This window comes from Brevundimonas sp. T2-11, from assembly GCF_055397675.1.
Map to the genome: position 1 here is coordinate 1320208 of NZ_AP027920.1, position 894866 is coordinate 2215073.

Consider the following 894866-nt stretch of genomic DNA (forward strand, 5'->3'; position numbering starts at 1 on the left):
GGTCGCCGACACCATCCGCGCGATCACCTTCGCTGAGGTGGTCGTGCTGGTGATGGACAAGGACGACGCCTTCGACACCCAGGACCTGCAACTGGCCGACCTGGTCGAGCGCGAAGGCCGCGCTCTGGTCTATGTCGCGTCCAAGTGGGATCTGGAAGAAGAACCCCAGTCCAAGATGGCCGAGCTGAAGCGCCTGGCCGAGGACAAGCTGCCGCAGCTGAAGGGCTCGCCCTTCGTCGCCCTGTCGTCTCACAGCGGTCGTGGCGTTGAGCGGCTGATGCCGGCCATCATCAAGGCCTATGAAACCTGGTCGGTGAAGGTCAAGACCAAGGACCTGAACACCTGGCTGTCCATGGCCACCCAGAGGCACCCGCCGCCCGCCGTCAACGGCAAGCGCGTGAAGCCGAAGTACATGGCCCAGACAAAGGCCCGTCCGCCGACCTTCGTGTTGATGGCCAGCCGCGCCTCGGACATGCCTGAGCACTATCAGCGCTACCTGGTGAACAGCCTGCGCGAAAGTTTCGACCTGCCTGGCACGCCGATCCGGCTGACGGTCAAGTCAGGCTCGGCCAACCCCTATGCCGATGGCGGGGCCAAGTCCGGTCCCGAACGCTACAAGGGCGACGCCAAGACCGCGCCGCGCAAGGTGCTGAAGGCCGAGAAGGCCGCCGAGGCCCTGTCCAATCTGCCCGGCAAGGCGCTGGAGCAGAAGAAGTCGGGCATCAAGCCCAAGGTCAAGGCTCTGGGCGGGCTGAAAGCCGGCGCCAGCAAGAAGGCTGGACAAAGCGTGGCGATCCAGAAGGGCGCTCGCGGAGGGGCGAGACAGGTCTCGCGCTCGGGCCGGATCCGCACCGGCCAAAAACACGCGCCGAAGAAATAGGTCGCAGAGAGTCGGCGGTTCGGTGTTTTCGAGCCGCCGACCTGTCTGATGAGGCCGAGGCTCAGAGGCGGCGTGGGCGTCGCGTTTTCGACAATGCCGGGACCACGCGTGAAGGCGTCTCCTGATCGCCCATGACGGCCTTCAAGGCGAGGGTCACGAACAGCACCCAGCGAAGGCTGTGCCAGTTCATGGTGATGCTCTCTGTCAGCATGGTCAGGGTGTAGGCGGTCATCATCGGCGTCAGAAGCCAGCCGGAAGGACGCGTGTAGGCGGCCCAAAGCGACCTGGCCCACATTTCGATCATCCAGGCCCCAAGCAGGATCACGCCCGGGATGCCCAGCGCCAGATAGACCTCAAGCCAGCCGCTGTGGGCGTGAGCGGCGGTGAACTTGGCCTGGTAGGCGATCCAGGCCTGGGGGCCGCTCGGCGAGGTGTCGTTCCAGGCGGCGCCGTAGCCGAATCCCGTCCATGGACGTTCTGCGACCTGACGAATGATGCCGGACCAGATTTCGGTCCGCCCGGTCAGGGTCGCGTCCTTCCCCAGAAGTTCGAACAGCAGCTCGCTGCGGGTCACGACGATCAGAAGCGCCGTGCAGACGATGACCACGGTGATCCAGGTCCCGATGATGGCCCGGATGCGCCCTGCCTTCACAAGACCGACGAAGATCATGCTGGCCAGAGCCAGGATCAGCACGACCAGTCCGGTCTTGGATGTGGACAGCAGCACCAGCCCCGCCGCCATGGCGGCGAGCGCAAGCCATATCCGCCGTCGTTTCGGCGTCAGGATGGCGGCGGCGATCATGAAGATCGTCGCCAAGCCCATGTACTCGCCGAGCGAGTTCTTCTCGAGCCAAAGACCGCGCCAGGCGCCGGGGAATATCTCCTGCATCCGGCCCATCTCCGGTGCGAAGGCCCCAAGCAGGAAGGATCCCACCATCATGATCGCCATGGCGACGGCGAAGATTTCGGTCAGGCTGCTCCAGCGCCAGCGAGCCGCCAGGGCGACGCCGCCGAGTGTCGTGAAGATCAGCGCCATGACGCGCCGAGCAGTCACGTCCGGCGAAATGGACCACATTATGGACGCCGCAGCCAGCGCCACCATGAGGATGAGGATGGGGGATCGCGCCAGAGCTTTCGCCGCCGTGCCGGGGCGAGTCATCACCAGGGCGACGGCGATGAGATAGGCGGGGTAATAGCCGTTACGCAGGAAATCAGCCGACCGGGCGCCATAGCCCGTCAGGGGCGCCGCCCAGGACTGGGAATAGATCAGGATCAAGGCCAGAGAGCCGACGAAGGCCAGAATGTCCGCGTAGGGCAGGGCGCGGGGCAAGGGGCTCTGGCCCTGGGGCTTGGCGCCGCTGGATGGAGCGGCTGACGCGGTCGCAGCTGAACTTCGGTTGCCCTGCGCCTGCAGCGTCATATGCGATCTAGACGAGCGGGCGCATCGAAAGACCGGATTTCCAGTCCTTGAAGCTGACGGTCAGGGGCGGGGTGAGGTCGGGGCGGGCCAGTTCGACCATCAGAGGGCCGATCTCTGACGGATGCGGCAGGACTTCCGGGTCTTCGCCCGGGAAGGCCTGAGCGCGCAACTGGGTGCGCATGCGGCTGGGATCGACCACGGCGACGCGGATGGGCGTGCTTTCGACTTCGTCGGCCCAGCACTTGACCAGGTTCTCGGCCCCGGCCTTGGTGGCGGCGTACATGCCCCAGAAGGCGCGCGGGTCTGCGGCGACGCTGGTGGTCAGATAGATGGCGCGACCGGCGTCCGAGGCGCGCAGCAGCGGCTCCAGCGAACGGATCAGGCGATAGACGCCGGTGAAGTTGATCTTCTCGACCTTGGCGAACTCGCGCGGCTCGGCGTGGGCGACCGGCGTCAGACCCGACGGACCCATGGTGGCGGCGGCCTGCACCCAGATGTCCAGCTTGCCGAAACGCTCGAACAGGGCGCCGCCCAGACGGTCGATCGCGCCGCCGTCCACCAGGTCGAACGGGACGAGGGTGGCGTGCTGGCCAGTGGCGGCGAAGATGGCGTCGTCCAGCTCTTCCAGACCCCCCTGCGTACGGGCGGTCGCCACGATGTGGGCGCCGGCCTTGGCCAGGGCCAGGGCGGTCTCATAGCCGATGCCGCGCGAGGCGCCGACGACCAGGGCGATACGGTTGGCGAGAGGAAGGGAAGCGTGTTCGGACATGGCTCGCTGATAGCGCGCCCCGTCGTCGGGCGAAAGGCTCAGTTCAGTAGCCTGGAGCAGGCTGCCACAGACTGAAGCTGACGCCCTGGTCGTCGGCGACGACCGCGGACAGACCTGAAGGGCTCTCGGCCGGCATGGCGGCGTGCCCGCCTAGGGTCCTCACGCGGTCGCAGGCGGCGTGAATGTCGTCCACGCGGAAGTAGAGGTGCGTAAAGGCCCGGTGCTCGCCCTTGGTGATACCAAAGGCCGGGTCCGAGCCCTTCACGTGGGCGTAGGTCGGGTGCGAGGCGTCTTCGTCGAAGGTCCAGCCGAACAGGCCCGCATAAAAGGCGCGGGCTTTTTCGACGTCAGGGGTATCGAGGGTGAAGTAGCCGAGCTGGATCATACCGCCTTAAGCGGTCACCAGCAGGGAAAGTTGCCCGCCCTTCGCATCACGGCCGCCTTCTTCGATTTCACGGTCCAGCAGGCGGGTCGGATAGTCGCCGGTGAAATAGTGGTCCGTGAACTGCGGATTGGCGGCGTCGCGGGGCCCGGCGCCCAAGGCGTCATAGAGGCCGTCGATGGACAGGAAGCCGAGGGAATCGACCTCAAGGATGGCGCGCATCTCGTCCATGGTATGGGTCGCGGCCATCAGCTGCGTCCGCTCGGGCATGTCGATGCCGTAGAAGTCGGGGAAGAGGATCTGCGGGCTGGCCGAGCGCAGGTGGACCTCCTTGGCGCCCGCCGCGCGGACGGCGCGAACCAGCTTCAGCGAGGTGGTGCCGCGAACGATCGAGTCGTCGATCAGAACCACCCGCTTGCCTTCCAGCGCCGACCGGTTGGGGCTGTGCTTCATGCGCACGCCCTTTTGCCGGGCGCCCTGGCTGGGCTGGATGAAGGTGCGGCCCAGATAGTGGCTGCGGATGATGCCCACTTCGTAGGGAATGCCGCTTTCTTGCGCATAGCCGAGAGCCGCAGGCACGCCGGAGTCGGGCACAGGCACCACGATGTCGGCCTCGACCTCGAACTCGCGCGCCAGGCGGCGGCCCATTTCCTTGCGGACGTTATAGACCGAGCGGCCGTTCACCACGCTGTCGGGGCGGGCGAAGTAGACATACTCGAACAAGCAGGGGCGGGCGGCGCGGGCCGGGAAGGGCTTGATCGAGGTCAGGCCTTCCTCGTCGATGACGACGACTTCGCCGTGTTCGATATCGCGGATGAAGGTCGCGCCGATGGTGTCCAGGGCGCAGGTCTCGGAGGCGAGAACCCAGGCCTCGCCCACCTTGCCCAGCACCAGCGGGCGGATGCCCAGCGGGTCGCGCGCGCCGATCATCTTGTAGCGGGTCTGGGCGACCAGGGCGTAGCCGCCTTCGATCCGGCCCAGGGCGTCGATGAAGCGGTCGACGATCTTGGCCTTACGGCTGCGGGCGATCAGGTGAAGGATGGCCTCGGAATCCGAGGTGGACTGGAAGATGGCGCCTTCAGAGACCAGCTGCGCGTGCAGGTATTTGAAGTTCGTCAGATTGCCGTTGTGGGCGATGGCGATGCCGCCCTGGTCCAGATCGGCGAACATGGGCTGGATGTTGCGCAGGAAGCTGCCGCCGGCGGTGGAGTAGCGGGTGTGGCCGACCGCGGCGCCGCCGGGCAGGCGGGTGGTCAGCTCGGCGTTGCCAAAGGCTTCGCCGACGAGGCCCTGATGGCGCTCGGTGTAGAAGCGTTCGTCGCTGACGCTGGCGATGCCGCAGGCTTCCTGGCCGCGATGCTGCAGGGCGTGCAGGCCTAGCGCGACGATGGAGGAGGCTTCGTTCTCGGGCGCGCCCCAGACGCCGCAGACGCCGCATTCCAGACGGAGCTGGTCATCCTCCGGCTCGCGCCAGTGTTCGCGGTGAACGATGGGATCGGCGATATGGTGGCGCATCGTCAGGCTCCGATGACCGGGACAGGATAACTCAGGCGGCGGCGCCGCGCACGTAGTCCGCCATTGCGTCGAGGGCAAGGCTCATTGATCGGAAAACCCTTCGCGGACGGAAGAACCGACCACGGGAGTCAGGGCGTCCGCGCCCTTTCCAAGCGTCGGCAGGACGATCTGAATGGCCTTGGCCGAGCCTTCGCTGACGGGCGACAGGGCCGCGCCGGTCAGCCAGCGCGGGGGATTGTCGGACATGACCCCCATGATGATCAGATGCACCGCTCCGATCAGAGCGAGAGCCCGCACGGCGCCCAGCGCCAGGCCAAAGGTCTGATCAAAGGCGCCCAGGGCATGGCCGCGCGCGCTCTTGGAAACGGCCGCGCCGAGGAAGCGCAGGCCGAAGTAGAGAATCAGGAAGGTCAGCCCCACGGCCAGCACCGATCCGGCCCAGTCGGGATCGACCAGCGACCGTCCGAACGGCGCGGTCCAGGGCAGGGTGATCAGGGCCAGCAGTCCAGCCAGGAAGAAGCTGAAGAAGGCTGTCAGTTCGCGCACGCCGCCCCGGAACCAGCCGGCGGCGCCGGAGGCCAGAAGCACAAGGATGACGAAGACGTCGTAGCCGGTCACGCGCGCTGCAATCGCAAAGGGAAGAGAGGCCGCCTCAATAGCGGTTTTGGGAGATTCGCTCGACCACCTCGGTCAGCAGGGCGGCGGCGGTGACGGCGACATCGCCCTTCTTGACCTTGTCCCTGGCCTGGGACGGGGCGAGGGCGCGGTCGAAACCGAGCTTCTTGGCCTCTCTCAGCCGGGCCTCGGCGCGATTGACGGCGCGGACTTCGCCGGACAGGCCGATCTCACCGAAGACGACGCAGCCTTGGGGCAGGGGCATGTCGAGCGCGGAACTGATCAGGGCTGCGGCGGCGGCCAGATCGGCGGCGGGCTCGCTGATCCGCAGACCTCCGGCGATATTCAGATAGACGTCCTTGTCCCCGAACCCGAGGCCGCAGCGCGCCTCCAGCACGGCCAGCAGCATGGCCAGGCGGCCATTGTCCCAACCCACGACCGCGCGCCTTGGCGTGCCATATGCAGAGGGAGCGACAAGCGCTTGTATTTCAACGAGAACGGGGCGTGACCCTTCTATGCCCGCGAAGACGGCGGCGCCCGGCGCGCGGTCCTTGCCTTCGCCCAGGAAGAGGGCCGACGGGTTGGTGACTTCGCGCAGGCCGACGTCGCTCATCTCGAAGACGCCGATCTCGTCGGTGGCCCCGAAACGGTTTTTGCCCGCGCGCAGGATGCGGAAGGGATAGCCGCGCTCGCCCTCGAAGCTGAGGACGGCGTCGACCATGTGCTCGACCACGCGCGGTCCGGCGATCTGGCCGTCCTTGGTGACGTGGCCGACCAGGATGATGGCCGGGCCGCCGTCCTTGGCCAGTCGCACCAGTTCGGCGGCGCAGGCGCGGACCTGGGTGACCGAACCGGGGCCGGCCTCGTGGGCGTCGGACCAAAGGGTCTGGATGGAGTCGATGATGACGATGTCGAACCTGTCGCGCTTCAGGGTCGTCAGGATTTCGCGCAGGGCCGTGGCGGAAGCCAGGGAGACGGCGGCGTCGGCGACGCCCATGCGCTTGGCGCGGGCGCGGATCTGCTCGATGGCTTCTTCGCCCGAAATATAGGCCACGCGGGCGCCGTTGCGAGCCGCCTTGGCCGTGACCTCCAGCAGCAGGGTCGACTTGCCGACGCCAGGGTCGCCGCCCAGCAGGATGGCCGAGCCGGGCACCACGCCGCCGCCGCAGACGCGGTCGAACTCGGTGACGCCGGTGACGATGCGCGGCGGCTCGGGCGTGTCGGATTGCAGGGTCTCGAACGTCAGACCGCGTCCGCGCGCCGTCGAGGCGGGCTTCATCGCGCCGGGCGGGGCGGACTTGGACTCTTCGGCCAGGCAGTTCCACTCGCCGCAGGCCGAGCATTGCCCCGCCCATTTGGAATGAACCGCCCCGCAGGACTGACAGACATAGAGAAGGGTGTCGCGCGCCATGCTCCTGACCTAGCAGGAATCGCGGCGTGGGCGAGGGATGAAGCGCAAGGGTGCGACCGGCTTTGACGCAGTACGACGCGCGCGGGTTGCATTGGGCCTCATATGCCCGTCATCCTGCCAAGCTATAGCGTCGTTACGACTCAACCCCCGCCGAGGCTCTCCATGACCACTCCCAACCCGCCCGCCATCGATCCGGGCCTCGTCGCCCGTGTGCAGAACATCCTGATGCGGCCCAAGCTGGAATGGCCGGTCATCGATGCCGAATACGCCACGACGCGCAGCCTGTTCGCCCGCTACGCCATGATCCTGGCCGCCATCGGTCCGGTGGCGAGCCTGATCGGCGGCCAGTTGTTCCCGATCCACATCTTCGGCTCGGTGATGCGCACCCCGATGATTGGCGGCCTGCTGGGCGCCATCGTCACCTGGGGGCTGTCGCTGGTGTCGGTCTTTGTGCTGGGCCTGATCATCGACGCCCTGGCCCCGACCTTCAACGGGACCAAGGACAAGGTGCAGTCGATGAAGGTGGCCGTCTATTCGATGACGGCGGCCTGGGTCGCGTCAATCTTCAACCTGTTCCCGGCCCTGGCCTGGCTGGGCGGCCTGCTGGGTCTTTACGGCTTTTACCTGCTGTACCTCGGCCTGCCGACCGTGATGAAGGCGCCGCAGGACAAGGCCCTGGGCTATACGGCCGTCGTCGTCATCTCGGCCATCGTGCTGTGGATGGTGGTCAGCGCCATCGCCGCCGCCGTGGTCGCCAGCTTCGTGGTCGGCACGATCGGCCTGGGCGCGCTGGCGCTCAGCTAGGCCCTAGCCGACATAGAGGCGCGGCACGCGCGGCGTGATCGAGGTCAGCATCTCGTAGCTGATGGTTCCCGCCGCCGTCGCCGCGTCGTCCACCAGACGATTGGCGCCGAAGATTTCGACCGTGTCGCCGGCCGCCACGTCCAGGCCGGTGACGTCCACCGCCAGCACGTCCATCGACACCCGGCCGATGATGGGGCGAAGCTCGCCCGCCACCCAGACCTGACCGCGCGGGCTGTTGCTGCGCATGACGCCGTCGGCGTACCCGGTCCCGCAGGTCGCCACCCGGATCGTCGTCTCGGCGCGATAGCCTTGCGAATAGCCGACCGTCTCGCCCGCCGGCACGTCGCGCACCTGCATGATCTGGGCGTTCAGGGTGGCCACCGGGGCGATGCGGCTGTCCGGCTTGCCTTCGGGGCCGCCGCCGTAGAGGCAGATGCCGGGGCGCACGACGTCAAAGGCGAAGTCGGGGCCTAGGAAACAGCCGCCCGAATTGGCGAAGGAGCGCGTCACGCCCGGGTAGCGGGCGACCGCCGCCGCATAGGCGTCGCGCTGGGCGCGGTTCAGCGGGTTGGACGGCTCGTCGGCGCAGGCCAGGTGGGTCATCACCAGCTCCAGCCCCGCAAACGGTTCAGGCGCGTCCTCGGCGCGGAAGCCGAGGCGGTTCATGCCGGTGTCCAGTTGCAGGCCGCAGGCGCCGCCGCCCGCCGCCATCCAGACCTCGATCTGGCCGGGCTGGTTCAGCACGGGGCGCAGGTTGGCCGCCTTGATGATCCCCGCCGACGAACCGTGGCAGCCGTCCAGCACATAGATGACCGGCTCAGGCCCGATGGCGTCGCGAAGGGCCACGCCTTCGGCCGCCCGCGCCACGAAGAAGGTCCGCGCCCCCTCGGCCATCAGCCGCCTGGCCACGGCGGCGGCGCCCAGGCCGTAGCCGTCGGCCTTGACGACCGGATTGACCGGCACGCCGGTCAGGTCCTGCAGGGTGTGGAAATTGCGCGCAAGGGCGCCGAGATCGACAGTGAGGGAGGCGGGGAGGGACATGAAAGCCCTTATGCCGCAAGATTTGTGCGGCGCCACGACCCTTGGGGCGAATTACTCGGGAATATCCGCATAGGCGCCGTAGCGGTCGTCGTGGGCCAGGTTGCCGAAGCGGACGGTGTCTGCGTCAAAGGCCAGCTTGACGATGCCGATGGGGCCGTGGCGCTGCTTGCCGATGACGACCTCGGCCTGACCTTGCAGGCGGTCCATGTCCTGCTGCCATTGCAGGTGCTCTTCGGTGCCCTCGCGCGGTTCGGCGCGGCCCAGGTAGTAGCTTTCGCGATAGACGAACATGACGCAGTCGGCGTCCTGCTCGATCGAGCCGGATTCACGCAGGTCCGACAGCTGGGGCCGCTTGTCGTCGCGCTGCTCGACCTGACGCGACAGCTGCGACAGAGCGATGATCGGGACGTTCAGCTCCTTGGCCAGGGCCTTGAGCCCGCCGGTGATCTCGGACACTTCCTGCACGCGGTTCTTCTGGCCGCCGCCTTCGCCCACGGTGACCAGCTGCAGGTAGTCGACGATGATCAGGTCCAGGCCGTGCTCCATCCGCTTCAGGCGTCGCGCGCGCGCCGCCAGCTTGGAGATGGAGATGCCGCCGGTGGCGTCGATATAGAGGGGGCTTTCGCCGATCTCGACCGCCGCGTCGCGCAGCTTGCCGAAGTCGGAGGCGTCGATCTCGCCCTTGCGCAGCTTGTCCGATGACACGCCGGACGCGTCGGCCAAGATACGCATGGCCAGCTGCTCGGCGCTCATTTCCAGCGAGTAGAAGGCCACGACGCCGCCGTTGACCGTCTTGCGGCCCTCGGGCGTCGGCTCCCACTGATAGGCGCGGGCCACGTTGAAAGCCATGTTGGTGGCGAGCGCCGTCTTACCCATGGACGGACGGCCGGCGAGGATCAGAAGGTCGGACGGGTGCAGGCCGCCCAACTTGCGGTCCAGGTCGACCAGGCCGGTGGCCAGACCGGCCAGCTTGCCCTCGCGCTGATAGGCCTCGCCCGCCATTTCGACGGCGCCGGCCAGGGCGTGGGAGAAGCTGACAAAGCCCGACGACGGCTTGCCCGTCTCGGCCAGGGAATAGAGGGTCTGTTCGGCCTGTTCGATCTGTTCGTCGGCGGGGGTGTCCGGATTGGGCGCCTCCTTGATCATCTCGCCGCCGATGCGGATCAGATCGCGGCGCAGGGCCAGGTCGTAGATGACGCGGGCGTAGTCGGGGGCGTTGGCCGCCGGGGGGGCGCGGTCCACCAGATCGGCCAGGTAGCGCAGGCCGCCGAACTCGTGGAAGGCCGGGTCCTGCTTGAAGCGCTCCATCAGGATGGTCGGCTCGGCCAGCAGGCCCTGACGGATGTGGTCCTCGATCGCCTCGAACAGCCGCTGATGGAAGGGTTCGTACATGTGCGTGCCGCGCAGGCGGTCGCTCAGCCGCTCGAACACGGCGTTGTCGAACATCAGCGAGCCCAGCAGCGCCTGCTCCGCCTCCAGGTTGTGGGGCATGGACGAGACGGAGACCTGATCGGCGTTTCCGTAGGGCATGGGAGCAAAGGCGTTCATCAGAGCTGCATAGACCTAAGCGAGGCCTGCGTCAGACGCGGGCGCCGCCTTGGTCGTGGACCATCAATGAGCGTCTGTGGACGGTCCCGAAAACCCCTGTGAGATCAGTGATGCCTGGCGCGATCAGCCGGGGCAGGGGTAGCGCTCGGCCATCCACTCGCGCACCGCCTGTGTGACGCTGATGTTGCGTCGCGCTGTCGGGATGGCGTTGAAGCGAGCCAGGATCATGTCGGGCGACAGACCGATCCGTTCCCCCTGCGGAACGCATGTGGCGGAGCGCCGGCCCGCCGCCTGAGCCGCCTTCTGCTCGTCGCCCACCGTCTTGAAGGCGCTCTTTACCTCGTCCATCAGGCGGCGTGTGTCCGATCGCAGCAGGGCGGTCGGGTTGCGCGGGATGCGGTTGGCCGAGGTCAGAAACTCCTGAACCGTCATGGCGCTGGCGCCGGTCGCCCACAGGCTGGCGACGGCGGCGATGATGAGCACGGCGTTCTTCAATGCGACCCCTCCGATTTGAACGGCCCAGCTTGACCGGGTCTTCGTGGCGGAACGATGGCTGATGAACGCGGTCAGGTCTCCAACGCGACCGTAGGCAAGGTGTTGGGGTAGATGCGTTCGATATCGCCGCCCGCCGCCGTGGCTGAGCGCGGCATGCGGTAGGCGTTCACAGGTTGGGTCTCGCCGATCCACAAGGCGTTGATCAGGTGGTCGGCGTAGGGGTCGTCGGTGTTCGGGTGGATCAGGATCTTCAGTCCCAGGTGGTTGAGCATCAGCCAGGGAATGACGGTCGGGACCTGATCATTCGCGAAGCCGAAATAGAAGGACGGCGTGGTGTGAGGGCCGCGCGGTCCTTCGTTCCATTCGCCCAGTTCGACCTTGAAGCGATGGACGACCCAGTCGCGCAGCTGCGCCGCGCGATAGGCCGTGTCCTCGTTGAAATAGATGTGGGCGTGGTAGCTGGTGATCTCGGTATAGGTCCGCGGCGAGGCGGGCAGTTGGACACCGTGCGGCAGCGGCTCGGGCGGTCCCTTGGGGCTTGGCCCCCATGGGCTCAGCGTGCTTTCGTCGCCCACCTGAACCGCCGCCTTGGCCGGGCGGGACGAGGCGGCTGCGGTCGTCGCCGCCGCAGCCGCCGCGCCGCCCCCGAGCAGCAGACTCCGGCGCGAGGAAGAAGGAAGAACCTCCTCTCCGGCGTCTGCTCTCGATGCTGTTTCCCTGATCACCACTTCAGCGCCAGGCGGCCATAGACGAAGCGGCCGTTGAAACCGTAGGGCGAGAAGTTGGAGAAGGGGAAGGCGCCGGTCGTGTTGTTGGCGCGCAGGCTCTGACGCGGATACTGATCCAGAATGTTGTCAGCGCCGACAGCCAGGGTGACGTTGTCAGTGAAGCGGTAGCGGGCTTCAAAATCGGCCACCAGGGCGTCGCCCAGTTGCAGGTCGGTGGCTTCAGACGCGCCGGCCGCCAGAACATCGCCATAGCCCGTCAGACGAACCGTGCCACCCAGACGTTCGGCTTCCCAGTCGGTCTGGAACACGACCTTCCACGGGGGCGTGCCTTCCTCGAAGCGCGCCACGGCCTGACGCCCGAACAGGCTGGTAGGGGTCGGCAGGACGCCGCTCTCGGTCACCGGGGTCTTGGTGACCTTGAAGTCGTTCACATTGCCCGCCAGGGTGAAGTCGAGGCGATGGCCGGCGGCGGTTTCTGCGCGATAACGGGCGACGACGTCCAGGCCGGTGGTTTCGGTGTCCACGCCGTTGATGAAGAAGCGCGCGGCCGATGCGCCATAGGGCGCCAGCAGGTCGAAGATGGTGCGGGCGTTGGTGCCCACGGCGGCGGTGGCGCTGCCCGTCAGGGTTTCCGACAGGATGATGCGGTCCTTGATGTCGATGCGATAGGCGTCGGCCGTGAACTCGAACGGGCCGTTCCGAGCGACGAAGCCCAGCGAGTAGTTGACCGATTCCTCGGCGTCCAGCGGCGTGCCGCCCAGCGCCAGACCCACTTCGCTGATCGAGGGGTAGGTGCCGGTCTCATAGGGAACATTGTCGATGTAGAGGATCGAGGTCTGGGTGTAGTATTGCTGTTGCAGGCTCGGCGCCCGGAAACCGGTGGAGACCGCGCCGCGCACGGCGAAGTGCGGGTTGAAGTCATAGCGGGCCGCGAACTTGCCCGAGACGTTGTCGCCGAAGTCCGAGTAGTTTTCGTAGCGAACGGCGCCTGACAGGGTCAGGCCATCAACCACTTCACCTTCCAGGTCCAGATAGACGCCGACATTGTTGCGGTCTTCGTCCACCTCATTGCTGGGGGTGAAACCGGTGAAGCCGCGCGAACCGAAGGCGAGGGTGGCGCCGCCTGCCGTCAGGACCGGGCCGCGCGCATAGGACGCTGCTTCGCCTGCGCCGATCTTGTAGTTCTCCTGGCGAGCCTCGAGGCCGACGGCGACGTTCAGCGGGCCGGCCCAGCCCAGGTCGTATTCTCGGCTGGCGTCGACGCCGAAGACGAGTTGGTCGTACTGCAGCGAACCGGCGTCGAACTTGGTCGGTCCATCAATCCCATAGGTCGGGTTCATGGTGTTCTCGGCCCCGAACTCGATCTTGTTCGAGCCATAGCCAAGGTTGATGTCGATGCCCCATTCGCCCAGCGAGCCACGAACGCCGCCGGCGGCCGTCCAGTCGGTCGTATCGGTCAGGATGAAGGGCAGGTAGCCGTCCGGGTACTTGCGGCCCGAGCCGTAGTCAGGGTTCTGGGTGGCGTCGGTCGGGGTGCGATAGAAGGCGGCGGCCGAGGCGTCACGCTTCTGATAGCCGGCCCAGCCATAGGCCTCCCAGTCGCCCGCCAGAGGCACGCCTGCGTTCAGATAGACCGACAGGTCCTCGGCCTGGGCGTCGCCCTGTCCGCCGGTGATGCGGCCCAGGGTGGGGTTGATGTCCGAACGGTTGGTACGGTCGCGATCCCGGTATTCGACCGAGGCGGTCAGGAAGCCTTCGTCGCCCAGGGCGAAGCCCTGCCAGCCCGAAACCGTCAGGGTGTCGCCGTCGCGGATGTCGTCCTTGCGGCCATAGAACCCCGTATAGTCAGTGACGTATTGGCCGTAGGTGAAGGTCGCGCCGCCGCCTTCGCGCGCTTCGCGCAGGCGCAGGTTCAGCACGCCGGCGATGGCGTCGGAGCCGTACTGGGCCGCGGCGCCGTCGCGCAGGACTTCGATGCGCTCGACCGCCGAGGAGGGGATGGCGTTCAGGTCCACGGCGGACGAGCCGCGACCGACCGAGCCGTTCAGATTGACCAGGGCTGTCTGGTGGCGACGCACGCCGTTCACCAGGACCAGGGTCTGATCAGGGCCCTGACCACGCAGGGTGGCGGGGCGGATGGAGTCGGTGCCGTCCGTCGCCGAGGGGCGCGGGAAGTTCAGGGCGGGCACAGAGGCCGCGAGCTGGGCCGCCAGTTCGGTCGTGCCGCGTTGTTCAAGGGTTTCGGCGGTGACGACGTCTACAGGCGCGACCGTGTCGAGGCGCGATCGGTTGGCCACGCGCGTGCCGGTCACGACGATGTCGTCGACGGCTGTGGGTTCGGAGGAAACGTCCTGGGCGGTGGCGGCGCCGGCGATCAGCAGGGCGGCGCCGGAAGAGGCCAGGAAGAGGGCGGAGCGAGTGGAGGTACGGGTCATCTCGAGAGGTCTGCTTTTCTGATTGGACGCAAGGAATCGCGCCGCGCCGTTGAGCAGCGACGATGGAACAGTGCGTCAGTAACGGTGGTCGTCAAGGCCGGCGGCGGACCGACCTTGGTAGGGTCAGCGGCGGGCTGGACATCGCGCCGGCCGAGCGACCGGGCGATGAATGTCGGCGTAGAAGCGCATTCGCATCGTCATCTCCCGCCCATCGGGAGAGGATGAGCTGTGGCGATATTGCGGTGCGAAAACGGCGCGGAATATCGAGAATATGTGACGCGATAATTAGAAAAGCTAAATTGACCGATCAAGAAAAAGGGGCGCGTCCCGAAGGACGCGCCCCTTGATCGATACCGTCAGTCGACAGATCAGGCTTCGTCGCCGAAGCCTTCCTGTTGACCGGCGCCGCCTTCGATCAGTTCCTGGGCGGCTTGTTCGGCGGCGTTACGCTCGTCGTCGAACTGGGCGCGGATGACATCCTCGCCCTTGGCTTGACGCTCGGCTTCTTCGGCCGAACGCGCGATGTTGATCTTGACCGTGGCGCGGACCTCGGGGTGCAGGCGAACCGGCACTTCGTGGACGCCCAGGGCCTTGATCGCGACGTTCAGCACGACCTGCGAACGCTCGACCTTGCCGCCTTCGGACTGAATGACTTCAGCCACGTCGCGACCGGCGACCGAACCGTACAGGTGACCGGTTTCACCGGCCTGACGGATCATGACGTAGGTCTGGCCGTCGATCTTGTCGGCGACCTTCTGAGCTTCGGCCTTGTTCTTCTCGTTGCGGGCTTCGATAGCCGCGCGATCAAGTTCGAACGCTTTCAGGTTGGCCGAGGTCGCGCGGCGAGCCTTGTCGCGCGGCAGCAGGTAGTTACGAGCGAAGCCGTCCTTGACGGTGACGACGTCGCCGATGGCGCCGAGGTTCTCGACGCGTTCCAGCAGAACGACCTTCATCTTACTTCACCACGTACGGCAGGAGGGCCAGGTAGCGAGCGCGCTTGATGGCCTTGGCCAGTTCGCGTTGCTTCTTGGCGGAAACGGCGGTGATGCGCGAGGGCACGATCTTGCCGCGTTCGGAGACGTAACGCTGCAGCAGCTTCACGTCCTTGTAGTCGATCTTCGGCGCATTGGCGCCCGAGAACGGGCAGACCTTGCGGCGACGGTAGAAGGGACGACGGCCGGCCGAGCCGGAGCCGGCCGGGGCGCCCGGGATGGGAGCGGTGGTGTCGGTCATGATCCGGTTCCTTATTCCGAGGCCGCAGCTTCGTCGGCGCGCGGGCCGCGATCGCGGTCACGCTCGCGTTCACGACGAGCCAGCAGGGGCGACAGTTCCAGGTCGAGTTCCTCGACGCGGACGGTCAGCCAACGCAGGACGTCTTCGTTCAGCGACAGCTGACGCTCGACTTCGGCCACGGCGGCGGCCGGGGCGTCGATGGCGAGCAGGGAATAGTGAGCCTTGCGGTTCTTCTTGACCCGGTAGGTCAGGTTGCGCAGACCCCAGTACTCGATCTTGGCGACGCTGCCGCCGCCTTCTTCGATCAGAGCCTTGATGGTGTCGTTCAGCGCTTCGGCCTGTTGCGCCGAGATATCCTGGCGCGTCATGACCGTGTGCTCGTAAAGAGCCATGCGGTAGTCTCCCTTGTGGGCGTCGGCGTGAAAGGGACCGGGTAGTCCTGTCCACGATGGCTCCTGAAGCGGCGGCCGGGATGACTTCCCGAACCCTTTGGCGTTCCGCAACAGGACCGAAGCCCTGGAAAGGCGGCGCGTATAGGCGAAAAAGCCTGCCAGAGCAAGGATGGAGCCGGAGCAGGCCGAGGTTGGGCGACCGACGTTGCCAAACGCGGCCGAAACAGCGGATGGTTTTCGCCTGACCGGAGACGCCGCATGACCTCGTCCGAGCCGAACGCCCTCCTGAAAAGGCGCTGGTCCCTGATCGGACCGGGCATCGTGGTCGCGGCGACGGGCGTGGGGGCGGGGGATCTGGTGGCGACCCTGATCGCCGGGTCGCGCTTCGGCTACGCCCTGTTGTGGGCGGCTATCATCGGCACGGTGCTGAAGATAGCCCTGGCCGAGGCCGTCGGGCGCTGGACCCTGGCCAGCGAGCGCACGATCTTCGACGGCTGGTCCAGCCTGGGGCGGGGGTTGCTGCCCGGCGCCATCGGCGGTCGGCTGAACTGGGCCGGGCTTTATTTCGGCCTCTATGTGGTCATCTGGGGCTTTGTGTACGGGGCGGCCGCGATGACGGCGACGGCCCTGCCTCTGGCGGCGTTGTTCCCGGTGCTGGACCTCAAGGCCTGGGGCATGCTGAGCGGGATCGCGGGACTGACCTTCGTCTGGTTTGGCGGCTACGGCCTGTTCGAGAAGGTAATGACGGCCTGCGTCGGGGTGATGTTTGTCACCGTGGTCGGCCTGGCCGTGATCGTCACGCCCAATCTGCCGCAGCTGCTGACCGGCCTGTGGCCCAGCCTGCCGCAGGGGGCGACCTTCTACACCCTGGGCCTGATCGGCGGGGTGGGCGGCACCATCACCATGGCGGCCTATGGCTACTGGCTGAACGCCAAGGGCTGGAAGGGGGCGGGTTGGATGGCGGTGATGCGGCTGGACAACCGGGTCGCCTATCTGGTCACCGGCGTCTTCGTCGTGGCCATGCTGATCGTCGGGGCCGAGCTGCTGCACGCGGCGGGCATAGCCCTGCAAGGCGGCGACCGGGGGCTGCTGGATCTGGATCAGGTGCTGAAGGAGCGGTTCGGGCGTCCGATCTCTATTCTGTTTCTCGTCGGTTTCTGGGCCACCAGCTTTTCCAGCCTTCTGGGCGTCTGGCAGGGCGTCAGCCTGATGTTCGCCGACTTCACCGCCCATGTGCGCGGCCGCTCGGACGATCCGAAGGCGCGGGGCGACAAGAGTCAGGCGTTCCGCGCCTACGCCCTGTGGCTGACCTTTCCGCCGATGGTGCTGCTGTTCATGGACCGGCCGTTCGGGCTGATTGTCGCATATGGGGTGTTGGGCAGCCTGTTCATGCCCTTCCTAGCGGGGACGTTGCTGTGGTTGCTGAACAGCGCCCGGACGCCGCAGGCATGGCGCAGCGGCTGGATTTCCAACCTGTTGCTGGGGGCGGCGGCCCTGCTGTTCGCCGTGCTGGCGGGCAAGGAACTGCTGGGCCTGATCCCGTCGTAGTCGGCCTATTCCTCGCAGGAGTTTCACAAAAGCCCCGGCGAACCGTCGCATTGGGCCGTTAGGCCTCGCCCTCGATCACGTGAGGTTCGGGGAAACATCGTCATGAAGCTGTCTGTCGCTTGTCTGGCCGCGTCTGTTCTGCTGGCCGCCGCGCCGTCGATGGCCCAGATCGTCGCCCCGCCGGACCCCGATCCGATGCCGGCGCCGCTGCACGCGCCGAACGGGCGCTGGGCGGCCAAGGGCTGGGCCGACCGCATCGTGCTGAGCCCGGCCGCCGACGCCGCGCGCGGCGCAGGCGTAGCCTGGCGCACCGATACTCGTCAGACCGCCGCCGAGGCCCAGATCGCCGAGGAGATCGATGGGCCTCTGCTGGGCTTTACCGCCCGCACGGTGACCGGGACCACGGGACCGATCCAGAACGAGAACGGTCAGGCCCTCTATCATCAGGTTCGCTTTGACGGGCTGAAGCCGGACACGCGCTATGTATATCGCGTGCGCGCCGCCGACGGCTGGAGCGAGTGGCTGCCGTTCCGCACGGCCAAGGCGGAGTTCGCCCCCTTCCGCTTCATCTATCTGGGCGACACCCAGAACGACATTCTGGAGATCGGTTCACGCGTGATCCGCTCGGCCTTCAAGGAGGCCGGACCGGCGGCGCTGGTCGTCCATGCCGGCGATCTGGTGGCCCAGCGCGAGGTCAAGGTCCACGACGACGAGTGGGGTGAATGGACCGAGGCCGGCGGCCGCGCCTTCGCCATGACGCCGCAGCTTCCGGCCACCGGCAACCATGAATACGTCGACCATATCCTGCCCGGCGGCGAGGAATCGCGCGTGCTGGGCCCGCACTGGGCGTTGCAGTTCGCCTTGCCGGACAACGGCGCCGAGGGCGTCAAGGCGACCAGCTACTTCGTCGATTATCAGGGCGTGCGCTTCATCGTTCTGGACGGCACGGCGGCGCTGGACCTGGGCGGACTGGAGGCTCAGACGCGCTGGCTGGACGCAACGCTGGCCAGCAGCCCGGCGCGCTGGAACGTCGCCTTGTTCCACCAGCCCATCTACACCTGCGCCCGGCCTGAAGACACCGAAGAGCTGAAGGCCGCGTGGAAACCAATCTTCGACGCACGCAATATCGATCTGGTGCTGCAGGGGCATGACCATTGCTACGGCCGCGTCTCCAACCCCGCCGGGGCCGAGGCCTCGCGCGCCGACAGCGCGGCGGGCCGTCCCCAGGGGCCGGTCTATGTCGTCTCCGTCACGGGCTCCAAGATGTATGGCCTGAACGACAGGGCGGACACGCAGCCGGTGCGCGCGGCCGAGAACACCGAACTGTATCAACTGATCGACGTCGAGGCGGATCGTTTGTCGTTCCGCGCCTTCACGGCGACGGGCGGCCTGTATGACGCCTTCACGCTGGAGCGGCAGGCCGATGGGACGAAGCGGCTGGTCGAGACGCAGGACACCCTGCTGGCCCTGCGTCGTTGCGACGGCGCGGTCGGGCCGGACGACCGCCCCTGCACGGCCGAGATCAAGGACTGAGGTGGGGACTCGTCCTGCCAAATTCCGCAGGATGAGCGGGGTGTGAAAGCGCTGGGGTTCTTGCCGTAGGGGAGGGATTCGCCTACCCCTCGCGGCTTGATTCAACGGATGACGGACGATCCCGGATGAGCCTCGCGCTTCTCTTTCCCGGTCAGGGCAGCCAGTCGGTGGGCATGGGCGTCGCCTTGTCGGACGCCTTCGCCAGCGCGCGCGAGGTCTTCGCCGAGGTGGACGACGCCCTGAACCAGAAGCTGTTCGACCTGATGCGCGAAGGGCCGGAAGATCAGCTGACCCTGACCGAGAACGCCCAGCCGGCCCTGATGGCCGTGTCGGTCGCCACGGCGCGGGTGCTGAAGGTCGAGTTCGGCGTCGACGTGGCGCGCGCCGCCTTCGTCGCCGGTCACTCCCTGGGCGAATACTCGGCCCTGGCGGCAGTCGGGGCGATCAGCCTGTCGGACACGGCTCGTCTGCTGAAGCTGCGCGGTCAGGCCATGCAGCGCGCCGTGCCGGTGGGCAAGGGCGCGATGGCTTCGCTGATCGGGCCCAAGACCGACCTGGCCCTGGCCGAAGCCGCCGCGAAAGCCGGTTCGGAAGTCGGCGTCTGCGTCGTCGCCAACGACAACAACAAGGGCAATGTCGTCATCTCGGGCGACAAGGCCGCCGTGGACCTGGCCATCGAAAAGGCCAAGGAACTGGGCGCGCGCGCCATTCCGCTGAACGTCTCGGCGCCCTTCCACTGCCCGCTGATGCAGCCCGCCGCCGATGAGATGGCCGCCGCTCTGGCCGACGCCAAGATCATCGCGCCGTCGGTCGCCGTCGTCGCCAATGTCACCGCCCGCCCGGAAACCGACGCCGAGGTCATCCGCCGCCTGCTGGTCGAGCAGGTGACGGGCCGCGTGCGCTGGCGCGAGAGCATGGAGTGGATGGCGGGTGAAGGCGGCGTGACCCGCTTCGTCGAGGTCGGCTCGGGCAAGGTCCTGACCGGCATGGCCAAACGCATCGCCCCCGACGCCGAGGCTCTGGCGCTGAACACGGCCGAAGAGCTTGAAGCGTTCGCGAAAAGCCTATGATCCTTCTCCCCTTGCGGGAGAAGGTGGCTGGCGCAGCCAGACGGATGAGGGGTCGCGACGGCCTCTCGTATTGAAAACACGGCAGGGGTCGACACGACCCCTCATCCGGCCCTGACGGGCCACCTTCTCCCGCAAGGGGAGAAGGAAGAGGAGACAGAGATGTTCAACCTTTCGGGAAAGATCGCCTTGGTGACCGGCGCGACTGGCGGCATCGGCGGGGCCATTGCGCGCTCGCTGCACGCCCAGGGCGCGACGGTAGTGCTGTCGGGCACGCGTGAAGCGGTGCTGGCGGATCTGGCCAAGGAACTGGGCGAGCGCGCCTTCTTCGCCGCCGCCAACCTGTCGGACCCGGAATCGGTCGACGGTCTGGTGGCCCGCGCCGAGGAAGCCGCCGGCGGTCCGCTGGACATCCTGGTCGCCAACGCCGGCATCACCAAGGACGGCCTGTTGATGCGGATGAAGGACGAGGACTTCCAGTCCGTCATCCAGATCAACCTCGAGAGCTATTTCCGCCTGACCCGCGCCGCGGTGAAGGGGATGATGAAGCGCCGTTCGGGCCGCATCATCGGCGTGACCTCGGTGGTCGGCGTGACCGGCAACCCCGGCCAGACCAACTATTCGGCGTCCAAGGCCGGCATGATCGGCTTCTCCAAGTCGCTGGCCCAGGAAGTCGGTTCGCGCGGGATCACGGTGAATTGCATCGCGCCGGGCTTCATCGCCTCGCCGATGACCGACGTGCTGAACGACCAGCAGCGCGAGGCCATTCTGTCGAAGATTCCAGCCGGGCGTCTGGGCGCGGGCGACGAAATCGCCGCCGCCGCCGTCTATCTGTCGTCGGACGAAGCCGCTTATGTGACGGGCCAGACCCTGCACGTGAACGGCGGCATGGCGATGATTTAAGGCGTTGCGCGTCACGATCACGACGCGCAACAATCTATTTCCCGCCCCGATGGCTGTGCTAAAGGGCGGGAACGCTTCGCGGCGGTGAGTCCCTTCGGGCTTGCTTCCTTGGGGCTGCCGTGACACGGCGAACACTGAGACCCCGCCTTCACGGCGACAAACAAACAGGCAGAGAGACACTCATGTCCGACACCCTCGAACGCGTCCGCAAGATCGTTATCGACCACCTGGACGCCGATCCGGACAAGGTCACGGAAAAGGCTTCCTTCATCGACGACCTGGGCGCCGACTCGCTCGACAACGTCGAGCTGGTCATGGCCTTCGAAGAAGAATTCGACGTCGAGATCCCGGATGACGCCGCTGAGCACATCCAGACCGTCGGCGACGCTGTGAAGTTCATCGACGAGAAGCTGGCTGGTTAATCCGGCTGCGATCCGTCGCACTTCCAAATGATGGCCGCCGTGGCGGGACCCTAGCGGGACCGTCCGGCGGCCATTATTGTTTTCGGTCACGATTCTGCAGTCCAAGGAGCGCGAACCATGCGCCGCGTCGTCATCACGGGCCTCGGCCTTGTCACTCCGCTCGGCACGGGCGTGGAACACGTCTGGAAAGGCATCGTCGAGGGGCGCTCGGGCATCGGTCCGATCACCGCCTTTGACACCGAGGGTTACGGTTGCACCATCGCCGGGGAAGTGCCGTCGGTGGATGGTCGCGGGCGCGGGGCGCCGGACCAGCCGGGCGTCTTTGATCCCGATCAGGTGATGTCGGCCAAGGACCGCAAACGCGTCGATGACTTCATCCTCTACGCCATCGCCGCCGCCGACGAGGCCCTGGCCGATGCGAACTGGAAGCCCGAATCCGAGGACGACAAGGAAGCCACCGGCGTCATGGTCGGCTCCGGCATCGGCGGCCTGGGCCCCATCGCCGACACGGCCATCACCCTGAAGGAACAGGGCGTGCGGCGGGTCAGCCCCTTCTTCATTCCCTCGGCCCTGATCAACCTGGCCTCGGGCCAGATCTCGATCCGTCACGGCCTGAAGGGCCCGAACCATTCGGTGGTCACCGCCTGCGCCACCGGCGCCCACGCCATCGGCGATGCGGCCCGGATGATCGCCCTGGGCGACGCCGAGGTCATGGTGGCGGGCGGCGCCGAAAGCTCGGTCGTGCCGATCGGCATCGCCGGCTTCCTGGCCTGCAAGGCTCTGTGCACCGCCTACAACGACACGCCCGAGAAGGCGTCGCGACCCTATGACCGCGGCCACGCGGGCTTCATCATGGGCGAGGGCGCCGGCGTCATGGTGCTGGAAGAGTATGAACACGCCAAGGCGCGCGGCGCGAAGATCTACGCCGAGGTCGTCGGCTATGGCATGAGCGGCGACGCCTATCACATCACCGCCCCGTCCGAGGACGGCGACGGCGGTCTGCGGGCCATGAAGGCGGCGCTGAAGCGTGCGGGCCTGCAGCCCTCGGACCTGGACTACGTCAACGCCCATGGCACCTCGACCATGGCCGACTGGATCGAGCTGAAGGCCATCGAGCGTCTGGTCGGCGATCACGCCAAGGACGTCGCGGTCTCCTCGACCAAGTCGATGACGGGCCACCTGCTGGGCGCCGCCGGCGCCATCGAGAGCATTTTCTCGGTCCTGGCCATCCGCGACCAGATCGCCCCGCCGACCATCAACCTGGACGACCCGGAGATGGAGACGCCGATCGACCTGGTCCCGCACAAGGGCAAGCCGATGAAGATCGATGTCGCCATGTCCAACAGCTTCGGCTTCGGCGGCACCAATGCGGCCGTGATCTTCAAGAAGGTCGACTGATTTGGCCAAGGCTCCGTCGCGTCGTTCCACGTCCAAGGTTCGCATTCCCAAGAACCGCGTGCCGAAGCGAGGCGGCGGAGCCGCCAAGTCCGGCCTCGGCGTCGGCCTGATCACCGCCGCCGGGACGTTGGGCCTGTTCGTGGTCGCGGCCCTGATCGCTCTGTGGGCGGTCTATTGGGGGCCTGGGCCGAAGGCGGTCGAGGGCGACGCGACCGTCGTCACCCTGCCGTCCGGCGCGGGGGTTCCAGCCATAGCCGCAACCTTGAAATCATCAGGCGTGATCCGTTCTACTGACCTGTTCCGAGCGGCCGTCAGCCTGAGCGGCGCCGACCGCAAGATCCGCGCGGGCGAATATGAGGTGCCGTCGGGCGCCTCGCTGGCCACCGTGGTTGGCCTGCTGGTCGACGGCAAGGCGGTGCGCCACTACGTGACCCTGCCCGAAGGCTGGTCCAGCGCCCAGGCGGTCGACATCCTGATGAAGCAGTCGGTCCTGACCGGCGAGGTCGAGGTGCCCGCCGAGGGCAGTCTGTGGCCCGACACCTATGAGGTTTCGCGCGGCGAAACCCGCGCCTCGGTCGTCGCCCGGATGCAACGCGCCGCCAAGACCAAGCTGGACGCCCTGTGGGCCGCGCGCTCGCCCAACACCATCGTCACCACGCCGGAGGAGGCCATGGTGCTGGCCTCCATCGTTGAGAAGGAGACGGGCCTGGCCTCGGAACGGCCCGAGGTGGCGGCGGTCTTCACCAACCGTCTGCGGCTGGGGATGCGGCTGGAGAGCGATCCCACCATCGTCTACGGCGTGACCAAGGGCCGTCCGCTGGGACGCGGCATCCGCGCCTCGGAATTGCGCGCCCAGACGCCGTGGAACACCTATCTGATCGATGGCCTGCCGCCGACGCCCATCGCCAACCCCGGCGAAGAGGCGCTGAAGGCGGTGCTGAACCCGCCGCGTTCGGAATACGTCTTCTTCGTCGCCGACGGCACCGGCGGTCACGTCTTCGCCCGGACCTATCCCGAGCACCTGCTGAACGTGGCGCGCTGGCGCGAGATCGAGCGCCGCAAGGCGGGACTGCCGCCGGGGCAGACAGCTTCGGTTCCCGGGGCCGCGCCGACGCCGATGGGCGAGGCGGCGGCTGCGCCCGTGGTCATTCCGCCGGGCGCCAAGGTCATCTCGGTCCCCACGGCGGCCCCGCAATGAGCGCGATCTCCGGCATGACAGGCTTTGGCCGGGCCGACGGCGCGCTGGACGGCTGGACCTGGACGGTCGAGGCGCGTTCGGTCAACGGGCGCTCGCTGGAAGTTCGCTATCGCGGTCCCGGCGGGTTCGAGAACCTGGAACGTCTGACGAAGGCGGCGGCGCAAGGACGGCTGAACCGAGGCCAGGTGACGCTGGGCGTTCAGGCCAAGCGCGCCGAGGGCAGCGAGCCCGCGCCGCGCGTCAACGAGGCCGTGTTGGCGACCTATCTGAAGCTGGCGAACCAGTTGGCGGAGGAGGGGGCGGTGCCGCCGTCGGCCGACGGTCTGCTGTCGCTGCGCGGCGTCATAGAGGTGGCGGAGGAGGTCGAGGACCTGGAGGCCCACGCCGCCGTCGAGGCCGCCATCGCCGTGACCATCGAACAGGCCCTGGACGCTCTGAAAGTCTCGCGTCAGCGCGAAGGCGAGCAACTGACCCCGGTCATCCACGATTTCGTCGGGACCATCGAGGCCCTTGTGGCGCGCGCTGAGCTGGAGGCCTCCAGCCAGACGGAGGCGATCCGCGAACGCTTCACGCGTCGGATCAGCGAACTGGCGCCGGACGCGCCGGGTCTGGACGAGCGAATCTTTCTCGAAGCCGCCGCCTTGGCGACCAAGGCGGACGTGCGCGAGGAGTTGGATCGCCTGACCGCGCACGTCGCATCCGCCCGCACACTGTTGCAGCAACCCCCCGCCGGGCGAAAACTCGACTTCCTGATGCAGGAATTCATGCGCGAAGCAAACACGCTCTGCTCGAAATCCGCTACCACGCCGCTCACCGGAATCGGCCTCGAACTGAAGGCCGTCATCGAGCAGCTTCGAGAACAAGTTCAGAATGTCGAATAACCGCACCCCCCGCCGTGGCGTCCTGCTGATCGTGGCCAGTCCGTCGGGGGCCGGGAAAACCTCGCTGTGCCGTCGCCTGATGGCCGACCACAAGGGGCTGGAGCTGTCGGTCTCCATGACCACGCGCGGCATCCGTCCGGGCGAGGTCGACGGCCGCGACTACCACTTCGTCACGCACGAGGAATTCCAGCGGCTGATCGACGCCGACGCCTTCCTGGAATGGGCCGACGTGCACGGCAACCGTTACGGCTCGCCGCGCGCGCCGGTGGACCGCGCCCTGGCCGAGGGCCGCGACGTCCTGTTCGACATCGACTGGCAGGGCGCCCGCGACGTGGCCGAGAAATGCCCCGGCGACGCCGCGCGCGTCTTCGTCCTGCCGCCCAGCCTGGAAGAACTGCGTCGCCGTCTGGTGACCCGTTCGCAGGACGCCGAGGACGTGATCGAGCGTCGCGTGGCCAACGCCAAGGGAGAGATCGAGCACTGCGACGAGTTCGACTACGTCCTGGTCAACGAGGACTTTGACCGCTCCTACGCCGAGCTGGCCCACATCTATCACGCCGAGCGCAGCCGCCGTCACCGCAACCTGTGGGTCGACGCCTACAAGAGCGCCCTGCTGAAGGAAGTGGTCTGACGACCGTGAGCGACGCCGATCACCGCCGCTGGCTGGCCCAGGCGGTCGATCCGGCGCTGGAGAACGTCCGCGCGGGCGGGCGGCCCTTCGGCGCGGTCCTGGTCAGGGACGGCGAGATCGTGGCGACCGGCGTCAACCGGATGCTGGCGACCTGCGATCCCAGTTCCCACGCGGAGATGGAGGCCCTGCGCCAAGCAGGGCCCGCATTGGGCACGGTCGATCTGTCGGGCAGCGTCCTCTACGCCAGCGGCCATCCTTGCCCCATGTGTCTGGCGGCGGCGGTGATGACGCGCGTCAGCGCCGTCTATTACGTCTTCAGCAACGCCGACGCCGAGCCCTTCGGCTTCGCCAGCACGGCGGCCTATCAGGCGCTGGGCGTGACGCTGGACCCGTCGCCGCTGCCCCTGACGCAACTGGATGTGCCGGGACGAACGGCGGCGGATCTTTACGGGGCCTAGCGGAACACCACGCGCACGCCCGGCTTGACCCGCGACGCCAGTTGTTCGGCGTCCCAGTTGGTCAGACGCACGCAGCCGCTGGAGAAGGTCTTGCCGACCTTGGACGGGTCCGGCGTGCCGTGAATCCCATAGGTGTCGCGCGACAGGTCGATCCACACCGAACCGACCGGATTGTTCGGCCCCGGCGGCACGATGACCTTGCGGTCGCCCCGGTCATAGCTGACCCGGTCGGGATCGTAGGTGTAGTTGGGCTTGGGCGCGACGCCGACCACGCTCAGGTCGCCAGACGGGGCGGGGCGGGCCGAACTGCCGATGGTGGCCGGGTAGAAGGCCAGAAGCCGGTCATTGGCGTCATAGGCGCGGACCGAGCGTTCGGTCTTGTCCACCACGATCCGGGCCACGTCGGCGATCAGGTCGGTCTGAGCCACGGCGGCGACGATGATGGCCTGGCCCGCCTTGCCGAAATCGACGTCGGGGTTGAGGGCGCGCAGCAGGCCCTCGGTCATGTGAAACTTCTCGGCCAGGGCTTCCAGCGTGGTGGCGTAGCCCACCGTCGCCAGCTTCGACATGGCCTGAAGGTCGGACGGGACCTGACCGATGAAGGGGCCGGTCAGGTCGGCGGCGGTGATGGTGTAGTCGGCCATGACCTTGCCGTTGTCGCCTGCGGTCAGGCGGTGGAAGACCTCGGCGTCCAGCACGCCATCCTCGGGCAGGCCCACGGACTTCTCGAAGGCGGCGATGGCCTGACGGGTGTTGTCTCCGCCGAGGCCATCGATGACGCCGGGCGAGAAGTTGGCGCGGTCCAGCAGGATTTGCGCGCGGGCGACGGCCGGATCGGGCGCGGCAGGCGTCGTCTGGCCGTTCGTCGATGACGGCGGGGCAATCGAGAACACCGCCGCCTCGATGGCCTCGCGCGTCAGGGCGGGCGCTGTCGAGACCGCGGGCGGCGCTTCAGGCTTTGGCGTCTCGGCGGGGGATCCGCAGGCGACCAGGGCGAAGGGCAGGGCGACGGAGGCGACGAGACGCGATTTCAGCATGAAAGCTCCGAAGGTTTCGGGGCTTGTCGAACGCCTCTAGGCGCCGAGGCGTTCCTCGGCGGCCGCTGTTCTGGCCGCGAAGAAGGGCTTCACGCGGTTGAGCGCGTCCTCGACCTGCGCCGTCGAGACGGCGAAGCTGAAGCGGATGAAGCGGTGGCCGTTGACCGGGTCGAAGTCTACGCCGGGAGCGGTGGCCACCCCGGTTTCGCGCAACAGGGCCTCGCAGAAGCCGATGCTGTCATCGGTCAGATGGCCGATGTCGGCGTAGATGTAGAAGGCGCCGTCCGGCGGGGCGATGGAGCGCAGGCCCATGGCCGGCAGGGCGTCGAGCATCAGAGCGCGGTTGGCGCGATAGACGTCGATATTGGCCTCCAGCTCCTCCGCCTCGTCCATGGCGACGAGGCCGGCGTGCTGGCTGAGCGTGGCGGGCGTCAGGAACATGTTGCCGACGCGGGCGCGGGCCTGCGGCACCTCGGCCTCGGGCAAGATCAGCCAGCCCAGACGCCAGCCCGCCATGCTCCAGTATTTGGAGAAGCTGTTGACGATCAGGGCCTTGGGCTCGAACTGCAGCATCGACGGCGTCGGGCCGACATAGGACAGGCCGTGGTAGATCTCGTCCGAGATGACAGAAATGTTCCGCTCCCGGCAGACCTCGGCGATGGCCTTGAGCTCGGCCTCGGGGATGATGGTGCCGGTCGGGTTGGCCGGGCTGGCGATGATGACGCCAGCGGGGGCCGGGTCGAGGGCGCGCAGGGCCTCGGCGGTCAGCTGGAAGCGCACCTCGGGGCCGCAGTCGATCTCGACCGGCTCCATGTGCAGGGCCTTCAGGGTGTTGCGATAGGCGACATAGCCCGGCCGCGCGATGGCCACGCGGTCGCCGGGCTGGAAGCGCATCATCAGGGCCAGCACCAGGGCGGGAGAGGCGCCCGCCGTCATGACCACTCGCTCAGGATCGACGGTCACGCCATAGCGGTCGTCGTACAGCTTGGCGATGCGGGCGCGTAAGGAAGGGCTTTCCCAGTAGCCGCCGGGCTCGCTGTCCAGAATCTGGTGGGCCTGGGCGATGGCGGCGGTGGGCGCGCCGGTCGAGGGCTGGCCGAATTCCATGTGGATGATGGAGCGGCCCTGTGCCTTCAGTTCATGGGCCAGACGGCTGACGCTGATGGCGCGGAAGGGGTCGATTTCAACGGTCATGTCACGCGATCACTTAAGGGCGTCGGCGAGGCGCAGGAAGCCTGCGATGTCGATGACTTCGGCGCGGGCGTCGGGTTCGATGCCGGCGGCTTCGCACAGGGCGGCGCCGCCGAGCTGTTTCAGGCTGGAGCGCAGCATCTTGCGGCGCTGGCCGAAGGCGGCGGCGGTGACGCGTTCCAGCTTCTTCAGGCGCTCGGGCGAGGGGCGTTCGGCGCGCGGGACCACATGCACGACCGCCGAGGCCACCTTGGGCGGCGGGGTGAAGGCGGCGGCGGGCAGGTGCATGACGATGCGGGCGTCAGCCACAGCCTGGGTGATGACGGCCAGACGGCCATAGGCGTCGTCGCCGGGGCCGGCCACGACACGCTCGGCCACCTCCTTCTGGAACATCAGGGTCAGGGCGCAGGGCTGCCAAGGGCCGGTCAGCCACTTGATCAGCAGGGGGGTGCCGACGTTGTAGGGCAGGTTCGACACCAGATGGGCCGGGCCTTCGACCAGCTCCGCCTCGCGAACCTTGAGCGCATCGCCTTCGACGATGGTCAGGCGGCCCGTGCCGTCGTCCAGTTCGCTGAGCAGGGGGATAAAGCGGGGGTCCTTCTCGACCAGCACCACCTTGCCGGCGTCGCTTTCCAGGATGGCGCGGGTCAGGCCGCCGGGGCCGGGGCCGACCTCGATCACCGCGCGACCCTCGAAGGGACCGGCGTAGCGGACGATCTTGCGCGTGACGTTCAGGTCCAGCAGGAAGTGCTGGCCGAAGCTCTTCTTGGCCAGCAGGCCGTGGGCGTCGAGCGTTTCGCGTAAACTCGGCAGGGCGTCAGCCACTGAAACTCCATCCGCTCATCCCCGCGGAGGCGGGGACCCAGTGCTTGGGCTTCATACTCAAACGGCGCGGGTTTGTCCGCTGGAATGGCGGAACTAAGCGAATGAGGCTCTCACTGGGTCCCCGCCTCCGCGGGGATGAGCGGAATATGTCACCGCGTGGCGCGCGCCGCCGCCATCTCTGAAGCCAGTCGCACGGCGGCGATGAAGCTGTCGGCGCGGGCGATCCCCTTGCCGGCGATGTCGAAGCCGGTGCCGTGGTCGGGCGAGGTGCGGACGATGGGCAGGCCCAGGGTGGCGTTGACCCCGCCCCAGAAGTCCAGCGTCTTGACCGGGATCAGGGCCTGATCGTGATAGAGACAGACGGTTGCGTCATAACGGGCGCGAGCCTCGTCGTGGAACAGGGTGTCGGCGGGCAGGGGATCGGTGATGTTGATCCCCTCGGCGCGCAGGGCGGCGGCGGCGGGACGCAGGACCTCGACTTCCTGCAGGCCGATCGACCCGCCTTCGCCTGCATGGGGGTTGAGGGCGGCCATGGCCAGGCGCGGCGCGGTGATGCCGAAATCGCGCTTCATCGATTCGTGGACGACGCGGGCGACGCGCATGACGCGGTCCGCCGTCACCAGTTCGGGCAACTGGTCGATGGCGACGTGGATGGTCACCAGACAGGCGCGCAGGTCCTTGGCCGTCAGCATCATGACCGGACCGCGCGTGCCGTTGAAGGGCATGTCGGCGGTCAGTTCGGCGATGAACTCGGTGTGGCCCGGGAAGCGGAAGCCCGAGGCGTACATGGGCGCCTTGGCGATGGGGGCGGTGACAACGCCAGAGCCTTCGCCAGAGATGACCAGATCGACCGCGCGCTCGATCCAGTCCGCGACGGCGGGGGCGTTACGCGGATCAGGCTGGCCCGGCGTGACCGGCGCCGGCGCGGGGTGATGCAGGACCGGGATGGCGCGGCCGAAGACGCTGCGAGCATCCGCTGGGCTGAAGATTTGTTCAACCGGGGCGCCCTGGGCGCTCAGAACGTCGGCGTCGCCGATGACGGCGAAGGGCGTGACGGGGGGCAGCGGGCCGGGCGACGTGGCCAGGATCGGCCACGCCTTGGCGATGATCTCCGGCCCCACGCCGGCGGGGTCGCCCATCGTGACGATGAGCGGCCGACCCGTCATCACTGCTTGATTTCGATGAGGGCGTCAGCCCGCAGGTCGCGCAGGTAGCGACGGCCCAGCATGGCGTAGTTCTGGTTCTGCAGGCGGGCTTCGACCTGTTGGGCCGAGGGGGCTTCCGGACCGCCGAGGCGGCGACCGCAGACGGCGAGCAGGTGGACGCCCAGGGGGCTGCGAACGACGCTGCTGATCGAGCCCACATCAGCCGAACGGGCCACCTGTTGGAACTGGGGCAGCAGGTTCGCGACGTCGCTTTCGCCTAGATCAGCGCCGAGCAGCCCTTGTTCCGCGCGGGCGCGTTCCAGGATGTTGTCGCAGGTCAGGCCGCCACGAACGGCTTCGAGGCGCTGGGTCGCGGCGGCGACTTCGGCTTCGCTGGCGGTTTCGGCCAGTTCGACCATGACCTGCTTCATCTGAACCAGACTGGTCGCTGCGCCCGAGCGCTTGTCCCGCATGTAGAGGATGTAGACGCCGCCATCGACCGGAATGGGGTTCGACAGCTGCCCGACATTCAGCGTTTCCATGGCTTGCTGCAGGGCTGGCTGAACCGAACCCTGAACCACCCATCCGGCGTCACCGCCGCGCGCTGCGGAAGGGGCAGCCGAAAACTGGCGAGCCACAGCCATGAAGGGCGCGCCCTGAACCATCTGCTGCACCAGCTGGCGAGCGCCGTTCAAGGCTTCCTGCATGCCGCCGACGCGGTTGGCCTCGATGTAGATTTCCCCCACCAGATACTGGGGCTTGGTGGCGGATTCAGCGATCTGGCGCATGGCCTGATCCACCTGGCCGCGCGTGACCTTGGCGCGGTCACGGAAACGGCCGCCGACCAGATCGCGCCAACCGATTTCAGTGCGCAGCTGTTCGCGGAAGGCCTGAGTGCGGATGCCGCCCTGTTCCAGGAAGGCGAGGTAGCCTTCCGGCGTCGTTCCGGCTTCACGCGCCATGCCGGCGATTTCCTGATCCACCTCGGCGTCGGAAATCTGAAGTTGCTCGAACTTGCTCAGTTCAGCGGCCTGAAGGTGCTGCTCGATCAGATCGTTCAGAGCCTGCTGCTGGATGGCACCCAGGTTTTCTTCTGTCGGCTGAACCTGGCTCATGGCGATCAGAACCAGCATCCGCTGACGCAGATCGAACCCGGTGATGATCCGGTCGTTCACCGTCGCGATGATGCCGTCCGACATGCGGAACTGCGGCGCCGAGGCAGCCGCGCGTTGAGGCGCTTCCTCGGCGGCGGGGTTCAGGACGCCGGCGGCGCCCGCCGGCTGGGCCGGTGCGGTTTGGGCGACGGACTGTCCGACAGTCGTGCAGGCCATGAGCGCGGCCATCGCAACGCCGGTCGTGTAACGCATCAAACGCATATTCAGTCCTGATTCCCTAAGCGGTCTCGACCTGATCCCGACAACGCCGTCCGGCGCTCCGGATCCAACGGAGCGCACGCCCCTGCACGCCATGCCTACCGCATATCATTTCGATCATAGCCTGAACCTCCAAAAGTGGCGAGGTTAAGTCGGATATAGACGCCCTCGGAGGGGCCGGTGGGCCGCACGGTCGTGTTGTCACGCCGCCAACCCATTTCGAAACGGAAGCAGTCATCGTCGAACAGCAGGCCGATTTCGGAGCGCGTGATCACGTCACGCTCCAGGTCGGCGATGCCGTTGAACGCGACACCCCAGTTTCCGTGGATGAACTGTTGGCCCGACAACTGGACGAACTCATAGTTGCGGTTCAGGGGGCCGCTGACCGGATTGGATCGGTCGATGATGTAGCTCATGCTGGTCAGGTTCCGGCGTCCCCATCGGCCATCGATCGTGGTCTCGGCGCGGCGGATCTCGCCGTCGCCATCGACCGTGGCGTGGAACCAGCCACGAATGCGGTCCGACGGCGAGAAGGTCGCCTGAACCACCCAATCGGATGTCCGGGACGCCACGCCCGAAGGGTCATAGAGTTGGGCGGGGACGTCCGGGATGGGCGTCAGGAATTCGCGCTGATCGTCGGCGCGCATGGAACGACCGATAAACAGGCTGGCCGAACGCACGTCGTCCCAGCGAAGCGTGGCGCGCGCGCCGGCGGTGAAACGCAGGCCGCCTTCCATGAGATCGTAACCCGGGAAGCGGTCCATGCGGAACAGCGACGTCTCGTCCAGCTCCAGAGTCTGGCTGTCCTCGTTGGGGATGCGCGGGTCCAGATCGGCGTCGGTCGAGGCTGACAGTTGAGCCATCGGCTCCAGCACCAGATCGGAGCTGGCGCTGAGGCGTTTGTACAGGGGATAGCTTACATCGACGCCGACACTGGCCCGTCCCCTGGAAAGAACATCGGATGTCTTGCCGAGCATCGGCGGCAGGTCGTCCACTGAATAGACGTCCAGACGGCCGTCCACGAACGGCTCCCATCGCAGGCCGGAAGGCGAGATGAAGGTGCGGCGCCAGTCCACCTGTCCGGTGATGCGGCGACTGTCCACGCCGGGCAGACCGTCGGTCGGCGGCGGGGGAATCAGTTCAGGCCTCAGGGTAGGGAAGCCGACATAGGCGTCGCGGGTCAGGGCGACCGCCGAGCCGCGCAGACGCAGACGACCGCCGAATACAGGGCTTTCAGGCTCCCAGCGCGCATCCACGATGGGGGCGACCAGCGGCAGGGTGTTTTCGCGCTCGAAGACCTTGAAACCATCAGGATCGCGGAAGTCGGTCGCCGAATAGCGGGGATCGAGACGAAGGCTCTGGATCGAGAAGGCGGCCACCGACAGGTAGGACCGTTCGGTCTGGCGCTCGGCATAGACCTGGCTGATCAGGCGACGGCGATCCCCGTAATAGAGGCCGTTGTCCTGATAGGGCGAACTGACGTCATAGCGGTCGAACAGGGTCTTGTCGGACACACGTTCGGCGGTGAAGCCAAAGCGCCAGGGGCCCTCTGGATCGAACCTGCCGTGGGCCAGCAGGTAGCTGCGGCTGGTGCGGTCGCCGAAGCGGACGTTGCTTTCGGTGTCGCCGTCGCCGTCCAGATCGAAATCGCCGAAACTGCGGCCATAGGTGTAGCCGCCGCGCGCGACGATGGTCCCGTTGTCGAACCGGCGTCGCCATTGCAGGTTCAGCAGGGGGGCGACCTTGGTGTTGATCTGCGGACTGAACAGCCAGTCCTCGGACGGCGACACGACCAGCAGATAGGGAATTTCGACCGAGCCGCCTCGGCCTTCGTCCCAGTCCACGCGAGGGATCAGGAAGCCGGAGGCGCGATCGACGCTGGGATCGGGATGAGCGAAGGCCGGCAGATAGAAGACCGGAACGCCGCCGACGCGGAAGACGACATTGCGATACAGGATGGCGCGCAAATCCTGATCCTGAACGGCCTTGTCCGCCTCGATGGAAACGCTGGGCTGTTTGGGGCCGTCGACGTCGCAGATCGGACAAGGCGTGAAGATGACGCGGTTCAGTTCGCTGACGTTCTCTGAGCGACGGACCGCCGTGGCCGCCATCAGGCTGGCGCCATTCGCCAGGCGCATCGCCAGATCGACCGCCACGCCGGCCCTGAAATCTGAATCCAGTTCAACACGGCTGGCATGGAGCACGGAGCCGTCAGGCGCCACGACTTCCGCGTGGCCTGACGCGGTCGCGACACCGCTCTTCAGATCGTAAGCGACTTCCTCGGCGCGGATGCTGTGGTCGCGCGTTCGGGCGAAAACGCGCGCATCGGCTGTCCCGCTGGCGGTCACGACGTCGCCTTCGCGTCGGGCGGCGTCAGCGCTCACATAGAGTCCGTCGGGCGTCAGGCCGTCTGCAGAGGGCGCGCCGGAGCTTGGAGGGGAGGGCGGCGTTTGCGCCGGCGGCGGCGCTTCCTGAGCCAGTGTCGGCAGGGCGGGCATGCACGCGATCAGGGCCGCGCCGGCCAGGAGCCGGACGCGCAAGGCTCCCTCTCGGGAAGTGCGACGATCACTCATGCGGAATCCACTCATTGCCGGGCGACCGGAAACCGTCCGATTAGCCGTCTTCGGTATAGAACAGCAAGGTAAAGGCGGCGAGGGCCGTCAATACCGGCGGCAACCAGGCCGCGAGGAAGGGCGGCACCACCTCGGCCGATCCCATAGCGGACGAAAACTGGTTCACGAAGAAGAAGGCGAAACCCAAGACCACGGCGGCTACGGTCATCTTGGCCAGGTCGCCCAGGCGCATCAGGCGCAGTGAGAAGGCGGCCGCCAGAATGGACATGGCGGCGAACATCAGCGGGGTGGCCAGCAACTGCTGCAGACGCAGGCGATAGGCGGTCGAGGCGAAACCGGCGTCCTCGATTCGCTGAATCTGGTTGGGCAGGGACCAGAAGGGCGTGGACTGCGGACGCGCAAAACGTTGGAAGGCTTCTTCATCCGCCAGATTGGAGGGCAGGTCGAGCGTGGCGTAGCGCACGGCGCGCTGGCCGGTCTGTGCGCCGGTTGCATTGGTCAGACGCCAGCGGCCGGCCGTAAGGGAGGCGGTGGTGGCGTCGATCCGCTCGCTGAAGACCCGGTGGCCGTCGGGCTTGGTCGTGTAGATGAAGAAACTGGCGTCGAGCAGGCGGCCGCTGGCCGGGTCCTGTTGTCCGCCGCGAATGATCATCTGTCGCGCGGCGTCGCCCTCGCGTAGCCAGACCGCCTGTTGAGCGTCTGCGCCTGGTGTCGAGCCGGAGATCCGACCACGCTCGCGCTGCCACAGTCCGTCGCCTGCGGCGGCCATGGGGCCGAACACGGTCACGCTGACGATGCCCAGCAAGAGGGCGGCGGCTGCGGCGGGCAGGACGAAGCGCCAGGCGGATATTCCCGCCGCGCGCATGGCGATCAGTTCGCTGCGACGGTTCAGGCTCACAAAGGCCGCCAGCGTGCCGAAAAGGAAGACGAAGGGCAGCAACTGGATGATGACGGTCGGCGACTTCAGCAGCACCAGTCCGAAGATGCGCGCGCCGGACAATTCGCCGGACGAGTTGAGGCCGCGCGACACTTCGACAAAGTCGATCAGCATCACCAGCGCCGAGATGACGGCCAGGGCGACCGCCAGGGCGCGAAGCTGCTGGATCAGGACGTAGCGCTCGATGCGCCCCAGGCGAATCCTCATGCGAACCTCGCCTTGAAACGTTCATAGGGCGCCCACACACGCCGACGACGCGGTTTCAGCGCGCGGAACAGCAGTCGCAGGGCCACGAAACAGGTCGCCAGCGGCAGCAGGTATTGCAACAGGTTCAATGCGCCGTTCCAGGCGCTGGCTGCGACCAGACCGTAACCGACCACACGCACCACCAGGAAGACGCCCGCCGCCTTGGCGATGCGTCCGCTATAGCCGGTGCGGCTGAACGAACCGCCCAGGATGGCGGTCAACGCCAGAGCCATCGCGGCCAGGGCGTAGAGAGGCGACGACAGACGCGAATGGGCCTCGGCTAGCAACTCTCCGCGCGAGCCGGCGCTCTCCAACTGGGCGGGGGTGGGGTCGATCAACTCGGTGAGCCATAGGTCGGAGGGCTTGAAACGGATGCGCTCGTTGGTCGTGGCGTAAGGCGACAGGTCAAAGACTTGCTGATCAAAGGACAGCTGGTTCAGCACGTCGCGCGACGAATAGCGCTGCATCGACCCGTTTTGCATGGTCAGGATCGGCACCCCGTCGATGCGGCCGAAGCGAGCCGTTTCGGCGTCCCAGGTCGTCACCGTCTTGCCGTTGTCCAGATAGACGAACAGGTTCTTCAGCAGGCCGTTCTGCTCGATCTGCTGCACGTAGACGGTCAGGCCGTCGGGACCTTGCACAAAGCGGCCTTCCTCGACCAGCAGGGCGGCCAAGTCTGTGCGGATGGCGAAGGCTTGTCGACGGGCTTCGCGTTGAGCCCAGGGCTGGACAAAGACGTTGGTGATCAGGGCGATCACGGCCACGATGGCGGCGATCTGGATGGCGGGACGGATCAAGGACCAGCGGCTGACGCCGGCGGCGTAGGCGGCGGTCAGCTCCTGTTCGCGCTGCAGTCGCGTCAAGGCGATCAGGGCGCCGACGAACAGGCCGATAGGCAGGATGACGGCGATCAACTGGGGCAGGGCCAGCAGCGTCAGCTTGGCCATGACCCAGACGCTCTGGCCGCGCTCGACGATGACCTCAAGCTGGTCGAGGCTCTGGCTCAGCAGGCCGATTCCGGCCAGGGCCGCGCACGCCGCCACGACGGGCAGGCCGATCTGGCGGAAAAGATAGCCCTGAATCAGCGTCATGGTCGGGAAAGGAAGTGTTTCGAGGAGCGACTTGGTTGCAGCCGCGAGCGATGCGGGCCATGTAATACACATCCCAACGCGACGGTGAAACAGCCGCTGCGTTATGTCTGATTCAAGCACGACCGGGGCACAGAACCTCGGCCTGGAGTAGGTTTCATGAAAATCGAGTTCGTCGCTTCCCCCAGCGCCGCTCAAATCCTTGCCGTTCTGGTTCACGATGGACGCGCCCTGGCCGGAACGGGCTCCGCCCTGGACGCCGCAGCCTCGGGCGCCCTGACCAAGGCCATGGCCAACAGCCGTTTCACCGGCGCCGCCAACAGCAATCTGACGGTTGCGGCCCCGGCGGGCGTGGACGCCAATTCGGTGCTGCTGGTCGGTGCGGGCGCCGCCGACAAGTTTGACGATCTGGCGGTCGAAACCGCCGCCGCCGCCGCCTATCACGCCGCCAAGCTGTCGGGCGCCGAAGTCCTGACCATCGACGCCGCTCACCTGACGATCGAGCAGGCTGCTCGCGTCGGCTTCGCCGTGCGTCTGGCCGCCTATCGTTTCGCAAAATACCTGACCAAGCAGAAGGCCGACAAGATCCCGTCGGTCACGACGGTTCGCGTCGTCACCTCGGACGTGAAGGCCGCTGAAGCCGCCTTCCAGCCGTTGTCGGCCGTGGCCGACGCCGTCCTGTTCTCGCGTGACCTGGTCGCGGAGCCCGCCAACGTTCTTTATCCGGCCGAGTTCGCGCGCCGCGTCAAGGAACTGGAAGCCCTGGGCGCCAAGGTCGAGATCCTGGGCGAAGCCGAGATGGAAAAGCTGGGCATGCACACCCTGCTGGGCGTCGGCCTGGGCTCGGAGCGTGAAAGCCAGCTGGCCGTCATCCAGTGGAACGGCGGCAAGGCGGGCGAGGCCCCCATCGCCTTCGTCGGCAAGGGCGTCTGCTTCGACACCGGCGGCATCAGCCTGAAGCCTGCCGACGGCATGGAAGAGATGAAATGGGACATGGGCGGCGCCGCCGCCGTGGCCGGTCTGATGCACGCCCTGGCGGGCCGCAAGGCCAAGGTCAACGCGGTCGGCGTCCTCGGCCTGGTCGAGAACATGCCTGACGGCAAGGCCCAGCGTCCGGGCGACGTGGTCGTGTCCATGTCGGGTCAGACGGTCGAGATCCTGAACACCGACGCCGAGGGACGCCTCGTTCTGGCCGACGCCCTCTGGTATACGCAGGAGCGCTTCAAACCGAAGTTCATGATCGACCTGGCCACCCTGACGGGCGCCATGATCATCTCGCTGGGCCTCGAATACGCCGGCGTCTTCTCGAACAACGACGACCTGGCGAACGGCATCCTGGCCGCGGGTCCCAAGGTCGGCGAGAACGTTTGGCGCATGCCGATCCCGACCCAGTATGAGCGTCACATCGACAGCCCGATCGCGGATGTGAAGAACACCGGCAATGGCCGCGCCGGCGGTTCGATCACCGCCGCCCTGTTCCTGCAGCGCTTCACCAACGGCGTGCCGTGGGCGCACATCGACATCGCCCCGACCGCCTGGGTCAAGGACAGTCGCAACCCGACCGTGCCGGACGGCGCCGTGGGCTATGGCGTGCGTCTGCTGGACCGCATGGTCGCCGACAAGTACGAAGCCTGATCCGACGTCTTCAGAGGGTAGGGCCGGGTGTCTGACGCCAAGCCGGAAATCTGGTTCTACCACCTGGAGCGATCGACGCTGGACCAGGTGCTGCCGACCCTGCTGGAGCGAACGCTTCAGCGGGGCTGGCGCGCCCTGATCCGGGGGGCGACCTCGCATCGGCTCGACGATATCGACGAGCTGTTGTGGACCTATCGCGACGACAGCTTCCTGCCCCATGGGCGGGCCGATGGCGATCACGCCGCCCGCCAGCCTGTGCTCCTGTCCGAATCGGGTGAGAATCTGAATGGCGCTCAGGCCCTGTTCATCGTCGATGATTCAGACCTTGGGGCCACGCAGGAGTTCGCACGTTGCTTCATCATCTTCGACGGTCGGGACGAGCAGGCGCTGAATCATGCGCGCGGGCGCTGGCGGACGCTGAAGGCGGACGGCGCGGATCTGGCCTATTGGAAACAATCGGACGAAGGGCGCTGGGAAAAGGCGGCCTGATCCTGTTGGGCGCGGGCCTGTTCGCCCTTTCGGCCTGTGCGTCTCCGCCGTCGTCGTCTCAGCCTGGACGGACCAGTGGGCCGACGATGACCCCGGCGGCCTCTTCGACCGAACGCCCCTATTTGTCCGAGCCCGGCGTGAGCGCGGTCGATGCGGACATGTGCAAGGCAGGCCAGCTTCAATGGCTTGTCGGGAAACCGCGCAGCGAGATACCCGTTCCGGTCGATGTGGTGAACCGTCGCGTCGCCTGCACCACCTGTCCTGTGACTGAAGATTATTCGCCTTACCGATTGAATATTTTCTACAATCAGCAAACCGGCATCGTCGAGCGCGTGAGCTGCGGCTAGGCCACAACAGAAAGAGACGCCATGAAGACGATTCTGATGCTCACGGCTTTCGCGGGCGCGGTGGCGCTTTCAGCCTGCGCGCCGACGCAAGAGGCCGGCTCAGGCGGCGAAGCCGCTCCTGTCGCCTGCAAGGCCGGAGACTATCAGGAATATGTCGGCCGCAATCGCTCGACCATTCCCGCAGACGCGCCGCGCGGCCGCATCTTCCGCGTCCTTTGCAGCACCTGCGCCGCGACGATGGACTATCGCGATAATCGCGTGACCTTCACCTACGACGACAAGACCGACATCGTGACGCGCGTCAGCTGCGGCTGATCAGGCTCAGCGCTCCAGGCCGTAGAGGGCGTCGGCGACGTCCTCTACCTTCTGGCGCACCACGGTCTCGGCGTCGCGCAGGCCGCGATTGTAGAACAGCCGGCCGATGTCCCGGCCGATGAACTCGACCAGCATTTCGGCGGGAAGCTGTCCGACCTCCACCTCCATCTCGTCGTGCAGGTAGGCGCGCAGACGAGCGGCCGCCTCCTGCATCTCGTCCTTGGACAGCAGGGGCGGCGTCTTGCTCATCATGCGACCTCGGCCAGGGCTTCTTCAGCGGCGATCCAGTCGGCCTCGGCCTGATCCAGATCGGCCTGGGCCTTGGCGCGGGCGCGCGTCAGGCCTTCCAGCTTCTTCGGATCATTGACGGCGGCGTTGGCCAGATCGTCGTCCAGACGCGCCAGATCGGCCGTCAACTGAGCCATCCGATCCTCGGCCTTCTTCACTGCGTGACGCAGCGTGGACGGAGACGGTCCCTTCTTCTTTTCGGCTTTGGGCGCGGCGGCGGGCTCCGGGGCCTCGGCGGCGGCCTCCTCGTGCTTGACCTGGCTGGGCTTCATGCCGGCCTGTTTGGCGCGGTCGAGGACGAACTTCTGATAGTCGTCCATGTCGCCGTCGAACGGCTTCACCGAGCCGTCGGCGGCCAGCCACAGGCGGTCGGCCACCAGCTCCATCAGCGAGCGGTCGTGGGTGATCAGGATGACCGCGCCCGTATATTCGTTCAGCGCGTCCAGCAGGGCGCGGCGGCTGTCGATGTCCAGGTGGTTGGTCGGTTCGTCGAGGATCAGGATGTGCGGCGCATCCATCGCCACCAGATTCAGCAGCAGGCGCGCCCGCTCGCCGCCCGACAGGGAGCCGACGGTGGTCTCCTGTTTCTCGAACGGCAGGCCGAACTGGGCCAAGCGCGAACGACGGCTGCTCTCCGAGGCGTCGGGCATGGCGCGGCGGATGATCTCAAGCGGCGTGTCGGTCGGGTCCATCGCCTCGATCTGGTGCTGGTGGAACCAGCCCACGCGCATCTTGCCGTCACGGTGGAACTCGCCCGTCTCGATGGTCAGGGCCTTGGCGATCAGCTTGGCGAAGGTCGACTTGCCCGCCCCGTTGACGCCCAGCAGACCGATGCGGTCGTCCAGGTCCATCCGCAGGTTCAGGTTCTTCAGGATGGGCTTGCCCGGCTCATAGCCGACGTTGGCCTTCTCCAGCCGGATCAGCGGCGGGGGCAGGGGGCGCTCCGGCGAGGGCAGGGTGAAGGGGGCGACGCGCTCTTCCGGCGGCAGTTCGATGCGCTGCATCTTCTCCAGCCGCTTGACGCGCGACTGGGCCTGCGTCGCCTTCGACGCCTTGGCCTTGAAGCGGTCGATGAACTTCTGCAGGTGGGCGCGCTCGGCGTCCTGCTTGGACTTGTTGGCCTCCATCAGGCGCAGCTTCTCGGCCCGTGTCTTCTCGAAGGTGTCGTAGTTGCCGGTGTAGAGGTCCAGCTTGCGGTTCGACAGCTGCAGGATGTGGGTGCAGACGCCGTTCAGCAGCTCGCGGTCGTGGCTGATGATCAGGGCCGTGTGCGGATAGCGCTTCAGCCGTTGCTCCAGCCACAGGGCGCCTTCCAGGTCGAGGTAGTTGGTCGGTTCGTCCAGCAGCAGCATGTCCGGCTCGGCGAACAGGGCGGCGGCCAGGGCTACGCGCATCCGCCAGCCGCCCGAGAACTCGGCCATCGGGCGCTGCATGTCATCCTGGCTGAAGCCCAGGCCGACCAGGATTTCCGAAGCGCGCGACGGGGCGCTGTCGGCGTCGATCTCGATCAGGCGACCCCAGATTTCGCCCATTTCCTCCGGCTCGGCGGTCTCCAGCCGGGTCAGCAGGTCGTGGCGCTCGACATCAGCTTCCAGAATCGTGTCCAGAACGCTGACCGGCGTGGCGGGGTGTTCCTGATCCACCGAGCCGATGCGCGCGGTCTTGGGCAGGGAGATTTCGTCGCCGTTGGCGGCCAGTTCGCCCAGGATCAGCTTGAACAGGGTCGACTTGCCGATGCCGTTGCGGCCGACCAGACCGACCTTGGAGCCCGGCGGCAGGCTGACGGAGGCGTCGTCCAGGAACTCGCGGCCCCAGGCGTTGTAGGTCAGGTTTTTGATCTGCAGCATCGGAACCGGGAGAAAAAAGGCTTACGCGCGGGGGATATTGGAAAGATGAGTGGCGCTCGCTATAAGCCGCCGACCCTCAAACTCCCAAACAAGAAGTCACTTCCCATGACCGAACGTACCTTCTCGATCATCAAGCCCGACGCCACGCGCCGCAACCTGACGGGCGCCATCAACGCCGTGATCGAAGGCGCCGGCCTGCGCATCGTCGGTCAACGCCGCATCAAGCTGACCGAAGCCCAGGCCAAGAAGTTCTACGAAGTGCACGCCGAGCGTCCCTTCTACGGCGAACTGGTCGGCCAGATGATCGCCGAGCCGGTCGTCGTTCAGGTGCTGGAAGGCGACAACGCCGTCGCCAAGTACCGCGAAGTCATGGGCGCGACCAACCCGAACGACGCCGCTGAAGGCACCATCCGCAAGCTGTTCGCCCTGTCGATCGGCGAGAACTCGGTTCACGGTTCGGACTCGCTGGAAAACGCCGGCATCGAAATCGCCCAGTTCTTCACCGACGCCGACATCGTTGGCTAAGGGCTTTGGGCTGCGGTCAAAGGGCTTCGCCTTTTCGACCCGACGCAGCCTGACAAGCGCATAAAGACGGCCCGCTTCCGGAACCGGAGGCGGGCCGTTTCGTTTTCACGGTCCTGTTACCTGTTCAGCCATCAAGGGAAGACCGCCATGAAGACGATCCTCAAACTGGCTCCTGTTCTGGGCGTCGTAGGCCTGCTGGCCGCCTGCGGCACCACCACGGAACAACGCGCGGCGTCAGGCGCAATCGGCGGCGCGGTCGCCGGTCAGGCTATCGGCGGCAATACGGGCGCGACGGTCGCCGGCGCCGCTATCGGCGCGGTGGCGGGCGCTGTGACCACGCCCAAGAAGCCGAACTGATTTCATCCGGGTCTTCCGGATACAAGAACGGCGTCAGCTGCAAGGCTGACGCCGTTTTCGTGTTCGACCGGGACGCGCCGCTTACCAGATGCGGGCGCGGCCTTCCGGGGCGATGTATTGCGCCTGATCCGGGGTCACGCCGAAGGCCGCGTACCAGGCGTCGATATTGCGCGGCGGGGTCGAAGCGCGCGCGGCGCCCGGCGAGTGCGGGTCCGTCGTCAGTTGCTCCTTCAGGGCCGCCTCACGCGACTTCTCGCGCCAGACCTGGGCCCAGCCGAGGAAGACGCGCTGCTCACCGGTCAGACCGTCGATGACCGGGGCCGGCTGGCCGTTCAGGCTGCGGTGATAGGCGTCCAACGCCATCAGCAGACCGCCCAGGTCGGCGATGTTCTCGCCCATGGTCAGGTCGCCGTTGATGTGGGTGCCGGGAATGGGCTGCTGGGCGTCGTAGATGGCGCCCAGGACCTTGGCGCGTTCCTCGAAGCGGGCGGCGTCTTCGGGCGTCCACCAGTCGCGCAGGACGCCGTTCGCGTCCGACTTGCGGCCCTGATCGTCGAAGCCGTGGGTGATCTCGTGGCCGATGACGGCGCCGATTCCGCCGTAGTTCACGGCTGCATCTGCGTTCGGATCGAAGAAGGGCGGCTGCAGGATGGCGGCCGGGAAGACGATCTCGTTGCGCGGCGGATTGTAATAGGCGTTCACCGTCTGGGGCGTCATACCCCATTCCAGCGGATCGACGGGCTGGCCGATCTTGCCGCGTTTCCAGGCCCAGTCGAAGGCCGAAGCGCGCTCCACGTTGCCGTAGAGGTCATCGGCCGACAGTTCCAGACCGTCATAGCTGCGCCATTTCTCGGGGTAGCCGATCTTCACGCCGAACTTGGACATCTTGAGCAGGGCCTGCTCGCGCGTCGGCTCGCTCATCCAGTCCAGATTTTTCAGGCGCTCGGTCATGGCGGCGCTGAGGTTGGCGACCAGGGCCTCCATCTGGGTCTTGGACGAGGCGGGGAAGTGCAGGCGGACATATTCCTGACCGAGCACCTCGCCCAGCTGGCCGTCGACCAGGGCTACGCCGCGGTTCCAGCGCGGACGGTTTTCAGGCTGGCCGCGCAGGGTCTTGCCACGGAACTCAAAGCGCGAGTTCACGAAGGCGTCGGACAGATAGGGGCCGGCCTGATCGACGATCTGGAAGGCCTCCCAGGCCTTCAGCGTGTCCAGCGAGGTCTCGGCGAAGACCTGGGCGATGCCCGGGATGGCCGTGTTTTCCATCAGGACGATGGTCGGCACGCTGCTGATCTGGGCGCCTTGCAGGAAGGCGGCCCAGTCAAAGCCGGGGGCCAGCCTGGCCAGATCGGCGGTCGGGGCCGGATTGTAGATCTTGTCGATCTGGCGGCGTTCGACCGTGGTCCAGTGCTTTTCAGCGACCTTGGTTTCGAAGGCCAGGATGTCGGCGGCGGCCTGGGCCGGGTTCGACCAGCCGGCGGCCGTCAGAGCGCGGGTGATATAGGCGACATAGGCTTCACGCTGAGGCGCGAAGTCGGCCTTCAGGTAGTAGTCGCGGTCGGGCAGGCCGAGGCCGCCCTGGCCCATATAGGCCGAGTTGAGATTGGGGTTCTGCAGGTCCTCGAACACGTCGACGCCGAACAGGGAGCCGCCGAAGCCGGCGTGGCTTTCGCCCATCAGACGGGCCATGCCGCTGTGGTCCGTCACGGCGCGAACGGCGGCCAGATCGGCGGCCAGAGGCTGGGCGCCCAGCTGGTTGACGCGGGCCTCGTCCATGAAGCTGGCGTAGAGGGCGCCGACCTTCTGCGCATTGGCGTTGGTCGGGTTGGCGGCGCTGGCCTCGATGATTGATTTCAGCTGGCTCTGGGCGTTTTCATACAGAACGTCGAACGGGCCGAAACGGGCTTTGTCCGAGGGAATCTCGGTGTTCTTGAGATAGGTTCCGTTGGCGTACTCGTTGAAGTCGTCGCCCGGCTTCACCGCCAGATCGCGACCGTTCAGGTCGAAGCCCCAGGGATGGATCTGCGGCGCGGCGGCGGTGTGGCCGGCGTGGGCGTTCTGGGCCGAGGCGGCTTGAGCGGAGAGCGCGAAGGCGAGCGCCAGGCCGGCGGCGCCCATCAGGCGAGTCTTGGACATCGGGTCTTCCCATGTGGAAACAGCGAGCGGTCGCCAGCAGAACTGGTCCGATCGTTCGCGGGGAAACTGCTCCCCCCTGCGACGCCCTGTCGCATTAAAAATCGTTAAGGTTCGCTGCGGTTCAGCGGCTGACGAAGGCCGTCAGCGTCTGCGGATACAGGCTGTGCTCCGCCGTCTTGACGCGTTCGGCCAGGATGTCGGGGGTGTCGCCCGGCAGGATCGGCACGCGGGCTTGACCCAGAATGGGGCCTTCGTCGACGCCTTCGGTGACCACGTGGACGGTGCAGCCCGCCTCAAGGTCGCCGGCCTCGATGGCGCGGGCGTGGGTGTTCAGGCCGGGATAGAGCGGCAGCAGCGACGGGTGGATGTTCAGCATCCGCCCCGCCCATTTCTGCACTAGCCAGGGGGTCAGCAGGCGCATGTAGCCGGCCAGGGCGATGACCTCGACCTCATGTTCGATCAGCAGGGCGTCGATGGCGCGCTCATGCGCCTCACGGTCCTTGCCGAACGCCTTGTGCTCGACCGTCAGGGCTTCGACCCCGGCGGCACGCGCCTTGTCCAGCCCTGCCACGTCCGCGACGTTGGACACGACGGCCACGACCTCATAGGGCGCGTCAGCCGTCTGACCGGCGGCGATCAGCGAGGCCATGTTCGACCCGGAGCCGGAGATCAGCACCGCCACGCGCGTCTTGGGCTTGCGGTTTTCAGTCATGGAACGGCTCAGGCGACGGATCGGGGAGGGGCGAGGGATGCGACCGCTGTCGCGTCTTGGCAAGCCCATGTCGCTGATCAGGGCGTTATAAAGTCCGTTGCCGGACGGCCCCGCTTGGCGTTAGCGTCCCGCCGCCGGGATGTCCGGCGCGTGAGGGGGAGTTTCATAATGCGTCATCTGCTTTCGGCTGTCTGTGCGGCGGCGATCCTGGCTGTGCCGATGGTTTCCATGGCTCAGGAGGCCTCCGGCGGCGGTTCCGGCCCGGTTCGCTCGGCTTCGGACCGCCTGCGCAACGCCAACGCCGAGCAGGTCGAACGCAACTGGGCGCGCGCCACGCCGGAAGAGAAGGAGGTGACGACCAGCCATTCGATCACCGCCCACGGCCGGACCATGCGCTACAAGGCCACGGCCGGCACCCTGACGATCCGAGACGATGCGGGCATGCCGACGGCCAGCCTCTTCTACGTCGCTTATACCCTGGACGGTCAGCCAGCGGGGCGCCGTCCGGTGACCTATCTCTACAACGGCGGGCCTGGCTCGCCGACCGTGTGGCTGCATATGGGCGCCTTCGGCCCGGTGCGGGTGCTGACGGATGATCCGGTGGTCGAGCGCCCGGCGCCGTTCAATGTCGGTCCCAACGACATGACCCTGCTGGACAAGACCGACCTGGTCTTCATCGACATGGTCGGCGCGGGCTATTCGCGTCCTCTGGCCGAGACACCGGGTTCGACCTTCTGGGGCGTGGATCAGGACGCGGACGCCTTCACCCGCGCCATCATGCGCTACACGAGCAAGTTCAACCGCTGGTCCAGCCCCAAGTATGTGCTGGGCGAAAGCTACGGCACCCTGCGCACCGGCGCGGTGGCGCATCAGCTGGAAAGCCGGGGGATGTCGCTGAACGGCGTCATCCTGCTGTCGTCGATCATGAACTACGGCGTGCGTCAGCCGGGCTATGCCCAGAACTTCATCACCCTGCTGCCGACCTATGCGGCGACGGCCTGGTATCACAACAAGGTGCCGAACCGCCCGGCCACGGTGGAAGCCCACGTCCAGCGGGCGCGTGAGTTCGCCATGGGCCCCTATGCGGCGGCCCTGGCCAAGGGGCACATGATCTCGGACGCCGAGCGCGCCCAGATCGCCCAGCAGATGAGCGAACTGATTGGCCTGTCGCCGACCTTCATCGACAACGCCAACCTGCGGGTCGAGCTGTCGCCGTTCCGCAAGGAGCTGCTGCGGGATCGTCGCGAGACCATCGGCCGTCTGGACACCCGCTATCTGGGCATGGACGCCGACGCCGTGGGCGGTTCGCCTGAGGAAGACCCGTCCAGCAGCGCCATCACCGGGGCCTATTTCGGCGTCTTCAACGATTACATCGCCAATACGCTGAACTTCCGCACCGACATGGACTATCGCCAGTCGGCGCGCGGCCTGCCGGGCTTCAACTGGAACTGGAGCCACCGTCCGCCGGTGGGCGGGCCGCAGACCACGCCGAACACGGCCGTTGATCTGGCCACGACCATGCGCCGCAACCCGCACCTGAAGGTGCTGGCGCTGAACGGCTACTACGACGCCGCCACGCCCTTCTTCTCGACCGAGTTTGATCTGGCCCAGATGATGCTGGAGCCGCACCTGCGGGACAATCTGGAGTTCACCTACTACGAGGGCGGGCACATGATGTACACGAGCCGCAAGGCGCTGGAGGAACTGCACGTCGATCTGGCCAGGTTCTACGACGAGACCCAGAACGGCGGGGTTCGCTGATCTGAACTCAGGCTCATCGCCAAAGAAAAAGGCCCCGGTCGCGAGACCGGGGCCTTTGTCGTTTCAGGCGCTGGAAGCTCAGGCGGCTTCCAGTTGTCCGCAGATGAAGGCTTCCTCGCCCGCGTTCAGCAGGGCGGCCAGGACCGGCTCGGCGTTTTCCGGCGAGACGATCAGGATGAAGCCGACGCCGCAGTTGAAGGTGCGGCGCAGTTCGTGGTCGGAGATGCCGCCGACCTGACCCAGCCATTCGAAGACGGAGGGCAGGGCCCAGGCGTTCCAGTCGAACGCAGCCTGCAGGCCCTCGGCGATGCAGCGCGGCGGGTTCTCGATCAGGCCGCCGCCCGTGATGTGGGCGGCGCCCTTGACCAGACCGGCCTTCATCAGCGGCAAGACCGGCTTCACATAGATGCGGGTCGGCTCCATCAGGGCCTGGGCCAAGGTGCAGTCCTTGGCGAAGGGGGCGTCGTCGCCCCAGGCCAGGCCGGACTTCTCGACCACCTTGCGGATCAGCGAATAGCCGTTGGAGTGCGGACCCGACGAGGCCAGGCCGATGATGATGTCGCCGGCCTTCTGCTGGTCCAGGTAGGGCAGGACCTGACCGCGCTCGACCGCGCCGACCGAGAAGCCGGCCAGATCATAGTCGCCGCCCGAATACATGCCCGGCATTTCGGCCGTTTCGCCGCCCACCAGGGCGCTGCCCGACTGACGGCAGCCCTCTGCGATGCCGGCGACGACGCGGCGCGCGGCGTCCACGTCCAGCTTGCCGGTGGCGTAGTAGTCCAGGAACATCAGCGGCTCGGCGCCCTGCGCCAGCAGGTCGTTGACGCACATGGCGACCAGATCGACGCCCACGCCGTCATGACGGCCGGTCTCGATGGCGATCTTCAACTTGGTGCCGACGCCATCGGTCGTGGTGACGATCAGCGGGTCTTCAAAACCGGCGGCCTTCAGATCGAACAGGGCGCCGAATCCGCCCAGCGAAGCTTCGGCGCCGGGGCGGCGAGTCGACTTGGCCAGAGGCTTGATCGCATCGACCAACATTTCTCCGGCGTCGATGTCCACGCCTGCATCGGCGTAGGTGAGGCCGTTTTTCAGGGCTTCGGGGGTGTCGCTCATCGGTCACGGCTCGATATCGGGGGCGAAAATCTGTCGCGGCGCTCTTGCCACAACGGCGTCGCGCGGGGCTATAGCATCGGAATGACGCCAATCACCACCAATGACGCGCTAATCGACTTCTGCGAACGCTTGGCCAAGGCCCCGTTCATCACGGTCGACACCGAATTCATGCGCGAGACGACCTACTGGCCCAAGCTGTGCCTGATCCAGGCCGCTTCGCCCACGGACGCCGCCATCATCGATCCGATGGCCGAGGATCTGGACCTTGAGCCCTTCCTCGCCCTGCTGCGCGACGAATCGATCATCAAGGTCTTCCACGCCGCCCGTCAGGACGTTGAGATCTTCAACCGTCTGGGCGCCATGCCCAAGCCGATGTTCGACACCCAGGTCGCCGCCATGGCCGCCGGTTTCGGCGATCAGGTCAGCTATGAGCAGCTCGTCCGCCAGATGCTGCGCCAGGAACTGGACAAGGGCAGCCGCTTCACCGACTGGGCGCGTCGCCCGCTGTCGGATGCGCAACTGACCTATGCCATTGGCGACGTGACCCATCTGGCCGCCCTCTATCCCAAGCTGCGTGATCGGCTGCAGAAGGAAGGCCGTCTCGACTGGGTCATGTCGGAAATGGGCGCCCTGACCGATCCGGCCCTCTATGACACTACGCCCGAGAATGCGTGGAAGCGTCTGAAGCCCAAGAAGTTCAGCGCCAAGTATCTGGCCGCCTTTGTCGCCGTCGCCGTCTGGCGCGAGCGCGCGGCGCAGGAACGCGATCAGCCGCGCGGCCGTATCCTCAAGGACGAGGGCATCGACGAGATCGCCGTGCAGGCGCCGACCGATCCCGAGGCCTTCAACCGTCTGCGTTCGGTGCCCAAGGGCTTTGGCGGCTCGCGTCTGGGTCTGGAGCTGGCCGCTGAACTGAAGCGCGTCCTGGCCGACCCCGAAGCCCATGCGCCCAAGCTGGAACGCCCGGCTCACAGCCAGCCGGCCCCGCCTTCGGTGGTGGAGCTGCTGAAAGTGCTGCTGAAGGCCAAGAGCGACAACGCCGGCGTGGCCACCAAGCTGATCGCCAACGTCGCCGATCTGGAAAAGATCGCCAACGACGACAACGCCGACGTCGAGGCCATGAAGGGCTGGCGTCGTCAGCTGTTCGGCGACGACGCGCTGAAGCTCAAGAAGGGCGAGATCGCCCTGGTGCTGAACGGTTCGCGCGTCGAAGTGGTCGAAATCGAAGGCTAGTCGGGATCAAGCCGGCGGAGACGCCGGCTCCCACAGCTCGATGGGATTGCCCTCGGGATCATGGATGCGCGCAAAGCGTCCGATCTCGGGGTGGGCGTCCCATTCCGGCTTGGTGATGACCTCGATCCCCGCGGCCTTCAGTGAGGCGATCAGGTCGTCTAGCCCTTCGACCCGCAGGTTCAGCATCCAGCGGTGGTCGGCGGCGAAATAGTCGCTGTCTTCCTTGAACGGGGCGAAGACGGTCGGCCCCGCCTGCTGGTTCCAGATCCAGACGTTTTCCAGCGCCCCGACTCCGAGGTGGGTCAGATACCAGTCGGCCAGGGCCTTGGTGTCCTTGGAGCGGAAGAAGAAGCCGCCGATTCCGGTCACGGGCATGGGATGGTTTCTCTAGATTTTCAGCGTCAGATTCATGGCTTCAGCCAGGGCCTTGGCGCGGCGGCGCGTCTGTTCGCCCAGCAGCATGTCGGCGTAGCCCTCGGCCGCCGTGATGCGCAGCGCGCCTTTCTCGACCGTGGCGGCGGCGTTGGCCAGCAGTTGCGGCGAGCGGCCTGACAGGTCGCAGGCCAGCCGCATGGCCAGGCCCAGGGCGCGGGCGCGCTTCTGGCCGGATGCCGGCAGCAGGCGGTTCACGGCGTCGGGCGCGGGCGTCCTGGCCTCGCCGCCATAGCGGGCGTTCATGGCCACGGCCAGGAAGGCGCGTTCGGCGTGAGTCTGGCCCGGAATGGGCGAACGCAGCACCTGATCAAAGACCAGATCGACCCGGTGGTCCGGATGGAGCCGCGCGCCGAGATCGGCCAGCCGACAGACCGAGGCGGTCAGCAGGGCGTCGCGCTCCTCGCCAAAGGCTTCGGGCATGGCCGAGACGACCGATTGCAGCCAGCCGTCCAGAGCACGGGGCAGGGCCGGGTCCACGCCCTGACGACCGCCCCATGCCGAACAGCCGGCCAGCAGGGGATCGACCGCCGCCATCTCGGGCGACAGTCCGGCGTAGAGCAGGCCTTCGCGCACGCCCCAGGCCGAGAAGGTGATGGAGTTCAGCCCCAAGGCCTCGATCAATCCGTCCAGCACGAGGGCGGCATAGGGCAGGGTCTCGGCCCGGCGCTTGGATACGCCCGGCAGCTTTTCCAGCGAGGCCCTGGACTGGCGCGCCACCAGTCGGGCCAGGTCGCGCGCGTCGGCGGCGCTCATGGCGTATTCGTGGACGATCCGGAGCGGATGGTTGGTCTGGGCCATGTGCATCTGGGCCAGACTGCGCCAGGCTCCGCCGACGGCGTGCAGGTCGGTCGTGGCGTAGGCGTCGGCGACGGGCGCCAACCGCTTGGCGATGCGCGAGCGCAGACGATCCACGTCGAAACCCTTGGGATCCACCAGTGAGAAGGGTCCCAGGGGCAGGGTGACGCCCTTGTCCAGCGGGCGATTGCGACCGCCATTGCCGATGCGGGTCAATTCCAGGCTGGCGCCGCCCATGTCGGCGGCCACGCCGTGCGAGCCCGGTGCGCCGGCCAGGACGCCGAGCGCTGAATAGCGGGCTTCCTCTTCACCGCTGAGAACGCGGACCTGCAGACCCGTCTCGGCGGCCACGCGGGCGCAGAAGTCGGCGCCGTCTTCGGCCTCGCGTACGGCGGCGGTGGCGGCGATGATGGTCTGGTCCGGCTGGACGCCCTCAATGACGGCGGCGAAGCGGCGCAGGGCTGTCATGGCGGAGACGACGCCGGGAACCGACAGGCGCTTCGTCGCGGCCAGATCACGGCCCAGACCGGCCAGGACCTTCTCGTTGAACATGGTCCAGACAGCCCGGCCTTCCAGCCGATACAGCACCAGACGCACCGAGTTGGAGCCGATGTCGATGACGGCGATCTGGCGCGACGGATATTCGGCCTCGACGCCCATCAGCGGCGTTTCCGGGCCTTGAGGCCTGCGTAGGACAGGGCGCCGGGCAGGGTCTTCACCTTGCGGCCGCGGCCCGACAGGCTGGGATTGGTCATGAAATACTTGTGGGCCGAGAAGGGACGTTCAGGACCGGAGGGCGTGACGCGGTGATAGGTTCCGTCGGCGGCCAGGGTCCAGCTCTGGGCGTCGTCCTTCAGGTTGGCGACCATGATCTGATCCAGCACCTGATCGTGGACGGTGGCGTTCAGGATCGGCGTCATCAGCTCGACGCGACGATCCAGATTGCGCGGCATCCAGTCGGCGGACGAGATGTAGAGCTTGGCCTTGTTGCTGGGCAGGTCGTGACCGTTTGCGAAGGCGACGATGCGGCTGTGTTCCAGGAAGCGGCCGACGATCGACTTGACCCGGATGTTCTCCGACAGGCCCGGCACGCCGGGACGCAGGCAGCAGATGCCGCGAATGACCAGTTCGATGCGCACGCCCCACTGACTGGCGCGATACAGGGCGTCGATGATCTCGGGATCGACCAGGGCGTTCATCTTGGCCCAGATGGCGGCGGGCTTGCCCTTGGCGGCGGCCGACATCTCCTTGCCGATCATTTCCAGCAGGCTGGTCTTCATGTTCAAGGGCGAGACGACCAGGGCCTCAAGCTCATCGGGCTCGGCGTAACCGGTGATGTAGTTGAAAACCCGCGTCGCATCCTGACCCAGAACCGTGTTGCAGGTGAACAGGCTGAGGTCGGTGTAGATCTTGGCCGTCGTCGGGTGATAGTTGCCGGTGCCGAAGTGGCAATAGGTGCGCAAGGCCTCGCCTTCGCGCCGCACCACGACGCTCAGCTTGGCGTGGGTCTTGTACTCCACGAAGCCGAAGACGACGTGGACCCCGGCCCGCTCCATCTGCCGCGCCCAGCGCAGGTTGGCCTCTTCGTCGAAGCGCGCCTTCAACTCGATCAGGGCGGTGACGTTCTTGCCGTTTTCGGCCGCCTCGATGAGGGCGGCGACAATGGGGCTGTCTTTGGAGGTGCGGTACAGGGTCTGCTTGATGGCGATGACGTTGGGATCGCGCGCCGCCTGTCGCAGGAACTGCACCACCACATCGAAGCTCTCGAACGGGTGGTGGATCAGCATGTCCTTTTCGCGGACCGCCGCGAAGATATCGCCGCCGTTGTCGCGGACGCGCTCAGGGTATCGCGGCTCATAGCCCTTGAACTTAAGGTCCGGGTGGCCGCCCGGGATCAGTTCGGCCAGTTGCGCCAGGCCCAGCATCCCCTCGACCAGAACCACGTCCTGCGGCTGGGCGTGCAGTTCGGCGATGATGAAGTCACGCAGGTCCTCGGGCATGGAGGCCTGGATCTTGATGCGGACGACCGAGCCCATGCGGCGCTGCTTCAACGCCTCCTCGAACTCCATGACCAAGTCTTCGGCCTCTTCCTCGATCTCGATGTCCGAGTCGCGGATCAGGCGGAACAGACCCTTCTCTAGAATTTCGCAACCGGGGAAGAGGTGGTCGATGAAGAGCAGCAGCAGGTTTTCCAGCGAGACGAAGCGCTTGCGGCCCGGCGCCGAGCGGCCGTCGGTGGCCAGGGCCCAGAAGCGCCGCACCTGGGTCGGGACCGGCACCAGGGCGTAGAGGACGCGGTTGTCGCTGTTGCGGCGCAGCTTCAGCGCCAGCGAGAAGCCCAGGTTGGGCAGGAAGGGGAAGGGGTGGGCCGGATCGATCGCCATCGGCGTCAGGACGGCGAACAACTGGCTGAGGAACTCGGGTTCCAGGCGTTCTCGCTCGGTGCGCGTGATCTTGGCGGCTTCGACCACCTCGATGCCGGCGGCGGCCATTTCCTTGCGCAGGACCCGCCAGCGGCGTTGCTGCTCGGCCATCAGGCCCCCGGCGGCGGCGTTGACCTGTTCCAGTTGTTCGGCAGGCGTCAGACCATCAGGTGAGACCACGCGGACCCGCTCGCGCACCTGCCCCTTCAGGCCCGCCACGCGGGTCATGAAGAACTCATCCAGGTTGTTGGCCGAGATGGACAGGAAACGAACCCGCTCCAGCAGCGGATGCCCCTCGTTGGCGGCTTCTTCCAGCACGCGTCCGTTAAAGGCCAGCCACGACAGTTCGCGGTTGATGAAGCGCTCGGGCGAGGTCATCAGCGCCTCGGACAGCTCCAGCTGCGGGGCGCGAGAGGAGGGGACTTCCTCGCCGGTGGTGTCGACAGCGATGGGCGCGATTTCAGTCATTTGACTGTTGTCGCGCGGGCCTGTGACAGCTGCAACCGCGATCTGATGCAATCAGTCAGACAGTTCGTCGCTGTCGCCCAGAACCTGACGGGCCAGGACGCGAGTGACCGGACGGTGATGGGCGTCCAGCTGGTCGACGATGCGTTCGACCGCGTCGGCGGAGCGGTCGATGCGGCGGGCCAGATAGTCGATGACCTCGTCGCCTGGCGTAATGTTGCGGGTGGCGAAGGCGCGCCTCAGCATGGCGCCCAGCACGACGTCGTCGGGCGCTTCGATTCCCACCGTGCGGATGGCGTTCAGTCGCGAGCTCAGGTCGGGCAGGTCGCAGGCCCAGGCTGCGGGCGGGTCGCGCGACACCAGCAACAGGGCGCCGCCGCCGGACTGGGTCAGGTTGATCAGGTGGAACAGGCTCTCGTCGTCGGCGTCCTGGGCGCGATCCAGCAGGACGAACTGGCCTTCCAGCTCCAGGGGATCGACCAGGGCGGCCTCGGCCCCGTGCAGGGCGACAGCGCCGGTGCGTTCGACCCAGGCGGCGGCCAGGTGGCTCTTGCCGCTGCCGGGCGGGCCGAAGATCGACAGGATCGAACCGGCCATTTCGGGCCAGGTCGACAGAACCGAAGTCGCCGTCGAATTGGATTCGGATACGACGAAATCGGCCGCGCGTTGCGACGCCTCCTGCCGCAGGGGCAGGCGCAGTTGCTGGGTGTCGGAACCGAGTGCGGCCATGAACAGACCATAGCAGAGGCCGTCCAGCGTGCTGTGGGCAGGTTTTCGGCGACGGTGGACAACCGCGCGGCGCTGTGGATTTAGCCGCCAGCCTTGACTTTCCGGGGCGATGATGGGCCTTTCGCCCCTCCTAATTCACGCTGTTCTACAGCCGTTTTCAGACGATATCCGATCATGCACGCCTATCGCACCCATACCTGCGGCGCCCTCCGTTCGACGGATGCGGGCGCGAATGTTCGTCTGTCGGGCTGGGTTCACCGCAAGCGCGACCACGGCGGCCTGCTGTTCATCGATCTGCGCGACCACTACGGCCTGACGCAACTGGTGCTGCACCCCGAGACGCCGGGCTTCGAGGCCGTCGAGCGCCTGCGCGCTGAAAGCGTCATCAAGATCGACGGCGAAGTGGTCAGCCGCTCGGCCGAGACCACCAACGCCAACCTGCCCACCGGCGAGATCGAAGTGCGCGTCCTGTCGGTCGAGGTCCTGTCCGAAGCCGCCGAGCTGCCGCTGCCGGTCTTCGGCGAGCCGGAATACCCGGAAGAGATTCGCCTCAAGAACCGCTTCCTCGACCTGCGTCGCGAGACCCTGCACAAGAACATCGTCCTGCGCTCCAAGGTGATCCACTCGATCCGCCAGCGCATGGTCGAGCAGGGCTTCCTCGAGTACCAGACCCCGATCCTGACGGCGTCGTCGCCCGAAGGCGCGCGCGACTTCCTGGTGCCGTCGCGCATGCACCCGGGCAAGTTCTACGCCCTGCCGCAGGCCCCGCAGCAGTTCAAGCAACTGCTGATGGTCTCGGGCTTCGACCGCTACTTCCAGATCGCGCCCTGCTTCCGCGACGAAGACCTGCGCGCCGACCGTTCGCTGGAATTCTACCAGCTCGACGTAGAAATGAGCTTCGTGACGCAGGAAGACGTCTTCCAGGCGATCGAGCCGCTGATGAACGGCGTGTTCAACGAGTTCGGCGAGGGCAAGCCGGTGTCGCCCATCGACGGGACCCACACCTTCACCAACGACTTCGGCCAGACCTTCGAGCACAAGGGCTTTGAGCGTCTGACCTACGCCCAGTCGATGAAGTGGTACGGTTCGGACAAGCCGGACCTGCGCAACCCGATCAAGATGCAGGACGTGTCGGATCATTTCCGTGACGGCGGGTTCGGCCTGTTCGCCAAGATCCTCGGCGCGGACGAAAAGAACGCCGTCTGGGCCATCCCGGCGCCGACCGGCGGCTCGCGCGCCTTCTGCGACCGCATGAACTCGTGGGCTCAGGGCGAGGGCCAGCCGGGTCTGGGCTATATCTTCTGGTCCGATGATCAGCAGGCCTGGGGCGGCCCTATCGCCAAGAACCTGGGTCAGGAGCCGACCGAGGCCCTGATGGCTTCCTTGGGTCTGGGCAAGGGCGACGCCGCCTTCTTCACCGCCGGCGACCCCGCCGTCTTCGCCAAGTTCGCCGGTCTGGCCCGCACTCGTGTCGGCACCGAGCTGAAGCTGGTGGACGAGGAGCAGTTCAAGTTCTGCTGGATCGTCGACTTCCCGATGTTCGAATGGTCGGAGGAAGAGAAGAAGGTCGACTTCTCGCACAACCCGTTCTCGATGCCGCAGGGCGGCATGGAAGCGCTGGAGGCCCAGGACCCGCTGACCATCCGCGCCTATCAGTACGACATCGTCTGCAACGGCTATGAGCTGTGCTCGGGCGCGATCCGGAACCACAAGGCCGAGATCATGCTCAAGGCCTTCGAGATCGCCGGCTACGACGCCTCGGTGGTCGAGGAGCAGTTCGGCGGCATGCTGAACGCCTTCCGCTTCGGCGCCCCGCCGCACGGCGGTCTGGCCCCGGGCATCGACCGCATCGTCATGCTGCTGGCCAACCAGACGGCCATCCGCGAGGTCATCGCCTTCCCGCTGAACCAGCAGGGCCAGGACCTGCTGATGAGCGCGCCGGCCGAGGCCGCCGACAAGCAGCTGAAGGAACTGTCGATCCGTACGGCTCTGCCGCTCAAGTAAGCGGCGTTCCGGCGCTGAATTGGAAAGGGCGGCCTTTACGGGCCGCCCTTTTTCTTGAGGATTCCAGTGGGCTTAATGGCCCGAGGCGACGACCAGGTTGCGCTGGCGCGGCGGAATGGGCGGCGCGGGCGGGGCCGGGGGCGTGCGAATGACGCGGACGCCGCCGCCGCAAGAGCGCACGGTCAGGCCGTTCGGCAGGCGGGTCGCTCCGTCGCCGCAGGCGTCGTGCACCTGATCCTGTGTCAGGCCGCGGGCGTTGGACAGGTCGGCGCCGCGAATATCTGTCCGATTCATGGATGCGCCCGAGAAGTTGGCGCCATCGAAACTGCCGCCGGTCAGGCGGGCGCTGTCTAGCGAGGCTTCGCGGAAAGACGCGCGGTCGAACACCCCGTTGGTCAGGTTGGATGCGTTGATTTCGGCGCTGGTGAAGTCGGCGCCTGTGGCGCGGACGTTGGCCAGGGTGGCTCCGAACATCTCGCTGCTGTTGAAGCGCGTGCGCACCAGGACCGCGCGATTGAAGTTTGCGCCGTTCAACTCCGCCGAGGACAGGTTGGCGTCCTGAAAATTGGTCTGGATCAGGTTGGCGCCGGTCGCTTCGGCGCCGGTCAGATTGGCGCTGGCGAAGGTGCTGCCCTGGAAGGTGGCGCCGACCATTTCGACGCCGCGCATGTCGGCGCGGCTGAAATCGCTGCCCGCGAAGTTCGATCCGATCAGTTCGGCGCCGCGCAGGGTGGCGCCGACCAAGGTGGCGTTGGTGAAGCTGGCTCCGGTGAAGGTGGCGCCGGACAGATCGCGGCCGGACAGTTCACAGCGGTTGCAGCTGCCGCCGAGTGAAACCATGCGGGCGACGTCGCGGTCCTGCATCTGCGTCAGGCCGACCACGCCCGCGAAGGCAGGAGCGGCGACCAGCACGCCGGTGAAGGCTGCGGCTGCGGGGGCCAGGCGACGGAGAAGGGCGAGCGGGCGTTTCATCACGCTACCTAGATGCGCCCATCGTTCGAATAACCCTACTTAAATCGCGGTAACGAAGGGGACCCTCAGCAGGCCGGAATGCGCAGGCCTGACGGCAGGACGGTGGCGTCGTCGCCGCAGGCCTGGTTCAGCTGACCTTGGGTCAGGCCGACTACGCGGGCCAGTCGAGCGCCCGACAGGTTGGTCCCGTTGAGCTTGGCGCCCGACATCGTGGAGCCGTCCAGATAGGCGCCGACGAAGCTGGCGTTGGTCAGGTCGGCCCCGGCGAAGTTCGAACCGGAGAAGACGCCGCCATAGGCTTCCACATCACGCATGTCGGCGCGCGAAAAGCGGGTGCGGTTCATGACGGTCAGGCTGAGGTCCGCCTGACGCAGACGGGCGCCCGCCAGGTTGAGGCCGCGCACCTCCATGCCCGAAAAATCGCCCTGGAACAGGTTGCAGCCGGGGCAGCTGTCGCCGCCGCGTACGCGGCTGATCTGCGAGGCGTTCTGGGCGACGGCGGGCAGGGCCGTGGCGGCGACCAGCGAGGCGACGAGTGCGATTGCGAGACGGTTCATGCGAGGACTCCGGGGTTTGAGGCCTGCCCAGCAAGAAGCGGGCCGAAACCGCACGCGTCTAGCCCTGCATCTGGGGGGCGGCCCCGCACGTGTCGCAAATCCAGCCGCCGCCGCGGTTCTGCAGGCTGAAATCGCCGCAGGCGGGACAGGCGACGGCCTCGGTCGGGGCGGCGTCGCGAGGCGTCTCGGCCTTGCGTCCAAATGGGACGACGACAAGATTGTCCGGCGCGGCCCCGCGGGCGAAGCCCTTGGAGATGAAGCGGGCGGCGGGCACGGGCTCGGCGTCGTTCGTCGCGGCGCCCAGTCCGTCGGGATTGCCCTCGGGTTCGGCGTTGGCCAGTTCCTGACGCTCCAGATAGGAAACGCCCAACTCGCGGAAGATGTAGTCGAGGATGGAGGTCGCCGAGCGGATTGAATCATTACCGGTGACGCGTCCGGACGGCTCAAACCGCGTGAAGACGAAGGCGTCCACGAACTCGTCCAAGGGCACGCCGTACTGCAGGCCGATCGAAATGGCGATGGCGAAATTGTTCATCAGGCTGCGGAAGGCGGCGCCTTCCTTGTGCATGTCGATGAAGATCTCGCCCAGTTCGCCGTCCTCGTATTCGCCGGTGTGGATATAGACCTTGTGGCCGCCCACAGCCGCCTTCTGGATATATCCCTTGCGACGGTCGGGCAGCTTGCGGCGGGTGCGGTCGCGCTCGATGACCTTTTCGACCACACGCTCGATGGTTCGGGCTTCCGGCTCCAGGCGGCGCTGGTCCGGAGCGTCGGGCTCGGCCAGATCCAGGCGGAAGTCCGCCGGCGGCGCGGCGCGGCGCAGGACGACGGCGCGGCGCCCGTCGCGGGCGGCCTGGCCCAGGGCGCGGGCGGCCTGAAGCGAACCGGCGCGCCAATCGATCACGTCGGGCGAAGCATCGGGGGCGTCGCTGAACGGTTCGATCGCGCGACGTAGCTCAGCCTCGAAGGCGACGGGATCGGCGGCCAGCAAGTCTCGCAGCGCCTCGGGTGCGGCCTCCCAACCGGACAGGTCGGCATGGCCGAAGGCGAAGGCGCGCGCGGCCTCTATCGCGTCGGCGTCAAAGCCCAGACGTGGCAGCAGGTCCGCGCCGTCCTCGACCGTCAGGCCGAGAACATCGCCGATGAAGCCAGCGTTCAGGACGGCCGGCGCGAAGACCGCCGACAGCATGTTTGTTTGACCCAGAGCGAGTTCCACGGCCTCCAGCTCCACGTCCGTGAAGCCAAGGTCGCGCAGGGCCGAATGGTTGACCCCTGGCGCGCCGACCAAGGTGCGACGACCGAACAGGCGGCGCTCCGCGCTTTCGATATCGCCGCCGGCGCGGGCGATGGCGCGGGCCAGCGACGGGCGCAGGCGCGGCTCGGTCTCGCCGTCCTCGGTCTGGAAAAGGTCCGTGGCGGTGAATGGCGAGGCGCCGAGGCGCAGTTCCAGCTCCGGGTCGCGCACGAACAGGTTGATGACGGCATGGCGACGACCGCAGCGTTTCAGGGCTTTGGTCTCATGACCGCGATGGCGGGCGGCGTCGATGGCCTCATCGCTCACAGCATCCCATTCGGCGCACGGGCCGAGCAGGGCGGCGAGGTCGGTCGAGGCGGCGCTGGCTGCGGCTGAAACGCGCGCGCCGACTGAAGCTGCGAGGTCGGTCGGCTTCTCCGCGTCGGTTGCGACGGCCCAGTCGGCCAGGCCAGACAGGCCCAGGGCGATGGGGCGCACGGCGTCGCGCCGCGGAGAGTCGGTCCGGATGGAGGTCTCGATCTCCAGCGCGACGACCCAGAGTCGCGTCAGGTCGTCCAGGGCTTCGTCAAAGTGTTCGCCCGCGACGGCGGCCAGAGCCGGCAGGTGCAGGATGGCGCGGGCTTCAAGGACGCTATCAGTCAGGGCTTCGGCGTCACGTGGCGCAAAGGTCAGCGCCAGATCGCCTTCCAGCGCGGCCTCGGCCACGGCCAGGGCTTCGGGGCCGCCCGAGGCGATGGAGTCGCGCGAAGCCAGGACGGGCGTCAGGGCGTGGGCGGCAGGCGCGGCCAGGGCGATGTTCTGGGTCTCGCCTTCGACAGCGCGAATGATGTCGGCGTCGCTGGCGCCGCAGCGACGGGCGATCAGGGCCGCGCGGGCCAGGGCCGGATTGGCGACGGGGTCGGCGCAGGCCTCGCGTGGTCCTTCGCAGCGGTCCACGGCGTCGGCGACGCCCGTCAACGCATCGGCCAGGGCCTCGGCGGCGCGTCCCGCCAGACGCTGTCCGCGCCGGCTGGCGGACAGGTCGGCAAGACGGCGCGTTGCGCCCGGTTCGCTCAGGGGCAGGCAGACCGGAGCGGCGAGCGTAGCCGAGGGAGCCTGGGGCGCGGCCAGGCCGAGCAGCAGGGAGGCCCACAGTTCGTCGGTGAAGGTTTCCGCCGCGTCGGCGCTGTCGAACAGGCCCAGTTCATGACCCCAGGCCCCCAGGCGTTGGGCCCATGCGTCGGCGGCGCCGCCCAGCCAGGCGGCGTGATCCTCGTCGGGGGCGACGTTGTCCTCCGGCAGATCCGTCGGCAGGCCTTCGGCCCAGTCAAGCCAGGTTTCGACGCGTGCGTCGGACCAGTCGACGGGCGCCAGCGTGGGCGTCATGACGCCGGGACGTTCGATCAGGCGAGGGTCCAGCGCCACGGTGGCGGCGAGGGGGGCGAAACGGGGCTTGATGCGCATCAGACGTCTCCGCGCGTGTCCTGATCTCGACATTAACGACGCCTCTGAAGGCGTTTCAATAAATCTTGGGCCCGCAGGTAGGGTTACCCCCAAGATGTTGATGCGCGACGGCGGCGCTCTATGCGGGTCTCGGGCTGGACGCGAGCGGCTGCGGTTTCTATGATCGCGTCGCGTCGCCGGACCTCCCCGGGCGACGGCATTCGAGTAGGTTCGACGACGTGCTGAGCAAGATCTTCACCTGGTGGAACGGCGCCACGATCGGCACCCTGTTCACCGTTGGCAAACGCGGCCAACTGGTCGGCACGGACGAGTTCGGCAACCGTTATTACCAGTCGCGCGACAACGTCAGCTATGATGGACGCAAGCGCCGCTGGGTCATCTATGACGGCTATGCCGAGGCGTCGAAGGTTCCGCCGGAATGGCAGGGCTGGTTGCGCTATACCTATGACGAGACCCCGGTCGAGAAGCCGCTGCCGCGTCGCGCCTGGGAAAAGGAACACCTGCCCAACCTGACCGGCACGCCGATGGCGTGGCGTCCGCAGGGGTCGCTGGCCAACGAAGGCAAGCGTCCGGCCGCCACGGGCGACTATCAGGCCTGGAGCCCGGAATGACGCTGCGCCGCCTCCTGCTTGTCGGCGTCGCCGCAGCGGGACTGGCGGTCGCGGGCGCCGGCATGACCAACGCCCTGATGGATTTGCCGCAGGACGCTGTTCCGGTTCAGGACCCTGTGGGCGACCTGTTGCGCGACACCAACCGCACGCCTCTTCAGAACCCGCAGGCGACTCCGCCGGCCCCGGCGACTCAAGCTCCTATTCCTTCTACGGCTCCAACCGCTGCGCCCGGCACGCCTGTCGTGGTTGTGACGCCTGAGGCCGAGATTGCGGCTGTTCAGGAAGACATTCCTCCTGAGGCCGAGGCTGAAGCGCCCAAACCGGCGGCTGAGCCGGCCGCTACGCCCGGCCGTCGCCAGCGTCGTCCGGTCGCTATCGTCCAGGCCATCGACAAGGTCACCGCCGAATCCATGCTGTTCGAAGTCGAGGTCGGCGGGCGTCCCGTTCGTTTCAACAAGACCCTGATCTTCAGCGCCCGCGCCTGCGAGGTCTCGGCGTCGGACGAACTGACCGAAGACGCCATCGCCTATCTGGAAGTCGGGGTTCAGCCGCGTGGCGTCGCCGTGCCGACCGAGGCGCGTCAGATCTTCAAGGGCTGGATGTTCGCCTCATCGCCCGGCGTCAGCGGCCTGCAACACCCGATCTACGACGCCTGGGTGGTCGGCTGTAAGGCGTAGGCCACGGCCTGCGCGCCCGTCATGGGGGCGGACAAGGCCGACTTGTCAGGCGTCAGGCGCAGGGCCGGCTTCAGCAGCCGCAGATAGGCCGCCTGTGGTGTCTCGACCGCGCCGAACTGGCTGAGATGCTCGGTCAGGAACTGGGCGTCCAGCAGACCCCAGCCGCCTTTTCGCAGCCGCGCCACCAGATGCACCAGGGCGACCTTTGACGCATCACGCGCCCGGCTGAACATGCTTTCGCCGAAGAAGGCGCCGCCCAGGGTCACGCCGTAAAGACCGCCGACCAGGACCTCGTCCTGCCAGCACTCCATGCTGTGGGCCTGGCCGCGCGCATGCAGCTCTACATAGAGGCGGCGGATCGGATCATTGATCCAGGTATCCTCCCGCCCAGGCATGGAGGCGGCGCAGGCGTCCAGCACGGCGGCGAAGGCCGTATCGACGCGCACCTGAAACGGCTCGCCCCGGATGGTGCGTCGTAGACGACTCGGGATGTGAAAGCGATTGAGCGGGATGACTCCCCGCTGGTCCGGCTCGACCAGAAAGACGCGCGGGTCGTCACGCGCCTCGGCCATCGGAAAGACGCCTCGAGCGTAGCAGGCCAGCAGTTCCTCGGGTCCGAAGACGCTGGAGGGACTGCTGGCGCTGAACTCGGGTTCATCCAAGAGGGGTTAGGCCTTGGCCTTCTGGGCGGCGGCCCACTTCTCCAGCCAGTGGATGTCGTAGTCGCCCGACAGGATGTCCGGCTCCTGCAGCAGCTTCTGGAACAGGGGGATGGTGGTGTCGACGCCGCCGATGACCATTTCGTTCAGGCTGCGCTTGAGGCGGGCCAGGGCCTCCTCGCGGTCGCGGCCGTGGACGATCAACTTGCCGATCAGGCTGTCGTAATAGGGCGGGATCGAATAGCCGGCGTAGATGGCGCTATCCAGACGCACGCCCAGACCGCCAGGGGCATGGAAGTCGGTGATGGTGCCCGGCGACGGGGTGAAGGTTTCCGAGTTCTCGGCGTTCACGCGCACTTCGATGGCGTGGCCCTCGAAGTGGATGTCTGCCTGGGTGAAGGACAGCGGCAGGCCCGCAGCGATGCGGATCTGTTCGCGGACCAGATCGACGCCCGTGATCATCTCCGTGACCGGGTGTTCGACCTGCAGGCGGGTGTTCATCTCGATGAAGTAGAACTCGCCGTCTTCCCACAGGAATTCGATGGTGCCGGCGCCCAGGTAGCCGATGGCGGCGATGGCCTTGTTGACCGTTTCGCCGATCTTCTTGCGACCCTCGGCCGACAGGGCGGGCGAGGGGGCCTCTTCCAGCACCTTCTGGTGGCGGCGCTGCAGCGAGCAGTCGCGTTCGCCCAGGTGGACGACGTTGCCGTGACTGTCGGCGATGACCTGGATCTCGATGTGGCGCGGCTTCTGGAGATAGCGCTCCATGTAGACGGCGCCGTTGCCGAAGGCGGCCTTGGCCTCGGTCTGGGCGGTCTGGACGGCCTCGACCAGATCGTCGGGCGTCATGGCCACCTTCATGCCGCGACCGCCGCCGCCGGCGGCGGCCTTGACGATCAGCGGGAAGCCGATGGTCTTGGACGCCTCGATGGCGGCCTCGACGGTCTCGACCTCGCCGTCAGAGCCGGGGACGACGGGGATGCCCGCGTCCTTGACGGTCTGCTTGGCGGTGATCTTGTCGCCCATGACGCGGATGTGGTCGGGCTTGGGGCCGATGAAGGTCAGGCCGTGGGCCTCGATGATCTCGGCGAAGCGGGCGTTTTCCGACAGGAAGCCGTAGCCCGGGTGGATCGCCTGAGCGCCGGTGATTTCGGCCGCCGCGATGATCTGCGGGATGTTCAGATAGGACTTGGCCGCCGGGGCCGGGCCGATGCAGACGCTTTCGTCGGCCAGCCGCACCCACATGGCGCCGCGGTCGGCTTCGGAGTGCACGGCGACGGTGGAGATGCCCATCTCCTTGCACGCCCGGTGGATGCGCAGGGCGATTTCGCCGCGGTTGGCGATCAGGACCTTGGTGAACATATCCGGTCTCAGGCTTCCAGCAGGACCAGGGCTTCGCCGAACTCGACCGGCTGGGCGTCGCCGACCAGAATTTCCGACACGACGCCGTCACGCGGCGCCTGGATCGGGTTCATGGTCTTCATGGCCTCGACGATCAGCAGAGTCTGGCCCTTCTTGACCTTGTCGCCCGGCTTCACGAACTGCGGGGCTTCCGGCGAGGGTTGCAGATAGGCGGTGCCGACCATCGGCGACTTCACCTCTTCGCCCTTGCGCGAGACGATGGTGGCCGGGTCCGAAGGCATGGCGGCCGGAGCGGCGGCGACGGGCGCGGCGGCGTGGGCGATCGGGGCCGGGGCGGCGGCGTACTGGATCGGAGCGGCGGCGACGGTGACTTCGCGCTTCACCTTGATCTTCAGATCGCCGCGCTCGACCTCGATCTCGGTCAGATCGGTGTCGTTCAGGATGTCGGCCAGGCTGCGGATCAGGCCGGCGTCGATGGCGTCGTTCTTGTGCTTGTCGTCGGACATGGGGGTCTCTTCTACTTGATCTTCTTGCGGCGCGAGGGGGTCAGCCCTGGGCCCCGGCGCGGCGCGCCAGGTCCAGAGCGGCCCGGACGGCCAGTTCGTAGCTGCGGGGGCCGAAGCCGGCGATGACGCCGGTCGCGGCCAGGGAAACATAGGAGTGATGCCGGAACGCCTCGCGCGCGGAGGGGTTCGACAGGTGGCATTCGACCACGGGGATGCTCAGCGTCTTCAGCGCGTCCAGCAGGGCCACCGAAGTGTGGGTGAAGGCCGCCGGATTGATGACCAGGGCGCTGGCCTCGGCCCTCGCTTCCTGAATCCAGTCGACCAGTTGGCCTTCGTGGTTCGATTGCCTGAACACGACCTTGGCGTCCTGTGCCGCCGCCTCGCACATGGCCTGAACATCGGCCAGGGTCTCGTGGCCATAGATATCCGGCTCCCGAACCCCGAGAAGGTTCAGGTTGGGCCCGTTCAGGACATAGAGGGTGAGGGTTTCGGGCATTCGCTCGCAAAACAGGCGCGCCGTGTCCGCGCGGAATCGAGCGCGCGTTGTAGCTCAGGTGTGGCGCGGCGCAAAGCGGGTGGTTGAAAAGGATGACGTAGGGGCAGGCTGACGCCTGCGAGCGGGCCTCATGGAAGTCAGTTATGGGTGGAAGGAGGACATCCCCAGAGCGGCGTTTTCGTCGCTTTCGTCATCCTCCGGCAAGCCGCCTCTTGGCGGCGCAGACCGGGGGACCCAGCGGCGCCGAAGGCGATCTGTTTACGAGAGATGTTCGACGATTATCTGCGCGACAGGTTCGCGCTCTCGCGCGCCGCTGGGGCCCCGGTCTCGCTGCGCTCGCCGGAGGATGACGAAAGCGAAAGCGCGCTCCAGCGTCCAATGGGTCGATAGCAGGCTTAGAACGTGGATTTGATGTCCCGCGCTGGAACCCCCATTATCTGATGTCTCCGAAAGAGGCGTCGCCTCTCCACCCGCATCCTCTGGAGCGAACAGTTTGCGTATCGAAGTCAACGGCGAGGGGCGGGACACCGCCGCCACGACTATTCTGGGCCTGGTTCAGGAGCTGTCGCTGGACCCCAAGAAGGTGGCGGTCGAGCGCAATCTGGAGATCGTGCCGCGTTCGCTGCACGGGGAGACCGCGCTGGCGGAGGGCGACAGGATCGAGCTGGTGCAGTTCGTCGGCGGCGGCTGACCTATCAAATCCGGCAACGGCGCTTCCCCCCGGCGCAGCGTGGCGCTAGGTCAGGAGCATGACCGATACAGCCCCCCGCACCGACAGTTGGACCGTCGCCGGCCGCACCTTCAACTCGCGCCTGATCGTGGGCACCGGCAAGTACCGGGACTACGCCCAGAACGCGGCGGCGGCCGAGGCCTCGGGCGCCGAGATGGTCACCGTGGCGGTGCGCCGAGTGAACCTGACCGATCCGAACCAGCCGGTGCTGACGGACTTCATCGACCCCAGGAAATACACCTATCTGCCCAATACGGCGGGCTGCTTCACCGGCGAGGACGCGGTGCGGACCCTGCGTCTGGCGCGCGAGGCGGGCGACTGGACCCTGGTCAAGCTGGAGGTCCTGTCGGACCCCAAGACCCTGTTCCCGGACATGGAAGAGACCCTGCGCGCGCTGAAGCTTCTGACCGCCGAGGGCTTCGAGGTCATGGTCTATTGCAGCGATGACCCGGTCTATGCGCGCAAGCTGGAGGACGCGGGCGCCGTGGCCATCATGCCGCTGGGCGCGCCGATCGGCTCGGGTCTGGGCGTGCAGAACCCCATCAACATCCGTCTGATCGTCGAGCAGTCCAAGGTGCCGGTCCTGGTCGACGCGGGCGTCGGTACGGCCTCGGACGCCGCCATCGCCATGGAGCTGGGCTGCGACGGCGTGTTGATGAACACCGCCATCGCCGAGGCGCGCGATCCCATCCTGATGGCCAGCGCGATGAAGCACGCGGTCATCGCCGGGCGTGAATCCTATCTGGCCGGGCGTATGAAGAAGCGCCTCTATGCCGATCCGTCCTCGCCGCTGGCGGGCCTGATCTAGACGCGTTGCGACGCTGAGGCCGCTTGCGGCCTCGCTGTCGGGCGCGCACTCTCACCCGGACTGTGGGAGAGGGTGCATGCGTTTCGGATTGATGGCCTGTACGGCCCTGGCCGTCTGTATGAGCGGGCCGATGGCGGTGGCGGACGCCACGGCGGACAAGGCGGTGCGCGATCTGCTGGAACGGCCCCAGGTCTGCGGCCCCGCCGGCTCGGCCATCGAGGCGATCCCGACCAACGACATCGTCATGGTCGAAGGCTTTGGAACCGGCGGCTTCAAGATCGACACGACCAATCCCGAAGCCCAGGCCTGGTTCGACCACGGCGTGCGGCTGCGCTGGGCGTTCGAGCACACCGAATCGGTGCGGGCCTTCCGCAAGGCGCGGGCGCTGGACCCGTCGTGCGGCATGTGCGCCTGGGGCGAGGCCTGGGCCATCGGCCCCAACCTGAACGGCGGCGGTCAGGACAAGGCTTCCATCGACGCCGCCCGCACGGCCGCCCGCGACGCCCGCCGTCTGGCCCGCGACGCCACCCCGGTGCAGCGCCAGATGATCGACGCCCTGATCCAGCGCTATTCCGGTTCGGAAAAGAGCCGCGCCGATCGTTTCGCCCGGCGGATGGATCGGATCGCGCGTCAGAACCCCGACGACGTCGCCATCGCCAACATCACCGCCGACGCCTGGCTGCTGGCCGCCGACGAGTGGTGGGATGACGAGGGCAAGGCGGCTGATCCGGCTATCCCGCGCGCCATGGGCCTGCTGGAACACGCCCTGGCCGAGGACCCGAACGATCCGGGGGCTATCCACCTCTATATCCACCTGACCGAATGGTCGGACGACCCGCACAAGGCCATTCCCTATGGCGAGAAGCTGGCCCTGTTGGCGCCGGCGGCCAGTCACCTGGTGCATATGCCGTCGCACACCTATTACCGCGTCGGCCGCTATCGCGATGCGATGCAGAGCAATGTCAACGCGGTGGCGCTGGATCGGCGCTATGACGCCCTGGCCAAACCGCCGGGCGGGGTGCCGGCGATGCGGCTGCACGCCCACAATATCCACTTCGGCATGGGCGGCGCCCTGATGGCCGGGGGCGGCGAGGAGGGGTTGAAGCTCGCCGACTGGTTCCTGACCACCTATCCGAACATCGGCGCCCAGGAGTACTGGCGCCAGATCGTCGCCAACAACGCCTACGCTCTGTACGGCCGGTTCGGCACGCCGGAGCAGGTTGCGGCGCTGAAGGAGCCGCCGGCCACCCATCCCTTGCTGCGCATCAGCTGGCGCTATGCGCGGGGCGAGGCAGCGGCGAGGGCGGGCGACGCCGCCGCTGTGCGGGCCGAGGCGGACGTCATCAAGGCCCTGCGCGAGGCGACCCCCTTCACCGGGCCCATGGCCGAACAGCGCGCGGTCTTCACCGAACTGTCCCAGCGTGTGCTTGAAGGCCGGGCGGCCATGATCGAGGGCAATGCGGCGGCCGCCGTCGCCGCCTTCACCCGCGCCGCGCAAATCCAGGCCATGGACGACGAGGGCGGCGACCCGCCGATCATCTGGTATCCGACGCGTCGCAGTCTGGCCGCGGCCCTGCTGGCCGGCGGCGACGCCGCCGGGGCCAAGGCCAAGATCGAGGAACTGCTGAAGGACTGGCCCAGCGATCCCTACAGCTATTTCGTCCTGGCCGAGGCCGAGCGGAAGCTAGGGAACGCCGAAGCCGCCGCCGAGGCGACCCGACGTTCGAACCTCGAGTGGATCGGCGGCGAGCGGACGCTGGCGGCGGCCTAAGCGCAAGGTGGATCAGGCGGAAGCCGCGGCGTCCGAAGCTTGGTCCGCTGGTCCTGAAGGCGCCTGTTCCTTGCGGTTGGCTGAGGGGCGTGATCCGCCCTTCGCCGCTTCGATCAGCTTGGCGACTTCGCCGGGCTCGATGCTGGCGCTGGCCTTGCCGTTGATGAAGAAGGTCGGCGTGCCTTGCAGGCCGAGCGTTGCTGCGACCGTGTGGATGTCAGTGACGTGGCGTGTCATCTCGGGCGAGGCGATGGCGGCTTGCGCCTTGGCCATGTCCACGCCGTGCGCCGCCAGGATGCCGTCGATGGCGGCGCGGTCCAGGGCGCGCTCGGTCATCAGGGCGTCATAGACTTCCAGATACTTGCCCTGCTGATGAGCGGCGAGCGCGGCGCGGGCGGCGTATTGAGAGGTGACGTCGTCGCCCCGGTCCAGGATGGGCCAGTCCTTGAAGACGAAGCGAACCTCGGGGTGGGCGGCCATCAGGGCGCGGTAGTCGTGGGCTACGGCCTTGCAGCCCGGGCAGCGGAAGTCGAAGAACTCGATCACCGTCACCTTGGCGTCGGCCGGGCCGAAGCTGGGGTCGCGCGCGTCGGGCGCCAGCAGGGCGGGATTGGCCTTGGCGGCGGCGTTGATGGTCTGGACGCGCGACTGTTCCTCGTGCGCCTGGCGCGCGGCCAGAACCTCGTCCAGCACCTGCGGGTTCTCGATCAGATAGGCGCGCACGCGACCGCCGAAATCCCCGCCGGTCAGCCAGGGCGCGACCGACGCACCCAGGGCCAGGACCGAGACGGCCAGAGCCGCGCCGGCCAAGGTCTTGCCGGACAGCGACGACAGGATGCCGCCTTTCGGAGCGGGCGTAGGGGTATGGGCGTCAGGGCGGGCGTCGTCGGTCATGCAGATCTCGGTATTGGCAGGCTGGGCGGCGTCAGGTGTTGGGCAGGATGACGCCGCGGTTGGTGCGCTGCTCGTTGCGGCGCTCGGCGTCAGAGATGTCTCGTTCCGACGCGCCGGACGAGAGGACGATATCGGTCGCGCGGCGCCATTCGATGGAGTTGCGGTCCAGCATGTCGCGGGCGCGCATGGCGAACTGGTTGGCCTGCTCCGTGCGGCCCAGAGCGAACCAGTATTCCGCCGAGGCCAGGCGCGCCTCGCCCTCCTTGCCCTGACTGGCGTAGGCCTGACCCAGCAGGCGCCAGGCCAGGGTGTTGTCCTTCTCCAGAGCCACGGCTCGCTTCAGTTGATCGACGGCCGCGTCCAGATTGGCGGGGTCGTTGGTCTCGATCAGGGCGTGGGCCAGGTTGATCTTCAGCAGAGGGGCGTCGGGCTTCAGCTCGACCGCCTTCTGGTGCGCGCCGATGGCCTCGGCCGGACGGCCTTCCTCGAACAGGATCTGACCTTTCAGCTCCCAGAAATAGGGGTTTGCGGGCTGTTCGGTCAGCAGGGCGTCGACCGCGTCCAGCGCCTTGTCCGTCTGGCCGTCGCGATACCAGGCGATGGCGCGCGCATAGCGGGCGGGCAGGGAGGTGTCGGATAGCGGATAGTCGCGCAAGGCCGAGTTCGGCGCTTCCATGAAGGAGCGGATCTTGGCCACCACCAGGGCGTGCTGGGCCATCCGCTCCGGACTGTCCTGATGGTTGTAGTGGGTGGCGGCCTCGACCGGACGACGCAGGGCCTCGATACGTTGCGACGACAGGGGGTGGCTGCGGAAATAGGGGTAGCGGCGCTGGTCCGAGAAGACTTCCTGCGAGCGGAAGTTCTCGAAGAACTCGACCATGCCCTTGCCGGATTCCCCGGCGCGTTCCAGGGCGCGGGCGCCGGTGATGTCGGCCTCGCCTTCCTGGCTCTGCATGTAGCGCAGGGCGCCCAGAGTGCCGAAATACTGGCTGGAGGCCAGCAGGGCCGCGCCCGCGTCCGGCGCGCCCGCGATCGCGGCCAGGGCGCCGAGCGCCATGGTCATGATCATAGGCTGCATGCCAGCGTTCTGGGCGCCGTCGCGCAGGGTATGGCGGTTCTTGATGTGGCCGGCTTCGTGGGCGATCACGCCCAGAAGCTGGTTGGGGGTCTTGGTCTGCAGGATCAGGCCGGTGTTCAGGCCCATGATGCGCCCGCGCGTGGCGAAGGCGTTCAGGTCCTGGTCGTTGACCAGCAGAATCTCGACCTCGGTCGGGTCCAGTCCCATGGCGACGAAGACCGGCTCGGACCATTCATGAATGATGCCTTCGATCTCGGTGTCGCGAATCAGGCTCTGGGCCGAGGCCGAGCTCGCCGCCAGCACCGCCACGGCGGCCGTGGCGGCGGCGAGGATGCGGGATGCGACACGGGGAAGTCTGGTCATGACGTACTCCAGAGCAACAGTCTCCCCCGTGTCTTCAAACGTAATCGTGTCCGATCAACGGCGCCACCAGCCGCGTTTCGGCTTCTCGGGCGGGGCGACGATCTGGTTGGGGTCTTCGGCGATCATGGCGGCCACGTCGACTTCAGGGGGCGGCGCGGGCGTGGATTCGGCGACGATGACCGGCTCGGGCGCGGGTGCAGGGGTCGGTGCGGCGGCCGGTTCAGGAGACAGGGCCTGCTCAATGGCGGCCTCGACCTTGGCCGCGACGACGGGCTCGACGTCCAACTGGGCGGGAACGACGACGGGCTCCGCCTCGGCCACGACTTCAGCTTCGGCCGGCGCCTCGATCACGGCTTCGGCGGCGACATCGGCGCTGGCCTTGCGGCGGACGCGGCGACGCTTGGGTGCCTCGACGACTTCAACCACGGTTTCAGGCGCATCGACGACGGTCTCTTCGGTCGGGATGACCGTAGCGATCGGCGTGTCAGGCGAGCCGACGGGGGGCAGGCCTTCGTTGACGGCGCGGTCCTCGACCTTGGCTTCGTGGGCCAGGCCGCCGCGGTCACGACCGCGACCCCGGCCGCGACGACGGCGCGAACGACCGCCTTCACGTTCGGCGCGTTCGCCTTCCGGACGTTCGCCGGCGACGGCCTCGGCGTCACGGGTTTCCGAGGCTTCGACCGGCGCGCGGTCGGCGCGCGGGGCGGGGTTGATCGGGTCGAACCAGACGTAGGGGTCTTCCAGCGACGGCGTGCGGCCACGGACCCAGGTGAAGGCGTCGCGTTCGCCGTCTTCACGCATGCGGCGACCGCCGCGACGGCCGCGACGACGGCGACGGCCGGCCTCGCTGTCGTCGTCTTCGTCTTCGGCGGCGACCACGTCGGTCGAACCTTCGTCCGAGGCTTCCTCGTCACGGCGACCGCCGCGACGGCGGCGACGGCGGCCACGACCGCGCCCTTCGCCGTCGTGGTGTTCGGCGCGCTCACGGGCTTCGTCGTCGTCGCTGTCTTCGCGGTCCAGGTCGGCGTCGTCCTCGTCGTCGCCTTCGATGACTTCGTCGTCCTCGTCTTCGTCCTCATGGTCGAAGGCGCTGTCGTCGAAGCCGTCGTCCAGTTCGGCGGCCGAGATGTGGGTGACGACCGGCACGAAGTCTTCGTTGGTCGAGGTGCGCTCGATGGCGTGTTCGCCCTGGGCCAGGCTGTCGTCGATCTGGATGACGACGTTCAGGCCGCGCTGGTCCAGCAGGCGCTGCAGATAGCTGCGCTTGTGGTTCAGGATGTAGAGGGCGACGGCGGTCGAGACGCGCAGGTTGATCGAACCGGCGCCGTTGCGACCGGCTTCGATGTCCACGGCGCGCAGGGTGGTCAGGGCGGCGCTTTCCGCCGAGCGGATGCGACCGGCCCCCTGGCAGCAGGCGCAGACCTCGGTCGCGCCTTCGATCACGCCCAGGCGACGACGCTGGCGGCTGATCTCCATCAGGCCGAAGCCCGAGATGCGGCCCATCTGGATGCGGGCGCGATCCTTGGCCAGGGCGTCCTTCAGCGCCTTCTCGACGGCGCGGTTGTTCTTGCCTTCATCCATGTCGATGAAGTCGATGACGATCAGGCCGGCGAGGTCGCGCAGACGCAGCTGGCGAGCGGCCTCGACGGCGGCTTCCAGGTTGGTCTTGGTGGCGGTGGCCTCGACGTTGCGTTCCTTGGTCGAACGGCCCGAGTTGACGTCGATGGCGACCAGGGCTTCGGTCTGGTTGATCACCAGATAGCCGCCCGACTTCAGCGGCACGACCGGCTGGTGGATCTGGGTCAGGACCTCTTCGATGCCGTTGGCGGCGAACAGGGGCTTGGAGCCCTGATAGAGGTGGATCTTCCGGGCCTGCGACGGCATCAGCACGCGCATGAAGTCGCGGGCTTCCTTGAAGCCTTCCAGACCTTCGACCTGAATGCCGTCGAAGTCCTTGTCGTACATGTCCCGTACGGCGCGGCGGACCAGGTTTTCTTCTTCGTAGATGACGGCCGGGGCGTTCGACTTCAGCGTCGTCTCGCGGATCGTCTCCCACAGGCGCAGCAGGTATTCATAATCGCGCTTGATCTCGGCACGGGTGCGCTTGGCGCCGGCCGTGCGGATGATCAGGCCCATGCCCTTGGGCACCTTCAGCGCCGAGGCGGCGGCCTTAAGGCGGCGGCGGTCCGAGGTGTTGGTGATCTTGCGCGAAATGCCGCCGCCCTTGCCTGTGTTCGGCATCAGGACGCAGTAGCGGCCCGCCAGCGACAGCCAGGTGGTCAGGGCCGCGCCCTTGGCGCCGCGTTCGTCCTTGACGACCTGCACCAGCAGGATCTGACGGCGCTTGATGACATCCTGGATCTTGTAGCGGCGCATCAGGCGGCGCTTCAGGCGTTCCTCGTCGGCCAGACCGCCCTCGGACTCGTCGTCGCCTTCACGGCCCAGATCGTCGTGGTCGTCATCGTCCGAGTGCGCCTCGGCCATGATGGCTTCACGGTCGGCGACCGGGATCTGATAGTAGTCAGGGTGGATTTCGTTGAAGGCCAGGAAGCCGTGACGATTGCCGCCGTACTCGATGAAGGCCGCCTGGAGGCTGGGCTCTACGCGGGTGACCTTGGCGAGATAGATGTTGCCGCGAAGCTGGCGGCGGGCAGTGGATTCGAAATCGAATTCCTCAACCTGGCGTCCGTCCACGATGGCGACGCGGGTTTCTTCCGCGTGCGCCGCATCGATCAGCATTGTCTTTGACATTAAGAGTCTCTCTCTGGCGCGCCAGGCCGGGCCCTGCGGAAACATCCGCGGACAAGGGGGCGGCTCGCCGAATGGAAATGGGGGCCAAGGCGCGCGTCATCCCCTCGCGGATTGCGAGAGCGGCAAGGGTCTGCCGTTCGGGAGCGCAGGCGGGTCGGCCCATGAGGTTCTGTCGGTCCTGGATCCGAACGCGCCGTTCAAGGCCGCGCCCCGGACCCGTTCGTCAGATCGTCGGTCTGGCCGGGCGATCCTCGGAATGAGGTGAAAGTCAGCGCCGCGAGGAGGGCGCGCCCGACCCTGCCGGAAATGCAGAGGGCGCGATCATTCGCTTGCGGACTAGATCATAGGCATATGTCGCGGAAAATAAAAGAACCACGACCGTTACAGGTATTAACGAAATCCTTAGTCGTGTCGCTCATGCTGGACGCTGAACCAGAAGGGTGAAGTCCGTCCATGTATGGCCGGTGGCGTGACAATCTGGCCCGTTGGGGCGTGCGTGAATGGACGATGACCGGTTTGGCCTTCGTCGTGATTTGCGCCGTCGTGTTGACGGCTGGTCGCGGCCTGGCCTTCGGACCTGACGGTCAGATTTCGGGCGTCCGCTTCGGCGGAGACGCCCAGCGCACGCGGGTGGTGCTGGACCTGGGCAAGACCACGCGGGGGCAGGTGATCGAGAACGGATCGACCGGTCGCGTCGTCGTCGCGCTCTCGGATGTGGCGCCGGGGCGGGGGCTTGACGGAAGCGGTTCGGGCCTGGTGCGCGGCTATGAGGTCAGTTCGGCAGGCACGTCGTCGCGTGTCCGCCTGGATCTGGCGCGCGGAGCCGAGATCGAGCGTCGCTTCCTGCTGCCGCCGGGCGACGGGGTCGCGCACTATCGTTACGTCATCGACTTGAAGGCCACGGGCGGCGCCGCTGCAGTCGCCGCCAGCACGCCGCCGCGTCGCGAGCAGACCCGCAAGGAAAAGCCGTTGATCGTGATCGACGCCGGTCACGGCGGCCGCGACCCGGGCGCGCAAGGCCAGCACGCACAGGAAAAGGCCGTCACCCTGGCTGCGGCGCGCGACCTGAAGGCCGCCATCGAGCGCACTGGCCGATATCGCGTGCGTCTGACGCGTGACAGCGACATCTATGTCATTCACGGTCGTCGCGTGCAGATCGCGCGCGACGCGGGGGCTGACCTGTTCATTTCCCTGCACGCCGACGCCGGGACCGATCCGGCCCTGCGCGGGGCCAGCGTCTATACCCTGTCGGAACAGGGCGCGGGCCGGGCTGTGCGGGAGTATACGCGTGGTGGCGACTGGCAGCGCGACCTGCGCCTGCCGGGGCGAGACCCCTCGGTCGACCGCATCCTGCTGGACATGACCCAGCGCGCCACCCAGAACCGTTCCGCCCAGTTCGCGCGGGTGCTGCTGACGCACCTGGAGGGCGACAGCCACCCGCTGCTGCGCCGCAGCCACCGCGACGCCGGTCTGGCGGTCCTGCTGGCCCCCGACGTTCCGGCCATCCTCCTGGAGATGGGCTTCATCACCAATCCGGAAGACGAGCGCGTCCTGACCGACGAGCGCGCGCGTCGCCGCCTGATGCGGTCGGTCGCCGAGGGCATAGATCGCTACTTCCGTGAACCTTCCGCGCCGGTGATGGTGGCGGGAGACATCGCCGGCGGCGGCTGATCTAGTCGTCCAGCGCCGCCTTGGCGCGACGGAAGATCTCCTCGAACATTTCCGGCGTCAGGCGACCCGTGTTCGTGTTCAGGCGCGAGCAGTGATAGCTGTTGATGATGGTGTAGCCGCCGACCTTGCCTTCGACTCCATGCCCGGCGGGGATGGCTGTTCCGGGATAGCTCAGCGTCCGCAGGATGCTGCGCCGGGACACGTCGCCCAGGGTCACGATGACCTTGAGCCGGGGCAGGGCGGCCAGCCGATCGATCAGGAAGGGGCGGCAGGTGTGTTCCTCGTCGCCCGTCGGCTTGTTCTGCGGCGGGGCGCAGCGCACGGCGTTGGTGATCATGGCGTCGACCAGGGTCAGGTCGTCGTGGCCGTCGGGGTCGTAGGTCCCCTGTGCGAATCCTGTCTTCCTCAGGGTGTCGAACAGCAGCCAACCCGCATGGTCGCCGGTGAAGGGGCGGCCCGTGCGATTGGCGCCCATGCGGCCCGGCGCCAGCCCCGCGATCAGCAGGCGGGCGTTGGAATCGCCGAAGGAGGGGGCGGGGCCGTTCCACCAGTCGGGGTTCTGGCGGATGTTCTCCTGACGATAGGCGACCAGTCGCGGGCACAGGGGGCAGTCGCGCGCCGGCTCCGGGTTCAGGGCGCGGTTCACGCGCGGTCGCTCCGGTCCAGGGTGCGGGCGACGCCCTGGTTCATGGCGGCCTTGGGTTTGCTGAAGTGGCTCATGACATCGGACAGGTCGATGAAGGCGTCGGCCTGACGGCGCAGTTCATCGGCGATCTGGGGCGGTTGGCTGCGGGTGGTCGACACGACGGTGACGCGTACGCCCTTGGCCTGGACGGCCTCGACCAGTCGGCGGAAATCGCCGTCGCCCGAGAAAAGGAACATGTGGTCCAGTCGCGGCGCCAGTTCCATCATGTCGACGGCGATCTCGATGTCCATATTGCCCTTGATGCGGCTATGGCCCTGGGCGTCGGTGAAGCGCTTGACCGGCTTGGTGGTCACGGTGAAGCCGTTGTAGTCGAGCCAGTCGACCAGCGGGCGGATAGGCGAGAACTCTTCGCCCTCGACCACCGCCGTGTAATAATAGGCGCGCACCAGCTGGCCCTTCTGGCCGAACCAGTCGGACAGCTTTCTGAAGTCGAGATCGACGTTGAGCGCGCGGGCCGCGGAATAGAGGTTGGCGCCGTCGATGAACAAGGCGATGCGGTCGCCCGTATGGCCGGTCATGAATATGAGTCCGTGGAAATGGTCGAGAATATGAACGTCCCGACCGAAATCCCCGAAGGCGACCTGGATCTGGACAGCGCAGTCATCGTCGCACTGGGCTGCAATGACAAGGGTGTCTGGGCTTCATGCGAAGAGTCTCTTGAGGCGGCCCTGGCCCGCTTTCGGGCCGAGGGCGTTGATATTCTGGCCCGTTCGTCCTGGTGGTCGTCGCAGGCCTGGCCTGACCCGACCGATCCGCCCTTCCTGAACGGCGTGGTGATTGTGCGCACCGAGCATGATCCCGCCGCTCTGATGAGCAGGTTGTCGCGCATGGAGGATGTGTTCGATCGTCGACGCAGCGTTCGCAACGCGCCGCGCACCCTGGACCTGGACCTGATCGCCTACGGTCGGCTGAACGGCGATCTGGACGGGCTGATCCTGCCCCATCCCCGGGCGGCCGAGCGCCTGTTCGTCATGGGGCCCCTGGCTGAGATCGCCCCGGCGTGGCGGCATCCCTCTGTCGATGGAGACGCGGCGACCCTGGCGAAGCGGGCGACGGTTGGGCTGGACGCGCGACCATTGAGCCGTTGACCTGATCTGGAAGCGAGATAGCTTTCACCGGAAATGACACCGGGAGACAAAACCGTGTTCATGCCCACTCTCGCCTTGCTTGTCGCCCTGCAGGTCCAGCCTGCTTCTCCACCGGCCGGGACCGGCGTGGTGATCCGCGAAGCGGATGTCATGGTCCGTCAGGTTCCGCCGCATAACGGCGAGGGCATGAGCACGGCCTATCGCCTTTCCGACGGCGTGCCGAACCGGGCGATGGAGTTCCGCAAGCGCGTCATGCATCCCGGCGCCGCCATCGGCCTGCACCCGATCGCCCACGACGAGGTCTATTACGTCGTCAGCGGCGAGGGGGATGTGACGTCGGACGGCGTGACGACGCGAATGCGCGCGGGCGACGCGGCCTATCTGTTCGACGGCAATGTCGTCGGCATCCGTCAGGTCGGGGAGGTGGACCTGGTGCTGATCATCAGCTATCCGCTGGCGCAAAGGAAGAACTGAGGCGTTTTGCGCCGCATTCCGGCCTTCGCGGCGTTGCACAATCACGCCTAACCCTATATTTTGTGCGGTTCTCCCTGCCGCCAGAGGAATTTCATGGCCCGCGTCACTGTCGAAGACTGCATCGAGAAGGTTCCGAACCGCTTTGGTCTGGTTCTGCTGGCCGGTCACCGCGCCCGCAACATCGCCAACGGCGCGCCTCTGACGCTGGACCGCGACAACGACAAGAACCCGGTCGTGGCCCTGCGCGAAATCGCTGACGACACCGTCGCGCCGGAAGAGCTGCGCGAGAACATCATCACCACGCTGCAGCGCGTCGATGAGCGCACGGAAGCCGAGGACGAGGCCGAAGTCGTGGCCCTGCTGGCCGAGCCGCAGCACATGAACATGGCCGAGGCCGAACTGATCCGCGCGCTGCAGAGCGACCGGGACGGCGGCCAGGAGGAACGCTACTGACGGCTGAGCCAGTCAACGGCGTAACCATTCTTCCGGCGCGGTCCCCCGCGGACCCGTCGCCGGACAAAGTCGCGAATCAGATAGACCAGACGGCGTCGCCCCAGACCGGGGCGACGCCGTTGTCGTCTGAAGTCCTCTCTCCGTCCGAGTCTCAAGTGCCTGAAGCCAAGCGCGCGCCGATCATGCGCCAGTTCGAATTGATCGAAGCGGTCAAGGCCTATGACCCCACGGCCGACGAGGCCCTGCTGAACCGCGCCTACGTCTATGCGATGAAGATGCACGGCTCGCAGTTGCGGGCCTCGGGCGATCCCTATTTCGCCCATCCGATCCAGGTCGCGGGCATCCTGACCGATTACAAGCTGGACACGGCGACCATCGTCACGGCCTTGCTGCACGACGTGGTCGAGGACACTTCGGCGACCCGCGACGACATCGCCGCCATGTTCGGCGAGGAGATCGCCGTCCTGGTCGAGGGCGTGACCAAGCTGTCGCGGCTTGAGCTGCAGGCCGAGCACACACGTCAGGCCGAGAACCTGCGCAAGTTCATCCTGGCCATTTCCAAGGATGTGCGGGTGCTGCTGGTCAAGCTGGCCGACCGCCTGCACAACATGCGCACCCTGCACTTCGTCAAGCCGGAGAAGCGCGAGCGCATCAGCCGCGAGACCCTGGAAGTCTATGCGCCCCTGGGCCGATCCATCGGCATCCACTCCATCGCCTCTGAACTGGAGGAGCTGGCGTTCGAGCATCTGAACGCCACCGCGCGCGTCGCCATCCAGCGCCGTCTGGAAGCGCTGAAGCTGGAACACGGCCGAGCCATCGAGGGCGTGTCGCGTGAAATCGAGACGGTTCTCAGCGAGGCGGGCATCCCTGCCCATGTGAAGGGCCGGGAAAAGACGCCCTATTCGATCTGGCGCAAGCTGCAGAGGAAATCCGTCGGCTTCTCCTCCCTGTCGGACATCTATGGCTTCAGGGTCATCGTCGAGGCCGAGGACGACTGTTACCGCGCCCTCGGCGTCATCCACCGCGCCTGGCCCATGGTGCCGGAGCGGTTCAAGGACTTCATCTCGACGCCCAAGTCGAACAACTATCGCTCGCTGCACACCACGGTGGTCGGGCCGGGCGGCCTGCGCATCGAGATGCAGATCCGCACAGAGATCATGGATCGGGTGGCCGAGGACGGGGTTGCGGCGCACTGGGCCTACAAGAACCACTCCTACGGCTTTGACCGCGAGGCGATGGAGGCGGACGGCGGGCGCGACCCGCTGCTGAACCTGCGCCATCTGGTGCAGGTCATCGAGCACGGCGAGGGCGGCGAGGACTGGGTCGAGCACGCCAAGCTCGAGATGTATCTGGATCAGGTCTTCGTCTTCACGCCCAAGGGCGCGCTGATCACCCTGCCGCGCGGCGGCATGGCGCTGGACTTCGCCTACGCCGTCCACACCGAGGTCGGCGACACGGCCGTGGGCGTCAAGATCAATGGCGAACTGAAGCCGATGCGCACGGCGCTGCAGAACGGCGACGTGGTCGAGATCATTCGCGGCACCAAGCGCGAGGTGCCGACCGACTGGCGCAGCCTGACGGTCACGGGCCGGGCGCGCTCGGCCATCCGGCGTCACATTCGCACGTCGGAACGCGACGAGTTCGTGCGTCTGGGCAAGGCGACTCTGGAGCAGACGCTGGAGCGGGCCGGCAAGTCGCTGGCTGACGTCTCGCTGAAGCCGGTGCTGGAAACCCACGCCATAGCCTCCGAAGAGGACATGTTCGACGCCATCGGCCGAGGCCGTCTGGCCGCGACCAGGATCGCCGAGACCATGTTCCCGGCGCTGAAGGGGCAATTGAAGGCCGGACCCGAGCGCAAGCGGATCGGCAATGACCAGGCGCGCCTGTTCGTGCGCGGCAGCGGCCTGACGCCGGGCGTCAGCATCCACTTCGGCGCCTGTTGCTCGCCGGTGCCGGGCGACCGCATCGTCGGTATCCTGGAGCCGGACAAGGGTCTGACGGTCCACACCATCGACTGTCAGACCTTGGCCGACTTCGCCGACGACGACAGCGTCTGGCAGGACCTGCAATGGACGCCGCAGGCCGAGCAGGACGCCGTGGCCTCGGCTCGTTTGCGCGCCACGATCCGCAATGCGCCGGGCGTGCTGGGCCAGGTGGCGACCATCATCGGCGAGGCGGGCGGCAATATCCTGAACCTGTCGATGGCCCATCGTCAGCAAGACTTTTTCGACGTCGACATCGACGTCGAGGTCGAGGACGCCCGTCACGCCACCATGATCATCGCGGCGCTGCGCGCCAATCCGTCCGTCGACACCGTGGACCGCGCGCGCGGCTGATCGCCCGCGCGACTGACTCTGAAGGCCGAAATGTCTCCCGAACAACAAGCTCTCGCCAACGCCGCTCAACTGGCGTCGCCCTCCTATCGTCTGGCGGCTCTGGATCAGGACTTCTTGCTGGGCGAGTCGATGCGCGGCGTGCGTTTCCTGATGGAGTACGAAAAGGCCGAGGAAGCGCTGAAGGCCTGGGGCGTGCGCTCGACCATCGTGGTGTTCGGCAGCGCCCGCGTCGGCGCCAACGGCGGTGGACGGCACGCCTACTGGTACGAGCAGGCGCGCCTGTTCGGCCGCATCGCCTCGGAACGGGGCGGGGCCTTCCGCGGTTCGCCCGGCGAGGTGCGCGACAACGTCATCGCCACCGGCGGCGGACCGGGCATCATGCAGGCCGCCAACCAGGGCGCGCACGAAGCGGGGGCGCCTTCGATCGGGTTCAACGTCACCCTGCCGCACGAACAGGTTCCGAACCCGTGGTCGACGCCGGAGCTGACCTTCCAGTTCCACTACTTCGCCATGCGCAAGATGCATCTGGCCATGCGGGCCAATGGTCTGGTGGTCTTCCCCGGCGGATTCGGCACCCTGGACGAGCTGTTCGAGATCCTGACCCTGCGTCAGACCGACAAGGCGCCGCCGATTCCCATCGTCCTGTTCGACGAGGCCTATTGGCGCTCGGTCATCAACTTCGACACCCTGATCGAGCATGGCATGGTCAAGGCCTCGGACATGGAACTGTTCGCCTTCGCCGACGACGCCGAGACGGTGTGGACAAAGCTGCTGGAAGGCGGGCTGAAGCCGAACTGCGACATCAAGTAGATCGCTCGGCTTGAGGGTCGCGGATGCAGGGTCTAAGGGACGCTCTCATGAACACTGAAGACGTCCTCAACGAATTCCGCGACGCCGGCGCCCTGCGCGAAGGCCATTTCGTCCTGTCGTCCGGCCTGCACAGCCCGGTCTTCCTGCAGAAGAACCTGGTCTTCATGGACGGTCGTCGTTGCGAGCGCCTGTGCAAGGCTCTGGCCGACAAGATCGTCGCCACGGTCGGCCCGGTCGATGTGGCGATCTCGCCCGCCGTCGGCGGCATCATCCCCGGCTATGAGACGGCCAAGCACCTGAACGTGCGCTCGCTTTACGTCGAGCGCGAAGGCGGCGAGTTCAAGCTGCGTCGCGGCTTCACCGTCGAGCCAGGCGAGAAGGTCGTCATGGTCGAGGACATCGTCACCACCGGTCTGTCGTCGCGCGAATGCATCGCCGCCATCCAGAAGGCCGGGGGCGAAGTCGTCGCCGCCGCCTGCATCGTTGACCGCTCGGGCGGTCGCGCCGACGTGGGCGTGCCGCTGATCGCCCTGGCGACGCTGGACGTCCCGGCCTATCCGGCCGACGCCCTGCCGCCAGAACTGGCCGCCCTGCCGGTCGAGGACCCGGGCAGCCGCCGGTTGTCCAAGGGCTAGGAGATCGCATGGGCCCTGCCAGCAACCGAAACAACATGGTTTTCCGCTTCTTTTTCAATGAGCGGGTTGCGCGTGGACTTTCCGCCTTGCGCTACATGTTTTTGGGTGCGGCGGCCCTGGTGCTCGTCGAAAAGTGGCGGCGGGGCGTGTTCACCAGTGACGAGCTGTCGGTATTGGTGATCCTTGCAGTCCTGACGGGTTTCCTGGCGGATTTGGTCCGCCGCAAAGCGGTGAAAGCTGGAGAGGTGGGATGAAGCGCGAGCGGGTTCGTCTGGGCGTCAATATCGACCACGTCGCCACGGTTCGTAACGCGCGCGGCGGCGCTCATCCCGATCCGGCCCGTGCGGCCGAGGCGGCGCTGGCCGCCGGGGCGGATGGCATCACCGCCCACCTGCGCGAGGACCGCCGCCACATCACCGACGCCGACATCGACGTGCTGACGGCCCTGTGTCGTCGCGCAGGCAAGCCGCTGAACTTCGAGATGGCGGTGACCGACGAGATGCTGGCCATCGCCCTGCGTCACCGTCCGCACGCCGCCTGTCTGGTGCCGGAGCGGCGCGAAGAGGTCACGACCGAGGGCGGTCTGGCCGTCGCCGATCATGAGGCGCGCATCGCCCCCGTGGTGAAGGCGCTGTCGGAGGCGGGCATCCGCGTCAGCCTGTTCATCGAGCCGTCCGAGGCCCAGGTCGAGGCCGCCGCCGCCGTGGGCGCACAGGTGGTCGAGTTCCACACCGGCCGTTATTGCCATCTGACCGATCCCGCCGAGCGCGCTTTCGAGCTGGACCGACTGGCCGCCGCCGCCGCCCAGGCCGACATCCTGGGGCTGGAGGTCCATGCCGGCCATGGCCTCGACTACGCCACCGCCAGCGTGGTTCTAGGCATCCCCGAGATCAGGGAGCTGAACATCGGACACTTCCTGATCGGAGAGGCGGTCTTCGTCGGTCTGGACGCCGCCATTCGCCGGATGCGGACGGCGATGGACGAGGCGGTGTCGGGAGCAGGCCGGTGATCATCGGCGTCGGCGCTGACCTGTCGGATATTCGTCGTATCCAGAAGTCGCTGGATCGGTTCGGCGACCGTTTCAAGGAACGCTGCTTCACTGAGCTGGAACGCACCCGTTCGGACCGCAAGCCTGACCCGGCCTGGAGCTACGCCAAGCGGTTCGCGGCCAAGGAGGCCTGCGCCAAGGCCCTGGGCACCGGGATGCGCGCCGATGTCTATTGGCGCGACATGGGGGTGGTGAATCTGAAGTCGGGCCAGCCGACCCTGGCCCTGACCGGCCACGCCGCCGAGCATCTGGCGCGCCTGACTCCGCCAGGGCATGAGCCGCGCATCCACCTGACCCTCAGCGACGAACACCCGTATGCTCTCGCTTTCGTGGTCATCGAAGCCTTGCCCGTGGCGTAATCAGCCATTACGCCTCAGGTTTCCAACCCCGCGTTCTGCGGGGGATTCGAGCAGACCATGAGCGACGACCCCAAGGCGTACGGCGGCGCCGGCAATCCTGCCATCGATCCGACCGAGCAACGACCGATCTGGAGCGACGACGGCGACGCCCCCTTCGACATGGGGGACGATCCCGAAGCCCTCGACAGCGACAAGCCGATCTACGCCACGCCGCGTCCCAAGAAAGCCAAACGTGTGAAAAAAGAGAAGTCCGCGAGCAACGAGACGGTCGAGATCATCAAGACCATCGTCTTCGCCCTGCTGATCGCCTTCGTGCTGCGGGTGCTGCTGTTCCAGCCCTTCACCATCCCGTCGGCCTCGATGGAGCCTAACCTCTATGAGGGCGACTACATCGTCGTGTCGAAGTGGTCGTACGGTTATTCGAAGCACTCGATCCCGTGGAGCCCGCCGCTGTTCGACGGCCGGATCATGGGCAAGGACCCCACGCGGGGCGACATCGTTGTGTTCAAGCTGCCGCGCGACAACAAGACCGACTACATCAAGCGCGTGATCGGCCTGCCGGGCGACAAGGTGCAGATGATCGCCAACAAGCTCTACATCAACGGCGCCCCGGTGAAGGACGTCGTCGTCAGCCGCGCCGAGATGGCCGACATGTTCGGCCCGCGTCCGGTGACCCAAGTTCGCGAAACCCTGCCGAACGGCAAGAGCTTCATGACCCAGGACTTCGGGCCCGGCGGCGATCTGGACGATACCCCGGTCTACGAGGTTCCGGCCGGTCACTTCTTCATGATGGGCGACAACCGCGACAACTCGATCGACAGCCGCGTCGAGATGTCGGCCGGCGTGGGCATGGTCCCGGCCGAGAACCTGGTCGGCAAGGCCGAGATCATCATGTTCTCCTGGTCGCCGGGCGCGTCGCTGTTCAACCCGGTCAGCTGGTTCGCCAACCTGCGTCCCAGCCGGTTCTTCAAGATCCTGGACTGATGGCGAACGTTCGGGCCGAGGCCGTCGCCGCGCTCCGGCGTCGGCTGGGCCATGAGTTCAGCGACCCGTCCCTGCTGGAACGGGCGCTGACCCACGCCAGCGTGGGCGAGGGCGGGGGGCAGGCCGACGGCCGCCGTCCCGCCGACAATGAGCGGCTGGAGTTCCTGGGCGACCGGGTCCTGGGCCTGCTGGTGGCGGACCGCCTGACGCGTGAGTTCCCGTCGGCGGACGAAGGCCAGTTGTCGGCCCGCCTGCACGCCCTGGTGGACAAGAGCGCCTGCGCTCGTGTCGGCGAACGGCTGGGCGTTGGCGCGGCCCTGCGTCTGTCGGCGGGCGAGACCAAGACGGGCGGCCGCAGAAAGGCCGGAGTCATCGCCGATGCTGTCGAGGCTATCCTGGCGGCTGTCTATCGCGACGGCGGCCTGACGGCGGCCAAGGCCATGTTCGATATCGCCTGGGCCGAGGAGTTCGCGTCGCCCCCGGCGCCCGCCGTGACCAATCCCAAGTCCGCTCTGCAGGAGTGGGCGCAGGCTCAAGGGCGTCCGCTGCCGACCTATCGGGTGGTGGAGCGCACCGGATCAGATCATGCTCCGACCTTCGTGGTCGAGGCGACGGTGGTCGGTTTCGATCCCGTGAAACAAACAGGACGTTCGCGTCAGGAGGCGGAGAAAGCCGCCGCCACGGCGCTGTTGAAACGAGAAGGCGTAATTTGACCGAGACCCTCAACCCCAATCAGCGCGCGGGCTTCGCCGCCATCATCGGCGCGCCCAACGCCGGCAAGTCGACGCTGGTGAACCGGCTGACGGGATCCAAGGTCTCGATCGTGACCCAAAAGGTCCAGACCACGCGCTTCCCTGTGCGCGGCATCGCCATCGAGGGCGACGCCCAGATCGTTCTGGTGGACACGCCGGGCATCTTCACCCCGCGCCGTCGTCTGGACCGCGCCATGGTCGCCTCGGCCTGGGGCGGCGCCGAGGACGCCGACGTGGTGGTCCACCTGATCGACGCCCCGTCGCACATCGCCTCTGAAGGCCGTGACGGCTCCGCCGCCGACCGCAAGTCCGCCGAGGACACCGAGACCATCATCGCCAACCTGAAGGCGACGGGGACCAAGGTCATCCTGGTGCTGAACAAGATCGACGGCATGCGCCGCGACACCCTGCTGGCCCTGTCGCACCGCCTGTTCGAAACCGGCGTCTATGAAGAGGTCTATATGATCTCGGCCTTGAGCGGCGACGGCGTTGACGACCTGAAGCAGCGTCTGGCGCGTTCCATGCCCGCCGGTCCGTGGCTCTATCCCGAAGATCAATCGGCCGACGTGCCGGTGCGCGTCCTGGCCGCCGAGATCACGCGTGAGAAGGTCTATCTGCGTGTCCACGAGGAACTGCCCTATTCGGCGGCGGTCGAGACCACGGCCTTTGACGAGAAGCCCGACGGTTCGGTGCGCATCGAGCAGACCATCTATGTCGAGCGCGAGAGCCAGCGCCCCATCGTTCTGGGCAAGGGCGGCCAGACCCTGAAGTGGATCGGCCAGAAATCGCGCGAGGAGCTGATCGAGCTGCTCGACCGTCCCGTTCACCTGTTCCTGACCGTCAAGGTCGACCCGAAGTGGCAGGACAGCCGCGCCCTTTACGCCCAATTCGGGCTGGAGTTCGACGTCTAGGATCGTAGTTCAGTATCGTGTTTGTAGTCCCCAAGTCCGCAGGCGGGCGGCCCTGGTTCCTCGGATCCCTGGTCGCAGTCGCCCTTGCCTCCGCCGGCGCCGGCGCGTGGATCGTCCACGCCATTGCGCCTGAAACCCAGGCGGCGGTCGCCAAGCCCAGGCTGCCGGAACGGCCGCCAGTCGAGGTGGTCGAGGCCCTGCCGCAGCTGAAGGCGCGGCTGGACTATCTGGGCGAGCACAAGCAGTTCATGGGCGCCATTCTGGTGGCCAAGGGCGATCAGGTCCTGTTCCGGCAGGTCTACGGCAAGGCGAACTACGAGAACGATCAGCCGCTGCAGTTGGACACCCGCTTCCGCCTAGCCTCGGTGTCCAAGCAGTTCACCGCCGCCGCCATCCTGAAGCTGCAGGACGAGGGCAAACTCACGGTCAACGACCCGGTCTGCCAATGGATCGAGGCCTGCCCGGACGCGTGGAAGCCGCTGCGCATTCACCACCTGCTGTCGCACACCTCGGGCATCCCCGACCTGATGGCCCAAGCCGAGTGGGGCCGCATCCGCGTCACCCCGCGTACGCCGCAGGAACTGACCGAGACCTCGGCCCGCTATGGCCTGCAGTTCGAGCCGGGCACCAAGATCCGCTACGACAACGCCGCCTATAATCTGGCCGCGGAGATCGTCAGCAAGGCCAGCGGCAAGCCGTTCGAGACCTATCTGAATGACGCCATCCTGAAGCCCCTGGGCCTGAAGGACACCGGGTCGGACGCTCACGCCGACGCGCAGGGGCTGGCCATGGGCTACGCCAACTTCCCCGGCGGACTGGCGGCCCAGCCGATCGCCAACGTCAGCGTCGTCTATGGCGCCGGCGCCCTGTACTCGACGCTGGACGACATGCTGGTCTGGAACCAGGCCCTGCATAAGGGTCATGTCCTCAGCGACACCGCCTACGCGCAGATGATCGCCGATCATGCCCCGGCGGATACGCCGAAGGAGCGGGGCCGCGCGCACCGGGCCTATGGCTACGGCATCTACGTCAACAGCCTGGGCGAACAGGTGACGCCTGCCTTTGACGACAAGCAGATCTATCACACGGGCAGCTGGGCCGGGTTCCGCAACCTGGTTCTCTATCAGCCCGAGGCTGACGTGACGGTGGTGGTCCTGTCGAACAACTACCATCAGCGCGACCTGGTCTTCATGCTGAGCCAGCAGGCCATGGCTGAGGCTCTCGGCCGGCCATTCCCGACCGGGCTGAACCGCTAGGCTGTCTGATTTCCTCCCCATGCAATGGGGAGGTGGCGCGACGGCGAAGCCGTTGTGACGGAGGGGCGGTCATGCGCCAGGCGCGACCGAGCCCCTCCACCGCTACGCGGTCCCCCTCCCCACAAAGTGGGGAGGAAAGATCAGGCTACGCCTTCATCGATCCCGTCTCGATGAAACGCTGGTGCCAGGACAGGGCCTCAGTCAGCAGGTGCGGGGACTGCAGGCCGTAGGAGCCCTTCAGCGCGCGGTCGTAGTAGTCCTTCAGCGCGTCGCGATAATCGGGGTGGGCGCAGTTGGCGATGATGACCTGGGCGCGCTGCTTCGGCGACAGGCCGCGCAGATCGGCCAGGCCCTGTTCCGTGACGATGACCTGCACGTCCTGGGTGATGTGGTCGACGTGGCTGGCCATGGGGACGATGGCCGAGATCTTGCCGCCCTTGGCCGTCGACGGCGTGACGAAGCAGGAAATATAGGCGTTGCGCGCAAAGTCGCCCGAGCCGCCGATGCCGTTCTGGATGCGCGAACCCATGACGTGGGTCGAGTTGACGTTGCCGTAGATGTCGGCCTCGATCAGGCCGTTCATGGCGATGCAGCCCAAGCGACGGATGATCTCCGGGTGGTTTGAAATCTCCTGCGGGCGCAGGATGATCTTGCCGCGGAACTGCTCCATGCGGCTGTTCAGGTCGGCGGCGGCCTCGGGGCTGAGCGAGAAGGCGGTGGCCGAGGCGACCGTCAGCTTGCCGCTGTCCAGCAGGTCCAGCATCCCGTCCTGCAGCACCTCGGTATAGGCGGTCAGGTTCTCGAACGGGCTGTCCTGCAGGCCGGCGAGCACGGCGTTGGCGACATTGCCCACTCCCGATTGCAGCGGCAGAAGATGGGCGGGCAGTCGGCCCAGCTTCACCTCGTGCTGCAGGAACTCGATCAGGTGCCCGGCGATGGCGGTCGCGCTGGCGTCCGGTGCGGCGAAGGGCAGGTTGCGATCGGGGCTGTCGGTCTCGACGATGGCGGCGATCTTCGACGGATCGACGCGGAAGACGGTCTCGCCGATCAGGTCGGTCGGCTTGGTCAGCGGGATCGGCACCCGCGCGGGCGGCAGGGCCGTGCCGTAGTAGATGTCGTGCATCCCCTCTAGCGCCGCATTCTGCCAGCTGTTGACCTCCAGGATGATCTGATCGGCGCGGTCCAGCCAGGTCTTGTTGTTGCCGATGGAGGATGACGGGATCAGCGCGCCGTCCTCACGGATGCCCGAGACCTCGACCACCGCCGTCTCCAGCGGGCCGAGGAAACCCTGCCAGGCGACCGGCGCCACCTGCGACAGGTGCATGTCCAGGTATTCCATCTCGCCCTTGTTGATCTTCTCGCGGGCGATGGGGTCTGAGTTGTAGGGCAGGCGGAACTCGATGCCGTCGGCCTTGGCCAGGGCGCCGTCCAGTTCCGGTCCGGTCGAGGCGCCGGTCCAGACCTTCAGCTTGAAGGCGTTGCCCGCCGCGTGCTGGGCCTCGATCCGCTCGGCCAGGGCCATCGGCACGACCTTGGGGTAGCCCGAGCCGGTGAAGCCGCTCATGCCCACGGTCGAGTTGGCCGGGATCAGAGCGGCGGCGTCCTGGGCGGACATGATCTTCGACTTGAGGGCGGCGTTACGGACGCGGGACATCGGAAACCTGACGACTGGAGCCGGGGAGGGCTCAAGGAACGAGGCGGACATAGGCGCCGCATCACCCTGATTCCAATACGGCTTTGGTCGTAACAGTCTGTGATCACAAAGGCGTCAGCCGCCCGGTTTCCATTCCTCGGTCGGGTTGGTGTTGACCATCCAGGGGATGCCGAACCGATCCGTCAGACTGCCGAAACCGGGCGACCAGAAGGTCTCGGCGAAGGGCATCGATACCTTGCCGCCCTCGGACAGGGCGTCGAAGACCTGTCGCGCCTTGGCCAGGTCGTCGGTGTGATAGGAGACGTCGAAGCCGTTCTTGGGCTTGTCGATGTTCGGGGCGAACTCTGGCGGCAGGTCGGCCCCCATGATCGCCTGATCCCCGACCTCCAGCCAGCCGTGCATCAGCCAGTCCTTGTATTTGGGGTCGACCGGCATGTCGGGCGGCCCTTCGCCGAACGGAAAGGCGGCCGTGACCTTGCCGCCCAGGATGCGGGCGTAGAAGTCCAGCGCCTCGCGGCACTGGCCCTGGAAGCTGAGGCTGGTGACGATCTTCATGACGTTCTCCCATGGATCAGGGCGGAACGCGCGAGGCGCGCGTCGTTTCCCTTCTCCCTCAAGAGGAGAAGGAAGCGGGCGCTTCCCCCGCTGGCGGAACAGGACTAGAACAAAGCCATGATCACCGCCGCCCTGATGATGCTTCAACTGTCCGCCGCGTCCGCGGAGACCGCCCCCGTCGAGCGCACGCTGGACGCCATGCACGCCGCCGCCTCGGTGGCGGACGGCGAAGCCTATTTCGCTACCTTCACGCCGGACGCCCGCTTCATCGGCACGGACGCGACCGAGCGGTGGAGCCTGCCGGAGTTCCGCGCCTACGCCATGCCCTATTTCTCGCAGGGCAAGGGCTGGACCTATCGTCCTTCGGCGCGGGTGGTGACCATCGCTTCGATGGACTGCCGCTGCGTCGCCTGGTTCGACGAGGTGCTGGACAATGACGCCTATGGGACCACGCGCGGCTCGGGCGTGCTGCGGCTGACCGACGACGGCTGGAAGATCGAGCAGTATGTCCTCAGCTTCACCGTGCCGAACGACAAGGCGCGCGCCGTCGTCGGCGTGATCAAGGCCGACTGATGGAGGTTCAGGACGACGCCTTCGTCCTGTCGGCGCGGGCGCATGGGGATACGGGGGCTGTTGTCGAGCTGTTGACCGAGCGGCATGGGCGACGCGCCGCCTATGTCGCCGGCGGGGCGTCGCGCAAGATGCGGCCCTTTCTGCAGGCGGGCGCGCGGGTCGTGGTCGATCTGCGGTCGCGGACCTCGGACCAGTTGGGCTCGGCGCGGCTGGAGCCGGTGGGCGAGGGGCCGGCGGCCCTGTTCGACGATCCTCTGGCCCTGGTCGGGTTGAACGCCGCCGCGGCCGTGGCGCAAGGGGCGCTGCCCGAGCGAGAGGCGCATCCGGGGGCCTTCTACGCCTTCGAGGCCCTGATGGGGGCCTTCGTCATGCCCGAGGTCTGGCCCGCCATCTTTGTGCGGTTCGAGGCCGGACTGCTGGAAGATCTGGGCTTTGGTCTGGACCTGTCGCGCTGCGCCGCCACCGGCTCGATGGATGACCTGATCTATGTCAGCCCGCGGACTGGTCGGGCTGTCAGCCGAGAGGCGGGCGCGCCCTATGCCGACAAGCTGCTGGCCCTGCCGCCCTTCATGCTGGGGGCGCAGGCGGGCCTGGGCGATGGCGACGTGAAGGCGGGGCTGGACCTGACCGGGCACTTCCTCGAGCAGTTCGTTTTTCACGCCCTGAACAAGCCCCTGCCGCCCGCGCGGGTATGGATGATCGAACGGCTGGCCGAGGCGGGCCGGCTCTAGCTCGCCAACCAGCCCGCTCTTTCCGGTGAAGTCAGGGGCGGGGCAGACCCGCGATCGTCTCGCGCATTTCCCTTTTCAGAGCCGAGACCAGTTCGGCGGCGGGGAGGGCCCGGGACAGGGGAGCGGCCTGACCGGCCCATTGCGGGGCGTAGCCGTCGTCGTCCCGGGCGCTGGCGGCGGCGTTCAGCGCCTTGCCGAGGTCGTAGGCGTAGGGGTAGCCGGCGGTTAGGGCCTCGTCGGCGCGCTGCATGAAGGCGTTTTCGATCCCGCGCGCGGGACGGCCCGAAATGACGGGGCTGACGCGGGTGCGTTCGGCGCGGGGACCGGCCAAGGCGGCGCGATAGGCGGGGTTGGCGGCGGACTCGGGGCAGGAGACGAAGGCGGTGCCCAGTTGCGCCCCCGCTGCGCCCAGCGCCAGGGCGGCCGTGATCCCGGACCCGTCCATGATCCCGCCTGCGGCGATGACCGGGATGTCCAGTTCGCGGGCCAACAATCGGGTCAGGGGCAGGGTCGCGAAGCGCGGGTCGTCGGCGGGATCGAAGACGCCGCGATGGCCGCCGGCCTCGACCCCCTGGGCGACCACCATGTCGATGCCCGCCGCCTGGGCCTGTCGGCCTTCGTCCGGCGTGGTGGCGCTGGCGAGCAGGATGCATCCGGCGGCCTTCAGCGCTGCGACCTTGTCCGCCTGAGGCAGGCCGAAGTGGAAGCTGACGATGGCGGGCTTCTCCTCCAGCAGAACGGCCAGTTTGGCGTCGTCGGTCAGGAAGCTCTGGTAGATCTCGTTCAGGGTCTCGGGCGGCGCGGCGCCGAACTGAGCGAAGGTCGGGCGCAGGCTGTCGATCCAGACGCGGTCGCGCGCCGGATCGGGCGGCGTTGGGGCATGGCAGAAGACGTTGATGTTGAACGGCTGCGTCGTCAGGGCCTTCAGCGCCTGAATCTGGCGTTGTCCCTCGACCGCATCGACCGAGGCGATGGAGATGGAGCCCAACGCCCCGGCGTTCGACACGGCGGCCGCCAGTGCGGGCGTCGAGGTCCCGGCCATGGGGGCCTGAACGATGGGCAGGTCCAGCCCGAGGCGGTCGGTGAGGGCGGTCTTCATGCGCGGTTCCTGCCTTTTCGACGACGACCCTCCACAGATAGGCGCGGATCGTCCCCGCGTCAGCCGCGCGCTGCGCTAGACTTTGTCGTTCAGATCACCGATTCGAAGTCGCATGACCATCCACACCCCGACGCCCGAAGGCGGCCGCATCGTTGAAGAGCCGATGGGCGATGCGCTGTCCAAGCGCTACCTGGCCTACGCCCTGTCCACGATCACCAACCGGGCCCTGCCTGACGTGCGCGACGGCTTCAAGCCGGTGCACCGGCGCATCATGTACGCCATGCACCAGATGCGGCTGAACCCGCAGGCGGCGGCGCGCAAATGCGCCAAGGTCGTCGGCGAGGTGATGGGCGGCTATCACCCTCACGGCGACGCCTCCATCTACGAGGCCCTGGTCCGTCTGGCCCAGGACTTCGCCCAGCGTTATCCGCTGGTCGACGGTCAGGGGAACTTCGGCAACATCGACGGCGATAGCGCCGCCGCCATGCGTTACACCGAGTGTAAGCTGACGCCCGCCGCCGTCCTGTTGCTGGACGGCATCGATCAGGACGCGGTCGACTTCCGCCCCACCTATGACGATCAGGACGAAGAGCCGCTGGTCCTGCCGGCGGGCTTCCCCAACCTGCTCGCCAACGGCTCGTCGGGCATCGCCGTGGGCATGGCGACCTCGATCCCGCCGCACAACGTCGGCGAACTGATCGACGCCTGCCAACTGCTGTTGGAGCGGCCCGAGGCGACGACGGCGGAACTGGTCGAGATCGTGCCGGGGCCGGACTTCCCGACCGGCGGGGTCTCGGTCGAAGGCCATGCCTCCATCCTGGACGCCTATGAGACGGGCCGGGGCGGCGTGCGTCTGCGCGCCCGCTGGGAGACCGAGGACCTGGGGCGCGGCGTCTGGCGCATCATCGTCACCGAGATGCCCTATCAGGTGCAGAAGAGCCGCCTGATCGAGGGTCTGGCCGACCTGATCGAGAACAAGAAGGCGCCGCTGCTGGGCGACGTGCGCGACGAGTCGGCGGAAGACATCCGCCTGATCCTCGAGCCCAAGAACCGCACCATCGAGCCCGAGATGCTGATGGAGAGCCTGTTCAAGCTGTCCGATCTGGAGGTCCGCTTCCCGATCAACATGAACGTGCTGGACGCCAGCGGCACGCCGCGCGTCATGGGCCTGAAGGACTGCCTGCGCGCCTTCCTCGATCACCGCCGCGAGGTGCTGAACCGCCGCAGCCAGTGGCGGATCGAACGGGTCGAGAAGCGACTGCACCTGCTGGAAGGCCTGCGCATCGTCTTCCTGAACCTGGACGAGGTGATCCGCATCGTTCGCGAGGAGGAGCAGCCCAAGGCCGTCCTGATCGCGCGCTTCGGCCTGACCGAGGTCCAGGCCGACTTCATCCTCGACACCCGCCTGCGTCAGCTGGCGCGGCTTGAGGAAATGACGATCGAGAAGGAATTCAACGAGCTGTCGGCAGAACTTGCGGCGCTGAAGGCGCTGACCTCGTCGGAAGGCAAGCAGTGGAAGGCCATTTCCAAGGAATTGGAGGCGGTCCGCAAGGCCCTGATCTCGCCGCGTCGCACGACCATCGGCGAGGCGGTGGACTCTTCGGCCTTCGTCGCGCCCGAAGCCTTCATCCCGCGCGAAGCCATCACCGTCATCCTGTCGGAGCGCGGCTGGATCCGCGCCGCCAAGGGCAAGGTCGAGGACCCGTCGGAGCTGAAGTTCAAGGAAGGTGACAGTCTGGGCTTCCTGGTCCCGGCCTTCACCACGGACAAGCTGCTGATCGGGGCGTCCGACGGGCGTATCTTCACCATCGGCGCCGACAAGCTGGCCTCCGGGCGCGGCCACGGCGAGCCGCTGCGTCTGATGATCGATCTCGACGAAAAGGCCGAGATTATCAATGTCGTGGCGCACGAACCGAATGCGAAGCTTCTGGTCGCGTCCAAGGCCGGTTACGGCTTTGTCGCACCGGAGAATGATCTTCTGGCCCAGAAGCGCGGCGGCAAGCAGGTGCTGAACGGCGAGATGCTGGCCATGCTGCGCATCCCGTCGAACCCGCAGGGCGACCACGTCGCCGTCATCGGCGAGAACATCAAGGCGCTGATCTTCCCGCTGGCTGAACTGCCCGAAATGGGCCGCGGCAAGGGCGTGAAGCTGCAGAACTACAAGCAGGGCGGTCTGGTCGATGTTTCGGTGTTCAACGCCGAGGCGGGACCGGAATGGGCCGACGGCGGCGGCCGTCGCCGCAACTGGCCCGACTGGAAGGACTGGCTGGGCAAACGCGCCGGGGCCGGACGTCAGGGTCCGCGCGGGATGCGCAAGTTCCGCTGACGCAAGGTGACGGCGATTTCATTGGAGGTCGCCGTCAGCCCTTGCGATAATCCCGCCCAAGGCCGATCCGGCCGGGGCTGGAGATTTCAATGATCACCTGGATCATCATCGGCGTCATCGTCGTCGTTCTGCTGTTCGTCGTCGTCGGGGCCTACAACCGGCTGGTGAAGCTGGATCAGACGGCGAGCCAGTCGTTCGCCGACATCGACGTGCAGCTGAAGCAGCGCCAGGACCTGATCCCCAACCTGGTCGAGACGGTGAAGGGCTACGCCACGCACGAGCGCGGCACCCTGGACGCCGTGACCCAGGCGCGCGCCGCCGCCGCGGGCGCGCGTACGGTCGATGAGAAGGTGCAGGCCGAGAACATGCTGACCGGCGCTCTGGGCCGCCTGTTCGCCGTGTCGGAGGCCTATCCGGACCTGAAGGCCAACGCCAACTTCCAGCAGCTGCAGATGGACCTGTCGGACATCGAGAACAAGCTGGCCGCCGCGCGCCGCTTCTTCAACAACGCCGTCAGCGAGTTCAACGCCGTGCGTCGCCAGTTTCCGACGGTCCTGTTCGCCGGGATGTTCGGCTTCGGCGCGGACAAGCCCTTCTTCGACGTGGGCGAGGGCGAGCGCGCCGCCCTGAACGCGGCCCCGCCGACGGTGAAGTTCTAAGCCCCAATGGCGGTTTTCGGTCAGGCCGTCGGCCTCAAGACCCACATCTGGCAAAACAACACCCGGTCGGCGATCCTGCTGGCCGGGTTTCCGGTGCTGCTGGTCGGCCTGCTGTTCGGCGTTCAGGTGCTGATGATGGGGTTCGGCCTGCTGCCCAACTCGGGCGGCAGTCTGTCGCAGGATCTGGCGCTGGCGGCGTCCATGCTGGGCTGGACCGTGCCGACGGCGCTGGTCATGGCCGCGATCTGGTTCGTCATCGCCTATTTCGGCAACCAGATGATGATCGATGCCATGACGGGGGCGCGGAAGGTCGAACGTCGGATCGAGCCCGAGCTTTATAACTTGCTGGAAAACCTGGCGATCTCGCGCGGGATGAAGACGCCGACGCTGCGGATCATCGAGAGCCTGTCGCTGAACGCCTATGCGTCCGGTCTGCACGAGGGCAATTACAGCGTCACCGTCACGCGCGGCCTGATGCAGACCCTCAGCCGAGACGAGATGGAATGCGTCCTGGCGCACGAACTGACCCACGTCATCAACAAGGACGTGCGGACCATGGTGATCGCCTCGATCTTTGCGGGCATCATCAGCGTGATCGCCGAACTGGTGTTCCGCAGCCTCTTCTACATGCGTGGCGGGCGCAGCCGGGACAACAAGAACGCCATGCCGCTGATCCTGATCGGTCTGGCCATCGGGGTGATCGGCTTTGGTCTGGCGACCGTCATCCGCATGACCCTGTCGCGGACGCGGGAGTATGTGGCCGATGCGGGGGCGGTGGAACTGACCAAGAACCCCGACGCCATGATCTCGGCGCTGCGCAAGGTGTCGGGCCAGTCGAAGATCGAGGCGCCCGACGAACTGCGCGGCATGTTCCTGGACAATACGGCGGACAAGGCGGACTTCGCCGGCCTGTTCGCCACCCACCCGCCGATCGAGAAGCGGATCGCAGCCCTGGTGAAGTTCGCCGGCGGCCGGGACGAAGGGCCGTGGGGGCCGACGCCGTCGGCGCCGCGCGCCGGCACGGCGGTTCCGACGACCTGAGGCCTAGGGCAGGCGTTCCCACCCCAGCGGGCGCAGGGCTTCCATGGGCCTGAACTTCGCCTTGTAGTCCATCTTGGGCGAACCCTGGACCCAGTAGCCCAGATAGACATAAGGCAGGCCGACCAGTGCCGCCTGGCGCAGGTGATCCATGATGGCGAACTGGCCCAGGCTGCGGCGCTCCAGCTCCGGCTCGAAGAAGCTGTAGACCATCGACAGACCGTCATGCAGCAGGTCGGTCAGGCAGACCCCGACCAGGTCGCCGGGGCCGTCGTCGGTTGCGGGCAGGCGATATTCGATCAGGTGGGTACGGACGGCCGTGTCTTCGACCATGGAGACATAGTCGGACCAGCCCATGTCGCTCATGCCGCCGCCGGGGTGACGGGCGGAGAGGTAGCGGCGCAGCAGGTCGAACTGCTCCATCGTCGCCTCGGCCTCGACCAGATCGCGCGACAGGTCGGCGTTGCGGTTCAGGATCTTGCGCTGAGAGCGGGAGAAGATGAACTCGGCCACCGGGATGCGCACCGAGACGCAGGCCGCGCAGGCCTCGCAGGCGGGGCGATAGGCGATGTTCTGGCTGCGGCGGAAACCGGCCTGGGTCAGGGCGTCGTTAACGTCGGCGCCGTCGCTGAAGGGCAGGTTGGCGAAGACCTTGCGCTCGAACTGGCCTGGCAGATAGGGGCAGGGCGCGTTGGCGGTCATGAAGAACCGCAGTTGCCGGGTCGGGAAATGCTGGGTCACGGCCTTACGTCCGTTTCCAATCGCTTCGGCAGGTTTGCGCGCGGGTCGTCATGTGCTGATTTGGCGCGCAACCGGAGGATTTCGCAAGCGCCGAGAAGTCCGGCGCTTGCGGTCACAGGCTGGTGTCCGTGGGCAGGACCGGCGCCTCGCGCAGCAGGACGATGGCGATGCGGCGGTTGCCGGCCAGGGACGGGTCGTCGGGATAGAGGGGGTCGGATCCGGCCTTGCCCGCCACCGAATAGACCCGGTCGGCGTTCACGCCCGCAGCCTGCAGCGTCAGGCGCGAGGCGTCGGCGCGCGCCGAGGACAGCGCCCAGTCGCCGGCGCCGCTGGCGCGGCTGGAGCCGGCGACGGCGCTGGTGTGGCCGGTGATCGAGATGCGGTTGGGCAGCTGGTTGATGACCTTGGCGATGGCCCGCAACAGCAGCTGGGCGCGCGGGTTGGGACGCGAGGAGCCGTTCTCGAACATCGATCGGCCTTCCTGATCGACCAGCTGGATGCGCAGGCCCTCGGGCGTCTGGTCGATGATCAGCTGTTTCGACAGCTCGGCCAGTTCAGGCATGGCCTGCATGGCCTGGCGCAGGCTTTCGGCGGCGCTGGCGAAGTCGGCGGCCTCGCGGCGGGCGATCTCGGCGCGCAGGGCGGATTCGCTGGCGGCGGCCAGGTTGGCGCTCTGACCGGCTTCTTCAGGCGTTTCCGGCGCCTCGGGCGCCAGTTGTTCCATGACGGACATGGAGCCCGAGCTCTTGGCCCCGTCGTCGCCCAGGGCCGTGCCGCCCAGAATGCCGCCGGAACCGGAGGTCGAGGCCGAGACATTGGCGGGAGCGAAATATTCGGCGATGCCGCGCTTCTGCTCCGGGTCGGTCGTGTTGATCAGCCACATCAGCAGGAAGAAGGCCATCATGGCCGTCACGAAGTCGGCGTAGGCGACCTTCCACGCGCCGCCGTGGTGGCCGCCGGCGGTCACCTTCTTCACCTTCTTGATGAGGATCGGGCGATCGCTCACGGACATGGGCAGGCCAATCTTAACGTCGTCTGTTAGCCGTGAATCCCACGCCGCCCGTTAAGAAGCGGTTGCGGCGCGGGCGTTTCCGGCGGGCGGTCTTGCCGCAGGAGGTCCTACGGCCTAGGTCAGGCCTGTGTCCGAGACCTCTTCCTCTTCCGAATTCGACGCCAAGGCCTATCGCAAGGCGCTGGGCGGTTTCGCCACCGGCGTCTGCGTGGTGACGGCCCATACGGCCGAAGGGCCGCTGGGCATTACGGTGAACAGCTTCACCTCGGTGTCGCTGGACCCGCCGCTGGTGCTGTGGTGTCTGGACGTGAAGTCGGACCGCCATGACGCCTTCGCCGGGGCCGAGCGCTTTGCGGTGCATATGCTGCCGGTCGAGGATCAGGCCATGTCTGACCGCTTCGCCTGGGGCGTCTGCACCCTGTCGGACGACGAGTTCGAGGTCGGCGATCCGGCCCCGCCGCGCCTGCGCAACGCCGTGACGCGGCTGGACTGCACGACCCACGACCGCATCGTCATGGGGGACCACCTGGTCATCGTGGGCCGGGTCGCCGCCTTCGAGACCCATCCCGGCGACGCCCTGACCTATTTCCGCGGCAAGTACGGACAGGCCGTCGATCCGACGGCCTGAATCGGATCAGGCGCCCAGCAGACGGGCCGCCTTGGGCGCGAAGTAGCTGAGGACGCCCGAGGCGCCCGCGCGCTTGAAGGCGTGCAGGGTTTCCAGGATGGCGCGGTCTTCCTCCAGCCAGCCGTTGGCGATGGAGGCCTGCATCATCGCGTACTCGCCGGACACCTGATAGGCGAAGGTCGGCACCTTGAAGGTGTCCGAGACTAGGCGGACGATGTCGAGATAGGGCAGGCCCGGCTTGACGATCAGGGCGTCGGCGCCCTCGGAAATGTCCATCGCCACCTCGCGCAGCGCCTCGTCGGCGTTGGCGTAGTCCATCTGATAGGTCTTCTTGTCGCCGGTCAGCGATTTCGAGGAACCCACCGCGTCGCGGTAGGGTCCGTAAAAGGCCGAGGCGTACTTGGCGGCGTAGCTGATGATCAGCGTGTCCGACAGGCCATTGGCTTCCAGCGCTTCGCGGATCGCCTGGACGCGGCCGTCCATCATGTCGGAGGGGGCCACGGCGTCGGCGCCGGCGTGGGCGTGGATGAAGGCCTGTTCGGCCAGACGTTCCAGCGTCGCGTCATTGACGATGCGGCCGTTTTCCAGAACCCCGTCGTGGCCGTGGTCAGTGTAGCAGTCCAGTGCGACGTCGGTCATGACGCCGATCTCGGGCGCGGCGTCCTTTATGGCCTTGATGCAGTCGGGGATCAGGCCGTCAGGGTCGCTGGCGGCCGTGCCGACATTATTCTTCAGGCTGTCGTTCACGTTCGGGAAGAGGGCGATCATGGGGATGCCCAGGTCGCGGGCCTCGACAGCGGCCTTGGCGGCTTCCTTCGGCGACAGGCGGAAGACGCCCGGCATGGAGGCGACCGGCACGCGGTCCTCGGCCCCGTCGTGGACGATGATCGGCCAGATCAGGTCGGCGGGCGTCAGGGTCGTCTCGGCGACCAGACGGCGCACCCAGGGCTGCGAACGCAGGCGACGCGGGCGGGCGTAGGGGAAGGCGGCGGGCTGGAACGGCATGGTCATGCAGGGCTCATAGTCCGGTCGGCGGGGCAGGGGAACGACCTTGGAGGTCGCATATCGGATCTCGGTCGAGAAAAAACAGAGTCCAATTCGTCTGAATCGTCTGAAATCGCGGCGTCGAAAGGCAGAGACTAGCGCGTGACTGCGTCATTGGCGGACACAGGATGCGGCGCAGGGCGCTGGCGGGGTGACGTATCCCAAGCGCTTGGATAAAAGCGGCACGAACGCCCCGTCAGAGGGCAGAGTCGGGAGTATAGATCATGGACTTCGCCCTCAACGACGACCAGCGCGCCATTCAGGACGCGGCGCGGGCCTTCGCCGACGCCGAGCTGGCGCCGCATTCGGCCCAGTGGGACGAGGACAAGCATTTCCCGGTCGAGGTGATGAAGTCGGCGGCCGAGATGGGTTTCTGCGGCATCTATACCGGCGAAGAGCACGGCGGCATGGCCTTGGGCCGGGTCGAGGCGGCGGTAATCTTTGAGGAGCTGTCGCGCGGCGACGTGGCGACGGCGGCCTTTATCTCGATCCACAACATGGCGACGTGGATGATCGACAAGTTCGGGTCCGACGACCTGCGCTCGCGCTTCGTGCCGTCGCTGGTGGCGATGGACAAGATGGCCAGCTATTGCCTGACCGAGCCGGGCTCGGGGTCGGACGCGGCGGCGCTGCGGACCACGGCGGTGCGCGACGGCGACCACTATGTGCTGAACGGCTCCAAGGCCTTTATCTCCGGCGCGGGCGTGTCGGACGTCTATGTCGTCATGGTCCGCACGGGCGGCGAAGGGGCCAAGGGCGTCTCGACCATCGTGGTCGAGAAGGACACGCCCGGCCTGTCGTTCGGCGCCAATGAGAAGAAGATGGGCTGGAACGCCCAGCCGACCGCCGTGGTCAGCTTCGACGACTGCCGCGTGCCGGTCGCCAATCTGGTGGGCGAAGAAGGCGCGGGCTTCAAATACGCCATGGCCGGTCTGGACGGCGGGCGCCTGAACATCGCCGCCTGTTCGCTGGGCGGGGCGCGGCTGGCGCTGGAGACGGCGCAGGAATACGTCGCCACGCGCAAGCAGTTCGGACAGGCCATCGGCCAGTTCCAGGCCCTGCAGTTCCGTCTGGCCGACATGGCGACGGACCTGGAAGCCGCGCGCCTGATGGTCCAGCGCGGGGCCTGGGCCATCGACAACGACCACCCGGAAAAGACCAAGTGGTGCGCCATGGCCAAGCGTCTGGCCACCGACGCCTGCTTCCAGCTGGCTGACGAGGCGCTGCAGCTGCACGGCGGCTATGGCTACCTGAAGGACTATCCGCTGGAGCGGATCGTGCGTGATCTGCGCGTGCACCGCATCCTGGAAGGCACCAACGAGATCATGCGCGTCATCATCGCGCGGGAGCTGGCGCGATGAGCGAGGCTGAAGTCATCACCCGCGTCGAAGGCGGCGTCGGTCGCATCACCCTGAACCGGCCCAAGGCGATCCACGCCCTGAACCGGGCCATGTGCGAGGCGATGATCGAGGCCCTGCTGGTCTGGCGCGAGGACGACGCCGTGAAGTCGGTGCTGATCGACCACGCGGGCGAGCGCGGCTTCTGCGCCGGGGGCGACATCCGCATGATCGCCGAGAGCGGGGCAGGGGACGCGTCGGAGGCCAAGGCCTTCTTCAGGACCGAATATCAGCTGAACCATCTGATGTTCGAATACCCCAAGCCGATCACGGCCATCGTCGACGGCATCGTCATGGGCGGCGGCGTGGGCATCAGCGAACCGGCGGACGTTCGTATCGCCACCGAGCGCACCACCTACGCCATGCCCGAAACGGGCATCGGCCTGTTCCCCGACGTGGGCGGGGGCTGGTTCCTGCCGCGCCTGCCGGGTCAGACGGGCGTCTGGCTGGCGCTGACGGGCGCGCGGCTGAAGGCGGCGGACACGGTGGCCCTGGGCATCCACACCCATTTCGTGGCCAGCGAAGGCGTCGAGGGGTTGAAGGCCGAACTGCTGGCCGCGCCCGCTGATCCCAAGGCTGTGGCCGACCGTCTGGCGGGCGACGCGGGTCCGGCGCCGCTGGAGGCGCACCGCGAGGCCATCGACCGGCTGTTCGCCTTTGACACGGTCGAGGAGATCTTCGCCGCGCTGGAAGCCGATGGGTCGGACTGGGCGTTGAAGCAGCTCAGCATCCTGAAGACCAAGTCGCCGCAGTCGCTGAAGGTCTCGCTGCGCCAGATCCGCACCGGGGCGGGGCTGTCGTCCTTCGCCGACAACATGGCGATGGAATATGCGCTGGGCGGCCGGGTGGTGCGGACCCACGACTTCCAGGAAGGCGTGCGCGCGGTCATCGTCGACAAGGACAACGCCCCGCAATGGTCGCCGCCCGATCTGTCGGGTGTCAGCGACGCGAGCCTGGACGCCCTGTTCGCGCCTCTGCCCGCCGACGAGGCCTGGTCGCCGCTCTGAAAAGGTCGCTGCGGCGCAACATTTGTTGTTCGAAGACGCCTGTAGGGCTATCTAGGCGGCATGAGTAAGCGCTGGACCCCTGAATCCTGGAGAAACAAGCCCGTCGTGCATATGCCGACGGACTATCCTGACATGGCCGAACTGGCCCGTGTCGAAGACGAGCTGCGGGCCATGCCGCCCCTGGTGTTTGCCGGCGAGGCCCGCAAACTGACCCAGCATCTCGCGCAGGTGGAGGCGGGGAACGCCTTCCTGCTTCAGGGCGGTGACTGCGCCGAGAGCTTCAAGGAGTTCTCGACCGACAACATCCGCGACACCTTCCGACTGATCCTGCAGATGGCGGTGGTCCTGACCTTCGCCGGTCGCAAGCCTGTGGTGAAGGTGGGCCGCATCGCCGGTCAGTTCGCCAAGCCGCGCTCGTCGCCGCTGGAAGAGATCGGCGGCGTCGAGCTGCCGTCGTACCGAGGCGACATCATCAACGGCATGGGCTTCACGCCCGAAGAGCGCGTGCCCGATCCGCAGCGTCTGCTGAAGGCCTACAACCAGTCGGCCTCGACGCTGAACCTGCTGCGCGCCTTTGCGGGCGGCGGTTATGCCGACCTGTACAACATCCATCGCTGGACGCTGGGCTTCGCCGACAACGGTGCGGGCGCGGCCTATCGCGAGCTGGCCGACAAGATCACCGAGGCCCTGGCCTTCATGGAGGCGGTCGGCGTCACGCCCGAGACCCATCCCGACCTGTCGCGCGTCGAGGTCTTCACCAGCCACGAAGCCCTGCTGCTGAACGTCGAGAGCGCCCTGACGCGTCTGGAAGGTTCGTCGGGCGAGTGGTTCGACACCTCGGCCCACATGCTGTGGATCGGCGAGCGCACCCGTCAGCTGGACGGCGCCCACGTCGAGTTCATGCGCGGCATCTCGAACCCGATCGGCGTGAAGTGCGGACCGACCATGACGGCGGAGGACATCCTGCCGCTGATCGACGCCCTGAACCCGAACAATGTTCCGGGCCGTCTGACCCTGATCGGCCGCTTCGGCCACGACAAGGTTGGTGATCGCCTGCCGGCCCTGATGCGGGCGGTGAAGGCCGAGGGCAAACGCGTCATCTGGTCGATCGACCCGATGCACGGCAATACGCTCAAGGCCGCCAACGGCTACAAGACCCGGCCGTTCGACCGCGTCATGGGCGAGGTTCGCACCTTCATCGACGTGGCGGAGGCCGAGGGCGTTCATCCCGGCGGCGTCCACCTGGAGATGACCGGTCAGAACGTCACCGAATGCCTGGGCGGCGCCCAGGCGGTGACGGAGGACGATCTGTCGAGCCGCTATCACACCCACTGCGACCCGCGCCTCAACGCGGATCAGGCGCTGGAGCTGGCCTTCCTGGTCGCCGAGCGTCTCAAGGCCGGGCGTCAGGCCCGCGCCGAGGCCGCGTGACCACGCCGACCGAAGACGAGGGACCGGGTCGCGTCGCCTATCAGGGCGCGCCCGGCGCCTTCAGCCATGAAGCCTGCCTCGACCTGCGTCCGTGGGACGAGGCGGTCGGTTATGAGACCTTTCAGGGGGCCATTCAGGCCCTGCTGTCCGGCGACTGTCAGTCGGCGCTGATCCCGGTCGAGAACTCGACCATCGGCGTGGTCGAGCCCGCCGCCACCCTGGTGCGCGAGGCGGGGCTGACGGTGGTCAGCGAGGCCTGGCGGCCGATCCGGCTGGCCCTTCTGGGACTTCCCGACGCCCGGTTGTCGGACATCCGGACGGCGGAGAGCCATCCGGTGGCCCTGCAGCAGTGCTCCAAGGCCCTGGGCGAGATGAAGATCGCCTCGGTCGAGGTCTTCGACACCGGCGGGGCCGCCGCAGCCGTCGCCGAAGCCGGGGACCTGACCCGCGCCGCCGTGGCGCCGGCCCGTGCGGCCGAGGTCTATGGACTGTCGGTTCTGCGCAACGATCTGCAGGATTTCAGCGACAACCGGACGCGATTTGTCCTGCTAAGCGCCCCTCAGGGTTGACGGCGCATAGTTTTTGCGCGCTTAAGAGGGGATCGGATCGACCCTGATCCTGAAACCGGACCGGATTCATGTCCTCGCTGCGCGCACAACTGACCCTTGAAACCACCACGCGCGCGGTGGCCGGCTTCTATTTTGGCTACGGCTATTACGGCTTTCGATACGCCGGCTGAGGCGTCGGGCTTCTAACCAAACCTGACAGTCTCGCTGGCGACCGCTTCTTCCGAGCGGCCCTGCACGCGTTCCTGCCTGATGTCTCGGCGGACGCGATCTCCCCATCGAAATTCCATGCCGAAAGCCTGAAACCATGCCGCAATCCAATATCCAGCAAGTCTGGCCCGCCGAAACCGTCGAACTGAGCCCCGAGCAGAAGGCGCTGGCCGCCCTGCGCGCCGAGATCGACAGCCTGGACGACCAGATCCTCGAACTGTTCGAGCGCCGTCTGGCCGTCGCCGCCCAGGTGGGCAAGGCCAAGGACGCGCCCGTCGGCCCTCACACCAAGCTGCGTCCCGACCGCGAACAGGCCGTCCAGGCCCGCGTCCTGAAGCAGTGCGACCCCGAGAACCGCGAGGCGGTCGAGCACCTGTGGCGCGAGATCGTCGGCTGGGGGCTGGCGCGTCAGGGCCGTCTTCAGGTCCATGTCTGGGCCCCCATTGATCCGGCCAAGGCTGTGGACGGCGCCCGCCTGCGTTTCGGCGCCGCCGCTGACATCAAGCTGGTCCGCGACCCGCAGGCCGCCCTGGCCCATGCGGCCGAAGGCCACGGCGTGGCCGTGCTGTCGATCAATACGGACGACGCCTGGTGGATGGGTCTGCGCCGCGAATGGTCGATGCTGAGCGTCTTCGACGGCTACGGCGGCGAAACGCCGACCTCGCTGGCCGTGGGCAAGATCGATCCGCCGGCCCTGCCGACGGGCCGCCGTGTGGTGGTGACGGTCGGCGGCGACGCCGGCGACGGCTCGGGCGCGCGTCGCTGGGGTCTGAACACCAACCACGGCTGGACCCTGGCCCTGACCGACGCCGACGTGGCGCCGGGCGACGTGGAAGGCTGCGTCGGCGCCATCGGCTGATGAAGGTGTGAACGGGCGTTAAGCCTGTTCCTCAACCCTGTCTCAAAAGACTGGGTTCAGCATGGCGGCATGAAGGCTTCCGTCATCCTGCGGTTCGGATCGGTCAGCGCCCTTGCGACGCTGCTGGCCGGCTGCGGCATGGCGGAGGCCGATCCTCACCGTTTCGAGGGCGTGGCGGACCGGATCGCGGCCATTCCCTTGTCGGCCAAGCCTGAGCCCGCGCGGCTGGCTGTCGAGCCAGGCAAGGCTGAGGCGGCGGGTTCGCGTCCGCTGAAGGTCGAACTTCTGACCCCGCATCAGCTCTGGGACGCCCGCGACGGGCTGACCACCGGGGCGGCGGCTGTCCTGCCCGCCATGCCGGCGGTCTTCCATGATCCCGAGGCGCCGCCCGAGGTGCAGGCTGCGCAGCAGGCCGTCGTCAGGCCGACGCGGCCGGTTGCGGTCGCCGCGTCTTCCTCCGCCGTTCTGATCCAACTGGGCGCCTACGCCAGTCAGGCTTCGGCCCAGGCGGCGTGGGATCGGTTGGGGCAGGGCGGTCTGAACCCGGTGTTTGAGCCGGTCGAGGTCAACGGGCGACGTCTGGTGCGGCTGAAGGTTCGCGCTGGATCGACCCAGGCCAAGGTGCTTTGCGAACGCGCGGCGGCGTCCGATCCCTGGTGCGTGCGGGCCGCAGAGGCGGCGTCGTCCACAGGCGCGGCTTAAGGTTTCGTTGACGACTGAGGCCCTTGGCCCGATCTAGGGCGTCTGGGACGGGCCGCGACCACTTGAGTCGCGTCCGTCGAAACATCGGGGTCCAACATGGCGCAGCCTCAGGTCATCGTCATCGGCAATGAAAAGGGCGGGGCCGGCAAGTCCACCCTGGCCATTCACATCGTCACCGGCCTGCTGCACGCGGGCCGCAAGGTTGCAATTATTGATCTGGACCTGCGCCAGCGGTCGATGGAGCGCTTCTTCTCGAACCGTGCGGCCTGGACGGCGGCCAATGGTCACGACCTGCCGCTGCCGATCGTGCCGGACATGGGCGACGGCAAGGCTCTGGCGAAAGCTGATGAAGCCGAACAACTGGCGAAGTTCGAGGCCGCCTATGCAGAGGCCCAGGCCGTCGCCGACGTCATCCTGATCGACACGCCCGGGGGTGACACCGCCCTGTCGCGCGCCGCGCACGGCCGCGCCGACCAGATCGTCACCCCGATGAACGACAGCTTTGTCGACTTCGACCTGCTGGGCGAGGTCGATCCGGTGACGCTCGAGCTGAAGAAGCCCTCCATCTATTCCGAGAGCGTCTGGGAGGCGCGCAAGCACCGCGCCATCACCGAGGGGCGTCAGGTGACGATCGACTGGATCGTCGTCACCAACCGTCTGGCGGTGGCCGAGGCGCGCAATCGTCGTCGTCTGGAAGAGCGGATGAAGAAGCTGGCCAAGCGCGTCGGCTTCCGCGTCGGGCCGGGTCTGCGCGACCGGGTCATCTATCGCGAGCTCTTCCCGTTCGGCCTGACGGTCGCCGATCTGTCGAACGACATCCGCCCGGTGTCTGTGTCGCTGGCCCACGTCGCCGCGCGTCAGGAGATGCGTAATCTGATGCAGGCCATGGGTCTGGACGATGTAGCGGGCGGATCGATGGCTCCGCTGGACGCGGCGGCGGCCTGATCCTCGCATGGGCCTGATATGGCTGGGGCTGGCCGCTGTGGCGGTCTGGGCGCTGGCCCGACTGGGCCGCCAGACCGAGCGCGCCCGGCGCGGCCACTGGCGCATTTCCGCGACCATCCTCAGCAGCGCCCTGTTCGCAGGGGCGGTTCTGGCTGCGTCACGCGGGGTCTGGCTGGCGGCGATCGGGCTGGCGGGGGCCGGGCTGTGGCTGGCGGTTCAGTCGCGGGTGCGCGCGGTGGCGCCGCGCGGGCCGGTCGCTGAACGTCTGACCGAAGCTGAGGCGCGGGCTATTCTGGGGGTGTCAGCTGACGCGACGCCCGAAGCCGTACAGGCGGCCTGGCGCCGCCTGATGGCCCGCGCGCATCCCGACCAGGGTGGGACGGAAGGGCTGGCGGCGCGGGTGAATGCGGCGCGGGATCGGTTGATCAAAAGGTAGCACGCTTTTCCTTCTCCCCTTGCGGGAGAAGGTGGCGGCCGAAGGCCGACGGATGAGGGGTTTCTCAACGGCGGATGAAGGGGCGCTTTCAAGCGTGGCGTGACCCCTCATCCGACCCGCTGGCGCGGGCCACCTTCTCCCGCAAGGGGAGAAGGAAGCGACTACCCCACCTTCACCCGCGTCGCGGCTTCGGGCAGGTCCTCGCCGAAGGCGCGTTGGTAGAACTCGGCGATGGTGGAGCGTTCCAGCTCGTCGCACTTGTTCAGGAAGGTCAGGCGGAAGCTCAGGGCCACGTCGCCGCCGAAGATGATGGCGTTCTGGGCCCAGGTGATGACCGTACGCGGCGACATGACGGTCGAGATGTCGCCGTTCATGAAGGCGTTGCGGGTCATGTCGGCGACGCGGACCATGGCGGCGATGCGGCGCTTGCCCTCGGCGTCGTTCCACTCGGGCACCTTGGCGACGACGATCTCGGCTTCGACGTCGTGGTCGAGATAGTTCAGCGTCGTCACGATGTTCCAGCGGTCCATCTGACCCTGGTTGATCTGCTGGGTGCCGTGATAGAGGCCCGAGGTGTCGCCCAGACCGATGGTGTTGGTGGTCGAGAACAGGCGGAACCAGCGGTTCGGACGGATGACGCGGTTCTGGTCCAGCAGGGTCAAGCGGCCTTGCGCCTCCAGCACGCGCTGGATCACGAACATGACGTCGGGACGGCCGGCGTCGTATTCGTCGAAGACCAGGGCGACCGGGCGCTGCAGCGACCAGGGCAGGATGCCCTCGCGGAACTCGGTGATCTGCTTGCCGTCCTTCAGGACGATGGCGTCCTTGCCGACCAGGTCGATGCGGCTGATGTGGCTGTCCAGGTTCACGCGGACCAGGGGCCAGTTCAGGCGCGCGGCGACCTGCTCGATGTGGGTCGACTTGCCGGTGCCGTGATAGCCCTGAACCATGACGCGGCGGTCGAAGGCGAAGCCGGCGCAGATGGCCAGGGTCGTCTGCGGATCGAAGCGATAGCTCTCGTCGATCTCGGGCACATGGCTGTCGCGCGTGTCGAAGGCGGGCACGACCATGTCGGAATCGACGCCGAACGCCTCCCTGACCGTCACCTTGCGGTGCGGCTCCAGCGTGACCAGGGGATCGGGCGAGGCGTCGAGGGGGGAGGTCATGTCAGAGCGATTAGCGCAGCACGACCGGGTGGTCGAGGCCCAGACCGATACGAGCGACACGTTCGATGAGGAAGGGCAGGCGGGCGACCACGGGAATGGCGGCGCGACGGGCCAGATCGGCCCCGGCGCCGGTGTTGCGGACGAACCCGGTCAGGGCGCGGACGCGGCGCACCACGGCCTTGTCCACCGGGCGACGCAGGCGGTCGTAGTCCTCGATTCGCTCAAGCTGGCCGCTGAGGAAGTCGGCGGCGCAGTCTGCGAAGACGAAGGCGTCCTCTATGCCCAGGTTCATGCCGCGCGCGCCGATGGGCGAATGGATGTGGGCGGCGTCTCCACCCAGGGCGATGCGGCCCAGGCTCATGGCCGAGGCCATGCGGTGCGAGATGTGGAAGTCCGAGCGCCAGAGGACGGCGCCGGCGCGCCAGCCGTCCGGCAGGTTGTCCAGCAGGGGCGGGCCGAAGCCGATCAGGCGGAACCGCGCGCCCGAATAGGGCAGGCAGACGAAGACGGCGTCGTCGCGGAAGTCGATCCAGGCTTCGTCGGCGGGCGGGCCATCCAGTTCGACGTCGATCAGTTGCCAGGGCTCGGCCCAGGCGTCGCCGGGAAAGCCGAGGTGAAGCGCCTTGCGCACCGTGGAATGGGCCCCGTCGGCGGCGAACAGCAGGGGCGTGCGCGCCTGCTCGCCCGACGACAGGACGGCGGTGACGGCGTCGGCGTCCTGGGTCACGGCGGTCAGGGCCAGACTGCGCTCGACCGCGACGCCGCGCGCGGCCAGGGCCTGGGTCAGCAGGGCTTCGGTGCGGGCCTGGGGCAGGATGGCGAGGGGGAAGCGCGCGCCGAGGTCGATCTGGTCCAGGTGGATCTCGGCCAGCGTCTGGCCGTGGCGGTGGATGTGCAGGCGCTCGACGGTTCCGGCCTCGGCCAGGATGCGGGCGCTGACGCCGGTCGGTTCCAGCAGATCGAGGGTGCGTGGATTGACGCCGAGCGCCTTGGAGGTGGCGGTCGGCGTCTCGGCGGCGTCGATCAGGCGAACAGGCACGCCGCGCCGCGACAGGAAGAGGGCCGCCGCCAGTCCCGCAGGACCGGCGCCGACGATCAGGACCTGGGGCGCGGCGCTCATGACCGCAGGCTCAGCCGGCGCTCAGGGCCACGTCGACGTTGCCGCGCGTGGCGTTGGAATAGGGGCAGACCTGATGCGCCTTGTGGATCAGGTCGTCGATCACCGCCTGATCCAGGCCGTGGTCGGTGACGTGCAGGGTCACGTCCAGGTTGAAGCCTTCGCCGCGCGTGTTCTTGCCGAAGCCGACGCCGGCGGCGACCTTGGTGTCAGGGCCGACCGGGGTCCCGGCCTTGCCCGCGACCAGACGCAGGGCGCCCAGGTAGCAGGCGGCGTAGCCGGTGGCGAAAAGCTGCTCGGGATTGGTGCCGTCGCCGCCCTTGCCGCCCATTTCGGTGGGGACGGACAGGCGCACGTCGATCTTGCCGTCGTCGGTGGCGGAACGGCCTTCGTCGCGGCCGCCTCCCGATGCCGTGGCGTGGGCGCGATACAGGACTTCCATGAGGCGACTCCTTTTTGGATCGAAGGAGTCGAATATGGGCCTCAGTCGTTCAGAAACAACGGTTCTGTGATTCGTGTAATTCACAAGCCGCATGTTAACAATTTGGCCATCGCTTCCGTCGGGGAAGAGGCCATGCATACGAACACGCAGTACTTCTGCTATGTCTATGACGCGCCCGAAAGCACGCCTAACATGTTCGCTCTGGATGCGGACAGCTTGCTGGAGGCCGTCAGCGAAACGCAGCGCATGATGCTGGAAGAAGCCGGCAGCGCATTCGCCGAGATCTGGGACGGCGCGGGCGAGAACGTCACCCGCATCGACGGACCGCCCAAGCCGGGCGGCTTGCTGAAAACGCTCAGGCGTGTCCGGCCTTCTTCAGGGTCTTCCAGGCCTTGATGACGCGCTGAAGCTTGGCCTCGGCGCCGCGGTCGCCGCCGTTGGTGTCAGGGTGGAAGCGTTTCAGCAGCTCATGATAGCGCGCCTTGATGGCCGCCTTGTCCGCGCCGGGCTTGAGGTCGAGATCGGTCAGGGCCGCCAGTTCGATCTTGCCGATGCGATGCTCTTCGGCCATGGCCGGCCCGGCTTCGCGGGTGCGGCGGCCGAACAGGCCGAAACTGTCGCGCCATGAACCCGCGCCCTGGTTGTTGGCCGTGCCCATCTTGGCGGCGAAGGCGGCGGCCTCGCGGGTGTTCTTGCCGGCCTTCATCTCCCAGGTCGGGCGGCCGCCGGTCATGGCCTCGTTTTCCTGGGCGGCGCGGATCTGACCTTCGCTCATGCCCGCGTAGAAGTTCCAGCCCTTGTTGTACTGGCCCGCATGGGCCTGACAGAAGTCGTAGAACTCGGCCAGCTGTTCGCGCGACTTGGGCGCCCTGGCGGTCGCCGGCCTGCTGCAGTCCGGCCACTGGCAGGGCTTTTCGCCGGGCTTCAGGTGCAGGGCGTCGGCCTCGGCCTGCTCTTCCTCAGGCTTGGGCGGCTTCACGCGGATATCGGTGAAGCGAGGCTTGTATTCAAATGACGCGGACATCGCCCCAAGTGTAAGCTGGAATTGGACAGCTTCAAGGAACGACCGATGTCAGACGGCCCCGTGGCGGCACTTATCCGCGAAAAACTGACCGTGGCCTTCGCCCCGGTGCGGATCGATCTGGAAGACGACAGCTGGAAACACGCCGGTCACCATCATGAAGGCGGCATGGACGCCAGGGACGGGGGCGAGAGCCATTTCCAGCTGACTATCGTTTCGGACGCCTTTGAGGGACAGGGCCGCGTCGCGCGGCAGCGGGCGATCAATACCGTGCTGAAGGCGGAGCTGGCGGGACCGGTTCATGCGCTCGCCGTTCGGGCCCTGACGGCGGCGGAGGCGGGGTGAGGGGCGTCGCCCTGTTCATCCTGATACGTACAAAGCCGTATTCACTTCGTCTTAGAACCTTCAATCTAGCGTTCGCCCCGGACTGATTTGCAAAGGCGGGGGCTAGCGAATGGTAGGTTCTGACGGGATCAAGGGATTGGATGGTCAGGCGCCGGGCGAAGCCGCTCAGGCGCTGACCGCTATCCTGCAGACCCACTACCTTCGCTATATGATCATCGTCAGCTGGGCTGTCGGCGTCATCGCCACGGTGGGCCTGGCGACCGGTTTGCTCTGGTTCGCGGCGACCCTGGCGGCGGGCGCCTTGCGCGGCGAGGTCGAAAAGCGCGTCAGCCAGCGCGTCGGCGCGGGGTGGGGCATGGTCTTCCCGGCCGTGGCCACCGCAACGACGGCGGTCTGGGCCGTGGCCCCGCTGCTGGCCTGGTATTCGCCGTCGCCCTTCGGACATGAGCTGGCCATCGCCTTGCTGGTCTCGGGCTATGTGCTGGTCTTCGCCCAACTGCGCAGTTCGCCGCGTCAGGCGATCATGATTTCCTCGCCCTATGGTCTGGCCGCCGCGATCATCGCCGTCAGCCTGATCGGCGGTCCCTTGTTCTGGCCCTTCGTCGCCCTGGTGCCGTTCACGGCCGCCAGCCTCTTTGTTCTGGTGACGATGACCATGTTGCGCGAAGACCGGATCCGCGCCTTCCAGGAGCATCAGGCCCATCTGATCGAGGAGCTGGAGACGGCGCGGGACAAGGCGGATGCGGCCAACGAGGCCAAGTCCAGCTTCCTCGGCGTCATTTCCCACGAACTTCGCACGCCGATGAACGGGGTGCTGGGCGCGGCCCAGTTGCTGAGCGCGACGCGGCTGGAGGGAACCCAGCGGGAGTATCTGTCGATCATCCGCAACTCGGGCGACAATCTGCTGAGCCTGCTGAACGACATCCTGGACATGACCAAGATCGAAGCCGGGAAAATGAGCTTCGATGTGGTGGATGTTCAGGTTGATGACCTGCATCGGCGCATCACCGGTCCCTTCGAGGCCCAGGCCGAGGCCAAGGGGCTTAGCCTGGTGTCGACGTTCGAGGGCGAACTGCCGGCCGTGGTGCGAGGGGATCCTCTGCGCGTCTGCCAGGTGGTGCAGAACCTGCTGTCGAACGCCGTCAAGTTCACCGATCAGGGCGAGATTCGATACACGGTGCGCGGACGTCGGATTTCTGATCGGCGCGTCGGCTTCGAATTTTCGGTCACGGACAGTGGTACGGGCATTTCCCGTGATGATCTGGATCGCCTGTTCCAACCCTTTACCCAGGTGGACAACTCCTCGACCCGCAAGTTCGGCGGCACGGGCTTGGGGCTGACCATCGCGCGGCGCATGGCGCACATCATGGGCGGCGATATTACTGTGACGTCGAAGCTGGGTCAGGGCTCCACCTTCACCCTGACGATCGAGGGCGAAGTGGTCGAATGGTCCCGCCCTGAAGCGGCGGAAGCCGTCGACGCCGATGTCGAAGGCGGCGACCGTCTCGATGTCCTGGTGGTCGAGGACCATCCGGTCAACCGCATGATCCTGGAGGCCTGGATGGGGTCGGCCGGTCATCGCACGAGCACGGCCGAAAACGGCCAGCTGGCTGTTGATCTGGCGAAAAACCAGCGCTTCGACCTGATCATCATGGACGTGAACATGCCGGTGATGGACGGGTTGACCGCGACGCGTCTGATCCGGGAAGGCGGGGGCGTCAACTCGGACACGCCTGTCGTCGTGTTGTCAGCGTCGGCTCGGAATGAGGATCATGAAGCCGGACTGGCGGCGGGAGCCGACGCCTATCTGAACAAGCCGATCGATTTCCGTAGCCTGGCCGGATTGATGGGCCAGGCGCCCGGCGGGCGTACCGCCCTGCGTCAGGCCGCGGTCGCTGGCGACGAGACGGCGGTCGCCGCCTGATCCTGTCCATCCAGGCTCGCCAATGGCGGCCGGGGCGAGCCATGACGTGAAAAGCCGAAGCCACGGGGCTTCCATTCGTGTCTCCAGGCGTTAGACCCGGGGCATGTCCGCTCTGCATGAAACACTGAACCAGGCCGTCGCTGTCGGCGAAAAGCGCCTGACCGTCGACGCCGCCATCCTGGCCAAGCTGGCCGACATGGCCGGCGATCTGGCTATCAACCTGACCATCGCGGCGCTGATCTTCGCCGTCACCTTGTTCGTCGCGCGCTGGGCGTCGGGCGTGACGCGTCGGGTGCTGGGACGGATGCGGGCTTTCCGTCACGACCAGACGGTGCTCAGCTTCGCCGCGCAGGTGGTCCGCGTGGTGGTCATCATCATCGGCATGATCGCCGTGCTGCAGCGGCTGGGCGTGCAGACCACCTCGATCATCGCGGTTCTGGGCGCGGCCTCGCTGGCGGTGGGTCTGGCCCTGCAAGGGACGTTGTCCAATGTGGCGGCCGGGGTCATGCTGCTGGTGCTGCGGCCCTATCGCGTGGGCGAGGTGATCGACGTGGGCGGCGCCTCGGGCACGGTTCAGAAGCTGGATCTGTTCACCACCCAGCTGTCGAACGCCAACAACCACAAGATCGTCATTCCCAACTCCAAGGTCCTGAGCGACGTCATCATCAACCTGACTGGGCAGAGGACGCGGCGGGTCGAGATCAAGTTCACCGTCGGATACGGCGAGAATCTGAAGGACGCCTGCGACGTGTTGGCGGGCGTCGCCACGGCGCACGGCAAGGTGTTGAAGGACCCGACGCCCTGGACGGGCGTGACGGCCCTGTTGGACAGCGCTGTCGAGATCACCCTGCACGCCTGGGTCAATGTCGCTGACTGGTGGCAGACCCAGGCTGATCTGATGCAGGGGGGGAAGGAAGCGCTGGACGCCGCCGGAATCGAGATACCCTTCCCGCATCAGGTCGAGGTGCCGGCCAAGGACGCCAAATTCGCCCGCATCGTCATGGCGCCGGCAGAACAACAGGAAGACTGACGCGTGCGTTACGATTTCGGATCGGACAATACGGCCGGCATGGCGCCCGCCGCGCTGGAAACGCTGGCGGCGGCCAACGGCGGTTTCGCGCGGGCCTATGGCGCCGACGAGATCACGGCGCGGGCGGCGGATCAGATTCGCCAGCGGCTGGACGCCGACGCCGAGGTGCGCTTCGTCTTCAGCGGTACGGCGGCCAACGCCATCGCCGTCTCCATGCTGGCCCGGCCCTATGAGGCGGTGCTGACCCATCATGCGGCCCATATCTGCACCGACGAGACCGGTGCGCCCGGCTTCTTCGGTCACGGCGTGGGCCTGATCGGCTTGCCGGGCTATTCGGGCAGGATCGACGCTATGGCCCTGCGCGCCGCGCTGGACGAGCCGGTCGTCGGTCACCGCCAACCGGCGGCGGCGCTGAGCGTCACCCAGGCGACGGAATACGGCGCGGTCTATTCCGAGGAAGAACTGCGCCACCTCATCGAACCGGCCAAGCTGGCGGGACTCGGCGTGCACATGGACGGGGCGCGGCTGGCCAACGCGGTCGCGGCGGGGTTCGACCTGAAGGATATCCCGCGCCTTGGCGTGGATGTGCTGGTGTTCGGCGGGGCCAAGGCGGGCGCGAACTGCGCCGAGGCCCTGGTCATCTTCGACAAGAGCCTGACGCGGCGCATCGACAATCGGCTGAAGCAGGCCGGGCAGACGGCGTCCAAGGGGCGGTTCCTGGCCGCGCCGATCCTGGGCCTGCTGGAATCCGGCGCCTGGGAGAGCGGGGCGGCGCACGCCAATCTGATGGCGCAGCGGCTGGCCGATGGGATCGAGGAGCGCTCGCCCTTTGTTCTGGCCCATCCGGTCGAGTCCAACGCCGTCTTCGTGCGGATGTCCGAAGAGGCGCACGCGCAACTGAACGCCAGGGGCTGGGCCTGTTATCAGTTCGACGACGGCTCGGTGCGGTTCGTCTGTTCCTGGGCGACGACCGAGGGCGCGGTCGATGAACTGCTCGAAGCCATCGCGAGTTTGAACTGAATGTCGCTTTCGCTCCGGCGCGGCGCCGTCCTTTGGCTGGAGCATGACCATGCGCGGTGAACGATCAGGCCGAAGGGGCGACTCCACGATCAAGGCCATGGCCGCCGGACAGGTCGAGGTCAAACAGGAGGCGCCGCCGACGCTGCAGGCGCTGACGGACCTGCTGCGCGTTGTGGGACGCTCGGGCGCGCCGCAACTGCCGTGGCGTGTCGCCGGGGCCATCGGTCTGACGCTGGCGGGCAAGGGGCTGGGCGTGGCCGCGCCGCTGATCCTGGGCGCGGCGGTCAATCATCTGGCGGCGGGGCAGGGCGCGGCGGCGGCCGTGGGCTGGGGCTTCGCGGCCTTCGCGGTCGGCTGGGCCGTGGTGCGGTTCCTGTCGGCCGCGACGCCGCAGCTGTCGGACGTGGTGTTCGCGCCGGTTCGGGCGGCGTCGCAGCGCAGGACTGCGGCGGAGACCTTTGCTCATGCCCTGAGCCTGTCGCTGGACTTTCACCAGACCAAGCGGTCAGGCGCCCTGTCGCGGACCATGGATCGCGGCTCGCGGGCCGTGGACTTCCTGCTGCGGATTCTGGTGTTCAATCTGGGGCCGACCGTGGTCGAGCTGGTGCTGGCGGCGGCGGTGCTGAGCGGCAAGTACGACTGGCGGTTCGGTGCGGTGGCGATCGGGGTGGTGGCCGTCTATGCCGTCGCGACCTTCGCCATGGCCAACTGGCGGCTGGAGCATCGGCGCGCCATGAACGCCGCCGACAGCGAGGCGGCGGGCCTGAGCGTCGACGCCCTGCTGAACTATGAGACGGTCAAGTCGTTCGGGGCCGAGGGGCGGGCGGCCGAGGCCTATGACCGGTCGCTGTCGACCTATGTGGACGCGGCGCTGAAGGCCAATACCTCGCTGGCGACGCTGAACCTGATCCAGGGCCTGATCATGAACGTCGGCCTGGGCGTCATGGCCGTCATGGCCGGGTTCGAGGCGGCGGCTGGCCGGATGGGGCCGGGTGATGTGACGGCGGCGGTGCTGATCATGATCTCCCTGTATGCGCCGCTGAACATCCTGGGCTTCGCCTATCGGGAAATCCGTCAGTCTTTCATCGACATGGAGGAAATGCTGAAGGTGACGCGTCAGGCGCCGCAGGTGGCCGATGCGCCCGACGCCGTGGCCTTGCCACGACCGACCGGCGGCTGCGGGGCCGAGGTCGTCTTCGAGCATGTGGGCTTCCGCCACGATGCGCGGGCGGCGGGTCTGGACGACGTCAGCTTCGTCACCCCGGCCGGCACGACCACGGCCCTGGTGGGGCCGTCGGGGGCGGGCAAGTCCACGATCGTCAAGCTGGCCCTGCGTCTGCTGGACCCGCAGGAAGGACGCGTGCTGATCGACGGGCGGGACGCCCGCTCGGTGACGCAGGCGTCGCTGCGGGCCGCCGTGGCGCTGGTGCCGCAGGACGTGGCCCTGTTCAACGACAGCATTCGCGCCAACATCGCCTTCGCCCGGCCGGACGCTGACGAGGCGGCCATCTGGGCGGCGGCTGAGGCGGCGGAACTGGCCGACTTCATCCGCAATCTGCCGGAGGGCATGGAGACGCGGGTGGGCGAGCGCGGTTTGAAGCTGTCAGGCGGCGAGCGTCAGCGCGTCGGCATCGCCCGCGCCCTGCTGGCCGATCCCTGCATCCTGATCCTGGACGAGGCGACCAGCGCGCTGGACAGCCGCACCGAGGCGGCGATCCAGAAGACCCTGCGCAAGGCGCGGGCGGGCCGCACGACGCTGGTGGTCGCGCACCGCCTGTCGACCGTGGCCGACGCCGAGCAGATCCTGGTGCTGAAGGCCGGCCGCATCGTCGAGCGTGGCGCGCATCATGAACTGGTGGCGCGTCAGGGCGGGGAATACGCCAGCCTGTGGCGCAAGCAGACGCGCGGCGCGAAAAGCCTGCCTCAGTCGGACTGAGCCGCGCCGGGCGCCTTGGCCTTCAGCACGTCCTTGAGGCTGGCCAGCACCTGGGTGCGGGCCTCGGCGGCTTCGACCGGCAGGGTCAGCAGCAGGCGCAGGGCCTGGGCGTGAACGGTGACGATGCGCCAGTCGAACGGCCTGTCCTCGGGCGCGGCGTCGATCAGGTCGCACAGGTTGGCGGCCGCGACGCACACGTCCGTCAGTTCGAACGGGCCGGCGGCGTCGATGACGGCGCTGGAGTGATCATAGGCCTGATCGAGAACGCGAGAGGCTTCTTCGATGGAGGTCGCGGGCTGAAGGGCGGCCAGGGCGGCGACCTTTTCCTCGATCACGGCGCGGCTGCGGGCTTCCATCTCGGCCAGGTTGGCCTTGGCCTGGGCCAGGGCGACGCCGGCGCTGACGCCGCCGGGTTGGTCGATGAGGGTCGACAGACGAGAGCGGCGGCGGTTGTGCGTGATGACGGTCATAGCTCGATCGACGCTCTGCGTTGGGCTTCGAATTCAGCCTTGCGGATTTCCTCGGAACGACGCTCCAGGCCTTCCCAGGGTTCCGAGCGGAAACGTCTATCTGGCCCGAAATAGTCGCCGACTTCAAGGAAGGGGCGGGCGTCGCGGGCGACCCAGACGATGCGTTCCAGCAGGACAGCGGCGCTGAAGGGCTTGGTGATCAGGAAGTTGGCGCCGCAGTCGCGGGCCTCGGCCACCTTGGAACGACGCACGTGGGCGGCGGTCATGATGACGGGGGCGAAGGCGTTGGGCTCAAGTCCCGAACGGCGCAGCCAGCGCACGAACTCATAGCCGCTCATGCCCGGCATTTCGCAGTCGACCAGGATCAGATCGACCGGATGATCGCGCAGGATGGCGATGGCCTCGGAGGCGCTGGCGCAGGCGTGGCGCACCTTGATGCCGAAACCGAGGATGGCCTGGGTCGTCAGTTCCAGGGCGAAGGGCGAATCGTCGATGACCATGGTCACCGCCCCAGCGAAGTTGAACACCGCGCTTTCGCGCAGGGATTCGCCGACCCCGTTCATGCCGCGCATGAGGAGGCCCCGAGGTTCTGGGAGGGAGGGGAGGCGAATCGCATGGCGTCAGCTTCGGCGGCGCGAGGCCGCCGTGCAATGCAGGCGATCAGCCCAGGCGGCCGATGGCGTAGAAACGGTCGGCGCGGGCCTTGCGGATCTGGTCCGCCGACAGCGACGACAGGGACTTCAACTCGTCTTCCAGCACGTCGCCGACGGACTTGATGGCCTGATCGCGGGCGGTGTGGGCGCCGCCCATGGGCTCGGGGATGACGCGATCGACGATCTTCATCGCCATAAGGTCGGGAGCGGTGATCTTCATGGCCATGGCCGCGTCCTTGGCGCGCGTGCCGTCGCGCCACAGGATGCCGGCCGCGCCCTCGGGCGAGATGACCGAATAGATGGAGTGCTCCAGCATCAGGACGCGGCTGGCGGCGGCGATGGCGATGGCGCCGCCCGAACCGCCTTCGCCCGTCACCGTGGCGATGGAGGGGACGCCCAGGGTCAGGCCGCGCTCGGTCGAGCGGGCGATGGCCTCGGCCTGACCGCGCTCTTCGGCGCCCAGGCCCGGATAGGCGCCGGCGGTGTCGACGAAGGTCAGGACCGGCAGGCCGAACTGTTCGGCCATGTCCATCAGGCGGACGGCCTTGCGGTAACCCTCAGGCCGCGCCATGCCGAAGTTGTGGGTGATGCGGGTCTGGGTGTCGTGGCCCTTTTCGTGGCCCATGACCACGACAGATTGACCGCGGAAGCGGGCCAGGCCGCCCAGGATGGCCTGGTCGTCGCCGAACTGACGGTCGCCGTGCAGTTCCACGAAGTCGGTGAACAGGCCCTCGATATAGTCGACGAAGTGCGGACGCTGGGGGTGACGCGCGACCTGGGTGCGCATCCAGGGGTCGAGATTGGCGTAGGTCTTCACCCGCAGGGCGTCGGCCTTCTTGCGCAGGGCGGCGATCTCGGACTCGAACGAGCCGCTGGTCGGGGCCAGATGCGACAGCTCCGCGATCTTGGCTTCCAGCTCGGCGATGGGCTTTTCGAATTCGAGATAATGCGTGGCCATAAGGCGTCCGTGAGGAGAAGCGCGGTTGGCGCTACGGAAAGCGGCGGAAACTAGTGCGGGGAACGCCGTGGGGCAAGCGGGGTTCAGAACGCCTTGGGCAGACCGGCCTGTTTAAGGACGGTATTGGCGGTGTGTCGGCTCTTGGAGCGGGGTACGATGACGGCGTGGGCGACGTCTGGATGACGCCATTTCTCGTGACTGCCCTTGGCGTTCTCCATGCGGCGCCAGCCGGCGGCGTGGAGGAGGGCGGTCAGCTCGGGGTAGAAGTCCTTGGGCATGTCCAGATCACTCTCAGTTCTGGAATACTGATGGTGTCACGACGCGAATGTGAGAATGCACCGCTTGTTGTGCGGGGCGGTTCCTACAACAACGTAAGACGTTAGGCCGCGAGAACTTCAAAGCCGCCCAGCGCTTCAAAGCGGATCGGCACGGGGCCGTGGATTCCGAGATTCTCAGCCAGGAGTTCGGAAGCGAACTGGCGCGCAAGGCTCTCGAACTCGGCCAGGGTCGCGGTTTCGATAACCAGACCGGGAATGTCGGATTCGCTGCACCAGACCTCGGCCTCCGGGTCCCAGATCGCCTTGACGTAGAAGGATCGTGCCATGATCGAACTATGGGCTTTCAGTCGTCCTTCGCCAAGGGGTGTCGGGAATGGACGACCTGGGCCAGGCGGTCGGTGGCGACGTGGGTGTAGATCTGGGTGGTCGAGATGTCGGCGTGGCCCAGCAGGGTCTGGACCACGCGCAGGTCGGCGCCGCCTTCCAGCAGGTGGGTGGCGAAGGCGTGACGCAGGACGTGGGGACTGACGCGGGCCGGGTCGATATTGGCCGCAATGGCCGCCTGATCCAGCAACTGGGCGAAACGGCGGGGCGTCAGGCAGCCGGTCTTGCCGTGCGAGGGGAAGAGCCAGGCGCTGTCGGGCGTGTTCGGCTTGCGCGCGGCGTCGCGGGCGTCGAGCCAGGCCTTGATCGCGGCGCGGGCGGCGGCGTTGAGGGGGGCCAGCCGCTCCTTGCCGCCCTTGCCGCGCACGATCAGATAGGCGGGGTCGCGGCGCACGGCCTCGACCTTCAACCCCAGCAGTTCGGACACACGCAAGCCTGAGGCGTAGGCCATCTCGACCAGGGCGACGAGGCGCAGTCCCGCCGCGCTGTCGGCGGCGCCGGCAGCGGTCAGCAGGGCCTCGATCTCGTCGCGGCTGAGGGTCTTGGGCAGGCTGCGGCTCTGTTTGGGGGCGTCGATGCGGCGGGACGGGTCGTCGGCTCGCCAGCCTTCGCCCAGGGCGAAGCGGTAGAACTGACGCACGGAGGACCGCCGGCGCGCCGCCGTGGCCGCCGACAGGCCGCGTCGGGACAGGTCGGCGAACCAGGCCTCGACCGCTTCCTGAGACGCGCCCATCAGGCCGCCAGCGTCGGACAGCCAGATCTCGGCGTCGGCCAGGTCGCGGCCATAGGCGGACAGGGTGTGGGGCGAGGCGTCGCGCTCGACCGCCATCATTTCCAGAAAGGCCTCGACCTGGGGCGTCATGCGGCGTGCACAACACAGGTGTGGAGCGAACGGCCGGGTCGTGTAGAGAATAGTGCAACCATGCCTGCCGACGCCTCGCCCGATTCCTCGCCCCTGTCGCCGTCCCTGACGCCAGACCGCACCATAGCCCTGGTGGGGCTGATGGGCGTGGGAAAATCGACGGTGGGGCGCAGACTGGCGCAGCGGCTGGGCTTGCCCTTCCACGACGGCGACCACGAAATCGAGGCCGCTGCGGGGATGAGCGTCAGCGAAATCTTCGCCAGCCGGGGCGAGGCCGAGTTTCGGGCGGGCGAGGCGCGAATCATGCGCCGCCTGCTGGAAGGCCCGCCCATCGTCCTGGCGACCGGCGGCGGGGCCATGATGAACCCCGAGACGCGCGCCCTGATGAAAAGGCACTCGGTCAGCGTCTGGATGCGTGCGGATCTGAAGGTGATCGCCGAACGGGTGCAGCGGCGCGACACCCGCCCCCTGCTGCGCGGACGCGATCCGCTGGAGGCCCTGAGCCAACTGGCCGAGGCCCGCTATCCCATCTACGCCGAGGCCGACCTGACAGTGGACGTCGGCGGCGGCTCGCACGGCCAGGCGGTCGAGGCCATTATTCGAGAACTGCGGTGCCACGCCCGCGAGGAGAGCCAGAAATGACGACGACGATCCCGGTCGGGGGCGAGGGCTTCGCCGCCTATGAGGTCGTGGTCGGACGGGGGCTGCTGCAAGAGGCCGGGGCGCGGGTCGCGGCCTTGAAGCCTACGCGGGCCTATATCGTCAGCGACGAGACCGTCGCGGCCATCCATGGCGCGACCGTGCGGGCCTCGCTGGAGGCGGCGGGGCTGGCGACCGGGGTCGTGACGGTTCCGGCGGGCGAGGCGTCCAAGTCGTTTGAACAGCTTGAGGCGGTGCTGGACCGGCTGCTGGCCGAGGGGCTGGATCGCAAGAGCATCGTGGTGGCGCTGGGCGGCGGGGTCGTGGGCGATCTGGCCGGGCTGACGGCGGCCCTGTTCATGCGCGGCATCGACTTCGTGCAGGTGCCGACGACCCTGCTGGCCCAGGTGGATTCCTCGGTCGGAGGCAAGACGGCCATCGACACGCCGCGCGGCAAGAACCTGATCGGCGCCTTCCATCAGCCGCGTCTGGTGCTGGCCGACATCGAGGCCCTGGCCACCCTGCCGGTGCGGCAGGTGCGCTCGGGCTGGGCCGAGGTGCTGAAGCACGGCCTGATCTGTGACGCCGCCTTCTTCGACTGGCTGGGCGGGGAAGGGGCCGCGGGCGCCGAGGGCGATCCCGACGCTCTGGAGCGGGCGGTGATCCGGTCGGTCGAGATCAAGGCGCAGGTCGTCGGCGAGGACGAGAAGGAGGCCGGGCGGCGCGCCCTGCTGAACCTGGGACATACTTTCGGGCACGCGCTGGAGGCCGAGCTGGGCTTTGGAGACGCCCTGACCCATGGCGAGGCGGTCGCTCTGGGCTGCGCCATGGCCTTCCGCTTTTCGGCCCGCCAGGGCCTGTGTTCGGCGGCGGACGCCGAGAAGGCCGAGACGGGGATCAGGGCGGCGGGTCTGCCGACGCGGCTGGCCGATGTGGATCAAACCTTCGGCGCCGAGGCCCTGATCGGGCGGATGGCCGGGGACAAGAAGGCTGAGGGCGGCCGTCTGACGCTGATCCTGGCGCGGGCCATCGGCGACGCCTTCACCGACAAGGACGTGGACGCCGAGGCGGTGCGGGGCTTCCTGATCGAGGAAGGCGCGACGGCGTGACGCTGAGCCCCGTCGTCCTTGAAGATCGCTTTGTCCGGCTGGAGCCGTTCACGGCGGGGCTGGAGGGCGAGGTGAGGGCGGCGCTGGACTGCGACCCCGAGGCCTGGAACGGCATGGTCAGCGCGGCTTACGGCGAGCATTTCGACGCCTGGTGGGCGGCGGCGCTTAAAGCCATGGAGGCTGGCTCGCGTATCGCCTTCGCCGTGCGGCGTTTGAGCGACGGGGCGGTGGTCGGCACGACCAGTCTGTATGAAATCAAGCCTGAGCATCGGCGTTGCGAGGTCGGCTCGACCTTCTATCGACCCGATGCGCGAGGCGGGGCGGTCAATCCGGCGTGCAAGCGGCTGTTGCTCGACTACGCCTTTTCCAACGGCGCGGTGCGGGTCGAGATCATCACCGACGCCCAGAACGCCGCCAGCGCCGCCGCCATTCGCAAGCTGGGCGCGCGCGACGAGGGCGTGCTGAGGAAGCACAAGATCACCTGGACCGGGCGCGTGCGCGACACGGCCCAGTTCGCCGTTCTGGATGAGGGCTGGCCCGAGGTGCGGCGCCGGTTGGACGAACGGCTGGCGACGCTCGCCTAATCCACGGCCCGGCATTCGGTCGGTTCGCGGCCGTCGGCGGTCCATGTGGCCTGAACGCCCTTGCCGCGCAGCTCGTAACCGCTGGCGCGATACCAGATGCCGTCGGCCGCGCGCTCCTGGAACAGATCAACGGCCTCGCCCGACGAGTTGCGCACGGTCGCCATCTGGCGCGGATTATCGAAGTCGACCGACAGGCGTTCGCTGTTGTTACACAGATAGACGGTGCGGATGACCCGGTTCAGGGCGCGGTCCTGAACCTCGGCGCCGGTGCGTTTGCGGGCGGTCTGGGCCTCGACGGCGCGTTCGCGCACGGCGTCGCCGTCGGTGGGGGCTTCGCGAGGTTCCGGCCCGCAGGCGGCGACCAGGGCGGTCAGGATGAAGGCCGGAGCGGCGCGAAGGAACAGGTGCGACAAGCGGAGGCCTCCAAGGTCAAGCTTTTCGCGTCAACGCCCCGCTGCGGCGCGTGTTCCGCGTCGCGCCCGGAAGAAGGCGCGCAGGGCGTCGGCGGCGGGTTCGGCCAGAACCCCGCCCTCGGTCGTTGGTCGCCAGTGGCAGGTCGGCTGGTCGAAGAAACGGCCGCCGTGGATCACCGCGCCGCCCTTGGGATCGTCCGCCCCCCAGACCACGCGGCCGATGCGGGCGTGGCTGATGGCGCCGGCGCACATGGCGCAGGGTTCCAGGGTGACATAGAGGGTGAGGTCCGTAAGGCGATAATTCTGCAACTTCGCCGCCGCATCTCGCAGGGCGACGATTTCGGCATGAGCTGTCGGATCATGGGCGGTTATGGGGCCGTTTTGCCCGCGGCCAAGCACTTCGCCGGTCGTTTCGTCGACAATTATCGCGCCCACGGGCACTTCGCCCGCTTGCGCCGCCGCTTGCGCCAAGTCGAGCGCCATGCTCATGAACCGCTCATCATGGATCGCCATCCCAAAGACAACGACAAGAAGCCCCGCTCCCGTCAAGACGACGGCCCGCGCGGCCCCCGCAAATTCGCCGACGCGCGCCCGGACAAGGGCGGTTTCGGAGACCGGAAAGGCCCGCCGCGCGGCGATCGCAAGGACGATCGCGGCGACAAGCCTTTCGCCAAGGGCGCCGGCAAGGGCGGCCCGAAAACCGCGAAAGAACCGGCTGCTCCGCTGCGCAGCGAGCGAATCGCCAAGGCCATGGCCCGCGCCGGCATCGCCTCGCGCCGCGAGGTCGAACGTCTGATCGGTCTGGGCAAGGTGGCGGTCAACGGCCGCATCCTGGACACGCCCGCCACCCTGGTGACGCGCGACGACGTGATCACCGTCAACGGCAAGCCGATCGGCGCGGCCCAGGCGACGCGCGTCTGGCGCTATCACAAGCCGGCCGGTCTGATCACCAGCCACAACGACCCGGCGGGCCGCCCGACCGTGTTCGACGCCCTGCCCAGCGGCCTGCCGCGCGTGATCTCGGTCGGACGTCTCGACCTGAACACCGAGGGCCTGCTGCTGCTGACCAACGACGGCGAGCTGAGCCGGGCGCTGGAAATGCCGGACACGGCCCTGGTGCGCCACTATCGGGCGCGTGCTCGCGGCCGCATCACCCAGGAACAGCTGGACAAGCTGAAGACCGGCTGCACCATCGACGGCGTCCACTACGGCCCGATGGAAGCGACCATCGACAAGGCCAAGGAAAAGGGCGAGGGCGAGAAATCGTCGGCCAACCTGTGGATCAGCGTCTCGATCACCGAAGGCAAGAACCGCGAGGTCCGCAAGGTCCTGGAGTCGGTCGGCCTGACGGTGAACCGTCTGATCCGTCTGGCCTATGGCCCGTTCCAGCTCGGCACCTTGCCGGTCGGGGCGGTCGAGGAAGTCGGCCCGCGCGTGATCCGCGAGATGCTGGCCGACCACATCCGGCCCGAGAACCTGCCGACGGGCAACACCGTCTCGACGCCTGCGCCCATTCCCGGCCGTCGCACCTCGTCGCCGATCGTGACGGGCAAGTCGGGTTCGGCCATGGCGGACCCTTCGCGCAAGCCCAGCCGCGTCCGCGCCGCCACGGAGGCGCAGGCCGACGCTGTCGACCGCCGCGAGCGTCCCGCCAAGAAGGAGGGCTGGGCCAAGGCGACGCCGAAGTTCGAGCACACCAAGACCTTCAAACCGCGCGCTAGGCCGCAAGCCGCCGAGGGCGGCGAGTGGTCGGATCGTCCGCGCAAGCCCTTCAACCGCGAGCCCCGCAGCGATCAGTTCATCGACGACCGCCGCGCGCCGCGCGACGGCGCCAAGGGCGGTTTCAAGCCGCGTGAAGGCGGGTTCGGCGACCGTCCGAAGCGGGACTTCCAGCCCCGCGACGGTGCGCCGCGCTCGGGCGGCGACCGTCCGCAACGCGATTTCAAACCGCGTTCGGGCGGCAAACCTGGCGGCTTCGGCGGCAAGCCGGGCGGCGGCTCGCGTCCCGGCGGCGGCAAACCCTTCGGCGGCAAGCCTTCGGGCGGTCGCGGCGGACCGCGCGGCTAAGTCATGCGGATCGTCGCCGGCAGCCTGAAGGGTCGCGCCATCATCGCGCCGGAGGGGCAGAACACGCGTCCGACCTCTGACCGGGCGCGTCAGGCCATTTTCAACGTGCTGGAACACGCCGCCTGGGCCGAAGGTCTGCACGGGGCGCGGGTCATGGACATCTACGCCGGGTCGGGCGCTCTGGGCTTTGAGGCGATCTCGCGCGGGGCGGCCTTCGCCCTGTTCGTCGAGATCGACGACGGCGCGCGTGGCGTGATCCGCGAGAACATGGACGCCTATGGCCTGTTCGGCCGGGCGCGCGTGCATCGCCGCAGCGCCATCGACCTGGGCGAACGTCCCGGCTCGGTAGGAGAGGCGTTCGACCTGGCCTTTCTGGACCCGCCCTACGCCAAGGGCCTGGGCGAACAGACTCTGGAGCGACTGCGCGAAGGTCAGTGGCTGAAGCCCGGCGCCATCGTGGTGTTCGAGCGCGGTTCGGACGAGCCGGACATCGACACGCCCGGCTATGAGCGCCTGGACACGCGCGACTATGGCGCGGCGCGCGTCCTGTTCCTGAGAAGCGAACGCTGATACCCATGGCGTCTGTCTCTGGGCGGATGCGGAGGGTGTCATGTTTGGAACTGTCGCGAGGCGCGCGGTCATCGGCGCGGCCTTGGCTATCGGACTGGCCCCCGGCGTCGGGTGGGCGCAGGTCGCGTCTTCGGCCATCCCCGGCTTCCCTCACGCCAAGGTCTATGTCGAGGCGGGCGCAGCCTCTCGGCCGGTCGTGGTCATCCTGCACGGCGCGGACGGCGGGACCGAGGCGGGCGACCGGTTCGGCCCGATCCTGGCGGGCATGGGATATGCGGCGGTGGGATTGCCCTATTATTCGCCGGACTGGGGCCAATACGGCCCGCCCAAGGCCCTCCCCGAAATCGCGGGCAGCTTCATCGACATTCGGGTGGATCAGCTGGCGGAACTGCGCGAGGCCCTGCGCGGGACGCCGGGCGTCGACGTGGAGCGGTTCGGCCTGTTCGGGGCCTCAAAGGGCGCCGAGTTCGCCCTGATCGCGGCCAGCCGCTACGACTGGATTGATGCGGTCGTGGCCTATGCGCCCACGGATGTGGTCTGGGAGGGCTGGGGTCTTGAGACGGTCGAGGCCGAGGGCACTCGCTCGTCCTTCTCGTTCAACGGCCAGCCTCTGCCCTTCATGCCCTATCGGGGCTTTGTCGAAGGCCTGCTGGCCGGGCCGGGCAAGGCTGACCTGCGCGCTATCCACGCCAACGGACGGGCGGATCATCCTGAAAAGGAAGCCGAGGCGCGCATTCCGGTCGAGGCCTATGCCGGGCCGCTGATCCTGATCGCGGGCGAGCGCGACGCCCAGTGGGACGCGGCCAAGGCGGCGCGCGCCATCGTGGCGTCAAGAGAGGCGGCGGGGCGGGAGACGACCGCCCTGATCTATCCCGAAGCGGGCCATGATCTGGTCGGTGATGGCGGACCGCGCGAAAGCCCGCGCAGCGGCGGCTCGCCAGAGGCGGATGCGGCGGCGCGTCAGGACGCCTGGCCCAAGGTGACGGCCTTCATGGCGGCGGCGCTGAAGCCTTGACCGACGCGCGCGACGGCGATGTCGCGCGCGTCCTTGAGGTCAGAAGCCGCGCCCTGAGGTGCGATTGTCCAACTGGCTGCGCAGCCGGCTCAGGCCATCGCGATTGACGACATAGGGGCCGCCGTTGCGCGACCTGATGACGCCCTTGCGTTTCAGGCTGCGCCATTGCTCGAGATTGCAGCCGTCCAGCACCCAGCCTTCGCGGGTGAAGCAGCGGGCGGCGATGATGCGGCCCTGATCGTCGCGTTCCAGCAGGATGCGACCGCCCTGGGCCAGGGCGTGGAGCGTGCGTTGTTCCGCACGGGAGATGTTCATTTCGGATTGTCCGGGACAGGCGTCAGCGTGCGCCCGGCGTCGATCATTCAGACGCGGGGCGTTACGAGCGGCCTCGGACGGGTTTCAGCGTCCGGGCCTCAGGCCGTGAACACATTCTCAGACATAAACAGTCCCAACAGGTGAGGGGCGTCAGATAGCGAGGGCAGGCGACGGTTTCAATCGTCCCGGCGCAGCTTTCGGGCCAGGCCAAGCGCGCCGGCGGTCACGTCGGCCCAGGTGACGTCGAAGCCGTCGTCGTCGCCGAAATAGGGATCGGCGACCGGCTGACCCTCGCGGCCCTCGACGTGATCCAGCAGCAGGCTGAGGTCGGCCGTGGCGTCGGCGGGGGCGAGGCGGCGCAGGTTGGCGAGATTGTCTTCGTCGAGAGCGACGATGTGGGTGAAGCGACGGAAGTCTCCGGGCTTCACCTGACGGCCGCGCAGGGCGGATATGTCGACGCCGTTCTTGCGGGCCACAGCCTGGGCGCGCGGGTCGGGCGGTTCGCCGACGTGCCAGCCGCCGGTGCCGGCGGAATCGACCACCACGTCCAGCTTCAGGCGGCGCGCCTCTTTGCGGAAGGCGGCCTCGGCCAGGGGCGAGCGACAGATGTTGCCGAGGCAGACGAAGAGGATGCTGTAGGGCATTGAATTATCGCCTTCCGAACAGCTTCTCGAGGTCGTTGAGTTTCAGCTCCACATAGGTAGGGCGGCCGTGGTTGCACTGGCCGGAGTGGGGCGTGGCCTCCATCTGGCGCAAGAGGGCGTTCATCTCGGGGGCGGAAAGGACGCGACCGGCGCGGACGCTGCCGTGGCAGGCCATGGTGCCGCAGACCTCGGCCATCCGCTCCTTCAGCGACAGGGCGGCGCCGTGTTCGGACAGGTCGTCGGCGATGTCGCGGATCAGGCCCTGAACATCAGTGTCGCCCAGCAGGGCGGGGGTTTCGCGGACCAGGACGGCGCCAGATCCAAACGCTTCGACGATCAGGCCCATCTCGGCCAGTTCCTCAGCCTTGGCGGCGACGCGGTCGGCCTCGGCGGGATCCAGCTCGACCACTTCGGGCGTCAGCAGGGCCTGACGGGTGACGGCGCCGTGGGCCATCTGGGTCTTCATCCGTTCATAGACGAGGCGTTCGTGGGCGGCGTGCTGATCGACCACGACCAGGCCGTCGCGGGTCTGGGCGACGATATAGGTGCCGTGCAGTTGGGCGCGCGCGGCGCCGAGCGGATAGTCGATCAGTTCGGGCGGGGTCTGGGCGCCCGGCGCGATCTGACCAGCGTGTACAGCCTGGATTTCGCCCAGGGTGCGGAAGCTGGGGGCGGCGGCTTCGCCGCTCCAGGTGTGCTCGACGCGGGCGGAGCGCTCGTTCAGGCCCGGCAGGTTCTGGGCGGCGGCCGCCGGTTGCGACCAGCCCTGCCAGCCGCTCCAGCCGGGCGCGGCGTTGCCGAACGACTGGGCCGTCGGCGAGGAGGGGGTGTGGAGCGCTTCCCCGGTGTGGGCGCGGAAGCCTGACAGGGCGTCAGCGGCGACCGTGGTCGAGGCGCGGTGGCCGGCCGCATGCAGGGCGTGACGCAGGGCGCCGACGATCAGGCCGCGCACCAGGGCGGGGTCGCGGAAGCGCACCTCGGCCTTGGCCGGGTGGACGTTCACATCGACGTAGAGCGGGTCGATGTCGAGGAAGAGGGCCGCCGCCGGGTGCCGGTCGCGGGCCAGGAAGTCGGCGTAGGCGCCGCGCAAGGCGCCCTGCAGCAGGCGGTCGCGCACCGGACGGCCGTTGACGAAGAGGAACTGGTGCGCCGCATTGCCGCGCGAATAGGTGGGCAGGCCCGCGTAGCCGGACAGGCGCACGCCGTCGCGTTCCTGATCGATCAGCAGGGCATTGGCCTCGAAATCGCGGCCCAGCAGGGCGCCGAGGCGCTTCAGGCGGCCTTCGAAGCCGGGATGCTCGGCGGGCAGGCGCAGCGTCACCTTGCCGTCCAGCGACAGGGTGAAGGCGACGGCCTCATGCGCCATGGCCTGACGCTTGATCTCTTCCGAGATGGCCATGGCCTCGGATCGCTCGGATTTCATGAACTTGAGGCGGGCAGGCGTGGCGTAGAAGAGGTCGCGGACCTCGACCCGGGCGCCGTGCGGGCCGGGGAAGCCGGCGGGGGCCACAGGGCGTTGATCGCCGCCGTCCACGGTGACGGCCCAGGCCTCAGTCTCGTCGCGGGCGCGGGTGGTGATGGTCAGGCGGGCGACGGAGCCGATGGAGGGCAGGGCCTCGCCGCGGAAGCCGAGGGTGTGGATGCGCAAAAGGTCTACGTCGCCCGCGTCGTCGGGTTCCAGCTTGGACGTGGCGTGGCGCTCGACCGCCAGCGGCAGTTCGTCCCTGGGGATGCCCTTGCCGTCGTCGGCGATCAGGATGCGGGTCAGCCCGCCGCCGTCCGCCTGGATCTCGACACGCGAGGCCCCGGCGTCCAGCGCGTTCTCGACCAGTTCCTTGATGGCGCTGGCGGGGCGTTCGACCACCTCGCCGGCGGCGATGCGGTTGACGGTTTCGGGGGGGAGGCGACGAATGGGCATGTGAGTCGCAAGATAGGCGGGCGACGCGCAGGGCGCACCTCAATCCGCATTTTTGCACGAGGAGGGCTTGAAGGGGATGAATAGCAACTTATACTGTTGCAGTCCGAGCGGCGCGCCGACGGACAGAGCAACTGTTTCTGGACCTCGTGTCCAGCCCTGAAGATAGAACGAGGTCCTTCCATGAAGATCAAAGCCGCCATCCTGGCCGTTTCGGCCGCCGCCCTGCTGGCCGCCTGCAGCCCCGCTGCCGACAAGGGCGCTGCGCCCGCCGCCGACGCCGCCGCGACCGCGCCGGTCGAGCTGAAGGCCCCGGCCGGCGTCTATGTCATGGACCCGACCCATGCCTCGCTGCAGTGGTCGCTGCCGCACAACACGATCTCGAACTACACCGCGCGCTTCAACAAGTTCGACGCCAAGATCACGCTGGACCCGGCCAACCTGGCCAACAGCGCGGTCGAGGTCAGCATCGACCCGGCCTCGGTCGACGCCAACTACCCGGGCGACTACACCGGCACCCACGCGGGTTCGGGCTTCAAGAGCTGGAGCGAGGACATCGCCAAGAACAAGAACTTCCTGAACGCCGGCGCCTTCCCGCAGATCACCTTCAAGTCGACCAAGGTCGAGCTGACGGGCCCGCGCACAGCCAAGGTGACGGGCGACCTAACCTTCCTGGGCGTGACCAAGCCGGTGACCCTGGACGCGACGTTCAACGGCGAGATCGAGAAGCACCCCTTCATGCAGGTCCCGACCCTCGGCTTCGCGGCTGAAGGCAAGTTCAAGCGCACGGACTTCGGCATGGCGCTGGGCCCGGTGGGCGACGAGGTCACCATTCGCTTCGACGCCGAGTTCCTGCAGCAGGTGGCTCCGGCCGCCGCCCCGGCCGCCTAAGCCGGGCCGAATGAGCGGGCGGGGCCGGACGGTCCCGCCCGTTTTTCTTTGAGTATTCTGCGAGCTTTGTCATGACCGCGCCCGCCAGTCGCTACACCCCCGTCGCCATCGCCCTGCACTGGGCCATCGCGATCGCCATTATCGCCATGATCCCGATGGGCTGGTGGATGAGCGAGGCGATCAATGAGCCGGGCAGTCAGGCGCTGGCCTATCGCGTGTTCCAGATTCACAAGTCGGTCGGGTTTCTGATCCTGGCCCTGACGGCGTTGCGGCTGGTCTGGCGGCTGACGCATCGCACGCCGGGCATGCCGGCGGAGATGAAGACCTGGGAGACGTTCGCGGCGCGGGCGACCCACGCGGCCTTCTATGGGTTGATGCTGGCCCTGCCGCTGACGGGGTGGCTCTATGTCTCGGCGGGCTGGGCGGTGGCGACGGATACGCCGCTGGCGGTGGCGACCAGCTGGTTCGGCCTGTTCACCGTGCCGCACCTGCCCTTCATCGGCGAGGCGGCGGCTGGTGTTCGTCGGGCGGTGGCTTATCAGGCCATGGGGGCGCACAGCCTGATGGCCTGGGGCGCGGTGGTGCTGATCGCCCTGCACGTCGGGGCGGCGCTGAAGCACCAGTTCATCAATCGCGACGGGGTTCTGGCCCACATGATCCCGGTGCTGAAGCACGGCGAGGGACGGACGGCGCCCGAGCCGAAGCCGCTGCTGCGCCGGACCGAGCGTCTGGCCGGTCTCGGCTTCATCGCCGCCCTGGCCGTGGCGGGCGGCATCGCGGCCAAGCCCGCGCCTCTGGCGAAAGGGGCAGGGGCCGAGGTCCAAGCTGCGGCGGCGCCCGCTCAGGTCGAGGCGGCGGTCACGCCGGGGACGGCGTCGGCCTGGACCATCGACAAGGCGGCCTCGACCATCGAATTCACCGGAACCCACGCGGGCAAGGCCTTCAAGGGACGGTTCGAGCAGTGGGAGGGGCAGGTCTGGTTCGACCCGGCCGATCTGGCGGGCTCCAAGGCGGTGGTTCTGGTCTGGACCGGGACGGCGAAGACCGGCGACGCGACCCAGGAAGGCAGCCTGACGGGCGCCGAATGGTTCGACCCGAGCGCCTATCCGACCGCGCGATTCGAGGCGACGGCGTTCAAGGCTTTGGGCGGTAACCGCTATGAGGCGACGGGGACGCTGCGGATCAAGACGACGACGCTTCCGGTGGTCCTGCCCTTCACCTTCGACGAGGCGGACGGCGTGGCGACCGTGGCGGGCAAGCTGGAGCTGGACCGCACGGCGCTGGACCTCGGCATGATGTCCGACGCGGGCGGGGACTGGGTGTCCAAGGCGATCGGGGTGGAGATCAGGGTGAAGGCGAAGAAGGCGTCGTAAGCCTTCTTCTTTCGTCATGCTCCGGGCCGCGCTTGCGCGGAACCGGGGAACCCAGCGGCGCCCGCAGGGCGAAAGACCCACGCGTCGCGTTCGGCATGAAGATCGCCTTCGGCGCCGCTGGGTCCCCCGATCTCCGCTTCGCTTCGTCGGAGGATGACGAAGGAGAAGGGGTTTGCCCGACTCCGCTTCGGGCGTTACAGCCTTCGGCTTCTCCTTAACGAGCGCCCGAAGAGCGACGCCATGCACGATATCCGAGCCATCCGCGACAATCCCGAAGCCTACGTCGCCGGCTGGTCGTCGCGCGGCGTGGAGGACGCCCAGTCCGTCGTTGACCGTATTCTGGCGCTGGACGTCGATTTGCGCGCCGCCCAGACGACGGGTCAGGAAGCCCTGGCCAGGCGCAACGCCGCCTCCAAGGCCATCGGCGCCGCCATGGGCAAGAAGGACATGACCGAGGCCGATCGGCTGAAGGCCGAGGTCGAGACGCTGAAGACCGACATCGTCGGGGCGGGCGAGGCCGAGGCCGCCAAGGGCGCCGAACTGCGCGACCTGCTGGCGGGGCTGAAGAACCTGGCCGCCGACAACGTGCCGGACGGCGAGGACGAGAACGACAACGTCGAGGTCCTGAAGTGGGGCGAGCCGCGCACGACGGGGCCGGCCAAGGATCACGCCGATCTGGGCGAGGCTCTGGGCCTGCTGGACTTCGAGGCCGCGGCCAAGATGTCGGGTTCGCGCTTTGCTGTGCTGAAGGGCCAGCTGGCGCGTCTGGAGCGCGCCATCGGCCAGTTCATGCTGGACCTGCAGACCGGTACGCACGGTTATCTGGAAGTCGCGCCGCCCTATATGGTCAAGGACGACGCCATGTTCGGCACCGGCCAGCTGCCGAAGTTCGAAGAAGACCTGTTCCGCGCGGGCGAGCACCTGCTGATCCCCACCGCCGAAGTCTCTCTGACCAACCTCGTGCGCGAGCAAATCCTGTCTGAGGACGAGGTGGCCGAGCCCATGCGTCTGACGGCGCTGACGCCCTGCTTCCGGGCCGAGGCCGGGTCGGCGGGGCGCGATACGCGCGGCCTGATCCGCCAGCATCAGTTTTCGAAGGTCGAGATGGTCTCCATCTGCCGGCCCGAGGATTCTGAAGCCGAGCATGAGCGCATGACCGGTTGCGCCGAGGCGGTGCTGCAGGCGCTGGAGCTGCCCTATCGCAAGGTGCTGCTGTGCAAGGGCGACATGGGCTTCTCGGCGCAGAAGACCTATGACCTCGAGGTCTGGCTGCCTTCGCAGAACACCTATCGCGAGATCAGCTCCTGCTCGAACTGCGGCGACTTCCAGGCCCGGCGCATGGACGCCCGGTTCAAGCGCGCGGGCGAGAAGAAGACCGAGTTCCTGCACACCCTGAACGGCTCGGGCCTGGCGGTCGGCCGCACCCTGGTCGCGGTGATGGAGAACTATCAGCAGGAGGACGGCTCGATCGCCGTGCCGAGCGCGCTGCTGCCCTATATGGGCGGCCTGAAACAGGTAGGCTGATCCTTCTCCCCTTGCGGGAGAAGGTGGGCCGCGTAGCGGCTCGGATGAGGGGTTGCTCAGACAGAAGATGATAGTGGCGAGTTCAGACGACATGATTTCCGGCCGGGGCGAGACCCCTCATCCGTCTGGCTTCGCCAGCCACCTTCTCCCGCAAGGGGAGAAGGAAGTCTGATGCGTATCCTTCTGACCAACGACGACGGCATCGAGGCGGAAGGCCTTGAATGTCTTGAGAAGATTGCTCGCGCCCTGTCGGACGACGTCTGGGTCGTCGCGCCCCAGACCGAGCAGTCGGCCAAGGGGCGGGGGATCACCCTGACCGAGCCGCTGCGGGTCAACCAGCTGGGCGACAAGCGCTTCGCCGTGACCGGGACCCCGACCGACTGCGTCATCCTGGCGGTCAACGACCTGATGCCCGAGAAGCCTGATCTGGTGCTGTCGGGCGTCAATCGCGGGCATAACGTCGGCGAGGACGTCAGCTATTCCGGCACGGTGGCCGGGGCGCTGCAGGGCATGGCCTTCGGCATTCGCTCCATCGCTCTGTCGCAGTCGCTGGAACGCTTCCACGACGACGTGACGGCGCACTGGGAGACGGCCGAAGCCTTCGCCCCCGGCATCATCGCAAAACTGCTGGAGCAGAAGTGGGAGGACGGCGTGGTCATGAACGTCAACTTCCCCAAGCTGCCGCCGGAACTGGTCAAGTCGGTCGAGGTGACGAAGCAGGGCTTCCGCGACATCGGCGAGATGCACGCCATCCGCCGCACCGACCTGCGCGGCCGCGACTACTACTGGATGGCCTTCCGCGGCGCGCCGCAGGAACACGCCGAGGGCACCGACCTGCGGGCCATGGACGAGGGTCGGATTTCGGTCACGCCGCTGCATATCGACCTGACGCACATGCGCAGCGTCAATGATCTGAAGAAGGTGCTGGGCGGCGCGCCCCCCAAGGGACCGCTGGAAAAATGAGCCTGTCGGACGACCGTGCGGGCCGGTTGATCCTGTCGCTGAGGCGGCAGGGGGTGACCGACGCGCGGGTGCTGCAGGCGATGGAATCCATCGACCGGTCGCTGTTTGTCCACGAGAAGTTCCTGGATCAGGCCTGGGAGGACCAGGCCCTGCCGATCGACTGCGCCCAGACGATCAGCCAGCCCTACATCGTCGGCCTGATGACCCAGGCGCTGGACGTCCAGCCGCGTCACCGCGTGCTCGAGATCGGCACCGGCAGCGGCTATCAGTGCGCGGTGCTGAGCCGGCTGGCGCGGTTCGTCTATTCGGTGGAGCGCTACAAGAGCTTGCTGACCGAGGCAGAAACCAAGCTGAAGCTGCTGGGCGTCGACAACGTCTTCACCCGCCACGGCGACGGCGGGCAGGGCTGGCCGGAACAGGCCCCCTTTGACCGGATCATGGTGACGGCGGCCTCGCCGCATGAACCGACGGAGTTGCTGAAGCAGTTGAAGCCTGGCGGGATTCTGGTGGCGCCTGTGGGCCGCAGCTCGGTTCAGATGCTGAACCGTTATACGGGTCAGGAAGACGGCAGCTTCCGCCGCGAAAGCCTGTGCGAAGTGCGCTTCGTGCCCCTGGTGGAAGGCACGGCCAAGGAGGGGTAGGGGCGTATGTTTCGCCGGGCGGTTAACCTTTCCGCCCCACTTTGGCGCCCTTTGGCGGGTTGGCTTGGCGACGCTTCCGGGGCACACCGGGGGCAGAGGCGATTCAAGGTTAACAAGGAGGGGCGCATGGGCGGCTTCACGGGCTGGATCAGGGCGGCGGTCGTCGTCGGCGGGGCGCTGACGGTCACGGCGTGTTCGACCTATCCGAGCGAGCCGCGCTATTCGACGCGTCCCATGCCGGTCGGCGGGCAGGGCGGCTATCCGGCGCAACCGCAGCAGCCGGGCGCCTATCCGAACAACAACCCCTATTACGCCCAGCCCGCACAGCCGCAGACGCCGCCGCCCGCGTCGCGTCCCTATGAGGAGCAGGGGCCGCGCGCGCCGTCAGGCAACATCGAAGGCGGGGGCCTGCCGCCCGCCGGCGGTCCGGCCTATCCCTCGACGGGCGCGCCGGTGACGGTGACGCCGCCGCCGCCCGCGGGCTCGACCAGCATGCCGGGCGCGACCTATGTCATCCAGCAGGGCGACACCATTTCGGGGGTCGGTCGTCGTTTCCAGACGCCGGTGCAGATTCTGATCGATCTGAATGGACTGGGGCCGCGCGGCGCGATCAGCACCGGACAGCGCATCATCCTGCCGGACAGCGCCGTGGACACCGGCTCGGACCCCTATGCGACCGGCGCGTCGCCGGTCGGCGTGCGGACGCCGAACAACGGCGTGGCGCCGCCCCCGCCGCCGCCGCCCAGCGGCAACGCCGCCCTGCCGCCGTCGCGTGCGCCGGCCGTGACCTCCTCGACGCCGGCCTCGTCGGTTCAGGGCGCGGTGGTGGGCCAGGCCCTGGCGATGCAGTGGCCGGTTCGCGGCGACATCCTGCGGCGCTTCGGCCCCGTGGGCATGGGCGAGCGCAATAACGGCATCAACATCGGCACCTCGGCCGGGACGGAGGTCAAGGCCGCCGCCGCTGGACGCGTGGCCTATGTGGGCGATGATCTGGTGGGGCAGGGACTGACCGTGCTGATCGTCCATCGCGACGGCTGGCGCACGGTTTACGGGCACCTGGGCTCGGCCACAGTCCGCGACGGCGCCGAGGTTCGGGCCGGTCAGGTCATCGGCACGGTGGGTCTGACGGCGGGCGACGGCCGCCCCTCGATTCACTTCGAGACGCGCCAGATGCGCGGCGATGATCCGGTCGCGGTCGATCCGATCAGCGTCCTGCCTCGTTGATGTGCGACCGCCCGGCGTGTCCGGGCGGCATCGCCTGTGATCAAGAGACGTCAGGCCGCGTTGCAAATCGGCACGGCTCACCCTAGGTTCCGCGCCTCAATTTCTTATGGGGCCCCCGTTCAAGGTCGGCCCGGTTCGGGGAGTTTCCATGCCTACTGGTTCCGAAGGCGGCCTGATGGCCATCGTGGTGCAGATCGCGCCGATCGTCGCGATCTTCATCCTGTTCTACTTCCTGATGATCCGCCCGCAGCAGAAGCGGATGAAGGCGCATCAGGCCCTGATCGCCGGCGTCAAGCGCGGCGACGAAGTCGTTCTGTCGAACGGCATGGTCGGCAAGGTGACCCGCGTTGAAGACGCCGAGGCCATGGTCGAGATCTCGCAGGGCGTGAATGTCCGCGTGGTCAAGGCGATGATCGCCGAGGTGCGCAACCGCACCGCCATCGCCGCCAACGACAAGGGCTGAGCGGCTTTCGCCGCTGACGCCCGCCCGAAATAGAGCCCTGACATGATTCAGCTAGCGCGCTGGAAAGTCACCCTGGTCGTGCTGTCGCTCGTTGTCGGGCTGCTGCTGGCCTTCCCGAGCGTGCTCAGCCCGGCGCAGCGCGATGCGCTGCCCGGCTGGCTGCCCAAGAACGGCCTGAACCTGGGTCTGGACCTGCAGGGGGGCTCCTACCTCCTGCTGGAGGTCGATGTGCCGGAGATGCGCAACAAGCGCGTCACCAACCTGATGGAAGACGTGCGCGTCGCCCTGCGTGAGCAGAAGGTCAACATCGGCGCCATGCAGCGCGAGGCGGGCGGCGTGGTCGTCACCATCGCCGACCCCGGCCAGTTCGATGTGGCCCTGACGGAATTGCGCACCCTGGCGCAGACCGGCGTCGCCGCCAACGGTCAGCCGGACCGGACCGCAACCCGTCTGAGCGGCAACCGTATTCGCTTCGCCTATACGGACGCTGCGATCAGCGGCATGGGCGCGACGGCGGTGGACCAGTCCATCGAGGTCGTGCGTCGCCGTCTGGACAGCTCGGGCACCAAGGAAATCTCCATCACCCGTCAGGGCGCGGAACGCATTGTCGTTCAGGCTCCGGGGCAGAGCGATCCGGCGGAGCTGGAACGTCTGGTCGGCCGCACCGCCCAGTTGACCTTCCAGATGGTCGATACGACCAGCACCGGGCTGCAGGACGCCATGGCCGGCCGCGTGCCGCCTGACGCGGAACTGCTGACCGACGACCAGGGGCAGCCCTATCTGGTCAAGAAGCGCATTCTGGTTTCGGGCGAGAACCTGACTCGCGCGGGCGTCGGTCCGGATCAGAACGGTCGCCCGGCCATCGACTTCCGCTTCGACGGCCAGGGCGCGCGCCGATTTGGCGAGGCCACGGCCCAGAACATCGGCAAGCCCTTCGCCATCATCCTGGACGGCAAGGTGATTTCGGCTCCGACGATTCAGGGGGCCATCACCGGCGGCACGGGTCAGATCACCGGCAACTTCTCGATCCAGTCCGCTTCGGAACTGGTGAACCTGCTGAACGGGGGCGCCCTGCCGGCGCCGCTGAAGGTCGAGGAGCGTCGCGTCGTGACCGCCGAGCTGGGGGCCGATGCGGTCCAGGCCGGCATGGTTTCGACCATCATCGGCTTCATCCTGATCTGCGTCTTCATGATCGGCGCCTACGGCTTCCTGTTCGGCGGCGTGTCGGTTCTGGGTCTGATCCTGAACGGCATCCTGATCATCGCCGCCATGTCCCTGTTCGGCGCGACCCTGACCCTGCCCGGCATCGCCGGTCTGGTGCTGACCTTCGCCGTGGCCGTGGACGCCAACGTGCTGATCTTTGAGCGCATGCGCGACGAAGCGCGGGCCGGTCGTTCGGTCATCGCCTCGATGGACGCCGGCTTCAACAAGGCCATGGGCACGATCGTCGACGCCAACCTGACCACCCTGGTGGCGGCGCTGATCATGTTCATGTTCGGCGCGGGGCCCGTGCGCGGCTTCGCCTGGACGCTGACCATCGGCGTCTTCACCTCCATGTTCTCCTCGGTGATGGTCGCCCAGGTGCTGCTCGGCTACTGGCTCAAGATCGCCAAGCCGAAAAAACTGCCGATCGCGGAGTGATGGCGATGCGTGGATGGCCCCTCATCAAACTGCTTCCGCAGAAGACGAACTTCCGGTTCGTCAAATATGCGCCCGCCGCCGGCGTGATCTCGATCATCCTGTGCGTGGCCTCGATCGTCGGCTGCTTCTATCCCGGTCTGAACCTGGGTATCGACTTCCGGGGCGGCGCCTCGATGGAGGTCTCCAAGCCCGCCGGACAGGTGCTGGAACTGGATCAGGTGCGTAGCGCCGTCAGCGAACTGGGTCTGGGCGACGTCCAGGTTCAGGGCATCGACAGCGCCGCCAGCGCCATTGTTCGCTTCCAGATCCCCGAAGACGAGGGCCAGAGCGCCGTCGTCGCCCGCGTCGAAAAGGCGATCGACGAGGCGGTCGGCGAGGTGAAATACTCGGGCGTCAGCGTCGTCGGCTCCAAGGTCTCGGGCGAGTTGTTCACCAGCGGCCTGCTGGCCCTGGGCGCGGCCATCGTGCTGATGTTCGTCTACATCTGGTTCCGGTTCGAACCGCAGTTCGGCTTCGGCGCCGTGGCGGGTCTGGTGCATGACATGGTGCTGACCTTCGGTCTGATCGCCCTGTTCCGCTTCGAGTTCAGCCTGAACACCGTGGCGGCCATCCTGACCGTCATCGGCTATTCGATGAACGACACCGTCGTCGTGTTCGACCGCCTTCGCGAGAACCTGCGCAAGTACAAGACCATGCCTCTGCGCGAGGTCATCGACCTGTCGCTGAACGAAACCCTGTCGCGGACCATCATCACCGGCGTCACCGCCGTGGGCGTTCTGGCCGTCCTGGCCCTGTTCGGCGGCGAGGCCCTGTTCGGCTTCTCCATCGTGCTGATGATCGGCATCGTGATCGGCACCTATTCGTCGATCTATGTCGGCGCGCCGATCATCCTGCTGTGGGGCGTCAAGCGCGGCGGCTCCATCGACGAGGACGCCAAGCCGATCAAGCTCGGCATGGCCAGCCGCCCTTAAGGCCGGCTTCTTCCTGAAAAGGCTCCTCCTTCCCCCGAGTGGGGAGGGAGGAGTATGGTCACGCTTCGTGATTCCGACCCGGGGAGGGGCGCATGGCCAAACTGCTTTCCAGCTTCAGAACGACTTTCCTGCTCAGCATCCTGCTGGCGGGGGTCATGATCTTCGCCTTCGGCCGCATCGCGCCGGGCGGGTTCGATATCGGCTTCGCCCAGGCGGCCTTCCGCTGGGTTCACGTCGTGGCCGGCATCCTGTGGATCGGCCTGCTCTACTACTTCAACTTCGTGCAGATCCGGGTCATGCCCGCGATCCCGGCCGAGCTGAAGCCCGCCGTCAGCAAGCATATCGCGCCCGAGGCCCTGTTCTGGTTCCGCTGGTCGGCGCTGGTGACGGTGCTGGCCGGTCTGGCCGTCATGTTCACGCGCGGTCACGCCTATGCGATGGAAGTGCTCAGCTTCGGCCTGGCTGGCGGTCTGAACGCAGGCGACCAGCAGTTCAGTCTGATGGGGATCGGCGTCTGGCTGGCCGTCATCATGTTCCTGAACGTCTGGGGGGTGATCTGGCCGAACCAGAAGCGCGCCCTGGGCATCATCGCCGTCGATGACGACAGGAAGGCGAAGGCGGCGCGTATCGCCATGCTGGGCAGCCGCACCAACCTGCTGCTGTCGTTGCCGATGCTGAGCGCGATGGCCATGTATCAGACCCTGTTCGGCTGAGACTTGCGCCATGGGGCGCAATGGCCGATGGCCTTGCGCGATGACTGTTGATCTTGATGCCCAGGTCCGCGCCGCCGATCCCGACCGCTGGCTGTCCAGCCGGTTCGTGGCTGATGTTCAGGCGCGCGCGGACCTGATCGCCCTCTACGCCTTCGAGGCGGAGCTGCTGACCATTCCCACCCGCGTCACCCAGCCCATGCTGGCCGAGATGCGCTATACGTGGTGGGCCGAGCAGCTGGAGGGTGTCTTTTCCAATACGCCTCGCGTCGGCCATCCGGTGCTGGAGGCCCTGACCGCCGCCGCCGCCCGCCATGGTCTGGAACGCGCGCCCTTCGACGCCCTGATCGAGGCCCACATCGGTCGGGTGCACGGCGAGCCGCACGACCTGGACGCCTTCTATGTCGGCCCCATGCAGGTCGCGGCGCGGATGCTGGCGGGCGAGGGATATGACGCCGCCGTCGCCGAGGCCGGGCGTTTGTGGGCCCTGTCGCAGACCGGTCGCGCCGACGAGGCCCGGGCTCAGGCCCCCGCCGCCAACGCGGCCCTCAGGACATTGCCTACCGCTGCCTTTCCCGCCGTCGCCCACGCCACCTTGACGCGCACGGACACGCCTGAACCTCTGAAGCGGTTGCGCCTCTTCTGGAGCGTGCTGCGCGGCCGGGTCTAGATCGCGTTCAGGGGCAGCTTGAGGAAGCGTCGGCCCGAGGTCTCGGCCGGGGGCAGGGCGCCGGCGCGGATGTTGACCTGGAGCGAGGGCAGGATCAGTTGCGGCGGCGACAGCGTGGCGTCGCGGGCCTCGCGCATGGCGACGTAGTCGTCCTCGCTGCGTCCTGTCAGGTGGATGTTGGTCTTCTCCTCGCTCACGCTGGTCTCCCAGCGGAATTCGGTGCGTCCGTCCTTGGGCAGGTAGTCGTGACCGACGAAGACCCGCGTGGCGTCGGGCAGGGCCAGGATCTTCTGGATCGAGCGATAGAGGGACCGCGCGTCGCCGCCGGGGAAGTCGCAGCGCGCCGTGCCGTAGTCGGGCATGAACAGGGTGTCGCCGACGAAGACCGCGTCTCCGATCCGGTATGACACGCAGGCGGGCGTATGACCGGGCGTGTGCATCACCTCGACGGTGAGCGCGCCCAGTTTGAAACGGGCCTCATCGGCGTAGGTCTCGTCAAAGACCATGGCGTCGGCGGTGACGTCGGCGGTTTCGAACAGGGGGCCGAAGGTCTTTTGCACACGCGTGATCTTCTCGCCGATGCCGATGGCGGCGCCGGTGCGTGTGCGGATTTCGTCTGCGCCGGTCAGATGGTCGGCGTGTGCGTGGGTCTCCAGAACGCGTTCCAGCGTCAGTTTGCGGTCGCGGACGGCGTCCAGCACACGGTCGATCGAACCGGTCGAGGTGCGCGCCGCCGCCGGATCATAGTCCAGCACCGGGTCGATGATGGCGGCGGCGCCGGTGGCGGGGTCCGACACCAGATAGGTCACGGTGTGGGTCGCCGGATCGAAAAAGCCGACGACGTCAGGCCTGTCAGCGGGGGATGGGGTCACGATGTCGGCCTCCTGGGTTGCGATCCAATATATTAGATATTGCTAATTTAACAAGTGCTCATATATTGACGGTCATGATCGACCTGAACGCCATCGGACTGGAACGCTTTCAAGCCAATGCGGGTAACGCCGCCCGACTGCTGAAGTCCCTGTCCAATGAAAACCGGCTGATGATCCTGTGCCAGATCGGTGACGGCGAGCGGCAGGTGGCTGACCTGCTGCCGCTGGTCGGCCTGTCGCAATCGGCCCTGTCCCAGCATCTGGCGCGCCTGCGTGAGGACGGACTGATCAGCGCGCGAAAGAGCGGCACCGCTGTCTTCTACCGCATCGCCGATCCCGCCGCCCTGCAGGTGATTGGAGTTCTGGCCGAGATCTTCTGCCCTCCGGCTTCGGCCTGAGGCCCTCCCCAAATCCAAGGATGATGACCATGAGTTCGCTTGTCTCCCTGTCGCCCGCCGAGGTCGCCGCTCGCCTGGAGGCGCGGACCGCCGTGCTGGTGGACGTGCGCGAACCCGACGAACATGCGCGCGAACACATCGTGGGCGCCGTCACGGCCCCGTTGTCGGCCTTTGAGACTGCGAACCTGGGGCTGACGCCGGGCAAGGACGTCATCTTCATGTGCCGCAGCGGCAACCGCACGGCAGGCAACTGCGACCGGCTGGCCGCGCGCGTCGACGGCCCGGCCCATGTGCTGGCCGGCGGTCTGGACGCCTGGAAGAAGGCCGGGCTGCCGGTCAGGACGGACGCCAAACAGCCCCTGGAGTTGATGCGTCAGGTGCAGATGGCGGCGGGCGGGCTGATCCTGCTGGGCGGCGCCCTGGGCGTGGGTGTGCATCCGGCCTTCTGGGGCCTCAGCGCCTTTGTCGGCGCGGGTCTCTTCATAGCCGGGGCGACGGGCTTCTGCGGCATGGCGCGCCTGCTGGCGGTCATGCCCTGGAACCGGAGCATGAAGCGGGCCTGAGGTCATGGAGCCGATCCAGCTGCTTCTGGCGGGCCTGAGCGGCGGCGTGGTCGCCCTGTTGCTGACGGTGTTCGGCGGCGGCGGGTCGGTTCTGGCCGTGCCGCTGCTGCTCTATGTCGTCGGGGTGCGCGACCCGCATGTCGCCATCGGCGCCTCGGCGGCCGGGGTGTCGCTGAACGCCCTGACGGCCCTGGCCGGTCAGGCCAGAGCGGGTCGGGTGCGCTGGCCCTGCGCGGTGATGTTCGCCGTGGTCGGCGCGCTGGCCGCCTGGTTCGGCTCATCGGCGGCCAAGGCCATCGACGGCCATCACCTGTTGCTGGCTTTCGCCGTGGCCATGGCGGCGGTTGGTCTGGCCATGATGCTGCCCAAGACGAGCGAGGGCGATCCGGGCGTTCGGCTGAACCGGGGCATGGCGCCGCGCATGGCGGTGTCGGGTGCGGGCGTCGGCGTCGCAGCGGGCTTCTTCGGCATCGGCGGGGGCTTCCTGATCGTGCCCGGCCTGATGTGGGCGTCCGGCATGACCCTGGCGGCGGCGCAGGCCGCGTCCCTACTCAGCGTCGCGGCCTTCGGGGCCAGCACGGCGGTGAACTACAGCCTGTCCGGCCTGGTCGACTGGGGCGTGGTCGCGGCCATGACGGTCGGCGGCGCGGTCGGCACGATGGCGGGTCTGCCGCTCTCGAAACGTCTAGGTGCGAACGCGGCCCTGGGGCGTCAGATGTTCACCGGCCTGATCCTGATCGTCGCCGTCTATGTGGCGTTCAAGGCTGTCACGGGCGGCTGATCTCAGTCGCAGAGGCCGCCGATCAGGCGGGCCAGAAGGGCGTTCAGGGTCCTCTGCTCATCGAGCGACAGCGGCGCGAGGATGTCTCGCGCCGCTTCTTCGTGTTCAGGCATGATGGTTTCGATCAGGTCGAAGCCCTTGTCGGTCAGGCGCACCAGGGTCGCGCGGCGGTCGGTCGGGTGAGGGCGGCGCTCGACCAGTCCGGCCTTCTCCAGCCGGTCGATGCGGGCCGTCATGCCGCCGGACGACATCATGGCGGCTTCGAACAGGGCGGTCGGCGTCAGGCCTTCGGGCGCGCCCGAGCGGCGCAGCGTCGCCAGGGCGTCGAACTCGCCCTGTTGCAGGCCGTAGCGGGCGTAGAGCGGCGCCTGTCGGTCGCGCGCCACCAGAATGGAGGCCTCGTGCAGGCGGCCCAGCGCCTCCATTGGCAACATCTCCATATCGGGACGTTGAACGGCCCACTGGGCGGCGGCGCGGGAAGCTCTGTCGGGCATGAGTTATCTTGACATCGAGATACTTGAGGTCGAGAGACTAGCGCGAAATCCCAGTGGAGTCCCCTGTCATGATCGCACGGTCCGATGCCGAAGCGGCGCGCGGCGCGTCCTTGCTGCTGCTGGCGGCCATCTTCGCCCTGGCGCTGAACCTGCGGCCGGCGATGGCGGCGGTCGGGCCCTTGCTGGACCTGATAGAGGGCGCGACGGGGATGGATTCCACCGCCGCCAGTCTGCTGACCACCTTGCCGGTGGCGATGATCGGCCTCGGCGCCCTGTCGATCCGACCCCTGCGGCGGCGGCTGGGCGAGCGGCGCGGCATCCTGCTGGGCGCGCTTCTGATCGGCGGGGCCTGTCTGGCACGGGCGGTTCTGAACGACACGGCGGGCCTGATCGCCAGCGCGGCGGTCGTCGGCGTCGGCGTGGCCCTGATCCAGGCCCTGGCGCCGGTCGTCATCAAGCGGGCCTTTCCGGCCCGGTTCGGCACGGTGATGGCTGTCTACACGACCGGCATCATGGGCGGGGCGGCCATCGCTGCGGCCACGGCGGCGGGGCTGGCGGAAGCGGTCGGCTGGGCGTGGACCCTGGCCATGTGGAGCCTGCCGGCCTTCGCCGCGGCGGTCGTCTGGTTGATCGCCGCACGCGATCCGGCGGCGGAGGAGCCCGACCGGGCGGCCGTGACCGAGGCGACGCATCCCGAGACGCCGTTCTGGAAGCAGGGGCGGGCGTGGAGCCTGGTCCTGATCATGGGGCTGGGGACCTCGGCCTATACGCTGGTGCTGGCCTGGCTGCCGCCCTTCTATGTCGATCTGGGGCAGGCGAGGGCGACGGCAGGCTATCTGCTCAGCGGCATGACCGGGGCCGAGGTGACGGCGGGCGTCATCGTCTCGCTGGTGATCGCGCGCTTCCCTGACCGGCGCGTGCCGATCCTGACGGCCCTGGTTCTGGCCCTGATCGGTCTGGCGGGTCTGGTGGTCGCGCCCGTGACCATGGCGGTTCCGGTCGTGGTGGTCATGGGGCTGGGGATCGGGGCCATTTTCCCCCTGACCCTGATCCTGGCCATGGACCAGATCGACGACCCGGCCCGATCCGGCGACCTGCTCGCCTTCGTTCAGGGCGGCGGCTACATCATCGCCAGCCTGTCGCCGCTGGCCGCGGGCCTATTGCGCGACCACATGGCTGATCTGACGGGGGCGTGGGTGCTGATGGGTGTCGGCGTCGTGGGTCTGGGCGTGATGGCGCTGCAGTTCCGGCCGGGCCTGCCCAGATTGCGCTGAGCCGACCCGGCCTTGTGTCAGGCGTCGCGCCAGGCCTTCAGCGCGTCCATGGCGCGGATGGATTGCAGGCGCTTCTTGGCGCGGCCGCGTTCCTTGGGATGGATGCGCTTGCCGTCCTCGTCGACCTTGGGCGCCTCCAGCGGCGGCAGCAGCCCGTAGTTGATGTTCATCGGTTGGAACTTCGACCCTTCCAGGTGGCCGCCGGTGATGTGTTCGACCAGGGCGCCCATGGCGGTTTCCGGCGGCGGAGCCGACAGGTCGCGACCCAGGGCCTGGGCGGCGGCCAGACGACCGGTCAGCAGGCCCATGGCGGCGCTTTCGACATAGCCCTCCACCCCCGTCACCTGACCGGCGAAGCGCAGGCGCGGCATGGCCTTCATGCGCAGTTGCTTGTCCAGCAGTTGCGGGCTGTTCAGGTAGGTGTTGCGGTGCAGGCCGCCCAGACGCGCGAACTGGGCGTTCTGCAGGCCGGGGATCATGCGGAAGGTCTCGGCCTGCGCCCCGTGCTTCAGCTTGGTCTGGAAGCCGACCATGTTGAACAGGGTGCCCAGCGCATTGTCCTGACGCAGCTGGACGATGGCGTGGGCCTTGACTGTCGGGTTGCGTGGATTGGTCAGGCCGACGGGCTTCATCGGGCCGTGACGCAAGGTCTCGCGGCCGCGCTCGGCCATGACCTCGATCGGCAGGCAGCCGTCGAAGTAGGGGACATTCTCCCAGTCCTTGAACTCGGCCTTGGGGCCGCCCAGCAGGGCGTCGATGAAGGCGTCGTACTGATCCTTGTCCATCGGGCAGTTGACGTAGGCGGCGGCGTCGCCGCCGGGACCTTCCTTGTCATAGCGCGACTGACGCCAGGCGATGTCGAAGTCGATGCTGTCGGCGTGAATGATGGGGGCGATGGCGTCGAAGAAGCTGAGGCTCTCCTCGCCGGTCATCTTCAGGATGGCGTCGGCCAGGGCGGGCGAGGTCAGCGGGCCGGTGGCGACGATGACATTGTCCCATTCTTCGGGCGGCAGGCCTGCGATTTCCTCGCGCACGATGGTCACAAGGGGATGGGCTTGCAGTTTGGCCGTCACGGCCTGAGAGAAACCGTCGCGATCGACGGCCAGGGCGCCGCCCGCCGGGACCTGATGGGCGTCGCCGCATGCCATGATGATCGAGCCCAGGGCCCGCATCTCGGCGTGCAGCAGGCCGACCGCGTTGAACTCCCAGTCGTCCGAGCGGAAGGAGTTGGAGCAGACCAGCTCGGCCAGACCGTCCGTCTGGTGCGCGTCGGTCTTGATGCCCGGCACGCCGCGCATTTCATGCAGGATGACGGGCACGCCCGCCTGGGCGATCTGCCAGGCGGCTTCGGAACCGGCGAGGCCGCCGCCGATAACGTGGACAGGTTTGGGAGAGGAAGCTGCGTTCGACATGGCGGCCTTCTAGCCGTCCCGGAGGCTTCCGTCAGCCTGTCATTGCGCGGGGTGGCGAAGCGGTCGCTGTCTGGCGTATGACCAAGCTTGAGAGGAGCCCATCATGACCACGGCGTTTTCCATCGGCGAGGCCTTGGCCTCCGGGTTCAGGCTGACGCGACGGCGCCCCTTGCGGGTCTGGATGTGGGGCGTGGCGTCGGTCGCGCCGTCCCTGCTGATGGGCGCGCTGATGCTGCGCCTGTTCGGGGCCATGGCCCTGACGGACATGGGGTCGGAAGAGGCCTCCGCCGTCCTGGTCGGGCAGATGGTCCAGTTTCAGGCCCTGTCGGGGCTGGCGAACATTCTGCAGATGCTGATCTGGGTGGTGGTGACGGCCGCCATCTTCCGGGCGGTGCTGTTCCCCGAGCGCGCGGATCGTTTCGCCGGCCTGAAGATCGGCATGGACGAGGTGCGGGTCGCCGTCGTCGGCCTGGCCATGATCGTCGGCTTCTACGCCGCCGCCATCGTGATCGCCCTGATCGCCTTCGCCGTCGGGGCAGGACTGTGGTTCGTGTCGGAGGCGGCGGCGGTCGCCGTGGGGCTGCTGGTTGCGGTTGCCGCCGGGTTGGCGGTCTGGGGCGTCATCCTGCGGGCCTGTCTGATCATGCCGGCCAGCGTGGCCCTGGGCGATTTCGCCTTTGTTCAGGGCTGGAAGCTGTCGAAGGGGCAGGTTCTGCGGTTGCTCGGGCTGAGCCTGGCCATTGTCGCGGTCGTGCTGGCGATCGAGCTGGTCCTGCTGGCGATCGTCGCCGTGGTGCTGTTCCTGATCGCCGGGCTCAATGTCTTCAGCCTGGCCGCCATGCTGGAACAGGGGGCGCCGCCGACGGTGGATTGGGGCGTGCTGATCCCCTGGGCGCTGGCGGCCTTCGTGCCCCTGTCGTGGCTGCAGGGCTTCCTGAACACGGTGATGATGGCGCCCTATGCCGAGGCCTGCCGATCGCTGCTGGCGCAAGCGCCGCAGGACGCGACCCGTCCGGTTGCGCTAGGCTGATCGGGAATCGAGGACGACCGCATGATCTTTTCCGCCACCGACTGCGCTTTTGAAGGCTTTCGACTGACGCGGCGCGCGCCCGTCGCCGTCCTGCTGTGGGCCGTGGCCTACGCCCTGTTCTTCGGCCTGCTCTTCCTGCTGGTGGGGCCGCATTTCGTCACCATCATGTCGTTGATTTCCCAGCTGGAGGGACAGACCGAGCCGTCGATCGAGGACATGCAGCCGCTGATGCAGGCCTATGGCGTCATCGTCGCCTGGGCCGCGCCTCTGGGCCTGCTGTTCAGCGCCGTGATCAGCACCGCCATCGCCCGGTCGGTCATCCGCCCCGAGGATCGCAGGCTCGGCTACATGCGCCTCGGCAAGGACGAACTGCGGGTGCTGGGCGCCAGCCTGATCGTGGCCCTGATCATGTTCGCCGTCACCTTCGTCGGCTTCATGCTCGTCAGCCTGGTCGCCGCCCTGGCGGTGGCCGCTCCGGCGCTGTGGCTGGCCGTGGTCCTGCTGTCGCTGGCTGTGGTGGCGGTCGTGATCTGGCTGTCGGTGCGGCTCAGCCTGGTCGTGCCGGCGACCTTCGCCGAGGGGCGGGTCGCGGTGAAGTCGGCCTTCGCCATGACCGCCAAGAAGGTTTTCTGGCCCCTGCTAGGCATGGCCGTCATCGCCTGGGTCATGGCCATGCTGGTCGGCTTGCTGGGCTCGGCCGTGGCCGCGCCGCTCAGCCTGATGGTCGGCGGGGCCGAGCGCATGGTCGGCATGGAGGGCGCCAGCGTCCCCAGCCTGCTCAGCGCCCTGGGGCCCATGCTGGCCGTGTCGCTGGTCGTCAACGCTGTCATGACGGCGGCGCAGATCGTCATCATGTACGCGCCCTTCTCGGCCGCCTATCTGCAGCTCAAGGGCGCGTCGCGCGGCTGATACAGAGAGACGCCTGACCGGTCCGGTCAGGCGCTCTTGCGGGCGCGGGTCTTCTTTTCGGCTTTCTGAACCTCGGGCAGGGCGGCCACGCGGGCCTTGCGGCGCTCCTCGTGGCGGTCCAGCACCTCCTTGAGGTACTTGCCGGTCCAGCTGGCGGGGTTGGCCGCGACCTGTTCCGGCGTGCCGAAGGCCACGATTTCGCCGCCGCCGTCGCCGCCCTCGGGACCGAAGTCCAGCAGGTAGTCTGCGACCTTGATGACATCCAGGTTGTGCTCGATGACGACGATGGTGTTGCCGTTGTCGACCAGTTCCTGAAGCACCTCCAGCAGCTTGCGCGTGTCCTCGAAATGCAGGCCGGTCGTCGGCTCATCGAGGATGTAGAGGGTCTTGCCCGTGGCGCGCCGCGCCAGCTCCTTGGACAGCTTGACCCGCTGGGCCTCGCCGCCGGACAGGGTGGTGGCCGGCTGGCCGACCTTGACGTAACCCAGACCCACGCGCTCCAGCGTCAGCATCTTGTCGCGGATCGAGGGCACGGCGTTGAAGAAGCGCGCGGCCTCTTCAACCGTCATGTCCAGAACATCGGATATGCTCTTGCCCTTGAAGACAATTTCCAGGGTTTCGCGGTTGTAGCGCTTGCCCTTGCAGACGTCGCAGGTGACGTAGACGTCGGGCAGGAAGTGCATCTCGATCTTGATGACGCCGTCGCCCTGACAGGCCTCGCAACGGCCGCCCTTGACGTTGAAGCTGAAACGACCGGGACCGTAGCCGCGCGCCTTGGATTCCGGCAGGCCCGCGTACCAGTCGCGGATCGGATTGAAGGCGCCCGTATAGGTCGCCGGGTTCGAGCGCGGGGTGCGGCCGATGGGCGACTGGTCGATGTCGATGACCTTGTCGAACTGTTCCAGCCCCTCGATGCGGTCGAAGTTGGCGGGGGCGTCCGAGGCGTTGTGCAGGCGGCGCGCGGCGGCCTTGTAGAGGGTCTCGATGGTGAAGGTGGACTTGCCACCGCCGGACACGCCGGTGACGCAGGTGAACAGGCCGACGGGGATCTCGCCGGTGACGTTCTTCAGGTTGTTGCCGGTGGCGCCGCTGATCTTCAGCATCCGCTTGCGGTCGACCGGGCGGCGGCCTTCGGGCGGCAGTTCGATCTCGCGCGCGCCGGTCAGATACTGGCCGGTCAGCGACTTCGGGTTGGCCATCACCTCGGCGGGCGTGCCCTGGGCGCAGATTTCGCCGCCGTGGACGCCGGCGGCCGGGCCCATGTCGATGACGTAGTCGGCGGTCAGGATGGCCTCCTCGTCATGCTCGACCACCAGGACCGAGTTGCCGAGGTCGCGCAGCCCCATCAGGCTTTCCAGCAGACGGGTGTTGTCGCGCTGGTGCAGGCCGATGGAGGGTTCGTCCAGCACATAGAGGACGCCGGTCAGGCCAGAGCCGATCTGCGAGGCCAGGCGGATGCGCTGGCTCTCGCCGCCCGACAGGGTGCCGGAACTGCGCGACAGGCTGAGGTAGTCCAGCCCGACGTTGTTCAGGAAGCGCAGCCGGTCGGTGATCTCCTTGAGGATGCGGCGGCCGATCTCGCGCTGCTTGTCCGTCAGGTGGTCGTCCAGGGTGGTGAACCACAGATAGGCCTTGGAGATCGACAGCCAGCTGATCTCAGCGATGTCGGTGCCGCCGACCTTGACCGCCAGGGCTTCGGGCTTCAGGCGCTTGCCGCCGCAGACCTCGCAGGGGGTCTCGGACTGATAGCGGCCCAGCTCCTCGCGGACCCAGGCGCTGTCGGTCTCGCGCCAGCGGCGTTCGAGGTTGGGCAGGACGCCTTCGAAGGCCTTGGCGACCTCGTATTTGCGGGTGTTGTCGTCATAGACGAACTTGATCTTCTCGCCGCCCGAGCCCTGCAGGATGACCTTCTGGGCCTGTTCGGGCAGGTCGCGCCAGGCCTTGTCCATCGAGAAGCCGTAGTGCTGGGCCAGAGACTGCAGGGTCTGAGTGTAGAGCGGCGAGGGGCCGCGCGCCCAGGGGGCGACGGCGCCCTTGTGCAGGGTCTTGTCGCGGTCGGGGATCACCAGATCGGCGTCGAAGGCCAGCTTGACCCCCAGGCCGTCGCAGGCCGGACAGGCGCCGAAGGGGTTGTTGAACGAGAACAGCCGCGGCTCGATCTCGCTGATGGTGAAGCCCGAGACGGGGCAGGCGAACTTCTCGGAGAAGACGATCCGGCGCGGCTCTTCGCCCTCGGCGGCGTTGGCCCATTCCGCCGTGGCGATGCCGTCGGCCAGCCCGAGCGCGGTCTGGATGCTGTCGGCGTAGCGCGGCTCAAGACCTGCTTTGGTTACAATGCGATCCACGACGATATCGATGTCGTGCTTGAACTTCTTGTCGAGCGCCGGGGCGTCCTCGATGGCGTAGAATTCGCCGTCGATCTTCAGCCGCTGGAAGCCCTGACGCTGCCACTCGGCCATTTCCTTCTTGTACTCGCCCTTGCGGCCACGCACGACCGGCGCCAGCAGCAGGAGACGCTCGCCGTCGGGCAGGGCGGTCAGCTTGTCGACCATCTGGCTGATAGTCTGGCTCTCGATGGGCAGGCCGGTGGCGGGCGAATAGGGCACGCCGACGCGCGCCCACAGCAGGCGCATGTAGTCGTGGATTTCGGTGACCGTGCCGACGGTCGAGCGCGGGTTCTTCGACGTCGTCTTCTGTTCGATGGAGATGGCCGGAGACAGGCCCTCGATCAGGTCCACGTCCGGCTTGCCCATCAGTTCCAGGAACTGGCGCGCATAGGCCGACAGGCTCTCGACATAGCGGCGCTGGCCCTCGGCGTAGATGGTGTCGAAGGCCAGAGAGGACTTGCCCGATCCCGACAGCCCGGTCATCACGACCAGCTTCTCGCGCGGGATATCGACGTCCACGCCCTTGAGGTTGTGCTCGCGGGCGCCGCGAACGCGGATGAAGTTGTGCTTTTCGGTCATGGAATCCGGGAACGCGGAAGACCCCGGAACGGTCCGGGGCGACGACGCTATATGGGGATCAATTCGTCCGAAACAGCAAGAACAATATGAGAACTTTCGTTCAGTCGTCGGGCCTCCTGGCGGGGTCGGGACGGCGGTAGCGTTCGCCGGGGCCGACCAGGACGCCGTTGGCGTTGGCGACGCCCAGTTCCAGGCTTTCGGCGATGCGGCGGGCGCGGACGATGAAATGGTCGGCGGCGACGGGCGGGCAGAGATCGCGGGCGGTCTCTTCGAAAATCTGCAGCCAGCGGTCGAAGTGGCGGGCGTCGATGGGCAGGGGCAGGTGCTTCGGCATGGGCCGGCCCTGATAGACGCCGGTGGACAGGGCCACCGAGGACCAGAAGAGCTTCATCTGTTCCAGGTGCGGCCCCCAGTCGTCGATGCGTTCAGCGAAGATCGGGCCGATGAAGTCGTCATCGCGAACGCGGGCGTAAAAGCCCTCGACCAAGGCGTCGATCAGGGCCTCGTCGATGCCGGTCTGGTCCCGGATTCGCTGGACGGCTTCGGCCCGGCGGGCGGCGGCCTCGGCGCGGTCGGGGGCTGGGCGATCGATGCGGAAGGCGACAGTTCGGTCAGGCGAGCTCATGGCATGAAGATAGGGGCTCGGCGCCGCATCGCAAAAGCGCTGCAGGAGAATTGGGGTTGCGCTGCGAAAGATCAGCACCCATCCTTCTAACCAGCCAACGTATTTGACGAGGAGGCACGACGATCATGATCAGCGCTCTGGAAATCGGTTTCGCCCTTTCCGCTCCGCTCTTCGTGCTCGCCTATGTCCTCGCTCAACCCAAGCCCAAGCCCGTCCGCATCCGCACTCGTGACGCTCAGCAGCGTCGCGGCCCGCACGCCTGACGGTCACACCCTATTCGATAATCTGAGCCTCGCCTTCGGGCGCGAGCGCACGGCCATTGTCGGCCGCAACGGCGTGGGCAAGACCACGCTGCTGCGGCTTGTGGCCGGTCTGGCCGAGCCCGTCGAGGGCGCGGTCGTGCGCGCCGGGACGGTCGGCTGGCTGGCCCAGACCTATGAACCCGCGTCCGGCGAGATCGTAGCTGGGACCCTGGGGGCGGCTGAGCCTCTGGCCCTGCTGGCGCGTGTGCTGGCGGGCGACGGCTCGGTCGAGGACATGGCCGAGGCGGACTGGACGCTGGAGACGCGGCTGGACGAGGCGCTGGCCCAGGTCGGACTGATGGGGCTCGCGCTGGATCGCCCTACGGCCAGTCTGAGCGGCGGCGAGCAGACGCGGCTGCGGCTGGCGGGGTTGATGCTGGCGGCGCCCGATCTGATCGTGCTGGACGAGCCGACCAACCATCTGGACGCCGAGGCCCGGGCTCTGGTGGCCGAGGTCGTCGGGCGCTGGCCCGGCGGGGTGTTGACGGTCAGCCACGACCGGGGCCTGCTGCGGCGGATGGACCGGATCGTCGAGCTGTCGAGCCTGGGGGCGCGGACCTATGGCGGCGGCTGGGACCTCTATGTCGAGCGGCGGGACGCGGATCGAGCGGCGGCGGAGCGCGACCTGGAGAGCGCCGAGCGCGAGGTCGGGCGCGCCGCGCGCGAGGCGCAGACGGCGCTGGAGAAGAAGGCGAAGCGCGACAAGGCGGGGCGGGCGCATCGGGCGGGAACGTCCGATCCCAAAATCCTGCTGGACGCCAAGGCGCAGCGGGCTGAGGAAAGCGGCGCGCGCGAGGGACGGCTGGCCGAGCGCCGCCGCGCCGAGGTCGAGGCGCGACTGGTCGAGGCGCGTGAGCGGGTCGAGCGGGCGCGGCTGCTGTCCGTGCCGATGCCGTCGACGGGGCTGGCGGCGGGCAAGGTGGTGCTGGCGCTGGACGAGGTCGAATGGCGAAGTCCCGAGGGGCGGCTGATCGTTGGGCCCATGTCGCTGCGGCTGACGGGGCCGGAGCGGGTGGCGATCACCGGGCCGAACGGGGCGGGCAAGACGACCTTGCTGAGGCTGATCTCGGGCCAGTTGCAGCCGACGGCCGGGCGGATCGATCGGCCTGTGACGGCGGCCCTGCTGGATCAGGCGGCGGCGATCCTGAAACCGGATGAGAGCCTGATCGAGGCCTGGCGACGGCTAAACCCGGAAGGGACGCCGAACGACGCCCATGCGGCGCTGGCGCGCTTCCTGTTCCGCAACACGGCGGCGCACCGGATGGTGGGGACCCTGTCAGGCGGCGAGCGGCTGAGGGCGGCGCTGGCCTGCGTCATGACGGGGGCGCGACCGCCGCAGTTGCTGATTCTGGACGAGCCGACCAACCATCTGGATCTGGACTCGATCACGGCCATAGAGGCGGCTCTGGCGGCCTATGACGGGGCGCTGGTGATCGTCACCCATGATCGGGACTTCATGGACAATGCGGGGGTCGATCGGGAGGTGCGGCTGGCGTGGGCGGATTGATCAGGTGGGGTGAAGATCTGAGCTGCTGGGGCAATCGGCGGGGCGGCATTATATCCTTCTCCCGATGGGAGAAGGTGGCCCGAAGGGACGGATGAGGGTTCTCGTTTGCCGTCGGCGTAAGCCGTTGCGCCACGGCTTGCGCCGACTGAAAGCACAGCCCCTCACCCTTTCGCCTTGCCGATCGCTGGGCTCTCGGAGGCTCAAGCCCTCTCCCGCCGGGAGAGGGACGTAAAGACTGAGGTGTCAAAGACCGTCGCTAGTGTGGCGCGGGCTGCGACCCAGGCTGGTCAAAGGGCTCGCGGCGTTCGCAATCCCTGAAATTTGCTGGAATTCAGCGTGTGGAAATAGGTCAGCCCCAGGCTTCGACCACGCCTTGCCGGCGGGCGCGGGGGGAGACGGGGCCGATCGTGACCGGCTCGGCCTCGGCGCGGCCGAAGAGCCAGCCCTGGCCGTAGTCGACGCCGAGGGCCTGAAGCGCCTGGGCGGCGTCCTCGGTCTCGATCATTTCGGCGATGGTGGTCATGCCCAGGGAGCCGCACAGTTCCACCAGGTGGCCGATCAGGGTGCGGGTGCGGGTATCGCCGTGAATGTCGCGCACAAAGGTCCCGTCGATCTTGACCGCATCGACCGACAGGCCGCGCAGGTAGTCGAAGGCGGCGGATCCCGCGCCGAAGTCGTCGATGCAGACCTTGATGCCGGCATCACGCAGGGCGCCGAGACGTCGATTGGCGGCGGCTATGTCGGCCACGGCGGCGGTCTCGGTCACCTCGACAATCAGGCGTTTGCGGTTGTCTGGCTCGGAAGCCGTCATCTTCAACAGGGCCGAGACATAGGCGTCATTGGCCAGAGAAGCGCCCGAAACATTGATGGCGATCTTGAGCAGTCCTGATCCGGGTTGGCGCAGGCGGTGGACGATCTTTTCGGCCACGGCCAGGTCAAAGCTTTCGATCAGGGCCAGTTCCTCGGCCATGCGAATGGCGGGCGCGGGGCCGCCCGAGTGTCCGAAGCGGGCCAGGGCCTCGAAATGGTGCACGGCGCGCGTCTTCAGATCGACGATGGGCTGATAGAAGAGGGCGAACTCCTTTTCGCGGACGATGCTTCGGAAGCGATCGGCGTCCTTGAGCGTGCGCGAGAGCGAATCGGCGAAACTGAGCTCGGGCTGTACGGCGTCGTCCTTGAGACAGCCCTCGATGGCGAAACGCATGGCGCGCAGGGCGCACAGGGCGTCGGAACCGACGGCCGTTTGACTGGCGCGCGAGGTCAGGGTCAGGCCTTCGGCCAGGCCGGCCTCGCGGACCTCGGCCTCCAGGTCGCGATCATCGTCGGCCGCCTTGATCAGGGCGTAGCGATTGGCCGTCAGCTGGCCGGCGCTGACGCCGTCGTGTGAAGCGGCTTGCAGGCGGGCGCCGATGCGGGCGGCGACACGTTCATGGGCGCCGTCGTTGGCGGCGCTGAGCCCCTGGACCTCGATGAAGGCCATGGCCAGGCGTTGCAGGGCGGCGCCGGTCTTGCCGCTCAGGCCTTCGCGAGCCAGGGCCAGGAAGCCCTCGGCGTCGGTGAGGGGGCGAGCTTCAAGCGTGTCGAGGACGAAGGGCTCGCCCTGCCAGGTCAGGGCGCAGGACACGGCGGGGGCCAGGTCAGGCAGGATGAAGGCGCGGAACAGGGCGCGGCGCACGCGTCCGTCGCCGCAGTCGGCAAGAATTTCCAGCGGAAGGCTGCGCACGCCGCCGGTCAGGCCCTGAAGCGCCGCCAGAACCGCTTCGCGACTGGAAAACGACAGCAGATCCACGAAGGGGCGGCCGATCCAGCCGGCTGTCGACTGCGCCGCCGTCGGCCCGGCGCCGAGGGCGAAGCTGACCACGTTCTTGTCGTTCACCTCGACGAGGGCGTCGGCGGCGGCGAAGGCGAGACCAAGAAGGCGGGATTTCAGGTTCATGGACCGATTGTGCGGGCGCGGCTGTTAAGAAAAGGCAGATCGACCCCGGTTTCTTTGGCGGGGTCAGGCCTTGCGGTTAAGAGCCACGGCGCGGCCGTCGCCCTCGGTGGCGCGGCCCGAGGCGCCGTAGCCGACGCCCTGGGCGCGGGCGCCCGCGACCTCGGCGGCGATGGTGCGCACCAGACCTTCCGAGACCTGGCGGGCGGCGTCGACGGTCGAGGCGTGCTCGGCCAGGACGGTCTCAAAGGCTTGCGTCGCGGAAATCAGGGCGTCGCGGAGATCGACTGGAATGACCGTCAGGAAGGCGGGCGCGGCCTTGGCCTGGGCCGACTCGCGGCGATAGAGGTTGGCCAGTTCCTGGGTCTCGGCCATGCCGGAGGCGACATCCTGGGCGCGATGGGCGCGGAAGGCGGCGCTTTCGGCGGCGAGACGCTCGGTCAGGGCCTGGGTCAGGTTGATCAGCTGGCGGGCGCGCAGGGTGGATGTCTCGACGTCGGGGGTCACGCGGCTTGTTCCTGCATCTTGAGCATTTCGGACATGACGGTGTCGGCCAGGCCGATGCCGCCTGCCTTGACCGTCTGCTTGGCCATGGCGTCCAGCAGGAAACTGCGCCAGGTGGCCTCGCTGCTGCCGCCGCCAAAGGCGCCGTCGGTCTCGAGGCCTTCGAACATGGGCTTGAACATCTGCGACAGGAAGCTGGCCTCGAATTCCTCGGCGGTCTTGCGCATCTGCTCGGGCGACTGGCCGCGCTGGAGCGTCGGGTTGAGCGGGTTCAGGCCGTTGGCGGCGATGGGCAGAGCGTCCATTACATGACCTCTATGTCGGCTTGCAGGGCGCCGGCGGCCTTGATGGCCTGCAGGATGCTGATCATGTCGCGGGGGCTGACGCCGAGGGCGTTCAGGCCGTTGACCAGGGTCGAGAGCGAAGTTCCGCCGTTGACGATGCGCATCTGGCGGCCGGTTTCTTCTTCAACCGAGATATTGGATTGCGGCACAACGACGGTCTGGCCGCCTCGGCTGAAGGGCTCGGGCTGGCTGACCAGAGGGTTTTCCTGGACCGAGACGGTCAGATTGCCCTGGGCGATGGCGACGGTGGAGATGCGCACGGCGTCGCCCATGACGATGACGCCGTTGACCTCGTCGATGATGACCTTGGCGGGGGTGTCGACCCGAACCGGCAGGTTCTCGACGCGGCTGACGAAGCCGGCCATGCCCATGGTCTGGGGCGCACGGATGGCGACGACAGTTCCGTTCTCGGCGAAGGCGCTCTCGGGATAGGACTGGTTGATGGCGGCGGCGACGCGCTGGGCCGTGGTGAAGTCGGGGTTGCGCAGCGTGAGCCGCACGATGGGCATGGCCGACAGGTCGAAGCCGGTCTCGCGCTCGACAACGCCGCCCGAGGCGATGCGGCCGGCGGTCGGCACGCCGCGCGTCACCGAGGAGCCGGAGCCGCCCGAGGCCGATACGGCGCCGGTCTGGACCGAGCCTTGCGCCACCGCATAGATTTCGCCGTCAGCGCCTTGCAGGGCCGTGACCAGAAGCGTGCCGCCCAGCAGGCTCTTGGCGTCGCCCATGGCCGAGACGGCCACGTCCAGGCGCGAACCCGGCGTGGCGAAGGGCGGCAGGTCGGCGGTGATCATGACCGCCGCGACGTTCTTGGTGTTCAGGTTGGCGCCGCGGATGTTGACGCCCTGGCGCTCCATCATCCCTTCCAGCGACTGGCGGGTGAAGGGCGAGTTGCGAAGGCTGTCGCCCGTGCCGTTCAGGCCGACCACCAGGCCGTAGCCGACCAGTTGGTTGGAGCGGACGCCTTCGATCGAGACGATGTCCTTGATGCGCGACTGGGCCTCGGCCGCAGTCGGCGCCGTCGCCAGAATCAGGGCGGCGGAGGCGGAGGCGAGGAGGGCGGTGAGCAACTTCTGCATACGACAGACGTCCTGTTGAGGCGTTCGCGATTAACCATGCGAAGTTCGTGCCGTTGGAAATATCTTTTAATTTCAACGACAGGTCAGGGGTGGGTGTGATGGCGGCGGCAGTTTCTGCCGGGGCGTTAACCAAGCGGTGACGGTCGTGGCCGATGGTCCGGACTGATCGGGAGCATGGATCATGAAGGTCACCGGCCCCTCGGGCGCTACATCATCGCAAGGTTCGCGTCCTGCCAGGGCGGCGGGAGGCTTCAGCTTGCCCGCCAGCGGGGGAGCGTCGGGTCCGGCATCGGCCGCCGCCACAAGCGCGGCGTCCAGCGTCGCCGGGGTCTCGGCCTTGATGGCTCTGCAGGGCGTCGAAGACGTGACCGAGCGTCGGCGTCGGGCGATCCGGCGAGGCGGGGGCCTGCTGGATCGGCTGGACGAGCTGAAACTGGCCATGCTGAACGGTCAGGACGGGGCGCCGGCGCTGGAGCGTCTGGCCAGGTCCTTGCGCGAGGAACGGCCGGATGAGGCCGATCCGGGCCTCAAGGCTGTGCTGGATCAGATCGATCTGCGCGCCGCTGTGGAAATGGCCAAGGTTGAGGCTGCGCGGGCGCGAGTTTGAGGCCCGATGCGCCGACTGCGGGCAATTTGCCACACCTCCCGGTCGTTAATGAAGCTTTGCAAGATCACGGACACGCGAATGTCGTTGCCGCGACTCTCCACCTTGCCTATACGGCCCATGCGCCGCAGGGGGGCGCAGACAACTTGAGCGTGAGTGCGATGAACGCATTAGCGTCTGTGATCGAGGGGGAGCCGGTCATGTACCGACCCACCGACGACGAGCCGTTTATGAACGAGCGGCAGCTGGCCTATTTCAAGGCCAAGCTCCTGGCGTGGAAGGATGACATCCTTCGCGAGTCCAAGGGCACTGTCGTAAATCTGAAAGCCGAAACCGAGAACCATCCGGATCTGGTGGACCGTGCCTCGTCGGAATCCGACCGGGCGCTGGAGCTTCGGACCCGCGACCGACAGCGCAAGCTGATCTCCAAGATCGACGACGCGCTGCGCCGGATCGAGGATGGTTCGTACGGCTACTGTGAAGACACCGGCGAACCGATCGGCCTGGGCCGGCTGGAAGCCCGCCCGACGGCGACCCTGTCGGTCGAGGCCCAGGAGCGGCACGAACGTCGCGAGCGGGTTCACCGCGACGATTGATCGCCAGGTTCGGCGATTGAATGGACGGATCGACTTGACTTGACGGGACGGCGGCGCGACCAAGCCGCCTTCCTATCGAGGTCGTTGATCCCCCATGTCCGTCAAGGTTCGTTTCGCTCCGTCTCCCACGGGTAGGCTGCACGTCGGCAATGTCCGCACCGCTCTGGTGAACTGGCTGTTCGCCAAGGGACAGGGCGGCTCGTTCGTTCTGCGTATCGACGACACTGACCTGGCTCGCTCGACGCAGGAGTTCGAGGACGGCATCGAGACCGACCTGACCTGGCTGGGTCTGGTCTGGGACGAGCGCTACAACCAGTCCAAGCGGTTCGACCGCTATGAGGAAGCCGCCGCGCGGCTGAAGGCGTCGGGCCGTCTCTACGCCTGCTATGAAACCGCCGAAGAGCTGGATCGCCGCCGCAAGGTGCAGCTGTCGCGCGGCCTGCCGCCGATCTATGACCGCGCCGCGCTGGACCTGACCGACGCCGAGAAGGCCGCCTATGAGGCCGAGGGGCGCCGTCCGCACTGGCGCTTCAAGCTGGAAGGCAAGCGCGTCGCCTGGGAAGATCTGGCGCGCGGCCACGCCGAGGTGGACACCGCCTCGATGTCGGACCCGGTGCTGATCCGCGAGGACGGCCTGTTCCTCTATACGCTTCCTTCGGTCGTCGACGACATCGACATGGACATCACCCATATCATCCGGGGCGAGGACCACGTCACCAACACCGGGGCGCAGATCGAGATCTTCGAGGCCCTGGACGCCAAGGTTCCCGGCTTTGCCCACATGCCGCTGCTGGTCGGCGCCGACGGGACGGCCCTGTCCAAGCGTCTGGGTTCGCTGTCGATCAGCGACATGCGCGATCAGGGCTATGAGCCGATCGCCATCACCAGCCACCTGGGCAAGATCGGCACCTCGGACAATCTGGAAATCGCGGCCTCGGTCGAGGCCCTGGGCCAGGCCTTTGCCTTCTCCAAGATGGGCCGCTCGCCGGCGCGTTACGACACCGCCGATCTGGACCGTCTCAATGCCCAGGCCCTGCACGGCCTGACCTATGCCGAGGCGCAACCGCGCTTGGCGGCGCTGGGCGTCGATCTGGGCGAGGGCTTCTGGGAGGCCGTGAAGCCCAACCTTAACAAGTTCGCTGACGCGGCCGAGATGGCGAAGATCGTCACGGGCCCGGTCACGCCGGTGATCGAGGACGCCGCCTTCGCCGCCGCGGCGCTGGAGGTTCTGCCCGAGGTCATCGACGCGGGCGCCTGGTCGGCGTGGACGACGGCGGTGAAGGAGAAGACCGGGGCCAAGGGCAAGGGTCTGTTCATGCCGCTGCGTCTGGCCCTGACCGGACAGGCGCACGGCCCGGACATGGCGGCCATGGCGCCCCTGATCGGTCGTGACGCCATCGTGCGCCGCCTGAAGGGCGAGGCGGGCTGAGCCTTCAGTTCCTGCCGGATACAAGAAAGGCCGCCTTCTCGCGAAGGCGGCCTTTTTCGTTTCAGCGAAGCGGCTGGATCAGCCGGCGTTGCAGGTCGCCAGGGCCTGCTCGTCCAGGGTTTCGCCCTTGTAGCTGAAGGCGGTGACCGGGCCGAGTTTGGCGACGACGCGGCGGCAGGCGCGAGCGGCAGGCTGACTGGTTCCGCCCGAGGCGGTGCAGGACGCGCCTTCGCAGCGCCAAGCAGCGCCGTCGACGATGACGCGGCCGGTCGGGGCCTTGGCGGCGTCCGCCAGGGTCAGGCTGGTGGCCGGGGCGTTGGCGAAGGCAGGGGTGGCCGCGAACAGAAGGGCGGCGGCGAGAAGAGCACGCATGGACAGGTCTCCGGTATGGGCAGGGCGCACGCCCTTGTGACGCCATAGTCCGTTTTTTAAAAAAACTGTCAATGCAGTTTTGATGTAACGGATCGACGTTTAGTGACCTACGTTTACTTACCGACGATCATGTTTCAAGTGCGGCGTATTCTCCGCCAATTTCATGGCGGCGACGGCCTCCTCGACCGTGTCGACGCTGATGTAGGCGTCCAGGAAGCTGGCGGGCGTCATGCCTTCGCGCACGCTGTGACGGATCAGGGCGAAGTAGTTTTCCCAGAAACCGTTCAGGTTCAGGAAGATGACCGGCTTGGCGTGCAGATCGAGGCGTTTCCACGACAGCAGCTCGATGGCTTCTTCCAGGGTGCCTATGCCGCCGGGCGCCACGACGAAGACGTCGGATTGATCGTACATCAGCTGCTTGCGCTCGTGCATCGAGGTGACGACTACGGTCTCCACGTCGTCGAACAGGCGCTCGCGGCTGCGCAGGAAGGCCGGCATGATGCCGACCACGCGACCGCCCGCTTCGTGCGCCGCGCGCGCCGAGGCGCCCATCAGGCCCACGCCGCCGCCGCCGTAGACCAGACGCCAGCCGGCCTCGGCCGTCGCCTTGCCGAAGGCGCTGGCGGCCTGGACGTACTGCGGATCAGCCCCGTCGGACGAACCGCAGAACAGGCAGACCGAGCGGCCTTCGAAGGGAGCGATGTTGGCGGGCGGTAAAGACATGGGGCCTCGATACAGGAAGGAAGACAGGGCGGCGTCGGCCGCGCTATCTGAGGGATATAGGCTTATCGCTACGCGGGTCAGGATGAAACGTCGGATTGTCGTCGCATGGATCGGCGCCGCATTGGCGGCGGCGAGCTGTGGAGCGCCGGTAGAGCGCTCACAGGGAGAGGCGACCCGTCAGGACGACGGCTGGACGGCGGCTCCACGGATCAAGGCTGTGGAACGCCATGGTGCGTCATTGATCGTCCGCGGCGACGCGCCTTCAGGCTCACGCGTGGTGCTTCGCGACGATCAGGATGCGGCCTTCGCGGCCGGCGTGGATGGTTCGGGACGATTCGAATTGCGGATTAGCGGCCTGGACGCCGCCATGTTGCTGGCTCCGGAGGTTCAGGTCGGTCAGTTTCCCGCGCCAGGGCCGGAACGTTTGCTGATCACGCCGTCTGGCGACCAGGCCTTGGCGGCCTTGCTGATCGAGGGAGGACCGAGTCGGCGTCTATCGCCGGGTCCTGTCCTCGATTCTGTCGATGATGACGGCAGGGGGCTGCTGGCGTCGGGACGTGCGCCGTCGGGGACGCGGGTGGTCGTGTCATCGGCTGGCGTCACGGCTGATGCCGTGGCGGACGCCAGCGGACGCTGGACGGCCTTGCTGGCGGGAGCGGGTCATCGCGCTGATTTTGTTGAAGTCGCCGGCGTGAGGTTCGATTATCCGGGACCTGCGGGTTTGGACGAGGTGGGGCGAATAGAGAGGGCGGGAGCAGGGTGGCGTTTGACGCGCGCCTTCTCGGCCTCGGCGCGTCAGACCACCTGGTTCCCTGACGTCTGATTTTGGCCTCTGCTGGTGATTTACGCTTCATTAACCAAACCGGCGGATCAACAGCATGTCTTCTTTTTCTTGAGGACACCCACCATCACCGAACGACTTTCAGCCCGGCGCCTTTGCGTCGGGCTTTTTTTGCATCGGGGACAGCGCTGAGGTTTTTCGTATCCGTTGCGACCCGGGTTTTTTCGCGTTACCTGTAAAAATATAATCACAGGTGAGGTTTGTGGTGGCGGGGGCGATCAGGCGGTCAATCACGGGACTTCTGGCGACGGGTCTTCTGGCGCTCTTCGGGCATCAGGCCGTGGCGGCGGAAGCGCAGCTGCGGATCATAGCCGTCGATGTTTCAGCGCCGTCGAAGCCCCGGGATCGAATGGCGGCCATGTCGGTCGGATCGGACTATCCGGGCACCCTGATTCGCGCGGAAAGCCTGTCGCAGTTGCAGACGGTGACCGATGAACTGGGTTTCCGTTACATCCGATTCCACGATGTCTTTCACGATGAAATGGGCGTCTATCGGGAGGTGGAAGGACGGCCGGTCTACGACTGGAGCCGCATTGACCAGCTGTATGACCGGCTTCTCGGCATGGGCGTCAAACCCTTCATAGAGTTGGGTTTCACGCCGGACGCCATGAAGTCCTCGGACCAGACGATTTTCTACTGGAAGGGCAATACATCGCATCCGCAACCGGAGAAGTGGTCGGGGTTGATCGATGCATTCGTGCGGCATCTGATTGAGCGCTATGGCGCCGAGGAGGTTCGCACCTGGTATTTCGAGTTCTGGAACGAGCCCAACCTCGACGGGTTCTGGGAAGGGGCGGACCAGGCGGCCTATTTCGACTACTACGCGCGCACTGTTCGCGCGATCAAAGCGGTGGATCCGAGTTTGAGGGTCGGAGGCCCGGCCACTGCGGGGGCGGCCTGGATTCCGGAGTTCCTGGCCTATGCCGACCAGCATGCTCTGCCGGTGGATTTCGTCACCACCCATACCTACGGCGTCGAGGGCGGATTCCTGGATGAGAGGGGTGAGGGGGACAACAAGCTGTCGCGCAATCCGGACGCTGTGGTCGCCGACGTGCGCAAGGTGCGCGCCGAGATTCAGGCCTCGTCGCGACCCGACCTGCCGCTGTTCTTCACTGAGTGGAGCACCAGCTACAATCCGCGCGATCCGATCCATGACGACTATTTCGGCGCCTCCTACATCCTGACCAAGCTGCGTGAGAGCGAGGGGCTGGCCCAGGGAATGAGCTACTGGGCGTTCAGTGATCTGTTTGAGGAGCCTGGACCGCAGACCCGTCCGTTTGACGGGGGATTTGGGCTGATGACCCCGCAAGGTGTCCGCAAGCCGACCTTCTTCGCATACAAGTACCTAAACAGCCTGGGCGATGCGGAACTGCCGACGGGGGATGCGCAAAGCATCGCGACTCTGAAGGGCGACCTGGTCCAGGTGCTGGCCTGGCGGTACGAACTGCCGGAGCAGCCGATCAGCAACCGACCCTTCTTCCGTCAGGTGCGTCCGCCGGCGCCCGCTGCGTCGCTGGAGGTCAGGATCGCCAACCTGAGACCGGGGCGGCACAGGGCGACCGTCCGCCGGGTCGGCTTCAAGGCCAATGACGCCTATACGGCCTATCTGGAAATGGGCGCGCCCGCCGCCTTGAGCCACGATCAGCTGCAGCACCTTCAGGCGCTGACGCGGGATGAGGCGGAAGCGCATGAGATCGCGGTCGACGCGGACGGTGTCGGGCGATTGCGGTTGCCCATGTCGATCCATGATGTGGTGATGATCGAGGTCGCGCGATGAGCCTGATCCGCCGCAATCTCTTCAAGGGCGCCCTGGCGGGGGGCCTGGCTTCAGCCTTGCCCGCGCGCGGCGCTCTCGCGGACAGCGCCGATCGGTCGCCGGGGCCGGCGCGCCAGTGGGGCGTGGGCGCGGAGGGGCAGCGCAAGGCCGACCTTGGCAACGGTCTTTTCCAGAACCCCGTGGTCGCGGGCGACCACCCTGATCCGACCATCCTCAAGGACGGCGACGACTACTACATGACGTTTTCGTCCTTCCTGTCCTATCCGGGTCTGGTCATCTGGCATTCGACCGACCTGGTGAACTGGGCGCCGCTCGGACCGGCGCTTCATGCCTGGCTGGGCGTGATCTGGGCGGTCGATCTGGTCAAGCACGAGGGGCGCTACTTCATCTATATTCCGGCCGATCCGAATGATGAGGGCTGGTCGATCTTCGTCATATGGGCGGACGACATCCGCGGTCCGTGGAGCGATCCGATCGATCTGAATATCCGCGGTTGCATCGATCCTGGCCACGTCGTGGGTGAGGATGGACGGCGTTATCTCTTCACCAACGGCATCCGCAAGATCCGGCTGACCGACGACGGCCTGGCGACCGACGGCGAGTTGGAGCACGCCTATGCGCCGTGGCGCTATCCGGACGACTGGGTGGTGGAGAACTTCGCGCCGGAGGGGCCGAAGCTGCTGCGGCGCGAGGGATGGTTCTACCTGATCACGGCGGTGGGCGGCACCGCCGGGCCGCCCACCGGCCATATGGTCATTGCGGCCCGTTCCCGCTCGGTCCACGGACCCTGGGAGGATTGTCCTCATAATCCGCTTGTTCGCACGACGAACACCGCAGAGCCCTGGTGGTCGCGCGGGCACGCCACCCTGGTCGAAGGGCCTGCCGGCGACTGGTGGATGGTCTATCACGGCTATGAGAACAGCCGTCGGACGTTGGGGCGCCAAACCCTGCTGGAGCCGATCGTCTGGACGGACGACGGCTGGTTCCGCGCCGCTGGAGGAGACCTGTCGCAACCTCTGGCAAAGCCGCGTGGGGGGCGTATCGGTTCTTCCGCTCCGGCCTTGAGCGATGATTTCACCACAAGCCGCATGGGCGTTCAGTGGGCCTTTCACGGGGATCGAGAGGCGAGCGGTCGGGCCGCCTATGTGGAAGGCGGGTTGCGGCTGACGGGGCAGGGGACGTCGCCTTCGGATTCGGCGCCCCTGGTTTGCGTCGTGGGCGACCCCGTTTATCAGGCCGAGATCGAGATCGAACTGGAAGGGGAGGCCGAGGCGGGGCTGCTGCTGTTCTATAACCCCAAGGCCTATGTCGGCGTCGGCTTCACCCCGACCCAGCTGAAGACGTTTCAGTTTTCGGAAGAGCTGGTCTGGATGCGGTCGCCGAACACCAGCCGGCGAATCCGCTTCCGGCTGCTGAATGTCGATAATGTCGTCACCTGGTTCCATTCGCATGATGACGGAAAGAACTGGATCAGAAACGAGATGCGCATGGAGGTGTCGGGCCTGCACCACAATGTCTTCGGCGGGTTTCTGAGCCTGCGTGTCGGGGTTTATGCGGCGGGCGCCGGGCGGGCGATCCTGCGTGACTTCCGCTATCGCGCTGGTGAGGCTCTGGCGTCTTCTCTCGGTCGCTAGGAGCGATCGGGCTAGAGGCGCGGCGAGGCGGTCCGCGTGACCCGGAAGTCAGTCGCGCGCGCTTCAAGATATTGGATTTTCTGGAGATGAAGCAGGTTCAGAAAGCTGAACCTGAATACTCCCCCCGAGTGGCTCCGCGGGTAGGATTCGAACCTACGACCAGCCGATTAACAGTCGGCTGCTCTACCACTGAGCTACCGCGGAACATCCCCTCGGGGGAGGCCGCCGTATAGCAGCGCCTTTTTGATTCATGCAACGGATAAAGTGCAGAAAACGCCGAAATTTATTCACCGGGCTGGGCTAAGAGGTTCGGCATGAATCTGATCCGTGTTCTCGATGCCGCCGATCCTCGCATTTCCGCCTTTCGCGACGTGAAGGAGCGTGACCTGACCGGTCGTCAGGGTCTGTTCGTGGCCGAGGGCGAGGTGGTGTTGCGGGTCTTGGCGTCAGGGGTGTCACGGTGTGAGCCTGTGGCGGTGCTGATCGCGGAAAAACGGCTGGAGGCTCTGCGCGGCGTATTGAAAGGTCTGCCGGAGGATGTGCCGGTCCATACCGCGCCGCAGGACGTGCTGGACGGAATCGCGGGGTTTCATCTGCACCGGGGTATTCTGGCCCTGGGCCGCAAGCCCGCGCCGCTGGCGCTGGAGGGGTTCCTGGACGGTCTGCCCGAGCGCGCGGTGGTGGTCGGCGCCTGCGGCATCGGCAATCACGACAACATGGGCGGCCTGTTTCGCAATGCGGCGGCGTTCGGGGCGGCGGGGCTGCTGCTCGACGCGACCTGCTGTGACCCCTTCTATCGCAAGGCGATCCGGGTCTCGGTGGGGGCCGCGTTGCGGACTCCTTTTGTCGAGGGCGTGACGGCGGCGGCCATGGTCAAGGCGCTGAAGGCGCGTGACTTCGAGGTTCTGGCCCTGACCCCTTCGGCGGCCGAAACCCTGGGGCGGCTCAAACCGGCGCCGCGCACGGCGATTCTACTGGGGTCGGAAGGTCCGGGACTGCCGGCCGAGGTGATCGCCAGCTGCCGGCCGCTCGCGATTCGCATGTCGGGCGGCTTTGATTCCCTGAATGTCGCCGCGACCAGCGCGGTGGCCCTGCATCACCTGACGACGGCCCCAGAAGCGCTCGAGGCGTCCTAGAAGCGCCCCGGGGCGGGGAAGGAGGAGTATTGTAGGGTTAGCTCGCGATGGAGGCCTGACCGGGAATCGAACCCGGGTGCAAGGATTTGCAGTCCTCTGCGTCACCACTCCGCCATCAGGCCGTATGGGTCTCGAAACCGAGCCCCGAACCATCGCGAGGGGCGTCAGCTATCAGATCGGATTGTCGGCTGCAACGCACGGACCTATAAGCGCCGCAGATTTATTCGCTTACGCCGCCCTGAAGGACTTCGGAACCATGGATTTCGCCGCTGCACGCAAGGTCATGCTGGACTCGCAAGTCCGGGTGAACGACGTCACGGACCGCGACCTGCAGGCGGCTTTCGGCGCTGTCGAGCGCGAGCGCTTCTGCGCCGCCGACCGCGCTTTCTCGGCCTATGCCGACATCGAGCCGGAAGTCGCGGGCGAGCGTCGACTGATGCTGCCGCGTGATCTGGGCAAGCTGATGCAGGCGCTGGACGCCCGTGCGGGTGAAAAGGCCCTGGTCCTGGCCGGGCCTTACGCCGCCGCCGTTCTGGCGCGCATGGGCCTGACCGTGACGGCGCAGGATTCGGATGCCGCCGTGTTCGAGGTCACGGGCGCGGCCCTGGCCGATGAAGGCGTGTCGACCGTGGTCGCGCCGCTGGGCCAGCCGCACGGCGAGGGCTATGACCTGATCGTCAGCGAGGCCGCCGTGCCGGCCCGTCCCGAATCCTGGATCGCCGCCCTGCGTCCCGGCGGCCGTCTGGCCGTGGTCGAGCGCGCCGGTCCGGTCGGCAAGGCCGTGCTTTATGTGCGGGGTCGTGAAGGCGTGTCGCGTCGTGAATTGTTTGACGCCATGCCGCCGGTTCTGACCGAGCTGATTCCCGAGCCCGCCTTCGCGCTGTGAGGCTTGGTTCGGGCGCGACGGAGACGCGCTGCATCTGCGTGAAAAAAACTTAACTGGCGCAGGGCGGGCAGAGTCTCCAACTACGCCATTCAGGCATTACGGGGCGCGCCGTCGGGGGCGTCAGGCAGGAACAGGTTCATGTTGAAACGCTCTCGCGCGCTCGCTTCGGTCGCTCTCATCGCTCTCGCCGTGGGGGCTGTGGCCGCTCCGGCCGGCGCCGAGACCCTGCAGGAAGCGATTGGTCTGGCCTATCGCACCAATCCGACCCTGCTGGCGCAGCGCGCCAACCAGCGAGCGCTGGATGAGACCATTGTTCAGGCCCGCTCGGGTCTGCGCCCGACCATCAGCGCTTCGGCCGGTGTCGACTACAGCCGCGTGGACGCCGACGCCCTGGGCGTGGTGGAGGGTGACAGCGCCACCGCCAGCATCAGCCTGTCGCAGAACATCTGGACGGCTGGCCGCACCGCGCGCGGCATCGACGCCGCCGAGGCCAATGTCCGCGCCGGCCGCGAAAACCTGCGTGAAGTCGAACAGCAGGTGATGACCTCGGTTATCCAGGCCTACGCCGACGTGGTGCGGGACATGGAGATCCTGCGCATCCGTCAGGAAAACATCACCGTCCTGCGTCGCCAGCTGGACGAATCCAACGCCCGCTTCGAAGTGGGCGAGATCACCCGCACGGACGTGGCTCAGTCGGAAGCCCGTCTGGCCCAGTCGGACGCTGATCTGGCCAATGCCCAGGCCCAGCTGTCGGTATCGCGCGCCGCCTATGCCGCCGTCGTCGGCCAGGCGCCGGCCAATATGACCGCCTTGCCGGTGCTGCCTGGGTTGCCGACCGATTTCGACGCTGCGCTGGATGTCGCCCTGGTCGAGAATCCGGGTGTTCGTGCTGCGGCCTACGCCCTGGAGGCCGCCGAGGCCAATGTGGCGGCGGCGCGGTCCGAGTATCGACCGTCGGCGCGGCTGACAGCCTCTTATGGCGGCACGGCCAATGACTTGTCGGCTTTTGACCTGACGGATCGCACCAGCTTCACCGCCGGCGCCACCGTTTCGGTGCCGCTGTTCACCGGCGGCCTGAACCGTTCGCGTGTCGCCCAGGCGCTGGAGCGCGCCAACGCCGCCCAGATCGGCGTCGAGGGCGAGCGTCGCACGGTGCTTCAGAGCGTCAGCTCGGCCTATGCCCAGACCGTCGCCGCCAGCTCGACCCTGCAGGCCGGCCAGGAAGCCGTGCGCGCGGCCTCGGTCGCCGCGGAGGGCGTGCGTCAGGAGGCCCAGGTCGGTCTGCGCACCACCCTGGATGTGCTGAACCAGGAGCTGGAGCTGCGCTCGGCCCAGGTCACCCTGGCCAGCGCCCATCGCAATCAGTACGTGGCCCAGGCCCAGCTTCTGGCCGCCATGGGCCGTCTGGGCGGACCCAACCTGGATCCGGCGATCGAGGTTTATGACGCCGAGGCCAACTACAATGCGGTCCGCAACCGTGGCGGTCTGCCGTGGGACGGCGCGGTGGAGGCTCTGGATCGCGTCGCTTCGCCGAGCATTGTTCCGGCGGCCGACGTCGAGGATGCGCCCATCGACAACCAGCTGAAGAGCGAAATCGTCCGCACCGCTCCCGGAAATTGAGCCGGGATTAGCCTGACAGGCGAAAAACGTCCGTTGATTCCGACGGGCGTTGGTGCGACGACAGAGGCAAGGGGAGGGCGAGTCTGTTTGTCCGGCCCTGATCGTCGCGCGCCGCCCGGCGCCTGTCGGCGGTCCCTACAGGTTCAGCCCTCAAGGTTCTGCCATGACCGACCAGACCGCCCAGGAACCGACGATGGAAGAGATTCTGGCGTCGATCCGCCGGATCATCTCTGAAGACGACGCGCCGGCGGAAACCGCCGCCGCGCCGGAGCCGGTCGCTGAAGTCCCGCCGGAACCGGAGTCCGTGTTCGAAGCCGCTGAAGCCGCGCCGGTCGAGGATGAGGTGCTGGAGCTGACCGAGCCCTATGAGGCGCCGGCCGCCGAGTCGATCGGCGATCTGGATGTCGCCGACGTGGCACCTTTCCCCGCCGCCGAGCCGACGTCGGAGCCGGTCGCTGCGCCCGTCTATGATTCCCTGGTCGGGGAAAGCGCCGCCGCCAGCGCCGCCTCGGCCTTCGCCGGTCTGGCCGCGACCTTCCAGAAGCCGGAACCCGTCGCCGCCGCGCCGCAGGACATGCCCTTTGTCAGCGGCAATACGGTCGAGGCCATGGTTCAGGCCATGCTGCGCCCGATGCTGAAGGACTGGCTGGACGCCAACCTGCCGGGCATCGTCGAGGCCCAGGTACGCAAGGAAGTAGAACGCATCGCCCGCAACGCCGGCTAGCCCTTCGCTTCACCAGACACTAAGTCACTGAGGGCGGCTCCGGCGGGGCCGCCCTTTCGCGTTCAAAAATCACCCTCAGGCAGCGACGCGCCACGCGCAGAGCGCTAGGGAAAGAAACAGACGCCCTCAAGCAGCGACGCACTCTGTGCGGAGCGGTAGGGCAACAAGAATGATGAAGACAATGCTCGAGAAGACTTTCGAACCCCAGGCTGCCGAACCGCGCCTCTACGCCCAGTGGGAAGAGAGCGGCCTGTTCGCGCCGCGCGCGGCCAAGCCCACCGACGGGGCGGCCGACGCCTATTCGATCGTCATTCCGCCGCCGAACGTGACGGGCTCGCTGCACATCGGCCACGCGCTGAACAATACGCTCCAGGACATTCTGGCCCGCTATCACCGGATGAAGGGCAAGGCTGTGCTGTGGCTGCCCGGCACCGACCACGCCGGCATCGCCACCCAGATGGTGGTTGAGCGTCAACTGGCCTCTGCCGGCAACATCAGCCGCCGCGACATGGGCCGCGACGCCTTCATCGAGAAGGTCTGGGAGTGGAAGGCGGAATCGGGCGGCACCATCGTGCGCCAGCTGCGCCGGCTGGGCTCGTCCTGCGACTGGTCGCGCGAGCGCTTTACCCTGGACGAGGGCCTGAACGCCGCCGTCCGCAAGGTCTTCGTCAAGCTGCATCAGGACGGCCTGATCTATCGCGACAAGCGTCTGGTGAACTGGGACCCGCATTTCCAGACCGCCATTTCGGACCTGGAGGTCGAACAGCGCGAACAGGACGGCCATTACTGGCACTTCGCCTATCCGCTGGCTGATGGCGTCACCTATGAGCACCCGGTCGTCTTCGACGAGGATGGCAAGGCGACCGAGTTCGAGACGCGCGGCTTCATCGTCGTGGCCACGACGCGTCCCGAAACCATGCTGGGCGACACCGGCGTGGCCGTTCACCCCGAGGATGAGCGTTACAAGGGTCTGGTCGGCAAGGCCGTCATCCTGCCCATCACCGGCCGTCGCATCCCCATCGTCGCCGACGACTACGCCGACCCGACCAAGGGTTCGGGCGCGGTGAAGATCACCCCGGCGCACGATTTCAACGACTTCGGGGTCGGCAAGCGTGCCGGTCTGGCGGCGCTGAACGTGATGGACGCCTTCGCGCGCATCACCAATGAGGACGTGCCGGAAATCCCCGCTGATCTGGTCGGTCTGGACCGTTTCGCCGCGCGCAAGGCCATCGTCGCCCGCGCCGAGGAAGAGAACTGGCTGCGCGAAATCGAGAAGACCAAGCACGTCGTCCCGCATGGCGACCGTTCCGGCGTGGTCATCGAGCCGTGGCTGACGGACCAGTGGTACGTTGACGCCCACACTTTGGCTCAGCCCGCGCTGAAGGCGGTCGAGGACGGCGCGACAGTCTTCGAGCCCAGGTCGTACGAGAAGATCTACTTCGAGTGGCTGCGCAATATCGAGCCCTGGTGCATCAGCCGCCAGCTGTGGTGGGGCCACCGCATTCCGGCCTGGTATGGCCCGAACGGTGAAATCTACGTCGCCGAGACGGAAGAAGACGCCCGTGAACAGGCGCTGGCCGATTATGATTCCGAGGTCGTGCTGACGCAGGACGAGGACGTTCTGGACACCTGGTTCAGCTCGGCCCTGTGGCCCTTCTCGACCATGGGCTGGCCCGAGAAGACCGAGGATCTGCAGCGCTTCTATCCGACCAGCGATCTGGTGACGGCGGCGGACATCATCTTCTTCTGGGTCGCCCGGATGATGATGATGGGCCTGCACTTCATGGACGGCGAAGTCCCGTTCAAGCGCGTGATCATCAATGGTCTGGTCCGCGACGAGAAGGGCCAGAAGATGTCGAAGTCCAAGGGCAACGTCATCGACCCCCTAGGCATCATCGACGAGCTGGGCGCCGACCCGCTGCGCTTCACCATGGCCATCCTGTCGGGCACGCGCGACATTAAGTTGTCGAAGCAGCGCATTGAAGGTTATCGCAATTTCGGCACCAAGCTGTGGAACGCCGCACGCTTCAGCCAGATGAACGAGGCCAAGCGCGTCGAGGGCTTTGATCCCGCCACCGTCGAGCAGACCATCAACCGCTGGATTCGCGGCGAGCTGGCCAAGGCCGAGCGCGCCGTGTCGGACGCCATCGAGGGCGGCCGTTTCGATGACGCGGCGGGGGCCCTGTACCGCTTCGTCTGGAACGTTTTCTGCGACTGGTACCTGGAACTGGCCAAGCCGGTGTTCAACGGCGCCGATGAAGCCGCCAAGGCCGAGACGCGGGCCATGACGGCCTGGACCATCGACCAGACGCTGAAGCTGCTGCACCCGGTCATGCCCTACATCACCGAGGAGCTGTGGGCCGAGCTGGGCAAGGAAGGTCCGGCGCGCGAGGGCCTGCTGATGGGCGCCGAGTGGCCGGTGCTGCCGGACAGCTTCGTCGACGCCTCGGCCGAGGCCGAGATCGGCTGGCTGGTCGATCTGGTCGGTGAAATCCGCGCCCTGCGGGCCGAGATGAACGTGCCGCCGTCGGCCAAGCCGCCGCTGGCCTTTGTCGCGCCGGACGCTGTGACCGCAGAACGCATCGCGCGTCACCGCGATCTGATCCTGACCCTGGGTCGGGCGGGCGAGATCGCGACAGTCGAGGCCGCGCCCGCCGGAGCCGTGACCTTCGTCTCGGGCGGGACCACGGCGGCGTTGTCGCTGGCCGGGATCATCGACCTGACGGCCGAGCGCGCGCGTCTGGAGAAGGAGATCGCGGTCTTCGAGAGCGACATCGGCCACGTGAACAAGAAGCTGGGCAACCCCAACTTCGTGTCGCGCGCCGCGCCGGAGGTCGTCGACGAGCAGCGCGCCAAGCTGGCCGAGGCCGAAGAGGGCAAGGCCAAGCTTCAGGCCGCACTGGCCCGCCTGGACGCGATGGCCGGGGCGTGAGGACGCTCCGTCTGGATCAGATTCTGGTCACCCGAGGCCTGGCCGAAAGCCGGGCCAAGGCCAGGGCGGCGATCGAGGCGGGCGGCGTCACTGTGAACGGCGCTCCCGCCAAGGCGGCCTCGCAGGCGGTCAGCGACGACGTTGAGATCGGCTATGCCGCCGCCCACCGCTGGGTCGGGCGCGGGGCGCTGAAGCTGGAACGGGCCCTGGATCTGTGGCCGGTCGCGGTCAAGGGCAGGGTGGTGCTCGACGTGGGCGCTTCTACGGGCGGCTTCACCGAGGTGTGTCTCGATCGCGGCGCAGCCAAGGTCTTCGCCGTGGATGTGGGGTTCGGCCAGATGCACGCCAAGGTCGCGGCCGATCTGCGCGTGATCAATCTGGAGCGGACCGATGCACGCGAGCTGACGCCTGAAATCATTCCCGAAGAGCCGTCGCTGGTCGTTTGCGACGCCAGCTTCATCGGTCTGTCGAAGGTGCTGCCGGCCGCGCTGGCCCTGGCGGCGCCGGACGCGGATCTGATCACCCTGGTCAAGCCGCAGTTCGAGGGGGCTGGCCCCAAGGACGCGGGCAAGAAGGGCGTGGTCAAGGACCCCGAGGTCCATGCGACGGCGGTCGAGGGCGTGCGCGCCTGGCTGGAAAGCGTCGGCTGGAAGGTGCTGGAGGTCGCCGAAAGCCCGATTACCGGGGGCGATGGCAACGTCGAATTCCTGATGTGGGCGCGTCGGGCGTAGCGCCAAAAATATAGAGGGCCGCCGGTGATCCGGCGGCCCTCTTCACGTCGTCGATCGACAGGGGGGCTGAAACTTAATCGACGACGCGATAGCGGCCGTTCTGGTCAGGGCAGGTGCGCACATAGCGCGTCTCGCTGCGACCATCGGGCAGACGGATGACGCTCTCGGCGAGGCGGCATTCGTCGTTGTTCTGATAGCGGTAGTCCTGAGCCGGCTGGGTGTAGCCGCGGTCGTAGTCGTACTCACGATAGTCGCGGCCATAGCCGTCGTCGTAGCGACGGTCGTAGCCCGAGTTGTCGTAGCCGTAGGCGGGTGGGACATAGGTTCCGCCATAGGATTGGTTGTAGCCGTAGCTCGACGAACGATAACGGCTGTCGCAGTTGGCGGAGCTGTTGCCCACGCCGGCGCCGATGGCGGCGCCGAGCACGCCGCCCAGGACGCTGCCTTCGGTGCGGCGGCCGCGCGCCGCCAACTGCGAGCCGGCCACGGCGCCGATGGTGGCGCCGAGCACGCCGCCCGTCGTCGCACGGCTCCGCTGATCGCCAACGCAGGGGTCGTTGTAGCGACCCTGCGAACCGTAGTTGTTGTAGGCGGGCGGATAGCCGTAGCCATAGGTCTGGGCGCTGACGACGCCCGGGACCATGAGCGAACCGGCCACGGCGAGGGCGGCGACAGCGGCGGCGGATGCCTTCTTGGACAGATGAGCGATCATCGTTCGTGTTCCTGTGACAGATCCCGAAGCTGAACGGCTTCGCTGCGCTGTCTGTTGCATCCAGAAATAGGAGGGCGAAGCTGAACGGCTTTTGATCGACCCGTTCATCTTCGTTCAGGTTTCAGATTCGGCGCGGGACCGGGTAGAAGCCGCGCCATGACGCAAACTCTGACCATCGCCCGCATGGGCCATCAGGGCGACGGGATCGCCGAAACGCCCAAGGGCTTCGTCTTCGTGCCGGGGGGGCTGCCGGGCGAGGTGATCTGCGGCGAGGTGAAGGACGGGCGGGTCGAGGCGTTTGACCTGATCGAAGCCAGTCCGGACCGACGCCCGATCCATTCCGAGACCTATGCCGAGTGCGGCGTGGCGCCTCTGCAGCACTGGGCGGACGCGCCCTATCTGGCGTGGAAGCGCGAGGTGGTGGTCCAGACCCTGGCGCGCGAGGGCATCGAGACCGAGGTCGAAGCGACCGTCGCCGTGCCCCAGGCCAGCCGCCGACGCCTGGCGCTGCACGCGCGCAGCGGGCCGGGCGGGCGGGTCCTGCTGGGCTTCAAGGCGCGGCGGTCGTGGCGGCTGGTTGAACTGACGGACTGTCCGGTGTCGGACCCGGCGCTGACGGCGGCCCTGCCGGCCCTGGCCAGGGTGGCGGCGCCCTTCCTGGGGCATCCGAAATCGGCGCCGACCCTGCATGTGACGCTGACCGACACCGGGCTGGACGTCGACGTGACCGGGGTCGAGAAGAAGTCGGGCGGCCTGACGGCGGACGTGACGGCGCGCGCCATTGCGGCGGCGGCCGAGGCCGGTCTGGCGCGGCTCAGTCTGGATGGCGACACCCTGGTTATGGCGCGTCAGCCGCGCATCACCTTTGGCCGGGCCAGCGTGCCCCTGCCGCCCGCCTCCTTCCTGCAGGCCGCGCCTGCGGCCGAGGCGGCCATGGTCAGTCGAGCGGTGGAGGCGGTGAGAGGGGCCAGGAAGGTCGCGGACCTGTTCTGCGGCGCTGGAACCTTCACCTTCCCTCTGGCCGAGGTGGCCAGCGTCATTGCGGCGGATTCCTCGGCCGCTTCGATCGCTGCGCTCAAGGCGGGGGCGGCCAAGGCTCAGGGGTTGAAGACAATCGAGGCCCAGGCGCGGGATCTGTTCCGTCGGCCCCTGTCGCCCTATGATCTGAAGGGGTGTGAGGCCATCGTGCTGGATCCGCCCCGTGCGGGAGCTCTGGAGCAGACGCAACAGCTCCCGGGAACCAAGGCGTCCGTGGTGGTTGGCGTGTCGTGCAATCCCCAGACCTTCGCGCGCGACGCCCGTGTCCTGATCGACGCCGGTTTCCGGCTGGATAAGGTGACCCCCATCGACCAGTTCCTGTGGTCCACCCATGTTGAGCTGGTTGGCGTCTTCCGCCGTTAGAAATCGGAGCCTCCATGTCCTTCATCGCGCCTGACGCCAGTCCGATCAGCGCCGTCGAGCGTCGTCAGCGAGTTGAAAACCTGGCGGAACGACTGCAAGCCCAGGGCGTGGCGGCGCTTCTGCTCGGCTCTACGACGTCGTTGCGCTACTTCACAGGGTTGGACTGGCATGCGTCCGAGCGTCTGACCGGCGCCCTGATTCACGCGGACGGGCGCGTGGACTATGTCTGTCCGCGGTTTGAGCTGGACAAGGTCGGAGGCCTGACTTCGATGGCCGGCGCCGTGTCCGGCGACATCCTGACCTGGGAGGAGGAAGAGAGCCCTTACGCCATCGTCGCGGATCGCCTGCCGCACGGCGGAAGGCTGGCGGTGGATGAATTGGTCGCGACCTTCACCTGGCTGGGTCTGGCGCGAACGCTGGGGCAGGATCGCCTGGTGGACGGCGGACCGCTGACCGTTGGCCTGCGCAGCATCAAGTCGCCAGCGGAGATCGCCCTGTTGACGCGCGCCAAGGCCATCACCCTGGAGGTTCAGCGCCGGACGCGCGACTGGCTGCAGGAAGGCGTGCTGACCTCCGAGGTCAAGCAGTTCATCGACGCCGAGCATCGCCGACTTGGGGGCGAAGGCGGCTCCTGGTTCTGTCTGGTGTCCTTCGGGGACGACACCTGTCTGCCGCACGGCGGCGAAGGCGATCGAGCGCTGAAGGCCGATGATGTGGTGCTGATCGACACCGGAACCCTGGTCGACGGCTATCACTCGGACATCACGCGGACCTATGTGTTTGGAGAACCGAGCGCCGAGTTCCGCCGGGCCTGGGATCACGAAAAGCAGGCGCAGGCTCTGGCGTTTGACGCTGCGAGGCTGGGCGCGAGCTGCGAGAGCGTGGACGCCGCGGCGCGGGATTATCTGACGGCGCAGGGCTATGGACCCGACTATCGCCTGCCCGGGCTGCCGCATCGCACGGGTCACGGCATTGGTCTGGACATCCATGAAGCGCCCAATCTGGTGCGGGGCGACCGCACGATCCTGCAGGCGGGAATGTGCTTCTCCAACGAACCTATGCTGGTGATCCCGGGCAGGTTCGGCGTCCGGCTGGAGGATCATTTCTACACGACGGAAGAGGGGCCGGTCTGGTTCACCCGGCCGTCGCACAGCCTGGATGATCCGTTCGGCGTCTAACCGAACAACTCAAGCTGCGGCCGCATGTCGGCGGGAACGCGGAATCGGGTGACATCCAGCGGCGCGCGAGGGGCGTCCAGGCCATAGCGCTTGATCGCCGTCTTGAAGCGGGTGGCGATCAGTTCGGCGACAGGACCTGTTCCCTTCATGCGCTGGGCCCAGTCGGGGTCGTAGTCCTTGCCGCCGCGCGTCTGGCGGATCAGGGACATGACGCGGGCGGCGCGTTCGGGGCGGGCGTCGGCCAGCCATTCGCGGAACAGGTCCTTGATCTCCAACGGCAGGCGCAGGGTCACGTACATGGCCGAGGTTGCGCCGGCCTTTTGCGCCGCTTCGAGGATGGCCTCCATCTCGTGATCGTTCAGGCCGGGTATGACGGGGGCGAAGCCGACGCCGACCGGGCAGCCCGCGTCGGCCAGACGGCTGATGGCCTCCAGCCGCTTGGCGGGTGTCGAGGCGCGCGGCTCCATCGCCCGGGCCAGACCACGGTCCAGCGTCGTGATGGAGACGAAGGCCGAGGCCAGCCCCGCTCGGCCCATGGGACCAAGAATGTCGGCGTCGCGGGCGATCAGCACCGACTTGGTGATGATGCTGAACGGCTGGCTGAACCGCTGCATGACCTGCAGGATCGAGCGCGTGGACCGGGTCTCGCGCTCGACCGGCTGATAGGGGTCGGTGTTACCGCCTATGTGGATGCGTTTGCAGACGTATCGGGGCTTGCTGAGTTCCTGTTCCAGCAGACTCGCCGCGTGGGGCTTGAAGAAGATCCGGCTCTCGAAATCCAGACCCGGGGATAGGCCCATCCAGGCATGGGACGGACGGGCGTAGCAGTAGATGCAGCCATGTTCGCAGCCCTTGTAAGGGTTGATGGAGCGATCGAAGCCGACGTCGGGACTCGTATTGCGGGCGATGATGGTGCGCGCGTGTTCCGGCGAGAGGGTGGTGCGCAGCGGCGCGGCCGCTTCGTCCTGATCCGTCCAGCCGTCGTCGAATTCCTCGCGCCGGTCGGCTTCATACCGGCCCGAGGTATTGGAGCGTGCGCCGCGTCCTTTCATCGCCGTCTTCATGCGTGGAGAATGGCATGGAGATGGAACAAATCAAGAACAAAATGGGCGATCTTGCCGATCACGGCTGGAGCGCTCGGGTCAGGCCGGGGCTGTGGCGGCGAGAGCGGCTTCGTTAGGCGTGGGGACCTGGACGGCCGCCGTGACGGGACGTCCAGTGGCCTCGGCGATCAGCTCGGCGGTCTTGCCTTCGATCGCGTCTTCCAGGCGCGCCAGGAACTCGTCCTTGGGCAGACCCGTCGGGATGGGGGCGAGGAATTCGAGCGTCGCGGTTCCCGGCGTCTTGCGTGATTCTTCCTGAGGCCAGAACAGACCGAGGTTGGTGGCCAGGGGCACGACCGGCATGTCGAAGTCGCGGTACATGTGCCAGACGCCCGACCGATAGCGATACTTCTCGCCGATCCGCGCCAGATGCCCCTCTGGGTAGATCAGGATCTTTCGACCTTCGCGATGGGCGTCGGCGGCGCGTTCCTTGAGCGCGGCGCGAGCCGTATGCCCGCCGCAGCTGTTGACGACGATGGCCCCGAGTTTTCTCAGCACAGTCCCCAGCAACGGGAACTTTTCGAGGTGGTCGCCGGTGACGAAGGCCAGGTCGTCGAACTGGTCATAGGTGGCGAAACCGTCGCCCCAGCTCTGATGCTTGGAAGCGACGATGAAGGCGCCGGAGGGCAGGTGATTCTTGCCGCGCACCTGCAGTCGGATGCCGGCGAAGACAGCCATGGCCTGCACCATGCGGTGCACATAGCGGCGAATGACCCATGTCGTCGCGCGGCGGCCGGGGGCCAGGGCCGCGAAGGCGGCCGTCAGCCCGTAGCTGATCGACAGGATCCAGTAGACGATGTTGAACGCCAAGCTTCTCATGCCGTGGTTATGGCACGTAGAGGGGGCGGTTGGGCAATGGTCTAGGCTGCGGCCTGGGCCAGGGCTTCGGCGTTGGTGACCCGATTGCGACCGCTGCGCTTGGAGGCGTAGAGGGCTTCGTCGGCGCGTTCCAGGACGCTGAGAGCCGTTTCGCCGACACGACGCTCCGCGAAGCCGACCGAGATGGTGACGGCGCCCAGGTCGTCGTTGGTGGAGCGACGACGCAGCGAGCGCGAGCCGATTTCTTCGCGGATGGCGTTCAGGGCGGCTTCGACCGTGCCGGGTGTTTCGCCGGGGAAGATGACCGCGAACTCCTCGCCGCCGTAGCGGGCGGCGACCCGCGGCGCGCGCGATATGCGGCCCAGGACGCTGGCGACATAGCGCAGGACCTGATCGCCGGTCTGATGGCCCCAGGTGTCGTTGAAGCGCTTGAAGTGGTCGATATCGACGACGGCCAGGGTCAGGCCCTTGCCCTCGACCTCGGCCTCTTCGCAGAGACGCGCCAACTGTTCGTCGAAGGTCTTGCGGTTGGCCAGGTTGGTCAGGGCGTCGGTCATGGCGTCGCGGCGCACCTGCTCCAGATGCTCACGCAGCCGAACGACTTCGCGGTTCGAGGACTCCAGGCGTTTTTCCAGCGCCGAGGTATGGCGCTGGACCTTGCGTGTGGCCGTGGACAGGGTGCTGACGATTTCCGTCAGGTCTGTCGGCCGTTCGGCGTCCTGCATCCGGGCCGAGGCGGTGCTGAGGGTTTCGCCATAGGCCGACTGGGTCTTGCGGGCGTTGTCGATGGCTTCGGCGACCGCGGCGAGTTCGCGGTTCAGCACGGCGCCGACGTCGCGAATTTCCTCGGACAGGCGGCCGCGCGGCAGAAATTCCGCCGCCAGCATTTCAGCGGTGGCGTCGGTGAAGGGAACGTCGCCGGTCAGCAGGCGATGAAGCTCGCGCCCGAGCGGGCCTTCGGGATCGCTGACGTAGTGCAGCCAGAGTTCGAAATTCAGAGGGGTCGGCCAGACGGAGGCTTCCTGCATGGCGTCCACCACGCGGCGCGCGAGCGCATATGCCTCCGGACCCCGAAGGGCGGTTTCGACCTGCGCCGTCATTCTGATTCTCGCGCCCCTAGTTCTTAGTGAGCGAACACTAGAACAGCGATCCGTAATGACCGGTTAAATTGACGGTCGGGAAGCCTTGTCTCTAGTCCTGGAAGACGACAGGACGGCGCAGGAAGGCCGGAATGTCGTCGCCGAAACCGCCGCTGGCCGCACGCAGGGGCTGATCCTTCTGCGGCTCGGACTTGCGGGCGTCGCGCGGCGCCTGATCGCGATTGCGGTCGCGACGCTGGGCGGCGGGCTTGGCCGGAGCGGTCTCGGCTTCAACGACGGTTTCAGGCGTTTCGGCGATGACGGTCTCGACGGCGGTTTCCGGCTTGGTCGAGCGACGGCTGCGCGAACGGCGCGGAGCCTCCTCGGCGGCGCCGTCTTCGGCCTTGGGCGCGGCGCGGGCGATGGGCTCCATGGAGGCGACGTTGTCGCTCTTGGGAATGGGACGAGGGCGATCGCTGCGGCCGCGACCACGCCCCCTGGAGTCATCGCTGCGCGGGCGGTCCTTGATGGCGGCGAAGTCGATGCCGTCCAGCGTCAGCTCTTCCGGCGCCATCTTGATCAGCTTCAGCACCTTATCCAGCGACTTGTCGTCGGAGGGGGTGACGATCATGAAGGCTTCGCCCTTGCGGCCCGCGCGACCGGTGCGGCCGATGCGGTGGACGTAGTCGTCGGCGTGGTGCGAGACGTCGTAGTTGAAGACGTGGCTGACATCCGGGATATCCAGGCCGCGCGCGGCGACGTCCGAGGCCACCAGAATCTTCAGGTCGCCGGAGCGGAAGTCCGCGAGGGTCTTCATGCGCAGCGACTGATCCAGATCGCCGTGGATCGGCGCGGCGTCGAAGCCGTGCGTCTTGAGCGACTTGGCCACGATATCGACTTCCGACTTGCGGTTGCAGAAGACGATGCCGTTCTTGACCTCGGACCGTTCGATCAGGGCGCGCAGGGCGGTGCGCTTGGCCTTGGGATCGCTGGTCGGGATGCGGACCAGATACTGGGTGATGGTGTCAGCGGTCATGGCCGGACGCGAGGCCTCGATCCGGGTCGGATCCTTGAGGAACTGCGTGGTCAGGCGCGTAATCTCGGGCGGCATGGTGGCCGAGAAGAACAGGGTCTGGCGCTTGGGCGGCGTCAGCTTGAAGATACGTTCGATGTCGGGGATGAAGCCCATGTCGAGCATGCGGTCGGCTTCGTCGATGACCATCATCTCGACGCCGGTCAGCAGGATCTTGCCGCGTTCGAACAGGTCCAGCAGACGGCCGGGCGTGGCGATCAGGACGTCGACGCCCTTGTTCAGCAGGGCCACCTGGTCGCCCATCGACACGCCGCCGATCAGCAGGGCCCAACTCAGCTTGGTGCCCTTGGCGTATTTGGCGAAGTTCTCGGCGACCTGATCGGCCAGTTCGCGAGTCGGGGCCAGGACCAGGGCGCGCGGCATGCGAGCGCGGGCGCGGCCCGAGCCGAGGCGGTCGATCATGGGCAGGGTGAAGGCGGCGGTCTTGCCAGTGCCCGTCTGGGCGATGCCCAGGACGTCGCGGCCGGCCAGGGCCACCGGGATGGCGGAGGCCTGAATGGGAGTGGCTTCGGTGTAGCCCGTATCGGCGACCGCTTGCAGGGTCGTGGCCGAGAGGCCCAGCTTGGTGAATTCTGTCATGGAACCTTGAGGACGGAGGAAACGTCGTGACGTCTTCGGCTTACGGAACCGCCCCTCGTGGGCGAGTGGGCGGCGCGCATCGCCAGTCCTATTCCGAGCCTGCGGCGGTATATGGAAAGCCCTACGCCTCAGTCAAGTATTTCCGTTCGGGAACCGGGCGGTTGGCAAAGCCTTACTGGTCTGTAATGTCATCACGGGATGGGAAGGGTTGCGCATGCGCTTGAAGACGCTGGCTTTCGCCTTGGCCGCCTGCTGTGCGCTTGCACCGCCTGCGAGGGCGGAGATGGAAAACGCTTTCGGCAACACCGTCATCTCCCACTATCCCGATGGAGCGTGGGTGAAACACTGGTTCGATCGGGACGGCAGCTATCGCGCCGCCTTCTCGGACGGACGTCGGCTGACGGCGCGTTGGGTGATCGAGGGCGAGCGGGTCTGTCTGAACGGCATCAGGCCCCGCATGCTGCTGTCGCGGTTCTGTACGGCGCTGGTCGAGGCCAATGTCGGTCAGACCTGGCCAGGACGTGATCCGCTGGGGCGCCGGGTTCGCAACGAGCTGGTGGCCGGGCGCTAGAGACTTCCCGATTCGCTGGGCGAACCGGGAAGCGTCGGGATCTAGTCGGCGTCGGCCGTCTTCTTTGCAGCGGTCTTCTTCGCCGTCGGCTTCTTGACGGCAGGCTTTTTCGCCGCTGCGGGCTTCTTCTCGGCGGCGGCCTTGGCCGGGGCCTTCTTCGCCGCGGGCTTCTTGGCCGCAGCCGCCTTCTTCTTCGGCGCCGCACCAGCCTTGGCGGCCAGCAGGGGCAGGGCGGCCTCCAGCGTGATGTCTTCCGGGGTCATGCCCTTGGGCAGGGTGGCGTTGACCTTGCCCCATTTGACATAGGGACCGAAGCGGCCGGCCATGACCTGAACGGGGGCCTCGTCCTCAGGGTGAGCGCCCAGTTCCTTGAGCGGCGCCGTGGCCGAGCCGCGGCCGGGGCGACCGGCGCGCTTTTCCGCCAGCAGGGCGACGGCGCGGTTGATCCCGACCTCGAACACCTCATCGATGTCCGACACGTTGGCATAGGTGCCGGCGTGCAGGACGAACGGACCATAGCGACCCAAGCCGGCCGTGATCATCTTGCCGTCCTCGGGGTGAGGGCCGACTTCGCGCGGCAGGGCCAGCAGGCGCAGGGCCTGGTCGAGGGTCAGCGACGCGGGGCTCCAGCCCTTGGGCAGGGACGAGCGCTTGGGCTTCTCCTCGCCCGGCGGCGTGGTTTCGACATAGGGGCCGAAACGGCCGATCTTCAGCTGGACGGGCTGGCCGGTCGTCGGGTCGACGCCCAGTTCGCGGTCGCCGCCGTCCGCGCCGCCTTCGGCGCCGTCGGGCGAGGCCACCGGGCGGGTGTACTTGCAGTCGGGATAACGCGAACACCCGATGAAGGCGCCGAAGCGGCTGGTTTTCAGGCTGAGCTGGCCCTGATGGCACAGGGGGCATTCGCGCGGGTCCGAGCCGTCGCCCTTGTCCGGGAAGATGTGGGCGCCCAGGGCGTCGTTCAGGTGGTCCAGTATGGCCGTGGTGCGCAGTTCGCCCGCAGCCTGGGTCGCGGCGTGGAAGTCGGTCCAGAAGCTGCGCAGCAGCGCCTTCCAGTCCAGGTCGCCGGCCGAGACTTCGTCCAGCTGGGTCTCGAGAGCGGCGGTGAAGTCGTACTCGACCCAGCGGGTGAAGAACTGTTCCAGGAAGGCGGTGACCAGCCGTCCCTTGTCTTCCGGATAGAAGCGGTTCTTGTCCATGCGGACGTATTCGCGGTCGCGCAGGGTCGTCAGGATCGAGGCGTAGGTCGAGGGGCGGCCGATGCCCAGCTCTTCCAGCTTCTTGACCAGAGTGGCTTCCGAGAAGCGCGGCGGGGGCTCGGTGAAGTGCTGGTCGGTGCGGACGGCCTCGACCTTGGCCTTGGCGCCTTCCTTCAGCGCCGGCAGGCGGCCGCCTTCATCCTCGTCGTCCTCGGCCCCCTTCTGCTTCTCGTCGCGGCCTTCTTCGTAGGCGGCGATGAAGCCGTCGAAGACCACGACCTGGCCGGTGGCGCGCAGGCCGGTCTGGCCGTCGGGCGTCTCGATCTCGACCGTGGTGCGGTCCAGACGCGCGCTCTCCATCTGGGACGCGACCATGCGCTTCCAGATCAGTTCATAGAGGCGTTGCAGGTCGCCTTCGAGACGCAGGGACTCGGGGTGACGCGCGATATTGGTCGGACGAATGGCTTCGTGCGCTTCCTGGGCGTTCTTGGCCTTGGTCTTGTAGTAGCGCGGCTCGGCCGGAACATAGGCGGGGCCGAAACGGTCGCCGATGACCTCGCGCGCCTGGGCGATGCCTTCCGGCGTCACGAACAGACCGTCCGTACGCATGTAGGTGATCAGGCCGCCGGTGTCGTCGACGCCTTCATACAGTTTCTGCGCCGCCTGCATGGTGCGCTGGGCGGTGAAGCCCAGTTTGCGCGCGGCTTCCTGCTGAAGGGTCGAGGTGGTGAAGGGCGGGGCGGGCGAACGCCTGGCCGGCTTCTTCTCGACGGACTTGATGGTGAAGTCGCCGGCCTTGATGGCGTCGCGCGCGGCGAAGGCCATTTCCTCGGTCGGGATGTCCAGGCGCTGGATGCGCTTGCCGGCGTGCTTGACCAGACGGGTGGTGAAGGGCGGGCTGTCGGCGACCAGATCGGCCTCGACCGACCAGTATTCCTGGGCCTTGAACTTCTCGATCTCCATCTCGCGATCGACGACGATGCGCAGGGCGACTGACTGCACCCGGCCCGCGGAGCGAGCGCCGGGCAGCTTGCGCCACAGGACGGGCGACAGGTTGAAGCCCACCAGATAGTCGAGCGCGCGGCGGGCCAGATAGGCCTCGACCAATTCCATGTCCAGCTGACGCGGATTGGCCATGGCCTCCAGAACGGCGGACTTGGTGATGGCGTTGAAGGTGACGCGCTGGACCTCGGTGTCCTTCAGCGCCTTCTTCTTGTTCAGGACTTCCAGAACGTGCCAGCTGATCGCCTCACCCTCGCGGTCGGGGTCGGTCGCGAGAATGACGCGGTCAGCGCGCTTGGCGGCCTCGGCGATTTCGGAGAGGCGCTTGGTCGCCTTGGCGTCGACCTCCCACTGCATGGCGAAATCTTCGTCGGGCAGGACGGAGCCGTCCTTTGACGGCAGGTCGCGGATATGGCCGTAGGAGGCCAGAACCTCATAGTCCGAACCCAGGTATTTATTGATGGTCTTGGCCTTGGCGGGGCTCTCGACGATGACGAGATTCATGGCGCTCTATTCGGGAAATCGGGGCGCGAACGTGGTTGGCGTCGCCCGGGAAGTCAATCGGGACGTTTGCGCTCTACACCCCAAGGATGTTTACCATCTTGCGATGCGACCAAAAGTTGTGTCTTAGTCTCTTTATCAACGGAGGGTCTGGGCGTGCCGCAAGCAGGAGAACCACCGGCGTCGGGCGTAAGGCGGTCGTCGTCATCCGCTCGGGACTATCCCCTGCGAGAGTATGTCGCGGGCATGGCGGCTGAACTGGCGGGCATGGCGCGCTGGGACGGGGACGAGAAACTGGCGGCTGCCCTGGAAGCCGCTGCGGAAATGGCGCGAAAGCCCACTCATTCCGTCAGACTAGCTCGACACCAGACCGCCGGGCAGCAGGCTGGCGCGACCAACCAGACACAGCTCCAGCAACGCGGCCGCCACGACGCTAACGGGAAGGTCGAGGGCGCGCGCCAATTCGTCCCGCGGCGTAGGGGTTGGTGAGAGGAGGGCGGCTATCTGATCGATCAACGCCTCGTCCACATCGGCGGGCGCGCCGTCGAAGGGGGAGGCGCCGGGAGGCTCACGCAAGGTCCGCAGGGTGCTGAAGGCGCGCTCGACGTCGTCCAGCCCCTCGCACAGGATGGCGCCCTGACGCAGGAGTTCGTTGGGGCCTTTGGAGCGCGGGTCCAGCGGCGAGCCGGGCACGGCGAAGACGTCGCGCCCCTGTTCGTTGGCGAGGCGGGCGGTGATCAGGGAGCCGGAGCGGATTTCCGCCTCGACCACGATGACGCCGCGTGACAGGCCCGAGATGATGCGGTTGCGGCGCGGGAAGTCGCGGGCCTGGGCGCGAGCGCCGACGGGGCTTTCCGAGACGATGCAGCCCTTCTCGACGATCTGGCGATAGAGGTCGGCGTTGTCGGAGGGATAGATGTCGTCCACGCCGCCGCCGAGGACCGCGACGGTGCCGGTCGGCAGGGCTCCCAGGTGGGCGGCGGCGTCGATGCCGCGCGCCAGGCCGGAGACAATGACGTGACCGGCTTCGCCCAGTTGTTGCGACAGGCCGCGCGCGATGCGCTGGCCGCCAGCCGAAGCGATGCGGGCGCCGACGACGCCGACAGAGGGGCGCGACAACAGGCTGGCGTCGCCGCGCGTCCACAGCAGGGGCGGCGGCGGATCAATCGCGGCCAGCATGTCGGGATAGTCGGCGTCGCCCAGCAGGATCAGCCGTGCGCCGACGCGCGCTCCGGCCGCCAGCTCGGCTTCGACGCGCTCGACCGCGGGCAGGGCGTAGCCGTCACGACCGCTGCGGCGCACCAGATCAGGCAGGGCCTCAATCGCGCGGACGGCGGAACCGAAACGTTGCAGCAGTTGTGAAAAGGCCACGGGACCGACGCGGTCGGTGCGGGCCAGCCGAAGCCGGGCGAAACGCTCGGCTTCGGACAGCAGGGTCAAGCCTTCTTGGCCCCGATCTTGGGCTCGGCGCCCTTCAGCAGCCGGGCGATGTTCTCATGGTGGCGGATATAGATCAGCACGGCGGTGAAGATCGCCAGGATCAGGATGGGCGCAGGGGCGGGCAGGCCCAAGGTGGGGAGGGGTAGCAGGGCGTAGAGCGGGGTCAGCGCCGCCGCGACCAGGGCCGCCAGCGAAGAATAGCGCAGGGCGAAGGCCACGATCAGCCAGGTCGCCGCCGCCAGAAGACCCAGCGGCCAGCATGCGGCCAGGATCAGGCCGAAGAAGGTCGCGACCCCCTTGCCGCCCTTGAAGCCCAGCCAGACCGGGAAGAGGTGGCCCATGAAGGCCGCGCCGCCAGCGATGGCGCCCGCGGTTTCACCAAACAGGTAGCGGGCGATCAGCAGGGCGACCGCGCCCTTGCCGGCGTCCAGCACCAGGGTGGCGATGGCCAGGTCCTTGCGGCCGGTGCGCAGGACATTGGTCGCGCCGATATTGCCCGAGCCGATGTTGCGCACGTCCCCAGCGCCTGCCGCGCGCGTCAGAATGACCCCGAACGGGATTGAACCGAGCAGGTATCCGCCAATAGCCACAAGCCCGAGCGTAAGGAGCGCCGGCCCCGCCAGATCCTGCAAAGTGATTCGCTCCCGTTTAGCGTGCGTCGTGGACGATGCGTCCACCGACGACCGTGAGCAAGACCTTCCCTTGCAGACGACGGCCGTCGAAGGGCGAATTCTTCGATTTGGAGCGAAGCGTGGCCGCATCGACCACAACCGGAGCGCCGGCGTCGAACAGGACCAGGTCGGCGGGCGCGCCCTGGGCCAGGGCTCCAGCCTCCAGCCCCAACAGGCCGGCAGGGCCCTGCGTCAGCGGACGCAGGACGTCCAGCAGGTCCAGACCGTGTTCGTGGTGCAGCATCAAGGCGGCGGGCAGAAGGGTCTCCAGACCCACGGCGCCGGGCGCGGCCTCGGCAAAGGGGCGGCGCTTGTTTTCGGCAGGCTCCGGAGCATGGGCCGAGGTGATGGCGTCGATCAGACCGTCGCGAACGGCCTCGACCAGAGCCTGACGGTCGCTTTCGGCGCGCAGCGGCGGGTCCAGCCGATAGAAGGTCCGATAGTCGCCGATGTCGATTTCGTTGAAGCAGAGATGGTTGATCGAGACCGAGGCGGAAACCTCAAGGCCGCGAGCGCGAGCGCGGGCCAGGGTTTGCAGCGCGCCTTCGGTCGAGATCTGATCGACCAGGAAGCGGGCGCCGGTCTGTTCGACGAGGGCCAGATCGCGTTCCAGCTGGATGCGCTCGGCGATGGCGGGGGCGCCGGACAGGCCCAGACGGGTCGCCAGTTCCCCCGAGGTGGCTACCGCGCCTTCGGACAGCCAGGGCTCGGCCGGACGGCAGGCGATCAGGGCGTTGAAGGCGGCGGCGTAGCTCATCACCCTTTGCAGGGTGCGCGTGTTGACGATGACCCGGTCGCCGTCGGTGAAATAGAGGGCGCCCGCTTCGTGCATCAGGCCGATCTCGGCCATGCGCTGACCATCGCGGCCTTGCGTGGCGGCGCCCGCAGCCCGGACATTGACCAGTTCGAGCGCCGCGCCGCGCCGCTGGATGTGGTCGATCAGGGCCGGGTCGTCGATCGCCGGATCGGTGTCGGGCTGGACCACGATGGTGGTGATGCCGCCCGCCGCCGCCGACAGGCTGGCCGACTTCAGGGTTTCCTTGGGTTCGGCGCCGGGCTCGCCGGTCTTGACCCGGATGTCGATCAGACCGGGCGCGAGGCAGCGACCCTGGGCGTCGATGACGGTGACGCCTTCCGGGCGCCGGGTCGCCTGACCGTGAACGACCTCGACGATGCGGCCGTCCTGGATCAGGACCGCGCCCGGGCCGTCGTAGTCCGTCGCCGGGTCCAGCAGGCGCGCGTTGACGATAGCGAGCGTGTTCGGAGCGGCGGTCATGCGGCGGCTCCCGCGCGGCGGTGGGCAAGGGCGGCCAGAACGGCCATGCGGGCGGCGACGCCCATCTCGACCTGATCCTGGATCAGGGAGACGCTCAGGTCGTCAGCCACGTCAGAGTCGATCTCGACGCCCCGGTTCATCGGGCCGGGGTGCATGACCCTGGCGTTCGGCGCAGCCCAGGCCAGTTTCTCGCGGTCCAGACCCCAGAAGCGGAAGTACTCGCGGGTCGATGGGATCAGGGCGCCGGTCATGCGTTCCAGCTGGAGACGAAGCATCATGACCACGTCGCAGCCGGCCAGACCTTCTTTCATGTCGTGGAAGACCTCGCAGCCCCAGCGATCGGCGTCTCCCGGCACCAGGGTCGGCGGGCCGATCAGACGGACGCGGGCGCCCATCATGGACAACAGGGCGACGTTGGAGCGGGCCACGCGGCTGTGGGCGATGTCGCCGCAGATGGCGATAGTCAGGCCGCCCACGTCGCCAAAGGCGCGACGCAGGCTCAGCAGGTCCAGCAGGGCTTGTGTGGGGTGCTCATGGCGGCCGTCGCCGGCGTTGACGACCGCGCAGCCGACCTTCTGCGACAGCAGGTCAACGGCGCCCGACGACGAGTGCCGCACGACCAGAATCTCGGGCTTCATGGCGTTCAGCGTCACCGCCGTGTCGATCAGGGTTTCGCCCTTGGCGACCGAGGAGGCCGAAACCGGCATGGTCACGACGTCTGCGCCCAGACGCTTGGCGGCGATCTCGAAAGAGGAGCTGGTGCGGGTCGAGTTCTCGAAGAAGAGGTTCACGACCGTCTGACCGCGCATCAGATCGACGCCCTTGGCCGACTGTCGATTGAAGTCGACGAAGGCGTCGGCGAGATCCAGCAGCGCCAGGGCGGCGGGCGGGTTCAGATCGCCGGCGGCGAGGAAGTGATCGCGGGGGAAGGGCGACAGCCGTTCCTCGATGGTTTCGGTGACGGAAGCGGCATGGGTCATCGAGACGCCGCTATAAGCCCGACTCTGCGCGAGGGGAAGGTCAGGCGCGCAGACGATCCAGCGCGCCCTGCAGAATCCAGGCGGCGGCGGTGCGGTCCACGACGTCGGCGCGGCGCTTGCGCGTCAGGTCCAGCTCGTCGATCAGGAAGCGCTCGACCGCCGTGGTCGACAGGCGTTCGTCCTGGAAGGCGACGTTGACGGGGCGCAGCCGCTCCAGATTGCGGGCGAAGGCGCGGCAGGACTGGGCGCGCGGGCCCTCGGTTCCATCCATGTTCAGCGGCAGGCCGATGATCAGGGCCGAGACGTTGCGGCCGTTCATCAGCTTGATCAGCTGCTCGGCGTCCTGGGTGAACTTGGTCTTGCGGATCAGCTGCAGCGGGCTGGCGATCATGCGGCTAGTGTCGGACACCGCCACGCCAATGGTGTTCTCGCCCAGATCCAGCCCGATCCACGGGGTGTCGGGCAGGCAGGCGGCGGGCAGGTCGGTCAGGTCGAATACGGGCACGGCTTCCCCATATTGCAATGCGGAACGCTTGTCGAAGCCGCATCGGGCGGTTAACCCACGACAGGAGTCAGTCTGGGCGACTCCCTTGCGCCCCGGCTGGATGAATTTCGGAGATTTCCATGGCTATCGACGCCGCGACGGTGAGGCGTGTCGCCCACCTCGCCCGCATCAAGACCCCCGAGGACCGCCTGGAGCCGCTGGCCCAGGAGCTGAACGGCATCCTGAACTGGATCGAACAGCTGAACGAGGTGGACGTGCAGGGTGTCGAGCCGATGACCTCCAACGTCGCCCAGCCCCTGCGTCTGCGCGAAGACGTCGTCACCGACGGCGCCAAGGTGGATGCAGTCCTGTCGAACGCCCCGAAGTCGGCCGATGGCTTCTTCGTCGTGCCCAAGGTGGTCGATTAAGCCATGACCGATCTGACCAAGCTTACGCTCAAGGACGCCGTCGACGGCCTGAAGGCCAGGACCTTCTCGTCGGAAGAGCTGACCCGCGCCTTCCTGACGAACATCGAGGCGTCGAACCCGAGCCTGAACGCCTATGTCGAAGTGACGGCGGACAAGGCGCTGGAACAGGCGCGCGCCTCCGACGCCAAACTGGCCAAGGGTGAGGGCGGCGACCTGGAAGGCGCGCCGCTGGGCATCAAGGACCTGTTCTGCACGGAGGGCGTGCAGACAACGGCCGGCTCGAACATGCTGCGCGGCTTTGTGCCGCCCTATGAATCCACCGTCACCGCCAATCTGTGGCGCGACGGCGCGGTCATGCTGGGCAAGCTCAACATGGACGAGTTCGCCATGGGCTCGGCCAACGAGACCTCGGCCTTTGGGCCGGTGAAGAACCCGTGGAAGGTCAAGGGTTCGGACGCCGAACTGACGCCGGGCGGTTCGTCGGGCGGTTCGGCCTCGGCCGTGGCTTCCGACCTGTGCCTGGCCGCGACGGCCTCGGACACCGGCGGTTCGATCCGCCAGCCCGCCGCCTTTACCGGCACGGTCGGCATCAAGCCCACCTATGGCCGCGCCAGCCGTTTCGGCATGGTGGCCTTCGCCTCGTCGCTGGATCAGGCTGGACCGATCACCAAGACGGTGACCGACGCCGCCATCCTGCTGAAGTCCATGTGCTCGTTCGACGCCAAGGACTCGACCAGCCTCGACATCCCGACGCCGGACTGGACCCAGTCGGTCGGCCAGTCGGTCAAGGGCCTGCGCATCGGCGTCCCGGCGGAATACCTGATCGACGGCATGTCCGAAGAGATCAAGGCGCTGTGGCAACAGGGCGTCGAGTGGCTGAAGGTCGCAGGCTGCGAGATCGTCGAGATCAGCCTGCCGCACACCAAATACGCCCTGCCGGCCTATTATATCGTGGCCCCGGCCGAGGCCTCGTCAAACCTGGCCCGCTATGACGGCATGCGTTTCGGCCATCGCGCCGAAGACTTCTCGTCGCTGGACGACCTCTACGCCGCCTCGCGCGCCGAGGGCTTCGGCAAGGAGGTCCAGCGCCGCCTGACCATCGGCACCTATGTGCTGTCGGCCGGCTTCTATGACGCCTACTACGTCAAGGCGCTGAAGGTGCGTCGCCGCATCGCCGAGGACTTCGACAACGTCTGGGGCAAGGTGGACGCCATCCTGACCCCGTCGACCCCGACGGCGGCGTTCAAGCTGGGCGACAAGCAGATCGACCCGCTGACCATGTATCTGAACGACGTCTTCACGGTGACGACCAATCTGGCCGGTCTGCCGGGCATCTCGGTGCCCGCAGGTCTAAGCAGCGACGGTCTGCCGCTCGGCCTTCAGGTCATCGGCAAGGCCCTTGATGAGGCGACCGTCTTCCAGGTCGCGGCCGCACTGGAAGACTCCGCCGGTTTCGTCGCCAAACCGGCCAAGTGGTGGTGAGCATGTCTGAGAACAAAACAGTGATCAAAGGTCGCACTGGCGACTGGGAAATCGTCATGGGGCTGGAGATCCACGCCCAGGTGGCGTCGAACGCCAAGCTGTTCTCGGGCGCGGCCGTCGGCTTCGGCGCGGGTCCGAACGAGCAGGTGTCGCTGGTCGACGCCGGCTTCCCGGGCATGCTGCCGACCCTGAACAGGCATTGCGTCGAGCAGGCGGTGAAGTCGGGTCTGGGCCTGAAGGCGCAGATCAATCTGAAGAGCCAGTTCGACCGCAAGAACTACTTCTATCCCGACCTGCCGACCGGCTATCAGATAAGCCAGCTGTATCACCCGATCGTGGGCGAGGGCGTGGTCGAGGTCGAGGCCGAGGACGGCAGCTTCTTCAACGTCGGCATCGAGCGCCTGCACCTTGAGCAGGACGCGGGCAAGCTGATCCACGACCTGTCGCCGACGGAATCCTACGTCGACCTGAACCGGGCCGGCACGGCGCTGATGGAGATCGTCTCGCGCCCCGACATCCGGTCGCCGGAGCAGGCGGTCGCCTACGTCAAGAAGATCCGGACCATCCTGATCTATCTCGGCACCTGCGACGGCGACATGGAGAAGGGCAACCTGCGCGCCGACGTCAACGTGTCGGTCTGCCGCGTCGGCAACTACGACAAGTTCAAGGAAACGGGCGATTTCGGCTTCCTGGGCACGCGCTGCGAGATCAAGAACGTCAACTCGTTCCGCTTCATTTCTCAGGCGATCAACTACGAGGCGCGCCGCCAGATCGAGATCCTTGAGGACGGCGGTTCGATCATTCAGGAAACCCGCCTCTATGATCCGACGGCGGGCGAGACGCGTTCGATGCGTTCCAAGGAAGAGGCGATGGATTATCGCTACTTCCCCGACCCCGACCTGCTGCCGCTCGAGATCGAGCAGGCGTGGATCGACGAGATCAAGGCCAACCTGCCGGAACTGCCGGACGAGAAGCGCCGCCGCCTGATGGCCGACTACGGCCTGTCGCAATACGACGCCGTGGTGCTGATTTCGGAGCAGGCCAAGGCCGACTACTTCGAGGCCGCCGCCAAGGGGCGCGACGCCAAGCTGGTGTCCAACTGGGTCACCAACGAGGTCTCGGCGCGTCTGACGGCCGACGGCAAGGACTTCAGCGACAACCCGCTGCCCGCCGCGCACGTGGCCCAGCTGGTTGAGCTGATCGAGACCAATGTCATCTCGTCCAAGATCGCCAAGGAGGTCTTCGACTACGTCTGGAACGGCGAGGGCAGCCCCGCCGAGGTGGTCGAGAAGCACGGCCTGAAGCAGGTGACCGACACCGGCGCCATCGAGAAGGCCGTCGACGACATCATCGCCGCCAACCCGGACAAGGCCGCCGCCGTCGCCGAGAAGCCCCAGGCGCTCGGCTGGTTCGTCGGTCAGGTCATGAAGGCCACGGGCGGCAAGGCCAACCCCGCCGCCGTCAACGACATCCTGAAGGCCAAGCTGGGTTTGTAGGACACACTGATTAAAAGTCAGATGCTATAAGAAGAGGCCCCGGAGATCGCTCTCCGGGGCCTCTTTGTTTCGGCCTAGGCTACCAGTTCCAGGCGTCGCGGACGACTTCGATGATGTAGCCGTCGTACTCGTCGATCAGGTAGATCGCGTTGTCGACATAGACCCAGCGGGTCCCTGGAGGCGGATAGCCGAGGCCGTAGGTCCGCCAGTCGTTGACCTGATAGCGCCAGAAGATGTCCGGCAGGTACTGGCCGACGTAGTACTGGCGGTTCCAGTAGGTCCGGGGCACGCTGTAGTAGCCGTAGCCCGGTGCGAAATAGAAGCCGAGCCGCACGCCGTTCCAGCCCCGGAAGCGGTTGTCATGGCGCCACCAGTCGCTGCGGTGACGGCGATCCCAGTCGCGTCGCCACTGATCGCGGTTCCAGCGATTGTGGAAGTCGCGATAATCCCGGTCGTGGTTCCAGTTCGGGCGGTCAGGTCTGTGGGGGCGATCCGGCCGATCCGGTCTGTCCGGCCGGTTGGGTCGATCCGGACGGTTCGGACGATCTGGTCTGTTCCCATCAGGTCGATCAGGTCTGTCCGGGCGGTTCCAGTCTGGCCGGCTGGGACGATCGGGACGGTTTCCCTCCGGGCGGTTCGGGCGGCCGGGTTGCTGCGAGCCAGGCCGATCCGGCCGCACGTCGGGACGTTCGGGACGGCTGGGGCGGTTCGGCTGTTCCGGACGCGGGGTTTGCGGACGACCCTGGTCCGTCGGTCGTGTCGGCCGATCAGGTCGCGCGGCGTCCGGACGTGCAGGGCGCTCGGGGCGAGGTTGCGGCCGCTGGATCTCGGGGCGCGGTTCGCGTTGCTGAACCCGATCATTGCGTTCCACGCGACGTTGCGGCCGTTCGGCGCGCGGTCCGTCTTCCGCCCGGGCTTCTCGCGATTGCGCCAGGGTCGCCACCGGCGCGAGGGCCGGAAGGGCGAAGCTGGCGATGGCCGTGAACACCATCAGAGAACGTTTCATGGTCTTCTTCCTCGCACGCCGAGAGAGGCGGCTTGATCATCAGAATGACGCGGGCGCCATGAACCATGGCTGAACGCTGATTGATGGAAATCTGCAGAAACCCAGAGAAAAGCCCCGCAAAGCTGTGCTTTGCGGGGCCGATCTCAATCCTGCGCGGGCGTCTAGTAGACGTCGTGCAGGACGCTGGCGATCAGGCCGGTGGCGACCGCGATCAGCAGGATGTCGTTGTTGGCGTGGACATAGCGATAGCCGCGCGGAGCCGGACGCAAACCGTAATAATAGGGATCGTTCACATAGTAGCCGCGATAGGCCGAGGGCAGGTAGCCGCCCTGACGCCAGCGATAGCTCTGATAGCGTGGATCGACGCGGTAGTAGCCGCGGCCAGGCGCATACCAGTAGCCGTTGCGGGCGCCGCGATAGTCGCGGAACTCGGGCCGTCCACGCCACCAGTCGCGGTTGTTGCGATCCCAGCGGTCGGCGCGGCGCTGATCCTGTCGCCAGTCGCGTCGATCATCGCGTCGGTCCTGGCGCCATTCCCGGCGATCATCACGACGATCCTGACGCCATTCGCGACGGTCGTCCCTGTGGTCCCGGCGATCATCGCGTCGCTCCTGGCGATATTCGCGGTGATCCCGGTTCTGGGCCTGAGCCGCCAGCGGCGCGGCCGTGGTGGTCAGCGCCAGGGCGACGATGGCGGCCTTGGTGAGGCGGTTCATCTGCATGTCTCCGTGGTCTGGGCGCCGAAGGAAGTTGCGGACCGCCCGTTGAACAGGCGGGCAAGGTCGGTCCCGGCGCATGAACTCCGGCTGAATGGCCATGTCAGGTTTCAGCCTTGCCTGTTCATTCGGACCGCACCATGTCTAGACGCCCGCGGCGTATGGAGACGACAGCGATGATCCAGCCCATCGAGCTCTGGTACTGGCCTACGCCTAACGGCTGGAAGATCTCCATCGCTCTGGAGGAGATGGGCGTCCCCTATGTGATCAAACCGGTGAACATCGGCGCCGGCGAGCAGTTCGCGGCGCCGTTTCAGGCCATCAGTCCCAATGGACGGATGCCGGCCATCGTCGACCCCGAAGGGCCCGACGGTCAGCCGCTGTCGATCTTCGAGTCCGGCGCGATCCTGCAATATCTGGGCACGAAGTCAGGGCGCTTCTATCCAACCGACGTGCGGGCTCGGGTCGAGGTCGATCAGTGGCTGTTCTGGCAGGTCGGCGGCCTGGGACCGATGGCGGGTCAGACGCATCATTTCCGCCAGTACGCGCCAGCCATGGTCAGGGATCAGCGTCAGATCGCCTATGGCGTGAACCGCTACACCAATGAGACGCACCGTCTTTACGGCGTGCTGAACCAGCGCCTGGCGGACCGGGACTATGTCGCAGGCGATTATTCCATCGCCGACATGGCGATCTGGCCGTGGATTTTGCCGGGGCATCAGGGGCAGGACCTGACCGAGTTTCCGTATCTGGCCGCCTGGAGGGAAAGGGTCGGCGCGCGGCCCGCGGTCAAGACAGGTCGGGCGATCGGCGAAGAATGGCGGAGCAATCTGGCGGCGTCGGGCAGGGCGGCCGAGGCGGCGCGCGGCGTGCTTTTCGGTCAGCGGGCGCGTTAACTCTAATTTCAAACCGACGGTATTTGAATGCGGTTCGAACGGCAGGGTCAGAACGACCGACGCCCGGAGGACTGGCTATGACCGCGCATGAAACCGCGCCCGAGGCTATGGAAACCGCAGCCTTGCCGCTGCCGACCGTCGATATGGACGGGGATGCCCTGTTTCGACTGGGACTGGCCTATTCGGCCGGTCTGGACGGTTGCCCGATGGACCGGGTTTCAGCCCACATGATCTTCAACCTGGCGGCCATGAAGGGGTCGGTCGAGGCGCGCGAGTATCGCCGCGATCTGAGCCAGGAGATGGAGCACGACGAGATCGCCGAGGCCCAGCGCGCCGCGCGTCGCTGGATCGACGCCGGTTCCAGCACTCTGGCCGCCTGAAGTCACGGCGACGGCTGGACCGGGCGACGAGGGCGGGTTATGGACCCGGCCAAGACCAGTCGCCGAAGGATTCCGCCCATGCTCGCTCGCATCTATCGCCCGGCCAAGACCGCGATGCAGTCGGGCAAGGCCAAGTCCAACGACTGGCGTCTGGAGTTCGAACCGGCTTCGGCGCGCACGCAGGACCCGTTGACCGGCTGGACCAGCACCACCGACATGAACGGCCAGGTTCGTCTGACTTTTGAGACCAAGGAAGAAGCGGTCGAATACGCCGAGCGTCACGGCATCGCCTTCCGTCTGCACGAACCCAATGAAGCGCCGCTGATCCTCAAGGCCTACGCTGACAATTTCGCCACCAACCGCAAGCAATCCTGGACCCACTAGGGTCTTCTTGCTGCGGCCCTGGCCGAGGCGCCCTTAGCTCAACCGGATAGAGCACCCGCCTTCTAAGCGGGATGTTGCAGGTTCGAGTCCTGCAGGGCGCGCCATGCTTCCAGACCATTTTTCAGGTCCGCGATCAGGTCCTGCGGATCCTCAAGCCCTATGTGCAGGCGCAGCAGCTGACCGGGCAGGTCGGGTTTGTGCAGACGGTGCGCCAGTTGCGGGGTTTCATGGGTGATCAGGCTTTCGAAGCCGCCCCAGGAATAGCCCATGCCGAACAGACTGAGCGCGCTCATCAGTGCGTGGGCCGAGGCTTTGTCGCCGCCCTTCGTAACGACTCCCATCAGGGCCGCGCCGCCTGAATAGTCACGCCGCCACAGGTCATGGCCGACCGAGCCGGGCAGGGGCGGGAAGAGGACGCGCTCGACCTCTGGCTGGACCTGCAGCCATTCGGCGACCAGAAGCGCGGACTTGAGCGCTTCGTTGTAGCGTAGCGGCAGCGTGCGCAGACCCCGCAGGGCCAGCCAGGCGTCGTCGGGCGAGACGTGCCAGCCCATGTCCTCGATCGTGTGGAGGATGGTCCGGGCGACTTCGCGGTCCTGTACCGCGACGGCGCCCATCAGCAGGTCGGAATGTCCCGCGACGTATTTGGTCACGGCCTGGACGCTGACATCGACGCCCTGCTCCAGAGGGCGGAAGGCCAGGCCCGCCGCCCAGGTGTTGTCCATCACCGTCAGCACGCCGCGCGGCCGGCAGGCGGCGGCCAGAGCCGAAACCTCGACGATTTCGAACGTCAGGGAGGAGGGAGATTCGATCAGCAGGACGCGGGTCCGCTCGCTGCACAGGGCCAGGATGTCCGCTGTCGAGGCGTCCGCCGGATGGAATCGCGTGGCGATTCCACGCGGAGCCAGGTGGCGGGTCAGGAAGCGCCGGGTGGGGCCGTAGACGGCGTCGCTGGTCACCACCTCGTCGCCGGGGCGTAGCAGGGCCAGCAGGGGGACGGTGACGGCCGCCAGTCCCGATGGGACCAGGAAGGCGTCGCTGGCGCCCTCCAGATCGCCCAGGGCGGCGCGAAGCGCGTGGGCGGCGCTGGTGCCGTCCAGGCCATAGATCGGGCCGGGCGTCGCATCCTGCATGGAGGCCGGATCGTCGCTGAGCATGGTCGAGGCGCGCTCGATCGGCGGATTGACCGGCCGCCGTCCCTGGCCGCGTCGCGTGGCGGAGGCGATCAGACGGGTGCGATCGGAAAGGCGAGGCATGACGGCTCCGGCGGGTTGCGGTTCTGGCTCTAGAGGGCTCTAAAGAAGGCGGGGGCGCAAGCTGGAGAGGGTGCCGGAATGCGGGCGTCGAAGATCGTGGCGGGAATATCGCTGGCGTTGCTGCTGGCGACGGCGGCCTGTGAACGGCGGGCCAGGACCGATCACGCCGAGACGACGCCGACCTCGCGTCCCACGACGACCATGCCGGCTGATGTGACCAGTCCGACGCTGGCGGCCATCAGGCAGCGCGGTCATCTGAACTGCGGCGTCAATCAGGGCTTGGTGGGGTTCGCCTTCACCGACAATCGTGGAGCCTGGCGCGGCTTTGACGTCGACTTCTGCCGGGCGACGGCGGCGGCCATCTTTGGCGACCCGGACGCGGTGCGGTTCGTGCCCCTGACCGCCGAGTTGAGATTCGAGGCTCTGCGCGACGGGCGTGTGGACGTTCTGTGGCGCAATACCTCCTGGACGATGAGCCGCGACACCGGCGGGGAATTGAGCTTCGCCGGCATCAACTATTATGACGGCCAGGGCTTCCTGGTCCGTCGCGCCCTGAACCTGAACAGCGCGTCCGAGCTGAACGGCGCCCGCATCTGCGTACAGACCGGCTCGACCACCGAACTGAACGTCGAGGACTATTTCCGCACGCGCGGAATCGAGTTCCGCCCTGTCATGGTCAAGACCGAGGAAGAGGCCCGTCAGGCCTATGCGCGCGAAGAATGCGACGCCTTTACCGCCGACATTTCCGCGCTGGCGGCGGCGCGGACGACCCTGGCCAATCCGCAGCAGCACGCCATTCTTCCGGATGTGATCTCCAAGGAGCCGCTGGGACCGGTCGTGCGTCGCGGCGATGACCAGTGGACGGCTGTGATCCGCTGGACGTTGAACGCCTTGATCCTGGGCGAGGAGCTGGGCGTGACCAAGGCTAATGTCGCCGCTCTGACGCGCGACAGTCAGGAGCCGCGCACGCGTCGCCTGCTGGGCGAGGAGGGCGAGTTCGGCCCGTCTCTGGGCCTGCCCCGCACTTGGGCGCGGGACGCCATCGCGGCGGGCGGCAACTATGGCGAGATATTCGAGCGGAACCTTGGCCAGCAATCGGCGCTGAATCTGGCCAGGGGCCTGAATGCGCAATGGAGCGCGCGGCCCAGCGGCCTGATCTACGCCCTGCCGATCCGATAGGGCGTCGGCTGGTCGCCGGATCGGGGGGACGCATGACCGCGACGACCAGAACGAAGCTTCCGCTGCACGTCTTGATGTTGATCGGCTTTATGGTCGGTCTGACAGGCGGGCTCATGGTCAACCTGACGATCGGCGGGGACGCGCCCTGGGTTCAGTGGCTGACGGCGAACATCACCGGGCCGGCGGGGCAGATATTTCTGCGTCTTCTGTTCATGCTGGTTCTGCCCTTGCTGTTCTCGGCCCTGGTGGTCGGCGTGGCGGAGATGGGCGACCTGAAGACGCTGGGGCGGGCCGGGACCAAGAGCCTGCTGTTCACCGTCTTCATTTCCGCCGTGGCCGTGATCATCGGCCTTGTCATGGTCAATGTCTTTCGTCCGGGGGACGGTGTTGATCCGGCGCTGGCGCAGCAGTTGCTGGAGCAGGGGCGCAGCGGCGCGGCCTCCATCGTCGGCAGCGCGCCGGATTCGGTGCGGGCAGGCGACTTCTTCCTCGATCTTGTGCCGTCCAACGTCTTCACGGCGGCGGCGCAGAACGAAATTCTGCCGGTCATGGTCTTCGCCCTGATGTTCGGGATCGGGCTGGTGCTGGCGCGTGGGCCGGCGACTGAGAGCCTGCAGAAGACCATCGAGGGCGTGTTCGAGGTCATGATGAAGCTCATCAACCTGGTCATCCGACTGGCGCCCATCGCCATCGCGTGTCTGATGTTCAATCTAGCGGCCCTGTTCGGCTGGGATCTGTTGCTACGTCTGGCGGCTTTTGTCGCTGTCGCCGTGGGCGCGATGGCGATCCACATGTTCGTGGTCTATCCGATCTGCATCGCCACCCTGGGGGGCATGTCGCCGCTGAAGTTCTTTCGGGACATTCGCGAGGCCATGGTGGTCTCCTTCTCGACCGCATCATCCAACGCCAGCCTGCCGGTGTCGCTGCGTGTGGCCGAACAGAACCTGGGCCTGCCGCGCAAGATCGCCCGCTTTGTCCTGACCGTCGGGGCCACGGCCAACCAGAACGGCACGGCCCTGTTCGAGGGCGTGACAGTGCTGTTCCTCGCTCAATTTTTCGGGGTGGACCTGAGCCTGGGTCAGCAGTTCATCGTCATGCTGGTCTGCATTCTGGGCGGGGTCGGTACGGCGGGCGTGCCGGCGGGCAGCTTGCCGGTCATCGCCATGATCCTGGCCATGGTGGGCGTGCCGCCGGAGGGCATAGGTCTGATCCTGGGCGTCGATCGCTTCCTGGACATGTGCCGCACCACGCTGAACGTGACCGGCGATCTGGTCGTCGCGACCGTGGTGTCGCGCGGTGAGGAGGATACGGACGCTGCGCTTCCCGCTTCGGCCTGAGGCCTAGTTCACTTCGACGGGTGTGTCCGGGCGGGCGCCCCACTCGGCCCAGGAGCCGTCATATAGCCGCGACGGCCGCCCCAGCACCTCCAGGCCCAGGCTGAGAATGGCGGCGGTCACGCCTGACCCGCAGCTGGTGATGACGGGGCGGTTCAGGTCGACGCCCGCCTCGAGGAAGGCCGCTTCCAGCGCGGCGCCGCGTTTCAGGGTTCCATCCGCCTCAAGCACCTTGCCGAAGGGCAGGCTGAGCGCGCCCGGCATGTGACCCGATCGAACGCCCGCGCGCGGTTCGGGCGCGGCGCCGAGAAAGCGCGGTGCGCCGCGTGCGTCCACGACTTGAACCGAGTCGGCCAGGGCCTGTCTGACCTGCTCCAGATCGACGACATGGTCGCGCTCGAAGGTCGGGTGGAAGATCGCGGTCTGTTGCGAGCCGAGGGGCCCCTGTTCAAGGGGGCGACCTTCTGCGCGCCATTTCGGCAAGCCGCCGTCCAGAACCCGAACGCGACGGGCGCCCATGATCCGCAACGTCCATCGGACACGCGCCGCCGAAAAGAGGCCCTGTGCGTCATAGACGATGATGTCATCCGTCTCGCTGACGCCCAGCGCCCCCATGGCTTCGGCGAAGGCCTGGGGCGCCGGCAGCATGTGCGGGTAGGGACTGTTGCGATCGGACAGGGCGTCCAGGTCGAAGAAGACGGCGCCCGGCAGCCGCTCGCGCTCGAAGTCCGCGCGCGCGTCACGCCCGTCCAGCCACCAGCTGGCGTCGATGATGCGCAAGTCGGCTCCGCTCCGCTGTGTCGCCGCCAGGGCTTCGGTCGAGATCAGGGGGCTGGCGACTGGCGCGGTCTGGGTCATGCCGTCAGGTTACCATGATCACGCCGCTGGTGGTCAGGGGCTGAGTCGGCGGGTAGGTTGCGCAAATGCGTCTGCGACGCCACCTGTCCGCCTTGAATTCGCGGCATAGGCTCGCGAACCGCCGTTGAAACCAGTCGAAAGCGCCGCCGTGACCTCTCCGAACGCTGTCATCACCCTGTCCGAAGGCCTCAAGAAGCCCGTCGTCATCGGCGGCGGCGCCCGCATCGTCTTCATCGCCGGCCCTTGCCAGATGGAAAGCCGCCAGCACGCGCTGGAGACGGCCCATGCGCTGAAGGAGATCGGCGAGCGCCTGAACCTCGGCATCATCTACAAGACCAGCTTCGACAAGGCGAACCGCACCAGCGCCAGCGCCGCGCGCGGCATCGGCCTGAAGGACGCCCTGCCGATCTTCGCCGAAATCCGCGAAGTCACCGGCCTGCCGACCCTGACCGACGTCCACTCCGAGGCCCAGTGCGGCCCGGTCGGAGAGGTCGTGGACGTGCTGCAGATTCCGGCCTTCCTGTCGCGTCAGACCGACCTGCTGCTGGCCGCCGCCGCCACGGGCAAGGCGATCAACATCAAGAAGGGTCAGTTCCTGGCCCCCTGGGACATGAAGAACGTCATCGCCAAGGTCACGGGCGCGGGCAACCCCAACGTCATGGCCTGCGAACGCGGCGCCAGCTTCGGCTACAATACCCTGGTCAGCGACATGCGCTCGCTGCCCATCATGCGCGAAATCGGCTGCCCGATCGTCTTCGATGCGACCCACAGCGTCCAGCAGCCGGGCGGGCAGGGCACCTCCTCGGGCGGCCAGCGCGAGTTCGTGCCGGTGCTGGCCCGCGCCGCCGTCTCGGTCGGCGTCGACGCCGTCTTCATGGAGACGCACGAAGACCCGGACAACGCCCCGTCGGACGGCCCGAACATGGTGCCGCTGAGCCAGTTCGAGGCCCTGGCCGCCGAACTGATCGCCTTCGACGACCTGGCCATCAAGCTGGGTCACAAGGGGCCGATGGCGAAGGCGGCGTGAATCCGCTAGTTCGGCGTCATGGCTGAACGTTCTCTTGATCTCGGCGCCCTGCAGTCCCTGCTTGAGCGCGTGCGCGACCTGAAGGTCGCCTGCGTCGGCGATCTGATGCTGGATCGCTATGTCTATGGTGAGGTCAGCCGTATCTCGCCCGAGGCGCCGATCCCCGTCCTGCGCGCGCGCCGCACCGTGGCCATGCCCGGCGGCGTGGGCAATGTCGCCCGCAATGTCGCGGCCCTGGGCGGTCAGGCTCGTCTGGGCGCCGTGGCGGGCGATGACGCGGCGGGCGCCGAACTGGCCGATCTGATCGCCGCCGAGGATCGGATCGAGGACGCCCTGATCCGTCCCGAAGGCGCCGCCACCATCGTCAAGACGCGCTTCGTCGCCGCTGGTCAGCAACTGCTGCGGCTGGACGACGAGGCCGCGCCCCATTCCGGCTATACCGACAAGGCGGTGTTCCAGGGTGCGGGCGCCATCCTACTGTCTGACTACGCCAAGGGCGTGGTGGACGACGGCGCCATTCAGGCGGCGCTGTGGGCCGGGGCCGAATACGGCGCGCCGGTCATCGTCGATCCCAAGGGCCGCGACTTCGCCCGCTATGGCGCGGTCGACGTCATCAAGCCGAACGCCAGCGAACTGGCGGGCGCCACCGGCCTGCCGACCGAGACCGACGAACAGGTCGAGGCGGCGCTGGCCGCCCTGCTGGACGCCACGACGGCTAAGGCCGTCATCGTCACCCGCGCCGGCAAGGGCATGACCCTGGCGCGCAGAGGCGGCGGCGTCACCCACTTCCCCGGTCGGGCGCGTGAAGTGTTCGACGTGTCAGGCGCAGGCGACACCTGCCTCGCCGCGCTGGGCCTCGCGCTGGGCGCAGGCACGACGCTGGAACAGGCGGTGCAGTTCGCCATCCTGGCTTCCGGCGTTGTCGTGGGTAAGAGCGGCACCGCCGTCGTCACGCCTGCCGAACTGATCGAGGCCGAGATGAGCCAGCATGCGGCCCTGGCCCAATCCAAGGTCACGCCGCTGGACGAGCTGGCCGATCAGGTCGAGGCGTGGAAGCGTCAGGGGCTTAAGGTCGGCTTCACCAACGGCTGCTTCGACATCCTGCATCGCGGTCATGTCGCCTATCTGAGCCAGGCGCGCGGCTGGTGCGATCGGCTGGTGGTGGCGCTGAACACCGACGCCTCGGTACGCCGCCTGAAGGGCGAGGGCCGCCCCGTCAATGATCTGGACAGCCGCGCCGCCGTCATCGGCGGCCTGGCCAGCGTCGATCGCGTCACCGCCTTCGACGACCCGACGCCCATCGCCCTGATCGAGCGGCTGAGGCCCGACGTGCTGATCAAGGGCTCGGATTACACCAAGGACAAGGTGGTCGGGGCGGCCGAGGTCGAAAGCTGGGGCGGCGTGGTCCGTCTGGCCGACTTCGCCGATGGCTATTCGACCACGAAGACGATTGAGAAGATGACCGGGGACAAGGCATGACGCCGCGCATGATTGTCGTCACCGGCGGTGCGGGCTTCATCGGCTCCAACATCGTCGCCCGCATGTGCGAGAGCGGCGCCTGGGACGTGGTCGTCTGCGACCGGCTGGAGACGGCCGATCTCGCCAAGTGGAAGAACATCGCCAAACACCCCATCGCCGATCTGTGGGCGCCCGAAGAGCTGTTCGAGCAGCTGGAGCGCCACGCCGACCGCATCGAGGCGGTGATCCACATGGGCGCCATCTCCTCGACGACCGAGCCGGACGCCGACCTGATCCTGCGCACCAATTTCAGCCTGTCGCGCGACATCTGGGATTGGTGCGCGGTGCGGAACGTGCGGATGATCTACGCCTCCTCGGCCGCCACCTATGGCGACGGCGAGACGGGGTTTGAGGATCGAGACGATCCTGACAGCCTGAATGCGCTGCGCCCACTAAACGCCTATGGCTATTCGAAATACCTGTTCGACCAATATGCCGTGCGTCAGGCGGATCGAGGCGAAGCGCCGCCCCAGTGGGCCGGGCTGAAGTTCTTCAACGTTTATGGCCCGAACGAGGGCCACAAGGGCGGCATGAAGTCGGTCGTCGCCCAGATCTGGCCCAAGGTGCAGGCGGGCGAGACGGTCAGCCTGTTCCGTTCGCACAACCCCAACTATCCCGACGGCGGCCAACTGCGCGACTTCGTCTTCGTCGACGACGTGGTGAACATCATCCTGTGGCTGCTGGAGCGCGAGGACATCTCGGGCGTTTTCAACGCCGGATCGGGCCAGGCGCGTTCCTTCGCCGACCTGGCGCGGGCCACTTTCGCGGCGGCGGGCAAGGAGCCGTCCATCGCCTATGTGGACATGCCCGAGGCGATCCGCGACCGCTATCAGTACTTCACCGAGGCCAGCATGGATCGCATCCGCGCCCTCGGCTACAGTGGCCAGTCGACGCCGCTGGAGGAAGGCGTGCGCCGCTACGTCCAGGACTTCCTGGCCCAGACGGACGCCTATCGATGAGGATGCCCAGCCTGACCTTGCGCCAGTGGGTCGGCTACGCGGGATTTGTGCTGGTCTTCATTCTGGTGGCCGCCGTAGCGGTCTGGAGAGGTGATATTCTCAAGGCTGGACTGGACCCCCAGGTGCCGTTCCAGACCTATGATCCGCCGCCGCCGCCGGACTACCGGCTGGATTCCGCCTGGGCGTTGCGTGATGCCCGCGCGGCCGGAGCGGCCTCTGCTCATGTCTTCTTCGTGCACTCGACAACCTACGAGGGCGGCGGCGACTGGAATGGTCCGATCGATCATCGTGACGCCGCAACTGATCTGCGTCGTCGAGTCTTGCCCAACTATGCGGGGCCGTTCGCACGCGCCGGAGATGTAAGCGCACCGCGCTATCGGCAGGCCAGCCTCTATACGCGTTTGACCCTGCGGGAAGATGCGCGGGAGTCGCGAGCTTTCGCCTATGGCGACATAGACGCCGCCTTCACCCGCTGGCTTCAAACCCACCCGGACGGTCCGATCGTTCTTGTCGGCGTGGAGCAGGGGGCGGACCTGGTTGACCGGCTCATCCATGATCGTGTGATCAGAGACCCCGCATTGAAACAACGACTTGTGGCCGCCTACCTCATGGAAGGCGTAATCGCGGCGGAGCGCTTTGGGGAGCTTCCGCTTTGCGCCAGACGGGAGTCTGTTGGTTGCGCTCTGGCGTGGAAATCTGTCGAAGAGGGGGACGATACAGAGGCCAAGCGTGTCTTGCGTCGAGCCCTGGTCTGGGATGAGCGTGGCGCCATGGTCGGGGCGGAAGAGGCGCCGACCGCCTGCGTCAATCCTGTGACCGGGTCTGTGAACGCGCCCATATCCGCCATGCGGGACAGCCGGGGCGCCACGAACGCCACCAATTTGGAATGGGGGGCTCGACCAGCCTTCCAGGGACGGATCGTGGCGGGGCAATGTCGAGGCGGCATCCTGTGGCGTTCGCCGCTGAACTCGGAGTCCTTCCGCGCCCAGGGATCCTGGGCCGATCGCCGCAAGATACCCTCTTTCAATCTCTTCTTTGCGGACATCGAGGCTGATGTCCTCAATCGAATCAACGCCTGGGAAAAAGCACGTGGGACTTGAAGGCGTGAATACGGTCTGGGGCGTTGATGGGGTCATCGTCGTGAACCTGGATCGTCGTCCTGATCGTTGGGCGGTTTTTCAGGAGGTTTGGCGTGATCACCTCCCCTGGGATCGGGTTGTCCGTCTGTCGGCCAGCGACGGTCAGCTGCTGCCTGGCTTCGGTCAGGCCCCGTGGTTCCGTGGTCGCAAGCGGGATCGAACCTGGGCGGGGCGTGCGGGGTGCACCCTGTCGCACGCACGGGCGATGCGTGAGGCGCGCAGGCGTGGATGGAAGCGTATCCTTGTCATGGAAGACGACGCCCTTCCTGCCGGCGATTCAGGCGCGCTGGCGGCTGTTCTTTCCACAACGGACTGGGACCTCCTCTATCTCGGGTGTCGCGAACCGATAGGCGTGGCGGCGGAGGCCGTCGGTGGAACCATGCCCATTCACGGCGGCCTGGACACCCATGCCTATGCTGTCACCGAACCTCTGAGGGACTGGCTCATCGCCCAGTTGCCCAGTGAGGCCAATGTCTGGGGGTGGGTGGCTCGCGAGCGAGCCATCGATCGCTGGATGCGTCGGGAAATCGGGCGACGTTTCAGGGTTCGGTTGTGTCAGCCGCAGTTGGCGGTCCAGGCGGACGATGTCTCGGACATCACCCAGCGTCGCGAGGGGGCCTATTCTTCTCCCGAAGGCGAAAGATCGGTTGTTCGTCGTCCGTCCGAATTGGGACGGATCGGGGAGATCGCGGCGGACCGTGTGCGCGCGACGCTGAAGCAGGCCGTCGGCTTCTAATCCACCCCTGGTCGGTCGGTCCGCCAGTCGAACAGCGCTTCCAGGACGCGGATGGCCTCGCCGCGCGGGCTGGTCAGGTCTGGATCGCGACTTAGGACCAGGCGAGCGTCGTCGGAGGCCGCCAGCATCAACGAACGATGCTTGATGGGATCGGCGAAGCGGTAGGCGGGAAAGCCGCTCTGCTTCAGGCCCAGGGGGTCGCCGCCGCCACGCAGGCGGAAGTCTTCCTCGGCGATTTCGAACCCATCTTCGGTGCGTCGCAGGGTCTCCAGACGTTCGCGCGCGGTCTCGCCCAGCGCGCCGTCCTGGCCGCCGTACAACAGGATGCAGGAACTGGACTTGGCGCCGCGTCCGACGCGGCCGCGCAACTGGTGAAGCTGGGCCAGGCCGAAGCGGTCGGCGTGTTCGATGACCATGATCGAGGCGTTGGGCACGTCCACGCCCACCTCGACGACCGTGGTGGCGACCAGCAGGGGAATGCGCCCCTCGGCGAACTCGGCCATCACCGCCTCGCGCTCGGCGCCGGGCATTTGGCCGTGGGCCAGGCCGACCTCGACCTGAAGGATGCGGCGCAGATCGTTGGCGCGTTCCTCGGCAGCGGCCAGGTCGATGGCTTCGGACTCGGCCACCAATGGGCAGATCCAGTAGGCCTGAGCCCCGCTGTCGATCGCCGCCTTCAGCCGTTTGGCCACCTCGCCGATGCGAACCAGCGGCAGGACGGCGGTGGCGACGGGGGTGCGGCCCGGCGGTTTTTCCATCAGGCGGCTGACTTCCAGCTCGCCGTACTGGGTCAGTTCCAGCGTGCGCGGGATGGGGGTGGCCGACATGGTCAGCAGGTGGACGCCGCCGATGGCGGGATCGCCCTTGGCCTGAAGCCGCTGACGCTCGTTGACGCCGAAACGGTGCTGTTCGTCGATGACGGCCAGGGCCAGTCGGCTGAACTGCACCGCATCCTGGAACAGGGCGTGGGTGCCGATGGCGACCTGGGCTTCGCCCGAGGCCAGGGCTGCGAGGCGCTGACGGCGTTCGGCCTGAGTGTCGCGGCCGGTCAGGAGGACGGTTGAGACGCCAGCTTCCTCCAGCATCGGCGCCAGCCGCTGATAGTGCTGGCGGGCCAGGATTTCGGTCGGGGCCATCAGGGCGGACTGGAAGCCGCTGGACGCCGCGTCGGCCAATGCAAGGGCCGCGACAGCGGTCTTGCCCGATCCCACGTCGCCCTGCAGCAGACGGCCCATCTGCTCGCCGGACGCCAGGTCGGTGCGGATTTCCTCAATGGCGCGAGACTGGGCGCCGGTCAGGGTGAAGGGAAGGGCGGCGAGCATCCGCTCTGAGGCCTCGCCCGGCGCGATGCGGGGGGCGGGCGTGGCATGGCGGGTCCGACGGCGACGGGCCAGGGCCAGTTGGTGTGCGAACAGCTCGTCATAGGCCAGGCGCTGACGCGCCGGGGCCTCGGGCGTCAGGTCCATGTCCGAGGTCGGGGCATGCAGGGCTTCCAGCGCCGCGCGCCAGCCGGACCAGCGCCGCGCCGACAGCCATGCGGCGTCCTGCCACTCGGCCAAGTCTGGAGCAGCGGCCAGCGCGCCCTGCGCCAGCTTCCTGACCACCCGCGACGTCAGGCCCTGCGTCGCCGGATAGACGGGTTCGGACAGGGGTATCTCGTCCGCCTTCTCCAGCGGCAGGATGTAGTCGGGGTGCGCGATCTGCACCTCGTTGTTAAAGCTCTCGACCTTGCCGGTCACCAGCCGCCGTTCGCCGCGCGGGGCCAGGCTTTCGATATGGCGCGGCGATCCGGCGAACCAGATCAGGTGGACGAAGCCGGTCTCGTCGGACGCCCGCATCTTGAACGGAGCGCCGATCTTGTGCGGCGGGATCAGCCGGTCGATCACGACCTCGAAGACGCCGATCTCGCCCTCGACGGCGGCGGCGGCGGTCGTGCGGCGGCGCTGGATGATGCCGGACGGCGACAGGAACAGCACGTCGCGCACCAGCGGACCCGCCAGTTTCTGCACCAGGGGCGCGCTTCGGGGCCCCACGCCCCTCAGGGTGGAGACGTCCGCGAACAGGGGAAAGAGAATCTCGGGCCGCATTAGCCTCAGCATAGCTGGCGAAAACGGAACGGGAACGCTATCTGATCCAACTCTTCACATGAACGGACCGGGCAAGGAACCGCGTGGCCGATATTGATGCACGTCCAGAGGACGCCCGGAAACAACGACTCGGCCGGATCGCCTACCGCGCCTGGCGACGCGGTTTCCGCGAAGCCGACATGGTGCTGGGGCCGTTCGTCGACCAGATCGGCCCGTCGATGGACGATGCCGAGCTGGATCAGCTGGAGCACCTTCTGAACGAGGAGGACCAGTACCTCTATGCCTGGATCATCGAGAAGGAGCCGACCCCGCCCGAGTTCGACGGGCCGATGCTGGCGCGCATTCGGGCATTCATGCGCGAACACGTCGCGGCGGAAGTGGCCAAGGGTATCGGTTGATGAGTGAGGCGATGGCGCGGCGTGACGTCGAACTGGGCGGCGCGCCCGAGGGACTGGATGCGCTGGTCGTCGCCGAACGGCTAAAGGCGCAGGGCGGCGTCGGCCTGTTGGTCGCGCGGGACTATCAGCGCTCCGGCAATTTCGTTCTGGCGCTGAACTTCTTCGCCAAGGATATTGAAGTTCTTGAATATCCGGCCTGGGATTGTCTGCCTTACGACCGGCTGAGCCCGACGGCTTCGGTCGCGGCCCAGCGAATGGCGACCCTGACCCGGCTGGCCCAGCGCGATCCGTCGGAGGCCAAGCCGCTGCTGGTCATCGCCACTGTCGCCGCCGCCACTCAGCGCACGCCGCCGCGCCAGGCTGTGACCGGAGCCGGATTCGAGGCCAAGGTTGGTCGTGATCTGGATACGACGGCGCTGGAGCGCTACGTCGCGGCCAACGGCTATGTGCGCGCCTCGACCGTGTCGGAACGCGGCGAGTACGCCATTCGCGGCGGCGTCATCGACGTCTTTCCGCCGGGCTTTGACGAGCCCGTGCGTCTGGACCTGTTCGGCAGCGAACTGGAATCCATCCGCGCCTTTGATCCCGAAACCCAGCGCTCGACCAAACAGCTGAAACAGGTCGCCCTGCTGCCGGTGTCCGAAGTCCTGCTGGACGCCGAAAGCATTTCGCGCTTCCGCAGCGGCTATCTGAACCTCTTCGGCGCGGCGGGCGACGAGCCCATGTACGCCGCTGTCAGCGAGGGGGCGCGTCGTCAGGGGCTGGAGCACTGGCTGCCGCTCTTCTACGACCGACTGGACACCCTGTTCGACTTCCTGCCAGATACGGCCCCGGTCTTCCTCGACAGTCAGGTGGAGCAGGCCCGCGCCGAGCGCTGGAGCCTGACCGCCGACGCCTATGAGGCGCGCAAGGAGGCCGCCAAGGGCAAGGGCGGCGCGGCCTATCGCGCCCCGGCGCCGCAGAGCCTCTATCTGGACGAGGGCGACTGGAACAGCGCCCTGGCCGGTCGGGCCGTGCGCCGCCTGTCGCCGCTGTCGGGCGGATCGGGCGAGGACGCCGGCGGCCGTCTGGGGCGCAGTTTCGCCGCCGAGCGCTCGCAGGACAGCGTCAACCTGTTCGCCGCCGTGGCCCAGCACGCCGAGACGTTGAAGGGGCAGGGCAAGCGTGTCCTGTTCGCCTCTTGGACCGAAGGCTCGGCCGAGCGTCTGGCGGCCATGCTGGGCGACCACGGCCTGACCCATGTCCTGCCGGTGCGCGACTGGGACGATGTTCTGGCGGCGCCGAAGGACATCTATCTGCGCGCCGTCCTGCCGGTCGAGCATGGTTTCGTCACAGATGAAGTCGCGGTCATTTCCGAGACCGATATCCTGGGCGATCGGCTGGCGCGGCCCAAGCGCAAGCGCCGGGCCTCCAACTTCCTCGCGGAGGCCTCGGCCCTGACGGCGGGCGATCTGGTCGTCCACCTGGATCACGGCATCGGGCGCTATGAGGGCCTGAAGACGCTGGAGATTCAGGAGGCGCCGCACGACTGCCTGGAACTGCTCTACGCCGGTGACAGCAAACTTTACTTGCCAGTTGAAAACATTGACCTTCTGACCCGCTACGGCACCGACGCCGACGGGGTTCAGCTGGACCGTCTGGGCGGCGCCGGCTGGCAGGCGCGCAAGGCGAAAGCAAAAGAACGCCTGCGCGCCATGGCCGAGGGGTTGATCGCCCTGGCCGCCAAACGGGCGCTGCGCGTCTCCGACGCCATCACGCCGCCGTCCGGCCTGTTCGACGAATTCTGCGCCCGCTTCCCCTACGAGGAGACGGACGACCAGTTGAACGCCATCGGCGACGTGCTGGAAGACCTGGGCAAGGGCACGCCGATGGATCGCCTGATCTGCGGCGACGTCGGCTTCGGCAAGACCGAGGTGGCCCTGCGCGCCGCCTTCGTGGTGGCCATGAGCGGCCAGCAGGTAGCTATCGTCTGCCCGACGACCTTGCTCGCGCGCCAGCATTTCAAGACCTTCTCCGAACGCTTCGCCGGCTGGCCGATCACGGTGCGCCATCTGTCGCGGATGGTCACGGCCAAGGACGCCAACGAGACGCGCGCGGGCCTGAAGGACGGGACGTTCGAGATCGTCGTGGGCACCCATGCGGTTCTGGCCGAGCAGGTCGGGTTCAAGGATCTGGGCCTGGTGATCGTCGACGAGGAGCAGCACTTCGGCGTCAAGCACAAGGAGAAGCTGAAGTCCCTGCGGGCCGATGTTCACCTGCTGACGCTGACGGCGACGCCGATCCCGCGCACCTTGCAGATGGCGCTGTCGGGCATCCGCGAGATGTCGATCATCGCCACCCCGCCGGTCGATCGTCTGGCAGTACGGACCTATGTCACGCCCTGGGACCCGGTGCTGGTGCGCGAAGCCCTGCTGCGCGAGAAATATCGCGGCGGTCAGGCCTATTACGTCGCGCCGCGCCTGAAGGAACTGCCGGACATCGAGAAGTTCCTGCGCGAGCAGGTCCCCGAGGTGAAGTTCGTCGTCGGCCACGGCCAGATGAGCCCGACCCAGCTGGAGGAGGTGATGAGCGCCTTCTACGACGGGCAGTACGACGTCCTGGTCTCGACCACCATCGTCGAGAGCGGCATCGACATTCCGACGGCCAATACCTTGATCGTGCACCGCGCTGACATGTTCGGTCTGGCCCAGCTGCACCAGATCCGGGGCCGCATCGGCCGGTCCAAGGCGCGGGCCTTCGCCTATCTGACGACCGATCCCAAGCGACCCTTGAGCCTGTCGGCCGAGCGGCGTCTGCAGGTATTGCAGTCGCTGGACAATCTGGGCGCCGGCTTCCAGCTGGCCAGCCACGACCTGGACCAGCGCGGCGGCGGCAATCTGCTAGGCGACGAGCAGTCGGGCCACATCCGCGAGGTCGGGGTCGAGCTGTATCAGCAGATGCTGGAGGACGCTGTCGCCGAACTGCGCGAACAGGGCGAGGAAGTGGCCGACCGAGGCTGGTCGCCGTCCATCAACGTCGGCGCGGCGGTTCTGATTCCAGAGACTTACGTTCCAGACCTGAACGTTCGCCTGAGCCTCTATCGTCGTCTGTCGGACGCCGAGAAGATGGAGGATCGCGAGGCCATGGCGGCCGAACTGATTGACCGCTTCGGCCCGCTGCCGGACGAGGCGCAGCAGCTTCTGCGGATCGTCGGCATCAAGGCCAACTGCCGCACGGCCTCGATTGAAAAGATCGACATCGGGCCCAAGGGCGCGGTTCTGACCCTGCGCAACAATAGCTTCCCCAACCCGATGGGGCTGGTGGGCCTGATCCAGAAGAACCAGGCCTTCTGGAAGATTCGCCCGGATCAGAAGATCGTGGTGAAGGGCGAATGGCCTACGCCCGACGACCGTCTGAAGGTCGCCGAGCGGATCACCGCCGATCTGGCGCGGGTGGCGGGGGCGGCCTAACCCCGCCCCTTCATCTGGCGGATCAGTGCGCCGAACAGGTTGACGTAGTCGTCGGTCCAGGGGCGCACCTCGGTTGGCGCCAGCTTGCGCCAGCGGCCGTCGCCCTTGAAGTCGGCCAGACCTTCGGCGGTCGGCGAGATGGCCAGGGCCTCGGTCGAGGCCTCGGACATTTCCGGCGCGTTCGGCTGTTCGATGTAGATCTGATGCAGGTCGGCCGCGCCCAACTGACGGGCGGCGGCGACGGCCGGCATGGTGATCTCGAGGTTGCGGTTCGACAGGTGCAACACCACCACGCCGTCGGGCTTCAGCAGTTTGAGATAGCCCTGAATGGCCTCGACCGTCAGCAGATGGGTCGGCACGGCGTCGGACGAGAAGGCGTCGATGACCAGCAGGTCGTAGGTGCCCGGCGCTTCTTTGGCCATGGTCAGGCGCGCGTCGCCCAGAACGGTGCGGATCGGGCCGTCGGCGCAATGCGAGATATAGGTGAACCAGGATGGATCACGCGACACGCGATCCACCATGGGGTCGATCTCGAAGAAGGTCATTTCATCCTCGGCGCGCTTGTAGGCGGCCATGGCGCCTGAGCCCTGACCCACAATGCCGATCTTCGCCGCCGGCGTGCGGGCCTGAATGCGCTGCGCCGCCTGACCCAAGGGCGTGGCGGTGGCGTAGTACATGGTCGGGCTGCACGCGAATCCGGGGGCGCGGGCCTGGGCACCGTGCAGGGTGGTGCCATGCATCAGGACATGGACGTCGCCGCCCATGCCGTCGTCGCGCGTGACCGCCACCCGCATGACCCCGAAGAAGCTGCGCTCGGTCAGGCTCCAGTCATAGCCACGACCGACGTGATGGGCGGACAGGGTGATGACGGCGATGATGATGGTGAACAGGACCGCGCGATCACGGACCAGGAAGGCGCATATCGCCGCTCCACCGAGGACCAATTGCACCATTTGCAGTCGCGCCTGGTCACTGAGCAGGGCGCGGAACTCGAGATTGTAACGCATGATCTCGAGGATCACCGGCGGAGCGGCGGCGATGGCGATCCCCAGCAGCAGGATGGTGATTTCGCGGCGCGTAAGGGCGCCTTCGCCCCAGGGGCGGGCAAGACCGACCAGAACCATGATCAGGGGATATTCCCAGACCACATTGAAGATGGTCGGAGCAATCAGGGCGTTGAAAACGCCGCCGACCACGCCGCCCAGCGACAGAAGCAGGTAGAACTCGGTCAGACGATCAGGGGCCGGGCGTCGCGCGGCCAATCGCTGATGGCACATCAGGGCGGTGAAGAAGAAGGCCGCCAGATGCACCAGAAGCAGCAGCAGCCACTCGCCGGTGTTCATGCCCACCAGGCTGACGACAATGGCGCCAAGCGCGGCCTGGATCACCAGAGTCGTGGTCAGGTTGATCCATGGTCGTATCTGGAAAGCGATGACGAAGGTGAGCAGGTAGAGCGCCAGCGGCGCGACCCAGAGGAAGGGCGCCGAAGCGACATCCGTTGAAAGATGAGCGGTGACGCCCAGCATCAGACTGGACGGAGCGGCTGCCAGCAGGACCAGAACGCCCTTCTCACGCCATGGGATCGGGGCGCTGGGGGCGAGCGGGGCGGGCTCGGGAGCATTCTGAACCCGACGACGCCAGATCAGGGCGGCGAGGGCCATCACCAGAATGACGAACAGGCCATAGCCGCCGGTCCAGCTTGTCCGCTGAACCGAAAGGGACATCAGAGGTTCGAGGAGCGCCGGATAGGCGAGGAGGGCCAGGAAGCTGCCGAGATTGGAAGCTGCGTACAGAACATAGGGATTCTGACCGTCAGCATGATCGGCGCGGACACGTGCGTACCAGGCCTGGAGCAGCGGCGCTGTGGCGGACAGGATGGAAAAGGGCGCTCCGACCGATAGAGCTAGGGTCGCCAGAAGCCAGACATTAGGCGCTGAGGAGGCGGGCTCCCCCAGAACGCCGGTGATCTGCAGCGGCAGAAACAGCGCCGCCGCCGACAGCAGGCCCAGGTGGATGATCGCCTGCAATTTCAATGATCGGATGCGTTGCAGCAGATGGGCGTAGCCGTACCCGATCAACAACGCGGTCTGGAAGAAGACCATCGAGGTGTTCCAGACAGAAGGTGATCCGCCCAGCATCGGCAGGACCAGCTTGCTCACCATCGGCTGGACGACAAAAACGAGCGAGGCGGATGTGAAGATGGCGACGGCGAAGAGCGCCGGTGTTATCGCATCGGCCTTGCGGACGGCCGTGGTCATGGTGGAATCGGTCATTCGCGATCCGCTGGCATCGGCGCGGTCGATCGACCCGCCCCCTGTCAGCAGGCTTAGACCGACTCGCAGACGGAGCGCACAGTCATGTTGCCGCAAGATATCGAAGACTTGGCGGCGGCCGTCGTGGAGGCGGCCGCACGAACTGGCGTCATGGTGGCGACGGCGGAAAGTTGCACAGGAGGCCTTGTGGCCGCGGCCTTGACGTCTGTTGCGGGGTCATCGGCGGTGCTGGATCGAGGGTTCGTCACCTACAGCAATGAAGCCAAGATGGAGATGCTGGACGTATCCGGTGATTTGCTGGTCCGGTTCGGCGCAGTCTCGGCGCCGGTGGCGCGTGCGATGGCGCTGGGCGCGGTCAATCATTCGCGCGCCGCGACAGCCGTCGCCATCACCGGCGTCGCGGGCCCCGGGGGCGGTTCGGCGGACAAGCCGGTGGGCCTGGTGCATTTCGCCGCCGTCGGACCCGATGGCGCGGTCGCCCATGTCGAGCGGCGGTTTGGCGATATCGGACGCGACGCGGTCCGTGAAGAAAGCGTCCGACTGGCTCTGGGTCTTCTTCTGACTGCGGTGGCGGCGTGAGCGACCAGATGATCGACGCCCGCGGACACCTTTGCCCGGTGCCCAGTCTGCGTTTACGTCGAGCAATGGAAGGGCAGGCCGCAGGCGTCAGGTTGACCTTGCTGGCTACGGACCCCATGGCGCGGATCGACGTGCCCTATCTGATGGCGGACCTTGGCGGATCGGTTTGTCAGATCGAAGAGCAGGATGGAGTACTGCGCATCACCGTCGAGACTGGCGGCGCTCCGACAGGCTGACGACCGAGCCGCCGGTTTCGACCTCAGGCTCTTCGGACTTCCATTCGATCTCCAGTTCCGTGGCGAAGGCGCCGCCATAGAAGATGGCGTTGACGTTCCACGACAGCCAGATGAGCAACACCACGACGGCGCCGACCGAGCCGTAGGTGGCGCCCAGTTGGGCGATCTGCTCGACATAGATGGCGCACAGCCATGAGAAGAAGGTCGACATGACGGTGGCGATCAGCCCGCCGACAATGGCCGGCTTCCATGCCACGCGCGTCGCATGGGACATGGCGTAGCGATAGAGCATGGCCAGGCCGAGCCATAGGCCCAGCGCCGGCCATAGCCCGTCCAGGGGCAAGACCAGCAGTCCGACCGGGTCCTGGGCGTGGGCGTGCTCCATCAGTCGTGAGGTTACGACCGCACCGGATACGACGGTGAAAAGGACGAAGGCGGCCAGGGCGACCAGAAAGGCCAGCATGTTGAATTTGAAGAATCCATGCGGTTCCGTTTCGTCATGGATCAGGTTCAACCCGGCCAGCAAGGCCTTGAAACCACGGTGTGCGGCGTAGGCGCCGATGATCAGGGCCAGAGCGCTCTGGGCCGAGACCGTGCGCGCTGAGGCGTTCGCCAGGCGGTTGATCTCGTTCAGGAAGATGGACCGCGCGGCGTGAGGAACGACATCGGCCAGGGCGGCCGCCTGTTCGCTGACCTGGCCGATGGACAGGACCACCTTGTAGAAGCCGATCAGGATGGCGATGGCGGGGAAAACAGCCAGAAGCGCGAAAAAGGAGACGCCGCCAGTATAGAGCATGACGTCGCGCCCCCAACTGCGGGTGAAGGCGCGAACCGCCAGCTTGCCCCAGAACAGGGGGTGGGCCGTCAATCGGGATTGTGAATTCAAGCCTGGGCCTCGGCAGTCGTCAAAGCGACCGATTAACCTCATTCGCCGCGTGGCGAAACCCTCGCAGACAGCCCTACCTTGTAACCAAGGGTCAAGACGGCCCCCATTGCTAGACGGGGGAAGGCGTCAGTATCATCCGCGTCGGCCTGGAACATCGGCGTCGGGGGCGAACCGACCGGGCCTTATGGAGAGACTTTTGGATTTCGATCCGCGCGTACTGGTCGTCGCTGCTGATGACGCCCTGATCAGCCCTCTGTGCGAGGGACTGGACCAACTGGGGTGGCCCACTGTCACGGCGCAGAGCATGGAGGCCGCCGAGTCCGTCTTGCAGGACATGACCGTGGATGCGGCTGTTATTGTTTGCGCGGGCCTGCATGAGCGGGATGCGATCTCGCGGCTGCGCCAGGGGGCGGCGCCGCGCTACCTGCCGATATTGGCGATCGGTTCAGGATTCGTTGAAGACCAGGAAGCGGATCTGACCATGTCGTCCGCGCCGCACCCGGCCCAGGCCGCCTTGCGACTGGAGCAATTGAGTCGCGCCGCAATCGCCGAAGAGGAGTTTCGCCTGAGGCAGGCGACTTTCGCAGCGCATGGCGTGACGCTTGAAGCATCGCCGGCTGGAGAGGGGCCGCTGCAGATCCTGACGGCCGGAGCGGCGGATCGACGCTTTCTCGCCATGGCCAACGCCCTGACCGAGGCCGGCGCCGAGGTCGTTGCCGCCCCGACGCCCTACACCGCCTTTGACTATCTGCATGAGCGGGCCTTTGACGCCGCCGTGCTGTGGGGCGGCCAGGATCACGCGCCGGCCCTGTCGATCGCTTCGGGCATGAAGCGGAACACGCGACTCTATCACATTCCCCTGGTGCTCTATTTGCGCGGCGCCGGCGAGGTCGAGCTGGGTGATCTGTTTCGAAGAGGCTTCGCGGACGTCGCCGCAGCGGAAACTCCGGAAGATGAAACGGCGGCGCGCGTCCTGGCGCTGGCGCGAAATCACCGACGGCGCCAGGCGATCCGGCGGGCGCTCGATTCCGTCCGCGGTTCAGACCTGACCGACGCGGCGACGGGGCTGTTCACGCGTGAACTGTTCGCATCACACCTGGCGCGTCTGGCCGAGGGCGCCCGATCGCGCAACCGTGCGCTTTCGGTCTGTGTGTTGCGAGTGGCGGCGCGTGAGCCGGTCGCACAGGCGCGCCAGGGCGGCTGGCTGGATCGGGCCATGCCTCAGATCGGCGCCATGGTGTCGCGTCTGGTGCGGGTCGAGGACACGGCGGTGAGACTGGGGCCGGAGTTGTTCGCTCTTGCCTTGCCGGCGACCGGTGGAGAGGCGGCGCGTATGGCCGCGCAGCGAATCTCGGCGGTTATCGCCTGCACGGCCTTTGACGCCGGCAAGGACCGCTCGCCCTTCGTGGTCGAATTCGACGTGGGCGTCGCAGAAATGGAGGAGGGGGAAACGCCTGCTTCCGTGCTGGAGCGAGCGTCCGCCGATCTGGCGAAGGCCTAGGCCGGCAATTCCACGGACACCGCCGCCTGTGCGGCGAGGCCTTCGCCGCGTCCGGTAAAGCCCAGGGCCTCTGTCGTGGTCGCCTTGACGCTGACCGCGTTGAGCGGCAACGACAGCAGTTCAGCCAGACGTTCGCGCATGGCCTGACGGTGGGGCTTCACCTTGGGCTGCTCGCAAATCAGGGTGACATCCACGTTGACGATCCGCCCGCCACGGGCGGCTACACGCTGAGCGGCGTAGACCAGAAAGCGGTCGGACGAGGCGCCCTTCCATTGCGGATCGGTCGGGGGAAAGTGATCACCGATGTCCCCGTCCGCGATGGCGCCCAGAATGGCGTCGGTCAGGGCGTGCAGGCCGGCGTCGGCGTCAGAATGGCCAACCAGGGTCTGATCGTGCGGAATTTCGACGCCGCAAAGCCAGACCGAATCACCGGGTCCCCAACGATGCACGTCAAAGCCCTGTCCGATGCGGATCGTTTTGGGGAGCAGGGCTTCAGCCATTGCGAAATCCTCGGGGTAGGTCAGTTTCAACAGGCGCGCGTCGCCTTCGACCAGGCGCACGCGGCCGCCGGCGTGTTCAACCACGGCGGCTTCATCAGTGGGGGCTTCGGCGTCGTTCCAGGCGGAATAGGCGTCGCGAATCGTTTTCAGCCGAAAGGCTTGCGGGGTCTGCGCTCGCCACAGGTTGTCGCGTTCGACGGCCCCGGCCACGAGGCCGGCCACGCCTCGACGCAGGCTGTCGGCGACCGGCAAGGCGGGCAGGGCGCCGTCGGCGTCGGCCAGCGCCGCCAGCAGGCGCTTGATCACGGTCAGGCTGAGAAAGGGGCGTGCGGCGTCATGGATCAGAACCGGGGTCTCATCGCCGATGGCGAGAGCCTTCAATCCTGCCTGGACGGACTGGGCGCGTGTGGCGCCACCGGGAACGGCGCGCCATCCCGACAGACCGTTTAAAGCGTCGGCGGCGCGGGGTCCGGCGTCTGGTGCGATCACGACGACAACAGGATCGGCTCCGGCGCCCAGCAGGCTTTCAACCGACCAGCGGACCACGGGGCGCCCGCCGACGCTTCGCCATTGCTTGTCTCCGCCGGCTCTAGAACCTGAACCGGCCGCCACTACGATTGCTGCAAATCCCATGTCGGCCTTCTAAGCGCCCCAGTTCCGCTTGACGAGAGGCTCAACAGTCGGCGGTAAGGACGGCATGAACGCAGGATTGCAAATCGGAGACGTACGGATCGCCGGACGGGTGCTGATGGCCCCGATGACCGGGATCACCGACCTGCCGTTCCGTGTACTCGCCTCAAGGCTGGGTGCGGCCTATGTGGCGACCGAGATGGTCGCCTCGGCTGAACTGGCGCGGGGGCGGCCGGACGTGGTGCGCCGCGCCGCCGTAGGCGGGGGGCTGCCCTTGACCGTGATCCAGCTGGTCGGCGGCGACCCGGAGGTCATGGCCGAGGGCGCGCGCATGGCCGAACAGGCGGGCGCGGACATCATCGACCTGAATCTCGGCTGCCCGGCGAAAGAAGTGACGGGCGCCGCCTGTGGCTCGGCCCTCATGCGAACGCCGGAACGTGCGACGGCCATCATGGCGGCGGTCGTCGCGGCGGTCGGCCGACCGGTCACGGTCAAGATGCGCCTGGGTTGGGACGAAAACAGTCACAACGCCGCCGAACTGGCCCGCCGGGGGGCGGACCTTGGCGTGGCGGCGGTCACCGTGCATGGCCGCACCCGTAAGCAGTTTTACACCGGCGTCGCCGACTGGGAGGCCGTGGCCGAGGTCAAGCAGGCGGTGTCTGTTCCGGTCATCGTCAACGGCGACATCATCACGGCGGAACAGGCGAGAGCGGCCCTGACCCTGTCCGGCGCCGATGGTCTGATGCTGGGGCGCGGGGTCTATGGCCGCCCCTGGCTTGCGGCCCATCTGGAGCGGGCGCTGGCGGACGGGACGCGATTGCAGGAGCCCGGTCGTGAAGAGCGGCTGGCCATCGTCATCGAGCATCTGCGCGGGTCGGTCGCCTTCTACGGCCTACCGCTGGGGTTGAAGATGTTCCGCAAGCATCTGGGCTGGTACATTGAACAGGCGCCGTGGCCGGATGATCCGCTGGAGCGCCGCGCCGCCAAGGCCCGGCTGTGCCGACTGGAGACGCCGCTGGAGGTGGAGCGGGCGCTTTCAGAGCTCTGGCGACCTGCGGTGGATCAATTCAGCAACTCTGGTGTTGAAAACCTGCCACAGCTGGTTGAAGCTGCGAGGTAATGACGGAAATCCCCGCCGCGCAGCCTGAAGGTCACGACCCCGAGCGTTCGCTCTGGGGGCGGCTGGCCAGCGGTCGCGCCCGGGCTTTGTTCGTGGCGGCCTATGCAGTCGCCTTCCTGATCACGGCGGCGGCTATCTGGCTGGTGGCGATCGCGCCAGGCGCGACTGCGGGCGGCGACGCGCGAACCGCCGCCAGTCGAGCTGTCCTTTTCATCCTCCTAGGAAATCTGGTGCTGATCGGCGGCCTGGCGGCTGTCATCGGCATGCGGGTATGGCGATTGACGCGAAACAGAAACGATCCCGGTGCGCGCCTGCACTTGCGTTTCGTGACCCTGTTTTCGCTGGTGGCTGTGGTTCCGGCGGTGCTGATCGCCCTGGTGTTCGGGGTCCTGGTCAATCGGGGGGTGGATCAGTGGTTCAGCACCAATGTCCGCTCGGCGGTCGAGAACGGCGCTGAGATCGGCCGAGCCTATGTCGCCGACGTCGGCGCCGGATTGGAGGTCGATCTGGAAACCATGTCGACGGAGCTCGGCGGGGTTCGCGGACTGTTTGACAACCGCATCCAGTTTTCGCGCGCGCTCGGCCAGATCGGCGCCTTCTTCGGATATCCGGCGCTTTATATCCTGAATAGCGATGGCGAAGTGCTGGCCAGCGGCGAGCAGCCGGGAGCGCCGCCCTATGTTGCGCCCCCGCGCGAGGCCTTCGAGACTGTGGCCGGAGGCGAGGTCGCGCCGACGACCGTGACTGAAAACCCCGACATGGTGCGGGCGCTCTATCCTTTGCCCGATTACGGCGACGCCTATCTCTACGTCGTGCGGCCATTGGCGCCGGGCCTGATCCAGCGGATGCGAAACGGCGAAGAATCAATCGCCGCCTACCGCGCCGCCGAAGAAAGCCGGGCGCGGATTCAGGCGGCCTTCGCCCTCAGCTATCTCGAGACGGCGCTGCTGGTGCTGGTCGGCGCGGTCTGGCTGGCCATGTCGGCCGCCAGTTCGATCTCGGCGCCCATCGGTCGTCTGGTGAAGGCGGCGGATCAGGTAGCCGGTGGAGATCTGAATGCACGCGTCGACAACACCGGCGCGCCGAGCGAGATCGTGGTCCTGTCAGAAGCCTTCAACCGCATGACCGGCGATATCATGGCCCAGCAGGCGGCGTTGAAGGCCGCCAGCGACGACGCCCAGGGGCGCAGCCGCTTCATCGAGACCGTACTGTCGGGCGTCAGCGCCGGCGTCATTGGTCTTGATCGCGTGGGGCGCATATCGGCTATCAACGACAGCGCCAGCCAGCTTCTGGCGATCAGTGAGGCCGATGTTCAAGGGCGTCTTCTGGGCGAGGTCGCGCCGGAACTGGCTGAACTGTCCGAACGCGCCGAGGCTCATATCGAGGAAGACATCGACGTCAGCCGCGACGGCGAGACACGCCGTCTGCGAGTCCGAATCGAGGGCGGACAGGGCGGCGAGATGGTGCTGACCTTCGACGACATCACCCGTCTGGTGACGGCACAGCGCAACGCCGCCTGGCGCGACGTGGCGCGCCGCATCGCCCATGAGATCAAGAATCCGCTGACGCCCATCCAGTTGTCGGCGGAACGTCTGCGTCGCAAGTACCGCTCTCAGGTCGGCGACGACGTGGAGGTCTTTGATCGCTGCACCGAGACCATCATTCGCCAGGTCGGCGATATCGGCCGGATGGTGGATGAATTCTCGTCCTTCGCCCGGATGCCGGCGCCACGTTTCACTCGTGAAAACCCGGCCGAGATGCTGCGTGAGGCGGTCTTTGCTCAACGCGTCGCGGCGGCGGACATCGGCGTGGAATTGGTCGAGCCCCTGCCGGATGTGGTTCTGCAATGCGATGGCCGCATGGTTGGACAAGCCTTGGCCAATATTCTGAAAAACGCCGGCGAGGCCGTCAGTGCGAAACGGGCGCGAGAACCGCTCCCGGCTGGCGCGACCGGCATCATCGCCAGGCTGACGGTCGAGAACGGCATAGCCACCTTCGCCATTGAGGACGACGGTGTCGGCTTGCCGGCCAAGGATCGCGACCGGCTGACCGAGCCCTATGTGACCACGCGTGAGAAGGGCACAGGCCTGGGCCTGGCCATCGTCAAGCGTATCTGTGAAGACCACGGCGGCGAGCTAAGGCTGGCCGACGCCGAGACATTGGCGGGCGCACGCGTGTGCCTGACCTTCCCCCTGACCCAAGACAGCAAGGCTGCTCACCGTGCCTCCGGCGCGGCGCGAGCGGCGGAGTAGAGAGGCGTCATGCGCAATACCGGTGCCGACATTCTGGTGGTGGACGACGAAGCGGACATCCGCGAACTGGTCTCAGGCCTGCTTGAGGACGAGGGCCATTCGGTCCGCACGGCCGCCAACTCGGATGAAGCCCTGGCCGCGATCCGGGCGCGCAAGCCGTCGCTGGCCGTACTTGATATCTGGATGCAGGGCGGCGGTCTGGACGGGCTGGAACTGCTGGACGTGGTCAAGGGGCTGGATGAGGACCTGCCGGTCGTCATGATCTCGGGCCACGGCAACATCGAAACCGCCGTCAGCGCCCTGAAGCGCGGCGCCTATGACTTCATCGAGAAGCCGTTCAAGTCGGATCGGCTGGTGGTCGTGGTCGAACGTGCTCTGGAAGCAGCCTCGCTGAAGCGCGAAAACCGGCGCCTGCGCGCCCAGACCATGGCGCCGACCGGCCTGATCGGGAAATCGGCGGCGGCGCAGCTGCTGCGCGGCACCATCGCCAAGGTCGCGCCGGCTAATAGTCGCGTGCTGATTTCAGGCCCGCCGGGATCAGGCAAGGAACTGGTCGCCCGCCAGATCCATGACGCCAGCCCGCGCGCCAAGTCCGAGTTCGTGGCCATTTCGGCCGCCGGCATGACGCCCGAACGACTGGACGTCGAACTGTTCGGCGAGGAAGGCGGCGACGGCCGCCCCCGCAAGATCGGCGTGTTCGAGCGCGCTCACAACGGCACTCTTTATCTGGACGACGTGGGGGACATGCCGCGCGAAAGCCAGAGCCGCATCCTGCGTGTCCTGGTCGAGCAGCGTTTCCGCCGGGTCGGCGGAGAGCAGGACGTTCAGGTCGATGTGCGCGTGGTCACCTCGACCGCGCGCGACCTGAAGGTCGAGATCGCCGAAGGACGCTTCCGTGAGGACCTGTTCCATCGCCTGAACGTGGTGCCGATCCGCGTCCCGCCCTTGTCCGAACGTCGCGAGGACATCAGTGAGCTGATCGAGTATTTCGTCGACAGCCTCTCGGCCTCTCAGGGACTGCCGCATCGTCGGGTCGCGGATGACGCCCTCGCGGTGCTTCAGGTCCACCCCTGGCCCGGCAATGTTCGCCAATTGCGCAACAACGTCGAACGTCTTCTGATCCTGGCGACGGGAGCGGCGGACGAGCCGATCACCGCTGACATGCTGCCTCAGGAAGTGGCCTCGTCCGGCGGGCCGTCCTCCCTGGGCGCCGATCGCATTATCGCCTTGCCGCTGAGGGAAGCGCGCGAAGTGTTCGAGCGGGACTATCTGGCGGCGCAAATCATGCGTTTCGGCGGAAATATCTCGCGCACGGCCGCCTTCATCGGCATGGAAAGATCCGCACTGCACCGCAAACTGAAGTCGCTGGGCGTTTCGCCCGCTCGCGGCGGCGAAGACGAAGAAGGAGAGGGCGCCTGATGTCCAGGATCGCCTACGTCAACGGGACCTATCAGCCGCATAACGGCGCCACGGTTCACATCGAGGATCGCGGCTTCCAGTTCGCCGACGGGGTCTATGAGGTCTGGTCCGTGTTCGACGGCAGGCTGGCCGACTTCGACGGACACATGACGCGTCTGGCCCGCAGCCTGACGGAACTCCGCATTCCGATCCCCATGACGGCCCAGGCTCTGGAACGGGTGCTGAAGGAAACCATCCGTCGCAACCGCGTGCGGAACGGCATTGTCTACCTGCAGGTGACGCGCGGCACCTCGCCGCGCGACCACGCCTTCCCGAAAGACACTCCGCCCAGCGTCATCGTCACATCCAAGACCATCGACCTGGCCAAGGGGGAAACCCTCGCCGCAAAGGGCGCGGCGGGCGTGACCATGCCGGACATTCGCTGGGGCCGTTGCGACATCAAGACCGTGGGTCTGCTGCCCAATGTTCTGGCCAAGCAGGCGGCGCGTGAGAAGGGCGCCTACGAGTGCCTGATGGTCGATGACATGGGTCTGGTGACGGAAGGTTCGTCCACGAACGCCTGGATCGTCGATGAGAACGGCAAGCTGCGGACCCGCGACACCCAGGCCAATATTCTGCGCGGCATCACCCGCACGGCGATCCTGAAGCTGATCGAGGCTGAAGGCATCGAATTGGACGAACGTCCGTTCAGCGTGGACGAAGCCAAGCGCGCCAGGGAGGTCTTTGTCACCGCCGCCAGTTCCTTCGTCATGCCCATCGTGTCGCTGGACGGATCGAAGATCGCTGATGGAAAGCCGGGCCCGGTCGCGACTCGTCTGCGTCAGGTTTATCTGGAGCAGGCGAAGCGCGACGCTGTCTGAGGCCCTCATGTTCAGGCGTCTGTTTCAGCGTGACAGCTCTGTCGCTCAACTCCGTGACACCGACGCGGACTGGGATAGGATCGCCCGGTCCGACCCCTATTATGGGGTGCTGACAGATCCCCGGTTCAGAACTGAAAACCTGACCGAGGAAGCTCTGGCGGAGTTCTTCAGAAGCGGCGAGGGCGCCGTGAAGCAGGCCGCGAAGCGCCTGAAGAGCCGTCATGCGGATTTCTCCCCGGCCTCGGCGCTGGATTTCGGGTGCGGCGTCGGGCGTCTGACCCGAGCCCTGGCCGCCATGACTGGCGACGCCTATGGGGTGGACGTGGCTGAAGCCATGCTGATCGAGGCGCGTCGGCATGCACCGGCCAGCGCCGCCTTCGGGCACGAACTGCCGGAACGCGCCTTTGACTGGATCATGTCGCTGATCGTGTTCCAGCACATTCCGCCTGAGCGTGGCTATCGTCTGCTGGAAGCCCTTTTGCAGCGTCTGGCGCCAGGCGGGTTCGTGACATTGCAGTTCGCACTCTACCGCGAGCCCGAGCACTCAGGAGCGCCGGGCGGGCGCATTGTCGTGGATGGCGGGATCGTCCGCACGGTGAACGTTCCCGTTCCCAGCAGCTTGCGGCAGGGAGAGATGGTGATGTTCGATTACGACCTGACAGTGATCGTCGCCATCCTCGCGGCAGCCGATGTGAGCGATCTGGACCTGGTCCACACCAACCATGGCGGTTTCCACGGCGCCTTCCTGTATGGCCGGCGTGCTTCGTCTTGAGCGCGTGCTGCCGCGTAAAGGATGAGGGAAATCCGTTGCGGCCTTGACCCGACGGCGGTTAAGGTCGTTGCGCCTTCCCGGTCCGCGCCTTACGGCGACGAATAACCAAGAACAGGAAAAAACCTGCCATGTCGCAAGACAAACGCCAGAACCTTCAGGACACCTTCCTCAACAGCGTCCGCAAGACCAAGACCCCGCTGACTATCTTCCTGGTCAACGGCGTCAAGCTGCAGGGCATCGTGACCTGGTTCGACAACTTCTGTGTGCTGCTGCGTCGCGATGGCCAGTCGCAGCTCGTCTACAAGCACGCCATTTCGACCATCATGCCGTCCGCGCCCGTGCAGATGTACGAGCCCGATGCCGAAGAAGACTGATTGACCTCCAAGCTTATCGACCACGCCGTTCCGCTGATCCGGGCGGTCGTCATCCACCCCGATCGACGCTCGGACAGCCCCAGACTGGCTTCCGAACGCCTTGAGGAAGCCGCGGGCCTGGCCCGCGCGCTGGACCTCGACGTGCGCGCCGAAGAGGTCGTGCGTCTGCGCTCGACCACGCCTGCGACCCTGTTCGGGTCCGGCAAGGTCGAGGAGCTGGCCGCCCTGATCCGCGCCGCCGACGCCGAAGCTGTTGTTGTCGATGACGACCTGTCGCCGGTGCAGCAGCGCAATCTGGAGAAGGCGTGGGAGGTGAAGGTCATCGACCGCACCGGGCTGATCCTGGAAATCTTTGGACGCCGTGCGCGCACCAGGGAAGGGCGGCTGCAAGTCGAGCTGGCGCGTCTGGATTATGAACGTTCGCGTCTGGTGCGCACCTGGACCCACCTGGAGCGCCAGCGCGGCGGCACCGGCTCGACCGGCGGTCCCGGTGAAACCCAGATCGAACTGGACCGACGCCTGATCGCCGACCGGATCGTGCGGCTGAAGGCCGAGCTAGAAGAGGTGCGCCGCACGCGCGGCCTGCACCGCAAGGCGCGCAAGAAGGTCCCGTTCCCGTCTGTGGCCCTGGTCGGTTATACCAATGCGGGCAAGTCGACGCTGTTCAACCGCCTGACCGGCTCCGAGGTCTTCGCCAAGGACCTGCTGTTCGCCACGCTGGATACGACCCAGCGCACCATCCGACTGCCGCAGGGGCGGCCGGCCATCATCGCCGACACAGTGGGCTTCATTTCGGACCTGCCGCACGAACTGGTCGAGAGCTTCCGCGCGACACTGGAGGAGGTGGGGGAGGCCGACCTGATCCTGCACGTGCGTGACATCGCCTCGCCCGACAGCGACGCCCAGGCCAAGGACGTCGAGGCGGTGCTGGAACAAATTCCGACGCCCGAGGGCAAGACGCGACGTATCCTCGAGGTCTGGAACAAGACCGATTTGCTGGACGCCGATGTGCGCGAAGCGGTCTTGGGTCAGGCCGAACGCCTGGCGCGCGAGGGCAAGGCGGTCGCCGTCTCCGCCTGGACCGGTGAGGGCATAGAGGCTCTGCGCGAGGCCATCGCCGGCCTGATCGACGATGACCCGGAAACCCGGCTCACGCTGGAACCGCATCAGGGCGAGGCCCTGGCCTGGCTGTATGAAAACGGTCGCGTCACCTTCCGTGACACCGACGAACAGGGGCGAACCCATCTGATCGTGCGTCTGCACCCGGCGGCCCTTGGGCGTCTGGAGCGCCTCTACCCCGACACCATCGACTGAGCCCATGCATCTGATCGAGACCATCCTTTTCCTGCTGCTGGCTGTGGTGTTGTCAGGATGGGTGGCGCGGATTACGCGGATCGCTCTGCCGCTGGTGCAGATCGCACTCGGCGCGGGCGTGGTGCTGATCACGGGTGAGGCGGTCGATCTTCGCCCGGATATCTTCTTCCTGCTGTTTCTCCCGCCGCTGCTGTTCGTGGATGGCTGGCGCATTCCGAAGAAGGCTCTGTTCCGAGACCGCATGGTCATTCTGGAACTGGCTCTGGGTCTTGTGGTCTTTACCGTTTTGGGCCTGGGTTTCCTGATCCACTGGATGATCCCGGCCATGCCGCTGGCGGTGGCGTTCGCTCTGGCGGCGATTCTCTCGCCGACCGACCCGATCGCGGTGTCGGCCATCGCCTCACGAGCGCCCATACCCAAACGCCTCATGCATATTCTGGAAGGCGAGTCGTTGCTGAATGACGCGACGGGCCTGACCTGCATGCGGATCGCCGTCATCGCTGCGACGACCGGCGCCTTTTCCCTGAGCAGCGCGGTGGGGACCTTCGCCTGGCTGGCCCTGGCGGGCGTTGCAGTCGGGGTCGCAGTCACCCTGGCCATTGGTCTGGTGAAGGCCTGGATCAGCCGCCGGTGGGGCGAGGATGTCGGCGGACAGATCCTGATCAGCCTGCTGATGCCCTTCGCCGCCTATCTGGCGGCCGAAGCCATTCACGCGTCCGGTATCCTGGCGGCGGTGGCCGCCGGCGTGACCATGAGCTTCACCGAGCGTCAGGGCTCGGCCATGGCGGCGACGCGCATCCGCCGAGCCGTGGTCTGGGATACGGTTCAGTTCGTCGCCAACGGCCTGATCTTCGTCATTCTCGGCGAACAGATGCCATCTATCATGGCCCGCGCGGCCGAGGTCATCCAGTCGACCCAGCATAAGGAGGTCTGGTGGCTGGCCATCTATGTCTTCGCCATCGTGGCGGCGCTGGCGGCCCTGCGCTTCATCTGGGTGTGGGCCTCGCTGAAGCTGACCCTATTCCGCAAGCGCGGGAAGCATGCTCCCCCCAAGGTGGGCCTGCGTCTGGTGGCCGTCATGTCGCTGGCGGGGGTGCGCGGGGCCATCACCCTGGCGGGCATTCTGACTCTGCCGTTCGTGCTGGGGGACGGTACGCCGATGCCTACGCGCAATCTGGCCATCTTCCTGGCGGCGGGCGTGATCATCGTTTCCCTGGTCCTGGCCAGCGTAGCCTTGCCACGCCTTCTGAAGGGCGTGGAACTGCCGCCTGAACCGTCACACCTGGAGGAGGAAGATCGCTCGCGTGTGGCCGCAGCCTCGGCCGCCATGCGCGCCATTGAGGATACTCAGCACGCCATGGCCGAAGGCAAGAGCAATCCCGACCTTTATGCCGAGACGGCGGCGCGTCTGATGGAGCTCTATCGTCATCGCATCGAGATGCGCACCCCTGTTGACGGTGACGATGTGGTCCTGGCTCGGCAGGCGGATGAGATCGAGCGCCAACTGCGCCTGGCCGGACTGGCTGCCGAACGCGCCGAATTAGTGCGGCTTGGCCGTATGCGGCTGGTTGACGAAGAGACGACGCGCAAGCTGATCCGCGAGGTCGACCTACAGGAATTGCGCTACGTCTGAGGTTTCTCGGCCGCCTTGGCTGCGTCCCAGAGGGCGTCCATCTCGGCCAGGTTCGACTGTTCCGGCGTGCGGCCGTCCTTGGCCAGTTCGGCTTCGATGAAGCCGAAGCGGCGAACGAACTTGGCGTTGGCGACGCGCAGGGCGTCCTCGGGTTCCAGTTCCAGCTTGCGAGCCAGATTGGCGACGACGAACAGCAGGTCGCCCAGTTCCTCGCGCGCCTTCTCCTTGTCGCCGGCGGCGATCTCGACGCGCAGTTCCTCGACCTCTTCGGCCAGCTTGTCGAAGACCTCGTCGGTCGAGGGCCAGTCGAAGCCGACGCGGCCGGCGCGCTTGGTCAGCTTGGCGGCGCGGGTCAGGGCGGGCAGGCCAACGGGCACGTCGTCCAGCACGCCGTGTTGTTCCTTGGCCTTGCGCTCGGCGGCCTTGATGTCCTCCCAGCGCGCCTTCTGGGCGGAGCCGCTGGGTTTGGCCGCTTCCTCGGCGAAGACGTGGGGATGGCGACGAACCAGCTTGTCGGCCATGGCGTCGGCCACGTCATCAAAGGCGAAGTGTCCGGCTTCCTCGGCCATGCGGGCGTGGAAGACGACCTGGAACAGCAGGTCGCCCAGCTCGACCTTCAGTTCCTCCATGTCGGCGCGCTCGATGGCGTCGGCGACCTCGTATGCCTCCTCGATCGTATAGGGGGCGATGGTCGCGAAGGTCTGCTCGACATCCCAGGGGCAACCGCCGTTCGGATCGCGCAGGCGAACCATGATCTCTTTCAGGCGATCGACGGAGTGGGTCATTCAGGCGGTCCCGGCGTCGCGAGCGATGAGCGCCTCGCGAATTTCATCATGCCGTTTTGGCGTCAGGGGATAGCCCTTCAGCACCCAGGCGGCGCCCGCCAGTAGCAGGCCTGGCACGGCGATGAACAGGATCTGGAGCATCAGCAGGGAAAAATCGCTGTTGCCGGCCGGGCCTGGCAGGGCCTTGAACCCCACCCATTGCAGGATCAGGTAGGGGATCAGCGCCACGACGTGGCCGATCTTGGTCGTGGCCGACAGGATGGAGAACATCAGGCCAGTGCGGTCCACGCCGGTCTCCAGCCGCACCTCGTCGCCCGCGTCGGCCATCATGGCCCGCAGCAGGAAGAGGCCCGCCGCATAGGGCAGGCCGGCGATGAACATGACGACGGCGGTCACGGCGAAGTTGCCGCCGGGGACCAGGGTGGCGCCGATATAGAGACCAGCGAAGATCAGGCTGGCGACGGCCAGGGCCTTGTCCTTGCCGATCTTCGTCGCCAGCCAGGCCCAGATCGGCGCACCGACCAGCCCCGCCACAAAGTAGAAGAGCATGAACAGCGAGGCCTGGGTGTGGTCGTAGCCCTTGATCTGGCCGAAGAAGAAGAACAGCAGCGAGCCCGTGATGCCGGGGGCCACGCCCAGCAGCAGGTCGGCGATCAGCAGCTTGCGCACCGTCTTCATCCTGAACAGGGCCAGATAGGCGCCCGGCCCGCCGTGCGGCGCGGCGCCGACGTTGACGGGTTCCGGCACAGCGACCATGGCCAGACCGATGGTGACGGGCAGGGCGATCAGGATGGCCCAGCCCATGATCCGTACGCCGTCGGCGTAATCGCCGATGCCCGACTTCACCACCACGGTCGGCAGGATCAGGATCAGGATGACGCCGATGATGTTGAAGACCTGCCACCAGCCGTAGACGCGGCTGCGCTGGTCGTACTGAGGCGCCAGAACCGCCGCCCAGCCAAGCTGGCCCAGGGTGCCGATTGAGAAGCCGAGGTAGAGGACCAGCAACCAGGCGAAGAGATAGGCAGGCCCCGCGCCCGGCTGGACCAGGACGAACATCATCAGGGCCGACAGCATCAGGATCGGCGTCGAGACCGCCATCCAGGGGCGATAGCGGCCGAACCGCGTCTTGGTCTTGTCCATGCCCCAGCCGATGAAGGGGTCGAAGACGATGTCGATCAGCCGCACCGCCATGAATACGGCGGCCACGACGCCCAGCTCGAGACCGACATGGGTGGCGTAGAACTCAGGCAGGGTGACGGGCAGGGCCACGCCGAAGGCCGCCAGCGGCAGACAGGGGCCGGAAAAGGCGGCCAGAACGGCGTTGGAGCGGCGGGGAGCGTCAGCGGCGACAACAGATGACATCGGGCGTCCGAACATGGTCGGCCTGAGTCGGCCGCAGCTTCACCATGCCGGTTTTCTCCGAACAGGCGAAGTGGGCCTTGCGGTTCAGGGCAACCTAGGGCCTGCTGACGCCATGTCAGTGCGATTTGCGATCCTTGCGGCGACCTTCGTCGCAATCCTCGGTGGAGCCGGAGCGGCTCAGGCCAAGGATGCCCAGATTTGCGACCGGCCGACCAGCGCCTGGGACGGCGCAGCCCAAGCCAACGGCATTTCGCTTTATACGCTGGAGTGGTCGCCGTTCGGTTCCGCTGAATGGGGCTGGGAGACCTATACGCCGCTGATTCAACGCGAGATCGGCACCCCCTGCGATCCGGCCTCACCCGCCTTCGCCGAGGCCTTGGCCGGGTTTCAGGCGCGGTACGGTCTGACAGCGACGGGTCAGTTCGATCAGGCGACCTTTCAGGTGTTCCGCGGTCTGTGGCAGGAGCGCCGGCCTTTTGTCATGGCCCGGGTGAGGGGGGAGTGTCCTGAACCGCCGCCCATCAGCATGCTGGGCTATCTCGACCCGGCCGAGGAGCATGCGCAGCGCATGACGCGGCTGTTGCGCCGCGATGTTCTGGACGCCTATCGGCGCATGGCCGCCGCCGCTCGCGCCGAGGTTCCGGCTATCGCTGCTGATCCGGAATTGATGCAGATATTCTCGGGTTTCCGCGATCCGGAAGCTGACGCCGCGCGCTGCGCCGCGCAGGGCAATTGCGACGGGGTCCGTCGGGCCGCCTGCTCGCCGCATCGCACAGGAACCGCGATCGACATTCACGTGGGTCATGTCGCGGGCATGGGCGTGGATTCGACCGATCCGTTGAGCCGCCGTCACATGGCCCAGGGCCCCGCCTATCGCTGGCTGGTGGCCAATGCTTCCCGTTTCGGCTTCACCCCCTATGTGTTCGAGCCCTGGCATTGGGAATGGACAGGCGATGATACGACCGCTGGCGGACGGTGAGGCGGCGCTGGCGCGCGAGGTCTTCGGCGCGGCGCTGCGACTGGACGACATTCGCTTTCTGGCCTCGCCCTGGCCCTTCGATCGTGCCTTAGTGCCGGGGCGTTGGTTCGGGCGCGACTGGATCGTCTGGCCGAAGAAGACGCTGGAGCCGGACCTTTCGCGAGCGTCGTTGCGAACCCAGGCCGTCTTCATCCATGAACTGGTCCACGTCTGGCAGGCGCAGAACGGTCTGAACCTGCTGATGAGCAAGCTGCGGGCGGGAGACGGGCCCGCCGCCTATGCCTATCCTCTGGACGACCTGTGCGACTGGAGCGGCTTGAATATCGAGCAGCAGGCCATGGTGGTCGAGCACCGATTCATCCTGTCGCGCGGCGGTCGGGCGCCGGCCGGTCAGGCTTTTTACGACCGCGTCTGCCCCTTGGCGCGACGTATGGAAATTTGACCGTCGGGACTTGCGGCGTCGCAACATCTCGCTAAATCAGAAACTGATGCAGTTGCTTTTGCGCCAGTCAGATTTATCGGAGCGTTCGATGCCCAAGATTCTTGTCCTCTATCACTCGACCTACGGTCACATCGAGCAGATGGCCGAAGCCGTCGCCGAGGGCGCGCGCCGCGTGGACGGCGCTGTGGTGGACATCAAGCGCGTCCCCGAAACCGTCCCGGCAGAGCTGGCCCAGAAGTCTGGCTACAAGCTGGATCAGGCTGCGCCGATCGCCGCGGTCGATGAGCTGGCTGACTATGACGCCATCATCATCGGAGCGGGCACGCGCTTTGGCACCGCCGCCTCGCAGATGCGCGCCTTCCTGGATCAGACCGGCGGCCTGTGGTTCACCGGCAAGCTGATCGGCAAGGTCGGCGGCGCATTCACCGCCTCGGCCACCCAGCACGGGGGGCAGGAGACCACCTTCAGCGGCCTGCACAACTTCTTCCTGCACCAGGGCATGGTCGTCGCCGGTCTGCCCTACGGCTTCCAGGGCCAGATGAATATGGACGAGATCACGGGCGGCTCGCCCTATGGCGCGACGACCCTGACCAAGGGCGACGGCTCGCGCATGCCCAGCGACAATGAACTGGACGGCGCTCGTTATCAGGGTCAGCATATCGCTGAGATCGCAAAGAAGCTGCACGGTTAAGATCATGCGCCAGCCCGCTGTCTTCTTTGGTCACGGCTCTCCGATGAACGCCCTGGGCGGTCCCTATGCGGACGCCTGGCGCGCGCTGGGAGAGGAGATCGGCAAGCCGAAAGGCGTGGTCATGGTCTCGGCCCACTGGGAGACGCGCGGGCTGGGCGTGACAGCGCAGGAGCGACCGGAAACCATCCATGATTTCGGAGGCTTCCCGCCGGAACTTCACGCCATGCAGTATCCCGCGCCCGGCTCGCCTTCACTGGCGGCCCGGGTGGCGGAGCTGACCGGCGCGCAACAGACGGGGCAATGGGGGCTGGATCACGGCACATGGTCGGTGCTGGCCCACGTCTGGCCCGAGGCCGACGTGCCGGTCGTGCAGTTGTCGCTGGACCGCACCATCGACGCGCGCGCCCACTATGAACTGGCGAAGGCGCTGCGGCCCTTGCGGGACGAGGGTGTCGTGATCGCCGGCTCCGGCGACTTCGTGCACAATCTGCGGACGTGGAAACGGGCGGGCGGAGAGCCCTATGACTGGGCCGTCGACTTCAACGAGGCGGTCAAGCGCGCCTTCGTCGCCAGCGACCACGACGCCCTGATCGACTGGGTGCATCTGGCCGAGCAGGCCCAACTCAGCGTGCCGACCGACGAGCACTATCTGCCGCTGCTCTATGTCGCCGCCCAGCAGGCGCCGGGCGAGGCTGTGAGCTTCTTCAACGACGTCATCGAAGGCGGCTCGATCTCGATGACCGGCGCCCGGATCGGCTGATCCAGGCGCCGTCTCGGGCCGTCAGCGGCGGCGACCGCCGCGCATCATGCTGTCCACGGCGATCGGGCCGGGACCGGCGAAGAACAGGTAGAGGAAGACGAAGCAGTAGAGCGCGGCCAACTCACCGCCGTTATTGATGGGGTAGGGGCTCTGCGGCGCGTGCACCATCCAGTAGGCGACTGCGGTGAAGCCGGACAGGATGAAGGCCGTTGGGCGGCTGAACAGCCCCAGGATGATCAGGACGCCGCCGACCAGTTCGATCGGACCGGACCAGCCGGCGAGAGTCGATAGGCTGGAGACGTCGAAGCCGCCGCCATGCCCTCCGGGCGGAAAGCCCAGGATTTTCTGCGCGCCATGCTGAAGCAGCAGCAGCCCGGCCACGATCCGCAAAATGCTCTGAAACCGTGGGGCCCAGCTCGAAAGAGACGTTGAACTCGCCATTCTGTTTTCCTCCCGATGACGCACGACCGTCGTGTCCGCAAACCGGATCGACGCAAGGCGCGAAGGTGAAGGTTAGGCGAAGTCGCGGGCTCTGCAAGCGTCCCGATCAGGCCGCCTTCAACGCATCCTCGACCAGCTTCTGGATGGCGACATAGTCCGTCTTTCCGGTTCCCAGGACCGGAATCGCGTCCAGCTTGATGATCTTTTTGGGCACAGCCAGTTCGGGCGCGCCGTTATCACGAGCCCACTCGGAAAGACGCGCGGATTCGGCGCCGGCATGGTCGGTGACCAGGATCAGGCGTTCGCCTTTCTTGCTGTCAGGCACGGAAACCGCGGCGTGACGATGTTCAGGCCAGACGGCGCCGGCCATGTCTTCAACCGCAAGCAATGAGACCATTTCGCCGCCGACCTTGGCGAAGCGTTTCACGCGGCCGAGGATGGTGATGTAGCCCTCGTCGTCGATATCGACGATGTCGCCCGTGTCGTGCCAGCCGCCTTCCAGAGGCTCGATGCCCTCAGGATTGTTTGGCGAGATATAGCCGGCCATGACGTTAGGGCCGCGCAGATACAGACGGCCGCCGCCTTCAATGCCCTCGACCTTGTCCAGGCGATACTCCATGCCGGGCATGATCTGGCCGACGGTGCCGGGGCGGTTGCGGTCGGGGTGGTTCACAGCGACCACGGGCGCGGCCTCGGTCGCGCCATAGCCTTCCAGAAGTTCGACTCCGCCGAACTTGGTGTTGAACATCTGACGCGTCTCGTCGCGGACCTTTTCGGCCCCGGCGACGGCGAACTGCAGGGTGGCGAAGTCGCCGGGCTCCGCCACGCGCGCATACTGGTTCAGGAAGGTGTCCGTCGCGAACAGGATCGAGGCCTTCACCTGGGGCAGAAGATCGGTGATCTGCTTGGCGTGCAGGGGGGAGGGGTATTCGAACGCCTTCATCCCTTGCAGCAGCGGCAGGATCACCCCGCCCGTCAGACCGAAACAGTGGAAGGTCGGCAGCGGATTGAACATGACCCATTCGGGCTTCAGGTCGATATGGGCGGCGACCTGACGAGCGTTGGCCACAAGATTGCGCTGGCTCAGCACCACGCCCTTGGGCGCGCCGAAGCTGCCCGAGGTGAACAGGACCACGCCCGGCGAATCGGGATCGGTCTTTACACGGAAACGACGCGGAGCCATGCCGGCGCTAAGGCCGTACAGCTTGTCGGCCAGGCCGATGGTCTTGCGCACGTCGTCCAGCCAGATGATCTCGGCGACCTCGCCGAGGGCCTCCATCAGGTCGTCCAGCTTGGCCTGGGTGACAAAGCGCTTGGCTGACAGGATCTTGGTGACGCCCGCCGTCTTCAGCGCCGCCTTCAGATTGGCCTCGCCCGAGGTGAAGTTCAGCATGACCGGCACCCGCCCGAAGGCGTGCAGGCCGAAGAAGGTCACGACCACGCCTGCGCTGGACGGCAGCAGGACGCCGACGCGCTCGCCCGACTTGGTCATGGCTGCGATCTTGCGGCCCAGAACGAAGGCGGCGCGGATCAGGCCGGTATAGGTCAGGGGGTGACGGTCCTGGTCTTCCAGGATCTCCTTGTCCCCAAAGCGGGCGCGCGCATCGATCAGCGCGTCAAACAGGGATTCATTATAGACCTTGGGGTCCAGGGCAGCCCGCAAGCACGTCCTCCTTCGGAGAGCTCTCAGCGGCCCTCTCGGTTACAAGAGGCCGGAACCTAGTGACGTAAGGTCGCCTTGAAAAGATGCGTAACGTCGCGTGAACGTCGCATCTCCATCACTGAAACCGTCTGTGGCTTGCCATCGGCGGTCGGAAAGCCGACATACCGCCCTTCTGCACAGGAGCCAGACCGCCGGCTATGGTCACGCTGATCGACACCCTGACGAAGAAGCCTTCCGAGCTGCGTCACCCGGAGAAACAGAACCGCCCGGAATCGGCGGTGCTGAAGAAGCCTGACTGGCTGCGGGTCAAGGCGCCCGGCTCGGGCCAGTACAACGCGACCAGGGACATCGTCCGCTCCAAGGGGCTGGTGACGGTCTGCGAGGAAGCCGCCTGCCCCAACATCGGCGAGTGCTGGAGCCAGAAGCACGCCACGCTGATGATCATGGGCGACACCTGCACGCGGGCCTGCGCCTTCTGCAACGTCAAGACCGGCTTGCCGCAACCTTTGGACCCGGAAGAACCCGCCAAGGTCGGCCTGGCTGTCCAGCAGATGGGTCTGAACCACGTGGTCATCACTTCGGTGGACCGCGACGACGTGGCTGACGGCGGCGCCGCCCACTTCGCTGAAGTAGTGCGTCAGATCCGCCTGCAGGCGCCGAACACCACGATCGAGATCCTGACGCCCGACTTCCTGCGCAAGGAGGGCGCGGCCGAGGTGATGATCGACGCCACGCCCGACGTCTTCAATCACAACCTCGAGACGGTTCCGCGCCTCTATCTGAAGATCCGCCCCGGCGCCCGCTACTTCCACTCACTGCGCCTGCTGCAGATGGTCAAGGAGCGCGACCCGAACCAGTTCACCAAGTCCGGCATCATGGTCGGCCTGGGTGAGACCAAGGAAGAGGTCATGCAGGTGATGGACGACATGCGTTCCGCCGGCGTCGACTTCATCACCATCGGCCAGTACCTGCAGCCGACGCGCAAGCACGCCGCCATCGACCGCTTCGTCACGCCTGAAGAGTTCAAGGCCTATGAGGCGATCGCCCGGGCCAAGGGCTTCCTGATGGTGTCGTCGTCGCCGCTGACGCGGTCGTCGCACCACGCCGGGGACGACTTCGCCCGTCTGAAGGCCGCGCGTCTGGCGCAGGCAGGCCGTTCGGCGCGTTAAGCCCTGAATGGCGGTCCATCGCGTTACGCGCATTCTTCCCTATGCGCCCGAGCAACTGGCCAATCTGGTCGCGGACGTGGAGGCCTATCCGGCCTTCGTGCCGTGGATCACCTCCATGCGGGTCTGGAACAGACGGGACGAAGCGCCCGGCGTCCGTCTGCTGGACGCCGAGGCGGGCGTGGGATTCGCCTTCCTGACCGAGCGGTTCTCGACCTGGGTTCGCCATGACATCCACGCGCCCAAGGTGGAGGTCGGCCTGATCCGCGGGCCGTTCAAGCATCTGAAGAACCGCTGGGAGTTCCATCCCCACCCTGAGGGCACGCGGCTGGAGTTCTTCATCGACTTCGCCTTCAAGTCGCGCATGTTGGACATGATGCTGCAGGCGAACTTCGACCGGGCGGTCGACAAGCTGATCCAGTGTTTCGAGGGCCGCGCCAGGGCCCTTTACGGCAAGAGGTAGGACCCATGACTTCGCCTTTCGACTTCGATGCGACGGTCGTGGGGGCGGGGGCTGTGGGGCTGGCCTGCGGGCGGGCGCTGGTGAAGCGCGGCCTGACGGTGCTGGTGCTCGAGAAAGAGCCGCACATCGGCCAGGGCGTATCCTCGCGCAACTCCGAGGTCATCCATGGCGGACTCTATTATCCGACGGGCTCGCTCAAGGCGAAGTTCTGCGTCGAGGGGCGGCGGGCGCTCTATGAGTTTCTAGGCAGTCACAAAATCGATCATTGGAAGTGCGGCAAGCTGGTCGTGGCGACCGAGGAGGCCGAGGTCGCGCGCATCGAGGCCATCTTCCAGCAGGCGACGACAAACGGCGTCGAGGGGCTGGAGCACCTGACCGGCGCCCAGGCGCGGGCGCTGGAGCCTGAACTGAACGCCCACGCCGCCATCCTGTCGCCCGAAAGCGGGGTCTTCGCCAGCCACGACTACATGCTCGCCCTGCAGGGCGAGATCGAGGACGCGGGCGGCTCGGTCGTCGTCTCCACGCCGTTCGAGCGGGCTGAGCCTCTGCCGGGCGGCGGTTTCCGCGTCACTGCGGGCGGAGAAGGCGGGGCTGTGTTGACCACCCGCCTGCTGGTTACGGTGCCTGGTCTGTCTGCGCAGAGCGTGGCCGCCGCTATCGAGGGCTATCCCGAGGCCGACATTCCAGCGCGTCATCTGGGCAAGGGAATCTATTTCCGCCTTACGGGGCCTGCGCCCTTCAACCGCCTGATCTATCCTCCGCCTATCCCGGGCGCGCTGGGCACGCATTACCGCAAGGATCTGGGCGGGCAGGGCGTGTTTGGCCCGGATCTCGCCTATGTCGACGCCGAGGACTATTCGGTCGACCCGGCCCAGGCTGAGGCCTTCGCTCTCTACATCCGTCGTTTCTGGCCGGGGGTGACAGTCGAGCGCCTGACGCCCGACTACGCCGGCATCCGGCCGAAGATTCATGGCCCAGGCGAACTGCAGCCGGATTTCCAACTTCACGGATGCGAGCATCACGGCATCGACGGCCTGATGGCCCTGTTCGGGATCGAGAGCCCCGGCCTGACCAGTTCACTGGCCATAGGCGAGTCCGTGGCCGAGGCGCTTTGTAACGCATGAGCATGACTGAACGCGAAAAGATGCTGGCCGGGTTGAACTATGACCCCGGCGATCCCGAACTGGTCGCGGGGCGGGCGCGGGCGGTCGGCCTGACCATGCGAATCAATCAGGAGCCGGATCGCGAGAAACGTCGCGCTCTGGTCAATGAACTGGTGCATGCCAGCGACGGCCGCGCCGCGATCATGCCCGGCTTCTTTTGCGACTATGGCGACAATATCCGCTTTGGCGCTCGGGCCTTCGTCAACGCCAACAGCGTCTTTCTGGATTGCGCCGAGATCGTCATCGGCGACGACTTTCAGTGCGGCCCTGGCGTCCAGATTTTGACACCCGAACACCCTCTGGATGCGACTGAGCGGCGTTCAGGCGTGGAAAGCGCGCGCCCGATCCGCATCGGGAATGGCGTCTGGATCGGCGGAGGGGCTGTCGTTCTGGCCGGAGTGACGGTCGGAGATCGCTCTGTGATCGGCGCCGGATCGGTCGTAACGAAGGATGTTCCCGCCGATGTCGTGGTCGCAGGAAATCCCGCCGGGATCATCAAGCGGCTGTCATCCGACTGACACCCTTGAAATCGGTTGCGGCTTCATGCATAAGCCCGCCCTCGCGTGGCGGCTCTTATCGGGGGGCCGCCGCTGTTGTTTTCGCGTCTTCACGGCGCACCGACTTAGAGATTGAGACGGACATGGCCGTTCCGAAGCGCAAAGTATCCCCCTCGCGTCGCAACATGCGTCGTGCACACGACGCCCTGGGCGCCAACACCTATGTGGAAGACAAGGACACTGGCGAGCTGCGCCGTCCGCACCACATCGACCTGAAGACCGGCATGTACAAGGGTCGTCAGGTCATGACGCCGAAGGAAGACTAAGGTCTTCACGACGGTTCCGGTTTCGGCCGGGCGATAGAATTCAGCGGCGCGCGATGACATCGCGCGCCGTTTTCGTGCGTTATGGGCGGTGAAGCTGAACCACCGGAGCGCTCCGCATGATCCGCCACGCCGTCCTCAGTTCCGTCGCTCTGCTGGCCCTGGCCGCCTGCAATGCGCCCGAAGGCGCCAAGACGCCTCCCGAATCAGCAGCTCCGGCGACGGCGCCCGCCGCCGCGGCAGCCGAGGTGCTGACGCCTCAAGGCTATGGTCCCCTGAAGATCGGCATGACCCAGGCAGAGGTGGACGCCGCCGTCGGTCCGCCGCCTGCGAACGCGGCTGAGGCCGAGCCTTCGGAATGCCGTCAGTATCATCCGCCGCGCGCGCCCGAGGGCCTGCTGGTCATGACGGAGAAGGGCGTTCTGACGCGTCTGACGGTGACCCGCGACTCAAGCGTCAAGACGGCGGACGGCGTGGGGGTCGGCTATGACGGCGAACAATTGAAGACGAGCTACGGCGCGGCGGCCCGATTCAGTCCTCACAAGTATGTGGAGGCGCCGGCTGGCTATCTGACCACCTGGCCCGAGGCGAACCATCTGCTGGGCTCCTATGTCGCCGATCCGGCTGCGCGTGGCCTGGTGTTCGAAGTCGGACAGGACGGCAAGGTCGCCTTCATCCACGCCGGCGGGCCCAGCATTCAATATGTCGAGGGCTGCAGCTGACGTCCTGAGGCGGGAAGCTTCGTCGCCGGTTGGCGATTCGGTGACGGCTGGTCTAAACCGGAAGCAGAACTTCTCCTCCTGACAGAGCGTCTACCTCATGACCGACATCGCCGACATCGTCGCCCGCCAGATCATCGACAGCCGGGGTAATCCGACGGTCGAGGTGGACGTCACCCTGGAAGACGGCAGCTTCGGCCGCGCCGCTGTGCCTTCGGGCGCCTCGACGGGCGCACACGAAGCCGTTGAACTGCGCGACGGCGACATGGACATGTGGGGCGGCAAGGGCGTCCAGAAGGCGGTCGACGCCGTCAACGGCGAGATTTTCGACGCCCTGTCCGGCATGGACGCCGAGGACCAGCGCCGTCTGGATGAGGCCCTGATCGAACTGGACGGCACCGAGAACAAGGGCCGTCTGGGCGCCAACGCCATCCTGGGCGTCTCCCTGGCCGCGGCCAAGGCCAGCGCCATCAGCTCGAACCTGCCGCTGTACCGCTACATCGGCGGCGTCTCGGCCCGCATCCTGCCGACCCCGATGATGAACATCATCAACGGCGGCGCTCACGCCGACAATCCGATCGACATCCAGGAGTTCATGATCCTGCCGACCGGCGCTGACAGCTTCTCGGACGCCCTGCGCATGGGCGCCGAGATTTTCCACGCCCTGAAGAAGGCTCTGAAGGACGCCGGCCACAACACCAACGTCGGCGACGAGGGCGGTTTCGCCCCCAACCTGGCCTCGGCCGAGGAGGCTCTGGCCTTCATCACCAAGGCGGGCCAGTCGGCCGGCTATCTGGCGGGCGAGGACTTCCACCTGGGCCTCGACGTCGCCTCGACCGAGTTCTTCAAGAACGGCAAGTACGACCTGACGGGCGAGGGCAAGTCCTTCGACGCTGACGGCATGGTCGGCTACCTGGCCGATCTGGTCGAGCGCTTCCCCATCGTCTCGATCGAGGACGGCTGCGCCGAGGACGACTTCGACGGCTGGAAGCTGCTGACGGACCGTCTGGGCGACCGCGTTCAGCTGGTCGGCGATGACTTGTTCGTGACCAACCCGCGCCGTCTGGCCGCCGGCATCGGCGAAGGTCTGGCCAATTCCATCCTGATCAAGGTCAATCAGATCGGCACCCTGTCCGAGACCCTGGACGCCGTCGATATGGCCCATCGCGCCGGCTACACCTCGGTGATGAGCCATCGTTCGGGTGAAACCGAGGACTCGACCATCGCCGACCTGGCCGTCGCCACCAACTGCGGTCAGATCAAGACCGGCTCTCTGGCTCGCTCGGACCGGACGGCCAAGTACAACCAGCTGCTGCGCATCGAAGAGATGCTGGGCGACCAGGCCGCCTATTTCGGCGACGGCATGCTGCTGAAATAAGCCTTCTCACGCAGAAGTGCGCAACGCCGTCTCCGACCTCGGAGGCGGCGTTCGCAATTACGGCCAAGCTACAGTTCGTTAGGCATTTTCGGTCAGGATCAGGAAACCGTGTTCACGCTCAGAAGGAGCGTCAGTCGTGCCCGAGCAGATGAAGCCCTATCTTCCGTCCGCGTTTCTGCTGTTCCTGATCGTCTATCTGGGCGTTCAGGCCCTGACCGGGCAGCGCGGCCTGCTGAGCGGCGGGGAGCGTGACGCTCTGCTGGCCAGGCGCGAAGCGCAGTTGGCTCACCTGACCGAACAGCGCCGGGATCTGGAGGTTCGCGTCCGTTATCTGCGGACCGAGAGTCTTTCAAAGGACCTGCTGGAAGAGCGAGCGAGGGCGGTGCTCGGCTTTGCTGATCCGCGCGACTACGTAGTTCGCCTGAGTGCTCCTGCCCCGCGCAACCCTGACGCGATCCGCACCTCCTGAACTATTGTTACAGCTTGACCGGCTCGCTTTGCGTTTCGGGAACGAAGGCTGCTAAAGCCCCTTTCCGTAACGATAAGAGTCCCTGACAATCGGGGCGCAGCCGGGAGATGCCGGATGGCGAAAGCCGCCGCTCAGAAATCATCGTCCAGTGCGGGCGACAACAAGATTCCGAACACGCCTCAGGCTTCGAAAGAAGACCTGCTGCGCTTCTACCGCGAGATGGTCCTTATCCGCCGCTTTGAAGAGCGTGCGGGCCAGCTTTACGGCATGGGCCTGATCGGCGGCTTCTGCCACCTCTACATCGGCCAGGAAGCCGTGGCGGTGGGCGTTCAGGAGAGCGTCAAGCAAGGCCACGACAAGATCATCACCGGCTACCGCGACCACGGCCACATGCTGGCTGCGGGCATGGATCCGAACGCCGTCATGGCCGAGCTGACCGGTCGTATCGGCGGCTCGTCGAAGGGCAAGGGCGGTTCGATGCACATGTTCGACGTGCCGACCGGCTTCTATGGCGGTCACGGCATCGTCGGCGCCCAGGTGGCCCTGGGCACGGGCCTGGCCTTCGCCGGCAAGTACCGGGGCGATGACTCGGTGGCCTTCGTCTACTTCGGCGACGGCGCTTCGAACCAGGGTCAGGTCTACGAGAGCTTCAACATGGCCCAGCTGTGGAAGCTGCCGGCCATCTACATCATCGAGAACAACCAGTACGCCATGGGCACGAGCATCGAACGCTCGTCGTCCACGACCGAGCTGTTCATGCGCGGCGCCAGCTTCGGCATCCCGGGCGAACAGGTCGACGGCATGGACGTCCTGGCCGTGCGTGACGCCACCGCCCGCGCCGTGGCTCGCGCCCGCGCAGGCGAAGGGCCCTACATCCTTGAGGTGAAGACCTACCGCTATCGCGGCCACTCCATGTCGGACCCGGCCAAGTACCGCACCAAGGAAGAGGTGGACGAGGTCAAGAAGACCCGCGACCCCATCGACCACCTGAAGATGCTGCTCGCCGCCGCCAAGGCGACCGACGAAGAGCTGAAGGCCATCGACAACGAGGTGAAGGCCATCGTCGCAGAAGCCGTGCAGTTCGCACAGGAAAGCCCTGAGCCGGATCCGTCCGAGCTCTATACTGACGTCTACGTGGAGGCCTGATCCGTGACCGACATTCTGATGCCGGCGCTGTCTCCCACGATGGAAGAGGGCACGCTGACCAAGTGGCACATCAAGGCTGGCGACACCGTGTCGGCCGGCCAGGTGATCGCCGAGATCGAAACCGACAAGGCGACGATGGAAGTCGAAGCCGTCGATGAAGGCGAAGTGCTGGAAATTCTGGTGCCGGAAGGTTCCGAGAACGTGAAGGTCAACACGCCGATCGCGCGTCTGGCCGGTGAGGACGCGGCTTCTGCGCCTGCGCCTGCGCCGAAGGCCGAGGCGGTGCCTGCCGCCGCACCGGTCGCCGCCGCCGTTTCGGCCGCGCCCAAGACGGAACTGCGCGACCCGGAAATCCCCGCCGACGCCAAGCTGGTCAAGACGACCATCCGCGACGCCCTGCGCGACGCCATGGCCGAGGAAATGCGTCGCGACGACCGCGTCTTCCTGATGGGCGAGGAAGTCGCTCAGTATCAGGGCGCCTACAAGGTCAGCCGCGATCTGCTGCAGGAGTTCGGCGACCGCCGCGTGGTCGACACCCCGATCACCGAGCATGGCTTCGCCGGTCTGGGCGTCGGCGCCGCCATGGCGGGTCTGAAGCCCATCGTCGAGTTCATGACGTGGAACTTCGGCATGCAGGCCATCGACCACGTGATCAACTCGGCGGCCAAGACCCTCTACATGTCCGGCGGTCAGATCCGCGCGGACATCGTCTTCCGCGGCCCCAACGGCGCGGCCAGCCGCGTCGGCGCCCAGCACAGTCAGGACTATTCGGCCTGGTACGCCCAGGTTCCGGGCCTGAAGGTCATCGCGCCCTATGATGCGGCTGACGCCAAGGGCCTGCTGAAAGCCGCGATCCGCGATCCGAACCCGATCGTCTTCCTCGAACACGAGATGATGTACGGCACCGAGTTCGACGTGCCGGACGTCGAGGACTACGTCGTGCCGATCGGCAAGGCCAAGGTTCGCCGCGAAGGCACGGACGTCACCATCACGGCCCACAGCCGCATGGTCGGCTTCGCTCTTCAGGCCGCCGAGAAGCTGGCCGAGGAAGGCATTTCGGCCGAGGTCGTGGACCTGCGCACCCTGCGTCCGCTGGATCACGAAACCATCGTCGAGAGCGTCAAGAAGACCAGCCGCCTGGTCTCGGCCGAAGAGGGCTGGGGTCCGATGGGCGTCGGCGCCGAGGTCGTGGCTCGTGTCATCGAACACGCCTTCGACTATCTGGACGCCCCGCCGCTGCGCGTGCACCAGGAAGACGTGCCGCTGCCCTACGCCGCCAACCTGGAAGCCCTGTCGCTGCCCGGCGTGGACAAGATCATCGCGGCCGTGAAGCAGGTGATGGCATGACCGACATCCTGATGCCCGCCCTGTCGCCCACGATGGAAGAGGGCGTCCTGGCCAAGTGGCACGTCAAGGTCGGGGACGTCGTCTCCGCTGGCGACGTCATCGCCGAGATCGAAACCGACAAGGCCACGATGGAAGTCGAGGCCGTCGATGAAGGCGAAGTCACCGACATCCTGGTGGCTGAAGGCACCGAAGGCGTGAAGGTCAACACGCCGATCGCCCGCCTGAAGGACGAAGGCGGCGCGGCTGCGCCTGCGCCCAAGGCTGAAGCTCCGAAGGCTGAAGCTGCTCCGGTCAAGGCTGAAACGCCGAAGGCTGCGGCGCCTGTCGTCCCGGCTCCGGCGGCGCCGAAGTCGGAAAGCGGCGAGCGCATTTTCGCCTCGCCCCTGGCCCGTCGCATCGCCGCCCAGAACGGCGTCGATCTGAAGTCGATCAAAGGCACCGGCCCGCACGGCCGCATCGTCAGGCGCGACGTCGAGGGAGCGCCGAAGGGCGCCGCTCAACCGGCCGCCTCGACGGCGACCGCCGCCGCGACATCGGGCATCGCACCGCGTCAGGCCCAGTCGCTGGCCCAGATGGGCATTCCGGACGGCAGCTACGACCTGATCCCGCTGGACGGGATGAAGAAGGCCGTGGCGCGTCGCATGGTCGACAGCATCCAGAACGTCCCGCACTTCCCGCTGTTCATCGACTGCGAGATCGACCAGCTGATGGCTGTTCGCGTCAAGGTGAACAAGATGCTGGAGCCGCAGGGCATCAAGGTCTCGGTGAACGACTTCGTCATCAAGGCCGCGGCCCTGGCGCTGAAGATGGTGCCGGAGGCGAACGCCTCCTACACCCCCGAAGGCATCGCCATGCACCATAACGCCGACGTCTCGATGGCGGTGGCGATCGACGGCGGCCTGATCACCCCGATCATCAGGAAGGCCGAGACCAAGGGCCTGGCGCAGATCGCGACCGAGTCCAAGGACCTGGCCAAGCGGGCCCGCGAACGCAAGTTGAAGCCCGAAGAGTTCCAGGGCGGCACCTTCTCGGTGTCTAACCTGGGCATGTTCGGCATCAAGCAGTTCAGCTCGATCATCAACGAGCCGCAGGGCTGCATCATGAGCGTGGGCGCCGGCGAACAACGTCCGGTCGTCAAGGACGGCCAGATCGTGCCGGCCACGGTCATGACCGTGACCCTGACCTGCGATCACCGCGTGGTCGACGGCGCGACGGGCGCTCGCTTCCTGCAGGCGTTCAAGCCGCTGATCGAAGATCCCGTGGCGATGCTGGCCTAAGGGGAAGGTGAAGTCATGACCTCGGTTTATGACTTCTCCGCCCGCGCCATCGACGGCACGGACGTGGCGCTGGACCGCTATCGCGGTCAGGCGCTGCTGATCGTCAATACGGCGTCCAAGTGCGGCTTCACCGGTCAGTATGACGGACTGGAGAAACTGCACCGGGACTTTGCCGACGCGCCGTTCGAGGTGCTGGGCTTTCCTTGCAACCAGTTCGGCCAGCAGGAGCCGGGCAGGGCGGCGGAAATCGCCGCCTTCTGCGCCACCAGCTTCGACGTGACCTTTCCCCTGTTCGACAAGGTGGAGGTCAATGGGCCGAACCGGCATCCGCTCTATGCCTGGCTGACCCGGCAGAAGCGCGGCTTCCTTGGCTCCCAGGCCATCAAGTGGAACTTCACCAAGTTCCTGACCGACCGCGAAGGCCGCGTCGTCGCGCGCTATTCGCCCCAGACTGAACCCGCGGCCATCAAGGCCGACATCGAGAAGTTGATCTGACCATGGCTGCTGAATTCGATCTCGTCGTCATCGGTTCGGGCCCCGGCGGTTACGTCGCGGCGATCCGCGCCAGCCAACTGGGCCTCAAGACCGCGATCATCGAGCGCGAAAGCCTGGGCGGCATCTGCCTGAACTGGGGCTGCATCCCCACCAAGGCTCTGCTGAAGTCGGGCGAGAAGTTCGAGAGCCTGTCGCACCTCAAGGAATACGGCCTGTCCGCCTCGGGCGCCTCGTTTGACTTCGACGCCATCATCCAGCGCTCGCGCGGGGTTGCGGCGACGATGAACAAGGGCATCGGCTTCCTGATGAAGAAGAACAAGATCGAGGTGATCGAAGGCTCGGCCACGCTCGAAAAGGGCGCGGCTGCTCCCAAGGTCGTCGTGGCGCTGAAGGCCGGCGGCACGCGCGCCATCGAAGCCAAGACCGTCATGCTGGCCGTCGGCGCCCGCGCCCGCGCCCTGCCGCAGATCGGTCTGGAAGCGGACGGCGACAAGATCTGGGCCTATCGCGACGCCCTGGCGCCCAAGAAGCTGCCCAAGACCTTCGTCGTCATCGGTTCGGGCGCCATCGGCATCGAGTTCGCCAGCTTCTATCGCGCTCTGGGCGCCGAAGTGACCGTGGTGGAAGCCGTGGATCGCATCATGCCGGTGGAGGACGAAGAGGTCTCGAAGGCCGCTCAGAAGTCGTTCGAGAAGCGCGGCATCAAGTTCAAGGTCGGCGCCAAAGTCACCAAGGTCTCCAAGGATGCCAAGGGCGTGAAGGTCGACGTTGAAGTCAACGGCAAGGCCGAGACGCTTGAGGCCGAGGTCTGCATCTCGGCCGTCGGCATCACCGCCAACACCGACGGCATCGGTCTGGAGGCGCTGGGCGTCGAACTGGACCGCGGCCACATCAGGACCGACAGCCACTGCCAGACCAACGTCAAGGGCCTCTACGCCATCGGCGATTGCGCCGGCGCGCCCTGGCTGGCGCACAAGGCGTCGCACGAAGGCATTCACGCCGCCGAGCATATCGCGGCCTACAAGACCCCGAACGTCCATTCGCCTATCGCTGGCTGCACCTACGCCCAGCCCCAAGTCGCTTCGGTCGGGGTCACCGAGCAGGGCGCGCGCGAGGCCAAGCGCGAGGTCAAAATCGGCCGCTTCCCGTTCCGCGTGAACGGCAAGGCCGTGGCGGCGGGCGAGGTCGACGGCTTCGTCAAGGTCATCTTCGACGCCAAGACCGGCGCCCTGATCGGCGCCCACATGATCGGCCACGAAGTCACGGAAATGATCCAGGGCTACGTCACCGCCATCACCATGGAAGCGACCGAGGAAGACATCCACGGCATCGTCTATCCGCACCCGACCATGTCCGAAGCCATGCACGAGGCGGCTCTGGACGCCTATGGACGCGTGATCCACATCTGATCGAGTTGTTAGAAAATCTGAACTGTGGCTAAGAGGGTCACCCTCTTGTCCACGGTTCGGAAGTTCCATGATCGTCGCGCCTGATGTTCTCGGCCTGATCGGCAATACGCCTCTGGTGCGCCTCAAGGGCGCGTCGGAGCTGACGGGCTGTGAAATCCTGGGCAAGGCCGAGTTCATGAACGTCGGCGGTTCGATCAAGGACCGCGCGGCGCTCAGCATCATTCGCAAGGCGCGGGCCTCCGGCGCGCTGAAGCCCGGCGGGGTCATCGTCGAGGGCACGGCGGGCAATACCGGAATCGGTCTGGCCCTGGTCGGCGCCGCGTTGGGCCACCCGGTCGTCATCGTCATGCCGCGCAGCCAGACGGACGAGAAGAAGCGGGCCGTCCGCCTGCACGGCGCGCGCCTGATCGAAGTCGATCCGGCGCCCTTCGCCAGCCCCAACCATTTCGTCGCCTATTCTCGCCGTCTGGCCGAGGAACTGAACGAAAGCGAGCCGAACGGCGCCTTCTACGCCGACCAGTTCGACAATCTTGCCAATCGCGAAGCCCACTATGAGGCCACGGCGCCGGAGATATGGAAGCAGACGGACGGGAACATCGACGGCTTCATTTGCGCCGTGGGATCAGGCGGCACCCTGGCAGGATGCGCCGCATATCTGCGCGAACAGAAGCCGGAGATCGCCATCGGTCTGGCCGATGTGCCGGGCGCCGCACTCTACAGCTGGTTCACCGAGGGCGTGCTGAAGGGCGAGGGCAGCTCGATCACCGAGGGCATTGGCGTCAATCGCATCACCGGCAATCTGGAGGGGCTGGCGGTCGATCACCCCTACAGGATCGAGGATGCGGAGTTCCTGCCCATTCTGTTTGATCTGGTGCAGCACGAGGGCCTGTCGCTGGGGCCGTCCAGCGGCGTCAATGTCGCCGGCGCCATCCGCATGGCGCGCGATCTGGGGCCGGGCAAGACCATCGTCACTGTTCTGTGCGACTCTGGTCAGCGCTATTCCAGCAAGGTCTATGATCCCGCCTTCCTGAGCGCGCGGGGCCTGCCGACGCCGGAGTGGCTGAGCCGATGAGCCGCAAGAAAGAAGCCTCTGTCGACAGCCGCATCCCGCCGCTGAACGCGCTGAAGGCGTTCGAAGCCGCGGCGCGTCGCCTGAACATCACCCGCGCCGCTGAGGAACTGTCAGTCACGCCCGGCGCCATCAGCCAGCAGATCCGCATTCTGGAGGAACATGCGGGCGCGCCTCTGTTCCACCGCGAGGGACGCCAGATCGCCCTGACCGACCTGGGCGCCGAGCTCTATCCGCTGCTGCACGACGGTTTCGACTACCTGAAGCGGGCAGGGGACCTGTTGTACCGCCCGGATCGGCGCCACGCCCTGGCGGTCAGCGTGCCGCCGTCGTTCGCCGCCAAATGGCTGGCCCCGCGCATCGCCCGATTCGCAGCGGCCCACCCCGAGGTTGAGGTCTGGATGTCGGCGGACATGCGGCTGGCGGACGTCGGCGGCGGACGGGTGGACGTGGCGGTCCGTTACGGACGCGGCGATTATTCGGGCGTACGCTCCGAGCGTCTGTTGTCGGCGGATGTGACCCCGGTATGCAGCCCGGCCCTGTTGACGGGGCCCAGGGCGTTGAAACGCCCCGTCGATCTGGCGCAACAGGTCCTGATACACCTGCGCGCCGGCGAGCTGGAAGAACCTCGTCCGGATTGGGCCGCCTGGCTGAAGGCCAAGGGCGTGGACCAGATCGACGCCTCAGTTGGTCCACGTTTCGACCAGACGGCTCTGGCCATCGAAGCGGCCGCCCATGGTCAGGGGGTAGCTCTGGCTCCCTACGCCTTCGTGGCGGAGGACCTGGCGTCGGGGCGACTGGTCGCTCCGTTTGCGGACGGCGCCTTCGCGACTGAGATGGCCTATCATGTCCTGACGCGGCGCAGTGGCGTGTCCGAGCCGGCGCGCGCCTTCGTCCGCTGGATGAAGGAAGAGGTGCAGGCGGCGGATCAGCGCGTGGACGATCTCTGATCGTTTCGCCGCTTTTCTGTCTGATTTTTAACTTGATGAACGACCGTTGAATCCGTCAGCGTAAAGCACCTTTTACACGCGGGGGCGCTTCATGCTGACCATCAACAATCTGGTCCACGTCTACGGCAACGGGACACGGGCTCTGGACGACGTCAGCCTGACGATCCCGACCGGCATGTTCGGATTGCTGGGCCCGAACGGGGCCGGCAAGTCGACGCTGATGCGGACGATCGCCACCCTTCAAAGTCCGACGTCGGGCGAGATCCGCTTCGGCGACATCGACGTGATCCGCCAGCCGGAGTTGCTGCGCCGGACGCTGGGCTATCTGCCCCAGGACTTCGGCGTCTACCCGCGCGTCTCGGCCTACGACATGCTGGACCACATGGCGGTGCTGAAGGGGATCGCCGACGGCAAGGCGCGCAAGCAGACGGTCGAGGCCCTGCTGAACCAGGTCAATCTGTGGAGTGTCCGCAAGAAGGCCCTGGCCGGCTTCTCGGGCGGAATGCGACAGCGTTTCGGCATCGCCCAGGCCCTGATCGGCAATCCGCGCCTGATCATCGTCGACGAGCCCACCGCCGGTCTGGACCCGGAGGAGCGCAACCGCTTCCTCAACCTGCTGGCCGAGATCGGCGAGAACGTGGTGGTCATCCTGTCGACCCACATCGTTGAGGACGTGGCCGACCTGTGCCCGCGCATGGCGGTGCTGGCGGGCGGCAAGATCCAACTGGAAGGCGCACCGCTGGAGCTGATGAAGCAGATGGCCGGACGAGTCTGGAAGAAGGCCATCGCCAAGGAGGCCCTGCCGGAACACCGCGCCCGTTTCGAAGTCATCTCGACGCGCCTGTTCGCGGGTCAGACCGTGATCCACGTCCTGGCGGACAGCAAGCCGGGCGAGGGCTTCGAGCCGGCCTCGGGCGGTCTGGAGGACGTCTACTTCTCGACGCTGGCCGCCTCGCGCCGCCCCGCCGCCGCTCAAGCCGCCTGAGGCCGGGATCATGTTCGGGAAAGTCGCGGCCTTCGAGTTCCGCTATCAGCTTCGCCAGCCCGCCTTCTGGGTTATCTCCATCCTCTTCTTCCTGCTGAGCTTCGGCACGGTCGCCAGCCCCAACATCAGCCTCGGTTCGGGCGGCAACGTCTTCAAGAACGCGCCCTTCGCGATCGCGCAGGCGATGCTGGCCTTCAATCTCTTCTTCATGCTGGCGACCACGGCCATCGTCGCCAACGTCGTCGTGCGTGACGCCACGACCGGCTTCGGGCCGATGATTCAGGCCAGTCGTCTGTCGAAGTTCGACTACCTCTATGGACGCTTCCTCGGCGCCTTCGCTGTGGTGGCCCTGGCCTTCCTGTCGATCGCCTTGGGCATCCTGATCGGCACGCTGATGCCGTGGGTGGACAAGGAGACGGTCGGCCCCTTCCGTCCGCTCGACTACCTTTACAGCTTTGTGGTCATGGGCCTGCCGGGGCTGCTGTTCAGCTCCGCGGTCTTCTTCACTCTGGCGACCGTCACACGCTCGATGATGGCGACCTATGTCGGCGTCGTCGGGGTCTTCATCCTCTACATGACCACAACCACGGTGTTCGGCTCCAAGCCGGAACTGGAGACCCTGGTGGCCTGGCTGGAGCCCTTCGGCGCCGGCGCCTATGGCCTGGCGACCCGCTACTGGACCGCGGCCGAGCGCAACACGATCAATGCGCCGCTGACCGGCTTGCTGCTGGGCAACAAGCTGTTGTGGCTGGGCGTCAGCCTGACCTTCCTGGCGGCGGCTTTCCCTCTCTACCGCCCGTCGCCGCGCGGATCGAAGCTGCGCAAGCAGGAAAAGCTGAAGGCCATGGCCGAGGCCTCGCCGGAATCGACGGCGCCTGTCGCACCGCTGGCCCAGCCGTCCTATGGCTTCAAGGCTGGCTGGACGCAGCTGATCTCGCGCACCGTCTTCGAGATGAAGGCAGTGTTCAAGAGTCCCGCCTATTTCGTCATGCTGGCGCTGGGCTTCGCCTTCGGCATCGCCGTCCTGCTGTTCGCAGGCGAGATGTACGGCGCGCCCGTCCTGCCGGTCACGCGCGTGGTGATCGAGACCTTGGGCAGCTCATTCGGTCTGATCGTCCTGATCATCGCCATCTACTATTCCGGCGAACTGGTCTGGCGTGACCGGGAGCGGCGCACACACGAGATCATCGATTCCACCTCGACGCCGGACTGGACCTTCCTGCTGCCCAAGACCCTGGCCCTGGTTCTGGTCCTGGTCTCGACCCTGCTGGCCGCCTCTCTGGCCGGAATGATCGTGCAGACGATCAAGGGCTACACCAACTTCGAGATCGGCAAGTACCTGTTCTGGTACGTCGTGCCCCAGTCGATCAGCTTTGCGCTGATGGCTGTGCTGGCCATCTTCGTGCAGGCCCTGTCGCCCAACAAGTTCGTCGGCTGGGCCATTATGGTGGTCTATCTGATCTCGACCATCGTCCTGTCAAACTTGGGCTTTGACCATGTCCTGTACCGCTATGGTTCGGGGACGGGCATGCCGCTGTCGGACATGAACGGTCTGGGCAAGTTCGCGGGCTACGCGGCGTGGATGCAGGCCTATTGGTCGAGCTTCGCCGTCGTCCTTCTGGTCATCGCCTATGGTCTGTGGCGTCGGGGCGCCGAGACGCGCTTCCTGCCGCGCCTGGAGCGTCTGCCGCGTCGCCTGGTGGGGCCGGCGGGCGTGATCGGAGGCGTCGCCCTGACCGCCTTTGTGACCCTGGGCGTCTTTACCTTCATCAACACCAACGTCTGGAACGAGTACCGCAGCCGCGATCAGCGCGAACAACTGATGGCGGACTATGAGAAGACCCTGCTGAAGTACGAGAAGACGCCTCAGCCCGCGATCACCGACGTCAAGCTGGACCTGGACCTCTATCCGCACCAGCCGCGTCTGACGACCAAGGGGAGCTACGTCATCGAGAACCGCACAGGTGCGCCTCTGGGCGAAGTCCACCTGCGCTGGAGCCAGGACCTGAAGATCGCCATGCTGGACGTCCAGGGCGCGACGGTGGCCAGGGAGTGGCCGCAATTCGAGTACCGGATCTATCGTTTCGCTACACCGATGCAGCCGGGCGAGAAGCGCATCATCGCCTTTGAGACGGTGCTGGAGCAGCGCGGCTTCAAGAACAGCGGCGACACCACACGGATCGTCGACAACGGCACCTTCGTCAACAATGGCGAGTTCGGCCTGACCATCGGCATGGGCCGCGACGGCCTGCTGTCGGATCGCGCCAAGCGCCGCAAGCACGGCCTGCCGGCCGAGCTGCGCATGGCCAAGCTGGAGGACGAAAGCGCGCGGGCTCACAACTATATCGGCGCCGACTGGGTCAACGCCGACATCACCGTAACCACGGTCGCCGATCAGACGCCGATCGCGCCGGGCTACAAGGTGTCGGACGTAACGAAGGACGGCCGTCGCACGGCCCGATTCGTCACCGAGGCCCCGGTTCTGAACTTCTTCTCGGTCCAGTCCGCCGACTATCAGATCGCCAGGGAGCAGCACGGTCCGATCGAACTGGCCGTCTACTACCACAAGGGCCATGAGGGGAACGTCCAGCGCATGCTGAACGGCATGAAGGCGTCGCTGGACTACTACGGCACCGCTTTCAGCCCATACCAGTTCCGTCAGGCCCGGATCATCGAGTTCCCGGCCTACGCCAGCTTCGCCCAGGCCTTCGCCAACACCATGCCCTATTCGGAAGGCCTCGGCTTCATCGCCGACCTGACCGACGAGGAGAAGATCGACTACGTCACCTACGTCACCGCCCACGAGGTCGGCCACCAGTGGTGGGCGCACCAGGTGGTGGGTTCTGACCAGCAGGGCTCGACCCTGCTGTCGGAATCCCTGGCGCAATACTCGGCGCTGATGGTGATGGAGAAGCTGTACGGACCCGACAAGATCCGCCGCTTCCTGAAGTATGAGCTGGACCGCTACCTGCGCTCGCGCGGCATGGAGCGGCTGGAGGAGATGCCGCTGATGCGCATCGAGAACCAGCAGTACATCCACTATCAGAAGGGCGGTCTGGTCATGTACCTGCTGCGCGACCAGATCGGGGAGGAGGCGGTCAACCGCGCCCTGCGTCGGGTGCTGGCTCAGTACGCCTTCAAGTCCGCGCCCTATCCGCGCTCGCTGGATCTCATCAACGCGATCCGCGCCGAGGCGCCGGCCGACAAGCAGGCCCTGATCACCGACCTGTTCGAGAAGATCACCCTGTATGACGTGAAGACCAAGTCGGTCACGGCGACCCGTCGCGCCGACGGCAAGTGGGACGTCGCCCTGACGGTCGAGGCCCGCAAGCTCTACGCCGACGGCAAGGGCGAGGAGACCGAGGCCCCGCTGAACGAGACCTTCGATGTCGGCCTGTTCTCCGCCGAGCCGGGCAAGGGGGCGTTCGACCGCAAGTCGGTCATCCTGATGGAGCGTCGGCCCCTGCGCAGCGGAACCCAGGTCTTCCGCTTCGTCACGGAGCAGAAGCCGGCCTTTGCGGGTATCGACCCCTACAACCGCTGGATCGACCGCAACTCGGACGACAACGTCAAGCCGGTCGACTGACCGGCTGGGGCTCCAGCAACGAAGAGGGGGAGCGCGTCATCGCGCTCCCCCTTTTTGTGACCGTCGCATAGCATCTGGAAGGACGGTGCGAGCCAGAACACACGCAACAAGACAGCCGCTCTGAGGCGCTGTTCGTTTCTGATTTCAGGATTTGAGAGGCGGTGTGCGCCATTCCCTTCGCTGAAGAGAATGGCGCGAGTGACGGGGCTCGAACCCGCGACCTCCGGCGTGACAGGCCGGCACTCTAACCAACTGAGCTACACCCGCGTTCCCCTCCGCGAGGAGGAGAAGTGCGGATTAAGGGCGACTCATGATGGGGTCAAGCGCAATGTGAGAGGTTGCTGAAATTATCTGCGAATTCAGCTTCTAGCGCCCGCAGTCCAGGCCGGGCGCATCCGGCGCCGCGGTTGCTCCGAGGCCAAGCGCCTTCTGCATGAAGACGACGTCGCGCCAGGCGTCGAACTTCCATCCCGCGGCGTGAAAGACGCCGACGTGTTCAAAACCCGCGGCCGCGTGCAGGGCGATCGAGCCGGCGTTGTCGCTGTCGCCGATCACCGCCACCATCTGACGCATGCCGAGCGCCTCGCAGGCGCCCAGCAGGGCGTCCAGAAGAGCCTTGCCGACGCCGCGCCCGCGAAACATCTCGGACACATAGATCGAGTCCTCGACCATGAATCGATAGGCGGCGCGCAGACGATAGGGACCGGCGTAGGCATAACCCGCGACCTGACCCTCGATGTCGGCGACCAGAACAGGCAGGCCCAGCGACGCGGGCGCGGCCAGACGCGACCTCATCTCGTCGGATGAGGGGACGTCCAGCTCGAACGTCCCCGTGCCGTTCAGCACGCTGTCGGCGTAGATGGCCGTGACGGCGGCCAGGTCGGCGTCCGTGTACGGCCGGATGATCACGCCTTTTCCCAGCCCTTCTCGACGGCCCAGACGGCGAAGGCGTAGTCGTGGGCGATGTCCTTCAGATAGTCGAAGCGCCCGGACGAGGCGAAGTGGCCCGCCTCCATGTTGATCTTGAGCAGCACCGGCTTGCCCGAGGTCGAGGCCGGACGCAGCCTGGCGACCCACTTCTCGGGTTCCCAGTAGGTCACACGCGGATCGGACAGGCCGCCGGTCGCCAGCAGGGCAGGATAGGGTTTGGCTTCGATCTGGTCGTAGGGGCTGTAGCTCAGCATGTAGTCGTAGGCGGCGGCGTCTTCGAGCGGATTGCCCCATTCAGGCCACTCCGGCGGCGTGAGCGGCAGGGAGGTGTCGCTCATGGTGTTGATGACATCAACGAAGGGCACGCCGCCAATCACGCCGGCCCACAGTTCGGGCCGCATATTGGTGACGGCGCCCATGAGCAGGCCGCCGGCCGACCGCCCCTCGGCCACGATGTTTCCGGCCCTGGTGTAGTTCTGCGCAATCAGGTGGTCGGCGGCCGCGGTGAAGTCAGTGAAGGTGTTCTTCTTGGTGAAGCGGCGTGCGGTCAGGAACCAGTTCCAGCCCTTGTCCGAGCCGCCACGGATATGGGCGATGGCGTAGATGAAGCCGCGATCCACCAGCGACAGCCGGTTGGTCGAGAAGCTGGCCGCCATGGGGATGCCGTAGGAGCCGTAGCCGTAGAGCAGCAGAGGGGCAGAGCCGTCCACCGGCGTGTCCTTGCGGCGCAACACCGTCACCGGCACCAGTTCGCCGTCCGAAGCCGGGGCGTTCAGACGCTCGACCACATAGTCGGCCGGGTCGTGGCCGGACGGAACCTCCTGAACCTTGCGCAGGGTGCGCTCGCGCGTCTTCAGGTCGTAGTCGTAGGTCGAGGTCGGCGTCGACGGCGAGTTGTAGCCGTAGCGCATGATCGTGGTGTCGAATTCCGACCCCCCGCCCAGAGACAGGGCGTAGGCGGGCTCATCCACGGCGATCTCGTGCTCGGCGCCGGCGCGGTCGCGGATGACGATCTTCGTGTTGGCGTCGGCGCGTTCCTGGCGACCCAGATAGTCCTTCACCAGGGCCACACCCTCGATGAAGCGGCCGGGCGTATGGGGGATCAGATCCTTCCAGTTCGCCTTGGCAGGGGCGTCGGTCGGGGCCTCCACCACCTTGAAGTCGATAGCGTCGTCGGCGTTGGTGCGGATCACCCAGCGGTCGCCCCAGTGATCCAGATCATAGAGGCGGCCCTCATGGCGCGGTTCGACCACGACCGGCGTCGCCGTGGGCGTCGCGCCGGGGATGATACGACCTTCCGAGGTTTCCTGGTTGCCGATGCCGATGATGATGAAGGCGTCGTCGGAGGTGCGGCCGACGCTCTGGAACATGCCGTCGTCGGTCTCCTCATAGACCAGGGTGGTTTCGCCGCCGCGCGCCGGACGACGGAAGATCTTGTCCGGGCGGCCATTGTCGTCGCGGTTGGTCCAGAAGATCCACTGGCTGTCGGGCGAGAAGGTGAAGTTTTCGGTCGCCGATTCGATGGGATCGGGCAGGACCTCGCCGGTCGCCAGATCCTTGATGTAGATCTTGAAGACCTCGGAGCCTTGGGCGTCCTCGGCATAGGCGAACAGGGCATGGTCGGGGCTGTGCTCGGTCGCCGAGACCTCCGAATAGGCCTTGCCCTCGGCCAGGGCGTTGCAGTCCAGCAGGAGCTGAGGTGTCGGGGCCTTGATGAAGTTCCTGGTCACGGGCTGGCCGTCCACCATCCAGGTCCCCTGACGCTCGACCCGCATATAGCGCGGGTGCTGTTCACCCGTGCGATACTCGGTGAAATACTCCCAGGCGCCGTCGGCGGCGGGGACGGAGCTGTCGTCTTCCTTGATGCGGCCCTTCATTTCCTCGAACATCTGGGCCTGCAGCGGCAGGGTGGAGGCCATCATGGCCTCGCGATAGGCGTTCTCGGCAGTCAGATGTTCCTTGACGTCGGCCTTGATCAGCGACGGGTCGCGCAGCACGGCCTGCCAGTTGTCGTCCTTCATCCACTGATAGTCGTCGGTGCGGACGCGGCCCAGTTGCTCGATGCGGACGGGAATCTTCTTGGCGACGGGCGGCTGGGGCAGGGACATCGAGGCTCCGGTAGTCGAACGGGCGAGTGCAGGGGAGGCGGCGGCGAGGCCGACAGCGGCGGTCGAGGCGATCAGTTCGCGGCGATTCATGGATGTGGTTCCCCTGTGGTTGGAGGACCTTGTGCCCGCGCGCGTGCGGCGTCAAATGGCGGAATGATCTCTCAGGACGTTCCGCCCGCACCGCCCGCCGCTGTCGCTCCCGTTCCCTGGGACCTGACCGTGGGCATGATCAACGCCACCATGCAACTGGATCAGCCCCTGAATGAAAGCTCGCGCAAGGTCGGAACGGGCTTTCTGATCTCGGCGCCGAAGCCCGACGGCTCGTCACGCGTGGTGCTGGTGACGGCGGCGCATGTTCTGAACGTCATGCCGGGTCCCGAGGCGCGTATCGGCTGGCGGACCGCCGAAGCCGATGGCGCCTGGAAATTCGCGCCCGCGAACCTGCGGATTCGCGACATGACCGGCACGCCGCTATGGACCCGGCATCCAGAGCGAGACGTCGCGGTCATGGAAATCATCGCGCCCGACGCTTTCACCCGGGCGGCCATCCCCGTTGGCTGGCTTGCGGATGAAAACACCTTCGATCGTTGGCGTGTCGGGCCTGGCGACGAACTGATGGCCTTGGGCTATCCGCACGGTCTGTCGGCCAACAAGGCCGGATTCCCGATCTTGCGCCTGGGCCGCATCAGTTCATGGCCGCTGACGCCGATCCGGCACTTCCCGACCTTCCTGCTGGATTTCGCCGTGTCGCAGGGCAACTCTGGAGGGCCGGTCTTCTGGACCCCCGCTGTCGATCGTTTGCCGGGCGCGCCGACGCCGGATCACCCCTATATCGCCGGGGTTCTGGTCCAGGAGGTTCAGGGCGGCGGCGAAGGCCTGGAACTGGGCGTCGTCGCCCACGCCCAGTACGTGCGCGAGGCGATCGCCCTGCTTGATCAGTCGACCGCTGCGCCCGAAACGCAGTCGAACGCCGCACAGTAGCGGCGGCGCATTTCGTTTCTGATCGGGGCCGGGTCTTCCGGGCTGGCCTGGGTGACCTGGGCGTACCAGACGTCCCAGCCGATCGGTTTGCGGGTCGGCAGGTAGTCCAGGCCGTGCAACGCCAGGACGCGAGCAATCCCTGCGGCTTGCCAGGCTTTCTCGGCTTCAAGGTCGGGGTATAGCTCGGCCATCCAGTCGCGCAGCAGCGCCGCTTTTTCGGTCGGCATCTCGTTGACCTTCCAGTCACGGATCGAGCGTTCGGTCGCAGAGCGGCTGCCGTGATAGAAACTGTCGGTAAAGGCCTGTGCGGCCTGGAGATGTTCTGGGCCGGGCTCGGGGCCTTCCCATGGTTGACGCAGCGGTTCGTCGCCTTCGGTCAGGATGTCGAAGGGCAGTTCGATCATGAAAGGGACGCCCGCGGGCTGGGCGACACGCCCTCGGAACACGATCGCCAGGGCGGCTTGCTGGAACCCCGCATCAGCGGGCTTGGCCGACACAGCCGCGCACCGGGCGAGAGCGCCAGCGTCGTTATTCTCGCACTCTAGCGTGACGGTCCCGTTGATCCGCAAGTCTCTGGCCAGAGCCGGGTAGTCGGAAGGCTTTACATCCGGCGGCGTCTCCCAGCGCACAGGTTCGACCAGCAAAGCCAAGGCCGCCAGAAGCGTAATCATGCGGGGAACTCCGGACTATTCAGGGCTGGTGACGGTTTCGGCCGATGGCCCGCAATCGTAACGGGCGCAAAAGCGACGACGCAGTTCGATCATCGGTTCGCGAGGATAGAGATCACGACCGGCCTCGTTCAGCTGTGGAACCCAGGATTCACTCCAGTCGTCCGGCTGTTTGGGCGGCATGGTCTCCAGTCCGCGCATGGCCAGGACGCGCGCCATGGCCAGACCCCGTCGCTGACGCTCCGCCTCCAGGCTTCCGAACAGTTCGGCGATCCAGCCTTCGGTCGTCCGGCGCATTTCGGGCGGCATCCGATCCAGTCGCCATTGGCGTCTCAGGCGAACGGTCGGTTCGATGCTGCGCCGGGCATGGCGCTGACCGCTTTGCATCTGCGCAGCGCTGGGCGTCGGGCCAGACCAGGGCGGGGGCGTCTCCGCGTTGAACGGCTTGATATTGAACGGCACACGGACCGTGAACTCGCGTTCCTCGGGGGGCGAGCCTGGTGCGGCGGGCGTCAACCGGGCGCGCTGGATCACGCGCACCGCCGCCTCTGCGAACCCCAGACCGTCCGGTCTGGCGCGCATGGCGGTGCAGGCGTTCGGCAAGCCTTCATCCGTCACGCGACAGTTCACCTCGACCCAACCGTTAACACCCATGGCGGCGGCGAACGGGGGAAAGTCATTGGGTGTGGGCACAGGGCGCGTCACCCAGGCGACCGGCGTCTCTGCCAGAGCCTGTGCAGGGCAATTGAAAATAACCCCAAGCATCAGGCTTGCAGCGCCGATCAATGTTCTCATGAGAACGCCTCCCGTGTGCAGGTTGCACGGGAGGCGTTGTGCGCTCAAGCCATGGAGGCGGACAATCAGCCCGCCAGCGCCTCGACCGTCAGGCTTTGCAGCAACTCCCCGCCCTGGCCCACGGCGGCCAGACGGCTGGAAACGTGGCCCAGGACGTTGGCGGCGTAGAGCTCATACAGGTCCAGCTTGCCTTGCAGCCAGACGGGATCGCCGTTTCCGGCGTCCAGGCGCGCCTTGGCGGCCAAAGCGCCCTTGGCCAGCATCCAGCCGCCGACCACGTCGCCCATCAGTTTCAGATAGGCGTCGGCGCCCGCCAGAACGTCAGCGGCGCCGTCAGCGGCGGCCTTGCGGTCCAGCAGCCACAGGGTGGCGTCCTCGATGGCCTCGATGGCCGTGGCGAAGCGCTCGACAGGCTTGCCTGCATAGAGGCGATCGATCTGGCCGAGCGTGGTCTTCATCTCGGCGATCAGGGCCTTGGCGGAATCGCCGCCGTCCATCGACAGCTTGCGGCCGACCAGATCCATGGCCTGGATGCCGTTGGTGCCTTCGTAGATCGGGGTGATGCGGGCGTCGCGATAGTATTGGGCCGCACCGGTCTCCTCGATGAAGCCCATGCCGCCGTGGACCTGAACGCCCAGCGAGGCGACCTCGCAGCCGACGTCGGTGGACCAGGCCTTGGCGATGGGGGTGAACAGGTCCTCGCGGCCCTTCCACGCCTTGCGTTCGGCCTCGGTCGCGGCGTGGCGGGCCAGGTCGGCGGCGACGCCGGTGGACAGGCAGATGGCGCGGGCGGCGGCGATCTTGGCCTTCATGACGCCAAGCGTCCGGCGCACGTCCGGGTGGTCGAAGATCGGGGCGTTCTTCTCGCCGGTCCAGATGCTGCGGCCCTGACGGCGTTCCAGGGCATAGGCCAGGGCGTGCTGATAGGCGCGCTCGGCGATGCCCACGCCCTCGACGCCGACGGCCAGACGCGCGGCGTTCATCATCACGAACATATGGGCCAGGCCCTCGTTCGGACGACCGACCAGTTCGGCGCGGGCGCCTTCATAGGCCATGACGCAGGTCGGCGAGGCGTGGATGCCCAGCTTGTGCTCGACACCGACCGGGTGGAAGGCGTTGCGCTCGCCCAGCGAGCCGTCGACGTTGACGGCGAACTTGGGCGTCAGGAACAGGCTGATGCCCTTGGGCCCCGCAGGGGCGTCGGGAAGGCGGGCCAGCACCAGGTGGATGATGTTGTCCGTGGCGTCGTGATCGCCCCAGGTGATGAAAATTTTCTGGCCGTTCAGGGCATAGGTCCCGTCGCCATTCGGCGTGGCCGTGGTGGTCAGGGCGCCCAGGTCCGAACCGGCGTGTGGTTCGGTCAGCACCATGGCGCCGGTCCATTCGCCGCTGACCAGCTTGGGCAGATAGGTGCTCTTCTGGTGTTCGTCGCCGACCTGCTCCAAGGCCTCGATCGAGGCCAGGGACAGCATGGGGCAGAGGCCAAAGGCCATGTTGGCGGCGTGGACGGTCTCATAGGCCGCCAGTTCCAGCGCCTTGGGCAGGGCCTGGCCGCCGGCCTCGACCGAGGCGGTCAGGCCGGTCCAGCCGCCTTCGGCGAACTGCTTGTAAGCATCAACGAAGCCCGGGGCGGCGGTGACTGCGCCATTGGCGTACTTGGCGCCCGCCAGATCGCCGGGACGGTTCAGCGGGGCCAGGACCTCTTCCGAAAACTGACCGGCGGCTTCGAGCACCGCGCCCATGACGTCCGCATCGTAATCGGGAAACGCGCCCGTGGCGCTGACCTGATCAACGCCGGCGACGGCTTCCAGGGCGAAGGCGAGGTCACGGATAGGGGCGCGGTAGCTCATGGCGGTCTCCAGAATCTTCAAACTGCTTCTGACGCCCGAGGCGTCGATGATGCAAGGGCGCTTGGACTTTGGTCTTGGTTCCGTCACTCTGTGGCCTAGTGCCGTCGCGGAAGGAAAGACCCTTGGCTGAACCTCGAAATCGCAGATTGCTCGGTTCGGGGTTGCGCCGGTCATGAAGGGCGACACCCCTGAAATCGCCGCCGAGGCGTTGAAGACCGGACGGCTGGTCATGCTGCCGACCGAGACGGTCTATGGTCTGGCGGCAGACGCCTCCAACCCGCAAGCGGTGGCTCGTATCTTCGAGGCCAAGGGAAGACCCCGCTTCAACCCCTTGATCGCACACGTCGCCAACGCCCTGGACGCCGAGTCCATCGCGGTCTTCGACAACCGGGCGAGGGCGCTGGCCGAGGCCTTCTGGCCCGGTCCGTTGACCATCGTGGCGCCGGTGCGTGATCGCGATCGGGTCTGCGATCTGGCGCGGGCGGGGCTGGACAGCGTTGCTGTGCGCGTGCCGGGGCACCCGCGCGCGCGCGCCGTGATCGCGGCCTTTGGCGGCGCTGTCGTCGCCCCCTCGGCCAATCGTTCGGGACGGCCCAGCCCCACGACATTCGACGACGCTCTGGAGGAGACCGGTCAGTCGGTCGGCGCCGCCGTGGATGGCGGGCCTTGCGCCGTAGGCGTGGAAAGCACGGTCGTTTCGGTGCTGGACGGCCGCGTGGCCCTGCTGCGCCCCGGTTCGGTGACGCGCGAGGAGATCGAGAGCGCCGTGGGGCCCTTGGCTGAAGAGGCGGGGCAGGGACATCGTTCGCCCGGTCGTCTGGCTCTGCACTACGCCCCCGACGCCCCGGTGCGGATCGAGGCCGAGGCCGCGAGGGAGGGAGAAATCCTGCTGGGGTTCGGCCCCGGCGTCGGCGAACAGGGATGGAGTCTGAGCCCGACCGGCGATTTGCGCGAGGCCGCAGCCAATCTGTTTCGCCTGTTACGCGAAGCGGATCGAAACAAGCCCGCGGGCATCGCCGTGTCTCCGATTCCGCAAAAGGGGCTGGGCGAGGCGATCAACGACCGCCTGCGTCGGGCGGCGGGCTTTGTCGGCTAAAGGAAACGGGCCTTCAGATCGACGCTGGAGGCCTTGCCTACCTGAGCCGCGCAGGTTTCCAGCCATTGTTCCGCCGCCTGACGCCCCCGCGATTTCAGATCGTTGAGGAAGCTCCATTCCGTGTCGAACTTGGTCGAAAGCGAGAGGCTGCCCAGCCAGTCGTCGACCTCGATGGCGTGCATGCGGACGGCGCGGTGGCGGTCCTCGGTGCGACTGAGCTTGCCCTCGGCGATCAGGTCCTGAACGAAGGCGACGGCGCGCAGTTCGGCCACCAGAGGCGCGTTGAACAGGATCTCGTTCAGGCGATCCATGATCTCGCCCGCCTCGCGCGGAGCCTCGTCGCGCACGAAGGGGTTGAGCGGCAACAGCAGGATGTCGTCGGGGGTGTCGGCGTAGAACAGCGGCCAGAGCGCTGGATTGGCCAGATAGCCGCCGTCCCAGTAGGGCTCGCCCTCGATCTCGACCGCCTGAAACAGGTGCGGCAGGCAGGCCGATGCCAGCAGGACGTCGGATGTGATCTCTGGCGAACGGAACAGGCGCGACCGACCGGCGCGGACCGCCGTGGTCGAGACGATCAATTGAATATCGGAACCGCGCACGGCGTCGAAGTCGACGGCGGTTTCCAGCACGCGCTTCAGCGGGTTCAGGTTGAAGGGGTTGAACGCGTAGGGGCTCATCGACATGGCCAGCGTCTCCCCGGCCTTCCACATCGGGCTGTCCTTGAGCCAGCCGGGCGTCAGGGCCCTGGACCAGATGGCGCTGTCGCCGAAGACGTTGCGACCGCCGGACTGGTTGACCTCGCGCCACAGCTTGTCGAGCGCGGCGCGACCGCCCTCGGCGCCGCCTTGTTCCAGCCCGGTGATCAGGGCTGCGGCGTTCATCGCTCCCGCTGAGGCTGCGGTGACGGCGCGGATGTCGAGGATGTCGGCTTCCAGAAGCCGATCCAGCACGCCCCACTGAAAAGCGCCGTGCGAGCCGCCGCCTTGAAGTGCGAGGCAGATGGGGCGACGGACTTTCGACTTGGCCATCTTCCGCCCCTTCAGATCGCTATTGCGCGGTCCAGCCGCCGTCGACCGAGTAGTGCGACCCGTTGGCCGAGGCCCCGAGGTCGGACACCAGATAGAGGAAGATGCCCGCCAGTTCGTCGGTCGTGACGAAGCGCTTGGTCGGCTGCGAGCCGAGGATGACGTTCTTCATCACGTCCTCGGGCGTCAAGCCGCGGGTGCGGGCCTGATCTTCGATCTGCTTGGCGACGATGGGGGTCTCGACGAAGCCGGGGCAGATGGCGTTGCAGGTGATGTTCTGCTGCGCCAGCTCCAGGGCCACGGTCTTCGTGAAGCCGATGACACCGTGCTTGGCGGCGACATAGGCCGACTTGAACGGGCTGGCGACCAGGCCGTGGGCCGAGGCGATGTTGACGATGCGGCCGCGCCCCTGGGCCTTCATGATCGGGATCGCCGCCTTGGTGGCGTAGAAGGCCGAGGACAGGTTGATCGAAATGATCTTCTCCCACGCATCGGCGGGGAAATTTTCGACAGCCTCGACGTGCTGGATGCCGGCGTTGTTGACCAGGATGTCGAGACGGCCCAATTCGCGGTGCGCGGTGGCCACCATGTCGCCGATCTGATCCGGCTGGGTCATGTCGGCGGGGTGGTAGAGGACACGAACGCCTGTGTCGGCGGCCAGATCGGCGCGGGTCTGTTCGATGACCGCAGGATCGCCCAGGCCGTTCAGAACAATGTCGCCGCCACATTGTGCGACGGCGCGGGCCAGAGCCAAGCCAATGCCAGAGGTCGAGCCGGAGACGACGGCGACCTGGCCCTTGAGATCGTTCATGGCAAACATGCGGAGAGAACCCGTGAATTAGCTATGCTGCAACGCAGCCTAACCGCAGTCGTTCAATCTGGCGATCAGGAATTTCCTTCTCTGATGAATATCCAGTCCGCGTCCGTGGAAAGCGCCTTGTCGAAGCGGTAGCCGTCACGGTCGAAAGCCTTGAGATCCTCGGCCTTTTCGATGCGGTTCTCGATGGCGTAGCGGGCCATGGCGCCGCGCGCCTTCTTGGCGAAGAAGGAGATGATGCGGGCCTCGCCATCCTTGCGCTCCTTGAAGTGGGGCGTAACCAGCGGGAGCTTCAGCGCCTTGGCGTCGACCGCGCCGAAGTATTCCTGGCTGGCCAGATTGACCAAGGTGCGGTCGGGCAGGGGAGCGGCGTCCTCGTTCAGGCGCAGTGAAATTCGCTCACCCCAGAAGTCATAGAGGTTGGAGCCGCGCGGTGTTTTCAGGCGAGTTCCCATCTCCAGACGATAGGGCTGGATGGCGTCGAGCGGGCGCAACAAGCCGTAGAAGCCCGACAGGATGCGCAGGTGATCCTGCGCCCAGTCCAGATCGGCCGGGGCCAGAGAACGCGCGTCCAGGCCGTCATAGACGTCGCCGGCGAAGGCGAAGACGGCCTGCAGCGCGCCCTCGGCCGTCTCGTTGTCGAAGGACTGAAAACGCTCGTAGTTCAGGTCGGCCAGAGCGTCCGAGATCGACATCAGGCGACGCAGATCAGCGCGGCTCAGCTTCTTGGTGACCTTGGCCAGTTCCGCGGTTTCGTCGGCGCAGCGACGCGAGGTTGCGGGCACGTTGATGGCGGGGGGCGTGAAGTCCAGCCGTTTGGCCGGGGACAGGACGATCAGCAAGGCGACACAGGCTCCGATGCATCGGGAAGCGGGCCTCATAGGCCGCTTCCGTGACGATTTGAACCGTCGGCGGCGTCACATGCGGTCGTGACGCCTAGAAGAGGATCGCGGGGTTCATGATCCGTTGCGGGTCGATGGCCTGACGAATCGCCCGCATGGTCGCGATCTCCAGCGGCGACTTGTAGCGCCGCGCCTCGTCGGTTTTCAGCCGTCCCAGGCCATGTTCCGCCGAGATGGAGCCATTGTAGCGAGCCACCACATCATGGACGACTTCGGACCCTTCCATCCAGCGGGCGATGAAGGCGGGCACGTCCTCGCCGACGCCGGGGATCACGTCATAGTGAAGGTTGCCGTCGCCGACGTGGCCGAAGACCGAGACGCGGCAGCCGGGGTGGAACTTCTCGACCGCCGCCGTGGCCTCGTCGATGAAGTCGGCGATACGGGAGACCGGCACGGATACGTCGTGCTTCCAGCCGCCACCCTCGGGTTTCAGCCCTGCCGAGTGTTCTTCGCGCAGGCGCCAGAAGGCGGCCTTCTGGGCGTCGTTCTGGGCGATGGCGGCGTCGACGATCAGACCTTCCTCGAAGGCGTTGGTCAGCAGACGCTCCATGGCCGAATCGGCGCCGTCGGGCTCGCCTGAGGTCAGTTCGATCAGGACGTACCAGGGCGGCGTGGTTTCCAGCGGTTCGCGCGTGTCGGGAATGTTCTTGAGCACCAGGGCCATGCCGAGGCGCTTCATCAGTTCGAAGGCCTCGACGCCACCGCCGGTCTCGGCCTTGGCGCGGGCCAGCAGGGCGACGGCTGCGTGGTGGCTTTCCAGGCCGACAATGGCCGTGGCGCGGCTGCGCATGATGGGAAACAGTTTCAGCGTCGCCGCCGTGACGACGCCCAGCGTGCCCTCGGCGCCGATGAACAACTGCTTCAGGTCATAGCCGGTGTTGTCCTTGCGCAGCCGCTTCAGGCCGTTGAACACCTGGCCGTCGGGCATGACCGCCTCGATGCCCAGCACCAGGTCGCGCATCATGCCATAGCGCAGGACCGCCGTGCCGCCGGCGTTGGTCGAGATCACCCCGCCGATGGTGGCCGAGCCCTCGGCCGCCAGGCTGAGCGGGAAGAAACGGTCCTTCTCCCTGGCCAGTTGCTGAGCCTCGAGTAGGGTCACCCCGGCCTCCAGCGTCATGGCGTCGTCCAACGGCGTCACGTCCCGCACGGTCCGCAGCTTGCGCGTGGACAAAAGGACCTCGCCGAAGGGAATCTGACCGCCGACCAGGCCAGTGCCGCCGCCCTGGGTCACGACGGCGACGCGGTGGCGGGCGCAGATCTCGACGGCCTTGGCGACTTCTTCCGTCGTGCGGGGCTGCAGCAGGATGGGCGTCTCGCCCGTCCATCGTCCCCGCCATTCGGTCAGCCATGGCGCCATGTCGTCGGCGTCCGTGGTCCAGGCGCCGGGCAGGGCGGATTTCAGCTCTTCGATGGCGGCGGGCGTGGGGAGGGTCATATCCGCCTTGTGGCAAAAGGCGCGACGTGGTGGAAGCGCAAAACCCTGCCTCCAGGTGGTCAATTTGCGGAGAAAACATGATTCCGACCCCGGCCGTGGGCGTGGTCTGCCTGAAAGGCGACGAAGTCCTGCTGATCCGTCGCGGCACGCCGCCGCGTCAGGGCGAGTGGAGCCTGCCGGGCGGGCGAATAGAGCCGGGCGAGCGGCTGGCCGATGCGGCCCTGCGTGAACTTTGCGAAGAGACGGGCGTAGAGGCAGAACTGATCGGTCTGATCGACGTGGTGGACGGTGTGTTTCCCGAGGCCGGGCGGCACTATGTCCTGATCGACTACGCCGCGATCTGGACCGGCGGCGAGCCGGTGGCGGGCGACGACGCGGCCGAAGCGATCTTCCTTCCTCTGCACGAGGCGCTGCAACGGGTCGATTGGTCCGAGACGCGCCGCATCATTCTCCAGGCTCACGCCATGGCGACGGATCGTCGCGCTGACAGCCTTGTCAACGTGGCTGAACCGGATTCTGTGGCGTCAGGGCCGGACGACCGTTAAGCTCGCCTCCCAACCGGAGGGGCTTATGGATTTCTCGATTATCTTCTTTGTGATGTTCGCGGCCTTCGCGATCATCTTCCTGTTCAGCGTCATCAAGATCGTGCCGCAAGGCCGTGAATTCACGGTGGAACGGTTCGGCAAGTACACCAAGACGCTGAAGCCGGGCATCAGCATCCTGACCCCGTTCGTCGAGCGTATCGGCAAGCGGATGAACATGATGGAACAGGTGCTGGACGTCCCGACCCAGGAGGTCATCACCAAGGACAACGCCATGGTGAAGGTGGACGGCATCGTCTTCATCCAGGTGATGGACGCCGCCCGCGCCGCCTATCGCGTGGACGATCTGCCCTACGCCATCGCCCAGCTTTGCATGACCAATCTGCGGACCGTGGTCGGTTCGATGGAACTGGACGAGGTGCTGTCGCAGCGCGACGCCATCAACACCCGTCTGCTGCACGTCATCGACGCGGCGACCGAGCCGTGGGGCGTCAAGGCCAACCGCATCGAGATCAAGGACCTGACGCCGCCCAGCGACATCACCAACGCCATGGCGCGTCAGATGAAGGCCGAGCGCGAGCGTCGCGCCGTCATCACCGAGGCGGACGGCGAAAAGCAGGCCGCCATCGCTCGCGCCGAGGGCGCCAAGCAGGCTGCGATCCTGGAGGCCGAGGGCCGTCGTGAAGCCGCCTTCCGCGACGCCGAGGCCCGTGAACGTGAAGCCGAGGCCGAGGCCAAGGCGACGGCCATGGTGTCGGAAGCGATCGCCCGCGGCGACGTCAACGCCATCAACTACTTCGTGGCCCAGAAATACGTCGAAGCCTTTGCGGAATTGGCGCGCAGCCCCCAGCAGAAGACGGTCATCGTCCCGGCCGAAATGGGCGGCCTGGTCGGCACCATCGCCGGCTTGGGCGAACTGGTCGGCCTGGCCAAGGAGCAGCAACATGTCCGCACCGAGACGCGTGCGGTCGCTCGGCCAGCCCCGGCTCCCGCGGCGCCGTCTCGTCCCGCACCGCGTCGCCCCGGCGGCGCCGTGCCGACCACGGAGTAGGGCATGGACTGGCTACTGAACCTGTACGCCGTCCAGCCCTTCTGGTTATGGCTGGCGGTGGGCGTGGTCCTGCTGGCGATCGAGGCGGCGGCCTCGACCGAGTGGCTGTTGTGGCCGGCGGTATCAGCCGGGTTGGTGGCGCTGATTGCGGCGCTGGCGCCCAACCTGGGCCTGCCGGTTGAAATCGGCGTGTTCGCCGCCCTGACCGTGGCTTCAACCATCCTGTCGCGCCGCCTGATCAAGCGCGTGAACCCTCACGACGAGCCGGACATCAACGACCGCGACCTGCGTCTGGTCGGCGAGCGGGCGAGGGTGGTCGAAGCCTTTGTCGATGGACGCGGCCGCGTCTTCGTCTCGGGCGCGGAATGGCCCGCCGAGATCGAGGGCGCCGGACCGCTGGCGGGTGAAAGCGTTGTGGTCGAATCGGTCGATGGTCCGCGCCTGCGGGTTCGTTCGATCTGAGGCTTCTAGCGGCGTCGCATGTCTTCGACGCCGCGATTCGCCAGGGCGTCGGCCCGTTCGTTCAGGGCGTGGCCGGCGTGCCCCTTCACCCAGTGCCACTTGACCTCGTGACGGCTGCGAGCCTCGTCCAGGCGACGCCACAGGTCGTCGTTCTTGACCGGCTTCTTGTCCGCGGTTTTCCAGCCCCGCGCCTTCCAGCCCCGGATCCATTCGGTGATGCCCTGCATGACGTATTTGCTGTCGGTGTGCAGATCGACGCGGCACGGGCGCTTCAGGGCCTCCAGCGCGGCGATGGCGGCCATCAGCTCCATGCGGTTGTTGGTGGTGTTGGGCTCGCCGCCCCACAGCTCCTTCTCGTGACCGCCGCCGGTCTGCAGGATTGCGCCCCAACCGCCGGGGCCGGGATTGCCCTTGCAGGCGCCGTCGGTATGGATGATGACATGATCAACGAGACTCATGATCGGGTCCCTACAGCGTCCCTTGGCGCGCCGCCATCAGTCAGCCTATATGACGCACAACAATCAGTCGGACAGGACCGCGTTCGTGGTCCTTTTGAGGAGGTAACGCCATGGGCTCCATGAGCATCTGGCACTGGGCCATCGTCATCGTCGTCGTCGCCCTGCTGTTCGGCGGCCGCGGCAAGCTGTCCGGCATCATGGGCGACGCCGCCAAGGGCATTCGCGCCTTCAAGGACGGCCTGAAGGACGACACGGATTCCAAGGGTCCGAAGGATGGCGTCAGCTCGTTGCCGCGCACCGAAGCCGAAAAAGAAGAACTGAACCGCTAAGCCTTTCGCGGAAAGACGCTGAATCATGGGTGGTCTTGGCCCCGGAATCGGCGGGTTCGAAATCCTTGTCATCGGTCTGGTGGCCCTGCTTGTCGTGGGGCCCAAGGATTTGCCGATGCTGATGCGCAAGGTCGGTCAGTTCGTCGCCAAGGCGCGCGGCATGGCCAACGAATTCCGCGCGAGCTTCGACGAAATGGCTCGTCAGTCCGAGCTCGACGACCTGCGCAAGGAGGTCGAGGCGCTGCGAAGCGGGCAGGGGATGCACCCGCTTGGCGCTGACGCCGAAGCGGCCTTCAAGGATATCCGCAAGGATCTTGAAGGCCCGCTGGACGCCCCGGCGCTGGCTGCGCCTGCAGAGCCTGAGCCTGAGCCTGAGCCGGTCGCGACCGGGGTGGATGAATGGCCGGATACGCCTTCGATCGCGGAACCCATCGTGGCGACCAAGCCCAAGCCGAAACCCAGACCCAAGACCAAGAGCGCCGCATCGACCGGCGGCTCCACTAAACCCGCGGCCTCCAAGCCTGCGGTCAAGCGCGCCAAGAAGGTCGAGCTATGACGTCGTTCGACCGGGATGAGGCCGACATCGAGGCGTCGCGCGCGCCCCTGATGGATCACCTGATCGAGCTGCGCGGGCGGCTGCTGATCTGCGTCGTGGCCTTCATCGTGGCCTTCATCGGCTGCTTCGCCTTTTCCGAGAAGCTCTATCTCTTCCTGGTTCAGCCCTATGTGGTGTCGGCCGCCTTCCACCAGACGGTAGGCGCGCACGGTCATGTCTCGCCATTCGATCTGATCCTGGGAACCGCGCGCCTGATTCCCGTGCCGGATGTGGATCACCAGAGCGTGAAGCTGATCTACACGGCGCCGCTGGAAATCCTCTTCACCAAGATGAAGCTGGCCGGACTCGGCGCCGTCATCGTGGCTTTCCCGGTTCTGGCCTGGCAGTTGTATCGCTTCGTCGCACCCGGCCTTTATCGCAACGAAAAGGGCGCCTTCCTGCCGTTCCTGATCGCGGCGCCGGTGCTGTTCCTTCTGGGCGCAGCGCTGGTCTATTACGTCATGCTGCCCTTCGTCATGTGGTTCTCGCTGAGCCAGCAGATCATCGGCGACGGCGTGGCGGCTGAACTGCTGCCCAAGGTGTCGGACTATCTGAATCTGGTCACGGCGCTGATCCTGGCGTTCGGCCTGTGCTTCCAGTTGCCCGTCGTCATGACGCTGCTGGGCCTGGCGGGTTTGATCAGTTCCAGCGTCATGGCCAAGGGCCGTCGCTACGCCATTGTGGCCGTCGTTGTCGTCGCCGCCGTCGTCACGCCGCCAGACCCCATCAGCCAACTGATGCTCGCTGTACCCATGGTGCTGCTCTACGAAGTCTCGATCTGGTGCGTTCGCATCATCGAACTGCGCCGCCGCGCCGATTCCCCAGCGGAATAGGGCTTCCAAGTGATCTGGAAGGGATTTCGCCTGGTCGCCAAGGATTACGGATTTATCGCCTAAGATATATTATGCGAAATAACGTTGAGGCTTCGCTACGGGATTAGAGCTAGCGATCGCGCCTCATGCGGTGAGTGCATGTAGCGGTGCGAACACGCCAACGGGTCGTATAATATATAAAAATATCCACCATTCCAAAACGTGATAGTTCGTATCTATGATGGTCGTCCCAGATGCTCGCAGGCTCAATATCATGTCCAAGAATCAAGCTCCCGACGCGAGCACAATCTATAATTCAGGCTTCATGGACCTGCTCCACCAGGCCCATTCCGTCCACCGGGCCCATTTCGAGCCCAGCACCATCCAGTGCTCGAAACTTCTGTCCATCAAGACAGGTGGATGCCCGGAAGACTGCTCCTACTGCTCACAGTCCGCCCGCAACGACACGACGCTGTCAGCCACCAAGATGATGGAAGTCCAGCGCGTTCTGGACGAAGCCCAAAAGGCGAAAGACGCCGGCGCCACACGCTATTGCATGGGCGCCGCATGGCGATCGCCGAAAGACCGTGACATGCCGGGCGTCCTGGCGATGGTGCGCGGCGTCAAGGCGCTGGGTCTTGAAACCTGCATGACCCTGGGCATGCTGACGGACGATCAGGCTGCAAGCCTGCGGGCAGCAGGCCTCGACTATTACAATCACAACATCGACACCTCGGAACGTTTCTATCCCGAGATCATCACCAGCCGCACCTTTGCAGACCGCCTGGAAACCCTGGATCGCGTCCGAGCGGCAGGAATCAACGTGTGTTCCGGCGGCATTGTCGGCATGGGTGAAACGGCTGAGGATCGCATCGACATGTTGCGCACCCTCGCCTCTCTCGAGCATCCCCCCGAGTCCGTGCCGATCAACATGTTGATGCCGATGGCGGGAACCCCTCTTGCGGATGCGCCGCGACTGGACCCGATCGAGTTGGTCCGCACCATCGCCACCGCCCGCATCCTGATGCCGCACGCCTATGTCCGCCTTTCGGCCGGACGATCGGAAATGACGGACGAGCTTCAGGCCCTGTGCTTTTTCGCCGGCGTAAACTCGATCTTCGTTGGCGACACCCTGTTGACCGCAGACAATCCCGGCGAAGATCGGGACACGGTGCTTTTCAACAAGCTGAATCTCAGGCGCGCCGACCAGGCTGGAATTTCAGCGCCCTGTCAGGAGCAAGCGGCCTAAACGGCGCGTAGCTAGACAGACCTGGACAGGTGGCGCTCGGCGACGGCGAGCGCCACCTTTACGTCGCGTATCCTGATCGCAGCCATAAGTGCGTTGTGGTCGGGATCGGCTCGCCGTTTCCAACGCGGCCTGTAATGCACCAGCATGCCCCGTGCGCCATGCAGCTGAAGGTCTCCGACGTCCTGCAACAGCCTGGGCATCCCGCAGGCCGCCATGGAGCCCATGTGGAAGGCCCGGTTGGCCTCTTCCCAGTCGTGAATGTCGTCTGCCTCATCGCAGGCAAGACGCAGGTGCTCCAGCTGAGCAATCTGTTCCTGCGTGAGGTTGGGGATGGAATGCAGCAAGGCCAGGGGCTCCAGCGCCATCCTCATCAACTTCACCTCGCGTTGCGTGGCTTGGTCCAGCGGCGCGACGCGAACCCCCGCATGCGGTTTGCTGACAGCCAGACCCTTGGCTATGAGGCGCAGAAAAGCCTCGCGCACAGGCACATGGCTGACTTGGAACTCTTCCGCGACATGGTCCTGCCGAAGTCGAGCTTCGGGGGCCAGTTCCCCACGCACGATACGAAGCGTAAGGGCGTCGGCGATGCCGTCTGAGGAAACGCTGGACTTGGTGATGGCGATCATCCTTTCGGAAACGCCCAATTATCTATGATCGAGGGATCGCCGCAACCTGTCACTGGCGATCAGTCTGAAATATCGACCCCATCCACCGCGTTGGCGACCAGATCACGCCAGGTGGGGTCCGTATCATCCACCAGATCAACATCGTCCAGCAAGGCTACGGCGCCATCGCCATCCGGCAGGATAAGGCCCAGCACCTCCATGATCTCGCCATCGGCGCCAATGTGGCTCTCGGCCTGGACGATCACTACGGCCTGTTCGCCGTCGTCCTCCCACCAGATCGCCGGCTGCGGAAGCTCCATGTCGATGACACGGGGATCCTCGGTGTCCCCCAGGGCGAATACGGCCCGGCGCGCCTGAACGTCATCAAGGGTGGCGATCCTGGCGGTGAACGGCGTCAGTCGCGCCCAGTCATCGACATCAAATCCGCCGCCGTCCTCATCAAACAGACCGTCGTCCTGAGCCATTGTTCGCATCCTTATCCTGACCCCTCCTCTACCGCTGATGCGGTTGAACGCAACCCGCCCATACTCCGCTTGCGTGCGTTCGGACGAACCTTTGGATAAATGAGGTTGATTCTGATAATCGTTCGCAGTAATTGCGCACCCCTCTCCAACCGGGGCCGTAACCATGCGCACGCTTCTGATGTTTTCCGCCGGGCTGACCGCCCTTTCGACCGCCGCCTTCCCCGCCTGGGGCGAAGAGGTCACGGATCTGGAGCAGGCCGTGCCGGTGGCGCCGATCACCGTGGTCGGCACCCGCACACAGCGGCGCGTGGACGACGTCCCCGCCAGCGTCAGCGTCATCACCGCCGAGACCATCGAGAACAACCTGGTCACCGACATCAAGGATCTGATCCGGTTCGAGCCGGGCGTCAGCGTCCCGACCAGCCCCGCCCGTTTCTCGGCCGCCCTGTCGGGCGCCGGCCGTGACGGCAACTCGGGCTTCACCATTCGCGGCATGGGCGGCAACCGGGTCCTGATCATTCAGGACGGCGTGCGTGTGCCGGACGGCTTCGCTTTCGGGGCCCAGAGCGTTGGTCGCGGCGGCTACAACGACCTGGACCTGGTCCAGTCGGTCGAGATCCTGCGCGGCCCGGCCTCAGCCCTCTACGGCTCGGACGGCATCGCCGGCGCGGTCAGCTTCACCTCCAAGGACCCGTCGGACTTCATCGCCAGCGGCGAAAACTTCGGCGTCCGCGCCCGCGTCGGCTACAGCTCCGCTGATGAAGGCTGGACCGAGGGTCTGGCGCTAGCGGGCCGCGCCGGGAGCCTGTCCGGCCTGCTGGCCTACACCCGTCGTGACGCTCAAGAGACCGAAAACATGGCCGAGACCGGCGGCACAGGCTCGACCCGCACCCAGCCGAACCCGCAAGAGTTCGCCTCCAACGCCGTCCTGGGCAAGCTGGTCTGGGATGTGAACGACAACCACTCCGTCCGCCTGACCTATGACCATTTCGATCAGGAAATGGATGGCGAGGCGCTGAGCAGCTATTCGGCCACGGTAATCGGACTGACCGCCCACGACGAGACGCAGCGCGACCGGGTTAGCCTGGACTGGCGTTTCAGCGATGTCTTCGGGCTGGATGACGGCTCGATCGCTACCTACTGGCAGGACGCCACGACGACCCAGTTCACATTTGAAGACCGCACTCCGGCTGTCGATCGCACTCGCGACGTGACCTTTGACAACTCTGTCTGGGGTCTGGCGGCGCAGGGGTCCAAGACCTTTGGCGGTCCCTCGGTCCAGCACCGCGTCACTATCGGCGGCGACTGGTCGCGCACCACCCAGGAAGGCATCCGCGACGGCACCGTGCCGCCCATGGGCGAGCCCTTCCCTGCCCGCCCCTTCCCCAAGACTGAATATGATCTGGCGGGCCTGTTCATTCAGGACGAGATCACCCTGATGGGCGGCCGCCTCAGCATCATCCCGGCCCTGCGCTACGACTGGTATGAGCTGACGCCCAAGGCCGACGCCCTGTTCCCGGCCCCGGCCGAGGGGCAGAGCGACAGCCATCTGTCGCCCAAGGTCGGCGTCATGTTCTGGGCCGACGACCACTTCGGCGTCTTCGCCAACTACGCCCAGGGCTTCAAGGCGCCCTCGCCCATGCAGGTGAACAACTTCTTCGCCAACCCGGTGTTTGGCTACGAATCCATTCCCAATCCCGACCTGACGCCGGAAACCAGCGAGAGCATCGAGGGCGGCTTCCGCTTCCGCAACCTCGACATGTTCGGCGGCGCCCTGTCGCTGTCGACCACGGCCTTCCACACCAGCTACGACGACTTCATCAACCAGGTGGTGGTGCGCGGGACCGGCGTGCCGGGTGTCGATCCGCTGATCTATCAGTACGTCAACCTGACCGAGGTGAAGATCTGGGGTCTGGAAGCGCGCGGAGACATCCGCTGGGACAACGGCTTCTCGGCCATCGTCGCCGCCTCCTTCGCCGACGGCGAACAGGAAACGGACGGCGAGCGCGGCAAGCTGACCAGCATCGACCCGATCAAGGTGGTGGCGGGCCTGAACTACGCCGCGCCGTCCGGCGTCTGGGGCGGCGGGGCGACCGTCACCTGGTCCGACGACAAGTCCAACTACGACTGCGGCGGCGGCCTGTGCTGGCCGGGCGAGGAGTTCGCCATCCTGGACCTGACCGCCTTCTGGAACGTCACCGAGAAGGCCACCCTTCGCGCCGGCGTCTTCAATGTCTTCGACGAGAGATACGCCTGGTGGAGCGACGTTCGCGGCCTGAACCGCCCGGCCGTCGACGGCCGCCCCGCTACGCTGGACGCCTTCACCCAGCCCGGCCGCAACTTCGGCGTCTCGGTCAACTTGCGCTACTGAGACAGACACCTAAAATGCAAACGACTTTCATTATGGAGAAGCCCATGCGCGCCATTCTCATCGCCGCCGCCCTGCTGGCCGGCGCCGCTCCCGCGGCTGGCGCCCTGGCCCAGCCCACGCCCGTCGCGAACGCCGCGACGCCCGCCAGTCAGTTCGAGCGTGACCGTCAGTCCATCCTGGCCCAGGCTGGCCAGTTCCGTGTCCACTTCGACATGCGCGAGAACGTCAGCTTCAACGCCGACTACGACCCCATGGAGGGCAAGCTGTCAGGCGGCAGCGAGATCGTGCGCGTTGTCTATGACAAGGGTGACAAGATCAGCCTGCAGCACATCCTGGTCATGGAACACGACGGCCAGGCCATCGTCGTCAAGCACTGGCGTCAGGACTGGGTCTATCAACCGCAGACCGTCCTGACCTATGCCGGGCCGAACCAGTGGACCCTGACGCCGGTGTCGGCCGATCAGGGCGCGGGCGCCTGGTCGCAGACAGTGTGGCAGACGGACGACTCGCCCCGCTACGGCGGCGTCGGCCGGTGGACCTATGTCAACGGCCTGAGCGTGTGGACCTCCGACCCGACCTGGCGGCCGCTGGCGCGACGCGACGCGGTGCTGAACCCCGTCTATGACCGCTATCTGGGCACGAACCGCCACGCCCTGACGCCCGCGGGCTGGGTCCATATCCAGGACAATGTGAAGATGAACGGCCGCGCCGGCGACGAGCCCGTCGCCATCGTTCAGGAAGACGTGGTCAACACCTACGACCGTTCGACCAGCTATTCGCCCAAGGCCGGGGACGACTACTGGGCGGCGACGCAGACCTACTGGGCCGCTGTCCGCGACGCTTGGGACGCGGTCATCGCTCGCGACGGCGGCGTGCATGTCGAGGAAGAAGCCCAGACCGGCGTCGTCACCGGTACGCCGCTGATGGACCTGGCCCAAAAGGTTCAGGACGGCGAGGTCACGACCGAAGCCGCCGTAACCCAGGCTCGCGCCATTATCGACGCCGCTACAAGGCGCTGACGCGAGGCTCTTTAATCCCCCACGCAAATCCCCTTTGCCCGTTGCAGGTCAGAGGGGATTTGACGCCGTAGCGTTGTCGCCTTCCTTCGGGGCTCAGAACCTGAAGGTCAGGAAGGTCCCGAGGTAGGACTGGTCTTCAGCCGTGCCAGTTTCCTTCAGGAAGTCGCCGGCCTTGGTGTAGTTGGCCACGCCCATCAGCGAGACATAAGGGGTCAGGGCGTAGCGAGCGAAGACGCCGGTGCGCCAACCGACATAGGAGGACTGACCCTCATTGGCGCCGCGCAGCACCATGCCGGACAGGGCGTAGAGGCCGTCGTCCTTGCTCTGACGCCACAAGCCGGCGGTGTTGGCGCCGAGCGTCAGCTTGGGCGACGGACGCACCGTCACCTCCGGCTGCAGCAGGACCATGTTGGCGAAGCCCAGATCGGTGCGCAGGGCCGCCGGTTGCGGGAACAGAGGGTTGAAGCTGTTCAGCTTGCCGTCGTTAGGGTCCTTGTCGCCCGAGCCGACGTCCAGACGCACGGCAACGCGCGGCGACCACTTCACGCCCGAGAAGGTGCGCCCGCCGACGGCCGAGAAGAACCAGGCGTCGATGTCGAGATCGCGGAACGAACCCCACTGCTTCACCGCCTCGATCTCATAGTCCCAGGGCGCGACCTTGCCCGACAGACGCACCGACAGGGTGTCGCGGTCGTCGCGACCTGCCACCTGACCGTCGAACGGCGTCCCCAGACGATCGGTGTTGGCGTAAAGCAGCTCCAGCTTCGGCGCCGTCGCCCCCTGCCCCAGCGTCTTCGCAGCGGTCGCGCCATAGAGGCGATAGTCGAAGTTGGTCGCGTCGTCCCACGAGGCCTTGCCTTCACGCAGAGCGTAGCCGGCGAAAGCGCCGCCGCTCCAGCCGGTCGGGCTGTCGTACATGACCCGAACCATGTCCAGCGCCACGCGAGCGTTGGCGCCCTCGCGCATGTCGAACAGGCGGAAGCCGCCTTGACCGAACTCCTGACGGCCGGCGCGGACGCGCAAGTTGCCGCCGCCCAGACCGGTCTTCGCTTCGACGAAGGCCTGGTGCAGGTCGGTACGGTTTTCCTCGATCACCGGCTCGCCGCTGGCCAGGCCCGAGGTGCGGGCGTCCTGAACGTCGACAAAGGCGCGCAGCGAAGAGCCTAGGTTCAGTTCGCCCCACAGGCGGGCGCGGGTCTGGAAGTCGCCGCCGGTGTCCTGAAGACCACGGCCGAAGCGCTCGTTGTCGCGGTGCTCGGCGCGGAAGCGCCACTCGCCGCCGAAGCTGACCCAGACGGGGCTGCCTTCGCCGCCGACCGGCACATACTTGAACTTCGACCAGGTCGAGGTCCGCTTAGCCGGATCAGCGAGGTAAGCGTAGTTCTCGTCGTGATTGATCAACTTGAACGGCGGCGGCGCGGCCGGCGCAGCGGACGCCGGAGCAGGCGCGGCGGCCAGACCGGCAGCGGGTGCGGTCTGGATCGGCGCCTCGGCGTCGGCAGGCATGGGGGCGTGCGAAAGCAATGCGGCGGCGGCCGCAGCGGCGATGGTCATGATTTCCTCCGGGAAAGGGCGCGGTTGGCTCCGCGCTCGGTTCGATTGGGGTGATTATTCGGCGTCGGGCTGTTTGCCCGGGACGGCGTTCTGGAAGGCGGGCAGTTCGAGACAGGCGGCCTCCAGCGCCAGCAGGCGCGGCCAGCGCACCTCGACGCCGAAGCGACGGGCGTTGCCCAGCTGCGGCACGATGCAGAGGTCGGCCAGGGTCGGCGCGTCGCCGAAGGCGAAGGGGCCCGGCTGCTCAGCCAGCAGCTTGTCGACCGCGTCGAGACCTTCCTCAATGACGGTTGCGGCCCAGGCCTGAACCCCCTCTTCGCCCAGACCGAGGTCGCCCAGGCGTTGCAGCACCTTGAGGTTCTGCACCGGGTGGATGTCGCAGGCCACGGCCTGGGCCACCGCCCGAACCTTGGCCCGCTGCACCGGGTCGGCGGGAAGCAGCGACGGCTGGCCCGAGGTCTCGTCGAGGTATTCGATGATGGCCAGCGACTGGGTCAGCACCGCACCGTCGTCGGTGACGAAGGCCGGCAGCAGCCCCTGCGGGTTGAGCGCCAGATAGTCCGGCGCCCGCTGCTCGCCCTTGCGCAGGTGATGGATGACCTGCACGGCCTCCAGTCCCTTGAGACCCAGGGCGATACGAACCCGCCATGAGGCCGTGGAGCGGAAATAACCGTGCAGGATCATGGGTTCAGACTCCGGCGCGACGGCGCACGCCGCCGAGGGTGAAGACCGCGATCGAGGCGATCACGGCGGGGATGACGGCCAGCAGGATCAGCGACTGCGGCGTCCAGCCGGCGGCCAGCAGCACGCCGCCGACCAGGGGACCGACGATGGCGCCGATACGGCCCACGCCCAGGGCCCAGCCCACGCCCGTGGCGCGGATGGCGGTCGGATAGACAGCCGCCGTCAGGGCGTTGCAGCCGATCTGTGCGCCGACGACGCCGAAGCCGGACAGGGCCGCGCCAAGCAGCAGGACCGTCAGATTGGCGCCGCCGAAAGCCAGCAGGGCGATGAAGGCGGCCGAGGCGGCGTAGGCCGAACCCAGGACGACGTAGGGGCTGATCCTGTCGATCATCCGGCCCAGAACAATGGCGCCGACGACGCCGCCGAGGTTCAGGGTCGCGGTGGACAGGATGGCCAGGCTGAGCGGCAGACCGGCGCCCTTCAGCAGGGTCGGCAGCCAGTTCACCAGGAAGTACATGACCAGCAGGTTCATGAAGAAGGCGACCCACAGCAGCAGGGTCACGGGGGTGCGGCCTTCACGGAACAGCTGGAAGACCGAGAAGCCCTTGGCCGCCGACGACTGCTCGTGCTTCAGGCCGGCGATGAACTCGCTGACCGAGGCGTCGGCGTCGATCTTCTTAACGATGGGGGCGATCTTGTGCTCCGGCGCGCCCTTGGCGACCAGGAAGCGCACCGATTCCGGCAACATGAACCAGAGCACCGGCAGCAGCAGCAGCGGCAGGACCCCGCCGACGACGAAGACCGAATGCCAGTCCCAGGTGGCGATCAGCCAGGTCGAGATCAGACCGCCGATGGTCGAACCCAGCGGGAAGCCGCAGAACATGACCGTCACCAGGGTCGCACGCAGGCGGGCCGGACCGTATTCGCTGGTCAGGGCGATGATGTTGGGCATGGCGGCGCCCAGGCCGACCCCGGTGATGAAGCGGTAGATCAGCAGCTCGTTCATCGAGGTCGAGAAGGCCGTCAGCAGGGCGAACAGGCCGAAGATGAAGGTCGAGATCAGGATGACCGTCTTGCGGCCGAACTTGTCCGCCGCCGGGCTCAGGGTGAAGGCGCCGACCGTCAGGCCCAGAAGGCCGATGGCGAAGATCGGACCGAAGGCCGACGGGGCCAGGCCCCAGTCCTCGGCGATCTTGGGCGCGACGAAGGCGATCGACTGGGTGTCGAAGCCGTCGAGCATGGCGATGATGAAGCACAGCGCCGTGACGCCGAACTGTAGCGGGCCGAACCTGGCCCGGTCGATGACGGCGTTTCCGCCCCCCTCACCCATGGCTGCCATTGAAGTAGTCCTCCGTGGAGGGCGCGTCTGTCGCGCGCCTCTCCGTGATTGATGATGCTTGGAAAAAGGATCAGGCGGCCTTGGGGCCGACCTTGATGTTGAGCGGGGTCAGGCCGTCGATGGTGACCGTCATGGCGTCGCCTTCGACGACGGCGCCGACACCGGCGGGGGTGCCGGTGTAGATCAGGTCGCCGGGCTGGATTTCCCACAGACCCGACAGGTAGGTGACGATGTCCGCCACCGGCCAGATCAGGTCGGCCAGGTCGGCCGACTGCTTGACCTCGCCGTTGACGGTTAGCTCGATCTTGCCGTTCTCGGGATCAAAGCCCTCGCCCGCTTTGTGGATCAGGCCCAGCGGCGACGACTGCTCGACGTTCTTGCCCGTGTCCCACGGACGGCCCTGGGCGCGGGCTTCCAGCTGCAGGTCGCGGCGCGTCATGTCCAGACCGGTGGCGTAACCCCAGACGTGGTCCAGCGCGTCCTCGACGGCGATGTCGCGACCGCCCTTGCCGATGGCGACGACCAGCTCGGCCTCGTAGTGGAAGTTCTCGGTCTTCGACGGATAGGCGATGGTCGTCCCGTCCGGCACCACGGTCTCGGCCCAGGCGGTGAAGAAGAAGGGCGGCTCGCGGTCCGGGTCGCGGCCCATTTCGCGTGCGTGGGCGGCATAGTTGCGGCCGACGCAGAAGATGCGGCGGACCGGGAATTCGCCCCCGGTGTTGGTCGGGGCAAGCACGGGCGCTTGCGGTTGGAACAGCAGGCTCATGCGTTCTCTTCCTTGTAGAGGTTCAGTTTTTCCTGACAGGCCTTGTCGGAGTATCCGAACAGGACCAGTCGGCTGGCCGCCTTGAAGGCGACCGATTTCCACGACGGCACGACGACGATGTCGCGCGGCTTCAGGGCGACGGTTTCGCCCTCGATGACCGCCTCACCCGTCCCTTCCACCACCACGAAGATGGTTCCGTCGGTCGAGCGGCGCGGCTTGGACTCAAACCCTTCCGGCAGCAGGCGGACATGGGCCGAGATGGTGGCCATGATCGAGCCGCCGTTGATCGGGTTCATGAACTCCAGGGCGTGGCCCAAATGCGGATCGATCTCGGCGCCGCTCTCGGCCATGGCGTCCAGGGCCGGACGCCATTCAGCGTAGGGATAATGGAACAGCGGCTGATGCGCCGGACGACGATCCGCCGTGTGGCCCTTCAGCGGACGCATGTTACGGCCATAGCGGTTCAGGCTGTCGCCGGCCGGGGCCTGTTCGGGGAACTGGTCTTCCGAATAGCCCTCGGCGAAGCTGGCGTCGAAGTGACGGACGGTCGGGATGTCCAGCCCGTCCAGCCAGATCATCGGCGTGTCGGTCGGGTTGCCGTGGTCGTGCCACTGGCCGCCCGGCGTCAGCACCAGGTCGAAGGGCTGCATCACCGCCTTCTCGCCATCCACCGAGGTATAGGCGCCGCCGCCTTCCATGACGAAGCGCAGGGCGCACTGGGCGTGGCGGTGGGCCGGGGCGATCTCGCCCGGCAGGATCAGTTGCAGACCGGCGTAGAGGCTGGGCGTGATGCCCGAATGGCCCGGCAGGCCGGGGTTTTCCAGAATCAGCACCCGGCGCTCGGCCTGCTTGGCGCTGATCAGATCGCCCGCCCGCATGAGGTAGTCGCGGGCGTTGTCATAGGACCACTTGTGGACCTTGGCCGGCGAGTCCGGCTTGGGCAGGACCAGGGCCGACAGCTTCTCCCACAGGGGATAGAGGCCTTCCGGCTCCATCTGCTCGTAAAGGGCGTTCAACTGCGACTGCTGGTCGTTGGAAAGGACCTCGTGCATGACCTAGCCCTCCATGCCGACGTGCAGCAGGCCGTCCTGCAGCTTCACCGGGAAGCTGCGCACGGCGACCGAGCAAGGCGCGTCGACCGGCGCGCCGGTCTTCACGTTGAAGGTGCCCTGATGCAGCGGGCATTCGATCAGCTCGCCGTCGAGGAAGCCGTCCGACAGGCTGGCGGCGCCGTGGGTGCACAGGTCGGCGGTGGCGAAATACTCGCCTTCGACAACATAGAGGGCGACGTTCAGGCCGTTGGCGCTGGCCTTGGCGACGCCGTGCTCTTCAAGGGCCGAGGGCGGCAGGGTCGCCACCCACGACAGGGTCGCGGCTTCGGTCATGCGGGGTACACCAGACTGTTGGGGATCATTTCGGAATCGAAGACAACGATGCGCTCGACAAAGCGCAGGCGGTCGCCGTCGCGGACGATGCGGTCGTGGCAGACGGCGGACAGGATGATGTCCGACTGCTTGTCCACCAGGGTCTGCACCACCAGCAGGTTGTGGCGGACGCGCACGCCCTCCTTTCCCTGCTCAACCACACGGGGTGCGGTGGGAAAGCGGCGGTAATAACGCGGCGCATACATCTGGGTCCGCGTCAGGCCGGTCACCCGGTCCTTCAGCATCCCTCGGCTCTCGGCCTGCATGGTGCACAGGGTGTAGCCGGCCTCGTAGTTCTCGCGCGGGATCACGCGATACAGGCAGTCCTCGGTGAAGAAGTCGGGCCAGGCATGCAGATCCACGTCGTCCAGCACGCCGTAATAGGCGTCGTAAAGGTCGCGGATCTCGTCACGAGCAATGGTCATGGCGTCGCTCACAGGCCCATCACCTTGCGCCAGTAGCGCCACATGCCGCGCACGGCGGTCTCGGTGACCTGGTGGTCGGTGGGGGCGATCTCGCGGCCGCCCATCTGCAGGATCATGTTGGCGTCGGGAGAACCCGTCGCGCCCTGCTGGGTCATCTCCAGAACCTCGCCATCGTCAGCCGACACGAAGCCCGCCGGGCCGAACAGGTTGGCCTGACGCGTACGGCGCAGGCGCATCTCCGGCGTGTCGTCGGCGTAGCACCAGTGGGTCCAGTGGAAGTCGAAGCCGTCCGGACCCTTTGGCACGATCTGACGCGTGGTCAGGCTGTTGACCTGCTGTTGCAGGATCACGCTGGGGAAGATGGTGATCATCCCGACGGTTTCTTCGCCGGGGAACTCCTGCACCACGTCCATGACGCGGGGGTCTTCCAGCACCAGATCGCCCTGGAAGTTGCGGATGTCGGCCATGGCCTCGGTCTTTTCCTGCTCGCCCTTGCGCGAGATCAGGATGCCGTGGCGGCCCTCGTCGTCGATATCGACGGCCGACTTCTGGTCGGCGCGGAACAGGCCGAAGGTGGCGAAGAACACGTGCAGCAGGCCCGCGTGATAGGGGTCCTTGATGTTCTCCTGCATCTGCTTCCAGTTGGCGGGGATGTGCTGACGGTTGTAACCCAGCACCTCCAGCTTCCGGCCGTCATAGACGCGGGTGTAGTGCTTCCAGAACTTCTCGCCGAGGTACTCGCGGAAGGGCGGCGTCTCGTCCGAGAAGGTGGCCCAGACCACGCCATTGACCACCTCGACGCGCAGCTTGTTCAGGCTGTGGTCCTTGGGATCGAAGTCCGACGGCATGCCGCCCTGACGCTTGACGCCGCGACGGAAGGGCACGCCCTGCAGGTCGCCGTTCAGGGCATAGGACCACTGGTGATAGGGGCAGATCAGCTCCTTGGAGTGGCCGGTGCGGGTCTGGCAGAACTTGACGCCCTTGTGGGCGCAGCGGTTCTCGACGACCGAGATCTCGTCCTCGCCCGAACGGACCATGACGCAGGGCTTCTCGCCCAGGGTCGTCGTCTTCCAGTCGCCGACCTCGGCCAGCTCGCACTCCAGACCGACATAGAGCCAGTGCGGCCCGTACCAGATCTTCTGCAACTCCTCGGCGTAGATCGCGGGGTCCGTATAGACCCAGTAGGGCACGGCGGCGTCGACGTCGGCCGGCCATGCGCGGCTGTTGGCGCCCTCCGGCGGGCGTACGGGGATGTTCACTGAAAGCTCCCGGACAAGAATTCGAAGCGGCGATCTCATGTCGCCGTTGACCGCATTGGTGTCGTGGTTTTTGATCTATGTCAAATGCGTTGCATCTAGTGCAACGACCGATGGAGATCACAAATGGCTGAACGCATCCTCGTTCTGGGCGCCGGACACGCCGGCGGCGCGACCGCTATCGCCTTGCGTGAGCTGGGTTTTTCCGGATCAGTTCTTGTGGTGGGCGACGAGACGCACCCCCCCTACGAACGTCCAGGCCTGTCGAAGGAGTACCTGTCGGGCGAAGCAGCCGATCCGGTATGGCTGGCGCCTGCCGAACGCTGGGGCGAACTGGACGTAACCCTCAAACTGGGCGTCGAGGCTGTCGCAATCGACCGTGAAGCGGGCCAGATTCGTCTGGCCGACGGTTCGGTCGAGCCCTTCGACAAGCTGGTGTTGGCCATGGGCGGCCGCGTGCGTCGCCTGCCCCTGCCCGACCACCCGGCGGTCCGCTATCTGCGCACGGCTGACGACGCCCGCGCCATCGCGGCGGCGGCCAAGCCCGGCGCCCGCGCCCTGGTGATCGGCGGCGGCGTGATCGGTCTGGAAGCAGCTTCGACCCTGCGCGGTCTGGGCCTGACCGCCACGGTGATCGAGGCTGGCGAGCGGCTGCTGGGCCGCAACGTCCCGGCCGAGGCCGCCGAATGGCTGGCCGCCGCACATGCCCGCATCGGCGTCGAGGTGAAGCTGGGCCGGTCCCTGCAGGCGCTGGAAGACGCCGCCGATGGATCGATCACCGCCCGGCTGGACGACGGCTCGATCATCGAGGCCGACCTGATCGTCGTCGGCATCGGCATCATCCCCTCAACCGAGATGGCCGAGGCGGCGGGCCTGCCGGTGGCGGGCGGGGTTCTGGTCGGCGACGACTACCGCTCGCCTGCCGACGCCCGCATCTTCGTCGTGGGTGATCTGGCCGCGCGCGTCCGCGACGGCGTCGCCGCCCGCATGGAGACCTGGGCCCACGCCCAGACCTCGGCCCGCGCCGCCGCCCTGGCCATTCTTGGTCAACCCGCAGAAGTCGAGCCCACGCCCTGGTTCTGGACTGCCCAGTGCGACCACAACCTGCAGATCCTCGGTGATCCGGCGGCGGGCGACGCCGTCGTGGCGCGCGGCGAGGCGGTGCGTCTCTACCTGCGCGACGGCGTTCTGGTCGGCGCCGTCTGTCTGGATCAGCCGCGCGACTTCGCCACGGCGCGCCGCCTGATGGGCAAGACCCTGATCGCGGAAACAGCCGGCGATCCGGCGACCGACCTGCGCAAGGCCGCCGCTTGAGCCGTCAGATCGACGGCCGCACCCCGCCTGTCGCCAAGGTGATCTGATCACACACCTCGATCAGGCGCTCGCGCGCCTGATCGTCATACTCGGTCTTGAACACGTCCGTGGCCAGGACCGTGGCGGTGAAGACCGCTTCCCCCTGCAGGTCGAAGATCGGCACGGCGGTGGCGCGCAGGCCCGGGATCAGATCGCCCCTGATCGCCGAGTAACCGTCACGCTGCACCCGTGCACGCAAGCCCTCGACATCGACCGGCTGGAACTGCGGCTGGGTCTCGCGCTCGACCATCTGCCGCGTCGCAGCCTCGGGGCGGAAGGCCAGAAACACATGGCCCGTGGCCGAACTCAGCAACGGCAAGGGCGAGCCCACCATCAGCGAGGTCGAGATCGCGGGCGCGCCCATGATCCAGCGCACCACGATGGGCCCCGACGGCCCCAGGGCGCCCATCTGCACCGTGCGCCCCGTCTCGCGCACATAGTCGGTCAGGGCGATCGCCGCCTCGCGGAAACTGTCCATCCGCGACAGCGCCGCCAGCCCCAGACGCAGCGCCCCCGGCCCCAGCTCATATCGCCCCGTCGCCGCATCCTGACGCGCCATGCCGGCGGCGATCAGACTGGCCAGGTAACGATGCGCTTGGGACGCCGAAAGATCCGAGGCCTGGGCGATGGCGCCCAGAGCCGCAGCGCCATCCAGAGACGCCAGCACCTCCAGCACCCGCAGCCCAATGCCCACGGACTGAATCCCCTGCCGACGCTCGCTTGTCTCGCTCATGAATTCAGGCCTCAAGCATTTCAACTGCCCAGCTATAGACCGCTGATCGACAGACGCCAGCGATGCGAAGGCTTCACACCCGGTCGTCAAACTTCATAACGACCTGCCCACCCATCGAAGGCCACCTCCACATTATCTGGAAGAATCGACCGCAAGGCATTGTAATCCAAATCAATGTGCAGGTTCGTCAGGACAGCTTTCTTCACCTGGGAGCGAGCGATCCAGTCAAGCGTCTTGTCAATATGAGCGTGGGTAGGATGTGGCGAATAACGCAGGGCGTCCACAATCCAGAGATCCGCTCCACGCACCGCGTCCAACGCATCTTCATCGAGATCGGACACGTCGCTGGAATAGGCGACAGGCCCGAGCCTGTAGCCGACAGAACGGATCGGTCCATGCGCCTGGTCGAAGGTAATCACCGGGATGGAGCCGCCGGCTCCGTCAATGATCCACGGTTCTCCATGCGGCGGGATCCGTCGCGCTTCCAGAATAGCCGGATAGCCGTGATGACTCTCGAAAATATAGTCGAACCGGGTCGTCAACGCATGATGCGTCGCTGCATCCATCCAGGCCTGAATGCGCCTTCGCGCATGGATGGCGAAAACACGCAGATCATCCACGCCATGAGTCTGATCCGCATGATCGTGGGTGTAGAGAACGGCGTCGACATGCCTGATCTCTGCCCGCAGCGCCTGCAAACGCAGGTCGGGCGAGGTGTCGATCAGAACGCTGGTGACCCCGTCAGGGCCATGGCGTCGCGCCAACATGGAGCAGCGGCTGCGCCAGTTTTTCGGCTCCTGAGGATCGCAAGCGCCCCAGTCGCCATCACCGCGCGGCACGCCACCCGACGAACCGCAACCGAGAATGACGATCTCCAGGTCCAGCTTGGTCATTCCGCGGGCCGAGGGATGCGATCAAAAAGGGTGAAAAAGGCGTCGGTCGTACGGCGATCGGCCTCTTCAGGCGACCACCCCCTCACTTCCGCCAGCTTCTGCAGCACCAGGCCGACATAGGCCGGTTCATTGCGGCGGCCCCGGTGGGGGATGGGCGCCAGATAGGGGCAGTCGGTCTCGACGATGATACGGTCCTCGGGCATCCGGCGAATGACCTCTCGCACGTCTTCCGCCGCCTTGAAGGTGGCGATACCGGAAACCGAGAACCAGGCCCCAAGTTCCGCTGCAGTTTCAGCTAGTTCCAGCCCGCTGGTGTAGCAGTGCATCAGCAACTTGAACGAACCCTTGGCATGCTCCTCCCGCAGGATGGCCGCCATTACATCGTCGGCTTCACGCGTGTGCACCACCAGAGGCAAACCGGTCCGGCGCGCAGCCTCGATGTGCTGGCGGAAGACCGCCGCCTGTTCGTCGCGGGGGCTAAGGTCGTAGTGGAAATCCAGACCACATTCGCCGATGCCGATGACACGCGGCCGCTGGGCCAGGGCGACCAGTTCATCGGCCGTCAGCTCGACATGGTCCTTGGCCTCATGCGGATGCGCCCCGACCGTGCACCATATGTCGTCATTGGCCATGGCCAGGGCGTGGGTGGCCTCGAAGGTCGACAGCTTGTCGGAAATCTCGACCATCAGGCGAACCCCGGCTTCACGGGCGCGAGCGATAACCTCGTCGCGGTCCTCGTCGAACTGAGGGGCGTGCAGGTTGACGTGACTGTCGATAATCATCTCTGGGCCTTGGTGCGAGCGATGTCGGCCAGGGCGCCGGCCAGAACGTCGGCGCGATCCAGGTTGATGGCCGCCGTTCGGTCCGGCAGTTCGGCCAGACGTGTCCACAGCTCGGCCCAGCGGGCGCCCTGCCCCGCCGGCGCCTCGAGCGCTCGCGTCTTCACAGCCGCGATCAACCGATCCATCAGCGCCTCGAAGCGCGCCTGACCTTCAGCGCCGCGAAACCCATCGGCGACGGCGAGCTGCTCGGCGCGATCGACGGCGTCACCCAAGACCCAGCTGCGCGCCAGGGCGTCGACTTCCTGCATGGCGCCGGACGACAGGGCCAGGGCCGCGCCCGGCGATCCGCCGGCCATGTCGGCGGCCAGCCGCGCATCGTCCGGATCAGCGCCCGTGCGGTTACGCACAAGGGTCTCCAACTGATCAGGGGTCCAGATCGGGAAGCTGAGGCGGCGGCAGCGCGAGCGGATCGTGGCCAGCAGCCGACCGGGCGCATGGGTCACCAGCAACAGGACACCGCGCTCAGGCGGCTCCTCAAGAATCTTCAGCAAGGCGTTGGCGGCGTTGATGTTCAGGTCGTCGGCCGCGTCGATGATCGCCACGCGATAGTCGGCCTGCGACGGACTCTTGGCGAAGAAGCCGGGCAGGTCCCGGGCCTGATCGACTGAAATGGTCTTCTTCTGCTTGCCGCCCTCGACCAGGCGCTCCATCACCAGCAGATCGGGATGGGACTGCGCCGCCACCAACTGGCTGACAGGATCATAGGGCGCGGCCCCCAACGGACCGCGCGATGAATCTGGCGCGGCCCCGAGCAAACGACGAGCGGCGCGATAGGCGAAGGTGGCCTTGCCGCTGCCTTCAACGCCGCACAGCAACCAGGCGTGGTGCAGACGTCCCCTGTTCAGGGCGTCCAGAAAGGCTTCTTCGGCGGCGGCGTCCGGGACCAGGTCGAACCGGTCGCGCGGATGTTCGCTCACAGCAACCGCTCGGCGACGGCGCTCCGCAGTCGTTCGGAAACGGCCTCAAGCTCTCCGGTCGCATCGATCACGACGCAGCGTTCCGGGTGACGACGGGCCACGCCCAGGAAGCCTTCGCGGAGCTTCTGATGGAAGGCCAGGCCCTTGGATTCGAACCGGGTCTCGAACAGGCCGCGACCAAAGGCGCGTTCCAGTCCGACCTCGACCGGCAAATCGAAAACCAGCGTCAGATCCGGCTGGTCGTCGGCCACGATGGCGGCGTCCAGCGCCTCGATCAGGCTTTCCGGTGCGCCCCCGCCCGCACCCTGATAAACGCGGCTGGAATCGGCGAAACGATCGCAGACGACCCACTTGCCCTCATCCAGGGCAGGACGAATGGTGCGCTCCAGATGGTCTGAACGAGCGGCGTACATCAGCAGGGTCTCGGTGCGCGGCGACCAGCGCTCGGCGTCTCCGGCCACGACGATATTGCGAATGACCTCGGCGCCGGGCGATCCGCCCGGTTCGCGCGTCTGGATGGCGTCGATTCCAAGCGAGCGGAGATGCTCGACCAGCAGGCGCGCCTGCGTGGTCTTGCCGGCCCCCTCGCCGCCTTCGAATGTGATGAACTTACCGCGCTGCACCCGCGCACAATGGCGAGCTCGGCGCGTCAGGCAAGCCTTAACCGCCTGATATCAACAGGGCGTCGCCAAACCCGCGTGCGATGACCGCCTGACGGGCCTGTTCAGCCGCATTGGCGTCCGGCCAGGGACCGACGATCACCCGAAACAGGGACTGTCCGTCACTACGGATGTCCTGAACGGAGGCACGTTCGCCTAGACGGTCCGCGATTCGCCCAGCGGCGCGACGATCCGAAAAGGCGCCGGCCTGAACCCAGTAGGTCGCCGTGTCCGATGCCGCCGTCTCCGCCGGGGCCGGCTGACGATAGGGCGTCGACCGAGAAGCAGGCGTCGCATCCGCTCGTTGCATCGCAATACCGCCGCCCGTCCTCGGGGCTCGTCCGACATAGCGCACCCGCACCTCGCCCACGCCTTGCGACAACAGGCCCAGCTCCTCCGCCGCCGCCCGCGACAGATCGATGATCCGGCTGTCGACGAACGGGCCGCGATCATTGACCCGCAATATGACCCGACGGCCGTTGGCGCGGTTGGTCACCTCCACCAGGCTCGGCAGAGGCAGGGTCTTGTGCGCCGCCGTCAGGGCGTTCATGTCAAAGCGTTCGCCGGTCGAGGTCGGACGGCCGTGATGCTGCGATCCGTACCAGGACGCCTGGCCGACCTCGTCATAATCCGGCTGCTCCGCCGGACGGTACCAGCGACCGCGGATCTGATAGGGCCGCATCGTGCCCGAGACGATCGGCGCTGGATCGGTCACGACCGGCGGACGCAGCGGCGCATCGCGCCCGCCGCCGAAACTGGCGCAAGCCGCCAGAGAGGAAAAGGCGGCGACGATCGCCGCTCCCTTCATAAATCTCGCCAACATGACGGTACGCACTCCTGCTCACTTGAAGTGATCATCAGCGAGGACGTTTCCGGTTTGGTTAACAGGGCGTTTGAACTATGCGTTGTCGCGTGTCGGCGATCTCCTTGCGCCCACTCCATGTTCCTGAAGCGAGCGCCTTGAAACCCTCCCTTTACCAGACCCGCTCCGGGGTCTTCGCCCTGGCGACGCTATGCTGTCTCCTGTGGGGCAGCGCCTTTCCGGCCGTAAAGAACGGCTATGCCCTGTTGCACATCGCGCCGAGCGACATCTCCAGCCAGATGCTGTTCGCAGGGTGGCGGTTCTCGTTGGCGGGCACGATCCTGCTTGGCGTCGCAGCAGCCTTGAAGAAGCCGATCCTGACCCAGAACATCCGCCAGCTTCGGCAGGTCGTCTTGCTGGGCCTGACCCAGACTACCATCCAGTACGTCTTTTTCTACGTCGGATTGGCTCACGCTACAGGCGTGAAGTCATCCATCATGAACGCCACCGGCGTCTTCTTCAGCGTCGTCCTGGCTCACTTCCTGTATGCCAACGACCGACTGACCGCCCGCAAGGTCATGGGCTGCCTGATCGGCTTCCTGGGCGTGGTCGTCGTCAATCTGGGCGGCGGCGCCCTCGGATTCGATTTCAGCCTCCTGGGTGAAGGCTTCATCATCATCGCGGCATTCGTGCTGGCGGCGGCGTCTATCTACGGCAAGCGCATTTCAGCCGACATGGACGCCATGGTCATGACGGGATGGCAGCTTTTCATCGGCGGCGTCGCCCTGACCGGAATCGGCATGGCGGGCGAAGGTCATATGGATGGTCTCGACCTGCAATCCGGCGCGCTGCTGCTCTACATGGCCCTGCTGTCCTCCGTGGCTTTCGCCGTGTGGAGCCTGTTGCTGAAGCACAATCCGGTCGGTCTGATCGCCGCCTTCAACTTTCTGATTCCTGTCTTTGGCGTCGCCCTGTCCGCCATATTCCTGGGCGAGTCCCTGCTGCGCTGGAGTTATCTGGCTGCATTGGTTCTGGTCTGCATAGGCATCTGGCTGGTGACGCGCCCCCCGGGCGCCGCCAAAGCCTAGAGCTTCGCCTGGCCAGCCTGCGCTTTATGCTTGGGCGTGACGAGACTTGCCGCTATGCACGCTCCGCGCGCTGTTTCGACTCGCGCTGGACAGGTGGCCGAGTGGTTTAAGGCAGCGGTCTTGAAAACCGCCGTAGGTGAGAGCCTACCGTGGGTTCGAATCCCACCCTGTCCGCCACCGACGCTTCAAGCCGTCACGCCAACTGCATCGGCGAAAGCGTGGATTAGGGCGACCAAAAAGACCAATCCCTATTCGGAAACTGAAACTAGCCCGACCAAAAGCGTCGCTACGGATGCACCCTGTTGATGTTCGACAAATTGGGGTGAGGCCATGCTTTCTTTCCATCCTGCCGCAGAGGAACATGATCGGGTCTTCGTGGTCGCGCTTGAGGGCGGGACCCTGGAACGCGTGCTGGTCGTGGAAATGGCCGCTGACAACTGGATCGCCCAGGGCGGCGCTCAAGAAGTTCTCAGCCGCCTCCACTCCGTTCTGGGTAGAAATATCGAGCCTTCCAGCGCCTTGCCTCGACGCCATAAGACCTGGTCGCTCAATCAGGCCCAACGGACCCTGACAGCGCCGAATGGTCTGAAGATCAGCCTTACCATCCGTGACGAAGCCCTGCTGATCGCCTTCATGGCGAATGCCGAAGGCTTGCTGCCAGAACGAGACTATCTAGCTGGCCAGCTACGCACCTCGGTGAGCCGCCTGAAACGCAAAGTGCTTCGAGAGGCCCAGGTCGCCCTGCCGATAGAGAATGTTCGAGGCCAGGGATATCGTTTCGACGCCGCCCTGGTCGACGCATGAAACGCGTCCAGCCGCAGCTCAGGGGGGTAGCCGATCACACTGATCCGTCCGGCTTCAAGCCGATGAAGCGCAAGGCCGTCATCACTGTCGAGTATGAGGCCGAGGATTATTTCAAGATCCGCTCCCGGGAGGGCCAGATCCGCAGGGCGCTGTCGGCCCTCGAAACGGATTTCGAACGCGTTGAAATCCGCTTTGCGGACCGTCGGCCACGCAGTGCAAAACGCGCCGCAGCTCCAGATCGCGCCTGGCCCCGAACCTGATCAGGCAATCAACCTTCCAGGCTCGCCTCCTCGCGATATCCAGAGAGATTCGCACCAGCATCGGCGCACAGAACGGCGGTCAGTCGTCGAGCCAGTTCCACCCCGGTCGGCGTGAGCGCCAGATGCCGGCTGCGTCCGTCAACGCCACGAAGCAACTCCACCAGACCATAGGCCGGAGCCAGGGTTCCTGGATCATCCGCCACAGCCATGGCGCGCACGCCACGCGACACCGCCGTATCCGAACGCCCGCACAGATCCGAAAGATCGGTCATGCGAACCCCCTCTTGCCGCGCAATATGCAAAAACATGGTCAACTGACCGAGACTGAGCCCGGGCGCCACACGCTCAACCTCGCTCAAGGCGGCGCCCATAGCGCGGACCATCTGTTTCTCGCTGTTCATCATTCGCCCCTGCCCCTGCTCTTTGCTCGACTATGCCGCCGGCAAGGATCGCTTGGGCGCGCCAAGACGGCGATTGGTCGACACGAGCAATCCTTTCATCGCCCCAGAGCAGCCGGTTCGTCGCATTAAGGCGCCGCTTCATCGACCAGGCTTTGCACCGCGCCACGGTTGATGCTTTTTGAAGCGATCGGAGAGGATCCATGATCGACCATGACGACCTGAATGATGAGAAAACTCAGGCCTGGGCGTTTACGCGTCTGGACGGCATGGTCGTCCTGCTCACCTTCATCTTTTGGACGATCAACGCGTTACAGCTCAGCGCCCGCTCGCTGATCTCGCCCTCCGCTTTCAATCAGCTGGACGGATTGGTGCTGGCGCGAATGGCCAGCCTTGGCACAGGCATTGTCCTCACGCTCGGCATGTGGGTGCTGCTTCGCCGCCTGCACGAAACACAGGCCTTTGCATGGTTCTGGCGCGCAGCTGCCCTGGGGCTTGTCGTCTGCATGATCCACACCGTTCTGAACGCAAGCTATATTCGGGTGCTGACGGATTATCATGCTGACAGCGGAGAGTTCTTCCTCGACCCCCGCAACCTGAGCTCCACCTACATCTCCTTTTTGTGGCCCATCATGACATGGTCGGCCCTGTGCGCCGTTATGGTGGCGGGTGAGAACCTGCGGCGTCAGCAAGTCCGCACGATCGAAGCTCGAATGGCCGCGCAGCAAGCACAGCTGGCGGCTTTGCGGCTCCAGATTCAGCCCCATTTTCTCTTCAACACCTTGAACGCTGTCTCCAGCCTCATCGGCCAGGGACACGCGCAAGAGGCTGATGCGACCCTCCTGCAACTGGCCGGATTTCTCAAACACACCCTCGCGGCGGGTCCACGCGAGCTCGTTAGCCTCGAAAGCGAGATCGATAGCCAGCAGCGCTACCTCGATATCGAGGAAATACGCTTTCCTGATCGCTTGCGCCGGCGCTTGCAGATCGATCCATCGACACTCGCGGCCATGGCGCCCAGCCTGATTCTCCAACCCTTCGTCGAGAACGCCGTCAAACACGGCCTGGCGCAATCGATTGCTCCGGTGACGGTCGAAATCGGCGCCCGACGTGACGGAGACCAACTACGGCTATGGGTTTCTGACGACGGCGCCGGGGCCGCCTGTACTGGCGGCGTTGGTCGTAGTCTTGCGAACGTCGAGCAGAGGCTGAAGCTCCTTTATGGCCCCCAGGCCTCTCTGAGTTACGGTCTCGATCCTGCCGGGGGATGGCGGGCCGAAATCCAGATCCCGTTCGAGATCGCGGCATGAAGATTCTGATCGCCGACGATGAACCTCTGGCCCTCGCCCGACTCAAACAGGCGCTAGCATGCATACCAGAGGTTGAACTGGTCGCCGCCGCGCGCTCAGGAGAAGAAGCCCTCCAACTTATTCGATCGCTCACTCCCCAGATCGTCATCCTGGACATCCAGATGCCTGGCCTTGACGGTCTCGAAGTGGCGATGCGCCTGCGCCCGACCGACCCCGTCCCTGAAGTGATCTTCGTCACCGCCTTCACTCAGCACGCCGTTCAGGCATTTGAACTGAACGCCGCCGACTATCTCACCAAGCCTTTTGAATTCGAACGTCTGCGCGACGCCGTCCGTCGGGCGCAGACGCGACTGAACGCACGCAATTCGGACCAACGCTTCGCCCAGTTGCAAACCCTGGTGACCTCCCTTCAGCAGAGGATCGAACCATCGCTGCACGAGACTGACATCTGGATACGACGCTCTGATGGGCTTCACAGGCAACCACTGGAAGACGTTGATCATATCCTGGCGCAGGGGGATTACGTGGAGTTGCACGCACGTGGTGCCGCTCACCTGGTGCGCGACACCATAAGTTCTTTGGAACAGCGGCTTGATCCAGATCGGTTCGTACGTTGCCATCGATCGGTCATAGTCAACCTGGGGTTCATTCGCGGCATGCGGCGACGCGGAGGGCGAAAACTTGTCCTCACATTGATAAGCGGCAAGGAGATTACCGTCGGACCAAGCTACTACGACAGAATATCGAGCAGAATGCACGTAAAGCCGTGGAGACAAATACTATCTTGAAATTACTTGCGATAATGCAATTATTTTTCATGAGATAATTCGAACACTAAATTTGATCATAAGCGCGGGAACATTGTAGGGTTTATTGATCAATAGCTGCCGACCGATACTGTTTGAAAGCTTCGCACGCAGAGCATTTGCCGCGAAGCGATCCTACAAATCTCGCATCCTCCGGGATGCGCCGGGAGGGCATTGAACTTGCAAACACAATTTTTCCGTCGACGTCTGTTGGCGACCACCATTGTCGGGGGTGCGCTGGCCGCGGCCTCTCCGGGTCTGGCTCAGACCGCGACGCAAGGGCCGCCGGACGCAGAACCCACCACGGTCGATGAGATCGTCGTAACGGGTTCACGCATCGCCCGTCCCAACCAGGATTCACCCGTCCCGGTTTCCGTCATCACCGCCCAGCACATCGAAGCCACCGGCCAGATGAACACGGGCGACATTCTGCGCACGCTGCCGGAAGCAGGCGTCTCAACCTTCACGCCGACCTCGACGACCTTCTCGACGGCCAACAACGGCGTCACGACGGTGGACCTTCGGAACCTGGGTGAGAACCGCACGCTCGTGCTGGTCAACGGGCGCCGCCACGTCGCTGGCGTCGTCGGCAGCCAGATCGTCGACTTCAACACCATCCCCACCGACTTCATCGACCGTGTGGATGTTGTGACGGGCGCCGCTTCAGCGGTCTACGGCTCGGATGCCCTGGCTGGCGTCATCAACATCATCACCCAGAAGGACTTCGATGGGCTGGAACTATCGGCCCAGGGCGGGATCACGGAACGCGGCGACAACGAGAACTACAAGATCGGGCTGAAGTTTGGATCCAACTTCGCCGATGATCGCGGCAATTTCGTCGGCTCCCTCGGCTGGCGCCGGACGGGTTCGGTCTATGGTCGCGATCGCTGTGACCGTGACATGTGCATCGATGCCGCCGCCGCTACGGCGCGCCAGCAGACCGAAGGCATCTTCTCATCCTTCATACCGCGTGGCACGGCTCTCATTCCGCGTGTGGGCGCGGGCAACCTGACACGCGTGGTGGATGACGCCGGCGTCGTCGTGCCCTACACCAATGCAGGCTTTGGCTATAACCGCTCCGCTGAGCGCCAGCTCTACGTTCCGGAAGAACAGATCCGTTTCAACGGCCAGCTGACCTACGACTTCAACGAGAAGCATCGCTTCTTCTCGGAAATGTCTATTTTCCAGGGACGCACCTCCAGCGAAATCGAAGGCAATCCGGTCGGATCAGAGGCCATTTACCAGGACCAATTCGGCATCGACCAGTTGCCGGATTGCCGTGATTTCGACGGCGACGGCGACGACGAATGCCGCTACGGCGTGCCGATCACCAGCGCCATCGTGCCCACCGCCCTGGCGGCCGCCGTTCGCGCCCAGCACCCCGGCATCGCCGATGAAGATCTGGTGGTCGGCTTCCGCCGCCGGATCAACGACGTCGGCAATCGCGGCAATGACTCGGAACGATCGATGGCGCGCATCGTCGCCGGTTTCGAGGGGGACATAACGCCAAACCTCAGCTACGAAATCAGCCTGAACTATGGTCGCTCGGACTACGATCAGCGTTCGAACGGCGACATCATCACCAGCCGCTTCAGGCAAGCCCTCGACGCCGTCGTCGTCGGCGGCGAAACGGTCTGCCGCGATACGGCCGCCCGCGCGCAAGGCTGCGTGCCGATCCATATCTTCCAGGAAGGCGGAATTTCGCAGGCTGCCGTCGACTATTTCGCCGCCGCGACCAGTCTTGACGCCTTCCAGGAGCAATATGTCGTCAACGGCTATCTGAACGGCACGCTGCCGAACGTCTCGCCGGCCGGCGACATCGGTTTCGTCATCGGTGCGGAGTATCGCGAGGAGGAAGCGCGTTCCACGCCGGACCCCCTGACCCAGAAAGGTCTGGCGACCGGCAATATCACTCCGGAAACACGCGGCGCCTTCAATGTTCGCGAAGCTTTCGCGGAATTGCGCGTGCCTCTCCTGGCCGACCTGCCATATGCGCAAGCGCTGGACCTCAACCTGGCCGCGCGTGTTTCCGATTACAGCACGGTCGGTTCTACCACGGCCTGGGCCGCCTCGATCGAGTACCTGCCCGTCAGCTGGCTGAAGCTGCGTTCACAGTACGCCGTGGCTGTGCGCGCGCCCAATATCAATGAGCTCTTCAACGCCGGTTCGCAGACCTTCCCTCAGGTCGCGGACCCCTGTGAAGGCGTGACCCTGCATAATGGTCAGGCGGCCTTCCTCAACACCCGCTCCAACATCGCAGATCCCAACGTCGTTCTGAACAGCGGCGTGAACATGACGACGGTCGGTGACGCGACAGCTCAAGCCTGCCTGCTCGATCCCTCCGTAGCCGCTCGCGTGGCTCGCGACGGTGGTTTCGCCCTGACACAGCCGGAATTCCAGGGCGTATCCGGCTTCAACACAGGCAATCCGGACCTGACGCCGGAAACCTCCAAGACCTTCACGCTGGGCTTCCTGTTCAATCCACGCTGGAATGATTGGTGGTCGCGCCTCTCAGTCTCCGTCGACTATTATGACATCTCGATTGAGGACGGAGTCGGCACCTACGGCCGCCAGGTTTCGCTCAACCGCTGCTACGAGAACACGACGTCGTTCAATCCGACATCGCCTTTCTGCGGCGGCATTGAACGTTTCAACGGCGGCGCCTCGGTCGGCGCTCTGCAGTACGTCAACATCCGTAACCTGAACCTGGCCGAGATCAACGTCGAGGGCGTGGACCTCAAGGCGAGCTACGGCGCAGATCTCAATGATGTCTTCGGCCGCGACACGGGCGACCTTGGCAGTCTTTCCGCCTCGCTGACCTACAGCCACCTGCTGGACTTCGGTTCGACCGCCTTCCCGGGCGCCGCACCGCAGACCTTTGCCGGCACCGTGGGTTCACCAGATCATGAGGCCGTCCTGAACCTGCTTTATGCACGCGGCCCCCTGCAGGCGACCGTCGGCGTTCAGTATGTCGGAGAGGCGGATGTCGGCTTCTTCGACCCCGACCTGGAGTCCCTGCTGCCGTCGATGACCTTCGTGAACGCTCAGGTTCGTTACGATCTGAACTCACGGGTCAGCGTCTATGCCGGCGTCGACAACATCTTCGATGAATACATGTTCGTCGCAGGCACCAACGGCGATATCGGCCAGGCCACCGGCTGGACCACCTTCCCGGATGTCTACGACGGCCTGGGACGGCGCTTCTACGGCGGTTTCCGTATGAGCTTCTAGGTCGCGCCAGCATGCTGAGGGGTCGGGCGAGAGCCCGGCCCCTTCACGCCGACAGAATGATCGTGAAGACAGGCTTTTAACGGCCGGGCGCCGAACTGAAGTATTTCTCGAACTTGCCGGTCTCGGCCTCATAGTCGGCGCGATCCGCCGGCGGCTCGCCCTTGACGGTGATGTTGGGCCAAACCTTGGCGTAGTCAGCGTTGATGGTCAGCCACTTGCCGTCAGGGGTGTCCTCGGTGTCCGCCACGATGGCGTCAACCGGACATTCGGGTTCGCACACCCCGCAATCGATACAGTCGTCGGGCGATATGACGAGGAAGTTCTCGCCCTCATAGAAACAGTCCACGGGGCAGACTTCGACGCAGTCCATGAACTTGCACTTCACGCAGGCGTCGGTGACGAGATAGGTCACAGGAAAATCCAGTCGTGGCGGCGGCCTAGAGCCAGCCGCGTTCCTCAAGAAGACGGCGCACCGCGTCGGCCGCCGAAGTCGGCGACAGCTGCTCGGTAGCCAAGGTCAGGTCCGGCGCACTGGGCGCTTCGTAGGGAGCGGCGACACCGGTGAAACCGGTGATGGCGCCGGCCGAAGCCCGCGCATACAGACCCTTGGGATCACGCACCCGGCAGCTTTCCAGCGAAGCATCCACGAAAACCTCGACGAAACGGTCATCGTCGAAGCTCGCTCGCACCGCGTCGCGATCCGACTGTCGCGGCGAGATCAGGGCGCAGATGGCGATGACGCCGGCATCCGCGAACAGTCGCGCCGCCTCTCCCGTCCGTCGCACGTTCTCAGCACGGTCGGCATCCGAAAAGCCAAGGTCGCGGTTCAGGCCGTGACGCAGATTGTCGCCGTCCAGCAGCACCGTGCGGCAGCCGCGACCGTGCAGGCTCTGCTGCAAGACCTGGGCGACCGTGGACTTGCCTGCTCCAGACAGGCCAGTCAGCCAGACGACGCCGCCACGATGACCATTCAGAAGTTCATGCGCCTCACGCGATACGGCGACGGGGCTTTGATGGATATGCGCCGCATGATCGGACGCGCCGACGACCACCCCTGCCGCAACCGTAACACCCGTCGTCCGATCGATCAGGACAAAGGCGCCCTGGGCGGGATCGTCCCGGAAGGCGTCCACGGCGACCGGCGACGACAGCGTCAATCGCCCGTCCTCCACTTCATTGGAGGCCAGGGCGACGACGGCGCCCGCCAGGGTCAGCCGCGCCGGCAGGGTCCGGGTTCCCAGCTTGACCTGAAAACGACCCGCAGGATCAAAGGGCTGATCTCCCATCCACAAGAGACGAACATCCAGCCGATCCGAGGCCGCCGGGCGGTCGTTGACGGGCGCCAGGACGTCGCCGCGCGCCACATCCATGTCCTTGTCCAGCACCAGAGTGACGGCGTCCCCGGCGAACGCCTGAGTGACCTCGACATCGCCATACAGAATGCGCGTCAGCCTCGCCGTGCGGCCGTTGGGGCAGACCGCCACAGTGTCCCCCACCCTCACCTGACCTGATGCGATGGTCCCGGCATAGCCCCGAAAATCGGCGTCAGGCCGGTTCACATACTGCACCGCCAGCCGGAAAGGCCGCGTAATCCCGCCTTCTGTCAGCGGCAGGTCCTCCAGCGCGCGTAGAAGTGTCGGGCCATCGTACCAGGGCGTGGCGACGGACCGCGCCGTCAGGTTGTCGCCCCGACGCGCGCTGACCGGAATGGCCGTCACCGAGCGGAAGCCCAGGTCGGCGACCAGGTCGGCATAGGCGTCTCGGATGCGTTCGAACACCGACGGATCATCCGCCACCAGATCGATCTTGTTCACCGCCAGAATGACATGACGAATGCCGAACAGGGCCACAATCCGACTATGGCGCGCCGTCTGGGCCGTGACGCCCTTGACCGCATCGACCAGCACGACCGCCGCGTCGCAAGTCGAGGCGCCAGTAGCCATGTTGCGCGTATATTGCTCGTGGCCCGGCGTGTCGGCAACGATGAAGCTGCGCCGCGACGTCGACATGTAGCGATAGGCCACGTCGATGGTGATACCCTGCTCGCGCTCGGCCTCCAGACCGTCCAGCAACAGGGCGTAGTCGAGATTGGCTCCGTCCGTGCCGAAACGGCGCGAGTCGCGTTCCAGCGTCGCCAGCTGATCCTCGGGCACCTGACCCGTTTCGAACAGCAGCCGACCGATCAGGGTCGACTTGCCGTCGTCCACCGAGCCGCAGGTCAGGAAGCGCAGCAGGTCGCGTTCCTCTCGCCGGGCTTGCGGCGGGAAGGTCGTCACGGCGCCGTCCATCAAAAGTAGCCCTCGCGCTTCTTGCGCTCCATCGAGGCGGTCTCATCGGCGTCGATCAGTCGGCCCTGGCGCTCCGACTGGCGGCTGACCTTCAGCTCACGAATGACGGCCTCCAGGTCGTCCGCCTCGGACTCCACCGCCGCGCTCAACGGATAGCAGCCCAGCGAGCGGAACCGGACGCGACGCAGTTCAGGCGTCTCGCCCTCCCTTAGCGGCAACCGCTCGTCGTCGCGCACGATCAAGGCGCCGTCGCGCACCACCACGGGGCGAAGGGCTGAAAAATATAGTGGCACGACCGGGACGCCCTCGGCCCGCGTGTATTCCCACACGTCCAGCTCGGTCCAGTTCGACAAGGGGAAGACGCGCAGGCTCTCACCCGGCCCCAGGTTGGAATTCCACAGTCGCCACAGCTCCGGGCGCTGGCGACGCGGGTCCCAGCTGTGGTCCGCCCCCCGGAACGAGAAGATACGCTCCTTGGCGCGCGACTTTTCCTCGTCGCGTCGCGCGCCGCCGATGGCCACGTCAAAGCCGTGCAGGTCCAGGGCCTGCTTCAGGGCGTCGGTTTTCATCGCCTGGGTGTGGATCGACGATCCCGAGGTGATCGGGCTAACGCCCCGCGCCAGCGCATCGTGATTGGTGTGGACCAGCAGACGCGCGCCATAGAGGCCCGTCACATGGTCACGGTGGGTGATCATGTCCCGGAACTTCCAGGTCGTGTCGACGTGCAGCAACGGAAATGGCGGCCGTCCCGGATAGAAGGCCTTGGCCGCCAGGTGCAGCAGGACGCCCGAGTCCTTGCCGATCGAATACATCATGACCGGGTTGCGCGCCGTCGCCGCCACCTCGCGCAGGATCTCGATCGCTTCGGCCTCGAGCCGGCGCAGATGCGGAGGCAGGACGTGACGCGCGATGGCGTCTCTCTGCTTTTCGACGGTCGCCTGCATAGGCTGCGGTCCTCACTGGTCGTCTTGAACGAGAGATATTTGAAGCTTGGAGGGCCGGTCCGCGTCGAACGATATGATCTCGCGCCGGCCGATAGAAAATCTGAGAGGTCAGCCGACGAAGGCGCGTTCCAGCACATAGTCGCCGGGTTCGGCGTTCGAGCCTTCACTCAATCCATGGCTTTCCAGCAGGCCCGCCGCCTCGCGGATCATGGCCGTCGAGCCGCACAGCATGACGCGGTCCAGCGCCGGATCGAAGCGACCGTCGAAGCCCAGATCGCGGAAGAAGGCGCCGCTGGTGATGCGGTCGGTGATGCGGCCCGGACGCTCGAACGCCTCGCGCGTCACGGTCGGGTAATAGATCAGCCTTCCTTGCGCCTGCTCCCCGACCAAGGGGTCCTCGAACAACCCGGTCTGCAGGAAGTCACGATAGGCCAGGTCGGCCACTCGACGGACGGTGTGAGTGACCACAACCTGCTCGAACCGCTCATAGGTTTCGGGATCACGCGCCACGCTCAGCCATGGCGCCAGCCCTGTGCCGGTTCCGATCAGGAACAGGCGGCGCCCCGGCTTCAGGGCGTCCAGCACCAGGGTCCCGGTCGGTTTCCTGCCCAGCAGAACCTCATCACCCGGCTGGATATCAACCAGGCGTGAGGTCAACGGCCCGTCCTCGACCCGGATAGAGAAGAACTCCAGCTCGTCCGACCATGACGGGCTGGCGATGGAATAGGCCCGCAGCGTAGGCTTACCCGCGCCGTCCAGCCCAAATCCTCCTAATGGCGGCAAGCCGATCATGACGAATTCGCCCGAACGGAAGCGGAAATCCTCGGGCCGGTCTATGGCGAAGCTGAACAGGTGATCGGTCCAGCGCCGCACCCAACGAACCTTCTGCGGGGTCCAGGGCGCGGGCGCCGCGACACGGGCACGTTCCAGAACTGCGACTTCGCTCACGACCGACCTCCTGCTTGAAGGCCTTCGACATAGGGCGGGCGGCGTCAGTCGAGGAAACGATCAATCCTGTTTCGATCGTGCAGAAAATCTGCGAGCAGGTTCAGAGCTGGTCCAGATTGTTGTCGTAGTCGATGGCCTGCTTCTTCAGCCAGGCCACGAAGGCCTTGGTTCCTGGCGAGGCTGGACGGTCTCGCGGCATGACCACGAAATAGGCGAAGCCCAGAACCTGACTGCCGTCCGGGAAGGGCGCGACCAGACGCCCGGTATCAAGGTCCGCCTGAGCCAGGCTGCGCTTGGCCAGGGCCACGCCGCGCCCCGCCGCCGCTGCCTCGATCAGCATGCTGGATTGATCGAAACGTGAACCCCGCCGCGCATCCGCATGGCTGGCGTGACGCGCTTTCAGCCACATGGCCCAGTCGGGACGAGAGGCGTCGCCGTCATCAGACATATCATGCAGAAGCGTATGTCGAGCCAGGTCCTCGGCGGTGCGGATCGGGTGCGGCGCCGCCATCAGCGCAGGCGAGCATACAGGGATCACCGTCTCGGTGAGAAGGCGCTCGACCACATGCCCGGGATAGTCGCCCGGGCCATACCGGATGGCCAGATCGACCTTGCCCTTGCCCACCGTCACCGGCTCCATGTCCGCCGAAATCCACACCTCGATGTCCGGGTGGGCCGCATGGAAATCGTCCATGCGCGGCATCAGCCATTTGGACGCGAAAGACGGCGCCACGCTGATCGCAACAGTCCGGTTCAGCGGCGGCTCGCGCAGAATGGCCGAGGCATCCATCAGTCGCTCAAACCCTTCGCGCAGCAAGGGCGTGGCCGCGCGCCCCAGCTCCGTCAGCTGCAGCCCGCGTGCTTCACGCGTGAACAGCGGCCCGCCGATGATCTCCTCCAGCAGTCGGATCTGCTGGCTGACAGCGCCCGGCGTCACCGACAGTTCGTCCGCTGTCCGTGAAAAGTTCAGGTGCCGCGATGCGCTTTCAAAAGCACGCAGGGCGTTGAGGGGCAAAAGCGGTCGAACCATGCGCTTGTAGAAAACCTATCAGGGAGTCGAAGACAATCTGGTTTGTGGAAGGATCGTGCACGACGGATGCTGAATGTCGAGCCGCCACGCAAAAGCGCAGGCGGGAGACAGCAAATCATGGAATCGGTCGATGCGCGTCTTTCTGGCATCCATCCCCTTGGAACGGGCGAAAGTCGTCGTCGTCGGCGCGGGTGAAGCCGCCCTGGCCAAGCTGCGCCTGTTCCTGAACAGCCCCGCCGACCTGGTCTGGTTCACGCCGGACGGCGCACCCGCCTCGCTGGAAACGCCACGCGCCGCGCCGACGCCGATCCCCCGCCTTCCGGGCGCCGCCGACCTGAACGGCGCCCGGCTGGTCTTCATCGCCCTGCACGACGTCGCCCTCGCCCGCAGTATCGCCGACGTCGCGCGTCAGGCCGGAGCGCAAGCAAACATCGTCGATCAACCGGACTTCAGCGACTTCCACACCCCCGCCCTGATCGACCGCGATGAGGTGGTTGCAGCCGTGGCGACCGGCGGAAACGCCCCTATCCTGGCCCGCGATCTACGCTCGCGTATCGAAGCTGTCCTGCCGCAGAACGTGGCCTCGATCGCGCGACTGGCGGGCGAACTACGCGGGGCGGTGAAGGAAGCCATTCCCGACTTCCTCGCCCGTCGACGCTTCTGGGAGAAAGCCTTCCGCAGCCCCGCCGCCGACCTGGCCGCCGAGGGCCGCATGGCCGAGGCTCGCCGCGAGATGGTGCGTCTGTTGAACGTGGCGGCCTCGCCCAGTGATGCATCCGCCCCAGGCATGGTCCACATCGTCGGGGCAGGTCCCGGAGACCCCGAACTTCTGACCCTCAAGGCCCTGCGCGCCCTGCAGGACGCCGATGTCATCATTCACGACAAACTGGTTTCGGCCGAAGTGCTGGACCGCGCCCGTCGCGACGCCAGACGCATCTATGTCGGCAAGGCACGCGGCGACCATTCCGTGCCACAGGATCAGATCGAACAGCTGATGATCGCCGAGGCTCGCGCTGGCCATCGCGTCGTGCGCCTGAAGGGCGGCGATCCCTTCGTCTTCGGGCGCGGCGGCGAGGAACTGGAGGCTGTGCGCGCCGCCGGGATCGAGGCCATCGTCGTGCCGGGGATCACCGCTGCTCTCGCCTGCGCGGCCTCCACCGGCCTGCCACTGACCCACCGCGACCACGCCCAGGCCGTGACCTTCGTCACCGGCCAGCCCAAGCCGGGCGGTCAGTCCGCCGACTGGGCGCGGCTGGCGGCCCCGCACCACACACTGGCCGTCTACATGGGCGCGGGGCAAGCCGAGGAAATCGCGTCGAACCTGATCGCCGCCGGGCGTGATAGGGCGACCCCCGTCACCGTGGTCGAAAACGGCAGTCGTTCGGATCAGCGCACCTTCAAAGGAAGGCTGGACGATCTGGCGGCCCTGGTCGCCCGTATGGATCTGACCGGTCCCGCCCTGCTCTTCATCGGTGAAACCGCAGCCTTGGCTGAGGCCAGCGATGAGCGCACCCTGATCGAGGTCGCGGCATGAAACTGCTGACCGCCAACCGGCTGAACGACGGCCGCGTCATCTATCTGGGCGAGGCCGACGCCGTCGTCGAGAGCATAGACGCGGCCCGTCTGCTGGACGAGGCCGCCGCCGAAACCGCCCTGGCTCTGGCCCAGTCGCGCCCGGCTGTCTTCGTCAATCCGTATCTGATCGAGGTCGAGAGCCGCACGCCCTCGGGGCGCGATCGACTCAAAGAGAGCATCCGCTCGACCGGCCCCACCGTCGGTCACAGCCTCGCCTTCGCCCGAAACGAGACCGCCTGATGTATCGCTATGACGAGTTCGACGCCGCCCTGGTTCGTGAGCGCATCGCCGAGTTCAGTGATCAGGTGAACCGCCGCAGCAGCGGCGAATTGACCGAAGACGAGTTCAAACCTCTGCGCCTGATGAACGGCGTCTATCTGCAACTGCACGCCTATATGGCGCGGATCGCCGTCCCCTATGGCGTGATGAACAGCCGCCAGATGCGCCAGCTGGCCCATGTCGCCCGCACCTATGACAAGGGCTACGGCCACTTCACAACCCGCACCAATATCCAGTTCAACTGGCCGGCCTTGCAAGACCTGCCCGCCATTCTCAGCGATCTGGCAGACGTCGAGATGCACGCCATCCAGACCTCCGGCAACTGCATTCGCAATGTCACGACCGACGTCTTCGCCGGTGTCGCGACCGACGAGATCGAGGACCCCCGCCCCTGGTGCGAGATCATCCGCCAGTGGTCGACCATCCACCCGGAATTCTCCTTCCTGCCGCGCAAGTTCAAGATCGCCGTCATCGGCGCGGCCAAGGACCGGGCGGCGATCCGCACCCACGACGTGGGCCTACAGATCGTGTGCGGTGAGGATGGTGAGACAGCGTTCCGCGTCTTCGTCGGCGGCGGTCAGGGGCGTCTGCCGCACATCGCGCAGGAGATTGCATCCGCCGTGCCGGGTCAGTCCCTGCTGGCCTATCTGACCGCCATCCTGCGCGCCTACAACCTGCTGGGGCGGCGCGACAACATCCACAAGGCGCGAATCAAGATCCTGGTCGCCGCCGTCGGCATCGACGCCTTCCGCGAGGAGGTCGAACGTCAGTACGAAATTCTCCGCCTCGAAGATTTGCGCATCCCGGAAGCGGAACTGGCGCGCATTCAGGCCTATTTCACGCCCCCGCCGTTCGCGGACCTGCCCGCGACCAGCCCCGCCTATGACGCCGCCCGTCGCCTGAACGCCGAGTTCGCCCGCTTCATCCGGTCGAACCTGCGAGAGCACAAGCAGGCCGGATACGGCGCCATCATCATCTCGCTGAAGCCCGTCGACGGCGTGCCCGGCGACATCACGGCGGATCAGATGGAGGTGGTCGCCGATCTGGCGGAACGCTTCTCGTTCGACGAAGTCCGCGCCTCCTACGAACAGAATCTGGTCCTGCCGCACGTCCGGCTGGAAGACGTCCACGCGGTCTGGAGCCGCCTGCGTAAAACCGGTCTGGCCACGGCCAACGCCGATCTGGCGACCGACATCATCGCCTGCCCGGGACTGGACTACTGCAGCCTGGCCAACGCCCGCTCCATCCCCGTCGCCCAGGCCCTGTCGCGCCAGTTGGCCGACGCCGACCTGCAGGAAAAGCTGGGGCCGGTGCGCATCAACATCAGCGGCTGCATCAACGCCTGCGGCCATCACCACGTCGGCCATATCGGCGTTCTGGGCGTCGATCGAAAGGGTGAGGAATATTACCAGATCACGGTCGGCGGATCGCCCGACGAGCAGGCAGCCCTGGGCGAGATCGTCGGGCGCAGCCTGCCCGCCGAGGAAGTCGCCCCCGCCATCGCCCGCGCCCTGGATCGCTATCTGGAAATCCGCGCCGAGGGCGAGCTGTTCATCGACACGGTCCGCCGCCTGGGCGCCGATCCCTTCCGTACCGCCATCTATGAGCCGATCGATGCAGCTGCTTGAGCAAGCCCCGGACGGCGTCCGACTGACCGTTTCGACCCCTGCAGAAGACATCCGCGCAGCGGCTGCGGCCAACGACAGCCTGATCCTGGAGTTCGAGACTTTTCGCGACGGGCGGGGCTTCTCGCTGGCGGCTGTCCTTCGCGGCCAAGGCTATCAGGGTCGTTTGATCGCTGCCGGCAAGATCCTGCCCGATCAGGTCCGCCACCTGCGCCGCTGCGGCTTTGACGCGGTCGAGCTGACGCCCGGCGCCGACCCGGCTCCCTGGCGACGAATGGATCAGGTCTTCAGCGCGGCCTATCAGCCCGCATCCGGCGATGATCTCCTGGTCTGGCGGCGACGTCATGCGCCCGCCGCCGAAGACGCCGTCGCCCTGGCCGCACGTCTCAACGCCCAATGGGCCGACGCAGATGCGGACGACCTGCTACGGGCGGTTCTGGACCCGGCCCTGGGCCGTAAGGCCGTCGCCATATCCTCCTTCGGCGCCGAAGCGGCCGTCCTGTTGCACCTGATCTCGCGGGTTCAGCCCCACCTGCCCGTCGTCTTCCTGGAGACCGGCCAGCATTTCTTCCAGACACTGGCCTATCGCCGCGAGCTCACGGAACGGCTGGGTCTGACGGAGGTACGCGACGTGCAACCGGACGCCGCCAGTCTGGCCGCCTCGGACCCCCATGGCGACCTGTGGCGCCATGCGCCCGACGCCTGCTGCGATCTTCGCAAGGTCCAACCGCTAGCCAAGGGGCTAGAGGGGTTCGACACCCGCATCACCGGCCGAAAACGCTACCAGAACCGCCAGCGCGCCACGCTTGATCCCTTCGAAGCCATCGACGGCGTCCTGGCCGTCAATCCTCTGGCCTCATGGTCGGCCGAGCAGATCGAAACCTGGCTGCACGACCATCAACTGCCGCGTCATCCCTTGGTCGAGCAGGGCTACCCCTCCATCGGTTGCTGGCCCTGCACCCGCGCGGTCGAAGCTGGCGAGAACGCTCGCGACGGCCGCTGGTCCGGTCAGGAAAAGACCGAATGCGGCATTCACGGACGAACTCTGGCCCCGGCCTGTTGACCCAGGCCGTCCATCGCTTCGCCCGATCCCATCTTGCGACCTGATCCAGAGACATACCTTGTCCATTTCCAGCATCATCAACCTCATCGGCGACACGCCGCTGATCCGCCTGAACCGCCTGTCAGACGCCACCGGCTGCGAGATCCTGGGCAAGGCCGAGTTCCTCAATCCCGGCCAATCCATCAAGGACCGGGCCGCCCTGTCCATCGTGCAGAAGGCCAAGGCCTCGGGCGCCTTGCGGCCCGGCGGCGTGATCGTGGAAGGCACGGCGGGCAACACCGGCATCGGCCTGGCCCTGGTCGGGGCGGCCCTGGGCCACCGCGTGGTCATCGTCATGCCCCGCACGCAATCCGAAGAGAAAAAGCTGGCCATCCGGGCGCTGGGCGCGCGTCTGATCGAGGTGGACGCCGCCCCCTTCTCCAGCCCCAACCACTTCGTCCACTACTCTGAAGAGGTGGCGCGCAAGCTGAACGCCAGCGAGCCTCACGGCGCCTTCTGGGCCAACCAGTTCGACAACACCGCCAATCGCGCCGCCCATTACGAGGGCACCGCCGCCGAGATCTGGCAGCAGACGGGCGGCAAGGTCGACGCCTTTATCAGCGCCGTCGGCAGCGGCGGCACCCTGGCCGGCGTCGGCGCCTTCCTGCGCGAGCGCAATCCGGATGTGAAGATCGGCCTGGCCGACCCGGCGGGCGCGGCCCTGTTCAACTGGTTCACCCAGGGTCAGATGACTGGCGAAGGCAGTTCGATCACCGAGGGCATCGGCGTGGCCCGCATCACCGGTAATCTGGAAGGCTTCACGCCTGACTACGCCTATCGCATAGAAGACGCTGAATTCCTGCCCATTCTGTTCGATCTGGTGGCGCACGAAGGCCTGTCGCTGGGCGGATCGTCAGGGGTCAATCTGGCCGGTGTCGTGCGGCTGGCCCGCGACCTCGGCCCCGGCAAGACCATCGTCACCGTCCTGTGCGACCCCGGCACGCGCTACGCCTCGCGCCTGTTCAACCCGGCCTTCCTGCGCAGCAAGGGCCTGCCGACCCCGCAATGGATCGCCGAAGACGTGCGGGAGGTGGCGTGATGTCGGGACTTGCAACGGATCGACGCGCACTTCTTCTTGGCGCCGGCGCCTTGGCGCTCGGCGGATGCACACAGACCCAAGGGGCCCAGGCCGCCCTGCTCAACGTCTCCTATGATCCAACCCGCGAGTTCTATCGCGCCTACAACGAGGCCTTTCTGGCCCGCTGGCGTGAAAAGGGCGGCGCGCCCTTCGCCGTCGAGCAGTCGCACGGCGGGTCGGGCAAGCAGGCCCGCGCCGTCATCGACGGCCTGCCCGGCGATGTCGTCACCCTGGCTTTGGCGTCTGACATCGACGAGATCGCCGCACGCGGCCTGATCGCCGCCGACTGGCAGACCCGCCTGCCGAACAACGCCTCCCCCTACACCTCGACCATCGTTTTTCTGGTCCGCAAGGGAAACCCGAAAGGCATCCGCGACTGGCCCGACCTGCTGAAGCCGGGCGTCGAGGTCATCACCCCCAATCCCAAGACTTCGGGCGGGGCGCGCTGGAACTATCTGGCGGCCTGGGCAGACGCCCTGCGCCGTCCAGGCGGGACGGAGCAGTCGGCGCAAGCCTTCATTACCGAACTGTTCCGCCGCGTGCCGGTGCTGGACACGGGCGCACGCGGATCGACCACCACCTTCGTCCAGCGCGGCATCGGCGACGTGTTGCTGGCCTGGGAGAACGAGGCCTTCCTGGCCGCACGCGAACTGGGGCCGGATCAGGTCGATATCGTCGCCCCGCCCTTCTCCATACTGGCCGAGCCGCCGGTGGCGGTGATCGACAAGGTGGTCGAGCAAAAGGGCACGCGGGATCGCGCCGAGGCCTATCTGGCGCAACTCTATGACGAACCAGCCCAGATTCTGGCGGCGGAACACTATTATCGCCCGCGCGAGCCAGCCGTCGCCGCGCGTTTCGCCGACCGCTTCGCGCACCTGATCCTGGCCGACATCTCGGACTTCGGCGACTGGAGCGCGGCGCAGAAACGCCATTTCGCCGACGGCGGCGTTTTCGACCAGATCTACCAACCCGGCCGACGATCATGACCCCATCGGCGACCTGGAAGGCGCACAGCCCCCTGCCCGGCTTCTCTCTCTCGCTGGGGTTCACCCTGGCCTATCTGTCGCTGTTCGTTCTCATCCCCCTGGCCGCCCTGGCGATCCGACCGTGGGAGAACGGGCTGGATAGCGTCATCGCGGCCACCACCTCGCCGCGCGCCCAGGCGGCCCTGAGGCTCAGCTTCGTCGCCGCCGCTGTCGCCGCCGCCGTCAATGCGGTGATGGGCGGGCTGCTGGCCTGGGTGCTGACCCGCTACGACTTTCCGGGCAAGCGGCTGGCCGACGCCGTGATTGACCTGCCCTTCGCCCTGCCAACCGCCGTGGCCGGGATCGCCCTGACCGCCCTCTACGCGCAGAACGGCCCGATCGGAGGGCTGCTGGCGCCGCTGGGGATCAAGATCGCCTACACGCCTGCCGGCGTGGTCGTGGCCATGATCTTTGTCGGCCTGCCCTTCGTCGTCCGCTCCATCCAGCCTGTGCTTCAGGACCTGGACCAGGAGGTCGAGGCGGCGGCTGAAACCCTGGGTGCCTCGCCGTTTCAGACGGCCACGCGAATCATCCTGCCCGCCCTCCTGCCCGCCCTGTTGTCCGGCGTAGGCCTCGCCTTCGCACGGGGCGTCGGGGAATACGGCTCGGTCATCTTTATCGCCGGCAACATGCCGCTGCGGTCCGAGATCGCTCCCCTGTTGATCGTCACCCAGTTGGAGCAGTTCGACTACGCCGGGGCCGCGACCATCGGCATGGCCATGCTGATCCTATCCTTTCTCATCCTGCTGGGATTCAACGGTTTGCAGACGCTGATCGCAAGGCGCGGCGCATGACCGCCAGAGCCTTGTCCCTTGCGCCTGCCTCCGCCGCTCGCAAGCGCGGCCTCGGTCGCGGCTTGCTGATCGGCCTGGCCCTACTGTGGCTAGTGCTGATCGTCCTGGCCCCGCTAGGCGTCATCCTGATCGAGGCCCTGCGCAAAGGGACGAGCGTCGCTCTCGCCAGCCTATCCCAACCCGACGTCTGGGCCGCCGCCCGCCTGACCCTGCTGACCACGGCCGTCGCCACGCCGCTGAACGCCGCATTCGGCCTGGCCGCCGCCTGGTGCGTCACCCGGTTCGACTTCATCGGCAAGACCCTGCTGATGGCCCTGATCGATCTGCCGCTGTCGGTGTCCCCGGTCATATCCGGTCTGGTCTGGGTCCTCTTGTTCGGCGCCTCGGGCTGGTTCGCGCCCTGGCTGAACGCCGCTGGACTGCAGATCATGTTCACCCCCGTCGCCATCGTCCTGGCCACCATTCTGGTGACCCTGCCCTATGTCGCGCGCGAGCTGATCCCGCTGATGCAGCAACAGGGCTCGGACGAGGAACTGGCCGCCCTGACGCTGGGCGCGCGACCCTCCGCCATCTTCTTCTTCATCACCCTGCCGAACGTGCGCTGGGCGCTTCTGTACGGCGTGCTGCTGGCCAATGCCCGGGCCATGGGAGAATTCGGGGCCGTCTCGGTGGTGTCCGGCCACATTCGAGGCCTGACCAACACCCTGCCGCTGCACGTCGAGATTCTGTACAACGAGTACGACTTCGTCGGCGCCTTCGCGACCGCCGCCCTGCTGGCGGTTCTGGCGCTCGTGACCCTGGTGCTGAAGTCTTTCCTTGAGCATCGCCACGCCGACGACCTCGCCGCGAGGGGGCGGCGCTGACATGACCCTCGACATCACCTCCATCACCCGCGCCTATGACGGCCTGCCCGCGCTGGACGACGTCAGCCTGACGGTCCGTGACGGCGAGTTCCTGGCCCTGCTCGGCCCGTCCGGCTCTGGCAAGACCACCCTGCTGCGCATCATGGCCGGTCTGGATCGCCCCTCCACCGGACAGGTGCGGTTCAACGGCGAGGACTTCCTGGCCCTCAGCCCGCGCGAGCGCCGCGTGGGCATGGTGTTCCAGAGCTACGCCCTGTTCCGCCACATGACCGTGGCCGACAACATCGCCTTCGGCCTGAAGGTCCGCCCGCGCGCCGCGCGCCCCGGCCGCGCAGAGATCACCGAACGGGTTCAGGACCTGCTGCGCCTGATCCAGTTGGAAGGCTTCGGCGGCCGCTACCCCAGCCAGCTTTCCGGCGGCCAGCGCCAACGCGTCGCCCTGGCCCGCGCCCTGGCCATCGAGCCGCGCCTGCTGCTGCTGGACGAGCCGTTCGGCGCCCTGGACGCCCGCGTCCGCCGCGACCTGCGCCGTTGGCTGCGTCAGGTGCATGAGCGGACCGGCGTGACGACGGTCCTCGTCACCCACGACCAGGAAGAGGCGCTGGAACTGGCCGACCGCGTCGCCATCCTGCGCCAGGGCCGGATCGAACAGGTGGACACGCCGCAAGCCCTCTATGACCGCCCCGCCTCGGCCTTCGTCCATGACTTCCTTGGGGAAGGTCTGCAGCTTCAGGCCACGGTGGCGCGCGGCGAGGTCGTGTCAAGCGACTGGCGCGCGCCGTCCGACGCCCCGACCGGCGAGGCCCTTCTCTGCATCCGCCCGGATGATCTGGAAGCCGCCGACACCGGCCTGGTCGGCGTGGTCATGTCCAGCCTGCGACGCGGCGATCGCGCCCGTGTGGCCGTCTCCCTGCACGGCCGCCGACTGGAGTTGGAACGACCCATCGGCGACCCGCTGGCGACCCTGGCGCCCGGCGCGCCGGTCCGCCTGCATCCCCGCCGCTTCCATGTCCTGGCGAAAAGCGCATGAGCGGGCCCACGGTCGCGATCATCGGCGCAGGGTTCAGCGGCCTGCTGACCACGCTCAACCTACTGCGGATGTCGCCGGATGTTTCGGTGCAGTTGATCGAGCGGCGCGGCGTCTTTGGCCTCGGCCCCGCCTATGCGACCGGCAACCCAAAACATCTGCTCAATGTCCGCCTGTCGAACATGAGCGCCTTTCCCGACCGGCCGCACCATCTGGCGGACTGGATGGCTGAGCAGCCTGCCTGGTTCGCCCGCGACGACTTCATCACTCGAGGCGACTACGGCCGCTATCTGGCCCACCTGCTGGATCAGGCCCTACGCCCCGACCGGGACGGCGGACGCCTGTCCCTGATCCGCGGCGAGGCAAGCGCCATCCGCCCGCAAGGCGACGGCTGGAAAGTCATGCTGGATGGCCGCAGTTCGACGGTCGCCGATGCTGTGGTCCTTGCTCAAGGCAATCTCAGTCCTGCCCAGCCATCAGACCTGGATCCCGCCCTCGCCGATTCTGGCCGCTACCTAAGCGATCCGTGGCGCGCACTGAACGCCCTGCCGCCCGAAACCGACAACATCCTGCTCATCGGCGCAGGTTTGACGATGGTTGATGCAGCCATCGCCCTGCGTCAGTCGGGTCGGCGCTTCACCGCCGTCTCGCGACACGGCCTGCTGCCCCGCAGCCACGGCTCGACGACCATGGCCTCTCAAAAGCGCACCTATGTCGGCCGCCCCATCGAGGTGTTCCGGCAAGTAAGGCGCGCGGCCAGCGAAGCCGACTGGCGCACGGTGGTCGATGACGTGCGCCATTCAGCCCGCCCCCTCTGGTCATCCTGGTCCCTGCCCGAACGTAGCCGCTTCCTGCGCCATTTACGCGCGCTGTGGGACAATCATCGCCACCGCCTGGCTCCCGGCGTCGCCCGTGAAGTCACAGCCATGCTGGCCTCCGAGGAACTGGAGGTCATCGCCGCCCGCATCACCGCGCTTTCGTTTCGCGACGGCGAAGTCGAAGCGATTCTGCAACATCGCGGTGATTCTCGTCCCCGCCCCCGTCGCTTCGACGCGGCGATCAATTGCACCGGCCCCAGCGGCGATGTCGCCCAAAGCAACGACCCTCTGCTGAAGGACCTGTTGAAACAGGGACTGGCCGCTCCCGCGGCTCTGGGACTCGGCCTCGCCGTCGATCCTGGCAGCCGCCTGATCGATGGCCGCATGCTGGCGCACAATCGCCTCTTCGCCATCGGACCGCTGACTCGCAGCCTGTTCTGGGAGGCTACGGCCGTTCCTGACCTGCGCGAGCACGCCATGGCTATCGCCGTCAGTGTTGTGGAAGCCCTGAAGCGCCCGGACGAATACAGGCTCACCTTCCAGTACGGCTCAATGGAACCGCTCACAGCTCAACATCACTAAGCAAGAAAAAAGCCGCCCAAGGTGCTTGAGCGGCGACATCTCTAGATGATGCTTGAAATCATCTGGTGGTTGGCTGGGGAACTAGGACTCGAACCTAGAATGACGGTACCAAAAACCGTAGTGTTACCATTACACCATTCCCCAGCAGGACCAGTGCGCCCCGCAGTTCGTCGCTGCGAGGAGCGGTGAGATACGCCAAGCTTTTCGGGGATGCAACACTGAAAACATAAGAATTTTCATCGAGCAGCGAGTTTCTAAAAAGCCGCAAAATCCCCGCTTGCGAGGTCTGAAACGGATGGCTATAAGCCCCCTCCTCGACGCAACGACGGCCTCTGGCCCGCGCCGGGAAGAAATGTCGGAGTGTGGCTCAGTCTGGTAGAGCACTGCGTTCGGGACGCAGGGGTCGGAGGTTCGAATCCTCTCACTCCGACCATTTTTCCTTACATCGCCAGGTGATTTTCCCCTTTCGGGGCGGTGCATTTGCGTGCGTGCGCGACTAGCTTCGCTGCATGGTCAAGCTGCTTACCCCCTCCGAAGTCGTCGCCTTCTGGATCGAAGCCGGTCCCGACAAATGGTTCGCCAAGGACGCCGCCTTCGACTTCGCCTTCACCGAACGATGCCGCGACACCCATTTCGCCGCGGCCGCCCGCAAGCTGGACGACTGGACCGCGACGCCTGAAGGAAGCCTGGCTCTCATCATCCTGCTGGACCAGCTGCCGCGAAACGCCTTCCGCGACACGGCGCACATGTTCGCCACCGATTCCCTGGCCCTGATGTTCGCCAAGGCCGCCATTGCACGAGGCGACGACCGAAAGGTAGCGCATGCCCTGCGCCCCTTCGTCCTGATGCCGTTGATGCATTCGGAATCGCTTGCGGATCAGGAAACCCTCCTAACCCTGCTGGACGAGACCGACCAGCCGAACACCTACAGATTCGCTGTCATTCACCGGGACATCATCGCCCGCTTCGGCCGCTTCCCACATCGCAACGCCTGCCTGGCTCGAGAGACGACGACAGACGAGGCCGCCTTCCTGGCCGGAGACGGCTTCAAGGGCTAAATGTCGGGCAACCGTCTTGGGCTTATTGCAAAGCTACAGTAGTTCAGTTCCCTTCCAGCTTGCTCAAGGGGGATCTGTCTCATGAAAATCGCTAGTCTCGCCGCCGTCGCACTGACGGCCCTGACCGCGGTCGCCGCCGCCGCGCCTGCCGAAGCCCAGGCGCGGCGCAGCAACGCCCAGCGGACGCAGGACGCCCAGATGGCGCAAATTCCACGTTGCCGCGAAAGCCTCGGCTCCATCACCATCGCGGATGGCCAGTCCGACTATTGGCGCGATCTACAGCTGTCCCCGCCGCAAAGCCTGCTGCGCGTGGTCATTCAACGTTCGGGCTGCTTCACCCTGGTCGATCGCGGCACAGGCATGAGCGTGGCTCAGCGCGAACGCGAGCTGGCTGCTGGCGGCGATCTGCAGCGTGGCTCCAACGTCGGCGGCGGTCAGGTCCGCGCAGCCGACTATGTGCTGGTGGGTGAAATCGCGAGCCAGAACGCCAACACGGGCGGCAACGCACTGGCGGGCCTGGCCGGCGCCGCTCTCGGTGGCCGCGCCGGAGCGCTCGTGGGCGGTCTGCGCACGCGGAACATGGAGGCCAACACGGTTCTGTCGCTGACCAATGTCCGCACCTCGGAAACCCAGCTGGTCACTGAAGGCTACGCCTCCAAGCGCGACATGAGCTGGGGCGTGGGCGCCGCCGGCTTCGGCGCCGGCGCCCTGGGCGGCGGCAGCTATGAGAACACCGAAATCGGCCGCATCGTGGCCCAGTCCTTCATCCAGGCCTACACCGACATGGTGACCCAGATGGGCGGCCTTGAGGGCGGCTCGGCGGCGCAGGCGGCTCCGATCCAGACCTATACGGTCCAGCAGGCCTCGACCCTGCGCTCTTCGGCCAACGGCGGCTCGGTCGTGCGGGCCCTGCCCGTGGGTCTGCGCCTCTATCCGACCGGCAACCGCGAGGGCGCCTGGTGGGAAGTCATGGACGACAACGACAACGTCGGCTGGGTTCAGAACGAACGCCTCGCGCCCGGAACCTGAACAAGCGATCACCAGACCAGCGACGAGCGCCCGCCGACCTGTTCGGCGGGCGTTTCTGTTTCTGTGGGCAATGATTCGTCCAAGGGTGACGCCGCAACTGATTCGGGCCCATCTTCCCTTCCCATGACCGTCGCTCTCGCCCTCGCCGATCTGGAAACCCGCAGCGGAGCCGTCCCGGCCGATCACCCGGAGTGGCAGTATCTCAACCTGCTCCGCGACATTCTCGACAACGGCGTGCGTCGCGACGACCGCACCGGCACCGGGACGCTCGGCGTCTTCGGCCGCCAGATGCGCTTCGACCTGTCCAAGGGCTTTCCCCTTCTGACGACGAAGAAGCTGCACACGCGCTCGATCTTCATCGAGCTCCTGTGGTTCCTGCGTGGAGACACCAATATCGGCTGGCTCAAGGACAACGGCGTCGGCATCTGGGACGAATGGGCCGACGAGAACGGCGACCTCGGCCCCGTCTACGGCAAGCAGTGGCGCTCCTGGGCCGCGCCGAACGGCGCGAGCATCGACCAGATCCAGAAGCTGGTTCACGGCCTGAAGACCAACCCCAACAGCCGCCGGCACATCGTCAGCGCCTGGAACCCGGCCGACGTGGACGACATGGCCCTGCCGCCCTGCCACTGCCTGTTCCAGTTTTTCGTCGCGGACGGAAAGCTCAGCTGCCAGCTGTATCAGCGCAGCGCCGACGTCTTCCTGGGCGTGCCGTTCAACATCGCCTCCTACGCCCTGCTGACCATCATGCTGGCCCAGGTGGTCGGGCTGGAGCCCGGCGACTTCGTCCACACCTTCGGCGACGCCCACCTGTATCTGAATCATCTGGAGCAGGCCGAGCTACAACTGACCCGCGCGCCCCTGCCCCTGCCGACCCTGACCGTCGCGCCGAAATCCGACCTGTTTGCCTATGAACTGTCAGACTTCCGTCTGGACGACTATCAACCGTGGCCACATATTAAAGCGGATGTCGCGATCTAGCGGAGCAGGTGATGGCCGCCGGTAAACATGTCGTTCCTCGCCCCAATGGCGAATGGGCCGTGCGCAACAGCGGAGCTTCACGCGCGACCAAGGTGTTCGACACCCAGGCCGCCGCTATCAAGTTCGGCCGAAACGCCGCAAAAAAGGACGGCGTCGAGTTTTATGTCCATCGCAAGGATGGAACCATTCGCGAGCGCGACAGCTACGGACGAGACCCCCACCCTCCCAAAGGGTGAGAGGACCTGATTTTGCCGTTCGAACGCAACGTCTTCATCAACTGCCCCTTCGACGACGCCTATACGCCACTACTGCGGCCAATGGTTTTTTGCGTTTATCGTCTTGGCTTCCGTCCACGCATTGCCCTGGAACGCCACGACAGCGCCGAAGCGCGGATCGAGAAAATCATCGAACTGATTCGGGACTCCCAATACGGCATCCATGATCTGTCCCGGATCAAAGCCGAAAAGGCAGGAGAGATGTTCCGCCTGAACATGCCGCTCGAATTGGGCATTGATATCGGCGCCAAAAGGTTCGGCGACGGCCAGCTACGCAACAAGAAGTGCCTCATCCTCGAAGCCGACCGCTACCGGTATCAAGCCGCTATCTCGGACCTGTCCAACTCGGACATCGTCGTGCACGGAAATGAACCCGTCGAAGCCTTTACGGGTGTTCGTAACTGGCTGGACACGGAAGCTGGCCTCAATGCCGACGGCCCGACACGGCTATGGGACCAGTTTACCGATTTCATCGCCGACAACGACGACCTGCTCGTGAAGCGTGGCTTTTCCCGGAAAGATATCGACCGCCTGCCCCTTCCTGCCCTGATGCAAAACATGCACGACTGGGTTACGGCCCACCCCTTATGACTCTCAAAGACCTGCAAGCGGACGTCCTCCGCATCTCCGACATCTACGCCCGCGAGCATTCCATCGACCGCGACCGGGACTGGGCCCTGCTCAAGCTGCAGGAAGAACTGGGCGAACTAACCAAGGAGCACCTGAACCTTTCCGGCCGCGCACGCGGCAAGCCCGACGCCCAGGCCCTGGGCGACGAGGCCGCCGACGTCCTCGGCATGCTGCTCATCTACTGCGACCACGCCGGCATCGACCTGGAAGCCGCCATGCAGCGCAAATGGCTGAAGTGGCTGGAGCCGGATGCACAAAAAACCGAAGCGTAAACTCCCGTAACGCCGTCTGGCGAGAGCTCGAGACTCGGCGCACCCTCCCTGATCCGCGTCGATGCGGGCGCATGAAACGGGAGGGTTGTCATGTTGAGGAAATTCGCGGCCGAACTGGTCGGGACGATGGTGCTGGTGCTGTTCGGGTGCGGCGCCGCCGTGCTGGGCGGGTTCGATCATGTGGGCCAGTTGGGAATCGCCCTGGCCTTCGGCTTCGCCATCATCGCCATGGCCTACGGCATCGGGCCGGTGTCGGGCTGTCACGTCAATCCGGCGGTCAGCCTGGGCGTCTTCGTCGCCGGGCGGATGAGCGCCAGGGACATGCTGATCTACTGGGTCGCCCAGTTCATCGGCGCCATCGTCGGCGCCGCCATCCTCGGCCTGATCGCCAAGACCGGCTTCGCCAGTCTGGGCCAGAACGGCTTCGACGCCGGATCGCCGGGCGGATACGGCCTGCACGCCGCCCTGATCTTCGAGATCGTGGCCACCGCCATCTTCATCATCGCCATCCTGGGCGTGACGGGGGCCAAGGGGCACGGCGCCTTCGCCGGCGTCGCCATCGGCATCACGCTCGCCGTCATCCACATCGTCGGCATTCAGGTGACGGCCGTCTCGGTCAACCCGGCTCGCAGCTTCGGCCCGGCGCTGCTGGTCGGCGGCCAGGCCCTGAGCCAGGTCTGGGTCTTCTTTGTCGCTCCGGCCATCGGCGCGGTGATCGGCGCGCTCTTCTTCCGCTTGAAACTGCTCGAGCCAGAGGCCTAAGTCGGCATCGAGGGGGCGACGCCGCGTCGCCCCCGTCCGCCGGAGTCCGCCAGTGCCTGTTCCCAAGATCGCCATCGTCGTCGCCCGCGCCCGCAATGGCGTCATCGGACGCGACGGCGACCTGCCGTGGCGGCTGCGCTCGGACCTGCAACGCTTCAAGGCCGTCACGGTCGGCAAGCCCTGCATCATGGGCCGCAAGACCTGGGAGAGCTTGCCGCTCAAGCCCCTGCCCGGTCGCCTGAATATCGTCCTGACCAAGGACGGCTCCTACGAATCCGAAGGCATGGCCAAGGGCGCCCTGGTCTGCTCGAACCTCAGCGAAGCCCTGTCCATCGCGCGCGAAACCGCCGTCGAGGACGGGGGGGACGAGGTCTGCGTCATCGGCGGCACGGCCCTGTTCGAAGCCGTTCTGCCGCGGGCCCAGCGTCTCTACATCACCGAGGTTGAGGCCGAACCCGAGGGCGACGCCCATTTCCCCGCCTTTGACGAGGCCGCCTTCGTCGAGACCCTGTCAGAATCCCATCCGGCGGGCGAAAAGGACGACCACGCCTTTACCATCCGAACCCTGGATCGCCTCTGAATCGGAGACATGATCATGCTCGTCACGACCACCAATGACCTGGCCGGCCACCGTATCGTCCGTCACATCGGCATGGTGCGCGGCGTCACCGTGCGGTCGCGCAATCTCGTCTCCGACGCCATCGGCGGCGTGCAGTCGATGATCGGCGGACGCGTCGGGGCCTATGTGAAGCTGGCCGAGGCCGCACGTCAGGAAGCCTATGACGAACTGGTCGCCCATGCGCGCGACATGGGCGCCAACGCCATCCTGGCCATGCGCTATGACGCCAACGAGATCATGCCCGGCGTGACCGAGGTTCTGGCCTACGGCACGGCGGTAGTCGTCGAACCGGCCTGACGGGTCAGGCGGCGGGGATCACCGCGCCGTCATACTTCCTGGCGATGAAGTCCTTGACCGCCTGGCTGCGCAGGGCGGTCGCCAGGGCCTGAACGCGCGGGTCGTTCTGGTTGTCGGGACGCGCCACCAGATAGTTCACATAGGGGCTGTCGGCGCCCTCCAGCGTCAAAGCGTCGGTCTTGGGCTTCAACCCGGCGTCCAGCGCATAGTTGGTGTTGATCACCGCCGCGTCGACCTGGGGCAGGATGCGCGGGATGGTGGCGGCCTCGACTTCCTGGAACTTCAGCCCCTTGGGGTTGGTCGCGATGTCACGCACCGTCTGCAGCGGATTGGCCGGATCGCGCAGGGTGATCAGGCCCGCGCCTTGCAGCAGCAGCAGCGAGCGCCCGGTGTTCGACGCATCGTTCGGCAGCACCACCTGCGCCCCGTTCGGGATCGTCGCCAGCGTCGTGTGCTTCTTCGAATAGACGCCCAGCGGCTCGACGTGGACGCCGGCCACGGTCACAAGGTCAGCGCCGCGCGCCGTGTTGAACTCGTCCAGATAGGGCTTGGTCTGGAAGTAGTTCACGTCCAGCCGCTTTTCAGACAGTTGCACGTTCGGCTGAACATAGTCGTTGAAGACCTTGATCTCGATCGGCATGCCCTCAGCGGCCAGGATCGGCTTCACCACCTCCAGAATCTCGGCGTGCGGAACGGCGGTGGCGCCGACCAGCAGGGGCGCGCCCTCGGCCCCGGCCTTCTTGTCCGCCCCCTGGCCGCAGGCGGCGAGCGTCAGGGCAGCGACGGCGGACAGCAGCAGCGAACGGCGGATCATGGGAGGCTCTCAGGAAATCAGCGGTGCGAGACCTTAGCGACCAGACGGTCGCCGATCATCTGCAGAATTTGTACGAGGATCAGCAGCAGAACTACGGTCACGACCATGACGTCGGTCTGGAAGCGCTGATATCCGAAGCGTACGGCCAGATCCCCCAGGCCGCCCGCGCCGACCACGCCTGCCATGGCGGTGTAGCTGACCAGGGCGATGGCGGTGACCGTGGCCCCCGCGATGATGCCCGGCATGGCCTCGGGCAGCAGGGCCCGCGTCACGATCTGGAAGGTCGAACCGCCCATGGCTTGGGTCGCCTCGACTACGCCCTTGTCCACTTCGCGCAGCGCCGTCTCGACCAGTCGCGCATAGAAGGGCGCCGCCCCCACGACCAGCGGCGGAATGGCCCCGGCCACCCCCAGCGAGGTGCCGACCAGCAGCACCGTAACCGGCAGCATGACGATCAGCAGGATGATGAAGGGCACCGAGCGCAGCACGTTGACGATCAGCGACAGCACGGCGTTCAGCACCGGATTGGCCGCCAGCCGCCCCTTGCCCGACAGATAGAGCAGCACGCCCAGCGGCACGCCCAGAATGACGGTCAGCACCAGCGACCCGCCCAGCATCAGCAGGGTATCGACGGTGGCGCGGCCGATCTCGGCCCAATCTACGTTGTCGAACATCAGGCCGCCTCTACCGTCACGCCGCGCGCGGTCAGTTGCGCCACGGCCGCCTCGGCGTCGCCGCCTGTGAAGGCCACGACCAGCTGGCCGTAGGGTTCGCCCCGGATACGACTGATCCGCCCCGACAGGATCGAATAATCCACGCCCACCGTCCGCGCGACGCGGCTCAGTTCAGGCTCATAGGTCGAGCCGCCGCGGAAGGTCAGCTTGGCCATCCGCACGCCGGTGGGCACGATCGAGGCGTCGAACGCCTCTTCGCCCTCAGCCAGCATGGCGCGGGTCACGGGGTGCTGCGGGTGCAAGAAAACGTCGGCCGTCGCACCCTGCTCCACAATCTTGCCGTCCTTCAGCACCGCCACCCGGTCGCAGACCCGGCGCACCACCTCCATCTGGTGCGTGATCAGGACGATGGTCAGCCCCAGATCACGGTTCAGCCCGTCCAGCAGGGTCAGGATGTCCTCAGTCGTCTCCGGATCCAGAGCGCTGGTCGCCTCGTCGCACAGCAGGACGCCGGGACCGCAGGCCAGGGCGCGGGCGATGCCGACGCGTTGCTTTTGGCCGCCCGACAGCTGAGCCGGATGTTTCTTGGCGTGTTCCGCCAGACCCAGTTGCTCCAGCAACTGCGCCGTGCGCGCCCTCACCTCGGCCTCGGGACGTCCCTCCAGCCGCAGGGGAAAGGCGACATTGTCCTCAATGGTCTTGGCGTTCAGCAGGTTGAAATGCTGGAAGATCATGCCGATCCGGCGCCGCGCGGCGCGCAGTTCAGCAGGCTTCAGCGCCGTGATTTCCTGATCGTCGACGAAGATGCGACCGGCGTCGGGCGTCTCCAGGCGGTTGATGGCGCGGATCAGGGTCGACTTGCCGGCGCCCGAGCGGCCGACCACGCCGAACACTTCGCCGCGCCCGATGGTCAGGTCGATGGCGTCCAGCGCCGTGCGCTCGCCCGCCGCGCTGCGATAGCGCCGGGTCACGCCTTTCAATCGGATCATGTCAGTCGGCGTCCAGAGCGGCGGCGGGGATGATGGTCACGCTCTCGCCGCAGCCGCAGGCGTCGGTCTCGTTCGGATTGCGGAAGACGAACTTGGACGCCAGCTTGGTGGTCTCGTAGTCGATCTCGGAGCCGATCAGGAACAGGACGGCCTTGGGCTCGATCAGGATGGTGACGTCCTTGTCCTCGACCACCTCGTCCAGCGGCTCGATCTGCTCGGCATAGGCAAAGGTGTATTCCTGCCCGGCGCAGCCGCCGTTCTTCACGCCGACGCGCAGACCCACATAGTCCTTTTCGGCGTTTTCCATGATCTCGCGCACGCGCGCGGCGGCGGCGTCAGTCAGGGTCACAGCCTTGGGTCGGGGGCGGCGCGGGCGGGCGGCGGCCTGAAGCTCGGTCATGGATGCGTCCTCAGAACATGTTCAGGGCCAGCTTGGCCTCGTCGCTCATCTTGGAGGAGTCCCACGGCGGGTCGAACACCAGGTTGGCCCGCGCCGACTTCACCCCCTCGACCTTCATGACCGCCGCCTCGACCCAGCCAGGCATCTCGCCCGCCACGGGGCAACCCGGCGCCGTCAATGTCATCTCGACCAGAACGTCGCGGTCGTCGGACACATCGACCTTGTAGATCAGGCCCAGCTCATAGATGTCGACCGGAATTTCCGGGTCGTACACCGTCTTCAGCGCCTCGATCAGGTCGTCGGTCAGCCTGTCCAGCTCAGCCTGAGACAGGGCGCTCTTCTGCGGCTCGTCCCAGCTGGCGGCGAAGGCGTCGCTGTCGCTGATGGCGGTTTCAGTCCTGGTGTCGTCCATACTCGTCACACGAAGAAGTTCCGCGCCTTGATCAGCGCATCCACGAAGGCGTCTGTATCCTCCATGGTGTTATATAGGGCGAAGGAGGCGCGCGTGCTCGAGGTCACGCCCAGTCTTTTCGCCAGGGGTTCGGCGCAGTGCAGCCCGGCCCGCACGGCGACGCCGTAACGGTCCATGATCTGGGCCACGTCATGAGCGTGCGCCCCCTCGACGGCGAAGGTCAGCAAGGCGCCCTTCCCTTCCGCCTCGCCCAGCACCCGCAGCCAACCCGCGTCGGCCAGCCGCGAACGGGCGTGGTCATAGAGCGCCATCTCATGCGCGGCCACGGCCTGACGGTCGAAGCCCCCCAGCCATTCCAGCGCCGCGCCCAGACCAATGGCCTCAAGGATCGGCGGCGTGCCGGCCTCGAACCGATGCGGCGGTTTGGCGTAGGTGATGCGGTCCTTCTCGACCGTCTCGATCATCTCGCCCCCGCCCTGATAGGGCGGCAGGCTCTCCAGAGCCTCGGTCGTGCCGTACAGGGCGCCGACGCCGGTCGGGCCGTACAGCTTGTGGCCGGTGATGACGTACCAGTCGCAGCCGACCGCCTGGACGTCCGGCGTGGCGTGAACCGCGCCCTGGCAGCCGTCGACCAGCACCCGCGCGCCCGCTGCATGGGCCAGGCGGGTGATCTCGGCGATCGGGTTGATGGTGCCCAACACGTTCGACATGTGGGTGACGGCGACCACCCTGGTCCTCGGCCCCAACAGGGCGGCGAAGGCTTCCATGTCCAGCGAACCGTCGTCCCTGATCGGCGCCCATTTCAGCACCGCGCCCCTGCGCTCGCGAAGCAGGTGCCAGGGCACGATATTGGAGTGGTGCTCCATCTCTGTGACGATGATCTCGTCGCCCGGCTCGATGCTCAGACCGACGCCGTTGGCGACCAGATTGATCGCCTCGGTCCCGCCCTTGGTCCAGACGATGTTCTCGCCCGAGGGTGCGTTCAGGAAGCGGGCGACGATCTCGCGCGCCGCCTCGAACGCCTCGGTGGCCTCGTTCGACAGAGTGTGCAGACCCCTGTGAACATTGGCGTAGCTGCCCTCCATCGACGCGACCAGGGCGTCGATCACCGCGCGTGGCTTCTGCGCCGAGGCGGCGTTGTCCAGATAGACCAGAGGCTTGCCGTTCACCTGTCGCGACAGGATCGGGAACTGCGCCCGCGCGGCGTAGGGATCGAAATTGGTCACAGGCAGGTCTTTCAGAGTCTGGCCGTCAGCCATGCGCGCACAACCTCCCTGGCCGCCTCGTCCTCGATGCGGTCGATGACCTCGAACAGGAAGGCCTGAACCAACAGGGCGCGGGCCTCGTTGGCCGGAATGCCGCGCTGCTGCATGTAGAACAGCGCGCTCTCGTCCAGCGTGCCGACCGTATTGCCGTGGGCGCACTGCACGTCGTCGGCATAGATGATCAGTTCCGGCTTGGCGTCGATCTCGCCGCGTTCTGATGCGATCAGGGCGTTGTGAGCCATGCGGGCGTCGGTGCTGTCAGCCCCACGCTCAACGATGATCTTGCCTTGGAAGACGCCGCGCGCCGTGTCGTGGACGACGCCCTTGGTCAGTTGGCTGGTCGTGCCGTCGGCGGCCAGATGATCGACCACGCTTGTCAGGTCCGCGTGGCGCGAGCCCTTCAGCAGATAAAGGCCGTCCAGACGCGCGTCGGCGCCCTCGGCCCCATGGCTCAACTGTGTCTCGATGCGCTGCAGCTTGGCGCCGGTCGTGACGACCGTCTGGCGATAGCGACCGCCGGCTTCCAGCCGCACCTCGGCGTTGGTCACCGAAATGGCGTCCTCGGGCTCCTCGATCAGAACGATGCGCGTGACCTCGGCGTCGCGGGCGACGTCGATCTCGACCTTGTTGTGGGCGACATAGGCCGAACCCTGGCCCTGATGCGTCTCCAGCAAAAGCAGCCGCGCACCAGGACGAGCAACGATGCGGGCCGAGGCCGTGTGGCCGGTGCCGACCGCGTCCGACAGGAAGCGCAGACGCAGGGTCTGCGCGCCCGAGGCGATGAAATCCGTCACCCCGACCGGACGCCCGTTGGCGAAGACGATCGCCTCGCCGCCCAGGTCGTAAAACGGCCCCGGCGCGCCGACCAGCGCCGTGCCCGACGGCTCAGGCGCTTCGCGAAGCCAGCGCTTCAGGTCGCTGTATTTCCATGCTTCCGTGCGCCGCGACGGGAAGGTCTCAGCATTGGTCAGGTCGATTTGCGGCGCCGCGCTCATGCCGCGGTCGGCAGGAACTTGTCGTACCCTTCCGCCTCCAGCTCCAGTGCCAGTTCAGGGCCGCCCGAGGCGACGATGCGGCCGGCGGCCAGCACATGCACCTTGTCCGGTTTGATGTAGTCCAGCAGGCGCTGATAGTGGGTGATGACCAGCATGGACCGATCGGCGCGACGCAGGGCGTTCACCCCTTCCGACACGATGCGCAGGGCGTCGATGTCGAGGCCGGAGTCCGTCTCGTCGAGGATCAGCAGCGACGGCTCCAGCAGGGCCATCTGCAGGATCTCCATCCGCTTCTTCTCGCCGCCGGAGAAGCCGACGTTCAGCGGCCGCTTCAGCATGTCGAAGTCCATCTTCAGCGCCTGCGACGCCGCCTTGACCTGCTTCAGGAAGGCGGGGGCCGAGACCTCCTCCTCGCCGCGCGCGCGCTTCTGGGCGTTCAGAGCCGTGCGGATGAAGGTCATGGCCGGCACGCCGGGGATCTCCATCGGATACTGGAAGGACAGGAAGACGCCCGCCGCCGCGCGCTCGGCCGGGTCCAGGTCCAGCAGATCCTGACCGTTCCACGAGGCGGAACCGTCGGTGACTTCATAGCCGGGTCGGCCCGACAGGCTGTAGCCCAGCGTCGACTTGCCGGCCCCGTTCGGCCCCATGACGGCATGGACTTCGCCCGCCGGCACTTCGAGCGTCAGGCCCTTGAGGATCGGCTTGTCGGCGACCGAGACGTGGAGGTTGGAAATGGAAAGCATGGTCAATCCAGAGTGGGTAGTTGCGGTTCGCGCTCGAAAATGGCGCGGGAACCGGACGTATTGGAGATGGTCAGCTCGTCAGCGGTCGCATGCACCTCTGCCCCACTGGAAACGAGAAGCTCGAGCCTCTCGAGGATAGCAAGATCAGCAGAAGTGCATCGACGTGACACGGGCGAAGCGCCCCGGAGCACAACCGGCTTTTGGTGCGTCGAAACGCTAAACCCGCAGCCAGCTAGAAACTGAACAACAGACCCGGACTGCCGGGCCAAAATCTTCCCCCGCCGACCCGGCCCCCATTCCGGTAGAACAACCGGCTCGCCGTCCAACTTGGCCAACACCCAGTCAGTCCCCTCTGCGCCAGCTTCGGGTACGAGAGGCGCAGGCCGGTCAGCCACGCACCCTGCCAACATGAATGTGGCGACGGCTGCAAGGCTGGAAGTCGAGAGCAAAAACTTCACCCCACGCTCCCTTCCAGGCTGATCGCCACCAGCTTCTGCGCCTCGACGGCGAACTCCATCGGCAGTTCCTGCAGGACGTCGCGGACAAAGCCGTTGACCAGCAGGGCCACCGCCTCTTCCTCGGACAGGCCGCGTTGCTGGGCGTAGAAAAGCTGGTCTTCCGACAGGCGGGTCGTCGTCGCCTCGTGTTCCAGCTGGGCCGAGCCGTTGCGGGCCTCAATGTAGGGAATGGTGTGCGAGCCGCATTCCTTGCCGATCAGCAGGCTGTCGCACTGGGTGAAGTTGCGCACGCCCGTCGCCTTGGGATGCACCGACACTAGGCCGCGATAGGTCGAGTCCGACTTGCCCGCCGACACGGCCTTGGCGATGATCCGCGACTTCGAGTTCTTGCCCAGATGGATCATCTTGGTGCCGGTGTCGGCCTGCTGATGCCCGTTGGTGATGGCGATGGAATAGAACTCGCCCGAGCTTTCCTCGCCCTTCAGGATGCAGGACGGGTATTTCCAGGTGACGGCCGAGCCGGTCTCGACCTGGGTCCACGACACCTTCGAGCGGTCGCCGCGGCAGTCCGCGCGCTTGGTGACGAAGTTGTAGATGCCGCCCTTGCCCTCGGCGTCGCCGGGGTACCAGTTCTGAACCGTCGAGTACTTCACCTCGGCGTCGTCCAGCGCCACGATCTCCACGACCGCCGCGTGCAACTGGTTCTCGTCGCGCATCGGCGCGGTGCAGCCTTCCAGATAGGAGACGTAAGCCCCCTTGTCGGCGATGATCAGGGTCCGCTCGAACTGGCCGGTCTGGCTGGCGTTGATGCGGAAGTAGGTCGACAGCTCCATCGGGCAGCGCACGCCCGGCGGGATGTAGACGAACGACCCGTCGGAAAAGACCGCGCTGTTCAGCGCCGCGAAATAGTTGTCGGACACCGGCACGACCGAGCCGAGATATTGACGCACAAGATCAGGGTATTCTCGCAAGGCCTCAGAAATCGGCATGAAAATCACACCAACCTTGGCCAGTTCCTCCTTGAAGGTGGTCACGACCGAGACGCTGTCGAACACGGCGTCCACGGCCACCTTGGGCGCGCCCTGAACCCCGGCCAGAACCTCCTGCTCCTTCAGCGGGATGCCCAGCTTCTTGTAGACCTCCAGAATCTCGGGATCGACCTCGTCCAGCGACTTCGGTCCCTCCTTCTGCTTCGGCGCGGCGTAGTAGTAGAGGTCCTGATAGTCGACGGGCTCGTACTTCACCGCCGCCCAGGTCGGCTCTTCCATCGCCAGCCAGCGCTCATAAGCAGCCAGACGCCACTCCAGCATCCACTCCGGCTCGCCCTTCTTCTCGGAAATGAAGCGGACGATGTCAGCGCTCAAGCCCTTGGGCGCGAACTCCTGCTCGATATCCGAGGTGAAGCCGTGCGCGTACTTCTCCAGCGCGGCGACAGCTTCGACGGTTTCCTTAACAGCAGCCATAACTTACGCGACTTCCTTCACGCGCTCGGACAGGCGCGCCTGATGCTTGTTCCAGGCCGTGACCCAGACTTCTGCGAACCGATCCCAGTCCGCCTCGGTCGTTCCCCAGCCGCCAGAGACGCGCACGCCCCCGGTCGCCAGATGATCCAGCCCCATGGCGCTGATCGCCTTGGACGGCTTGACCTTGCCCGACGAACAGGCCGAGCCGGCCGAGACCATGACCCCGACCAGATCCAGGGTGATCAATTGCTGCGGGCTGTCCCAGCCCTCGACAGCCATGAACAGGGTGTTGGGCAGGCGTTCGACCGCACCGCCGATGATCGTCGCCCCGGCCGCCTTGACCCGAGCCTCGGCCGCATCGCGCCAGACGACGTGCGCCATGGCCGCGTCCAGATCACGAGCGGCGCAATCCGCCGCTGCTCCAAACCCGGTAATGCCCGGCACGTTCTCGGTTCCGGCGCGCAAGCCGCGCTCCTGACCCGCACCGTGCAGGATCCGCACGGCGGCGACGCCTTCCTTAAGCACCAAGGCGCCCACACCCTGCGGCCCGCCCAGCTTGTGCGCCGACAGGGTCAGGCTGTCCGCGCCCAACACACGCATATCGACCGGAACCTTGCCCGCCGACTGGATAGCGTCGACGTGCAGCCAGCCGCCCGCCGCGCGCACCAGAGCCGCCGCCTCGGCGATGGGCTGGATCACGCCGCTTTCATTGTTCGCATGATGGATGGCGACCACGGCCCGGTCGGGACGCGCCAGCGCCTCAGCGAGCCAGACCAGATCGACCACGCCGTTCGCATCGACCGGCAGGACCTCGACCGGCGCCCCCGACGCCGACGCCGCCTCGGCCACGCACGGATGCTCGGTCGCGCCGACGATCAGCCGCTCACAACCCGCCGCCAGGGCGCTGACGATGGCCTGAGCATTGGATTCGGTGCCGCCCGAAGAAAAGACCACGGCGGTCGGATCGGCTCCGACCAGTTCCGCCACCTGGGCCCGCGCCGTCTCAATGCGCGCACGAGCGCGGCGGCCGGCGGCATGAACCGCCGACGGATTACCGTTGTCGGCCAAAGCCTTGGCCATGATTTCCTGAACCTCGGGACGCACCAGGCCCGAGGCGTTGTAATCCAGATAGACGCTCATGCCGCCGCCTCCATGCCTGCGGCCGCCGGGGCGGCGCCCATGCGCGCCTGACCCGTGCGGTTCTGAATCACATCTTCCAGGCTGACGCTGGCCAGATAGCGATGAATCTCCTGGCCCAGGTCTTCCCACAGGTGATGGGTGATGCAGCGCTCGCCCTTGATCATGCAGCCCTTGGGCGAACCAGCGCCGACGCAGCGGGTGGCGCGGATCGGCTCATCAACCGCCAGAACGATCTCGGCCACGGCGGTCTCGCAGGCCTCGCGCGCCAGACGATAGCCGCCGCCGGGGCCACGCACGCTCTTGACCAGACCGCTTTTCCGAAGGCGCGCGAACAGTTGTTCCAGATAGCTGAGGGAGATTTCCTGACGCGTGGCGATTTCGGCCAGCGACACCGCCCGGTCCGCGCCATTGCGCGCCAGATCGGCCATCGCCATCACGGCGTATCGTCCCTTTGTCGACAGACGCATGGAATGCCCTCAAAAATTTCACGCTTTTCGGGGCTCATGTGTTAGAACCCGCGCCCTCGCAGACAAGTGCGCCACGCCGAGCGGACTTAGAAAGTCCTACTGCGTTGGTCAAGTATTGTCCGCCCGCGAAACGACAGTTGAAGACAGGATTCCGCTGATCCATGCCTGAAGTCATTCTTCCCGGCGCCTCGGGCCGCATCGAAGGCCGCTATTCGCCCGGCAAGCGCCCCAATGCGCCGATCGCCCTGATCCTGCACCCGCACCCCAAGGCGGGCGGGCACATGAACAACCCGGTGGCGGTGACCCTGCACCAGTTGTTCGTCCAGCGCGGCTTCGCCACCCTGCGCTACAACTCGCGCGGCGTCGGCAAGTCGCAGGGCGAGTTCGACAGCGGCATCGGCGAACTGGCCGATGCGGCGACGGCCCTGGACTGGCTGCAGGCCAACAACCCCGCCGCGACCCAGACCTGGGTCGCCGGCTATCAGTTCGGCGCCTACATCGGCATGCAGCTTCTGATGCGCCGCCCGGAAACGGACGGCTTCATCTCGGTTTCGCCCCCGTCGAACATGTACGACTTCAGCTTCCTGGCCCCCTGCCCGGCCTCGGGCCTGTTCCTGCACGGCACCGCCGACACCGTCGTGCCGCCGGTCGAGGTGGAGCGCGTGGTCAACAAGCTGCGCACCCAGAAGGGCATCGTCATCGACTACGAACTGGAAGAAGGCGCGAGCCACTTCTGGCAGGACCACATCGGCGCGGTCGAACGTCGCGTCGGCGCCTATCTGGACAAGCGCCTGGAAGAAAAGCCGGCCTGATCAGGCCTCATGTGTCGACCCGGGTTTCGGCCCGGGTCTTCCACATCGACCACAGAATACCTGTCGCCAAAATGGCGGCCGTCACGCCGAGCGAGATCGCCGGCGGAAACTTCTCCAGCCCCATCAGGGGCGCGGCGATGACCTTCCCTCCGATGAAGACCAGCAGGATCGCCAGCGCCTGCTTCAGATAGGCGAAGCGGTGGATCACCGCCGCCAGGGCGAAATACAGCGCTCTCAGGCCAAGAATGGCGAAAATATTGGACGTGTAGACGATGTAGGGGTCCGTAGTGATCGCGAAGATCGCCGGCACGGAATCCACCGCGAAGATCACGTCAGCGAACTCGATCGTCACCAGGGCCAGAAACAGGGGCGTCGCGCGCCAGACCCATCGCCCCGCCTCGTCCTCGCGCACGAAGAAGCGCGCGCCGTGCAACTGGTCCGTCACCGGGACGCGCCGGATCAGCCAGTTCATCAGGCCGCGCCCCGCCGCCGCCTCTTCCTTGGGACTGGTCGCGATCATCCGCCCGCCGGTGAAGATCAGGAAGGCGGCGAAGACATAGAGCGCCCACTCATAACGACTGACCAGAGCCGCCCCCGCCGCGATCATCACCGCCCTTAGCACGATGACGCCCAGTACGCCCCAGAACAGCACCCGGTGCTGATGCAGGCGCGGTATCCCGAAAGCGCTGAAAATCATGGCGATGACGAAGACATTGTCCATCGCCAGGCTCTTTTCGATGGCGAAGCCGGTCAGATAGTCTAGCCCGCTGTCCGCCCCCAGCCGCACCCAGACCCAGACCCCGAACAGCAGGGCGACGGCGATATAGAAACCCGACAGCAGCAGGCTTTCGCGCACCCCGATCTCATGCGCCTTGCGGTGCAGGACGCCCAGGTCAAAGGCCAGCAAGGCCACGACGACAACAAGAAAGCCCGTCCACATCCAGGCAGGCTTGCCCATCCATTCAACCGTCAGGAACTCCATTCGCGCCTCTGGACCGTTCACGTCGCCAGCGCCCGAACGGACGACCGGCGCGGCCCGACATCACGACCATTCTCTCCAATGGGGATCGCCAGAGGGGCCCGGTCCGCTAGAGATCAACGCAAAACCGGCGGAGCCGTTCAGCGGCTTGGCTGCGACCTAGTGTTCGCCCTCCGCCGCCGCAATCGCAGCCGGGCGATGCGCGCGCACGCACCAGACGACGCTGATCACCATCAGGATCATGGCCACGATCTCGATCACGGTCGGCCCGCGCCCTTCCCACAGGAAACCGTAAAGAAAGGCGAACAGGGTCTCTGACACGATCATCTGGCCCAGCATGGTCAGGGGCAGCAGGCGGCTGGCCTGGTTCCAGAAGGCGTTGCCGATGATCGAGGCGAAGACAGCGACACCCACGCTGACGCCGAGGAACCGCACCCAGGCCTCGCTCGACCAGACCCCCAGGGTCAGGACCGCTGGAACGGCCAGCAGCAAGGCGAACCCGCCCGTCACCACCCCGGTCAGCAAGGACCAGTCGTGGGGTGAAACCTCGGGCAGCCGTCCCATCCAGCGGCTGTTGCCGACCGCAAAGGCCGACCACGACAACAGGGCGGCCAGGGCGCAGGCCAGGCCGATCAGGGTCTGGACCCCATCATGAGCGGCGTCGCCTGTCTGGCTCAGGGATTCCCAGCCGATAAGGGCGACCGCCACAGCCGCAACCGCGATGGGCGGCGCCACGCGCGACAACGGCGGCGAATCCTTGTCCTTCAACCCCCACAGGGCCACCACGACCGGCACCATGCCGACAATCAGGGCCGAGGCCCCAACGCCCGCGAAATGAACGCTGACCACCAGGAAGACGAAATAGACGATGTTTCCGGCCAGGCTCAGCCTGGCCAGCGCCCGCCACGCCTTCCAGTCCAAGGCCGCCGTCACGCGCCGCCAGCGCGGGCCAATCAGCAGAGCCGCGATCAGGCCATAGGCGAGATAGCGCCCCGCCGTCAGCATCATCGGCGAGGCCTCGGGCGCGACCTTGGGCGCCAGGAAGACCAACCCCCACAGGGCGCCCGCCGCCATGCCGCTGGCGACGCCCCAAAGACGCCGGGACTGCCCCAGGCTCACTGCTCGCCGGGCTCCACGATGCGACCGCCGGTCATGGGCTCAGCCACGCCGGTCGTGCCGGGGAAGCTGATCGGCAGGCCGAGCAGGCAGCGCGCGGCCAGAAAGGCGAAGGCTTCAGCCTCGATCGAGTCGCCCCGCCAGCCTTCATCCTCGGCGGTCGTCACCGGCACGCCCGCGCGCTCGCGGATCGCCGCCAGCAGGACCGGATTATGTCGTCCGCCGCCGCAGACCACGACCTTGGTCGGGCGTTCGGAGCAGCGCGCCACGCCCAACGCAGTCGCCTCAGCGGCGAAGGCCGTCAACGTCGCCGCCGCGTCCTCCAAGGACAGACCCGCCACCGGGTCCAGCGAGAAGTCGAACCGGTCCAGCGACTTCGGCCCCGTCGCCGCGAAATAGGGATGGGCCAGATAGGCGTCCAGCACGGCCTGATCGACCGTCCCAGCCGCCGCCAGACAGCCACCTTCATCCATACGCTTCTTGCTGCGCGACTGAACCAGCAGGTCGACCATGCCGTTGGCCGGGCCGGTGTCGAAAGCCTCCAGCCCGCCGTCCGCGCGGATCAGGGTGATGTTGCCGACCCCGCCCAGGTTCAGCACCGCGACCGGCCCGACAAGACCCGCCTTCTTCACCAGAGCCGCGTGATAGACGGGGGCCAGCGGCGCCCCCTGCCCGCCCGCCGCCACGTCGGCGCTGCGGAAATCATAGGCGGTGCGAACGCCCAGCCCCTCGGCCACGCTCAGGGCGTCGATCAGTTGTACCGTGCGCCCCAGCTGCTCTGGCGTCGGCGCTTCGTGCAGAACCGTCTGGCCGTGCACCCCGACCAGATCCAGCGAACTGGTCTTGACCCCGTTCACCGCCATGAAGCCGAGCGCCGCCGCCAGGTGGGCGTCAGCCACCGCCATGCGGGCGTCTTCGAAGCTGTCGGGCTCTTCCTCGTCGCGCTCCCAGTCCAGGGCGTCCTCGATGGCGTCCTCGACGATAGCGCGGATCTCGGCGTCCAGCTTCATCTCGCCGGCCGGGCCGAAGCTGATGATGTTCTCGCCGTCGGTTTCGATCACCGCCATGTCCACGGCGTCGAGCGAGGTGCCGGTCATGAAGCCGAGCACGCGAAGGGTCTTGATCGAGGAGGAGGTCGTCATGGCGGGTTGACTGCCACGTCCCGCACGCCGTAGCTAGCGCCCATGATCGCCGCCCGCGCCATTTCCGGCCTGTATTACCGTTCGCTGAGCTAGCGAGCGGCCGCGATCTCGTGCCGCCTTCGCTGGCGGTACGACTTCCCGACAAGGAAGACGGCCGCCGGCATCCCTGCTACGGAGCCGTCCATGACCGACCAAGCCTTCAAGTCCGACTTCCTCAAGACCCTGCAATCGCGCGGCTATATCCATCAGGTGACCCACCCGGTGGAGTTGGACGAAGCCGCCTCGAACGGAATCGTGACGGCCTACATCGGCTTCGACGCCACGGCGCCCAGCCTGCACGTCGGCAGCCTGATCCAGATCATGATGCTTCGCCGCCTGCAGCAGGCCGGGCACAAGCCCGTCGTCCTGATGGGCGGCGGCACGACCAAGGTCGGCGACCCGACCGGCAAGGACGCCTCGCGCCCGCAACTGACCGACGAAACGATCCAGGCCAACATCGCCTCGATCAAGACCGTGTTCGAGAAGTTCCTGACCTTCGGCGACGGCCCGTCCGACGCGGTCATGGTCGACAATGACGAATGGCTGTCGAAGTTCGGCTACGTCGAGTTCCTGCGCGACTACGGCACGCACTTTACGGTCAACCGGATGCTGAGCTTCGACTCGGTCAAGCTGCGCCTCGAGCGCGAGCAGCCGATGACCTTCCTCGAGTTCAACTACATGCTGATGCAGTCGGTGGACTTCCTGGAACTGAACCGCTCGCTGAACGTGACGCTGCAGATGGGCGGCTCTGACCAGTGGGGCAACATCACCTCGGGCGTCGATCTGGTGCGTCGCGTGGATCAGAAGTCGTCGTTCGGCCTGACGACGCCCCTGCTGACCACGGCCTCGGGCGGCAAGATGGGCAAGACGGCGCAAGGCGCGGTCTGGCTGAACGCCGAGCAACTGAGCCCCTATGACTACTGGCAATTCTGGCGCAACGCCGAGGATGCCGACGTCGGCCGCTTCATGCGCCTGTTCACCGACCTGCCGCTGGACCAGATTGCGCTTTACGAGGCCATGGAAGGCGCCGGCATCAACGAGGCCAAGAAGGCCCTGGCTGACGCTGCGACCTCAATGCTGCACGGTTCGGAGGCCGCTCAGGCCGCTCGCGCCGCCGCCGAGGCCGCCTTCGAGAAGGGCCAGTTGTCGGCCGATCTGCCGACCGTAGAACTTCCGCGCGACGAAGTGATCGGCGCCATGATCGCCGCCGTTGTGACCAAGGCCGGCCTGACCACGTCCAACGGCGAGGCCCGTCGTCTGGCCCAGGGCGGCGGTCTGCGTCTGAACGACGAAGCCATCGCCGACGGCGCCCGCCTGATCGAAGACGCCGACGTCAGCACCGACGGCGTGCTCAAGCTGGCGGCCGGCAAGAAGAAGATCGTGCTGGTCAAGCCGGTCTGAGGAAGGAAACGAGGATGACCGACATTACCGAAGGCCAAGCCGCCCCCGCGTTCGACCTGCCCACCGACGGCGACGGCCGCGTCACGCTGGACAGCCTGAAGGGCCAGTCGGTCGTCCTCTACTTCTACCCCAAGGCCGACACCCCCGGCTGCACGACCGAGGGCCTGGACTTCTCGGCCCTGGCCGAGCCGTTCGCGGCGGCGAACACCGTCGTCATCGGCGTCTCGCGCGACGCAGTGAAGAAGCTCGATCGCTTCAAGGCCAAGCATGACCTCAAAGTGGTTCTGGGTTCTGACGAAGACGGCGTGGTCTGCGAGGCCTACGGCACGTGGATCATGAAGAAGCTCTACGGCCGCGAATACATGGGCGTCGAACGCGCCACCTTCCTGATCGACGGCGCCGGCGTGGTTCGCCGCGTCTGGCGCGGCGTCAAGGTCAAGGGCCACGCCGAACAGGTGCTGGAAGCGGCCAGGTCACTTTGATCCGCTAATGCTCTGAGGCCAAGCTTGCCTCCGTCGCCGACCTGCCCCTAACTGCCGCCCAAGGGGCAACAGTAGGATTAGGCCGGCCTTGCTGGCGAGATGCGGAGAGCACCATGTTCAACAAGAGCAAACCCTTCGACAACGGCCCGTCCAGCGGCCTCGGCATCCCGCCCGCGCCGGAACCGACGCCTGCCGCCACGCCTTCGGCTGCACCCAGCCCTGCGCCACGCGCGCCGGAGCCGTCGCGCCCCGCCGCTTCCCGGTCGTCCAGCCTGTCGACCCTGTCGGCCGGGGTGAAATACGAGGGCAATATCTCGGGCGCCGGCGAACTGCAGGTCGATGGATCGCTGAAAGGCGATATCCGTGTCGTGCGCGTCGTCATCGGTGAAGGCGGATCGGTCGAGGGCACCGTCCACGCTGACGTTCTGGATGTCCGCGGCCGCGTCTCGGGCGCCATCGTCGCCAAGCAGGTCAAGCTGTTCGCCACCGCCCGTATCGAGGGCGATATCACCCAGGAGCAACTGTCCATCGAGCAGGGCGCCTGGTTCCAGGGCCGCTGCACCCAGGCCAAGCGCGACACGCCCGGCGCCAACATGCTCGACGCCCCGGCGGAAAAGCCCGCCGTCGCAAACAAGGCGGACAAGGCCGAGGCCAAGCCCGCCGCCTGATCGAGGTCTTGCGCAAATGAAAAGGGCGGCCCCTGCGGGCCGCCCTTTTTTAGTGCTTGGCGTCGCGGGTCTCGCCGACCCGGGCCGCCAGGGCCGCGCCCATGAACGGGTCCAGATCACCGTCCAGAACCCCCTGCGTGTCCGAGGTCTCGACCTCGGTCCGCAGGTCCTTGACCATCTGATAGGGCTGCAGGACGTAGGATCGGATCTGATGTCCCCAGCCGATGTCGGTCTTGGCGTCGGCCAGGGCCTGAGCCGCCGCCTCGCGCTTCTGCAGTTCCAGTTCATACAGGCGCGCGCGCAGCATCTTCCACGCCTGATCGCGGTTCTGATGCTGTGAACGGCCGGTCTGGCAGGACACGACGGTGTTGGTCGGAATGTGCGTCAAGCGCACCGCCGAGTCCGTCTTGTTGATGTGCTGGCCGCCGGCGCCAGAAGCACGATAGGTGTCGGTCCGCACATCGGACGGGTTGATGTCGATCTCGATCGTGTCGTCCACGACCGGCGACACCCCGATAGAGGCGAAGCTGGTGTGGCGCTTGGCCGCCGCGTCATAGGGACTGATGCGGACCAGACGATGCACGCCCGATTCCGACTTCAACCAGCCATAGGCGTTGGGGCCGGTGATCAGGACCGTGGCCGACTTCACGCCCGCCTGTTCACCCTCTTCAAGGGCCTCGATCGTGGTCTCGTAACCATGCGCCTTGGCCCAGCGCGTATACATGCGCAGCAACATGCCGGCCCAGTCGTTGGACTCGGTGCCGCCGGCGCCGGAGTTCACTTCCAGATAGGCGTCATTGCCGTCAGCTTCGCCGGAAAGCAGGGCTTCCAGTTCGGCGCGGGCGGCGCGATCCTTGACGCCGCGCAGCTGCTCGCGGGCTTCCTCGAGGGTGGCTTCGTCGCCCTCCTCGTCAGCCATTTCGGCCAGCATGACACCGTCTTCCAGACCGCGTTCAAGCTCGCGGACGCCGTTGACCTGGGCTTCCAGACGAGAACGGTCACGGCTGACGGCCTGAGCCTGCTCCGGGTTGTCCCAGAGGGTCGGATCCTCGACCCGGGCGTTCAGCTCATCGAGCTTTCTTAGAGCGACATCCCAGTCAAAGTCGCCTCCTGAGCAGAGCGACGCTCTGCTCGATGTCGGCCTTCATGGCCTCGACATCCGGTCTCATCGCAAACTCCTGCGAAACAACACCTTCCCTGAAGCAGAACCGCAAAGCATGCGGAACGGCAGGGAAAGCAAGATGAAAAACGGCGCGCCTGCGGACAGGCGCGCCGGTTGGTGGGTCTACCTAAAGCCTCAGTAGAGTCCGCTCAAGTCCTCGGCGGGCTCCTTCTTGGGCGGAGGCGGCGCCACGGGCGCAGGCGCGGCGCTGGACGGCGCCGGTCCCTTGGCCGCCTCCTGCTCGCGGCGAACCACGTCGTAGTAGTTCTGCGGCCCTTCCGGCTGAACAGGTCGAGGCGCGTCCTCGCGAACATGTCGTTCCGTGCCCGGGCGGAAGGCTTCCTCGATGCCGTTGACCGTGCGGAAAACTGCATTCTTGGGACGGACGAAGGGGCGAGCCGGACGCTCCTTCAGGGCAGTCTGCATGAAGTCGGTGAAGATCGGCACGGCGGTCGCCGCCCCGGCCTCGCCGCCGCCCAGCGAACGGTTGTCGTCAAAGCCGACGAAAACACCGACCACGATGTCGCTGGAAAAGCCCACGAACCAGGCCGAGCGATACTCATTGGTGGTGCCGGTCTTGCCGCCCACCCAGCGCCCCAGACCGCGTGCGCTGGCGCCCGTGCCGCGCTGGATCACGCCCTCCAGCATGGAGCTGATCTGATAGGCGGTGATCGGGTCGATGACCTGGGTTCCACGATCCTGAAGACGCGGCGATTCCTGACCGCTGAATCCGCGCCCGCAATCGCGGCACTGACGGCGGTCGGCGCGATGAATGGTCTGACCGTTCCGATCCTGGACCATCTCGATCAGATAGGGGTCGATCTTGCGGCCCCCGTTGACGAAGGCGGCGTAGGCGGCGGTGATCCGATAGGGTGTCGTCTCCCCTGCCCCCAGCGACATGGCCAGATTGGGCGACATGTCATCGACCACGCCCATCTTCTTGGACAGGTCGACGATATTCTTCATGCCGACCGCCTGGGCCAGGCGCACGGTCATGACGTTGCGCGACAGTTCCAGACCGCGACGCAGGGTCTGCGGGCCATAGTATTGGCGACTGTAGTTCTCGGGGGTCCAGCGACCGCCGTTGGCGCCGCCGGGGAAGCTGATCGGGGCGTCCAGAACAATGCTGGTCGGGTTGAAGTCGCCTTCAAGAGCGGCGGCGTAGACAAACGGCTTGTAGGCTGAACCCGGCTGGCGACGGGCCTGGGTCGCGCGATTGAAGCTGGACAGGGCGTAGGAATAGCCGCCCACCATGGCCAGGACGCGGCCCGACTGCGGTTCAATAGCCACCAGGGCGCCGTTCACAGCCGGAACCTGCTTCAGCGCATACTGGCCGCCACGTGGTTCGACAAAGATGAGGTCGCCGCGCTTGAGGGGCCGGTTCGCGTTGGCCCAGGCGGCGTCCGAGACGATCAAGGCGCCCGTACGATCATCCCGCGCCGTGCGAATACGAACATTATTGCCGCTGACGCTTTCCACAGCAGCGGGCTGCCAGGTGCGACGTTCGGGCGGGGTGTTCTTCTTCAGGGCCTCGGCCTGCCAGCCTTCCGCGAAATCGGTCGTGCCCCAGGCGCCGCGCCAGCCATGCCGGCGGTCATAGTTCTCCAACCCGTTCATCAGGGCTTCACGCGCGGCGGACTGCAACTGCGGGTCCAGAGTCGTGCGCATGTAGTAGCCGCCGCGATTGACCTCTTCCTGACCGAACAGGCCGATAGCGCGACGGCGGGCCTCCTCGACAAAGAAGTCGGCGTCGGCGTACTCGGCGCGACGCGGCGCGGCGCGCGTGTTCAACGGACGAGCCAGCGCCGTGGCCAGATCTTGCTGCGACAGCCACTTGTTGTCGGCCATCTCGCCCAGAACCCAGTCGCGGCGCCCCTTGGCGGCTTCCGGATGGCGTTTCGGATTATAGTTGTTCGGCCCCTTCGGCAGGGCCGCCAGGAAGGCCGCCTCGTCCGGCGTCAGCTGGTTCAGCGACTTGCCGAAGTAGTTGTAGGCCGCCGAAGCCACGCCGTAGGAGCGATAACCCAGGTAGATCTCGTTCAGGTACAGCTCGAGGATCTGTTCCTTGGTCAGGGTCGCTTCCAGACGACTGGAGAGGATAGCTTCCTTCAGCTTGCGATTCAGGCTGGATTCGTTGGTCAGCAGGACGTTCTTGGCCACCTGCTGGGTGATGGTCGAACCGCCCTCGAGGCGACGTCCCGACAGGACGTTGAAGACGTTCTTGAACATGGCCCGGCCGATGCCGGAGACGTCGATGCCGCCATGCTGGAAGAAGTGGCTGTCCTCGGCCGCCAAGAAGGCATGGATCACCTGCTCCGGCACCTGATCATAGGTGACATAGATGCGCCGCTCGTCCGAGAACTCTCCGATCAAGGTGCCGTCGCCGGCATAGACCCGCGTCGCGGTGGCCGGACGATAATCCGCCAGCTCGGACGCGTCCGGCATGTCGTGCAGGACCCAGGCCGCATAGATGGCCACGACCAGACCGGCCACGGCGATGCCGCCCAGCAAGGCGACGCCCGCCATAACGAACCAGCGTTCGGCTATCTTCACCGTGAACTCCGCAAGACGCGCCCCAGGAATTATCGTTTATCGCGCGTCGCGCGCGCCGCAAAGCGGAACCGCAAACTCAGCCCTTGTCGCGCAACAGCCGAGCCTTGTCGCGCTGCCAGTCGCGTTCGGCAGACGCCTCGCGCTTGTCATGCAGCTTCTTGCCCTTGGCCAGAGCGATCTCGAGCTTGGCCTTGCCCTTTTCATTCAGATACAGGCGCACCGGAATGATGGTTCGTCCGTCGCGCTGGACGGCGCCGATCAGCTTGTCGATCTGCTTGCGGTGCAGCAGCAGCTTCCGATGGCGGCGCGGCTCGTGATTGAACCGGTTGGCCTGCTTGTAGGGCGGAATGTCCGAGTTGATCAGGACGATCTCACGCCCCTCCACCGCCGCATAGCTTTCGGCGATATTGGCCCGACCGTCGCGCAGCGCCTTGATCTCGGTCCCCAGCAGCTGGATCCCGGCCTCGATATAGTCCTCGAGGAAATAGTCGAAGCGCGCACGCCGGTTCTCGGCGATCACCTTCTTGGGCGCGTCTGCCGCCATCAGATGACTCCGGCCGCCGCCATGGCTTGATCGATGGCGGGCTTCACGGCGTCACGGGTCAGCGAAAGCGGCAGGCGGACCTCCTCGCTGCACAGGCCCAGCCTGGCCAGGGCGTACTTGGCCGGCGACGGAGAGTTGTCGAGGAACAACCCCTTGTGCAGGTCGATCAGGCGATCCTGCCAGGCGCGCGCCGTGGCGTAATCGCCGGCGGCGACCGCATTGTACATGGCGACCATGGCTTCCGGCGCGACATTGGAGGTGACCGAGATCACGCCCACGCCGCCGCTGGCGGCATAGCCCAGCCAGGTGGTGTCATCGCCGCTGATCAGGTCGAACGGACCGTCGACATGACGGCGCATCCAGTTGACACGGGAGATATCGCCGGTGGCGTCCTTGATGCCCACGATGTTCGGGTTTTTCGCAAGGTGCGCGACCGCCTCGTTCGACAGATCGACGCCGCAACGGCTCGGGACGTTGTACAGGACCATGGGAATCTGCACGGCGTCGGAGATCGCCTCGAAGTGGGCGATCATGCCTTCCTGCGAAGGCTTGTTGTAATAGGGCGTCACCACCAGGGTCGCGTCGGCGCCGACCTCCTTGGCGAAGGCCGACAGCTCGATCGCCTCATGCGTGGCGTTCGATCCGGCGCCGGCGATCACGCGAACCCGACCCGCCGCAATCTGGACGCACTGCTCGATGACGCGCTTGTGCTCGTCCATGCGCAGGGTGGCGCTTTCTCCGGTGGTGCCGACCGGGACAACGCCGTGGACGCCAGCGGCGATCTGACGTTCCAGGAGTTTTTCAAAAGCCCCTTCGTCCACGTTTCCGTCACGAAGAGGTGTGATCAAGGCGGTGATCACGCCCTTGAACAAGGGGGCGGTCATTGAAACAAGTTACCTGCGCGGTGTTTCGGGCGGCATAGGCCGCTCTTTTGAAGAGGCAGGGAGCGTAGGTTGCTCGCCGCTCGGCCGCAACCAGTGATGAATGAGGATCGGACATCTGATGATCGCGACGACCGTGGCCGCCGCCCTGGCGATTCTGACTCCGCCGACCCAGGACATGCTGAACAGCACGCCTGCGGCCTATTCCTCCAGCCAGAATGGCGTCATCAGCGGCCAGGACATGGCCCTGTTCCAGCAAGGTCTGGCCGCCGCCCGCGCCCGCGACGTGATCGGGACGCAATCGATCATGAGCCGTATTTCCGATCCCACGGCGAAGAAGCTGGTCGAATGGGCCCTGGTCGATACGTCCGACAAGCAGCTTTCCTACACCGATCTGGCCCGCGCCCAGACCGACCTCGCCAACTGGCCGCGAGGTGATTCGCGCCGAGCGGCGGGCGAACGCGCCCTGGGCATGGCCAACGCCTCGCCGGATACGGTCATCGCCTTCTTCAACGGGACGGCCCCGACGACCGCCGAAGGCGCGATCGCCTTGGCCGGCGCCTTGGAGCAAAAGGGGCAGCGTCGCGAAGCCCAGGCCCTGATCCGCGACTGGTGGCGCACCCGCTCCTTCGAAGAAGCGCAACAGTCCGTCATCGCCAATCGCTGGGGCGGTTGGCTGAACACCGACGACCATGTCGTGCGCCTGAACATGCTGTTGCTTGGCCCGCACGGCCCGGCGACCCGCGCCATGACCGCCATGGTGCCCGCCGACCGCCAGGCCGTCGCCAGCGCCGCCATGGCCCTGCGCACCGCCTATTCACCCGACTCCGTCGTTGCGGGTCTGAGTCCGGCTGTCGCCAATGACCCCGCCGTCGCGCTGGAACGCGTGCGCCTGCTGCGCTCGGCCGGTCGCCAGTCCGAGGCCTTCCCCCTGCTGTCCGCCCTGCCCGCCGCGCCCTCGCACAAGGAAGGTCAGGACACGCTGTGGAGCGAGCGTCGCAACTACTTCCTGGACGCCCTGCAACAGGGCAATCCCCGCGCCGCCTACGCCGCCATGAACGGCCACGGCTTCCCCTCGGGTGAGCGCAAGGTGGACGCCGAGTTCTTCGCCGGCTGGGTCGCCCTGACCAAGCTGAACGACCCGGCCGCCGCCGCCCAGCATTTCGAGGTCCTGCGCAACAGTTCCTCGACCCCCATCACCCAGGGCCGCGCCCTCTACTGGCTGGGTCGCGCCGCAGAGGCGCGCGGCGACCGAGAAGGCGCTCTGCGCTGGTATCAGGCCGGCGCCGAGCACTGGCAGACCTTCTATGGCCAGCTCGCCGCCGAGAAGGCCGGGATCACCACCCTGACCCTGCCGGGCGAACCTGCCCCCACGCCCGAAGACGTCAACCGCTTCGAGGGCAATGAGGTCGTGCGCGCCACCCGCATTCTGGGCGCGGCGGGCGAGAAGACCCTGATGCGAGTCTTCGCCTATCACCTCGACGACACCCTGCCCTCGCCCTACGACCTGACCCAACTGTTCGACCTGATGCAGGGCTATGGCGACCAGTTCGGGTCCATGATGGTCGGGCGCGCCGCCAGCCAGCGCGGCTTCGTCATGCCCGAGCGCATGTATCCGGTCCGCATGCCGCCTCAGACCTCGGGCGCCGCGCCGCTGGAGTTCACCCTGGCCATCACGCGCCAGGAATCCAGCTTCGACCCGCTGGCCCGTTCGCATGCTGACGCGCGCGGGATGATGCAGCTCTTGCCCGCCACCGGCCAGGGCGTGGCCCGCCGCATGGGCATCGGCTTCTCGGCGGAACAGCTGTGGGACCCCGACGCCAACATGCGCCTGGGCAGCTATCATCTGGGCGAGTTGATCAACAACTTCGGCGGCTCGCCGCTTCTGGCCACGGTCGGCTACAACGCCGGCCCGGCGCGTCCTCCGCAATGGGTGGCCCGTTGCGGCGACCCGCGCAGCCAGCAGGTCGATCCCATCGACTTCATCGAGTGCGCCCCCTTCACCGAGACGCGCAACTACATGATGCGGGTGATGGAGAACATGCAGGTCTATCGCGCCCGACTGAACGGCGGCTCGGCTCCGCTGACGCCCTCCGCCGACCTGGCCCGCGGCACCCCGCCCAACAGCGGCCCGCGCGCCTACCAGCCCTAAATCAGGTAAGACGACGGGCCGCCAGCAGCGGTCCGTCGGGTGCCTCGATCCAGACCCCGTCCAGATGGAAGGCCGAACGCAGCACGCCGGGCGACAGGGCCTCGACCGGCGCCGCATCCGCGACGACCCGCCCGGCGTCCAGCACCACCACCCGATCCGCGATCCGCGCCGCCAGCGTCAAGTCGTGCAGGCTGACCAGTACGCCCCCGCCCGCATCGGCTCGCGCCCGCAAGCATTCCAGCACCAAAAGCTGAGCGTCAGGGTCCAACCCGGCGATGGGCTCGTCCGCCAGCAGCAGGGGCGCTTGAACCACCAGGGCCCGCGCCAGCAGCACTCGCGCCCGCTCGCCGCCCGACATCTCGGCCACGCCACGCTGCGCCAGATGCCCGGCCCCGACCTCGTCCAGCGCCGCACGCGCGCGCTGCAACACCGCATCTCCGGCCAGGAAGGGCGCGCCCAGAGCCGCCACCTCAATGGCAGGCAGGTTCCAGGCGATATGCCGTTCCTGCGGCAGATAGGCCGCCCGCGCCCCGCGCTCACGCTCAGATAGACGCCGCACGTCCTCGCCGGCCAGCTTCGCCATGCCCGCTTGCAAGGACGTCAGGCCCAGAGCCGCGCGAATGGCGCTGGACTTGCCCGCGCCGTTTGGCCCGCACAGGGCCACCAGCTCGCCCGCCGCGACCGACAGGCTAACCCCGTCCAACACCGTGGCCGCGCCCAAGCGGGCGACCGCGCCGTCAAGTTCCAGCAAGGCGCTCACAGCCGCCACTCCCGCGCCGCGCGCCAGGCGATCAGGGCGAACAGGGGCGCGCCGACCAGAGCCGTTAACACGCCCAGCTTAAGTTCCTGATCGGTCGGCGTCAGACGCGCCGCCAGATCGGCCAGCACCAGCATCAGTCCGCCCGTTAAGGCCGAGGGCAGCAGCAATCTTCCCGGATCGCCGCGCACCGCAGCCCGCACCAGATGCGGCGCGGCCAGACCGACAAAGCCGATCACCCCCGCCACCGCCACCGCCGCGCCCGCCGCGACCGCCGAGGCGATCAAGGCCAGAACCCGCATTCGGCCCATCGACAGGCCCGACGCCCGCGCCGCCTCTTCGCCCAGGGTCAGCATCCGCAGACCCGGCGAAGACCTCGCCGCGAAGACGGCGGCCACGACCAGCGCCGGCGCGACCCAGGCCACGTCGATCCAGCTGCGGTTCTGCACCGAACCCAGCAGCCAGTTCATCACCTCGGCCGAGGCGATCGGTGAGGGCGACAGGTTGAAGATCAGGGCCGTCAGCGCGCCTGCAAAGCTCGACAGCGCCACCCCGAACAGGATCAGCGCCTCGGGCGCCCGCACCCGCGCCGCTATGGCGACCAGCAACAGGCCAGCCAGCGCCGCGCCGATCAGGGCCGCGCCCTCGACCAGTCCAGGAATGGCCGCAGCCCCCAACACAATGGCTCCCGCCGCGCCCAGCGCCGCCGTGGCCGACACGCCCAGCACGCCCGGATCCGCTAGCGGGTTCCGCAACAGGCCTTGCAGCACCGCCCCGGCCAGACCCAGCGCGGCCCCGACCATCAGGGCGCAGACCGCCCGCGGCGCCCGCACCTGCCACAACACTTCGCCCGGTCCCGAAGCCGGATCGGCCAGGGCCTGCCCATACTGGGCCGCCGACAGCACCGTCTCGCCGAACAGCACCGCCCCGACCAGGGCCAGAAGGATCGCCGCCGCCAACCCGAGGCTCAGACTCAAATGTCTCTTCATCGCGCGGCCTCCGCCAGCAGAGCCGCCGCGTCGGCCGCGAACCAGGCGGGACAGCTCAGCGTCGAGGCCGGCAGGTCCGTCACCGTCCGGCCCCTGGCCGCGCGTGCGACCACCGGATGCCGTCCCGGCCCGCGCCAGTCCGCCCGCCATTGCTGGAAGAAGCCCCGCACGAATAGGGCTGGTGGGCTCAGGGCGATCTTCTCGATCCCCAGCGGCTGATAACCCGGCCCGATCACGCCGTTGCGAAACCCCGCCGCCTTCAGAATGGAATCGATCAGCGACCCCGCTCCGGTCGTATAGCCGCCGGGCGTGACATAGACGGCTTCCCGTCCTCGCCCGCCGCCCACCGCCTGTGCCAGCCGCCGGTCCATGTGGGTGATCAGAGCCTGACCGCGCGCGTCCTGTCCCAGGCCCTGCGATACGGACCTCAGGTTCTGACGGACCCCATCCATATCGGTGGCGTCGTCGATGTTCAGCACCCGCGTCCCGCGCTTTTCCAGCGCCGCCAGCAGGCGCGGCTCACCACCCCAATAGCGAACCACGACGTCAGGCTGGAACCCTATGGCCGCCTCCAGCGTCGGTCGAACCCGAGGCCGGCCCCGCGCCGCCTGACGCATCCAGGAATCCGGGTCGTCCGCTCGTGACGACAGGGCCAGATCAGCCTCGGGCGTCAGCGCCAGAACATACTGATCGGCGCACTGGTCAAGCGACAGCACCCGCAAGGGACGCGCCTCGGCCACTGCAGGCGCAACAACCAGAAGAGCCAGCATGGTGGCTCCGTACAAGGACCTCACGGCCTCAGCAGCCCCGCGAACAGGGCGTCCAGCGTGACACGGGTCAGTTCATCCCGATCCGCCCATTCGAAATAGGGCTTGGTTATCCGCAACGAGACAATGCCGTGACCACAAGCCCATATGGCCTGAGCCAGGGTCGTTGGGTCTCCCTTCATGCGGCCGGCCGCGACGGCCTGCTCGACCACGGCGACGAACGACCTGAACAGTTCGAAACCCGTCTCCTGGGCCACGGTCTGAGCGCCCTCGCGCGCTTCGACGGGACGGGTCAGATAGGTCAGCCGATAGGCGTTCGGATTGTCGAAGCCGAACCGGATATAGGCCTCGATCATGCGCCGCAGCCGTGCTTCCGCCGGTTCGTCCTCGATCAGGATCTTGTGGTGCGAAGCGATCAGAGCCTCGAACGCGCCACGACAGATCTCGTGCAGCATCTCGCTCTTGTCGGCGAAATGCATATAGAGCGCCGTCGATGAAAGACCGACCTCGTCGGCGATCTTGCGGATCGTGGCGCCCTCATAGCCATGCTCGACAAAGATGCGCTCAGCGGCGGCCAGTATCTCTGTGCGCCGAACGTGGCCTTCGCCCTTGGGCTTGCGGGCCGAACGCGGCGTTTGGATCGGGTCGCCAGGCAATCCAGCACTCCATGAAGGCAAGACGTCTTGCATAACCCCTTCACCGACGAATCGCCAATCGCTTGCCAAGCCACAAACATCATAGTTAATAGCATCAACAACCATAGGTCGGGCTTTGATGCGTCCACGAAAAGCCAGGTTCGAAGATTCCGCTCCCAAACCTGGCGACGCCAAGATCACCGCCACAAGAACACAACTTCTAGTGATAGCTCTGGCTGCCGTTACCACTACAGCGTCGGTTGCCTGCTGGCCCTATGTCGGCGGCGCGCTGACGTTGATGATTCAGCTTGGATTCGTCTTGGTCATCGCCTGGCGCCTGATGACCATCATGGCGAGCCAAGGCGGTCCGCCCAAGGCCATGACGACGCCCTGGCTCCCTCCTTCGGAGCTACCCCGCTATTCGGTGGTGGTGGCCCTCTACGATGAAACGGAAATCCTCCCCCCTCTGATCGGGCGTCTCGAGGCGATCGACTACCCAGCCGATCTTCTGGATGGCTATCTGGTGCTGGAAGCTCACGATCAAAAGACCATCGAGACCGCCCGGTCTCTGACTCTGCCTTCATGGCTGCAGATTCTCATAGCGCCGCCCGGCGCCCCGACCACCAAGCCACGCGCCCTTAATCACGCACTGCAGTTCGCGCGAGGAGATCTGCTCACCGTCTACGACGCCGAGGACGATCCGGACCCGCTGCAATTGCAAGAAGCCGCAGCACGGTTCCGCACGGCGGATGAGGACATGGTCTGTTTTCAGGCGCCGCTCAGGATAAGGCGACTGCGCAAGTCGTCGAACAGATCCGGTTTTCTGGACAGGCAGTTCGCCGCCGAATATGCGGCCTTGTTTGAAATCACCCTGCCTGCAATGGCGCGAATGGGCTTGCCCTTCCCCTTGGGCGGAACCAGCAATCACTTTCGAATCTCCGCCTTGCGTGCCTTGGGAGGATGGGACGCCTGGAATGTGACCGAGGATGCGGACCTCGGTTTCCGTATCTGGCGACGAGGTTGGCGATTGGGCGTCCTCAGCCGCCCTACATATGAACCGCCTCCGGGCGAGTTGGTCCACTGGTTGCCTCAGCGGACCCGTTGGCTGAAGGGCTATCTGCAAACCCTGCTGGTGCACACCCGCTCCACTTCAGGCATGGGGTGGAGAGGTTGGTCCGCTCTGGCCCTGACACTCGGCGTGGCTTCAGTCTCAGCAGCGCTTCATGCCCTGTCCGTCGCCTGGATCTGCGTTTTCTTCCTTATGTCCCTCCTGGCAAGCCGTTTGTCTGACGTTCCCTGGCTCGGTTTGGGCACCCTGGCGACCGGAACGGCCGCCGCCGTTCTGACAGCAGCTATCGGCGCACGCCGCGCCGGTATTCGCTTTTCTCCGTGGGACATGCTGGCGGCGCCGATCTACTGGTCCCTGCTCAGTCTGGCCTTCGCTCATGCCGCTGTGCGCCTCATCATGGAACCGCATCGCTGGGACAAGACGGCGCATTCGCCCGACATTGTGGATGAAGACGCAAGCGCCGTTCCTGCACACTTGGTCACAGAGTCTGGACGAGCCGCGGCCTGAGCGCCTATCAGCGCGCATGGCTCCGGTTCTCTCCTCCTCGCCCGAAACCCTCGTCACGCGCGGGTGGTCGGACTACGCCCTTCTGGACAGCGGCGACGGCCGCAAGCTGGAGCGTTACGGCCGCTATACCGTCGTGCGTCCTGAGCCGCAGTGCTTCTGGAAAGCCCATGACGAAAGCGCCTTCGAGCGCGCCAACGCCATGTTCGATCCGCAGCAGGAGGAAGAGGATTCCGGTCGCTGGCGTTTCGACGCCCACGGCCCCATCGACGCCTTTCCGCTGAAGTGGCGCGACGTGCGTTTCATGGGGCGGTTCACACCTTTCCGCCATCTGGCCTTCTTCCCCGAGCAGGCCGCGAACTGGGAGTGGCTGGACGCGCGCATCCGTACCCTGGACCAGCCTAGGATCCTGAACCTGTTCGGCTATACCGGCATGGCCAGCTTGGCCTGCTCGGCGGCGGGCGCGCACGTGACCCACGTCGACGCCTCCAAGAAGTCCGTGGCCTACGCCCGCGAGAACGCGGAACTGTCAGGCCTGGCCGACCGTCCGATACGCTGGATCGTCGAGGACGCCCGCAAGTTCGTGGCGCGCGAGGTCCGGCGTGGCTCGAAATATGACGGCATCATCCTGGACCCGCCCAAATATGGTCGGGGCGCCAACGGCGAGGTCTGGCGCCTGTTCGAGGACATGCCTGACCTGCTGAAGGACTGCGCCGCCCTGCTGTCCGACGACGCCTCCTTCCTGTTGCTGAACGCCTATGCGGCGCGGATCTCGGGCTTGTCGCTGGCGCACATGATGGCCGAGGCGACCCATGATCGCGGCGGACGCATCGACTGGGGCGAACTGGCCCTGTCCGAGGACGGTCCCGACGCCCGCGCCATCGGCCTTAGCTTCTTCGCCCGATGGAGCGCCTGACATGGTCGAGCGCGTGATCACCTCCCTGACCAACGACACCATCAAGTCTGTCCGCGCCCTGCACATGCGCAAGGAGCGCGACCTGACGGGCCGCTTCCTGGCCGAGGGCCTGAAGTTCATCGGCGAGGCTCTGGATCAGGGCCGCGCCCCGGTCATGCTGCTCGTCGGCGACGAGGCCCGGCCCCATCCGCTGCTGGACCGCGCCAAGGCCGAGACCATCAGGGCCGGCGGCCAGATCATCGTCGTCACCCACGCCATCCTCGAAAAGATCAGCCGTCGCGACAATCCGCAGACGGTTCTGGGCGTGTTCGAGCAGGTCTATACCCCGCTGGACGCCATCCGGCCCGACGCCAAACCCTGCTGGGTGGCGCTGGAGCAAGTGCGTGATCCGGGCAACCTGGGCACCATCATCCGCACGGCAGATTCCGCCGGCTGCGGCGGGGTCATCCTGATCGAAGACTGCGTCGATCCCTTCTCGGTCGAGGCCGTCCGCGCCACCATGGGCTCGGTCTTCGCCGTGACCATCAGCAAGGCGTCGCGTGAGGAATTCCTGGCCTGGCGCGCCAAATGGCCCGGCAGCGTCATCGGCACCCGCTTGGACGCCAAGCACGGCTATCGCGACAGCCCCGTCCGCCATCCGGCCCTGATCCTGATGGGCAATGAACAGGCCGGGCTGACCGACGAACTGGCCGCCGCCTGCGACCTGAACGTCAAGATCCCCATGCGCGGCCGGGCCGACAGCCTGAACCTGGCCATCGCCACCGGCATCATGGTCTACGCCGTGACCGACGCGGCCTACGGCACAGACATCTGACGCTTACGTCTCGCCGTCCGTCTTGATCCGGTTCATGCCCAGCAGGGCCAGGATGGTCAGGAGGGCGGCGACCGCCAGATAGGCGCCCACGGCCTTCAATCCATAGTGACCGGCCAGCCAGGTCGCTGCGAAGGGCGCCAGCGACGCCCCCAGAATTCCCGCCAGATTGAAGGTCATCGACGCCCCGGTGTAGCGCACCGCCGTGGGGAAGGGCCGCGCCAGCGCCGCGCCCAGCGGCCCATAGGTGCAGCCCATCAGGCTGAAGCCGATGATGAAGAAGGCCACGACGCCGGCCAGTCCTCCGCCGCCGAACAGGGGCGCCAGAACCAGGCCGAACAGGGCGATGGCGACGGACGTGACCAGCAGCGTCCGCCCCTGCCCCCAACGATCCGCCGCCAACGCCGCCAGCGGGATGAACAGGCCGAAGAAGCAGACCCCCAACAGCTGGATCGGCAGGAACTGCTCGCGCGTATAGCCCATCGCCGTCGTGCCCCAGCCCAGGGCGAAGACCGTCATCAGGTAGAAGAGAACAAAGGTCGCCATCCCCGCCAGCGTCCCGGTCAGCAAGGCGAACTTGTGCCGCGCCAGCAGAGTCAGGATCGGCGTCTCGACGCGCTCGGCCTTGTCGATGGTCTTCTTGAACTCGGGCGTCTCGGTGATGCGCAGCCGCACCCACAGGCCGACGAAGACCAGCAGCGAACTGGCGATGAAGGGAATGCGCCAGCCCCAGGCCAGGAAATGCTCGTTCGGCAGCGTCGCCGTCAGGATGATGAAGCTCAGGGTCGACAGGATGAAGCCGATCGGCGCGCCCAGCTGCGGGAACATGCCGTACCAGGCCTTCTTGCCCGGAGGCGCGTTCTCGGTCGCCAGCAGCACCGCCCCGCCCCATTCGCCGCCCAGACCCAGGCCCTGACCGAACCGGCACAGGGCCAGCAGCAGGGGGGCGACCACGCCGACGGAATGCCAGGTCGGCAGCAGGCCTATGGCCACCGTCGACAGCCCCATGGTCATCAGGGCCGCGACCAGGGTCGCCTTGCGCCCCACCTTGTCGCCGAAATGGCCGAAGACAACCGCTCCAACCGGGCGCGCGAAGAAGGCGATGGAAAAAGTCGCGAAGGACGACAGCATGGCCGTCGTCGCATCCTCGCCCGGGAAGAACAGGGAGGGAAACACCAGCACCGCCGCCGTGGCGTAGATGTAGAAATCGAAAAACTCGATCGTGGTGCCGATCAGACTGGCGAACAGAATTCTCCGCTTTGAGGCGGAAGGCGGTGAGAGTGCAGCGTCGGCCACGCGAAATCCTTGCATTGCTGCACGGTCATTGCGCCGTACCGCAACGCCTCGTCAAGCCAGTCAGGTTCCGCGCGGCTTAGCCCGGCTGGTGGCCTCGGCGTTGGCGGGATCTTCCGGCCAGGGGTGGCGCGGATAGCGCCCGCGCATCTCGCTGCGCACCGCCGCCCATGATCCGGCCCAGAACCCCGGCAGATCCCTGGTCACCTGCACCGGCCGTCGCGCCGGCGACAGGAGGGACAGGGTCAGCGGGACCCGCCCGCCGCCGACCGTTGGATGCGTCTTCACCCCGAACAGTTCCTGCACCCGTATCTCGACGCGCGGCCCGCCCTCGGCGGCATAGTCGATAGAGGCCGAACCCAGCGGCGTGGTCAGGCGCGGCGGGGCCAGGTCGTCCAGCCTGCGCTGCAAATCCCACGGGATCAGCCCGCGCAGGGCCTCGGCCAGCTTGCCGTCGCCGATGTCGCCCAGCGAACGCGCCCCCTCGAGCAGCGGCCACAGCCAGTCCTTGCACGTGGCCATCAGGCCTTCGTCCGACACGTCAGGCCAGGTCGCATCCAGACCGCGCAAGAAGGCCAGCCGCACCCGCAGCGCGCCCGCCTGCTCGCCCCAGTTCAGCGCCGACACCCCGCCTGCCTCGACCTCGGACTTCAACGCCGCTGTCATGGTCGCCCGGTCCGGCGCGCCGACCACCTTCTCGTCCAACACCAGCGCGCCGATGCGGCGGATGCGACGGATCACCGGCTTGCCCGAGGGTTCTCGCGCCAGTCGATCCTCGACCTCGATCCGATGCGCCAGATCGGCCTCCAGCGTCGTCGCGTCCAGCGCCGCCGCCAGCCGAATACGGTCGCGCGCATCCCCGCCACCCAGTTCCGCCACCGCCAGCCAGGGTTCCCGCGCCATGTGCTCGGTCGGATCAAGAAAGGCCCCGCGCCCGGAGGCCAGCAGCACCTCGCCCGGCTTGCCCCGCGCCCGCGCGATCCGCTCCGGGAAGGCCTCGGCCAGCAACAGGCCCGCGTCCGCCTCTCCACCTGAGCCGCCCCCAGCCGCCCGCGCCCAACGCTCGGTCAGCTTCATCGCATCGCGCCCGCGCGGCGAGCGGTCCCGCTCCAGCCTCTTCAACCGGTCGTACAGATCGACGCCATTCCCGCCCAGCCCCGGCTCGCTCAGCACTGCCGCGATCCGAGCACCGCCAAGCGCATCGTCCTGATCCGAAGCGACCGCCACCATATGGCTCAGTCGCGGCGGCAGCGGGATGCGGGTGAGCCGCTGCCCGTGCGCCGTCAGATCGCCCTTGGCGTCCAGCGCGCCCAGCCGGGTCAGCACCTTTCTCGCCTCGGCCAAGGCTCCTGCAGGGGGCGGGTCCAGCAGAGCCAGCCCCTCGACCGACTTCGCGCCCCAGCGCGCCAGATCCAGCGCAAAGGCGGTCAGGTCGGCTTCCTGAATTTCGGGTCGCTGATGCGGGACCAGACCCCGCGTCTGTTCCTCGTCCCACAGGCGGTAGCAGACGCCCGGCTCAACACGACCGGCGCGCCCTCGCCGTTGTTCCGCCGACGAGCGGCTGACCTTGACCGTCGCCAGTCGGGTCAAGCCGCTGGACGGCTCAAACCTGGGCACGCGCGACAGACCGCCGTCGATCACCACCCGCACGCCCTCGATGGTCAGGCTGGTTTCCGCCACCGAGGTCGCCAGCACGACCTTGCGGCGGCCAGGCGGCGCCGGCTCGATGGCCCGGTCCTGCTCGCCTTTGTCCAGTGCGCCATAGAGAGCCACGACATCGACCGAAGGATCACGCAGTCGCTCGTTCAGACGCTGAACCGTCCAGTGAATCTCGCCCTGCCCCGGCAGGAAGACCAGCACCGATCCCGCCTGATCGCCCAGCGCCTGCATGACCGCTCGCGCCACGGCGTCCTCGAATCGCTCGGCGGCGTTGCGGCCCAGGTAGAGGGTTTCGACCGGGAACATCCGTCCCTCGGCCTCGATCACCGGCGCGCCATCCAGAAGTTTGGAAACGCCGGCGATGTCCAGCGTCGCCGACATGACCAGCAGCCGCAGGTCGTCACGCAGCACCGACTGGCTCTCTCGCGCCAGAGCCAACCCGAGATCGGCGTCCAGACTGCGTTCGTGGAACTCGTCGAACAGGACTGCGCCGACGCCTTCCAGCGCCGGATCGTCGAGAATCATCCGCGTGAAGACGCCCTCGGTGATGACTTCGATGCGCGTTTCGGGACCGATGCGGCTCTGCAGCCGGGTTCGATAGCCGACGGTCCCACCCGCCTTCTGACCCAGGCTCGCCGCCATTCGGTCGGCCGCCGCCCGCGCCGCCAGCCTGCGCGGCTCCAGCACCAGCACCTTCTGATCACCCAGCCAGGGCTGATCCAGAAGAGCCAGCGGCACGACCGTGGTCTTGCCCGCGCCAGGCGGCGCGGCCAGAACGACCGCATTGGTTGCGCTCAGCGCCGCTTTAAGCGGCTCCAGTACGGCGTGAATCGGCAGCATCAGATGGGCTCTAGCCGCAACGGCCCCGTTCACGAAAGCGTCGTCGTCGCTTCATCCAATCGAAACCGCGTTGCGCGCGGCCCTTCGGATGGTTAGCGTCCGCCCCCAAGAAGACGACCCGGGAGGGGTCGTTGCGTAATTGGGGGCGCGACTTCATGTCCGCAGACGGCGTAAAGCCAGCCGGCAACCGGCTATTTCTCAAAAAATCCATTACCCAGATCCAGAAGGAAGCCGCCAAGAGCGAGCTGAAACGGACCTTGGGTCCGTTGAATCTGATGAGCCTGGGCATCGGCGCCATCATCGGCGCCGGCATCTTCGTTCTGACGGGTCAGGTCGCCTCGGCCAACGCCGGCCCGGCCATCATGCTGTCCTTCGTCGTCGCCGGCTTCGCCTGCGCCCTCGCAGGTCTCTGCTATGCTGAACTGGCCTCGACCATGCCGGTTTCCGGTTCGGCCTATACCTATGCCTACGGCACCCTGGGCGAGGTCTTCGCCTGGATCATGGGCTGGCTGCTGGTGCTGGAATACGGCGTCGCCGCCTCGACCGTCGCGGTCGGCTGGTCCGGCTATGTCGTGTCGATCATGAACGACTTCGGCCTCAGCGCCAGTCTGTTCCCGACCATACAATATGCAGGCGGCGAAGGCCCCCAGTGGGCCACGCCTCTGGTCCAGCTGGTCCAGAACGCCGGCGCGACCTCCTTCCCGATGACGGGCACCTTCAACCTGGTCGCGGCTGTCGGCATCGCCGCCGTCTGCGGCCTGCTGGTCCTGGGCGTGTCGGAATCGGCGAACATCAACAACGCTATCGTCGTCATCAAGATCATCGTTCTGCTGACCTTCATCGCCGTCGGCATCCAGTACATCAACCCGGACAACTGGGTCCCCTTCATCCCCGAGCCTACCGGCCAGGCCGGTCAGTTCGGCGTCGGCGGCATCTTCCGCGGCGCGGCCATCATCTTCTTCGCCTATGTCGGCTTTGAAGCGGTTTCGACCGCCGCCGCCGAGGCTAAGAACCCGTCCAAGGACGTGCCGATCGGCATCCTGGGCGCCCTGTTCGTCTGCACCCTGATCTACATGGCCGTCGCCGCCGTCATGACCGGCGTGGTGCCCTATCTGGAGCTGGCTTCGCCGGCGCCGATCGCCGTCGCCATCGACCGCATGGGCCTGGAATGGGCCAATGTGCCGCTGGCGGCTTCGCCCAGCGGTCAGCTGAACCTGATCGCCTTCCTGATCAAGATCGGCGCCATCACCGGTCTGTCCTCGGTCATGCTGGTGCTCTGCTACGGTCAGACGCGCGTCTTCTACACCATGGCCCGCGACGGCCTGCTGCCGAAGTCGTTCGCCAAGGTGCACCCGAAGTTCCGCACCCCCTGGATCGGCACCATCGTCCTGGGCATCCTGATCGCCATCGCGGCGGCCTTCCTGCCCATCTCGATCCTGGGCGACTTGGTGTCGCTGGGCACGGCGACGGCCTTCGCCATCGTCTGTCTGTCGGTCATCGTCCTGCGCGTGAAGCACCCGGAGATGGAACGCCCGTTCAAGGTGCCGGGCGGCGTCTTCACCGCGGTTCTGGGCATCCTGGCCTGCCTCTTCCTGGCCAGCCAGAACCTGATCCCGATGTTCCAGCACGCCGCCGAGGACAACCCCCTGCCGCTGATGCTGCTGGGCGGTTATGCGGCGATCGGCGCGATCATCTACGCCGCCTACGGCTTCTGGCACTCCAAGCTGGCCAAGGGCATCGACATCACCGAGGACGCCACGCTGGAAACGGCCGTGGAAGCCCTCGGCCACGGCGTCGACAACAAGAAGGACTGATCCTCGGGTCGGTCCGGCCTCGGCCTCAAGCAGCGCAAAGCGCGGTAGGCCAAAACCAAAAAGAGAAAGGCCCCGGAGCGATCCGGGGCCTTTTTTGATGCAGCGCAGCTTATGCTGATTGCCCAATCCTCCGCCCTCGCCTACAGGCTTTCGCCTACCTATGCGGATGTGGCGGAACTGGTAGACGCACCAGATTTAGGTTCTGGCGCCGAGAGGCGTGGAGGTTCGAGTCCTCTCATCCGCACCACAGGTTCTCAGCCTGGACAGAGCCCGGCCAGCACCGAAGGGATCAGTCCCGGCAGATCTTCTGCGATCAACCCCGGTCCGAACCGCTTGGCCGCATCCGCGTGCATCCAGACCGCCGCGCAAGCCGCGTCGAAGCTGTCCATGTGCTGGGCCAACAAGCCACCGATCATTCCCGCCAGAACGTCGCCGCTGCCCGCCGTCGCTAGCCAGGGCGAGCCGTTGCCGTTGACGACCCAGCGCCCATCCGGCGCGGCGATCACGGTGGCGCCGCCCTTCAACACCACGACCGCTCCGGCGCGCGCAGCAGCCTCCACCGCCGCCGCCTCGCGCCCCTTGACCAGCAAACCGGGAAACAACCGCTCGAACTCGCCCTCATGCGGCGTCAGGACATCGTCACGGTCCAGACAGGCGAACAGATCGTTGGGTCGGTCGCGGAACAGGGTCAGGGCGTCGGCGTCGATCACCAGGGCCGCTCCGGTCCGCGCCAGAGCAGCGACATTGGCGCCCGTCGCCTCGGTCAGACCCGCTGCGGGCCCGATCACCACAGCATCCATCGGCTGAGCCAACTCCGCCAGTTGATCACCGGACACGAAACTGGCCAGCATGACCGCTTCGAGGGTCGGCGCCAGAACGGGCGCCGCTTCCGGCGGACAGAACACCTTCACCAGGCCGGCGCCGATTCTCAGACCCGCTCGCGCCGCCAGCCTGGCCGCCCCCGTCGACAGCGCGCCACCGGAAACCACGCCGAGACGGCCGCGAGCGTGCTTGTGAGCTTCTGCGTCAGGCCAGGGCAGCCGGCTTTGCCATGTCATGGGGTCATTGATCGGGTTCATGATCGAATTCCGTTCACGGATGGCCTCTACGCACGAAAATTGCTTGCCTTATTGTGCAATGCAATGTCCCTTTACCCCCCGAGCGTCGGACCAACCAAGGGAGCCGGCTCGGGACTCGCCATGAAGAAGATTGAAGCCGTCATCAAGCCATTCAAGCTGGATGAAGTGAAAGACGCTCTCCAGGATATCGGGGTGCAGGGCATGACCGTGCTGGAGGCCAAGGGATATGGCCGCCAGAAGGGTCATTCCGAGCTTTATCGCGGCGCCGAGTACGTCATCGACTTTCTGCCCAAGATCAAGATCGAGGTCGTCGTGGCCGATGATCTGGCTCCCGCCGTCGTAGACGCCATTCAGACAGCAGCCCGCACCGGCAAGATCGGCGACGGAAAGATCTTCGTCTCCGCCCTGGAAGACGTGATCCGCATCCGCACCGGCGAAACCGGCGCTCAGGCTATCTGACCTCTCCACCACGGCCGTCCCCTCCAGGGCGGCCGCTTTTCGTTCACCTCCCCTACTTCACAGGACCCGTGCCATGAGCGCCGCCCAGAAGATCCTTCAAGAGATCAAGGACAAGGACGTCCAGTACGTCGACATCCGCTTCACCGACACGCGCGGCAAGCTGCAGCACGTGACCTTCGACATCGACCTGGTGGACGAAGAGTTCCTGGAAGAAGGCACCATGTTCGACGGCTCGTCGATCGCGGGCTGGAAGGCCATCAACGAGTCCGACATGCTGCTGAAGCCGGACCTGGACCGCGCCTACATCGACCCCTTCTATCAGCAGACCACGCTCTTCCTGTTCTGCGACGTCCTGAACCCCGATACGGCCGAGCCCTACAACCGCGACAGCCGCTCCATGGCCAAGAAGGCCCTGGCCTATGTCCAGTCCTCGGGCGTGGGCGACGTGGTCTATTTCGGTCCCGAAGCCGAGTTCTTCGTGTTCGACGACGTGCGCTGGAGCACTGCTCCGCACAACACCAGCTACAGCTTCGACTCGATCGAACTGCCGTCCAACACCGGCGCTGAATACGCCGAGGGCAACATGGGTCACCGTCCGGCGACCAAGGGCGGCTACTTCCCGGTCAATCCGGTCGACTCGGGTCAGGACCTGCGCGGTGAAATGCTGGGCGTCATGAAGGACCTCGGCCTCGACCCCGAGAAGCACCACCACGAAGTCGCGCCCGCTCAGCACGAACTGGGCCTGAAGTTCAGCGACCTGCTGACCATGGCCGACCGTCTGCAGCTCTATAAGTACGTGATCCACAACGTGGCCCACGCCTACGGCAAGTCGGCGACCTTCATGGCCAAGCCCATGTTCGCCGACAACGGCTCGGGCATGCACGTCCACATGTCGATCTGGAAGGACGGCAAGCCCCAGTTCGCCGGCGACAAGTACGCCGGCCTGTCGCAGGAATGTCTGTGGTACATCGGCGGCATCATCAAGCACGCCAAGGCCATCAACGCCTTCGCCAACTCGACCACCAACTCGTACAAGCGCCTGGTTCCGGGTTATGAGGCGCCGGTGAAGCTGGCCTATTCGGCCCGCAACCGCTCGGCTTCGATCCGCATTCCGCACGTCTCGTCGCCCAAGGCCAAGCGTCTGGAAGCCCGCTTCCCCGACCCGATGGGCAACCCCTATCTGACCTTCGTCGCCCTGCTGATGGCCGGTCTGGACGGAATCGAGAACCGCATCGATCCGGGCGCGGCCTCCGACAAGAACCTCTACGACCTGCCGCCGGAAGAGCGCGGCTCGATCCCCGAGGTCGCCGGTTCGCTGAAGGAAGCTCTGGACGCCCTCGACGCCGACCGCGCCTTCCTCAAGAAGGGCGGCGTCATGGATGACGACTTCATCGACAGCTACATCGAGCTGAAACAGGAAGAAGTCGCCCGTCTGCAACTGCACCCGCACCCGGTCGAATTCGATATGTACTACAGCTGCTGATTTCAGCATCTGGTTGACGATCAAGGCGCCGGCGGAAACGTCCGGCGCCTTTTTCATGGAACTGAAGCCGACAATGGAGGGAAGCTTTCCAAAGCCGCGTATAGGGAATGCAGGGCAAGCGAAGGCGAACGATGACGCACGATATCGACAGGTTGATCGGAACCGCGCTGGTCGAGGATGCCCGTCTTGGCGATCTGGAGGCCGACGTCTGGCGCCGCATCGAGCAGCAGCAGTCTGACCGCCGCCTGGCGCAGGTCCGGCTGGCGGCGCTGGCGATGGCTCTGGTCGTCGGCGCGGCCAACGGCGGTCTGTTCGCCCTCACCCGCCCCGCGCCATCGTCAGATATCCAGGTCTTCACCCTTGCGAGCGCCCCCTCGCCCCTGTTCAGACTGGAGGCAGGGCAATGATCGCCGGCTGGAAATCCATCGCCGTGACAGCCCTTCTGGCGGCTCTGGTCAGCGGCGCAGGCGCCTGGCTGGGTGCCGGATGGGTGACGCAACAACGCGCGACTCCCAGCCTGCACGACATCGTCCATCACGATCTCGACCTGACTCCCGATCAGGCCGCACGCCTCAAGGTCATCGAAGACCGCTTCGCCACGACCCGGCCCGCTCTTGAGGAAGACGTCCGCGCCGCCAACCGCGAGCTGGCCGCCGCCATCGCCGCCAATCAGGGCGACAGCCCCCAGGTTCAGGCCGCCGTCGATCATTTCCATGACGCCATGGGCGCGCTGCAAAAGGCGACCATCGCTCATGTCTTCGAGATGCGCGCCGTCCTGACCCCGGAACAGACCCGCGCCTTTGATCGCGGCATCTCCGACGCCCTGCTGCAAGAAACCCGTTAGGGTTTGAGGGTGGAGGACGAGGCTTCCCTGCCGTCGCGCGCCGCGCGCGGCGACCGTGCGGCCTTCGCCGCGCTGATGGACGACACCAAGGCGGACCTGCATCGCTTTGTCCGCCGCTATGTGGGCGAAAACGACGACGCCTATGATCTGGTTCAGGAAACCTATGTCGCGGCCTGGCTGGCCATTCGCCGATACGATCCCGCCCGTCCTTTTCCTGTCTGGCTCAGAGCCATCGCCATCAACAAATGTCGTGACTGGGGCCGCAAGCGCGCCGTCAGGCGAGCCGTGCGGGGCGTCATGGGGCTGGACGCTCCCGAAGCCTTGGCGGTCGGAGAAAACGCCCCTGCCGCTGATACTCTGCTGGATGATCGGCGACGCATGGCGGCGCTGGACCGCGCCCTGGCGGCCCTGCCCGACGCCTTGAAGACGCCCCTGCTGCTGGCCACGCTGGAGGGGCGTTCACACGCCGAAGTCGCCAACCTGATCGGTGCGACGCCCAAGGCTGTCGAGACCCGTATCGCCCGGGCGCGCCGGGCGCTGGCGGCGGCCCTCAGCCGCACGCCATAACCGCCCCTAGACGAGGCGGCTCTGCACCACGGCCGCGCCGATGAAGCTGGCGAACAGGGGATGCGGCGCGAACGGGCGGCTCTTCAGCTCCGGGTGATACTGGACGCCGATGAACCAGGGGTGGTCCGAACGCTCGACCGTCTCGGGCAGAACGCCATCAGGCGACAGGCCGGCGAAGACCAGACCCGCCTTCTCTTCGATCGCGTCACGATAGTTGATGTTCACCTCGTAGCGGTGACGGTGGCGCTCGCTGATCTCGGTCGCGCCGTAGATCTCGGCGATCTTCGAGCCAGCCTTGAGCGTCGAGTCATAGGCGCCCAGACGCATGGTGCCGCCCAGATCGCCGCCATGCTCGCGTTTGACGCGCTCATTGCCCTGGGTCCACTCGGTCATCAGGCCGACGACGGGTTCTTCCGCCGGACCGAACTCGGTCGAGGTGGCCTTGGGGAATCCGGCCAGATTCCGCGCCGCCTCGATTACCGCCATCTGCATGCCGAAGCAGATGCCGAAATAGGGAATCTTGCGTTCACGCGCGAAACGCGCCGCCTCGATCTTGCCTTCGGCCCCCCGCTCGCCAAAACCGCCCGGGACCAGCACCGCATGGGCGCCGGCCAGACGCGTCTCGCAAGCCTCCGGATCCCCCTCGAAGGTGTCGGCCTCGACCCAGTCGATGTTGACCTTGACGTTATTGGCCACACCGCCGTGCTGCAGCGCCTCGATCAGGGACTTATAGGCGTCCTTCAGAACCGTATACTTGCCGACCACGGCGATGGTGACTTCGCCATCAGGATGCAGGCGACGACGCACGATCTCCTGCCAACCGGTCAGGTCGGGCTGGGGCGCGTCGTTGATCCCGAAGTGGGCCAGGACTTCGCTGTCCAGACCTTCGTGGTGATAGTCCAGCGGCACGGCGTAGATGTCGGCGGAGTCCATCGCCTGGATCACGCCGCTTTCGCGCACGTTGCAGAACTGGCCGATCTTGCGCTTTTCCTCGGCCGGGATCGGCTGTTCACAGCGGCACAGCAGGATGTCGGGCTGGATGCCGATGGAGCGCAGTTCCTTGACCGAGTGCTGCGTCGGCTTGGTCTTCATCTCGCCGGCCGTCTTGATGAAGGGCAGCAGGGTCAGATGGACGAAGCAGGACTGGCCGCGCGGCAGGTCCTGGCCCAGCTGGCGGATGGCCTCGAAAAAGGGCAGGCCCTCGATGTCGCCGACGGTGCCGCCGATCTCGACCAGGACGAAGTCCACGTCCTCACCGTCGTCAGTCTTGGCCGGGCTGAGGCAGAACTGCTTGATCTGATCAGTGACGTGAGGGATCACCTGAACAGTGGCGCCCAGATAGTCGCCGCGGCGCTCCTTCTCCAGGATCGTAGAATAGATGCGGCCGGTCGTGACGTTGTCCGATTTGGCGGCGGAAACACCCGTGAAGCGCTCATAGTGGCCCAGATCGAGGTCGGTCTCGGCGCCGTCGTCGGTCACGAAGACCTCGCCGTGCTGATAGGGGCTCATCGTCCCCGGATCGACGTTGAGATAGGGGTCCAGCTTGCGCAGACGGACCTTGTAACCTCGTGCCTGCAAAAGAGCGCCGAGAGCGGCGGAGGCGAGGCCTTTTCCTAGCGAGGAAACCACGCCGCCGGTGATGAACACATAGCGAGCCATGGGCGGACACCTTACTCCATGATTCGCGGCGGGAGCATGGCCCGACGCAAAACAACTGTTGAACAAAAGAAGAAAGCGCGCCGTGCGGCGCGCTTTCAGGGATTTCTTATCTGTCGGCCGCTTACTGCGCGGGCGCCGGGGCCGGAGCGGAAGCGGCCGGGAGGCTGGCTTCCAGATCGTCCAGCGACGGTGCGGCGGGCGCCGCCGGCGTCGGAGCTGCAGGCTCGGCCGGAGCCGACTGCTGCTCATTGCCGACGGCGATGGCGCCGACGGCGTCGGCGTCGATCACCGAACGCGAACCGCGAGCGAAGTTGCCGGCGATGGTCAGGCTGATGGCGCAAACAAAGAAGGCGATGGCCAGGATCGACGTGGCCCGCGTCAGCAGGTTGCCCGCGCCGCGCGCGGTCATGAAGCCCGACGGGCCTCCGCCCATGCCCAGGGCGCCGCCCTCGGAACGTTGCAGCAGGATCACGGCCGTCAGGGCGACCGAGATCAGGATCATGGCGACGAGCAAGATGGTCTGGAGCATGGTGTCAATCATGTGGGCGCGCAGATGCGCCGATCAAGCGGCGGCGTCTAACACCGATGCGGGACCGGGGCAAACGCCGAACGAAGTGTAGCTCGAAAACCTCGCCTAGACGGCGCGGATAATGCCCAGGAAATCCTCGGCCTTCAGCGAGGCGCCGCCGACCAGGGCCCCGCCAACTTCCGCCACAGCCAGGATTTCGACGGCGTTCGACGGCTTGACCGAACCGCCGTACAGAATCGGCGCGACACGACCGCCCTCGCCGAGTTTGGCGACCATGGCGGCGCGCACTGCGGCGTGAACCTCCTCGATCTGCTCCAGCGTCGGGGTCAGTCCGGTGCCGATCGCCCACACCGGTTCATAGGCGACCGCGAAGGCCTTGCCCGCCAGCACCGTCGGCAGAGAACCCGCCACCTGACGGCTGACGATCTCGACCGCCTGCCCGGCTTCACGTTCAGCCAGGGTCTCGCCAACACAGACGATGGGCTCCAGACCCGCCGTCAGTGCAGCTTCAACCTTGGCGGCGACGTCAATGTCGGTCTCGCCAAAGCCGGCGCGGCGCTCGGAGTGTCCAAGAATCACAAGACGCGCGCCAGCGTCCACCACCATGGCGGCTGACACAGATCCGGTGAACGCGCCCGAAGTTTCAGCGTGGCAGTCCTGACCGCCCAGTTCGACGGGCGTATCAGCCAGAACGCGCCCCATCCGCTCAATCAGCGTCGCGGGCGGGCACAGGGCCACACGACAGGCCGCAGCCTGTTCCTGCAGGGCTTTCGCCAGGGCCTCAGCCTCGCCAAGGCTCGCGCCCAGGCCGTTCATTTTCCAGTTGCCGGCGACCAGCTTCACAGATTGTTTCATGGCCGCCTCTTTAGGCACCGTTGTCGCGGAAGCCAAGATGTTGCGGCGGGTCCGCTTGCGGCGCCCTAGGGACTGCCCCTATACGCGACGTTGGCGCCCCTTTGACGCCGGCCCTCGTCAGGTTTCTGTCTCGATGATCACGCTGTTCCGCAACTTCTCCAAGTCGAAATGGGCTGCGGGCCTGTTCGCCTTGATCATCCTCAGCTTCCTGGTTGTGGGCGCTCAGTCGGATGTCTTCTCCAGCTTCAGCCCGAAACACGTCATCGACGCCGGTGATCGCAGCATCAGCGCGCAGCAGTTCCGCGGCGACTTCGAGCGCGTACGCGCCAATCTTCAGGAGCAGGCTGGCCGCCCCGTGTCCTTCGAGGACATGGTCAAGGAGAACATCCACACCCAGTATCTGGAAACCCAGACGCAGCGGATGGGTTTCCTCGCCTGGGCCTGGAACGCCGGCATCAGACCCGGCAAGGAGCTGGTGCTGAAAGAAATCCGCCAGATTCCGGCCTTCTTCAATCAGGTCAGCGGTCAGTTCGATCAGGATCGTTATGAGCAGGCGCTCGCCGCGCAGGGGCTGACGTCCGAAATGCTCGAGCAGGACCTGCGCGACCAGTATGTCGTCAGCCAGTTCAGCGCCGGCGTCTTCGCAGGCGCCCGCGTGCCGCGGATCTACGGCGCCTTGCTGGCCGGCCAGGCGCTCGAGACGCGCGACGGCCGTTGGTTCACTGTCACACAGGCCATGGCGGGATCCGCACCGGCTCCGACCGACGCCCAGCTGACCGCCTACATCAACGAGAACGCCGCCCAACTGCGCCGTCCCGAATTCCGCATGATCTCGATCGTGCTCTTCAACCCTGGCCCCAACAGCCAGCCTGCCCCGATTACCGAGGAGCGCATTCGCGAACGCTTCGAGTTCCGCAAGGCTGCGCTCACCAATCCCGAGAAGCGCACCTTCGTCACCCTGACCGTGCCGAACAAGGCCGCCGCTGACCGCATCGCCGCCGACCTGCGCGCCGGCAAGGCCCCGGCCGAAGTCGCCGCCGCCAACAAGATCGAAGTCAGCAACTACAACGACACGCCGCAGAGCGCCCTGGGCGATCCCGCCGTCGGCGCCGCCGTCTTCGCCCTGCCCGTCAATCAGGTTTCCAACCCGATCCAAGGCCGGGTCGGTTTCACCGTCGCCAAGCTGACCGGTGTCACGCCGGGCGCTCCCGCCACGCTTGAGAGCGTCCGCGGTGCCCTGGTGGAGGAACTGCGTGCTGAAGACGTCAAAGCCGCTACCTACGCCAAGGTCGAGCAGTACGAAAAGGCTCGCCAGGAAGGCAAGAACCTGGCCGACGCCGCCCAAGCCGTTGGCGCGCGACTGGTTCAACTGCCGCCCGTCACCGCCGATGGCCGTCTGCCTGACGGTCAGCCGATGAACGCCCCGCGTCAGATTTTCGAGTCGGCCTACGCCCTGGCCAAGGGTGGCGAGAGCGAACTGATCGACGCTGGCGAAGGCCAGTACTTCGCGGTCCGCGTGGACGACATCCGTCCCGCCGCTCTGCCCGCCTTGGCTGAAGTTCGCGCTCCTCTGGCCCAGCAATGGACCATGCGTGAGAACGCTCGCCGGCTTTCGGCCAAGGCCGAGGAACTCGCCCAGCGGGTTCGCGGCGGCGAGGACATCGCCAAGGTCGCCGCCTCGGTCAACGCCTCCTTGATGACGCGCGCCGGCGTCCAGCAAAGCCGTGAAACCCAGACGCAGCTGGGCGAGGGCGTCCTGCGCGGCCTCTTCGGTCAAGGCAAGGATCAGGTCTTCACGGGCCAGACCCAGACCGGCTTCGTCGTGGGTCGCGTCGACGGCATTCATGCCGCCGTTCCCGCCCTGGCCGCCCCCTTGGTCGAACAGGTTCGCCCGCGTCTGACCCAGGAGTTGGCAAACACCATGATCGAACAAGGCGTCAACGCCGCTGCGGCGCGAGTGAAGGCCAAGAACGATCCCGCCGCCGCCATCGCCGCCCTGGGCATCGAAGCTCCCGCAGCCGCTCCGGCGGCTCCGGCCGCCCCTGCGCCCGCCAAGAAATGAGCGCAGGCGTCGGACAGGAAGCTGAACGCGCCGCGTTTGTCTCTGGCCTGAAATCAGGCCGCCCCCAGGTCGTCGTTCGTCGCCTGATCGACGACCTGGAGACGCCGGTTTCGGCCTTCCTCAAGGTCGGACACGGACGGCCCTACGCCAGCCTTTTCGAGTCTGTCGAAGGCGGCGCGGTCAACGGCCGCTACTCCTTTGTCACCCTGGCTCCCGACGTCGTATGGCGCTGCCGTGACGGTCAGGCCGAAATGGCGCGAGGCGAGGCTGTCCTCGCCGACCGGTTCACGCCCGAAGATCGCCCTGCGCTGGAGTCCCTGCGCGCCCTGATCGCCGCCACCCGTTTTGAGTTGCCCGACGATCTGCCGCCCATGGCCGCCGGCCTGTTCGGTGTCTTCGGTTACGACATGGTGCGCCTGCTGGAGCCGCTGGGCCCGGCTAACCCCGACCCGTTGAACCTGCCCGACGCCGTCATGGCGCGCCCGTCGCTGGTCGCCATCTTCGATTCGGTGAAGCACGAGATCGTCCTGATCGCCGCCGCCTATCCCGACAGCGGCGCAGATGCGGACACGGCCTTCGATGCCGCCATCGGACGCCTGGACGACTTCGAGGACCGCCTGCGCGGTCCCCTGCCGATCCAGCGTGAAGCCCAGCCGATTCCCGCCCCCGACTTCCACTCGCCGGTCGACGCCGCCGGGTTCGACGCCATGGTGGCCAGGGCCAAGGACTACATCACCGCGGGCGACATCTTCCAGGTCGTGCTGGCCCACCGCTTCTCTGCGCCCTGGAGCCAGGACCCGTTCGCCTTCTATCGGTCGCTGCGTCGCGGCAACCCGTCGCCCTATCTCTTCTTCCTCGACTACGTGGACTTCCAGCTGGCCGGGTCCAGCCCGGAAATCCTGGTCCGGCTGAAGGACGGCCGCGTGACCATCCGTCCGTTGGCCGGCACCCGCCCGCGCGGCGCCACGCCGGAACTGGACAAGGCGCTGGAGGTCGAACTTCTGGCCGATCCCAAGGAACGGGCCGAGCACCTGATGCTGCTGGACCTGGGCCGCAACGACGTGGGTCGCGTCTCATCGCCCGGCTCGGTCGAGGTGACCGAGAGCTTCGTCGTCGAGCGCTACAGCCAGGTCATGCACATCGTCTCCAACGTCAACGGCGCGGCTGATCCCAGGCTGGACGCGGTGGACACGCTTCTGGCCGCCCTGCCCGCCGGCACCCTGTCCGGCGCGCCCAAGGTGCGGGCCATGGAGATCATTGACGAACTGGAGACCGAGAAACGCGGCGTCGGCTACGGCGGCGGCGTGGGCTATATCTCGGCCAATGGCGAGGCGGACATCTGCATCGTCCTGCGCACCGCCATGTTCGCCCAGGACAAGATCTTCGTTCAGGCTGGCGCGGGCGTCGTCGCCGACAGCGATCCCGCCGCCGAATACGCTGAGACCCTGGCCAAGGCCCGCGCCCCGATGAAGGCGGCCGAGGACGCGTGGCGATTCACCGCGACCACTCGCGGCCAGGGCGCGAACGGCTCAGTCTAAGGATTGGAAACCGTGGAACCCTGGTCGAACGACACGCCGGGGCCCACGACCATGGTCCCCGCCAGCAACACCGCCGCCGTCGCGGCGAAGGCCGCCGCCGCCAGCAGGCGCAGCGGCTTGGGTTTTTCTGTGGTCGGCTCGTCGAGCAGGGCCTGGGCGTCGCGGATGGCTTCTAAGCGGGTCAAGACGGATTTCTTCCGATGGCGATGCTCCTGTATCGCGCGGACAGCTTAACGTCCGCTTTCAGTCCGCCTTCGCTTGGCGCGTCGTCCCTCCCGTCCTAAGAACCCTGCCATGATCCTCGTCGTCGATAACTACGACAGCTTTACCTACAACCTCGTCCACTACCTCGCGGAGCTGGGCGCCCAGACGCATGTCGTCCGCAACGACGACCTGACGGTGGAAGAAGCCTGGGCGCTGAAGCCCGAGGCCGTGCTGCTGTCGCCCGGTCCCTGCGATCCCGATCAGGCCGGCATCTGCCTGCCTATCCTGAAAACCGCGCCGCTGGACATGCCGATCTTCGGCGTCTGCCTGGGCCATCAGGCCATCGGCCAGGCGTTCGGCGGCGACGTGATCCGCGCCAAGACCCTGATGCACGGCAAGACCTCGCCGATCGAGCATGAGGGCCGCAGCCTGTTCAAGGGCCTGCCCTCGCCCTTCACCGCCACCCGCTATCACTCGCTGGCCGTGCGCCGCGAGACCCTGCCGGACGAGCTGGAAGTCACCGCCTGGACCGCTGACGGCGAGATCATGGGGCTGGCCCACCGCATCCGGCCGATCCACGGCGTTCAGTTCCACCCGGAATCCATCGCCACCGAGCACGGCCACGACATGATCGCCAACTTCCTCGATCTGGCGGGCGTCAAGCGACTGGCGACGGTCTGAGGCTATGGACGGTTTCAAGCCTCTGCTGGGCAAGCTGGTGGACGGGCATGTCCTGACCCCGGACGAAGCCCATGCCTTCTTCTCGGCCTGTCTGCGGGGCGAGCCGACCCCGTCGCAGGTCGCCGCCGCCGTCACCGCCCTGCGCATCCGAGGCGAGACGGTGGACGAGATCGTCGCCTTCGCCACCGCCATGCGCGAGGCCGCCCTGTCGCTGGATCATCCGTTTGACGATGTGATCGACACCTGCGGCACCGGCGGCGATGGCCAGCACACCTATAACGTCTCGACCGCCGCAGCCTTCGTTCTGGCGGGCGCGGGGCTCAAGGTCGCCAAGCACGGCAACCGCGCCATCAGCTCAAAGTCCGGCTCGTCCGACGTCCTGGCCGCCCTGGGCGTCAACCTGGACGCCACCATCCCGCAACAGGCCCGCGCCCTGGATCAGGCTGGCATCGCCTTCCTGTTCGCCCCCACCTATCACGGGGCCATGCGTCACGTCGGGCCAGTCCGGGCCGAGATCGGTTTCCGCACGGTTTTCAACCTCCTGGGGCCGCTTTGTAATCCGGCTCATGCAAATCGTCAGGTCATGGGCGTCTATGATCCAACCCTGCTGGAGCCCCTGGTCGAGGTGCTGGGCCGCCTCGGCGCGCGCCGCGCCTGGACCGTCCACGGTCAGGGTCTGGACGAGATGACCACCACAGGCCCGACCGAGGTGGCCGAGTGGAAGGACGGCGTTGTCCGCCGCTTCACCGTCACCCCCGCTGACGCCGGCCTGCCGCTGGCGACGCTGGACGATCTGCGCGGCGGCGACGCCGAGCATAACGCGGCGGCGCTGAAGGCCCTGCTGGCGGGCGAGCGTGGCCCCTATCGCGATATCGTCGTGCTGAACGCCGCCGCTGCCCTCGTCGTGGCCGACCGCGCCGCCGGCCTGCGTGAAGGGGCCGAACTGGCCGCCGCCGTCATCGACGACGGTCGCGCCGCCGCCGCGCTGGAAACCCTGGTGCGCGTCACCAACACCCCTATCGATCCTGACGAGGCCGCATGACCGACGTTCTGGCGAAGATCGCCGCCTACAAGCGCGAAGACGTGGCCGCCCGCAAGCTTGCGACCTCTCAGTCCGCCGTCGAGGCCCTCGCCGGCCAGGCGTCGGCCCCGCGCGGCTTCCGCTCCGCACTGGAACGCGTGGCCGAGGAAACCGGCCGCCCCGCCCTGATCGCCGAGATCAAGAAGGCCAGCCCGTCCAAGGGCCTGATCCGCGCCGACTTCGACCCGCCCGCCCTCGCGAAAGCCTATGAGCGCGGCGGCGCGACCTGCCTGTCCGTCCTGACCGATGGCCCCAGCTTCCAGGGCGACGACGCCTTCCTGGCCGCCGCCCGCGACGCGGTCGCCCTGCCCTGCCTGCGCAAGGACTTCCTGGTCGATCCCTGGCAGGTGGCCGAGAGCCGCGCCCTGGGCGCAGACTGCATCCTCATCATCCTGGCCATGGTCGACGACGCCCTGGCCGCCGACCTGCTGGCCGAGGCCGAACGATTCGGCATGGACGCCCTTATCGAGACCCATGACGAGGCCGAAATGGCCCGCGCCTGCAAGCTGGACGGCGACCTGGTCGGCATCAACAACCGATCCCTCCGCACCTTCGAGGTCGACCTCGACGCCACCGAGCGCCTGTCCATGCTCAGCCCCGTGAAAGCCCTGCTGGTGGCCGAAAGCGGCATCTTCACGCCCGACGACGTCGCCCGCGTCGCCGACGCCCACGCCCAGGCCATCCTCGTCGGCGAAAGCCTGATGCGTCAGGAGGATGTGGAGGCGGCGACGAGGACCCTGCTGTCACTGAGCTAGTGTCGGATATCGGCTTGGCAGGAAATGTCCGCAGTCGAACCGTTGCGGACATCCACTGCGTCCGCTCATATATCTAGATGACGATGTTCGATTTGCCGGCCGTTAGGATTCTTGTCGGTGCAACGCTGGTCTTGGGCGGCGGGTGCTTCGACGAGCACACGACCGAACAGCAACGGTTTGTCGCCCGAGATGGAAAAGGGCAGATCATCGCTACCGTGACCCTGGAGCAACCGCTCTCCGCTCACGACACCAGCCTTACCTTCGATGGCCCCCCTGAACCGGGACACACTGTTTTAGTCGAACCAATGACTTTCGAGGATGCAGGAACGTTTCAATGCCACTGGTCCAAGCTCATCACCATTTGCAAAACGGCTGAACAAGAGCCCGCCGAGACCCGCCTAGCGGCGGGTGGCTATGTCCGTCGGCTCGATGCTGAGACTGTCATTGTATCCGACGCGCCCGGCGGCGTTGCAGGCGATTTCGCGACTTTTCGTGATGGGCGTCTGATCGCGTTCGGAGTCCGAGACCAATCCGGCGCGACGCCTTGGCGATACGATGCGCTCTAGGTCCGCTTCCCACCCTTAGACGACATCCCGAGGGACTGCTTTGAGTGGCAAACCTCCCTGCCGATGGAAATCCTGCTGTCATTGGGTTTGACGACAACGTCCCCCGAAACCCGTCGAGTTGACATTCAGCAAGAACACTTACAGAACATCGACAACGGTTCACGCCTTGTTCTGGAAGCCCTGCGCCCATGCTCACCAAGAAGCAGCACGAACTCCTGATGTTCATTCACGAACGGATTCAGGAAACGGGCGTCTCGCCCTCCTTCGACGAGATGAAGGAGGCGCTGGATCTGGCGTCCAAGTCGGGCATCCACCGCCTGATCACGGCGCTGGAGGAGCGCGGCTTCATCCGCCGCCTGGCCCACCGCGCCCGCGCGCTGGAGGTCGTCAAGCTGCCGGAACAGGCCACGGCGGGCGCGCCGCGCGGCCATGCGGGCTTCAAGCCCGGCGTGATCGAGGGCGGCGGTCGCCCCAAGGCGGCCGAACCGGCCAACGACACGCGCGAACTGGCCCTGATGGGCAAGATCGCGGCTGGCACGCCCATCGACGCCATCGAGCATGAAACCGCCCGCTATCCGGTGCCCGAAACCATGCTGGGCGCGGGCGAACACTATCTGCTCGAGATCGAGGGCGACTCGATGATCGAGGCGGGCATCCTCAACGGCGACATGGTCATCATCAAATCGACCGCTGACGCCTCGTCCGGCGAGATCGTGGTGGCCCTGGTCGAGGGCGAACAGGCCACGCTGAAGCGCCTGCGCAAGAAGGGCGCCTCCATCGCGCTGGAGCCCGCCAACCGCAACTACGAAACCAAGATCTACGGCTCGGATCAGGTCGCGGTTCAGGGCAAGCTGGTCGGCCTTATCCGCCGCTATCACTGAAGTCGGGATCGGCCTGTCGGGTCCAGGGCCTCTGCCCCCTGACGTCCGCCGCCCACACCGCCTTCCAGCCCGCACCGACGCGCCACAGCTCGACCGAGCCGCCGCGCCCATAGTCTACGCCGTCCAGCACCAGCCTTTCGGCGCATGACGCCGGCAAGCTCAACAGCTCGGCGCGACTACTGACGACCTGCGACGAGCGGCACATCGCGTCCAACTGCTCGACCGAAGGCGGCTTCTTGCCCCACCACAGGGCGACCGGCCCGGCCTTGCTGGTTTCCGGCGCGCAGAAGGATCGCTTGCAGGACCAGCCTTCTTCCGGTCTCGGCGTCAGTTCCAGCCCACGCCGTCGCGACCACAGGTCCGCCGCGAACTGCCTTACGCCGGGCCGCACCACGACAGCCGCCTCTGCCTGACGCCAAGCCGCATTGGTCCCGCCGTCGCCGATCCACAGATCAGGCGCCGCCGGTCGCGGCCAGATCAGCACCGCCGCCGCCAAGGGCAGGCCCAGCCACCTCAACCGCCCGCGCCACAGGCAGATGAACAGGATGCCGAGGAAGGCGATCGGCAGGGCCGCCGCCGGTGCGCTGGCGATGGTCTGGACCGCCCCCGGCAGGCCCGCCGTCCAGTGACCGATGGCCAGCATCAGATCGACGCCCTTGCCCGCCAGCCACAGGAAGGGCGCGCCCAATCCCAAAGGCTCCAGCGCCGCGCCCAGCGCCAGGGCCGGCATCAGGATGAAGTCCGCGATCGGCGCCGTTCCCAGATTGGCCACCAGCCCATAGATGGCGGTGCGGTTGAAATGCTGCATGGCGAACGGACCCGTCGCCATGCCGGCCACCAGACTGGCGGTGCAGGCGACCAGCAGCCAACTGCCCAGCCGCTGCGCCGCCACGATGGGCCAGGGCGCGGAAATCTCCTTGATCCGGCGCGGCCAGACCTCGACCAGAGCGACCAGGGCCGCCGTCGCCGCGAACGACATCTGGAACCCCGGTGTGACGATGGCCTCGGGCTGCAACAACAGGACGACGAAGGCCGCCACCGCCAGGGCGTGCATGGTCACCGCCTGACGATCCAGCAGGATAGCGACGAAGGCGATGGAGGCGGTGATCGCCGCCCGCTCGGCCGGCGGCGGCGCCCCCGACACCGCCAGATAGGTCCCGACCGCGATCAGGCCCGCGACCGCCGCCACCTTCTTGCCCGACACCCTCAGCGCCAGCCACGGCCAGGCCGCAACGCCCAACCTCACAGCGAAGAAGACGAAGCCCCCGACAATGGCCATGTGAAGGCCCGAGATCGACAGGATGTGCGCCAGCCCGGAATCGCGCATGGCGTCCAGATCCTCGAGCCCGATCCAGGTCTCGTGCCCCGTGGTCATGGCGGCGGCGATCCCGCCGGTGCGCTCACCCAGCCGCGCCACGATCCGCTGCGCCAGAGCATAGCGCGCCGCATTGATCTTCATCGCCATACGCACCCGCCACGGCGGCTCAGGCAGGACCGTCGGTCGCGTTTCGCCGAGCGCGAACAGAGTCCCGCCCATGCCCTGAAAGAAAGCGTTGCGACCGAAATCATAGGCCCCCGGACTGGCCGGCGCCGGCGGCGGGTTCAGAATGCCATAGAGCCGCACCGCCGTCCCCGGCGCCGGGGGCTCGCCCCGCACCGTGGCCCGCAGCCGCACCGGCGTGGCCTCGGGCGTCAGCCCCCTGATCCGCACCGGCGCCACGACGATTCGCGCCCCGCGCTCGCCGGGGCTGTCGACATCCATGACCCAGGCCTCGACCACGGTCGGCTCTGCCAGGGCTGGCGCGATCGGCCCGCTGACCGCCTCGGTCCGCAGCTTGGCGACCGCCGCCCCGCCGCACAGGCAGGTCAGCATCAAAAGCAGCAGGGTCCAGCGCCGCGCCAGGCCGAACCGCCGCGCCATCAGCCACGCCGCGCTGCTCAGCACGGCCGCAAGCATCAACGGCCACCCCGCCGGTTCGCTCTTCAAGGTGAAATAGATCGCGCATCCACCGCCGAGAAAGACCGGCGTCCACAGCCTCCAGCGATCCACCTGGTCCGCAACCTCGGCGCGCGCCCCCTCAAGAACCCTTAAGGCAAGGCTTCGCTTTGGCGCGCGCGGGCGTATAAGGGCCTCCGCAACGGACCCTTCCTGAATGACCTCCCCCTCCTCGACTGTCGTCACCCGCTTCGCCCCCTCGCCTACAGGCTACCTGCATATCGGCGGGGCGAGAACCGCGTTATTCAATTGGCTCTACGCCCGGAGCCGGGGCGGCAAGTTCCTGATCCGCGTCGAGGACACCGACCGCGAGCGTTCGACCGACGACGCCGTCAAGGCCATCTTCGACGGCCTGTCCTGGCTGGAGCTCTTCGGCGACGAGGAGCCCGTCTTCCAGTTCGCCCGCGCCGACCGCCACCGCGAGGTGGCCGAGCAACTGCTGGCCTCGGGCCACGCCTATCGCGACTTCCTGACCGCTGACGAAACCAACGCCCTGCGCGATCAAGCCAAGGCCGAGGGTCGCGACTTCGTCTCGCCCTGGCGCGATCGCGAACCGAGCGTCGACGACCTGGCCAAGCCGTCCACCATCCGTTTCCGTCGTCCGCTGGATCAGGCGGTGACCGTCGATGACGCAGTGCAAGGCAGCGTGCGCTGGGAATCCTCGTCCCTGGATGATCTGGTCATCGTCCGCTCCGACGGAGCCCCGACCTACAACCTCGCCGTGGTCGTGGACGACCACGACATGGGCGTGACCCACGTCATTCGCGGCGACGACCACCTGAACAACGCCGCCCGCCAGAGCCTGATCTACGACGCCCTGGGCTGGACCCGGCCGACCTTCGCCCACATCCCGCTGATCCACGGCCCGGACGGCGCCAAGCTGTCGAAGCGTCACGGCGCCCAGGCGGTGCATGAATATGCCGAGATGGGCTATCTGCCCGAGGCCATGCGCAACTATCTGGCGCGCCTGGGCTGGGCTCACGGCGACCATGAGCTGTTCAGCGACGAACAGGCCATCGCGTGGTTCGACCTGCCCGGAATCGGCAAGGCGCCCGCCCGCCTCGACTTCGACAAGCTGGCCCACGTCAACGCCCACTGGATCCGTCTGGCCGAGGACGACCGGCTGGCCAAGCTGACCCTGGACGCCCACCTTACCGCCGGTCGCGCCCTGCAACCCGACGACGAGGCCCGCCTGTTGCGCGCCATGCCCTTCGTCAAGGACCGCGCCAAGACCATCCTGGAGTTGGCCACCCAGACCGAGTTCGTGCTGAAGGCGCGCCCGCTCACTCTGGACGAGAAAACCCGCGGTCTGCTGAGCGGTGAAGGCGGTGAAAGAATTTCACGACTCCGTGAACGGCTCCGTCTTTTCCAGAGCTGGGACGTTTTCGCCCTCGAAGCCGAGCTTAAGGCGTTCGCCGAGGAAGAAGGCGTAGGCTTCGGAAAAATTGGACCTTCCATGCGCGGCGCCCTGACCGGTGGCGCCGTGTCGCCTGACATTGCGAGAATTCTCGCCGCCCTGGGACGCGACGAAGGTCTGGGGCGCTTGGATGATGCGCTGCAACAGACTAAGTGAACACCCATAACCACGCAGGCTGGACGCCTCCCCGCGCCCGGCCCGAAGAAAAATAAGGGGCCTAGATGACTGAACAAGCGAAACCCGCCGGCACGGCGACCTTCACCTACGGCGACAAGAACGTCGAACTTCCTGTCCTCGCGGGCTCCACCGGACCGGACGTCATCGACATCCGCAAGCTGTATGGCGCGACCGGCGCCTTCACCTTCGACCCCGGCTTCACCTCGACGGCGGCCTGCGAAAGCGCCCTGACCTTCATCGACGGCGACGAAGGCGTCCTGCTGCATCGCGGCTATCCCATCGACCAACTGGCTTCGAAGTCCAACTTCGTCGAAGTCTGCCACCTGCTGCTGCACGGCGAACTGCCGACCGCCGCCCAGTACGAGAAGTTCGAAAACAGCATCACCATGCACACCATGTTGCATGCGCAGTTCGATCGCTTCTTCGAAGGCTTCCGTCGCGACGCCCACCCCATGTCGATCATGGTCGGCACCGTCGGCGCCCTGTCGGCCTTCTATCACGACAGCCTGGACATCCATGATCCGGTGCAGCGCGACATCTCTGCCATCCGCCTGATCGCCAAGATGCCGACCATCGCCGCCCGCGCTTACAAGTACCACATCGGCCAGCCCTTCATCTCGCCGCGCAACGACCTGTCGTACGCCGAGAACTTCCTGCGCATGTGCTTCGCCGTTCCGGCCGAGGACTATGTGGTCGATCCGGCTCTGGTGCGCGCCATGGACCGCATCTTCACCCTGCACGCCGACCATGAGCAGAACGCCTCGACCTCGACCGTTCGCCTGGCCGGTTCGTCGGGCGCCAACCCGTTCGCCTGTATCGCCGCCGGCATCGCCTGCCTGTGGGGCCCGTCGCACGGCGGCGCCAACGAAGAAGCCCTGAACATGCTCAAGGAAATCGGGACGCCGGACCGTATTCCCGAGTTCATCCAAGGCGTTAAGGACCGCAAGTACAAGCTGATGGGCTTCGGCCACCGCGTGTACAAGAACTATGACCCGCGCGCCAAGGTCATGCAGCAGTCGGCGTATGAAGTGCTGGCCGCGACGGGGCGCGAGAACGACCCGCTGTTCCAGGTCGCCAAGGAACTGGAACGCGTCGCCCTGTCGGACGAGTACTTCACCTCGCGCAAGCTGTTCCCGAACGTTGACTTCTATTCGGGCATCACCCTGTCGGCGATGGGCTTCCCGACCACCATGTTCACCGTCCTGTTCGCCCTGGCCCGCACCGTGGGCTGGATCTCGCAGTGGCAGGAAATGATGGCCGATCCGTCGCAGAAGATCGGTCGCCCGCGTCAGCTCTACACCGGCCCGACGCAGCGCGACTACGTGCCGATCGAACAGCGCGGCTAAGGCCGTGTCGGGGTCGAGGAGATTTCGTCTCCTGACCACGGCCCAAAAAGAATGAAGACGCCGGGGCGAAAGCTCCGGCGTTTTTCTTTGCCTATTTCCTCGGAAACACCCGGATCGTGATCCGCTCGCGCTCGCCTTCGTTCCGTTCGACCAGCAGACGGGCGACCTGGCTGTCGTCGTGGAACAGATAGCCCTTGATGGCGTCCAGCAGGGCCTTCGCCAGGTTATCCAGGTCCATCCATGGCGCGTCGCCGACATGCTCCATGGTGATCTCGACGACGTAGTCGCCCCAGGCCGGGCACGCGCTCCACTCCTTGCGGAAGAACTCATAGGCCAGCGGCTTGTAGTATTTGGCCTGGGTGGTCAGGCCGTCGATGGTGATCTCCACCGTGTCGCCGACCTCGCGTCCGCGTACCTTTCCCGTGCCGATCCAGCCTTCCACGCGCGCCTCGTTCTCTTAGCCAATGGTCGGGCCGCCTTGCCCCGCCGCGTCTGCGTGCTACACCGCCCGGCATCTTCCCGCCACGTCTGAGAACGAGCCTGCGATGAGCAACGTCCGCATTGAAACCGACACCTTCGGCCCCATCGAGGTCGCCGCTGATCGCTATTGGGGCGCGCAGGCGCAGCGCTCGCTCGGCAACTTCAAGATCGGCTGGGAAAAGCAGCCCCTGCCCGTCGTCCGCGCCCTGGGCGTCGTCAAGCGCGCCGCCGCCGAGACCAACCGCGACCTGGGCAAGCTGGACGCCAAGCTGGCCGACGCCATCATCGCCGCCGCCAATGAAGTGATCGAGGGCAAGCTGAACGACCACTTCCCGCTGGTCGTCTGGCAGACGGGCTCGGGCACCCAGTCGAACATGAACGCCAACGAGGTGATCTCGAACCGCGCCATCGAGATCCTGGGCGGCGAGATGGGCTCCAAGAAGCCGGTCCACCCCAACGACCACGTCAACATGAGCCAGTCGTCGAACGACACCTATCCGACGGCCATGCACGTCGCCTGCGCCGAGCAGGTGGTCAACGACCTGCTGCCCGCCCTGAAGCACCTGCACGCCGCGCTCGACGCCAAGTCCAAGGCATGGGCCCACATCATCAAGATCGGCCGCACCCACACCCAGGACGCCACGCCCCTGACCCTGGGTCAGGAGTTCGGCGGCTATGCGCAACAGGTCGCCAACGGCATCGAGCGCATCGAGCAGACCCTGCCCAAGCTGATGGAACTGGCCCAGGGCGGCACCGCCGTCGGCACCGGCCTGAACGCCCCGATCGGCTTCGCTGAAAAGGTCGCCGAGAACATCGCCGCCATCACCGGCCTGGCCTTCACCACCGCCCCGAACAAGTTCGAAGCCCTGGCCGCCCACGACGCCATGGTCTTCAGCCACGGCGCCATCAACACGGTCGCCGCCTCGCTGTTCAAGATCGCCAACGACATCCGCTTCCTCGGCTCCGGCCCGCGTTCGGGTCTGGGCGAACTGGCCCTGCCGGAAAACGAGCCCGGCTCGTCGATCATGCCGGGCAAGGTCAACCCGACCCAGTGCGAGGCCCTGACCCAGGTCTGCGCCCAGGTGTTCGGCAACAACGCCGCCCTGTCGTTCGCCGGCTCGCAAGGCCACTTCGAGCTGAACGTCTATAACCCTGTCATGGCCTACAACTTCCTGCAGTCGGTCCGTCTGGTCGCCGACGCGGCCATCAGCTTCACCGACAACTGCGTCGTCGGCATCGAGGCGCGTGAGGACAATATCGAGCGCGGCCTGAACAACTCGCTGATGCTGGTCACGGCCCTGAACGGCAAGCTGGGCTACGACACCTGCGCCAAGATCGCCAAGACCGCGCACAAGAACGGCACCACCCTGCGTCAGGAAACCGTCGGCGGCGGCTATCTGACCGACGCCGAGTTCGACGAAGCCGTCCGCCCCGAGAAGATGATCTCGCCGGGCTGATCGGCGCTAGCAGACTGAAACAAGGACGGCGGCGAGAGCGATCTCGCCGCCGTTTCTGTTTGCCCTAACGATCCCGAATAGTCCGCCCGACAGGGGCCAGCGACAGCTTGGCCAGTTCGACGTTCTTCAGCGCGAACGGGATGCCGATGATCGAGACGAACTGCGGCACGGCGATCAGGATATGGGCCAGGGCGATGTACCAGCCGGCCAGCACCAACCAGATCACGTTCAGCCCGACGCCCAGGCAGCCGACGCCCAGATCGGCCGGGTTCGGATCGCGCCAGACGATCTCGCGCCCGAACGGCCAGAAGGAATAGCTGGCGATCCGCCACGCCGAAAACGCCCACGGCAGCCCCACGACCGTCAGGGCCAGCAACAGCCCGCCGAACAGCCAGGCCAGGCCGGAGGCGAAGCCCCCGAGGAAGAACCACAGCAGGTTCAGGATCAGTCGGATCAAGGTCATCTCCCCATGCGCCATACGGCGTGACGTCCCTGATATGGCGAAAGGCCCCGCCTGTTACAGCGGGGCCTGGGTGAATTCGCGGTAAGGCGAGGCTAGTGCTTTTCCATCCAGCGCGCCTTGGCTTCGTCCTTGGTCATGGTCAGATGGACATGCTCGTCGACATGATCGACCCAACTGACCGGGATCATGTGATGCTTCAGGCCTGACCCCATGTCGAACTTCGCCAGTTCGATCTGATCGCCCATCACATGGTCCACTCGACCGACGTGCCCGCCGTCTGAACCGACGACTTCAAGATGTTCCTTGATCATCGAGGCGTTTATCATGACCCTCTCCATGGCTGTTTGGGGTGATGGTGAAACGGCCCGCGTCGCGAACGGGTCCATCACGATTGCCGCTCGAAGGAGTTCACGATGTCGCCAACCTTCCCGTTCGCGCCCCCGTCTGGTCGCGCCTGATGGGCGAGATCGTCAATCTGAACAAGGCGAGAAAGGCCCGCGACAAGGCCGAGGCCAGGCGCACCGCCGACGCCAACCGCCTGGCCTTCGGTCGCACCAGGGCCGAGCGCCTGACGACGCAGAAGGAGCGCGACCGCGACGCCGCCCGCCTGGACGGCCACAAGCTGGACGAGCCTGAAACCTAGGCCGCCGACCGCTTCGGCGCGCGGATCAGGAACAACTGCCCCGCCAGCACCAGGCCCAGCCCGACGAAGGCGATCCAGCCGAACTTCGCCCCTCGACAGCACGACACCAGCATGGCGATCGGCGGGGTCAAGGCCGAGATATAGCTGGCCAAGGCGTAGCCGCGCGCCCGGGCGATGGTGAAATACAGGCCAAAGGCGATCACCGAGCCGAACAGCGACAGATACAACAGGGAAATGACATAGGCCGGGCTCCAGGCCACCGACCACGACACCCCGGTGATCAGGCCGTAGAGCGCCAGGGCCCCCGTGCCGTAGGCCATGGCCCAGGCCGTGCCGGGCAGGACCTGCGCCCCGGCCTGCTGCCCCTTCCAGGCGAACCAGTTGCCGAAGGCCGAGGCCACGACTGCGATCACGGCGAAGGTCACGCCCTCGACCGCGTGCAGTCCCAGCCCAGCCCCCATGACCTCGCCGCCCGACAGGACCGCCACACCGATCACGCCCATGCCCGCGCCCAGCCAGGCCGCCGGCGCCGCCTTCTGCTTCGAGGCCACACGGAACAGGATCAGGTTGAGGAAGGCCAGGGCCGCAAAGATCACCGCCACCACGGCCGAGGCGATCTTCTCCTCGGACGCATAGACGAAGGCGTAGCTGATCGCGAAGGAGAAGAACCCCTGCCCCATGGCCATCAGGTGCTGCGGCCGCGTCATGGCCAGTTTTCCGCCGGTCGCCTTGACCACCAGGGCCAGCACCGCCGCCGCGATGGCGAAACGCATCACCACCGACACCACCGGATCGACCGCGCCCAGCTGGAAGGTGATGGCGTACCAGGTCGTGCCCCAGATCAGGGCGCAGACGCCAATTCCGCCCAGAGCCAGGACGGCCGGAGACATCAGGGGCTTGGACGCGGTCTCGGTCACGGGCGGGGCCTCAAGGCGACTCAACGAAAACGAAAGCGGAACCTCCGTTAGCATCGGATCGCGACCGCCGCGCCTCACGTCTTGCAGCCTTATGTGACGCTCGCGCGTTCTGCTAAGCTATCCCCTCATAGGACCCTCCGCCATGCGCTTCCTTCCGCTGATCGCCCCGCTCGCCCTCGTGGTCGCCGCCTGTTCCAGCATGCCGGGCGACGAGGCCGCCTCGACCCAGGTGGACGTGACCGCCTCCTATCGCGAGCGCATCATGCTGACGCCTGGCCACGTGCTGACGGTCAGGGTCGAGGACGTCAGCCTGATGGACGCCCCAGCCCGCGTCATGGCCGAAACCAAGCAACCGCTGGATGGCCGTGGCCCGCCCTACGCCGTCACCCTGTCGGTGCCGAACAGCCAGATCGACCCGCGCCACACCTACGCCGTTCGCGCCGAGATCCGCGACCCGGCCGGCGCCCTGCGCTTCACCACCGACACCCGCCATTCGGTCCTGACCAACGGCGCGTCGAACAAGGCCGACATCATGATGGTCGGCGTTCGCTAGACCGTGAGCAGCCTCGCCAAGCGTTCCGTCCTCCTGTCCGGCCACGCCACCTCGGTGGCGCTGGAGCCGGAGTTCTGGGCCGTGCTGGACGCCATCGGGGCCGAACTGAACCTGGGCCGCGCCGCCCTCTTGATCCGCATCGACGCCTGGCGCGGCCGTCGCCCCCTCGCCTCGGCTTGCCGGGTTCTGGCCCTGCAATGGGCCGGCGGCGACCGCAGCTTCGCCGGAGAAGACGCATGACCGCCGACAAGCGACTGATCCCCGCCGCCGTCTTTGGCGGCCTGCTGGCCGTCGGCCTGATCGGCGGCGGCGCCCTGATCGGTCAGGGCGTGGTCAACGCCCGCGCCGGCGACCGCTCCGTCACCGTGCGCGGTCTGGCGGAAAAGGACGTGAAGGCCGATCTGGCCGTCCTGCCCATCCGTTTCACCGCCTCGGGCGACATCCTGTCCGAGGTTCAGGCCCGCATCGACGGCGACCTGGCCATCGTGCGTCAGTTCCTCAAGGCCCAGGGCTATCCCGACACCGCCGTCGATCTGGGCCCGCTCGGCGTCGCCGACACCCGCTCGCGCGAATACGCCAGTCAGACCGGGGGTCCGCGTTTCATCCTGACCCAGACCGTGATCGTGCGGACCAATGACGTCGACCGGGTCCAGACCACCACCCGCAATCTGAACGATCTGGTGCGTCAGGGCGTGGTGCTGCAGGACTTCCAGGGTCCATCCTACATCTTCACCAGGCTGAACGACGTACGCCCCGCCATGATCGCCGAGGCTACCGCCGCCGCCCGCACCGGCGCCGTGCAGTTCGCCAAGGATTCCGGCGCACCGCTGGGGCCGATCAAGTCGGCGGGCCAGGGCTCGTTCGAAATCCTGCCGCGCGACGGCTTCGGCGACGAAGCGACCTCGCTGAACAAGAAGGTGCGCGTCGTCACCACCATCAGCTATCGGCTGAAATAGGCCCCCGCTCACCGATGTAGTCCGCCAGCACCACGGCGTCATTGTGCGCCTCATCCCGCGCGCCATAGACCAGAGTGGTTCTACCCTTGCGGATCACATCCCTCAGTTGCTGGACGGCCTCGCTGTTGGCGTCCAGTTCGGCGCGATAGCGTTGCCGAAATCCGTCCCACCGCTTGGGATCATGACCAAACCATTGGCGCAGGGCCGTGCTGGGCGCGATCTCCTTCAGCCACAGGTCGATCGCTGCCTTCTCCTTGCTGACGCCGCGCGGCCACAGGCGATCGACCAGCACGCGCTGCCCGTCGTCTGTCGAGGCGGCCTCGTAGGCGCGCTTCAGGATGACCGGGCCGGGCACGTCACCCCTGCGGTTCCGGGCTGCTCGGCGCGGTCACGGTCGGCGGCTCGGCCGGACGCGGCACATCCGGCAGGTTCGGCGCTTCGGGCAGCTTGGGCGCCGGGACATTGATGTCCAGGTTGACCTCTGGCGTTTCCGGCGCGGCGGGCGGGTTTCCGCCCGAGTAGAGGAACCAGCCGATCACGGCGATAGCCACGACCACGCCACCGAGAATAAAGGCCAGAAGCCCGCCGCCGCCCTTGCGCTCGGCGCCGGTATTGATCGTCGTCTGATGCACGACACGTTCGGGCGGCGGGATATTGGGGTCCGTCATTCACAGGCTCCTCATCGCTTCGCTAAGGCCGAAAGAACGGGGGTCAGGCTTGGCGGTTCCCGTCCGCCAATTTCCAACGGGGCCTGACTTTGGCCGCTGTGCTGCTTATGTTCTCCTCCGAATCCGCCTTGCGTGAGCCGCTTATCCTGTGACCGACCTGCCTCCCCCCCGTATTTCCGACCTGGCGCGCGGCCACTCGCCACAAGGCGCGGCCGACTATCTGTCCGGCCTGAACCCCGAACAGCGACTGGCGGTCGAGACGACCGAGGGGCCAGTTCTGGTCCTGGCGGGCGCCGGCACGGGCAAGACGCGCGTCCTGACGACCCGTCTGGCCCATATCCTGGCCACCGGCCGGGCCAAGCCGTGGGAACTGCTGGTCGTCACCTTCACCAACAAGGCCGCGCGCGAGATGCGCGAGCGCATAGGCCACCTGATCGGCCCGTCGTCCGAGGGCCTGCGCTGGCTCGGCACCTTCCACTCGGTCGCGGCCCAGATCCTGCGCCGCCATGCGGAGCTGGTCGGACTGAAGTCCAGCTTCACCATCTTGGACACCGACGATCAGGAGCGGCTGCTGAAGCAGTTGCTCGAAGCGGCCAATATCGACACCAAGAAGCACACGCCCAAGTCCCTGGCCCACCTGATCGACCACTGGAAGAACCGCGGCTGGACGCCCGAAAAGCTGCCGCCCGGCGAGGACTTCGCCAACGGCAAGGGCCACGCTCTCTACGCCGCCTATCAGAAGCGCCTGGCCACGCTGACCGCCTGCGACTTCGGCGACCTGCTGCTGCACAACCTCACCATCCTGTCGCAACACGCTGATCTGGCCGCGGAATATCGCAACCGCTTCCGCTACATCCTGGTGGACGAATATCAGGACACCAACGTCGCCCAGTACCTGTGGCTGCGGCTGCTGACCTCCTCGACCGGCAATGTCTGCTGCGTCGGCGACGACGATCAGTCGATCTACGGCTGGCGCGGGGCCGAGGTGGACAACATCCTGCGCTTCGAACGCGACTTCCCGGGCGCGAAGATCGTCAAGCTGGAACGCAACTACCGCTCGACCAAGCACATCCTCGGCGCCGCCTCGGCCCTGATCGCGGCCAATCAGGACCGTCTGGGCAAGACCCTGTGGACCGAGGACGACAGCGGGGACAAGGTCCGCGTGCGCGGCGTCTGGGACGGCGAGGCCGAGGCCCGCCTGATCGCCGACGAGATCGAGACCGCCCGCAAGCAGGGCATGAAGTACAAGGACATGGCCGTTCTGGTCCGCGCCTCCTTCCAGATGCGGGCGTTCGAAGAGCGCTTCCTGATGCTGGCCATCCCCTATCAGGTCATCGGCGGCCCCCGCTTCTTCGAGCGGGCGGAAATCCGCGACGCCCACGCCTATCTGCGCCTGATCCAGTCCGAGGACGACGACTTGGCCTTCGAGCGCATCGTCAACGTGCCCAAGCGCGGCATCGGCGACACCAGCGTCCAGAAGATCCTGCACATCGCCCGCGAGAACGGCGTCTCGGCCATGCAGGCCGTCCGCCATCTGATCACGACGGACGAGCTTCAGGCCCGCACCCGCACGCCCCTGGCCAACTTCGTGCGCGATCTCGACCGCTGGCGTGATCTGGCCACCATGGGAACGCCCCACTGGCAGGTGACCGAAACCCTGCTGGACGAAAGCGGGTACACCGAGATGCAGAAGGCCGACCGCACCAGCGGCCAGACCCGCCTGGACAACCTCAAGGAACTGACCCAGGCCATGCAGGCCTTCGACACCCTGCAGGCCTATCTGGAGCACGTCTCCCTGGTCATGGACCTGGAACGCAACGCCGGTCAGGATTCCGAGACGGGCTCGGTTCAGATCATGACCCTGCACGGGGCCAAGGGGCTGGAGTTCCCGCTGGTCTTCCTGCCCGGCTGGGAGGAAGGCGTCTTCCCTAGCCAACGCAGCATCGACGAAAAGGGCATGAAGGGCCTCGAGGAGGAGCGCCGCCTCGCCTACGTCGGCGTCACCCGCGCCAAGCGCGACGCGCGCATCAGCTTCGCCGCCAACCGCATGGTCTATGGCCGCTGGACCTCGCAATTGCCCAGCCGCTTCGTCGACGAACTGCCCCTCGCCCACGTCGATCCGCAATCTGACACCGGCTACTACAACGGCGGCGGCGCGCCCGGCATGCAGCAGGCAAGCAAGAGCCGCTGGGACGACAGCCCCTCGTTCGGCGCCGGCTATTCCAGCCCCGGCTGGAAACGCGCCCAGAGCTTCAGCTCAAACCCGCCTTCGCGCCCATCTTCGGGTTCGGCACCCGCCCGCAAGGCGATCATCGAGGGGCAGAGCCGTCCCGTCGCGCCCAAGTCCAGCGGCGACTGGTCGCGCGGCGACCGCGTCTTCCATCAGAAGTTCGGCTATGGCGCCGTGCGCGCCGTCGAGGGCAACAAGCTGATCGTCGCCTTCGACAAGGCGGGCGAGAAGAAGGTCATCGACACCTTCGTGGAGAAGGCCTCCTAGGCCTTTCCACGGCCAGCGATGGATTCCCAGATCGCCGTCAGCACCAGAATGGCTGTCGAGGTCATGGTCAGGGCCAGCGGCGACAGTCCCTGCCCGAACAGCAGCGCCATGCCCAGGGCCGCTACCCCGGCGACGCGCGGCCAGGCGACCCTGCCCCAGATGCTGTAAACCGACAGGGCGGTCCCCAGCAGGAACAGCATCGGTCCGCCGATCAGGACCACCGTCGTCGCCACGCCCGCCGCGCCCCACGGATGGGCCAGGGCCAGCTCGTCGCCTACCGCCGTCACCACGATCCCCGCCACCACGATGATCGGGCAATAGGTATAGGTGCGTCGGGCGATAGCGCCGGGATCGGCGGCGTGGCTGATGGTCTCTGATCCCGCCTCATGAGCCTCGCTGAAGAAGAGCCACCACATGGTGATGGTGGTGATCAGGGCCGACCCGAAGACCGTCACGACCGTCGGCGTCCACGCCAGTTCGGCGAAGGTCGCCCCGGTGATGATGATAGACTCGCCCAGGCAGATGATGACGAACAGGCCGACCCGCTCGGCCAGATGCGCCCCCTCCACGTCCCAGTCCGTCGTGCTGGACCGACCCAGCCCCGGCACGAAGAAGGCCACGGCCGGCGCGGTGAATTCCAGGGCCAGGGCGACAAGCCAGATCGCCAGCCGGGTCTGTCCCTCGGCCAGTCCGCCGCTGATCCAGAAGGCGGCTCCCAGCAGGGCCCAGCACGAAATCCTTTGAAAGTTCGCCTTCTGCGTGGGCGATCCGCGCACAGCCCACAGGGTGAACAGGCTGCGTCCCACCTGAATGGAGGCGAAGGCGCAGGCGAAGAACAGCCCCTTGTCTCCGAACGCATGAGGCAGCGAGGTGGACATGATCAGGCCCGCCGCCATCAGGGCGAACAGCATCAACCGCACCGGCCCCCGCTCGGGGTCCAGCCAGTTGGTGATCCAGCTGGTGTCGATCCACACCCACCAGACCGCCGCCAGCAGGATCGCGGCCTCCAGCGCGCCCAGCGGCGTCAGGTGCGCCAGCAGCAGATGGCTGACCTGGGTGATGGCGAAGACGAAGACGAGGTCAAAGAACAGCTCGACAAAACCGACCCGAGCGTGTTCTCCCGGTCGTCGAACGCGCATCAGACTGGTCATGGCCTACCTTCCCACCCCGCAGATCGCTGACCGTGCCGCTACGCGCACGATCCGTCCAGAGGCGATGGCGGCTCCGGCCGCCCCGCCGCTGTGGGAGCAGATCGCCGCCGGTTTCATCATCTGCATGCTGACCGGCGCCCTTGTCGGCCCGGTTCTGGCCCCGGATCAGAGCGAGACGCCGATCCTCCGCCTGGTCTGGCTGCCGGTTTACGCCCTTGTGGCAAGCTTGCTGCTGCTGCACTTCAAGACCGTTATAAGGGCATGGCCAGCATGGGCGGCCCTGGGCCTCGTGGTCATCCTGGCCTTCGCTTCGAAATACTGGTCGATAGATCCGGAAACGACGCAGCGCCGCGTCATCGCCCTGACCATCAATGGTTCCTTCGCCATGTATCTGGGCTCTCGTTTCAGCGACGCCCACTTGCCACGCCTTCTGGCCTGCTGCGCCCTCGTCATGGGGCTGCTCAGTCTCTTCATGGTCTTTGCCGTTCCCTCGATCGGCGTACATCACGACATCAATGCCGGAATGTGGCGCGGCGTCTGGTATCAGAAGAACCAGATGGGCATTGTCATGGTGGCCGGCGCGACCGCCGCAGCCGCCTGGCTCGCCGCAGAAGATCGCCCCCACCCCGTACCGATCGCCACCATCGTGCTGTGTCTGGGGCTGGTGCTGGCGACGCAGTCCAAGACCTCTCTGCTCTGCGCCATGCTCGGTGTCGGCATCGTCGCCATCCTGTGGCTTCTGAAGCGTGCAGGGCCCGCTCTGATCATCGTCGCTATCTGGATCGGCGTCATTGGCGCCGCGGTCGCCTGGTGGCTATGGACCTTCGAGTCAGGCGAAATTCTGCAGAGCCTCGGCAAGGATCCGACCCTGACGGGCCGCACCGAGATCTGGGACGCCCTGTTCCGGATGATCGATCAAAGACCGTGGACCGGCTACGGCTACAACGCCTTCTGGGGCAAGGATTCCGAGCCCGCCACCTGGGTGCGTCATCAGACGGGCTGGTCAGTGCCTTCGGCCCACAACGGCTGGATCGACCTCCTTGTGCAGCTCGGCTGGCCCGGAGCCCTTCTGATCGGCACCCTGATGCTTTCATCCTACGCGCTGACTGTGGCGCGCCTGCCCTGGGCTGGCCGCCGCGAAGGCTTCTGGAGCATCGCCTACCTCAGCGTCTATCTGGTGCTGACCCTGTCCGAAAGCGTCCTGCTCAGCGCCCAGAACATGCCCTGGACCCTGTGCCTGGCCATCCTGGCGCGCGCTGTCTATCCCGAACCACGGCCTGAGCGCGTCACGCTTGCACCCAACCGTCGCGCGGCCTACCAGACCGGTCCCCGAATCGCCTCAGACTGAACCGATGGCCGACCTGTTCTCTACCCTCGACGACGCTGAACCCACCCGCCCCGAGGCGGAAGTGAAGGCGCCCGCCTCGCCTCAGCCAGCAATCGCGCCATCCACGCCCGTTGTGCACGAACCCAGGGTCGAGCTCGCCAGCCACGCCAGCACGGCGACGGCCGCCGCCACCGGCTATTCCGCCTCCTCGATCGAGGTGCTGGAGGGGCTGGAGCCCGTCCGCAAACGCCCCGGCATGTATATCGGCGGCACCGACGAGCGCGCCCTGCACCACCTCTTCGCCGAAGTCCTCGACAACGCGATGGACGAGGCCGTCGCCAAGCACGCCAAGCTGATCACCGTCGATCTGGACGCCGACGGCTTCCTGTCTGTGCGCGACGACGGCCGCGGCATCCCCGTCGATCCCCATCCCAAGCACCCCGGCAAGTCAGCGCTGGAAGTGGTCATGACCGTGCTGCACTCGGGCGGAAAGTTCTCGGGCAAGGCCTATGAGACCTCGGGCGGCCTGCACGGCGTCGGCGTCTCGGTGGTCAACGCCTTGGCCGAGCAACTGGACGTCACCGTCTGGCGCGACGGCTTCGAGTGGCGTCAGTCCTTCAGCCGCGGCCACGTCCTCGGCCCCATCCAGCAGGTCGGCCCGTCGAAGAAGAAGGGCACTCTGATCCGCTTCAAGCCGGATGAGCAGATCTTCGGCGTCGGCGCGGCCTTCAAGCCTGCCCGCCTGTTCCGCATGGCCCGCGCCAAGGCCTATCTGTTCCGCGGCGTCGAGATCAAATGGACCTGCGCGGCGGACCGCATCACCGACGCCACGCCGGAACAGGCCCTGCTCCACTTCCCGGGCGGTCTGGCCGACGCCCTGGCCGAGCGCGTGGGCGAACTGGAAACCGTCACCCCCGTCTTCGCCGGCCGCGCCGAGCGCAAGGGCGAAGCGGGCGCGCTGGAATGGGCCGTCACCTGGTCGCCCATCGGCTTCGGCGACGCCGACAGCTTCATCGGCTCCTACTGCAACACCGTCTCGACCCCCGACGGCGGCACGCACGAAGCCGGCTTCCGCGCCGCCCTGGTCAAGGGCCTCAAGGCCTATGGCGAGCTGATCAACGAGAAGCGCGCCGCCCAGATCACGGCCGAGGACGTCATCGCCAACGCCGGCGCCCTGATCTCGATCTTCATTCGCAACCCGGAATTCCAGGGCCAGACCAAGGACCGCCTGTCCTCCCCCGAGGGCCAGAAGCTGGCCGAACAGCTACTGCGCGACCCCTTCGATCACTGGCTGACCGAAAGCCCCAAGCAGGCCAACGCCCTGCTCGGCTTCGTCATCGACCGCGCCGAGGACCGCCTGCGTCGCCGCAAGGACAAGGAAGTCCAGCGCGCCGCCGCCACGCGCAAGCTGCGCCTGCCGGGCAAGCTGTCGGACTGCAGCCGTCAGGCCGCCGAGGGCACCGAACTGTTCATCGTCGAGGGCGACTCGGCCGGCGGCTCGGCCAAGCAGGCGCGCGACCGCACCACCCAGGCCATCCTGCCCCTGCGTGGCAAGATCCTGAACGTCGCCTCGGCCACGGCGGACAAGCTGCGCGCCAACGTCGAACTGTCGGACCTGGCCCTGGCGCTGGGCGTCCAGCCGGGGAGCCGTTTCAACATCGAAGACCTGCGCTATGAGCGCATCGTCATCATGACCGACGCTGACGTCGACGGCGCCCACATCGCGGCCCTGCTGATCACCTTCTTCTATCGCTCCATGCCCGAGACGATCCGCCAGGGTCGCCTCTTCATGGCCCTGCCGCCGCTTTACCGCATCAGCGCCGGCCCTCTGTCGGAATACGCCCGCGACGACGCCCACCGCGACGAGCTGCTGGCCACCGTCTTCAAGGGCAAGAAGGTCGAGATCGGCCGCTTCAAGGGCCTGGGCGAGATGATGGCCTCGCAGCTGAAAGAGACCACCATGGACCCGAAGAAGCGGACCCTGGCGCGCGTCTCCCTGCCCGACAGCGAAGAAGAGATCGAGGACCTGGTCGAACGCCTGATGGGCCGCAAGGCCGAGGCCCGCTACCAGTTCATCCAGGACAACGCCCGCTTCGCCGTCGCCGATCTGGACGTCTGAGGAAACGCCTCGGCCTTACAGGCCGAGGCTCTCCGCCACCCGCGCCGCCACTGCCGCAATTCGCTGTGCGACCTCGCCGTCGGGTTCGCCCGAGACCAGAGGCTGCCCGGCGTCGCCAGCCTGACGCAAGGCCGCGTCCAGCGGCAGGTCGCCGAGGAAGGCCACGCCCAGTCGCGCAGCTTCGGCCTCAGCCCCGCCTTGTCCGAAGATCGGGCCGCTCATGTTCTCGATCAGGCCCAGGGTCGGAACATTGACCCGCTGGAACAGGGTGTGGGCCCGGCGCGCATCGGCCAGGGCCACCTCCTGCGGGGTCGAGACGATGACCGCGCCGTCCAGCGGCGTCTTCTGGATCAGGGTCAGTTGCACGTCGCCGGTGCCGGGCGGCAGGTCGACCACCAGAACGTCCAGCGGCGCGTCTTCAGTTCCCCAGCGTGTCTGGGTCAGCATCTGGGTAATGGCCTGCGAGGCCATCGGCCCGCGCCAGATCATGGCGTCGTCGGCCTTGGTCAGCAGACCGACCGACATGGCCTTCAGACCGTGGGCGACGTGCGGCACGATGGCCCCATCGACATAATCCGGCTGACCCGAAAGCCCCAGCATGGTCGGCAGCGACGGGCCATAGACGTCAGCGTCCAGCACCCCGACCGACAGGCCGCGCGCCGCCAGCGCCGCGGCCAGGTTCACCGCCACCGTGGACTTGCCGACGCCGCCCTTGCCGCTGGCCACCGCCAGGACGCGCTTCACGTGGGCAGGACGATCCGTCGGAACCGGCGCCTTGGCCCGGCCCTGATCGGTCGCCGCCTTCGACAGGCCCGCCGTGCGACGCGGTGCAGCGGCGGGGGCCGTCTCAGCCGTCAGCACGACCGAGACCCGCTCCATGCCCGGCATGGCCCTCAGCGCCGCCTCGGCCGCGTCGCGCACCGGGGCGTAGATGGCGGTCTCGCCCGCCGGAACCTCCATGACGAAGCCCGCGCGATCTTCGGCCACCGTCAGCCCCTGCACCAGTCCGGCGGCGACCAGCCCCTGTCCGGATTTCGGATCGACAATGGCGTCGAGGGCGGCGGTTACGGCGGTGCGGTCGATCAAGGCTCTGCTCCTTGGCCCTTGCCGGGCCGGTCGCGGGCGTTCTATCGCCCTCTGGTCCTGTTCGCGAGCCTGTTCCTTTGACCAAAACGCCCCGCCTCACCCTGATCGCCGGCCCGACGGCCTCGGGCAAGTCGCGTCTGGCGCTGGAAATGGCCGAGCGGACCGGCGCCGTCATCATCAACGCCGACAGCCAACAGCTCTACGCCGACCTGCGCGTCCTCAGCGCCCGCCCGTCCATCGAGGACGAAGCCCGCGCCGAGCACCGCCTTTATGGCGTGGCCGACGCCGCCGAATCCTGGTCCGTCGGTCGCTGGACCCGGGCCGTCATGCCGCTATTGGGTGAACTGGCGGCCCAAGATCGTCCGGTCCTGCTGGTCGGCGGCACCGGCCTCTATTTCAACGCCCTGACGCGCGGCCTGGCCGACATTCCCGCCGTACCCGACGCCGTGCGCAACGCGGTTCAGGCCGCCTATGACCTTGAAGGCGAAGCCGCCTTCCGTCGCCGCCTGGCCGAGGTCGATCCGACGGCCGCCGCCGCCATCACTCCCGGCGACCGCCAACGCCTGATCCGCGCCCTGGCCGTGGCCCGGGCCACCGGCCGCTCGCTCAGCGACTGGAAGGCCGACACCAAGCCCTTGCTGACGCCGACGTCCTACGACGCCCTGGTGGTCGAGCCCCCGCGCGACCGCCTCTACGCCAACTGCGATGCACGCGTCAGTCTGATGATCGACAATGGCGCGGTGGACGAGGTCCGCAACCTCCTGGCTCGCAACCTTGACCCCGCCTTGCCCGCCATGAAGGCCGTCGGCGTGCCGGAACTGGCCGCCCACCTGTCAGGCAAGACCTCGCTGGATCAGGCCGTCGCCGCCATCCGCCTGTCCACCCGCCATTACGCCAAGCGCCAGCTGACCTGGTTCCGCAACCAGACCTCTGAATGGGCGCGTCATCCGGGTTTCGCCTGAGGTTTCTGAACCTTCCCCTTGGAAGCCGCCGTCCGAGCGCCTATATTGGAACTGTTCGGGTTCGCCCGGACTATGGCGATAAACGCGCCTGTAATAAGCGGACCGGACCCGGGTGCGATTCCCGGCGGCTCCACCAAATCTCTCACCGCGTTATCGGCGGGAGCTGCGGGGCCGACTAGCATCGACGGACGTGTAAAGAGGATGCTTTTGCCCGTCCTGGCCCACCGTATCGGGCCATTATCTAACTGCGAACGATAACTTCGCTGGAGAAGTCCGCCTCGCCGCGTAATGCGGTTCGGTTGATTTCGAACACTTAAGTCCTGGGGGTTCAGATCCTCAGGCGGGGCCCGGGGGGCGCCTGGCAACAGAAGCCCCCCACTTCCTTGGACATCGCAGGAACCTGGCGACAGAATCCCGTCGCTTTCCTTAAATCCGCATCTTCCGTCGCTCGCCTGTCGCGGGTAACAGTCGGCCGTTCCCAGTTTCGAGGCCCTGATGACGGATCAAGCCCCCCCGGTCGATGAGATGCACTATGAGCAGCTCGCCCAGGACGCCCTGCGCGGCGTGATCCGTTCTGCGCTGGAACGCGCGGCCGAGCCTGACGGCATTCCCGGCGCGCACCACTTCTACATCACCTTCAAGACACGGGCGCCTGGCGTCTCGGTGCCGGCGGACGTCCTGGCCAAGTATCCAGACGAGATGACCATCGTCCTGCAGCACCAGTACTGGGACCTGGACGTCCAGCACGACCGTTTCTCGATCATGCTGAAGTTCGGCGGCATGCCCAAGGTTCTGGCCATGCCCTATTCGGCCGTGACCCGCTTCTACGATCCCAGCGTGCAGTTCATGCTGCAATTCGAGGAGCCCGAGATCGTCGAGGCCGAGATCGCGCCCCTGTCGCCGCCTGCACGCGACCCGAACGCCGCCCCGCCGCCCTCGGGCGACGACGACGGCCCCAAGGTCGTCTCCCTGGACCAGTTCCGCAAGAAGTAGGCGCTGGCCATCATGACCAACCCCGACGACAAGCCCGCCGAGACGCCCGCACAGCGCGCGCTTCGTCTCAAGCAGGCCGCGCAGAAAGCCCGCACCGGCCCGCCACAGAAAGGCGGACTCCAGCGCGACAAGTCGGTCACTGTGAAGTCAGGCGTGAATAAACCCTGGATGACGCGCTAGGCGGTTTGAACTGGATCGGACGTCGGAACAGACTTGAACCAGGCTGATCCTTCACCACTTCCGAGCCGCGATCACCCTCAGCACAGCGTCCGCCGCCAGTTCCGACGGATCGGGACCGCCTCGCCCCATCAGATCCAGAGCCGCCGTCTGGCGCGCGGCTTGATCGGCTGCGGCCTGTGGGTCCGACAGCAGACGGCCGACGGCCTCGGTCAGCTTCTCGGGCGTGGCGTCGTTCTGGATGAACTCGGGCGCGATGCGATCGTCGGCGGCGATGTTGAACAGGGTGATGTGCTTGGCCGTCACCAGGTTCTTCATCAGAGCGTAGCTGAGCCCGTCGATCCTGTAGGCGATGACCATGGGCGCGCCGGCCAGAGCCAGTTCGGTCGAGACCGTGCCGCTGGTGGCCAGGGCGACATTGGCGGCCTTCATCGCATCATACTTGTCGGCTTCCTGCACCAGATGGGCGCGGAAGGGCCAGGCGGCGACACGCCCCGCCACATCGGCGGCGACGGTGCCGGCGGCGACGACGGAGATCTCCAGCGACGGGTTCGCCGCTTTCAGACGCTTCACCGTCGCTTCGAACACAGGCGTCATGCGGGTGATCTCGCTGGGGCGGCTGCCCGGCAAGACCAGCAGCAGGGGCGCATCGGCGGCGATCCCGCGCGCGGCGCGGAAACGGGCGCCGTCGGCGCCGGCCATATCTACGTGCAGGGCCTGTGACCCCACGACCGTCGTCGGCAGCCCCTCGCGCTCGAACCAGGGCGCGTCAAACCTGTAGAGCGACAGCAGGTGATCGACGCTGGCGGCCAGGGTCTTGGCCCGGCCCGGACGCGAGGCCCAGACCTGCGGCCCCACATACTTGATCAGCGGTACGCCCGGCAGGGCCTCGCGCAAGGCCTTGGCCACGCGGATGGTGAAACCCCAACTGTCGATCAGGACGACCGCGTCTGGCCGCTCGGCCCTGGCCAATTCGACCGTGTCGGCCACCCGGCGCTTGACCAGACCATAGGCCTTCAGCCCCTCGATCCAGCCCAGAATGGACAGTTCGGCGATGTCGAACGGGCTGGCGACGCCTTCGGCCGTCATCTTGGGGCCACCGACGCCGACAAAGACGACATCGTCGCCCAGGCGCGACTTCAAAGCGTGCGCCAGTCCGGCGCCCAGGGCGTCGCCCGAGGCCTCGGCAGCGACCAGCATGATCTTCAGCGGACGGCTCATCGTTCCACGCCCCAGACGAACAGGCCCAGACGGTCAGCCGCCTCGACCAGACCTTCGTGATCGATAACGATCAGCCGCCCCTCGAACCCGCCGATTCCGGCCAGACCGGCGGCGGCGGCCAGTTCGACCGTCGTAGGCCCAATCACCGGCATGTCCACGCGCAGGTCCTGGATCGGCTTGGGCGCCTTGCCCAGGGCGCCGCGCGCAAAGTCGAACGAGCCGCGCAGGTCGCCAGGCAAGCCCGCCACACGACGCAGCATCTCGTCCGTCCCCTCCTGCGCCTCGACCGCCAGCACCAGGCCGTCACAGACGACTGCGCCTTGACCAATGTCCAGTTCACCTGATTTTTCAGCGACATGCAGCGCCTTCTTCAGGTCCGCCAGTTGCTCCGCCGTCGGCGCCACGCGGCCCAGGGCGCCCGCCGCCAGCATCTCTCCGCCCAGGATGTCGTCCGCGCCCTCGACGGCGAAACCCTCGTCCTCGAACACCGACAGGATCTTGCGCAACAGGGCGTCGTCGCCCTTGGACGCCGCCGCGATGATGCCGGGCAACAGGGACGCGCCCTTCAGGTCGGGCTTCAAGGTCTTGAAGTCCGGCCGGTTCACATACCCCGCCAGGCAGACCGCGCGACAGCCCTCGGCGCGCATGGCCTTCAGGATCTTGCCGATCTCCGCCATGCCGAAATCCTGTCCCGGCCAGCGGTGCAGGTGGGCGTCGGCGAAACCCTTCAGGCGGATGATGAAGACCTCGCGCCCCTCGGTCTCGCAACGCTGGGCGACCCGAATGGGCAGGTCGCCCGAACCCGCGATCAGGGCCAACTTGGGCGTCCCCGAAGCCTGGCTTGTCATTCTGCGTTCGGCAGACAGAGCGGCCGCTTGGCGCCGTCGCGGCTGAAGGCGACGATCTCCATGATCTCGGGCAGGTCGGCATAGGTCGCTTCGACCCGGTCCAGACGCTCGGCGAAGACGCCGCCGCCCTCGAACAGGTCGCGATAGGCGGCCAGCAGGCGGCGCACCGCATCCTTGCCGTAGCCCTTGCGCTTCAACCCGATCAGGTTGAGGCCGTGCAGGCTGGCGTGATTGCCCCAGGCCGAGCCGTAGGGAATGACGTCGCGCGTTACGGCGGCCAGACCGCCGACGATGGCGCCCTGCCCCACCCGGCCGTTCTGGTGCACGGCGCACAGACCGCCCAGGAAGACCTTGTCGCCGATCTGGGCGTGACCGCCCAGGGTGGCGTTATTGGCCATGACGACATTGTCGCCGACGACGCAGTCGTGGCCGACGTGGGCCCCGGTCATGAACAGGCCGTTCGAGCCGACCCGCGTCACGCCCGTGCCTTGCGGCGTGCCGCGATTGAAGGTGGCGTGCTCGCGGATGACGTTGTCCGCGCCGATTTCCAGCCGCACCGGCTCGCCCTTGTAGCCGTTGTGCTGCGGATCGCCGCCGATCACGGCGAAGGGATGGATGACCGTCCGCGCGCCGACGCTGGTGTCCTGCTTGACCACCACATGGCTGACCAGCTTGACGCCCTCGGCCAGGGTCACGCCCGGGCCGACGACACACCAGGGACCGATTACGACCCCGTCGGCGATCTGGGCCGAGGCGTCGATGACGGCGGTCGAGTGGATGGTCACTGGGCGGGCTCCGCCACGGTGACGACCATGGCCATGAACTCGGCCTCCGCGGCCAGCTTGCCGTCGATGAAGGTCTCGCCGCGGAACTTGTAGGCGTCGCCGCGCGCCTTGATGACCTTGACCTCCATGCGCAGCTGGTCACCCGGACGGGCGGGCTTGCGGAAGCGCACGCCGTCGATCGACATGAACATGATGACCTTGTCGGCCACAGCCACGTCCAGCGACTTGGACATCAACAGGGCGCCCGTCTGGGCCATGGCCTCGACGATCAGCACGCCCGGCATGACCGGGTCGATCGGGAAGTGGCCGGGGAAGAAGGGCTCGTTGTGGGTGACGTTCTTGATGCCGACGATCGAGGTCGCCGCCACAAAATCCTCGGCCTTGTCGACCAGCAGGAAGGGATAGCGGTGCGGCAGGCGACGCATCACCTCGGCGTAGTCGATCTTGTTGTCTTCGCTCATTCTTTCGATTCCTTCGCGCCCTTCTTCTGGGACGCCTGTTTGGACAGCCACACCGTCTCGCGCAAGAACTGGCGCAGCGGCTTGGCGGGATAGCCGGACCAGATTTCGCCCGGCGGAATGTCAGCCAACACGCCGCCGCCGGCCGCAACGCGCGCGCCTTCGCCGATGGTGATGTGGTCGCCCACGCCCGCCCGGCCGCCGAAGATGCAGTTGTCGCCGCTGGTGACCGAGCCGGAGATGCCGGTGTGGGCTGCCATCAGGTTGTTGCGCCCGATGACGCAGTTGTGGCCGATCATGACCAGATTATCGATCTTGGTGTTCTCGCCGATGACGGTGTCGTCATAAGCGCCGCGGTCGATGCAGGAGTTGGCGCCGACCGTCACCCCATCCTGCAGGATGACCCGACCCAGCTGCGGAATATCCACCGGCCCGGCCTTCGAACCAGCGGCGCCGAAGCCCGACTCGCCGATCCGCGCGCCCGCCAGCAGCTTCACTCGGTCCCCCAGAAGGGCGAAGCCGACGGTGACGCCAGGGCTGATCAGGCAGTCACGACCGATCTGGACGCCCGGCCCGATCACGGTATTGGCGCCGATGCGCGTGCCGCGCCCGATGCGGACGCCTTGGCCCAGCACCACGCCCGGCTCAATCACCACGGTATCGTCCTCGGCGGCCTCGGCGGCGCTGATGGCGCGGTCCAGGCGGATCGGTCGGTGCAGCAGGGCGGAAGCCCGCGCCCAGCTCGCCTGAGCCTCGCCCGAGACAATGACGGCGGCGTCAGCCGGCGCCAGATCGACCGCAGAAGCCGGCACGATCACGCATCCGGCTCTGGTCTCGGCCAGGGCGGCGGCGAACTTGCGGTCGCCCAGAAACGCAATCGCGCCCCGGTCCGCTGTGGACAGGGGCGCGACGGCCGAGATGACGACTTCGCCGCCCCGGACCACCTCCCCGCCGATATGCTCGGCGAGGACGGCGACCGTCAGGGACGACAGGGTCTGAAAGAACCTCGGATCGGGCATGGCCCGTCTTACGACTGCGGCTGAGCCGGAACCGGCATGCGGTTGAAGCTGACCGTCGGCAGAGCCGTATTCAGACGCTGCACCACTGCGGCGGTGATATCCATCGCCGGATTGATGTAGGCGATGCTTTCGCCGCGCAGCAGGACGCCGCAACCGCGCTCCTGGTAGACTGCGAGAATGATCGGACGAGCAGCGTCTTCGATCGCCTTGGCCTGGACGCTCTGCGTGTAACGCAGCTCGTTGTCACGGGTCTGCTCGAGTTGCTGGGCTTCCTGGACGCGTTGTTGCAGGGCCTGGCGGCGCTGGTTCAGCTGATCAGCCGGGATGGTCGAAGCGCCTTGTTGCAACGCCTGGTACTCGGTCTGGACCTGCTGGGCGTACGGCGCGATTTCGCCTTGGACCTCCTGAGCCAGCTGGACCATGCGGGCTTGAAGGGCCTGGCCCGCCGAGGAACCGAGCAGGACCTGCTCTCCCGACACCGAGCAAACGCCCGGCAGGACCGGACCGGGGTTTTGCGGACCCTGAGCCTGGGTTTGAGCCAGGGCCGACGAAGCGGCAAGCGAAGCGATGGCGAAGGCGCCGATAGCGAACAGTTTCATCTTGAACCTTTGAGCAGTCTGGAAGGCTGCAGTTAGAACTGGGTCGAGGTGGAGAAGCGGAAAGTCTCGGTCTTGTCGTAGTCTTCCTTCGACAGGACCTTTGACAAGTCGAAGCGGATCGGACCCATGGGCGAACGCCAATGGATGCTGACGCCGGCGGCGGCGCGAAGGCTCAGATCGTCAACAATGTTGGCGTTGGGCAGGCCCGTGCTCGAATTGATCTTGTACCGATCATCCAGCATGCCGATCGTGCCGAAGTCCGCGAACAGCGAAGTCTTGATGCCATATTCATCGGGCAGATAGTTCGGCACCGTCAGCTCGACCGTGCCGATGGCGTAGAAGTTGCCGCCCAAGGCATCCGTCGTGGTCAGATCGCGAGCGCCCATACCGGCCGTCTCGAAACCACGGAAGGTGTTGCCGCCCTTGAAGAAACGGTCGTTGATCCGGATCGGATCGCCGTTCCAGCCCGACACGTAACCCGTCGATCCCTGGACGCTCACCACCCAGGCCGGGCTGATGCCCCAGTACCAGGCGCCGTCCGCCTCGGTCTTCAGGTAGTTCACGTCCCCGCCGATGCCGGCGAAGTCCTGACGCAGCGAAGCCGTCCAGCCCCGCGTCGGACGCACCGGATCGTTCCTGCGATCAACCATCAGCGTATAGCCGGCCGACGAGTTGATATAGGAGCCCGCCTGATCGCAGAGCGCCGACGAACCGGTGCCGTTGCAATAGCCCGAAGGAATGATGACCTCGTCGTCCTTCAGGAAGTAGCGCAGGCTGAATAGCGAATAGCCGTTCAGCGGATAGCTGAGACGCAGACCCGCGCCCGTCGAGCGATAGTCATAGGACGAATATTCACTCAGATCGTAACGGGTGTGGAACAGGTCGAAACCGGCCCGCAAATCCCGGCCCAGGAACTTGGGCTCGGTAAAGCGGAAGTCGATCTGCTGGCGCAGCGAGCCCCATTCCGCACGCGCCACGACATTCTGGCCGCGACCGCGGAAGTTGCGTTGCGTGACCCCCAGGTTCAGCACGAACGAATCCACCGAACTGAAGCCCGCTCCAACCGACAGTTCGCCCGTGGGTTGCTCCTGAACCGTGACGTTGACAACGGTGCGGTCAGGGGCGCTGCCGCGCGTCTCCTCGATCTTGACGTCCTTGAAGAAGCCCAAGCCGCGCAGATTGTTACGCGAACGCTCCACCAGACTGCGGTTGAAGGCGTCCCCTTCCCCGACCATCAGCTCACGGCGGATAACGGAATCAAGGGTCTGGGTGTTTCCGACCACATTGATACGGTCGATGTAGACCCGCTGACCTTCCCGAAGATTGAAGGTGACGTCCACCGTGTCGGTGTCCGGGTTCGCGCGGTAGGTCGGATTGATCTCAACAAAGGCGTAGCCTGCGGAGCCGGCCGCGAAGGTCAGGGCGTCAACGGCGTTCTCGATACGATCGCTTTCATACAGATCCCCCGACCGGATCGGCAGAAGGCGCTGCAGGAAGTCCGCATTCAAACGATCATTCTCGGTGACGACCTTCACGTCTCCGAACTTGTAGCGGTCGCCCTCGTCGAGGGTGAGCGTCATGCCGAACGCGCTGCCGTCCGGCTTGAGCTCAGCCACCGAAGACAGGATCCGGAAGTCATAGTAGCCGCGGTTCGTATAGAATTTCCGCAGCTGTTCCCGATCGTAGTCCAGACGGTTGGGATCGTAGTTATCGTTCGAGCTGAACAGGCGCCACCAGCTGGACTGCTTGGTCACCATGACTTCACGCAGATCACTGTCCGAGAAGGCCGTGTTGCCCAGGAAGGTGATGGCGGCGACGCCCGTCTCCGGTCCCTCGTCGATTTCGAACACCACGTCGATACGGTTCTGCTCCAGCTGAACCAGCTTGGGCGTCACCGTCGCCGAAATGCGGCCCGACAGCCGATACAGCTCGATGATCTTGCCGACGTCTTCCTGCACCCGCGCACGCGTGTAGATGCCGCGAGGCTTGATGGTGACCTCGTCCTGCAGCTTCTTCTCGGTGAGCGCCTTGTTCCCCTCGAAGGTCACCTGATTGATGATCGGGTTCTCGGCGATCTCGACGATCAGGTCGCCGTTCGGTTGAAGGCCCAGTTGCACGTTCGCGAACAGGCCGGTCCGCGACAGGGTGCGCACGGCGACGTCGATCACGGCGGCGTCGATCGTGTCGCCAGGCTGGATCGGCAGATAGGACAGGACCGTCGTCTGATCGATCCGCTGATTGCCGCGCACCACGATACGATTGACCACGGCGCGATCTTCCGCCGGAGCGGTCACAACGACTTGCGGGTCTTCAGCAGGCGCCGCGGCGGTCGGCGATGTTTGCGCCAGGGCGGGCCCCGCCAGTCCGGCGGCGACCGCCAGGGCCAGCACGCTGGGTCCAAGGATACGGCCACGGGTTCGGATCATGAGGCGACTGTCGTTCTGGATCATTCGGGAAACCATCGGGGGCTGGCGTCGGCTCACGAGACGAGCCCGCCGAGGAATTGGAAAAGATTGAGTTTCTGCAGGTCGTTCCAGGTGGCGAACAACATTAAACTGGCCAGCAAAGCAAGACCGACGCGATATCCCGCCTCCTGAACCCTGGCCGCAACAGGCCGTCGCGCCACCGCCTCATAGGCGTAAAACATCAGATGCCCCCCATCCAGCACCGGAACGGGCAGCAGATTTAGAAAACCGATTCCGACCGAAAGTATGGCGGCGAACTGTGTCAGCGTCAGCAGAAGATTCGCCGCCATGGCCACAGGGTCCGGGTTGGCGGCGACGGCGGCGTTGGTCAGAGCCCCGGAGGCCTTGGCGATACCCAGCGGACCGCTGAGTTGATCACCCGATTCCCGACCAGTGAAGATGCGGCCGATATAGGTGAAGGTCGTGCTCAGTATCGATCCGGTCTGCCTGAACCCCTGCCCCACGGCCTCGACCGGTCCATAGCGGACATGGCGCACCTCGTCGCGGCTGGATCCCAGACCAAGGCCAATGCGACCGATCGAGACCCGCCCAGCAATAGGATCATTCTCAATCCGGCGTTCGGGTGTTGCGGTCAGAAGCACCTCGGCCCCGGCGCGTTCAACCGTGAACCGCACAGGGTCCCCGCTGCTCAGCGCCACGACCCCGGTGACCTCACCGCCATCGGCGATCAGCTTGCCATTGACGTGCGTGATCAGGTCGCCCGGCAGGAATCCGGCGGCGGCGGCTGGCGAATTCACCTGCACCTGCACGACTCGCGCAGGGCGAAGCTCGACCCCGACCAGGCTGAACAGCAGGGTGAAGATGAAGATGGCCAGCACGAAATTGGCGAAGGGGCCGCCGGCGACGACCAGGGCCCGCTGCCACAGGGGCTTGAAATACAGATAGTCCTTCTCGGCGCCGACCCCGTGCTCGGCGACCACTTCCTTCTTCAAGGCGTCGAGCCCGGCCTTGTCGGGCACGCCCGTCGCGTCCAGATCACCGGCGAACTTGACGTAACCGCCCAGCGGCAACCAGCCCAGACGCCATTCCACGCCGTGCTTGTCGGTGCGCTGAAACAGGGCGCGGCCGAAACCGATGGAGAAGCGCTCCATTTTCACGCCGAAAGCGCGGGCCGTCAGGAAGTGGCCCAGTTCGTGAACAGTGACGACCAGGGTCAGCACCAGCAGGAACGGCACGACATAGATCAGGGCTTGCCCGATAATTCCTAGCATGCCGGTCATTGTCTCCGTCGCCCTCAGGCCGCAATCGCGAGCGAGGCGATAATGTCGTTCGCGATCCGTCGGGCCGCCGCGTCAACGGCCAGAGCCGCGTCGCAGGCGTCGTCGGAACCGGAATCCATCCCCGCGTTCGTCGCACGCTCCAAGGTGTCCGCGACGACTGCGGCAATATTGAGAAAGCCCAGCCGACGGTCAAGGAAAGCCAGAGCCGCCACCTCGTTGGCCGCATTGAAGACGATGGGCGCCACCCCGCCCGCCGCCAGGGCCTCGCGCGCCAGTCGAAGGGCCGGGAACCGCGCCATATCGGGCGCCTCGAAGGTCAGACGGCCCAGAGCAGCCAGGTCCAGTCGGGGCGCGGGCCAGGCCATCCGATCGGGCCAGGCCAGGGCGCAGGCGATCGGCGTCTTCATGTCAGGCGGCCCCATCTGGGCCAGGGTCGAACCATCCACATATTCCACAAGGCTGTGGATGATTGATTCCGGGTGGACGACCACGTCGATCCGGTCGCCGCTCATGGCGAACAGATAGGCCGCCTCGATCAGCTCCAGCCCCTTGTTGGCCATGGTGGCGCTGTCGACAGAGATCTTGGCGCCCATGCTCCAGTTCGGGTGGGCCACGGCCTGTTCCGGAGTGATGCGGCCCATGGCCTCACGCGGCAGGGTGCGGAAAGGCCCGCCCGATGCCGTCAGCACCAGCTTGGACACCTGCTCAGGCGCCTCGGCGGGAAAGACCTGAAAGATGGCCGAATGCTCGGAGTCGACGGGAATCAGCTTGCCGCCGCTGCGCCCGACCCGCTCGATCAAGGCCGGGCCGCAGCAGACCAGGCTTTCCTTATTGGCCAGGGCCAGGGTCGCGCCCGTGCCGGCTGCGGCCCAGGCCGAGCGCAAGCCCGCCGAGCCGACGATGGAGGCCATGACCCAGTCAACGGGCCGGGTCGCGGCCTCGACAATGGCCTCGGGACCTGCGGCGACCTCGACCTCTGTTCCGACAAGCGCGTCGCGGAGTTCCGAAAGACGGGCGGGATCCGCCGTCACCGCCAACCTGGGGCGCCAACGTCGGGCCTGGTCGGCCAGACGCGCGATGTTGTTTCCACCGGTCAGGACCTCGACCTGAAAAGCACCCGAGCCGGCCGCCTCTGCCTGATCCATCAGATCCAGCGTCGATGTTCCAACAGAGCCGGTCGAGCCCAGCACGCTGACCCTGCGGGCGATCATGCACCCTGCCCCAGCATCAGAACGATCACACGCCCCGCCGCCACCACCACGACCGCAAACATCAGGCCATCGACCCGATCCAGCAGACCGCCGTGACCGGGAATGATATTGCCAGCGTCCTTCACCCCGAAACGCCGCTTAAGCGCCGACTCCCACAGATCTCCAGCCATGGTGGCCAGGGCCGCCGCCAACCCCAGGACGCCGCCCCAGAAGACGTTCAGGCGACCCATTTCAAGCCACCCGGCCATCGCCGCGCCGGCGACCATGCCCGCCAACAATCCGCCGATGAAACCCGACCAGGTCTTGTTGGGCGAAAAGCGCGGCCACAGCTTGGGGCCGCCCACGGCGCTGCCGACCAGATAGGCCAGGATGTCGGAAGCCCAGGCCACGGCGAAAACCAGCACCGTCCAGTACAGGCCCTGCGCCGCGTTCAGGTCGCGCAACCAGATCAGCAGGACACAGGGCCAACCGAGGTAGAGCACGCCATAGGCCGCATCCAGCGCCTGGCCGCCGCGCGAACGCGCGAACAGACCCGCCGCCAGGGCGCCGAAGACCAGCAGGATCAGAGCGAGGGAAATCTGTCCAATATGGGCGGCGATCACGGCGGTGATCAGCGCCAGAGCAACCGCCGCCCCGATCGAGCGCCAGAGGCTCGGCGCGCTCATTCGCGCCCATTCAAACGCCAGTAATCCACATGCAGCCACCACCAGGGCGCAGAACCAGGCCCCGCCGGCCCAGGTCGCCAGCACAGCGGCGGGCGCCAGCACCACGGCCGACGCCGCTCTCAGACCAATGTCGCCGATCTTCAAAGCCATTAGGTCGCCGCCGCTTTGGCGACGGGCGCGTCCGTCAGCACGTCACGACCGCCATAACGCCGCTCGCGATGTCCATAGAGCGCAATGGCCTCGCCCAGCGCCTCGGCCCCATAGTCAGGCCACAGGATGTCCTGGAACACCAGTTCGGCATAGGCGGCTTCCCATAACAGGAAGTTGGACAGTCGCTGCTCGCCTGAGGTCCGCACGATCAGATCGACCGGAGGCGCCCCGGCCGTCGACAGTCCCGCGCCCAGATCATCCTCGGTCACATCGCCTTCGAGCCGCCCCGCGCGTGCACGATCCACCAGCCGCTGGGCGGCGTCGACCAGGTCGGCCCGCCCGCCGTAGTTGAAAGCCACCTGCAACAGGAAACGATCATTATGCGCCGTTTGAGCTTCGGCGCGATCGACGATAGCCGCGATGTCGCCGGGCAACCCCTTGCGGCGGCCCAGGACACGCACGCGCACCCCGGAAGCCTCCAGGCGCTTCAGGTCGCTGCCGACAAAGGATCGCACCAGGCCCATCAGGTCCGACACCTCGTCCGCCGGACGGCTCCAGTTCTCGGTCGAGAAGCCGAAGACAGTCAGACAGCGCACGCCGAAATCCGGCGCGGCCTTGATCGTGCGTCGCAGGGCCTGAACGCCCTCACGATGCCCCACGACGCGCGGCAAGCCCCGGCGCTCGGCCCAGCGACCGTTGCCGTCCATGATCAGGGCGACGTGACGAGGCCCCTTCTCAGGTGCCGTGGCGACGGTCTCGACCGACATCTAGATCCCTCCTGACGCGTACGGGCGTCAGACCTGCATGATCTCGGCTTCCTTGGTCTTCAGAGCCTCGTCAATGCGCTTGATGGCCGCGTCGGTGTCCTTCTGGACCTCGGCTTCCATCTTCTTCTGTTCGTCCTGGCTGATCTCGGTGGCCTTTTCAGCCTTTTTCAGATCGTCGTTGGCGTCGCGGCGCACGTTGCGCACGGCGATTTTCTGCTGCTCGGCGTACTTGCCGGCCAGCTTTACCAGATCCTTGCGGCGTTCCTCGGTCAGCGGCGGCACCGGAATGCGCAGGGTCTGGCCGTCCACGATCGGATTCAATCCCAGACCCGCGGCGCGAATGGCCTTCTCGACCGCCACGACCATGCTCTTGTCCCATACGCTGACCGAAATCATGCGCGGCTCCGGCACGCTAATGGCCGCCACAGCGTTCAGCGGCGAGGTCGAGCCGTAGGCCTCGACCTGCACCGGGTCCAGAAGGCCGGCGTTGGCGCGGCCCGTGCGCAGACCGGCGTACTCTTCCTTCAGCGCCGCAACGGACTTGTCCATACGGTCGCGATAGGTCTTGAGCTCGGGCTTGGCCATGAGTGTCTTCCTGGTCTGTCGTTCGTTTCGAGGGCCGCTCAGGCGGCCTTGTTTGTGATGACGGTGAAGGTGCCTTCGCCGCTCAGCGTCTTGCGCAGGGAGCCTTCCTCGCGGATCGAGAAGACCACGATCGGAATATCGCTGTCGCGCATCAGGGCGATGGCCGAAGCGTCCATGACGCGCAGGTCCTTGGCCAGGACCTCCTGATAGCTCAGGGTCTCATAGCGGGTGGCGGCCGGGTCCTTCTTGGGGTCAGCCGTGTAGACGCCATCGACGCTGGTGCCCTTCAGCAGGGCGTCGCAGCCCATTTCGGCGGCGCGCAACGCGGCGCCCGAATCCGTTGTGAAGAAGGGCGCGCCCACGCCGGCGGCGAAGATCACCACCCGGCCCTTTTCCAGATGCCGCATGGCGCGGCGGCGGATGTAGGGCTCGGCGATGGCGGCCATCGGAATGGCGCTCTGGACCCGCGTGTCGACGCCGATCTTCTCCAGCGCGCCCTGCATGGCCAGGGCGTTCATGATGGTGGCCAGCATGCCCATGTAGTCGGCGTTAGCGCGATCCATGCCCTCTGCAGCCTTGGACAGGCCGCGGAAGATGTTGCCGCCGCCGATGACCAGGCAGATCTCGACCCCCTCGCGCGCGACCTGAGCCACGGCCGCCGCCACCACATCGACGGTCTTCATATCAATGCCGTAGGACTGATCGCCCATCAGGACCTCGCCAGAGACCTTCAGCAGGACGCGCTTGTAGCGAAACTCGGAGGGGGCGTCGGGCATGGTCATGGGTCCGTGGATACAGGGGTTACGCATCCGCGCGAGTGAATCGGCGGTTCATCATAGACGAAGGGCGCGCCGGCCATCAAAGCCGAACGCGCCCTTTTGAAAATTCTTCCCTTTCGGGAAGAAACTTCAGCCTTAGTTGCCGCCGGTCATCGAGGCCACTTCGGCCGCGAAGTCAGGGGTCTCGACCTTCTCGACGCCTTCACCCAAGGCCAGGCGGACGAAGCCGGCCAGGCGCAGGTTCGAGGAGCCCAGTTCCTTGCCCGAGTTGGCGACCAGTTGCTCGATGGTCACGTCGGGGTCCATGACGAAGGGTTGCTTCGACAGCACCACGTCCTTCTGGAACTTGTTGATCTGGCCTTCCACGATCTTCTCGATCATGGCTTCCGGGCGACCTTCTTCCTTGGCCTTTTCGATCAGAACAGCGCGTTCCTTCTCGATGGCGGCCGGGTCCAGATCGTCGGTGTTCAGCGACAGCGGCGCCGTGGCGGCGACGTGCATGGCGATCTTGCGGCCCAGTTCGCGCAGGGCTTCCTGGTCGCCTTCGCCTTCCAGAGCCACCAGCACGCCGATGCGGCCGACGCCCGGCGAGACCGCGTTGTGGACGTAGGTCGAAACCACGCCTTCATCGACGGCCAGACGAGCGGCGCGGCGCAGTTGCATGTTCTCGCCGATGGTGGCGATCAGCTGGGTCACTTCGTCCTGAACCGTGCGGCCGTTTTCCAGGGTCGCGCCGTGGATGGCGTCGACGCCGTCGTGGTGCAGGCCCAGTTGGGCGAACGACTTGGCGGCGTTCTGGAACAGGTCGTTACGGGCGACGAAGTCGGTTTCCGCATTGAACTCGATGGCGGCGGCGACTTCGCCCTTGCCTTCGGCGCGGACGGCGACGGCGACCAGGCCTTCAGCGGCGACGCGGTCAGCCTTCTTGGCGGCCTTGGACAGGCCCTTGGCGCGCAGCCAGTCGATGGCCGCGTCGATGTCGCCGTTATTTTCAACCAGCGCCTTCTTGCAGTCCATCATGCCGACGCCCGAACGCTCGCGAAGCTCCTTCACGAGGGCGGCAGTGATCTCGGCCATGTTCTTCTCCTGGAAATTCAAATGAGCGGCCGGGCATGAATAGCCCGGCCGCATGTCAGTTTGGCGTAGGTCCAATCACACGATCGAACCCGAAGGCGTCTTAGCCCTCGACCTTTTCTTCAGCCGTCGCGAGCAGCTCTTCAGCAGCGCCTTCCGTACCGGCCGGAGCGGCTTCAGCAGCAGCCGGAGCAGCAGCGGCTTCACGCAGCATCGGCTCAACCGGAGCTTCCGAAGCGCCCAGGTCGATGCCCGAGGCCGAAGCGCCGGCGGCCAGGCCGTCCAGAACGGCGTCGGCGATCAGGTCGCAGTAGGTCTGGATGGCGCGAGCGGCGTCGTCGTTGCCCGGGACCGGGTAGGTGATGCCGTCCGGATCCGAGTTGGTGTCCAGAATGGCGATGATCGGGATGTTCAGCTTGCGAGCTTCCTGGATCGCGATCGACTCCTTGTTGGTGTCGATGACGAACATGATGTCCGGGATCGAACCCATGTCCTTGATGCCGCCCAGCGACAGCTCAAGCTTGTCCTTCTCGCGCTGCAGGGTCAGCAGCTCTTTCTTGACTCGGCCTTCGCCGCCGGCGGCCAGAACGGTTTCCAGTTCGCGCAGACGGGCGATCGAGCCCGAAACGGTGCGCCAGTTGGTCAGCGTGCCGCCGAGCCAGCGGTTGTTCATGTAGTACTGGGCGCAGCGCGTGGCGGCTTCGGCGACCGGGCCGGCGGCCTGGCGCTTGGTGCCGACGAACAGGACGCGACCGCCCTTGGCGGCGACGTCGCGAACGGCGACCAGAGCCTGATGCAGCAGCGGCATCGTCTGCGACAGGTCGATGATGTGAATGTTCGAGCGCGAGCCGAAGATGTAGCGGTCCATCTTCGGGTTCCAGCGGTGCGTCTGGTGGCCGAAGTGAGCGCCAGCTTCCAGCAGGGTGCGCATCGAGAATTCAGGCAGAGCCATGATCGTCTTTTCCTTTTTCCGATCTAAACCTAGCGCGGGCGATTAAAGGACCGGATGGTCCCTCGGAACGGTGCAGATCAGGATGTCTCCCCGATCCGCGCCACGCCCGCGTGCGAAGTGCGCGCGCTCTCTAGGCGGATTGTTCGAAAAAGGCAAGCGGATCAGTCAGAAGCTGCGCCCGTCCACACGCGTCGCCGTCCATGCCCAGGGCTCCACGTCCGTCAGGGTCCGCACATTGATCGCCGCCACCTCGGATCCATCGGGCGCCAGGCCGTAACCGAAGGGCTGAACCCCGCAGGTCTTGCAGAAGCGATGGTCGATCTTGTGCTGATTGAAGAAATAGGAGGTCGTCGCCTTCTCGCCCGCCGTCAGCCGGAACGCCGCGCGCGGCGCAAAAGCCAGAACGAAGCCCTTTCGATAACAGTGCGAACAGTTGCACTCGATCAGGCCCTCCAGCCCGACCTCGACCTCATAGGCCACGGCGCCGCAGTGGCAGGCCCCCTTGTGCACGCTCATGTTCGCACTCCTCCCTCAAGGTGTCGGCAGACTGTATTCCAGATCATAGTTGTGAACCCCGTCCACGATCGTCAGGTGGAACACTCCGGAGATCCCGGTCAGTTCCCCTGCTCCCGACCCCGGCACGATTGTAATCAGCAACTCCTGGGCGCCGCGATCCATCAGTCCACGATGCACCAGAGTGAAGGCGCCCTCGCGCCCGTCAATGACGCCGTGCACCCGATCCAGAGCCACATAGGCGCCCGACCGTTCCGGGCTCATGGTCGCCAGCATCTCGCCAGCGGCGGTTCCCGTCAGGTCGCCATGAAAGGTCTTGACCAGCAACATCCGGCCGGGAGCATCCGGCGACGCGCCTGCCGCCGGCTGAACCGGGGTGATGATGACCTCAAAGGTTCCGCGCGCATTCCGCATAAGCGACTCCTCCCCCATCAGGCGTCCTCCAGCATGATCACGCCCGGCGCCGACTTCAGCGCCCCGCGCAGGGCGGCGTCCAGACGGTAACGCCCCGGCAGCTTGATCTCGACCTCGGTTCGCCCGCCCAGGGTCGCCTGGAGCCAGACCTCGCCGCCCTTCCCTTGCGCCTGAGCCCGTTCCAGCCGCGCCTTCAGCGCCTCGGCGTCCGCCGACTGGGCCGAAACCACGACGCGCAATCCGATCTGGGCGTCGTCCAGAAGCACGTCCATACGGCTGGCGTCATCGCCGAAGAACCGCACCTCGCCATCTGCGGCCTTGGCACGCACCTTCACCAGAACTGACGTCCCGACCTCCAGAATGTCGCGACAGCGTCGAAGCTGCTCGGGCGGAAACAGGCACTCGAACTCGCCCGTGGGGTCGGAAAAGGTGACGAAGGCGAACTTCTCGCCGCTTTTGGCGCTGGCCCGCTCCTGACGCCGGCGCACCACGCCCGCCATCAGGAAGGCCTCGTGTCCGGCTTCAGCCAGACCTTGCGCCTCGGCCACAAAAGTCACGCGCTTGCGTTTCAGCGCCGGCGTCAACTCCTCCAGCGGGTGGCCAGACAGATAGAAGCCGACTGCTGACAGCTCCTGGTCCAGCTTGTCCGGTCCGGCCCAGGGCTCGACGCTCTTCAGGCGCGGCCGCGCGGCGCCCGCCTGATCAGCCCCGAACAGGCTGACCTGCGACGAGGCGCGCTCAGCAGCGACGCTCTGGCAATAGGCGATCAGGGTGTCGGCCTGCTCGAACAACTGGCGACGATTGGAATTCAGGCTGTCGAAGGCCCCCGCCTTGGCCAGACCTTCCAGCGCCCGCTTGTTCACCGCCTTGGGATCGACCCGCTCCAGGAAGTCGAAGATGTCGACGAAGGGGCCGCCCGCATCACGCACCTCGACGACGTGCTTCATCGCCTCCAGGCCCACGTTGCGGATAGCGCCCAGGGCATAGAGAACGCTGCCCTGCCCGTCCTTCCACGCCACGTCGAAGTCGGCGGAGGACCGGTTAATGTCCGGCGCCAGGACCGGGATCTCGAACCGGCGGCAGTCCTGATAGAAGACCGCCAGCTTGTCGGTGTTCGACAGGTCGAGACTCATCGATGCGGCGAAAAACTCGACCGGGTGATTGGCTTTCAGCCAACCTGTCTGGAACGAGATCAGGGCGTAGGCCGCAGCGTGCGACTTGTTGAAGCCGTAGCCCGCGAACTTGGCCACTAGGTCGAAGATCGAGCCCGACTGGGCCTCGGGCACCGACTTCTCGGACGCGCCCTTGACGAAGCGGAGGCGCTGGAAATCCATCTCCTCCTTTTTCTTCTTGCCCATGGCCCGGCGCAGCAGGTCGGCTTCACCCAGGCTGTAACCCGCCAGGATCTGGGCGATCTTCATCACCTGTTCCTGGTAGATGATGACGCCGTAGGTCTCGGTCAGCACCTCCTTCAGGCTGGGGTGCAGGTAGTCCACCTCGGCCCGGCCGAACTTCCGGTCGATATAGGTGTCGATCATCTCCATCGGCCCCGGCCGATAGAGGGAGATCAGGGCGGTGATTTCCTCGATGGACCCGCAGCGCATCTTGCGCAGGGTGTCGCGCATGCCCTGGGATTCCAGCTGGAACACCCCGACCGTCTGGCCCGAGGCCATCAGTTCATAGGTCTTAGGGTCGTCCAGCGGCAGCAGGTTCCACTCCGGCGCCGCGCCGCGCCGTTCCAGATACTCCCGCGCCCGATCCAGCACCGTCAGCGTCTTCAAGCCCAGGAAGTCGAACTTCACCAGACCCGCCGGCTCGACCCACTTCATGTTGAACTGGCTGGCGGGAATGGTCGAACGCGGGTCCTGATACAGCGGCACCAGTTCGGTTAGTGGTCGGTCGCCGATGACGATGCCGGCGGCGTGGGTCGAGGCGTTGCGGTACAGCCCCTCCAGCTCCAGCGCCGTCTCCAGCAGGGTCCTGACCGCCGGCTCGGCGTCGCGCGCCTCCTTCAGGCGCGGCTCCAGATCAATGGCCTGGGCCAGGGTCACCGGATTGGCCGGGTTGTTCGGCACCATCTTGCAGAGCCGGTCCACCTGACCCAACGGCATCTGCAGCACCCGCCCGACGTCGCGCAGCACGGCCCGCGCCTGCAGGGTGCCGAAGGTGATGATCTGGGCCACCCGGTCCTTGCCGTAGTGGTCCTGCACATAGTCGATCACCTCTTCCCGCCGCTCCTGACAGAAGTCGATGTCGAAGTCGGGCATGGAGACCCGTTCGGGGTTCAAGAAGCGCTCGAACAGCAGGCCGAACCGCAAGGGGTCCAGATCGGTGATGGTCAGCGACCAGGCCACCAGCGAACCGGCGCCGGACCCCCGCCCCGGCCCCACCGGAATGCCGTGCAGCTTGGCCCACTTGATGAAGTCCGAAACGATCAGGAAGTAGCCGGGGAAACCCATCTGCTGGATGATCCCCACCTCCCATTCGAGACGGTGCCAGTAGTCGTCCTCCGGCGCGTAGGCCTTGTTCTTTTCCAGACGTAGCTTCAGCCCCTCGCGGGCCTGGTGCGCCAGTTCGTCGGCCTCTGACCGCCCGGCCCCGGTATCGAAGCGCGGCAGGATCGGCGCGCGGGTCTGGACCAGGAAGGCGCAGCGGCGGGCGATGTCGATGGTGTTGTCGCAGGCTTCGGGCAGGTCCGCGAACAGGGTCCGCATGGCCTCGGCGGTCTTGAACCAGTGCTCGCTGGTGATGCGGCGCCGATCCTCCTGGCCGGTGAAGGCGCCGTCAGAGATGCACAACAGAGCGTCGTGCGACTTCGCCTGGGCCGCCTTGGCGTAATAGACATCGTTGGTGGCGACCAGAGGCGCGTCGTTGGCGTAGGCCCATTCGACCAGCCCGGCCTCGGCCGCAGGCTCTTGCGGCAGGCCGTGGCGTTGCAACTCCACGTAGAAACGATCACCAAAAACGCGCTTCATCTCGTTGAGAGACGCCATCGCATCATCGCGCCTGTTCTGGACGAACAAGGGGTCGACCGGGCCGTCGGGGCCTCCCGACAACAGGATCAGCCCCTCGGACTTATCCACAACCTGAGACCAGGGCACGCCGGGCTCTGACATCTCGCCTGCGTCGAGGTAGGCGGCGGAGGACAGTGCGCACAGATTAAGCCAGCCCTGCTCGTTCTGGACCAGCAGCACCACGGTCGGCGTCTTGGCCCAGCGCTCGGCGATCTGACCGCCGATACCCACGACCGGCAGGGCGCAGGCGACGATGGGCTGCACGCCCGCGTCCTTGGTATTCTGGCTGAACTCGAGCGCGCCGAACAGGTTGGCGCGATCGGCCACGGCGACGGCCGGCATACCCGCGTCTGCGGCCATCTTGCCGATCTTGCCGGCCTTGATCGCCCCTTCCAGCAAGGAATAGGCGCTGCGGACCCGCAGATGGACAAAGCCCTGACTGTTCGCCGTTTCCGTCAATACAAACTCCGCTGATCCCGAGCGTCAGGACCCTTCACCTCCGGCCGTCCAACGACCGCAGCTTGATCATGCAGGGAGTCGATGCGGCCATCACGCCACCAGGAAAGACGCCTGCCAGATCATCCAGACGAAGCCGCCGCACGACGCAAGCGACAGCATGTTTCTCACCCAACGCGACATGAGCTTATCCCCAGTTCAGATGTTGCCCATTTGTTCTATGTTGCCCATTCGTTCTCGTCAACATCAGTTTTTGCCGAAGCCGATCCGGGTCAGGGCCGAGGCCAGCGCGGCCGAGTTCGGCGACTGGGTCTTGCGCAGCAGGCTGGCACGGAAAAATTCAATCGTGCGTGGGCTCAGAGCCAGGGTCTGGGCGATCTGCTTGGTCGTATTGCCCGCCAGCATCAGTTCCGCGACCTGACGTTCACGTCGCGTGAAGGCCAACTCCTCGCGAACGAGTGCACTCGGCAAGGCCGCAGCGCCGCGCTCGATCGCGCGGATCAGGCTTTCATCGCTGGCGGGCTTGGGCAGGACATCGTCGACACCTAGACGCATGGCGTCCACGGTCATTCGCACATCGACAAAGGCGCTGACGATGATGACCGCATGACGATTCAGGGCGCAGAAAGCCGCGACCAGATCCAGCCCCTCGACACCCGGTATTTTCAGATCAGAAACGATACAGGTCGGCTCGGCGTCCGACGCCCACATCAGGGCGTCAAGCGGGTCATGAAAGCCAACGGCGCGATAACCGCCGGCGCGGACCGTCATCAGGGTCAGTTCCAGCAAGGCGCGGTCGTCATCGATTACGATAATCTCTTGCGGCAAGGGTGCGGAGTGACGCCCGCCCTGCTCACTCGCCTCAAGCCTCACCGCACGTCCAGTCGTCATATCTCGATGATACATTAAGAGTTTCTGCGGAGAACCTCGTAGTCCCACGCAGTTGATGCGTCTTCCCGTCCGCGAGGAATCAATCTGGCCAGGTTTCCGGCAAGACCAGATTCACAGGTCGGCTCACGCCAGACGGCAGAACGCCCGCCCAACCGGCGCGGCGCCCCCTTCATCAGTGCGTTCGGCGGCAGATCGCCTAGTAGGCCTGAGCCTCGGCGGCGCGCTCTTCCAGATGGCCGTCCTTCAGGGCGAAGACGCGGTCCATGTGGCCGGTCAGCTCCATGTTATGGGTGGCGATCAGGGCGGCGACGCCCGTGGTCTTGGCCAGTTCGCGCAGGGCCTCGAACACCGCGTGGCTGTTGGCGGGATCCAGGTTGCCGGTCGGCTCGTCGGCCAGCAGCAGACGCGGACTGTTGGCCAGCGAGCGGGCGATCGCGACGCGCTGTTGCTCGCCGCCGGACAACTGGGCCGGTTGGTGGGTGAAACGCTCGCCCAGCCCCAGGCCGGTCAGCAGGGCCTCGGCCCGGCGACGCGCCTGGCCTTCCGAATGACCGGCGATGCGCATCGGCAGGGCGACGTTGTCACGTGCGTCAAATTCCGGCAGCAGGTGGTGGAATTGATAGACGAAACCAATCCGCGACAGGCGCAGACGGGTGCGCGCCCGCTCGTCCAGACCGCCCACGTCTTCGCCGTCGATCATGACCTGACCGCTGGTCGGCCGCTCCAGCAGGCCGGCGGCGTGCAGCAGCGACGACTTGCCCGAGCCCGAAGGCCCGATCAGGCCGACGACCTCGCCCGGCATGATGTCCAGATCGACGCCCTTCAGCACCGTCAGCCCGCCGGAAGCGGTCGGATAGGTGCGGGTGATGCCGCGCAGGCGCAGCGTCGGCGTCTTGTTCAGCGGACTATTCAAAGCGCAGGGCCTCCACCGGATCGATCCGCGACGCGTTCCACGACGGCGGCAGGCTGGCGAGGCAGCTCATGAAGAAGGAGAAGAGCGCCACCCAGGTCACGTCCCACGGATCGACCAGGGCCGGGATGGCGTCCAGCATGTAGACGTCGGCGTTGAACAGCTGGACCCCGGTGATCCACTCAATAGTGTGCTGGATCGCGCCGATATTCAGGCAGAACAGCAGGCCGAGCACCAGTCCGGCGATGGTGCCGCCGATGCCGATGGCCGCGCCCGACATGAAGAAGATGCGCAGGATTGACGAGGGGCTGGCCCCCACGGTGCGCAGGATGGCGATGTCGCGCGTCTTGTTCTTCACCAGCATGACGATGCCGCTGATGATGTTCATGGCGGCGATGGCGACGACCAGCCCCAGGATGATGCTCATGGCCACGCGCTCGACCTTCAGCGCGCCCCAGAAGGCGGCCAGACGGACGCGCCAGTCGGTGATGATGCTTCCCGGTCCGGAAGCCTGCTGCACCGGCGTCAGCAGGGTCTCGACCTGATCGGGCTCGGCCACCTTCATCTCGATGACGTCCCAGACGCCCTCCTTGCCGAAGAAGAGCTGGGCCTGTTCCAGAGGCATGAAGATGAAGGCGCGGTCGTAGTCGGCCGTACCGGAGCTGAAGATGCCGCCGACGCGATAAGTCTTTTCCAGACCGCCCAGATTGCCGAAGGCGCTGTCGGCGCCCGTCGGCGAATAGATGGAAATGGCGCTGCCGATGCTCAGCCCCATCTGGTCGGCCAGGGCCTTGCCGATCAGGATGTTGTCGCCGCCGTATTCGCCCTGGCCAAAGGAGGCCCGCATCTCGGGCGTCAGGCTGTCATAGACGAACTTCGTCGAGGCCAGGTCCTGAGGCCGCACGCCGCGTACGATGCCGCCGGTCATCTGGCCGCCAGCGCGGAACATGGCCGGGGATTCCGTCAGCGGCGTCACCGAGACCACGCCCGGCACGTCCGAAATCCGCTTCACCGCCGCATCGCGATCCGGCGAGGTCAGCACCGGCCCCTGGACATACATGTGCCCGTTGAACGACAGCATCCGCCCCAGCAGTTCGCTGCGGAAGCCGGCCATGATGCTCATCACGCTGATCAGCACCGCCACGGCCAGCATGATGCCGATGAAGCTGATGATGGCGATCAGGGCGACCCCGCCCTCCTTGCGCTTGGCGCGAAGATAGCGAAGGGCCAGTCCGATCTCCCAGGCGGAGAAGGGACCGGCGGGTTTCACGGCGGGCGGCGCGGAGGCCGTCGCGGCGTCGGTCATTTCGTCAGCAGCTCCAGGGCGGCGTCCAGCGACAGGGTTTGCTTCTCGCCGGTGGCGCGGCGCTTCAGTTCGACCACGCCGTCGGCCAGGCCCTTGGGACCAATGGTCAGTTGCCACGGCACGCCGATCAGGTCGGCGGTGGCGAACTTGCCGCCCGGGCGCTCGTCGGTGTCGTCGTAGAGAACGTCCTTGCCCAAGGCTTCCAGCTTGGCGACAGCCTCTTCACAGGCGGCCGAGACGGCTTCGTCGCTGGCGCGCAGGTTGATCACCACCACGTCGAACGGGGCGACCGAGTCCGGCCAGATGATGCCGCCGGCGTCGTGGCTGGCCTCGATGATGGCGCCCATCAGGCGCGACACGCCGACGCCGTAGCTGCCCATGTGGACCTCGGTGTCCTGACCGTCCGGCCCGGCGACCTTGGCCTTCATCGGGGCCGAGTATTTCGTGCCGAAGTAGAAGATGTGGCCGACCTCGATGCCGCGCGCCGACAGGCGATCGCCCTCGGCGGTCTCGGCCTCGAAACGGCCCGCGTCGTGCATTTCCTCGGTCGCGGCGTAGAGGGCGGTGCGCTCGTTGAACACGCCTTCCAGCTGCTCGACGCTGAGGTCGTGGCCCGGTGCTGCCATCTCGACCAGCTTGCGATCGCAGAAGACCTCGCTCTCGCCGGTTTCGGCCAGAACGATGAACTCGTGGCTCAGGTCACCGCCGATCGGGCCGGTGTCGGCGCGCATCGGCACGGCCTTCAGACCCAGACGGGCGAAGGTGTTCAGATAGGCGGCGAACATGCGCTTGTAGGCGATGCGGGCCGAGGCCTCGTCCAGGTCGAAGGAATAGGCGTCCTTCATCAGGAACTCGCGGCCGCGCATGACGCCGAAGCGCGGACGGCGCTCGTCGCGGAACTTCCACTGGATGTGGAAGAGGTTCAGCGGCAGGGATTTGTACGACTTCACGAAGCCGCGGAAGATGTCGGTGACCATCTCCTCGTTGGTCGGTCCGTACAGCAACTCGCGCTCGTGGCGGTCCGTGATGCGCAGCATCTCGGGACCGTAGGCGTCGTAGCGGCCGCTCTCGCGCCACAGGTCGGCCAGTTGCAGCGTCGGCATCAGCAGCTCGACAGCGCCGGCCTTGACCTGCTCCTCGCGGACGATGTTCTCGATCTTGCGCAGCACCCGCAGGCCCAGCGGCAGCCAGGCGTAGATGCCGGCGGCCTCCTGCTTGATCATGCCCGCGCGCAGCATCAGCTGGTGCGACACGATCTGGGCGTCGGAGGGGGCTTCTTTCAGGGTCGGCAGGAAGTAGCGCGACAGGCGCATGGCGGGAATCTCTGCAAAATCAGTCTGGCCCGAGTTTTAACCGGGCGAATGGGGCGAAAGCTAGAGCGCGGGACCGCGCGAGAAGTCCGGCAGCGGCATCCACCCGGTCCAGACGATGAAGACGATGAAGGCCCAGACGATGGCCGAGACCCAGGTCGTGGTGATGAACTTCTTTTTCAGCTGCGGATTGGCGGGCGCGCCCCACTGGCTGCCGTCGGTCGGCGGCGTCTCGACCTGCTTCGACGATCCCAGCGGCAGGATCATGAACAGCACGATCCACCACGAGGTCAGATACAGCGCCACCAGGGTGAAGGGGCCAAGAGGCATGGGCGGTCATCCATCGGTTCGGGCGCCTTCCGCATTTCACCCGCGTGATCAGCAGGCTAAGGAAAGGCGCGAAACTAAGGACGCCCTCATGCCACAGATCACCCTGGAACACTCCCCCCATTTCGACGGGACCGATTGGCGCGCCCTGGCGCTGGAGATTCACAGACTGTGCGTGGACGTGGTCAGCGCCACGCTGCCCGCCTGCAAGACCCGTATCGTGCGCTGTGACGACCTGATCATCGCCGACGGCGACCCGGCCCAGGCCATGGTCCACTGCGACCTGCGCATCCTGACCGGACGGACGCAGGAACAGAAGACGGCGCTGGGCGAAGCGGTTCAGGCGGCCTTGCTGGCGGGGGTGAAGCCTTATGACGGCCCGGCCCAGATCTCGGTCGAGATCGGGGCGCTGGACAAGGACAACTATCGCAAGGTCGCTTTGTAAGTCCCTCTCCCGATGGGAGAGGGCTTGAACCTCCGAGAGCGAAGCGATTGGTCAGGCGAAAGGGTGAGGGTCGAGGTCGTCAGTCGGCATTAGCCGCGGCGCGACGGCTTGCGCCGACGCTAACCGCCGTCCCTCATTCGACCCTTCGGGCCACCTTCTCCCATCGGGAGAAGGATTCTCCATTTACGGATGCGGGCGGCCGATCCCGTATCGCGCCGCCCAGTAGGGCAGAATGTCGTCGTCCTGCAGGAACCGCGCGCCGGTCTCTGCGCTGACCTGAGCGTCGGGCCAGTCGAACTCGCCGTCCAGCACCAGCAGCGGGCAACTCTGGTTGGCCTCCCCTACCTCGGCCACCACGGCGGCGCGCGGCCTCGGGTGGTCCAGATAGGTGACCGTCAGATGCTCGCGCAGGAGCGGATAAAGCCCGAGGACGCCCTCGATCCGAGCACCGGGCGGGCAGTACCAGGGCCCGCCCTGATCGTCGAACCAGTCAGGGTTCAGCAAATAGAGCCGATCGGCCATTACAGCCTCAGGATCACGGTTTCGACGATGGGACGACGATCCCAGACCTGCTGACTGGCCTTCTTCAGGGCGCGGCTGACGGTCTGTTCAACCACCAGTTCGTCCTCCAGAGCCTCGCCCTTCAGGCCGCGAACGGCGCGCTCGGCGCGCTCGGCCAGATCGTCGAGGATGTCGCCCAGCGGACGGTCCTCGTCGCCCGGCAGGCCGATGCCGCGCACGTCGATGTCGCTGACGATCTTGCCGCGCTTGTCCATGGCGAAGCTGACGACCAGCACGCCGTTGGACGCCGCATGCTTGCGCTCGCGCAGGGCCTCGCCCGCCTCCTCGACCAGCATGCCGCCGTCGACGAACAGACGGCCCGAGGGCACTTCGTCGATGATGCCTGCGGGACCGGGGGCCAGGCGCACCATGTCGCCATTGCGCGGCGTCACGGTTTCGGGGACCTGCATGTCCTTGGCCAGAAGGGCGTGCTCCATCAGGTGACGGCGCATGCCGTGGGTCGGCACCGCGATCTGCGGACGGGCCCAGTTGTACATCTGGCGCAGTTCGTCACGGCACGGGTGGCCCGAGACGTGGATGCCCGGATGGTCCTTCTCGGTGTAGAGGCGCACGCCCCGGTCGGCCATCTTGTCCTGCAGGCGGCCGATCGACAGCTCGTTGCCCGGGATGACGCGCGACGAGAAGATGCAGTGGTCGCCCTTGCCCAGTTTGATGAAGGGGTGCGTGCCCTCGGCTACGCGCGACAGGGCCGCACGGACCTCGCCCTGGCTGCCGGTGCACAGATACAGGATTTCGCCCTCGGGCCAGACGCGGGCTTCCTGTTCCGACAGGAAGGGTTTGACGTCGCTCAGCATGCCGACCGACTTGGCGGCGGCGGTGATGCGGTGCATCGAGCGCCCGGCAAGGGCCACGCGTCGACCGGCGGCCTCTGCAGCGCGGATCACGCTGTCCATGCGCGCGACGTTGGAAGCGAAGCAGCCCACGGCCACGCGGCCCTTGAGGTCCTTGATGAGGGCGGCCAGGGCCACCTTCACGTCGCCCTCGGAACCCGCAACGCCGTCGACGAAAACGTTGGTGCTGTCGCAGACCATGGCCAGCACGCCCTCGTCGCCGAGACGCTGGATGGTCTCGACATCGGTGCGCTCGCCCACGACCGGATCATTGTCGATCTTCCAGTCGCCGGTGTGCAGGACGGTGCCCAGCGGGGTCTTGATGGCCAGGCCGTTCGGCTCGGCGATCGAGTGGGTGATGGTGACGAAGGTCACGTCGAACGGACCCAGGTTCAGGTCGCCGCCCAGCGGGATCTCGTTCAGCTCGACGTCGTCCAGGATGTTGGCGTCGCGCAGCTTCTCGCGGATCAGGTAGGCGGTGAAGGGCGTCGCATACAGCGGTGCCTTGATGCGCGGCCACAGCCAGCCTAGGGCGCCGATATGGTCCTCGTGGGCGTGCGTCAGCACGATGCCGAGAATGTTCTCGCCCTCAAGGAAGGTCGGGTCGGGCACGATCACGTCCACGCCCGGCGTGGACGGGTCGCCGAAGGTCACGCCGACGTCGACGATGATCCACTTGCGGTCATGCGCCGGACCGAAGCCATAGGCGTTCAGGTTCATGCCGACCTCGTTCGAGCCGCCCAAGGGCAGGAAGACGAGTTCGTCGTTTTGAGTTTTCTTTGTCATACGTCCCTAGAGATGGGTGTTCCGCCGCCAGATTTCGAGTAGGCCGCGGATGGTCAGGTCCGGATCAAACCGGTCGATTGATTGGGTGGCGCCCTCGAACAGCGAGGCGACGCCGCCGGTGCCGACGACCGTCATGGGCTTGCCCCACTCGGTCTTGATGCGGTCCACCAGGCCCTCGATCAGGGCGATGTAGCCCCAGAAGACGCCCGATTGCATGGAGGTGACGGTGTCGCGCCCGATGACGACATCGGGGCGTTGAATGGCGATGCGCGGCAGCTTGGCCGCCGCTTCGTGCAGGGCCTGCAGCGACAGGTTGATGCCCGGCGCGATCAGCCCGCCCTCGAAGGCCCCCTGCCCTCGCTCGGCGCCACCGGATACCACATCGAAGGTCGTGGCCGTGCCGCTGTCGATCAGCAGCAGGTCGCCCTCATAGACTTGCAGTGCGCCGATGGCGTTGACCAGACGGTCCGCTCCAGCCTCGCTGGGCTTGGGAATACGCACCTCGATGCCGAGGTTGACGTTCTCGCCGATCACCAGAGGCTCCACGGCGATGTAGCGCCGGGCCAGGTTGCGCAGGTTGAAGATCGACTGCGGCACGACGCTGGAGATGATGCAGCCGTCCAGATCCTTCATGCTCAGCCCCTGGCCGCGCATCTCGAACAGCTGATGCAGCCAGACGGCGTACTCGTCAGCCGTACGCATGGCGTCGGTGGCCGTCCGCCATTGGGCGATCCATTCGTTCCCGTCGTGGACGGCGAACAGGGTGTTGGTGTTGCCTTGCTCGATCGCCAGCAGCATCAGGCGGCCTCTCCGAAAAAGACGTCGCCGGCAGAGATGATCCGCAGCGATCCGTCCGGCAGTTTCAGGCGCAACGATCCGTCCACCTCGACCCCGTCGGCCGTTCCAGTCAGGGTCTCGTTCGTCAGTCGCGCCGTGCAGGGGCCGTGCAGACCAGGAGTCCGTGCGGTCCAGGCGTCGAGAATGGGTTGGAAGCCCAGGGTCGTCCAGCGATCCAGCCAGACGCCGAAGGTCTCGGCCAGGGCCTTGGCCGCTTCATCGACGGTCGGCGGCGAAGTCACGCCCTGGCTCAGATGTTCGGCGATGCAGGTGGCGGGCCGTTCGGTGTCGCCCGGAGCCTGGCTCAGGTTCACGCCGATGCCGACCGCCAACCAGAGGCCGCCGGACGGCGCAGGCCCGGACTCGATCAGGATGCCGGAGGTCTTGCGTCCGTCCAGCAGCACGTCATTGGGCCATTTGATCGTGACCAGAGCCGGCGGGACATAGCGGTCCAGAAAGTCCGCCACGGCCAGCGAAGCGGCGAAGGTCAGTTGCGCGGCCTCGGCGGGCGATTTCCGCGTCAGAAGCAGCAGGGTGGAGGCGAGATTGTCGCTCTCGCTCTTCCACTTTCGTCCGCGACGGCCGCGACCGGCCGTCTGTCGCCGAGCCGTGATCCACAGCGGCCCGCCCTCGCCCGCCTCGGCGCGGCGTCGCGCCTCGGCGTTGGTGGAGTCGGTTTCGTCGAGGATCAGGACCGGGGCGGCCAAAGCGCCCTTACCCGACGCCGACGCCCGAGGCGGCGGCGCGGGTCAGCGGCTCCAGCCAGGTCAGGGCGACGATCACCAGCGGGAAGCTGAAGGCGGCGCCCGCCAGGGCGATCCACTTGGCTTCCAGCGGCGACTTGTCGGTCGTCACGTCGAACTCCGGCGTATCGAACCACATCACCTTGATGATGCGCAGATAGTAGAAGCCGGCCACGACCGAAGCGACCAGACCGGCGGTGCCGGCCATCCAGTAGCCCGCGTCGGCGGCGGCGCCGAAGACGAAGAACTTGCCCCAGAAGCCCGACATCGGCGGAATGCCGACGGCCGACAGCGACAGGATGGTCAGGGCCACAGCCGTCAGCGGGCGATCCTTCTTCAGACCGGCCAGATCGGCGATCTTGCGGATCGGACGACCGTTGCGGCTCAGCGACAACAGGATGGCGAAGAAGCCGAACTGGTCGATGACATAGAGGGTCATGAACATCAGCGTGGCCTGGACGCCGGCTTCGGTGCCCGCCGCCACGCCCAGCAAGGCGTAGCCGATGTTGATGATCGAGGAATAGGCCAGCAGGCGCTGGACGTCCTTCTGCATCAGACCGCCGAACGAACCGACGGCGAAACTGATCAGCGAGATCAGGATGATGACCTGGGCCCATTGACCGTGAGCGACGCCGAAGCCTTCGACCAGGACGCGGATGATCAGCACCATGGCGGCGATCTTGGGCGCCGTGGCGAACAGGGCGACGACCGGGGTCGGGGCGCCTTCGTAGACGTCGGGCGTCCACATGTGGAACGGCGCGGCCGAAACCTTGAACGCCAGACCGCAGATCAGGAAGACAAGACCGAAAATCAGGCCGGGGCCCGGGTTGGCCGTGGCGAAGGCGGCGATGTCGACGAAGCGCATCGAACCGGCGAAGCCGTAGATCAGGCTGACGCCGTAGAGCAGCAGGCCCGACGACAGGGCGCCCAGGACGAAATACTTCAGGCCCGCTTCCGAGGCCTTGAGATTGTCGCGGTGATAGGCGGCCAGGACATAGAGCGCCAACGAATGCATCTCGATGCCGATGTAGAGCGAGATCAGGTCGCCCGACGAGGCCATCATCGACATGCCGACCGAGGCCAGCACGATCAGGACCGGGAACTCGAACTTGGCGATGCCGTTGCGGTGGATCCAGCCGTCTCCGAGGACGATGGCGACCGCCGCCGACAGGAAGATGGCGACCTTGCCATAGACGGCCAGCGGATCGGCGACATAGGCGCCGTTAAAGGCCGTGCCCAGCGGACCGACCGCAGCCAGCACCGAAGCGGCGGCCAGCAGCAGGATCGACAGGCCCGAGATCAGGCGCGTCGACTTCTCGCCGGTGAAGGCGCCGAGCATGAGCAGCACCAGCCCGCCGACCGCGAGGGTCAGTTCCGGGGCGGCGAGTTGAAGGGCGGAAGACAGATCAGTCATTATGCTCTCACCCGCCGATGGCTGCGCGATAGGCGGTCGTCAGGGCCTCAACGGTCGGCCCGGTGTAGTCGAGGACGGCGTTGGGATAGAGGCCCAGCCAGATGGTGCCGACGATCAGCGGCACGAAGATCAGCAGCTCGCGCTTGTCGATGTCCGTGATGGTCTGCAGCGCCGGGTTCTTGATCTCGCCGTACATGACGTTGCGGAACAGCGTCAGGGCGTAGACCGCCGAGAAGATGACGCCCGAAGCCGCGATCAGGGCCGTCCAGGTCGAGACCTGATAGGCGCCGGTCATCGTCAGCACTTCGCCGATGAAGCCCGAGGTGCCCGGCAGGCCGACGTTGGCCATGGTGAACATCAGGAAGATGGCGGCGTACCAGGGCATGCGCGCGGTCAGGCCGCCGTAGAAGGCGATCTCGCGGGTGTGCATCCGGTCATAGACCACGCCGACGCAGAGGAAGAGCGCGCCCGAGATCAGGCCGTGGCTCAGCATCTGGAAGACCGCGCCCTGCACGCCGGTGTCATTGCCGGCGAAGATGCCCATGGTCACGAAGCCCATGTGGGCGACCGACGAATAGGCGATCAGCTTCTTGATGTCGGTCTGACGGAAGGCGACCAGCGAGGTGTAGACCACGGCGATCACCGACAGGGTGAAGACCAGGGGCGTGAACATCTGCGAGGCCTGCGGGAACATCGGCAGGTTGAACAGGATGAAGCCGTAACCGCCGAGCTTCAGCAGGATGCCGGCCAGGATGACCGAACCGGCCGTCGGGGCCTGAACGTGGGCGTCGGGCAGCCAGGTGTGAACCGGCCACATCGGCATCTTGACCGCGAACGAGGCGAAGAAGGCCAGCCACAGGATGGGCTGAACGGCGGGATCGAAGGCGTACTTCTTCAGCTCGGGGATGCTGGTGGTGCCCGTCTCATGGGCCATCCACAGCATGGCCAGCAGCATCAGCACCGACCCCAGCAGAGTGTAGAGGAAGAACTTGTACGAGGCGTAGATACGGTTCGCCCCGCCCCAGATGCCGATGATCAGGAACATCGGCACCAGGGTGCCTTCGAAGAAGATGTAGAAGAGGAACAGGTCCAGCGACGTGAAGACGCCGATGACCAGGGTCTCCAGCACCAGGAAGGCGACCATGTACTCGACAACGCGCGTCTCGATCGACTTCCAGCTGGCCACGATGCAGATCGGCATCAGGAAGGCGGTCAGCAGGACGAACAGGATCGAAACCCCGTCCACGCCGAGGTGGTAACCGGCCCCGGCGAACCAGGCGTAGTTTTCAACGAACTGATAGGCCGGGTTCGACGGATCGAACTGGGCCACCAGCAGAACGGAAACCGCCAGCACCACCAGGGTGGTGCCCAGGGCGATCCAGCGCGCGGCCGGAGCCGCGGCGTCCTGGCCGCCCTTGTTCATCATGCCGGCCAGAAGCAGCAGGCCGGCGCCGACCAGCGGCAGGAAGGTGACGATGCTCAGAATGTGAGGCACGAGGCTCAGGCTCCCCACGTGAAGATGGCGAAGGCAAGGAACACAGCCACGCCGATCAGCATCACGAATGCATAGAAGTAGACGAAACCGGACTGGAAGCGCGACAGCCAACCGCCCGATTTCAGCGAAGCCCAGGCGGCGCCGTTGGGGCCCAGACCGTCGATGATCTTCACGTCGCCGATCTTCCAGAAGAAGTCGCCGATCGCCTTGGCGCCCTTCACGAAGACGGCGTCATACAGCTCATCGAAGAACCACTTGTTGTAGAGGAAGGTCCACAGCGGCCCCTTGCGTTCGGCCCACTGCCTGGCGACGCCTTCCTTGAGGACATAGATCCAGAAGGCGGCGAAGGTGCCCAGCAGGGTGACGACCAGCGGCGCCCACTTCACCCAGGTCGGGACGTTGTGGCTCTCGTGCAGGACGTGGTTGTGGCTGCCGACGAAGATGGCGCCGCGCCAGAACTCGGCCTCATGGTGGCCGATGAAGTGCGGGGCGAAGATCATGCCCGCGAAGACGGCGCCGATCGACAGCACCAGCAGCGGCAGGACCATGGGCAGCGGGCTCTCATGCGGCGACAAGGGACCATGGTGGTGGTCGTCGTGCGCATGATCGTCATGGGCGTCGTCGTGGCCGTGCGCGTCATGGGCATGGGCGTCGGCGTGGTGCGCGCCCTCCTCTTCCTTCCACACAGGCTTGTTGTGGAAGGTCATGAAGACCAGACGCCACGAGTAGTAGGCCGTCAGCAGGGCCGCCGAGATGCCGATGACGAAGGCGAACATGCCCGCAGCCGAATGGCCGGTCGTCGCGGCCGCATAGGCGCTCTCGAGGATGGAGTCCTTGGAGTAGAAGCCGGCGAAGCCGCCGACGCCGGGCAGACCCAGGCCGGTGATGGCGATGGTGCCGATCATCATGACCGCATAGGTGACGGGCAGCAGCTTCCACAGGCCGCCCATGTTCCGCATGTCCTGCTCGTGGTGCATGCCGTGGATCACCGAACCGGCGCCCAGGAACAGCAAGGCCTTGAAGAAGGCGTGCGTGAACAGGTGGAACATGGCGGGCTGATAGGCGCCCACGCCTGCGGCGAAGAACATGTAGCCCAGCTGCGAGCAGGTCGAGTAGGCGATCACGCGCTTGATGTCGTTCTGCATCATGCCGACGGTCGCGGCGAAGATGGCCGTGATCCCGCCGATGATGGCGATGAACAGCGACGCGACCGGCGCGTGCTCATAGAGCGGCGACAGCAGGCAGACCATGTAGACGCCGGCGGTGACCATGGTCGCCGCGTGGATCAGGGCCGACACAGGCGTCGGGCCTTCCATGGCGTCCGGCAGCCAGGTGTGCAGGAAGAACTGCGCCGACTTGCCCATGGCGCCGATGAACAGCAGCAGACCGGCCAGATCCAGCGCCGACCAGGTGTGGCCCAGGAAGTCCCAGCCCGTGCCGGCCTTGCCGGCGATCAGCGGGAACAGCTTGGCGAACTCGATCGTGCCGAACATCCAGAAGACGGTCATCATGCCGAGCAGGAAGCCGAAGTCGCCGACGCGGTTGACCACGAAGGCCTTGATGGCGGCGGCCGAGGCGGTGTCCTTCTTGTACCAGAAGCCGATCAGCAGATAGGACGCCAGACCCACGCCTTCCCAGCCGAAGAACATCTGCAGGAAGTCGGCGGCCGTCACCAGCGCCAGCATCATGAAGGTGAACAGCGACAGGTAGGCGAAGAAGCGAGGACGGCTGTCGTCCTCGGCCATGTAGCCCCAGGAATAGAGGTGAACCAGCGACGACACCGTCGTCACCACGATCAACATGGTGGCCGACATGGCGTCCACGCGGATCGACCAGTTCGACTGGAAGTCGCCGACGTGGATGAAGGGCGCGATGTGGACGGTGAAGGCTTCGAGCCCGCCCCAGGTCCACTGGCTGAACACGATCCACGAGATCGCGCACGAGAAGAACAGCAGGCCGGTCGTGACCGACTGCGAGACGATGTTCCCGATCCTGCGACCGAAGAAGCCGGCGATCATGGCCCCCAGAAGGGGGGCGAAGACGCCGAGAGTGACGAGAGTCTGGATAGTCACGGTTCCGATCAGCCCTTCATCACGGAGGCGTCGTCAACCGCGATGTCGCCGCGGTTACGGAAGAAGGTCACCAGGATCGCCAGGCCGACGGCGGCTTCAGCCGCAGCGACGGTCAGGACGAACATGGCCATCAGCTGACCCGACACATCGTTCAGATAGGTCGAGAAGGCGACGAAGTTGATGTTCACCGCGAGCAGGATCAGCTCGACCGACATCAGGATGATGATGACGTTCTTGCGGTTCACGAAGATGCCGAACACGCCGATGGTGAACAGCATGGCGGCGACCGCCAGATAGTGCTGGAGCGAGATGTCCATCACAGAAGCTCCTCGGGGGTGACGCCCTGGCCGGTGGCGACCGACTTGACCTCGACGGCCTTGGCGCGTTCGCGGTTGGCTTGGGCGGCCAGGTCCTGGCGGCGGACGCCGGGACGATGGCGCAGGGTCAGGACGATGGCGCCGATCATGGCGATCAGCAGCACGATGCCCGCGGCCTGGAAGAAGTAGACGTAATCCGTATACAGGACGCGGCCGATGGTCTCGATGTTGCTGGCGTCGGCGCCCGCAACGACGGGGGCGATGGCCGACCTGGCCGCCCCGCCCTGCACCACGGTGATCGACACCATGATCATCTCGGCCAGCAGCACGCCAGCGACAATCCCCGCCAGCGGCAGGTAGCGGGCATAGCCTTCACGCAGGCGGACGAAATCGACGTCCAGCATCATCACCACGAACAGGAACAGCACCGCGACGGCGCCGACGTAGACGACCACCAGCAGCATGGCCAGGAACTCTGCGCCCAGCAGGACGAACAGGCCGGCGGCCGAGAAGAAGCTGAGGATCAGCCACAGGACGGAGTGCACGGGATTGCGCGCGGTCACGACCAGAAGGCCCGAGACCACGGCGACCGTCGCCAGAAGATAAAACGCTATGCCTTGCAGCATGGGTGGGACAAAGCCCCCTTCAAAGTCTTGCGCAGCGATCCCATGGCGGAATCGCGGCTCGGTTTAGCGATACGGAGCGTCGAGTTCCAGATTCTTCGCGATCAGCCGTTCCCAGCGGTCGCCGTTGTCCAGCAGTCGGGCCTTGTCATAGAGCAGTTCTTCGCGCGTCTCGGTGGCGAACTCGCTGTTCGGTCCCTCGACGATGGCGTCCACCGGGCAGGCCTCCTGGCACAGACCGCAGTAGATGCACTTGACCATGTCGATGTCGTAGCGGGTCGTGCGGCGGCTGCCGTCGGCGCGCGGTTCGGCCTCGATGGTGATGGCCTGGGCGGGGCAGATGGCCTCGCACAGCTTGCAGGCGATGCAGCGTTCTTCACCGTTCGGATAACGACGCAGCGCGTGTTCGCCACGGAAACGCGGCGACTGCGGGTTGCGCTCGAACGGATAGTTCACGGTGGCCTTGGGCTTGGCCATGTATTTCAGCGACAGGCCGACGGCGCCGAACACGTCGGTCAGCATCGCGCCCTTGGCCGCCTGAACGATACGGGTCAGCATTACGATTTCACTCCGGCGCACTCGCGTTCATAGCGCGCGCTTTCCTTGTCGAGGGTTCCGCATACACGTGCGCGTTCAGCGTCTTCACGCTGGATACGCTCCACCTTGCGTTCCCATTGATAGACCGAGACGGGCTCGGCTTCGTAAGAGGCGCAGCCGCCGAGAACGGTCAGCAGCGGCAGGATAATGAGGACACGGGCCATCAGTTCACCTGCCGCTTGCAGTCGTCGCGGTCGAAGCGCGGATCATCGCGCGACAGCCGCTGGCAATAGGCGCGCTTGTCGCCCTCCTCACGGCGTTCACGTTCGACTCGCTCCAGCCGCGCCGACGCGCTTTCCGGCGCAGCTGGCGCCATCGGCTTGAAGGTGCAGGCCGACAGGCCGGCGGCGAAGGCCAGCGCAAGCAGTGATGTGGCGCGAACGCCCATCACGCGCCCACCGCGAAGACACGCCAGGCCGCCACGACCACCACGGCGATCAGCGACGACGGCAGGAAGATCTTCCAGCCCAGACGCATCAGCTGATCGTAGCGGTAGCGAGGCACGAAGGCCTTCACCAGGGCGATCATGAAGAACCAGAAGACGATCTTGGTCGCCAGGACCAGGAAGTAGAACAGGTTGGCCAGGAAGGTCGGCCAGCTATCGAGGAAGTCGGTCGGGAAGCCCGGGTTCCAACCGCCGCAGAACAGCAGGCTGATCATGGCGCACATGAAGACGATGTTGGCGTATTCGCCGATCATGAAGAGCAGGTAGGGCGTCGACGAGTATTCGACCTGATAACCGGCCACCAGTTCCGACTCCGCTTCGGGAAGGTCGAACGGCGGGCGGTTGGTCTCGGCCAGTGCCGAGATGAAGAAGACGATGGTCATCGGCAGCATGACCACGATGGTCGGCAGGGTGTCGAGGCCGCCGCCGAACATGTTCCAGTTCCAGATCCAGCCCGTCTGCGCGGTCACGATCTGCGTCAGGTTCATCGTCCCGGCCAGCAGGATGACATTGATGATGACCAGGCCCATCGAGACTTCGTAGGACACCATCTGCGCCGCCGAACGCAGCGACCCCAGGAACGGATACTTCGAGTTCGAAGCCCAGCCGCCCATGATGATGCCGTAGACGCCCAGCGAGCTGATCGCGAGGATGTAGAGCACGCCGACGTTCAGGTCCGAGATCACCCAGCCCGGCGCGAACGGGATCACCGCCCAGGCGATGAAGGCCAGGATGAAGGTGATCAGCGGCGCGGCCAGGAAGACGACCTTGTCGGAACCCGACGGGACGACGATTTCCTTGAGCACGAACTTGAAGAAGTCGGCGAAGGACTGCAGCAGGCCGAAGGGGCCGACCACGTTGGGGCCCTTGCGCAGCTGGACGCCGGCCCAGATCTTGCGGTCCGCCAGCAGCAGGAAGGCCAGCGATATCAGGATCCCGACCGTGACGATGAGGATGCCGCCGATGGTGGCGAGGGTCCAGCCGAGGGGGGTGGCCCAGAAGGAGGTCGCAGCGTCCATGATTTACTCCGCCGCCAGAACGACCGGGGCAGTCCGCTCGGCGGACAGCTCGGCCATGGTTTCGCTGGCGCGCGCGATCGGGTTGGTCAGGTAGGGATCGACGATGGTCGAGACGAAGGCGACGTCGCCCAGGTCGCCCTTGGCGCCCAGGGCCGCCACGTCGAACGAGGCCGCCGGTGCAAGGTAGTCGATGCGGCCGAAGGTCGGGTGGTCGCCCATCAGCTTCGTGCGCAGTTGTTCCAGGGTGTCGAACGGCAGCTTGTGGCCGACGCGTTCCGACAGGGCGCGGATGATGGCCCAGTCTTCCTTGGCCTCGCCCTTCGGGAAGACGACGCGTTCCGCCATCTGCACCCGGCCCTCGGTGTTCACGTACAGCCCCGACTTCTCGGTATAGGCCGCGCCCGGCAGGATGACGTCGGCGCCGTGCGCGCCGCGATCGCCGTGCGAACCCAGGTAGACGCGGAAAGCGTCGGAGGCCGAGGCGTTCACTTCATCAGCGCCCAGCAGGAACAGCACGTCCAGAGCGCCCGGCTTCAGCATGCCGGCCACGTCCAGACCGCCCTCGGCGGGGACAAAGCCCATGTCCAGACCGCCGACGCGGGCGGCGGCGGTGTGCAGGACGTTGAAGCCGTTCCAGCCGTCCTTGACCACGCCGACCTTCTTGGCCAGCGCGCCCAGGGCGTTCAGCACGGCCGCGCCGGTCTCGCCGGTCAGGGCGCCCGCGCCGACGATGATCGCCGGACGCTCGGCCCTGGTCAGGAAGTCGACGGCGGTCTTGGGCAGCTTGCCGACGGTCTTCGAACCGGCGCCCAGGTAGTTGTAGTCATAGGTCAGGTCGACCTGTTCGCCGATGACGCCGATCTCGGCGGCGCCCTTCAGCCAGGTCTTGCGGATGCGGGCGTTGAGCAGCGGCGCCTCGACGCGCGGGTTGGCGCCCACGATCAGGATGGCGTCAGCGTTTTCAATGCCTTGCAGGCCGGAGTTGAACAACCAGCCCTCGCGAGCCCCCTGCCCGATCGCGGCGCCGTCCTGACGGCAGTCGGTGTTGGCCGATCCCAGGGCGCGGAACAGGTCCAGCGCGGCCTTCATCGACTCGGCGTCCTGCAGGTCACCGGCGATGACGCCGATGCGGTCGGCCGAGGCCGCCTTGATCTTCGTCGCGACGGCGCTCAGAGCCTCGTCCCACGAGGCGATGCGCAGCTTGCCGTTCTCACGCACCCACGGACGGTCCAGACGACGCGCCTGCAGGCCGTCGACGGCGTAGCGCGAGCGGTCCGACAGCCACTCTTCGTTGATGCCCTCGTTCACGCGCGGCAGAACGCGCATGACCTCGGCGCCGCGCGCGTCGGCGCGGATGTTCGAGCCCAGGGCGTCCATGACGTCGATGGTCTCGGTCTTCTTCAGCTCCCACGGACGATAGTGGTACTGCCAGGGGCGGTGCGTCAGGGCGCCCACCGGGCACAGGTCGTTGACGTTGCCCGACAGCTCGCTGTCGATGTTCTTTTCCAGATAGGTCGTGATCTCGGCGCTTTCACCGCGCGAGATCATGCCGATGTCCGGCACGCCGGCCACTTCGGTGATGAAGCGAACGCAACGCGTGCACTGGATGCAGCGCGTCATGAACGTCTTGACCGTCGGGCCCATGTTCTTTTCTTCGACCGCGCGCTTGTTCTCGCTGTAGCGCGAACCGTCGCGGCCATAGCCCACGGCCTGGTCCTGCAGGTCGCACTCGCCGCCCTGGTCGCAGATCGGGCAATCCAGCGGGTGGTTGATGAGCAGGAACTCCATCACCCCTTCGCGGGCCTTCTTGACCATCGGCGTGTCGGTGAAGATTTCCTGACCATCCATGGCCGGAAGGGCGCACGACGCCTGCGGCTTCGGCGGTCCGGGCTTCACTTCAACCAGGCACATCCGGCAGTTGCCGGCGATGGACAGACGCTCGTGGTAGCAGAAACGCGGGATCTCCTGACCGGCGCGCTCTGCGACCTGCAGAACCGTCATGCCGGGTTCGAACTCGGTTTCGACGCCGTTGACCTTGGCGATAGGCATTACGATTACTCCGCCGCGATCGCGTGGCCGGCGAAGTTCGCGCGGCGGCTGCGGTAGGTGTTGATGCGGTCTTCAATCTCGTGACGGAAGTGGCGGATCAGGCCCTGAACAGGCCAGGCCGCGGCGTCGCCGAGGGCGCAGATGGTGTGGCCTTCGACCTGACCGGCCACGTCGAGCAGCAGGTCGATTTCCGAAGGATCAGCGTCGCCGACCGCCATGCGCTCCAGCACGCGCCACATCCAGCCGGTGCCTTCGCGGCACGGCGTGCACTGGCCGCAGCTCTCGTGCTTGAAGAAGTAGCTGATGCGGGCGATCGCCTTAACGATGTCGGTGGACTCGTCCATGACGGTCACACCGGCGGTGCCCAGCGACGAACGCATCTCGCGCATGGAATCGAAGTCCATCAGCACGGTTTCGGCCTGTTCGCGCGTGATGACCGGGCAGGAGGCGCCGCCCGGAATGATGGCCTTCAGGTTGCCCCAGCCGCCGCGCACGCCGCCGCCGTGATCCTCGATCAACTGGCGCAGCGGGATCGACATGGCTTCTTCGACCACGCACGGCGTGTTGATGTGACCCGACAGGGACATCAGCTTGGTGCCGGTGTTGTTCGGACGACCGAAGCTGGCGAACCAGTCCGCGCCGCGACGCAGGATGGTGCCGACCACGGCGATCGATTCCACGTTGTTCACGGTCGTCGGGCAGCCGTAGAGACCCGCGCCGGCCGGGAACGGCGGCTTCAGGCGCGGCTGGCCCTTCTTGCCTTCCAGGCTTTCCAACAGAGCCGTCTCTTCGCCGCAGATGTAGGCGCCGGCACCGTGGTGGATATAGACGTGGAAGTCCCAGCCGTGGACGTTGTTGTCGCCGATCAGCTTGGCCTCATAGGCCTGCTTGACGGCGGCCTCCATGCGCTCGCGCTCCAGCACGTACTCGCCGCGCAGGTAGATGTAGCAGGCGTGGGCCTGCATCGCGAAGGAGGCGATCAGCGCGCCTTCGATCAGCAGTTGCGGATCATGGCGCATGATCTCGCGGTCCTTGCAGGTCGCGGGCTCGGACTCATCGGCGTTGATGACCAGGTAGTGAGGACGATCCTTCACTTCCTTGGGCATGAAGGACCACTTCAGGCCGGTCGAGAAACCGGCGCCGCCGCGTCCGCGCAGGCCCGAGTTCTTGACGTTGTTGATGATCCAGTCGCGGCCAAGGTCCAGCATGTCCTTGGTGGCGTTCCACGCGCCGCGCTGCTTCGCTCCCTCCAGGCCCCAGTCATGGAAGCCGTAGAGGTTGGTGAAGATGCGATCCTTGTCTTCGAGGATTCCGACCATGAGCCCTTAAAGTCCTTCCGCCAGACGGCGCTTGTGGTGGCGGGTGCGCATGAAAATAGCCGTAACGACCAGCGCCCAACCGGCGGCCAGAAGGCCGTAGGCGACGATCAGCAGGTCTTCTGACAGCCACTTGCCGTCCTTGACCGCCAAAACCATGCCCGCTGCAATGACGATCAGCGCCAGCCCGCCCCAACGCAGGGGCCAGCCGACGCGACGCAGTTCGGCCCGATAGGCCGCCCTGCCCTCATCACTGTCGAGGTTCGGTCTCGTCATCAGGCCGGAGCCTTCTCAGCCGCCGGCTTGGAATTCGGCAGCGACTTGATCTTCTTGGCCCGCGAACCGTCATACAGCGTCGGGTCCGTCAGGACCCTGGCGCCGCCCTCCGGCTCGGAGGTGTGGCGACCGACGCGCGAACCCGGCTTCGGCGACTTGCCGGCGGCGAAGTCGTCGATGATCTGGGCCATCGTCTCGGGCGTCAGGTCTTCGTAGTAGTAGTCGTTGATCTGGGCCATCGGCGCATTAGCGCAGGCGCCCAGGCACTCGACTTCCTGCCAGGTGAAGCGACCGTCGGCGGACAGCTCGTCCTTGGGCCCGATCTTCTCCTTGCAGACGCGCATCAGCTCATTGGCGCCGCGCAGCATGCAGGGGGTGGTGCCGCAGACCTGGATCAGGGCGGCTTTGCCGACCGGCTCCAGCTGGAACATGGTGTAGAAGGTCGCGACCTCCAGCACCCGGATGAAAGGCATGCCCAGCAGTTCGCCGATGGCGCGGATGGCGGGCTCCGACACCCAGCCTTCCTGCTTCTGGACCAGCCACAGGATCGGGATCACCGCCGACTGGCGACGGTTCTCGGGGTACTTCTTGATCCACCACTCGGCCTTGGCCTTCGTGTCCTTTGAAAAGGCGAAGGATTCAGGCTGTTCCTTGGCGAGGCGACGAACGCTCATCGGTCCACTTCTCCGAACACCATGTCGAGCGAGCCGAGGATGGCGGACACGTCCGCCAGCATGTGGCCCGTGTTCATCCAGTCCATCGCCTGCAGGTGACGGAAGCCGGGGGCCGACAGCTTGACGCGGTAGGGTTTGTTGGTGCCGTCCGACACCAGATAGACGCCGAACTCGCCCTTGGGCGCTTCGACGGCCGCATAGACCTCGCCTTCCGGCGTCTTGAAGCCCTCGGTGTAGAGCTTGAAGTGGTGGATCAGCGCTTCCATCGAACGCTTCATCTCACCGCGGCGCGGCGGGGTGATCTTGTGGTCTTCGGCCAGAACCGGCTCGCCGGGGCAGTTGCGCAGCTTGTGGATGCACTGCTCCATGATGCGCACCGACTGCTTCATCTCTTCGACGCGGCAGAGATAGCGGTCCCAGCAGTCGCCGTTCTTGCCGACGGCGATGTCGAACTCGAGGTCGGCGTAGCAGTCGTAAGGCGTGGCCTTGCGCAGGTCCCAGGCGATGTCCGAACCGCGCAGCATGACGCCCGAGAAGCCCCACGCCAGGGCCTCTTCCTTGGACACCACGCCGATGTCGACGTTGCGCTGCTTGAAGATGCGGTTCTCGGTGACCAGGCTCTCGATGTCCGCCAGCTTGGCCGGGAACTCGGCGCACCAGCGGCCGATGTCGTCGACCAGCTCGGGCGTCAGATCCTGATGAACCCCGCCGGGACGGAAGTAGTTGGCGTGCAGACGGGCGCCGCAGGCGCGCTCGTAGAAGACCATCAGCTTCTCGCGCTCTTCGTGCCCCCACAGCGGCGGGGTCAGGGCGCCCACGTCCATGGCTTGCATGGTCGTGTTCAGCAGGTGGTTCAGGATGCGGCCCATCTCCGAGTACAGGACCCGGATCAGCTGGCCGCGATACGGCACGTCGACTTCCAGCAGGCGCTCGATGGCCAGGCAGAAGGCGTGCTCCTGGTTCATCGGCGAGACGTAGTCCAGCCGGTCCAGGTAGGGGATGTTCTGCAGGTAGGTGCGCGACTCCATCAGCTTCTCGGTGCCGCGGTGCAGCAGGCCGATGTGCGGGTCGACGCGGGTCACCAGCTCGCCGTCCAGCTCCAGCACCAGTCGCAGCACGCCGTGCGCGGCCGGGTGTTGCGGGCCGAAGTTGATGGTGAACTTGCGGTCGTCCATCGCCCGCGCGTGCGGGGTCAGGCCGTCTTCATAGTCCTCGAACGGGTCGATCGCCTTGGGCGCGGCCGTCGCGGGGGTGTTGTTGCCGCCAGCCATTACTTGGCTCCCGCCTTCTCGTCGCCCGGCAGGACGGTGGGATATTCAGCGCCTTCCCACGGAGAGAGGAAGTCGAAGTTGCGATATTCCTGGGCCAGCTTCACCGGCTCATAGACCACGCGCTTCTGCTCTTCGTCGTAGCGGACCTCGACATAGCCCGTCATCGGGAAGTCCTTGCGCAGCGGGTGCCCCTCGAAACCGTAGTCGGTCAGGATGCGGCGCATGTCGGGGTGATCCGAGAAGATCATGCCGTACATGTCGAAGGCTTCACGCTCGAACCAGCCGGCCGACGGATAGACCGACACGACGCTGGGAACGGGCTTCACTTCGTCGGTCGAGACCTTGACGCGAACCCGCGCGGCGCGGGTCAACGACAGCAGGTGATAAACCACCTCGAACCGCTCGGCGCGGTCCGGATAGTCGGCGCCGCAGGCGTCCATCAGCAGCTGGAAGCCGAATTGATCGCGCAGGGCCGTCATGACGGCGACGATGTTTTCGCGCGGGGCGATCAGGGTCAGCTCGCCATAAGCCACGACGGCCTCGACACCGAGAGCCGCCACCATTTCGGTCCCCAGCGGGGTCAGGGCGGATTCGCGCTCCGCGACGCGCACCAGTTCGCTCATCGCTCGATCGTCCCCGTGCGGCGGATCTTCTTCTGCAGCTGCAGGATGCCGTACAGCAGGGCCTCGGCGGTCGGCGGGCAGCCCGGGACATAAACGTCCACCGGCACCACGCGGTCGCAGCCGCGCACGACGCTGTAGCTGTAGTGGTAGTAGCCGCCGCCGTTGGCGCAGCTGCCCATCGAGATGACGTAGCGCGGGTCCGGCATCTGGTCATAGACCTTGCGCAGGGCCGGAGCCATCTTGTTGGTCAGGGTGCCGGCGACGATCATCAGGTCCGACTGGCGCGGCGAGCCGCGCGGCGCGGTGCCGAAGCGTTCCAGGTCGAAGCGCGGCATCGACAGGTGGATCATCTCCACGGCGCAGCAGGCCAGGCCGAACGACATCCACATCAGCGAACCCGTGCGTGCCCAGTTGATGACGTCGTCCAGCGAGGTCGTCAGGAAGCCCTGCTCGCCGAGCTCGGTGTTCACCGCCTCGAAGAACTTGTCGTGAATCTTGGGGTCGTAGCCCTCCACGGTCGAGCGCGCGGCCGAGCCGGCGGGGACCAGGGGCGACGCCAAAGGCGACGATGGCGCGATTATTGCCATTCCAGCGCTCCCTTCTTCCATTCGTAGATAAAGCCGACGGTCAGGACGCCGAGGAAGATCATCATCGACCAGAAGGCGAAGACCATGCCGCCGGTCGACAGGTCGAACATCGACACCGCCCACGGGAACAGGAAGGCCACTTCCAGGTCGAAGATGATGAAGAGGATCGACACCAGATAGAACCGGACGTCGAACTTCATGCGTGCGTCGTCAAAGGCGTTGAAGCCGCACTCATAGGCCGACAGCTTTTCGGTGTCGGGGTTTTTCGGCGCCAATGCCCAGGCGGCCAGCATGAAGCCGAGGCCCAGTACGGCGGCGATCGCCAGGAAAACGACGATCGGGAGGTATTCCAGAAGAAATGCGTTCATTCGAGCTGCCTCGCCCGCCGAGGGAGGGGGCGGATTCGGGGCTTCTTAGACCCAACCTTCGACAGGTTCAAACCCATGTCGGCAAAGGTTTTTTGTTGAGAACGGTTCGCAAGCTTACGCGCGTTTTGCCGCAGGCCCCGACGTTGCCAGCCGCACCGTCGATACGCGTAAATGGCGGCTTTCCCGTATCTCTGTAATCAAGGTCGCAGCATGAGCCTGGCAGCCCGCTTGCTGAACACCATCGAACGCGTCGGCAATCGCCTGCCCGATCCCGTATTTCTCTTTCTGTGGCTGATCCTGGGCCTGATCGTCCTCAGCATGATCGGCGCCGGCCTCGGCTGGTCAGCGGTCAACCCGGTGACCGGAGACGTGCTCCAGGCCGAGAGCCTGTTGTCGCCCGCCAATCTGGAGCGGCTCTTCATCGGCATGCCGCGCACCCTGGCCGATTTTCCGCCTCTGGGGATCGTGATCACAATTATTTACGGCGCCTCGGTCGCCGAGCGGACAGGCATGTTCTCGACGGCCATTCGCGGCGCCTTGCTGAACGCTCCGCGATTCATCCTGACGCCGATCGTGGTGGTGACCGGCATGGTGTCGCACCATGCCTCTGACGCCTCCTATGTCGTGGTCATTCCGCTGGCCGCCGTCATCTTCGCCGCGGCGGGCCGCCATCCCCTGGCCGGTCTGGCCGCCGGATTCGCCGCTGTGTCGGGCGGTTATGCGGGCAACCTCTTCCCCGGCGCGAGCGACGCCCTGATCCTGGGCATCACTGAACCCGCCGCCCACCTGATCGATCCGTCCTATGCGGTCAGCATCGCCGGCAACTGGTTCTTCATCGTCGGCGTCGTCTTCGTCTTCACCCCCATTGTCTGGTTCCTGACCGACCGGGTGATCGAGCCGCGCCTCGGGCCGTGGGTCCCCACCTCCGCCGCGCCAGCCACGGCTGAGGAAAAGCAGCCGCTCTCCAGCATGGAAAAGCGCGGCCTGATGTTTGCTGGCCTGACCATCCTGACGATGATCGCCATCTGGACATTGATCACCCTCCTGCCCGGTTCGCCCTTCATCGACGCCGACGCCGAGCCTGAGCAGCGTTTCAATCCGCTGTACCGCTCGCTGGTCGCCTTCTTCGCTCTGACCTTCTTTGGCGCAGGCGCGGCCTTCGGCGTCGGCTCCGGCTCGATCAGAAGCCACCATGACCTCGTCCGTATGATGCGCGAGGGGATCAGCCAGTTGGCCCCCTATATCGTCCTGGCCTTCTTCGCCGCCCACTTCGTGGCCATGTTCAACTGGTCTGGTCTCGGCCCTATCCTGGCCGTCAACGCCGCCGCCTCCCTGCGCGAACTGGCCCTGCCGACACCCCTGCTGCTGATCGTGGTGGTGCTGGTGTCCTGCGTCTTCGACCTCTTCATCGGCTCGGCCTCGGCCAAGTGGTCGGCGCTGGCCCCCATCGTCGTGCCCATGTTCATGCTGCTGGGCATCAGCCCCGAGATGACGACCGCCGCCTATCGCATGGGCGACAGCGTCACCAACATCGCCACGCCGTTGATGAGCTACTTCCCCCTCATTCTGACCTTCGCCCAGCGCTGGGACCCCCGCTTCGGTCTCGGCTCCTTGATGGCCACCATGCTGCCCTACGCGGGGGCCTTCCTGATCGCGGGCCTGATCATGGTGGCGACCTGGGTGGCGCTGGATCTGCCGCTGGGGCCGGGCGTGGGCGTCCACTACGAACCGCCCCCGCCCGCCGTCGCCTCTCACCTGCCGTCGGACGGCGGAATCGCCGGCCCTGTCGCCCCGCCTCAGGCCGCCGCAGCCGCCAAGTAACGGAGGTCTGGCGATATTTTCACTTATCCACAGCGGGGCCGCTTGACGGGCGCGGCGGCCCCGCCTAAACGACGCCCCTCGCCGCGGCGCACAGCGCTTCGGTTCGGGAAACGCGGGTGTAGCTCAGTTGGTTAGAGTGCCGGCCTGTCACGCCGGAGGTCGCGGGTTCGAGCCCCGTCACTCGCGCCATTCCTTTCAGCGAAAGGAATGGCGCACACCGCCTCTTCGCTTTCATTTCAATTGTTTACTCGACGCTTCGCCTCCGCGCGCGCCGTCGTCGCACCGCTAGTTCAGCGGCGCGACTTCTTGCGGCATGACGAACTCCGAGCGACCGCTCAATTCGCCATAAAGCATCGACAGATCCTCGAAGACCCGGTTCCAGGCGAACTGCTCCACCATCTTGACCCGCGCGGCCTGACCCAAAGCTTCGATGTCTCGCTCGAACAGGGCCTCGATCGCCTCGGCATAGTCGACCGGATCGGCCGAAGCGGCCAGTTGGCCCACGCTGGAATCGACCGTCTCGGCCACGCCGCCGGCGTTGACGCCCACCACGGGCCTACCGCAGGCCATGGCCTCCAGCACGATCAGGCCGAAGGGTTCCTTGTCGTTGGCGTGAACGAAGGCGTCGCAACTGGCGATGATCCGCGCCACGGCCTTGGGATCCTTCTCATAGGGCAGAGAGATGACCCGGTCCTCGGGCGGCATGCCGGCTCCGGCCCCGACCAGCACCAGATGATAGGGCGCGCCCAGGCGCTGCACCGCGTCGATCAGGACATCGACGTTCTTCTCCTTGGCCGGACGGCCCGCGAAGCACAGCAGACGAGCGTCAGCGTCCAGGCCCAGCTTCTTCAGCAGCCAGTCCCGATCGCGACGGTCAGGCCTGAAGGTGTCGACCTCGACCCCCAGGGGACGAATCACGATGCCGCCGACACCTGCCTCTTCCAGACGGCGGGCAATGAACCGGCTGGGCGAGACCACGCGGTCGAATTGCGAGAACAGCCGGGCCCAGCGCTTCTCGACCGGCTTCTTGGCCCATTCACCGAAATGCAGGGCCGCCAGACCCGCCGGGTCCGAGTGACAGAAGCCGACGACCGGACAACCGGCCCGTTGTCCTGCCTCCAGCGCGCCCTGCCCCGGCGTATAGGGATCCCCCGCCTCGATGACGGCCGGATTCATGGACGCCACCCAGGCGCCCCAACGCCGTACAGAGCTGGGCCAACGATAGCCGTCGCCGAAGGGCAGCTTGGCGGCGTGAAGCTGGACGATTCCGTCCGCCCCCGCCCTGTGCTTGGCGCCCGGCACCACCAGGGTATGCGCCACAGACGGGCGGTTCGCCTCCAGCCACGTCTTCTTCGACAGAAGATAGCGCTTCACCCCGCCCGAACGCGGCGCGAACAGCATGGTGGTGTCCACCAGACGCGGCCGTGGATCGGCGGTCGACGCCTTGAGAATTCGAAGAGTTTCAGCGACTTCTTCATCCAGCCCCGGAATAAGGCGCAGTTCGCCTTCTTGAACGTCGATATCGCTCATTGTCATTGAGGCGCCCTTTCCTGATCTTGACGCCGCAACGCGACGGGACCGGCTTTGGATGCGACTTACGCGTTTGGAACTCACCATGAATCGCCCCTAGACCCGGAAACGGCTCCGCTCAAGCGTCCTTTTGAAGAACGCGCCCAAGAACCTCGCCCGGGCGATCGAATGGCGTTCTTCAGCTTCCATTCACCACGGCCTGCCTACGCCGGGCCTTGCAATCGCCTCAAATTCGAGAAACTTGGGGCATGGCGACGCCGAGCCTGATAGACGGACGGCTGGCGTTGTCGCGCGTGTGTCCACGAGGGGTTTCCAACTAATGCGTATTCTGCTTGCGACCGCAGTGGCGATCGCCCCCCTGATGGCCGCGGCCGGCGTCCAGGCGCAATCGACGTCCGAGACCGTGATCTCGACGGCGCGCACCACGCCGATCTCCACCTCGACCGCGACCGGAACCGCACCCGACAATATTCGCTTCGCCAGCGGCGGTACGATCACGGTCGCCAGCGGGACGGCCGTAACCGTTGATTCCAGCCATAGCATCGACATGGACGCCGGTTCATCGATCAAGATGGACAAGTCGGCCGATGGCTCGACCGGGATCCTGGTCCAGGGCGGCAACACCGCCAATGTGACGGTCGGCGGCTCCATCGACATTTCCGATTCCATCACGGAATACACCGACACCGACAAGGACGGTGATCTGGACGGCCCATTCGCCGACGGTCAGAATCGTTACGGCGTGCGCGTCACCGGAACCTCGCCCTTGACCGGCGATGTGAAGATCGAAAGCGGCGGCTCGATCAAGATCGAAGGCAACAACTCCGCCGGCCTTTCCATTGAGGCCCCGTTGACCGGCGACCTGACCAGCCTCGGCACGATCAGCGTCCTGGGCTCCAACACCTACGGCATCCATGTGACGGGCCCCGTGACGGGCGACGTGGCGGTCCTGGGCAGCATCGCCTCCCAGGGAGAGAACGCTGTGGGCGTGGCCCTGGACGGCGACGTTCAGGGCGCCGTGAAGATCCAGGGCGCCATTTCTTCGACCGGCTACCGCTACACGACCCCGCCGGGCGCCACGCCGACGTCGGGCACCATCAAGCCTGAAACCCTCTATCTGGAGGACCTCGACGACGACGACCTGCTGCAGGGCGGTTCAGCGGTTCGCATCGCCGGCAGTGTCACCGAAGGCGTTCTGTTCGACACCGCCCCCTCCTACGGGTCCAGCGGCATCGAAGGCGACGACGACGGCGATGGCGTCAAGAACGGCGACGAAGACGACGACGGTGACGGCGTCAAGAACCGCGAAGACACCGACCGTGACGGCGACGGCGTCCTCGACACCCTGGAAGGCGTCGCCACCATCAAGACCTTCGGCGGCGCACCGGCTGTCATGATCGGTTCGGCGACCAACGCCACCACGATCGGCGCCGTCGGCGTCGGCGACGAAGCCTATGGCGTCATCAATCGGGGCTCCATTGAAGGCGTCGGCGTCTATTCCGGTACCGACGCCCATGGCCTGCAGATCGGCGGCCTCGGCCAGTCGGTCACCGTCGCCGGCGGCATCTACAACAAGGGCACGATCGGCGCCTCGGCGTTGAACGCCAACAGCACGGCGGTCTTGCTCGGCGACGGCGCGGCGGCCCCGGCCATCGTCAACACCGGCACGATCCAGGCGAGCGCCGCCTCCACCGGCGAGCATGTCGTAACCGGCGTCCTGATCGAATCGGGCGCATCCGTCTCCAGCTTCAACAACTCCGGCCAGGTCACTGCGGCCGTCAGCGGCTCGAAAACCGACGCCGTCGCCTTCCGCGACGATTCCGGCACCCTGACCAGCTTCACCAACACCGGCATGATCGCCGCCGGCATCGTCCCCACCGCCGACATCGCCCAGACCGGCAAGGCCGTTGCTGTCGATCTCAGCAAGAACACGACCGGCGTCACCTTCGTTCAGGACGGCGTCGCCATTCCCGGCACCGAACTGCCCGACGCCGACAATGACGACGTTCCCGACAGCAGCGAGCCCGTCATCAACGGCGAAATCCGGCTGGGTTCGGGCGCCGATGTTCTCGACATCCGCAACGGGACGGTCACCGGCGACATCAGCTTCGGCGCCGGCGCTGACAGTCTCAGCATTTCAGGCGGCGCCGTCGTCACCGGCAAGCTGACGAACGCCGACGGCCTGCTGAACATCAATGTCTCCAACGGCACCCTGGACGCCCGTCACTCCGGGCAACTGGAAGTGACCGGCCTGGACGTCGGCGCCGACGGCAAGCTGATCGTCACCCTGGACCCCGCCAACGACGCAGCAGGCGGGTTCAAGGTCGATGGCACGGCCAATATCGCCACGGGCGCGGATCTCGGGGTGCGCTTCAACTCCCTCATCCAGGAAGAGACGCGCTTCACCATCATCGACGCCGACACGCTGAACGCCGGCACGATCGATCCGGACGGCCTGCAGGCCAACTCGCCCTACGCCTTCGTGGTCAAGACCGGGGTCGATGCGGCCGCCGGCGACGTCTATGTCGACGCCCGTCGCCGCACCGCAGAAGAAGCCGGCATGATCGGCGTCGAATCCGCCGCCTACGACTCCATCTACGGCGCGCTGGGACAGAACGACGCGATCCGCAACGCCATTCTGAGCCAGACCGGACGGGAGGGCTTCTTCGACATCTACGAGCAGCTGCTCCCGGACCACTCGGGCGGCCCCCTGCTCTCTCTGGCCAGCGGCGTGGACGCCGTGACCCGCGCCCTGACCGGCCGCAACGCCTCGGCCGCGCCGGGTGAAACCAGCGCCTGGGTGCAGGAAATCAACTTCTACGCCGACAAGGACAAGACCGATTCCTACGGCTTCCGTTCGGAAGGCTTCGGCGTCGCAGGCGGCGTCGAGCGCGGCACCAACATGGGCGCCTTTGGCCTGACTGCAGCCTTCACCTCGTCCGATCTGGAAGATCCCGAAGCCGCGGCGGAGGAAGTCCTTTCGGCCAACCTGCTCGAGCTGGGCCTCTACTGGCGCGCCCAGGGTCAGTACTGGACGACCTGGGCTCGTGCAGCCGGCGGTTACGCCTCGTTCAACGCCACCCGCAAGCTGGTCGCCGACGGCCTCAATCTGAAGAACGAGTCCGACTGGCACGGCCTGACCCTGGCCGCGGCCGGCGGCGCCTCATATGAACGGCACTTCGGACGTCTGAACGTTCGCCCCGAGATCTACGGCGAGTACTTCTCGCTGAGCGAGGACGCGCGCGTCGAAAAGGGCGGCGGCGACGGCTTCGATCTCGAGATCGATGATCGCGACGGCCACATCTTCTCCGGCGTCGCGGCCGTGAACATCGGCTACGGCTTCGGCAAGGACGGCTGGATTCGTCCGGAAGTTCGTCTGGGCTGGCGCCAGAACTTCTCGGTCGACGCCGGCTCGACCATCGCCCGCTTCACGTCGGGCGGCGACGCCTTCACCCTGGACCCCGCCAGCATCGAAGGCGGCGGCCCGATCCTCGGCTTCCGTCTGAACGTCGGCAACGAACTGGGGCTGCTGTCCATCACCGGCGACGCCGAACTGCTGAAGGACTATGTCCGCTACACCCTGCTGCTGCGGGCAAGCTTCAAGTTCTGATCGCCTTCGCTTTCAAACCGAGAGGCTGAAGCTTGCGGCACCTCAGAGGCCTGCGCCCCGCCGCGAAGACCAGTTGTTCGTCATCGCCGAGACCGCGCACCTCGCCCGGCTCCATCAGGGGGCGCTCCGCCTCGCTCGCCGACACTGCGCTGCGCCCGGCGCCGAGAAGTCCGGGACCGCTGCGGCCCCTGCGCCATTCGATGACCACGCCTGTCAGCTTCGACACCTTGTCCTGGGTCAGGGGATCGAGGGCCGCGAAGGCGGTGTAGACATGGCAGTTGTCGAGGATGGTGTTGTTCGCCCCATAGGTCTCGACGATGTCGTTAAGCGACTGGGCCACGAACATGGGCTTGATGCCGTAGCCGCTCATCAGCCTCAGCGCCTTCTCGAAGAAGGCCAGCCGTCCCAGCAGGGGAAACTCGTCCATCAGCATCAGCAGGCGGAACCGCTTTTCGCTGCCGCCCGCATCCGCCTTTTCATCGGCGGTCAGGGCCTGGGCCGCGGCCTGGAACAGAAGCCGCACCAGAGGCTTCAGGGCGGAGGCGTCGGCCGGCGCCACCTGGACATAGAGGGAGACGGGCGCCCCGGCGCACATCAGGTCGCCCATGGAGAAGTCCGACGCCGAAAGACAGCGCTCCACGTCCTCGCCGGCCAGCCACTTGAGGTAGGACCGGGCCGTGCCCTGGACCGAGGTGCGGAAGCGGTCGTGCATGGCTGCATAGCCGGTAACCGCCGTGCGGATGAAGGGATGGGTCTCCGGCTCGCCATCCGGCCCCGGCCGATGCAGGGTCTTGAGCATGAGGTCCGCCGTCGCATCGAGATCGGCCAGGAGTTCGCGGGCCTTCAGCAGGGTCTTGTCTCCGTCCTCGGCCGTATGAAGGACATGCAGGATGACCGCCTCCAGGATCTCCGAGGCCGCCTTGTCCCATATGGCCTCCTCGTCACGACTTCCTCCGGGATCAGAGAGAATGGCGACAAGCCTTTGAACCTGAGCCAGTTCGCCTGCTCCCGGGCGGATCTCCGCCAGGGGGTTCCACCGCGCCGAAGCGGGATGGCGCGGCGCCAGGAAGAGGACGTGGGAAAAGCCCGAACGCCAGCCCGCCGTCAGGCTCCACAGCTCGCCCTTGGGATCATGGACCAGGGCGCTGTGGCTCCAGGACAGGAGGGTCGGAACCACATGCCCCCTGCCCTTGCCGCTGCGTGTTCCGCCCGTCACCAGGCTGGGTCTCAGGTCCGTGGTCGCCAGAAGCCGGCCGCCCATCAGGCCGATCACGGCGCCGGCCGGCTCCAGCAGTCCGGCGCGACGGGCCTCCGCGAGATCGCCCCATCCGCGACGCCGCTGGTTCGACGGCCTGTCGATCAGGGCGCCGAGCCCCAGGCCGCCGAGGGATCCGAGCAGGATGAGCGCCCCGCTCCTGCCGATCGCCTCGCGCGCCTCGGCAGCGAAGGTCCGCCGCCAGACCAGGACGGACCAGGGCGGATAGAGGACCAGATCCGCCGCGACGCGCCAGCCGGGACCCAGCGAAGGCGACCAGGCATAGGTCCAGGCGAAGACCTGGGTCGCGGCGGCCAGGCCGATCAGTCCGCCGGCCGCGAGCCCGAGAAGCCGCCCCTTCATCGCCTGTCTTCCGTCCCATCCGGAGGCGGCGTGCCCGCCTCCAGCACCAGCAGGGGCGCCGCGTCCATCCGGCGATGATGATAGATGGAAAGGGCGGACCACAGCCCCTCCACGTCGCCGTCGTCGAACCGCTCCGCAAGGCCTTCGGCCTCGGCCGCCACATCCTCGAACACCCTTGCCTCGGCGACAGCGAACCGCGCCAGTCGAGCCGAAACCCTGCGATAGGCGTCCAGAACGGCTGCGCTCCCGCCGCTCTCCACCAGCCTCTCAAGCCGCGTCCGCAAGACAGCGGGCGCCCCCGCATCGGCTTCCGGCGGCGCGGACGGAAAGACCTCGACCGTCTCCAGGCTCAGTCTCAGGCAATGGAGCCGGAAGGCCAGGGCGTCCCTCAGCTCCGCCGCATCCATGGACACGCTGACATAGCCGCCCAGCGGCGCCCGCTCGACCAGTCCCGCCCCCGCCATCCAGGCCAGGGCTTCGCGAACCGGCGTGGCGGACAGGCGCAGCCTCCGCGCTTCTTCGATGATGATGACGGGCTGGCCGGCGCCGAAGGCGCCCTGCTCGGCTCTCAACCTCAGGCTGTCGAGCGCCTGAAGAAAGGGGTCGCGACTTCTGGTCAAGCTCATGCCTCCGTCGAGGATCGACGAAAACTATTGAACAGAGGCGCGCCTTCTCCAATGAATGAGAGAAACCCGCGTTCTTCGCGCCGAAAAAGGTCGCGCCCAGCGCCGGAGTTTGTCGTCGAGTGCGCCGGAAAACGGCGCGGCTTCTCTCGACGCCCGTCCGACCGGCCGATCCGGCCTGCAACCTTGGGGGTGGAGGATGGATGCGAAGACCAAGGGCGTTCCGCCCGCCGCCGCGCATGACAGCGCCCTTCTCTCACGCGCGCTCCGCTCGGTCCGACGCCTGCGCGGCATGAGCTCGAACCAGACCGCAGAGGCCATGAACATGCCCCTGCGCACCTACCAGAGGTTCGAGGCCGGACAGGCGCGCCCGAACCTGGACCACATCCACCGCTTCGCCCGGGCGACGCGAAGCGATCCTCACGCCCTCCTCATGGCGGTGGCCATAGGTTCGCCGGAGCTGGCGGCCCGCACCGCCGACAACCAGCTGGCCACCATCCTCGCCGTGGGCCTCCAGAGCTTCGACCTGGCCCTCGGCGACGGCGTCCGGGACCTGGACCCGCGCACCATCGTCAGCGCCGTCACCGCCATGTTCGACAGGCTGGCGGCGGCCCAGACCGCCCAGGCCGAAGCCCGGACCTGGATACGCTCCGGCGCGGACGCCCTGGCCCGGGCCCGCCCGGCCCCGGGGCGCTAGCGCCCTGTCCTGGTTGAGAAATATACTCCAGATATAGCTTCAACAGACGCCGATACGGGCGCTCACTGGGTCCGCCGCATTCCGCGGCGATCCGATCCAGGAGACTGACATGCAGACCCAAACGCTCAAGCTGGTGCGCGTCGGAAGCGCACGTGATCTCACCCGTCTGGAGATCGACGGCAAGTACGTCGAAAGCGCCGGCCTTCGCACCGACTTCCCCATGTAGGCCCGGTCGGGCGGCTGCTCGTCGGCCGCCCGATCACCTCGCCCATCGCTTCGCCCATCATCTCGTTTGAGCGTCCCCATGACCGGCCTGTCCGATGCAGACCTCGCCCCGGGCGTCCACCTGGCCCGACGGGACGAAGACGTCGTCGTCCTCGACCTGCGAAGCGACGCCTATATCCTGATCCCCGGCGCAGCCGACCTGTTGCAGCCGGTCCGCCACGGCGGCGGCGTCCAGGCGGAAACCGCGTTTCTCGATCAACTGGCCGCGGCGGGCCTTGTCGTCCCCGCCTCCGACGGTCGGCGCAGACCCCTCGTTCCGGCGAAACGCCAGGCGGCCCTGAACCTCTCCGCGCCGCCCTTCCGGCGCCTCCCCCTCTTTCTGCACGCCCTCGCGGCCACAGCCGCCTTCCGGCGCCGCGGTCTGGCCGCCCTGGTCGAGACCGCCGCGCGCCGCAAGGCACGCACCCGCCGGCGCGACCTCGAAGCCGCAATCCGCGAAGCGGCGGCCTTCGAGACGATCCGCCCCTGGGCGCCCTTCGAGGGCGACTGCCTCCAGCGTTCCTGGATGCTTCATGATCGCCTCTGCCGACGCGGGCTCGAAGCCGACTGGGTCTTCGGCGTCCGCACCTGGCCCTTCTTCGCCCACTGCTGGGTCCAGGTCGGCGACGTCGTCGTGGGCGACAGTCTCAACCGGGTCGGCGGCTTCACCCCGATCATGGCCGTCTGATGGGCGACTTCCTCCTTTGCAGCCGCCCTGCCCAGGCGCCTCTCGGCGAACGCCTGTCCCTCGCCGTCCAGGCCGAGGCCGAACGTCTGGGCTTCACTGTTCGCGCCCTGTCCCCGCTCGCCTGGCTGATCGTCTGGGGGCCGCGCCCGCCCGCTCTGCGCAAGATCGGCCCCTGGACCCTGATCGGCGACGTCTTCGATCGACGAAGCCCGGTCTTTCCCGCCATCGAGGATCAGGCTCCCCACGCCTGGGACCGCAAACTCCTGGCTCGTATCTGGGGCCGTTATGTCGGCGTCCTCCTGGCCCCGTCCGGAGAAGCCTGCGCCGTGCTCCGCGATCCCTCCGGCGCCCGCGAAGCCGTGTTCTGGAACGCCCACGGCCTGACCTTCATCGCTTCCGACCTGCCTGACGGCCTGGTGAAGACGGTCGCCTCCGACTGGCGCATTTCAACCTCCCGCCTCGCCGTCGCCGTGCGCAATCCCCTTGTCCTCGGCGCCGCCCTGCCGCTGGACGGCCCGGTCGCCCTTCTCCCTGGCGAGATGAAAGATCTTGCGACCGACGAGACCCACGCCCTGTGGCGTCCCGCCGACCATGTCCACCGGCCTGACCTGATCACGCTCAGGCCGCCCGAGGCCGCCGCCCGTCTGCGCGCGGCGATCGAGGAAGCCGTGGACGGCCTGACCTCGGCCGCCGGAGCGGTCGGAGGCGAAATCTCGGGAGGGCTGGATTCAAGCATTGTCGCGGCCGCCCTGCATCCGCGTCATGAGGTCCGTCTCTGGCTGAACGCCACGGGCCCGGGCCCCGGCGCGGACGAGAGCCGGTTCGTCGACGCCCTCGAGCAGGGCCTCGCCATAACCGCGACCCGGTTCGAGCGTCGTCGCTCTCCCCTCGGCCTTGCGGCCCTGGAGGCCGCGCCCCAGAGGCTGCGCCCGTCGCTCGCCGCCCTCGACGGCGACTTCGATCATTCCTGGGCCGACTACTGCTCCGCCGCCGGCGTCCAGGCCCTCTTCACCGGCAAGGGCGGCGACGGTCTCCTGATCCAGCCCGCCTCGCCCGCCGTCTTCACCGACCTGTGGCGTCTCAGGGGCTGGCGGGCCCTGTGGTCCCGGGACCTGGTCCGGCTCGCACGCCTCAACGAGAGATCGGTCTGGACCCTGGTCTCCGCCGCCCGGTCCTGGCGTGGTCCCGCCGATCCGGCGCCCGGCGAGCTGTCCCTTTTCACACCGCTCGACGGCGCGCCGCCGCGCCATCCCTGGCTGGACGAGGCCGCCGCCTGGGGGCCGGCCAAGACCGTCCAGGTGCTCAGCCTCCTCCAGGGCCACGGCCTCCACGGCGCCAGCCGGCTCACCGCCGCCGTCGACGTCTTCCATCCCCTCCTGTCCCAACCCGTGATCGAGACCTGCCTGGGCCTGTCGACGCCCCAACTCACCCTGGGTCGCCGTGATCGCGCCCTCGCCCGCCTGGCCTTCGGGGACCGGCTTCCCCCCGAGATCATCCATCGGCGCTCAAAGGGCGAGCTCACCGCCTTCTTCGGCCGGATGATCGCCGACGGTCTCGACGACCTGAGACCCTGGCTCCTGGACGGGCGCCTGGCCGCCCTCGGCGTCATCGACCGCAAGGGCGCCGAAGCGGCTCTGACACGCGACGCCCTCATTCGCTGCGGCGACTATCCCGACATCCTTCTCGCCGCCCTGTTCGAAGGCTGGGTCCGCGCCTGGGACAAACGGTTGGAGCGATGAGGACTCCGCCTCCCCGAGAGTCTCGTCCAGCCATCGGAAGATCTGGGCGTGCAGATCGCGAAAATTGGCCGGGCTCGTCATGCCATGACCCTCGCCCCAGTAGGTGATCAGCCGCGCGCGTTTGCCCAGACGATGCAGGGCGGCGAACATGGCTTCGGACTGGGTCGCCGGCACATAGTCCCGGTCGGCCGTGATCAGCAGGACGGGCGCCCTGATGCAGGGCGCGCCCAGCATGGGGCTGGCCCTGGCGTAGACGTCCGGCGCCTCCCAGGGTGGAACCTCCAGCTTCGCCTGGCCCTGTTCTGTCGCTCCGGCGGACTGGATCCAGGCTGAACCCGGGTTGGGCCAGAGCCGGGCGACCGGCATGGGCTCCCCCCATTTGCCGAACATCTGCGTCGGCGCCGAGGAAACCACATAGGTCCGGAACCGGTCGGTTCGCGCCGCCACGCCCAGAGCCCCATAGCCTCCGAAACTGTGCCCGTAGAGGGCCAGACGCGACCATGGCAGATCCGGCGCGGCCGCTTCCGCCGCATCGATGGCCAGATCCAGTCCCGCCCGGAAGTCGTCCAGCATTTCGGCCCGGTCGCTTTCGCCCTCGGCCGCGCTGGTCGGCGACAGCACGGCGTACTTCCCCATGGCCAGGACCGTGGCCAGCATGCCCGACCTCAGGCTCAGGGCGTCGGTCCACCGGCCCGCATCCCCGCGTCCCGGGTAGAAGTCGACGATCACGCCCCGGATCTCCGACGCCGCCAGACCCGGAGGCCGATAGAGATAGCTGACCACCGGACGTCCGAGGCGATCCCGATGCGGCACGGGCATGGGCCGCGGCAGCTGGAGATCGCCGAAGTCCGGGTTCAACCTCTCCAGGACCCGACTCCCTGAAGCCTCCTCCGCCGTCAGAACGGACACGCCCTGAAGGTCGCAGACCGCCAGGGCGCGGGCGCCGGCGACGGCCCGCACCCGGAGTTCGCCGTCGCAGGCGCGGCTGGAGCGCCATATTCGTCGACCGTCGTTCCCGTAGGCCGCCAGTCCCCCCGCCTCGAACAGGGGCGACCACCCGCGCCTCGCCGCGCTGTTGGAGCGGCTGCGCACCGTGTCGAGCAGGTTCACGGGCTCGGCCGACCGCAATTCCGGCCCGACTTCCGCCAGAGGTTCGGCCTCGCCGGTCCGTGCCAGCCTCCAGAGCCGTCCGTCTGCGACGAGACGGGCCGAGTTCGCGTTCACCGCCGTCAAACGATCCGGAACGACAGACAGTTTGCGCGTCATCGCCACGGGACCGTCAGGGTCAAGCCGCCACCAGTCGAACCGATCGCCGTCCGGCTCCCGGGCGTAGAAGAGCAGCCGGTCTCCGATCCAGTCGACCCGCACCGCTCTCAGTTCGTCCAGCGTCCGGCCCTTCTCTCTCGGCTCAAGCCCATTGACGTCGATCCGTCGGATCGTTCCGTCGGTCGCGATCGCGACCAGCCCGCCTTCACGCCAGGTCGCGTCTTCCCGCCGTCTCCAGATCGCGATCTCCCTGCCGTCGGGAGACCAGCGCAGGAGGTGCGGCGCGACGTCCATCTCCTCCTCCGGCTCCACGACCCGACCGGTCGCCGTCTCCACCAGCCGAAGCCGCCCACGGCGCAGAACCGCGCTCTGGACATTTCTTTCCTCGACCGGCGACGGCGTCGCCTCCGCCTGGACCAGGATCGCGGCCCAGGCGCCGCCCGGCGACAGTTCAAAATCGCGAATGGAGCCCGTCAGCAGAGGGACGGCCTTTCCGTCGTCGGCGCTCGCCATCATCAGGGTCTGGACCTCCCACGGCTCCTCCGCCGCGACGGCCGCTTCACGCGTATCCAGAATCTGGCGTGACGGGACCTTGCCCTCCCGGCTGATGCGCCAGCGTTCCGCCATGACCTCCGCGCCCGGCGTCTGGAAGCGAAGCTGCCAGGGCGAGCGGCCGTCCGTCCTGACGCTGAGCAGAAACCGGTCGGCGCCGAGCCAGGCCGCGCCCGCGCCGTTCAGGGGCAGATCGGGGGCCAGGCCCGTCCACCTCACCCTTCCGGTCCGTACGTCCGCGATCCCCGCCTCGGCTATCTCGCCGACCAGGCGATAGACCATCAAGCGGGCTCCGTCGGGCGACCATGGTCCCTGAAGCAGGCCGGCCGCTCCTTCATCCACCGGCAGCGGGGCGGCTCCCTCCTCCAGATCGGCGATCATCAGCACCCCGGCGCTCCAGGCCGAGCGCCAGTCGCGATCAAAGCGCGGCCCTTCATCATAAGGCCCCTGTCGCACCCAGGCGGCATGACGGCCATCGGGCGAGAGGGAGACGGCGCCGAAGCTGGACATGGAGAGGATGTCGTCGATCCTCGCCGGCCGCCTTTCGTCCGCCAGGGCGCCGGTCCAAGACAGGCAAGCCAGGGCCATCCCCGCCAGGGCGGGACTGATCCATCTGATCATGTCGGACCTACCAGCGCTTGATCAGTTGCAGGGAGACGACCCGTCCCAGAGGATCGGCGCCGCCCGGATCAAAGCCCACGCCCGAGGTCGAGTCGTAGAAGGGCGGATCGGCGTCGAAGAGGTTCTGGACGTTGAACAGAGCCCGAAGGCCGTCGCCGCGATCCCAGCCCAGCTGAAGATCGACCGTATTCCAGGCGTCGATCCTGGCCCCCTCCCGGTCTTCATAGGCGGCCACATGGCTCCAGCTCAGCCCGGCGAAGACCTCGCCCCGGGTCCAGGTCGCCCCGGCTCTCGACCTCAGCTTCGACGGATAGCCGACCAGGCCCCTGACAGAGCGCAGGGGCGCGGCCGGGGTGTTCTGCTGATCATAGTCGAACAGGTAAGAGACCGAGGCGTCAAAGGTCAGCTCATCCGCACCGAAGCGGACCGGCCAGCTCCCGGCGAAGTCCAGGCCGCGCACCTCCACGGCGGCGGCGTTGACCCACCGTCCGTCGAGGATCGCGCCGTAGGCGTCGGGGGGATAGAGGCCCGCGGCGGGAAAGCCGGGCGCCTCCACATAGGATCGCACCAGGGCCATGTCGGCGGGATTTCCCGCCGGATCGACGAGGCGCACAAAGGGCGCGAGATCCGGATTGGTCAGGGCCGCCTGGAGATTCTCATTGATCGGCTGATTGATGCGGTCGGAGAAACGGATGTCGAAATAGCCGAGGCTCAGCCGCCCGCCGCCTTCCGCCCGATAGTCGAACCCCGCCGTCCAGGTCTCGGCCGTTTCAGGCTTCAGATCCGGATTGCCGCCATAGAGGTAGATGCTGGTCACCCTCAGGCCGTCGGATCTCGGCACGGTCGTCATGGTCGCCGCCGAGGCGTCGAACATCTGGGTCAGGGCCGGCGCCTTGAAGGAGGTTCCCCAGGAGGCGCGCAGGTTCCATCCCGGAGCGGGCGACCAGACTGCACCGATCCTGGGATTGGTCGTGGATCCGAAGTCGTCGTAGTCCTCGATCCGGACCGCGGCCGTCACCTCGAGACGTTCCAGACCGCGGCGAGCGTTGGCGCTCCCCACGATCGGCAGGCGGGCCTCGACGAAGCCCGCCTGCACCTCGCGATCATGATCCGGTTCGCGGGTCTCGCGCGGCGCGGCGGTCGAGGTCAGGGTGCGGGCGCGGCTCGCCAGGCTTTCCCGCCTCGCCTGGAAGCCGACAGCCAGATCCAGATCACCGCCCGGCAGCCGCATGAGCGGCCCCCGCGCCAGCAGGTTGGCCGAGCCCGCGCGATTGCGCAGAAGGCTGTGTGAATAGCCCTGGCTGATGAAGTCCAACACCGCCCGGTTATTGGCGGCGCCCGCGCCGAACGGATTGAAGTAGCCGTCGCGCAGACGATCATAGGCCGTCGCCGGATTGTCCGGGCCGTTGCCGAGCGCCTCGGCGAGGAAGGCGCTATTCACGACCTTGAAGGTCAGGTTCTCCGCCCTCTCCTCCGCCAGACCCAGGTAGCCGTCCAGGGACCAGCCTGCGCCAAGGTCATAGGCCCCGCCGGCGGTGACGCCGAGACTGCGTGAAACGCCCTTTCTCCGTGTCGGCCCCAGGTCCCCGTAGAAGGAATAGGCGATCAGATGCTGGGCCGAGCCATTGGGCGAAACGAAATGCGGATTGGCGGCGCTTACGGCGAAGACCGTGCTCGTCGGCGCGTTCTGCATGCCGTAGGCGCGACGGCTGAAGCGGACGTCGGCGCTGGCCTCGAAGCGGCCCCCCAGATCCTGGGCCACGCGCCCATAGAGGCTGTCCCGCCTGACGTCCGGCGCCAGGTCCGCGCCGGACAACAGGGCCGTGCCGTTGGCCTGCCCGGCCGCGAAGTCCCCTGCCCCCTGGGCGGCGCCCGACGGGCCAGGTCGAATGGCCCACTGGGCGGCGAAGGCCCCGCCCGAAGCCGCCACGATGTTGCCCGGGGAAGCGAACAGGCCCCGTCGGTCATGCCCGCCGAAAGGACGCAGATCGCCATCCGCCGTATAGGGCCGATCCAGCATGTTCAGCCCCCTGGCCGCCTGATGCTCATAGGCGACATAGGCTGAACCGCCGTCCCAGCTGTTCCCGACCAGATGCGAAACCGTAAGGTCCTCGCCGCCTCCGCGCGCGGCGCCGATCCGCAACCGGCTTTCCTGACCGTCGAACTCGCGCCGCATGACGATATTGACCACCCCGGCCACGGCGTCCGAACCATAGAGGGCCGAGGCCCCGTCAAGCAGGACGTCCACCCGGGCCACGGCCGCCGACGGCAGGGCGGAAGCGTCGGCGAAGGCCCCGCGCGATCCGGTCCCGGCCAGCCGCCGCCCGTTGACCAGGGTCAGGGTCGAGCCCACGCCCAGGCCCCTCAGATTGATCCCCGTGGCCAGGGCGCTGTTGCCGCCCGCGGGATCGGCGAAGCCCAGAAGCGCGCCCGGCGTGCCCGAACCGGCGTAGTTCTGCGGCAGATCGGCCAGGATGTCTGCGACCGAGCCTCGCCCGCGCCGGTCCAGGGCGTCCCGGTCCAGAACCAGGATCGGCGACGACAAGGGTCCCGAGCCGCGCAGCAGGCTGCCCGTGACGATCACCTCCCCGACCTCCGTCGTCTCTTCCGCAGAGGCGGTCGGCGTTCTCACCACATAGACGCCGGGCCGCGTCTCGACCCAGACCAGGCCCGTTCCCGCCAGCAGGCGATCCAGGGCGAAGGAAGGCGCAAAGGCGCCGCTGAGCCCGTGCGAACGCCGCCCGGCGACCAGGTCGCTGGTGAACAGGATCTGCCGGTCGCTTTGAATCCCGAAGGCGGTCAGGGCGTCGGCCAGGGCGCCGGCCGGAATATCGAATACCCGCGTCTCCTGGGCGGAGGCGGGCGAAGCGGCCGCCAGACACGCGGCCGCGGCGGCGAAAGCGAAGATAGTCGATCGATTCATCTCAGGTCTCCCCCTCGACGCCTCGTGGCGTCAGGAAAGAGACGCCCGAGCCCCCGGACGACCCCGGCGCTCGACGATGAAAAATTTCGCCTCCCTAGCCCGACGCTCCCGTCAGCCGGACCGAACCGTCCGGTTCCGCCACCGGCCTGACGCCAAGGGCCTGGGTCGCGGCGGCGACGAAGGCCTCCCGGTCCCCGGTCCGGAACACGCCGTTCACCGCGCGCCCGTCCGCCGCTGCGGGATCGAGCAGGATCTTGTCGGACAGGTAGCGGTTCACCTCGGCCACAGCGGCCGGCAGCGGCGTGTCCCGGAAGACGATGCGCCCCTCGGTCCAGCCCGTCTCGGCCCCGACATCGACCGCCGCCGTGACCAGGCCGTCCGCCCCTACCCGCGCCTGCCGGCCCGCGGCCATACGCTGGGCCGACCCGCCGCCCCTCACCTCCACCGAGCCGGAGACCAGGGTCACGCGAACGCCGCCGGCGTCGCGACGGACGTCGAAGACCGTGCCGAGGGCCGTGACCCTGGCGTCGCCGGCCGTCACCACAAAGGGGCGAGCGGCGTCATGCGCCACCGTGAACAGGGCCTGGCCTTCGCTCAGCTCAACCAGACGCCGGTCCCCGTCGAAACGCACCCGCACCTTCGAAGCCGTATCGAGGCGGACCGAGGATCCGTCCGCCAGCCGGATCAGGCGCGCCTCTCCCACCCCGGTGGAGAAGACGGTCCGCGCCTGCAGCCAGAAACTGAGACCGCCCGCCAGGACGACGGCCGCCCCGACCGCGGCCAGCCCCCAAGACAGGCGAGCCGGCTTCCGGCGCTTCGCCCCCCGCGACAGGGTCTCCTGAAGCGCCGCCGCGACCTGCGGGTCAGAGCCCAGGCCCGGGCTTTCCGTCCAGACAGCCTCCACCCTGCGGTAGGCTTCCGCATTCCCGGGCGACCGGCGCCAGACGAAAAAGGCTTCGATCGTCGCCGCATCGACGCTGGGGCCGCCCAGGCGCGCGTGCCATTCAGCCGCCTCCACTTCGGCGGCGCGGGTTCGGGCCTGAGGGCGGGTCTTCGGGCCGGCCATGCGATACCCCATCCTTAGCGCCGGAGCTGGGCGGCGCAGCGGGCCAGGGCCCGCGTCATGCGCCACTCGACCGTTTTCTGACTGATGCCGAGATGCTCGGCGATCTGGCTGTTGGTCAGACCGCCCACACGAGACAGAAGAAAGACATCCCGGAGGGGTTGTGGCAAGTCGAGGACGATCTGTCGAAGAAAGACCGTCTCCAGTTGATCCGCCTCGGTCTGAACAATCGGCGGCGCGGCAGCGGCGAAGCGTTCCGCCACGGCGCGTCGCCGAGCCTGTCCGATCGCGAGATTGGTGGCCACCCGCAAAAGAAAGGCCTTCGGTCGCCGCACGGCCTCCACATCGCCGCTAGCCGCCAGCCTCACCCAGGTCTCCTGGGCGATGTCCTCGCCGCTCTGGCCGGAAAACCTCCGCCGGATCTGGGCCGCCAGCCAGCGGTCGTAACGCGCATGCCAGTCCGCCAGTCGCTGTTCCGACCGGGCCTGCGATTCGATCCTGCGCTCTGCGTCAGCGCCTTCCGCCTTGGCCAAGTCCGTCCCTCCCAGGGAGGCCAGGGGCGGCGAACAGCGCACATGGAAATCCTGCCGCCCGCGCTGGAGCGTTCCGCGCCTCCTGAAGGGAAACACCGGCCGCAACGGCTCACGCACGCCTGCTGGCGCGCCTTGGCCGTCGTCATTGAGAAACATCGCAGGGGATTCCACGCCCCTGTCGGCCTGGGCCGACGCCTGAATCGTGACTGATTTGATTCCCGGGCGCAAGATCGCCCTTCGCCTCCGGGGTGAAGGGGACGGGCGTTGGAACCTTGCGAAAAGGCCCGGAGGTTTCAGAAGAGGTCCCACCGGTCGCCGGCGTTCGCCGACACCCCCCGGTCACTGGACCCGCGCCTATCGATCCGGCGCCCGCCTTGATCGGCTACTGGGCCTTGGCCTTCGAGGCAAGACCAAGCTCCCGCTCTGACCCGAGACGGAGGTCCTCTTTCGCGGGCATGACGCGGATTTCTTCACTACCGGTGGCGCACCGCAGCACGATGACGCGCTCTCCGAACCAAAGCACGCGGCCGATGCAAGCGGCATGCGGATCGATCACATAGAGACCGCGTGCCAGCCCCACGCCGACCATTTGGTTGAACAGGCCGCCGAATGCGCCGCAGATCCAGACGCCTCCCGCAATAGAAAAAAGAATCGCCGCGAACACGGTCCGCGCCTTGACGCCGGTCGAGTCCAGTTCCGAACGCATGGTTCGAAGCAGCAGAAGAAATCCGGCGCTGGTGGCCAAGAATGCGAACAGCAGCCGCCACTGGATGTCCTTGACGACCAGGGCCGCGACCACCGCCCCCAACAACAGGAGCCAGCCGGCCCCTCGCGTGATCCTGCGGCTCAGGTCGCCTGTTGAAAACCAGCTGAAGAACTGCGCCAGGGCGAATGGCAGATATAGGATGGTCACGATCAGGTAGCCGATCATCACGCCTGGTACGACGATGTCCTGCGGGGTGACGAGTTGCATGCCCGACAGGCCCCACTCGCCGAAAAGCGACATAAGGATCACCGCGGTGCAGATGAAGCCCGCCGCCGTCAGGAGCGGTAGGGTTACCGCCATCCACTCAAGGACGTCGCGAGGAGATAGTTTCGGGGCTTCAATCGGTTCCGCCACGTCGCCTCTCACTTTTGATGTAAGGTGACCGCTCTAGCGTGACCTGGAGATTCGCCCCAAGGGCGATATTCGTCAGGCGCAGCATGAAAAGGGGGCGGGCGTGGAATCCTCCGATGAAGAGGCGCGCTTATTCGATCCCGGCCGCGTCCGATGCGCGGTTACGCGCATCCCCCGGACCATAGCCGATCTCTATTCACGACAACCCGCTGGACCCAGACTAACGGTGAAACGCCCTAGGTCTCAATCCCGCGAGCGCCGCCCGTCCGCCCGCTCGCGCAGACGCACGGCTGTCTCCTCACGCATAAGGGCGCGAAACCGCAGCCACAGGCTTTCCATACGTGTGCGCGACCGGCGCGATTCCGCATGCATGCAGGCCGCCTCGGCTTCAAGCCTGTCGGCGACAAGGCTTTCCTCATCAGGCGTCATTTCGCCATCCCCGTCCGGGCCGCGGCCCATCCCGCCTCACATCAGATCATGGCGACGACGGTCAGGACAAGAAGCAGGACGGAGGCGCACGCTGACCCCGAGCTTGACCGGTCACCAGATACGTGGGGAAGCGGGTTTCGACGCCGAGAGATCGCGTGGATGACCATCGCTGTGCGCCGTCCAGTGGAAGATCGTTCAGCGAAACAGATGACCCTGGCCGATCTTCCAGGCCGCTAGCCAGCCCCAGCGAACACGCCAGCCGGTAGCGGGAGCGGTCACGAGCACCGAGAAACCGACAGCCGAGCGGCCGACCGCCATAAATGCGCTTTCCCTCAGACAGCCCTGCTTGCTCCGTCAGGGACAAGAGCGCATATAGAACAAATGAGGAACATTTATTCTCAGCCTGACGCTCTGGCGGCGCTGAAGACCCGCCTGGAGGCCCTGGATCGGGCCGGCGGTCGTCGCGTCGGCGCGGGCGTGCGCGCGGGAAGCAACGACGCCTTTGCGCCGCTGGCCACGGGCGTTCTGCATGATCTCTACGCCGCCGCCCCCGCCGACGCGGCGGCGGTCAACGCCTTCGGGCTGGGCATGGCGCTGCGGGCGGCGGCGGGGCGGCCGATCGTCTGGGGCCTGCATGAGATGATGGGACAGGAGGCGGGGCGGCCACACGGTCCGGGCTTGCATGAGATGGGCCTGTCGCCGCGCGACCTGTTGCTGGTGCGGACACGCGACGTGAAGGCCCTGTTGGCTGTCGGCGAAGAAGCTCTGCGCAGTCCGGCCGTAGGCGCCGTGCTGTTGAGCGCCTGGGGCGAGGCCAAGGCCTTCAGCCTGACGGCCAGCCGACGACTGGCTCTGGCGACCGAGACGGGCGGCGCGACCCTGTTCCTGGCGCGGGCGGGCGTCCTGCCCTGCCCCAGCGCGGCCGAGACCCGCTGGTCGGTGGGCTCTTACGCTTCTGAACCTCTGGAAGGCGGAGCGCCGGGGCGGCCGTCTTTTTCCGCGACCCTGTTGCGGCGGCGCGGCGGCGGGGCGACCGGAACCTGGATCATGGAGTGGGATCGTGAACAGCGAACCTTCCGCCCGCCCGCGCCGCTATCTGGCGGTCTGGTTCCCCTGGCTGCCCAGCGACCGGCTGCGGCGTCAGGCGCCAGACGCGCCGCCTGAGGACATCCCGTCAAAGGATGGGCCGCCCGTCGTCCTGGTCGAGAAGGTCAAGGGCGCCCTGCGGCTGGCCGCCGTCGATCCGGCGGCGGCGCGAGCGGGACTGACCCCTGGCCTGGCCCTGGCCGATGCGCGAGCGCGGACCCCCGCCCTGCGCGTCGTCGCCCATCGACCCGACGCCGACGACACCCTGCTGGCCCGAGTGCTGGAGGATTTCGGTCGCTTTACTCCCCTGATTGCGCTCGACCCGCCGCACGGTCTGATGCTGGACGCGACCGGCTGCGCCCACCTGTTCGGCGGAGAGACAGGCCTGATGCGGACGGTCCAGGCGCGGGCCGAACGCGCCGGGCTCAAAATCCGGTGCGCTTTGGCCGGTGCGCCCCAGGTTGCTCGCGCCCTGGCCCGCTTCGGACCGGGCGGCCGGTTCGAGCGCGGCCAGGACCGCGCCGCCGTGCGCCGCCTACCGGTCGCCGCCCTGGAGCTTTCGGACAAGGAGGACGAGGCCCTGCGTCGCCTGGGCCTGAAGCGGCTGGGCGATCTGGACGACCGGCCTCGCGCGCCCCTGGCCGCCCGCTTCGGCGCCGACTTCCCGACCCGACTGGCGCGGGTTCTGGGCGACGAGGACATGCGCATCACCCCGCATCGTCCGCCCGCCCCCGTGGTGGTCGACCGCGTCTTCTTCGAGCCGATCTCGGCGCCCGAGGACGTGGAGCGGGTCCTGTCCGACCTGCTGGTCGAGACCATGGACCGGCTGGATCAGGCGGGCCTGGGCGGCCGCGCCTTCGAGGCCGGCTTCTATCGCGTGGACGGCGAGACGCGCCGGATCGTCGTCCGCGCCGGCCGCCCGACCCGCGACGCCCTCGCGACCCTGCGGCTGTTCCGCGAGCGGATGGCGGCCCTGGCCGCCCCGCTGGACCCCGGCTTCGGCTTCGATCAGATGCGGATGTCCGTGCCCTGGACCCAGGCTTTGGCGCCGACCCAGCAGGGCCTGGAACGCGAGACGTCCGGCGAGGAGGCCTTCAGCCGTCTGGTCGATCGGCTGACCGCGCGTCTGGGGCCGGAGGCCGTGCTGCGCTTCGAGCCCTTCGCCTCGCACATTCCCGAACGTGCCGCGCGATTGGTCCCGGCCGCCGCCCGTCATGGTGACGAGACCTGGCCCGACCTCGATCCCGACGATCCGCCCTTGCGTCCCCTGCAGATGTTTGACCCGCCCCAGCCGGTCGAAACCCTGGCGGAGGTGCCCGACGGCTATCCCTTGAAGTTCCGCTGGCGCCGCGTCCTGCACGAGGTGACGCGCGCCGAAGGGCCCGAGCGGATCAGCGGCGAATGGTGGCGCGCCCCGAACCAGCGCACCCGCGACTATTACCGGGTCGAGGACCGGGACGGCCGTCGCTTCTGGCTGTTCCGCCAGGGTCTCTATGGCGAGACGCCCGAGCCGCGCTGGTTCATCCACGGTCTGTTCGCATGAGGAGGCTCGACCCTTGCGGCGCCTACGCCGAACTGGCGACGGCCAGCAACTTCTCCTTCCTGCGCGGCGCCTCGCATCCCAAGGACCTGGTGCTGACAGCGATCCTGCGCGGCCACGCCGGACTGGGGCTGGCCGACCGCAACACCGTGGCGGGCGTGGTGCGGGCCTGGAGCGCACTAAAGGAACTGCGGGCAGAAGGTCTGGCCCCGCCGGACAAGGTGCGCGAGGGCGGCGGCCCCGGCGAGATCGCCTTCATCGAGGACCCGCTGAACGATCCGGCCCTGTCCGAAGAGGTGAAGCGTCGCGCAGCGGATTTCCGCCTGCTGACCGGGACGCGACTGGTCTTCAACGACGGGACGCCGGACGTCATCGCCTATCCGGAGACGAGGGCGGGCTGGGGTCGGCTGACGCGCCTGCTGACCCTGGGCAACCGCCGGGCCAGGAAGGGCGAATGTGAGATCGGCCTGCGCGACCTGCTGGCCGATCCGGAGGACCTGCTGCTGATCCTCGTCCCGCCGGACCGGCTGACGGGGCTGGAAGAGGTGCTAGCCCGCATGAACGCGGCGTCGCCGGGCGCGGTCTGGCTGGGCGCCGTCCTGCACAGGCGCGGCGACGACCGGCGGCGGCTGGCCCGGCTCAAGGCCATGGCGGATCGGGTCCAGGTCCCCCTGCTGGCGCTCAACGACGCCCTCTACGCCGCTCCCGATGACCGCGACCTGCAGGACGTCCTGACCTGCATCCGCGAAGGCGCGACCATCGAAACCGCCGGCCGTCGGCTGGAGGCCAACGCCGAACGCTGGCTGAAGCCCGAGGATGAAATGGCCCGCCTGTTCAAGGACGCGCCAGAGGCGGTGGTCGAGACTGTGGCCTTCCTGTCGCGGATCACGTTCGATCTGAGCGATCTCAAATACGAATACCCCGAGGAGCCTGTGCCGCCGGACGAAACGCCTCAGGGTTGGCTGGAGGAACTGGTGCGTCGTCGCACTCTGGTCCGCTATCCCGACGGTGCGCCGCCCAAGGTCACAGCCCTGCTTGAGAAAGAGCTGGCCTTCATCGCCGAGCGCAGCCTCGCCCCCTATTTCCTGACCATCCACGACATCGTCCGCACAGCCGAGGACAAGGGCATCCTGTGCCAGGGACGCGGATCGGCCGCCAACTCCGCCGTCTGCTACGTCCTGGGGATCACCAGCGTCGATCCGGTCCGCCACGACCTGTTATTCGAGCGCTTTCTGTCCTCCAGCCGCGACGAGCCGCCCGACATCGACGTGGACTTCGAGCATGAGCGGCGCGAGGAGATCATCCAGTACGTCTATGACCGCTATGGCCGCCATCGCGCCGGCATCGCCGCCACCGTCATCCGCTATCGTCCCCGCAGCGCCATCCGCGAGGTCGGCAAGGTCCTGGGCCTGACCGAAGACGTCACAGCCCGCCTGGCCTCGACCCAGTGGGGCAGTTGGGGATCGGAGATCAGCGGCCGCCAGATCGAACAGGCCGGACTGGACGCCGCCAATCCCATGGTCGATCGCGCCGTGCGCATGGCGACGCGCTTGCTCGGCTTTCCGCGCCACCTGTCCCAGCACGTCGGCGGCTTCGTCCTGACCCGAGGGGGGCTGGACGAGACCGTCCCCATCGGCAACGCCGCCATGCCCGACCGCACCTTCATCGAATGGGACAAGGACGATATCGACGCCCTCGGCCTGATGAAGGTCGATGTGCTGGCGCTCGGCATGCTGACCTGCATCCGTAAGGCCTTCGACCTGATGAAGGCCCATTCGGGCGTCGAGCACGACCTCGCCTCCGTCCCGCCGGAGGAGTCCGAGGTTTACGACATGTTGTGCCGGGGCCAGTCCATCGGCGTCTTCCAGGTCGAGAGCCGCGCCCAGATCAACATGCTGCCCCGGCTGAGGCCGCGAGAGTTCTATGATCTGGTGATCCAGGTCGCCATCGTGCGTCCCGGTCCGATCCAGGGGGACATGGTCCATCCCTATCTGCGTCGCCGCAACGGCGTGGAGGAGGTTCACTATCCCCCGCCCGGCCGCCTCTATGGTCCACCTGACGAGTTGAAGCAGGTGCTCCACCGGACCCTTGGCGTCCCCCTGTTCCAGGAACAGGCCATGAAGGTCGCCATGGTCGCCGCCCGGTTCTCCGACGCCGAGGCCAACGGCCTTCGCAAGGCCATGGGCACGTTTCGCGGCGACGGGACCTTGCACACCTATGAAGACCGCATGGTCGGGCGGATGATCGCGCGCGGCTATGATCCTGATTTCGCGCGGCGCTGCTTCGAACAGATCAAGGGTTTCGGCTCCTACGGTTTTCCAGAAAGCCACGCCGCCAGTTTCGCCCGGCTGGTCTATGTCTCTTCCTGGATCAAGCACCGCCATCCGGCGGCCTTCGCCTGCGCCCTGCTGAACAGCCAGCCCATGGGCTTCTACGCGCCCGCCCAGATCGTGCGCGAGGCGCAGGAGGTCGGCGGTGTCGAGGTGCGCCCCATCGACGTCTCACACAGCGACTGGGACAACTCACTGGAGGGACCAAAGGAGGCCCTGGCTCTGCGATTGGGCCTCCGCCAGATCGACGGCTTCAGGGAGGATTGGGCCAAGACCCTGTCGGCGGCGCGGGCCGAGGCGCCCTTCGCCGATGTCGAAACCCTGGCCCGCCGCGCCGAGCTGCCCGCCGCCGCCATGCGCAAACTGGCCGACGCCGACGCCTTCCGTTCCCTGGGCCAGGACCGTCGCCAGGCCCTGTGGGCGGTGCGCCGCTTGCCCGACGACGATCCCCTGCCCCTGTTCGCCGCCGCCGAGGCGCGCGAGCGCGGCGCCCGTGAACTGGGCGCGGAGCCCGACCCCCATCTGCCCCTGATGCCGCTGGGCGAACACGTCGCCGCCGACTACCAGACCGCCCGCCTGTCGCTGAAGGCCCACCCCATGGCCATCCTGCGCCCCGTCTTCGCCGCCGACCGCGTCCTGACCTGCGCCGCCACCGAGGCCAGGCGCGGCGGCTCCCTGGTGCAGGTCGCCGGCGTGGTCCTCGTGCGTCAGCGGCCGGGCAAGGGCGCCGCCGTCTTCGTCACCCTGGAGGACGAGACCGGCATCACCAACATCGTCCTCTGGGCGCGGATGCTGGACCAGTTCCGACGCGAGATCATGGGCGCCCGACTGATGCTGGTCGAAGGCCTGGTCGAGAAAAGCCCCGAGGGCGTCGTCCACGTCGTCGCCCGCCGCGTCATCGACCGCAGCGCCGAACTGTCCCGCCTGTCAGAAGACCATGAAACCGACATCCAGCTGGCCCGCGCCGACATCATCGCCCACCCGCAACCGCCGCGCCATCCGCCGCACCGGCACCCGCGCGACGTGCGCATCCTGCCCGGATCGCGGGATTTCCACTAAGCGCCAGAAGCGGTCAGTGGCTCCTTGCCTGAAATCAAACCTTGAGGGTGCGCTCAAAACTGTTCAGGTTCGGTTTCGGTATTCGTCCGCCCCCCACTTAACCCGGGCTCGTAGAGGCCTGTGGCCATGCCGGCGAGGACGCCCTCCATCCGGACGCGCGGACCAAAGCGCCGACAGGGATCAGCATCGGATATGGATCTCACCGCCCGATCGCTAGGGGCTAGCGCATCGCCGACCATGTCGCCCAAGGGCTCGGCCAGCTGGTGGGCGTCGCCAATGCGCGACAGCGACGGCTTGTCCGTTCCCACCACCATGGCGTCGCGGCGCCAGACTATGGCGGCGGCCTGACGACCGTCTGGCGCCAGGAGCTCCGCTTCCGCGCCAAGGCCGCCCGTGCCCCCCGGCGCCCGGACCTTGATCGGTCCGGGGATGAAGAAGTTGGCGACGGCTGCGGCCGCCGAACCCGCCTGATGCGTCGGCCGGATGTAGGTGACCCCCACCCTCACGGTCCCAGCCAGGGGCTCAGGCTGCTCGGCGATATCGAAACGTTCGCTCAGTTCATAGCAGACTTGACGATCCACCTCGGCCAGGACCGCTTGCCGGTCGCTGTCGGACAGGATGGGTTCCGAAACGCCGAACACCTCGGCCGGCGCCACCCAGAGCCGGGTGATGGTCGAGGCCAGCGCCTCGTCGCGGCGCTGCGCAACCGCGGCGCGCACCACGTCCGTTCGCGGCGTAAGCCCCTCGTAGCTAGTCAAAAAACCGGCGTTGGACGGCGGGCCTCCGCTGGCGCAAGCCCCTGAAGCCAGCGCCAGCGTCGCCGCCCCCAGCCCCCGAAACATCTTGCCCGCCATGGCGTCTCTCCCTCTTTTGACAGGAGATACGCACGACGGCAGCCAGCAGATTTACGGACGATGCCGGGTTTGATGCAACAGAGCGAGATCATAACCCAGCTCTGCCGTCCGGTTCAGGATGGTGGCGCGAACCTCTTGGGAAGGTTTCGCCGTCCGGCTCATCAGCCAGAGATATCGGCCGGAGGGTTCGCCGACGATGGACCAGGAATAGTCGTCGGCATGGTCCAGCACCCAGTAGTCGCCGAGGTAGAAGGGTCCGAAGAAGGAGACTTTCAGCCGTGCATCGCCGCTGTCGGGCGCCACCCGGGCCCTGCCCTCGACCGTCTTCACCGGGCCGTCGACGCCGCCCTGACGACAGGTGTTGAGCACGCCGACAAGACCATCGTCGCGTCTTGTGTATTCCGCCGTCACCCCCTCGCATCCCCGCTCGAACCCGTTTTCGTAGCGGCCGATCTCGTACCAGAGCCCGGCATATCGGCTCAGGTCGACCGTCCTGGTCGGCAGGTGAACATTCGGATTGCCGATTGGGCCACGCTCAAACGTGGCGCAGGCCGACAGTCCAAGGACGCAGGTGGCTGCGGCGACAAGAATGACTGAAGGGCGCTTCAGGCTCATCGGCATATCCGTCATCAACAGGTCAGGGTCAGCAAGGCGCGTTCGCTAGTCGCGGCTCAGGCTCATCTGGATCACATCGGTCCGGCCCGACCGGAAGCCGGCCTCGCAGTAGGCGAGATAGAAGCGCCAGAGACGGCGGAAGCGCTCGTCGAAGCCTGCGTTCCTTCGAGCGATATCGGTCCAGGCGCTCTCGAAACCTCGCGCCCATTCAGCCAGGGTGTCGGCGTAATTGTCGCCGAAACGCTCGACACCCGTTTTTTTCAGGCCAGTCTGCGCCAGCACGGGCGCCAGCCTCGCCTCGGAAGGCAGGCTGCCGCCGGGAAAGACGTACTTCTGGATGAAGTCGGTACGCGCGTCATATTCGTCGAACAGGTCGTCCTGGATGGTGATGATCTGCAGACCCGCACGTCCTCCCGCCTCCAGGACGTCGTGGACCTTCTGGAAGTATACGGGCCAGTATTCGCGCCCCACCGCCTCGAACATCTCGATCGAGGCGACGCGGTCGAACCGGCCCTCCACGTCGCGGTAGTCGACCAGCTGGATATCCGCTCGCTCCGCCAGCCCCGCCTCGAACAGGCGGCGACGCGCATAGTCGTGCTGTTCGCGAGAGATGGTGACACCCGTGACCACGGCCCCGACCTCTCGCGCCGCGAACTCGGCGAATCCGCCCCAGCCGCAGCCGATCTCCAGCACGCTATGTCCCGGCTGAAGGTCCATCATCCGCGCCAGAGCGGCGTACTTGGCGCGCTGGGCGTCCTGCAGCGGCTGTCCCGGCGCCTCGAAACGCGCCGAGGAATAGGTCATCGAGGGGTCCAGCCAGGCGCCATAGAAGGCGTTGCCCAGGTCATAGTGGGCGTGGATATTGCGGCGCGATCCCCGGCGGCTGTTGCGGTTCAGCCGGTGCCCGATACCGTTGACCAACTTCATCAGAGGGTTGCCGTCGAACAGGCGACGAATGTGGTCGTAGTTGTTGACCAGGGTCTCCAACAGGAGCGCCAGGTCAGGCGTGTCCCACTCCCCCGCCATATAGCCTTCCGCAAAGCCGATATCCCCGTTCTTCAGCACACGGGCTGCGCAGCGAGGATCCCGGATGGTCAGGACGGCGGCGTGGCCCGATGTCCGGCCCGTCAGCTGATGGCGGGCGCCGTCCGGAAGAAGGAGGGTGAGCCGCCCCCAGGTCCAGTTGGCGGACAGCAGGCGCACAAGCAGGCCCAGAACCGGAGCCCCCATCCGCTGATCGTTTCGCTCGCCATAGAAGGTGGTGGTCATGTCGTCGGGCGGCCTTTTATTCGGGAACGGCGGATGTTCAACGCGCGAGACGGCTCTCTCGAGCCCGCCGCTGGACTGTGACCGCCTCACGGGCCGGCAGCGGCTGGCGCGTCAGGCGAACGCCCTTGAGCCAGAGTTTCAGGGCCTCCCAGTGGATGGCGGCCACGACCTTGAGGGTCATCAGCGGCAGGGCCAGCGCCGCGGTCAGCAAGGCCCTGTCGTCTAGCGGACGGCGTTCGCCACACATGGCGGCGGTGATCAAGAGCCCCTGGGCGTCCACGCCGTCGATGGTCATGTCCAGCCGGGCGCCCGGCGCGTGACCGCGAAAGACGTAGTCCATCTCCATCCCCATGAAGGGCGAGACATAGAGGGCCTTGGCCGCGCCCTGACGGATCAGGCCCGCCGTCTGGTCCGTTTCCGGCACAGGAATGACATAGGCGTGGCGCACGCCGAAGGTGCTGGTCACCTCATAGACCATGGCCGCCAGCCGACCGTCACCGTGGTGGCAGTAGTAGAGGCTGATCGGATTGAAGACGTAGCCGAGCACACGCGGCATGGTCAGCAAGCGCACCGCCCCTTCGCCGATGTCGATCCCTGCACGACCGAGGAAGGCCTCGATCTGGGGGCGCAACGCCGCGCCGGAGCCGTCGCCGTGATCTCGATCGTGAAAGGACAGCAGGTTGAAACGGTTGCGCGAAAACCAGCGCAGGCCGCGGTCCATTTCGTCGATCTCCGCCAGATCCAGCAGCAGCCAGAAGACGCGATAGTGCAACCGATGCCCCCTTGGCCGCAGCCGCCGATGCATGACGTCTCCGCGATAGAGGGCGGAGGCCTGGGTCACGCCGCCCTCTCCAGGACAGTGGCCGAAGACGGCGACAGGTGGATGCGGCCGCTCTCGTTCTCTACCGACCAGGGGCGTCGCACGCCGCCCAGTTGCTCGGCCACGGCGAGACCGGACTGCAGGCCATCCTCGTGGAAGCCCGCGCCGAAGTGGGCGCCGCAGAACCAGACTCCGCCCTGCCCCTGCAGGCTCCACAACTGTTTCTGGGCCTGAAGGGCGGCGGGGTTGAAGACGGGGTGCTCATAGAGCTCGCTGCGCAACAAGGTGTCGGGCTTTGGCGGACGCGGCGGGTTCAGGGTGACGAAAAGGTCCTGCCCTGGCAGGCCCTGAAGCCTGTTCATCCAGTAGGTGACGCACAGGTCGTCGTCAGCGCCGATATAGTTCCAACTGGCCCAGGCGCGGCGGCGACGCGGCATCAGGCCAGCGTCGGTGTGCAGCACGGTCAGGTTGCGGCTGTAGCGGAAGGCGCCCAGCACCTCCTTTTCCTGCGCGGTCGGCTCGTCCAGCATGGCCAGGGCCTGATCGGCATGGGCGCCTATGACGACCTGGTCGAAGCGCTCGACGCCGCCCTGGCTGTCGTGGATCATGACGCCCTGGCCTGTGCGCCGCACCGCCGTCACGCCGTGGTTCAGCCGTACGTCGCCTATGGCCCGGGCCAGCCGTTCGACATAGGTCCGGCTTCCACCCTCAACCGTCCGCCACAGCGGTCGGCCGATCAGCTTGAGCAGGCCATGGTTGCCGCAGAACCGGATGAAGGCCTCTGCCGGATAGTCCAGCAGCGTGTGGGCTGGCGAGGACCAGATCGCCGCCGCCATCGGCAGCAGATGGTCGTCACGGAAGGCCTCGCTGAAGCCTTCGCGCTTCAGATAGTCGCCCAGCGTCAGGTTTGGGTCGCTCAACCCGCCCAGATCAATCGGCGCCTCACGATAGAAGCGCAGGATCTCGCCCAGCATTGACCAGAAGCGCGGGCGAAGGACATTGCGGCGCTGGGCGAACAGACCGGGCGCCGCGTATTCAAACCGGCCGTCGTCCAGCGACACGGCGAAGGACATGTCGGTCGCGCGGGCCGGCACGCCCAGGTGCTCGAACAGGGCGATCAGATTGGGGTAGGTGGCGTCGTTGAAGCAGATGAAGCCGGTGTCGACGGCGACATCTCCGGTCGCCGCCCCTGCGGTCACGGTATGGGAATGCCCGCCCAGACGATCCGCTTTTTCATAGAGCGTCACCCTGTGGCGCTGCGACAGCAACCAGGCCGACGACAGGGCGGCCACGCCCGATCCGACCACGGCGATCTTGAGCGGGCCATCGAAAGGACGAGCGGACGAATGCGACATGACGGCTCCGAAACGCGCCCGCGCAATCGCTGCAGGCCTGATCGGATTACGCAGCGGCGTCGCAATCGGATTACGAATGATCCAGACATTTTGCCGAAGCGTATTAGGCTGCATGCATGTCGAGGCCGCCTCTTTCAAATCGTCTGACAGGACCCGGCGGCGCATGAGCGCGGACGGGTCCTCGCCGGACGCCTTTGCGCATGACCGCCTGATCGAGGCGGTGGCGTTGCGGCGGGATCGCGAAGCCTTCGCTCAACTGTTCAGCCATTATGCGCCGCGTCTGAAGGCCTGGCTGATCAAGTCAGGCGCGCCCCCTGCCGCCGCAGAAGACTTCGCCCAGGACGCCATGCTGACGGTCTGGCGCAAGGCGGACCTGTTCGACGCGCGCAAGGCCCGGGCCGCGACCTGGATCTTCACCATCGCTCGCAACCGCCGGCTCGACATGCTGCGCCGCGACGCCCGCCCCCTGCCGACGCCCGAAATCGATCTGGCCGAGACCGAGGTGCAGCAACCGGATGACATCCTGTCCGCTTCACAGGACGCCGAACGCATTCGCGACGCCCTGTCGCGCCTCAAGCCCGATCAGGTCGAGGTTCTGCGCCTCGCCTTCTTCCTGGACAGCCCTCATTCCGAAATCGCCCGGCGGCTCGACCTGCCTCTGGGCACCGTCAAGTCACGCATCCGCAACGCCATGAGCAAGCTTCGCCTCATCCTCGAACCGTCCGAGGAGGCGACCCGATGAACCCCGACCGCAACCCGTCCGAAGAACGGCTGCTCGCCTATGCCGCCGGATCGCTCAGCCCGCCCGAGGCCGTGGTCGTCGCCGCCCATCTGGCCCTGCGCCCCGCCAACGACGCCTGGGTTCGCCGCCTTCAGGCCGTGGGCGGTGAGTTTCTGGAGGAGGCCGCGCCGGTGGCCCTGTCCGACCACGCCCTGGCGCGCGCCATGGCGCTCATCGAAACCGATGCCGGCGAAGCCAGGCCGCCGGCGCCGCTCAACGACATGCCCGAACTGCCCGAGCCGCTGCGGCGCTACGCCCTCGGGCCCTGGCGCTGGATCGGCCCCGGCATCCGCGCCCGCGACGTCCACGCCCCGCGCGAAGGCGCCTGCCGGGTCATCCTGCTGAAGATCGATCCGGGTCGCGAGACGCCGCGTCACACCCATGGCGGGGTCGAACTGACCTGCGTCCTGTCCGGCGCCTACGCCACCGAGACCGAACGCTTCGACGTCGGCGATCTGGAGGAAGCCGACCACGACGTGCTGCACCAGCCGCGCGTGGTGTCGGACATTCCCTGCCTCTGCGTCGTCGCCCTGGATGGAGAAATCCAGCTCGACGGCTGGCTGGGGCGGCTGATGCAGCCCTTCGTACGGCTGTGATCGCCCTGCTGCCGCTCTGGTTTGCGGCGGCCCTGTTTCTCGTTCTGGTCATGAGCGCGGCCTGGGCGGTTCAGCGCCGCACCGGCCAAGGCGGATGGGCCGACGCCTTCTGGTCCTTCGGCCTCGGTATGGCTGGCGTCGGCGTCGCCCTGTTTCCTCTCGGCGGCGTGTCGCCGTCATACCGCCAATGGCTGATCGCCGGCCTGATCGGGCTCTGGGGCCTGCGGCTGGGCCTGCATATCGCACGCCGCGCCGCCGGCGAAAACGAGGACGCGCGCTACGCCCGGCTGCGCACCGAATGGGGCGACAGATTCCAGGCCCGGATGTTCGGCTTCCTGATGCTTCAGTCCGGGGCCGCCGCCTTCCTGGCGCTCAGCATACTGCTGGCGGCGCGCAACCCGACGCCCGGGCTGACCCTGCAAGATGGTTTCGCGACCCTGATCTTCATGTCCGCCCTGCTGGGCGAAGGTGTGGCCGACCGTGAGCTGGCCGCCTTCAAGGCTGATCCCGCCCATCGAGGCCGCGTCTGCGACACCGGCCTCTGGGCCTGGTCACGGCACCCCAACTATTTCTTCGAGTGGCTGGGCTGGTGCGCCTGGCCAGTGTTCGCCATCGACGTCAGCGGCGCCTGGCCCTGGGGCTGGCTGGCGCTGACGGGTCCTGCATACATCTACTGGCTGCTGAACCATGTGTCGGGCGTCCCCTTGCTGGAGGCCCATATGCGCCGTTCGCGACCCGACGCCTTCGCCGCCTACGCCGCCCGCACCAGCCGCTTCTTCCTTCGCGCACCGCGTCGCTAAACGACGCGCAGCAGGCGCATGGCCAGGGCGCAGGCGATCGATGACGAAACGGCGCTGACGCAGACGCCCCAAGCCATGTCGATCAGCGACAGTTTCAGACTCCAGGTCTTGAGCGTGGCCAGATTGGTCAGGTCGTAGGTGCCATAGGCGAACAGGCCGAACAGTCCGCCCCACAGCAGCGCCTTCTTCCACCCGCCTTCGGCAAGGCCCGGCAGGACCGCGAAGAGCGTCAGCCCCCCCGCATAGAGCGCATAGAAGGCGGCCGCCGGCGCCAGCCTGAAGTTGTCCGCCAGCATCGAGCCGATCAGGGGGCGGTAAAGCCGGTTCCCCATGCTGCCGAGCCAGGCCGAGTCGATCACGGCGAAGACGAGGAGGGTCAAGATGTAGGGGGCAGCTATATTCACGGCTCAGCTCCATAAGCTCCTGACCGATACGCCCCGAATGCGCTGATGGATCGTTCTTCGGGACATGAATGTCTGAATTGCGCCAGAAGCAGACATTGGCCCGGAGCCGGATTTCGGACTTCCGAAGGTCGCGGCGCCCCCGCCGGAGGCGCCGCCAACGTGATCAGGGTTGCGCCTTCACCGGCAAGCGGAAGGGTGCGCCGAGCCTATTGAACGCATTCATTGCGGCGATCGCGATGGTGAGATCCACCAGATCCTTAGCCTCGAACGCTGCGCTGGCCGCGGCATAGGCCTCGTCCGATGCGTGTGTCTCGCTCACGCGGGTGACTTCCTCAGCCCAGGCGAGCGCCGCCCGGTACGTCGCGGTGAAAAGATGCGGAACTTCTTCCCAAACAGGCAGCAGGATGACCTTGTCGATCGGCATCGTCTTAAGAAGATCCCGGGTGTGTAGGTCGATACAGTGAGCGCAGCCGTTGATCTGCGACACCCGCAGGAACACGAGGTGGATCAACTCTTCCGGAAGGTTAGTTCCGGTCATAACGTAGTGATGGACGCCGTAGAGCGCCTTCGCGCCCTCCGGAGCCACAGAGTGCCAGGTCAGGCGGGTCATCGTCGTCATGGGGAGGTCTCCATTGTCTGCGCCGTCCATCGGCGCGGTGAAGACTTGACGAGGCAGGCCAACGGCATGTGACATCCGGGCGTCTTCACGAAGGACATGTCACACCGCCGACCGTTCGATCGTACTCCTTCGCCGACCACCAGGAACGCTGCGCGATGACGCCGAGGGACTCGAAAACCGAAATCTTCGAAGTGGAACGCCCGCGTCTGCTTCGTCTTGCCTATCGGATGCTCGGCTCGTTCAGCGAGGCCGAGGATGTCATCCAGGATGGCTGGCTCCGCTGGACGGGCGTCAGCCAGAGCGTCGACGCGCCCGCTGCCTATCTCACACGCATTGTCACGCGACTGTGCCTCGACCGCCTGAAGTCAGCCCGGGCGCGGCGAGAGACCTATGTTGGGCCGTGGCTCCCCGAACCCCTGGTGGAGGCGGTCGATCCGGAAGAGACGATCGCCGACGACGTCACAGTGACCCTTATGTTAGCCATGGAGCGTCTGTCACCGCTCGAACGCGCGGCCTTCCTTCTGCACGACATCTTCGAGGTGCCGCTCAAGGAAGTCGCCACCACGCTCGATCGTGAGCCGGCCGCAGTCCGGCAGCTGGCGTCCCGCGCCCGCAGAAACGTCAAGACCGAGCGGAGCCGCTATTCGCTCGGCGCCGCGGAAGCTGACCGGATCGCGCGCGCCTTTTTCGAGGCCGCGCACGGCGGCGACACGGCGAGCTTGGCAGGACTCCTCGCTCGAGACGTCGAGATCCACGCTGACGGCGGCGGCAGGGTGTCGGCGTTCCGCAACATCGTGCGCGGCCTCGACAACGCCCTCCGGCTGTTCAGCCATGCTTCAAGGAATCTGGAACAGCGACCCACCCTGGTCCGCACGGCCATCATCGACGGCCTGCCCGGCTACGTCAGCTATAACCCGGACGGGCGTCTCCAGACGACCGCGTTAGATCTCGAAGATGGACGGATCCGCGCGATCTACATCGTCCGCAATCCAGACAAGCTGACGCACGTCACGGCAGGCTAGCCGCTCAGAGGCTGAAACGCGCCAGAAGCGGACATTGGCATCACTCCAAAATCCGGACTTTCAGTCGAGGTGGGAAAGCGCATTCCCACCACCTGGTTTGGCGTCCATGTCCGCCCGCCTACTCACCGATCCAGGAGGAGGTCATTGGCTTGGCCGCCGTGCTCGACTGATCGACGACATGGTCAATCTGAGAACCTTCGGCTGACCGACCGTTCCGCAGGCATCGGCCAAGCGTCAGCCGTCCTCAGGGGACGCCCCGCTCATAGCGGCACCGTTGGGACCAGATGGGCCTCTTGTTAGGTGCTCAACGTCCCGTGGTCGGCCTGTATTCTTCGTCGAACAGGCACGCCGCTCCGTACCGGGGGCTGGCGGCTTCGCAGAGCGTAGCCACGGAACGGGGATCGGGCTTGGCGCCCTGGTCGATCCAGGCCATCAGGGCTTCGAAGACGGCCACATATTCCGGCGCGTTGAGGGCGCTGTGCTCGGCTTCATTGGTGAAGGTCTGGACCAGCAACTCTGACCGTCCCGCCGCCGTCACCCTGTCGCGATAGGCGGCCTGATGCCAGACGAAGGCGGTAGGGTCATACTTGCCGTGGATGGTTACCGTCGGCGCGACGATCAGGCCTGACAGGTCGGCGTCATAGGCCAGACGCGCCACCGCCATGGGCTCGGCGGTAAACCGCTGCACCCCGGCGTTCAGGGCCGCGTCGTCGTGCGAACCGGCGTAGACGGTATTAATGTTGGAAAACGGGCTAAGCCCGTCCAGCCGACGTTGCACCAGATCCTGAAACAGGAAGGTGCCCCAGGCCATGTGGCCAACCAGTTGATCCTCCTCGACGCCGACCACGGTCAGAATATCGGCCAGACGTTGCTTCTGTTCGGGCGAACGCTCGTCTTCGGACAGGCCGACGCCGGTGCAGGTCTTCACGCGGTCCGCCAGTTGGGCGCGGGTCATGCGCGCGCCATCGGGCAGCCCCTGCCAGAGCGGATACTGCACCTCGTCGGGCGCGGGGTGATTGTGGCAGTAGTACTGATAGACGGCGCGCAGATCGGCGCGAAATTTATAGGCCTCGGTCCCGCCGGCCAGAACGCCGCTCGTCAAGACGACACCGTCCCAGACGACCTGGCCCTCGGCGTCGCGGGCATAGAGTTCAGCCGCCTTGGCCGCGACGTTGCCGCCCCAGGACTGTCCGTGGAGAATGGTGCGGCGCGGACGGCCGAAGGCGTCCCAGAAAATCTGCCGCAAGTCATCAGTGTCCTCGGCCGCCATACGCACGCCGTAGCCGCCGCGGCGATAGGTTGAACCCGCCCAGGCGAAGCCCTCTTTCACCGTCATGGAGAAGCGTTCCAGATCCTCCAGGGGGTCGTCGGCCCTGGGCGCGCCCGTTCGCGGCCCTCCATGCGCATGGACGATCAGCGATCGGTTCCAGTTCTCCGGCACGACGATCCAGTAGTAACCGCCCTTGGCCGCCTGCCCCGACCAGCAGTGCGCCTGCTGCGAAAGAAAATCAGGACAGACGGCCGGGGCGGGCGCCGACGGGGAGGAAACCGTCGGCGCATCCTGGGCGACGGCGAAGGGCGCGCCTGCGAGTGCGACAGCAAACGTGCCTGCAGCGATCCTGAACATGCGCATCCCTTCGCTCCCCCGATCAGAACGACTTGCTGGCGTTGACGTACCAGTAGCGCCCCCACGGACTGTGCACCGATCCGCGATAGCCGTTATCCGCCAGCGGCGGCCCCTGATCCGTCAGATCGCGCACGCCCAGGCGCAGCCGCGTCTCGGCCGGGAATTCATAATCCACATAGGCGTTGATCGTCTGACGCGAGTCGACCACCCAGGCCTCGTTGGAAGCGCCCAGCAGGCCGGGCTGGTCGAAGTCGCTGATGTACTGGCTCGACACCCCGGCGCGGATCGGACCCTTGCGCCACGTCAGGCTGGCGTTGACCCGCCATTCCGGCCGACCGTTCTGGCCCACCAACTGAGCCGTTTCCGGCAGGGTGGTTCCGGCGTTGATCGTGCCTGCGGCGCGGGCGGCGTAAAGAGCGTTCACGATGTCGCCGGGATCGCGCGAGAACTCGTCCAGCTTGCTGGCGTTCACATTGACGATGAAGGTGCCAAAACGCGTGCGCCGCAGCGACCAGTTCATCCCCAGGTCCAGACCGCTGACCGTCTGCGGTTGCAGGTTGATGAAACGATCGTTGATGGAGATCACCTCCCCCACCGGCGTCAGGCCCGTGCTCTCGAACAGCAAGATGTCCTCCGGTGTCGGGTCGCGGCGGTTCACCAGCGGATTGGAGCCGCCCTCGACGCGGTTCAGATAGTCCAGGGCCAGGGCCGTCTGCGCCCCCAGCAAGCCGACGATCTTCTCCTGCTCGATACGCCAGCGATCGATGGTGAAGGTGAAGGCCCCGAAGCGATCGGGAATGAAGGACGGCTGCAGCACCAGGCCATAGGAGCTGTTGGTGCTCTCCTCCGGCTCGAGATCAGGGTTGCCCGCGACCAGCAGAGACGCGCCCGACGTGTTCTGGGAGCAGGCCGAGAAGTTGGCGATACGGCCCGCACGCAGGTCGGCCTCGCAGCGGACATAGTCAACGCCGCTGGCCAGACGCGAATACTGGGTGGCGTTGGTCTGTTCGAGGTTGGGCGCGCGGAAACCTTCGGAGTAGGAGCCCCGGACGCGAACGCCCGGCACGACATCCCAGGCCACCGCCACCTTGGGCTTGGCCACCGAACCGAAGTCCGAATAGTGCTCGTAACGACCTGCCAGCTGCATATCCAACTGATAGATCAGAGGAATATTCATCTCCGGCGAGACCAGGGGCAGAGCGAACTCGATATAGGTCGAAAAGACCTCCCGGCTGCCCTTGGTGTCGGGATTGGGACTGACCGCCGAGACGTTCGACAGGTTGGTTTCGCCGGTCACCATGTCGGTGAAGGTGAAGGTCCCGTCCACATTGGCGTCGCGATCATCCTCTTGGGTCTCACGACGCGCCTCGATGCCGACAGCCATGCCGACCGGTCCGGCCGGCAGGTTGAACAGATCGCCGCGCGACAGCTTGAAGTCGGCCATGGTCAGGGTGGTGCGCGACAGGCGACGCATGTCGAAGACGATGGCGTCGATCGCCGCCTGCGAACTGGTCGAACAGTCGCCGTAACTGGTGGTGGCCACGCAGCCGCCGCTGAAGGGGTTGTAGGCATCGGGCGTGGACAGGGCCAACTGCTTCTGCAGCACCGTCATATTGATGTTGGGCGAAACATCCTCGGCCTCGGCTTCCGAATAGACCAGAGCCGTTTCCCAGTCGAAGCCGCGCCACTCACCTCGCAGACCACCCAGCAAACGGGCCTGATAGTTGTCGACCCTGACCACCTGGAAGCCGGTGTCGACGAAACGGTAGTTGGTCATCAGAACCGGCAACCCGGCCGCCGGCACGCCGGTCAGACCGGGCAGACGATTGGGGTTGGCGGACCCGTCGGCGAAGGTCACGGGGCCGAACGGGTTGTAGTAGTTGCTGGCCGGGATCCAGATCTGGTTCAGGTTGACCACCGGCGGCTGCACGGCGCGGCTGTGCGCGCTGTAATAGCCGATCTCGCCAAAGGCCTCGACGCTGTCGGTCAGGTCATAGCGACCGGTCAGGAAGAGGTTCAGCCGCTCGACGGAAGGACGCACCGTAGTCTCATGACGCGTGTCGTAACGCATGTCGCGGTTGGTGGTGTTGAAGTTGTGATTGCCGCTGGACAGGCAGATGTCGCCGCCCACCTCGACACCGCAGCCGAAGCTGGACGGTTGGAAGCGGAAGGCGCCGGCCGAGTTGGTCACGGCGGTCCCGTTAGAGCGGATCACCGCCCGCGATCCGACCGACAGACGCGCCCAGGGCGTATGCGACGACCGGCCGTCCAGCGACTGCACCCCGGCAAAGTCCTCGTAGTCCGCGAACAAGGGCCGGATGTCGTCCGAGCGGGTGAAGTCCTGATCCGACGCCCACAGGGCCGTGCGCTGAGCGTAGTTGGCGAAGAGTGAGACATTGCCGCGTTCGAAGTTCTTGCCGGTAAACAGGTTGAACTCGGTGTCGCGCATCTGCGTGCCTTCGGCGCCGCCGTAGCGGGCGCTGACCGTCAGACCATCGATGTTGTCACGCAGCACGGTGTTGACCACGCCCGCCACCGCATCCGCGCCATAGATGGCGGCGGCGCCGTCCAGCAGCACCTCCAGTCGTTCTAGACCCGAAACGGGGATGGCGTTGGAGTTGTAGCTCAGCACCGGCACCGTGCCGGTGTCCGAGGTGCCCTGACTGGTCGGGTGCTGCACCAGACGACGCCCGTTCAGCAGAACCAGGGTGTTGCCCACGCCCAGCGAGCGCAAGTTGACCGAGTTGACGTCGCCGCGCGCCGAGTTCGAAGTCTGCGGGTTGTTGGCCGAGTCAAACAGGACGTCGCCCATCTGCGGAATGGTGCGCAGCAGCTCGTCGCCGGTGGTGGCGCCGGTGGCCTCGATCTGCTCGCGGTCTGCGACCACCACAGGCAGGGCCGCCGTGGTGCGGGCCCCGCGAATATTGGTGCCGACGACAACCACGTCCTCGACCTGGGACGCCGGCTCGCCGCCGCTCTCGGAAGACGCCTCCTGCGCTTGCGCCATTCCCGCGAACAGGACCGCAGAGGCCGTGGTCGCCATCAAGGCGATCTTCGAATGCATTTTCATTTTCCACTCCCTGTGCGCCGCCTGTTGCCGACGGTCGCGGTTTTGAAATTCTTCTTGTTTCAGTCGTCAGCGAGAACGAGATCATCGCCAGGCCCCGCCGCCGGATCAGGCGACGCCGCCAGGGGTTGAGGACCGCCGTCCAGCGCGGCCTTCAGCGCATCGCGGTCCAGTTCGCCTTCCCAGCGGGCGACGACGATGGTCGCCACGGCGTTGCCGATGAAGTTGGTCAGGGCCCGGCACTCGCTCATGAAGCGGTCGATGCCCAGGATCAGGGCCATGCCCGCGACCGGCACGGCCGGCACCACCGACAGCGTCGCCGCCAGGGTGATGAAGCCGGCGCCGGTGATCCCCGCCGCCCCCTTGGACGACAGCATGGCGACCAGCAGCAGCAGGATCTGATCCTGCAGGCTCAGGTCGATGTTCAACGCCTGGGCGATGAACAGCGCCGCCATCGTCATGTAGATATTGGTGCCGTCCAGATTGAAGGAATAGCCGGTCGGCACGACCAGACCGACCACCGACTTGGACGCCCCTGCCCGCTCCATCTTGGAGATCAGGCTGGGCAGGGCCGCTTCGGAGCTGGAGGTGCCCAGCACCAGCAACAGTTCCTCCTTCAGGTAGCGGATCAGTTTCAGGATGTTGAAACCGTTGGCCACGGCCACCAGGCCCAGAACCCCGACCACGAAGATGGCGGCCGTCAGATAGAAGGTGGCGATCAGCGCGAACAGATTGGCCACCGAGGCAATGCCATAGGCGCCGATGGTGAAGGCGAAGGCTCCGAAAGCGCCGATCGGCGCCGCCTTCATCAGGATGGCGACCAGCTTGAAGAAAGCTGCGCTGACCGATTCCAGAAAGGTCATCACCGGCTTGCCCAGATCGCCGATCATGGCCAGGGCGATGCCGAACAGGATCGAAACGAACAGAACCTGCAGGATGTTGCCGGTCGAGAAGGCGCTGACGACGGTGTCGGGAATGATGCCATTCAAGAAACCGACGATGGTGCTCTCATGCGCGGCCTGGGCGTACTGCGACACCGCGCCGGCATCCAGGCTGGCGGGGTCGATGTTTAGGCCACGGCCCGGTTGCACCAGATTGGCGACAATCAGGCCGACGATCAGGGCCAGGGTCGAGAAGACCAGGAAATAGCCGAACGCCTTGGCCGCGACGCGACCGACCCGACCGATGTCGCGCATCCCGGCGATGCCGGTGACGATGGTCAGGAAGATGACCGGCGCGATGACCATCTTCACCAGCTTGATGAAGCCGTCTCCCAGGGGCTTCAGGCTCTCGCCGAAGGTCGGCCAGAAGTGACCGATGGCGCCGCCGAGGACGATGGCGACCAGCACCTGGAAGTAAAGATGCCGATAGAAGGGGCGGCGCACGACGGCCGCCGTCTCTGACGCGATAGGGATCAAGAAGGTTGCTCCTGACAGCGAGCCCAGACGCTCGCGGATTTCCTCGGCGTGCTCTTCGTCACGCTTGCGCCTCAGTCTGCGTCAGGGTTCACGGGCGACCAACACGCGCGCAAACATCAACCAACATACTGATACATAATAATTTTTAAGAATCCCGGCGCTTCTCCAGACAAGAAATGTGCGGAAAATCATCCTCGAACATGGCTTATTTGTGCGAAATATCGCACACACATCCATGCCCCAGTCGCCCCCCATCCCAAACCGTCTGGCCTTGGCGCTGCCGGCCTTGGCATGGCTGATCGTCAGCCTTGCGGGGGCCTACGCCGCCGGCGAGACGGCCCGTCGAAGCGCCGAGGTCGCACTGGCTCGGCAATCGGAAAACGCCGCCGCGCTGCATGCCGCGGTCCTGCGCAGCGAGCTTGAGAAGTATCGGTCCCTGCCGCCCGCCCTGGCCACGGACCCCGACGTGGCTCGCCTGCTGAACGCGCCGGATGGCGCAGATACGACCACGCTGAATCAACGACTCGAGACCCTGGCCGATCAGACGCGCGCCTCGGCCATCTATGTCATCGCCGCCGACGGCGTGACTCGCGCCGCCAGCAACTGGCGTCAGCCCATCAGCTTCGTCGGAGCCGACTACAGCTTCCGCCCCTACTTCATCAAAGCCATGCGTGAAGGCTCCGCCGAGTTCTTCGCCCTGGGCACCGTCAGCCGAACGCCCGGCCTCTTCCTGGCCCGGCGCGTCTCGGATCGAGGCGGGCGCGCCCTGGGCGTGGTCGTGGTCAAGGTCGAGTTCGACGCCCTGGAGGCCGAATGGCGCGCTTCAGGCGAGCCGGCCTATGTCGCCGACCCTGGCGGCGTGATCCTGATCACCAGCGTTCCGGCTTGGCGTTTTCGCACCCTGCGCCCGATGGACGCCGCCAGCCGCCGTTTGACTCTCGCCGATCAGACCCTGGGGCACGGAGCCCTGACGCCTCTGGACTTCCAGACGCCGTCGGACGGACGCTCACAGTTGGTCGAAGCCCCGATCGACCGCGCCGTTCGTCCCTGGATGCATGCCTCATCCCAGACAGCGACTCCCGGCTGGACCCTGCATCTGTTGACGCCCACGCGCGGCGCGATCGAGGCAGCCGTCGCCAACGCACGCGCCATCGCCGCCCTGATCATCACCCTCGTCTTCGGCGTCCTGGCCGTCTTGCTGCTCCGCCGCCAGCAAGCCGCCGCTCGCCATCGCGCTGCAGAAGCCGCGCGTCAGGATCTGGAACACCGCATCGCCGAACGGACCCGCGACCTCAGCGAGGCCAACGAGGCGCTGAACCGTCAGATCGAGGAACGCATGCGCGCCGAGGCCAGCCGCGAGGCTCTGCGCGATGAACTGGTGCAGGCTGGAAAGCTGGCGGCTCTGGGACAGATCGCCGCCGGCGTGGCGCATGAAATCAATCAACCCGTCGCCGCCATCCTCACCCAGGCCGAAACCGCGACCGCCTGGCTGGAGCGTGATCAGGCCTCCAAGGCGGTCCGCGCCCTGAGCCGCATCGGCGACCTGACGACCCGCATAGGCGCCATCACCCAGGAACTGCGCGCCTTCTCCCGCAAGAGTCAGCCCAGCGTGTCGCCGGTCTCGGTCAACGAAGCCGTCGACGGGGCCCTGCTGCTGCTCGGCGGTCGCTTGCGGCAGGCCGGGGTCCGCCTGGTCCGCCACAAGGCCCCCGACGCCTTCGTCCTGGCGGACCGGTTCCGATTGGAACAGGTCATCGTCAATCTGATCCAGAACGCGCTTGAGGCGCTGGAAGGCGTTGCGAGCCCCTCCGTCACCCTGTCCGTCAAATCCGTGGGGGATGGAGTGGAGTTGATCGTGGCCGACAACGGCCCCGGTCTGCCCGATGCGATCCGCGAACAGCTCTTCACGCCCTTCGTCACCAGCAAGGCCAATGGACTGGGCCTTGGGCTGGTCATCAGCCGCGACATCGTCGCCACCTTCAAGGGCGAGCTGAATCTGCGCCCCAGCGACACGGGCGCCGTCTTCGTCGTCACCCTGAGGAGCGCATAATGGACTTTCCGCGTCTCGACGCCGTTGCCCTGATCGAGGACGACGACGATTTCCGCACCGCCCTGGTCGAACGCCTGGAACTCGACAATCTGAAGGTTCGCGCCTTCCGCACCGCCGAGGCGGCTCTGGCCGAGATCGACGCCGACTTCGCCGGCGTGATCGTCACCGACCTGCGCATGCCCGGAGTGGACGGTCGCCAGGTGCTCAGCCGCCTGCAGACGCTGGATTCCGCCCTGCCCGTCATCCTGATCACCGGCCATGGCGATATTGCTGAAGCGGTCGCCGCCATGAACGCGGGCGCCTATGATTTCGTGGCCAAGCCCTTCGCCTTTGAACGCCTGCGCGAAAGCCTGAAACGAGCTCTGGAGAAAAGAGCTCTGGTTCTCGACAATCGCCGCCTGACCGCCCTGTCGTCCGAAGCGGGCTTGGAATTGCCGCTGCTGGGCGAAAGCCAGGCGATTCGGCGCTTGCGCGCCACCATTGCCCAGATCGCCGATGCGCGCATGGACGTCCTGATCGAGGGTGAAACGGGCTCGGGCAAGGAGGCCGTCGCGCGCGCGCTTCATTACAACGGACGACGACGCCTTCAGCCCTTCGTGGCGGTGAACTGCGGCGCCCTGCCCGAAGGCCTGATCGAAAGCGAACTGTTCGGTCATGAACTGGGTGCCTTCGCCGGTGCCATGCGCCGTCGCGTCGGACATATCGAACGCGCGCATAACGGCACGCTATTCCTTGACGCCGTCGACACCATGCCCCTGTCGGTTCAGGTCAAGATGCTGCGCGTCATCGAAGAGCGCGAGATCCATCCCATCGGGTCCGATGCCCCCCGTATCGTGGACCTGCGCGTCCTGGCCTCGTCGACCGGCGATCTGAGCGAGGCGGTCGCCCAAGGTCGGGTGCGCGAGGACCTCTACTACCGCCTCAACGCCGTGCGCCTGCGTATGCCGCCCCTGAGAGAGCGCCGCGAAGACATCCCCCTGCTTTTCGCCAGTCTGCTGGCTCGCGCCCAGATCGGCCCTGACGGCGTCGCCCCCGTCATCACCGATGAGATTCGTTCAAGACTTCTGGAGTCGTCCTGGCCCGGCAATATTCGTGAATTGTCACACTTTGCGCAGCGCTTCGCCCTTGGCGTGGAAGGCCATGAAAGCGGGCCCAGCGGACCCGGGCGCGGGCTTGCCGAACGCATAGCATGCTTCGAAAGCCGCATCCTTCAGGATACGCTTAAAGCCCTGGACGGCGACATCGCCGAAACCCTCGTGCACCTGAGAATTCCGCGCAAGACGCTCTATGACAAACTGAAGCGGCATGGTCTGAAACCAGCCGAATTCCGTCGTCACTAACAGTCCCCAACTCCAGATGAGGGCTTCAATGCAGCAGAAGCGGTCACTGCAGCTCTGTCCGAAAGGCGATTTTCGATCCTCGCGCGGAGGTCCGATTCCCTGCAGGGCGCCTATGGCCGGGCTCGACCCATTGCTGACATCGGTTCAGCATTTTCTGCTGCCTCACCTAACGCCCGCCCGCTTCTTCGCCCCGGACCGCTGACGGCGGTCCGGGGCGCGGCGTGATCACAGCGTCGCCGAGCAGGGAGGTCAGGCGGGCCGAGCGCCGCATCACGGCCTGCTCGCCCAGGATGTCGGCGGTCCCGCGCAGCAGGGCGTCGATCGCGGCCACGGCACCCGCCCCCGCCCCGGACAGGACGAAGCCCGGCTTGCGCGGGACCACGATGCCGACCTCGCAGAAGGGAACGAGCGGAGAATCAGGACCGTCCGTGATCCCGATGACCGGCACGCCCTGCTCCTTCAGAACGACGGCCGTGGTCAGGGTCGCCTCGGAATAGCGGGCGAAGGCGATCTGCAGGGCGGCGTCCTCCGGCCCGGCGTCGAGCAGACGCCGCTTCGCCCCCTCCAGCCCGGCCCCGTCGACCAGAGCATGACAGTCGGGCCGCAGGGCCGACAGGCAGAACTGGGCGTACTGGGCCAGGAAGGCGCTGCTGCCGAAGCCGACCAGATAGACCCTGCGCGCGCCGGCCAGACGCGACGAAGCCCGGGCGAACTCTCCCCAGCCGCCTAGGGGGGCGATGCGTCGCAGCCGGGCGGCGTCGTCCTCCAGCGACAGGCGCCAGGGATCGCCGGAAGTTCGCGCCTCGGCGATGACGTCTCCGAAATTCTCGATCGACCGCAAGGTGTCGCGCAGATCTTCGTGCAGCAGCCGCTTCAGTTCGGGATGGCCCGGCAAGCCCAGCCGGCCCGCGAAGCGGTTCGCCGTCGCCTCGGACACGACGGCGGCCTCCGCCAGGTCCTTCAGCGTCATCAAGGCCGCCTCATGCGGAGACGACAGGATGACGTCGGCCACGCGCCGATGCCCCGCGCTCAGGCCGAGATAGCGCTCGGTGATGAGGTCGAAGATCGGGGCCGGCGGATGATCGGGAGCGGTCACGACCATGGATGTAGCGCCGTTCGTTTCGGGCATGCGACGATAATTATCATGCATCGACGTATACATGATGCATGTTTTCTTTCATACGGCCGCCATGCATCGCCGCGAACGAACGGCGAGCCAACAGGGAAACCCGATGCGCATCATCCTGTCCGCCGTCTCCGCCCTCGTTCTTCTGGCGACAGCCCTGCCGGCCACGGCCCTGACGCCGGCCTCGCCGTCGGCGGTCCGGGTTACGGACGACGACGTCGCCCGCTTCTGGATCGCATATGACGCCGTGCGGGCGACGCAGGACCCGGCGGAGCAGCGCGACCTGTTCCAGCGCCTCTACATCGACCAGGGAACGCCCGGCCTGGCCGCCTTCATGGAGGCCAAGGGCTATACGGCCGACACCTATCTGAACGCGATCCGCGCCTATCCGAAATACTGGGACACGGTGCGGCCGCGCACCGCCTTGGCCGCCGGGGCGCTGGATCGGCTGGAAGGCCACCTGGCCCGCCTGCACGCCCTATACCCGGACCTGCGTCCAGCCGGGGTCTATTTCGAGATCGGCGCCCTGCGCTCGGCCGGGACCGCCAAGGGGGACAAGGTGCTGATCGGCGTCGAGATGGCCGCGGGCGACGACAGCGTCGACGTCTCCCAGATGCCGCCGGGCCTCCAGCGCTTCTTCGGGACCTATTTCGCCAGCCGCCCGCTGGACAACCTCGACCTGCTGGCGACCCACGAGTTCGTGCACACCCAGCAGAACGGCGAGCGACAGACCCTGCTGGGCCAGGCCGTCTATGAGGGCGTCGCCGACTTCGTGGCCGAAAAGGCCGCCGGCCGCCTGCCTGACCTGCCCTATGTCGCCTACGGCCCTGCCAACGACGCGACGATCAAGGTCGCCTTCCGCAAGGACATGATGGAGAACGACTACAGCGGCTGGCTGTACAACGGGATAAACAACGCCTTCGGCGTGGCCGACCTGGGCTACTACGTCGGGTATGCGATCACGCATCGCTATTACGAGCTGGCGGCGGACAAGGCCCTGGCGATCAAGACCATGCTGGAACTGGACTACGCTGACCAGGCAGCGGTCCAGGCCTTCGTCGACGCCTCGGGCTATTTCGACGAATAGGCGACGCAGGCGGCGCATTCCCGGCCGCCTTGCACTACATGGCGCGAATATCCGCCCTCCCCATCCCAGGCGAACTTCGGTTCACGACCCGTTGCGGGACCTTTGCTGCTTCACGCACCGGCCGCGGTCGCGCCTGCAGGAACTTCCGAGAAAGCCCGCCCGACCTGCTCACGAAGAGGCTGGAGGCGGGTAAATCCCCGATTGGTGAGAATGACAAGCACGGCGTCCTGATCCGGCAGTTGCTCGAAGTCGGCGATATAGCCGTTAGTGCCGCCACTGTGCCCGACCATGGTCTGACCAGCCGCCGAAGAAACCACCACGCCCAGCCCATAACCCTTGGCGCCCACCACAGCCTTGCCCTCCCGGCTCACGACCGGCGCAGCGCGCATCTCGGTCAGGCTTTCCGGCTTCAGCAATCGGCCTTCATCCAGGGCGCGGTCGAGCGCAAGCATGTCTGCAAGACTGGCGCGAACCGCCCCCGCGCCAAGTTGAATAAAGGCCCAGTTCTGGGCGTGGGCAAGAGCGCCGGGCGCCCCGTTAAATCCGATGGCCAAACCTTCTTCCTGCACCGCCACCGGGTGACCAGCGACCATGTTGGGCGCTTCCACGCTGGCGGTCGTCATGCCGGCCGGCTTGAGCACCAGTTCATCAAGAACGCGGTCAAAGGGCGCTCCCCGGGCCGCAGCCGCTGCGTGCGCGAGAAGCTCGAAACCGAAATTATTGTAGCGGAAGTTCTCGCCAGGTTCTTCCAGAGGGCGGGTGGCGTCCTCCGGGAGATCTATCAGAACCGCCTTCATCGCCGTCGGGTGATCAACGCTGAAACGCGCCAGCATGGCCTCCGTCAGGTCCGGCAGGCCCGAGGTGTGGTTCAGCAGGTTACGCACGGTGACGCCGGCCCAGCTCGAAGGCGCATCGGCGAGATAGCGACTGATCGGAGCGTCGAGATCCATCTCGCCGTTTTCGCACAGGCGCAGGATGGCAATGGCCGTCAGATACTTGCTGGTCGAGAAGATCTTGAACCGCGTTTCGGGTGTGTTGGCGACGTCGTTGACAGGGTCGGCCTGGCCACAGACATGCTGGAACAGCATCTCGCCGCGTCGCGCCAAAGCGAACACCCCGGAAAATTCACCAGCCTCGCACGCCTTGACGAGTTGCGCTTCGAGAGGCGCGAAATCAGGTCGCTCTGCTGCAAGGACCGCCACGGGCGATACGAGAAGCAATGAGGCCAATGCGCCGGCGGTAAGACTATGCTTTATACGGGTCATGACCGCAGCCTAGAGAGCGGTCCGTCCTCACCTCAAGTGAAGCTTGAGTCAGGTTGCGGCCATTATCGTGACGAACAGCGCCTCGCCAAAAGGCGCTGCCGGATGCCAGTTGGACGACCTAAGTTTGCATTCAGCGCTAAGGCCCAGGACCGAAAACGACCCATTGGGGACTTCACCCTGACTCAAGATCGAGCGTCTTTACGCCAAACGCCAGCCGAGCAGTTGGCCCGAACCTAGCATTACATCCACGACGTCGCCGATCAGGCTGACCTCTGGTGATCTTCCGCTCGCCCGGAGAACATCCAACTCGTGGCCGTTCGCCAGCCGAACTCGACGCCCCCCCAGTGGAAGAAGGGCGACCACTTCCGCGGCCATGGTGATGGGGTGATGTCCGACGGGGGTCTTCCGCGCCGTGATCTCGTGAAGTTTCATGGTGGTCATTGCACTGCTCCGCTGGCCGGTCTTGGGCCGGTCGCCCGATAAAAATGTCGGAGCCAGAAGGCTTCCCGGCGCCGAAACGACGACTAGCTGTATGAAAAGGATGTGCGCGCGAGCAGCCGTGGGCCCTGCCACAATTCGAGCGCTGGAGCGGCGTGGCGAGAACACGCCATTTCCGCAACGGCGCATTCGTCTGACAGACAGTCTACTTCAGTCACGCCGATTAGCTCGCTCGCCAGACCAAAGCGAAATATGCGGTAGAGGTTCATAAGACAGCTCCTGCCTTCAGGCGGGAGTGTGCGGCGTGCGGTACCGATCTCTTCCAGTCGCTGGCGCCCGAATATTTTGGCCTACGATGCACGAACCATAGCATAACTTCTGACTTAACCCGACACTATTCGTTCTTTCTGGCCTGGACGCCAAAGTTCGCTTTCGACGCCGAAGCCCAAGACCGCATTCGCCCCATAGCGTCCGGGTCTATTCGATCTTGTCCTGAGAAGTCGTGGAGCCGGTTTCTGCGCACCAAGGCGATAGGCCATGATGGTCTCCAGTTCAGGTTGCGGGGGTGTTTCTTTTCGGGCGGCCTGAACCGCCAATGCTCACAGGTGTTGCGCTCGCATGTGCATCGCCTGTGAGGACTTCATCAAAGAGCGGGACAGGTATGCTCGACTTTCGCGGGCCGTGTCCCACGATCGCGCCCGAGCGGCGCTCGCTGCATTAATCCTTGAACAGGAGGAGGCGATTGCTCGGCTTCACCCGCCTCCGGCATCAAACGATGGATAAGCCAGGGGATATGTGCCACTGCTTTCTGCCTGCCGATCAACGGTAGAACGCGAGCTGAAAACCATCGGTTTTGCCCCGCCAAATCGCCTCTCCGATGGGGAGGGCGCTATGGTGGAAGCAGTCATTCTTCGTTGCAGGCGATTGATGCCTGATCGGCCGGATCGCATCTGGTACGAGTATGCGCCGCTAGTGAACGGCAGGCCCAAGCGGCGGCCCACCCACATGATGGCCACCTTTGAAAGCGCCTCGGCTCTTGCCGTGCGATCAGGCTTCACCGTCCAGCCCGATGTGATTAATTATCGCGTACCCTAGGCTGCGCTGGCGACACGGGGGGTGAAATGGAAAAGCGACCAGAGGCCGGACTGGTCTTCTTGCTCATCATCGCAACAGGTGTATTCGCCGTCCTGGGCGTGATCATGCTCTGGGAGCGGACAAGATCGCTGCTCGCAACCGTGGCGTGACCCTGCGCCCCTTCGAGAGTTCGGGTCCGGGTCGATTTCAGCCCGCTTCTGACTTGGCCTTGGGCGGAACTTTGATGGGTATGATTGGGGGATCGCCCGCTCGCCAGTTCGCTCGATTCATTGACCGCACGTCCGCTACCCACCCTTATGCGACGTTTACCGGGCCCGCTTGCGAGCCCGGCATGTCGTCACAGGTCGATCTGCTCTGACATCTCCAAGGCGTCGTCTACCTCTATGCCCAGGTAGCGAACCGTGCTCTCGAGTTTTCGGTGGCCGAGTAGAAGCTGACAGGCGCGAAGGTTGCCGGTTTTCTTGTAGACGAGCGCCACCTTTGTACGTCGCAGACTATGAGTTCCATAGCCCTGCGGTTCGAGATCGATCATTCGAACCCACTTTTCAACGAGCCGCGCATATTGCCGGGTGCCGATGTGCTGCCCCGGGCGACTCCGGCTTGGGAACAACCAGTCATCTTCACGGTGCGCACGAAGCTTCAACCACGCTGCGATCGCCTCGCGCGCTGGCTCGGTGATCTCGAAGGGCACTGGTCTCCCTGTCTTCTGCTGGATGACGATTGAACGCTGACGAAGGGCGCCGCCCGGCGCCACATCGCTGACACGGAGCCTGACAAGATCACAAGCGCGCAGCTTGGAATCCAGGGCGCAGTTGAACATGGCAAGGTCCCGAACTCTCTTCGCGACCTTAAGCTGCTGTCGAATGGCCCAGATGTGCTTTGGCTTGAGCGGCGCCTTGGGGCCAATCAGACGGCCGGCGTTCCATGGACGTTTCTGAGGGATGAAAAGGTCAGACTGGCGCATGGCCAACCTCCATTAAGGTCGCCCCACTGTCTGGATCTATTCTAAGCTCTTGATAACCGTTCCGCGCCACGAGCTGACGTCGGATCATATCCGCAAACCGGACATGGCGCGCAGACAGCCCCGGCCCGCGGTGGACGCCAGTTGCCTCAACAGCCTGAATACTGCATCTGACCGGCACCCTCTTTTGCGAGCTCTGTCATCGCCCCCCTCCAGCACAGAAGTCTGTCGGTGGCGCGCAACGTGGCGGCCGGCGCTTTGGCCGTCGCGACATATATCGTGGCCGCCCTCTGCGTGGGCTGGCTTGTCTCGCTCATGCTCGGACCCATGGGCTATGCTTGGCCTCGCTTTGCGATCGAGGCCGCCGTTTCCACCTGCTTGGGCATGATCGCCAGTTGGCGCCTCATGAACACCCTGCTCCCGTGGCGATCTGGCAAGGCCATCTTCTTCGCCTTCGCGGGCGTCGTGCTGCTTGGCTCCCTGAGCGGCCGCAGCACGACCGTGAACGGGCTGCACGCTGGGCAAGCCGTGCTGCTTTTGGCTTTGGCCTACGGCCTGTTCTGGCCGCATGGTGAACGAGCTCGCTGACAGCGCGCCCATGCGCGTCGTCCGGGCGTTCAGTCGTCCGTCTGATGCCGAGAATCGCACGCGCCCGGAACCTCTGCTCCGGCGTTGAAGGCGGACACGATGCGAACGAAGCATTCGGGCGCCGCAAAGGGCAACATATGCGCGCCCGACTCCACGGTTGCGAGCGTCACCTCGCCGACCCCGGCCAGTTTCGCGGCATGGTCGACGGCCCCTTCATAAGGCGTATTGGGATCCATCGTACCGTGGATCACCAGCGTGCGCGGCAAGGCTGTAGGGCTTCGGCCGTAGTAGACATCCCGCTCGTAGAGCGGCGCGGACGGGCCGACGAGCAGCCCCGGCAGCGGGCTTGTGAAAAGCGCGTCAAGCGCCTCGATCTCCACATCCTCGGCCGTCAGACTCCGCCGCCCATTGTTTTCGGACGCATTCATCAGAATGACCAGGGGCAGCGCGGGCGAGGACTGCGGGTATCGCCCCAACTGATCGAACTCCGCCGCCAATGCGCTGCGGACAGCCAGCAGCGGAGATGTATCCCCCTCGCTCAAGGCGGAGATCACCCTAGGGATCTGGTCTCGTAGTTGGGGGAAGTTCAGCAGCGCCGCCAGGAACTGGCGCAGGTCTCCGCGCGGTATGCCATCTGCCCAGAGGGCCTTCCGGTCCGGATCGGCGAGAAGCGCCTCGTAGATCTGGATTTGGTCGGCGCTGAGCAGGCTCCGACCGACCTTGTCCACCACCACCGTCCGATGGCTCAGATCCAGGTCCGAGGACGATTCCAAAGGCACCAGTCCGTCCAGGATGACACCGTCGAGCGCCACCGGCGCGGTCTGGAGCATCCGCAGAACAAGCTGTGTCCCGTAAGAGACGCCGTAGATCTTGACGGACCCCTCCCCTCGGTACCGGGTGATGAGCGCCGAAAGGTCATGGGATGCGTTCGTGACCGTGAACGCGTGGGTACGGTCCGGGTCGGCATACATTGCACCGATGCATGAGCCCCACTCGGTGTCCGCCAAGGCGTGCCCCCCCGAGCTCTCTGCGGCCTCTTCGGCGGGACAGAGCCTGGTCGAATAGCCTGTGCCGCGATGATCCGGAATGATGAGGTCGCGATCCGGGAACGCGGCGCGGAATGTGTCCAGGAACGGATAAAAGGAAGCCCCGCTTTCCCCGGGACCGCCGGCGATCAGCCAGACCTGGCCGGTCGCCGGCGCGCTGATCGACGGGATCTTCCGAATGAACAGCTCCACCGCGCCCGCGTCCGGCTTTTCCGGCTGCAGCGGCAGGCTGGTGGTCGCGCAGACACTGCCCGCCAGTCCAGACAAGGCGGCATCGGCGCAAGGGACGAACCGCTCCTCCGCGATGGTGACGCCGTGCGACGGCCCCGCGATCAGACAGCCAAGGGCAAACCATACGCCGGCGCTGTAAATAGTCTTGGACATGTTGGATCCCCCCGGGCACGACCTTCATGCCGTCAGTGGAGAGCCTTCGAGCTTGGGCGACAGATGCACCCCGCCGCATTAAGTTTCCGCAATACGGGCTGCGCTGCCCCCCCCCCGGATTCACAGGCCCCTTCCACCAGCTCAAGGCGGCGAGATGACATCGTCTGTGCGCCAGAAGCGGTCACGCGGACTCCGCCCGAAGCCCGACATTCCGCGTGTGTGCTGGAAGTCCGCTTTCAGGCGCGAGGCCTATTTCGCAAACCGGCCCTAAGCAGTCGTTGAGAAGGATGGCTCATAAAGTTCCATCGAACTCTAAGTGGCGCTTGGGTCAGGCGGCGACGTCGAATAGGCGGGCCACCCCCGCAGTGATGGTCATGGCGAGGGCACCCCAGAAGACGACCCGCACGACGGAACGTCCAATGGGCGCGCCTCCAGTCTTGGCGCCCAGCGCGCCCAGCAGTGCCAGGCCCGCCAGCGCTGATCCCGCGACCCAGAATACGAGTTCTGTCATGGGCGCGAACGCCGCTACCAGGAGAGGCAGGGCGGCTCCGGCTGAGAAGGTGACGGCGGAAGTAAGTGCCGCTTGGATGGGGCGAGCGGTAGTGATCTCAGAGATGCCCAGTTCGTCGCGGGCGTGAGCGCCGAGGGCGTCGCGCACCATCATCTGTTTCGCGACCTCTGTCGCCAGATCGGGCGTCACGCCCCGGGCGACATAGATCCCGGCCAGCTCGCGTACTTCAGCCTCGTGATCACCTGCGAGTTCGGACGTCTCCCGCGCCAGATCAGCCTTTTCGGTATCCGACTGGGAACTGACGGAGACATATTCGCCGGCGGCCATAGACATGGCGCCGGCGGCGAGGCCAGCGACTCCTGCAATCACGACCGATCCGTGGCCCGGGGTAGCGGCGGCCACACCCACGATCAGGCTCGCTGTCGAGACCAGACCGTCGTTGGCGCCCAGCACCGCAGCTCGCAGCCAGCCTATGCGATCGACCCGGTGAGATTCCCGGTGGGCCATCGTCTTCATCTCCAGATCGAAAACCCAGCAGACGCTGAAAGAGCGAGAGAGGCAAGGTCACTCAACCTCATCGGCTTACGGGATCCGCTTGTAGGAGGCGCCGGGTTTGATATCCTGGGAATTGAAACGGCCCGCTCTTTTCGGAAAGCGGGCCTTTCTTGTTTCAATGTCTATGCGGCTATTTCGTCCGCCGTTGCTGCGACAGCCAGCAAGCTTCCTCCGACTAGATGGGGCGAGTCCTCCGGCGATACCGGCGGAAGGCATAGGAAGCGTGCGACCCTTTCGCCATTCCTCAAGTACAGGTGGATTTCGATGTGATCGCCTGTCGCGCTCAGTCTCTCGGCAATATCTTTCGCGGCGTCTTCCGCTGCGCGTCTGCGCGCAAACAGCTGGGGCTCCATGTCGTCTACATGGACTGCCCAGGCTTCGCCAAAGGGTTCAACAACGACGGTTCGCATCGAAGCATCTCCAGTGAAGATTGAAGGCGGTCGCTATCTGGAGAACGCCAGCGACTCTTCAAGGGATGGAACCGCTAGACACCGGCGTTCGATAGTGTGAGCCTGACGCCTCATCTGAGGGATCGACGTGCAAGGCACCGAACTGGAAGTCATGCGCGCCCGTCTGGACGTGCTGGAATTAATCATCTGTCGGGCATTGGCTCGACAGGACCCGGTTGAAGCTGACGCCCTTGATGGATTCCTGCGAAGGCTGAGTGAGCATATTCTCTCAGACCTCGACTCAGAGGCGCGAGAACATCGACATGCGCATGCGGCCCTCCGCCTCTGCGATCTGTTGGAGCGTGAGATCGCGCAGGCAGAGAAGGCCGCCTAGGCCCCCACAGGTCCACCTTCCGTGTTCGACTCCTAGGCGACGTTTACCGGGCCCGCTTGCGAGCCCGGCATGACGTCACAGGTCGATCTGCTCTTACATCTCCAAGGCGTCGTCTACCTCTATGCCCAGGTAGCGAACCGTGCTCTCGAGTTTTCGGTGGCCGAGTAGAAGCTGACAGGCGCGAAGGTTGCCGGTTTTCTTGTAGACGAGCGCCACCTTTGTACGTCGCAGACTATGAGTTCCATAGCCCTGCGGTTCGAGATCGATCATTCGAACCCACTTATCAACGAGCCGCGCATATTGCCGAGTGCCGATGTGCTGCCCCGGGCGACTACGGCTTGGGAACAACCAGTCATTTTCACGGTGCGCACGAAGCTTCAACCACGCTGCGATCGCGTCGCGCGCTGGCTCGGTGATCTCGAAGGGCACTGGTCTCCCTGTCTTCTGCTGGATGACGATTGAACGCTGACGAAGGGCGCCGCCCGGCGCCACGTCGCTGACACGGAGCCTGACAAGATCACAGGCGCGTAGCTTGGAATCCAGGGCGCAGTTGAACATGGCAAGGTCCCGAACTCTCTTCGCGACCTTAAGCTGCTGTCGAATAGCCCAGATGTGCTTTGGCTTGAGCGGCGCCTTGGGGCCAATCAATCGGCCGGCGTTCCATGGACGTTTCTGAGGGATGAAAAGGTCAGACTGGCGCATGGCCAACCTCCATTGAGGTCGCCCCACTGTCCGGATCTATCTAAGCTCTTGATAGCCGTTCCGCGCCAGGACCGGACATAGGGACCTAGCCTGGAAACTGACATTCACGTCTGACAGATCGCCCACCAGCTTTGGTTGACGACATCTACAATTCCATTATTTTGGAATTATGGAATCAGAAACCGCCATCCTCGCCCTCGCCGCCCTGGCCCAACCCACGCGGCTCGAGACCTTCCGTCTGCTGGTCCAGCATGAACCCGACGGCCTGCCTGCCGGGGAGATCGCCGACGCCCTGGCGGTCCCGGCCAACACCATGTCGGCGCATCTCGGGGTTCTGTCTCGCACCGCTCTGATCAGTTCCGAACGCCGTAGCCGGTCAATCATCTACCGCGCCGACCTAAGTCGCCTTCAAACGCTGGTCGTCTTCCTGCTGAAGGACTGCTGCCAAGGCCGCGCCGAACTGTGCGAGCCGCTGCTGGCCGAACTCTCGCCCTGCCGCGCCTGAGGCCATCATGGACGTCATCATCTATCACAACCCCGCCTGCGGGACGTCGCGCAACACCCTGGCTCTCATCCGCCACGTCGGGATCGAGCCGCACGTCATCGAATATCTGAAGACGCCGCCCAGCCGCGCCATGATGATGGCTCTAGGCGAGCGCACGGGCGTCCCGCTGTGCAGCCTTCTGCGCGAGAAGGGCACGCCCTTCGCCGAACTGGGTCTCGGCGATCCCGCTCTGTGCGACGATCAACTGCTGGACGCCATTGAGGCGCACCCCATCCTGCTGAACCGTCCGATCGTGGTCTCGCCGCTGGGCGCGAAGCTGTGCCGACCGTCCGAGGCGGTTCTCGACCTCCTGCCGTCGGAGGGGCTGAAACCCTTCACCAAGGAGGACGGCGAAGTCGTCATCGACGCCGAGGGCCGGAGGGTCCGCTGATGGTCGACGCCGTGATTACTGAACAGCCGCAGCGCCGCCTGTCCTTCCTGGACCGCTGGCTGACAGTGTGGATTTTCGCCGCCATGGCGCTGGGCGTGCTGCTGGGCACGCTTGTACCGGGGCTTCCCAGCTGGATCGACGGTCTGTCAATCGGGACGACCAATATCCCCATCGCCATCGGCCTGATCCTGATGATGTATCCGCCCCTGGCGCGGGTGAAGTACGAGGAACTGCCGCGCGTCTTCGCCGACAAACGGGTGCTTGCCCTGTCCCTGTTCCAGAACTGGGTGCTGGGGCCGGTGCTGATGTTCGCCCTGGCGGTCGTCTTCCTGCGTGATCAGCCGGAATACATGACCGGCGTCATCCTGATCGGCCTGGCCCGCTGCATCGCCATGGTGCTGGTCTGGAACCAGTTGGCGCGCGGCGACAACCAGTATGTGGCGGGCCTGGTCGCCTTCAACTCGATCTTCCAGATCGCCTTCTTCAGTCTCTACGCCTGGCTGTTCCTGACCGTGCTGCCGCCCCTGTTCGGGCTGGAGGGCAGCGTGGTCGATGTCAGCGTCTGGACCATCGCCGGCGCCGTCCTGGTCTATCTGGGGCTGCCCTTCCTCGGCGGCTTCCTGACCCGACGCACCCTGGCCGCGAGGAAGGGGAACGACTGGTATGAGACGCGCTTCCTGCCGCGCATCGCGCCGATCACCCTGACCGCCCTGCTGTTCACCATCGTCGCCATGTTCAGCCTGAAGGGCGGCGAGGTCGTCGCCCTGCCCCTGGACGCCCTGCGCATCGCCATCCCGCTGACGATCTACTTCTTGGTCATGTTCGTGGTCAGCTTCCTGATGGGGCGGCTGATCGAGGCCGACTATCCGCGCACCACGGCCCTGGCCTTCACCGCCGCCTCCAATAATTTCGAACTGGCGATCGCCGTCGCCATCGCGGCTTTCGGACTGGCCTCGCCGGTCGCCTTCGCCGCCGTCATCGGTCCGCTGGTCGAGGTGCCCGTGCTGATCCTGCTGGTCTCGGTCGCCCTGTGGCTGGGCCGCCGCAACTTCACCGCGAGCGCCCCGATGAAGGACGCCTGCTGATGGGCTTCAACGCCGTGGAGTTGCCCGAGCCCACTCCCGACCTGATCGCCGCGCTGGAGGCCGCCGGGCTGCCGACGGACGATCTCCACGAGCCCGGCCGTCGTTTCTTTCGTTTCGAGGACGATGCCGGACTGATCGGCTACGGCGGGCTGGAGCAGATTGGTCCCGACGTTCTGATCCGCTCCATGGTCGTCGTCGACGCCCGTCGCGGCGCCGGCCTGGGCGCGGAGGCTCTCTCGTGGCTGGAAGCCAGGGCGGCCGAACAGAAGGCGACCGCCCTCTACCTGCTCACGACCACGACGACCGCCTTCTTCCAGCGACAAGGCTACGTCGTCCTGCCGCGTTCGGCGGCGCCGGCCGCCATCGCCGCCTCCCGGCAGTTCAGCACCCTGTGCCCGGCCTCGGCGGCTTTCATGTTCAAGGAGTTGCGTCCCTAATGACCCGCCTTCGCGACCTGCCTGATCCTGACCATCTGCCCGCGCTCGACCCGGCTTACCTGTCCAGCCAGCCCGCTCTGGGCCTCGGCCCGAACGATCATCCGCCGCGCATCCTGCTGCTCTACGGTTCGCCGCGGGATCGCTCTTTCTCGCGCTTGGCCGTCGAGGAGGCCGCGCGCCTGCTGCGCGTCATGGGCTGCGAGACGCGCATCTTCGATCCGTCCGACCTGCCGCTGACGGATCAGGTCGACTACGACAACCATCCCGCCGTCCACGAATTGCGCGAACACGCCCTGTGGTCCGAAGGCATGGTCTGGAGCAGCCCGGAGCGTCACGGCCAGATTTCCGGGATCATGAAACTCCAGATCGACCACCTGCCGCTCAGCATGGGCGGCATGCGCCCGACCCAGGGCCGCACCCTGGCGGTCATGCAGGTGTCCGGCGGCTCGCAGAGTTTCAACGCGGTCAACACCCTGCGCCTGCTCGGCCGCTGGATGCGGATGATCACCATCCCCAATCAATCCAGCGTCGCCAAGGCCTTCATGGAGTTCGACGACGACGGCCGCATGAAGCCGTCCAGCTACTACGATCGTATTGTCGACGTGATGGAAGAACTGGTGCGATTCACTGTCCCGACCCGCGCCCATGCCGGCCAGTTGGTGGATCGCTATTCCGAACGGAGAGCCTCAGGCACGCCTGTCGATGCAGCCAATGACCTGTCCGCCATCGCGATCAGGTCGGCATAGCGCCATTTGCCGAAATTGGACTGTCGGCGGGAAGCGGACATCAGCTCTGCGGAGAAGTTAGTCCTTTCCCGGCTACGCTGGGTAGCGTCGCCGCGCCGTTGGGGACATTCGCGCGGCAACCGCAGACGACGGGCTGGCGAATTCCAACGGGAGCTCCTCGTCCACAGCGTCGCGTGACCCCACGCTTCACCAGTTCATGCGGAGGCCCAAAGCGGCCGCGGTAGCCGTCTGGCGGCTTCGGTCACCATCGACCGTCCAACGGTGGCTGGCCTGACCGTAGACGCTCACGTTCGTGCTCACACGTGCGGTGAGACCTCCACCGACTTCCAGCGCCGTGTCGCCAAACCGGTTTTCGATGGCGGGGGAAGATTGCCCCAGGAACACACTGTCGGTGCCGGAGAAGGCATGCCAGAGATTGATCCGTCCATAGGGCTGCCAAAGCGTCCCGTGGTCGTCGCGCCGAGTGTATTGCAGACGCCCCCCAAGCCGCCCGGTCCAGGCCGCCCCCTCATTCCAGTCCACACTCGAATACTGGTCCTGCGTCCGGTCCACCGACACATCCTGGTAGACGATCTGCGCCTGAGGCTCGATCAGCCAGCCCTCTCGAAATTCGATGGGATAGCCGGTCTCGAGCGACGCCGTGTATCCGATCGTCTGGGTCGAGATTCCGGGGCCATAGAGGGAGGTCGCCTCCATGTCGTACCAACTCTGCTGCAAGACGGAATCGACATACCAGCCGGTCGGGCCGAAATGCGTCCAATAGGCCCCGACCGAAGGGCCATCCGTCAGCAGACGGCCCACCGCCAGGTTCTGCGTCCCGAGCGCAAAGCCGCGCATCGACGAGTCGTAGTCGGTATAGGCCACATACAGGCCAGCATGGTCTCGGTGGCCGCTGCCCGTCGTCCGCCGGAAGATGTCGAAGCCGGTCTGGAAGCCGACCAGATCACCATCGGCGCGCGCATCCGCCATCCCGCTCCATCGGTTGCTCAACCGCACCCCGAACAGGCGTCCCCAGGCGCCGTTCACATAGGCCCGCGGTTCCACCAAGCCACGCAGGTTTTCTTCGTCGCCGACGCGCTCATGCAGCGTCCCCAAGGTCGACAGACCCATCTGTCGCGCGATCCCGGGGATTGGCGCATAGAGCGCCACTTCCGGACGGTAGAGCGGAATGTCTGGCCCGCTCGGATCCGCGCCCTTGAGATGAGACCGGAGGAACCAGTCGCTCGCATCGGCGTCGCCACCGCGGAAGAGCTGGTACTCATAGGCGCCGGCCACGACGCGCTGGCCCAGCGTGAAGGCGTCGGTCGTCGTGCCGCCGCCGCCGGTCACCTGCACCAGCCGAATGCCATCCGCCACGGTTTGCGCGCCTGGGCCGCCGGTATTGTTGACGAGGACGGTCGTCGTGCCGCTGGCTTGGCCGCCATCGATCACCAACAGGTTGGTCGACGAGTTGTCGGCGCCAAGATAGGTGTTGAAGCCGATGCGGCTCCCGGCGGCGCCCGCGTAGCTGCCGACCGTCAGCGTGCTGTAGGCGTCCTGTCTCACCAGGAACTGGATCACACCGGCATTGCTCACTGCGCCGGTCGCGCTGGAATCGCCGGTCACGTTCCAGGCGCTGCCGGCGTCGATCGCGACATCGGTTGCGTTCTGCGCCAGGCCAGTCCAGAGGCTGCCCTGCTTCAGAGCTACGTCAGCGGTGTTGCCGGGATCGGCGAGCAGGTCGCCCGTCCATCGCGAAGCGGTCAGGCTAGCGCCAGTTGCACTTCCGGGGCCGGTCAGGCGCTGATCGCCGGTCCAGCTGCTGTTGCTCAGGTTGTAGGCGAGAACCGAGGCGTCGACGACGATGTCGCCACTGAGCGACGGCATGTCGGCGATGTTCAGCGTCAGGTCGCTCGCCGCACCCCCTGCATCCTCGCTCACTTGCGCCAGAAGGAGCTGACCGTTCACGACGGCGGGGGCGAGCGCGGCGCCGCCACCGATCGAGATCACTCCCGTCCCGCCCTCGGCGAGGATGAGCGCGCTGTTGGCGGCGCTCAGGCTGCCGCCGGTGATCGACACGGTGCTCGACGCGCTGCCGGCGAGGTGGATCGCCGACGATCCAGCGCCGCTCACCGCGACCCTGGCGCCAGAGACAGCGAGTCCGCCGCCATTGATGGCGGCGATGCCGTGCGCGGCTGTGTTGACGCCATTGGTCGTGATTGAGCCGCCAACGATCACGGCGGAGGCGCCTTGGCTGACCCTGACGCCGATGGCGCCATCGCCGTTTGTGGTGATCTCAGCGTTCTTCGTTTGCAGTCGACTGCCGGCCCCGATCACGTCCGCGCCATGGGCCTCCAACCCTCTCTCGGCACTCGGGAACTGGAGAACCGGCTGGCTGCCTCCGTCTCCCCCGTAGCCGGTGGTGATCTCCGTGTTGGTCGCGATGATCTCGCCCGCGTCGGTGATGAGCAGGCCGGCGCTGGAAGGGCCGGACGCGCGGACTATGGTGTCGGTCAGAGTGACCGTGCTGCCCGCCCCGCTCGCCACCGCGCCGGTGGAGTTGGGCTGATAGGTGAAAATGCCGTAGCCCGCGAAGTCGATCCTGGCTCCGGCCTCGGCCCATACGCCCCTGCTGTTTGCGCCATAGGTGGAGATGCTCGCGCCATTACTGACTAGGATGCGGCTGCCGACGCCACGAGCAAGCATGCCCGGAGCGTTGGCGATGATCGTGCCGCCGTAATAATCACCGGTCGCGATAGCACCGCCGCTGACGGTGATCATTCCCCCATCGACCGCGAGTAGCCCAGCGCTGCCGTTGCCGTAGATGTTTACGTAGGTGTTGTTCAGGGTGAGGCTGCTGTCGGCGCCCGAGGCGACCGCGCCTGGGGCATCGTCGCCGTAACTGAACGTGCTCAAGTCGTTGAGGGTGATCGAGCCCCCGGCATCCGCGAAAACGGCGGAGGCGCCCACGCCGGAGGTCGTGACGCCGGTACGGGTTAAGACGATCCTCCCGCCTGCGGACGCATAGGCGCCGTGCGCGTTGTCGAGCACCGTGTTCACCTGGCTATCGGTCAGCGTGACGCTGCTACCCGTCCCGATCGCCTCGACGCCATGGGCTCCGACGCTATTCGTATAGACCGACGTATAGCTGCCGGTGATCCGTCCCCCGCCATCGGCATAGAGGCCATGGCCGCCGTCGCCATAGGTGCTGATCGTGGCGCCATCCGATGGCGTGCCGATCAGGGTGATCATTCCGCTTCCCGTCGCGCGCATGCCGTGGCCGCTGCCAATCGCGGAAAGATCGATGGAGACGCCGCTGTAGGTTCCGGAGCCGGAGACCTCGACCACGGGAGCGGCGTCTGCGCTTTGCCGCACGGTGAACGCAGGATCGGCGCAGCTGCCGGAGGCGACATTGAGCGCCGCTGGCGCATCTGCGCATTGAGCGAACGCTTGCGTGGAGGGCAGCAACGCCGCCGCCGCTGCAGCCCAAATGGCGCGGTAGCGGCAGGCTGAGCTCAAGAGCGCCTTCTTCCGCGAGTCAACGAAACCAAAGCCGGAGTAAGAAACCGGCGTCTCCACACGGGCTGCACGCAATCGCGAACTCCTTATCCGCGGACCTTCTCAATCAGAAGCGGACGTAGCGGAAGGCACTCGGCCGAAAGCGTTAAAATACGGCAAGAATATCTAGTTAAACTTCAGCGTCTCCGCGCAGCCGGCCATTCATTTGGTGAATACAGATCCCCATTGGGGCAGCCCCGAGCGCTTGATTGGGGGCACGTGAGGATCGTGTTCGAGGATCCGACATCTCGCGCCCGGCACACTGTCTGGGGAGCGGACACGTTGAGCGTCTTCAAAGGTTTGCCTGATCGACAGCTGGCTAGCGTTCCAGGACACACCCGAGATGGGACCATGCCCGAACCCCTTCGTCCCGAGGGATAAGGCAGCCTTGGCCCGCCGGCATCGGGGTGACCCAATGTCTGCGGTGCGCCATAAGCGGACTTCCGGCCATGTGCATAAAGCGGACGTCGTATCGGCCTTAAGGGGCGGGGCACGGGGCTGAGAACCACTAAACCTGAAATATACTTTGCCTATGAAACCGCAACCTCTAATGGTTTTCTGCTGTGAGGCTTGGGGGCGTTTGTGGCCGCGACAACACCGACTGAATCCGCGATCCTGTTCGCCCAAGCGGCGTTGAGCGCGACTCCTGTGATCATCCTGGGGAGCGGCGCATCGGCGGCGCACGGTGTTCCCGGCATGGATCGGTTGGGTAAGCATCTCGCATCACTCAGCGTGCCGGCTGCATGGTCGACCGGGGAGTTGGATGAGTGGAACGGCTTTCTCGCGAACCTCGCCAAGGGCGATGACCTGGAGACAGCGCTCGGCGCGGTGAGACCAAGCCCGCGACAGAACCAGTTTGTAGCCGAAGCGACGCGGGCCTTTCTCTTCCCTTCCGATCGCCAAGCCCTTGTCGGCCTGATTTCCGATCGACGTCACCTGCCGTTGTCGCGGCTGTACAAACATCTGTTCACGAGCACGCATAAGACCCTGAATGTCGTGACGCCGAACTACGATCGGCTCGCGGAGTACGCCGCCGACGCCGTGGAGTTCGCCGTCTTCACGGGTTTCAATCACGGTCATCTGCAACTGAGAGCCAGAGAGGCGGACACCCGCCTGATGCCCAATGGCCAACAGGTCCGGACTGTGAAGGTCTGGAAGGTCCACGGGTCGCTTGACTGGTTCCAAGACGCCGATGGTGGCATCATCGCCCTGCCCCAGATGGAGCACACGCCCGCCGGATTCACGCCGTTGATGATCACGCCGGGTCTCGAGAAATACCGTCTGGCCCATGGCGAGCCATTCCGCACCATCTTCACCTGCTCGGACACCGCCTTGGAGAGCGCGCGCTCTTATCTGTGCGTTGGCTACGGGTTCAATGACGAGCATCTTCAGACCAAGCTAGTCGAGCGATGCAACACGGATTCCGTCCCGCTCGTGGTCGTCACGCGAGACTTGACTGACACGGCCAAGGCTTTCCTCAAGGGCGGGAAGTGCCGCAAGTACCTCGCCATCGAGGCCGCCGGCTCGGGAAGCCGTTTCTACACCCACGAGCACCCGGACGGCTTCGACGTGCCGCACCTGGAAGCCTGGCGGCTTTCCGCATTTCTCGACATGACCATTGGAGTACAGGCGTGAGCATTCTCGACTTCAGCGACAGCGACGCACTCGGACGCGTGCTGTCCGTGGACACGGCGACGGTCGTGGTGCGGGTGGACGACATCGACTCGCTTCGGTCCCTCCAAGTCAACCGGCTGGTGGCCCTGCAGAGCAGCTTGGCGGGCCAGAAGCTGATCGGGATCATCCAGAAGATCACCCGCACCGCGGTCGAGGAAAGCAAGGCCGGCGATCTCGAGAAAACGGATGCGGTCCATCCCGAGATCAACCTCGTCAAGATCACCCTGATCGGCACCCTGATCGATCTCGTGGGCGGACGGCCCAATGTGTTCCGGCGCACCCTGGAGACGGTGCCCGAGATCGACGCGAGCTGCTTCGCGCTCGAGGGCGAGCGGCTCACCCGCTTCATGGGGGTGATCTCCGCAGTGACGGCGACCGGCCAACGCCTGTCTCTGGGGACCTACACTCTAGATGCTGAGGCGGAGGCCTTCATCAACGGCAACAAGCTGTTCCAGCGCCACGCCGTCGTGGTCGGCAGCACCGGCTCCGGTAAGTCCTGGACAACGGCCCGACTGCTGGAACAAGTCGCCGAACTGTCCAGCGCCAACGCCATCGTGTTCGATATGCACGGCGAGTACGCGGCCATGGCGGGTGATGGCTTCGTCCACCTGCGTATCGCGGGGCCAGCGGATATCGAAGCCGCTCGCGGACTGGCGGAAGGCGTGCTGCACCTGCCGTACTGGCTCATGAGCTACGAAGCGCTCCAGTCGATGTTCGTCGACCGGTCGGACCAAAACGCGCCGAACCAGGCCATGGTCATGTCGCGGACGATCGTCGAGGCCAAGAAGGACTTCCTCACAAGCGGCGGCCATAAAGAGGTGCTGGCCAACTTCACCATCGACAGCCCGGTCCCGTTCCACATCGCTGCGGTGTTCGAGGAGCTAGAGCGGCTGAACGCCGAAATGGTGCCGGGTGCGTCACCGGGGAAGGAAAAGCAGGGCGACTTCCACGGCAAGCTCAGTCGGCTCATGCAGCGGCTCGAAGGCAAGCAGACGGATCGACGCTTGGGCTTCCTCTTCCCGCCGACAGGGATCGCGGACGACTACGACTGGCTTAACAAGGTCGTGGAGCTTCTGCTCGGCGGTAGGTCCGCCAAGGGCGGCAAGGGCGGTGTCAAGGTCATCGACTTCTCCGAGGTCCCCTCGGACATCCTGCCGCTCATGGTCGGCATGGTCGCGCGCCTGGCCTTCTCGATCCAGCAATGGCTCCCCTCCGGATCGCGGCACCCGGTCGCCCTCTTCTGCGACGAGGCCCACCTCTACATCCCGCAGGAAGCAGGATCCGGCGCCGCCGAGAACGCCGTCGCGACATTCGAGCGGATCGCCAAGGAAGGCCGCAAATATGGCGTCGGCCTGGTCGTCATCACCCAGCGCCCGGCCGAGGTCAGCCGAACGGTCGTCAGCCAGTGCAACAACCTCATCGCCATGCGCCTCACCAACGGCGAAGATCAGGCGGTGGTTCGCCGGCTGTTGCCGGACAGTCTCGGCGGCTTCGGAGACCTGCTGCCCGTGCTCGACACCGGCGAGGCTCTAGTCGTTGGCGACGCCATCCTACTGCCCACGCGGATCCGGATCGCCAAGCCGGACAACGAGCCGCTCAGCGGCACGATCGACTTCTGGGATCGCTGGTCGGATGACAAGAGCGCCGCGGCGCTGGACAAGGCCGTGGAAAGCTGGCGGCGACAGACACTTATTAAATAGTGCGTCGGCCTGCGTCGGATTCGCTAGCGGGTTGGCGAGTTGTCACGAATGCCTTGGAAGCGCCAAGAGCGGACACTGGCGCGCCGGCGTGGTCGCGGGGGAAGAGGGCAGACGGCGGCGGTCGATGGGCGTGCTAGCGGACGGCGTTGCGCGCGCCGCGACAACCTGAAATGGTCAAGCCGAACAGGAATCATCCATGTCGTCCGCTCATAGCCAGCCCCATCTCGCACGATGCGACCGACATCGGAACCCCGGCGGCGCGCGCGGGTGAGCACGCCAAGCGAACGGATCCGGGCCAGCCACGACGGCAACACGTTCCACGTCCTGTGGGCCGGGCGGCGCGCGCTCGAGCTGCTCTCGCCGACCAGCGATCTCGTGGCGGTGGTGGTCGAAGGCCCCTCCCCTCGAGAAGGCGCGGAACGGTCGGTGGAGACCGGGGAGGAGGTCATCGACGTCGCCGAGTATCGCGGGTCCGAGGTCCTCGCCGAGGCGACCCGGATCGACTACATCCAGCTCAAGCATTCGACCTTACGGGAGACCGAGGTCTGGACCGCGTCTGATCTCGCGACCACCCTGAAGGGCTGGGGAGCGCGCCTGCCCAAGCTCGCGGCGGCGCGGGACGTCGCGGCGCTTCTGGGCCGGATGCGTTTCCGGTTCGTGAGCAACAGGCCGATCGCGACCTCGGTCTTGGACAGCGTCGCCGACCTTGCGTCCGGCGCGGCGCCGCGCCATCCGAAGGCGGCCGAGGCGCTCACCAAGGCCACAGGCTTGCCCGAGCCTTTCATTCGGCCTTTTTTCGACAGACTGGACGTCTCGGGCCGCGAGGCGGGGTTCCGCGTCCAGAAGCAGCTTCTGGACGCGGAACTTCGAGAAATCGTCGTCGATCCGGAAGACGAGCCGGCGCTCAGGATCAAGAACCTCTTCTACGACAAGCTCGGTTCGGGTCCCGCCGACAATGTCGTCCGAAAGAGCGACCTTGAGCTCGCTCTGAACATCGGACCGGAAGATCTGCTGCCGGCCGAGGTCAGGATCGACGACCTGCCGCACGCGGTGGCCCGCGAACAGGAAGAGGACCTTCAGGCCAGGATCCTCGCAGCGTCGGCGCCGCTAATCATCACGGCCGACGGCGGCGTCGGAAAATCGATTGTGGCGACCCGGCTTCACCTCGGCCTCCCCAAGGGCTCCGCCTGGGTTCTCTACGATTGCTACGGGGGCGGGGACTATCGCCGCGAGCCGCATGAGCGGCATGCCTATCGCGTGGCCCTGACCCAGATGGCCAATACCTTGGCCGTGCAGGGCCTTTGCATGCCGCTTCTGCCCCGCCGCGCCAATGACGCCCTGATCCTGGCGGCCTTCCTGAAGCGACTGCGAGCCGCCGTGCGTCATCTGCAAGCCTCGGAGCCGGACGCGCTCCTGCTGCTGGTGGTCGACGCGGCGGACAACGCTATGATGGGTGCCAAGGGTTCGGCGGAGCGGGCTTTCGTTCCGGGGCTGCTTCAGGCGGACCTGCCGGCGGGCGTCCGCCTGGTCATGCTGTGCCGCCCCGATCGTCTCGATCTGCTGAAGGCGCCCGCCGGCCTCGATACGGTTCCGCTGCGGCCGTTCAGCCTGGCCGAGACCGGCCGGCATCTACGCGCGCGCCATCCGGACGCGTCTGACGCCGACGTCGTCGAGTTCGATAGACGGACCTCTAGCAATCCGCGCGTGCAAGCCAACGCCTTCACCGCCTCCACGACCCTGGCCGGGGTTCTGAGAGCCTTAGGCCCCAAGCCCCAGACCGTCAGCGCCATTATCGCCGGACAGCTGGAGGGCGCGCTCGACAAGGTTCGGAACGAGGCGGAGGACCCCGGTGCCATTGACGAGCTGTGCAAGGGGCTCGCCACCCTGCGCCCCCTCATACCGATCGAGACTCTCGCTCGGCTCGCCGCAGTGGACGCCAGCGCGGTGCGCAGCTTCGCCCATGACTTCGGCGACGGCCGGTGGCTGCTCACCGCCGGCGACGGCGTCCAATTCCGCGACGAGCCGGTCGAGGATTGGTTCCGCAACCGATATGCAGCGACGCCGGAAGCGATGGCCCGGTTCGCCGATCGGCTCGCGCCCCTGGCCGACGGTTCGGCCTACGTCGCCGCCGCGCTTCCCGGTCTCTGGCTTCAGGCGGAGCGGCCGGATCGCCTCACCACCCTGGCGCTGTCGACCGAGCGTTTGCCCTCCGGCAGTCCGCTGGAAAGGCGCGAGATCGACGCCATGCGCGTCCAGTTCGCCCTGCGCGCCGCCCTGAAGGCCGGACGAATGCCAGACGCCGCCCGCCTAGCGCTCAAGGCGGGCGAGGTCGCGGCGGGGTCGGGCCTCCAGGACAAGCTTCTGCGTGATGAGACCGACCTGTTCGGCGTCGCCCTGGACGTCCCTCGGCTGCAAGACATTGGCGCACGCCGGATGTTGGGCCGCTGGGTGGGTTCGCGCTACGCCGCCGAGGCGGCGGTGTTTTCGCAGAAGCCGGAACTGGAAGGCGACGCCCGGTCCCGGCTGAGAAGCGCCGAAGACCTGCTGGACGCCTGGTCTCGGGCGGGGCCAACGGAGCAGGGAAAAAAGCCCTATGACACCCGCGAGCGGGCGGATTTCGCCTTTGCCTTCCTCAATCTCGAGGGGCCCTTGCGGGCCGTTCAGGAGATCACCCGTTGGCGGCCCAAGGAGATTTGGTTCGAGACCGCGCACGCCCTCGCGGACCGGTTGATCGACCACGGCCGGGCTGAAGAGGCGCGCGTCATGGCCGAACTGGCCATGACCCGGGCGCCCGCCCTCGCGGCCGGCGTTTGTTTCGCCTTGGGGTCGCTGGATCTGCCTCTGCCGCCGGCCGTCATCAAGGCACTGCTCGCACGGCGCACGGAGCCTCGGCCGTCTGACCCGGGACGTCGTACCGTCTGGGATCGCAGCCCCGCCGTCGTCGTGAGACTCGTGGAGGGGGCGCTCCGATCGGGCGGCTTCGACCCTGACACGCTGGCGCGCCGTCTCGACAAGGTGCTGCCCCCGCATCGGCCGCGCACCCTCGCATCCCGTCTGGTCGATGAACGCACCCGCTATCTGCGGGCTCGCACCCTCCGTGACGCCCTGCGCGGAACGCCGACCGCCTTCGAGAGCCTGAAGCCCGAGCCGCGGCGGCGCGGCAAGCCGAGCCATCTCGTCGATCCCGACCCGTATGAAGATCGCGAACTTCGCGTTCGCGCCGGAGCCGTCCTGCCCTGGTGGAACGCCCGGGCGCAGGTTCTCGCGGCGGCTCCGGTCTCGGCGACGCAACTGGACCACCTGATCGCCGAGGCGACTAGGGGCATGAACGCAGCGGTCGCACGCCATTCGAACGACGTCGAGGAAGTCCAGGACGAGATCGTGGAGATCTGGCACGACCTCCTCGTCGAAAGCGGACACGCGACCCCGGACCGCCTGGGCGCGCTCGATTCGTGGATCGGGGCTTTGCGCCGACCGCTCTATCTCCCGACATGGCGGAAGCTGGCCCGGAAATCCGGGTGCCGGCCCGAGCTCGCCGACCGCGCCGTTCGATACGCCCGGCGCGCCGGCGCTAACGAATGGAACAGCGCGGCGGTGGCGGCGCGCGATCAGATCGAAACCCATGTGGCGGCGACCCGGGCTCTGCTCGAGGCCAACCGCCCGGAGGCGCTCGCCCATCTTGATCAGGCCGTCGAGGTCGCCGGTCTGCTGGGGGACGAGGTTCCCACCCGATGGGCCGCCCTTCTTGCCCTGGCGACCCGGGCCGGTCCCGTCTCGGGCGCCTGCGCGGCGGAAACCGCCTGGCGATTGGCCCGGGCGGCCGAGTTCGCGGCCGGCTACATCGAGGACCAGTTTGACTGGAGCGGGACCGTCTCCGCCCTCACGGCGATCCATCCGCCCTCGGCTGCGGCCGCGGTCAGTCGCTGGCGGGACCGAAGCGTCGGCGAAACGTCCAGTCTCCTGGTGCTACTTGAGGAAAACCTCCGCAAGGCGGGGGCGCTCGATCCCGTTGCGGGGCTCGCGCTGCTCGGCTTCGAGGGCGACTGGCCGGTGGCGGAGATGTTCGAGGCGGCGCTCATCGCGGAACCCCCGCTGGCGAAGGAGATCGTGGACGCCGTCTCGCGCCATGCGATCCGGGCCCGCTTCAGTCCCGGCGCACGGCAGACACTCGCCGACGTCGCCCGGCGCCATGGTCTGGACGCGCGCGCCTTCGGAAGGGCCGGGCGCTCGCCGGCCATATCCCGGCGGGTGGAAACTCGGCGGCGGCGCGCCGATCCCTGGCTCAGAGACCTGAGCCGGGCGTTGGCGGACCACGCGCCCCGCACCTATGCCGACGCCGTGGCGCTGCTGACCGATTTGAAGACCCGCCACCGGTACGTGTCCCCGGGCTGTGCCTGGGGCGTGATCCTCGCCGCCGTCCCGGCCGCATCGCTACCCGAGGTGATCGAAACCCTCCTGGCGACCGACGAACTCCGCCCATCCCTGCTGGCGGATGTGCTGGACAGCCTGCCCGAACCGGCTCGCGAAGCGCTCGCCGTTCGGAATGCCGTGCAGCGAAGCGTTCTGGCGCGGGCGCGGCGGGATTGCTGGTCGATTCGGGGCTGGGGCGGATACGGCGACGTCATCGAGGATCTTGCGGCCGCGTCCGGCCTGCCGCCCGGCGCGATCGCCGGGGCGGTATTGGACGGCGTGGCGGAGGATGTTCGGGGTGCCGACTCGGAAGACCTGTTCAACCTCCTGCCCCTGATGGCGCCCGAACTCTCCCCGGCGGACGCGCAGGCCGCGCTGGAATTCGGTCTGTGTCAGTTCGAAAACGTCATGCCCCCCGGATTCGGAGACGGTCCGTTCGATCCCCTGACCGCGCCGTCGTCAGATCCGGACATGGCGGTCGCCGGCCTGATCGCCGTCGCCCTCGCCGCTCCGGCCTATCGCGTGCGCTGGCAGGCCGCCCATGCCGCGCGCACCGTCCTGACCCTGGGCCGGACGGGCGTCGTGACTGCCCTGGCGTCGTTCGTCGCGTCCGGCAAGGCCGAAGGCTTCGCCGCTCCTGGCCTGCCCTACTACGCCTTGAACGCCGAGCTCTGGTTCCACATCGTCGTGGCCCGGGTCGCGGGAGATCGCCCTAATCGGGCCGCGGCCTTGGAGCCTCGATTGCAGGCTACGGCCCAGCCGACAAACGACCATGTCCTCCTGCGGGGTTTCGCCGCCGACGGTCTGTTGAGCCTGCACGCCGCGGGTGAGATCGTGCTTTCACCGGGTCGAATCGCCGAGCTTCAGCGGCTGAACACGCCTTCGAAGCCGTCGAAATCCACCGAGCGGATCGGCGGCCGCGACTGGTATTCGGAGTCCCGCCGACCGAGCCGTCGGTTCAGCTTTTCCTACGAACAGGCCAAGGGCAGCGCCGGGCGTCTCGCGTCCGCCTTCGGCCTGTCGCCGGATCAGCTCGAGCGAAAAGCCGAGACCGTCATCTTCCGAACTTGGAAGTCGAGCTACGACCACAAAGCCAAGGATCCGCGCGCGGGCGATCCCGCCTGGTCGGATGCTGACAGCCGAGGCGGTTATCACGGATTCCGCGAATACCTCGGCTACCACGCCCTGTTCTGTATCGCGGGGCAACTCGTTCGGACGACGCCGCCGTTGCGCTATCCTGGCGCGAGCCGCGACGAGTTCGCCGACTGGTTGGCCGGTTTCCAGCTGACCCAGCTCGACGGAAGCTGGACGTCCGACCGCCTCGATCTCGCGCCGCCCCTGCCCGCCCTGCCGTCGCTCGAGGAAGAGGAAGATCGGGCCTTCTGGCCGTGGTCCGTCCAGCTCGCGGAGTTGGACGGCGTGCTTCGCCACGCCGACGAGATCGTCGTCGCCGGCGACTGGCATCAATGGCGGGGACAGGCGGAACAGGACGTGGCGGTGTCGAGCGTGCTCGTCTCGCCCGCAACCTCGGCCGCCCTGCTCGCCGCCTGCCAGACCATCGAGAACCCTTGGGAATACCACCTTCCGTCGGAAGACGACGCGAAGATCGACGCCCCGCCCTATCGGCAAAAGGCCTGGATCAACGACCATCGGCCGGAGCCGCGTCTGGACCGATCCGACCCGTGGATCGGCGCCATGTCGAGCTCATCCCCGCGACCGGCAAGCTGGCTCGTTCGTCGTCTCCGGCTCCGCCCGACCGGTCTTGAGCGCGCCTGGCGCTCCGCGGCGCGCGGCCGGCCGCTCTTCCGCGCGGAAATCTGGGCTGGCGCAACATCCCGCCGGTCAGAGACCCTGCCGCCCCACGGTCAACGCCTGCTGATCCCGGCGGCTCGCCTGCCACGTCTTCTCCAGCGGTTCGACATGGATCTTCTCGTGCACGTCCAGATACGTCGCACGCTACGGTCGGACCACGACGAGTCCCGGTGGGACCGCACACCCTCCCCGCCGTACTTCCGGCTCTTCCTGTTTCGCAAGGACGGCTCCCTTGAAACGCTCTGACGATGTCATCGCTCTTGGCCGACGGCTCGTCGACCTGCTCGATCGCGACGGCCGCAACGACCTTCTGCAGCGATGGATGGCGCATCATGTCGCCGAACTGATGGACGCCGCGGCGGCCCCGGGGGCGTCGGACGACGACAAGGCGCGGTGCCGAGACGCCGTTCTCGCGCTCTGGGCGCATCGGAACGACCTGCCCGAAGCGGTCCGACCCTTCAGGAATCTGGCGGCCGTCGTCCGCACGCTGGAACGGCTCGATCCCGCATGGAAAGGCAACCTCTACCTGCCCCCGGAGATGCCGCCGGCCAACGATCCGTTGCGCGCCGCCCTAGCGATCGACAAGTCGGCGCGCGAAGCGATCGCGCTCTGCCTGGAAGATGCGCTCGCGACCCTTCGCGACGAAGATCGCGCAATGGTCGAGGCCGCGTCTGCCCTAGACCTATCCGGGCCGGAGTTTCCGTTCCTGGAGATCATTCTGTCGGCGGAGCGCGAGCCGGCCGAGAAGCGGGCGCGACGGCGTAGCCTGCAGAGCCAGCTCGAGGCGGCGCGAACCCTGAAACGGGAAGCTGATCGGGTGTCGCGTCGCATCCGGGCCGAACTCGGGGCCCTCGGGCCTAAGCCGCCGCCCAGCGACGACGAGCGTGTATAGACATCCGGCGGAGCCGCGAGCCGGACGGGGCCGACACACGACGTGGCCAAGAGATCGACCGACTGTTGGATAAGCCGGTGAGGCGGACTGGCGGCTACTTCCGCGAACAGATCCTCAAGCCGGTGAAGCGCGTCCGGCGCGGAGGTCGCATGGATCGTGGATAGGCCGCCCAAACGGCCGGTGTTCCAAGCCTCAAGGGTTTAACGGGCGGGGTCGTCGCGCATCTCCTCAATCACGATCCGGTCCGATTTCCTCTTCGATAGAGCTATATCCCCAACGCTCCGCCTGCCTTGAGATCGGCGGCCCTGCGTCGGAGTGAATAGAGTGACACCCTCTCGCATCGTCTTGCCTAAATACGCCGTCAATTGTGCTCGCCCGAGCTAAAGCCCGCTCCAGAGTTCAGATCGCGCGTCGACGATAACCGTCAGCGCATGGCTGATGGCCTGACCTAGCTGGTCAGGACCCTAAAGCGGACGTTGCCAACGGCTCTGATGAGTCAGAAGCGGCCCTAAGGCACAGTTATTTACCAGCGTCAGCTGCGCCTTTCGCGAGCTCCGAGATGTGTTGTTCGCAGGCGTTCCGCACCACCTCGCGCAGGAGATCGATGCGGCTCGTCAGCCAATCGAGTTCCTCGCGCGTGATCTTGTAATGGCGCGAGTATCGCGCCTTAACATAAGCTGCTCGCAAAAGCTCAAAGGCGCGACGTTCGAACTTGGTCTGTCCCGGCCAAACCTGCACCAGGTCCGGGGCCAGAGGTTCCGCAAGGCGACGCAGAGCGATCAGCTTGTGAGACTTCGGCGCATAGAGCGTTAGCACCAGCAACAGGCAATGGTAGAGATGCTCAGTGGCTTGGTGGAGGTTGAAAGCCGCCAATTTGGGCTGGTCATCCGAAATGCAGAAAGCCGCTATCCGCTGGAAACCCGAAGCGCTCTCCATCCAGTCCTCAAAATACGCCCTCGCCTCCTCCAGGGCCGCATCTGCGCTTAGCGGCCTCGGATCCACAAACCCCTGCTCACCCGGCGCATCCAGCAGCACCACGCCGTCGCGCACGATATCGATGAAGAAGTATCGCCCGCGCTCCAGCTGATGGTTCACGTCGTCCAGGCTGTGAACGATGATGCTGACCGGCGTGCGCAACTGCTGGCCTGACACCGTGGCCGACAGCAGCCGCTGCTCCGCCTGACGCCAGAAGTCGCTGTCCGTGAGATCCTCATGATCGACAACGACCAGGAGATCGAAGTCGGAGAAATAGCGCCCGACCGGATCTTCCACCCAGTCGCCGCGCGCATAGCTGCCGAACAGGATGATCTTGAGGATGCGTCCGTTCTTCAGCCGATCAGCGCGTCGCGTCGAGGTCGCCTCGGCGAAGGACTGGGTCAGGATCTCGACCACGCGGTCGAGCTCCCTGCGTTTCGCAGCCGGTATTGATTTGAGCGCCTTCGCCATGACTGGACTCTCCCCGATACGGCCACGCCAGACAAGGCCGTAGGCCGGTTCATTCGTCGCTGTCCACCCGACAGCGACCTTCACCTCCGATCACCCTTCCCTTTTCCCTTCACCCGGGGGCCGGAGTTTCAGAGGGATTGATCAGGTCCTCCCCGCGTCGCTCCCGCAGACAGGAGGGCCGGGCCTCGAGCCCCCATCGTCAAGGTCGCCCGGCTTCCCGCCCGGGGAAGCGCCGCCCCCACGGAGAGGCGGGCATAGTGTTCGACGCCGTCCACATCGCGCAGGATCACGAAAGGCGCGGCGCCGAGCTCGTCATGACAGCCGGTCTTCATCACCCGCCCGGCTACACGGCCTTCGCGAAACGCCTCGGCCTTCAGGCCGGTCTCAAGGCGACGCTGATTGAGGGTCCGGATGACGTCCCGCGAGATCTGCAACCGCCGAAGCCGTCCCTCCAGATCCTTGTCCAGACGATACCGACGCCCTCGACGCTCAGCCAGGCCGAGCGCTTCAAGGTGGATCAACCGTCCTCGCGTCAGCGCCGCCCAGGCCGTACGCAGACCTTCTGCGTCATCGACCATCCGTTCGGCGTCCATGGAGGCCAGAAGGCGCCGATCGAAGCCGGTGAAGCCGTCAGACCGGGTTTCGCGCCAGATCCGGCGCTCGGCGTCATGGCGAGACAGATCCCCCAGCCGCTCCTGGGCGACTTCCTGGGCCCGGGCGCGAAAGCCGTAGGCGACATAGTCGCGCGGTATGACGAGGTCACGGCCGCTCGCCCTGCGGCCGGGCAGAAGGACATGGGCATGCGGCTGGTCCGTGTCGAAATGACAGACCGCCATCCAGGGCAGGTCCGGCTCGCCCAGGTCATCACAGACCCGGGTCATGACCTCCCGCGTATAATCCCTCAGGTCCGCGATGCGGTCGCCATGTTCGGGCGAGACGATGAAGCGGAAGTGGTGACGATGCGCGCTCCAGTCAGCCGCCCCCTCTGTCGGCGAAACCTCGTCCGATGCGCGATCAAAGAAGACCGGCCGCGCCCCTTCCATCCCGGCTCCCGCCCGGCCGAGATAGACCAGATGCCTGGCCAGGGCCGCCCCGCGTTCGAAGCCCTGGCCCAGGTGACGCGACACCAGGGCCTTGACGATCACCCGCTGACGCACGTCCAGCCGGAAGGCGCGGCCCGAACGTCGTTGCGCCGCCCCCAGAACGCCCGATCGGTCGCCCAGGGTGAATTGCCGCGAACAGGCCAGGCGCTGCAGCAGGCCTATGCGAACCCCTGCCGCATCGGATTTCCCGCCCCGGCGCAGACGGACCTTCAGGTCGTCGGCGTCGGAGGCGTCGCCTTTCCCTATCCGTGCCTCGATCGCTTCCCGGACCAGCATGAAGAGCCTCGCGCCCGCCTCGCCGATGCCTGGACCTCCACGACCCTTCACAAGTCGCGCAGGACCTCATGATCGACGTCTATTCTACGGAAAAGATACAGCAAACAGACCGCCGACTCTGCTCTTTTATCTTGCCCTACAGCCCGTTTTGCAGATTTCCAGGCGCCCCAGGCCATGAGACGCAAACCCTCGCAAACCGCCGCCGATTCACGGACCGACCGCCTCCTGACGCCGGCATGATGACCGGTGCGTCCCGCGCGACATGAGAAAACCCGCCCGGCCGGAGCCGAGCGGGCAGGTTGAAACCCTCGTTTTCTTCTCAATGACTGCGGGCGCGGATCGCCAGATGCCGGAGCCCCTGCTCCATGGCCTTCTGGCCCAGGTTCAGGGCGGGGCCGAAGGGCCGATCCGGGCCGCCCCTTCCCTCGTCCAGGGATCGCCCCAGGGTGAGGCAGCAGGCAGGCTCAAGCGCCAGCAGGTCGTCGTTGGCCCTGAAGGGGGCGGCCTTGCCATGGGCGTCGAAGTCCGCGCGAGCGAGGATCAGCTTCACGCCCTTCTGCTGCGCCCATCGAATCGCCAGCTTCTCCGCGCCCCTGGCGCCCGTGGTCGCGAGCGCCATGTCCGGCCACTCCGAGAGCGCCCAGTTCAGGGCGTCGAAGATGCGGGCCGCGTCCTCGGCCGCGTCGGCCGTCGGCGCGCCCCGGAAGGCCACGACCGCACCCCTGTGAAAGGCCTCGTCCGCCCGTCGCTCGCGCACCGCACGGATGGCCTGTCTGGCGTCCAGCTGGGCCGCCGTCAGAAAGCTGCCCCTGCGGCTGCCCCGCCAGGCCGTCCAGACCTCGCCCGTCGCCGAGGTCCAGGCTTCAGCGGCGGCGTCCCGGATCTTCTCGGTCGCCTGGGTCGCCGCATCCGCCGCTCGGGCCCGGGTCGTCGCTTCCTGAAGCTCGACGTCCGCGGCTTCCGACCCGTCGAAGTCGCGATCCAGCCGGCGCATCGCATCGCGCGCCCGGTCGGCGTCGCGCTCGATCCGTCCGGCCGCCGAATGAAAGGCGCCGATCAGGGCTTCGCCCAGAACGGTCTGGAAATCCTCCAGGGCCGTGTCCGCGATCACGTCCAGCAACTCGGTCATGAGGGCGCGCCCGAGCTGAACCAGGGCTTCCTCCTGCGGATGAGGACGGCTGTCGCCCAGAGACGCCGTCAGGTCGTCGAAGGCGGAATCGGACTTGGACGAAAAGGCGAAGACGGGGTGGGAGAAGGTGGCGTGCATCGGATCATTCCAGTTCTGAAATGTCGAAGCGCCCCATGCGCAACGACCCGATCCCTGGCCACGTCGGGGTCCCCGGCGGTCACCGCAGCGACCCGCCGCTTGCGGGTCGCGAAGGGAAACGGCGCAGCCGTTGACGGCCGGGGTGACGTGACAGGATCGGAAGTCGTTGTGTGGGGGCACGTCCTCGTCCCCAGGGACGAGGACCCCTTTCGGCGCCCACGCGCCGAGAGCGACCGAAGAACGGCTCCCGAGCCTTTCAGAGACGACCTGAAAGGTCGTCGCAGCCGCCTGGCGGGAACGGGCCAAGACCCGCCAGACGCAACAGTCCTTCGGCGCTCGCAGGCCGCTTCCGATAGCCGATCGCCGCGTGGGCGACGCAGAAGGCGCCGCGGACCACGGGTCGGCCGCAGAGGCCGAAGCCGGGACGGCCCGGCGACCCGTAGGGCCACCGACACTGGCCGCGTTTCACGGAGAGGATCGTCGTCAGGGGCGTACCCGGCGCCGCAGGCGTTTCCCGGCACGGGGCAAGCGAGGCCGCCCTGCTTTCAGGGCGTCGCGGCGCCGGCGGCCTGCCCTGCCCCAAAGAGGCCCGGGCGTCGGGTGAAGCCGAAGCCTCGCCAGCCCTGGCGCCGGCGCGCCGGGGCGGCCCCGAAGGCGCCTCCCGGACCAGGCCCAGGCGATGGACCTTGCCCAGGACCGCGCAACGCGAAATCCCGGGGCCCAGCAGATCGGCGACGGCGGCGGCGGTGCGGCCTTCCTTCCAGAGGGCGATGAGACGATGTGTAAGCTGAGCGGTCCAAACGGATGCGGACATGAGGCGTCTCCGGTCACGGGCCCGATCGACCCGCCCATCGCCCCCCTTCCCTCGCTCTTCAGACCAAGGGCCCGACGCCTGAGCGCCGGGCCCTGATCAGCCTGCCCGGATCCGAAGCGACTGATCCCTGGGCTTCAGAAGGGAATATCCGCCTCGCTTCCACCGGCGTTCATGGCCGGCTCGGCCTTGCCTCCGGCCGCATCACCACGGTTCCGCCGGTTCTTGAGGCGCAGGTCCTCGACCACCACCTTAAGGTCGTAATGTTCGACCCCGTCCTTGCCGGTCCAGCTGTCGTTCTCGACATGGCCCTGAATCACGACCCGGCTGCCTTTGCGGGCATAGGGGGCGATGTAGTTTTCCGTCGTGCTCTCGTTGAAGCAGACGCAGTTGAAGCCGGTCGTCCGCTCCCCCGATTCGCCGTCGGCGCGACGATAGCGGGTGGTCTCAAGCACGCGGAAGCCGGCGCGTTTCCGACCCGAGCCCTGGGCTGACAGAATGGAAGGATCGGCGGCCAGATAGCCTTCGATGACGAGGGTCTGCATGATCAGTCTCCTTGAAATGATGAAACGGTGCTCAGGCCGCGGCCTGATCGCCCCTGACGTCTGTCGTCGCCGACGCCGTCCGGTCAGCCGCCCAGTCGAGCACCGTCAGCCGATTGACGACCAGTTCCTTGGCCGCCCGCTCGGTCCCGTCGCGCGCCGTATAGGCGGTGTCGACGAAGGCGCCGACGACGACCGCCTCGCATCCCCGGGCCAGGGCCCGGGCGATGACCTTTTCATTGAGGCCCTTCGACCAGCTGACGCAGTTGACGCCGACGATGCGGTCCTTGCCCGCGAGATCGACGCCGCGCTTCTCAAGCAGCCGGAACGCCGCCTTGGCGAAGTCCGGGCTGATCTGGGGATCGGCCGCCAGGCGGCCGGTGAACACCATGGTCTGCATGATCCGTCTCCTTGCTCACAGAGGCCCGGAAAGCCTTCTTCCCGGCGCGCTCGCCCCTTTCCTCCCTCGCCTCCCCCTTTCGGAAGCGGCTCCGCCAGACGGGACCGACGAAGCCGCTCCCCCGGTCACGCCGCCGCGTCGCGCAGGGCCGCCTCGCCTTCCGGCGTCACCATGAAGACGCCCGCCCCGTCCTCCTCGCCCTCGCCCCTGCCCTCGCCTGCCTCCGCGTCTCCATCCCCGTCCTCGGCGTCGCCCCCGAGCACGGCCCCAGTTTCGTCCGGCCCAGGGTCTTCGGTCGCATCAGCAAGGTCGCCGCCGACCATGGGGCTCCCGGACTCGGAGCCGCACGTCCACGACAGGCAGGCTGGCGCCCAGCGCCGGGCCGCCGCCTGATCCTCGACCCAGGCGACCAGGTCGCCCTTGAGCATCCGGGCCGCCGCTTCGGTCCCGGCCCCCATGGCCTCGAGCATGGACAGCAGCTGGTCGCGGGAATGGGGCCGCAGATAGGCCCCGTCCGGCGTCCACCAGCGCGACAGATCGGCCTCGCACAGGGCGGCGATCTCGGCGGCTTCCGCGCGCGCCGCCCGGCGCACCTGACCGGTCCGGGCTTCGTGCAGGTCAAGACTGAGGGCGGTCAGTTCGGCCATGAGCCCGAACCGGTCCTCCGGATCCAAGCCATGGACCCAGGCGATGACGGTCAGGCCGGAGGCCTCCCAGGCGCGGCGGCGCTCGTCCAGCTGTTCGCGTACGACCCCGTCGAGCCCCGCGATGATCCGTCCGCCGGTTGGCGCGAAGGCCGAGGCCGAGATGGCCAGGGCGGCGTCCCCGCGCGGCGCCGGGGGCCAGGCCGCCAGGCAGGAAAACAACCGGGCGATCAGGACGGTCAGGGCGACAGAAGGCCGTTCAGCCAGAGCGCGGATCAGGCCGCGCGTCGCCGTATCCGTCCGCACCCCGTGCAGGACATGGCTGACGCCCTCCGTCTCGGGCGCGGGCGCCGTGGCCTGGGGCGCGACATAGGTCGTGCGCATGGAGGGCGGCGACGCCTCGCCCTCCGCCGCTTCGGCGCCCTCATCCTCCTCATCATCCTCCTCGGCCAGCGGCTCGACCGGGGCGTAGCAATCGACCTCGACGCCGGTCCGAAGGGAGGGTTTGAGAACCACGACGACTGCGAGGCGCTGGCCGGTTCCGGCCTGGTCCTGGGCGATCCGCGCCCGGACAAGGGTCTGGACCGCGTCCAGCGCCGCTTCGCCGGACAGGGCGGTCTCGGCCGCGTCGGCGGCCGCCTGGGCCCGCTCCCGCGTTTCCCTATAGACCAGGGTCGCCGCCTCCGAGAGACCCCCATAGGCGTAATAGAGCCGCTCCAGATCGTCCGGCAGGTCCGGCTCGTCGTCGCCCGGGCGCAGACGGACGGAAAGGCCTTCGGCTTCGAACAGATCGGCGAGCGGTCCCGCCCGCTTCAGCCAGGCACGGGTCAGGCGGTCAGGGTCCAGCAACACCGGCGGCAGTTCGCCGAACAGGTCCGTCTCGGTCCGTCCGCCCTCGGCCGCATAGAGTTCCGGCGTGACCAGGCCGCAGCGGGGATCGCGCGCCGTGATCCGGCCTTCGCCCAGCTGTTCCTGGATGCGCCATTCCGGCAGGCCATGACCGTCGATCGCCGCCTGGGCCAGAACCGCCTGTTCCTCGCTGTCCTTCAGGCGCGCCAGCAGCCGGGCCTGGCGCAGGGTGATCCTGCCGCCTTTCAGGGCCTCGAGGGCTACGGCCGGCAGGGCCGAAAGCGCCGCCAGACGGCGGATCTCGGTCTCGCCGTAGCCGAGCGCCCGGGCGATCGCCGTCACGGTCAGCCGGGCCTTCAGCATGCGGCCGGTGGCGGCGATGACATCGGCGACGTGAACCGGAGCCGCCGTATTGGTCAGGACGGCCGCCGCGGCCTGCCGCGCCCTGTTCGTCTCGACGAAGACCGGTACAGGATGATCATCGTCGATGCGGCCGGCGTCCCTCAGAAGCCGCAGGGCCAGGAGGCGGCGGCGCCCGTCCAGAACCATGTGGAGCGCCTCTCCCCGCCGGCCGGGACGGACGGTCGGATACTGCAGGAGGCCCGCGGCGGCGATGGTCTCCGCCAGTTGAGGCAGGCCGTCGTCAGGCGGCTCGCCATGGCGGAGGTTTTCCGGCGCGATATCGAGATCGCCCAGGCGGACGACCACCGGGATTCGCGACGGCGCTTCGACGCCGCGGCGCACAGAGGCGGTGACGGTTGACGAACGGGAACGGGACATGGAGCTTCTCCGACCGGTCGGCCGGGGCCCATCCCCGCCGCACCGGCGCCCCTCCGCTCCCTTCCTTCGCTCCTTCACTTTCTCAGGGCGCGGCCTCGTTCCAGTCGCCAAAGCCCGAGGGCGGCAGGCGGACGACGACGTCCAGGCCCTCCGCGACCAGGCGGGCCCGCAGCCGGGAGGCCGCAGCCTCCCCGGCCCGCCCGCGATCGGCGGCGATGAGGATGCGGCGCGCTTCAGAAGGCGCGGACCAGGCCGCGAGATTGCCTGCAGACAGCAGGGCCCAGCCCGGCAGGTCGAAACGCGCCATGGCGGACAGGGTCGTGATCACTCCCTCCGCCACCAGGAGGGCGCCGGCCGCGGGAGACAGACGAACCGCCGATCCGGGCGGCACGACGCCGACCGTCTTGCGCGGGAGCCGGAGGCGGCGCGCGGCGCGGCCGTCGGGATCAAGATAGGCGATCTCCACCGCGCCCAGTCCGCCCTCCGGCGTGCTGACGGCGGCGATCAGGGACGAACAGGTCCGGCTGCTTTCCCGGAAGAGGCTGACGGGGGTCTGCGGCAGCCGTCTGAGCGCCGCGCTCGCGACCGGGCCGTGAATCCGGCGCGAACGAAAATGGCGATGGCAGAGATCTCCGGGCTCCAGCGCATGAGCCGCCTCCCAGAGCGCGCCGGCCCTGGCGATCCGCACACAGGCCGAGGGGCGCGCCACGCCGCTTCCCCTGGCCAGGCTTCCCGCGACCCCCGCTCCGGTCAGACGCCCGGCGGCGTCGATCAGGCCCAGATCTTTCAGATGATCCCGCACCTCGCGCCAGCCGGCGGCGCCGAAGCCATGGATCACGACGCGATCGCCGTCGAGCATCAGGGAGACGGAGCGATCCATCCGACTGTGTCCGGGCGCCGGGACATGGGCCCTGCAGCCGCCCGCGTGGAGTTCGCCGCCCAGGGCGGCGACGATGGACTTGAGGCTCATGACGGCCTCACATCAATCCCAGGGCGCGGAAGCTCTTCGTCCCTTCGCGCCCGACGACGACATGATCGTGCACGGCGATGTCGAAGACCCTCGCGGCCTCCACGATCTTGCGGGTCATTTCGATATCGGCGCGCGACGGCGTCGGATCGCCCGAGGGATGATTGTGCGCGAGGATGAGGGCGGAGGCCGACAGCTCCAGCGCCCGACGCACGACCTCGCGCGCATAGACCGGCGCATGATCGACGGTTCCGTCCGCCCTGAGCTCGTCGCGCATCAGGATGTTGCGCTTGTCGAGATAGAGGACGCGGAACTGTTCGCGGGGCGCATGGGCCAGGGCCGTCCGCAGGTAGTCGGTCAGGGCCGACCAGGACGACACCACCGGTCTTTCACAGGCCCGGATGCGGACCAGAGCCTCGGCCAGCGCTCTCGCCTGTTCAAGCGCAACGACGCAGGCTCCATCCAGACCCTCCGCACGCAGGACGGCGGCGTCGGCGGCGACCAGGCCCGCCAGGCCATGGAACCGCGCAATGAGCCGCCTGGCGACCTTCCCGCCCGGGTCGGGCGGCGCGAGGTCGCCAAGAATCCAGGCGAGAAGCGCCTCCTCATCCGCGGACGAAGGCGAAACGACGGCAAGGTCAGCTGAGGTCATGGCGGTCTCCAGCACCGGCGCTCCCGATCGGAGCGCACAAGACCGCCCTTCCTCCCTTCTCCCGGCCTTCGCGCTCAGGTCGCCCTGTGTCAGGCGAAATCCAGCCCTTGCGGCTCTCGTCCGGGTCCATTCGGCCAGCGAAAGCCGGCTCCCCTCGCCCTGGGGCAAGACGCCCGCCGCCTGACGGAATCCCACGAAAAAGCCCGCTTCGTCCTCACGAAGCGGGCGAGTTCGGGTCACACACGTCGGTCCGAGAGGGCGGACCGGAGGGGACATGAGGCCCTAAACCTGTGATTGCGTCAATTGCATATCGCACCACCAAACATAGGTCCGCCGACACAGGTCCGATTTCAATGTCCGGCCAGGGTCCGGACCAGATCCAGCACCAGACGCTGTCGTCCCGCGTCCAGCCGGGCGAAGTCCGCGAGCAGCCATTCCTCCTCGCGCGAGCGCACCTCGCCCGCTGGACGCCCGCCCTCCGGGGAGACCGCCGCGCTGAAGTCGGCGTTCAGGGCCTGGCTCAGCTGCAGCAGCATGCCGGCGGAGATCCGGTTGGCGCCCTGCTCGTACTTCTGGATCTGCTGAAAGGTGAGACCCACGGCCGCGCCGAGTTCGGACTGGGTCATGCCGGTCGCAATCCGAACGCTGCGCACCTGGGCCCCGAGCTCCTTGTCGAACTCTGTGCTTGATCGTTTCAAATGACTTCTCCGCCTCGTCCCGCGACGCTAGGCGAGCCGGCGCGTCGCCGCAACCAGCCGTCGGCCGCCGGCTCGCCGGCCAGCCAGCGTTCCCAGGCCCCGAAGCCCGCCGCGAGGGGGATGACCAGGCCCGGCAGCATCCGATAGGCGATATAGGCCCTTTGATGGATATCCGGTTCGACGAAGACGCTGGCGTGGGCGATCACCACGAGCAGGGCGTTGGCGGTCGCGACAAGGAGCCACCAGCGCCTGAAATTCAGGGCCAGCCACAACAGGCCGCAGGCGAGCAGGACGTCCGCCCCCACCACGGCCACCTTCATCCCGTCGATGCGGATCCCGCCCAGGACGAGCGACAGGACGTAGGCGGCGAGCAACATGCCCGCCGCTCTTCTCTCCGGCGCTCCGCCCAAGCGCCAGCACAGAGCAGTCAGCCCCAGACACGCCCCCCAAAGCGCCAGATAGCTGACCATTCCGCTCAATCGCGCCCCCTCGTCAGGCGACCGCCTGCAATCGGGCCGTCTTCACGACCGGCCCGTCCTCGGCCGGTTTAAGCTCAGGCCCGGCCGCATGCCAACCGATACCCAGTTCCTGGGCGTCGCGCTTGAGCGAGGCGTGAGCCGTGACGATGCGGTTCCTGACCGAGGTCAGTCCGGCCACGAGCGCCCCGACATCCTCCAGGGCCGCCTGCCCCACCACGGCGGAGATGCGATGGCGGATGCGCCCGCGCGTCATCAGTGAGGCCAGGTCGTTGGTTTCGGCGATGGCCATGTCCAGGGCGCGTTCAGCGACAAACAGCTGACGGGCCAGTTCGATTCCAAAGGCGTCTTTGCTCATGGGTGTGCGCTCCTCCCCGCATGCGGGGGAATGATCCTCGGGAAACGAGGAGAGGTTCTAGCGGGAGCGATCCGCCGCCTGGATGCGGACCTGATCGCCGATGACGACGCTGGCGACCGCGCTGAACATCAGCGCGCTCGCAGCGATCAGCAGGATGACGAGGGCAAGTCGTGCCAGGGGATTTGCGGGGGGCGGGCGGTAGCCTGCCCGCGCGCCGCCAGAAGCACCCCCACTGAAAGCAGCTCCTTCAGGAAGGCTTCCGGCGAGGCCAGGGCCGCCGGTTCCCTCAGGCCGTCCAGCAGATACTGGTAAAGAGGATCGCTCCTGTCGGCGCCCATGAACTCCAGGGCCTCCTCCAGCTGCATCCAGTTCCACCGCGGCGGTTCGCTGGTCCGGCTCGCCATCTTCCGTCTCCGTGTTGACGGACGGATGAAGCCCTTCGCCCCCCGGCGCCGCCATGGGGTGCGTCGTACCCCCTGGTACGTTTCGTTCCAGAATGGCCAGGGCCGCCTTGCGCGTATTCACGCCAAGCCTCTGACAAGCCTCATGAATATGCTTCTTGGCGGTGGACTCGGAAATCCCCGTCAGATGGGCGATCTCCTTGGTGCCGTAATGCCGCGTGAGAAGCAGACATTCTCTTTGTCGTGCGCTCAGCCGTTCGGGCATCACTCAAAACTCCCCTTGGACCTTCCGGCTAGTCGAGAGTTCCGGCGCCGTCCAGTTTACAGTTAACAAACCCCATTCTTCACCTCGACACAGGCGCGCCACCACCGATAGAAGAGCCAAGGGAGCCGCAACCTATAATTGGTTCGGCGAAGGGCGACGCTGACGAAGATGACAGACGACTATGCGGTCGCGCGCCTGCGCGCGGAGTTCGCGCGGCAGTTTCTCGCCAGGATGGAAGCCGCCTTCGCCGGCATCGATTTCGAGACCCCGCCTGAAAGGGTGGTCGAAGCCCTGACCCTGGCCTGGAGCCGGCTGGCCCATCATCTGGAGGAAGCCGAACGGGCCGCCTGCACGCCGACCGCCCAGGCTGGGTGCGACGCACCCGCCCCTTGACGGGAATCAGGGGCGCCAACAACCTCGCGTTGTTCGATCTCCGTCGCGCGGGATCGGCGCGGACGGCCTGCTGGCCGATTGGCGGTCAGCGCCCGCCCTTCACGGGGGTTCGGCGATGGGTGTTGCGTTCCAGGATGCTGTCAGTGCCTACGCCGCCCAGGCGGCGACCGAATACGACTATGACGTACTCGACAGACTCGAACGGCTGATCCTCACGCACAGGCCCCGATCCATTCCCGAGACCATCGCCATGCTGGAGGTCGTCATCCCCAATGTGGAGGCTGGCGGGCGCGGCGACGGAGCTGACGTCCAGGCGCTCCAGAGCGTCCTGGCCTATCTTTCAACCCTCCCGGCGCCGCAGGCGGCCCCGTCATCCTCCCGGAGCCGCCGTATCGCCCGGTGACGCCTCACAGGACGACGACCTGGACTGAAGCCCGACCGGAGACCGATTCCCCAGGACGGTTCAGCTCTTCATTCTAGCCGGGCGGCGGCGTCGTCGAGCCTTCCTGCCCCGCGCGATCCACTTCGCGCGCCGATGAGGCCGCCGCTCCCGCGGCGCTGACGGAACCCGGATTGGCGCCTGCGACGCCTGTCGCGGCCTCCGTCTCCATCGAAGCCGCTTCCGGCGCGGCCCTCTCGGCGTCCCGGCTCCCACAGGCCGCCACCAGGACCAGGGCGGCCACGGCCGATGAAACAACAGGGGTTGGTTTCATGTCATTCTCCCTGAACAGGCCAACGGCTTGGTCGGCCGGATCCTTCCTTCAGGCATCGCCCTGAGACGTGGCCCGGCGGTTTCGATCGGACAGCGCCAATCTGTGACAAGGCTTTCGCCCGCCTCGGTCTGCGAGGCGCTCTGATCCTCACCGAAGGTCGATATTGAACCGGCGGCGCGCCGGCCCGTTCGTTGTCCGCCGGGAACAGACTCAGGTCAGGCTGACGTCCGCCACCCCGCCCGCGTCCGGCGTGCGCCCCGTGAGGTTGGCCTTGAGGATTTCGTAGCCGAAACCTAACAGGCCCTTGTCCGACACCCACACCCGACCGTCCTCGCCGTCGAAACGCACCAGGGTCAGACGGGGGTCCTCCTTTCCGTCCGGATACCAGGCCGCCACGACCGGATTCCAGAAGCGGTCGATCCGTTCACGATCCTGATCTATCCTCAGGCCGCCGTGAATGCAGGCCTGCAGTTTCTCATCCCTGGCCTGATAGCAGAACATGCCCATCCGGCCGCCGGCGGCCACGTCACGAGCGAAATCCGTGTCGTCCCGTGTGAAAAACCAGATCGTCCCGGTTTCGGGTTCGCCGAAGCCCGTCATCGGCTGATGATGATAGCCCGGCCTGTCGATGCCGAGCATGCCGGTGTTGGAATGCTTCAGACTCGTCCAGAAGGCTTTCTCCGCCTCGACCGGCGTCAGTTGATCATTCATTAAACCTGTCCTTTCGTGTCACCGATCAACCTCTCTTGCCGGATCGGGTTCCGGGTGAAGCGGTCAGGACTCGGCGGAACCAAAACCCGCGCCGCCGCCTGATTCCGGCTGACGGGAGACAGTCATGGCGAAAAGACTCTTGCGTGCGCAGGCCGGCGTGAAGTTTGAAGGGATCGGCCATCCGGCCCCATGAACCGCCCTTGCGCGCGCCCAGGTCTCGGCGGCGATCGCCGCATGAGGTCGGCCCCGCCAGGGCCTCGGATCGGCCAGGAGTCGCGCCAGTGCTGACGAGGGCCTCCGCACCTGCCTGTTCCGCAGGCCTGATCTGGTCCAGCGACGAAGAGCCGGGATTGACCCGCCGGCGGAGCGGCCGGGGTTTCAGCTACCGTGACGCCAAGGGCCGCCCGATCCGGGACAGGCAGGTTCTGGACCGCTTGCGCGGCCTGGCCATACCGCCGGCCTGGGAGGCGGTATGGATATGTCCTGAGGCGACCGGCCATATTCAGGCGACGGGTCGGGACGCCCGCGGCCGCAAGCAGTATCGCTATCATCCGGACTGGACGGCCTACGCCGCCTCTCACAAGTTCGCTCGCCTCCCCGCCTTCGCCAAACGCCTGCCGCGCTTGCACGAGCGGGTGGAGGAGGATCTGTCCCTCAGAGGGCCCCGCAAGGACAGGATCATGGCCACGGCCGTTCGTCTGCTGGAGATCACCCTGATCCGTGTCGGCAACGCCGCCTACGCCCGCCAGAACCGCAGTTTCGGCCTGACGACCCTGCGCAAGCGGCATCTGGACGTCGACGGCTCGCTCCTGACCTTCGAATTCCTGGGCAAAAGCGGCAAGACCCATCGCGTCCAGGTCAGCGACCGCCGACTGGCTCGTATCCTTCGCGGACTGGAGGGCCTGCCGGGCCAGCACCTGTTCAAGTATCGCGACGCCGAGGGGGGCCTGTGCGCGATCAGCTCGGACGACGTCAACGCCTATATCCGCCGGATCATGGGCCGGCCCTTCTCGGCCAAGGATTTCCGGACATGGGCGGCCACCGTCTCGGCCGCCCGCGCCTTTCGCGAAATGGAGCCGCCCTCGTCACCGTCAGACGCGCGCCGCAAGATAACGAGCTGCATGAAGGCGGTTTCCGCCCTTCTGGGCAATACCCCGACGGTCTGCCGCGCCTCCTATGTCCATCCGCGCGTCATCGAGTCCTATGAATCCGGAACCCTGGCGCACCTTTTGCCGGCTCCGGACGACCCGGCTTTCGAGGCCGGACTGGCTCGCCTCCTGGGCAAGGATTGACTAAATCCAGGCTTCCAGGACCTCTTCGCATTCCGCCGTCTCGATCTGCTGGCCGAAGCGATGATGATAGAGGCCGAGCAAGGCGTCGTGGGTCTCGTCCGAGGAACTGCACAGGGCGTCCGACACCACCACCACCCTGAAACCCAGGTCCACGGCGCCGAGCACGGTCGCCAGTACGCACATGTCCGTCTCCGCCCCCGTCACCACAAGGGTGTCGACGCCTCCCGCGATCAAGGCCGAGGCGAGACCGCCGCCGACCCAGGGAGAATAATGAGCCTTGTCCACCACCTTGGCCGGAGGCGTGAAGCCCTGGAGCTCAGGCATGAGCTCGATCTCCTGCTCCCCCAGGTTCTCAAGCGTCATCGACGCCCACCGCTCCCAGTAGCGGCGCCAGGCGCCGCGTCCGTCGCCTGGCGATCGGACCGGTATGAAGCGGGTGAAGCAGGTGCGGTCAGCCCTGTGTTCGCACAGGCGCACGACCACCGGCAGGACGCGGGACATCCATGGCGTGCGCCAAGGCGTCTCTTCCGCGAACAGCCTCTGCATGTCCACGCAAAGGTGAACGGCGTTGGCGGGAACCGCGCCGAAATGAATGCCGGAAGCCATGTATGCGCCAAGGGACCGGAGGCGGAAACGGTTCCCGGCTGCTCGAAGCCCTCCGGTCCGGGCGTGAGGAACGAAGGTGCGGCCGCGCCGGCCGGGGCTAGGTCTTGATCCTCTCGCCTTCACCCCTCTCGGCATAGGCTTCCATGCATCTGGCCTTCAGTTGCGCGGCGGTGGCCTTGCCTTCGAGAATATAGGTGTCGGACTGGGTGTAGCCGGCCTTCAACAGGGCCTGGCGAACCTGGCTGGGTATTCTGAACTCGCCCGACCCAGCCATCTCGAACGCCAGTTCGATTACGGGTTTTCTCTGCAGCATGGGCGACGGCTCCCCTGATTAGCGGCGTTCAGCGGCCATGGCCCCGCCGGGTTTTCACAATGAAACCCCGGCGAACATGACCCTTGGCCGGAAGGAAACGACCCAGCGCGTCGCGGGGGGGCTGATTGAACACCGGGCCGTTTCCACATTTCACCTCCCAGTGAATGCAGGGTTTGAACGGAACCGCACCGCCCCGGTTCCTTGTGTCCGGTTCCGAGCAGACGCAGTCCGAGCCTCGCCCGGTCGACAGGCCCGCCGAACAGGAAGTCGCCAGGAGCGGCTGAAATCCTCCAGGGCGAGCGCACCGCCGCGGAACCGCCCCCACAGCCGATGGGACTGACGCCGACGGCAGGCCGGAGGGTCGGTCTGACCACGGCGGGGCTGGCGGGTCGAGAGCTCGCCCTATGCGGCGGGGACCCAGACGATGAACCGGCTGCCTGACCCTGCCCCGGCGCTTTCCAGCTCTATGTCGCCTTCATGCATCTCAACCAGTTGCCGCACCAGGGCCAGGCCTATGCCAAGACCCTCTCGCGAACGGTCGTCCGGGCCCTTGGACTGGGCGAAGAGCTCAAAGACGCGGGCCTGCATATCGGCCGGCACCCCCACGCCGTTATCGACCACGGCGATCCGGACCCGTTGATCGACAAGCTCGGCCGAGACCTGGATACGGCCCTGCGAGGGCGTGTATTTGGCGGCGTTGGTCAGCAGATTGCTGACCACCTGGGAGAGTCGGGTGAAGTCGCCGTCCACCCAGATCGGCGCCCCGGGCACGTCGACCGTCAGGTCGTGCCGCCCGGCCTCGATCTTGGGCCGGCTCGTATCGACCGCGGACTCGATGATGCTCTGGACCGTGAGACGCTCACGCTTCAGCGAAATCTTGCCCTGGTCGATGCGGGCCACGTCCAGCAGGTCCTCGATCAGGCGCGAAAGGTGGTGGGCCTGAACCTCCATGCGGGCGCGTATCAGGGCGTTCTTCTGCGCATCCTTCTGCCTTTCGAGCAGCTGGAGGCCCGCCCGGAAGGCCATGACAGGATTGCGCAACTCATGTCCCAGCATGGCGATGAAGTCGTTCTTGCGCTTGTCGGCGGCGCTGAGGGCGTTGGCGTAGGCCTTCAGCTCGTCGCGATGCGACAGGATCTCCTGCCTTTGCCGATAGAGCTCTATGAAGACGTTCGCCTTGCTTCTGAGGATGTCGCTCTCGACCGGCTTCTGGATGAAATCCACCGCCCCGGCCTCATAGCCCCGGAAGCGGCGCTGCTGATCGGCGCTGCCGGCGGTGACGAAGATGATGGGGACATGGCGCGCGCCGGCGTTGCCGCGCATGTATTCCGCCAGCTGGAAACCGTCCATGCCCGGCATCTGCACATCGACCAGGGCGAGGGCCACGTCGTTCACCAGCAGCAATTCCAGCGCCTCGTCGCCGGAACGCGCCTTGAGGCAGACCACGCCTTCGCGCTTCAGCAAGGCCTCCAGGGCGAGCAGGTTCTCATCCAGGTCGTCGACCAGCAGGATGTAGGTCGGCTTTTCCGCTCGGGTCATTCTTCTGCGAGACCTTTCAGATAGTCGGCGATGTCCTCAAGCGACATCGCTCGCGCCAGGGCGCTGGCGCCCAGGGCGGCTTCAGGCATGGAGCGGGCGTAGGCGGCGGAAGGCTCCTCGACAAGGGCCTGCCCGCCCGCGGCCGCGACCGCCGCCAGACCGGCGGCCCCGTCCTCATTGGCCCCGGTCAGGATGATCCCGACCAGGCCGGCGCCATAGGCGTCGGCGGCGCTTTCGAAGAGGACGTCGATGGAGGGGCGCGAATAGTTGACCGGCTCGTCCGAGGAAAGCGCCAGACCCCCGTCGGCCTCCACCAGCAGGTGATAATCCGATGGGGCGAAATAGACCACGCCCGGACGGGCCGTCTCCTTGTCCTCGGCCTCCTTGACCGTCAGCGCGCAGCGGCCGGCGAACAGGGGCGCCAGCACATTGCTCCGGTCGGCGGGAACATGAAGCACCACCAGGACGGGCAAGGGAAAGCCCCGTGCGAGCACGGGCAGGATCGTCATCAGGGCCTGCACGCCTCCGGCCGAGGCGCCGATCACCACGGCTCGTGCGGGATCGGGTCTCATGCCTCGCGCCTGCGGTAGATCTTCTCTTCGGGCACGAAGTCCTCGAAGGCGTCGGCATGCCGCGAAAAACGCAGGCTTTCCTTCGAGCCTATGCCGAGGAAGCCCTTTCGAGCCAGGGTGTCCCTGAAGAGGCCGACGGCGCGGTCCTGGAGCTCCCGGTCGAAATAGATCATGACGTTGCGACAGGAGACCAGCTGCATCTCGCCGAAGACGGCGTCCGTCACGAGGCTGTGGTCGGAAAAGACCACATTGGACCGCAGGGACTTGTCGAAGACCGCGCGTCCGTAGTCGGCCGTGTAGTAGTCCGACAGGGAGGAGCGACCGCCCGACTTCTGGTGGTTTTCCGTGAACTTCCGGATGCGATCCAGCGAATAGATCCCGGCTTCGGCCGCCCTCAGCGCGTCGGGATTGATGTCCGTCGCGTAGAAGAGGGTCCGATCGAACAAGCCCTCTTCCCGGAACAGGATGGCGAGGGAATAGACCTCCTCCCCTGCGCTGCATCCCGCGATCCAGACCTTCAGGGAGGGGTAGGTCCGCAGGTGCGGCAGCACCTGCTCGCGCAGGGCGCGGAAATAGGCCGGGTCGCGGAACATTTCGCTGACCTGGACCGTGAGAAAGCCCAGGAGTCTCGGCAGCATCCCGGGATCATGGAGAACCCTTTCCTGAAGGGCGGTCAGGCTCGGCAGGCCGAAATGGCTGCGCGCCTGCAACAGGCGTCGCTTGATGGAGGCCCGCGCATAGTGACGGAAGTCATAGTGGTAGCGCTGGAACAGGGCCTCCAGCAGGAGCTGGATCTCGATATCCTCCACCTCATGGGGCGCGCCCGGCGCGGGATGGAGGCCGGGCGCGGCCAGGGCGGCCGCGCCCGGCGCCGGAGCCGTCGGGCGACTCACCGCGGCATCCAGACACGGACGAGGGAGAGCAGCTTGTCCACGTCCAGGGGCTTGGCCATGTAGTCGTTGGCCCCGGCCGCCATGCAGCGCTCCTGATCGTCCGGCATGGCCTTGGCGGTCAGCATCACCACCGGCAGGTCCCGCCAGCGCGGATCCTTGCGAAGCTCACGCGTCGCGCTCAGTCCGTCCATGACCGGCATCATGACATCCATCAGCACCAGGTCGACGGCTTCGGACGCGTCAGAGGCGGAGCGATCAAGGACCTCGATCGCCTCCTTGCCGTTGCGCGCGATCACGACTACGGCGCCGCGCGGCTCGAGCACATTGGTCAGGGAGTAGATGTTGCGGACGTCATCCTCGACGATGAGGATGCGCCGGCCTTCGAGGACCGCGTCGCGGTGGCGGGCCTTGCGGATCATCTTCTGCTGCTCGGGCGGCAGTTCGGAGACCACCTGGTGGAGGAAGAGGGAGACCTCGTCCAGAAGACGCTCCGGCGACTTGGCGCCCTTGATGATGATCGAACTGGAGTAGCGACGAAGCTGCTGCTCATGCTCCGGCGACAGGTCGCGCCCCGTATAGACGATGACGGGGGGATAGGCCTGCCCGCCTTCGCGGCTCAGGGTTTCCAGCAGCGAGAAGCCCGATGCGTCCGGCAAGCTTAGGTCGAGCACCATGCAGTCGAAGCTCTGGGTCTTCAGCTGTTCGAGGCATTCCGCCGCCGTGCCCACGCCGACGGTTTCGACCTCGCCCGTTTCCAGCAGCTTGCGCACGGCTTCGCGCTGAACCGGGTCGTCCTCCACGATCAGGACGCGTCTCACCCGACGCGTGAGCCTGTCTTCAAGCGAGCGGAGAACCTCGGCCAGGGCCTCGCGTCCCACCGGCTTGACCACATAGCCCACGGCGCCCAGAGAGAGCGCGGTCTGGGTGTGGTCCTCGGCGGAGACCACATGGATCGGGATATGGCGCGTGTCGTCGTCCCGCTTGAGCACGTCAAGCACGGTCAGGCCCGACTGGTCCGGCAGGCCGATGTCGAGCACCACGGCGTTGGGCCTGTGGCGCTTGGCCAGCGTGAGCGCCTCCTCGGCCGTGCCGGCCAGGATGCACTGGAAGCCCAGCTCGCGCGACAGGTCCCTGACGATGGCCGCAAACCGCTCGTCGTCCTCCACGACCAGAAGCAGGCGTCGCGTTCCCGCCAGGCTGTCCCTGTCGTCCTCCAGGGCCCGGGTCGGCGCCGACGGCGTCGAGGGCGCCTGCTGGACCGCGGCGCCGGGCGCCGGGGCCTGGTTCGACGGAGCATCACGCGGCGTCACACGCGCCGCGTCATAGAGACGCGGAAGGACCAGGGTGAAGACGCTGCCCTCCCCCGGACGGCTCGTCAGACTGATGCGGCCGCCCAGCAGACGGGCGAGCTCGCGCGAGATGGACAGGCCCAGGCCCGTGCCGCCATAGCGACGGCTGATGGTGCCGTCCGCCTGCTGGAAGGCTTCGAACACGCCTTTCTGCTGGTCCGGAGCGATGCCGATCCCCGTGTCTGAAACGGCGAAGGCGACCTCATTCCCGACAGAAGAGACCGTGAGGGCCACCCTTCCCTTTTCGGTGAATTTGAAGGCGTTCGAGAGCAGGTTCTTGAGGATCTGCGCCAGTCTCTGGCGATCGGTCTCGAGACGCTCGTCCCCGGCCTCCAGGACGATGTCGAAGGCCAGGCCTCCCTCATCCGCGACAGGCTGGAACATCTGGCGCACGTCGTCGGCCAGCCGCTGCAGGGACAGGGCTTCGGGGCGCGCCTGGATATGGCCCGCCTCGATCTTGGACAGATCGAGGATGTCGTTGATCAGGGTCAGGAGGTCATTGCCCGAGGACTGGATGGTCCGGGCGTAGTTCACCTGTTCCTCGGACAGGCCGCCGTCAGGATTATCGGCGAGCAGCTTGGACAGGATGAGCAGGGAGTTGAGCGGCGTCCGCAGCTCATGGGACATATTGGCCAGGAAGTCCGACTTGTACTGGCTGGCCTGCTCGAGCTCGCGCGCCTTCAGCCCCAGGGCCGCGGCGCCGCGTTCGAGGTCGTCGCGCTGGGCCTCCAGGGTCTGGGCCTGTTCCTCGAGCTGGCTGTTGTTCTGCTCAAGCTCGACCTGCTGCTGCTCCAGCCGGACCTGGGATTCCTTGAGCGCCCGGCCCTGCTCCTCGAGTTCCTCGTTGGAGACGCGCAGCTCCTCGCTCTGGACCTGGAGCTCCTCCGACTGACGCTGGGTCTCCTCGAGCATGTTCTGCAGCCGGGCCCGATAGCGGGCCGAGCGCAGGGCCGAGCCGATGGCGGGCCCGACCTCCTCCAGCAAGGTCGTCAGGCGTTCGTCCGCCGGCTGAAGGAAGCCCAGCTCGAGGACGGCGTTGACGTCGCCGTCGGCGCGCGCCGGAGCGATCACGAGATGACGGGGCTTGTCGCGTCCCAGGGCCGAGCCGATGGTCAGATAGCCCTCCGGAATGTCGGAGAGGGTCAGGACGGCGCCCTCGGCCGCGACCTGGCCCAGCAGCCCTTCGCGATGTCCGAACCGCAGGGGGATGTCGGCGTCCGCCGGCGTTCCGAGGGTGGCGAGACGGCGATAGACGCCCTCTTCGCCCTTGAACAGGGCCGCCGCCCTCACGTCGGCGTAGCGCGCCAGATAGGCGAGAATGCTCTCGCCCAGCTGCTCGAGCGACTGATCCCCCATCATGGCCTCGGCCAGGCCCACCTGGCCTTCGTGGAGCCAGGCCTGACGTTCACGGGCCCGGGCGGTGCGCCGCATCAGCGTGAAGATCACCAGGGTGAGCACGGCGCCCAGAAGCCCGGACAGGACGCCGCTGACCAGGGCCGTCGTATAGGCGACCTCCATCTCCTCGATGCGCTGCTGGCGAAGCCGCTGCTCTTCCTGGCGCATCTGAGCCATGCCGGCCCGAATGGCGTCCATCTCCTCCTTGCCGCGATCCGTGGCCATCCGCGACAGAGCCGCCTGGACTCCCTCGGCGCGGCGCGCCCGGATGGTCGCCTCGAGCTCCTCCATCTTGGCGTCGACATGACGCCGGACCTGCTGAAGATGGGCCTGCTGCACGGGATTGTCCCGCGTCAGCGCGCCCAGTTCCTCGAGACGACGCGCGACGGCGCGGGTCGCCGCCTCATAGGGTTGAAGATACTGGGCGTTTCCGGTGAGCAGGTAGCCCCTTTGTCCGGTTTCCGCGTCCTGGGCGGTGGAGAGCAGCTCATCGACCGCGATGATGACTTCGTGCGTGTGGATGATCTGCTGGTTGTTGGCCCTCAGGACCTGGACGTTGAACCAGGCCAGTCCGCCCGTGCCGAGGAAGAAGGCGAGGACCAGGCCCAATCCGAGCGTCGCCCAGGCTTCGGTCTTCGAACCCGTGGCCGGGCGGCGGAAGGACATCATCGGCGAACAGAACCTCAGGCGAACCGGGAAATCCCTTCCTGCCTAGAGAGACGCTCAGGAAGCGCAATAACCTGTGCTGGTTTTTCTGCAGACCGATGCGCCATGACGTCCCGCATTCGAGGGATCGCCGAGGCTCTCGCGCCCTTCTGGTCCGCACCGTCAGGGCGTGAACTGGATTGTGCGGGCGAACTGGTAGTCCTTGTCTCCCGGCTCCACTTGGGCCTCGCGCATGAGGGCGACAGCGGCCTCGGCGAAGCCGAGACCGGGATGGGTCTCGCCCAGCACCTGGCAGTTCTCGACCCGTCCGTCGGCGCGCGCCGTGCATTCCAGAGTGACGCTCACCGCCATAAGGGGAAGGGTCGCAATGTCCATGGGCGTCTCCCGAGGCGGGTCGGCCTTCAAGACGACGTCCGTCCTGGGCGCGGCGTCGAACGCCGCCAGAAGCGCGATCAGGGCTGGAATATTCATGCTGGACCCTCCTGGTGATCAACCTTGGAGAGAAGGGAGGGTTCCCTCGCCCCGCCTGCGCGCTTTTCCCTCCTTGGCGTCCGCGCTCCAGCGGGGGACTGGACGACGAACGGCCCTCCGTCGCAAGACGGAGGGCCGTGCCCTTCCCCGTTGACCGGGATCGCCGCCCGCGCGTCAAGCCTGGAGAGGCGCGGGCGCGGATTCAGCGATAGCGGGCGCGTTCCGCGGCGATCTGTTCGGGCGTCCAGGGCGCCGCTTCGGGATCGAACCGCGACCAGCCCCCTTGCCGATAGTCCGCCCCGCGCGACAGGGAATCAAAGCCCCGCCGGTCGTTCAGGAGGGTCTCGACCCGCACCCGGTCCGACTCCTCCGTTCTGACGCTGACCAGGGTTCCGCCGCGACGGACGCCTTCGGCGTAAACCTGGGCCTCGTCATCGTCGTGCCCGGCCTCTTTCAGGGCGCCCAGCAGTCCCCCTGCGGTCCCGCCGACGGCCGCTCCGGCCGCCGCTCCGACGGCGGTCGACGCCAACCAGCCGGCCGCGACAACCGGCCCCAGGCCCGGGATGGCCAGCATGCCGAGCCCGGCGAGAACGCCGGCCCCCGCCCCGAGCACGCCGCCCGTCGCGGCGCCCTTGCCGGCGCCTTCCGCGATGTCGTTCTCCCCGTCTCCGTTGAGGTCGCCGCGGTGGCGGTCGGCGTCCGGGTGGCGGTGACCGGCGTGCCAGTTGTCGGCGTTATTGGACACCAGGCTGATCCGGTCGGGATCAACCCCTGCACGCTCAAGCGCAGATACGGCTTCGAGGGCTTCATCGTGTTGATTGAAGAGACGGGTGACGACGGCCATTCTACAACTCCTGATCAGTTCTGGCGGGGATTTGCGGCGGCGCTGACAGCGCCCTTGTAGTCGACGGACACCCGCGCTTCGGCGCCGTCCCTGGTCGCCATGGCGCTCCAGATTCCTTGAGCGTCCTGGCTCAGGGGACCTGTCACGACATAGCCCTGCTTCTCCATGGCCGAGCGCGCCTGGGCCTCGGTGAAGGAGCTGGCTCCGGGCGTGAGGGCGGTCTCGGTTCCCGCGGCCGCATCGACAGCGGGATTGCGGGGAGCCTCGGACTCCGACACCACCGGTCCTTCCACCCGCCCCTCGTCGGCCGTCTTGTCGCCGCAGGCGGCCAGCAGAAGCGCTGTCGCCGCGAGGGCGTAGATCGCTCTGGTCATAGGGATTCCTTTCCGTGATTGCCGGAGGGGAAGTCCGCCGCCTTCAACGGGGTTCCGGCCCGGAGGCTCTCAGTCCGCCGCGGAACCTCCATCGCCCCCGCGACGCCTGGATTCGCCGCGGCTGAGACGGGTACCGGACACAGGCTCCCGGCGCCGTCCCGCCAGTCCCCTGGACAGGATCCCGCGTCAGGGCGACGACCACCCCGAGACCCTCAACCTGGGCCGTGGGCGCTCATGGCCCCCGAAGACCAGGGTCACGGTTCTGGAGCCGTGGCCGGGCACGTAGTCCAGGACAGCCTCCGCCCGCTCCGCCCCCGTCTGTCCCTCGATTTGCACGGCGGCGGCGGTGAGGTCGCCTTCATTGGTCACCCTCGCCTCCACCCTCCAGGCCTCCGCGCCCCTTCGGACCGCTTCCACGCGGATGGAAAGATCCGGAGGCGAGGCGTCCGACAGGGCCGACGCCGCGAGAATCGCGACGACGCCGCAGGTGACGACCAGGCCCGCCAGGGCGCAAACCTTCTGCAGACGGGACGGACGAAGAGAGGTCTTGCGGCGCGCCATGCCTAGACCAGGAGCCGGGCTGCGGCGGCGCCGATCGCGGCCGGAAAGGCGAGCACCACCACATTGGCCGAGACGGCCTGAAGACCGTGCCCGTCGAGGCCGCCGAACACCCAGAGCATGGCCAGGCTGGCTGCGAGGCAGAGCCCATAGCCTGGCAGGGTGAAGTCTATGAAGGCGCGCCATGGCGAGTCCTTGTCCTCCTGCCCCGCGAACCCCGCCTCGAACACGATGAGATGCAACACCACGACCGACAGCAGGAGCACGCCCAACACCCCCGCCGGAGGGGTGCGATAGGCGATCAGCCGCATCTCTTCAGTCGGCGCCAGGTTCATGGCGAAATAGAGCGCCCCGGCCAGCATCAGAAACAGCTCGCCCGGATAGGAGGCCGCGCCTTCCTCCTCCGGCTCTCCGCTCGCCGACAGCTGGCGTCGCGCCGCAAGCGCCCCCAGGGCGGCAGGCATGGCCTGCAGGGAGACCTGCCCTGCGCCCGCCGACCATGAGCTCCGGTCCAGGACATTGAAGAGGGCGAGCAGGGCCAGAGAGGTGATGAAGCCCGCAAAGAGCGCCGCCAGCATGTCTAGAAGATTGTTCAGCGGCCCGCGGCGCGCGGAAAAACCCGCATAGTGAGCCAGGCCGTACAGCATGGGCAGGGCGCCAAGAACAAAGGCCAGACGGCGGCCGGCCGAGGCGGCGTGCCCCAGGGCCCACATCTCCATGGTCATCAGGAGCGGGAGACTGAACAGCAAGGCTCCGCCGAAGGCGCGTCCGAGATCTCTCGCATAGTCGGCCTCGCCTCCCCGGGAGCGCCACAGCGCCGTCCGTCCAGCCGTCGCCATCTAGACCGCTGGCGCCGGGAGGGGCGCCTCGCCCTCGAAGGTCCGGGCGTCTTCAGCCTTCTGGTCCTCGGACGGGTTCTGCCGATCGAAGACGCCGTTGCTCAGCCCCCAAAGCCCAAGCAGAAGCGCCGCCGTCGCCGCCGTCGAGACGATCAGGATGGCCAGCATCCGTCCCCTGCCGCGCCTGCCGCCCCGGACATAGCGCGCGGAGACGGGTCTGCCCTGATGAACGGCGGCGACGGCCTTGTCGTGACGACGGGATTCTTCCGGGACCATGGAGACCTCTTGATATTGTTCCATCAGGCCAACGCCGCCTCCGTCCGAGCCGTTCCCCGTCTGGCGCTGGGCCGCCGGAGCGGAGGACCAGACCGTCCGGGATCCGTCGCGGACTTGCATGGCCTGTCTGGCGCAGCGGCGACATTCGCCTTGCGGGCGAATTCCATCTAGGCTGGCACAATCTCTGGCATGTCTCCCGGACGCCGCGACTGGCCGAGATCGGAGACGCACGCCGCAGGCTTGCGCCCCGCCGGAATGAAGGAGTCGGCCTTGACCTATTTCTGCTTCATTGAATCGACCCATTCCGCCACGCCGCACATGGAGGCGATGGACGCGACGAGCCCTTCCGAAGCCATCGCGGAAGCCCGATTGCTGATTGGTCGACACGCCAGCGCCGTGGCCGCGAAGGTCTTCCTGGGCGAGGATCTTATCGGCGCTGTTTTCCCAGGCGCCGACTGACCGGATGACCCCGGCGGCGGACGGCGGGGCTCGGCGCGCCTGCCCTGACGGCGAAGAAATCCTTGTGTCGGGTTATGGGCATCGGCCGACGCTTGCCGGTTTCATGCGTAGTCCCCTGCATGGCGACCTATGATTTCCTCGTGACCGGCGTCGATCCGGAAATGACGCTGGAGGGCCAGGCGCAGTCTGACGCGGAAGCCTGGCGCGAAGCCGTCCTCCTGGCGTCGGAGATCATGCGCGAACGCCCCTTGCTCCAGAGCGGCGCCTTCAGACTTCGCGTGAGGGTGACGACCCCCCAGGGAAAAAATGTCTGTTGTGTCGAGGCCTGCGCCGACGCCGTCTGAACATGAAGGCCGCCGGTCGCTCTCGCCGACCTGCCGCACCGAAGAAACGACCCGACCCGTCGCCAGCAGACGAGCAACAGGCCGGGCCATAGCGCATGTCTCCCCCCCGGGAGAATGCGTAGATCGAACAGCCTGCTCCCGCTGAAGTTCCCCGCCGCCGCCGCAAGGTCGGGAACCGAACTCAACCGCCGTGCGCGCGCTTTCGGTTCCATCTCCCGGAACGGCGAAGGCGGATCATGGACCGCATCGGTCCAGCGCGTGTTGCGTCCGGTGTCCGACACACACGGCTCTGGGCCCCAGGCGCGTCCATCGGACCCGCCGGCCCGGACCCTCGTCTGCGAAATCCCGGGAACCGCGTCGGAAAGGACGACGTTGGCTCGGAGCTTCAAAGGAGATCGCACATGCTGAAATGGGCCCTGATTTTCGCCGTCGTCGCCATCATCGCCGGCCTGCTCGGGTTCGGGGGGATCGCCGGCGCAGCCGCCGGGATCGCCAAATTCCTCGCCGTTCTCGCCCTCATCATCTTCGCCGTCTTCCTGTTTCTCGGTTTCACGGCGGCCAGGAAGATCACCTGACGAGGCCCTGAACCCGAGGGCCCAGGTCGCGCCGGTCCGGGCTCCTCCCGCCGCCGCCTGACGCCACGGCCGGAGGAGCCCGGCAAACCGGTCGCAGGCGTCAGCCCGCCGGCCGCAGGGCTTCGGCGTTCACGACCTGGTCGGCGATGGCCGTGAGATCCATGTCGGTCTGGCCTTCCTCCTGGAGGGTTTCGTCCAGGAGGGCGACAGCCTCCTTGAGCCCCAGAACCTGGGCCCATCGTTTCAGGGTCCCGTAGCGGGTGATCTCATAATGCTCCACGGCCTGGGCGGCCGCCAGCAGGCCGGCGTCCAGGGCCGGGGCGCCGGCGTAGGTCTCGATGACTTCATCGCCTTCGGCGAGAATGCCTTCGATCGCATCGCATGTCTTGCCGCGCGCCGGCTTGCCGATGATTTCGAAGACCTGTTGCAGGCGTTCGACCTGCCCTTCGGTCTGCTCCCTGTGTTTCTCGAACGCCGACCTCAGTGCGGGAGCCTGGGCGGCCCGCGCCATCTTCGGCAGGGATTTCAGGATCTTGCGCTCAGCGTAGTAGATGTCGCGCAAGGTGTCGTGGAACAGGGTTTCCAGCGTCTTCTCAGCCATATGGGCCTCCCGTGTCGGATTGAAGCCTAGGAAAGGCGACGCCGTCCCCCGCGTTCCCCTGTGCCCGCAACCCGACACGCCTCCCCTCAGCCGACTGAACGCCCCGGCGCCGCGCCTGTCGCCGGCTCTCTCCCCGAGATCGAGGACGCCTGAGAACCTCGCGCCAAGTGGCGCGAAACCAACCTATGTGAAGAACAAAAACGCCGAAGCCATGCTGTTGGTCTAAGGCCATGAAGAATCAGTCGGAAACCCGCGTTGAAACCCGGCTCACAGCCTCGCTGGAGCAGATGCTGTCCAGTTTCGGGCCGCTGGGCGCCGATGACATCGCCTATATCCGCGACTGCTTCAGCGGAGTCCTGCAAAGCCATCCGGCCGGGACGCCGGTGCCTCTCTTTCCCGAACGCAACGAAGCCAGGCTGGTGATCCGGGGCTGGGCGGCCCGCGGCGCCATGCTTGAGGACGGTCGTCGCCAGATCGTCGGATTGAGCCTGCCCGGCGAGATGATCGTGGCCTCCGGCGCAGTGGATGCGGACATGCTGGTCTGGGCCCTGAACGACCTCGCCACGATCGACGCCACGGCCTTCTGGATCGCCATGTCCGAGCCCCGCACCCAGAGCGAACCCCTGCTGGAGGCCTGGCGGCACTACCGGACGGCGGAACGGCTTCGCATGGCGCGTCAGGTGATAAGACTTGGACGTCTCAACGCCTACGAGCGGACAGCTCACCTTCTGCTTGAACTTCATGAGCGCCAGTCGCGGCTGGAAGCCGCGGACGACGGCGTGCTGCGCCTGCCGCTCACCCAGGATGTTCTGGCGGACATCCTGGGGCTCAGCGCCGTGCACATGAACCGCACCCTGCAGCAGCTGCGCCGCAACAACCTCGTCGATTATCGAGCCGGGCGGGCGGTGCTGCAGAACCTCTCCAGCCTGGCCCAGGCGGCCAATCTGAGCGCCGACTGCGGACCTCGCGCCTGAAGGCGAGCGGATCGGGTCGCCCTGCCCTGTCGCGCCGCCGCTCCGGACACGGGCGGCGGCGGACGACGGAAGAGAGGCCGCTTCCTCGCCTGACTAACCCATGTTGTTTGCACCCTGGCGGGTCAGGCGCAGAGTGGGGATCTGAAAGGAAGTGACGACATGCCTCGTCTGCCCCGAATTGTCCGGCGCCTTCTCACCCTGTTCCTGGGCCGGACGCCCGTGATGCGCGCTTCGGGACGCCCCTCGCCCGCACCGCGTCGCCGCCTCCCCGCCTCGCGCCGTCGCTGACGCCCGGAACCCCGACCGCCTTCCGCTCACACGGGATCCCGGCCGAGACGCAGATAGGTCGGGTCGAATTCAGCCACACGGACCAGCCGGTCCCAGTCGAGAATCCGGATGAAGCGGCCGCTCCATTCCACGAGACCGTCGGCCCGCAGCTGGGCCACGGACCGATTGACGTGGACGGCCGAAAGGCCGAGCACGTCGGCGAGTACGGCCTGGCTCAGCGGCAGCTCCATCCTGCGCCCCCCGGCGCGCTCCACGGAGGCGAGGCGCAGATAGACCTCGCACAGCAGGTGGGCGAAACGGCCCAGGGCGGATCTTCGCCCGAGACCGGCCAGCCATTGGCGATGCACGGCCGCGTCGATGAGGGTCTCGAGCCAGAGCAGCCGCGTCAGATGGGGCTGGGTCTGGGAAATCCGTCGCAGCGACTCGTGCGGACAATAGCCGACGGCGCAGTCCGTCAGGCAGACCACCCCGTGGTCCATCGGACTCATCAGAAGGCTGTGAAGGTCGACGAAATCCCCGGGCACGTTCAGCTCGGTGATCTGGCGCGCCCCGTTCATCAGGACGACATAGCGGGCGGCGAAGCCTTCGAGCAGCAGGGTGCTGCGCGACGGCCTGTCATATTGCTCGACGATGTTTTCTCCGGCCTTGAGCAGGACCGGGGGCGCGACCACGTCGGCCAGGACGGCCATTTCCTCTTCCGTGATGACGTCACGACGCGACAGTTTGTCGATCAGGGGGCTGATCAGGGCGACCTCCAGGCAAGACGGCCTATTCCGCAGCAACGCTTGCCAAACCATCCAGCCTCTCGAGGGTTCCGAGCCCGGCTGCGCGCTTCATCAGGGCGCGGCGCTCACCCCGAAACGGTCCGAAGCCGGAACAAGTCTGGGTCCTCCCGCCTCGAACCCGTCGGCCTGGGCGAAGGATCGGCTGGCGCCGAGGCGACGCTTCACCCTGGCCGTGACGGAAAGAAGATCGCGGGCGACCACGGTCTCGGTGCGCAGGACGCGGGTCCCGCGGCTGCTGAATCGGACAGTGAAATCAGTCATGGCCTCTCCTTGCCGAACCCGAAGCTCACGCCCCGAAGCGCCGTTCCTCGGTCGGGTCTCCGACAGATCCGGATCGCCGTCGCGGGCCTGACCGCCCTTCTTCCTCCTAACCCATGTGAGTGGCGGCCGAGGCGCAAGGCGCCAAACTCCCCGCCCAGGAGTGCGACATGCAGACCATGAACGGCCTCACAGCCCTGAATTCAGGCCCTCGCCGCGCCCACCTCGTGGTGCAGGACCATCCCGTCTTCCAGGCCCTGCCCCCGAACGCCCGATCACGCATCGAGGCGACGAGCCGATCCCAGTCCCTGGCGGCCGGCGAAGCCCTCCCGGACGACGACGACCTCTATTTCGTTCTCACGGGGGTGCTGGGCCTCTTTCCGGGATCGGGCGGCGTCTGCGTCGCCATGACGCCGGCGGGCGCCGTCCATGGATGGGATCATCACCTTGCGTCCGGCGCTCCGCGCGCCCGGGTTCGGGCCCTGATCGACACCCTCGTCGGTCGGGTGCCGGCCGAGGCGGTGCTGGAATCCATGGGACGCGACTGGTTCGAGCGTCTGGTCGCCCGACAGGCGCCGTCAAGGCTGGCCGGGCTGGCGGCCGAGGCCGCGTGCAACGCCTCCCATCTCGTACCGGAGCGCCTGGCCAAATGGATCATTCGCCTCCACTGCGGCGGAAACGGCGCCCCGCTTCACCTCACCCAGTCCGATTTCGGCGCCATGCTGGGCGTCCAGAGAACCAGCATCAACGCCGCGGCCGGTCGTCTCCAGGCCCTTGATCTGGTCCGTTTCGGCCGGGGCAAGGTCCAGGTCCTGGATCTCGCCGGTCTTCGCCAGGCCGCCTGCGGCTGCGGCGAGCCTGTCCAGGTCTCGCCCAACCTCTCTCGCCGCAGCGAACAGGCTTCCCTAGCCCCCGAGCCGGCCTCCTGGTCGCCGGCGGAGACCTCCGGCGAAATCGCAACGCACACGCCTTCCAGGGCGGCCGTCTAGCCTCCCCGCCAGGCCGGATCCGGGCTTCCGACGCTTGGTCGGGCGGTTCAGGGCCGACGGCGAACCTCCAGAAGGCCGCGCGAAAGGCCTCGCCCTTCTCGCCGGTCAGGCGGCGGGCTTGAGCGCCCCGGCGGCGGCGTCGCGCGCCTTCATGCGCGCCCGCAGCTGCTCGCGAATGCTCCAGCCCTCGAGGTGCATCATGTCCTTGGTCGTATAGCCCTCGCGCGCCAGGGCTTCGCACAGGTCGCTGATCCTCAGACAGGCCCGGTTTTCATCGGCGATCTGAAAGACGCGCTCTATGACATGGATCTGGTTCATGTTTCCTCCGTGATCCAAGGACAGCGAAGGGCGACGGCCAAGGTTCCAGGACCGGATGACGCAGGCCCCGGGGGTCGTGCAACGGACACCCGGAACCCCGGGAAAACCGAAACCCTGGTTCAGGTCGCCGAAAGGAGATCGCCATGAATTTTCGTCCCCTTCTGATCGGACTGGCCGCGGGCCAGAGATCCATGACGCCGCTGGCCGCCGTGGCCCTGGCGGCGCGCGCCGGCGGCCTGGCGCCCGGCAACGGCGCGCCGTCCTTTCTCGCAGGCCGCTGCGTCGCGGTCGGCGCGACCCTTCTGGCGGTCGGCGAAATCCTCGGCGACAAGATGAATTCCGCTCCGGATCGCACCGTGCCGCCGGGACTGGCGGCGCGCCTCATCAGCGGAGGTCTTGCGGGCGCCGCCATGGCCCCGCGCGCCCTCAGAGGCCGCGCCGCGGCATTGGGAGCCGTCGGCGCGGTCGTCGGGGGCTATGCCGGCCTGGCCCTTCGCAAACGCGCCATGCGCCGATACGGTCAGAGGCGAAGCGGGTTGGTCGAAGACGTCCTGACCCTGGCCGCGACCGCCCTGATCACGGCCTCGGCCGCAAGGGCCCCGGAGCGGCGCCGTTCAGGACGCCCCGGACGCCCGACCGAACCGCCCTCATCCATGCTATGGGGCCGCCGGCGGGCGCCCTCGCCCGGATAAAGGACTTCATGGCGCGACAACCCCGCTTCACCCGCCGGCTCTCCGCCGCCAATCTGGTCCATCTCGGCGCGCCGCGTCTGGCCGAGCTGCTGATCGAGGCCGGCGCCGGGAACGCCAATCTCAAGCGCCGTCTCCGGCTGGAGCTCGCCGCCGGGGTCGGACCCGAGGCCCTGGCCCTGGAGATCGACAAGCGCATCACCGCTCTCGCCGCTGCGCGAACCCGCGTCTCCTGGCGCAAGCGCGGCGAACTGATCGAGGATCTCGACGCCCATCGGCTCATGATCACCGCACGCCTGGCCCCCCAGGACGCCGCCCGGGCCCTGGGCGTCCTCATCCGCTGGTTCGATCTTCACCCGGGCCTGAACGTCCGGGTGAAGGACGTCAAGGGCGAACTCCCCGTCGTTTTTGAACAGGCCGCGCCCGATCTCTTCGCCCTGGCCGAGGCCGCAGACGACATGGCCCTGCGCGATCTGATCGACGCCCTCGGCCGGCGCCCCCAGGACTACAGCCGCTGGATCGCGGCCGCGGGAGAAGCGCTCACGCCCGGCACGGCGCGACGTCTTCTCGACCGTCTGCCCGCCGTCGTCAGAAAGAGCCCGGCGGGCCGCAATCTCGTGCGCCGCCTGGCCGACCGGGCGCAGGACCTGGACCTCTGGCTCTCCCTCGTCACGCCCGAGCAGGCGGGCGCCCCTGACGTCGCCGCCGACATCGCGCGCCGCCTCCTGCGCGCGGGCCGGGTCGTCGAGGCTCGCGCGGCCCTGGAAGCCGCCCTCGCCCCTTCGCCGCTCAACCGCCGCTGGACCTTCGGTCGCGCCCCCTCGGACGGCCCGCCCCGCCTCACCCCGGCCTGGGAGGCCGCCTCCATCGACCTGCTGGAAGCCGAGGGAAGCCGCCAGGAGGCCCAGGACCTGCGCTGGCGCCTGTTCGAACGCGATCTTTCGGTCCCGGTTCTGCGCGACTATCTCGCCCGACTGCCCGACTTCGATGACGTCGAGGCCCTGGACCGGGCCTTCGCCCATGCCTCGACCCATGCCGATTTCAGGGCGGCCCTCCAGTTCCTGATGGATTGGCCGGCTCATCGGGAGGCGGCGGCCATGGTCCTGGCCCGCCCCCGCGAGGCGCGACAGGCCGGGCCGGCCTCGGCGGACTGGGCGGCCCGCCTGTCCCAACGCTTTCCAGAAGCCGCCGACAGGCTTGCAGGCTAGAGGAGGTCCTGGGCCGAGACCGACGCCGTCGGCGACGCAAGCGTCCGGAAGGTGATGGAATAGCGCAGCGCCGTCATGGGCGAGATGGAATGCTCCCAATCCCGGCGCGCCTCGCCCGAGAGCCGATAGACCGAGCCCGGATCCAGCAGGACGGCGTCCCTTCGCCATCCAGCCTCTTCCCTGCGGCGCAGGCGCATGAGGCAGGGCGCAAGGAAGGAGACGCCGAGAATCTCGCCGTAGACGGGCCGGTCCCTGTGCCAGCCTATGCCGGCGCCTGGCGCGTACCGGTTGACGAGCGCCTGGACGAAGACGCCTTCATCCGCCCCGACCCTTCGGGCGATCCGCCGCAGAAGATCGAGCATGAAGTCAGGCCAGGGATCCGTCGCCCCCATCCGCCCCTGCGCCAGGTCATGGCGGCGCCCGAAGGCGGCGATATGCCGGAAACCCTGATAGCCCCCGTGTTCATAGGGTCTGAAACCCAGCCGCTGCAGCTGCTCGACCGCGATCGACTGCTCGGCCGTCGACAGGATGTCGGCCCTGTAGTCGAAACCGGCGGGACCAGCCGGCTCGGGCATATGACCGAAGAGGTCCCCCTGGACCATGGTCACGACAGCGCCAGTTCGCCTGGACCGGCGCCCGGCCTCGCCTTCTCGAGGTTGGAAAGCGTCACCCCGACCAGGCGCACCCCGATCGTCGGCGGATAGAGAGACCGGACCAGCAGACGCGCCACGTCCCGCAATCGCGCCCGGGAAGCGACGGGTTCGACAAAGGAGCGGCTTCGGGTGGATTGGCGGAAGTCGGCCCATTTGACCTTGACCGTCACGGTGCGGCCGAGGGCGCCGGCCTTCATGCACCAGGCCCAGACCTCGTCGGCCATGGCGTCCACGCCTGCTTCAATGGCGGCGGGTTCGACCATGTCGCTGGCGAAGGTGGTTTCCGATCCGCTGGATTTGCGCTCCCGATCCGGATTGACCGGTCTCTCGTCCCGCCCTCGCGCCATCGCATAGTACCAGGCGCCGGACTTGCCGAAGTGCTGCTGGAGGAAGGCGAGCGACTGCCGCCTCAGATCCTCTCCGGTCTCGATGCCCAACCGATTCATCCTCTCGGCCGTGACCGGTCCGACGCCGTGAAAACGCTTCACCGGCAGGGCCGCGACAAAGGCTTCTCCGCGGCCGGGCGGCACGACGAACTGACCATCGGGCTTGCGCTGATCAGAGGCCAGCTTGGCGAGAAACTTGTTGTAGGAAACGCCCGCGGAGGCCGTCAGGCCCGTCGCTTCCAGAATCCGCGCCCGTATCTCCGCCGCCGTGGCGGTCGCCGTGGGCAGCCCCCTCGCATTGGCCGTGACGTCGAGATAGGCCTCATCCAGGGACAGGGGCTCCACCAGGGCGGTGTAGTCGGCGAATATGGCGTGGATCTGGGCCGACACGGCGCGATAGACTTCGAAGCGCGGCGGCGTGAAGACCAGGTCGGGACATTTGCGCAAGGCCGTGCTCGAGGGCATGGCCGAACGCACTCCAAAGCGCCGCGCCTCATAGCTGGCGGCTGCGACCACGCCGCGCGCGGCGGCGTGCCCCACGGCCACGGGCCGCCCGCGCAGGCCGGGATCATCCCTCTGCTCCACCGAGGCGAAGAAGGCGTCCATGTCCACGTGGATGATCTTGCGAGGCTGGGCGACGTCCATCAAGGACACCTAGCAAGACTGGAACAAAAACGGAACATCTGCTTTACGCCGCCAGGCTCGGCGAAAGGCGCGCCCGAAATCCGGCTCAAGGGAACTCGCCGCGCCAAGGGCCGTTTGATGCGCCAATATCAGGGTAAAGTGCGTGATTTCATACTATTGCATCATCAACATGCCAGGCGTTCCGGCTCGCGAAATCCAGGTCCTGCCGGCTTCAGACGATCAGTCGGCCCGCAAGGCGCTGGACGGGGTCATGAGCGAATGGATCGGCTTCTCGACCGCCTGCCTCTACCACGGCGAACGCCTGGTCGAGGTTCGAAGCAATCCCGACCTCGGCTTTCCGCCCGAACCGCTCCTGCCCCCAGCGCCCGCGGACAGGAAGGCGGCCGCCTGAAGCCGGCCGCCTTGATCAAGGCGAGGCCCCGGCCCCGCCGGCCTGGAAAAGGCCGGGTTCAGAAGGGCCGGCCGGGAAACGGGAGGCGCAGCTCCCCGGCCCTTCCGGCCCCTGGACCGCGTCTCAAACGGCGTCGATCGCCCTCTTCGCGACCTGCAGGTCCTCCAGGAAGGCCAGGCGCTCCCGTCGGCGCGCCTCGGCGTCCGGCAGGCGCAGGAGATAGGCCGGATGGACGGTGAGCAGGACCCGGTCGCCCTCCCGGCTTTCAACGACCCTTCCCCGTTCCGACTGGATCGCCGGCTTTCGGCCCAGCAGGGCCGCGCCGGCGGTCGCGCCGAGCGCCAGGATCAGACGCGGTCTCACCAGCCTGAGTTCATGGTCCAGCCACCAGCGACAGGCCTGGACCTCCCCTGCGTCAGGCGTCCTGTGGAGCCGTCGCTTGCCGCGCGGCTCGTGCTTGAAATGTTTGACGGCGTTGGTCAGGTAGGCTTCGGCGCGATCCAGACCGGCTTGTGCAAGACCCTCGTCCAGCAGGCGGCCCGCCGGACCGACGAACGGGCGCCCGGCGAGATCCTCCTGATCCCCCGGCTGCTCGCCGACGATCATCAAGCGCGCGCGCGCCGGTCCCTCGCCGCACACCGCCTGGGTGGCGTCGCGCCACAGCGGGCAGCGACGACAGCCCTGCACGCCCCTCTGCAATTCCGCGAGATGGTCCGGTCTCATCTCGTCGGTCGCCGCCCTGTCGACAGGGCGGGCGCGCAGCCTCTGAAACTTCTCATTGGGACGGGGCGCGGGTTCGGACACCATGGCCTCGGTTCGAACCGAGGCCGACGCCACGAGTTCCGCGATGAGCGAGGCTTCCGGCAGATTCTTCCAGTAACGCTTCGGCATCTCCGACTGCATCATGCGCGTCCGCAGACGGGCCGGGTTGAAGGTCGAGGCGTAGTAGGCGCGCCAGAAATCCTCGACCTCGTCCGCCCGCGGCGCCTGATCCTGACGTGCGGGCGGCCCGAAGCCAAGACTCCGCCCGTCCCAGCGCGCCGTGCCGTCCGGCGTCAGGATGGACCAGCGCATGGTGCTGAACCGCCGGGCGAAGAAGGGTGCGGTCTTTTCCAGGACGCGGTGCGCGGGCTCGAACCAGGCGACCCAATGCTCGCCTTCCTCATCCCTTGTTTCGCGAAAGCGGACAAAGGCCTTCATCTTGTGGGCGGCCCTGCGCACGGTCTTCACGCGCTCCGCCGCCGCCGCGACATCAGGGTCGCAGGCCGCCCGCATCAGATCCGGCTCGTCCCGCAACCGCCACAGCAGGCGGTACATCAGATCGAAGCGATCCGGGGCCCGATGCAGGATCAGGTCTCCGACCGTGTCGAGGAAGGCGCGAGGCACGCAGAAGCCGCCTTCCCCGTCAGGCGCCCCCGGCTTTTCCTCGGGACCGAACAGCCCGTCCTGTCGCTCCTCCGCCATTGCGAAACGCGCCCGCGCGGGTTCGACGCCCGCCCGTCTCAGGCCGCGCGCCGCGGCCTTCCATCCTTCCAGATCGGTCTCACTGGCCAGGACAACCGTATGCATCAGAAGAGGCTCAGCTGCTCCGGCGCCCGACGCGGCGCCAGGCGGGCTCGCAGGTCGGCGGCGTAGGTCAATCCGCCCGGCGTCCAGTCGAGGGCGACGATCCACGGCCGAACCTTGTCGATCGAGCGCGTCAGCCGGGCCACGTCTTCCAGCCTCAAGGTCCGATAACGCCGGACGGACAGGATCCGGTCGACAGCCTTCACGCCCAGGCCGGGAACCCGCAGCAGGGCCTCGCGCGGCGCCGCATTGACGTCCGCAGGAAAGACTTCGCGCCGCTTCAGCGCCCAGGCCAGCTTGGGATCGACCGCCAGATCCAGCATCCCGTCGACGGCGCCCTCTCCGATCTCGGGCGCGCTGAAACCATAGAAACGCATAAGCCAGTCGGCCTGATAGAGCCTGTGCTCCCGTATCAGCGGCGGCTTCGACAGCGGCAGGACATCCGAACTGTCGGCTATCGGACTGAAGGCGGAGTAGTAGACCCGCCGAAGGCCGTATCCGCCGTAGAGGGAGGCGCTGCGGTCGAGGATTTCCGTGTCGGGCGCGCCGTCTGCGCCGATGATCAGCTGGGTCGACTGTCCGGCGGGCGCAAAGACCGGCGGGCGGGTCCTGTCCCTCTTCTCCGGCCTGGCCGCTTCCAGTCGCAGCCGCACCTGCCCCATGGTCCTGCGGATCAGCCGGGCGTCCTTCTCAGGCGCCAGACGCCCCAGGGCCTCGTCTCTCGGCAGTTCGATATTGGCCGAAAGACGATCGGCGTAGCGCCCGGCCAGGGACACCAGTCGCTCATCCGCCTCCGGGATGAGCTTGAGATGGATATAGCCGCGAAAGTCGTGATCCTCGCGCAGGCGGCGCGCGACCTCGACCAGCTGCTCCATCGTGTAGTCGCCGGAGCGGATGACCCCCGACGACAGGAAGAGCCCCTCGATATAGTTGCGCCTGTAGAAGGCCAGGGTCAGGTCGATCACCTCCTCGACCGTGAAGCGCGCCCTTTCGACGTTAGAGGAGGACCGGTTGATGCAGTAGGCGCAGTCATAGATGCAGAAATTGGTCAGCAGTATCTTCAGCAGGCTGACGCAGCGGCCGTCCGGCGTATAGGCGTGGCAGATGCCCATGCCCTCGGTCGAACCCACGCCCTTGCCGTCGAGGGAGTTGCGTTTGGGGGCGCCGGACGACGCGCACGAGGCGTCATACTTGGCCGCGTCGGACAGGATGGAGAGCTTTCGTCGAAGATCGATACGCGCCATATGTTCATGATACGTTCCAATTCCGTCGAGGTACAGCGTGGCCGTAAACCCCTGGTCAGAAAACGAGGGGCGCTGTCTGCCAGAAGACGCCGATCCCGGCCATCAGAGCCCCCGTCATCCCTACGCGCCCTTCCCAGGCCTCGGCGCCGGACCCCTCGCTTCTCCCCCTGGCGAGCCAGACCGCCAGGGCGATGACGGCGAGGAGACAGCCCAGGCTGAAGGCCAGGCCTATCCAGCGCGCCCCCGCGCCCTCGCTTGACGACCAGACGTCGGCGGCGCTGGAAATCAGATAGACCCCCATGAAGTGCACGGCCCATATCAGCAGGCCGCCGGCCATCCTCGACCAGCGTCTCATGTCCCGCCGCCCGGGAAGAGGCGGACCAGGAGAATGACGCCGATCGCCTGGGCCGCGGTGAAGGCCAGGAAGAGGCTGATCAGGTCCACCGTCGAGGGGCGTTCAGCCGCAAGACGGCCGAACAGGCGCCTCAGCAAGACATAGAGTCCCATCAGACCGCCGATGGCCGCGAAGGTCCCGGCCCAGCTCAGCAGGGCGTAAACCGAAGCGCCCTGGCTGGAAGCCTCCGGCCGCAATCCGCTCGCCCACCAGGCCCTGGCCTCCAGGATCGACGCCGCGATCGCCGCCACGCTGGCCAGCACCAGCAGGCCGGCGGCGGCCGAAGCCGACCCGTCGCGCGCCATCCGCACGGCCCGCGGCGCTGCGACGGCGCAAAGGCCGGTCACGACCATCAGACCGAGGGGCGCCAGAAGCGAGCTGACGGCAGGCGGCGCCTGCCAGAGATCCGGTCGCCGGCTCCACAGGAAGACATAGGAGAACGCGGCCAGCAGGCAGACCATGGCGCCGACGATCAGCACGATCACCATGGCCCACCAGCCGTGGCTCGAGGGACCCGAGACGTAGTTGGGCATGCGGATCGCCGCCCCGATGTCGGTCGTCTTGCGGGCGTGGGGGGCGTCCAGGAACCAGCACCAGCGCATGATGCAGTAGACGGCCAGCACGCCGCTGACGACGGCCGCGGCATAGGCCTGGATGGTCAGGATCAGGAAGAAGCCCGCCGTGAAGACCGCGCCGAACACATGCCAGGCCGAGGGTCTGGGGATGCGCAGCACATACTGCGGCTCGGCGTTCAGCGGGCTGGTGACCAGGGTCTGGCGCTCGCCCCGGGCCGCGCCCGGCAGGAGGTAGCGGCCCGCCGCCACCTCCTGGGCCAGCCCCTTCTGCTCCCACAGGGGATAGAGGCTCTTCACCACCGGGATGGAGCGCACGGAGTAGAAGCCGCTGGGCAGCCATTCCAGGCCGGGACCGCCATGGACATCGCCGGCCTCACGCGGTCCAAAGGGTCTGTAGTTGCGCGCCATGTCGATGACCCACAGCAAGACCGCCAGACCGAACATGAAGGCGCCTGTGGTCGAGACGAGGTTGGGAAGGTCCCAGCCCCGTTCCGGCAGATAGGTGTAGACCCGTCGGGGCATGCCCATCAGGCCCGTCAGATGCATGGGCATGAAGGTGATGTTGTGCCCGGCGAACATCAGCCAGAAGGTCCACCGCCCCCACCGCTCGCTCAGGGGCCGTGCGCTGGACATCGGCAGCCAGTAGTAGATGGCGGCGAACAGGGGGAAGACCATGCCGCCGATCAGGACGTAATGCAGGTGGGCGACGATGAAATAGCTGTCGTGGGCCTGCCAGTCGAAGGGGACCATGGCGACCATGACCCCGGTCAGACCGCCCATGACGAATATGACCATCCCGCCGACAGCGAACAGGCCCGGCGTCGAGAAGCGCATCCGCCCGGCCGCCATGGTCGCGATCCAGGCGAAGACCTGAACCCCCGCCGGCACGCTGACCGCCATGGAGGCCGCGCTGAAATAATTGATGCTGATCTGCGGCATGCCCGTAGTGAACATGTGGTGGGCCCAGACGCCGAAGCTGATGAAGCCCGTCGCCAGCATGGCCATGACCACCAGGGGGTGTCCGACCAGCGGCGTGCGCGCCATGGCCGGGATGATGGTGGACATGGCTCCCGCCGCCGGAAGGAAGATGATGTAGACCTCCGGGTGGCCGAAGAACCAGAACAGGTGCTGCCACAGCAGGGGATCGCCGCCCTTGAGCGGATCGAAGAAGGGCCAGCCCAAGGCCCGTTCCAGCTCCAGAAGAAGGGTCGCCAGAATGATGGAGGGGAAGGCGATGATGATCATGCAGGCGAAGATCAGCATGGCCCAGGCGAAGATCGGCAGCTTGTCGAGGGTCATGCCGGGCGCGCGCGTCTTCAGCACCCCGACGATGATCTCTATGGCTCCGGCGATGGCCGATATCTCGATAAAGCCGATGCCCAGCAGCCAGAAGTCGGCGTTGATCCCCGGCGAATAGGTGGTGCTGGTCAGAGGCGGGTACATGAACCAGCCGCCGTCCGGCGCCAGACCGACGAAAAGGGAGCAGAAGAAGGCCAGCCCCCCGATCAGATAGGCCCAGAAGGCATAGGCCCCCAGTCGCGGGAACGGCAGGTCGCGCGCGCCGAGCATCTGCGGCAGCAACAGCACGCCCAGGGCCTCGACAGCCGGCACGGCGAACAGGAACATCATCACCGTGCCGTGCATGGTGAAGATCTGGTTGTAGGTGTCCTGAGGCAGGAAGCCGTTCATCGGCAGGGCCAGCTGGGTTCGCATCAAGAGGGCGAGAACCCCGGCCAGCACGAAGAAGAGCATGGCCGCGCCGACGTAGTAGACGCCGATGATGTTGTTGTTGGTCGCCGTGATCCACTCCCCCGGCGTTCGCGGGCCGCACCAGGCCTTCTCCAGCTGCTCCAGTTCGCCCTGGGGTCGAGGCTCGGACGTCGGAAAACGATCATACTTGCCGACGTCGAATCCTGTTTCCGACGTCATTTCAGGCTTTCCAGATAGGCGGCGACGTCGCGCAGTTCCTGCCCCGTCAACACAGGATAGGCGGGCATGCGATTGCCGGGCTTGACGCCCTGGCTGTCGGCGATCCACCCCGCCATCGTTCCCTGGTTATTGGGCAGGACGCCGGCCCCCAGGGTCTGGCGTGACCCCACATGGGTCAGGTCCGGTCCGGCGAGGCCGTTGGCCCCGGTTCCCCGGATGGTGTGGCAGGCCCCGCACCCCGAGGCCGAGAAGACCGCCGCGCCGGGCAGGGTCGACGCCGCCGCCGGGGCGGCCTGCCTGAGACGCCAGGCCGCAAACTCCGCCGGCGAATGGGCCACCACCACCAGTCCCATCAGGGCGTGGGGGCCGCCGCAGTATTCCGCGCACTGGCCGGCGTAGACGCCCGGCTCGTCGGCCTGCAGACGCATGAAGTTGCGCCGGCCGGGGATCATGTCGGTCTTGCCGCCGAGGCGCGGGATCCAGACGCTGTGGATCACATCCGCGCTCTCCAGCTCCAGCACCACCGGACGACCGGCGGGAATATGGACCTCATTGGCGTCCTGAACGATCTCGCGCCCCTGATCATCGAGATAGGCCACGCGCCACCACCACATCTCCCCGGTCACCCGAACCCGCATTTCCCCCGCACGCGGCGCCTCGGCCACCCGGGCGGTGACGCTGAGCCCATAGACCAGCAGGCCGCTCAGCACGATGACGGGAAGGGCCAGTCCGCCGATCCAGACCAGCTTCTCGCCCGCCACGCGACGCTTCCACCGACGCGGGCCGAACAGGGCGACCACCAGGGCGAACAGCACCAGGGTCAGAACCCCGGCCCCCATGATGAACAGGACCCAGGCGACCGTGGTCACGGGTCCGGCGAAGGGGCCGGCGGGATCCAGCACCGGGGGCGGCCAGCCGCTCAGCATGGCGTGCGCCTCAATCCTCATCGAGGGTATAGAGATAGGCCGCCACGTCGCGGGCTTCGGCGTCGGTCAGGGGCATGGGCGGCATTCCCGTGTCGGGCAGCAGAGCCGGCGCGTCCCGCACGAAGGCCGCCATCACCTCCGGCTGGTTGGGCAGACGTCCCGCGATCATCGGTCGCGCCCCCACGCCCGCCAGATTCCCTCCCGTTCGTCCTTGCGGCCAGCGCACGCCGGGAATGGCGTGGCAGGCGGCGCAGCCATGGCGTTCGATCAGCGCCAGCCCTTGCGTGGCGTCGGCCTGGGCCAGGGGGCGCGGCGCATCGGCCTTGTCGGCGCAGGCCACCATGGCGACGCACGGCGCCGCAGCCAGCAGCAAGGCCCCTATGGTCCGCATCGTCCATACATGATCGCCTCCGGCCCCTTTCCAGCTTCACCAGAACCCAATCCGTCGCGGCCTCTGGGGTTCCCGTCTGGAACCGGGGCCGTAAGACGGTGTTGGGCAAGGGTGCGCCCCCTCCCTTCCCTCGTCCTTCTTGGTCTCGTCCTTGCCGGCCCGGGTTTGGTCGCGTGCGACGCCGCGCCGGGCGAGACCGACCGCGTCTTCTCGGCGTCCGGGCAGGTCATCGCCATGGGCGGCGGCGCGGGCGGGGCGACGAACGCCTGTTTCACCTGTCATGGACTCCAGGGTCAGGGCGACGGCGTCTCCACGCCCCGTCTGGCCGGACTGGACGTCGGCCATCTGCAAAAACAGATGGAGGACTACGCCAGCGGCCTGCGGCCCGACGACGTGATGAGCCGCATCGCCAGGGATCTGGACGGAAACAGCCGTCGCGCCGTCGCAGTCTTTTACGCCGGCCTGCCCTCGCCGCCCTCGACGAGCGCCTCCCCATCCGCCGCCGCGTCCCCGACGATCTGGCGAACAGGCGACCTCTCGCGCGGGATCACAGCCTGCGCATCCTGCCACGGCCCCAACGGCCAGGGCGTCGGCGAAGGCCAGCCGATCCTCGCCGCACAGCCCGTCGCCTATACGCTGGAGCAGATCGACCGCTGGAAAACAGGCAAGCGCCGCAACGATCCGCGCGGCGTCATGGCCGTCGCCGTCCGGAGGCTGACGGACGCAGAAGCGCGCGCCATAGCCCTGTGGCTGTCCGACCAACCCGTTTCTCCAGGGCCCGCCAGCGCCGCCGCCACCGCGTCCGTTTCGGCCGCAGCTGCGGCGCGACCGGCAGCATCGCGTGAAATACGTCGTCCCGATCGATCAGATGGTGCTTGAGAGCGGCTCCGGCGTGAATCGGGATCATCAGCAGCAAGGCCGCCACCATGGCCCAGTGCATCCATTCCGCGCCGGCCTCTATCGCCCATAGCCGGGTGTTCGGGACATCCTGCATCGGCAGCAAGGGCCACGGAACAAGGCCCGCCGCAGCCAGCTGGGTGTCCCGCGCCGTGGCCGAGATCATGACCCATCCCGACAGCGGCAGGCCGAACAGGCAGATGTAGAAGACATAATGGGTCACGTGAGCCGCTACGCTCTCCCAGCCCGGCTTGTCCGCGTCATTGATCAGATCGGGCGCGGCCAGCCGCCAGGACAGCCGCCCGATCACCAGCAGCAGCATGAGCAGGCCGATGGCGAAATGCACCTCATAGGCGGCCACCTTGGCGCCGCCGACCGGCAGCCGGCCCATCCACCACCCCCACCCGAGCTGGAAGACCACCAGGGCCGCCATGGTCCAGTGGAAGACGATGGCGACCGGGGAATAGCGGCCTTCGTCATGATGGCCCGCCGCCCACTCCAGCGCCTGCGTAATAAGCCGGTCGATCATGCCGGGCGCGCCGTCTCGCGCCCCTGGAACAGGCCGGCGACCCGCCACAGGGCGACCAGAAGATAGGCCGCCGCCGCCGGCGCCCACATGATCAGGCCCGCCGCCTGCTGGTCTTCAAGCGGCGTCAGCCCCCAGGCCAGGGTCGAGGCGAAATGCGGCGCGTAGAGGGGCTCCCCCGCAAAGACGATCAGGGCCCCCAGCAAGCCCATCAGCAGCATGGCCGCCAAAAGAGCCGCGACAGCGGCGGGCGCGCTGGACGCGCGCACCGCCCCCCAGAACCAGACGGCGCCGCCGAGGATCGTCGCCTGCATGAGCCAGTAGACGGCGTCGTTCGACAGCGCCGCCGCATAGAGATCGGGCGCGTGCCAGGCCCAGAAGACCAGGGCCTGAACCGCCGTCGCCAGCCCCAGGCGGGGCGTCTTCAGGCGCGGAAGGCTCAGGGCGAGCAAGGGGGCCGCAGCGAGCAGGAGCAGGAGGTGATGCAGGGTGCGCGCCGTGAACAGGGCTGAACTGAGAGCGCAAAGCGGCGAGATGAAAACGACGACCAGGACGCCCGCCGCTCCCAGCAAGGCGCGTCCCCCGGCGCGGTTCCTCATCACCAGAAACACGCCGCCCGCGACGAGGAGGCCCACACCCGCAAGAAGCATGGGATCGCCGTTCCAACGTCCCAGAACATCCATCGGTTCGGGCGCGGGTCCGCAGTAGGGCGTCCAGGGCGTGATCGTCATGATCGGCTAACGACCCGGGACGGCGACGGTTCAAACATGCCGACGCTCCCGGCGTTCTCAGCGAGAGGGCGCGATCCGCCAGACCGTGTTGGACAGGTCGTCGGCGACCAGAAGGATCCTCTTGGTCGGATCAAAGGCCACGCCGACAGGGCGGCCGCGCGCCTCGCCGTCCTTGAGGAAGCCGGTGGCGAAATCGACGGGCCGACCGACCGGGCGACCGCCGCTGAACGAAACCCAGGCGACCTTGTAGCCGGATGGATCTTCACGGTTCCAGCTGCCGTGCATGCCGATGAAGGCGCCGTCGGCGAACGCCCCCCCGAAGCCCCCGTCGCGCGCGAAGTCCAGACCCAGGGCGGCGACATGAGACCCCAGGGCGTAGTCCGGCTTGACGGCCCGGGCGACCATGTCCGGATTCTGCGGCCTCACGCGCGGATCGAGATTCCGGCCCCAGTAGCTGTAGGGCCAGCCATAGAAGGCGCCGTCGCGCACCTGGGTCAGGTAGTCGGGGACAAGCTGCGGACCCAGTTCGTCGCGCTCGTTGACCACAGACCAGACGAGACCCGTCGTGGGTTCGATCGCCAGGGCGGTCGGGTTGCGGATGCCGGTGGCGATCGTGCGACGCGCCCCGGTTGCGCGGTCGATTTCCCAGACCACCGCCCGCTCCTCCTCCACGGCCAGCCCCCGTTCCCCGATATTGGAGTTGGAGCCTATGCCGACATAGAGCCTGGTCCCGTCCGCGCTGGCGGCGAGGGACTTGGTCCAGTGATGGTTGATGCGCGAAGGCAGGACCGTCACGCGCTCGCCCGGCGTCGCAATGCCGGTCTGCCCCGGCTGGAAGGCGAAACGGGTCAGCGCGCCCTGTTCGGCGACATAGAGGTAGCCCTCCACATAGGCCAGGCCGTATGGCGCATCCAGATTCTCGACCAGGACAGAGCGCAGTTCGGGGACGCCGTCGTTGTCGGCGTCACGCAGCAGGGTGATGCGGTCTCCCCCGCTGATCTTGGTGTTGCCCTGTTTCTTGATGAAGCCGGCGATCACGTCCTTGGGACGCAGGCGCGCCGCATGACCGCCGCGCCCCTCGGCGACCAGGACGTCTCCGTTCGGCAGGATCAGCATCTGACGCGGGATCTTCAGATCGGTCGCGAAGGCGCTGACGGTGAAGCCCTGGGGCACGGTCGGCGTCTCGCCGTTCCAGCCGGCGGGCGGGCTGATCTTCATGGCCGGAACCAGGGTCTCTTTGATCCCGGGCAGGTCGGGTGCGCCGCCGGTCTGGTTCAGCTTCGGATCGCTGGGGTTTCCGCAGGAGGCCAGGGCGAGCGACAAGCCGATTGCTGCGACGCCGGCGGCGAGCAGGGTCTTCTTCATCAGAGGGTCTCCCGCGCGGAATAGGCGATCCCGCCGGCGATGAGGACCAGCAGGGTGCAAAGGGCTGACAGGGTCAGGCCAAGGGCGCCGACCGAGCTCCAGGCGTCCTGACTGTGCTTGAAGGCGTTCACCAGCCCCAGCACCCAGGCCAGGGCGAGCGCGACCAGATGGACCAGGGCCCGGCGGGATCTGCGGCGGCGGACGCCAAGTGCGAAATCGGCGATGGAGAAGAGGCCGGCGATCCCGCCGAACACCAGGGCGCCGGTGATCAGCCAGGCCGAGAAGTTCGTCCACTGGATCTCGGCGGTCTTCAGATAGGCGATGTCCGTGAACAGGGCGAAGGTGAACAGGCCGATCGGAAAGGCCAGCAAAAGACGATGCAGAGGTCGAACCGACAATTCATGGATGCTCATGCCGCCCTCTCCCTAATGCCTGGCTTAGGCTAACCGCCTGGCTGAGAGATGGTTCACATCTTCCCCGTCGGGGCGGCCTCATTTCGATCAGACGGCCGCGCCCCGGCCGGGCGCCAAGCCGAACTGAGGCCCGCCTTGCAGCGCCAGGAGGGGCGAGTTCAGCTCAGGGCCCTGATCGACCTGTTCAACTCCGTTCCCAAGGGACAGCGGCGGAACCCAAGCCTTCACGGCTCCGTTCCCCTGCCCTGTCCAGGAACTCCGCCCACATGTCCGACATGGTCGCCGATCCCGCCTTCGAACCGCCGCCCGAGGCGATGGCCTTCTACGAGGAAAGCCTCCGCCTGCTGACGGAAAGCGGCGTGCCCTTCCTGCTCTCGGGCACCTACGCCGTGACCGCCTATACGGGCATCCGTCGTCCCACCAAGGATCTCGACGTCTTCTGCAAGCCCGGCGACTACCCTCGTATCCTCGCCTTCTTTCAGGAGAGAGGCTACCGGACGGATGTCGAGGACGAGCGCTGGATCGCCAAGGTCTGGAAGGACGACAAACACTTCTTCGACGTCATTTTCGCCATGTCCAACGGGACCATCGCCGTGTCGGACAGCTGGTTTGGCCAAGACCGGATCACGGTCTACGGCCACGAGGTGACCATCACGCCGCCGACGGCCCTGATCCTGTCCAAGGTCTTCATCCAGGATCGCTATCGCTTCGACGGAGCGGACGTGAACCACGTCATCCTCAAGCAGTCCGACGCCATCGACTGGAAGTCCATGCTGGACCAGATGGACCTCTACTGGGAGGTCCTGATGGCCCACCTGCTCAACTTCCGCTTCGCCTATCCCACCGAACGCGGCCTCGTGCCCGCCTGGTTGATGACCGAATTGCTGCAACGGCTGGAAGCCCAGGTCCATCTTCCCGCGCCCCGCGTCCGGGTCTGCCGCGGCCGTCTGTTCAGCCCCCGGGACTATATCGCCGACATCACCGAATGGGGCTTCGGCGACGTGGTGGGCAAGGGCCTGGAGGAACGCCATGACCCCGTCTACTGAGCGCGCCGAACCGGACGCCCGGACACGGGACGCCCAGACGCCCGACGCCCAGACGCCGCAGCCGGGCATGGAGGCCGGCCCCGGCAAGACGCTGCGCATCGCCGCCGTCGGCGACCTGCACGTCGGAGAAACCTCCCGCCGGGCCTATCGCGACCTGTTCGACCGGGTGCACGAGGAGGCCGACGTCCTGTGCCTGTGCGGCGACCTTGTGAACTTCGGCAAGACGACGGAGGTCGAGAACCTGCTGGAAGACCTGCGCGCCTGCCGCATCCCCATGGTCGGCGTCCTGGGCAACCACGAGCACGAATGCGGCCAGCCCGAGGAGGTCGTGCGGCTGATGACGGAGGCCGGCGTCAGGATGCTGACGGGCGAATCCTATGAGATCGACGGAGTGGGATTCGCCGGCGGCAAGGGCTTCGTCGGCGGTTTCGGCCGCTACATGCTCAGTCCCTTCGGGGAGGCTTCGATCAAGCATTTCGTGCAGCACGCCGTCGAGGACGCCAACCTGATCGAGAATTCGATCCGCACCCTGCGCACAGAACGCAGCGTGGTCCTGCTCCACTATTCGCCCGTGGTGGACACGGTGGTCGGCGAACCGCCCGAAATCCATCCCTTCCTGGGCTCCTCCCGTCTCGGCGAGGTGGTCGACCGCTATGAGAACGTCAGGCTGGTGGTCCATGGACACGCTCACCGCGGCGCGCCCGAGGGCCGCACCGCACGCGGCGTCCCGGTCTATAATGTCGCCCTGCCCGTCCTGCGCACCCTGGGCGACAAACCCTATCGCGTGTTCGAGGTCTGACCCTTCGCACGCCGCCGTCCTCAGGCGATCCCGGCTCCACCGGTCACGCCCCAGACCTCGCCGATGACGAAGCTGGCTTCCTGGGAGGCCAGCAGGACATAGACCGGCGCGATCTCCACCGGCTGACCGGGGCGGCCGAAGGCGCTGTGGGCGCCGAACTGCTCGACCTTCTCCTGGGGCTGGCCGCCGCTGGGTTGAAGCACGGTCCAGAAGGGTCCCGGCGCGACGGCGTTCACCCGCACGCCCTTTCCGATCATCTGCTTGGCGAGAGCCTTGGTGTAGGCGACGATCCCCGCCTTGGTCGTGGCGTAGTCCAGAAGAATGTCCGAGGGCTCATAGGCCTGGATCGAGGCGGTGGCGATGATGGCGGCGCCCGGCGGCAGATGCGGCTCGGCGGCCTGGCAAAGCCAATGAAGCGCATAGAGGTTGGTCTTCATCGTCGCATCGAAGTCGCTTGTTGACACCTCCGCGACATCCTTCCGGTACTGCTGGTGGCCGGCGTTGACGACCAGAAGGTCGAGACCGCCGAAATTCTCCACCACCCGCGCGACCATGGCCGCATTCCACGCTTCATCCCTGACGTCGCCTGGCAGGGCCAGGGCCTTCACCCCGGCCTTCTCGATCAGGGCGACCACCTCTGCGGCGTCCGCCTCCTCGGACGGAAGATAGCCGATGGCGACGTCGGCGCCCTCGCGCGCATAGGCGATGGCGGTCGCCCGCCCGATGCCGGAATCCCCGCCCGTGATCAGGGCCCGGCGTCCCTTCAGCCGACCATGTCCGACATAGCTGTCCTCGCCATGGTCGGGCCGCGGCGTCATCCGGCCCGCCAGACCGGGTTCGGCCTGGGGCTGGCGCGGAAAGGGCGGCCGCGGATACTGGGTGCGCGGATCCTGCATGGCGAGGCGATCGGACATGGGGCTTCCTCGTTCGAGCGGTTCTCCCGGCCGGGATCGGCGCAGGGTCTGATTCAATGTCCCCGCCCGCCCCCTGTTCCGGAAGGTTTTGACCGGACGCCTGCAACGGCCACGCCGCCGCAACGTTCTTACCAGCCGCCCGGGCTCGCTTCAGCCTCGGTCTGTCGAGGTTCAACAGGAGCGATCCGCAGACACATGCCCCTGCCCGATCACGGTCCCGCCTCCGTCCTGCGGCCGACCCCTGCCGGGCTATGGTGTCCGGAAGGCGATTTCCACATCGATCCTCCGCGTCCGGTGGATCGCGCCGTCATCACCCACGGCCACGCCGATCATGCCCGCGCCGGCCATGGCGCCGTCCTGGCCACGGCCGAAACCCTGGCCATCATGAGCGAACGTTATGGTCGGGACTTCGCGGGCCGGACCCAGGCCCTGGCCTATGGAGAACGGATCAAGGTGGGCGGCGTCGAGGTCTCGCTCGCTCCGGCCGGCCACGTCCTGGGCTCGGCCCAGGCGACCGTTCGTCGGGGCGGCCTGACCATTACGGCCTCGGGGGATTACAAGCGTCGCCGCGACCCGACCTGCGCCGCCTTCGAGCCGGTGCCCAGCGACGTCTTCATCACCGAGGCCACCTTCGGCCTGCCGGTCTTTCGCCACCCGCCGGACGTCCAGGAGATCGGACGGCTGCTGCGTTCGGTCCAGCAGTTTCCCGAACGCGCCCATCTGGTCGGCGCCTACGCCCTCGGCAAGGCCCAGCGGCTCATCCGGCTGCTGAGAGAGGCCGGCTATGACGAGACCATCTATGTTCACGGCGCCCTTGAACGGCTGAACCGTCTCTATGAGCATTTCGGCGTCGATCTGGGACCGCTCGCCCCGGCTACGGGATCAAAGGCCGACTTCGCCGGACGCATCATCATCGCCCCGCCCTCCGCCGTCGCCGACCGCTGGAGCCGACGCTTCCCCGATCCCGTAACCGCCTTCGCCTCGGGCTGGATGAGCGTGCGGGCGCGAGTGCGCCAGCGCGGCGTCGAGCTGCCCCTGATCCTGTCGGACCACGCCGACTGGGACGAACTGACCCACACCCTGACCGAGTTGTCGCCGCAGGAGACCTGGATCACCCACGGCCGCGACGACGCCCTGCGCCGCTGGGCCGAACTGCAGGGACTGACGGCGCGAGCCCTCCATCTCGTCGGCTATGAAGACGAGGACGACGACTGATGCGCGCCTTCGCCGCCCTGCTCGATCGCCTGTCCTTCACCGCCTCGCGCAACGCCAAGCTGCGGCTGATCCGCGACCATCTGGCCGACGCTCCCGATCCCGACCGGGGCTGGGCTCTGGCCGCCCTGACCGGCGCCCTGTCCTTCACCGCCGCCAAGCCGGCCATGATCCGCCAGACGGTTGAAAGCCGGGTCGATCCCGAGCTGTTCCGCCTGTCCTACGACTATGTCGGCGACCTGGCGGAGACCGTCGCCCTGATCTGGCCGGCGCGTCACGGCGCCAACCGCGAGCCCGAACTGTCCGAGGTGATCGACGCCCTGAACACCGCCAAACGCGGCGAGGTTCAGGGCCTGCTGGAAAGCTGGCTCGACGCCCTCGACGCCGATGGACGCTGGGCGCTGTTGAAGCTGGTGACCGGAGGCCTTCGCGTGGGTGTCTCGGCGCGGCTGGCCTGGCAGGCGGCGGCTGATTTCGGCGGCGTGGAAGTGGCAGAGATTCAGGAGGTCTGGCACGCCCAGAGCCCGCCCTACGCCGACCTTCTGGCCTGGCTGGACGGCAAGACCGAGCGCCCCTCGGCCATGGCTCACGGCCGCTTTCGTCCGGTCATGCTGGCCCAGCCGATCGACGAGGCCGTCGACCTGCCCCGGCTGGACCCTTCCGCCTACGCCGCCGAATGGAAATGGGACGGCGTCCGGATTCAGGCGGTCAGCGAAGGAGGCGTGAAACGCCTCTACAGCCGCACCGGCGAGGACGTGTCCGGGGCCTTTCCCGATGTCGTCGCCGCCCTGACCTGCGAGGGGGTCATCGACGGCGAACTTCTGATCCTGCGCGAGGGTCGTGTCGCGCCCTTCGCCGACCTGCAGCAAAGGCTGAACCGCAAGACGGCCGACGCCAGGCTGATGCTAAGCCATCCGGCGGGCGTTCGCGCCTATGACCTGCTCGCCGCCGACGGCGAAGACCTGCGCGCCCTGCCCTTCGCCGATCGTCGCGCCCGACTGGAGGCCTTTGTCGCCGCCGCTGGCTCAGACCGCATCGACCTGTCCCCCCTGGTCCCCTTCCGGACCTGGAACGACCTGACGGCCCTGCGGGCCGCTCCTCCGCCCGGCGACGCGCAAGCCGCTGAAGGTCTGATGCTGAAGCGGATCGACAGTCTCTACGAAGCCGGTCGGCCGAAGGGACCGTGGTTCAAGTGGAAACGCGACCCCCACCTGATCGACGCGGTGCTGATGTACGCCCAGCGCGGCCACGGCAAGCGGTCCAGCTTCTATTCCGACTACACCTTCGGCGTCTGGACCGAGGATGCGGACGGCGTCCACGTGCTCACCCCTGTCGGCAAGGCCTATTTCGGCTTCACCGACGAAGAGCTGAAACGGCTCGACAGGTTCGTGCGCGAGCATACGGTCGAGCGGTTCGGCCCCGTCCGCTCCGTCACGGCGACGCGGGAGTTCGGCCTGGTGCTCGAGGTCGCCTTCGAGGGCTTGCAAAGATCCAAACGCCACAAGTCCGGCGTGGCCATGCGCTTTCCCCGCATCAGCCGCATCCGCTGGGACAAGCCGGCCAGGGAGGCGGACGAGCTGCATAGGCTGGAAGCCCTGCTCGATGCGTCCTCGCCCGCCCCCTGACTCCGGCTAGCGGTTGTCCTTGTGTCGGGGATTGGGCTCGCCCGATCCCGGATCCGTCCGGGTTTCGGTCGATAGCCCGGAGGCTTTCGAGCCCCGGGGCTCGGTCGCCGGCCGCGGAGGCTGTCCGGCCTGGTCCGGAGCGCGCAGGTTTTCATTTTCGGCCTCGCGGCCCCTGCGTTCGGCGGGTCTGTCCTGGTGCGTCATCAAGCGTCTCCCTGGTGGGCGAAGAGAAGGAGAGAGGCCGGCGTCATGCGGACTTGCCGACGTGGGCGGGCTTGCCCTTTCGCGGGGTCGAAGCCATCTCCTCCAACGCCTTTCGGGTCATGCTTTCCTCCATGGACTTCGAGGCCCCCCGAAGCTTGCTTTTCGGCGCATCGCCCCTTTTTGCGGCCAGGGCGGCCCCTGCCGCCTTCTGCTGGGCTGCGGATCTGGCGGGCATTTCGAAATCTCCCTGACATCGGATCATCGTCGGATCGGGCGAAAGGCCGCTCCGACGCCTTCATTCAACCCGCCCCCGAAACCCGGGTTCCTCAGGGCCTGCCCCGCTAGACCGGACCGACCGCGGTAGCGACATGGCGGCTCAAGGACCGATGTGTCCTCTACCGGACAGAGCGCCGCGCCGCCGCGCGATCCCGATCAATCCGGCGCGCCTTGGGTCCTCTCGCCCTTCCGTTCGAAGCGCCGCTTCATCAGCAAGACGCCCATGGCCATGACAAGCGCGCAGCCGTTGGCGAGCGTCACGGGCCATGCCTCGGTCAGCAGGCCGTAGCAGACCCATAGAATGAAACAGCTCACGGTCAGGGCGTAGGTCTTGAGCGAGACGCTGGAAGCGTCGCGCTCCTTCCAGATCTTGTAGATCTGCGGCGCGAAACTGCTGATGGAGCACAGGGCGGCGGCGACGCCGATCCCATCGGCCATGGAGATCATGGGTCAGTCCCAAACTCGGCCGGTCCGGCCGCAGCGAGTCAGCCTAACGCCGCGGAGGCCCGCGGGCTCCCGTCAGGGAAGATAGAGATCCGCGTCCGGGTCGGTCTCGCCCCTCACCCAGGCCGCCACGATCTGGCTGGCGATCACCGAAGAGGTGATGCCGTTGCCGCCGAAACCCATGACCGCCCAGGCATGCGCCATCCCTGGCACGGGCGCGATCTGCGGCAGCCCCGTCGCGCTCTCGCCGAAGGCCCCCGCCCAGGCGTAGTCCACCACCGGCTTCACCTGGGGAAGGAGCTCGCCGAGCTTGGCTTCAAGCCGCTCTCGCTTGGACCGCAGAAGGGAGGGATCTTCATGCGCGGTCGCGGACGGCTCGTCCTCTCCGCCGAGGATCAGTCGCCCGTCCCGCGTCGCGCGCATGTAGAGGTAGGGATCCGACGCCTCCCAGACCATTGTACGCCTGAGCCAGGCCGGCATGGGGGTCCCCGGGACCGAGGCCAGGGCCCAGGTCGAGACCACCCGCGCCTTCGGCGCCGCGACGCTCTCGGGAACCTCATAGCCGCAGCAGAAGACGACTGCCGACGCCCTCACCGCCAGGCCGCCCGCAGTCAGGAGGGTCACGCCGTCGGGATCGGAGATCGCGCCGGTCACATCGACGGGCGAATGAATGCGCGCGCCCCTCGCCCGCGCGCGTCGCAGCAGGCCTGCCGTCAGCCGCGCTGGGTCCACGCCCGCTGATCCGCCGCTCAGAATGGCGCCCGTCCGATCCAGGCCGAACCCGGCCTTGAGCTCCGCGGCCTTCAGAAAGCGGCTCTCCAGCCCGATGGCCGCCCGCGCCTCCGCCTCGGCCGCAAGAGCCCGCCAGCCATGGGCGTCGCCCGCCAGATAGAGGTCCGCGCCCTCCTGAAAGCCGCAACGGAGTCCTTCCTCGGCGACAATGCGCCTGAGGTCCTCCATCGCCCTTCGCGATCGGAGGTAGGCCCGGTTCGCCTTGGCGCTCCCGACCTTCGCGGCGAGGGAGATCAGGGGAAGATCCATCTCCCACTGCAGCAATGCGGTCGACGCCAGGGTCGAACCGGCCAGGGGCGGCCTGCGATCGAGGACGATCACCTCGTGGTCCCGCGACAGCTCATGGGCCATGAGCGCCCCGCTGACGCCCGCGCCCACGACGGCGACCTCCACGGAGACGGCCCGTTCGAGAGGGCGGAACGGGACCTTGATGAAGGCGCTGTCCGCCCAGAGGGAACGGCCGCTCCTGAGGTCGCGCTTGCGGGTGAGTCTCGCCATCAGGGCCCTCCAGGCGCGACCATCGCCCGAGGCTTCGGAACGCGCGCCCGTGTCGGGGGTTGCCTTCTGCATGACCCAGCCTGGCCAGAGCCCTGACCTTTCCCAAGCCGGACCCGTCGCTTGGATCTGAACCGCCTTGACGCAGGATCCTTGCCGCCCCGTTTCAGGGACTGGTTCGCCGGCCGCGGGTGGACGCCGCGCGTCCATCAGCTGGCCATGATTGAAAAGGCGGAGGCCGGCGCCGACGTCCTCCTGATCGCGCCGACGGGCGGAGGCAAGACCCTGGCCGGCTTCCTTCCGAGCCTGATTGATATTTCCGGACGCGGCCCTCGCAAGGGGCCCAGGACCCTCCACACCCTCTACCTCTCCCCTCTGAAGGCGCTCGCCGTGGACGTGGAGCGCAATCTCCTGACGCCGGTGCGCGAGATGGAGCTGCCGGTGGTTGTCGAATCCCGGACGGGCGACACCGGTCAGGCGCGCCGCCAGCGCCAGAGGAAAAACCCGCCGGACATTCTCCTGACCACGCCCGAGCAACTGGCTCTCTTCTGCGCCTGGCCGGACGCCCGCTACTACTTCGAAGACCTGAGATGCGTGGTGATCGACGAGGTCCACGCCCTCCATGGATCGAAGCGGGGCGACCTCCTCGCCTTGGGACTGGCGCGACTGCGCACCTTCGCGCCTCACATGAGGATCGTCGGCCTGTCGGCGACGATCGCCGATCCGCCCATGCTGCGTCGCTGGCTGTCCGACAGGGGCGACGACATCGTCCTGGGAAGGCCGGGCGCGCCGCCCCAGCTTGAGGTTCTTCTGTCTGAAAACCGCGTGCCCTGGGCGGGCCACACCGCGCAGCACGCCATGTCCGAAGTCTATGAAACCATCAGGAACGCGGGGACCACGCTCGTCTTCGTCAACACCCGATGGCAGGCCGAATTCGCCTTCCAGGAACTCTGGAGGCTGAACGACGACAACCTACCCATAGCCCTTCACCACGGCAGCCTCGCGCCCGAGCAGCGGCGCAGGGTGGAAGCCGCCATGGCCCGCAATGAACTCAGGGCGGTGGTCTGCACCTCGACCCTGGACCTGGGCATAGACTGGGGCGCCGTGGACCTCGTCATCCAGCTCGCGGCGCCCAAGGGCGCCTCTCGTCTGGTGCAGCGGATCGGTCGGGCCAATCACCGACTGGACGAGCCTTCCCGCGCCGTCCTCGTACCCGCGAGCCGCTTCGAGATGCTCGAGTGCCAGGCGGCCTCGGAAGCCGTCGAGGCCAATGCTCTCGACGGGGATCCGCCGCGGAAGGGCGCACGGGACGTCCTGGCCCAGCATGTAATGGGATGCGCCTGCTCGGAGCCCTTCGATCTCACCGCCCTCTATGAAGAGGTCATTCGGGCCGCCCCCTACGCCGAACTCACCTGGGAAGCCTGGCAGCAGGTCGTCGATTACGTCTCGACCGGCGGCTATGTCCTCAAATCCTATGACCGCTTCTGCCGGATGTTCAGGGGCTTTGACGGCCTGTGGCGGGTCCGCAATGAGGAGACGGCGCGAAGGCACCGGATGAATGTCGGAACCATCGTCGCGGCCCAGTCGCTCAATATCCGTCTCGCCGGCCGGCGCGGCCCGGGACGCAGGATCGGTCAGGCCGAAGAATGGTACTTCGAACAGCTTTCGCCCGGGGACAGCTTCCTGTTTGCAGGCGAGGTCTGGAGGTTCGAGGGCGTGAGGGGCGTGGACGCCATCGTGACCCGCTCCACCTCGCGCCAGCCCAAGGTCCCGAGCTGGGGCGGGTCCAGGTTCGCCCTGTCGGCCAATCTGGCCCAGCGCGTGCGAGGGTTGATGAGCGATGACGCCTCCTGGTCGCGCCTGCCGCCCGACGTCCGCGAATGGCTCGAAGCCCAGAAGGATCATTCAGGCCTTCCGGGCGAGGACGACCTTCTGGTGGAGACCTTCCGGCGTGGCCGACGTCACTTCATGGTCTGCTACGCCTTTGAAGGACGCCTGGCTCACGCCACCCTCGCCATGCTCCTGACGCGAAGGCTCGACCGGGCAGGCGTCGGTCCCATCGGCTATCTGGCCAACGACTACGCGGTCTGCATCTGGGCCATGCGTCCGATGGAGAGCCTCGATTTCGACGTCCTCTTCCAGCAGGACATGCTGGGAGACGATCTGGAGGCCTGGCTGGACGAGAGCTTCATGATGAAACGCGCCTTCAAGGAATGCGCCCTGATCTCCGGCCTGGTCGAACGCCGGATGCCCGGGCACGAAAAGAACAGCCGACAGGTCACCTTTTCCGCCGACCTGATCTATGATGCGCTCCGCAAGCACGATCCCGGACATCTGCTTCTTTCCTGCGCCCGGGAGGACGCCGCGCGGGGCCTGCTGGACCTGGCCCGGCTTTCGGAATTCCTGGCGCGGATCAGCGGCCGCATCCGGGTGAACCGCCTGCCCCGTCTCTCCCCCTTCGCCGCGCCCCTGCTGATGGAGATCGGCAGGGAGAGGGCGCCGGGAACCTCGGCCGCCGACATGATGCTGGAGGACGCCGCCCTGGTGCAGGAGGCCATGTCTTGACGGCGCCCGGCCTTGCACCGCCGGCCGGCTTCGGCGACCTGACCATCCAGATCGCCGGGATCGAGACGACGTTGCGCCCATCCGGGGCCCTGTGGCTGGCGAGGCAAGGCCTGTTGGTTGTCGCCGACCTGCATCTGGAAAAAGGCTCGGCCTACGCCGCCAGAGGTCAGCTGCTGCCCCCCTATGACACGAGGGAGACCTTGAACCGCCTGGGGGCGGAGATCGACGCGCTTGAGCCCCGGACCGTCGTCCTTCTCGGCGACACCCTGCATGATCGTCAGGCCGAGGCGCGGATCGCCGGACCAGACCGAGAGCAGCTGGGCGCCATCTCCGACCGCCTTCAACTCGTCTGGGTCTGCGGAAATCATGATCCCGACGGCGCCGGTGAGCTGGGTGGGGTCTCGGCGGAATCCGTAGAGGTTGCAGGCCTTGTCCTGCGTCACGAGCCCTCGCCCGCTCCGGCTAGGGGCGAGGTGTCCGGGCACCTGCATCCCTGCCTGCGCGTCCGCGGCCCTGCCGGCGACATCCGGCGTCGCTGCTTCGCCTCGGACGGCCAACGCCTCATCCTGCCCGCCTTCGGCGCCTACGCCGGAGGATTGAATCTGCGGGATGCGGCCTTCGCGACCTTGTTCGAACGTCCGCCTACCGGCTACCCGCTGGGCAGGCGCGTGACGTCCGCGCCCTTTGACCGGCTCATGCCTGATCGCGCATGCCGCTAGGTTGAAGCCTCGGCGGTTTCAGGCGAGCGCCCTCCGATCGGAGCCAGGCGGTCCTCGTCTGGATACAACAGGAGGCTGATCTCGCCGCTGCGTTCCTGTCGAGCTTCCCGAACGGCATCCAGGCCTGAAATTCCACGCAGCCGCGCCGCTTCAAGAAGATCATCCGGCTTCAGCAGGGCCGCTCTCATCTGGCGAGGATCGATGCGCCCCTCGCGGACAAGCACCCGCGTCTGACCCTCGATCAGCGAAGAAAGACCGGGAAACAGAAAGGCGGTCCCCGCCAGAAGATAATGCATCAAAACGAGCACCACGCAGCCGGCCAGCGCGCTGTAGAAGTGCTCGCCCTCGACCACGCCGCGCCCGAGCACGGCGCCGACGATGACGATCAGCAGGGTGTCCAGGGGCGTGCCGCCCCGCATGAACCGCTTCTTGGCCGTCTTGAACAGGGCGAGCGCCGCCAGAAAGCCGAGCGCAGCGCGCGCGGAAGTCGCCGCTATTCCATCCGCCAACAGGTCAAACTGCATGGCGTGACAATGCCTTGAAGGCCCTTTCAGTTGCCCGGGTCGCCGTGACGTCAACAATCCCTAAAATCAATGGAGGGCCGCACCGCCTGATTCAACGGCGATGTCCATGTCGCAACACCAGAGCCTTCCCGTCAGCGCACACCGACCGAGTACGGCTTCCTAGAATTTGCTTAGACGCCGCCCGCCGAGCGACCCGGGCAATGCTCCCGGCTCCGACGCCGCGCAAGACGGGCTCATGCCTCCGCTTCGCCAAGGCGTCCATATCCGCTTCGACGAACTTGCAAGGCGCGGCCAGGTCCATGATCCACGCCCGGCAAGAGCCAACGCCTCTGCCAGAACGCCCTTCAAGCCTCAGGCCGCCTCCCAGACCCGGTTCAGGACCTGAGCGGCCAGCGCCGCCTTGTCCTGCGGGAGAAAGCGACCGTAATGGTCGGCGACCGTGGCTGGCGTATCCTGGATGGCGTAGCTGGCCTGCTCATAGGACCCGGTCAGCTTCAGCACGTGGGTCGCCAGGACGTCCCTCACATTGTGCGGCCCGTGGGGAAGCAGGCCCGGGATCGCCCCCTTACCCGTATAAGGGTTGTAGATCCCATACCGCTGGATCACCTGACGCCAGGCGCTGTAGAAGGTGTGCTGGTTGTAGGCGGCGTCGCGGCTCGAGGTCTTCACGGTCTTGACGAAGAAGGCGCCTGGATCGCGCGAGCCGTTCAGCAAGGCCGGTCTATGGCGCCCCACATAGGCGTCGATCCAGCGATACAATCCGCCGAGGTCCGGCAACAGAAGCCGGAACGGGCGTTTGGAAAAATAGGCCGAGCCGGAGTTCTTGAAGGCCACGCAGGGAATGAAGACCTCCCAGCCGCCGTCCCTCTCGCTCCAGCGCAGTTCGCCGCACCTTCGGGCCTCCAATTCCCTCTCCGGCGTCGGCGGGCTCCCCCGCGGACGCAGTTGGAGTTGCCGCAGGTTCTTCTGCCGTACGCCGAGGTGCAGACCCAGCCTCAGCATCAGGAAGGACCGGACCGCCTCCGCGGCGGCCCGGGGGTAGCGCCTCTCATCGGGCATGCGGCGCAGGATCTCTTCCGTGATCTTGCGATACTCCCCGACAGGGCTCGCCGCTTCGAGGATGGGCAGGATGGGCTCGAACGGATCCCGATGGACCCTGGCGACCCGCTCGATCTCCTTCGACCTGGCCAGGGCATGCCGATGGACCCGCTCGCAGGCTCCATCCCAATCCTCACGGATCCGATCGATCTCCTCCTGAGCGACGATGCCCCGAACGGGACGAAGCCGCTCCGCCAACCACGGGCTCTGTCTGATCCACCCTGTCTGGTCGCGCGAGAAGGCCGCGCCAAGCAGGAGCATTTCGCTCTCCCATCCGGTGAAAAAGCCTCGGCGGCGCTCGCGCCACTGCACGTACCAGTCCCAGACCGATGGCAGCACGAGCAGCCCGAAGGTCAGGTCCTCACGGAGCACGCCCAATCCGCTCACCTCGTCGTCAGGCAGAGCGGCCAGGGCGCCGAACAGCAGAGCGAGATGCTCTTCGCGCTGCGCCGCTGTCTCCGCTCCCCATACGCCTGAGCGCTGATAGCCGATATCCGTGAGCGTCGCCGACTTGAACCGCAGGAGGGCGTCCATCTCGGCCCGAAGCAGCGCGGGGGCCGCCAGTTCAGCGGGCCCGCTTCCGTCAAAACGGAGCGCGAACCGATGCTTCGACACGGTAGAATGATAGCGATGATAGGCCGTGCCGCCGGACAGGATGGTCGAACGCACCCAGGTCAGGATTTCCTCCTGCTCTTCACCCGACCTGTCATCGAAGTCATCCGGCAGATGCCAGGCCAGACGACGGGATTCCGCATGTCGCACCTCCGGCGGAACAAGGCCTCTCCAGGCGCGGTGCTGCTTCAGTCGCGACCTCAGGTAGCCGCCCTCCAGCCGATAGCGATGCTCGATGATGTCGAGGACCTTCAGACTGGCAGGCGTCTGCGGGACCTTAAGGCCTCGCCGCCAAGCCGCCAGGGTTGTCCGGTCCGTAAGCCCTCCAGCGGCCACGATCGCCCGATGCAGCCGATGGGAGTTCTCGCCATGCCGACGGATCTGGAGATCCAGCGCGGCGTGGAAGTCCCGGGGCTCATCATGAACCTCCCACAGGGCGGCGGGATGGGCGACGATGGGGAGTGGCGGCCTCCCTCTTTTTGTTTGAACACGCGCATCAATTGACGGGGGAACCACAGGCTTTGAACCGGACACAAAAACTCCACTGGAAACATCGCCTTGCGGCGACCAGTGAAGAGACGGCCTAACAGCCCCCAAACCCTAATGATCCGGCGTAGAAGGTCGAAAAATCTTCTCAAAGCTCTCCGATCAGCCTCAAGCAATGCGTCCGACAATGTCGTAGGCATCGCTCAGGTGAAGCTTGTCCGGGCCGCACCCGGGTTTTTCCAGAGAGCCACAATGAAGCCCTGCCCGCCCTTGACCGACGAAATTACAGTCCGTGGCCTTGTCGCCTATCTGCGACGAGAGACGCCGAGACCGGTAGGAGAAACTCAATCCTCCGTCATCATCACCGCGGCCTTGATCTGCATTTGCGTCGGTCTGTTCGCTCTTACGACAGCGATCTTCATCCGCTCCTGGATCACCCCGCTGGGCTTCATTTTCGTCGGAGCCTGGGCCTTCGCAGTGCTGTTCCTCTCGTGGGCGGTCGTCAGTCCGATCATCAACCTTGTCCGGGACCGGGTCAGCCTGATGGACGCCTTGGCGGACCTTGCCGATCGACGCCGAAAGGCAGTCCGCAACCTGGTCGCCATCCTGTCCGAACATCACGACGACGTCGCGCTCGTCGAAGCTCAGAAGAACCTCAGGTCCGAGATCGCCGCCGTCAAGCGACGTAGAATGCAGATGGCCGGGATGACCGCGCTCGCTACGGCTACCGCTGCCTTGACCACCCAGATCGGCTTGGGCGAGAATTTTGACAATGTCGCCAAGCTGATAACAGCATCGGCGCCTGCAATAGGCGTGGGAGCCGGCGTCGCACTGGTCGTCACCCTGGATTTCCTCGACACTCTGGAACGCGCCGATGAAGCACTCGTCGAGATCCTGCAGTCTGACCCCGTCTCCGACAGAAGAACGACGCCACTCTCGTCGCGAAGAGCGCGTCAGAAAGGTATGACCCCGGACCGAAACAGCCGGATCACTTCGTCCCGGTCTACGAAATCCCTCTCATACTCATCATCCCAATCAGGAAACTCGTCGAGAAAAAGATCATCCGCCAAAACCCCGATCAAGGGCTGGCGTCCAGGGAACTGATGAGCTGTCAGATCATACGTCCAGGCGCCCGCCATGACCCAGAAGTGAAACTCATAACAGTCTCGCCTGGCGCCACGGATGATGCGGACATCGGGGAGGCCGTATTTTTCCTCGATCAGATAGACAAGGATCAGAGACACGCTTTCACAGCAGTTCTCCGGATAAGAACGGCTGAAAGGATAACGGAAGATCTCCTTCCGGCGATTTTGCTCGAGGAACGCCAAAAGATGCCGCGCGGACCGATCCAGATCCGCCTTCATCATCCCTCCAGCCAACGCCTCCTCAAAGGCAGGTTCCTTCACCCCGTCCATTCAAAATTCATCGCTCCCTGTACCGATACTAACAACCTTGACAGTATATGTCCGTTCTCGCTGATATGAAGTCGGCACATGAAGTTTCAGGATGAAAAGGCCGCTCTGGTCGCCATTTCTGCAAGAACCCGCCCGTCACAGACCTGCGACATGACGGGCCACACACCCAAAATGAACTACCTGAATTTAGAATTAGTTCTCATATATCAGCTTATTGAGGAGAAATTTCAGCAAACCTCTTTGCATGATTTTTCAATAAATTTAGTTGCAAACTGAAACTCCCGCCCTAGGTTCTGGTCCATGAGCAAACTCGCGGAGTTCCAAAAGCGCCTTCGACCGGGCAAGGCCTATCGCCGCGCCGAGCTGTCGAAGTGGTCACTCGCCGTGGATCGCCACATCCAGGCGTCCGTCCGGGACGGCAAGCTGAAGAAGCTTGCAGGGGGGCTTTACTATGCTCCCAAGCAGACTGCGTTCGGGGCTGCGCCGCCGAAGGACGAGACTTTGGTCTCGACCTTTCTGAAGGGCGATCCGTTCCTACTCGCCACGCCCAACGCCTATAACGCACTGGGCGTGGGCACGACCCAGCTTCACAACAGGACCTTCGTCTACAACCACAAGCGCCACGGCAAATTCGCCTTGGGCGGTCGTCAGTTCGAGTTCCGCGTGAAGCCGCGCTTCCCGTCCAAGCTCAGCCGGGAGTTCCTGTTGGTCGATCTCGTCAACAACCTCGATCAGCTCGGCGAAGATCCGGATCAGACCCTCACCCAGGTGAAGAACGTCGCGCGGTCCTCGCCCCCAGCGAAGCTCGAGCGCGCCGCGCGCGACTATGGCCTGGTCCGCACGCGCAAATTCTTCTCGCAGGTCCTGAACGAGGACTTGACCAGTCATGCCTAATTTCCTGCATCGACATCCGCAGTTCGACGACCTGATCCGGATCGTCGCAGGCGATCGCGGGATTGATCCTGCGCTCGTCGAGAAGGATTACTGGATCATGCACTGCCTGTTTGGTCTGCAGCAACTCGGCTTGCGGTTCGAACTGAAGGGCGGCACATCGCTGTCCAAGGGTTACGGCGTGATTGATCGCTTCTCGGAAGACATCGACCTGCGCATCGAACCCGATGCCGAGCGGGGCGTCGCGACGCGGCCGAACCAGACCAAGGCCGCACACGTCCAGAGCCGTCGCGATTTCTATGACTGGCTCACCGAAACCATCGTCATCGACGGCATCGTCAGCGTGACGCGCGACGTGTCCTTCGACGACACGCGATACTACCGCGGCGGCGGAATCCGCCTCGCCTATGCGCCCATCGGCGGCGGGATTGAAGGCCTCAAGGACGGCATCCTATTGGAAGTCGGTTTCGATACGGTCACGCCGAACGAGGCCGTGACCATCAGCTCCTGGGCCTATGATTACGCGGCCGATCGCGTTCAGATCGCTGACAACAGGGCCAAGGAGGTGGCCTGCTATCATCCCGGCTACACACTAGTGGAGAAGCTCCAGGCGATTTCGACGAAATATCGCAACCAGCAGGATACGGGCGTCTTCCCACCCAATTTCATGCGCCATTACTATGACGTCTACTGCCTTCTCAGGACCCCGGCAGTTCAGTCCTTCATTGGATCAGAAGCGTATCACTCGCATAAAGCCGCACGCTTTCCAAAGGCCGACAACCCCGACATCGCCGAAAACGAAGCCTTCCGGCTTCGGGAGGAGGCGACCCGTGCAGAACTCTCGGCCGCTTACGCGAAGTCAGCCGCGCTCTATTATAACGGCCAACCTTCATTCGACGACATTCTCGCCGGGATTTCAAAATGGTCTGACCGCCTTTGACCTCGTGGCGAGAGCGCGACGGCATTTGGCTTAGCCGACGCCGACCCGCTTCTTGAACGCGTTCAGCACTGACACCTCTCCAAGCCTAGTCCGCCAGGCGGACTGAAATCGGACAATGATCTGAGGGATGCTCCGCCTCCGGGGCGCCATAGACATATTCCTCAAACGAGCCCGCATCGAGCCGTTCGGCGGCTTTCGTTCCTAGCACGATAAAGTCGATGAACTCCCGATATCGCGCTTTGCAGTTCGCCTGACGACCTCTGCCCGCGAGGGTCAGGGCGGCGCCGGCCGGTTCTCCATCATTGATCTCGGCGAGGAAGGCGTCGCCCCGGCTCGCGAGACGTCGGTTCCAGTCGCCCAGGACAACGAAGGCTTCACCCGACCGTACGCGATCATCGATCCAGGTTTCCAGCACAGGCCCTTGCTGGAAAAGCACAGGGCAATCCGGATCAGTCAGAGCACGGCCCGAGTTGCATCCCGACTTCAGGTGTACGGCAAGAAGACGCAGCGGCCGTCCTCGCGTCACAGTAACGTCCACACCCCAACGGAGGTTGGGATTGCCGAGGGCCAGATCAGAGAGGTCCGCATTGCGTGACCAGACAACGCCCTTGCGGATGGCGAAGCCCACGGCCTGGTTCTGGATGTGACGGCCTGGCAGTCCGCGGCACTCAGGGCCACGCGCGCTCTCGGGCCGCGTCGACATAACGACGTCGTAGCTTGCCGGATCAAAGACCCGCTCCGCCGCCGCCCGGTTCTCCACTTCCTGGAAGGCGATCACATCGGCGCCGAGCGCATCGGCGTGGCGGCGAAGAAGCGCATAGTCCGCCTCCACCCGGGGGCGACACCCCTGCCCGTCCCGGGCGGCCAGATGCTCCAGGTTCCAGCTGGCGACCTTGAGCGGCGCCTCGTTCGTCGAGACAGGCAAGGTCCCGACGCAACCAGACAGAAGAGCGATGGCGGCGAATGAGGCGAACAAGCGTTGCATCAAGCGGTGGTAGCGCACCTGAAGCTTCGCGCAAGGCGCCGTCGCCTCACCCGGAGGTCAACGAAAGCCGGTCACCCATGCCTCCACGCCTTCCCTTGAGCCCGAAATCGCAAGCTCCATCCCGCCCCGCGCGAGAATCTCCAGATGGCTGCCGGCGGTTTGGGAGCGACGCGAAAGCTCCATGCATAGGCCCAGGACAGCGCCATGAAGATCCCCCGCTTCAAACAAGGCCATGGCGCGCGCCTTGGCGGCTTCGACATAGGCGGTCAGCGTCAGGGAAGATTCAGCCTCCTGCGCTCCCTTGCCCGCGTCATGGACCTCTAACACCTTCGGCGCCCCCTCCCCGCACAGATGGTTCGCCCAGACTTCAAGCGCCTTACGCTTTTCCGGCACATAGGTATGGCGATCATAGACGCCCGTGACCGCAGCGCCCTCTTTAGGCGTGTGTCCAAGCACGAGGCCCACAATGAGGCGCGAAAAACCGTAACGCCCGGTCAGGGTCGTCGCCCCTGATCGTCTGACGTCATGGGGCGACCCCGGCTGCAGACCCTTGCGCTCGCAGGTCCTGGCGATGGCGCGGGTGATGGCGTGAGGATCCAGGTGCTGATCCAGCGACCGCGGCGATGGGAAGAGGAACGGACTGTCCGGATCCAGCGCCCAGGCCTGGTCAATCACTTCAAGGCAGCGGGCGCCGAGGGGCACGACATGAGGATGCCTCGCCTTCGCCCGTTCGGAGGGGATAATCCAAAGGCCCGCCGCCCGATCGATCTCCGCCTTGCGCGCTCCGGCGACCTCGCTTCTTCGCGTCAGGGTCAGCATCAGGAACTGGATCGCCAATCCCATGACAGGCTCCAGACGCGCCTGCCCGCCAGCGTCTCCGGGCCGCCGCGACAGGGACGCCTCGATCGCGATCTCCCGGATCACCTTCAGCGCCGCGTCGTCAAACATCCGCTCGCGTGATGTCAGCGCCAGAGGCCGAGACAGCCCCGTCACCGGATTGACCTCAATCCGCTCCTCCTGAACTGCAAAGCCCATCACGGCATGCAGTATCCCGCCCACAGTGGCGATCGTCGCGGGCGCGTAGCGACCGGCGACCACCAGCTCGCGCATGAAGGCCTTCACCTCGGCCCGCCTGATGTCGGCGAACGGCCGATCGCCCAACGGCTCCCGAACATGCAGCTTCCAGGTGTTCCTCTCCCTCTGGATCGAGATCGGTCGCTTGGGACGGCGCCGCCCTCCGTGCAGGCCTACTGCCGCTGCCGCCCAATAGGCCTCCGCGAGTTCATTGAGGGTTTCGCCCGTCCGCAGGCGGTCCCGCGTCTGCGCCCGTTCGCCGACCGGGTCAGCCCCTTCCAGGACCGACATTCTGGAGGCGTTTGAAGCGATCCTCGCCTTGGCGAGCGTCAGGCCCGGGTAGCCGCCGAGGACCAAACGTCGACGAACCCCGCCGGCGGTCACATAGCGATACTCAAACTGACGCGAACCGCTGGGAAAGACCCGGACCGTCAGACCACGGCTCCCGCTGACCTTTCGCTCGTACGCCTTGGCGGCCGGCTTCAATGCAGAAATCTGCCGATCCGTCGTGAGCTCTCCCGCCGCCACTCCGACCTCCAGAACCCTATCATTCGCAAATCAACGACATTCGGATTCTAGCACGCCGGGCATGCACCGCGCTGCGTCCCAGGCTCTGTTGCGTCGCTCACTTCCCCGGAGACGCCTCGCAAGAAACCGCCTGAAAAGCCCTGAAACAGCATTCCGCGGCTATCCGCCGCGCGCCTCGCAGAAGCGGTCAGACCCGCTCCACGGACGGGCTTGTTTCGTCAATTCTGCCCCACTAGCGCCCCACTAGCTCAAAATGAGGAGAAAACTAATCCGAGCACGGATAGTTATTGCGCTGCAAGTATCTGATTTTATTTCTGAAATTTGGTAGGCGGCGACGGGTTCGAACCGCCGACCCTCTCGGTGTAAACGAGATGCTCTGACCAGCTGAGCTAGCCGCCCTCATGACATGCGCGTCAGGCGCGCTTCATGCCTGTCTCCGCTCAGCCGTTCAAGGCGCTTTTCAATCCTTCCCCAACGCGGAAACGGGCCGTGCGCGAAGCAGGACGGGCGATGGCCTCTCCGGTCTGCGGGTTGCGCGCGGTGCCGGCCTTGCGCTCAACGGCGATGAAACTGCCGAAGCCGACCAGTCTCACGTCGCGGCCACGCGTCAGCGAGGCGGTCACATTATCGGTAAAGGCTTCCAGCGCCAGCCTGGCCTGGTCGCGGCTGATGCCCGCCGCCTCAGCCATGACGCCGATCAGTTCGGTCTTGTTCATTGTTCCTGCTCCCCAGCAAACTCCCGGCGCGCACTTAAGGCCTTCCTGACGCTGACGTCAAAAGCAACGCGGCCCGGGTTTCCCCGAGCCGCGCGCTGTCGATCAGATTATCGTCGGCCCTAGTGGCTGACGGCGGTCCCGTCCTGGGGCGGCTGGGCCTGCGGCGCGGGCAGCAGCGGCTCGGCCGCCTCGTCCCACTCCACCGGCGTCAGCGTGCCGGTCAGGGCCCACTTCAGCGCCTCGTCGGCGGTCGAGATCGGCACGATCTCCAGCGCCGACTTCACATTGGCGGGCACGTCCTCCAGGTCCTTTTCGTTCTCCTGCGGGATCAGCACCGTCTTCACGCCGGAACGCAGGGCGGCCAGCAGCTTCTCCTTCAGGCCGCCGATCGCCGTGACCCGGCCGCGCAGGGTGATCTCGCCGGTCATGGCGATGTCCTTGCGGATCGGAATCCCGGTCAGGACCGAGACCATGGCCACGGTCATGGCCACGCCGGCCGAGGGGCCGTCCTTGGGCGTGGCGCCGTCCGGCACGTGGACGTGGATGTCGGTCTTCTCGAACACCGGCGGCTTGACGCCGAAGGCCAGCGAGCGGCTGCGGACGTAGGAGGCGGCGGCGGAGATCGACTCCTTCATCACCTCCTTCAGGTTGCCGGTCACGGTCATGCGGCCGCGGCCCGGCATCTTGATCGCCTCAATGGTCAGGATGTCGCCGCCGAACTCGGTCCAGGCCAGACCGGTGACGATGCCGACCTGATCCTCGGCGTCCGTCTCGCCATAGCGGAACTTCTTCACGCCCGCGTATTCAGCCAGCTTGGCCGCGTCCACGGTGATCGAAGCAGCCCTGGTCTTGGCCATCTCGCGCACGGCCTTACGGGCCAGACCGCCCAGGGCGCGTTCCAGCGAACGCACGCCGGCTTCGCGCGTGTAGTAGCGGATCAGGTCGCGGATCGTCTCTTCCGGGACGATCAGCTCGCCTTCCTTCAGGCCGTGGTCCTTGAGCTGCTTGGGCAGGACGTGGCGCTTGGCGATCTCGACCTTCTCGTCCTCGGTGTAGCCGCTGACCCGGATGATCTCCATCCGGTCCATCAGGGGCTGCGGCATGTTCAGGCTGTTGGCCGTCGTCACGAACATGACCTGCGACAGGTCGTAGTCGACCTCCAGGTAGTGGTCGCCGAAGGTCGAGTTCTGGGCCGGGTCCAGGACCTCCAGCAGGGCCGAGGACGGGTCGCCACGCCAGTCGGCGCCCAGCTTGTCGATCTCGTCCAGCAGGACGAAGGCGTTGGTCGTCTTCGCCTTCTTCATCGACTGGATGATCTTGCCGGGCATGGAGCCGATATAGGTCCGGCGGTGGCCGCGGATCTCGGACTCATCACGCACGCCGCCCAGCGACATGCGGACGTATTCACGCCCCGTCGCCTTGGCGATCGATTGCGCCAGCGAGGTCTTGCCGACGCCAGGAGGGCCGACCAGGCAGAGGATCGGGCCCTTCAGGCTGCCGGTGCGCGCCTGCACCGCCAGATACTCGATGATCCGTTCCTTGACCTTCTCGAGGCCGTAGTGATCCTCCTCGAGGATGTCCTCGGCCTTCTGCAGGTCGATGGGTTTGGTCTTGGCCTTGCCCCACGGCACGGACAGCAGCCAGTCGAGGTAGTTGCGCACCACGGTCGATTCCGCCGACATCGGCGACATGTTGCGCAGCTTCTTCAGCTCCGCCTCGGCCTTAGTGCGGGCTTCCTTCGACAGCTTGGTCTTGCGGATGCGCTTTTCGAGTTCCAGCAGTTCGTCGCGCGTATCGTCGGTCTCGCCCAGCTCGCGCTGGATCGCCTTCATCTGCTCGTTCAGATAATACTCGCGCTGGGTCTTCTCCATCTGGCGCTTCACGCGCGAGCGGATCTTCTTCTCGACCTGCAGGACGCTGATCTCGCCCTCCATCAGGCCATAGACCTTCTCCAGACGCGCCGGCACCTCGATGGTTTCCAGCAGGCCCTGCTTGTCGGCGATCTTCACCGACAGGTGGGCCGCCACGCTGTCGGCCAGCTTGGACGGGTCGTTGATCTGCGGGATGGAGCTGAGGGCCTCGGGCGGAACCTTCTTGTTCAGCTTCACATAGTTTTCGAACTGCTCGATCACCGCGCGCAGAAGGGCTTCGCTCTGCGAGGCGTCGCCTTCTTCATCAGCGATCTCGACGGCCTCGGCCTCGTAGTAGTCCTCGCGGTCGGTGAAACGAACCAGGCGCGCGCGGCCCTTGCCTTCGACCAGCACCTTCACGGTGCCGTCAGGCAGCTTCAGCAGTTGCAGCACCGTCGCCAGCACGCCGGTCTGATAGATGGCGTCCGCCGCCGGATCATCGTCGACGGAGTTCTTCTGGGTGGCGAGCAGGATCTGCTTGTCGCCCTTCATGATCTCGTCCAGCGCCCGAACGGACTTCTCGCGTCCTACGAACAGCGGCACGACCATGTGCGGAAAGACCACGATGTCTCTCAGCGGCAGGACGGGGAGGATTTTGCTCTCGGTCATGATGCTTACTTTCCAGGGCCTTCGTGAATCTCCGGCCCACCGAACCGGTCTGTCTTGGCGCGAATGCCTCGACGTCTCGACTCAGCCCGCCGTTATGGGCGGCTTTCGTATGAGTATGTGGCGCTGCGAACGCCGTGTTCAAGCGTAGCGGACGCAAGGCCCACAGAAGCGTGAAACTGTGGTGACGCTGGACAGGCCGTCCTGGGCTCCTGTCGAACCCGGTCAGATCGTGCCGTCACACCGTTCTTGCGGCGATTTCACGCCCAGGCTCCCTGTGGCGCCGTTTCATCAGGGAACGAAGCGAAAGGGGCGGCCCGTCGCCGGACCGCCCCCTGCGTCTGTGACAGGCGTCAGCCTCAGGCCGCGCCGTCGGCCTTTTTCTTGGAGGCTTCCGAGTAGATCAGCAGCGGCTGGGCGCGGCCCTCGATCACCTCGGCGTTCACCACGACCTCTTCGACGCCTTCGAAGGTCGGCAGTTCAAACATGGTCTCCAGCAGGATGCCTTCCAGGATGGAACGCAGGCCGCGGGCGCCGGTCTTGCGGGTGATCGCCTTCTTGGCCACGGCCGACAGGGCGTCGTCGGTGAAGGTCAGCGTCACATTCTCCATCTCGAACAGGCGCTTGTACTGCTTGACCAGGGCGTTCTTCGGCTCGGTCAGGATCTTGATCAGCGCGACCTCGTCCAGGTCCTCCAGCGTCGCCAGAACCGGCAGACGACCGATGAACTCGGGGATCAGGCCGAAACGCATCAGATCGTCAGGCTCGACCTGCTTCAGGATCTCGCCGGTGCGACGCTCGTCGATCTCCTTGACCTTGGCGCCGAAGCCGATCGAGGCCCCCTCGCCGCGCGCAGAGATCACCTTCTCCAGGCCAGCGAAGGCGCCGCCGACGATGAAGAGGATGTTGGCGGTGTCGACCTGCAGGAATTCCTGCTGCGGATGCTTGCGGCCGCCTTGCGGAGGCACGGAGGCGACGGTGCCTTCCATGATCTTCAGCAAGGCCTGCTGCACGCCTTCGCCCGACACGTCGCGGGTGATCGAGGGGTTGTCCGACTTGCGCGAGATCTTGTCGATTTCGTCGATGTAGACGATGCCGCGCTGAGCCCGTTCGACGTTGTAATCCGAGGCCTGGAGCAGCTTCAGGATGATGTTCTCGACATCCTCGCCCACGTAACCGGCTTCGGTCAGGGTGGTGGCGTCGGCCATGGTGAACGGCACGTCGATGATGCGCGCCAGCGTCTGGGCCAGCAGCGTCTTGCCCGAGCCGGTCGGCCCGATCAGCATGATGTTCGACTTGGCCAGTTCGACGTCGTTGTTCTTCGTCGCGTGGTTCAGGCGCTTGTAATGGTTGTGGACGGCGACGCTCAGCACCTTCTTGGCGTGGCTCTGGCCGATCACATAGTCGTCCAGGACGTCGCGGATCTCCTTCGGAGTCGGCACGCCGTCCTTGGTCGTCTTGAAGGCGATCTTGTGCTCTTCGCGGATGATATCCATGCACAGTTCGACGCATTCATCGCAGATGAACACCGTCGGTCCCGCAATCAGCTTGCGGACCTCATGCTGGCTCTTTCCGCAGAACGAGCAGTACAGGGTGCTTTTGGCGTCGGTGCCGGCGGCTTTGGTCATAGACCCTTCTCACTCCCGCGATCCGGCCCGACATGGGACGAAAGGCGCTTCCTTCGCAATTGATCCGTGAATCTATGCACGAAGGTCTTCAAAAAAAGACAATCACCCATCACACGTTCCGCCACAACCCTATTGCGACGCGACAACGCACGAAGGCGGCGCGAACAGGGCGGACCGAACAGTTTCTATGGGGATCACGGCTGATGTCTGACATGGGCGCCGCACAATCGTTTCGCCAGTCCCCCGCCGGGGATCGCCCGATCGTCGCCTTCGACTTCGACGGGACCCTGACGATTCGCGACAGCTTCACCGCCTTCCTGCGCTGGCGAGCGGGCGCGGCGGGCTGGGCCATCGGTCTGGCGAAGATGGCGCCGGCCATGGCCGCCTATATCAGCGATCGCGACCGGGGCCGGATCAAGGCCGCCTCGGTGCGTGAATTCCTGCTGGGTGTCGAGCGTCAGACGCTCGAGTCCGAGGCGGAACGCTACGCCGATCAGGTCTGGGACCGCTTCATGCGCCCCGACGCCCTTGCCTGCTGGCAGGCCTGGGGCGAAAAAGGCGCGCACCGCGTCATCGTCACCGCCTCGCCGGAAACGACCGTAGCGCCCTTCGCCCGCCGCCTGGGGGCCGAGGGCCTGCTGGGCACGCAACTGGTGTTTGACGCCCAGGATCGCGTCACCGGCGCCTTCGCGGGCGAGAATTGCCGGGGCGCGGAAAAGGTGCGCCGACTGCGCGCCGCCTATGGCGACGACATGAAGCTGGCCGCCGCCTACGGCGACACCTCGGGCGACACCGAAATGATCGCCTTTGCCGCAGAAAAAGGCTTCCGGGTCTTTACCGCTCGTCCCTGACGAGCGGCGCATCGGTCAATGTCCGTCGACGTCTACGTCAAAGACCATGGCCCGTCCGCGCGAAGTCGGATTCCATCCCGCCTCCATCGCCGAAACCACGGCGTTGCGCACGGCGTCGACATTGACCCTCTGCTTCTCCACATCCGGCCGACCATTGGGGCGCAGCGGCGGCGGAAACTGGATGATGGCTTCGCGCTTGAAGTCGATCAGGCGCAGGGTGACCGCCATCCCCTCCCACACCCCGCCTGACTTGGGCTGAGGCTGACGCCGGATCTCCCATTCATAGGTATCGCCGTCGACTTCGACCGTGCCTTTGGAATCGCGCGTGAACTGCATGGGGGGCCTGATAGCATGAATCCGGTGTTGAAGAGCGCTCCTAGCCCAGCATGCGCCGGGCCGTGTCGTCCTTCCAGATGAAACGATGGACCAGAACCATCAGGACATGCCCTCCGATCGCCGCCAGCAACAGCCAGGCCAGCAAGCCATGGAAGGCGTCCGCCGGCGCGGTCATCCACGCCACTTCCGATCCACCGCCTGCGATGAAAGGCAGCCCGAAGAAGGTCATCGACTTCCCGGAACCATATTGGCGCAACAAGGCCGAGGCAGGCACCACCAGCATCATGGCGTACAGCGCCAGATGCCCTCCCCTGGCGGCCAGTCCCCAGAATCCGCCGCCGTGAGCGGGACGCGCCTTCATGTTGTAGAGGCCCCAGATCGCTCGAACGATCAGAAGCGCGAGCAGCACGGTCCCCACGCTCTTGTGCGTGCCGACCCAGAAGGCGGTGATGGGCGCCTTGCCGACCGCCAGCTTGATCCCCATGCCCGCAAACTGCCAGGCCATCAGACCCGCCATGCTCCAGTGCAGCAGGCGCGTCACCAGACCGTATCTGAACCCGTCGTCTCGCATGGCCATGCCTGAATGCTCCTTGTTGGCGACAAGTGCTCAAACATGATTCGAGGCGGCGTCCGTCGCCGGACGCCGCCTCGCAAATTGTCGCAGCCGAAGCGGCTAAGGCTCAGGGAGCCTTCACGCCGTCGTCGTCGGCCTGGGTGCGCTTGTCATAGACGTGGTCGACGATGCCCCAGGCCTTGGCCTCTTCCGCCGTCATGAAATGGTCGCGGTCCAGGGTGCGCTCGACCTCCTCGTAGGTGCGGCCGGTGTGCTGGACATAGATCTCGTTCAGGCGACGCTTGGTGGCGATGATGTCCTCAGCGTGGCGCTCGATGTCCGAAGCCGTGCCGCGGAACCCGCCCGAGGGCTGGTGCACCATGACCCGCGCGTTCGGCAGGGCGATGCGCTGGCCGGCTTCACCGGCCGTCAGGATCAGCGAACCGGCCGAGGCGGCCATGCCCATAACCACGGTCGAAACCGGCGACTTGATGTATTGCATGGTGTCGTAGATCGCGAGCGCCGAGGTCACCTGACCGCCGGGGCTGTTGATGTACATGCTGATTTCCTTCTTCGGGTTCTCCGATTCCAGGAACAGCAGCTGGGCGCAGATCAGCGAGGCCATGCCGTCCTCGAACGGGCCTGTCAGGAAGATGATCCGCTCGCGCAGCAGGCGCGAAAAGATGTCGAACGACCGTTCGCCGCGGCTGGATTGCTCCACCACCATCGGCACCAGGTTGTTGGAGATGTAGTCGATCGGATCGCGCATGGAGACCTTCTGGGATGCTTGCAGGCGCGACTCAACCATCGCGGCCCTTCCTTCGAGATATCGCGTCGTCCGTCAGCTCTTACAAGACCACCAGGGCCTGATCGGACGCATTCAGCGTCAATTGGGCTCGGCCGCTTCGGCCTGACGCACACGCCGCGCCATCCACCAGGCCATGTCAGCCTCCTGAAGGTTGCGATGCGCCGAGGCGGATTCGGCGGAGTAGAGGCCTTGCAGATAGGCCACGTCCCAGGCGGTCAGGCCGGCGACGGTCCCGCGCGGATGCCCGAACAGATTGAGCACCGTGTCCGCCCCGCTGGTGTCCGCATCCGGCGAAAGGCGCGCCAGGGCCGTCATGGCCACATAGTCCCCCAGGGCCGGAACGCTGACGGCCCCGATCCGGGCCGTGTCGATAATGATGATCGAGCGATAGATATCGGTGCGCACCGCTGCGCGGAGCCGTGAATTCAGGGTGCCGGCGGGCGTCAGCTCCGTCATGTGCCACCAGCGGACCAGGCGCCCCGGCCGCCCGAACTCCGCCAGAAGTTCGCTGCCCCGCTCCTGCCCGTTCACATGATGCTTGAACGTCAGCCGGTGCTCTTCCATCAGCTCCCTGGCCAGCCGATCGGAATCGTCGGTGGCGATCACCAGAACATTGGGGAAGCAGCCGGGGCGGCCGACCGACAGATCGACCCGCAGCGCCGCTTCGGCGATCCGGTCATTGATGACCTGGGCGTGTTCCGGCGGCAGTCCGATGACCCCCGGACAGACGCGCTGTTCAAAGCGCGCCAGTTGCTCATTGCGGCCTGCGTTCGCGGAAACATCGCCGATGAAGCTGGACACGGCGTCTTTCAGGCGTCGCCCCTGAACCTCGACCGTATCAAGGTTGAACACCTCTTCGGACGGCGCCGTCGCGGCGGGCTGCGATGCGTCCTGGGCCTGGACCTGACCGGCGAAGGCCAGGACGAGGGCCGCAGCCCCGGCGAAGAGCATATGGGAATGGACCATGGCCAGGTTCCGGAAACAAGAAAGGGGTCCGCGTTGCGCGGACCCCTTCCTAGTCTGAAACCGTCGTCGAACGACAGTTACCGATAGTTAAAGTCGAGGTCAGGCCTCTTCTTCTTCCTTCAGCAGCTCTTCCTTCGAGATCGGCTTGTCGGTGACCTCGGCGACGCCGACGATCAGGTCGACGACCTTCTCTTCATAGATCGGCGCGCGCAGCTGGGCGGCGGCGTTCGGGTTCTGGCGGTAGAAGTCCAGAACCATCTTTTCCTGGCCCGGGTAGTTGCGGGCTTCGGCCATGATGGCGTTCGACAGTTCCTGATCGGTCACGCCGACATTGTTGGCGCGGCCGATTTCGGCCAGCACCAGACCCAGGCGCACGCGGCGCTCGGCGATCTTCTTGTACTCGGCCTTCAGTTCGTCTTCCGACTTCTTGGCGTCCTCTTCCGGCAGGCGGCCGGCGTCCTTGTCAGCCGACACCTGGGCCCAGATGCCTTCGAACTCGGCGTCCACCATCTTCGGCGGCAGGGCGAAGTCGTGGGCTTCGTCCAGCTGGTCCAGCAGGGCGCGCTTCAGCTTGAAGCGGGCGGCGCCGGCGTACTGCTGGTCCAGGTTGGCCTTCAGCAGCTCTTTCAGCTTGTCCAGCGACTCCAGGCCGATGCGGGTGGCGAACTCGTCGTCGATCTTGGCTTCGGCCTCGGCCTTGATGGCCTTGACCGTGACGTCGAAGGTCGCGGCTTTGCCGGCCAGGTTCTTGGCCTGGTATTCCTCGGGGAAGGTGACCTCGATGGTCTTCTCTTCGCCGACCTTGGCGCCCTTCAGCTGCTCTTCGAAGCCCGGGATGAAGCGGTTGGAGCCGATCACCAGGTCAGCGTCCTCGGCCGAACCGCCTTCGAACACTTCGCCGTCCAGCTTGCCGACGAAGTCGATGGTCAGCTGGTCGCCTTCGGCGGCCTTCACGGTCTTGCCCTTCTTGTCCTCATAGGTCTTGGCCTGCGAGGCCAGTTCCTTCAGGGCTTCGTCCAGATCCTCGTCCGAAGCGGTGTAGGTCGGGCGCTCCAGCTTCAAGGTCTTGGGATCGACCGGAGTGAAGTCGGGCATGACTTCCAGCGACATTTCATAGGCCAGGTCTTCCTGACCGGCGATGACCTTGTCCATGTCCGAGATCAGCTTCATCTCGGCCGGGGCGGCCGGACGAATCTTGGCTTCGTCCAGGGCCTTCTGGCTGGTTTCGTTCAGCGAGGCGTTGATGATTTCGCCCATGAAGTCACGGCCGAAGGTCTTCTTGACGTGCGCGGCCGGCACCTTGCCCGGACGGAAGCCCTTGAGCTTCATCTGCGGCGCGACTTCCTTGATGCGCGCTTCGAGCTTTTCGTTCAGCTCGGCGACGGGGATGGTCACCGCGATCACGCGGCTGAGGCCTTCGTTCGACTTTTCGACGACTTGCATGGTCGGGATTCTGACGCTCTGGGGCGACGCCCAGAAGGCGCGCGGTGGATAAAGCAATAGGGCCGCCCTTTTGGAGCGGCGCCTCGAAGCCCGCCCTTATGTCGAGAAGGGGCCGAAAGGTCAACGCGCGCGGGTTCCTTTGCCGCCATCCCCTCGCTATCTGAAGGGTCATGAGCCAGTCCCCTGCCCCCATCGGCGTCTTCATCACGCCCGTCACGCCTCTGCAGCAGAACTGCACCACCGTCTGGTGCGCGAAGACGAACAAGGCCGCCGTCATTGATCCCGGCGGCTCGGTGGATGCGATTCTGGCCGAGATCGCGCGGCGCGGCCTGACGCTGGACGCCATCTGGATCACCCACGGCCACCTGGACCACGCCGGCGCCGCCGCCGAGATGCAGGAAAAGTCCGGCGTCGACATCATCGGCCCCCAGGTCGAGGACCAGTTCTGGATCGACCTGATTCCTACCCAGGGCCAGAAGTACGGCCTGCCCGACGTCCGCAGCTTCACGCCGGCCCGTTTCCTGAACGACGGCGACGTTCTGACGCTGGGCGAGACGACCTGGGAGGTCTTCCACTGCCCCGGCCATACCCCCGGCCATGTGATCTTCTTCAACCGCGACGCCCGCTTCGCCCAGGTCGGCGACGTCCTGTTCCAGGGCTCGATCGGCCGTACGGATTTCCCGCGCAGCGATCACGCCGCCCTGCTGCACGCCATCACCACCAAGCTATGGCCGCTCGGCGACGACGTGACCTTCGTGCCGGGTCACGGCCCGCATTCCACCTTCGGGGCCGAGCGTCGGACCAATCCCTTTGTTTCGGATCAGGCCATGTCACGCGCGCCCATCGCTCGCCCGGCGACCGGCCCCTCCTGATCTAGCGCGCGGCCAGCAGGCCGATGATCACGCCGATCCCGAGCGCATAGAGCGACGCCCGCATCGGTTCGTCGCGGATCGTGTCACGCGCCCTTTTGACACGCCGGTCGGCCCAGGCTCGCGCCTCCGCCACGTCCTCGCGGACCGCTTCATGGATCGGTCGCGGTTGCACGCCCCTGGCGATGATGGCGTCCGCCGCCTCTTCCAGCCGCCGCCCTTCGGTGGAGGCGCCGTTGACGATGTCGTCTGGCGAGGGGGATGTGCGAGGTTGCGCCATGGTGATCTCCGGGAGGTGAGGAATCGTTTCTCAACCCGTCGCTCCCGGGCTGGTTCCTGACTGTTTCATCCCTTCGGGCCGACGGCGGTCGCCCTGGCGTTTTCCGCCCCGCGACCGACCGTCCACAGAACAAGGAAATCGTTCTTGTTCGGAACCGCATCGACGGCGCCGGGTTCTTTCCGGCAAGCGCCACCGTCTTTGAAAGGAACAGCCGACATGGCCGAAGGTCAGCCCACCCGCGGGTCGGGTGTTTCCAAACGAGGTTTCGCCTCGATGGACCCCGAACGCCAACGCGAGATCGCCCGCAAGGGCGGCGCCAGCGTTCCCAGCGAGAAACGCAGCTTCTCCCAGGACCGCAGCCTGGCCGCACAGGCCGGCCGCAAGGGCGGCGAGGCCTCGCACGGCTCGCGAAACAAGACCGAGGACGCCCCGCCGAAGGGTTGAGCCGGCCCAAAACTAAAGAGGCGGCCCGGTTCTGACCGCGCCGCCTCTTGTTTCATTCCGCCCTGTCAGGCGACCAGCAGCGCCAAGGCGACGGACGGCGCCTCGCTGATCTCGAACGCCGCCAGGCTCCATCCGGCGGCTTCGGCCAGGACCTTCACAGCGGCCTCGTCGAACTTGCGCGAACTTTCAGTGTGAATCGTTTCGCCCTGGCCGAGGTGGAAGGCCAGCTTGTCCAGATGCACGGTCATGGGTCGCGACGCGCGCAGGTGCATTTCGATCCGTGATCGCCCGGCGTTCCACACCGCCACGTGTTCAAAAGCTTCCGGCGCGAAGTCCATGCCCAGTTCGCGATTTGCGCGCACCAGCAGATTGCGATTGAAGGCCGCCGTCACGCCCTGGGCGTCGTCATAGGCGGCGACCAGAACCTCAGGCGATTTCACCAGATCGACGCCGAGGATGAACAGTCCGCCCTCCCCCAGCACCTCACGCGCCGACCGCAGCAGAGCCGCCGCCGCCTCCGGCGTCAGATTGCCGATGGTCGAACCGGGAAAGAAACCGATCCGGCGTCCACCCCCGGCCTCGTCCGGAGGCGGCCTCAGATGCTCGAAATCCCCGACCACGGGCAATACCTTCAGCCCCGGATAGTCGGCCCGGATGCGCTCCGCCGCCGCCGTCAGGGCCGTGGAGCTGATGTCGATAGGAACATAGGCCGCCAGGTTCGAAGCCGCCTCGAGAACAATCCGCGTCTTTTCGCTGGCGCCCGATCCCAGCTCCACCAGCACGGCGGCGGGGCCGAACCGTTTCGCCCATTCCGGCGCCACCCGCCGCAGCAGGGCCGCTTCCTGCCGTGTGGGATAGTATTCCGGCAGACGGGTGATCTCTTCGAACAGCCGCGATCCCTCGGCGTCGTAGAACCACTTGGGAGACAGGCTTCGCGGGCGATGCGACAGGCCTTCGATCATCTCCCGACGAAAAGCGTCGTGCGCATCGCCATCGGCGGCCTGCGCCCCGTCAGCGGCCAATCTGACCCCGGCGAACATCCAGCGCTGATGCGGATAGTAGAAGTTGCGATAGCTGACCCGCGCATGCCCCTCGGGCGTGGCGAAGGCCCCGCCGCGCAGAACCATCTGATTGGCCATGAACTTGCCGTTGTACTCCGCCGCCGTCCCCTCGGTCGGGATGAACCCCGGATAGGGGGCGTAGGCGCTGGCCGTCCACTGCCAGACCTCGCCCGTCAGGTTTGCGAAAGCCTCGGGATCCGAACGCGCCGCATGTTCCCATTCCGCCTCGGTCGGCAGTCGACGTCCCGACCATCGGGCGAAGGCGTCGGCCTCATAGAAGCTGACATGACGCACCGGCGCGGACGGATCGACCGGTCGTCGCCCGGCCAGGGTCATCACGCTCCACCCGCCCTCCTCCTCGCGCCAGTAAAGCGGCGCGGTCCAGTCCTCCGCCTTCACCCGCGCCCATCCATCGGACAACCACAGCTCAGGCCGCCGATAGCCGCCGTCCTCCATAAAGGCGATCCAGTCCGCATTGCGCGTCAGATCGGCGGCCAGCGAAAACGGCTCCAGCCAGACCTTGTGCGCCGGGCGCTCGTTGTCAAAGGCGAAGCTCCGCTCCTGCGCACCGATTTCAGTCAGTCCGCTTTCGAACCCGACCCAGCCGTCCCGTCGGGCCTGAACGGCGCTCGTCCTCGGCTCGACATCATAGGCGGCGGGCTCCAGCGGCGAGCGCGACATCAGGTTCAGCATATCCATCACGAACAGTTCCTGATGCTGCTGCTCGTGATTCAGCCCCAGGTCGAACAGATACCGTTCAAGCCCTTCCTCCAGCCCCTCCGTCAGGCGGACCTCCATTCTGCGATCTATCTCTTCGCGATAGGCCATGACCGCCGCCAGCGACGGCCGGGTCATCAGCCCCCGATCGCCACGCTCCACCCGCGCCCCGAGGGCCTCGTAGTAGGAGTTGAACACCGCGTTCAGTTCCGGAGCGACGGGAACATAGTCCATGCGACGCGCCAGGATCATCGTCTCGAAGAACCAACTCACATGTCCCAGATGCCACTTTCCGGGACTGGCCTCGGGCATGGACTGCGCCCCCAGATCCTCGGCCGAAAGGACAGCCGCCAGGCGCGGCAGACCAGCCCTGATCCTGTGAAAGGCCTCAACGTCTCGCCCCACGTTTTCAGCAGCCCGACGGGGTCGGCTCATGCGCAATCATCCCGCTGACGACCAGAACGGCCGTTCGGTTTCAATGCCGCCTGTTCAACGCGGTTCCACCCGAAGCCCCGTCCGGCGGGCGGAACGGTCGCGGTCAGGGCCGCGTTCCTGCCACAGGCGATCCACTCCGGACCGGCGACCAGAATTCAGGACTCCCGTTGCATGCCCCATGTTCGCGTGCCTGACGGGCCGCAGGACAAGGGCCCAGTTCATTCCACTCGCCGTCGCCCTGTCGGCATTGTCGATCCGGTCGAATGGCGAGCGTCCATTTCGGACTTCCTGCCCTCGCTTCGCGCCTTCGCCTTCACCCTGTCGCGCAACTCCGCGGACGCCGACGATCTGGTGCAGGAAACCCTGACCAAGGCCTGGGCCCATCGCACCCGCTTCGAACCGGGCAGCAATCTCCGCGCCTGGCTGTTCACCATCCTGCGCAACAGCTGGTACACCGGCGCCGCCAAGCGCCGCCGTGAAATCGCCGACGAGGAAGGCCGCTACGCCGCCAGTCTGACCGCGGAAGCCAGTCAGGAATGGACGGCCGAGCTGACATCGCTGCAGGCCGCGCTGAACGCCCTACCGCCTGAACACCGCGAGGCCATCGTCATGGTCGGGGCAGCCGGCCTGTCCTATCAGGAAGCGGCCGATATCGCCGGTTGCGCCGTCGGCACGATCAAGAGCCGGGTCAATCGTGCGCGACACCGACTCGCTCTTCTTCTGGACATGGAACCTCCCCCGGAAGCTGTCCAAAATGTAATCGATCAAGGCAGCTGAGCAGGAGGAACGAGGGCCCGTTTTTGCGGTTCAATTCCTCAGAAACCGGGAGATTCGGCCATGATGAACCCCCTCGAAAACAAGATCCTGGACCCCTCTGAACAGGATATGTCATCCCCCGCCCCGGTGAACGAACCACGGGTCAAGAAAACCGGCTTCGCTCACTGGATCAGTCAGCATTTCGGTGCTGATCCGCCCCATCGTCACAGCGAGAACTTCTTCATCAGCGATGTGACGGAAGGCGGCATCGGCTCTCATCACCGCCACCAGGTGTTCCGGACCGACAAGCGTCACTAGAACGTCCCACGGCGGCGACGAAACGGGCTGCGGCGCTCGTCGCAGCCCTGTCTTTTGCTAGCGACGAAGCCCGCCGTGTCTGGCGTACTCCAGTCGCGCAATGGTGCGATTGTGCACCTCGTCCGGGCCGTCAGCGATGCGCAGGGTGCGCACCGTGGCGTAGAGCTCGGCCAGAGGCGTGTCGCCCGACACGCCGGCCCCGCCAAAGGCCTGGATGGCGTCGTCGATGACCTGTAGCGCCATCTTCGGCGCCGCCGTCTTGATCTGGGCGATCTCGGACTTGGCGTTCTTGGCGCCGACCTCGTCCATCATCCAGGCGGCCTTCAGCACCAGCAGGCGACACATCTCGATATTGGTGCGGGCCTCGGCCACGCGCTGCTCCCACACCGAATGCTCGGCCAGGCTCTTGCGGAAGGCGGTGCGGCTCAGCAGCCGCTCGACCATCAGTTCCAGCGCCCGCTCGGCGGCTCCGATCACGCGCATGCAGTGATGGATGCGGCCCGGGCCAAGCCGGCCTTGCGCGATCTCGAAGCCCCGCCCCTCGCCGGCGATCAGATTTTCGACCGGAACGCGGACGTTCTCCAGCACCACCTCGGCGTGGCCGATCGGCGCCTCGTCGTAGCCGAAGACCGACAGCATCCGCTCGACGCGGAAGCCAGGGGTGTTCACCGGCACGATGATCTGGCTCTGTTGCTGGTGCGTGGCGGCGTCCGGGTCGGTCTTGCCCATGACGATGGTCACGGCGACGTTCGGATGCGCCATATTGGTCGACCACCACTTGCGGCCGTTGATCACATAGTGGTCGCCGTCACGGACGATGCTGGTCTGGATATTGGTGGCGTCTGACGAGGCCACCTCGGGTTCGGTCATCAGGAAGGCCGAGCGGATCTCGCCCGCCATCAGCGGCTTCAGCCAGCGCTCCTGCTGCGCGGCGTCGCCGTACATGTGCAGGACTTCCATATTGCCCGTGTCGGGGGCGTTGCAGTTGAACACCTCGGCCGACCACAGCCGCCGCCCCATCAGTTCGGCCAGGGGGGCGTATTCCAGATTGCTCAGTCCGGCGCCATGATCGCCCGGCAGGAACATGTTCCAGAGCCCCGCATCCTTCGCCTTGGCCTTCAGCGCCTCCATGACCGGGGCCTGAACCCCAGGATTGGCATGGACCTGGGCGCGGTATTCCGCCTCGGCCGGGGCGACATGCTGGTCGATGAAGCCGGACAGGCGCTCGCGCCACATCAGGCCGCGTTCAGAGGGGGCGAAATCCATGATCGTGTCCTCGAATTCTTCACCGCGCTTCTGCGAGCGCCGATAGCAAAACGGCGCGGCCCCGAGGGAGCCGCGCCGTCCTTGTTCTGGTCCTCAGAAACGCATCAGCGCTTCAGCAGCGGCGCCAGTTTCTGGGCGATCATCATGTCGCCGGCGATCTTCAGCTTGCCCTGCATGAAGGCCATCATCGGGTCCAGCTTGCCTTCCGACAGGGCGATGAAATCATCCCACTTCATCGACACAGTGGCGTCGGCGGGCTTGTCGTCGTTCGTCACCGAGTTCGGCACTGAAGCGCCGTCGATGAAGATCTTGCCGAAGTCGCCAAGGTCCAGCTTGACGGTCTTGCCGAGGCCCGAGTTTTCGCCGACGGCGCCGCGGATGTGTTCAGTGACGGTGGTCAGGTCCATGTGCGTCTCTCCCAAGAGCAAGATTGAGGCGCAGGCGTAGCCCGCTGAGAAGGCGGCGCCAAGATCACGCTAGGGAAAGCGGCGACCGGTCGCGCCATGTCGCCGCTCGCCGATCCCTAGAAGCTGGCCTTCAGCCCGACCACGAAGCGATCGTCGGTCAGCGGCCCGTCCACGTCCGTGTCATGATAGCGCACGTCCACCGCCAGGTGATCGGTCAGGGCATAGGCCAGTCCCAGGTTCCAGGTGGTGTAGTCGTCATTGACGTCCAGCCACTGGTGCCCGACCGCGCCCGAAAGGGACCACTTCTCGGCCAGGGCGAAGGCGGCGTTGGCCTCCAGATAGGTGGCCTCATCATCCGCCCCATAGAAGTCCGGCGAATAATAGACCACGGCCCCCAGGGTCGCGGGTCCGACAGCCCGCGACGCCGCCGCCTTGAACTCCACATAGTTGTAGTCGGCCGGACCCGGTTCGTTGACGTAGAGATAGCCGACCACGCCGAAATCAAGCGCATAGCCGGCCGCCTCGGTGCGATAGCCCCCGTACAGATCGACCTCGGCGTCAGTGCCGTCGCCGAAATCGACCATCGACGCCCAGGTTCCGGCGTAGAAGCCGTTGCCGAAGGTGGCGTCAACGCCGCCCTGAAGCGCCGGGTCCTCGTTCGACTGGCTGGCGCCCCGGAAGACGTAGTCGCTGACCACGCCGATGTTGAAAACCACCTCTGGAGCGGCCTGGGCCTGGGCGGCGCCCGCCCCTACGGTCAGCGCCAGCAGCGATGCGCAAGCAAGTGCAAGTCTCATGACATATCCCCTCAAGGTCTGATTGATTTTGGTCACGCCTACTCATCCGGCCGCTGGTGGAGCGCGGCCGGGCCTTGGTTCCCTTTGGCAGGTTCTCTGGCGACGGGACGCGGCGGGGAGGCGCCGCGTCCCGGCCATCGTCTTCAGACGCCGTCCAGCACTTCGCCGTGCAGGTGGGCGTCCAGGCCTTCCGTTTCCTGCTCGTCGGTGACGCGCAGACCCGTCGTGTACTTGCAGATCAGCAGGATGATCAGGGTGCCGACCGCGCTCCACAGGATGGTCCAGACCAGACCCAGGGCCTGAGCCCCGATATTGGCCCCTTCCGACAGGCTGTTGATCGCCGTCGAGGCGAAGACGCCGGTCAGCAGGGCGCCGACCAGACCGCCCGCGCCGTGCAGGCCGAAGGCGTCCAGACTGTCGTCATACTTGAGCAGCTTCTTCAGCCAGACCGACGAGACGTAGCAGGCCGGACCGGCGATCAGGCCGATGACGACCGCCCCCTTGGGATCGACGAAACCCGCCGCCGGGGTGATGGCGACCAGACCCGCGACCACGCCCGACAGGACGCCGATCAGCGACCACTTCTTCTTGTAGACGACCTCGACGAACTTCCAGGCCAGCGAGGCCGCGGCCGCCGCCAGCAGGGTGTTGATCAGGGCCGCGCCCATCAGACCGTTGGCCGCGCCAGCCGAACCGGCGTTGAAGCCGATCCAGCCGACCAGCAGCAGCGAGGCGCCGATCATGGTCAGAACCGGGTTGTGCGCCGTGATAGGTTCGACCCCGTAGCCCTTCCTCGGCCCGAGGAACAGGGCGCAGACCAGGCCCGCGACGCCCGAGTTGACGTGCACCACCGCGCCGCCGGCGAAGTCCAGCACGCCTTGCGCGCCCAGGAAGCCGCCGCCCCAGACCCAGTGGGCGATCGGCGCATAGACCACCAGCGACCACAGGGCCGTGAACAGCAGCATGCCCGAGTACTTCAGCCGCTCGGCGAAGGCGCCGGTGATCAGCGCCGGGGTGATGATGGCGAAGGTCAGCTGGAACGACACCCAGAGGAACTCGGGGATGCCCGGCAGCAGGCTGTGCGCCGTGTCCACCGTGACCCCGTTCAGGAACAGGGCGTCCAGACTGCCGATATACTGATTGACCCCGGCGTCGCCGTTCGTACCGAAGGCGATGGTGTAGCCGGCGATGAACCAGGTCAGCGACACCACCGCGAAGGCGGCGACCGACTGGGTGATCGTCGCGATCACGTTTTTGCGGCGCACCATGCCGCCGTAGAAGAGCGCCAGACCCGGCAGGGTCATCAGCAGGACCAGGGCGGTGGAGGTCCCCAGCCAGGCCGTGCCTGCGGCGTCCAGCTCCAGCGGAACCTGATGTGAAAACAGCGCCGGAGCAGGCTCCGACGCTGTTACAGCGGCACTGGCGATGTTGGCGACGGCGGCGGCGTCAGGCGCTGCGAGCGCCGCTCCCACCGCGAACAATCCGCCGGTTAGACAAAGCAGGGCGAGAAGCCCCGGTAAGCTGTTCTTGAACTGCGTCATGCGCGTATCCCCTCATGCGTTTCGCAGTTGCGAAGATTTTATTGCAATTGCGAGACTGGCAAGAGCAATTCGCACGAAGGCGCAAAATTATTGCGTCAATCAACGTCGCACGCATCAACCGGCCAAACAGAAGCGCCGGATGACGCCGCACAGGTGAGTTCAACCTTCACCTTACAGCGCAACCTGCGGCGGGCCTTCACGCGTGCTCAGGTATTCCCGCACGCGCCGTTTCGGCGCTCCATTTTTCCAGAAGCCTTGTTCTGACGGCCTTCATCAACGGCTCGTAGTGCGCGCGGGCCTCAATGACGGACGTATAGGCGCCACAGGCGGCTCGCGTCTTGCCGACGACCTCATAATGCGGCGCTCCATCAGACCGACAGGCCGGCGCGACCGCGTAGAGCCGCTCCACCGCGATGTTCGCTCCCTCTCCGCGCAACTGCTCGATTTCCCGCTCCAGCGGCGCATAGAGCGCCAGGGAGGTTTCCTTCCGCGCCAGGGCCTCGTCGTTCAGCACGACTTCGCGAACCAGCGGTGTCTGTTGCTCGCCTGTCGCCGGAACCACGAGATGGTGCACGCGCCTGCCCGCCAGGGCGAGGCCTTCGACCGCGAGCGCCGCCAGATCAAAGGCCGCGTCATGCATCGGATTGTAGCCGTCGGGCGCATCCGACACGATCGTCTCGACCCGGCGCTCCGCTCCGGCGCGCCAGAGCACATCCCCCGCCGCCACGAACGGGGCCGGATCGCCCGCCAGAATGGCGGCATACCATTCCTTGTCCGACAGCGAGCCGAAGACTGCTCCTCCGGCGGCCCCCACGCGGGCCAGACACTGGCGTGAATGGTTCAGACGACTGCGCCCGGCGCCCCCGGAACCGTCCGTCAACACGAAGACCAGAGGACGCTCGATCTCCATCCAGCGATGCAGGTGCAGCTCGTGACCCGGATGGCCGACCACCAGCATGGTCCGGCTGTCATTGACCATGATCGTCCCCCTTCCCTTCCTGGACGGACTGGGTCAGGCCATTGATCCGATCCAGCAATTCCGCGCCCAGAACCTCGATCTGACGCTTCAATCGAATCCTCTGCCTTTCCCCGGCGGCTTCCAGGCGCGCCTCGATGGCCAGAACATTCCGCCCCCAGTCCGGAGCCCACTTCTTTTCCGTCGCCATCTGACGCCACGGCCTTTCTGTCGGCGTCGGCAACCAGTCCTCCAGAAGCGCGGCGTTGGCGGCCCTCAACTCCGATGCAGAAGCCGTCACCCCTTCTTCAATGGCCGCGTGGTAGAGCCTGGTCATGGCCGCCACATAGTCGGTCAGATCGGCGTCCGCGCGGACCTGGCGCGTGACCTGGGCCGCATCCTTCGGGTCATAGGCGTCCAGCGCCTTGATAAAGGCATCGGATGTGACAGGCTCCGCCAAGAGCCTCGCGCCCAGATTCTGCAGCCGCCACTCAGGCCAGGCGTCGCTGGTCAGCATCCCCCTCACGCCTCGACCGTCCGCCACGATCACTGCACACCCGACCGCGGCGGCCTCCAGGGCCATCCGCGCCGTGGCGAACACCACATCGTACTGCGGCAGTATCGCCTCCAGGTTCGGGGCGACATTCCCCACAGCCGACCCCAGCTCATCGAACGCGATGCCCCGCGCCTTGCAGGCCACGGCCACGGCCTGGCGTTGGTCCTTGGTCTTGGTCAGCAGCAGCGCCTTCCGCGGCCTGTCCGGCAAAGGAGGCCGCTCGACAAAACGCAACAGGTCGACGGGGTTGTGGACGATCGACAGACGATCGGCGGGCGCGCCATCCGCCAGGCACCTCTGTCGACACAGGTCATCGACAGCGACGAAACGCCGAACCTGCGGATGGAGGATCGGCGCCTCCTGGGCGAATCGCGCGCTGTGACAGACGTGAACCGCCGGCACATCGGGAAAGGCCGTCATCGCCATCAGCGTCGGACTGGAATGCTGGGCGTGGATCACATCCGGCTTGAACGGGATGGCGCTCAGGCGATCGGCGACCACGTGACCACGCACCCTCATGCGCTCCGCCTGCTCGCCCAAGGCCGGGGCGTAGATCACCGGTTCATGTCCCGCACGGCGCAGTCCGTCGGCAGCCAGCTCAGCCGCCACTTCCGACCCGCTGAAACCGGCCATCCGCATATTTGTGATCAAGACCCGCACGACCGCCCTCCGTCTGGAAAGCTCGGGTTAGGCCAAGCCCCGAACGGCGGCAAGCGGCTCGGCATCCGTCGCGGCCTCGCGCGACACGATGCCTCTTCACGGGGCCGGTTTACAGGCTTTTACGATCAACCCCGGCCCGTCCGACTAGAATGCTCGCAACCGCTAGGCGAGGCGCATCATGAAACCTCAACTGTCTCCCGACGAGGCGCACCTGAATGATCTGTGGCGCGAAACCTTCGGTCAACCGATGCCGCTGATCGGCGCCCCCGATATCGCACGACGCATTCTTCGCCAGCACGGCGTCTCGCCTGACGATCTCAATCGCCAGGCGCCCGGTCCCATGCTGCCCCGCGCTTCAGCGCGCGGGGACACGGCAAATCAGAAATGATCTGGAAGGGTTCTGGCGGAGACGGAGGGATTCGAACCCTCGGTACCCCTTACAGGGTACGACGATTTAGCAAACCGTTGCCTTCAGCCACTCGGCCACGTCTCCGGCAGGCGGCGTGGATAGCGGGTCCTTCGACGCGGCGCAACGGGTTAGCTGCAAACTGTCGCGTTAACGCGCCATAGACAGGCCGCGTGCCAACAAATACCGGCATTCTCCGCATCCAGGTTCCATCTTCCGCCTTATGACTTCCGCCGAATCCTCCATATCCGCCCCGGTTCAGGGAGCCGAAACGGCAAGCCGCAGCCTGCGAGCTTCCGTTGACCGGGACAGCGATTCGGCCGCCTTCAGCCAGGCGCGTCGCGGCCCCTTCCGACCCGACCTGTGGCTGAACAGTCGTCAGCGCGCCTCGGCGCGGCTGAGGGTCTTCTATTTTCGCGGAATCGACACGGTTTGCGTCTGGTTGATCGCGCTTCTGGCCGCCCTGATGCACGCAGAAGACGGATTCGCGTCCATCCGGCTGATCGATGCGGCGCCCTTCGGCCTTGGCGCTCTCACTGTCCTGGCCCTGCTGAGGTCGCTCGGCCGTTACCGCTTCGCGCGCGGCCAGAGTCTGATCGGCCATCTGGCCGGCGTCAGCGCCATCGGCCTGTCCGGCGGTCTGGCCGCGAGCGCCCTGGGCCTTTTACTTCACGGAGCCGCCTCCCCCTGGAGCGACTATGCAGCCTGGTGCCTGGCGACCATGGCGGCTCTGACCGCCACGCATGCGACCTGGAGCCTGCTTGTGACCCGCTGGAGACGAACAGGCGCCCTGACCCCCAACATCGTCGTGGTGGGCGCGACCCGGCACGCCGAGCGCCTGATCAAGGAGGCTCTGCAACGCCGCGATCTGAACGTGCTTGGCGTCTTCGACGACCGCATGGCCCGCGCGCCCCGGACGATCGAAGGCGTTCCCGTGCTCGGCGAGGTGAACGGTCTGCTGAATCACCGCCTCACGCCCTATGTGGATCGCATCGTCCTGGCCATTGACCCCAAGGCGGAAGCTCGGGTCGGCGAACTGACCGAGCGCCTCGGCGTCCTTCCCATCCCCCTGACCCTTCTGGTCGATCCCAAGGCGGCTGAGCAACGCAACGCCGTGCTCGAACGCCTGGCCCAGGCCCCGCTGGCCCTGATGCACGCCGGCTCGTCGCCGGACCGTCGCGCCTTCCACAAACGCCTTCAGGACGTGGTTCTGGGCGCCGTCGGCCTGGTCCTGCTGGCCCCCTTCCTGCTGCTGATCGCCGCTCTGGTGCGTCTGGACAGTCCCGGGCCGGTCCTGTTCCGTCAGCGTCGCCACGGCTTCAACCAGGAAGAGATCGTGGTCTGGAAATTCCGGACCATGCGCCACGAAGCCGCCGACGCCACCGCCGCCCGACAGGTCACGGCGGATGATGACCGCATCACCCGCGTCGGCCGTTTCCTACGGGTCAGCAGTCTCGATGAACTGCCTCAGCTGTTGAATGTCGTACGCGGCGAAATGTCCCTGGTCGGACCTCGTCCCCACGCCATCGGCATGAAGACCGGTGAAACCGAATCCGCACGGCTGGTCGCCGACTACGCTCACCGCCACCGCATCAAGCCCGGCATGACCGGCTGGGCCGCCATCAAGGGATCGCGCGGCCCTATGCACACCGAGGCGGAGGTTCGTCGTCGCGTGCAGCTGGACATCGACTACATCGAGCGCCAGTCCTTCTGGCTGGACCTTTGGGTGATCTTCGTCACCATTCCCGTCCTGCTGGGCGACCGAGCGTCGGTGCGCTGATGTTCTGGCGCGGAGTGCTGGGCTACCTGCCCGCCAATATCCTGCAGGGCGTGATCGGTTTCCTGACGATCATCGTCTTCACGCGCCTTCTAAGCGCCGAGGATTACGGGCGTTACGCCCTGGCCCTGTCGGTCATGACCCTGGCCCATGTCGCGACCTTCAGCTGGCTGGAGGCCGCCATGGCCCGCTTCTGGGCGGCCCAACGCGAAGGCGCGGACATGGCCAGCCACTTCGCCAGCCTGTATCGCACCGCCTTCATCGTCACGGCCGTCTTCCTGCCCGTGGTCGGTCTGGCCGTCTGGCTGTGGCCCATGCCGGACGCCTTCCGCTTTCCTCTGGCCGTCGCCCTGATCGGCATCCCGGTCCGCTGCTTCGCCAAGCTGGCGCAGGAGCGCTATCGAGCGGCGGGCGAAGTGCGCAAGGCCGCCACTCTCGACATCTGGAACGGCGTCGCCGGCTTCATCGTCGGGGCTGTGTTCGCCCTGGCCGGCGCGGGCGGCGCCTCGCCGCTGGCGGGTCTGCTGATCGCCCCGCTGATGGCCATGCCCTTCTTCCTTCCGGGCGAACTGCGCGAGGCGCGCCAGGGCGTGGTGGATGTCCAGCGACTGAAATCCTACGCCGTCTACGGCTATCCGATCGCCGCCTCCCTGGGTCTGGCCGTGGTCCTGGCCTCGACCGACCGCTTCCTGCTGGCCCTCTTCCTCGATGAGGCGGCGGTCGGCGCCTACCACGCAGGCTACAGCATCGCGAACCGGACCCTGGATGTTCTGTTCATCTGGCTCGGCACGGCGGGCACGCCGGCCCTGGTCATGGCCCTGGAACGCGGCGGACGCGATCAGCTGACCGCCGCCGCCCGCGAGCAGGCCTCGACCCTGGTCCTGATCGGCCTGCCCGCCGCCGTCGGCGTCGCCCTGGTGGCCCGCCCGCTGTCGGAGTTCATGATCGGCGAAGACCTGCGCGAGGCCGCCATCCTGGTCACGCCCTGGATCGCCCTGTCGGCCTTCCTGTCCGGCGTGACCGTCTACTATTTCCACCAGGCCTTCACCCTGGGCCGTCGCACCGGCTGGCTGCTGCTGGCCATGAGCGTTCCCGCCCTGACCAATGTGGCGCTGAACCTGCTGCTGATCCCGCATTTCGGCGTTCTGGGCGCCGCCTGGGCCACGGCCGCCAGCTTCGCGGTCGGCCTGATCGCATCCATGTCCATCGGGCGCCGCATCCTGGCCCTTCCGGTTCCCTGGAACGCCCTTGTCCGCTGCAGTCTGGCGGCTGGCGTCATGGCCGTCGTCGTCTGGTTCCTGCCGCCCATCGGGGGTTTCGCCGAGTTGATGCTGGACGCTTCGGTTGGCGCGGCCGTCTACGGCGTCTGCGCCTGGGGCCTGAACGCCGGCGGCGTCCGCGACCTCGGCCGCCGCCTGATCGGCGCCGTGCGCGCACGCAGGGCGACAGCATGACCGCGCGCCTGCATGACAACCCCGCCTGGACCAGGGGCCGACCCGCCCTGTCCGTATTGATCCCCTTCCTGCGTGACGACCCCGCCGAACTGCTGGCCCTGCTCGACCGCGAAGCTGCGGCGCTGAGCGGTCAGGTCGAGCTGATCCTGCTGGACGACGGCACGGCCGATCCCGCCCTGACCGCTCGCCTCACGGCCCAGATCGACGCCCTCGCCCTGCCCGTTCGCCTGATCACCCTGGCCGCGAACGAAGGCCGCTCGATCGGCCGCAACCGCCTGGCCTCGGCGGCACGCGGCGCCAGCCTGCTGTTTCTCGACAGCGACATGCGTCCCGACCACGACCGATTCCTGCAGACCTGGGCGCGACTGACGGCCGAACAGGCGCCCGCCGTGGCGTTTGGCGGCTTCTCCCTGCTGCAGGCCCCCGACGACGCCCGCTTCGCCGTCCACCGCCAGATGGCCGCGCGTTCGGACTGCCTGTCCCATGACCAGCGCGCCCTGCAGCCGGAAAAGCACGTCTTCACATCCAACCTGCTGGTCCGTCGCGACGTGTTCGAGGCCGAGGCCTTCGATCCCGGTTTCTCCGGCTGGGGTTGGGAAGACGTCGAATGGGCCATGCGCGTTTCCCGCCGCTTCCCGGTCCTGCATCTGGACAACACCGCCACCCACATGGGCCTGGACACGGTCGAGACCCTGGCCGCCAAGTACGAACAGTCGGCGTCCAACTTCGCCCGTGTCGTCGCGCGACATCCCGACTTCGTCTCAACCTATCCCAGCTATCGCGTGGCGAAGGCCCTCAGGGCCGTGCCGGGCCTGAAGGCGATCCGTCCTCTGTTCAAGCAGACCGCCCGGCTGTCGCCCCTGCCTGCGGCCTTGCGCGCCTTCAGCCTGCGGCTCTATCGGGCCGCCCTCTATGCGGAGGCGATATGATCCAGCCCTATACCCCGGACCTCAGCCTGAAGGGCAAGCTGCGCCGTCGCTTCGCCCGACTGACTCATCGCCGCCCGGCCCGCCTGAACCTGACCTGCCCGACCGTCAGCTTCACCTTCGACGACATCCCCGCCAGCGCCGCCCATGCCGGCGCCGAGACCCTGGAAGCGCATGACGCACGCGGCACCTTCTACGTCTGCGCCGGACTGTTCGGCCAGGAAGGGCACATGGGTCGTTTCGCCGCCACCACTGAAGTCGGCGACCTGATCCGGCGCGGACATGAGGTCGCCGGCCACACCTTCGGCCATCTGGACTGCCACCGGACGCCCGAGAACGAACTGGTCGCCGATCTGGAGGCCAACGACACGGCCCTGCGCGGCCTCGGCGCCGCCCCCATCCACTTCGCCTACCCCTATGGCGAGGTCTCGCCCCGCGCCAAGGGTCTTCTGGCGGGTCGCTACAACTCGCTGCGGGGCGTTCACAAGGCCCTGGTCCGTGACGGCGACGATCTGAACCAACTGCCCGGCGTCGGCATAGAAGGCGCTGACGGCGAATCGGTCGCCCAGGCCTGGATCCAGCGCGCCGTCGCCGAGAACGCCTGGCTGCTCCTCTATACCCATGACGTGCGCGAGGCGCATTCGGCCTGGGGCTGCTCGCCCGACGCCCTGTCGCGCCTGATCGCCCACGCACGACGGGCCGGGTGCGACATCCGGACCGTGGGCGAGGTTCTGGCCGCATGACCCCGCCTGACGTCGCCGTCGTCATCCCGACCCTGCGCCGCCCCGACAGCCTGGAGCGCGCCCTGCGCTCCCTGTTCGTCCAGACCGGGGTCGCCGATCGTCTGGGCGAGATCGTCATCGTCGACAACGATCCTCTGGCCAGTTCGCGCGAGACGGTGGACCGCCTTCGTCCCGCCTCGCCCGTGCCCCTGGTCTGGCGCCACGTCCCGCGCCCCGGCGTCGCCACCGCTCGCAATGAAGGTCTGGCCGCGACCACGGCGCCCCTGATCGCCTTCCTCGACGACGACGAAGCCGCCTCGCCCGGCTGGTTGGCGGCCCTGCTGGCTGGACAGGCGATCACCGGCGCCGACGCCGTCTTCGGTCCCATCCGCGGTCGCGTGCCCGACGGAACCGGCTGGACCAGCCCCTATCTGGAGCGCTTCTTCGGCCGCGAAGGCCCGGCGCAGTCGCAGTTGATCGACCATCCCTACGGCTGCGGCAACGCCTTGCTGGTGCGCGCGACCGCCCTGCCGGGCGGCGCCCCATTCAATGTTTCCGCAGATCAGACCGGGGGCGAGGACGACGCCCTATTCGCCGCCCTGGCGGGTCGCGGGGGTCGCTTTGGCTGGGCTGCAGAGGCCTGGGTGGACGAATTCGCCCCTCCGCACCGGGCCACCCTGCGCTACGCCCTGACCCGCGCCTTCGCCTATGGACAGGGGCCCAGCCAGACAGCCGCCGCGGCCCGCGACTGGCCCGCGGTGGCGCGCTGGATGATCATCGGCGCGCTCCAGACAGCCGTCTGGAGTCTTGTCGCCCTGCCTCTGATCCTGACCCGCGATCCGAAACGCGCCGACATTCTGGATCGCGCCGCGCGCGGTCTGGGAAAACTGTGCTGGATGAAGGGCTTCGAGCCGCGCTTCTATGGCTCGCAGGAGCTGGCCCGCCTCGATCGAGGACGAACGGCCTAGCCGACCAGCCGTTTCAGGATCGGCGGAGGCGACCAGGTCGACCGGTTCATCACCATGCCCGCGATATGACCGCCCACGGCGTCGATCTCGTCGCGCAGGGCGACCGACTCATCCGCCGCCGTGGTCTCAGCCGCGACCACAAGAACCGTGGCGTCCACAAAGGGCGCCAGGGCGATGGCCATGTCGCTCCGGTCGGCGGCAGGCGTATCAATCACCACGGTGTCCGCATGGGCGCGCAAGGCGGTCCAGTAGCGCGCCTCGCCGACGGGCTCGACACGTTGGCCGGCGCGCAGCAACTCCGTATGGAAGCGCGTGACGAACAGCCGCCCTCCCAGACAGGCCCTCGCCGTCATCAGGCGCGCCGGCGGCACGGGCAGGCCGTCACGCCCGCGCATGGCCGGCGTCACCGCGTAGAAAGCCGAACCGTCGGGCGACGCCTTCACCGGAGCCGCCAGACGGCCAAACCGTTCAGGCTCCGCCGCGATCGCGTCCATCTGCCCCTGCTGGCTCAGATCCCCGTCGACCAGCCAGACAGGCCTGCGCGCACGCACGGCGGCCAGACGGGCGTACTCGCGAGCGACCGTCGAAACCCCGTCGCCGGTGCAGGCCGAGGCGAATTGGATCACGCGCCCGCGATGCGCCGGGGCCGGCCCGAGAGCCGCCCACAAACCCGCCATTTCAGTCGTCAGATCGACCATCGAATCGGTACGCACTCGTTATTCGTCAGGAGCCTAGCACGAGCCGCTCCGCTTGAGGGTCTCAGGCGTTCTTCATCGGCGTGACGGCCAGAACCGGCATCTGCAGCGTGCGGCTGGCCGTGGACGGCAGGACGAAGCCCCGACGCAGGAAGACTCGGATCAGACCCACGCACAGGGCGGTGAAGCCCGCGAACAGGAAGGCGGCGATCATCAGCGGCGCCTTCAGGCTCTTGCCCTTGGACGGCGGCTGGGCGCGCTCGATGACCGTGACATTGTCAGCGCCGGCCTTGACCAGTTCATTGTCGGCCCGGCTCTGTGTCTCGCGCTGCTGGAATTCGCGGATGGAAGCCGTCAGGACTTCACGGTTGCCGGCCAGGGTGGCATTGCGCGATTCCAGCTCGGTCAGCTGGGACTGCCGCGTCCGCAGATCCACCACCTGCCGGTCCAGCACCGCCAGCCGCGCCGCCAGGGCGTCCCGTTCGGCCTGGGCGTTGATCCGCGTGGTCTCCAGCTCGACCCAGACGGGGTTGGGCCCCGTGCGGACCTCCTTGGCGCCCACCGCCGTGCCGGTGCCGACGTAGGCCTGCAGCTGGGCGATCCGCGTCTCGATTTCGCGCACGGGCTGGGCGTCGGCCTGATAACGGCTCAACAGCTCCTCACGCTGGGTGCGCAGTTGCAGGATCTGATCCTGGGCGGAAATGTTCAGGTCTTGCTGCAGGGCGATTTCAGCCGGCGTCCGCCTCTGTTGCGCGGCCAGGGTGTTCAGCCGCTGGGCCGCCTGGTTCAGTTGCGCCTGCACCGCCATGCGCTCGGCGAAGATGGATTGATAGGTCGCGCCCAAGGTCGCCTTGGCGGTGGCGAAATCACCAATGTTATTGGTGCGCAGGAAATCCTCGTAAGCGCGGTCAGCCGCCGCCAGTTCATCCTCGAACGCCCGACGCTGGGTCTGGATCGCCGGCGTGGCGCGGTCCTGGAAGACCTCGCGCCGATAGGTCAGATACTGGTCGATAATGGTGTTCAGCACCCGCGCGGAAAGGTCCGGATCATCACTCTTGTAGGTCAGGCCGACGACCGGGCTCAGCGGCGTCACAGACACATCCAGGCCGGCGCCGACGGCGCGAACGGCTGCTTCTTCCTGTTTCACGGGGTCCGAGGGCACGGCTCCGCCCTCCTGGAAACTCTCGACGCCCATGGCGCGGACGACCCGGCGCTTGACCTCGAGGCTGTTGAGAATGGCCGCTTCCGACTGGGTCACTTCGGCGCTGGTCGGCGGCGCGCCGCGATCGCTCAGCCCCACGCGCGGCTGGTAGACATATTCCTGACCCACGCCCACGAAGAGGCTGGCCCCCGCCGTGAAACTCTTTTTCAGCGTCAGCACCGCCGCTGCGCCTAGGGCGAACAGGACGACGAACACCAGCACCATCAGCACCAGTTCGCGAAACAGCAGCGTCACGACGTCAAGGACGCCGTAGCGCGGACGGGCTGCTGCTCGGGAGTTCAGACGCATGGGTCGACGAAATCCATTCCAGGAAACTTTCAGACACACCCTTGAATGACCCGCGTTAACCAGCCGTTACCCATAAGGGTCCAGCTTCACCGTCATTCGCAACAATGGCTGCTCACGTCCCATGATCCTTGACCGCCGCCTCATCCTGATGGGCCTGGCCGCCGGCCTGGCAGGCTGCGCCAGCGGTCGAAACGAGACGGCGCCGCCGATGGAAACCGCCGCCTCGACAGGTCTCCCCTTTGCGCCATGGACGGATATCGCCCCCGAGTACCTGCTCTTTCCCGGCGACGAGATCGAGGTCGCCACGCCGACCGCAAGCGAACTGACACGACAGCTCAAGATCGGCCCGGACGGCCGGGTCTCCCTGCCCCTGCTGGGTCACGTCATGGCCGCTGATCGCACCCTGGCCGAACTGGAAGCCGATATCGCCGAGGGCTACGCCGCCCACTTGCGCCGGCCAGACGTCGAGGTCACCCTGCGCCTCGCTGGCCCGCTGAAGGTCTGGGTCGACGGCGAGGTACGCAATCCGGGCGTGTTCGACATGCCTGGCGATATCGACGCCTATCAGGCCGTGATCATGGCCGGCGGTTTCCTGCCTTCGGCCCGCTCCAGCCAGGCCGCGCTGATCCGTCGCGGTCCGGGCGGCGTGCGCATGATGCGGACCATCGATCTTCGCCCGCGCAAGGCCGAGGTCGTGACCATGCACCGCGGCGACATCATCTTCGTACCGCGTTCGACCCTGGGCGAACTGGCCGCCTTCTTCACCCTGTTCCGTTCGGCCCTGCCGATCGGTTTCAGCTATGCGCTGAACGGCGGTTACGCCTCGACCTGACACGGCGGACAAGACCGCAGCCGTCCATCTCTGTCGCCCCCGTCCAGAGAGATCGCCATTTCTCGCGGCCCCAGGACGCTGGTCCTGACGACTCAGGCCGGGCATTAGGTTACATCGTCGATTCGAGAGCGGCTGCATGGCGCTCCAGATTCATGGGAGTGAGTTTTGCCGCTTCAACGCATCGCCGGGGCTCAGGCGTTCGAAAACCTGCACAAGAACCTTCGCCGCTCGGCCTGGCCGGACGGTCGCAAGCCTCGTTCGCGACTCGCCGGCATTGCCGCAGCCATGCCGGTCGCCAGCTTCTATTTCGCTCCCGGCGACCGCATTCTGACTCTGGGTTCCTGCTTCGCCCGTGAGATCGAAAAGCACCTGTCCAGCCTCGGCTTCGACCTGCCGATGCTCAAGGTCAACGTACCCGCCGAGGAACGCATCACCTCGACGCCCAACGACGTGCTCAACAAGTACTCCGTCCATTCGATGGAGAACGAGATCCGCTGGGCCTTCGAAGGCCTGCCTTTCGACCAGCGCACGCTTTTCCTCGAAACCGACGACGGCCTCTGGGTCGATCCGCATCTGGGCGTCAACCTGCCGCCGGCGCCCTTCGAGCGCGTCGCCGACCGTCGCGCCCAGGCCATGGCGGCCATGCGGGACCTGGCGACCAGCAAGGTCTTCATCATCACCCTCGGCCTGGCCGAGAGCTGGTTCGACCTTGAAACCAACCTCTATCTGAACGGGGCGCCGCCGCCCTCGGTCCGCAACCTCTCCCCGGAGCGGTTCGCGCTGGACGTCCTGTCCTACGACGACGTGATCCAGTCGCTGGAACGCATTCACGCCCTGGTCCGCAAATACGGCGCGCCGGACACCAAGATCCTCATCACCACCTCGCCGGTGCCCTTCAAGGCGACCTTCACGGGCGACGACGCCCTGATCGCCAACACCTACAGCAAGAGCGTCCAGCGCGCCGCCTGCGGCGCCTTCGCCGCAGCTCACGACGACGTGGACTATTTCCCTTCCTACGAGATCGTCACCCTGACAGACCGCTCGCGCGCCTACTGGACCGACAACATCCATGTGAATCCGGAAATCGTCGGCTTCATCATGGACACGGTCCTTTTCGCCTATTGCCCCTCGCTCGGCGTTCAGCCCAAGCAGCCTGAAGAAAAGACGACGATCACGCCGGAACCGACCGAGGCGGATAAGGAACGGTCAGCCCTGATCGGAAAGGTGCAGCGCATGACCCCGGCGGAGCGTCTGCTCCAGGCCGAGGCCGCTTTCCGCAAGGGCCACAACGACAAGGCCGCGATCATCTACAGCGCGCTCGTACCGTCAGATCGAGCCGCGTTCAGCAACGCTGATCTCGGACGCATCTACACCGACTACGGCGTCGCCCTGTTGCGCGCCAAGAACCCGGAACGGGGTGTGGAAATCCTGGAGCTGGCTCTGCACTACCTGCCGGACGACGCTCGCCTGAACTACAAGCTAGGCTTGGGCTACGCACGGATCCGCAACAGTACGCGCGCCGTCCACTATCTGCGTGAAGCCCTGAGGCTTGATCCTGCGACGCCGGATCACCACTGGCGCCTGGGTTCGGAACTGATCCGTCATCGAAAGACAGACGAGGCGCGCGCCCTTCTGACAGAAGCCCTGCGCCTCATGCCTGACCATGCAGCCGCAAAGCGAGACCTGCAAAGGCTCTGATTTCGGCTGGTTGGCGAAATCACAGGCGGTCATGGCGCGGCCTTCCATTGCATCGAGGGCCATGGGACGTCAGCATCGAAGCGGTTGGTCTCGACTTTGACGAACGGATTGACCTACTTCGCGTGAACTGAGGACGATCATCTCGTCGCAGTCGTGACTTCGCCTTTTCCGCAAAGGCGTCCGTGGCGATGCGCGGCATGATCAAGGCTTATGGAGAACGGCTTGGCCACTATCTTCAAACACCCGGCTCTTCCGGATTATTTTCAGGCCGTTCCTGGCGTTTCCACCCAGACTCCGCTGCCGGACATTCCTTCTATCGTTCCCGCCTATGAGGCAGGAAAGGTTCTGACCTTTCCTGACCTGCGTTTCGATATCGACTTCGACTTCTGGGAATCCGTTCCGACGGATCAATACCCGGAACTCAAGAAACTCGGTTCGATCGCAACGCCAGACCGGAACGGCGTCGATACCGCCCTGGACAAACACTTCACGCGCGGTGGAATTCCGCTGGCCCTTCAGGAGGCCATTCGGCCTCAAATCAGAAAATTCTACGATGTGGCCCTGCCTATCTATGATCGGCTGTTTTCAGGCTATTCGTTTACGGCCCGCCGGTCCGCGTGGCGCCTGAACCTCATTCACAACGAGGACATGCACACGGACACTTACGCCGATGAATATCCTCAGCATTTCGCCAGGATGTTCATTAACCTGGACCGACAGCCGCGCATTTGGCAGACCAGTTGGGCGGTCGATGACATGATCCAGCGTTTCGGCGATCGCATTCCACGAGACAGACTGGCGACTTCAAGCCGCGCCAACGTCTGGAAGGAAATCAAGAACGCCGCCTTCGGCCCCACGGCCCAATGGTGGGATGATCAGCCCCGGCACGTCCTCTATTTCGACCCGGGCGAGGCCTGGATCGTCGATAGCCGACAGGTGTCTCACCAGATCTTCTATGGACGACGGGCCGTCTCCATCGACTTCTGGGTTGATCCCGCCTCGATGCAGAATCCCGACCGTCACTACCTCAACATCACCGATGCGTTCCGCGAGCGGACGCTTGGCTTCAAGGTCGCCTAAGGAAATCGTCATGCCGATTCAGACTCTCACGCTCACCGAAGCCATGAAGAATCGGAAATCCGAAATCTCGCGCTGGCCGTCGGACGCCGACAGTCAGGCCGCCCGGTTTTCTCCGATCGCACGTCCCGCTTTCGACGCGCCCTTCGTCATCAAGCCCGACGACTTCGTCTTCACCGTCGGTTCCTGTTTCGCACGAAACATCGAGAAGCAGCTGGCCGCCAACGGCTTCGATTTCGCTGCCCGCTATTTTGAACTTTCCCACGACGACAGCGATTTCACCGGCGTTGACGTCAGCGGCGTGCTGAACAAGTACGTGGTGCAATCCATCCTCAACGAACTGCGCTTCGCCATCGACCCGCATACGCGCTGGAGTCAGAGCAATCTCGTCGAATTGTCGAACGGGAAATGGTGGGACCCTCATCTCAATAATACGATCGCGCCCGCATCTCTGGAGCGCGTTCTCTACCGTCGCGAAAAGGTGACGGAGTATTTCAAGACCGCCGCGCGAGCGGATGTGTTCATCATGACGCTCGGCCTCGCCGAAGCCTGGTTCGACACGACATCCCGGCTCTACGGGAACGGCGTCCCCCCGGCGACCATCCAACGGACCGAGCCGAACCGCTTCGAGTTCCACCGCCTGGACTACAACCAGATCCTGACCTGCCTGGAGGCCATCAGGAAGCTCTTGATGGATCACGGCAATCCCGATGTGAACATCCTCGTCACCGTTTCACCTGTCGCGCTCAAGAGCACCTTCTCGGGCCAGGACGCGATGATCGCCAATACCTATTCCAAGGCGGTTCAAAGAGCTGCGGTCGAAGCCTTCGCGACGGCCCATGACAACGTGACCTACTTCCCCAGCTTCGAATCCGTGACCCTGTCGGAGCGCAGCCATGCATGGGCGCCCGATCAGTTGCACGCCTCCGACGAGATCGTTCGCTACAACGTCTTGGCCATGATGGAGGCCTATTCGGAGAACCGGAAACAGGCTCCGAAATCCGGCCTGGTCGCCGACGCCCTGACGCTCATGTACAAAGGCGAGGCCTTGGCCAAGAAGGGGCAGATCGACGAGGCTGGCGAGGCCTTCAAACAGGCGACCGACATGGCCCCTGCCGAAGGCTTGATTCATATGAATCACGCGACCTTCCTCCTGAGGCAAAAACGCTACGACGAAGCTGTCATTGCGGCCGAGAAGGCCACCGCCCATGGCGGCGACAGCTATGGCGCCTATGCGGTCCTGGCGACCGCCTATAGAACCGCCGGACGTCTCGAGGACGCCTATGCCGCGATTGATCGCGCCCTGGAAATCGCTCCTACAAAGCGCGGCAATATCCACGCCAAGGCCGTCATCTGCACCCGCATGCGTCGGTTTGACGAAGCCCTGGACCTCTATGAAACGATTATCCGAGGGGTCGCTGGAAACGACCTCGATCAGCTGCGGGCGCGTTTCATGGATCCCTACGTCAACACCGCCAAGGCCGCAGGTCAGGAAGGCCGCGCCAAGACCTTCCTGGCGGAGACCACGGGAGAGCCCGCCTAAGTCGGGCGAATTCTACGTTGAATCCCCCCATCATTCTCGGCCTCGCGCCGAGAATGATGGAAGCTGCAGTTCTCGGATCATACCGCCCGGGGCCAGTCGTGGTTCAAGGCCGCGCAACCCGCAGCCATACCACCCAGCCCAAACGGGCTAATCCATGGTCGGGGCGAGAGGATTCGAACCTCCGACCCTCTGGTCCCAAACCAGATGCGCTACCAGGCTGCGCTACACCCCGAACCGATGGAGCGCCCTCATGGCACGGGCGAGGGCGCACCGCAACGTATTGAAGGGCTCAATCTCCCCTAGGGACGAAAGAAGCTGTGGCGAACCTGGTCGCCCGGCCTGGCGCCGATCTCTTCGGCACGGCCGGCACGCAGTTCCAGCACCCCGTTGGCCGCGCCGTTCGAGGGCAAGGGGGTTTGCGAATGGGGCGTGGCGTGGCTGGCGATCGAGACAATCCGGCCTTGTGGGTCGATGTAGATGATGTCCAGCGAACTGGGCGTGTTCTTCATCCAGAAGCTCTGCTCGCTGGCCGCCGGGAACTGGAACAGCATCCCCCGGTCGTCTTCCAGCGGCGGGCGGTACATCAGGCCGCGCTCGCGTTCTGCGTCATCGTCGGCGATCTCGACCATGAACCTGTGCTCGCCCGAGGCGGTGACGATGCTCAGCGGTTCCAGCGGCCGCCCCGCCGCATCAACGGGCCCCTTGGGCGCGCAGGCCGAGGCCAGGCCCGCCACGGCAAGGAGGCCCGCCAGCAGGATACGACGCGAGAAATGCATGCCTTCGCCCTTCAAGGGGCGAAACCTATTCGCCCGGTCTGATCTCGGCGACCACCAGGCCCTTGGGGCCGTCGGCGAACCGCACCTGCACCGCGTCGCCCGGCGCCAGGTCATCCAGCCCGCAACGGCGCAGCGTTTCCACATGGACGAAGATATCGCCGGCTGCGCTGTCACGCACCACGAATCCATAGCCCTTGGTGCGATTGAACCATTTGACGACCGCCGTCTCCAGCGGCCCGTCGCCGGTCATTTCGAAAACCGGACGCGGCGACGCCGAACGCGGCGCATCCCGACGGACGGGCGTCGGCGCGCCCTCGCCCAGATCGACGACGCGAACCACCTGCCAGCCCTTTGGACGGCGCGCGCATTCACACGTGATGGTTGCGCCCTCGGCCGCCGCCTCATGACCGCTGTCACGCAGGCTGCTGACGTGAAGCAGCACATCCTTGAGCTCGGTCATGTCCGGCTCGTCAGGGACGATAAAGCCATAGCCCTTGCCGGGATCGAACCACTTCACCCGACCGGCGATCAGAACAACGTCCAGCGTTTCCATTTCGTCGAAATTCGACAACTCACAACCCCCGCCTGCAAAGCGTGCAGAGGTCATGATTAACACGGTTCTGTGAACGGCGGAAAAACAAAAATGACGATTTTAAGCCCACGCCACGCATTGCCGCGCACGAATGCATGCGGCGGCCTGAAAAACGGTGTCGATGTCGGGGAGGGAAAATACTCCGCGTGGCAGTCCCTAGGGGAGTCGAACCCCTCTTTTCAGGTTGAAAACCTGACGTCCTAACCGATAGACGAAGGGACCGCTGCGCGGAGGAGTGGTCTGATAGCCGCCCTCTTCAGACGACGCAAGTCTGTTTTTCAACTTTCCGAACAAAGACTTCGCCGACGCGCCATGCGCGCGAAAACGGCCCCTTGCGGGACAATGGAGGCTGTCGATGCAGGGGAAGCAGAAGGCTCCGCGTGGCAGTCCCTAGGGGAGTCGAACCCCTCTTTTCAGGTTGAAAACCTGACGTCCTAACCGATAGACGAAGGGACCGCTGCGCGGAGGACCGGGGTAATAGCCGTCGATTCCGTCGCTTGCAAGCGCTTGCTGCGCAGTTTGTACGACTTTTTCAAAGACCTGCGCTCGGCAACGTCGAACCTCAGGCCATGCGTGGGTCGGCCACGTCCTCGATCTCGAACTGCACCCCGCGGCGACCATTCCAGTCGTCGGCCTTCAGCCGCCCGACCAGGTTCAGCCCGCCCTGCCCCGCCAGCAGAGCCTTGCCCCCGGGCAGGTCGGCGCATCGCCAGGCGATGGCCCGCACCGAGGCCCCGTCCGGCCCGACCAGACGACACCGCACATGACCGCCGTTCATGGCGACCGGTTCGCGCGCCTGCACGCCCTGCAGGGCGAACAGGGGCTCGGGATTGGCGGGACCATAGGGCGCCAGCTGCTCGAAGGCCTCGAACAGGTCACGGGTCGCCGCGCGCGGATCGATCAGGGCGTCCACCTCGACCCAGTCCTGGGCCACGGCCTCGGCCCGCTCGCCCGACAGGCGGTCGTTGAGGAAGGCGCGCAGCTCATCGATGCGGTCAGCCGCCACGGTCAGGCCCGCCGCCATGGCGTGACCGCCGCCGGCGATCAGCACGCCCTCGTTCCAGGCCGCCTGCACGGCCCGGCCCAGGTTCATGCCAGGCTGCGACCGGCCCGATCCCTTGCCCACGCCATTGATCGCGTCGACGCCGATGACGATGACCGGCTTACGCCAGCGTTCGCGCAGTCGCCCCGCCACGATTCCGACCACGCCGGGATGCCAGTCCTCGCCCGAGACCACGACCAGGGCCGACTCGTCGGCGTGCGCGCCCGTCGCCTCGACCCGGCGCACGGCCTGCTCCGTCACCTGGGCCTCAACCTCGCGCCGGGCGATGTTCAGCCCGTCCAGTTCCTGCGCCAGCATCCTGGCCTCATCAGGATCGTCGGTGGACAGCAGGCGCGCCCCCAGATCCGACTTGCCGATCCGCCCGCCCGCATTGATGCGCGGCCCCAGGATGAAGCCCGCATGATTGGACTTGGCCGGACCAGGCTCGGCCCCGGCGGCGGTCAGCAGGGCCCTCAGCCCCGGATTCTTCCAGTCCGACATGACCTTCAGGCCCAGACTGGTCAGGGCCCGGTTGAAGCCCGTCAGGCCGGTCACGTCGCAGATGGCGCCCATGGCGGCCAGGTCCAGCCACTGGCGGATGTCCGGCTCGGCCCTGCCCTCAAACAGGCCCCTCGCCCGCGCCTCGCGGTTCAGCGCCGCCAGCAGGACGAAGACCACCCCCGCCGCCGCCAGATTGCCCTGCCCCGAGTTGCATCCCGGCCGGTTCGGATTGACCACGGCCAGACAGGCCGGCGGCTCCTCGCGCATCATGTGGTGGTCGATGACCACGACCTTCAGACCGATGGCGGCGGCGTGGGCCACCGCCTCATTGGCCGCCGCCCCGCAGTCCACGGTGACGACCAGATCGGCGCCTCGCGCCTTCAGCGTGTCGAAGGCCCGCGCACTGGGGCCGTAACCCTCGGTCAGACGGTCGGGGACATAGATGGGCAGGTCCGCCCCGAAAGTGCGGAACCAGCGCACCAGCAGGGCCGCGCTGGAGGCGCCGTCCACGTCATAGTCGGCGAAGACGTGAATGCTGCTGCCGGCCTGCAAGGCGTCGACGATGGCGCTGGCCGCCGTGTCCATGTCCATGAAGCTGGAAGGGTCGGGGAACAGGGCGCGCAGCGTCGGCGTCAGGAAGTTCCGCCCCTGATCCGCCGCCACCCCGCGCGCCGCCAGGGCCCGCGCCATCGGTTCGTCCAGATCCAGAGCCTGCATATGGGCGCGGATGGTCCCGGCCTCGGCCGGCCGCTGCCGCCAGGCGCGCCCCGACAAAGAGCGCGACACATTGAGGAAGGCGGGACTGTTTCCACCGTCAGCCATAGGGAATCCTTGTCAGCCCGGCCATCATTCCGGGATTCTGTCGTTCACACGACAGGCGCCCCGTCAGGGTCGCGGGCGGTCGATCGGCGGCGGCGCGGCGGCGCGACGGCGCAAGGTCTCGGCGAAGGCCTCGACCTCTTCCGGCGTCTGCGCGCCGATCGGGGCCATCTTGGCCGGATCAAAGCGGCGGCTGATGGATTCGGCGAAGGCCGCCGGATCAGTGTCCATGGTCCAGTCGATGGCCGCCACCTGGGTCGCCAGCGCGGCGCTGCCGGCGTCCAGCGCCCTGACGTTCATCGCCACCTGGGCCGGTTGCGGCAGGTCCTCCGGCGTCGCCGGAAAATCGGCCCAGCGCGGGTATTCCCGATGCGCATCCACCAACTGCTGAATACGCGGCGCCAGAGGCGACGCAGCATCCGTCTGCGGGTCGAACGACCCCACGCAGCCGCTCGTGAGCAACAGCACGCCGATCATCGCCGGCAGGATCGTCTTTTTCGACAGGAACACGTTCATCTCACCCCCGGTCATATGCCATCATCGCGCCCGGAGGAAGGCTCGCGACCCGACGCGCGCCCGTTCCAGAGGTTCGCCCATGGCCAAACGCCCGACCAAGGCTCCCCCTTCCCCGCTGCCCGCCGCGGCGGCGCCGCGCAAGTCGGGTCGCCCGACCTCGGCCAAGCCTCGCACCAGGAAGGCCCCGCCGCCAGACGCCGCGCCCGAATCGCCCGCTACGGCTGAAGCGCAGCCGCAGACCCCGCCTCAGCCCGAGGCCCCCGCCGATCCCTTCGCCTTCGGCGCCGATCAGCGGCAACTGCTGGAAACCCTGTCGCTGAACCTGGCCAAGGCGGCCATGACGGCCCAGTCGGCCATCGCCGAGGCCGCCCTGTCGCAGGCCGACCGCCCCGCCGCCCTGTCGCCCGACCCGTTCAACGTGGCCCCGGCCATGACCTCGGTCATGGCCAGCCTGGCCGCCCGCCCCGAGAAGCTGTTCCAGGCCCAGGCCGACCTGTTCGGCCGCTATATGGACCTGTGGTCCACGACCGCCCGTCGCGCCATGGGCGAAGAGGTCGCCCCCGCCCCCTCGACCGACAAGCGATTCCGCGACCCGGCCTGGAGCGAAAACCCCGTCTTCGACGTCATGCGCCAGTCCTATCTGGTCACCTCGGACTGGATGAACGGCCTGGTCGCCAGCGTCGAAGACGTCGATCCGCGCGTGAAGCGCCGGGCCGAGTTCTTCACCCGCCTGCTGACCGACGCCTTCTCCCCCTCCAACTTCCTCGCCTCCAACCCGGCGGCGCTCAAGGCCCTGGCCGAGACCGGCGGCGAGTCGCTGGTGAAGGGGATGCAGAACTTCGCCGCCGATCTGGAGCGCGGAAACGGCAAGCTGAAGATCAGTCAGGCCGACTACGGCCGGTTCAAGGTCGGTGAGAACGTCGCCACCGCCCCCGGTCAGGTGGTCTGGCGCGACGAACTGTTCGAACTGATCCAGTTCGACGCCGCGACCGAGACGCAGGCCGCCATCCCGCTGCTGATCTTCCCGCCGTGGATCAACAAGTTCTACATCATGGACCTGCAGCCGGCGAACTCGCTGATCCGCTGGCTGTCGGCCCAGGGCTTCACCGTCTTCGTCTGCTCCTGGGTCAACCCGGATCAGGACAAGGCCGGGTTCGGCTTCGAGGAGTATCTGCACAAGGGCGTCTATCGCGCTGTCGAAAAGACGCTGGAGCAGACCGGCCAGAAGCAGCTCAACGCCGTCGGCTACTGCATCGGCGGCACCCTGCTGGGTTCAGCCCTGGCCCACATGGCCGCGAACAGGGACGAGCGCGTCGCCTCCGCCACCTTCTTCGCCGCCCAGCACGACTTCGCCGAGGCTGGCGACCTGCTGCTGTTCACCGACGAGCACTGGCTGGCCGAGATCGAGCAACAGATGGACGCCGCCGGCGGCGTCCTGCCCGGCGCGGCCATGGCCGAAACCTTCAACGCCCTGCGCGCCAACGACCTGATCTGGTCCTTCTTCGTGTCCAACTATCTGATGGGCAAGGCGCCACCCGCCTTCGACCTGCTGTTCTGGAACGCCGACCAGACGCGGATGCCCAAGCGCCTGCACCTCGACTACCTGCGCCAGATGTATGGCCGCAACGCCCTGGCCAAGGGCGAGTTCGAGATCGGCGGCCAGCCCATCGACCTGTCGACCGTCAAGACGCCGCTCTACTTCCTGGCCAGCCGCGAGGACCACATCGCCCCGATGAACTCGGTCTATCGCTCGGCGCGGCTGTTCGGCGGCCCGGTGACCTACACCCTGGCCGGATCGGGCCACATCGCAGGGGTCATCAACCCGCCCGCCGCCAACAAATACCAGCACTGGACCAACCCCGCCCTTCCCGAAACGCTCGCAGAATGGCAAGCGGGCGCTGAACAGCATCCCGGCAGTTGGTGGACGCACTGGGCCGCCTGGCTGCGCGACAAATCCGGCGAACAGATTCCCGCCCGCGACCCGAAGACCGGCGCGCTCAAGCCCATCGAGCCCGCGCCCGGCGCCTATGTGAAAGTGAAGTCTTGAAGCGTATCGAACCCAACCTGCTGCTGGCCCTGGCCACCGCCGTCCCGCTCGCCCTTCTGGTCACCACCGCCAGCCTATTCGGCGAACCGGGCAACACCTTGAAGTATGTCCTGCTGGCCGTGGTCTGCACGGTTCTGTTCGTCGTCTTCAACGGCATGATGGCCAGGCGCACCGGCGTTCAACGCCCGCCGATGATTCATGCCGAGGCCGCCTCGACGGCCGTCTGGGCCAGCCTTTTCCCGCTGGTGCTGATCTTCGCCGCCGCCGCTCCGGTCTTCTTCCCCGGCCATGACTACGGCCTGCTGATCATCATCGGCGCCGTCTGGTTCGGCGTGACGGTGCAGTCGGCCCTGCGGGCGCGTCAGGCGGGCTGAGCCGCCCGCCGTCCGCGTCAGTTGAGGCCGGTCGCCTCGTCCAGACCCAGCATGATGTTGAGGTTCTGCACCGCCGCGCCCGAGGCGCCCTTGCCCAGGTTATCGAGCATGGCGACCAGACGCGCCTGCTCCCCGCCACGGTCGCCAAAGACGTGCAGACGCATCCGGTTGGTGCCGTTCAGACCCTCCGGCTCGATGCCGGTCATGGCCTCGGTCTCGTCCAGATCGGCGACCTCGACGAAGCGCTGGCCGTCATAGGCCTCCAGCAAGGCCCCGTGCAGCCGCTCGACCGAGGGCGTCTCCGGCAGGGCCGACAGATGCAGCGGAACCTCGACCAGCATCCCCTGGCGATAATTCCCTACGGCGGGCGCGAACAGGACGTTGCGCGACAAGCCCGTGTGCTTCGTCATCTCCGGCACGTGCTTGTGCTTCAGCGTCAGGCCATAGGCGCGGAAGGCGGTCGACGCCCCCTCGGCCTCGAACTCGGCGATCATGGCCTTGCCGCCGCCGGAATAGCCCGACACCGCATTGACCGTGACCGGATGGCTGGCGGGCACCAGCCCTGCCCGCACCAGCGGCCGCATCAGGCCGATGAAGCCGGTCGGATAGCAACCCGGGTTCGACACCCGCGTCGAGGCGGCGATGGCCGCGCGTTGGCCCGCATCCATCTCGGCGAAGCCATAGGTCCAGGCCGGATCGACCCGGAACGCCGTCGAGGCGTCGATGACCCGCACGCTCGGGTTCTCGATCATCGACACGGCTTCCTTGGCCGCATCGTCGGGCAGGCACAGGATGACCGCGTCGGCGCTGTTCAGCGCCTCGCGCCGCGCCTCCACGTCGCGCCGACGCTCGCCCAGCAGGACCAGCTCCAGATCCTTGCGCGCCTCCAGACGCTCGCGGATCTCCAGCCCCGTGGTCCCGGCCTCGCCGTCGATGAAGATGGTGTGGGTCATCTTACGCTCCTGATCCTTCTCCCCTTGCGGGAGAAGGTGGCCCGCGCAGCGGGTCGGATGAGGGGTCTTGCTGACCCGACAATCTGGCGACTTTCAGACGACGACGTCAAACGAGGGCGAAACCCCTCATCCGTCGACCGTCGGTCGCCACCTTCTCCCGCAAGGGGAGAAGGAAAAACAGCAAGAAAAAGGGCGCTCCGGGTTACCCCGAAGCGCCCCAAATCCAAATCGCCTGAAAGCGATTAGCGCTTCGAGAACTGGAAGCTGCGGCGTGCCTTGGCGCGGCCGTACTTCTTGCGCTCGACGACGCGGCTGTCGCGGGTCAGGAAGCCGTGCGGCTTCAGGACCTTGCGCAGTTCCGGCTCAAAGTGAGTCAGAGCGTGCGACAGGCCGTGGCGGATGGCGCCGGCCTGGCCCGACAGGCCCGAACCTTCGACGGTGCAGATCACGTCGTATTGCGTAGCGCGGTCCGAAACGGTCAGCGGCTGGGCGATCATCATGCGCAGCACGGGACGGGCGAAGTAAACTTCCTGGTCCTTGCCGTTGATGGTGATCTTGCCGGTGCCCGGCTTGACCCAGACGCGAGCGATCGCGTTCTTGCGCTTGCCGGTCGAGTAGGCGCGGCCTTGGGCGTCCAGCTTTTGCTCATAGACCGGGGCGTCGTTCTCGGCCGAGGCGGTCAGGCCCTTCAGGGCGTCGAAGCCGGTGGCTTCAGCAGTCACGTCGGTCATGCTCAGACGCTCCGGGTGTTCTTGGCCGAGGCCGACTTGAAGTCGATGGTCTGCGGCTGTTGGGCTTCATGGTCGTGCGCAGCGCCGGCGAACAGACGCAGGTGCGTCATCTGCTTGCGGGCCAGCGGGCTTTCCTTCGGCAGCATGCGCTCGACGGCCTTCTCGAGCACGCGCTCGGGGAAGCGACCGCCCAGAACCTTCTCCGGGGTCGTCTGCTTGATGCCGCCCGGGTGACCGGTGTGGCGATAGTAGACCTTGTCGGTGTTCTTCTTGCCGGTGAACACCACCTTGTCGACGTTGGTGACGACGACGTAGTCGCCCATGTCAACGTGCGGGGTGTAGGTCGGCAGGTGCTTGCCGCGCAGACGGTTGGCGATAAAGGTCGCGAGGCGGCCCACCACGACGCCTTCGGCGTCGATGTGGATCCACTTCTTTTCGACCTCTGCCGGCTTCATCGAAGCCGTAGTGCTCTTCAGCATATTGAGGGTCCTAAAGACGAACGGTGCGGCCCACTCCCATGCAGGAATGAGCGGAAGGCGTGCTGATAGAGGGTCATCCACAGCAGGTCAACACCGGTTTGCAACACGATTTTAAGTCAAGTTACTGATTTAACACAACTTATCATAAACGGTATTAAAATACCCAGTCATAGCCGAGGCAAACCTTCGCCCCTCTCCCTTGCGGGACAAGGCAAACAGCCAACCCAAATCGTCGCAGCCACGCAACCGTCACAGCTTCGTATCGCCTCTGTCGTCCGCACGCGGTCTAAGCTCGGCCGTCAAACGGAGTCCCCCATGCGCCTGCAACGCCGCCAACTGATCTCGACCGGGGCTGCGGCCTTCGCCTTCGCCGGCTTCGCCCGCAACGTCCACGCGCAAGGCGCGGGCGAGGAGACCTACGTCAATCAGGTCGAGGGCTATGGCCCGCTGAAGGCCGATCCCAACGGCCTGCTCGACCTACCCGAGGGCTTTTCCTATCAGGTCATCTCCCAGAGCGGCGAGACGATGGACGACGGCCTGCTGGTCCCCGGCCAGCCTGACGGCATGGGCTGTTTCGCGCTGAGCCCCACCACGGTCGCCCTGGTGCGCAACCACGAACTGAAGGGCGGTCGGGCGCTTCACCGCAACATGGGGCCCGGCGGCTTCCATCATGAGCGCCTCGGCCTGCTGGATGCGTCCAAGGCCTACGACACCTACAAGGACGGTCGCCCCCTGCCCGGCGGCACGACCACCCTGGTCTATGACCTGGAGACCCGCCGCACCGTGCGTCAGCACCTGTCGCTGGCCGGAACCTCGACCAACTGCTGCGGCGGCCACACCCCCTGGGGCAGTTGGCTGACCTGCGAGGAGACCGTCGAGACGCCCGCCGACGCCGATGTGGCCAAGGCCCACGGCTGGGTGTTCGAGGTCCCCGCCGACGCGACCGGTCTGGTCGATCCCGTACCGCTGAAGGCCATGGGCCGCTTCGACCACGAGGCCGTCTGCATCGACCCGCGCACAGGCATCGCCTACCTGACCGAGGATCAGGGCGACGGCCTCTTCTACCGCTTCATCCCGAGCGTTCCGGGCCAGCTGGCGCGCGGCGGCCGCCTGCAGGCCATGGCCTTCAAGGGTCAGCCCGGCGCCGACAGCGCCAACCACGACGCCCGCACCTGGTCCGTCAACGACTGGCGCGAGGTCGAATGGATCGACATGGAGGACGTCGAGGACCCCGCTGGCGACCTGCGTAAACGCGGCCATGCGGCGGGCGCCGTGAAGGTGGCGCGCGGCGAAGGGATATTCTGGGGCGACAACGAGCTCTATCTGACCGCCACCTCGGGGGGGCCGCTGCGCCGCGGCCAGATCCTGCGCTATGTCCCCTCGCCCGACGAAGGCGGCGCGGACGAGGCCCGCGCGCCGGGCCGTATCCAGCTGTTCGTTGAAAGCACCGATCTGCGCACCATGAACATGGGCGACAACCTGTGCATCGCGCCCTGGGGCCACCTGATCGTCTGCGAGGACAACTATTCCGACGAGGTGCGCAACCACATCAAGGGCGTGACCCCCGACGGCCGCCTCTACACCATCGCCCGCAACGTCTTCACCGGGAACTCGGAGTTCGCCGGGGCCGTGTTCTCGCCGGACGGCAGCGTCCTGTTCGTGAACATCATGTACCCCGGCCTGACCTTCGCGATCAGAGGACCGTGGAACGCGGTCCGCTCATGAACAGGCGCGGGCGCGAGCGGCGAACCAGCCACAGGTTGACCGTCGCCGCGCCCAGCACCAGGGCCGCCACCGCCTGGTGCAGCGCGCCCAGAGTGATCGGCACGGCATGCATCAGGGTCACGACGCCCAGCGCCGCCTGAACCCACAGCAAGCCCGCCAGCACGAAGGCCGAGACACCCAGCCCCTCGGCCAGCCGCCAACGCCAGGCGTGGATGGCATAGGCCGTGCCCGCCGCCAGCAGGACATAGGCCCCAAGGCGGTGATTGAACTGCACCAGGCCGTGATCGTGCAGGAAGGCCAGACCGCCCATGCCCCATTCCACCGGCGGGAAGACCGCGCCGTTCATCATGGGCCAGTCGGTGAAGACAAAGCCCGCCTTGGCCCCGGCCACCAGACCGCCGAGCAGGCACTGAACAAAGACGGCGGCCAGCAGCAGCCCCGCCCCCCAGGTCCATCCGCGCGGCGAACGCGAATGGTCCGACCCGCTCCAGGCCTCCAGCCCTGTCCAGATCAGGCCGGCGAAGATCAGGAAGGCCAGACCCAGGTGGGTCGCCAACCGTTCCGGGGCCACATCGACGCGCTCGGACAGGCCGCTGGACACCATCCACCAGCCGATCAGCCCCTGCAGCCCGCCCAGGCCCAGCAGGACCAGACAACGCACAATCAGCCGCTTCGGCATCCGCCGCAGCACCAGGAAGATCAGGAAGGGAACCGCAAAGACCACGCCGATCAGACGCCCGACCAGCCGGTGCAGCCATTCCCACCAGAAGATGCCCTGGAACTCGCCCAGGCTCATGCCGACGTTGACCTGGGCGTACTGCGGGATGGCCTTGTACTTGTCGAAGGCCTCGGCCCATTGGGCGTCGTTCAGCGGCGGTATGGCGCCCATGATGGGCTTCCACTCGGTGATCGACAGACCCGAGCCCGTCAGGCGCGTGACGCCGCCGATCACCACCATGGCGAAGACCATGGCCGCGCTGAAGAACAGCCACAGCGCCACCGCGCGGCTGCGATCCTGATTTACAAAACGGTTCATTCGACGCCTGCCGTTCGCCCCGATACACTGTCGCCAAACCCACCGGGCGACCGGGGCGGTATGCCCCTCAAGCGCGGCAAGATCGAGTCGCTTTCGACGCCAAGGCGTCGCACCAACCTGAAGGAGCGCCCGTGGCGCCATATGCGGATATCGCCATCGCCGTCGTCGGCGCTCTGGTTCTGGCCTGGATCGCCGACCTGCTGACCGGCCGTCGGGGCCTGGGCGGGACCATTCTGGTCGCCGCGGTGGGCGCCGGCTGCGGCGCCTTCCTGGCCATCCGTGTCTTCGCCGTGGCGACCCTGGGCGACTGGATCTGGATCGTCTGGTCCATGATCGCCGCCATCATCTGTCTGGTCGCCTTCTTCCTGTTCCGGAGCAAGCGCTGATGCCCGTTCGCGCGCGCCGCTTCATCGCCACGATCGGCGTCGTCCTGTTTCTCGCCTTCTGGGTCTGGGGCGCGGTGACGATCAATGACCGGCTGCCGGACATCTGGTGGCTGGACCTGATCTTCTTCACGGTCGCGGGGATCGGCTGGGGCGTACCCCTGATCCCCCTGCTGCGCTGGGCCGAACGCGAACCAGGCACGAAATAGGGCCGGAATTGCAAAAGGGGCCGCCCGAAAGCGACCCCTTTAACCAACCGATTTCCCTGAGGAAATGGTCGGAGCGACAGGATTCGAACCTGCGACCCCTTGACCCCCAGTCAAGTGCGCTACCAGGCTGCGCCACGCTCCGAAGGCGCTCCGTATAGACGGCGATTCCGCAGTCCGCAAACGCTAAAACGCTCTTCGAACAACAAGTTCGCCTCAGCGGCCCAGAACAGCGTCCAGACGCGCCTTCGCCGACTCCAGGTCGGCCAGAACCGCCCCCAGACGCGCGGCGTCAAACGGCGCAGTGACGACGGACACAACGGTCTCCCGCTCCACGTCGGCGTCGATCTCCAGCGCCGTCGCCGGATCGCCGTAGCCGGCCAGACGGGCCAGGCCCTGTTCCTTGTGCAGCCTCTGAACGCCGCGGATCGTCAGCCCTTCGTCGTGAAGCAGGCGACGCACGCCCTTGAGGACCGCGACGTCCTCGGGGCGATAGAAGCGACGGCCGCCTGCACGTTTCACCGGAGCGATGAAGTCGAACTTCGTTTCCCAGAAACGCAGGACATGCTGGGGCGCGCCGACTTCGTCAGCGGCTTCGGAAATGGTGCGAAAGGCGTTCGGGCTTTTGGCCACGGCAGCTTAGCCCTCGACGACCGCGTCGTGGACCCGGCTCTTCATGATCTGCGAGGCGCGGAAGCTGATGACCCGGCGCGGGTTGATCGCCGCCGGCTCGCCCGTCTTGGGATTGCGCCCCATGCGGGCGCGCTTCTCACGCACCTGGAAGACGCCAAAGCCGGACAGCTTCACCGTCTCGCCGCGCTCAAGCGATTCGACGACCAGTTCGAGCGTGCGCTCGACCAGACCGGAGCATTCCTGGCGGGACAGCCCCACCTCTTCATGCACCGCCTCGCACAAATCCGCCCGGGTCAGGGTGTCATGTCCCGTCACTGCGTCTCTCCGCTGCCAATCCGCACGCATAGAAGGGCAAAGTCGCCCCGAATCAAAGCCCTGAATGCAAATCAGAGGCGGAAGGCGCAGGCGCCCCAGGTCAGACCGCCGCCCATGGCCTCGACCAGCACCAGATCCCCGCGCTTGATGCGCCCGTCCTTGATCGCCGCATCCATGGCCAGAGGAATCGAAGCCGCCGAAGTATTGGCGTGCAAGGCCACGGTCGAGATGACCTTGTCCTCATCCAGGCCCAGGCGTTCGCCGACGCCGCGAATGATGCGCTGGTTGGCCTGGTGCGGCACGAACCAGTCGATCTCGGGGATTTCGACGCCCGCCGCCTCGGCCGCGCCGACGATGGCCTCGGCGATGTTGACCACGGCGTGGCGGAAGACCTGATTGCCCAGCATCTTCAGATGGCCGACCGTGCCGGTCGTGGCCGGACCGCCATCGACGTAGAGCATGTCCGACTTGGAGCCGTCGCAGCGCAGGGCGAAGCCCAGCACGCCCTGGTCCGCCTTGGTCCCCTGCCCTTCGCGCGGTTCCAGCACGAAGGCGCCGGCGCCGTCGCCGAACAGGACGCAGGTGGTCCGGTCGGACCAGTCCATCAGCTTGGTCATTTCCTCGGCGCCGATGACCAGGGCGCACTTGGCCATGCCGCGCGCGACGAAGCCGTCGGCCACGCTCATGGCGTAGACGAAGCCCGAGCAGACGGCCTGGACGTCGAAGGCGATGCCGACCGGCGCGCCCAGCTTGCTCTGCACGATGGCGGCGGTGGCGGGGAAGGTCTGATCGGGAGTCGTGGTGGCGACGATGATCAGGTCGACGTCCGCGGCCGTCTTGCCGGCGTCGGCCAGGGCGCGGCGCGCGGCCTCAACGGCCAGATCACTGGTCGGCTCGTCGTCGCGGGCCTGGTGGCGCTGATGAATGCCGGTGCGCTCGACGATCCATTCGTCAGAGGTGTCGACGAACTTCGCCAGGTCGGCGTTGGTGACGACCTTCTCCGGCAGGAAGGAGCCGACGCCGGTCACGGCGCTACGGATGACGCTCACTGGTGGGTCTCCCCGAGGGTTTCGGCGGCGGGTGCGGGTTGCTCCAGGGCGGCGAGCCGCCCCAGGTTGGCCCCGACCTTGGCCATGTAGTCGCTACGCGCCAGATCGACGGCGATGCGGATGGCGTTTCCATAGCCGCGCGGCGTGGCGCCGCCGTGGCTCTTCACGACAATTCCGTTCAGGCCCAGCAAGGGCCCGCCGTTGATGGCGTTGGGATCAATCCTCGCGGCCATGCGCTTCAGCGCCGGCATGGCGATCAAGGCGCCGATCTTGGCGAGCGGACCCGAGGTCAGCGCCTCTTTCAGCAGGGCCGAGATGAATCGCGCCGTGCCCTCGGCCGTCTTCAGGGCGATGTTGCCGGTGAAGCCGTCGGTGACGATCACGTCCACCGTGCCCTTGGCGATGTCGTCGCCCTCGACAAAGCCATGATAGTTCAGAGGGATGCCGCCCTCGCGCAGAATAGCGTGGGCCTCGCGCACCTCGTCATGGCCCTTCATGTCCTCGGAGCCCACGTTCAGCAGGCCGACCGTGGGCTTGGCCACGCCGTGCACCGCCGCCTGGAAGGCCTCGCCCATGATGGCGAACTCGATCAGTTGCTTGGCGTCGCTGCCGATATTGGCGCCGACGTCCAGAACGGCGGTGTAACCGCGCAAGGTCGGCCAGCTGGCGACGATGGCCGGGCGCTCCAGCCCCGGCGCCGCCATGCGCAGGATCAACTTGGAAATGGCCATCAGGGCGCCGGTGTTGCCGGCGGAAACGGCGGCCTTGGCCTCGCCCGTCTTCACCGCCTCGATGGCGTTCCACAGGCTGGAGCCCTTGCCCCGACGCATGGCCTGGGCCGGCTTTTCATCCATGGCCACGACCTTGTCGGTGTGGCGCACGTCGCAGACGGCGTCGCTCAGGGCGCAGCGCGCCATCTCGACGCGAATCGCCGCCTCGTCGCCATGCAGCAGGAAACGCACGCCCTCGCCGTCATGCCGCGAGAGATAGTCCTTCACGCCTCCGACCACGACCGAGGGACCGTGGTCTCCCCCCATGGCGTCAAGCGAGATCAGTGTTGGGGATGCCAAGTGGAAATGGACTCCGTCGCCGTCTTGTCGCGGCGCTTCATATAGGGATGCAGGACGCGAATGTCGCACCCATGGGATGCTACCAGCCCGACGTCAGGTCAACCTTCGCCGGCATCGCCCTTGGATTGCAGGGACTTCAGCACCGCGAAAGGCGAGATTTCCCCCGGTTCCTTGGGCTGTTCGAACACCGCGCCCGGCTTGCGAGGGAAAGGATCCAGGCTCAGCGCCAGCTGTTCGACGACGTATTGCCCCAGATCCAGACTGCCGCCCTCGATCTGATCCGGCGAATCATCGTCCAGTTCCAGGTCGATTTCGCCCTCGTCGTCGGCGTCATCGCGCTCGGCCGCCTCGACCATCTGCACCGAGAACTTGCGATCAACGTGAACCGGCAGGGGCTCCAGCGTCAGGCCGCAGGTCTGGACAGCGTCCGCCGTGACCCGTCCATCCAGACGCCAGCCCGACACCGTCGGAACCAGGTTGATGTCCGCTTCGAATGCGTCCAGCGCCTGAAGGTCCAGAGCGCGGGCGATGCGCTTCATGGACTCGGCGTCCGGCGTCAGGCGACGCTGCACGCCCGCGCCGATCTGATGCAGGCGCAGCGGTTCGCTGTAGGGCAGCGGAGGAAGGTCGGTCATGCAGCGATCTCCGCCCAGGCCGGGGCCCTGGACACGTTTTCAAACGACTGGGCCGTCAGGTTCTGACGCGTCGCCACAGCATAACGCGCCAGGGCGTTTCCAGTCGCCGCATCAGCGCTTTCATAGACGTTCTTGGCCAGCGACGCCGCCAGGGCGTCAACGTCCTCGGCGCGCAAAGGGCCTTCATAGGCGCTCATGCGACCATACAGGGACTCGCCCAGCTTGCGCATCTTCTTGCCGACCGAGACATCGCCGACGCCCAGTTCGCGCAGGGTGTGGTCCAGCGACGAGATATAGGTGTCGAACAGCTTCTGGGCCGCGACCTCGCCGCGCTCGCCGTCCTGCTTCAACCGCAGGAACAGAATCAGGACATGCAGGGTGTAGAGCTCGAACCGCGCGTCGATCCGATCAGCGACGCCCAATGAGGTATAGAAGGCAGGTCGCCGGGCCTGTTCGACGGCCAGGGCATACAGGGCGTCGCCCTGGCGTTCGTCGGGTCGTTGTCGGAAGAGATTTCTAAGCATGAGCCACAGCCCCTTTTTCGCCGCGCCGTTGCACTAGGACGCAGCGCCGGTTAGGTCAAAGACCTTGTTATGCTGAGGCGGACGCTGATGCCCCGAATTACACCGATCTTCGTCGCCGTCGCTCTGGCCGCAGCCGCCGGCGCCTGCGCGCCTGTTGTCGCCACACAGGGCTTCCAGGCGATCGACGCCAAGCCGCAGGATGTCGTGGCCGGAACCGACACGCGGGAGACCGTCCTGGCGCGTCTGGGTTCGCCATCGACGACCTCGACCTTCGAACCTGAGAATGTCTGGTATTATCTGACCCAGACGACCGAGCGCTACACCTACAACAAGGCGCAGGTGTCTCAGCGTACGGTGACCGAAATCACCTTCAACGAAGCCGACGGCAAGGTCGCCGCCGTCCGGACCCTGGGCCTTGAAGATGGCCGGCAGATCGCCATGGAACGTCGCGAAACGCCGACCCGCGGCCGCCAGCTTTCGATCATGGAACAGCTGCTGGGCACCGTCGGCCAAGGCCAGCTGCCGCGCACCGAGGACAATGTCCCGGGACAACGCCGCCCCGACTAAGGCTCCTTATCAGCCCAAAAAATCAGGCCCCGGGGAGCGATCCCCGGGGCCTTTTCGTCAGACGACCTTCCCGCTCGCCAGCACCGCCAGCAGCAGCAAGGCCACGATGTTGGTGATCTTGATCATCGGATTCACCGCCGGGCCGGAGGTGTCCTTGTAGGGATCGCCCACAGTGTCGCCGGTGACGGCGGCCTTATGCGCTTCTGACCCCTTGCCGTGGGTCACGCCGTTCTTGTCGGTGAAGCCTTCCTCGATCAGCTTCTTGGCGTTGTCCCAGGCGCCGCCGCCCGAGGTCATCGAGATGGCCACGAACAGGCCTGTCACGATCACCCCCATCAGCATGGCCCCCAGGGCGGCGAAGGCGTTGGCCTTGTCCGGCTGGATCAGCAGCACCACCACGAACAGGACGATCGGCGACAGGACCGGCAGCAGCGACGGCACGATCATCTCGCGAATGGCCGCGCTGGTCAGGATGTCGACCGCCCGCCCGTACTCCGGCTTGGACTGGAAGGTCATGATGCCGGGGTTCTCGCGGAACTGACGCCGCACCTCGGCCACGACGGCCTCGGCGGCGCGCCCCACAGCCGTCATCGACATGCCGCCGAACAGGAAGGGCAACAGCCCTCCGAACAGCAGGCCTACGACGACATAGGGGTTGGACAGGTCAAAGGCGACCGCGCCCATCCCGTGGAAGAAGCTGCCCGGCGTCGCTTCGGCCGAGAAATGCTTCAGGTCTTCCACATAGGCGGCGAACAGCACCAGAGCGCCCAGGCCCGCCGAACCGATGGCGTAGCCCTTGGTCACGGCCTTGGTGGTGTTGCCCACGGCGTCCAGGGCGTCGGTCGAGACGCGGACTTCGGACGGCAGACCCGCCATCTCGGCTATGCCGCCCGCGTTGTCGGTGACGGGGCCGAAGGCGTCCAGGGCCACGATCATCCCCGCCACGCCCAGCATGGTCGTGGTGGCGATGGCGATGCCGAACAGGCCCGCCAACTGGAAGGCCGCGACGATGCCGACGATGATGGTCAGGGCCGGAAGCGCCGTGGATTCCAGCGACACCGCCAGACCCTGGATGACGTTGGTGCCGTGACCCGAGACCGAGGCGTTGGCCACCGACTTGACCGGACGGAAGCCCGTCCCCGTATAGAACTCGGTGATGACCACGATGGCCGCCGTGACCAGCAGGCCGACGACGCCGGACCAGAACAGGTTCATGGGCTGGATCAGCAGACCGCCAGACGTCTCGACCGCTCCGGGAACCAGTTGGCTGATGACCCACCAGACCGCGACGACCGACAGGACGCCGGTGACGATCAAGCCCTGATACAGGGCCCCCATGATGTTGCCGCTCTTGCCCAGTCGAACGAAGAAGGACCCGATGATCGAGGTCACGATACAGATGCCGCAGATCGCCAGCGGCAGCAGCATCATCACTTCGACATAGGGCTGGTTGCGGAAGAAGATGGCCGCCAGGACCATGGTGGCCACGGTCGTGACCGCATAGGTCTCGAACAGGTCGGCGGCCATGCCGGCGCAGTCTCCGACGTTGTCGCCCACGTTGTCGGCGATGGTGGCGGCGTTGCGGGGATCATCCTCGGGGATGCCGGCCTCGACCTTGCCCACCATGTCGCCGCCCACGTCGGCGCCCTTGGTGAAGATGCCGCCGCCCAGACGCGCGAAGATGGAGATCAGCGAGGCGCCGAAGCCCAGGGCCACCAGGCCGTCGACGACCGCGCGGCTGGTGCTGTCAAAGCCCATGCCCTGGGTCATGAAGGCGTAGTAGCCCGACACGCCCAGAAGCGCGCCGCCCGCCACGAACATGCCGGTGATGGCGCCCGAGCGGAAGGCCAGGTCCAGCCCCTTGGACAGGCTCTCGGACGCCGCCTGGGCCGTGCGCACATTGGCCCGGACCGAGATCAGCATCCCGGCGAACCCGGCCGCGCCGGACAGCACCGCCCCGATCAGGAACCCGAGCGCAGCCCAGGGCCCGATAAGCAAAAAGGCCGCGACCAAGATCACGACCCCCACCATACCAATCGTTGTGTACTGACGCTTCAGATAGGCCGAGGCCCCTTCCTGAATCGCCGCCGCGATTTCTCGCATCCTGTCGTTACCAGTGCCGGCCTTCATCAGGGCGGCGGTCTGGACGGCGCCGTAAAGCACCCCCAGCGCGCCGGCCGCGATGACCAGCCATAGATAGTTCGTCATGGCGTTTCCAAGCCCTTGTGCAACAAGCACACGGATCCTTGGCGCGGGCGGGCTTTGCGCCTCTCACCGCCTTCCGGTCCCCCCGTGCGCCTACGGACGCAACCTCACGTCCCCCGGGAATTGCAGCTTAACAGTGGCAAATGCGACGCCGTGAAGCAACAGCGGTTTCTCAAGCTGGGCTTTAGACGCCCTGCATGCCTGTGCGGCGGCGCGGGGTCTGGCTGACGACCTCGACGCGGGTCACCGCGCCGCGTCCGATCAGGCTCGAGGCCGAGCGGATCAGGCTGGCGCTCAGGGCCGCCGTGTCCAGCGCGACCCAGGTGTCGGGCAGGACAAAGGGCGTCCGGTGCCCGGCCTTGACCAGGGCGTCACGCAGATGCGCTTCCTTGGCGCGAACCGCCTCGACCGTATGGCCCGCCCCCAGGTGCAGCTTCAGCACGATGAAGACGTAGTTGCGCACTCGCCCATCGGTGATGATCGGCAGCCCCATCCCCGGCAGGTTCAGGACGGCGGCGGCGGGCGCGGCCTTCTCGCTGGCCTGTACGGTTCCAGCGACCGTAGAGGCGGTCAGGAGGGCTCCAGCCTGGATCAGGGCGCGTCTTTGCATGGCCCTACCCTGCACGATCCCCCGTTAGGATTCCGTTGCCTAGTCGTGGGTCCAGCCGACGCGAGTCGGCGTAACCGGCTGGCCCAGGTGGCGGACGATCACGCCCTTGCCTTCGACCACGCGGCCGATGCGGGTCAGGCGAAGGTGGCGGCGTTCGGCCTCGCGGCGCAGAGCGTTCTCGGCGCCGGCGGGGACGGTCAGGATGATCTCGTAGTCATCGCCGCCGGTCGCCAGCAGCTCCAGCGCGCCCTGCGGATCGACGCGGCTGTCCAGCCAGGCCTGAGCCGCCGCCGACAGGGGCAGGACCTCCAGATCCAGCTCGAGCCCCACGCCGCTGGCCTCGGCGATGTGGCCCGCATCAGCCAGAAGGCCGTCGGATACGTCGGCGCTGGCGGTGGCCAGACCGCGCACGACGGTGGCGAACTCGACGCGCGGCATGGGGGTGCGGTAAGCGGCCTCCAGCGCGTCCATGCGCTCGGGCTCCAGCGAGAGCGCCCCCTGGACGGCCTGAAGCCCCAGCCAGCCGTCGCCGATCGTGCCGGTGACGAAGACCAAATCACCGGGCCGCGCCCCGCCTCGGCTGACCGTCGAGGAGGACGGCGCCCAGCCCATCAGGGTGGCCGAGAAGCTGGCCGGACCGGGCGTCTTGACCGTGTCGCCGCCCAGCAGGGCGATGTCGAAGATGGCCTGATCGCGCCGCAACCCGGCGACGAAGGCCTCACGCTCGGGCCAGCCGCAGCGTTCGGACCAGTGACAGGCCAGAAGGTAGCCGAACGGCTCGGCCCCCTTGGCCGCTAGGTCGGACAGGTTCACGCGCAGCAGCTTCTGCGCCACCGTGTCCAGCGGGTCGTCGAGCAGGAAGTGGACGCCCTCGACGATCGCGTCCTTGGTCAGGATCAGATCATGTCCCGGACGCGAGGGCAGCACGGCCACGTCGTCGGCCAGCCCCCTCGCCCACTCAGGGTGCGCCAGCGGCTTCAGCAGCCGCTGGATGGTCTCGAATTCACCCGCGACGTCAATCGCGGGCATCGCGCGCCACGCCGTCGAGCGCCGCGTTCACGAACTTCGCCTCCGCATCGTCGAAGAAGGCCTTGGCCAGCTCGACATACTCGTCGATCACGATTTCACGCGGCACGTCAGGCTTCGACTTCAGCTCCCAGGCGCCACAGCGCAGCAGGGCGCGAAGCGTGGCGTCCAGACGTTCCAGACGCCAGTTGGACGCCAGACGCGCCTTGACGGCCTCGTCGATGCCGCGCTGGTCCTCGACCACGCCGTGAACGATGTCCGAGAACCAGTCTTCGTCGGCCTCGGCCAGGGGCGCGCCGTCGATGTCCGCGTCGAAGCGGTGATTGCGGAATTCCTTGACGACGACTTCGACGCCCTCGCCCGCCAGCTCCATCTGGTACAGGGCCTGGACGGCGGCCAGACGGGCGACCGTGCGGGCGCGGCGCTGACGCGAAGTCAGTTGCGGCTCAGCGCGGGCTTTGTCGGCCTCGGCCAGTTGAGCCATGACTTCGGCGACGGTGGCCGGGGTGGTGTTGGTCGGCTCGGTCACGAGGCCAGTCCTCCGCGCAGGCGCTTGCGCAGCGCGATCAGGTCCAGACAGGCGCGGGCGGCGCCGCCGCCCTTGTCGCCCTCGCTCATCCGGGCGCGCGCCCAGGTTTGCTCTTCATCTTCGGTCGTCAGGATGCCGTTGCCGATGGCCAGGCCTTTGAGGCCCAGATGCATGATGCCGGCGGCCGACTGGTCCGAGACGATCTCGAAGTGGTAGGTCTCGCCGCGAATGACGCAGCCCAGGGCGACATAGCCGTCGTAGCGCGGCGCGGTCGGATAGCGGCCGGCCTCTTCGGCCAGGGCGATGGCGGTCGGAACCTCCAGGGCGCCGGGCACGGTGACGACGTCGAACTGCACGCCTTGCGCGCGCAGGGCGTCCTTGGCCCCTTCCAGAAGGGCGTCGGCCAGATCGTCGTAGTAGCGCGCCTCGACGATCAGGACGCGGGTGGGGTCGTTCAGGATTGGTCTTCTCCGTCCATATCGCGCCAGCCCACGATGCGCAGGCCGTAGCCTTCCAGCGCCGTCGGATTGGGCCGCGTCGAGCTCATCACGATCATGTCCTTGACGCCGAGGTCGAGCAGAATCTGCGCCCCGACGCCATAGGCTTTCAGCGAACGATCCACGGCGGCGGGCTTGTCGGCGCCGCCCAGGCGCTCGGCCAGCCCCTGCAGTGCGGGGTCGCGCAGGAAGACCACGACCCCGGGACCGTCATTGGCGGTCAGGGCCTGCATGGCCTTCGGAATATAGTCCTGACGCGCCTCGACATGGCCCAGCAGGTCGGCGGCGAAGTCGATCTGGTGCATACGCACGACGGTCGGCTTGCTCGGGTCAATCTCGCCACGCACCAGGGCGATGTGTTCGGCGCCTTCGATGGTGTTGCGATAGAGGATCAGCTTGAACGGCCCGCCGTGGACGCTCTCGAACGGGGTCTCCAGCACGCGCTCGACGAAGCGCTCGGTGCGACGGCGATAGGCGATCAGGTCGGCGATGGTGCCGATCTTCAGCCCGTGCAGTTGGGCGAAGGCGATCAGATCGGGCATCCGCGCCATCTCGCCGTCGTCCTTGATGATCTCGCAGATCACGCCTGACGGGTTCAGGCCGGCCATGCGGCTGATGTCGACAGCGGCCTCGGTATGGCCGGCGCGGACCAGAACGCCGCCGTCGCGCGCGACCAGGGGGAAGATGTGGCCGGGCGAGACGATGTCGTCCACCCCGCGCGTCGGGTCGGTCGCGACCTGAACCGTGTGCGAACGGTCGGCGGCGGAGATGCCGGTCGTGACGCCTTCCCTGGCCTCGATCGAGACGGTGAAGGCGGTCTTCATGCTCTCGCGATTGTCGGCGGCCATCGGCGGCAGACGCAGCTGCCGGGCGCGGTCGCCGGTCACGGCCAGACAGACCAGGCCGCGGGCATAGCGGATCATGAAGTTGATCTGGTCCGGCGTAGCGAACTGGGCCGGAATGACGATGTCGCCCTCGTTCTCGCGATCCTCGGCGTCCACCAGGATGTAGGGACGGCCGTTGCGGGCGTCTTCGAGAATGTCCTCGATCGGGCTGATCGGGCTGTCGGTATTGTGGACGGCCAGTTTCATCATGCGGTCTCCTGCCACCGCGCGAGGTAGCGCGCCAGCATGTCGATCTCCAGGTTGACCCGGTCGCCGACCTTCAGGCCGCCGAGCGTGGTCGCATCCCACGTGTGCGGAATGATGTTCAAGTCGAAGCGGCGCTCATGCACCCCATTCACGGTCAGGGAAACCCCATCGACGGTGATTGAGCCCTTCGGCGCGATAAATCGGTGCAAAGGCGCAGGCGCCTCGATCACGATGCGGTGCGATCCGCCCTCGGGGGAGATGGAGACGACCTCGCCCAGGCCGTCGACGTGGCCCGAAACGATGTGGCCGCCCAGTTCGTCGCCGAGTTTCGCTGCGCGCTCCAGATTGACGCGCGCCCCCTCGGCCCAGTCGCCCAGCTTCGTCTTCGACAGGGTCTCGCCCGAGACCTCGACTGCGAACCAGCCTTCGCCCTTCTCCGTCACCGTCAGGCAGCAGCCCGCGTGGCTGATGGAGGCGCCGAGGTCGATAGTCGCCGTGTCCCACACGGTTTCGATCTCATAGCGACGGTCGCGGTCGGTTTGGCGGACGCTGCGGACGCGGCCGATGTCGGTGACGATGCCGGTGAACATGAAAGCTCCGGTCCCTTCGGACCCAAAAAACAGAGTCTAATTAGTCTAATTCGTCTGAAATCGCGCCTGGGGAGGCGTCAGGCGCGAACGTAGCGTTCCCACAGGTCGTCTCCGACAGGCTCGACGCCCAGACGACGGAACTTGGGGGCGGCGGCCAGCTTTGCAAGCGCCAGGGAGGCGACGCAGGGCCTGCCCTCCCCGCCCAGCAGGATCGGAGCCCGGAACCACTCGATGGCGTCCACCACGCCCGCCTGCAGGAAGGAGGCGGCGACGCGGCCCCCGCCCTCGATCAGGATGGAGGCGATGTTGCGGGCGGCGAGCGCGTCGAGGACGGCGGCGACGGCGGGGCGGCCCTCGTCATCGGTGACCGCGGCGACCTCGATCTGACCGATGGGATGGGGCGCGACGGTCGTCAAAATCAGGGTGTTTCCGCTCGCCACCCTGGCCGTCGCAGGCGTGCGCAGGCGGCTGTCGAGGACGACGCGCAGGGGATGCGGCCCGGCGTAGTCAGGAAGACGCACGGTCAGTTCGGGGTCGTCGGCCAGCACCGTCTCGACGCCGACGAGGATGGCGTCATGGGTCGCGCGCAGGCGGTGGCCCTGCTGACGCGCCTCTGGCCCGGTGATCCACTGGCTTTCGCCCGTGGCTGTGGCGATGCGACCGTCCAGAGACGTCGCCAGCTTCAGGGTGACGCGCGGGCGCATCAGTCCTGGCCGGACTTGGTCTCGTCGAAGCCCTCGTCTCCGAGGAATTTGGCGAAGTCCGAGGTGTGGCGGAAGTCCTTGTAGACCGAGGCGTAGCGGACGTAGGCGACTTCATCGACCGACTTCAGCGCCTTCATGATGAAGTCGCCGACGATGTGCGAGGGGATCTCGGTCTCGCCCAGGCTTTCCAGCTGGCGCACGATGCGGCTGACCAGCAGCTCGACCTGATCGGGCTGCACGGGACGCTTGCGCAGGGCGATGCCCAGCGAGCGTTCCAGCTTGTCCCGGTCGAAGGGGGTGCGGCGGCCGTTCCGTTTCAGGATGACCAGTTCGCGCAGCTGCACCCGCTCGAAGGTGGTGAAGCGCCCGTTGCACTGCGGACAGGACCGACGGCGGCGGATGGCCGCGCCGTCGTCAGACGGGCGGCTGTCCTTGACCTGGGTGTCGGCGTTTCCGCAGAAGGGGCACTTCATCCAGTCGACCTCTTAGCGATAGATCGGGAAGCGCGCGGTCAGTTCGCGCACCTGGGCGGCGACGCCCGCGACGACGGCCGGATCGGCTTCGTCGCCGCCGTTCATCGACGAGACGACGTCGGCGATCCAGTGGCCGATCTGCTTGAACTCTTCCTCACCGAAGCCGCGCGTGGTGCCGGCCGGGGTGCCCAGACGGACGCCCGAGGTGACGGTGAAGGGCGCGGTGTCAAACGGCACGCCGTTCTTGTTGCAGGTCATCAGGGCCTTCTCGAGCTCATGCTCGGTGGCCTTGCCGGTCACGCCCTTGGGACGCAGGTCGACCAGCATCAGGTGGCTGTCGGTGCCGCCCGAGACGATGGCCAGGCCGCGCTCGACCAGGACGCCGGCCAGGGCCTGGGCGTTCTTGACGACCTGCTGGGCGTAGCCCTTGAACTCGGGCTTCAGCGCCTCGCCGAAGGCCACGGCCTTGGCGGCGATGACGTGCTCCAGCGGACCGCCCTGCAGGCCGGGGAAGACCGCCGAGTTGATCTTCTTGCCCAGATCAACGTCGTTGGACAGGATCATGCCGCCGCGCGGACCGCGCAGGGTCTTGTGCGTCGTGGTGGTGACGACGTGGGCGTGCGGGATCGGGTCGGGATAGACGCCGCCGGCGATCAGACCGGCGTAGTGGGCCATGTCGACCATCAGATAGGCGCCGACGCTGTCCGCGATCTCGCGGAAGCGCTTGAAGTCGATGTGACGCGAATAGGCCGAGGCGCCGGCCAGGATCAGCTTGGGCTTCTCCTTCTGAGCCATTTCGGCGACGTGGTCATAGTCGATCAGGTGGGTGTCTTCCGACACCTTGTAGGTCACGGGGCGGAACCACTTGCCCGACTGGTTGGCGGGCGAGCCGTGGGTCAGGTGACCGCCGCAGGCCAGATCCATGCCCAGGAAGGTGTCGCCGGGCTGCAGCAGGGTGAAGAAGACGGCCTGGTTGGCCTGGGCGCCCGAGTGGGGCTGGACATTGGCGAAAGCGGCGCCGAACAGCTCCTTGGCGCGCTCGCGGGCCAGGTCCTCGGTCACGTCCACGAACTCGCAGCCGCCGTAGTAGCGACGGCCCGGATAGCCCTCGGCGTACTTGTTGGTCAGGACCGAGCCCTGCGCGTCCAGCACCGCCTGCGAGACGATGTTTTCCGAAGCGATCAGCTCGATCTGCTCCTTCTGGCGGCCAAGCTCGCCCTGGATGCCCTTGAAGATCGCCGGATCAGCGTCGGCGAGGCTCTTGGAGAAGTACGAGTCGTGGGTGAAGGCGGTCACTGGCGGGCATCCCGAAGGCTGAGGGCGGAAACGGCGCCCCTATCTAGGCCGCGTCGTCGAACACCACAACATCTAGGGGGTCAGCGCTGTGACAACGCCCGCTTCAGCTTGGCGATCGCCACGCGTTCGACGGCGCGCGGCTCCAGCGCCGGGCCCATGGCGGAGACCTCGACGCCGGTGGCCGTGTGGACGGCCGAGCATTTCACATAGGTCCCGTTGCGAACGAACTCGACGATGACCTCGCCCAGTTCGGGGTCGGTCGTCATGCGGCGACCGGACGGCGCGCGACGTTGCAGTGCGAGAACAGCCTGTCCATCGCATCGACCAGCTTGTCGATCATGCCGTCGTCATGGTTCGGCGACGGGGTGAAGCGCAGGCGCTCGGTCCCCTTGGGCACGGTCGGATAGTTGATCGGCTGGACGTAGATGCCGTGCTCTTCCAGCAGCATGTCCGAGATCAGCTTGCAGTGGACCGGGTTGCCGACATGGACCGGGACGATGTGGCTGACGCTGGGCAGGACCGGGATGCCGGCCTCCAGCAGGCGGCGCTTCAGGGTCTCGGCGCGCTCCTGATGGGCGACGCGCAGTTCCGGGTGAGCCTTGAGGTGGCGAACCGAGGCCAGGGCGCCAGCGGTCAGGGCGGGCGGCAGGCTGGTGGTGAAGATGAAACCGGAGGCCCAGCTGCGCACGGCGTCCACGATCACGGCGTCGGCGGCGATATAGCCGCCCATGACGCCGATGGCCTTGCCCAGGGTGCATTCGATGATGTCGATGCCGTCGAGGACGCCGTCACGCTCGGCCACGCCCGCGCCGGTTTCGCCGTACAGGCCGACCGCGTGGACCTCGTCCAGATAGGTCATGGCGCCATATTTCTTCGCCAAGGCGATGGTGCCGGCGATGTCGGCGATGTCGCCGTCCATCGAATAGACGCTCTCGAAGGCGATCAGCTTGGGCGCGGCGAGAGGCGCGGCGGCCAGCAGTTCCTCAAGATGTTCCAGGTCGTTGTGGCGGTAGATGTGGCGCGGACCGCCGCCGTGGCGGATGCCCTCGATCATCGAGGCGTGGTTCAGGGCGTCAGAGAAGATGATCAGGCCCGGCAGGATCTTCTGCAGGGTCGACAGCGTCGCCTCATTGGCCACATAGCCCGAGGTGAACAGCAGGGCCGCTTCCTTCTGGTGCCAGCTGGCCAGCTCGGCTTCCAGGTCGACCGCCGAACGGGTTGTGCCCGAGATGTTGCGCGTGCCGCCCGCGCCCGCGCCCACGGCCTCGATCTCGGCCGTCATGGCCTCGACCACGACCGGATGCTGGCCCATGCCCAGATAGTCGTTGGAGCACCAGACCACGACGTCCTGTTCGGAGCCGTCCTCGCGCCGACGCACCGCCTGCGGGAACTGACCGCACACGCGCTTCAGATCGGCGAAGACGCGATAGCGACCCTCGCTGCGGACCTGCTCGACCGAGTTTTGAAAGGCGGACTTATAGTCGAACAAGACGGCAGTTCTTTCGCTTATACAGCTTTCCCCGCCTAATTGCGCTCGCCGACCAGCCTTGTCCATGTTCAGAGCCGGACAAAACGTCTCAACCCCTTAATTGATAACGGTTCTCACTTTAGCCGCCCGCGGTCAGAAGACCCCGCCTTCTCGACCCGACGCGGGCTTTTGGGTTGCCCGCAGTCGTCGGCCCTGCGGGACCTCCCGACCCGACGCGGGCTGGCAGCCCCTTTCCTCCCCATTCTATGGGGAGGTGGCGCGGCGGCCAAGCCGACGTGACGGAGGGGCGACTCGACGGCTGATGTCTGCGCCGCCCCCCCCCTCCAACGCTACGCGGTCCCCTTCGCTACTCTGTGGGGAGGAAAAGATCAGCCCAGGGTGTCCAGTCGCCCGCGAAGCATCTGCACCATGGCCGAGAAGTCCTTGCCGCCGTAGCCGAGGCCGTTGAACAGGGCGTACAGGGCCTCGGCCTGAGCGCCGAGCGGGGTCGTGGCGCCGGCCTTGGCGGCGGCGTCCTGGGCCAGCTTCAGATCCTTCAGCATCATGGCGGTGGCGAAACCGCCTTCATAGTCGCGGTTGGACGGGGCGGCCGGGACCGGGCCGGCCCAGGGGTAGTAGTTGCTGACGCTCCAGCACTGGCCCGAGGACTTCGACGCGATCTCGAAGAAGCGCTCCGGCTCCAGACCCAGCTTCTCGGCCAGGGCGATGGCTTCGCAGGTGCCGACCATGGAGATGCCCAGCAGCATGTTGTTGCAGATCTTGGCCGCCTGACCCGCGCCGTGGTCGCCCGCGCGGATGGTGATGCGGCTCATGGGGGCCAGGGCCGGTTCGACGCGGGCGAAGTCGGTCTCGTCGCAGCCGACCATGAAGGCCAGGGTGCCGGCGTCAGCGGCGGCGGTGCCGCCCGAAACGGGGGCGTCAGCGAAGGCGTAGCCGGCCTCGCGGGCCAGACCGGCGACCTTGCGGGCCGTCTCCACATCGATGGTCGAGCAGTCCAGCAGCAGGGCGCTGGTGGGGGCCGCGCCGATGATCTGTTCGGAATAGACGCTGAGGACGTGCGGCCCGGCGGGCAGCATGGTGATGACGATCTCGGCGTCCTTCACGGCCTCGGCGACCGAGGCGACGGTGCGGCACCCGGCCTCGGCGGCGCGTTCCAGCGCGGCGGGCGACAGGTCGAAGGCGGCGACATCATGCCCGGCCTTGGCCTGATTGGCGGCCATGCCGCCGCCCATGTTGCCGAGACCGATGAAGGCGATGCGAGTCATCTGAGCGTTTCCCTTATGGATTTTGGGGCAGGGTTAGCCCCTCCCCGCCCGCTTCGCCAGTCACCTGTTCGACAGTTTCGGCTCAGGCGGGTTTTCTGAACCGCAGCATGAACTGGCTGGTCTTGCCGCGAATGGAGGGGTCGAAGACATTGGCCGTGCGCGGGTCGTCAGGCCGGGCCAGAAGGTCGCTGGAGCCGTCCAGAACAAAACCCGCCGCCTCGACCTCGCGCCGGACCTGATCCACCTCGATGCGGTGCAGGCTGTCAGGCGCCTCCGACCCGGCGCCCGCCGCCGCGTCATGGTCGATGACGACATAGAGGCCGCCCGGCTTCAGGGCCTTGAAAGCTGCAGCATTGACCTTGGCCGCCGTGTCCGTGGCGAAGGGCTTGAGGTGCAGGTCGTGATAGTTCTGGGCGGTGAAGATCAGGTCCAGGCCTTCGGGCCATTCCGGCGCCCCGATGGGCGAGCTGATGGCGTCGGCGTTGTCGAGCGCGGCGGCGGCGGCCAGGGCCTCGCCATAGCTGGCCTGGAAGCCGATGAACTCGGCCGGTTGCCAGGCCGTGACGTGGCCCTCGGGGCCGACGGCGGCGGCGAACAGGCGAGTGAAATAGCCGCCGCCGATGATCATGTCGCCGATCTTCTGACCCGGCTTCACCCCGGCGAAGGCCAGGGTCTCGGCGGCGTGGCGGGCCGTGTCGCGCGCCCGGTCCTCGGTCGTGCGGATGGGGCTGGCCAGGGCGGCCTCGAAGGCGGCGGGCGCCGTCTGGGCCGAGACGACCGGGGCGGTCGTCGCCAATGAGGCGGCGAGGATGACTACAAGGAAGGGACGCATAGGCTGATCCTCCTGTGATTTCAGCCGGTTCAGCCCGGCTTGCGGAAGCGGTAGACGAACTGGTCGGTCTTGCCGCGAATGGCCTCGTCAAAGACGTTCAAGCTGTGGTCGTCGGCGGGGTTGGCGACGGCGGAGGTCTCGCCGTCGAAGACGAAGCCAGCGGCCTCGACTTCGCGGCGCAGCTGGGCGCCCTCGATGCGGTGCAGGGTCTCGACCACGGTGTTGCCGGCGCCGGGCGCGGCCTGATGATCGATGACCACGAACAGGCCGCCAGGCTTCAGGGCCTTGAAGATGTCGGCGTTCATTTTCGTCACATCCACGCCGAACCGGGGGATGTGGAAGTCGTGGTATTCCTGGCTCATGAAGACCAGGTCCAGCGGGGCGTCGAAGGCCATGGCGTCCAGGTCGCCGTTGACGCGGCTGACGTTGGGATAGGCGGCGACCAGGGCGTCGGCGCGCGGGTTTTCGCGCTCGGCCGTGCGGTTCGGCACGAAGGCGTAGACGTGGCCGCCCTCGCCCACGACGCGTGCGAACAGGCGGGTGAAATAGCCGGCGCCGGGGCGGATGTCGGCGACCTTCTGACCCGGCTGCACCTGGGCGAAGGCCAGCATCTCGGCGGGATGGCGCAGAGGGTCGCGCGCGACCTCATCGGCGGGGCGCAGGGTGTCGGCGACGGCGTTCTGATAGGCGGCGGACGGTGCGGTCTGAGCCAGAACCGGCGATGCGGCGGCGACCAGCAGGGCCGAAAGGGCGGCGGCGAGCAGACGGGACTTCATGGGAACCTCCGAAACAGCTGGCCGCATAAGGCGCGTGCAAGAGGCGACTGGCAAGCCGCCTCTCGCCATGAAGATCAGCCCGCCATCGCAGACGGCGACTGCTTCTCCTTCAGCGTCACCAATTCCTCGGCCATGGTCGGGTGGACGGCGCAGGTGGCGTCCCACTGGGCCTTGGTCAGACCCGCCTTCACGGCGATGGCCGCCAGCTGGATCATTTCCGGGCTTTCCGGGCCGACGATGTGGACGCCGACGACGCGCTGACTGTCGGCGTCGACCACCAGCTTCATCAGCACCCGCTCGTCCGAGCCGGTGAAGGCGTACTTCATCGGGCGGAAGCGGGTGACATAGACGTCCACCTCGCCCGGACAGGCGCGGCGGGCCTCGGCCTCGGTCAGGCCGACGACGCCGACCGGCGGCTGGCTGAAGACGGCGGTGGCCACGGCTTCGTAGTCGAAGTGCTGCGGATTGTTCCTGAAGACCGTTTCGTGGAAGGCGACGGCCTCGCGGATGGCCACCGGGGTCAAGTTCATCCGGTCGGTCACGTCGCCGATGGCCCAGATATTATCCGCCGAGGTCTTGGAGAAGGGATCGACGGCGATGGCGCCCTCGTCGTTCAGCTCGACGCCGGCGTTCTCAAGGCCCAGCCCGCGCACATAGGGGACACGGCCGGTGGCGAACATGACCACGTCGGTTTCCAGCGTCATGCCGTTTTCAAGATGGTTGACCAGGCCGGTTTCGGTCTTCTCGATCGACGCATGCTGGCAGCCGAGGATGACCTTGACGCCGCGCTTCTCGATCTCGCCCGCCAGATGGGCGCGCACGTCGTCGTCGAAGCCGCGCAGGATGTTGGGGCCGCGATAGATCAGGGTCGTCTCGACGCCCAGACCCGCAAAGATGCCCGCGAACTCGACCGCGATATAGCCGCCGCCCGCGATCAGGATGCGCTTGGGCAGTTCCGGCAGGTGGAAGGCTTCTTCGGACGTGATGGCGTGTTCGACACCCGGCAGGTCCTCGGGCTTCCACGGACGGCCGCCGGTGGCGATCAGGATTTTCTCGGCGGTGAAGGTCTGGTTCTTGCCGATGATCTCGACGGTGTGGGCGTCCTTCATCACGGCGCGGCCGTGGACCAGATCAACGCCCGCCTTGCCCAGGTTGGCGGCGTAGATGCCCGACAGGCGCGCGATCTCGACGTCCTTGGCCTGAAGGAAGGTGGGCCAGTCGAACTTGGCGTTGTCGAAAGACCAGCCATAACCCTCGGCGATTTCAAGCGCGTGGCTGACCTCGGAGGCCATGACCATGAACTTCTTGGGCACGCAGCCGCGAATGACGCAGGTGCCGCCGACCCGATATTCCTCGGCCACGGCCACCTTCTTGCCGCCCAGGGCGGTCAGGCGCGCCGCGCGCACCCCCCCGGAGCCTGCGCCGATGACGAAGAGGTCATAGTCGTACTGGGTCATCGGGGTCTCCGGGAATGGACTCGAAAACATGAGTCCAATTCGTCTGAATCGTCTGAAATCCGCGCGGCTGAACCGCAGCGCTGCCCCGACTTAGGCGCCGGGGCGACGGGGGGCAAGGCGAGAGAAAGGAGCACGGCCGTTTGCCGCATCCCTCGTTCGTCATCCTCCGGCGAGCGCAGCGAGACCGGGGGACCCAGCGGCGCCGGAGTCGATCTTACAGCGGAGCGCGGCGCGTGGACGTTTCGCGCTATCGCGCGCCGCTGGGTCCCCGGTCTGCGCCGCTGCGCGGCTTGCCGGAGGATGACGGAGAGAGGGTAAGGACTAGGGAGGGCCTTCGCCGGGATGAGCGGAGTGAGAATCAGAGACAGCCGGTGTCGCCGTAAATCACGCGGCGTTCAGTGAGCGTGCCTTTTGCATCGCCCTTCCACATGACCCGCACTTGAGCGTCGCAGACCAGCGGGATCAGGACCCAACGGAACTCCGCGTCACCCGTCACTGATCCGTCCGGATTTGATATCCGCTGCGGCTTCAAGCCTTGGGACCGCAGCCAGGGCGCCAAGGCGTCCTCCCTCGATCCTATTGGAAATTGCGTCTCCAGCCGGTTGGCGATGACGGTGCGCGCCTCGGCAGCGCCATTAGGAATATCTGCAAATAGTGGCGATGAAGGCGGCCCCATTGCACACCCTGCCGTCGCAAAAGCTAGAATTGTAACCAGAAATTTTCGCATGAAATTGCGATATCACGGTTACAAATGAAGCACACTTCCAATCAAGGTGCCCTACGGATTGATCGTCTCGAACCCGCCGTCCGTGCCGATGATGGCCAGGTCGGTGAGGTCGAGAAAGAGGCCGTGTTCGACCACGCCGGTCAGGCTCTTGAGGTCGGCGGCCAGGCGGGCCGGGTCGTTGATGACCTTGCAGGCGGCGTCGTAGATCAGGTTGCCGCCATCGGTGCGGACCAGGCCTCGCTCGGCCTGACGGACGCGGGCGGGCATCGGGATGTCGTGGTCGGCCAGGACGTCGGCGATGCGGTTGGCGGTCGTCTTGTGACCGAAGGCGACCACCTCGATCGGCAGGGGGAAGGTTCCCAGAACCGGGACCACCTTGGCGGCGTCGGCGATGCAGATGCAGCGGGCCGAGGCCTCCCACACCAGTTTCTCGCGCAGCAGGGCCGCGCCGCCGCCCTTGATGAGGGCCAGGCCCGGGCCGATCTCGTCGGCGCCGTCGACGGTCAGGTCGATGCGCGGCGTGTCCTCCAGCGTCGACAGGGTCAGACCCAGCTCGCGCGCCAGATCGGCGGTGCGTTCCGACGTCGGGACGCAACGCAGGTCGGGCAGGTTTCGCGCCGCCAGAGCTTTCACGAACCAGGCGGCGGTGGAGCCGGTGCCCAGACCGACCACCATGCCGGCCTCGACATGGGCGGCGGCGGCTTCGCCGGCGTTGCGTTTCTGGATGTCAGACATGGGCGGGCTTCCAAAGAAAGCCCTTCCCCCTTGATGGGGGAAGGGTTGGGATGGGGGTGAAATCAGTGGCGATGACCCGCCACCTTAAACATCTGGCGGCATCACCCCCAGCCCCGGCCCTTCCCCCATCAAGGGGGACGGGAGCTGAGAGCGACCTCACTTCTTCGCCGCCTTCTTTGCGCGCATCTTGTCCATGAAGCGGGCAGCCCAGCCCGGCTTCGTCGTCTGTTCGGCGCGGCCCAGCGCCAGATCGCCGGGCGCCACGTCCCTGGTCACCACCGAGCCGGAGCCGACCATGGCGCCCGCGCCGATGGTCACGGGGGCGACCAGGGAGGAGTTCGAGCCGACGAAGGCTCCCTCGCCCACCGTGGTGCGGTGTTTGAAGAAGCCGTCGTAGTTACAGAAGATGGTTCCCGCGCCGATGTTGGCCTTCGCGCCCACATGGCCGTCGCCGAGATAGGCCAGATGGTTGGCCTTGGCGCCTGCGTCCATGCGGACGTTCTTGACCTCAACGAAGTTGCCGATCTTGACCCCCTCGCCCAGGTCCGCGCCGGGGCGCAGGCGGGCGTAGGGGCCGACCTCGGCCTTGGTCGCGACCTTGGCGCCTTCGATATGGCTGAAGCTGCGGATGCGTGCGCCCTCGGCCACGACCGCGCCGGGGCCGAAGACGACGAAGGGCTCGATGGTCGTGCCGGCGCCGACTTCAGTGTCCCAGGCGAAGTGGACGGTGTCGGGGGCCGACATGGTCACGCCCTGCGCCAGGAAGTGCTCACGCTGGGTCTGCTGGAACAGGGCCTCGGCCTGGGCCAGTTCGGCTTGCGCGTTGACGCCCATGACGGAGTCTTCAGCGGCGAAGACGGCGCGGGTCGGGGCGCCGCGCTTGCGGGCCAGCTCGACCACGTCGGTCAGGTAGTATTCGCCCTTGGCGTTGTCGTTCTTCACCTCAGCCAGCAGGTCGAACAGCAGGCCGACCGGGGCGGCCATGACGCCGGAGTTGCAGGCGGTGATGGCCAGCACGTCTGCGGACGCCTCCTTGGCCTCGGTGATGGCCAGCAGATGGTCGCCCTCAAGGATCAGACGGCCGTAGGCGCCGGGATCGCGGGCCTCGAAGCCGATGACGGTGACGCCCTCGTGGCTGTCGGCGAAGACCGGCTCGATGTCGGCGGCCTTCAACAGGGGCACGTCGCCGTAGGTCACAACCACATGGCCGACGAAGTCGCCCAGAACAGCCTCGGCGGCGCGCACGGCGTGGCCGGTGCCCAGCGGCGGGTCCTGAACGGCGATGCTGTCGGCGCCGAGGCGCTTCTCGACATGGGCGCGGACTTCCGGCGAATGACTGCCGACCACGACCACGATGCGCTCGCAGCCCAGGGCCTCGGCGGCGTCGATGGCGTGGTCCAGCATGGCGCGCTGGCCGACCGGGTGCAGGACCTTGGGCAGGGGCGACTTCATCCGCGTGCCCTGGCCGGCGGCGAGGATAATGGCGGCCCTGGGATGACTATGGGGATGAGGTGCGGTCATGAATCGATCCGGCGGCTTGTCGTCCTGCGCGATCTAGCCCATTGCCGGGGTCTGCGCGAGCCGGGAGACGACATGAGCACTGAACGCGATCTGGAAGGCTGGACCATCGCCTTCGACCTGGACGGAACCCTGGTGGACTCGGCGCCCGACCTGATCGGCACGCTGAACCGGATGCTGGCGCAGTATGAGCTGCCGCCCGTGCCCATGTCCTCGGCCCGGCATCTGGTCGGACACGGCGCCATGGCCCTGTTGCGTCACGGCTTCATGGAGGCGGGCGCCGTCTGGGACGAGGCCCACGCCCCCGGCCTGTTCGAGCGCTTCATCGAGGACTATCTGGCCCACATCGCCGACGAGAGCCGCCCGTTCGACGGCGTGGTCCCGGCGCTGGAGCGACTGGCCGCGCGCGGCGCCATCCTGTGCGTCGCCACCAACAAGCGCACCGACCTGTCGGTGGCCCTGATCGAGGCGCTGGACCTGACGAAGCATTTCGCCTTCATCGCCGGGCCGGACGCAGTCTCGGCCCGCAAGCCCAGCGGGGCGCATATCCATGAGGCGGTGCAGAAGGCGGGCGGCGATCCGGCGCGCTGCGTCATGGTCGGCGACAGCACCACCGACACGAAGGCGGCGAAAGACGCGGGCGTGGCCTGCATCGTCGTCGGCTTCGGCTACAACGACGTGCCTCGCGAGGAACTGGGCGGTGATGTGGTGATCGACCACTACGACGGCTTCGAGGCCGCGCTGGCCGAGGTGATGGGCGCCTGAACATGAGCGTCAAGAACTTCTACCTGGCCATGGCGGTGGTCGGGACCGTGGTCCCCTGGCTCTTCTTCGGGTCCTTCTTCGCCCTGAACGGGTTGGATATTCCGCTCTTCCTGAAGTCGCTGTTCGTCAACGGCGCCGCCGGCGGTTTCTCGGCCGACGTGCTGATCGCCATCGTCGTATTCTGGGTGTGGTCGTGGCGGGATGCGGCCCGGCACAGGGTCACGCGCTGGTGGCTGGTGCTGCCGGCCAGCTTCTGCGTGGGACTGTCGCTGGCTCTGCCGCTCTACCTGTATCTGCGCGAACCGGTCGAACCTCAGAAAAACTAAAAGACGGCTCAGAACTTCTCAGCGTCAATCGCTCCCGGCGCGGTTGCCGTCGTCTCTTGCGCCAAACACATAGGACGACCGTTCCTCCCCCAAGGTCGTCATGTTCCGTCGCTTCTTCGCCATCCCCCTCTGGCAGCGCACCGCCGCCGGTTTCGCCCTGGGCATCATCGCCGGTCTGATCCTGCGCGAGCAGGCGACCGTCTGGCTGCAGCCGATCGGCGACGTCTATCTGAACCTGATCCGCATGGTGGTGGCGCCCCTGGTGCTGTTCACCATCGCCAGCTCGATCGCCAAGCTGGGCGAAGGCGTAGGCGCGGTGCGGCTGGGCGTGCGGACCATTGTCTGGTTCGCCATCACCTCCCTGCTGGCGGTGCTGGTCGGCTTCGCCTTCGGGCATCTGATCAATCCGGGCGTCGGCCTGGCCGACCTCCCGCTGGGCGAGGTGAAGGAACGGGTGATCCCGACGCCGCTTCAGGTCCTGCTGGGCGTCGTGCCGACCAATCCCTTCGCCTCTCTGGCCGAGGGCAAGGTGCTGCAGATCATCTTCTTCTCGGCCCTGCTGGGCGCGGCCCTGGTGGCGCTGGGCGACCGGGCGCAGAATGCGCGGCGGCTGGTGGACGAAGGCGCCGCCCTGATCTTCCGCATCACCCGCTGGGTGATCCAGTTGACGCCGTTTGGCGTGTTCGGCCTGATCGGTTCGGTGGTCGGCGGCTACGGCTGGGAGGCTCTGCTGCCGCTGGGCAAGTTCATCTTCGCCATCTATGCGGCCTGCCTGTTCCACATCCTGATCGTCTATTCGGGCCTGCTGAAGCTGCACGGCCTGAAGATCCGCAGCTTCTTCCGCGGGGCGTTTGCGGCCCAGCAGACGGCCTTCGCCACCTCCTCGTCGCTGGGCACCCTGCCGATCACCCTGCGCCAGACGGTCGAGCGCCTGGGCGTGCCGCAGGCCTATGCGGCCTTCGCCGTGCCTCTGGGGGCCAATGTGAAGATGGACGGCTGCGGCGCCATCTATCCGGCCATCGCCTCGATCTTCATCGCCCAGTATTTCCAGATCGACCTGACGCTGACCCAGTACGTCCTGATCGGCCTGACGGCGGTGCTGGGCTCGCTGGGGACGGCGGGGGTGCCGGGGACGAGCATCGTCATGCTGACCCTGACCCTGTCGACGGCGGGCCTGCCGCTGGAAGGCGTCGGCTACATCATCGCCATCGACCGGATCATCGACATGATGCGCACGGCCACCAACGTCACCGGCCAGATGGTCGTGCCCGTTCTGGTCGCCAAGGAGGAAGGCGTCCTGAACGAGGACATTTACAACGGGCACGTCGCCTGGCTGCCCGGCGATCCCGAGGCGGAGACGCCTGAAGGGGTCCGCACCGCCGGTATTTGATCAAAGAGGCTTGCCGTCGTCGGAATCGCGGGCTACATCGCGCCTCCCGACGGCCCAAGCCTTTCTGATTTGGCCGTTCTGCGCTGGACGCGTAGCTCAGCGGGAGAGCACCTCGTTCACACCGAGGGGGTCACAGGTTCAATCCCTGTCGCGTCCACCATCTTCTCACTCACGCTCAATTCGCCTTGCTCATCGCTCCGTGGGGGCGGCGAACGATCGCCGGCGCCCAGTCGAGCGCTGAATGGATGGTTCAAGGCGCAGCCTTTTGCCGCGAAGCGTCACGCCATCAGAAAACTGAGGCGCAGAACACCGTTGATGCCCTTGACCCCCATCCGCATGCAGATGGAACGCAGATGCGAGCGGACGGTATGGATGGACATGTCCAGCTTGCGGCTGATCTCCTTGGGGGCCTCGCCGCCCGCCAGGTGAACCAGAACCGACTTTTCAACGCGCGTCAGACCGAAGACGCAGCCCACGGCCGCAACCCTTTCTTCGTCCAGAGGCTTGACCGGCCGGGCGGCGGCGAACACCCGTCCGGGCGCTTCCGCGGCGGCGATGAGGTCCAGGATGCACCAGGCGTCATCCCCGGCCCGGAACAGAATGCGCCCCGATTTTTCCCGCCCCTCAGCCAGGCGCTTGAGCAAGAGATCCAGTTCCGCGCGGTTGCGATGGGCGGAACAGATGAACACCCCGCCCGATCCGAGCATGCCGCAGGCCGCCAGGTTTCGCGCGGCGGCGTTGCTGGTCAGCACGCGCCCGTTGAGGTCCAGGACAAAACGAGCCGTCTCATCGTTTTCGAACCAGGCCTCGGCCTCGGTGAAACGCGGGCTCGACCGGATGGCCAGAGGCCTGACGAAGGATCGTCGCTCAACGGCCGGAACCACGTTCTGGCCGCTTGAGATGGTCTGCATAAAAGGGGTGTCGAGAACGCCGACAGGCGCCCGGGCGAAATCCTGGTCAATCATGACGTCCCTGCTCCCAGCGACACACGCTCGGCGACCCAGCCCGATCACCAGCAGGCGCATGCCCTTTATTGCCGACATTGTTTCGACAATTCAGACAAGGGTTCAAGCAAATTTTAGAAAATATCAGTTTTCATTACAAAACCTCGAAAAATAAACCGCCAAATTTTGAAGAAACAAGTCAAATCATTTGATAAGCGTTTCGTAAAAACTATTCATTACCGAAAACAACAACGACATTTTTGCCGAAACGATAAAAATTTCAGGGCAGATATACAGAAAAACATCGCCCCCCACCTTTAATGAAAGCCCATCAATTGGGAGATATATCGACTGTAATAAGGTCTTCATACCGCCCGCCCATCTGCCCATTAATCAAACCCAAGACGAACGTCATGGGCAGGGCGATGCCGGCGAGCGTGCGAGGAGGATCAATTTCTCTTGTCCAGAGCGTCGAGAGATCGACCATCTCGCCGTCCAGTTCGACGGCATAGGGCACCACGGTGCCGTTCTCGACCTCCTCGACCCGATGCATGACGCCGCCATGCTGGGACTTGATCGACAGGGTGGAGGGCGCATTGGCTCGCACCTGAACAAAGATGCGTCGGGTCGCGCCCGTCGCCGCCTCCCCAAAGTCCACCACCTCCACGCTGGCTCCCGAGCCGAAGGCCCCGGCGGCCCCGGCCAGGTTCAACTGGGCCCGAGGCGTGGACTGAAGAACCAGGCGCAACGGGATCGGCGACATGAGATCGACGCCATCGACGTTCCTGACCCGCATGCGCAGATCGACGCCGTACTCTCCTGCGTCGGCGACGGCGTTCTGCACCACGACGGCGTCCATCTGGGCCACGCCCCGGGTCCCGGGAGGGAGCAGGTACTGGAAGACGCCCCTCTGCACGTCAGCAGCCTGGACGCCGGAAGATTCACGCGGTCGGAACTGAACCCCTACTCCCCCCAGAACGGCGCGCGTCACCTCCATGTCAGCGTCGTCCGTGAAAGAAAGGCGCAGATCGCACTCGCCCTCCCCCTTGTTCTCGAACCCCACATCCAGAGCCCCGGGCGTCGGCGCCACGGCGAAAGGATTATATTCGATCCGGATCGGCTGAGGGCCCTCAACCAGACCCAGATCACAGGCCTGGGTCGCCGTGGCGCCGGACAGGGCCGCGACCACGGCCGCGACAAGCCAGGTCGTCTTGCGGCGACCCGACCGGTCAGGACAGGGGTCGCGCCGTTCTGATTTCGCCCACATCGATAATTCCTTCCGCATTTTCAGGGATTACGAACTCCCCGACCACTTCCCCCTGAACCATCAGCCGATAACGTCCGGGCGCCATGCCGTCCGCGACGAACCGGCCGCCCCTGTTGGTGAAGAAGGGCTTGCCCGGGGCCCCTTCCGGCGCATCGACCGCCACGATGGAGCCCCCGATCAGGGCGACCGGCCCTTCAGGCGAAACCAGCACCCCCCTGGCGGTGTAGGAAGCGTCGCTGCCGACCACGACCCGGTATCCATTGCCGAAGCCCGGGAAGGTGTTGATCACGCCGCTGCCCAGATCGTAGCCCGGCGGCAAGGGGTCGACGTCCAGCTCATAGCGACGCACGCCATAGCCGCGATCAATGCCGGCCAGCGCCGGCCCGAACCAGCCGCTACGCGCGACGGGGTATCCGCTCGAATCCGTCAGGCTGACCCGCGCGCCCTTGAGCGTCGAATGGGGGGTGGCGATGACAAAGCCCTCACGCGCCGCACGGCCGACGCCGAAGGCGCCGTCGGCGTAACCGATCAGGGTCGACAGCCGCCACAGGGATTCCTGCCGCGTGACCCCGCCAGGCGTGGTGGACACCAGCCGATTGGAGATGATCTCGGCGTCAAAACGGTTGTTGATGTAACGCAGATCGCCCGAGATCGTTTGGTTGTTCCGATCCTCGGAGAAGCGCAGGTCGCCACTGAGATCGTTCAACCGCCCCGAAGACGAACGCGAGATGCCGACCTCGCGGAAATCATTCTGACTGTCATAGCGCGCCACGCCGCTCCAGCGGCCGCCGAAGCGTGTCGTCAGCGTCAGGCCGAAGCGGGTTTCCTCGATCCCGTCGCTGGTCGCGCCTCTCTGCCAGGCCAGGTTGACGCCGAAGCGCCTGAAGGTTCGGCCGATCGAAACACTGAAATCCGTTCGATCCTCCCATTGGCGCCCCTTCACATAGGCCGCGCCGAGACTGAGCGAATAGGCCTTGTAGCGCACCAGCGCCTGTCCGGCCGCCCGCCACTGTTCACGGTTGAAGGCCGAGTTGTCGAAAGCGGTCTGAAAGAACTTGCTCGTGGCCTGCGCCGAAGCGACGATGCGAAGCTCGACCTCGCGCGCCAGGGTGGCCTCGCGCATGTAGTCCACCGCCAGGATATAGCCCTGGTCGCTGGTGTCGCCGTTATGGCTGACAGCCGCGCTGGCCTGGATCAACCCCAGACGACTGCCCCAGGTCGCCAGCCCTCCGACCTGCCCGCGCCCGTCCGCCCACTGGGCGTTGGCCCCCAGGGTCAGGGCGTCGGTGATCCCCTTGCGCACGAAGCCCGTGGCGGCGAGCGTGGAGCCATATTCCAGCTGCCCGCCCTCCTCCAGAACCCCGGCGGAGACGCCGAAGTCCACGACCCCGGGGTCCAGCAGCCCGGCCCCGCCGAACAGGTCGAAGACCGCGATCTCCCGCTGGCCGCTGTCCTCCTCGACCAGAAGACGCACCGTATTGGCGCCCTGGCCAAAGGGAAAATCCGACAGGGAATAGGGCCCGGCGTCCAGCCTTATCCGTTCGACGATGACGCCGTTGACCTCGACGACGACCAGGGCCGGGCGGTCGAGCACGAACTGGCGACGGCCGGAAGGACGCACGTTCTGAAAGGGGCGAATGGTCGAATAGGCTCTCGCCGCCGACAAGCCGAGGAAACGCCGCGATCCCTGGAAACTCTCCACCGGCGGGGCGAACTCGCCGGCCGTCAGACGAATGGCGGACTGGAAAAAGTCCTTGGACAGCCTGATCTCGCGGCGACGCCAGCTCTGATCCTGGCTGCCGCCGTCATAGTCCACCCCTGCGGTCAGGGTGACGCCGTCGAAACCGCCGAGATTGGCGAACATGTCGATCCCGCCGGCCAGGGGACCGAAACGTCCCTCGTCGTGGGAATAGAGCTGCGCCAGATTGACATTGGCGCCCGCCGAGAAGCGCGCCGGCTGGTCGAAGGCCGCAGGGTCGATGACTTCGTTGCGGGCGAAGCTGACGTCCCGGCGCGCCCGGGCGTCGGCGGCCAGCTCGGCGACAAAGGTCAGGGACAGGGGGTCGAAGGCCAGCGAGAAGCCGGGGCCGCGCAGGTCGCCCATATTGACCTTCGACTGGGCGGCGATGACAGCCTTCAGGCGATCCCGAACCTCGACCGCGACCTTGAGGCCGAGCAGATCCATCAAGGCCACGGCGTCAATGACGCCCTCGCCCTGCATGTCGACCTCGCCGCTGATGTCGCCGAGATAGACGCCGTCGAGCGTCAACGGCCCCTGGATCGGCGTCAGCACCGGCGTGGGTCTGGCGCTGGGCGCCTCGTCCTGAGTCCCGCCGGTCGCCGCGCCGCTCATGGGGGGAACGACCGGCGCGGCGCCGGCGGCGAACGGGACGTTGGAGGCGTCCCGCTCGATCAAGACCGTCGATGCGGCGGGTGACCCCTCCGCTTCGACGGAATAGTCGCGCGCGGTGCGGATCACCTCATCCGTGAACAGAGGCGCATCCGCGCGAACGGGGGCGGCCACGCTGCCCCCCAGGCAGGCGGCCAGACCGAGACGCCGCCAGGTCGTTCTGCGACTGGCCATCTCACAGGGCGATCGCCGCAGTAACGTCGCCGGTCACCCCCGCCGTCAGGGCGGCGGGAATGCGGATCTGACGCGTGGCGCCGCCGGCGATGACACTGACCTCGCCGACATCGACGGCGGCGGCGGGAACCTCATGCGACCTGCCATCCGCCGTTCTCAACGTGAAGCGCGCCTCGCGAAGGTGGGCGAAGCCCGTGCCCGTGTTCCGCGCTGAAAGCAGCACGTCGCCGTTGGCGGAGCGCGACACCGACGTCACCTCCACGGCAGCCCGCGCATTGGCCGGCGCGACGAAAACATAGGTGTTGATGGTGAAGGCCACCTTGATGTCGGCTCCGGCGGCGCCGTCATCGGTCACGGTCTGCATATTGATCGGCAACTGGGCGGCGCGGACCAGATACATGCGCCCCTCGCCGTCAGCCTCGCCCAGATATCGGACCTGGACGACCTGTTCGCGATTGGGCGGAATGACGGACTGGACCGGAAAGACGACGATGTCGTTGTCTTCCGCCGTCAGGCTGCGGCCGCCGGCCTCATCCACCGTCATTCGATAGACCTCGATCTCCACCGTCGCGGCGGAAGAACTGTCGTTGCGAACGGTCAGGCGGTAGCTGGAACCACTGCCGGACGGGGTGATCTTGGCGACCATGGGCGACACGTCCATGGCCCGGACAGCGTTTGGCGATCCGATCGCCAGCATCGAGGCGACGGCCGCGATGGCGAATACGTGCAATCTCATGACTGCATCCTCCCCTGCAGATTGGCGCGCAGAAAAACGGGGAGCCGCTCCACCGGCTCCCCGTTTCGCTTTCCGGTCAGGCCGGGTTCAGCGCGAAGGTAAAGACTTCGGTATAGGTGCCGGCGGGAGCCGAAGCCGCGCCAGGACCCGAGGGGGCAGCCGCGCAGCCCGAAGAGCCGGGGTTGGTCGGATCACCCTGAGTGCCGCCCACGCCCGGGCCGCCCGGGACGTTGTAGCAAAGGTTCAGGAACAGGTCGGCGAAGATGCCGTCAGCCAGGGCCTGGCTGTAGCCGCCCGAGTTGGTGACGATCGCCGGGCTGCCGGGCCAGGTGTCGACGGCGGCGAAGCCGAGGCTCGGCACGCCCTGAACGACCAGATCCCAGTCATAGTTGATCAGCACGCCGGCCGGAGACTTGAAGTCGCCGTTCTGGGCGCTCGAGGTCAACTTGGCGCCGGTGGCCGAGTTGCAGGACATGCGCAGGGTGGTGACTTTCTGACGCGCGCCATTGGCCACGGCGACGTTGCCGCCCGCCACATTGGCCAGGCCGATGCCGCAGAAGTCAGTGACGCTGGTGGTCACGGTCACATTGGTCTGGGCGCTGGATACAGCGGGAATAGCAAGCAGAGCAGCAGCGGCGGCCGCCGCAATAGCAAAAGTACGCATATTAGCCTCCGAGGGTCATTGTTCTGAGTATCCAGACCGCCTGCACCGGGGATCAGGACATTGCGGCGCCTGCCACAATCCGGCCATTTAGTAGCCACTCACCTCGATCCGCATCCCCAAGACTGCTACTCTTTGTAGACTAGTCAAAATTGATGAGATTCCGCGTCCACAGGCGGTTTCCGGGTTAATTCCGCGCGACGACCGGAAGATCAGCCCCCCTGTTTCCGGCGACTTGACTCCCGACGAATCGTAAACGGAACCCAAAGCCGGGCCGATGGTTAATGGCCCGTTAACGTGCCGCTTACGGAATTCGGAATTCCCTCGGCGGATGAATTCAGTCGTCGCTTCATCGAAAACAGATCAATGGTCTAGTGAACAACCGGGGCTAAGGCAGATGGTTGAAAATTTCGATTTCAGGAATCGATCCAACACTTGTGATGAAAAAAACCAAGCAACAGCGATAGTTGCTGGAGGGGCCGGTTTTCTAGGATCACACCTCTGCACCCGACTTGTTGGAAGCGGCTTGTCTGTAATTTGCATAGACAACTTCCACACAGGAAGACCACAGAACGTCGCTCACCTGGAAACTTCCGGGAAGTTCACGTTGATGGAGCACGACATCAACACCCCCCTCCCCGAGGGCGTGCCGCCGGTGGATCAGATCTACAATCTGGCCTGCCCCGCCTCTCCGGTTCACTATCAGTACGACCGTGTGAAGACGGCCCTCACCTGCTCCCTCGGCACGCTGAACCTGCTGACCAAGGCGGCGCATGACCGGGCCCGCTTCTTCCAGGCGTCGACATCCGAGATCTACGGCGATCCGGAGGTCCACCCCCAGACGGAAAACTACCGCGGCAACGTCAACACGGTCGGACCTCGCTCCTGCTACGACGAGGGCAAGCGCTTCGCGGAAACCCTGGTGACCGATTTCGGCGCCCAGCATGGGCTGACGACCCGGATCGTGCGGATCTTCAACACCTACGGCCCCCGCATGCATCCCGATGACGGTCGGGTGGTGTCGAACTTCATCGTCCAGGCGCTGATGAACGAGGACATCACCATCTACGGCAGCGGCGACCAGACGCGCTCCTTCTGCTTCGTGGACGACCTGGTCGAAGGCTTCATCCGCCTGATGAACACAGACGACGGGATCGACGGCCCGGTCAACATCGGAAACCCCCACGAGACCACCGTCAACGAACTGGCGGAGCAGATCCTGCAGATGGCCGGTTCCAGCTCCCGGATCGTCCATCATCCTCTGCCGGTGGACGACCCGCGCCGTCGCAAGCCGGACATCTCGCGCGCCCTGCAGCATCTGAACTGGACCCCGCAGGTCCCGCTGCAGGTCGGCCTGGCCAGAACCATCGCCTATTTCACCGAAGAGATGAAACTGAACGGGCGCATGGCCAGCAACCTGGCCGCATCATGAAGAACGACACGACGGAAGCCTGACGACACGACGCGTAACGACTGGAAGACAGCAATCCAACACGGACATTCTGGGCGGGCCATTCGATGCAAAACTACGAAAGCAGTGTTCCGACGATCCTCATCTGGCTGTTCGCCATATCCCAGCTGCTTTACCTGGGATGCTTCCTGCTGGAGGTCTATTTCCGCTCCCTGCGCGTCCAGAGCGTCGACATGGACGACCCCATGCCCGCCGACGCCGACCTGCCCTTCATCGTTCTTCTCTATCCGGTCCTGCGCGAGCTGGAACGGACGATGGAGACGACCTTCACCGCCCTGGGCAAGCTGGATTATCCGCGAGATCGCTACCGTATCGTCGCCATCCCCAACGCCGACGACACCGAGACGATCGCCAGTCTGGAGCGCCTCTCGAAGGCCTATCCCTTTGTGGAGATCATGGAGGTGCCGCCGACCAGCGACGCCCGCTGGGACGCGGTCTGGAACGCCTGGGACGCCAACCCCAAGGCCTACTGGTGGCACCGGGGCAAGCGCGCGGGGGTCAAGGACCTGCCGCCCAAGAAGACCCGGCAACTGATCTACGCCCTCTATCAGGTCGCCCAGGACCGCCGCGGGCAGGCCAATCTGACCATCGACTACATCGACGCCGACAGCTGCCCCCCGGCCGACCACTTCAAGGCCGCGGCCATCGGACTGCAGAAGTACGACGTGCTGCAGGCGCGCAACGTCGCGGGCAACCTGACCGCCAGCCTGGCGGCCGCCTTCCACGCCTTCGACCACATGACCTGGGACGGCGCCAAGTACGGCCACCTTTCGGATCCGAAGCAACCCTTCTGGGTTCTGGGCAAGGGCCTTTTCTTCAAGGTCGACGACCTGATCGCCCTGGGCGGATTCCACCCCTGGATCACCATCGAGGACCCCGAGGTCGGCGAGCGCTTCTGGAAAAACGGCAAGACGCTGGGAATCATCGACGGCTCCCTGATCGAAGAAGTGCCTGAAACCTTCGGGGAAGGCATCACGCAGCGGAAACGCTGGGTCGCCGGCTTCTTCCAGAGCCTGGGCCGACCGCTGAAGGAGATGGATTTCAGCTTCGGCGAGCGCATGCGCGCCTGGACCAACTTCCTGCCCTGCATGTCCTTGTGGGTGAACACCCTGGGCATCCCCCTGGGGATCTGGGCGGCGTGGCGCTTCTTTACCGGCGACAACTTCCTGCCGTTGTGGCTGGTGGCGCTGTCGATCTTCAACATCGTGGCCTTCACCCTGCTGATCCTCGGCCTCTATCTGCGGACCTGGATGCGGACGGGCCTGGTGCTGGAGCGCACACGCGACCGCATCGGCTACATGCTGATGGTCAATCCCGTGTTCGTGATGGTCTGGTGGTGCGTCTGGATCATTCCGCTGACGCTCGGCTTCGTCATGTATCTGAAGGACAGCGGCCAGGTCTGGCAGCGCACCGAGAAGATCGACGCCAACAATACGCTCGTGCGGTCCAAGCTGGACCAGTACGGCGTCCTTCCCCATCACCACTGAGCGGACGCGGTCATGGACAAGCATATCCTGATCACGGGCGGCGCCGGATTCATCGGTTCGCACCTGGTCGACGCCATGCTGGCGCGCGGCTATCGCGTCAGCGTCCTGGACAACCTGTCGCCCCAGGTTCACGGCGACGGCGAAATGGACGCCGACGGCTGGCCCGTCTACCTTGACCCGCGCGCGCGTCGCATCCGGGGCGACATCCTGGATGAAGGCGTGTTCGAGGCCGCGCTGGATGGCGTGACCCACCTGGCCCACCTGGCGGCCTCGGTCGGCGTCGGTCAGAGCATGACCAATATCGTCGACTACACGCGCAACAACGTCATGGCCGCCGCCGTCATGCTGGAGGTCCTGTCGCAGAAGCCGCACCAGGTGCAGAGGATTGCGGTGGCCTCCTCCATGTCGATCTATGGCGAAGGCGACTACATTCGTCCTTCGACCCACGCCCATGTCACGGCCGAGGTGCGCCCGCACGCACAGCTGGAAGCGCGCCAGTGGGAACTCATGGTCGACGGCGAGGAACTGGAGCCGGTCCCGACCTCGGAAGACAAGCTGCTTCAGCCCAATTCCATCTACGCGGTGAACAAGCGCGACCACGAAGAGATGTTCCTGTCGGTCGGCCGCGCCCTGCGGATACCGACCGTCGCCCTGCGGCTGTTCAACGCCTATGGATCACGTCAGGCGCTGAGCAATCCCTACACCGGGGTCGCCGCCATCTTCATATCCCGCCTGTTGAACGACCAGCCCCCCCTGGTGTTCGAGGACGGCCGGCAGATGCGCGACTTCGTCCATGTTCAGGATGTCGCCCGCGCCTTCGCGACCGTCCTGGACAGCGATCGCCAGACCTGGGACGCCTTCAACGTCGGCAGCGGCGCGCCCATCTCGGTCAACGAAATCGCCGGCGTCCTGGCGCGCCTGCTGGGCAAGAACATCGCCCCCGAGGTGCTGAACCGCTATCGCGTCGGCGATATCCGACACTGTTTCGGCGACATCTCCAGAATCGCGGCCGCCTATGACTTCAAACCGGAACGCGACATGGAAAGCGGCATGGCGGAGCTGATCGAATGGGTCTCGCGCGCCAAGCCGCCTCGTGATCGGAGCGCCGAAAGCCTGGCCGAACTCACACGAGGAAAACTCGTCGTCTGAAAGTATTAACCAAACCCATCCAGTCTAGCTCAAGCGCCTTCCTCTGCGTCGATGAGAACACGACGCGCCGATATTATCGTCAAGGAAAGTTCATGACCGACCACCGTCGCCGCAGCGCATCGAAAACCTCATTCGCAGGAGCCCTGCTCGCCATGAGCGCCATGGGCTGGGCCGGAACCGCGGCGGCGCAAAGCGACGTGACGGTTTTCGCCGGCGGCAAGCTGGACGTCGCGGACTCCGCCTACGTCGGGGCCACGTTCGGACTGCCGGGATCAAGGGACGGCAAGGGCTGGGCCGTGCGCGGCGCCGCCTTCACCGGCAGCTATGACTATCAAAGCGGACCGACCACGATCGACGCCGACTTCACGGGCGGCCAGGCCGAGCTGATCTATCGCTACGGATCAGGGCCGACCTGGGGCAGCGTCGGCGTGGGATACCGTTACGTGAACACGGACCTCAGCCCGGCAGACCCCGGCAACCGGCGCGACGGCGGCGAAGGCGAGGTCATGGTCAGTCTGGACGGCGGCCATGTCGCCGGCCCCTGGCGCGTCGATTGGTACGGGTCCTATGGCTTCACCCTCGACGACTACGACGCCCTGGTCAGCCTGACCCACACGATCGGCGGGTCAGGACGCGTCCGCGCTGGTCTCGAGGTCGCCGCCGATGGGGATTCCAACTACTCCGCCTACCATGTCGGGCCCATGCTGGGCGTGAAGATGGGCGATGACGCGGAATTCCAGATCTCCGCCGGCCTGAGCGACGGAGACAACCGTGATTCCGACGGCTATGTCCGCGTAGGTTTCTATCGCAGCTTCTGAGCAGCGGCGGACTTGAAAGCTCAGCCGTAATAACGGCCGCCCAAAGTCGACTGTAATTCAGCCCTAAAACCACCCCCAGGCCATCGTTAACCCGGCGTTATCCCCGGGGAGCTTAACGATCGCGCTTACTCTTCTCCGCGACTTGAGAAGGTTAGGCGTAGTATGCTGACGCTTCCGTCACGACGTTCCTTACTGGCTGGTCTGGCCTTGGCCCCCGCCCTGACGGTGGCCCCGCATGGCGCCTGGGCCGTGCCCGAGGGAGAAGGCGCCGCATTGCCCGACGCGCGTCATCCTCTCCCGTCCCTGGCGCGCGCCGCCCGTCGTGGCGGTCGCTACTACGGCGCCGCTGCCCGCGCGGATCACCTGGTTCAGGACAAGGCTCTGCGCGCCGCTGTTCTGCGGGACTGCGACGTGCTGACCCCGGAGATTCACCTCAAGTGGAACTCGCTTGAGTGGCGCAAGGGGCAGTTCAACTTCGCCCCCGTCGATGACCTGCTGGCCTTTTCGGACGAGAACGGCCTGCGCGTTCGCGGACACACCCTGCTGTGGGAACAGAGCACGCCCGACTGGGCCAGGCGTGAAATGCTGGATCGTCGCGACTGGCGCCTGATGGCCGACCACTTCTCGCGCGTTCTGGAGCGCTATGGATCGCGCATCAACGAGTGGGACGTGATCAACGAACCCATCGACACCGAGACCGGCGCGCAAAACCTTCGTCGCAGCACCTTCTTCCGCGCATTCGGCCCGACCTATATCGAGCGAGCGATGGAGGAGGCCCGCAGCCATGCGCCTCATGCCCATCTGGTCATCAACGACTACGGGTTCGAGTACGGCAATCCTGTCGACAAGGCGCGTCGACAAGCCTTTGTCGCCCTGCTCCGTCGCCTGCGAGCGGCCGGCACGCCCCTGGACGGCGCCGGCGTTCAGGCCCACCTGGATCTGTCCAAGGGCCCGCTGGACAAGGCCGGCCTTCAGGACATGACCAAGGCGCTGATCGATCTGGGACTGGATGTCACGATCACGGAACTGGACGTCAAGGAAGGCGCTGTGGCGGCCTCGCACGCCGCGCGCGACCAGATGGTCGCCGACGAGACGCGACGCTACCTCGACATCATGTTGGCCTTCCCCGAGGTGCGCGGCGTCGTGACCTGGGGACTGACCGACAAGTTCTCCTGGCTCAGCGAACAGGTCGATGGCCGGGCGCGCGCCGCCCAGGGCCTGAACCGCGGCCTGCCCTATGACGAGAGCTATATGCCGAAGCCCATGTATTGGGCCCTGTCGGACACCCTGGGCGTCAACAGCTAAGCGAGTTCCGCCCGCAAGCTTGACCGCAGGCCCTCAACCCGGCTTTTTGCATCAGGAACACGCACCCTTTCGCTTCCGCTCGCGTTAGGTGAGCGATATGGGGGGCCAGAGTGCGGACACTCGCCAAGACAATTGATCTGGTCGCGGCGTTCGACGCATCGCCCAATCCCTACATGCTGCTGGACGCCCAGTTGCGGTACGCCGGGATGAATCAGGCCTATCTGGATGTGACGCACCGCACCCGGGAAGAGCTGCTGGGGCAGCCTGTGATGCAGGCCTTCGACGCCGGTCCAGGCGAAGAAGCACCGGAAAACGCTCGCCAACTGGCCGCGTCCTTCGAGAAGGTGCTGACCACTGGCGAACCCGACTATCTGGCGGTGCTCCACTATCCCATCCCGATAAGACAGGCGGACGGCGCGGTCGTCTATGACGATCGCTACTGGAGTTGCACCCACACCCCCATCAAGGACACGTCCGGTCGCGTCACCCACATCCTGCAACACACCAGCGACATTTCCGAGCTGGAGAGACTGCGTCGCCAGGTCGGCAAACTCCGCCCCGAGGACGCCACCTCAGCCCTGGACAGCCTGATCGGCGGCGGCATGTTCCGCCGCGCCATGAACGTTCAGGCGGATAATCGGCGACTGGAGACGGAACGGCGGCAACTGCTCGACATGTTCATGCAGACGCCAGGCTTCGTCGCCGTGCTGAACGGGCCGGAGCACGTGATCCAGTTGCACAACGGCGCCTATGGCCAGTTGATCGGTCACCGCGACGTGGTGGGCAAACCCATTCGCGAAGCCCTGCCGGAGCTGGCCGGCCAAGGCTACTATGACTTCCTCGACGAGGTGCTGGCGACCGGAGAGCCCTTCCAGGGACGGCAGAGCCCCGTGCAGTTGCAGCAGACGCCCAATGGTCCGCTGGCGACCCGCTATCTGAACTTCATCTATCAGCCGATCCGCAATGACGGCGGAGAGATCGTAGGCGTCTTCGTTCAGGGGCACGACGTCACCGACACCGTTCTGGCCGCCGAGCGCCAGAAGCTGATGATCGACGAATTGAACCACCGGGTGAAGAACACCCTTGCAACCGTCCAGTCGATCGCCATGCAGACGGCGCGATCGCACGAGGACCCGCGTTCCTTCGCCGAGACCTTCCAGTCACGCATCCTGTCGCTGTCGCACACCCACGACCTGTTGACCCGCAGCCATTGGGAAGGCGCCGAGCTTCGGGAGATACTGGAGCACGAAACCACGGCCTACGGCCCGCACCGTCTGACCCTGAACGGTCCGAACGTCGCGCTCGATCCCGCCATGGCCGTGTCGCTGGGCATGATCTTTCATGAACTCGCCACCAACGCGGCCAAGTATGGAGCCCTGACGCCGGGCGACGGACGGGTGCTGGTCGACTGGTCTCTGGCCGACCTGACGGACCCGCAACTCATCATCTTCTGGCGCGAGACCGGCGGGCCGTCGGTGGCTCAGCCGGAACGTCGCGGCTTCGGCAGTCGTTTGATCGAGCGTAATGTCCGACACGATCTGGCAGGCACGGTTCAGATGCATTACCGCGACGACGGTTTCATCGCCGAGATCGCCATTCCGTTGAACAAGGAAGTCGCATGACCACAGCTTTGCAGGGCCGTCGCGTGCTGGTGATCGAGGACGAATCCCTGGTCGCCATGCTGCTCGAGACGATTCTGGACGACATGGGCTGCGCCGTGGTCGGCCCGGAATCCAATATCGACGACGGTCTGATCTCGGCCACGACCGAACCCTCGCTGGACGCCGCCCTGCTGGACGTCAACGTGGCGGGACGGGAGGTCTTTCCCGTGGCCGAGGCGCTGAAGGCCCGCGGCGTGCCCTTCGTCTTCTCGACCGGCTATGGCGAGGCGGGACTGCCCGAGCACTGGCGCGGCAATCCGACCATCCAGAAACCCTTCACAGAGGGCGCCATACGCGACGCCCTGATGAAGGCCCTGAACATCAGCCGCGTCTGAGATCCTTCAGCACCGCGCGCGCCGCATTGTGTCCCGGCACCCCTGTCACCCCGCCGCCGGGGTGCGCGCCTGATCCGCACAGATAGAGGTCCGGAACCGGCATCCGGTGATCCGCGTGGCCCAGCACCGGCCGGGCGCTGAACAGCTGATCCAGCGTCAGACGGCCGTGGAAGATGTCGCCGCCGATCAGACCGAAGCGCCGCTCCAGATCGCGCGGCCCCAGGGCCAGCCGCCCGACCACCGAGGCCTTGAAGCCCGGCGCGTGGGCCTCGACCGTCTCGATCATCAGATCGGCCACCGTATCGCGATGTTCGTCCGCCAGATCGGGCGAGACATGCTGGCAGAACAGGCTGGCGACGTGCTGGCCGGGCGGCGCCAGGCTGTCGTCCAGGGTCGAGGGGATCAGCATCTCGACGATCGGCTTTGACGACCAGCCGTTCAGCCGCGCCTCGGCGTGGGCGCGGTCCATATAGGCCAGGGTCGGGGCGATGATGATGCCCGCCGTCAGGTGGTCGCCCGCGTCCGGCAAGGCGGTGAAGCGCGGCAGTTCGGACAGGGCGACGTTCATGCGGAAGGTGCCCGAGCCCGAGGCGTAGCGGCTCATGCGTTCGGTGAAGTCCGCCGGGACCGCCGCCGGATCGACCAGACGGTCGAACAGCAGACGCGGATGAAGGTTGGAGACGACGGCGCGGGCGCGGATCACATCCCCCGCCTCGGTCACGGCCCCGACCGCCCTGCCCTTCTCCGTCAGCACCTCGGCGACCGGCGTATCCAGGCGAATGTCGACGCCCTGCTCGGCGCAGGCGGCGGCCATGGCCTGGGTGATCGCCCCCATGCCGCCGATGGCGTGGCCCCAGGCCCCCTTCTTGCCGTTCACCTCGCCAAAGACATGGTGCAGCAGGACATAGGCCGAGCCGGGCGTATAGGGACTGGCGTAGTTGCCGACGACGCTGTCGAAACCGAACAGGGCCTTGATCGGATCGCTCTCGAACCAGCCGTCCAGCCAGTCGCCCGCCGACTTGGCGAACAGGTCCAGCAGGTCGCGCTGCGCCGCCAGACCCAGACCTGAAACGCGCCGTCCCAGCGAAGCCGCCTTCAGCATTTCCGGCAGGGCCGCCAGCCAGCCGCCTTCCGCCACGTTCGGCGGCGTGGTCAGGATCAGGTCGCGCAGGATGGCGGCGACCGCCTCCAGCCGCGCCTCATAATCGGGCAGGCGTTCGGCGTCGCGGGCCGAGAACTTGGCTACCTCGGCCCGGGTCCGGCCCTCGCCGGTCAGCAGGTAGCGGCTGTCGTCGAAGGGCAGGAAGTTGGCCGCGCGCCGCTCGACCACGCGCAGACCATGGCGCGGCAGCCCCATGTCGGCGATGACGCGCGGGTTCAGCAGGCTGACGGTGTAGCTGGCGGTCGAGTTGCGGAAGCCGGGATGGAATTCCTCGGTCACCGCCGCCCCGCCGACCACGCCGCGCCGTTCCAGCACCGTCACCTTCAACCCCGCGCGCGCCAGATAGAAGGCGCAGACCAGCCCGTTGTGGCCTCCGCCGATGATGACGATGTCCGTGTTCGTTTGCGCCATGTCGCCCCTCTGCGGAGCGAGGCTAGCATCGGAAACCCGCGACGTCAGGACGCCGGAAACAGTCCCGTGACGCCCTTGGCGATCAGATAGATCTGTCCGGCCATGGCGGCGGCGCTCAACAGCGTCAGGGCCACGACCATGGATCGAGGGGTGGTCAGCCCTGGCTTGGGCAGCATTATCGGATCTCCGCCTTGGATCATCCAATGATACAACTCTCAAAGCCCTTAATACAACCCTAAGTTAGGAGAAGGCCTTTCCCTCCAGATATCGGCCATGCAGCAGGGGCGCGCCCAGCCAGTAGCAGAGTTCGGCTGGACGGCTGATGTCCCAGACAGCCAGGTCGGCGGCCTTGCCCACTTCGATCGTGCCGGCTTCGTCCTGCAACCCCAGGGCGCGGGCGGCGTGGCGGGTGGCGCCGGCTATGGCTTCTTCCGGGGTCAGGCGGAACTGGACGCAGGCCAGATTCAGCGCCGCCGTCATGGAGGCGACGGGCGAGGTGCCGGGGTTGCAGTCGGTCGCCACCGCCATGCGGACGCCGTGCTGGCGCAGCAGGGCGACGGGCGGAAGCTTCGTCTCGCGCAGCATCAGGAAGGCGCCGGGCAGCAGGACCGCCGCCACGCCCGCCTCGGCCATCGCCTTCACGCCCGCCTCGGTCGTGTGCTCGATGTGATCGGCGGACAGGGCGTGATAGCGGGCGGCCAGGGCCGCGCCGCCGCCGTCCGACAGCTGGTCGGCGTGCAGCTTGACCGGCAGACCCAGAGCCTCGGCCTTGTCGAACAGGCGAGCGACTTCGTCCGTGGTGAAGGCGATGGGCTCGCAATAGGCGTCCACCGCATCCACCAGACCCTCCGCATGGGCGGCGGGCAGGATGTCATCCACAGCCTTGTCCACATAGACGGCGCGGTCGGCTTTGTGCTCCGGCGGGACGGCGTGCAGGCCTAGGTAGGAGGTGCGGACCCGCACCCCGGCCTCGCGCCCGATGCGGCGGGCGACGCGCAGCATCTTCAGCTCGCTGTCGTGGTCCAGACCATAGCCGGACTTGATCTCCACCGTGGTGACGCCGGTGGCCTTGAGCCCCTCCAGACGCTTGCAGGCCGAGGCGTAGAGTTCGTCATCGCTGGCCTCGCGCGTCGCCTTGACCGAGGAGACGATGCCGCCCCCGGCGCGGGCGATCTCTTCATAAGTCGCGCCCCCCAGCCGCTGCTCGAATTCGCCCGAGCGGTCGCCGCCAAAGACCAGATGGGTGTGGCAGTCGATCAGGCCCGGCGTGACCCAGCGCCCGCCCAGACGGTCGGTTTCCACAGCCTTGTGCACAGGCAGGTCGGCGCGCGCTCCGACCCAGGCGATGCGCCCGTCCTGGATCAGGATGGCGGCGTCCTCGATCGCACCGTAGGGCTGGCCGCCCTCGGTCATGGTGGCAACGTGGCAGTCGGTGATGACGCGATCAGCGTTGATCATCGCGCGGCCACCCCGCTAAGGATTTCGCAGAACCAACGCCCAGCGGTCAGGGAGCCGAGGTCGCCGACTTCCAGCGAGGGATCATATTCGGTCAGGTCCACGGCGCGGACCTTGGGATGGGCGCCGATGGCGCGGGCGGCGTCGAAGAAGTCGTGAACCGAGACCCCGCCGGGACGGGCTCCGGGGCTGGCGGGCCACTGGCTGCGGTCAATGACGTCGATGTCGAAGTCGACGTAGATGACCTCGCACAGGGACGACAGGCGCTCCAGTTCCTCGACCACCACCGCGGCCAGACCGCGCTGGCGGCACTCGCGGGCGGTGCGGACGCTGATCCCGGCGGCCTCGGCCTTTTCATGGGCGCGGCGGGTGTTGGCGAAGGGGGCCAGGCCGACCTGGCTGATCCGGTGGCCGTCCATGCCGTCATCCAGCAGGGCCTGGATCGGATTGCCGTTGGTCAGGCCCTGATCCGTGTCGCGCAGGTCGAAATGAGCATCCAGCGTCAGCACGCCGACGCGATCCAGACCCAGGGCGTGGACGCCGGGCCGGGTGATGGCGTTGTTGCCGCCGACAAGGATGGTCAGGGCGCGATGGGCCTGGGCCGCCACCGCGTCGCGCACCGGCTCGAAGGCGTCGAAGGGCGAGACGGCCTTCAGCGCCACGTCGCCCGCGTCATGGACCCTGATCGCCAGTTCCAGCCCCGTCTCGACGTCATAGGTCGACAGCCGCGGCAGGACGGCGCGCAGGGCCTTGGGCCCGAGGTCGCAACGGCCCGGCGTCAGCGACCGCTCGTTCAGCGGCGCGCCGATCAGGGCGACCGGGGCGTCGGGATGAGCGCCCACCAGATCGCCGACCGAGCGCCAGCCGAGGGCTTCAGACGGTTCGCTCATCGGGGTCATCCTTTGGTCGGGGAAAAGCGGGCGACCAGATCATAGGCCGCGCCGGGGAAAATCTGGGAGGCCCAGGTCACGCCGTGGCCGTCGCGCCATGTGCGGCGCTCCAGCCTGAGACAAGGCGCGCCGTCGGCCAGACCCAGCCCCGCCGCCGTCTCGCGATCGGCGCCGACCGCCGAGATGCGATGCTCGGCCTCGGTCCAGGGCATGTGAGCCAGCAGCCAACCGCCGGGAGGCTGGGCGCTGAAGTCGGCGCCCTCGGCCTCGGGCGCGGCGGCCAGCGAGATCAGGCGGCGCTCGAAGACGAAGGGCAGGTCGTCGGCCAGATGCAGGGTCTCCAGCTCGATCACCCGCTCGCCCAGCCCTTCATCGGGCCGCGCGGGACGGACGATCCGGCCCAGCAGGCGATGGGAATAGGCCAGCCCCCTGCCCTCGACCTCGGACTGGATGTCGGGAATGGCGACAAGCGCTGAGGAATGCACCGGCGGATGGGCCACCACGGTCCCGGCGCGGCGTCGCCGCACCACCAGACCGCGCGCCGACAGGTCCGACATGGCGCGCGACACCGTCATGCGGGCGCAGCCGTACTCCGCCGTCAGCTCGGCTTCGGTCGGGATGCGAAAGCCCGGCCGCCACTCGCCCGAGGCGATGCGGCGCTCGATGTCGCCCGCGATGCGGCGATGAAGCGGCTCCTGATCCATGACGCGAAACTGCCCCTTGCGCGCGTTAATGTCTAGACATAACACTAGCCCCATACGACGGCCCAAGTCGCATTCTGGGCCGCATGGAGGAATCGATGAGCGTCACGCCCAGCACCCGCCCAAATACCAGAGTGGTCCGTAGCCCGCGCGGGCCTGAAAAGACCGCCAAGACCTGGGCGGCCGAGGCGGCCATGCGGATGCTTATGAACAACCTCGACCCCGATGTGGCCGAGCGCCCCGAGGACCTGGTTGTCTACGGCGGCATCGGCAAGGCGGCCCGCAACTGGCAGGCCTTCGACACCATCGTAGAGCAGCTTCAGAAGCTGGAAGCCGACGAGACCCTGATGGTCCAGTCGGGCAAGCCGGTCGGCGTCTTCCGCACCCACGCCGACGCCCCGCGCGTCCTGATCGCCAACTCCAACCTGGTGCCCAAGTGGGCGACCTGGGACCACTTCAACGAGCTCGATAAGAAGGGTCTGGCCATGTACGGCCAGATGACCGCCGGGTCGTGGATCTACATCGGCACCCAGGGCATCGTTCAGGGCACCTATGAGACCTTCATGGAGGCGGGTCGCCAGCACTATGGCGGCGACTGGTCGGGCAAGTGGATCCTGACGGCGGGCCTCGGCGGCATGGGCGGCGCCCAGCCCCTGGCCGCCACCATGGCCGGCGCCTCCTGCATCACCATCGAGTGCCAGCGCAGCCGCATCGAGTTCCGTCTGCGCACCCGCTACGTCGACGTCATGGCCGAGACCCTGGACGAGGCCCTGGCCCTGCTGGAGCAGTCGTTCAAGGACAAGAAACCCTTGTCGATCGGCCTGTTGGGCAATGCAGCTGATCTTTTGCCTGAAATGGTCAAGCGCGGCGTTCGCCCCGATCTGGTGACGGACCAGACCAGCGCCCACGACCCGGTCAACGGCTACCTGCCCTCGGGTTGGACCGTCGCCGAGTGGGAAGAAAAGCGCGTCAGCGACCCCGCCGCCGTCGAGGCCGCCGCGCGCAAGTCCATGGCCGTCCACGTTCAGGCCATGCTCGATTTCCACGCCATGGGCGTCCCCACCACCGACTATGGCAACAACATCCGTCAGGTCGCCTTCGATGAGGGCGTGAAGACCGCCTTCGACTTCCCCGGCTTCGTGCCCGCCTATATCCGCCCGCTGTTCTGCCGCGGGATCGGGCCGTTCCGCTGGGCCGCCCTGTCGGGTGATCCCGAGGACATCCGCAAGACGGATGAGGCGATGAAGAAGCTGTTCCCCGATAACGCCGGCCTGCACCGCTGGCTGGACATGGCGGGCGAGCGCATCGCCTTCCAGGGCCTGCCGGCGCGCATCTGCTGGATCGGTCTGGGCGACCGTCACCGCGCGGGCCTGATGTTCAACGAGATGGTGGCCTCGGGCGAACTGAGCGCCCCCGTCGTCATCGGCCGCGACCATCTGGACAGCGGCTCCGTCGCCAGCCCGAACCGCGAGACCGAGGCCATGCTGGACGGCTCGGACGCCGTGTCCGACTGGCCCCTGCTGAACGCCCTGCTGAACACGGCGTCGGGCGCGTCGTGGGTGTCGCTGCACCACGGCGGCGGGGTCGGCATGGGCTACAGCCAGCACTCGGGCGTCGTCATCGTCGCCGACGGCACCGAAGAAGCCGCTAAGCGGCTGGAGCGCGTCCTGTGGAACGACCCGGCCACCGGCGTCATGCGCCACGCCGACGCCGGATACGAAATCGCCAAGGACGCCGCGCGCGAACACGGCCTGAACCTGCCGAGCTTGGCCTGAACCTGAAGCCCTCCCCCTCAAGGGGGGAGGGTTGGGCGGGGGTGAACCCTCCGCCCTTTCCTTGAACGGCTCTGGAGGCGCCGCCTCCCGCGCTTAAATCTCAGGCGAACTGCCTGCACCCCATCCCCGGCCCTTCCCCCTCGAGGGGAAGGGAGGAGAAGAAGAAATGACCCAGATCATTATCGGCCAAGAGCCGCTGACTCTTAATCAGCTGCGCCAGGCCCTGAACGGCCCCGTTCAAGTCGAACTCACGCCCGCCGCCTGGGCCAATGTCGAGAAGGGGGCGGCGGTCGTCGCCGCCATCCTGGCCGAGGGCCGCACCGTCTATGGCATCAACACCGGCTTCGGCCTGCTGGCCAACACCAGCATTGCACCGGAAGACCTTGAAACCCTTCAGAAGAACCTGGTGCTCAGCCACGCCTGCGGCGTCGGCGCCCCGCTGGACGAGAACGTCACCCGCCTGCTGATGGTGCTGAAAATCGCCAGCCTGTCCAAGGGCGCCTCGGGCGTGCGTCGCCACACGCTGGAGACCCTGATCGGCATGGTCAACGCGGGCGTCCTGCCTCTGATCCCGTCCAAGGGTTCGGTCGGCGCCTCGGGCGACCTGGCCCCGCTGGCCCACATGTCCTGCGTCCTGATCGGCGTCGGCGAGGCCCGCTATCAGGGTCAGACGCTGGACGCCGTGACGGCCTTGGCCAAGGCTGGTCTGAAGCCGGTCGTTCTGGGCCCGAAGGAAGGTCTGGCCCTGCTGAACGGCACCCAGTGCTCGACGGCCCTGGCCCTGGCCGGCCTGTTCGCGGCCGAGGACGTCTTCGCCGCCGCCATCGCAGCGGGCGGCCTTTCGGTTGATGCGCTTCTGGGCTCGGACGCGCCGTTCGATCACCGCATCCACGCCCTGCGCGGCCAGCCGGGTCAGATCGACGTGGCCCGTCGTCTGCGCGAACTACTGACGGGCAGCGCCATCCGCGACAGCCACCGCCACGACTGCGCCAAGGTGCAGGACCCCTACTCGCTGCGCTGCCAGCCGCAGGTCATGGGCGCGACCCTGGACGTGCTGCGCAACGCCGCCGCCATGCTGGAGCGCGAAGCCAACGCCGTGACCGACAATCCGCTGGTCTTCATCGAGGACGGCGACGTGATCTCGGGTGGTAACTTCCACGCCGAACCTGTTGCTTATGCAGCAGATCAGATCGCCATGGTCCTGTGCGAGATCGGCAACATCTCCGAACGCCGCACCTCCATTCTGGTCGACCCCAAGATGACCGACCTGCCCGCCTTCCTGGTCAAGGACAGCGGCGTGAACTCGGGCTTCATGATCGCCCAGGTGACGGCGGCGGCCCTGGTGGCCGAGAACCGCATGGTGGCTCATCCCTGCGTCATCGACACCGTGCCGACCAGCGCCAATCAGGAAGACCACGTGTCCATGGCCACCCACGGCGCGCGCCGCCTGCTGGACATGGCCGCCAACACCGCGACCGTGGTGGGCATCGAACTTCTGGCCGCAGCGCAAGGCATCGACTTCCGTCGTCCCCTGACCTCGTCGCCGGAGCTGGAGCAGACCTACGCCATCGTGCGCGAGGCGGCCGAACCCTACTCCGCTGACCGCTACTTCGCGCCGGACATCGCCCGCGCGACGGACGCGGTGCGGGCGGGTCGTTACCGGGCCCTCGCCGGCGACCTGCTGCCCTCGGCCTAAGGCGGCCAAACCCCGCACATGGACACCGTCGAACACGGATCGAAGGTGGAGCGTCTCCACCAGAACGTGACGAACCTGGCGTCCCTGTGCGGGGCCGCATGCCTGCTGCGGCAAGGCGCGACATACCTTGAAACGCGACAATCAACGGCGTGGACCCTATCCGGCGCCAGCGCGCTTTATGAGCAGGACGCGTCAGGATCGGAGGGATGACGAGATGAAGGCGGCGACGGCGACAATCGCGGCGCTAGGGCTGGCGGCCCTGCTGGCTGGCGGCTGGATGCTGTGGCGCTCGACCTCGGCGGCTCATGGCCCGACGCCGAACGGCCCCTCCATCAGCGTCGACGTCGTGGCGCCGGTCGAACCGGAACTGGTCGCTGGGCCCATGCTGGCGGTGGGCGCATTGAGCGACGGCTATGAACATGACCCGGAGCGGATGTCGCCGCCGGCGCCCTACGCCAGCGACGAAGCCGCGCTGGACAGCGCCTGGATAGTAGCGACGCCGCCCCTGCCCCCGCCATCGGTGGTGGTGATAGAGACGCCGGCGTCGGCGCCCATGCCGCAGATCGTGCGGCTGGAGCCTGACGACTACAGCTTTGGTTTCGACCGCCCCTTGCCGGAAGCGGTCGCGAAGACGGCCCCGGTCGATCCGACCGGAGCCGCCGACGACATCAACGACGCGTCGTGACGCTGAGGGTGTAGTCGCCCTCTTCCGACGCCCCCAGGGTGTTGGCGCGGATCGAGTAGGTCCCCGGACGCAGGGTCTGGACGATCTGGGCGCTGGTGCCGCCGCCGCTGTCATCGTCGGTGGCGAGAGAATCGCCGTCGCATTGCGGCCCTTCATAGAGGCCCAGGTAGGCGTCGAAATCGCCGGAATCCAGTCGGATGGCGACGCTGCCCGCGCGCGTGATCGACAGGGCGTAGCAGTCGTAGAAGGAACCGTCATCGGCGCGCCGGTCGCTGAATTCCAGACGCCCGGAACGGCTTTCACCCAGGCTGACAGGCAGGACCTGGGTCGTCGGGCGCATGCGCTCGCCGGCCGAGACGCGCAGTTCATAGCGGCCGGTCTCGCCCTCGCTCAGCGTATTGGCCTTGATGATCCACAGGCCGCCGCTGGAGGCGAAACGAATCTGCGAATTGGTCCCCATGTCCGGACCGTCGTCATTGGAGACCGTGGTCTCGTCGCAATCCGCCCCGGCGCCGGCCGACAGGAAGGTGTCGAAGTCCGACGAGCTGAGCGTGACCGTATAGGCCTCGTCCGGGTTGGTCTGGATGACATAGCAACGGTAGTGCGAACCATCGCCCATGCGGGCGTCCTTTGAGCTGAAATTGCCCTGGATGGTCTGGCCGGGACGGATGGTGCTCTGGGCCGAAGCGGCGCCGGCGACGGCCAGGGCCGCGCCTAGAACGGTGGTCATCAGAAGGGTGCGCATAGAGGGGGAGTCTCCGTGAGGTTTCGAAACAACGCCCTAAATCGAGCGCCTAAACAGTTGATTTATTTTACACTTAACAAGGGGACGCGTTTCAGCGCCGCCACGCTGGCGGCGTTGGTGCAAAAGCAGACGGTCCGCAGTTGCCGGATCACCGTCTGGAAATGGGCGATCACGGCCTCGGTGGACTCTGTCGCCGCCTGGATGACGCCCGAGGCCATGCCGACCACGTCGGCGCCCAGCCGAACCGCCTTGGCGACATCGACGCCGTCACGGACCCCGCCCGAGCCGATGATCAGAGCTTCCGGCAAGGCGTTGCGGGCCTCGGCGATGGCGCGAGCGCTGGGGATGCCCCAGGCGGCGAAGGCGGCGGCGTGAGCCTTGTCCGCAAGCTCGGTCGCGCGCTCGCCCTCGATCAGGCCCCAGTTGGCGCCGCCGGCCCCCGCCACATCCACGCCCGCCGCGCCCATGGCGACCAGGCGCTGGGCGGTGACGGCGGATATACCCGCCCCCGTCTCCTTGACGATGACCGGCGCGTCCAGCTCGCGGATCAGGGCCTGAAGCGCGGCGCCCACGCCCCACCAATCGCGGTCGCCCTCGGGCTGACAGGCTTCCTGCAAGGGGTTCAGGTGCACCACCAGGGCGTCGGCCCCGATCATGTCCAGCGCCCGTTTCGCCTGGTCGAGGCCAAAACCGCGCGTCAGCTGGGCGGCGCCGATATTGGCCAGGATGGGCGTGTCGGGCGCGCGGTCGCGCAGGGACCGATCCAGCCCGCCCGTCGCCCGACCCTCGATGGCCGCCCGCTGCGAGCCCACGGCCAGGGCGATGCCCAGATGCTGGGCCGCCTCGGCCAGACGGGCGTTGATGGCCTCGGCGCGAGCGGGCCCGCCGGTCATGGCGCTGATCAGCAGGGGCGCCTGCAGGCGCCGACCGAGGAAGTCGACGCCCAGGTCGATCTTGGCGTGATCCAGATCCGGCAGGGCCTCGTGCACGAAGCGCCAGTCATCGAAGCCGCTGGCCAGAACGTGCCGCCCGCCACCCGACAGCACCACGTCCAGGTGCTGGTCCTTGCGGCCCAGGATCAGATCGTCGCTCATTCGCAAACCCTCAGGGCTGGCGCTCGACCGTCAGCACGTAATCGCCGGTCGAGCCCGCGGCGAAGCTGCGGGCGCGCACGACATAGGTCCCGTCGCGCGGCGCGGTCCAGTCCAGGCGGGCATGGGTGTCCGACAGGCTGTCGTCGTCCTCGGCCAGGCTGCGGAAGTCGCCTTCCTTGTCCTCGCCCACCTCGACCATGGCGTCGAAGGCGGCGGAGATCATGGTGAAACGCAGCTTCTCATCGGCCTTGGCCTTGAAGGTGTAGGCGTCGAAGGAGACGCCTTCGTCATTCATGGCGTCGGCCTCGGACAGGCTTCCGCGCGCGGTGGCGCCGACCAGCAGACTGCCGGGGCCCGGCTCGGGCCCGCGATCAGAGAATTCCAGAGAATACAGACCCTTGCCACTGCTGGAATAAGGCAATGCGCGAAGCACGTAATCGCCGTCTTCCGGCAGGGTGAAGGTCAGGCGAGCATCCGTGCCCTGACGCAGACCGTCGTCGTCGCTGGCCAGTTCCTCGAATTCCTCGCCCGCCTTGCCGACCTGCAGCAGAGCGTCGAAATCGCCCGAACGCATGATGGCCTGGACACGCTGCCCCTCGGTTCCGCTGAAGGCGTAGCCGTCATAGAGGCGACCCTCGTCATCCATCGCCCCGCCTTCCTTCAGATCGCCCTGGACGGTCTGGCCGAAGCCGAGGGCTGTCGGCGGCGGCGGCGGCGCCACCTCGTCCAGCTTGAGGTCATAGGAGCCGGTGGCGTCGGAGAAACCTCGCGCCTCGATCAGGTAGTCCCCGTCGTCAGGCAGAACGAAGGTCAGGCGAGCGTTCAGATCGCCGCCGCTGTCGTCGTCGGTGGCCAGGCTGTTACGGTTGATGTCGAACAGTTCCAGATAGGTGTCGAAATCCGCCTTCATGCTGATGGCGACGCGTTGTCCGGCCCGCCCCGTGAAGCGGTACAGATCGGCCGGAGAACCCGAATCGCTCTGAGCGCTGTCTTCGTCCAGACGGCCGCTGACCTCCTCGCCCACGGCTATGCCCCGCGACGACGGCGCCGCCGGCCCCTGCTCCAGGGACAGGCGGTAATCGCCTTCGGCGTCCCCGCCGACCGAAGTCGCCTGAATGACGTATTCGCCGGCCTGGGGCGCGGTGAAGATGAGGTAGGAGTTCAGCCCCTTGCCGGCGCCGTCGTCGTTCTGCGCCGACTGAACGAAGGCCCCGCCGACCATGCGCCCGATGCGGACCAGGGCGTCGAAATCCTCGGATTCCAGCAGAACGGCGACGCGCTCGCCGGCGCTGGCCCGGAAGGCGTAGGCGTCGAAGGGCTTGCCGTCCTCGTCCTCGGCGTCGCCGCTGGTCAGTCGGCCCGACACGTCTCCCCCGACCGAAATACGGCCTGGACGCGGCTGACGCGGAAGCACCCGTTCGCTGAGCGCCAGGGTATAGGCGCCGGACGCCAGGCCTGAGTAGGCGCGCGCCCGCACGATATAGGCGCCGTCGCTTTCGGGCGTGAAGCGCAGACGGGCGTTCATGCCGCTGCCGGCGCCGTCGTCGTCGGTCGCCAGCGGCTCGCCCGAGGTGCGTCCCTCGGCGTAGATCGCCAGGAAGGCGTCGAAATCGCTACTGCGCAACTCGGCCTGCAACCTCTGACCTGCGCGGAGCTGAACCCGGTAGTCGTCATAACGATAGGCGTCATCGCCGCGCGTGCGCGCATCCCCTTCTTCAAGACGGCCGCGAACCTCGGCGCCGATGCGCGTGTCGGTCGGCGACTGGGCGAAGGCAGGGCCTGACGACAGCAGGGCGATGGCGCTGACCGCCCCGAACAGGGCCGCGAACTGAGAATGACGCATGAAAACCTCTTTGCTGGCGCTATCATAGACGCCGAACCGTAGCGGCTGTAAATCGCGGCCACGCTTTCCAGTTCCCGACGCATGGAGCCGATCATGGCTGACCAACCCGCACGCGCCTCGCTCATCGACGGCAAGGCCTTCTCGCAGACCCTGGTCGAGCGCGTCGCCGCCGCCGCAGCGCGGCTGGAAGCGGCCCATGGGGTCAAGCCCGGCCTGGCCGTGGTCATCGTCGGCGAGGACCCCGCCAGCCAGCTCTATGTCCGCAACAAGGGCGAAACGACGCTGAAGGCCGGAATGCGGTCGGACACGCACCGTCTGCCCGACACGACCACGCAGGAGGAACTGCTGGCCCTGATCGCGGCGCTGAACGCCGATGCGGGCATCCACGGCATCCTTGTGCAACTGCCCCTGCCCAAGCACATCGATTCGGCCGCCGTTCTGGACGCCATCGACCCGGACAAGGATGTGGACGGCTTCCACGTCGTCAACGTCGGGCGTCTGGCGGTCGGCCTGCCGGGCATGATCCCCTGCACCCCGCTGGGCAGCCTGATGATGCTCAAGGATCAGCTGGGCGACCTGTCGGGCCTGAACGCCGTCATCGTCGGGCGCTCGAACATCGTCGGCAAGCCGATGGCGCAACTGCTTCTGGGCGAGAGCTGCACCGTCACGGTGGCCCATTCGCGCACCCGCGACCTGCCCGCCCTGTGCCGCACCGCCGACATCCTGGTCGCCGCCGTCGGTCGCCCCGAAATGATCAAGGGCGACTGGATCAAGCCGGGCGCCACCGTCATCGACGTGGGCATCAACCGCGTCCCCTCCAAGGATCCGGTCAAGGCCGCCGAGGGCAAGACCCGCGTGGTCGGCGACGTGGACTTCAACGAAGCGGTCGAGGTCGCCGGCCGCATTACCCCTGTCCCCGGCGGCGTCGGCCCCATGACCATCGCCTGCCTGCTGGCCAACACCTACACGGCCGCCTGCCGCGCCGCGGGCGTGACGCCGGAAGATCTGAACAGCTAGGGGACGCTAAAAATCCGGCCTTGAAGCGGAGCCTTTCGGCCCCGATAGTCTTTAGCGATCAGCGGTCCTGACGACCGCCCGCAGGAGCTTCTTCATGGCTGGTTTCTCGCCTCGCATCGCGGCCGTCGCCGCTGTCGTCGTCCTGGCCCCCGCCGTGGGCGCCTGCGGCTACAACACCATTCCGACCAAGCAGGAGCGCGCTGAGGCGGCCTGGGCCGACGTCCAGAGCCAGTATCAGCGGCGCTCGGACCTGGTGCCGAACCTGGTCGCCACGGTTCAGGGCGCGGCCATTCAGGAACGCACCACCCTGACCCAGGTGATCGAGGCCCGCGCCAAGGCCACCAGCGTCAACATCGACGCCTCCAACCTCGACAACGCCGCCGCCTTCCAGCAGTACCAGCAGGCGCAGGGCGAGCTTTCCAGCGCCCTGTCGCGGCTTCTGGTGACGGTCGAAGCCTATCCCCAGCTTCAGGCCAACCAGAACTTCCTGACCCTGCAGTCACAACTGGAAGGCACCGAGAACCGCATCGCCGTGGCGCGCCGCGACTACAATGAGGCCGTGCGCGACTACAACACCGAGCTGCGCACCTTCCCGAGCGTGATCTGGGCCAAGACCCTGCACGGCGGCTCCAAGCCGATGCAGCTGTTCACCGCCACGGCCGAGGCCCAGAGCGCGCCAAGCGTGAACTTCAACCTCGGCGTTCCGGGCGCTCAACCCAATGCTCAGCCTGGGGGCGGCGCGCCCGCGACCGCGCCGGGGGCCGCTCCCGGTTCGACGCCGCCCGCGGCCGCGCCTGCTCCGGCGGCCTAATCCCGACATGATCCTTTCCGCCCTCTCCCTGAGGGACCGCCCCAGTCCCGGCCCACTTGGGCCGGGACTGATCCCGGCGCTTCTGCTGGTGCTCGTCCTGTGGCTGGCGGCCCTGCCGGCCTGCGCCGCCGAGATCCGCTTCCCTGCCCTGACCGGGCGGGTGGTCGACGACGCCCAACTGCTGACGCCGGAACAGGAACAGGCCCTGACGGGCAAGCTGGCCACGCTGGAACAGCAGACCGGCGATCAGCTGGTCGTCGTCACCCTGCCCTCGCTTCAGGATCAGGAGATCGGGGACTTCGGCTATCAGCTGGGTCGTCACTGGGGCATAGGGCAGAAGGAGAACGACGGCGGCGCCCTGCTGATCGTCGCGCCGAACGAACGCAAGGTGCGGATCGAAGTCGGCTATGGGCTGGAGGGCGTGCTGACCGACGCCTATTCCTCGCTGATCATCCGCAACGACATCCTGCCGGCCTTCCGCCAGGGCGACTATGCGGCCGGCATCATCGCCGGGACCGACGCCGTCATAGCCCAACTGACGGCCGATCCCGCCGAGGCCCAGACCCGCGCGGCCGAGGCGAAGAGCGCGGCCAGCGAGCGTGAGAAGCCCATCCTGCCTGCGTTGATCATCTTCCTGATCTTCTTCTTCCTTTTCATCAGCCTGGTCGGAGCGGCTGCGGGCGGCAGGCGGCGTCGTGGCGGCAAGGGGGGCGACGGCCTGACCCCCATCCTGATCTGGGCCGCCAGCGAGGCGCTGCGAAACCAGGGCCGCGGAGGCGGCGACTGGGGCGGAGGCGGAGGCTTCGGCGGCGGTGGATTTGGCGGCGGCGGAGGCGGCTTCGGCGGCGGCGGCGCCTCGGGGGGATGGTGATGCAGTTCACAACCGACGACCACGCCCGCGTCGCCCGGGCCATCGCCCAGGCCGAGGAAAACACCTCGGGCGAGATCTTCTGCGTCGTGGCGCGGCAGGTGTCCTCCTATCGCGACGTCAGCCTGGCCTGGGCGGCGGCGGCGGCCCTGCTGCTGCCTCTGGGCCTGATCCCTCTTGGCTTCGGCGCCCACTGGCTGCCCAACCTGTCCAACCTCGGCAGCGCCGACTGGCAGGCGGCCCACGCCGCCGCGCGCGAGGTCGAGATCGGACAGGCCCTGGCCGCCTACGCCCTGGTTCAGGCGGCGGTCTTCGTCGGCGTCTTCCTGGTCAGCCTGATCCCGCCCGTGCGACGACTGCTCACGCCGGTCGCCCTGCGCCGCACCCGCGTCCGCCGCGCGGCCATGCAACAGTTCCTGGCCCACGGCCTGCACGTCACCCAGGCGCGGACCGGGGTGCTGATCTTCGCCGCCCTGGCCGATCATCAGGTCGAGGTCATCGCCGATGAGGGCATCCACGCCTGCGTCAGCCCCGAGGTCTGGGCCGACGCCGTCGCCGCCCTGACCGCAGGCCTGCGTCGAAATCACCCGGTCGAGGGCATGGAACAGGCCATCGCCCTGTGCGGTCAGGTTCTGGCGGAACAGTTTCCGCCCCGGCCCGCTGATATCAACGAGGTCCCCGACCGTCTGGTTGTCATCTAGACCGGATAGACAGGCTGCGGGATCGACCGCGCCGACAAGGACCCATGCCCAGACTCGTCACCTATAACGTACACCGCTGCGTCGGCGTCGACCGCAAGCTGGACGTGGCCCGCATCGCCGCCGTCATCGCCGAGCTGGAGCCGGACATCGTCTGTCTGCAGGAACTGGACGTCGGCCGCGCCCGCACCAACGGGGTGGATCAGGCCCACGCCATCGCCGAGCGTCTGGCGATGGGCTTCCGCTTCCATCCGGCCATGACCATCGAGGCCGAGCTGTACGGCGACGCCATCCTGACGGCGCGGCCCGAGCGGCTGATCCGCGCCGCCGCCCTGCCGACCCTGCCCAATCTGCGGGGACTGGAGCCGCGCGGCGCCCTGTGGTCGGCCATCGACTTCGACGGGACCATCCTGAACGTCTTCAACACCCACCTGGGCCTGGTGCCGCGCGAACAACGGATGCAGGCGGCGGCTCTGGTCGGGCAGGACTGGCTGGGCGATCCGCGCTGCACGGGGCCGACCCTGCTGACGGGGGACTTCAACGCCACCTCCATCACCCGCCCCTATCAGGCCCTGACGAAACGGCTGGCCGACGCCCAGCGCGAACTGGGGCTGAAGCCCTCGGTGAAGACCTTCCCGTCCAGCTTCCCGGCCATCCGTATCGATCACTGCTTCGTCAGCCCGGAAATCCGGGTCACGGGCGCCATGACGCCGCTGCATCCGCTGGCGCGCACGGCCTCGGATCACCTGCCCCTGGTGATCGATTTCGAATTTCAGCCTGGCGTCTGAGGTCCCGTCAGTCGGGGGCGATGCGAGCGGTTCAACCGCTTCCAGGGCCGCCAGGCGTCCATCGACGAGGCCGGGTCGCCCAGCTGCCACTCGGCGATCATCCGCTCGATCGCCGACGGCGGCGTCGAACCGAGCAGAGTCATGCGATCCGAGCCGAAGGTCAGGACGGCCCGCCCTACCGAGCCCATGACGGCCTCGGCCTGGGCGAAGGCCTCGCCCGAGACGCCGATGAAATGGCCGATGGAGCGCTGACGGAACCGCCGCACCACGTCGCGCCCCGCCTCGGTCGTCGGCTCGACCGCCACATCGCACTCGGTGTCCAGGCCCTGGGAGCGGTTGTTCAGATTGGTGGAGCCGATGCGCAGCAGCCGGTCGTCGATGATCGACATCTTGGCGTGGACGATGATCCGTTCCCCCTCGAGCGTGCGCGGACTGAAGGCGAAGAAGCGGTTGTAGCGATCGGCCTGCTCCAGCCGATACAGGACCTCTGCGCGGGCCGTGTCCATGGTCAGGCCGTCGAACCAGCTGGGGCTGCGTCCGGTCGAGACCAGAACAATTTCCGGCCCTTCCGGCTCGGCCAGCCGCTCGGCCAGGGCGGCGGCGATGACCGGCGATGTGAAATACTGGTTCTCCAGATAGATCAGACGCTTCGCCCGGCGAATGGATTCCAGATGCAGGGCCTCGTTCTCGCGCACCTCGGGCCGACCGCGCACCCGCGGTTCGGTACGGGCGATCCCGACCGGCACGTCGGTCAGGGCCGGCTCGACCCCGTCAGGCCAGGGGTCCTCATCGGTCTCGTCCGGCAAGGTGCGTTCCCAGGTGGCGCGGAACCAGCGCTCGCGCGCCAGATCCCCCAGAGCGCGGGCCGCCGGCCCGTCCATGACGCTCATCACCTCATGGCGAGGCGCGCTGAACAGACCCGAGGGCTGACAACGACGGGGATCGAAATCCAGATGCTCGTCCGTGTCCCAACGGTCGGTGGCGATGTCGCCGCCGCCGCAGAAGGCCACCTTGTCGTCAATCACGATCACCTTCTGATGGTGGCAGGCGCCGAGAATGCCGGGCTTGTCGAGCCGGAACTCCACCATTCGCTTGCGGAACCAGCCCTGGGCGCGGTGAGGATAGAAGCCCTGCGACGCCGCGATCAGCAAAGGCGACTTCCAGATCAGCAGGCGGATATCCAGGTCGGGCCGGTGGCGCACCAGCATCCTCAGCTGATGTCCGATCTCGCCCCGTCGATCGGTCAGCGGCGACTCCGGGTCCAGGCGGGTGCGCGGGTCGAACTGCCAGCCCAGGACGACGATCGACTTCTTCGCCTTCTGCAGGGACGAGGCCAGGGCGTCGAAATAGGCGTTGTTCTCCATCAGCGGCGTGAACCGCTGCGCCGTCGCCACGCGCCAACAGTCGCGCCCCGGCTCCAGAAGGCTGCCCTCGTAGCTGTCGTCGCCCCGTTCCCTCATGCATCCAGACTGACTGATTCGCGTGACGCGCCCATGCGCGTCGCACAAGCTTGACGTTTAAGAGGCGGCTTCGTTCCATCGGATAAGCGGCGTCGCTTCACAATGCCGCCGCATTGTAAACATCGCCGCGCTCTGCCATGATGCGCGCCATGCAAATGCTGCTGGAAATGCTGGCTGGCCTGATCGCGATGCTCGCTGCGGCGGCGTTGTCGCAGTTCGGCGTCGATCTGCACGCCCCGCGCCACTCTGAGCGTGAGATTCAGCGCGTTCAGGATTGCAAGGACGCCCCGGCCGCCACGATCACCGTCGCCGCCGCCCCAGGCGATTGCTGAGCGACCAGCCGCCTGCGGCCTAGGGATTCTGGCCGATCATCCCCGATCTTCCCGCGAATCCCGCCCTGCGAGCCTTTGCGTGACCCGATCAAGCCGTTAGGGTCCACCCTCCGCGCGCCCTCGCCGCGTTTCCGGCGAATAGTGATCGAGAACGACGCCCCATGAAGTCCAGCCATCGGCCGCCGCTCAACCTGACCGACCCGGAACCGGAAACGGTTCACGGCGAGCCCGACGCCGCCGCCAAGCCTGACGCCGATCCGGTCGTGGAAGCCGAGGCTGCGCCTCAACCAGAACCAGAGGTTGAACGTCCCATGTCCGAGCGCCGGCGCCGCCAGCTGCTGGAAGAACAGCGACTGGCCGAGGAACGCGCCGCCGCCATGCAGGCCCACCCTGACTTGCCGCCGCTGGCTGTTTCGGCCGACGCGCCGCCCGCCGTGCGGGACGAGGCCCCGCCCCCCGCCCCGGTCGCCGCGAGCCATGCATCCGCTGCGAAATCCGGCGGCGCCGCCTATCTGATCGCCGGCCTGGCCTCGGCCCTGTGGATCGGCGGCGTCGCCTCCTGGTTCGCTTTTGAGTTCGGCTCGGGCGCCGTCCAGCTGGAGCCGCTGCGTCTGGCTGTCTACGCCCTGATCGCCCTGGCCCCCGCCGGTCTGGCCATCATGCTGGCCCATGCTGTGCGTCAGGGCGCCAGCCTGGCCCAGGAAACCCGTCGCGCCCGCGATATGGCCGAGGCCCTGGTCGGGCCGACGGCCCTGGCCGCCCATCAGACCGGGCAGGTCCTGACCTCCCTGCGCGGCGACATCGACCAGGCGGCCCTGGCCGCCGAGCGCGCCCGCAACGACATGGCCTTGCTGCGCGAGGCCCTGGCTCAGGAAACCACGCGCCTGAACGAAGCCGCCGAGAGCGCGGGCCGCACGGCGCGTCGTCTGACCGACCAACTGGGACGCGAGCGCGAACAGATGGGCGCCCTTGGCGTGCAACTGGACAGCCAGGCCGCCGGCGTCGTCGACGCGGTCGAGCGTCAATCGCGCATGGTGGTGGACGCCTCGGATCTGGCCCAGACCCAGCTTCGCGAGGCCGAAGCCGCCCTGGCGGCCCGCGCCGCCGACCTGGCCGCCGCCGCCAACGAGGCCCAGGACGCCGCCCGCGCCGCCGCCGACGACCTGGCCCGCCAGACCCTGCGTCTGGAAACCGCCGGAACCGGCGTCGCCGAACAGATCCAGTCGGTCGAGGAAGGCCTGAGCCAGCAACGCGCCTCGCTGGTCACCGCCGCCTACGCCCTGCGCACCGATCAGGAGGACTTCTCGGCCCAGATCGAGAGCCAGCGCGCCCAGTTCACAGAGCAGCTGTCCCTGACACGCAGCGCCGCCGGCGAGCTGAACCAGACCACCGGCGACGTCAGCGACGCCCTGAAGGCCCAGGTCGAGGCCGTGACCGATCAGTTTCGCGCCCTGGTGGACCTGTCGCAGCGCGAGGCCGACGGCTTCGACCACGCCACCAAGCTGGCGCTGGACCGCTTCGAGGCCCTGGCCGCCGAGGCCCGCGACCTGCTGGTCGAGGAGACCCGCCGCGCCCTGTCGGCCTTGCAGGCCACCGCCGACGAGCAGCGCGCCGCCGCCGCCGCCGCCATCGAACAGGCCCAGATTCGCGCCGACCGTCTGGGCGAATCCCTGTTCGACGCCGCGCAAAAGGCCGACGAAGCCGCCGAGGCCCGCATCGACGGCGCTCGCAAGATCGTCAACCAGACCGCCGAAATGGTCGATCTGACCGGCGAGAAGGTGGCCGAGCGGCTGGAAGGCACGCTGGAGCGCATGACCGCCGCCCTGACCCAGGTCGAGAGCGCCGTGGCCGATATGGACGCCCGCGCCAATCGCCTGCCTGAAGAAGCCGCCGCCCGCGTGGACGCTGTGCGCGCCTCGGTCGAACAGGGGCTGGCCGCCCTGACCGCCGCCTCGCGCAAGGCGGCCGAGGACACCGAAGCCCTTGAGAGCGGCTTCCAGGACCGCGTGCGCCGCAACTACGACATGCTGGCCGAGGCCGTGCGCGTCATGGGCGTGGTGTCGGGCGACACCCCCGCCAGCCGTCGTCGCGAACCCCTGCTGTCCGCATCCGCCCCCGAGACGCCGCGCTACAAGCCGCGTCCGGTCGAGGCCAAGCCCGAACCCAAGGCTGAAGCCAAGCCCGCCGCCAAGACCGCAGAGGAACGTAGCTTCGGCCTGCGCGGACGGCTGCGGCTGGAGCCGACCGAGGACGCCACGACCGCGCCCGCCAGGGACGAACCGCTGGACTGGAGCGATCTGGCCGAGGGCGACCCGGCGCACGAAGCGCCGCTGGAACTGGACGCACCGGTCGCCGCACCGGTTGACGCAGGGGCCCTGGCCGACCGCATCACCGCCGCCATCCGTCGCATGGGAGTCGATCCCAACGCCCTGCTGCCCCGCGCCAGGATCGAGGAAGCCGCCCGCGCCCTGGCGCTGCAAGAGCCGGATCGTGCACGCCAGATCGTGCGCCGCGTGGCTCCCGCCGCCGTGCGCAGCGTCTCGCGTCGGATCCTGGCCGACGCCGAGTTGCGCGCCGACGCCGACGCCTATGTCCGCGCCTTCGGCCGCGAGATGCAGGACCATGCCCGTCAGGGCGACGCGCACGACGTCCAGGCGCGCCTGGCCACCGACGAGGGCCGCGCCTTCATGTTGCTGGACGCCGCCATCGGCGATCTGGGCTAGGTTTCAACGCCGCAGAACCGTCACATTTTACCTCGGCGGGCTTGACCTCTCGCCGGGTTTGACCGCACCGTTCCGGCCGCTGTCGCGTTAGTGTCACACAGGGTGGTTTCCTTGCTGGATATGGATACCGGGCTCCGTCCCGACCGACGCCCCGCCATCGCCATCTGCGCCTGGGATCCCGGTTTCACCGCCTGGGACCCGGTCGAGGACCTTTCGGGCGATCCGTGGAATCCCGTGGGCGCGCGGACCCTTCCCGTCGCCGGTTCGACCGAGGCCGACGTTCTGGCCAGCGAACTCAGCGCCATGCTGACGAGCGGCGAATGCGGCGCCTTGCTGCTGGTCGGGCGCACGGCCCATCCCGGCGCCTTCCGTCTGCAGATGCGCGCCGAAAATCGTTGCCTCGATCGCAGCGACCGACTGGATCACACCGGCCCGGGCGTGGCCCGCGCCACGGCGCCCGCCGCCGAGATCGTGCGCGATCTCATCGCCGCCGGCCTGTCCGCGGTCGCCGACTCTGACGCCGAAGAGGACGCGGGCAGCTATCTGCTGTATCGCATTCTGAACGACCTTCCGGATGGAACGGCCTCGCCGGCGATCGGCTTGATCCGCGCGCCGTCGGACGTCGCCGCGACCAAGGTGCAGACGGCGGTCAAGACGGCCGCCTCGGCCATCGCGCGCCATCTGGCGCCCCTGCCCCGTCCCAACGCGGCCTGAGGTATCAGGCCGGCTTCAACCTCGATCTCAGGATCAGGCCGGCCAGCCCCCCGACCAGAGCCAGGGCCGCCATGGCCAGATAACCCCTGAGGCCGAAGACGTCGTACAGGGGTCCCGAGGCTGCGGTCGCCAGACCGATCAACACCCCCGCCGACACCACGGAGCTCAGCGTCTGGGCCGCCGTATGACTGTCGGGCGGCGACAGATGCTCCACGATCTGCACCCCGGCCAGATAGGTGGCCGCGAAGCTGAGCGCGTGCAGGGTCTGCAAGGGCCACAGCGCCCACAGCGGCGGCGCGAAGGCCATCGCCGTCCAGCGCACGACCGCCGCACCGGCCCCGATCGACAACATCAGCCACGGTCCGATCCCGGCGCGCCGACGCCACGGCTCGGCCACCCACATGAAGCCGATCTCGACCAGAACCGAGAAGGCCCACAGCAGGCCGGTCATGCTCTCGGGAACGCCCTGCGCCTTCCAGGCGATGGCCGAGAAGCCATAGTAGAAGGCGTGCGCCGCCTGCACCGCGCCGACAGCGAAGACGGCGATCATGAAGACCGGATCGACCACCAGCCGTCCCAGCCCCTTGAAGCGTTCGATTCCCGGCACGCGCGCGCCCTCGGTCACGGGTTCGGCCGGCAAGACGCGCCAGGCTGTGACGGCGATCAAGGCCGCCGCCGCGCTGATCCAGATGATGACCGCGTCCGGCGACGCCCGCGTCAGCAAGGCGCCCATCCCGATGTTGGCGACCACGAAGGCCGCCGAGCCGCACCCGCGCGGCAGGGAGAAGGCAAAGCCGTCGCGCCTGGCCACCCGCAGGGTCATGACGTCGCTGAGCGGGATCAGCGCCGCCGCCGCCGTGGCCCCGACGAACCAGCAGAGCGCCCAGGCGGCGAAGCCCTGAACCAGACCGGCCCCGCCGTAGCCCAGGGCCATGGCCAGCCCCAGCAGGGCGATCGGCGTGCGCCTGTATTGGAAACCGTCCGCCCAGACCGCCAGCAGCGGGCCGGTCACGACGCGGCCCAGCATGGGAATGGCCAGCAGGGCGCCGATCTCGGCGCCGCTCAGTCCCTGCTCGCGAAACCACAGGCCCGCGAACGGCAAGGCCACCCCGCTGGCGGCGAACAGCAGGACGTATTGCAGGGCCATGCGCGGGGCGGACTTCATCGCCGCTGCGATAGCAGACTCCGGCGAAGTTGTGGTCTAGACATTAAGCCATGAGACTCGATCGCAACCTGCTCGTTTTCGCCGCCTTCAACGGGGCCATGGCCGTGGCGCTCGGCGCCTTCGCCGCCCATGGAGCCGGGCCGGCGATCAAGAGCCTGCTGACCACGGGCGCCCAGTATCAGATGGTCCACGCCGTACTGGCCGTGGCCTGCGCCACCTGGGCGGGCGGCGGCAAGACCGCGCGGATCGCCGGCTGGCTGGCCGCCTCCGGCGGGCTGATCTTCAGCCTGGCCCTGGCCATGATCGGCCTGCTCAGCCTGCCCGTCATGGGCATGATCGCCCCCGTCGGCGGGACCCTGATGATCGTCGGCTGGATCGTGCTGGCGATCGCGGCGTTCCGCTCACACAACATCAACGCCTGACCGGCCAATCTGAAAACCCCTCATTTCTGACATGGCATTTCCTGTGACCGACACCCTGCGCCGCGACCTCTATCCCGAGCTGGAAGCCTATGCCTCGGGCTGGATGCAGACCGACAGCATCCACGAGATCTATTACGAGGAAAGCGGCAATCCGCACGGGACGCCGGTCATCGTCCTGCACGGCGGCCCCGGCGGGGCGGTCAATCCGGGGATGCGCCGCTACTTCGATCCGGCGAAATACCGCATCGTCATGTTCGACCAGCGCGGCTGCGGCCTGTCGCGACCCAACGCCTCTTTGGAAAACAACACCACCTGGGACCTGGTGGCCGACATCGAGCGCCTGCGCGAGATGCTGGGCATCGACAAGTGGGTGGTCTTCGGCGGCTCGTGGGGTTCGACCCTGTCGATGACCTACGCCATCAAGCACCCGGACCGCTGCCTGGCCCTGATCCTGCGCGGCATCTTCCTGCTGACGAAGAAGGAACTGCACTGGTTCTATCAGGACGGCGCCTCGATGATCTTCCCGGACGCCTGGGAACGCTTCCTGGCCCCCATCCCCGAGGCCGAACGCGGCGACCTGATGGCCGCCTACAACAAGCGCCTGCTGGGCGACGACATCGAGGAGCGGAACCGCTGCGCCGTGGCCTGGTCGACCTGGGAGGGCGAGACGGTCAGCGTCCAGGGCCCCTCGGGCAAGCCGGACAAGTTCGCCGATCCGGAGTTCGCCGTGGCCTTCGCCCGGATCGAAAACTGGTTCTTCACCAACGGCGGCTTCTTCGACAGCGAGAACTGGATTCTCGAGAACATCGACACCATCCGCCACATCCCCTGCTGGATCGCGCAAGGCCGGTTTGACGTGGTGACGCCGATCTCGGGCGCCTGGGCCCTGCATCGCGCCTGGCCCGAGGCCAGGCTGGACATCGTCGGCGACGCTGGCCACGCCTCCAGCGAGCCGGGCATCATCGACAGCCTGATCCGCGGCACGGACTGGGCGGCGCAGCTGCCCAACGCCGATACATAAAACCGATACAAGGTGGCGGCAGAAGGACTCCAGCCAAGCTGAAGGGTCGCCACCAAATGAAGAAACTCATCCTTCCCGCCGTCACCCTCATGCTCGTCGCCTGCGGCGGCGAGCCCGCGGAACCGGCCGAGGCCGCGTCCGGCGCTGCGACGAACATCGCCGCCGAGGCGCCGGCGGCCAGCGGGCCTTTCGACGTGGCGTCTGTCCCTCTCAGCGAGGCTGAACTGCCGGCCTTCCCCTATATCGGCGCCCCCGAAGGCTTCCACCTGACCGGCGCCAAAACCCTGGAGCTCGAGCGAAAGTACGTCTTCCCGCACGGCGCGACCGAAGCGGTCGAGGGGCGCTACCACCACGGTCGCGTGATGGTTTCAGACAGCGGCGCCGAATGGAACGAGACCCTTCTGCTCAGCCGCCTGGACGCCCGGATTCGCGCCCTGGGCGGGGTCCGCCTGTTCGACGGCGCCATGCCGCAAGGCGCCCGCGCCCTGCTGGAGTCCGAGAGCCCGCGTTTCGCACAGGACCTCTATGATCCGGCCCCCTATCGGTTCCGCCAGTATGCGGTTCGCACCGAAAAGGCGCTGATCTGGGTCGAGATCGGGTACGGCTACAACGCCCCCATGATCGATCTGACCGTGCTCGAGCAGTCCCTTCCGGCCGCCGAATAGGCCGTCAGACGGATGCGCGCGTCGCCTGTTCCGCTTGCGGATTGGTCTTCATCACCATTTCGTTGAGCTGGAAACCGATGCGGCGCGCCTCACGCTCCTCGGGCTTCTTGATGGCCGCCAGGACGACGTTGAGCTGGGTGTAATGCTGGACCAGGCGCACCGGCTTTCCGTCGGCGTTGCGCCCGAAGAAGATGATCAGGTCCGGCCCCCAGAAACCGACATCGACGATCTGCATCGTGCCCTCGCCCGGCAGGCCGACGACACGGGCGCCGATCTCTTCGTCCTTGTCCAGCTTGGCCTCGAACTCCTCGATCAGCTTGGACAGGCGCACGAAGGCCCATTCGGCGGGGTTGTTGCGCATCCGCACGCCCTCGGCCAGGACCGCCGCCTCGTTCTTGGGGTCGGCCATGACCGGCTGCGGACAGGGCGTGTCGCCGCAGTCCGAGAACATCGAGGGATCGGCCTTGGGGATGGCGGCGGGTTCGGGGGCTTTATCAGTCATGGTCTCAGCCTAACGCCTGAAGCCGCGATCAGAACAGCCCCTGCCCCTTCGGCAGCTCGACATAGCGGTGGACGTGGGTCGACAGGATCAGGCCGAAGCCGATCATCACCGTCATCATGGTCGACCCGCCGTAGGACAGCAGCGGCATGGGCACGCCCACGACCGGCGCCAGGCCCATCACCATGGCCCCGTTGATCAGGATGAAGATGGCCAGAAAGGCCGTCATGCCCGCAGCGCTGATGCGGCCAAAATGGCTGTGAGACAGGGCCGCGATCCGCAGCGAAATCAGGATCAACGCCAGATAGCAGGCCAGGACGGTGAAGGAGCCGACGAAGCCGAACTCCTCCGACACAGTCGAGAAGATGAAATCGGTATGGCGTTCCGGCAGGAACTCGAGCTGGCTCTGGCTGCCCAGTCCATAGCCCTTACCCAGCAGGCCGCCCGAACCCAGGGCGATCTTGGACTGGATGATGTTGTAGCCGGTGCCCGAGGGGTCGGCCTCGGGATTCAGGAAGGTCAGGACCCGGTTGCGCTGGTAGTCGTGCATGACGAACATGACGAAGGGCGGAATGACGGCCACGGCTGCGGCGACACCGGCTGCGATGACGCGCCAGCTGAGCCCCGCCATGAACATGACGGCCGCGCCGGTCAGGCCGATGACCATGGCCGAGCCCAGGTCAGGCTGCTTGGCCACCAGGAGGAAGGGCAGACCGATCATGCCTGCCGGGATCAGCAGCTTCCAGGACCAGCGGGCGTCCTGGGCCGAGTGGCCGTGGTACCAACGGGCCAGAGCCAGAACGAGGCCGATCTTGACGAACTCGGCCGGCTGGATGCGGATGAAGCCCAGGTTCAGCCAGTTCTTGGCCCCGCCGGCGGTGTAGCCCAGCGGCGTGAACTCGATCATCAGCACCAGCAACAGCAGTACGCCGTAAAGCGGATAGGCGGCGTGGAACCACCACTTGGGGTGGACCATGGCCAGACCGATCATGGCGACCAGCAGGACGCCGAAGCGCAGAAGGTGCTTCCACGCCCAGGGCGACCAGCTGCCCCCCGCGATGGAATACAGCATGGCCGTACCGATGCCGGCCAGAACGCACAAAAGGCCGACCACGCGCCAGTCCAGCTCGGCCAGCTTGCTGGAAATCCGGTCGCGTTCGCCGGGACGGGACAGGGCTGAAGCGGTCACTGAACGGGCTCCGGCGGCGGGGCGGCCTGGTCGATGACAGGCGCGTCGATGACAGGCGCGTCCACGGGTTCCCCACGCGCTTCAGCTTCGCGGGCGCCGGCGTCCTCTGGCGCTTCAAAGCCCGCCTGTTCGATGCGAGCGCGGATCTCGGGGTCCTTCAACAGGGCCACCTTCATGACCTCGCGGGCACGGGGCGCGCCGGCGGTGCCGCCGCCCAGGCCGCCGTGCTGCACGATCACCGAGACGGCGTAGCGAGGATTGTCCGTCGGGGCGTAGGCGATGAAGAGGTTGTGGTCCTTCTGCGCCCAGGGCCTGCCCGCACCCTTGCGCGAGCCCGAGCCATAGTTCTGGGCCTGGGCGGTGCCGGTCTTGCCGGCCATGCGTACGGCGCCGAGCCCCAACTGGCTGTTGCGGAAACCTGTGCCGCCCACGTCCGTCACCGCCTCCATGCCGTCGCGCAGAACCTGCAGCATGGCGGCGTCGAACGGCAGGTCGGCGAAGTCCGCGCCCGCCGTCTGCTCGACCCCGCCGACCGACTTGATCAGACGCGGCGTCACCGCCTTTCGGCCGTTGGCGATGCGCGCCGTGTAGACGGCCAGTTGCAGGGCGTTGACGGTCAGCGCCCCCTGCCCGATGCCATAGCTGGGCGTCTCGCCGGGATACCACTTGCCGTCGCCGCGCACGGGATTGCGCCGCCGCCATTCACGATCAGGCACCAGGCCGACCTTCTGACCCGTCAGGCCAATATCGAAGCTCTGGCCAAAGCCCATTTCGCGCGCGGTTTCGGCGATGGCGTCCGGCCCGAACTCGGTCGCCACGGTCATGAAGTAGACGTTGCACGAGGCCTTGATGGCGCCGCGCATGTCGAGCGCGCCGTGCCGCCCGAGGCAGGCGAAGCGCCGCCCCAGGAAGAAGCTGCCGTTGCAGACCACGCGGCGGTTAGGGTCCCAGCCCCGCTTCATGGCCGCCAGACCGACGACAGGCTTGAACGTCGAGCCGGGCGCGAAGGTGCCGCCCAGGGCCTTGTCCAGCAGGGGCCGCCGCTCATAGTCCGCCAAAGCGCGATAGATCTTCGACGGCACGCCCGAGACGAACAGGTTGGGATCGAACGACGGCGACGACACCATGGCCAGGATGTCGCCGTTGCGCACGTCCATGACGACGCAGCTGCCGGCCTCCTCGCCGAAAACCTCCAGGGCGCGGTTCTGAACGTCGTTGTCGAGGGTCAGAACGACTTCGGCCCCCTTCACGGCCGGGCGTGATCCTGCGACGTCCTCGGCCACCACGCGGCCGCGGGCATCCACTTCGACCCGCTTGCCGCCGGCTTCACCACGCAGGTCGGTGTCCAGCGACTTCTCGATGCCCTGACGCCCGATGCGGAAACCCGGGTTGAACAGAATGGAAGGCGGCTGTTCGCCCTTGTCGCGGATCGCCTTGACGTCGCGGTCAGAAACCTTGGCCACATAGCCGATCACATGGGCGTAGGCCCCGCCGAACGGATAATAGCGGGCCTCGTTCATGTCGGCCATGACGCCCGGCAACTCGGCCGCATGCAGATTGACCTTGGAGAATTCCTCCCAGGTCAGGTCCGACTTGACCGGAACAGGCGAGAAGCGCGGCGCGGCGTTGATTTCCCGGATCAGGGTGCGGCGGCGCTCCAGGGTGTCCGGCAGCAACTGGCCCAGCAGATCGAGCGTCTGATCCAGATCCTTGGTCTCGTCGCGGACGACCAGGACACGGAAGCTGGGCCGGTTGCCGGCCACGACCACGCCGTTGCGGTCCTTGATCAGGCCGCGCGGCGGCGGGACCAGACGGAAGTTGAACTGGTTGTTGGTGGCGAGGGTGGCGTATTCCTCGGCCTTGACGATCTGCAGCTGGGCCAGACGACCGACCAGGGCCACCGTCCCCAGCGCCATCCCCCCGCCCAGCAGGAAGGTGCGCCGCAGGAAGGACCCCTGCCGCTCGTTCACGTCCGAGAAGAAGATGTGAGGTTCGCTGCTCATCGGAAGCGCACGTCGGCGTCGTCAAATCGCTGGATCAGCCAGTCGGCCAGAGGGAAGAGCAACAACGTCGGCACGACCTGCCCCAGAACGGCGAGGATGCTCGGCGCATTCCCCAGGCTCAAGGTAGTGATCATGTAGGCCAGGAAGAAGGCGAATCCCGTCGAGGCGACGTAGAGGGCGAACAGGACGATGGTCGCCTGCCCCGCCAGGAAGTTCGAGGCCAGCAGAATGGCGCCATAGACGGCCAGCAGGCTGAGCGGCCACAGGCCCAGGGCCCCGCCCCAGAACAGATCCAGGAACAGTCCGAGGCCGAACAGGACAGCCGGCGCCAGCATGGACGGTCGGATCAGAGGCCAGGCGAAGGCCAGGACGATCGGAAACACCGGCTCAGGCAGGTTGAGGCCGAACAGGCGAAACGGAATGGCCAGAAGCACCGTGACCGCAATCGCCGACAGGGCGGGATAGACGATCCATTGCAGCGGACCGACGACGCGGACCGTGATCGCCCGTCTCACTCCACGGCTCCTGCGGGCGCGGGTTCGGCGTCGGCCGTGGCGGCGGCGGGCGGAGGCGCGGCGGGTCGCGGTTGAGCCGTCGTCGGACGGGCGGCGGCGGGACGTGACGTGCCCGTGGCCTGGGTTCGCGCCGGAGCGGTCGCCGTCGCAACGGGTGCCGGAACGGGCGCGGGCGGCGGGACGGCGTTGGCGGCGCGGACCCGCTCGGCCGTGGCGGCGGCGGCGGCGGCGCGGCGCGTGGCCACGTCCTGAATGGCGGCCGCCTGGGCGGGCGTCGGCGGCGGTGCGGCGGCCAGGCTGGCCAGAGGCGGCGCGTTCAGGGCGTTCTGGTCCGCCAGTTGGCTGAAGTCCTGGAACAGCAGCACGCGGACATAGTCGATAGCGGTGCGGTCGCTGAACAGCTTGACGCGCCAGGTTCCGTCGACGCCCTTGGCGGCCACGCCGATGGGCAGGCCGCGCGGGAAACCGCCGCCGTCGCCCGAAGTCATGATCCGATCGCCTTCCTGCACCGCCCCCTGGCCGCGAACATAGTCGAGACGCGGGCTGCCGCTGCCGTCGCCGGTCAGCATCGCGCGGGCGTCAGTACGCTCGACCAGAACCGGTGTGCGCGACGCAACGTCGGTCAACAGCAGCATCCGGCTGTTGCCGGCGGACACGCCCATGATGCGACCGACCAGGCCATGTTCGCTCAACACCGGATTGCCGACACGCGCGCCCTTGGCGGCGCCGATATTCAACAGACGCGACCGGGCGAAAGGACCGCGAGCATCCGTGATCGCCAGCCCCGTGACCATGGGAATCGGCGGCTCGGTCTTCACCCCGAGCATCTGTTCATAGCGGCCGTTGATGTTCTTCAGCGCGAGGGCTTCATCGCGCCAGGCGTTCAGTTCGACGATCTCGGCGCGCAGCCGCCGGTTCTCGCTTACCGCGAAGAAGTAGCCCTTGACGTAATCGACGGCGTTGCCGGTCCAGCGCACAGGCGCCGACAGAACGCCGCCCACCGGCGCGGCGCCGGTCTCGAACCCGGCCCTTGCCGGCGCATAGCCTTCGCCCTGGCTGCCGCGGCTGTCGCCAAGCAGAAGCATGGCCGCGCCGACGATGCCGACGACGACCACGACCGCCGCCGTCCAGGCCAGCGGCACCTTGATGTTCTCGAACGGTCCGTCGCGAAACGCCACGGCCAGCCTTCCTACCTAGAGATCCGGAACCGACGAGCCCTTGCTCGCCGGTGATGAGAGCCTATCGCAAAAAACCGATTCCCGAAGAATGGCCCCCTGCGACAGGCTGTTCAGCCTCAGAGCGAGGACTCGAGGACGCCCTTCATCCACGACGGGTGCTCCAGCACCTTGCCGCAGCCGATGGCGACGCAGGACAGCGGATCGTCGGCCACCTGGACCGGCAGGCCGGTATGGTCGCGGATTTCCACGTCCAGGCCGCGCAGCAGGGCGCCGCCGCCGGTCAGCATGATGCCCTTGTCGGCGATGTCGGCGGCCAGTTCCGGCGGCGTGGCTTCCAGCGCGACCTTGACGGCTTCGACGATCTGCGAGACCGGCTCGGCCAGGGCCTCGGCGGCCTGACGCTCGCTCATCTTCACTTCGCGCGGCACGCCCTGCATCAGGTCGCGGCCCTTGACCTCGATCGACAGGCCTTCGCCGTCGGCCGGGACGCGGGCGGTGCCGATGTCCTTCTTGATGCGCTCTGCGGTCGTTTCGCCGATCAGCAGGTTATGGTTGCGGCGCATGTAGCTGATGATGGCGTCGTCCATCATGTCGCCGCCGACGCGGACCGAACGCGAATAGACGATGCCCGACAGCGACAGGACGGCCACCTCGGTCGTGCCGCCGCCGATGTCGACGACCATCGAACCGGTCGGCTCATGGATCGGCAGGCCGGCGCCGATGGCGGCGGCCATGGGCTCGTCGATCAGGCCGACGCGGCGGGCCGAGGCGTTCAGGCAGGAATCATTGATGGCGCGGCGCTCGACGGCCGTGGCGCCCGACGGGACGCAGACGATCATCTTGGGGTTCACGAAGCCCTTGCGGTTGTGAACCTTGCGGATGAAGTGCTTGATCATCTCTTCGGCGACTTCGAAGTCGGCGATGACCCCGTCGCGCATCGGGCGGATGGCTTCCATGTGGCCGGGCGTACGGCCCAGCATCTGCTTGGCTTCCAGGCCCACGGCATGGACGATCTTGCGGCCGCCGACGTTGCGCAGGGCGACAACCGACGGTTCGTTCAGGACGATGCCCTTGCCGCGCATGTAGATCAGGGTGTTGGCCGTACCCAGATCCATCGCGATGTCATTGGAGATCATGCCGAAGAGGGGTGAAAGCATGGGCGTCGGTTACCGCTTGTTCGGGCCTGGTAGGGCGTGAGTCTTGTTCGTCCGCTGTGGCGACGCCCCTGCCCTGCGCACCCATGTGCGCCGGGCCATCCTGATCGTCCTCGCCGAGCCGACTACAGGCCCGTTTGCCCGCATGGCGCGTCGATTGCAAGCGCCTATGACTCGCCGATCACAGCCTTGTCACGGCAAGGCTTGAAAGCCCGTCCGCTCAAGCTTTCCAGCCCCGCTTGCGCCTCGACGCGTCAGATCGCCGACAGCCCCTCGGCCGCGAGCGCCCGCTGAACGGCGGGACGCGATTGCACCCGGTCCAGATGGGCGTTCAGACCGGGGAACCGAACCTTGTCCAGCAGGTCCGCCTGACGCGCCCAGCGGGTGAAGACCATCAGATATCCGTCCGTCGCCGAATGATCCGCGCCGAGCGCCCAGGGGCCGACCAGCAGATGCTGTTCCGCCAGATCATACCTGGCGAGGGCCTGCTCCAGCGCTTCGGCGCGCGCCGCCCCCTCCAGCGGCGGGCGCGAGAACAGCACCTTGCCGATGGCCGGGTGCAGGGACGAGGCCAGCCAGGCGTTAAAGGCCTGCATCCGGGCGAAGGCGTAGGCCTCGGTCGGCGCCAGACCGGCTTGCGGACAGGTCTGGGCGACATAGGCCAGGATGGCGACGTTCTGGGTGATGACGCCCTGGGCCGTCGCCAGGGCCGGGGTCACGCCCGCCGGATTGATCGCCAGATACTCCGGGGTGCGCTGTTCGCCCTGTCGCAGGTCGATCTTCTGCAACTCATAGTCGGCGCCCGCCTCTTCCAGAGCGATGTGCGAGGCCATGGCGCAGGCGCCGGGCGAATAATAGAGCTTCAGCATGGTCGTCTCCCGTTCAGTCCAGATCTGACAGCCGCGCCGCCTCGCGACGCTTCACCACTTCACGCACGACCATCATCAATGCGAGCCAGCCTATGGCGACCCCGGCCAGGATCAAGGAGGTCCAGACCCCGTCGCCCGACACCGCCGCCATGAAGGAGCCGCCGAAGAAGGCGACCAGGGCCGTCTTGGGCAGCACCCCCAGGGCGCAGCCCGCCAGATACCCCGGAAACGAGGCGCGCACCGCGCCGAACGCCATGTTGACGACGATGAAGGGCGCCGAGGGCACGTTGCGGATGATGAAGCTGGCGGAAAAGGCGTTGCGGCCGACAAACCGCTGCAGTCGCTCGACGGCCCCGCCGCCGAAGCGTTCCAGCGCCCGCGCCGTGGGGCCGCGCCCCAGCCAGTAGGTGACCGCCGCGGACGCCACCGTGGCGATCCAGCTGTAGAGGAAACCGAACCACGGCCCAAAGGCCACCACGCAGGCGGCGATCAGGATGAACTGCGGCACCCCCAGAAAGGCCGACAGGGTGAAGACGACAATGGCCGCGACCAGTCCCCAGGGTCCGACCCGATAGCCCTCGAGCCAGGCCTCAAGCTTCTCTTCGGCGCCCAGGGTGAAATGGCTTTTGCCAAAGGCGAACAGGGCGATGATTCCCCCGAGCAGCAGCAGGCTGACCAGCAGGGTTCGCCACCGCTGGGCCTCCATATTCAGCAGAAATTCGACGATCCGCCGCATTAATTTCGCCCAAATCGCCTTTTGATCGTCCGCAAGGCGCACAAACGTTGTGCGCCCGCGCCGGGTTGCGTATCAAGCCTCGCCTCCCCGGCTCTCACCACATCCACCAGACGGGATAGATATGTCCAGCCTTCAGTCCGCCTCCCTCGCCCGCGTCAAGCCGTCGGCCACCCTGGCCGTGACCGCACAGGCGCGCGAGCTGAAACGTCAGGGCCGCGACGTCATCGGCCTGGGCGCCGGCGAGCCGGACTTCGACACCCCGGAAAACATCAAGGCGGCGGCTATCGAGGCCATCCAACGCGGCGAAACCAAGTACACCGACGCCGACGGCATGCCCGAGCTGAAGGCCGCCATCGTCGCCAAGTTCGCGCGCGAAAACGGCCTGAAGTACGAAACCAACCAGATCCACGTCGCTTCGGGCGGCAAGCCGGTGATCTACAACGCCTTCGTGGCCACCCTGAACCCCGGCGACGAAGTCATCGTGCCGGCGCCCTACTGGGTCTCCTACCCGGATATGGTGCTGCTGGCCGGCGGCGAGCCCGTCACCGTGATCGGCGAGGAAGCCGACGGCTTCAAACTGCGCCCCGAGGTGCTGGACGCCGCCATCACGCCGCGCACCAAGTGGCTGATCCTCAACTCGCCGTCGAACCCGACCGGCGCCGGCTACACCCGCGCCGAGCTGGAAGCCCTGGCCGTGGTGCTGCGCAAGCACCCGCAGGTCTGGATCCTGACCGACGACATGTATGAGCACCTCGTCTATGGCGACTTCGACTACGTCACCATCGCCCAGGTCGCACCGGACCTCTACGACCGCACCCTGACCTGCAACGGCGTGTCCAAGGCCTATGCCATGACCGGCTGGCGCATCGGTTATGCGGGCGGCCCCAAGCCGCTGATCGACCTGATGCGCAAGGTGGCCAGCCAGACGACGTCCAACCCCTCGTCCATCAGCCAGTGGGCCGCCGTCGAGGCCCTGAACGGTCCGCAGGACTTCCTGGCCGAACGCGCCGCCGCCTTCGAAAAGCGCCGCGATCTGGTGGTGTCCATGCTGAACCAGGCCACGGGCGTTCGCTGCCCCACGCCTGAAGGCGCCTTCTACGTCTACCCCTCGATCGAGGGCCTGATCGGCAAGACGACGGAATCGGGCGTGGTCATCGCCGACGACGAGGTCTTCACCGCTGAACTGCTGAACGCCGAGGGCGTGGCCGTGGTCCAGGGCGCCGCCTTCGGCCTCAGCCCCTATTTCCGCATCAGCTACGCCACCTCGGAAGCCGTGCTGGAAGAAGGCTGCCGCCGCATCCAGAAGTTCTGCGCTTCGCTGAAGTAGAAACCGCCTAGAGCGGCGCCGGCGGAATATTCAACGTCGGCGCCGTCTTCAGGATGAAGGACAGGCACCAGTCGGTCGCGCGTCGCGAATTATCCTGGTCGCCCGCCGCCACCCGCGTCAGCAGACAAGCGGCGTCGGGCCGGTGCTCGCTGTCGGTTCCGGCGTAAAGCACCAGGCCGGCGCCCGGCCCCGTCTCCCGCCGATAGGCCATCCTCAGGTCGCCCGTTTTCTTGAGATTGAACGCGTCCGCCTCGCCCCCGCCCAGCAGATCGCGGACCTGGGCGTCGGGATCGCCGGGCGCCAGGCGGAACAGCTCGGCCTTCAAGGCGTCGCCCGGCTGGGCCGTCATGGTGAATCGCGGCAGGTCTTGCGGGGCCGCCGTCAGCATCCCCGCAATGACGAGCGACAGCAGCATCAGGCCGCGCGACTGACCGCAAAGTCAGCCAGGTCTTCCAGAGCCGAGCGCCAATCGCCGACCGGCAGGACCGACAGCGCCGCCTTGGCCCGGTCGGCATAGTCAGCCGCCGCGTCCAGCGTCGCCTCGACCGCGCCCGTGCCCAGGATCAGTTCACGGGCGCGGACAAAGTCCTCGGGCGTGCGTTCGCCCTTGGTGATGACGCGATCCCAGAACAGGTCTTCCTTGCCCTTGGTGCGCTGGACGGCCAGCAGCAGCGGCAGGGTGGCCTTGCCCTCGTTGAAGTCGTCGCCCGCGTTCTTGCCCAGCGTCGCCGTGTCGCTGCCGTAGTCCAGGGCGTCGTCGGCCAGTTGGAAGGCGATGCCCAGGGCCATGCCGTAGTCGCGCAGAGCCTTCACCTGCTCCTCGGTCGCCCCCGCGCCCACCGCGCCCGACTCGGCGGCGGCGGCGAACAGTTCGGCGGTCTTGGCGCGAATGATCTGCAGATAGGTGTCCTGATCCAGGTTCAGGTCGTGGGCGCGCGTCAGTTGCAGCACCTCGCCCTCGGCGATGACGCTCGACGCCGTCGCCAGGATGCCGAGCGCCCGCAGCGAATCCGTCTCGACCATCAATTCAAAGGCGCGCGCGAACAGGAAGTCGCCGACCAGCACCGATGAGGCGGCGCCCCAGATCAGATGCGCCGCCACCTTGCCGCGCCGCATTTCCGAGCCGTCGACGATGTCATCGTGCAACAGGGTGGCGGTGTGAATGAACTCGACCGAGGCGGCCAGCTTCTTGGCCCCTTCAATGTCGTCCGTTGCGCCGATGGCGCGGGCGGCCGCGACCGTCAGCAAGGGACGCAGACGCTTGCCGCCCGCCGAGACCAGATGCTCGGCCAGCAGCGGGATCACCGGCACGTCGGACTGCATCCGGGCGATGATCAGGGCGTCAACCGCCGCCATGTCGTCCTTCGCCAGACGAACAAGAGCGTCCACATCGCCCTTGGGGCGGGGAGCGGCGACGAGAGCTGCGTCCACGAAAATCTCTTTCAACTCAGAGGGCGAAGGGGAAGATTCGCCCGGAAATCATTCGCATCCGCTTGCCCGAACGCGATGCGGCGCACAATGGTGGCGGCGTCATGATGGGTCAAGCCGGGTCAACCCTTACCGCCGCCGCCGAAGTTGCGGAATCCGCCCTGCTGGGCGGACGCGTTCGGCTGCGTCAGCCGGTGAAGGGCTATCGCGCGGGCATGGACGCCGCCCTTCTGGCCGCCGCCGTGGACGCCAGGCCGGGCGACCGGCTGATCGAGGCGGGCTGCGGCGTGGGCGCTGTGCTGATGCAGGTGGCGGCGCGTCGTCCCGGCGTGGCCCTGACCGGACTGGAGCGCGATGCGACCGCCGCCGGCCTGGCGCGCGAGAACGCCGCGCTCAACGGCGCCGATGACCGCATCGCCATTCTCAGCGGCGATGTGGCGCAGGGGTTTCGCGCTCTAAACCTGCCGACCTTCGACTGGGCGATCAGCAATCCGCCTTTCTTCGACGACCCCGGGGCCCTGCGGGCGCCCGGCCCCGGCAAGACAGGCGCCTGGATGGCCGACGACGGCTTGCAGGCCTGGACCGGCTTCCTGCTGAAATCCGTGCGCGAGGGCGGCAAGATCGTGGTCATCCACCGCGCCGATCGCCTGGCCGACCTGCTGGCCCTGCTGGGCGACAAGGCGGGCTCCTTCGCCATCCGTCCCATCCAACCCTACGCGGACCAGCCCGCCAAACGGGTGCTGGTTCAGGCGATCAAGACCGGCAAGGCCCCTCTGCGCCTCCTTCCCCCTCTGGTCCTGCACGACCGCACCGACGCCAAACACAGCCCCGAGGCCGAGGCCATCCTGAGAGGCGAGGCGCATCTGTCGTGGTGAGGGCCGTCAAAGCCGTGGCTGTGATCAACACGGCGCGTTTGATCAAAATATTGATCACCTCGAACACAGAATCAGCGACTTAGGGCGAGCCCATAAAGGGCTTGTTGCGTAATCAATAATTGTGCCCACTGCTTTTCGTAACGCTGGCGACGGCGAACGAAAGCGATGAGCACGGAACAATGGTCGCGCCTTTTTCGACGGACATGGTCTTCATCGGCGGCGTCTGGCGCCCCGCAGGCGGCGGCGCGACCCTGCCGATCGAGAACCCGTCGACCGGCGAGGTCATGGGCGCTCTGGCCGCCGGAACCGCCGCCGACGTGGACGCCGCCGTCCGCGCCGCGCGCGCCGCTTTCAATGGAGACTGGGGTCGGACCACCGCCGTCGAGCGCGGCCGCATTCTGGCCCGCATGGGGCGCGAGGTCGAAGCCCGCATAGACCTGCTGGCCGAACTGGAAGCGCTGGACGTCGGCAAGCCGCTGAAGCAGGCCCGCAACGACGTGATCGCCCTGGCCCGCTATCTCGAATTCTACGCCGGCGCGGCGGACAAGCTGCACGGCGAGACCATCCCCTTCCTCGACGGCTACACCGTCTACACCCTGCGCGAGCCGCACGGGGTGACGGGCCACATCATCCCCTGGAACTATCCGATGCAGATCATCGGCCGCTCGGTCGTGGCCGCCCTGTGCGTCGGCAACGCCGTAGTGTTGAAGCCCGCCGAGCAAGCGTCCCTGACCGCCCTCGCCTTCGCCCACATCGCCGCCGACTGCGGCCTGCCCGCAGGCGCGCTGAACGTCGTAACCGGCACGGGCGCCGAGGCCGGCGCGGCCCTGGCCGCCCATCCGGGGATCAACCACCTGTCCTTCACCGGCTCGACCGGCGTGGGCGTCGCCATCCAGCAGGCCGCGGCGGTCAACGCCGTGCCGGTGACGCTGGAGCTGGGCGGCAAGTCGCCCCAACTGGTGTTCGACGACGCCGATCTGGACAAGGCCCTGCCCTTCCTCGTCAACGCCGGCGTCCAGAACGCGGGCCAGACCTGCTCGGCCGGGTCGCGCGTCCTGGTCCAGCGCGGCGTCTATGACGAGGTGGTGCGCCGCATGGCCGAGCGCTTCAGCGCCCTGACCGTCGGCCCGGCCATGGACGACCGCGATGTCGGCCCGCTGGTGTCCAGGAAGCAGCAGGCCATGGTCGAGGGCTTCATCGACAAGGGCCGCGCCGACGGCCTGATCGTCGCCCAGGCGAGGCTGGACGACCTGCCGTCCGGCGGCGCCTATGTCGCCCCGACCCTGTTCGCCGGCGTCGCGCCCGATCATCCGCTGGCGCAGCAGGAAATCTTCGGCCCCGCCGTCGTCGTCATCCCGTTCGAGACCGAGGATGACGCCGTCGCCATCGCCAACGGCACGGACTACGGCCTGGTCGCCGGGGTCTGGACCGCCGACGGCGGGCGGCAGATGCGCCTGGCCAAACGGCTGCGGGCCGGACAGGTCTTCATCAACAACTATGGCGCGGCGGGCGGGGTGGAACTGCCCTTCGGCGGCGTCGGAAAATCGGGCCACGGTCGCGAGAAGGGGTTCGAGGCGCTCTACGCCTTCACCACCCTGAAGACCGTCGCGGCCCATCACGGATAGCGCAAGGGAGTAGCGTCTTGGAGGGGAACAGATCGAAGCGGCTGGAGGGCAAGCGAGCGATCGTCACGGGCGGGGCCTCCGGCTTCGGCGCCGGAATCGCGCGCCGCTTCGCCGAAGAAGGCGCCCGCGTCATCGTCGCCGACCTGAACGGCGACGCCGCCCGCGCCCTGGCCGCTGAATGGGGCGACGCCGATCTGGGCGTTAAGGTCGATGTGTCCGGCGCCGCTGACGTGGCCGCGCTCGCCGAGACCGCTGAGCGTCTGCTGGGCGGGGTCGACATCCTGGTCAACAACGCCGGTGTCGGCCACACGCCGCAGCCGCTGGACGAACTGTCGGACGAAGCCTTCGACCGCATCGCCGCCGTCAATATGCGCGCCATCTATCTGATGTCGAAGGCCTTCGTCCCGGCGATGAAGGCGCAAGGCTCGGGCGCCATCCTCAACATCGCCTCGACCGGCGGGGTCAGCCCACGCCCGAACCTGACCTGGTACAACGCCTCCAAGGGCTGGGTCATCACGGCGACGCGGGCCATGGCGGTCGAACTGGCGCCCTTCCAGGTGCGGGTGAACGCTCTGAACCCGGTTGCGGGCGACACCCCCCTGCTGAAGACCTTCATGGGCGCCGACACGCCCGAGGTGCGCGCCAAATTCCTGGCCTCCATCCCCATCGGTCGCTTCTCGACGCCCGAGGACATGGGCGCCGCCGCCGCCTTCCTGTGCTCGGACGACGCCTCGATGATCACCGGCGTGGCCATGGAGGTGGACGGTGGCCGCTGCATCTGACCGCGTCTTCAAGCTTCTGGTCCTGCCTGGCGACGGCATCGGGCCCGAGATCATCCGCGAGACCCTGCGCGTCGTCGACTGGGCTAGGGACGCCGGGCTGCGGATTGACCTGAGCGAGGCCCTCGCAGGCGGCGCCAGCATCGACGCCGTCGGCGCCCCCATCGCCGAGGACGTGGTGGATCAGGCCCTGGCCTCCGACGCCGTCCTGTTCGGCGCCGTCGGCGGGCCGAAGTGGGACCACCTGCCCCGCGCCCAACGACCCGAGATGGGCATCCTGCGACTGCGTCAGGCGCTGGATCTCTACGCCAACCTGCGGCCCGCCGTCTGTTTCGACGAACTGCTGGACGCCTCGGCGCTGAAGCCCGAGCTGATCCGGGGCCTCGACATCCTGATCGTGCGCGAGGCGACGGCGGGCGTCTATTTCAGCCTGCCGCGCGCCAATGAAGTCGGCGCCGACGGCCAACGCCGCGCCTATGACACCCAGGCCTATACCGAAGCGGAAATCGCCCGCGTCTGTCGCACGGCCTTCGAACTGGCCCGCACCCGCCAGCGCCGCCTCTGCTCGGTGGACAAGGCCAATGTCATGGAGACCGGCGCCCTATGGCGGGCCGTCGCGACCGAAGTCGCCGCCGACTATCCCGACGTGGAGCTGTCGCACATGTACGCCGACAACTGCGCCATGCAGCTGGTCCGGCGCCCGGACCAGTTCGACGTCATCGTCACCGACAACCTGTTCGGCGATATCCTGTCCGACGCGGCGGCGGCCCTGACCGGCTCGCTGGGCCTGCTGCCCTCCGCCTCCCTGTCCGGCCTGGGCCAGGGCGGCAACAGCCGGGGCCTGTATGAGCCGATCCATGGCTCGGCGCCCGATATCGCGGGACGGGGCGTCGCCAACCCGATCGCGACCATCCTGTCCTTCGCCCTGTGCCTGCGCTGGTCCTTCGACCGCGCCGACCTGGCCGACAGGCTGGAGCGCGCCGTACGCCAGGTCGTGTCCAGCGGCGTCCGCACGCCCGACATCGCTGAAGCCGGCGTCGCTCCCGTCTCCACCCTTCAGATGACCGACGCGGTTCTGGCCGCGCTGGATGCAGAGTTCGCGTGAGGATCGATTGATGACCGCCCCCACCATGCAGACCGTCATGGACCTGATCGACGGCCGCACCGACGAACTGGTCGCCCTGACCCAGGATCTGATCCGCTTCCCCACCATCAACCCGCCGGGCGAGGCCTATCGCCCCTGCGCCGAATACATCGGCGAGCGGCTGAAGAAGCGCGGCTTCACCGTCGAATATGTGCGCGGCGAAGGCTCGCCGGGCGACAGCGACCAGTATCCGCGCACCAACGTCATCGCCCGCTGGACCGGCTCTGAACCGGGGCCTTGCGTTCACTTCAACAGCCACATCGACGTGGTCGAGGTCGGCGCCGGCTGGACCGTCGATCCCTTCGGCGGCGAGGTGAAGGACGGCCGCGTCTACGGTCGGGGCGCCTGCGACATGAAGGGCGGGCTGGCCGCCTCCATTATCGCGGTCGAGGCCCTGATTGATTCCGGTCTGCCCCTGCCCGGCGCGCTGGAAATATCCGGCACGGTGGACGAGGAGTCGGGCGGCTACGGCGGCGTCGCCTATCTGGCCGAGCGCGGCTGGTTCTCCGAGCCGCGCGTCAACCACGTCATCATCCCCGAGCCGCTGAACGTGGACCGGGTCTGCATCGGCCACCGCGGCGTCTGGTGGGCCGAGATCGAGACCAAGGGGCGCATCGCCCACGGCTCCATGCCCTTCCTAGGCGACTCCGCCATCCGCCACATGGGCGCGGTGATGGAGGAGTTTGAATCCAAGCTCTATCCCGCCATGGCCGCCCGCCATTCCGACATGCCGGTCGTGCCGGAGGGCGCCCGCCAGTCGACCATGAACATCAACTCCATCCACGGCGGTCAGGCCGAGGGCTTCGACGGCCTGCCTGCCCCCTGCGTCGCCGATTCCAGCCGCATGATCATCGACCGCCGCTTCCTGATCGAGGAGACGCTGGAGGAGGTGAAGGGCGAGGTGAAGGCCATCCTCGACGGTCTGGCGGCCCAGCGTCACGGCTTCCGCTACGAGATGCGCGACCTGTTCCAGGTGGCGCCCAGCATGGCCGACCGCGACGGTCCGGTGGCCAGCACCACCGCCGCCGCCATCGAGACGGTGCTGGGGAAGAAGGCCCAGTTCGTCTGCTCGCCCGGCACCTATGACCAGAAGCACGTCGACCGCATCGGCAAGCTGAAGGACTGCATCGCCTACGGCCCCGGCGTGCTCGACCTGGCGCACCAGCCGGACGAATGGGTGGGCATCGACGACATGACCAACTCGGCCAAGGTCATGGCCCGGGCGGCCTATGACCTGCTGACCCGCAAGCGAGGATGAGCGAGATGGCGCGCGGCGATATGGAAGACGAGAACATCATCGGTCCGCGCCTGCGGGCGCTTCGCGACCGGCTGGGCCTGTCGCAGCGGGCCCTGGCGCGCAAGGCGGGGGTGCCGTCCAGCACCGTCAGCCTGGTCGAAAGCGGCCGCACCAGCCCCTCGGTCGGCTCGCTCAAGCGGCTGCTGGATGCGGCGGGCGTGTCGCTCGGCGAATTCTTCAGCTCCGAGTTCGAGACCCCGACCAAGCACTTCTATCGCCACGACGAACTGACCGACATCTCGCGCGGCGAGGTCTCCTATCGCCAGCTCGGCTCGGGTCAGGACAGCAGCCTGCAGATCCTCTACGAGACCTATCAGCCCGGCTCGGACAGCGGCCGGGTCATGCTGTCCCACGAGGGCGAGGAAGGCGGGCTGATCATTTCCGGTCGTCTGGAAGTCACCGTCGACGGTCAGTCGCGTGTGCTGAAGGCGGGCGACGGCTATCTGTTCGCCAGCACCCTGCCCCACCGATTCCGCAATGTCGGCGACGTCCCCTGCGTGGTCATCAGCGCCTGCACGCCGCCGACCTTCTGATGCTGCGTTGCGGTTGATCGGAATACTGAGCAATAAAAATAAATTCCCAAGCCTTGTCAGCAATCTCCGCACCAGAAGAAACAGTCTTGCGGAATGACGGGCACAGGCAGCTACTTCGTGCGTGACAAAGGAATGACACCGGGGAGCCGTCACACGAACAGCAGCGCTTGCTGCGTTGCACAATAAATCGAGGCCGAAGATAAATGCAGGAAGAACGGAGCCGTCGCTCCGTTCGCAGCCGCAGCAAGACCGCCGAGAACGGTCCATGCGGCCATATGGGAGGGATGAGGCGATGAATCGTCTTTTGGTCAGCGTATCCGCCGGGGCGCTCGCAGCCCTGTGTTCCACCGCCGCCATGGCCCAGCAGGCCCCGCCAGAGCGGGCGACGTCGGTCGACGACGTCATCGTCACCGCCCAGCGCCGCGAACAGGCGGCCCAGGACGTGGGCATCGCCCTCAGCGTCCTCAGCGGCGAAAGCCTGACGCAACAGGGCGTCACCAACGTCAACCAGCTTCAGAACGCCACGCCCAATCTGGAGGTCGAACCGGCCTTCGGCGGCGGCGCGGCCCAGTTCCGGATGCGCGGCGTCGGCTTCCAGGACTACGCCTCCAACAACTCGCCCACCGTCGGCGTCTATGTGAACGAGGTCGCCTATCCGGTCCCGGTCATGACCCAGGGCCTGATCTTCGACATCGACCGGGTCGAGGTCCTGCGCGGGCCGCAGGGCACCCTGTACGGCCGCAACACCACCGGCGGCGCCATCAGCTTCGTCACCAGGCGCCCGACCGAAGAGCTGTCCGCCGGTCTGATGACCGAATGGGGCAGCCACAACCTGTTCCGGGGCGAGGGCTATGTCTCCGGTCCGATCGCCGAAGGCCTGCGTGGTCGTCTGGCGGTCTCGACCGAACAGGGCGGCGCCTGGCAGCGCAATCGCGAAACGGGCGAAAGCCTGGGCGACGCCGACCGCACCGGCGCCCGCGCCCTTCTGGCCTGGGATCCCAACGAGACCCTGTCCTTCCTGCTGGACGTCCACGGCGGGATCGACAAGTCCGAGAACCAGGGCCTCTACCTGCTCAACGACCTGCATACGCGCGGCGGAACCGGGCCGACCATTCTGGCCGACAGGGATCATTCGAAAACCGGCTGGGGCCTGTCGCCGCGCTTCGCCGCCTCGATCGGCCGCGACGTCACGGACAAGCCGGGGCGGGACAACTCGTCCTGGGGCGCCTCGCTCAACGCCAATCTGGCGCTGAACGGCATGAACCTGACCAGCATCACCAGCTACGAGACCCTGGAGCGCAGCGAGTACGGCGACTGGGACTCCAGCGCCTCGGTCGAGGCCGACACCTTCTTCGGCAGCGACGTGGACGTGATCTCGCAGGAATTGCGCCTGGCCTCGGACAACGACAGCCCCCTGACCTGGGTCGCCGGCTTCTATTATTCCAAACAGGACCTGAACGAGCGCTACTTCTCGGACTTCATCGACATCTACGGCACTTACGCCCAGGTCACCTATGATCAGACGGTTGAGTCCTGGAGCCTGTTCGGCCAGGCGGAATACGCCTTCACCGACAAGCTGAAGGCCATCCTGGGTCTGCGTTACGAGGAAGAGACCCGCGAACTCGCCGGTTTCGGCTCGGCTTTCGGCGGCGCCACCGCCCTGCCTCCGACCACGGTCGACACCAAGATGACGCCCCTGACCGGCAAGGCGGCGCTGGAATTCAAGCCGACCGACAACATCCTGATCTACGGCTCAGCCAGCCGGGGCGCCAAGTCCGGCGGTTTCACCACCTACAATACCGGCGACCGCAGCGGCATCGAACCCTTCAACCCGGAAATCATCTGGGCCTATGAAGTCGGCTTCAAGGCCGACCCGTCACGCGCCTTCCAGTTGAACGGCGCAGCCTACTACTACGACTACACCGACCAGCAGGTCCTGTCGGCCGTCTGGGGCGCCAACGGTCCTGTCGGCCGCTTCGCGAACGTTCCGTCTTCCCACATCTGGGGCGCCGAGCTGGAGGCTGTGCTCAAGCCCGTTCAGGGGCTGCGGATCAGCCAGTCGCTCAGCTACAAGAAGGGCGAGTACGACGAGTACGAAGCCATGGACGTCCCGGCCTCGCGTCTGGCCGGCCAGGCCGTCTATGTCGATATGGCGGGCGATCCGATCCTGTTCCCCGCGTGGAGCTATTCCGGCTCCGTCAGCTACGACTGGAGCGTGAGCGGTTTCGCGGTCACGGCCGAGACGAACTACAGCTACCGTGACGAATACCCCTCGTGGCTGGGCGTCAAATATGACGTGCCGGACTACTGGCTGGCCAACGCCAGCGTGACGGTCGGTCCGGAGAACGCCAACTGGTCCGTCACCTTCTGGGCGCGCAATCTGTTCGACCAGGAATACGACCTGACGCGTAACTTCTTCACCAGCGCCGACATCGCCCAGCCGGGTCGGCCACGGACGATCGGCGCGCGCCTGAGCCTGCAGTACTGACGGCCCGTCGCCCGGTGCGGAAGGCGGCCTCCTCGCCTTCCGCATCACCCTTTTCTGCGGATGATCGCGACGCCCACGATCCTGATCACATCCGCATCGAACTTCATGTTTTCAATGACTTGAAGTCAATCAATAACAGTCTTTCCTTCCTCGACCATTCATCGGCTACTGGTCGTCTCGAAAGGATGCTTGCATGACCGCACGGGCCGCCAACGACCTTGATCCCTTCTGGATGCCGTTCACCGCGAACCGCAGCTTCAAGGCCCAGCCGCGCCTGTTGGCCTCGGCCCGGGACATGCACTACTTCACGCCTGACGGCCGCCCGATCCTGGACGGCACCGCGGGCCTGTGGTGCGTCAACGCCGGCCACGCCCGCCAGCCGATCGTCGAGGCCATCCAGCGTCAGGCCGAGGTGCTGGACTACGCCCCGACCTTCCAGCTGGGGCACCCCCTGGTGTTCGAACTGGCGGCGCGGCTGGGCATGCTGTTCCCGGCTGACATCGACCACGTCTTCTTCGCCGGTTCGGGTTCGGAAGGCGTCGACAGCGCCCTGAAGATCGCCCTGGCCTATCAGCGGGCGCGCGGTTTCGAGAACCGCACCCGCCTGATCGGCCGCCAGAAGGGCTACCACGGCGTCGGCTTCGGCGGCATCTCCGTCGGCGGCCTCGAGAACAACAAGCGCGGCTTCCTGACCCTGCCCGGCGTCGACCACCTGTCGCACACGCTCAACCTGGAAGAAGCCGCCTTCTCGCGCGGCCAGCCGGCCTGGGGCGCGCATCTGGCGGATGAACTGGAGACCCTGATCGTCGAGCACGGCGCCGAGACCATCGCCGCCGTCATCGTCGAGCCCATGTCCGGTTCGGCCGGGGTCATCGTGCCGCCGGTCGGCTATCTGGAGCGCCTGCGTGAGATCACGCGCCGCCATGACATCCTGCTGATCTTCGACGAGGTCATCACCGGTTTCGGCCGGGTCGGCGGGGCCACGGCGTCCGAGACCCTGGGCGTCACGCCTGACCTGCTCGTCTGCGCCAAGGGCCTGACCAACGGCGCCGTGCCGATGGGCGCGGTCGGCGTGCGCGGCGAGATCTATGAGGCCGTGGTCAACGGCGCCTCTGCGCCCGGCATCGAGTTCTTCCACGGCTACACCTATTCCGGCCACCCCCTGGCCGCCGCCGCCGGCCTGGCGACGCTGGACGTCTATGAGACCGAAGGCCTGTTCCAGCGCGCCAGCGACATGGCCCCCTATTGGCAGGAGGCGGTCCACAGCCTGAAGGGCCTGCCGAACGTCATCGACATCCGCAACCTGGGCATGGTCGCCGCTGTCGAACTGGCGTCGCGCCCCGAGGCGCCCGGCGCCCGTGCGACAGAGGTCTTCCACCGCGCCTTTGACGAGGGCCTGCTGATCCGCGTCACCGGCGACGTCATCGCCCTGTCCCCGCCCCTGATCATCAGCCGCGAACAGATCGACGAACTGGTCGGTCGACTGGCCGACATTCTGCGAAACACGCCCTGACGCCGTGCGCGATTTGGGCGATGCTGCATCATCAACGGGGAGACGGGACGGCGTGAAGCAGGGTTTGGGGCGCAAGACATGGCTGGGCCGCGCGCTGCTGGCCGCTGCGCTGCTGGTCGGCCTGACAGTTCTCGCGCCCGCTCATGGCGCCCAGGCCGCGCCCGCTCGCGACCGCCTGGTCCTGGGCCTGCCGCTGGAGCCGCCGAATCTCGACCCGACCTCGGGCGCGGCCGCCGCCGTGGATGAAGTCGTCTACGCCAACGTCTTCGAGGGCCTGACCAGGCTGACCCAGAACGGCGCCGTCGCCCCGTCGCTGGCCGAGTCGTGGGAAGCCTCTCCCGACGGCCTGATCTGGACCTTCCACCTGCGCCGCGGCGTCACCTTCTCCGACGGCTCGCCGTTCGATGCCGCCGTCGCCCAATTCTCTCTCGACCGCATCACCGCCGAAGGCTCGACCAACGCTCAGAAGGCCCTGTTCGCGCCGATCCGCAACGTCGAGGTCGTCGACCCGGCGACCCTGCGCATCCACCTGTCGCGGCCGATGGCGACCCTGCCCTATGTCCTGGCCTGGGGCGACGCGGTCATGGTCTCGCCGAAGAGCGCCGCGACCAACGCCGTCACGCCGGTCGGCACCGGCCCGTTCAAGCTGCAAGGCTGGCAGCGCGGCAGCCAACTGACCCTGATCCGCCGTGACGGCTACTGGGGGCCTGCGCCGCGCCTGAACACCGTCGTCTTCCGCTTCATCAGCGACCCGACCGCCGCCTTCGCCGCCGTCAGCGCCGGCGACGTGGACGCCTTCCCCAACTATCCCGCGCCGGAGAACGTGGCCCAGTTCCAGCGCGACCCGCGCTTCCGCGTCGTCGTCGGCGCGTCCGAGGGCAAGGTCATCCTGGGGATCAACAACACCAGGGCGCCGTTCAACGACGTGCGGGTGCGCCGCGCCCTGTCCTGGGCCATCGACCGCGACGCCCTGATCCAGGGGGCCATGTTCGGCTTCGGCCAGCCGATCGGCAGCCACTATTCGCGTCAGGCGCCGGGCTACGTCGACCTGACCGGCCTGTCTCCCCACGACCCGGCGAAGGCGCGCGCCCTGCTGGCCGAGGCCGGCTATCCGAACGGCATAGACGTGACGCTTCGCCTGCCGCCCCGCCCCTACGCCCGGCGCAGCGGCGAGGTGCTGATCTCGCAACTGGCCGAGGCGGGCATCCGCGCGAAGATCGAGAATCTGGAATGGGCCCAGTGGCTGGATCAGGTGTTCAAGCGCCGCCAGTTCGACCTGACCATCGTCGAGCACGTCGAGCCGATAGACTACGACATCTATGCCCGCAAGGACTACTACTTCGGCTACGACAGCCCCGCCTTCGACGCCATGCTGGCCCAGGCTGACGCCGCCCCGGACGAGCCGACGCGCAACCGTCTGCTGGGCGATCTGCAACGCCGCATCGCCGATGACGCGGTCAACGGCTTCCTGTTCCAGTCCTCGCGCATCGGCGTGTGGAAGGCGGACGTGAACGGCCTGTGGATCAACGGCCCCATCGCCGCCAACGACGTCACCGGCGCCTACTGGACCGGCGCGGGCGCGGCTGCATCCGCCAGCGCCGAGCACACCGGCGGCGGCCTGCCCTGGGGCTGGATTAGCCTGATCGCCGGCGTCGCCCTGCTGGCCTTCGTCGCCTGGCGCTTCGGCGCGGCCTGGCTGCTGAAGAAGCTGGGCGGCCACGCCCTGACCCTGCTGGCCGCGACCGTGGTCATCTTCCTGCTGCTGCAGGTCGTGCCCGGCGACCCGGCCAGCTACATGATGGGGCTGAACGCCAGCCCGGAAAGCATCGCCGCCCTGCGACAGCAGATGGGCCTCGAAGGCTCAGGCCTCGAACGCTACTTCGCCTGGCTCGGCGACCTGCTGACCGGAAAGTTCGGGACCAGCTACACCTATCAGGTGCCGGTCGGCGGCCTGATCGCCGAACGTCTTGCGGTGTCCGCGCCGCTGGCCCTGATGGCCACCGTCCTGTCGTTGGTGGTCGCCCTGCCCATCGGCGTCACCGCCGCCAGCCGCAGAGGAACCGCCGTCGACACCGGCCTGATCGGCGTGACCCAGGTCGGGGTCGCCCTGCCCAATTTCTGGATCGCCATGCTGCTGATCCTGCTGTTCTCGGTGAACCTCGGCTGGTTCTCGGCGGGCGGCTTCCCCGGCTGGAGCCAAGGCTTCTGGCCCGCCTTCAAGGCCCTGATCCTGCCTGCTGTCGCGCTGGCCGCGCCGCAGGCCGCCATCCTGGCCCGCGTCCTGCGCACCGCCCTGCTCGACACCATGAACGAGGACTATGTCCGCACCGCCCGCGCCAAGGGCCTGAGCGTCAATCAGGCTTTGTGGCGCCACGCCCTGCGCAACGCCTGGATCCCGGTCCTGACCATTCTGGGGCTGCAGTTCCCCTTCCTCTTGGCGGGCGGCATCATCATCGAGAACGTCTTCTCCCTGCCCGGCCTCGGCCGTCTGGTCTTCCAGGCCATCACCCAGCGCGACCTGATCGTGGTGCAGAGCGTGGTGGTGGTTCTGGTCTTCGCCGTGGTTCTGGTCAGCTTCCTGATCGACCTGGCCTATCTGTTCGCCGATCCGCGCCTGAGGGGACGCCGCGCATGACCGACGCCCCCGCCATCACCACCCCCGCCACACCCCGCGTGCGCTGGCCCCTGTCGCTAATCGTCGGCGCGGGCCTGACCGCCGTGGTGCTGGCCACCGCCCTGCTGGCCCTGGTCTGGACGCCCTATGACGTCGAGGCGGTGGACATCGCGGCCAAGCTGACCGCGCCCTCCGCCGCCCACCCGTTCGGCACGGACCACTTCGGTCGCGACGTCCTGTCGATGATCATGGCGGGGGCGCAGAACTCCCTCGTCGTCGCCTTCGTCGCCGTCGGCATCGGCGTCGGGATCGGCACGCCTCTGGGCCTGACGGCGGCGGCGCGCGGCGGCTGGATCGACGAACTGGTGATGCGCGGCAACGACCTGATCTTCGCCTTCCCCGCCCTGCTGCTGGCCGTGATGATCACCGCCGTCATGGGACCGGGCGCGATCAACGCCATCATCGCCATCGGCGTCTTCAACATCCCCGTCTTCACCCGCGTCGCGCGCGGCGCAGCCCAAGGCCTGTGGACCCGCGAATACGTCCTGGCCGCCCGCACGGCGGGCAAGTCCAAGGCCCTGATCTCGCTCCAGCACATCCTGCCCAATCTGATGAGCCTGCTGGTCGTGCAGGCGGCCATCCAGTTCGCCGTCGGCATCGTGGCCGAGGCGGGCCTGTCCTACGTCGGCCTGGGGGCCCAGCCGCCCGCGCCCAGCTGGGGTCGGATGCTGGCCGAGGCCCAGACCATGATCGGCTTCGCGCCCTGGCTGGCCATCATGCCGGGCCTGGCCATCTTCGTGACCGTGCTGGGCCTCAGCCTGACCGGCGACGGCCTGCGCGACCTGTTCGACCCGCGCGTGCGGCGGGAGCGTTGACCATGAGCGTCCTCGATATCCGCGACCTCAGCCTGTCGATCGGCTCCACGCCGATCCTGAAGACCGTCAGCCTGTCCGTCGCCCCCGGCGAGATCCTCGGCCTTGTCGGCGAGAGCGGCTCGGGCAAGTCCATGACCTCCCTGGCCGTGCTGGGCCTGACGCCGCCGCGCGCGACCCTGACCGGCGAGATTCGCCTGAACGGCCAGGTCGTCTCGAACGCCCCCGACGCCGTGATGCAACAGGTGCGCGGCCGCGACGTGGGCATCATCTTCCAGGAGCCGATGACGGCCCTGAACCCCGTCATGACCATCGGCGATCAGGTCGCCGAGACGGTGCGCCTGCACAAGAAGACCTCGCGCAAGGAAGCCCTCGCCGTCGCCCGTTCCGTGCTGGATCGCGTCGGCCTGCCCGCCGAGCGCTTCCCCCTGAGCCGCTATCCGCACGAACTGTCCGGCGGCCAGAGACAGCGCGTCGCCATCGCCATCGCCATCGCCCTGACGCCCAAGCTGCTGATCGCGGACGAGGCGACGACGGCGCTGGACGTGACGACGCAGGCTCAGGTGCTGGACCTGCTGAAGCGACTGGTGCGCGAGGACGGCATGGGCCTGATCCTCATCACCCATGACCTCGCCGTCGTGGCCGAAACCGCCGACCGGCTGGCGGTCATGAAGGACGGCGAACTGGTCGAGGAAGCGCCCGTCGACCGCATCCATACCGGCATGGCCCACGCCTATTCCCGGCGCCTGCTGGCCAACGCTGTCCACGCCCCGACGCGCCGCAGTGCCCCGCAGGCCGACGCCGCCCCCGTGCTTCATGTCGAGGGACTGGTGCGCGAATACGGCGGCGCGCCCGCCCTGTTCGGCAAGTCGAAAGCCTTCCGCGCCGTCGATCAGGTCAGCCTGTCGATCCAGCCCGGCGAGAGCGTCGGACTGGTCGGCGAAAGCGGCTGCGGCAAGTCCACCCTGCTGCGCGCCATCCTGGCGCTGGAGACGCCGCAAGGCGGCCGCGTCCGGGTCAAGGGCCGCGACATCACCGCCGCCCGCGGCGCCGCGCTCAAATCCATCCGCCGTGACATCCAGGTGGTGTTCCAGGACCCCTACGGCAGCTTCGACCCGCGCTGGAAGGTCAGCGATCTGGTCGCCGAGAACTTCCACCTGCTGGACACCCGCCCCAGCCCCGCCGAGGCCCGCCGCCGCGTCGATGAAATGCTGGAGCGCGTCGGGCTGAACAGCGCCGCCGCCGACCGCTATCCGCACGAGTTCTCGGGCGGCCAGCGCCAGCGCATCGCCATCGCCCGCGCCCTGATCACCGAGCCCTCGGTCATCTGTCTGGACGAGGCGGTGTCGGCGCTCGACGTCTCCGTGCGGGCCCAGGTGCTGGACCTGTTGGCCGACCTGTCGGACCGTCTCGGCCTGTCCTACCTCTTCGTCACCCACGACCTCAGCGTCGTGCGCACCGTGACGGATCGCCTGCTGGTCATGCAGGCCGGAAAGATCGTCGAACAGGGCGACACCGCCGCCGTCTTCGCCGCCCCCTCGCACCCCTATACGCAGAAACTTCTGGCGGCGACGCCGGATCTGGTCCGCAATCACGCTCTGGAAAAGGAAACCGTCGGATGAACCGCAGAACCGTCCTCGGCTCGGCCCTGATCGGCGCCGCCGCCTCCGCCGCCGGCGTCGCCAGCGCCAAGCCCGCCGCCCAGAGCGCCGCCCGCGCCTCGGGCCGCACCGGCCCGCTGAACCTCATCACCGACGTCGAGGGCCTCAAGGTGGGTCAGGCCCATGACGCGGGCGTCCGCACCGGCGTCACCGTCATCCTGGCGGAAAAGCCCGCCACGGCCGCCGTCGACGTGCGCGGCGGCGGCCCCGCCGGACGCGAGACCGACGTGCTGCGCCCCGAAAATCTGGTGCAGGAGGTGGACGCCATCATCCTGTCGGGCGGGTCGGTCTATGGCCTCGGCTCGGCCGACAGCGTCGCCGCCTGGATGGGCATGCGCGGGCGCGGCTACGGCATGGGCGGGGCGCCGGGCGTGCCGCCCTCGCCCATCATTCCGACCGCCTGCCTCTATGACCTGGCCAATGGCGGCAACAAGCAGTGGGAGATGGAGCCGCCCTATCGCCGCCTGTCGGTCCAGGCGTTGGAGGCCGCGGGCGACCGCTTCGATCTGGGCTCGGCCGGCGCGGGCTATGGCGCCGAAGCCGGCGCGCTGAAGGGCGGGATCGGCTCGGCCTCGGCGGTCATGGCCTCGGGCTGGACGGTGGGCGCCATCGTGGCGGTCAACAGCGTCGGCTCGGTCGTGGCGCCCGGTGGCAAGAGCTTCTGGGCCGCCCCCTATGAGATCGGCGACGAGTTCGGCGGCCTCGGCTCGTCCGGCCTGCACGCCTCGGCCGAGGACTGGGGCCTGTCCAAGTTCGGCGCCCGCCCGCGCGAGAACACCACCATCGCCTGCATCGCCACCGACGTGGCCCTGACGCGGGTCGAGCTTCAGCGCGTGGCCATCATGGCGCAGGACGGCATGGCCCGCGCCATCCGCCCCGCCCACGCGCCGTTCGACGGCGACACCCTGTTCAGCCTGTCCACCGGCAAGAAGATCATCGACAACCCGGCTCTGCGTCAGGTGGCGGTGGCTCAGCTGGGCAACGTCGCCGCCGACGTCCTGGCCCGCGCCGTGGCGCGCGGCGTCTATCACGCCACCAACTATGAAGGCGTCACCGGCAAGACCTGGCGGGAGATGTGAGCGCTCTTTCCTCCCCATTCCATGGGGAGGGGGACCGCGAAGCGGTGGAGGGGGCGACACAAACGTCAGCCGTGGAGTCGCCCCCTCCGTCTCGTCGGCTACGCCGCCGATCCACCTCCCCATTCGCTACGCGAACAGGGAGGAAAGAGACCTGATCAATGCCATTCGCCGCCGCCGATGGGCGCGCCCGGCGGCACGGCCTGCGCGACCGGCAGGGTCTCGCTGAGCGCCTTCAGGCCTTCGACCGGCCCCGTCAGGGCCTCGGCCAGCCAGGCGCACTGGGCCGTCTCCAGCCGGTCGCCGCGACAGCGCTTCAACTGCTCGCCAAAGCGCCGCGCGCTGTCGCGTACCGCCCCCTGCGCCGTGGACGACAGGTCCTTGCCCTGGATCAGGGCAGCCAGATAGGCGGCGTAGCGCGCCCGCGTCACGCGGCGTAGTTCGGCCTGACGCGGGCTGAGGCTCGCGCCCGGCCCGACCGCCGTCGCCACCCGGTCCAGAACCTCGGTCAGACCCAGCTGCCCCGTGTCCCGACGCTGCTGCTCGACCAGACGGTTCAGGCGCTGGGGCGCCAGCAGGGTCTCGAACACGACCTCCGACGCCGCCGCCGCCGCCGATGACGGATCGAACACGGCGTCGGTCTTGCCCTCGAACAGCTCGATCTGCATCTGCCGGTCCGGATTGCCCGACTGGGCCGAGGACAGCAGGTCGATCAGGTCGTCGCGCAGGTCCAGCTCGGCCGGCGCCAGGGCCTGCATCAGGGCCTCCAGCGCCGCGCGCTGCCTGTCGGCCGACACGACCTCGGCCCGCTCATGGCCGTCGCCGCTGATGGCGTAGCCATAGTCCACGCCGCCGATCTGGCGCCCGACCGCCGTGGTCTGATAGCGGTGATAGAGATAGATCGGCACGATCACGCGGCGCAGGTCCGCCGCCGGAGCGCCGGCCGGCAGATTGGCCAGGCCGAAGCGCGACAGGGCGATGCGCCGCACCGCCATGACATTGGCGAACTCGGCGACCGGGTCGGTCCCGTTGTCCCACATGGCGGCGTAGGGCTGCAGACTGCCCAGCGGCCGGGTGTCCGTGTCGTTGACGAAGCGATAGCCCTTGGCCTGCGCCTCCGCCGCCAGTCCGGCGCGACGGGCGACCGGGTCCTGCCCCGGCGCGTCGCCATAGAGCCAATCCACCACATAGCGGTCCCAGGCCCCGACGCCGGTCGTATAGGCGCGGCTGAAATCCAGACGCTCGCCGTCGGCGATCACCCAGGGCGCCGGATAGTCCATGACCGAGGCCCGGTCCTCGAAGGTCGAGGCGGCGAAGTTGTGGGCGATGCCCAGGGCATGGCCGATCTCGTGCGCCGACAGGTGGCGCAGGCGCTGGTAGGCCAGACGGTCAGGGTCGTCCTCGCCGCCCGTGCCGGCGCGGTCGGCGCCGACCAGACCCTCGAAGATCATCTTGTCCTGACGGTCACGCAGCGAGCCCAACTGCACCACGCCGCGCACGATCTCGCCGGTGCGCGGGTCGTTGACGCTGGCGCCGGTGGACCAGCCGCGCGTCTCGCGGTGGACCCACGACACGATGTTGTAGCGCGCGTCCATCGGGTGCGCGCCCTCGGGCAGCAGCTCGACCCGGAAGGCATCGACGTATCCAGCCTTGTCAAAGGCTTGCGCCCACCAGTTGCCGCCCTCGATCAAGGCCTGACGGATGGCGGGCGGGGCGGCGCGATCCACGTAGAAGACGATGGGCTTCTTCACCGTCGAGCGCGCGGCGGTCGGATCTGTCTTCTCCAGCCGGAAACGACGCGCCAGTCGGCTGACCACCGGCTGATCCAGATCGGCGGCGAAGTCCGTCACCATGATCTGGGCCGAGGTGCCAGAGCGCGGGTCGTGCAGGACCGGCGTAAAGCCGTCATCCGGCAGGCGGATGAAGGAGTGGCGCACCGTCAGGGTGACCGAGCGCGATTCCGGCGAGACGCGCGACAGCTCGGCCCCCGGCTCGTCGCTGGTGAAGGTCTGGACCGTCTGGAACTCGACATTGTCGGGGAAGACCAGGGTCTGATCGGCGTCGAGGTAGCCCAGGGTCGGCGCCGCCTTGAACGTGCCCAGCCGCGCCCGCTTCAGACGCCCCACGGCGTTGACCGCGTCCCGCTCCAGAAAGCCCGACAGGTCCACGCTGACCGATCCGTCCGCCCCCGTCTCGACCACCTCGCCGGACCAGACCACCGACGGGGCGAAGGAGGCGGCGACCGCGTTCACCTGATCGGCGTCGGCGTCCACGGCGCGGAACCGGGTGTTCTCGAACTCAGCGAAGACACGGTTGCCCACCTTGCGGAAGGCCACGACCTGGGCCGACCCCAGACCCGAGCGGTCCAGACCGGCCCCGTCCATGCCCAGCCCCGCCGACAGGCCCGGCTGATAGAGATAGCGCCCCAGCACCCCGTCCGCGCCCGGCGCGGGCAGACGCACCGTCGCCCTGCCCTTCTGCCGATCCAGCTTCACCCCGAACAGGCCGTCCTGCCAGGCGGACGCCGTCGCAGCGGCCGGGCTTCCCGTTTGCGCCAGAACCGGCGCCGCCCCGGCGGCCACGACCAATCCGGCGACGCTCGCCAGCAGAACCTTGCGCAACATGAGCCGCCCCCCGCGGTTGACTGAGATTTACTGGACGCCGAGCGCCAGGGCGTCGGGACGACGGGTGTCCGCCGCGCCCAGGAATCGATCGCCCTCGATCATGATGGACTGGGTGCTGCCCATTGTCATGGACGGGCGGACCGTATGGCCGCGCTCGCGCAGCAGGCGTTCGACGTCGGGCGAGAAGCCGCCTTCCAGCTCCAGCGGGCTGTCGCCGCCGCCCTGGTTCAGGCGCGGCCGCATGGCCGCCTCGGCGATGTTCAGCTGGTGGTCGATGACGTTGGAGATCAGCTGCACCATGGTGGCGATGATGTAGCCGCCGCCCGGCGTGCCGGTGACCAGCCAGGGCTTGTCGTCGTCGAACACGATCATCGGCGTGATGGTCGAGCCCAGACGCTTGCCGGGCGCCGGCGAGTTCGGCTCGCCCCGGGTCCCCCACGAGAAGTTGTCCAGCGAGTTGTTCAGCAGGATGCCCGTCCCCACCGGCGCCACGTGCGCGCCGTAGGAGTTGGACAGGGTGTAGGTGTTCGACACCGCATTGCCGTGGACGTCGGCCACCGAATAATGGGTCGTGTCCTGGCTCTCGTACGGATAGGGATTGCCCTCGGGGATGTCGGCGGCGGCCAGCGAGCGGTCCATGCGGATCAGCTTGACCCGCTCGGCGGCGAATTCCTTGCTGGCCAGCCCCTGCGCCGGCGTCGTCCACTGCGGCGCCCCGCCGATCAGGCGACGGTCCGAGGAGACGATCTTCATCGCCTCCGAAATCAGGTGCAGGCTGTCGACGCTGCCCCAGCGCAGGTCGCGCATGGGGAAGTGCTCCAGCAGGTTCAGCCCCTCGGCCACGCTGACGCCCGAGGCCGTCGGCGGCATGTAGGCGATGCGATGGTCTCGATAGGTGGACCAGATGGGCGCGGTCACGTCGGCGCGGTAATCGGCCAGATCCTGTGCATCCATGATCCCGCCGCGCGCCTGCACGCCCTCGACGATCTTCCGGGCCAGTTCGCCGCGATAGAAGGCGTCCGCCCCGCCCTGCTGCACCTGACGCAGGCTCCAGGCCAGTTGCGGCTGCTTGAACAGTTCCCCCGCGCGATAGGGCGTGCCGTCGGCCTTCAGATAGGCCTCGCGCGCGCCGGGATCGGTGGCCAAAACCGTGGCGCGGCCCGCCGTGGCGTCCGCCTCGCCGTCCGACAGGATGACGCCGTCCTCGGCCAGCTTGACCGAAGGCGCCACCACCTGGGCCCAGGTCAGGACGCCGAACCGCTTGTGCGCCTCCCACATGCCCGCGACCGTGCCGGGCACCGAGACGTTGCGGAAGCTGGACGGCGCGCGGCGGTCGAACTTGCCGCTGTCGTCCAGCAGGAAGTCCGGCGTCACAGCGCGCGGCGCCGTGCCGTAATAGTTGATGGCGATGTCCTGGGCCGGACGATCCGCCGTCGCCGCCATGTGGACGATCATGTAGCCGCCGCCGCCGATATTGCCCGCGCGCGGCAGGGTCACGGCCTCGGCGAAGGCCACCGCCACCGCCGCATCCACGGCGTTTCCGCCCTGCTTCAGGATATCCACGCCGACCTGGGTCGCCAGGGCGCTCTGGCTCACCACCATGCCGCCGCGCCCGATCGTCGGGCTGTGGATCTGGCCGTAGTTGACGATGTCGCCGCCGCTGCCGACCGCAGGCCGCGTCTGGCCCGGCGCCTGCTGCGCCATCGCCGGCGCCGCCAGCAGGGCCGCCGCGGCGACCGCCAGAATCTTCAGATGAGAACGCATGGCCACCCCGTCACAATTGGCTCTGAACTATCGCACGCGCCCACATCAGAACGCCCTTTGACAGCGATAGCATTGCTCAAAGACGGAACTCAACGCCCAATTCCAGTGATTAGTTTGCTCATTATATTGAATAACAGCAATATTTAACCCGAAATGGTTGACGGTTCGAATGTGTCAGTTTCTAGTCCCCTCCAAGGCGAAACCTCCGACGTCGCATCTTTCCGGGGCGACGGACCGGGACAAAGAGGCCGCCTTGATCGACCGAACCGGCCGCCGCCGGGCGGGCCCGGGGGGATACCGGGCTCGAAAGCTTCAGAGGGGATACCGAGTCATGCGTGCAGCCTTCACCCGCCGAAACCTCAAGACGGCCATGCTGGCCACCACCGCCCTGTTCGGCGCCGCGACCGCCGCCGCCGCCCAGGACGCGCCCGAACAGGAGGCCACCCAGATCGACGAGATCATCGTCGTCGGGTCGCAGATTCGCGGCGCCAAGGTCACCGCCGCCCTGCCCGTGACCGTGGTCGGCGAGGAGCAGATCCTTGCGGCCGCCGCCACCTCGGGCGACGAACTGCTGCGCACCATTCCCCAGATGGGCGACGTGACCTTCAACTCCTCCTACCTGCCCGCCAGCTCCAACTCGGCGCGCGGCGACACCGGCTCGGTCAACCTGCGCAGCCTCGGCATCGGCAACACCCTGGTGCTGCTGAACGGGCGCCGCGTCGTCGGCCACCCCACGTCCCAGGCCAACGAGCACCTGGTGCCGGTCCTGACCTACAACACCAACGCCATCCCGGTTTCCGGCCTCAAGCGACTGGAAGTCCTGCGCGACGGCGCCGCGGCCATCTATGGCGCCGACGCCGTGGCCGGGGTGATCAACACCGTCCTGCGCGACGACATGACCGACCTGACCATCTCGGCCCAGTACGGCTTCGCCGAGGGCACCGACATGTGGGAGACCAACTTCTCCGCCTATGGCGGCAGGGACATCCAGGACGGCCGCGGCAACATCTCGGCCTTCTTCAACTACGACCACCGCGACGAGCTTTCGACGCTGGATCAGTCCTTCACCGCCTCTGACGACAAGCGGCCGCTGTTCGTGGGCACAGGCTTCAGCGGATCGGCCCTGAACGGTCTGTCGTCGCTGACGCCCTGGGGGCAATTCACCCTGCCGACTGCCGCCTCCTTTGGCTTGGAGACCTTCAAAGACTTCACCATCCAGCCCGACTCGGTGGCCGGTTGCGCGGCCTCGCTCGGCAACGGCCTGTGCCTGAAGAAGACCACCAATGTCGACGCCTCCCTGCTCGCCGACACGGCCAAGGAAGACCTCACCGTCGTGCCCGAGGTCGATCGCTTCAACCTCTTCCTGACCGGCCGCTACCAGATCAACGACGCGGTCGAGGCCTTCGGCGAACTGGGCGTCTACTATGCCCAGTCCAATGCACGTCAGGCGCCGATCAACACCCTGTCGTCGGTCGTCATGACCATCGCCGGCACGAACTACTACAATCCCTTCGGGCAGGACGTGCGCCTGACCGGCTATCGCTTCAACGACCTGGGTCCGATCAATGTCGAGGTGACGAACCAGCAGTACCGCGCCCTGGGCGGCCTGCGCGGCGAATGGCGCGGCTGGAACTGGGAATCGGCCCTGCTCTGGTCCGAGGCCACGGCCAAGGACGTGTCCGACAACATCTCGACCACCAAGCTGGCCGAATGGGCGGCCAAGTCGACGCCCGACGCCTATAACTTCTTCAACGGCGGCGACCCGGCCAATCCGCGCTTCGGCGACGCCACCCCGTCCAACCAGGCGGCGCTGGACGCCATCCGCGTCGACATGGTCCGCAAGACCAAGACCGAGCTGGGCCTGTGGGACTTCAAGATCTCGCGGCCGGACCTCTTCACACTGCCCGGCGGCCCCGTCGGCGTCGCCGCCGGCATCGAGGCGCGCACCGAAACCCAGCTAGATGATCGCGACAGCCGTATCGACGGCACGATCCGCTACACGGACAAGTCGGGCGCGACCTACAGCGACCTGATCAACTCGTCCGAAAATCCCGACACCTACGGCGAGCGCGACGTCTTCTCCGCCTATCTGGAGTTCGCCGCGCCCCTGGTGTCGCCGGAAATGAACATCCCCCTGGTTCACAATCTGGAGGTTCAGGTCGCGGGCCGCTTCGAGAACTATTCGGACTTCGGCGACGTGGCCAAGCCCAAGGTCGCCGCCGCCTGGGACATCGTGGACGGTTTCCGCGTTCGCGGCTCCTGGGCCCAGGGCTTCCGTGCGCCCAACCTGGAGCAGATCAACGCCACGGTGATCACCCGCTCCAACAGCTCGAACGACTACATCTACTGCGAGGCCCTTCTGCGTCGGGGGGCCATCACCAACATGACCCAGTGCGGCGCCAGCACCTTCTCCAACATCCCCAACAGCTTCGCGGACAAGGCCAACGTCAGCCAGACCCACGTCCGCAAGCTCACGGCCGAGCGCCGCTCCGGCAACCCGGACCTGCAGCCGGAAGAGTCCGAAACCCTGTCCTTCGGCCTGGTCGTCCAACCCCGCTTCATCCCCGAACAGTTCGGCGACTTCACCTTCACCGCCGACTGGTGGCAGGTTGAACAGACCGGCATGGTCGGCCTGTTCCGCGGCCAGAACGCCCTGATCCTCGACTACCTGCTGCGCCAGCAGGGCAGCTCGAACCCGAACGTCGTCCGCGCCGCCGCCACCGCCGCCGACCAGGCGGTCTTCGCCGGCACGGGCCTGACGGCGGTCGGCGAGGTCCAGTACATCACCGACGCCTACACCAACCAGCAGCCGCAAACCGTCGAGGGCCTGGACCTCGGCGCCATGTGGAGCCTGCGCGGCACGGCTTACGGCGACTTCAGCCTGAACCTGAACGTTTCGCACCTGCTCAAGTATTACCTCGAGCTGGCGCCCGGCGCTCAGGCCCTGGTCGACGCCAAGGCGGCGGGCGACATCGATCCCTCCATCTCCCTGGGCGGCAGCATGGGCGACATGATCGCCGACCTGGGCCGTCCGGAATGGAAGTGGTCCCTGTCCGGCACCTGGCGCAAGGACGCCTGGACCGTCGGCGCCTTCACCCAGTACATCTCGTCCCTCTATGACGACAGCCTGACCAACTCGGCGGGCGACTACTGGACGGTGGACGCCACCATCACCGCCAACCTCTATGGCGAGTATCAGTTCGACGAGGGCCGTCTGGCCGGAACGGCCGTGCGCGTCGGCGTGCGCAACCTGACCGACGAGGAACCGCCCCTCTCGGCGGCCGGCTTCGTCGGCACCGTCTATCAGCCCTACGGCCGCTACTGGTACGCCAGCTTCCGCAAGACCTTCTGATCCGGTCCTGAGGTCTTTCGGGCGGGAGGCGACATCGTCTCCCGCCCTTCGTCTATTCGCCGTCTGTTTGTGGAGTTCCCGATGCAACCCGTCTCGATGCGCGCCCTGGCGCTCGCCGCCGCCCTGACCGGCCTCAGCCTCCCGGCCTTCGCCGCCGAACTGTCGCCCCAGGCCCGCGCCCAGATCACCGGCACGGTCGAGCGCAACCAGCCCGCCCTGGACCACGCCGCGCTGGAAATCTGGAAGTTCGCCGAGCTGGGCTATCAGGAAACCCAGAGCTCGACCCTGCTGCAGGGCCAACTGACCGAGGCCGGCTTCCAGGTCACGCCCGGCATCGCCAACGAACCCACCGCCTTCCTGGCCAGCTTCAAGACCGGCGACGGCCCGGTCATCGCGGTTCTGGCCGAATACGACGCCCTGCCCGGCCTGTCGCAGACCCTGAACCCGGTGCAGGAATCCGCCGGCGGCCACGCCGGCCACGGCTGCGGCCACAACCTGTTCGGCGCCGCCTCCGTCCACGCCGCCATCGCGGTCAAGGACTGGATGGTCGCCAACAACATCAAGGGCGAGCTACGCGTCTATGGCACGCCCGCCGAGGAAGGCGGCTCGGGCAAGGTCTACATGGTCCGCGACGGCCTGTTCGACGACGTCGACGTCGCCGTCCACTGGCACCCCGGCAACGTCAACAGCGCCCGTCAGGGCGACACCATGTCCAACGTCTCGGGCAAGTTCCGCTTCTACGGCACGGCCGCTCACGCCGCCGCCGCGCCCGATCGCGGCCGCTCGGCCCTGGATGGGGTCGAGGCCATGAACGCCATGGTCAATCTGATGCGCGAACACGTGCCCGACCGCACCCGCATCCACTACGCCATCACCGACGGCGCCAAGGCGCCCAACGTCGTCCCCGCCTTCGCCGAGAGCTACTACTACGTTCGCCACAACGATCCGCAGATCGTCCGCGACGTGCTGGAACGCGTGAAGAAGGCGGCTGAAGGCGCGGCGCTGGGCACCGGCACCCGCGTCGAGTTCGAGGCCATCGGCGGCGTCTATTCCATGCTGCCGAACGAGGCCCTGATGAACGTCATGGACCGCAACCTGCGCCATGTCGGCGGCATCACCTGGACGCCCGAGGAAATCGCCCTGGCGACCGAAATCCAGAAGACCCTGCCGACGAAACCCGATCTGGCCAGCGTCGGCACGATCGAGCCCGCCGTGATCGGCGGCGACTTCGGCGGCTCGACGGACGTCTCGGACGTGTCCTGGGTCGCGCCCACGGTCGGCCTGTCCACCGCCACCTTCGTCCCCGGCTCGGCGGGCCACAGCTGGCAGAACGTGGTGGCCGCCGGCTCGACGATCGGCCTGAAGGGCGCCCATCTGGCCGCCAAGACCCTGGCCCTGACCACCGCCGAACTGTTCCAGAGCCCGGACACCATCGCCACGGCCAAGGCCGAGTTCGAACGCCGTCGCGGCCCGGACTTCAAGTACGAGGCCCTGCTGGGCGACCGCGCCCCGGCGCTCAACTACCGCGACTAAGCTCCAAAGCCCCTTCTCCCCTTGTGGGAGAAGGCGGCCCGTCAGGGCCGGATGAGGGGTGTCGGCGCAATCGCGAACAGATCAACTCGCCTGTTCTCCCCCTCCAATCCCGGTAAAACACGGCGATTGCGCGCGTCTGAGTGCGATCAACCCGCCGCCTCTCGCCCGTCCGCCATGATGCGCGCTTCGCCAGCGGCCCGGAGGGATTCAGACGATTCAGACGAATTGGACTCTGTTTTTCAGCTCTCGCTCTCCGCCGCGCGCCTGGCGGGCCGGCTCCTGACCGGCCGCGCCGGCTGCCCCGCATGGATGTCGCGCCCGCGCCGCTCGACCTCCTGCAGGATGACCGCCAACTCCTTGTCGGTCAGGTGCTCGATGCCGATGAAGCCCGCGTCGGCCTTCTTCACCGCATAGACCAGCTCGTCCAGCTTGGCGTGCATGGCCGCCGCATCACGATTCTGGGTGTTCTGGATCAGGAAGACCATCAAGAAGGTGATGATGGTCGTGCCGGTGTTGATCACCAACTGCCAGGTCTCGCTGAACCTGAACACCGGCCCCGTCGCCGCCCAGATCAGGACCAGCAACAGGCACAGGATGAAGGTCCACGGCCGGCCGGCCATCTTGGCCGTCGTATTGGCGAAATGGTTGAACAGCTTTTCCATTCCGGCGGAACGGCGGCGCTTGCCGCTTGTTCCGCCGGGACAGGATCAGGTTACTGAGCCGCCTCAAGCGCCCGCGTGCCGATGGTGCGGTCCAGGAAGTCCAGATAGGTGCGCCACAGGTGAAGCTGGCGGTCATTGCCCCGCACGCCGTGACGCTGGCCGGGATAGAGCATGGTCTCGAAGGGGATGCTCTTCTCCTGCAGCGCGTTCAGCACCCGCGTGGTGTTTTCGAAGATGACATTGTCGTCGGCCATACCGTGCAGCAGCAGCAGACGCCCCGTCAGGTGGTCGAGACGGCCCAGCACGTCGGAGGCGGCATAGCCGTCCACATTGGCCTGGGGCGTCGACATGTAACGCTCGGTATAGGCCGTGTCATAGAGGCTCCACTCGGTCGGCGGGGCTCCGGCCAGGGCCGAGGCCAGACCCATCTTGGGCTCGGTCAGGGCCATCAGGCTCATGAAGCCGCCATAGGACCAGCCCATCATGGCGATGCGGCTGTCATCCACATAGGGCAGCGACCGCAGATAGTCGGCGGCGATGACCTGATCCTCGATCTCGGGCTGGCCCATCTTCAGATAGAGGGCCTGCTTGAAGGCGGCCGAACGATCGCCCTCGCCCCGGTTGTCCAGGCGGAAGACGATATAGCCGGCCTCGGTCAGCAACTGGTTGGTCGCCGGCTGCCAGCCGTTCTTGACCCCGCCGCCCGACGGGCCGCCATAAACCTGCATGACCACCGGATAGGTCTTGGTCGGATCAAAGCCCGGCGGCGTCGTCATCTGCCAGACCAGGGTCTCGCCGTGACTCTGCAAGGTGCCGAAGGTCGGCTTCTGCTGGCGCTCGGCATAGGGCCAGAAGGGGTGGCCGGGCTGCAGCCTGTTCTCCTCGATCCAGCGGACGCGCTGGCCGTCGATGGTGTAGAGCGCCGACTGGGCCGGGGTGTTCACGTCGGTGTAGTTGCCGACATAGGCCGTGCCCGTGTCGTTGACCGAGGCGCTCCACCAGCCGCCGCGAGGCGTCACCTCGCTCGGGGCTGCGGTCCGCTTGTAGCTGGCGCGGAACAGCTGCTGCTCGACCGGGTATTCCTTGCCGTCGCGCATGGAGGCGGTGAAGAAGACCTCGCCCGTCGTCGGATTGACGCCCGCCAGCGACTTGACCGGATAGTCGCCGCGCGTAATGGCCCGCAGGCGACGCCCGTCCTTGTTGTAGAGATACAGGTGACGCCACCCGCTCTCCTCGCTGGACCAGATGAAGTTGCCGTCCTTCAGCGCCTTGAAGTCGTGGGTCACGTTGACCCAGGCGTTCGAGGTCTGGCTGGCGATCACGCGGCTGGCGCCCGTGGTCGGATCGACGCTCAGCAGGTCCAGCCGCTTCTGGTCGCGCGACAGGCGCTGGACATAGGCGACCGAGCCGTCCGCCGCCCAGTTCACCCGGCCCAGATAGATGTCCGTGTCGGCGCCCAGATCGACCTTGACCCGCTGGCCGCTCTGCACGTCCTGAACATAGAGCTCGACCACGGCGTTGGGACGACCGGCGCGCGGATAGCGCTGCTCGATCACCGAGGCTCCGCCGCCGGTGATGTCCAGGCGCGGAATGACATCGACCTGGGTCTCGTCCGTGCGCTGCAGAGCGATGTAGCGCTCGTTCGGGCTCCACCAGTAGCCGGTGTCGCGATCCAGCTCTTCCTGGGCGATGAACTCGGCCGTGGCCCAGGTGATCAGGTCCTTGCCGTCCGTGGTGATCGCCTGTTCGGCGCCCGTCTCCAGATTGACCACGAACAGGTTCTGATCGCGTACGAAGCTCACGAAGGCGCCCTTGGGCGAGACCTTGGCGTCGATCTCGTCGGCCGCCGTCTCGGTCAGGCGGCGAACGCTGCCGTCGGCGCGGTTGGCCAGGAAGATGTCGCCTTCCAGCGGCGCCAGGATGTAGCGGCCCTGCTCGTCCCAGGAATATTCCACCACGCCGCGCTGCGAAATCCGCATCCGCTCGCGCCGCGCCTTCTCGGCCTCGGACAGTTCGCCGGCGTCGGGCACCAGGGCCCGCGCGTCGATCAGCTTGAACGGCTCGCCTCCCTTCACCGGCGCGGCCCACAGGTCCAGCACGTCCACGTCGTCCTCGCGCGAGCGCAGGAAGGCGACCAGTTCGCCGTCGGGCGACAGGCTGACGCCCTTGGCCACCGGCCCGGCCAGCGACGGATTGGCGAAGACCCGCTCGACCGTCAGGATCGAGGATGCGGGCGCCGTGGCGGCAGGGGGCGACGCGAGCTGCGGAGAGGATTGGGCGAAAGCCGAGGTCGCAGCCATCAGGATCGTCGAAGCAAGAAGGAATGTGCGCATGGCGGGGAAGCTAGAGGCGGAATCTTCCGCCGTCATCCGCAAATCTGACCGGTTGCGACGCTCGCGAGCCTTTCGCATTGCCCCGCGACGGCCTAGGTAGTCGCCATGTCCGACGCCCCCCTCTCCGCGCCGCCCGTCAAGGCCAGCCCCTTCCACGAACTCGAAGTCCTGTGGGTCCGCCACTGGAACGATCAGCTGTTCAGCTTCGGCGTGAAACGGCCCGAGGATTTCCGCTTCCGCTCGGGCGAGTTCGTCATGATCGGCCTGCCGGGCGAGGACGGCGGCAAGCCGGTGCTGCGCGCCTACTCCATCGCCAGCCCCTTCTGGGCCGAGGAGCTGGAGTTCTTCTCCATCAAGGTCGAGGACGGCCCCCTGACCTCGCGCCTGCAGAAGATCGTGGCGGGTGACAGCGTCCTGATGGGCAAGAAGCCGACCGGCACCCTGGTGCTGGACGCCCTGACCGGCGGCGAGCGTCTGTGGCTGATCGGCACGGGCACGGGCCTGGCGCCCTGGTTGTCTGTGGCGCGCGACCCCGAAACCTATTCGCGCTTCAAGCAGGTCATCGTCTGCCACACGGTGCGCAACGTCGCCGACCTGGCCTATCGCGACTTCTTCAGCCACGAGATCCACGACGACCCGCTGATCGGCGACGAGGCCAAGGCCCAGCTGACCTATTATCCGACCGTGACCCGCGAGCGCTTCGAGACGCCGGGCCGGATCACCGACCGCATCAAGTCAGGCGATGTCTTCGCCGACCTGCAACTGCCCATCGGCTTCTCGCCCAACAGCGACCGCGTCATGCTGTGCGGCTCGATGGCCATGATCAAGGAGACCGGCGAACTGCTGGAAACCTACGGCCTCAAGGAAGGCTCGAACGCCGAACCCGGCGACTATGTTCTGGAGCGCGCCTTTGTCGGCTGACCTGATGACCGCCCCCCGCTCCGTCGCCATCGACGACCGCAAGGCCCCGGAAGACTGCGCCACCATGGTCGACGTGCGTCAGGGCGTGGACGCCCTGGACCGCGCCCTGGTGACCCTGCTGGCCGAGCGCCAGCGCTATATGGACGCCGCCGCCCGCATCAAACCGAACCGCGACGCCGTCTTCGACCAGGCTCGCATCGACGACGTGGTGGCCAAGGTGCTCAAGGCGGCCGAACCCGCCGGCCTGTCCCCCGACATCGCCGAGCCGGTCTGGCGCCTGCTGATCGACCGCTGCATCGCCCACGAGTTCGCCAGATACGACGCCACGCGGGGCTGAGCGCTCGGCGTCATGTCGGCGGCGGCGCCGGAACACGCCACACCACCGTGTCGCCGGCGCGCAATCCGGACAGAATCTCCACCCCTGCCGGCCCCACACGCCCCACCTTGACCGGCCTTTGTTGCAGCGCGCCGCCTTCGCGGGAGCGCACCAGCACAAAGGCCTGGGGCGCCGCCCCCTGCACCGCCTGGGGCGGCACAGATATGGCTGTTGCATTCTCGTAGGCCACGACCGAAATATTGGCGGTCATGCCGATGCGCACGTTTCGCGCGGCCGCCTCTGACAGGGGATCAAGCCGAATGCGCGCGGTGAAGGTCGCCTTCCCACCGCCCTGCGCCGCCTCGGCTTCACCCGCAACGCCCGTGACGACGCCGTTCAGGCTCTCCCCGCCGAAACCCGGGCCGGTTACAATCGCCTTCTGCCCCGGCGTGACGGAATTCAGGTCCGCTTCGTCCAGGGTAAAGACGACATCAAGTCCGGCTGTGCTGGCGATTACGCCCAGCAACTGCCCCTTGGTGACACGACCGCCCGCGTGAACGCCCTTGTCGCCCTGCTCGCCCCCGCTGTCCGGCCGGACGATGACCCCCGCCTCGGGCGCCCGGATGACAGCACCTTCGGCGCCGCCGACGGAAGTATAGCGCGACCGCGCCACATCCCTTTGCAGCAAGGCGATCCGGCGGTCTCCTCCCTGCCCGCGCCGCGCGGTGTCGGCTAGATCCTCTCGCGCCGCCGTCAAGACGGCTTGCCGCTGGCGGCGTTGCTGCAACAGGGCGTCGTATTCGCTTCGAGGGACGAGACCGCGATCCAGAAGCGCTCTGGTTTCCGCCAGCCGGGCTTCCAGATCGCCCAGTTCATCTGCAGCGGCCGTCACCGCGCGAGACGCCCGGCGCATCTCCGCGCCCTCCCCCCAGTTCTGCATGCGCCGCGCCTCATCCTCGGCCTTCAGCCAGGCGACCTCGGCCTCGACCCGACTTCGCCCGACATCAGCGGCATCCAGTTCGACCAGGACCTGCCCCGCTTCCACCTGATCGCCATAGGTAAAGCCAAGCCGCAGCACGGCGGCATCAGCCGGAGCGGTCAGATCAACCCTGTCGCCAGGCGCTATCCGTCCAGCGAAGTTGGCGGAAACGACAAAGGGCCCGCGCTGCACCACAAGGCTCTGCTCGAGGGCGTCGCCAGGGCCTTCGCCGCCGCCGCGAGCCATGCCCACCAGCAGGACGGCGCCGGCCACGACAGCCCCCCCCAGGTAAAGCCATCGCCGCCACCGTCGACCTAGTCGTTCAAGGAAATGCGCCATGTCTCGAGCGTGCTCCCGATCTGCTGGTCCAGCGCTGTCAGCGCATTGAGGTAGGCGATATTGGCGGAAAGCTCCTGCGCATCCGCCGCGCGCAAGTCAGCCTGGAGCGACAGAACCTCGAAATTAGAGGCGCGACCGAACCGCAATCTCTCCTGGCCGATCTCGAGCGCTCGTTCTGAAAGCGCGCGGGCGCGCCTGGCCGCCTCGACCTGCCGCCAGTTGGCCTCGACCGATTGCACGGCGTCCAGAACCTGGCTCTCGACCGACTGCTTCATCTCCTCGAACGCCAGTTCGGCGGTCTGCATTCCGGTCTCGGCCGCCAGCCAGGTCTGACGCCGCGACAGATCGCCTATGGGAATGCTCAGCCGCAGTCCGACCGACGTGTCGGTTTCATCATAGCGACCGAGAAAGCGCGGCCCGTCATCGCGCGTGGCCGAGGCCACCAGTGAAAGATCCCAGAGCCGTTGATTACGCGCCACGATCACGGACTGGCGCATCTGTTCCAGCGCCTTGCGCTGGGCCAGAAGATCCACGCGAGAATCAAAGGCCCTCTGCATGGCCTGATCAAGGTCGACCTCCACCCTGGACGCTTCCATGGGCTCAATCGCCACCACATTGGTTCTGGACGCGAGCGCCAGCAGTTGAAGCAACGCCAGTTGAGACGACGCCACCTGCTGTCGCGCCTGAAACACGGCGACTTCCTGGTTGGCCACGCCCGATTCCGTCTGCACGATATCCGAAGCCGCCATGCGTCCAGCCGCAATCAGCGCGCGGTTGGTTTCCAGAAGGCCCTGGGTGCGTTCAAGCGACACCTCGGCCAGGCGCGCCTGTTCCTGGGCCTGGGCAAGGCTGCGGTAGGCGGTGATGACGGAACTGACCGTCCCCGAAACGGTCGCCTCCAGTTGCAGCCGGTTGATCTCTTCCTGCAGGCGAGCGATGCGAACAGGCGCCATGTTCACAGCCAGTCCAGCGCCGCGCAGCAGCGGCTGGTTCAGACTGACCCCGGCGGTGTCATACTCGTCGCCGTCGCCACCGAGCGGCGTGGCGCGCGCCCAGATGAAAGAGACCGAACCGCCAAGCGGAGTCAGCCAGGACGCCGACGGGCTGATGACGGTTTCACCGCGCGTATCGCCGTCACGGCGCCGCTGCACCACCTCAACGCCGATGCCGCCCTGCGGAACAAAGGCGCGCTCGGCCACTCGCAGATCGAACCGCTGAACCACCCGTTGCAGATAGGCCGAGCGCACGCCCCGGTTATGGCGCAACGCAAGGGCGACCGCCTCGTCCAGGGTCAGCTCCAAAGGCGCACCGGCAGGAATAGACACGCCAGGCGGGAGCACGACAGGCGATATGGGACGAGGGCTGATCTGCGCCGCGGCAGGGCTGCCTGCGGCCAGCACCGCCACCATGATCACGCCGATCAACCGGGTCACCTCAATCTCCACGCAAGGCCTCGATTGGTGAAATGCGGGACGCCGAGATGGCCGGATACAGGCCGAAGATCAGCCCCACCCCCGCCGCCACGCCCGCCCCCAGAAACAGGACCATCCAGTTGACGCCAAAGTCGAACGGCAGAAACAGCGTCGCCACCCAGGTCAGAAGCACGCCCAGAACATCCCCGAGAAGTCCTCCCGCCACGGTGAGCAGGATCGCCTCGATCAGGAACATCATACGGATCTCGTTCGGCGTGGCGCCGATGGCCGCGCGCAACCCGATCTCACGGCGGCGCTCCATGACGGTCATCAACATGACATTCATCACGCCGACGCCGCCCACCAGCAAGGAAATGGAGCCGATAGCGATCAGGACCCCGCCCAGCAGAGACATCTGCTTCTTCATCGTCTCGATCATGGACCGGGCGTCCTGCACTCGCACCGGCGCCTGGGGCGTTGAAAGCGCTGCGGTATAGCGATCCACCGCCGCCGCGCTGTCTGCAGTCGTGCGTAGACGAACCAGGGCCCCCGTGGCGCCGTCGCCCGGCATGACCTGACGGGCGCACTCCAACGGGATCAGAACAGCATCGTCATACGGGATGGGGCTCAAGGATTGATAGGCGACCGCCTTCAGCACGCCGACCACAGTATAGCCGTACGCGCCGATGTGAATCACCTGCCCGGGCACGATCGCCGCTCCCGGAGAAGACAATCCGGACGCCAGCTTGTTTCCGACCACAGCCACCCGACTGCAGGCGTCGATCGCTTCCAGGCGACGCCCCTGCTCAAGCGGCAGGTGCGCGACCTGCTCCATCATGGGCGTGATGCCCGCCACCGTAGCGCTCTGGATCCTGGAACCTGCGGCGACCATGCTGGTCGTTGCGGCGTAGGGCGCCGCCATCAGGGCGTCCGCGTCGTCGGCGACAAGGGCTTTCAGACCAGGGATGTCGATCCCCCGCCCGCCCGGCGCCTCCAGCTGGATCGACAAGACGTCAACACCTGTCTGCTGGAAGCTCTTCAATGTGGTCGCCTGGGCGATATAGGCGATGTTCATCAGGGCCACGATGGCGGCTGATCCGATCACCACCCCTAGCAAGGCCAGAAGCGAACGCCGCCCCTGCCCGCGCAGGTTCGAAAAGGCTTCGCGCGCCAGTTCGTCCAGACTGAAGCCCTTGGCGATCATCTTGCAACCTCGGGCTGCTGTACGCGTCCGTCCCGAATTTCTATCGCACGGTCACACTGGGCCGCGATCTCTCGATCATGAGTCACCATGACGACAGTGACGCCAAGCTCCCGATTCAACGCCCGGAACAGAGCCATGATCTGGGCACCGGTCCGGCTGTCCAGGTTGCCTGTCGGTTCATCCGCCAGGATCAGCCTGGGCTCCCCCACCAGAGCACGGGCGATGGCGACGCGCTGACGCTGCCCGCCAGAAAGCTGCTCGGGCCTGTGGTCCACGCGGTCAGCCAGACCGACGCGATCCAGCATGGCCAGCGCCCTGACCTTGCGCTCCTCCCGCCGCACGCCGCGGTGAAGCAGCGGCAAGGCGACATTTTCCCACGCCGCCAGGCGAGGCAGGAGATGAAAGGACTGAAAAACAAACCCAATCCGTTCATTGCGCAGCCGGGCCGCAGCCGCGGCGGAAAGATCGGACACCTCGACGTCGAACATGCGAACGGAACCCGAGAAGTCGCCATCCATGACGCCCAGCACGTTCATCAGCGTGCTTTTGCCCGATCCAGAGTTGCCGACAATCGCAACAAACTCTCCGCTTCCGATCGAAGCGGAGATTTCGCTAAGAGCGAAAATTTCTCCGTAACGCTTTGAAACGTCTTTGATTTCAATCATTGAAGGCTGAATGGGGACGTTTGCACGCCCCCATTCATTACACATCCAACCACCAATCAGAAGTTGAAGGTGCCGCCGATGATCTGGCAGCTGCTCGGCGTGCCAGGGATGGTCTGCGGGCCAGGAACGGTCAGCGTATGACCGGAGGTTCCGCTGTCCGACAGGGTGCCGGTGATGTTGCCCAGGCAGTTGCCGCCAAGGAAGGTCGAAGCGCCGACGTTCGAGATGGTGACAGGAACGCCCGAGTGCGCGCCGGTGAGAGAAACGCCCGAGACGACCCACGGACCCGCGTTGGGCTTCACCGCGCCGCCGCACAGGATATTGCCTGCGCTGAAGGTCGGGTTAGCGATCACGAGCTGGCCCGTGCTGTCCAGTTGCAGCGTGCCGGAGAAGTTGCAGGTGATCTGGATGGACTGCTTGACCGTCACCGTGCCGGTAACGGTCTTCGGAAGAGTAATCGTGCTGGCGCTGGCCTGCCCGAAAACAGCCATGCTGGCGGCCAGCGTGGAAACGAGGGCGATAGACTTGATTACAGACTTCATTTCTAGCCTCCCATTATTATCCGCTGATATTTCAACGGAAACGGTCATTATTGACACATCAAAGTAGACATCATTGGGAAATTATACAACCTAGAATCTATATTAACGGAGCAATTTTCTAGAAGTAAATTGATCACTATATTCTGAAATTGGAAAAAATGGCGCACCATTGCTGATGCACCTCACAAATCACAAAGAACAACCAGAAGCGGAAAAGAAATCCGCTTCTGGTACGGGGACTTTATCTGTCAAAATTCACGCCATCAGAATCTCTTGCTCACGCTGAAGGCGAACAACCTCGGGTCCAGCGTGAACACGTTGGCCGTCAAGCCGGTGTCGTCGCTGTTGGTGAACATGTCGGTGATGGGCGCGTCATCGAAGACGTTCTTCACATAGGCGGTAAAGACCAGATCCTTGCTCGCATTTTCGACAACGATCGACAGGTTCAGACTGTCCCAGGCCTTCAGGCGATCATACTCGGTATTGAATATCCGAGCGTAGCTGGCGTCCTGCCAGTAGTAGTCCCCGCGCACGGTCATGTCCCAACCGCTGAACGAGAAGACATACTGGGCGCCGAAGTTGAGGGTCCAGTTCGGCGAATTCGGCAACTCGTTTCCGCCGAGATCCGCCATGAAGCCGCGACCGCCGTTCGGCGCCTCGGTCAGAGGATCATACTCGAAGCCGAACAGCAGATAGAGCGGCAGCAAGGAGTTGAAATCCGGGTCAAACGATCCAGACCTCTTCGACCCCGAGCAAAGCCCCTGCAGCCCCCACATCAGGAAGGTGTCCGGCATGCCCGAGTTCAGGATGGTTTCAACGTGCTCGGTCGGCGCGATACAGTTGGACGGCACCTGAACCCAAGGGCGCAGCAGGGTCCAATCGGCATTGCCCTGGGTGCGGTTCATCACGTCGATCGATCCCTCGCCGCCAGCAATCCGCGTGTTCAGATAGCCGAGGTTGGAATCAAGCCGGAACCGGTCGGTCACATGGAAGATGGCTTCCAGTTCAGCCCCCCATATCCGCGCGTCGAAATTCTCATTCAGAGAGATACGATCGACGATCTGAGAGACCTGATAGTCCTTGTAGTCATAGTAGAAGGCGTTGGCGTTCAGGCGAATTCGACCGTCGTGGAAGGTGTTCTTGGTCCCGATCTCGAACGCATTGACATATTCCGGCTCGAAATCCTCGGCCAGAGGCTGATACTGGATCACCTCGGGATTGATGTCGACGCGGGGCGGATTGGTGCCGCCCCCCTTGTAGCCCCGCGCATACGAAGCATAGACCAGGGTGTCATCGGTAAAGGACAGCTCCGGCTTCCAGTCCAGAACAAACCGTCCGGTGACCGCGCCCCACGACTGCTTGATGTCCGGGAGCGCGGGATAACCACGACTGACATAGCCGCCCGATCCCTGCCCGCCCGTTCCGTCCGGATTGGCCCCCATCAGCAACTGGCTGGGATAGGGCGTGGTGACCTTCTGGTCGTCCGTGTATCGCAGCCCCACCGTCATGCGCAGATCGGGTCGAAGATCCCAATACCCCTCGCCGAACAGCGCCCAGGAACGAACCTTCACGACATTTCGGCTTCGGAAATAGTTGTGACCGTCGCCGGCCAACTGATTGATCGAGCTGCGGTCGACATAGATGCACTCCTTCCACGCCGTGGCGTTCTCATCGCACTCCTGGCTGAGCAGGCCATCGGTATAGAGGAAGGAACTCGAGTCGATATTATAGAAATATTCAGCCAAGAAGGTGAATACGTTGTTGAAGACGTAATAGTTGTCTTCAGTTTTGAAATCTATGTAGTTGGCGCCGATGTTGAAATTGAACCGTCCATCAAAATCTGACTGAAGACGGAATTCCTGTGACCATTGGCGGTTGTCGGACGAACTCAGGTCCGCACTGATCATCCTATTGGACGTCCCCAGCTGCGGGTCTGTGTAGAAACCGCCAGGCGTCACCCAGGGCGAACTGACCACCGGATTTCCGGCCCAATCGACGAAGGGCTGGGACGAGTCCGCGAAGATAGGATTGCTTACGAAGCGATTATAGTCCTGGGTCGACCAGAAATCGTCTTTGGCGTAGGCCGTCTGCGAGATCAGCGACAGATTGTCGGAAATATCGAATTCGATGTTGAACTGAACAACATCGTTCTTCGCCCTGAACCTGGGATCATAGGCGCTGGAAATCTCTCTCAAATCACGCGACTGGGTAACGCCCATATAGGGATCGACGCTGTAGTCGACCGCATACTGCTGCCCCCCGAAGTTCGGAAGAGACCCGTAGTCCACGGTGCCCGCCATGAAGATATGGCCAAATGCGCCGCCGTTCGGCGAGTCATAGGCCGCATCACTGAACAGGGTGCGCGGCAAACACCCCTGGCTCAGCCGGTTCTGCAGGAAGGTCGAGGTAATGGGAGTATCGCCGAGCTGGGTCGGACCGGGGTCCTTGGTGCAGAGCTGCTTGCCGGTCCGCGAGCGCTGATCGTCTTCCTCGAAATGCTCCCAGATAAGATTGGCGCGGAAGCGATCCGTCGGCTCCCACGCGGCTGACAGGCGAGTAGACCACAGATCGCGGTTGTTCACCCGACGCTCTGTGAAGGTGTTGTAGTCAAAACCATCACGCTTGGTCGTCGACGCCGCAGCGCGCACCCAGAAGGTGTCTGTCAGAGGGATGTTGACCATCATCTGGCCGCGCGTGGAGCCGAAATTACCCGCTTCAGCCTTCAGCATGGCCTCGAAATCCGGGCCCGGCAGATTGGGGATCATATTGACCACGCCGCCCGTGGCGTTGCGGCCGTAAAGCGTGCCCTGCGGCCCCCGCAAGACCTCGACCCGGTTCACATCCAGGTATTCCTGCTCGAACAGACGGTTCCGGGTCAGAGGAGAGTTGTTGAAGCTGACCGCGACAGCCGGGTCGCTGCTGGCCGACACCGCCTTGGTCCCGATCCCCCGGATCGAGAAGTTGTACATGCTGAAATTGTTCTTGGAGAAGCTGACATTCGGTACGGCGCGCACCAGCTCGGACCCGCCGTCGATGCGCATGGCCTCGAGGTTCTCCGCCGACAGGGCGGTCACCGCGATCGGCACGTCCTGGATCGACTCCTCGCGTTTCTGAGCCGTAACGATGATGTCCTCGACAGCCGTGGCAGGCTCGCTCGGCGGCGCCGTCTGGGCTAGGGCCGGCGCGGCCACGGTCAACGCCAGAATGGATACCGTCGCGGCCAAGCGCGCGTGAACGACCGATGTCGCCATCAAGACCCCTCCCCAGGGCGCGGCCCGTTCCCCAACGGGTCCGCTGCATTTCCTCGCCGCCGATTGGTTCCGCAAGTCGGGGCGGCGCCGACTGCGGTTAGGCTCAGACCATCACGCTACTCACCTACCTGTCAATACATATTGACACCTATGTTCGCCAAAGAAACGCTCGTTTCGTATTAACAATTATGTTAGCTGATAACGATCAGGCGGAGGTGGCAATGAACACAGACATCATCATCGTGGGCGGAGGACTGGCCGGGCTGGTGGCCGCCAACGAACTGGTTTCGGCAGGCAAGCGCGTGGCCTTGGTGGATCAGGAAAACTCCGCCAACCTGGGCGGTCAGGCCTTCTGGTCCTTTGGAGGTCTGTTTCTGGTCAACTCGCCGGAGCAGCGTAAGCTGGGCGTGCGCGACAGCTTCGATCTGGCCTGGCGCGACTGGCGGGGCAGCGCCGGCTGGGACCGAACGGACGGGTTGCTGGCGGAAGACGAATGGGCCGTGCAGTGGGCGCGCGCCTATGTCGAGTTCGCCGCTGGCGAGAAGCGCGCATGGCTGAGACAGCAGGGGATCAGCCTGACGCCAATGGTCGGCTGGGCCGAACGCGGCGGGGGTGAGGCCTTTGGCCACGGCAATTCCGTACCACGCTTCCACGTCGCCTGGGGCACAGGGACCGGCGTGTCCGAGCCCTTCGCTGATCGGGCGCGAGAGGCCGCACGACAAGGGCGGCTGACCTTCCACCACCGCCGCCGGGTCGATCAACTGCTGGTGGAGGGCGGACACGTCACCGGGGTGACCGGCGCGATCCTGTCGCCGGACGATGCGCCGCGTGGCGCACCGTCCAATCGCCACGTGGTCAGCGACTTCACCCTGAGGGCGGGGGCCGTCATCCTAGCGTCCGGCGGAATTGGCGGCGACCATGACAAGGTGCGCCGCTTCTGGCCGGAACGGCTCGGCACGCCGCCGAAGAACATGATCACGGGCGTCCCCGCCTATGTCGACGGCCGGATGCTGGACATCGCCGGCGACAGCGGCGCGCGGCTCGTGAACCGTGACCGCATGTGGCACTATGTCGAAGGGGTGCAGAACTGGGACCCGATCTGGCCCAGACACGCCATCCGCATCCTGCCCGGTCCGTCGCCGTTATGGCTGGATGCGCTCGGACGGCGGCTGCCTTCGCCCGCCCTGCCCGGCCACGACACCATAGCCACGCTGAAATATCTGCGGACCACGCCGGACCTGGCCGAGCATGACCATTCCTGGTTCATCGTCAGCCAGAAGATCCTGGAGAAGGAATTCGCCCTGTCAGGGTCCGAGCAGAACCTGGACATCACCGAGCGCAAGCTGCTCAAGGTGCTGATGTCACGGCTGGGCAAGGGCGCGCCGCCCGCCGTGGACGCCTTCAAGCACAAGGGCGCCGACTTCGTTGTCGCCGATGACCTGGAGACCCTGGTCGCCCGGATGAACGGCCTGACCAAGCGCCCCCTGCTGGACCCTGCCCTGATCCGCCAGCAGGTCGAGGACCGCGACGCCCAGATGGATAACCCCTACTCCAAGGATGTTCAGATCATGAGCATCCACAACAGCCGCCGATACCTGGGCGACCGGCTGGCGCGGACGGCGACGCCGCATCGACTGCTGGACCCCGGAGCCGGGCCGCTGATCGGGGTCAGACTGCACGTCCTCACGCGCAAGTCGCTCGGCGGGCTTCAGACCGATCTGTCCGGCCGGGTGCTGAAAGCCGACGGAACACCCTTCGAGGGACTATACGCCGCAGGCGAAGCTGCGGGCTTCGGCGGCGGCGGATTACATGGTTACAATGCGCTGGAAGGCACCTTCCTGGGCGGGTGCATCTTCTCGGGTCGGGCGGCGGGACGCGCGCTCGCCGGTCAGGTCTGAGGTTTCTCGGGGGAGGAAAAGACCATGGATTCACCCTTGGCCATGATCGGTCTTCCGATCGCGCTGGGCATCATCATGTTCGGGTTGGGACTGGACCTGACGCCCGGTGATTTCGCCCGCATCGGCAAGCGCCCCAAGGCGGTCGCTGTCGCCCTCGCCTGTCAGCTTCTGCTTCTGCCCGCCGTCTGTTTCGGGCTGGTGCTGCTGTTCCGCCTGCCGCCGGTGCTGGCGGTGGGCATGATGCTGCTGGCGGCGTCGCCCGGCGGAACCACGGCCAATCTCTACAGCCACCTGTTCCGTGGCGACGTGGCCCTGAACATCAGCCTGACGGCGATCAACTCGGTCATCGCAGTCCTGACCCTGCCGGTCATCGTCAACCTGTCGATCGCCTGGTTCCAGCCGGGCGACATGACCGTGGGACTGCAACTGAAGAAGACCATAGAAGTCTTCATGATCGTTCTGGGCCCCGTCGGCCTCGGCATGCTGGTCCGCGGCCTCAAGCCCGGCTTCGCCCGCGCCATGGACAAGCCGGTGCGACTGGCCTCGGTCGTCATTCTGACCCTGGTGATCGCGGGGGCGGTCGTGTCCAACTTCGCCGTGTTGAAGGATGACATCCTGGCCCTGTCCGGCATCGTCGTCAGCTTCTGCATTCTCAGCCTGGGCATAGGCTTTATCATCCCGCGCCTGTTCCGCATCAATCGCGAGCAGTCGATCGCCAGCGCCTTCGAGGTCGGCCTGCATAACGCCACCCTCGCCATCGTCATCGCCGAGTCGGTGCTGGCGGTTCCGGACATGTCATTGCCGGCCGCCGTCTATGGCGTGCTGATGTTCCCGCTGGCGGCGGCGTTCGGCCTGCTGATCACGCGCAAGGGCGCCTTGAAGGCGACAGCACCCAGGACCTGAGAAATTCAGGTCGAACTCTGAGGGGCCCGCCCACACGCATGCCCCGAAGATACAGGCGGCCTCTTTACTCGCAGTCCGCTTTCAGAGACGGATCGCTCTTCCTGGAATTCGAACCATCCCGAGGGGCCAGTCATGAGCAATCGAGTCACTGTGATCACCGGCGCCTCCGGGGTGCTCGGCCAGGCGCTCGCGGAAGCCGCCTTGAGCCGAGGCGACATCGTCGCGGCTATCGATCATGGCCCGGCGCATCGTCCCGACGACAGCTCCTGGATGAACCTTGGCGGCGTTGATCTGACCGATCCCACCGCAACCCAAGCGGCCATGGACGCCGTGGCGGAACGCTTCGGCGGCATCGATCACCTCCTCAACGCAGTTGGAGGCTTCGTCTGGCAAACGACCGAAGGACCGCTCCAGAACTGGGATCGGATGCACCGGATAAACCTGACGACCGTGCTCAACGCCTGCCGCGCCGCCCTGCCCCATCTCACCGCCTCGACCACAGGACGCATCGTCAATGTCGGCGCTCTGGGCGCGCTTCAAGCCGGCAATGGCATGGGCGCCTACGCCGCTTCCAAGGCCGGCGTGCACAAGCTGACCGAAGCCCTGGCGGATGAAACCAGGGCCCTCCCGCTCACGGTCAACGCCGTGCTGCCGTCGATCATAGACACGCCGGCCAACCGGGCCGACATGACGGACGCCGACTTCTCGACCTGGGTGCAACCGCAGGAACTGGCGACGGTGATGCTGTTTCTCGCCAGCGACGCCGCCTCAGGGGTCACCGGAGCCTTGATCCCCGTGCGCGGCAGGGTCTGAGACGCGTCAGGACTACCGCAGCACTTCCAGTCCCAGCGCACCTGCGATCGACGTCCACGGCACATATTTGAAATTCTGGTTCTCACCCGGCAGGACGTTGCGTCCATCCTGAGCGATCAGGGCGCCATGTTCAAAACCAGGGCCGAGGTTGCGGCTGGTGACCTCAAGACCATCGGTTTCGGACACGCCGTCGATGCCGCGCTGGCCGTCAGCAACGACGATGAAGGAGCCCATATAGGCCTGATCGCCTTCGCGCCGGAAGACAGCGTAGCTGTCGTTGCCCTGACTGGAGGCCACCAGATAGCCGCGTCCATCGCCCAGATCATAGAGGCCGACGCCTTCCATATCGTCCCTCAGCGCCGGATTCTCGCTGATGCGGGCGACCATGGTCATGGCCGAGCCGCCATCAGGCTCAGCCGACAAACGCCACAGGCCGACGTCTTCCTCGGCCACGAACAGCAGGCCGCTGGCGTCATCGGCGACGCAGCCCTCGACCTGGCTGGAGAAGGCGAAGTCGCGCACGCGCTCCGCGCGCACCTTGCCGTTTCCGGCGTCGATCAACTCCCACTGACGCATTTCACCGTTGGAGTCGTTGATGAAGACATAGGTCTTGCCGCTGCGAGCGGAGCGATACATGCACTGGCCATAGGGATCGCCCTGTCCGGTCGCCTGCACGCCGTCCGCCACGTTGATCAGGCGACGCGCCTCGGTGTCGAGACGATAGATGGCGACGGCCTTGTTGGTCCTGTCGCTGGCCGTGACCAGAATCACCGGCTGGCCGTCCAGGATGAAGCCTTCGCGCAGGTCGATATTGTTCATCTTGCCGTCGGGCAGATGCTGAAGCACGCGACCCTGCATGTCATAGAGGTTGAGCCCGGCCTTCTTGTCCGTGCCGATGATCAGGCTGTTCGCCGGATTGGCCGGATCGGCCCAGATGGCCGGATCGTCGGCGGCGTCGCCGGGGCTGCCGACCGGCGCGGTTTCCGCCACGGCGACGACCGCCGGGAAGCGCGGCGCCGCGACTGCGCGAGCGTCCTGCGGCGTGCCCGCCGACAGGTTGAGCGCTCCGGTCAGCGCCGCGATGGACACCAGCTTGTAGTCCGGGCCCGCCGCCGCATCCTCGTCCGCCACCAGCAGAGCGCCCGACGGCAGCGCCGCCCCAAGGGGCGTGCCGACGGCCTGCAGCGCGCCCGGCTCCTTGACGGTCGCTCCGCCACGTCCGTTCAGGCTGACCGCCCCGACATAGGCGTCGCCCGCGCCGTGGTCATAAACAAAGAGCCGTCCGCTGGAGGCGTCGGTGGCGATCAGATAACGCGCGCCCTGACCGCCGTCATAGAGAGCCAGCGAGCCGCTCTCTTCGCTGATACGGCCCAGACCGACGGCGTCGACCAGGGCGGGCGCCGCGTCAGCTTCCGGATCGCCGTTGAAGCGCCAGACCCCCACCGCCTGTTGTGAAACATACAGCTGGCCTGTCGCATCGTCGGCGACGCAGTATTTGATCTTGGACGGCAGGTTGATACGGCGCGCCGAACGGGCGTCCACCCGGCCCTCCGCATCAACATAGAGAAGCAGTTGCTCGATCTCGCCGCCGTCGCCCACCGCTATGGCGTAAAGACCGCCGTCGCTGGCGTTGCGCAGCAAGCAGACATCCTCGACGGCAAAGCCCATGGGCACGGAACGCGCCCCGACCTCGACCGGCGCGTCATTGCGCATGGCGAAAATGCGCAGGCTGTTGTTGGTCTTGTCGGTCGAAACCAGCAAGGTCTCGAGCTGCCCCTTGATCGGGAAGCCGTAGCGGATATCCAGACCGCCGGCCTCGCCCGCAGGAACGCCGAGCAGGCGTACGCCCGCCAGATCAAAGACTTCCAGTCCGGCCAGGCCCGCCGCCGACACCAGCCGGTGACGGCGCGCATCATGGCCCAGCACGATCACGCCGCTGTTCGCCTCGCCCGTCGAGGTCGTGTCCACGGCGGAAGCCACCGCCGGAGCCGCCGCGTCCTGCGCCAGCGCAGCCCCGCTGACAGCCAGCGCCAAGGCCAGCGCACTGACGCCGGCGAGCTTGTTCCTCAGCCCTGTGATCATGGTCGTATTCGCCTGCGCCCCGTGTATTCGCCTGAAGCCGCAGTTAGTGACCTTTTGCAAAGGATACGCGACGATCAGAATGCGGAAACACGTCGATCTTCTGACAGTGCGAAGACGCCGAAGAGAAGAGCTCAAACCGGCACGGCTGTCGTATACTTCACCTGGCTGAGCGCGAAATGCGAGGCGGCGGTGGCGACATTCGGATGATTGAGCAGGTCCCGCATCAGAAAGCGTTCGTAGCCCGCCACATCCGCCGCCACGACACGTAACAGGTAATCCCATTCCCCCGACATGGAGTGGGCCTCCATGACGTCAGGTCGGGTGACCAGGTAGTCCTCGAAAGCGCGGCGGTCATCCGGAGTGTGTGAGCGCATCCGCACCTGGCACATCACGTTGACGCCTCGACCGACACGGTCGGCGTCCACGAGACGCACAGCGGCCTTCAGAACACCTGCCTCTTCCATCGCCTTGATCCGTCGCCAGCATGAGGCAGGCGAAGTTCCCGCCTTTTCCCCCAGGGCGGCATGGCTCAATCCCGCATCGGCCTGCAAGGCCCTCAGCAATCGTCGATCAACGTCGTCCAACCCATTTTGCTTCATTTTGAACCCGATTTTGAAACCTCGTTTCATTTTTAGCGCAAGATGCGGGAAATTTGAAAGACGCCCTTCAGGCGACCTGAGGCATGCTGCCGACATCAGGATTGAGCTCGAGTTCGAGCTCGCTCTCCCTTCAGGGCGTTCGAGCCGCTGCCCGGCTTCCCGCCTCTCTAGCGCCGGCAGGCATCGGAGCCGACCATGACCATCACCCCGGAAAACCCCATCGGCCTCGACGGCTTCGAATTCGTCGAGTTCACCAGCCCCGATCCCGCCGCCATGAAGGACCTGATCGAACAGCTGGGCTTCGTCGCCACCCACACCCACCCGACCAAGAAGATCACCCGCTACAAGCAATGCCGCACCAATCTGCTGGTCAATGACGAGCCGACCGGTCAGGCCGCCGATTTCCGCGCCGCCCACGGCCCCTCGGCCTCGGGCATGGCCTTCCGCGTCGCCGACGCCGCCCAGGCCTATGACCTGGCCCTGTCGCGCGGCGCCCAGGCGGCGGACGCCTCGGTCGGCGCCCTGGACGCCGACGCCAGGGTGCTTCAGGGCATCGGCGGCTCCTACCTCTATCTGGTGGACCAGCACGGCGCGAAGGGCTCGCTCTATGACGGCTGGACCGAGATCGAAGGCTGGCGCGAAGCCGAGGCGGCCAATGGTGTCGGCCTCGATATCCTCGACCACCTGACCCACAACGTGAAGCGCGGCCAGATGCGCACCTGGTCGACCTTCTACAACCAGATCTTCGGCTTCGAGGAGCAGAAGTATTTCGACATCAAGGGTCAGGCGACCGGCCTCTTCTCCCAGGCCATGATCGCCCCTGACAAGGCGATCCGCATCCCGCTGAACGAAAGCCAGGACGACAAGTCCCAGATCGAGGAATTCATCCGCCAGTACAACGGCGAGGGCATCCAGCACCTGGCGATGACGACGGACAATATCTACGAGACCGTCGAGAAGCTGCGCGCCCGCGGCGTCAAGCTTCAGGACACGATCGAGACCTATTACGAGCTGGTCGACAAGCGCGTGCCCGGCCACGGCGAGGACCTGGAGCGCCTGAAGAAGAACCGTATCCTGATCGACGGCAATGTCGGAGAGGAGGGCCTGCTGCTGCAGATCTTCACCGACAACCTGTTCGGTCCGATCTTCTTTGAGATCATCCAGCGCAAGGGCAACGAGGGCTTCGGCAACGGCAACTTCCAGGCCCTGTTCGAGTCCATCGAGCTGGATCAGATCCGGCGCGGCGTGATCCAGGTCGAAGGCTAGGACCGAGCGCCAGAGGCAGGGGCCGCCGAAAGCCCCTGCCTCTGCATATCGCCGTCCCTCACCCTTCCGCCGGCTTGGGCGCTGTTTCAATTTGCGCGAAAAGCCCGGCCATATCGGCACGGCGCGCCAGCAGGGTTTCCAGCGTATAGCCGTCCAGCACCTGCATGAAGGCCGCCAGAGCCTGATGAAGAGCGCCGGTCAGGCCGCAGGCCGGGGCGATGACGCAACTGCTGCAATCGACCAGATCAAAACCGTCCTCCGTGTGACGCACAACAGCGCCGATATTGATATCGGCCGGGGATCGCGCCAGGCGCACGCCCCCGAAACGCCCCCTTACGCTGACAAGGTAGCCGGCGTTCACCAGATCGCTGACAACCTTCATCAGATGGTTTTGCGATACACCATAAGCACCTGAAATTTCTGCGATCGAGCAGAGACGATCTTGCCGTGCGCCCAGGTAGAGCAGCACGCGCATCGCATAGTCGGTGTAGCGCGTCAGGCGCATGAAGATCTCCAGCCGCGCGTCTTCCCGCCGCACCCCCGAATTATATGCATTTCGCTTGCATGTTTCAAATGCGCCCGTATAGATGTACGAAGAATGCATCATTGGAGCGAAGCCGATGACCGGCGCGCCACATACTCGAACTCGCGCCAAGGCCCCGCCTGACGGCTAGGCGCCGACCGCGTTTTCCCTCCCCGCTTTCACAACCTGACCAAGGAAACTCTGATGGCCCAAGCCCTCAGCGAGCGCACGATCGCGCTTGTCAAAGCCACTGTCCCTGCGCTCGAAGCCCATGGCCTCGATATCGTCCACGAGATGTACGCTCGGATGTTCCAGAATCCCGAGATCCGCGATCTGTTCAATCAGTCGCACCACGGCGATACGGGCTCGCAGCCGCGCGCCCTGACCGGCGCCATCTTGGCCTATGCCAACAATATCGATAATCTGGGCGTCCTGGCGGCGGCGGTCGAGCGTATCGCCCAGAAGCATGTCGGCTTGCAGATCCTGCCCGAACACTACCCCCATGTCGGAAACGCCCTTCTGGGCGCCATCGCCCATGTTCTGGGGGATGCTGCGACCGAGGAGATCATGGACGCATGGGCGGACGCCTACTGGTTCCTGGCCAATCTGCTGATTACGCGTGAAGCCGCCATCTATGAAAATCTGGCCGCCGCAGAGGGCGGATGGAACGGTTGGCGCGCCTTCGAAGTGGTCGAGGTTCGCCCCGAAAGCTCGGTCATCACCTCATTCGTGCTGAAGCCCAGGGACGGCGGCCCGGTGTTGCGCCATCGGCCGGGCCAGTATCTGACCTTCTGGTTCGATATCCCCGGCCATGCGCCCGTGAAACGCAACTATTCCATTTCGTCTGCGCCGAACAACGCGACCTATCGCATTTCGGTCAAGCGCGAGCCTCACGGCCTGGCTTCCAACTGGCTGCACGACAACGCCCGCATCGGCGCCGTGCTGAAAGTCGGCGCGCCGGCGGGCGACTTCTTCATGCCCGACGTCCCCGAGCGACCTGTGGTCTTGCTGTCCGGCGGTGTCGGCCTGACGCCGATGGTGTCGATGCTGGAGAGCATCGTGGCGCAAGGCCTCGAAGCCGAAGTTCACTATGTCCACGGCGCACGCGACGCCCAGACCCACGCCATGGGCGATCACGTACAGAGCTTGATCGCCGCCCATCCCAAGGCGCGAAACACCGTCTTCTATGAAACGGCGACCGCAAGCAGCGTCGAGACCGATGCCTGTCAGGGGCAGGTTTCCGGCGCCTGGCTGGCAGAGCAGACGCCGATCCAGGAAGCAGACTACTATCTCTGCGGTCCTCGCCCCTTCCTGCGGGCGCTTGTATCTGATCTCGCAGCGGCTGGCGTGCCTGCCAGCCGCATCCATTATGAGTTCTTCGGACCCGCTGATGAAATTCTGGCGGCCTAGGAACCGCCTTCCAATCTGACCCCAGGCCTGGCCGCTGGACGAAACCTTTCGTTCAGCGGTCCGTCCCGGTCATGACGGCAGGCGCGCGATAAAGCGTCCCTTCATGCCCTCCGGCCAATCGCGGTAGGCGACCGCGCCTTGCGGACTCGCGGCGTACAGGCGGGCGAAGTCTACGATCGCCTCGGCGTCCGCGAGGTCAGGCATGAAGCGCCCGGCCAGATAGCCGGGCTTCCCCTCCGCGGACAGGTAGATGGTGCAACGACTGGCGCAGGCCCACAAACAAGCCTGACTCTCGAGGCGCAGATCGCCGCTGTCGTCTCGCTCCATCACAGCGGCGACGAGATCGCGCAGGGCCTGGCCGGCGGAACCTTCCGTCGCCTCGGCCCCATCTTCCTCCGAATAGCGGCAGGTCGTGCAGACGATCAGCCGCGCCGTCATCAGAACTCCACCCCGGCCTGGGCCTTCACCCCGCCCCGGAACGGGTGCTTGACCATCTGCATGTCGGTGACGAGATCGGCCGCCTCGATCAGGGCGTCCGGGGCGTTGCGGCCGGTGATGACGACGTGGGTGTCGGCCGGGCGGGCAGCCAGAACCTCCAGCACCTCCTCGACCGGCAGGTAGTCGTAGCGCAGGGCGATGTTCAGTTCGTCACAAACGACCATCTTCCATTCCGGGTCCATGATGCGGGCCTTGGCGGCTTCCCAGGCGCGACGGACATTGGCGATGTCGGCGGCGCGGTCCTGCGTGTCCCAGGTGAAGCCCTCGCCCATCGGCCGCATCTCGACCAGGTCGGGGAAGCTGTCGAACAGGGTCTGCTCGCCCGTCTCCATCGCCCCCTTGATGAACTGGATGATGGAGGTCTTCATGCCGTGGCCGATCATGCGGCAGACCATGCCCATGGCCGCCGTCGACTTGCCCTTGCCCGTCCCGGTGTGGACGATGACCAGGCCGCGTTCGACCGTCTTGGACTGCATCATCCGGGCGCGGGCGGCCTGGATGCGCTTCATCTTCTCGGCGTGGCGGGCGTTCAGTTCGGCGTCGTGCGGGTCGCTCATCGGCGGTCGCCTCCTTCAGCGGTCAGGTCCAGTTCGAACGGCGCCCCCCAGTCCGTCTCGGCGCCCCGGCCGATGGCCTCGACGGCGCGGATCATGGCGCCGTCGCGATCCAATAGGCGATCAGCCAGCGAGACGATCAGGGGGTTGGGCGTGGCGGTCGGCGCGGCGTCTCGCAGACGCGCGGCCCACGCGGCCTCGCGCCCCGGCGCCGTGCGGGCGCAGGCGATGACATAGGCCGCCGCCGTCGAACGGCTGACCCCCGCCCAGCAGTGGATCAACAGCGGCCGCGCCCCGCTCCATCCCTTCGCAAAAGCCAGCAGAGCCTCGACGTGTTCAAGGGACGGCGCGACAAGCCCCTCGCGCGGGGCGGCGATGTCGTTGAAGCGCAGGTCCAGCCGATGCTCGGCGTCAAAGGCCGCGTCGGCCCCCGGCGAGGCCAGCGTCACCAGATGCGACGGACGATGCGCGGCCAGCAACCGCTCGACCTGCGGCAGGGGCGACACGATCAGCCTCATGCCGCCAGCAGCCCGGCGACGGCCAGCAGGAAGCCGACCTCGAACATCTGCTCGACCGCGCCCAGCACGTCGCCGGTGCGCCCGCCGATCAGCCGCTGCGCCTGCCACGCCGGGACGGCGCCGACGACCAGCCCCGCCGCCACCCCGACCACGCCCGCCATGACCGGCAGCAGGGCCAGCGGCCACAGGGCGATCAGCACCGCGACCGCCAGCCCCCTCATCGAGGCGCGGTCCGGCCTGCCCTCCTTGGCCATGCCGGGATCGCCGCCATAGGGCATCAGCGCCATCGCCCCGACCGCCGCCGCCCGGCCCAGGCCATGCGAGGCGACCAGCGCCACAGCCGCCATCCACGGCGACAGGCCGACCAGCATCGCCAGCGCCGCCACCCGCAGCGCCAGCGTCAGCCCCAGCGTCAGCGCGCCGTATGAGCCGAGGCGGCTGTCCTTCATGATCTCCAGACGCCGCGCCCGCGTCTGACCGCCGCCCAGGCCGTCGGCCGTGTCGGCCAGCCCGTCCTCGTGGAAGCCACCAGTCAGGGCCACGCCCGCCGCCACGGCCAGCAGGGCCGCGATCCACGGGCTCCACAACTGCGCCGCGCCATACATGATGGCCGCCGCGATCAGGCCCACCACCTGTCCGACCAGCGGGAACCAGCGCGCGCTCTGCTGGATCCACTCAGGCTGGAAATCCCGCAGCGGCGGCGTCGGCAGGCGCGTCAGGAACTGCAGGGCGCAGACGAACAGCCGCGCCTCGCGCCCGATCATCGCGCGGCCTCCAATATGTCCTTCAGCTCGGCCACGTCTGACAGCAGGGCGCAGGCCGCCTTCAGCAGCGGCACGGCCAGCAGCGCGCCCGTCCCCTCGCCCAGCCTCATGTCGAGGCCCAGCAGGGGTTGCGCCTCGACGGCCTCCAGCATCCGGCGATGCCCCGCCTCGGCCGAGGCGTGGGCGAAGATGCAGTAATCGCGCGCATTCGGCGCCAGCCGGATCGCCAGCAGGGCCGCCGCCGAGCCGATGAAGCCGTCGACGATGACCGGCACGCCCGCCCCGGCCGCGCCCAGCAGGGCCCCGGCCATCATGGCGATCTCGAATCCGCCGAACTGGGTCAGCACCTCCAGCGGCGCCGTCGCGTCCGAACGCGCGGCGGCCTGGGCCAGCACGGCCTGTTTGCGCGCCATGCCCTCGGGCGAATGCCCCGCCCCCTGCCCCACGCAGTCGGCCAGAGGCGCAGGCGCCAGCCGGTGCATCAGCAGGGCGGCCGAGGCGCTGTTGCCGATGCCCATCTCGCCCAGGGCGATCACGTCGGCGCCGTCGTCGATGGCGGCCCGTGCGATGGCGGCGCCTTGCAGCAGGGCGGCCTCGGCCTGATCGAGCGTCATGGCCGGTTCGACCGAGGCGTCCTTCGTGCCCGGTGCGACCTTGGCCTGGATCAGGCCCGCACGGTCCGACAGGTCGGCGGCGACGCCTGCGTCGATCACCCGCACCTGCGCGCCGACGACCCTGGCGAAGGCGTTGGCGCTGGCCCGGCCCGTCAGCAGGGTGTCGACCATGGCCACGGTCACGCCCGCCGGATAGGCCGCCACGCCCGAGCGCGTCAGGCCATGATCTCCGGCGAAGACCAGCAGCACGGGCTTGCGCACGGTCGGACGCAGCGTTTGCTGGATCAGGCCCAGCGTCAGGGCCAGATCCTCGATCCGGCCCAGGGCGCCGACCGGCTTGGCCTTGCCGTCCAGCGCCCTCTGAAGGGAGGTCTGCAGCACACGATCCAGCGCTGGCAGGGCCAGAAGCTCGGTCAACGCGGCCATGCCAGGCCTCCCATCATCAGAAGCAAGATCAAGACGACGCAAGCGACGCCGTAAACACGAAGCCCTCGGCCCAGATCATGCCCTCGAGGCGGCGCCCAGTCGCCGAAATCAGGCCTATGGCAGAGCGCCCCGTCATAACGCACCGGCCCGCCCAGTCGAACGCGAAGAGCCCCCGCCATGGCCGCCTCCGGCCAACCGGCATTGGGTGAGGCGTGCTTTCCGGCGTCACGCCACATGATCCGCCAACCCTGCCAACCGCCCAGCGCCAACAAGACGCCGGCGATCCGCGCCGGAGCCCAGTTCATCACATCATCAGCCCGGGCGGCCGCCCAACCAAAGGCCCGCCAGCGCAGCTCCATATGGCCGATCATGCTGTCGGCGGTATTGACCGCCTTATAGGCGAACAGCCCCGGCAGGCCGCCGATCACGAACCAGAAGACCGGCGCGACGACGCCGTCACAGAAGCTCTCGGCCAGGCTTTCCAGGGCGGCGGTCGCGATCTCGCCCTCGTCCATCGCCTCCACGTCCCGGCCGACGATCATGCCGACCGCCAGACGCGCGGCGGGCAGGTCGCCCGCCTTTAGCGGCCGAGCCACGGCGCGGACGTGATCGAACAGACTACGCGCCGCCAGCCCCGTCGCCCCGCAGACCACAAGCAACGCCAATCCCGGCCAGAACGGCGAGACGGCGGCCAGCGCCTGCACGCCCCAGCCCGCCCCGCCCGCAACGGCGATCAGGATCAGCACCGTGACGACGCCCAGCACGCGGCGCATCCACTCCGGCCGCTCAGCGCCGTTCCACTGTCGCTCCAGCAGAGCGATCAGGGCACCGATCCACGCCACCGGATGCGACAGACGCCGGGGCCAGCCGGCGACGCCCTCGACCAGCAGGGCGCCCGCGACGATCCACGGCGTGGGCAGGCTGCTAACGGGCACGGCTGACCATTTCCAGCACCGGGCCGCGCACGCCGTCCAGGGTGCGCGCCTCGACGCCATAGGCCGCCTTCAGCACGGCGGGCGACAGGGCCTCGGCCGGGGCGGCATCGGCCAGCACCCGCCCCTCGGCCAGGACGATCACCCGATCCGCCACGCGCAGGGCGGCGTCGAGGTCATGCAGGGTCAGGACCACGCCCCGCCCCTCTTCGTCCGCCAGCCGCCGGAACAGGTCGCAGGCGTCCAGCACATGACCCGGATCGAGGCCCGCCAGCGGCTCGTCCGCCAACAGCCATTGCGGCTCCCCCGCCAGGGCGCGGGCGATCATGACGCGCGCCCGCTCGCCGCCCGACAGGGTCGAGACGATGCGGTCGGCGAAGCCTTCCACCCCCGCCACGGCCATGGCGCGTGCCACGGCGTCCCGGTCGTCCGCCCTCAGGCCCCAGGCGCCGACGTAGGGCGTGCGGCCCAGGCCGACGAAGGTCCGCCCCTCGACCGCCCAGGCGATCTCGGCGTTCTGAGGCAGATAGGCGATGCGGCGCGCCCGCTCGCGCGCGGGCAGGCTGCGCAGGTCGCCCCCGTCCAGCGTCGTTCGTCCGGCGTCAGGCTTTCGCAGCCCGGCCAGACAGTCCAGCAGCGTCGACTTGCCCGCCCCGTTCGGTCCGACGATCGCCGTCACCAGCCCCGGCGTGAAGGCCGCGTCGACGCCGTTCAGCACCGCCTTGTCGCCCAGGCGGACGGACAGATTCTCCGCGCGCAGGATGCTCATGCCAGCTTCCTTCTCATGCTGATCAGCAGGGCCAGGAAGAAGGGTCCGCCCAAGGCCGCCATGGCCACGCCCAGCTTGATCTCAGTCGAGGCGGGCGTCAGCCGCACCAGAATGTCCGCCGCCAGCGTCAGCACCGCCCCGCCCAGGGCCGAAGGCAGCAGCAGGCCGCCGGGTCGCGCGCCGATCAGCGGCCGCAGCAGATGCGGCACGATCAGGCCGACGAAGCCGATCGACCCGGTCACAGCCACGGCCGAGCCGACCGCCAAGGCCGCCCCCAGCGCCAGCATCAGCCGCCCGACATCCAGCCGCACGCCCAAGGAGCGCGCCCCCGCCTCGCCCAGGGTCAGGGCGTCCAGCGTCCTTCCTTGCGTCAACAGCAGCAGGCAGCCCAGGATCATGCCCGGCGCCGCCAGCCTCAGCTCGACCACGCTGCGGTCAGCCAGCGACCCCATCAGCCAGTTGACGATCTCGTTCACCGCCCAGGGGTTGGGCGCCAGGTTCAGCGCCAGGGCGACGCCCGCCCCCGCCATGGTCTGGATCACCACTCCGGCCAGGATGAAGGTGACGACGCTGCTGGTCGCCCCCGCCAAGGCTAGTAGCAGCAACACGCCGATCCCCGCCCCGATCATGGCCGCGACCGGCAAGACCCACGGCGCGCTGGCCGCCGCGCCCAGATAGAAGGTCAGCACCGCCCCCAGCGCCGCCATGGTCGACACGCCCAGGATCGCCGGATCGGCCAGGGGGTTGCGGGTGTAGCCCTGCAAGGCCGCGCCGGTCAGGCCCAGCACCGCCCCGACCATCAGAGCCAGAACCGTACGCGGCAGGCGCAATTCGAACAGGATGGCCCAGGCCGGATCACCGCGTTGGGCGGTCCAGTCGTTCCAAGGAATCCAGACGCGTCCGGCGCTCATGCTGGCGACGAACAGGACGGCGATCAGGGCCAGCAGCCCGATCAGGATCAACGGACGCGGCAGGGTCATGTCAGGGCCTCCAGCGCCGTGCGGCGCGCGCGAGCCAGGGCGGCGGCGGTCTGGATCAGCACCGGCCCGCCGCAATAAAGCAGCTTCTCTTCCAGCTGCGCCTGCACCATCCGGCCGGACAGGGACTTCAGCGCCGGATGGCGCATCACCCGGTCGGCCCAGGTCCGCGAGCCGCGCACCGGCACGCCGCTGAGCAGCACCTGGGGCGGGTCGGCCAGCAGGCGCTCGACCGGCACGTTTCCCCATTTGCCCAGGCCATAGCGGCCGGCGACGTTCTCGAACCCGGCGCGGGTCATCATCTCGTCCATCAGAGTGCCGCGCCCGGCGGAAAAGCCGTTGGGCTGATAGATCAGGGCCGTCAGCGGCGCCGACCCCGGCGACGGGGCGGCGGCGGCGATGGCGGCCTCGATGCGCGCGATCAGGGCCTCGCCCCGCGCCGGCCTGCCGACCAGACGCGCCACCTCCCGCACCTGCTCCAGACTGGCCGCCACGCTGTCGGGTACGGCGAACAGCTCGGTCTGAATGTTCAGGCGGCCCAGGGCGTTGCGCGTGGCCAGGGCGCTGTGGCGGCTGGTCAGCACCAGGTCAGGGCGCAGGGCGATGACCTCCTCCGCCGTCTCCCAGGTGAAGGGCAGGGTCTTGGCCACCTCGGAAATGGTCGAGCCGACCGGCTCGCGCGCATAGTGGCTGAGGGCCGCGATCTGCCCCCGGTCGGCGACGTGGACCAGGATGGCGTCGAGGCAAGCGTTCAGCGACACCACACGGCGCGGGGCGGCGTCGGCGGCGGCCGGTCCGGCGACCAGCATGGCCCCCGCGCCCGCCAAGGTTCCCGCCAACGCCTGTCGCCGGGTCGCCCTCATCCGAAGTTCTCCAGCGCGCGTCGCAGTCGGGGGAAGTCGCGCTCGGCCGGGACGCCGAAGCGCAGGGCGTCCGGCGTGTGATCGAACGGCCGGGTCAGGATTCCCGCGCGGCACAGGCGCTGGAACCAGCGCGCGGCGTGGGGCGTGCGCGCCATGCGGAACAGGCTGGTCCCGCCGATGATCTGGAACCCCGCCCGCGCCAACAGGTCGTCCAGCCGGTCGGCCCGCTCGGCCAGAGCCGCCTCGGTCCGGCGCCGCCAGGCCTCGTCAGCGTAGGCGCCGCGCCCCAGCGTCAAGGCGTCCGCGCCGACCGGCCAGTCGCCCTGAAACGCGCGCAATCGCCGGATCAGCTCGGGCGCCGCCAGCATGAAGCCCAGCCGCACCCCGGCCAGACCATAGAATTTGCCGAACGAGCGCAGGACGATCAGCCCCGGCTCGGCCAGGTCCGACACGCTGTCGCCGGGCGCGCATTCGATGAAGGACTCGTCCGCCACCAGCCAGCGCCCCGCCTTGGAGCGCGCCCGCGCCATGGCGATCAGATCGGCCCGCCGGGTCAGGCGGCCGTCGGGGTTGTTCGGATTGACGATGACCAGCACGCCCGCCTGCGACGCCGCCGCCTGATCGGGCGCGATCAGACGCGTCGCCACGCCCGCCGCCCGCCAGGTCTCGGCGTGGGCGCCGTAGGTCGGGCCGACCACCTCCACCGCCCGCACGCCCAGCAACAGGGGCAGCAGACGGATCGCCGCCTCGGCCCCCGCAACCGCCGCCGTCCGCTCAGGCGAAGCGCCGAAGACGGCTGCAGCGACCGCCTCCAGCGCCGCCAGGGCGGCGGGATCGGGCAGGCGGTTCAGCGCCTCCTCCGACGCGCGCGGTCCCCGCCACGGTTCGGGATTGATCCCCGTGGACAGGTCCAGCCAGGGCTGCGGCGCGTCGGGATAGACGGCGGCGGCCGTCATCAGGCCGCCGCCGTGCCGGGTCGCCGTCGTCAGAAACGCGGCGTCCTTCATCACATCAGAACCGGACGCGAACGCCGCCGAACACGCCGCGGCCCGGCGCGCCGTAGTTCAGGACCGTCTGATAGTCCTCGTCGAAAGCGTTCTCGATCCGGCCATAGACTTCGAGGGTGTCGTTGATCGGATAGGAGGCGCGCAGGTCGACCAAGGTGTAGGCGTCGACCGGCGACTTGTTCTCGACGTCATTGAACGTCTCGCCGACATAGCGCACCGACACCCCCGTCTTCAGCCCGAATGCGAAGGCGTAGTCAGCGGCTAAATTAGCCATATGCTCGGGACGGCGCGCCAATCGCTTGCCATCGTTGTCGCCCGAAGCGTTCTTGGCGTCCGTCCAAGTGTAGTTGGCGCTGACATTCAGACGGTCAGTCACGTCCACGCGGCCGATCAACTCGACGCCTTGAGCCTCGGTCTTCAGCAGGTTGCGGTAGTAGCCAAACCGCAGCAGGTCTCGCTCTTCACCCTGGTCATCAATATATTTTCCAATGACGCAGAGCGGGTCGTTGGGCTTACCCACCTCTTCGGCACAGCCGTTATATTTGATCTCGTTGTCAGCCTGACGGTTGAAATAGGTCGCGGACACGACAGCGCGATCGAACAGGCGCTGTTCAACACCGATCTCCCAGCTGTCGAACTCTTCGGGCTGAAGGTCGAGATTGCCGTATTGGCTGTAGAGCTCATACAGGCCCGGCGCGCGGAAGCCTTGCCCCCAACTGGCGCGCAGCATCGTGTCGCCCTCGTTCAGCGCCCAAGCCGCCGCAACCTGGCCCAGAACCTGATCGCCGTAGTTTTCATGGTCGTCGTACCGCAGGCCGCCCGTCAGGGTCAGCCCCGGGACCGCCGTCCATTGCACCTGGGCATAGGCGCTGTTCAGTTCAGCAGTGCCCTTATAGAAGGGGGCGTTGGGGTCCCAGTCGCTGGCCGAACGGACGCTCATTTCCGATTTTTCGTGTTCCAGACCAAAGGTCGTGGACAGGGCGTCGTTGACGGCGAAGACGCCCTGATACTCCCAGCGGCGGTTCTCGCCCGTCGCATCATAGGTTCGTTGTTCGAGCTTGTTGTCGGGGTTGATGTTCAGGCTTTCAGTATCCGTCGCCGCATAGCCGATGCGGTTACGGAAACGCCCATCCAGCAGGTCGAAGTTCAGACCGGCATAGGTCACCAGTTCCTGGGTGTTGGAATACTCGCGGTTATCCACGCCAAAGCCGTCGATATCGACCCGCCCATCGGACCAGACAGAGCGCAGGTCCAGCGAAACCGCGTCCGTGATCTTCACGTTCAAGCGCCCGGAAAGGCCCGTGTTCGAATAGCCGTCGTCCTCGGTCCCCTTGGCGAAGGCCGAGAAGCCGTCGGTGCTGTAGCGGCTAGCCGCCAGGCGCCAGCTCAGGCGATCGTTCGCGCCGCCGACCCCGCCCCGGAAATAGGTCGTGCCGCGCGCGCCGGCCTCGGCGTCGAGGCTGCCTTGCAGGGCTTCGGTCGGTTCGGCGGTGACGATGTTGACCACGCCGCCGATGGCCTGGCTGCCCCACAGGGTCGACTGAGCGCCGCGCAGCACCTCGATGCGCGCCGTGTCGCCGATCAACAGGTTTCCGAAGTTGAAGCCCCCCTGAGTCGAGGCCGGGTCGTTCAGCTTGACCCCGTCAATCAGGACGACCGTGTGGTGCCCTTCGGCGCCGCGAATGCGCAGGCTGGTCGAGGCGCCCGGCCCGCCGTTGCGGGTGAAGCTGACGCCCGGCGTCTGAGCCAGAAGATCAGCCACGACCGGGGTCTGGCGCGCTTCGATGGCGGCCTGGGTCAGGACTGTGACCGAGGCGCCGACGCGTTCGATCGGCTGGGCCGAACGGTTGGCGGTGACGATGACGTCGGCCACGGCGGTGGCGCCGGCGCGACCGGCCACGTCAGGGGCGGCGGCCTGCTGGTCGGTGACTTCGGCGGCGAAGGCGGGCGCGCCGGCCAGAAGGCTGGCGGCGGCCAGGGTAGCGAATGCGGTCCGGTTCATTCCGGTTCTCCATATGACGACGCCGCGCCGAACCGCCCGTCGCCCGGATGAGCGAAAGCGGCCGCTGACGCGGCTGGTTTACGACTGTCGTCACACGAGTTGCCTCGACCGCTCGGCACATCCCGACCGCGCGGAGAACGACGGCGACAGGCAGGTCTCCTGGCTCGCGGATCAAGGCCGGTGCGCGTCGCCTTCCCAGAAGTCGTTCAGGCCGTGGCCTTCCGGACCGCCAGTGGCGTATGACGCGCGGGCTAGCCGCTTACAGTTGCGGGAACAGCCGGAGTTTCACACTCCGTTCCCTTTCAATCCCCTTTCGGGGAACCTGACGCGACCGTGGCGATAGGACCGCGCGCCCCTCAGGTCAACCGGAGAGACGAAGCATGGCCATCACCCTGGTTCTCGGCGGCGCCCGCTCTGGCAAGAGCGCCTACGCTCAGAAGCAGGCTGAACAGGCGGCGACCGCGACCCGTCGCCCTCCCCTGATGATCGCCACCGCCGAGGCCTTCGACGACGAGATGCGCGATCGAATCGACCGCCACCGGACGGAACGCGGCGACGGTTGGCGCACATTGGAAGCGCCGCTGGACCTGGCCGCCGCCGTGCGCGACCTGGACGCCGACGACGTTGTGGTGATCGACTGCCTGACGCTGTGGCTCAGCAATCAGATGCTGGGAGATCACGACCTTCCCGCCGCCATGAACGACCTGACGGCCGCGCTGGCCGCCTGCCCCGCCGCCCTGTGGGTCGTCAGCAACGAGGTCGGCTGGTCCCTGGTGCCCGACAATCCTCTGGGCCGCCGCTTCCGCGACGAGGCGGGCCGCCTGAACCAGGGCGTCGCGGCTATCGCCGACGCCGCCTGCCTGATCGTCGCGGGAATGCGGCTCGACCTGCAGCGCGCATAGAACCGAGGCGGCATGATATCGTCGCATTGGGCGACCGCGAGAGAGCCTGAGCCCCACTGGCTACGCCTCTCGTTGCGGCTGCAGCTTGACGAGGCGAGTCGGCCCGGCGTTTTCTTGGCTTCGTCTCAGGGGCGATCAAATGACCAGTGATGCACAGGCCGCCGCGCCAACCGTCGATCTGGATCCGGCGCGGCGCGTCGGCGACACCGTCAGCGCCTTGGCCGCCGATGCGCTGAGGGTCGCCGCGGCGTTTTTCGACTCCATGACCAGCGACGACGTGAAGGCCCGCGAAACCGTCGCGGACAAGGCCGATACGTGCCGCCGCCTGGCGGATGTCATTGTCAAAGCCCCGCTGGGGAGCTGTCGACGCCTCATGACCCCGACCACCCTGGGCGGACGCTTTTTCACGCTAACCGAACAGACCTGGTCCAATGCTGAAGTGGCGGCCTATCTCCTGTCCGACACCGCTCAGATCATGGAGAACCTGCCCGCGGCCGATGGCGCATTGAAGAACCAGTTGCTCCAGACCGCCCAGCGACTGAGGCGCGTGGAGGTCCTGGTTCGCCAGGCCCCCAACGCCGAACTGGGACCTCGCCTCGACCAGTTGGCGCCGCTGCTGCGCCGGCTGCAGCGACCAAGCGACGGCGAACGCCCCATCTCTTCACACCTGATCGACGGGACGACCAGCAATCCGGAATTCTGGGCCGCCGCCCAGGACGTCTATCGCATTGTGGCAGGCCGTGAACTGGACGATCTGCCGGCTCAGGTTCAAGCGGTCTGGTCCGGCAAGCTGGCGGTGGCCTGGCACAGGCATCATGATCGTGCGCGCCCCATGACAGAGGATGAGCTTGAACGCCTCGACCACGCCACGCGCCATCCGGCGGCCGCCTGGAGTCGCGCACCATTATCGCCCGGAGACTGGAGCGATCTGTCGCCCGAGACAGCCGCCTCGGTTCTGCGGCTGATCGGAAGCCGTTTTCACATGGGGCCGTCGGCGACTCCCCTGCCCCTGGCCGCCTTCTGTGATCGGGTGCGGTCACGTCCCCTGCGCTGCTACGACGGCGCCGTGCTGGTGGAGACCCAGGGGAGGCTCGCCGGCGGCGCGGCCGGGATCGCCACCTTCCTGATCACAGACGACGACATTCACGCCGCCGACGGAACTTCCGTCTGGATTCATGACCTGAACGAGACGGTCGGCCCGCAGCTGTTCGATGAAGAAGCGCGACTGGATTACATTCGCCTGTTCATGAACCTGGTGCGTAATGACGGCGAACGCTTCCAGCTGGCGGAATCATTCGACGTTCTCGCGGATCGCGCGACCGATGTCGAAACTCTGCGCTCCCTGTGTGTCGACCACACAGCCACGCCTGCTCCTGCCGGTTTCGATGACGAGGGTCGGTGGCGGTATGTCGCGGAAATCGCTTACGGAGAAGCTCTCTTCGTCGCGGTTCTGGCCCTGACGCCGAACGGCATGCTGGAAATGACCGACGACGAGGTTCTGATCGAGAACCTCCCCTTGCGCAGCGAACACATGGACGGCCTGTTCGTCGTCCTGAATGGGAAAGGTCCAGCCTGATGAGCATGATCCCTGTCGACAGCGAACTCGACCTGCCGCAACAGATCGACGAGGAAGGCCTGATCGTCGGCTGGTCGCTGGAGCGACAGCCGCGCCGTCGCCCCATTGGGTTCAAGTTCGGAGCTGCGGCGACCACGGGCTCCGCAGCCTCGCTGATCGACCCCATACTGATGGAACGCGAGGGGCATCTGATGACCATCGCCCCTACCGGTGCGGGCAAGGGCACCGGTTGCATTGTTCCTGCCCTGCTCCGTTTCGAAGGTCCGGTCATCGTGATCGACCCCAAGGGCGAGAACGCCCTGATGACCGTGCGGCGACGTCGTGAACTGGGTCAGGAAGTCGCCGTGATCGACCCGATGGGGGTGACCGGCCTGCCCGCCGCGACCCTGAATCCGCTTGATGTCCTTGATCCGGAAAGCCCGACCTTCGTTGATGACGCCATGGCGGTCGTATCGGCCCTGGCGAGCCCGGACGCCGAGCATGACGTCAGCGACGGCGGCTACTGGCGAGAGCGTGGCGCGACCTTCATCCTGGGCGTCCTGCTGCATGTCATGAGCGATCTGCCGCCGGCCCGCCGTCATCTGGAAACCGTCCGAGCCCTGGTGAACCAAGCCGTAGGCGAAATCGGAATCTACGGCGCGGCCGCCGAACAGAGAAGCCCGGGCGACGCCTTGGCGGGCACGGTGTTGTCGATGCTGGAGGCGTCGCGAAATGCGGAAGCTCGCGACATCGGCCGCATGTTGCGGATCGGCGCCGTCTCGACCCTGGGCGGCATATTGTCTTTCTCACAAAGTCTGGTCGCTGTGGTGCGATCGGGCATGATCGGCCCGGCGCTGCGAACCACCAGTTTCGATCTTGGCGCCGTCCAGCGCGGCGACCCGCTGTCCATCTACCTCGTGCTGCCGCCCCACATGCTCGAAAGTCACGGCCGTCTGTTGAGGTTATGGGTCCATACCCTGATGACCCTGATCTCGGGACGCAGCGGCCGCCCGAAGCAATCGACCCTGTTCATCCTGGACGAAGCGGCCCAGCTCGGCGCCTTCGACGACCTGCGCCGCGCCATCACCCTGATGCGCGGCTATGGCCTGCAGACCTGGAGCTTCTGGCAGGACCCCAGCCAGCTCCGAAACCTGTATCCTCGCGACTGGCAGACCATGGTCAACAACTGCCGCGCGGTGCAATGTTTCGGCGCCAACACCATGCTCGCCGCCGAGGCCATGTCGAAGCTCGTCGGCTTTGGTTCGCCCGAACAACTTCTGGATCTCGATGACGACGAGATGCTGCTTCAACTGTCCGGCGACATGCCTGTGATCGCACGACTGCCCAATTATCGGGTCGACCCCATCTTCACGGGCCTGTTCGACGCCAATCCCTTCCATGACCCCGCGCGTCCGGTGCAGAAGCCCAAGCCCGTCACCCGCGTGTTCGATCGCTCGAAACCAGCCCCCCAGCCGGACACCCCTGCCGAGGTCCTGAAACGCCTCAGAACCCAATCCGGCCTCTGAGACGCCCGAACCTCTCTCTTTGCTACGCTTTCAGCGTGGCCCCGCCGTCGACGTAGAGATCCGTCATGGTGATGTGGGCGGCGCGGTCGGACAGCAGGAAGACCACCGCCTCGGCGATGTCTTCGGGCGTCGCCAGCTTCTGCAGCGGAATGCCCGCCTTGAAGGTCTCGGGCGAGCCGGCGATGACACGCGCGGCGCCGTCCTCGTCGGCCCACATGCCGGTCTGCATCGGCGTCAGGGTCGAGCCGGGGGCGACAATGTTGCAGCGGACGCCCTTTGGCCCCAGCTCCAGCCCCAGACAGCGGGTGAACATGGTCGCCGCCGCCTTGGACGCCGCATAGGCCGCCATCGCATGACGCGGCACGCCCGCCGCGTTGGAGCTGACGGTGACGAAGGCCCCTTGCCCCCGCCCCCCCATCCGGCGCGAAACCTCGCGGCCCAGATGGAAGACCCCGTCCGCATTGACCGCGAAGACGCGGCGCCATTCGGCGTCGGAGGTCTGATCCACCGTCACATTGGACAGGACGCCCGCCACGCTGGCGACGAAGTCGATCGGGCCGTCCTCGGCCTCGATGCGGTCGAACAGGGCCTCGACCGCCGCGCCGTCGGACACGTCCAGCGGCTCGACGCGCACGCCGTTCAGGAAGGCCAGACCCGACAGGGCGGTGGACGGCAGGTCGGACGCGACCACGCGCGCCCCCTCCTCGACCAGCAGGCGCACCACGGCGGCGCCGATGCCGCCGCCCGCCCCCGTGACCAGGGCCAGACGGTCGGACAGTCCGCTGTCTCTCATCGTGCGGTCTCCTCGAAAGCGGTCATACGGGCGTCCAGCGCCGGGGCGATCAGGGCCGTCGCCGCCGGGCCGGTCAGTTGCGGGTGCAGGAAGGGAACCTCGACCACGTCCAGATCGACGGCGTAAGGCCGCCACAGGCCGGGCGTCAGGTCGCGCTCCTTGTGGTCCAGCGCCGCGCGGACGTGAGTGGTGCGCCCGCCGAAGGGCCTGTGATGATGCTCCCGCACCAGACGGTTGGTGTCCAGCACCACGCGGATCACTCCGTCCAGCGCCGCCTCGGGCAGGCCGCCCAGCGCGCTGTCGCCTGCCTTCAGGAAGGCGACTATGGCCGCGCGGCTCCGCAGTTCGGGATACTGGGTCGGGTCGTATCCGGCGATGGCCAGCAGGGCGCGCATCGCGTCGACCGGATTCGGGTCCGGCTCGGCGCGCCAGCACTCGGCCGGATAGGAATCCAGCATGGCCATCAACCCGACCCTGACGCCGCGCCGCTCCAGCTCGACCGCCGCCGCCTGGGCGATGATGCCGCCGACGGACCAACCGGCGATATGCACCGGACCGGGCGCGCCCAAGGCCAGAATGTGATCGACATAGACGGACGCCAGCGCGTCGATCCCGTCCGGCAGGGCGTTCTGCGGGTCCAGCGCGGGCGACTGCACGCCCCACACCGTGCGGCGCGGCGACAGGGCGCGCGCCAGCGTCCGATACCCCCACGACAGCCCCCCCGCCGGGTGGATCAGGAACAGCGGCGGCAGGGCCGCATCGCCCTCGGCCAGACGGATCAGCACGCCCAGCCCGTTGTCGAAGTCCAGCGCCTCGGCGTCGATCAGGGCGGCCAGTTCCGCCACGCGCGGCCGGTCGAACAGGGCGCCCAGCCCCGGATCGCGCCCCAGCCGTTCGCGGATCAGCATCATAAGATGCACCGCCAGCAGGGAGTCGCCGCCCAGGGTGAAGAAGTCGTCGTCGGCGCCCGCCGGTTCGGACCTGCCCAGCGTCTCGGCGAACAGTTCGGCGATGATTGTCTCGGTCGGCGTCTCGGCCGCCCGGCCCGCCGCGGCCTCGAACACCGGAGCGGGCAGCGCCTTGCGGTCCAGCTTGCCGTTGGAGGTCGTCGGCAGGGCGTCCAGCGCCACGATGGCGGCGGGCACCATGTAATCGGGCAGGCGCGCGGCCAGCCTGGCCTTCAGGGCAGCGGGATCATAGCCCTCGGCCGGGACCAGATAGGCGACCAGACGGCGCTCTCCCGGCCGGTCTTCTCGGGCCAGCACCACCGTCTCGCGGGCCAGACCGCTGGCGATGACGGCGGCTTCGATCTCGCCCAGTTCGATACGCAGGCCGCGGATCTTCACCTGATGGTCGCTGCGGCCCAGATAGACGACGGATCCGTCCGCTCGCCTGCGCGCCACGTCGCCGGTGCGATACAGGCGCTGGCCCGGATGGTGCGGATCGGGGATGAAGAGGTCCTCGGTCAGGTCAGGCCGGTTCAGATAACCGCGCGCCAGTTGCACCCCGCCCAGATGCAGATGGCCGCCCATGCCGGGCGCCACGGGGCGCAGCCGCTCGTCCAGAATGACCAGCCGCGTGTTCCACACCGGCCAGCCGATCGGCATGGGCCGAGACGTATCCTCCGGCCCGGCGGCCCAATAGCTGACGTCCACCGCCGCCTCGGTCGGGCCGTAGAGGTTGTGCAGTTCGGCGCTCACCGTCTGGTGGAAACGGTCGCGCAATTCGGCGGGAAGTTCCTCGCCGCTGCAGAAGACATGGGCGACCGCGATCCCCCTGGCCGCCGGATCGGCCAGAAAGGCCGACAGCATGGAGGGGACGAAGTGCAGGTCGGTGATCGCGTGGCGGCGGATCAACAGAGCGATGGCGGCCGGATCGCGGTGCGCGCCGGGCGGGGCCACGACCAGTTCGCCGCCCGAAATCAGGGCCAGGAAGAACTCCCACACCGACACGTCGAACGTCGCGGGCGTCTTTTGCAGGATGCGGGTCTGGGCGCCGATGCCGTATTCGGCCTTCATCCACAGCAGGCGGTTGACGATGGCCCGATGCTCGACCAGCACCCCCTTGGGATCGCCGGTCGACCCCGAGGTGTAGATGACATAGGCGGCGTCCTCGCCCCCTTGCGCCACGGCAGGCGCGGACCCGTCCAGCGGCCAGTCGGAAGGCGCCAGCTGGGCCTCGCCGAAGGCGCCGCCGATGTCGTCATGGGCCAACACAACGCTCGGTCCGGCGGCGCGGACGATGGCGGCGATGCGCTCGGCCGGATGCTCCAGATCGAGCGGCAGATAGGCGCCGCCTGCGCGCAGGGTCGCGACAAGCGCGATGACCAGTTCCAGCGAACGCGGCAGGGCCACGGCGACGAGGCTCTCACGCCCCACGCCGCGCGCCGCCAGCGCCGAGGCCAGCGGCGCCGTGCGGCGGTCCAGTTCGGCGTAGGTCAGGGTCTGGTCGCCAAAGGTTAGGGCCGGAGCGTCCGGCGTCGACTTCATCGCCGCCTCCAGCAGGGCGGTCAGCGTCGTGTCGGGAACCGGATGGGCGGTGGCGTTGAAGGCTTCGAGTTCGCGCACGGCCTCGCCCGGCGTGGCGATGGGGACCTCGCCCAGCGTTTCGGCGTCGAGCGCATTGGTCAGGAAGGCGGCCAGACGCTCGGCGTGGGCGGCGGCTTCGTCCAGCGTATAGAGGTCGGGGTTGGCGTCGACCTCCAGCGTCAGGGCCGGGGCGGCGTCGCCACGGAAGGTGAAGCTGATGTCGTCCACCGGACCGGTGCCCAGCACCTTCAGTGTCGTGTCCAGCCCGCTAAAACGCGGCGGCAGATCGAATGGCAGGACGTTGACCAGCGGCCCATACAGACGCCGCGCGCCGCCGATCAGGCCCAGATCGCGCCGCAACTGCTCGCTGCGGTAACGGCCGTGGCGGCGGGTCTTGATCAGGGCCTTGGAGGCCAGGATCAGCTGCTCGTCCAGCGGCGCGTCCTCGTCCAGCGTCAGGCGCAGCGGCGGGACGTTCATAATCATGGCGGGCGTGCGCGCCGAGGCGCTGCCCATGCGGCCCATCCACGGCACGCCGATCACGGCCTCTTCTGCGCCCGAGAAGCGGCGGACGTAGGCGGCGCCGATGGCGGTCAGCACGTCGGGCCATGACAGGCGCCCGGCGTCGGCGCGGGCGCGCAAGCGGGCCGTGACCTCGGGCGGCAGGGCGCGCTCGATGCGGTGAAAGCGGTGTGCGGTCGTGGCCTTGCCGGGCGCCAGGGAGGCGACCTCGGGCGCGTCGCCCATGATCTCGCGCCACCAGGCGGCGTCGGCCGTGCGCTTGTCCGAGGCGCGGTAGGCGGCGTCTTCTTCCCATACTTTGGCGATGGGGTTGAAGACCGGGCCGGGCGCCGGGCCGCCGCGCGCGGCGTTGTAAAGCTCGGCTGTGCGGTTGGTCAGCAGGGCCATGCCGAAGCCGTCGACAGCCAGATGGTGGACGCGCAGACTCCACAGGAAGCGCTGCGGGCCCATGCGGAACAGGATGTTGGCGGCCAGCGGATCGCGCGTCGGGTCCAGCGGCGTCTCATGATCGCGGCGCATGGCGGCCATGGCCTCGGCGAGCGGATCGGCGGCGGCGGACACGTCGACGATCTGCAACAGCGGCCGATGGGTCGGATCGAGGGTCTGGAACACCTCGCCGTCTCGTTCGACGAAACGCAGCGACAGAGCCTCGGCCTCGGCGGCGGTCTGATCGACGGCGGCGCGGAAGGCCTCGACGTCCAGATCGCCCCGGATGTCGAGATAATGGGCCGTGTTGAAGATCGGGTTGGCGGGGTCCAGCCTCTGGGCGAACCACAGGCCGGACTGGGCTTCCGTCAACGGCGCTTCAATCGCCGGAGTCTGAAGGCCGGATGCGACGCGTCCGTCATCCATGCCTCAGGACTCGATGCCGAGCGCGGCGCGCTTCTGGCGGATGATGTTCCACCATTCGGCCAGGGTGACGTGCTCGGCCAGTTCGCTGAACTCCAGCGGCACGGTCTCGCTCCATTGGAGGCTGAGGTTGAGCACACGCAAGGAATCCACGCCCAGGTCCATCAGATTGTCATGGTCCAGAATGGCTTCCGGCGCCTCATGCAGCACGGCGGCGATGTCTGCGCGCATCCGCTCCAGCGTCAGATCCTGCGGGGTCAGCTTGGTCATATCAGTCGTTCCAGAACGCGCGCCGTCGAAAGGGCCACGGCGCAGGTGTCGGCGGCCCAGGCCACCGCGCCCATATGCTTCTCACGTGAAAAGTCGCCAAGCGCATCGGCGACGAAGAAGGGTTCGATATCGCGCTGAAACGCCTCGGCCGCCGTCAGTTGGCAGCCGATGTGGGCGTAGACGCCGCAGACGATCAGTTGGTCCCGCCCCCGTACGCGCATCAGGGTTTCGAGATTGCTGCGCTGGAAGGCGCTGTAGCGGTGCTTGACCAGAGGGAAGTCGCCCGGCGCCGGGGCCAGTTCGGGCAGGATGTCTTCATGCTCGGGCGCGCGGCTCATGCCCGCCCCCCACAGATCAGCCTGAAGCCCCCGGTCGCGGCGATCCTGATCGCCGTGCTGGGCGGTGTAGAAGACGGGCACGCCCGCCGCCCGCGCCGCCGCGATCAGGCGGGCGATGTTGGCGATCAGGCCGGGCAGAGGCTCGGCGCCCGGCGCATAGGGGCGCATGAAATAGCGCTGCATGTCGTGGACCAGCAGGGCGGCGCGATCACGCTGCAACGTCCACTGGGCGCGCGAGGCGGGGATCTCCGCCTCGGTCGGCAGGGCGTAGGCCGGAACGGTCGGCAGGCCCTTGGAGCTGCTCATGCCTTGCCCTCTTCTTGCAGAATGCGCTGGCGCAGGGCGGCGCGCAGTTCGCGACGGCTAACCTTGCCCACAGCGGTCACGGCGAAATCCTCCACAAACACGATCTGGTCCGGCACCTTGAAGGCGGCGATGTCGCGCTGGCGCATCCAGGCCTTCAACTCGACGCCGCGCGGCGCGGCGCCGTTCGGAATGATGAAGGCGCAGATGCGCTCGCCCAGATAGTCGTCGGGCACCGACACCACGGCCGCGTCGAACACGGCCGGGTGGGCCAGCAAATGATCCTCGACCTCCTCAGCCGAGATCTTCTCGCCCGCGCGGTTGATGTGGTCGGTGGCCCGGCCCATGACCACCAGATAGCCCTCTGGCGTGCGCCGCACCACGTCGCCGGTGCGGTAGAAGCCGTCCTCGGTGAAGGATCGCGCATTGGCCGCCGGTTCGTTGTGATAGGCGCGAATCGTATAGGGGCCGCGCGTCAGCAGATCGCCCGGCTCGCCCTCGGCCACCGGCGCGCCCGCGTCGTCGACGATCAGGATTTCGTCGTCGGGGCTGATCGGGCGTCCTTGTGTCTCGACGATCAGGCTCTCGGGGTCGTCCAGCCGGGTGTAGTTGACCAGACCCTCGGCCATGCCGAACACCTGTTGCAGGGTGCAGCCCAGTTCAGCGCGCACGCGACGCGCCGCCTCGGGCAGGAACTTCGCCCCGCCGACCAGCAGCACCTGAAGGCTGGACAGGTCGTGGGTCTTCCGGGCCGCCGCCTGCATCCACAGAAGGGCCAGAGGCGGCACCAGGCCGGTGATCGTCACCCCCTCGCGCGCGATCAGGGGGAAGCAGACGTCCGGCGACGGCGACGGCGCCATCACCACCGTCGCCCCGACATGGAGGGCGCCCAGATAGCCCGGCGAGCTCATCGGGAAGTTATGCGCCGCCGGCAGGGCCGTCAGATAGACGCTCTCCGGCTCCAGCCCGGAAATATCGGCGCTTTCGCGCACGCTGTAGAGATAGTCGTCGTGGGTGCGCGGGATCAGCTTGGACAGGCCGGTCGACCCGCCCGAAATCTGCAGGAAGGCCACGTCGGACGGATCGGCGTCATCGGTCGGCAGGGCCGCCGGATCGGCGCGGAATCCGTCAAAGGATGCGAACTCGTCGGCCTCGCCCACCACGACCACATGGCGCAGGTCCGGAACCTCGGCCTGAACGGCGCGGGCCAGGGCGCGATAGTCGAAGCCCTCATGCCGGTCGGCGACGACATAGGCCGAGGCCTCGGCCCGCGTCACGAAGTGGACAATCTCGGTCGCGCGGTGCGCGGGCAGCGCATAGACGGGGATCAGCCTGGCCCGAAACAGGCCGAAGATCACGCTGAGGAACTCGGGCAGGTTCGGCAGTTGCACCACCACCCGGTCGCCAGGCTTCAGCCCCAGCGCCAGGAAACCGGCGGCGGCCGTCTCGGCCTTTTGCAGCAAGTCGCCATAGGTCCAGCGCTGGCTCATGCCGACCACTGCGACCGCGTCGGGGTGCGCCTCGGCCCGATTGCGCAAGACCTGCGAAAAGGTCTCGCCGCGCCAATAGCCCTTGGCGCGATACAGGGCCGCCATGTCTTTCGGCCAGATCTGTTTCAGGGGGATCATACGCTCGCTTCCTCGACGCCCAGGCCGCGCAGGACCGCCTGGAACTTCCCGGATGTCTCATCCGCCTCGGCCTCAGGATCGGAGCCTTCGACAATGCCCGCGCCCGCATAGAGACGCGCCTCGGCGCCGCAGAGCTCGGCGCAGCGCAGCGCCACATACCAGGCGCCGTCGCCTGCGGCGTTGGTCCAGCCCAGAGCCCCGGCGTAGAAGCCGCGATCATAGGCCTCCAGTTCGCGGATCATCGCCGCGGCCTGCTCTCGCGGCGCGCCGCATACGGCCGGCGTCGGGTGCAATACAGCCGCAAGCTCGGCCGCCGACGTCTCGTCCGTGCGCCGCAGACGCCCCTCGATGCGGGTGCCGAGGTGCCACATGGTCCGGGTCGAGACCAGAGCCGGTCCCGGCGGCGCGCGCAGCTCGCTGCACCAGGGGGCCAGCAGATCGATGATGGCCTCGACCACCAGGGCGTGCTCACGACGATCCTTGTCGGAGGCCAGCAGGCCCTGGGCGGCCGCTTCGTCCTGGGACAGATCGGGGCTGCGACGCGCCGATCCGGCCAGGGGATGGGACAGGATGGCCGGGCCGCGCTTGGAAATCAGCAGCTCGGGCGAGGCGCCGACCAGACGACGCATCGCGCCGCCCTCCCCCTCCCCCAGCGGAACCAGAAAGCGCGCCGCCGAAGGGTCAGCCCTCAGATCGCGCCACAGGGCGAAGGCGTCGAAGGGATGATCGGCCTCCAGCCGCAGACTGCGCGACAGCACCACCTTGTCGATCGGCCGCTCCCCTGACCGGGACTCGCGCATGGTCGCCAGGGCCTGGCTGACGGTCTGCTGATAGGCCGCGCGCGACGGCTGCGCCGACATGCTGATACCGCCCTGGGACGAAGACGCATGCGCAGGCGCGCTCCAGGCGCGGTTGGCGGCGCGCTCAGGCAGAAAGAGACAGTCGTCCATTTCCCGGTCAAAGGGGATGGCGCCGACCAGCAATCGAGGTGAAACCTCAGGGCCTTCCGCAGCGGCTGGATATTCCGAGAAGAAACGTCGAACCCGCTCGCCCAGACTCGCCGCCGGTCCCGCCGGCAGGCGGCGCTGCACGCCTGTGGTGAACAGCCTCAGCTCGGGGGTCGCCAGACCAAAAGCCCAATCCATGACCGCCTCCGGCCGCCCCTGCGGCGCCGCCGCGTCGCTCCCGATCTGGACCGCCAGATCAGGGGCGCTCCAGAAACTCGTCCCCATCGACTCCAAGGATCACTCCGCCGCAATTCACGCTGTTGCGTGTCACTCTCAACAATGCGGGGTATAGACGACCAACCTTCGCGACGCCTTGCGGTGAGATTAATTCGCAACTGTGCTGACCTGAGCGCCTTCGCAGGCTAAGGAGCCAGTCATGCGAATGCTTATCATTGACGATGACGCCCGCACGCGCGCTTTTGTGGCGGAGGGTCTGCGCCAGCAGGGGCAGGCGGTGGACGAGGCTGGCGACGGCGATGTCGGCCTGCACATGGCCTTGGACAGCGACTACGACGCCATCGTCGTCGATCGCATGATGCCGGGCCTTTCCGGGTTGGATCTCGTCCGCTCCATGCGGGCGTCTGGGTTGAAGACGCCAGTGTTGATGCTGACCGCGCTGGGTGCGGTCGACGACCGTGTCGACGGACTGAACGCGGGCGCCGACGACTATCTGGTCAAACCCTTCGCCTTCAGCGAACTCAGCGCGCGGATACAGGCCCTGATCCGCCGCCCGCCCCTCGCGGATCGAACGCCGCTGCACAAGGTCGGCGACCTGACGGTGGACGTGGCGGCGCATAGGGCCACACGCGCCGGGCAGCCGCTGGACCTGACCCCGCACGAGTTCAAGCTGCTGGAACGGTTGGCGCGCAACGCGGGACAGGCCGTGACCCGCACCATGCTGCTGGAAACCCTGTGGGGCTTTCATTTCGATCCTCGCGCCAACCTGATCGACGCCCACATCAGCCGCCTGCGCGCCAAGGTCGATCGCGGCTTTGATTGCGATCTGATCCAGACGATCCGCGGAGTGGGCTATGTCCTCAAGCAACCGGACTAGGACCGGGACGCCTTCCATCTGGTCCACGACCGGGCTGCGCTTCGCCGCCGCCTTTTCCCTCCTGTTCGGCCTGGGCGCGGTCGTGATGGTGGCCGGCATCGACTACGGCCTCATGCGCTTCGCCGAGGCCGAGGTGCGCGACGGTCTCGGTCACCAGATGGAGGTGATGCGCACCGACGCCGACCGCCACGGCACAGAGGCCCTGGTGCGGGAGTTGAACGCCGAAGCGCGCAACCGCGACGCCCGCCGCTATCTGCTGCTCGTCGAAGCCCCGGACGGAAGCACCTTCTCCAATGGTTTGACCCGTCTGGCGGTCAACGCCACCGGGTTCCGACGCAATCTGCCGAACAAGGCCCGGCCGGCCCGCTGGCCAGACCAGACTCCCAACATGATGACGCTGAGCGCTCGCGCCGCCGATGGCGGACTGCTGGCGGTCGGGCGCGACATCCAGCACCTGGACGAACTGCGCGTCGGCATCCGCCGTTTCGCGCTCTGGAGTGGATTGGCCCTGATCCTCCTGGCCCTGGCCGGAGGATGGGTGTCAGGACGGCTTTTTCTCCGCCGTCTCGAGGGCGTCAACCAGGCGGTCGGACGCATCATCGCCGGGCAGGATGAAGCCCGCCTGCCCTCCGTCGGACTTGGTCGTGAATTCAATCAGTTATCCGAGAATCTCAACCGGATGCTGGATCGCCAGGAAGCGGCGCTCACGGCCCTGAAGTCCCTGTCCGAAGGCGTGGCTCACGAGTTGCGCGCTCCGCTGAACAGGGTGCGAAATCGGCTGGAACAGGTCGCCTCTCATATCGACGATGCAGCCACGCGCGATGAAATGATCGAGCGCGCCCTGGCCGAAACCGACCAGGTCAGCGCCCTGTTCGAAGCCCTGCTGACCCTGGCGCGTATCGAGAGCAGCGGCGGCGCCCTGAATGTCGCCCCGGTGGATCTCGCCGATCTGGCGGCCACAGTCTGCGACATCTATCGCCCCCTGGTTGAGGAGGCGAACGGCGAGATGAACACCTCCCTCACCCACTCTGTCGTGGTCGAAGCAGACGCCGCCTTGCTCCAGCAAGCCCTGGCGAACCTGATCGAGAACGCCGTCTTCCACGGCGGCGCGCCGATCCGCATCAGCGTCTCGGCCCGGGCCGAGCAAGGAAAGGCGATACTGCGCGTCGCCGATCAAGGCATAGGCGTGGCTGAGAGCGAGCGTGAAAAGGTTCTTCGTCGCTTCTACAGGATCAATCAGGCCGATCCGGCGCCGGGCTCCGGCCTGGGCCTGGCCATGGTGGCGGCCGTCGTTCACGCCCACGGCGGCGCGTTGCACCTCGCCGACAACGCCCCCGGTTTGGCGGTGGAGATCACCCTGCCGCGAAGCCAAGGCTGAGTTATTGCAATTCATTCTCATTTGCTTGATGGAAATTGATCGCCTTTTCGGGACCCGACCATGACCCCTGCCCTTGCGCCCCCTTCGGCGGCGACCTCGACCTTCAGCCTGACGCCTCTGCTGATCACGGCCGGGGCAGGCAGCATGGCCATGATGGCCTTTGTCGCCGTGGTAGGGCCGATGGCCCGCCTGCTGGGCCTTTCGCCCTGGCATGTCGGAACGGCGGTCACGGTCTCAGGTCTGGCCTGGATGGTGATGGCCCGCTTCTGGGGCGCGCGTAGCGACCGCGTCGGGCGACGCCGAGTTCTGCTGATCGCGCTTTCCGGCTTCTCGATGAGCTATGCGGCTCTAAGCCTGTTCATGAGCGCTGCCCTGGCTTGGGTTCCCGCGGTCATGGTCAGCTTCCTGGGCATGGCCGTCGCCCGGACGATGGCAGGCGCCTTCTACGCAGCCGTGCCGCCGGTCTGCGCCGCCCTGGTGGCTGACCATACCTCGCCCGCGGAGCGTGCGAAGGCCATGAGCACCGTCGGCGCCGCCAGCGCGGTGGGCATGGTGGCCGGCCCCGGCGCGGCGGGTCTTCTCGCCGGTTGGAGCCTGAGCGCCGCACTCATCATTATCGCCCTGTTGCCATTGTGCGCCCTGTTCGCCGTCTGGCGCTTCCTGCCCACAGACACCGTCCATGAAGCTCGCAAGCACGCGACGCTGAAAATGTCCGACGCGCAGCTGCGACGCCCCATAGCGGTCGCCTTCATCGCCATGTTCGGCGTGGTCGTCGCTCAGGTCGTGGTCGGTTTCTTCGCCCTGGACAGGTTCGGCCTGTCGCCGAACGATGCGGCGCGCGTATCCGGCACGGCGCTTGCCGTGGTGGGCGCCGTCCTGTTCGCCTCGCAGATGGCGTTGCGGCGATTGAACTGGCCGCCTTCGCGCTTCATCCGCGTCGGCGGCGTGATCGCGGGGATCGGCTTCGCAGCGACTGTGCTGGCGACCACGCCCGTCATGCTATGGGCGGCCTACGCCGTCATCGCGGCCGGCATGGGCTGGGTCTATCCGTCGCTGTCCGCCCTGGCCGCCAACGCGGTGGAGGCTCACGAACAGGGGGCTGCAGCCGGGACAGTCGCGGCGGCCCAAGGCCTGGGCGCCGTTCTGGGACCACTGGCCGGCGCCTTGGCCTATCAGGCGCATTCAGGCGCGCCTTACGCTCTGTCCGCGGGCCTGATCCTGATCGCCGCGCTCTGGCCCGTGCGGGGTCGTTAGGCTGAGGCAGCTTCCGTCGCGAAGGCCTTGGCCAGGGTCTCGACCACCCATCGTGTCGCTGGATCATCGCTCGATCGTTCGTGCCAGACCAGATGATAGTCGAACGGCTTGACCCCCGACGGCACGGGAAAGGTCTGAAGGCCATGGCTCGCCGCAAAGCACTCGGCCGCCCTCCGGGGCAGGATGGCGACGGCGTCGGTTTCAGCCAGAAGATAGGGCGTCAGGGAAAAACTCTCGGCCGAAATCAGGATCCGCCGGTCCGCCATTTCCGGCAGGTCATCGGCGATCCAGTCGCCGAAACCGTCACCGACAGAAACCGAGACGTGCGACCACTTCAGCAAATCCTCGATCGACCCGCTGGATGCATGGATCGGATGATCCGGTCGCGCCAGACCCAAGTGGGTTTCCTGGAACAACCAGCGTGACTGAAGGCTGGAGCCGTGAGGACTCCACCCCGTCAGGACAAAGTCCAACCTGCCGTCCTCCAGTCGTCTGAGGCTGGCGTCCGACAGGGGTTCGACAGTCAGTTCCACGCCGCCCGCCTCGCGTTCGATGAGGGCCAATGTCGGTGCGAGGACGCTCAGCAAGCCGAAGTCGGTCGAAGCCAGACGGAACCGCCGCCGCATGCTGCCGGGCTCCACGCCGTGGTCGCGGATCAGCGACTCGCCCTCCCTCAACCAGGAACGAAGCGGCCCCCGCAGGGCCTCGGCGCGCGGGGTCAGCATCATGCCGCGCGGCCCCCTTACCAGGAGCGGATCGTCGAACTGATCCCTCAGCCTGGCGAGGATACGACTCATCGCCGGCTGCCCCATGCCCAGCCGATCAGCAGCGCGCGAGACGCTGCGCTGCTCCAGCAGCACCATCAGATGCTGAAGCTGATTGAAATCGGCGCGAGAGGGCAGACGCCCGGACATTCCGGCTTCTCCGGGAGAAAGACGAGGATTTTTGTTATAATAATGACTATTAATTGCAACAAATTTTGCGCCTGAGGCTCCTGCGCCGGGATCATGACAATTTGCGAATATGGCCCATGCCGAATGCGTCATTGAGCCGTTAATGCGAATGATTATTAGAAGCGCCTGCCGCTCACAAGCGTGAGCATTCCTCCCCAACCGGGCGGTCGCCGCCCATTCAACGCACGCCTTCGGGGGCACAGATGCTTCTTACCAAACGCCGCATCGGGCTTGGCCTGATGACCTCAACCCTGCTCGCCTCGTCACCGGTCCTGGCGAACAATCCCGCCGACGAGCCCCAGGCCACCACCGTCTCGGATGTCGTTGTCACCGCTTCGGGGACAGGCGTCGATGTCCGCGACGCTCCGGCTTCGGTCAGCGTCATCACGCGCGAAGAGATCGAGCGACAACCGGTGCAGAGCCTGGGCGAACTGCTGGGCCGCCTGCCCGGCGTCACCGGCGGCGTCAGCCCCACCGGCGCCATGTCCAAGATCACCATTCGCGGCCTGCCGGACAACTACACCTTGGTGCTGGTGGACGGCCGTCGCGTCGGCAACTCGCGCGACATCAGCTATCGCCCCGACCTGGGCCGCCAGGATCTGAACTGGATCTCGCCCGACATGATCGAGCGCATCGAGGTGGTGCGCGGGCCGATGTCGTCGCTTTACGGCTCCGACGCCATGGGCGGGGTCATCAACATCATCACCCGCAAGATCGCCCCGACGTGGCGCGGCTCGGCCAACACCAGCTACACCTGGTCCGAGGATTCCGACCGCGGCGACGCCTATCAGCTGGGCGTCAACGTGGCTGGTCCGCTCACGGAGAACCTGGGCCTGCGCCTGGGCGCAACCTACGCCCGCACCAACCCGGACGAGGTGAACATCTCCGGCGCCAACGGTACGGGCGGCGTCGTCAACAAGAGCCTGAACGGCGTGCTGAACTGGGCGCCGATCGACAGGCACAACTTCTCGTTCGAGGCGAACTACGGGGTGGAGGAGCCCCTGGCGCCCAAGCTGCTGGTGCCGAACCGCAACGGCGTGCTGACGCCGCAAGGCGCCTTCGGCTCTGAGACCGAACGCACCAATTTCCGCGCCAGCCACGAGGGCGAATGGTCCTTCGGCAAGACGCGCCTGGACGTCTATCGCAACGCCTTCGAGAACAAGGCGATGGGCGAGTACGGCGGCTCGGCCGAGTTCGAAGAGGTGATCGTCGACGGCCTGTGGAACTTCGAGAAGAACTTCGTCTGGCTGCACAAGTTCGCCATCGGCGCCCAGTATCGCCAGGAAGAACTGACCAACACCGACACCATCGGCACGGTGCCGATCGACTATGACGGCAACGTCATCACCGGCGCCACGCTGAAGGGTGACACGACGGCCATCTTCGCCGAGGACCAGATCACCCTGCGCGAAAACCTGCTGCTGACGCTGGGCGGCCGCGTGGACAGCCACGACAAGTACGGCGAGCACTTCAGCCCGCGCGCCTATCTGGTCTGGCACCCGGCCGAGGCCTGGACCCTGCGCGGCGGCGTGTCCAAGGGCTTCCGCGCCCCGTCGCTGAAGGAGAACAGCGCCGGCGCCGCGACCCAGTCCGGCGGCAACGGCTGCCGGGGCCTGATCGGCATGGCCGCCAAGGACAAGAACGGCAATCCGATCCTGGACGGAAACGGCAATCCTCTGGTCTACACCTCGGGCGGCTGCTGGATGGCGGGCAACCCCAACCTCAAGCCCGAGGAAAGCACCAGCTACGAGTTCGGCTTCGCCTATGACGGCGCCGCCTACAGCTTCGCCGCCACCTATTTCCACACCGACTTCGAGAACAAGATCCAGTACGCGCCGCTGGGCTATTTCGAAGGCCGCTGGTGGACCAAGAACGAGAACGTCCAACGCGCCCGCACCAAGGGTCTGGAGCTCAGCGGCTCAGCGGCCCTGCCCTACGACCTGACCCTGCGCGGCAACGCCACCTGGATGATCGAGGCCAAGAACCTGGACACCGGGGCCAGCCTGATCACCACGCCGGAATGGTCGGGCTACGCCTCGCTGGACTGGCGAGCGACCGATCGTCTGGGGCTCATGCTGTCGGCTCAATACACCGGCGAACAGCTGAGCGGCGGCTCGACCCTGACCAACGCCCGCACCGAGTTCGACCTGACCACCGCCTATGAGGCGTCCGACACGGTGACCCTGCGCGCCGGCGTCTCCAACCTCTTCAACGAAAAGGTCAGCGGCACCGCCGGCGACGGCTACTACTCGCCCGGCCGCCGCTTCTTCGTTGGCCTGACCACCCGCTTCTGATCCGGAGAAACTTCGATCATGACCACCCTGAGAAAATCCCTTCGCGGCGTCGCATTCGGCGCCCTTCTGGCGGCTTCGGCCGTCGCGGTTCCGGCGGTCGTCTCGGCCCAGGCCCTGTTCTCGGCGCCCGAGCGCCTGGACGGCGGCCAGGTCGGCTTCTCGTCCGGCGAGCGCGGCAAGCCCGTCCTGCCGGGCGGCCCGGTCGTGGCCAATGGCCGCGGCTTCCATCCGGGCCAGAGCATCGTCCTGATGTACGGCCAGACGCCGCTGTCGACCGGCCCGATCACGGCCAACGCCGAGGGCGGCTTCGAGGCGCGCCTGACGCTGCCGGCGAACGCCCAGCCCGGCAACCACCCGATCGTGGCGGTGTCGCAGTCGCCTTACAACGCCGTCGTGGCCGATCTGAAGATCTCGCCGAATGTGCCGCTGTCGAACGAGGCGGCCTATCGGGTGACCAGCATCCAACCGACGCGCGGTCTGTATCAGACCGCCTATAGCGCCAAGCGCAACGCCGTCTTCGCCACCTCGGCGGTCGGCCGCCCGCCGGTGCGCCAGTCGGAGCTGCTGCGCCTGAACGCCGACACCCTGGCGGTCGAGGCCCGCGTCACCCCGGCCGCCGCGCCGGGCCGCACCGGCCGCGACGGCCAGCCCCAGGACGGCGGCGTCTTCGCCGTCTACGGCGTCGGGGTCGATGACGCCAACGACACCGTCTGGGTCTCGAACAGCCGCCAGAACACGGTCGCCGTCTATCGCCAGTCGGACCTGTCGCTGGTGCGTCAGTTCGAGCCGGGCACGGTCAACCACGCCCGCGACGTCGTCATCGACGAAGAGCACGGCAAGGCCTACGCCAGCGCCACCTTCCAGCCAGAAGTCGTGGTGTTCGACACCGCCGCCCTAACCGTGGCCAAGCGCATCAAGATCGACTCGACCGTGCGCGGCGAGACCTTCTCGGCCGCCAGCGTCTCCTACGACCGCGAGGCGCGCCGCCTGTACGTCGCCTCCAACTCGACCAATGAGGTCGCGGTCATCGACGCCGCCGCCGACACCGTGCTGAACGTCTTCCGCGTGCCCGGCGCGCGCAGCGTGATCGGCGTCTCGCACGATCCGCAGACCGACCGCATCTTCGTCGCGGCCCAGGGCACCGACAACCTGGTGGTGCTGAACGGTTCGGACGGTTCGGTCGTGGCCGACACCCCGGTCGGAGCCGGCGCCCTGAACGTGGTGTTCGAACCGAAGTCGCGTCGCGCCTTCGTCAGCACCTTCGGCGCCGGCACGGTGACGGTGACCGACGTCGACGGCCGCATCGTCGCCAACCTGCCCGCCCCGCCCGTGGCCAACCACGTCTCGGCTGACGGGCGCGGCAACGTCTATGTCGCGGTCAAGTCCGGCTGGACCACGGACGGCAACGACTCCGTGCTGCGCATCCGCCCGGCGCGTTGACCTCCGGGTCCTGACCCAAGGCCCTCGCCTGTCCGGCGGGGGCCTTTCGTTTTCATGCCCCGCCCCAGTTGATACGATGACCGTCCCGACGACGCCTTCTCGCCTCTTCCTGCAGGACGAACTGACCCTCAAGCCGGATTCGTCAGACGCCGCCCTTGGACAGATCCTGAAGGCTCACGGCCTTCTTCTGAACCGAGCGCGCAGGGATGTCCTGCATGTCTTGCTCCATGCCGAAGCGCCCCTTGATGTCGATGGCGCCCTGGCCGCCGCCCGATCCCAGGGCAGCCACGTCTCTCGCGCCGCCGTGTCGCGGTTCCTCAATCTCCTGAACCGACTAGGCGTCGCAGAGGTGGCGGCGCGACGGAACGCCCGACGCTTCTTCCGCCTGAAACGCCAGACGCCGGTCATCAGCCTCAGCTGCGTGCGCCAGCACCGGATCATAGAGGTTCGCGACGACGCCCTGGTGCAGTCTGTGGAGCAGATGCTGCACGGCCTGGGCTACCAGCTGGCCGAGGGCATCCACTTCCGCATCGAGCCCCTTCCCAAGATGTCTCCGGACAGATTGAGTGAGGCCTGAACGCCTCGCCACATGGGATTGAGGCGCATGGCCAGAGGCTGGCCCAGGCCCCATCCGTGACGCGAGGAAAGCGGTTTCTCACTTCATCCGCAGCGCTCCACGCACCGACAGGCAGGCTTCAGTAGGCCAGCCGCACGCCGACGCTCAGCGTCCGAGGCGGGCCGAAACCTTCGACCCCGGCGCCGGTCTCCGCCACCTCGACATCAACATCAAACAGATTGTCGACGGCGAGCCAGACCCACGCCGAGTCATTAGCCCGCCAGTCAAGCCGCGCATCCATCGTGACGGCCGCGCCCAGCGCGCGGCTGTTCAAATCATCATCGAACCGTTTGCTCTCGTATCGCGCGCGAGCGCCAAGGTTAAGACGATCAGTGGCCTGCCAATCGACCCCCGCCGAGGCGCTCCAGATCGGGGCCTGGGCGGGTCGCAGGCCCGTCAACTGAGGCGCGGACGATCCCCCGTCCATGCGGGCGTCGGTGATCGACACGGCCCCGGTCAGATCAAGACCGGCGCCCAGGGCCTGGCGCGCGCTGATCTCGACGCCTGAGGCTTCGATGGTTCCGGCGTTCTGACGCTGACGCAATACGCCGCCGGCAGGAACGAAGCCCGCGCGCGGGAAGGTTCCCGGCCCCTCTCCTACCGTGACATTGACGATGGCGTCTTCGATCCGGTTCCAGAACAGGTTCGCCGTCAGCGCCGAAACCGGCCCCTCGAAGACCAGCCCGGCCTCTACGCCGTGCAGCGCCTCGGGAACCAGGCCGGCGTTGGCCTCCGTCAGATCGTTGCCGACGCGGAAGGGCCGATGCAGTTCGTTCAGCGTGGCGGGCCGGAAGCCGGAATAGGCCGCAGCGCGCGCCGCCCAGCCGCCGCCGATCATGCGCCGCGCGGCCAGGCGCGCACTGACAACCTCGCCCGAACGTTCGGGGTCGCTCTCATCCAGCGTCGCCACACCGGTGGCGAGACTATATTCGTAGCGGAAGCCGCCGTTGTTTTCCCAATGATCCAGCCGCAGGCCGCCGGCGACCAGCCAGTCGCTGGATGTCCACGAGCCGTCCACATAGCCGCCCATTACCGAGGCCTCGCCCCCCGCTCGGCGCCCCTTGGTGAATCCGGCGCCGGTCGGATTGCTGAAACGCTCATGCGTCGCGCCCTCGTTGAAACGGGCGTCAACGCCGAGTTCCCATTCCACGCGCCCGCCCAGCAACCCATCGCGCCGCCCGCGCAGCGCGGCGTTTACGCCCCAGCCCGTGGCCGGGGTCTCGTACTGATCATTCGCGGGCGTGGTCGTGGCGCGATCCGCCGCAACGGAGGCCGAGGTATTGGCGAAATCGCTCTCGCGCCGCCAGGCCTGCAACCTCCACCCTCTTCTATCATCCGACGGCTGGCGAGCGGCGGTGGCCGACAGGACATGACCGCTGGCCGTCGCTCGCGTGCCCGCGAGACCGGAACCGCGATCCTCCTCGTAAGCGGCGGCGCGGAGCGACACGGCCGCGTCACCGATCGGCATGTCGGCCCTCAGGGATGCGCTCATCGCCTCAAGGTCCAGCGGCGTGTCGGCCGCTCCCGCAGCCGCGCCTCGCACGGGGACATAGCCGTCGCTGACTTCATAGAGCGCCGAGCCGGTCAAGCGGACACGCCCAGCATCCATTGCGCCCGAGCCGGCCAGCCGGGCGCCGCCGCGCTCGGCGACAGAGGCGTCCAGCACGCCGCCGCGCTCGCGCTCGCGCAACTGGATCACGCCCGTCAGCGCGCCCGCGCCATAAGGACCGGCCCCGGCGCCGCGCACGACATCCAGGCTTTCGACGCTTTCGGGCGGCGTCTGCGACCAGATCACCCAACCGCCAAAGGGATCGTTCAACGGCACGCCGTCCAGCGTCACCAGCGTTCGGCCGGCGCCGGAAGGGGCGATGGCCCGCAAGCTGATGCCCTGTGTTGTCGGATTGGCCGCCAGACTGGAGGTTCGCCGGAACAGCGACACCGCCGGAACCGTCGCCAGGGCTTCATCCAGCCGCATGGAAGTCGAGAGCGTCTCCTCGCCCAGACGGATCACCGAGAAGGCCGCCTCTCCCGCCGCCGGGGGCAACCGGGCGGCGGTGACGATGACATCGTCGACTGAGGTGGTCTGCGGCTGGAACTCTATCACTCGAACTTCCCTGTCGAACGCCTAGCGAGGCGGCAGCGCCTTCGACAGATAGTCGATGACGGTGTTGATGTCGTCCGCCGAGGCCTGCATGCCGTTCGACTCCATGCGCGCGACGATTGAATCCCACTCCGCCTCCGTGTGTCCGTTGGCCGTGACCAGGATCAGGGAATGACAGGTCCCGCACAGGCGCTGGGCGACATTGCGCCCCGCCCCCTGAGGCAGGACGCCCGGCTGAACCGTCGCCTTGACCGGCTGGGGCGGCGGAGCAGGCGGCGCGACCACCTGCACGGTCGGCGGAGCCTTGCTCGGCTGTGCCGACGTCACGACAGGCTCAGGTTCAGGAGAGGCCTCGACCGGAGGCGCGACTTCAGGCGGAGGAGCCGGTGCTTCAGTTACGCCGGGGACCGGGGGCGCCGCCGGAGCGGCCTCCGCCACGACGACCCTGTGCGATCCATCCGCCGGATTGGACGGCTCGCAGGCGGACAGGCCCACGCCCAGGATCAGCGCGACGCCCGCGCCCGGTCGCAGGATGGAGCGAGTATGCCAGTTCGCCATCACGCCGCCTCCGCTGCGGTCGGTTCCGCGATGCGCTCAACCCGGCCTACGAGGAAGGTGTAGGAAAAGGCGCCGATCAGGGCGAGAACGCCGATCATCGCCAGACCGCCGAAGAAGGAGCCCGTGGCCGCGACGATGAAGCCGATCATCATCGGCGTCACGATCCCGGCCAGGTTGGTGCAGAAGTTGAAAACACCCGCCGTCAGGCCGATCAGACTCTTGGGGGCCACATCCGAGATCAGCGTCCAGCCGAGGTTGGACATGCCCTGGCCGAAGAACGCGATCGACATGACCGCGATCACCAGGACGTCGGACTTCAGGAAGGCCGCGGAGATGATGGTCGAGGACAGCAGCAGACCGGCGACGATCGGCAGCTTGCGGCCAAAGGTGGCCGAGCCGCTGCGCTTGACCAGGGCGTCCGACAGCTGCCCGCCGAACACCACCCCGACCGAGGCGGCGATGAAGGGCAGAACCGCCATCCAGCCGACCTTCAGCCAAGGCATGTCCCGCTCCACCACCAGATAGGTCGGGAACCAGGTCAGGAAGAAGACGAGCGTGGCGTTGGTCGCGAACTGGCCGATCGAGGCGCCGAGAATCTGGCGCTTGCCCAGCAGCCAGCCGATCTGTTTCCACGAGAAGGGCGTCTTGCCCGCCGCCGCCGACAGACCGCCGCCGCCCGCCGCGATGTGATCCAGCTCAGCCTGATTGACGATGCGGCTGTGCTCGGGATCGCGATAGACCCACCACCACAGGCCCGCGAACAGGACGCCGATCACCCCGGCGATGATGAACAGGGCTCGCCAGCCGAAGGTCCCCGTCACCCAGAAGAGAACCGGGCTGAGGAAGGCGATGCCGAAATACATGCCGACCGAATAGACGCTCTGGGCGCGGGCGCGTTCACCCTGCGGGAACCAGGCGACCAGGATCCGGCTGTTGGCCGGGAAACAGGGGGCCTCGGCGGCGCCAAGGCCGAGGCGATAGATGATCAGGGAGGTCAGGCCGGTGGCCGCCCCCTGCAAACCGGTGAAAATCGACCACACCCCGACCGACAGGGCGTAGGTCAGGCGGACGCCGAAACGGTCCAGGAACATGCCGCCCGGAATCTGCGCCAGGGCGTAGCTCCATGAGAAGGCCGAGAAGAGGATGCCCATGGTGGCCGCGCCGAGCGCAAGATCCTCGGCCATCCGCGGGGCCGCGACCGCCAGAAGCGAGCGATCCAGATAATTGATCATGGTGCCGACGGCGATCAGGGCCAGCACGACGTATCGCACGTGGGTCCTTTTCGGCGGCGTGACGGGCAGGGCTGCATCCATTGGGATAATCCACTGACTATTAGTTCGGTCCGACCGGCGTCGGATCGGGAGGCGCCCCGCGAAGCCCTCGGGCCTCGCGGGGCGGTCGGCGCTAGGGGAGGACGAAGGCGTTGAGGGTGTCCGACATTCGTCTGGCGGCGACAGCTGTGCCCCCTGCCCCGGTCACGACGACATACTGTTTGCCGTCCTTGCCGAGGTAGGTGACAGGTGTGGAGTGGGCGCTGGCGTCCAGCTCGACCGACCACTTCACCTCGCCCGTCCGGGCGTCGAAGGCCCGGAAGGTCCGGTCGTTGGTCGCACCGATGAAGACCAGGCCGCCGGCGGTCTGGATGTTGCCGCCCAGATTGCGCGCGCCGGTGGCCACATCGGTCTTCAGCCCCGGAATGGTTCCCAGGGGCGCGCGCCACAGGATCTCGCCCTTGCTGATGTCGACCGCGACCAGTTCGCCCCAGGGCGTGGGCGTGCACGGCAGCATGGTGTCGGCGTCGATGCGATAGCTGAAGCCCGACTGGGTGATCGGCGCGTTGGGATCAACCGGACCGCGACGACGCGGCGGACGCGGCCCGCCGAAGATGGGCGTCACCGGGCCGGCGGCGCGGAATTGACCCATGTTCTGGACATTGACGATGAAGACGTCAGACGTCGGGCTGTAGGACGGCCCGCCCCAGTTCGGCCCGCCCAGGGTGGAGGGGAAGCTGAGCGTGCCCCGCGTCATCAGAGGGCGGCCGTACAGACCCGTCACCTGGATGTTGTTCTCATCCCAGAAGGCGGTGCAGTAGGCGTGCTGCTCGGGCGTGATGTTGGGGATTTCGTCGCGCGTCATGGTCACCCGCGCCAGCGGGCCGGGCCGTACCGGGAAGGGTTGGGTCGCCCAGGCCTCGTCCGCAGGGTCGTCGCTGCGCGGGGTCGGACGCTCCTCGATCTGGTGCAGAGGCCGCCCCGTCTGGCGGTCATAGACGAACAGCAGGCTCTGCTTGCCCGTCAGGGCCACTGCCGGAATGGTGCGGTCGCCCTCGCGGAAGTTCACCAGGATCGGCGGGGTCGGCATGTCCCAGTCCCACAGGTCCTTGTGCGTGACCTGGTGGTGCCACTTCAGCGCGCCAGTCTGGGCGTCCAGGGCGATGATGCTGTTGGCGTAGAGTTCAGACCCCTGGGCCCGACCGTTCAGGTCGCCGACGGGAGCGAAGACGATGCCGTTTTCCTCGTCGATGGTGATGGTCGACCAGACGTTGGCGCCGCTGCGGTCCTTCCATTCATCGCCGACATAGCCTTCATGATTGGCCTCGCCGGGTTGGGGCACGGTGTGGAAGGCCCAGACCAGTTCGCCGGTGCGGACGTCCCAGGCGCGCACGTCGCCGCGCGGGCCGGGCGGACCCATCTCGCCGGGGCGAGCGCCGGTGATCATCAGGTTCTTGTAGATCGCCACCGGGTTCGGGATGGTGAAAGTGTCGCGACGGCTTTCGCCCACGACCTCGGACGCCACGCCGACATAGGCGTCGACCAGGCCGTTCTGGCCGAAGTCCGCCGCCAGTTGACGCGTACGCACGTCCAGCGCCGCCAGATAGCCCTTGTCGGTGGCGAAGATGATGCGCGGGCCGTGGGTCTCGTCACCCGGCCACCAGGCGATGCCGCGGCCGTGGATATTGCGGTCCGACTCCCATTTCCACAGCACCTCGCCGGTCTCGGGAGAAAGAGCGGTGATGGTGGCCTTTAAGTCGGGCAGGTTCGGATTGGTCGGCGTCGAGACATACATGACCCCGTCGATCACCAGGGGCGTGACCTCCCAGCGGTGATCCAGGCCCCGGTCGCCCTCCTCGTCCGTGCCGCCGCCGTAGCGGAAGGTCCAGGCGCGCTTCAGCTGGCCGACGTTGTCAGGCGTGATCTGGGTCAGGGGCGAAAAGTTGGTCGCACCGGGGTTCTGGCCATAGCTGCGCCAGGTCCTGCCGTCGTCAGTCGGGGCGCCAGCGGTCTGGGCCAGAGCCGGGGTTCCGGCCATGAGGATCAGCGACAGACAGGCGCCGACGCCTTTCAGGGCGCTTCTGGTCATGGGGCGTTCCTTTGCGATTTTCATTGTTGGGGCGCGTCGGGCGTGACGTCGGCGTCGGTCAGGCCGAGGGCCCACTTGATGCCTTCGAGGTGGAAGGTGCGGACGGCGGGGTCGTCCCAGATCTGCTCGACGTGACCGAGCGAACTGACGAAGACCCGGCCCTTGCCGTAGGTCTTGGCCCAGGCGACCGGGAAGTCGCCGTCAGGACGACGCGCCAGTTGCTCGGGCGTCAGGCGCGACGGATCAAGCCGCAGGATGGTGTGGACGCCGCCCTTCACATAGGGCGCGCCCATATAGGGAAACTGATCGGTGATGGTGGTCGGCAGGCCAGCCGCGCCGGGGAAGTTCGGGTCCGACACGATGACGCCCGTCGGCTCGACCCGGTACTCGCCGGCCATGAAGCCGCCGATCATCTCGCCATAGTCAGGCCAGTCATAGAAGGCGATCGTCGCGGCGTGGCCGCCGATGAAGCCCTTGCCGTCTTCCTTCACGAAGGCCAGCAGATCGGCCTTCTGCTGCTCGGACAGATTGCCCGAGCCGCTGCTCAGCAGGAATACGGCGTCGAAATAGTTGAGGTTGCGGGCATTGACGGGCCGGCCCTCATAGCGCGTGCCGGTCCCGAGAATGGGCTCGCGGGTGATCAACTGGGAGTCGGTGCGCAGGAAGGCGACATAGGCTCCGCTTTCACGCCCCATCTGCTCGATCACCGCCATGGCGTGGTTGATCGAGTCGTGATGGAAGCCGGTCTGGACGTCGGCGATGACCAGCAGCTTCTTCTGTCCGGCGTAGGGGTCGGGCATGGCCTGGCTCGGCGCGGGCGCCTGGGCGGCGGCGAAGCCTGCGCCCGCCCAGACGGCGATCGCCGTCGTCAGCGCCGCCAGCATCAACTTCAGTTTGATCACTTGGTCCCTCCTCAGAAAAACAACCTGACCGGAGACGGCCCCTCGCCGCCTCCGGTCAGGGCCGGCTCAGAACGCCTTGGTCAGCTCCAGCGACCAGACCCGGCCGAAGGGGTTGTGGTTGCCCAGGTCCACCGCCGTCGTGCCGCTGAGCACGATAGGCGGCTGCTCGTCCGACAGGTTCTGCACGTTGACGGCCAGGCGGACCCCGTCGAGCACGCCGCCGAAGCGGCCGTCCTCGAAGGAATAGGCGACGCCCGCATCCCAGGTCGTCCAGGTCGGGATTTCCGTCTCCGGCAATTTCACGCCGTTCACGGTAATGGTCGCATTGTTCAGGTAGGATCCGACGTAGTTGGCGCTCAGGTTGGCGCTGAGACCGCCGCGACGATAGTTGACGTTGAACCGTCCGCGCTCGGACACTTGGAAGCCATAGGTGTCCAGGGCGTCGAACAGCGGGCCGCCGGCGACCACGCTCTTCTCCAGGTTCAGAACCTTGGAGAAGCTGGCGTTGAAGGTGAAGTCGCCGAACGAGGTCTCGTGCAGATAGTTGGCGCCGAAATCGAGCCCGCTCTGCTTCACCTCACCCAGGTTCAACCGCCCGCCCGCAATGATGCCGACCATGGAACAGTCATTGATGGTCGAGGGAGAGAAGACCGCGTTCTTGTCGTTCAGCCACGGCAGGTAGGCCGGGTTGTAGGTCGAGTAGTCGCCGTTGACGCAGGTCGTGGGCTGCGGGGCCTTGATGAAGAAGTCCTTGTACAGCTCCAGGTTTTCCGGGCTGGAGAGGATCAGGGTCTGGTTAGGGAGGTTCTCGATCCGGTCTTCGTACCGCACATTGTAGTAGGTGACGCTCAACTTGAGCGAAGGCAGGTAATTGGGCCGATAGTCCCCGCCCAGCGACCAGATGGTCGCCGATTCCGGGCGAAGCCCCTCCGTGTTGCCGGTCCGCGACAGGACCGCGCTCTGGCCGGAAGAGATGTTGGTGATCGGGATGGTCGGGTCATTCAGACCATTGCTGACATAGACCCGGTTGGTCTGGCCCACCGTGGCCGGGTTGGCCTCGATCAGGGTCGGCGCCCGGAAGGAGGTGCCCCAGCTGCCGCGGATCAGCAGTTCATCATTGGGACGCCAGGTCAGACCGATCTTGGGATTGGTGGTGTCGCCCGCATCGGAGTAGCTGTCGTACCGAAGGGCGGCGCTCAGATCGAGCGACTGCATGAAGGGCACGCCCATGTCATCCGAAACGATGGGCACGAAGACTTCGGCAAAGGCCGACTTCACGTCACGATCGCTCTTGGTGAACCGTGAGACCTGATAGTCGCCGGCCAGATTCAGGGTGTTCTGCGCCTTAAGATAGAGCTTGTAGCGCGAGTACTCAGCCCCCGCCGCCAGACGAACCGCACCGGCCGGCATGTCGAACAGGACCCCGTCCACCTTGCCGACTGCGTCAAACAGGACAGTGTCGTATTGCTGGATGAAGCCGCCGACCAGAGCCTGGGCGCCCGCCTGCGGACCTTGCAGGAAGGGGTTGAAGCCCCACGAGGCGTTGCTGGCGATGACATTGGCGACGGTCGTGTTCACCTGCGGCTGGCAGACGTTGCACGAGTCCGTCTTGCCGTAGGTCAGAAGGCCCGAGAACCGATAGTCCTTCGGCAACTCCAGCGTCATGTCGATCGAGTGGTTGATCGTCTCCTCGCGGTTCTTCTGATGGCGCGAGGTGTCGGGGTTGTTAAGCGAATAGTTGTAGACAACGGTCTGGTTCGCCGTCGGATTGGGCATGCCCGGAATATAGTAGGGGCTGCTCGGCGTCAGGCGGATGGCCACCCGCTCGAAACCGTCGCCGGACCGCGATTCATTGGTCCGCAGATTATAGATGCCAGTATAGCCCACCTCGAAACCCGGGGCCAATTCCTGTCGCAGCTTAAACATGGCCGCATGGCGTTCACGGGCGGTGTAGAAGTCGTACAGGTACGAAGAGTCATACAACTCCGGATCGCCGCTTAAAGCGATCACGTCCGCCGCCGTCGGCACGGCGCCATTGGTATTGGGCAGGCCATAGACCGTGTTGCCGATGATCAGGGCCCCTGGCGCATCGGGATAGACTGTCGTGCCGATAAACCGATTGTCGTTGCCGCCGAAGGGACGCAGATCCTGCATCATATAGTCCCGCTCACTGCGCGGAACGCTGTCGTTCTTATCCCACGAGCCGGCGAACATGGCGCTGCCTCCGGCCCATGTCCTGCCGATCACGCCATCGACAACATACTGATTATACAATGAGTTGGTGTAACGAGTCGTGACTTCCGCGCCATCATAATTGCGACGGGTGATGTAGTTGACCACGCCGGCCACGGCGTCCGAGCCATAGATGGCCGAAGCGCCGTCGGTGACGACCTCGACCCGTTCGATCGCGGAAAAGGGAATGAGGTTGGGATCGGACACCTGGGCGTTGCCGCCTTGAGGCACGACGCGTCGGCTGTCGAACAGGACCAGGGTGGCGTTGTTGCCCAGCCCGCGAAGGTTGACGCCGGCGGCGCGGCCGCCCGACGAGGCCAGGGTCGTGCCCTGACTGGAGGCCTGCGGCAGGCTGGCGACCAGGGCGCTGGCTTCACGCGCCGGCGCCTGGACCAGATCTTCGCGCGACATGCCTACCGTGGCCGAACCGACGGGCGCCACGCCCCGGATCGCAGTGCCGGTGACGACAATGTCCTCGACCTGAACCGCCTGCTCCGGTTCCGGCTCGGCTTCCTGCTCCTGAGCCACAACCGAACTGGCCGAAAAAAGCCCGACCGCGGCTGCCGTTCCCATCAGAATACGACGGATGTTTCTCCCCTCGCCGTTAGACAGCGAGCTCCGACCTTCCTTACGCATTGCATACTCCCCATGCTGACGACTTCTTTTGAGTCGTCATTTTTGTTTATTTCTTAGAACTAGATTTGAACTTGCTCTCTATTGAACTATTGCGATCAAGAACTCCGATCGCCCTACTCAAAACAGGTTTGTCGATCATCCTGCCGTTGACTGCGAAGGCCCCCTGCCCCGCCATGCGTGCGGCGTCGACGATCGCCAAAGCTTCAGCCACCTCGGCCTCGCTCGGCGCGAACACGGCGTTCAACACGGCGATCTGATCCGGATGGATGCAGGTGGCGCCGACATGACCCAGCCGACGCGAGCGCTCCGCCAGCCCGCGATAGGCGTCCAGGTCGTCAAAGCGCGTGGCGCCCCCCGCCAGACCCAAGGGCAGAACGCCAGCGGCCACGGCGGCGATGATCATCTGCTGACGCGGATAGGTCAGCAGCGCCTCGGACGGCTCGACCCCGAGATCGCGCGCGAAATCTTCATTGCCCAGGTTGACCGCAGCGATCCGCGCGCTGGCCCCCAGACTGGACGATATAGACAACAGGCCCCGCGCCGTCTCGATCAGCACGACAAGACGCGTCGCGCCGATCTGCAGGCCCGCCACTCGCTCGGCTGCAGCGATGACCGGCTCCAGCCGCTGGATGTCCTCCGCCCCTTCGACCTTGGGCACGACCAGGGCGACGGCGCCGGCGGCCACAGCGGCGGCGATGTCGGCGTCGGCCAGTTCCGGCTCGGCGTTGATCCGCACCAGCACGTCGGCGCCCCAGCGCCCGACAGCCTTGACCGCCGTCTTGAGCGCCTTGCGTGCGGCGGCCTTGTCCTCGGTCGGCACGGCGTCCTCGAGATCGAGGATGACGGCGTCCGCCTGAGCCAGCCGCGCCGAAGTCACGTGCTTCTCGCGGTGGGCCGGGACATATTGGAGCGAACGCCACACCGTGGTCATGCCGCATCCTCCGCCTGAGACGGCGCGGCGCCGGCGACGACGCCCTCGGCGATCAGGCCGGCGACCTGCGCTTCGTCCAGCCCCAGTTCAGCCAGCAGTTCGGCGTTGTGCTCTCCCAGCATCGGCGCCGCCGCCCTGATCGAACCCGGCGTCTCGGACAGACGCGGCACCACGTGATGCATGGGCAGCAGATCGAGCTCGGGATCGGGGTAGTCAGCCAGGATTTCGCGCTCGATGACGTGCGGGTCCTGCATGATCTGGGCGATGTCGTAGATCGGCCCGACCGTGACCTCGGCCGCCTCCATCAGAGCCACCAGTTCCGCCTGATCGTGACGCCCGATGAAGTCGCCGATGGCGGCGTCCAGTTCGATCACGTTCGCCAGTCGGCCGGCATTGGTAAGAAAGCGCGGGTCGGAAGCCAGATCGTCGCGATCGATGGCCTTGAGAATGCGCATGGCCATCGTCTGGGTCGAACCCGACAGGCCGACATACTTGCCGTCACGGCAGCGATAGACGTTGCGCGGCGCCGAGTTGCCGGACCGGCTGCCTTCGCGTTTGCGACCCTGCCCCGACAGTCGATAGTTGGCGGCCTGCGGACCCAGCAGGGCGAATAGGGGATCATAGAGCGGCAAATCGATCACCTGCCCCTTGCCGTTCGGCCGTTCGGCCTCGCGCAGGGCCAGCAGGGCCGCCGAGGCCCCGTAGGAGCCGGCCACGCCGTCCGCCAGATACATGGGCGGCAGCACCGGCTCGCGGTCAGCGAAGCCGTTGATGGCGGCGAAGCCGGACATGCCCTCGATCACCGTGCCGAAGCCCGGCCGTTGACCATAGGGACCGTCCTGCCCCCAGCCGGAAACGCGCACGATCACCAGCCTGGGATTGATCCTGTGCAGAACCTCCGGGCTGAAGCCCATCTTCTCCAGCACGCCGGGACGAAAGCTCTCGACCAGGATGGCGGCGCTGGGGACCAACTTCAAGAAGATGTCGGCCGCCTGCGGATTACGCAGGTCCAGACCCAGGCTCTTCTTGTTGCGGGCGTAAATCTTCCAGTGTGTCGAGACGCCCTTTGTCTTCCAGCCGCGCAGGGTGTCGCCAGCCGGCGGCTCGACCTTGATCACCTCGGCGCCGAAATCGCCCAGGATCTGGGTCAGGACATTGCCCGCGAACAGACGCGACATGTCCAGCACCCGGACCCCGTCCAGCGGACCGACAGCCTCCGGCTGATAGTCCCGCCGGTGGAGCCCCTGATGAAGCGGCGGGCCGTCAGTCATTGCCGGTCGCCAGGAAGTCAGCGATGTCCCAGTAGCCGGTGCGCGGCATCGGCACGTCGCCGCGCGTTCGCACTTCCAGCAGGAAGGCCCCCCGCTCGGCCATGGCGGCGCGAACCCCCGCCTCCAGATCGGACGGCTCCTCGATCAGGGCCGACCGGATGCCGAACGACCGGGCCAGAACCTGGAAGTCGGGGTTGTAGAGCTCGCCGTCCGGCGAGCGGAATTCCGTGCCCTGCCGGTTGTTGAAATAGGTCGTGCCGACCGTGCGGATGGTCGAGTAGCAGAAGTTGTTGAACAGGACCCACAGCACCGGAATGTCCAGTTCGACCGCCGTCGTCAGCGCGCCCAGAACCGACATCAGCCCGCCGTCGCCGACCAGACCCAGGACCTTGCGATCCGGCGCGCCCATGGCCGCGCCGACGGCGGCGGCCGGGGAATAGCCCATGGTCGCCATGCCGCCGCTGGTCAGGAAACCGTTCCGGCCCTGGATCTCCAGCTGCTGGCCCGCGCCGTTCTTGTTCCAGCCCACATCCGTGACGAAGATGGCGTCGGCGGGGGCGGCGTCGGACAGGACCTTCAGCAGGCGCGCCGGGTGGATCGGCCTGGTGTCGATCTCCTGGGTTTCCTTCAACTCCTCGCGCCAGGCGGCCTTGCGCTCGTCAAGCAGCGCCCGCTGGGCCTGGATCACAGCCTGAGGCCGCGGCTGCTCGCCCAGGGCCGCCGACAGCTGGGTCAGGGTCGCGCGGGCGTCGCCGACGATGCCTATATCGACCGGATAGCTCTTGCCGATCTCCTGCGGGTCCAGGTCGATCTGGATCAGTCGGGTTCCGGGAATGTTGAAGGTGTGCTCGGGTCGCCAGGAGCTGCAGTCCGCCTCGCCGAAGGCGGTGCCGACGGCCAGGATGACGTCGGCGGTGCGCGTGGTGTCATTGGCGACGCGCGCGCCCCAGATGCCGGTCGTGCCCAGCGACAGGGGATGGTTTTCTGGGAAGACGCCCTTGCCCACCAGGGTGGTGGCCACCGGCGCGCCCAGTTGCTCGGCCAGCGCCTTCAGCGCCTCATAGGCGCCGGACAGGGCCACGCCGTTGCCGGCGAAGATGACCGGATTGGTCGCGGCCTTCAGCATGGCGACGGCCTCGGCCACGCCCTCCGCGTCGCCCATCGGGCGGGCGAAGTTGGGACGCCGCGAGCGGGTCTGGGCTTCAGCTGAAATCTTCTGGGCGAAGACATCCATCGGAATGTCGAGCAGCACGGCGCCGGGGCGTCCGGTCTGGGCGATATTCAGGGCCCGATGCATGACGTCAGGCAGGTGACGGGCGTCGTCCACGCGCCAGACCCGCTTGCAGATAGGCTTGAAGATGTCGCCCTGCGACGCGTCAGCGTGCAGGCGCATGCTCTGATGCGCCTCGCGCGGGTGGTGATAGGTCGGCGTATTGCCGGTGATGACCAGCATCGGCGTCCCGTCCATCGCCGCCGAGGCCACGCCGGTCACCGTATTGGTCAGGCCGGGCGACAGGTGGACGTTGATGACCGCCAGCTTGCGCGACACGCGGTAGTAGGCGTCGGCGGCGTGAACCGCCTGCTGCTCATGGCGGAAGGAGACGTATTCGATGCCCAGCCGGTCGCAGGCGTCGATCAGGGCGTAGTTGGTATGGCCGCACTGGCCAAAGACCTTCTCGACCCCCTCGTTCTTCAGGCATTGGGCCATGAAGATGGCGCCGGTTACGCTGTCTGCTGACATATTCAAATCCATCACAGGGTGATCGTGACGAGACGCTCTTCGGTCATCTCGCGCATGGCGTAGCGGGGGCCTTCGACCCCCACGCCGCTGTCCTTGACGCCGCCGAACGGCATCAGGTCGACGCGGCTGCTGGAGGCTTCATTCAGGTGCACCACGCCGACGTGCAGCCGTTCGGCCGCCTTCAGGGCGCGGCTGAGGTCGCGCGTGAACAGACCTGCGGCCAGACCGAAGGGCGTGGCGTTCACGCGGTCGATCGCCTCGTCCAGCGTGTCGAACGGCAGGACGGTCAGGACGGGGGCGAAAATCTCTTCACACAGCACTTTCGAGGCCGGGTCGGCGTCGGTCAGGACCGTGGGCGTCAGGATGGCGCCGCGCCGCTCGCCGCCGGTCAGAACCCGGGCGCCGCGGTCCGTCGCCTCCCGCACCCAGGTCTCGGCGCGCACGGCCTCGGCCTCGCTGATCATGGGGCCGACGTCCGTGGCGTGGTCGCGCGGATCGCCGACCTTCAGCGCCTCGACCTGTTCCAGCAGCATGGGCAGGAAGCGGTCCATGACCGCGCGCTCGACAAACAGCCGCTGGGTCGAGGTGCAGGCCTGCCCCTGACGGCGGAACCCCGACTGTGCGCACCGCACCGCCGCCCGTTCCAGATCGCCGTCGGCGCAGACGATGGTGGCCGCGATGCTGCCCAGCTCCAGCGCTGTGGCGCGCATGCCGCGGCTGGCGCTGATCGCCTTGCCCACCGGAGTGCTGCCGGTGAAGGTGAAGAAGTCCACGCCCGAATGGGCCGCCAGGGGCGCGCCGACCTCGGCCCCGCCGCCGTGGATCAGGTTGATCAGGCCGCCGGGCACGCCGGCTTCCAGCATCAGCTCAAACAGACGTGTCGCCGACAGGGGCGTGGCGACCGGCGGCTTGAACACCACCGCATTGCCGGAAGCGAGGGCCGGCGCCACCTTGTGCGCCACCATGTTCAGCGGCGAGTTGAAAGAACTGATGCCGCCGACCACGCCGCGCGGCACGCGCAGGGTATAGGCCATGCGGCCCGACTGGCCCGAAGCCCCCTGGATCGGCACGATCTCGCCTGCCAGACGGCGGCCCTCCTCGGCCGACACGCGGAAGGTCTCGGCGGTGCGAACCACCTCGTTGCTGGAATCCTTCCATGGCACGCCGGACTCGGCGACGATCATGGCGGCCAGGGCTTCACGTTCGGCCAGGATCAGGTCAGCGACCCGGTTCAGCAGGCGGCTGCGCTCATAGGCTTCGAGGCGAACGGTGTTGAACGCTGCACGGGCGGCGGCCACCGCCGCCTCGACCTGGGCCGGCGACGCCGAGCGCACGCGGCCCAGTTCGGCCCCCGTGAACTTGTCGACGACCGCGACGGCGGCGCCTTCGCCATCCGTCCACTGACCGCCGATCAGCATTCTGATCTGATGTTCCTGTTTCATTGCCTCTTCCCTGTCCCTCGCCTCTTCGAGCGATGAGACCTTGCCGGTCGGCGGGTCGCCCCATCGCTCGGTCGAGACCATTGGTAACGACCGCCAAACTCAAGAAATAGTGACGTTTGCTGGATCGATAGATGACGTTTTGTTATGTATCGATCAGACAGCGCCTTCACGGCGCCGGCCCCGAACGGGAGAGCGCCTTGAAGTTCGAGTTCCTGATGACCCTGAACTCCGTCCTGCGACACGGCAGCTTCGCCAGCGCCGCCGACGACATGGGTCTGACCGCCAGCGCCGTCAGCCTGCAGATGAAACGGCTGGAGGAGTATGTGGGCCAACCCCTGTTCGACCGCTCAGGCCGAACCGTGCGCCCTACCCCGCTCGCCAGCGATCTGGCGGAGAGCGTCCGCACCGCCCTGGACGCCGTCGAAGAAGCGCGCACGCGCCATTCCGCCGCCCTGTCGGGCCGCGTCGTCATCGGGGCGATACGTTCGCTCCAACCCACCATGATCCCTCTTGTTCTGCAGGAGATCGGCGGCCGACACCCAGGTCTGGCCGTGCGCGTGATCCAGGGCGATTCCGGCGAGCTGCTTGACCATCTGAAGGCGGGACGTCTCGACGGCGCAGCCCTGATCCGGCCCACCTCGGGCGGCTCAAGCCGTCTCGACTGGCAGGATCTGGAACGTCAGCCCTTCGTCTTCGTGGCGCCGCCCGACAGCACGGAATCCACGGCCGAGGCCCTGATCGCGCGCTACGACTGGATTCAGTTCGACACCTCTCTGACCAGCGGACGCACCGCCGCCAGCCACCTGCACCGCCTCTCGCCCGGCACACGGCCGCGCTTTGAGCTGGAGTCCATTGAGGCGGTGCTGGCCATGGTGTCAGCCGGTCTGGGCGTGTCGATCATCCCACGCCTGCCGGTCGCCCCGACGGCGCGGGCGCCTGTGCGCCAAATCCCGCTGGGCGTCAGCACCCCGACGCGTCAGATCGCCTTCGTCTGCCGCAGCGGCGACGCCGACAACCGGCGTGTCCGCGCCATCCGCGACGCCTTCACCAACGGCTACGGAATCGCCCGCGACAACACCTGATCAGCCGCGCGGAGCCGCTTCTGCCTTGCCAAGGTTTTCAGTGAGATAGTCGGAGATCTCGTAAAGATCGTCCTCGGGCGCGGTCATGCCCTTGGCGATCATGCGCGAAATGACCTGGTTCCATTCGTCCTGACTATGCCGCTGCGTCGCGAACATGCCCACCGAGTGGCACTGGCCGCACACACGCTGCGTCATCTCGCGACCCGCGCCCTCAGGCAGGACGTTCGACGCAACGGCGGCGGCCGGCGGCGCTTCCTGCGGCGTCCGCGTCATGGCTCCCAGCCCTCCGGCCAGAACCACGCCCCCGATCAGACAAACGATAGTCCCCTTCATCACACCCTCCATCCCCGCAATCACAAACGCTGCAGGAAACGGCAGTATGCATGCAGAAATCGAGCTCGCCACACTGAAGTCGCCGGCCAGCCGGCCGCAAACACGCCCCGCCGCCGTTTAGGCGCGGCCGGCGCCTGCCATGAAACGCGACACTGCGACCCGCCTCCGGGTCTCGCGCCAACTTCCTCATGTCGCCTGCGGATGGCAAAGACGGATGTTTGCGATTTCAGGTGCATCGGGATCGCCAACACCACGACAACGCTGCGGGCCTCACATGACGATGATCGCGACCCCTCGCTCCATAGCGGCTGACCGTATCGTCGCTGCGGCGATGACGCTTGTCGCCGAGCTCGGCCTGGGCGGATTGACCATGCGCGACCTGGCGCAGTCCGTCGGCAAGAGCACCACCGTCATCGTCAACCTGTTCGGGTCCAAGTCAGGCCTGATCGAGGCGATAGCCATCGCGGCCCTGGAGCAGGACGAGGCCTATCATGAGACCTTCTTCTCCAACCTCGACGGCCTGACCTTCGGACGCGACGCCCTGCTTGCCCTGACCGGACGCTATCTGCGCGAACGCGCCCGCGACTCAGCCAGCTTCGTTCGGGTCTGGGAGGAGTTGCTGGTCTCGCCCGAGCCCGGCGCTTTCCTGCCCCCGTTGCTGGCGCGCTGGGAGGCCATGCGGCGCGAAGCCTGGACGGCCTTTCTCGCCCGATCCCCCGGCCTTGAGGCCTATGGCGAAGTCATTTCGACCTACCTGATCATCGAGCAGTTCTACGTCGGAGCGCTGGGCGAGCGGGCGGACTATGAGATGATCGCCGCCGAAGGGCTAGGCGGGCTGGTCGATCGCGCCTTTGGCCGCGGCGACGACCCCGCGCCGGCCAGTGAAAGCTATGTAGAACACCTGACGATTCCGCTGGCGCCGGCCGACGGCCTGGAGGCGGGCTCGCTGAAACTCCGGCTTCTGGACGTCGCGGCGGATCAGATCCTGGCCCGTGGCGTGGCGGTCGTCACCAACCGGTCGGTCAGCACGGAGGTCGGCACCTCGACCTCGACCATCGCCTACCACTGGGCCGACATGCGACGTTTCATCATGGACGCGATTTGGCACGCGGTGTTCCGCGAGATGCCGGGCTACCTGGACTATCGTCACCCCGTTCGCGGCAGCCCGCCCAATCTGCAGCGCTGGGGCGAGCTGATGGCGCGCACGCTGACAGTGAACGGGACCAAGGGGCACGGGTTCTACGTCAAATACGCCCGGCTGATCGCACAGGTCTGCCTGGAAGCTCGCAGAGACCCCGCATTTCAGGAACTGGCCATGATCCTGCGCGGACCGGAAGGCGGCGGCACCTACGTCAACCGGGCGGAACTATGGCCCGAGCAGTTCGATCTGACGCGGCGGGCGGCCACCCGTTTCGCCCTGTGGATCAAGGGCGCGGCTCTCATGGGCGGCGCGACCGGAGACGCGCCCGACGCCGCCCGTCTCCAGCGAGCCGCCGCGATCCTGGTGGCCGAGCGCACGTAAAACGAACATCTGTTCCTGAGCCTCCGCCACCAAAAGACAGCAACACTTCAAATAAGCGTCACGAAAGCATTACAGCTCCGCCCTACAGCCCTATCGTTGTCGAACAGGCGTTTTTTTCGAGGTTATGGACTGGCGATGCCGGTCGTCCTCCCCGCTTCCGCCCCCGTCTTTCCGCCCCCGGAAAAGACGCCTGACAGACATGTCAGCCACCAGCGCGAGCGCGACCGCTGCGTCGTGCCAGCCTCCCCTGAATTTCCGGCCCGTGCGAGAGGGGTGCTCGTCCGCGTCGCCACCATGGATCGACACATGAATCGTCTTCTTCTCGGCGCATCGGGCGCCGTCCTGGCGCTGGCGGCGGCCCTGCCCGCCTCGGCCCAGACCACCTCGGAAACCCAGGCTACGACGGTGCAGGACATCGTCGTCACGGCCCAGCGTCGCGAGCAGGCCAGCCAGGACATCGGCCTGGCCCTCAGCGTCATCGGCGGAGAAAGCCTCGACGAAAAAGGCGTCTCGGTCATCAACGATATCGAGAACGTCGTGCCCAACATGGAGGTCGACAGCCAGTTCGGCAGCGGCCAGCCCCAGTTCCGCATCCGCGGCATCGGCGCGCGCGAATACTCGTCGAACAACGCCTCGACCGTCGGCATCTATGTCGATGAGGTGGCGCACCCCTATACGATCACCACCCAGGGCGCGATGTTCGACATCGCCCGCCTGGAAGTGCTGCGTGGTCCGCAGGGCACGCTTTACGGCCGCAACACCACCGGCGGCGCGGTGAACATCATCACCAACGCTCCGACCGCCGACACGCGCGCCGGTTTCAGCGCCGAGTACGGCTCCTATGACCGCTACAAGGTCGAGGGTTATGTCTCGGGCCAGATCGCGCCGAACCTGCTGGGCCGTCTGGCCGCCGTCACCGAACAGGGCGGCGCCTGGCAGTACCACCGCGACACCCGCCAGAAGCTGGGCGACAAGGACAAGACGGCCGTGCGTGGTCGCCTGACCTGGGACGCCTCGCAGGACGTGACGGTCGATCTGGCCGCCACCTATCAGGTCGACAAGTCCGATGGCCTCGGCTTCCGCCTGACGGCTCCCTACAAGGTGTTCGACGGCAGCGTCACCTATCCGGCGGACACCGCCTGGCGCATCACCGGCTGGGAGCTGTCGCCGGAGATGGCGGCGGTCTCAGGCCGCGCGCTCGGCTCGAAGCCGGGACGCGACAACGAAGGCCTGGACCTGAACGCCCGCGTTCGCGCCGATCTGGGCTGGGCGCAGCTGAACTCGATCACCGCCTATCAGTCGTTCACGCGGTCGGAATACAACGACTGGGACGGCACCCGCTTCAACGAGTCCGACGTCTATTTCTACAACGACATCGACGCCTTCTCGCAGGAGCTGCGCCTGTCCTCGACCGACGACGGCCGGCTGAACTGGATGGTCGGCGTCTACTATGCCGACGAGAGCAACGACGGCGGCTTCTATACCCAGTTCCGCGGCGCCGACCGCACCCTGATCAACACGCCCTACCAGCAGAGCGTCGAAGCCTTCGGCGTCTTCACCCACAACAGCTATCAGCTGACCGACCGGCTGAACCTGATCGCGGGCCTGCGCTATGAGAACGAAACGCGCAGCCTGACCACCTCCGGCACGCGCCGCCTCAGTGCTCCTGTCGGCCAAGAAACGACCTATGACACCGACCTGTCGGAAGTCAGCGGCCGCATCGGCGCGGAGTATGACCTGGCCGATAACGCCATGCTCTACGCCAGCATCGCGCGCGGCGTGAAGTCGGGCGGCTTCACCACCTACAACGCCACCTCGGCGACCCCCTTCAAGCCGGAAATCGTCATCGCCTACGAGGCCGGGATCAAGTCGGATCTGTTCGACAACCGCCTGCGGCTGAACGGCGCCGTCTTTTTCTACGACTACACGGACCAGCAGGTTCAGGGTCTGGAATACGACCGCGAAGCCGGCCGTCTGGGCAAGATCACCAACGTGCCGAAATCCGAGATCTATGGCGGCGAGATCGAACTGCTCTGGGTCCCGATCGACGGACTGACGATCAGCCAGAACTTCGGGTACAAGAAGGGCAAGTACACGGAATACTTCGCCATCGACGGTGCCAAGACCGACGCCGCCAATCCGGTGGACGGTCCGTGGGACGTCATCATCACCAACGACCGTTCGGGCGAACCGCTCCAGTTCCCGAAGTTCAACTACGGCGGTTCGATCGCCTATGACTGGCAGGTGGCCGGTTTCGATCTGCGGGCCGAGACCAACTACAACCAGCGCGACGCCATCTACAACGCCGCGTCCAGTTCCGTCCTGCCCGGATACTGGCTGTGGAACGCCAACCTCAGCATGGGACCGTCGGGCGCCAACTGGCGCGTGGGACTGTGGGCCCGCAACCTCTTCAACACCTATTACGAAGAGACCCGCAACGGCTTCAACGGTTCCGCCCGTCCGACCACCTCGCCCAGCCAAGGCCGCACGGTCGGCGTCAGCCTGAAGATGGACTTCTAGGTCCAAACGTCACCAGCATCTTCGGGGCCGGCCGCGCCGGCCCCATTCTTTCCGTAGCCTCATGGTCTGCCCGATGATCCTGACCGCCCCTAGCATCCATCGCCGCGCCTTGCTGGGCGGTCTGGTCGCAGCCCCTGCCGTCCTGCAGTTCGGCAGGGCCCAGGCCGGCGGCGCCTATGTCTTTCCGCTCGGCGTCGCCAGCGGCGACCCGGCGCCCGACGGATTCGTCATCTGGACGCGCCTGGCGGTTGATCCCGTCGCGCCTGACGGCCTCGGCGGCCTCGGCGCGCCCGTGATCGTCCAGTGGGATGTCGCTACCGACGAGAATTTCCGCTCCATCGCCGCCTCCGGCCGCACGGTCGCCGAGCCCGCAGCCGCCCACAGCGTCCATGTCGAGGTCGAGGGCCTGATCCCCGGCCGCCCCTACTGGTACCGCTTCACCGCCCTGGGTCATCAAAGCCCCGTCGGCCGGGCACGCACCACTCCGGCGCCGAATGCTTCGGTCGACGCCCTGCGCATCGCCGTGGCTTCGTGCTCAAACTGGGAGTCGGGCTATTTCAGCGCCTATGGCCACATGGCGAATGAAGCGCCGGACCTGACCCTTTTCCTCGGCGACTACATCTACGAATACACGCGCGGTCCGGATCGCGCGGCGGACGTGGTGCGTCCCTACGGACTGGAAGAGGCGACGACCCTGGCCGGCTATCGCAATCGCTACGCCCTGCACCGCACGGACGCCGACCTGCAGCGCCTGCACGCCGCCGCTCCCTGCCTGGCGGTCTGGGACGACCACGAGATCCAGGACGACTACTCTGGCGTCTGGTCCAAGACTCCGGGCGTGACCCCGAGCGACTTCCTGCGTCGCCGCGCCGCCGGGTATCAGGCCTTCTATGAGGCCATGCCCATCCGCCGCACCCGCCTGGACGCCCGGCTGCAAATGCCGATCCATCGACGGGTCCGCTATGGCCAGTTGGCCGAGTTCTTCATGCTGGACGGTCGCCAGTATCGCTCAAAACAGGCCTGCAGCGACGGCCCCAACGGCGGCAAGGGTCAGATCGTGACCGACGCCGCCTGCCCGGACCGCCTGGATCCCGCGCGCACCTTCCTTGGCTTTGAACAGGAGCGCTGGCTGTATGACGGCCTGGCGAGCGCGGAGACTCGCTGGAACATCCTCGGTCAGGATCTGGTGATGGCGGGCCTTCGCTTTGGCGACGGCGGTCCGGACACCCGCTACTGGACCGACACCTGGGACGGCTATCCGGTCGCGCGCGATCGCCTGACCCAGGCGCTGGCGACGCTGAAGCCGCGCAACCCGGTCGTCCTCAGCGGCGACTACCATTCCTTCTGGACCAACGACGTGAAGCTGGACAGCAGCGACCCATCCTCGGCCACCGTCGCGACCGAGTTCGTCGGCACCTCCATCACCTCAAGCGGCCCCAGTTACGACGGCCTGATGTCCGCCATGCCGAACAATCCGCACATCAGGTTCTTCGACAGCCGCAAGCGCGGTTATATGGCCATCGACATCACGCCGGGTCGGATGACCACCCGCTATCAAGCCATCAGCGACGTGCGCGACCCGAAGGCTGCGTTGTCCACGCTCAACACCTGGGTCGTCGAGGACGGCCGTCCCGGCGCACAACTCGTTTGAGCCGCGCCGTACCGGAGTATTCATGCACAAGCCTGCCCAAGCGATCGCCGTCGCCGCCGTCCTGATCGGTCTTTCCGCCTGCGCCACCGCACCGGCCCCCGTCTTCTGGGAAGGCTTCAGGGACCATCCACATGGCTATCTGACCAAAGAGAACGCGCCCGACGCCTCGGCCTTCCTGCCGCCGCCGCCCGAGGCCGGCTCACTGCGTCAGCAGGCGGACGTGGAGACCTATCGCGCCACCCGCGCCCTGGAGGGCGGCGACCGCTGGCGTCAGGCGGCGGCGGACAACGAAATCGAGACGCCTGCCGCCCCGCGCATCTTCGACGAAGCCCTGGGCATCCGCTTTACCCCGGAACAGATGCCGACCCTGACCCTGCTTCTCGGCAAGATGCTCGGTGATCTGGAGACCATCCAGACCCCGGCCAAGCAGGGCTATTTCCGTCCCCGCCCCTTCATCGCCGAGCCGGCGACTACCTGCTTCCCGCCGGAGCCCTGGCTGGGCCGCAGCGGCTCCTATCCTTCCGGCCACGCAGCCATGGGCTGGGCCTGGGCCCTGATCCTGTCCGAACTGGCGCCTGATCGCGCCGACGCCATCCTGGCCCGAGGCCTGGCCTATGGCGAAAGCCGCGTCATCTGCGGCGTTCACTACGCCAGCGACGTCGAGGCCGGCCGGCTGGTCGGCGCCGCCATGGTCGCCCGACTGAAGGGTGATCGCGCTTTCCAACGGGACCTGGCTGCGGCGCGTCTGGAGATCGAAAAGGCGCGCAGCGGCAACTAGGAGAAAGGCGATACAGGCGGCCACACGTCCAGACCCTCCTGCATCGCAATCGCCAATAGGCCCCGGCAAGAGGCGGCGGACCGACACCCACGTCGGTCCGCCGTCGAGATCAGAACTTGCCGATCAGGTTCGGTTCACGAACCAGTCTCCCCGGTTCCATAGCGCCAGATCAGCAAGCGTCGCCGCCGATGACGGCCTTTCGCCCATCAGGGAATGAACAGGCAGGTCGTCAGCTTCTTCCAAACCCGCCTCCAGGCGAACTCAAGGTTGGGCTGCGGAAGATCACCTCGCGCGTCGCAACCACTCCAGCGCGGCGTCGAGCGCCTTGTCATGACCGCTGTCGGCGATCGACAGGGGATCGTCGGCGACCTCCACGTCGAGCGGCGGTCGGGACGGCAGAGCCTCGCCGTTCGGGCGCGATCCATAGGCGACCGTCATCAGCAGCCGCCAACCGCCGGGCAGGTCGACCGGCTGGATGACGTTGTTGCCGACGCCGACGCTCGGTTCACCGAAGATATGCGCCCGTCCCGCCAGGCTCGCCTGGATCGCCACGGCTTCCGCGCAACTGCCGGTGCCCTGGTTCACGAGGATGGCCAGCGGGGCGCCCCAGCGGGCAGGCCGCTCAAGACGCAGTTCCTCGATCTCTCCGGCTTCCTCCACACGGACGCCGCCCTCGTCGACGGTGATGGTCCGCCTGCCGCCCGCACGCTCCGTCATGACGACCTGATAATCCATGAAGGCGGCGGCCATGGCGGCGCACTGGACCCCGCCCCCGGGATTGTCGCGAAGGTCCAGAACCAGACCCTGCGCGCCCTCCTCACTCGCGCGCCGCACCAGGTCATGCGCGTGCTGGGCGACTCCTTCTCCGGCTCCGCCAGGGAACTGCAGAATCGCGTATCGTCCCTTCCAATCAAGACGGGGCAAGGCGATGCGAGCAGGACCGGGAGTCAGCTCGACCTCGATCACCGCGCCCTTGCGCGCCAGACCGAGCTTCAGCGGCGTGCTGCGGGCGTTGAGGCTGGCGGCGGTTTCGCCCTCAGCCGCGATCAGGCGGTCGAAGCGCCTCACGCCCGCCAGGGCGGCGGGCCCGTCCGGCGACACCCAGGCGACGTAGAGGGCGCCTGAGGTCCTGCCCGCGCGAACGATCCAGCCCAGGGCGGACGCCTGCGCCGTCGGTCCTCGACGGGCGGCCGCATCCGGGGCCGGGCGGGAAAGACGCGTATGGCGATCGCCCAGGTCCGCGATCGCCTTCTGGGCCACCTCGACTCCCGCCTGTTCCGGGCAGGCCGCCCCAGAGGCGCGACACCGCTCGGCCAGGGCCGTCTCGGCGTCACGAACGATCGCGGCCACATCCGTTGTCGGCCCGGGATAATAGCGGCCTTGCAACTGATCGCGCACCGCACCCCAGAAGACGGCGGCGGGCGAGGACGCAACGGCCGCAGCGGCATCGACATCACGCCCGACCGCGCCGCCTGCGGCAAAGGCGCAGACGAGCGTCGTCAGGCAGGTGATCGCGACAGGCTTCCTCTTCATCATGGCTTCAACGACCGGCACGAGACAGCGAAACCTGCTGTTGGGGCGCATTCAGATGAAGACGCCCGTCGCGCAGGGTCAGGCGCCGCGTCTCTGCGGCGGCCGACACGCGGCGGGCCTCGCCGCAGGCCGCCCGCTCGGACGCCTGGACGACGGCGTCCCGCAGCGTCAGGCTCGCCCCCTCGAACACGACCGAGCCCGAACGCTCGGTCGTCCGCACTGTGGGGCAACGGGTCTGGGGATCGGTCGTCTCGACGGTCGTCAGCCGGAACGCCCCGCCGGGGGACAGCGACAGGTCATGCCGACGCCGCACCTGCACCGGCGTCGGCGTGGTTTCAACAGTAGTGACCGTGGCCGAGCCGTAGCCCACGGTTCCGCCCAGGCTGGTCACGCCCGGCGCGGCATAGGGGCGAAGCTGCAGCCGGGGCCGCAGGACCAGCTCCTGACGATCGGTCTGGCCGGACCAGGCGCCGGTGACGGTCGGGGGCAAGGCGGTCGAGAGATGGACGGCGATCATGGCGGCCAGGATCATTTCAGTCGCGCTCCTTGTGGTCGATGGGTCATGCCGGACGATGATCCCGGAGCGAGCCGGCGTCGCGGGGGCTGCGGCCAGCGCCGTCGTGGCGTCGCCCAGGCGATGAAAACCGCCCTGAATGCGACCGGCGGCTATCGGCCCGACAGCCGGAACTCCACCCGTTCGCCGGCGTCGATCAGCGTCAGTGTGTCGAGTTGGGGCATGTCAGGGTTGAAGACGAACCTCACCGTGATCGCCGCGCCGGGCTGAACGGTCGGCGTCCCGCTGAACAAGGCCGGAGGATCGCCGGACCCGCGCCAGAACTGGTTGCGTTCCTGGCCGACGCCGTCGGCGTCCGTCAGGATGGCGCGCAGGGCGCCGGACGTCAGATACTGGACCGTCTCGGTGGCGTTGCGGACGGTCACGACGGCGCGCACCACCCGGCTGCCGCGCGGCCGCTCCAGGCGCTCCAGACGCACGTCGAACCGGCCCACGGGTTCAAAGGTCGAAGGCGGCGGTGCAGGCTCCGGCTCAGGTTGCGGCTGAGGCCCCGGCCCAGGCTCCGGCTGGGGTTGAGGTTCTGTTTTCGGCTGCGGCTCAGGCTGTGCTTCCGGTTCGGGCTGGGGCTGTGGCTGGGGCTGGGGCTCAGGCTCGGCGGCGGAGCGCTCAGCTTCGCCGAGCTGGGGCATGAACAGCTTGCGCCAGGCCATGCCGTCGCCGCGGGCGGGGGGCGGCAGGGGCGATTCACCCGCCTGTTTCGAAGGCAGGGCCTGCCACTGGTTGCCGGCGTCCATCGACCGCACCCAGCCCAGCATCAGATTGCCCGAGCCCAGGTCGGTCTGGACGCCGCGGGCGCGCAGCGCCTCTTCCAGCTCGCGCCGGCCCTGGTCGCTGAGCAGCATCATCTTGGTCAGCTGCAGGGTGTTGAAGGCCGGGGCGAACTGGTCGATCGCCCACTTCTGGCTGGGATCGGCGTAGGCGGCGTCGGTCAGGCGCAGGTGTTCCCGGTTGAAGGTCGTCAAGTCGATGGGCCGGTCCACGGCGCCGCCGTGCCCGCCGCCGGGTTGCATCATGATGTCGTTGAAGTGGGCGTGCGGCTGGGTCAGCAGTTCGGTCCACTGCCGGATGTCGCGGTCCGTCACCCCCTTGATCACCGCGTCCAGCGGCGCGCGCAGGATCTCCTCCAGCACCCCGACGAAGACCTCGGGCATGATGGCTCCGACGATGTCGACGATGGCGCCGACCGTGAAGATGGCCCCGTCCGGCAGGCCCGCCATCGACAGCAGGTGCTGGCGCACATACTGGCCCATGGCCGTCTCGGCGCGTTCGGTGTCGGTCCCGCCGGGTCCGGGCAGGATCAGCGCCCTGGCGATCTCGTGGCTGGTCGCCGGCCAGGCCTTGAGCCCGGCGTCAATGTCCTCGATCCAGGCCCGGTTGTAGGCCGCGCCCGGGCCGTTGGTCGCCTCGAAGGCCACCCGTTCGACCCCGCCCAGGCGCGCCCGTCGCGCCTCATAGTCCTCCACCTTCTTCACCAGCTCGGCGCGCAGGGCCGAGAAGATGTGGGGGATCGAGCGGTTGACCGCCTCGCCGCGATAGAGGCGGTCGGCCAGAACGGTCCCGGGGCGGGCGTCGATCATCTCGCGCCAGATGAAGTCCTCGACGCCGGCGATGCTGACGTCCGAGTTCGTCACCGGCAGATGGACGTTGTTGTAGCGAACGCCGCAGGGCTCGTCGTCAGGCAGTTCCAGGTCGTCCTGCTTGCGCGTATTGCAGGGGCGACCGCTGGCGATGCGGCGCGAGAAGGCGTTGATGGTCTGCGGCGTGCGCTCGCCGATATAGCCCTCCAGCGTCAGGTGCTTCACCGCATTCATCGGCGGCGACAGGGCGAACTCGCCGCCCGCGAAGTGATTGACGTAGGTGTGGGCGAAGACGTCGCCGGCGGCGTGGGTCAGATAGCCCAGGGCGAAGGCGTTGATGCGCGGGTCATCGCTCTCGACAAAGCCACGTCGATGGATCCAGCTCAGCCAGGCGTCGCTGCCGCTGGGGCCGCCTTCGCCGACGGACTCGTCGGGATGGATGATCTGCTGGCCGGTCAGGATGTCGGGATAGGCGTCGGGCCCCAGCACCCCGGCGCGGAACTGCGAGCCTCCGCCGCGCAGCGCCGCCAGGGCCTTGGGATCCACCGCAAAGGACCCCAGGGTTCCCACCACGCGCCCGGTCTGGGGATCGACCTCGAACAGGGTCACCCGCCCGTCGGCGATCGCGTCCTTCATCGCCTCCTCGGCCAGATAGATGTGCGTGTTCGGCTTCCACGCCAACGCCGGCGCCGCCGGAGCAAGCGCGGTCAGCAGGGCCAGGGCGCTGGCCGTCGCGACCCGAAGATGATGAAGAGGACGAGGCAAGGTCAGGCTCCGGTCAGATCGAACACGGCCTGCTCCCGGCCGCTCGAAAGCGTCAGGGTTCCCAGCCGGGGAATGTCGGGATTGAAGATGAAGCGCACGGTCAGTTCCTCGCCGGGCATGACCACGGGCGTGCCGTTGAAGGTCGCCGCCGGCTCGCCCGAACCGCGCCAGATCTGGTTTCTTTCCTGGCCCGCGCCGTCGGCGTCGGTCAGAACTGCGCGAAAGGTCCCGGACGGCAGGTGGCGCGCCTGGCGTCCCGGATTGCGGATCGTGACCACCGCCCGGACCACGGCGCTGCCGCGTGGTCGCTCCAGTCGGTCGAAGCGCACCTGAAGCCGGCCGACGGGCTGGAAACCCTCCGCCCGGTCCGGCGCCGTCACGGCTGTCGCCTGCCCCGCATCCTGGGCGAACGCCTGAACCACCGACGCCCCAGCGCCAACCGCGCTCAAGACGCCCAGAACGACCGCCAGCAGACGACGCTCGATCCCGAAGGACTCAACCCCGCCTCCCCTCACAGCACCCGAACCCACATGTCGGCGGCGTAGGCGTGCGACTTGCCCTTGCAATAGAGGCCAAGCGCGTCGCGGCTTTCTTCGCCCTTGGTCAGGGTCAGGCGTATCTGCTTGCAGGGAAAGGCGCCGACCGGCGTGTCGGACAGGACCTCAAGTCGCCCGGTCGACACCTCGCCGCGCCAGGTAAAGGACTCGCCGACCGCCAGGCGGCCGACCCGCCCCGGCACCCCGCCCTCGGCGGCGGCGTCGACATGGTAGGAAATAAAGGTGTCGAAGGCGTAGCCGCCCTCGCAGCTGAAGCAGGGCGACTTGCCGAACTCCTGCAGCGCCTTGAACTGCTCGTCGTAGACGGGATCGAAACGCAGCTCGCCGGTATAGGTGGCCGCGCCAGGGTTCAACGGCCAGGGCGCCGGCCCAGCGGCGGACGTCCGCCCGCCACCGGAAGCGCGCGCGGCGCGGCCGGACGCGGCCCGCGGCGCCGCGACGGCGACTTCAGGCTCGACGCTCGCCTCGCCCGCCTCGGCGTCGTCGGATGCGTCCTCGCGCTGACCGGACAGCATGCCCTCGACCGCGCTCTCGGCGCGGCGACTGGCTTCGCTGGCGACGCGGTCCACGGCGCGACGCGCGAGGCTCTCAAGGAAGGATTGAGCGTGAACAGGCCCGACGCAGAGAAGCGCCAGGGCGGCGGCGGACACCGACAGGGTGATGGTGCGCATGATTGACCTCCATGAATGGAGGCATGGCTAGCATCGCCGGATCGCCGCGCCCGGCTCAGCGAGACTGGAAGCGACAGCCCCGCGACCGGAGCCGCGCAACACGACGAACGCCCGCCGCCGCGCGATGAAATCAGGGCTCGCCAGCCCCCTGCGGCAGGTGGACGGTCAGCTGGATCTCAATGAAGCCCGTCTCGGCCAGCAGGCCGCTGGAGCCGACGGCGGTCCAGGCTGGCCGGGGCGCCGTCGAGAACTCTCGCCAGACCCTGGCCATCGCCGCCGTCTGATCCGCCCGCTCGCCGACGAACAGGGGCGGGTCCCAGACGTGAAAGCTGTTCACCAGGACCACATCGTCGAAGGTCGCGCCGGCGGCCTCGAGCGTGCGCGCCAGTTGGGCGTAGGTGCGCCGCACCTGGGCATCCAGCGCCGCTGCGTCCTGACCTTCGCCGGGCGCGCGAAAGACTATGGCCCCGGAGACATAGAGGATGTCGCCGACGCGCCGCGCCGGGGCGTAGCCGATCTCGTCATAGGCCGACTGATGGCGCGCCGAGGGGATCACGACCTCGCCCCCGGAAGACGGGATGCGCAGCGGATAGGCGGGCGTCTGGCCCGCCACGCTCGCGGGCAAGGCGGTCAGGACCAGGATCAGGATGGACAGGCGGCGCATTCTCTCTCCTCCGGGCAGAACAGGAAACCGGATCGCACACGGGCCGCGCCGCCGTCTCCGCGCAAGAAGCCTGCGGCCAGCATCCGCCAGAACGAGACGAACGCCCGCCTAGTCGGCGATGTCGGACAGGGCTCCGCCCTCGGCCCGGACAGCGGCCAGGGCCGCGCGCACATAGTTGGGACCCACGGCCACCGAGACGCCGTCCGCCATGACCAGCGAAACCTGCCACTTGGACACCCGCTCGATGCCCCGCACGCGTGACGGCCGCACCATGGCCGAGCGGTGCACGCGCATCAGATCGGTCGAGGCCAGACGCGCCTCCATGGCGGTCATCGTCGCCCGCAGGATATGGCTGCGCGCCGGGGTATGCAGCAGGACATAGTCCCGCGCGGCCTCGATCCAGTCGATGTCCTCGATCCCGACCCGCACCTCGCCGTTGCGCGTCGGCACCCACAGGGCCTCGGCGGGCGCGACAGGCGGCTCACGCGCGACCTCGACCAGGCTGGCCAGGGCCTCGCGCTCGCGGCGTCGGCGTTCGGCCCGATCAATCGCCTGACGCAGACGGTCGAACCGCACGGGCTTAAGCAGATAGTCCGCCGCCTCGACGTCAAAGGCGTCCGGCGCGAAATGCTCGAAGGCGGTGACGAAGATGATCTCGGGGCGGTCCTTCGGCTCCAGGTCCGCCGCGACCGCCATGCCGCTCTTGCCCGGCATCTGGATGTCCAGCAGCACGACATCCGGCCGCAGCTGTTCAATGGCCTCGGCCGCCTGGACCCCGTCGCTGACCGAGCCGATGACCGTGACCTGGCTCAGAGCCTTCAGCAGGACCTCCAGCCGTTCTATCGCGGGCGGCTCGTCGTCGGCGATGAGCAGGCGCATCAATCCATCTCCAGAGGAATGCAGAGGCTGGCGCGATAACCGCTCGCCGTCGCACCGGCGGTCAGAACGGCGGCTTCGCCGTAAAGAACGTGCAGGCGCTCGCGGACGTTGCGAAGCCCGACCCCGGCCGAGGGCGCCGCCGCCGCCGAGCCGTCGCCGTCATCCTCCACCGCCAGCATCAATCGCCCATCGTCGCTGCGCTCGGCCTCGATCCTGACCGTGACCGGGCGCGGCGTGGAGGCCACGCCGTACTTGACGGCGTTCTCGACCAGGGGCTGCAGGATGAAGGGCGGCAAGCGCGCCGACATCAGGTGGAGCGGACAGGCGAACTCGACCGTCAACCGCTGCCCGAAACGCACGCCTTCGATGTCCAGATAGCCGTGCAGCATCTCCAGCTCGGCCTCCAGGGTGCTCAGGCCCTCGCCCTCGCTCGCCAGGGTCTTGCGCAGAAAGGTCGACAGGCGCGTCAGCATGTCCTCCGCCTCTCCCGCCCGGCCCGTGACCACGTGGGACGAGATGGCGTTCAGTGTGTTGAAGAGGAAATGCGGGTTCAACTGGTAGCGCAGGGTCTCCAGGCGCGCCGCCGTGGCCGCCGCCCGCGCCTCCGTCACGCTGAGCCGCGCCGCGGCGACTTCCTGTTCTCGCGCCGACAGATCCCGCTGGGTCATCAGCATGTCGTACAGCCCCGCCAGCAGGCCGCAGAAGCTGGCGAAACCGGTGAAGTTGCCCAGCGCATGCCGGAGCAGGCCGGCCCGTGCGCCGATCCCTTCCGTCCGCTCGGCGACCCACAGCCCGAACACGGAATCCGTCAGCGCGACCGCGATCCCGGCGGCAATGATCGCCGCGGCCAGGATCGGCAGTCGCCGGGCGACCGGCAGGGCGTGAACACGCCGGACGATGAGATAGAGCGGCAAACACCAGGCCATGCCCGCCAGGGCGGCGAAGGCCACGACCAGGACAAACCAGGGCTCAAGAGCGCCGACGGTCGCCACCCTCGGCAACAGCAGAAACGTCCCTGCCGCCAGCCAGACGCCGCCGGTGATCACCACGGCCAACCGATCGGTAGTGGAAAGGGTCACGTCGCGTCCCGCATCATCAGAACGCCACCCTAGAATAATGCTGTCACGCCAAACAGACGTCGTCGTCTCAGCTGGTCCGGTCTTCGTCGCACAAGGCGATCCATGTGCTTCGGCTAGCGAGCGGGCGCGCCGCTCATTGAAACCATGGACCGGACTAGATCCTCAACCATCTCGGATTTCGTCTTGTTTTCGTGGCTTGTCCTGTAGGGGGATTATCGAACTGAAGTGTCTGATGAATCGCCCTGGGCGCGGCCCAGCGTAGCGGAATGGAACGTGATGGTCGAAGATGATGAGCTGAAGGCGTGGTTCTTTCGAGAGGTGTTTCCTCTCGAAGCCGCCCTGACGCGATTCATCCGCCGCAACTGGCGCAACGAAAGCGACGTGGCTGACCTGAGGCAGGACATCTACACCAAGGTCTACACGGCGGCCCAACAACAACTCCCGCTTCAGGCTCGCGCCTTCCTGTTCACCACGGCTCGGAACCATCTCATCAACACCGCCAAACGCGCCAAGATCGTGTCCTTTGACCTGGTGGCCGATCTTGAAGCCTCCTTTCCTGAGGCGATGTCGGCCGATCTCGACAGACAGCTGACGGCGAGAGACGAACTGAGGCGCGTTCAGGCAGGCCTGGAACGGCTTCCGTCGCGTTGCCGGCAGGTGATGACGCTGCGTCGCGTCGAAGGCCTGTCCACCAAGGAGGTGGCGGCTCATCTCAACATCAGCGTAAGCACCGTTGAACAGCAGATGGTTCACGGTCTTCGAGCCCTCACCGACTACATGATGGGCGGTCAAGGGCGAATACGACGCTCTCCGCCCAAGACATCCGTCGCCAAAAGCGAGTCTCGATCATGAGCGCCCGCAACGAAGTTGAAGATACCGCGGCCTACTGGCTGGCGCGCCGAGCCGATGGGCTATCAAGCGAGGAGCAAGCTCGCCTCGATGCGTGGCTGGACGCTTCCGCCGAACATAAAACCGTCTTTTGGCGCCTCGAGTTTGTTTGGGAGAAGACTGGACGCCTTGTCGCTCTTCGCGGTCCCGACACCCTGACTGAAGTCATCATGGAAGCGCCGCCTCCCGCCACGCCCCGCCGGGTCCTGACCCATTGGGTTGCAGGCCTGGCGGCCGCCCTGGCCGTGGTGGTCCTGTCATCGACCGCCCTGCTCTGGCCCCACCCCGCTCAGTACGCGACCGACACCGGAGAGCGCCGCCTCGTGGCCTTGTCCGATGGGTCGCGCGTCGAGTTGAACACGGAAACCCGCCTGCGAGCCGCCATGTCGTCTGACAGTCGCGAAGCCTGGCTGGACAAGGGCGAGGCCTATTTCGACGTCGCCCACGACGCATCGCGCCCCTTCACCGTTCACATGGGTGATCGGACCGTGCGCGTGCTGGGCACGCGCTTTAGCGTTCGACGTGACGGCGACAAGGTGCAGGTGCTCGTCGCCGAGGGGCGCGTCCGGCTCAGCGGTTCGAAGGTCGATCCCGCCTCCAGGCCCGTCGTGCTGGTTCGCGGCGATGTCGCGACAGGCCTGGGCGCCTCTGTCTTGCAAAGCCGGACTTCGGACCAGCGCGTGGACGACCAACTCGCCTGGCGTCGCGGCCTTTTGGTGTTCGATCAGATCACCCTGGCGGACGCCGCAGTCGAGTTTAATCGCTACAATCAGACCCAGTTGAAAGTGCTCGACTCCCAGACCGCCGCCATTCGCATCGGCGGGAGTTTTGAGGCCGCCAACGTCGAGGCTTTCGTGCGACTGTTGCAAAGCGCCTATGGGCTGGAAATCGACCGCGACGGCGAAATCGTTAAAATATCAGAATAGCTGTAGAGGGTTTCCGCCTTCATCTTGTCACAATCCCTTAGCCGTCCAATCCGGACGACAAAGGGGGTTTTATGACCAAGGTCTCGTTCTTGCGGCACATGCTGACAGGCAGTGCTTGCGCCTTGATACTGGCGGGAGCTGCAGCGGCTCAGACGCGCAACTTCGACGTTCCGTCAGGCGAGTTGAAAGGCGCGCTAGACGCCTATGCGCGCCAGGCTGGCGTGCAATTGGTCTACAGGACCGAGGACGTGCGAGGCGTTCAGACGCGTGGCGTACGAGAGGCTGTTGATGCCGAAACCGCTCTTCGTCGCCTTCTGGAAGGCACCGGCCTGACGGTTCAACGCGACAGCTCCGGCGCCTTGGCCATCGTGCGCCAACCGGTTCAACGAACGACGTGGAACGACGACGAGGCCTCGACAGTCGAGGAAGTGGTCGTCACCGGTTCGCGCCTGAAGAATGTCTTCGACGCCGCCACACCTGTCGTCAGCATGGAACGCGAAGCCCTGCTCGAGGGCGGCTACATGGACCTGGCCGAAGCGCTCACGGACATTCCGGGCGTCGAAGAAGGTGTTTCTCTGGCCAACAGCCAGACGGCGACCCAGGCCAACGGCCTGTCGACCATCAGCCTGCGCAATCTGGGTGAGAACCGCACCCTGACCCTGATCGACGGCCACCGCACCGTCTCCAACGCCGGCAACAAGAACGCCGTCAGCCTCAGCACCATTCCCGAGTTCTTCGTCGACCGCGTTGAGGTGACGACGGGCGGCGGCTCGGCCGTCTATGGCTCCGACGCCATCGCCGGGGTGGTCAACGTCATCACCGAGCGCAATCTGAACGGCGTACGCGCCCGCGTCGTCGGCGGCACGACCTATGACGGCGGCGGCGAGTCGATAGAATACTCCATCGGCGGCGGCCGCCGATTTCTGGACGACCGCCTCTACCTGATGGCCGGCGCCACCTATGATCGCCAGTTCAAGCTGAAGGCGACAGACCGCGAACGCGCCCAGGAATCCATCCTCTATCTGCCCGCCAGCAACACCGTGACGACGCCGGATCTGTCGACCAATATCGCTGGCGGCCGCTTTATCAGCGGGCGCTGGTTCTATGACGACTCTGGCCTTAGACCCAACATGGTCACCGCCGTCGACGGCTATGAAACCCGCCGCGCCGGCACCCTGATCACGCCGCGCGACAACCTGAACGGCGCCGCCAAATTTGATTACGCCCTGACCGACAATCTCAAGATCTGGGGTCAGGCCCTCTATTCGAACGTGGTGACGGATTCGACCCGCGAACCCACGACGATCAGCAACACCACCAGCTTCGGCGTCAACGACGAGTTCACGGTGGGACGCATGTCCCGCACCCTGAACCCCTTCGCTCCGACCGAGATCAAGTCCGCCGCCTCCAGCTCCGGCATCGACTTCCGTCGTCGCGTGGTCGAGGTCGGTCCCAACCTGATCCACAATGAGCGCGAGACCATCCGCGGTTGGCTCGGCATCGAGGGGACCCTGCCCAATGACTGGGACTGGAAGCTGACCTACGGCTACGGCAAGTTCTCGGGCGAACAAATTCGCGGCAATACGCTGAACCTGCAACGCGTCCAATGGGCCCTGGACTCCGAGCGGGTCAACGGCGTGGTCCAGTGCCGCAGCGCCGCCGCCCGCGCCGACGGCTGCGTTCCACTGAACCTCTTCGGCGTGGGATCCATAACCCCGGAGATGGCCGACTACATTCGGGCCAACACCTTCTATCGTCCGACCAATCGTCAGGACACGATCGAGGGCTATGTCTCGGGCACGCTGTTCGAACTACCGGCCGGCCCGATCGAAACCGCCTTCGGTTTCGAAAGCCGCCGCGATCATACCCAGACGCGCACCGATCCCCTAATCCAGAGCGGCGTAGCCAGCTCGTCCTTCCTCCCGGAATACGAGGGGACCATCAAGGCGAACGAAGTCTTCGCCGAAGCCTCGGTTCCGCTGCTGGCTGACCTGCCGTTCGCACATCGCCTGGTGCTTAACGGCGCTGTCCGCGTCGCCGACTACAGCCTGGACGCCGTGGGCACGACCGTCAGCTATCGCGCCGGCCTGCAATGGTCGCCGATTGCCGACCTGCGCCTTCGCACAGAGTACGCCCGCGCCCAACGTGCGCCTGACACCAGCGAACTCTTCTCGCCGCCGCGCGATGACGCCGACACCGTCGTCGACGTCTGTAGCGGGGTGACGGCCAACACGGCCGGCATCGTCGCCCAGAACTGCCGCGCCGACGGCCGCATCGCCGCCGCCATCGCCGCAGCGTCCGACGGAACGTTCCGCCAGCTGAGCACGCAGATCAAGGCGCCGAACGCCGGCAATCCGAACCTGTTCGAGGAAACCGCCGACACCCTGACGGTCGGTCTGGTCTATCGTCCCAGCTATCTGCCGGGCTTCGAGGCCAGCGTCGACTACTACGACATCAAGATTAGCGACGTGATCTCGTCGCTGAGCAACTCGGCCCTGTTGCTGGGCTGCTATTCGGATGCGTCCGGCGCGGACAACATCTTCTGCGACACCATCACTCGCGACGAGAACGGACAGTTGGTGCGCATCCTGAATCAGGAGCAAAACCTCAATGAAACCCGCGCCCGGGGCGTGGATGTCGCCGCCTCCTATCGCTTCGATCTGGAGCAGTGGAAGGTGCCCGGCACGTTCCGCGCGAGCGTCAATTACAGCCGCCGCCTTGAACTGAGCACCGAGTACGACAGCATCGACAAGGTCGAGCTGGTGGAATCCGTCGGCGAGGTCGGTACAGCCAAGAACGAGGCCCGGTTTGGCCTGTCCTGGTATGATGACGCCTGGAGCGTGCGCTGGTCCTCGCGTTTCATCGGCGACGTGGTCGACAGCCTGGAGCGCCGGCAGCAGGCGGTCGCCGCCGGGTGGGCGGACCCGCTCTATCTCTACCTCGATGAGTACTGGCGCCACGACCTGAGCGTCAGCTTCAAGCCGGATATCAACAATCCGAACCTGAAGATTTTCGGCACTGTGAAGAACATCTTCAACGACTACGGTCCCTTCCTGCCGGACGGCACCGACAGCGGAAACGCCTACAACTACAGCTCAGCCTACGGCATCACCGGCCGCGCCTTCACCCTGGGCGTCCAGGTCGAGTTCTAAGACGTCCGCGGTTCCGGCGGCGCCCATGCGGGCGTCGCCGGTCTCCGCCGGGTCAACGCGTCCAACCCTTCATCAGGATCGGCCATGTCAAAACGCTTCGCGATCGCGCTGGCGGCGCTTCTCTGCGCATCATCGAATTTCGCCCATGCTCAGGACACGGCTGCGTCCTCCTCCCATCCTCCGAAACTGGTCGTCGTTGTCGTGGTCGATCAGTTCAGCGCCAACCTGTTCAACCAGTATCGCAGCCGCTGGACCGGCGGCCTGCGACGGCTGTCAGACGAAGGCCTGGTATCGACCAACGGCTATCAGACCCATGGTCTGACCGAGACCTGTCCCGGACACTCGACAGTCCTGACCGGCATGCATCCTGCCCAGACCGGCATCCCCGCGAATGACTGGATTGATCCGACGACGGGCAAGGAAGTCTATTGCCTGTCTGCCCCGCGCAACACGCTCGCGCATGGCCGCAACAGCGACAACGGCCCTGTCGGCCCCGACAATATCCGCGCCTCCAGCCTGGGGGACTGGCTTAAGGACCAACGCCCCGCCTCGCGGGTCTTCGCCGTGTCGGGCAAGGATCGAGGCGCGATCAATCTGGCTGGCCACCATCCCGACGGCGCATACTGGTTCACCGATGACTACGGCCTGACGACCTATGTCGAGCCTGGTCAGAGCGCCCCGGCGCGTCTGGCCGCCGTCGACGCCTTCAACGTCGAGTTCCGCCGCCGCCAGGCCGCGGCGCCCCATGCCTGGACCTACAGCCAGTCCCAGTGCCGCGCGCTGGAATCCGACTGGGAGATTGGCGGCCGAGCGCTTCATTCCACAGTCCCGCCGGCCAAGGACGACTTCGATTCCTCTCCCGCCCTGGACGAAGAGACGCTGAGGGTCGCCGCCTACCTCATCGACAGCCAGCGGCTCGGCCAGGGCCAGACGACGGATCTGCTCGGCGTCAGTCTCTCGGCGACTGATCGTATCGGGCACGCCTACGGCACTCAGGGACCGGAAATGTGCGAACAGATGCACCGCCTTGATCAGGCGCTAGGGCGCTTCCTGGCCGGGCTAGAGAGCCTACCCGGCGGCGTTGTCGTGGTCCTGACGGCGGACCACGGCGGATCCGATTTTGTCGAGCGGCTGGCGCGGCGCGGCTATCCCCATGCCCATCGGATCGATTCCGCCCCGCTCGCGACCGTCAACGCCGTCTTGCGTCAGCGCTTCAACCTGGACGCCTCTCCGCTTCAGTCCGGTTCCAGCGGTCTAATCGTAGCGGACCGGACCCAACTGAGCTTGCCGGAGCCGCTGCGGAGCCAAGTCATCGAGGCCGCTCTGCCCCTGTTGCAGGGCTTGCCCGACATCGTCTTCGCCGAAGCGCGCGACCGCCTGCTGGTCGACCCTTTGCCCGCCAGCGAGCAGCCCGAAATCCTTACCCTTCGCGAACGCATGCGCCTGTCGGCGGTGGCTACGCGATCACCCGACATCATCATGGTGCGCGCCGCGAATGTGACCGGCGGCGGACGCGTAGGGGGCAATATCGCAGGCCACGGCACGCCCTGGGATTACGACCGACGCGTGCCCATTCTCTTCTGGAAGCCAGGCACGCAGGCTCAGGAACGCTTCCTCCCCATCCGAACCATCGATATCGCCCCGACCCTGGCGACCGTCATCGGCATCCAAACTCCGCCGACCGCAGGACGCGCCCTGCAGCTCTGGAACTGATAAGGCGCTCCGGGACGATCAAGCGCCCCTCCGGTCGGCTCGTCGACAGGCTCAACCGACACCCATGACCGCGGCATAGCGGCGGCGTTCGAGGGGTGGAGTTCGTGCTCCCTTCAGATCCTCAAGATGCGTCCGCAGGCGGGTCAGTTCGGCTTGATCGCCTTGCGCCCGGGCGATCTCGGCCAGAGCCAGATCCAGCATCACACCCCAGTCCGCGTCGCCGACCAGCGCCCCCACCCGAGCCCGGTCCACCTGGGTCAGGAGTTGCTTCGCCTCGCCGTACCGCCCGTCCAGAACCAGGCATTCGCCCAGATAGAAGCGGATCACATGGGTCAGGGGATAGTCGTCGCCGAACCCCTCGCGAGAGGCGCGATAGGCCTGATCGAGATGGCGCAGGCCCTGGCGTCGGTCGTCGGTCCGGCACTGGACCGCGCCCAAGTCATTGAGGCCGCCGAGCGTCTGGTGCGCATTCGGTCCCTGGCTGATTTCGGCCCCCTTCCACACAGCCTCGGCCGCCCCGGCCGCCTCCGCATATCGACCCAACGCCGCCAGAACCTCGTAGCGGGTCGACTGGAGACCCAGGGTGTAGCGGCTGTTGCGGCCGAACCGTTCGGTCATCACCGGCAACAGGGCGTCAGCCTCGGCCAGTGCGGTCTCCAGATCATCGGTCATCAGCCGGGCCTGGGCCAGGTGCTGGCGCGCGATCAGGGTGTTGGCGTGGTCAGGTCCCAGGGTGCGGCTCCAATCCGTCGCCACCTGCTGCGTCATCGGCAGGGCCTCGGCCGGCCGCCCCAGGCGCATCAGCACCACCGCCTGCTGCTGGCGGACCAGCAAAACGTCGCGCTCCGACAGCCCGGCCGGTCGGGTTTCGGCGATGGCCAGGGCGCGGGCGAAGGCGGCGCTGGCGGCGTCCAGGTCCTCGAAGAAGCCGATCACCGCCTCGGCCTGGGCCAGATGGAAGCCGAGCATGCCCTTGTCAGCGCCCGAGCCCAGGCGACGGCGCTCGGCGGCGGCGAGTGTCTTGGCCGCGGCCAGGCCGCCGGGCTGGGCCGACAACGCCTCGGCTCGGGCATGCAACAGACGCGCGCGCGCCGCCGCGGGCGAGTCCTGCAGTCCCGCCCGCTCGTAGGCGGCGGCGGCGAGGCGGAACGACAGGCGCGCCTCGTCATACTGCCCCCGTTGGACGAAGGCGGTAGCCAGAGACAGGTGCAGTCCCGCGGCCACCTCGGGCTGACGGGCGAAACGAGCATCGACGGTGGAGCGGGCGCGCAACGCTGCGGCCGCCAGCGTCTCCTCGGCGGCCGAACCGGACAGCGGGTTGGCCTGACCCAGAAGGTCGTCCACCAGGAAGGCGTAGCTGGCCTCGGCCGCCGCTGTCTGAGCCCGGGCCTCGTTCCTCTGGCTGACCGCCACCAGCGCCGCCGTCGAGGTCGCGACAAGACCGATCGCGCCCAGGCCGGCGGCCAGCCGGACCCACGGACGTCGGGTGGCGCGGGCTTCCTCACGACGACGTTCCGCCTCGCGCCGTTCGGTTTCCGCCTCGGCCTCGGTCCGGGCTTGGCGCCGCTGTGCGAGCGTATCGAGCCGCTCAGCCAGCAGCGCGGCGGATTCCAGCCGCCGGCTCGGGTCACCAGCGGCGGCCAGGGCGATGTCCTCGCGCAGAAGAGGATCATCCACCTCCCCTTCCCAGCCGGCGGCGAGCGGCCGGTCCAGGTCGCCGACGGTCATCTGATAGAGGATCAGCCCCAAGGCATAGATGTCCGCGGCCATGCCCGGCGCGCCCCCTTGCGCCACCTCGGGCGCGCGATAGGCGGCGGTGTCGGAGCGGGTCGAGGCGTCATCCTCTCCCGGCGGAAAGCCGCCGCCCGAAATGCCATGCAGGTCCAGCGCCGCCTGATCGACCAACCAGCCGCTGCCGAAATCAGCGAGGCGGACGACGGGGGGGCCGTCCGGCGGCGTCTCGATCAGCACATTGGCGGGCTTCAGGTCCTTGTGCAGCACCCCTGCGCCATGCGCAGCCGCCACAGCGCGCGCCAGGTCGGCGACGACGGCGATCCGGGACTCCAGCGGCATGGCGGCCAGCCCCCCCTCCAGGGCGCCGGCCCAGGCGCGCATGTCCCGTCCCGCGTCCGCCGCTTCAATGAAGTAGGGCGCCGCATCGAAATTCCATTCCAGCACGTCGACGCAGGGCCGCCGATCGCCCAGCACGTTGCGCATCAGTCGGAACAGGGCGACCTCGCGGCGCAGGCTTCGCAGCCGATCCGGAGCGTCGGCGAACTTGAAGATGCGGCTCTCATCGACCTTCTGGTGGCGCGCCCGCCAGACGTCGCCGGCGCCGCTGTCGCCCAGCGCCTCCGCGAGCACCCATTGCGGACGCCTTGGAACCGTGTCCCCCGGCGCGAAGGCGAAGCGCGGCGCCAGGGGCGTCGACAACTGCTCGATCTCGACCGGCCCCGCCAGGCGGTAGCCGACCCGAGGCAGGGTCTGGATCACATCGGCCCCGCCCTCTCCGAGGGCTCCGCGCAGCTTGGACACGGCCGTGGTCAGGGAGGCTTCCACCACGTGGACGCCAGGCCAGACGGCATCGAAGAGTTCCGCCTTGGTCACCGCCTCACCGGCGCTGAGCAACAGTTCGTGCAGAACCTGAAGCGGCTTGCCCTCCAGTTCCACAGGCTGGCCGGATACGGACAGGCTCCAGGCGGCCTCGTCGAACACTGCGTCCGCGAACCGCCATCTGCGCCGTCTCCGGCGCGCTCCGGAACCACCCTCTGCCATGAAGCCCCCTCGAACGACGCTTGCGATCAGGAAACCTATGGGACGCCGGTCCGAAATGGCAACGCTCGACGACCATCGACTGACGACTTGAGAACTTCTTTAGCTCGACGTCAGGACCCTGTGGAGCGAACCGGCCACGCTGGCCTTCTGGCAGCGCGACAGGCGCGCTCCCTAACGGAGGCCGACAGGCATGGAGAACCCGCTTTTCCCCAACCGAATTGAACGGTCCGCAGCGCTCGGCGCCTTCAAGCGCGCCGGGTCCGCCGACCTGGACGTGCTGGCATCCGTGAAGGCCTCGTTGGTCCAGACGTCGAGAACGGCGGTCCGGGGCGGATGGGGGCTGATCGTCTCCGGCGTTCTCGTCTGCCTGACCATCATCGGCATCCCGGCAGGCGTCACCATGGCGCTGATCGGCTGGTGGGTGATCGCCCGGGCCCAGAAGAACATCCGTCTGGTCGACGACGTCCTGACGGAGTTCACCACGGCGCCCCAGCCGGCCTGACGCATCAATCTCGAACAGGAGGAATGAGCCATGAAAGGCAAGATTCTGGGCGTCGCCACCGGCGAACTGGCCGGCGCCATCACGGGCGACGACGGCAAGCGCTATCGCTACGAGGCCGCCGACTGGCGCGGCGAACGTCCCGCCTCGGTCGGGGCCGGCGTCGACTTCGAGGTTGAAGGCGGCGCCGCGCGAGACGTCTATCCGGCCGTCGGCGCCTTCACCGGCGCCGGCGTGGCCTCGGTCGAGGCCTTGGCCCGGTCGTCCGGCGGCGAAAAGGTCATCGGCCTGTTCAAGGGAACCCTGGCCCTGCCGCTGGCCCTCCTGGTGATGATCGCCTTCTTCTTGCCGGCTCTATCCTCGCCGATGATGACCGTGTCCCAGTTGGGGCTGGACAAGATCACGGCCGCCGTCAGACCGAACCTCGAACAGGCCGAGCAGGGTCGGCGCCGCCTGGCCGACCTGGAACGCGATCTGGCCCGCTTCCAGACCGAAGCCGCCCGGCGCGGCGCCGGCGCCCCGGACAGCGTCTACGGCTACGGCAATGTCGGGGATCGCATAACCTCACTTGAGGAGCAGCGCTCCGAGATCCACAAGGGGCTGGGCGCGGTCGGCTTCCTGAAGACGGTGGACGCCGCCCTGATCCTGCGCTTCGCCGCCATGCTCGCCGCCCTGTGGCTGGTCTGGCAGGCTTGGGCGGGCGCGGCCCTGCGCCCCTGGGAGCTGGCGGCGGGCATCGCCGCCCTCCTCGCCGGCGGCCTGACCTTCCTGCTGCGGTCGGCGATCCTGGGGTTGATCTCGACCATGAACCCGCTCGGCGAGGCTGCGGCCGCCCAGGCCGAGGCTCTCATATCCGTCGAGATCGGTCCGTGGCTGCTGCTCGCCGCCGGCGCGGGCCTGATCGCCTCGGGCCTGGGCCTGATCCGCAATCCGCTTGCACGACGCTGACTGGGAGGAACCGTCATGCCCACTCGCCTCCTCAGTCTCGCATCACCGCCCGCCGCAGACCTGCTTCGCCGATCAGCCGACCGCGTCCCCGTCCGCTCGCATTGCTTCCAATGACCCTGGAGCGCAGAGCCCGCCTGCGTCGGTGGATACTTGGCGACGATCAGGCCGACGCGGCCTCCTTGGCCGCGTCCCGGAGGGGAGAGGGAAACATGCACGCCAAGACCGCGCCGCCGACGCCGGACCTCAATCCCGCCCGACGCGAGGGCGACACGGTCGGCGTGCTCGCCGGCGACGCGCTCCGGTTCGCCGCAGAGTTTCTCAACTCGATCGAGAGCGACGAGGCGGACACGCGACGAAGGCTGGCCGGCGAGGCCAGTGTGTGCCGCAGGATGGCGGAAGCGGTCGCCCTCGCTCCGTTGCGAAACTCGTCTCAGGTCCTGACGCCGACGGACCTGGACGGCCGCTTCTTCACCCTCACCGAGCGCATGTGGTCCAACTCCGTCGTCGCGAGCTACCTTCTGGGCTACGCGGCCGACCTGATGAGGGCGCTTCCTGCGGTCAACGGCGCGCTGAAGAACCGCCTGCTTCTGGACGCCCAGCGACTGCAACAAGTGCAGGCATTGCTGGACATGGCCCCCAACGCCCAGTTGGGTCCCCGCCTGACCGAGCTCACGCCCTTGCTCCGAAGGCTCGAAAGGCCGACTGAAGAGGAGAAGCCCTTTGCTCCGATGTTGATCGACGGCGTGACAGCGGACCCGGTGTTCTACGCAGCCGCCCAGGACGCCTACCGCATCGTGGTCGGGCGCGAACTCGACGACCTGTCCGGCATGGCCAGCGCGGTATGGTCCGGCAAGCTGGCTCTTGCCTGGCTGCAGGCGCGCGACGAGGGGTGGCCGCTGACTGCAGTCGAGGCCGCGCGACTGGCGGACGCCGTGTGTAGCCCGCGCGAGCCTTGGAGCCGGTCGCCCGGCCTGCCCGGCGACTGGACAGATCTGCCCCCCGAGGCGGCGGCCGAGGTCCTGCGCCTGATCGGCGCTCACCACCGCGTCGGCTCGACACGCACCCCCTTCCCCCTGGCCGGCTTCTGCGATTGGGTCCGCACGCGGCCGCTGCGCTGTCATGGCGGGGGGATGCTGATCGAGACCCAGGGCCGCGTCAGCGGCGGCGCGACCGGGATCGCCGCCTTCGTGCTGACCGAGAACAAGGTGCTGGCCGTCGATGGAACCTCGGTCTGGATTCACGACCTGAACGACGCCGTCGGCCCGCACCTTCACGACGAGGACGCGCGCCTGGACTACATCCGGCTCTTCATGAACTGCGTTCGCCATGAGGGAGAGCGGTTCCAGCCCATGGAATCCTTCGAGGATCTGGCGGACCGGGCGACGGACGTCGACGCCCTGCGGGACCTCTGCGCGGGCCATGTCCGCGCCATCGAACCGGCCGGCTTCGACGCCGAGGGCCGCTGGCTGTATTTGCTTGTGGTCTGTCACCGCCAGAGCTTCTTCGCGACCGGCTTGGCCCTGTCTCCGGACGGCGTCGTGGAGATGATCGACGACACCTTGCTGGCTGACGAGGTTCCGGTGCGATCCGAACGCATGGACGGCCTTTTCGTCATTCTGGAGCCGAAGGAAGCCATCGCATAGGCTTGATCCCGTCTCGCCTGACGCAGAAAGCAAGGCCGATCCTGAGCATGTTTCAGCATGTTTGAACGTGAAGCTCAGGAGCCGATCGACATCCGCCTGACCGTCCGACGCCTCTGTTCTCAGGCCTGTCCGTCCCAGTCGCGGAGAGTCCGCTCGACGGCCGCAGCCGACTTGTCGACGTAGGGCGCCCGGGTCTCCAACGGGCCGATGCATAGTCGGCGCAACTCGGCCAGCAGGGTCGTCGCCAGGGTCAGTCTGTCCCGATCGCGATCCTGCGCGCCCAGATAGGCCGCCAGGTCCGCGAAGGCGTGCGTCGTCGTGAACCAGAGGCCCCGGTCTCGGCCGCGATCGAGACCAGCCACGACGAATTCCAAGGCCGGGAACGCCTCACGGGCATGCTGGTCCGCCTCGGGACCGGAACCTTCCAGCATGGCCTGATCCATGTGGGACAGGCCCAGCGCCCGCATGGCGAGCAGCCGCCCCTCCTCGTTGCCCAACGCGCCATAGCCATCGACCGCCGCCTCGGCGTCGCGGATCGCCAGATCCAGCAGGTCCCGCCGCTGGTTTTCCGGCCAGAGCGGCGCGAGGTCCCTGCGAACGTTCGACCCGGTGAGAGCCGCGGACGCCCTCGCTGTCGGATCCGCCGTCTGGCGCAGGCCGTCGGTGAGTTGAGCCGCCTCCTCCAGCCGAATCCGCGCGAGGTCGGGTCGGGCGCCTTCCGCGAAATTGAGAAGGGCGATCGCCATATTGACTCGCGCCTCGATCGACAGAGGATCATCGCCCAGATCCGGGTCGTTCACCAGCTGTCGATAGGTCTCGATCGCGCGCTCCGCGAGAGCCTCCCGCTTCGGTCCGAACGGCGTGGTCGAGGCCTCCATCACGAAACGCTTCGCCTGGATCTCCCGCACGACCGCCCGGACCCTCGGCGCCTTGCTCGTCTGGGTGGCGAGCGCCTCGCACCACCTGTCGATCTTCCGAAGCGCGTCCTGCCGCGAGGTAGCGACCGCGCGGGCGCGAGCGCTCCAGGCCTGGGCCAGACGCAGGGCGGCGTCGGATCGAACCGCCGCGGTCTGCGCCTGGGCGTGAAGCGCCTCGAGATTGAGGATCGTCCGATCCAGACGTTCGAGGGCCTCGTCAGAGGGTTCGCGGGCGAACTGCTGGATAGTCGCTGCGGCTTGATCCAGTTGCGCCAGGGGCATGCCTGGCGTCGCTGCGGACGCGGCGGGGGGCGTCATGCCGCGCGCCAGCATCCAGGTTCCGATCCGTGCGATCAGTCTGCGGGTTTCATCGACGACCTCGGCCTCGCTCGCCGGCCCCATGCGGTCGATGAACCCCTGGATGTCCGTGATCAGCAACGGCGGATGCTCGGGTGGGATCGCCTCGACCTGATGAAGCGCCTCCACCTGAACCGCCCAGTAGCCGAGCTCCGCGCGATCCGCTAGCCGCGTCGCCTCGAGAATGGACAAGCTCTGAGCGGCCAGCTTGAAGCCCTCTCCTGCTTCGATCAGACGACGCCGGCCCTGCTCGCCCCCCAGAAGCATGCCCAGAAGGTATGCGGCGTGCGCCCTGGCGGCCACCGACCTCGCCCATTGCAGAGGCGCCTCGCGCTGCAGCTCAGGCGTGATCAGGACGTCATAGGTCAGGATCGCGGCGTTCAGCCCCGAAACGCCGACCACGGAACCCTCTTCGTAGAGGCTCAGAAGCGCATCCGCGGCGGCGCGTCGCTTGAAGACCTCATGGCGGGCCTCCCCGTCCGACGGCAGCGCGATCTTCTCGAGTAGGGTCAGGGCGGCGACGTTGCCGCGACGCGCCAGATCCGCCACCCCCTGCAAGGCGGCGTCAGCCCGTTCCTCGGTTCCCGCGGCGCGCAGGGCCTCTTCGTATCGTCGCAAGTCCTGACCTGTCGCGATCCGGCGCGCGACAGCGAGCGCCTGAAGCAGGCCGCCGATGACCAGAAGGTCCAACCCCATGCGCAAGGCGAAGGCGACCCCGCCGCCGGTGGGCAGCACGGCCTGAACCCCGGACGGGTTGTCGTAGCCCATCACCTCGATATTTCCGATGATCGGCAGCGCCTCCAGCGCCTCGGAGGCGACATAGGTCACATATTCCAGCCCGCCGATCCCCGAGGCCGCGCTGAAGACGTGCAGGCCTGTCAGCCTCCAGACCAGCAGACTGCCCAGCATGAAGACCGCCGAAAGCGCGACCAGGAGTTCGTTGTTGTAGTCCTCGCTTCCGGGCGCCCGACGCCGCTCTGAACTCACGCCGGCGGCGCGATCTTCCTCGTCCCAGGCCCAGCGCCGAAACACGGCGAGGACGGCGACCAGACCCAGAACCAGCACCGGCGCGCCAAGCTGGGGAGGGAGCAGAGCTCCGATCGCGCCGGCTCCCAGGAGCACCGCCAGCAAACGCCCCCAGCGGCGCGCCCGTCCCTCTTCGTCCAGCCCGATCCACCGCGCCACGGTGAGCGCCAAGGCGCGGTCCAGACGCTGAAACCCCGGCCTTACCCAGATCAGCCCGCGTTCGAGCGCCGGATGAAGTCCCCGGATCAAGACAATGGCCACGACCAGGAACAGCAGCGCGCCGGTCAGCGCGACGCCGAACTGGAGCAGGGAAACGCGGAATTCGGACATCAGACCCTCCACGGTGAACGGCCAAGGTAGAACCTGTCGGCGCGCCTCGTCACGCTTCCCTTGCGTCGAAGAGCGCTGCGGTCATGTTTCGGATCAATGCGGTCGCGGTTTCGTGGGTAAGGCCGCTGACCAGGACGATCGGCCGGCTGTCCGACCGCAAACGCACGCTCGCCTGGTAGCTGACGGCCATCTGGGCGTTCCTGAGTGCGGCGACGGCGGCTCCTGTCCGTCCGGACGCCCCGGCGTCGGGATGGGTCGCGACCAACTCCACGATGTCGGCAGCCGCATAGAGGCGGCCGTCAGCCACGACTCCCGATGGACTGACCAGGATGTCTTTGGGCTTTCGGTCCCCGTTCTCCTGCACCCATCGCGCCCTGAGTTTTCGGCTCTGCACAATCCAGGCGATCCCCAGCCCGATGAAGGCGATCCCGACGACGAACAGCAGCAGCAAGACGCCGACGCCTATCGCCCCCACGCCCAGCATCATGATCTGCCCGGCGGCCTTGTCTCCCGGATAGGGAGCCGGCGTCACGCTGAACAGGACATCGCCGTCCTCTTGGCGTCGATTGTAGTGTGATCCCACGGTTCTTTCCTGTCTTGCCGCCGCCCCCGACGGCCGTATGGCCGACGGAGCCTGAGTTCACCTGTCGTCCCGAAGGTCGCCCCAGTCCTCGCGCTCCTCGCGCGGAATCTGGGCGGTCGGACAGTGGGTGTGGATGTCGCCGTAGGCGTTGACGAAGCTGGTGCGACCGGAGACGCTGATGACCAGATCCGCTCCCTGGAATCGATAGCGATCGCCGCCCAACGCCTCCACGCGCTGAACCCGCCGACCGCCGTCGAACGAGGCCACCCGCCGCTCGTCCAGGTACATCAGCACGCCGGTCGGATCGGCGGCGGCTTCGGCGCAGCTGACGCCGATGGCGTAATAGCCCTTCTCGATCGGCGGGAACGCGACCGTCCCTCGCGCCTGTGCGGTCGCACCGCCCGCAGCGCGCCCTTCGGGCGTCAGCGTGCAGATGCGGCCTTCGGCCGACGTTCCTCCGTCGATGTAGGCCCGCCCGTTCCAGCGCTGGAAGCTGACGCAACCCGTCTCGTCTCCACTGGCGATCTCGATGTCGGGCCAGGCCAGCCCGGGCCGGGCATGGAATCCGTAGTTGGCGAAACGCGCCTGGAAAGCGATCAGCGACGCCCATTCTCCGCTCGTGCGGTGCAGGACCGTGACAAAATGCTGGTTCATGCCCCAGCACTGATCGCCATCAGCCTTCACAACGGCCTCCAACCGACCATCGCCGTTCAGGTCCCGGACGTCCTCGATCTCGGCCCACACGTCCTCGCAGAGGTTCTCGGCGTCCTCGAGATCACGCCAGGTCCAGCGGTTGTCGGCTTGCAGGTTAGAGAAGCCCGCCGCACGCATGACGGCGCTCCGGTCCGGCGCCGACAAGCCCTGCCCGATCTGCGCCCCCGCCCCGCTCCCCGCATTCTCTGCAGTGGATGGCGCTGTCCTGTCGCTGCCGTTCGCAACCGATGGCGAGTTGCAGGCGGCAAGGGAAAGAAGCGCCGCCAATAGCGTACATGCGCCCCATGACATCGATGAAGAGGGGCGATCCAAGTCGTCGCCCTTCTTCCGGCTCGAGGCCGTCAAGGAATTGGATGGGCCAGTCGGTCTTGCCATGCCGTTGTCTCCCGCTTCTGACGGAGACAGGCTAGGCGCGCTCATCGTGAAGTCTTGACGCTGCCCTCAAGATTTTCTGAAGCCTTGACCTTGGCGCACAGAGGGGCCCGCCAGCCCAAGCCGAGGTCGAAGCCTTGTTCCGCTAGTGACGCGAGGCAACGGCGACCAGGTTCATCGGCGTCGCATGAAGAACTCGACCGGCACGGACAGGCTGACGGGGTCGCCGGAAATTTCCGGCGGCGGCTTGGGCAGGGGCTGGGCGCGGCGAAGCAGGGCCACGGCTTCGCGGTCCAGCGCCGGGTGTCCTGAGCTGCGCTCCAGGTCCGCCGAAAGAACCCGTCCGTCCCTGGTCATGGTGAAACGGACGTAGGCCACGCCTTCGCGCCGCTGAGCGCGAGCTTCCGCCGGGTATCGTTTGCGTCGTTCCAGGTGGGCCAGCAGCATCCCCTCCCACGTCTGCGCCGAGGCGGCGACTGCCGCCGGGGGCGCGGGACGCGCGGGCGGCGCCGTCGTCGCGGGCGCCGGCGGCGCCGCGGAAACCTGCGGCGTCGGCTCAGGCGCCACCTTCAGGGGCAAGGTCTCCACACTCACAGGGACGGCCGCTGACGGACGCGGCTGGATCGGCGGCCGGGGCTGAACCGGCGCAGCGGCGGCCTCGGTCTGTTGCGGACCCGGCGGCTGCTCCGAAGGCGGCCGGGGCGGGGCCTGCATCTGCACCAGCTCCACCTCGAAGACCTGATCCGGAATCTGGACCACGTCGGGACGCGCGGCCCAGAAGCCGCTCGCGATCAGCAGGGGCGCCGCATGCAGAAGCAGCGACGCCGCCACTCCACGCCCCCAGGCGCCACGCCGGCGACATGGCCGCCGCGCCGGAGTCTCACCCCCGGCGGCCGTCAACGCCCCGCTCATCGCCATCCCCGCCTCAGAACCGGAAGTTCAGGCCGATACGCACGGCGTGCAGGTCCAGGTCGCTGGATGCGCGCCGTCCCTCCTCCACCGACGACGTGCCGACATGCTGGACGGTTTCATAGATCGGCCGTTCACGGGGCTGACAGAATGAAGCATCGATGGCGCATAGCCAGGCCATGTTGGGATCCTTCGACGGGTCATAGATTTCGACGCCGATCTGGCGCTGACTGGTGTAGTCCGCGCCGGTTCCGGCTCTCGCCTTGGCGAAGTCGAAGTCCTGCTTGCCGAAGCGGCTGTAGTTGTATTCCGCACGAAGGGACCAGCGGTCGCTGAGGGCGTATTCGGCGCCCGCTCCGATCGAGACGCCCTTGCGCGTCACCGAGGCGCGTTCGACGAAGAAGATGCTGGTCTCGCTGCCCAGGGGCGCCGAGACATGGCCCGAGTTGGAGATATACTGATCGCGCGACTGGGTCTCATGTGCCAGCGCCAGGCCGCCTGAACCATAGACCATGAAGCGGTCGCTGAAAGCGTAGCCCAAACGAGCGCGGACGCCTGCCGTCCAGCTGACTTCAAAGGCCCGGTCGGCTTCCAGATAGCCCTGCCCCGCCATGCCCGGATCAAGGGACAGGGTCTTCACCCGATCGCGCAGATAGGTGCGGCTCCAGTCCGCTTCGACGCCGACCACCCAGCGGTTCTGAAGCTGATGATTATAGCCGGCCTGCAGCCCCATCAGGCCGCTGGGCGCGTTCCATTTCGCCGCCTCGCGCGCCGCATTGGGATTGGCGGCCCCGTTCAACGTGGTCGCGTTGCCCGTCGAGGAGGCGGACTGGCCCCCGCCGTACGCCCCCAGATAGAAGCCGGTCCAGTCGCGCGTAACCTCGCCCGGCTCCAGGCTGAAAGGCTCCAGCCAGTTGATCGGCTGATCGCCGCCGAACTGCTGCGTCAGGCTGAAGGAGACGGTGCGCCCCGGCCCCGGCTGCGTCACCAGACCCAGCGGGTCCATGTAGTAACGGTCGAACAGATTCTCGACGCGCAGGCTGGCCGTCAGCCGGTCCGTGACGCGATAGTCCGCGAACAGATCGGTCAGGGTGTAGGGCTTCCAGTCGACCAGGGCGACGAACTGGCCCGCGCCCTGGGCCGTCACATCGCCGTGGCCGATGGCGCGCGGCCCGGTGTGCTGCACCCGACCGCCGACGGTCAGCCGCTCCTGCATCAGCTTCTGCGACAGGGCCAGTTCGAGGCTGTACTCCGGCGGCACGTGGTTGGTGGCGTAGTCGCCGTACAGGGACTTCTGACCGCAGGTGTCCGCCGTGCGGCAATACTGGATGTCGAGGTAGTAGTTGGCGGCGAAGTCCGCCGTCAGGCCGCCCAGCTCATAGCGGCTGCTGAACTCCAGCCCCTCGAAGCGCGCCTGATGGATGTTCTCGATGTTCAGGGCGATCGTCGGCTCGGTGCGGACGTTGCGGGCGATGTAGTCGTCCACGACCCAGTGGAAATACCCCAGCTTGAACTGGGCGCGGTCGCCCTGGGCCAGCAGGTCGTTGCGGATCAGATTGGCGCCCAGCTCCCAGTTCTTCGACCGTTCGGGCTGAATCTGCTTGTTGGCGACGAAGCTGTTGAAGGCCGAAATGGTCTCGGTCAGGCCCGGCGCCCGCAGGGTGCTGGAATAGTTGAGATAGAGCTGCGCGCCCTCCATAGGCCGCAGGACCAGGCCCAGCGACGGGCTGAAGCCGCCGTCGTCCATGCGGACGTCCTGCTTCTCCGGCGCGTTCTGATAGACCTCATAGGGATCGTAACGGTCCTCGGACCAGTAGTGGGTGTAGCGCAGGCCGCCGTTCAGCGTCAGCCAGTCACGCGGCGTATAGGCGCCCTTGGCGAAGCCCGCGACCTCGTGCCGGAAGCCGTCGCGCGGCGTGTTCCAGCCCTCCAGCACGGCCGTATGACGGCTGCCGCGCGTGTCCTCGCCGCGATAGGACAGGCCGTAGGTCAGCTCCAGATCCCCGCTGTCGAGGAAGAAGCGCGAGCGGTTGCTGACGTCCACGCCCCACAGGTCGCTGTCGGAGCCGACCCGGAAGTTCTCGTCCAGCCCCAGGCTCTTGGGCGTCGCCAGACGCCCGCCGCGGATCGGGTTGCGCAGCTCCAGGTGCGACCAATAGACGTTGGCCTTCAGGTCGATCAGGTCGCTGTCGGACGGCGCCCACAGATAGCGGGCCGTATAGGCGTCCAGCAGGGTTCCCGCCGTGCGCGCCTGCTGCTGGGCCTGGCCTTCCCGACTGGTCTGGCGCGACGCCAGACGATCCCCCGCCTCGCTGCGGAAACCGTTGTAGCCCAGTTGCACGACCTGGCCGTCGCCGAACCGCGCTGTGGCCTTGGCCAGCCAGGACTGGGTCTCCAACTGGCTGTTGAGCACCTCTTCGCCGGCGCGATAGTTGGCCAGACCGGCGTTGATCATGGTGTTCGGCTGAATGCCGCTCCAGATCTTGGTGTCGCCGATGTTGAGGGGGCGCGCCACGGGCCCATGCTCGCCCGCATGGGAATTCCCCTGCTCGCGATAGGTGTAGCCCGCCAACAGGTCGATCGCGTCGCTGGAATAGGCGCCGACGACGCTGGCCCAGCCGCTGGTCGGCTCAAGCGCGCCGGGGCGGTCCATGCCCGTCTTGGACGGCTCCGCCGTGCCGACGACCGAGCGATAGACATAGCCGCTCAGATCCCCCGCCGTCGGGTCCGAGGTGTTGCCGCGCAACCCGCCGCGCACCCGCAGACCCCAGGTCTCGCCTTCGCGCACGATGTCGCCCGCGTCCAGGGTGCGGATGGCGACCGAGCCGGCGTTGCCGAACGCCGCCGCGTCGGCCCCCTTGGTCACATCGACGCCCGCGATGAAGTCCGGATCGATGAAGGTCCGGTTCGAAACCCCCTGATAGCCCTGATAGACGGTGACCGCGTTCTCGGCGCCGTCGATCTTGGTCGTCACCCGGCCGAAGCCCTGCAGACCCCGGATGTTCACATCGATGGCGCCCGCCCCGTTGCGCGCCTCGCCCGACAGGACGCCGGGCGTGCCGCGGAACACGTCCGCCGGGCTGGATCCGCGATAGCGTTCGATGCGGTCCGCACCGATCTGGGCGACCGGCGCCGGTTCGCTGTACACCGCGTCGTCGCTCAGCCCCGCGTCGCCGATCGCACCGGTCGAGGTCGTCGCCCCCTCCACCCGCACGGCGCCGAGCTGGATCACGCCGTCCCCCGCCGCACGCTGGGGCGCCGGCTCAAGCCGCACGGTTCCCGCCCCGGTGAAGCTATAGGTCAGACCGCTGCCGGCCAGGATGCGCGACAAGCCTTCCGACGACGACATCCGCCCGACCGCACCCGGCGAGCGCACGTCGGGCATGGCCCCGCCATAGACCAGGTTCACGCCCGTCGCCCGGCTGTAGGCCGCCAGGGCCGCGCCCAGCGGTTGCGGCCGGATGTCGAACGCCGTGTCCTGCGTCTGCGCCCAGGCGGGAGCGCCCGACACGCCGACCGCGCCCAAGGCCGTCGTGCCCATCAAGACGGCCATCATCAGAACCCGGCCGCCGCCCAATCTCGTCTTCATACGCCCCTCACGCGGGATAATCGGCGAGCCACAGACGCCCGCCCTTCGGTGAGAAAGACGATGGCGCCCCTCCGCCGTCAGGTGCGAATGAGATTTATTTTCATATTGGCGTCACAACCGCCAACAAGGAGCCGCCGCGCCGAATGCGCATCGGCGTCGCCTGGGCCAGGCGCTCCAGGCCCCGCGCGGCTTCGGTCGTGCGGGTGAGCAGGGTGACGGGCCGCGCCGCCAGGTCGTCGTCCAGAATCAAGGTGCGCCCGCCGGTCCAGCGGTCAAGGACGGCCGCCACGCGCCCCAGAGGCGCATTGACGAAGACCAGGCGTCCGTCGCGCCAGGCCATGCTGTCCTCCGACAAGGGACGCGGCGGCTCCAGCCCCGCTCGTCCATAGGAAAGACCATAGCCTTCCCTCAGGGTCGCGACGGCCTGTCCCATTCCGACCCGCACCGCCTTCGCCGTGACCCCGACACGCGCGCCGTCCGTCTCGATCGCCGCGGCGAAAGCCACCTCGCCCGCCTCGATCCAGCCGCCCGCCGCCTCCACGATGAAGGGTCTGGCGTCCGTCGCGGCCGGCCGGAACCACGCCTCGCCGCCCAGCAGGCGCAGACGACGACGGCGGGCGTTGAAGTCCACATTCACCGCCGTCGCGGTCGAAAGCTCGACAAGCGATCCGTCCGCCAGGGCGACGCGCGCCGTCTCGCCCGGCCGGGTCGCATAGTCGGCGAACGGATGCGGCCCCAGAGCCAGACGCCCGCCGACCAGGGCGACAGCCGCAGCCCCCCCGGCGCCGACCGCGCCGCGCAGCATCCTGCGTCGATCCATCGTCGGCTTCTGAACCGCCAGACTGGGCAGGTGCGCCGATGCCCCCCACAGGCGTTGCAGGCGCTCATAGGCGCGGGCATGGCGCGGATCGGCGTCGCGCCAGGCTTCAAATTCCGCACGAAGGCTGAGATCGGCCGGGTCGTCGTGCAGGCGCACGAACCAGGCGATCGCCGCCTCCGCCGCCGGGTCCGCCCCGGCCTGGCTCCGTCCTGCGCTCACATTCGTCTCTTATGTTCCAGGCGCCGACGCAGGCGCTCCCTGTCTAGGACGAAAGACCGCGTCCCTTGTCAGGTTTCTGCGTCGAAATCCATGTCCGCCGCCAGTTGGAGGGCCAACAGCGCCCGCCCCATGTGTTCGTGCACGGTCTGCCGCGACAGCTTCATCCGACGACCGATCTCGGCGAAGGACAGGCCCTCGATCCGCGACAGGCGGAAGACCTCGCGCGGACGGGCCGGCATGGCGGCGATGATCCGGTCCATGCGCGCCAGCTCGATCCGGGTGATCAGCACGCGCTCCGGATCGGGGCGCGGATCGACCACCGTCAGCAAGGCGTCGTCCCCGTCGATCGGCGGTCTGGCCGCGCCGCGCCGCCTATGGTCCACGATCAGATTGCGGGCGATGCGGAACAGATAGCCTCGGGCATTGACGATGGGCGCCCGGCTCTCTCGCGCCGTGGCCGCCATCCGCAGCCAACTGTCCTGGGCGATGTCCTCGCAGTCCTCGCGGTGACCGACCCGGCTTCGGACCAAGCCCTTCAGGCGCCGATCTGTCTCTCCGATCTCATCTTCGGACAGAGGGATGGGCGACGGCATGGCGCTGGTCCGAAATCGAAGGGAAGAAGGCCTCTAGCGTAATTGATAACGATTCTCAATAATCAAAAAAGCGATCAATTCATCGGCTCGCAGGCGATGACATAGTCCGCGCCATGCCGGAGGCCGCGCCGCTCCTCGCAAAGCGCAAGAGCACGCCGCCGCATGTCCTCGGCCGTCGCACGCAGTTGCGACGCCAGAGCCGGATCGGCCAGAAAGGGCAGGCGCCTCAACGTCATGTCCAACTGGCCATTCACCCATTTCGCCTTGTAGCGATTGGGAAAACGCCGCGCTGACAGCACCCTGAAGCCGGCGCCGGCGAGCGCGTTCAACGTCCACTCCGCCGGATATTCGCGATAGGGCGTTTCGTTCGCCAGCATCAGCACGGCGTCCCGCAGCTTGCCGATCTCGCGCACCATCTTGGCCTCGTCCGTCTCGGCAGGCCCGACGACGTAGGGGTCAAGCCCCACGACATAGAGCCGCCGTCCCGTCATGGGGCGCAGACGCCGCAGCAGCAGTTGCTGGAAATAGGGCGCGAACCCTTCCACCGCGCCGATCAGATAGTCGGCCAGAACCGTGTCGTGGACCTCGCCCGCCAAGAGACTCTCGTCGGTCCAGTTGCTGAGCAGCAGCCTGTCCTGCGGACGAAAGCGCGCGCCGACCGAGGCCCGCACCTGGTCAGCATGGCCGGCCGCGGCGGTCACCCCGGTCCAGGCCTCCGTGGTCAGAGCCGTGCTCCAGAGGCTCGAATTGACGCCTGTTCCGGCGTCCAGAAACCGCCCCCAGGGCAGGTCTCCCTGCAAGGTCTCGACGTGATCGAACAGGCTCATTGCGCCTCCGCCTGGGCAGGTCGAAGCGCCGCTCGTCGGATCAGTCGCACGTCCAGATCATGGCCCATGGCGTCCGCCAGACGCACCGCCGCCTTCAGGGTCATGCGCTCCTTGTCCCTCAGCCACAGGCAGACCTGCCCGCGCGGGACGCCCAGCCTTTTCGCCAGATCGGACTGGCTGAGGCCGTTGGCCCGACACGCCTCGAAAGCCCGCCCGATCATTCGCCAGACCTCGGCCTGCACCCGCTCGGCCTCCGCCGCCGCTCCCTCGCCCCTCATTCCAATCTCCGCTCAAGTTCGCTTGATGAATGTTACGATATAACATAATAGCGACTCTCTTCATGAACGGGGAGCGTCATGCACTCAAGATCGATCCTGCTCGCGGCCGCGAGTTTTTCAGTAATTTCGACGACGGTCTGGGCCGACGCCCTGCCCCAGTCCGGACCGGCCACGACCCGCGTCGATGATGTGGTCGTGACCGCCGACGCCCTGGGCCGGTCGAGCAAGGAGGTGGTGTCCAGCGTGGCGGTGCTGCGCGGCGACGAACTGGTCCAGCGACGGCAGTCCACCCTGGGCGAAACCCTGAACGGCCTGCCGGGCGTCAACTCCGACACCTTCGGCGGCGGCGCCAGCCGTCCGGTGATCCGCGGTCAGACGGCGCCGCGCGTAAAAGTACTGACCGACGGCTCGGCCCTGATGGACGCCTCCGAGGTCTCGCCGGACCACGCGGTGTCAGGCGAGCCCCTGCTGCTGGAAGGCGTCGAGATCCTGCGCGGCCCCTCCGCCCTGCTCTACGGCGGGGGCGCCATCGGCGGTGCGGTCAACCTGATCGACAAGAAGATTCCGACGCGCATCCCCGAGAACGGCGGCGAGGGCGTCGCCGAGTTCCGCCTCGGCACGGCGGACAATGAAGAAGCCGGCGTGGTCGGCCTGACCGCCGGGGCGGGGTCCTTCGCCATCCGCGTCGAGGCCGCCGGGCGCCGCACCGACGACTACGAGGTTCCCGACTTCGGCGAAGCCACGCTGGACGGATCCTTCAACCGCAGCTCGACCGCGACGCTCGGCCTGTCGTGGATCGGTTCGCGCGGCTATCTGGGCGCCGCCTATACGGAACAGCGCAGCGAATACGGCCTGCCCGGCCACAGCCACGAATACGAGTCCTGCCATCCGCACGGCTCCAGCCTGCACTGCGGAGGCCACGACCACGGCGACGACGACCATGACCACGATCATGATCACGACCACGATCATGACCATGTCCCGATCGTAGACCTGATCAGCAAGCGCGTCGACATTCGGGGCGAGATCGAGGATCCGTTCGCCGGGATCGAGCGCATCCGCTTCCGCGGCGGCTTCACCGACTATCGCCACGACGAGATCGACGACGGCGAGATCGCCACCACCTTCACCAACGAGGGTTATGACGCCCGCGTCGAGGTGCAGCACGCCGCCATCGGCGGGGTGCGCGGCGTCATCGGCGCCCAGACCTCGCGCAGCGACTTCGCCGCCGTCGGCGCGGAGTCCTTCATCCCCGAGAGCCGGGCCGAGAACCACGCCGTCTTCCTGATGGAAGAATATGCGACCGGCGACTGGCGCTTCGAAGGCGCCCTGCGTCAGGAATGGCAGGACGCCCGCGCCCTGGGACGGGCCGACACCAGCCACTCGCCCTTCTCGGCCTCGGCCGCCGCCAGCTGGACCTTTACGCCCGGCTATGTCGCCACCCTGTCGGTCGCGCGGTCGCAGCGCGCCCCGACCGCTCAGGAGCTCTATGCGCGCGGCGTCCACCTGGCGACCAACACCTATGAGATCGGCACGGCCAGCCTCGACGTCGAAACGGCCAACTCGATCGAGCTGGCGCTGAAGAAGACCGAAGGCGCCACCACCTTCGCCGCCAGCCTCTATCACTACGACTATGACGGCTACATCTTCGCCGACACCCTCGACCAGTTCGAGGACTTCCGCCTGATCCGCTACACCCAGGCCGACGCCCGCTTCACCGGGATCGAGGGGCAGGTCACGCACGACTTCCGGCCGGGCCTGTCGGCCACGGTCTTCGGCGACTATGTCCGGGCCGATCTCAAGGGCGACGGCGGCGACCTGCCGCGCATTCCGGCGGGCCGCCTGGGCGCGCGCGGCGACTTCTATCAGGGCACCTGGTCCGGCAATCTCGAATACGTCCACGTCTTCGAACAGGACCGTATCGCCGCCTTCGAAACCACGACCCCCGGCTATGAGATGGTGAACGCCACCCTCGCCTACGACGTGGGGCTGGACCGAGTCGGTCTGGGCGACATCGACGGCCAGATCTTCCTGCGCGGAACCAACCTGCTGGACGAAAAGGCGCTGAACCACGCCTCCTTCATCAGCAATCTGGCCCCCTTGCGCGGACGCAATGTCGTCCTCGGGTTCCGCGCCCGGTTCTGATCCCTCCGCCTCCTCCCCCCGCCTGGCCGCGGCGTCGTCACGACGTCGCGGCCGACCTTCTCCTGAAAGGATCGCCATGACCGTTCGCGTCCAGACCTGGGGCGACGCCGCCGCCATCGGCCTGTCCTGCCTGTGCATGGTCCACTGTTTGGCCCTCCCCCTCGCTGCGGGACTGCTGCCGGTCCTGGGGCTATTCGCCGAGGCCCCCTGGGTGCATTGGGCCTTCGCCCTGACCGCCGCCCCCATCGCCGCCTGGACGCTGACGCGCCCAACGCCGGACGGTCGTCGCGCCTGGCCGCTGATCGGCCTGGGCGCGCTCGGCGTCGCCCTGCTGTTCCTGGCCACCGCCGAATGGCCGACGCACGAGGCCGAGACGCCGATCACCGTCGCCGGCGGCCTGCTGCTCAGCGCCGCCCACCTGATGAACTGGCGCCGCAGGCCGCACGCCCACTGACATCGTCGGATGGCGCGGCGATGGGACGGTTTAGCCCGCGGCCTCTCCACACCTCTGCAGCCGGCGCAGAACATCATCCGCATTGCGACGAAGGGGCGCTCAGCCGCCAGGGCTCCGACAACGGATGCCGTCTCGCTTCACATCCGCCCTTTCATCAAAAACGATAGGGGCCGCGGTTTTCGCCGCGGCCCCCTGTCCTACCAGCCGTAGTTCAGGCGGATTTCCGCACCGTGGCTTGCGCTGGCGTCGCCGAGACTGGAGCGATAGCCGAGGCTGAACATCAACTGATCCGTCAGCGACCACTCAGCGCCCAGATCGATGTTGATCGCATTGCGCGACCAGGCGTCCAGCGGAACCAGATAGGTCGGACTGGCGGCCCAGTCAGCGTAACGCACGCCCTGCATCCCGACATCCTCCAGCTCATGCGACCATTCCATACGGGCGCTGGGAACAATCTGGCCAAAACGGCGGGTCTCCACCGTCCAGCGCCAGGCGGCGCCGAAGTTGGCCGACAGGCTGCTCTGCTCGACCTCATCCCAGATCAGGGAGCCGTAGCCCCCGCCGGTTTCGGTGAAGCCGTCCAGAGCGATCTCGCGGGCGTCCATGCGGGCGTAGAGGTCCGTGGTCATTCCTCCACCGCGCAGCAGCCGCCCGAAGGCCGCCGAGGCGAAGCGGACGCCGCCCGACCGCTCCGACGCCGAATAGCCGTCTGGTTGACCGCCCAGGCCTTCCGTCCAGCGGCGAGCGTCGAAGTCCAGGTCGGCGTAGCCGACCACGCCGTCGATATAGAAGGCCTCGGCCGGACGCCAGCTGGCGTACAGGGCGCCGGTCAGGGCCGATCCCCTGGACACCGAGCCGTTGTCGCCGATCTTCGTCTTGTCCTCGCCGTAGCCGAGACCGCCGCCGACGATCAGACGATCGAAAACCCGCACGTCCAGGCCCGCCGTCACCCCCTGGGTGCTGAAGCGGTAGTCGCGTTGGCCGGCGGCGTCCTGACGGCCCCAGTCCACCGAACCGGCGGTCCAGAAGCCAACGGCCAAACCCCCTTCGGCCCCTATTCCGGAACGGCCTGAAGCCGATAGGGCGCTCCGACGATCATCAGAGACGCCGGCCGCTTCCGGCTCGACCTTCCGGTCGCCCCAGACATCCAACCCCAGCATGTCGCGCGAGCGATCGTCCATGGCGCCCGGGTCCATCTGGTCACCGCCGCCGAGCCGGCGCCGCAGGGCCGCACGTGGATCATTATCCTGATCGTTCTGGCCGCCGAAGCCGATATTCAGGCTCAAGCCGTTCGACGAGCCGTTGGTCCCGTCGTGCAACGTCTGCAGGCGACGCTGGAAATTGTTGAGCTGGACGTCGGCGAAGCGCCTGGCCGAGGTCACCTGCGCCGTCGCCACGCCCCTCACCTCGGCGTTCTGGGACGGATCCGGCCGGGCCTCGACCGCAATGGTCAGGGTTCCGTTTGTCGTTCCTGCGGCATTAGTCAGGCTGAAGGTCGTCACGGCCTGTCCACTGAAGCCTTCGTCCGGCGTGAAGGTCAGATTCCATTCGGCTCCGTCCCCCGTAACGACGGCCGTTCCGGCGTTCGCAGGATTGATCGACACCACGGCCGCCCCGGTAAAGGGACCGCCCACGGTGTTGCTGATCCGCACGGTGATCGGCACGCCTTGCAGCGTTTCCGCCGTCAGCGCCTGAGCGCCAGGCGCCAGGTTGGAGGTCAGGTCGATCCGACCGGCCGCCGAAGAGCCGAACGGCAGATCGACGACATAGTCGAGCGAGGTCGCGCCGCCGTTGGCCACGCCCGGCGTGAAGACGATGTCCAGACCATCTATGGTCGCCGTTCCGAAGGCCGGAGCGCGCGTGATGCGCACCACATTGAACGGGCCGCCGACCAAACCCGCCGTCGGCGACAGCCTGGCCACGGCGTTCGAGGTGATCGCGGCCGTCAGGTCCGGCGCCTTGCCCGCCACCTGGAAGCTGAAGGTCACGGGGGCGGAATCGCCGCCGGGCCCATAGGCCACCACGGTCACGGTATCCGTCCCCATGAAGTTCGCGGCTGGCGCATAGATCAGTTGGACGCCGCCCGCAGCTTTCGGCGTCGCCGAACGTTCCACGGACGCGGGCCCCGCCTGTCCGCTCTCGATCAGTTCCGCCACGCCATGGACACTGGTCACGGTTATGCGGAAGCCATCGATGACACCCTGACTCACAGCTCCAAGATCGACGGCGATCGAACCGCCGCCCTGGGACGGAGGCACGACGACCGGATCGGTCGGCGCGGTCACCACCGGAGCCGCCGGCGTCGCCACTGTCAGGGACACCGTCGCTGGGGTCGAAACGCCCCCAGGACCCGTCGCCGTGTAGGTGAAGCTGTCCGCGCCATAATGAGCTGCGCTCGGCTTATAGGTGATCACCTCGCCCGCTACGGTCACCGAGCCGTGCGCCGGAGGCGAGGCGATGGCGATGCTCGAACGCACGCCCGTGATCGAACTCGACAGGTCGATGGCCGTGCCCGCGTCGTTGTAGGGGATCGCTACGCCGCTCTTGTCAGCCGCGACCGGAGCCGCCGGCGTCGCCACGACGATGCTGACCGTCGCAAGATTGGAGGTCCCGCCAGCCCCGGTCGCCCTATAGGTGAAACTGTCGGGGCCGAAATAGCCGGTGGTCGGGGTGTAGGTCACCACATCGCCCGCGATCGTCGTCGTTCCGTGCTGCGCAGCGGCGCCGAGGACGATGCTGCCGTGCGGACCGCCGGTGATCGCGCTAGACAGGTCAATCGCCGTGCCGCTGCTGTTGTAGGGCACCGAGACCCCCGGCTTGTCGGCCGCGATCGGCGGATTGATGAAGGTGAAGGCGCTGGAGGTGGTGCTGGTCTGACCGTTGACGGTAACCGTCACGGCCACCGGCCCCACGCCGACGGCCGGCGCCGTGACCGTGAGCGAGGTCGCGCTCGCCGCGGTGACATTGCCGGGGCCGGCCGCTCCGAAGGTCACGGTGTTGTTGCCCGGAGTGGCGCTGAAGCCGGCGCCGCTGACGGTCACCACCTGGCTGACCGGACCCGAGTTCGGCGAGACGCCGGTGACAACGGGCACGACCACGAAGGCGCCGCTGCCCGCTGCGGAGGTGGTCGGATAGCCGCTCGGCGTGAACGCGCTCAGGCTGAATCCGGCGGTCGAGCCCGCCGTGACGCCAGCATAGCTGATCGTGACGGTGCAAGCCCCCGACGGGATGCTGAATCCGTTGAACTGGAAATTCGCGCCACTATCCGATCCGCTGACGCCGCAAGAGCCCCCCAGCGCGCCGCGGCTGACCAAGGAGGAACCAATGAACAGCGGAGCGATGCTGGGCGAAGCCGAAGCATTGGGATTGGTGAAGGTGATCGTCGCCACGCCGGTCTCGCCGACGCCGAGCGAAGACGACGAGAAACTGACCGACGCACTGATCGCGGTCGCAGCGCCGATGGTGAAGCTCTGCTGGACCTGGGGAGCCGCGTTCCAATTGGGATCGCCCGCCTGATTGGCGTTGATCACACAGGTTCCTGTCGACAGGAAGGTCACCGAACCGCCCGAAATCGAACAGACCGTAGCGGCGCTGGCGTCGATCAGCACCGTCGGCATCAAACCGGAAGATGCGGTTGCGGTCACATGATAGGCGCCGCCAACCATGGCATCGGTCGGCGCGGCCGTGGCAAAGGCGACCGTCTGGTTTCCCTTGGCGATGGTCACAGAGACGATCGGGCTGAGGGCTAGCAGCGTCTGACTGTCGGTGACACGGATCTGGTAGGAGAAGGAGCCCGCGATGGTCGGCGTCCCCGAAACGACCCCGGTCGCGGTGTTGAGGCTGGTCCCCGGCACTAAGGCACCGGCGTTGAGCGAGTAGACATAGGGCGCCACCCCGCCCGAGGCAGAGTTGGTCTGGCTATAGCTGGCGCCGACCTGCAGGCCCGATGCCGCGGCCGCGTTGATCGTCAAGGCCGCCGGGTTGACGGTGATGCTGTAGCTGGCCGTCTTCGTATAAGGACCGCCGCCGGTCGAACTGTCGGTGGCCATGATGTCGAAGTTAAACGTGCCGATGTCGGTCGGCGTGCCCGACAGCGTGCCGTCCGACGACAGGCTCAAGCCCGAGGGCAGCGAGCCCAGGGTTAGTGCATAGCTGTAGCTCGCTGTGCCTCCGCTCGCCGTGAAGCTCTGCGAATAACCCGTCCCGACCGAGCCGCCCGGCAGCGCGCCGGACGCCGGAGACAGGACAATGGTCGGCGCCGCGATGGTCAGGGGCGCCGAGGCGGTGCTGGTGTAGCTGCCGTTGCCGCCCGAGTTGTCAGTGGCGGTGACCACGATCATGCCGCTGCTGGCGGCCGTCGGCGTGCCCGAAATCACGCCTGAACTGTTCATTGTCAGACCGGCCGGCAGACCAGTGGCCGAAAAATTATTGTAGGGCGCATTGCCGCCGGTCATCGTGACCGCCGCTCCGCCGCTGTTATAGACCTGACCCACCGCGCCGGTCGAAGCCGGCAGGGTCACCGAGAAGACCGGGTCGTTCACCGTCATGAAGACCTGAGCGACGTTCGACGTGCCGCCCGCATTGGTCGCGACATAGTTGAAGGTGTCGGTGCCACGGAAACCGATCGGCGGCGTGTAGCTCATCAGACCTGAGCTATTGACGCTGACGCTCCCCCCGTAAGAGGAGGCGCCGACCTGGTAGCCGGTCGGGCTCTCGGTCGCGTGGGGCGCCGCGCTGAAGCTCGTCGCCGTGGCCGTGCCGGTGTTGTAAGCTAGGCTGCTGATGGCGAAAGACGACACCACGGGCGCTGGCGGGAGGCCGACCGTCAGGGCCGCCGTGGCGTTGGCGTTGTACGGGCCCGCACCCAGCGAACTGTCGGTCAGATTGACCGTCACAGTAAAGGTTCCGTTCACCGCCGGCGTGCCGCTGATGACCCCGCCGCTGGAGGTCAGCCCCAAGGGCAGGCCGCTGATGCTGTTGATCGTGTAGTTCTCCCGCCCGCCCGAGACGCTCACGACGCTTCCGCCGGCGTTATAGGCGCGCTCGACCGTGGCTGCGCTCGACGGCAGGGCGACCGTGATCGTCGGATTGCCGATAGTGACCGTCACCGTCGCCGGCGCGGAGGAGCCGCCGAGGTTGCTTGCCCTAAAGGTGAAGCTGTCATTGGCGTTCCGGAAACCCACCGGCGGGGTGTAGGTCGCCAGACCTGAGCTGTTGACGCTGACCGTCCCGCCCTGGGCCGTCGTCGTCGAACCGACCGCGAAACTGGTCGGCGCGCCTCCGCCCGTCAGATAAAGGCTGAGGTCGATGTTGGTCGCCTGGTTCGAACCCTCGTTGTAGGCGATGATCGAGCCATAGGTCTGTGAACTGGCGATCGGCGGCGCCACCGACGCCGAGCAACTGATGTTGAAGGTGACGCTGGAATTGTTGCGGCCCGCTTCGGCGGCGTTGGTGACGCCGTTCGCCGTATCGACCGAATAGTTGGTGACCGCGATGTTGAAGACGTCGCTCGCGGAGCCGACCGTAATGCTGCCCGAGCCCGAGGCGGCTATGGCGTTTTCCGTCGATCCCGATCGCAGCGTGAAGCCGGCCTGTTCCTGCAGGGTGACCTGGACATAGCCCGCGCCCGAATTGCGCGTCCAGTTGAAGTGGATGACTTCACCCGGCGCCAAGGGCTGGTTGAAGTCCGAATAGTTCGAGCTGCTCAGTTGCTCGCCGCCGTAGCTCTGGCTGCCGATGGTATAGACGCCGGACAACGTCCCCGGAGCGCTATTGCCCGCGCCGACGGCGATCTGGTTGTTGTTGATCGCCTGGCACTGCCCCGACAGCGCAAGGGCTCCCGTTGGCGCTGCAAGCGCCGTCACAGCCACCAGCATGCTCAGCGCGCGGCCGCGCGCACGGCCGAAGGCCGACTTCATAGCGTTCAGCATCTCAAAGCCCCCGAGCGCCTGTCTGCGCTTCTTCCCCATTGATCGTCAGGCGGCAGGCGCCGAGCGAACATCGATAGATACACATGTTGGGAGCAATGAAAAACGCCCTCCGTCCTAGACGCGGAGATATTCGTGCAGTTCGAATAGGGGGGGGCGCCCGCTGACATCGTCTCAGGCCCGCGTCAGCACCTCTCTTCCCGACCGCCAGAGCCCTGCACGCTATGGCGTGAGGTAAAGCCAGCGCCCTCCCCGATCGATCGGGGCGCCGCAGCAACGCGCCCTGATCGCAGTGAGACACCTCCGCTTGGGCTTCTGTCGCTGTGTCGGGCGCGGACGGCAGAAAGCCCCGCCGAACGTGTCAGCGGTTCTATCCGGCTAGAGAGCGCAGCATGGTGATCCCCGCCTAGGCACGCGCGTCTTCGGTTGCATTGACGACGGCAGCTTAGTGTATTAGTGAACCGATACACCAATCGGACGCCTGACTTTGCACTTTTCCATCAACCCCACGGACAGTCGTCCCATCTACGTCCAGATCATGGACGAGGTCCGGCGCGGCATGGCCTCTGGCGCGCTCGTCAGCGGCGACGCCCTTCCGTCTGTCCGTCAGTTGGCGACCAGCCTGAAGGTCAATCCCAACACGGTGGCCCAGGCCTATCGCGAACTCGAGCGAGAGGGCCTGGCCTATGTCCAGCGTGGCCAGGGCACCTTCGTCGGGTCCACGCGCCAGATCGACGACGACCGCACCGCGTTAGCCCATGAACTGGCGCAACGGTCGCTGGTCGAGGCCGCGCGCCTGGGCCTGAACACGGAACAGTTCATTCAGGCGATCCGCTCGGTCGACTCCTCGAAAGCCCCGATCAAATGACCACGCCCTTCCCTTCCATCGACGAAGCTCGTTTCGCCGTCGCGACCCGCGCCCTGTCCAAACTCTATGGGCGATCAACCGCCCTGAAGGATGTCGAACTTCGGGTTCCGCAAGGCGCCGTCTACATGCTGGCGGGCGAGAACGGGGCCGGGAAATCCACCCTGCTGCGCCTGCTTCTGAACCTGGAGCGGCCCAGCGGCGGCCAAGCCGAGGTCGCGGGACTGGCGGCGGACCGGCACGGCGCGCGCGTCCGCGCCCGCGTCGGCTATGTACCGGAAGGCTTCGGCATGGGACCAAGCTGGATGACTGTCGGGCGCTGGTTCGCCGAACGGGCCGTCTATTATCCCGCCTGGGACGCTGATTACGCCGCCGCTCTGTGTCGTCGCCTGGACATCGACGTCGCGCGGCGGGTCGGCCAGTTGTCCAAGGGACAGGCGCGCCGCGCGCAGATCGTGGCCGCCCTGGCGCACCGCCCACCCCTGCTCCTTCTGGACGAGCCTACCGACGGCCTGGATCCGGCGGCGCGCGACACTGTGCTGGAGCTGGTCTCGGATCATCTGTCCCAGACCGGCTGCACCATCCTGGTCTCCACCCACCTGATCTATGAGTTGGACGCCCTGGTCGATCAGGTCGGGGTCCTGTCGCATGGCCGCCTGACGACGCAAGCGTCCCGCGACGCCTTGCGCGACACGGTGAAAGCCTATCGCGTCCGCGCCTCCGAAGACTGGAAGGCGCCATCCGATCTTCCCGATGTCCTGCATCGCGGCCGGTTCGGACGGGAGCATAGCTGGGTCATCCGCGGCGACGAAACAGAGGTCGTCGAACGCATCGCCGCATCCGGCGGCGAGGTTCGGGATGTCGCTTCCCTCACCCTCCACGACGCCGTCGTCCATCTGATGCGCCAGGGAGCGGCGTCATGAATTCGAGCCTTCAGCACGAACCGCCGCGCGCGGCCGCCGTCTTTCAACTGCAGCTCAGAAAGATGGGCCGGATCCTGCGCCCCGAGCTGATCGGCCTCGCCCTGATCCTCAGCCCTACGGCGATCATGGGCCTCGGCCTGCTGATGCAACGTGACGCGGCCCTGGACTATCCTCAGGAGTTGAGCTTCCTGCTGCCAGCCGCCGCCTTCCTTCTGCCCTTCAGGCTCTGGAACAGGGAGCGGCTGTTCGATCGCGGCGACTTCCTGCTCATGCCTGTCGAACGCCGCAAGCACATCCTGATCAGGGTTTGCGCCGGCGCGGTCTGGGCACTGGGTCTGGCGGCGGCGGTCGTTCTTCTCTTCAATTTTCTGGCGCTGACGGCGGGTTCGCCGACCATCGGGGCGGCCTGGCGGGGGCTGGTTCCGCTGGGGTCCGTGGCGACGGCCTACCTGCTGGGCAGCGCCCTGGTTCTGGCCCTGCGCCATCCCCTGCGGTGGAGCGTCGGTCTGGTTCTCGCCTGCGCCTTGCTTTCAGCCTTCGATCTCGACGCGCCTCTGAAGCCCGCGACCCAGGCCGTCCTGCACGGCGACCTGGGGCTGGAGCGTGTGCTGACCGGCGGCGCCTCGAGCACGGTCTGGGCCGTCGCCCTGCTGTTCTGGTCGGGGCTGGGCCTGATCGCCGTCGCCCTGGCCTCCCTGCGTCACAGGGAGGGCTGAGAATGGAAGGCTTCATTCAAGACGCCGCCGCCTTCATCGCACGACACGGCGCCTGGGCAGGGCCGCTTCTGGGCCTGATGACCTTCGGAGAATCCCTGGTGCTGGTCGGCGCTTTCGTGCCGGCCACCGCCCTGATGGCGACGGCGGGCGTCCTGACGGCGACCGGCGTCCTGCCGCTGGCGCCGGTGCTGTTCTGGGGATGCCTCGGCGCGATCCTGGGCGAGGCCCTGTCCTATCATCTGGGTCGGCGCGCAGGACCGGCGATCTGGCGCCACAGACGCCTGCGGTCTCAGCGCAAGTCGGTGGCCCGCACCCGCCTCTATTTCCGGCGCTACGGCGCGGCCTCGATCTGTCTTGGCCGCTTCCTCGGCCCTATCCAGGCCGTCGTACCCCTGACGGCCGGTGCAACCGGCATGGGCAAGGGCCGCTTCCATACCGCCAATGTCCTGTCGGCCCTGATCTGGACGCCCGCCATGCTGGCGCCGGGCTATGTCGCGGCCGGCGGTCTGGGCGGGTGGAGCCCGCAAGTCCTGATACAGAGTCCCTTGCTCGGCCCCTGGATCACAGCCGTCCTCGTCATGGCTCTGGGCTGCCTGCTGATCGTCCAATCCCTGCTCAGCGATCAGCGAGGCCGGGCCCTGCACCCCACATGACCACATCCGTCTTCTTGCTAGTCGAGTTTCCTGAACTGCTTCTCGGCACGAGCCTCTGGCTCCTGATCTGCTTCGCCGTCGCCCTGAGCCGGCCACGCCCGCGGTCCTGACCGCCCTTCCATCCCTCCATCGCAGAGACTTTTCATGACCCGCTCACCAGCGCGCCTTTCCGCATGCCTGGCGTCCAGCCTCGTCCTGGTCCTGGCCGCGGGAACCGCCGAACCTGCCGTCGCCGCCCCCGTCGCCGAGTCCGCAGCTTCCAGACCCACCGCCTACACCGCCGCGCAATTCTACGAAACGGTCGACCACCGGCGGGCCGGCGGCTCCGGCCTCGCCTTTTCTTCCGACGGCCGTTTCGTCCTGATGACCAGCGACCAGTCGGGCGTGTTCAACGCCTACGCCGTTCCGGTGGACGGCGGCGCTGCGGTCGCCCTGACGACCTCGACCACCAACGCCATAGAGGCCCTGAGCTGGTTCCCCGCAGACGAGCGGATTCTGGTGATCTCGGACCGAGGCGGCGACCAACGCACACGTCTCTATGCGCGCGAACGCGACGGCGGCCTGCGCGACCTGACGCCCGAGGGCCGAGTCGCGTCGAACCTGCTGGGCTGGAGCGGCGACCGGTCCACGCTCTGGATCACGGCCACAGCGCCGAATCGCCGCGCCCCGGACATTCTGGCGCTTGATCCCGTCACCTACGAAAGTCGCCTGCTGTTCCAGAACCCCGGCATGCTGATCGAGGCGATCTCGCCCGACGGACGCTGGGTCGCCCTGCGTCGCCAATCCGGTTCGGCCGACAGCGACCTCTATCTCGCGGATCTGACCCAGGGCGGCGAGCCGCGCCTGATCACCCCCCATGTCGGCATGATCCGCCATCACGTTTTTGACTTCACGCCCGATTCCGCCGCCCTGATCTTCGGCTCTGACGGCGCGGGGGAGTTCGGACGGGCCTACCGCTACAACCTGGCCGACGGCGCGACCACCGAGGAACTGAAGGGCGACTGGGACGTCATCGCCGCCAACTTCTCACCATCCGGCCGATACCGGGTGTCCGCCTTCAACGCCGACGCTCGAACTGAGATGACCGTCACGGACGTGACCACCGGCGCGCCCATCGCCCTGAAGGGCGTTCCAGCGGGCGACATTGGGGCGGTGCGTTTCCGCCAAGACGAAGGACAAATCGTCTTTACCGTGTCCTCCTCCACCTCGCCTGCGGACGTCTTCATCGCCGACCTGTCGACGGGTGAGACCCGAAGACTGACCCAGGCCCTGAACCCGGCGATCAAGGAGGACGACCTCGTCGAGGCCGTGGTCGTTCACTACCAAGGCGAAGGCGGGGTGACGATCCCGGCCAACCTCTATCGCCCCAAGGGCGCCTCGACCGACGCGCCGACGCCGGGCGTGGTCATGGTTCACGGCGGACCGGGCGGTCAGGCGCGCCGCGACTATTCCCCCATCATCCAGCACCTGGTCAATCACGGCTACGCCGTCCTGGCGGTCAACAATCGCGGCTCGTCAGGCTACGGCAAGACCTTCTTCCGCATGGACAATCGTGCTCACGGCGAGGCCGACCTGCGCGACGTGGTCGCGGGCGGCCAGTGGCTGCGCGACCAGGACTGGGTCGCCGATGATCAGGTCGCGGTGATGGGCGCCTCCTATGGCGGCTATCTGGCCCTGGCCGCCCAGACCTTCCATCTCCAGGCCTTTGAGGCGGCGATCGACATCTTCGGCGTCACCAACTGGACCCGCACCCTGGGGGAGGCCGCGCGTCTGCCCGAGTCCCGACGCGCCGCTCTTTATGACGAGATGGGCGACCCCGCGACCGACGCCGCGCGCCACCGCCGCATCTCGCCCCTGTTCCATGCCGCCAACATCGTCAAACCGCTGCTGGTCGTTCAGGGCGCCAACGACCCTCGCGTCCTCAAGATCGAAAGCGATGAAATGGTCGCCGCGGTCAGGGCCAACGGAACACCGGTCGAGTATGTGGTCTTCCCCGACGAAGGGCATGGCTTCCGGCGACGCGAGAACCGGGTGGCGGCTCAGGAAGCCTATCTGAGGTTCCTGAATCGCTATGTACGCGCGTCGTCCAGATCGGAGCGCTAGCGGCCGCCTTCGAGCGAAGGCTAGCTTTCGCGGACTCCTTAGGATGAAGCGCGCACCCCCTGTACGCATGGCAAGGAGAGCTGGAACATTGCTCCGGCCGGTGACGTCACCAACTCTAGATCGGCGTGATTTGCCCGCAGCAGCGAACGGGCGATCGACAGACCCAGACCGGCGCCGCCCTCGCTGCGACGGGTGGTGAAGAACGGTTCGAAGATCCGCTCGACATCGCCGTCAGCCACTCCCGGCCCGTTGTCAGCCACCAGCAAACGAACGTGATCGGCCTCGACACGAGCGGTGATGCCGACCTCGCTCGCGCCCACCTGACGGCTGTTCTCCAACAGGATAGTCAAGGCCATCTCGAGGCTGGCCTCGGGCAGGGCGACCTTGGGCAGATCTGCCGGCAGATCGACAGCGATCGCCAGACCGCCCTTCAGGCCGTCGGCGATGCGGACCGTCACGGGCTGAAGTTCCACCGCCGCCCCCGCCTCGGGCCGCGCCATGTCGGCGCGCGCCAGGTCCAGCAACCGCGTCACCAGATCGGACAGGCGCCGCGCATCGGAATCGATGTTGCCGAGGAAGCGACTGCGTTGCTCCGCTTCCATGTCGTCGCCGTGGTCCTGCAGGAGTTCGACAGCGCCCTGGATACCCGCCAACGGCGTCTTGAACTCGTGGCTGACCGCGGCGGCGAAGTCGCGCAGATAGCGGGAACGGCGATCCACGGCCTCGGCCATCCGGCCGAAGTCCTCATAAAGGTCGCGGATCTCGACCGCGGCTGTCGCGGGCGGCGGCGGCACCTTCCCCCCGCCGTTGGTGACGTCGCGGGCGACCCGACGCAGGGCCTCGATGGGGCGTGCGATGCCGCGTGAAACCACGACAGCCAGGACGCTGAGCAGACCGAGAACAGCGATGATCCCGAACAGGATCTTGCCCCGGTCCTGGTAGACGCCCTTGAACAGGGCGCGCGGCGACCGCGAGGTCAGGATGATGCCCTCGACCCGACCGTTCACCACCACAGGCCGGGCGTGATGGATACGAAGTCCCGAGGCGCGGCTGAGCCATTCCATCTGATATCGCGGCTGGTAGGCCGCGTTGCGGCGCAGGACCGTTGAAGGCGAACCGGACAGGCTGGCCTTGACCTCGGGGAGATCGCGCCAGGTTCCGCCCTTGCCCAAGCCGCGCACCACGATCCCATTGCGGTCCATCAGGACGATGGAAGCCAGGGTGGTGCGGCTGGTCTCTTCCATGATCGGCGCCAGGCGCGCTGCGGCGGTCAGGGCCTGGGGCTCCGGCGGCGTCGATGCCTCACGCGGCGCGGGACGCGGCCCCAGCACGGGATCAGAGCGCAGGTCGATGCCCGCCGGCTCTGGACGAAAATAGTCCGGCGCCGCCCGCTGGGCCTCGGTCGGGACGAAAACTCGAGCGCCGGGCCACAGGGTTTCCGCCGCCGCCGCCAGGGCCGCCGTCTGGGCGATCAGCTCCGCCTCGGTCTGCCGGACCAGAGTGTTCTCGTAGACTCGTAAGAAAATGGCCCCGGCGCCCGGCAAGATGGCGGCGAAAAACAGGACTGACACCAGGATGGTGCGCAGGCGCATGGCGGGCCAATGCGCTCGCACGAAGGCCCGCGCCTGTTGAACAGCGCCCCCGATCACGCCGCCTGACCGCGACAGGGCCCCATCTGATACCCGACCCCCGCGCGAGTCTCGATGACGTCAGAGGCGCCGAAAGCCGCGAACTTGGCGCGGAGGTTGCGCACGTGGCTATCGATGGTCCGATCGGTCAGGGCGAAGCCCGGTCCATGGATGCGGTCGATGATGGCGTCGCGCGTGAAGACCATCTGAGGGGTCGCCGCCAAGGCCTTCAGGATTCCGAACTCGGTGATGGTCAGCGCCACCTCCCGATCATCCCAGCGCGAACGCCAGCCATCGGTGTCCAGCGACAGGCGGCCGATGCGCACCGCACCCGGCGGCGGAGGCGGCGGCGACAGGTTTACTCGGCGTAGGATGGCGGCGACACGGGCCACCACCTCGCGTGGGCTGAACGGCTTGACCACATAGTCGTCGGCGCCCAGTTCGATGCCCAGGATACGGTCGATCTCGTCGTCGCGCGACGACAGGAACAGAACCGGAAGCTGACCCTGCGCACGGATGCGGCGACAGACCTCGATCCCGTCCATGCGCGGCATGTTGATGTCCAGGATCACCAGATCGGGCGCTCGCTCGGCGATGGCGGCCAGCGCCGCCTCCCCGTCCCCGGCCTCGCGCGTGGCCAGTCCCGCCTTGCCGAGGGCGAAGGTCAGAAGGTCGCGAATATGCGGGTCGTCGTCGACGACCAGGACTGTGCGCTGCATGACGGCCATGTTCAGGCTCCGGCTTCGTAGGTCAACGGGGAAGCAACAGGCGCCGGTGGCGGCGCAATCGCGGGGGCGGTCACGGCTGGCGGAATGATCCATCCGTCGCAGTCACGCTGACCTGGGATCGGCGTCGCCAACGGCTGACCTGCGGTCAGACGCGCCACGCGCTCCAGCCGCCGCGCGTCCCGCCACCGCCAGCCGCGCCACTCGGCCTGATGAGCTTGCATTGTCGTCATCTGACGGGTGCGGACAGCCGCTACGCGGTCCTTGAGCGCCGGGTCAGATACCCGCTGCTCCAACTCGACAAGAGCGACAAGGGACGCGCCGTTCAGGCTTTCCAGATAACAGAGGTCCAGTTGCGCCCCTTGGCCGTCGATCTCGCGCGCATGACGGATATTCCAGGATGCGGCCACCGCCCCCAGGTCGATGGCGCTGACGATCGCCATCACCACCAGCGCCGTCCCGACATTGGCGTTAATCAGCCAGTTCCCACTCTTGTTCCGCAGCAAACGCCAGCAGATCAGACCCAGGCCTGCACCGACCAGCACCATCCAGATCATGGCCGCGATGCGGAACCGGGTCAGGGAATAGACCTCGATGTAGTCTGCCGTCCGCAGCAGACTGGAAGCCACCAGCAACAGATTCTGCCCGACCCAGAGCATGACCAGCCCACGAACCAGAGGCCGCGTCGCCGTCTCGGATCCCGGGCGCAGGAAGACCAGGACGAACAGGCCCGCCAACAGGGCCGTAACGATCAGCGGATAGGCGCCGCGGTGGGCGTATTCGGCCAGACTAACCCCCTCTGGCAGAGGCGCGCCGCTCCACAGAAAGGCCAGGTCCAGGCCGTTTTGCACAGCGAACAGCAGGTTGAACACCACCAGCGACAGGGTGACTGAGGCCGTCGCGCCGCCAGGGACCGCGCGTCCCTGCAGCGACGGCAGGGGGATCAACTGACGCCGCCAGCGCGGACGAAGGATTCCTCCGACAGCAATCAGAGCCCCCAGCCAGAAAATGATCCGAGCCGCCGTCTCATCCGTCAGCGGCGGCAACCTCAGATACGCGAGAAGCTCTCCTATCAGCGGGTTTGCACTGGCGAACAGGGCCATGAACACCCCCCCGCCCAGCACGGGCAGAGCCAGCAAACGTATCGCTCCCCACAGATTGAGCGCGCGCCCGCGCTTCCGGTTGACCCGGCTCAGTCGAAAGAGATCAATCCACGGTCCGGCCAGAGCCACGGCGGCATGAACGACCAGCCTCTGGGTCCAGCGCCAGGCTTCCTCGCCGCGCCGAACCCGCGCTGACTGCATCGCGACCATCAGAGCCAGACCGAACAGCACCCAGGTCAGAAAGCTCGGCCTGTCGATCATCATCAGGGCTAGAGCCGTCGCAGCCCCCGCCGCCGCCAGTCCGCGCCGGTCTCTGATCCAGCCTTTGCGAAACAGAGCCGCAGCCCCAAGCCACGACAGAGCGAAGCAACCCAGAGCCGCACCTGGTCGGTGCATGAAGAACAAGGCGTCAGCCGCAGCGACGAGCAGGAGTCCTAGAGCGGCCTTCAGCCAGAAGGAGGATCGAAGGGATGAGATGGACACGAGCGGACAGCGCCTCCTTTTCAGAGACGCCCTTGTCGTCACACGGCATCAAGCCACGATGATTGAACGGTCGAGCTTCATGACAAAACCCGTGCAGACCCTGTGCAGAGGGACCGGAAAGCGCCAGGACCTCTGAGCGGCAGGAGCTCGCAGGGCTGCTTACACCCCGTTGCGGACTCCGCCGCAAACGGAAGCGCCAGACGGCGTTGCGTCGCTGTTTTGGGCGTGGACGGCAGAAAGCCCCGCCGAGTGTGTCAGCGGGGCTTTGAGATGTTTGGGTGCGGGAGCAGGATTTGAACCTGCGACCTTCAGGTTATGAGCCTGACGAGCTACCGGGCTGCTCCATCCCGCGGCAAGGCGGAGAGTGAGGGAAGAATGGGGTTCGAAGACTGTGTGTGGCAGTTATTTCCTGTGTATCTGGTAGACCCCGCGGCGACCTACTCTCCCGCGCCTTGAGACGAAGTACCATTGGCTCTGGAGGGCTTAACGACCGAGTTCGGAATGGGATCGGGTGTGGAACCTCCGACATAGCCACGGGGTCAACCAGACACACAAGAAGAAGAAGACATCGTCGCGTATTGTTATCGGCAAGTAGAACCGAATGAGTTTTGCTGAGAAACGATCAAGCCGATCGGATTATTAGTACCAGTAAGCTTCACACGTCACCGCGCTTCCACACCTGGCCTATCAACGTGGTAGTCTTCCACGATCCTCAGCGAAGCCTTGTTTTGAGGTTAGTTTCCCGCTTAGATGCTTTCAGCGGTTATCTATTCCATACTTAGCTACCCTGCTGCACGGCTGGCGCCATGACAGGTCCACCAGAGGTATGTCCATCCCGGTCCTCTCGTACTAGGGACAGATCCTCTCAAGCTTCGAACACCCACGGCAGATAGGGACCAAACTGTCTCACGACGTTCTGAACCCAGCTCACGTACCACTTTAAATGGCGAACAGCCATACCCTTGGGACCTGCTCCAGCCCCAGGATGTGATGAGCCGACATCGAGGTGCCAAACTTTGCCGTCGATATGGACTCTTGGGCAAAATCAGCCTGTTATCCCTAGAGTACCTTTTATCCGTTGAGCGATGGCCCTTCCACTCGGGACCACCGGATCACTATGGCCGACTTTCGTCTCTGCTCGACTTGTCAGTCTCGCAGTCAGGCGAGCTTATGCCATTGCACTCGACGAGCGATTTCCGACCGCTCTGAGCTCACCATCGCGCGCCTCCGTTACACTTTGGGAGGCGACCGCCCCAGTCAAACTACCCACCACGCCATGTCCCGGGACCGGATAACGGCCCTCGGTTAGACGTCAACGACAGTAAGGGTGGTATTTCAAGGATGGCTCCACCAGAGCTGGCGCCCCGGTTTCATAGCCTCCCACCTATCCTACACATACGGTCGCTAACGCCAAGGCGAAGCTATAGTAAAGGTTCATAGGGTCTTTCCGTCTGACCGCGGGAACCCCGCATCTTCACGGGGAATTCAATTTCACTGAGCCTGTGCTGGAGACAGTGGGGAAGTCGTTACGCCATTCGTGCAGGTCGGAACTTACCCGACAAGGAATTTCGCTACCTTAGGACCGTTATAGTTACGGCCGCCGTTTACCTGGGCTTCAGTTCGGAGCTTTCACTCCTCCCTTTAACCTTCAGGCACCGGGCAGGCGTCAGACCCTATACGTCGCATTGCTGCTTCGCAGAGCCCTGTGTTTTTGCTAAACAGTCGCTACCCCCTGGCTTGTGCCACTCATTCCTGCTTGCGCAAGGTGAGTCACGCTTATTCCGAAGTTACGCGTGCAATTTGCCGAGTTCCTTCAGCACAGTTCTCTCAAGCGCCTTGGTATGCTCTACCTGACCACCTGTGTCGGTTTCGGGTACGGTCTCTGCTGGAGTTATTTCCAGGGACAACGCCCCTGCAAGGACAATCCAATAAGCCCTTACAAGTTATGCCATCCGTCACTTCCAGCTGGTGCAGGAATATTTACCTGCTTCCCATCGACTACGCTTTTCAGCCTCGCCTTAGGGGCCGACTAACCCTGCGCAGATTAGCTTTACGCAGGAACCCTTGGTCTTTCGGCGACAGAGTTTCTCACTCTGTTTGTCGTTACTCATGTCAGCATTCTCACTTCCGATACCTCCAGCCAACCTCACGGTTGACCTTCACAGGCTTACGGAACGCTCCGCTACCGCTTGCAGTAAACTGCAAACCCATATCTTCGGCGCATGGCTTTAGCCCCGTTACATTTTCCGCGCAGGATCGCTTGATCAGTGAGCTGTTACGCTTTCTTTAAAGGATGGCTGCTTCTAAGCCAACCTCCTGATTGTCAAAGCAATCCCACATCGTTTCCCACTTAGCCATGACTTGGGGGCCTTAGATGATGGTTAGGGTTGTTTCCCTTTTCACGACGGACGTTAGCACCCGCCGTGTGTCTGCCCGATAGTACTCCTGGGTATTCGGAGTTTGGTTAGTATTGGTACCGCTCGCGCAGCCCGCAACCATCCAGTGCTCTACCCCCCAGGGTATTCGTCGGACGCTCTACCTAAATAGATTTCGCGGAGAACCAGCTATGTCCAGGTTTGATTGGCCTTTCACCCCTATCCACAAGTCATCCGAGAATTTTTCAACATTCACCGGTTCGGTCCTCCAGTTAGTGTTACCTAACCTTCAACCTGCTCATGGATAGATCACCTGGTTTCGGGTCGTCATACGTCGAACTTAGCGCCCTATTCAGACTCGCTTTCGCTGCGCCTACACCTAACGGCTTAAGCTTGCTCGACACATGAAGTCGCTGACCCATTATACAAAAGGTACGCCGTCACCCCGCTTGGGGGCTCCGACTGCTTGTAGGCTTCCGATTTCAGGATCTGTTTCACTCCCCTTGTCGGGGTGCTTTTCACCTTTCCCTCACGGTACTTGTTCACTATCGGTCGTAGAGGAGTACTTAGGCTTGGAGGGTGGTCCCCCCATGTTCAGACAGGATTTCACGTGTCCCGCCCTACTCGAGTCTCTTGCTGTTTGACGGCTACGGGGCTGTCACCCGCTATGGCCGATCTTTCCAGATCGTTCGCCTTTATTTCACAAGAGCACTGGCCTGGTCCCGGTTCGCTCGCCACTACTACGGGAGTCTCGGTTGATGTCCTTTCCTCCGGTTACTGAGATGTTTCAGTTCACCGGGTTCGCTTAATGAAGCCTATGTATTCAGCTCATTATACCTTTCAACAATCCACCAATCGCTGCTCCGAAAAGCAGAGTTGGAAGACTGTAAAGGTGGGTTCCCCCATTCGGAAATAGCCGGATCAAAGGGTGCTAGCGCCTCCCCGGCTCTTATCGCAGCTTGCCACGTCCTTCATCGCCTCTCTACGCCAAGGCATCCGTCAGAAGCCCTTAAACGCTTGATCGTTTCTCAGCAAAACCCATGCATAGGCTACCCGGGGGATGGAAAGAGGTATCCGCCGGACCTACACCTGGTTTTACTTGCCAGACGATGTCTTCTTCGAACCTGTCCTGAAAGCCTATGAGGGGCCGGACAAATTCTTCCTTCACAATGTCAATGCAGACGATCCGAAGATCAGCTGCAAACTTGTTTTGATCGCGATACTCGCCGGGGCTCAAGTAGCCGCCAGGCGGTAGCCCCAAGGGAAATGGTGGAGCCTAACGGATTCGAACCGATGACATCCTGCTTGCAAAGCAGGCGCTCTACCAACTGAGCTAAGGCCCCAATCAGGGAATAGCCAGGAGAGCTTCGGTTTCCGTCGTGCTGGTAGGCCCGGGCAGACTCGAACTGCCGACCTTACGCTTATCAGGCGTACGCTCTAACCACCTGAGCTACGGGCCTTCAGGCAGCGCGACAGCCCAAGACAACCAGGCTCGCGATCACGCCATCACTGTCATGAACCCACATGGCTCAAGGTCGTGATGACGAATGGTTGGAAAGAGAAACGGAGACGGCGGCGTCCCGCATAATGTCAGTGTGCCTAAGCACCCGACTAAATCGGAGCCTCAATAGCCTCGTGAGAGACTGGAGAAGCATCCTTAGAAAGGAGGTGATCCAGCCGCAGGTTCCCCTACGGCTACCTTGTTACGACTTCACCCCAGTCGCTGACCCTACCGTGGTCGACTGCCTCCTTGCGGTTAGCGCATCGCCTTCGGGTAGAACCAACTCCCATGGTGTGACGGGCGGTGTGTACAAGGCCCGGGAACGTATTCACCGCGGCATGCTGATCCGCGATTACTAGCGATTCCAACTTCATGCCCTCGAGTTGCAGAGGACAATCCGAACTGAGACGACTTTTAAGGATTAACCCTCTGTAGTCGCCATTGTAGCACGTGTGTAGCCCACCCTGTAAGGGCCATGAGGACTTGACGTCATCCCCACCTTCCTCCGGCTTAGCACCGGCAGTCCCATTAGAGTTCCCAACTGAATGATGGCAACTAATGGCGAGGGTTGCGCTCGTTGCGGGACTTAACCCAACATCTCACGACACGAGCTGACGACAGCCATGCAGCACCTGTGTCCTAGTCCCCGAAGGGAAAGCCACGTCTCCGTGGCGGTCCAGGCATGTCAAAAGGTGGTAAGGTTCTGCGCGTTGCTTCGAATTAAACCACATGCTCCACCGCTTGTGCGGGCCCCCGTCAATTCCTTTGAGTTTTAATCTTGCGACCGTACTCCCCAGGCGGATTGCTTAATGCGTTAGCTGCGTCACCGAACTGCATGCAGCCCGACAACTAGCAATCATCGTTTACGGCGTGGACTACCAGGGTATCTAATCCTGTTTGCTCCCCACGCTTTCGCGCCTCAGCGTCAGTAATGAGCCAGTATGTCGCCTTCGCCACTGGTGTTCTTCCGAATATCTACGAATTTCACCTCTACACTCGGAGTTCCACATACCTCTCTCACACTCAAGATCGCCAGTATCAAAGGCAGTTCCGAAGTTGAGCTCCGGGATTTCACCTCTGACTTAACGATCCGCCTACGCGCCCTTTACGCCCAGTAATTCCGAGCAACGCTAGCCCCCTTCGTATTACCGCGGCTGCTGGCACGAAGTTAGCCGGGGCTTCTTCTCCGGGTACCGTCATTATCGTCCCCGGTGAAAGAATTTTACAATCCTAAGACCTTCATCATTCACGCGGCATGGCTGCGTCAGGCTTTCGCCCATTGCGCAAGATTCCCCACTGCTGCCTCCCGTAGGAGTTTGGGCCGTGTCTCAGTCCCAATGTGGCTGGTCATCCTCTCAGACCAGCTACTGATCGTCGCCTTGGTGAGCCATTACCTCACCAACTAGCTAATCAGACGCGGGCCGCTCTAAAGGCGATAAATCTTTCCCCCGAAGGGCACATTCGGCATTACCACCCGTTTCCAGGAGCTATTCCGAACCTAAAGGCACGTTCCCACGTGTTACTCACCCGTCCGCCACTAACCCCGAAGGGTCCGTTCGACTTGCATGTGTTAGGCCTGCCGCCAGCGTTCGCTCTGAGCCAGGATCAAACTCTCAGGTTGAGTTGACTTATCTGACCTAAGCTTAAGACGACTAAATCGTCTTGGCGTTAGTTCTACGTATTATTGACGAGATCCCACGTCACCGATCCGAAGACCAGTTACATGGTATGTCTTTTCAAAAAGACCGCAGATTGTCAGTGTCGACTAAAGTTCCGAAGAACTTCGCCAGGACACCGCCGCCTGCGTTTCTCTTTCCAGATCAACGATTTCAAAGACCACAACCGGTAAAACCGGCCGAACCGTTTAACGCCCGTTCGCGGCGGAGGCGGTGTTTAGCGCCCCTGATTTTCCGTGTCAACCAGTTCTTTTTAAAGAACTTTCTCAACACTTCCCGGAACCCGAGAGCCCCAGCGGAGGCGGCCTTCTAAGGAAACCAATCCTCCAAGTCAACCAGGCTTTTCAGCCCTTCCGCAAACCCGGAAACCAATGCCCCGGATCCACTTCGCAAAGCCCGTCTCCGAACCCCGCGCCACGCCCGTTCCCGAGCGAGCGGCGGATATACGGACACAGCCCCGAATCCACAACCCTCAAATGACAGAAATACGAACTATCTCAACGAACCAGAGTCCACGACATTCAACAGGCCGCCCCCTATCCCGCCGCAATATAGGTCCGCAGACTTTCAGCTTCCTGGGTCGCCTCGGCGATCTGACACTTCACAACATCTCCGATCGAAACGATGCCTGTCAGGCCGTCGCCGCTCAACACCGGCAAATGACGGATTCGCCTGTCGGTCATGCGTTCCATGAGCGTCGCGACGGTCTCGGTGGGCTGCGCATAGATCACGTCAGTCGTCATATAGTGGGAAACGGGCCGTTCCAGCGCCGCGATCCCGTCCTGCGCCACGGCGCGGACCACGTCCCGCTCCGACAAAACACCGACGACGTCATTTCTGACACAGACGATCAGCGCCCCTACCCGCTTGCGATCAAGTTCGCCGCAGGCGTCACCCAACGCCACATCGGGCGACAGGGTGAAAACGACCTGTCCCTTACCCTTCAGAATCTCGGCGACCAGCATGGCGTCTCCTTCCCGTCTGAATGAGAAGCGACCGCGGACCGGCCGCTACACAGGGAAGATCGCTCAGACGCCCCCGGGACGCAAATCCGGTGGCGAGCCGAACCATCGCCCCAGAGGGCCGATCGCCAACAGGCCGAATGCATAGCCGAAGAGGTGCGCCTCCCAGGCGACGCGGGCTCCCTCGGCGCCAGGCGCCCAGCCGATGAGGCCGACGACCAGATTGACGCCCATCCACGCCGCCGACGCCTTCAGGACCGCCGGATGCAACAGCGGCGACACGCGTCCATGGCCGCCCATCAAGCGCGTCGCCGCACCGATCAGGCCGAACACGGCTCCCGACGCCCCGACAAGCGGCGCTTCACTCCCGGGATGGCACAATCCATAGCCCAGGGCCGCTATCACGCCGCTGGCTATATAGAGAACAACGAAGGCCAAGGGCGCGAGGCCCCTTCCCAGAAACCGGGCGACCGGCGCGCCGAAAGCCAGGGCGGCGACTGCGTTCATCGTCACATGCGTCCAGCCGCCGTGCAGCAGCATGGAGGTGAAAAGACCGCCCCACTGCCCGCGCGCCAGATCGGCGCTGCGGAAAGCCATGGACAGGCCCTGGTCCGGCAAACGCTCCTGAAACCAGTAAAGCACAGGCATGGACGTCGCGATCAGGACCGGCAGAAAGGGAGCGTTCAGGATCTTTTCACGCGGCGCGCCGGCCGGTTCGTCCGCTGACTGTTGCATCCTGCCTAGATGGACAATGTCGCCGTTAACCTCAAGGCGTCCCAAAACCATCATTTCCGTCTGGCACGACCGTTGCTGAGTGAGCCGCATAGACATTGCGGAGCCTCACATGCCGTCCCAAAGACTGACACTGCCGATAGCGACCCTGACGATCAGCCTGATCGTCGGCGTCGGCGCTGTCGCGGCCCAATCTTCGGGCTCGGCCGGCGCCGCCCAGTTCCAGGCCGGCTACGGCGGCTCGCGCTACACCACCGCCCAGAACGCCACGGGATCGACCCGCGACGCCAACGGCAACCGCCTGATCGTCGACGGCATCATCCAGGCCGGGGCCAGCAGCTACTCCAGCAGCAGCGCCGGGGTCTCGGCGGGCCAGAACGGATCGGGCTCCGGCGGCACGAACATCGGCGGCGCGACCGCCATCGGCAACAATCTGAACGTGGTGGTGCAGGGCAACCGCAACACCGTCATCGTCAACTCCACCCAGACCAATACCGGCAACATCACTGCCGGGACGGCCCTGAACGGATCGCTGGTTTTCCCATGAGCACCAACATCTCCCTGCGCGCTCGCGCCGCTGTCGCCGTCGCCGCCGTCGCCGCCCTGCTGGCCGGTTGCGCCAGCACCAGCGCTGGTCCCTCGGGCCAGTACGCCAAGCCGATCGGCAATGCTCCGGTGACGTCCAACCCGACGCCCTATTCGACCGCGCTCTATTGCCTGGCCGACTATGCGCGTCGCTACAACCTGCCCTCGCCGCGTATGGCCGTGGGCCGGATCAGCGATTACACTGGCACGGTTTCGGCCGACGGCGGCCGCCAGATCACGCAAGGCGCCTCGCTGATGGCGAACACCGCCCTGGCCAAGGCCGGCGCGCGGATCGTCGAGCGCTACGACACCTCGGTCTCCGAGCTGGAGTTGCGCTACGCCAACAACAAGCTGATCGGCGACGACCAGCCGAACGGCGCGCCCCAGGACGCCGCCTACCGTCGCATCCTGGCTGGTCAGGTGCCCGGCTCCGACTTCTATGTCGTCGGCGGCATCACCGAGGTGAACTACAACATCCGTTCGGGCGGTTTCGACATCGCCGGCGGCGAAGTGGAACAGGGCGGCGGCTCGGGCCTGCTGACCGGCAAGGTCTTCGTGATGAACGTCGCGATCGACCTGCGCCTGGTCCAGACCACCACTCTCGAGGTCGTCGATGTCGTCTCCTACCAGAAGCAGATCGTCGGTCGCGAAATCTCGGCGGGCGTGTTCGACTTCCTGAACGGCAACGTCTTCGACATCTCGGCCGGCACCAGCGGCATGGAGCCGGTGCAACTGGCCGTCCGCGCCCTGGTGGAACGCGCCACCGTCGAGTTCATGGCCAATCTGTACGGCGCCCCCGGCCCGGAAGTCTGCCTGAACCCCGCTAACGACCCCCTCGCCGACACCCCCGTCGGCCCGACCGGCGGCTTCTATCCCGCCTATGCCAACACGGACACGAACAATGGCCAAACTCGCGCGGACCCGTCTCGCTGGCACGATCGTCGCGACAGCGCTGTGCGCGGCAGCCGCTAACGCGGCCGTCGCCCAGGATCACGGTCTGGTCCTGAACAACCAGTTGCAGCTCGGCGACGTCGTGGCCGGACAGACGCTGAACGTCGTCGACGTCAGCGCCCAGGTCACCTCGTCCGCCGCCGCCAACGGCAACAGCCTGATCGGAGGCACTGAGGGCGACGCCCTTCGTCTGCGCTCGTCCCAGACGATGCAGGGCGACGCGGCCGGTTCGACCACCCTGACCCTGGGCGGCGACACTCGCGGCCGCGTGACCAGCGTCACCCAGGCCCGGGCCAACTACCTGGCGAGCACGGCGATCAACGCCCCTATGGCGGTCGAAGCAGAACAGACCGGCGACGGCGATGTCACGGCTTCATCGCGCATCACCGGCGTCGATGCTCGTCTGATCAGCGGCGGTCAGATCGCCTCGGGCGCCTTCGGCAATACGGTCGCCCTGGCAGGCGCTGCTTCGGGAAGCCACCGCACCGCCGTCACCGGCAATATCGACCAGACCATGAAGGGCGATGTGCGGGCGACCAATACGGCCTCGCCACGGTACGCCCCCGCTCCGACCGACTTCTCGAGCGAAGCTGTCGCCAACGCGGTTCAGGTTTCAACCGGCCCGTCCTCCAATCAGGAACTGACGGTCCGTCAGCGCTCGTCGGGCGCCGAGGTCGAAGCAGACACGAGCGTCTGGGCCGGCAACGCCTGGGATCTGACCGGACGCGCACGCGCCGCCGGCAACCAGGCCGCCTTCTATAATCAGGGCGGCTCGCTGGTCACGACGACCGAGCAGGACAATAGCGCCCAGATCCGCGGCTCCGTTGAACTGAGCTCGTATGATTTTGGGGCAGCCACGGCCGCTGCTGACGCCATCGGCAATAATGTCGTTGTCGGCAACAACGACATCTATGTCGATATCGACAACATCCAGAACAACACCGGCGGCGTGGAAGCTTCGGCCTCATTCGTCGGACAAAAGGGTTATGACGCCTATGTCGGCGCCAACGCCGCCGGCAACTCGATCACTGGCTACGCCTGTGCACAGTGCGGCGGCGACCTGAACGCCAACAATGTTCAGACCAATGCAGGAAACGTCCGCGCCATGACCAATACGACCATCAATGGTCAGGGCCGCAACGTCATTGCGGGTTCCAACGCCGTCGGCAACGCCGCGACCTTCTACGTCACGGGCAACGGCGGGGGCGGTTGAATTAACTTTCGGTAACTTGAGGCAGTCAAGCACGTTTGTCACCCTGACAAACGTGCGGACGTCTTTTCTCCGCGCGTCATCACGTGCAGGGCCGCAGTCAGTTTCGGGGGCCGCCTGATCGCACGCTGCGGAGTCTTCTGAATGCGATCCCCTCGCCGCCTGCTGCTTGCCGTCTCCAGCCTCGCCCTGCTGGGCGCGGCGGCCCTGCCTGCCGTCGCGCAGGACGTCACGCCGTCCAGCCCCTGGGCTCAGTCCGCCAGCGACATTCCAGCCGACGCCAATGTCCGTTTCGGCGTTCTGCCCAACGGCATGCGCTACGCCATCATGAAGAACGCGACGCCTCCGGGACAGGCCTCGCTGCGGCTGCGCATCGACGCCGGCTCGCTGATGGAGAACGACGACCAGTTGGGCCTGGCCCACTTCATGGAGCACATGGCTTTCAACGGCACGACCAACGTGCCCGAGAATGAGTTGCTGCGCATTCTGGAACGTCTGGGCCTGGCCTTCGGCGCCGACACCAACGCCTTCACCAGCTTTGACCAGACCGCCTATACGCTGGAGCTGCCGCGCACCAACGACGAGACCGTCGACACCTCGCTGCGCATCATGCGCGAACAGGTTTCCGAAGCCTTGATGAAGGCCGAGGACATCGACGCCGAGCGCGGCGTGATCGAGGGTGAAGAACGCTTGCGCAACACCCCCGGCCTGCGTTCGATCAAGGCCCAGATCGCTCTGCTGGCGGCCGGCCAGCGCCTGTCGAACCGTCTGCCCATCGGCGATCTCAGCATCATCCGCTCGGCCCCGCGTGAACGCTTCGTCGAGTTCTACAACGCCTATTATCGCCCTTCGCGCGCGACAATGATCGCTGTCGGAGACTTCGATGTCGATCAGATGGAAGCCAAGATCAAGGCGACCTTTTCGGACTGGCAGCCCAAGGCCGCTGACGGCCCGAATCCCGATCTGGGAACCGTCGCCCCGCGTTCAGCTGAAACCCGCATCCTGGTCGAGCCTGGCATCCAGTCCTCGATCCAGCTGAACTGGATCCGCAATCCCGATCTGGACCAGGACACGATCGCCGAGCGTCGCGAAACCCTGGTGCAGAACCTGGGTCTGGCGGTGCTGAACCGTCGCCTGGGTGAAATCGCCCGCGCCGACAATCCCCCCTTCATCAGCGCCAGCGCCGGTCAGGGCAGTCTGTTCGAGACGGTCGACCTGGGCAGCGTCTCGGCCAACTTCAATCCTGGCGGCTTGAAACGCGCCCTCGAAACCATCGAGCAGGAACAACGCCGTCTGGTGCTGTTCGGCGTGACCCAGGGCGAACTGGATCGTGAAATCGCCGACAGCCGCACTGCACTGGAAAACGCCGTCCAGGCGGCGGCGACCCGCAGCACGCCGGGCCTCGCCAACGCCCTTCTGGCCGCCGCCAACGACGACAAGGTCTTCTCTTCCCCAGCGGAAAACCTCGCCCTCTTCGAAGCCGCGGTCAAAGACCTGAAGGCGGAACAGGCTAGCACGGCCGTCAAGTCCGTGTTCGAAGGGTATGGTCCGCTGGCGCTCGTCGTGACGCCTGAAGCGATCGACGGCGGCGAAGCCGGCGTCACTGCGGCTCTGGAAGCCAGTCGCACTGTCGCCGTCGCCGCCCGCGCCGAACAGGCCGAACTGCAGTGGCCTTACGCCGACTTCGGCGCCGTCGCCGTCCCGAGCAGCCGCACCGAGGTCGCCGCTGTAGGCGCCACGGTCGTCACCTTCCCGAACGGTGTGCGCCTTACGGTCAAACCGACGGACTTCAAGGACGAGCAGATCCTGATGACGGTGCGCACCGGCATCGGCGAAGAAGGCCTGCCCACCGACCGTTTCACGGCGCAGATGCTGGCCCCGATGGTCTTCACCCAGGGCGGCCTGGGCAAGCTGACGGCCGACGAGCTGAGCCGCGTCCTGACCGGCAAGATCTACAGCGCCGGCTTCTCCATCGACGGTGACGCCTACCAGCTGACAGGCGCGACCCGCCCCGTCGATCTGCAACTGCAGATGCAGGTGCTGGCCGCCTACCTGACCGATCCAGGTCTGCGTGCGGCGCCGTTCGAGCAGATCAAGGCCTTCTTCCCGCAGATCATAGCCCAACAACTCGCCACCCCCGGCGGGGCCTTCGGCATCCAGGCGGGCGGTCTGCTGGCCAGCGGCGACAAGCGCGAAACCGTGCCCGCCGCTTCCGACATCGCCGCCTTCACGCTCGACGAACTGAAGCAGGGCGTGACCGAGGGCCTGGCCTCCGGCCCGATTGACATCATCATGGTCGGCGATGTCGCTGTGGATGATGCAGTAGCGGCCGTGGCCACGACCTTCGCCGCCCTGCCCGCCCGCGCTGCGGCGGCCCAGCCCCTGCCGGGTTCGGACCAGCGCCGCTTCCCGGCGCCGACCGCACAGCCCGTGCGTCTGACGCACACAGGTCCGGCTGAACAGGCGCTCGGCTACATTGCATGGCCGACCACCGACGCCGTCGATGACCGAACGGAAGCCCGCAAGGTCAACATCCTGGCGGAGGTCTTCAAGCTGCGCGTGCTGGAGGAGATCCGCGAGAAGCAGGCCCTGGCCTATTCGCCGCGTGTCGGTTCGTCGGCCTCGGACGTCTTCAAGGGCTACGGCTCCATCTTCGTGATGGCCGAGACAGCTGCGGACAAGATCCCCGCCTTCTACGCCGCTGTGGACGCGATCACCGCTTCGCTGCGGGACACGCCGGTGACGGAAGACGAACTGAACCGCGCTCGCCTGCCCGTGATCGAAACCCTGCGCCGCAGCCAGGCCGGGAACGAGTACTGGCTCGGCCAGTTGGAAGATCTGGCCGCCAAACCGGCTTCGCTGGAGCAGATCCAGACGCACATCAGCGATCTAGAATCCTTCACCGCCGCCGACATCCAGGCCGCCGCTCGCCAATACCTGACGGCGAACACCGCCTGGAAGGCCGAGGTGGTTTCTGACAAGGCGCCGGCCCAGTAAGCCGCAAGGTCAGGACAAAAAGGGGCCCCGATCCACTGGATCGGGGCCCCAAGTCTTTTGGCCTATCGACGGAGAGTCGATGCCGGCAATCTAGTTCAGCCCGGCTGACGCCAGGCTGAACGCCCTGTTCAGAAGACGCGGCCGCCGACGCCGCCGTCCAGCATGATGACCGCGCCCGAGGCCACGGCTCCGGCGGTCTCGACCATCTCTTCGCGATACTCGGTGTAGGATTCCTCGCGGATCATGGTCAGCACCTTCACGCCCGCGCCATAGCGGCGCAGCAGCGAACGCTCGTTACAGTCACGCTCCTGCTTCTCGGGACGGCATTCCAGTTGACCGCTGCGGCCGTACCACAGGGCCTCACGCTTGTTGCAGTTGATGGTCTCGCCCGGACCGCCAGTCTCGTCGGCGATGGTCCATTGCAGCTTCGTGCCGGCGATGCAGCGATACAGTTCGCCTTCATAGTCCATGGCCACGTCACGGCCGGGACGCACCTGCGAGGCGGGATGCGGCACAGCGCGATCGTCGATGCAGACGGCCTGGATGACGACCCGCTTCTCCATGCGGCGCGAGGCCGTATAGGGGACGCGGATCATCTCCATGGTCTTGCCTTCAACCGACAGGCCCTGGATCGTCGTCGGATAGGGTTGATCGACGTTGAAATAGGCGCCGCCGCCCCCGCCGACGATCACCGTCGCGCCGCTACGTGATCCGGCATAGGCGCGCGCCGTCGCATTGGCGCTGGCGTTCGCATTGACGTTCACGTTGACGTTCACATTGCCCCCGCCCGAGCAGCAGGGCGGCGCCACCGGCGGCGCGCAGCAAGGCGTGGTCGGCGGCGTCACGGGCGGCTGCGGCGGACGCGGCGGCTGACAGCACGGAACAGGCGGCGACGGCGGCGGCGGCGGCGGTTGGCACCCGCCATTGCCGCAACCCGTCGCGGCCGAGGCCATGTCGGCCATAGCCATCAGGCCGATAAAGGCCGCTGATCCTGCCAGCAATTTCTTGATCCCCACCCGCATGGGCCCGGACTCCTGCATTGTTCGTAGGCAGGGTTCTGCAAATCGCAGGCCGCTCTCTATCCTCGGAAATCCGCACGAAAAGCGTGCTTTTCAGGACAATCAGCGCAGACGGACAAAAGGTTTGTGCCATCCTGAGGCATCCCGAACGGATCAGATCGGCGCCAGGCCTGTTTGATAGCGCCGCCAGTTCTGAACGTAGTGCTGCGCCGAGATCCGCAGCGCCTCGACCTGCCCCTCATCCAGCTCCCGCACCACCTTGCCGGGCTGCCCCATGACCAGGGAGTTGTCGGGAATGACCTTGCCCTCGGTGATCAGGGCGAGGGCGCCGATCAGGCAGTTCTTCCCGATCCTGGCCCCGTTCAGGATCACCGCCCCGATGCCGACCAGGCTGTTGTCGCCGATGGTGCAGCCGTGAAGCATGGCCTTGTGCCCCACGGTCACGCCCGCACCGATCGTCAGGGGCGAGCCGACGTCGGTATGCAGGATGCTGCCGTCCTGAATATTGCTGTCGGGACCGATGACGATGGGATCATTGTCGCCTCGCAAAACCGTGTTGAACCAGATGCTGGCGCCGGGGTGCAGAATCACATTCCCTAGAATCGTTGCATTCGGCGCGATCCAGTATTCGCCCTCCGGCGGAAGCTGCGGCTTGCTGTCGCCAAGACTGTAAACACTCATCCGAACACCACCTATGTTTCAGAAAATGACGGCTTTAAGCCCTCATAAACTACGTTAGCATCATTCTGTTGATGCGATTCGAGGTCGCCATTTCGGCCCCGGATCCGAAGCCGGATCAAGCCCGGTCCGGTCATATGCTGGAGAATGCGCATGGCGTGTTCGCGACCGGTTCCGGGACGACGCCTCTGCTGCGGCGACGATCCTGCGACTGATCCGGGCGGCCGCTGCGTGGCTCCGGCCTTCTCCTCCCCCACTGACGACCAAGGCGTGTCCCTGCCGGGCGCGCCTTTTTTCATGCCCTGGAGGCGTTCATGACGAAGCGTTCGGCCATCAAGCATCAGGTCCGCGAAGGCGTGCTGGATTCGCGGGAGTTCCTGCAGGACGCCAAGGTGCGGCGATTGCCGCCCCGCACCGGCTGGTCGCCCTATCCCTCCAACGACGAACGCGACCAGGGCTATCTCAAGACGCTGAAGCCCAAGTCGGACGGCCAGGCCGAACTGATGGCGGCCGTCGATCACGCCAACCTGGTTCTGGCCCTGGGTCCGGCCGGAACGGGCAAGACCTATCTGGCCGTGGCCAAGGCGGTCGAGGCGCTGGAGGCGGGCAAGGTCGGCCGCATCGTCCTGAGCCGCCCGGCGGTCGAGGCCGGGGAATCGATCGGCTTCCTGCCGGGCGACATGGAGGACAAGCTGGCCCCCTATCTGCGCCCGCTCTACGACGCCCTGTCGGACCGCCTGTCGATGAAGCGGGTCAAGGCCCTGATGGCCGAGGGCCTGATCGAGATCGCCCCCATCGGCTACATGCGCGGCCGCACCCTGAACAACGCCTTCATCGTCGTGGACGAGGCGCAGAACTGCACCTACGTCCAGCTCAAGATGCTGCTGACCCGGCTGGGCTGGCATTCGACCATGGTGGTGACCGGCGATCCGCATCAGTCGGACCTCCTACCCGGCGTGTCGGGCCTCTCGGACATCGCCGAGCGGCTGGAGGCCGTGCCCGAGATCGCCGTGGTCCGCCTGGCTGAACGCGACATCGTGCGCCATCCCCTGGTCGCGAGCATGATCGGCGTCCTGTAAGCCCCCCTATCAGGACGCGGATGCGAAGAGGCCCGGAGAGCGATCTCCGGGCCTCTTTTCATTACATGACGTCCGCCAGGGTCGCCTTGGGCTCTTCCTTCTTGGGCGGAACCACGACCCGCCCGCCCATCCGGTCGATCAGGGCGAAGACGAAGGGATTGAGCGAGATCGACAGCAGGGCCGCGGCCAGGATCAGGTCGTGGGTCTCGCGGCTCATGGCGCCCAGGGACACCGAGATGGCGGCCAGGATGAAGGAGAATTCCCCGATCTGGGCCAGGGCGGCGGCGACGGTCAGGCTGGTGGCGCGATCCAGCTTGAAGGCCGTGGTGATGGCCAGGGCGGCCAGCGACTTGCCGACGATGACGATGCCCAGGACACCCAGAACCGCCAGGGGTTCGCGCACCAGGATCATGGGGTCGAACAGCATGCCGACCGAGACGAAGAAGAGGACGGCGAAGGCGTCGCGCAGCGGCAGCGAGCGCTCGGCGGCGTTGTGGCCCAGGGGCGAGCTGTTCAGCACCAGACCCGCCAGGAAGGCGCCTAGGGCGAAGGAATGGAACAGGTAGTAGGCGACCCAGGCGATGCCCAGGGCGATGGCCAGAACGCCCAGGGTGAAGAGTTCACGCGACTTGGTGTGGGCGATCCGCACCAGCACCCAGGGCAAGACCTTGGCGCCGACCACCAGCATGACGCTGACGAAGCCGGCCACCTTGACCAGGGTCCAGCCGATGGACTTGGCCAGTTCGGCGCCGCTCAGCGTCTCGCCCGGGGCGATGATCAGCAACGGCATCATGACCAGGGCGACGACGATCACCAGGTCCTCGACGATCAGCCAGCCCATGGCGATGCGTCCGGCGTCGCTCTTGAGCTGCTTGCGCTCTTCCAGCGCCCGCAGCAGGACCACGGTCGAGGCGACGGACAGGGAGAAACCCAGCAGCAGGGCCTCGACGTCGCCGAGCCCGAGCAGGAAACGCCCCAGGACCCAGCCCAGGACGGTGGCGGCGGCGATCTGGACCAGGGCGCCGGGGATGGCGACCTTGCGCACCTTCATCAGGTCCGCCAGCGAGAAGTGCAGTCCGACGCCGAACATCAGCAGGATGACGCCGATCTCGGCCAGCTGGGGCGCCAGCTCGGTGTCCGCGACGAAGCCGCCCGTATAGGGGCCGACCGCCACGCCGGCGACCAGATAGCCGACCAGGGGCGACAGCTTCAGCCGATTGGCCAACATGCCGAACACGAAGGCGAGGACGAAGCCTCCAACCAGGGTGATGATCAGGCTGTCGGCATGCGGCATCGGCGCTCCTGCGTCGGTGAGGGGTTTTTCCTTGGGGCTGGAAGCCTCAATCTGGGGGCGCGAGGCCGCCACAGCAAGGCTTTCGCCGCCATTTTACCGGGATGAAACCGATTTGAAACAATCAAAGTTGCGTGCGCGACGACGGGTCGCGGAGGAATGAAGGCGTCGCTTTCTCACCCCCCTTCTTGGGGAGAGAAGAGCAGAGGCGCCCGCCGCGCGTGAACACGACACCGGCTCGGCCTCGCTTGCGATGGCATGCGCCAAATCCTTCTCCCGCAAGGAAGAGAAGGGAACACCCCCTACCCGATCAATACCCGGGCCGCCGCGCGGGCTTCGTCGGTGATCTCGGCGCCGGACAGCATGCGGGCGATTTCTTCCTGGCGGGGATGGGGTTCCAGCACGTCGATGGAGGTGCGGGTGTGGCCGTCCACGTCGGCCTTGCGGACCTTCCAGTGGGCGTGGCCGCGTGAGGCGACCTGGGGGCTGTGGGTCACGACCAGGACCTGGGCGCCCCTGGACAGGCGTTGCAGACGCCCGCCGACGGCCTCGGCCACGGCGCCGCCGACGCCCTGATCGACCTCGTCGAAGATCATGACCGGCTGACGCTGGTCCTCACGGCTGGCCAGAGCCGCCTTCATGGCCAGGGCGAAGCGCGCCAGTTCGCCGCCCGAGGCCACGGTGTCCAGCGGGCCGAAGGCGGTTCCAGCGTTGGTGGCGACCTCGAAGCGCACGGTCTCCACGCCGAGGGGGCCGCGACGGCCCTCGATGGGCTCCAGCGTCACGCGGAACCGAGCGCGTTCCAGCTTCAACGGGCCAAGCTCGCCCATGACGGCGGCGACCAGACGATCGCCCGCCGCCTCGCGCGCCGAGGTCAGCAGCATGGCGGCGACGTCATAGGCCTCGATCGCCACGGCCACGTCGCGGCGGGCCTTGGTCAGGGCCTCGGCGCCGTCCTCGATCAGCCGCAGTTGTTCGCGCAGACGCACCCGCAGCGCCGGCAGGGCGTCGACCGTGGTGTTCAGCTTGCGGGCGGCGGCGCGCAGGCTGAACAGGCGTTCTTCCGCCTTGTCCAGGCGGCCCGGCTCGAAGTCGAAGGCGTCGGCGGCGGCGTCGACCGCGGCGACGGCCTCGGTCGCCTCGACGAGCGCGCGATCCACGGCCTCGGCGGCCAGGGCCAGCTTCACGATGATGGGGTTGTCGCCTTCGGCTCCGGCCTGAACCGCGCGCTGTCGGGCATGTTCGACGGCGCGCAGGGCCGAGGCCAGGCGCTGGCTCAGCTTGTCGCCACCCAGCAGGTTGCGGGCGTCGGCCAGATCGGCCACGGCCTTTTCCGCCGCGCCCAGGATGGCGCGCTCGCCCGCCAGTTCGGTCTCTTCGTCCGGCTGCGGGTCCAGGGCGTCGAGGTCGGCGAGGTTGAGGGCGATCTCCTCGGCCTTTGCGGCGGCTTCGGCGGCGGAGGCTTCCAGTTCGTCCAGGCGGCCCTGCGCGGCCTTAAGACGCTCAGCGGCGGCGGCCACGCCCGACAGCTGGGGTTGCAGGCCGCCGTAGTTGTCCAGCAAGGCGCGGTGGGTCTTCCAGTCCAGCAGGCCGACGGTCTCGTGCTGGCCATGGACCTCGACCAGCAGGGCGCCGATCTCGCGAAGCGCGGTGACGCCGGCGGGCTGATCGTTGACGTAGGCGCGGCTGCGGCCGTCCGCCGAGACGACACGGCGCAGAATCAATTCCTCACCCGGCGCGACCTCGAAGCCGCGCTCGGCCAGAAGATCAATCAGGGCGGCGTCGCCGGGCGCGGTGAAGACGGCGGTGGCGACCGCCTGCCTGGCGCCCGAGCGCACCAGCCCCGCGTCGCCGCGCGCGCCGAGCGCCAGACCCAGAGCGTCGAGAATGATGGACTTGCCGGCCCCGGTCTCGCCGGTCAGCACGGTCAGCCCCTCGCCGACCTCCAGGTCGAGGGCGTCGACGAGGACGACGTCACGGATCGAGAGAGTGGTCAGCATGGGCCAGCTTGATTCGACTTTACAGCCCACTGTAGCCGGAAACAGAAAGGGAACGCAGCGTCTTTCGCATGCGCTCCCTCAATGGATAGGGATCAGGCCCCGCCGGGGATGATCCGCTGCAGCCAGCTTTCACGCTTGGCTTCCGGCTGGACCTCGGGACGGGCGCCGCGTTCGGTCAGCAGGGCGTAGGCCTCGGCGTACCAGGGGCTGCCCGGATAGTTGTGGCCCAGGACGGCGGCGTTGCGGGTCGCCTCTTCGGTCAGGCCCAGGGCGACGTTGACCTCGACCAGACGATACAGGGCCTCAGGCGTATGCGAGCTGCGCTGGAAGGCTTCGTTGTTGATCACGGCCTTGTAGCGGTTCAGGGCCGCCAGGGGCTGGTTGGCGCGCTGATAGAAGCGGCCCACGGCCATTTCCTTGCCGGCGAGCTGGTCGTTGACCATGTCGATCTTGATCCGAGCGTCGGTGGCGTAGGCCGTGTTCGGATAACGACGGACCACATCTCGCAGGCCGACCAGAGCCGCCTCGGCGTAGGCCTGATCGCGTCCCACGTCGACGATCTGCTCGAAGTTGCAGATGGCGCGCATGTAGAAGGCGTAGGCCGCCGACGGGTTGCCGGGGAACAGAGCGATGAAACGGTCAGCCGCCGCGATCGCGTCCTGATAATTGTTGTTCTGATAATAGGCGTAGACCTGCATCAGAATCGCGCGGCGCGACCACTCCGAATAGGGGTGCTGACGCTCCACTTCCTGGAAATAGTCGACGGCGTCGGTCCAGCGCTTGGACTGCAGGCGCTGATAGCCGGTGTTGTAGAGCGCCTCGACCGGGCGTTCTTCATAGACCAGCTTCTGACGCGTCTTGGTCCCGGAGCAGGCAGAAACCGTCAGGGCGGCGACGGCGACCGTCATCAGGATCAGACCGGAACGGAACTTCGAAGCGGGCAAGGGCGACCTCTCAAGATGCCTTGGCTGCAGCGCACCCCCGGTGCGCCGCTGTCGTTACGGCGATCTCTATAGCAGCGACTGCGACCATGCCAATGCAGCGAAATCCATCATGACGGGTTGATGCAAAGCGATCCGCTGCTAAAGAGCGCGTCCAGAAACGTCTGCGCTCATTGGCGCAGCGATGACGGCAAAAGGATGACCGGTCATGAAGCTGCTCTCTGGCAATTCGAACCGGACTCTGTCCCAGGCCATCGGCTCCCACCTCGACATGCCGCTGACCAAGGCCCAGGTGAAGAGATTCGCCGACAACGAGGTTTTCGCCGTCATCGAGGAGAACGTCCGCGGCGAGGACGTCTTCATCATCCAGTCGACCTCCTATCCGGCCAATGACAACCTGATGGAGTTGCTGATCATGACGGACGCCCTGGTGCGGGCGTCGGCGCGGCGGATCACGGCGGTCATGCCCTACTTCGGCTACGCCCGTCAGGACCGGAAGACCGGCGGCCGCACGCCCATCTCGGCCAAGCTGGTCGCCAACCTGATCACCCGCGCGGGCGCCGATCGCGTCCTGACCATGGACCTGCACGCCGGTCAGATTCAGGGCTTCTTCGACATTCCGACCGACAATCTGGTGGCGACGCCGGTCCTGGCCCAGGACATCAAGGACAACTATCCGCGCGGCGACGACCTGATGATCGTCTCGCCCGACGTCGGCGGCGTGGTGCGCGCCCGCTCGCTGGCCAAGCGCCTCGACGCCGACCTGGCCATCGTCGACAAGCGCCGCCCCAAGGCGGGCGAGAGCGAAGTCATGAACATCATCGGCGACGTCGAGGGCCGCCGCTGCATCCTGTTCGACGACATCGTCGATTCGGGCGGCACCCTGGTCAACGCCGCCCAGGCCCTGATTGACCGCGGCGCGACCGAGGTCTCGGCCTATATCAGCCACGGCGTCCTGTCGGGCCCGGCGGTCCAGCGCGTCACCAACGGCCCCCTGAAGGAGCTGGTGATCACCGATTCCATCGAGCAGCCTGACGAAGTTTTGAACTGCTCGAAAATCCGCACGGTTTCCGTGGCGCCGCTGATCGGCGAAGCTATCCGCCGCATCGCTAACGAGGAATCGGTCTCGAAGCTGTTCGATTAACCTTCGAATAACCATTCCCTCAGCGATATAAGACGCTTCAGTTTTCAGGCGCGCCAGGGCGCGCTTCGCGTTCGAATACGAGGGAAGTCCGATGTCCCAGGCCTTTTTGCGCCGCGGCCTGTCCGCCGCGGCCGTAGCCGCAGCCGTTGTTCTGGCCAGCTGTTCGACGCCCGAGCCGGAGGCCCCGCCGCCGCCGCCGCCGCCGCCCCTGCCCGCTGTCAGCCTTAACGAAGGGGTGGCCCAGGCCGCGTCCATCTATGTAGCCTTCGTGCGCGAGGTCGGCACCATCCAGGCCGGCTTCACGGACGCCGAATCGATCCAGGCCGCGATACGCAAGGGCGCGGCCTATGAACCCGGCCAGCTGTCCCGCGGCATGATCGCCTACGGCTCCATCCTGGCGCTGCAGTCACCCGAGTATGTCGCCGGCGTGCGCCAATTCGCCTCCACCCCGGCCCTGCGCCAGGACATGATCGCGCGCATCGTCGCCGATCCGGTCTATGCCGCCACCCTGCCCGGCGCCGACGCCGCCGCGGGTTTGATCACCTCGACCATGGGCAAGGACATCGCCGCCCTGACCGCCATCGCCGAGGCGGTGGAGGGCGACGCCTATACGATCCAGGAACGCCGTGACCCGCGTCGTCGCTGGGCGGTCCAGCCCGTGGCCGATCGCGTCGGACGTCTGGAAAGCGCCAAGACCCTGTCGGTGGCGCGTCTGCCCTCGGCCGAGGAAAGCGCCCGCCTGTTCGCCGCCGCCAACAGCGGCTCGGGTCTGAACCTGACCCCGGCCCAGCGCGGCGCGCCCTTCACGCCCGCCGTGGTCAACTCCCTGGCCATCGCCGCCCTGGCCGCCCTGGGCGCCGCCGGCGACGACGCGCGCACCAATACGGACGCCCTGTCGAGCGAATCGAACAACGAATTCTGCCTCAACATGTCCAAGCTGATGCTGTTCCAGTGCCTGGCGGCGTCGCGCCCCAGCTATGAAGACATGTTCTGCACCGGCCGGCATATCGTCCGCGACCTGGCGGCCTGCACCGCCCAGTATACAGGCCCTGTGCCCGTTCAGACGACGCCGACTGTGACGATGGCCGAAACCAATCCCACGCCGGGAAGCGGCATGAACTGATCCGCAGCGGGCGGAAACCACCGGAGCGGTTGCGTCCCGCCTCCGATCCGTGTAATAGCCCGCGCTCTTGAATTCGAGGGTTCATGACCCCGCCGCGCGGGCCCTGAGTTGGCGCGGCGTTACTGTTGTTGTTGAGGCGAGCCCGATGGCCGAGATCATTCTGAACGTTGACGTCCGTGAAGGCGCAGGCACCGGCAGCGCGCGCGCTGTCCGTCGCTCGGGCGCCGTGCCCGGCATCCTGTACGGTGGCGACAAGGCCCCCGTCTCGATCTCGGTGAACGAGAAGGACTTCCGCAAGTCCCTCTACACCGGCAAGCTGCTGGGCCACCTGGTGACCCTGAAGTACGGCGACGAGACCCAGCCGGTCATCGCCAAGACCGTCGATTTCGACCCGGTCACCGATCGTCCGCTGCACTTCGACCTGATGCGCGTCGACGCCAAGGCTCCGATCAAGATCGAGATCAACGTTCACTTCAAGAACGCTGACGAAGCGCCCTTCTCGCGCGCCGGCGGCATGCTGGAAGTCGTCCGTCACTCGGTCGAGATCCTGGTCGCCGCCGACCAGATCCCGGAAGAGCTGGTCGTCGATCTGAAGGGTCGCGAAATCGGCGAAACCATCCGCATGTCGGACATCACCCTGCCGAAGGGCGCCTCGGCCACCATCACCGACCGCGACTTCGTGATCGCCACGATCAAGAACTCGGCCGCCGCGCAATCGGACGCCGGCGACACGACGGCTGAAGCCGAAGCCTAAGAGGTTTCTTCTTCGGAAGATTTCAGCCCCGCCGGGTTTGCCCGGCGGGGCTTTTCTTTGCCTGATGCACGGGGCATGAGGACCGCATGATCATCATCGCCGGCCTGGGCAATCCGGGCGCCAAATACGAAAAGAACCGCCACAACATCGGCTTCATGGCCGTGGACGAGATCGCCAGCCGCTGGCGCTTCGGTCCCGAGCGGGCCAAATTCCAGTCCATCGTCAGCGAAGGCGAGGTCGAGGGGACCAAGGTCCTGCTGATGAAGCCCCAGACCTATATGAACGAGAGCGGTCGCGCGGTCGGCGAGGCGGCGCGCTTCTACAAGATCAAGCCCAGCGAGATCATCGTCTTCCACGACGAGATCGACCTGGCCCCCGGGCGCTTCCGCATGAAGACCGGCGGCGGGGCGGCGGGCCAGAACGGCGTTCGCAGCCTGATCAGCCACCTGGGCGCCGACTTCCGCCGCGCCCGCATGGGCGTCGGCCACCCCGGCGAGCCGCAGCTGGTCATGCATCACGTCCTGGGCGACTTCCACAAGGCGGACAAGCCGTGGCTGGACGCCATGCTGCAAGCCTGCGCCGACGCCCTGCCCTTCGCCGTGAAGGGCGATGACGAGCGCTATCAGGGCGAGGTCATGCGCCTGGCCCCGGCGCCCAAGTTCAGCCCCCGGCAGGCGGCGCGGGGGGAATAACCCTCTCCCATTGGGAGAGGGCTTGAGCGCCCGAGAGCCGAAGGCGAGCGGTTGCGCGAAAGGGTGAGGGTTCACGGATGCAGTCGGCGTCAGCCGTTGCATGAGACGGCGACACGGGCCCGGCCAAATCAAACGCCGCCCCCGAACATCCAACGAAGAACCCTCACCCTTTCGCCTTGCCAATCGCTACGCTCTTGGAGGCTCAAGCCCTCTCCCATCGGGAGAGGGTCGATCAGTTGGTCGTCGTCCACGCCGCCGTCAGCGTAGCCGCGCCGTTGGCGGGGACGGTCAGGGTCCAGACCGGGTAGCCGGTGTCGTCGATGCGGCTGCGGATCGACTGGCTGCGGATGCGAAAGCCGCGCGACATCGCGGCGTCAGCCACCAGTTCAACCGTCACAGGCTCTGAGCGGGCGTTGGTGACGGTGGTCTCAACCTCGGACCGGTCCGTCGTCACCGCGCCGCGCGTGGATCTGCTCGACTTCACCAGCCGCGTCTGCACCCGCACATCGGGCGACTGGCCGAAGGTCAGCCGCACGGGCAAGCCCACCCCCTTGTCCACGAACCGGTCCTGACCGGCCAGCAGGACGCCGCCCGCCCCGTCCGGCTGCATCACCGCCACCGATCCGCCCGGCAGGGCCACGCCAAGACCCGCAGCCTCCTCGTTTTTCAGCTTCAGGATGATGTCAGACGGCCGCGATTCGTCGTCAGCGCTCAACACATTGGCGCGATAGACCCGCTCATAGGCCACCCCGTCGCGCTCCAGAAAACGCACCTGCTTGGTCTGGCGCGCGGCCACCGTGGTCGGCTCCGGCAGGGTGTAGATCTTGTAGTCGCCCAGTTCGCCCTGACGGGCGACGCGGCTGCCGGTGACGATGACCTCCTCCTGAACTCTTAGTGCTGGCGGAGCGGGCATTGGCGGCCCGCTGTACTCGACCCGGTCTTCCTTGTACGTCGCCCCTGTATAGGCGTTGCCGTAGCCATACTCGCCCGAGCCGAAGGTCGTCGTGCCCTGCGGCCAGCACTGGTTCTGCTGATAGCGAACCAGTGGTTCTACCGGCACGGTGCCGTCGTCCTTACGCAGCGTCCCGGCCACGACCTGCACCGGGGCGTCGGGGAAGCCCGTGCCGCCGAAGTTCGCCAGGGTCACCCAGCCGGTCAGATCCAGAGTCCCATCCACGGGGTCCAGACGCGCCACATAGTCGGCCGACCACTGCAGGCCCGTCGCCAGATAGGCGAGGGTGACGGTGTGGCGCCCGGCCCGCTCGGCGCGGGTGCGGACGGACAGCACCGGCTGGTCGCCCAGCCCCTCGGGCACGCGGTCGAAGATGACGCGCTCGGTTTGACCCGAGCAGTCCAGGGCCTCGAAGCGGCCGTCGATTTCCAGCACCGTGCCTTGGGCGCCCGCGCGGATGACGGCGGCCTTTTCCACCTGCTCGCCGGTCGCGGGATTGGTGCGCACGACGCGCACCACCTCGCCCACCGACTTCTCCATCAGGCTGGCGGGGGACAGCAGGTCGAAGTCGGCGTTGCGCTCGACCACATGGGCGGGCAGGCCCTCCAGCACCGCGCTCTGGGGCACGACGCCGGTGGCCAGGCCGCGGAAGCGGATGATCCCCTCGCCCACCGGCAGGTCGACGGTGCGGGTCTCGACGATCAGGGCCAGACCCTCGCGGTCCAGCCGGCTCCACGACTGGCGCGACTGCTCCATCAGGGCGACGGTATCGACCGGCTGGTCGCGATAGATGACCACCGTCGCCGTGTCCGGGCGCGCCGAAACGCTTTCGGTCTGCGCCCACACAGAAGGCGCGATCAGGCTGAGGGCCGTAGTGATCGCCAGAAGGCGGCGCATGGATCAGCCGCCCGTGATGATGGTCGCGGTCAGCTTCGTCTCGCCGTTGGCGGGCACGGGCACGCGCCAGACCACGGTGCGGGCGTCGCGCATCTCGCCCTCGATGCTCTGCTCGGTCAGTTCGGTGTCGCGGCCCAGACCACGCTGGCGCACCTCGACGGTCACTGGTTCGGGGCGGGCGTTGCGGACGGTGTATTCCATCGCATGACGGGTGCGGAAATAGTCCACGAGGCGCTTCGACACCCGCTCGGACGAGACCAGACGCGGCTGCACCGTCACGTCGAAGGCGTCGCCGGTCGTGACCACGATCTCTGACCCGGCGGGCGAGTGATCGACCTGATCCTCGCCGATGAAGCGCGGCTCGCCCGCCTCGTCCTTGACATAGACGCGCATGACCCCGGCCGGCAGGGCGCGAGCGGCGGCGCCCGAACCGTTGGCGAAGATGACCCCCACCTCGGCCGCGACCGGCTCCTCGGCAGTGTAAAAGCCGTCGATGACGTTCAGGTAGCGCTTGCTTGCCGGCACGCCCGCCGCGTCGATCAGGCCAACCTGCTTGGTCTGGTTGTTGGCGACGGTGACGGCTTCCGGCAGCGGATAGACATAGACGTCGGCCAGAGCGCCCTGCCCGCCCGTCTGCGTGCCATTGCCCCGCGTCGGGCGCGTTGGCTGTCCATAGCGAGGGTTATAGCCGTTGTTGTCGTTGATCAGGTTGACGTCACCCGCCACCACCCGCGTCTGGGCGTTGCTGAAGGTCGCACCCGAGTTGTTGGTGATGGTGACCCAGCCGGTCAGGTCCAGCTTGCCCGCCTTCTCGTCGAAACGGGCGACATAGTCCGCCTTCCACGTCAGACCGCTAGTCAGATAGGACAGGGTCGTCTCGCGCCGCCCGGCCCCCTCAGCGTCCAGGGTGACGCTGAGCGTGGGACGCGGGCGCAGGTTCTGCGGCACCTGGTCGAAGATGACGCGCGTCGGCACGCCGTCGTCGCGCAGCACCTCGATGCGGTTGCCGATCTGCAAGACCACGCCCTGATTCGCCGCCAGGACCCGCGCCCGCTCGGTGGTCTGGGCGCCCGAGCCCGGGTTGGTGCGGACGATGCCGATGTCGCCGCCGACGGCGCTTTCCATCAGCTTGCCGGGCGTCAGCAGGTCATAGTCGAAGTTCTGCTCGACCACCGACAGACCGCGCCCCGACAGGCCGACTGTCTCGGGCCGGATGCTGGCGGAGACGCCCGGAAACTCCTGACGCGAGCGCCCGGCGGGCACGTTCAGGTTGCGCACGTCCTCCACCAGGGCGATGTTCTGGTTATAGACGGTCAGGGAGACGCGGTCGGGACCACCCGGCCCCTCCTCAACCTGCTGCGCCATAGCCGGCGCGGCCAGCAGCATGGCGACGGCGAAGGGTCCGAGTGCGCGGATCATGGGTTCCCCCTGAGCTTGTCCGACAGCCACGCTGGCACGGAGAAACAGCCGTTGTCGAGGGTGCGCGGCGTCCGGTCGCTATAGCTTCACATTGCGGGAAGGTTTAAGCCCACGACCCGTGACCCGGTCCCAGAGTGAAAACTGGTCGATTGCGCGCTCGCTGGCCTTCCTGGCCGCGACGTTCGCCATCGTGATCGGAAGCCTGATGCCGTTCGCGGCCCTGGCGGCCTCGGTTCCGGGCCAGCCCGTCGTCATCTGCTCGGCCGAAGGGCCGCAGACGATCCTGGCGGGCGGGGTGGACGGCCCCATCAACAAGCATGTCGGGGCCAAGTGCGCGGCTTGCGTCATGCCCCTGCTGGCCGCCCTGCCCGAACCGCCCGCGCCGGCGCCCGCCCCGACCGTCCGCATGGTCGAGCCGGTCGCCTATACGCCCTTCCGCGTCAGCCCCCCGCCGCCGGCCCGCGCCCCGCCGCGTCCGCCGTCCACCGCGCCACCCCACACCTGAACCCAGAATCCCTGCCGCCTCGCGCGCGTCCGATGACGACGCCCGCGACCGCACCTCTGTATTCAGGATTTCAGTTCCATGTCTTTCCAGACCTCTGCGGCGCCGTGCGCGCTGCTCATCGGCGCCTGCCTGGCGCCCGCCTTCGCCCACGCCTACGAGGCTGATGCCCCCACCACCGTCGTCGACAGCATCATCGTCACCGGCCGCCGCAACGCCGAAGACCCCGCCGTCGTAGCCGAGGCGCGCGACCGCCTCAGCCGCACCCCCGGCGCCGTGGCCGTCGTCTCGGCCGAGAGCTACGCCGACCGCTTCGCCCAGGGCTTTTCCGACACCCTGCGCAACGTCCCCGGCGTCCTGGCCCAGAAACGCTATGGCGAGGAAAGCCGCCTCTCCATTCGCGGCTCGGGCATCGCCCAGGGCTTTCACCAGCGCGGCGTCCTGCTGGCCCAGGACGGTGTTCCCTTCGCCGACGCCGACGGCTTTTCAGACTTCCAGGGCGTGGACGCCCTGAGCGCCCGCTACATCGAGGTGTGGAAGGGATCGAACACGCTGCGCTTCGGCGGGGCGCAACTGGGCGGGGCGATCAATCTGGTGACGCCCACCGGCCGCACGGCCCGGCAGGAGAACCTGTGGCAAATGGAAGGCGGCAGCTTCGCCTCCATGCGCGGCCATGCCGCCGTGGCGCGCACGTCCGGCGACTGGGACGTCTATGCCGCCGTCACCGGGATGCAGAGCGACGGTTGGCGCGACCATAGCCAGCAGTCGCAGGGCCGCCTGACCGTCAACGCCGGCCGGTCGTTCGGCGAGGACCGCGAGGTGCGCCTGATCGCCCAGGCGGCAGACATCAGGCAGGACATTCCCGGCTCGCTGACGCTGGATCAGGCGCTGAAGACGCCGCGCATGGCTTCTGCGTCGGCTCTGGCCGGCGATCAAGCCCGCGACCTGACCGTCAAACGCCTGACACTGCAGACCCGCTGGCGTTTCCACGAGTCCACCCTGTTCGAGGGCGCGATCTGGGGTTGGGAGAAGTCCCTCTATCACCCGATCTTCCAGGTCATGGATCAGGGCAGCGCCACGCGCGGCGCCTTTGGCCGCATCGACTGGACGGGTCAGGTCGCGGGCCTGCGCGCCGACGCCTTCTACGGCTTTTCGTGGCGGGACGGAGAGGTCGAGGCCCTGCGCTACGTCAATCTGAGCGGCCTGCCGGGGGCAAAGACGGCGGACGCGCGGCAGGAGGCCTCGGGCCTCGACGTCTTCGCCGAGGGCCGGTTGTTCGTCACCGACCGGTTGGCGCTGGTCGCGGGCGGCTCCTGGGGCAGAGCCACGCGCGACTACGCCGACCGGCTGAACCCGGCCAATGACGACAGCATCGACTATGACTGGTTCTCGCCGCGTCTGGGCCTGTTGTGGGAAGCAGAGAGCGGGGCTCAGGTCTTCGCCAACGTGACCCGCTCGGTCGAACCGCCGACCTATGGGGCCCTGGTGCAGGCCCCGCTGACCGGCTTCACCCCGGTTCAGGTTCAGGACGCCTGGACCGCCGAGATCGGCACGCGCGGGCGGCGCGGCGCCCTGGCCTGGGACCTGACGGTCTATCGCAGCCAGATCGACGGCGAGATGCTGAACTTCATCACCGGCCCGGACATTCCGGCGGCGACCTTCAACGCCGACAAGACCATCCACCAAGGGATCGAAGCCGGTCTGGACTGGCGCCTGCCGGTCGAGATCGCGGACGGCTCGTTGCTGTTGCGCCAGACATATAACTGGAGCGACTTCCGCTTCGACGGGGATGCGCGCTGGGGCGACAACCGCCTGCCGGTCGTGCCTGAGCACCAGTACCGGGCCGAGCTGACCTGGCGTCATGCCTCGGGCGTCTTCGTCACCCCCTCGGTCGAGTGGCGGATCAGCAGCCCTTACGTCGACTACGCCAATACGATGAAGGCGCCCGACTACGCCCTGCTGGGCCTGACGGCGGGCTTCGACATGCGCGACGGCCTCTCGGTCTATGTCGATGCGCGAAACCTGACGAACGAGCGTTACGTCGGCGAGTTCTCGGCCGTCACCGACGCCCGCACGGCGTCCACCGCCGTCTTCTTCCCCGGCGAGGGCCGTTCGGTCTTTGTCGGCCTGCGGCTGGCCTATTGATGGGCCGCTTTTCCTCAATAGGGGCCAAGGCGCCGGACGTGATGTCCGGCGCCTATCGGGCCGTCTGGCGCTGGCACTTCTACGCCGGGGTGCTGGTCATGCCCTTCCTGATGCTGCTGGCCCTGACCGGCGGCCTCTATCTGTTCAAGGACGAGATCGATCAGGTCGCCAACCGGCGGATGATGGAGGTCGCCCCGACGGCGACACGGGCCGCGCCGGGCGACTGGATCGCCAGCGCCGCCCGGGCCGGTGGCGGCCGCGCCGCCAATCTGACCCTGCCGGCTGCGCCCGATCAGGCGGTGCGGGTGCGCGTCGACCGCCCGGACGGATCGCAGAAGACCGTCTTCGTCGATCCGCACACGGCGCGCGTGACGGGCGTCATCGACCAGGGCGGCGTCACCGAGACCATCAAGAAGCTGCACTCGCTGAGCCTGTTCGGCGGGACGGCGGGCAAGGCGCTGAACATCCTGATCGAGATCGTCGCCGGATGGACCATCGTCCTGTGCGCCACGGGGCTCTATCTGTGGTGGCCGAGGCGGCGTCAGGGCGCGGTGCTGATCCCGCATGAGACAGACGCGCGACGTCGCCCCTTCTGGCGCGACCTGCACGCCTTGGTCGGCCTCTATGTCGGCGGGATCATCCTGTTCCTGGCCGTGACGGGGATGCCATGGTCGGCCGTCTGGGGTGATCAGGTCATGGGCGCGGTCAAGACCAGCGGCTGGGGCCGTCCACCCGCGCCGGTGGCCGGGGCCTGGCAGAGGGCCGAGCATCATGACCATCCCGCCGGCGCAGGGTGGACCATGGAGGGCGTCGTCCTGCCGTCGCCACACCATGACCGACAGGACCTGACGGCGGTGGTCGCGGCGGCCGAGGCCCGCCGCCTGCCGCGCCCCTATACGGTGTCGATCCCGGCCCAGCCCGGCACGGCCTATACCGTCACGGCTCAGGTCCGTCGCGTTCAGGACAGCCGCACCCTCTATATCGACCCCGCCAGAGGCGCGGTTCTGGCCGACATCGGCTTCGACCGCTTCGGCGCCGGGGCCAAGGCCATCGAATGGGGCGTCTATACCCATCAGGGCACGCAGTTCGGCCAGATCAACCGGCTGATCATGCTGGCCGGCTGCATCGGCGTCTGGCTGCTGGGCGTCAGCGGTCTGTTGATGTGGTGGAAGCGCCGCCCGCCCAGCCTGTCGCACAGCCGTCTGGGGGCGCCGACGGCCCCGCCTGGTCCTCGCGCGCGGTTCGCCGTGCTGGGGATCGTCATCCCGCTTTGCATCCTCTATCCCCTGACGGGACTGAGCCTCGTGACCGTCCTGCTGCTGGATTTCGCCGCAAGACGTCTCATGCGGGCCCGCCCCGTCGTTTCCTGAAAGAAGAGACCCGCCATGAAACGCATTCTCGCCCTGTCCGCCTTCCTCGCCCTCGGCGCCTGTGGTCAGCCCGCCGAAAAGCCCGCTGAGGCCGCGCCCGGAACCGTCACGGTCGCCGACGCCTGGTGCCGCCCGACGCCCAACGGGGCCAAGGCCGGCGGCTGCTACGTCACCCTGACGGCCGGTTCCGACGACCGCCTGCTCAGCGTCTCGACCGCTCTCGCCGAAAGCGCCCAGATCCATGAGATGAAGATGGAGAACGGCGTCATGAGCATGGGCGAACTGAAGGACGGCCTGCCTCTGCCCGCTGGTCAGAAGGTCGAGCTGAAGCCGGGCTCGACGCACGTGATGCTGATGGGCCTGCGCGATCCTCTGGTCGACGACGGCGTCGCCTCCTTCACCCTGACCTTCGAGAAGGCCCCGGCCATCGGCGTCCACGCGGCGATCAAGCAGCCGCCGGTGGTGGATTCCGAGGAGTAGGACGGATTTCCCTCTCCCGATGGGAGAGGGCTTGAGCTTCGGAGAGCCGAAGGCGATCCGCCAAGCGAAAGGGTGAGGGTCGCAGCCCTCCATCGGCGCAAGCCGCCGCGCCACGGCTCACGCCGATTTTACAGCGCGGCCCCTCACCCTTTCGCCTTTTCCAATCGCTTCGCTCTTGGAGGCTCAAGCCCTCTCCCAACGGAGAGGGTTCAGACACAGGCGCACCTGACAAATCGGCCCGAACCCGCTAAAGGCTCGCGCTCACGAGGAATCCCATGGCTCTTAAAGTCGCGATCGTCGGCCTGCCCAACGTCGGCAAGTCCACCCTGTTCAACGCCCTGACCAAGACGGCGGCGGCCCAGGCCGCCAACTATCCGTTCTGCACCATCGAGCCGAACACCGGCGACGTGGCCGTGCCGGAAGCCCGTCTGAACCAGCTGGCGGAGATCGCCGGGTCGAAGGAAATCATCCCCGCGCGGATCACCTTCGTCGACGTGGCCGGTCTGGTGCGCGGCGCGTCCAAGGGCGAAGGTCTGGGCAACCAGTTCCTGGCCAACATCCGCGACTGCGACGCCGTGGCCTTCGTCGCCCGCTGCTTCGTCGACGACGACATCACCCACGTCGAGAACCGCATCGACCCGATCTCGGACCTCGAGATCATCGAAACCGAGCTGATGCTGGCCGACCTCGAGAGCCTGGAGCGCCGTCGCGTTCAGGTCGAGAAGCGCGCCAAGGGCGGCGACAAGGAATCCCAGCTGACGCTGAAGCTGATCGACGCCGCGCTGGAGAAGCTGCGCGACGGCAAGCCCGCGCGCCTGGCCGAGGTGTCCAAGGAGGACAAGAAGGCCTGGGACATGCTGCAACTGCTGACCGCCCTGCCCGCCCTCTATGTCGCCAACGTCGAGGAAGGTTCGGCCGACAAGGGGAATGACCTGTCCGACCTGGTGGCCAGGCGCGCCGCCGAGGACAACGCCAACTCGGTGGTCATCTCGGCCCAGATCGAGTCGGAAATCGCCGTCCTGGACGACGAGGAGCAGAAGGAGTTCCTCGAGACCCTGGGTCTGGAAGAGCCCGGCCTGAACCGCCTGATCCGCGAAGCCTACAAGCTGCTGGGCCTGCAGACCTACTTCACCGTGGGTCCCAAGGAAGCCCGCGCCTGGACCATCCCGGTCGGCGCCACCGCCCCGCAGGCCGCCGGCGTCATCCACACCGACTTCGAAAAAGGCTTCATCCGCGGCGAAACCATCGCCTTCGACGACTATGTCGCGCTGAAGGGCGAAGCGGGCGCCAAGGAAGCCGGCAAGATGCGGGCGGAAGGCAAGGCCTATGTCGTCAAGGACGGCGACGTGATGCACTTCCTGTTCAACAACTGATCCTGACACGGGGTCCGGTTAGAAAATCTGACCGGCTCCGCAGAAAATCTGAAATCCCATTGCTATCGGGGTTTTGCTAGCCTCGGGGAATGAAGGCGCGGTTCACGCGTCATACTCCCCGGGGAAACGCATGAAGTTCGACACGCTCGCCGTCCACGCCGGCTATTCGCCCGACCCGACGACGAAGTCGGTGGCGGTGCCCATCTATCAGACCACCAGCTACGCCTTTGACGACACCCAGCATGGCGCGGACCTGTTCGATCTGAAGGTGTCGGGCAATATCTACACCCGCATCATGAACCCGACCTCGGACGTGCTGGAGCAGCGTCTGGCGGCGCTGGAGGGCGGGATCGCGGCCCTGACGGTGGCCTCGGGCCAGGCGGCCATCACCTATGCGATCCTGACGATTGCAGAGGCGGGCGACAACATCATCGCCACCTCGACGCTTTACGGCGGCACCTACAATCTGTTCGCCCATACCCTGCCCCAGTACGGCATCGAGGTGCGCTTCATTGACGCCGACGACATCGCCGCCGTCGCCGCCAACACGGATGCGCGCACCAAGGCGGTCTTCTGCGAGTCCATCGGCAATCCGCTGGGCAATGTGGTGGACTTCGCCGCCCTGGCCGAAGCGGCCCACGCCCAAGGTCTGCCGCTGATCGTCGACAACACCGTGCCGACCCCCTACCTGACGCGCCCGATCGAGCACGGCGCCGACATCGTGGTGCTGTCGCTGACCAAGTATATCGGCGGCCACGGCACCAGCATCGGCGGGGCCATCATCGACAGCGGTAAATTCCCCTGGGCCGAGCACAGGGCGCGCTTTCGCCGCCTGAACGAGCCCGAGGTCTCCTATCACGGCGTGGTCTATACCGAGGCGCTTGGCCCGGCGGCCTATATCGGCCGGGTGCGGACCGTGCTGCTGCGGAACACCGGGGCGGCCATTTCGCCGTTCAACAGCTTCCTGATCCTGCAGGGGCTGGAGACCCTGGCCCTGCGCATGGACCGGCACGTCGAGAACGCCGTCGCTGTGGCGAACTATCTGAAGAACCACCCCAAGGTGAAATGGGTCAACTACGCCGGCCTGCCCGACCATCCCGGGCACGCCCTGATTCAGAAGTATTTCGGCGGCAAGGCCTCGGGTCTGCTGACCTTCGGCGTCGATGGCGGCCGCGAGGCCGGCGGACGGTTCCAGGACGCGGTCAAGCTGTTCACCCGCCTGGTCAACATCGGCGACGCCAAGTCCCTGGTCTGCCACCCGGCCTCGACCACTCACCGCCAGTTGTCGCCAGACGAACTGAAGAAGGCGGGCGTGACCGAGGACACCGTGCGCCTCTCGGTGGGCATCGAGCACATCGACGACCTGATCAAGGATTTGGAACAGGCTCTGGCGGCGGTCTGACCGTCAATCCGCCAGGGTGGTGCAGCGGATCAGGCGAACAGCCTGATCGCTGCGGTCCAGCCAGGTAAGGACCAGGGTACGATCGGTAGCGGCCAGCCGCACCCGTTCATAACGGGTCTGCCCCTCGGAATCGCACTTCAGCGCCGCTTCATAACCGGTGCTGATCTCGGTGATGCGCTGGATCTCGCACCGGTTCTCGTAACCGCGCAACTCGGTGGTGGTGATTTCGATCGGCACGCGGTCGCCGCGCGGGTTGAAACACCAGTCCGCCTCAGCCGCCCAACGCCCGACGAAGCTGACCGGCCCCGCCCCGGGCAGCATGGATTCGGCCCCGGGCGGCCGCTGCGCGGGCGGCGCGGCCGCCGCCGGCCCCTGGATGGGTTGCGCCGGCTCCGTCGGCGGATTGACACGCGACTGACGATCACAGGCAGAGAGCGCCACGATCGCCAAGCCTGAAATGAGCAAGGCTCTCATGCCTGGACAAACGAGCGAGCGGTGAGGCGGTTCACATCCGGCCAGGGCCGATCGCGAAATCCGCTCATCAGGCCATTGAGAAAGCCGATGGGGCCGCTCTGAAAATCACCCCCACGAAGAGGAGCTTCAGCAGGCTTGGAACGGGTTTGCACCTGAAGGCGACACCCGTCGCCTCATCGACGCGCCGCGTCGCTGGCCGCGCGGACCTGACCGAACTCGGAGGTCGGCTTCCAGGTCGGCCATTCCTCGCTGTTGGCCAGTTGGAGGCCCAGACGATACAGCAGGGTCAGGTTCTCGACCGCCGAGCGCAGATCCCAATCGGCCGACCATTCGTCGCTGGGCTGGTGATAGTCGGCGCCGAACTTGGCCTTCCACGCCGCCAGACCGGCTTCGCGGCCGCCCTCGACCCAGTCCACGCCATGCCAGGGCATCAGGGCCGGCACGCCCGCGCGGGCGAAGGGGAAATGGTCGGAGCGGTAGTAGAAGCCCTGCTCTGGCTGGCCGTCGTCGGAGACATAGCGACCTTCCTTCTCGGCCAGGGCCTGAAGATCGTCTTCCAGGCTGTTCTGGCCCTTGCCGAAGATCGGCACGTCACGGGTCGGGCCGGACAGGGGCAGCATGTCGATATTGATGTCGGCCACGGTCGTTTCCAGCGGATAGACCGGATCGGCGGCATAGGCGTAGGCGCCCAGCAGCCCCATCTCCTCGGCCGCCATATGGGCGAAGACGATGGAGCGCTCCGGAGCGGGCGCCGCCTTCAGCTGACGCGCCATTTCCAGCACGCCGATGGTGCCCGAGGCGTTGTCCCATGCGCCGTTGAAGATCTTGTCGTCGCCCGCCGCGTGTTCGTTGACGCCGACGTGATCCCAGTGGGCCGAGTAGATGACAGTCTCGTTCGGACGCTTGGTCCCCGGAATCCTGGCCAGCAGGTTGTGGGTCCGCAGGGTGTCGATGGTCTCGGCCGTCTCGACCGAAAGGGTCAAGTCCGGCAAGACGAAGGCGCGGAAATCGCCTGTGGCCGCGCGCGTCGCCAACCCGGCGATGTCCAGCCCCAGGGTCCTGGCCGTGTCGGCGTTGATCGCGCCCGAGAACTCCAGATCGGCCGCGCCCGGCGTCAGGATGCGGGTGCGGGCGTTGCCCTGGATCATGCGCGTCCAGGCGGCGTCGGCGGCGGCGGCCCTGGACACCGTGATGACGCCCAAGGCGCCGCGGCGTCGGGCCTCGTCCGCCTTGTAGGCCCCGGACTGGTAGTTGGTCGCATAGGGGCCGTTGAACAGGTCGCCGTCCGGCTCGCCGCCGATCACCAGGACGATCTTGCCCGCCACGTCGAGGCCGCCGTAGTCGTCCCAGCCACGCTCGGGCGCGTGGATGCCGTAGCCCGCGAAGACCAGACCCGCATTGGCGATCGAGGCCCGGCCATCATTGCTGACCGCCCGCAAGGTGATGTCGGTTCCCGGCGTCAGGGCGTGAACCTGACCGTCCGCGCCGCTCCAGCTGGCCCGGGTGGCGTCGGCGACGGGAGTGTAGCGCTTCAGGTCAATGACCTGCAGCCACTGGCCGTCCGGACCGCCCGGAGCCAGGCCCATGGCCTCGTACTGGGCCTGAAGCCAGTCCAGGGTCTTCTTCTCGCCGTCCGTGCCGGGATAGCGGCCCTGGAAGTCGTCGGCGCTGATGGTGCGGATTTCCTCCGACAGGCGCTGGGCCGAAAAGTCTTGAGCAGCGGCCGCGCCGGCGACGAACAGGAGGGCCGTGGCGGCGACGCCGCTGATGAACCGACGATGCATGGGAACTCCTCGCCCTCCCCCACGGGGGGCTTTCGCGCAAAGTAATAGGGCGGCCTCGCGAGAAGCCGCCCCTTACATTTTTGTCATGTTCCGCGCGGTGGCGGATCAGCACTCCGCCTACTTGCGCCGGTCGTCGCTGACGGCGCGAGCGGGGCCGAATTCCGAGCCCGACTTCCACGCCGGCCAGTCACGGCTGTTGGCCAGGCTCTGTCCGGCGGCGAAGACCACCTCGAGATCCTGAATCATGCCGCCATAGTCCCAGTTCGGCTCCCACTCGTCCGCAGCCTGGTGATAGCGGTTGGCGCGATACTCGGCGGCGGCGGTCAGGCGCGGGGCGACCGGCTCGTCGACATAGTCGCCCGTCGAGGACAGATAGGCCATCGGCACGCCGCGCTTGGCCAGAGGGAAGTGGTCCGAGCGGAAGTAGATGCCGGCGCCCGCCCCTGCGTCGCCCTCGAAGCCGCGCCCCTGGGCCGCCGCCAGCGCGATGACGCGCTCGTCCAGATCGGACTGGCCATAGCCGGTCACGCCCAGCTTGCTCATCCGCCCGAGGACGCCCATGGCGTCGAGGTTGAAGCCCGCCACCGTGGTTTCCAGCGGATAGAGGGGATTGGCGGCGTAGAATTCCGAACCCAGAAGGCCGCTTTCCTCGCCGGTGAAGCTGATCATGACGATGGTGCGCTCGGGCTTCGGCCCCTTCGACCACTGACGCGCCAGTTCCAGCAGGCCGGCCGTGCCCGAGGCGTTATCCACGGCGCCGTTGAAGATGCGGTCGCCGCTGGCGTCCGGCTCGCCCATGCCGATGTGATCCCAGTGACCGGTGTAAAGGATGGTCTCGTCCGGGTGGGTCGTCCCCTCCAGCCTGGCCACCACGTTATGGGTGGTGATCTGGTCCGTCTTCACGTCAAACCGGGCGTCGATGGTCGCGCCCGCCAGTTCGACGGGCTGGAAGTCGCGGCTGCGCGCCTTGATCTTCTCCTGCTCGAAGTCGAGGCCGGCGTGGCGGAACATCTCGACGGCCACGTCACGCTGGATCCAGGCCTCCATCGGCACGCGCTCGGCCGAAGGGTTCTGACGCACGATGTCGAACTGGGGCACCGACCAGGAGTTGGCCACGGTGGTCCAGCCGTAGGAGGCCGGGCGGGTTTCGTGGACGATCAGCACGCCCGCCGCGCCCTGACGCGCGGCCTCTTCGTACTTGTAGGTCCAGCGGCCGTAGTAGGTCATGGCCTCGCCGCCGAAGGTGTTCAGGGCGGGCTCTTCGAAATCGGCGTCGTTGACCAGCACCACGATCACCTTGCCGCGCACGTCGGTCTTGAAGTCGTTCCAGCCACGCTCGGGCGCGTTCGTGCCGTAGCCCACGAAGACCAGGGGCTTGCCGCGCAGATCGACTCCGTCGCTGGGCAGGCGCGTGGTGATGGTGGCCTGCTGGCCCTGGGTCAGGGCTTGTGACCAGTCGCCGACCTTGATCTGGCCGCTGACATTGGAGACGGTGAAGCGGTTCAGGCCGACGGCCTGGGTCCAGCCGCCATTCTCGCCGCCGGGCGCGAAGCCCGCGGCGGCATACTGCCCGCTCAGGTAGTCGATGACCTTCTGCTCGGCGGGGGTGGCGATGCCGCGCCCCTCGAAGCTGTCGTCCGACAGGACCTTGATGTCGTTGGAAATGCGCGCCGCGTCGAAGTCGGGCGTCTGGGCGACCGCGCCCGAAGCCAGCGAAGCGGCGAACAACAGGACGGCGGCGGACGACATCAAACGCATGGAGACAGACCCCTCAACCAAATCAGAGGCCCGGACCCTATCGGTCGAAATCCGCAGAGTCGATGCAGGCGCGAGGCGGCGCAGACACGAAAAAACCCGCCGGATCGCTCCGGCGGGTTATCTCGTCTCGAAAGCGACGCGCCCTAGTGGGTGACGCCCTTCCAGATGCGGCGGTAGCTGGCGTAGGTGATCCCCGCGAACAGCAGCAGGAAGATGATCACGCCGAAGCCCATCTGCTTGCGCTCGGTCGCCTTGGGCTCGGAAGTCCAGGCGATGAAGGCGGCGACGTCCTTGGCCATCTGATCGACGGTGGCTTCGGTGCCGTCGTCATAGGTGACCTGACCGGCGCGCAGCGGCGCCGGCATGGCGATGAAGCCGCCCGGAGGGGCGTGGCCCTCGCCTTCCCAGAACGGGGTCAGGTCGCCGGCCATGTAGGGGTTGTAATGCTGGCTCGAGGTCATTTTCAGACCCCTGGGCGGCGTCACGTAGCCCGACAGCAGCGAGTAGATATAGTTGGCGCCGTCATGACGGGCCTTGGCCATGACCGAGAGGTCGGGCGGCGTCGCGCCGCCGTTGGCGGCGGCCGCAGCCGTGGCGTTCGGATAGGGCGACGGGAACTTGTCGGCGGTGGTGGCGTCGCGCATCAGCGCCTCGCCCGTCTCGCTGTCGATGTCCGCGACCTGAACTTCCTTGGCCAGGGCCTTCACGACCGGGTTGTCGTTCGGGTTCGGATATTCCGGGTTCCAGAACGGCCCGTGCTTGTCGCCCAGGTTGCGGAAGTGCACCAGGTTCATGCCGTGGCACGAGGCGCAGACTTCCTTGTAGACCTTGTAGCCGCGTTGCAGCTGGCCCTGATCATAGGTGCCGAACGGCCCCTCGAAGCTGAAGCCGCCGCTGCGCGGATGCTTGGCGCCCCCGGCGGCCAGCGCCGGAGCGGCGGTGGCGGCCAGGCCCAGAGCGGCCGTCAGAACGACCAGGGTTTTGCGGAAGGACACGGTTTTCTTCTCGTTGGAAATCATCGCGTTCAGGCCTTCTGCTCGGCTTCGCCCGACAGGACCGGCTCGGAAATCGTCGCCGGGACCGGCAGCGGCTTCTCGCGCAGGCCGAGGAACGGCATCAGCACCAGGAAGAAGAAGAAGTAGTAGGCCGTGAACAGACGCGTCAGCCACAGGTAGGAGTTCAGCTGGCCGTCGATCAGGTTGAAGCTGGGCATGCCCGGCACCACCGGAGCGTCCGGCAGCTGGGCGCCGCACCAGCCGAGGCCGAAGCAGACGAACAGGAAGATGATGAAGAAGGTCTTCATCGTCGGGCGGTAGCGCATCGAGCGCACCTTGGACGTGTCCAGCCAGGGCAGGACGAACAGGACGCCGATCGCCGCGAACATGGCCACCACGCCGCCGAACTTGTCGGGGATGGCGCGCAGGATCGCGTAGAAGGGCAGCATGTACCACTCAGGCACGATGTGCGCCGGGGTCTGCAGCGGGTTGGCCGGGATGTAGTTGTCGGCGTGGCCCAGGGCGTTCGGCTGATAGAAGACGAAGACCGCGAACAGGATCAGGAACAGGATGATGGCGAAGCCGTCCTTGACCGTGAAGTAGGGGTGGAAGGGCAGCATGTCCTTCTTGGCGCGGTCCTTCGGGATCAGGATGCCGACCGGGTTGTTCTGACCGGCGGCGTGCAGGGCCCAGAGGTGCAGCACCACGCAGCCAGCGATGACGAACGGCAGCAGGTAGTGCAGCGAGAAGAAGCGGTTCAGGGTGGCGTTGTCGATCGCCGGGCCGCCGCGCAGCCAGATCAGGATCGGCTCGCCGACGACCGGAATGGCGCCGATCAGGTTGGTGATGACCTCAGCGCCCCAGAAGGACATCTGGCCCCAGGGCAGGACGTAGCCCAGGAAGGCGGTGGCGATCATCAGGAAGAAGATGACGCAGCCGATGATCCAGATCATCTCGCGCGGGGCCTTGTAGGACCCGTAGTAGAGACCGCGCAGCATGTGCAGGTAGACGGCGATGAAGAACATCGACGCACCGTTGGCGTGCACGTAACGGATCAGCCAGCCGCCGTTCACGTCGCGCATGATGCGCTCGACCGAGGCGAAGGCCAGGTCGACGTGCGGGGTGTAGTGCATGGCCAGAACAATGCCGGTGATGATCTGCGTCATCAGGCACAGGGCCAGGATGCCGCCGAAGGTCCACCAGTAGTTCAGGTTCCGGGGGGTCGGCAGGTTGGCGTAGTCCATGCCGAAGCGGATGATCGGCAGGCGGGTGTCCATCCACCGCTCGATCGCGGTTTTGGGGACGTAGGTGGATTCGTGATCGCTCATGGGTCCTCTGTCCGTCCTCAGCCGATCTTCACGCGGGTGTCGGACACGTATTCGTAGTTCGGCACGATCAGGTTCAGCGGCGCCGGGCCCTTACGAATGCGGCCCGAGGCGTCGTAGTGCGAACCGTGGCAGGGGCAGAACCAGCCGCCGTAATCGCCGGCGTTGAAGGTCGGCACGCAGCCCAGGTGGGTGCACGAACCGACGACGACCAGATATTTCTCATGGCCGGCCTTGGTGCGTTCGGCGTCGGTCTGCGGCGGGCTGCCCACGGCGCCTTCGTCGATGACCTTGGTCAGCTCGGCCGGGGTGCGGTAACGCACGAAGACCGGCTTGCCCTGCCACTTGATGACGACCTGCTGGCCTTCCTGAACCTTGGTCAGATCGAATTCGATCGAGGCCAGGGCCAGGGTGTCGGCGGCGGGGTTCATCTGGTTGATCAGCGGCCAGGCCACCATCACGCCAGCACCGACCGCGGCGGCGCCGGCGGCGATGTGGATGAAATCGCGGCGGGTGGCGTCGCCGCCCCCGTGTTGGCCCTCAGGCCCTTCAGCATTCACGACCGATTCGGCCACGCTCTCACCTCTGCACTCCCGATCGCCCGTCCCCGAAAGGGGTTAGTCGTCGGCATGGATCGTCCCTGCGAGACGGCAGAAGATGCCTGCGGCCCCTGTTTTACCGCATTCCACGCAAGTTGCTGACACAACTTGCGAAACGGTCGCAACAAAGACCGCGACAAGACCCCGCCCCGCGCGTATGACGGCCTTAGAATGCGTCTCGCCCTTTTTCAACCTGACATCCCGCAGAATGTGGGCGCCTGTATCCGACAGAGCGCCTGTTTCGGCGTGGAATTGCACGTCATCGAGCCCACCGGCTTCCGTTTCGACGACCGCGCCATGAAGCGCGCGGCCCTCGACTATGGCCCGCTCAGCCACATGACCCGCCACGCCGACTGGGACGCCTTCCAGCGCGACCGCGCGCCCGGACGACTGGTCCTGTTCACAACCAGGGGCGCCACGCCCCTGCCCGATTTCGAATTTCAACCGGACGATATCCTGTTGTTCGGCAAGGAAAGCGCCGGCGCGCCGGATTACGTCCACGCCGCCGCCGACGCCCGCGTCGTCATCCCCATTCGGCCCGAGACGCGTTCGCTGAACCTGTCGGTCAGTGCAGGCATCGCCCTGTGGGAAGGGCTGAGGCAGACCGGCGCGCTCATCCCCCGCTGATGATCATGCGCGCGGCTCAGGGTTTTCCCGGATAGCCGCCACGCGCGCACGCGCGAACGTGTCGGCATGCGCGACCTACCCAAGCGGCTTGTCATCCCTGTGTTTCTGATTGCGTCCCTGGCCGCTGGCCAAGGGCGTGCGCAGTCGCTGGACGAACGCTACTGGATCGAGGCCTCCGTCATGTGGGCCGATCTCGATACGCGCGGTGATTTTCGTCTGCCCAAGGCGCCGGAAGGGGGGCAGATGGACTTCGAACGCGATCTCGGCATGGACGACCGGGAGACGCTGGCCGCGATCAGTGGTGGGTATCGCCACTCTGAACGTCTGACGATCAACGCCGACATCTACCGCCTGGACCGGTCCAGCACGGAGGTTCTGAAGCGCGACATCCCCTTCGAGATCGTGACCTTTCCCGCCACAGCCACCATCGACAGCAGCTTTCGCTCGGATATCTATCGCTTAACCCTGGGATACTCGCTGATCCGACGCGACAATCTCGAGGCCGGGGCGGCGGTCGGCCTGCACGCGACCGATTTCGATATCCGGTTGGCGGGACGCGGAAAGGTCGGCCCCGTCGAGGTCGAAGAAGTCGTGCGACGTCGGACCTTCCTGGCGCCCTTGCCCACTGCGGGTGTTTACGGCGTCTGGCGGCCGACGCCGAAGGTCACGTTCAACGGCCGGGCCGACTATCTGTCGCTGAGCCTGGGCGACTATCACGGCGGCGTACTGAACATGCAGGCCGGCGCCGCCTACGCCGTATCACAGCGTGTCGATCTCGGTGTCATGTACCGCTACGTCGATTACGATCTGAGCATTGAGAAGCGCAAATGGGCCGGCGGACTGAGGTATCAGTTCAGCGGCCCAGCCGTCTTCGTGCGCGCCCGATTCTGACCCCTACTCCGGCGCGCCGTCGTTCGGCAGCTGCGCCAGGTTTGGCCGCTCCCCGCGCTGTGCGGTGGCCGCGGCCTCGACGGCGCGCATGGTGCGCAGCAGGTTCTCGCCCGAAATCTTGCGGATGTCGGCCTCGGACCAACCGCGACGCATCAGCTCGGCCAGAATGCGCGGATAGGCTTCCACGCTCTCGACGCCCTCGGGCAGGCTGTCGACGCCGTCGAAGTCGCCGCCCAGGCCGACGTGGTCGATGCCCGCCACGTCGCGAACGTGCTGAATGTGGGCCACCACGTCGTCCAGCGTGGCCCTGGGCGCCGGATGGGCGGCGGTCCAGGCGTCCATGCCCGTCTTCACCGCGTCGGGATCGCCCTGGTTCAGGGCCGAGAGCCGCGAGAGCTCGGCGGAGCGCAGGGCGCCCCACTGGCGCACAGGCTCGCTGATGAAGCCCGGCACGAAGGTGACCATGACGATCCCGCCATTGGCCGGCATCATCCGCAGCACGGAGTCAGGCACGTTGCGCGGATGGCCCGTCACGGCGCGCGCCGACGAATGCGAGAAGATCACCGGGGCCGTCGTGACGCGGATGGCGTCATACATGGTCTCTTCCGAGACATGGCTCAGGTCCACCATCATGCCGAGGCGGTTCATCTCCTTCACCACCTGCTCGCCGAAAGGCGACAGGCCGGTCCACTTCGGCGCGTCGGTGGCGCTGTCGGCCCAGGTCGTGGTCTTGGAATGGGTCAGCGTCATGTAGCGGGCGCCGGAATCATAGAACTCGCGCAGCAGGCCCAGGGAGTCGTCGATCGAATAGCCGCCCTCCATGCCGATCAGGCTAGCGATGCGGCCGGCCCTGTGGATGCGGCTGATGTCGTCGGCGGTGGTGGCGATCTCGAACACCGAGGGATGGGCGGCGGCGATGCGCTTGACCGTGTCGATCTGCTCGAAGGTGGCCTTGGCGGCCTCGACCGGCTCCAGGCTGGCCGGGACATAGACCGACCAGAACTGGGCGCCGACGCCGCCCGCGCGCAGGCGCGGGATATCTGTATGGAGGCGCGTCGTCGCCGCCAGATTGGTCGCCAGATCAACACGATAGGGATCGTTCCCGAAGCCCTGACGCAGGGCCCAGGGCAGGTCGTTGTGGCCGTCGATCAAGGGGGTGCGGCGCAGGATCTGCATCACCCGCTCCTGCCCCGCAGCATTGTCGCCGGCCGGGGTTTGCGCCAGGGCAGGCCCGGCCAGGACGGCGAGCGAAACGGCGGCGAGCAGGGCGGTGCGGATCATGGGGGTCCCCTCAATACTGATACGGCCACGCTGACACAGGCGGAGCGGCATGGGAACCGGGTCTGATCTGGATCAAGGCCCTGTTTCAGGCGAAGGCGCATGAAGCACGCACCGCACACTGTTCACAAAGGCCGCCCGTCATGGTTGAAGCCCTGATGATTCAAGACACCCCTACCCTGATGGTCGAGCACCGCGAGCGCGCCCGCGTCTGGTTCGAGACCCTGCGTGATCAGATCCATGCCGGTTTCGAGGCCCTGGAAGACGCCGCCCCCTCCGACCTCTTCCCCGGCGAGGCCGGCCGCTTCGTGCGCACGCCCTGGGACCGCAAGGAAGGCGGCGGCGGCGTCATGGGCATGATGAGCGGCCGCCTGTTCGAAAAGGTGGGCGTCCACTGTTCGACCGTCCATGGAACCTTCCCCGCCGATTATGCGAAGAACGTCCCCGGCGCCGAGGAAGACCCGCGCTTCTACGCCACCGGCATCAGCCTGATCTGCCACCCGGTCAGCCCGCGCGTGCCCGCCGTGCACATGAACACCCGCCTGATCTCGACCACCAGGACCTGGTTCGGCGGCGGCGGCGACCTGACGCCGGTGCTGGACGTGGACCGTCGCGACGACCATCCCGACACCCTCGCCTTCCACGCCGCCATGAAGGGCGCCTGCGACGCCTTCGATCCGGCTTGGCACGCCAAATACAAACAGTGGTGCGACGAGTATTTCTTCCTGCCGCACCGCAACGAGCCGCGCGGCACCGGCGGGATCTTCTACGACCACCACGACAGCGGCGACTGGGAACGCGACTTCGCCTTCACCCAGGACGTCGGCAAGGCCTTCCTCGAGGTCTATTCCAAGATCGTCGCCGGCCGCATGACCGAGGCCTGGACGCCCGAGGAGCGCGAGGAACAGCTGATCCGTCGTGGCCGCTACGTCGAGTTCAACCTGCTCTACGACCGCGGCACCATGTTCGGCTTGAAGACCGGCGGCAACGTCGAGTCGATCCTCAGCTCCATGCCGCCCGTGGTGAAGTGGCCCTGATGACGACCTAGGCGACCTAGGCGACCTCGGCGCGCGGTCCACGCGCCATCGCCCCGGCGATGGCGTCGAAGAGGGCGGCCAGGGTCAGGGGCTTGGTCAGATGGCCGTCCGCCCCTGCGGCCCGCCCCGCCTCGACATGCTCGGCCATGGCGTTGGCGGTGAGCATCAGGATCGGCGTCCGGGCGCGGCCAGCCTGCGTCTCGAAAGCGCGAATGGCGGCGGTGGCGGTCAGGCCGTCCATCACCGGCATCTGCATGTCCATCAGAACAAGATCAAACGCCTCGCGCTTGAAGACATCCAGCGCCTGCGCCCCGTCTTCGACCGCGACCAGTTCCATGGCCGTCGCCCCAAGCATGATCTCGATAACCTTGCGGTTGGCCGGGTGGTCGTCGGCCAACAGCACTCGCAGCGGCTGTTCACGCACGTCGGCGGCCGGCGGGACCGCCTCAACCGCCTGACTCGCCTCCGCGACCGGAAGCAAGGGGATCTCGAACCAGAAGCGGGAACCTTCGCCCGGGGTGCTGTCGCACTCCAGGCGACCGCCCATCAGTTCGACCAGCTCTCGCGAGATGGCCAGCCCCAGTCCGGTGCCGCCGAAGCGTCGCGTGATCGAACCGTCCGCCTGCTGGAAACGGCCGAAGATACGGGCCTTCTGGTCCTCATCGAAGCCGACGCCGGTGTCGGTGACGATGAACCGCACGTCCCCCTCGACGCCCGGCTCGACCGTCAGGCTGACCTCGCCTTCCGCGGTGAACTTCAGGGCGTTGCTGACCAGATTGGTCAGGACCTGACGCACACGCACGGCGTCGCC

At 66.7% G+C, this 894866-nt stretch carries 825 protein-coding genes, 19 tRNA genes, 3 rRNA genes, 1 other RNA gene, 3 pseudogenes and 1 riboswitch (2 of these 852 only partly in view); of the genes and pseudogenes, 388 read left to right on the forward strand and 463 right to left on the reverse strand.

The genetic code is table 11. The annotated features are described in order from the left end of the window. Nucleotides 1-880, forward strand: the 3' portion of a protein-coding gene (gene der / locus ACZ5XO_RS06580) for a ribosome biogenesis GTPase Der (RefSeq protein ID WP_464164471.1). Its footprint begins 746 nt before the window's first position; the window shows 880 of its 1626 coding nt (coding positions 747-1626); the start codon falls outside the window, past its left edge; the stop codon is at nucleotides 878-880. Nucleotides 881-941: 61 nt separating this feature from the next. Here the strand turns inward: der and ACZ5XO_RS06585 are convergent, their stop codons facing one another. The 6 genes from ACZ5XO_RS06585 to radA form a co-directional block, all read right to left on the reverse strand. Further along, the gene (locus ACZ5XO_RS06585; protein ID WP_464164472.1) at nucleotides 942-2300 is read right to left on the reverse strand and encodes an O-antigen ligase family protein; all 1359 of its coding nucleotides are present in this window, start codon (nucleotides 2298-2300) and stop codon (nucleotides 942-944) included. Nucleotides 2301-2307: 7 nt separating this feature from the next. After that, a complete protein-coding gene (locus ACZ5XO_RS06590) occupies nucleotides 2308-3069 on the reverse strand; it encodes an SDR family NAD(P)-dependent oxidoreductase (RefSeq protein ID WP_464164473.1) in 762 nt (253 codons plus the stop codon). Nucleotides 3070-3112: 43 nt separating this feature from the next. Beyond that, on the reverse strand, nucleotides 3113-3454 hold the full coding sequence (locus ACZ5XO_RS06595) for a VOC family protein (RefSeq protein ID WP_464164474.1): 342 nt from the start codon (nucleotides 3452-3454) through the stop codon (nucleotides 3113-3115). Between the two features lie 6 nt (nucleotides 3455-3460). Beyond that, nucleotides 3461-4966, reverse strand: coding sequence for an amidophosphoribosyltransferase (gene purF / locus ACZ5XO_RS06600; protein WP_464164475.1), 1506 nt, complete (start codon nucleotides 4964-4966; stop codon nucleotides 3461-3463). An 81-nt stretch (nucleotides 4967-5047) separates the two neighbouring features. Beyond that, nucleotides 5048-5584, reverse strand: coding sequence for a CvpA family protein (locus tag ACZ5XO_RS06605; RefSeq protein WP_464164476.1), 537 nt, complete (start codon nucleotides 5582-5584; stop codon nucleotides 5048-5050). 34 nt (nucleotides 5585-5618) lie between these two features. Beyond that, nucleotides 5619-6992: a DNA repair protein RadA gene (radA, locus tag ACZ5XO_RS06610; protein WP_464164477.1), complete on the reverse strand. Its 1374-nt coding sequence runs from the start codon at nucleotides 6990-6992 to the stop codon at nucleotides 5619-5621. 162 nt (nucleotides 6993-7154) lie between these two features. Here radA and ACZ5XO_RS06615 point away from each other — a divergent pair, with 162 nt between their 5' ends. Next, complete coding sequence (locus ACZ5XO_RS06615) at nucleotides 7155-7796, forward strand: Yip1 family protein (protein ID WP_464164478.1); 642 nt, start codon at nucleotides 7155-7157, stop codon at nucleotides 7794-7796. A 3-nt stretch (nucleotides 7797-7799) separates the two neighbouring features. Here ACZ5XO_RS06615 and alr read toward each other — a convergent pair whose 3' ends face one another. From alr to rpsF, 8 genes are all read right to left on the reverse strand, one after another. Further along, nucleotides 7800-8837, reverse strand: a complete 1038-nt coding sequence (gene alr / locus ACZ5XO_RS06620; protein WP_464164479.1) for an alanine racemase — start codon at nucleotides 8835-8837, stop codon at nucleotides 7800-7802. A gap of 51 nt (nucleotides 8838-8888) precedes the next feature. Beyond that, entirely contained in the window at nucleotides 8889-10385 is a 1497-nt protein-coding gene (locus tag ACZ5XO_RS06625) for a replicative DNA helicase (RefSeq protein WP_464164480.1), read from the reverse strand. Nucleotides 10386-10508: 123 nt separating this feature from the next. Next, nucleotides 10509-10880 (reverse strand): hypothetical protein, encoded by a 372-nt coding sequence (locus ACZ5XO_RS06630; protein WP_464164481.1) that lies wholly within the window; start codon nucleotides 10878-10880, stop codon nucleotides 10509-10511. 71 nt (nucleotides 10881-10951) lie between these two features. Further along, nucleotides 10952-11605, reverse strand: coding sequence for a DOPA 4,5-dioxygenase family protein (locus ACZ5XO_RS06635; RefSeq protein ID WP_464164482.1), 654 nt, complete (start codon nucleotides 11603-11605; stop codon nucleotides 10952-10954). Then, nucleotides 11602-14043, reverse strand: a complete 2442-nt coding sequence (locus ACZ5XO_RS06640) for a TonB-dependent receptor plug domain-containing protein (RefSeq protein ID WP_464164483.1) — start codon at nucleotides 14041-14043, stop codon at nucleotides 11602-11604. The genes ACZ5XO_RS06635 and ACZ5XO_RS06640 overlap by 4 nt, the downstream gene beginning before the upstream one ends. 368 nt (nucleotides 14044-14411) lie before the next feature. Next, on the reverse strand, nucleotides 14412-14996 hold the full coding sequence (gene rplI, locus ACZ5XO_RS06645) for a 50S ribosomal protein L9 (RefSeq protein ID WP_292082520.1): 585 nt from the start codon (nucleotides 14994-14996) through the stop codon (nucleotides 14412-14414). A 1-nt stretch (nucleotide 14997) separates the two neighbouring features. Further along, on the reverse strand, nucleotides 14998-15276 hold the full coding sequence (gene rpsR / locus ACZ5XO_RS06650; protein ID WP_105564333.1) for a 30S ribosomal protein S18: 279 nt from the start codon (nucleotides 15274-15276) through the stop codon (nucleotides 14998-15000). Nucleotides 15277-15287: 11 nt separating this feature from the next. Then, complete coding sequence (rpsF, locus tag ACZ5XO_RS06655) at nucleotides 15288-15668, reverse strand: 30S ribosomal protein S6 (RefSeq protein WP_296176949.1); 381 nt, start codon at nucleotides 15666-15668, stop codon at nucleotides 15288-15290. Nucleotides 15669-15926: 258 nt separating this feature from the next. On the opposite strand from rpsF, the gene ACZ5XO_RS06660 reads away from it, so the two are divergent. The 10 genes from ACZ5XO_RS06660 to ACZ5XO_RS06705 all read left to right on the forward strand — a co-directional run bounded on the left by ACZ5XO_RS06660 (nucleotide 15927) and on the right by ACZ5XO_RS06705 (nucleotide 25707). Beyond that, entirely contained in the window at nucleotides 15927-17216 is a 1290-nt protein-coding gene (locus tag ACZ5XO_RS06660; protein ID WP_464164484.1) for an Nramp family divalent metal transporter, read from the forward strand. Nucleotides 17217-17318: 102 nt separating this feature from the next. Next, nucleotides 17319-18749 (forward strand): purple acid phosphatase family protein, encoded by a 1431-nt coding sequence (locus tag ACZ5XO_RS06665; RefSeq protein ID WP_464164485.1) that lies wholly within the window; start codon nucleotides 17319-17321, stop codon nucleotides 18747-18749. A gap of 125 nt (nucleotides 18750-18874) precedes the next feature. Beyond that, a complete protein-coding gene (gene fabD / locus ACZ5XO_RS06670; RefSeq protein WP_464164486.1) occupies nucleotides 18875-19819 on the forward strand; it encodes an ACP S-malonyltransferase in 945 nt (314 codons plus the stop codon). Between the two features lie 159 nt (nucleotides 19820-19978). Next, nucleotides 19979-20719, forward strand: coding sequence for a 3-oxoacyl-[acyl-carrier-protein] reductase (gene fabG, locus ACZ5XO_RS06675; RefSeq protein WP_464164487.1), 741 nt, complete (start codon nucleotides 19979-19981; stop codon nucleotides 20717-20719). A 182-nt stretch (nucleotides 20720-20901) separates the two neighbouring features. Beyond that, nucleotides 20902-21141: an acyl carrier protein gene (locus ACZ5XO_RS06680; protein ID WP_105564338.1), complete on the forward strand. Its 240-nt coding sequence runs from the start codon at nucleotides 20902-20904 to the stop codon at nucleotides 21139-21141. Nucleotides 21142-21258: 117 nt separating this feature from the next. After that, the gene (gene fabF / locus ACZ5XO_RS06685) at nucleotides 21259-22539 is read left to right on the forward strand and encodes a beta-ketoacyl-ACP synthase II (RefSeq protein WP_464164488.1); all 1281 of its coding nucleotides are present in this window, start codon (nucleotides 21259-21261) and stop codon (nucleotides 22537-22539) included. Between the two features lies 1 nt (nucleotide 22540). Beyond that, nucleotides 22541-23737, forward strand: a complete 1197-nt coding sequence (mltG, locus tag ACZ5XO_RS06690; RefSeq protein WP_464164489.1) for an endolytic transglycosylase MltG — start codon at nucleotides 22541-22543, stop codon at nucleotides 23735-23737. Next, on the forward strand, nucleotides 23734-24618 hold the full coding sequence (locus ACZ5XO_RS06695) for a YicC/YloC family endoribonuclease (RefSeq protein ID WP_464164490.1): 885 nt from the start codon (nucleotides 23734-23736) through the stop codon (nucleotides 24616-24618). The genes mltG and ACZ5XO_RS06695 overlap by 4 nt, the downstream gene beginning before the upstream one ends. Further along, nucleotides 24608-25249 carry a guanylate kinase gene (gene gmk / locus ACZ5XO_RS06700; protein ID WP_464164491.1) on the forward strand — a complete coding sequence of 214 codons (642 nt, stop codon included), beginning with the start codon at nucleotides 24608-24610 and terminating at the stop codon, nucleotides 25247-25249. Before ACZ5XO_RS06695 ends, gmk begins: the two co-directional genes overlap by 11 nt. A gap of 5 nt (nucleotides 25250-25254) precedes the next feature. Beyond that, nucleotides 25255-25707, forward strand: a complete 453-nt coding sequence (locus tag ACZ5XO_RS06705; RefSeq protein WP_464164492.1) for a nucleoside deaminase — start codon at nucleotides 25255-25257, stop codon at nucleotides 25705-25707. Here the strand turns inward: ACZ5XO_RS06705 and ACZ5XO_RS06710 are convergent. From ACZ5XO_RS06710 to ACZ5XO_RS06745, 8 genes are all read right to left on the reverse strand, one after another. After that, nucleotides 25704-26744: a L,D-transpeptidase family protein gene (locus ACZ5XO_RS06710; RefSeq protein ID WP_464164493.1), complete on the reverse strand. Its 1041-nt coding sequence runs from the start codon at nucleotides 26742-26744 to the stop codon at nucleotides 25704-25706. The two genes, ACZ5XO_RS06705 and ACZ5XO_RS06710, sit on opposite strands and share 4 nt — an antisense overlap. Nucleotides 26745-26780: 36 nt before the next feature. Next, entirely contained in the window at nucleotides 26781-27938 is a 1158-nt protein-coding gene (locus tag ACZ5XO_RS06715) for a pyridoxal phosphate-dependent aminotransferase (protein WP_464164494.1), read from the reverse strand. Between the two features lie 9 nt (nucleotides 27939-27947). Further along, a complete protein-coding gene (gene rsmA / locus ACZ5XO_RS06720) occupies nucleotides 27948-28760 on the reverse strand; it encodes a 16S rRNA (adenine(1518)-N(6)/adenine(1519)-N(6))-dimethyltransferase RsmA (protein WP_464164495.1) in 813 nt (270 codons plus the stop codon). Between the two features lie 149 nt (nucleotides 28761-28909). Then, complete coding sequence (pdxA, locus tag ACZ5XO_RS06725; protein WP_464164496.1) at nucleotides 28910-29926, reverse strand: 4-hydroxythreonine-4-phosphate dehydrogenase PdxA; 1017 nt, start codon at nucleotides 29924-29926, stop codon at nucleotides 28910-28912. Then, nucleotides 29926-31281 (reverse strand): peptidylprolyl isomerase, encoded by a 1356-nt coding sequence (locus ACZ5XO_RS06730; RefSeq protein ID WP_464164497.1) that lies wholly within the window; start codon nucleotides 31279-31281, stop codon nucleotides 29926-29928. Before ACZ5XO_RS06730 ends, pdxA begins: the two co-directional genes overlap by 1 nt. A gap of 95 nt (nucleotides 31282-31376) precedes the next feature. Then, nucleotides 31377-33818, reverse strand: coding sequence for an LPS-assembly protein LptD (locus ACZ5XO_RS06735; protein ID WP_464164498.1), 2442 nt, complete (start codon nucleotides 33816-33818; stop codon nucleotides 31377-31379). Between the two features lie 73 nt (nucleotides 33819-33891). Next, complete coding sequence (gene lptG, locus ACZ5XO_RS06740; RefSeq protein ID WP_464164499.1) at nucleotides 33892-34995, reverse strand: LPS export ABC transporter permease LptG; 1104 nt, start codon at nucleotides 34993-34995, stop codon at nucleotides 33892-33894. Beyond that, nucleotides 34992-36125, reverse strand: coding sequence for an LptF/LptG family permease (locus tag ACZ5XO_RS06745; protein WP_464164500.1), 1134 nt, complete (start codon nucleotides 36123-36125; stop codon nucleotides 34992-34994). The genes lptG and ACZ5XO_RS06745 overlap by 4 nt, the downstream gene beginning before the upstream one ends. Nucleotides 36126-36281: 156 nt before the next feature. Here ACZ5XO_RS06745 and ACZ5XO_RS06750 point away from each other — a divergent pair, with 156 nt between their 5' ends. The 4 genes from ACZ5XO_RS06750 to ACZ5XO_RS06765 all read left to right on the forward strand — a co-directional run bounded on the left by ACZ5XO_RS06750 (nucleotide 36282) and on the right by ACZ5XO_RS06765 (nucleotide 38908). After that, complete coding sequence (locus tag ACZ5XO_RS06750) at nucleotides 36282-37757, forward strand: leucyl aminopeptidase (protein ID WP_464164501.1); 1476 nt, start codon at nucleotides 36282-36284, stop codon at nucleotides 37755-37757. Nucleotides 37758-37784: 27 nt separating this feature from the next. Continuing rightward, nucleotides 37785-38246, forward strand: coding sequence for a DNA polymerase III subunit chi (locus ACZ5XO_RS06755; protein WP_464164502.1), 462 nt, complete (start codon nucleotides 37785-37787; stop codon nucleotides 38244-38246). Between the two features lie 86 nt (nucleotides 38247-38332). Beyond that, nucleotides 38333-38593 carry a hypothetical protein gene (locus ACZ5XO_RS06760; RefSeq protein WP_464164503.1) on the forward strand — a complete coding sequence of 87 codons (261 nt, stop codon included), beginning with the start codon at nucleotides 38333-38335 and terminating at the stop codon, nucleotides 38591-38593. Between the two features lie 21 nt (nucleotides 38594-38614). Next, nucleotides 38615-38908 carry a hemolysin gene (locus ACZ5XO_RS06765; RefSeq protein ID WP_464164504.1) on the forward strand — a complete coding sequence of 98 codons (294 nt, stop codon included), beginning with the start codon at nucleotides 38615-38617 and terminating at the stop codon, nucleotides 38906-38908. A 6-nt stretch (nucleotides 38909-38914) separates the two neighbouring features. Here ACZ5XO_RS06765 and ACZ5XO_RS06770 read toward each other — a convergent pair whose 3' ends face one another. Further along, complete coding sequence (locus tag ACZ5XO_RS06770; RefSeq protein WP_464164505.1) at nucleotides 38915-39157, reverse strand: DUF2164 family protein; 243 nt, start codon at nucleotides 39155-39157, stop codon at nucleotides 38915-38917. Further along, entirely contained in the window at nucleotides 39157-41043 is a 1887-nt protein-coding gene (locus ACZ5XO_RS06775; protein ID WP_464164506.1) for an ABC-F family ATP-binding cassette domain-containing protein, read from the reverse strand. Before ACZ5XO_RS06775 ends, ACZ5XO_RS06770 begins: the two co-directional genes overlap by 1 nt. A 105-nt stretch (nucleotides 41044-41148) precedes the next feature. Here ACZ5XO_RS06775 and ndk point away from each other — a divergent pair, with 105 nt between their 5' ends. After that, on the forward strand, nucleotides 41149-41568 hold the full coding sequence (gene ndk / locus ACZ5XO_RS06780; protein ID WP_292082548.1) for a nucleoside-diphosphate kinase: 420 nt from the start codon (nucleotides 41149-41151) through the stop codon (nucleotides 41566-41568). Nucleotides 41569-41715: 147 nt separating this feature from the next. Further along, on the forward strand, nucleotides 41716-41925 hold the full coding sequence (locus ACZ5XO_RS06785; RefSeq protein ID WP_464164507.1) for a hypothetical protein: 210 nt from the start codon (nucleotides 41716-41718) through the stop codon (nucleotides 41923-41925). 81 nt (nucleotides 41926-42006) lie between these two features. On the opposite strand, the gene ACZ5XO_RS06790 is transcribed toward ACZ5XO_RS06785, so the two are convergent. Next, entirely contained in the window at nucleotides 42007-44061 is a 2055-nt protein-coding gene (locus ACZ5XO_RS06790) for a M13 family metallopeptidase (protein WP_464164508.1), read from the reverse strand. 121 nt (nucleotides 44062-44182) lie between these two features. Then, nucleotides 44183-44773 (reverse strand): phosphoribosylglycinamide formyltransferase, encoded by a 591-nt coding sequence (purN, locus tag ACZ5XO_RS06795; RefSeq protein ID WP_464164509.1) that lies wholly within the window; start codon nucleotides 44771-44773, stop codon nucleotides 44183-44185. Between the two features lie 168 nt (nucleotides 44774-44941). On the opposite strand from purN, the gene ACZ5XO_RS06800 reads away from it, so the two are divergent. Beyond that, complete coding sequence (locus ACZ5XO_RS06800; protein WP_464164510.1) at nucleotides 44942-46534, forward strand: S10 family peptidase; 1593 nt, start codon at nucleotides 44942-44944, stop codon at nucleotides 46532-46534. Nucleotides 46535-46612: 78 nt separating this feature from the next. Here the strand turns inward: ACZ5XO_RS06800 and purM are convergent, their stop codons facing one another. Then, complete coding sequence (gene purM, locus ACZ5XO_RS06805) at nucleotides 46613-47650, reverse strand: phosphoribosylformylglycinamidine cyclo-ligase (RefSeq protein ID WP_464164511.1); 1038 nt, start codon at nucleotides 47648-47650, stop codon at nucleotides 46613-46615. An 81-nt stretch (nucleotides 47651-47731) separates the two neighbouring features. Here purM and rnd point away from each other — a divergent pair, with 81 nt between their 5' ends. Then, a complete protein-coding gene (gene rnd, locus ACZ5XO_RS06810) occupies nucleotides 47732-48883 on the forward strand; it encodes a ribonuclease D (protein ID WP_464164512.1) in 1152 nt (383 codons plus the stop codon). Nucleotides 48884-48889: 6 nt separating this feature from the next. Here the strand turns inward: rnd and ACZ5XO_RS06815 are convergent, their stop codons facing one another. The 4 genes from ACZ5XO_RS06815 to ACZ5XO_RS06830 are packed head-to-tail and all read right to left on the reverse strand — an operon-like array spanning nucleotide 48890 to nucleotide 53730. Then, nucleotides 48890-49258: a VOC family protein gene (locus ACZ5XO_RS06815; protein WP_464164513.1), complete on the reverse strand. Its 369-nt coding sequence runs from the start codon at nucleotides 49256-49258 to the stop codon at nucleotides 48890-48892. A 12-nt stretch (nucleotides 49259-49270) separates the two neighbouring features. Beyond that, a complete protein-coding gene (locus ACZ5XO_RS06820) occupies nucleotides 49271-50773 on the reverse strand; it encodes a Ppx/GppA phosphatase family protein (RefSeq protein WP_464164514.1) in 1503 nt (500 codons plus the stop codon). Next, nucleotides 50773-53004, reverse strand: a complete 2232-nt coding sequence (locus ACZ5XO_RS06825; protein WP_464164515.1) for an RNA degradosome polyphosphate kinase — start codon at nucleotides 53002-53004, stop codon at nucleotides 50773-50775. Before ACZ5XO_RS06825 ends, ACZ5XO_RS06820 begins: the two co-directional genes overlap by 1 nt. A gap of 51 nt (nucleotides 53005-53055) precedes the next feature. Continuing rightward, nucleotides 53056-53730, reverse strand: coding sequence for a P-loop NTPase family protein (locus ACZ5XO_RS06830; RefSeq protein ID WP_464164516.1), 675 nt, complete (start codon nucleotides 53728-53730; stop codon nucleotides 53056-53058). A 174-nt stretch (nucleotides 53731-53904) separates the two neighbouring features. On the opposite strand from ACZ5XO_RS06830, the gene aspS reads away from it, so the two are divergent. Then, complete coding sequence (gene aspS / locus ACZ5XO_RS06835; RefSeq protein ID WP_464164517.1) at nucleotides 53905-55734, forward strand: aspartate--tRNA ligase; 1830 nt, start codon at nucleotides 53905-53907, stop codon at nucleotides 55732-55734. Nucleotides 55735-55806: 72 nt separating this feature from the next. Here aspS and ACZ5XO_RS06840 read toward each other — a convergent pair whose 3' ends face one another. The 3 genes from ACZ5XO_RS06840 to ACZ5XO_RS06850 all read right to left on the reverse strand — a co-directional run bounded on the left by ACZ5XO_RS06840 (nucleotide 55807) and on the right by ACZ5XO_RS06850 (nucleotide 59961). Then, the gene (locus tag ACZ5XO_RS06840) at nucleotides 55807-56706 is read right to left on the reverse strand and encodes a pentapeptide repeat-containing protein (RefSeq protein WP_464164518.1); all 900 of its coding nucleotides are present in this window, start codon (nucleotides 56704-56706) and stop codon (nucleotides 55807-55809) included. Between the two features lie 65 nt (nucleotides 56707-56771). Beyond that, a complete protein-coding gene (locus ACZ5XO_RS06845; RefSeq protein WP_464164519.1) occupies nucleotides 56772-57263 on the reverse strand; it encodes a pentapeptide repeat-containing protein in 492 nt (163 codons plus the stop codon). Nucleotides 57264-57321: 58 nt separating this feature from the next. Next, entirely contained in the window at nucleotides 57322-59961 is a 2640-nt protein-coding gene (locus ACZ5XO_RS06850; protein WP_464164520.1) for a TSCPD domain-containing protein, read from the reverse strand. Nucleotides 59962-60179: 218 nt separating this feature from the next. On the opposite strand from ACZ5XO_RS06850, the gene ACZ5XO_RS06855 reads away from it, so the two are divergent. Together ACZ5XO_RS06855 and ACZ5XO_RS06860 are read left to right on the forward strand one after the other, a co-directional pair. Then, nucleotides 60180-60572: an NADH:ubiquinone oxidoreductase subunit NDUFA12 gene (locus ACZ5XO_RS06855; RefSeq protein ID WP_207826758.1), complete on the forward strand. Its 393-nt coding sequence runs from the start codon at nucleotides 60180-60182 to the stop codon at nucleotides 60570-60572. Next, the gene (locus ACZ5XO_RS06860) at nucleotides 60569-61249 is read left to right on the forward strand and encodes a DUF2155 domain-containing protein (RefSeq protein ID WP_464164521.1); all 681 of its coding nucleotides are present in this window, start codon (nucleotides 60569-60571) and stop codon (nucleotides 61247-61249) included. Before ACZ5XO_RS06855 ends, ACZ5XO_RS06860 begins: the two co-directional genes overlap by 4 nt. Here ACZ5XO_RS06860 and aat read toward each other — a convergent pair. The 4 genes from aat to aroQ form a co-directional block, all read right to left on the reverse strand. Further along, on the reverse strand, nucleotides 61216-61821 hold the full coding sequence (aat, locus tag ACZ5XO_RS06865) for a leucyl/phenylalanyl-tRNA--protein transferase (RefSeq protein WP_464164874.1): 606 nt from the start codon (nucleotides 61819-61821) through the stop codon (nucleotides 61216-61218). The genes ACZ5XO_RS06860 and aat overlap by 34 nt on opposite strands. Nucleotides 61822-61917: 96 nt before the next feature. After that, nucleotides 61918-63270, reverse strand: a complete 1353-nt coding sequence (accC, locus tag ACZ5XO_RS06870; RefSeq protein ID WP_464164522.1) for an acetyl-CoA carboxylase biotin carboxylase subunit — start codon at nucleotides 63268-63270, stop codon at nucleotides 61918-61920. 8 nt (nucleotides 63271-63278) lie between these two features. Then, on the reverse strand, nucleotides 63279-63776 hold the full coding sequence (gene accB, locus ACZ5XO_RS06875) for an acetyl-CoA carboxylase biotin carboxyl carrier protein (protein WP_464164523.1): 498 nt from the start codon (nucleotides 63774-63776) through the stop codon (nucleotides 63279-63281). Between the two features lie 40 nt (nucleotides 63777-63816). Next, the gene (aroQ, locus tag ACZ5XO_RS06880; protein ID WP_464164524.1) at nucleotides 63817-64272 is read right to left on the reverse strand and encodes a type II 3-dehydroquinate dehydratase; all 456 of its coding nucleotides are present in this window, start codon (nucleotides 64270-64272) and stop codon (nucleotides 63817-63819) included. 493 nt (nucleotides 64273-64765) lie between these two features. Here aroQ and thiS point away from each other — a divergent pair, with 493 nt between their 5' ends. From thiS to ACZ5XO_RS06895, 3 genes are all read left to right on the forward strand, one after another. After that, nucleotides 64766-64963 (forward strand): sulfur carrier protein ThiS, encoded by a 198-nt coding sequence (gene thiS / locus ACZ5XO_RS06885; RefSeq protein WP_207826766.1) that lies wholly within the window; start codon nucleotides 64766-64768, stop codon nucleotides 64961-64963. A gap of 58 nt (nucleotides 64964-65021) precedes the next feature. Continuing rightward, the gene (locus ACZ5XO_RS06890) at nucleotides 65022-65810 is read left to right on the forward strand and encodes a thiazole synthase (protein WP_464164525.1); all 789 of its coding nucleotides are present in this window, start codon (nucleotides 65022-65024) and stop codon (nucleotides 65808-65810) included. Between the two features lie 76 nt (nucleotides 65811-65886). After that, entirely contained in the window at nucleotides 65887-67581 is a 1695-nt protein-coding gene (locus ACZ5XO_RS06895) for a tetratricopeptide repeat protein (RefSeq protein ID WP_464164526.1), read from the forward strand. A 12-nt stretch (nucleotides 67582-67593) separates the two neighbouring features. On the opposite strand, the gene ACZ5XO_RS06900 is transcribed toward ACZ5XO_RS06895, so the two are convergent. Genes ACZ5XO_RS06900 through ACZ5XO_RS06910 form a run of 3 tightly spaced genes read right to left on the reverse strand, consistent with a single transcriptional unit; the run spans nucleotide 67594 to nucleotide 72667 of the window. Beyond that, nucleotides 67594-68475, reverse strand: coding sequence for a DsbA family protein (locus ACZ5XO_RS06900; RefSeq protein WP_464164527.1), 882 nt, complete (start codon nucleotides 68473-68475; stop codon nucleotides 67594-67596). 31 nt (nucleotides 68476-68506) lie between these two features. Continuing rightward, the gene (locus ACZ5XO_RS06905) at nucleotides 68507-69916 is read right to left on the reverse strand and encodes a M48 family metalloprotease (RefSeq protein WP_464164528.1); all 1410 of its coding nucleotides are present in this window, start codon (nucleotides 69914-69916) and stop codon (nucleotides 68507-68509) included. Nucleotides 69917-69970: 54 nt separating this feature from the next. Next, nucleotides 69971-72667: an Rne/Rng family ribonuclease gene (locus ACZ5XO_RS06910; RefSeq protein ID WP_464164529.1), complete on the reverse strand. Its 2697-nt coding sequence runs from the start codon at nucleotides 72665-72667 to the stop codon at nucleotides 69971-69973. Between the two features lie 453 nt (nucleotides 72668-73120). Here ACZ5XO_RS06910 and ACZ5XO_RS06915 point away from each other — a divergent pair, with 453 nt between their 5' ends. Continuing rightward, nucleotides 73121-74338: an N-acetylmuramoyl-L-alanine amidase gene (locus tag ACZ5XO_RS06915; protein WP_464164530.1), complete on the forward strand. Its 1218-nt coding sequence runs from the start codon at nucleotides 73121-73123 to the stop codon at nucleotides 74336-74338. A gap of 1 nt (nucleotide 74339) precedes the next feature. Here the strand turns inward: ACZ5XO_RS06915 and ACZ5XO_RS06920 are convergent, their stop codons facing one another. Both ACZ5XO_RS06920 and ACZ5XO_RS06925 read right to left on the reverse strand, forming a co-directional pair. Beyond that, nucleotides 74340-74984 carry a uracil-DNA glycosylase gene (locus ACZ5XO_RS06920; RefSeq protein ID WP_464164531.1) on the reverse strand — a complete coding sequence of 215 codons (645 nt, stop codon included), beginning with the start codon at nucleotides 74982-74984 and terminating at the stop codon, nucleotides 74340-74342. Continuing rightward, on the reverse strand, nucleotides 74981-75562 hold the full coding sequence (locus ACZ5XO_RS06925) for a LabA-like NYN domain-containing protein (protein WP_464164532.1): 582 nt from the start codon (nucleotides 75560-75562) through the stop codon (nucleotides 74981-74983). Before ACZ5XO_RS06925 ends, ACZ5XO_RS06920 begins: the two co-directional genes overlap by 4 nt. Here ACZ5XO_RS06925 and folK point away from each other — a divergent pair. From folK to ACZ5XO_RS06990, 13 genes are all read left to right on the forward strand, one after another. Next, a complete protein-coding gene (gene folK / locus ACZ5XO_RS06930) occupies nucleotides 75551-76132 on the forward strand; it encodes a 2-amino-4-hydroxy-6-hydroxymethyldihydropteridine diphosphokinase (RefSeq protein ID WP_464164533.1) in 582 nt (193 codons plus the stop codon). The genes ACZ5XO_RS06925 and folK overlap by 12 nt on opposite strands. 60 nt (nucleotides 76133-76192) lie before the next feature. Further along, entirely contained in the window at nucleotides 76193-76606 is a 414-nt protein-coding gene (locus ACZ5XO_RS06935; protein WP_464164534.1) for a cupin domain-containing protein, read from the forward strand. A 93-nt stretch (nucleotides 76607-76699) separates the two neighbouring features. After that, nucleotides 76700-77059, forward strand: coding sequence for a DNA-directed RNA polymerase subunit omega (rpoZ, locus tag ACZ5XO_RS06940; protein ID WP_464164535.1), 360 nt, complete (start codon nucleotides 76700-76702; stop codon nucleotides 77057-77059). A 182-nt stretch (nucleotides 77060-77241) separates the two neighbouring features. Next, the gene (locus ACZ5XO_RS06945) at nucleotides 77242-79395 is read left to right on the forward strand and encodes a RelA/SpoT family protein (RefSeq protein ID WP_464164875.1); all 2154 of its coding nucleotides are present in this window, start codon (nucleotides 77242-77244) and stop codon (nucleotides 79393-79395) included. A 30-nt stretch (nucleotides 79396-79425) separates the two neighbouring features. Further along, nucleotides 79426-80205: an LOG family protein gene (locus tag ACZ5XO_RS06950; protein ID WP_464164536.1), complete on the forward strand. Its 780-nt coding sequence runs from the start codon at nucleotides 79426-79428 to the stop codon at nucleotides 80203-80205. A 47-nt stretch (nucleotides 80206-80252) separates the two neighbouring features. Then, entirely contained in the window at nucleotides 80253-80840 is a 588-nt protein-coding gene (gene pyrE / locus ACZ5XO_RS06955; protein ID WP_464164537.1) for an orotate phosphoribosyltransferase, read from the forward strand. A gap of 8 nt (nucleotides 80841-80848) precedes the next feature. Then, nucleotides 80849-81094 carry a hypothetical protein gene (locus ACZ5XO_RS06960; protein ID WP_464164538.1) on the forward strand — a complete coding sequence of 82 codons (246 nt, stop codon included), beginning with the start codon at nucleotides 80849-80851 and terminating at the stop codon, nucleotides 81092-81094. Then, on the forward strand, nucleotides 81091-81849 hold the full coding sequence (locus ACZ5XO_RS06965; protein ID WP_464164539.1) for a pyridoxine 5'-phosphate synthase: 759 nt from the start codon (nucleotides 81091-81093) through the stop codon (nucleotides 81847-81849). Before ACZ5XO_RS06960 ends, ACZ5XO_RS06965 begins: the two co-directional genes overlap by 4 nt. Continuing rightward, nucleotides 81846-82247, forward strand: a complete 402-nt coding sequence (acpS, locus tag ACZ5XO_RS06970; protein ID WP_296177501.1) for a holo-ACP synthase — start codon at nucleotides 81846-81848, stop codon at nucleotides 82245-82247. The genes ACZ5XO_RS06965 and acpS overlap by 4 nt, the downstream gene beginning before the upstream one ends. Before the next feature lie 57 nt (nucleotides 82248-82304). After that, the gene (lepB, locus tag ACZ5XO_RS06975) at nucleotides 82305-83231 is read left to right on the forward strand and encodes a signal peptidase I (protein ID WP_464164540.1); all 927 of its coding nucleotides are present in this window, start codon (nucleotides 82305-82307) and stop codon (nucleotides 83229-83231) included. Further along, nucleotides 83231-83944, forward strand: a complete 714-nt coding sequence (gene rnc, locus ACZ5XO_RS06980) for a ribonuclease III (RefSeq protein WP_464164541.1) — start codon at nucleotides 83231-83233, stop codon at nucleotides 83942-83944. The genes lepB and rnc overlap by 1 nt, the downstream gene beginning before the upstream one ends. Next, the gene (era, locus tag ACZ5XO_RS06985; protein ID WP_464164542.1) at nucleotides 83941-84894 is read left to right on the forward strand and encodes a GTPase Era; all 954 of its coding nucleotides are present in this window, start codon (nucleotides 83941-83943) and stop codon (nucleotides 84892-84894) included. The genes rnc and era overlap by 4 nt, the downstream gene beginning before the upstream one ends. 17 nt (nucleotides 84895-84911) lie before the next feature. Beyond that, the gene (locus ACZ5XO_RS06990) at nucleotides 84912-86150 is read left to right on the forward strand and encodes a serine hydrolase domain-containing protein (protein WP_464164543.1); all 1239 of its coding nucleotides are present in this window, start codon (nucleotides 84912-84914) and stop codon (nucleotides 86148-86150) included. Nucleotides 86151-86295: 145 nt separating this feature from the next. Here the strand turns inward: ACZ5XO_RS06990 and ACZ5XO_RS06995 are convergent, their stop codons facing one another. Together ACZ5XO_RS06995 and ACZ5XO_RS07000 are read right to left on the reverse strand one after the other, a co-directional pair. Further along, nucleotides 86296-87804 carry an acetyl-CoA hydrolase/transferase family protein gene (locus ACZ5XO_RS06995; protein WP_464164544.1) on the reverse strand — a complete coding sequence of 503 codons (1509 nt, stop codon included), beginning with the start codon at nucleotides 87802-87804 and terminating at the stop codon, nucleotides 86296-86298. A 114-nt stretch (nucleotides 87805-87918) separates the two neighbouring features. Then, nucleotides 87919-88359: a VOC family protein gene (locus tag ACZ5XO_RS07000; protein ID WP_464164545.1), complete on the reverse strand. Its 441-nt coding sequence runs from the start codon at nucleotides 88357-88359 to the stop codon at nucleotides 87919-87921. Nucleotides 88360-88476: 117 nt separating this feature from the next. Between ACZ5XO_RS07000 and ACZ5XO_RS07005 the strand changes: the two genes are divergently transcribed. Continuing rightward, the gene (locus ACZ5XO_RS07005) at nucleotides 88477-88932 is read left to right on the forward strand and encodes a nuclear transport factor 2 family protein (RefSeq protein ID WP_464164546.1); all 456 of its coding nucleotides are present in this window, start codon (nucleotides 88477-88479) and stop codon (nucleotides 88930-88932) included. Further along, on the forward strand, nucleotides 88932-89663 hold the full coding sequence (gene recO, locus ACZ5XO_RS07010) for a DNA repair protein RecO (RefSeq protein WP_464164547.1): 732 nt from the start codon (nucleotides 88932-88934) through the stop codon (nucleotides 89661-89663). The genes ACZ5XO_RS07005 and recO overlap by 1 nt, the downstream gene beginning before the upstream one ends. A 31-nt stretch (nucleotides 89664-89694) precedes the next feature. Here the strand turns inward: recO and ACZ5XO_RS07015 are convergent, their stop codons facing one another. After that, nucleotides 89695-90762, reverse strand: a complete 1068-nt coding sequence (locus ACZ5XO_RS07015; protein WP_464164548.1) for an NAD(P)H-dependent flavin oxidoreductase — start codon at nucleotides 90760-90762, stop codon at nucleotides 89695-89697. 112 nt (nucleotides 90763-90874) lie between these two features. Between ACZ5XO_RS07015 and parC the strand changes: the two genes are divergently transcribed. From parC to ACZ5XO_RS07030, 3 genes are all read left to right on the forward strand, one after another. Then, nucleotides 90875-93088, forward strand: coding sequence for a DNA topoisomerase IV subunit A (gene parC, locus ACZ5XO_RS07020; protein ID WP_464164549.1), 2214 nt, complete (start codon nucleotides 90875-90877; stop codon nucleotides 93086-93088). Nucleotides 93089-93177: 89 nt separating this feature from the next. Next, entirely contained in the window at nucleotides 93178-93747 is a 570-nt protein-coding gene (locus ACZ5XO_RS07025) for a LemA family protein (RefSeq protein WP_464164550.1), read from the forward strand. Between the two features lie 6 nt (nucleotides 93748-93753). Beyond that, the gene (locus tag ACZ5XO_RS07030; RefSeq protein ID WP_464164551.1) at nucleotides 93754-94788 is read left to right on the forward strand and encodes a M48 family metallopeptidase; all 1035 of its coding nucleotides are present in this window, start codon (nucleotides 93754-93756) and stop codon (nucleotides 94786-94788) included. 3 nt (nucleotides 94789-94791) lie between these two features. Here ACZ5XO_RS07030 and ACZ5XO_RS07035 read toward each other — a convergent pair whose 3' ends face one another. After that, nucleotides 94792-95526: an arginyltransferase gene (locus ACZ5XO_RS07035; protein ID WP_464164552.1), complete on the reverse strand. Its 735-nt coding sequence runs from the start codon at nucleotides 95524-95526 to the stop codon at nucleotides 94792-94794. Nucleotides 95527-95638: 112 nt separating this feature from the next. Further along, entirely contained in the window at nucleotides 95639-96538 is a 900-nt protein-coding gene (locus ACZ5XO_RS07040; protein ID WP_464164553.1) for a flagellar motor protein MotB, read from the reverse strand. Nucleotides 96539-96665: 127 nt separating this feature from the next. Between ACZ5XO_RS07040 and ACZ5XO_RS07045 the strand changes: the two genes are divergently transcribed. Then, the gene (locus tag ACZ5XO_RS07045) at nucleotides 96666-97166 is read left to right on the forward strand and encodes a flavin reductase family protein (protein WP_464164554.1); all 501 of its coding nucleotides are present in this window, start codon (nucleotides 96666-96668) and stop codon (nucleotides 97164-97166) included. Between the two features lie 6 nt (nucleotides 97167-97172). Here the strand turns inward: ACZ5XO_RS07045 and hemB are convergent, their stop codons facing one another. After that, the gene (hemB, locus tag ACZ5XO_RS07050; RefSeq protein WP_464164555.1) at nucleotides 97173-98177 is read right to left on the reverse strand and encodes a porphobilinogen synthase; all 1005 of its coding nucleotides are present in this window, start codon (nucleotides 98175-98177) and stop codon (nucleotides 97173-97175) included. 257 nt (nucleotides 98178-98434) lie between these two features. Between hemB and ACZ5XO_RS07055 the strand changes: the two genes are divergently transcribed. From ACZ5XO_RS07055 to ACZ5XO_RS07090, 8 genes are all read left to right on the forward strand, one after another. Then, entirely contained in the window at nucleotides 98435-99571 is a 1137-nt protein-coding gene (locus ACZ5XO_RS07055; protein WP_464164556.1) for an isobutyryl-CoA dehydrogenase, read from the forward strand. Further along, on the forward strand, nucleotides 99568-100614 hold the full coding sequence (locus ACZ5XO_RS07060) for an enoyl-CoA hydratase/isomerase family protein (protein WP_464164557.1): 1047 nt from the start codon (nucleotides 99568-99570) through the stop codon (nucleotides 100612-100614). Before ACZ5XO_RS07055 ends, ACZ5XO_RS07060 begins: the two co-directional genes overlap by 4 nt. A 60-nt stretch (nucleotides 100615-100674) precedes the next feature. Then, entirely contained in the window at nucleotides 100675-102045 is a 1371-nt protein-coding gene (locus ACZ5XO_RS07065) for a class II 3-deoxy-7-phosphoheptulonate synthase (protein ID WP_464164558.1), read from the forward strand. After that, nucleotides 102042-102614 (forward strand): prephenate dehydratase domain-containing protein, encoded by a 573-nt coding sequence (locus ACZ5XO_RS07070; protein ID WP_464164559.1) that lies wholly within the window; start codon nucleotides 102042-102044, stop codon nucleotides 102612-102614. Before ACZ5XO_RS07065 ends, ACZ5XO_RS07070 begins: the two co-directional genes overlap by 4 nt. A gap of 304 nt (nucleotides 102615-102918) precedes the next feature. Then, nucleotides 102919-103680, forward strand: coding sequence for a chorismate mutase (locus ACZ5XO_RS07075; protein WP_464164560.1), 762 nt, complete (start codon nucleotides 102919-102921; stop codon nucleotides 103678-103680). Nucleotides 103681-103749: 69 nt separating this feature from the next. Beyond that, nucleotides 103750-104382, forward strand: a complete 633-nt coding sequence (locus ACZ5XO_RS07080) for an SPOR domain-containing protein (protein WP_464164561.1) — start codon at nucleotides 103750-103752, stop codon at nucleotides 104380-104382. 96 nt (nucleotides 104383-104478) lie between these two features. Then, on the forward strand, nucleotides 104479-105327 hold the full coding sequence (locus ACZ5XO_RS07085; protein WP_464164562.1) for a division plane positioning ATPase MipZ: 849 nt from the start codon (nucleotides 104479-104481) through the stop codon (nucleotides 105325-105327). A gap of 7 nt (nucleotides 105328-105334) precedes the next feature. Next, nucleotides 105335-105763 (forward strand): J domain-containing protein, encoded by a 429-nt coding sequence (locus tag ACZ5XO_RS07090; RefSeq protein WP_464164563.1) that lies wholly within the window; start codon nucleotides 105335-105337, stop codon nucleotides 105761-105763. Nucleotides 105764-105924: 161 nt separating this feature from the next. On the opposite strand, the gene cobS (ACZ5XO_RS07095) is transcribed toward ACZ5XO_RS07090, so the two are convergent. From cobS (ACZ5XO_RS07095) to ACZ5XO_RS07105, 3 genes are read right to left on the reverse strand one after another with little or no spacing between them, the layout of a single operon-like run. Further along, entirely contained in the window at nucleotides 105925-106929 is a 1005-nt protein-coding gene (gene cobS / locus ACZ5XO_RS07095; protein ID WP_464164564.1) for a cobaltochelatase subunit CobS, read from the reverse strand. A gap of 10 nt (nucleotides 106930-106939) precedes the next feature. After that, nucleotides 106940-108049 (reverse strand): FAD-dependent oxidoreductase, encoded by a 1110-nt coding sequence (locus ACZ5XO_RS07100; protein WP_464164565.1) that lies wholly within the window; start codon nucleotides 108047-108049, stop codon nucleotides 106940-106942. A 10-nt stretch (nucleotides 108050-108059) separates the two neighbouring features. Beyond that, complete coding sequence (locus ACZ5XO_RS07105) at nucleotides 108060-108488, reverse strand: organic hydroperoxide resistance protein (protein WP_312783503.1); 429 nt, start codon at nucleotides 108486-108488, stop codon at nucleotides 108060-108062. Between the two features lie 132 nt (nucleotides 108489-108620). Here ACZ5XO_RS07105 and ACZ5XO_RS07110 point away from each other — a divergent pair, with 132 nt between their 5' ends. After that, the gene (locus tag ACZ5XO_RS07110) at nucleotides 108621-108884 is read left to right on the forward strand and encodes a hypothetical protein (protein ID WP_464164566.1); all 264 of its coding nucleotides are present in this window, start codon (nucleotides 108621-108623) and stop codon (nucleotides 108882-108884) included. Here the strand turns inward: ACZ5XO_RS07110 and ACZ5XO_RS07115 are convergent. Continuing rightward, the gene (locus ACZ5XO_RS07115; RefSeq protein ID WP_464164567.1) at nucleotides 108844-109512 is read right to left on the reverse strand and encodes a J domain-containing protein; all 669 of its coding nucleotides are present in this window, start codon (nucleotides 109510-109512) and stop codon (nucleotides 108844-108846) included. The two genes, ACZ5XO_RS07110 and ACZ5XO_RS07115, sit on opposite strands and share 41 nt — an antisense overlap. Nucleotides 109513-109557: 45 nt before the next feature. Between ACZ5XO_RS07115 and ACZ5XO_RS07120 the strand changes: the two genes are divergently transcribed. The 5 genes from ACZ5XO_RS07120 to ACZ5XO_RS07140 all read left to right on the forward strand — a co-directional run bounded on the left by ACZ5XO_RS07120 (nucleotide 109558) and on the right by ACZ5XO_RS07140 (nucleotide 115764). Further along, entirely contained in the window at nucleotides 109558-109854 is a 297-nt protein-coding gene (locus ACZ5XO_RS07120) for a BolA family protein (RefSeq protein WP_464164568.1), read from the forward strand. 109 nt (nucleotides 109855-109963) lie between these two features. Next, nucleotides 109964-111778, forward strand: a complete 1815-nt coding sequence (locus tag ACZ5XO_RS07125) for an ATP-binding protein (RefSeq protein WP_464164569.1) — start codon at nucleotides 109964-109966, stop codon at nucleotides 111776-111778. A gap of 103 nt (nucleotides 111779-111881) precedes the next feature. Beyond that, complete coding sequence (locus ACZ5XO_RS07130; protein ID WP_464164570.1) at nucleotides 111882-112808, forward strand: mechanosensitive ion channel family protein; 927 nt, start codon at nucleotides 111882-111884, stop codon at nucleotides 112806-112808. A 3-nt stretch (nucleotides 112809-112811) separates the two neighbouring features. Next, nucleotides 112812-113828 (forward strand): threonine aldolase family protein, encoded by a 1017-nt coding sequence (locus tag ACZ5XO_RS07135; RefSeq protein WP_464164571.1) that lies wholly within the window; start codon nucleotides 112812-112814, stop codon nucleotides 113826-113828. A 49-nt stretch (nucleotides 113829-113877) separates the two neighbouring features. Continuing rightward, nucleotides 113878-115764 (forward strand): ABCB family ABC transporter ATP-binding protein/permease, encoded by a 1887-nt coding sequence (locus tag ACZ5XO_RS07140; RefSeq protein ID WP_464164572.1) that lies wholly within the window; start codon nucleotides 113878-113880, stop codon nucleotides 115762-115764. Here ACZ5XO_RS07140 and ACZ5XO_RS07145 read toward each other — a convergent pair. From ACZ5XO_RS07145 to ACZ5XO_RS07170, 6 genes are all read right to left on the reverse strand, one after another. Next, complete coding sequence (locus ACZ5XO_RS07145; protein WP_464164573.1) at nucleotides 115752-116234, reverse strand: chemotaxis protein CheE; 483 nt, start codon at nucleotides 116232-116234, stop codon at nucleotides 115752-115754. The genes ACZ5XO_RS07140 and ACZ5XO_RS07145 overlap by 13 nt on opposite strands. Further along, complete coding sequence (locus tag ACZ5XO_RS07150) at nucleotides 116231-116806, reverse strand: response regulator (RefSeq protein ID WP_464164574.1); 576 nt, start codon at nucleotides 116804-116806, stop codon at nucleotides 116231-116233. Before ACZ5XO_RS07150 ends, ACZ5XO_RS07145 begins: the two co-directional genes overlap by 4 nt. Before the next feature lie 88 nt (nucleotides 116807-116894). Beyond that, nucleotides 116895-117845: an acetyl-CoA carboxylase carboxyltransferase subunit alpha gene (locus ACZ5XO_RS07155; protein ID WP_464164575.1), complete on the reverse strand. Its 951-nt coding sequence runs from the start codon at nucleotides 117843-117845 to the stop codon at nucleotides 116895-116897. Nucleotides 117846-117928: 83 nt separating this feature from the next. Then, entirely contained in the window at nucleotides 117929-118123 is a 195-nt protein-coding gene (locus ACZ5XO_RS07160; protein ID WP_296176656.1) for a type II toxin-antitoxin system HicA family toxin, read from the reverse strand. Nucleotides 118124-118224: 101 nt separating this feature from the next. Continuing rightward, entirely contained in the window at nucleotides 118225-118449 is a 225-nt protein-coding gene (locus tag ACZ5XO_RS07165; protein WP_464164576.1) for a DUF1902 domain-containing protein, read from the reverse strand. Between the two features lie 17 nt (nucleotides 118450-118466). Beyond that, entirely contained in the window at nucleotides 118467-119369 is a 903-nt protein-coding gene (locus ACZ5XO_RS07170) for a site-specific tyrosine recombinase XerD (protein WP_464164577.1), read from the reverse strand. 60 nt (nucleotides 119370-119429) lie between these two features. Here ACZ5XO_RS07170 and ACZ5XO_RS07175 point away from each other — a divergent pair, with 60 nt between their 5' ends. The 3 genes from ACZ5XO_RS07175 to ACZ5XO_RS07185 are packed head-to-tail and all read left to right on the forward strand — an operon-like array spanning nucleotide 119430 to nucleotide 121701. Further along, nucleotides 119430-120011 (forward strand): shikimate kinase, encoded by a 582-nt coding sequence (locus ACZ5XO_RS07175; RefSeq protein ID WP_464164578.1) that lies wholly within the window; start codon nucleotides 119430-119432, stop codon nucleotides 120009-120011. Beyond that, a complete protein-coding gene (gene aroB / locus ACZ5XO_RS07180; RefSeq protein ID WP_464164579.1) occupies nucleotides 120008-121117 on the forward strand; it encodes a 3-dehydroquinate synthase in 1110 nt (369 codons plus the stop codon). Before ACZ5XO_RS07175 ends, aroB begins: the two co-directional genes overlap by 4 nt. Continuing rightward, on the forward strand, nucleotides 121114-121701 hold the full coding sequence (locus ACZ5XO_RS07185; protein ID WP_464164580.1) for a GNAT family N-acetyltransferase: 588 nt from the start codon (nucleotides 121114-121116) through the stop codon (nucleotides 121699-121701). Before aroB ends, ACZ5XO_RS07185 begins: the two co-directional genes overlap by 4 nt. Here ACZ5XO_RS07185 and ACZ5XO_RS07190 read toward each other — a convergent pair. Beyond that, the gene (locus ACZ5XO_RS07190) at nucleotides 121698-122114 is read right to left on the reverse strand and encodes an MliC family protein (RefSeq protein ID WP_464164581.1); all 417 of its coding nucleotides are present in this window, start codon (nucleotides 122112-122114) and stop codon (nucleotides 121698-121700) included. The genes ACZ5XO_RS07185 and ACZ5XO_RS07190 overlap by 4 nt on opposite strands. A gap of 30 nt (nucleotides 122115-122144) precedes the next feature. Beyond that, nucleotides 122145-122627, reverse strand: coding sequence for a tRNA adenosine(34) deaminase TadA (tadA, locus tag ACZ5XO_RS07195; protein WP_464164582.1), 483 nt, complete (start codon nucleotides 122625-122627; stop codon nucleotides 122145-122147). On the opposite strand from tadA, the gene ACZ5XO_RS07200 reads away from it, so the two are divergent. Genes ACZ5XO_RS07200 through ACZ5XO_RS07210 form a run of 3 tightly spaced genes read left to right on the forward strand, consistent with a single transcriptional unit; the run spans nucleotide 122616 to nucleotide 125766 of the window. After that, a complete protein-coding gene (locus ACZ5XO_RS07200; protein WP_464164583.1) occupies nucleotides 122616-124181 on the forward strand; it encodes a pseudouridine synthase in 1566 nt (521 codons plus the stop codon). The two genes, tadA and ACZ5XO_RS07200, sit on opposite strands and share 12 nt — an antisense overlap. Before the next feature lie 3 nt (nucleotides 124182-124184). Further along, nucleotides 124185-124751: a 16S rRNA (guanine(966)-N(2))-methyltransferase RsmD gene (rsmD, locus tag ACZ5XO_RS07205; protein ID WP_464164584.1), complete on the forward strand. Its 567-nt coding sequence runs from the start codon at nucleotides 124185-124187 to the stop codon at nucleotides 124749-124751. A gap of 40 nt (nucleotides 124752-124791) precedes the next feature. Beyond that, entirely contained in the window at nucleotides 124792-125766 is a 975-nt protein-coding gene (locus ACZ5XO_RS07210) for a dienelactone hydrolase family protein (RefSeq protein ID WP_464164585.1), read from the forward strand. A gap of 39 nt (nucleotides 125767-125805) precedes the next feature. Here ACZ5XO_RS07210 and ACZ5XO_RS07215 read toward each other — a convergent pair whose 3' ends face one another. The 3 genes from ACZ5XO_RS07215 to mutL all read right to left on the reverse strand — a co-directional run bounded on the left by ACZ5XO_RS07215 (nucleotide 125806) and on the right by mutL (nucleotide 128643). Beyond that, on the reverse strand, nucleotides 125806-126081 hold the full coding sequence (locus ACZ5XO_RS07215) for a YjhX family toxin (protein WP_464164586.1): 276 nt from the start codon (nucleotides 126079-126081) through the stop codon (nucleotides 125806-125808). A 176-nt stretch (nucleotides 126082-126257) separates the two neighbouring features. After that, complete coding sequence (locus ACZ5XO_RS07220) at nucleotides 126258-126725, reverse strand: low molecular weight protein-tyrosine-phosphatase (protein ID WP_464164587.1); 468 nt, start codon at nucleotides 126723-126725, stop codon at nucleotides 126258-126260. Between the two features lie 4 nt (nucleotides 126726-126729). After that, nucleotides 126730-128643 (reverse strand): DNA mismatch repair endonuclease MutL, encoded by a 1914-nt coding sequence (mutL, locus tag ACZ5XO_RS07225; RefSeq protein ID WP_464164588.1) that lies wholly within the window; start codon nucleotides 128641-128643, stop codon nucleotides 126730-126732. Nucleotides 128644-128823: 180 nt separating this feature from the next. Between mutL and ACZ5XO_RS07230 the strand changes: the two genes are divergently transcribed. The 11 genes from ACZ5XO_RS07230 (at nucleotide 128824) to ACZ5XO_RS07280 (ending at nucleotide 139711) form a co-directional block, all read left to right on the forward strand. Continuing rightward, nucleotides 128824-129531 (forward strand): YceI family protein, encoded by a 708-nt coding sequence (locus tag ACZ5XO_RS07230; protein ID WP_464164589.1) that lies wholly within the window; start codon nucleotides 128824-128826, stop codon nucleotides 129529-129531. A 71-nt stretch (nucleotides 129532-129602) separates the two neighbouring features. Beyond that, on the forward strand, nucleotides 129603-130904 hold the full coding sequence (locus ACZ5XO_RS07235; RefSeq protein ID WP_464164590.1) for a cytochrome b/b6 domain-containing protein: 1302 nt from the start codon (nucleotides 129603-129605) through the stop codon (nucleotides 130902-130904). A gap of 240 nt (nucleotides 130905-131144) precedes the next feature. Beyond that, the gene (serS, locus tag ACZ5XO_RS07240) at nucleotides 131145-132428 is read left to right on the forward strand and encodes a serine--tRNA ligase (RefSeq protein WP_464164591.1); all 1284 of its coding nucleotides are present in this window, start codon (nucleotides 131145-131147) and stop codon (nucleotides 132426-132428) included. A 171-nt stretch (nucleotides 132429-132599) separates the two neighbouring features. Further along, nucleotides 132600-133391 carry a 5'/3'-nucleotidase SurE gene (gene surE, locus ACZ5XO_RS07245; RefSeq protein WP_464164592.1) on the forward strand — a complete coding sequence of 264 codons (792 nt, stop codon included), beginning with the start codon at nucleotides 132600-132602 and terminating at the stop codon, nucleotides 133389-133391. Further along, the gene (locus tag ACZ5XO_RS07250) at nucleotides 133388-134032 is read left to right on the forward strand and encodes a protein-L-isoaspartate(D-aspartate) O-methyltransferase (RefSeq protein ID WP_464164593.1); all 645 of its coding nucleotides are present in this window, start codon (nucleotides 133388-133390) and stop codon (nucleotides 134030-134032) included. Before surE ends, ACZ5XO_RS07250 begins: the two co-directional genes overlap by 4 nt. Nucleotides 134033-134158: 126 nt before the next feature. Then, complete coding sequence (locus tag ACZ5XO_RS07255; RefSeq protein ID WP_464164594.1) at nucleotides 134159-135256, forward strand: peptidoglycan DD-metalloendopeptidase family protein; 1098 nt, start codon at nucleotides 134159-134161, stop codon at nucleotides 135254-135256. A gap of 148 nt (nucleotides 135257-135404) precedes the next feature. After that, nucleotides 135405-135719, forward strand: coding sequence for a preprotein translocase subunit YajC (gene yajC, locus ACZ5XO_RS07260; protein WP_292082982.1), 315 nt, complete (start codon nucleotides 135405-135407; stop codon nucleotides 135717-135719). A gap of 42 nt (nucleotides 135720-135761) precedes the next feature. Next, a complete protein-coding gene (gene secD / locus ACZ5XO_RS07265; protein ID WP_464164595.1) occupies nucleotides 135762-137360 on the forward strand; it encodes a protein translocase subunit SecD in 1599 nt (532 codons plus the stop codon). Beyond that, nucleotides 137360-138331: a protein translocase subunit SecF gene (gene secF / locus ACZ5XO_RS07270; RefSeq protein WP_464164596.1), complete on the forward strand. Its 972-nt coding sequence runs from the start codon at nucleotides 137360-137362 to the stop codon at nucleotides 138329-138331. The genes secD and secF overlap by 1 nt, the downstream gene beginning before the upstream one ends. Before the next feature lie 92 nt (nucleotides 138332-138423). Beyond that, nucleotides 138424-139044, forward strand: coding sequence for a hypothetical protein (locus ACZ5XO_RS07275; RefSeq protein ID WP_464164597.1), 621 nt, complete (start codon nucleotides 138424-138426; stop codon nucleotides 139042-139044). A gap of 40 nt (nucleotides 139045-139084) precedes the next feature. Next, the gene (locus ACZ5XO_RS07280) at nucleotides 139085-139711 is read left to right on the forward strand and encodes a squalene/phytoene synthase family protein (RefSeq protein ID WP_464164598.1); all 627 of its coding nucleotides are present in this window, start codon (nucleotides 139085-139087) and stop codon (nucleotides 139709-139711) included. Here ACZ5XO_RS07280 and ACZ5XO_RS07285 read toward each other — a convergent pair. Beyond that, nucleotides 139708-140583 carry an MBL fold metallo-hydrolase gene (locus ACZ5XO_RS07285; RefSeq protein WP_464164599.1) on the reverse strand — a complete coding sequence of 292 codons (876 nt, stop codon included), beginning with the start codon at nucleotides 140581-140583 and terminating at the stop codon, nucleotides 139708-139710. The genes ACZ5XO_RS07280 and ACZ5XO_RS07285 overlap by 4 nt on opposite strands. Before the next feature lie 74 nt (nucleotides 140584-140657). Between ACZ5XO_RS07285 and ACZ5XO_RS07290 the strand changes: the two genes are divergently transcribed. The 3 genes from ACZ5XO_RS07290 to ACZ5XO_RS07300 are packed head-to-tail and all read left to right on the forward strand — an operon-like array spanning nucleotide 140658 to nucleotide 142325. Then, nucleotides 140658-140981, forward strand: a complete 324-nt coding sequence (locus ACZ5XO_RS07290; protein WP_464164600.1) for an ArsR/SmtB family transcription factor — start codon at nucleotides 140658-140660, stop codon at nucleotides 140979-140981. A 29-nt stretch (nucleotides 140982-141010) separates the two neighbouring features. Continuing rightward, nucleotides 141011-141544 carry a rhodanese family protein gene (locus tag ACZ5XO_RS07295; protein WP_464164601.1) on the forward strand — a complete coding sequence of 178 codons (534 nt, stop codon included), beginning with the start codon at nucleotides 141011-141013 and terminating at the stop codon, nucleotides 141542-141544. Between the two features lie 4 nt (nucleotides 141545-141548). Beyond that, nucleotides 141549-142325, forward strand: coding sequence for a sulfite exporter TauE/SafE family protein (locus tag ACZ5XO_RS07300; RefSeq protein ID WP_464164602.1), 777 nt, complete (start codon nucleotides 141549-141551; stop codon nucleotides 142323-142325). A gap of 2 nt (nucleotides 142326-142327) precedes the next feature. Here ACZ5XO_RS07300 and ACZ5XO_RS07305 read toward each other — a convergent pair whose 3' ends face one another. Beyond that, nucleotides 142328-142819, reverse strand: a complete 492-nt coding sequence (locus tag ACZ5XO_RS07305) for a MarR family winged helix-turn-helix transcriptional regulator (RefSeq protein WP_464164603.1) — start codon at nucleotides 142817-142819, stop codon at nucleotides 142328-142330. A gap of 68 nt (nucleotides 142820-142887) precedes the next feature. Here ACZ5XO_RS07305 and ACZ5XO_RS07310 point away from each other — a divergent pair, with 68 nt between their 5' ends. After that, a complete protein-coding gene (locus ACZ5XO_RS07310) occupies nucleotides 142888-144093 on the forward strand; it encodes an MFS transporter (RefSeq protein ID WP_464164604.1) in 1206 nt (401 codons plus the stop codon). Between the two features lie 17 nt (nucleotides 144094-144110). On the opposite strand, the gene trmFO is transcribed toward ACZ5XO_RS07310, so the two are convergent. After that, nucleotides 144111-145505 carry a methylenetetrahydrofolate--tRNA-(uracil(54)-C(5))-methyltransferase (FADH(2)-oxidizing) TrmFO gene (gene trmFO / locus ACZ5XO_RS07315; protein WP_464164605.1) on the reverse strand — a complete coding sequence of 465 codons (1395 nt, stop codon included), beginning with the start codon at nucleotides 145503-145505 and terminating at the stop codon, nucleotides 144111-144113. Between the two features lie 103 nt (nucleotides 145506-145608). Between trmFO and ACZ5XO_RS07320 the strand changes: the two genes are divergently transcribed. Continuing rightward, nucleotides 145609-146535, forward strand: a complete 927-nt coding sequence (locus tag ACZ5XO_RS07320) for a hypothetical protein (RefSeq protein WP_464164606.1) — start codon at nucleotides 145609-145611, stop codon at nucleotides 146533-146535. A 21-nt stretch (nucleotides 146536-146556) separates the two neighbouring features. Then, nucleotides 146557-147444, forward strand: coding sequence for a hypothetical protein (locus ACZ5XO_RS07325; protein ID WP_464164607.1), 888 nt, complete (start codon nucleotides 146557-146559; stop codon nucleotides 147442-147444). A 26-nt stretch (nucleotides 147445-147470) separates the two neighbouring features. On the opposite strand, the gene uvrA is transcribed toward ACZ5XO_RS07325, so the two are convergent. Both uvrA and ACZ5XO_RS07335 read right to left on the reverse strand, forming a co-directional pair. After that, on the reverse strand, nucleotides 147471-150410 hold the full coding sequence (gene uvrA / locus ACZ5XO_RS07330) for an excinuclease ABC subunit UvrA (protein WP_464164608.1): 2940 nt from the start codon (nucleotides 150408-150410) through the stop codon (nucleotides 147471-147473). A gap of 100 nt (nucleotides 150411-150510) precedes the next feature. Next, nucleotides 150511-151035, reverse strand: coding sequence for a group III truncated hemoglobin (locus ACZ5XO_RS07335; protein ID WP_464164609.1), 525 nt, complete (start codon nucleotides 151033-151035; stop codon nucleotides 150511-150513). A gap of 125 nt (nucleotides 151036-151160) precedes the next feature. Here ACZ5XO_RS07335 and ACZ5XO_RS07340 point away from each other — a divergent pair, with 125 nt between their 5' ends. Both ACZ5XO_RS07340 and ACZ5XO_RS07345 read left to right on the forward strand, forming a co-directional pair. Beyond that, nucleotides 151161-151298, forward strand: a complete 138-nt coding sequence (locus ACZ5XO_RS07340) for a hypothetical protein (protein WP_313104888.1) — start codon at nucleotides 151161-151163, stop codon at nucleotides 151296-151298. Continuing rightward, entirely contained in the window at nucleotides 151264-152844 is a 1581-nt protein-coding gene (locus tag ACZ5XO_RS07345; protein ID WP_464164610.1) for an ABC-F family ATP-binding cassette domain-containing protein, read from the forward strand. Before ACZ5XO_RS07340 ends, ACZ5XO_RS07345 begins: the two co-directional genes overlap by 35 nt. A gap of 349 nt (nucleotides 152845-153193) precedes the next feature. On the opposite strand, the gene ACZ5XO_RS07350 is transcribed toward ACZ5XO_RS07345, so the two are convergent. From ACZ5XO_RS07350 to ACZ5XO_RS07365, 4 genes are all read right to left on the reverse strand, one after another. Then, nucleotides 153194-154780 carry an EAL domain-containing protein gene (locus ACZ5XO_RS07350; protein ID WP_464164611.1) on the reverse strand — a complete coding sequence of 529 codons (1587 nt, stop codon included), beginning with the start codon at nucleotides 154778-154780 and terminating at the stop codon, nucleotides 153194-153196. 63 nt (nucleotides 154781-154843) lie between these two features. Further along, complete coding sequence (locus ACZ5XO_RS07355; protein ID WP_464164612.1) at nucleotides 154844-155284, reverse strand: flagellar basal-body protein FlbY; 441 nt, start codon at nucleotides 155282-155284, stop codon at nucleotides 154844-154846. Further along, nucleotides 155281-155586, reverse strand: a complete 306-nt coding sequence (locus ACZ5XO_RS07360; protein ID WP_464164613.1) for a rod-binding protein — start codon at nucleotides 155584-155586, stop codon at nucleotides 155281-155283. Before ACZ5XO_RS07360 ends, ACZ5XO_RS07355 begins: the two co-directional genes overlap by 4 nt. Beyond that, entirely contained in the window at nucleotides 155586-156704 is a 1119-nt protein-coding gene (locus tag ACZ5XO_RS07365) for a flagellar basal body P-ring protein FlgI (protein ID WP_464164614.1), read from the reverse strand. The genes ACZ5XO_RS07360 and ACZ5XO_RS07365 overlap by 1 nt, the downstream gene beginning before the upstream one ends. A gap of 181 nt (nucleotides 156705-156885) precedes the next feature. Between ACZ5XO_RS07365 and ACZ5XO_RS07370 the strand changes: the two genes are divergently transcribed. The 3 genes from ACZ5XO_RS07370 (at nucleotide 156886) to gltX (ACZ5XO_RS07380) (ending at nucleotide 159333) form a co-directional block, all read left to right on the forward strand. Continuing rightward, nucleotides 156886-157311 (forward strand): flagellar assembly protein FliX, encoded by a 426-nt coding sequence (locus ACZ5XO_RS07370; RefSeq protein ID WP_464164615.1) that lies wholly within the window; start codon nucleotides 156886-156888, stop codon nucleotides 157309-157311. Nucleotides 157312-157508: 197 nt separating this feature from the next. Then, nucleotides 157509-157904, forward strand: coding sequence for an RNA polymerase-binding protein DksA (gene dksA / locus ACZ5XO_RS07375; RefSeq protein ID WP_207826901.1), 396 nt, complete (start codon nucleotides 157509-157511; stop codon nucleotides 157902-157904). Between the two features lie 94 nt (nucleotides 157905-157998). Continuing rightward, complete coding sequence (gene gltX, locus ACZ5XO_RS07380) at nucleotides 157999-159333, forward strand: glutamate--tRNA ligase (protein WP_464164616.1); 1335 nt, start codon at nucleotides 157999-158001, stop codon at nucleotides 159331-159333. A gap of 78 nt (nucleotides 159334-159411) precedes the next feature. Here gltX (ACZ5XO_RS07380) and ACZ5XO_RS07385 read toward each other — a convergent pair whose 3' ends face one another. Beyond that, complete coding sequence (locus ACZ5XO_RS07385) at nucleotides 159412-159705, reverse strand: CC_3452 family protein (protein WP_464164617.1); 294 nt, start codon at nucleotides 159703-159705, stop codon at nucleotides 159412-159414. A 117-nt stretch (nucleotides 159706-159822) separates the two neighbouring features. Next, complete coding sequence (locus ACZ5XO_RS07390) at nucleotides 159823-160428, reverse strand: LOG family protein (RefSeq protein WP_464164618.1); 606 nt, start codon at nucleotides 160426-160428, stop codon at nucleotides 159823-159825. Nucleotides 160429-160510: 82 nt separating this feature from the next. On the opposite strand from ACZ5XO_RS07390, the gene ACZ5XO_RS07395 reads away from it, so the two are divergent. The 3 genes from ACZ5XO_RS07395 (at nucleotide 160511) to ACZ5XO_RS07405 (ending at nucleotide 164680) form a co-directional block, all read left to right on the forward strand. Beyond that, nucleotides 160511-161251: a hypothetical protein gene (locus tag ACZ5XO_RS07395; protein WP_464164619.1), complete on the forward strand. Its 741-nt coding sequence runs from the start codon at nucleotides 160511-160513 to the stop codon at nucleotides 161249-161251. A 376-nt stretch (nucleotides 161252-161627) separates the two neighbouring features. Then, on the forward strand, nucleotides 161628-163046 hold the full coding sequence (locus ACZ5XO_RS07400; protein WP_464164621.1) for a GH39 family glycosyl hydrolase: 1419 nt from the start codon (nucleotides 161628-161630) through the stop codon (nucleotides 163044-163046). After that, nucleotides 163043-164680 (forward strand): family 43 glycosylhydrolase, encoded by a 1638-nt coding sequence (locus ACZ5XO_RS07405; protein WP_464164623.1) that lies wholly within the window; start codon nucleotides 163043-163045, stop codon nucleotides 164678-164680. Before ACZ5XO_RS07400 ends, ACZ5XO_RS07405 begins: the two co-directional genes overlap by 4 nt. Nucleotides 164681-164809: 129 nt before the next feature. Here the strand turns inward: ACZ5XO_RS07405 and ACZ5XO_RS07410 are convergent. Further along, nucleotides 164810-164884 (reverse strand) — tRNA-Asn (locus ACZ5XO_RS07410). A gap of 110 nt (nucleotides 164885-164994) precedes the next feature. Between ACZ5XO_RS07410 and ACZ5XO_RS07415 the strand changes: the two genes are divergently transcribed. Continuing rightward, nucleotides 164995-165816 (forward strand): TrmH family RNA methyltransferase, encoded by an 822-nt coding sequence (locus tag ACZ5XO_RS07415; RefSeq protein ID WP_464164625.1) that lies wholly within the window; start codon nucleotides 164995-164997, stop codon nucleotides 165814-165816. A 48-nt stretch (nucleotides 165817-165864) separates the two neighbouring features. On the opposite strand, the gene ACZ5XO_RS07420 is transcribed toward ACZ5XO_RS07415, so the two are convergent. Then, nucleotides 165865-165938, reverse strand: a tRNA-Cys gene (locus ACZ5XO_RS07420). A gap of 134 nt (nucleotides 165939-166072) precedes the next feature. Between ACZ5XO_RS07420 and ACZ5XO_RS07425 the strand changes: the two genes are divergently transcribed. The 5 genes from ACZ5XO_RS07425 (at nucleotide 166073) to ACZ5XO_RS07445 (ending at nucleotide 172709) form a co-directional block, all read left to right on the forward strand. Then, complete coding sequence (locus tag ACZ5XO_RS07425; protein ID WP_464164627.1) at nucleotides 166073-166702, forward strand: protein-L-isoaspartate O-methyltransferase family protein; 630 nt, start codon at nucleotides 166073-166075, stop codon at nucleotides 166700-166702. A gap of 138 nt (nucleotides 166703-166840) precedes the next feature. After that, complete coding sequence (locus ACZ5XO_RS07430; RefSeq protein WP_464164629.1) at nucleotides 166841-168322, forward strand: TolC family outer membrane protein; 1482 nt, start codon at nucleotides 166841-166843, stop codon at nucleotides 168320-168322. Between the two features lie 163 nt (nucleotides 168323-168485). Then, entirely contained in the window at nucleotides 168486-169046 is a 561-nt protein-coding gene (locus tag ACZ5XO_RS07435; protein ID WP_464164631.1) for a DUF2497 domain-containing protein, read from the forward strand. A 181-nt stretch (nucleotides 169047-169227) separates the two neighbouring features. Next, on the forward strand, nucleotides 169228-171978 hold the full coding sequence (locus ACZ5XO_RS07440; protein WP_464164633.1) for a valine--tRNA ligase: 2751 nt from the start codon (nucleotides 169228-169230) through the stop codon (nucleotides 171976-171978). Next, a complete protein-coding gene (locus ACZ5XO_RS07445) occupies nucleotides 171975-172709 on the forward strand; it encodes a TlyA family RNA methyltransferase (protein WP_464164635.1) in 735 nt (244 codons plus the stop codon). The genes ACZ5XO_RS07440 and ACZ5XO_RS07445 overlap by 4 nt, the downstream gene beginning before the upstream one ends. 73 nt (nucleotides 172710-172782) lie before the next feature. On the opposite strand, the gene ACZ5XO_RS07450 is transcribed toward ACZ5XO_RS07445, so the two are convergent. Beyond that, complete coding sequence (locus ACZ5XO_RS07450) at nucleotides 172783-173421, reverse strand: glycine zipper 2TM domain-containing protein (protein WP_464164637.1); 639 nt, start codon at nucleotides 173419-173421, stop codon at nucleotides 172783-172785. Nucleotides 173422-173577: 156 nt separating this feature from the next. On the opposite strand from ACZ5XO_RS07450, the gene ACZ5XO_RS07455 reads away from it, so the two are divergent. Both ACZ5XO_RS07455 and ACZ5XO_RS07460 read left to right on the forward strand, forming a co-directional pair. Continuing rightward, nucleotides 173578-174822: a class I SAM-dependent RNA methyltransferase gene (locus tag ACZ5XO_RS07455; RefSeq protein ID WP_464164639.1), complete on the forward strand. Its 1245-nt coding sequence runs from the start codon at nucleotides 173578-173580 to the stop codon at nucleotides 174820-174822. A gap of 14 nt (nucleotides 174823-174836) precedes the next feature. Further along, a complete protein-coding gene (locus tag ACZ5XO_RS07460) occupies nucleotides 174837-176000 on the forward strand; it encodes a M24 family metallopeptidase (protein ID WP_464164641.1) in 1164 nt (387 codons plus the stop codon). Here ACZ5XO_RS07460 and ACZ5XO_RS07465 read toward each other — a convergent pair. The 4 genes from ACZ5XO_RS07465 to ACZ5XO_RS07480 form a co-directional block, all read right to left on the reverse strand. Continuing rightward, nucleotides 175997-177064: a PA0069 family radical SAM protein gene (locus tag ACZ5XO_RS07465; protein WP_464164643.1), complete on the reverse strand. Its 1068-nt coding sequence runs from the start codon at nucleotides 177062-177064 to the stop codon at nucleotides 175997-175999. The genes ACZ5XO_RS07460 and ACZ5XO_RS07465 overlap by 4 nt on opposite strands. 78 nt (nucleotides 177065-177142) lie before the next feature. Beyond that, nucleotides 177143-177922, reverse strand: coding sequence for a lysophospholipid acyltransferase family protein (locus tag ACZ5XO_RS07470; protein WP_464164645.1), 780 nt, complete (start codon nucleotides 177920-177922; stop codon nucleotides 177143-177145). 41 nt (nucleotides 177923-177963) lie between these two features. Then, nucleotides 177964-179022: a GGDEF domain-containing protein gene (locus ACZ5XO_RS07475; protein WP_464164647.1), complete on the reverse strand. Its 1059-nt coding sequence runs from the start codon at nucleotides 179020-179022 to the stop codon at nucleotides 177964-177966. Nucleotides 179023-179113: 91 nt separating this feature from the next. Then, the gene (locus tag ACZ5XO_RS07480) at nucleotides 179114-180673 is read right to left on the reverse strand and encodes a DEAD/DEAH box helicase (protein ID WP_464164649.1); all 1560 of its coding nucleotides are present in this window, start codon (nucleotides 180671-180673) and stop codon (nucleotides 179114-179116) included. 283 nt (nucleotides 180674-180956) lie between these two features. Here ACZ5XO_RS07480 and ACZ5XO_RS07485 point away from each other — a divergent pair, with 283 nt between their 5' ends. Then, a complete protein-coding gene (locus ACZ5XO_RS07485) occupies nucleotides 180957-181244 on the forward strand; it encodes a hypothetical protein (RefSeq protein ID WP_464164651.1) in 288 nt (95 codons plus the stop codon). 41 nt (nucleotides 181245-181285) lie between these two features. On the opposite strand, the gene topA is transcribed toward ACZ5XO_RS07485, so the two are convergent. From topA to ruvX, 6 genes are all read right to left on the reverse strand, one after another. Further along, on the reverse strand, nucleotides 181286-183946 hold the full coding sequence (gene topA / locus ACZ5XO_RS07490) for a type I DNA topoisomerase (RefSeq protein WP_464164652.1): 2661 nt from the start codon (nucleotides 183944-183946) through the stop codon (nucleotides 181286-181288). Between the two features lie 351 nt (nucleotides 183947-184297). Beyond that, nucleotides 184298-185383 (reverse strand): DNA-processing protein DprA, encoded by a 1086-nt coding sequence (gene dprA, locus ACZ5XO_RS07495; protein WP_464164653.1) that lies wholly within the window; start codon nucleotides 185381-185383, stop codon nucleotides 184298-184300. Beyond that, nucleotides 185380-186015 (reverse strand): glycerol-3-phosphate 1-O-acyltransferase PlsY, encoded by a 636-nt coding sequence (gene plsY, locus ACZ5XO_RS07500; RefSeq protein WP_464164654.1) that lies wholly within the window; start codon nucleotides 186013-186015, stop codon nucleotides 185380-185382. The genes dprA and plsY overlap by 4 nt, the downstream gene beginning before the upstream one ends. 16 nt (nucleotides 186016-186031) lie before the next feature. Then, nucleotides 186032-187330 (reverse strand): dihydroorotase, encoded by a 1299-nt coding sequence (gene pyrC, locus ACZ5XO_RS07505; protein ID WP_464164655.1) that lies wholly within the window; start codon nucleotides 187328-187330, stop codon nucleotides 186032-186034. Then, entirely contained in the window at nucleotides 187327-188310 is a 984-nt protein-coding gene (locus tag ACZ5XO_RS07510; protein WP_464164657.1) for an aspartate carbamoyltransferase catalytic subunit, read from the reverse strand. Before ACZ5XO_RS07510 ends, pyrC begins: the two co-directional genes overlap by 4 nt. A gap of 40 nt (nucleotides 188311-188350) precedes the next feature. After that, on the reverse strand, nucleotides 188351-188815 hold the full coding sequence (gene ruvX / locus ACZ5XO_RS07515; RefSeq protein WP_464164658.1) for a Holliday junction resolvase RuvX: 465 nt from the start codon (nucleotides 188813-188815) through the stop codon (nucleotides 188351-188353). Between the two features lie 119 nt (nucleotides 188816-188934). On the opposite strand from ruvX, the gene gatC reads away from it, so the two are divergent. From gatC to gatB, 3 genes are read left to right on the forward strand one after another with little or no spacing between them, the layout of a single operon-like run. Continuing rightward, entirely contained in the window at nucleotides 188935-189222 is a 288-nt protein-coding gene (gatC, locus tag ACZ5XO_RS07520; protein WP_207827071.1) for an Asp-tRNA(Asn)/Glu-tRNA(Gln) amidotransferase subunit GatC, read from the forward strand. A 3-nt stretch (nucleotides 189223-189225) separates the two neighbouring features. After that, on the forward strand, nucleotides 189226-190704 hold the full coding sequence (gene gatA, locus ACZ5XO_RS07525) for an Asp-tRNA(Asn)/Glu-tRNA(Gln) amidotransferase subunit GatA (RefSeq protein ID WP_464164662.1): 1479 nt from the start codon (nucleotides 189226-189228) through the stop codon (nucleotides 190702-190704). 2 nt (nucleotides 190705-190706) lie between these two features. Next, nucleotides 190707-192200: an Asp-tRNA(Asn)/Glu-tRNA(Gln) amidotransferase subunit GatB gene (gene gatB, locus ACZ5XO_RS07530; protein ID WP_464164664.1), complete on the forward strand. Its 1494-nt coding sequence runs from the start codon at nucleotides 190707-190709 to the stop codon at nucleotides 192198-192200. A gap of 79 nt (nucleotides 192201-192279) precedes the next feature. Here gatB and ACZ5XO_RS07535 read toward each other — a convergent pair whose 3' ends face one another. Together ACZ5XO_RS07535 and ACZ5XO_RS07540 are read right to left on the reverse strand one after the other, a co-directional pair. Further along, on the reverse strand, nucleotides 192280-193206 hold the full coding sequence (locus tag ACZ5XO_RS07535) for an RcnB family protein (protein ID WP_464164666.1): 927 nt from the start codon (nucleotides 193204-193206) through the stop codon (nucleotides 192280-192282). Between the two features lie 161 nt (nucleotides 193207-193367). Next, on the reverse strand, nucleotides 193368-193922 hold the full coding sequence (locus tag ACZ5XO_RS07540; RefSeq protein ID WP_464164668.1) for an RcnB family protein: 555 nt from the start codon (nucleotides 193920-193922) through the stop codon (nucleotides 193368-193370). A 176-nt stretch (nucleotides 193923-194098) separates the two neighbouring features. On the opposite strand from ACZ5XO_RS07540, the gene ACZ5XO_RS07545 reads away from it, so the two are divergent. From ACZ5XO_RS07545 to ACZ5XO_RS07560, 4 genes are all read left to right on the forward strand, one after another. Next, on the forward strand, nucleotides 194099-194818 hold the full coding sequence (locus ACZ5XO_RS07545; RefSeq protein WP_464164670.1) for a glutathione S-transferase N-terminal domain-containing protein: 720 nt from the start codon (nucleotides 194099-194101) through the stop codon (nucleotides 194816-194818). Between the two features lie 77 nt (nucleotides 194819-194895). After that, nucleotides 194896-195198 (forward strand): sel1 repeat family protein, encoded by a 303-nt coding sequence (locus ACZ5XO_RS07550; RefSeq protein WP_464164672.1) that lies wholly within the window; start codon nucleotides 194896-194898, stop codon nucleotides 195196-195198. Nucleotides 195199-195276: 78 nt separating this feature from the next. Next, the gene (locus ACZ5XO_RS07555) at nucleotides 195277-195582 is read left to right on the forward strand and encodes an ETC complex I subunit (protein WP_464164674.1); all 306 of its coding nucleotides are present in this window, start codon (nucleotides 195277-195279) and stop codon (nucleotides 195580-195582) included. A gap of 27 nt (nucleotides 195583-195609) precedes the next feature. Further along, nucleotides 195610-195686: transfer RNA gene (locus tag ACZ5XO_RS07560), tRNA-Arg, on the forward strand. Here ACZ5XO_RS07560 and metC read toward each other — a convergent pair. Beyond that, a complete protein-coding gene (gene metC / locus ACZ5XO_RS07565) occupies nucleotides 195645-196838 on the reverse strand; it encodes a cystathionine beta-lyase (RefSeq protein WP_464164876.1) in 1194 nt (397 codons plus the stop codon). The two genes, ACZ5XO_RS07560 and metC, sit on opposite strands and share 42 nt — an antisense overlap. 78 nt (nucleotides 196839-196916) lie before the next feature. Between metC and ACZ5XO_RS07570 the strand changes: the two genes are divergently transcribed. After that, nucleotides 196917-198017, forward strand: a complete 1101-nt coding sequence (locus ACZ5XO_RS07570) for an amino acid ABC transporter substrate-binding protein (RefSeq protein WP_464164676.1) — start codon at nucleotides 196917-196919, stop codon at nucleotides 198015-198017. A 113-nt stretch (nucleotides 198018-198130) separates the two neighbouring features. Next, nucleotides 198131-199354, forward strand: coding sequence for a dicarboxylate/amino acid:cation symporter (locus tag ACZ5XO_RS07575; RefSeq protein ID WP_464164678.1), 1224 nt, complete (start codon nucleotides 198131-198133; stop codon nucleotides 199352-199354). 3 nt (nucleotides 199355-199357) lie between these two features. On the opposite strand, the gene sseA is transcribed toward ACZ5XO_RS07575, so the two are convergent. Next, complete coding sequence (gene sseA, locus ACZ5XO_RS07580; protein ID WP_464164680.1) at nucleotides 199358-200209, reverse strand: 3-mercaptopyruvate sulfurtransferase; 852 nt, start codon at nucleotides 200207-200209, stop codon at nucleotides 199358-199360. 124 nt (nucleotides 200210-200333) lie between these two features. Here sseA and kdsA point away from each other — a divergent pair, with 124 nt between their 5' ends. From kdsA to ACZ5XO_RS07605, 5 genes are read left to right on the forward strand one after another with little or no spacing between them, the layout of a single operon-like run. Beyond that, nucleotides 200334-201236 carry a 3-deoxy-8-phosphooctulonate synthase gene (gene kdsA, locus ACZ5XO_RS07585; RefSeq protein ID WP_464164682.1) on the forward strand — a complete coding sequence of 301 codons (903 nt, stop codon included), beginning with the start codon at nucleotides 200334-200336 and terminating at the stop codon, nucleotides 201234-201236. 18 nt (nucleotides 201237-201254) lie between these two features. Then, nucleotides 201255-202715 carry a D-glycero-beta-D-manno-heptose 1-phosphate adenylyltransferase gene (rfaE2, locus tag ACZ5XO_RS07590; RefSeq protein ID WP_464164684.1) on the forward strand — a complete coding sequence of 487 codons (1461 nt, stop codon included), beginning with the start codon at nucleotides 201255-201257 and terminating at the stop codon, nucleotides 202713-202715. Beyond that, on the forward strand, nucleotides 202712-203713 hold the full coding sequence (rfaD, locus tag ACZ5XO_RS07595) for an ADP-glyceromanno-heptose 6-epimerase (RefSeq protein WP_464164686.1): 1002 nt from the start codon (nucleotides 202712-202714) through the stop codon (nucleotides 203711-203713). Before rfaE2 ends, rfaD begins: the two co-directional genes overlap by 4 nt. A gap of 2 nt (nucleotides 203714-203715) precedes the next feature. After that, a complete protein-coding gene (locus ACZ5XO_RS07600; protein WP_464164688.1) occupies nucleotides 203716-204813 on the forward strand; it encodes a DUF3089 domain-containing protein in 1098 nt (365 codons plus the stop codon). After that, a complete protein-coding gene (locus ACZ5XO_RS07605) occupies nucleotides 204767-205588 on the forward strand; it encodes a hypothetical protein (RefSeq protein WP_464164690.1) in 822 nt (273 codons plus the stop codon). The genes ACZ5XO_RS07600 and ACZ5XO_RS07605 overlap by 47 nt, the downstream gene beginning before the upstream one ends. On the opposite strand, the gene recG is transcribed toward ACZ5XO_RS07605, so the two are convergent. After that, nucleotides 205585-207675, reverse strand: coding sequence for an ATP-dependent DNA helicase RecG (gene recG / locus ACZ5XO_RS07610; RefSeq protein ID WP_464164692.1), 2091 nt, complete (start codon nucleotides 207673-207675; stop codon nucleotides 205585-205587). The two genes, ACZ5XO_RS07605 and recG, sit on opposite strands and share 4 nt — an antisense overlap. Before the next feature lie 83 nt (nucleotides 207676-207758). Between recG and ACZ5XO_RS07615 the strand changes: the two genes are divergently transcribed. Both ACZ5XO_RS07615 and mfd read left to right on the forward strand, forming a co-directional pair. Beyond that, the gene (locus tag ACZ5XO_RS07615) at nucleotides 207759-208073 is read left to right on the forward strand and encodes an FAD assembly factor SdhE (RefSeq protein ID WP_312782397.1); all 315 of its coding nucleotides are present in this window, start codon (nucleotides 207759-207761) and stop codon (nucleotides 208071-208073) included. An 11-nt stretch (nucleotides 208074-208084) separates the two neighbouring features. Continuing rightward, nucleotides 208085-211522: a transcription-repair coupling factor gene (gene mfd / locus ACZ5XO_RS07620; protein WP_464164695.1), complete on the forward strand. Its 3438-nt coding sequence runs from the start codon at nucleotides 208085-208087 to the stop codon at nucleotides 211520-211522. Here mfd and ACZ5XO_RS07625 read toward each other — a convergent pair. Continuing rightward, the gene (locus ACZ5XO_RS07625; protein ID WP_464164697.1) at nucleotides 211519-213795 is read right to left on the reverse strand and encodes a spermidine synthase; all 2277 of its coding nucleotides are present in this window, start codon (nucleotides 213793-213795) and stop codon (nucleotides 211519-211521) included. The two genes, mfd and ACZ5XO_RS07625, sit on opposite strands and share 4 nt — an antisense overlap. A gap of 84 nt (nucleotides 213796-213879) precedes the next feature. Between ACZ5XO_RS07625 and ACZ5XO_RS07630 the strand changes: the two genes are divergently transcribed. Together ACZ5XO_RS07630 and ACZ5XO_RS07635 are read left to right on the forward strand one after the other, a co-directional pair. Next, nucleotides 213880-214374 carry a CinA family protein gene (locus ACZ5XO_RS07630; protein WP_464164699.1) on the forward strand — a complete coding sequence of 165 codons (495 nt, stop codon included), beginning with the start codon at nucleotides 213880-213882 and terminating at the stop codon, nucleotides 214372-214374. Nucleotides 214375-214382: 8 nt separating this feature from the next. Next, nucleotides 214383-214610 (forward strand): sulfurtransferase TusA family protein, encoded by a 228-nt coding sequence (locus ACZ5XO_RS07635; protein WP_464164701.1) that lies wholly within the window; start codon nucleotides 214383-214385, stop codon nucleotides 214608-214610. Here the strand turns inward: ACZ5XO_RS07635 and ACZ5XO_RS07640 are convergent. Next, complete coding sequence (locus ACZ5XO_RS07640; RefSeq protein ID WP_464164877.1) at nucleotides 214576-215406, reverse strand: YihY/virulence factor BrkB family protein; 831 nt, start codon at nucleotides 215404-215406, stop codon at nucleotides 214576-214578. The two genes, ACZ5XO_RS07635 and ACZ5XO_RS07640, sit on opposite strands and share 35 nt — an antisense overlap. Before the next feature lie 286 nt (nucleotides 215407-215692). Between ACZ5XO_RS07640 and ACZ5XO_RS07645 the strand changes: the two genes are divergently transcribed. Then, the gene (locus ACZ5XO_RS07645; protein ID WP_464164703.1) at nucleotides 215693-216997 is read left to right on the forward strand and encodes a diguanylate cyclase domain-containing protein; all 1305 of its coding nucleotides are present in this window, start codon (nucleotides 215693-215695) and stop codon (nucleotides 216995-216997) included. Here the strand turns inward: ACZ5XO_RS07645 and ACZ5XO_RS07650 are convergent. Then, nucleotides 216994-218130: a bifunctional 2-C-methyl-D-erythritol 4-phosphate cytidylyltransferase/2-C-methyl-D-erythritol 2,4-cyclodiphosphate synthase gene (locus ACZ5XO_RS07650; RefSeq protein ID WP_464164705.1), complete on the reverse strand. Its 1137-nt coding sequence runs from the start codon at nucleotides 218128-218130 to the stop codon at nucleotides 216994-216996. The two genes, ACZ5XO_RS07645 and ACZ5XO_RS07650, sit on opposite strands and share 4 nt — an antisense overlap. A 64-nt stretch (nucleotides 218131-218194) precedes the next feature. Between ACZ5XO_RS07650 and dusB the strand changes: the two genes are divergently transcribed. The 8 genes from dusB (at nucleotide 218195) to ACZ5XO_RS07690 (ending at nucleotide 227871) form a co-directional block, all read left to right on the forward strand. Further along, complete coding sequence (gene dusB / locus ACZ5XO_RS07655) at nucleotides 218195-219247, forward strand: tRNA dihydrouridine synthase DusB (protein WP_464164707.1); 1053 nt, start codon at nucleotides 218195-218197, stop codon at nucleotides 219245-219247. Continuing rightward, nucleotides 219247-221499: a sensor histidine kinase NtrY-like gene (locus ACZ5XO_RS07660; RefSeq protein WP_464164709.1), complete on the forward strand. Its 2253-nt coding sequence runs from the start codon at nucleotides 219247-219249 to the stop codon at nucleotides 221497-221499. The genes dusB and ACZ5XO_RS07660 overlap by 1 nt, the downstream gene beginning before the upstream one ends. A gap of 9 nt (nucleotides 221500-221508) precedes the next feature. After that, nucleotides 221509-222918: a nitrogen assimilation response regulator NtrX gene (gene ntrX / locus ACZ5XO_RS07665; protein ID WP_464164711.1), complete on the forward strand. Its 1410-nt coding sequence runs from the start codon at nucleotides 221509-221511 to the stop codon at nucleotides 222916-222918. After that, nucleotides 222918-223778: a D-amino-acid transaminase gene (locus ACZ5XO_RS07670; RefSeq protein ID WP_464164712.1), complete on the forward strand. Its 861-nt coding sequence runs from the start codon at nucleotides 222918-222920 to the stop codon at nucleotides 223776-223778. Before ntrX ends, ACZ5XO_RS07670 begins: the two co-directional genes overlap by 1 nt. Before the next feature lie 7 nt (nucleotides 223779-223785). Further along, on the forward strand, nucleotides 223786-224550 hold the full coding sequence (locus tag ACZ5XO_RS07675; RefSeq protein WP_464164713.1) for a class I SAM-dependent methyltransferase: 765 nt from the start codon (nucleotides 223786-223788) through the stop codon (nucleotides 224548-224550). 128 nt (nucleotides 224551-224678) lie between these two features. Beyond that, a complete protein-coding gene (gene hfq, locus ACZ5XO_RS07680) occupies nucleotides 224679-224924 on the forward strand; it encodes an RNA chaperone Hfq (RefSeq protein ID WP_105563529.1) in 246 nt (81 codons plus the stop codon). Continuing rightward, entirely contained in the window at nucleotides 224925-226238 is a 1314-nt protein-coding gene (hflX, locus tag ACZ5XO_RS07685; RefSeq protein WP_464164715.1) for a GTPase HflX, read from the forward strand. A gap of 4 nt (nucleotides 226239-226242) precedes the next feature. Further along, on the forward strand, nucleotides 226243-227871 hold the full coding sequence (locus ACZ5XO_RS07690; protein ID WP_464164716.1) for a Na+/H+ antiporter: 1629 nt from the start codon (nucleotides 226243-226245) through the stop codon (nucleotides 227869-227871). On the opposite strand, the gene mazG is transcribed toward ACZ5XO_RS07690, so the two are convergent. After that, nucleotides 227862-228656, reverse strand: a complete 795-nt coding sequence (mazG, locus tag ACZ5XO_RS07695) for a nucleoside triphosphate pyrophosphohydrolase (protein ID WP_464164718.1) — start codon at nucleotides 228654-228656, stop codon at nucleotides 227862-227864. The genes ACZ5XO_RS07690 and mazG overlap by 10 nt on opposite strands. After that, the gene (locus tag ACZ5XO_RS07700; protein WP_464164720.1) at nucleotides 228657-230021 is read right to left on the reverse strand and encodes an MFS transporter; all 1365 of its coding nucleotides are present in this window, start codon (nucleotides 230019-230021) and stop codon (nucleotides 228657-228659) included. A 112-nt stretch (nucleotides 230022-230133) separates the two neighbouring features. Between ACZ5XO_RS07700 and ACZ5XO_RS07705 the strand changes: the two genes are divergently transcribed. From ACZ5XO_RS07705 to ygiD, 4 genes are all read left to right on the forward strand, one after another. Then, nucleotides 230134-231000, forward strand: a complete 867-nt coding sequence (locus ACZ5XO_RS07705; RefSeq protein ID WP_464164722.1) for a M15 family metallopeptidase — start codon at nucleotides 230134-230136, stop codon at nucleotides 230998-231000. After that, nucleotides 230975-231442 (forward strand): hypothetical protein, encoded by a 468-nt coding sequence (locus ACZ5XO_RS07710; RefSeq protein WP_464164724.1) that lies wholly within the window; start codon nucleotides 230975-230977, stop codon nucleotides 231440-231442. Before ACZ5XO_RS07705 ends, ACZ5XO_RS07710 begins: the two co-directional genes overlap by 26 nt. Nucleotides 231443-231530: 88 nt before the next feature. Beyond that, complete coding sequence (gene wrbA, locus ACZ5XO_RS07715) at nucleotides 231531-232133, forward strand: NAD(P)H:quinone oxidoreductase (RefSeq protein ID WP_464164726.1); 603 nt, start codon at nucleotides 231531-231533, stop codon at nucleotides 232131-232133. Nucleotides 232134-232137: 4 nt separating this feature from the next. Further along, nucleotides 232138-232893, forward strand: a complete 756-nt coding sequence (ygiD, locus tag ACZ5XO_RS07720) for a 4,5-DOPA-extradiol-dioxygenase (RefSeq protein WP_464164728.1) — start codon at nucleotides 232138-232140, stop codon at nucleotides 232891-232893. 21 nt (nucleotides 232894-232914) lie between these two features. On the opposite strand, the gene ACZ5XO_RS07725 is transcribed toward ygiD, so the two are convergent. Both ACZ5XO_RS07725 and ACZ5XO_RS07730 read right to left on the reverse strand, forming a co-directional pair. After that, the gene (locus ACZ5XO_RS07725; protein WP_464164730.1) at nucleotides 232915-233274 is read right to left on the reverse strand and encodes a DoxX family protein; all 360 of its coding nucleotides are present in this window, start codon (nucleotides 233272-233274) and stop codon (nucleotides 232915-232917) included. Between the two features lie 166 nt (nucleotides 233275-233440). Then, nucleotides 233441-234997: an AMP-binding protein gene (locus tag ACZ5XO_RS07730; protein WP_464164732.1), complete on the reverse strand. Its 1557-nt coding sequence runs from the start codon at nucleotides 234995-234997 to the stop codon at nucleotides 233441-233443. A gap of 197 nt (nucleotides 234998-235194) precedes the next feature. On the opposite strand from ACZ5XO_RS07730, the gene lipA reads away from it, so the two are divergent. From lipA to ACZ5XO_RS07815, 17 genes are all read left to right on the forward strand, one after another. Further along, on the forward strand, nucleotides 235195-236166 hold the full coding sequence (lipA, locus tag ACZ5XO_RS07735; RefSeq protein ID WP_464164734.1) for a lipoyl synthase: 972 nt from the start codon (nucleotides 235195-235197) through the stop codon (nucleotides 236164-236166). A gap of 7 nt (nucleotides 236167-236173) precedes the next feature. Continuing rightward, nucleotides 236174-236626, forward strand: coding sequence for a type II toxin-antitoxin system RatA family toxin (locus ACZ5XO_RS07740; RefSeq protein ID WP_464164736.1), 453 nt, complete (start codon nucleotides 236174-236176; stop codon nucleotides 236624-236626). Between the two features lie 5 nt (nucleotides 236627-236631). Next, the gene (locus ACZ5XO_RS07745) at nucleotides 236632-237750 is read left to right on the forward strand and encodes an NAD(P)/FAD-dependent oxidoreductase (RefSeq protein WP_464164737.1); all 1119 of its coding nucleotides are present in this window, start codon (nucleotides 236632-236634) and stop codon (nucleotides 237748-237750) included. A gap of 2 nt (nucleotides 237751-237752) precedes the next feature. After that, a complete protein-coding gene (locus ACZ5XO_RS07750) occupies nucleotides 237753-238307 on the forward strand; it encodes a sugar O-acetyltransferase (RefSeq protein WP_464164739.1) in 555 nt (184 codons plus the stop codon). A 122-nt stretch (nucleotides 238308-238429) separates the two neighbouring features. Continuing rightward, on the forward strand, nucleotides 238430-238612 hold the full coding sequence (gene rpmF / locus ACZ5XO_RS07755; protein ID WP_105564516.1) for a 50S ribosomal protein L32: 183 nt from the start codon (nucleotides 238430-238432) through the stop codon (nucleotides 238610-238612). A 116-nt stretch (nucleotides 238613-238728) separates the two neighbouring features. Next, the gene (locus tag ACZ5XO_RS07760; protein WP_464164742.1) at nucleotides 238729-239331 is read left to right on the forward strand and encodes a hypothetical protein; all 603 of its coding nucleotides are present in this window, start codon (nucleotides 238729-238731) and stop codon (nucleotides 239329-239331) included. Between the two features lie 97 nt (nucleotides 239332-239428). Continuing rightward, nucleotides 239429-240706, forward strand: a complete 1278-nt coding sequence (gene eno, locus ACZ5XO_RS07765) for a phosphopyruvate hydratase (RefSeq protein WP_207827140.1) — start codon at nucleotides 239429-239431, stop codon at nucleotides 240704-240706. A 148-nt stretch (nucleotides 240707-240854) separates the two neighbouring features. Continuing rightward, entirely contained in the window at nucleotides 240855-241175 is a 321-nt protein-coding gene (locus tag ACZ5XO_RS07770; protein WP_464164878.1) for an FtsB family cell division protein, read from the forward strand. Between the two features lie 114 nt (nucleotides 241176-241289). Next, nucleotides 241290-242321, forward strand: coding sequence for a pyruvate dehydrogenase (acetyl-transferring) E1 component subunit alpha (gene pdhA, locus ACZ5XO_RS07775; RefSeq protein WP_464164745.1), 1032 nt, complete (start codon nucleotides 241290-241292; stop codon nucleotides 242319-242321). Between the two features lie 3 nt (nucleotides 242322-242324). Next, nucleotides 242325-243668 (forward strand): pyruvate dehydrogenase complex E1 component subunit beta, encoded by a 1344-nt coding sequence (locus tag ACZ5XO_RS07780; RefSeq protein WP_464164747.1) that lies wholly within the window; start codon nucleotides 242325-242327, stop codon nucleotides 243666-243668. Next, entirely contained in the window at nucleotides 243665-244945 is a 1281-nt protein-coding gene (locus ACZ5XO_RS07785; RefSeq protein ID WP_464164749.1) for a pyruvate dehydrogenase complex dihydrolipoamide acetyltransferase, read from the forward strand. The genes ACZ5XO_RS07780 and ACZ5XO_RS07785 overlap by 4 nt, the downstream gene beginning before the upstream one ends. A gap of 15 nt (nucleotides 244946-244960) precedes the next feature. After that, complete coding sequence (locus tag ACZ5XO_RS07790; RefSeq protein WP_464164751.1) at nucleotides 244961-245440, forward strand: glutathione peroxidase; 480 nt, start codon at nucleotides 244961-244963, stop codon at nucleotides 245438-245440. Nucleotides 245441-245442: 2 nt separating this feature from the next. Continuing rightward, complete coding sequence (lpdA, locus tag ACZ5XO_RS07795; protein WP_464164753.1) at nucleotides 245443-246849, forward strand: dihydrolipoyl dehydrogenase; 1407 nt, start codon at nucleotides 245443-245445, stop codon at nucleotides 246847-246849. A gap of 67 nt (nucleotides 246850-246916) precedes the next feature. After that, nucleotides 246917-247921, forward strand: a complete 1005-nt coding sequence (locus ACZ5XO_RS07800) for a cysteine synthase A (RefSeq protein ID WP_464164755.1) — start codon at nucleotides 246917-246919, stop codon at nucleotides 247919-247921. Beyond that, the gene (gene gcvA / locus ACZ5XO_RS07805; protein ID WP_464164757.1) at nucleotides 247918-248868 is read left to right on the forward strand and encodes a transcriptional regulator GcvA; all 951 of its coding nucleotides are present in this window, start codon (nucleotides 247918-247920) and stop codon (nucleotides 248866-248868) included. The genes ACZ5XO_RS07800 and gcvA (ACZ5XO_RS07805) overlap by 4 nt, the downstream gene beginning before the upstream one ends. Nucleotides 248869-248959: 91 nt before the next feature. Beyond that, the gene (locus ACZ5XO_RS07810; RefSeq protein ID WP_464164759.1) at nucleotides 248960-249853 is read left to right on the forward strand and encodes an ABC transporter ATP-binding protein; all 894 of its coding nucleotides are present in this window, start codon (nucleotides 248960-248962) and stop codon (nucleotides 249851-249853) included. Between the two features lie 10 nt (nucleotides 249854-249863). Further along, nucleotides 249864-253439, forward strand: a complete 3576-nt coding sequence (locus ACZ5XO_RS07815; protein ID WP_464164761.1) for an ABC transporter permease/M1 family aminopeptidase — start codon at nucleotides 249864-249866, stop codon at nucleotides 253437-253439. A gap of 190 nt (nucleotides 253440-253629) precedes the next feature. Here ACZ5XO_RS07815 and ACZ5XO_RS07820 read toward each other — a convergent pair. The 3 genes from ACZ5XO_RS07820 to ACZ5XO_RS07830 form a co-directional block, all read right to left on the reverse strand. Then, nucleotides 253630-253706 (reverse strand) — tRNA-Asp (locus ACZ5XO_RS07820). A 99-nt stretch (nucleotides 253707-253805) separates the two neighbouring features. Continuing rightward, entirely contained in the window at nucleotides 253806-254348 is a 543-nt protein-coding gene (locus ACZ5XO_RS07825; protein ID WP_464164763.1) for an N-acetyltransferase family protein, read from the reverse strand. Further along, complete coding sequence (locus ACZ5XO_RS07830) at nucleotides 254345-256567, reverse strand: S9 family peptidase (RefSeq protein ID WP_464164765.1); 2223 nt, start codon at nucleotides 256565-256567, stop codon at nucleotides 254345-254347. The genes ACZ5XO_RS07825 and ACZ5XO_RS07830 overlap by 4 nt, the downstream gene beginning before the upstream one ends. A gap of 63 nt (nucleotides 256568-256630) precedes the next feature. Between ACZ5XO_RS07830 and ACZ5XO_RS07835 the strand changes: the two genes are divergently transcribed. Then, on the forward strand, nucleotides 256631-257458 hold the full coding sequence (locus tag ACZ5XO_RS07835; protein ID WP_464164767.1) for a S1 family peptidase: 828 nt from the start codon (nucleotides 256631-256633) through the stop codon (nucleotides 257456-257458). Here the strand turns inward: ACZ5XO_RS07835 and ACZ5XO_RS07840 are convergent. The 3 genes from ACZ5XO_RS07840 to ACZ5XO_RS07850 form a co-directional block, all read right to left on the reverse strand. After that, complete coding sequence (locus ACZ5XO_RS07840) at nucleotides 257413-258129, reverse strand: energy transducer TonB (RefSeq protein ID WP_464164769.1); 717 nt, start codon at nucleotides 258127-258129, stop codon at nucleotides 257413-257415. The genes ACZ5XO_RS07835 and ACZ5XO_RS07840 overlap by 46 nt on opposite strands. A gap of 15 nt (nucleotides 258130-258144) precedes the next feature. Further along, nucleotides 258145-258819 carry an energy transducer TonB gene (locus tag ACZ5XO_RS07845; RefSeq protein ID WP_464164770.1) on the reverse strand — a complete coding sequence of 225 codons (675 nt, stop codon included), beginning with the start codon at nucleotides 258817-258819 and terminating at the stop codon, nucleotides 258145-258147. Between the two features lie 167 nt (nucleotides 258820-258986). Then, nucleotides 258987-260771: an acyl-CoA dehydrogenase gene (locus ACZ5XO_RS07850; protein ID WP_464164771.1), complete on the reverse strand. Its 1785-nt coding sequence runs from the start codon at nucleotides 260769-260771 to the stop codon at nucleotides 258987-258989. A gap of 172 nt (nucleotides 260772-260943) precedes the next feature. Here ACZ5XO_RS07850 and ACZ5XO_RS07855 point away from each other — a divergent pair, with 172 nt between their 5' ends. After that, entirely contained in the window at nucleotides 260944-261867 is a 924-nt protein-coding gene (locus ACZ5XO_RS07855) for an L-threonylcarbamoyladenylate synthase (protein ID WP_464164773.1), read from the forward strand. Here ACZ5XO_RS07855 and ACZ5XO_RS07860 read toward each other — a convergent pair. The 4 genes from ACZ5XO_RS07860 to ACZ5XO_RS07875 all read right to left on the reverse strand — a co-directional run bounded on the left by ACZ5XO_RS07860 (nucleotide 261864) and on the right by ACZ5XO_RS07875 (nucleotide 266049). Then, nucleotides 261864-262895: a patatin-like phospholipase family protein gene (locus ACZ5XO_RS07860; protein WP_464164774.1), complete on the reverse strand. Its 1032-nt coding sequence runs from the start codon at nucleotides 262893-262895 to the stop codon at nucleotides 261864-261866. The two genes, ACZ5XO_RS07855 and ACZ5XO_RS07860, sit on opposite strands and share 4 nt — an antisense overlap. Before the next feature lie 19 nt (nucleotides 262896-262914). Next, the gene (locus tag ACZ5XO_RS07865; protein ID WP_464164776.1) at nucleotides 262915-263712 is read right to left on the reverse strand and encodes a 3-hydroxybutyrate dehydrogenase; all 798 of its coding nucleotides are present in this window, start codon (nucleotides 263710-263712) and stop codon (nucleotides 262915-262917) included. Nucleotides 263713-263777: 65 nt separating this feature from the next. After that, on the reverse strand, nucleotides 263778-264551 hold the full coding sequence (gene yaaA / locus ACZ5XO_RS07870) for a peroxide stress protein YaaA (RefSeq protein WP_464164879.1): 774 nt from the start codon (nucleotides 264549-264551) through the stop codon (nucleotides 263778-263780). 94 nt (nucleotides 264552-264645) lie between these two features. Next, the gene (locus tag ACZ5XO_RS07875; protein ID WP_464164777.1) at nucleotides 264646-266049 is read right to left on the reverse strand and encodes an FAD-binding oxidoreductase; all 1404 of its coding nucleotides are present in this window, start codon (nucleotides 266047-266049) and stop codon (nucleotides 264646-264648) included. A 77-nt stretch (nucleotides 266050-266126) separates the two neighbouring features. Between ACZ5XO_RS07875 and ACZ5XO_RS07880 the strand changes: the two genes are divergently transcribed. Genes ACZ5XO_RS07880 through ACZ5XO_RS07890 form a run of 3 tightly spaced genes read left to right on the forward strand, consistent with a single transcriptional unit; the run spans nucleotide 266127 to nucleotide 268104 of the window. Continuing rightward, on the forward strand, nucleotides 266127-266594 hold the full coding sequence (locus tag ACZ5XO_RS07880) for an NUDIX hydrolase (RefSeq protein WP_464164778.1): 468 nt from the start codon (nucleotides 266127-266129) through the stop codon (nucleotides 266592-266594). A gap of 25 nt (nucleotides 266595-266619) precedes the next feature. After that, a complete protein-coding gene (locus tag ACZ5XO_RS07885) occupies nucleotides 266620-267642 on the forward strand; it encodes an SPFH domain-containing protein (protein ID WP_464164779.1) in 1023 nt (340 codons plus the stop codon). Between the two features lie 3 nt (nucleotides 267643-267645). Further along, nucleotides 267646-268104 (forward strand): NfeD family protein, encoded by a 459-nt coding sequence (locus tag ACZ5XO_RS07890; RefSeq protein WP_464164780.1) that lies wholly within the window; start codon nucleotides 267646-267648, stop codon nucleotides 268102-268104. Nucleotides 268105-268109: 5 nt separating this feature from the next. Here the strand turns inward: ACZ5XO_RS07890 and rnhA are convergent, their stop codons facing one another. Next, entirely contained in the window at nucleotides 268110-268562 is a 453-nt protein-coding gene (gene rnhA, locus ACZ5XO_RS07895) for a ribonuclease HI (RefSeq protein ID WP_464164781.1), read from the reverse strand. 110 nt (nucleotides 268563-268672) lie between these two features. Between rnhA and ACZ5XO_RS07900 the strand changes: the two genes are divergently transcribed. The 4 genes from ACZ5XO_RS07900 to bioB all read left to right on the forward strand — a co-directional run bounded on the left by ACZ5XO_RS07900 (nucleotide 268673) and on the right by bioB (nucleotide 271547). Beyond that, nucleotides 268673-268891 carry a twin-arginine translocase TatA/TatE family subunit gene (locus tag ACZ5XO_RS07900; RefSeq protein WP_207827173.1) on the forward strand — a complete coding sequence of 73 codons (219 nt, stop codon included), beginning with the start codon at nucleotides 268673-268675 and terminating at the stop codon, nucleotides 268889-268891. Nucleotides 268892-268916: 25 nt separating this feature from the next. Continuing rightward, on the forward strand, nucleotides 268917-269447 hold the full coding sequence (gene tatB / locus ACZ5XO_RS07905) for a Sec-independent protein translocase protein TatB (RefSeq protein ID WP_464164783.1): 531 nt from the start codon (nucleotides 268917-268919) through the stop codon (nucleotides 269445-269447). Next, entirely contained in the window at nucleotides 269444-270319 is an 876-nt protein-coding gene (gene tatC, locus ACZ5XO_RS07910) for a twin-arginine translocase subunit TatC (protein WP_464164784.1), read from the forward strand. The genes tatB and tatC overlap by 4 nt, the downstream gene beginning before the upstream one ends. Nucleotides 270320-270539: 220 nt before the next feature. Further along, entirely contained in the window at nucleotides 270540-271547 is a 1008-nt protein-coding gene (bioB, locus tag ACZ5XO_RS07915; RefSeq protein WP_464164786.1) for a biotin synthase BioB, read from the forward strand. Between the two features lie 11 nt (nucleotides 271548-271558). Here the strand turns inward: bioB and ACZ5XO_RS07920 are convergent, their stop codons facing one another. Further along, entirely contained in the window at nucleotides 271559-272173 is a 615-nt protein-coding gene (locus tag ACZ5XO_RS07920) for a GntR family transcriptional regulator (protein WP_464164787.1), read from the reverse strand. A 59-nt stretch (nucleotides 272174-272232) separates the two neighbouring features. Further along, nucleotides 272233-272637: a hypothetical protein gene (locus tag ACZ5XO_RS07925; protein WP_464164789.1), complete on the reverse strand. Its 405-nt coding sequence runs from the start codon at nucleotides 272635-272637 to the stop codon at nucleotides 272233-272235. A gap of 163 nt (nucleotides 272638-272800) precedes the next feature. Between ACZ5XO_RS07925 and ACZ5XO_RS07930 the strand changes: the two genes are divergently transcribed. Together ACZ5XO_RS07930 and ACZ5XO_RS07935 are read left to right on the forward strand one after the other, a co-directional pair. Further along, the gene (locus tag ACZ5XO_RS07930) at nucleotides 272801-275008 is read left to right on the forward strand and encodes a TonB-dependent hemoglobin/transferrin/lactoferrin family receptor (RefSeq protein WP_464164790.1); all 2208 of its coding nucleotides are present in this window, start codon (nucleotides 272801-272803) and stop codon (nucleotides 275006-275008) included. Between the two features lie 44 nt (nucleotides 275009-275052). Further along, entirely contained in the window at nucleotides 275053-276027 is a 975-nt protein-coding gene (locus tag ACZ5XO_RS07935; protein ID WP_464164792.1) for a DUF6607 family protein, read from the forward strand. Nucleotides 276028-276120: 93 nt separating this feature from the next. Here the strand turns inward: ACZ5XO_RS07935 and ACZ5XO_RS07940 are convergent, their stop codons facing one another. From ACZ5XO_RS07940 to ACZ5XO_RS07975, 8 genes are all read right to left on the reverse strand, one after another. Further along, nucleotides 276121-277581: an alginate export family protein gene (locus tag ACZ5XO_RS07940; protein ID WP_464164793.1), complete on the reverse strand. Its 1461-nt coding sequence runs from the start codon at nucleotides 277579-277581 to the stop codon at nucleotides 276121-276123. A gap of 54 nt (nucleotides 277582-277635) precedes the next feature. After that, complete coding sequence (gene maiA, locus ACZ5XO_RS07945; protein ID WP_464164794.1) at nucleotides 277636-278265, reverse strand: maleylacetoacetate isomerase; 630 nt, start codon at nucleotides 278263-278265, stop codon at nucleotides 277636-277638. A gap of 4 nt (nucleotides 278266-278269) precedes the next feature. Beyond that, nucleotides 278270-279604: an MFS transporter gene (locus ACZ5XO_RS07950; protein WP_464164796.1), complete on the reverse strand. Its 1335-nt coding sequence runs from the start codon at nucleotides 279602-279604 to the stop codon at nucleotides 278270-278272. Nucleotides 279605-279674: 70 nt separating this feature from the next. Continuing rightward, nucleotides 279675-280370 carry a fumarylacetoacetate hydrolase family protein gene (locus ACZ5XO_RS07955; protein WP_464164797.1) on the reverse strand — a complete coding sequence of 232 codons (696 nt, stop codon included), beginning with the start codon at nucleotides 280368-280370 and terminating at the stop codon, nucleotides 279675-279677. Further along, complete coding sequence (gene gtdA, locus ACZ5XO_RS07960; protein WP_464164799.1) at nucleotides 280367-281422, reverse strand: gentisate 1,2-dioxygenase; 1056 nt, start codon at nucleotides 281420-281422, stop codon at nucleotides 280367-280369. Before gtdA ends, ACZ5XO_RS07955 begins: the two co-directional genes overlap by 4 nt. Nucleotides 281423-281425: 3 nt before the next feature. Beyond that, nucleotides 281426-281755, reverse strand: coding sequence for a non-heme iron oxygenase ferredoxin subunit (locus tag ACZ5XO_RS07965; RefSeq protein WP_464164801.1), 330 nt, complete (start codon nucleotides 281753-281755; stop codon nucleotides 281426-281428). After that, nucleotides 281752-282219 (reverse strand): aromatic-ring-hydroxylating dioxygenase subunit beta, encoded by a 468-nt coding sequence (locus tag ACZ5XO_RS07970; RefSeq protein WP_464164802.1) that lies wholly within the window; start codon nucleotides 282217-282219, stop codon nucleotides 281752-281754. The genes ACZ5XO_RS07965 and ACZ5XO_RS07970 overlap by 4 nt, the downstream gene beginning before the upstream one ends. 8 nt (nucleotides 282220-282227) lie before the next feature. Further along, complete coding sequence (locus ACZ5XO_RS07975) at nucleotides 282228-283478, reverse strand: SRPBCC family protein (protein ID WP_464164803.1); 1251 nt, start codon at nucleotides 283476-283478, stop codon at nucleotides 282228-282230. Between the two features lie 123 nt (nucleotides 283479-283601). On the opposite strand from ACZ5XO_RS07975, the gene ACZ5XO_RS07980 reads away from it, so the two are divergent. Continuing rightward, complete coding sequence (locus tag ACZ5XO_RS07980; RefSeq protein ID WP_464164805.1) at nucleotides 283602-284789, forward strand: NAD(P)/FAD-dependent oxidoreductase; 1188 nt, start codon at nucleotides 283602-283604, stop codon at nucleotides 284787-284789. 4 nt (nucleotides 284790-284793) lie between these two features. On the opposite strand, the gene ACZ5XO_RS07985 is transcribed toward ACZ5XO_RS07980, so the two are convergent. The 6 genes from ACZ5XO_RS07985 to ACZ5XO_RS08010 all read right to left on the reverse strand — a co-directional run bounded on the left by ACZ5XO_RS07985 (nucleotide 284794) and on the right by ACZ5XO_RS08010 (nucleotide 289695). Then, the gene (locus tag ACZ5XO_RS07985; RefSeq protein ID WP_464164806.1) at nucleotides 284794-285561 is read right to left on the reverse strand and encodes an IclR family transcriptional regulator; all 768 of its coding nucleotides are present in this window, start codon (nucleotides 285559-285561) and stop codon (nucleotides 284794-284796) included. A gap of 86 nt (nucleotides 285562-285647) precedes the next feature. After that, on the reverse strand, nucleotides 285648-286454 hold the full coding sequence (locus tag ACZ5XO_RS07990; protein WP_464164808.1) for an MBL fold metallo-hydrolase: 807 nt from the start codon (nucleotides 286452-286454) through the stop codon (nucleotides 285648-285650). Further along, nucleotides 286451-287236 carry a TatD family hydrolase gene (locus ACZ5XO_RS07995; RefSeq protein WP_464164809.1) on the reverse strand — a complete coding sequence of 262 codons (786 nt, stop codon included), beginning with the start codon at nucleotides 287234-287236 and terminating at the stop codon, nucleotides 286451-286453. Before ACZ5XO_RS07995 ends, ACZ5XO_RS07990 begins: the two co-directional genes overlap by 4 nt. After that, entirely contained in the window at nucleotides 287233-288213 is a 981-nt protein-coding gene (locus tag ACZ5XO_RS08000) for a DNA polymerase III subunit delta' (protein WP_464164811.1), read from the reverse strand. Before ACZ5XO_RS08000 ends, ACZ5XO_RS07995 begins: the two co-directional genes overlap by 4 nt. After that, the gene (gene tmk, locus ACZ5XO_RS08005; RefSeq protein ID WP_464164813.1) at nucleotides 288210-288836 is read right to left on the reverse strand and encodes a dTMP kinase; all 627 of its coding nucleotides are present in this window, start codon (nucleotides 288834-288836) and stop codon (nucleotides 288210-288212) included. The genes ACZ5XO_RS08000 and tmk overlap by 4 nt, the downstream gene beginning before the upstream one ends. Nucleotides 288837-288873: 37 nt before the next feature. Continuing rightward, the gene (locus ACZ5XO_RS08010) at nucleotides 288874-289695 is read right to left on the reverse strand and encodes a septal ring lytic transglycosylase RlpA family protein (RefSeq protein ID WP_464164814.1); all 822 of its coding nucleotides are present in this window, start codon (nucleotides 289693-289695) and stop codon (nucleotides 288874-288876) included. A 137-nt stretch (nucleotides 289696-289832) separates the two neighbouring features. Between ACZ5XO_RS08010 and ACZ5XO_RS08015 the strand changes: the two genes are divergently transcribed. The 4 genes from ACZ5XO_RS08015 to ACZ5XO_RS08030 all read left to right on the forward strand — a co-directional run bounded on the left by ACZ5XO_RS08015 (nucleotide 289833) and on the right by ACZ5XO_RS08030 (nucleotide 291826). Beyond that, nucleotides 289833-290762 (forward strand): DMT family transporter, encoded by a 930-nt coding sequence (locus ACZ5XO_RS08015; protein WP_464164816.1) that lies wholly within the window; start codon nucleotides 289833-289835, stop codon nucleotides 290760-290762. A gap of 87 nt (nucleotides 290763-290849) precedes the next feature. Then, a tRNA-Ser gene (locus tag ACZ5XO_RS08020) sits at nucleotides 290850-290939 on the forward strand. Nucleotides 290940-291092: 153 nt separating this feature from the next. After that, the gene (locus ACZ5XO_RS08025) at nucleotides 291093-291566 is read left to right on the forward strand and encodes a hypothetical protein (protein WP_464164817.1); all 474 of its coding nucleotides are present in this window, start codon (nucleotides 291093-291095) and stop codon (nucleotides 291564-291566) included. Continuing rightward, a complete protein-coding gene (locus ACZ5XO_RS08030) occupies nucleotides 291563-291826 on the forward strand; it encodes a hypothetical protein (protein ID WP_464164818.1) in 264 nt (87 codons plus the stop codon). The genes ACZ5XO_RS08025 and ACZ5XO_RS08030 overlap by 4 nt, the downstream gene beginning before the upstream one ends. 8 nt (nucleotides 291827-291834) lie before the next feature. On the opposite strand, the gene ACZ5XO_RS08035 is transcribed toward ACZ5XO_RS08030, so the two are convergent. Beyond that, the gene (locus ACZ5XO_RS08035) at nucleotides 291835-292227 is read right to left on the reverse strand and encodes a hypothetical protein (protein WP_464164820.1); all 393 of its coding nucleotides are present in this window, start codon (nucleotides 292225-292227) and stop codon (nucleotides 291835-291837) included. Nucleotides 292228-292427: 200 nt separating this feature from the next. On the opposite strand from ACZ5XO_RS08035, the gene ACZ5XO_RS08040 reads away from it, so the two are divergent. The 3 genes from ACZ5XO_RS08040 to ACZ5XO_RS08050 all read left to right on the forward strand — a co-directional run bounded on the left by ACZ5XO_RS08040 (nucleotide 292428) and on the right by ACZ5XO_RS08050 (nucleotide 297571). After that, on the forward strand, nucleotides 292428-293534 hold the full coding sequence (locus ACZ5XO_RS08040; RefSeq protein WP_464164821.1) for a sensor histidine kinase: 1107 nt from the start codon (nucleotides 292428-292430) through the stop codon (nucleotides 293532-293534). After that, nucleotides 293531-294322 carry a LytR/AlgR family response regulator transcription factor gene (locus ACZ5XO_RS08045; protein ID WP_464164823.1) on the forward strand — a complete coding sequence of 264 codons (792 nt, stop codon included), beginning with the start codon at nucleotides 293531-293533 and terminating at the stop codon, nucleotides 294320-294322. Before ACZ5XO_RS08040 ends, ACZ5XO_RS08045 begins: the two co-directional genes overlap by 4 nt. Before the next feature lie 228 nt (nucleotides 294323-294550). Beyond that, the gene (locus tag ACZ5XO_RS08050) at nucleotides 294551-297571 is read left to right on the forward strand and encodes a TonB-dependent receptor plug domain-containing protein (RefSeq protein ID WP_464164824.1); all 3021 of its coding nucleotides are present in this window, start codon (nucleotides 294551-294553) and stop codon (nucleotides 297569-297571) included. A 76-nt stretch (nucleotides 297572-297647) separates the two neighbouring features. Here the strand turns inward: ACZ5XO_RS08050 and fdxA are convergent, their stop codons facing one another. The 5 genes from fdxA to gcvA (ACZ5XO_RS08075) form a co-directional block, all read right to left on the reverse strand. Then, entirely contained in the window at nucleotides 297648-297983 is a 336-nt protein-coding gene (gene fdxA, locus ACZ5XO_RS08055) for a ferredoxin FdxA (RefSeq protein ID WP_464164825.1), read from the reverse strand. Between the two features lie 25 nt (nucleotides 297984-298008). Next, nucleotides 298009-299847, reverse strand: a complete 1839-nt coding sequence (gene cysC / locus ACZ5XO_RS08060; RefSeq protein ID WP_464164827.1) for an adenylyl-sulfate kinase — start codon at nucleotides 299845-299847, stop codon at nucleotides 298009-298011. A gap of 11 nt (nucleotides 299848-299858) precedes the next feature. Continuing rightward, entirely contained in the window at nucleotides 299859-300803 is a 945-nt protein-coding gene (cysD, locus tag ACZ5XO_RS08065; RefSeq protein ID WP_464164828.1) for a sulfate adenylyltransferase subunit CysD, read from the reverse strand. Between the two features lie 108 nt (nucleotides 300804-300911). Beyond that, on the reverse strand, nucleotides 300912-301733 hold the full coding sequence (locus tag ACZ5XO_RS08070) for a ferredoxin--NADP reductase (RefSeq protein WP_464164880.1): 822 nt from the start codon (nucleotides 301731-301733) through the stop codon (nucleotides 300912-300914). A 118-nt stretch (nucleotides 301734-301851) separates the two neighbouring features. Then, a complete protein-coding gene (gene gcvA / locus ACZ5XO_RS08075) occupies nucleotides 301852-302781 on the reverse strand; it encodes a transcriptional regulator GcvA (protein WP_464164829.1) in 930 nt (309 codons plus the stop codon). Between the two features lie 130 nt (nucleotides 302782-302911). Between gcvA (ACZ5XO_RS08075) and cysG the strand changes: the two genes are divergently transcribed. Genes cysG through ACZ5XO_RS08125 form a run of 10 tightly spaced genes read left to right on the forward strand, consistent with a single transcriptional unit; the run spans nucleotide 302912 to nucleotide 313549 of the window. Next, nucleotides 302912-304315 (forward strand): siroheme synthase CysG, encoded by a 1404-nt coding sequence (gene cysG / locus ACZ5XO_RS08080; RefSeq protein WP_464164831.1) that lies wholly within the window; start codon nucleotides 302912-302914, stop codon nucleotides 304313-304315. Continuing rightward, the gene (locus ACZ5XO_RS08085; RefSeq protein WP_464164832.1) at nucleotides 304312-304596 is read left to right on the forward strand and encodes a DUF2849 domain-containing protein; all 285 of its coding nucleotides are present in this window, start codon (nucleotides 304312-304314) and stop codon (nucleotides 304594-304596) included. The genes cysG and ACZ5XO_RS08085 overlap by 4 nt, the downstream gene beginning before the upstream one ends. Further along, the gene (locus ACZ5XO_RS08090) at nucleotides 304596-306263 is read left to right on the forward strand and encodes a nitrite/sulfite reductase (RefSeq protein ID WP_464164833.1); all 1668 of its coding nucleotides are present in this window, start codon (nucleotides 304596-304598) and stop codon (nucleotides 306261-306263) included. Before ACZ5XO_RS08085 ends, ACZ5XO_RS08090 begins: the two co-directional genes overlap by 1 nt. After that, nucleotides 306250-307323, forward strand: a complete 1074-nt coding sequence (locus ACZ5XO_RS08095; protein ID WP_464164834.1) for a phosphoadenylyl-sulfate reductase — start codon at nucleotides 306250-306252, stop codon at nucleotides 307321-307323. The genes ACZ5XO_RS08090 and ACZ5XO_RS08095 overlap by 14 nt, the downstream gene beginning before the upstream one ends. A gap of 58 nt (nucleotides 307324-307381) precedes the next feature. Then, complete coding sequence (locus ACZ5XO_RS08100) at nucleotides 307382-308401, forward strand: cysteine synthase A (protein WP_464164835.1); 1020 nt, start codon at nucleotides 307382-307384, stop codon at nucleotides 308399-308401. After that, on the forward strand, nucleotides 308401-309426 hold the full coding sequence (locus ACZ5XO_RS08105; RefSeq protein WP_464164836.1) for a sulfate ABC transporter substrate-binding protein: 1026 nt from the start codon (nucleotides 308401-308403) through the stop codon (nucleotides 309424-309426). The genes ACZ5XO_RS08100 and ACZ5XO_RS08105 overlap by 1 nt, the downstream gene beginning before the upstream one ends. Then, nucleotides 309423-310259, forward strand: coding sequence for a sulfate ABC transporter permease subunit CysT (cysT, locus tag ACZ5XO_RS08110; RefSeq protein ID WP_464164837.1), 837 nt, complete (start codon nucleotides 309423-309425; stop codon nucleotides 310257-310259). Before ACZ5XO_RS08105 ends, cysT begins: the two co-directional genes overlap by 4 nt. Further along, nucleotides 310256-311122, forward strand: coding sequence for a sulfate ABC transporter permease subunit CysW (gene cysW / locus ACZ5XO_RS08115; protein ID WP_464164839.1), 867 nt, complete (start codon nucleotides 310256-310258; stop codon nucleotides 311120-311122). Before cysT ends, cysW begins: the two co-directional genes overlap by 4 nt. 1 nt (nucleotide 311123) lies before the next feature. After that, a complete protein-coding gene (locus ACZ5XO_RS08120; protein ID WP_464164840.1) occupies nucleotides 311124-312152 on the forward strand; it encodes a sulfate/molybdate ABC transporter ATP-binding protein in 1029 nt (342 codons plus the stop codon). After that, on the forward strand, nucleotides 312149-313549 hold the full coding sequence (locus tag ACZ5XO_RS08125; protein ID WP_464164841.1) for an FAD/NAD(P)-binding protein: 1401 nt from the start codon (nucleotides 312149-312151) through the stop codon (nucleotides 313547-313549). Before ACZ5XO_RS08120 ends, ACZ5XO_RS08125 begins: the two co-directional genes overlap by 4 nt. Nucleotides 313550-313619: 70 nt before the next feature. On the opposite strand, the gene ACZ5XO_RS08130 is transcribed toward ACZ5XO_RS08125, so the two are convergent. After that, nucleotides 313620-313693 (reverse strand) — tRNA-Gln (locus tag ACZ5XO_RS08130). A 212-nt stretch (nucleotides 313694-313905) separates the two neighbouring features. Here ACZ5XO_RS08130 and ACZ5XO_RS08135 point away from each other — a divergent pair. The 10 genes from ACZ5XO_RS08135 to ACZ5XO_RS08180 all read left to right on the forward strand — a co-directional run bounded on the left by ACZ5XO_RS08135 (nucleotide 313906) and on the right by ACZ5XO_RS08180 (nucleotide 319472). Further along, nucleotides 313906-313982: transfer RNA gene (locus ACZ5XO_RS08135), tRNA-Pro, on the forward strand. 76 nt (nucleotides 313983-314058) lie between these two features. Further along, complete coding sequence (locus tag ACZ5XO_RS08140; RefSeq protein WP_464161869.1) at nucleotides 314059-314607, forward strand: DUF924 family protein; 549 nt, start codon at nucleotides 314059-314061, stop codon at nucleotides 314605-314607. 81 nt (nucleotides 314608-314688) lie between these two features. After that, the gene (locus tag ACZ5XO_RS08145; RefSeq protein ID WP_464161870.1) at nucleotides 314689-315636 is read left to right on the forward strand and encodes a CsgG/HfaB family protein; all 948 of its coding nucleotides are present in this window, start codon (nucleotides 314689-314691) and stop codon (nucleotides 315634-315636) included. 123 nt (nucleotides 315637-315759) lie between these two features. Further along, the gene (locus ACZ5XO_RS08150) at nucleotides 315760-316617 is read left to right on the forward strand and encodes a thymidylate synthase (protein ID WP_464161871.1); all 858 of its coding nucleotides are present in this window, start codon (nucleotides 315760-315762) and stop codon (nucleotides 316615-316617) included. 11 nt (nucleotides 316618-316628) lie between these two features. Further along, nucleotides 316629-316853: a DUF2188 domain-containing protein gene (locus ACZ5XO_RS08155; protein ID WP_464161872.1), complete on the forward strand. Its 225-nt coding sequence runs from the start codon at nucleotides 316629-316631 to the stop codon at nucleotides 316851-316853. Between the two features lie 12 nt (nucleotides 316854-316865). Continuing rightward, a complete protein-coding gene (locus ACZ5XO_RS08160) occupies nucleotides 316866-317483 on the forward strand; it encodes a hypothetical protein (protein WP_464161873.1) in 618 nt (205 codons plus the stop codon). After that, nucleotides 317480-317794, forward strand: a complete 315-nt coding sequence (locus ACZ5XO_RS08165; protein ID WP_464161875.1) for a phosphoribosyl-ATP pyrophosphohydrolase — start codon at nucleotides 317480-317482, stop codon at nucleotides 317792-317794. The genes ACZ5XO_RS08160 and ACZ5XO_RS08165 overlap by 4 nt, the downstream gene beginning before the upstream one ends. Before the next feature lie 90 nt (nucleotides 317795-317884). Next, the gene (locus ACZ5XO_RS08170) at nucleotides 317885-318556 is read left to right on the forward strand and encodes an aquaporin (RefSeq protein WP_464161876.1); all 672 of its coding nucleotides are present in this window, start codon (nucleotides 317885-317887) and stop codon (nucleotides 318554-318556) included. Nucleotides 318557-318608: 52 nt separating this feature from the next. Next, the gene (locus ACZ5XO_RS08175) at nucleotides 318609-319136 is read left to right on the forward strand and encodes a dihydrofolate reductase (RefSeq protein WP_464161877.1); all 528 of its coding nucleotides are present in this window, start codon (nucleotides 318609-318611) and stop codon (nucleotides 319134-319136) included. 15 nt (nucleotides 319137-319151) lie between these two features. Then, entirely contained in the window at nucleotides 319152-319472 is a 321-nt protein-coding gene (locus tag ACZ5XO_RS08180; RefSeq protein WP_436355509.1) for a YbjQ family protein, read from the forward strand. 4 nt (nucleotides 319473-319476) lie between these two features. On the opposite strand, the gene ACZ5XO_RS08185 is transcribed toward ACZ5XO_RS08180, so the two are convergent. The 11 genes from ACZ5XO_RS08185 to ACZ5XO_RS08235 form a co-directional block, all read right to left on the reverse strand. Then, entirely contained in the window at nucleotides 319477-320286 is an 810-nt protein-coding gene (locus ACZ5XO_RS08185) for a MetQ/NlpA family ABC transporter substrate-binding protein (protein WP_464161878.1), read from the reverse strand. Nucleotides 320287-320303: 17 nt separating this feature from the next. Beyond that, a complete protein-coding gene (locus ACZ5XO_RS08190) occupies nucleotides 320304-320960 on the reverse strand; it encodes a methionine ABC transporter permease (RefSeq protein ID WP_422674969.1) in 657 nt (218 codons plus the stop codon). Continuing rightward, nucleotides 320960-321949, reverse strand: coding sequence for a methionine ABC transporter ATP-binding protein (locus tag ACZ5XO_RS08195; RefSeq protein WP_464161879.1), 990 nt, complete (start codon nucleotides 321947-321949; stop codon nucleotides 320960-320962). Before ACZ5XO_RS08195 ends, ACZ5XO_RS08190 begins: the two co-directional genes overlap by 1 nt. Nucleotide 321950: 1 nt before the next feature. Then, complete coding sequence (locus ACZ5XO_RS08200) at nucleotides 321951-322349, reverse strand: HesB/IscA family protein (RefSeq protein ID WP_464161880.1); 399 nt, start codon at nucleotides 322347-322349, stop codon at nucleotides 321951-321953. 10 nt (nucleotides 322350-322359) lie between these two features. After that, nucleotides 322360-322761 carry an SUF system Fe-S cluster assembly protein gene (locus tag ACZ5XO_RS08205; RefSeq protein ID WP_464161881.1) on the reverse strand — a complete coding sequence of 134 codons (402 nt, stop codon included), beginning with the start codon at nucleotides 322759-322761 and terminating at the stop codon, nucleotides 322360-322362. A 5-nt stretch (nucleotides 322762-322766) separates the two neighbouring features. Beyond that, entirely contained in the window at nucleotides 322767-324020 is a 1254-nt protein-coding gene (locus tag ACZ5XO_RS08210) for an aminotransferase class V-fold PLP-dependent enzyme (RefSeq protein ID WP_464161883.1), read from the reverse strand. Beyond that, on the reverse strand, nucleotides 323999-325021 hold the full coding sequence (gene sufD / locus ACZ5XO_RS08215) for a Fe-S cluster assembly protein SufD (RefSeq protein WP_464161884.1): 1023 nt from the start codon (nucleotides 325019-325021) through the stop codon (nucleotides 323999-324001). Before sufD ends, ACZ5XO_RS08210 begins: the two co-directional genes overlap by 22 nt. Further along, nucleotides 325018-325767: a Fe-S cluster assembly ATPase SufC gene (gene sufC, locus ACZ5XO_RS08220; RefSeq protein WP_464161885.1), complete on the reverse strand. Its 750-nt coding sequence runs from the start codon at nucleotides 325765-325767 to the stop codon at nucleotides 325018-325020. Before sufC ends, sufD begins: the two co-directional genes overlap by 4 nt. Before the next feature lie 454 nt (nucleotides 325768-326221). Next, entirely contained in the window at nucleotides 326222-327688 is a 1467-nt protein-coding gene (sufB, locus tag ACZ5XO_RS08225) for a Fe-S cluster assembly protein SufB (RefSeq protein ID WP_464161886.1), read from the reverse strand. Between the two features lie 3 nt (nucleotides 327689-327691). After that, on the reverse strand, nucleotides 327692-328828 hold the full coding sequence (locus tag ACZ5XO_RS08230) for a cysteine desulfurase family protein (protein WP_464161887.1): 1137 nt from the start codon (nucleotides 328826-328828) through the stop codon (nucleotides 327692-327694). Beyond that, nucleotides 328825-329295 (reverse strand): Rrf2 family transcriptional regulator, encoded by a 471-nt coding sequence (locus ACZ5XO_RS08235; protein WP_464161889.1) that lies wholly within the window; start codon nucleotides 329293-329295, stop codon nucleotides 328825-328827. Before ACZ5XO_RS08235 ends, ACZ5XO_RS08230 begins: the two co-directional genes overlap by 4 nt. Nucleotides 329296-329456: 161 nt before the next feature. Here ACZ5XO_RS08235 and ACZ5XO_RS08240 point away from each other — a divergent pair, with 161 nt between their 5' ends. Continuing rightward, the gene (locus ACZ5XO_RS08240) at nucleotides 329457-330107 is read left to right on the forward strand and encodes an alpha/beta hydrolase (RefSeq protein ID WP_105564945.1); all 651 of its coding nucleotides are present in this window, start codon (nucleotides 329457-329459) and stop codon (nucleotides 330105-330107) included. A 7-nt stretch (nucleotides 330108-330114) separates the two neighbouring features. On the opposite strand, the gene ACZ5XO_RS08245 is transcribed toward ACZ5XO_RS08240, so the two are convergent. From ACZ5XO_RS08245 to ACZ5XO_RS08255, 3 genes are all read right to left on the reverse strand, one after another. Further along, nucleotides 330115-331089, reverse strand: a complete 975-nt coding sequence (locus tag ACZ5XO_RS08245) for a TerC family protein (protein WP_464161890.1) — start codon at nucleotides 331087-331089, stop codon at nucleotides 330115-330117. A 156-nt stretch (nucleotides 331090-331245) separates the two neighbouring features. Next, the gene (locus tag ACZ5XO_RS08250; protein WP_464161891.1) at nucleotides 331246-332205 is read right to left on the reverse strand and encodes a DMT family transporter; all 960 of its coding nucleotides are present in this window, start codon (nucleotides 332203-332205) and stop codon (nucleotides 331246-331248) included. Then, entirely contained in the window at nucleotides 332202-333344 is a 1143-nt protein-coding gene (locus tag ACZ5XO_RS08255) for an anhydro-N-acetylmuramic acid kinase (protein WP_464161892.1), read from the reverse strand. The genes ACZ5XO_RS08250 and ACZ5XO_RS08255 overlap by 4 nt, the downstream gene beginning before the upstream one ends. 183 nt (nucleotides 333345-333527) lie before the next feature. Here ACZ5XO_RS08255 and tyrS point away from each other — a divergent pair, with 183 nt between their 5' ends. The 3 genes from tyrS (at nucleotide 333528) to ACZ5XO_RS08270 (ending at nucleotide 335934) form a co-directional block, all read left to right on the forward strand. Further along, complete coding sequence (tyrS, locus tag ACZ5XO_RS08260) at nucleotides 333528-334784, forward strand: tyrosine--tRNA ligase (RefSeq protein WP_464161893.1); 1257 nt, start codon at nucleotides 333528-333530, stop codon at nucleotides 334782-334784. A gap of 14 nt (nucleotides 334785-334798) precedes the next feature. Further along, on the forward strand, nucleotides 334799-335266 hold the full coding sequence (locus ACZ5XO_RS08265) for a peroxiredoxin (protein WP_464161894.1): 468 nt from the start codon (nucleotides 334799-334801) through the stop codon (nucleotides 335264-335266). A 113-nt stretch (nucleotides 335267-335379) separates the two neighbouring features. Beyond that, a complete protein-coding gene (locus ACZ5XO_RS08270; protein ID WP_464161895.1) occupies nucleotides 335380-335934 on the forward strand; it encodes a bactofilin family protein in 555 nt (184 codons plus the stop codon). Nucleotides 335935-335983: 49 nt separating this feature from the next. On the opposite strand, the gene prfB is transcribed toward ACZ5XO_RS08270, so the two are convergent. The 4 genes from prfB to dapA form a co-directional block, all read right to left on the reverse strand. Next, nucleotides 335984-337103, reverse strand: a protein-coding gene (gene prfB, locus ACZ5XO_RS08275) for a peptide chain release factor 2 (protein ID WP_464161896.1) whose coding sequence is annotated in 2 segments (ribosomal slippage) — nucleotides 335984-337033 and nucleotides 337035-337103 — 1119 coding nt in all. Because the reading frame shifts where the segments join, the coding sequence is not laid out codon by codon here. A gap of 128 nt (nucleotides 337104-337231) precedes the next feature. After that, a complete protein-coding gene (locus tag ACZ5XO_RS08280; protein WP_464164882.1) occupies nucleotides 337232-339622 on the reverse strand; it encodes a penicillin-binding protein 1A in 2391 nt (796 codons plus the stop codon). A 103-nt stretch (nucleotides 339623-339725) separates the two neighbouring features. Continuing rightward, entirely contained in the window at nucleotides 339726-340193 is a 468-nt protein-coding gene (smpB, locus tag ACZ5XO_RS08285; RefSeq protein WP_105563368.1) for an SsrA-binding protein SmpB, read from the reverse strand. Continuing rightward, nucleotides 340193-341077 (reverse strand): 4-hydroxy-tetrahydrodipicolinate synthase, encoded by an 885-nt coding sequence (gene dapA, locus ACZ5XO_RS08290; protein ID WP_464161897.1) that lies wholly within the window; start codon nucleotides 341075-341077, stop codon nucleotides 340193-340195. The genes smpB and dapA overlap by 1 nt, the downstream gene beginning before the upstream one ends. Before the next feature lie 118 nt (nucleotides 341078-341195). Here dapA and ACZ5XO_RS08295 point away from each other — a divergent pair, with 118 nt between their 5' ends. After that, entirely contained in the window at nucleotides 341196-343226 is a 2031-nt protein-coding gene (locus tag ACZ5XO_RS08295) for a lytic transglycosylase domain-containing protein (RefSeq protein WP_464161898.1), read from the forward strand. Between the two features lies 1 nt (nucleotide 343227). On the opposite strand, the gene ACZ5XO_RS08300 is transcribed toward ACZ5XO_RS08295, so the two are convergent. The 4 genes from ACZ5XO_RS08300 to ACZ5XO_RS08315 are packed head-to-tail and all read right to left on the reverse strand — an operon-like array spanning nucleotide 343228 to nucleotide 346395. Continuing rightward, nucleotides 343228-343986: an ABC transporter ATP-binding protein gene (locus ACZ5XO_RS08300; RefSeq protein ID WP_464161899.1), complete on the reverse strand. Its 759-nt coding sequence runs from the start codon at nucleotides 343984-343986 to the stop codon at nucleotides 343228-343230. Then, on the reverse strand, nucleotides 343983-344972 hold the full coding sequence (locus ACZ5XO_RS08305; protein ID WP_464161900.1) for a FecCD family ABC transporter permease: 990 nt from the start codon (nucleotides 344970-344972) through the stop codon (nucleotides 343983-343985). The genes ACZ5XO_RS08300 and ACZ5XO_RS08305 overlap by 4 nt, the downstream gene beginning before the upstream one ends. Beyond that, nucleotides 344969-345742 (reverse strand): ABC transporter substrate-binding protein, encoded by a 774-nt coding sequence (locus ACZ5XO_RS08310; RefSeq protein ID WP_464161901.1) that lies wholly within the window; start codon nucleotides 345740-345742, stop codon nucleotides 344969-344971. The genes ACZ5XO_RS08305 and ACZ5XO_RS08310 overlap by 4 nt, the downstream gene beginning before the upstream one ends. 20 nt (nucleotides 345743-345762) lie before the next feature. Then, nucleotides 345763-346395 carry a TetR/AcrR family transcriptional regulator gene (locus ACZ5XO_RS08315; protein WP_464161902.1) on the reverse strand — a complete coding sequence of 211 codons (633 nt, stop codon included), beginning with the start codon at nucleotides 346393-346395 and terminating at the stop codon, nucleotides 345763-345765. A gap of 298 nt (nucleotides 346396-346693) precedes the next feature. Here ACZ5XO_RS08315 and ACZ5XO_RS08320 point away from each other — a divergent pair, with 298 nt between their 5' ends. From ACZ5XO_RS08320 to ACZ5XO_RS08330, 3 genes are read left to right on the forward strand one after another with little or no spacing between them, the layout of a single operon-like run. Then, nucleotides 346694-347950 carry a glycosyltransferase family 2 protein gene (locus ACZ5XO_RS08320; protein WP_464161903.1) on the forward strand — a complete coding sequence of 419 codons (1257 nt, stop codon included), beginning with the start codon at nucleotides 346694-346696 and terminating at the stop codon, nucleotides 347948-347950. 16 nt (nucleotides 347951-347966) lie between these two features. Further along, nucleotides 347967-348863 carry an RsmD family RNA methyltransferase gene (locus ACZ5XO_RS08325; RefSeq protein ID WP_464161904.1) on the forward strand — a complete coding sequence of 299 codons (897 nt, stop codon included), beginning with the start codon at nucleotides 347967-347969 and terminating at the stop codon, nucleotides 348861-348863. Between the two features lies 1 nt (nucleotide 348864). Continuing rightward, the gene (locus ACZ5XO_RS08330; protein ID WP_464161905.1) at nucleotides 348865-349677 is read left to right on the forward strand and encodes a TrmH family RNA methyltransferase; all 813 of its coding nucleotides are present in this window, start codon (nucleotides 348865-348867) and stop codon (nucleotides 349675-349677) included. A gap of 3 nt (nucleotides 349678-349680) precedes the next feature. Here the strand turns inward: ACZ5XO_RS08330 and ACZ5XO_RS08335 are convergent, their stop codons facing one another. Both ACZ5XO_RS08335 and hrpB read right to left on the reverse strand, forming a co-directional pair. Beyond that, nucleotides 349681-350970, reverse strand: a complete 1290-nt coding sequence (locus ACZ5XO_RS08335) for an MFS transporter (RefSeq protein WP_464161906.1) — start codon at nucleotides 350968-350970, stop codon at nucleotides 349681-349683. Nucleotides 350971-351030: 60 nt separating this feature from the next. Next, nucleotides 351031-353466, reverse strand: coding sequence for an ATP-dependent helicase HrpB (gene hrpB, locus ACZ5XO_RS08340; RefSeq protein ID WP_464161907.1), 2436 nt, complete (start codon nucleotides 353464-353466; stop codon nucleotides 351031-351033). A 155-nt stretch (nucleotides 353467-353621) separates the two neighbouring features. On the opposite strand from hrpB, the gene ACZ5XO_RS08345 reads away from it, so the two are divergent. Together ACZ5XO_RS08345 and ACZ5XO_RS08350 are read left to right on the forward strand one after the other, a co-directional pair. Further along, a complete protein-coding gene (locus tag ACZ5XO_RS08345) occupies nucleotides 353622-355280 on the forward strand; it encodes an amino acid permease (RefSeq protein WP_464161908.1) in 1659 nt (552 codons plus the stop codon). A 162-nt stretch (nucleotides 355281-355442) separates the two neighbouring features. Beyond that, nucleotides 355443-355527, forward strand: a tRNA-Leu gene (locus ACZ5XO_RS08350). A gap of 7 nt (nucleotides 355528-355534) precedes the next feature. On the opposite strand, the gene ACZ5XO_RS08355 is transcribed toward ACZ5XO_RS08350, so the two are convergent. Next, a complete protein-coding gene (locus tag ACZ5XO_RS08355) occupies nucleotides 355535-356359 on the reverse strand; it encodes an NAD(P)H-hydrate dehydratase (RefSeq protein ID WP_464161909.1) in 825 nt (274 codons plus the stop codon). Between the two features lie 120 nt (nucleotides 356360-356479). Between ACZ5XO_RS08355 and ACZ5XO_RS08360 the strand changes: the two genes are divergently transcribed. The 5 genes from ACZ5XO_RS08360 to ACZ5XO_RS08380 all read left to right on the forward strand — a co-directional run bounded on the left by ACZ5XO_RS08360 (nucleotide 356480) and on the right by ACZ5XO_RS08380 (nucleotide 359712). Then, nucleotides 356480-356818, forward strand: a complete 339-nt coding sequence (locus ACZ5XO_RS08360) for a P-II family nitrogen regulator (RefSeq protein WP_105563500.1) — start codon at nucleotides 356480-356482, stop codon at nucleotides 356816-356818. A 73-nt stretch (nucleotides 356819-356891) separates the two neighbouring features. Beyond that, nucleotides 356892-358301, forward strand: a complete 1410-nt coding sequence (gene glnA / locus ACZ5XO_RS08365) for a type I glutamate--ammonia ligase (protein WP_464161910.1) — start codon at nucleotides 356892-356894, stop codon at nucleotides 358299-358301. 131 nt (nucleotides 358302-358432) lie between these two features. Beyond that, nucleotides 358433-358708 (forward strand): hypothetical protein, encoded by a 276-nt coding sequence (locus ACZ5XO_RS08370; RefSeq protein WP_464161911.1) that lies wholly within the window; start codon nucleotides 358433-358435, stop codon nucleotides 358706-358708. Beyond that, complete coding sequence (locus ACZ5XO_RS08375; protein ID WP_464161912.1) at nucleotides 358705-359145, forward strand: Spy/CpxP family protein refolding chaperone; 441 nt, start codon at nucleotides 358705-358707, stop codon at nucleotides 359143-359145. The genes ACZ5XO_RS08370 and ACZ5XO_RS08375 overlap by 4 nt, the downstream gene beginning before the upstream one ends. 9 nt (nucleotides 359146-359154) lie before the next feature. Continuing rightward, nucleotides 359155-359712 (forward strand): RNA polymerase sigma factor, encoded by a 558-nt coding sequence (locus ACZ5XO_RS08380; RefSeq protein WP_464161913.1) that lies wholly within the window; start codon nucleotides 359155-359157, stop codon nucleotides 359710-359712. Nucleotides 359713-359718: 6 nt separating this feature from the next. Here the strand turns inward: ACZ5XO_RS08380 and ACZ5XO_RS08385 are convergent, their stop codons facing one another. From ACZ5XO_RS08385 to tpiA, 3 genes are all read right to left on the reverse strand, one after another. Continuing rightward, nucleotides 359719-361371 (reverse strand): CTP synthase, encoded by a 1653-nt coding sequence (locus tag ACZ5XO_RS08385; RefSeq protein WP_464161914.1) that lies wholly within the window; start codon nucleotides 361369-361371, stop codon nucleotides 359719-359721. A gap of 121 nt (nucleotides 361372-361492) precedes the next feature. Beyond that, complete coding sequence (gene secG, locus ACZ5XO_RS08390) at nucleotides 361493-361900, reverse strand: preprotein translocase subunit SecG (RefSeq protein WP_464161916.1); 408 nt, start codon at nucleotides 361898-361900, stop codon at nucleotides 361493-361495. Nucleotides 361901-362005: 105 nt separating this feature from the next. Next, on the reverse strand, nucleotides 362006-362755 hold the full coding sequence (tpiA, locus tag ACZ5XO_RS08395) for a triose-phosphate isomerase (protein WP_464161918.1): 750 nt from the start codon (nucleotides 362753-362755) through the stop codon (nucleotides 362006-362008). A 133-nt stretch (nucleotides 362756-362888) separates the two neighbouring features. Between tpiA and ACZ5XO_RS08400 the strand changes: the two genes are divergently transcribed. Further along, complete coding sequence (locus ACZ5XO_RS08400; protein WP_464161919.1) at nucleotides 362889-364817, forward strand: peptidylprolyl isomerase; 1929 nt, start codon at nucleotides 362889-362891, stop codon at nucleotides 364815-364817. Continuing rightward, entirely contained in the window at nucleotides 364814-366355 is a 1542-nt protein-coding gene (gene trpE, locus ACZ5XO_RS08405) for an anthranilate synthase component I (RefSeq protein ID WP_464161920.1), read from the forward strand. Before ACZ5XO_RS08400 ends, trpE begins: the two co-directional genes overlap by 4 nt. On the opposite strand, the gene ACZ5XO_RS08410 is transcribed toward trpE, so the two are convergent. Further along, on the reverse strand, nucleotides 366352-366540 hold the full coding sequence (locus ACZ5XO_RS08410) for a hypothetical protein (protein ID WP_464161921.1): 189 nt from the start codon (nucleotides 366538-366540) through the stop codon (nucleotides 366352-366354). The two genes, trpE and ACZ5XO_RS08410, sit on opposite strands and share 4 nt — an antisense overlap. A 109-nt stretch (nucleotides 366541-366649) precedes the next feature. On the opposite strand from ACZ5XO_RS08410, the gene ACZ5XO_RS08415 reads away from it, so the two are divergent. From ACZ5XO_RS08415 to lexA, 5 genes are all read left to right on the forward strand, one after another. Beyond that, nucleotides 366650-367240 (forward strand): anthranilate synthase component II, encoded by a 591-nt coding sequence (locus ACZ5XO_RS08415; RefSeq protein ID WP_464161923.1) that lies wholly within the window; start codon nucleotides 366650-366652, stop codon nucleotides 367238-367240. Between the two features lie 4 nt (nucleotides 367241-367244). After that, nucleotides 367245-368282: an anthranilate phosphoribosyltransferase gene (gene trpD, locus ACZ5XO_RS08420; protein WP_464161924.1), complete on the forward strand. Its 1038-nt coding sequence runs from the start codon at nucleotides 367245-367247 to the stop codon at nucleotides 368280-368282. Next, entirely contained in the window at nucleotides 368279-369076 is a 798-nt protein-coding gene (gene trpC, locus ACZ5XO_RS08425) for an indole-3-glycerol phosphate synthase TrpC (RefSeq protein WP_464161925.1), read from the forward strand. The genes trpD and trpC overlap by 4 nt, the downstream gene beginning before the upstream one ends. A gap of 77 nt (nucleotides 369077-369153) precedes the next feature. Next, nucleotides 369154-369642: a hypothetical protein gene (locus ACZ5XO_RS08430; protein WP_464161926.1), complete on the forward strand. Its 489-nt coding sequence runs from the start codon at nucleotides 369154-369156 to the stop codon at nucleotides 369640-369642. Nucleotides 369643-369830: 188 nt separating this feature from the next. After that, nucleotides 369831-370523, forward strand: coding sequence for a transcriptional repressor LexA (gene lexA, locus ACZ5XO_RS08435; protein WP_464161927.1), 693 nt, complete (start codon nucleotides 369831-369833; stop codon nucleotides 370521-370523). Here the strand turns inward: lexA and ACZ5XO_RS08440 are convergent. Next, entirely contained in the window at nucleotides 370504-372480 is a 1977-nt protein-coding gene (locus tag ACZ5XO_RS08440) for a ComEC/Rec2 family competence protein (RefSeq protein WP_464161928.1), read from the reverse strand. The genes lexA and ACZ5XO_RS08440 overlap by 20 nt on opposite strands. 196 nt (nucleotides 372481-372676) lie before the next feature. Between ACZ5XO_RS08440 and gltX (ACZ5XO_RS08445) the strand changes: the two genes are divergently transcribed. Together gltX (ACZ5XO_RS08445) and gltA are read left to right on the forward strand one after the other, a co-directional pair. Continuing rightward, nucleotides 372677-374092, forward strand: a complete 1416-nt coding sequence (gene gltX / locus ACZ5XO_RS08445) for a glutamate--tRNA ligase (protein ID WP_464161929.1) — start codon at nucleotides 372677-372679, stop codon at nucleotides 374090-374092. A gap of 65 nt (nucleotides 374093-374157) precedes the next feature. Further along, the gene (gltA, locus tag ACZ5XO_RS08450; RefSeq protein ID WP_464161930.1) at nucleotides 374158-375459 is read left to right on the forward strand and encodes a citrate synthase; all 1302 of its coding nucleotides are present in this window, start codon (nucleotides 374158-374160) and stop codon (nucleotides 375457-375459) included. Between the two features lie 91 nt (nucleotides 375460-375550). On the opposite strand, the gene ACZ5XO_RS08455 is transcribed toward gltA, so the two are convergent. Continuing rightward, nucleotides 375551-375901 (reverse strand): RusA family crossover junction endodeoxyribonuclease, encoded by a 351-nt coding sequence (locus tag ACZ5XO_RS08455; RefSeq protein WP_464161931.1) that lies wholly within the window; start codon nucleotides 375899-375901, stop codon nucleotides 375551-375553. Between the two features lie 103 nt (nucleotides 375902-376004). Here ACZ5XO_RS08455 and fumC point away from each other — a divergent pair, with 103 nt between their 5' ends. Beyond that, nucleotides 376005-377396 carry a class II fumarate hydratase gene (gene fumC, locus ACZ5XO_RS08460; protein ID WP_464161933.1) on the forward strand — a complete coding sequence of 464 codons (1392 nt, stop codon included), beginning with the start codon at nucleotides 376005-376007 and terminating at the stop codon, nucleotides 377394-377396. Between the two features lie 64 nt (nucleotides 377397-377460). On the opposite strand, the gene ACZ5XO_RS08465 is transcribed toward fumC, so the two are convergent. Continuing rightward, a complete protein-coding gene (locus ACZ5XO_RS08465) occupies nucleotides 377461-377853 on the reverse strand; it encodes a YccF domain-containing protein (RefSeq protein ID WP_464161934.1) in 393 nt (130 codons plus the stop codon). Nucleotides 377854-377951: 98 nt separating this feature from the next. Next, nucleotides 377952-378185, reverse strand: coding sequence for a DUF2171 domain-containing protein (locus tag ACZ5XO_RS08470; protein ID WP_105563462.1), 234 nt, complete (start codon nucleotides 378183-378185; stop codon nucleotides 377952-377954). Nucleotides 378186-378250: 65 nt separating this feature from the next. Between ACZ5XO_RS08470 and ACZ5XO_RS08475 the strand changes: the two genes are divergently transcribed. Further along, nucleotides 378251-378502 (forward strand): DUF4169 family protein, encoded by a 252-nt coding sequence (locus ACZ5XO_RS08475; RefSeq protein WP_464161935.1) that lies wholly within the window; start codon nucleotides 378251-378253, stop codon nucleotides 378500-378502. Here ACZ5XO_RS08475 and ACZ5XO_RS08480 read toward each other — a convergent pair. Continuing rightward, complete coding sequence (locus ACZ5XO_RS08480; protein WP_464161936.1) at nucleotides 378499-379419, reverse strand: DMT family transporter; 921 nt, start codon at nucleotides 379417-379419, stop codon at nucleotides 378499-378501. The genes ACZ5XO_RS08475 and ACZ5XO_RS08480 overlap by 4 nt on opposite strands. A gap of 142 nt (nucleotides 379420-379561) precedes the next feature. Here ACZ5XO_RS08480 and ACZ5XO_RS08485 point away from each other — a divergent pair, with 142 nt between their 5' ends. From ACZ5XO_RS08485 to ACZ5XO_RS08495, 3 genes are read left to right on the forward strand one after another with little or no spacing between them, the layout of a single operon-like run. Then, entirely contained in the window at nucleotides 379562-379972 is a 411-nt protein-coding gene (locus ACZ5XO_RS08485) for a YbaY family lipoprotein (RefSeq protein ID WP_464161937.1), read from the forward strand. Between the two features lie 3 nt (nucleotides 379973-379975). After that, entirely contained in the window at nucleotides 379976-380212 is a 237-nt protein-coding gene (locus ACZ5XO_RS08490; RefSeq protein WP_105563465.1) for a ribbon-helix-helix domain-containing protein, read from the forward strand. Next, nucleotides 380209-380928 (forward strand): SIMPL domain-containing protein, encoded by a 720-nt coding sequence (locus ACZ5XO_RS08495; RefSeq protein WP_464161938.1) that lies wholly within the window; start codon nucleotides 380209-380211, stop codon nucleotides 380926-380928. The genes ACZ5XO_RS08490 and ACZ5XO_RS08495 overlap by 4 nt, the downstream gene beginning before the upstream one ends. Here ACZ5XO_RS08495 and ACZ5XO_RS08500 read toward each other — a convergent pair. Further along, complete coding sequence (locus ACZ5XO_RS08500; RefSeq protein WP_464161939.1) at nucleotides 380909-381283, reverse strand: DUF488 domain-containing protein; 375 nt, start codon at nucleotides 381281-381283, stop codon at nucleotides 380909-380911. The two genes, ACZ5XO_RS08495 and ACZ5XO_RS08500, sit on opposite strands and share 20 nt — an antisense overlap. Nucleotide 381284: 1 nt before the next feature. Continuing rightward, the gene (locus ACZ5XO_RS08505; RefSeq protein WP_464161940.1) at nucleotides 381285-381596 is read right to left on the reverse strand and encodes a hypothetical protein; all 312 of its coding nucleotides are present in this window, start codon (nucleotides 381594-381596) and stop codon (nucleotides 381285-381287) included. A gap of 148 nt (nucleotides 381597-381744) precedes the next feature. Here ACZ5XO_RS08505 and ACZ5XO_RS08510 point away from each other — a divergent pair, with 148 nt between their 5' ends. After that, entirely contained in the window at nucleotides 381745-384093 is a 2349-nt protein-coding gene (locus ACZ5XO_RS08510) for an ATP-dependent helicase (protein WP_464161941.1), read from the forward strand. On the opposite strand, the gene ACZ5XO_RS08515 is transcribed toward ACZ5XO_RS08510, so the two are convergent. After that, nucleotides 384090-385244, reverse strand: a complete 1155-nt coding sequence (locus ACZ5XO_RS08515) for a low temperature requirement protein A (RefSeq protein WP_464161943.1) — start codon at nucleotides 385242-385244, stop codon at nucleotides 384090-384092. The genes ACZ5XO_RS08510 and ACZ5XO_RS08515 overlap by 4 nt on opposite strands. Here ACZ5XO_RS08515 and ACZ5XO_RS08520 point away from each other — a divergent pair. Both ACZ5XO_RS08520 and parE read left to right on the forward strand, forming a co-directional pair. After that, nucleotides 385243-386592 (forward strand): O-antigen ligase family protein, encoded by a 1350-nt coding sequence (locus tag ACZ5XO_RS08520; RefSeq protein ID WP_464161944.1) that lies wholly within the window; start codon nucleotides 385243-385245, stop codon nucleotides 386590-386592. The two genes, ACZ5XO_RS08515 and ACZ5XO_RS08520, sit on opposite strands and share 2 nt — an antisense overlap. A gap of 4 nt (nucleotides 386593-386596) precedes the next feature. Continuing rightward, nucleotides 386597-388690, forward strand: a complete 2094-nt coding sequence (gene parE, locus ACZ5XO_RS08525; RefSeq protein WP_464161945.1) for a DNA topoisomerase IV subunit B — start codon at nucleotides 386597-386599, stop codon at nucleotides 388688-388690. Nucleotides 388691-388705: 15 nt separating this feature from the next. Here the strand turns inward: parE and ACZ5XO_RS08530 are convergent, their stop codons facing one another. After that, the gene (locus ACZ5XO_RS08530; RefSeq protein ID WP_464161946.1) at nucleotides 388706-389776 is read right to left on the reverse strand and encodes an Mrp/NBP35 family ATP-binding protein; all 1071 of its coding nucleotides are present in this window, start codon (nucleotides 389774-389776) and stop codon (nucleotides 388706-388708) included. A gap of 149 nt (nucleotides 389777-389925) precedes the next feature. Between ACZ5XO_RS08530 and miaA the strand changes: the two genes are divergently transcribed. From miaA to ACZ5XO_RS08550, 4 genes are all read left to right on the forward strand, one after another. Next, nucleotides 389926-390738: a tRNA (adenosine(37)-N6)-dimethylallyltransferase MiaA gene (gene miaA / locus ACZ5XO_RS08535; protein ID WP_464164883.1), complete on the forward strand. Its 813-nt coding sequence runs from the start codon at nucleotides 389926-389928 to the stop codon at nucleotides 390736-390738. 14 nt (nucleotides 390739-390752) lie between these two features. Next, nucleotides 390753-391118, forward strand: a transfer-messenger RNA (tmRNA) gene (gene ssrA / locus ACZ5XO_RS08540). A gap of 115 nt (nucleotides 391119-391233) precedes the next feature. Next, on the forward strand, nucleotides 391234-391731 hold the full coding sequence (locus tag ACZ5XO_RS08545) for an SspB family protein (RefSeq protein WP_464161947.1): 498 nt from the start codon (nucleotides 391234-391236) through the stop codon (nucleotides 391729-391731). Between the two features lie 12 nt (nucleotides 391732-391743). Continuing rightward, nucleotides 391744-391911 (forward strand): hypothetical protein, encoded by a 168-nt coding sequence (locus ACZ5XO_RS08550; RefSeq protein WP_464161948.1) that lies wholly within the window; start codon nucleotides 391744-391746, stop codon nucleotides 391909-391911. Nucleotides 391912-391962: 51 nt separating this feature from the next. Here the strand turns inward: ACZ5XO_RS08550 and lpxB are convergent, their stop codons facing one another. The 23 genes from lpxB to ACZ5XO_RS08665 form a co-directional block, all read right to left on the reverse strand. After that, nucleotides 391963-393129, reverse strand: coding sequence for a lipid-A-disaccharide synthase (gene lpxB / locus ACZ5XO_RS08555; protein ID WP_464161949.1), 1167 nt, complete (start codon nucleotides 393127-393129; stop codon nucleotides 391963-391965). Next, nucleotides 393126-393977 (reverse strand): UDP-2,3-diacylglucosamine diphosphatase, encoded by an 852-nt coding sequence (gene lpxI, locus ACZ5XO_RS08560; protein WP_464161950.1) that lies wholly within the window; start codon nucleotides 393975-393977, stop codon nucleotides 393126-393128. Before lpxI ends, lpxB begins: the two co-directional genes overlap by 4 nt. Next, nucleotides 393974-394762 carry an acyl-ACP--UDP-N-acetylglucosamine O-acyltransferase gene (lpxA, locus tag ACZ5XO_RS08565; protein ID WP_464161951.1) on the reverse strand — a complete coding sequence of 263 codons (789 nt, stop codon included), beginning with the start codon at nucleotides 394760-394762 and terminating at the stop codon, nucleotides 393974-393976. The genes lpxI and lpxA overlap by 4 nt, the downstream gene beginning before the upstream one ends. Next, nucleotides 394759-395223, reverse strand: a complete 465-nt coding sequence (gene fabZ, locus ACZ5XO_RS08570; RefSeq protein ID WP_121483203.1) for a 3-hydroxyacyl-ACP dehydratase FabZ — start codon at nucleotides 395221-395223, stop codon at nucleotides 394759-394761. The genes lpxA and fabZ overlap by 4 nt, the downstream gene beginning before the upstream one ends. Then, nucleotides 395220-396239 (reverse strand): UDP-3-O-(3-hydroxymyristoyl)glucosamine N-acyltransferase, encoded by a 1020-nt coding sequence (gene lpxD, locus ACZ5XO_RS08575; protein ID WP_464161952.1) that lies wholly within the window; start codon nucleotides 396237-396239, stop codon nucleotides 395220-395222. Before lpxD ends, fabZ begins: the two co-directional genes overlap by 4 nt. A gap of 8 nt (nucleotides 396240-396247) precedes the next feature. Continuing rightward, the gene (locus ACZ5XO_RS08580) at nucleotides 396248-396838 is read right to left on the reverse strand and encodes an OmpH/Skp family outer membrane protein (RefSeq protein WP_464161953.1); all 591 of its coding nucleotides are present in this window, start codon (nucleotides 396836-396838) and stop codon (nucleotides 396248-396250) included. A gap of 32 nt (nucleotides 396839-396870) precedes the next feature. After that, nucleotides 396871-399264 (reverse strand): outer membrane protein assembly factor BamA, encoded by a 2394-nt coding sequence (gene bamA, locus ACZ5XO_RS08585; RefSeq protein ID WP_464161955.1) that lies wholly within the window; start codon nucleotides 399262-399264, stop codon nucleotides 396871-396873. Between the two features lie 53 nt (nucleotides 399265-399317). After that, nucleotides 399318-400544 (reverse strand): M50 family metallopeptidase, encoded by a 1227-nt coding sequence (locus ACZ5XO_RS08590; RefSeq protein ID WP_464161956.1) that lies wholly within the window; start codon nucleotides 400542-400544, stop codon nucleotides 399318-399320. 14 nt (nucleotides 400545-400558) lie between these two features. Further along, the gene (gene dxr / locus ACZ5XO_RS08595) at nucleotides 400559-401755 is read right to left on the reverse strand and encodes a 1-deoxy-D-xylulose-5-phosphate reductoisomerase (protein WP_464161957.1); all 1197 of its coding nucleotides are present in this window, start codon (nucleotides 401753-401755) and stop codon (nucleotides 400559-400561) included. Then, on the reverse strand, nucleotides 401752-402570 hold the full coding sequence (locus tag ACZ5XO_RS08600; protein ID WP_464161958.1) for a phosphatidate cytidylyltransferase: 819 nt from the start codon (nucleotides 402568-402570) through the stop codon (nucleotides 401752-401754). Before ACZ5XO_RS08600 ends, dxr begins: the two co-directional genes overlap by 4 nt. Further along, complete coding sequence (uppS, locus tag ACZ5XO_RS08605; RefSeq protein WP_464161959.1) at nucleotides 402570-403337, reverse strand: polyprenyl diphosphate synthase; 768 nt, start codon at nucleotides 403335-403337, stop codon at nucleotides 402570-402572. Before uppS ends, ACZ5XO_RS08600 begins: the two co-directional genes overlap by 1 nt. 27 nt (nucleotides 403338-403364) lie before the next feature. Next, nucleotides 403365-403922, reverse strand: a complete 558-nt coding sequence (frr, locus tag ACZ5XO_RS08610) for a ribosome recycling factor (RefSeq protein ID WP_464161960.1) — start codon at nucleotides 403920-403922, stop codon at nucleotides 403365-403367. A gap of 38 nt (nucleotides 403923-403960) precedes the next feature. Then, complete coding sequence (gene pyrH, locus ACZ5XO_RS08615) at nucleotides 403961-404698, reverse strand: UMP kinase (RefSeq protein ID WP_464161961.1); 738 nt, start codon at nucleotides 404696-404698, stop codon at nucleotides 403961-403963. Nucleotides 404699-404836: 138 nt separating this feature from the next. Further along, nucleotides 404837-405778: a translation elongation factor Ts gene (tsf, locus tag ACZ5XO_RS08620; protein ID WP_464161962.1), complete on the reverse strand. Its 942-nt coding sequence runs from the start codon at nucleotides 405776-405778 to the stop codon at nucleotides 404837-404839. Nucleotides 405779-405878: 100 nt separating this feature from the next. Beyond that, nucleotides 405879-406727, reverse strand: a complete 849-nt coding sequence (rpsB, locus tag ACZ5XO_RS08625) for a 30S ribosomal protein S2 (protein ID WP_464161964.1) — start codon at nucleotides 406725-406727, stop codon at nucleotides 405879-405881. Nucleotides 406728-406892: 165 nt separating this feature from the next. Then, entirely contained in the window at nucleotides 406893-407243 is a 351-nt protein-coding gene (locus tag ACZ5XO_RS08630; protein WP_464161965.1) for a GFA family protein, read from the reverse strand. A 15-nt stretch (nucleotides 407244-407258) separates the two neighbouring features. Beyond that, nucleotides 407259-407654: a DUF3224 domain-containing protein gene (locus ACZ5XO_RS08635; RefSeq protein ID WP_464161966.1), complete on the reverse strand. Its 396-nt coding sequence runs from the start codon at nucleotides 407652-407654 to the stop codon at nucleotides 407259-407261. 17 nt (nucleotides 407655-407671) lie between these two features. Further along, nucleotides 407672-411127 carry a DNA polymerase III subunit alpha gene (dnaE, locus tag ACZ5XO_RS08640; RefSeq protein WP_464161967.1) on the reverse strand — a complete coding sequence of 1152 codons (3456 nt, stop codon included), beginning with the start codon at nucleotides 411125-411127 and terminating at the stop codon, nucleotides 407672-407674. A gap of 243 nt (nucleotides 411128-411370) precedes the next feature. Beyond that, nucleotides 411371-412015 (reverse strand): response regulator transcription factor, encoded by a 645-nt coding sequence (locus tag ACZ5XO_RS08645; protein ID WP_464161968.1) that lies wholly within the window; start codon nucleotides 412013-412015, stop codon nucleotides 411371-411373. Between the two features lie 196 nt (nucleotides 412016-412211). Continuing rightward, a complete protein-coding gene (locus tag ACZ5XO_RS08650; RefSeq protein ID WP_464161969.1) occupies nucleotides 412212-412928 on the reverse strand; it encodes an ABC transporter ATP-binding protein in 717 nt (238 codons plus the stop codon). After that, nucleotides 412921-414231 (reverse strand): lipoprotein-releasing ABC transporter permease subunit, encoded by a 1311-nt coding sequence (locus ACZ5XO_RS08655; RefSeq protein WP_464161970.1) that lies wholly within the window; start codon nucleotides 414229-414231, stop codon nucleotides 412921-412923. The genes ACZ5XO_RS08650 and ACZ5XO_RS08655 overlap by 8 nt, the downstream gene beginning before the upstream one ends. Beyond that, a complete protein-coding gene (gene proS, locus ACZ5XO_RS08660) occupies nucleotides 414228-415544 on the reverse strand; it encodes a proline--tRNA ligase (protein WP_464161971.1) in 1317 nt (438 codons plus the stop codon). Before proS ends, ACZ5XO_RS08655 begins: the two co-directional genes overlap by 4 nt. 60 nt (nucleotides 415545-415604) lie before the next feature. Further along, nucleotides 415605-415871 (reverse strand): DUF1467 family protein, encoded by a 267-nt coding sequence (locus ACZ5XO_RS08665; protein WP_464161972.1) that lies wholly within the window; start codon nucleotides 415869-415871, stop codon nucleotides 415605-415607. A gap of 88 nt (nucleotides 415872-415959) precedes the next feature. On the opposite strand from ACZ5XO_RS08665, the gene ACZ5XO_RS08670 reads away from it, so the two are divergent. After that, nucleotides 415960-416313: a 5-carboxymethyl-2-hydroxymuconate Delta-isomerase gene (locus tag ACZ5XO_RS08670; RefSeq protein WP_464161973.1), complete on the forward strand. Its 354-nt coding sequence runs from the start codon at nucleotides 415960-415962 to the stop codon at nucleotides 416311-416313. 183 nt (nucleotides 416314-416496) lie between these two features. Here the strand turns inward: ACZ5XO_RS08670 and ACZ5XO_RS08675 are convergent, their stop codons facing one another. The 21 genes from ACZ5XO_RS08675 to ACZ5XO_RS08775 form a co-directional block, all read right to left on the reverse strand. Further along, the gene (locus ACZ5XO_RS08675) at nucleotides 416497-416835 is read right to left on the reverse strand and encodes a DUF3088 family protein (RefSeq protein WP_464161975.1); all 339 of its coding nucleotides are present in this window, start codon (nucleotides 416833-416835) and stop codon (nucleotides 416497-416499) included. Then, complete coding sequence (locus tag ACZ5XO_RS08680; RefSeq protein ID WP_464161976.1) at nucleotides 416835-418511, reverse strand: ribonuclease J; 1677 nt, start codon at nucleotides 418509-418511, stop codon at nucleotides 416835-416837. The genes ACZ5XO_RS08675 and ACZ5XO_RS08680 overlap by 1 nt, the downstream gene beginning before the upstream one ends. Before the next feature lie 6 nt (nucleotides 418512-418517). After that, on the reverse strand, nucleotides 418518-419312 hold the full coding sequence (locus ACZ5XO_RS08685; protein WP_464164884.1) for a type III pantothenate kinase: 795 nt from the start codon (nucleotides 419310-419312) through the stop codon (nucleotides 418518-418520). Then, nucleotides 419309-420055, reverse strand: coding sequence for a biotin--[acetyl-CoA-carboxylase] ligase (locus ACZ5XO_RS08690; protein ID WP_464161977.1), 747 nt, complete (start codon nucleotides 420053-420055; stop codon nucleotides 419309-419311). Before ACZ5XO_RS08690 ends, ACZ5XO_RS08685 begins: the two co-directional genes overlap by 4 nt. A 7-nt stretch (nucleotides 420056-420062) precedes the next feature. Beyond that, nucleotides 420063-421505: an NADH-quinone oxidoreductase subunit NuoN gene (nuoN, locus tag ACZ5XO_RS08695; RefSeq protein ID WP_464161978.1), complete on the reverse strand. Its 1443-nt coding sequence runs from the start codon at nucleotides 421503-421505 to the stop codon at nucleotides 420063-420065. Between the two features lie 7 nt (nucleotides 421506-421512). Next, nucleotides 421513-423000 (reverse strand): NADH-quinone oxidoreductase subunit M, encoded by a 1488-nt coding sequence (locus ACZ5XO_RS08700; RefSeq protein WP_464161979.1) that lies wholly within the window; start codon nucleotides 422998-423000, stop codon nucleotides 421513-421515. Nucleotides 423001-423005: 5 nt separating this feature from the next. Next, nucleotides 423006-425066 carry an NADH-quinone oxidoreductase subunit L gene (nuoL, locus tag ACZ5XO_RS08705; RefSeq protein ID WP_464164886.1) on the reverse strand — a complete coding sequence of 687 codons (2061 nt, stop codon included), beginning with the start codon at nucleotides 425064-425066 and terminating at the stop codon, nucleotides 423006-423008. Nucleotides 425067-425080: 14 nt separating this feature from the next. Further along, nucleotides 425081-425389 carry an NADH-quinone oxidoreductase subunit NuoK gene (gene nuoK, locus ACZ5XO_RS08710; protein WP_105563431.1) on the reverse strand — a complete coding sequence of 103 codons (309 nt, stop codon included), beginning with the start codon at nucleotides 425387-425389 and terminating at the stop codon, nucleotides 425081-425083. Beyond that, nucleotides 425389-426015, reverse strand: coding sequence for an NADH-quinone oxidoreductase subunit J (locus ACZ5XO_RS08715; protein WP_207821650.1), 627 nt, complete (start codon nucleotides 426013-426015; stop codon nucleotides 425389-425391). The genes nuoK and ACZ5XO_RS08715 overlap by 1 nt, the downstream gene beginning before the upstream one ends. A 63-nt stretch (nucleotides 426016-426078) precedes the next feature. Beyond that, nucleotides 426079-426570: an NADH-quinone oxidoreductase subunit NuoI gene (gene nuoI / locus ACZ5XO_RS08720; protein ID WP_003170180.1), complete on the reverse strand. Its 492-nt coding sequence runs from the start codon at nucleotides 426568-426570 to the stop codon at nucleotides 426079-426081. Next, entirely contained in the window at nucleotides 426570-426773 is a 204-nt protein-coding gene (locus tag ACZ5XO_RS08725) for a hypothetical protein (RefSeq protein WP_464161980.1), read from the reverse strand. The genes nuoI and ACZ5XO_RS08725 overlap by 1 nt, the downstream gene beginning before the upstream one ends. Then, entirely contained in the window at nucleotides 426773-426997 is a 225-nt protein-coding gene (locus tag ACZ5XO_RS08730; RefSeq protein ID WP_464161981.1) for a hypothetical protein, read from the reverse strand. Before ACZ5XO_RS08730 ends, ACZ5XO_RS08725 begins: the two co-directional genes overlap by 1 nt. Further along, nucleotides 426997-428073, reverse strand: coding sequence for an NADH-quinone oxidoreductase subunit NuoH (gene nuoH / locus ACZ5XO_RS08735; protein ID WP_464161982.1), 1077 nt, complete (start codon nucleotides 428071-428073; stop codon nucleotides 426997-426999). Before nuoH ends, ACZ5XO_RS08730 begins: the two co-directional genes overlap by 1 nt. Before the next feature lie 3 nt (nucleotides 428074-428076). Then, the gene (nuoG, locus tag ACZ5XO_RS08740; RefSeq protein WP_464161984.1) at nucleotides 428077-430122 is read right to left on the reverse strand and encodes an NADH-quinone oxidoreductase subunit NuoG; all 2046 of its coding nucleotides are present in this window, start codon (nucleotides 430120-430122) and stop codon (nucleotides 428077-428079) included. A 5-nt stretch (nucleotides 430123-430127) separates the two neighbouring features. Continuing rightward, entirely contained in the window at nucleotides 430128-431441 is a 1314-nt protein-coding gene (gene nuoF, locus ACZ5XO_RS08745) for an NADH-quinone oxidoreductase subunit NuoF (protein WP_292082648.1), read from the reverse strand. A 6-nt stretch (nucleotides 431442-431447) separates the two neighbouring features. Further along, a complete protein-coding gene (locus tag ACZ5XO_RS08750) occupies nucleotides 431448-431714 on the reverse strand; it encodes a hypothetical protein (RefSeq protein ID WP_296178161.1) in 267 nt (88 codons plus the stop codon). Continuing rightward, nucleotides 431714-432388: an NADH-quinone oxidoreductase subunit NuoE gene (gene nuoE, locus ACZ5XO_RS08755; RefSeq protein WP_464161985.1), complete on the reverse strand. Its 675-nt coding sequence runs from the start codon at nucleotides 432386-432388 to the stop codon at nucleotides 431714-431716. The genes ACZ5XO_RS08750 and nuoE overlap by 1 nt, the downstream gene beginning before the upstream one ends. Next, a complete protein-coding gene (locus ACZ5XO_RS08760) occupies nucleotides 432385-433563 on the reverse strand; it encodes an NADH-quinone oxidoreductase subunit D (protein ID WP_292083358.1) in 1179 nt (392 codons plus the stop codon). The genes nuoE and ACZ5XO_RS08760 overlap by 4 nt, the downstream gene beginning before the upstream one ends. 95 nt (nucleotides 433564-433658) lie before the next feature. After that, the gene (locus ACZ5XO_RS08765) at nucleotides 433659-434282 is read right to left on the reverse strand and encodes an NADH-quinone oxidoreductase subunit C (protein ID WP_464161986.1); all 624 of its coding nucleotides are present in this window, start codon (nucleotides 434280-434282) and stop codon (nucleotides 433659-433661) included. Continuing rightward, a complete protein-coding gene (locus ACZ5XO_RS08770) occupies nucleotides 434279-434890 on the reverse strand; it encodes a NuoB/complex I 20 kDa subunit family protein (protein WP_292082645.1) in 612 nt (203 codons plus the stop codon). The genes ACZ5XO_RS08765 and ACZ5XO_RS08770 overlap by 4 nt, the downstream gene beginning before the upstream one ends. Beyond that, complete coding sequence (locus ACZ5XO_RS08775) at nucleotides 434860-435237, reverse strand: NADH-quinone oxidoreductase subunit A (RefSeq protein ID WP_105563443.1); 378 nt, start codon at nucleotides 435235-435237, stop codon at nucleotides 434860-434862. The genes ACZ5XO_RS08770 and ACZ5XO_RS08775 overlap by 31 nt, the downstream gene beginning before the upstream one ends. 210 nt (nucleotides 435238-435447) lie before the next feature. Here ACZ5XO_RS08775 and ACZ5XO_RS08780 point away from each other — a divergent pair, with 210 nt between their 5' ends. Next, complete coding sequence (locus tag ACZ5XO_RS08780) at nucleotides 435448-437058, forward strand: AbgT family transporter (protein ID WP_464161987.1); 1611 nt, start codon at nucleotides 435448-435450, stop codon at nucleotides 437056-437058. A gap of 112 nt (nucleotides 437059-437170) precedes the next feature. Then, nucleotides 437171-437247 (forward strand) — tRNA-Asp (locus ACZ5XO_RS08785). Between the two features lie 96 nt (nucleotides 437248-437343). On the opposite strand, the gene ACZ5XO_RS08790 is transcribed toward ACZ5XO_RS08785, so the two are convergent. Beyond that, on the reverse strand, nucleotides 437344-438594 hold the full coding sequence (locus ACZ5XO_RS08790) for a glycosyltransferase (RefSeq protein WP_464161988.1): 1251 nt from the start codon (nucleotides 438592-438594) through the stop codon (nucleotides 437344-437346). 313 nt (nucleotides 438595-438907) lie between these two features. Between ACZ5XO_RS08790 and ACZ5XO_RS08795 the strand changes: the two genes are divergently transcribed. Next, a complete protein-coding gene (locus ACZ5XO_RS08795; RefSeq protein ID WP_464161989.1) occupies nucleotides 438908-442198 on the forward strand; it encodes an autotransporter outer membrane beta-barrel domain-containing protein in 3291 nt (1096 codons plus the stop codon). Here the strand turns inward: ACZ5XO_RS08795 and ACZ5XO_RS08800 are convergent. Beyond that, nucleotides 442188-443816, reverse strand: a complete 1629-nt coding sequence (locus ACZ5XO_RS08800) for a type IV secretory system conjugative DNA transfer family protein (RefSeq protein ID WP_464161990.1) — start codon at nucleotides 443814-443816, stop codon at nucleotides 442188-442190. The genes ACZ5XO_RS08795 and ACZ5XO_RS08800 overlap by 11 nt on opposite strands. After that, a complete protein-coding gene (locus ACZ5XO_RS08805; protein WP_464161991.1) occupies nucleotides 443813-444442 on the reverse strand; it encodes a GntR family transcriptional regulator in 630 nt (209 codons plus the stop codon). Before ACZ5XO_RS08805 ends, ACZ5XO_RS08800 begins: the two co-directional genes overlap by 4 nt. A gap of 196 nt (nucleotides 444443-444638) precedes the next feature. Between ACZ5XO_RS08805 and ACZ5XO_RS08810 the strand changes: the two genes are divergently transcribed. From ACZ5XO_RS08810 to ACZ5XO_RS08820, 3 genes are all read left to right on the forward strand, one after another. Next, nucleotides 444639-445136 (forward strand): helix-turn-helix domain-containing protein, encoded by a 498-nt coding sequence (locus ACZ5XO_RS08810; RefSeq protein ID WP_400546125.1) that lies wholly within the window; start codon nucleotides 444639-444641, stop codon nucleotides 445134-445136. A gap of 304 nt (nucleotides 445137-445440) precedes the next feature. Beyond that, on the forward strand, nucleotides 445441-446088 hold the full coding sequence (locus ACZ5XO_RS08815) for a lasso peptide biosynthesis B2 protein (protein ID WP_464161992.1): 648 nt from the start codon (nucleotides 445441-445443) through the stop codon (nucleotides 446086-446088). Beyond that, entirely contained in the window at nucleotides 446088-447827 is a 1740-nt protein-coding gene (locus ACZ5XO_RS08820; RefSeq protein WP_464161993.1) for an asparagine synthase-related protein, read from the forward strand. The genes ACZ5XO_RS08815 and ACZ5XO_RS08820 overlap by 1 nt, the downstream gene beginning before the upstream one ends. A gap of 69 nt (nucleotides 447828-447896) precedes the next feature. Here ACZ5XO_RS08820 and ACZ5XO_RS08825 read toward each other — a convergent pair. From ACZ5XO_RS08825 to ACZ5XO_RS08845, 5 genes and pseudogenes are all read right to left on the reverse strand, one after another. Further along, nucleotides 447897-450266 (reverse strand): annotated as a pseudogene (locus ACZ5XO_RS08825) (S9 family peptidase); the annotation flags it as partial. Nucleotides 450267-450273: 7 nt separating this feature from the next. Beyond that, on the reverse strand, nucleotides 450274-453189 hold the full coding sequence (locus ACZ5XO_RS08830) for a TonB-dependent receptor domain-containing protein (RefSeq protein ID WP_464161994.1): 2916 nt from the start codon (nucleotides 453187-453189) through the stop codon (nucleotides 450274-450276). Between the two features lie 94 nt (nucleotides 453190-453283). Then, complete coding sequence (locus ACZ5XO_RS08835; protein ID WP_464161995.1) at nucleotides 453284-454255, reverse strand: FecR family protein; 972 nt, start codon at nucleotides 454253-454255, stop codon at nucleotides 453284-453286. A 14-nt stretch (nucleotides 454256-454269) separates the two neighbouring features. After that, nucleotides 454270-454785, reverse strand: a complete 516-nt coding sequence (locus tag ACZ5XO_RS08840; RefSeq protein WP_464161996.1) for an RNA polymerase sigma factor — start codon at nucleotides 454783-454785, stop codon at nucleotides 454270-454272. 382 nt (nucleotides 454786-455167) lie between these two features. Beyond that, the gene (locus ACZ5XO_RS08845) at nucleotides 455168-455905 is read right to left on the reverse strand and encodes a hypothetical protein (RefSeq protein ID WP_464161997.1); all 738 of its coding nucleotides are present in this window, start codon (nucleotides 455903-455905) and stop codon (nucleotides 455168-455170) included. 807 nt (nucleotides 455906-456712) lie between these two features. On the opposite strand from ACZ5XO_RS08845, the gene ACZ5XO_RS08850 reads away from it, so the two are divergent. From ACZ5XO_RS08850 to ACZ5XO_RS08860, 3 genes are read left to right on the forward strand one after another with little or no spacing between them, the layout of a single operon-like run. Then, nucleotides 456713-457495: an ImuA family protein gene (locus ACZ5XO_RS08850; RefSeq protein WP_464161998.1), complete on the forward strand. Its 783-nt coding sequence runs from the start codon at nucleotides 456713-456715 to the stop codon at nucleotides 457493-457495. Next, a complete protein-coding gene (locus ACZ5XO_RS08855; RefSeq protein WP_464161999.1) occupies nucleotides 457392-458960 on the forward strand; it encodes a Y-family DNA polymerase in 1569 nt (522 codons plus the stop codon). The genes ACZ5XO_RS08850 and ACZ5XO_RS08855 overlap by 104 nt, the downstream gene beginning before the upstream one ends. Continuing rightward, complete coding sequence (locus ACZ5XO_RS08860) at nucleotides 458957-462346, forward strand: error-prone DNA polymerase (RefSeq protein WP_464162000.1); 3390 nt, start codon at nucleotides 458957-458959, stop codon at nucleotides 462344-462346. Before ACZ5XO_RS08855 ends, ACZ5XO_RS08860 begins: the two co-directional genes overlap by 4 nt. A 53-nt stretch (nucleotides 462347-462399) precedes the next feature. On the opposite strand, the gene ACZ5XO_RS08865 is transcribed toward ACZ5XO_RS08860, so the two are convergent. The 5 genes from ACZ5XO_RS08865 to ACZ5XO_RS08885 all read right to left on the reverse strand — a co-directional run bounded on the left by ACZ5XO_RS08865 (nucleotide 462400) and on the right by ACZ5XO_RS08885 (nucleotide 467259). Further along, on the reverse strand, nucleotides 462400-463200 hold the full coding sequence (locus tag ACZ5XO_RS08865; protein ID WP_464162001.1) for a DUF3313 family protein: 801 nt from the start codon (nucleotides 463198-463200) through the stop codon (nucleotides 462400-462402). Between the two features lie 51 nt (nucleotides 463201-463251). After that, nucleotides 463252-463815: a lipocalin family protein gene (locus ACZ5XO_RS08870; RefSeq protein WP_464162002.1), complete on the reverse strand. Its 564-nt coding sequence runs from the start codon at nucleotides 463813-463815 to the stop codon at nucleotides 463252-463254. Between the two features lie 45 nt (nucleotides 463816-463860). Beyond that, nucleotides 463861-465045 carry a class I SAM-dependent methyltransferase gene (locus tag ACZ5XO_RS08875; RefSeq protein ID WP_464164889.1) on the reverse strand — a complete coding sequence of 395 codons (1185 nt, stop codon included), beginning with the start codon at nucleotides 465043-465045 and terminating at the stop codon, nucleotides 463861-463863. Nucleotides 465046-465121: 76 nt separating this feature from the next. Next, nucleotides 465122-465925 (reverse strand): DUF1365 domain-containing protein, encoded by an 804-nt coding sequence (locus tag ACZ5XO_RS08880; protein ID WP_464162004.1) that lies wholly within the window; start codon nucleotides 465923-465925, stop codon nucleotides 465122-465124. After that, complete coding sequence (locus ACZ5XO_RS08885) at nucleotides 465922-467259, reverse strand: NAD(P)/FAD-dependent oxidoreductase (protein ID WP_464162006.1); 1338 nt, start codon at nucleotides 467257-467259, stop codon at nucleotides 465922-465924. The genes ACZ5XO_RS08880 and ACZ5XO_RS08885 overlap by 4 nt, the downstream gene beginning before the upstream one ends. A gap of 163 nt (nucleotides 467260-467422) precedes the next feature. Here ACZ5XO_RS08885 and ACZ5XO_RS08890 point away from each other — a divergent pair, with 163 nt between their 5' ends. From ACZ5XO_RS08890 to ACZ5XO_RS08900, 3 genes are read left to right on the forward strand one after another with little or no spacing between them, the layout of a single operon-like run. After that, a complete protein-coding gene (locus ACZ5XO_RS08890; protein WP_464162007.1) occupies nucleotides 467423-468001 on the forward strand; it encodes a sigma-70 family RNA polymerase sigma factor in 579 nt (192 codons plus the stop codon). Next, on the forward strand, nucleotides 467998-468636 hold the full coding sequence (chrR, locus tag ACZ5XO_RS08895) for a cadmium/peroxide/UV radiation responsive anti-sigma factor ChrR (RefSeq protein ID WP_464162008.1): 639 nt from the start codon (nucleotides 467998-468000) through the stop codon (nucleotides 468634-468636). The genes ACZ5XO_RS08890 and chrR overlap by 4 nt, the downstream gene beginning before the upstream one ends. Next, on the forward strand, nucleotides 468633-469436 hold the full coding sequence (locus ACZ5XO_RS08900) for a DUF1295 domain-containing protein (protein WP_464162009.1): 804 nt from the start codon (nucleotides 468633-468635) through the stop codon (nucleotides 469434-469436). The genes chrR and ACZ5XO_RS08900 overlap by 4 nt, the downstream gene beginning before the upstream one ends. Here ACZ5XO_RS08900 and ACZ5XO_RS08905 read toward each other — a convergent pair. Both ACZ5XO_RS08905 and ACZ5XO_RS08910 read right to left on the reverse strand, forming a co-directional pair. After that, entirely contained in the window at nucleotides 469433-469840 is a 408-nt protein-coding gene (locus ACZ5XO_RS08905; RefSeq protein ID WP_464162010.1) for a DUF2177 family protein, read from the reverse strand. The genes ACZ5XO_RS08900 and ACZ5XO_RS08905 overlap by 4 nt on opposite strands. 163 nt (nucleotides 469841-470003) lie before the next feature. Then, on the reverse strand, nucleotides 470004-470459 hold the full coding sequence (locus tag ACZ5XO_RS08910; RefSeq protein WP_464162011.1) for a carboxymuconolactone decarboxylase family protein: 456 nt from the start codon (nucleotides 470457-470459) through the stop codon (nucleotides 470004-470006). A 155-nt stretch (nucleotides 470460-470614) separates the two neighbouring features. On the opposite strand from ACZ5XO_RS08910, the gene ACZ5XO_RS08915 reads away from it, so the two are divergent. After that, nucleotides 470615-471481, forward strand: coding sequence for a sigma-70 family RNA polymerase sigma factor (locus ACZ5XO_RS08915; RefSeq protein WP_464162012.1), 867 nt, complete (start codon nucleotides 470615-470617; stop codon nucleotides 471479-471481). 304 nt (nucleotides 471482-471785) lie between these two features. Here ACZ5XO_RS08915 and ACZ5XO_RS08920 read toward each other — a convergent pair whose 3' ends face one another. Genes ACZ5XO_RS08920 through ACZ5XO_RS08930 form a run of 3 tightly spaced genes read right to left on the reverse strand, consistent with a single transcriptional unit; the run spans nucleotide 471786 to nucleotide 477593 of the window. Then, nucleotides 471786-473108, reverse strand: coding sequence for an alpha/beta hydrolase (locus tag ACZ5XO_RS08920; protein WP_464162013.1), 1323 nt, complete (start codon nucleotides 473106-473108; stop codon nucleotides 471786-471788). Nucleotides 473109-473130: 22 nt separating this feature from the next. Beyond that, entirely contained in the window at nucleotides 473131-476178 is a 3048-nt protein-coding gene (locus ACZ5XO_RS08925) for a TonB-dependent receptor domain-containing protein (RefSeq protein WP_464162014.1), read from the reverse strand. A 59-nt stretch (nucleotides 476179-476237) separates the two neighbouring features. Next, the gene (locus tag ACZ5XO_RS08930; RefSeq protein WP_464162016.1) at nucleotides 476238-477593 is read right to left on the reverse strand and encodes a dicarboxylate/amino acid:cation symporter; all 1356 of its coding nucleotides are present in this window, start codon (nucleotides 477591-477593) and stop codon (nucleotides 476238-476240) included. 235 nt (nucleotides 477594-477828) lie between these two features. Between ACZ5XO_RS08930 and ACZ5XO_RS08935 the strand changes: the two genes are divergently transcribed. Then, nucleotides 477829-479643 (forward strand): sensor histidine kinase, encoded by a 1815-nt coding sequence (locus ACZ5XO_RS08935; protein ID WP_464162017.1) that lies wholly within the window; start codon nucleotides 477829-477831, stop codon nucleotides 479641-479643. Continuing rightward, nucleotides 479643-480983 (forward strand): sigma-54-dependent transcriptional regulator, encoded by a 1341-nt coding sequence (locus tag ACZ5XO_RS08940; protein WP_464162018.1) that lies wholly within the window; start codon nucleotides 479643-479645, stop codon nucleotides 480981-480983. Before ACZ5XO_RS08935 ends, ACZ5XO_RS08940 begins: the two co-directional genes overlap by 1 nt. Before the next feature lie 166 nt (nucleotides 480984-481149). Here ACZ5XO_RS08940 and ACZ5XO_RS08945 read toward each other — a convergent pair whose 3' ends face one another. Further along, nucleotides 481150-482112, reverse strand: a complete 963-nt coding sequence (locus tag ACZ5XO_RS08945) for a MurR/RpiR family transcriptional regulator (RefSeq protein WP_464162020.1) — start codon at nucleotides 482110-482112, stop codon at nucleotides 481150-481152. 103 nt (nucleotides 482113-482215) lie between these two features. On the opposite strand from ACZ5XO_RS08945, the gene ACZ5XO_RS08950 reads away from it, so the two are divergent. Continuing rightward, nucleotides 482216-483196 (forward strand): DUF2268 domain-containing putative Zn-dependent protease, encoded by a 981-nt coding sequence (locus ACZ5XO_RS08950; RefSeq protein ID WP_464162021.1) that lies wholly within the window; start codon nucleotides 482216-482218, stop codon nucleotides 483194-483196. 110 nt (nucleotides 483197-483306) lie between these two features. Here the strand turns inward: ACZ5XO_RS08950 and ACZ5XO_RS08955 are convergent, their stop codons facing one another. Together ACZ5XO_RS08955 and ACZ5XO_RS08960 are read right to left on the reverse strand one after the other, a co-directional pair. Next, nucleotides 483307-484461, reverse strand: coding sequence for a serine hydrolase domain-containing protein (locus ACZ5XO_RS08955; RefSeq protein ID WP_464162022.1), 1155 nt, complete (start codon nucleotides 484459-484461; stop codon nucleotides 483307-483309). Between the two features lie 198 nt (nucleotides 484462-484659). Then, nucleotides 484660-484902 (reverse strand): hypothetical protein, encoded by a 243-nt coding sequence (locus tag ACZ5XO_RS08960; protein WP_464162024.1) that lies wholly within the window; start codon nucleotides 484900-484902, stop codon nucleotides 484660-484662. Between the two features lie 924 nt (nucleotides 484903-485826). Here ACZ5XO_RS08960 and ACZ5XO_RS08965 point away from each other — a divergent pair. Beyond that, on the forward strand, nucleotides 485827-485994 hold the full coding sequence (locus tag ACZ5XO_RS08965; protein WP_464162025.1) for a hypothetical protein: 168 nt from the start codon (nucleotides 485827-485829) through the stop codon (nucleotides 485992-485994). Between the two features lie 337 nt (nucleotides 485995-486331). Here the strand turns inward: ACZ5XO_RS08965 and ACZ5XO_RS08970 are convergent, their stop codons facing one another. After that, a complete protein-coding gene (locus tag ACZ5XO_RS08970; RefSeq protein WP_464162026.1) occupies nucleotides 486332-486958 on the reverse strand; it encodes a site-specific integrase in 627 nt (208 codons plus the stop codon). 228 nt (nucleotides 486959-487186) lie between these two features. Here ACZ5XO_RS08970 and ACZ5XO_RS08975 point away from each other — a divergent pair, with 228 nt between their 5' ends. Beyond that, on the forward strand, nucleotides 487187-487543 hold the full coding sequence (locus ACZ5XO_RS08975) for a hypothetical protein (protein WP_464162027.1): 357 nt from the start codon (nucleotides 487187-487189) through the stop codon (nucleotides 487541-487543). A gap of 29 nt (nucleotides 487544-487572) precedes the next feature. Here ACZ5XO_RS08975 and ACZ5XO_RS08980 read toward each other — a convergent pair whose 3' ends face one another. Further along, on the reverse strand, nucleotides 487573-488973 hold the full coding sequence (locus ACZ5XO_RS08980; protein ID WP_464162028.1) for an alpha/beta fold hydrolase: 1401 nt from the start codon (nucleotides 488971-488973) through the stop codon (nucleotides 487573-487575). Nucleotides 488974-489301: 328 nt separating this feature from the next. Continuing rightward, the gene (locus tag ACZ5XO_RS08985) at nucleotides 489302-489991 is read right to left on the reverse strand and encodes a VIT1/CCC1 transporter family protein (protein WP_464164890.1); all 690 of its coding nucleotides are present in this window, start codon (nucleotides 489989-489991) and stop codon (nucleotides 489302-489304) included. Nucleotides 489992-490576: 585 nt separating this feature from the next. Here ACZ5XO_RS08985 and ACZ5XO_RS08990 point away from each other — a divergent pair. After that, nucleotides 490577-490822, forward strand: a complete 246-nt coding sequence (locus ACZ5XO_RS08990; RefSeq protein ID WP_464162029.1) for a hypothetical protein — start codon at nucleotides 490577-490579, stop codon at nucleotides 490820-490822. A 93-nt stretch (nucleotides 490823-490915) separates the two neighbouring features. On the opposite strand, the gene ACZ5XO_RS08995 is transcribed toward ACZ5XO_RS08990, so the two are convergent. Next, nucleotides 490916-491524 carry a tyrosine-type recombinase/integrase gene (locus ACZ5XO_RS08995; RefSeq protein WP_464162030.1) on the reverse strand — a complete coding sequence of 203 codons (609 nt, stop codon included), beginning with the start codon at nucleotides 491522-491524 and terminating at the stop codon, nucleotides 490916-490918. Between the two features lie 169 nt (nucleotides 491525-491693). Between ACZ5XO_RS08995 and ACZ5XO_RS09000 the strand changes: the two genes are divergently transcribed. The 5 genes from ACZ5XO_RS09000 to arsH are packed head-to-tail and all read left to right on the forward strand — an operon-like array spanning nucleotide 491694 to nucleotide 494727. Next, nucleotides 491694-492029: an ArsR/SmtB family transcription factor gene (locus ACZ5XO_RS09000; protein WP_464162031.1), complete on the forward strand. Its 336-nt coding sequence runs from the start codon at nucleotides 491694-491696 to the stop codon at nucleotides 492027-492029. A 7-nt stretch (nucleotides 492030-492036) separates the two neighbouring features. Then, a complete protein-coding gene (arsC, locus tag ACZ5XO_RS09005; RefSeq protein WP_464162032.1) occupies nucleotides 492037-492459 on the forward strand; it encodes an arsenate reductase (glutaredoxin) in 423 nt (140 codons plus the stop codon). Then, complete coding sequence (gene arsB, locus ACZ5XO_RS09010; RefSeq protein WP_464162033.1) at nucleotides 492459-493544, forward strand: ACR3 family arsenite efflux transporter; 1086 nt, start codon at nucleotides 492459-492461, stop codon at nucleotides 493542-493544. The genes arsC and arsB overlap by 1 nt, the downstream gene beginning before the upstream one ends. Further along, the gene (gene arsN2, locus ACZ5XO_RS09015) at nucleotides 493544-493981 is read left to right on the forward strand and encodes an arsenic resistance N-acetyltransferase ArsN2 (RefSeq protein ID WP_464162034.1); all 438 of its coding nucleotides are present in this window, start codon (nucleotides 493544-493546) and stop codon (nucleotides 493979-493981) included. The genes arsB and arsN2 overlap by 1 nt, the downstream gene beginning before the upstream one ends. Beyond that, nucleotides 493981-494727 (forward strand): arsenical resistance protein ArsH, encoded by a 747-nt coding sequence (gene arsH, locus ACZ5XO_RS09020; RefSeq protein WP_464162035.1) that lies wholly within the window; start codon nucleotides 493981-493983, stop codon nucleotides 494725-494727. The genes arsN2 and arsH overlap by 1 nt, the downstream gene beginning before the upstream one ends. Nucleotides 494728-494913: 186 nt before the next feature. On the opposite strand, the gene ACZ5XO_RS09025 is transcribed toward arsH, so the two are convergent. Further along, nucleotides 494914-498300 carry an autotransporter outer membrane beta-barrel domain-containing protein gene (locus tag ACZ5XO_RS09025; RefSeq protein WP_464162036.1) on the reverse strand — a complete coding sequence of 1129 codons (3387 nt, stop codon included), beginning with the start codon at nucleotides 498298-498300 and terminating at the stop codon, nucleotides 494914-494916. Nucleotides 498301-498846: 546 nt separating this feature from the next. On the opposite strand from ACZ5XO_RS09025, the gene ACZ5XO_RS09030 reads away from it, so the two are divergent. From ACZ5XO_RS09030 to ACZ5XO_RS09045, 4 genes are all read left to right on the forward strand, one after another. After that, nucleotides 498847-499899, forward strand: a complete 1053-nt coding sequence (locus ACZ5XO_RS09030; RefSeq protein WP_412876150.1) for an SIR2 family protein — start codon at nucleotides 498847-498849, stop codon at nucleotides 499897-499899. Then, a complete protein-coding gene (locus ACZ5XO_RS09035) occupies nucleotides 499896-501638 on the forward strand; it encodes an ATP-binding protein (protein WP_412876149.1) in 1743 nt (580 codons plus the stop codon). Before ACZ5XO_RS09030 ends, ACZ5XO_RS09035 begins: the two co-directional genes overlap by 4 nt. 267 nt (nucleotides 501639-501905) lie before the next feature. Continuing rightward, on the forward strand, nucleotides 501906-508106 hold the full coding sequence (locus ACZ5XO_RS09040; protein WP_464162037.1) for a hypothetical protein: 6201 nt from the start codon (nucleotides 501906-501908) through the stop codon (nucleotides 508104-508106). Continuing rightward, nucleotides 508093-508752 (forward strand): hypothetical protein, encoded by a 660-nt coding sequence (locus ACZ5XO_RS09045; RefSeq protein WP_464162038.1) that lies wholly within the window; start codon nucleotides 508093-508095, stop codon nucleotides 508750-508752. The genes ACZ5XO_RS09040 and ACZ5XO_RS09045 overlap by 14 nt, the downstream gene beginning before the upstream one ends. 519 nt (nucleotides 508753-509271) lie before the next feature. Here ACZ5XO_RS09045 and ACZ5XO_RS09050 read toward each other — a convergent pair. The 14 genes and pseudogenes from ACZ5XO_RS09050 to ACZ5XO_RS09115 all read right to left on the reverse strand — a co-directional run. Beyond that, nucleotides 509272-510198, reverse strand: coding sequence for a HEPN domain-containing protein (locus ACZ5XO_RS09050; RefSeq protein WP_464162039.1), 927 nt, complete (start codon nucleotides 510196-510198; stop codon nucleotides 509272-509274). Between the two features lie 128 nt (nucleotides 510199-510326). Next, nucleotides 510327-511577 carry a DUF3363 domain-containing protein gene (locus tag ACZ5XO_RS09055; RefSeq protein ID WP_464162040.1) on the reverse strand — a complete coding sequence of 417 codons (1251 nt, stop codon included), beginning with the start codon at nucleotides 511575-511577 and terminating at the stop codon, nucleotides 510327-510329. A gap of 319 nt (nucleotides 511578-511896) precedes the next feature. Next, the gene (locus tag ACZ5XO_RS09060) at nucleotides 511897-512844 is read right to left on the reverse strand and encodes a DUF2493 domain-containing protein (protein WP_464162041.1); all 948 of its coding nucleotides are present in this window, start codon (nucleotides 512842-512844) and stop codon (nucleotides 511897-511899) included. Between the two features lie 256 nt (nucleotides 512845-513100). Continuing rightward, nucleotides 513101-513658 carry a GcrA family cell cycle regulator gene (locus ACZ5XO_RS09065; RefSeq protein ID WP_464162042.1) on the reverse strand — a complete coding sequence of 186 codons (558 nt, stop codon included), beginning with the start codon at nucleotides 513656-513658 and terminating at the stop codon, nucleotides 513101-513103. A 134-nt stretch (nucleotides 513659-513792) separates the two neighbouring features. Then, on the reverse strand, nucleotides 513793-514200 hold the full coding sequence (locus ACZ5XO_RS09070; protein WP_464162043.1) for a single-stranded DNA-binding protein: 408 nt from the start codon (nucleotides 514198-514200) through the stop codon (nucleotides 513793-513795). Nucleotides 514201-514231: 31 nt separating this feature from the next. After that, a complete protein-coding gene (locus tag ACZ5XO_RS09075; protein ID WP_464162044.1) occupies nucleotides 514232-514597 on the reverse strand; it encodes a single-stranded DNA-binding protein in 366 nt (121 codons plus the stop codon). A gap of 125 nt (nucleotides 514598-514722) precedes the next feature. Continuing rightward, nucleotides 514723-516870 carry a ParB/RepB/Spo0J family partition protein gene (locus ACZ5XO_RS09080; RefSeq protein ID WP_464162045.1) on the reverse strand — a complete coding sequence of 716 codons (2148 nt, stop codon included), beginning with the start codon at nucleotides 516868-516870 and terminating at the stop codon, nucleotides 514723-514725. Between the two features lie 82 nt (nucleotides 516871-516952). Continuing rightward, complete coding sequence (locus ACZ5XO_RS09085; RefSeq protein ID WP_464162046.1) at nucleotides 516953-517840, reverse strand: toprim domain-containing protein; 888 nt, start codon at nucleotides 517838-517840, stop codon at nucleotides 516953-516955. 7 nt (nucleotides 517841-517847) lie between these two features. Further along, entirely contained in the window at nucleotides 517848-518489 is a 642-nt protein-coding gene (locus tag ACZ5XO_RS09090; protein WP_464162047.1) for a JAB domain-containing protein, read from the reverse strand. Between the two features lie 350 nt (nucleotides 518490-518839). Beyond that, complete coding sequence (locus ACZ5XO_RS09095) at nucleotides 518840-519115, reverse strand: helix-turn-helix domain-containing protein (RefSeq protein WP_464162048.1); 276 nt, start codon at nucleotides 519113-519115, stop codon at nucleotides 518840-518842. 68 nt (nucleotides 519116-519183) lie between these two features. Further along, nucleotides 519184-519564: a hypothetical protein gene (locus ACZ5XO_RS09100; RefSeq protein WP_464162049.1), complete on the reverse strand. Its 381-nt coding sequence runs from the start codon at nucleotides 519562-519564 to the stop codon at nucleotides 519184-519186. A gap of 115 nt (nucleotides 519565-519679) precedes the next feature. Next, entirely contained in the window at nucleotides 519680-520021 is a 342-nt protein-coding gene (locus ACZ5XO_RS09105) for a hypothetical protein (RefSeq protein WP_464162050.1), read from the reverse strand. A gap of 146 nt (nucleotides 520022-520167) precedes the next feature. Next, entirely contained in the window at nucleotides 520168-520425 is a 258-nt protein-coding gene (locus ACZ5XO_RS09110) for a hypothetical protein (protein ID WP_464164949.1), read from the reverse strand. Between the two features lie 160 nt (nucleotides 520426-520585). Continuing rightward, nucleotides 520586-520687, reverse strand: a pseudogene (locus tag ACZ5XO_RS09115) (sigma factor-like helix-turn-helix DNA-binding protein); the annotation flags it as partial. 168 nt (nucleotides 520688-520855) lie between these two features. Between ACZ5XO_RS09115 and ACZ5XO_RS09120 the strand changes: the two are divergent. Beyond that, entirely contained in the window at nucleotides 520856-521080 is a 225-nt protein-coding gene (locus tag ACZ5XO_RS09120; protein ID WP_464162051.1) for a hypothetical protein, read from the forward strand. 115 nt (nucleotides 521081-521195) lie between these two features. Beyond that, on the forward strand, nucleotides 521196-521483 hold the full coding sequence (locus ACZ5XO_RS09125; protein ID WP_464162052.1) for a hypothetical protein: 288 nt from the start codon (nucleotides 521196-521198) through the stop codon (nucleotides 521481-521483). Between the two features lie 73 nt (nucleotides 521484-521556). Here ACZ5XO_RS09125 and ACZ5XO_RS09130 read toward each other — a convergent pair whose 3' ends face one another. Next, the gene (locus tag ACZ5XO_RS09130) at nucleotides 521557-521793 is read right to left on the reverse strand and encodes a hypothetical protein (protein ID WP_464162053.1); all 237 of its coding nucleotides are present in this window, start codon (nucleotides 521791-521793) and stop codon (nucleotides 521557-521559) included. A 210-nt stretch (nucleotides 521794-522003) separates the two neighbouring features. After that, nucleotides 522004-522504 (reverse strand): pyridoxamine 5'-phosphate oxidase family protein, encoded by a 501-nt coding sequence (locus ACZ5XO_RS09135; protein ID WP_464162054.1) that lies wholly within the window; start codon nucleotides 522502-522504, stop codon nucleotides 522004-522006. Between the two features lie 350 nt (nucleotides 522505-522854). On the opposite strand from ACZ5XO_RS09135, the gene ACZ5XO_RS09140 reads away from it, so the two are divergent. After that, on the forward strand, nucleotides 522855-523796 hold the full coding sequence (locus ACZ5XO_RS09140) for a DNA topoisomerase IB (RefSeq protein ID WP_464162055.1): 942 nt from the start codon (nucleotides 522855-522857) through the stop codon (nucleotides 523794-523796). Here ACZ5XO_RS09140 and ACZ5XO_RS09145 read toward each other — a convergent pair whose 3' ends face one another. The 12 genes from ACZ5XO_RS09145 to ACZ5XO_RS09200 all read right to left on the reverse strand — a co-directional run bounded on the left by ACZ5XO_RS09145 (nucleotide 523797) and on the right by ACZ5XO_RS09200 (nucleotide 534611). Continuing rightward, a complete protein-coding gene (locus ACZ5XO_RS09145) occupies nucleotides 523797-524402 on the reverse strand; it encodes a cysteine hydrolase family protein (RefSeq protein WP_464162056.1) in 606 nt (201 codons plus the stop codon). It abuts the gene before it with no gap. Nucleotides 524403-524499: 97 nt separating this feature from the next. Then, nucleotides 524500-524715 (reverse strand): hypothetical protein, encoded by a 216-nt coding sequence (locus ACZ5XO_RS09150; RefSeq protein WP_464162057.1) that lies wholly within the window; start codon nucleotides 524713-524715, stop codon nucleotides 524500-524502. Nucleotides 524716-525117: 402 nt separating this feature from the next. Next, nucleotides 525118-526254: a hybrid sensor histidine kinase/response regulator gene (locus ACZ5XO_RS09155; protein ID WP_464162058.1), complete on the reverse strand. Its 1137-nt coding sequence runs from the start codon at nucleotides 526252-526254 to the stop codon at nucleotides 525118-525120. After that, nucleotides 526251-526826 carry a chemotaxis protein CheB gene (locus tag ACZ5XO_RS09160; RefSeq protein WP_464162059.1) on the reverse strand — a complete coding sequence of 192 codons (576 nt, stop codon included), beginning with the start codon at nucleotides 526824-526826 and terminating at the stop codon, nucleotides 526251-526253. Before ACZ5XO_RS09160 ends, ACZ5XO_RS09155 begins: the two co-directional genes overlap by 4 nt. Continuing rightward, nucleotides 526823-527680, reverse strand: a complete 858-nt coding sequence (locus tag ACZ5XO_RS09165) for a CheR family methyltransferase (protein WP_464164892.1) — start codon at nucleotides 527678-527680, stop codon at nucleotides 526823-526825. The genes ACZ5XO_RS09160 and ACZ5XO_RS09165 overlap by 4 nt, the downstream gene beginning before the upstream one ends. Nucleotides 527681-527715: 35 nt before the next feature. Continuing rightward, entirely contained in the window at nucleotides 527716-531132 is a 3417-nt protein-coding gene (locus ACZ5XO_RS09170; RefSeq protein ID WP_464162060.1) for a response regulator, read from the reverse strand. 159 nt (nucleotides 531133-531291) lie between these two features. After that, nucleotides 531292-531600, reverse strand: coding sequence for a TonB family protein (locus ACZ5XO_RS09175; RefSeq protein ID WP_464162061.1), 309 nt, complete (start codon nucleotides 531598-531600; stop codon nucleotides 531292-531294). A 202-nt stretch (nucleotides 531601-531802) separates the two neighbouring features. Further along, a complete protein-coding gene (locus ACZ5XO_RS09180; protein WP_464162062.1) occupies nucleotides 531803-532444 on the reverse strand; it encodes a hypothetical protein in 642 nt (213 codons plus the stop codon). A gap of 14 nt (nucleotides 532445-532458) precedes the next feature. Next, nucleotides 532459-532818 (reverse strand): hypothetical protein, encoded by a 360-nt coding sequence (locus tag ACZ5XO_RS09185; protein ID WP_464162063.1) that lies wholly within the window; start codon nucleotides 532816-532818, stop codon nucleotides 532459-532461. 186 nt (nucleotides 532819-533004) lie between these two features. Then, nucleotides 533005-533379, reverse strand: coding sequence for a hypothetical protein (locus ACZ5XO_RS09190; protein ID WP_464162064.1), 375 nt, complete (start codon nucleotides 533377-533379; stop codon nucleotides 533005-533007). Between the two features lie 2 nt (nucleotides 533380-533381). Further along, on the reverse strand, nucleotides 533382-534215 hold the full coding sequence (locus ACZ5XO_RS09195) for a TIGR02587 family membrane protein (protein WP_464162065.1): 834 nt from the start codon (nucleotides 534213-534215) through the stop codon (nucleotides 533382-533384). Beyond that, nucleotides 534216-534611 (reverse strand): hypothetical protein, encoded by a 396-nt coding sequence (locus ACZ5XO_RS09200; RefSeq protein ID WP_464162066.1) that lies wholly within the window; start codon nucleotides 534609-534611, stop codon nucleotides 534216-534218. Between the two features lie 150 nt (nucleotides 534612-534761). Here ACZ5XO_RS09200 and ACZ5XO_RS09205 point away from each other — a divergent pair, with 150 nt between their 5' ends. The 3 genes from ACZ5XO_RS09205 to ACZ5XO_RS09215 all read left to right on the forward strand — a co-directional run bounded on the left by ACZ5XO_RS09205 (nucleotide 534762) and on the right by ACZ5XO_RS09215 (nucleotide 535869). Next, on the forward strand, nucleotides 534762-534950 hold the full coding sequence (locus tag ACZ5XO_RS09205; RefSeq protein ID WP_464162067.1) for a hypothetical protein: 189 nt from the start codon (nucleotides 534762-534764) through the stop codon (nucleotides 534948-534950). Nucleotides 534951-535069: 119 nt separating this feature from the next. After that, the gene (locus ACZ5XO_RS09210) at nucleotides 535070-535294 is read left to right on the forward strand and encodes a DUF6894 family protein (RefSeq protein WP_464162068.1); all 225 of its coding nucleotides are present in this window, start codon (nucleotides 535070-535072) and stop codon (nucleotides 535292-535294) included. A gap of 401 nt (nucleotides 535295-535695) precedes the next feature. After that, on the forward strand, nucleotides 535696-535869 hold the full coding sequence (locus ACZ5XO_RS09215; RefSeq protein WP_464162069.1) for a DUF1328 domain-containing protein: 174 nt from the start codon (nucleotides 535696-535698) through the stop codon (nucleotides 535867-535869). Between the two features lie 100 nt (nucleotides 535870-535969). On the opposite strand, the gene ACZ5XO_RS09220 is transcribed toward ACZ5XO_RS09215, so the two are convergent. After that, nucleotides 535970-536470, reverse strand: a complete 501-nt coding sequence (locus ACZ5XO_RS09220) for a YciE/YciF ferroxidase family protein (protein WP_464162070.1) — start codon at nucleotides 536468-536470, stop codon at nucleotides 535970-535972. A gap of 230 nt (nucleotides 536471-536700) precedes the next feature. Between ACZ5XO_RS09220 and ACZ5XO_RS09225 the strand changes: the two genes are divergently transcribed. Continuing rightward, complete coding sequence (locus tag ACZ5XO_RS09225) at nucleotides 536701-537444, forward strand: Crp/Fnr family transcriptional regulator (protein ID WP_464162071.1); 744 nt, start codon at nucleotides 536701-536703, stop codon at nucleotides 537442-537444. Nucleotides 537445-537758: 314 nt separating this feature from the next. Here the strand turns inward: ACZ5XO_RS09225 and ACZ5XO_RS09230 are convergent, their stop codons facing one another. Further along, the gene (locus ACZ5XO_RS09230; protein WP_464162072.1) at nucleotides 537759-538529 is read right to left on the reverse strand and encodes a Crp/Fnr family transcriptional regulator; all 771 of its coding nucleotides are present in this window, start codon (nucleotides 538527-538529) and stop codon (nucleotides 537759-537761) included. 39 nt (nucleotides 538530-538568) lie between these two features. Beyond that, nucleotides 538569-538778 (reverse strand): hypothetical protein, encoded by a 210-nt coding sequence (locus ACZ5XO_RS09235; protein WP_464162073.1) that lies wholly within the window; start codon nucleotides 538776-538778, stop codon nucleotides 538569-538571. Nucleotides 538779-538945: 167 nt separating this feature from the next. On the opposite strand from ACZ5XO_RS09235, the gene ACZ5XO_RS09240 reads away from it, so the two are divergent. Continuing rightward, the gene (locus ACZ5XO_RS09240; protein ID WP_464162074.1) at nucleotides 538946-539764 is read left to right on the forward strand and encodes a Crp/Fnr family transcriptional regulator; all 819 of its coding nucleotides are present in this window, start codon (nucleotides 538946-538948) and stop codon (nucleotides 539762-539764) included. A 105-nt stretch (nucleotides 539765-539869) separates the two neighbouring features. Here ACZ5XO_RS09240 and ACZ5XO_RS09245 read toward each other — a convergent pair whose 3' ends face one another. Then, on the reverse strand, nucleotides 539870-540082 hold the full coding sequence (locus ACZ5XO_RS09245) for a hypothetical protein (RefSeq protein ID WP_464162075.1): 213 nt from the start codon (nucleotides 540080-540082) through the stop codon (nucleotides 539870-539872). A gap of 143 nt (nucleotides 540083-540225) precedes the next feature. Between ACZ5XO_RS09245 and ACZ5XO_RS09250 the strand changes: the two genes are divergently transcribed. Together ACZ5XO_RS09250 and ACZ5XO_RS09255 are read left to right on the forward strand one after the other, a co-directional pair. Then, nucleotides 540226-540774 (forward strand): DUF4126 domain-containing protein, encoded by a 549-nt coding sequence (locus ACZ5XO_RS09250; protein WP_464162076.1) that lies wholly within the window; start codon nucleotides 540226-540228, stop codon nucleotides 540772-540774. 8 nt (nucleotides 540775-540782) lie between these two features. Further along, nucleotides 540783-541979, forward strand: coding sequence for a DUF6880 family protein (locus ACZ5XO_RS09255; protein ID WP_464162077.1), 1197 nt, complete (start codon nucleotides 540783-540785; stop codon nucleotides 541977-541979). Here the strand turns inward: ACZ5XO_RS09255 and ACZ5XO_RS09260 are convergent. Continuing rightward, on the reverse strand, nucleotides 541976-542554 hold the full coding sequence (locus tag ACZ5XO_RS09260) for an alpha-ketoglutarate-dependent dioxygenase AlkB (RefSeq protein ID WP_464162078.1): 579 nt from the start codon (nucleotides 542552-542554) through the stop codon (nucleotides 541976-541978). The genes ACZ5XO_RS09255 and ACZ5XO_RS09260 overlap by 4 nt on opposite strands. 29 nt (nucleotides 542555-542583) lie before the next feature. Continuing rightward, nucleotides 542584-543663, reverse strand: coding sequence for a DNA polymerase IV (gene dinB / locus ACZ5XO_RS09265; RefSeq protein WP_464162079.1), 1080 nt, complete (start codon nucleotides 543661-543663; stop codon nucleotides 542584-542586). Between the two features lie 142 nt (nucleotides 543664-543805). On the opposite strand from dinB, the gene ACZ5XO_RS09270 reads away from it, so the two are divergent. Continuing rightward, nucleotides 543806-544054 carry a hypothetical protein gene (locus ACZ5XO_RS09270; protein ID WP_464162080.1) on the forward strand — a complete coding sequence of 83 codons (249 nt, stop codon included), beginning with the start codon at nucleotides 543806-543808 and terminating at the stop codon, nucleotides 544052-544054. 123 nt (nucleotides 544055-544177) lie between these two features. Here ACZ5XO_RS09270 and ACZ5XO_RS09275 read toward each other — a convergent pair whose 3' ends face one another. The 6 genes from ACZ5XO_RS09275 to ACZ5XO_RS09300 are packed head-to-tail and all read right to left on the reverse strand — an operon-like array spanning nucleotide 544178 to nucleotide 551079. Continuing rightward, nucleotides 544178-545623 carry a UdgX family uracil-DNA binding protein gene (locus tag ACZ5XO_RS09275; protein ID WP_464162081.1) on the reverse strand — a complete coding sequence of 482 codons (1446 nt, stop codon included), beginning with the start codon at nucleotides 545621-545623 and terminating at the stop codon, nucleotides 544178-544180. After that, on the reverse strand, nucleotides 545623-546864 hold the full coding sequence (locus ACZ5XO_RS09280) for a putative DNA modification/repair radical SAM protein (RefSeq protein ID WP_464162082.1): 1242 nt from the start codon (nucleotides 546862-546864) through the stop codon (nucleotides 545623-545625). Before ACZ5XO_RS09280 ends, ACZ5XO_RS09275 begins: the two co-directional genes overlap by 1 nt. A gap of 55 nt (nucleotides 546865-546919) precedes the next feature. Then, the gene (locus ACZ5XO_RS09285; RefSeq protein ID WP_464162083.1) at nucleotides 546920-547219 is read right to left on the reverse strand and encodes a hypothetical protein; all 300 of its coding nucleotides are present in this window, start codon (nucleotides 547217-547219) and stop codon (nucleotides 546920-546922) included. Next, nucleotides 547216-549762, reverse strand: coding sequence for a cbb3-type cytochrome c oxidase subunit I (locus ACZ5XO_RS09290; protein ID WP_464162084.1), 2547 nt, complete (start codon nucleotides 549760-549762; stop codon nucleotides 547216-547218). The genes ACZ5XO_RS09285 and ACZ5XO_RS09290 overlap by 4 nt, the downstream gene beginning before the upstream one ends. After that, entirely contained in the window at nucleotides 549759-550688 is a 930-nt protein-coding gene (coxB, locus tag ACZ5XO_RS09295) for a cytochrome c oxidase subunit II (protein WP_464162085.1), read from the reverse strand. The genes ACZ5XO_RS09290 and coxB overlap by 4 nt, the downstream gene beginning before the upstream one ends. A 10-nt stretch (nucleotides 550689-550698) precedes the next feature. Further along, a complete protein-coding gene (locus ACZ5XO_RS09300) occupies nucleotides 550699-551079 on the reverse strand; it encodes a c-type cytochrome (RefSeq protein WP_464162086.1) in 381 nt (126 codons plus the stop codon). A 396-nt stretch (nucleotides 551080-551475) separates the two neighbouring features. Here ACZ5XO_RS09300 and ACZ5XO_RS09305 point away from each other — a divergent pair. Next, nucleotides 551476-551775: pseudogene (locus ACZ5XO_RS09305) on the forward strand (c-type cytochrome); the annotation flags it as partial. On the opposite strand, the gene ACZ5XO_RS09310 reads toward ACZ5XO_RS09305, so the two are convergent. The 4 genes from ACZ5XO_RS09310 to ACZ5XO_RS09325 are packed head-to-tail and all read right to left on the reverse strand — an operon-like array spanning nucleotide 551771 to nucleotide 555011. Then, nucleotides 551771-552505, reverse strand: coding sequence for a cytochrome b (locus ACZ5XO_RS09310; RefSeq protein ID WP_464162087.1), 735 nt, complete (start codon nucleotides 552503-552505; stop codon nucleotides 551771-551773). The pseudogene ACZ5XO_RS09305 and the gene ACZ5XO_RS09310 overlap by 5 nt on opposite strands. Beyond that, the gene (locus ACZ5XO_RS09315; RefSeq protein ID WP_464162088.1) at nucleotides 552502-553233 is read right to left on the reverse strand and encodes a cytochrome c oxidase assembly protein; all 732 of its coding nucleotides are present in this window, start codon (nucleotides 553231-553233) and stop codon (nucleotides 552502-552504) included. The genes ACZ5XO_RS09310 and ACZ5XO_RS09315 overlap by 4 nt, the downstream gene beginning before the upstream one ends. A gap of 57 nt (nucleotides 553234-553290) precedes the next feature. Then, nucleotides 553291-554598 carry a PQQ-dependent sugar dehydrogenase gene (locus ACZ5XO_RS09320; RefSeq protein ID WP_464162089.1) on the reverse strand — a complete coding sequence of 436 codons (1308 nt, stop codon included), beginning with the start codon at nucleotides 554596-554598 and terminating at the stop codon, nucleotides 553291-553293. Then, on the reverse strand, nucleotides 554598-555011 hold the full coding sequence (locus tag ACZ5XO_RS09325; RefSeq protein WP_464162090.1) for a DUF2231 domain-containing protein: 414 nt from the start codon (nucleotides 555009-555011) through the stop codon (nucleotides 554598-554600). Before ACZ5XO_RS09325 ends, ACZ5XO_RS09320 begins: the two co-directional genes overlap by 1 nt. Before the next feature lie 266 nt (nucleotides 555012-555277). Here ACZ5XO_RS09325 and ACZ5XO_RS09330 point away from each other — a divergent pair, with 266 nt between their 5' ends. Both ACZ5XO_RS09330 and ACZ5XO_RS09335 read left to right on the forward strand, forming a co-directional pair. Then, nucleotides 555278-556057 carry a nucleotidyltransferase family protein gene (locus ACZ5XO_RS09330; RefSeq protein ID WP_312783258.1) on the forward strand — a complete coding sequence of 260 codons (780 nt, stop codon included), beginning with the start codon at nucleotides 555278-555280 and terminating at the stop codon, nucleotides 556055-556057. Beyond that, nucleotides 556041-556856 carry a metallophosphoesterase family protein gene (locus tag ACZ5XO_RS09335; protein WP_464162091.1) on the forward strand — a complete coding sequence of 272 codons (816 nt, stop codon included), beginning with the start codon at nucleotides 556041-556043 and terminating at the stop codon, nucleotides 556854-556856. Before ACZ5XO_RS09330 ends, ACZ5XO_RS09335 begins: the two co-directional genes overlap by 17 nt. Nucleotides 556857-556876: 20 nt before the next feature. On the opposite strand, the gene ACZ5XO_RS09340 is transcribed toward ACZ5XO_RS09335, so the two are convergent. Then, entirely contained in the window at nucleotides 556877-557770 is an 894-nt protein-coding gene (locus ACZ5XO_RS09340) for an SDR family oxidoreductase (RefSeq protein ID WP_464162092.1), read from the reverse strand. Between the two features lie 195 nt (nucleotides 557771-557965). Here ACZ5XO_RS09340 and ACZ5XO_RS09345 point away from each other — a divergent pair, with 195 nt between their 5' ends. Together ACZ5XO_RS09345 and ACZ5XO_RS09350 are read left to right on the forward strand one after the other, a co-directional pair. Continuing rightward, nucleotides 557966-558985 carry a ligase-associated DNA damage response exonuclease gene (locus ACZ5XO_RS09345; protein ID WP_464162093.1) on the forward strand — a complete coding sequence of 340 codons (1020 nt, stop codon included), beginning with the start codon at nucleotides 557966-557968 and terminating at the stop codon, nucleotides 558983-558985. Further along, entirely contained in the window at nucleotides 558985-560607 is a 1623-nt protein-coding gene (locus ACZ5XO_RS09350; RefSeq protein ID WP_464162094.1) for a cisplatin damage response ATP-dependent DNA ligase, read from the forward strand. The genes ACZ5XO_RS09345 and ACZ5XO_RS09350 overlap by 1 nt, the downstream gene beginning before the upstream one ends. A gap of 247 nt (nucleotides 560608-560854) precedes the next feature. Here ACZ5XO_RS09350 and ACZ5XO_RS09355 read toward each other — a convergent pair whose 3' ends face one another. The 3 genes from ACZ5XO_RS09355 to ACZ5XO_RS09365 form a co-directional block, all read right to left on the reverse strand. Beyond that, complete coding sequence (locus ACZ5XO_RS09355; RefSeq protein ID WP_464162095.1) at nucleotides 560855-561046, reverse strand: DUF3008 family protein; 192 nt, start codon at nucleotides 561044-561046, stop codon at nucleotides 560855-560857. Nucleotides 561047-561243: 197 nt separating this feature from the next. After that, the gene (locus ACZ5XO_RS09360) at nucleotides 561244-561534 is read right to left on the reverse strand and encodes a SemiSWEET family sugar transporter (RefSeq protein WP_464162096.1); all 291 of its coding nucleotides are present in this window, start codon (nucleotides 561532-561534) and stop codon (nucleotides 561244-561246) included. Nucleotides 561535-561606: 72 nt separating this feature from the next. Then, on the reverse strand, nucleotides 561607-562821 hold the full coding sequence (locus ACZ5XO_RS09365) for an NAD(P)/FAD-dependent oxidoreductase (protein ID WP_464162097.1): 1215 nt from the start codon (nucleotides 562819-562821) through the stop codon (nucleotides 561607-561609). Nucleotides 562822-563037: 216 nt separating this feature from the next. Between ACZ5XO_RS09365 and ACZ5XO_RS09370 the strand changes: the two genes are divergently transcribed. Both ACZ5XO_RS09370 and pdeM read left to right on the forward strand, forming a co-directional pair. Then, entirely contained in the window at nucleotides 563038-565383 is a 2346-nt protein-coding gene (locus ACZ5XO_RS09370) for a ligase-associated DNA damage response DEXH box helicase (RefSeq protein ID WP_464162098.1), read from the forward strand. Continuing rightward, a complete protein-coding gene (gene pdeM / locus ACZ5XO_RS09375) occupies nucleotides 565380-566102 on the forward strand; it encodes a ligase-associated DNA damage response endonuclease PdeM (RefSeq protein ID WP_464162099.1) in 723 nt (240 codons plus the stop codon). Before ACZ5XO_RS09370 ends, pdeM begins: the two co-directional genes overlap by 4 nt. Here the strand turns inward: pdeM and ACZ5XO_RS09380 are convergent. Next, on the reverse strand, nucleotides 566099-566626 hold the full coding sequence (locus tag ACZ5XO_RS09380; RefSeq protein WP_464162100.1) for a DUF421 domain-containing protein: 528 nt from the start codon (nucleotides 566624-566626) through the stop codon (nucleotides 566099-566101). The two genes, pdeM and ACZ5XO_RS09380, sit on opposite strands and share 4 nt — an antisense overlap. A 351-nt stretch (nucleotides 566627-566977) precedes the next feature. Then, nucleotides 566978-568870, reverse strand: a complete 1893-nt coding sequence (locus ACZ5XO_RS09385; RefSeq protein WP_464162101.1) for a hypothetical protein — start codon at nucleotides 568868-568870, stop codon at nucleotides 566978-566980. A gap of 222 nt (nucleotides 568871-569092) precedes the next feature. Between ACZ5XO_RS09385 and ACZ5XO_RS09390 the strand changes: the two genes are divergently transcribed. The 4 genes from ACZ5XO_RS09390 (at nucleotide 569093) to ACZ5XO_RS09405 (ending at nucleotide 572068) form a co-directional block, all read left to right on the forward strand. Then, nucleotides 569093-569926, forward strand: a complete 834-nt coding sequence (locus ACZ5XO_RS09390) for a hypothetical protein (RefSeq protein ID WP_464162102.1) — start codon at nucleotides 569093-569095, stop codon at nucleotides 569924-569926. Between the two features lie 389 nt (nucleotides 569927-570315). Then, nucleotides 570316-570513, forward strand: coding sequence for a hypothetical protein (locus ACZ5XO_RS09395; RefSeq protein WP_464162103.1), 198 nt, complete (start codon nucleotides 570316-570318; stop codon nucleotides 570511-570513). Between the two features lie 24 nt (nucleotides 570514-570537). After that, the gene (locus tag ACZ5XO_RS09400) at nucleotides 570538-571131 is read left to right on the forward strand and encodes a hypothetical protein (RefSeq protein ID WP_464162104.1); all 594 of its coding nucleotides are present in this window, start codon (nucleotides 570538-570540) and stop codon (nucleotides 571129-571131) included. Beyond that, entirely contained in the window at nucleotides 571124-572068 is a 945-nt protein-coding gene (locus ACZ5XO_RS09405; RefSeq protein WP_464162105.1) for a nucleotidyl transferase AbiEii/AbiGii toxin family protein, read from the forward strand. The genes ACZ5XO_RS09400 and ACZ5XO_RS09405 overlap by 8 nt, the downstream gene beginning before the upstream one ends. Nucleotides 572069-572153: 85 nt before the next feature. Here ACZ5XO_RS09405 and ACZ5XO_RS09410 read toward each other — a convergent pair whose 3' ends face one another. From ACZ5XO_RS09410 to clpX, 6 genes are all read right to left on the reverse strand, one after another. After that, a complete protein-coding gene (locus tag ACZ5XO_RS09410) occupies nucleotides 572154-573071 on the reverse strand; it encodes an endonuclease/exonuclease/phosphatase family protein (protein WP_464162106.1) in 918 nt (305 codons plus the stop codon). Nucleotides 573072-573110: 39 nt separating this feature from the next. Beyond that, nucleotides 573111-574655, reverse strand: a complete 1545-nt coding sequence (locus ACZ5XO_RS09415; RefSeq protein ID WP_464162107.1) for a tyrosine-type recombinase/integrase — start codon at nucleotides 574653-574655, stop codon at nucleotides 573111-573113. A 322-nt stretch (nucleotides 574656-574977) separates the two neighbouring features. Then, nucleotides 574978-575054: transfer RNA gene (locus tag ACZ5XO_RS09420), tRNA-Val, on the reverse strand. A 41-nt stretch (nucleotides 575055-575095) separates the two neighbouring features. After that, nucleotides 575096-575371, reverse strand: a complete 276-nt coding sequence (locus ACZ5XO_RS09425) for an HU family DNA-binding protein (protein ID WP_400546255.1) — start codon at nucleotides 575369-575371, stop codon at nucleotides 575096-575098. 119 nt (nucleotides 575372-575490) lie between these two features. After that, nucleotides 575491-577890: an endopeptidase La gene (gene lon, locus ACZ5XO_RS09430; protein ID WP_464162108.1), complete on the reverse strand. Its 2400-nt coding sequence runs from the start codon at nucleotides 577888-577890 to the stop codon at nucleotides 575491-575493. 356 nt (nucleotides 577891-578246) lie between these two features. Beyond that, a complete protein-coding gene (gene clpX, locus ACZ5XO_RS09435) occupies nucleotides 578247-579515 on the reverse strand; it encodes an ATP-dependent Clp protease ATP-binding subunit ClpX (RefSeq protein WP_464162109.1) in 1269 nt (422 codons plus the stop codon). Nucleotides 579516-579718: 203 nt separating this feature from the next. Between clpX and ACZ5XO_RS09440 the strand changes: the two genes are divergently transcribed. After that, the gene (locus tag ACZ5XO_RS09440) at nucleotides 579719-580366 is read left to right on the forward strand and encodes an HAD-IB family hydrolase (RefSeq protein WP_464162110.1); all 648 of its coding nucleotides are present in this window, start codon (nucleotides 579719-579721) and stop codon (nucleotides 580364-580366) included. 15 nt (nucleotides 580367-580381) lie between these two features. Here the strand turns inward: ACZ5XO_RS09440 and ACZ5XO_RS09445 are convergent, their stop codons facing one another. The 5 genes from ACZ5XO_RS09445 to tig form a co-directional block, all read right to left on the reverse strand. After that, nucleotides 580382-580702: a hypothetical protein gene (locus tag ACZ5XO_RS09445; RefSeq protein WP_464162111.1), complete on the reverse strand. Its 321-nt coding sequence runs from the start codon at nucleotides 580700-580702 to the stop codon at nucleotides 580382-580384. 40 nt (nucleotides 580703-580742) lie between these two features. Beyond that, nucleotides 580743-581279 carry a cytochrome b gene (locus tag ACZ5XO_RS09450; RefSeq protein WP_464162112.1) on the reverse strand — a complete coding sequence of 179 codons (537 nt, stop codon included), beginning with the start codon at nucleotides 581277-581279 and terminating at the stop codon, nucleotides 580743-580745. Nucleotides 581280-581382: 103 nt separating this feature from the next. Then, nucleotides 581383-582024 (reverse strand): ATP-dependent Clp protease proteolytic subunit, encoded by a 642-nt coding sequence (locus tag ACZ5XO_RS09455; protein ID WP_003165321.1) that lies wholly within the window; start codon nucleotides 582022-582024, stop codon nucleotides 581383-581385. 117 nt (nucleotides 582025-582141) lie between these two features. Further along, nucleotides 582142-583029 (reverse strand): hypothetical protein, encoded by an 888-nt coding sequence (locus ACZ5XO_RS09460; RefSeq protein WP_464162113.1) that lies wholly within the window; start codon nucleotides 583027-583029, stop codon nucleotides 582142-582144. A 99-nt stretch (nucleotides 583030-583128) separates the two neighbouring features. Continuing rightward, nucleotides 583129-584472: a trigger factor gene (tig, locus tag ACZ5XO_RS09465; RefSeq protein WP_464162114.1), complete on the reverse strand. Its 1344-nt coding sequence runs from the start codon at nucleotides 584470-584472 to the stop codon at nucleotides 583129-583131. Between the two features lie 170 nt (nucleotides 584473-584642). Between tig and ACZ5XO_RS09470 the strand changes: the two genes are divergently transcribed. Next, a complete protein-coding gene (locus ACZ5XO_RS09470; protein ID WP_464162115.1) occupies nucleotides 584643-585344 on the forward strand; it encodes an MBL fold metallo-hydrolase in 702 nt (233 codons plus the stop codon). 1 nt (nucleotide 585345) lies between these two features. Here the strand turns inward: ACZ5XO_RS09470 and ACZ5XO_RS09475 are convergent, their stop codons facing one another. After that, nucleotides 585346-585621 carry a hypothetical protein gene (locus ACZ5XO_RS09475; RefSeq protein WP_464162116.1) on the reverse strand — a complete coding sequence of 92 codons (276 nt, stop codon included), beginning with the start codon at nucleotides 585619-585621 and terminating at the stop codon, nucleotides 585346-585348. A 216-nt stretch (nucleotides 585622-585837) separates the two neighbouring features. Between ACZ5XO_RS09475 and ACZ5XO_RS09480 the strand changes: the two genes are divergently transcribed. Beyond that, on the forward strand, nucleotides 585838-586065 hold the full coding sequence (locus ACZ5XO_RS09480; protein WP_464162117.1) for a con-10 family general stress protein: 228 nt from the start codon (nucleotides 585838-585840) through the stop codon (nucleotides 586063-586065). A 65-nt stretch (nucleotides 586066-586130) separates the two neighbouring features. Here ACZ5XO_RS09480 and egtB read toward each other — a convergent pair whose 3' ends face one another. Further along, nucleotides 586131-588278 (reverse strand): ergothioneine biosynthesis protein EgtB, encoded by a 2148-nt coding sequence (gene egtB / locus ACZ5XO_RS09485; RefSeq protein WP_464162118.1) that lies wholly within the window; start codon nucleotides 588276-588278, stop codon nucleotides 586131-586133. 171 nt (nucleotides 588279-588449) lie between these two features. Between egtB and ACZ5XO_RS09490 the strand changes: the two genes are divergently transcribed. Both ACZ5XO_RS09490 and ACZ5XO_RS09495 read left to right on the forward strand, forming a co-directional pair. After that, on the forward strand, nucleotides 588450-589055 hold the full coding sequence (locus tag ACZ5XO_RS09490) for a sigma-70 family RNA polymerase sigma factor (protein WP_464162119.1): 606 nt from the start codon (nucleotides 588450-588452) through the stop codon (nucleotides 589053-589055). 60 nt (nucleotides 589056-589115) lie between these two features. Then, on the forward strand, nucleotides 589116-589352 hold the full coding sequence (locus ACZ5XO_RS09495; protein ID WP_464162120.1) for a hypothetical protein: 237 nt from the start codon (nucleotides 589116-589118) through the stop codon (nucleotides 589350-589352). Nucleotides 589353-589409: 57 nt separating this feature from the next. Here ACZ5XO_RS09495 and ACZ5XO_RS09500 read toward each other — a convergent pair whose 3' ends face one another. The 6 genes from ACZ5XO_RS09500 to ACZ5XO_RS09525 form a co-directional block, all read right to left on the reverse strand. Beyond that, nucleotides 589410-590618 (reverse strand): acyl-CoA dehydrogenase family protein, encoded by a 1209-nt coding sequence (locus ACZ5XO_RS09500; RefSeq protein ID WP_464162121.1) that lies wholly within the window; start codon nucleotides 590616-590618, stop codon nucleotides 589410-589412. 104 nt (nucleotides 590619-590722) lie between these two features. After that, complete coding sequence (locus ACZ5XO_RS09505) at nucleotides 590723-591025, reverse strand: SCP2 sterol-binding domain-containing protein (RefSeq protein ID WP_464162122.1); 303 nt, start codon at nucleotides 591023-591025, stop codon at nucleotides 590723-590725. A 116-nt stretch (nucleotides 591026-591141) separates the two neighbouring features. Next, complete coding sequence (locus ACZ5XO_RS09510; RefSeq protein ID WP_464162123.1) at nucleotides 591142-591822, reverse strand: TorF family putative porin; 681 nt, start codon at nucleotides 591820-591822, stop codon at nucleotides 591142-591144. Nucleotides 591823-591965: 143 nt separating this feature from the next. After that, nucleotides 591966-593363, reverse strand: a complete 1398-nt coding sequence (locus ACZ5XO_RS09515; protein WP_464162124.1) for an ammonium transporter — start codon at nucleotides 593361-593363, stop codon at nucleotides 591966-591968. 196 nt (nucleotides 593364-593559) lie between these two features. Continuing rightward, entirely contained in the window at nucleotides 593560-594342 is a 783-nt protein-coding gene (locus ACZ5XO_RS09520) for a hypothetical protein (RefSeq protein ID WP_464162125.1), read from the reverse strand. After that, nucleotides 594332-595507 carry a glycosyltransferase gene (locus ACZ5XO_RS09525; protein ID WP_464162126.1) on the reverse strand — a complete coding sequence of 392 codons (1176 nt, stop codon included), beginning with the start codon at nucleotides 595505-595507 and terminating at the stop codon, nucleotides 594332-594334. Before ACZ5XO_RS09525 ends, ACZ5XO_RS09520 begins: the two co-directional genes overlap by 11 nt. Before the next feature lie 205 nt (nucleotides 595508-595712). Here ACZ5XO_RS09525 and ACZ5XO_RS09530 point away from each other — a divergent pair, with 205 nt between their 5' ends. Continuing rightward, on the forward strand, nucleotides 595713-595922 hold the full coding sequence (locus ACZ5XO_RS09530) for a hypothetical protein (RefSeq protein WP_464162127.1): 210 nt from the start codon (nucleotides 595713-595715) through the stop codon (nucleotides 595920-595922). 13 nt (nucleotides 595923-595935) lie between these two features. Here ACZ5XO_RS09530 and ACZ5XO_RS09535 read toward each other — a convergent pair. Beyond that, nucleotides 595936-596027: transfer RNA gene (locus ACZ5XO_RS09535), tRNA-Ser, on the reverse strand. Between the two features lie 136 nt (nucleotides 596028-596163). Here ACZ5XO_RS09535 and ACZ5XO_RS09540 point away from each other — a divergent pair. The 5 genes from ACZ5XO_RS09540 to ACZ5XO_RS09560 are packed head-to-tail and all read left to right on the forward strand — an operon-like array spanning nucleotide 596164 to nucleotide 601787. Then, nucleotides 596164-597720 (forward strand): exopolysaccharide biosynthesis polyprenyl glycosylphosphotransferase, encoded by a 1557-nt coding sequence (locus tag ACZ5XO_RS09540; protein ID WP_464162128.1) that lies wholly within the window; start codon nucleotides 596164-596166, stop codon nucleotides 597718-597720. After that, nucleotides 597720-599171 (forward strand): oligosaccharide flippase family protein, encoded by a 1452-nt coding sequence (locus ACZ5XO_RS09545; RefSeq protein ID WP_464162129.1) that lies wholly within the window; start codon nucleotides 597720-597722, stop codon nucleotides 599169-599171. The genes ACZ5XO_RS09540 and ACZ5XO_RS09545 overlap by 1 nt, the downstream gene beginning before the upstream one ends. Further along, on the forward strand, nucleotides 599168-600100 hold the full coding sequence (locus tag ACZ5XO_RS09550; RefSeq protein WP_464162130.1) for a glycosyltransferase family 2 protein: 933 nt from the start codon (nucleotides 599168-599170) through the stop codon (nucleotides 600098-600100). The genes ACZ5XO_RS09545 and ACZ5XO_RS09550 overlap by 4 nt, the downstream gene beginning before the upstream one ends. Continuing rightward, the gene (locus tag ACZ5XO_RS09555) at nucleotides 600097-600840 is read left to right on the forward strand and encodes a polysaccharide deacetylase family protein (protein WP_464162131.1); all 744 of its coding nucleotides are present in this window, start codon (nucleotides 600097-600099) and stop codon (nucleotides 600838-600840) included. The genes ACZ5XO_RS09550 and ACZ5XO_RS09555 overlap by 4 nt, the downstream gene beginning before the upstream one ends. Continuing rightward, nucleotides 600837-601787, forward strand: coding sequence for a glycosyltransferase family 2 protein (locus ACZ5XO_RS09560; RefSeq protein WP_464162132.1), 951 nt, complete (start codon nucleotides 600837-600839; stop codon nucleotides 601785-601787). Before ACZ5XO_RS09555 ends, ACZ5XO_RS09560 begins: the two co-directional genes overlap by 4 nt. Here the strand turns inward: ACZ5XO_RS09560 and ACZ5XO_RS09565 are convergent. After that, a complete protein-coding gene (locus tag ACZ5XO_RS09565) occupies nucleotides 601784-602500 on the reverse strand; it encodes a P-loop NTPase family protein (protein ID WP_464162133.1) in 717 nt (238 codons plus the stop codon). The two genes, ACZ5XO_RS09560 and ACZ5XO_RS09565, sit on opposite strands and share 4 nt — an antisense overlap. Before the next feature lie 46 nt (nucleotides 602501-602546). Further along, the gene (locus ACZ5XO_RS09570) at nucleotides 602547-603992 is read right to left on the reverse strand and encodes a GumC family protein (protein WP_464162134.1); all 1446 of its coding nucleotides are present in this window, start codon (nucleotides 603990-603992) and stop codon (nucleotides 602547-602549) included. Between the two features lie 121 nt (nucleotides 603993-604113). Here ACZ5XO_RS09570 and ACZ5XO_RS09575 point away from each other — a divergent pair, with 121 nt between their 5' ends. From ACZ5XO_RS09575 to ACZ5XO_RS09590, 4 genes are all read left to right on the forward strand, one after another. After that, nucleotides 604114-604824 carry a polysaccharide biosynthesis/export family protein gene (locus tag ACZ5XO_RS09575; RefSeq protein WP_464162135.1) on the forward strand — a complete coding sequence of 237 codons (711 nt, stop codon included), beginning with the start codon at nucleotides 604114-604116 and terminating at the stop codon, nucleotides 604822-604824. Between the two features lie 165 nt (nucleotides 604825-604989). After that, nucleotides 604990-606522, forward strand: a complete 1533-nt coding sequence (locus ACZ5XO_RS09580) for a GSCFA domain-containing protein (protein WP_464162136.1) — start codon at nucleotides 604990-604992, stop codon at nucleotides 606520-606522. A 222-nt stretch (nucleotides 606523-606744) separates the two neighbouring features. Further along, nucleotides 606745-607602, forward strand: a complete 858-nt coding sequence (locus tag ACZ5XO_RS09585) for a Kdo hydroxylase family protein (RefSeq protein WP_464162137.1) — start codon at nucleotides 606745-606747, stop codon at nucleotides 607600-607602. A gap of 43 nt (nucleotides 607603-607645) precedes the next feature. Then, the gene (locus tag ACZ5XO_RS09590) at nucleotides 607646-609142 is read left to right on the forward strand and encodes a GSCFA domain-containing protein (RefSeq protein ID WP_464164893.1); all 1497 of its coding nucleotides are present in this window, start codon (nucleotides 607646-607648) and stop codon (nucleotides 609140-609142) included. Nucleotides 609143-609297: 155 nt separating this feature from the next. Here the strand turns inward: ACZ5XO_RS09590 and ACZ5XO_RS09595 are convergent. The 7 genes from ACZ5XO_RS09595 to ACZ5XO_RS09625 form a co-directional block, all read right to left on the reverse strand. Further along, nucleotides 609298-609374, reverse strand: a tRNA-Pro gene (locus ACZ5XO_RS09595). Nucleotides 609375-609441: 67 nt separating this feature from the next. Next, entirely contained in the window at nucleotides 609442-609918 is a 477-nt protein-coding gene (locus ACZ5XO_RS09600; RefSeq protein ID WP_464162138.1) for a DUF192 domain-containing protein, read from the reverse strand. A gap of 25 nt (nucleotides 609919-609943) precedes the next feature. Beyond that, nucleotides 609944-610471, reverse strand: a complete 528-nt coding sequence (locus ACZ5XO_RS09605) for a cold-shock protein (protein WP_464162139.1) — start codon at nucleotides 610469-610471, stop codon at nucleotides 609944-609946. Between the two features lie 186 nt (nucleotides 610472-610657). Further along, nucleotides 610658-610732 (reverse strand) — tRNA-Glu (locus tag ACZ5XO_RS09610). 159 nt (nucleotides 610733-610891) lie between these two features. Beyond that, nucleotides 610892-610966, reverse strand: a tRNA-Glu gene (locus tag ACZ5XO_RS09615). Between the two features lie 106 nt (nucleotides 610967-611072). Continuing rightward, nucleotides 611073-612875, reverse strand: a complete 1803-nt coding sequence (recJ, locus tag ACZ5XO_RS09620) for a single-stranded-DNA-specific exonuclease RecJ (RefSeq protein ID WP_464162140.1) — start codon at nucleotides 612873-612875, stop codon at nucleotides 611073-611075. Nucleotides 612876-612938: 63 nt separating this feature from the next. Continuing rightward, nucleotides 612939-613403, reverse strand: coding sequence for a hypothetical protein (locus tag ACZ5XO_RS09625; protein ID WP_464162141.1), 465 nt, complete (start codon nucleotides 613401-613403; stop codon nucleotides 612939-612941). A gap of 64 nt (nucleotides 613404-613467) precedes the next feature. Between ACZ5XO_RS09625 and phaC the strand changes: the two genes are divergently transcribed. Next, nucleotides 613468-615435: a class I poly(R)-hydroxyalkanoic acid synthase gene (gene phaC / locus ACZ5XO_RS09630; protein WP_464162142.1), complete on the forward strand. Its 1968-nt coding sequence runs from the start codon at nucleotides 613468-613470 to the stop codon at nucleotides 615433-615435. After that, a complete protein-coding gene (locus ACZ5XO_RS09635) occupies nucleotides 615432-615809 on the forward strand; it encodes a hypothetical protein (protein ID WP_464162143.1) in 378 nt (125 codons plus the stop codon). The genes phaC and ACZ5XO_RS09635 overlap by 4 nt, the downstream gene beginning before the upstream one ends. Nucleotides 615810-615826: 17 nt before the next feature. Here the strand turns inward: ACZ5XO_RS09635 and argC are convergent, their stop codons facing one another. The 3 genes from argC to rplM all read right to left on the reverse strand — a co-directional run bounded on the left by argC (nucleotide 615827) and on the right by rplM (nucleotide 617972). Beyond that, complete coding sequence (argC, locus tag ACZ5XO_RS09640) at nucleotides 615827-616762, reverse strand: N-acetyl-gamma-glutamyl-phosphate reductase (protein WP_464162144.1); 936 nt, start codon at nucleotides 616760-616762, stop codon at nucleotides 615827-615829. Nucleotides 616763-617004: 242 nt separating this feature from the next. Then, entirely contained in the window at nucleotides 617005-617493 is a 489-nt protein-coding gene (gene rpsI, locus ACZ5XO_RS09645) for a 30S ribosomal protein S9 (protein ID WP_464162145.1), read from the reverse strand. 2 nt (nucleotides 617494-617495) lie between these two features. Continuing rightward, the gene (gene rplM, locus ACZ5XO_RS09650; RefSeq protein WP_464162146.1) at nucleotides 617496-617972 is read right to left on the reverse strand and encodes a 50S ribosomal protein L13; all 477 of its coding nucleotides are present in this window, start codon (nucleotides 617970-617972) and stop codon (nucleotides 617496-617498) included. Between the two features lie 315 nt (nucleotides 617973-618287). Between rplM and ACZ5XO_RS09655 the strand changes: the two genes are divergently transcribed. Then, nucleotides 618288-619697 (forward strand): alkaline phosphatase PhoX, encoded by a 1410-nt coding sequence (locus ACZ5XO_RS09655; protein ID WP_464162147.1) that lies wholly within the window; start codon nucleotides 618288-618290, stop codon nucleotides 619695-619697. Here the strand turns inward: ACZ5XO_RS09655 and ACZ5XO_RS09660 are convergent. After that, a complete protein-coding gene (locus ACZ5XO_RS09660) occupies nucleotides 619666-620733 on the reverse strand; it encodes a COX15/CtaA family protein (protein ID WP_464162148.1) in 1068 nt (355 codons plus the stop codon). The two genes, ACZ5XO_RS09655 and ACZ5XO_RS09660, sit on opposite strands and share 32 nt — an antisense overlap. A gap of 131 nt (nucleotides 620734-620864) precedes the next feature. Between ACZ5XO_RS09660 and ACZ5XO_RS09665 the strand changes: the two genes are divergently transcribed. Then, nucleotides 620865-621119: a transglycosylase gene (locus ACZ5XO_RS09665; protein ID WP_464162149.1), complete on the forward strand. Its 255-nt coding sequence runs from the start codon at nucleotides 620865-620867 to the stop codon at nucleotides 621117-621119. After that, nucleotides 621119-621325: a DUF2842 domain-containing protein gene (locus ACZ5XO_RS09670; RefSeq protein WP_464162150.1), complete on the forward strand. Its 207-nt coding sequence runs from the start codon at nucleotides 621119-621121 to the stop codon at nucleotides 621323-621325. Before ACZ5XO_RS09665 ends, ACZ5XO_RS09670 begins: the two co-directional genes overlap by 1 nt. 65 nt (nucleotides 621326-621390) lie before the next feature. Here the strand turns inward: ACZ5XO_RS09670 and ACZ5XO_RS09675 are convergent. The 7 genes from ACZ5XO_RS09675 to ACZ5XO_RS09705 form a co-directional block, all read right to left on the reverse strand. Continuing rightward, a tRNA-Pro gene (locus ACZ5XO_RS09675) sits at nucleotides 621391-621467 on the reverse strand. Nucleotides 621468-621538: 71 nt separating this feature from the next. Then, a complete protein-coding gene (locus ACZ5XO_RS09680; protein ID WP_464162151.1) occupies nucleotides 621539-621955 on the reverse strand; it encodes a MerR family transcriptional regulator in 417 nt (138 codons plus the stop codon). A gap of 6 nt (nucleotides 621956-621961) precedes the next feature. Next, complete coding sequence (locus tag ACZ5XO_RS09685) at nucleotides 621962-622270, reverse strand: integration host factor subunit alpha (RefSeq protein WP_464162152.1); 309 nt, start codon at nucleotides 622268-622270, stop codon at nucleotides 621962-621964. A gap of 71 nt (nucleotides 622271-622341) precedes the next feature. Continuing rightward, complete coding sequence (locus ACZ5XO_RS09690) at nucleotides 622342-623319, reverse strand: beta-ketoacyl-ACP synthase III (protein ID WP_464162153.1); 978 nt, start codon at nucleotides 623317-623319, stop codon at nucleotides 622342-622344. After that, nucleotides 623316-624356 carry a phosphate acyltransferase PlsX gene (gene plsX, locus ACZ5XO_RS09695; protein ID WP_464164895.1) on the reverse strand — a complete coding sequence of 347 codons (1041 nt, stop codon included), beginning with the start codon at nucleotides 624354-624356 and terminating at the stop codon, nucleotides 623316-623318. Before plsX ends, ACZ5XO_RS09690 begins: the two co-directional genes overlap by 4 nt. Before the next feature lie 131 nt (nucleotides 624357-624487). Next, entirely contained in the window at nucleotides 624488-625024 is a 537-nt protein-coding gene (locus tag ACZ5XO_RS09700; RefSeq protein WP_464162154.1) for a YceD family protein, read from the reverse strand. Continuing rightward, nucleotides 625021-625548: a ubiquinol-cytochrome C chaperone family protein gene (locus tag ACZ5XO_RS09705; protein ID WP_464162155.1), complete on the reverse strand. Its 528-nt coding sequence runs from the start codon at nucleotides 625546-625548 to the stop codon at nucleotides 625021-625023. Before ACZ5XO_RS09705 ends, ACZ5XO_RS09700 begins: the two co-directional genes overlap by 4 nt. 87 nt (nucleotides 625549-625635) lie before the next feature. Between ACZ5XO_RS09705 and bamE the strand changes: the two genes are divergently transcribed. Beyond that, nucleotides 625636-626115 (forward strand): outer membrane protein assembly factor BamE domain-containing protein, encoded by a 480-nt coding sequence (bamE, locus tag ACZ5XO_RS09710; protein WP_464162156.1) that lies wholly within the window; start codon nucleotides 625636-625638, stop codon nucleotides 626113-626115. Between the two features lie 57 nt (nucleotides 626116-626172). Here the strand turns inward: bamE and ACZ5XO_RS09715 are convergent, their stop codons facing one another. The 19 genes from ACZ5XO_RS09715 to glmU form a co-directional block, all read right to left on the reverse strand. Continuing rightward, the gene (locus ACZ5XO_RS09715) at nucleotides 626173-628323 is read right to left on the reverse strand and encodes a sodium-translocating pyrophosphatase (protein WP_464162157.1); all 2151 of its coding nucleotides are present in this window, start codon (nucleotides 628321-628323) and stop codon (nucleotides 626173-626175) included. Nucleotides 628324-628504: 181 nt separating this feature from the next. Beyond that, nucleotides 628505-628930, reverse strand: coding sequence for a hypothetical protein (locus tag ACZ5XO_RS09720; RefSeq protein WP_464162158.1), 426 nt, complete (start codon nucleotides 628928-628930; stop codon nucleotides 628505-628507). Nucleotides 628931-628969: 39 nt separating this feature from the next. Next, on the reverse strand, nucleotides 628970-629959 hold the full coding sequence (gene thiL, locus ACZ5XO_RS09725; RefSeq protein ID WP_464162159.1) for a thiamine-phosphate kinase: 990 nt from the start codon (nucleotides 629957-629959) through the stop codon (nucleotides 628970-628972). Continuing rightward, nucleotides 629946-630440, reverse strand: a complete 495-nt coding sequence (gene nusB / locus ACZ5XO_RS09730) for a transcription antitermination factor NusB (protein WP_292083372.1) — start codon at nucleotides 630438-630440, stop codon at nucleotides 629946-629948. The genes thiL and nusB overlap by 14 nt, the downstream gene beginning before the upstream one ends. Nucleotides 630441-630481: 41 nt before the next feature. Then, nucleotides 630482-630946 (reverse strand): 6,7-dimethyl-8-ribityllumazine synthase, encoded by a 465-nt coding sequence (gene ribH, locus ACZ5XO_RS09735; protein WP_464164897.1) that lies wholly within the window; start codon nucleotides 630944-630946, stop codon nucleotides 630482-630484. Then, on the reverse strand, nucleotides 630940-632076 hold the full coding sequence (gene ribB, locus ACZ5XO_RS09740; protein ID WP_464162160.1) for a 3,4-dihydroxy-2-butanone-4-phosphate synthase: 1137 nt from the start codon (nucleotides 632074-632076) through the stop codon (nucleotides 630940-630942). Before ribB ends, ribH begins: the two co-directional genes overlap by 7 nt. Continuing rightward, entirely contained in the window at nucleotides 632073-632663 is a 591-nt protein-coding gene (locus ACZ5XO_RS09745) for a riboflavin synthase (RefSeq protein WP_464162161.1), read from the reverse strand. Before ACZ5XO_RS09745 ends, ribB begins: the two co-directional genes overlap by 4 nt. Before the next feature lie 77 nt (nucleotides 632664-632740). Then, nucleotides 632741-633367 (reverse strand): RibD family protein, encoded by a 627-nt coding sequence (locus tag ACZ5XO_RS09750; RefSeq protein WP_464162162.1) that lies wholly within the window; start codon nucleotides 633365-633367, stop codon nucleotides 632741-632743. Next, complete coding sequence (nrdR, locus tag ACZ5XO_RS09755; RefSeq protein WP_003164743.1) at nucleotides 633367-633840, reverse strand: transcriptional regulator NrdR; 474 nt, start codon at nucleotides 633838-633840, stop codon at nucleotides 633367-633369. The genes ACZ5XO_RS09750 and nrdR overlap by 1 nt, the downstream gene beginning before the upstream one ends. Nucleotides 633841-633852: 12 nt before the next feature. Continuing rightward, on the reverse strand, nucleotides 633853-635136 hold the full coding sequence (gene glyA / locus ACZ5XO_RS09760; RefSeq protein WP_464162163.1) for a serine hydroxymethyltransferase: 1284 nt from the start codon (nucleotides 635134-635136) through the stop codon (nucleotides 633853-633855). 80 nt (nucleotides 635137-635216) lie between these two features. Further along, nucleotides 635217-635402: a DUF6898 family protein gene (locus ACZ5XO_RS09765; RefSeq protein ID WP_464162164.1), complete on the reverse strand. Its 186-nt coding sequence runs from the start codon at nucleotides 635400-635402 to the stop codon at nucleotides 635217-635219. Beyond that, nucleotides 635399-636625, reverse strand: coding sequence for a 5-aminolevulinate synthase (gene hemA / locus ACZ5XO_RS09770; protein ID WP_464162165.1), 1227 nt, complete (start codon nucleotides 636623-636625; stop codon nucleotides 635399-635401). Before hemA ends, ACZ5XO_RS09765 begins: the two co-directional genes overlap by 4 nt. Nucleotides 636626-636993: 368 nt before the next feature. Further along, nucleotides 636994-637890: a 3-hydroxyisobutyrate dehydrogenase gene (gene mmsB, locus ACZ5XO_RS09775; protein ID WP_464162166.1), complete on the reverse strand. Its 897-nt coding sequence runs from the start codon at nucleotides 637888-637890 to the stop codon at nucleotides 636994-636996. Between the two features lie 82 nt (nucleotides 637891-637972). After that, complete coding sequence (locus tag ACZ5XO_RS09780) at nucleotides 637973-638722, reverse strand: class I SAM-dependent methyltransferase (protein WP_464162167.1); 750 nt, start codon at nucleotides 638720-638722, stop codon at nucleotides 637973-637975. A gap of 29 nt (nucleotides 638723-638751) precedes the next feature. Beyond that, the gene (locus tag ACZ5XO_RS09785; RefSeq protein WP_464162168.1) at nucleotides 638752-639498 is read right to left on the reverse strand and encodes a class I SAM-dependent methyltransferase; all 747 of its coding nucleotides are present in this window, start codon (nucleotides 639496-639498) and stop codon (nucleotides 638752-638754) included. Between the two features lie 74 nt (nucleotides 639499-639572). Then, entirely contained in the window at nucleotides 639573-640955 is a 1383-nt protein-coding gene (gene gor / locus ACZ5XO_RS09790; RefSeq protein WP_464162169.1) for a glutathione-disulfide reductase, read from the reverse strand. A 358-nt stretch (nucleotides 640956-641313) separates the two neighbouring features. Next, nucleotides 641314-641514, reverse strand: coding sequence for a hypothetical protein (locus ACZ5XO_RS09795; RefSeq protein ID WP_464162170.1), 201 nt, complete (start codon nucleotides 641512-641514; stop codon nucleotides 641314-641316). A 219-nt stretch (nucleotides 641515-641733) separates the two neighbouring features. Beyond that, entirely contained in the window at nucleotides 641734-642417 is a 684-nt protein-coding gene (gene rpiA, locus ACZ5XO_RS09800) for a ribose-5-phosphate isomerase RpiA (protein WP_464162171.1), read from the reverse strand. 156 nt (nucleotides 642418-642573) lie between these two features. Next, the gene (gene glmU / locus ACZ5XO_RS09805) at nucleotides 642574-643938 is read right to left on the reverse strand and encodes a bifunctional UDP-N-acetylglucosamine diphosphorylase/glucosamine-1-phosphate N-acetyltransferase GlmU (protein ID WP_464162172.1); all 1365 of its coding nucleotides are present in this window, start codon (nucleotides 643936-643938) and stop codon (nucleotides 642574-642576) included. A 72-nt stretch (nucleotides 643939-644010) separates the two neighbouring features. Here glmU and ACZ5XO_RS09810 point away from each other — a divergent pair, with 72 nt between their 5' ends. From ACZ5XO_RS09810 to ACZ5XO_RS09825, 4 genes are all read left to right on the forward strand, one after another. Continuing rightward, entirely contained in the window at nucleotides 644011-644700 is a 690-nt protein-coding gene (locus tag ACZ5XO_RS09810; protein WP_464162173.1) for an HAD-IA family hydrolase, read from the forward strand. Nucleotides 644701-644702: 2 nt separating this feature from the next. Continuing rightward, nucleotides 644703-645026, forward strand: coding sequence for a DUF2834 domain-containing protein (locus tag ACZ5XO_RS09815; protein ID WP_464162174.1), 324 nt, complete (start codon nucleotides 644703-644705; stop codon nucleotides 645024-645026). 100 nt (nucleotides 645027-645126) lie between these two features. Continuing rightward, the gene (locus ACZ5XO_RS09820) at nucleotides 645127-646416 is read left to right on the forward strand and encodes a dicarboxylate/amino acid:cation symporter (protein WP_464162175.1); all 1290 of its coding nucleotides are present in this window, start codon (nucleotides 645127-645129) and stop codon (nucleotides 646414-646416) included. Between the two features lie 85 nt (nucleotides 646417-646501). Next, a tRNA-Val gene (locus ACZ5XO_RS09825) sits at nucleotides 646502-646576 on the forward strand. 118 nt (nucleotides 646577-646694) lie between these two features. Here the strand turns inward: ACZ5XO_RS09825 and ACZ5XO_RS09830 are convergent. From ACZ5XO_RS09830 to ACZ5XO_RS09850, 5 genes are all read right to left on the reverse strand, one after another. Further along, entirely contained in the window at nucleotides 646695-647381 is a 687-nt protein-coding gene (locus tag ACZ5XO_RS09830; RefSeq protein ID WP_464162176.1) for a helix-turn-helix transcriptional regulator, read from the reverse strand. A 310-nt stretch (nucleotides 647382-647691) separates the two neighbouring features. Beyond that, nucleotides 647692-648627, reverse strand: coding sequence for a hypothetical protein (locus tag ACZ5XO_RS09835; RefSeq protein ID WP_464162177.1), 936 nt, complete (start codon nucleotides 648625-648627; stop codon nucleotides 647692-647694). Beyond that, nucleotides 648590-651211, reverse strand: a complete 2622-nt coding sequence (locus tag ACZ5XO_RS09840) for a fimbria/pilus outer membrane usher protein (protein WP_464162178.1) — start codon at nucleotides 651209-651211, stop codon at nucleotides 648590-648592. Before ACZ5XO_RS09840 ends, ACZ5XO_RS09835 begins: the two co-directional genes overlap by 38 nt. A 1-nt stretch (nucleotide 651212) precedes the next feature. Continuing rightward, nucleotides 651213-651947 (reverse strand): fimbrial biogenesis chaperone, encoded by a 735-nt coding sequence (locus ACZ5XO_RS09845; protein WP_464162179.1) that lies wholly within the window; start codon nucleotides 651945-651947, stop codon nucleotides 651213-651215. Nucleotides 651948-652023: 76 nt separating this feature from the next. Continuing rightward, entirely contained in the window at nucleotides 652024-652611 is a 588-nt protein-coding gene (locus tag ACZ5XO_RS09850; RefSeq protein ID WP_464162180.1) for a hypothetical protein, read from the reverse strand. 460 nt (nucleotides 652612-653071) lie between these two features. On the opposite strand from ACZ5XO_RS09850, the gene ACZ5XO_RS09855 reads away from it, so the two are divergent. From ACZ5XO_RS09855 to ACZ5XO_RS09885, 7 genes are all read left to right on the forward strand, one after another. Next, nucleotides 653072-654040, forward strand: coding sequence for a UDP-glucuronic acid decarboxylase family protein (locus tag ACZ5XO_RS09855; RefSeq protein ID WP_464164898.1), 969 nt, complete (start codon nucleotides 653072-653074; stop codon nucleotides 654038-654040). Nucleotides 654041-654126: 86 nt separating this feature from the next. Continuing rightward, a complete protein-coding gene (locus ACZ5XO_RS09860) occupies nucleotides 654127-655566 on the forward strand; it encodes a glycosyltransferase family 2 protein (RefSeq protein WP_464162181.1) in 1440 nt (479 codons plus the stop codon). A gap of 12 nt (nucleotides 655567-655578) precedes the next feature. After that, entirely contained in the window at nucleotides 655579-656715 is a 1137-nt protein-coding gene (locus ACZ5XO_RS09865) for an NAD-dependent epimerase/dehydratase family protein (RefSeq protein ID WP_464162182.1), read from the forward strand. A gap of 92 nt (nucleotides 656716-656807) precedes the next feature. After that, the gene (bcsS, locus tag ACZ5XO_RS09870; RefSeq protein ID WP_464162183.1) at nucleotides 656808-657533 is read left to right on the forward strand and encodes a cellulose biosynthesis protein BcsS; all 726 of its coding nucleotides are present in this window, start codon (nucleotides 656808-656810) and stop codon (nucleotides 657531-657533) included. A gap of 162 nt (nucleotides 657534-657695) precedes the next feature. Further along, nucleotides 657696-658838: an endo-1,4-beta-xylanase gene (locus tag ACZ5XO_RS09875; RefSeq protein WP_464162184.1), complete on the forward strand. Its 1143-nt coding sequence runs from the start codon at nucleotides 657696-657698 to the stop codon at nucleotides 658836-658838. Between the two features lie 110 nt (nucleotides 658839-658948). Then, nucleotides 658949-660460, forward strand: coding sequence for an HWE histidine kinase domain-containing protein (locus tag ACZ5XO_RS09880; protein ID WP_464162185.1), 1512 nt, complete (start codon nucleotides 658949-658951; stop codon nucleotides 660458-660460). Further along, nucleotides 660457-660834: a response regulator gene (locus tag ACZ5XO_RS09885; RefSeq protein ID WP_464162186.1), complete on the forward strand. Its 378-nt coding sequence runs from the start codon at nucleotides 660457-660459 to the stop codon at nucleotides 660832-660834. Before ACZ5XO_RS09880 ends, ACZ5XO_RS09885 begins: the two co-directional genes overlap by 4 nt. Here the strand turns inward: ACZ5XO_RS09885 and ACZ5XO_RS09890 are convergent. The 5 genes from ACZ5XO_RS09890 to ACZ5XO_RS09910 all read right to left on the reverse strand — a co-directional run bounded on the left by ACZ5XO_RS09890 (nucleotide 660821) and on the right by ACZ5XO_RS09910 (nucleotide 665456). After that, entirely contained in the window at nucleotides 660821-662407 is a 1587-nt protein-coding gene (locus ACZ5XO_RS09890) for a phytoene desaturase family protein (RefSeq protein WP_464162187.1), read from the reverse strand. The two genes, ACZ5XO_RS09885 and ACZ5XO_RS09890, sit on opposite strands and share 14 nt — an antisense overlap. 44 nt (nucleotides 662408-662451) lie before the next feature. Beyond that, complete coding sequence (locus ACZ5XO_RS09895) at nucleotides 662452-662583, reverse strand: hypothetical protein (protein ID WP_464162188.1); 132 nt, start codon at nucleotides 662581-662583, stop codon at nucleotides 662452-662454. Nucleotides 662584-662647: 64 nt separating this feature from the next. Continuing rightward, a complete protein-coding gene (gene hutI / locus ACZ5XO_RS09900; RefSeq protein WP_464164900.1) occupies nucleotides 662648-663862 on the reverse strand; it encodes an imidazolonepropionase in 1215 nt (404 codons plus the stop codon). Then, complete coding sequence (locus tag ACZ5XO_RS09905; RefSeq protein ID WP_464162189.1) at nucleotides 663862-664752, reverse strand: agmatinase family protein; 891 nt, start codon at nucleotides 664750-664752, stop codon at nucleotides 663862-663864. The genes hutI and ACZ5XO_RS09905 overlap by 1 nt, the downstream gene beginning before the upstream one ends. Before the next feature lie 5 nt (nucleotides 664753-664757). Next, nucleotides 664758-665456: a UTRA domain-containing protein gene (locus ACZ5XO_RS09910; RefSeq protein ID WP_464162190.1), complete on the reverse strand. Its 699-nt coding sequence runs from the start codon at nucleotides 665454-665456 to the stop codon at nucleotides 664758-664760. Nucleotides 665457-665551: 95 nt separating this feature from the next. On the opposite strand from ACZ5XO_RS09910, the gene hutU reads away from it, so the two are divergent. The 3 genes from hutU to ACZ5XO_RS09925 all read left to right on the forward strand — a co-directional run bounded on the left by hutU (nucleotide 665552) and on the right by ACZ5XO_RS09925 (nucleotide 669609). Beyond that, entirely contained in the window at nucleotides 665552-667228 is a 1677-nt protein-coding gene (gene hutU / locus ACZ5XO_RS09915) for a urocanate hydratase (protein WP_464162191.1), read from the forward strand. A 166-nt stretch (nucleotides 667229-667394) separates the two neighbouring features. Continuing rightward, on the forward strand, nucleotides 667395-668924 hold the full coding sequence (hutH, locus tag ACZ5XO_RS09920; RefSeq protein WP_464162192.1) for a histidine ammonia-lyase: 1530 nt from the start codon (nucleotides 667395-667397) through the stop codon (nucleotides 668922-668924). Nucleotides 668925-669138: 214 nt separating this feature from the next. Further along, nucleotides 669139-669609, forward strand: a complete 471-nt coding sequence (locus ACZ5XO_RS09925) for a hypothetical protein (RefSeq protein WP_464162193.1) — start codon at nucleotides 669139-669141, stop codon at nucleotides 669607-669609. Here ACZ5XO_RS09925 and ACZ5XO_RS09930 read toward each other — a convergent pair. The 3 genes from ACZ5XO_RS09930 to ACZ5XO_RS09940 form a co-directional block, all read right to left on the reverse strand. Continuing rightward, entirely contained in the window at nucleotides 669593-670354 is a 762-nt protein-coding gene (locus tag ACZ5XO_RS09930; protein WP_464162194.1) for a peptidase, read from the reverse strand. The two genes, ACZ5XO_RS09925 and ACZ5XO_RS09930, sit on opposite strands and share 17 nt — an antisense overlap. A gap of 62 nt (nucleotides 670355-670416) precedes the next feature. After that, nucleotides 670417-671448 (reverse strand): type 2 isopentenyl-diphosphate Delta-isomerase, encoded by a 1032-nt coding sequence (gene fni, locus ACZ5XO_RS09935; RefSeq protein ID WP_464162195.1) that lies wholly within the window; start codon nucleotides 671446-671448, stop codon nucleotides 670417-670419. A gap of 10 nt (nucleotides 671449-671458) precedes the next feature. Continuing rightward, nucleotides 671459-673291 (reverse strand): PPC domain-containing protein, encoded by a 1833-nt coding sequence (locus ACZ5XO_RS09940; RefSeq protein WP_464162196.1) that lies wholly within the window; start codon nucleotides 673289-673291, stop codon nucleotides 671459-671461. Between the two features lie 93 nt (nucleotides 673292-673384). Here ACZ5XO_RS09940 and folD point away from each other — a divergent pair, with 93 nt between their 5' ends. From folD to ACZ5XO_RS09965, 5 genes are all read left to right on the forward strand, one after another. After that, nucleotides 673385-674308 (forward strand): bifunctional methylenetetrahydrofolate dehydrogenase/methenyltetrahydrofolate cyclohydrolase FolD, encoded by a 924-nt coding sequence (gene folD / locus ACZ5XO_RS09945; RefSeq protein ID WP_464162197.1) that lies wholly within the window; start codon nucleotides 673385-673387, stop codon nucleotides 674306-674308. A 94-nt stretch (nucleotides 674309-674402) separates the two neighbouring features. After that, nucleotides 674403-675119 carry a LemA family protein gene (locus tag ACZ5XO_RS09950; protein WP_464162198.1) on the forward strand — a complete coding sequence of 239 codons (717 nt, stop codon included), beginning with the start codon at nucleotides 674403-674405 and terminating at the stop codon, nucleotides 675117-675119. 7 nt (nucleotides 675120-675126) lie between these two features. Beyond that, the gene (locus ACZ5XO_RS09955; RefSeq protein ID WP_464162199.1) at nucleotides 675127-675990 is read left to right on the forward strand and encodes a TPM domain-containing protein; all 864 of its coding nucleotides are present in this window, start codon (nucleotides 675127-675129) and stop codon (nucleotides 675988-675990) included. After that, the gene (locus ACZ5XO_RS09960) at nucleotides 675990-676688 is read left to right on the forward strand and encodes a TPM domain-containing protein (protein WP_464162200.1); all 699 of its coding nucleotides are present in this window, start codon (nucleotides 675990-675992) and stop codon (nucleotides 676686-676688) included. Before ACZ5XO_RS09955 ends, ACZ5XO_RS09960 begins: the two co-directional genes overlap by 1 nt. A 44-nt stretch (nucleotides 676689-676732) precedes the next feature. After that, nucleotides 676733-677473: an endonuclease/exonuclease/phosphatase family protein gene (locus ACZ5XO_RS09965; RefSeq protein WP_464162201.1), complete on the forward strand. Its 741-nt coding sequence runs from the start codon at nucleotides 676733-676735 to the stop codon at nucleotides 677471-677473. Here the strand turns inward: ACZ5XO_RS09965 and ACZ5XO_RS09970 are convergent. After that, nucleotides 677458-678933, reverse strand: coding sequence for a phospholipase D-like domain-containing protein (locus ACZ5XO_RS09970; protein ID WP_464162202.1), 1476 nt, complete (start codon nucleotides 678931-678933; stop codon nucleotides 677458-677460). The two genes, ACZ5XO_RS09965 and ACZ5XO_RS09970, sit on opposite strands and share 16 nt — an antisense overlap. Nucleotides 678934-679082: 149 nt before the next feature. Between ACZ5XO_RS09970 and ACZ5XO_RS09975 the strand changes: the two genes are divergently transcribed. The 3 genes from ACZ5XO_RS09975 (at nucleotide 679083) to ACZ5XO_RS09985 (ending at nucleotide 682702) form a co-directional block, all read left to right on the forward strand. Further along, nucleotides 679083-679265, forward strand: a complete 183-nt coding sequence (locus ACZ5XO_RS09975; RefSeq protein WP_464162203.1) for a hypothetical protein — start codon at nucleotides 679083-679085, stop codon at nucleotides 679263-679265. 161 nt (nucleotides 679266-679426) lie between these two features. Further along, nucleotides 679427-681988 carry a coiled-coil domain-containing protein gene (locus ACZ5XO_RS09980; protein WP_464162204.1) on the forward strand — a complete coding sequence of 854 codons (2562 nt, stop codon included), beginning with the start codon at nucleotides 679427-679429 and terminating at the stop codon, nucleotides 681986-681988. Nucleotides 681989-682108: 120 nt separating this feature from the next. After that, nucleotides 682109-682702, forward strand: a complete 594-nt coding sequence (locus ACZ5XO_RS09985) for a hypothetical protein (RefSeq protein WP_464164901.1) — start codon at nucleotides 682109-682111, stop codon at nucleotides 682700-682702. Nucleotides 682703-682706: 4 nt separating this feature from the next. Here the strand turns inward: ACZ5XO_RS09985 and ACZ5XO_RS09990 are convergent, their stop codons facing one another. Continuing rightward, entirely contained in the window at nucleotides 682707-683867 is a 1161-nt protein-coding gene (locus ACZ5XO_RS09990) for an MFS transporter (protein ID WP_464162205.1), read from the reverse strand. Between the two features lie 50 nt (nucleotides 683868-683917). On the opposite strand from ACZ5XO_RS09990, the gene ACZ5XO_RS09995 reads away from it, so the two are divergent. The 3 genes from ACZ5XO_RS09995 to ACZ5XO_RS10005 are packed head-to-tail and all read left to right on the forward strand — an operon-like array spanning nucleotide 683918 to nucleotide 685975. Next, nucleotides 683918-684289, forward strand: coding sequence for a DUF423 domain-containing protein (locus tag ACZ5XO_RS09995; protein ID WP_464162206.1), 372 nt, complete (start codon nucleotides 683918-683920; stop codon nucleotides 684287-684289). Between the two features lie 31 nt (nucleotides 684290-684320). Beyond that, nucleotides 684321-685310 carry a prolyl aminopeptidase gene (pip, locus tag ACZ5XO_RS10000; protein WP_464162207.1) on the forward strand — a complete coding sequence of 330 codons (990 nt, stop codon included), beginning with the start codon at nucleotides 684321-684323 and terminating at the stop codon, nucleotides 685308-685310. Between the two features lie 56 nt (nucleotides 685311-685366). After that, entirely contained in the window at nucleotides 685367-685975 is a 609-nt protein-coding gene (locus ACZ5XO_RS10005) for a hypothetical protein (RefSeq protein ID WP_464162208.1), read from the forward strand. 4 nt (nucleotides 685976-685979) lie between these two features. On the opposite strand, the gene ACZ5XO_RS10010 is transcribed toward ACZ5XO_RS10005, so the two are convergent. From ACZ5XO_RS10010 to ACZ5XO_RS10045, 8 genes are all read right to left on the reverse strand, one after another. Next, complete coding sequence (locus ACZ5XO_RS10010; RefSeq protein ID WP_464162209.1) at nucleotides 685980-686477, reverse strand: DUF6173 family protein; 498 nt, start codon at nucleotides 686475-686477, stop codon at nucleotides 685980-685982. Between the two features lie 28 nt (nucleotides 686478-686505). Further along, nucleotides 686506-687663 carry a rod shape-determining protein RodA gene (gene rodA, locus ACZ5XO_RS10015; RefSeq protein WP_464162210.1) on the reverse strand — a complete coding sequence of 386 codons (1158 nt, stop codon included), beginning with the start codon at nucleotides 687661-687663 and terminating at the stop codon, nucleotides 686506-686508. Then, on the reverse strand, nucleotides 687660-689666 hold the full coding sequence (gene mrdA / locus ACZ5XO_RS10020) for a penicillin-binding protein 2 (protein ID WP_464162211.1): 2007 nt from the start codon (nucleotides 689664-689666) through the stop codon (nucleotides 687660-687662). The genes rodA and mrdA overlap by 4 nt, the downstream gene beginning before the upstream one ends. Continuing rightward, nucleotides 689663-690181: a hypothetical protein gene (locus ACZ5XO_RS10025; RefSeq protein WP_464162212.1), complete on the reverse strand. Its 519-nt coding sequence runs from the start codon at nucleotides 690179-690181 to the stop codon at nucleotides 689663-689665. Before ACZ5XO_RS10025 ends, mrdA begins: the two co-directional genes overlap by 4 nt. Beyond that, entirely contained in the window at nucleotides 690178-691359 is a 1182-nt protein-coding gene (mreC, locus tag ACZ5XO_RS10030) for a rod shape-determining protein MreC (protein ID WP_464162213.1), read from the reverse strand. The genes ACZ5XO_RS10025 and mreC overlap by 4 nt, the downstream gene beginning before the upstream one ends. 116 nt (nucleotides 691360-691475) lie before the next feature. Continuing rightward, nucleotides 691476-692516 (reverse strand): rod shape-determining protein, encoded by a 1041-nt coding sequence (locus ACZ5XO_RS10035; protein ID WP_105563262.1) that lies wholly within the window; start codon nucleotides 692514-692516, stop codon nucleotides 691476-691478. 251 nt (nucleotides 692517-692767) lie between these two features. Beyond that, on the reverse strand, nucleotides 692768-693382 hold the full coding sequence (locus tag ACZ5XO_RS10040) for a glutathione S-transferase family protein (RefSeq protein ID WP_464162214.1): 615 nt from the start codon (nucleotides 693380-693382) through the stop codon (nucleotides 692768-692770). A 13-nt stretch (nucleotides 693383-693395) separates the two neighbouring features. Further along, entirely contained in the window at nucleotides 693396-694118 is a 723-nt protein-coding gene (locus ACZ5XO_RS10045) for a TVP38/TMEM64 family protein (RefSeq protein ID WP_464162215.1), read from the reverse strand. A 121-nt stretch (nucleotides 694119-694239) separates the two neighbouring features. On the opposite strand from ACZ5XO_RS10045, the gene ACZ5XO_RS10050 reads away from it, so the two are divergent. Then, on the forward strand, nucleotides 694240-695445 hold the full coding sequence (locus tag ACZ5XO_RS10050) for a pyridoxal phosphate-dependent aminotransferase (RefSeq protein WP_464162216.1): 1206 nt from the start codon (nucleotides 694240-694242) through the stop codon (nucleotides 695443-695445). Nucleotides 695446-695452: 7 nt separating this feature from the next. On the opposite strand, the gene ACZ5XO_RS10055 is transcribed toward ACZ5XO_RS10050, so the two are convergent. Then, nucleotides 695453-695860, reverse strand: coding sequence for a hypothetical protein (locus ACZ5XO_RS10055; protein ID WP_464162217.1), 408 nt, complete (start codon nucleotides 695858-695860; stop codon nucleotides 695453-695455). Next, nucleotides 695860-696834, reverse strand: a complete 975-nt coding sequence (locus ACZ5XO_RS10060) for a polyprenyl synthetase family protein (protein ID WP_464164902.1) — start codon at nucleotides 696832-696834, stop codon at nucleotides 695860-695862. Before ACZ5XO_RS10060 ends, ACZ5XO_RS10055 begins: the two co-directional genes overlap by 1 nt. Before the next feature lie 143 nt (nucleotides 696835-696977). On the opposite strand from ACZ5XO_RS10060, the gene ACZ5XO_RS10065 reads away from it, so the two are divergent. The 12 genes from ACZ5XO_RS10065 (at nucleotide 696978) to ACZ5XO_RS10120 (ending at nucleotide 713353) form a co-directional block, all read left to right on the forward strand. Beyond that, nucleotides 696978-697748, forward strand: coding sequence for a tRNA1(Val) (adenine(37)-N6)-methyltransferase (locus ACZ5XO_RS10065; RefSeq protein WP_464162218.1), 771 nt, complete (start codon nucleotides 696978-696980; stop codon nucleotides 697746-697748). Nucleotides 697749-697927: 179 nt separating this feature from the next. Beyond that, nucleotides 697928-699373: an aldehyde dehydrogenase family protein gene (locus tag ACZ5XO_RS10070; protein WP_464162219.1), complete on the forward strand. Its 1446-nt coding sequence runs from the start codon at nucleotides 697928-697930 to the stop codon at nucleotides 699371-699373. A gap of 17 nt (nucleotides 699374-699390) precedes the next feature. Then, a complete protein-coding gene (locus ACZ5XO_RS10075; protein WP_464162220.1) occupies nucleotides 699391-700155 on the forward strand; it encodes a glucose 1-dehydrogenase in 765 nt (254 codons plus the stop codon). Beyond that, the gene (gene leuB / locus ACZ5XO_RS10080) at nucleotides 700139-701257 is read left to right on the forward strand and encodes a 3-isopropylmalate dehydrogenase (protein WP_464162221.1); all 1119 of its coding nucleotides are present in this window, start codon (nucleotides 700139-700141) and stop codon (nucleotides 701255-701257) included. The genes ACZ5XO_RS10075 and leuB overlap by 17 nt, the downstream gene beginning before the upstream one ends. Before the next feature lie 10 nt (nucleotides 701258-701267). Next, nucleotides 701268-702554: an acetylornithine deacetylase/succinyl-diaminopimelate desuccinylase family protein gene (locus tag ACZ5XO_RS10085; protein WP_464162222.1), complete on the forward strand. Its 1287-nt coding sequence runs from the start codon at nucleotides 701268-701270 to the stop codon at nucleotides 702552-702554. Nucleotides 702555-702559: 5 nt separating this feature from the next. Continuing rightward, entirely contained in the window at nucleotides 702560-703126 is a 567-nt protein-coding gene (locus ACZ5XO_RS10090) for a cupin domain-containing protein (protein WP_464162223.1), read from the forward strand. 292 nt (nucleotides 703127-703418) lie between these two features. After that, nucleotides 703419-705614, forward strand: coding sequence for a TonB-dependent receptor (locus tag ACZ5XO_RS10095; protein WP_464162224.1), 2196 nt, complete (start codon nucleotides 703419-703421; stop codon nucleotides 705612-705614). A gap of 193 nt (nucleotides 705615-705807) precedes the next feature. Then, entirely contained in the window at nucleotides 705808-707127 is a 1320-nt protein-coding gene (aptA, locus tag ACZ5XO_RS10100; protein ID WP_464162225.1) for an omega-aminotransferase AptA, read from the forward strand. 52 nt (nucleotides 707128-707179) lie between these two features. Beyond that, entirely contained in the window at nucleotides 707180-709762 is a 2583-nt protein-coding gene (locus ACZ5XO_RS10105; RefSeq protein WP_464162226.1) for an ABC transporter substrate-binding protein, read from the forward strand. Beyond that, the gene (locus tag ACZ5XO_RS10110; RefSeq protein ID WP_464162227.1) at nucleotides 709759-710616 is read left to right on the forward strand and encodes an ABC transporter permease; all 858 of its coding nucleotides are present in this window, start codon (nucleotides 709759-709761) and stop codon (nucleotides 710614-710616) included. The genes ACZ5XO_RS10105 and ACZ5XO_RS10110 overlap by 4 nt, the downstream gene beginning before the upstream one ends. A gap of 2 nt (nucleotides 710617-710618) precedes the next feature. Further along, nucleotides 710619-712235, forward strand: a complete 1617-nt coding sequence (locus tag ACZ5XO_RS10115) for an ABC transporter ATP-binding protein (RefSeq protein WP_464162228.1) — start codon at nucleotides 710619-710621, stop codon at nucleotides 712233-712235. After that, on the forward strand, nucleotides 712232-713353 hold the full coding sequence (locus ACZ5XO_RS10120; RefSeq protein ID WP_464162229.1) for a P1 family peptidase: 1122 nt from the start codon (nucleotides 712232-712234) through the stop codon (nucleotides 713351-713353). Before ACZ5XO_RS10115 ends, ACZ5XO_RS10120 begins: the two co-directional genes overlap by 4 nt. A 155-nt stretch (nucleotides 713354-713508) precedes the next feature. On the opposite strand, the gene ACZ5XO_RS10125 is transcribed toward ACZ5XO_RS10120, so the two are convergent. Then, entirely contained in the window at nucleotides 713509-715974 is a 2466-nt protein-coding gene (locus ACZ5XO_RS10125; RefSeq protein WP_464162230.1) for a zinc-dependent metalloprotease, read from the reverse strand. A gap of 27 nt (nucleotides 715975-716001) precedes the next feature. After that, nucleotides 716002-717738: a gamma-glutamyltransferase gene (gene ggt / locus ACZ5XO_RS10130; RefSeq protein WP_464162231.1), complete on the reverse strand. Its 1737-nt coding sequence runs from the start codon at nucleotides 717736-717738 to the stop codon at nucleotides 716002-716004. A gap of 331 nt (nucleotides 717739-718069) precedes the next feature. Between ggt and ACZ5XO_RS10135 the strand changes: the two genes are divergently transcribed. Beyond that, nucleotides 718070-721090, forward strand: coding sequence for a TonB-dependent receptor domain-containing protein (locus tag ACZ5XO_RS10135; RefSeq protein ID WP_464162232.1), 3021 nt, complete (start codon nucleotides 718070-718072; stop codon nucleotides 721088-721090). Between the two features lie 81 nt (nucleotides 721091-721171). Further along, the gene (locus ACZ5XO_RS10140; RefSeq protein ID WP_464162233.1) at nucleotides 721172-722623 is read left to right on the forward strand and encodes an amidohydrolase; all 1452 of its coding nucleotides are present in this window, start codon (nucleotides 721172-721174) and stop codon (nucleotides 722621-722623) included. 239 nt (nucleotides 722624-722862) lie between these two features. Here the strand turns inward: ACZ5XO_RS10140 and ACZ5XO_RS10145 are convergent, their stop codons facing one another. Both ACZ5XO_RS10145 and ACZ5XO_RS10150 read right to left on the reverse strand, forming a co-directional pair. Then, nucleotides 722863-723285, reverse strand: a complete 423-nt coding sequence (locus ACZ5XO_RS10145; RefSeq protein WP_464162234.1) for a low affinity iron permease family protein — start codon at nucleotides 723283-723285, stop codon at nucleotides 722863-722865. Between the two features lie 50 nt (nucleotides 723286-723335). Next, nucleotides 723336-725585 (reverse strand): S9 family peptidase, encoded by a 2250-nt coding sequence (locus ACZ5XO_RS10150; RefSeq protein ID WP_464162235.1) that lies wholly within the window; start codon nucleotides 725583-725585, stop codon nucleotides 723336-723338. A gap of 138 nt (nucleotides 725586-725723) precedes the next feature. Between ACZ5XO_RS10150 and ACZ5XO_RS10155 the strand changes: the two genes are divergently transcribed. Beyond that, nucleotides 725724-726539 carry a ferredoxin--NADP reductase gene (locus tag ACZ5XO_RS10155; RefSeq protein ID WP_464162236.1) on the forward strand — a complete coding sequence of 272 codons (816 nt, stop codon included), beginning with the start codon at nucleotides 725724-725726 and terminating at the stop codon, nucleotides 726537-726539. Between the two features lie 4 nt (nucleotides 726540-726543). Continuing rightward, a complete protein-coding gene (locus ACZ5XO_RS10160; RefSeq protein ID WP_464162237.1) occupies nucleotides 726544-726876 on the forward strand; it encodes a chorismate mutase in 333 nt (110 codons plus the stop codon). Between the two features lie 10 nt (nucleotides 726877-726886). Here ACZ5XO_RS10160 and ACZ5XO_RS10165 read toward each other — a convergent pair whose 3' ends face one another. The 6 genes from ACZ5XO_RS10165 to ACZ5XO_RS10190 form a co-directional block, all read right to left on the reverse strand. Continuing rightward, nucleotides 726887-728107 (reverse strand): efflux RND transporter periplasmic adaptor subunit, encoded by a 1221-nt coding sequence (locus ACZ5XO_RS10165; RefSeq protein WP_464162238.1) that lies wholly within the window; start codon nucleotides 728105-728107, stop codon nucleotides 726887-726889. A 41-nt stretch (nucleotides 728108-728148) separates the two neighbouring features. Continuing rightward, nucleotides 728149-729606: a TolC family protein gene (locus ACZ5XO_RS10170; protein ID WP_464162239.1), complete on the reverse strand. Its 1458-nt coding sequence runs from the start codon at nucleotides 729604-729606 to the stop codon at nucleotides 728149-728151. Between the two features lies 1 nt (nucleotide 729607). Further along, on the reverse strand, nucleotides 729608-730789 hold the full coding sequence (locus ACZ5XO_RS10175) for an ABC transporter permease (protein ID WP_464162240.1): 1182 nt from the start codon (nucleotides 730787-730789) through the stop codon (nucleotides 729608-729610). Next, nucleotides 730786-731454, reverse strand: a complete 669-nt coding sequence (locus tag ACZ5XO_RS10180; protein ID WP_464162241.1) for an ABC transporter ATP-binding protein — start codon at nucleotides 731452-731454, stop codon at nucleotides 730786-730788. Before ACZ5XO_RS10180 ends, ACZ5XO_RS10175 begins: the two co-directional genes overlap by 4 nt. 56 nt (nucleotides 731455-731510) lie before the next feature. After that, on the reverse strand, nucleotides 731511-731996 hold the full coding sequence (locus tag ACZ5XO_RS10185) for a hypothetical protein (protein WP_464162242.1): 486 nt from the start codon (nucleotides 731994-731996) through the stop codon (nucleotides 731511-731513). A 263-nt stretch (nucleotides 731997-732259) separates the two neighbouring features. Further along, nucleotides 732260-735247, reverse strand: coding sequence for a TonB-dependent receptor (locus tag ACZ5XO_RS10190; protein ID WP_464162243.1), 2988 nt, complete (start codon nucleotides 735245-735247; stop codon nucleotides 732260-732262). A 221-nt stretch (nucleotides 735248-735468) separates the two neighbouring features. Between ACZ5XO_RS10190 and ACZ5XO_RS10195 the strand changes: the two genes are divergently transcribed. The 3 genes from ACZ5XO_RS10195 to ACZ5XO_RS10205 all read left to right on the forward strand — a co-directional run bounded on the left by ACZ5XO_RS10195 (nucleotide 735469) and on the right by ACZ5XO_RS10205 (nucleotide 738861). Continuing rightward, nucleotides 735469-737145, forward strand: coding sequence for an FAD-binding dehydrogenase (locus tag ACZ5XO_RS10195; RefSeq protein WP_464162244.1), 1677 nt, complete (start codon nucleotides 735469-735471; stop codon nucleotides 737143-737145). A gap of 24 nt (nucleotides 737146-737169) precedes the next feature. Further along, entirely contained in the window at nucleotides 737170-738048 is an 879-nt protein-coding gene (locus ACZ5XO_RS10200; protein ID WP_464162245.1) for a bile acid:sodium symporter family protein, read from the forward strand. A 132-nt stretch (nucleotides 738049-738180) separates the two neighbouring features. After that, nucleotides 738181-738861, forward strand: a complete 681-nt coding sequence (locus ACZ5XO_RS10205) for an SDR family oxidoreductase (protein ID WP_464162246.1) — start codon at nucleotides 738181-738183, stop codon at nucleotides 738859-738861. A 12-nt stretch (nucleotides 738862-738873) separates the two neighbouring features. Here the strand turns inward: ACZ5XO_RS10205 and ACZ5XO_RS10210 are convergent, their stop codons facing one another. Continuing rightward, complete coding sequence (locus ACZ5XO_RS10210) at nucleotides 738874-740943, reverse strand: phytase (protein ID WP_464162247.1); 2070 nt, start codon at nucleotides 740941-740943, stop codon at nucleotides 738874-738876. A gap of 131 nt (nucleotides 740944-741074) precedes the next feature. Continuing rightward, on the reverse strand, nucleotides 741075-741572 hold the full coding sequence (locus ACZ5XO_RS10215) for an Lrp/AsnC family transcriptional regulator (protein WP_464162248.1): 498 nt from the start codon (nucleotides 741570-741572) through the stop codon (nucleotides 741075-741077). Nucleotides 741573-741737: 165 nt separating this feature from the next. Between ACZ5XO_RS10215 and hppD the strand changes: the two genes are divergently transcribed. After that, nucleotides 741738-742808, forward strand: a complete 1071-nt coding sequence (gene hppD, locus ACZ5XO_RS10220; RefSeq protein WP_464162249.1) for a 4-hydroxyphenylpyruvate dioxygenase — start codon at nucleotides 741738-741740, stop codon at nucleotides 742806-742808. A 58-nt stretch (nucleotides 742809-742866) separates the two neighbouring features. Here hppD and ACZ5XO_RS10225 read toward each other — a convergent pair whose 3' ends face one another. Then, nucleotides 742867-743313, reverse strand: coding sequence for an RrF2 family transcriptional regulator (locus ACZ5XO_RS10225; protein WP_464162250.1), 447 nt, complete (start codon nucleotides 743311-743313; stop codon nucleotides 742867-742869). Between the two features lie 222 nt (nucleotides 743314-743535). Here ACZ5XO_RS10225 and hmpA point away from each other — a divergent pair, with 222 nt between their 5' ends. Next, a complete protein-coding gene (hmpA, locus tag ACZ5XO_RS10230; protein WP_464162251.1) occupies nucleotides 743536-744741 on the forward strand; it encodes an NO-inducible flavohemoprotein in 1206 nt (401 codons plus the stop codon). A gap of 69 nt (nucleotides 744742-744810) precedes the next feature. On the opposite strand, the gene ACZ5XO_RS10235 is transcribed toward hmpA, so the two are convergent. The 11 genes from ACZ5XO_RS10235 to ACZ5XO_RS10285 are packed head-to-tail and all read right to left on the reverse strand — an operon-like array spanning nucleotide 744811 to nucleotide 754665. Continuing rightward, nucleotides 744811-745179: a DUF1636 family protein gene (locus tag ACZ5XO_RS10235; protein WP_464162252.1), complete on the reverse strand. Its 369-nt coding sequence runs from the start codon at nucleotides 745177-745179 to the stop codon at nucleotides 744811-744813. Next, on the reverse strand, nucleotides 745179-745796 hold the full coding sequence (gene cobO / locus ACZ5XO_RS10240) for a cob(I)yrinic acid a,c-diamide adenosyltransferase (protein ID WP_464162253.1): 618 nt from the start codon (nucleotides 745794-745796) through the stop codon (nucleotides 745179-745181). The genes ACZ5XO_RS10235 and cobO overlap by 1 nt, the downstream gene beginning before the upstream one ends. After that, nucleotides 745793-746311 (reverse strand): tyrosine phosphatase family protein, encoded by a 519-nt coding sequence (locus ACZ5XO_RS10245; protein ID WP_464162254.1) that lies wholly within the window; start codon nucleotides 746309-746311, stop codon nucleotides 745793-745795. The genes cobO and ACZ5XO_RS10245 overlap by 4 nt, the downstream gene beginning before the upstream one ends. Next, complete coding sequence (cobS, locus tag ACZ5XO_RS10250) at nucleotides 746308-747075, reverse strand: adenosylcobinamide-GDP ribazoletransferase (protein WP_464162255.1); 768 nt, start codon at nucleotides 747073-747075, stop codon at nucleotides 746308-746310. The genes ACZ5XO_RS10245 and cobS (ACZ5XO_RS10250) overlap by 4 nt, the downstream gene beginning before the upstream one ends. Beyond that, nucleotides 747072-748115 carry a nicotinate-nucleotide--dimethylbenzimidazole phosphoribosyltransferase gene (cobT, locus tag ACZ5XO_RS10255; protein ID WP_464162256.1) on the reverse strand — a complete coding sequence of 348 codons (1044 nt, stop codon included), beginning with the start codon at nucleotides 748113-748115 and terminating at the stop codon, nucleotides 747072-747074. Before cobT ends, cobS (ACZ5XO_RS10250) begins: the two co-directional genes overlap by 4 nt. Then, nucleotides 748103-749050: an adenosylcobinamide-phosphate synthase CbiB gene (gene cbiB / locus ACZ5XO_RS10260; RefSeq protein WP_464162257.1), complete on the reverse strand. Its 948-nt coding sequence runs from the start codon at nucleotides 749048-749050 to the stop codon at nucleotides 748103-748105. Before cbiB ends, cobT begins: the two co-directional genes overlap by 13 nt. Then, nucleotides 749040-749816, reverse strand: a complete 777-nt coding sequence (locus tag ACZ5XO_RS10265) for an ABC transporter ATP-binding protein (RefSeq protein WP_464162258.1) — start codon at nucleotides 749814-749816, stop codon at nucleotides 749040-749042. The genes cbiB and ACZ5XO_RS10265 overlap by 11 nt, the downstream gene beginning before the upstream one ends. Continuing rightward, the gene (locus ACZ5XO_RS10270) at nucleotides 749813-750796 is read right to left on the reverse strand and encodes a FecCD family ABC transporter permease (protein WP_464162259.1); all 984 of its coding nucleotides are present in this window, start codon (nucleotides 750794-750796) and stop codon (nucleotides 749813-749815) included. Before ACZ5XO_RS10270 ends, ACZ5XO_RS10265 begins: the two co-directional genes overlap by 4 nt. Continuing rightward, entirely contained in the window at nucleotides 750793-751656 is an 864-nt protein-coding gene (locus ACZ5XO_RS10275) for an ABC transporter substrate-binding protein (RefSeq protein WP_464162260.1), read from the reverse strand. The genes ACZ5XO_RS10270 and ACZ5XO_RS10275 overlap by 4 nt, the downstream gene beginning before the upstream one ends. After that, nucleotides 751653-752663, reverse strand: a complete 1011-nt coding sequence (gene cobD, locus ACZ5XO_RS10280; RefSeq protein ID WP_464162261.1) for a threonine-phosphate decarboxylase CobD — start codon at nucleotides 752661-752663, stop codon at nucleotides 751653-751655. The genes ACZ5XO_RS10275 and cobD overlap by 4 nt, the downstream gene beginning before the upstream one ends. A gap of 4 nt (nucleotides 752664-752667) precedes the next feature. Then, nucleotides 752668-754665, reverse strand: a complete 1998-nt coding sequence (locus tag ACZ5XO_RS10285) for a TonB-dependent receptor plug domain-containing protein (RefSeq protein WP_464162262.1) — start codon at nucleotides 754663-754665, stop codon at nucleotides 752668-752670. A gap of 132 nt (nucleotides 754666-754797) precedes the next feature. Further along, nucleotides 754798-755006, reverse strand: a riboswitch (cobalamin riboswitch). Nucleotides 755007-755045: 39 nt separating this feature from the next. Here ACZ5XO_RS10285 and cobU point away from each other — a divergent pair. The 3 genes from cobU to ACZ5XO_RS10300 all read left to right on the forward strand — a co-directional run bounded on the left by cobU (nucleotide 755046) and on the right by ACZ5XO_RS10300 (nucleotide 758648). Beyond that, complete coding sequence (cobU, locus tag ACZ5XO_RS10290) at nucleotides 755046-755567, forward strand: bifunctional adenosylcobinamide kinase/adenosylcobinamide-phosphate guanylyltransferase (RefSeq protein WP_464162263.1); 522 nt, start codon at nucleotides 755046-755048, stop codon at nucleotides 755565-755567. A gap of 139 nt (nucleotides 755568-755706) precedes the next feature. Then, entirely contained in the window at nucleotides 755707-757143 is a 1437-nt protein-coding gene (locus ACZ5XO_RS10295; RefSeq protein WP_464162264.1) for a hypothetical protein, read from the forward strand. Then, nucleotides 757143-758648, forward strand: a complete 1506-nt coding sequence (locus ACZ5XO_RS10300) for a type IV secretory system conjugative DNA transfer family protein (protein WP_464162265.1) — start codon at nucleotides 757143-757145, stop codon at nucleotides 758646-758648. The genes ACZ5XO_RS10295 and ACZ5XO_RS10300 overlap by 1 nt, the downstream gene beginning before the upstream one ends. A 22-nt stretch (nucleotides 758649-758670) precedes the next feature. On the opposite strand, the gene ACZ5XO_RS10305 is transcribed toward ACZ5XO_RS10300, so the two are convergent. The 6 genes from ACZ5XO_RS10305 to ACZ5XO_RS10330 are packed head-to-tail and all read right to left on the reverse strand — an operon-like array spanning nucleotide 758671 to nucleotide 767111. After that, complete coding sequence (locus ACZ5XO_RS10305) at nucleotides 758671-759441, reverse strand: 2,3-dihydro-2,3-dihydroxybenzoate dehydrogenase (RefSeq protein WP_464162266.1); 771 nt, start codon at nucleotides 759439-759441, stop codon at nucleotides 758671-758673. Then, entirely contained in the window at nucleotides 759438-763343 is a 3906-nt protein-coding gene (locus ACZ5XO_RS10310) for an amino acid adenylation domain-containing protein (protein ID WP_464162267.1), read from the reverse strand. Before ACZ5XO_RS10310 ends, ACZ5XO_RS10305 begins: the two co-directional genes overlap by 4 nt. 3 nt (nucleotides 763344-763346) lie before the next feature. After that, the gene (locus ACZ5XO_RS10315) at nucleotides 763347-763610 is read right to left on the reverse strand and encodes a phosphopantetheine-binding protein (protein WP_464162268.1); all 264 of its coding nucleotides are present in this window, start codon (nucleotides 763608-763610) and stop codon (nucleotides 763347-763349) included. Continuing rightward, nucleotides 763607-764254, reverse strand: a complete 648-nt coding sequence (locus ACZ5XO_RS10320; RefSeq protein WP_464162269.1) for an isochorismatase family protein — start codon at nucleotides 764252-764254, stop codon at nucleotides 763607-763609. Before ACZ5XO_RS10320 ends, ACZ5XO_RS10315 begins: the two co-directional genes overlap by 4 nt. Continuing rightward, nucleotides 764251-765879, reverse strand: coding sequence for a (2,3-dihydroxybenzoyl)adenylate synthase (locus tag ACZ5XO_RS10325; RefSeq protein WP_464162270.1), 1629 nt, complete (start codon nucleotides 765877-765879; stop codon nucleotides 764251-764253). The genes ACZ5XO_RS10320 and ACZ5XO_RS10325 overlap by 4 nt, the downstream gene beginning before the upstream one ends. Next, nucleotides 765876-767111 (reverse strand): isochorismate synthase, encoded by a 1236-nt coding sequence (locus ACZ5XO_RS10330; RefSeq protein ID WP_464164903.1) that lies wholly within the window; start codon nucleotides 767109-767111, stop codon nucleotides 765876-765878. Before ACZ5XO_RS10330 ends, ACZ5XO_RS10325 begins: the two co-directional genes overlap by 4 nt. Nucleotides 767112-767262: 151 nt before the next feature. Between ACZ5XO_RS10330 and ACZ5XO_RS10335 the strand changes: the two genes are divergently transcribed. The 3 genes from ACZ5XO_RS10335 to ACZ5XO_RS10345 are packed head-to-tail and all read left to right on the forward strand — an operon-like array spanning nucleotide 767263 to nucleotide 770572. Further along, nucleotides 767263-767940 (forward strand): response regulator transcription factor, encoded by a 678-nt coding sequence (locus tag ACZ5XO_RS10335; RefSeq protein ID WP_464162271.1) that lies wholly within the window; start codon nucleotides 767263-767265, stop codon nucleotides 767938-767940. After that, nucleotides 767918-769318, forward strand: coding sequence for a HAMP domain-containing sensor histidine kinase (locus ACZ5XO_RS10340; protein WP_464162272.1), 1401 nt, complete (start codon nucleotides 767918-767920; stop codon nucleotides 769316-769318). Before ACZ5XO_RS10335 ends, ACZ5XO_RS10340 begins: the two co-directional genes overlap by 23 nt. 60 nt (nucleotides 769319-769378) lie before the next feature. Then, entirely contained in the window at nucleotides 769379-770572 is a 1194-nt protein-coding gene (locus ACZ5XO_RS10345; protein WP_464162273.1) for an MFS transporter, read from the forward strand. Here ACZ5XO_RS10345 and ACZ5XO_RS10350 read toward each other — a convergent pair. After that, nucleotides 770569-771486, reverse strand: a complete 918-nt coding sequence (locus ACZ5XO_RS10350; protein WP_464162274.1) for a LysR family transcriptional regulator — start codon at nucleotides 771484-771486, stop codon at nucleotides 770569-770571. The genes ACZ5XO_RS10345 and ACZ5XO_RS10350 overlap by 4 nt on opposite strands. A 242-nt stretch (nucleotides 771487-771728) precedes the next feature. On the opposite strand from ACZ5XO_RS10350, the gene ACZ5XO_RS10355 reads away from it, so the two are divergent. From ACZ5XO_RS10355 to ACZ5XO_RS10365, 3 genes are all read left to right on the forward strand, one after another. After that, nucleotides 771729-773819: a TonB-dependent receptor domain-containing protein gene (locus tag ACZ5XO_RS10355; protein WP_464162275.1), complete on the forward strand. Its 2091-nt coding sequence runs from the start codon at nucleotides 771729-771731 to the stop codon at nucleotides 773817-773819. A gap of 18 nt (nucleotides 773820-773837) precedes the next feature. Next, complete coding sequence (locus ACZ5XO_RS10360) at nucleotides 773838-775259, forward strand: YncE family protein (RefSeq protein WP_464162276.1); 1422 nt, start codon at nucleotides 773838-773840, stop codon at nucleotides 775257-775259. A gap of 76 nt (nucleotides 775260-775335) precedes the next feature. Continuing rightward, a complete protein-coding gene (locus tag ACZ5XO_RS10365; RefSeq protein WP_464162277.1) occupies nucleotides 775336-775836 on the forward strand; it encodes a transcriptional repressor in 501 nt (166 codons plus the stop codon). 118 nt (nucleotides 775837-775954) lie between these two features. On the opposite strand, the gene ACZ5XO_RS10370 is transcribed toward ACZ5XO_RS10365, so the two are convergent. From ACZ5XO_RS10370 to ACZ5XO_RS10415, 10 genes are all read right to left on the reverse strand, one after another. Beyond that, nucleotides 775955-777979, reverse strand: a complete 2025-nt coding sequence (locus ACZ5XO_RS10370) for a TonB-dependent receptor (protein WP_464162278.1) — start codon at nucleotides 777977-777979, stop codon at nucleotides 775955-775957. A 21-nt stretch (nucleotides 777980-778000) separates the two neighbouring features. Further along, nucleotides 778001-778534: a hypothetical protein gene (locus ACZ5XO_RS10375; protein ID WP_464162279.1), complete on the reverse strand. Its 534-nt coding sequence runs from the start codon at nucleotides 778532-778534 to the stop codon at nucleotides 778001-778003. Further along, nucleotides 778534-779847: an MFS transporter gene (locus ACZ5XO_RS10380; RefSeq protein ID WP_464162280.1), complete on the reverse strand. Its 1314-nt coding sequence runs from the start codon at nucleotides 779845-779847 to the stop codon at nucleotides 778534-778536. The genes ACZ5XO_RS10375 and ACZ5XO_RS10380 overlap by 1 nt, the downstream gene beginning before the upstream one ends. A gap of 91 nt (nucleotides 779848-779938) precedes the next feature. Next, complete coding sequence (locus ACZ5XO_RS10385) at nucleotides 779939-781894, reverse strand: outer membrane protein assembly factor BamB family protein (RefSeq protein WP_464162281.1); 1956 nt, start codon at nucleotides 781892-781894, stop codon at nucleotides 779939-779941. A 20-nt stretch (nucleotides 781895-781914) separates the two neighbouring features. Further along, nucleotides 781915-782796: a ThuA domain-containing protein gene (locus ACZ5XO_RS10390; protein WP_464162282.1), complete on the reverse strand. Its 882-nt coding sequence runs from the start codon at nucleotides 782794-782796 to the stop codon at nucleotides 781915-781917. Between the two features lie 66 nt (nucleotides 782797-782862). Then, nucleotides 782863-785601: a TonB-dependent receptor plug domain-containing protein gene (locus tag ACZ5XO_RS10395; RefSeq protein WP_464162283.1), complete on the reverse strand. Its 2739-nt coding sequence runs from the start codon at nucleotides 785599-785601 to the stop codon at nucleotides 782863-782865. A gap of 109 nt (nucleotides 785602-785710) precedes the next feature. Further along, on the reverse strand, nucleotides 785711-786595 hold the full coding sequence (locus ACZ5XO_RS10400) for an HpcH/HpaI aldolase/citrate lyase family protein (RefSeq protein WP_464162284.1): 885 nt from the start codon (nucleotides 786593-786595) through the stop codon (nucleotides 785711-785713). Beyond that, nucleotides 786592-787866: a CaiB/BaiF CoA transferase family protein gene (locus ACZ5XO_RS10405; RefSeq protein ID WP_464162285.1), complete on the reverse strand. Its 1275-nt coding sequence runs from the start codon at nucleotides 787864-787866 to the stop codon at nucleotides 786592-786594. The genes ACZ5XO_RS10400 and ACZ5XO_RS10405 overlap by 4 nt, the downstream gene beginning before the upstream one ends. After that, on the reverse strand, nucleotides 787859-789607 hold the full coding sequence (locus ACZ5XO_RS10410; protein ID WP_464162286.1) for a thiamine pyrophosphate-binding protein: 1749 nt from the start codon (nucleotides 789605-789607) through the stop codon (nucleotides 787859-787861). The genes ACZ5XO_RS10405 and ACZ5XO_RS10410 overlap by 8 nt, the downstream gene beginning before the upstream one ends. 11 nt (nucleotides 789608-789618) lie before the next feature. Then, nucleotides 789619-791049 (reverse strand): aldehyde dehydrogenase family protein, encoded by a 1431-nt coding sequence (locus ACZ5XO_RS10415; protein WP_464162287.1) that lies wholly within the window; start codon nucleotides 791047-791049, stop codon nucleotides 789619-789621. A gap of 197 nt (nucleotides 791050-791246) precedes the next feature. Here ACZ5XO_RS10415 and ACZ5XO_RS10420 point away from each other — a divergent pair, with 197 nt between their 5' ends. Beyond that, on the forward strand, nucleotides 791247-792131 hold the full coding sequence (locus tag ACZ5XO_RS10420) for a LysR family transcriptional regulator (RefSeq protein ID WP_464162288.1): 885 nt from the start codon (nucleotides 791247-791249) through the stop codon (nucleotides 792129-792131). Here the strand turns inward: ACZ5XO_RS10420 and ACZ5XO_RS10425 are convergent, their stop codons facing one another. Beyond that, a complete protein-coding gene (locus tag ACZ5XO_RS10425; protein ID WP_464162289.1) occupies nucleotides 792132-792464 on the reverse strand; it encodes a hypothetical protein in 333 nt (110 codons plus the stop codon). Nucleotides 792465-792738: 274 nt separating this feature from the next. On the opposite strand from ACZ5XO_RS10425, the gene ACZ5XO_RS10430 reads away from it, so the two are divergent. From ACZ5XO_RS10430 to ACZ5XO_RS10445, 4 genes are all read left to right on the forward strand, one after another. Then, entirely contained in the window at nucleotides 792739-793986 is a 1248-nt protein-coding gene (locus ACZ5XO_RS10430) for a TetR/AcrR family transcriptional regulator (RefSeq protein ID WP_464162290.1), read from the forward strand. Between the two features lie 306 nt (nucleotides 793987-794292). Beyond that, on the forward strand, nucleotides 794293-796506 hold the full coding sequence (locus ACZ5XO_RS10435) for a TonB-dependent receptor (protein ID WP_464162291.1): 2214 nt from the start codon (nucleotides 794293-794295) through the stop codon (nucleotides 796504-796506). Nucleotides 796507-796579: 73 nt separating this feature from the next. Then, nucleotides 796580-798157, forward strand: coding sequence for an alkaline phosphatase D family protein (locus ACZ5XO_RS10440; protein WP_464162292.1), 1578 nt, complete (start codon nucleotides 796580-796582; stop codon nucleotides 798155-798157). A 22-nt stretch (nucleotides 798158-798179) separates the two neighbouring features. Beyond that, complete coding sequence (locus ACZ5XO_RS10445; protein ID WP_464162293.1) at nucleotides 798180-798935, forward strand: acid phosphatase; 756 nt, start codon at nucleotides 798180-798182, stop codon at nucleotides 798933-798935. Nucleotides 798936-799217: 282 nt separating this feature from the next. Here the strand turns inward: ACZ5XO_RS10445 and ACZ5XO_RS10450 are convergent, their stop codons facing one another. From ACZ5XO_RS10450 to ACZ5XO_RS10485, 8 genes are all read right to left on the reverse strand, one after another. Beyond that, nucleotides 799218-800468, reverse strand: coding sequence for a S41 family peptidase (locus ACZ5XO_RS10450; RefSeq protein WP_464162294.1), 1251 nt, complete (start codon nucleotides 800466-800468; stop codon nucleotides 799218-799220). A gap of 7 nt (nucleotides 800469-800475) precedes the next feature. Continuing rightward, on the reverse strand, nucleotides 800476-801000 hold the full coding sequence (locus tag ACZ5XO_RS10455; protein WP_464162295.1) for a hypothetical protein: 525 nt from the start codon (nucleotides 800998-801000) through the stop codon (nucleotides 800476-800478). A 134-nt stretch (nucleotides 801001-801134) separates the two neighbouring features. Next, on the reverse strand, nucleotides 801135-803384 hold the full coding sequence (locus ACZ5XO_RS10460) for a zinc dependent phospholipase C family protein (RefSeq protein WP_464162296.1): 2250 nt from the start codon (nucleotides 803382-803384) through the stop codon (nucleotides 801135-801137). Between the two features lie 2 nt (nucleotides 803385-803386). Next, nucleotides 803387-803806 carry a hypothetical protein gene (locus ACZ5XO_RS10465; protein ID WP_464162297.1) on the reverse strand — a complete coding sequence of 140 codons (420 nt, stop codon included), beginning with the start codon at nucleotides 803804-803806 and terminating at the stop codon, nucleotides 803387-803389. Between the two features lie 89 nt (nucleotides 803807-803895). Continuing rightward, nucleotides 803896-804612, reverse strand: a complete 717-nt coding sequence (locus ACZ5XO_RS10470; protein ID WP_464162298.1) for a hypothetical protein — start codon at nucleotides 804610-804612, stop codon at nucleotides 803896-803898. A gap of 130 nt (nucleotides 804613-804742) precedes the next feature. Beyond that, on the reverse strand, nucleotides 804743-805276 hold the full coding sequence (locus ACZ5XO_RS10475) for a Rid family hydrolase (protein WP_464162299.1): 534 nt from the start codon (nucleotides 805274-805276) through the stop codon (nucleotides 804743-804745). Nucleotides 805277-805384: 108 nt separating this feature from the next. Beyond that, entirely contained in the window at nucleotides 805385-806155 is a 771-nt protein-coding gene (locus tag ACZ5XO_RS10480; RefSeq protein WP_464162300.1) for a LytR/AlgR family response regulator transcription factor, read from the reverse strand. Further along, nucleotides 806155-807234: a sensor histidine kinase gene (locus ACZ5XO_RS10485; RefSeq protein WP_464162301.1), complete on the reverse strand. Its 1080-nt coding sequence runs from the start codon at nucleotides 807232-807234 to the stop codon at nucleotides 806155-806157. Before ACZ5XO_RS10485 ends, ACZ5XO_RS10480 begins: the two co-directional genes overlap by 1 nt. A gap of 276 nt (nucleotides 807235-807510) precedes the next feature. On the opposite strand from ACZ5XO_RS10485, the gene ACZ5XO_RS10490 reads away from it, so the two are divergent. The 4 genes from ACZ5XO_RS10490 to ACZ5XO_RS10505 all read left to right on the forward strand — a co-directional run bounded on the left by ACZ5XO_RS10490 (nucleotide 807511) and on the right by ACZ5XO_RS10505 (nucleotide 813913). Beyond that, nucleotides 807511-808086 carry an RNA polymerase sigma factor gene (locus tag ACZ5XO_RS10490; RefSeq protein ID WP_464162302.1) on the forward strand — a complete coding sequence of 192 codons (576 nt, stop codon included), beginning with the start codon at nucleotides 807511-807513 and terminating at the stop codon, nucleotides 808084-808086. Beyond that, nucleotides 808083-809048 carry a FecR family protein gene (locus ACZ5XO_RS10495; RefSeq protein WP_464162303.1) on the forward strand — a complete coding sequence of 322 codons (966 nt, stop codon included), beginning with the start codon at nucleotides 808083-808085 and terminating at the stop codon, nucleotides 809046-809048. Before ACZ5XO_RS10490 ends, ACZ5XO_RS10495 begins: the two co-directional genes overlap by 4 nt. A 71-nt stretch (nucleotides 809049-809119) precedes the next feature. After that, on the forward strand, nucleotides 809120-812200 hold the full coding sequence (locus ACZ5XO_RS10500) for a TonB-dependent receptor domain-containing protein (RefSeq protein WP_464162304.1): 3081 nt from the start codon (nucleotides 809120-809122) through the stop codon (nucleotides 812198-812200). Between the two features lie 84 nt (nucleotides 812201-812284). Next, nucleotides 812285-813913, forward strand: coding sequence for an alkaline phosphatase family protein (locus ACZ5XO_RS10505; protein WP_464162305.1), 1629 nt, complete (start codon nucleotides 812285-812287; stop codon nucleotides 813911-813913). A 51-nt stretch (nucleotides 813914-813964) separates the two neighbouring features. Here the strand turns inward: ACZ5XO_RS10505 and ACZ5XO_RS10510 are convergent, their stop codons facing one another. Continuing rightward, nucleotides 813965-816628, reverse strand: coding sequence for a tetratricopeptide repeat protein (locus ACZ5XO_RS10510; protein ID WP_464162306.1), 2664 nt, complete (start codon nucleotides 816626-816628; stop codon nucleotides 813965-813967). A gap of 250 nt (nucleotides 816629-816878) precedes the next feature. Here ACZ5XO_RS10510 and ACZ5XO_RS10515 point away from each other — a divergent pair, with 250 nt between their 5' ends. From ACZ5XO_RS10515 to ACZ5XO_RS10525, 3 genes are all read left to right on the forward strand, one after another. Beyond that, entirely contained in the window at nucleotides 816879-817190 is a 312-nt protein-coding gene (locus ACZ5XO_RS10515) for a hypothetical protein (protein WP_464162307.1), read from the forward strand. Nucleotides 817191-817220: 30 nt separating this feature from the next. Next, nucleotides 817221-818135, forward strand: coding sequence for a hypothetical protein (locus tag ACZ5XO_RS10520; protein ID WP_464162308.1), 915 nt, complete (start codon nucleotides 817221-817223; stop codon nucleotides 818133-818135). A gap of 209 nt (nucleotides 818136-818344) precedes the next feature. Next, nucleotides 818345-819778, forward strand: a complete 1434-nt coding sequence (locus tag ACZ5XO_RS10525; protein WP_464162309.1) for a hypothetical protein — start codon at nucleotides 818345-818347, stop codon at nucleotides 819776-819778. 119 nt (nucleotides 819779-819897) lie between these two features. Here ACZ5XO_RS10525 and ACZ5XO_RS10530 read toward each other — a convergent pair whose 3' ends face one another. The 9 genes from ACZ5XO_RS10530 to ACZ5XO_RS10570 all read right to left on the reverse strand — a co-directional run bounded on the left by ACZ5XO_RS10530 (nucleotide 819898) and on the right by ACZ5XO_RS10570 (nucleotide 831312). Continuing rightward, nucleotides 819898-822408 (reverse strand): hypothetical protein, encoded by a 2511-nt coding sequence (locus ACZ5XO_RS10530; RefSeq protein WP_464162310.1) that lies wholly within the window; start codon nucleotides 822406-822408, stop codon nucleotides 819898-819900. A 49-nt stretch (nucleotides 822409-822457) separates the two neighbouring features. After that, nucleotides 822458-822940 carry a hypothetical protein gene (locus ACZ5XO_RS10535; RefSeq protein ID WP_464162311.1) on the reverse strand — a complete coding sequence of 161 codons (483 nt, stop codon included), beginning with the start codon at nucleotides 822938-822940 and terminating at the stop codon, nucleotides 822458-822460. 108 nt (nucleotides 822941-823048) lie between these two features. Beyond that, the gene (locus tag ACZ5XO_RS10540; RefSeq protein ID WP_464162312.1) at nucleotides 823049-823822 is read right to left on the reverse strand and encodes a hypothetical protein; all 774 of its coding nucleotides are present in this window, start codon (nucleotides 823820-823822) and stop codon (nucleotides 823049-823051) included. A 429-nt stretch (nucleotides 823823-824251) separates the two neighbouring features. Next, complete coding sequence (locus tag ACZ5XO_RS10545; RefSeq protein ID WP_464162313.1) at nucleotides 824252-824908, reverse strand: energy transducer TonB family protein; 657 nt, start codon at nucleotides 824906-824908, stop codon at nucleotides 824252-824254. A 94-nt stretch (nucleotides 824909-825002) separates the two neighbouring features. Continuing rightward, entirely contained in the window at nucleotides 825003-828575 is a 3573-nt protein-coding gene (locus ACZ5XO_RS10550; RefSeq protein ID WP_464162314.1) for a TonB-dependent receptor domain-containing protein, read from the reverse strand. Nucleotides 828576-828675: 100 nt separating this feature from the next. Continuing rightward, nucleotides 828676-829614, reverse strand: a complete 939-nt coding sequence (locus tag ACZ5XO_RS10555; RefSeq protein ID WP_464162315.1) for a FecR family protein — start codon at nucleotides 829612-829614, stop codon at nucleotides 828676-828678. Nucleotides 829615-829682: 68 nt separating this feature from the next. Further along, nucleotides 829683-830207, reverse strand: coding sequence for an RNA polymerase sigma factor (locus ACZ5XO_RS10560; RefSeq protein WP_464162316.1), 525 nt, complete (start codon nucleotides 830205-830207; stop codon nucleotides 829683-829685). Nucleotides 830208-830281: 74 nt separating this feature from the next. Beyond that, nucleotides 830282-831034, reverse strand: coding sequence for a hypothetical protein (locus tag ACZ5XO_RS10565; RefSeq protein WP_464162317.1), 753 nt, complete (start codon nucleotides 831032-831034; stop codon nucleotides 830282-830284). Then, nucleotides 831031-831312 (reverse strand): helix-turn-helix domain-containing protein, encoded by a 282-nt coding sequence (locus ACZ5XO_RS10570; protein ID WP_464162318.1) that lies wholly within the window; start codon nucleotides 831310-831312, stop codon nucleotides 831031-831033. Before ACZ5XO_RS10570 ends, ACZ5XO_RS10565 begins: the two co-directional genes overlap by 4 nt. 78 nt (nucleotides 831313-831390) lie before the next feature. Between ACZ5XO_RS10570 and ACZ5XO_RS10575 the strand changes: the two genes are divergently transcribed. Further along, nucleotides 831391-833457 carry a TonB-dependent receptor domain-containing protein gene (locus tag ACZ5XO_RS10575; protein ID WP_464162319.1) on the forward strand — a complete coding sequence of 689 codons (2067 nt, stop codon included), beginning with the start codon at nucleotides 831391-831393 and terminating at the stop codon, nucleotides 833455-833457. Nucleotides 833458-833533: 76 nt separating this feature from the next. Further along, a complete protein-coding gene (locus tag ACZ5XO_RS10580; protein ID WP_464162320.1) occupies nucleotides 833534-833911 on the forward strand; it encodes a MerC domain-containing protein in 378 nt (125 codons plus the stop codon). 197 nt (nucleotides 833912-834108) lie between these two features. Here ACZ5XO_RS10580 and ACZ5XO_RS10585 read toward each other — a convergent pair whose 3' ends face one another. Beyond that, nucleotides 834109-839841: an autotransporter domain-containing protein gene (locus ACZ5XO_RS10585; protein WP_464162321.1), complete on the reverse strand. Its 5733-nt coding sequence runs from the start codon at nucleotides 839839-839841 to the stop codon at nucleotides 834109-834111. 484 nt (nucleotides 839842-840325) lie between these two features. Between ACZ5XO_RS10585 and ACZ5XO_RS10590 the strand changes: the two genes are divergently transcribed. The 5 genes from ACZ5XO_RS10590 to ACZ5XO_RS10610 all read left to right on the forward strand — a co-directional run bounded on the left by ACZ5XO_RS10590 (nucleotide 840326) and on the right by ACZ5XO_RS10610 (nucleotide 845098). After that, nucleotides 840326-840706, forward strand: coding sequence for a GntR family transcriptional regulator (locus tag ACZ5XO_RS10590; RefSeq protein WP_464162322.1), 381 nt, complete (start codon nucleotides 840326-840328; stop codon nucleotides 840704-840706). Then, entirely contained in the window at nucleotides 840703-841626 is a 924-nt protein-coding gene (locus ACZ5XO_RS10595) for an ABC transporter ATP-binding protein (protein ID WP_464162323.1), read from the forward strand. The genes ACZ5XO_RS10590 and ACZ5XO_RS10595 overlap by 4 nt, the downstream gene beginning before the upstream one ends. Then, nucleotides 841623-842342, forward strand: coding sequence for a hypothetical protein (locus tag ACZ5XO_RS10600; RefSeq protein WP_464162324.1), 720 nt, complete (start codon nucleotides 841623-841625; stop codon nucleotides 842340-842342). The genes ACZ5XO_RS10595 and ACZ5XO_RS10600 overlap by 4 nt, the downstream gene beginning before the upstream one ends. A 2-nt stretch (nucleotides 842343-842344) precedes the next feature. Next, on the forward strand, nucleotides 842345-842995 hold the full coding sequence (locus ACZ5XO_RS10605) for a DedA family protein (RefSeq protein WP_464162325.1): 651 nt from the start codon (nucleotides 842345-842347) through the stop codon (nucleotides 842993-842995). 144 nt (nucleotides 842996-843139) lie between these two features. Continuing rightward, nucleotides 843140-845098, forward strand: a complete 1959-nt coding sequence (locus ACZ5XO_RS10610; RefSeq protein WP_464162326.1) for a S9 family peptidase — start codon at nucleotides 843140-843142, stop codon at nucleotides 845096-845098. Between the two features lie 38 nt (nucleotides 845099-845136). Here ACZ5XO_RS10610 and ACZ5XO_RS10615 read toward each other — a convergent pair whose 3' ends face one another. The 11 genes from ACZ5XO_RS10615 to ACZ5XO_RS10665 form a co-directional block, all read right to left on the reverse strand. Continuing rightward, nucleotides 845137-846690: a sensor histidine kinase gene (locus ACZ5XO_RS10615; RefSeq protein WP_464162327.1), complete on the reverse strand. Its 1554-nt coding sequence runs from the start codon at nucleotides 846688-846690 to the stop codon at nucleotides 845137-845139. Between the two features lie 53 nt (nucleotides 846691-846743). Next, nucleotides 846744-847454, reverse strand: a complete 711-nt coding sequence (locus tag ACZ5XO_RS10620) for a response regulator (protein ID WP_464162328.1) — start codon at nucleotides 847452-847454, stop codon at nucleotides 846744-846746. A gap of 2 nt (nucleotides 847455-847456) precedes the next feature. Next, nucleotides 847457-848815, reverse strand: coding sequence for a DUF4153 domain-containing protein (locus tag ACZ5XO_RS10625; RefSeq protein WP_464162329.1), 1359 nt, complete (start codon nucleotides 848813-848815; stop codon nucleotides 847457-847459). 497 nt (nucleotides 848816-849312) lie between these two features. Continuing rightward, nucleotides 849313-849389, reverse strand: a tRNA-Met gene (locus ACZ5XO_RS10630). Nucleotides 849390-849461: 72 nt separating this feature from the next. Further along, a 5S ribosomal RNA gene (gene rrf, locus ACZ5XO_RS10635) occupies nucleotides 849462-849576 on the reverse strand. Nucleotides 849577-849655: 79 nt separating this feature from the next. Further along, nucleotides 849656-852435, reverse strand: a 23S ribosomal RNA gene (locus tag ACZ5XO_RS10640). A 244-nt stretch (nucleotides 852436-852679) separates the two neighbouring features. Next, nucleotides 852680-852755: transfer RNA gene (locus ACZ5XO_RS10645), tRNA-Ala, on the reverse strand. Nucleotides 852756-852795: 40 nt separating this feature from the next. Continuing rightward, a tRNA-Ile gene (locus tag ACZ5XO_RS10650) sits at nucleotides 852796-852872 on the reverse strand. Between the two features lie 201 nt (nucleotides 852873-853073). Next, nucleotides 853074-854534, reverse strand: a 16S ribosomal RNA gene (locus ACZ5XO_RS10655). Together the 16S, 23S and 5S rRNA genes with 3 tRNA genes alongside form the textbook arrangement of a ribosomal RNA operon. 591 nt (nucleotides 854535-855125) lie before the next feature. Next, nucleotides 855126-855554, reverse strand: coding sequence for a CBS domain-containing protein (locus ACZ5XO_RS10660; RefSeq protein ID WP_464162330.1), 429 nt, complete (start codon nucleotides 855552-855554; stop codon nucleotides 855126-855128). Between the two features lie 63 nt (nucleotides 855555-855617). Then, a complete protein-coding gene (locus ACZ5XO_RS10665; protein ID WP_464162331.1) occupies nucleotides 855618-856382 on the reverse strand; it encodes a rhomboid family intramembrane serine protease in 765 nt (254 codons plus the stop codon). 13 nt (nucleotides 856383-856395) lie between these two features. Here ACZ5XO_RS10665 and hfaA point away from each other — a divergent pair, with 13 nt between their 5' ends. From hfaA to ACZ5XO_RS10685, 4 genes are all read left to right on the forward strand, one after another. Beyond that, nucleotides 856396-856830 carry a holdfast anchoring protein HfaA gene (gene hfaA / locus ACZ5XO_RS10670; protein WP_464162332.1) on the forward strand — a complete coding sequence of 145 codons (435 nt, stop codon included), beginning with the start codon at nucleotides 856396-856398 and terminating at the stop codon, nucleotides 856828-856830. Then, a complete protein-coding gene (gene hfaB, locus ACZ5XO_RS10675) occupies nucleotides 856827-857840 on the forward strand; it encodes a holdfast anchoring protein HfaB (protein ID WP_464162333.1) in 1014 nt (337 codons plus the stop codon). Before hfaA ends, hfaB begins: the two co-directional genes overlap by 4 nt. Then, on the forward strand, nucleotides 857770-859032 hold the full coding sequence (gene hfaD / locus ACZ5XO_RS10680) for a holdfast anchor protein HfaD (protein ID WP_464162334.1): 1263 nt from the start codon (nucleotides 857770-857772) through the stop codon (nucleotides 859030-859032). Before hfaB ends, hfaD begins: the two co-directional genes overlap by 71 nt. Nucleotides 859033-859173: 141 nt before the next feature. After that, nucleotides 859174-862026: a M16 family metallopeptidase gene (locus tag ACZ5XO_RS10685; protein WP_464162335.1), complete on the forward strand. Its 2853-nt coding sequence runs from the start codon at nucleotides 859174-859176 to the stop codon at nucleotides 862024-862026. A gap of 128 nt (nucleotides 862027-862154) precedes the next feature. On the opposite strand, the gene ACZ5XO_RS10690 is transcribed toward ACZ5XO_RS10685, so the two are convergent. Then, nucleotides 862155-863048, reverse strand: coding sequence for a hypothetical protein (locus ACZ5XO_RS10690; RefSeq protein ID WP_464162336.1), 894 nt, complete (start codon nucleotides 863046-863048; stop codon nucleotides 862155-862157). A gap of 150 nt (nucleotides 863049-863198) precedes the next feature. After that, nucleotides 863199-863726: a gamma carbonic anhydrase family protein gene (locus ACZ5XO_RS10695; RefSeq protein ID WP_464162337.1), complete on the reverse strand. Its 528-nt coding sequence runs from the start codon at nucleotides 863724-863726 to the stop codon at nucleotides 863199-863201. 299 nt (nucleotides 863727-864025) lie between these two features. On the opposite strand from ACZ5XO_RS10695, the gene ACZ5XO_RS10700 reads away from it, so the two are divergent. Beyond that, nucleotides 864026-864802, forward strand: a complete 777-nt coding sequence (locus ACZ5XO_RS10700) for a PhoH family protein (protein ID WP_464164904.1) — start codon at nucleotides 864026-864028, stop codon at nucleotides 864800-864802. 61 nt (nucleotides 864803-864863) lie between these two features. Here the strand turns inward: ACZ5XO_RS10700 and ACZ5XO_RS10705 are convergent, their stop codons facing one another. From ACZ5XO_RS10705 to ACZ5XO_RS10715, 3 genes are all read right to left on the reverse strand, one after another. After that, nucleotides 864864-866096 carry a cation:proton antiporter domain-containing protein gene (locus ACZ5XO_RS10705; RefSeq protein ID WP_464162338.1) on the reverse strand — a complete coding sequence of 411 codons (1233 nt, stop codon included), beginning with the start codon at nucleotides 866094-866096 and terminating at the stop codon, nucleotides 864864-864866. A 299-nt stretch (nucleotides 866097-866395) separates the two neighbouring features. Beyond that, nucleotides 866396-868093 (reverse strand): DNA repair protein RecN, encoded by a 1698-nt coding sequence (recN, locus tag ACZ5XO_RS10710; protein ID WP_464162339.1) that lies wholly within the window; start codon nucleotides 868091-868093, stop codon nucleotides 866396-866398. A 92-nt stretch (nucleotides 868094-868185) separates the two neighbouring features. Next, the gene (locus ACZ5XO_RS10715) at nucleotides 868186-869001 is read right to left on the reverse strand and encodes an outer membrane protein assembly factor BamD (RefSeq protein ID WP_464164905.1); all 816 of its coding nucleotides are present in this window, start codon (nucleotides 868999-869001) and stop codon (nucleotides 868186-868188) included. Nucleotides 869002-869242: 241 nt separating this feature from the next. Between ACZ5XO_RS10715 and ACZ5XO_RS10720 the strand changes: the two genes are divergently transcribed. From ACZ5XO_RS10720 to pth, 4 genes are all read left to right on the forward strand, one after another. Then, the gene (locus ACZ5XO_RS10720) at nucleotides 869243-870178 is read left to right on the forward strand and encodes a ribose-phosphate pyrophosphokinase (RefSeq protein WP_464162340.1); all 936 of its coding nucleotides are present in this window, start codon (nucleotides 869243-869245) and stop codon (nucleotides 870176-870178) included. Nucleotides 870179-870269: 91 nt separating this feature from the next. Next, complete coding sequence (locus tag ACZ5XO_RS10725) at nucleotides 870270-871301, forward strand: hypothetical protein (RefSeq protein ID WP_464162341.1); 1032 nt, start codon at nucleotides 870270-870272, stop codon at nucleotides 871299-871301. Between the two features lie 145 nt (nucleotides 871302-871446). Further along, on the forward strand, nucleotides 871447-872055 hold the full coding sequence (locus ACZ5XO_RS10730) for a 50S ribosomal protein L25/general stress protein Ctc (RefSeq protein WP_464162342.1): 609 nt from the start codon (nucleotides 871447-871449) through the stop codon (nucleotides 872053-872055). An 86-nt stretch (nucleotides 872056-872141) separates the two neighbouring features. After that, nucleotides 872142-872747, forward strand: coding sequence for an aminoacyl-tRNA hydrolase (gene pth / locus ACZ5XO_RS10735; protein ID WP_464162343.1), 606 nt, complete (start codon nucleotides 872142-872144; stop codon nucleotides 872745-872747). A 232-nt stretch (nucleotides 872748-872979) separates the two neighbouring features. On the opposite strand, the gene ACZ5XO_RS10740 is transcribed toward pth, so the two are convergent. Both ACZ5XO_RS10740 and ACZ5XO_RS10745 read right to left on the reverse strand, forming a co-directional pair. Next, complete coding sequence (locus ACZ5XO_RS10740; protein ID WP_464162344.1) at nucleotides 872980-874596, reverse strand: DUF4139 domain-containing protein; 1617 nt, start codon at nucleotides 874594-874596, stop codon at nucleotides 872980-872982. Nucleotides 874597-874599: 3 nt separating this feature from the next. Further along, a complete protein-coding gene (locus tag ACZ5XO_RS10745) occupies nucleotides 874600-876015 on the reverse strand; it encodes a DUF4139 domain-containing protein (protein ID WP_464162345.1) in 1416 nt (471 codons plus the stop codon). A gap of 118 nt (nucleotides 876016-876133) precedes the next feature. Between ACZ5XO_RS10745 and ACZ5XO_RS10750 the strand changes: the two genes are divergently transcribed. The 6 genes from ACZ5XO_RS10750 (at nucleotide 876134) to ACZ5XO_RS10775 (ending at nucleotide 883287) form a co-directional block, all read left to right on the forward strand. After that, on the forward strand, nucleotides 876134-876520 hold the full coding sequence (locus ACZ5XO_RS10750; protein WP_464162346.1) for a hypothetical protein: 387 nt from the start codon (nucleotides 876134-876136) through the stop codon (nucleotides 876518-876520). 78 nt (nucleotides 876521-876598) lie between these two features. Next, entirely contained in the window at nucleotides 876599-878662 is a 2064-nt protein-coding gene (locus ACZ5XO_RS10755) for a TonB-dependent receptor family protein (protein WP_464162347.1), read from the forward strand. Nucleotides 878663-878703: 41 nt separating this feature from the next. Then, nucleotides 878704-880032 carry a PepSY-associated TM helix domain-containing protein gene (locus ACZ5XO_RS10760; RefSeq protein WP_464162348.1) on the forward strand — a complete coding sequence of 443 codons (1329 nt, stop codon included), beginning with the start codon at nucleotides 878704-878706 and terminating at the stop codon, nucleotides 880030-880032. 15 nt (nucleotides 880033-880047) lie between these two features. Beyond that, entirely contained in the window at nucleotides 880048-880512 is a 465-nt protein-coding gene (locus tag ACZ5XO_RS10765) for a copper chaperone PCu(A)C (protein WP_464162349.1), read from the forward strand. A 275-nt stretch (nucleotides 880513-880787) separates the two neighbouring features. Continuing rightward, nucleotides 880788-881885 carry a redox-regulated ATPase YchF gene (gene ychF / locus ACZ5XO_RS10770; RefSeq protein ID WP_464162350.1) on the forward strand — a complete coding sequence of 366 codons (1098 nt, stop codon included), beginning with the start codon at nucleotides 880788-880790 and terminating at the stop codon, nucleotides 881883-881885. Between the two features lie 130 nt (nucleotides 881886-882015). After that, a complete protein-coding gene (locus ACZ5XO_RS10775; RefSeq protein ID WP_464162351.1) occupies nucleotides 882016-883287 on the forward strand; it encodes an O-acetylhomoserine aminocarboxypropyltransferase/cysteine synthase family protein in 1272 nt (423 codons plus the stop codon). 3 nt (nucleotides 883288-883290) lie between these two features. Here the strand turns inward: ACZ5XO_RS10775 and ACZ5XO_RS10780 are convergent, their stop codons facing one another. From ACZ5XO_RS10780 to petA, 6 genes are all read right to left on the reverse strand, one after another. Then, nucleotides 883291-883728, reverse strand: coding sequence for a hypothetical protein (locus ACZ5XO_RS10780; protein ID WP_464162352.1), 438 nt, complete (start codon nucleotides 883726-883728; stop codon nucleotides 883291-883293). A 206-nt stretch (nucleotides 883729-883934) separates the two neighbouring features. Further along, nucleotides 883935-885545, reverse strand: a complete 1611-nt coding sequence (locus tag ACZ5XO_RS10785; protein ID WP_464162353.1) for a M28 family peptidase — start codon at nucleotides 885543-885545, stop codon at nucleotides 883935-883937. A 117-nt stretch (nucleotides 885546-885662) separates the two neighbouring features. Continuing rightward, the gene (locus ACZ5XO_RS10790) at nucleotides 885663-887303 is read right to left on the reverse strand and encodes a M28 family metallopeptidase (protein ID WP_464162354.1); all 1641 of its coding nucleotides are present in this window, start codon (nucleotides 887301-887303) and stop codon (nucleotides 885663-885665) included. Nucleotides 887304-887446: 143 nt separating this feature from the next. Further along, a complete protein-coding gene (locus ACZ5XO_RS10795) occupies nucleotides 887447-888322 on the reverse strand; it encodes a cytochrome c1 (protein ID WP_464162355.1) in 876 nt (291 codons plus the stop codon). Between the two features lie 5 nt (nucleotides 888323-888327). Further along, entirely contained in the window at nucleotides 888328-889626 is a 1299-nt protein-coding gene (locus ACZ5XO_RS10800) for a cytochrome b (protein WP_312784327.1), read from the reverse strand. A 17-nt stretch (nucleotides 889627-889643) separates the two neighbouring features. Further along, on the reverse strand, nucleotides 889644-890198 hold the full coding sequence (gene petA / locus ACZ5XO_RS10805; RefSeq protein WP_292081833.1) for a ubiquinol-cytochrome c reductase iron-sulfur subunit: 555 nt from the start codon (nucleotides 890196-890198) through the stop codon (nucleotides 889644-889646). A 195-nt stretch (nucleotides 890199-890393) separates the two neighbouring features. Here petA and ACZ5XO_RS10810 point away from each other — a divergent pair, with 195 nt between their 5' ends. Both ACZ5XO_RS10810 and ACZ5XO_RS10815 read left to right on the forward strand, forming a co-directional pair. Then, the gene (locus tag ACZ5XO_RS10810) at nucleotides 890394-890849 is read left to right on the forward strand and encodes a tRNA (cytidine(34)-2'-O)-methyltransferase (protein ID WP_464162356.1); all 456 of its coding nucleotides are present in this window, start codon (nucleotides 890394-890396) and stop codon (nucleotides 890847-890849) included. Nucleotides 890850-890915: 66 nt separating this feature from the next. After that, nucleotides 890916-891740, forward strand: a complete 825-nt coding sequence (locus ACZ5XO_RS10815; RefSeq protein ID WP_464162357.1) for an outer membrane beta-barrel protein — start codon at nucleotides 890916-890918, stop codon at nucleotides 891738-891740. Between the two features lie 3 nt (nucleotides 891741-891743). Here the strand turns inward: ACZ5XO_RS10815 and ACZ5XO_RS10820 are convergent, their stop codons facing one another. Continuing rightward, entirely contained in the window at nucleotides 891744-893021 is a 1278-nt protein-coding gene (locus ACZ5XO_RS10820; RefSeq protein ID WP_464162358.1) for a dipeptidase, read from the reverse strand. Between the two features lie 179 nt (nucleotides 893022-893200). Here ACZ5XO_RS10820 and hemF point away from each other — a divergent pair, with 179 nt between their 5' ends. After that, nucleotides 893201-894055 carry an oxygen-dependent coproporphyrinogen oxidase gene (gene hemF / locus ACZ5XO_RS10825; RefSeq protein ID WP_464164907.1) on the forward strand — a complete coding sequence of 285 codons (855 nt, stop codon included), beginning with the start codon at nucleotides 893201-893203 and terminating at the stop codon, nucleotides 894053-894055. A gap of 16 nt (nucleotides 894056-894071) precedes the next feature. Here hemF and ACZ5XO_RS10830 read toward each other — a convergent pair whose 3' ends face one another. After that, nucleotides 894072-894866, reverse strand: partial view of a hybrid sensor histidine kinase/response regulator gene (locus ACZ5XO_RS10830; RefSeq protein ID WP_464162359.1) — the final stretch only. Its footprint extends 1695 nt past the window's final position; the window shows 795 of its 2490 coding nt (coding positions 1696-2490); its start codon lies beyond the right edge, outside the window; its stop codon occupies nucleotides 894072-894074.

What these genes read in the sequence shown, in the direction of transcription:
- dinB (WP_464162079.1), bottom strand. Translation starts at nt 543,663, where the DNA reads ATGGACGTCGCCCAGCCTCGCAAGATCATCCACGTGGACATGGACGCC.
- ACZ5XO_RS08885 (WP_464162006.1), bottom strand. Translation starts at nt 467,259, where the DNA reads ATGTCGCATTCGTCCGCTCGTCCTTTCGATGGCCCGCTCAAGATCGCC.
- ACZ5XO_RS07290 (WP_464164600.1), top strand. Translation starts at nt 140,658, where the DNA reads ATGATCGACCTGAACGCCATCGGACTGGAACGCTTTCAAGCCAATGCG.
- ACZ5XO_RS09885 (WP_464162186.1), top strand. Translation starts at nt 660,457, where the DNA reads ATGACCACAGCTTTGCAGGGCCGTCGCGTGCTGGTGATCGAGGACGAA.
- ACZ5XO_RS07110 (WP_464164566.1), top strand. Translation starts at nt 108,621, where the DNA reads ATGCATACGAACACGCAGTACTTCTGCTATGTCTATGACGCGCCCGAA.
- ACZ5XO_RS07160 (WP_296176656.1), bottom strand. Translation starts at nt 118,123, where the DNA reads ATGCCCAAGGACTTCTACCCCGAGCTGACCGCCCTCCTCCACGCCGCC.
- ACZ5XO_RS06585 (WP_464164472.1), bottom strand. Translation starts at nt 2,300, where the DNA reads ATGACGCTGCAGGCGCAGGGCAACCGAAGTTCAGCTGCGACCGCGTCA.
- ACZ5XO_RS10265 (WP_464162258.1), bottom strand. Translation starts at nt 749,816, where the DNA reads ATGAGCATCCTGCGCGCGGAGAATCTGTCCGTCCGCCTGGGCGACAAG.
- ACZ5XO_RS10340 (WP_464162272.1), top strand. Translation starts at nt 767,918, where the DNA reads ATGTCCTCAAGCAACCGGACTAGGACCGGGACGCCTTCCATCTGGTCC.
- ACZ5XO_RS10150 (WP_464162235.1), bottom strand. Translation starts at nt 725,585, where the DNA reads ATGGCTGCGACCTCGGCTTTCGCCCAATCCTCTCCGCAGCTCGCGTCG.
- ACZ5XO_RS09300 (WP_464162086.1), bottom strand. Translation starts at nt 551,079, where the DNA reads ATGCGGACCATAGGGGCCTTGCTGCTGGCTGCGGCGCCGTGCGTCGCC.
- folD (WP_464162197.1), top strand. Translation starts at nt 673,385, where the DNA reads ATGGCTGACCAACCCGCACGCGCCTCGCTCATCGACGGCAAGGCCTTC.
- ACZ5XO_RS10325 (WP_464162270.1), bottom strand. Translation starts at nt 765,879, where the DNA reads ATGATCCCCCTGAAACAGATCTGGCCGAAAGACATGGCGGCCCTGTAT.
- ACZ5XO_RS09345 (WP_464162093.1), top strand. Translation starts at nt 557,966, where the DNA reads ATGCCCCTGCCCGATCACGGTCCCGCCTCCGTCCTGCGGCCGACCCCT.
- trpC (WP_464161925.1), top strand. Translation starts at nt 368,279, where the DNA reads ATGACCGACGTTCTGGCGAAGATCGCCGCCTACAAGCGCGAAGACGTG.
- ACZ5XO_RS08680 (WP_464161976.1), bottom strand. Translation starts at nt 418,511, where the DNA reads ATGACAAAGAAAACTCAAAACGACGAACTCGTCTTCCTGCCCTTGGGC.
- ACZ5XO_RS08240 (WP_105564945.1), top strand. Translation starts at nt 329,457, where the DNA reads ATGCCTGAAGTCATTCTTCCCGGCGCCTCGGGCCGCATCGAAGGCCGC.
- ACZ5XO_RS09320 (WP_464162089.1), bottom strand. Translation starts at nt 554,598, where the DNA reads ATGAAGAAGACCCTGCTCGCCGCCGGCGTCGCAGCAATCGGCTTGTCG.
- ACZ5XO_RS09950 (WP_464162198.1), top strand. Translation starts at nt 674,403, where the DNA reads ATGGCTGGTTTCTCGCCTCGCATCGCGGCCGTCGCCGCTGTCGTCGTC.
- ACZ5XO_RS10205 (WP_464162246.1), top strand. Translation starts at nt 738,181, where the DNA reads ATGAGCAATCGAGTCACTGTGATCACCGGCGCCTCCGGGGTGCTCGGC.
- ACZ5XO_RS06760 (WP_464164503.1), top strand. Translation starts at nt 38,333, where the DNA reads ATGACCCCGGCGGCCTCTTCGACCGAACGCCCCTATTTGTCCGAGCCC.
- ACZ5XO_RS09110 (WP_464164949.1), bottom strand. Translation starts at nt 520,425, where the DNA reads ATGGCGAGCCGGACCAGCGAACCGCCGCGGTGGAACTGGATGCAGCTG.
- ACZ5XO_RS08925 (WP_464162014.1), bottom strand. Translation starts at nt 476,178, where the DNA reads ATGAAAATGCATTCGAAGATCGCCTTGATGGCGACCACGGCCTCTGCG.
- ACZ5XO_RS10690 (WP_464162336.1), bottom strand. Translation starts at nt 863,048, where the DNA reads ATGCGGGTGGGGATCAAGAAATTGCTGGCAGGATCAGCGGCCTTTATC.
- rnc (WP_464164541.1), top strand. Translation starts at nt 83,231, where the DNA reads ATGGCGAACGTTCGGGCCGAGGCCGTCGCCGCGCTCCGGCGTCGGCTG.
- ACZ5XO_RS09275 (WP_464162081.1), bottom strand. Translation starts at nt 545,623, where the DNA reads ATGCATACGGTTGTCCTGGCCAGTGAGACCGATCTGGAAGGATGGAAG.
- ACZ5XO_RS10620 (WP_464162328.1), bottom strand. Translation starts at nt 847,454, where the DNA reads ATGGCCGTCATGCAGCGCACAGTCCTGGTCGTCGACGACGACCCGCAT.
- ACZ5XO_RS09980 (WP_464162204.1), top strand. Translation starts at nt 679,427, where the DNA reads ATGAAGTCCAGCCATCGGCCGCCGCTCAACCTGACCGACCCGGAACCG.
- ACZ5XO_RS07300 (WP_464164602.1), top strand. Translation starts at nt 141,549, where the DNA reads ATGGAGCCGATCCAGCTGCTTCTGGCGGGCCTGAGCGGCGGCGTGGTC.
- ACZ5XO_RS07550 (WP_464164672.1), top strand. Translation starts at nt 194,896, where the DNA reads ATGACCGCGCATGAAACCGCGCCCGAGGCTATGGAAACCGCAGCCTTG.
- ACZ5XO_RS10360 (WP_464162276.1), top strand. Translation starts at nt 773,838, where the DNA reads ATGACCACCCTGAGAAAATCCCTTCGCGGCGTCGCATTCGGCGCCCTT.
- ACZ5XO_RS07280 (WP_464164598.1), top strand. Translation starts at nt 139,085, where the DNA reads ATGACTGTTGATCTTGATGCCCAGGTCCGCGCCGCCGATCCCGACCGC.
- ndk (WP_292082548.1), top strand. Translation starts at nt 41,149, where the DNA reads ATGACCGAACGTACCTTCTCGATCATCAAGCCCGACGCCACGCGCCGC.
- sufC (WP_464161885.1), bottom strand. Translation starts at nt 325,767, where the DNA reads ATGCTTTCCATTTCCAACCTCCACGTCTCGGTCGCCGACAAGCCGATC.
- tatB (WP_464164783.1), top strand. Translation starts at nt 268,917, where the DNA reads ATGGGTGGTCTTGGCCCCGGAATCGGCGGGTTCGAAATCCTTGTCATC.
- ACZ5XO_RS08780 (WP_464161987.1), top strand. Translation starts at nt 435,448, where the DNA reads ATGAGCCTGGCAGCCCGCTTGCTGAACACCATCGAACGCGTCGGCAAT.
- ACZ5XO_RS10400 (WP_464162284.1), bottom strand. Translation starts at nt 786,595, where the DNA reads ATGACCACGGTGTGGCGTTCGCTCCAATATGTCCCGGCCCACCGCGAG.
- ACZ5XO_RS08730 (WP_464161981.1), bottom strand. Translation starts at nt 426,997, where the DNA reads ATGGGCGTTCGCGCCACATCACTGCTTGCGCTGGCCTTCGCCGCCGGC.
- ACZ5XO_RS08170 (WP_464161876.1), top strand. Translation starts at nt 317,885, where the DNA reads ATGTTGAGGAAATTCGCGGCCGAACTGGTCGGGACGATGGTGCTGGTG.
- ACZ5XO_RS09850 (WP_464162180.1), bottom strand. Translation starts at nt 652,611, where the DNA reads ATGCGTACTTTTGCTATTGCGGCGGCCGCCGCTGCTGCTCTGCTTGCT.
- uvrA (WP_464164608.1), bottom strand. Translation starts at nt 150,410, where the DNA reads ATGACCGAAAAGCACAACTTCATCCGCGTTCGCGGCGCCCGCGAGCAC.
- ygiD (WP_464164728.1), top strand. Translation starts at nt 232,138, where the DNA reads ATGCGCCAGCCCGCTGTCTTCTTTGGTCACGGCTCTCCGATGAACGCC.
- ACZ5XO_RS07425 (WP_464164627.1), top strand. Translation starts at nt 166,073, where the DNA reads ATGGATTTCGCCGCTGCACGCAAGGTCATGCTGGACTCGCAAGTCCGG.
- cobU (WP_464162263.1), top strand. Translation starts at nt 755,046, where the DNA reads ATGGCCATCACCCTGGTTCTCGGCGGCGCCCGCTCTGGCAAGAGCGCC.
- ACZ5XO_RS07710 (WP_464164724.1), top strand. Translation starts at nt 230,975, where the DNA reads ATGATACGACCGCTGGCGGACGGTGAGGCGGCGCTGGCGCGCGAGGTC.
- wrbA (WP_464164726.1), top strand. Translation starts at nt 231,531, where the DNA reads ATGCCCAAGATTCTTGTCCTCTATCACTCGACCTACGGTCACATCGAG.
- ACZ5XO_RS09455 (WP_003165321.1), bottom strand. Translation starts at nt 582,024, where the DNA reads ATGCGCGATCCGATCGACTACATCTCCAACAACCTGGTGCCGATGGTG.
- hfaA (WP_464162332.1), top strand. Translation starts at nt 856,396, where the DNA reads ATGCCGTCCCAAAGACTGACACTGCCGATAGCGACCCTGACGATCAGC.
- ACZ5XO_RS10085 (WP_464162222.1), top strand. Translation starts at nt 701,268, where the DNA reads ATGACCGCCCCCACCATGCAGACCGTCATGGACCTGATCGACGGCCGC.
- ACZ5XO_RS07835 (WP_464164767.1), top strand. Translation starts at nt 256,631, where the DNA reads ATGATCTCTCAGGACGTTCCGCCCGCACCGCCCGCCGCTGTCGCTCCC.
- ACZ5XO_RS10800 (WP_312784327.1), bottom strand. Translation starts at nt 889,626, where the DNA reads ATGAGCGATCACGAATCCACCTACGTCCCCAAAACCGCGATCGAGCGG.
- ACZ5XO_RS07970 (WP_464164802.1), bottom strand. Translation starts at nt 282,219, where the DNA reads ATGACCATTGCTCGTGACGAGATCCGCGACCTTTACGACGCCTATTAC.
- ACZ5XO_RS06830 (WP_464164516.1), bottom strand. Translation starts at nt 53,730, where the DNA reads ATGGCCGCACTCGGTTCCGACACCCAGCAACTGCGCCTGCCCCTGCGG.
- rsmD (WP_464164584.1), top strand. Translation starts at nt 124,185, where the DNA reads ATGCGGATCGTCGCCGGCAGCCTGAAGGGTCGCGCCATCATCGCGCCG.
- ACZ5XO_RS10405 (WP_464162285.1), bottom strand. Translation starts at nt 787,866, where the DNA reads ATGACTGACGGCCCGCCGCTTCATCAGGGGCTCCACCGGCGGGACTAT.
- ACZ5XO_RS07770 (WP_464164878.1), top strand. Translation starts at nt 240,855, where the DNA reads ATGAAGCCCTATCTTCCGTCCGCGTTTCTGCTGTTCCTGATCGTCTAT.
- ACZ5XO_RS07850 (WP_464164771.1), bottom strand. Translation starts at nt 260,771, where the DNA reads ATGAGCTACCGCGCCCCTATCCGTGACCTCGCCTTCGCCCTGGAAGCC.
- hfaB (WP_464162333.1), top strand. Translation starts at nt 856,827, where the DNA reads ATGAGCACCAACATCTCCCTGCGCGCTCGCGCCGCTGTCGCCGTCGCC.
- ACZ5XO_RS10155 (WP_464162236.1), top strand. Translation starts at nt 725,724, where the DNA reads ATGTCCGACGCCCCCCTCTCCGCGCCGCCCGTCAAGGCCAGCCCCTTC.
- tig (WP_464162114.1), bottom strand. Translation starts at nt 584,472, where the DNA reads ATGCAAGTCGTCGAAAAGTCGAACGAAGGCCTCAGCCGCGTGATCGCG.
- ACZ5XO_RS10120 (WP_464162229.1), top strand. Translation starts at nt 712,232, where the DNA reads ATGAACCGCAGAACCGTCCTCGGCTCGGCCCTGATCGGCGCCGCCGCC.
- ACZ5XO_RS10575 (WP_464162319.1), top strand. Translation starts at nt 831,391, where the DNA reads ATGCACTCAAGATCGATCCTGCTCGCGGCCGCGAGTTTTTCAGTAATT.
- ACZ5XO_RS07470 (WP_464164645.1), bottom strand. Translation starts at nt 177,922, where the DNA reads ATGAGAAGCTTGGCGTTCAACATCGTCTACTGGATCCTGTCGATCAGC.
- ACZ5XO_RS09995 (WP_464162206.1), top strand. Translation starts at nt 683,918, where the DNA reads ATGAGACTCGATCGCAACCTGCTCGTTTTCGCCGCCTTCAACGGGGCC.
- ntrX (WP_464164711.1), top strand. Translation starts at nt 221,509, where the DNA reads ATGCGCAATACCGGTGCCGACATTCTGGTGGTGGACGACGAAGCGGAC.
- ACZ5XO_RS07165 (WP_464164576.1), bottom strand. Translation starts at nt 118,449, where the DNA reads ATGGCACGATCCTTCTACGTCAAGGCGATCTGGGACCCGGAGGCCGAG.
- ACZ5XO_RS08400 (WP_464161919.1), top strand. Translation starts at nt 362,889, where the DNA reads ATGATCACGCTGTTCCGCAACTTCTCCAAGTCGAAATGGGCTGCGGGC.
- ACZ5XO_RS10335 (WP_464162271.1), top strand. Translation starts at nt 767,263, where the DNA reads ATGCGAATGCTTATCATTGACGATGACGCCCGCACGCGCGCTTTTGTG.
- ACZ5XO_RS10375 (WP_464162279.1), bottom strand. Translation starts at nt 778,534, where the DNA reads ATGGCGAACTGGCATACTCGCTCCATCCTGCGACCGGGCGCGGGCGTC.
- ACZ5XO_RS08495 (WP_464161938.1), top strand. Translation starts at nt 380,209, where the DNA reads ATGACCGCCGACAAGCGACTGATCCCCGCCGCCGTCTTTGGCGGCCTG.
- yajC (WP_292082982.1), top strand. Translation starts at nt 135,405, where the DNA reads ATGCCTACTGGTTCCGAAGGCGGCCTGATGGCCATCGTGGTGCAGATC.
- nrdR (WP_003164743.1), bottom strand. Translation starts at nt 633,840, where the DNA reads ATGAAGTGCCCCTTCTGCGGAAACGCCGACACCCAGGTCAAGGACAGC.
- hemF (WP_464164907.1), top strand. Translation starts at nt 893,201, where the DNA reads ATGGTCGAGCACCGCGAGCGCGCCCGCGTCTGGTTCGAGACCCTGCGT.
- ACZ5XO_RS07055 (WP_464164556.1), top strand. Translation starts at nt 98,435, where the DNA reads ATGGACTTCGCCCTCAACGACGACCAGCGCGCCATTCAGGACGCGGCG.
- ACZ5XO_RS08245 (WP_464161890.1), bottom strand. Translation starts at nt 331,089, where the DNA reads ATGGAGTTCCTGACGGTTGAATGGATGGGCAAGCCTGCCTGGATGTGG.
- plsX (WP_464164895.1), bottom strand. Translation starts at nt 624,356, where the DNA reads ATGGGGGGAGACCACGGTCCCTCGGTCGTGGTCGGAGGCGTGAAGGAC.
- ACZ5XO_RS08325 (WP_464161904.1), top strand. Translation starts at nt 347,967, where the DNA reads ATGGCTCCGGTTCTCTCCTCCTCGCCCGAAACCCTCGTCACGCGCGGG.
- ACZ5XO_RS10550 (WP_464162314.1), bottom strand. Translation starts at nt 828,575, where the DNA reads ATGAAGACGAGATTGGGCGGCGGCCGGGTTCTGATGATGGCCGTCTTG.
- hppD (WP_464162249.1), top strand. Translation starts at nt 741,738, where the DNA reads ATGACCATCACCCCGGAAAACCCCATCGGCCTCGACGGCTTCGAATTC.
- rplM (WP_464162146.1), bottom strand. Translation starts at nt 617,972, where the DNA reads ATGCTGAAGAGCACTACGGCTTCGATGAAGCCGGCAGAGGTCGAAAAG.
- ACZ5XO_RS07365 (WP_464164614.1), bottom strand. Translation starts at nt 156,704, where the DNA reads ATGCAGAAGTTGCTCACCGCCCTCCTCGCCTCCGCCTCCGCCGCCCTG.
- tadA (WP_464164582.1), bottom strand. Translation starts at nt 122,627, where the DNA reads ATGGCGATCCATGATGAGCGGTTCATGAGCATGGCGCTCGACTTGGCG.
- ACZ5XO_RS09055 (WP_464162040.1), bottom strand. Translation starts at nt 511,577, where the DNA reads ATGCTGGTCCGGGAAGCGATCGAGGCACGGATAGGGAAAGGCGACGCC.
- ACZ5XO_RS08600 (WP_464161958.1), bottom strand. Translation starts at nt 402,570, where the DNA reads ATGGCTTTGAAGATCGGCGACATTGGTCTGAGAGCGGCGTCGGCCGTG.
- ACZ5XO_RS07475 (WP_464164647.1), bottom strand. Translation starts at nt 179,022, where the DNA reads ATGACGGCGCAGGTCGAAACCGCCCTTCGGGGTCCGGAGGCATATGCG.
- ACZ5XO_RS06615 (WP_464164478.1), top strand. Translation starts at nt 7,155, where the DNA reads ATGACCACTCCCAACCCGCCCGCCATCGATCCGGGCCTCGTCGCCCGT.
- ACZ5XO_RS07935 (WP_464164792.1), top strand. Translation starts at nt 275,053, where the DNA reads ATGCGCGCCATTCTCATCGCCGCCGCCCTGCTGGCCGGCGCCGCTCCC.
- ACZ5XO_RS07200 (WP_464164583.1), top strand. Translation starts at nt 122,616, where the DNA reads ATGGATCGCCATCCCAAAGACAACGACAAGAAGCCCCGCTCCCGTCAA.
- ACZ5XO_RS08105 (WP_464164836.1), top strand. Translation starts at nt 308,401, where the DNA reads ATGTCGGGACTTGCAACGGATCGACGCGCACTTCTTCTTGGCGCCGGC.
- cysW (WP_464164839.1), top strand. Translation starts at nt 310,256, where the DNA reads ATGACCGCCAGAGCCTTGTCCCTTGCGCCTGCCTCCGCCGCTCGCAAG.
- ACZ5XO_RS08010 (WP_464164814.1), bottom strand. Translation starts at nt 289,695, where the DNA reads ATGTTGGCGAGATTTATGAAGGGAGCGGCGATCGTCGCCGCCTTTTCC.
- ACZ5XO_RS10245 (WP_464162254.1), bottom strand. Translation starts at nt 746,311, where the DNA reads ATGAGGCTGATCGTGTCGCCCCTGCCGCAGGTCGAGCGGTTGCTGGCC.
- ACZ5XO_RS10345 (WP_464162273.1), top strand. Translation starts at nt 769,379, where the DNA reads ATGACCCCTGCCCTTGCGCCCCCTTCGGCGGCGACCTCGACCTTCAGC.
- ACZ5XO_RS10180 (WP_464162241.1), bottom strand. Translation starts at nt 731,454, where the DNA reads ATGATTGAAATCAAAGACGTTTCAAAGCGTTACGGAGAAATTTTCGCT.
- ACZ5XO_RS09445 (WP_464162111.1), bottom strand. Translation starts at nt 580,702, where the DNA reads ATGCAGTTCACGCGCGATTCCAAAGGCACGGTCGAAGTCGACGGCGAT.
- argC (WP_464162144.1), bottom strand. Translation starts at nt 616,762, where the DNA reads ATGACCCACACCATCTTCATCGACGGCGAGGCCGGGACCACGGGGCTG.
- cysD (WP_464164828.1), bottom strand. Translation starts at nt 300,803, where the DNA reads ATGCAGGCGACCGTCGAAAAGCAGAGAGACGCCATCGCGCGTCACGTC.
- phaC (WP_464162142.1), top strand. Translation starts at nt 613,468, where the DNA reads ATGGCCAAACGCCCGACCAAGGCTCCCCCTTCCCCGCTGCCCGCCGCG.
- ACZ5XO_RS07760 (WP_464164742.1), top strand. Translation starts at nt 238,729, where the DNA reads ATGATCCGCCACGCCGTCCTCAGTTCCGTCGCTCTGCTGGCCCTGGCC.
- ACZ5XO_RS10315 (WP_464162268.1), bottom strand. Translation starts at nt 763,610, where the DNA reads ATGACCAAGCTGACCCCGCAGGATCTGACGCTGGAGCGGATGCGCGCA.
- ACZ5XO_RS07015 (WP_464164548.1), bottom strand. Translation starts at nt 90,762, where the DNA reads ATGAAGACCGCCCTCACCGACCGCCTCGGGCTGGACCTGCCCATCGTT.
- ACZ5XO_RS08190 (WP_422674969.1), bottom strand. Translation starts at nt 320,960, where the DNA reads ATGTTCGACAACGTAGATTGGGCCGAGATCGGCCGCGCCACCGTCGAT.
- aroB (WP_464164579.1), top strand. Translation starts at nt 120,008, where the DNA reads ATGACGACGACGATCCCGGTCGGGGGCGAGGGCTTCGCCGCCTATGAG.
- ACZ5XO_RS10190 (WP_464162243.1), bottom strand. Translation starts at nt 735,247, where the DNA reads ATGGCGACATCGGTCGTTCACGCGCGCTTGGCCGCGACGGTATCCATT.
- ACZ5XO_RS07170 (WP_464164577.1), bottom strand. Translation starts at nt 119,369, where the DNA reads ATGACGCCCCAGGTCGAGGCCTTTCTGGAAATGATGGCGGTCGAGCGC.
- ACZ5XO_RS07100 (WP_464164565.1), bottom strand. Translation starts at nt 108,049, where the DNA reads ATGAGCGCCGCGCCCCAGGTCCTGATCGTCGGCGCCGGTCCTGCGGGA.
- rpsR (WP_105564333.1), bottom strand. Translation starts at nt 15,276, where the DNA reads ATGACCGACACCACCGCTCCCATCCCGGGCGCCCCGGCCGGCTCCGGC.
- ACZ5XO_RS08470 (WP_105563462.1), bottom strand. Translation starts at nt 378,185, where the DNA reads ATGATAAACGCCTCGATGATCAAGGAACATCTTGAAGTCGTCGGTTCA.
- ACZ5XO_RS09820 (WP_464162175.1), top strand. Translation starts at nt 645,127, where the DNA reads ATGTTCCGTCGCTTCTTCGCCATCCCCCTCTGGCAGCGCACCGCCGCC.
- ACZ5XO_RS07900 (WP_207827173.1), top strand. Translation starts at nt 268,673, where the DNA reads ATGGGCTCCATGAGCATCTGGCACTGGGCCATCGTCATCGTCGTCGTC.
- parC (WP_464164549.1), top strand. Translation starts at nt 90,875, where the DNA reads ATGACCATCCACACCCCGACGCCCGAAGGCGGCCGCATCGTTGAAGAG.
- maiA (WP_464164794.1), bottom strand. Translation starts at nt 278,265, where the DNA reads ATGATCCTGCACGGTTATTTCCGCTCCACGGCCTCATGGCGGGTTCGT.
- ACZ5XO_RS07600 (WP_464164688.1), top strand. Translation starts at nt 203,716, where the DNA reads ATGCCCAGCCTGACCTTGCGCCAGTGGGTCGGCTACGCGGGATTTGTG.
- ACZ5XO_RS08185 (WP_464161878.1), bottom strand. Translation starts at nt 320,286, where the DNA reads ATGATCCGCCGTTCGCTGCTGCTGTCCGCCGTCGCTGCCCTGACGCTC.
- sufB (WP_464161886.1), bottom strand. Translation starts at nt 327,688, where the DNA reads ATGGCTGCTGTTAAGGAAACCGTCGAAGCTGTCGCCGCGCTGGAGAAG.
- parE (WP_464161945.1), top strand. Translation starts at nt 386,597, where the DNA reads ATGGCCGACCTGTTCTCTACCCTCGACGACGCTGAACCCACCCGCCCC.
- chrR (WP_464162008.1), top strand. Translation starts at nt 467,998, where the DNA reads ATGAACCCCGACCGCAACCCGTCCGAAGAACGGCTGCTCGCCTATGCC.
- pyrC (WP_464164655.1), bottom strand. Translation starts at nt 187,330, where the DNA reads ATGACCGCCGCTCCGAACACGCTCGCTATCGTCAACGCGCGCCTGCTG.
- bioB (WP_464164786.1), top strand. Translation starts at nt 270,540, where the DNA reads ATGGTCGTCCCAGATGCTCGCAGGCTCAATATCATGTCCAAGAATCAA.
- ACZ5XO_RS09090 (WP_464162047.1), bottom strand. Translation starts at nt 518,489, where the DNA reads ATGACCTCAGCTGACCTTGCCGTCGTTTCGCCTTCGTCCGCGGATGAG.
- ACZ5XO_RS07800 (WP_464164755.1), top strand. Translation starts at nt 246,917, where the DNA reads ATGATCGTCGCGCCTGATGTTCTCGGCCTGATCGGCAATACGCCTCTG.
- ACZ5XO_RS08750 (WP_296178161.1), bottom strand. Translation starts at nt 431,714, where the DNA reads ATGACGAGACCGAACCTCGACAGTGATGAGGGCAGGGCGGCCTATCGG.
- ACZ5XO_RS06960 (WP_464164538.1), top strand. Translation starts at nt 80,849, where the DNA reads ATGGGCCCTGCCAGCAACCGAAACAACATGGTTTTCCGCTTCTTTTTC.
- ACZ5XO_RS06945 (WP_464164875.1), top strand. Translation starts at nt 77,242, where the DNA reads ATGCGCCAGTTCGAATTGATCGAAGCGGTCAAGGCCTATGACCCCACG.
- surE (WP_464164592.1), top strand. Translation starts at nt 132,600, where the DNA reads ATGCGTATCCTTCTGACCAACGACGACGGCATCGAGGCGGAAGGCCTT.
- ACZ5XO_RS08415 (WP_464161923.1), top strand. Translation starts at nt 366,650, where the DNA reads ATGATCCTCGTCGTCGATAACTACGACAGCTTTACCTACAACCTCGTC.
- lptG (WP_464164499.1), bottom strand. Translation starts at nt 34,995, where the DNA reads ATGAGGATTCGCCTGGGGCGCATCGAGCGCTACGTCCTGATCCAGCAG.
- ACZ5XO_RS06775 (WP_464164506.1), bottom strand. Translation starts at nt 41,043, where the DNA reads ATGCTGCAGATCAAAAACCTGACCTACAACGCCTGGGGCCGCGAGTTC.
- ACZ5XO_RS10355 (WP_464162275.1), top strand. Translation starts at nt 771,729, where the DNA reads ATGCTTCTTACCAAACGCCGCATCGGGCTTGGCCTGATGACCTCAACC.
- ACZ5XO_RS08165 (WP_464161875.1), top strand. Translation starts at nt 317,480, where the DNA reads ATGACTCTCAAAGACCTGCAAGCGGACGTCCTCCGCATCTCCGACATC.
- bamE (WP_464162156.1), top strand. Translation starts at nt 625,636, where the DNA reads ATGCCCCGAATTACACCGATCTTCGTCGCCGTCGCTCTGGCCGCAGCC.
- ACZ5XO_RS10530 (WP_464162310.1), bottom strand. Translation starts at nt 822,408, where the DNA reads ATGTCCGAATTCCGCGTTTCCCTGCTCCAGTTCGGCGTCGCGCTGACC.
- ACZ5XO_RS08985 (WP_464164890.1), bottom strand. Translation starts at nt 489,991, where the DNA reads ATGGCCCACCGGGAATCTCACCGGGTCGATCGCATAGGCTGGCTGCGA.
- sufD (WP_464161884.1), bottom strand. Translation starts at nt 325,021, where the DNA reads ATGAGCGCGGCGCCGCAAATCGACCTGACCAATGCTGAGACCTTCCCG.
- ACZ5XO_RS09490 (WP_464162119.1), top strand. Translation starts at nt 588,450, where the DNA reads ATGCCCCATGTTCGCGTGCCTGACGGGCCGCAGGACAAGGGCCCAGTT.
- ACZ5XO_RS08310 (WP_464161901.1), bottom strand. Translation starts at nt 345,742, where the DNA reads ATGCTGGCTCTTCTGGTTGTTGCGCCTGCAGTGGCCGAGGCGCGTCCC.
- trpD (WP_464161924.1), top strand. Translation starts at nt 367,245, where the DNA reads ATGGACGGTTTCAAGCCTCTGCTGGGCAAGCTGGTGGACGGGCATGTC.
- ACZ5XO_RS10145 (WP_464162234.1), bottom strand. Translation starts at nt 723,285, where the DNA reads ATGGAAAAGCTGTTCAACCATTTCGCCAATACGACGGCCAAGATGGCC.
- ACZ5XO_RS08775 (WP_105563443.1), bottom strand. Translation starts at nt 435,237, where the DNA reads ATGAACGCATTTCTTCTGGAATACCTCCCGATCGTCGTTTTCCTGGCG.
- rpsB (WP_464161964.1), bottom strand. Translation starts at nt 406,727, where the DNA reads ATGGCTCTGCCTGAATTCTCGATGCGCACCCTGCTGGAAGCTGGCGCT.
- ACZ5XO_RS09600 (WP_464162138.1), bottom strand. Translation starts at nt 609,918, where the DNA reads ATGCATTTCTCGCGTCGTATCCTGCTGGCGGGCCTCCTTGCCGTGGCG.
- ACZ5XO_RS07415 (WP_464164625.1), top strand. Translation starts at nt 164,995, where the DNA reads ATGAATCTGATCCGTGTTCTCGATGCCGCCGATCCTCGCATTTCCGCC.
- ACZ5XO_RS06680 (WP_105564338.1), top strand. Translation starts at nt 20,902, where the DNA reads ATGTCCGACACCCTCGAACGCGTCCGCAAGATCGTTATCGACCACCTG.
- ACZ5XO_RS10005 (WP_464162208.1), top strand. Translation starts at nt 685,367, where the DNA reads ATGAAGAAACTCATCCTTCCCGCCGTCACCCTCATGCTCGTCGCCTGC.
- ACZ5XO_RS10605 (WP_464162325.1), top strand. Translation starts at nt 842,345, where the DNA reads ATGGAAGGCTTCATTCAAGACGCCGCCGCCTTCATCGCACGACACGGC.
- ACZ5XO_RS08910 (WP_464162011.1), bottom strand. Translation starts at nt 470,459, where the DNA reads ATGACGACGATGACCCGCCTGACCTGGCACTCTGTGGCTCCGGAGGGC.
- ACZ5XO_RS08970 (WP_464162026.1), bottom strand. Translation starts at nt 486,958, where the DNA reads ATGCGCCAGTCTGACCTTTTCATCCCTCAGAAACGTCCATGGAACGCC.
- ychF (WP_464162350.1), top strand. Translation starts at nt 880,788, where the DNA reads ATGGCTCTTAAAGTCGCGATCGTCGGCCTGCCCAACGTCGGCAAGTCC.
- gltX (WP_464164616.1), top strand. Translation starts at nt 157,999, where the DNA reads ATGTCCGTCAAGGTTCGTTTCGCTCCGTCTCCCACGGGTAGGCTGCAC.
- lpxI (WP_464161950.1), bottom strand. Translation starts at nt 393,977, where the DNA reads ATGACAAGCCAGGCTTCGGGGACGCCCAAGTTGGCCCTGATCGCGGGT.
- ACZ5XO_RS09860 (WP_464162181.1), top strand. Translation starts at nt 654,127, where the DNA reads ATGCAAAACTACGAAAGCAGTGTTCCGACGATCCTCATCTGGCTGTTC.
- ACZ5XO_RS08765 (WP_464161986.1), bottom strand. Translation starts at nt 434,282, where the DNA reads ATGAGCGAACTGGTGCGCGTCGCGGAGCGCGAATCCGCCCTGACCCCG.
- recN (WP_464162339.1), bottom strand. Translation starts at nt 868,093, where the DNA reads ATGCTGACCACTCTCTCGATCCGTGACGTCGTCCTCGTCGACGCCCTC.
- ACZ5XO_RS08635 (WP_464161966.1), bottom strand. Translation starts at nt 407,654, where the DNA reads ATGCGGAATGCGCGCGGAACCTTTGAGGTCATCATCACCCCGGTTCAG.
- purF (WP_464164475.1), bottom strand. Translation starts at nt 4,966, where the DNA reads ATGCGCCACCATATCGCCGATCCCATCGTTCACCGCGAACACTGGCGC.
- ACZ5XO_RS08270 (WP_464161895.1), top strand. Translation starts at nt 335,380, where the DNA reads ATGTTCAACAAGAGCAAACCCTTCGACAACGGCCCGTCCAGCGGCCTC.
- ACZ5XO_RS10285 (WP_464162262.1), bottom strand. Translation starts at nt 754,665, where the DNA reads ATGAACCGGACCGCATTCGCTACCCTGGCCGCCGCCAGCCTTCTGGCC.
- ACZ5XO_RS10115 (WP_464162228.1), top strand. Translation starts at nt 710,619, where the DNA reads ATGAGCGTCCTCGATATCCGCGACCTCAGCCTGTCGATCGGCTCCACG.
- ACZ5XO_RS07650 (WP_464164705.1), bottom strand. Translation starts at nt 218,130, where the DNA reads ATGGGATTTGCAGCAATCGTAGTGGCGGCCGGTTCAGGTTCTAGAGCC.
- arsC (WP_464162032.1), top strand. Translation starts at nt 492,037, where the DNA reads ATGGACGTCATCATCTATCACAACCCCGCCTGCGGGACGTCGCGCAAC.
- ACZ5XO_RS10300 (WP_464162265.1), top strand. Translation starts at nt 757,143, where the DNA reads ATGAGCATGATCCCTGTCGACAGCGAACTCGACCTGCCGCAACAGATC.
- ACZ5XO_RS07250 (WP_464164593.1), top strand. Translation starts at nt 133,388, where the DNA reads ATGAGCCTGTCGGACGACCGTGCGGGCCGGTTGATCCTGTCGCTGAGG.
- ACZ5XO_RS09240 (WP_464162074.1), top strand. Translation starts at nt 538,946, where the DNA reads ATGCAGACCATGAACGGCCTCACAGCCCTGAATTCAGGCCCTCGCCGC.
- ACZ5XO_RS08235 (WP_464161889.1), bottom strand. Translation starts at nt 329,295, where the DNA reads ATGCGTCTGTCGACAAAGGGACGATACGCCGTGATGGCGATGGCCGAT.
- aroQ (WP_464164524.1), bottom strand. Translation starts at nt 64,272, where the DNA reads ATGCCCGAAACCCTCACCCTCTATGTCCTGAACGGGCCCAACCTGAAC.
- rnd (WP_464164512.1), top strand. Translation starts at nt 47,732, where the DNA reads ATGACGCCAATCACCACCAATGACGCGCTAATCGACTTCTGCGAACGC.
- ACZ5XO_RS08095 (WP_464164834.1), top strand. Translation starts at nt 306,250, where the DNA reads ATGCAGCTGCTTGAGCAAGCCCCGGACGGCGTCCGACTGACCGTTTCG.
- ACZ5XO_RS08035 (WP_464164820.1), bottom strand. Translation starts at nt 292,227, where the DNA reads ATGAACAGCGAGAAACAGATGGTCCGCGCTATGGGCGCCGCCTTGAGC.
- tsf (WP_464161962.1), bottom strand. Translation starts at nt 405,778, where the DNA reads ATGGCCGAGATCACTGCCGCCCTCGTGAAGGAGCTTCGCGAGCGTTCG.
- ACZ5XO_RS08665 (WP_464161972.1), bottom strand. Translation starts at nt 415,871, where the DNA reads ATGCCTCTTGGCCCCTTCACCCTGGTGGCGCTGTATCTGACCTCGTGG.
- ACZ5XO_RS09910 (WP_464162190.1), bottom strand. Translation starts at nt 665,456, where the DNA reads ATGGATCAGGAGCCGCTTCATCGCCGCATCGCGGGCGACATCGAGCGC.
- rpsF (WP_296176949.1), bottom strand. Translation starts at nt 15,668, where the DNA reads ATGGCTCTTTACGAGCACACGGTCATGACGCGCCAGGATATCTCGGCG.
- ACZ5XO_RS09965 (WP_464162201.1), top strand. Translation starts at nt 676,733, where the DNA reads ATGCCCAGACTCGTCACCTATAACGTACACCGCTGCGTCGGCGTCGAC.
- ACZ5XO_RS10140 (WP_464162233.1), top strand. Translation starts at nt 721,172, where the DNA reads ATGCAACCCGTCTCGATGCGCGCCCTGGCGCTCGCCGCCGCCCTGACC.
- ACZ5XO_RS07060 (WP_464164557.1), top strand. Translation starts at nt 99,568, where the DNA reads ATGAGCGAGGCTGAAGTCATCACCCGCGTCGAAGGCGGCGTCGGTCGC.
- ACZ5XO_RS10560 (WP_464162316.1), bottom strand. Translation starts at nt 830,207, where the DNA reads ATGCCGTCGCCCATCCCTCTGTCCGAAGATGAGATCGGAGAGACAGAT.
- ACZ5XO_RS09080 (WP_464162045.1), bottom strand. Translation starts at nt 516,870, where the DNA reads ATGTCCCGTTCCCGTTCGTCAACCGTCACCGCCTCTGTGCGCCGCGGC.
- ACZ5XO_RS06790 (WP_464164508.1), bottom strand. Translation starts at nt 44,061, where the DNA reads ATGTCCAAGACTCGCCTGATGGGCGCCGCCGGCCTGGCGCTCGCCTTC.
- ACZ5XO_RS09515 (WP_464162124.1), bottom strand. Translation starts at nt 593,363, where the DNA reads ATGACGCAGTTCAAGAACAGCTTACCGGGGCTTCTCGCCCTGCTTTGT.
- ACZ5XO_RS06625 (WP_464164480.1), bottom strand. Translation starts at nt 10,385, where the DNA reads ATGAACGCCTTTGCTCCCATGCCCTACGGAAACGCCGATCAGGTCTCC.
- ACZ5XO_RS07675 (WP_464164713.1), top strand. Translation starts at nt 223,786, where the DNA reads ATGTTCAGGCGTCTGTTTCAGCGTGACAGCTCTGTCGCTCAACTCCGT.
- ACZ5XO_RS09235 (WP_464162073.1), bottom strand. Translation starts at nt 538,778, where the DNA reads ATGACTGATTTCACTGTCCGATTCAGCAGCCGCGGGACCCGCGTCCTG.
- accB (WP_464164523.1), bottom strand. Translation starts at nt 63,776, where the DNA reads ATGTCCGACGACAAGCACAAGAACGACGCCATCGACGCCGGCCTGATC.
- ACZ5XO_RS10225 (WP_464162250.1), bottom strand. Translation starts at nt 743,313, where the DNA reads ATGCGCCTGACGCGCTACACCGACTATGCGATGCGCGTGCTGCTCTAC.
- ACZ5XO_RS08375 (WP_464161912.1), top strand. Translation starts at nt 358,705, where the DNA reads ATGATCGCCGGCTGGAAATCCATCGCCGTGACAGCCCTTCTGGCGGCT.
- ACZ5XO_RS08935 (WP_464162017.1), top strand. Translation starts at nt 477,829, where the DNA reads ATGCCCCAGTCGCCCCCCATCCCAAACCGTCTGGCCTTGGCGCTGCCG.
- ACZ5XO_RS07450 (WP_464164637.1), bottom strand. Translation starts at nt 173,421, where the DNA reads ATGATCGCTCATCTGTCCAAGAAGGCATCCGCCGCCGCTGTCGCCGCC.
- ACZ5XO_RS08345 (WP_464161908.1), top strand. Translation starts at nt 353,622, where the DNA reads ATGTCCGCAGACGGCGTAAAGCCAGCCGGCAACCGGCTATTTCTCAAA.
- ACZ5XO_RS08040 (WP_464164821.1), top strand. Translation starts at nt 292,428, where the DNA reads ATGATCGACCATGACGACCTGAATGATGAGAAAACTCAGGCCTGGGCG.
- ACZ5XO_RS10760 (WP_464162348.1), top strand. Translation starts at nt 878,704, where the DNA reads ATGTCCGGCGCCTATCGGGCCGTCTGGCGCTGGCACTTCTACGCCGGG.
- ACZ5XO_RS08945 (WP_464162020.1), bottom strand. Translation starts at nt 482,112, where the DNA reads ATGCCCGAAACGAACGGCGCTACATCCATGGTCGTGACCGCTCCCGAT.
- ACZ5XO_RS10455 (WP_464162295.1), bottom strand. Translation starts at nt 801,000, where the DNA reads ATGATCCTGGCCGCCATGATCGCCGTCCATCTCTCGACCGCCTTGCCC.
- ACZ5XO_RS07630 (WP_464164699.1), top strand. Translation starts at nt 213,880, where the DNA reads ATGTTGCCGCAAGATATCGAAGACTTGGCGGCGGCCGTCGTGGAGGCG.
- ACZ5XO_RS10235 (WP_464162252.1), bottom strand. Translation starts at nt 745,179, where the DNA reads ATGACGGCGCGGCTGATCGTCTGCACGACCTGCCGCTATTCGGAGGAA.
- ACZ5XO_RS07255 (WP_464164594.1), top strand. Translation starts at nt 134,159, where the DNA reads ATGGGCGGCTTCACGGGCTGGATCAGGGCGGCGGTCGTCGTCGGCGGG.
- ACZ5XO_RS07405 (WP_464164623.1), top strand. Translation starts at nt 163,043, where the DNA reads ATGAGCCTGATCCGCCGCAATCTCTTCAAGGGCGCCCTGGCGGGGGGC.
- gor (WP_464162169.1), bottom strand. Translation starts at nt 640,955, where the DNA reads ATGACCCAGTACGACTATGACCTCTTCGTCATCGGCGCAGGCTCCGGG.
- ACZ5XO_RS10520 (WP_464162308.1), top strand. Translation starts at nt 817,221, where the DNA reads ATGAAAGGCAAGATTCTGGGCGTCGCCACCGGCGAACTGGCCGGCGCC.
- ACZ5XO_RS09150 (WP_464162057.1), bottom strand. Translation starts at nt 524,715, where the DNA reads ATGCTGCAGAGAAAACCCGTAATCGAACTGGCGTTCGAGATGGCTGGG.
- smpB (WP_105563368.1), bottom strand. Translation starts at nt 340,193, where the DNA reads ATGGCGGCAGACGCGCCCAAGAAGGTGATCGCCGAGAACCGGCGTGCG.
- nuoI (WP_003170180.1), bottom strand. Translation starts at nt 426,570, where the DNA reads ATGCTGACCCGTATCGTTCAGGCGGCCAAGGGCGCGATGCTGACCGAC.
- ACZ5XO_RS08305 (WP_464161900.1), bottom strand. Translation starts at nt 344,972, where the DNA reads ATGAAGAGACATTTGAGTCTGAGCCTCGGGTTGGCGGCGGCGATCCTT.
- ACZ5XO_RS08795 (WP_464161989.1), top strand. Translation starts at nt 438,908, where the DNA reads ATGCGTATTCTGCTTGCGACCGCAGTGGCGATCGCCCCCCTGATGGCC.
- tyrS (WP_464161893.1), top strand. Translation starts at nt 333,528, where the DNA reads ATGACCGACCAAGCCTTCAAGTCCGACTTCCTCAAGACCCTGCAATCG.
- ACZ5XO_RS08870 (WP_464162002.1), bottom strand. Translation starts at nt 463,815, where the DNA reads ATGAGCCTGAAGCGCCCTTCAGTCATTCTTGTCGCCGCAGCCACCTGC.
- miaA (WP_464164883.1), top strand. Translation starts at nt 389,926, where the DNA reads ATGGCCGAGCGGACCGGCGCCGTCATCATCAACGCCGACAGCCAACAG.
- sseA (WP_464164680.1), bottom strand. Translation starts at nt 200,209, where the DNA reads ATGACCCAGACCGCGCCAGTCGCCAGCCCCCTGATCTCGACCGAAGCC.
- ACZ5XO_RS07465 (WP_464164643.1), bottom strand. Translation starts at nt 177,064, where the DNA reads ATGAAGACGGCGATGAAAGGACGCGGCGCACGCTCCAATACCTCGGGC.
- rpiA (WP_464162171.1), bottom strand. Translation starts at nt 642,417, where the DNA reads ATGTCTGACATCCAGAAACGCAACGCCGGCGAAGCCGCCGCCGCCCAT.
- ACZ5XO_RS10090 (WP_464162223.1), top strand. Translation starts at nt 702,560, where the DNA reads ATGGCGCGCGGCGATATGGAAGACGAGAACATCATCGGTCCGCGCCTG.
- ACZ5XO_RS10010 (WP_464162209.1), bottom strand. Translation starts at nt 686,477, where the DNA reads ATGACTGATAAAGCCCCCGAACCCGCCGCCATCCCCAAGGCCGATCCC.
- ACZ5XO_RS09520 (WP_464162125.1), bottom strand. Translation starts at nt 594,342, where the DNA reads ATGGTCAATGACAGCCGGACCATGCTGGTGGTCGGCCATCCGGGTCAC.
- ACZ5XO_RS10330 (WP_464164903.1), bottom strand. Translation starts at nt 767,111, where the DNA reads ATGGGGACGAGTTTCTGGAGCGCCCCTGATCTGGCGGTCCAGATCGGG.
- ACZ5XO_RS07325 (WP_464164607.1), top strand. Translation starts at nt 146,557, where the DNA reads ATGATCTTTTCCGCCACCGACTGCGCTTTTGAAGGCTTTCGACTGACG.
- ACZ5XO_RS07310 (WP_464164604.1), top strand. Translation starts at nt 142,888, where the DNA reads ATGATCGCACGGTCCGATGCCGAAGCGGCGCGCGGCGCGTCCTTGCTG.
- pyrH (WP_464161961.1), bottom strand. Translation starts at nt 404,698, where the DNA reads ATGCCCGACGCCCCCTCCGAGTTTCGCTACAAGCGCGTCCTGCTGAAG.
- ACZ5XO_RS07090 (WP_464164563.1), top strand. Translation starts at nt 105,335, where the DNA reads ATGGGCCTGATATGGCTGGGGCTGGCCGCTGTGGCGGTCTGGGCGCTG.
- ACZ5XO_RS09425 (WP_400546255.1), bottom strand. Translation starts at nt 575,371, where the DNA reads ATGAACAAGACCGAACTGATCGGCGTCATGGCTGAGGCGGCGGGCATC.
- tpiA (WP_464161918.1), bottom strand. Translation starts at nt 362,755, where the DNA reads ATGAAACAATCTGTGAAGCTGGTCGCCGGCAACTGGAAAATGAACGGC.
- ACZ5XO_RS10410 (WP_464162286.1), bottom strand. Translation starts at nt 789,607, where the DNA reads ATGTCAGCAGACAGCGTAACCGGCGCCATCTTCATGGCCCAATGCCTG.
- ACZ5XO_RS10320 (WP_464162269.1), bottom strand. Translation starts at nt 764,254, where the DNA reads ATGAGCAGCTCCAAGGGCCTGCCGACCGTTCCGGCCTACGCCCTGCCG.
- ACZ5XO_RS09405 (WP_464162105.1), top strand. Translation starts at nt 571,124, where the DNA reads ATGCCTAATTTCCTGCATCGACATCCGCAGTTCGACGACCTGATCCGG.
- ACZ5XO_RS07995 (WP_464164809.1), bottom strand. Translation starts at nt 287,236, where the DNA reads ATGATTATCGACAGTCACGTCAACCTGCACGCCCCTCAGTTCGACGAG.
- recG (WP_464164692.1), bottom strand. Translation starts at nt 207,675, where the DNA reads ATGCGGCCCGAGATTCTCTTTCCCCTGTTCGCGGACGTCTCCACCCTG.
- pyrE (WP_464164537.1), top strand. Translation starts at nt 80,253, where the DNA reads ATGAACACTGAAGACGTCCTCAACGAATTCCGCGACGCCGGCGCCCTG.
- ACZ5XO_RS09545 (WP_464162129.1), top strand. Translation starts at nt 597,720, where the DNA reads ATGTTCTGGCGCGGAGTGCTGGGCTACCTGCCCGCCAATATCCTGCAG.
- ACZ5XO_RS10595 (WP_464162323.1), top strand. Translation starts at nt 840,703, where the DNA reads ATGACCACGCCCTTCCCTTCCATCGACGAAGCTCGTTTCGCCGTCGCG.
- ACZ5XO_RS10745 (WP_464162345.1), bottom strand. Translation starts at nt 876,015, where the DNA reads ATGATCCGCGCACTCGGACCCTTCGCCGTCGCCATGCTGCTGGCCGCG.
- ACZ5XO_RS09450 (WP_464162112.1), bottom strand. Translation starts at nt 581,279, where the DNA reads ATGGCCATGCGAGACGACGGGTTCAGATACGGTCTGGTGACGCGCCTG.
- dusB (WP_464164707.1), top strand. Translation starts at nt 218,195, where the DNA reads ATGAACGCAGGATTGCAAATCGGAGACGTACGGATCGCCGGACGGGTG.
- ACZ5XO_RS09890 (WP_464162187.1), bottom strand. Translation starts at nt 662,407, where the DNA reads ATGGCGCAAACGAACACGGACATCGTCATCATCGGCGGAGGCCACAAC.
- arsB (WP_464162033.1), top strand. Translation starts at nt 492,459, where the DNA reads ATGGTCGACGCCGTGATTACTGAACAGCCGCAGCGCCGCCTGTCCTTC.
- glmU (WP_464162172.1), bottom strand. Translation starts at nt 643,938, where the DNA reads ATGACCGCACCTCATCCCCATAGTCATCCCAGGGCCGCCATTATCCTC.
- ACZ5XO_RS07175 (WP_464164578.1), top strand. Translation starts at nt 119,430, where the DNA reads ATGCCTGCCGACGCCTCGCCCGATTCCTCGCCCCTGTCGCCGTCCCTG.
- ACZ5XO_RS10270 (WP_464162259.1), bottom strand. Translation starts at nt 750,796, where the DNA reads ATGACCCTGCCGCGTCCGTTGATCCTGATCGGGCTGCTGGCCCTGATC.
- ACZ5XO_RS10395 (WP_464162283.1), bottom strand. Translation starts at nt 785,601, where the DNA reads ATGGGAACGGCAGCCGCGGTCGGGCTTTTTTCGGCCAGTTCGGTTGTG.
- ACZ5XO_RS09895 (WP_464162188.1), bottom strand. Translation starts at nt 662,583, where the DNA reads ATGCTGCCCAAGCCAGGGCTGACCACCCCTCGATCCATGGTCGTGGCC.
- mfd (WP_464164695.1), top strand. Translation starts at nt 208,085, where the DNA reads ATGGCGCGGCGTGACGTCGAACTGGGCGGCGCGCCCGAGGGACTGGAT.
- ACZ5XO_RS09495 (WP_464162120.1), top strand. Translation starts at nt 589,116, where the DNA reads ATGATGAACCCCCTCGAAAACAAGATCCTGGACCCCTCTGAACAGGAT.
- ACZ5XO_RS08140 (WP_464161869.1), top strand. Translation starts at nt 314,059, where the DNA reads ATGGTCAAGCTGCTTACCCCCTCCGAAGTCGTCGCCTTCTGGATCGAA.
- ACZ5XO_RS10585 (WP_464162321.1), bottom strand. Translation starts at nt 839,841, where the DNA reads ATGCTGAACGCTATGAAGTCGGCCTTCGGCCGTGCGCGCGGCCGCGCG.
- ACZ5XO_RS07435 (WP_464164631.1), top strand. Translation starts at nt 168,486, where the DNA reads ATGACCGACCAGACCGCCCAGGAACCGACGATGGAAGAGATTCTGGCG.
- secG (WP_464161916.1), bottom strand. Translation starts at nt 361,900, where the DNA reads ATGCTCCAGACCATCTTGCTCGTCGCCATGATCCTGATCTCGGTCGCC.
- ACZ5XO_RS08125 (WP_464164841.1), top strand. Translation starts at nt 312,149, where the DNA reads ATGAGCGGGCCCACGGTCGCGATCATCGGCGCAGGGTTCAGCGGCCTG.
- ACZ5XO_RS08200 (WP_464161880.1), bottom strand. Translation starts at nt 322,349, where the DNA reads ATGACCGAGCTTCAGGCCGCCGCCCGCCCGCGCCGCCCCCGACCCAAG.
- ACZ5XO_RS09970 (WP_464162202.1), bottom strand. Translation starts at nt 678,933, where the DNA reads ATGAGGGAACGGGGCGACGACAGCTACGAGGGCAGCCTTCTGGAGCCG.
- ACZ5XO_RS09930 (WP_464162194.1), bottom strand. Translation starts at nt 670,354, where the DNA reads ATGCGCACCCTTCTGATGACCACCGTTCTAGGCGCGGCCCTGGCCGTC.
- coxB (WP_464162085.1), bottom strand. Translation starts at nt 550,688, where the DNA reads ATGCTGAGCGGCTGGCCGCCCCCGGTGCTGGATCCCGCCGGCCCCTTC.
- ACZ5XO_RS06890 (WP_464164525.1), top strand. Translation starts at nt 65,022, where the DNA reads ATGACCGATACAGCCCCCCGCACCGACAGTTGGACCGTCGCCGGCCGC.
- ACZ5XO_RS07000 (WP_464164545.1), bottom strand. Translation starts at nt 88,359, where the DNA reads ATGAAGATCGTCACCAGCCTCAGCTTCCAGGGCCAGTGCCGCGAGGCG.
- ACZ5XO_RS10305 (WP_464162266.1), bottom strand. Translation starts at nt 759,441, where the DNA reads ATGAGAGACAGCGGACTGTCCGACCGTCTGGCCCTGGTCACGGGGGCG.
- ACZ5XO_RS09560 (WP_464162132.1), top strand. Translation starts at nt 600,837, where the DNA reads ATGACCCCGCCTGACGTCGCCGTCGTCATCCCGACCCTGCGCCGCCCC.
- ACZ5XO_RS08295 (WP_464161898.1), top strand. Translation starts at nt 341,196, where the DNA reads ATGATCGCGACGACCGTGGCCGCCGCCCTGGCGATTCTGACTCCGCCG.
- ACZ5XO_RS09290 (WP_464162084.1), bottom strand. Translation starts at nt 549,762, where the DNA reads ATGACGTCGGAAACAGGATTCGACGTCGGCAAGTATGATCGTTTTCCG.
- gatB (WP_464164664.1), top strand. Translation starts at nt 190,707, where the DNA reads ATGTCTGAGAACAAAACAGTGATCAAAGGTCGCACTGGCGACTGGGAA.
- ACZ5XO_RS06750 (WP_464164501.1), top strand. Translation starts at nt 36,282, where the DNA reads ATGAAAATCGAGTTCGTCGCTTCCCCCAGCGCCGCTCAAATCCTTGCC.
- ACZ5XO_RS08385 (WP_464161914.1), bottom strand. Translation starts at nt 361,371, where the DNA reads ATGGCTCGCTATGTGTTCATCACCGGCGGCGTGGTTTCCTCGCTAGGA.
- fumC (WP_464161933.1), top strand. Translation starts at nt 376,005, where the DNA reads ATGAGCAACGTCCGCATTGAAACCGACACCTTCGGCCCCATCGAGGTC.
- ACZ5XO_RS10110 (WP_464162227.1), top strand. Translation starts at nt 709,759, where the DNA reads ATGACCGACGCCCCCGCCATCACCACCCCCGCCACACCCCGCGTGCGC.
- ACZ5XO_RS10765 (WP_464162349.1), top strand. Translation starts at nt 880,048, where the DNA reads ATGAAACGCATTCTCGCCCTGTCCGCCTTCCTCGCCCTCGGCGCCTGT.
- topA (WP_464164652.1), bottom strand. Translation starts at nt 183,946, where the DNA reads ATGAATCTCGTCATCGTCGAGAGCCCCGCCAAGGCCAAGACCATCAAT.
- serS (WP_464164591.1), top strand. Translation starts at nt 131,145, where the DNA reads ATGCACGATATCCGAGCCATCCGCGACAATCCCGAAGCCTACGTCGCC.
- ACZ5XO_RS09470 (WP_464162115.1), top strand. Translation starts at nt 584,643, where the DNA reads ATGAGCCAGTCCCCTGCCCCCATCGGCGTCTTCATCACGCCCGTCACG.
- ACZ5XO_RS07855 (WP_464164773.1), top strand. Translation starts at nt 260,944, where the DNA reads ATGAAGGGCGACACCCCTGAAATCGCCGCCGAGGCGTTGAAGACCGGA.
- ACZ5XO_RS06640 (WP_464164483.1), bottom strand. Translation starts at nt 14,043, where the DNA reads ATGACCCGTACCTCCACTCGCTCCGCCCTCTTCCTGGCCTCTTCCGGC.
- ACZ5XO_RS10570 (WP_464162318.1), bottom strand. Translation starts at nt 831,312, where the DNA reads ATGAGGGGCGAGGGAGCGGCGGCGGAGGCCGAGCGGGTGCAGGCCGAG.
- ACZ5XO_RS09875 (WP_464162184.1), top strand. Translation starts at nt 657,696, where the DNA reads ATGCTGACGCTTCCGTCACGACGTTCCTTACTGGCTGGTCTGGCCTTG.
- ACZ5XO_RS09050 (WP_464162039.1), bottom strand. Translation starts at nt 510,198, where the DNA reads ATGGCGAAGGCGCTCAAATCAATACCGGCTGCGAAACGCAGGGAGCTC.
- ACZ5XO_RS07745 (WP_464164737.1), top strand. Translation starts at nt 236,632, where the DNA reads ATGACTTCGCCTTTCGACTTCGATGCGACGGTCGTGGGGGCGGGGGCT.
- ACZ5XO_RS08430 (WP_464161926.1), top strand. Translation starts at nt 369,154, where the DNA reads ATGACGATGTTCGATTTGCCGGCCGTTAGGATTCTTGTCGGTGCAACG.
- ACZ5XO_RS08150 (WP_464161871.1), top strand. Translation starts at nt 315,760, where the DNA reads ATGACCGTCGCTCTCGCCCTCGCCGATCTGGAAACCCGCAGCGGAGCC.
- ACZ5XO_RS08360 (WP_105563500.1), top strand. Translation starts at nt 356,480, where the DNA reads ATGAAGAAGATTGAAGCCGTCATCAAGCCATTCAAGCTGGATGAAGTG.
- ACZ5XO_RS08485 (WP_464161937.1), top strand. Translation starts at nt 379,562, where the DNA reads ATGCGCTTCCTTCCGCTGATCGCCCCGCTCGCCCTCGTGGTCGCCGCC.
- ACZ5XO_RS10435 (WP_464162291.1), top strand. Translation starts at nt 794,293, where the DNA reads ATGAATCGTCTTCTTCTCGGCGCATCGGGCGCCGTCCTGGCGCTGGCG.
- ACZ5XO_RS07075 (WP_464164560.1), top strand. Translation starts at nt 102,919, where the DNA reads ATGCCGCAATCCAATATCCAGCAAGTCTGGCCCGCCGAAACCGTCGAA.
- ACZ5XO_RS07155 (WP_464164575.1), bottom strand. Translation starts at nt 117,845, where the DNA reads ATGGCCACGCATTATCTCGAATTCGAAAAGCCCATCGCCGAGCTGGAA.
- ACZ5XO_RS09060 (WP_464162041.1), bottom strand. Translation starts at nt 512,844, where the DNA reads ATGCACGCCACCTTCTCCCACCCCGTCTTCGCCTTTTCGTCCAAGTCC.
- ACZ5XO_RS10425 (WP_464162289.1), bottom strand. Translation starts at nt 792,464, where the DNA reads ATGAAGGGGACTATCGTTTGTCTGATCGGGGGCGTGGTTCTGGCCGGA.
- uppS (WP_464161959.1), bottom strand. Translation starts at nt 403,337, where the DNA reads ATGTCGGTCGAGACCGTCGCCACGGCACCTGAGAAGGGGCCTCGTCAC.
- ACZ5XO_RS09360 (WP_464162096.1), bottom strand. Translation starts at nt 561,534, where the DNA reads ATGATCTCCATGGCCGATGGGATCGGCGTCGCCGCCGCCCTGTGCTCC.
- ACZ5XO_RS07320 (WP_464164606.1), top strand. Translation starts at nt 145,609, where the DNA reads ATGACCACGGCGTTTTCCATCGGCGAGGCCTTGGCCTCCGGGTTCAGG.
- ACZ5XO_RS09510 (WP_464162123.1), bottom strand. Translation starts at nt 591,822, where the DNA reads ATGAGACTTGCACTTGCTTGCGCATCGCTGCTGGCGCTGACCGTAGGG.
- cobT (WP_464162256.1), bottom strand. Translation starts at nt 748,115, where the DNA reads ATGGCCGCGTTGACCGAGCTTCTGGCCCTGCCAGCGCTGGATCGTGTG.
- ACZ5XO_RS07080 (WP_464164561.1), top strand. Translation starts at nt 103,750, where the DNA reads ATGAAGGCTTCCGTCATCCTGCGGTTCGGATCGGTCAGCGCCCTTGCG.
- ACZ5XO_RS08520 (WP_464161944.1), top strand. Translation starts at nt 385,243, where the DNA reads ATGGCCTACCTTCCCACCCCGCAGATCGCTGACCGTGCCGCTACGCGC.
- rfaD (WP_464164686.1), top strand. Translation starts at nt 202,712, where the DNA reads ATGACGCCGCGCATGATTGTCGTCACCGGCGGTGCGGGCTTCATCGGC.
- ACZ5XO_RS10660 (WP_464162330.1), bottom strand. Translation starts at nt 855,554, where the DNA reads ATGCTGGTCGCCGAGATTCTGAAGGGTAAGGGACAGGTCGTTTTCACC.
- ACZ5XO_RS09330 (WP_312783258.1), top strand. Translation starts at nt 555,278, where the DNA reads ATGTCCGACATGGTCGCCGATCCCGCCTTCGAACCGCCGCCCGAGGCG.
- ACZ5XO_RS10730 (WP_464162342.1), top strand. Translation starts at nt 871,447, where the DNA reads ATGGCCGAGATCATTCTGAACGTTGACGTCCGTGAAGGCGCAGGCACC.
- ACZ5XO_RS07700 (WP_464164720.1), bottom strand. Translation starts at nt 230,021, where the DNA reads ATGTCATCTGTTGTCGCCGCTGACGCTCCCCGCCGCTCCAACGCCGTT.
- ACZ5XO_RS09180 (WP_464162062.1), bottom strand. Translation starts at nt 532,444, where the DNA reads ATGGCCGTCGTCACCCGTCTCTTCAATCAACACGATGAAGCCCTCGAA.
- ACZ5XO_RS08715 (WP_207821650.1), bottom strand. Translation starts at nt 426,015, where the DNA reads ATGCTGCAAGGCATAGCGTTTTATCTTCTGGCGACGGTCGCCGTGGTC.
- ACZ5XO_RS09395 (WP_464162103.1), top strand. Translation starts at nt 570,316, where the DNA reads ATGAAGTTTCAGGATGAAAAGGCCGCTCTGGTCGCCATTTCTGCAAGA.
- ACZ5XO_RS06665 (WP_464164485.1), top strand. Translation starts at nt 17,319, where the DNA reads ATGAAGCTGTCTGTCGCTTGTCTGGCCGCGTCTGTTCTGCTGGCCGCC.
- aat (WP_464164874.1), bottom strand. Translation starts at nt 61,821, where the DNA reads ATGGCCGAGGCGCGTGACGACCCGCGCGTCTTTCTGGTCGAGCCGGAC.
- ACZ5XO_RS08090 (WP_464164833.1), top strand. Translation starts at nt 304,596, where the DNA reads ATGTATCGCTATGACGAGTTCGACGCCGCCCTGGTTCGTGAGCGCATC.
- ACZ5XO_RS09000 (WP_464162031.1), top strand. Translation starts at nt 491,694, where the DNA reads ATGGAATCAGAAACCGCCATCCTCGCCCTCGCCGCCCTGGCCCAACCC.
- ACZ5XO_RS10695 (WP_464162337.1), bottom strand. Translation starts at nt 863,726, where the DNA reads ATGAGTGTTTACAGTCTTGGCGACAGCAAGCCGCAGCTTCCGCCGGAG.
- ACZ5XO_RS09700 (WP_464162154.1), bottom strand. Translation starts at nt 625,024, where the DNA reads ATGACCGACCTTCCTCCGCTGCCCTACAGCGAACCGCTGCGCCTGCAT.
- ACZ5XO_RS09745 (WP_464162161.1), bottom strand. Translation starts at nt 632,663, where the DNA reads ATGTTCACCGGCATCGTCACCGACATCGGCCGCGTCCGCAGCGTCCGC.
- ACZ5XO_RS10540 (WP_464162312.1), bottom strand. Translation starts at nt 823,822, where the DNA reads ATGCGTGCGGCGGGCTTCTCTAACCTGCAAGCCGACAACCGCTGGACC.
- ACZ5XO_RS07815 (WP_464164761.1), top strand. Translation starts at nt 249,864, where the DNA reads ATGTTCGGGAAAGTCGCGGCCTTCGAGTTCCGCTATCAGCTTCGCCAG.
- ACZ5XO_RS07305 (WP_464164603.1), bottom strand. Translation starts at nt 142,819, where the DNA reads ATGCCCGACAGAGCTTCCCGCGCCGCCGCCCAGTGGGCCGTTCAACGT.
- ACZ5XO_RS10815 (WP_464162357.1), top strand. Translation starts at nt 890,916, where the DNA reads ATGCGCGACCTACCCAAGCGGCTTGTCATCCCTGTGTTTCTGATTGCG.
- ACZ5XO_RS08670 (WP_464161973.1), top strand. Translation starts at nt 415,960, where the DNA reads ATGCCACAGATCACCCTGGAACACTCCCCCCATTTCGACGGGACCGAT.
- ACZ5XO_RS07115 (WP_464164567.1), bottom strand. Translation starts at nt 109,512, where the DNA reads ATGTCCGCGTCATTTGAATACAAGCCTCGCTTCACCGATATCCGCGTG.
- ACZ5XO_RS10790 (WP_464162354.1), bottom strand. Translation starts at nt 887,303, where the DNA reads ATGCGTTTGATGTCGTCCGCCGCCGTCCTGTTGTTCGCCGCTTCGCTG.
- ACZ5XO_RS06860 (WP_464164521.1), top strand. Translation starts at nt 60,569, where the DNA reads ATGACGCTGCGCCGCCTCCTGCTTGTCGGCGTCGCCGCAGCGGGACTG.
- ACZ5XO_RS10055 (WP_464162217.1), bottom strand. Translation starts at nt 695,860, where the DNA reads ATGCTGCTGTCGCTCGTCATTGCGGGGATGCTGACGGCGGCCCCGCAA.
- ACZ5XO_RS06820 (WP_464164514.1), bottom strand. Translation starts at nt 50,773, where the DNA reads ATGGGCGTCGAGGCCGAATATCCGTCGCGCCAGATCGCCGTCATCGAC.
- ACZ5XO_RS06910 (WP_464164529.1), bottom strand. Translation starts at nt 72,667, where the DNA reads ATGTCAAAGACAATGCTGATCGATGCGGCGCACGCGGAAGAAACCCGC.
- ACZ5XO_RS09555 (WP_464162131.1), top strand. Translation starts at nt 600,097, where the DNA reads ATGATCCAGCCCTATACCCCGGACCTCAGCCTGAAGGGCAAGCTGCGC.
- ACZ5XO_RS08940 (WP_464162018.1), top strand. Translation starts at nt 479,643, where the DNA reads ATGGACTTTCCGCGTCTCGACGCCGTTGCCCTGATCGAGGACGACGAC.
- fabF (WP_464164488.1), top strand. Translation starts at nt 21,259, where the DNA reads ATGCGCCGCGTCGTCATCACGGGCCTCGGCCTTGTCACTCCGCTCGGC.
- ACZ5XO_RS07790 (WP_464164751.1), top strand. Translation starts at nt 244,961, where the DNA reads ATGACCTCGGTTTATGACTTCTCCGCCCGCGCCATCGACGGCACGGAC.
- cobS (WP_464162255.1), bottom strand. Translation starts at nt 747,075, where the DNA reads ATGATCGGGCGCGAGGCGCGGCTGTTCGTCTGCGCCCTGCAGTTCCTG.
- ACZ5XO_RS10445 (WP_464162293.1), top strand. Translation starts at nt 798,180, where the DNA reads ATGCACAAGCCTGCCCAAGCGATCGCCGTCGCCGCCGTCCTGATCGGT.
- ACZ5XO_RS06825 (WP_464164515.1), bottom strand. Translation starts at nt 53,004, where the DNA reads ATGACTGAAATCGCGCCCATCGCTGTCGACACCACCGGCGAGGAAGTC.
- arsN2 (WP_464162034.1), top strand. Translation starts at nt 493,544, where the DNA reads ATGGGCTTCAACGCCGTGGAGTTGCCCGAGCCCACTCCCGACCTGATC.
- lipA (WP_464164734.1), top strand. Translation starts at nt 235,195, where the DNA reads ATGGTCACGCTGATCGACACCCTGACGAAGAAGCCTTCCGAGCTGCGT.
- ACZ5XO_RS10200 (WP_464162245.1), top strand. Translation starts at nt 737,170, where the DNA reads ATGGATTCACCCTTGGCCATGATCGGTCTTCCGATCGCGCTGGGCATC.
- ACZ5XO_RS07235 (WP_464164590.1), top strand. Translation starts at nt 129,603, where the DNA reads ATGACCGCGCCCGCCAGTCGCTACACCCCCGTCGCCATCGCCCTGCAC.
- ACZ5XO_RS07860 (WP_464164774.1), bottom strand. Translation starts at nt 262,895, where the DNA reads ATGGCCAAGTCGAAAGTCCGTCGCCCCATCTGCCTCGCACTTCAAGGC.
- ACZ5XO_RS08370 (WP_464161911.1), top strand. Translation starts at nt 358,433, where the DNA reads ATGACGCACGATATCGACAGGTTGATCGGAACCGCGCTGGTCGAGGAT.
- ACZ5XO_RS07810 (WP_464164759.1), top strand. Translation starts at nt 248,960, where the DNA reads ATGCTGACCATCAACAATCTGGTCCACGTCTACGGCAACGGGACACGG.
- ACZ5XO_RS09190 (WP_464162064.1), bottom strand. Translation starts at nt 533,379, where the DNA reads ATGGCGCGCCGCAAGACCTCTCTTCGTCCGTCCCGTCTGCAGAAGGTT.
- ACZ5XO_RS07340 (WP_313104888.1), top strand. Translation starts at nt 151,161, where the DNA reads ATGATCAGCGCTCTGGAAATCGGTTTCGCCCTTTCCGCTCCGCTCTTC.
- cobO (WP_464162253.1), bottom strand. Translation starts at nt 745,796, where the DNA reads ATGAGCGACCCGCACGACGCCGAACTGAACGCCCGCCACGCCGAGAAG.
- ACZ5XO_RS09810 (WP_464162173.1), top strand. Translation starts at nt 644,011, where the DNA reads ATGAGCACTGAACGCGATCTGGAAGGCTGGACCATCGCCTTCGACCTG.
- ACZ5XO_RS09605 (WP_464162139.1), bottom strand. Translation starts at nt 610,471, where the DNA reads ATGGAAACGCTGGACGTTGTTCTGATCGCCGGTCGGGTGAAGTGGTTC.
- ACZ5XO_RS10775 (WP_464162351.1), top strand. Translation starts at nt 882,016, where the DNA reads ATGAAGTTCGACACGCTCGCCGTCCACGCCGGCTATTCGCCCGACCCG.
- ACZ5XO_RS09155 (WP_464162058.1), bottom strand. Translation starts at nt 526,254, where the DNA reads ATGACCCGAGCGGAAAAGCCGACCTACATCCTGCTGGTCGACGACCTG.
- ACZ5XO_RS09715 (WP_464162157.1), bottom strand. Translation starts at nt 628,323, where the DNA reads ATGACGAACTATCTATGGCTGGTCATCGCGGCCGGCGCGCTGGGGGTG.
- ACZ5XO_RS09315 (WP_464162088.1), bottom strand. Translation starts at nt 553,233, where the DNA reads ATGACGATCACGCCCTGGACGCCCTACTGCGGACCCGCGCCCGAACCG.
- ACZ5XO_RS07605 (WP_464164690.1), top strand. Translation starts at nt 204,767, where the DNA reads ATGTCCTCAATCGAATCAACGCCTGGGAAAAAGCACGTGGGACTTGAA.
- ACZ5XO_RS08590 (WP_464161956.1), bottom strand. Translation starts at nt 400,544, where the DNA reads ATGACCGGCATGCTAGGAATTATCGGGCAAGCCCTGATCTATGTCGTG.
- ACZ5XO_RS10065 (WP_464162218.1), top strand. Translation starts at nt 696,978, where the DNA reads ATGATGGGTCAAGCCGGGTCAACCCTTACCGCCGCCGCCGAAGTTGCG.
- ACZ5XO_RS10125 (WP_464162230.1), bottom strand. Translation starts at nt 715,974, where the DNA reads ATGTTGCGCAAGGTTCTGCTGGCGAGCGTCGCCGGATTGGTCGTGGCC.
- ACZ5XO_RS07545 (WP_464164670.1), top strand. Translation starts at nt 194,099, where the DNA reads ATGATCCAGCCCATCGAGCTCTGGTACTGGCCTACGCCTAACGGCTGG.
- rplI (WP_292082520.1), bottom strand. Translation starts at nt 14,996, where the DNA reads ATGAAGGTCGTTCTGCTGGAACGCGTCGAGAACCTCGGCGCCATCGGC.
- ACZ5XO_RS08995 (WP_464162030.1), bottom strand. Translation starts at nt 491,524, where the DNA reads ATGCGCCAGTCTGACCTTTTCATCCCTCAGAAACGTCCATGGAACGCC.
- bcsS (WP_464162183.1), top strand. Translation starts at nt 656,808, where the DNA reads ATGACCGACCACCGTCGCCGCAGCGCATCGAAAACCTCATTCGCAGGA.
- ACZ5XO_RS09460 (WP_464162113.1), bottom strand. Translation starts at nt 583,029, where the DNA reads ATGGTCCATTCCCATATGCTCTTCGCCGGGGCTGCGGCCCTCGTCCTG.
- ACZ5XO_RS07370 (WP_464164615.1), top strand. Translation starts at nt 156,886, where the DNA reads ATGAAGGTCACCGGCCCCTCGGGCGCTACATCATCGCAAGGTTCGCGT.
- ACZ5XO_RS08675 (WP_464161975.1), bottom strand. Translation starts at nt 416,835, where the DNA reads ATGGCCGATCGGCTCTATTTGCTGAACCCTGACTGGTTCGACGATCAG.
- ACZ5XO_RS09905 (WP_464162189.1), bottom strand. Translation starts at nt 664,752, where the DNA reads ATGAGCGAACCGTCTGAAGCCCTCGGCTGGCGCTCGGTCGGCGATCTG.
- pdxA (WP_464164496.1), bottom strand. Translation starts at nt 29,926, where the DNA reads ATGACGGGTCGGCCGCTCATCGTCACGATGGGCGACCCCGCCGGCGTG.
- ACZ5XO_RS10600 (WP_464162324.1), top strand. Translation starts at nt 841,623, where the DNA reads ATGAATTCGAGCCTTCAGCACGAACCGCCGCGCGCGGCCGCCGTCTTT.
- ACZ5XO_RS08965 (WP_464162025.1), top strand. Translation starts at nt 485,827, where the DNA reads ATGCCTGATCGGCCGGATCGCATCTGGTACGAGTATGCGCCGCTAGTG.
- ACZ5XO_RS10715 (WP_464164905.1), bottom strand. Translation starts at nt 869,001, where the DNA reads ATGACGGTCGCCGTCGCCGCCCTGACGGTTTCTGCCTGCTCCGGGACC.
- ACZ5XO_RS10720 (WP_464162340.1), top strand. Translation starts at nt 869,243, where the DNA reads ATGAAGCTGCTCTCTGGCAATTCGAACCGGACTCTGTCCCAGGCCATC.
- ACZ5XO_RS07535 (WP_464164666.1), bottom strand. Translation starts at nt 193,206, where the DNA reads ATGAAACGTTCTCTGATGGTGTTCACGGCCATCGCCAGCTTCGCCCTT.
- ACZ5XO_RS10785 (WP_464162353.1), bottom strand. Translation starts at nt 885,545, where the DNA reads ATGCATCGTCGGTTCATCAGCGGCGTCGCCGCCACGGCCCTCCTGTTC.
- ACZ5XO_RS07480 (WP_464164649.1), bottom strand. Translation starts at nt 180,673, where the DNA reads ATGACAGAATTCACCAAGCTGGGCCTCTCGGCCACGACCCTGCAAGCG.
- hutH (WP_464162192.1), top strand. Translation starts at nt 667,395, where the DNA reads ATGACCCAGATCATTATCGGCCAAGAGCCGCTGACTCTTAATCAGCTG.
- ACZ5XO_RS09220 (WP_464162070.1), bottom strand. Translation starts at nt 536,470, where the DNA reads ATGGCTGAGAAGACGCTGGAAACCCTGTTCCACGACACCTTGCGCGAC.
- ACZ5XO_RS07880 (WP_464164778.1), top strand. Translation starts at nt 266,127, where the DNA reads ATGATTCCGACCCCGGCCGTGGGCGTGGTCTGCCTGAAAGGCGACGAA.
- ACZ5XO_RS07660 (WP_464164709.1), top strand. Translation starts at nt 219,247, where the DNA reads ATGACGGAAATCCCCGCCGCGCAGCCTGAAGGTCACGACCCCGAGCGT.
- ACZ5XO_RS07275 (WP_464164597.1), top strand. Translation starts at nt 138,424, where the DNA reads ATGGCCAAACTGCTTTCCAGCTTCAGAACGACTTTCCTGCTCAGCATC.
- ACZ5XO_RS10185 (WP_464162242.1), bottom strand. Translation starts at nt 731,996, where the DNA reads ATGAAGTCTGTAATCAAGTCTATCGCCCTCGTTTCCACGCTGGCCGCC.
- ACZ5XO_RS07740 (WP_464164736.1), top strand. Translation starts at nt 236,174, where the DNA reads ATGGCGGTCCATCGCGTTACGCGCATTCTTCCCTATGCGCCCGAGCAA.
- ACZ5XO_RS09550 (WP_464162130.1), top strand. Translation starts at nt 599,168, where the DNA reads ATGACCGCGCGCCTGCATGACAACCCCGCCTGGACCAGGGGCCGACCC.
- ACZ5XO_RS07875 (WP_464164777.1), bottom strand. Translation starts at nt 266,049, where the DNA reads ATGACCCTCCCCACGCCCGCCGCCATCGAAGAGCTGAAATCCGCCCTG.
- ACZ5XO_RS07955 (WP_464164797.1), bottom strand. Translation starts at nt 280,370, where the DNA reads ATGAGCCTGCTGTTCCAACCGCAAGCGCCCGTGCTTGCCCCGACCAAC.
- ACZ5XO_RS10295 (WP_464162264.1), top strand. Translation starts at nt 755,707, where the DNA reads ATGACCAGTGATGCACAGGCCGCCGCGCCAACCGTCGATCTGGATCCG.
- ACZ5XO_RS06595 (WP_464164474.1), bottom strand. Translation starts at nt 3,454, where the DNA reads ATGATCCAGCTCGGCTACTTCACCCTCGATACCCCTGACGTCGAAAAA.
- ACZ5XO_RS09655 (WP_464162147.1), top strand. Translation starts at nt 618,288, where the DNA reads ATGCGCCTGCAACGCCGCCAACTGATCTCGACCGGGGCTGCGGCCTTC.
- ACZ5XO_RS06950 (WP_464164536.1), top strand. Translation starts at nt 79,426, where the DNA reads ATGTCTCCCGAACAACAAGCTCTCGCCAACGCCGCTCAACTGGCGTCG.
- ACZ5XO_RS08960 (WP_464162024.1), bottom strand. Translation starts at nt 484,902, where the DNA reads ATGACCACCATGAAACTTCACGAGATCACGGCGCGGAAGACCCCCGTC.
- trpE (WP_464161920.1), top strand. Translation starts at nt 364,814, where the DNA reads ATGAGCGCAGGCGTCGGACAGGAAGCTGAACGCGCCGCGTTTGTCTCT.
- ACZ5XO_RS09145 (WP_464162056.1), bottom strand. Translation starts at nt 524,402, where the DNA reads ATGGCTTCCGGCATTCATTTCGGCGCGGTTCCCGCCAACGCCGTTCAC.
- hfaD (WP_464162334.1), top strand. Translation starts at nt 857,770, where the DNA reads ATGGCCAAACTCGCGCGGACCCGTCTCGCTGGCACGATCGTCGCGACA.
- ACZ5XO_RS08630 (WP_464161965.1), bottom strand. Translation starts at nt 407,243, where the DNA reads ATGAGCGTGCACAAGGGGGCCTGCCACTGCGGCGCCGTGGCCTATGAG.
- fabD (WP_464164486.1), top strand. Translation starts at nt 18,875, where the DNA reads ATGAGCCTCGCGCTTCTCTTTCCCGGTCAGGGCAGCCAGTCGGTGGGC.
- ACZ5XO_RS08800 (WP_464161990.1), bottom strand. Translation starts at nt 443,816, where the DNA reads ATGAAGGGGCGGCTTCTCGGGCTCGCGGCCGGCGGACTGATCGGCCTG.
- ACZ5XO_RS08950 (WP_464162021.1), top strand. Translation starts at nt 482,216, where the DNA reads ATGCGCATCATCCTGTCCGCCGTCTCCGCCCTCGTTCTTCTGGCGACA.
- ACZ5XO_RS10795 (WP_464162355.1), bottom strand. Translation starts at nt 888,322, where the DNA reads ATGATTTCCAACGAGAAGAAAACCGTGTCCTTCCGCAAAACCCTGGTC.
- bamA (WP_464161955.1), bottom strand. Translation starts at nt 399,264, where the DNA reads ATGATCCGAACCCGTGGCCGTATCCTTGGACCCAGCGTGCTGGCCCTG.
- hmpA (WP_464162251.1), top strand. Translation starts at nt 743,536, where the DNA reads ATGGCCCAAGCCCTCAGCGAGCGCACGATCGCGCTTGTCAAAGCCACT.
- hemB (WP_464164555.1), bottom strand. Translation starts at nt 98,177, where the DNA reads ATGACCATGCCGTTCCAGCCCGCCGCCTTCCCCTACGCCCGCCCGCGT.
- ACZ5XO_RS07230 (WP_464164589.1), top strand. Translation starts at nt 128,824, where the DNA reads ATGAAGATCAAAGCCGCCATCCTGGCCGTTTCGGCCGCCGCCCTGCTG.
- lpdA (WP_464164753.1), top strand. Translation starts at nt 245,443, where the DNA reads ATGGCTGCTGAATTCGATCTCGTCGTCATCGGTTCGGGCCCCGGCGGT.
- accC (WP_464164522.1), bottom strand. Translation starts at nt 63,270, where the DNA reads ATGTTCACCAAGGTCCTGATCGCCAACCGCGGCGAAATCGCCCTGCGC.
- ACZ5XO_RS10135 (WP_464162232.1), top strand. Translation starts at nt 718,070, where the DNA reads ATGCGTGCAGCCTTCACCCGCCGAAACCTCAAGACGGCCATGCTGGCC.
- ACZ5XO_RS07990 (WP_464164808.1), bottom strand. Translation starts at nt 286,454, where the DNA reads ATGACCAAGCTGGACCTGGAGATCGTCATTCTCGGTTGCGGTTCGTCG.
- ACZ5XO_RS07930 (WP_464164790.1), top strand. Translation starts at nt 272,801, where the DNA reads ATGCGCACGCTTCTGATGTTTTCCGCCGGGCTGACCGCCCTTTCGACC.
- ACZ5XO_RS10430 (WP_464162290.1), top strand. Translation starts at nt 792,739, where the DNA reads ATGACGATGATCGCGACCCCTCGCTCCATAGCGGCTGACCGTATCGTC.
- ACZ5XO_RS08085 (WP_464164832.1), top strand. Translation starts at nt 304,312, where the DNA reads ATGAAACTGCTGACCGCCAACCGGCTGAACGACGGCCGCGTCATCTAT.
- gcvA (WP_464164757.1), top strand. Translation starts at nt 247,918, where the DNA reads ATGAGCCGCAAGAAAGAAGCCTCTGTCGACAGCCGCATCCCGCCGCTG.
- dksA (WP_207826901.1), top strand. Translation starts at nt 157,509, where the DNA reads ATGTACCGACCCACCGACGACGAGCCGTTTATGAACGAGCGGCAGCTG.
- ACZ5XO_RS09845 (WP_464162179.1), bottom strand. Translation starts at nt 651,947, where the DNA reads ATGAGATTGCACGTATTCGCCATCGCGGCCGTCGCCTCGATGCTGGCG.
- lepB (WP_464164540.1), top strand. Translation starts at nt 82,305, where the DNA reads ATGAGCGACGACCCCAAGGCGTACGGCGGCGCCGGCAATCCTGCCATC.
- ACZ5XO_RS06765 (WP_464164504.1), top strand. Translation starts at nt 38,615, where the DNA reads ATGAAGACGATTCTGATGCTCACGGCTTTCGCGGGCGCGGTGGCGCTT.
- ACZ5XO_RS06815 (WP_464164513.1), bottom strand. Translation starts at nt 49,258, where the DNA reads ATGCCCGTGACCGGAATCGGCGGCTTCTTCTTCCGCTCCAAGGACACC.
- ACZ5XO_RS09170 (WP_464162060.1), bottom strand. Translation starts at nt 531,132, where the DNA reads ATGATGTCCTTCCGCCGCCCGGCCACGGGTTCGAAGACCGAAGCCTGG.
- ACZ5XO_RS09370 (WP_464162098.1), top strand. Translation starts at nt 563,038, where the DNA reads ATGATTGAAAAGGCGGAGGCCGGCGCCGACGTCCTCCTGATCGCGCCG.
- ACZ5XO_RS10095 (WP_464162224.1), top strand. Translation starts at nt 703,419, where the DNA reads ATGAATCGTCTTTTGGTCAGCGTATCCGCCGGGGCGCTCGCAGCCCTG.
- ACZ5XO_RS08980 (WP_464162028.1), bottom strand. Translation starts at nt 488,973, where the DNA reads ATGTCCAAGACTATTTACAGCGCCGGCGTATGGTTTGCCCTTGGCTGT.
- nuoN (WP_464161978.1), bottom strand. Translation starts at nt 421,505, where the DNA reads ATGACTGATCTGTCTTCCGCCCTTCAACTCGCCGCCCCGGAACTGACC.
- ACZ5XO_RS08815 (WP_464161992.1), top strand. Translation starts at nt 445,441, where the DNA reads ATGACCGGCCTGTCCGATGCAGACCTCGCCCCGGGCGTCCACCTGGCC.
- ACZ5XO_RS06915 (WP_464164530.1), top strand. Translation starts at nt 73,121, where the DNA reads ATGTATGGCCGGTGGCGTGACAATCTGGCCCGTTGGGGCGTGCGTGAA.
- ACZ5XO_RS09830 (WP_464162176.1), bottom strand. Translation starts at nt 647,381, where the DNA reads ATGATTGACCAGGATTTCGCCCGGGCGCCTGTCGGCGTTCTCGACACC.
- ACZ5XO_RS08505 (WP_464161940.1), bottom strand. Translation starts at nt 381,596, where the DNA reads ATGACGGACCCCAATATCCCGCCGCCCGAACGTGTCGTGCATCAGACG.
- ACZ5XO_RS09475 (WP_464162116.1), bottom strand. Translation starts at nt 585,621, where the DNA reads ATGGCGCAACCTCGCACATCCCCCTCGCCAGACGACATCGTCAACGGC.
- ACZ5XO_RS07670 (WP_464164712.1), top strand. Translation starts at nt 222,918, where the DNA reads ATGTCCAGGATCGCCTACGTCAACGGGACCTATCAGCCGCATAACGGC.
- ribB (WP_464162160.1), bottom strand. Translation starts at nt 632,076, where the DNA reads ATGATGAAACTGGCCGTCCACAATACCGACAGCCCGATCAGCCCGATC.
- ACZ5XO_RS07400 (WP_464164621.1), top strand. Translation starts at nt 161,628, where the DNA reads ATGTCGGTCGGATCGGACTATCCGGGCACCCTGATTCGCGCGGAAAGC.
- ACZ5XO_RS10040 (WP_464162214.1), bottom strand. Translation starts at nt 693,382, where the DNA reads ATGCTGAAGCTCTATTATTCGCCCGGCGCCTGCGCCATGGCCTCGCAC.
- ACZ5XO_RS07925 (WP_464164789.1), bottom strand. Translation starts at nt 272,637, where the DNA reads ATGGCTCAGGACGACGGTCTGTTTGATGAGGACGGCGGCGGATTTGAT.
- ACZ5XO_RS09440 (WP_464162110.1), top strand. Translation starts at nt 579,719, where the DNA reads ATGTCTGACATGGGCGCCGCACAATCGTTTCGCCAGTCCCCCGCCGGG.
- ACZ5XO_RS10685 (WP_464162335.1), top strand. Translation starts at nt 859,174, where the DNA reads ATGCGATCCCCTCGCCGCCTGCTGCTTGCCGTCTCCAGCCTCGCCCTG.
- recO (WP_464164547.1), top strand. Translation starts at nt 88,932, where the DNA reads ATGGAGGTTCAGGACGACGCCTTCGTCCTGTCGGCGCGGGCGCATGGG.
- ACZ5XO_RS08805 (WP_464161991.1), bottom strand. Translation starts at nt 444,442, where the DNA reads ATGAGCTTGACCAGAAGTCGCGACCCCTTTCTTCAGGCGCTCGACAGC.
- ACZ5XO_RS10070 (WP_464162219.1), top strand. Translation starts at nt 697,928, where the DNA reads ATGGTCGCGCCTTTTTCGACGGACATGGTCTTCATCGGCGGCGTCTGG.
- ACZ5XO_RS10580 (WP_464162320.1), top strand. Translation starts at nt 833,534, where the DNA reads ATGACCGTTCGCGTCCAGACCTGGGGCGACGCCGCCGCCATCGGCCTG.
- ACZ5XO_RS09350 (WP_464162094.1), top strand. Translation starts at nt 558,985, where the DNA reads ATGCGCGCCTTCGCCGCCCTGCTCGATCGCCTGTCCTTCACCGCCTCG.
- ACZ5XO_RS07125 (WP_464164569.1), top strand. Translation starts at nt 109,964, where the DNA reads ATGGTAGGTTCTGACGGGATCAAGGGATTGGATGGTCAGGCGCCGGGC.
- ACZ5XO_RS08810 (WP_400546125.1), top strand. Translation starts at nt 444,639, where the DNA reads ATGGATGCGAAGACCAAGGGCGTTCCGCCCGCCGCCGCGCATGACAGC.
- ACZ5XO_RS09175 (WP_464162061.1), bottom strand. Translation starts at nt 531,600, where the DNA reads ATGAATATTCCAGCCCTGATCGCGCTTCTGGCGGCGTTCGACGCCGCG.
- cobS (WP_464164564.1), bottom strand. Translation starts at nt 106,929, where the DNA reads ATGACCTCCCCCCTCGACGCCTCGCCCGATCCCCTGGTCACGCTGGAG.
- ACZ5XO_RS10505 (WP_464162305.1), top strand. Translation starts at nt 812,285, where the DNA reads ATGTCAAAACGCTTCGCGATCGCGCTGGCGGCGCTTCTCTGCGCATCA.
- clpX (WP_464162109.1), bottom strand. Translation starts at nt 579,515, where the DNA reads ATGACCAAAGCCGCCGGCACCGACGCCAAAAGCACCCTGTACTGCTCG.
- nuoH (WP_464161982.1), bottom strand. Translation starts at nt 428,073, where the DNA reads ATGGACGCTGCGACCTCCTTCTGGGCCACCCCCCTCGGCTGGACCCTC.
- ACZ5XO_RS09570 (WP_464162134.1), bottom strand. Translation starts at nt 603,992, where the DNA reads ATGCGTCTGAACTCCCGAGCAGCAGCCCGTCCGCGCTACGGCGTCCTT.
- ACZ5XO_RS09085 (WP_464162046.1), bottom strand. Translation starts at nt 517,840, where the DNA reads ATGAGCCTCAAGTCCATCGTCGCCGCCCTGGGCGGCGAACTCCACGCG.
- nuoF (WP_292082648.1), bottom strand. Translation starts at nt 431,441, where the DNA reads ATGGTCGGAATCCTCGAAGACAAGGATCGCATCTTCACCAACCTCTAC.
- ACZ5XO_RS08835 (WP_464161995.1), bottom strand. Translation starts at nt 454,255, where the DNA reads ATGGCCGGCCCGAAGACCCGCCCTCAGGCCCGAACCCGCGCCGCCGAA.
- aptA (WP_464162225.1), top strand. Translation starts at nt 705,808, where the DNA reads ATGACCGCACGGGCCGCCAACGACCTTGATCCCTTCTGGATGCCGTTC.
- ACZ5XO_RS08155 (WP_464161872.1), top strand. Translation starts at nt 316,629, where the DNA reads ATGGCCGCCGGTAAACATGTCGTTCCTCGCCCCAATGGCGAATGGGCC.
- ACZ5XO_RS07030 (WP_464164551.1), top strand. Translation starts at nt 93,754, where the DNA reads ATGGCGGTTTTCGGTCAGGCCGTCGGCCTCAAGACCCACATCTGGCAA.
- ACZ5XO_RS07350 (WP_464164611.1), bottom strand. Translation starts at nt 154,780, where the DNA reads ATGAACCTGAAATCCCGCCTTCTTGGTCTCGCCTTCGCCGCCGCCGAC.
- ACZ5XO_RS07750 (WP_464164739.1), top strand. Translation starts at nt 237,753, where the DNA reads ATGACTGAACGCGAAAAGATGCTGGCCGGGTTGAACTATGACCCCGGC.
- recJ (WP_464162140.1), bottom strand. Translation starts at nt 612,875, where the DNA reads ATGGCTGACGGTGGAAACAGTCCCGCCTTCCTCAATGTGTCGCGCTCT.
- ACZ5XO_RS08875 (WP_464164889.1), bottom strand. Translation starts at nt 465,045, where the DNA reads ATGGGGGCTCCGGTTCTGGGCCTGCTTGTGCGCCTGCTGTCCGCCAAC.
- ACZ5XO_RS09125 (WP_464162052.1), top strand. Translation starts at nt 521,196, where the DNA reads ATGGGTGTTGCGTTCCAGGATGCTGTCAGTGCCTACGCCGCCCAGGCG.
- ACZ5XO_RS07540 (WP_464164668.1), bottom strand. Translation starts at nt 193,922, where the DNA reads ATGAACCGCCTCACCAAGGCCGCCATCGTCGCCCTGGCGCTGACCACC.
- proS (WP_464161971.1), bottom strand. Translation starts at nt 415,544, where the DNA reads ATGCGCCTGTCGCGCTACTTCCTGCCGACCCTGAAAGAAGCCCCCTCC.
- ACZ5XO_RS09325 (WP_464162090.1), bottom strand. Translation starts at nt 555,011, where the DNA reads ATGAGCATCCATGAATTGTCGGTTCGACCTCTGCATCGTCTTTTGCTG.
- ACZ5XO_RS06695 (WP_464164490.1), top strand. Translation starts at nt 23,734, where the DNA reads ATGAGCGCGATCTCCGGCATGACAGGCTTTGGCCGGGCCGACGGCGCG.
- gtdA (WP_464164799.1), bottom strand. Translation starts at nt 281,422, where the DNA reads ATGCACGAGGTCCTTTCCAACGACCAGCAGTCGCAGTTGAACGCCCTT.
- ACZ5XO_RS09105 (WP_464162050.1), bottom strand. Translation starts at nt 520,021, where the DNA reads ATGAGCAAAGACGCCTTTGGAATCGAACTGGCCCGTCAGCTGTTTGTC.
- ACZ5XO_RS10195 (WP_464162244.1), top strand. Translation starts at nt 735,469, where the DNA reads ATGAACACAGACATCATCATCGTGGGCGGAGGACTGGCCGGGCTGGTG.
- ACZ5XO_RS09365 (WP_464162097.1), bottom strand. Translation starts at nt 562,821, where the DNA reads ATGGCGAGACTCACCCGCAAGCGCGACCTCAGGAGCGGCCGTTCCCTC.
- ACZ5XO_RS09625 (WP_464162141.1), bottom strand. Translation starts at nt 613,403, where the DNA reads ATGACCGGGGGTGAGATGAACGTGTTCCTGTCGAAAAAGACGATCCTG.
- ACZ5XO_RS08790 (WP_464161988.1), bottom strand. Translation starts at nt 438,594, where the DNA reads ATGACAATGAGCGATATCGACGTTCAAGAAGGCGAACTGCGCCTTATT.
- purM (WP_464164511.1), bottom strand. Translation starts at nt 47,650, where the DNA reads ATGAGCGACACCCCCGAAGCCCTGAAAAACGGCCTCACCTACGCCGAT.
- ACZ5XO_RS07065 (WP_464164558.1), top strand. Translation starts at nt 100,675, where the DNA reads ATGAGTAAGCGCTGGACCCCTGAATCCTGGAGAAACAAGCCCGTCGTG.
- ACZ5XO_RS07130 (WP_464164570.1), top strand. Translation starts at nt 111,882, where the DNA reads ATGTCCGCTCTGCATGAAACACTGAACCAGGCCGTCGCTGTCGGCGAA.
- ACZ5XO_RS06840 (WP_464164518.1), bottom strand. Translation starts at nt 56,706, where the DNA reads ATGAAACGCCCGCTCGCCCTTCTCCGTCGCCTGGCCCCCGCAGCCGCA.
- ACZ5XO_RS08655 (WP_464161970.1), bottom strand. Translation starts at nt 414,231, where the DNA reads ATGACCGACGCCGCGACGGCCTCCGCGCCGCCCGCCGTGAAACCCGCC.
- mrdA (WP_464162211.1), bottom strand. Translation starts at nt 689,666, where the DNA reads ATGAGCAGCGAACCTCACATCTTCTTCTCGGACGTGAACGAGCGGCAG.
- ACZ5XO_RS10565 (WP_464162317.1), bottom strand. Translation starts at nt 831,034, where the DNA reads ATGAGCCTGTTCGATCACGTCGAGACCTTGCAGGGAGACCTGCCCTGG.
- ACZ5XO_RS07085 (WP_464164562.1), top strand. Translation starts at nt 104,479, where the DNA reads ATGGCGCAGCCTCAGGTCATCGTCATCGGCAATGAAAAGGGCGGGGCC.
- ACZ5XO_RS08025 (WP_464164817.1), top strand. Translation starts at nt 291,093, where the DNA reads ATGCTTTCTTTCCATCCTGCCGCAGAGGAACATGATCGGGTCTTCGTG.
- purN (WP_464164509.1), bottom strand. Translation starts at nt 44,773, where the DNA reads ATGACTGAAAACCGCAAGCCCAAGACGCGCGTGGCGGTGCTGATCTCC.
- ACZ5XO_RS08045 (WP_464164823.1), top strand. Translation starts at nt 293,531, where the DNA reads ATGAAGATTCTGATCGCCGACGATGAACCTCTGGCCCTCGCCCGACTC.
- ACZ5XO_RS10035 (WP_105563262.1), bottom strand. Translation starts at nt 692,516, where the DNA reads ATGCTTTCACCCCTCTTCGGCATGATCTCCAATGACATCGCGATGGAT.
- mutL (WP_464164588.1), bottom strand. Translation starts at nt 128,643, where the DNA reads ATGCCCATTCGTCGCCTCCCCCCCGAAACCGTCAACCGCATCGCCGCC.
- ACZ5XO_RS09705 (WP_464162155.1), bottom strand. Translation starts at nt 625,548, where the DNA reads ATGCTTAGAAATCTCTTCCGACAACGACCCGACGAACGCCAGGGCGAC.
- ACZ5XO_RS10495 (WP_464162303.1), top strand. Translation starts at nt 808,083, where the DNA reads ATGAGCGCCCGCAACGAAGTTGAAGATACCGCGGCCTACTGGCTGGCG.
- ACZ5XO_RS10500 (WP_464162304.1), top strand. Translation starts at nt 809,120, where the DNA reads ATGACCAAGGTCTCGTTCTTGCGGCACATGCTGACAGGCAGTGCTTGC.
- pth (WP_464162343.1), top strand. Translation starts at nt 872,142, where the DNA reads ATGATCATCATCGCCGGCCTGGGCAATCCGGGCGCCAAATACGAAAAG.
- ACZ5XO_RS10275 (WP_464162260.1), bottom strand. Translation starts at nt 751,656, where the DNA reads ATGAGGGCGACCCGGCGACAGGCGTTGGCGGGAACCTTGGCGGGCGCG.
- arsH (WP_464162035.1), top strand. Translation starts at nt 493,981, where the DNA reads ATGACCCGCCTTCGCGACCTGCCTGATCCTGACCATCTGCCCGCGCTC.
- ACZ5XO_RS09865 (WP_464162182.1), top strand. Translation starts at nt 655,579, where the DNA reads ATGGACAAGCATATCCTGATCACGGGCGGCGCCGGATTCATCGGTTCG.
- ACZ5XO_RS08265 (WP_464161894.1), top strand. Translation starts at nt 334,799, where the DNA reads ATGACCGACATTACCGAAGGCCAAGCCGCCCCCGCGTTCGACCTGCCC.
- ACZ5XO_RS07105 (WP_312783503.1), bottom strand. Translation starts at nt 108,488, where the DNA reads ATGGAAGTCCTGTATCGCGCCCACGCCACGGCATCGGGAGGCGGCCGC.
- ACZ5XO_RS07005 (WP_464164546.1), top strand. Translation starts at nt 88,477, where the DNA reads ATGATCACCGCCGCCCTGATGATGCTTCAACTGTCCGCCGCGTCCGCG.
- ACZ5XO_RS06590 (WP_464164473.1), bottom strand. Translation starts at nt 3,069, where the DNA reads ATGTCCGAACACGCTTCCCTTCCTCTCGCCAACCGTATCGCCCTGGTC.
- ACZ5XO_RS09380 (WP_464162100.1), bottom strand. Translation starts at nt 566,626, where the DNA reads ATGCAGTTTGACCTGTTGGCGGATGGAATAGCGGCGACTTCCGCGCGC.
- ACZ5XO_RS09160 (WP_464162059.1), bottom strand. Translation starts at nt 526,826, where the DNA reads ATGAGACCCGATCCCGCACGAGCCGTGGTGATCGGCGCCTCGGCCGGA.
- ACZ5XO_RS07360 (WP_464164613.1), bottom strand. Translation starts at nt 155,586, where the DNA reads ATGGACGCTCTGCCCATCGCCGCCAACGGCCTGAACCCGCTCAACCCG.
- lpxB (WP_464161949.1), bottom strand. Translation starts at nt 393,129, where the DNA reads ATGAGCCGTCCGCTGAAGATCATGCTGGTCGCTGCCGAGGCCTCGGGC.
- ACZ5XO_RS10615 (WP_464162327.1), bottom strand. Translation starts at nt 846,690, where the DNA reads ATGCGCCTGCGCACCATCCTGGTGTCAGTCCTGTTTTTCGCCGCCATC.
- ACZ5XO_RS08330 (WP_464161905.1), top strand. Translation starts at nt 348,865, where the DNA reads ATGGTCGAGCGCGTGATCACCTCCCTGACCAACGACACCATCAAGTCT.
- ACZ5XO_RS10415 (WP_464162287.1), bottom strand. Translation starts at nt 791,049, where the DNA reads ATGAAACAGGAACATCAGATCAGAATGCTGATCGGCGGTCAGTGGACG.
- ACZ5XO_RS10705 (WP_464162338.1), bottom strand. Translation starts at nt 866,096, where the DNA reads ATGCCGCATGCCGACAGCCTGATCATCACCCTGGTTGGAGGCTTCGTC.
- ACZ5XO_RS10045 (WP_464162215.1), bottom strand. Translation starts at nt 694,118, where the DNA reads ATGCGGCGGATCGTCGAATTTCTGCTGAATATGGAGGCCCAGCGGTGG.
- ACZ5XO_RS07140 (WP_464164572.1), top strand. Translation starts at nt 113,878, where the DNA reads ATGCGCGGTGAACGATCAGGCCGAAGGGGCGACTCCACGATCAAGGCC.
- ACZ5XO_RS08515 (WP_464161943.1), bottom strand. Translation starts at nt 385,244, where the DNA reads ATGACCAGTCTGATGCGCGTTCGACGACCGGGAGAACACGCTCGGGTC.
- ACZ5XO_RS07575 (WP_464164678.1), top strand. Translation starts at nt 198,131, where the DNA reads ATGGTCAACCTGACGATCGGCGGGGACGCGCCCTGGGTTCAGTGGCTG.
- ACZ5XO_RS08830 (WP_464161994.1), bottom strand. Translation starts at nt 453,189, where the DNA reads ATGAATCGATCGACTATCTTCGCTTTCGCCGCCGCGGCCGCGTGTCTG.
- lexA (WP_464161927.1), top strand. Translation starts at nt 369,831, where the DNA reads ATGCTCACCAAGAAGCAGCACGAACTCCTGATGTTCATTCACGAACGG.
- rpoZ (WP_464164535.1), top strand. Translation starts at nt 76,700, where the DNA reads ATGGCCCGCGTCACTGTCGAAGACTGCATCGAGAAGGTTCCGAACCGC.
- ACZ5XO_RS07210 (WP_464164585.1), top strand. Translation starts at nt 124,792, where the DNA reads ATGTTTGGAACTGTCGCGAGGCGCGCGGTCATCGGCGCGGCCTTGGCT.
- ACZ5XO_RS08230 (WP_464161887.1), bottom strand. Translation starts at nt 328,828, where the DNA reads ATGAGCGTCTATCTGGATTACAACGCCTCGGGCCTGGTGCGTCCCGAG.
- ACZ5XO_RS09835 (WP_464162177.1), bottom strand. Translation starts at nt 648,627, where the DNA reads ATGTGGGCGAAATCAGAACGGCGCGACCCCTGTCCTGACCGGTCGGGT.
- ACZ5XO_RS09955 (WP_464162199.1), top strand. Translation starts at nt 675,127, where the DNA reads ATGATCCTTTCCGCCCTCTCCCTGAGGGACCGCCCCAGTCCCGGCCCA.
- ACZ5XO_RS10365 (WP_464162277.1), top strand. Translation starts at nt 775,336, where the DNA reads ATGACCGTCCCGACGACGCCTTCTCGCCTCTTCCTGCAGGACGAACTG.
- ACZ5XO_RS06925 (WP_464164532.1), bottom strand. Translation starts at nt 75,562, where the DNA reads ATGACCGGCCATACGGGCGACCGCATCGCCTTGTTCATCGACGGCGCC.
- ACZ5XO_RS08550 (WP_464161948.1), top strand. Translation starts at nt 391,744, where the DNA reads ATGACCAACCCCGACGACAAGCCCGCCGAGACGCCCGCACAGCGCGCG.
- ACZ5XO_RS09670 (WP_464162150.1), top strand. Translation starts at nt 621,119, where the DNA reads ATGCCCGTTCGCGCGCGCCGCTTCATCGCCACGATCGGCGTCGTCCTG.
- ACZ5XO_RS06800 (WP_464164510.1), top strand. Translation starts at nt 44,942, where the DNA reads ATGCGTCATCTGCTTTCGGCTGTCTGTGCGGCGGCGATCCTGGCTGTG.
- ACZ5XO_RS09985 (WP_464164901.1), top strand. Translation starts at nt 682,109, where the DNA reads ATGGATACCGGGCTCCGTCCCGACCGACGCCCCGCCATCGCCATCTGC.
- ACZ5XO_RS09525 (WP_464162126.1), bottom strand. Translation starts at nt 595,507, where the DNA reads ATGGCCGGTTTCAGCGGGTCGGAAGTGGCGGCTGAGCTGGCTGCCGAC.
- gltX (WP_464161929.1), top strand. Translation starts at nt 372,677, where the DNA reads ATGACCTCCCCCTCCTCGACTGTCGTCACCCGCTTCGCCCCCTCGCCT.
- ACZ5XO_RS07150 (WP_464164574.1), bottom strand. Translation starts at nt 116,806, where the DNA reads ATGCGCGGCATGAACGGGGTCGGCGAATCCCTGCGCGAAAGCGCGGTG.
- nuoE (WP_464161985.1), bottom strand. Translation starts at nt 432,388, where the DNA reads ATGAGCGTTCGTCGCCTCGCCAAGGAACAGCCTGAATCCTTCGCCTTT.
- ACZ5XO_RS07830 (WP_464164765.1), bottom strand. Translation starts at nt 256,567, where the DNA reads ATGAATCGCCGCGAACTGATCGCCTCGACCGCCGCTGTCGGCCTCGCC.
- ACZ5XO_RS07705 (WP_464164722.1), top strand. Translation starts at nt 230,134, where the DNA reads ATGTCAGTGCGATTTGCGATCCTTGCGGCGACCTTCGTCGCAATCCTC.
- ACZ5XO_RS10210 (WP_464162247.1), bottom strand. Translation starts at nt 740,943, where the DNA reads ATGATCACAGGGCTGAGGAACAAGCTCGCCGGCGTCAGTGCGCTGGCC.
- ACZ5XO_RS07570 (WP_464164676.1), top strand. Translation starts at nt 196,917, where the DNA reads ATGCGGGCGTCGAAGATCGTGGCGGGAATATCGCTGGCGTTGCTGCTG.
- ACZ5XO_RS09750 (WP_464162162.1), bottom strand. Translation starts at nt 633,367, where the DNA reads ATGCGCCCGCGCGTCACCCTGAAGCTGGCGACGTCTCTGGACGGTCGC.
- folK (WP_464164533.1), top strand. Translation starts at nt 75,551, where the DNA reads ATGGCCGGTCATGAATATGAGTCCGTGGAAATGGTCGAGAATATGAAC.
- ACZ5XO_RS09215 (WP_464162069.1), top strand. Translation starts at nt 535,696, where the DNA reads ATGCTGAAATGGGCCCTGATTTTCGCCGTCGTCGCCATCATCGCCGGC.
- nusB (WP_292083372.1), bottom strand. Translation starts at nt 630,440, where the DNA reads ATGGCTCAACTGGCCGAGGCCGACAAAGCCCGCGCTGAGCCGCAACTG.
- ACZ5XO_RS07885 (WP_464164779.1), top strand. Translation starts at nt 266,620, where the DNA reads ATGGATTTCTCGATTATCTTCTTTGTGATGTTCGCGGCCTTCGCGATC.
- mmsB (WP_464162166.1), bottom strand. Translation starts at nt 637,890, where the DNA reads ATGACTCGCATCGCCTTCATCGGTCTCGGCAACATGGGCGGCGGCATG.
- ACZ5XO_RS09255 (WP_464162077.1), top strand. Translation starts at nt 540,783, where the DNA reads ATGGCGCGACAACCCCGCTTCACCCGCCGGCTCTCCGCCGCCAATCTG.
- ACZ5XO_RS07460 (WP_464164641.1), top strand. Translation starts at nt 174,837, where the DNA reads ATGTCCTTCATCGCGCCTGACGCCAGTCCGATCAGCGCCGTCGAGCGT.
- ACZ5XO_RS07690 (WP_464164716.1), top strand. Translation starts at nt 226,243, where the DNA reads ATGCATCTGATCGAGACCATCCTTTTCCTGCTGCTGGCTGTGGTGTTG.
- ACZ5XO_RS08180 (WP_436355509.1), top strand. Translation starts at nt 319,152, where the DNA reads ATGCTCGTCACGACCACCAATGACCTGGCCGGCCACCGTATCGTCCGT.
- ACZ5XO_RS08280 (WP_464164882.1), bottom strand. Translation starts at nt 339,622, where the DNA reads ATGGCGGGCGTCGCCTTGCTGGGCGGCATCGCCGTGGCCGGTCTGGTC.
- mazG (WP_464164718.1), bottom strand. Translation starts at nt 228,656, where the DNA reads ATGACCCACTCCGTCGATCGCCTGAAAGAGATCATGGTTCGCCTGCGC.
- ACZ5XO_RS09285 (WP_464162083.1), bottom strand. Translation starts at nt 547,219, where the DNA reads ATGAGACGCTGGTCGAGGATGGCCGGCGGCCTGCTGATATGGGCCGTG.
- ACZ5XO_RS09400 (WP_464162104.1), top strand. Translation starts at nt 570,538, where the DNA reads ATGAGCAAACTCGCGGAGTTCCAAAAGCGCCTTCGACCGGGCAAGGCC.
- ACZ5XO_RS08850 (WP_464161998.1), top strand. Translation starts at nt 456,713, where the DNA reads ATGAGGAACATTTATTCTCAGCCTGACGCTCTGGCGGCGCTGAAGACC.
- ACZ5XO_RS07785 (WP_464164749.1), top strand. Translation starts at nt 243,665, where the DNA reads ATGACCGACATCCTGATGCCCGCCCTGTCGCCCACGATGGAAGAGGGC.
- ACZ5XO_RS07485 (WP_464164651.1), top strand. Translation starts at nt 180,957, where the DNA reads ATGGAAAACGCTTTCGGCAACACCGTCATCTCCCACTATCCCGATGGA.
- ACZ5XO_RS08645 (WP_464161968.1), bottom strand. Translation starts at nt 412,015, where the DNA reads ATGACGACTGGACGTGCGGTGAGGCTTGAGGCGAGTGAGCAGGGCGGG.
- ACZ5XO_RS08860 (WP_464162000.1), top strand. Translation starts at nt 458,957, where the DNA reads ATGAGGAGGCTCGACCCTTGCGGCGCCTACGCCGAACTGGCGACGGCC.
- pdhA (WP_464164745.1), top strand. Translation starts at nt 241,290, where the DNA reads ATGGCGAAAGCCGCCGCTCAGAAATCATCGTCCAGTGCGGGCGACAAC.
- ACZ5XO_RS10740 (WP_464162344.1), bottom strand. Translation starts at nt 874,596, where the DNA reads ATGCGCCGCCTTCTGGCGATCACTACGGCCCTCAGCCTGATCGCGCCT.
- lon (WP_464162108.1), bottom strand. Translation starts at nt 577,890, where the DNA reads ATGACCGAGAGCAAAATCCTCCCCGTCCTGCCGCTGAGAGACATCGTG.
- ACZ5XO_RS10050 (WP_464162216.1), top strand. Translation starts at nt 694,240, where the DNA reads ATGTCCAGCCTTCAGTCCGCCTCCCTCGCCCGCGTCAAGCCGTCGGCC.
- ACZ5XO_RS09185 (WP_464162063.1), bottom strand. Translation starts at nt 532,818, where the DNA reads ATGACCAGAGCGATCTACGCCCTCGCGGCGACAGCGCTTCTGCTGGCC.
- ACZ5XO_RS10160 (WP_464162237.1), top strand. Translation starts at nt 726,544, where the DNA reads ATGACCGCCCCCCGCTCCGTCGCCATCGACGACCGCAAGGCCCCGGAA.
- lpxD (WP_464161952.1), bottom strand. Translation starts at nt 396,239, where the DNA reads ATGCCCGATCCGAGGTTCTTTCAGACCCTGTCGTCCCTGACGGTCGCC.
- ACZ5XO_RS09225 (WP_464162071.1), top strand. Translation starts at nt 536,701, where the DNA reads ATGAAGAATCAGTCGGAAACCCGCGTTGAAACCCGGCTCACAGCCTCG.
- ACZ5XO_RS10625 (WP_464162329.1), bottom strand. Translation starts at nt 848,815, where the DNA reads ATGATCGACAGGCCGAGCTTTCTGACCTGGGTGCTGTTCGGTCTGGCT.
- ACZ5XO_RS06770 (WP_464164505.1), bottom strand. Translation starts at nt 39,157, where the DNA reads ATGAGCAAGACGCCGCCCCTGCTGTCCAAGGACGAGATGCAGGAGGCG.
- ACZ5XO_RS09120 (WP_464162051.1), top strand. Translation starts at nt 520,856, where the DNA reads ATGACAGACGACTATGCGGTCGCGCGCCTGCGCGCGGAGTTCGCGCGG.
- ACZ5XO_RS10610 (WP_464162326.1), top strand. Translation starts at nt 843,140, where the DNA reads ATGACCCGCTCACCAGCGCGCCTTTCCGCATGCCTGGCGTCCAGCCTC.
- gmk (WP_464164491.1), top strand. Translation starts at nt 24,608, where the DNA reads ATGTCGAATAACCGCACCCCCCGCCGTGGCGTCCTGCTGATCGTGGCC.
- ACZ5XO_RS09765 (WP_464162164.1), bottom strand. Translation starts at nt 635,402, where the DNA reads ATGACGACCGACCCCGAACTGGGCGAGGTCATCGTCGAGTTCGTTCGC.
- ACZ5XO_RS10440 (WP_464162292.1), top strand. Translation starts at nt 796,580, where the DNA reads ATGATCCTGACCGCCCCTAGCATCCATCGCCGCGCCTTGCTGGGCGGT.
- ACZ5XO_RS07430 (WP_464164629.1), top strand. Translation starts at nt 166,841, where the DNA reads ATGTTGAAACGCTCTCGCGCGCTCGCTTCGGTCGCTCTCATCGCTCTC.
- ACZ5XO_RS06710 (WP_464164493.1), bottom strand. Translation starts at nt 26,744, where the DNA reads ATGCTGAAATCGCGTCTCGTCGCCTCCGTCGCCCTGCCCTTCGCCCTG.
- ACZ5XO_RS09780 (WP_464162167.1), bottom strand. Translation starts at nt 638,722, where the DNA reads ATGCGTCCCTTCCTTGTAGTCATCCTCGCCGCCTCATTGGCGACGACC.
- ACZ5XO_RS09500 (WP_464162121.1), bottom strand. Translation starts at nt 590,618, where the DNA reads ATGGATTTCGCCCCCTCTGAACGCGGCCTGATGTGGCGCGAGCGCCTG.
- ACZ5XO_RS07985 (WP_464164806.1), bottom strand. Translation starts at nt 285,561, where the DNA reads ATGAGCGAGACAAGCGAGCGTCGGCAGGGGATTCAGTCCGTGGGCATT.
- ACZ5XO_RS09335 (WP_464162091.1), top strand. Translation starts at nt 556,041, where the DNA reads ATGACCCCGTCTACTGAGCGCGCCGAACCGGACGCCCGGACACGGGAC.
- secD (WP_464164595.1), top strand. Translation starts at nt 135,762, where the DNA reads ATGATTCAGCTAGCGCGCTGGAAAGTCACCCTGGTCGTGCTGTCGCTC.
- ACZ5XO_RS07120 (WP_464164568.1), top strand. Translation starts at nt 109,558, where the DNA reads ATGTCAGACGGCCCCGTGGCGGCACTTATCCGCGAAAAACTGACCGTG.
- ACZ5XO_RS08725 (WP_464161980.1), bottom strand. Translation starts at nt 426,773, where the DNA reads ATGGCCCGTGTCCTCATTATCCTGCCGCTGCTGACCGTTCTCGGCGGC.
- ACZ5XO_RS10810 (WP_464162356.1), top strand. Translation starts at nt 890,394, where the DNA reads ATGCGTCTCGCCCTTTTTCAACCTGACATCCCGCAGAATGTGGGCGCC.
- ACZ5XO_RS09195 (WP_464162065.1), bottom strand. Translation starts at nt 534,215, where the DNA reads ATGGCGACGGCTGGACGGACGGCGCTGTGGCGCTCCCGGGGAGGCGAG.
- gatC (WP_207827071.1), top strand. Translation starts at nt 188,935, where the DNA reads ATGGCTATCGACGCCGCGACGGTGAGGCGTGTCGCCCACCTCGCCCGC.
- fni (WP_464162195.1), bottom strand. Translation starts at nt 671,448, where the DNA reads ATGAGCGACGATCTGATCCTGGGCCGCAAGGACCAGCACCTGGACGTG.
- gltA (WP_464161930.1), top strand. Translation starts at nt 374,158, where the DNA reads ATGACTGAACAAGCGAAACCCGCCGGCACGGCGACCTTCACCTACGGC.
- ACZ5XO_RS07625 (WP_464164697.1), bottom strand. Translation starts at nt 213,795, where the DNA reads ATGACCGATTCCACCATGACCACGGCCGTCCGCAAGGCCGATGCGATA.
- ggt (WP_464162231.1), bottom strand. Translation starts at nt 717,738, where the DNA reads ATGCGTTCTCATCTGAAGATTCTGGCGGTCGCCGCGGCGGCCCTGCTG.
- ACZ5XO_RS09065 (WP_464162042.1), bottom strand. Translation starts at nt 513,658, where the DNA reads ATGTCCGCATCCGTTTGGACCGCTCAGCTTACACATCGTCTCATCGCC.
- ACZ5XO_RS06935 (WP_464164534.1), top strand. Translation starts at nt 76,193, where the DNA reads ATGCCCACTCTCGCCTTGCTTGTCGCCCTGCAGGTCCAGCCTGCTTCT.
- ACZ5XO_RS07455 (WP_464164639.1), top strand. Translation starts at nt 173,578, where the DNA reads ATGACGCAAACTCTGACCATCGCCCGCATGGGCCATCAGGGCGACGGG.
- ACZ5XO_RS09815 (WP_464162174.1), top strand. Translation starts at nt 644,703, where the DNA reads ATGAGCGTCAAGAACTTCTACCTGGCCATGGCGGTGGTCGGGACCGTG.
- ACZ5XO_RS08770 (WP_292082645.1), bottom strand. Translation starts at nt 434,890, where the DNA reads ATGGAAGAAGGGAGCGCTGGAATGGCAATAATCGCGCCATCGTCGCCT.
- ACZ5XO_RS07640 (WP_464164877.1), bottom strand. Translation starts at nt 215,406, where the DNA reads ATGCTCTATACTGGCGGCGTCTCCTTTTTCGCGCTTCTGGCTGTTTTC.
- ACZ5XO_RS07940 (WP_464164793.1), bottom strand. Translation starts at nt 277,581, where the DNA reads ATGACCATCGCCGCTGCGGCCGCCGCCGCATTGCTTTCGCACGCCCCC.
- ACZ5XO_RS08920 (WP_464162013.1), bottom strand. Translation starts at nt 473,108, where the DNA reads ATGTTCAGGATCGCTGCAGGCACGTTTGCTGTCGCACTCGCAGGCGCG.
- eno (WP_207827140.1), top strand. Translation starts at nt 239,429, where the DNA reads ATGACCGACATCGCCGACATCGTCGCCCGCCAGATCATCGACAGCCGG.
- tatC (WP_464164784.1), top strand. Translation starts at nt 269,444, where the DNA reads ATGACGTCGTTCGACCGGGATGAGGCCGACATCGAGGCGTCGCGCGCG.
- ACZ5XO_RS07040 (WP_464164553.1), bottom strand. Translation starts at nt 96,538, where the DNA reads ATGTCCGTGAGCGATCGCCCGATCCTCATCAAGAAGGTGAAGAAGGTG.
- hfq (WP_105563529.1), top strand. Translation starts at nt 224,679, where the DNA reads ATGTCGCAAGACAAACGCCAGAACCTTCAGGACACCTTCCTCAACAGC.
- radA (WP_464164477.1), bottom strand. Translation starts at nt 6,992, where the DNA reads ATGGCGCGCGACACCCTTCTCTATGTCTGTCAGTCCTGCGGGGCGGTT.
- ACZ5XO_RS09960 (WP_464162200.1), top strand. Translation starts at nt 675,990, where the DNA reads ATGCAGTTCACAACCGACGACCACGCCCGCGTCGCCCGGGCCATCGCC.
- ACZ5XO_RS09250 (WP_464162076.1), top strand. Translation starts at nt 540,226, where the DNA reads ATGAATTTTCGTCCCCTTCTGATCGGACTGGCCGCGGGCCAGAGATCC.
- ACZ5XO_RS09840 (WP_464162178.1), bottom strand. Translation starts at nt 651,211, where the DNA reads ATGGCCAGTCGCAGAACGACCTGGCGGCGTCTCGGTCTGGCCGCCTGC.
- ACZ5XO_RS09210 (WP_464162068.1), top strand. Translation starts at nt 535,070, where the DNA reads ATGGCGACCTATGATTTCCTCGTGACCGGCGTCGATCCGGAAATGACG.
- pip (WP_464162207.1), top strand. Translation starts at nt 684,321, where the DNA reads ATGGCATTTCCTGTGACCGACACCCTGCGCCGCGACCTCTATCCCGAG.
- secF (WP_464164596.1), top strand. Translation starts at nt 137,360, where the DNA reads ATGGCGATGCGTGGATGGCCCCTCATCAAACTGCTTCCGCAGAAGACG.
- hrpB (WP_464161907.1), bottom strand. Translation starts at nt 353,466, where the DNA reads ATGCTGCCGATTCACGCCGTACTGGAGCCGCTTAAAGCGGCGCTGAGC.
- ACZ5XO_RS07385 (WP_464164617.1), bottom strand. Translation starts at nt 159,705, where the DNA reads ATGCGTGCTCTTCTCGCCGCCGCCCTTCTGTTCGCGGCCACCCCTGCC.
- rpmF (WP_105564516.1), top strand. Translation starts at nt 238,430, where the DNA reads ATGGCCGTTCCGAAGCGCAAAGTATCCCCCTCGCGTCGCAACATGCGT.
- ACZ5XO_RS06900 (WP_464164527.1), bottom strand. Translation starts at nt 68,475, where the DNA reads ATGACCGACGACGCCCGCCCTGACGCCCATACCCCTACGCCCGCTCCG.
- ACZ5XO_RS10470 (WP_464162298.1), bottom strand. Translation starts at nt 804,612, where the DNA reads ATGCGCACCATCACCCTGTCGGTGTCCGCCGCCGCCCTGGCGCTTCTC.
- ACZ5XO_RS06745 (WP_464164500.1), bottom strand. Translation starts at nt 36,125, where the DNA reads ATGACGCTGATTCAGGGCTATCTTTTCCGCCAGATCGGCCTGCCCGTC.
- ACZ5XO_RS07440 (WP_464164633.1), top strand. Translation starts at nt 169,228, where the DNA reads ATGCTCGAGAAGACTTTCGAACCCCAGGCTGCCGAACCGCGCCTCTAC.
- ACZ5XO_RS09200 (WP_464162066.1), bottom strand. Translation starts at nt 534,611, where the DNA reads ATGCAAGTCCGCGACGGATCCCGGACGGTCTGGTCCTCCGCTCCGGCG.
- ACZ5XO_RS06850 (WP_464164520.1), bottom strand. Translation starts at nt 59,961, where the DNA reads ATGCGCATCAAGCCCCGTTTCGCCCCCCTCGCCGCCACCGTGGCGCTG.
- ACZ5XO_RS09575 (WP_464162135.1), top strand. Translation starts at nt 604,114, where the DNA reads ATGATCCTTGACCGCCGCCTCATCCTGATGGGCCTGGCCGCCGGCCTG.
- ACZ5XO_RS07965 (WP_464164801.1), bottom strand. Translation starts at nt 281,755, where the DNA reads ATGACCGAAGCCGCGACCCTGTCGTGGGTGGCGACCCTGCCGCCCTCG.
- ACZ5XO_RS08030 (WP_464164818.1), top strand. Translation starts at nt 291,563, where the DNA reads ATGAAACGCGTCCAGCCGCAGCTCAGGGGGGTAGCCGATCACACTGAT.
- ACZ5XO_RS08760 (WP_292083358.1), bottom strand. Translation starts at nt 433,563, where the DNA reads ATGGACGACCGCAAGTTCACCATCAACTTCGGCCCGCAACACCCGGCC.
- ACZ5XO_RS10380 (WP_464162280.1), bottom strand. Translation starts at nt 779,847, where the DNA reads ATGGATGCAGCCCTGCCCGTCACGCCGCCGAAAAGGACCCACGTGCGA.
- ACZ5XO_RS07395 (WP_464164619.1), top strand. Translation starts at nt 160,511, where the DNA reads ATGAAACGTCGGATTGTCGTCGCATGGATCGGCGCCGCATTGGCGGCG.
- ACZ5XO_RS09245 (WP_464162075.1), bottom strand. Translation starts at nt 540,082, where the DNA reads ATGAACCAGATCCATGTCATAGAGCGCGTCTTTCAGATCGCCGATGAA.
- alr (WP_464164479.1), bottom strand. Translation starts at nt 8,837, where the DNA reads ATGTCCCTCCCCGCCTCCCTCACTGTCGATCTCGGCGCCCTTGCGCGC.
- ACZ5XO_RS09075 (WP_464162044.1), bottom strand. Translation starts at nt 514,597, where the DNA reads ATGCAGACCATGGTGTTCACCGGCCGCCTGGCGGCCGATCCCCAGATC.
- ACZ5XO_RS08440 (WP_464161928.1), bottom strand. Translation starts at nt 372,480, where the DNA reads ATGCTTGCGGCCGTGCTGAGCAGCGCGGCGTGGCTGATGGCGCGGCGG.
- ACZ5XO_RS07220 (WP_464164587.1), bottom strand. Translation starts at nt 126,725, where the DNA reads ATGCCCTACAGCATCCTCTTCGTCTGCCTCGGCAACATCTGTCGCTCG.
- ACZ5XO_RS09130 (WP_464162053.1), bottom strand. Translation starts at nt 521,793, where the DNA reads ATGAAACCAACCCCTGTTGTTTCATCGGCCGTGGCCGCCCTGGTCCTG.
- ACZ5XO_RS09340 (WP_464162092.1), bottom strand. Translation starts at nt 557,770, where the DNA reads ATGTCCGATCGCCTCGCCATGCAGGATCCGCGCACCCAGTATCCGCGG.
- glnA (WP_464161910.1), top strand. Translation starts at nt 356,892, where the DNA reads ATGAGCGCCGCCCAGAAGATCCTTCAAGAGATCAAGGACAAGGACGTC.
- ACZ5XO_RS10525 (WP_464162309.1), top strand. Translation starts at nt 818,345, where the DNA reads ATGCACGCCAAGACCGCGCCGCCGACGCCGGACCTCAATCCCGCCCGA.
- ACZ5XO_RS09095 (WP_464162048.1), bottom strand. Translation starts at nt 519,115, where the DNA reads ATGACCCAGTCCGAACTCGGCGCGGCCGTGGGTCTCACCTTTCAGCAG.
- ACZ5XO_RS09480 (WP_464162117.1), top strand. Translation starts at nt 585,838, where the DNA reads ATGGCCGAAGGTCAGCCCACCCGCGGGTCGGGTGTTTCCAAACGAGGT.
- rnhA (WP_464164781.1), bottom strand. Translation starts at nt 268,562, where the DNA reads ATGAGTCTCGTTGATCATGTCATCATCCATACCGACGGCGCCTGCAAG.
- ACZ5XO_RS10755 (WP_464162347.1), top strand. Translation starts at nt 876,599, where the DNA reads ATGTCTTTCCAGACCTCTGCGGCGCCGTGCGCGCTGCTCATCGGCGCC.
- ACZ5XO_RS09230 (WP_464162072.1), bottom strand. Translation starts at nt 538,529, where the DNA reads ATGGTTTGGCAAGCGTTGCTGCGGAATAGGCCGTCTTGCCTGGAGGTC.
- ACZ5XO_RS09355 (WP_464162095.1), bottom strand. Translation starts at nt 561,046, where the DNA reads ATGCCCGCCAGATCCGCAGCCCAGCAGAAGGCGGCAGGGGCCGCCCTG.
- ACZ5XO_RS09135 (WP_464162054.1), bottom strand. Translation starts at nt 522,504, where the DNA reads ATGAATGATCAACTGACGCCGGTCGAGGCGGAGAAAGCCTTCTGGACG.
- ACZ5XO_RS09990 (WP_464162205.1), bottom strand. Translation starts at nt 683,867, where the DNA reads ATGAAGTCCGCCCCGCGCATGGCCCTGCAATACGTCCTGCTGTTCGCC.
- ACZ5XO_RS09925 (WP_464162193.1), top strand. Translation starts at nt 669,139, where the DNA reads ATGAAGGCGGCGACGGCGACAATCGCGGCGCTAGGGCTGGCGGCCCTG.
- ACZ5XO_RS09100 (WP_464162049.1), bottom strand. Translation starts at nt 519,564, where the DNA reads ATGTTGCTCGCCGCCTACGTCCTGTCGCTCGTCCTGGGCGGGATCCGC.
- ACZ5XO_RS08355 (WP_464161909.1), bottom strand. Translation starts at nt 356,359, where the DNA reads ATGAACCCGATCAATGACCCCATGACATGGCAAAGCCGGCTGCCCTGG.
- rfaE2 (WP_464164684.1), top strand. Translation starts at nt 201,255, where the DNA reads ATGGCTGAACGTTCTCTTGATCTCGGCGCCCTGCAGTCCCTGCTTGAG.
- ACZ5XO_RS07335 (WP_464164609.1), bottom strand. Translation starts at nt 151,035, where the DNA reads ATGAGCTCGCCTGACCGAACTGTCGCCTTCCGCATCGATCGCCCAGCC.
- ACZ5XO_RS10385 (WP_464162281.1), bottom strand. Translation starts at nt 781,894, where the DNA reads ATGACCAGAAGCGCCCTGAAAGGCGTCGGCGCCTGTCTGTCGCTGATC.
- ACZ5XO_RS10310 (WP_464162267.1), bottom strand. Translation starts at nt 763,343, where the DNA reads ATGGATGACGGACGCGTCGCATCCGGCCTTCAGACTCCGGCGATTGAA.
- ACZ5XO_RS07510 (WP_464164657.1), bottom strand. Translation starts at nt 188,310, where the DNA reads ATGACCCATGCCGCTTCCGTCACCGAAACCATCGAGGAACGGCTGTCG.
- metC (WP_464164876.1), bottom strand. Translation starts at nt 196,838, where the DNA reads ATGCCTCGCCTTTCCGATCGCACCCGTCTGATCGCCTCCGCCACGCGA.
- ACZ5XO_RS09260 (WP_464162078.1), bottom strand. Translation starts at nt 542,554, where the DNA reads ATGCCCGAGCCGGCTGGTCCCGCCGGTTTCGACTACAGGGCCGACATC.
- cysT (WP_464164837.1), top strand. Translation starts at nt 309,423, where the DNA reads ATGACCCCATCGGCGACCTGGAAGGCGCACAGCCCCCTGCCCGGCTTC.
- rpsI (WP_464162145.1), bottom strand. Translation starts at nt 617,493, where the DNA reads ATGACCGACGTGACTGCTGAAGCCACCGGCTTCGACGCCCTGAAGGGC.
- ACZ5XO_RS09070 (WP_464162043.1), bottom strand. Translation starts at nt 514,200, where the DNA reads ATGCAGACCCTCGTCATCGAAGGCTATCTGGCCGCCGATCCTTCCATT.
- ACZ5XO_RS10350 (WP_464162274.1), bottom strand. Translation starts at nt 771,486, where the DNA reads ATGTCCGGGCGTCTGCCCTCTCGCGCCGATTTCAATCAGCTTCAGCAT.
- ACZ5XO_RS10475 (WP_464162299.1), bottom strand. Translation starts at nt 805,276, where the DNA reads ATGCGCCGCCTGTCCATCCTGATCCTGGTCCTGACCGCCTTGCCCGCG.
- nuoK (WP_105563431.1), bottom strand. Translation starts at nt 425,389, where the DNA reads ATGGACATCTCGCTCCAGCACTATCTGGCGGTCGCCGCCATGCTGTTC.
- ACZ5XO_RS06730 (WP_464164497.1), bottom strand. Translation starts at nt 31,281, where the DNA reads ATGCGTTTGATGCGTTACACGACCGGCGTTGCGATGGCCGCGCTCATG.
- gcvA (WP_464164829.1), bottom strand. Translation starts at nt 302,781, where the DNA reads ATGGTTCGACCGCTTTTGCCCCTCAACGCCCTGCGTGCTTTTGAAAGC.
- fabZ (WP_121483203.1), bottom strand. Translation starts at nt 395,223, where the DNA reads ATGAGCGAAGACAACAAGATCGACTACGCCGAGGTGATGCGTCGCCTG.
- ACZ5XO_RS08580 (WP_464161953.1), bottom strand. Translation starts at nt 396,838, where the DNA reads ATGAAACTGTTCGCTATCGGCGCCTTCGCCATCGCTTCGCTTGCCGCT.
- ACZ5XO_RS06715 (WP_464164494.1), bottom strand. Translation starts at nt 27,938, where the DNA reads ATGACCGTTGAAATCGACCCCTTCCGCGCCATCAGCGTCAGCCGTCTG.
- ACZ5XO_RS07145 (WP_464164573.1), bottom strand. Translation starts at nt 116,234, where the DNA reads ATGACCGTCATCACGCACAACCGCCGCCGCTCTCGTCTGTCGACCCTC.
- cysG (WP_464164831.1), top strand. Translation starts at nt 302,912, where the DNA reads ATGCGCGTCTTTCTGGCATCCATCCCCTTGGAACGGGCGAAAGTCGTC.
- ACZ5XO_RS10725 (WP_464162341.1), top strand. Translation starts at nt 870,270, where the DNA reads ATGTCCCAGGCCTTTTTGCGCCGCGGCCTGTCCGCCGCGGCCGTAGCC.
- ACZ5XO_RS09540 (WP_464162128.1), top strand. Translation starts at nt 596,164, where the DNA reads ATGACTTCCGCCGAATCCTCCATATCCGCCCCGGTTCAGGGAGCCGAA.
- ACZ5XO_RS06785 (WP_464164507.1), top strand. Translation starts at nt 41,716, where the DNA reads ATGAAGACGATCCTCAAACTGGCTCCTGTTCTGGGCGTCGTAGGCCTG.
- ACZ5XO_RS09530 (WP_464162127.1), top strand. Translation starts at nt 595,713, where the DNA reads ATGAAACCTCAACTGTCTCCCGACGAGGCGCACCTGAATGATCTGTGG.
- ACZ5XO_RS07635 (WP_464164701.1), top strand. Translation starts at nt 214,383, where the DNA reads ATGATCGACGCCCGCGGACACCTTTGCCCGGTGCCCAGTCTGCGTTTA.
- ACZ5XO_RS06660 (WP_464164484.1), top strand. Translation starts at nt 15,927, where the DNA reads ATGACCTCGTCCGAGCCGAACGCCCTCCTGAAAAGGCGCTGGTCCCTG.
- fabG (WP_464164487.1), top strand. Translation starts at nt 19,979, where the DNA reads ATGTTCAACCTTTCGGGAAAGATCGCCTTGGTGACCGGCGCGACTGGC.
- ACZ5XO_RS07840 (WP_464164769.1), bottom strand. Translation starts at nt 258,129, where the DNA reads ATGATTACGCTTCTGGCGGCCTTGGCTTTGCTGGTCGAACCTGTGCGC.
- ACZ5XO_RS06995 (WP_464164544.1), bottom strand. Translation starts at nt 87,804, where the DNA reads ATGTCCCGCGTCCGTAACGCCGCCCTCAAGTCGAAGATCATGTCCGCC.
- ACZ5XO_RS07865 (WP_464164776.1), bottom strand. Translation starts at nt 263,712, where the DNA reads ATGTTTGCCATGAACGATCTCAAGGGCCAGGTCGCCGTCGTCTCCGGC.
- ACZ5XO_RS10175 (WP_464162240.1), bottom strand. Translation starts at nt 730,789, where the DNA reads ATGATCGCCAAGGGCTTCAGTCTGGACGAACTGGCGCGCGAAGCCTTT.
- ACZ5XO_RS07025 (WP_464164550.1), top strand. Translation starts at nt 93,178, where the DNA reads ATGATCACCTGGATCATCATCGGCGTCATCGTCGTCGTTCTGCTGTTC.
- ACZ5XO_RS08890 (WP_464162007.1), top strand. Translation starts at nt 467,423, where the DNA reads ATGAGCGCGGACGGGTCCTCGCCGGACGCCTTTGCGCATGACCGCCTG.
- ACZ5XO_RS07390 (WP_464164618.1), bottom strand. Translation starts at nt 160,428, where the DNA reads ATGTCTTTACCGCCCGCCAACATCGCTCCCTTCGAAGGCCGCTCGGTC.
- ACZ5XO_RS09505 (WP_464162122.1), bottom strand. Translation starts at nt 591,025, where the DNA reads ATGGACCTGACCACCGTCACTGAACACATCCGCGGCGCCGTCGGCGAA.
- ACZ5XO_RS10820 (WP_464162358.1), bottom strand. Translation starts at nt 893,021, where the DNA reads ATGATCCGCACCGCCCTGCTCGCCGCCGTTTCGCTCGCCGTCCTGGCC.
- ACZ5XO_RS08915 (WP_464162012.1), top strand. Translation starts at nt 470,615, where the DNA reads ATGACGCCGAGGGACTCGAAAACCGAAATCTTCGAAGTGGAACGCCCG.
- ACZ5XO_RS08820 (WP_464161993.1), top strand. Translation starts at nt 446,088, where the DNA reads ATGGGCGACTTCCTCCTTTGCAGCCGCCCTGCCCAGGCGCCTCTCGGC.
- ACZ5XO_RS09720 (WP_464162158.1), bottom strand. Translation starts at nt 628,930, where the DNA reads ATGCAAAGACGCGCCCTGATCCAGGCTGGAGCCCTCCTGACCGCCTCT.
- ACZ5XO_RS09280 (WP_464162082.1), bottom strand. Translation starts at nt 546,864, where the DNA reads ATGGCGCGTATCGATCTTCGACGAAAGCTCTCCATCCTGTCCGACGCG.
- ACZ5XO_RS09785 (WP_464162168.1), bottom strand. Translation starts at nt 639,498, where the DNA reads ATGAAGTCCCGTCTGCTCGCCGCCGCCCTTTCGGCCCTGCTGGTCGCC.
- cobD (WP_464162261.1), bottom strand. Translation starts at nt 752,663, where the DNA reads ATGAAGGACGCCGCGTTTCTGACGACGGCGACCCGGCACGGCGGCGGC.
- ACZ5XO_RS06895 (WP_464164526.1), top strand. Translation starts at nt 65,887, where the DNA reads ATGCGTTTCGGATTGATGGCCTGTACGGCCCTGGCCGTCTGTATGAGC.
- ACZ5XO_RS09940 (WP_464162196.1), bottom strand. Translation starts at nt 673,291, where the DNA reads ATGCGTCATTCTCAGTTCGCGGCCCTGTTCGGGGCGGTCAGCGCCATC.
- thiL (WP_464162159.1), bottom strand. Translation starts at nt 629,959, where the DNA reads ATGCCCGCGATTGACGTCGCGGGTGAATTCGAGACCATCCAGCGGCTG.
- ACZ5XO_RS10490 (WP_464162302.1), top strand. Translation starts at nt 807,511, where the DNA reads ATGGTCGAAGATGATGAGCTGAAGGCGTGGTTCTTTCGAGAGGTGTTT.
- ACZ5XO_RS07920 (WP_464164787.1), bottom strand. Translation starts at nt 272,173, where the DNA reads ATGATCGCCATCACCAAGTCCAGCGTTTCCTCAGACGGCATCGCCGAC.
- ACZ5XO_RS08255 (WP_464161892.1), bottom strand. Translation starts at nt 333,344, where the DNA reads ATGACGACCTCCTCCTCGATCAAGACCCTTCGCGTGCTCGGCTTCATG.
- frr (WP_464161960.1), bottom strand. Translation starts at nt 403,922, where the DNA reads ATGGCCAAGCCCGAGCTCAAGACCTATCGCGACCGTATGGACAAGTCC.
- ACZ5XO_RS08195 (WP_464161879.1), bottom strand. Translation starts at nt 321,949, where the DNA reads ATGATCCGATTGAAAGGCGTGACCCGGCGCTATCGCAGCGCGGCGGGC.
- ACZ5XO_RS08545 (WP_464161947.1), top strand. Translation starts at nt 391,234, where the DNA reads ATGACGGATCAAGCCCCCCCGGTCGATGAGATGCACTATGAGCAGCTC.
- aspS (WP_464164517.1), top strand. Translation starts at nt 53,905, where the DNA reads ATGCACGCCTATCGCACCCATACCTGCGGCGCCCTCCGTTCGACGGAT.
- ACZ5XO_RS07555 (WP_464164674.1), top strand. Translation starts at nt 195,277, where the DNA reads ATGCTCGCTCGCATCTATCGCCCGGCCAAGACCGCGATGCAGTCGGGC.
- ACZ5XO_RS08210 (WP_464161883.1), bottom strand. Translation starts at nt 324,020, where the DNA reads ATGGCTGACGGCCAGACTCTGAAAGACCTGCCTGTGACCAATTTCGAT.
- nuoG (WP_464161984.1), bottom strand. Translation starts at nt 430,122, where the DNA reads ATGCCTATCGCCAAGGTCAACGGCGTCGAAACCGAGTTCGAACCCGGC.
- ACZ5XO_RS07890 (WP_464164780.1), top strand. Translation starts at nt 267,646, where the DNA reads ATGGACTGGCTACTGAACCTGTACGCCGTCCAGCCCTTCTGGTTATGG.
- ACZ5XO_RS08120 (WP_464164840.1), top strand. Translation starts at nt 311,124, where the DNA reads ATGACCCTCGACATCACCTCCATCACCCGCGCCTATGACGGCCTGCCC.
- hutU (WP_464162191.1), top strand. Translation starts at nt 665,552, where the DNA reads ATGAGCGTCACGCCCAGCACCCGCCCAAATACCAGAGTGGTCCGTAGC.
- ACZ5XO_RS07950 (WP_464164796.1), bottom strand. Translation starts at nt 279,604, where the DNA reads ATGGCAGCCATGGGTGAGGGGGGCGGAAACGCCGTCATCGACCGGGCC.
- ACZ5XO_RS07215 (WP_464164586.1), bottom strand. Translation starts at nt 126,081, where the DNA reads ATGAACATCTCCCGTGCGGAACAACGCACGCTCCACGCCCTGGCCCAG.
- ACZ5XO_RS07295 (WP_464164601.1), top strand. Translation starts at nt 141,011, where the DNA reads ATGAGTTCGCTTGTCTCCCTGTCGCCCGCCGAGGTCGCCGCTCGCCTG.
- ACZ5XO_RS08955 (WP_464162022.1), bottom strand. Translation starts at nt 484,461, where the DNA reads ATGACCCGTATAAAGCATAGTCTTACCGCCGGCGCATTGGCCTCATTG.
- ACZ5XO_RS09590 (WP_464164893.1), top strand. Translation starts at nt 607,646, where the DNA reads ATGAAGAATCGGAAATCCGAAATCTCGCGCTGGCCGTCGGACGCCGAC.
- dxr (WP_464161957.1), bottom strand. Translation starts at nt 401,755, where the DNA reads ATGATCGCCCGCAGGGTCAGCGTGCTGGGCTCGACCGGCTCTGTTGGA.
- ACZ5XO_RS06905 (WP_464164528.1), bottom strand. Translation starts at nt 69,916, where the DNA reads ATGACCAGACTTCCCCGTGTCGCATCCCGCATCCTCGCCGCCGCCACG.
- ACZ5XO_RS06965 (WP_464164539.1), top strand. Translation starts at nt 81,091, where the DNA reads ATGAAGCGCGAGCGGGTTCGTCTGGGCGTCAATATCGACCACGTCGCC.
- ACZ5XO_RS09975 (WP_464162203.1), top strand. Translation starts at nt 679,083, where the DNA reads ATGCAAATGCTGCTGGAAATGCTGGCTGGCCTGATCGCGATGCTCGCT.
- ACZ5XO_RS09310 (WP_464162087.1), bottom strand. Translation starts at nt 552,505, where the DNA reads ATGATCGACCGGCTTATTACGCAGGCGCTGGAGTGGGCGGCGGGCCAT.
- ACZ5XO_RS09660 (WP_464162148.1), bottom strand. Translation starts at nt 620,733, where the DNA reads ATGAACCGTTTTGTAAATCAGGATCGCAGCCGCGCGGTGGCGCTGTGG.
- ACZ5XO_RS08145 (WP_464161870.1), top strand. Translation starts at nt 314,689, where the DNA reads ATGAAAATCGCTAGTCTCGCCGCCGTCGCACTGACGGCCCTGACCGCG.
- ACZ5XO_RS08865 (WP_464162001.1), bottom strand. Translation starts at nt 463,200, where the DNA reads ATGGCGGGCAAGATGTTTCGGGGGCTGGGGGCGGCGACGCTGGCGCTG.
- trmFO (WP_464164605.1), bottom strand. Translation starts at nt 145,505, where the DNA reads ATGTCGAACGCAGCTTCCTCTCCCAAACCTGTCCACGTTATCGGCGGC.
- ACZ5XO_RS10450 (WP_464162294.1), bottom strand. Translation starts at nt 800,468, where the DNA reads ATGAAGAGGAAGCCTGTCGCGATCACCTGCCTGACGACGCTCGTCTGC.
- egtB (WP_464162118.1), bottom strand. Translation starts at nt 588,278, where the DNA reads ATGAGCCGACCCCGTCGGGCTGCTGAAAACGTGGGGCGAGACGTTGAG.
- ACZ5XO_RS06845 (WP_464164519.1), bottom strand. Translation starts at nt 57,263, where the DNA reads ATGAACCGTCTCGCAATCGCACTCGTCGCCTCGCTGGTCGCCGCCACG.
- ACZ5XO_RS07980 (WP_464164805.1), top strand. Translation starts at nt 283,602, where the DNA reads ATGGCTGAACGCATCCTCGTTCTGGGCGCCGGACACGCCGGCGGCGCG.
- ACZ5XO_RS10515 (WP_464162307.1), top strand. Translation starts at nt 816,879, where the DNA reads ATGGAGAACCCGCTTTTCCCCAACCGAATTGAACGGTCCGCAGCGCTC.
- ACZ5XO_RS10480 (WP_464162300.1), bottom strand. Translation starts at nt 806,155, where the DNA reads ATGCGCCTGCTCATCGCCGACGACGAGCCGCCCGCGATAGAACGGCTG.
- ACZ5XO_RS10215 (WP_464162248.1), bottom strand. Translation starts at nt 741,572, where the DNA reads ATGAAACGAGGTTTCAAAATCGGGTTCAAAATGAAGCAAAATGGGTTG.
- dapA (WP_464161897.1), bottom strand. Translation starts at nt 341,077, where the DNA reads ATGACCGCCCCCTTGTTCAAGGGCGTGATCACCGCCTTGATCACACCT.
- ACZ5XO_RS10665 (WP_464162331.1), bottom strand. Translation starts at nt 856,382, where the DNA reads ATGTCTATGCGGCTCACTCAGCAACGGTCGTGCCAGACGGAAATGATG.
- gatA (WP_464164662.1), top strand. Translation starts at nt 189,226, where the DNA reads ATGACCGATCTGACCAAGCTTACGCTCAAGGACGCCGTCGACGGCCTG.
- ACZ5XO_RS08205 (WP_464161881.1), bottom strand. Translation starts at nt 322,761, where the DNA reads ATGGACGACACCAGGACTGAAACCGCCATCAGCGACAGCGACGCCTTC.